The organism is Desulfosporosinus paludis, assembly GCF_045689965.1.
GTDB classification, from domain to species: Bacteria; Bacillota; Desulfitobacteriia; order Desulfitobacteriales; family Desulfitobacteriaceae; genus Desulfosporosinus; species Desulfosporosinus paludis.
The window spans coordinates 1,667,436-2,590,181 of sequence record NZ_CP144211.1 but is presented as its reverse complement, the minus strand read 5'-3'; the positions used below and the strand labels follow the sequence as shown (position 1 = coordinate 2,590,181).

General features: G+C 42.8%; 851 protein-coding genes, 3 tRNA genes, 3 rRNA genes, 1 other RNA gene, 46 pseudogenes, 12 riboswitches and 7 other annotated features (2 of these 923 running past the window's edge). Of the genes and pseudogenes, 650 read left to right on the top strand and 254 right to left on the bottom strand.

The window, feature by feature from the left end:
* Positions 1 to 142, bottom strand: a pseudogene (locus VZF35_RS13060) (tyrosine-type recombinase/integrase); it reaches 723 nt to the left of the window's first position.
* A 555-nt stretch (positions 143 to 697) separates the two neighbouring features.
* Between VZF35_RS13060 and VZF35_RS13055 the strand changes: the two are divergent.
* Complete coding sequence (locus VZF35_RS13055; RefSeq protein WP_407314204.1) at positions 698 to 1,528, top strand: CsxC family protein; 831 nt, start codon at positions 698 to 700, stop codon at positions 1,526 to 1,528.
* 193 nt (positions 1,529 to 1,721) lie between these two features.
* Complete coding sequence (locus VZF35_RS13050) at positions 1,722 to 2,534, top strand: CsxC family protein (RefSeq protein WP_407314202.1); 813 nt, start codon at positions 1,722 to 1,724, stop codon at positions 2,532 to 2,534.
* Between the two features lie 579 nt (positions 2,535 to 3,113).
* On the opposite strand, the gene VZF35_RS13045 is transcribed toward VZF35_RS13050, so the two are convergent.
* From VZF35_RS13045 to VZF35_RS13025, 5 genes and pseudogenes are all read right to left on the bottom strand, one after another.
* On the bottom strand, positions 3,114 to 3,455 hold the full coding sequence (locus tag VZF35_RS13045; RefSeq protein ID WP_407314125.1) for an EscU/YscU/HrcU family type III secretion system export apparatus switch protein: 342 nt from the start codon (positions 3,453 to 3,455) through the stop codon (positions 3,114 to 3,116).
* A complete protein-coding gene (locus tag VZF35_RS13040) occupies positions 3,452 to 4,969 on the bottom strand; it encodes a hypothetical protein (RefSeq protein ID WP_407314200.1) in 1,518 nt (505 codons plus the stop codon). Before VZF35_RS13040 ends, VZF35_RS13045 begins: the two co-directional genes overlap by 4 nt.
* A 361-nt stretch (positions 4,970 to 5,330) precedes the next feature.
* Complete coding sequence (locus VZF35_RS13035; protein WP_407309843.1) at positions 5,331 to 6,002, bottom strand: flavodoxin family protein; 672 nt, start codon at positions 6,000 to 6,002, stop codon at positions 5,331 to 5,333.
* A 14-nt stretch (positions 6,003 to 6,016) separates the two neighbouring features.
* Positions 6,017 to 6,367: a desulfoferrodoxin family protein gene (locus VZF35_RS13030; protein WP_407314610.1), complete on the bottom strand. Its 351-nt coding sequence runs from the start codon at positions 6,365 to 6,367 to the stop codon at positions 6,017 to 6,019.
* 57 nt (positions 6,368 to 6,424) lie between these two features.
* Positions 6,425 to 6,526: pseudogene (locus VZF35_RS13025) on the bottom strand (helix-turn-helix domain-containing protein); the annotation flags it as partial.
* Positions 6,527 to 6,953: 427 nt separating this feature from the next.
* On the opposite strand from VZF35_RS13025, the gene VZF35_RS13020 reads away from it, so the two are divergent.
* Positions 6,954 to 7,244 (top strand): hypothetical protein, encoded by a 291-nt coding sequence (locus VZF35_RS13020; protein ID WP_407314198.1) that lies wholly within the window; start codon positions 6,954 to 6,956, stop codon positions 7,242 to 7,244.
* A gap of 68 nt (positions 7,245 to 7,312) precedes the next feature.
* On the opposite strand, the gene VZF35_RS13015 is transcribed toward VZF35_RS13020, so the two are convergent.
* Both VZF35_RS13015 and VZF35_RS13010 read right to left on the bottom strand, forming a co-directional pair.
* The gene (locus VZF35_RS13015; protein ID WP_407314197.1) at positions 7,313 to 7,939 is read right to left on the bottom strand and encodes an SdpI family protein; all 627 of its coding nucleotides are present in this window, start codon (positions 7,937 to 7,939) and stop codon (positions 7,313 to 7,315) included.
* Entirely contained in the window at positions 7,923 to 8,204 is a 282-nt protein-coding gene (locus tag VZF35_RS13010; RefSeq protein ID WP_407314195.1) for an autorepressor SdpR family transcription factor, read from the bottom strand. Before VZF35_RS13010 ends, VZF35_RS13015 begins: the two co-directional genes overlap by 17 nt.
* 980 nt (positions 8,205 to 9,184) lie before the next feature.
* Here VZF35_RS13010 and VZF35_RS13005 point away from each other — a divergent pair.
* From VZF35_RS13005 to VZF35_RS12995, 3 genes are read left to right on the top strand one after another with little or no spacing between them, the layout of a single operon-like run.
* Positions 9,185 to 10,609, top strand: coding sequence for an exosporium protein (locus VZF35_RS13005; protein WP_407314193.1), 1,425 nt, complete (start codon positions 9,185 to 9,187; stop codon positions 10,607 to 10,609).
* Positions 10,491 to 11,015 (top strand): hypothetical protein, encoded by a 525-nt coding sequence (locus VZF35_RS13000; protein ID WP_407314191.1) that lies wholly within the window; start codon positions 10,491 to 10,493, stop codon positions 11,013 to 11,015. The genes VZF35_RS13005 and VZF35_RS13000 overlap by 119 nt, the downstream gene beginning before the upstream one ends.
* Complete coding sequence (locus VZF35_RS12995) at positions 11,012 to 11,248, top strand: hypothetical protein (protein WP_407314189.1); 237 nt, start codon at positions 11,012 to 11,014, stop codon at positions 11,246 to 11,248. Before VZF35_RS13000 ends, VZF35_RS12995 begins: the two co-directional genes overlap by 4 nt.
* Positions 11,249 to 11,380: 132 nt before the next feature.
* On the opposite strand, the gene VZF35_RS12990 is transcribed toward VZF35_RS12995, so the two are convergent.
* Positions 11,381 to 11,716 (bottom strand): hypothetical protein, encoded by a 336-nt coding sequence (locus VZF35_RS12990; protein ID WP_407314187.1) that lies wholly within the window; start codon positions 11,714 to 11,716, stop codon positions 11,381 to 11,383.
* Between VZF35_RS12990 and VZF35_RS12985 the strand changes: the two genes are divergently transcribed.
* The 7 genes from VZF35_RS12985 to VZF35_RS12955 all read left to right on the top strand — a co-directional run bounded on the left by VZF35_RS12985 (position 11,703) and on the right by VZF35_RS12955 (position 18,000).
* Entirely contained in the window at positions 11,703 to 12,410 is a 708-nt protein-coding gene (locus VZF35_RS12985) for a collagen-like protein (protein ID WP_407314185.1), read from the top strand. The genes VZF35_RS12990 and VZF35_RS12985 overlap by 14 nt on opposite strands.
* A gap of 515 nt (positions 12,411 to 12,925) precedes the next feature.
* Complete coding sequence (locus VZF35_RS12980) at positions 12,926 to 13,405, top strand: hypothetical protein (protein WP_407314183.1); 480 nt, start codon at positions 12,926 to 12,928, stop codon at positions 13,403 to 13,405.
* Between the two features lie 141 nt (positions 13,406 to 13,546).
* Positions 13,547 to 13,762: a hypothetical protein gene (locus tag VZF35_RS12975; RefSeq protein ID WP_407314181.1), complete on the top strand. Its 216-nt coding sequence runs from the start codon at positions 13,547 to 13,549 to the stop codon at positions 13,760 to 13,762.
* Positions 13,763 to 13,994: 232 nt separating this feature from the next.
* A complete protein-coding gene (locus tag VZF35_RS12970) occupies positions 13,995 to 14,846 on the top strand; it encodes a pentapeptide repeat-containing protein (RefSeq protein ID WP_407314179.1) in 852 nt (283 codons plus the stop codon).
* Positions 14,847 to 15,821: 975 nt separating this feature from the next.
* Positions 15,822 to 15,947 carry a hypothetical protein gene (locus VZF35_RS12965; protein WP_407314177.1) on the top strand — a complete coding sequence of 42 codons (126 nt, stop codon included), beginning with the start codon at positions 15,822 to 15,824 and terminating at the stop codon, positions 15,945 to 15,947.
* Between the two features lie 1,029 nt (positions 15,948 to 16,976).
* Positions 16,977 to 17,765 (top strand): peroxide stress protein YaaA, encoded by a 789-nt coding sequence (yaaA, locus tag VZF35_RS12960; RefSeq protein WP_407314175.1) that lies wholly within the window; start codon positions 16,977 to 16,979, stop codon positions 17,763 to 17,765.
* A gap of 94 nt (positions 17,766 to 17,859) precedes the next feature.
* Positions 17,860 to 18,000, top strand: coding sequence for an Ada metal-binding domain-containing protein (locus tag VZF35_RS12955; RefSeq protein ID WP_407314173.1), 141 nt, complete (start codon positions 17,860 to 17,862; stop codon positions 17,998 to 18,000).
* Here the strand turns inward: VZF35_RS12955 and VZF35_RS12950 are convergent.
* Complete coding sequence (locus VZF35_RS12950; protein ID WP_407314171.1) at positions 17,989 to 18,237, bottom strand: hypothetical protein; 249 nt, start codon at positions 18,235 to 18,237, stop codon at positions 17,989 to 17,991. The two genes, VZF35_RS12955 and VZF35_RS12950, sit on opposite strands and share 12 nt — an antisense overlap.
* 347 nt (positions 18,238 to 18,584) lie before the next feature.
* On the opposite strand from VZF35_RS12950, the gene VZF35_RS12945 reads away from it, so the two are divergent.
* On the top strand, positions 18,585 to 18,779 hold the full coding sequence (locus VZF35_RS12945; RefSeq protein ID WP_407314169.1) for a hypothetical protein: 195 nt from the start codon (positions 18,585 to 18,587) through the stop codon (positions 18,777 to 18,779).
* Between the two features lie 96 nt (positions 18,780 to 18,875).
* Here VZF35_RS12945 and VZF35_RS12940 read toward each other — a convergent pair whose 3' ends face one another.
* The gene (locus VZF35_RS12940; RefSeq protein WP_407314167.1) at positions 18,876 to 19,268 is read right to left on the bottom strand and encodes a pyridoxamine 5'-phosphate oxidase family protein; all 393 of its coding nucleotides are present in this window, start codon (positions 19,266 to 19,268) and stop codon (positions 18,876 to 18,878) included.
* A 110-nt stretch (positions 19,269 to 19,378) separates the two neighbouring features.
* Between VZF35_RS12940 and VZF35_RS12935 the strand changes: the two genes are divergently transcribed.
* The 3 genes from VZF35_RS12935 (at position 19,379) to VZF35_RS12925 (ending at position 21,962) form a co-directional block, all read left to right on the top strand.
* Complete coding sequence (locus VZF35_RS12935) at positions 19,379 to 19,723, top strand: winged helix-turn-helix transcriptional regulator (protein ID WP_407314166.1); 345 nt, start codon at positions 19,379 to 19,381, stop codon at positions 19,721 to 19,723.
* A gap of 139 nt (positions 19,724 to 19,862) precedes the next feature.
* Positions 19,863 to 20,102, top strand: a binding site (T-box leader).
* 180 nt (positions 20,103 to 20,282) lie between these two features.
* Entirely contained in the window at positions 20,283 to 21,500 is a 1,218-nt protein-coding gene (locus VZF35_RS12930; RefSeq protein ID WP_407314164.1) for an aminotransferase class I/II-fold pyridoxal phosphate-dependent enzyme, read from the top strand.
* A 225-nt stretch (positions 21,501 to 21,725) separates the two neighbouring features.
* Positions 21,726 to 21,962 (top strand): phosphopantetheine-binding protein, encoded by a 237-nt coding sequence (locus VZF35_RS12925; RefSeq protein WP_088224698.1) that lies wholly within the window; start codon positions 21,726 to 21,728, stop codon positions 21,960 to 21,962.
* Positions 21,963 to 22,205: 243 nt separating this feature from the next.
* Here VZF35_RS12925 and VZF35_RS12920 read toward each other — a convergent pair whose 3' ends face one another.
* Together VZF35_RS12920 and VZF35_RS12915 are read right to left on the bottom strand one after the other, a co-directional pair.
* Complete coding sequence (locus VZF35_RS12920; protein ID WP_407314162.1) at positions 22,206 to 22,358, bottom strand: hypothetical protein; 153 nt, start codon at positions 22,356 to 22,358, stop codon at positions 22,206 to 22,208.
* A gap of 377 nt (positions 22,359 to 22,735) precedes the next feature.
* Positions 22,736 to 24,901 carry an ATP-dependent helicase gene (locus tag VZF35_RS12915; RefSeq protein WP_407314160.1) on the bottom strand — a complete coding sequence of 722 codons (2,166 nt, stop codon included), beginning with the start codon at positions 24,899 to 24,901 and terminating at the stop codon, positions 22,736 to 22,738.
* A gap of 253 nt (positions 24,902 to 25,154) precedes the next feature.
* Between VZF35_RS12915 and VZF35_RS12910 the strand changes: the two genes are divergently transcribed.
* Positions 25,155 to 25,301, top strand: a complete 147-nt coding sequence (locus VZF35_RS12910) for a hypothetical protein (RefSeq protein WP_407314158.1) — start codon at positions 25,155 to 25,157, stop codon at positions 25,299 to 25,301.
* 217 nt (positions 25,302 to 25,518) lie between these two features.
* Here the strand turns inward: VZF35_RS12910 and VZF35_RS12905 are convergent, their stop codons facing one another.
* The gene (locus VZF35_RS12905; RefSeq protein WP_407314156.1) at positions 25,519 to 25,755 is read right to left on the bottom strand and encodes a hypothetical protein; all 237 of its coding nucleotides are present in this window, start codon (positions 25,753 to 25,755) and stop codon (positions 25,519 to 25,521) included.
* 445 nt (positions 25,756 to 26,200) lie between these two features.
* On the opposite strand from VZF35_RS12905, the gene VZF35_RS12900 reads away from it, so the two are divergent.
* Positions 26,201 to 27,490, top strand: a complete 1,290-nt coding sequence (locus tag VZF35_RS12900) for a hypothetical protein (protein ID WP_407314154.1) — start codon at positions 26,201 to 26,203, stop codon at positions 27,488 to 27,490.
* A 420-nt stretch (positions 27,491 to 27,910) separates the two neighbouring features.
* Entirely contained in the window at positions 27,911 to 28,024 is a 114-nt protein-coding gene (locus VZF35_RS12895) for a DUF3102 domain-containing protein (protein ID WP_407314152.1), read from the top strand.
* A 157-nt stretch (positions 28,025 to 28,181) separates the two neighbouring features.
* Here VZF35_RS12895 and VZF35_RS12890 read toward each other — a convergent pair whose 3' ends face one another.
* Both VZF35_RS12890 and VZF35_RS12885 read right to left on the bottom strand, forming a co-directional pair.
* Positions 28,182 to 28,592 (bottom strand): HEPN domain-containing protein, encoded by a 411-nt coding sequence (locus VZF35_RS12890; protein WP_407314150.1) that lies wholly within the window; start codon positions 28,590 to 28,592, stop codon positions 28,182 to 28,184.
* The gene (locus VZF35_RS12885; protein WP_407314148.1) at positions 28,580 to 28,921 is read right to left on the bottom strand and encodes a nucleotidyltransferase domain-containing protein; all 342 of its coding nucleotides are present in this window, start codon (positions 28,919 to 28,921) and stop codon (positions 28,580 to 28,582) included. The genes VZF35_RS12890 and VZF35_RS12885 overlap by 13 nt, the downstream gene beginning before the upstream one ends.
* Before the next feature lie 271 nt (positions 28,922 to 29,192).
* Between VZF35_RS12885 and VZF35_RS12880 the strand changes: the two genes are divergently transcribed.
* Entirely contained in the window at positions 29,193 to 30,023 is an 831-nt protein-coding gene (locus VZF35_RS12880; RefSeq protein WP_407314146.1) for a DUF3375 domain-containing protein, read from the top strand.
* An 881-nt stretch (positions 30,024 to 30,904) separates the two neighbouring features.
* On the opposite strand, the gene abc-f is transcribed toward VZF35_RS12880, so the two are convergent.
* The 3 genes from abc-f to VZF35_RS12865 all read right to left on the bottom strand — a co-directional run bounded on the left by abc-f (position 30,905) and on the right by VZF35_RS12865 (position 34,531).
* Positions 30,905 to 32,836, bottom strand: coding sequence for a ribosomal protection-like ABC-F family protein (gene abc-f, locus VZF35_RS12875; protein ID WP_407314144.1), 1,932 nt, complete (start codon positions 32,834 to 32,836; stop codon positions 30,905 to 30,907).
* A gap of 99 nt (positions 32,837 to 32,935) precedes the next feature.
* Positions 32,936 to 33,088: an RAxF-45 family protein gene (locus tag VZF35_RS12870; protein WP_407314142.1), complete on the bottom strand. Its 153-nt coding sequence runs from the start codon at positions 33,086 to 33,088 to the stop codon at positions 32,936 to 32,938.
* A 267-nt stretch (positions 33,089 to 33,355) separates the two neighbouring features.
* Entirely contained in the window at positions 33,356 to 34,531 is a 1,176-nt protein-coding gene (locus VZF35_RS12865; RefSeq protein ID WP_407314140.1) for a YgeY family selenium metabolism-linked hydrolase, read from the bottom strand.
* A 144-nt stretch (positions 34,532 to 34,675) separates the two neighbouring features.
* On the opposite strand from VZF35_RS12865, the gene VZF35_RS12860 reads away from it, so the two are divergent.
* The 7 genes from VZF35_RS12860 to VZF35_RS12830 all read left to right on the top strand — a co-directional run bounded on the left by VZF35_RS12860 (position 34,676) and on the right by VZF35_RS12830 (position 39,742).
* A complete protein-coding gene (locus tag VZF35_RS12860; protein WP_407314138.1) occupies positions 34,676 to 35,581 on the top strand; it encodes an AraC family transcriptional regulator in 906 nt (301 codons plus the stop codon).
* Positions 35,582 to 35,625: 44 nt separating this feature from the next.
* The gene (locus tag VZF35_RS12855; protein WP_407314137.1) at positions 35,626 to 35,859 is read left to right on the top strand and encodes a hypothetical protein; all 234 of its coding nucleotides are present in this window, start codon (positions 35,626 to 35,628) and stop codon (positions 35,857 to 35,859) included.
* Between the two features lie 405 nt (positions 35,860 to 36,264).
* Positions 36,265 to 36,549 (top strand): hypothetical protein, encoded by a 285-nt coding sequence (locus tag VZF35_RS12850; RefSeq protein ID WP_407314135.1) that lies wholly within the window; start codon positions 36,265 to 36,267, stop codon positions 36,547 to 36,549.
* Positions 36,550 to 36,784: 235 nt separating this feature from the next.
* A complete protein-coding gene (locus VZF35_RS12845) occupies positions 36,785 to 36,934 on the top strand; it encodes a hypothetical protein (protein ID WP_407314133.1) in 150 nt (49 codons plus the stop codon).
* Between the two features lie 683 nt (positions 36,935 to 37,617).
* Positions 37,618 to 38,316 carry a PspA/IM30 family protein gene (locus VZF35_RS12840; protein ID WP_407314131.1) on the top strand — a complete coding sequence of 233 codons (699 nt, stop codon included), beginning with the start codon at positions 37,618 to 37,620 and terminating at the stop codon, positions 38,314 to 38,316.
* A 380-nt stretch (positions 38,317 to 38,696) separates the two neighbouring features.
* Complete coding sequence (locus VZF35_RS12835; RefSeq protein WP_407314129.1) at positions 38,697 to 38,897, top strand: hypothetical protein; 201 nt, start codon at positions 38,697 to 38,699, stop codon at positions 38,895 to 38,897.
* Positions 38,898 to 39,094: 197 nt separating this feature from the next.
* On the top strand, positions 39,095 to 39,742 hold the full coding sequence (locus VZF35_RS12830) for a hypothetical protein (protein ID WP_407314127.1): 648 nt from the start codon (positions 39,095 to 39,097) through the stop codon (positions 39,740 to 39,742).
* Between the two features lie 575 nt (positions 39,743 to 40,317).
* Here the strand turns inward: VZF35_RS12830 and VZF35_RS12825 are convergent.
* Both VZF35_RS12825 and VZF35_RS12820 read right to left on the bottom strand, forming a co-directional pair.
* Entirely contained in the window at positions 40,318 to 40,659 is a 342-nt protein-coding gene (locus VZF35_RS12825) for an EscU/YscU/HrcU family type III secretion system export apparatus switch protein (protein WP_407314125.1), read from the bottom strand.
* Positions 40,656 to 41,870 (bottom strand): hypothetical protein, encoded by a 1,215-nt coding sequence (locus VZF35_RS12820; RefSeq protein WP_407314123.1) that lies wholly within the window; start codon positions 41,868 to 41,870, stop codon positions 40,656 to 40,658. The genes VZF35_RS12825 and VZF35_RS12820 overlap by 4 nt, the downstream gene beginning before the upstream one ends.
* A 350-nt stretch (positions 41,871 to 42,220) precedes the next feature.
* On the opposite strand from VZF35_RS12820, the gene VZF35_RS12815 reads away from it, so the two are divergent.
* The 11 genes from VZF35_RS12815 (at position 42,221) to truA (VZF35_RS12765) (ending at position 56,083) form a co-directional block, all read left to right on the top strand.
* On the top strand, positions 42,221 to 43,759 hold the full coding sequence (locus tag VZF35_RS12815; RefSeq protein ID WP_407314121.1) for a hypothetical protein: 1,539 nt from the start codon (positions 42,221 to 42,223) through the stop codon (positions 43,757 to 43,759).
* Between the two features lie 245 nt (positions 43,760 to 44,004).
* Positions 44,005 to 44,391 carry a DUF4440 domain-containing protein gene (locus tag VZF35_RS12810; protein ID WP_407314119.1) on the top strand — a complete coding sequence of 129 codons (387 nt, stop codon included), beginning with the start codon at positions 44,005 to 44,007 and terminating at the stop codon, positions 44,389 to 44,391.
* A 13-nt stretch (positions 44,392 to 44,404) separates the two neighbouring features.
* Complete coding sequence (locus tag VZF35_RS12805) at positions 44,405 to 45,097, top strand: DNA alkylation repair protein (protein WP_407314117.1); 693 nt, start codon at positions 44,405 to 44,407, stop codon at positions 45,095 to 45,097.
* Between the two features lie 440 nt (positions 45,098 to 45,537).
* Positions 45,538 to 46,632: a hypothetical protein gene (locus tag VZF35_RS12800; protein ID WP_407314115.1), complete on the top strand. Its 1,095-nt coding sequence runs from the start codon at positions 45,538 to 45,540 to the stop codon at positions 46,630 to 46,632.
* Positions 46,633 to 46,749: 117 nt separating this feature from the next.
* Complete coding sequence (locus VZF35_RS12795; RefSeq protein WP_407314113.1) at positions 46,750 to 47,010, top strand: type II toxin-antitoxin system HicA family toxin; 261 nt, start codon at positions 46,750 to 46,752, stop codon at positions 47,008 to 47,010.
* Positions 47,003 to 47,212, top strand: coding sequence for a type II toxin-antitoxin system HicB family antitoxin (locus VZF35_RS12790; protein WP_407314111.1), 210 nt, complete (start codon positions 47,003 to 47,005; stop codon positions 47,210 to 47,212). The genes VZF35_RS12795 and VZF35_RS12790 overlap by 8 nt, the downstream gene beginning before the upstream one ends.
* A 141-nt stretch (positions 47,213 to 47,353) precedes the next feature.
* On the top strand, positions 47,354 to 48,964 hold the full coding sequence (locus VZF35_RS12785; RefSeq protein ID WP_407314109.1) for a hypothetical protein: 1,611 nt from the start codon (positions 47,354 to 47,356) through the stop codon (positions 48,962 to 48,964).
* Positions 48,961 to 49,683: a DUF6063 family protein gene (locus VZF35_RS12780; RefSeq protein WP_407314107.1), complete on the top strand. Its 723-nt coding sequence runs from the start codon at positions 48,961 to 48,963 to the stop codon at positions 49,681 to 49,683. The genes VZF35_RS12785 and VZF35_RS12780 overlap by 4 nt, the downstream gene beginning before the upstream one ends.
* Positions 49,670 to 54,079, top strand: a complete 4,410-nt coding sequence (locus VZF35_RS12775; protein WP_407314106.1) for a hypothetical protein — start codon at positions 49,670 to 49,672, stop codon at positions 54,077 to 54,079. The genes VZF35_RS12780 and VZF35_RS12775 overlap by 14 nt, the downstream gene beginning before the upstream one ends.
* Positions 54,080 to 54,374: 295 nt before the next feature.
* Positions 54,375 to 55,124: an AAA family ATPase gene (locus VZF35_RS12770; protein ID WP_407314104.1), complete on the top strand. Its 750-nt coding sequence runs from the start codon at positions 54,375 to 54,377 to the stop codon at positions 55,122 to 55,124.
* 221 nt (positions 55,125 to 55,345) lie between these two features.
* Positions 55,346 to 56,083, top strand: coding sequence for a tRNA pseudouridine(38-40) synthase TruA (truA, locus tag VZF35_RS12765; protein WP_407314102.1), 738 nt, complete (start codon positions 55,346 to 55,348; stop codon positions 56,081 to 56,083).
* A 168-nt stretch (positions 56,084 to 56,251) separates the two neighbouring features.
* On the opposite strand, the gene VZF35_RS12760 is transcribed toward truA (VZF35_RS12765), so the two are convergent.
* Positions 56,252 to 56,593 (bottom strand): MGMT family protein, encoded by a 342-nt coding sequence (locus tag VZF35_RS12760; RefSeq protein ID WP_407314100.1) that lies wholly within the window; start codon positions 56,591 to 56,593, stop codon positions 56,252 to 56,254.
* 219 nt (positions 56,594 to 56,812) lie between these two features.
* On the opposite strand from VZF35_RS12760, the gene VZF35_RS12755 reads away from it, so the two are divergent.
* From VZF35_RS12755 to VZF35_RS12675, 17 genes and pseudogenes are all read left to right on the top strand, one after another.
* Positions 56,813 to 57,346 (top strand): DUF1456 family protein, encoded by a 534-nt coding sequence (locus VZF35_RS12755; protein ID WP_407314098.1) that lies wholly within the window; start codon positions 56,813 to 56,815, stop codon positions 57,344 to 57,346.
* Positions 57,347 to 57,480: 134 nt separating this feature from the next.
* Positions 57,481 to 59,274, top strand: coding sequence for a sigma 54-interacting transcriptional regulator (locus VZF35_RS12750; protein ID WP_407314096.1), 1,794 nt, complete (start codon positions 57,481 to 57,483; stop codon positions 59,272 to 59,274).
* A gap of 289 nt (positions 59,275 to 59,563) precedes the next feature.
* The gene (locus VZF35_RS12745) at positions 59,564 to 60,358 is read left to right on the top strand and encodes a methyltetrahydrofolate cobalamin methyltransferase (RefSeq protein ID WP_407314094.1); all 795 of its coding nucleotides are present in this window, start codon (positions 59,564 to 59,566) and stop codon (positions 60,356 to 60,358) included.
* 26 nt (positions 60,359 to 60,384) lie between these two features.
* Positions 60,385 to 61,053, top strand: coding sequence for a DUF1638 domain-containing protein (locus tag VZF35_RS12740; RefSeq protein WP_407314092.1), 669 nt, complete (start codon positions 60,385 to 60,387; stop codon positions 61,051 to 61,053).
* A gap of 37 nt (positions 61,054 to 61,090) precedes the next feature.
* Positions 61,091 to 62,182, top strand: a complete 1,092-nt coding sequence (locus VZF35_RS12735; RefSeq protein WP_407314090.1) for a uroporphyrinogen decarboxylase family protein — start codon at positions 61,091 to 61,093, stop codon at positions 62,180 to 62,182.
* 3 nt (positions 62,183 to 62,185) lie between these two features.
* Positions 62,186 to 62,824: a corrinoid protein gene (locus VZF35_RS12730; RefSeq protein WP_407314088.1), complete on the top strand. Its 639-nt coding sequence runs from the start codon at positions 62,186 to 62,188 to the stop codon at positions 62,822 to 62,824.
* Between the two features lie 156 nt (positions 62,825 to 62,980).
* Positions 62,981 to 63,873, top strand: a pseudogene (locus VZF35_RS12725) (acetaldehyde dehydrogenase (acetylating)).
* Positions 63,870 to 64,886: a 4-hydroxy-2-oxovalerate aldolase gene (dmpG, locus tag VZF35_RS12720; RefSeq protein WP_407314086.1), complete on the top strand. Its 1,017-nt coding sequence runs from the start codon at positions 63,870 to 63,872 to the stop codon at positions 64,884 to 64,886. The pseudogene VZF35_RS12725 and the gene dmpG overlap by 4 nt, the downstream one beginning before the upstream one ends.
* 23 nt (positions 64,887 to 64,909) lie before the next feature.
* Positions 64,910 to 65,680 (top strand): SDR family NAD(P)-dependent oxidoreductase, encoded by a 771-nt coding sequence (locus VZF35_RS12715; RefSeq protein ID WP_407314084.1) that lies wholly within the window; start codon positions 64,910 to 64,912, stop codon positions 65,678 to 65,680.
* A gap of 70 nt (positions 65,681 to 65,750) precedes the next feature.
* Positions 65,751 to 67,118 (top strand): FAD-binding oxidoreductase, encoded by a 1,368-nt coding sequence (locus VZF35_RS12710; RefSeq protein ID WP_407314082.1) that lies wholly within the window; start codon positions 65,751 to 65,753, stop codon positions 67,116 to 67,118.
* A 15-nt stretch (positions 67,119 to 67,133) separates the two neighbouring features.
* On the top strand, positions 67,134 to 68,396 hold the full coding sequence (locus VZF35_RS12705; RefSeq protein ID WP_407314080.1) for a (Fe-S)-binding protein: 1,263 nt from the start codon (positions 67,134 to 67,136) through the stop codon (positions 68,394 to 68,396).
* A gap of 108 nt (positions 68,397 to 68,504) precedes the next feature.
* Positions 68,505 to 69,233 (top strand): MFS transporter, encoded by a 729-nt coding sequence (locus VZF35_RS12700; protein WP_407314078.1) that lies wholly within the window; start codon positions 68,505 to 68,507, stop codon positions 69,231 to 69,233.
* A gap of 73 nt (positions 69,234 to 69,306) precedes the next feature.
* A complete protein-coding gene (locus VZF35_RS12695; protein WP_407314076.1) occupies positions 69,307 to 69,864 on the top strand; it encodes an MFS transporter in 558 nt (185 codons plus the stop codon).
* A 101-nt stretch (positions 69,865 to 69,965) separates the two neighbouring features.
* On the top strand, positions 69,966 to 71,222 hold the full coding sequence (locus VZF35_RS12690) for a lactate racemase domain-containing protein (RefSeq protein WP_407314075.1): 1,257 nt from the start codon (positions 69,966 to 69,968) through the stop codon (positions 71,220 to 71,222).
* A gap of 126 nt (positions 71,223 to 71,348) precedes the next feature.
* Positions 71,349 to 72,116, top strand: coding sequence for a fumarylacetoacetate hydrolase family protein (locus tag VZF35_RS12685; protein ID WP_407314073.1), 768 nt, complete (start codon positions 71,349 to 71,351; stop codon positions 72,114 to 72,116).
* 203 nt (positions 72,117 to 72,319) lie between these two features.
* On the top strand, positions 72,320 to 72,622 hold the full coding sequence (locus VZF35_RS12680; protein ID WP_407314071.1) for a UxaA family hydrolase: 303 nt from the start codon (positions 72,320 to 72,322) through the stop codon (positions 72,620 to 72,622).
* A gap of 11 nt (positions 72,623 to 72,633) precedes the next feature.
* On the top strand, positions 72,634 to 73,794 hold the full coding sequence (locus VZF35_RS12675; protein ID WP_407314069.1) for a UxaA family hydrolase: 1,161 nt from the start codon (positions 72,634 to 72,636) through the stop codon (positions 73,792 to 73,794).
* Between the two features lie 32 nt (positions 73,795 to 73,826).
* Here the strand turns inward: VZF35_RS12675 and VZF35_RS12670 are convergent.
* A pseudogene (locus tag VZF35_RS12670) lies at positions 73,827 to 74,162 on the bottom strand (SPASM domain-containing protein); the annotation flags it as partial.
* 306 nt (positions 74,163 to 74,468) lie between these two features.
* Between VZF35_RS12670 and VZF35_RS12665 the strand changes: the two are divergent.
* From VZF35_RS12665 to VZF35_RS12645, 5 genes are all read left to right on the top strand, one after another.
* Positions 74,469 to 75,053 (top strand): nitroreductase family protein, encoded by a 585-nt coding sequence (locus VZF35_RS12665; RefSeq protein ID WP_407314067.1) that lies wholly within the window; start codon positions 74,469 to 74,471, stop codon positions 75,051 to 75,053.
* A 110-nt stretch (positions 75,054 to 75,163) separates the two neighbouring features.
* On the top strand, positions 75,164 to 75,397 hold the full coding sequence (locus tag VZF35_RS12660; protein WP_407314065.1) for an AbrB/MazE/SpoVT family DNA-binding domain-containing protein: 234 nt from the start codon (positions 75,164 to 75,166) through the stop codon (positions 75,395 to 75,397).
* A complete protein-coding gene (mazF, locus tag VZF35_RS12655) occupies positions 75,391 to 75,732 on the top strand; it encodes an endoribonuclease MazF (protein WP_407314063.1) in 342 nt (113 codons plus the stop codon). The genes VZF35_RS12660 and mazF overlap by 7 nt, the downstream gene beginning before the upstream one ends.
* A gap of 184 nt (positions 75,733 to 75,916) precedes the next feature.
* The gene (locus VZF35_RS12650; protein ID WP_407314061.1) at positions 75,917 to 76,804 is read left to right on the top strand and encodes a VOC family protein; all 888 of its coding nucleotides are present in this window, start codon (positions 75,917 to 75,919) and stop codon (positions 76,802 to 76,804) included.
* Positions 76,805 to 76,825: 21 nt separating this feature from the next.
* Positions 76,826 to 77,437 (top strand): flavodoxin family protein, encoded by a 612-nt coding sequence (locus tag VZF35_RS12645; protein WP_407314059.1) that lies wholly within the window; start codon positions 76,826 to 76,828, stop codon positions 77,435 to 77,437.
* A 179-nt stretch (positions 77,438 to 77,616) separates the two neighbouring features.
* Here the strand turns inward: VZF35_RS12645 and VZF35_RS12640 are convergent, their stop codons facing one another.
* Entirely contained in the window at positions 77,617 to 78,861 is a 1,245-nt protein-coding gene (locus VZF35_RS12640; protein ID WP_407314057.1) for an MFS transporter, read from the bottom strand.
* A gap of 143 nt (positions 78,862 to 79,004) precedes the next feature.
* On the opposite strand from VZF35_RS12640, the gene VZF35_RS12635 reads away from it, so the two are divergent.
* Positions 79,005 to 79,895 (top strand): LysR family transcriptional regulator, encoded by an 891-nt coding sequence (locus VZF35_RS12635; RefSeq protein WP_407314055.1) that lies wholly within the window; start codon positions 79,005 to 79,007, stop codon positions 79,893 to 79,895.
* 73 nt (positions 79,896 to 79,968) lie between these two features.
* Here VZF35_RS12635 and VZF35_RS12630 read toward each other — a convergent pair whose 3' ends face one another.
* Positions 79,969 to 80,190, bottom strand: coding sequence for a hypothetical protein (locus VZF35_RS12630; RefSeq protein WP_407314053.1), 222 nt, complete (start codon positions 80,188 to 80,190; stop codon positions 79,969 to 79,971).
* A gap of 214 nt (positions 80,191 to 80,404) precedes the next feature.
* Between VZF35_RS12630 and VZF35_RS12625 the strand changes: the two genes are divergently transcribed.
* The 19 genes and pseudogenes from VZF35_RS12625 to VZF35_RS12535 all read left to right on the top strand — a co-directional run bounded on the left by VZF35_RS12625 (position 80,405) and on the right by VZF35_RS12535 (position 100,123).
* Complete coding sequence (locus tag VZF35_RS12625) at positions 80,405 to 81,133, top strand: EcsC family protein (protein WP_407314608.1); 729 nt, start codon at positions 80,405 to 80,407, stop codon at positions 81,131 to 81,133.
* 4 nt (positions 81,134 to 81,137) lie between these two features.
* Positions 81,138 to 81,686: a hydrolase gene (locus VZF35_RS12620; protein WP_407314051.1), complete on the top strand. Its 549-nt coding sequence runs from the start codon at positions 81,138 to 81,140 to the stop codon at positions 81,684 to 81,686.
* A 159-nt stretch (positions 81,687 to 81,845) separates the two neighbouring features.
* On the top strand, positions 81,846 to 82,340 hold the full coding sequence (locus tag VZF35_RS12615; protein ID WP_407314049.1) for a rubrerythrin family protein: 495 nt from the start codon (positions 81,846 to 81,848) through the stop codon (positions 82,338 to 82,340).
* Positions 82,341 to 82,723: 383 nt separating this feature from the next.
* Complete coding sequence (locus VZF35_RS12610; protein WP_407314047.1) at positions 82,724 to 83,518, top strand: ABC transporter permease; 795 nt, start codon at positions 82,724 to 82,726, stop codon at positions 83,516 to 83,518.
* A complete protein-coding gene (locus tag VZF35_RS12605) occupies positions 83,494 to 84,285 on the top strand; it encodes an ABC transporter ATP-binding protein (protein WP_407314045.1) in 792 nt (263 codons plus the stop codon). Before VZF35_RS12610 ends, VZF35_RS12605 begins: the two co-directional genes overlap by 25 nt.
* Positions 84,286 to 84,364: 79 nt before the next feature.
* Positions 84,365 to 85,405 carry an ABC transporter substrate-binding protein gene (locus VZF35_RS12600; protein WP_407314043.1) on the top strand — a complete coding sequence of 347 codons (1,041 nt, stop codon included), beginning with the start codon at positions 84,365 to 84,367 and terminating at the stop codon, positions 85,403 to 85,405.
* Positions 85,406 to 85,552: 147 nt separating this feature from the next.
* Positions 85,553 to 87,058 (top strand): ATP-binding protein, encoded by a 1,506-nt coding sequence (locus tag VZF35_RS12595; RefSeq protein ID WP_407314041.1) that lies wholly within the window; start codon positions 85,553 to 85,555, stop codon positions 87,056 to 87,058.
* A gap of 52 nt (positions 87,059 to 87,110) precedes the next feature.
* Positions 87,111 to 87,785: a response regulator gene (locus VZF35_RS12590; protein WP_407314040.1), complete on the top strand. Its 675-nt coding sequence runs from the start codon at positions 87,111 to 87,113 to the stop codon at positions 87,783 to 87,785.
* A 57-nt stretch (positions 87,786 to 87,842) separates the two neighbouring features.
* Entirely contained in the window at positions 87,843 to 88,664 is an 822-nt protein-coding gene (locus VZF35_RS12585) for a glucosamine-6-phosphate isomerase (protein WP_407314038.1), read from the top strand.
* Positions 88,665 to 88,712: 48 nt separating this feature from the next.
* Positions 88,713 to 89,876, top strand: coding sequence for an N-acetylglucosamine-6-phosphate deacetylase (nagA, locus tag VZF35_RS12580; protein WP_407314036.1), 1,164 nt, complete (start codon positions 88,713 to 88,715; stop codon positions 89,874 to 89,876).
* A gap of 33 nt (positions 89,877 to 89,909) precedes the next feature.
* Positions 89,910 to 91,064: a ketose-bisphosphate aldolase gene (locus VZF35_RS12575; RefSeq protein ID WP_407314034.1), complete on the top strand. Its 1,155-nt coding sequence runs from the start codon at positions 89,910 to 89,912 to the stop codon at positions 91,062 to 91,064.
* Between the two features lie 88 nt (positions 91,065 to 91,152).
* Positions 91,153 to 92,313: a diphosphate--fructose-6-phosphate 1-phosphotransferase gene (locus VZF35_RS12570; RefSeq protein ID WP_407314033.1), complete on the top strand. Its 1,161-nt coding sequence runs from the start codon at positions 91,153 to 91,155 to the stop codon at positions 92,311 to 92,313.
* A gap of 72 nt (positions 92,314 to 92,385) precedes the next feature.
* Positions 92,386 to 93,333: a triose-phosphate isomerase family protein gene (locus VZF35_RS12565; protein ID WP_407314031.1), complete on the top strand. Its 948-nt coding sequence runs from the start codon at positions 92,386 to 92,388 to the stop codon at positions 93,331 to 93,333.
* Positions 93,334 to 93,382: 49 nt separating this feature from the next.
* Positions 93,383 to 94,851: pseudogene (locus tag VZF35_RS12560) on the top strand (lactate racemase domain-containing protein).
* A 106-nt stretch (positions 94,852 to 94,957) separates the two neighbouring features.
* A complete protein-coding gene (locus tag VZF35_RS12555; protein WP_407314029.1) occupies positions 94,958 to 95,686 on the top strand; it encodes a sulfite exporter TauE/SafE family protein in 729 nt (242 codons plus the stop codon).
* 62 nt (positions 95,687 to 95,748) lie between these two features.
* Positions 95,749 to 97,008 (top strand): glucose-6-phosphate isomerase, encoded by a 1,260-nt coding sequence (locus VZF35_RS12550; protein ID WP_407314027.1) that lies wholly within the window; start codon positions 95,749 to 95,751, stop codon positions 97,006 to 97,008.
* 6 nt (positions 97,009 to 97,014) lie between these two features.
* Entirely contained in the window at positions 97,015 to 98,118 is a 1,104-nt protein-coding gene (locus tag VZF35_RS12545) for a type I phosphomannose isomerase catalytic subunit (protein ID WP_407314025.1), read from the top strand.
* Between the two features lie 130 nt (positions 98,119 to 98,248).
* Positions 98,249 to 99,205, top strand: coding sequence for an aldo/keto reductase (locus VZF35_RS12540; protein WP_407314023.1), 957 nt, complete (start codon positions 98,249 to 98,251; stop codon positions 99,203 to 99,205).
* A 351-nt stretch (positions 99,206 to 99,556) separates the two neighbouring features.
* A complete protein-coding gene (locus tag VZF35_RS12535; RefSeq protein ID WP_407314021.1) occupies positions 99,557 to 100,123 on the top strand; it encodes a DoxX family protein in 567 nt (188 codons plus the stop codon).
* Positions 100,124 to 100,221: 98 nt separating this feature from the next.
* Here the strand turns inward: VZF35_RS12535 and VZF35_RS12530 are convergent, their stop codons facing one another.
* On the bottom strand, positions 100,222 to 102,435 hold the full coding sequence (locus tag VZF35_RS12530) for a sigma 54-interacting transcriptional regulator (protein ID WP_407314019.1): 2,214 nt from the start codon (positions 102,433 to 102,435) through the stop codon (positions 100,222 to 100,224).
* A 277-nt stretch (positions 102,436 to 102,712) separates the two neighbouring features.
* A complete protein-coding gene (locus VZF35_RS12525; protein WP_407314017.1) occupies positions 102,713 to 103,279 on the bottom strand; it encodes a helix-turn-helix domain-containing protein in 567 nt (188 codons plus the stop codon).
* A 160-nt stretch (positions 103,280 to 103,439) separates the two neighbouring features.
* On the opposite strand from VZF35_RS12525, the gene VZF35_RS12520 reads away from it, so the two are divergent.
* The 3 genes from VZF35_RS12520 to VZF35_RS12510 all read left to right on the top strand — a co-directional run bounded on the left by VZF35_RS12520 (position 103,440) and on the right by VZF35_RS12510 (position 105,364).
* The gene (locus tag VZF35_RS12520; protein WP_407314015.1) at positions 103,440 to 103,652 is read left to right on the top strand and encodes a helix-turn-helix transcriptional regulator; all 213 of its coding nucleotides are present in this window, start codon (positions 103,440 to 103,442) and stop codon (positions 103,650 to 103,652) included.
* Positions 103,653 to 103,796: 144 nt separating this feature from the next.
* Positions 103,797 to 103,976 (top strand): Spo0E family sporulation regulatory protein-aspartic acid phosphatase, encoded by a 180-nt coding sequence (locus VZF35_RS12515; protein ID WP_407314013.1) that lies wholly within the window; start codon positions 103,797 to 103,799, stop codon positions 103,974 to 103,976.
* Between the two features lie 371 nt (positions 103,977 to 104,347).
* Positions 104,348 to 105,364: an NADH:flavin oxidoreductase gene (locus VZF35_RS12510; protein ID WP_407314011.1), complete on the top strand. Its 1,017-nt coding sequence runs from the start codon at positions 104,348 to 104,350 to the stop codon at positions 105,362 to 105,364.
* Here the strand turns inward: VZF35_RS12510 and VZF35_RS12505 are convergent.
* Positions 105,357 to 107,881 (bottom strand): annotated as a pseudogene (locus VZF35_RS12505) (HD domain-containing phosphohydrolase). The gene VZF35_RS12510 and the pseudogene VZF35_RS12505 overlap by 8 nt on opposite strands.
* Positions 107,882 to 108,287: 406 nt before the next feature.
* Positions 108,288 to 108,614, bottom strand: a complete 327-nt coding sequence (locus VZF35_RS12500) for a DUF1992 domain-containing protein (protein ID WP_407314009.1) — start codon at positions 108,612 to 108,614, stop codon at positions 108,288 to 108,290.
* Between the two features lie 185 nt (positions 108,615 to 108,799).
* Between VZF35_RS12500 and asrA the strand changes: the two genes are divergently transcribed.
* Genes asrA through asrC form a run of 3 tightly spaced genes read left to right on the top strand, consistent with a single transcriptional unit; the run spans position 108,800 to position 111,623 of the window.
* Complete coding sequence (asrA, locus tag VZF35_RS12495; RefSeq protein ID WP_407314007.1) at positions 108,800 to 109,810, top strand: anaerobic sulfite reductase subunit AsrA; 1,011 nt, start codon at positions 108,800 to 108,802, stop codon at positions 109,808 to 109,810.
* On the top strand, positions 109,803 to 110,624 hold the full coding sequence (gene asrB, locus VZF35_RS12490) for an anaerobic sulfite reductase subunit AsrB (RefSeq protein WP_407314005.1): 822 nt from the start codon (positions 109,803 to 109,805) through the stop codon (positions 110,622 to 110,624). The genes asrA and asrB overlap by 8 nt, the downstream gene beginning before the upstream one ends.
* A 15-nt stretch (positions 110,625 to 110,639) precedes the next feature.
* Positions 110,640 to 111,623 carry a sulfite reductase subunit C gene (asrC, locus tag VZF35_RS12485; protein WP_407314003.1) on the top strand — a complete coding sequence of 328 codons (984 nt, stop codon included), beginning with the start codon at positions 110,640 to 110,642 and terminating at the stop codon, positions 111,621 to 111,623.
* Here asrC and VZF35_RS12480 read toward each other — a convergent pair whose 3' ends face one another.
* Both VZF35_RS12480 and VZF35_RS12475 read right to left on the bottom strand, forming a co-directional pair.
* Entirely contained in the window at positions 111,624 to 112,748 is a 1,125-nt protein-coding gene (locus tag VZF35_RS12480; RefSeq protein WP_407314001.1) for an NAD(P)/FAD-dependent oxidoreductase, read from the bottom strand.
* 263 nt (positions 112,749 to 113,011) lie between these two features.
* A complete protein-coding gene (locus VZF35_RS12475; protein ID WP_407313999.1) occupies positions 113,012 to 113,812 on the bottom strand; it encodes a ParA family protein in 801 nt (266 codons plus the stop codon).
* A gap of 323 nt (positions 113,813 to 114,135) precedes the next feature.
* Between VZF35_RS12475 and VZF35_RS12470 the strand changes: the two genes are divergently transcribed.
* From VZF35_RS12470 to VZF35_RS12455, 4 genes are all read left to right on the top strand, one after another.
* Positions 114,136 to 116,139 carry a sigma 54-interacting transcriptional regulator gene (locus tag VZF35_RS12470; RefSeq protein ID WP_407313997.1) on the top strand — a complete coding sequence of 668 codons (2,004 nt, stop codon included), beginning with the start codon at positions 114,136 to 114,138 and terminating at the stop codon, positions 116,137 to 116,139.
* Positions 116,140 to 116,385: 246 nt separating this feature from the next.
* The gene (locus tag VZF35_RS12465) at positions 116,386 to 116,673 is read left to right on the top strand and encodes a UxaA family hydrolase (protein WP_407313995.1); all 288 of its coding nucleotides are present in this window, start codon (positions 116,386 to 116,388) and stop codon (positions 116,671 to 116,673) included.
* A 19-nt stretch (positions 116,674 to 116,692) separates the two neighbouring features.
* A complete protein-coding gene (locus VZF35_RS12460; protein WP_407313994.1) occupies positions 116,693 to 117,850 on the top strand; it encodes a UxaA family hydrolase in 1,158 nt (385 codons plus the stop codon).
* Between the two features lie 91 nt (positions 117,851 to 117,941).
* Positions 117,942 to 118,910, top strand: coding sequence for a 2-keto-3-deoxygluconate permease (locus VZF35_RS12455; protein ID WP_407313992.1), 969 nt, complete (start codon positions 117,942 to 117,944; stop codon positions 118,908 to 118,910).
* Positions 118,911 to 119,059: 149 nt separating this feature from the next.
* On the opposite strand, the gene VZF35_RS12450 is transcribed toward VZF35_RS12455, so the two are convergent.
* Positions 119,060 to 119,956 carry a metallophosphoesterase gene (locus VZF35_RS12450; RefSeq protein ID WP_407313990.1) on the bottom strand — a complete coding sequence of 299 codons (897 nt, stop codon included), beginning with the start codon at positions 119,954 to 119,956 and terminating at the stop codon, positions 119,060 to 119,062.
* Between the two features lie 211 nt (positions 119,957 to 120,167).
* Between VZF35_RS12450 and nifJ the strand changes: the two genes are divergently transcribed.
* Entirely contained in the window at positions 120,168 to 123,695 is a 3,528-nt protein-coding gene (gene nifJ, locus VZF35_RS12445; RefSeq protein WP_407313988.1) for a pyruvate:ferredoxin (flavodoxin) oxidoreductase, read from the top strand.
* A 145-nt stretch (positions 123,696 to 123,840) separates the two neighbouring features.
* Here the strand turns inward: nifJ and VZF35_RS12440 are convergent, their stop codons facing one another.
* The 7 genes from VZF35_RS12440 to VZF35_RS12410 form a co-directional block, all read right to left on the bottom strand.
* Entirely contained in the window at positions 123,841 to 124,014 is a 174-nt protein-coding gene (locus VZF35_RS12440) for a DUF3787 domain-containing protein (RefSeq protein WP_407313986.1), read from the bottom strand.
* A gap of 74 nt (positions 124,015 to 124,088) precedes the next feature.
* Positions 124,089 to 125,480 carry a sigma-54-dependent transcriptional regulator gene (locus VZF35_RS12435; RefSeq protein WP_407313984.1) on the bottom strand — a complete coding sequence of 464 codons (1,392 nt, stop codon included), beginning with the start codon at positions 125,478 to 125,480 and terminating at the stop codon, positions 124,089 to 124,091.
* Positions 125,481 to 125,484: 4 nt separating this feature from the next.
* Positions 125,485 to 127,617 carry an ATP-binding protein gene (locus VZF35_RS12430; RefSeq protein ID WP_407313983.1) on the bottom strand — a complete coding sequence of 711 codons (2,133 nt, stop codon included), beginning with the start codon at positions 127,615 to 127,617 and terminating at the stop codon, positions 125,485 to 125,487.
* Between the two features lie 194 nt (positions 127,618 to 127,811).
* Positions 127,812 to 128,180 (bottom strand): hypothetical protein, encoded by a 369-nt coding sequence (locus VZF35_RS12425; protein WP_407313981.1) that lies wholly within the window; start codon positions 128,178 to 128,180, stop codon positions 127,812 to 127,814.
* A gap of 135 nt (positions 128,181 to 128,315) precedes the next feature.
* Positions 128,316 to 129,665, bottom strand: coding sequence for a YeiH family protein (locus VZF35_RS12420; RefSeq protein ID WP_407313979.1), 1,350 nt, complete (start codon positions 129,663 to 129,665; stop codon positions 128,316 to 128,318).
* A 406-nt stretch (positions 129,666 to 130,071) separates the two neighbouring features.
* Entirely contained in the window at positions 130,072 to 130,428 is a 357-nt protein-coding gene (locus tag VZF35_RS12415) for a hypothetical protein (RefSeq protein ID WP_407313977.1), read from the bottom strand.
* Positions 130,429 to 130,483: 55 nt separating this feature from the next.
* A complete protein-coding gene (locus VZF35_RS12410) occupies positions 130,484 to 131,836 on the bottom strand; it encodes a YeiH family protein (protein ID WP_407313976.1) in 1,353 nt (450 codons plus the stop codon).
* A gap of 286 nt (positions 131,837 to 132,122) precedes the next feature.
* On the opposite strand from VZF35_RS12410, the gene VZF35_RS12405 reads away from it, so the two are divergent.
* From VZF35_RS12405 to VZF35_RS12395, 3 genes are all read left to right on the top strand, one after another.
* Entirely contained in the window at positions 132,123 to 134,522 is a 2,400-nt protein-coding gene (locus VZF35_RS12405; RefSeq protein ID WP_407313974.1) for a cyclic nucleotide-binding domain-containing protein, read from the top strand.
* 119 nt (positions 134,523 to 134,641) lie between these two features.
* On the top strand, positions 134,642 to 135,634 hold the full coding sequence (locus VZF35_RS12400) for a DUF4434 domain-containing protein (RefSeq protein ID WP_407313972.1): 993 nt from the start codon (positions 134,642 to 134,644) through the stop codon (positions 135,632 to 135,634).
* Between the two features lie 111 nt (positions 135,635 to 135,745).
* Complete coding sequence (locus VZF35_RS12395; protein ID WP_407313970.1) at positions 135,746 to 136,141, top strand: rhodanese-like domain-containing protein; 396 nt, start codon at positions 135,746 to 135,748, stop codon at positions 136,139 to 136,141.
* 8 nt (positions 136,142 to 136,149) lie between these two features.
* Here the strand turns inward: VZF35_RS12395 and VZF35_RS12390 are convergent, their stop codons facing one another.
* Positions 136,150 to 137,067 carry a DMT family transporter gene (locus VZF35_RS12390; RefSeq protein WP_407313968.1) on the bottom strand — a complete coding sequence of 306 codons (918 nt, stop codon included), beginning with the start codon at positions 137,065 to 137,067 and terminating at the stop codon, positions 136,150 to 136,152.
* 178 nt (positions 137,068 to 137,245) lie between these two features.
* Between VZF35_RS12390 and VZF35_RS12385 the strand changes: the two genes are divergently transcribed.
* Positions 137,246 to 137,908, top strand: a complete 663-nt coding sequence (locus VZF35_RS12385; protein WP_407313966.1) for a hypothetical protein — start codon at positions 137,246 to 137,248, stop codon at positions 137,906 to 137,908.
* A gap of 62 nt (positions 137,909 to 137,970) precedes the next feature.
* On the opposite strand, the gene VZF35_RS12380 is transcribed toward VZF35_RS12385, so the two are convergent.
* The gene (locus VZF35_RS12380; RefSeq protein WP_407313964.1) at positions 137,971 to 138,543 is read right to left on the bottom strand and encodes a xanthine phosphoribosyltransferase; all 573 of its coding nucleotides are present in this window, start codon (positions 138,541 to 138,543) and stop codon (positions 137,971 to 137,973) included.
* Between the two features lie 158 nt (positions 138,544 to 138,701).
* On the opposite strand from VZF35_RS12380, the gene VZF35_RS12375 reads away from it, so the two are divergent.
* Positions 138,702 to 139,316, top strand: a complete 615-nt coding sequence (locus VZF35_RS12375) for a GNAT family N-acetyltransferase (RefSeq protein WP_407313962.1) — start codon at positions 138,702 to 138,704, stop codon at positions 139,314 to 139,316.
* A gap of 195 nt (positions 139,317 to 139,511) precedes the next feature.
* A complete protein-coding gene (locus VZF35_RS12370) occupies positions 139,512 to 139,682 on the top strand; it encodes a 4Fe-4S binding protein (RefSeq protein WP_407313960.1) in 171 nt (56 codons plus the stop codon).
* Between the two features lie 102 nt (positions 139,683 to 139,784).
* Here VZF35_RS12370 and VZF35_RS12365 read toward each other — a convergent pair whose 3' ends face one another.
* Positions 139,785 to 140,522 carry an alpha/beta fold hydrolase gene (locus tag VZF35_RS12365; protein ID WP_407313958.1) on the bottom strand — a complete coding sequence of 246 codons (738 nt, stop codon included), beginning with the start codon at positions 140,520 to 140,522 and terminating at the stop codon, positions 139,785 to 139,787.
* 23 nt (positions 140,523 to 140,545) lie between these two features.
* Positions 140,546 to 141,472 carry a LysR substrate-binding domain-containing protein gene (locus VZF35_RS12360; RefSeq protein ID WP_407313956.1) on the bottom strand — a complete coding sequence of 309 codons (927 nt, stop codon included), beginning with the start codon at positions 141,470 to 141,472 and terminating at the stop codon, positions 140,546 to 140,548.
* 169 nt (positions 141,473 to 141,641) lie between these two features.
* On the opposite strand from VZF35_RS12360, the gene VZF35_RS12355 reads away from it, so the two are divergent.
* From VZF35_RS12355 to VZF35_RS12345, 3 genes are all read left to right on the top strand, one after another.
* Positions 141,642 to 142,535 carry an Fpg/Nei family DNA glycosylase gene (locus tag VZF35_RS12355; RefSeq protein WP_407313954.1) on the top strand — a complete coding sequence of 298 codons (894 nt, stop codon included), beginning with the start codon at positions 141,642 to 141,644 and terminating at the stop codon, positions 142,533 to 142,535.
* Positions 142,536 to 142,684: 149 nt separating this feature from the next.
* On the top strand, positions 142,685 to 143,362 hold the full coding sequence (locus VZF35_RS12350; RefSeq protein WP_407313952.1) for an HD domain-containing protein: 678 nt from the start codon (positions 142,685 to 142,687) through the stop codon (positions 143,360 to 143,362).
* 29 nt (positions 143,363 to 143,391) lie between these two features.
* On the top strand, positions 143,392 to 144,432 hold the full coding sequence (locus VZF35_RS12345; protein ID WP_407313950.1) for a M42 family metallopeptidase: 1,041 nt from the start codon (positions 143,392 to 143,394) through the stop codon (positions 144,430 to 144,432).
* An 85-nt stretch (positions 144,433 to 144,517) separates the two neighbouring features.
* On the opposite strand, the gene VZF35_RS12340 is transcribed toward VZF35_RS12345, so the two are convergent.
* Positions 144,518 to 145,465 carry a DUF4474 domain-containing protein gene (locus VZF35_RS12340; RefSeq protein ID WP_407313948.1) on the bottom strand — a complete coding sequence of 316 codons (948 nt, stop codon included), beginning with the start codon at positions 145,463 to 145,465 and terminating at the stop codon, positions 144,518 to 144,520.
* A gap of 508 nt (positions 145,466 to 145,973) precedes the next feature.
* Here VZF35_RS12340 and acs point away from each other — a divergent pair.
* A complete protein-coding gene (gene acs, locus VZF35_RS12335) occupies positions 145,974 to 148,283 on the top strand; it encodes an acetate--CoA ligase (RefSeq protein ID WP_407313946.1) in 2,310 nt (769 codons plus the stop codon).
* A gap of 176 nt (positions 148,284 to 148,459) precedes the next feature.
* On the opposite strand, the gene VZF35_RS12330 is transcribed toward acs, so the two are convergent.
* The 8 genes from VZF35_RS12330 to VZF35_RS12295 all read right to left on the bottom strand — a co-directional run bounded on the left by VZF35_RS12330 (position 148,460) and on the right by VZF35_RS12295 (position 157,740).
* Complete coding sequence (locus VZF35_RS12330) at positions 148,460 to 149,029, bottom strand: 4Fe-4S dicluster domain-containing protein (protein ID WP_407313945.1); 570 nt, start codon at positions 149,027 to 149,029, stop codon at positions 148,460 to 148,462.
* A 25-nt stretch (positions 149,030 to 149,054) separates the two neighbouring features.
* Positions 149,055 to 151,100: a molybdopterin-dependent oxidoreductase gene (locus tag VZF35_RS12325; RefSeq protein ID WP_407313943.1), complete on the bottom strand. Its 2,046-nt coding sequence runs from the start codon at positions 151,098 to 151,100 to the stop codon at positions 149,055 to 149,057.
* Between the two features lie 216 nt (positions 151,101 to 151,316).
* On the bottom strand, positions 151,317 to 152,147 hold the full coding sequence (locus VZF35_RS12320; RefSeq protein ID WP_407313941.1) for a dimethyl sulfoxide reductase anchor subunit family protein: 831 nt from the start codon (positions 152,145 to 152,147) through the stop codon (positions 151,317 to 151,319).
* A 1-nt stretch (position 152,148) separates the two neighbouring features.
* Entirely contained in the window at positions 152,149 to 152,715 is a 567-nt protein-coding gene (locus VZF35_RS12315) for a 4Fe-4S dicluster domain-containing protein (protein WP_407313939.1), read from the bottom strand.
* A 13-nt stretch (positions 152,716 to 152,728) separates the two neighbouring features.
* Entirely contained in the window at positions 152,729 to 154,927 is a 2,199-nt protein-coding gene (locus VZF35_RS12310) for a molybdopterin-dependent oxidoreductase (protein WP_407313937.1), read from the bottom strand.
* A gap of 25 nt (positions 154,928 to 154,952) precedes the next feature.
* Positions 154,953 to 155,591, bottom strand: coding sequence for a molecular chaperone (locus tag VZF35_RS12305; RefSeq protein WP_407313935.1), 639 nt, complete (start codon positions 155,589 to 155,591; stop codon positions 154,953 to 154,955).
* Between the two features lie 190 nt (positions 155,592 to 155,781).
* Positions 155,782 to 157,368, bottom strand: coding sequence for a PucR family transcriptional regulator (locus VZF35_RS12300; protein ID WP_407313933.1), 1,587 nt, complete (start codon positions 157,366 to 157,368; stop codon positions 155,782 to 155,784).
* A gap of 45 nt (positions 157,369 to 157,413) precedes the next feature.
* Positions 157,414 to 157,740 carry a DUF1904 domain-containing protein gene (locus VZF35_RS12295; RefSeq protein WP_407313931.1) on the bottom strand — a complete coding sequence of 109 codons (327 nt, stop codon included), beginning with the start codon at positions 157,738 to 157,740 and terminating at the stop codon, positions 157,414 to 157,416.
* A 245-nt stretch (positions 157,741 to 157,985) separates the two neighbouring features.
* On the opposite strand from VZF35_RS12295, the gene VZF35_RS12290 reads away from it, so the two are divergent.
* Together VZF35_RS12290 and mutT are read left to right on the top strand one after the other, a co-directional pair.
* Positions 157,986 to 159,011 carry a threonine aldolase family protein gene (locus tag VZF35_RS12290; RefSeq protein WP_407313929.1) on the top strand — a complete coding sequence of 342 codons (1,026 nt, stop codon included), beginning with the start codon at positions 157,986 to 157,988 and terminating at the stop codon, positions 159,009 to 159,011.
* A 48-nt stretch (positions 159,012 to 159,059) separates the two neighbouring features.
* Positions 159,060 to 159,452, top strand: coding sequence for an 8-oxo-dGTP diphosphatase MutT (mutT, locus tag VZF35_RS12285; RefSeq protein WP_407313927.1), 393 nt, complete (start codon positions 159,060 to 159,062; stop codon positions 159,450 to 159,452).
* A 115-nt stretch (positions 159,453 to 159,567) separates the two neighbouring features.
* Here the strand turns inward: mutT and VZF35_RS12280 are convergent, their stop codons facing one another.
* From VZF35_RS12280 to VZF35_RS12255, 6 genes are read right to left on the bottom strand one after another with little or no spacing between them, the layout of a single operon-like run.
* The gene (locus VZF35_RS12280) at positions 159,568 to 159,774 is read right to left on the bottom strand and encodes a DUF1657 domain-containing protein (protein ID WP_407313925.1); all 207 of its coding nucleotides are present in this window, start codon (positions 159,772 to 159,774) and stop codon (positions 159,568 to 159,570) included.
* Positions 159,775 to 159,810: 36 nt separating this feature from the next.
* Entirely contained in the window at positions 159,811 to 160,164 is a 354-nt protein-coding gene (gene spoVAE / locus VZF35_RS12275) for a stage V sporulation protein AE (RefSeq protein WP_407313923.1), read from the bottom strand.
* A 14-nt stretch (positions 160,165 to 160,178) separates the two neighbouring features.
* Positions 160,179 to 161,183 carry a stage V sporulation protein AD gene (spoVAD, locus tag VZF35_RS12270; protein ID WP_407313921.1) on the bottom strand — a complete coding sequence of 335 codons (1,005 nt, stop codon included), beginning with the start codon at positions 161,181 to 161,183 and terminating at the stop codon, positions 160,179 to 160,181.
* A complete protein-coding gene (spoVAC, locus tag VZF35_RS12265; RefSeq protein WP_407313919.1) occupies positions 161,184 to 161,663 on the bottom strand; it encodes a stage V sporulation protein AC in 480 nt (159 codons plus the stop codon).
* An 11-nt stretch (positions 161,664 to 161,674) separates the two neighbouring features.
* The gene (locus VZF35_RS12260; RefSeq protein WP_407313918.1) at positions 161,675 to 162,532 is read right to left on the bottom strand and encodes a DUF421 domain-containing protein; all 858 of its coding nucleotides are present in this window, start codon (positions 162,530 to 162,532) and stop codon (positions 161,675 to 161,677) included.
* Between the two features lie 15 nt (positions 162,533 to 162,547).
* Positions 162,548 to 162,754 carry a DUF1657 domain-containing protein gene (locus VZF35_RS12255; RefSeq protein WP_407313916.1) on the bottom strand — a complete coding sequence of 69 codons (207 nt, stop codon included), beginning with the start codon at positions 162,752 to 162,754 and terminating at the stop codon, positions 162,548 to 162,550.
* Between the two features lie 246 nt (positions 162,755 to 163,000).
* On the opposite strand from VZF35_RS12255, the gene VZF35_RS12250 reads away from it, so the two are divergent.
* The 3 genes from VZF35_RS12250 to VZF35_RS12240 all read left to right on the top strand — a co-directional run bounded on the left by VZF35_RS12250 (position 163,001) and on the right by VZF35_RS12240 (position 165,498).
* Positions 163,001 to 163,717: a DUF169 domain-containing protein gene (locus VZF35_RS12250; protein ID WP_407314606.1), complete on the top strand. Its 717-nt coding sequence runs from the start codon at positions 163,001 to 163,003 to the stop codon at positions 163,715 to 163,717.
* A gap of 243 nt (positions 163,718 to 163,960) precedes the next feature.
* Positions 163,961 to 164,404: a MarR family winged helix-turn-helix transcriptional regulator gene (locus tag VZF35_RS12245; RefSeq protein ID WP_407313914.1), complete on the top strand. Its 444-nt coding sequence runs from the start codon at positions 163,961 to 163,963 to the stop codon at positions 164,402 to 164,404.
* A 284-nt stretch (positions 164,405 to 164,688) separates the two neighbouring features.
* Positions 164,689 to 165,498: a methyl-accepting chemotaxis protein gene (locus VZF35_RS12240; RefSeq protein ID WP_407313912.1), complete on the top strand. Its 810-nt coding sequence runs from the start codon at positions 164,689 to 164,691 to the stop codon at positions 165,496 to 165,498.
* A gap of 89 nt (positions 165,499 to 165,587) precedes the next feature.
* Here the strand turns inward: VZF35_RS12240 and VZF35_RS12235 are convergent, their stop codons facing one another.
* The 3 genes from VZF35_RS12235 to VZF35_RS12225 all read right to left on the bottom strand — a co-directional run bounded on the left by VZF35_RS12235 (position 165,588) and on the right by VZF35_RS12225 (position 167,178).
* Positions 165,588 to 165,749, bottom strand: a complete 162-nt coding sequence (locus VZF35_RS12235; RefSeq protein WP_407313911.1) for a hypothetical protein — start codon at positions 165,747 to 165,749, stop codon at positions 165,588 to 165,590.
* 164 nt (positions 165,750 to 165,913) lie between these two features.
* Positions 165,914 to 166,663, bottom strand: a complete 750-nt coding sequence (gene sigK, locus VZF35_RS12230) for an RNA polymerase sporulation sigma factor SigK (RefSeq protein WP_407313909.1) — start codon at positions 166,661 to 166,663, stop codon at positions 165,914 to 165,916.
* Positions 166,664 to 166,785: 122 nt separating this feature from the next.
* The gene (locus VZF35_RS12225) at positions 166,786 to 167,178 is read right to left on the bottom strand and encodes a DUF1573 domain-containing protein (RefSeq protein WP_407313907.1); all 393 of its coding nucleotides are present in this window, start codon (positions 167,176 to 167,178) and stop codon (positions 166,786 to 166,788) included.
* A gap of 179 nt (positions 167,179 to 167,357) precedes the next feature.
* Between VZF35_RS12225 and VZF35_RS12220 the strand changes: the two genes are divergently transcribed.
* The 10 genes from VZF35_RS12220 (at position 167,358) to rlmB (ending at position 176,179) form a co-directional block, all read left to right on the top strand.
* Positions 167,358 to 167,834 carry a CarD family transcriptional regulator gene (locus tag VZF35_RS12220; protein WP_407313905.1) on the top strand — a complete coding sequence of 159 codons (477 nt, stop codon included), beginning with the start codon at positions 167,358 to 167,360 and terminating at the stop codon, positions 167,832 to 167,834.
* A 94-nt stretch (positions 167,835 to 167,928) separates the two neighbouring features.
* Positions 167,929 to 169,101: a PIN/TRAM domain-containing protein gene (locus VZF35_RS12215; RefSeq protein ID WP_407313903.1), complete on the top strand. Its 1,173-nt coding sequence runs from the start codon at positions 167,929 to 167,931 to the stop codon at positions 169,099 to 169,101.
* Complete coding sequence (gene ispD / locus VZF35_RS12210) at positions 169,094 to 169,807, top strand: 2-C-methyl-D-erythritol 4-phosphate cytidylyltransferase (protein ID WP_407314604.1); 714 nt, start codon at positions 169,094 to 169,096, stop codon at positions 169,805 to 169,807. Before VZF35_RS12215 ends, ispD begins: the two co-directional genes overlap by 8 nt.
* A 10-nt stretch (positions 169,808 to 169,817) precedes the next feature.
* Positions 169,818 to 170,324 (top strand): 2-C-methyl-D-erythritol 2,4-cyclodiphosphate synthase, encoded by a 507-nt coding sequence (ispF, locus tag VZF35_RS12205; RefSeq protein ID WP_407314601.1) that lies wholly within the window; start codon positions 169,818 to 169,820, stop codon positions 170,322 to 170,324.
* Positions 170,325 to 170,391: 67 nt separating this feature from the next.
* The gene (gene gltX, locus VZF35_RS12200; RefSeq protein ID WP_407313901.1) at positions 170,392 to 171,849 is read left to right on the top strand and encodes a glutamate--tRNA ligase; all 1,458 of its coding nucleotides are present in this window, start codon (positions 170,392 to 170,394) and stop codon (positions 171,847 to 171,849) included.
* A gap of 92 nt (positions 171,850 to 171,941) precedes the next feature.
* Positions 171,942 to 172,157, top strand: a binding site (T-box leader).
* Between the two features lie 76 nt (positions 172,158 to 172,233).
* On the top strand, positions 172,234 to 172,980 hold the full coding sequence (gene cysE / locus VZF35_RS12195) for a serine O-acetyltransferase (RefSeq protein WP_407314599.1): 747 nt from the start codon (positions 172,234 to 172,236) through the stop codon (positions 172,978 to 172,980).
* On the top strand, positions 172,877 to 174,313 hold the full coding sequence (cysS, locus tag VZF35_RS12190) for a cysteine--tRNA ligase (RefSeq protein ID WP_407313899.1): 1,437 nt from the start codon (positions 172,877 to 172,879) through the stop codon (positions 174,311 to 174,313). Before cysE ends, cysS begins: the two co-directional genes overlap by 104 nt.
* A gap of 11 nt (positions 174,314 to 174,324) precedes the next feature.
* Positions 174,325 to 174,756, top strand: coding sequence for a Mini-ribonuclease 3 (locus tag VZF35_RS12185; RefSeq protein ID WP_407314597.1), 432 nt, complete (start codon positions 174,325 to 174,327; stop codon positions 174,754 to 174,756).
* Positions 174,753 to 175,433, top strand: a complete 681-nt coding sequence (thyX, locus tag VZF35_RS12180; protein WP_407313897.1) for an FAD-dependent thymidylate synthase — start codon at positions 174,753 to 174,755, stop codon at positions 175,431 to 175,433. Before VZF35_RS12185 ends, thyX begins: the two co-directional genes overlap by 4 nt.
* Positions 175,430 to 176,179: a 23S rRNA (guanosine(2251)-2'-O)-methyltransferase RlmB gene (gene rlmB / locus VZF35_RS12175; protein ID WP_407313895.1), complete on the top strand. Its 750-nt coding sequence runs from the start codon at positions 175,430 to 175,432 to the stop codon at positions 176,177 to 176,179. The genes thyX and rlmB overlap by 4 nt, the downstream gene beginning before the upstream one ends.
* A gap of 94 nt (positions 176,180 to 176,273) precedes the next feature.
* Here the strand turns inward: rlmB and VZF35_RS12170 are convergent, their stop codons facing one another.
* A complete protein-coding gene (locus tag VZF35_RS12170) occupies positions 176,274 to 176,429 on the bottom strand; it encodes a hypothetical protein (protein ID WP_407313893.1) in 156 nt (51 codons plus the stop codon).
* A gap of 24 nt (positions 176,430 to 176,453) precedes the next feature.
* Between VZF35_RS12170 and sigH the strand changes: the two genes are divergently transcribed.
* The 47 genes from sigH (at position 176,454) to rplQ (ending at position 208,464) form a co-directional block, all read left to right on the top strand.
* Positions 176,454 to 177,101, top strand: coding sequence for an RNA polymerase sporulation sigma factor SigH (gene sigH, locus VZF35_RS12165; protein WP_407313892.1), 648 nt, complete (start codon positions 176,454 to 176,456; stop codon positions 177,099 to 177,101).
* 103 nt (positions 177,102 to 177,204) lie between these two features.
* A tRNA-Thr gene (locus VZF35_RS12160) sits at positions 177,205 to 177,280 on the top strand.
* Positions 177,281 to 177,425: 145 nt separating this feature from the next.
* Complete coding sequence (gene rpmG / locus VZF35_RS12155; RefSeq protein ID WP_407313891.1) at positions 177,426 to 177,575, top strand: 50S ribosomal protein L33; 150 nt, start codon at positions 177,426 to 177,428, stop codon at positions 177,573 to 177,575.
* A 212-nt stretch (positions 177,576 to 177,787) separates the two neighbouring features.
* Complete coding sequence (gene secE, locus VZF35_RS12150) at positions 177,788 to 178,009, top strand: preprotein translocase subunit SecE (protein ID WP_407313890.1); 222 nt, start codon at positions 177,788 to 177,790, stop codon at positions 178,007 to 178,009.
* A gap of 42 nt (positions 178,010 to 178,051) precedes the next feature.
* A complete protein-coding gene (gene nusG / locus VZF35_RS12145; protein WP_407313889.1) occupies positions 178,052 to 178,579 on the top strand; it encodes a transcription termination/antitermination protein NusG in 528 nt (175 codons plus the stop codon).
* Positions 178,580 to 178,614: 35 nt separating this feature from the next.
* Entirely contained in the window at positions 178,615 to 179,043 is a 429-nt protein-coding gene (gene rplK / locus VZF35_RS12140) for a 50S ribosomal protein L11 (protein ID WP_407313888.1), read from the top strand.
* 50 nt (positions 179,044 to 179,093) lie between these two features.
* Positions 179,094 to 179,786, top strand: a complete 693-nt coding sequence (gene rplA / locus VZF35_RS12135) for a 50S ribosomal protein L1 (RefSeq protein ID WP_407313887.1) — start codon at positions 179,094 to 179,096, stop codon at positions 179,784 to 179,786.
* A gap of 42 nt (positions 179,787 to 179,828) precedes the next feature.
* Positions 179,829 to 179,959: a sequence feature (ribosomal protein L10 leader region), on the top strand.
* 23 nt (positions 179,960 to 179,982) lie between these two features.
* A complete protein-coding gene (gene rplJ / locus VZF35_RS12130) occupies positions 179,983 to 180,510 on the top strand; it encodes a 50S ribosomal protein L10 (protein ID WP_407313886.1) in 528 nt (175 codons plus the stop codon).
* 53 nt (positions 180,511 to 180,563) lie between these two features.
* Positions 180,564 to 180,944, top strand: a complete 381-nt coding sequence (rplL, locus tag VZF35_RS12125; protein WP_407313885.1) for a 50S ribosomal protein L7/L12 — start codon at positions 180,564 to 180,566, stop codon at positions 180,942 to 180,944.
* Positions 180,945 to 181,349: 405 nt separating this feature from the next.
* Entirely contained in the window at positions 181,350 to 184,718 is a 3,369-nt protein-coding gene (gene rpoB, locus VZF35_RS12120; RefSeq protein WP_407313884.1) for a DNA-directed RNA polymerase subunit beta, read from the top strand.
* A gap of 26 nt (positions 184,719 to 184,744) precedes the next feature.
* Complete coding sequence (gene rpoC / locus VZF35_RS12115) at positions 184,745 to 188,179, top strand: DNA-directed RNA polymerase subunit beta' (protein ID WP_407313883.1); 3,435 nt, start codon at positions 184,745 to 184,747, stop codon at positions 188,177 to 188,179.
* Between the two features lie 66 nt (positions 188,180 to 188,245).
* Complete coding sequence (locus tag VZF35_RS12110) at positions 188,246 to 188,497, top strand: ribosomal L7Ae/L30e/S12e/Gadd45 family protein (RefSeq protein WP_407314595.1); 252 nt, start codon at positions 188,246 to 188,248, stop codon at positions 188,495 to 188,497.
* A gap of 91 nt (positions 188,498 to 188,588) precedes the next feature.
* Positions 188,589 to 189,008 (top strand): 30S ribosomal protein S12, encoded by a 420-nt coding sequence (gene rpsL / locus VZF35_RS12105; protein WP_308894285.1) that lies wholly within the window; start codon positions 188,589 to 188,591, stop codon positions 189,006 to 189,008.
* A 44-nt stretch (positions 189,009 to 189,052) separates the two neighbouring features.
* The gene (gene rpsG, locus VZF35_RS12100) at positions 189,053 to 189,523 is read left to right on the top strand and encodes a 30S ribosomal protein S7 (protein ID WP_407313882.1); all 471 of its coding nucleotides are present in this window, start codon (positions 189,053 to 189,055) and stop codon (positions 189,521 to 189,523) included.
* 39 nt (positions 189,524 to 189,562) lie between these two features.
* Positions 189,563 to 191,641 carry an elongation factor G gene (fusA, locus tag VZF35_RS12095; protein WP_407313881.1) on the top strand — a complete coding sequence of 693 codons (2,079 nt, stop codon included), beginning with the start codon at positions 189,563 to 189,565 and terminating at the stop codon, positions 191,639 to 191,641.
* A gap of 104 nt (positions 191,642 to 191,745) precedes the next feature.
* Positions 191,746 to 192,948 (top strand): elongation factor Tu, encoded by a 1,203-nt coding sequence (gene tuf, locus VZF35_RS12090; RefSeq protein WP_407313880.1) that lies wholly within the window; start codon positions 191,746 to 191,748, stop codon positions 192,946 to 192,948.
* 227 nt (positions 192,949 to 193,175) lie between these two features.
* Entirely contained in the window at positions 193,176 to 193,481 is a 306-nt protein-coding gene (gene rpsJ / locus VZF35_RS12085) for a 30S ribosomal protein S10 (protein WP_047808626.1), read from the top strand.
* Between the two features lie 176 nt (positions 193,482 to 193,657).
* Entirely contained in the window at positions 193,658 to 194,287 is a 630-nt protein-coding gene (gene rplC / locus VZF35_RS12080) for a 50S ribosomal protein L3 (protein WP_407313879.1), read from the top strand.
* A 23-nt stretch (positions 194,288 to 194,310) separates the two neighbouring features.
* Positions 194,311 to 194,934: a 50S ribosomal protein L4 gene (rplD, locus tag VZF35_RS12075; protein WP_407313878.1), complete on the top strand. Its 624-nt coding sequence runs from the start codon at positions 194,311 to 194,313 to the stop codon at positions 194,932 to 194,934.
* Positions 194,934 to 195,221 (top strand): 50S ribosomal protein L23, encoded by a 288-nt coding sequence (locus tag VZF35_RS12070; RefSeq protein ID WP_407313877.1) that lies wholly within the window; start codon positions 194,934 to 194,936, stop codon positions 195,219 to 195,221. Before rplD ends, VZF35_RS12070 begins: the two co-directional genes overlap by 1 nt.
* Positions 195,222 to 195,251: 30 nt before the next feature.
* Positions 195,252 to 196,079, top strand: coding sequence for a 50S ribosomal protein L2 (gene rplB, locus VZF35_RS12065; protein WP_407313876.1), 828 nt, complete (start codon positions 195,252 to 195,254; stop codon positions 196,077 to 196,079).
* A gap of 18 nt (positions 196,080 to 196,097) precedes the next feature.
* A complete protein-coding gene (gene rpsS, locus VZF35_RS12060; protein ID WP_407313874.1) occupies positions 196,098 to 196,379 on the top strand; it encodes a 30S ribosomal protein S19 in 282 nt (93 codons plus the stop codon).
* A gap of 22 nt (positions 196,380 to 196,401) precedes the next feature.
* A complete protein-coding gene (rplV, locus tag VZF35_RS12055) occupies positions 196,402 to 196,743 on the top strand; it encodes a 50S ribosomal protein L22 (protein ID WP_407313872.1) in 342 nt (113 codons plus the stop codon).
* Between the two features lie 3 nt (positions 196,744 to 196,746).
* On the top strand, positions 196,747 to 197,409 hold the full coding sequence (rpsC, locus tag VZF35_RS12050) for a 30S ribosomal protein S3 (protein WP_407313870.1): 663 nt from the start codon (positions 196,747 to 196,749) through the stop codon (positions 197,407 to 197,409).
* Positions 197,410 to 197,847: a 50S ribosomal protein L16 gene (gene rplP / locus VZF35_RS12045; protein WP_407313868.1), complete on the top strand. Its 438-nt coding sequence runs from the start codon at positions 197,410 to 197,412 to the stop codon at positions 197,845 to 197,847.
* Positions 197,837 to 198,040, top strand: coding sequence for a 50S ribosomal protein L29 (rpmC, locus tag VZF35_RS12040; protein ID WP_407313866.1), 204 nt, complete (start codon positions 197,837 to 197,839; stop codon positions 198,038 to 198,040). Before rplP ends, rpmC begins: the two co-directional genes overlap by 11 nt.
* 23 nt (positions 198,041 to 198,063) lie before the next feature.
* Positions 198,064 to 198,324: a 30S ribosomal protein S17 gene (gene rpsQ, locus VZF35_RS12035; protein ID WP_407313864.1), complete on the top strand. Its 261-nt coding sequence runs from the start codon at positions 198,064 to 198,066 to the stop codon at positions 198,322 to 198,324.
* A gap of 36 nt (positions 198,325 to 198,360) precedes the next feature.
* Entirely contained in the window at positions 198,361 to 198,726 is a 366-nt protein-coding gene (rplN, locus tag VZF35_RS12030) for a 50S ribosomal protein L14 (RefSeq protein WP_308894305.1), read from the top strand.
* 13 nt (positions 198,727 to 198,739) lie between these two features.
* Positions 198,740 to 199,108: a 50S ribosomal protein L24 gene (rplX, locus tag VZF35_RS12025; RefSeq protein ID WP_407313862.1), complete on the top strand. Its 369-nt coding sequence runs from the start codon at positions 198,740 to 198,742 to the stop codon at positions 199,106 to 199,108.
* Positions 199,109 to 199,128: 20 nt separating this feature from the next.
* Positions 199,129 to 199,668: a 50S ribosomal protein L5 gene (gene rplE / locus VZF35_RS12020; RefSeq protein ID WP_407313860.1), complete on the top strand. Its 540-nt coding sequence runs from the start codon at positions 199,129 to 199,131 to the stop codon at positions 199,666 to 199,668.
* Positions 199,669 to 199,688: 20 nt separating this feature from the next.
* Entirely contained in the window at positions 199,689 to 199,874 is a 186-nt protein-coding gene (locus VZF35_RS12015; RefSeq protein ID WP_083995860.1) for a type Z 30S ribosomal protein S14, read from the top strand.
* 28 nt (positions 199,875 to 199,902) lie between these two features.
* The gene (rpsH, locus tag VZF35_RS12010; protein ID WP_308894310.1) at positions 199,903 to 200,301 is read left to right on the top strand and encodes a 30S ribosomal protein S8; all 399 of its coding nucleotides are present in this window, start codon (positions 199,903 to 199,905) and stop codon (positions 200,299 to 200,301) included.
* A 23-nt stretch (positions 200,302 to 200,324) separates the two neighbouring features.
* Positions 200,325 to 200,879: a 50S ribosomal protein L6 gene (gene rplF / locus VZF35_RS12005; RefSeq protein ID WP_407313857.1), complete on the top strand. Its 555-nt coding sequence runs from the start codon at positions 200,325 to 200,327 to the stop codon at positions 200,877 to 200,879.
* Positions 200,880 to 200,932: 53 nt separating this feature from the next.
* Positions 200,933 to 201,301 (top strand): 50S ribosomal protein L18, encoded by a 369-nt coding sequence (gene rplR / locus VZF35_RS12000; protein ID WP_407313855.1) that lies wholly within the window; start codon positions 200,933 to 200,935, stop codon positions 201,299 to 201,301.
* A gap of 27 nt (positions 201,302 to 201,328) precedes the next feature.
* On the top strand, positions 201,329 to 201,829 hold the full coding sequence (rpsE, locus tag VZF35_RS11995) for a 30S ribosomal protein S5 (protein ID WP_407313854.1): 501 nt from the start codon (positions 201,329 to 201,331) through the stop codon (positions 201,827 to 201,829).
* Positions 201,830 to 201,841: 12 nt separating this feature from the next.
* Complete coding sequence (gene rpmD, locus VZF35_RS11990; RefSeq protein WP_407313852.1) at positions 201,842 to 202,021, top strand: 50S ribosomal protein L30; 180 nt, start codon at positions 201,842 to 201,844, stop codon at positions 202,019 to 202,021.
* An 18-nt stretch (positions 202,022 to 202,039) separates the two neighbouring features.
* Positions 202,040 to 202,480, top strand: coding sequence for a 50S ribosomal protein L15 (gene rplO / locus VZF35_RS11985; protein ID WP_407313850.1), 441 nt, complete (start codon positions 202,040 to 202,042; stop codon positions 202,478 to 202,480).
* A 1-nt stretch (position 202,481) separates the two neighbouring features.
* Complete coding sequence (secY, locus tag VZF35_RS11980) at positions 202,482 to 203,768, top strand: preprotein translocase subunit SecY (protein ID WP_407313848.1); 1,287 nt, start codon at positions 202,482 to 202,484, stop codon at positions 203,766 to 203,768.
* Positions 203,769 to 203,781: 13 nt separating this feature from the next.
* Positions 203,782 to 204,423: an adenylate kinase gene (locus VZF35_RS11975; RefSeq protein ID WP_407313847.1), complete on the top strand. Its 642-nt coding sequence runs from the start codon at positions 203,782 to 203,784 to the stop codon at positions 204,421 to 204,423.
* Between the two features lie 6 nt (positions 204,424 to 204,429).
* Positions 204,430 to 205,176 carry a type I methionyl aminopeptidase gene (gene map / locus VZF35_RS11970; protein WP_407313845.1) on the top strand — a complete coding sequence of 249 codons (747 nt, stop codon included), beginning with the start codon at positions 204,430 to 204,432 and terminating at the stop codon, positions 205,174 to 205,176.
* Positions 205,177 to 205,215: 39 nt separating this feature from the next.
* Positions 205,216 to 205,434: a translation initiation factor IF-1 gene (infA, locus tag VZF35_RS11965; protein WP_007778476.1), complete on the top strand. Its 219-nt coding sequence runs from the start codon at positions 205,216 to 205,218 to the stop codon at positions 205,432 to 205,434.
* Positions 205,435 to 205,453: 19 nt separating this feature from the next.
* Positions 205,454 to 205,567, top strand: coding sequence for a 50S ribosomal protein L36 (rpmJ, locus tag VZF35_RS11960; RefSeq protein WP_308894335.1), 114 nt, complete (start codon positions 205,454 to 205,456; stop codon positions 205,565 to 205,567).
* A 93-nt stretch (positions 205,568 to 205,660) separates the two neighbouring features.
* Entirely contained in the window at positions 205,661 to 206,032 is a 372-nt protein-coding gene (gene rpsM, locus VZF35_RS11955; RefSeq protein WP_407313842.1) for a 30S ribosomal protein S13, read from the top strand.
* A gap of 18 nt (positions 206,033 to 206,050) precedes the next feature.
* Positions 206,051 to 206,440 (top strand): 30S ribosomal protein S11, encoded by a 390-nt coding sequence (gene rpsK, locus VZF35_RS11950; RefSeq protein ID WP_088187407.1) that lies wholly within the window; start codon positions 206,051 to 206,053, stop codon positions 206,438 to 206,440.
* 13 nt (positions 206,441 to 206,453) lie between these two features.
* The gene (gene rpsD / locus VZF35_RS11945) at positions 206,454 to 207,083 is read left to right on the top strand and encodes a 30S ribosomal protein S4 (protein WP_407313839.1); all 630 of its coding nucleotides are present in this window, start codon (positions 206,454 to 206,456) and stop codon (positions 207,081 to 207,083) included.
* Between the two features lie 69 nt (positions 207,084 to 207,152).
* Complete coding sequence (locus tag VZF35_RS11940) at positions 207,153 to 208,100, top strand: DNA-directed RNA polymerase subunit alpha (protein ID WP_407313837.1); 948 nt, start codon at positions 207,153 to 207,155, stop codon at positions 208,098 to 208,100.
* 25 nt (positions 208,101 to 208,125) lie between these two features.
* Positions 208,126 to 208,464, top strand: a complete 339-nt coding sequence (rplQ, locus tag VZF35_RS11935; RefSeq protein WP_407313835.1) for a 50S ribosomal protein L17 — start codon at positions 208,126 to 208,128, stop codon at positions 208,462 to 208,464.
* 80 nt (positions 208,465 to 208,544) lie between these two features.
* Here rplQ and VZF35_RS11930 read toward each other — a convergent pair whose 3' ends face one another.
* On the bottom strand, positions 208,545 to 208,787 hold the full coding sequence (locus tag VZF35_RS11930) for a hypothetical protein (protein WP_407314905.1): 243 nt from the start codon (positions 208,785 to 208,787) through the stop codon (positions 208,545 to 208,547).
* Here VZF35_RS11930 and VZF35_RS11925 point away from each other — a divergent pair.
* The 18 genes from VZF35_RS11925 to VZF35_RS11840 all read left to right on the top strand — a co-directional run bounded on the left by VZF35_RS11925 (position 208,753) and on the right by VZF35_RS11840 (position 227,219).
* Positions 208,753 to 210,264 (top strand): ABC transporter ATP-binding protein, encoded by a 1,512-nt coding sequence (locus VZF35_RS11925; RefSeq protein ID WP_407313833.1) that lies wholly within the window; start codon positions 208,753 to 208,755, stop codon positions 210,262 to 210,264. The two genes, VZF35_RS11930 and VZF35_RS11925, sit on opposite strands and share 35 nt — an antisense overlap.
* Before the next feature lie 13 nt (positions 210,265 to 210,277).
* Positions 210,278 to 211,042, top strand: coding sequence for an energy-coupling factor transporter transmembrane component T family protein (locus VZF35_RS11920; protein ID WP_407313831.1), 765 nt, complete (start codon positions 210,278 to 210,280; stop codon positions 211,040 to 211,042).
* Positions 211,043 to 211,072: 30 nt separating this feature from the next.
* Entirely contained in the window at positions 211,073 to 211,849 is a 777-nt protein-coding gene (truA, locus tag VZF35_RS11915; RefSeq protein WP_407314593.1) for a tRNA pseudouridine(38-40) synthase TruA, read from the top strand.
* 228 nt (positions 211,850 to 212,077) lie between these two features.
* The gene (gene rplM / locus VZF35_RS11910) at positions 212,078 to 212,509 is read left to right on the top strand and encodes a 50S ribosomal protein L13 (RefSeq protein ID WP_407313829.1); all 432 of its coding nucleotides are present in this window, start codon (positions 212,078 to 212,080) and stop codon (positions 212,507 to 212,509) included.
* Between the two features lie 23 nt (positions 212,510 to 212,532).
* Entirely contained in the window at positions 212,533 to 212,928 is a 396-nt protein-coding gene (rpsI, locus tag VZF35_RS11905) for a 30S ribosomal protein S9 (protein WP_407313827.1), read from the top strand.
* Positions 212,929 to 213,063: 135 nt separating this feature from the next.
* The gene (locus VZF35_RS11900) at positions 213,064 to 213,795 is read left to right on the top strand and encodes an N-acetylmuramoyl-L-alanine amidase (RefSeq protein ID WP_407313825.1); all 732 of its coding nucleotides are present in this window, start codon (positions 213,064 to 213,066) and stop codon (positions 213,793 to 213,795) included.
* A gap of 211 nt (positions 213,796 to 214,006) precedes the next feature.
* Positions 214,007 to 214,450, top strand: coding sequence for a DNA-binding response regulator (locus tag VZF35_RS11895; protein ID WP_407314591.1), 444 nt, complete (start codon positions 214,007 to 214,009; stop codon positions 214,448 to 214,450).
* A complete protein-coding gene (locus VZF35_RS11890) occupies positions 214,447 to 214,914 on the top strand; it encodes an endolytic transglycosylase MltG (RefSeq protein WP_407313823.1) in 468 nt (155 codons plus the stop codon). Before VZF35_RS11895 ends, VZF35_RS11890 begins: the two co-directional genes overlap by 4 nt.
* A 170-nt stretch (positions 214,915 to 215,084) precedes the next feature.
* Positions 215,085 to 215,666, top strand: coding sequence for an RNA polymerase sigma factor (locus VZF35_RS11885; RefSeq protein WP_407313821.1), 582 nt, complete (start codon positions 215,085 to 215,087; stop codon positions 215,664 to 215,666).
* Complete coding sequence (locus VZF35_RS11880) at positions 215,617 to 216,084, top strand: hypothetical protein (protein WP_407313819.1); 468 nt, start codon at positions 215,617 to 215,619, stop codon at positions 216,082 to 216,084. The genes VZF35_RS11885 and VZF35_RS11880 overlap by 50 nt, the downstream gene beginning before the upstream one ends.
* Positions 216,085 to 216,298: 214 nt before the next feature.
* Positions 216,299 to 217,465: a M20 family metallopeptidase gene (locus VZF35_RS11875; protein WP_407313817.1), complete on the top strand. Its 1,167-nt coding sequence runs from the start codon at positions 216,299 to 216,301 to the stop codon at positions 217,463 to 217,465.
* Between the two features lie 237 nt (positions 217,466 to 217,702).
* A complete protein-coding gene (gene argC, locus VZF35_RS11870) occupies positions 217,703 to 218,728 on the top strand; it encodes an N-acetyl-gamma-glutamyl-phosphate reductase (RefSeq protein ID WP_407313815.1) in 1,026 nt (341 codons plus the stop codon).
* Positions 218,729 to 218,787: 59 nt separating this feature from the next.
* Positions 218,788 to 220,044, top strand: a complete 1,257-nt coding sequence (argJ, locus tag VZF35_RS11865; protein ID WP_407313813.1) for a bifunctional glutamate N-acetyltransferase/amino-acid acetyltransferase ArgJ — start codon at positions 218,788 to 218,790, stop codon at positions 220,042 to 220,044.
* A gap of 17 nt (positions 220,045 to 220,061) precedes the next feature.
* Entirely contained in the window at positions 220,062 to 220,958 is an 897-nt protein-coding gene (gene argB, locus VZF35_RS11860; protein WP_407313811.1) for an acetylglutamate kinase, read from the top strand.
* Positions 220,959 to 221,081: 123 nt separating this feature from the next.
* Positions 221,082 to 222,296, top strand: coding sequence for an acetylornithine transaminase (locus VZF35_RS11855; RefSeq protein WP_407313809.1), 1,215 nt, complete (start codon positions 221,082 to 221,084; stop codon positions 222,294 to 222,296).
* A gap of 138 nt (positions 222,297 to 222,434) precedes the next feature.
* On the top strand, positions 222,435 to 223,535 hold the full coding sequence (carA, locus tag VZF35_RS11850; protein ID WP_407313807.1) for a glutamine-hydrolyzing carbamoyl-phosphate synthase small subunit: 1,101 nt from the start codon (positions 222,435 to 222,437) through the stop codon (positions 223,533 to 223,535).
* The gene (gene carB / locus VZF35_RS11845; protein ID WP_407313805.1) at positions 223,525 to 226,719 is read left to right on the top strand and encodes a carbamoyl-phosphate synthase large subunit; all 3,195 of its coding nucleotides are present in this window, start codon (positions 223,525 to 223,527) and stop codon (positions 226,717 to 226,719) included. The genes carA and carB overlap by 11 nt, the downstream gene beginning before the upstream one ends.
* Positions 226,720 to 226,841: 122 nt before the next feature.
* Positions 226,842 to 227,219 carry an MbeD/MobD family mobilization/exclusion protein gene (locus VZF35_RS11840; protein WP_407313803.1) on the top strand — a complete coding sequence of 126 codons (378 nt, stop codon included), beginning with the start codon at positions 226,842 to 226,844 and terminating at the stop codon, positions 227,217 to 227,219.
* Positions 227,220 to 227,372: 153 nt separating this feature from the next.
* On the opposite strand, the gene VZF35_RS11835 is transcribed toward VZF35_RS11840, so the two are convergent.
* Positions 227,373 to 228,584 (bottom strand): zinc ribbon domain-containing protein, encoded by a 1,212-nt coding sequence (locus VZF35_RS11835; protein WP_407313801.1) that lies wholly within the window; start codon positions 228,582 to 228,584, stop codon positions 227,373 to 227,375.
* 266 nt (positions 228,585 to 228,850) lie between these two features.
* On the opposite strand from VZF35_RS11835, the gene argF reads away from it, so the two are divergent.
* From argF to VZF35_RS11805, 6 genes are all read left to right on the top strand, one after another.
* Entirely contained in the window at positions 228,851 to 229,795 is a 945-nt protein-coding gene (gene argF, locus VZF35_RS11830) for an ornithine carbamoyltransferase (RefSeq protein WP_407313799.1), read from the top strand.
* Positions 229,796 to 229,973: 178 nt separating this feature from the next.
* Positions 229,974 to 231,182 (top strand): argininosuccinate synthase, encoded by a 1,209-nt coding sequence (locus VZF35_RS11825; RefSeq protein WP_407313797.1) that lies wholly within the window; start codon positions 229,974 to 229,976, stop codon positions 231,180 to 231,182.
* 107 nt (positions 231,183 to 231,289) lie between these two features.
* Positions 231,290 to 232,675, top strand: coding sequence for an argininosuccinate lyase (gene argH / locus VZF35_RS11820; RefSeq protein WP_407313795.1), 1,386 nt, complete (start codon positions 231,290 to 231,292; stop codon positions 232,673 to 232,675).
* 509 nt (positions 232,676 to 233,184) lie between these two features.
* Positions 233,185 to 234,633 (top strand): nicotinate phosphoribosyltransferase, encoded by a 1,449-nt coding sequence (locus VZF35_RS11815; RefSeq protein WP_407313793.1) that lies wholly within the window; start codon positions 233,185 to 233,187, stop codon positions 234,631 to 234,633.
* A 13-nt stretch (positions 234,634 to 234,646) separates the two neighbouring features.
* The gene (nadE, locus tag VZF35_RS11810; protein WP_407313791.1) at positions 234,647 to 235,420 is read left to right on the top strand and encodes an NAD(+) synthase; all 774 of its coding nucleotides are present in this window, start codon (positions 234,647 to 234,649) and stop codon (positions 235,418 to 235,420) included.
* 1 nt (position 235,421) lies between these two features.
* Entirely contained in the window at positions 235,422 to 236,003 is a 582-nt protein-coding gene (locus VZF35_RS11805) for a 5' nucleotidase, NT5C type (protein WP_407314589.1), read from the top strand.
* 107 nt (positions 236,004 to 236,110) lie between these two features.
* On the opposite strand, the gene murC is transcribed toward VZF35_RS11805, so the two are convergent.
* The 5 genes from murC to VZF35_RS11780 all read right to left on the bottom strand — a co-directional run bounded on the left by murC (position 236,111) and on the right by VZF35_RS11780 (position 241,658).
* Positions 236,111 to 237,463 carry a UDP-N-acetylmuramate--L-alanine ligase gene (gene murC, locus VZF35_RS11800; protein WP_407313789.1) on the bottom strand — a complete coding sequence of 451 codons (1,353 nt, stop codon included), beginning with the start codon at positions 237,461 to 237,463 and terminating at the stop codon, positions 236,111 to 236,113.
* An 89-nt stretch (positions 237,464 to 237,552) separates the two neighbouring features.
* Positions 237,553 to 238,209: a cytochrome b/b6 domain-containing protein gene (locus VZF35_RS11795; RefSeq protein ID WP_407313787.1), complete on the bottom strand. Its 657-nt coding sequence runs from the start codon at positions 238,207 to 238,209 to the stop codon at positions 237,553 to 237,555.
* An 87-nt stretch (positions 238,210 to 238,296) separates the two neighbouring features.
* Positions 238,297 to 239,700, bottom strand: coding sequence for a nickel-dependent hydrogenase large subunit (locus tag VZF35_RS11790; RefSeq protein WP_407313785.1), 1,404 nt, complete (start codon positions 239,698 to 239,700; stop codon positions 238,297 to 238,299).
* 7 nt (positions 239,701 to 239,707) lie between these two features.
* Positions 239,708 to 240,826 (bottom strand): hydrogenase small subunit, encoded by a 1,119-nt coding sequence (locus VZF35_RS11785; RefSeq protein ID WP_407314587.1) that lies wholly within the window; start codon positions 240,824 to 240,826, stop codon positions 239,708 to 239,710.
* Between the two features lie 757 nt (positions 240,827 to 241,583).
* Positions 241,584 to 241,658, bottom strand: a tRNA-Thr gene (locus tag VZF35_RS11780).
* 369 nt (positions 241,659 to 242,027) lie between these two features.
* Here VZF35_RS11780 and VZF35_RS11775 point away from each other — a divergent pair.
* Together VZF35_RS11775 and VZF35_RS11770 are read left to right on the top strand one after the other, a co-directional pair.
* Positions 242,028 to 243,371 (top strand): hypothetical protein, encoded by a 1,344-nt coding sequence (locus VZF35_RS11775; protein ID WP_407313782.1) that lies wholly within the window; start codon positions 242,028 to 242,030, stop codon positions 243,369 to 243,371.
* A 454-nt stretch (positions 243,372 to 243,825) separates the two neighbouring features.
* On the top strand, positions 243,826 to 244,881 hold the full coding sequence (locus tag VZF35_RS11770; RefSeq protein ID WP_407313781.1) for a DUF4062 domain-containing protein: 1,056 nt from the start codon (positions 243,826 to 243,828) through the stop codon (positions 244,879 to 244,881).
* Between the two features lie 654 nt (positions 244,882 to 245,535).
* Here the strand turns inward: VZF35_RS11770 and VZF35_RS11765 are convergent.
* Positions 245,536 to 246,174 (bottom strand): recombinase family protein, encoded by a 639-nt coding sequence (locus VZF35_RS11765; RefSeq protein WP_407313779.1) that lies wholly within the window; start codon positions 246,172 to 246,174, stop codon positions 245,536 to 245,538.
* Positions 246,175 to 246,518: 344 nt separating this feature from the next.
* Between VZF35_RS11765 and VZF35_RS11760 the strand changes: the two genes are divergently transcribed.
* Entirely contained in the window at positions 246,519 to 247,952 is a 1,434-nt protein-coding gene (locus VZF35_RS11760; protein ID WP_407313777.1) for an AAA family ATPase, read from the top strand.
* A complete protein-coding gene (locus VZF35_RS11755) occupies positions 247,949 to 248,764 on the top strand; it encodes a hypothetical protein (RefSeq protein ID WP_407313775.1) in 816 nt (271 codons plus the stop codon). Before VZF35_RS11760 ends, VZF35_RS11755 begins: the two co-directional genes overlap by 4 nt.
* A 298-nt stretch (positions 248,765 to 249,062) precedes the next feature.
* On the opposite strand, the gene VZF35_RS11750 is transcribed toward VZF35_RS11755, so the two are convergent.
* The 4 genes from VZF35_RS11750 to VZF35_RS11735 all read right to left on the bottom strand — a co-directional run bounded on the left by VZF35_RS11750 (position 249,063) and on the right by VZF35_RS11735 (position 253,665).
* Positions 249,063 to 249,236, bottom strand: a complete 174-nt coding sequence (locus tag VZF35_RS11750) for a BRO family protein (protein ID WP_407313774.1) — start codon at positions 249,234 to 249,236, stop codon at positions 249,063 to 249,065.
* Positions 249,237 to 250,007: 771 nt separating this feature from the next.
* Positions 250,008 to 251,783 (bottom strand): hypothetical protein, encoded by a 1,776-nt coding sequence (locus tag VZF35_RS11745; RefSeq protein ID WP_407313772.1) that lies wholly within the window; start codon positions 251,781 to 251,783, stop codon positions 250,008 to 250,010.
* A 200-nt stretch (positions 251,784 to 251,983) separates the two neighbouring features.
* Complete coding sequence (locus VZF35_RS11740) at positions 251,984 to 252,631, bottom strand: hypothetical protein (RefSeq protein WP_407313770.1); 648 nt, start codon at positions 252,629 to 252,631, stop codon at positions 251,984 to 251,986.
* 89 nt (positions 252,632 to 252,720) lie between these two features.
* Complete coding sequence (locus tag VZF35_RS11735; protein WP_407313768.1) at positions 252,721 to 253,665, bottom strand: tyrosine-type recombinase/integrase; 945 nt, start codon at positions 253,663 to 253,665, stop codon at positions 252,721 to 252,723.
* A 518-nt stretch (positions 253,666 to 254,183) separates the two neighbouring features.
* Here VZF35_RS11735 and VZF35_RS11730 point away from each other — a divergent pair.
* Both VZF35_RS11730 and VZF35_RS11725 read left to right on the top strand, forming a co-directional pair.
* Positions 254,184 to 254,360, top strand: a complete 177-nt coding sequence (locus VZF35_RS11730; RefSeq protein ID WP_407313766.1) for a hypothetical protein — start codon at positions 254,184 to 254,186, stop codon at positions 254,358 to 254,360.
* Positions 254,361 to 254,423: 63 nt separating this feature from the next.
* Positions 254,424 to 254,664 (top strand): annotated as a pseudogene (locus VZF35_RS11725) (DNA polymerase IV); the annotation flags it as partial.
* 350 nt (positions 254,665 to 255,014) lie between these two features.
* Here the strand turns inward: VZF35_RS11725 and VZF35_RS11720 are convergent.
* A complete protein-coding gene (locus tag VZF35_RS11720) occupies positions 255,015 to 255,188 on the bottom strand; it encodes an aspartyl-phosphate phosphatase Spo0E family protein (RefSeq protein ID WP_407313765.1) in 174 nt (57 codons plus the stop codon).
* A gap of 542 nt (positions 255,189 to 255,730) precedes the next feature.
* Here VZF35_RS11720 and VZF35_RS11715 point away from each other — a divergent pair.
* Positions 255,731 to 255,976, top strand: coding sequence for a hypothetical protein (locus tag VZF35_RS11715; RefSeq protein ID WP_407313763.1), 246 nt, complete (start codon positions 255,731 to 255,733; stop codon positions 255,974 to 255,976).
* Positions 255,977 to 256,683: 707 nt separating this feature from the next.
* On the opposite strand, the gene VZF35_RS11710 is transcribed toward VZF35_RS11715, so the two are convergent.
* From VZF35_RS11710 to VZF35_RS11700, 3 genes are all read right to left on the bottom strand, one after another.
* Entirely contained in the window at positions 256,684 to 256,899 is a 216-nt protein-coding gene (locus VZF35_RS11710; protein ID WP_407313761.1) for a helix-turn-helix domain-containing protein, read from the bottom strand.
* A 347-nt stretch (positions 256,900 to 257,246) separates the two neighbouring features.
* Entirely contained in the window at positions 257,247 to 257,978 is a 732-nt protein-coding gene (locus VZF35_RS11705; protein ID WP_407313759.1) for an SGNH/GDSL hydrolase family protein, read from the bottom strand.
* Between the two features lie 771 nt (positions 257,979 to 258,749).
* Positions 258,750 to 258,938 (bottom strand): hypothetical protein, encoded by a 189-nt coding sequence (locus VZF35_RS11700; protein WP_407313757.1) that lies wholly within the window; start codon positions 258,936 to 258,938, stop codon positions 258,750 to 258,752.
* Positions 258,939 to 259,252: 314 nt separating this feature from the next.
* Between VZF35_RS11700 and VZF35_RS11695 the strand changes: the two genes are divergently transcribed.
* The 3 genes from VZF35_RS11695 (at position 259,253) to VZF35_RS11685 (ending at position 261,834) form a co-directional block, all read left to right on the top strand.
* Positions 259,253 to 259,495, top strand: a complete 243-nt coding sequence (locus VZF35_RS11695) for a hypothetical protein (RefSeq protein WP_407313755.1) — start codon at positions 259,253 to 259,255, stop codon at positions 259,493 to 259,495.
* Positions 259,496 to 259,558: 63 nt separating this feature from the next.
* Complete coding sequence (locus tag VZF35_RS11690) at positions 259,559 to 260,374, top strand: N-acetylmuramoyl-L-alanine amidase (RefSeq protein ID WP_407313753.1); 816 nt, start codon at positions 259,559 to 259,561, stop codon at positions 260,372 to 260,374.
* 200 nt (positions 260,375 to 260,574) lie between these two features.
* Positions 260,575 to 261,834, top strand: a complete 1,260-nt coding sequence (locus VZF35_RS11685; protein ID WP_407313752.1) for an ammonium transporter — start codon at positions 260,575 to 260,577, stop codon at positions 261,832 to 261,834.
* A gap of 2 nt (positions 261,835 to 261,836) precedes the next feature.
* Here the strand turns inward: VZF35_RS11685 and VZF35_RS11680 are convergent, their stop codons facing one another.
* From VZF35_RS11680 to VZF35_RS11670, 3 genes are all read right to left on the bottom strand, one after another.
* Complete coding sequence (locus VZF35_RS11680; RefSeq protein ID WP_407313750.1) at positions 261,837 to 262,175, bottom strand: P-II family nitrogen regulator; 339 nt, start codon at positions 262,173 to 262,175, stop codon at positions 261,837 to 261,839.
* Between the two features lie 483 nt (positions 262,176 to 262,658).
* Positions 262,659 to 264,266 (bottom strand): IS1182 family transposase, encoded by a 1,608-nt coding sequence (locus tag VZF35_RS11675; protein ID WP_407308493.1) that lies wholly within the window; start codon positions 264,264 to 264,266, stop codon positions 262,659 to 262,661.
* 281 nt (positions 264,267 to 264,547) lie between these two features.
* The gene (locus tag VZF35_RS11670) at positions 264,548 to 264,682 is read right to left on the bottom strand and encodes a hypothetical protein (protein WP_407313748.1); all 135 of its coding nucleotides are present in this window, start codon (positions 264,680 to 264,682) and stop codon (positions 264,548 to 264,550) included.
* Positions 264,683 to 264,838: 156 nt separating this feature from the next.
* Positions 264,839 to 264,967: riboswitch (SAM riboswitch) on the top strand.
* A gap of 174 nt (positions 264,968 to 265,141) precedes the next feature.
* Between VZF35_RS11670 and VZF35_RS11665 the strand changes: the two genes are divergently transcribed.
* The 6 genes and pseudogenes from VZF35_RS11665 (at position 265,142) to VZF35_RS11640 (ending at position 269,646) form a co-directional block, all read left to right on the top strand.
* Entirely contained in the window at positions 265,142 to 266,338 is a 1,197-nt protein-coding gene (locus VZF35_RS11665; protein ID WP_407313746.1) for a homocysteine biosynthesis protein, read from the top strand.
* A 2-nt stretch (positions 266,339 to 266,340) separates the two neighbouring features.
* Positions 266,341 to 266,741 (top strand): annotated as a pseudogene (locus tag VZF35_RS11660) (NIL domain-containing protein).
* A complete protein-coding gene (locus VZF35_RS11655) occupies positions 266,742 to 267,488 on the top strand; it encodes a UPF0280 family protein (RefSeq protein ID WP_407313744.1) in 747 nt (248 codons plus the stop codon). It abuts the pseudogene before it with no gap.
* A gap of 341 nt (positions 267,489 to 267,829) precedes the next feature.
* Positions 267,830 to 268,864, top strand: a complete 1,035-nt coding sequence (locus VZF35_RS11650; protein WP_407313742.1) for a DUF6385 domain-containing protein — start codon at positions 267,830 to 267,832, stop codon at positions 268,862 to 268,864.
* Between the two features lie 149 nt (positions 268,865 to 269,013).
* Positions 269,014 to 269,328: a hypothetical protein gene (locus VZF35_RS11645; RefSeq protein ID WP_407313740.1), complete on the top strand. Its 315-nt coding sequence runs from the start codon at positions 269,014 to 269,016 to the stop codon at positions 269,326 to 269,328.
* Between the two features lie 93 nt (positions 269,329 to 269,421).
* Positions 269,422 to 269,646 carry a hypothetical protein gene (locus VZF35_RS11640; protein ID WP_407313738.1) on the top strand — a complete coding sequence of 75 codons (225 nt, stop codon included), beginning with the start codon at positions 269,422 to 269,424 and terminating at the stop codon, positions 269,644 to 269,646.
* 98 nt (positions 269,647 to 269,744) lie between these two features.
* Here the strand turns inward: VZF35_RS11640 and VZF35_RS11635 are convergent, their stop codons facing one another.
* The 5 genes from VZF35_RS11635 to VZF35_RS11615 all read right to left on the bottom strand — a co-directional run bounded on the left by VZF35_RS11635 (position 269,745) and on the right by VZF35_RS11615 (position 276,432).
* Entirely contained in the window at positions 269,745 to 270,743 is a 999-nt protein-coding gene (locus VZF35_RS11635) for a glycosyltransferase family 4 protein (RefSeq protein ID WP_407313736.1), read from the bottom strand.
* Between the two features lie 63 nt (positions 270,744 to 270,806).
* On the bottom strand, positions 270,807 to 271,757 hold the full coding sequence (locus VZF35_RS11630; RefSeq protein ID WP_407313734.1) for a glycosyltransferase: 951 nt from the start codon (positions 271,755 to 271,757) through the stop codon (positions 270,807 to 270,809).
* Between the two features lie 217 nt (positions 271,758 to 271,974).
* Positions 271,975 to 273,684, bottom strand: a complete 1,710-nt coding sequence (locus VZF35_RS11625) for a hypothetical protein (RefSeq protein WP_407313732.1) — start codon at positions 273,682 to 273,684, stop codon at positions 271,975 to 271,977.
* A 104-nt stretch (positions 273,685 to 273,788) separates the two neighbouring features.
* Entirely contained in the window at positions 273,789 to 275,339 is a 1,551-nt protein-coding gene (locus VZF35_RS11620) for a beta-propeller fold lactonase family protein (RefSeq protein WP_407313730.1), read from the bottom strand.
* A gap of 85 nt (positions 275,340 to 275,424) precedes the next feature.
* On the bottom strand, positions 275,425 to 276,432 hold the full coding sequence (locus tag VZF35_RS11615; RefSeq protein ID WP_407313728.1) for a glycosyltransferase family 1 protein: 1,008 nt from the start codon (positions 276,430 to 276,432) through the stop codon (positions 275,425 to 275,427).
* Between the two features lie 365 nt (positions 276,433 to 276,797).
* Here VZF35_RS11615 and VZF35_RS11610 point away from each other — a divergent pair, with 365 nt between their 5' ends.
* From VZF35_RS11610 to VZF35_RS11545, 14 genes are all read left to right on the top strand, one after another.
* On the top strand, positions 276,798 to 277,925 hold the full coding sequence (locus VZF35_RS11610; protein ID WP_407313726.1) for a glycosyltransferase family 4 protein: 1,128 nt from the start codon (positions 276,798 to 276,800) through the stop codon (positions 277,923 to 277,925).
* Positions 277,926 to 278,007: 82 nt separating this feature from the next.
* Entirely contained in the window at positions 278,008 to 278,175 is a 168-nt protein-coding gene (locus VZF35_RS11605) for a hypothetical protein (protein WP_407313724.1), read from the top strand.
* Between the two features lie 47 nt (positions 278,176 to 278,222).
* The gene (locus tag VZF35_RS11600) at positions 278,223 to 279,209 is read left to right on the top strand and encodes an SDR family NAD(P)-dependent oxidoreductase (RefSeq protein WP_407313722.1); all 987 of its coding nucleotides are present in this window, start codon (positions 278,223 to 278,225) and stop codon (positions 279,207 to 279,209) included.
* A 19-nt stretch (positions 279,210 to 279,228) separates the two neighbouring features.
* Complete coding sequence (locus VZF35_RS11595; RefSeq protein WP_407313720.1) at positions 279,229 to 279,921, top strand: sugar phosphate nucleotidyltransferase; 693 nt, start codon at positions 279,229 to 279,231, stop codon at positions 279,919 to 279,921.
* Positions 279,922 to 279,952: 31 nt separating this feature from the next.
* Positions 279,953 to 280,837, top strand: coding sequence for a dTDP-4-dehydrorhamnose reductase family protein (locus tag VZF35_RS11590; RefSeq protein ID WP_407313718.1), 885 nt, complete (start codon positions 279,953 to 279,955; stop codon positions 280,835 to 280,837).
* Between the two features lie 16 nt (positions 280,838 to 280,853).
* Positions 280,854 to 281,918, top strand: coding sequence for a polysaccharide biosynthesis protein (locus VZF35_RS11585; RefSeq protein WP_407313716.1), 1,065 nt, complete (start codon positions 280,854 to 280,856; stop codon positions 281,916 to 281,918).
* Positions 281,915 to 284,713, top strand: a complete 2,799-nt coding sequence (locus tag VZF35_RS11580) for a glycosyltransferase (RefSeq protein WP_407313714.1) — start codon at positions 281,915 to 281,917, stop codon at positions 284,711 to 284,713. The genes VZF35_RS11585 and VZF35_RS11580 overlap by 4 nt, the downstream gene beginning before the upstream one ends.
* Before the next feature lie 161 nt (positions 284,714 to 284,874).
* Entirely contained in the window at positions 284,875 to 285,228 is a 354-nt protein-coding gene (locus VZF35_RS11575) for a hypothetical protein (RefSeq protein ID WP_407313712.1), read from the top strand.
* Positions 285,229 to 285,355: 127 nt separating this feature from the next.
* Positions 285,356 to 285,703, top strand: a complete 348-nt coding sequence (locus tag VZF35_RS11570; protein WP_407313710.1) for a hypothetical protein — start codon at positions 285,356 to 285,358, stop codon at positions 285,701 to 285,703.
* 36 nt (positions 285,704 to 285,739) lie between these two features.
* Positions 285,740 to 287,293 carry a BclA C-terminal domain-containing protein gene (locus tag VZF35_RS11565; protein WP_407313708.1) on the top strand — a complete coding sequence of 518 codons (1,554 nt, stop codon included), beginning with the start codon at positions 285,740 to 285,742 and terminating at the stop codon, positions 287,291 to 287,293.
* A gap of 192 nt (positions 287,294 to 287,485) precedes the next feature.
* Positions 287,486 to 287,716 (top strand): hypothetical protein, encoded by a 231-nt coding sequence (locus VZF35_RS11560; RefSeq protein WP_407313706.1) that lies wholly within the window; start codon positions 287,486 to 287,488, stop codon positions 287,714 to 287,716.
* Between the two features lie 141 nt (positions 287,717 to 287,857).
* Entirely contained in the window at positions 287,858 to 288,961 is a 1,104-nt protein-coding gene (locus VZF35_RS11555) for a glycosyltransferase (RefSeq protein WP_407313704.1), read from the top strand.
* A 6-nt stretch (positions 288,962 to 288,967) separates the two neighbouring features.
* Complete coding sequence (locus tag VZF35_RS11550) at positions 288,968 to 289,219, top strand: hypothetical protein (RefSeq protein ID WP_407313702.1); 252 nt, start codon at positions 288,968 to 288,970, stop codon at positions 289,217 to 289,219.
* 2 nt (positions 289,220 to 289,221) lie between these two features.
* Positions 289,222 to 289,491 (top strand): class I SAM-dependent methyltransferase, encoded by a 270-nt coding sequence (locus VZF35_RS11545; RefSeq protein WP_407313700.1) that lies wholly within the window; start codon positions 289,222 to 289,224, stop codon positions 289,489 to 289,491.
* A gap of 136 nt (positions 289,492 to 289,627) precedes the next feature.
* Here the strand turns inward: VZF35_RS11545 and VZF35_RS11540 are convergent, their stop codons facing one another.
* The gene (locus VZF35_RS11540; RefSeq protein WP_407313698.1) at positions 289,628 to 290,617 is read right to left on the bottom strand and encodes a glycosyltransferase family 4 protein; all 990 of its coding nucleotides are present in this window, start codon (positions 290,615 to 290,617) and stop codon (positions 289,628 to 289,630) included.
* A gap of 110 nt (positions 290,618 to 290,727) precedes the next feature.
* Between VZF35_RS11540 and VZF35_RS11535 the strand changes: the two genes are divergently transcribed.
* A complete protein-coding gene (locus VZF35_RS11535) occupies positions 290,728 to 291,330 on the top strand; it encodes a class I SAM-dependent methyltransferase (RefSeq protein ID WP_407313697.1) in 603 nt (200 codons plus the stop codon).
* 12 nt (positions 291,331 to 291,342) lie between these two features.
* Here VZF35_RS11535 and VZF35_RS11530 read toward each other — a convergent pair.
* Positions 291,343 to 292,337: pseudogene (locus tag VZF35_RS11530) on the bottom strand (glycosyltransferase family 4 protein).
* 214 nt (positions 292,338 to 292,551) lie between these two features.
* On the opposite strand from VZF35_RS11530, the gene VZF35_RS11525 reads away from it, so the two are divergent.
* The 5 genes from VZF35_RS11525 to wecB all read left to right on the top strand — a co-directional run bounded on the left by VZF35_RS11525 (position 292,552) and on the right by wecB (position 297,363).
* Positions 292,552 to 293,694 carry an NAD-binding protein gene (locus VZF35_RS11525; RefSeq protein ID WP_407313695.1) on the top strand — a complete coding sequence of 381 codons (1,143 nt, stop codon included), beginning with the start codon at positions 292,552 to 292,554 and terminating at the stop codon, positions 293,692 to 293,694.
* 1 nt (position 293,695) lies between these two features.
* A complete protein-coding gene (locus VZF35_RS11520) occupies positions 293,696 to 294,616 on the top strand; it encodes an NAD-dependent epimerase/dehydratase family protein (protein ID WP_407313693.1) in 921 nt (306 codons plus the stop codon).
* The gene (locus VZF35_RS11515; protein ID WP_407313691.1) at positions 294,616 to 295,320 is read left to right on the top strand and encodes a glycosyltransferase; all 705 of its coding nucleotides are present in this window, start codon (positions 294,616 to 294,618) and stop codon (positions 295,318 to 295,320) included. The genes VZF35_RS11520 and VZF35_RS11515 overlap by 1 nt, the downstream gene beginning before the upstream one ends.
* Before the next feature lie 103 nt (positions 295,321 to 295,423).
* Positions 295,424 to 296,254: a YncE family protein gene (locus VZF35_RS11510; RefSeq protein WP_407313689.1), complete on the top strand. Its 831-nt coding sequence runs from the start codon at positions 295,424 to 295,426 to the stop codon at positions 296,252 to 296,254.
* A 26-nt stretch (positions 296,255 to 296,280) separates the two neighbouring features.
* Entirely contained in the window at positions 296,281 to 297,363 is a 1,083-nt protein-coding gene (gene wecB, locus VZF35_RS11505) for a non-hydrolyzing UDP-N-acetylglucosamine 2-epimerase (RefSeq protein ID WP_407313687.1), read from the top strand.
* A gap of 91 nt (positions 297,364 to 297,454) precedes the next feature.
* Here wecB and VZF35_RS11500 read toward each other — a convergent pair whose 3' ends face one another.
* Positions 297,455 to 298,330: a CAP domain-containing protein gene (locus VZF35_RS11500; RefSeq protein WP_407313685.1), complete on the bottom strand. Its 876-nt coding sequence runs from the start codon at positions 298,328 to 298,330 to the stop codon at positions 297,455 to 297,457.
* Positions 298,331 to 298,640: 310 nt separating this feature from the next.
* On the opposite strand from VZF35_RS11500, the gene VZF35_RS11495 reads away from it, so the two are divergent.
* From VZF35_RS11495 to VZF35_RS11460, 8 genes and pseudogenes are all read left to right on the top strand, one after another.
* On the top strand, positions 298,641 to 299,786 hold the full coding sequence (locus VZF35_RS11495; protein WP_407313683.1) for a DUF362 domain-containing protein: 1,146 nt from the start codon (positions 298,641 to 298,643) through the stop codon (positions 299,784 to 299,786).
* 1 nt (position 299,787) lies between these two features.
* Complete coding sequence (locus VZF35_RS11490) at positions 299,788 to 300,810, top strand: DUF1786 domain-containing protein (RefSeq protein ID WP_407313681.1); 1,023 nt, start codon at positions 299,788 to 299,790, stop codon at positions 300,808 to 300,810.
* Between the two features lie 117 nt (positions 300,811 to 300,927).
* A pseudogene (gene cdaA, locus VZF35_RS11485) lies at positions 300,928 to 301,739 on the top strand (diadenylate cyclase CdaA).
* Positions 301,740 to 301,744: 5 nt separating this feature from the next.
* The gene (locus VZF35_RS11480; protein WP_407313679.1) at positions 301,745 to 302,971 is read left to right on the top strand and encodes a YbbR-like domain-containing protein; all 1,227 of its coding nucleotides are present in this window, start codon (positions 301,745 to 301,747) and stop codon (positions 302,969 to 302,971) included.
* Positions 302,972 to 302,987: 16 nt separating this feature from the next.
* Complete coding sequence (locus VZF35_RS11475; protein ID WP_407313677.1) at positions 302,988 to 304,589, top strand: NAD(P)/FAD-dependent oxidoreductase; 1,602 nt, start codon at positions 302,988 to 302,990, stop codon at positions 304,587 to 304,589.
* A gap of 129 nt (positions 304,590 to 304,718) precedes the next feature.
* A complete protein-coding gene (gene glmM, locus VZF35_RS11470; RefSeq protein ID WP_407313675.1) occupies positions 304,719 to 306,056 on the top strand; it encodes a phosphoglucosamine mutase in 1,338 nt (445 codons plus the stop codon).
* An 820-nt stretch (positions 306,057 to 306,876) separates the two neighbouring features.
* Positions 306,877 to 308,700, top strand: coding sequence for a glutamine--fructose-6-phosphate transaminase (isomerizing) (gene glmS / locus VZF35_RS11465; RefSeq protein WP_407313673.1), 1,824 nt, complete (start codon positions 306,877 to 306,879; stop codon positions 308,698 to 308,700).
* Between the two features lie 250 nt (positions 308,701 to 308,950).
* A complete protein-coding gene (locus VZF35_RS11460) occupies positions 308,951 to 310,426 on the top strand; it encodes an IS1182 family transposase (RefSeq protein ID WP_407314430.1) in 1,476 nt (491 codons plus the stop codon).
* 565 nt (positions 310,427 to 310,991) lie between these two features.
* On the opposite strand, the gene VZF35_RS11455 is transcribed toward VZF35_RS11460, so the two are convergent.
* From VZF35_RS11455 to VZF35_RS11425, 7 genes are all read right to left on the bottom strand, one after another.
* On the bottom strand, positions 310,992 to 311,942 hold the full coding sequence (locus VZF35_RS11455; protein WP_407313671.1) for a hypothetical protein: 951 nt from the start codon (positions 311,940 to 311,942) through the stop codon (positions 310,992 to 310,994).
* 100 nt (positions 311,943 to 312,042) lie between these two features.
* Entirely contained in the window at positions 312,043 to 313,011 is a 969-nt protein-coding gene (locus tag VZF35_RS11450) for a DUF4238 domain-containing protein (protein ID WP_407313669.1), read from the bottom strand.
* A 418-nt stretch (positions 313,012 to 313,429) separates the two neighbouring features.
* Positions 313,430 to 313,705 (bottom strand): hypothetical protein, encoded by a 276-nt coding sequence (locus VZF35_RS11445; RefSeq protein ID WP_407313668.1) that lies wholly within the window; start codon positions 313,703 to 313,705, stop codon positions 313,430 to 313,432.
* Between the two features lie 114 nt (positions 313,706 to 313,819).
* Positions 313,820 to 314,734, bottom strand: coding sequence for a bacteriophage abortive infection AbiH family protein (locus tag VZF35_RS11440; protein WP_407313666.1), 915 nt, complete (start codon positions 314,732 to 314,734; stop codon positions 313,820 to 313,822).
* A 234-nt stretch (positions 314,735 to 314,968) separates the two neighbouring features.
* Positions 314,969 to 317,068 (bottom strand): Mov34/MPN/PAD-1 family protein, encoded by a 2,100-nt coding sequence (locus VZF35_RS11435; protein ID WP_407313664.1) that lies wholly within the window; start codon positions 317,066 to 317,068, stop codon positions 314,969 to 314,971.
* Complete coding sequence (locus VZF35_RS11430; RefSeq protein ID WP_407313662.1) at positions 317,061 to 318,233, bottom strand: metallohydrolase; 1,173 nt, start codon at positions 318,231 to 318,233, stop codon at positions 317,061 to 317,063. The genes VZF35_RS11435 and VZF35_RS11430 overlap by 8 nt, the downstream gene beginning before the upstream one ends.
* 284 nt (positions 318,234 to 318,517) lie before the next feature.
* The gene (locus VZF35_RS11425) at positions 318,518 to 319,258 is read right to left on the bottom strand and encodes a hypothetical protein (protein ID WP_407313660.1); all 741 of its coding nucleotides are present in this window, start codon (positions 319,256 to 319,258) and stop codon (positions 318,518 to 318,520) included.
* 577 nt (positions 319,259 to 319,835) lie between these two features.
* Between VZF35_RS11425 and VZF35_RS11420 the strand changes: the two genes are divergently transcribed.
* A complete protein-coding gene (locus VZF35_RS11420) occupies positions 319,836 to 320,873 on the top strand; it encodes a hypothetical protein (protein ID WP_407313659.1) in 1,038 nt (345 codons plus the stop codon).
* Positions 320,874 to 321,783: 910 nt separating this feature from the next.
* Here VZF35_RS11420 and VZF35_RS11415 read toward each other — a convergent pair.
* Complete coding sequence (locus VZF35_RS11415) at positions 321,784 to 322,794, bottom strand: hypothetical protein (RefSeq protein WP_407313657.1); 1,011 nt, start codon at positions 322,792 to 322,794, stop codon at positions 321,784 to 321,786.
* Between the two features lie 134 nt (positions 322,795 to 322,928).
* On the bottom strand, positions 322,929 to 323,153 hold the full coding sequence (locus VZF35_RS11410) for a hypothetical protein (protein ID WP_407313655.1): 225 nt from the start codon (positions 323,151 to 323,153) through the stop codon (positions 322,929 to 322,931).
* Between the two features lie 346 nt (positions 323,154 to 323,499).
* Here VZF35_RS11410 and VZF35_RS11405 point away from each other — a divergent pair, with 346 nt between their 5' ends.
* Positions 323,500 to 323,832: a hypothetical protein gene (locus tag VZF35_RS11405; protein WP_407313653.1), complete on the top strand. Its 333-nt coding sequence runs from the start codon at positions 323,500 to 323,502 to the stop codon at positions 323,830 to 323,832.
* Positions 323,833 to 324,171: 339 nt separating this feature from the next.
* Here VZF35_RS11405 and VZF35_RS11400 read toward each other — a convergent pair whose 3' ends face one another.
* The 5 genes and pseudogenes from VZF35_RS11400 to VZF35_RS11380 form a co-directional block, all read right to left on the bottom strand.
* Positions 324,172 to 324,369 (bottom strand): transposase, encoded by a 198-nt coding sequence (locus VZF35_RS11400; protein WP_407314585.1) that lies wholly within the window; start codon positions 324,367 to 324,369, stop codon positions 324,172 to 324,174.
* An 11-nt stretch (positions 324,370 to 324,380) separates the two neighbouring features.
* Positions 324,381 to 324,800 carry a hypothetical protein gene (locus VZF35_RS11395; RefSeq protein ID WP_407313651.1) on the bottom strand — a complete coding sequence of 140 codons (420 nt, stop codon included), beginning with the start codon at positions 324,798 to 324,800 and terminating at the stop codon, positions 324,381 to 324,383.
* Between the two features lie 66 nt (positions 324,801 to 324,866).
* Positions 324,867 to 325,010 (bottom strand): annotated as a pseudogene (locus VZF35_RS11390) (DUF3231 family protein); the annotation flags it as partial.
* A 176-nt stretch (positions 325,011 to 325,186) separates the two neighbouring features.
* A riboswitch (SAM riboswitch) is annotated at positions 325,187 to 325,284 on the top strand.
* A gap of 393 nt (positions 325,285 to 325,677) precedes the next feature.
* Complete coding sequence (gene sfsA, locus VZF35_RS11385; RefSeq protein WP_407313649.1) at positions 325,678 to 326,364, bottom strand: DNA/RNA nuclease SfsA; 687 nt, start codon at positions 326,362 to 326,364, stop codon at positions 325,678 to 325,680.
* 192 nt (positions 326,365 to 326,556) lie between these two features.
* Positions 326,557 to 326,805: a hypothetical protein gene (locus VZF35_RS11380; RefSeq protein ID WP_407313648.1), complete on the bottom strand. Its 249-nt coding sequence runs from the start codon at positions 326,803 to 326,805 to the stop codon at positions 326,557 to 326,559.
* A gap of 857 nt (positions 326,806 to 327,662) precedes the next feature.
* Here VZF35_RS11380 and sigI point away from each other — a divergent pair.
* From sigI to VZF35_RS11355, 5 genes and pseudogenes are all read left to right on the top strand, one after another.
* A complete protein-coding gene (gene sigI / locus VZF35_RS11375) occupies positions 327,663 to 328,379 on the top strand; it encodes an RNA polymerase sigma-I factor (protein WP_407313647.1) in 717 nt (238 codons plus the stop codon).
* Complete coding sequence (locus tag VZF35_RS11370; RefSeq protein ID WP_407313646.1) at positions 328,372 to 329,496, top strand: anti-sigma factor domain-containing protein; 1,125 nt, start codon at positions 328,372 to 328,374, stop codon at positions 329,494 to 329,496. Before sigI ends, VZF35_RS11370 begins: the two co-directional genes overlap by 8 nt.
* 223 nt (positions 329,497 to 329,719) lie before the next feature.
* Positions 329,720 to 331,843, top strand: coding sequence for a cell wall-binding repeat-containing protein (locus tag VZF35_RS11365; RefSeq protein WP_407313644.1), 2,124 nt, complete (start codon positions 329,720 to 329,722; stop codon positions 331,841 to 331,843).
* Between the two features lie 506 nt (positions 331,844 to 332,349).
* Positions 332,350 to 333,293: pseudogene (locus tag VZF35_RS11360) on the top strand (GGDEF domain-containing protein).
* Positions 333,294 to 333,366: 73 nt separating this feature from the next.
* Positions 333,367 to 333,936, top strand: a complete 570-nt coding sequence (locus VZF35_RS11355) for a GNAT family N-acetyltransferase (protein ID WP_407313642.1) — start codon at positions 333,367 to 333,369, stop codon at positions 333,934 to 333,936.
* Between the two features lie 108 nt (positions 333,937 to 334,044).
* Here VZF35_RS11355 and VZF35_RS11350 read toward each other — a convergent pair whose 3' ends face one another.
* Positions 334,045 to 334,362, bottom strand: a complete 318-nt coding sequence (locus VZF35_RS11350) for an AzlD domain-containing protein (protein ID WP_407313641.1) — start codon at positions 334,360 to 334,362, stop codon at positions 334,045 to 334,047.
* The gene (locus tag VZF35_RS11345) at positions 334,352 to 335,077 is read right to left on the bottom strand and encodes an AzlC family ABC transporter permease (protein ID WP_407313639.1); all 726 of its coding nucleotides are present in this window, start codon (positions 335,075 to 335,077) and stop codon (positions 334,352 to 334,354) included. The genes VZF35_RS11350 and VZF35_RS11345 overlap by 11 nt, the downstream gene beginning before the upstream one ends.
* A 116-nt stretch (positions 335,078 to 335,193) precedes the next feature.
* Between VZF35_RS11345 and VZF35_RS11340 the strand changes: the two genes are divergently transcribed.
* The 6 genes from VZF35_RS11340 (at position 335,194) to VZF35_RS11315 (ending at position 340,565) form a co-directional block, all read left to right on the top strand.
* On the top strand, positions 335,194 to 336,639 hold the full coding sequence (locus VZF35_RS11340; protein WP_407313637.1) for a PLP-dependent aminotransferase family protein: 1,446 nt from the start codon (positions 335,194 to 335,196) through the stop codon (positions 336,637 to 336,639).
* Positions 336,640 to 336,793: 154 nt separating this feature from the next.
* Positions 336,794 to 337,255, top strand: a complete 462-nt coding sequence (locus tag VZF35_RS11335) for an HD domain-containing protein (RefSeq protein WP_407314583.1) — start codon at positions 336,794 to 336,796, stop codon at positions 337,253 to 337,255.
* A 197-nt stretch (positions 337,256 to 337,452) separates the two neighbouring features.
* On the top strand, positions 337,453 to 337,644 hold the full coding sequence (locus VZF35_RS11330; protein WP_407313635.1) for a ferredoxin: 192 nt from the start codon (positions 337,453 to 337,455) through the stop codon (positions 337,642 to 337,644).
* A gap of 258 nt (positions 337,645 to 337,902) precedes the next feature.
* Entirely contained in the window at positions 337,903 to 338,913 is a 1,011-nt protein-coding gene (locus VZF35_RS11325; protein ID WP_407313633.1) for a hypothetical protein, read from the top strand.
* Positions 338,914 to 339,191: 278 nt separating this feature from the next.
* A complete protein-coding gene (locus VZF35_RS11320) occupies positions 339,192 to 339,668 on the top strand; it encodes a cytochrome c3 family protein (RefSeq protein WP_407313631.1) in 477 nt (158 codons plus the stop codon).
* A 171-nt stretch (positions 339,669 to 339,839) separates the two neighbouring features.
* Positions 339,840 to 340,565, top strand: coding sequence for a YkgJ family cysteine cluster protein (locus VZF35_RS11315; protein ID WP_407313629.1), 726 nt, complete (start codon positions 339,840 to 339,842; stop codon positions 340,563 to 340,565).
* Between the two features lie 12 nt (positions 340,566 to 340,577).
* On the opposite strand, the gene VZF35_RS11310 is transcribed toward VZF35_RS11315, so the two are convergent.
* Together VZF35_RS11310 and VZF35_RS11305 are read right to left on the bottom strand one after the other, a co-directional pair.
* Positions 340,578 to 340,703 (bottom strand): hypothetical protein, encoded by a 126-nt coding sequence (locus VZF35_RS11310; RefSeq protein ID WP_407313627.1) that lies wholly within the window; start codon positions 340,701 to 340,703, stop codon positions 340,578 to 340,580.
* A 4-nt stretch (positions 340,704 to 340,707) separates the two neighbouring features.
* Positions 340,708 to 341,472 (bottom strand): LysR substrate-binding domain-containing protein, encoded by a 765-nt coding sequence (locus VZF35_RS11305; protein WP_407313625.1) that lies wholly within the window; start codon positions 341,470 to 341,472, stop codon positions 340,708 to 340,710.
* 237 nt (positions 341,473 to 341,709) lie between these two features.
* Between VZF35_RS11305 and VZF35_RS11300 the strand changes: the two genes are divergently transcribed.
* Positions 341,710 to 342,741: a YeiH family protein gene (locus tag VZF35_RS11300; protein WP_407313623.1), complete on the top strand. Its 1,032-nt coding sequence runs from the start codon at positions 341,710 to 341,712 to the stop codon at positions 342,739 to 342,741.
* Between the two features lie 341 nt (positions 342,742 to 343,082).
* Here the strand turns inward: VZF35_RS11300 and VZF35_RS11295 are convergent, their stop codons facing one another.
* A complete protein-coding gene (locus tag VZF35_RS11295) occupies positions 343,083 to 344,306 on the bottom strand; it encodes an NADP-dependent malic enzyme (protein WP_407313621.1) in 1,224 nt (407 codons plus the stop codon).
* Positions 344,307 to 344,371: 65 nt separating this feature from the next.
* The gene (locus VZF35_RS11290) at positions 344,372 to 345,256 is read right to left on the bottom strand and encodes an HpcH/HpaI aldolase/citrate lyase family protein (protein WP_407313619.1); all 885 of its coding nucleotides are present in this window, start codon (positions 345,254 to 345,256) and stop codon (positions 344,372 to 344,374) included.
* Between the two features lie 571 nt (positions 345,257 to 345,827).
* On the opposite strand from VZF35_RS11290, the pseudogene VZF35_RS11285 reads away from it, so the two are divergent.
* The 7 genes and pseudogenes from VZF35_RS11285 to VZF35_RS11255 all read left to right on the top strand — a co-directional run.
* Positions 345,828 to 345,944 (top strand): annotated as a pseudogene (locus tag VZF35_RS11285) (4-hydroxy-tetrahydrodipicolinate synthase); the annotation flags it as partial.
* Positions 345,945 to 345,955: 11 nt separating this feature from the next.
* The gene (locus VZF35_RS11280) at positions 345,956 to 346,867 is read left to right on the top strand and encodes a sugar phosphate isomerase/epimerase family protein (protein ID WP_407313617.1); all 912 of its coding nucleotides are present in this window, start codon (positions 345,956 to 345,958) and stop codon (positions 346,865 to 346,867) included.
* Between the two features lie 369 nt (positions 346,868 to 347,236).
* The gene (locus VZF35_RS11275) at positions 347,237 to 348,121 is read left to right on the top strand and encodes a LysR family transcriptional regulator (protein WP_407313615.1); all 885 of its coding nucleotides are present in this window, start codon (positions 347,237 to 347,239) and stop codon (positions 348,119 to 348,121) included.
* Between the two features lie 344 nt (positions 348,122 to 348,465).
* Positions 348,466 to 350,031: ribosomal RNA gene (locus VZF35_RS11270) — 16S ribosomal RNA — on the top strand.
* 451 nt (positions 350,032 to 350,482) lie between these two features.
* Positions 350,483 to 353,394: ribosomal RNA gene (locus VZF35_RS11265) — 23S ribosomal RNA — on the top strand.
* 123 nt (positions 353,395 to 353,517) lie between these two features.
* A 5S ribosomal RNA gene (gene rrf / locus VZF35_RS11260) occupies positions 353,518 to 353,634 on the top strand.
* The 16S, 23S and 5S rRNA genes sit together here, the layout of an rRNA operon.
* Before the next feature lie 180 nt (positions 353,635 to 353,814).
* On the top strand, positions 353,815 to 354,672 hold the full coding sequence (locus tag VZF35_RS11255; protein WP_407313613.1) for a damage-control phosphatase ARMT1 family protein: 858 nt from the start codon (positions 353,815 to 353,817) through the stop codon (positions 354,670 to 354,672).
* Between the two features lie 70 nt (positions 354,673 to 354,742).
* Here the strand turns inward: VZF35_RS11255 and VZF35_RS11250 are convergent, their stop codons facing one another.
* Complete coding sequence (locus VZF35_RS11250; RefSeq protein WP_407314581.1) at positions 354,743 to 355,090, bottom strand: PleD family two-component system response regulator; 348 nt, start codon at positions 355,088 to 355,090, stop codon at positions 354,743 to 354,745.
* 44 nt (positions 355,091 to 355,134) lie between these two features.
* Positions 355,135 to 355,557, bottom strand: a pseudogene (locus tag VZF35_RS11245) (diguanylate cyclase domain-containing protein); the annotation flags it as partial.
* 480 nt (positions 355,558 to 356,037) lie between these two features.
* Here VZF35_RS11245 and VZF35_RS11240 point away from each other — a divergent pair.
* Positions 356,038 to 357,450, top strand: coding sequence for a hypothetical protein (locus tag VZF35_RS11240; protein ID WP_407313611.1), 1,413 nt, complete (start codon positions 356,038 to 356,040; stop codon positions 357,448 to 357,450).
* A gap of 68 nt (positions 357,451 to 357,518) precedes the next feature.
* On the opposite strand, the pseudogene VZF35_RS11235 reads toward VZF35_RS11240, so the two are convergent.
* Positions 357,519 to 357,686, bottom strand: a pseudogene (locus tag VZF35_RS11235) (MBL fold metallo-hydrolase); the annotation flags it as partial.
* 357 nt (positions 357,687 to 358,043) lie between these two features.
* On the opposite strand from VZF35_RS11235, the gene VZF35_RS11230 reads away from it, so the two are divergent.
* Positions 358,044 to 358,319 carry a hypothetical protein gene (locus VZF35_RS11230; RefSeq protein ID WP_407313609.1) on the top strand — a complete coding sequence of 92 codons (276 nt, stop codon included), beginning with the start codon at positions 358,044 to 358,046 and terminating at the stop codon, positions 358,317 to 358,319.
* A gap of 15 nt (positions 358,320 to 358,334) precedes the next feature.
* Here VZF35_RS11230 and VZF35_RS11225 read toward each other — a convergent pair whose 3' ends face one another.
* Together VZF35_RS11225 and VZF35_RS11220 are read right to left on the bottom strand one after the other, a co-directional pair.
* Positions 358,335 to 358,523, bottom strand: a complete 189-nt coding sequence (locus tag VZF35_RS11225) for a hypothetical protein (RefSeq protein ID WP_407313608.1) — start codon at positions 358,521 to 358,523, stop codon at positions 358,335 to 358,337.
* 303 nt (positions 358,524 to 358,826) lie between these two features.
* On the bottom strand, positions 358,827 to 359,324 hold the full coding sequence (locus VZF35_RS11220; protein WP_407313606.1) for a cell wall-binding repeat-containing protein: 498 nt from the start codon (positions 359,322 to 359,324) through the stop codon (positions 358,827 to 358,829).
* Between the two features lie 541 nt (positions 359,325 to 359,865).
* Between VZF35_RS11220 and VZF35_RS11215 the strand changes: the two genes are divergently transcribed.
* The 12 genes and pseudogenes from VZF35_RS11215 to VZF35_RS11160 form a co-directional block, all read left to right on the top strand.
* Complete coding sequence (locus VZF35_RS11215; RefSeq protein ID WP_407313604.1) at positions 359,866 to 360,006, top strand: hypothetical protein; 141 nt, start codon at positions 359,866 to 359,868, stop codon at positions 360,004 to 360,006.
* A 300-nt stretch (positions 360,007 to 360,306) separates the two neighbouring features.
* Positions 360,307 to 360,823 (top strand): annotated as a pseudogene (locus tag VZF35_RS11210) (hypothetical protein).
* Positions 360,824 to 360,989: 166 nt separating this feature from the next.
* Positions 360,990 to 361,205: a hypothetical protein gene (locus VZF35_RS11205; RefSeq protein WP_407313602.1), complete on the top strand. Its 216-nt coding sequence runs from the start codon at positions 360,990 to 360,992 to the stop codon at positions 361,203 to 361,205.
* A 160-nt stretch (positions 361,206 to 361,365) separates the two neighbouring features.
* Positions 361,366 to 363,008: pseudogene (gene hcp, locus VZF35_RS11200) on the top strand (hydroxylamine reductase).
* A gap of 135 nt (positions 363,009 to 363,143) precedes the next feature.
* Positions 363,144 to 363,719 carry a hemerythrin domain-containing protein gene (locus VZF35_RS11195; protein WP_407313600.1) on the top strand — a complete coding sequence of 192 codons (576 nt, stop codon included), beginning with the start codon at positions 363,144 to 363,146 and terminating at the stop codon, positions 363,717 to 363,719.
* A gap of 220 nt (positions 363,720 to 363,939) precedes the next feature.
* Positions 363,940 to 366,420: a molybdopterin-dependent oxidoreductase gene (locus VZF35_RS11190; RefSeq protein WP_407313598.1), complete on the top strand. Its 2,481-nt coding sequence runs from the start codon at positions 363,940 to 363,942 to the stop codon at positions 366,418 to 366,420.
* Complete coding sequence (locus VZF35_RS11185) at positions 366,420 to 367,076, top strand: 4Fe-4S dicluster domain-containing protein (RefSeq protein ID WP_407313596.1); 657 nt, start codon at positions 366,420 to 366,422, stop codon at positions 367,074 to 367,076. Before VZF35_RS11190 ends, VZF35_RS11185 begins: the two co-directional genes overlap by 1 nt.
* Positions 367,073 to 368,014 carry a hypothetical protein gene (locus tag VZF35_RS11180; protein ID WP_407313595.1) on the top strand — a complete coding sequence of 314 codons (942 nt, stop codon included), beginning with the start codon at positions 367,073 to 367,075 and terminating at the stop codon, positions 368,012 to 368,014. The genes VZF35_RS11185 and VZF35_RS11180 overlap by 4 nt, the downstream gene beginning before the upstream one ends.
* A gap of 121 nt (positions 368,015 to 368,135) precedes the next feature.
* Positions 368,136 to 369,251, top strand: a complete 1,116-nt coding sequence (locus VZF35_RS11175; protein ID WP_407313593.1) for a tellurite resistance/C4-dicarboxylate transporter family protein — start codon at positions 368,136 to 368,138, stop codon at positions 369,249 to 369,251.
* A 15-nt stretch (positions 369,252 to 369,266) separates the two neighbouring features.
* Positions 369,267 to 369,824, top strand: a complete 558-nt coding sequence (locus tag VZF35_RS11170; protein ID WP_407313591.1) for a rubredoxin-like domain-containing protein — start codon at positions 369,267 to 369,269, stop codon at positions 369,822 to 369,824.
* A gap of 199 nt (positions 369,825 to 370,023) precedes the next feature.
* Positions 370,024 to 370,217: pseudogene (locus VZF35_RS11165) on the top strand (cupin domain-containing protein); the annotation flags it as partial.
* Positions 370,218 to 370,274: 57 nt separating this feature from the next.
* Positions 370,275 to 370,391: pseudogene (locus VZF35_RS11160) on the top strand (PEP-utilizing enzyme); the annotation flags it as partial.
* Between the two features lie 710 nt (positions 370,392 to 371,101).
* Here VZF35_RS11160 and VZF35_RS11155 read toward each other — a convergent pair.
* Positions 371,102 to 371,821 (bottom strand): Bax inhibitor-1 family protein, encoded by a 720-nt coding sequence (locus VZF35_RS11155; RefSeq protein WP_407313589.1) that lies wholly within the window; start codon positions 371,819 to 371,821, stop codon positions 371,102 to 371,104.
* A gap of 555 nt (positions 371,822 to 372,376) precedes the next feature.
* On the opposite strand from VZF35_RS11155, the gene trpE reads away from it, so the two are divergent.
* The 9 genes from trpE to VZF35_RS11110 all read left to right on the top strand — a co-directional run bounded on the left by trpE (position 372,377) and on the right by VZF35_RS11110 (position 381,118).
* Positions 372,377 to 373,843: an anthranilate synthase component I gene (trpE, locus tag VZF35_RS11150; RefSeq protein ID WP_407313587.1), complete on the top strand. Its 1,467-nt coding sequence runs from the start codon at positions 372,377 to 372,379 to the stop codon at positions 373,841 to 373,843.
* Positions 373,843 to 374,418, top strand: a complete 576-nt coding sequence (locus VZF35_RS11145; RefSeq protein WP_407313585.1) for an anthranilate synthase component II — start codon at positions 373,843 to 373,845, stop codon at positions 374,416 to 374,418. The genes trpE and VZF35_RS11145 overlap by 1 nt, the downstream gene beginning before the upstream one ends.
* Positions 374,415 to 375,437: an anthranilate phosphoribosyltransferase gene (gene trpD, locus VZF35_RS11140; RefSeq protein ID WP_407313583.1), complete on the top strand. Its 1,023-nt coding sequence runs from the start codon at positions 374,415 to 374,417 to the stop codon at positions 375,435 to 375,437. The genes VZF35_RS11145 and trpD overlap by 4 nt, the downstream gene beginning before the upstream one ends.
* Positions 375,434 to 376,222, top strand: coding sequence for an indole-3-glycerol phosphate synthase TrpC (trpC, locus tag VZF35_RS11135; protein ID WP_407313581.1), 789 nt, complete (start codon positions 375,434 to 375,436; stop codon positions 376,220 to 376,222). The genes trpD and trpC overlap by 4 nt, the downstream gene beginning before the upstream one ends.
* Complete coding sequence (locus VZF35_RS11130) at positions 376,219 to 376,815, top strand: phosphoribosylanthranilate isomerase (RefSeq protein WP_407313579.1); 597 nt, start codon at positions 376,219 to 376,221, stop codon at positions 376,813 to 376,815. The genes trpC and VZF35_RS11130 overlap by 4 nt, the downstream gene beginning before the upstream one ends.
* Positions 376,808 to 377,992 carry a tryptophan synthase subunit beta gene (gene trpB, locus VZF35_RS11125; RefSeq protein ID WP_407313577.1) on the top strand — a complete coding sequence of 395 codons (1,185 nt, stop codon included), beginning with the start codon at positions 376,808 to 376,810 and terminating at the stop codon, positions 377,990 to 377,992. The genes VZF35_RS11130 and trpB overlap by 8 nt, the downstream gene beginning before the upstream one ends.
* Entirely contained in the window at positions 377,985 to 378,764 is a 780-nt protein-coding gene (gene trpA / locus VZF35_RS11120) for a tryptophan synthase subunit alpha (RefSeq protein WP_407313575.1), read from the top strand. The genes trpB and trpA overlap by 8 nt, the downstream gene beginning before the upstream one ends.
* A gap of 321 nt (positions 378,765 to 379,085) precedes the next feature.
* Positions 379,086 to 380,345: an NlpC/P60 family protein gene (locus tag VZF35_RS11115; protein ID WP_407313573.1), complete on the top strand. Its 1,260-nt coding sequence runs from the start codon at positions 379,086 to 379,088 to the stop codon at positions 380,343 to 380,345.
* Between the two features lie 296 nt (positions 380,346 to 380,641).
* On the top strand, positions 380,642 to 381,118 hold the full coding sequence (locus VZF35_RS11110) for a hypothetical protein (protein ID WP_407313571.1): 477 nt from the start codon (positions 380,642 to 380,644) through the stop codon (positions 381,116 to 381,118).
* 138 nt (positions 381,119 to 381,256) lie between these two features.
* Here VZF35_RS11110 and citF read toward each other — a convergent pair whose 3' ends face one another.
* The 4 genes from citF to VZF35_RS11090 form a co-directional block, all read right to left on the bottom strand.
* Positions 381,257 to 382,798 carry a citrate lyase subunit alpha gene (gene citF / locus VZF35_RS11105; protein WP_407313569.1) on the bottom strand — a complete coding sequence of 514 codons (1,542 nt, stop codon included), beginning with the start codon at positions 382,796 to 382,798 and terminating at the stop codon, positions 381,257 to 381,259.
* A 24-nt stretch (positions 382,799 to 382,822) separates the two neighbouring features.
* Entirely contained in the window at positions 382,823 to 383,527 is a 705-nt protein-coding gene (locus VZF35_RS11100; protein ID WP_407313567.1) for an HpcH/HpaI aldolase/citrate lyase family protein, read from the bottom strand.
* Between the two features lie 42 nt (positions 383,528 to 383,569).
* The gene (gene citD / locus VZF35_RS11095) at positions 383,570 to 383,842 is read right to left on the bottom strand and encodes a citrate lyase acyl carrier protein (RefSeq protein ID WP_407313565.1); all 273 of its coding nucleotides are present in this window, start codon (positions 383,840 to 383,842) and stop codon (positions 383,570 to 383,572) included.
* Between the two features lie 280 nt (positions 383,843 to 384,122).
* Complete coding sequence (locus VZF35_RS11090) at positions 384,123 to 384,506, bottom strand: nitrite reductase (protein ID WP_407313563.1); 384 nt, start codon at positions 384,504 to 384,506, stop codon at positions 384,123 to 384,125.
* Positions 384,507 to 384,693: 187 nt separating this feature from the next.
* Between VZF35_RS11090 and ade the strand changes: the two genes are divergently transcribed.
* Positions 384,694 to 386,484: an adenine deaminase gene (gene ade / locus VZF35_RS11085; RefSeq protein WP_407313561.1), complete on the top strand. Its 1,791-nt coding sequence runs from the start codon at positions 384,694 to 384,696 to the stop codon at positions 386,482 to 386,484.
* Between the two features lie 177 nt (positions 386,485 to 386,661).
* Here ade and VZF35_RS11080 read toward each other — a convergent pair whose 3' ends face one another.
* Together VZF35_RS11080 and VZF35_RS11075 are read right to left on the bottom strand one after the other, a co-directional pair.
* Positions 386,662 to 386,805: a hypothetical protein gene (locus VZF35_RS11080; protein WP_407313560.1), complete on the bottom strand. Its 144-nt coding sequence runs from the start codon at positions 386,803 to 386,805 to the stop codon at positions 386,662 to 386,664.
* A 28-nt stretch (positions 386,806 to 386,833) separates the two neighbouring features.
* Positions 386,834 to 386,956, bottom strand: a complete 123-nt coding sequence (locus tag VZF35_RS11075) for a hypothetical protein (protein WP_407313558.1) — start codon at positions 386,954 to 386,956, stop codon at positions 386,834 to 386,836.
* Positions 386,957 to 387,218: 262 nt separating this feature from the next.
* On the opposite strand from VZF35_RS11075, the gene VZF35_RS11070 reads away from it, so the two are divergent.
* From VZF35_RS11070 to VZF35_RS11030, 9 genes are all read left to right on the top strand, one after another.
* The gene (locus tag VZF35_RS11070) at positions 387,219 to 387,422 is read left to right on the top strand and encodes a hypothetical protein (RefSeq protein WP_407313556.1); all 204 of its coding nucleotides are present in this window, start codon (positions 387,219 to 387,221) and stop codon (positions 387,420 to 387,422) included.
* Between the two features lie 334 nt (positions 387,423 to 387,756).
* Positions 387,757 to 388,395 (top strand): B12-binding domain-containing protein, encoded by a 639-nt coding sequence (locus VZF35_RS11065; RefSeq protein ID WP_407313554.1) that lies wholly within the window; start codon positions 387,757 to 387,759, stop codon positions 388,393 to 388,395.
* A gap of 1 nt (position 388,396) precedes the next feature.
* Positions 388,397 to 389,551: a uroporphyrinogen decarboxylase family protein gene (locus VZF35_RS11060; RefSeq protein ID WP_407313553.1), complete on the top strand. Its 1,155-nt coding sequence runs from the start codon at positions 388,397 to 388,399 to the stop codon at positions 389,549 to 389,551.
* Positions 389,552 to 389,562: 11 nt separating this feature from the next.
* A complete protein-coding gene (locus tag VZF35_RS11055) occupies positions 389,563 to 389,709 on the top strand; it encodes a hypothetical protein (protein WP_407314903.1) in 147 nt (48 codons plus the stop codon).
* Positions 389,710 to 389,782: 73 nt separating this feature from the next.
* Positions 389,783 to 390,589, top strand: a complete 807-nt coding sequence (locus tag VZF35_RS11050; RefSeq protein ID WP_407313552.1) for a methyltetrahydrofolate cobalamin methyltransferase — start codon at positions 389,783 to 389,785, stop codon at positions 390,587 to 390,589.
* A 190-nt stretch (positions 390,590 to 390,779) separates the two neighbouring features.
* A complete protein-coding gene (locus VZF35_RS11045; protein ID WP_407313551.1) occupies positions 390,780 to 391,460 on the top strand; it encodes a B12-binding domain-containing protein in 681 nt (226 codons plus the stop codon).
* Entirely contained in the window at positions 391,453 to 392,151 is a 699-nt protein-coding gene (locus VZF35_RS11040; protein ID WP_407313550.1) for a GntR family transcriptional regulator, read from the top strand. Before VZF35_RS11045 ends, VZF35_RS11040 begins: the two co-directional genes overlap by 8 nt.
* Before the next feature lie 78 nt (positions 392,152 to 392,229).
* A complete protein-coding gene (locus VZF35_RS11035; protein WP_407313549.1) occupies positions 392,230 to 394,077 on the top strand; it encodes an ASKHA domain-containing protein in 1,848 nt (615 codons plus the stop codon).
* Positions 394,078 to 394,093: 16 nt separating this feature from the next.
* Positions 394,094 to 394,804, top strand: a complete 711-nt coding sequence (locus tag VZF35_RS11030; protein WP_407313548.1) for a Vitamin B12 dependent methionine synthase activation subunit — start codon at positions 394,094 to 394,096, stop codon at positions 394,802 to 394,804.
* A gap of 703 nt (positions 394,805 to 395,507) precedes the next feature.
* Here VZF35_RS11030 and VZF35_RS11025 read toward each other — a convergent pair.
* From VZF35_RS11025 to VZF35_RS11015, 3 genes are all read right to left on the bottom strand, one after another.
* The gene (locus tag VZF35_RS11025) at positions 395,508 to 396,896 is read right to left on the bottom strand and encodes an APC family permease (protein ID WP_407313547.1); all 1,389 of its coding nucleotides are present in this window, start codon (positions 396,894 to 396,896) and stop codon (positions 395,508 to 395,510) included.
* 150 nt (positions 396,897 to 397,046) lie between these two features.
* A complete protein-coding gene (locus VZF35_RS11020) occupies positions 397,047 to 397,340 on the bottom strand; it encodes a hypothetical protein (protein WP_407313546.1) in 294 nt (97 codons plus the stop codon).
* 54 nt (positions 397,341 to 397,394) lie between these two features.
* Positions 397,395 to 397,673: a hypothetical protein gene (locus VZF35_RS11015; protein ID WP_407313545.1), complete on the bottom strand. Its 279-nt coding sequence runs from the start codon at positions 397,671 to 397,673 to the stop codon at positions 397,395 to 397,397.
* A gap of 628 nt (positions 397,674 to 398,301) precedes the next feature.
* Between VZF35_RS11015 and trxB the strand changes: the two genes are divergently transcribed.
* The 20 genes and pseudogenes from trxB to VZF35_RS10915 all read left to right on the top strand — a co-directional run bounded on the left by trxB (position 398,302) and on the right by VZF35_RS10915 (position 420,758).
* A complete protein-coding gene (gene trxB / locus VZF35_RS11010) occupies positions 398,302 to 399,240 on the top strand; it encodes a thioredoxin-disulfide reductase (RefSeq protein ID WP_407313544.1) in 939 nt (312 codons plus the stop codon).
* A gap of 89 nt (positions 399,241 to 399,329) precedes the next feature.
* On the top strand, positions 399,330 to 399,644 hold the full coding sequence (locus tag VZF35_RS11005) for a thioredoxin family protein (protein WP_407313543.1): 315 nt from the start codon (positions 399,330 to 399,332) through the stop codon (positions 399,642 to 399,644).
* Between the two features lie 44 nt (positions 399,645 to 399,688).
* The gene (grdA, locus tag VZF35_RS11000) at positions 399,689 to 400,132 is read left to right on the top strand and encodes a glycine/sarcosine/betaine reductase complex selenoprotein A (RefSeq protein WP_407313542.1); all 444 of its coding nucleotides are present in this window, start codon (positions 399,689 to 399,691) and stop codon (positions 400,130 to 400,132) included.
* A gap of 111 nt (positions 400,133 to 400,243) precedes the next feature.
* Positions 400,244 to 401,778 (top strand): annotated as a pseudogene (grdC, locus tag VZF35_RS10995) (glycine/sarcosine/betaine reductase complex component C subunit beta).
* A gap of 39 nt (positions 401,779 to 401,817) precedes the next feature.
* Entirely contained in the window at positions 401,818 to 402,984 is a 1,167-nt protein-coding gene (grdD, locus tag VZF35_RS10990; protein ID WP_407313541.1) for a glycine/sarcosine/betaine reductase complex component C subunit alpha, read from the top strand.
* 44 nt (positions 402,985 to 403,028) lie between these two features.
* Positions 403,029 to 403,403 (top strand): GrdX family protein, encoded by a 375-nt coding sequence (locus VZF35_RS10985; protein ID WP_407313540.1) that lies wholly within the window; start codon positions 403,029 to 403,031, stop codon positions 403,401 to 403,403.
* Between the two features lie 22 nt (positions 403,404 to 403,425).
* Positions 403,426 to 404,712, top strand: coding sequence for a glycine/sarcosine/betaine reductase component B subunit (locus tag VZF35_RS10980; RefSeq protein WP_407313539.1), 1,287 nt, complete (start codon positions 403,426 to 403,428; stop codon positions 404,710 to 404,712).
* 25 nt (positions 404,713 to 404,737) lie between these two features.
* Positions 404,738 to 406,048, top strand: coding sequence for a glycine/betaine/sarcosine/D-proline family reductase selenoprotein B (locus VZF35_RS10975; protein ID WP_407313538.1), 1,311 nt, complete (start codon positions 404,738 to 404,740; stop codon positions 406,046 to 406,048).
* A 192-nt stretch (positions 406,049 to 406,240) separates the two neighbouring features.
* Positions 406,241 to 408,145 (top strand): sigma-54 interaction domain-containing protein, encoded by a 1,905-nt coding sequence (locus tag VZF35_RS10970; RefSeq protein ID WP_407313537.1) that lies wholly within the window; start codon positions 406,241 to 406,243, stop codon positions 408,143 to 408,145.
* A 310-nt stretch (positions 408,146 to 408,455) separates the two neighbouring features.
* The gene (locus tag VZF35_RS10965; RefSeq protein ID WP_407313536.1) at positions 408,456 to 409,253 is read left to right on the top strand and encodes a methyltetrahydrofolate cobalamin methyltransferase; all 798 of its coding nucleotides are present in this window, start codon (positions 408,456 to 408,458) and stop codon (positions 409,251 to 409,253) included.
* Between the two features lie 98 nt (positions 409,254 to 409,351).
* Complete coding sequence (locus VZF35_RS10960) at positions 409,352 to 409,984, top strand: B12-binding domain-containing protein (RefSeq protein ID WP_407313534.1); 633 nt, start codon at positions 409,352 to 409,354, stop codon at positions 409,982 to 409,984.
* A gap of 31 nt (positions 409,985 to 410,015) precedes the next feature.
* Positions 410,016 to 411,479, top strand: coding sequence for a trimethylamine methyltransferase family protein (locus tag VZF35_RS10955; protein ID WP_407313535.1), 1,464 nt, complete (start codon positions 410,016 to 410,018; stop codon positions 411,477 to 411,479).
* A gap of 35 nt (positions 411,480 to 411,514) precedes the next feature.
* A complete protein-coding gene (locus VZF35_RS10950) occupies positions 411,515 to 412,147 on the top strand; it encodes a B12-binding domain-containing protein (protein WP_407313534.1) in 633 nt (210 codons plus the stop codon).
* A gap of 29 nt (positions 412,148 to 412,176) precedes the next feature.
* Positions 412,177 to 413,643 carry a trimethylamine methyltransferase family protein gene (locus tag VZF35_RS10945; RefSeq protein ID WP_407313533.1) on the top strand — a complete coding sequence of 489 codons (1,467 nt, stop codon included), beginning with the start codon at positions 412,177 to 412,179 and terminating at the stop codon, positions 413,641 to 413,643.
* A gap of 350 nt (positions 413,644 to 413,993) precedes the next feature.
* Positions 413,994 to 415,157 (top strand): ABC transporter substrate-binding protein, encoded by a 1,164-nt coding sequence (locus VZF35_RS10940; protein WP_407314579.1) that lies wholly within the window; start codon positions 413,994 to 413,996, stop codon positions 415,155 to 415,157.
* Between the two features lie 87 nt (positions 415,158 to 415,244).
* A complete protein-coding gene (locus tag VZF35_RS10935) occupies positions 415,245 to 416,120 on the top strand; it encodes a branched-chain amino acid ABC transporter permease (protein WP_407313532.1) in 876 nt (291 codons plus the stop codon).
* 12 nt (positions 416,121 to 416,132) lie between these two features.
* Positions 416,133 to 417,092, top strand: coding sequence for a branched-chain amino acid ABC transporter permease (locus VZF35_RS10930; protein ID WP_407313531.1), 960 nt, complete (start codon positions 416,133 to 416,135; stop codon positions 417,090 to 417,092).
* Between the two features lie 15 nt (positions 417,093 to 417,107).
* Positions 417,108 to 417,893, top strand: coding sequence for an ABC transporter ATP-binding protein (locus tag VZF35_RS10925; protein ID WP_407313530.1), 786 nt, complete (start codon positions 417,108 to 417,110; stop codon positions 417,891 to 417,893).
* Positions 417,894 to 417,907: 14 nt separating this feature from the next.
* A complete protein-coding gene (locus tag VZF35_RS10920; protein ID WP_407313529.1) occupies positions 417,908 to 418,630 on the top strand; it encodes an ABC transporter ATP-binding protein in 723 nt (240 codons plus the stop codon).
* Between the two features lie 127 nt (positions 418,631 to 418,757).
* A complete protein-coding gene (locus tag VZF35_RS10915) occupies positions 418,758 to 420,758 on the top strand; it encodes a hydantoinase/oxoprolinase family protein (protein ID WP_407313528.1) in 2,001 nt (666 codons plus the stop codon).
* A 319-nt stretch (positions 420,759 to 421,077) separates the two neighbouring features.
* Here the strand turns inward: VZF35_RS10915 and VZF35_RS10910 are convergent, their stop codons facing one another.
* Positions 421,078 to 422,940 (bottom strand): ABC transporter ATP-binding protein, encoded by a 1,863-nt coding sequence (locus tag VZF35_RS10910; RefSeq protein WP_407313527.1) that lies wholly within the window; start codon positions 422,938 to 422,940, stop codon positions 421,078 to 421,080.
* A 340-nt stretch (positions 422,941 to 423,280) separates the two neighbouring features.
* Here VZF35_RS10910 and VZF35_RS10905 point away from each other — a divergent pair, with 340 nt between their 5' ends.
* The 14 genes and pseudogenes from VZF35_RS10905 (at position 423,281) to VZF35_RS10840 (ending at position 440,037) form a co-directional block, all read left to right on the top strand.
* Positions 423,281 to 423,952: a GNAT family N-acetyltransferase gene (locus VZF35_RS10905; RefSeq protein ID WP_407313526.1), complete on the top strand. Its 672-nt coding sequence runs from the start codon at positions 423,281 to 423,283 to the stop codon at positions 423,950 to 423,952.
* 50 nt (positions 423,953 to 424,002) lie between these two features.
* Complete coding sequence (locus VZF35_RS10900) at positions 424,003 to 426,096, top strand: LTA synthase family protein (protein ID WP_407313525.1); 2,094 nt, start codon at positions 424,003 to 424,005, stop codon at positions 426,094 to 426,096.
* A 394-nt stretch (positions 426,097 to 426,490) separates the two neighbouring features.
* The gene (locus tag VZF35_RS10895; RefSeq protein WP_407313524.1) at positions 426,491 to 428,215 is read left to right on the top strand and encodes a methyl-accepting chemotaxis protein; all 1,725 of its coding nucleotides are present in this window, start codon (positions 426,491 to 426,493) and stop codon (positions 428,213 to 428,215) included.
* A 95-nt stretch (positions 428,216 to 428,310) separates the two neighbouring features.
* A complete protein-coding gene (locus tag VZF35_RS10890; protein WP_407313523.1) occupies positions 428,311 to 428,520 on the top strand; it encodes a DUF1657 domain-containing protein in 210 nt (69 codons plus the stop codon).
* 418 nt (positions 428,521 to 428,938) lie between these two features.
* Positions 428,939 to 429,727, top strand: a pseudogene (locus tag VZF35_RS10885) (quaternary amine ABC transporter ATP-binding protein); the annotation flags it as partial.
* A gap of 37 nt (positions 429,728 to 429,764) precedes the next feature.
* Positions 429,765 to 430,604 carry an ABC transporter permease gene (locus tag VZF35_RS10880; RefSeq protein ID WP_407313522.1) on the top strand — a complete coding sequence of 280 codons (840 nt, stop codon included), beginning with the start codon at positions 429,765 to 429,767 and terminating at the stop codon, positions 430,602 to 430,604.
* A 19-nt stretch (positions 430,605 to 430,623) separates the two neighbouring features.
* Positions 430,624 to 431,502: a glycine betaine ABC transporter substrate-binding protein gene (locus tag VZF35_RS10875; protein ID WP_407313521.1), complete on the top strand. Its 879-nt coding sequence runs from the start codon at positions 430,624 to 430,626 to the stop codon at positions 431,500 to 431,502.
* A gap of 360 nt (positions 431,503 to 431,862) precedes the next feature.
* Positions 431,863 to 432,783, top strand: coding sequence for a [methyl-Co(III) glycine betaine-specific corrinoid protein]--tetrahydrofolate methyltransferase MtgA (locus VZF35_RS10870; RefSeq protein WP_407313520.1), 921 nt, complete (start codon positions 431,863 to 431,865; stop codon positions 432,781 to 432,783).
* 48 nt (positions 432,784 to 432,831) lie between these two features.
* Positions 432,832 to 434,244: a glycine betaine--corrinoid protein methyltransferase gene (mtgB, locus tag VZF35_RS10865; RefSeq protein ID WP_407313519.1), complete on the top strand. Its 1,413-nt coding sequence runs from the start codon at positions 432,832 to 432,834 to the stop codon at positions 434,242 to 434,244.
* 42 nt (positions 434,245 to 434,286) lie between these two features.
* Positions 434,287 to 434,931: a glycine betaine-specific corrinoid protein MtgC gene (locus VZF35_RS10860; RefSeq protein WP_407313518.1), complete on the top strand. Its 645-nt coding sequence runs from the start codon at positions 434,287 to 434,289 to the stop codon at positions 434,929 to 434,931.
* Between the two features lie 214 nt (positions 434,932 to 435,145).
* On the top strand, positions 435,146 to 436,648 hold the full coding sequence (locus tag VZF35_RS10855; RefSeq protein ID WP_407314577.1) for a glycine betaine uptake BCCT transporter: 1,503 nt from the start codon (positions 435,146 to 435,148) through the stop codon (positions 436,646 to 436,648).
* Between the two features lie 143 nt (positions 436,649 to 436,791).
* Positions 436,792 to 437,493 (top strand): DUF1638 domain-containing protein, encoded by a 702-nt coding sequence (locus VZF35_RS10850; RefSeq protein WP_407313517.1) that lies wholly within the window; start codon positions 436,792 to 436,794, stop codon positions 437,491 to 437,493.
* Between the two features lie 41 nt (positions 437,494 to 437,534).
* The gene (locus VZF35_RS10845; protein WP_407313516.1) at positions 437,535 to 438,218 is read left to right on the top strand and encodes a DUF1638 domain-containing protein; all 684 of its coding nucleotides are present in this window, start codon (positions 437,535 to 437,537) and stop codon (positions 438,216 to 438,218) included.
* Positions 438,196 to 440,037 (top strand): ASKHA domain-containing protein, encoded by a 1,842-nt coding sequence (locus tag VZF35_RS10840; RefSeq protein WP_407313515.1) that lies wholly within the window; start codon positions 438,196 to 438,198, stop codon positions 440,035 to 440,037. The genes VZF35_RS10845 and VZF35_RS10840 overlap by 23 nt, the downstream gene beginning before the upstream one ends.
* Positions 440,038 to 440,044: 7 nt before the next feature.
* Here VZF35_RS10840 and VZF35_RS10835 read toward each other — a convergent pair whose 3' ends face one another.
* Together VZF35_RS10835 and VZF35_RS10830 are read right to left on the bottom strand one after the other, a co-directional pair.
* Complete coding sequence (locus tag VZF35_RS10835) at positions 440,045 to 440,692, bottom strand: corrinoid protein (protein ID WP_407313514.1); 648 nt, start codon at positions 440,690 to 440,692, stop codon at positions 440,045 to 440,047.
* Positions 440,693 to 440,704: 12 nt separating this feature from the next.
* A complete protein-coding gene (locus VZF35_RS10830) occupies positions 440,705 to 441,982 on the bottom strand; it encodes a PocR ligand-binding domain-containing protein (protein WP_407313512.1) in 1,278 nt (425 codons plus the stop codon).
* A gap of 190 nt (positions 441,983 to 442,172) precedes the next feature.
* Between VZF35_RS10830 and VZF35_RS10825 the strand changes: the two genes are divergently transcribed.
* The 4 genes from VZF35_RS10825 (at position 442,173) to VZF35_RS10810 (ending at position 448,611) form a co-directional block, all read left to right on the top strand.
* Positions 442,173 to 442,703 (top strand): glycine betaine ABC transporter substrate-binding protein, encoded by a 531-nt coding sequence (locus tag VZF35_RS10825; RefSeq protein WP_407313510.1) that lies wholly within the window; start codon positions 442,173 to 442,175, stop codon positions 442,701 to 442,703.
* 232 nt (positions 442,704 to 442,935) lie between these two features.
* Positions 442,936 to 445,704: a response regulator gene (locus VZF35_RS10820; protein WP_407313508.1), complete on the top strand. Its 2,769-nt coding sequence runs from the start codon at positions 442,936 to 442,938 to the stop codon at positions 445,702 to 445,704.
* 61 nt (positions 445,705 to 445,765) lie between these two features.
* Positions 445,766 to 446,602, top strand: coding sequence for a CheR family methyltransferase (locus VZF35_RS10815; RefSeq protein ID WP_407313506.1), 837 nt, complete (start codon positions 445,766 to 445,768; stop codon positions 446,600 to 446,602).
* 35 nt (positions 446,603 to 446,637) lie between these two features.
* On the top strand, positions 446,638 to 448,611 hold the full coding sequence (locus VZF35_RS10810; RefSeq protein WP_407313504.1) for a PAS domain S-box protein: 1,974 nt from the start codon (positions 446,638 to 446,640) through the stop codon (positions 448,609 to 448,611).
* 14 nt (positions 448,612 to 448,625) lie between these two features.
* On the opposite strand, the gene ytaF is transcribed toward VZF35_RS10810, so the two are convergent.
* The 4 genes from ytaF to VZF35_RS10790 form a co-directional block, all read right to left on the bottom strand.
* Complete coding sequence (ytaF, locus tag VZF35_RS10805) at positions 448,626 to 449,261, bottom strand: sporulation membrane protein YtaF (RefSeq protein WP_407313502.1); 636 nt, start codon at positions 449,259 to 449,261, stop codon at positions 448,626 to 448,628.
* Positions 449,262 to 449,408: 147 nt separating this feature from the next.
* Positions 449,409 to 450,368 carry a substrate-binding domain-containing protein gene (locus VZF35_RS10800; RefSeq protein WP_407313500.1) on the bottom strand — a complete coding sequence of 320 codons (960 nt, stop codon included), beginning with the start codon at positions 450,366 to 450,368 and terminating at the stop codon, positions 449,409 to 449,411.
* 195 nt (positions 450,369 to 450,563) lie between these two features.
* On the bottom strand, positions 450,564 to 450,899 hold the full coding sequence (locus VZF35_RS10795; protein ID WP_407313498.1) for a hypothetical protein: 336 nt from the start codon (positions 450,897 to 450,899) through the stop codon (positions 450,564 to 450,566).
* A 10-nt stretch (positions 450,900 to 450,909) separates the two neighbouring features.
* Complete coding sequence (locus VZF35_RS10790; protein WP_407313496.1) at positions 450,910 to 451,431, bottom strand: hypothetical protein; 522 nt, start codon at positions 451,429 to 451,431, stop codon at positions 450,910 to 450,912.
* 242 nt (positions 451,432 to 451,673) lie between these two features.
* On the opposite strand from VZF35_RS10790, the gene VZF35_RS10785 reads away from it, so the two are divergent.
* From VZF35_RS10785 to VZF35_RS10730, 12 genes and pseudogenes are all read left to right on the top strand, one after another.
* Positions 451,674 to 452,222, top strand: coding sequence for a cache domain-containing protein (locus VZF35_RS10785; RefSeq protein ID WP_407313495.1), 549 nt, complete (start codon positions 451,674 to 451,676; stop codon positions 452,220 to 452,222).
* Between the two features lie 15 nt (positions 452,223 to 452,237).
* A pseudogene (locus tag VZF35_RS10780) lies at positions 452,238 to 452,324 on the top strand (helix-turn-helix domain-containing protein); the annotation flags it as partial.
* A gap of 175 nt (positions 452,325 to 452,499) precedes the next feature.
* A pseudogene (locus VZF35_RS10775) lies at positions 452,500 to 452,736 on the top strand (acetyl-CoA hydrolase/transferase C-terminal domain-containing protein); the annotation flags it as partial.
* Positions 452,737 to 452,988: 252 nt separating this feature from the next.
* Positions 452,989 to 453,156: a hypothetical protein gene (locus tag VZF35_RS10770; RefSeq protein ID WP_407313493.1), complete on the top strand. Its 168-nt coding sequence runs from the start codon at positions 452,989 to 452,991 to the stop codon at positions 453,154 to 453,156.
* Between the two features lie 42 nt (positions 453,157 to 453,198).
* Complete coding sequence (locus tag VZF35_RS10765) at positions 453,199 to 453,528, top strand: methyl-accepting chemotaxis protein (protein ID WP_407313491.1); 330 nt, start codon at positions 453,199 to 453,201, stop codon at positions 453,526 to 453,528.
* 143 nt (positions 453,529 to 453,671) lie between these two features.
* Positions 453,672 to 454,784: an ADP-forming succinate--CoA ligase subunit beta gene (sucC, locus tag VZF35_RS10760; RefSeq protein ID WP_407313489.1), complete on the top strand. Its 1,113-nt coding sequence runs from the start codon at positions 453,672 to 453,674 to the stop codon at positions 454,782 to 454,784.
* Positions 454,785 to 454,902: 118 nt separating this feature from the next.
* Positions 454,903 to 455,775 (top strand): succinate--CoA ligase subunit alpha, encoded by an 873-nt coding sequence (sucD, locus tag VZF35_RS10755; protein WP_407313487.1) that lies wholly within the window; start codon positions 454,903 to 454,905, stop codon positions 455,773 to 455,775.
* Positions 455,776 to 456,239: 464 nt separating this feature from the next.
* A pseudogene (locus VZF35_RS10750) lies at positions 456,240 to 456,380 on the top strand (3-hydroxyacyl-CoA dehydrogenase family protein); the annotation flags it as partial.
* Positions 456,381 to 456,408: 28 nt separating this feature from the next.
* Complete coding sequence (locus VZF35_RS10745) at positions 456,409 to 457,578, top strand: thiolase family protein (protein ID WP_407313485.1); 1,170 nt, start codon at positions 456,409 to 456,411, stop codon at positions 457,576 to 457,578.
* A gap of 110 nt (positions 457,579 to 457,688) precedes the next feature.
* A pseudogene (locus VZF35_RS10740) lies at positions 457,689 to 458,027 on the top strand (3-hydroxyacyl-CoA dehydrogenase NAD-binding domain-containing protein); the annotation flags it as partial.
* Positions 458,028 to 458,113: 86 nt separating this feature from the next.
* Positions 458,114 to 459,262, top strand: coding sequence for an acyl-CoA dehydrogenase family protein (locus VZF35_RS10735; RefSeq protein ID WP_407313483.1), 1,149 nt, complete (start codon positions 458,114 to 458,116; stop codon positions 459,260 to 459,262).
* A 17-nt stretch (positions 459,263 to 459,279) separates the two neighbouring features.
* Complete coding sequence (locus VZF35_RS10730; protein WP_407313481.1) at positions 459,280 to 460,470, top strand: thiolase family protein; 1,191 nt, start codon at positions 459,280 to 459,282, stop codon at positions 460,468 to 460,470.
* 71 nt (positions 460,471 to 460,541) lie between these two features.
* Here VZF35_RS10730 and VZF35_RS10725 read toward each other — a convergent pair whose 3' ends face one another.
* Positions 460,542 to 460,889: a YggT family protein gene (locus VZF35_RS10725; RefSeq protein ID WP_407313479.1), complete on the bottom strand. Its 348-nt coding sequence runs from the start codon at positions 460,887 to 460,889 to the stop codon at positions 460,542 to 460,544.
* 214 nt (positions 460,890 to 461,103) lie between these two features.
* Here VZF35_RS10725 and cooS (VZF35_RS10720) point away from each other — a divergent pair.
* The 4 genes and pseudogenes from cooS (VZF35_RS10720) to VZF35_RS10705 all read left to right on the top strand — a co-directional run bounded on the left by cooS (VZF35_RS10720) (position 461,104) and on the right by VZF35_RS10705 (position 465,850).
* A pseudogene (cooS, locus tag VZF35_RS10720) lies at positions 461,104 to 463,016 on the top strand (anaerobic carbon-monoxide dehydrogenase catalytic subunit).
* Between the two features lie 180 nt (positions 463,017 to 463,196).
* On the top strand, positions 463,197 to 463,364 hold the full coding sequence (locus VZF35_RS10715) for a hypothetical protein (protein ID WP_407313477.1): 168 nt from the start codon (positions 463,197 to 463,199) through the stop codon (positions 463,362 to 463,364).
* Between the two features lie 153 nt (positions 463,365 to 463,517).
* Entirely contained in the window at positions 463,518 to 464,087 is a 570-nt protein-coding gene (gene dhaS / locus VZF35_RS10710; RefSeq protein ID WP_407313475.1) for a dihydroxyacetone kinase transcriptional activator DhaS, read from the top strand.
* Between the two features lie 179 nt (positions 464,088 to 464,266).
* Entirely contained in the window at positions 464,267 to 465,850 is a 1,584-nt protein-coding gene (locus VZF35_RS10705; RefSeq protein ID WP_407313473.1) for an oleate hydratase, read from the top strand.
* 75 nt (positions 465,851 to 465,925) lie between these two features.
* Here the strand turns inward: VZF35_RS10705 and VZF35_RS10700 are convergent, their stop codons facing one another.
* A complete protein-coding gene (locus VZF35_RS10700) occupies positions 465,926 to 466,546 on the bottom strand; it encodes a hypothetical protein (RefSeq protein WP_407313471.1) in 621 nt (206 codons plus the stop codon).
* 223 nt (positions 466,547 to 466,769) lie between these two features.
* Here VZF35_RS10700 and VZF35_RS10695 point away from each other — a divergent pair, with 223 nt between their 5' ends.
* Entirely contained in the window at positions 466,770 to 468,374 is a 1,605-nt protein-coding gene (locus VZF35_RS10695) for an IS1182 family transposase (RefSeq protein WP_407307550.1), read from the top strand.
* A 194-nt stretch (positions 468,375 to 468,568) separates the two neighbouring features.
* On the opposite strand, the gene metA is transcribed toward VZF35_RS10695, so the two are convergent.
* The 4 genes from metA to VZF35_RS10675 all read right to left on the bottom strand — a co-directional run bounded on the left by metA (position 468,569) and on the right by VZF35_RS10675 (position 476,021).
* Positions 468,569 to 469,492, bottom strand: coding sequence for a homoserine O-acetyltransferase MetA (gene metA / locus VZF35_RS10690; RefSeq protein WP_407313469.1), 924 nt, complete (start codon positions 469,490 to 469,492; stop codon positions 468,569 to 468,571).
* Between the two features lie 173 nt (positions 469,493 to 469,665).
* On the bottom strand, positions 469,666 to 470,958 hold the full coding sequence (locus VZF35_RS10685; RefSeq protein WP_407313467.1) for a homocysteine synthase: 1,293 nt from the start codon (positions 470,956 to 470,958) through the stop codon (positions 469,666 to 469,668).
* Between the two features lie 183 nt (positions 470,959 to 471,141).
* A riboswitch (SAM riboswitch) is annotated at positions 471,142 to 471,252 on the bottom strand.
* 124 nt (positions 471,253 to 471,376) lie between these two features.
* Positions 471,377 to 475,606, bottom strand: coding sequence for an acyl-CoA dehydratase activase-related protein (locus VZF35_RS10680; protein WP_407313465.1), 4,230 nt, complete (start codon positions 475,604 to 475,606; stop codon positions 471,377 to 471,379).
* Between the two features lie 49 nt (positions 475,607 to 475,655).
* Positions 475,656 to 476,021 carry an ArsR/SmtB family transcription factor gene (locus VZF35_RS10675; RefSeq protein WP_407313463.1) on the bottom strand — a complete coding sequence of 122 codons (366 nt, stop codon included), beginning with the start codon at positions 476,019 to 476,021 and terminating at the stop codon, positions 475,656 to 475,658.
* Positions 476,022 to 476,370: 349 nt separating this feature from the next.
* Between VZF35_RS10675 and VZF35_RS10670 the strand changes: the two genes are divergently transcribed.
* Both VZF35_RS10670 and VZF35_RS10665 read left to right on the top strand, forming a co-directional pair.
* Positions 476,371 to 478,539: a heavy metal translocating P-type ATPase gene (locus VZF35_RS10670; RefSeq protein ID WP_407313461.1), complete on the top strand. Its 2,169-nt coding sequence runs from the start codon at positions 476,371 to 476,373 to the stop codon at positions 478,537 to 478,539.
* A gap of 197 nt (positions 478,540 to 478,736) precedes the next feature.
* Positions 478,737 to 479,141, top strand: a complete 405-nt coding sequence (locus VZF35_RS10665; protein WP_407314575.1) for an ArsR/SmtB family transcription factor — start codon at positions 478,737 to 478,739, stop codon at positions 479,139 to 479,141.
* A 141-nt stretch (positions 479,142 to 479,282) separates the two neighbouring features.
* Here VZF35_RS10665 and chrA read toward each other — a convergent pair whose 3' ends face one another.
* The 5 genes from chrA to VZF35_RS10640 are packed head-to-tail and all read right to left on the bottom strand — an operon-like array spanning position 479,283 to position 481,998.
* Positions 479,283 to 480,404 (bottom strand): chromate efflux transporter, encoded by a 1,122-nt coding sequence (gene chrA, locus VZF35_RS10660; protein ID WP_407313459.1) that lies wholly within the window; start codon positions 480,402 to 480,404, stop codon positions 479,283 to 479,285.
* The gene (locus tag VZF35_RS10655) at positions 480,398 to 480,541 is read right to left on the bottom strand and encodes a hypothetical protein (protein WP_407313457.1); all 144 of its coding nucleotides are present in this window, start codon (positions 480,539 to 480,541) and stop codon (positions 480,398 to 480,400) included. Before VZF35_RS10655 ends, chrA begins: the two co-directional genes overlap by 7 nt.
* A gap of 38 nt (positions 480,542 to 480,579) precedes the next feature.
* Positions 480,580 to 481,404 carry an extracellular solute-binding protein gene (locus VZF35_RS10650; RefSeq protein ID WP_407313455.1) on the bottom strand — a complete coding sequence of 275 codons (825 nt, stop codon included), beginning with the start codon at positions 481,402 to 481,404 and terminating at the stop codon, positions 480,580 to 480,582.
* Positions 481,401 to 481,802, bottom strand: a complete 402-nt coding sequence (locus VZF35_RS10645; RefSeq protein WP_407313453.1) for a PadR family transcriptional regulator — start codon at positions 481,800 to 481,802, stop codon at positions 481,401 to 481,403. The genes VZF35_RS10650 and VZF35_RS10645 overlap by 4 nt, the downstream gene beginning before the upstream one ends.
* A 55-nt stretch (positions 481,803 to 481,857) precedes the next feature.
* On the bottom strand, positions 481,858 to 481,998 hold the full coding sequence (locus tag VZF35_RS10640; RefSeq protein WP_407313451.1) for a hypothetical protein: 141 nt from the start codon (positions 481,996 to 481,998) through the stop codon (positions 481,858 to 481,860).
* A gap of 132 nt (positions 481,999 to 482,130) precedes the next feature.
* Here VZF35_RS10640 and VZF35_RS10635 point away from each other — a divergent pair, with 132 nt between their 5' ends.
* On the top strand, positions 482,131 to 482,502 hold the full coding sequence (locus tag VZF35_RS10635; protein WP_407313449.1) for an ArsR/SmtB family transcription factor: 372 nt from the start codon (positions 482,131 to 482,133) through the stop codon (positions 482,500 to 482,502).
* A 14-nt stretch (positions 482,503 to 482,516) separates the two neighbouring features.
* Here VZF35_RS10635 and VZF35_RS10630 read toward each other — a convergent pair whose 3' ends face one another.
* Entirely contained in the window at positions 482,517 to 483,038 is a 522-nt protein-coding gene (locus tag VZF35_RS10630) for a ferritin (protein ID WP_407313447.1), read from the bottom strand.
* A 190-nt stretch (positions 483,039 to 483,228) separates the two neighbouring features.
* Here VZF35_RS10630 and VZF35_RS10625 point away from each other — a divergent pair, with 190 nt between their 5' ends.
* Positions 483,229 to 483,657 (top strand): universal stress protein, encoded by a 429-nt coding sequence (locus tag VZF35_RS10625; RefSeq protein WP_407313445.1) that lies wholly within the window; start codon positions 483,229 to 483,231, stop codon positions 483,655 to 483,657.
* 118 nt (positions 483,658 to 483,775) lie between these two features.
* Here the strand turns inward: VZF35_RS10625 and VZF35_RS10620 are convergent, their stop codons facing one another.
* Positions 483,776 to 484,258, bottom strand: a complete 483-nt coding sequence (locus VZF35_RS10620; protein WP_407313443.1) for a hypothetical protein — start codon at positions 484,256 to 484,258, stop codon at positions 483,776 to 483,778.
* Between the two features lie 270 nt (positions 484,259 to 484,528).
* Positions 484,529 to 484,909, bottom strand: a complete 381-nt coding sequence (locus VZF35_RS10615; protein ID WP_407313441.1) for a RidA family protein — start codon at positions 484,907 to 484,909, stop codon at positions 484,529 to 484,531.
* A gap of 268 nt (positions 484,910 to 485,177) precedes the next feature.
* Between VZF35_RS10615 and VZF35_RS10610 the strand changes: the two genes are divergently transcribed.
* The 6 genes from VZF35_RS10610 (at position 485,178) to amrS (ending at position 494,953) form a co-directional block, all read left to right on the top strand.
* A complete protein-coding gene (locus VZF35_RS10610; protein ID WP_407313439.1) occupies positions 485,178 to 486,464 on the top strand; it encodes a sigma 54-interacting transcriptional regulator in 1,287 nt (428 codons plus the stop codon).
* A gap of 309 nt (positions 486,465 to 486,773) precedes the next feature.
* A complete protein-coding gene (locus tag VZF35_RS10605) occupies positions 486,774 to 488,156 on the top strand; it encodes a tryptophanase (RefSeq protein ID WP_407313437.1) in 1,383 nt (460 codons plus the stop codon).
* Positions 488,157 to 488,640: 484 nt separating this feature from the next.
* Complete coding sequence (locus VZF35_RS10600; protein ID WP_407313435.1) at positions 488,641 to 490,359, top strand: methyl-accepting chemotaxis protein; 1,719 nt, start codon at positions 488,641 to 488,643, stop codon at positions 490,357 to 490,359.
* 779 nt (positions 490,360 to 491,138) lie between these two features.
* Positions 491,139 to 492,611, top strand: a complete 1,473-nt coding sequence (locus VZF35_RS10595; protein ID WP_407313433.1) for a methyl-accepting chemotaxis protein — start codon at positions 491,139 to 491,141, stop codon at positions 492,609 to 492,611.
* Between the two features lie 133 nt (positions 492,612 to 492,744).
* On the top strand, positions 492,745 to 494,007 hold the full coding sequence (amrA, locus tag VZF35_RS10590; protein ID WP_407313431.1) for an AmmeMemoRadiSam system protein A: 1,263 nt from the start codon (positions 492,745 to 492,747) through the stop codon (positions 494,005 to 494,007).
* Positions 494,000 to 494,953, top strand: a complete 954-nt coding sequence (gene amrS, locus VZF35_RS10585; protein WP_407313429.1) for an AmmeMemoRadiSam system radical SAM enzyme — start codon at positions 494,000 to 494,002, stop codon at positions 494,951 to 494,953. The genes amrA and amrS overlap by 8 nt, the downstream gene beginning before the upstream one ends.
* Positions 494,954 to 494,967: 14 nt before the next feature.
* Here amrS and VZF35_RS10580 read toward each other — a convergent pair whose 3' ends face one another.
* Positions 494,968 to 496,242: a sodium:proton antiporter gene (locus VZF35_RS10580; RefSeq protein ID WP_407313427.1), complete on the bottom strand. Its 1,275-nt coding sequence runs from the start codon at positions 496,240 to 496,242 to the stop codon at positions 494,968 to 494,970.
* Between the two features lie 98 nt (positions 496,243 to 496,340).
* Positions 496,341 to 496,455: riboswitch (cyclic di-GMP riboswitch) on the bottom strand.
* Between the two features lie 191 nt (positions 496,456 to 496,646).
* Between VZF35_RS10580 and VZF35_RS10575 the strand changes: the two genes are divergently transcribed.
* The 5 genes from VZF35_RS10575 to VZF35_RS10555 all read left to right on the top strand — a co-directional run bounded on the left by VZF35_RS10575 (position 496,647) and on the right by VZF35_RS10555 (position 503,754).
* On the top strand, positions 496,647 to 497,456 hold the full coding sequence (locus tag VZF35_RS10575) for a manganese catalase family protein (RefSeq protein ID WP_407313425.1): 810 nt from the start codon (positions 496,647 to 496,649) through the stop codon (positions 497,454 to 497,456).
* Positions 497,457 to 497,592: 136 nt separating this feature from the next.
* Positions 497,593 to 499,197, top strand: coding sequence for an IS1182 family transposase (locus VZF35_RS10570; protein WP_407305670.1), 1,605 nt, complete (start codon positions 497,593 to 497,595; stop codon positions 499,195 to 499,197).
* 321 nt (positions 499,198 to 499,518) lie between these two features.
* Positions 499,519 to 499,998, top strand: coding sequence for a MarR family winged helix-turn-helix transcriptional regulator (locus VZF35_RS10565; RefSeq protein ID WP_407313423.1), 480 nt, complete (start codon positions 499,519 to 499,521; stop codon positions 499,996 to 499,998).
* Between the two features lie 22 nt (positions 499,999 to 500,020).
* Complete coding sequence (locus VZF35_RS10560) at positions 500,021 to 501,748, top strand: ABC transporter ATP-binding protein (protein WP_407313421.1); 1,728 nt, start codon at positions 500,021 to 500,023, stop codon at positions 501,746 to 501,748.
* Positions 501,745 to 503,754 (top strand): ABC transporter ATP-binding protein, encoded by a 2,010-nt coding sequence (locus tag VZF35_RS10555; protein WP_407313419.1) that lies wholly within the window; start codon positions 501,745 to 501,747, stop codon positions 503,752 to 503,754. The genes VZF35_RS10560 and VZF35_RS10555 overlap by 4 nt, the downstream gene beginning before the upstream one ends.
* Before the next feature lie 225 nt (positions 503,755 to 503,979).
* On the opposite strand, the gene VZF35_RS10550 is transcribed toward VZF35_RS10555, so the two are convergent.
* The 3 genes from VZF35_RS10550 to VZF35_RS10540 are packed head-to-tail and all read right to left on the bottom strand — an operon-like array spanning position 503,980 to position 505,154.
* Positions 503,980 to 504,306 carry a YnfA family protein gene (locus VZF35_RS10550; RefSeq protein WP_407313417.1) on the bottom strand — a complete coding sequence of 109 codons (327 nt, stop codon included), beginning with the start codon at positions 504,304 to 504,306 and terminating at the stop codon, positions 503,980 to 503,982.
* 25 nt (positions 504,307 to 504,331) lie between these two features.
* Positions 504,332 to 504,940, bottom strand: a complete 609-nt coding sequence (tsaA, locus tag VZF35_RS10545; protein ID WP_407313415.1) for a tRNA (N6-threonylcarbamoyladenosine(37)-N6)-methyltransferase TrmO — start codon at positions 504,938 to 504,940, stop codon at positions 504,332 to 504,334.
* A gap of 25 nt (positions 504,941 to 504,965) precedes the next feature.
* On the bottom strand, positions 504,966 to 505,154 hold the full coding sequence (locus tag VZF35_RS10540) for a CooT family nickel-binding protein (protein ID WP_407313413.1): 189 nt from the start codon (positions 505,152 to 505,154) through the stop codon (positions 504,966 to 504,968).
* Between the two features lie 263 nt (positions 505,155 to 505,417).
* Here VZF35_RS10540 and VZF35_RS10535 point away from each other — a divergent pair, with 263 nt between their 5' ends.
* From VZF35_RS10535 to ltrA (VZF35_RS10510), 6 genes are all read left to right on the top strand, one after another.
* Positions 505,418 to 505,633 (top strand): 4-oxalocrotonate tautomerase family protein, encoded by a 216-nt coding sequence (locus tag VZF35_RS10535; protein ID WP_407313411.1) that lies wholly within the window; start codon positions 505,418 to 505,420, stop codon positions 505,631 to 505,633.
* Positions 505,634 to 505,776: 143 nt separating this feature from the next.
* Positions 505,777 to 505,833, top strand: a riboswitch (Fluoride riboswitch).
* Positions 505,834 to 505,961: 128 nt separating this feature from the next.
* Complete coding sequence (locus VZF35_RS10530) at positions 505,962 to 506,129, top strand: hypothetical protein (RefSeq protein WP_407313409.1); 168 nt, start codon at positions 505,962 to 505,964, stop codon at positions 506,127 to 506,129.
* 86 nt (positions 506,130 to 506,215) lie between these two features.
* Positions 506,216 to 507,364 (top strand): MFS transporter, encoded by a 1,149-nt coding sequence (locus tag VZF35_RS10525; RefSeq protein WP_407313407.1) that lies wholly within the window; start codon positions 506,216 to 506,218, stop codon positions 507,362 to 507,364.
* A gap of 190 nt (positions 507,365 to 507,554) precedes the next feature.
* Positions 507,555 to 508,313 carry an HD domain-containing protein gene (locus VZF35_RS10520; RefSeq protein ID WP_407313405.1) on the top strand — a complete coding sequence of 253 codons (759 nt, stop codon included), beginning with the start codon at positions 507,555 to 507,557 and terminating at the stop codon, positions 508,311 to 508,313.
* 164 nt (positions 508,314 to 508,477) lie between these two features.
* Positions 508,478 to 508,609 (top strand): hypothetical protein, encoded by a 132-nt coding sequence (locus VZF35_RS10515; protein ID WP_407305726.1) that lies wholly within the window; start codon positions 508,478 to 508,480, stop codon positions 508,607 to 508,609.
* Positions 508,610 to 508,788: 179 nt separating this feature from the next.
* Positions 508,789 to 510,198 carry a group II intron reverse transcriptase/maturase gene (ltrA, locus tag VZF35_RS10510; protein WP_407305724.1) on the top strand — a complete coding sequence of 470 codons (1,410 nt, stop codon included), beginning with the start codon at positions 508,789 to 508,791 and terminating at the stop codon, positions 510,196 to 510,198.
* A gap of 121 nt (positions 510,199 to 510,319) precedes the next feature.
* Here ltrA (VZF35_RS10510) and VZF35_RS10505 read toward each other — a convergent pair whose 3' ends face one another.
* A complete protein-coding gene (locus VZF35_RS10505) occupies positions 510,320 to 510,646 on the bottom strand; it encodes a DUF190 domain-containing protein (RefSeq protein ID WP_407313403.1) in 327 nt (108 codons plus the stop codon).
* Positions 510,647 to 510,752: 106 nt separating this feature from the next.
* Entirely contained in the window at positions 510,753 to 511,127 is a 375-nt protein-coding gene (gene crcB / locus VZF35_RS10500) for a fluoride efflux transporter CrcB (protein ID WP_407313401.1), read from the bottom strand.
* Positions 511,128 to 511,434: 307 nt separating this feature from the next.
* Between crcB and VZF35_RS10495 the strand changes: the two genes are divergently transcribed.
* The 8 genes and pseudogenes from VZF35_RS10495 to VZF35_RS10460 all read left to right on the top strand — a co-directional run bounded on the left by VZF35_RS10495 (position 511,435) and on the right by VZF35_RS10460 (position 516,979).
* On the top strand, positions 511,435 to 511,581 hold the full coding sequence (locus VZF35_RS10495; RefSeq protein WP_407313399.1) for a hypothetical protein: 147 nt from the start codon (positions 511,435 to 511,437) through the stop codon (positions 511,579 to 511,581).
* A gap of 37 nt (positions 511,582 to 511,618) precedes the next feature.
* Positions 511,619 to 511,771, top strand: coding sequence for a DUF6019 family protein (locus VZF35_RS10490; protein WP_407313397.1), 153 nt, complete (start codon positions 511,619 to 511,621; stop codon positions 511,769 to 511,771).
* A gap of 116 nt (positions 511,772 to 511,887) precedes the next feature.
* A complete protein-coding gene (locus VZF35_RS10485; RefSeq protein ID WP_407313395.1) occupies positions 511,888 to 512,727 on the top strand; it encodes an SPL family radical SAM protein in 840 nt (279 codons plus the stop codon).
* Positions 512,728 to 513,028: 301 nt separating this feature from the next.
* On the top strand, positions 513,029 to 513,532 hold the full coding sequence (locus VZF35_RS10480; protein ID WP_407313393.1) for a DinB family protein: 504 nt from the start codon (positions 513,029 to 513,031) through the stop codon (positions 513,530 to 513,532).
* A gap of 119 nt (positions 513,533 to 513,651) precedes the next feature.
* Complete coding sequence (locus tag VZF35_RS10475; protein ID WP_407313391.1) at positions 513,652 to 514,854, top strand: DVU0298 family protein; 1,203 nt, start codon at positions 513,652 to 513,654, stop codon at positions 514,852 to 514,854.
* A gap of 72 nt (positions 514,855 to 514,926) precedes the next feature.
* Positions 514,927 to 515,307 carry a VOC family protein gene (locus VZF35_RS10470; RefSeq protein ID WP_407313389.1) on the top strand — a complete coding sequence of 127 codons (381 nt, stop codon included), beginning with the start codon at positions 514,927 to 514,929 and terminating at the stop codon, positions 515,305 to 515,307.
* A 75-nt stretch (positions 515,308 to 515,382) separates the two neighbouring features.
* Positions 515,383 to 515,667 (top strand): annotated as a pseudogene (locus VZF35_RS10465) (Uma2 family endonuclease); the annotation flags it as partial.
* A gap of 355 nt (positions 515,668 to 516,022) precedes the next feature.
* On the top strand, positions 516,023 to 516,979 hold the full coding sequence (locus VZF35_RS10460; protein WP_407313387.1) for a TIGR01212 family radical SAM protein: 957 nt from the start codon (positions 516,023 to 516,025) through the stop codon (positions 516,977 to 516,979).
* A gap of 135 nt (positions 516,980 to 517,114) precedes the next feature.
* On the opposite strand, the gene VZF35_RS10455 is transcribed toward VZF35_RS10460, so the two are convergent.
* Together VZF35_RS10455 and eam are read right to left on the bottom strand one after the other, a co-directional pair.
* The gene (locus tag VZF35_RS10455) at positions 517,115 to 517,300 is read right to left on the bottom strand and encodes a hypothetical protein (RefSeq protein WP_407313385.1); all 186 of its coding nucleotides are present in this window, start codon (positions 517,298 to 517,300) and stop codon (positions 517,115 to 517,117) included.
* Between the two features lie 68 nt (positions 517,301 to 517,368).
* Complete coding sequence (eam, locus tag VZF35_RS10450) at positions 517,369 to 518,619, bottom strand: glutamate 2,3-aminomutase (RefSeq protein WP_407313383.1); 1,251 nt, start codon at positions 518,617 to 518,619, stop codon at positions 517,369 to 517,371.
* A 160-nt stretch (positions 518,620 to 518,779) separates the two neighbouring features.
* Between eam and VZF35_RS10445 the strand changes: the two genes are divergently transcribed.
* From VZF35_RS10445 to VZF35_RS10340, 22 genes and pseudogenes are all read left to right on the top strand, one after another.
* Positions 518,780 to 519,382, top strand: a complete 603-nt coding sequence (locus VZF35_RS10445) for a TrkA C-terminal domain-containing protein (protein ID WP_407313381.1) — start codon at positions 518,780 to 518,782, stop codon at positions 519,380 to 519,382.
* A 13-nt stretch (positions 519,383 to 519,395) separates the two neighbouring features.
* Complete coding sequence (gene acpS, locus VZF35_RS10440; protein ID WP_407314573.1) at positions 519,396 to 519,752, top strand: holo-ACP synthase; 357 nt, start codon at positions 519,396 to 519,398, stop codon at positions 519,750 to 519,752.
* Positions 519,753 to 519,779: 27 nt separating this feature from the next.
* On the top strand, positions 519,780 to 521,351 hold the full coding sequence (locus tag VZF35_RS10435) for an NAD(P)H-hydrate dehydratase (protein ID WP_407313379.1): 1,572 nt from the start codon (positions 519,780 to 519,782) through the stop codon (positions 521,349 to 521,351).
* Positions 521,352 to 521,373: 22 nt separating this feature from the next.
* Positions 521,374 to 522,495: an alanine racemase gene (gene alr, locus VZF35_RS10430; RefSeq protein WP_407313377.1), complete on the top strand. Its 1,122-nt coding sequence runs from the start codon at positions 521,374 to 521,376 to the stop codon at positions 522,493 to 522,495.
* A gap of 228 nt (positions 522,496 to 522,723) precedes the next feature.
* Positions 522,724 to 523,818 carry an endospore germination permease gene (locus VZF35_RS10425; RefSeq protein ID WP_407313375.1) on the top strand — a complete coding sequence of 365 codons (1,095 nt, stop codon included), beginning with the start codon at positions 522,724 to 522,726 and terminating at the stop codon, positions 523,816 to 523,818.
* 85 nt (positions 523,819 to 523,903) lie between these two features.
* The gene (locus VZF35_RS10420; protein WP_407313374.1) at positions 523,904 to 525,514 is read left to right on the top strand and encodes a spore germination protein; all 1,611 of its coding nucleotides are present in this window, start codon (positions 523,904 to 523,906) and stop codon (positions 525,512 to 525,514) included.
* A gap of 45 nt (positions 525,515 to 525,559) precedes the next feature.
* Positions 525,560 to 526,768 (top strand): Ger(x)C family spore germination protein, encoded by a 1,209-nt coding sequence (locus tag VZF35_RS10415; protein WP_407313372.1) that lies wholly within the window; start codon positions 525,560 to 525,562, stop codon positions 526,766 to 526,768.
* Positions 526,769 to 527,120: 352 nt separating this feature from the next.
* Positions 527,121 to 531,682 (top strand): annotated as a pseudogene (gltB, locus tag VZF35_RS10410) (glutamate synthase large subunit).
* A gap of 29 nt (positions 531,683 to 531,711) precedes the next feature.
* On the top strand, positions 531,712 to 533,193 hold the full coding sequence (locus VZF35_RS10405) for a glutamate synthase subunit beta (RefSeq protein WP_407313370.1): 1,482 nt from the start codon (positions 531,712 to 531,714) through the stop codon (positions 533,191 to 533,193).
* A gap of 150 nt (positions 533,194 to 533,343) precedes the next feature.
* Positions 533,344 to 534,585 (top strand): NAD(P)/FAD-dependent oxidoreductase, encoded by a 1,242-nt coding sequence (locus VZF35_RS10400; RefSeq protein WP_407314571.1) that lies wholly within the window; start codon positions 533,344 to 533,346, stop codon positions 534,583 to 534,585.
* 92 nt (positions 534,586 to 534,677) lie between these two features.
* Positions 534,678 to 534,935, top strand: a complete 258-nt coding sequence (locus tag VZF35_RS10395; RefSeq protein WP_407313368.1) for a hypothetical protein — start codon at positions 534,678 to 534,680, stop codon at positions 534,933 to 534,935.
* 243 nt (positions 534,936 to 535,178) lie between these two features.
* Complete coding sequence (locus tag VZF35_RS10390; protein ID WP_407313367.1) at positions 535,179 to 535,328, top strand: hypothetical protein; 150 nt, start codon at positions 535,179 to 535,181, stop codon at positions 535,326 to 535,328.
* Positions 535,329 to 535,483: 155 nt separating this feature from the next.
* Complete coding sequence (locus tag VZF35_RS10385; RefSeq protein WP_407313365.1) at positions 535,484 to 535,615, top strand: hypothetical protein; 132 nt, start codon at positions 535,484 to 535,486, stop codon at positions 535,613 to 535,615.
* A gap of 31 nt (positions 535,616 to 535,646) precedes the next feature.
* Positions 535,647 to 536,471, top strand: a complete 825-nt coding sequence (locus VZF35_RS10380) for a nitroreductase family protein (protein WP_407313363.1) — start codon at positions 535,647 to 535,649, stop codon at positions 536,469 to 536,471.
* 162 nt (positions 536,472 to 536,633) lie between these two features.
* The gene (locus VZF35_RS10375) at positions 536,634 to 538,040 is read left to right on the top strand and encodes a MurT ligase domain-containing protein (protein WP_407313361.1); all 1,407 of its coding nucleotides are present in this window, start codon (positions 536,634 to 536,636) and stop codon (positions 538,038 to 538,040) included.
* Positions 538,037 to 538,815, top strand: a pseudogene (locus VZF35_RS10370) (type 1 glutamine amidotransferase). Before VZF35_RS10375 ends, VZF35_RS10370 begins: the two are co-directional and overlap by 4 nt.
* A 249-nt stretch (positions 538,816 to 539,064) precedes the next feature.
* Complete coding sequence (locus VZF35_RS10365) at positions 539,065 to 539,343, top strand: CopG family ribbon-helix-helix protein (protein ID WP_407313359.1); 279 nt, start codon at positions 539,065 to 539,067, stop codon at positions 539,341 to 539,343.
* Positions 539,340 to 539,690 (top strand): type II toxin-antitoxin system PemK/MazF family toxin, encoded by a 351-nt coding sequence (locus VZF35_RS10360; protein ID WP_014825820.1) that lies wholly within the window; start codon positions 539,340 to 539,342, stop codon positions 539,688 to 539,690. The genes VZF35_RS10365 and VZF35_RS10360 overlap by 4 nt, the downstream gene beginning before the upstream one ends.
* A 75-nt stretch (positions 539,691 to 539,765) precedes the next feature.
* Positions 539,766 to 540,470 carry a gamma-glutamyl-gamma-aminobutyrate hydrolase family protein gene (locus VZF35_RS10355; RefSeq protein ID WP_407313357.1) on the top strand — a complete coding sequence of 235 codons (705 nt, stop codon included), beginning with the start codon at positions 539,766 to 539,768 and terminating at the stop codon, positions 540,468 to 540,470.
* Positions 540,471 to 540,854: 384 nt separating this feature from the next.
* Positions 540,855 to 541,172: a hypothetical protein gene (locus VZF35_RS10350; protein WP_407313355.1), complete on the top strand. Its 318-nt coding sequence runs from the start codon at positions 540,855 to 540,857 to the stop codon at positions 541,170 to 541,172.
* 39 nt (positions 541,173 to 541,211) lie between these two features.
* Complete coding sequence (locus tag VZF35_RS10345; protein ID WP_407313353.1) at positions 541,212 to 541,430, top strand: SHOCT domain-containing protein; 219 nt, start codon at positions 541,212 to 541,214, stop codon at positions 541,428 to 541,430.
* Between the two features lie 75 nt (positions 541,431 to 541,505).
* Positions 541,506 to 541,787 carry an SHOCT domain-containing protein gene (locus VZF35_RS10340; protein ID WP_407313351.1) on the top strand — a complete coding sequence of 94 codons (282 nt, stop codon included), beginning with the start codon at positions 541,506 to 541,508 and terminating at the stop codon, positions 541,785 to 541,787.
* A gap of 50 nt (positions 541,788 to 541,837) precedes the next feature.
* Here the strand turns inward: VZF35_RS10340 and VZF35_RS10335 are convergent, their stop codons facing one another.
* The 3 genes from VZF35_RS10335 to VZF35_RS10325 form a co-directional block, all read right to left on the bottom strand.
* Positions 541,838 to 542,569, bottom strand: coding sequence for a precorrin-6A/cobalt-precorrin-6A reductase (locus VZF35_RS10335; RefSeq protein WP_407313349.1), 732 nt, complete (start codon positions 542,567 to 542,569; stop codon positions 541,838 to 541,840).
* Between the two features lie 109 nt (positions 542,570 to 542,678).
* Positions 542,679 to 544,061 (bottom strand): sensor histidine kinase, encoded by a 1,383-nt coding sequence (locus tag VZF35_RS10330; protein ID WP_407313347.1) that lies wholly within the window; start codon positions 544,059 to 544,061, stop codon positions 542,679 to 542,681.
* A 1-nt stretch (position 544,062) separates the two neighbouring features.
* Positions 544,063 to 544,755 carry a response regulator transcription factor gene (locus VZF35_RS10325; protein ID WP_407313345.1) on the bottom strand — a complete coding sequence of 231 codons (693 nt, stop codon included), beginning with the start codon at positions 544,753 to 544,755 and terminating at the stop codon, positions 544,063 to 544,065.
* A gap of 94 nt (positions 544,756 to 544,849) precedes the next feature.
* Here VZF35_RS10325 and VZF35_RS10320 point away from each other — a divergent pair, with 94 nt between their 5' ends.
* The gene (locus VZF35_RS10320) at positions 544,850 to 545,032 is read left to right on the top strand and encodes a hypothetical protein (protein ID WP_407313343.1); all 183 of its coding nucleotides are present in this window, start codon (positions 544,850 to 544,852) and stop codon (positions 545,030 to 545,032) included.
* A 15-nt stretch (positions 545,033 to 545,047) separates the two neighbouring features.
* Positions 545,048 to 545,968 (top strand): cytochrome c biogenesis protein, encoded by a 921-nt coding sequence (locus VZF35_RS10315; RefSeq protein ID WP_407313341.1) that lies wholly within the window; start codon positions 545,048 to 545,050, stop codon positions 545,966 to 545,968.
* Between the two features lie 101 nt (positions 545,969 to 546,069).
* Here VZF35_RS10315 and VZF35_RS10310 read toward each other — a convergent pair whose 3' ends face one another.
* Genes VZF35_RS10310 through VZF35_RS10300 form a run of 3 tightly spaced genes read right to left on the bottom strand, consistent with a single transcriptional unit; the run spans position 546,070 to position 549,083 of the window.
* A complete protein-coding gene (locus tag VZF35_RS10310; protein ID WP_407313339.1) occupies positions 546,070 to 547,203 on the bottom strand; it encodes an ABC transporter permease in 1,134 nt (377 codons plus the stop codon).
* A 20-nt stretch (positions 547,204 to 547,223) separates the two neighbouring features.
* Positions 547,224 to 548,387, bottom strand: coding sequence for an ABC transporter permease (locus VZF35_RS10305; protein ID WP_407313338.1), 1,164 nt, complete (start codon positions 548,385 to 548,387; stop codon positions 547,224 to 547,226).
* A gap of 12 nt (positions 548,388 to 548,399) precedes the next feature.
* The gene (locus tag VZF35_RS10300) at positions 548,400 to 549,083 is read right to left on the bottom strand and encodes an ABC transporter ATP-binding protein (protein ID WP_407313336.1); all 684 of its coding nucleotides are present in this window, start codon (positions 549,081 to 549,083) and stop codon (positions 548,400 to 548,402) included.
* Between the two features lie 339 nt (positions 549,084 to 549,422).
* On the opposite strand from VZF35_RS10300, the gene VZF35_RS10295 reads away from it, so the two are divergent.
* The gene (locus VZF35_RS10295; protein WP_407305670.1) at positions 549,423 to 551,027 is read left to right on the top strand and encodes an IS1182 family transposase; all 1,605 of its coding nucleotides are present in this window, start codon (positions 549,423 to 549,425) and stop codon (positions 551,025 to 551,027) included.
* A gap of 200 nt (positions 551,028 to 551,227) precedes the next feature.
* Here VZF35_RS10295 and VZF35_RS10290 read toward each other — a convergent pair whose 3' ends face one another.
* Entirely contained in the window at positions 551,228 to 551,809 is a 582-nt protein-coding gene (locus VZF35_RS10290) for a DUF2318 domain-containing protein (protein WP_407313334.1), read from the bottom strand.
* A gap of 512 nt (positions 551,810 to 552,321) precedes the next feature.
* Here VZF35_RS10290 and VZF35_RS10285 point away from each other — a divergent pair.
* The 15 genes and pseudogenes from VZF35_RS10285 to VZF35_RS10215 all read left to right on the top strand — a co-directional run bounded on the left by VZF35_RS10285 (position 552,322) and on the right by VZF35_RS10215 (position 568,218).
* Positions 552,322 to 553,680: a sigma-54-dependent transcriptional regulator gene (locus tag VZF35_RS10285; protein ID WP_407313332.1), complete on the top strand. Its 1,359-nt coding sequence runs from the start codon at positions 552,322 to 552,324 to the stop codon at positions 553,678 to 553,680.
* A gap of 3 nt (positions 553,681 to 553,683) precedes the next feature.
* Entirely contained in the window at positions 553,684 to 554,817 is a 1,134-nt protein-coding gene (locus tag VZF35_RS10280; protein ID WP_407313330.1) for an ATP-binding protein, read from the top strand.
* Positions 554,818 to 555,157: 340 nt separating this feature from the next.
* Complete coding sequence (locus VZF35_RS10275) at positions 555,158 to 556,159, top strand: LacI family DNA-binding transcriptional regulator (protein WP_407313328.1); 1,002 nt, start codon at positions 555,158 to 555,160, stop codon at positions 556,157 to 556,159.
* Positions 556,160 to 557,086, top strand: a complete 927-nt coding sequence (gene rbsK / locus VZF35_RS10270; protein ID WP_407313326.1) for a ribokinase — start codon at positions 556,160 to 556,162, stop codon at positions 557,084 to 557,086.
* Entirely contained in the window at positions 557,083 to 557,478 is a 396-nt protein-coding gene (gene rbsD, locus VZF35_RS10265; protein WP_407313324.1) for a D-ribose pyranase, read from the top strand. The genes rbsK and rbsD overlap by 4 nt, the downstream gene beginning before the upstream one ends.
* Positions 557,479 to 557,498: 20 nt before the next feature.
* Positions 557,499 to 558,995, top strand: coding sequence for a sugar ABC transporter ATP-binding protein (locus VZF35_RS10260; RefSeq protein ID WP_407313322.1), 1,497 nt, complete (start codon positions 557,499 to 557,501; stop codon positions 558,993 to 558,995).
* Positions 558,988 to 559,925, top strand: a pseudogene (locus VZF35_RS10255) (ABC transporter permease). Before VZF35_RS10260 ends, VZF35_RS10255 begins: the two are co-directional and overlap by 8 nt.
* A 273-nt stretch (positions 559,926 to 560,198) precedes the next feature.
* Entirely contained in the window at positions 560,199 to 561,137 is a 939-nt protein-coding gene (gene rbsB, locus VZF35_RS10250; RefSeq protein WP_407313320.1) for a ribose ABC transporter substrate-binding protein RbsB, read from the top strand.
* Between the two features lie 211 nt (positions 561,138 to 561,348).
* Positions 561,349 to 562,260: an efflux RND transporter periplasmic adaptor subunit gene (locus VZF35_RS10245; RefSeq protein WP_407313318.1), complete on the top strand. Its 912-nt coding sequence runs from the start codon at positions 561,349 to 561,351 to the stop codon at positions 562,258 to 562,260.
* A complete protein-coding gene (locus VZF35_RS10240; protein ID WP_407313316.1) occupies positions 562,257 to 562,946 on the top strand; it encodes an ABC transporter ATP-binding protein in 690 nt (229 codons plus the stop codon). Before VZF35_RS10245 ends, VZF35_RS10240 begins: the two co-directional genes overlap by 4 nt.
* Positions 562,940 to 564,112 (top strand): ABC transporter permease, encoded by a 1,173-nt coding sequence (locus tag VZF35_RS10235; protein WP_407313314.1) that lies wholly within the window; start codon positions 562,940 to 562,942, stop codon positions 564,110 to 564,112. Before VZF35_RS10240 ends, VZF35_RS10235 begins: the two co-directional genes overlap by 7 nt.
* 307 nt (positions 564,113 to 564,419) lie before the next feature.
* Positions 564,420 to 564,839 carry a MarR family winged helix-turn-helix transcriptional regulator gene (locus tag VZF35_RS10230; RefSeq protein WP_407313312.1) on the top strand — a complete coding sequence of 140 codons (420 nt, stop codon included), beginning with the start codon at positions 564,420 to 564,422 and terminating at the stop codon, positions 564,837 to 564,839.
* 109 nt (positions 564,840 to 564,948) lie between these two features.
* Positions 564,949 to 566,829: a heavy metal translocating P-type ATPase gene (locus VZF35_RS10225; protein WP_407313310.1), complete on the top strand. Its 1,881-nt coding sequence runs from the start codon at positions 564,949 to 564,951 to the stop codon at positions 566,827 to 566,829.
* Positions 566,830 to 567,058: 229 nt separating this feature from the next.
* A complete protein-coding gene (locus VZF35_RS10220; RefSeq protein WP_407313308.1) occupies positions 567,059 to 567,799 on the top strand; it encodes a metallophosphoesterase in 741 nt (246 codons plus the stop codon).
* Positions 567,800 to 567,927: 128 nt separating this feature from the next.
* The gene (locus VZF35_RS10215; RefSeq protein ID WP_407313306.1) at positions 567,928 to 568,218 is read left to right on the top strand and encodes a hypothetical protein; all 291 of its coding nucleotides are present in this window, start codon (positions 567,928 to 567,930) and stop codon (positions 568,216 to 568,218) included.
* A gap of 107 nt (positions 568,219 to 568,325) precedes the next feature.
* On the opposite strand, the gene VZF35_RS10210 is transcribed toward VZF35_RS10215, so the two are convergent.
* Together VZF35_RS10210 and VZF35_RS10205 are read right to left on the bottom strand one after the other, a co-directional pair.
* Complete coding sequence (locus VZF35_RS10210) at positions 568,326 to 569,522, bottom strand: anaerobic nitric oxide reductase flavorubredoxin (RefSeq protein ID WP_407313304.1); 1,197 nt, start codon at positions 569,520 to 569,522, stop codon at positions 568,326 to 568,328.
* 37 nt (positions 569,523 to 569,559) lie between these two features.
* Complete coding sequence (locus VZF35_RS10205; protein ID WP_407313302.1) at positions 569,560 to 570,804, bottom strand: GGDEF domain-containing protein; 1,245 nt, start codon at positions 570,802 to 570,804, stop codon at positions 569,560 to 569,562.
* Between the two features lie 399 nt (positions 570,805 to 571,203).
* Here VZF35_RS10205 and VZF35_RS10200 point away from each other — a divergent pair, with 399 nt between their 5' ends.
* The 27 genes and pseudogenes from VZF35_RS10200 (at position 571,204) to VZF35_RS10070 (ending at position 603,055) form a co-directional block, all read left to right on the top strand.
* A complete protein-coding gene (locus VZF35_RS10200) occupies positions 571,204 to 571,548 on the top strand; it encodes a YkgJ family cysteine cluster protein (protein WP_407313300.1) in 345 nt (114 codons plus the stop codon).
* Between the two features lie 136 nt (positions 571,549 to 571,684).
* Positions 571,685 to 572,371, top strand: coding sequence for a FadR/GntR family transcriptional regulator (locus VZF35_RS10195; RefSeq protein ID WP_407313298.1), 687 nt, complete (start codon positions 571,685 to 571,687; stop codon positions 572,369 to 572,371).
* 124 nt (positions 572,372 to 572,495) lie between these two features.
* On the top strand, positions 572,496 to 574,154 hold the full coding sequence (ilvD, locus tag VZF35_RS10190) for a dihydroxy-acid dehydratase (protein WP_407313296.1): 1,659 nt from the start codon (positions 572,496 to 572,498) through the stop codon (positions 574,152 to 574,154).
* Between the two features lie 269 nt (positions 574,155 to 574,423).
* Complete coding sequence (locus tag VZF35_RS10185) at positions 574,424 to 576,157, top strand: sigma 54-interacting transcriptional regulator (RefSeq protein WP_407313295.1); 1,734 nt, start codon at positions 574,424 to 574,426, stop codon at positions 576,155 to 576,157.
* A 476-nt stretch (positions 576,158 to 576,633) separates the two neighbouring features.
* Positions 576,634 to 578,214 (top strand): acyl CoA:acetate/3-ketoacid CoA transferase, encoded by a 1,581-nt coding sequence (locus VZF35_RS10180; RefSeq protein ID WP_407313293.1) that lies wholly within the window; start codon positions 576,634 to 576,636, stop codon positions 578,212 to 578,214.
* Positions 578,211 to 578,957 carry an SDR family NAD(P)-dependent oxidoreductase gene (locus VZF35_RS10175; protein ID WP_407313291.1) on the top strand — a complete coding sequence of 249 codons (747 nt, stop codon included), beginning with the start codon at positions 578,211 to 578,213 and terminating at the stop codon, positions 578,955 to 578,957. Before VZF35_RS10180 ends, VZF35_RS10175 begins: the two co-directional genes overlap by 4 nt.
* A 14-nt stretch (positions 578,958 to 578,971) precedes the next feature.
* Positions 578,972 to 580,164 (top strand): annotated as a pseudogene (locus VZF35_RS10170) (acetyl-CoA C-acetyltransferase).
* Positions 580,165 to 580,208: 44 nt separating this feature from the next.
* A complete protein-coding gene (locus VZF35_RS10165; RefSeq protein ID WP_407313289.1) occupies positions 580,209 to 581,603 on the top strand; it encodes a GntP family permease in 1,395 nt (464 codons plus the stop codon).
* A 274-nt stretch (positions 581,604 to 581,877) separates the two neighbouring features.
* Positions 581,878 to 582,492 carry a TetR family transcriptional regulator gene (locus VZF35_RS10160; protein ID WP_407313287.1) on the top strand — a complete coding sequence of 205 codons (615 nt, stop codon included), beginning with the start codon at positions 581,878 to 581,880 and terminating at the stop codon, positions 582,490 to 582,492.
* Positions 582,493 to 582,561: 69 nt separating this feature from the next.
* Positions 582,562 to 583,578, top strand: a complete 1,017-nt coding sequence (locus tag VZF35_RS10155; RefSeq protein ID WP_407313285.1) for an HlyD family secretion protein — start codon at positions 582,562 to 582,564, stop codon at positions 583,576 to 583,578.
* Positions 583,579 to 583,591: 13 nt separating this feature from the next.
* Positions 583,592 to 584,365 (top strand): ABC transporter ATP-binding protein, encoded by a 774-nt coding sequence (locus VZF35_RS10150; RefSeq protein ID WP_407313283.1) that lies wholly within the window; start codon positions 583,592 to 583,594, stop codon positions 584,363 to 584,365.
* Positions 584,365 to 585,507, top strand: a complete 1,143-nt coding sequence (locus VZF35_RS10145; RefSeq protein WP_407313281.1) for an ABC transporter permease — start codon at positions 584,365 to 584,367, stop codon at positions 585,505 to 585,507. Before VZF35_RS10150 ends, VZF35_RS10145 begins: the two co-directional genes overlap by 1 nt.
* A gap of 177 nt (positions 585,508 to 585,684) precedes the next feature.
* A complete protein-coding gene (locus VZF35_RS10140) occupies positions 585,685 to 586,377 on the top strand; it encodes a peptidylprolyl isomerase (RefSeq protein WP_407313279.1) in 693 nt (230 codons plus the stop codon).
* A gap of 212 nt (positions 586,378 to 586,589) precedes the next feature.
* Complete coding sequence (locus VZF35_RS10135; protein WP_407313277.1) at positions 586,590 to 587,765, top strand: aminotransferase class I/II-fold pyridoxal phosphate-dependent enzyme; 1,176 nt, start codon at positions 586,590 to 586,592, stop codon at positions 587,763 to 587,765.
* Positions 587,766 to 587,884: 119 nt separating this feature from the next.
* Positions 587,885 to 590,059 (top strand): Tex family protein, encoded by a 2,175-nt coding sequence (locus VZF35_RS10130; protein ID WP_407313275.1) that lies wholly within the window; start codon positions 587,885 to 587,887, stop codon positions 590,057 to 590,059.
* A 70-nt stretch (positions 590,060 to 590,129) separates the two neighbouring features.
* On the top strand, positions 590,130 to 591,071 hold the full coding sequence (locus tag VZF35_RS10125; RefSeq protein WP_407313273.1) for a DMT family transporter: 942 nt from the start codon (positions 590,130 to 590,132) through the stop codon (positions 591,069 to 591,071).
* On the top strand, positions 591,019 to 592,209 hold the full coding sequence (locus VZF35_RS10120) for an amidohydrolase (protein ID WP_407313271.1): 1,191 nt from the start codon (positions 591,019 to 591,021) through the stop codon (positions 592,207 to 592,209). The genes VZF35_RS10125 and VZF35_RS10120 overlap by 53 nt, the downstream gene beginning before the upstream one ends.
* The gene (locus VZF35_RS10115; protein ID WP_407313269.1) at positions 592,199 to 593,134 is read left to right on the top strand and encodes a DMT family transporter; all 936 of its coding nucleotides are present in this window, start codon (positions 592,199 to 592,201) and stop codon (positions 593,132 to 593,134) included. The genes VZF35_RS10120 and VZF35_RS10115 overlap by 11 nt, the downstream gene beginning before the upstream one ends.
* Before the next feature lie 166 nt (positions 593,135 to 593,300).
* Positions 593,301 to 593,801: a tRNA (adenosine(37)-N6)-threonylcarbamoyltransferase complex ATPase subunit type 1 TsaE gene (gene tsaE / locus VZF35_RS10110; protein ID WP_407313267.1), complete on the top strand. Its 501-nt coding sequence runs from the start codon at positions 593,301 to 593,303 to the stop codon at positions 593,799 to 593,801.
* The gene (gene tsaB / locus VZF35_RS10105) at positions 593,798 to 594,520 is read left to right on the top strand and encodes a tRNA (adenosine(37)-N6)-threonylcarbamoyltransferase complex dimerization subunit type 1 TsaB (protein ID WP_407313265.1); all 723 of its coding nucleotides are present in this window, start codon (positions 593,798 to 593,800) and stop codon (positions 594,518 to 594,520) included. Before tsaE ends, tsaB begins: the two co-directional genes overlap by 4 nt.
* A complete protein-coding gene (gene rimI / locus VZF35_RS10100; RefSeq protein WP_407313263.1) occupies positions 594,513 to 594,968 on the top strand; it encodes a ribosomal protein S18-alanine N-acetyltransferase in 456 nt (151 codons plus the stop codon). The genes tsaB and rimI overlap by 8 nt, the downstream gene beginning before the upstream one ends.
* A 6-nt stretch (positions 594,969 to 594,974) precedes the next feature.
* A complete protein-coding gene (tsaD, locus tag VZF35_RS10095) occupies positions 594,975 to 596,009 on the top strand; it encodes a tRNA (adenosine(37)-N6)-threonylcarbamoyltransferase complex transferase subunit TsaD (RefSeq protein WP_407313261.1) in 1,035 nt (344 codons plus the stop codon).
* 615 nt (positions 596,010 to 596,624) lie between these two features.
* Positions 596,625 to 597,206, top strand: coding sequence for a 5-formyltetrahydrofolate cyclo-ligase (locus VZF35_RS10090; protein ID WP_407313259.1), 582 nt, complete (start codon positions 596,625 to 596,627; stop codon positions 597,204 to 597,206).
* 30 nt (positions 597,207 to 597,236) lie between these two features.
* Complete coding sequence (gene nuoE, locus VZF35_RS10085; protein WP_407313257.1) at positions 597,237 to 597,719, top strand: NADH-quinone oxidoreductase subunit NuoE; 483 nt, start codon at positions 597,237 to 597,239, stop codon at positions 597,717 to 597,719.
* A 12-nt stretch (positions 597,720 to 597,731) separates the two neighbouring features.
* Positions 597,732 to 599,522 carry an NADH-quinone oxidoreductase subunit NuoF gene (nuoF, locus tag VZF35_RS10080; RefSeq protein WP_407313255.1) on the top strand — a complete coding sequence of 597 codons (1,791 nt, stop codon included), beginning with the start codon at positions 597,732 to 597,734 and terminating at the stop codon, positions 599,520 to 599,522.
* A 54-nt stretch (positions 599,523 to 599,576) separates the two neighbouring features.
* On the top strand, positions 599,577 to 602,261 hold the full coding sequence (gene fdhF, locus VZF35_RS10075) for a formate dehydrogenase subunit alpha (RefSeq protein WP_407313253.1): 2,685 nt from the start codon (positions 599,577 to 599,579) through the stop codon (positions 602,259 to 602,261).
* Between the two features lie 188 nt (positions 602,262 to 602,449).
* On the top strand, positions 602,450 to 603,055 hold the full coding sequence (locus VZF35_RS10070) for a molybdenum cofactor guanylyltransferase (protein WP_407313251.1): 606 nt from the start codon (positions 602,450 to 602,452) through the stop codon (positions 603,053 to 603,055).
* Here the strand turns inward: VZF35_RS10070 and fdhD are convergent.
* Complete coding sequence (gene fdhD / locus VZF35_RS10065) at positions 603,045 to 603,830, bottom strand: formate dehydrogenase accessory sulfurtransferase FdhD (RefSeq protein ID WP_407313249.1); 786 nt, start codon at positions 603,828 to 603,830, stop codon at positions 603,045 to 603,047. The genes VZF35_RS10070 and fdhD overlap by 11 nt on opposite strands.
* Before the next feature lie 302 nt (positions 603,831 to 604,132).
* A riboswitch (molybdenum cofactor riboswitch) is annotated at positions 604,133 to 604,262 on the top strand.
* A 110-nt stretch (positions 604,263 to 604,372) separates the two neighbouring features.
* Here fdhD and moaA point away from each other — a divergent pair.
* The 7 genes and pseudogenes from moaA to groL all read left to right on the top strand — a co-directional run bounded on the left by moaA (position 604,373) and on the right by groL (position 610,052).
* A pseudogene (gene moaA / locus VZF35_RS10060) lies at positions 604,373 to 605,343 on the top strand (GTP 3',8-cyclase MoaA).
* 3 nt (positions 605,344 to 605,346) lie between these two features.
* Positions 605,347 to 605,832 carry a cyclic pyranopterin monophosphate synthase MoaC gene (gene moaC / locus VZF35_RS10055; RefSeq protein WP_407313247.1) on the top strand — a complete coding sequence of 162 codons (486 nt, stop codon included), beginning with the start codon at positions 605,347 to 605,349 and terminating at the stop codon, positions 605,830 to 605,832.
* Between the two features lie 67 nt (positions 605,833 to 605,899).
* The gene (locus VZF35_RS10050) at positions 605,900 to 606,334 is read left to right on the top strand and encodes an MOSC domain-containing protein (RefSeq protein WP_407313245.1); all 435 of its coding nucleotides are present in this window, start codon (positions 605,900 to 605,902) and stop codon (positions 606,332 to 606,334) included.
* On the top strand, positions 606,334 to 606,831 hold the full coding sequence (gene mog / locus VZF35_RS10045) for a molybdopterin adenylyltransferase (RefSeq protein WP_407313243.1): 498 nt from the start codon (positions 606,334 to 606,336) through the stop codon (positions 606,829 to 606,831). The genes VZF35_RS10050 and mog overlap by 1 nt, the downstream gene beginning before the upstream one ends.
* A gap of 156 nt (positions 606,832 to 606,987) precedes the next feature.
* The gene (locus VZF35_RS10040; protein ID WP_407313241.1) at positions 606,988 to 607,815 is read left to right on the top strand and encodes an NYN domain-containing protein; all 828 of its coding nucleotides are present in this window, start codon (positions 606,988 to 606,990) and stop codon (positions 607,813 to 607,815) included.
* Positions 607,816 to 608,082: 267 nt separating this feature from the next.
* Positions 608,083 to 608,367 carry a co-chaperone GroES gene (gene groES, locus VZF35_RS10035; protein ID WP_407313239.1) on the top strand — a complete coding sequence of 95 codons (285 nt, stop codon included), beginning with the start codon at positions 608,083 to 608,085 and terminating at the stop codon, positions 608,365 to 608,367.
* Between the two features lie 41 nt (positions 608,368 to 608,408).
* Complete coding sequence (gene groL, locus VZF35_RS10030; RefSeq protein ID WP_407313238.1) at positions 608,409 to 610,052, top strand: chaperonin GroEL; 1,644 nt, start codon at positions 608,409 to 608,411, stop codon at positions 610,050 to 610,052.
* 126 nt (positions 610,053 to 610,178) lie between these two features.
* Here the strand turns inward: groL and VZF35_RS10025 are convergent, their stop codons facing one another.
* Together VZF35_RS10025 and VZF35_RS10020 are read right to left on the bottom strand one after the other, a co-directional pair.
* Positions 610,179 to 610,433 carry a hypothetical protein gene (locus VZF35_RS10025; RefSeq protein ID WP_407313236.1) on the bottom strand — a complete coding sequence of 85 codons (255 nt, stop codon included), beginning with the start codon at positions 610,431 to 610,433 and terminating at the stop codon, positions 610,179 to 610,181.
* 101 nt (positions 610,434 to 610,534) lie between these two features.
* Positions 610,535 to 610,666 (bottom strand): hypothetical protein, encoded by a 132-nt coding sequence (locus VZF35_RS10020; protein WP_407313234.1) that lies wholly within the window; start codon positions 610,664 to 610,666, stop codon positions 610,535 to 610,537.
* Positions 610,667 to 611,063: 397 nt separating this feature from the next.
* Here VZF35_RS10020 and VZF35_RS10015 point away from each other — a divergent pair, with 397 nt between their 5' ends.
* The 4 genes from VZF35_RS10015 to VZF35_RS10000 all read left to right on the top strand — a co-directional run bounded on the left by VZF35_RS10015 (position 611,064) and on the right by VZF35_RS10000 (position 613,060).
* Positions 611,064 to 612,008, top strand: a complete 945-nt coding sequence (locus VZF35_RS10015; protein ID WP_407313232.1) for a DNA-directed RNA polymerase subunit alpha — start codon at positions 611,064 to 611,066, stop codon at positions 612,006 to 612,008.
* 184 nt (positions 612,009 to 612,192) lie between these two features.
* A complete protein-coding gene (hfq, locus tag VZF35_RS10010; RefSeq protein ID WP_407313230.1) occupies positions 612,193 to 612,447 on the top strand; it encodes an RNA chaperone Hfq in 255 nt (84 codons plus the stop codon).
* A 179-nt stretch (positions 612,448 to 612,626) separates the two neighbouring features.
* Positions 612,627 to 612,805: non-coding RNA, 6S RNA (gene ssrS, locus VZF35_RS10005), on the top strand.
* 120 nt (positions 612,806 to 612,925) lie between these two features.
* A complete protein-coding gene (locus tag VZF35_RS10000) occupies positions 612,926 to 613,060 on the top strand; it encodes a hypothetical protein (protein ID WP_407313228.1) in 135 nt (44 codons plus the stop codon).
* A 647-nt stretch (positions 613,061 to 613,707) separates the two neighbouring features.
* On the opposite strand, the pseudogene VZF35_RS09995 reads toward VZF35_RS10000, so the two are convergent.
* A pseudogene (locus VZF35_RS09995) lies at positions 613,708 to 613,977 on the bottom strand (transposase); the annotation flags it as partial.
* 602 nt (positions 613,978 to 614,579) lie between these two features.
* Positions 614,580 to 614,665: riboswitch (cyclic di-GMP riboswitch) on the top strand.
* 548 nt (positions 614,666 to 615,213) lie between these two features.
* Here VZF35_RS09995 and VZF35_RS09990 point away from each other — a divergent pair.
* Positions 615,214 to 617,811, top strand: coding sequence for a PocR ligand-binding domain-containing protein (locus VZF35_RS09990; protein ID WP_407313226.1), 2,598 nt, complete (start codon positions 615,214 to 615,216; stop codon positions 617,809 to 617,811).
* Positions 617,812 to 618,254: 443 nt separating this feature from the next.
* Positions 618,255 to 619,928 (top strand): methyl-accepting chemotaxis protein, encoded by a 1,674-nt coding sequence (locus VZF35_RS09985; protein WP_407313224.1) that lies wholly within the window; start codon positions 618,255 to 618,257, stop codon positions 619,926 to 619,928.
* 29 nt (positions 619,929 to 619,957) lie between these two features.
* On the opposite strand, the gene VZF35_RS09980 is transcribed toward VZF35_RS09985, so the two are convergent.
* Positions 619,958 to 620,791 (bottom strand): SDR family oxidoreductase, encoded by an 834-nt coding sequence (locus VZF35_RS09980; protein WP_407313222.1) that lies wholly within the window; start codon positions 620,789 to 620,791, stop codon positions 619,958 to 619,960.
* A 100-nt stretch (positions 620,792 to 620,891) separates the two neighbouring features.
* Here VZF35_RS09980 and VZF35_RS09975 point away from each other — a divergent pair, with 100 nt between their 5' ends.
* The 6 genes from VZF35_RS09975 (at position 620,892) to VZF35_RS09950 (ending at position 628,146) form a co-directional block, all read left to right on the top strand.
* The gene (locus VZF35_RS09975; RefSeq protein WP_407313220.1) at positions 620,892 to 621,281 is read left to right on the top strand and encodes a MerR family transcriptional regulator; all 390 of its coding nucleotides are present in this window, start codon (positions 620,892 to 620,894) and stop codon (positions 621,279 to 621,281) included.
* Between the two features lie 197 nt (positions 621,282 to 621,478).
* On the top strand, positions 621,479 to 623,539 hold the full coding sequence (locus tag VZF35_RS09970) for a cell wall-binding repeat-containing protein (protein ID WP_407313218.1): 2,061 nt from the start codon (positions 621,479 to 621,481) through the stop codon (positions 623,537 to 623,539).
* Between the two features lie 114 nt (positions 623,540 to 623,653).
* Complete coding sequence (locus tag VZF35_RS09965; RefSeq protein WP_407313216.1) at positions 623,654 to 624,019, top strand: hypothetical protein; 366 nt, start codon at positions 623,654 to 623,656, stop codon at positions 624,017 to 624,019.
* 626 nt (positions 624,020 to 624,645) lie between these two features.
* Positions 624,646 to 624,801: a hypothetical protein gene (locus tag VZF35_RS09960; RefSeq protein WP_407313214.1), complete on the top strand. Its 156-nt coding sequence runs from the start codon at positions 624,646 to 624,648 to the stop codon at positions 624,799 to 624,801.
* A gap of 83 nt (positions 624,802 to 624,884) precedes the next feature.
* Positions 624,885 to 627,767, top strand: coding sequence for an FAD-binding and (Fe-S)-binding domain-containing protein (locus VZF35_RS09955; protein ID WP_407313212.1), 2,883 nt, complete (start codon positions 624,885 to 624,887; stop codon positions 627,765 to 627,767).
* Between the two features lie 91 nt (positions 627,768 to 627,858).
* Complete coding sequence (locus VZF35_RS09950; protein WP_407313210.1) at positions 627,859 to 628,146, top strand: alpha/beta hydrolase family protein; 288 nt, start codon at positions 627,859 to 627,861, stop codon at positions 628,144 to 628,146.
* Positions 628,147 to 628,312: 166 nt separating this feature from the next.
* Here VZF35_RS09950 and VZF35_RS09945 read toward each other — a convergent pair whose 3' ends face one another.
* Positions 628,313 to 629,518 (bottom strand): multidrug efflux MFS transporter, encoded by a 1,206-nt coding sequence (locus VZF35_RS09945; protein WP_407313208.1) that lies wholly within the window; start codon positions 629,516 to 629,518, stop codon positions 628,313 to 628,315.
* A 251-nt stretch (positions 629,519 to 629,769) separates the two neighbouring features.
* On the opposite strand from VZF35_RS09945, the gene VZF35_RS09940 reads away from it, so the two are divergent.
* Positions 629,770 to 631,050 (top strand): alkyl sulfatase dimerization domain-containing protein, encoded by a 1,281-nt coding sequence (locus VZF35_RS09940; RefSeq protein WP_407313206.1) that lies wholly within the window; start codon positions 629,770 to 629,772, stop codon positions 631,048 to 631,050.
* A gap of 113 nt (positions 631,051 to 631,163) precedes the next feature.
* Here VZF35_RS09940 and VZF35_RS09935 read toward each other — a convergent pair.
* From VZF35_RS09935 to VZF35_RS09895, 9 genes are all read right to left on the bottom strand, one after another.
* Positions 631,164 to 631,239, bottom strand: a tRNA-Thr gene (locus VZF35_RS09935).
* 1,025 nt (positions 631,240 to 632,264) lie between these two features.
* Complete coding sequence (locus VZF35_RS09930; protein WP_407313205.1) at positions 632,265 to 632,948, bottom strand: molecular chaperone; 684 nt, start codon at positions 632,946 to 632,948, stop codon at positions 632,265 to 632,267.
* Between the two features lie 114 nt (positions 632,949 to 633,062).
* Positions 633,063 to 633,563 carry an iron reductase gene (locus VZF35_RS09925; RefSeq protein WP_407313203.1) on the bottom strand — a complete coding sequence of 167 codons (501 nt, stop codon included), beginning with the start codon at positions 633,561 to 633,563 and terminating at the stop codon, positions 633,063 to 633,065.
* A 190-nt stretch (positions 633,564 to 633,753) separates the two neighbouring features.
* Entirely contained in the window at positions 633,754 to 634,635 is an 882-nt protein-coding gene (locus VZF35_RS09920; RefSeq protein ID WP_407313201.1) for a dimethyl sulfoxide reductase anchor subunit family protein, read from the bottom strand.
* A 12-nt stretch (positions 634,636 to 634,647) separates the two neighbouring features.
* Positions 634,648 to 635,196: a 4Fe-4S dicluster domain-containing protein gene (locus VZF35_RS09915; protein ID WP_407313199.1), complete on the bottom strand. Its 549-nt coding sequence runs from the start codon at positions 635,194 to 635,196 to the stop codon at positions 634,648 to 634,650.
* Positions 635,197 to 635,209: 13 nt separating this feature from the next.
* Positions 635,210 to 637,786, bottom strand: coding sequence for a molybdopterin-dependent oxidoreductase (locus tag VZF35_RS09910; RefSeq protein WP_407313197.1), 2,577 nt, complete (start codon positions 637,784 to 637,786; stop codon positions 635,210 to 635,212).
* A 168-nt stretch (positions 637,787 to 637,954) separates the two neighbouring features.
* Entirely contained in the window at positions 637,955 to 638,497 is a 543-nt protein-coding gene (locus tag VZF35_RS09905) for a 4Fe-4S dicluster domain-containing protein (protein WP_407313195.1), read from the bottom strand.
* 10 nt (positions 638,498 to 638,507) lie between these two features.
* Positions 638,508 to 640,580, bottom strand: a complete 2,073-nt coding sequence (locus VZF35_RS09900; protein WP_407313193.1) for a molybdopterin-dependent oxidoreductase — start codon at positions 640,578 to 640,580, stop codon at positions 638,508 to 638,510.
* A 10-nt stretch (positions 640,581 to 640,590) separates the two neighbouring features.
* Positions 640,591 to 641,799: a PucR family transcriptional regulator gene (locus tag VZF35_RS09895; RefSeq protein ID WP_407313191.1), complete on the bottom strand. Its 1,209-nt coding sequence runs from the start codon at positions 641,797 to 641,799 to the stop codon at positions 640,591 to 640,593.
* 218 nt (positions 641,800 to 642,017) lie between these two features.
* On the opposite strand from VZF35_RS09895, the gene VZF35_RS09890 reads away from it, so the two are divergent.
* Entirely contained in the window at positions 642,018 to 643,361 is a 1,344-nt protein-coding gene (locus tag VZF35_RS09890) for a radical SAM protein (protein WP_407313189.1), read from the top strand.
* Positions 643,362 to 643,586: 225 nt separating this feature from the next.
* On the opposite strand, the gene VZF35_RS09885 is transcribed toward VZF35_RS09890, so the two are convergent.
* The 5 genes and pseudogenes from VZF35_RS09885 to VZF35_RS09865 form a co-directional block, all read right to left on the bottom strand.
* Positions 643,587 to 644,768 carry an aminotransferase class V-fold PLP-dependent enzyme gene (locus VZF35_RS09885; protein ID WP_407313187.1) on the bottom strand — a complete coding sequence of 394 codons (1,182 nt, stop codon included), beginning with the start codon at positions 644,766 to 644,768 and terminating at the stop codon, positions 643,587 to 643,589.
* A gap of 74 nt (positions 644,769 to 644,842) precedes the next feature.
* Positions 644,843 to 645,100, bottom strand: a complete 258-nt coding sequence (locus VZF35_RS09880; protein WP_407313185.1) for a DUF3343 domain-containing protein — start codon at positions 645,098 to 645,100, stop codon at positions 644,843 to 644,845.
* 121 nt (positions 645,101 to 645,221) lie between these two features.
* Positions 645,222 to 645,512, bottom strand: coding sequence for a helix-turn-helix domain-containing protein (locus tag VZF35_RS09875; protein WP_407314569.1), 291 nt, complete (start codon positions 645,510 to 645,512; stop codon positions 645,222 to 645,224).
* A gap of 225 nt (positions 645,513 to 645,737) precedes the next feature.
* Positions 645,738 to 646,112, bottom strand: a pseudogene (locus tag VZF35_RS09870) (sigma 54-interacting transcriptional regulator); the annotation flags it as partial.
* Positions 646,034 to 647,002, bottom strand: a complete 969-nt coding sequence (locus VZF35_RS09865) for a sigma-54-dependent Fis family transcriptional regulator (RefSeq protein WP_407314567.1) — start codon at positions 647,000 to 647,002, stop codon at positions 646,034 to 646,036. The pseudogene VZF35_RS09870 and the gene VZF35_RS09865, both read right to left, overlap by 79 nt.
* Positions 647,003 to 647,829: 827 nt before the next feature.
* Here VZF35_RS09865 and VZF35_RS09860 point away from each other — a divergent pair.
* The 7 genes from VZF35_RS09860 (at position 647,830) to VZF35_RS09830 (ending at position 654,816) form a co-directional block, all read left to right on the top strand.
* On the top strand, positions 647,830 to 649,305 hold the full coding sequence (locus VZF35_RS09860; protein ID WP_407313183.1) for an aldehyde dehydrogenase family protein: 1,476 nt from the start codon (positions 647,830 to 647,832) through the stop codon (positions 649,303 to 649,305).
* A gap of 519 nt (positions 649,306 to 649,824) precedes the next feature.
* Positions 649,825 to 650,031 carry a molybdopterin-binding protein gene (locus VZF35_RS09855; RefSeq protein ID WP_407313182.1) on the top strand — a complete coding sequence of 69 codons (207 nt, stop codon included), beginning with the start codon at positions 649,825 to 649,827 and terminating at the stop codon, positions 650,029 to 650,031.
* Between the two features lie 270 nt (positions 650,032 to 650,301).
* The gene (gene modA, locus VZF35_RS09850) at positions 650,302 to 651,108 is read left to right on the top strand and encodes a molybdate ABC transporter substrate-binding protein (RefSeq protein WP_407313180.1); all 807 of its coding nucleotides are present in this window, start codon (positions 650,302 to 650,304) and stop codon (positions 651,106 to 651,108) included.
* 21 nt (positions 651,109 to 651,129) lie between these two features.
* On the top strand, positions 651,130 to 651,816 hold the full coding sequence (modB, locus tag VZF35_RS09845) for a molybdate ABC transporter permease subunit (RefSeq protein ID WP_407313178.1): 687 nt from the start codon (positions 651,130 to 651,132) through the stop codon (positions 651,814 to 651,816).
* Positions 651,816 to 652,481: an ATP-binding cassette domain-containing protein gene (locus VZF35_RS09840; RefSeq protein ID WP_407313176.1), complete on the top strand. Its 666-nt coding sequence runs from the start codon at positions 651,816 to 651,818 to the stop codon at positions 652,479 to 652,481. The genes modB and VZF35_RS09840 overlap by 1 nt, the downstream gene beginning before the upstream one ends.
* 48 nt (positions 652,482 to 652,529) lie before the next feature.
* A riboswitch (molybdenum cofactor riboswitch) is annotated at positions 652,530 to 652,662 on the top strand.
* A gap of 207 nt (positions 652,663 to 652,869) precedes the next feature.
* Positions 652,870 to 653,712: a ModD protein gene (gene modD / locus VZF35_RS09835; protein ID WP_407313174.1), complete on the top strand. Its 843-nt coding sequence runs from the start codon at positions 652,870 to 652,872 to the stop codon at positions 653,710 to 653,712.
* A 153-nt stretch (positions 653,713 to 653,865) separates the two neighbouring features.
* A complete protein-coding gene (locus tag VZF35_RS09830) occupies positions 653,866 to 654,816 on the top strand; it encodes a 2Fe-2S iron-sulfur cluster-binding protein (protein WP_407313172.1) in 951 nt (316 codons plus the stop codon).
* 128 nt (positions 654,817 to 654,944) lie between these two features.
* On the opposite strand, the gene VZF35_RS09825 is transcribed toward VZF35_RS09830, so the two are convergent.
* From VZF35_RS09825 to VZF35_RS09805, 5 genes and pseudogenes are all read right to left on the bottom strand, one after another.
* A complete protein-coding gene (locus tag VZF35_RS09825) occupies positions 654,945 to 655,325 on the bottom strand; it encodes a cation transporter (protein WP_407313170.1) in 381 nt (126 codons plus the stop codon).
* Positions 655,326 to 655,467: 142 nt separating this feature from the next.
* Positions 655,468 to 655,677, bottom strand: a complete 210-nt coding sequence (locus VZF35_RS09820; RefSeq protein ID WP_407313168.1) for a hypothetical protein — start codon at positions 655,675 to 655,677, stop codon at positions 655,468 to 655,470.
* Between the two features lie 78 nt (positions 655,678 to 655,755).
* Positions 655,756 to 657,892 (bottom strand): annotated as a pseudogene (gene feoB / locus VZF35_RS09815) (ferrous iron transport protein B).
* Positions 657,893 to 657,951: 59 nt separating this feature from the next.
* Positions 657,952 to 658,173: a ferrous iron transport protein A gene (locus VZF35_RS09810; RefSeq protein ID WP_407313166.1), complete on the bottom strand. Its 222-nt coding sequence runs from the start codon at positions 658,171 to 658,173 to the stop codon at positions 657,952 to 657,954.
* A gap of 29 nt (positions 658,174 to 658,202) precedes the next feature.
* Positions 658,203 to 658,496, bottom strand: a complete 294-nt coding sequence (locus tag VZF35_RS09805) for a ferrous iron transport protein A (protein ID WP_407313164.1) — start codon at positions 658,494 to 658,496, stop codon at positions 658,203 to 658,205.
* A gap of 519 nt (positions 658,497 to 659,015) precedes the next feature.
* Between VZF35_RS09805 and VZF35_RS09800 the strand changes: the two genes are divergently transcribed.
* The 9 genes from VZF35_RS09800 (at position 659,016) to VZF35_RS09760 (ending at position 668,706) form a co-directional block, all read left to right on the top strand.
* Entirely contained in the window at positions 659,016 to 659,306 is a 291-nt protein-coding gene (locus tag VZF35_RS09800) for a DUF2325 domain-containing protein (protein ID WP_407313162.1), read from the top strand.
* A gap of 89 nt (positions 659,307 to 659,395) precedes the next feature.
* Positions 659,396 to 660,031 (top strand): HD-GYP domain-containing protein, encoded by a 636-nt coding sequence (locus VZF35_RS09795; protein ID WP_407313160.1) that lies wholly within the window; start codon positions 659,396 to 659,398, stop codon positions 660,029 to 660,031.
* 624 nt (positions 660,032 to 660,655) lie between these two features.
* The gene (cbiM, locus tag VZF35_RS09790; protein ID WP_407313158.1) at positions 660,656 to 661,627 is read left to right on the top strand and encodes a cobalt transporter CbiM; all 972 of its coding nucleotides are present in this window, start codon (positions 660,656 to 660,658) and stop codon (positions 661,625 to 661,627) included.
* Positions 661,628 to 662,019: 392 nt separating this feature from the next.
* A complete protein-coding gene (locus VZF35_RS09785; RefSeq protein WP_407313156.1) occupies positions 662,020 to 662,454 on the top strand; it encodes a Fur family transcriptional regulator in 435 nt (144 codons plus the stop codon).
* Positions 662,402 to 663,295 carry a metal ABC transporter ATP-binding protein gene (locus VZF35_RS09780; protein ID WP_407313154.1) on the top strand — a complete coding sequence of 298 codons (894 nt, stop codon included), beginning with the start codon at positions 662,402 to 662,404 and terminating at the stop codon, positions 663,293 to 663,295. The genes VZF35_RS09785 and VZF35_RS09780 overlap by 53 nt, the downstream gene beginning before the upstream one ends.
* Entirely contained in the window at positions 663,282 to 664,118 is an 837-nt protein-coding gene (locus VZF35_RS09775) for a metal ABC transporter permease (RefSeq protein ID WP_407313152.1), read from the top strand. Before VZF35_RS09780 ends, VZF35_RS09775 begins: the two co-directional genes overlap by 14 nt.
* 55 nt (positions 664,119 to 664,173) lie before the next feature.
* Positions 664,174 to 665,121, top strand: a complete 948-nt coding sequence (locus tag VZF35_RS09770; RefSeq protein ID WP_407313150.1) for a metal ABC transporter solute-binding protein, Zn/Mn family — start codon at positions 664,174 to 664,176, stop codon at positions 665,119 to 665,121.
* Positions 665,122 to 665,315: 194 nt separating this feature from the next.
* Complete coding sequence (locus tag VZF35_RS09765) at positions 665,316 to 667,784, top strand: cell wall-binding repeat-containing protein (protein WP_407313148.1); 2,469 nt, start codon at positions 665,316 to 665,318, stop codon at positions 667,782 to 667,784.
* Positions 667,756 to 668,706, top strand: coding sequence for a WD40/YVTN/BNR-like repeat-containing protein (locus VZF35_RS09760; RefSeq protein WP_407313146.1), 951 nt, complete (start codon positions 667,756 to 667,758; stop codon positions 668,704 to 668,706). Before VZF35_RS09765 ends, VZF35_RS09760 begins: the two co-directional genes overlap by 29 nt.
* 5 nt (positions 668,707 to 668,711) lie before the next feature.
* On the opposite strand, the gene VZF35_RS09755 is transcribed toward VZF35_RS09760, so the two are convergent.
* The 3 genes from VZF35_RS09755 to VZF35_RS09745 are packed head-to-tail and all read right to left on the bottom strand — an operon-like array spanning position 668,712 to position 670,659.
* Entirely contained in the window at positions 668,712 to 668,975 is a 264-nt protein-coding gene (locus tag VZF35_RS09755) for a hypothetical protein (protein WP_407314565.1), read from the bottom strand.
* 17 nt (positions 668,976 to 668,992) lie between these two features.
* Positions 668,993 to 669,613: a DUF1980 domain-containing protein gene (locus VZF35_RS09750; RefSeq protein ID WP_407313144.1), complete on the bottom strand. Its 621-nt coding sequence runs from the start codon at positions 669,611 to 669,613 to the stop codon at positions 668,993 to 668,995.
* Between the two features lie 47 nt (positions 669,614 to 669,660).
* Positions 669,661 to 670,659 carry a permease gene (locus VZF35_RS09745; protein ID WP_407313142.1) on the bottom strand — a complete coding sequence of 333 codons (999 nt, stop codon included), beginning with the start codon at positions 670,657 to 670,659 and terminating at the stop codon, positions 669,661 to 669,663.
* Between the two features lie 378 nt (positions 670,660 to 671,037).
* Here VZF35_RS09745 and VZF35_RS09740 point away from each other — a divergent pair, with 378 nt between their 5' ends.
* Positions 671,038 to 671,214, top strand: a complete 177-nt coding sequence (locus VZF35_RS09740) for a helix-turn-helix domain-containing protein (protein WP_407313140.1) — start codon at positions 671,038 to 671,040, stop codon at positions 671,212 to 671,214.
* Positions 671,215 to 671,280: 66 nt separating this feature from the next.
* On the opposite strand, the gene VZF35_RS09735 is transcribed toward VZF35_RS09740, so the two are convergent.
* Positions 671,281 to 672,300, bottom strand: a complete 1,020-nt coding sequence (locus VZF35_RS09735; RefSeq protein WP_407313138.1) for an MFS transporter — start codon at positions 672,298 to 672,300, stop codon at positions 671,281 to 671,283.
* Between the two features lie 482 nt (positions 672,301 to 672,782).
* Between VZF35_RS09735 and VZF35_RS09730 the strand changes: the two genes are divergently transcribed.
* The 5 genes and pseudogenes from VZF35_RS09730 to VZF35_RS09710 all read left to right on the top strand — a co-directional run bounded on the left by VZF35_RS09730 (position 672,783) and on the right by VZF35_RS09710 (position 677,358).
* On the top strand, positions 672,783 to 673,043 hold the full coding sequence (locus VZF35_RS09730) for a hypothetical protein (RefSeq protein WP_407313136.1): 261 nt from the start codon (positions 672,783 to 672,785) through the stop codon (positions 673,041 to 673,043).
* A gap of 117 nt (positions 673,044 to 673,160) precedes the next feature.
* A complete protein-coding gene (locus VZF35_RS09725; protein ID WP_407313134.1) occupies positions 673,161 to 673,823 on the top strand; it encodes a hypothetical protein in 663 nt (220 codons plus the stop codon).
* A 161-nt stretch (positions 673,824 to 673,984) separates the two neighbouring features.
* Positions 673,985 to 674,527 (top strand): hypoxanthine phosphoribosyltransferase, encoded by a 543-nt coding sequence (gene hpt, locus VZF35_RS09720; protein ID WP_407313132.1) that lies wholly within the window; start codon positions 673,985 to 673,987, stop codon positions 674,525 to 674,527.
* A 22-nt stretch (positions 674,528 to 674,549) separates the two neighbouring features.
* Positions 674,550 to 676,081, top strand: a pseudogene (gene guaA, locus VZF35_RS09715) (glutamine-hydrolyzing GMP synthase).
* A gap of 452 nt (positions 676,082 to 676,533) precedes the next feature.
* The gene (locus VZF35_RS09710) at positions 676,534 to 677,358 is read left to right on the top strand and encodes a magnesium transporter CorA family protein (RefSeq protein ID WP_407313130.1); all 825 of its coding nucleotides are present in this window, start codon (positions 676,534 to 676,536) and stop codon (positions 677,356 to 677,358) included.
* Between the two features lie 68 nt (positions 677,359 to 677,426).
* Here VZF35_RS09710 and VZF35_RS09705 read toward each other — a convergent pair whose 3' ends face one another.
* Positions 677,427 to 677,585: a hypothetical protein gene (locus VZF35_RS09705; protein WP_407313128.1), complete on the bottom strand. Its 159-nt coding sequence runs from the start codon at positions 677,583 to 677,585 to the stop codon at positions 677,427 to 677,429.
* A gap of 284 nt (positions 677,586 to 677,869) precedes the next feature.
* On the opposite strand from VZF35_RS09705, the gene VZF35_RS09700 reads away from it, so the two are divergent.
* From VZF35_RS09700 to VZF35_RS09645, 12 genes are all read left to right on the top strand, one after another.
* Positions 677,870 to 678,451 carry a hypothetical protein gene (locus VZF35_RS09700; RefSeq protein WP_407313126.1) on the top strand — a complete coding sequence of 194 codons (582 nt, stop codon included), beginning with the start codon at positions 677,870 to 677,872 and terminating at the stop codon, positions 678,449 to 678,451.
* A 394-nt stretch (positions 678,452 to 678,845) separates the two neighbouring features.
* Positions 678,846 to 679,016, top strand: coding sequence for an aspartyl-phosphate phosphatase Spo0E family protein (locus VZF35_RS09695; protein WP_407313124.1), 171 nt, complete (start codon positions 678,846 to 678,848; stop codon positions 679,014 to 679,016).
* A gap of 206 nt (positions 679,017 to 679,222) precedes the next feature.
* On the top strand, positions 679,223 to 680,044 hold the full coding sequence (locus tag VZF35_RS09690) for an exonuclease domain-containing protein (RefSeq protein WP_407313122.1): 822 nt from the start codon (positions 679,223 to 679,225) through the stop codon (positions 680,042 to 680,044).
* A gap of 357 nt (positions 680,045 to 680,401) precedes the next feature.
* A riboswitch (purine riboswitch) is annotated at positions 680,402 to 680,503 on the top strand.
* A 163-nt stretch (positions 680,504 to 680,666) separates the two neighbouring features.
* Entirely contained in the window at positions 680,667 to 681,161 is a 495-nt protein-coding gene (gene purE, locus VZF35_RS09685) for a 5-(carboxyamino)imidazole ribonucleotide mutase (RefSeq protein ID WP_407313120.1), read from the top strand.
* Positions 681,162 to 681,297: 136 nt separating this feature from the next.
* A complete protein-coding gene (purB, locus tag VZF35_RS09680) occupies positions 681,298 to 682,593 on the top strand; it encodes an adenylosuccinate lyase (RefSeq protein WP_407313118.1) in 1,296 nt (431 codons plus the stop codon).
* 112 nt (positions 682,594 to 682,705) lie between these two features.
* Positions 682,706 to 683,425 carry a phosphoribosylaminoimidazolesuccinocarboxamide synthase gene (gene purC / locus VZF35_RS09675; protein ID WP_407313116.1) on the top strand — a complete coding sequence of 240 codons (720 nt, stop codon included), beginning with the start codon at positions 682,706 to 682,708 and terminating at the stop codon, positions 683,423 to 683,425.
* 171 nt (positions 683,426 to 683,596) lie between these two features.
* Positions 683,597 to 684,997, top strand: a complete 1,401-nt coding sequence (gene purF, locus VZF35_RS09670; protein ID WP_407313114.1) for an amidophosphoribosyltransferase — start codon at positions 683,597 to 683,599, stop codon at positions 684,995 to 684,997.
* A gap of 30 nt (positions 684,998 to 685,027) precedes the next feature.
* Complete coding sequence (gene purM / locus VZF35_RS09665; RefSeq protein ID WP_407313112.1) at positions 685,028 to 686,041, top strand: phosphoribosylformylglycinamidine cyclo-ligase; 1,014 nt, start codon at positions 685,028 to 685,030, stop codon at positions 686,039 to 686,041.
* A complete protein-coding gene (purN, locus tag VZF35_RS09660; protein WP_407313111.1) occupies positions 686,038 to 686,655 on the top strand; it encodes a phosphoribosylglycinamide formyltransferase in 618 nt (205 codons plus the stop codon). Before purM ends, purN begins: the two co-directional genes overlap by 4 nt.
* Positions 686,652 to 688,196, top strand: coding sequence for a bifunctional phosphoribosylaminoimidazolecarboxamide formyltransferase/IMP cyclohydrolase (purH, locus tag VZF35_RS09655; RefSeq protein ID WP_407313109.1), 1,545 nt, complete (start codon positions 686,652 to 686,654; stop codon positions 688,194 to 688,196). The genes purN and purH overlap by 4 nt, the downstream gene beginning before the upstream one ends.
* Positions 688,197 to 688,231: 35 nt before the next feature.
* Entirely contained in the window at positions 688,232 to 689,509 is a 1,278-nt protein-coding gene (gene purD, locus VZF35_RS09650; protein ID WP_407313107.1) for a phosphoribosylamine--glycine ligase, read from the top strand.
* A gap of 195 nt (positions 689,510 to 689,704) precedes the next feature.
* Positions 689,705 to 690,259, top strand: a complete 555-nt coding sequence (locus VZF35_RS09645; protein ID WP_407313106.1) for a manganese catalase family protein — start codon at positions 689,705 to 689,707, stop codon at positions 690,257 to 690,259.
* Between the two features lie 99 nt (positions 690,260 to 690,358).
* Here the strand turns inward: VZF35_RS09645 and VZF35_RS09640 are convergent.
* Positions 690,359 to 690,724: pseudogene (locus VZF35_RS09640) on the bottom strand (MFS transporter); the annotation flags it as partial.
* A 131-nt stretch (positions 690,725 to 690,855) separates the two neighbouring features.
* Between VZF35_RS09640 and VZF35_RS09635 the strand changes: the two are divergent.
* The 9 genes from VZF35_RS09635 to VZF35_RS09595 all read left to right on the top strand — a co-directional run bounded on the left by VZF35_RS09635 (position 690,856) and on the right by VZF35_RS09595 (position 699,657).
* Positions 690,856 to 691,167, top strand: coding sequence for a recombinase family protein (locus VZF35_RS09635; protein WP_407313104.1), 312 nt, complete (start codon positions 690,856 to 690,858; stop codon positions 691,165 to 691,167).
* On the top strand, positions 691,167 to 693,077 hold the full coding sequence (locus VZF35_RS09630) for a sigma 54-interacting transcriptional regulator (RefSeq protein WP_407314563.1): 1,911 nt from the start codon (positions 691,167 to 691,169) through the stop codon (positions 693,075 to 693,077). Before VZF35_RS09635 ends, VZF35_RS09630 begins: the two co-directional genes overlap by 1 nt.
* Before the next feature lie 533 nt (positions 693,078 to 693,610).
* Entirely contained in the window at positions 693,611 to 693,889 is a 279-nt protein-coding gene (locus VZF35_RS09625; RefSeq protein ID WP_407313102.1) for a 2-oxoacid:ferredoxin oxidoreductase subunit alpha, read from the top strand.
* Between the two features lie 21 nt (positions 693,890 to 693,910).
* On the top strand, positions 693,911 to 695,062 hold the full coding sequence (locus tag VZF35_RS09620; protein WP_407313100.1) for a transketolase C-terminal domain-containing protein: 1,152 nt from the start codon (positions 693,911 to 693,913) through the stop codon (positions 695,060 to 695,062).
* Positions 695,063 to 695,079: 17 nt separating this feature from the next.
* Positions 695,080 to 695,940 (top strand): thiamine pyrophosphate-dependent enzyme, encoded by an 861-nt coding sequence (locus VZF35_RS09615; protein ID WP_407313098.1) that lies wholly within the window; start codon positions 695,080 to 695,082, stop codon positions 695,938 to 695,940.
* A 6-nt stretch (positions 695,941 to 695,946) separates the two neighbouring features.
* A complete protein-coding gene (locus tag VZF35_RS09610) occupies positions 695,947 to 696,375 on the top strand; it encodes a 2-oxoacid:acceptor oxidoreductase family protein (RefSeq protein WP_407313096.1) in 429 nt (142 codons plus the stop codon).
* The gene (locus tag VZF35_RS09605) at positions 696,363 to 696,518 is read left to right on the top strand and encodes a hypothetical protein (protein WP_407313094.1); all 156 of its coding nucleotides are present in this window, start codon (positions 696,363 to 696,365) and stop codon (positions 696,516 to 696,518) included. Before VZF35_RS09610 ends, VZF35_RS09605 begins: the two co-directional genes overlap by 13 nt.
* Positions 696,519 to 696,538: 20 nt before the next feature.
* A complete protein-coding gene (locus VZF35_RS09600) occupies positions 696,539 to 697,954 on the top strand; it encodes a sodium:solute symporter (RefSeq protein ID WP_407314561.1) in 1,416 nt (471 codons plus the stop codon).
* Between the two features lie 224 nt (positions 697,955 to 698,178).
* Complete coding sequence (locus VZF35_RS09595; RefSeq protein WP_407313093.1) at positions 698,179 to 699,657, top strand: FAD-dependent oxidoreductase; 1,479 nt, start codon at positions 698,179 to 698,181, stop codon at positions 699,655 to 699,657.
* A 231-nt stretch (positions 699,658 to 699,888) separates the two neighbouring features.
* On the opposite strand, the gene VZF35_RS09590 is transcribed toward VZF35_RS09595, so the two are convergent.
* The gene (locus VZF35_RS09590) at positions 699,889 to 700,077 is read right to left on the bottom strand and encodes a hypothetical protein (RefSeq protein ID WP_407313091.1); all 189 of its coding nucleotides are present in this window, start codon (positions 700,075 to 700,077) and stop codon (positions 699,889 to 699,891) included.
* A gap of 741 nt (positions 700,078 to 700,818) precedes the next feature.
* Between VZF35_RS09590 and VZF35_RS09585 the strand changes: the two genes are divergently transcribed.
* Both VZF35_RS09585 and VZF35_RS09580 read left to right on the top strand, forming a co-directional pair.
* The gene (locus VZF35_RS09585; RefSeq protein WP_407313089.1) at positions 700,819 to 701,085 is read left to right on the top strand and encodes a hypothetical protein; all 267 of its coding nucleotides are present in this window, start codon (positions 700,819 to 700,821) and stop codon (positions 701,083 to 701,085) included.
* A gap of 88 nt (positions 701,086 to 701,173) precedes the next feature.
* Entirely contained in the window at positions 701,174 to 701,650 is a 477-nt protein-coding gene (locus tag VZF35_RS09580) for a manganese catalase family protein (RefSeq protein ID WP_407314559.1), read from the top strand.
* A gap of 246 nt (positions 701,651 to 701,896) precedes the next feature.
* On the opposite strand, the gene VZF35_RS09575 is transcribed toward VZF35_RS09580, so the two are convergent.
* The gene (locus VZF35_RS09575) at positions 701,897 to 703,063 is read right to left on the bottom strand and encodes an MFS transporter (RefSeq protein WP_407313087.1); all 1,167 of its coding nucleotides are present in this window, start codon (positions 703,061 to 703,063) and stop codon (positions 701,897 to 701,899) included.
* Positions 703,064 to 703,404: 341 nt separating this feature from the next.
* Here VZF35_RS09575 and VZF35_RS09570 point away from each other — a divergent pair, with 341 nt between their 5' ends.
* The 6 genes from VZF35_RS09570 (at position 703,405) to VZF35_RS09545 (ending at position 711,289) form a co-directional block, all read left to right on the top strand.
* A complete protein-coding gene (locus tag VZF35_RS09570) occupies positions 703,405 to 704,010 on the top strand; it encodes a TetR/AcrR family transcriptional regulator (protein ID WP_407313085.1) in 606 nt (201 codons plus the stop codon).
* A gap of 118 nt (positions 704,011 to 704,128) precedes the next feature.
* A complete protein-coding gene (locus VZF35_RS09565) occupies positions 704,129 to 704,761 on the top strand; it encodes a flavodoxin family protein (RefSeq protein WP_407313083.1) in 633 nt (210 codons plus the stop codon).
* Between the two features lie 164 nt (positions 704,762 to 704,925).
* Positions 704,926 to 706,038 (top strand): aldo/keto reductase, encoded by a 1,113-nt coding sequence (locus tag VZF35_RS09560; protein WP_407313081.1) that lies wholly within the window; start codon positions 704,926 to 704,928, stop codon positions 706,036 to 706,038.
* Positions 706,039 to 706,051: 13 nt separating this feature from the next.
* Positions 706,052 to 707,110: an NADH:flavin oxidoreductase gene (locus tag VZF35_RS09555; protein ID WP_407313079.1), complete on the top strand. Its 1,059-nt coding sequence runs from the start codon at positions 706,052 to 706,054 to the stop codon at positions 707,108 to 707,110.
* A gap of 376 nt (positions 707,111 to 707,486) precedes the next feature.
* Positions 707,487 to 707,960 carry a hypothetical protein gene (locus VZF35_RS09550; RefSeq protein ID WP_407313078.1) on the top strand — a complete coding sequence of 158 codons (474 nt, stop codon included), beginning with the start codon at positions 707,487 to 707,489 and terminating at the stop codon, positions 707,958 to 707,960.
* A gap of 272 nt (positions 707,961 to 708,232) precedes the next feature.
* Positions 708,233 to 711,289: a hypothetical protein gene (locus VZF35_RS09545; RefSeq protein WP_407313076.1), complete on the top strand. Its 3,057-nt coding sequence runs from the start codon at positions 708,233 to 708,235 to the stop codon at positions 711,287 to 711,289.
* Between the two features lie 232 nt (positions 711,290 to 711,521).
* Here the strand turns inward: VZF35_RS09545 and VZF35_RS09540 are convergent, their stop codons facing one another.
* On the bottom strand, positions 711,522 to 711,998 hold the full coding sequence (locus tag VZF35_RS09540) for a hypothetical protein (protein ID WP_407313074.1): 477 nt from the start codon (positions 711,996 to 711,998) through the stop codon (positions 711,522 to 711,524).
* A gap of 441 nt (positions 711,999 to 712,439) precedes the next feature.
* Between VZF35_RS09540 and VZF35_RS09535 the strand changes: the two genes are divergently transcribed.
* Positions 712,440 to 713,132 carry an alpha/beta hydrolase gene (locus VZF35_RS09535; protein WP_407313072.1) on the top strand — a complete coding sequence of 231 codons (693 nt, stop codon included), beginning with the start codon at positions 712,440 to 712,442 and terminating at the stop codon, positions 713,130 to 713,132.
* 147 nt (positions 713,133 to 713,279) lie between these two features.
* On the opposite strand, the gene VZF35_RS09530 is transcribed toward VZF35_RS09535, so the two are convergent.
* Positions 713,280 to 713,501, bottom strand: a complete 222-nt coding sequence (locus VZF35_RS09530; protein ID WP_407313070.1) for a CC/Se motif family (seleno)protein — start codon at positions 713,499 to 713,501, stop codon at positions 713,280 to 713,282.
* Positions 713,502 to 713,610: 109 nt separating this feature from the next.
* Here VZF35_RS09530 and VZF35_RS09525 point away from each other — a divergent pair, with 109 nt between their 5' ends.
* From VZF35_RS09525 to VZF35_RS09515, 3 genes are read left to right on the top strand one after another with little or no spacing between them, the layout of a single operon-like run.
* The gene (locus VZF35_RS09525) at positions 713,611 to 714,807 is read left to right on the top strand and encodes a WYL domain-containing protein (protein ID WP_407313069.1); all 1,197 of its coding nucleotides are present in this window, start codon (positions 713,611 to 713,613) and stop codon (positions 714,805 to 714,807) included.
* Positions 714,794 to 715,780, top strand: coding sequence for a helix-turn-helix transcriptional regulator (locus VZF35_RS09520; RefSeq protein ID WP_407313067.1), 987 nt, complete (start codon positions 714,794 to 714,796; stop codon positions 715,778 to 715,780). The genes VZF35_RS09525 and VZF35_RS09520 overlap by 14 nt, the downstream gene beginning before the upstream one ends.
* 48 nt (positions 715,781 to 715,828) lie before the next feature.
* Positions 715,829 to 716,758, top strand: coding sequence for a 3'-5' exoribonuclease YhaM family protein (locus VZF35_RS09515; RefSeq protein WP_407313065.1), 930 nt, complete (start codon positions 715,829 to 715,831; stop codon positions 716,756 to 716,758).
* 38 nt (positions 716,759 to 716,796) lie between these two features.
* Here the strand turns inward: VZF35_RS09515 and VZF35_RS09510 are convergent, their stop codons facing one another.
* Positions 716,797 to 717,495 carry a hypothetical protein gene (locus VZF35_RS09510; protein WP_407313064.1) on the bottom strand — a complete coding sequence of 233 codons (699 nt, stop codon included), beginning with the start codon at positions 717,493 to 717,495 and terminating at the stop codon, positions 716,797 to 716,799.
* A 250-nt stretch (positions 717,496 to 717,745) separates the two neighbouring features.
* On the opposite strand from VZF35_RS09510, the gene VZF35_RS09505 reads away from it, so the two are divergent.
* The 3 genes from VZF35_RS09505 (at position 717,746) to VZF35_RS09495 (ending at position 721,189) form a co-directional block, all read left to right on the top strand.
* Positions 717,746 to 718,507 carry an acyl-[acyl-carrier-protein] thioesterase gene (locus VZF35_RS09505; protein ID WP_407313063.1) on the top strand — a complete coding sequence of 254 codons (762 nt, stop codon included), beginning with the start codon at positions 717,746 to 717,748 and terminating at the stop codon, positions 718,505 to 718,507.
* A 31-nt stretch (positions 718,508 to 718,538) separates the two neighbouring features.
* Positions 718,539 to 718,997, top strand: coding sequence for a pyridoxamine 5'-phosphate oxidase family protein (locus tag VZF35_RS09500; protein WP_407313061.1), 459 nt, complete (start codon positions 718,539 to 718,541; stop codon positions 718,995 to 718,997).
* A gap of 269 nt (positions 718,998 to 719,266) precedes the next feature.
* Positions 719,267 to 721,189, top strand: coding sequence for a PAS domain S-box protein (locus tag VZF35_RS09495; protein ID WP_407313059.1), 1,923 nt, complete (start codon positions 719,267 to 719,269; stop codon positions 721,187 to 721,189).
* A 160-nt stretch (positions 721,190 to 721,349) separates the two neighbouring features.
* On the opposite strand, the gene VZF35_RS09490 is transcribed toward VZF35_RS09495, so the two are convergent.
* The 4 genes and pseudogenes from VZF35_RS09490 to VZF35_RS09475 form a co-directional block, all read right to left on the bottom strand.
* Positions 721,350 to 722,198 carry a MetQ/NlpA family ABC transporter substrate-binding protein gene (locus VZF35_RS09490; protein ID WP_407313057.1) on the bottom strand — a complete coding sequence of 283 codons (849 nt, stop codon included), beginning with the start codon at positions 722,196 to 722,198 and terminating at the stop codon, positions 721,350 to 721,352.
* Positions 722,199 to 722,244: 46 nt separating this feature from the next.
* A complete protein-coding gene (locus VZF35_RS09485; protein ID WP_407313055.1) occupies positions 722,245 to 722,931 on the bottom strand; it encodes a methionine ABC transporter permease in 687 nt (228 codons plus the stop codon).
* Positions 722,921 to 723,346: an NIL domain-containing protein gene (locus tag VZF35_RS09480; protein ID WP_407314557.1), complete on the bottom strand. Its 426-nt coding sequence runs from the start codon at positions 723,344 to 723,346 to the stop codon at positions 722,921 to 722,923. Before VZF35_RS09480 ends, VZF35_RS09485 begins: the two co-directional genes overlap by 11 nt.
* Before the next feature lie 153 nt (positions 723,347 to 723,499).
* Positions 723,500 to 723,984 (bottom strand): annotated as a pseudogene (locus tag VZF35_RS09475) (ATP-binding cassette domain-containing protein); the annotation flags it as partial.
* A gap of 47 nt (positions 723,985 to 724,031) precedes the next feature.
* Positions 724,032 to 724,132, bottom strand: a riboswitch (SAM riboswitch).
* A gap of 171 nt (positions 724,133 to 724,303) precedes the next feature.
* Between VZF35_RS09475 and VZF35_RS09470 the strand changes: the two are divergent.
* From VZF35_RS09470 to ileS, 25 genes and pseudogenes are all read left to right on the top strand, one after another.
* Positions 724,304 to 724,603, top strand: coding sequence for a YerC/YecD family TrpR-related protein (locus VZF35_RS09470; RefSeq protein WP_407313053.1), 300 nt, complete (start codon positions 724,304 to 724,306; stop codon positions 724,601 to 724,603).
* Positions 724,604 to 724,723: 120 nt separating this feature from the next.
* Entirely contained in the window at positions 724,724 to 725,896 is a 1,173-nt protein-coding gene (gene hisZ / locus VZF35_RS09465) for an ATP phosphoribosyltransferase regulatory subunit (protein ID WP_407313051.1), read from the top strand.
* Positions 725,889 to 726,968, top strand: coding sequence for a 6-phosphofructokinase (locus tag VZF35_RS09460; protein WP_407314555.1), 1,080 nt, complete (start codon positions 725,889 to 725,891; stop codon positions 726,966 to 726,968). Before hisZ ends, VZF35_RS09460 begins: the two co-directional genes overlap by 8 nt.
* Before the next feature lie 30 nt (positions 726,969 to 726,998).
* Positions 726,999 to 727,481: a type I restriction-modification system subunit M N-terminal domain-containing protein gene (locus tag VZF35_RS09455; RefSeq protein ID WP_407313049.1), complete on the top strand. Its 483-nt coding sequence runs from the start codon at positions 726,999 to 727,001 to the stop codon at positions 727,479 to 727,481.
* 331 nt (positions 727,482 to 727,812) lie between these two features.
* On the top strand, positions 727,813 to 728,493 hold the full coding sequence (hisG, locus tag VZF35_RS09450; RefSeq protein ID WP_407313047.1) for an ATP phosphoribosyltransferase: 681 nt from the start codon (positions 727,813 to 727,815) through the stop codon (positions 728,491 to 728,493).
* Between the two features lie 91 nt (positions 728,494 to 728,584).
* Positions 728,585 to 729,865 (top strand): histidinol dehydrogenase, encoded by a 1,281-nt coding sequence (hisD, locus tag VZF35_RS09445; protein ID WP_407313045.1) that lies wholly within the window; start codon positions 728,585 to 728,587, stop codon positions 729,863 to 729,865.
* Between the two features lie 21 nt (positions 729,866 to 729,886).
* Entirely contained in the window at positions 729,887 to 730,960 is a 1,074-nt protein-coding gene (hisC, locus tag VZF35_RS09440; RefSeq protein WP_407313043.1) for a histidinol-phosphate transaminase, read from the top strand.
* A 62-nt stretch (positions 730,961 to 731,022) separates the two neighbouring features.
* Positions 731,023 to 731,613, top strand: coding sequence for an imidazoleglycerol-phosphate dehydratase HisB (gene hisB / locus VZF35_RS09435; RefSeq protein ID WP_407314553.1), 591 nt, complete (start codon positions 731,023 to 731,025; stop codon positions 731,611 to 731,613).
* Between the two features lie 33 nt (positions 731,614 to 731,646).
* Positions 731,647 to 732,276 (top strand): imidazole glycerol phosphate synthase subunit HisH, encoded by a 630-nt coding sequence (hisH, locus tag VZF35_RS09430; RefSeq protein ID WP_407313041.1) that lies wholly within the window; start codon positions 731,647 to 731,649, stop codon positions 732,274 to 732,276.
* On the top strand, positions 732,254 to 733,021 hold the full coding sequence (gene hisA, locus VZF35_RS09425; RefSeq protein WP_407313039.1) for a 1-(5-phosphoribosyl)-5-[(5-phosphoribosylamino)methylideneamino]imidazole-4-carboxamide isomerase: 768 nt from the start codon (positions 732,254 to 732,256) through the stop codon (positions 733,019 to 733,021). The genes hisH and hisA overlap by 23 nt, the downstream gene beginning before the upstream one ends.
* Before the next feature lies 1 nt (position 733,022).
* Positions 733,023 to 733,787, top strand: a complete 765-nt coding sequence (hisF, locus tag VZF35_RS09420; RefSeq protein ID WP_407313037.1) for an imidazole glycerol phosphate synthase subunit HisF — start codon at positions 733,023 to 733,025, stop codon at positions 733,785 to 733,787.
* 148 nt (positions 733,788 to 733,935) lie between these two features.
* On the top strand, positions 733,936 to 734,607 hold the full coding sequence (gene hisIE / locus VZF35_RS09415) for a bifunctional phosphoribosyl-AMP cyclohydrolase/phosphoribosyl-ATP diphosphatase HisIE (RefSeq protein ID WP_407313035.1): 672 nt from the start codon (positions 733,936 to 733,938) through the stop codon (positions 734,605 to 734,607).
* A 400-nt stretch (positions 734,608 to 735,007) separates the two neighbouring features.
* A complete protein-coding gene (locus tag VZF35_RS09410) occupies positions 735,008 to 735,295 on the top strand; it encodes a hypothetical protein (protein ID WP_407313033.1) in 288 nt (95 codons plus the stop codon).
* A gap of 114 nt (positions 735,296 to 735,409) precedes the next feature.
* Positions 735,410 to 736,090, top strand: coding sequence for an NUDIX hydrolase (locus VZF35_RS09405; RefSeq protein ID WP_407313031.1), 681 nt, complete (start codon positions 735,410 to 735,412; stop codon positions 736,088 to 736,090).
* A gap of 186 nt (positions 736,091 to 736,276) precedes the next feature.
* Entirely contained in the window at positions 736,277 to 736,720 is a 444-nt protein-coding gene (locus VZF35_RS09400) for an acyl-CoA thioesterase (RefSeq protein WP_407313029.1), read from the top strand.
* Positions 736,721 to 736,938: 218 nt separating this feature from the next.
* Positions 736,939 to 737,451 carry a GNAT family N-acetyltransferase gene (locus VZF35_RS09395; RefSeq protein WP_407313027.1) on the top strand — a complete coding sequence of 171 codons (513 nt, stop codon included), beginning with the start codon at positions 736,939 to 736,941 and terminating at the stop codon, positions 737,449 to 737,451.
* Positions 737,452 to 737,585: 134 nt separating this feature from the next.
* Positions 737,586 to 739,280: a M3 family oligoendopeptidase gene (locus tag VZF35_RS09390; protein ID WP_407313025.1), complete on the top strand. Its 1,695-nt coding sequence runs from the start codon at positions 737,586 to 737,588 to the stop codon at positions 739,278 to 739,280.
* 189 nt (positions 739,281 to 739,469) lie between these two features.
* Positions 739,470 to 740,449: pseudogene (locus VZF35_RS09385) on the top strand (MBL fold metallo-hydrolase).
* A 142-nt stretch (positions 740,450 to 740,591) separates the two neighbouring features.
* Entirely contained in the window at positions 740,592 to 740,912 is a 321-nt protein-coding gene (locus VZF35_RS09380) for a hypothetical protein (protein ID WP_407313023.1), read from the top strand.
* Between the two features lie 164 nt (positions 740,913 to 741,076).
* Positions 741,077 to 742,942 (top strand): SpoIIE family protein phosphatase, encoded by a 1,866-nt coding sequence (locus tag VZF35_RS09375; RefSeq protein ID WP_407313021.1) that lies wholly within the window; start codon positions 741,077 to 741,079, stop codon positions 742,940 to 742,942.
* A gap of 31 nt (positions 742,943 to 742,973) precedes the next feature.
* Positions 742,974 to 743,519: a SiaB family protein kinase gene (locus VZF35_RS09370; protein WP_407313019.1), complete on the top strand. Its 546-nt coding sequence runs from the start codon at positions 742,974 to 742,976 to the stop codon at positions 743,517 to 743,519.
* 10 nt (positions 743,520 to 743,529) lie between these two features.
* The gene (locus VZF35_RS09365; RefSeq protein ID WP_407313017.1) at positions 743,530 to 743,907 is read left to right on the top strand and encodes a DUF1987 domain-containing protein; all 378 of its coding nucleotides are present in this window, start codon (positions 743,530 to 743,532) and stop codon (positions 743,905 to 743,907) included.
* Between the two features lie 39 nt (positions 743,908 to 743,946).
* Complete coding sequence (locus tag VZF35_RS09360; protein WP_407313015.1) at positions 743,947 to 745,596, top strand: diguanylate cyclase domain-containing protein; 1,650 nt, start codon at positions 743,947 to 743,949, stop codon at positions 745,594 to 745,596.
* Between the two features lie 536 nt (positions 745,597 to 746,132).
* Positions 746,133 to 747,311 (top strand): hypothetical protein, encoded by a 1,179-nt coding sequence (locus tag VZF35_RS09355; RefSeq protein ID WP_407313014.1) that lies wholly within the window; start codon positions 746,133 to 746,135, stop codon positions 747,309 to 747,311.
* A 334-nt stretch (positions 747,312 to 747,645) separates the two neighbouring features.
* Positions 747,646 to 747,873 (top strand) — a binding site (T-box leader).
* Between the two features lie 77 nt (positions 747,874 to 747,950).
* Positions 747,951 to 751,052, top strand: a complete 3,102-nt coding sequence (gene ileS / locus VZF35_RS09350) for an isoleucine--tRNA ligase (RefSeq protein WP_407313012.1) — start codon at positions 747,951 to 747,953, stop codon at positions 751,050 to 751,052.
* Between the two features lie 129 nt (positions 751,053 to 751,181).
* Here the strand turns inward: ileS and VZF35_RS09345 are convergent, their stop codons facing one another.
* From VZF35_RS09345 to VZF35_RS09335, 3 genes are all read right to left on the bottom strand, one after another.
* A complete protein-coding gene (locus tag VZF35_RS09345; RefSeq protein ID WP_407313010.1) occupies positions 751,182 to 752,483 on the bottom strand; it encodes an aminotransferase class I/II-fold pyridoxal phosphate-dependent enzyme in 1,302 nt (433 codons plus the stop codon).
* Positions 752,484 to 752,739: 256 nt separating this feature from the next.
* Positions 752,740 to 753,288: a hypothetical protein gene (locus tag VZF35_RS09340; protein ID WP_407313008.1), complete on the bottom strand. Its 549-nt coding sequence runs from the start codon at positions 753,286 to 753,288 to the stop codon at positions 752,740 to 752,742.
* Positions 753,289 to 753,574: 286 nt separating this feature from the next.
* On the bottom strand, positions 753,575 to 754,750 hold the full coding sequence (locus VZF35_RS09335; RefSeq protein ID WP_407313006.1) for a pyridoxal phosphate-dependent aminotransferase: 1,176 nt from the start codon (positions 754,748 to 754,750) through the stop codon (positions 753,575 to 753,577).
* 240 nt (positions 754,751 to 754,990) lie between these two features.
* Between VZF35_RS09335 and VZF35_RS09330 the strand changes: the two genes are divergently transcribed.
* From VZF35_RS09330 to VZF35_RS09290, 9 genes are all read left to right on the top strand, one after another.
* The gene (locus tag VZF35_RS09330; RefSeq protein ID WP_407313004.1) at positions 754,991 to 755,383 is read left to right on the top strand and encodes a c-type cytochrome; all 393 of its coding nucleotides are present in this window, start codon (positions 754,991 to 754,993) and stop codon (positions 755,381 to 755,383) included.
* A complete protein-coding gene (locus VZF35_RS09325; RefSeq protein ID WP_407313002.1) occupies positions 755,383 to 756,771 on the top strand; it encodes a cbb3-type cytochrome c oxidase subunit I in 1,389 nt (462 codons plus the stop codon). The genes VZF35_RS09330 and VZF35_RS09325 overlap by 1 nt, the downstream gene beginning before the upstream one ends.
* Positions 756,772 to 756,805: 34 nt before the next feature.
* Positions 756,806 to 758,209 (top strand): FMN-binding glutamate synthase family protein, encoded by a 1,404-nt coding sequence (locus VZF35_RS09320; RefSeq protein WP_407313000.1) that lies wholly within the window; start codon positions 756,806 to 756,808, stop codon positions 758,207 to 758,209.
* A gap of 347 nt (positions 758,210 to 758,556) precedes the next feature.
* The gene (locus VZF35_RS09315) at positions 758,557 to 759,330 is read left to right on the top strand and encodes a DeoR/GlpR family DNA-binding transcription regulator (RefSeq protein ID WP_407312998.1); all 774 of its coding nucleotides are present in this window, start codon (positions 758,557 to 758,559) and stop codon (positions 759,328 to 759,330) included.
* 34 nt (positions 759,331 to 759,364) lie between these two features.
* Positions 759,365 to 760,483: a DegT/DnrJ/EryC1/StrS family aminotransferase gene (locus tag VZF35_RS09310; protein WP_407312996.1), complete on the top strand. Its 1,119-nt coding sequence runs from the start codon at positions 759,365 to 759,367 to the stop codon at positions 760,481 to 760,483.
* Positions 760,484 to 760,510: 27 nt separating this feature from the next.
* Positions 760,511 to 761,686: a DegT/DnrJ/EryC1/StrS family aminotransferase gene (locus VZF35_RS09305; RefSeq protein WP_407314551.1), complete on the top strand. Its 1,176-nt coding sequence runs from the start codon at positions 760,511 to 760,513 to the stop codon at positions 761,684 to 761,686.
* A 322-nt stretch (positions 761,687 to 762,008) separates the two neighbouring features.
* Positions 762,009 to 764,096 carry a hydantoinase/oxoprolinase family protein gene (locus VZF35_RS09300; RefSeq protein WP_407312994.1) on the top strand — a complete coding sequence of 696 codons (2,088 nt, stop codon included), beginning with the start codon at positions 762,009 to 762,011 and terminating at the stop codon, positions 764,094 to 764,096.
* On the top strand, positions 764,086 to 764,733 hold the full coding sequence (locus VZF35_RS09295) for a DUF1638 domain-containing protein (protein ID WP_407312992.1): 648 nt from the start codon (positions 764,086 to 764,088) through the stop codon (positions 764,731 to 764,733). The genes VZF35_RS09300 and VZF35_RS09295 overlap by 11 nt, the downstream gene beginning before the upstream one ends.
* A 107-nt stretch (positions 764,734 to 764,840) precedes the next feature.
* Positions 764,841 to 766,808: a glutamate mutase L gene (locus VZF35_RS09290; RefSeq protein WP_407312990.1), complete on the top strand. Its 1,968-nt coding sequence runs from the start codon at positions 764,841 to 764,843 to the stop codon at positions 766,806 to 766,808.
* Between the two features lie 79 nt (positions 766,809 to 766,887).
* On the opposite strand, the gene VZF35_RS09285 is transcribed toward VZF35_RS09290, so the two are convergent.
* The 4 genes from VZF35_RS09285 to VZF35_RS09270 form a co-directional block, all read right to left on the bottom strand.
* On the bottom strand, positions 766,888 to 768,141 hold the full coding sequence (locus VZF35_RS09285) for an NAD(P)/FAD-dependent oxidoreductase (protein WP_407312988.1): 1,254 nt from the start codon (positions 768,139 to 768,141) through the stop codon (positions 766,888 to 766,890).
* Between the two features lie 15 nt (positions 768,142 to 768,156).
* Positions 768,157 to 770,064 carry an anaerobic carbon-monoxide dehydrogenase catalytic subunit gene (gene cooS / locus VZF35_RS09280; RefSeq protein ID WP_407312986.1) on the bottom strand — a complete coding sequence of 636 codons (1,908 nt, stop codon included), beginning with the start codon at positions 770,062 to 770,064 and terminating at the stop codon, positions 768,157 to 768,159.
* 5 nt (positions 770,065 to 770,069) lie between these two features.
* Positions 770,070 to 770,561 carry a 4Fe-4S dicluster domain-containing protein gene (locus tag VZF35_RS09275; protein WP_407312984.1) on the bottom strand — a complete coding sequence of 164 codons (492 nt, stop codon included), beginning with the start codon at positions 770,559 to 770,561 and terminating at the stop codon, positions 770,070 to 770,072.
* Between the two features lie 384 nt (positions 770,562 to 770,945).
* On the bottom strand, positions 770,946 to 771,611 hold the full coding sequence (locus tag VZF35_RS09270) for a Crp/Fnr family transcriptional regulator (protein WP_407312982.1): 666 nt from the start codon (positions 771,609 to 771,611) through the stop codon (positions 770,946 to 770,948).
* Positions 771,612 to 771,885: 274 nt separating this feature from the next.
* Here VZF35_RS09270 and VZF35_RS09265 point away from each other — a divergent pair, with 274 nt between their 5' ends.
* The 11 genes from VZF35_RS09265 (at position 771,886) to ltrA (VZF35_RS09215) (ending at position 782,969) form a co-directional block, all read left to right on the top strand.
* Complete coding sequence (locus VZF35_RS09265; RefSeq protein ID WP_407312980.1) at positions 771,886 to 773,292, top strand: PTS mannitol transporter subunit IICB; 1,407 nt, start codon at positions 771,886 to 771,888, stop codon at positions 773,290 to 773,292.
* A gap of 11 nt (positions 773,293 to 773,303) precedes the next feature.
* Complete coding sequence (locus VZF35_RS09260; RefSeq protein ID WP_407312979.1) at positions 773,304 to 773,516, top strand: HTH domain-containing protein; 213 nt, start codon at positions 773,304 to 773,306, stop codon at positions 773,514 to 773,516.
* 41 nt (positions 773,517 to 773,557) lie between these two features.
* Positions 773,558 to 775,345, top strand: a complete 1,788-nt coding sequence (locus tag VZF35_RS09255; protein ID WP_407312978.1) for a BglG family transcription antiterminator — start codon at positions 773,558 to 773,560, stop codon at positions 775,343 to 775,345.
* A complete protein-coding gene (locus VZF35_RS09250; protein ID WP_407312977.1) occupies positions 775,345 to 775,785 on the top strand; it encodes a PTS sugar transporter subunit IIA in 441 nt (146 codons plus the stop codon). Before VZF35_RS09255 ends, VZF35_RS09250 begins: the two co-directional genes overlap by 1 nt.
* A gap of 1 nt (position 775,786) precedes the next feature.
* Positions 775,787 to 776,719 carry a 1-phosphofructokinase gene (gene pfkB, locus VZF35_RS09245; RefSeq protein WP_407312976.1) on the top strand — a complete coding sequence of 311 codons (933 nt, stop codon included), beginning with the start codon at positions 775,787 to 775,789 and terminating at the stop codon, positions 776,717 to 776,719.
* A 133-nt stretch (positions 776,720 to 776,852) separates the two neighbouring features.
* Positions 776,853 to 778,112: a zinc-binding dehydrogenase gene (locus VZF35_RS09240; RefSeq protein ID WP_407312975.1), complete on the top strand. Its 1,260-nt coding sequence runs from the start codon at positions 776,853 to 776,855 to the stop codon at positions 778,110 to 778,112.
* Positions 778,112 to 778,384: an HPr family phosphocarrier protein gene (locus VZF35_RS09235; RefSeq protein ID WP_407312974.1), complete on the top strand. Its 273-nt coding sequence runs from the start codon at positions 778,112 to 778,114 to the stop codon at positions 778,382 to 778,384. Before VZF35_RS09240 ends, VZF35_RS09235 begins: the two co-directional genes overlap by 1 nt.
* A gap of 9 nt (positions 778,385 to 778,393) precedes the next feature.
* Positions 778,394 to 780,100 carry a phosphoenolpyruvate--protein phosphotransferase gene (gene ptsP, locus VZF35_RS09230; protein ID WP_407312973.1) on the top strand — a complete coding sequence of 569 codons (1,707 nt, stop codon included), beginning with the start codon at positions 778,394 to 778,396 and terminating at the stop codon, positions 780,098 to 780,100.
* Between the two features lie 95 nt (positions 780,101 to 780,195).
* Positions 780,196 to 781,113 carry an HPr(Ser) kinase/phosphatase gene (gene hprK / locus VZF35_RS09225; protein ID WP_407312972.1) on the top strand — a complete coding sequence of 306 codons (918 nt, stop codon included), beginning with the start codon at positions 780,196 to 780,198 and terminating at the stop codon, positions 781,111 to 781,113.
* Between the two features lie 135 nt (positions 781,114 to 781,248).
* Entirely contained in the window at positions 781,249 to 781,380 is a 132-nt protein-coding gene (locus VZF35_RS09220) for a hypothetical protein (RefSeq protein ID WP_407305726.1), read from the top strand.
* 179 nt (positions 781,381 to 781,559) lie between these two features.
* The gene (ltrA, locus tag VZF35_RS09215) at positions 781,560 to 782,969 is read left to right on the top strand and encodes a group II intron reverse transcriptase/maturase (RefSeq protein WP_407305724.1); all 1,410 of its coding nucleotides are present in this window, start codon (positions 781,560 to 781,562) and stop codon (positions 782,967 to 782,969) included.
* Between the two features lie 356 nt (positions 782,970 to 783,325).
* Here the strand turns inward: ltrA (VZF35_RS09215) and VZF35_RS09210 are convergent, their stop codons facing one another.
* Positions 783,326 to 783,868, bottom strand: coding sequence for a transcription repressor NadR (locus VZF35_RS09210; protein ID WP_407312971.1), 543 nt, complete (start codon positions 783,866 to 783,868; stop codon positions 783,326 to 783,328).
* A 165-nt stretch (positions 783,869 to 784,033) separates the two neighbouring features.
* On the opposite strand from VZF35_RS09210, the gene VZF35_RS09205 reads away from it, so the two are divergent.
* On the top strand, positions 784,034 to 785,383 hold the full coding sequence (locus tag VZF35_RS09205; RefSeq protein WP_407314549.1) for an MFS transporter: 1,350 nt from the start codon (positions 784,034 to 784,036) through the stop codon (positions 785,381 to 785,383).
* A 128-nt stretch (positions 785,384 to 785,511) separates the two neighbouring features.
* On the opposite strand, the gene VZF35_RS09200 is transcribed toward VZF35_RS09205, so the two are convergent.
* Both VZF35_RS09200 and VZF35_RS09195 read right to left on the bottom strand, forming a co-directional pair.
* The gene (locus VZF35_RS09200) at positions 785,512 to 786,465 is read right to left on the bottom strand and encodes a 2-hydroxyacid dehydrogenase (protein ID WP_407312970.1); all 954 of its coding nucleotides are present in this window, start codon (positions 786,463 to 786,465) and stop codon (positions 785,512 to 785,514) included.
* Between the two features lie 99 nt (positions 786,466 to 786,564).
* Positions 786,565 to 787,308 (bottom strand): epoxyqueuosine reductase, encoded by a 744-nt coding sequence (locus tag VZF35_RS09195; protein WP_407312969.1) that lies wholly within the window; start codon positions 787,306 to 787,308, stop codon positions 786,565 to 786,567.
* Between the two features lie 248 nt (positions 787,309 to 787,556).
* Between VZF35_RS09195 and VZF35_RS09190 the strand changes: the two genes are divergently transcribed.
* The 7 genes from VZF35_RS09190 (at position 787,557) to VZF35_RS09160 (ending at position 795,653) form a co-directional block, all read left to right on the top strand.
* Positions 787,557 to 788,096, top strand: coding sequence for a DUF1697 domain-containing protein (locus tag VZF35_RS09190; RefSeq protein WP_407312968.1), 540 nt, complete (start codon positions 787,557 to 787,559; stop codon positions 788,094 to 788,096).
* Between the two features lie 179 nt (positions 788,097 to 788,275).
* Positions 788,276 to 788,452 (top strand): hypothetical protein, encoded by a 177-nt coding sequence (locus VZF35_RS09185; RefSeq protein WP_407312967.1) that lies wholly within the window; start codon positions 788,276 to 788,278, stop codon positions 788,450 to 788,452.
* 137 nt (positions 788,453 to 788,589) lie between these two features.
* Positions 788,590 to 789,147 carry a hypothetical protein gene (locus VZF35_RS09180; protein ID WP_407312966.1) on the top strand — a complete coding sequence of 186 codons (558 nt, stop codon included), beginning with the start codon at positions 788,590 to 788,592 and terminating at the stop codon, positions 789,145 to 789,147.
* A gap of 357 nt (positions 789,148 to 789,504) precedes the next feature.
* Positions 789,505 to 790,683: a sensor histidine kinase gene (locus VZF35_RS09175; RefSeq protein ID WP_407312965.1), complete on the top strand. Its 1,179-nt coding sequence runs from the start codon at positions 789,505 to 789,507 to the stop codon at positions 790,681 to 790,683.
* Between the two features lies 1 nt (position 790,684).
* On the top strand, positions 790,685 to 791,350 hold the full coding sequence (locus tag VZF35_RS09170) for a response regulator (RefSeq protein ID WP_407312964.1): 666 nt from the start codon (positions 790,685 to 790,687) through the stop codon (positions 791,348 to 791,350).
* 203 nt (positions 791,351 to 791,553) lie between these two features.
* Complete coding sequence (locus VZF35_RS09165) at positions 791,554 to 793,779, top strand: ABC transporter ATP-binding protein (protein WP_407312963.1); 2,226 nt, start codon at positions 791,554 to 791,556, stop codon at positions 793,777 to 793,779.
* On the top strand, positions 793,776 to 795,653 hold the full coding sequence (locus VZF35_RS09160; protein ID WP_407312962.1) for an ABC transporter ATP-binding protein: 1,878 nt from the start codon (positions 793,776 to 793,778) through the stop codon (positions 795,651 to 795,653). The genes VZF35_RS09165 and VZF35_RS09160 overlap by 4 nt, the downstream gene beginning before the upstream one ends.
* 34 nt (positions 795,654 to 795,687) lie before the next feature.
* On the opposite strand, the gene nagA (VZF35_RS09155) is transcribed toward VZF35_RS09160, so the two are convergent.
* The 7 genes and pseudogenes from nagA (VZF35_RS09155) to glcT form a co-directional block, all read right to left on the bottom strand.
* Complete coding sequence (gene nagA, locus VZF35_RS09155; RefSeq protein ID WP_407312961.1) at positions 795,688 to 796,869, bottom strand: N-acetylglucosamine-6-phosphate deacetylase; 1,182 nt, start codon at positions 796,867 to 796,869, stop codon at positions 795,688 to 795,690.
* 108 nt (positions 796,870 to 796,977) lie between these two features.
* Positions 796,978 to 797,442, bottom strand: a complete 465-nt coding sequence (locus VZF35_RS09150) for a glucosamine-6-phosphate deaminase (RefSeq protein ID WP_407312960.1) — start codon at positions 797,440 to 797,442, stop codon at positions 796,978 to 796,980.
* Entirely contained in the window at positions 797,334 to 797,687 is a 354-nt protein-coding gene (locus tag VZF35_RS09145) for a hypothetical protein (protein WP_407314901.1), read from the bottom strand. Before VZF35_RS09145 ends, VZF35_RS09150 begins: the two co-directional genes overlap by 109 nt.
* A gap of 14 nt (positions 797,688 to 797,701) precedes the next feature.
* Complete coding sequence (ptsP, locus tag VZF35_RS09140; RefSeq protein WP_407312959.1) at positions 797,702 to 799,414, bottom strand: phosphoenolpyruvate--protein phosphotransferase; 1,713 nt, start codon at positions 799,412 to 799,414, stop codon at positions 797,702 to 797,704.
* Positions 799,415 to 799,425: 11 nt separating this feature from the next.
* Positions 799,426 to 799,689, bottom strand: a complete 264-nt coding sequence (locus VZF35_RS09135) for an HPr family phosphocarrier protein (RefSeq protein ID WP_407312958.1) — start codon at positions 799,687 to 799,689, stop codon at positions 799,426 to 799,428.
* Positions 799,690 to 799,764: 75 nt separating this feature from the next.
* Positions 799,765 to 800,244, bottom strand: a complete 480-nt coding sequence (locus VZF35_RS09130) for a PTS glucose transporter subunit IIA (RefSeq protein ID WP_407312957.1) — start codon at positions 800,242 to 800,244, stop codon at positions 799,765 to 799,767.
* Positions 800,245 to 800,409: 165 nt separating this feature from the next.
* Positions 800,410 to 801,245: pseudogene (glcT, locus tag VZF35_RS09125) on the bottom strand (glucose PTS transporter transcription antiterminator GlcT).
* Positions 801,246 to 801,697: 452 nt separating this feature from the next.
* Here glcT and VZF35_RS09120 point away from each other — a divergent pair.
* From VZF35_RS09120 to VZF35_RS09105, 4 genes are all read left to right on the top strand, one after another.
* Positions 801,698 to 803,017, top strand: coding sequence for a PTS transporter subunit EIIC (locus VZF35_RS09120; RefSeq protein ID WP_407314547.1), 1,320 nt, complete (start codon positions 801,698 to 801,700; stop codon positions 803,015 to 803,017).
* Between the two features lie 254 nt (positions 803,018 to 803,271).
* Entirely contained in the window at positions 803,272 to 804,363 is a 1,092-nt protein-coding gene (locus tag VZF35_RS09115) for a DUF871 domain-containing protein (protein ID WP_407312955.1), read from the top strand.
* Between the two features lie 53 nt (positions 804,364 to 804,416).
* Positions 804,417 to 805,328: an N-acetylmuramic acid 6-phosphate etherase gene (murQ, locus tag VZF35_RS09110; protein WP_407312953.1), complete on the top strand. Its 912-nt coding sequence runs from the start codon at positions 804,417 to 804,419 to the stop codon at positions 805,326 to 805,328.
* A gap of 218 nt (positions 805,329 to 805,546) precedes the next feature.
* Entirely contained in the window at positions 805,547 to 805,774 is a 228-nt protein-coding gene (locus VZF35_RS09105; protein ID WP_407312951.1) for a glutaredoxin family protein, read from the top strand.
* A 689-nt stretch (positions 805,775 to 806,463) separates the two neighbouring features.
* Here the strand turns inward: VZF35_RS09105 and VZF35_RS09100 are convergent.
* Positions 806,464 to 806,874: a YidH family protein gene (locus VZF35_RS09100; protein ID WP_407312949.1), complete on the bottom strand. Its 411-nt coding sequence runs from the start codon at positions 806,872 to 806,874 to the stop codon at positions 806,464 to 806,466.
* A gap of 81 nt (positions 806,875 to 806,955) precedes the next feature.
* A complete protein-coding gene (gene cax, locus VZF35_RS09095; RefSeq protein ID WP_407312947.1) occupies positions 806,956 to 807,990 on the bottom strand; it encodes a calcium/proton exchanger in 1,035 nt (344 codons plus the stop codon).
* Positions 807,991 to 808,373: 383 nt separating this feature from the next.
* On the opposite strand from cax, the gene VZF35_RS09090 reads away from it, so the two are divergent.
* Both VZF35_RS09090 and VZF35_RS09085 read left to right on the top strand, forming a co-directional pair.
* The gene (locus VZF35_RS09090) at positions 808,374 to 808,571 is read left to right on the top strand and encodes an FAD-binding oxidoreductase (protein ID WP_407312945.1); all 198 of its coding nucleotides are present in this window, start codon (positions 808,374 to 808,376) and stop codon (positions 808,569 to 808,571) included.
* 63 nt (positions 808,572 to 808,634) lie between these two features.
* The gene (locus VZF35_RS09085) at positions 808,635 to 808,934 is read left to right on the top strand and encodes a hypothetical protein (protein ID WP_407312943.1); all 300 of its coding nucleotides are present in this window, start codon (positions 808,635 to 808,637) and stop codon (positions 808,932 to 808,934) included.
* A 156-nt stretch (positions 808,935 to 809,090) separates the two neighbouring features.
* Here VZF35_RS09085 and VZF35_RS09080 read toward each other — a convergent pair whose 3' ends face one another.
* Positions 809,091 to 810,011 carry a SufB/SufD family protein gene (locus VZF35_RS09080; protein ID WP_407312941.1) on the bottom strand — a complete coding sequence of 307 codons (921 nt, stop codon included), beginning with the start codon at positions 810,009 to 810,011 and terminating at the stop codon, positions 809,091 to 809,093.
* Positions 809,992 to 810,744: an ABC transporter ATP-binding protein gene (locus tag VZF35_RS09075; protein WP_407312939.1), complete on the bottom strand. Its 753-nt coding sequence runs from the start codon at positions 810,742 to 810,744 to the stop codon at positions 809,992 to 809,994. Before VZF35_RS09075 ends, VZF35_RS09080 begins: the two co-directional genes overlap by 20 nt.
* A 188-nt stretch (positions 810,745 to 810,932) precedes the next feature.
* Between VZF35_RS09075 and VZF35_RS09070 the strand changes: the two genes are divergently transcribed.
* Both VZF35_RS09070 and VZF35_RS09065 read left to right on the top strand, forming a co-directional pair.
* Positions 810,933 to 811,133: an alpha/beta hydrolase gene (locus tag VZF35_RS09070; RefSeq protein ID WP_407312937.1), complete on the top strand. Its 201-nt coding sequence runs from the start codon at positions 810,933 to 810,935 to the stop codon at positions 811,131 to 811,133.
* Positions 811,134 to 811,183: 50 nt separating this feature from the next.
* A complete protein-coding gene (locus VZF35_RS09065) occupies positions 811,184 to 812,791 on the top strand; it encodes an IS1182 family transposase (RefSeq protein WP_407308493.1) in 1,608 nt (535 codons plus the stop codon).
* Positions 812,792 to 813,014: 223 nt separating this feature from the next.
* On the opposite strand, the gene VZF35_RS09060 is transcribed toward VZF35_RS09065, so the two are convergent.
* Together VZF35_RS09060 and VZF35_RS09055 are read right to left on the bottom strand one after the other, a co-directional pair.
* Entirely contained in the window at positions 813,015 to 814,241 is a 1,227-nt protein-coding gene (locus VZF35_RS09060) for a S1C family serine protease (protein WP_407312935.1), read from the bottom strand.
* A gap of 280 nt (positions 814,242 to 814,521) precedes the next feature.
* Entirely contained in the window at positions 814,522 to 815,235 is a 714-nt protein-coding gene (locus VZF35_RS09055) for a sulfite exporter TauE/SafE family protein (protein ID WP_407312933.1), read from the bottom strand.
* A 211-nt stretch (positions 815,236 to 815,446) separates the two neighbouring features.
* Between VZF35_RS09055 and glgB the strand changes: the two genes are divergently transcribed.
* From glgB to VZF35_RS09025, 6 genes are all read left to right on the top strand, one after another.
* The gene (gene glgB / locus VZF35_RS09050; RefSeq protein ID WP_407312931.1) at positions 815,447 to 817,375 is read left to right on the top strand and encodes a 1,4-alpha-glucan branching protein GlgB; all 1,929 of its coding nucleotides are present in this window, start codon (positions 815,447 to 815,449) and stop codon (positions 817,373 to 817,375) included.
* Complete coding sequence (locus tag VZF35_RS09045; RefSeq protein ID WP_407312929.1) at positions 817,350 to 819,770, top strand: glycogen/starch/alpha-glucan phosphorylase; 2,421 nt, start codon at positions 817,350 to 817,352, stop codon at positions 819,768 to 819,770. Before glgB ends, VZF35_RS09045 begins: the two co-directional genes overlap by 26 nt.
* A 48-nt stretch (positions 819,771 to 819,818) precedes the next feature.
* Positions 819,819 to 821,012: a glucose-1-phosphate adenylyltransferase gene (locus VZF35_RS09040; RefSeq protein ID WP_407312927.1), complete on the top strand. Its 1,194-nt coding sequence runs from the start codon at positions 819,819 to 819,821 to the stop codon at positions 821,010 to 821,012.
* Between the two features lie 24 nt (positions 821,013 to 821,036).
* The gene (gene glgD, locus VZF35_RS09035; protein WP_407312926.1) at positions 821,037 to 822,158 is read left to right on the top strand and encodes a glucose-1-phosphate adenylyltransferase subunit GlgD; all 1,122 of its coding nucleotides are present in this window, start codon (positions 821,037 to 821,039) and stop codon (positions 822,156 to 822,158) included.
* Positions 822,159 to 822,179: 21 nt separating this feature from the next.
* A complete protein-coding gene (gene glgA, locus VZF35_RS09030) occupies positions 822,180 to 823,622 on the top strand; it encodes a glycogen synthase GlgA (RefSeq protein ID WP_407312924.1) in 1,443 nt (480 codons plus the stop codon).
* 90 nt (positions 823,623 to 823,712) lie between these two features.
* Positions 823,713 to 827,252 carry a bifunctional glycogen debranching protein GlgX/4-alpha-glucanotransferase gene (locus tag VZF35_RS09025; RefSeq protein ID WP_407312922.1) on the top strand — a complete coding sequence of 1,180 codons (3,540 nt, stop codon included), beginning with the start codon at positions 823,713 to 823,715 and terminating at the stop codon, positions 827,250 to 827,252.
* A gap of 94 nt (positions 827,253 to 827,346) precedes the next feature.
* Here the strand turns inward: VZF35_RS09025 and VZF35_RS09020 are convergent, their stop codons facing one another.
* A complete protein-coding gene (locus tag VZF35_RS09020) occupies positions 827,347 to 828,036 on the bottom strand; it encodes a vancomycin high temperature exclusion protein (protein ID WP_407312919.1) in 690 nt (229 codons plus the stop codon).
* Between the two features lie 466 nt (positions 828,037 to 828,502).
* Here VZF35_RS09020 and VZF35_RS09015 point away from each other — a divergent pair, with 466 nt between their 5' ends.
* The 4 genes from VZF35_RS09015 (at position 828,503) to VZF35_RS09000 (ending at position 833,235) form a co-directional block, all read left to right on the top strand.
* Positions 828,503 to 829,042, top strand: coding sequence for a GDSL-type esterase/lipase family protein (locus VZF35_RS09015; protein WP_407312917.1), 540 nt, complete (start codon positions 828,503 to 828,505; stop codon positions 829,040 to 829,042).
* Between the two features lie 119 nt (positions 829,043 to 829,161).
* Positions 829,162 to 829,408: a binding site (T-box leader), on the top strand.
* Between the two features lie 65 nt (positions 829,409 to 829,473).
* On the top strand, positions 829,474 to 830,670 hold the full coding sequence (locus tag VZF35_RS09010) for a bifunctional 3-deoxy-7-phosphoheptulonate synthase/chorismate mutase (protein WP_407312915.1): 1,197 nt from the start codon (positions 829,474 to 829,476) through the stop codon (positions 830,668 to 830,670).
* A gap of 214 nt (positions 830,671 to 830,884) precedes the next feature.
* Positions 830,885 to 832,078: an MFS transporter gene (locus VZF35_RS09005; protein WP_407312913.1), complete on the top strand. Its 1,194-nt coding sequence runs from the start codon at positions 830,885 to 830,887 to the stop codon at positions 832,076 to 832,078.
* Positions 832,079 to 832,104: 26 nt separating this feature from the next.
* A complete protein-coding gene (locus VZF35_RS09000) occupies positions 832,105 to 833,235 on the top strand; it encodes a C4-dicarboxylate ABC transporter (RefSeq protein WP_407312911.1) in 1,131 nt (376 codons plus the stop codon).
* An 8-nt stretch (positions 833,236 to 833,243) separates the two neighbouring features.
* Here VZF35_RS09000 and aspD read toward each other — a convergent pair whose 3' ends face one another.
* Complete coding sequence (gene aspD / locus VZF35_RS08995) at positions 833,244 to 834,887, bottom strand: aspartate 4-decarboxylase (RefSeq protein WP_407312909.1); 1,644 nt, start codon at positions 834,885 to 834,887, stop codon at positions 833,244 to 833,246.
* A 301-nt stretch (positions 834,888 to 835,188) separates the two neighbouring features.
* On the opposite strand from aspD, the gene VZF35_RS08990 reads away from it, so the two are divergent.
* The 9 genes from VZF35_RS08990 to VZF35_RS08950 all read left to right on the top strand — a co-directional run bounded on the left by VZF35_RS08990 (position 835,189) and on the right by VZF35_RS08950 (position 845,457).
* On the top strand, positions 835,189 to 835,842 hold the full coding sequence (locus tag VZF35_RS08990) for a hypothetical protein (RefSeq protein ID WP_407312907.1): 654 nt from the start codon (positions 835,189 to 835,191) through the stop codon (positions 835,840 to 835,842).
* Between the two features lie 44 nt (positions 835,843 to 835,886).
* Positions 835,887 to 836,492, top strand: coding sequence for a DsbA family protein (locus VZF35_RS08985; protein ID WP_407312905.1), 606 nt, complete (start codon positions 835,887 to 835,889; stop codon positions 836,490 to 836,492).
* Positions 836,493 to 836,793: 301 nt separating this feature from the next.
* Positions 836,794 to 837,408, top strand: coding sequence for a hypothetical protein (locus tag VZF35_RS08980; protein ID WP_407312903.1), 615 nt, complete (start codon positions 836,794 to 836,796; stop codon positions 837,406 to 837,408).
* A gap of 28 nt (positions 837,409 to 837,436) precedes the next feature.
* Positions 837,437 to 838,948 (top strand): flotillin family protein, encoded by a 1,512-nt coding sequence (locus tag VZF35_RS08975; RefSeq protein ID WP_407312901.1) that lies wholly within the window; start codon positions 837,437 to 837,439, stop codon positions 838,946 to 838,948.
* A 78-nt stretch (positions 838,949 to 839,026) separates the two neighbouring features.
* On the top strand, positions 839,027 to 839,944 hold the full coding sequence (locus tag VZF35_RS08970; protein ID WP_407312899.1) for a uroporphyrinogen decarboxylase family protein: 918 nt from the start codon (positions 839,027 to 839,029) through the stop codon (positions 839,942 to 839,944).
* A gap of 387 nt (positions 839,945 to 840,331) precedes the next feature.
* On the top strand, positions 840,332 to 841,915 hold the full coding sequence (locus VZF35_RS08965) for an L-lactate permease (RefSeq protein ID WP_407312897.1): 1,584 nt from the start codon (positions 840,332 to 840,334) through the stop codon (positions 841,913 to 841,915).
* A 150-nt stretch (positions 841,916 to 842,065) separates the two neighbouring features.
* A complete protein-coding gene (locus tag VZF35_RS08960; protein WP_407312895.1) occupies positions 842,066 to 842,941 on the top strand; it encodes a GNAT family N-acetyltransferase in 876 nt (291 codons plus the stop codon).
* 37 nt (positions 842,942 to 842,978) lie between these two features.
* Complete coding sequence (locus VZF35_RS08955; protein ID WP_407312893.1) at positions 842,979 to 843,755, top strand: NRDE family protein; 777 nt, start codon at positions 842,979 to 842,981, stop codon at positions 843,753 to 843,755.
* Positions 843,756 to 843,882: 127 nt separating this feature from the next.
* On the top strand, positions 843,883 to 845,457 hold the full coding sequence (locus VZF35_RS08950) for an ASKHA domain-containing protein (protein ID WP_407312891.1): 1,575 nt from the start codon (positions 843,883 to 843,885) through the stop codon (positions 845,455 to 845,457).
* Here the strand turns inward: VZF35_RS08950 and VZF35_RS08945 are convergent.
* Positions 845,429 to 845,575, bottom strand: coding sequence for a PEP-utilizing enzyme (locus VZF35_RS08945; RefSeq protein WP_407312889.1), 147 nt, complete (start codon positions 845,573 to 845,575; stop codon positions 845,429 to 845,431). The two genes, VZF35_RS08950 and VZF35_RS08945, sit on opposite strands and share 29 nt — an antisense overlap.
* Before the next feature lie 24 nt (positions 845,576 to 845,599).
* The gene (locus tag VZF35_RS08940; RefSeq protein WP_407312887.1) at positions 845,600 to 846,601 is read right to left on the bottom strand and encodes a methyl-accepting chemotaxis protein; all 1,002 of its coding nucleotides are present in this window, start codon (positions 846,599 to 846,601) and stop codon (positions 845,600 to 845,602) included.
* A 139-nt stretch (positions 846,602 to 846,740) separates the two neighbouring features.
* Here VZF35_RS08940 and VZF35_RS08935 point away from each other — a divergent pair.
* Both VZF35_RS08935 and VZF35_RS08930 read left to right on the top strand, forming a co-directional pair.
* A pseudogene (locus VZF35_RS08935) lies at positions 846,741 to 846,970 on the top strand (PEP-utilizing enzyme); the annotation flags it as partial.
* Between the two features lie 80 nt (positions 846,971 to 847,050).
* Entirely contained in the window at positions 847,051 to 847,509 is a 459-nt protein-coding gene (locus VZF35_RS08930) for a MarR family winged helix-turn-helix transcriptional regulator (protein ID WP_407312885.1), read from the top strand.
* Positions 847,510 to 847,556: 47 nt separating this feature from the next.
* Here the strand turns inward: VZF35_RS08930 and VZF35_RS08925 are convergent, their stop codons facing one another.
* Positions 847,557 to 847,964 (bottom strand): hypothetical protein, encoded by a 408-nt coding sequence (locus VZF35_RS08925; protein WP_407312883.1) that lies wholly within the window; start codon positions 847,962 to 847,964, stop codon positions 847,557 to 847,559.
* Positions 847,965 to 848,103: 139 nt separating this feature from the next.
* Between VZF35_RS08925 and VZF35_RS08920 the strand changes: the two genes are divergently transcribed.
* The 17 genes and pseudogenes from VZF35_RS08920 to VZF35_RS08840 all read left to right on the top strand — a co-directional run bounded on the left by VZF35_RS08920 (position 848,104) and on the right by VZF35_RS08840 (position 861,960).
* Positions 848,104 to 848,373 carry a hypothetical protein gene (locus tag VZF35_RS08920; protein ID WP_407312881.1) on the top strand — a complete coding sequence of 90 codons (270 nt, stop codon included), beginning with the start codon at positions 848,104 to 848,106 and terminating at the stop codon, positions 848,371 to 848,373.
* Positions 848,374 to 848,558: 185 nt separating this feature from the next.
* Positions 848,559 to 848,849 (top strand): autorepressor SdpR family transcription factor, encoded by a 291-nt coding sequence (locus VZF35_RS08915; protein WP_407312879.1) that lies wholly within the window; start codon positions 848,559 to 848,561, stop codon positions 848,847 to 848,849.
* On the top strand, positions 848,836 to 849,504 hold the full coding sequence (locus tag VZF35_RS08910; RefSeq protein WP_407312876.1) for an SdpI family protein: 669 nt from the start codon (positions 848,836 to 848,838) through the stop codon (positions 849,502 to 849,504). Before VZF35_RS08915 ends, VZF35_RS08910 begins: the two co-directional genes overlap by 14 nt.
* Before the next feature lie 147 nt (positions 849,505 to 849,651).
* Positions 849,652 to 849,736, top strand: a riboswitch (cyclic di-GMP riboswitch).
* 85 nt (positions 849,737 to 849,821) lie between these two features.
* Positions 849,822 to 850,292 carry a chemotaxis protein CheW gene (locus VZF35_RS08905; RefSeq protein ID WP_407312874.1) on the top strand — a complete coding sequence of 157 codons (471 nt, stop codon included), beginning with the start codon at positions 849,822 to 849,824 and terminating at the stop codon, positions 850,290 to 850,292.
* 30 nt (positions 850,293 to 850,322) lie between these two features.
* Positions 850,323 to 850,913, top strand: coding sequence for a hypothetical protein (locus VZF35_RS08900; RefSeq protein WP_407312872.1), 591 nt, complete (start codon positions 850,323 to 850,325; stop codon positions 850,911 to 850,913).
* A 17-nt stretch (positions 850,914 to 850,930) separates the two neighbouring features.
* On the top strand, positions 850,931 to 851,137 hold the full coding sequence (locus VZF35_RS08895; protein WP_407312870.1) for a hypothetical protein: 207 nt from the start codon (positions 850,931 to 850,933) through the stop codon (positions 851,135 to 851,137).
* A gap of 105 nt (positions 851,138 to 851,242) precedes the next feature.
* Positions 851,243 to 851,344, top strand: a riboswitch (purine riboswitch).
* Between the two features lie 296 nt (positions 851,345 to 851,640).
* Positions 851,641 to 852,444 carry an FAD binding domain-containing protein gene (locus tag VZF35_RS08890; RefSeq protein WP_407312868.1) on the top strand — a complete coding sequence of 268 codons (804 nt, stop codon included), beginning with the start codon at positions 851,641 to 851,643 and terminating at the stop codon, positions 852,442 to 852,444.
* Positions 852,429 to 852,879, top strand: a pseudogene (locus VZF35_RS08885) ((2Fe-2S)-binding protein). Before VZF35_RS08890 ends, VZF35_RS08885 begins: the two are co-directional and overlap by 16 nt.
* Positions 852,880 to 852,935: 56 nt before the next feature.
* Positions 852,936 to 855,179, top strand: coding sequence for a xanthine dehydrogenase family protein molybdopterin-binding subunit (locus VZF35_RS08880; RefSeq protein WP_407314545.1), 2,244 nt, complete (start codon positions 852,936 to 852,938; stop codon positions 855,177 to 855,179).
* Between the two features lie 299 nt (positions 855,180 to 855,478).
* Positions 855,479 to 855,820, top strand: a complete 342-nt coding sequence (locus VZF35_RS08875; protein ID WP_407312866.1) for a MazG-like family protein — start codon at positions 855,479 to 855,481, stop codon at positions 855,818 to 855,820.
* 205 nt (positions 855,821 to 856,025) lie between these two features.
* The gene (locus tag VZF35_RS08870) at positions 856,026 to 856,349 is read left to right on the top strand and encodes a hypothetical protein (protein ID WP_407312864.1); all 324 of its coding nucleotides are present in this window, start codon (positions 856,026 to 856,028) and stop codon (positions 856,347 to 856,349) included.
* Between the two features lie 72 nt (positions 856,350 to 856,421).
* On the top strand, positions 856,422 to 857,417 hold the full coding sequence (galT, locus tag VZF35_RS08865) for a galactose-1-phosphate uridylyltransferase (RefSeq protein ID WP_407312862.1): 996 nt from the start codon (positions 856,422 to 856,424) through the stop codon (positions 857,415 to 857,417).
* Positions 857,405 to 858,583, top strand: a complete 1,179-nt coding sequence (locus tag VZF35_RS08860) for a galactokinase (RefSeq protein ID WP_407312861.1) — start codon at positions 857,405 to 857,407, stop codon at positions 858,581 to 858,583. Before galT ends, VZF35_RS08860 begins: the two co-directional genes overlap by 13 nt.
* Before the next feature lie 2 nt (positions 858,584 to 858,585).
* Positions 858,586 to 859,572: a UDP-glucose 4-epimerase GalE gene (galE, locus tag VZF35_RS08855; RefSeq protein ID WP_407312859.1), complete on the top strand. Its 987-nt coding sequence runs from the start codon at positions 858,586 to 858,588 to the stop codon at positions 859,570 to 859,572.
* Positions 859,569 to 860,672 carry a M24 family metallopeptidase gene (locus tag VZF35_RS08850; protein ID WP_407312857.1) on the top strand — a complete coding sequence of 368 codons (1,104 nt, stop codon included), beginning with the start codon at positions 859,569 to 859,571 and terminating at the stop codon, positions 860,670 to 860,672. The genes galE and VZF35_RS08850 overlap by 4 nt, the downstream gene beginning before the upstream one ends.
* A 44-nt stretch (positions 860,673 to 860,716) precedes the next feature.
* On the top strand, positions 860,717 to 861,232 hold the full coding sequence (locus tag VZF35_RS08845) for a winged helix-turn-helix transcriptional regulator (RefSeq protein WP_407312855.1): 516 nt from the start codon (positions 860,717 to 860,719) through the stop codon (positions 861,230 to 861,232).
* A gap of 5 nt (positions 861,233 to 861,237) precedes the next feature.
* A complete protein-coding gene (locus tag VZF35_RS08840) occupies positions 861,238 to 861,960 on the top strand; it encodes an ROK family protein (RefSeq protein WP_407314543.1) in 723 nt (240 codons plus the stop codon).
* 125 nt (positions 861,961 to 862,085) lie between these two features.
* Here VZF35_RS08840 and mglC read toward each other — a convergent pair whose 3' ends face one another.
* The 3 genes from mglC to VZF35_RS08825 all read right to left on the bottom strand — a co-directional run bounded on the left by mglC (position 862,086) and on the right by VZF35_RS08825 (position 865,842).
* Positions 862,086 to 863,114: a galactose/methyl galactoside ABC transporter permease MglC gene (mglC, locus tag VZF35_RS08835; RefSeq protein ID WP_407312853.1), complete on the bottom strand. Its 1,029-nt coding sequence runs from the start codon at positions 863,112 to 863,114 to the stop codon at positions 862,086 to 862,088.
* Positions 863,115 to 863,128: 14 nt separating this feature from the next.
* The gene (locus VZF35_RS08830; RefSeq protein WP_407312851.1) at positions 863,129 to 864,646 is read right to left on the bottom strand and encodes a sugar ABC transporter ATP-binding protein; all 1,518 of its coding nucleotides are present in this window, start codon (positions 864,644 to 864,646) and stop codon (positions 863,129 to 863,131) included.
* A gap of 155 nt (positions 864,647 to 864,801) precedes the next feature.
* Positions 864,802 to 865,842, bottom strand: coding sequence for a galactose ABC transporter substrate-binding protein (locus VZF35_RS08825; RefSeq protein WP_407312849.1), 1,041 nt, complete (start codon positions 865,840 to 865,842; stop codon positions 864,802 to 864,804).
* A 381-nt stretch (positions 865,843 to 866,223) separates the two neighbouring features.
* Between VZF35_RS08825 and VZF35_RS08820 the strand changes: the two genes are divergently transcribed.
* On the top strand, positions 866,224 to 867,066 hold the full coding sequence (locus VZF35_RS08820) for a DegV family protein (RefSeq protein WP_407312848.1): 843 nt from the start codon (positions 866,224 to 866,226) through the stop codon (positions 867,064 to 867,066).
* A 204-nt stretch (positions 867,067 to 867,270) separates the two neighbouring features.
* Positions 867,271 to 867,435 (top strand): hypothetical protein, encoded by a 165-nt coding sequence (locus VZF35_RS08815; RefSeq protein WP_407312847.1) that lies wholly within the window; start codon positions 867,271 to 867,273, stop codon positions 867,433 to 867,435.
* 1 nt (position 867,436) lies between these two features.
* Here the strand turns inward: VZF35_RS08815 and VZF35_RS08810 are convergent, their stop codons facing one another.
* Positions 867,437 to 867,712: a hypothetical protein gene (locus tag VZF35_RS08810; protein WP_407312846.1), complete on the bottom strand. Its 276-nt coding sequence runs from the start codon at positions 867,710 to 867,712 to the stop codon at positions 867,437 to 867,439.
* A complete protein-coding gene (locus VZF35_RS08805; RefSeq protein WP_407312844.1) occupies positions 867,691 to 868,410 on the bottom strand; it encodes a hypothetical protein in 720 nt (239 codons plus the stop codon). Before VZF35_RS08805 ends, VZF35_RS08810 begins: the two co-directional genes overlap by 22 nt.
* A 213-nt stretch (positions 868,411 to 868,623) precedes the next feature.
* Here VZF35_RS08805 and VZF35_RS08800 point away from each other — a divergent pair, with 213 nt between their 5' ends.
* A complete protein-coding gene (locus VZF35_RS08800) occupies positions 868,624 to 869,217 on the top strand; it encodes a hypothetical protein (RefSeq protein WP_407312843.1) in 594 nt (197 codons plus the stop codon).
* On the opposite strand, the gene VZF35_RS08795 is transcribed toward VZF35_RS08800, so the two are convergent.
* The 4 genes from VZF35_RS08795 to VZF35_RS08780 all read right to left on the bottom strand — a co-directional run bounded on the left by VZF35_RS08795 (position 869,203) and on the right by VZF35_RS08780 (position 871,651).
* Positions 869,203 to 869,880, bottom strand: a complete 678-nt coding sequence (locus tag VZF35_RS08795; protein WP_407312841.1) for a B-box zinc finger protein — start codon at positions 869,878 to 869,880, stop codon at positions 869,203 to 869,205. The genes VZF35_RS08800 and VZF35_RS08795 overlap by 15 nt on opposite strands.
* A gap of 18 nt (positions 869,881 to 869,898) precedes the next feature.
* On the bottom strand, positions 869,899 to 870,471 hold the full coding sequence (locus tag VZF35_RS08790; protein ID WP_407312839.1) for an anti-sigma factor family protein: 573 nt from the start codon (positions 870,469 to 870,471) through the stop codon (positions 869,899 to 869,901).
* Positions 870,452 to 871,018: an RNA polymerase sigma factor gene (locus VZF35_RS08785; RefSeq protein ID WP_407312837.1), complete on the bottom strand. Its 567-nt coding sequence runs from the start codon at positions 871,016 to 871,018 to the stop codon at positions 870,452 to 870,454. Before VZF35_RS08785 ends, VZF35_RS08790 begins: the two co-directional genes overlap by 20 nt.
* Positions 871,019 to 871,180: 162 nt before the next feature.
* Positions 871,181 to 871,651: a hypothetical protein gene (locus VZF35_RS08780; RefSeq protein ID WP_407312836.1), complete on the bottom strand. Its 471-nt coding sequence runs from the start codon at positions 871,649 to 871,651 to the stop codon at positions 871,181 to 871,183.
* A 455-nt stretch (positions 871,652 to 872,106) separates the two neighbouring features.
* On the opposite strand from VZF35_RS08780, the gene VZF35_RS08775 reads away from it, so the two are divergent.
* The 14 genes and pseudogenes from VZF35_RS08775 (at position 872,107) to VZF35_RS08710 (ending at position 885,110) form a co-directional block, all read left to right on the top strand.
* Complete coding sequence (locus VZF35_RS08775; protein ID WP_407312835.1) at positions 872,107 to 873,006, top strand: ATP-binding protein; 900 nt, start codon at positions 872,107 to 872,109, stop codon at positions 873,004 to 873,006.
* A 14-nt stretch (positions 873,007 to 873,020) separates the two neighbouring features.
* Positions 873,021 to 873,323, top strand: a complete 303-nt coding sequence (locus tag VZF35_RS08770; RefSeq protein ID WP_407312834.1) for a 4Fe-4S dicluster domain-containing protein — start codon at positions 873,021 to 873,023, stop codon at positions 873,321 to 873,323.
* A gap of 39 nt (positions 873,324 to 873,362) precedes the next feature.
* The gene (locus VZF35_RS08765) at positions 873,363 to 873,950 is read left to right on the top strand and encodes a hypothetical protein (protein WP_407312833.1); all 588 of its coding nucleotides are present in this window, start codon (positions 873,363 to 873,365) and stop codon (positions 873,948 to 873,950) included.
* 13 nt (positions 873,951 to 873,963) lie between these two features.
* Positions 873,964 to 874,161, top strand: coding sequence for a hypothetical protein (locus VZF35_RS08760; protein WP_407312832.1), 198 nt, complete (start codon positions 873,964 to 873,966; stop codon positions 874,159 to 874,161).
* A gap of 40 nt (positions 874,162 to 874,201) precedes the next feature.
* Positions 874,202 to 874,597 (top strand): MaoC family dehydratase N-terminal domain-containing protein, encoded by a 396-nt coding sequence (locus VZF35_RS08755; protein WP_407312831.1) that lies wholly within the window; start codon positions 874,202 to 874,204, stop codon positions 874,595 to 874,597.
* Positions 874,597 to 875,010: a MaoC family dehydratase gene (locus tag VZF35_RS08750; RefSeq protein ID WP_407312830.1), complete on the top strand. Its 414-nt coding sequence runs from the start codon at positions 874,597 to 874,599 to the stop codon at positions 875,008 to 875,010. Before VZF35_RS08755 ends, VZF35_RS08750 begins: the two co-directional genes overlap by 1 nt.
* A 170-nt stretch (positions 875,011 to 875,180) precedes the next feature.
* Positions 875,181 to 875,960 (top strand): enoyl-CoA hydratase/isomerase family protein, encoded by a 780-nt coding sequence (locus tag VZF35_RS08745; RefSeq protein ID WP_407312829.1) that lies wholly within the window; start codon positions 875,181 to 875,183, stop codon positions 875,958 to 875,960.
* A 50-nt stretch (positions 875,961 to 876,010) separates the two neighbouring features.
* Positions 876,011 to 877,489: a 4-hydroxyphenylacetate 3-hydroxylase family protein gene (locus VZF35_RS08740; protein WP_407312827.1), complete on the top strand. Its 1,479-nt coding sequence runs from the start codon at positions 876,011 to 876,013 to the stop codon at positions 877,487 to 877,489.
* 226 nt (positions 877,490 to 877,715) lie between these two features.
* Positions 877,716 to 878,486, top strand: coding sequence for an alpha/beta fold hydrolase (locus VZF35_RS08735; RefSeq protein WP_407312825.1), 771 nt, complete (start codon positions 877,716 to 877,718; stop codon positions 878,484 to 878,486).
* 229 nt (positions 878,487 to 878,715) lie between these two features.
* On the top strand, positions 878,716 to 880,116 hold the full coding sequence (locus VZF35_RS08730; protein WP_407312823.1) for a sigma-54 interaction domain-containing protein: 1,401 nt from the start codon (positions 878,716 to 878,718) through the stop codon (positions 880,114 to 880,116).
* A 238-nt stretch (positions 880,117 to 880,354) separates the two neighbouring features.
* Entirely contained in the window at positions 880,355 to 880,747 is a 393-nt protein-coding gene (locus VZF35_RS08725) for a hypothetical protein (RefSeq protein WP_407312821.1), read from the top strand.
* Positions 880,748 to 880,858: 111 nt separating this feature from the next.
* Complete coding sequence (locus VZF35_RS08720) at positions 880,859 to 882,160, top strand: DUF362 domain-containing protein (protein WP_407312820.1); 1,302 nt, start codon at positions 880,859 to 880,861, stop codon at positions 882,158 to 882,160.
* A 249-nt stretch (positions 882,161 to 882,409) separates the two neighbouring features.
* Positions 882,410 to 884,223, top strand: a pseudogene (locus VZF35_RS08715) (acyl-CoA dehydrogenase).
* Positions 884,224 to 884,243: 20 nt separating this feature from the next.
* Positions 884,244 to 885,110 carry a 3-hydroxyacyl-CoA dehydrogenase family protein gene (locus VZF35_RS08710; RefSeq protein WP_407312818.1) on the top strand — a complete coding sequence of 289 codons (867 nt, stop codon included), beginning with the start codon at positions 884,244 to 884,246 and terminating at the stop codon, positions 885,108 to 885,110.
* A gap of 650 nt (positions 885,111 to 885,760) precedes the next feature.
* Here the strand turns inward: VZF35_RS08710 and VZF35_RS08705 are convergent.
* Both VZF35_RS08705 and VZF35_RS08700 read right to left on the bottom strand, forming a co-directional pair.
* Positions 885,761 to 886,675, bottom strand: a complete 915-nt coding sequence (locus VZF35_RS08705; RefSeq protein WP_407312817.1) for a phosphatase PAP2 family protein — start codon at positions 886,673 to 886,675, stop codon at positions 885,761 to 885,763.
* A gap of 47 nt (positions 886,676 to 886,722) precedes the next feature.
* Positions 886,723 to 887,928, bottom strand: a complete 1,206-nt coding sequence (locus VZF35_RS08700; protein WP_407312816.1) for a heparan-alpha-glucosaminide N-acetyltransferase domain-containing protein — start codon at positions 887,926 to 887,928, stop codon at positions 886,723 to 886,725.
* Between the two features lie 348 nt (positions 887,929 to 888,276).
* On the opposite strand from VZF35_RS08700, the gene VZF35_RS08695 reads away from it, so the two are divergent.
* The 3 genes from VZF35_RS08695 (at position 888,277) to mutY (ending at position 892,474) form a co-directional block, all read left to right on the top strand.
* Positions 888,277 to 890,667 (top strand): ATP-dependent DNA helicase, encoded by a 2,391-nt coding sequence (locus VZF35_RS08695; RefSeq protein ID WP_407312815.1) that lies wholly within the window; start codon positions 888,277 to 888,279, stop codon positions 890,665 to 890,667.
* Between the two features lie 111 nt (positions 890,668 to 890,778).
* The gene (locus VZF35_RS08690; protein WP_407312814.1) at positions 890,779 to 891,204 is read left to right on the top strand and encodes an EamA family transporter; all 426 of its coding nucleotides are present in this window, start codon (positions 890,779 to 890,781) and stop codon (positions 891,202 to 891,204) included.
* Between the two features lie 13 nt (positions 891,205 to 891,217).
* On the top strand, positions 891,218 to 892,474 hold the full coding sequence (gene mutY, locus VZF35_RS08685; protein WP_407312813.1) for an A/G-specific adenine glycosylase: 1,257 nt from the start codon (positions 891,218 to 891,220) through the stop codon (positions 892,472 to 892,474).
* Positions 892,475 to 892,496: 22 nt separating this feature from the next.
* On the opposite strand, the gene VZF35_RS08680 is transcribed toward mutY, so the two are convergent.
* Positions 892,497 to 892,685: a hypothetical protein gene (locus VZF35_RS08680; protein WP_407312812.1), complete on the bottom strand. Its 189-nt coding sequence runs from the start codon at positions 892,683 to 892,685 to the stop codon at positions 892,497 to 892,499.
* Between the two features lie 355 nt (positions 892,686 to 893,040).
* Positions 893,041 to 893,424 (top strand) — a binding site (T-box leader).
* Between the two features lie 45 nt (positions 893,425 to 893,469).
* Between VZF35_RS08680 and VZF35_RS08675 the strand changes: the two genes are divergently transcribed.
* The 3 genes from VZF35_RS08675 to VZF35_RS08665 all read left to right on the top strand — a co-directional run bounded on the left by VZF35_RS08675 (position 893,470) and on the right by VZF35_RS08665 (position 898,175).
* Complete coding sequence (locus VZF35_RS08675) at positions 893,470 to 894,603, top strand: bifunctional 3-deoxy-7-phosphoheptulonate synthase/chorismate mutase (RefSeq protein WP_407312811.1); 1,134 nt, start codon at positions 893,470 to 893,472, stop codon at positions 894,601 to 894,603.
* 254 nt (positions 894,604 to 894,857) lie between these two features.
* On the top strand, positions 894,858 to 895,388 hold the full coding sequence (locus tag VZF35_RS08670) for a nitroreductase family protein (protein WP_407312810.1): 531 nt from the start codon (positions 894,858 to 894,860) through the stop codon (positions 895,386 to 895,388).
* 558 nt (positions 895,389 to 895,946) lie between these two features.
* On the top strand, positions 895,947 to 898,175 hold the full coding sequence (locus tag VZF35_RS08665; RefSeq protein WP_407312809.1) for a HelD family protein: 2,229 nt from the start codon (positions 895,947 to 895,949) through the stop codon (positions 898,173 to 898,175).
* Between the two features lie 408 nt (positions 898,176 to 898,583).
* On the opposite strand, the gene VZF35_RS08660 is transcribed toward VZF35_RS08665, so the two are convergent.
* A complete protein-coding gene (locus VZF35_RS08660; RefSeq protein ID WP_407312808.1) occupies positions 898,584 to 898,808 on the bottom strand; it encodes a hypothetical protein in 225 nt (74 codons plus the stop codon).
* 251 nt (positions 898,809 to 899,059) lie between these two features.
* On the opposite strand from VZF35_RS08660, the gene serC reads away from it, so the two are divergent.
* The 5 genes from serC (at position 899,060) to VZF35_RS08635 (ending at position 903,362) form a co-directional block, all read left to right on the top strand.
* Complete coding sequence (gene serC / locus VZF35_RS08655; RefSeq protein ID WP_407312807.1) at positions 899,060 to 900,142, top strand: 3-phosphoserine/phosphohydroxythreonine transaminase; 1,083 nt, start codon at positions 899,060 to 899,062, stop codon at positions 900,140 to 900,142.
* 26 nt (positions 900,143 to 900,168) lie between these two features.
* Positions 900,169 to 901,332, top strand: a complete 1,164-nt coding sequence (locus VZF35_RS08650; RefSeq protein WP_407312806.1) for a phosphoglycerate dehydrogenase — start codon at positions 900,169 to 900,171, stop codon at positions 901,330 to 901,332.
* 82 nt (positions 901,333 to 901,414) lie between these two features.
* The gene (locus VZF35_RS08645) at positions 901,415 to 902,653 is read left to right on the top strand and encodes a DUF1015 domain-containing protein (protein ID WP_407312805.1); all 1,239 of its coding nucleotides are present in this window, start codon (positions 901,415 to 901,417) and stop codon (positions 902,651 to 902,653) included.
* 167 nt (positions 902,654 to 902,820) lie between these two features.
* Positions 902,821 to 903,045 carry a hypothetical protein gene (locus VZF35_RS08640; RefSeq protein WP_407312804.1) on the top strand — a complete coding sequence of 75 codons (225 nt, stop codon included), beginning with the start codon at positions 902,821 to 902,823 and terminating at the stop codon, positions 903,043 to 903,045.
* 101 nt (positions 903,046 to 903,146) lie between these two features.
* A complete protein-coding gene (locus VZF35_RS08635) occupies positions 903,147 to 903,362 on the top strand; it encodes a hypothetical protein (RefSeq protein ID WP_407312803.1) in 216 nt (71 codons plus the stop codon).
* Positions 903,363 to 903,483: 121 nt separating this feature from the next.
* Here the strand turns inward: VZF35_RS08635 and VZF35_RS08630 are convergent, their stop codons facing one another.
* On the bottom strand, positions 903,484 to 904,476 hold the full coding sequence (locus VZF35_RS08630; RefSeq protein ID WP_407312802.1) for a hypothetical protein: 993 nt from the start codon (positions 904,474 to 904,476) through the stop codon (positions 903,484 to 903,486).
* A gap of 256 nt (positions 904,477 to 904,732) precedes the next feature.
* On the opposite strand from VZF35_RS08630, the gene VZF35_RS08625 reads away from it, so the two are divergent.
* Positions 904,733 to 905,170, top strand: a complete 438-nt coding sequence (locus VZF35_RS08625) for a DUF1285 domain-containing protein (protein WP_407312800.1) — start codon at positions 904,733 to 904,735, stop codon at positions 905,168 to 905,170.
* Between the two features lie 95 nt (positions 905,171 to 905,265).
* Here VZF35_RS08625 and VZF35_RS08620 read toward each other — a convergent pair whose 3' ends face one another.
* From VZF35_RS08620 to VZF35_RS08610, 3 genes are all read right to left on the bottom strand, one after another.
* On the bottom strand, positions 905,266 to 906,354 hold the full coding sequence (locus VZF35_RS08620) for a sensor histidine kinase (protein WP_407312799.1): 1,089 nt from the start codon (positions 906,352 to 906,354) through the stop codon (positions 905,266 to 905,268).
* Positions 906,354 to 907,037: a response regulator transcription factor gene (locus VZF35_RS08615; RefSeq protein ID WP_407312797.1), complete on the bottom strand. Its 684-nt coding sequence runs from the start codon at positions 907,035 to 907,037 to the stop codon at positions 906,354 to 906,356. Before VZF35_RS08615 ends, VZF35_RS08620 begins: the two co-directional genes overlap by 1 nt.
* A 150-nt stretch (positions 907,038 to 907,187) precedes the next feature.
* Positions 907,188 to 907,745 carry a hypothetical protein gene (locus VZF35_RS08610; RefSeq protein WP_407312795.1) on the bottom strand — a complete coding sequence of 186 codons (558 nt, stop codon included), beginning with the start codon at positions 907,743 to 907,745 and terminating at the stop codon, positions 907,188 to 907,190.
* A 561-nt stretch (positions 907,746 to 908,306) separates the two neighbouring features.
* Here VZF35_RS08610 and VZF35_RS08605 point away from each other — a divergent pair.
* The 6 genes and pseudogenes from VZF35_RS08605 (at position 908,307) to VZF35_RS08580 (ending at position 914,964) form a co-directional block, all read left to right on the top strand.
* Positions 908,307 to 908,813: a hypothetical protein gene (locus VZF35_RS08605; RefSeq protein WP_407312793.1), complete on the top strand. Its 507-nt coding sequence runs from the start codon at positions 908,307 to 908,309 to the stop codon at positions 908,811 to 908,813.
* Between the two features lie 111 nt (positions 908,814 to 908,924).
* Positions 908,925 to 909,611 carry a hypothetical protein gene (locus VZF35_RS08600; RefSeq protein WP_407312791.1) on the top strand — a complete coding sequence of 229 codons (687 nt, stop codon included), beginning with the start codon at positions 908,925 to 908,927 and terminating at the stop codon, positions 909,609 to 909,611.
* A gap of 105 nt (positions 909,612 to 909,716) precedes the next feature.
* Complete coding sequence (locus VZF35_RS08595) at positions 909,717 to 910,985, top strand: sensor histidine kinase (RefSeq protein WP_407314541.1); 1,269 nt, start codon at positions 909,717 to 909,719, stop codon at positions 910,983 to 910,985.
* Positions 910,963 to 911,649, top strand: coding sequence for a response regulator transcription factor (locus VZF35_RS08590; protein WP_407312789.1), 687 nt, complete (start codon positions 910,963 to 910,965; stop codon positions 911,647 to 911,649). The genes VZF35_RS08595 and VZF35_RS08590 overlap by 23 nt, the downstream gene beginning before the upstream one ends.
* A 147-nt stretch (positions 911,650 to 911,796) precedes the next feature.
* Positions 911,797 to 912,130 (top strand) — a binding site (T-box leader).
* Positions 912,131 to 912,169: 39 nt separating this feature from the next.
* Positions 912,170 to 913,692 (top strand): annotated as a pseudogene (locus VZF35_RS08585) (2-isopropylmalate synthase).
* Between the two features lie 297 nt (positions 913,693 to 913,989).
* Positions 913,990 to 914,964: a LysR family transcriptional regulator gene (locus VZF35_RS08580; protein ID WP_407312787.1), complete on the top strand. Its 975-nt coding sequence runs from the start codon at positions 913,990 to 913,992 to the stop codon at positions 914,962 to 914,964.
* Positions 914,965 to 915,085: 121 nt separating this feature from the next.
* Here VZF35_RS08580 and VZF35_RS08575 read toward each other — a convergent pair whose 3' ends face one another.
* The 7 genes and pseudogenes from VZF35_RS08575 to VZF35_RS08545 form a co-directional block, all read right to left on the bottom strand.
* Positions 915,086 to 917,311, bottom strand: coding sequence for an acetyl-CoA hydrolase/transferase C-terminal domain-containing protein (locus VZF35_RS08575; RefSeq protein ID WP_407312785.1), 2,226 nt, complete (start codon positions 917,309 to 917,311; stop codon positions 915,086 to 915,088).
* 261 nt (positions 917,312 to 917,572) lie between these two features.
* Positions 917,573 to 918,399 (bottom strand): annotated as a pseudogene (locus tag VZF35_RS08570) (3-keto-5-aminohexanoate cleavage protein).
* A 34-nt stretch (positions 918,400 to 918,433) separates the two neighbouring features.
* Positions 918,434 to 918,835, bottom strand: coding sequence for a hotdog domain-containing protein (locus VZF35_RS08565; RefSeq protein WP_407312783.1), 402 nt, complete (start codon positions 918,833 to 918,835; stop codon positions 918,434 to 918,436).
* A 3-nt stretch (positions 918,836 to 918,838) separates the two neighbouring features.
* On the bottom strand, positions 918,839 to 919,600 hold the full coding sequence (locus tag VZF35_RS08560; RefSeq protein WP_407312781.1) for an OAM dimerization domain-containing protein: 762 nt from the start codon (positions 919,598 to 919,600) through the stop codon (positions 918,839 to 918,841).
* A 51-nt stretch (positions 919,601 to 919,651) separates the two neighbouring features.
* Positions 919,652 to 921,221, bottom strand: a pseudogene (locus VZF35_RS08555) (lysine 5,6-aminomutase subunit alpha).
* Between the two features lie 12 nt (positions 921,222 to 921,233).
* Positions 921,234 to 922,367, bottom strand: coding sequence for a hypothetical protein (locus tag VZF35_RS08550; protein WP_407312779.1), 1,134 nt, complete (start codon positions 922,365 to 922,367; stop codon positions 921,234 to 921,236).
* A protein-coding gene (locus tag VZF35_RS08545; RefSeq protein WP_407312777.1) for an L-erythro-3,5-diaminohexanoate dehydrogenase crosses the window boundary here: on the bottom strand, positions 922,321 to 922,746 show its end. The gene runs 612 nt beyond the window's last position; only the last 426 of its 1,038 coding nucleotides appear in the window; its start codon lies off the right edge, out of view; the stop codon is at positions 922,321 to 922,323. Before VZF35_RS08545 ends, VZF35_RS08550 begins: the two co-directional genes overlap by 47 nt.

Genomic DNA, 922,746 nt, shown 5'->3' with positions numbered 1-922,746 from the left:
CTTCGCCCAGCTCGTTAGCAGGTTTATTGTAATGTTCTTGAAAAAGCTTTACTTTGGTGTAATATTCGGCCTTGGTGTTTTTACTTAATCCTCTCAGTTCCACATCGAAAACTAACTTGGCTAAAACCTCTTCTTTTGTCATAGAAAAATATCTCCTTTTATGTAAAATCTCTAACATTTTACAGGAGATGCAAAAAGGCTTACAGTATATTTGGGTAAAACAGCAAAGACACACTTACAAAAACCACCGCGCCAGCGGTTTAGTGCTATTCCTATAATGTGAACTTCATAATTTGAACGAAAAACCCGAATACTCACTTTGTTGTGTAATTTTTGATTCTGTGGCATTTCTCGTAGGAGGTAAAATCGCGGGTTAATTTGATTACGAAGCATGCGAACAGAACAGATATTACTGGCATGGCAACATACCTCACAAAACTAAACGATAATATTTCATCTTTAAAGGATGAAAATGAGATTAACTTGGACGGAAAGCATTCCAAATTGCCACACGGCAAATACGAGATTATGGGAGTTAGCAGGGTCACTTTGTACAAGATATGAAATTCTACCAAAAAGCGTGTTTATTGTTAAAACTCCAATCCAAATTATCTAACGCAAAACCTTTATCTATTGCGTAGATTATATTGTCAGAGTATATCTATCTTTATATTAGCTCAGAAAGGAAGAGAATACAGTGACTAAGCAATGTCCACACCATTGGACTCAGGGAGCTCCTTTTATCTCCAATTGGGTTCAACAAACTCCTCCTGCTCCACCGTGGACGCCACAAAGTCAACCTGTTGCTCCCAATCCGATTATGCCTAGTACTGCGACCCTGCCAATATACACCCCACTTGATATTAAACAATTGGATGCACGTACGGTAATAGTTTCAGTTTCGATACCGGCAGAATCAGTTTTCACTTTGCCAACAAAGGCACTGGAAATTAAAAAGATTAGAAAGAACCTCAAAATAACACAGTGTCGATTTTTCAACTTCGTTCGACAAATACCCGGTATGCCACACGATACCCCCAAATTGTTCCTGGGAGGTTTTGTACGTAAAGACATTCAATATTCTGAAGCAGTTCAACAAACCGCCACGACCGTAGAGAGTGTTATTAAGGATTTTATTGTGAATATACCCATTTCTTGTGTTGTTGACCTCGGCCGTACCCTAGTAATACCATCCAACCTTTTTGGCAAGCAAGCTGAATACGAATATTCTGACCTCACGCTTCCTCCTTCAGGGTTTACATTGAAAGACAAGTTGCCGTCAAGCGACTTCGAAGAGTTTAATGTCGTAAACCAGCAATTCCTAAACCTATCGCCAAACTGTGAGCTTATCTTCTGCCGGATCAATGAAATGGGTAATGCCCTAGACCGTATTCCGTTACGAGGCGGACCTTTAGATGAAGGTATTTTTAAAACTATCCAAGAAAAAATGATTATTTTGATCCAATTTCGCTTGATCTTCCCATCCATGATTGATCCCCCAACAACTGGCTGCATCCCCAGAGAATAGAATTTTGGCACAATCTCTTATGAATTAAAAAGAGCCCTATGAAGGCTCTTTTATTACAGTTAGTTATGGACGAGCATTAAACGCCCCTCAGAGTTTCGTAGCTAAATAGTTTGTCCGCACAAAAACAGAAGATTGCACATATCATGTAACATAACCAGCCAAAAATTTTATAGTTTAGAAAGGAAGAATACAATTGAGTAATGTTATTTCATGTTCACAATGCTGTCCGACAACAACTTTTGTCCCAAATTGGGTTCAAACAACTCCTACTCCAGTGAGTCCAGTTCAGCCGGTTACTCCCAATCCAGTTTTCCCGAGTACTGCATCCCTACCCCAGTGCACACCTCTGCAAGTAATCCAACCAACTCCAACTACAGTATTAGTTACTGTATCTATACCAACAGAAGCAATTATCACCTTGCCTGCAAAAGCACTGGAAATTAAAAATATTAAAAAGCGCCTGAAAATAACTCAGAGCCGTTTCTTCAATTCTCCGCCAGCAGTAGTTGGCGTACCAACAGATACTCCCAAGTTGTTTTTAGCAGGCTTTGTGCGCAAAGACATTCAATTTAGCAAAGCAACTAGCCAGACATCAACGACAGTTACAGGAACCATTAATGATTTTGTTGTTGATGTACCCTGGTCGTGTGTAGTTGGCCTCGGCACTGCACTTGTACTACCACCGACCCGTTTTGGGGCACAGCAAGAATATGAGTTTGGAATCAACACGGCGCTTCCTGCCGGGTTCGCGACCAAAGACAGGCTGATCTCTGGTGATCTGTCCGAGTTTAACTTGATCAGCAATGAGTTCCTTAACCAATTACCGACAGTATCACTTGTATTCAGTCAAATTAATGAAATGGATGATGCCCTCGACCGGGTAGCATTAACAGGCGGGCCCTTTGAAGAAGGTCAATTCACAATGATTCAAGAAAAAATGATTATTTTGGTTCAAGTGCTGTTAACCTTCCCAACAGTAATTACTACAACGACAAGTGATTGCTAATCACAGCAGGTTTTGAAACTTCAGAGTTCGCAAGCATCAGCCTCATATTTTTAAAAAACTGCGGGTCCACAAGAACCCGCAGTTGGCGTATAATTAAGTTATGCTAAAACCAAATTACACACTAAAAAATATACCGAATTAAGTGGACACTATCAATTAGTTTTGCCATTTAATTTCGAAGTGTTAATACCAAAGGATGACTCCGTTCGACTGCTCAGCCACATATTGGAGGGATTATGTAGTTGTAGTTGGTTCGCATTATTCATATTCCCGTTAGGCTAAGTGTGTCCTGAAAGGACGACTGTTCAAAGTAGAGAATGGAGTCACAGTCGGACGTGCTTTATAAGCGATGGGGGTAGGCCCCTCGGAATCGGCATGCAGGTGCAGGTTTCAAACCACCATTGGGTGCTGCAATCAAAAGTTGTGGTGCTGAACGCGTATGGAAAAGGCTGCTATAGCAGTCAGGTGTGCATCGTGAAGCTGAACGAAAGTGAATAGCCGGTGAAGCGTCGTTAATGGGTTTGTTGCAGTCAAAACCAGATGAGCCTTCGATAGCCTCCCGTTCCCCCTGAAAAGAAGTCAATCTCTTGATGAGTCGCAAGAAATTGCTGGGTCAGACATTTGAGCCTCAATATCAAGAATCTGTTGTTCCAGTGCGGCTATTTCCTTTTCACTCCATTCAGAATCCAATCTATAAACGAACGCAAGAATTTCAGCCACAGCTTTATAGAGTTCTGGAGGGATCTCTTGACCAATATCAATTTTTATTAAAGCTTCGACTAATTGGGCATCCGTTTGTATTGGAATACCTTGTTCCTGTGCAGTTTCGATTAAATTTCGTGCAACTTCACCTTGCCCAGAGGCTACTATCTTTGAGGCCCCGCTCTTATCGTAAGCTAATGCAACTGCTTTTTCTTTCATGCCAATACGTCCACTCCGTTCTTTGCCTCTCCTTTAAGCAATGTGTGAAATTCCAAATTATCCAAAGGTTTAACATGAATAGAGGTTAAGTTAACGCCTAACATTTGAAAGTTCCCTTTCACTTCGGCCATCAGACCATCAAGAAGTATTGATAAAGCGTCTGGATTTTTCGTTAATAGACTTAACGAAAGTTGATTCATAGAAAAGAAAGCATCAATGCCAATCGGTCCAAGATTAGGTGTTTCAGTTTGTAACGCGATGCGACAATGTTTAGGATCAATCTTACCATTTTTACGACTTCCCTGAATGGCAAGCTTAATGGATTTGACTCCCTGGTCTTGTCTAATAGGAATTTCGGCTAACATATAACCATTACCATCCACGCCGGTATCGTGCCATAATTGCTGGCCAGTGATCTTATCTAAGAATTGATTAATGACCGATGAAGAGGGATGAGTGTCCGTCAGGCTAAGAAGCTGTGCTTTTAGGGTATCTTTTAACTGAGCAAGTTCCTCAGAATCTCCCCCTTGTCCTTTGATTAAAATATCAAACAATCGGTGCTCATAATTTATCCCAAGTTGTTTTAAAAAGGATTTTAATTGTCCTGCTGCTTCTTGATTTGACAGCCCTTTTAAGCTGGGTATTAAATCATTAAATTTTTGTAATAGTTCTTCCGGAAGATCAGAATTATTGAGGATTTCTGGATATGAAGCAGTCTGCGCATCGTTTAATAAATAAACAAATAACTCATTATTAGGTAAATCGCGATTAGCCAATACCGTATTTAATGCGTTTGATAGGACGGATTCCACGGGTTTCTGAACTTCAGTATCCCGGCTTAGTACTAACGTATTGTTCACAAAGTTTTTAACAACAGCCTGAAATTTATCTCCAGGTTTTGCTTCGATATCTAAAAAAGCTTGAACTGATTTTCCATTAACCAAAATAGACGCTTTGCCATCCTCTACCTGGCTTAACATTTCAATGATTATCTTTTGCCCTATTTGAAACGTGTCCTTGCCAGGCATAGCTACAATAGGTTTCTGAACTTCAGTATCCTGGCTTAACACTAACGTATTGTTCACAAAGTTTTTAACAACAGCCTGAAATTTATCCCCAGGTTTTGCTTCGATATCTAAAAAAGCTTGAACTGATTTTCCATTAACCAAAATAGACGCTTTGCCATCTTCTACCTGACTTAACATTTCAATGATTATCTTTTGCCCTATTTGAAATGTGTCCTTGCCAGGCATAGCTACAATAGGTTTCTGAACTTCAGTATCCCGGCTTAGCACTAACGTATTGTTCACAAAGTTTTTAACAACAGCCTGAAATTTATCTCCAGGTTTTGCTTCGATATCTAAAAAAGCTTGAACTGATTTTCCATTAACCAAAATAGACGCTTTGCCATCTTCTACCTGGCTTAACATTTCAATGATTATCTTTTGCCCTATTTGAAATGTGTCCTTGCCAGGTATAGCTGCAAAAGCGTTAGGAATTGAACCGATTTGCACGTTAACACCTCGAAACTAATACATTTACTTTTAATTATACCAGTTTTTGATTCTCTTTTAGACAAATTTACACCACGGTTTTAAACAGGGTAGAGCTTCTACCATCGGTGAGAATCTGGTGAACAAGTTAAACATAGGACGTCTTATTAGGATGGTCTGTGCTTTTGTTTTCATGGAATATTTTAATATCCTGAGAGAAATCGAGGAATAATGCTGAAAGTGTAGTAAGACACGAAGGTGAGGAACTCACATTAGGCTAATAATTGGAAGTTCTAATAGACCCAGGTTTAAAGAAAGTTAGTAGGATAGCACTAAACTGCTGGCGCGAAGGTTTAGTGCTATCCTTAAAAATCTCCAAATGCTACATTCCGATGTATCTCACATATTCAGGTATAGACATAAGCTCTTTTTGAAGCTCTGCTTCAGTTTCTTCTGAAATGCTATTTTGTGTTGCCATTTCATAACCCGCTTGTTCAACGGCTTTTAAATAATCATCAACATTACTTTTGATTTTTTCGTCCTTGCTTTTTAGTAACTTGCCACAGTTTCGATAAATCTCCAAAACAGGATTACAAGACGCAAATACAACTTTCATCGTTTCAAAGTTGTTGTTACCCGGGAAACCACAATTTGAAATAACCATAAATTGCTGTGTTTTGGAAACAGAATCAGCGAGGTCAAAATTGTCATTTATATTTACTATCAATGGGCTTTTCAGAGGAGCAAGACGGTCAATAAAATTCTTTAAAGCCGCAGTCATGTTCCATGTGTAGACCGGAGAAGCAAAGCATACAATGTCTGCAGAGTTATACTTTTCAAGTAATCCCTGCATATCATCTTGTAAAACGCATTTTCCCGGTGTTTTAAACCAGCATGAAAAACAGCCTTTACAGTGCCCAATATTTTTCTCTATTATAAATATATTTTCGGTTTCAGCACCTGCTCGCTTTGCTCCGCTTAAAAAAGCCTGTGTTATTACATTGGTATTACTACCTGCCGCAGCAGGACTTCCATTAAAAACAATAAATTTCAAATCCTAAAACTCCTTTATATTAACTGATAAAATAATCCGTGCCTTGTACAGTACCAAATAAGCATTCCATGACCTCTTTTGGGTAGCCTAAGCTGCATATCCCATTCGGGATATTGCTTGATAATCTGTACACGGTCACCGGTTGCAAATGCGACAAAGGAAATATAGTGTTCTTTGTTCATTGGATGAGCCACTGTGATATACCAGTCGTCTTCGATTACTTCAACAGAAAGCATCTCATTTTCTTCGGCTTTCTGCATTTTCTGCTGATCAATTTTTCTACCACAGCATGATACTTCGGCTTCACCTGTGCAAAGTAAAATGTTATGACACATAGGGCAGACATAATATTTTGTCTTTTTCATATTTCCCTCCACAAAGTCATTGGGTGCTAAATCACCGCTTAATAGTTTGCCTATATCAACTTCAAGTAGGTCGGACAGTTCCGAGAGCAGAGAAACATCGGGACAGCCTAAACCCCGTTCCCATTTAGAAACGGTTTTATCGCTGATGTTCATTTTATCCGCAAGCTGTTTTTACGTCATTCCCCTTTCGGTACGCAATTCACGAATGATGTAGCCAACATTTATATTTTGCATTGTCGCTGCCTCCCTGTATAAATAGTAATGAATGAACTGGAATTTCTCAATAAACGCTCCGTAGAGTTATGCGTTTTAGATTAGTGGATTGTCTAATACTGGATATGGTTTTAAAATAAAAATAGAGCCGCCAAACTTTACAAAAGTGGGGCGTTTCTTTACGAAAACAATTATTATAAATACTATAGCATTTAAGGAGAGATACTATGAGTAGTCAAAGGGCATTCAATGGGTACACAGCTCTCGCATTGGCAGGTGGCATTCCAAGAACAAGAGTAGTAATAAAATAGAAACTGCTCCTGGCCCAAGAATTATAGCAATAGTTCTGCTTGCTCCTGGAGCTGGCTGGTTCATGAATGGTTTGGATAATATAACAATCCCTATCCTTATGTTAACAGCGGAACATGAACCAATCACGCCTGCATGGAATGCCGAAACTGTATTAAAGAGCATTCCTGATGAATTACTAGTTACTTTCAGGCAGATTGCAGATGCCGGTCATTTTTCTTTTCGCAGTCCCTTTCCCGAGTCGATAAGAAATCCGAAGTTCGAACTTCGCATAGTTCTTATACCCATCAGTATTAAAGCCTTTCTACCTCTAATTCACTGCTGGACGGCATGGATCAAAAAACCAAATACTTAAGGTCTCGATCCCAGTTATATATAAAGGACACTGACATCAATAACAGCCAGTGCCCTCAGTTAGAACAATTACTCTTTTTTAGCGTAAAAATACGAAGCCACAACTGTAATGAGCACCCATAGGAGTATCGGTACGAGAATAGCCAACTTCATCATCGAGTTTGTTGGTAAAATCCAGGCCAAAATAATTATGAGAATTCCCGCTGGAATACCCAGTTGTCCCCCTAATCGATGCGTACGATTCCAGCTTTCCGTACTCGATATAGTCCATGGAGTGCGGAATCCGACCCACCAATTTGGTTGAACACGGGGTAACATATTTGCTATAAGCATAAACATAATGCCAATTACAGTTGGAACTAATCGCATCGATGCGATGTTTAAGGCATGACCGACCACAGTTAGATACACCAAGCTAATACATACGACAATGACGCCGCCGATATATCGATAGGTCGGCCAAAAGGTTTCGTAGTTCTTTTTCTTTGGGTCAATTCTCCATAGCACGTGCCATAAGAGAATGATGAAGAGCATGATTGCTGGTTCATACAAAACAATTAATAAACGCGGAGTCATTCGGTTCGCATTGCCAATAACCTGTGCAGGGAGATGAGTGTAAGCTATAAGTCCAAGTATTATTGCTAAAACCCATGCGAGCCAACCCCACCAAGGCATTGCCTTATTCTTTTTCAACATTATTTCCACCTCCAAAGTGTTCAAAAAGCCACCCAAGCCATTCTTGCAAAATTGTTGTGTTGAGCCTGTAAATAATAAAGTTTCCTTCCTTCTGATCGATAATCAAATTTGCATTTTTGAGCACATTCAAATGACGACTAATTGTCGGCTGAGCATACGGAAATTGGTTTGCAATGTCACCAGCCGTTTTTGGTCCTTCCTTCAATAATTCGACGATCTTTCTGCGTGTTGGGTCGGACATTGCCTTAAAGATGCCCTCATTCATTTGATTTCACCTGCCATTAAAACCTTTCCTATATACAATTTGATTATATAGCTAATTAGCTAAATAGTAAATAATGAAGCTTAGTAAATCTACAAGTAAAATAAAGGTAAAAAAGCCATCAATTATATTCCTGTAATATGCTGTGACTAAAGGACTTGGTGGCTTTTAGGTCACATAATTCTTAATTTGTTACAGTATTTGCCTATTAACTGAACTTCCTATCCATAAACCATGGTGTATTTTGAGGAAAAATATTGCAGTAGCCATTAAGTTAAGAGGAAGCCCCCGGCTTCCTCTTATTTTTAAATAATTGGGTTCTTAATGAAGGTCAGTTTCTAAACATTTTGTTTGAGTCCGATAAAATGGGTTATAACTCCAATCATATAATATAAAAATTACTTAAGTACATAAACAAGGGAGATTAATTAAACCTAAGGCTTGCGTTTTGACACGTAAACCTTAGGTTTTTTGCATTCAATGGACGCATTAAATACAGAAACATCGTGGTTGATCAATATTATATAATATGGAATAAATGGAAATGTAACGTAATTAATACATGGTTAGTACAATATAGTACTGCAAACTAGGAGGTCAACTATGAACTTATTATCAACAGGTATGTTCGAAAATGCTGCAGTTCGGGCGATAGGTCGAGTTTAACGCTTTCTGTAAATATCATAAACAATGATACTTTTACTCCAACTAAATGAGATTGTTTCAGATTTAAAAACGATAAAAAGCGATTAATTTCTAATAGAAGAGTTCTTTAATTTTGCTTAAGGAACAGTGGCTTTGAAAAACTATTACGATCAGATTGATGCTATGAGTTCAATTTATAAATACCCCCACGGGCATTAGTCTATGCTTAGGGGAAAGACGCAAATGGAAACCTTAATACAGACTATCGAGTAGTTTTTAAGAGTTTCATATTTCAACCGGAAAATTATAATAAATTAATAATATGAGGAGACGGGTCAATGGTTTCATTAACTACCGGATTGATTGAAAATACACCGGTCGACGGTATAAGACCAACTACAACACTTAATGTAAGAATCAGCAATGACAACACAATTACTGTTAATGCGCAAATTGAAGGGTTTTACGTGACAGGGACTACGAAGATACAGTATGTCTTGGAGAATTTTGCTTTGGCAGCGGGTGAGGTTGCAACCAGAAATTATTTTGCGCAGTTTGATGCATTCGAGTTTCAATTCATTACCAGTTCCGATGCTGTGGAAATATCGGCGTGGGGAAAAAGCTCTGCTGGAGATTTGGTCGCAGCTCATCGTGTACTTCCAGCAGAACTTAATACAATAGGTTCTCAAGGAATAACAGGGGCGACAGGAGCGACAGGAGCAACCGGAGCAACAGGGGCAACTGGAGCAGAAGGAGTCACAGGATCAACAGGATCAACAGGAGCGACAGGAGTAACAGGTGACACGGGGGCAACTGGAGCTACTGGGGCAGCCGGAGTAACCGGGGCGACAGGTGCAACAGGGGCAGCCGGAGCAGACGGAGTTACAGGATCAACCGGAGCGACAGGAGCGACAGGTGACACAGGGACAACTGGAGCTACTGGGGCAGCCGGTGCAACGGGAACAACAGGGGCAACAGGAGCAACCGGAGCAACCGGGGCTACAGGAGCAGACGGAGTTACAGGAGTAACCGGAGCGACAGGAGTAACAGGTGACATGGGGGCAACTGGAGCTACTGGGGCAGCCGGTGCAACGGGAACAACAGGGGCAACAGGAGCAACCGGGGCTACAGGAGCAGACGGAGTTACAGGATCAACCGGAGCGACAGGAGCGACAGGTGACACAGGGACAACTGGAGCTACTGGGGCAGCCGGGGCAACGGGAACAACCGGGGCAACCGGATCAACCGGAGCAGAAGGAGTCACAGGATCAACAGGAGTGACAGGAGCAACAGGTGACACAGGGGCAACTGGAGCTACTGGGGCAACCGGAGCAGACGGAGTTACGGGATCAACCGGAGCGACAGGAGTAACAGGTGACACGGGGGCAACAGGAGCTACTGGGGAAACCGGGGCAACAGGAGCAGACGGGGCGACAGGAGCAACCGGAGCAGACGGAGTCACAGGAGTAACCGGAGCGACAGGAGTAACAGGTGACACGGGGGCAACTGGATCTACTGGGGCAGCCGGAGTAACCGGGGCGACAGGTGCAACAGGGGCAGCCGGAGCAGACGGAGTTACAGGATCAACAGGAGCGACAGGAGCGACAGGTGACACAGGGACAACTGGAGCTACTGGGGCAGCCGGTGCAACGGGAACAACAGGGGCAACCGGGCAACCGGGCAACCGGGGCAACCGGAGCAACCGGAGCAACCGGAGCAGACGGAGTTACGGGATCAACCGGAGCGACAGGAGTAACAGGTGACACGGGGGCAACTGGATCTACAGGGGCAGCCGGAGTAACCGGGGCGACAGGTGCAACAGGGGCAGCCGGAGCAGACGGAGTTACAGGATCAACCGGAGCGACAGGAGCGACAGGTGACACAGGGACAACTGGAGCTACTGGGGCAGCCGGGGCAACGGGAACAACCGGGGCAACCGGAGCAACCGGAGCAGACGGAGTCACAGGATCAACAGGAACGACAGGAGCGACAGGAGCAACAGGGGCAACTGGAGCTACAGGAGCAGAAGGAGTCACAGGATCAACAGGAACGACAGGAGCGACAGGTGACACAGGGACAACTGGAGCTACTGGGGCAGCCGGGGCAACGGGAACAACCGGGCAACCGGATCAACCGGAGCAGAAGGAGTCACAGGATCAACAGGAGTGACAGGAGCAACAGGTGACACAGGGGCAACTGGAGCTACTGGGGCAACAGGAGCAGACGGAGTTACGGGATCAACCGGAGCGACAGGAGTAACAGGTGACACGGGGGCAACAGGAGCTACTGGGGCAGCCGGTGCAACGGGAACAACCGGGGCAACCGGGCAACCGGGGCAACCGGAGCAACCGGAGCAACCGGAGCAGACGGAGTTACGGGATCAACCGGAGCGACAGGAGTAACAGGTGACACGGGGGCAACTGGAGCTACTGGGGCAGCCGGGGCAACGGGAACAACCGGGGCAACCGGAGCAGACGGAGTCACAGGATCAACAGGATCAACAGGAGCGACAGGAGCAACAGGGGCAACTGGAGCTACTGGGCAGCCGGGGCAACGGGAACAACCGGGGTAACCGGAGCAACAGGAGCAGACGGAGTCACCGGGTCAACAGGAACGACAGGAGCTACTGGGGCAGCCGGTGCAACAGGAACAACAGGGGCAACAGGAGCAGACGGAGTCACAGGATCAACAGGAACGACAGGAGCAACAGGTGACACAGGGACAACTGGAGCTACTGGGGAAGCTGGGGCAACCGGAACAACCGGGGCAACCGGAGTTACAGGATCAACCGGAGCGACAGGAGCGACAGGTGACACGGGGGCAACTGGAGCTACAGGAGCAGACGGGACGACAGGAGTGACAGGTGACACAGGGGCAACTGGAGCTACTGGGGCAGCCGGTGCAACAGGAACAACCGGGGCTACAGGAGCAGACGGGGCAACAGGGGCAACAGGAGCAGACGGAGTTACCGGATCAACCGGAGCGACAGGAGTAACAGGTGACACAGGGGCAACTGGAGCTACTGGGGCAGCCGGTGCAACGGGAACAACCGGGGCTACAGGAGCAACCGGAGCAACAGGGGCAACTGGAGCAGAAGGAGTCACAGGATCAACAGGAGCTACAGGAGCTACAGGAGCAATATCGTCTGCCTATGGATATATTTATAACGTAGGGGCGCAGACGGTAGCCGTCGGGGCTGATGTTACGTTTGACAGCAATGGTGTCACTTCGGGAGGAATTGTTCACAGTACGAGCAGCAATCCGGATCAAATTACAATTACCAATGCCGGAGATTATTTAGTTACTTTTGCAGTCGGAGCTAGCGGTTCCAACCAATTTGCACTCACTCTAGGTGGCAATGTTGTAACCGGTTCAAGAACTGGTGTTAATGATGTTCTCCTCTCCCTCATACCAAACATTGGGCAGGTGATTATTACAGCACCGGCTGGCGCTACGGCCGCCCTTCAAAATAGTTTCTCAAGCGGAACGGTTACGATTCCAACTGGAGCAGGCGGAACAGGAACAAATACTAACGCCTCCATTTTTATCCAAAGATTAAGTTAAATTAGTATTTAAGAAGGGCTGTCTCAAAATAGAAATGAAATTTCTAAGAGGGGCAGCCCTTTTTATTATAATCATGAATTTTTGAATATTTAAGGTTTTTTACAGAACCGTCAGAAAACAAGTTTACACGGCCCCTTTTTTGTATATGATACTATTTTTTGAAAATGTGCTGAAGGTTCAATCGTAGTAAGTTACTGGAATACTAATTTGGGTGGCGATTTAACTATTAAAGCTGAAGATATCATAGTTTACGACCAGTCAAACAAAATAATTAATTATAATGAACTAATCGCTTTATGTCACCATTATTGGAGCAAGTTTGCGGATAAGTAGTAATACTGGTTAATACTCGTTAATACTCGTGTAAACTTAAAACATGAGTGGATAGGTTGAAACTCACATTATTCTTAGGATCTACCAAATAATAGTTACAGAGATGCGATATACGAAGTAGGATAATGTAACCGCTTTAAAATTATATTTGAAAACAGAAGAACCCAGAAAGGGGTGCTTAAATGTCCGATACATCCAGGATTGATGTGATGAAAAATGTCAGAAAAGGTGGTTTATCAGGGATTGGATATAAACGTGAGATCAAATTCGCTGACTTGGTTATTAACAATAAATCGCTTTACGAAACTCTTGTAGATAAGGGATTTGATTATGTATCTTGTTTAGGATGGTCTTTTTCTGATATCCAACTCAACGGGATTAACAAATTATTGCTAAAAAGTAATCCGGATTTTGACAATGATAGATATGCAATTTTTATTTGTCCTGAGTGTGGAGATTTAGGGTGTGGGGCAATTTCTGTTAATATTAAGAGAGTTGGAGATATAATTATTTGGAGCGACTTTGCTGTAGAAGATAACTTAGGTTTGTATGAAATAGAATACGATCGGCTAAAGGATTTAGGACCATTTTATTTTCAATATGATCAATATGAAGCTGCTATTAAAAGTACATTCGAACTAGGAGATACTTTCATAAGGTAATAAATTCGAATTGCGGTTTAGAACTCCCACTAATTCTTATTCGCGACCCAATGAAGGATAATATACACTATTGGTGTTAGATTTTATCCCGAAAGCAGGTGGATAGAATGGGTAATATTGAATTTGAGCGAATATGGCAAGATGATGATTCCTTTATGTAAAGCACATTCCGATAGGATAAGTGCCATAATGAATACTTATGTAAATGATAAACTAATAGATGAATTGTCGTTTAAGATACAGCAGTTCATTCAGCAAACAATCCAAGAGTTTGTATGGGTAACAGGACAAAGAGGTAACAATAGCACCCCGGATTTTGTGATGAAAGTTTCTATAAAAATAAAAGTAGACATTTAAGAGTAGAAGTGTTCTGTGAAATCGATGATGGGGCATCGTTAGAAGAACATAATTGTTGCTTTTATATTGACGGCATTGAATCATGGCAATTAGAAATGTTTGGGGAACGAATTCATAATTTAAAAATACAATATCGGGACGAAAGTTAGTCTTATATAAGTCGCATTATTCTTATTCGTTCCCAATATGGGATAATATACATTAAATAATATTTTTATCGAGGGAGATAATTTTGTTAAAAAAAGATATAGATTCATCTTTCCTGTATCGTAACAATCTACGTTCTGACTGTGAACACTGTTTCGGTTTGTGTTGTGTTGCTCTCTACTTTGCTGCGTCAGAAGGTTTCCCCAAAAATAAAGACGCTGGTGAGCCTTGCCCTAACTTGAATCAAGAATTTCGCTGTTGTGTTCATAATAGCCTTTTAGAAGATGGACTTAAAGGTTGTATTGCTTTTGAGTGCTTTGGTGCGGGTCAAAAGGTTGCTCAGGTGAGCTTCGCTGGACAAGACTGGCAGAAGGTGCCATCATCCTCTAAACAAATGTTTGAAGTGTTCTTAATCATGCGGCAACTCCATGAGTTGCTGTGGTATCTCACAGAAGCGTTGTCGCTAAAACAAACTAGCCCTATACACAGTGATCTTAGCTTAATGATTGATGAAATAGAACGGCTCACCTATCTTAGACTCGATTTTCTAATGGAACTCGATGTGGCAGAGCATCGAGCAAAGGTTAATACTCTACTTATAAGGGCTAGTGAACTTGTAAGAAATCAAGTTTTTCAAGAACGGAAGAGTCCTCAAAGACGTAGGAAAACCTTCAGTCGCGGAGCCGACCTTATTGGTGCTGACCTTAGAAGTATTGACCTCAGGGGAGCTAACTTAAGAGGGGCTTACCTTATTGCTGCCGATCTTGGAGGAACCGATCTAAATGGTACCGATTTCCGAGATGCAGACATTCGAGGTGCTGACCTTAGCAAGAGTATCTTTCTTACCCAAGCCCAGATTAACGCGGCAAAGGGAGATATTAGTACAAAATTACCTCCATTTATTGCTCGTCCTAGGCACTGGAGCTTATCAATTTAAAAGGGATAAGATCAAATACCCATTATTCTTATTCGCGACCCGACGTAGATAATGTGAAGAAATTGACCATGCATAATTAAAGTCATTGATTAATAAAATAAGGTGGTGGGAAAAATCCGATATTTTGGATTTATCTTCTTAAACGCTTTTGAGGCATTTATACTGGTGCTATTGTTTTTTATTTTCACAGCTACTTTTCAAAATTCACCATGGTATCAACCCGACCCTCTAGGCTTTATATTCATCACTCCATTATGTTTACTACTTTTAGTTGTGGGATTGGCTTTATTTATTTTATCGGATTTTCCCGTATCAATTCTGAATAAGGTAATGCCTTTTTTAACATTTGTTTTGATAACAATTCCCCTTTATTTCAATGGAAAAGCCAATAATCAAGAAATGAACTGTATAGGAATATATTTGTCAATAGTTTGTTGTTTATCATTATGCGTAGTTATTATTACAACCATTGTTAATTTTATCAGAGTTAAAAGAATAGACGGCTTCGAAACATAAAATTCAGAGTGCCGATAGAGTTGCAAGTTATTAAATAACCATTAAATGGTTTGGCTTAATTTGCGAAAATCAACTTCTGCTAATTCTTAATACTGCAAATCATTAGATCGATTTACAAAAGTTGCATATTTGTCTAGCAAGTACAAAGTATGCATACTTTGAATTGCCAATATAGCTAATACATTGAGCACATATAAACAACGTTAGGAGCCTTGTGAATCAAAACTCCTAACGTTGTTAGTTAAAATAAGAACAACATTGCTACACAGACCCCCTTTCTAACTTTCTTGATAAAAAATGATAATTTTGAATCAAACATTTCGGGGGTTTAGGCTTACAACCCCAAATACCATCTAAAGCAGAAAGTACTTACTAGGTATACCATTCTTCAGCTAAACTCGAACACATTGTCCAAGATAAGCATATACTATACTAGCTTAAGAAAAGGAGGTGAGCCAAATGTTCATGGGGATGCCTTTTATGGGGATGCCTTTTATGGGGATGCCTTTTATGGGGATGCCTTCCATGGGGACGCCTTTCATGGGAATGCCTTTCATGGGGAACCGTTTTGGTCGCCTATTTTGAAATTGAGGAGTTATTGTTCTTTTCACTCCTTTTTCCGTTCTTCTTTAGGAGGGACTTCTTCTAAATACCTGAATAATATTTTAAAGGAAGGAAAACACTCCTTCCTTTTTCTAACAGCTTATATTTTTATTCCGTATCCGTTAAAATTATGATACCTAAATGATGGAATATCCTAAGATAAGATTAATGAGCTTGGTCAAGGTGAAAAGCCTAATGTTATTGTACTTGATCCGCCGAGAGCCGGGGTTGAACGAAAGGTAGTCGAGGAGCCGGGGGAATCTAGCCCAATGGGAATTGGATTAGCAATTTGTTCAACCATCATAATGGTTTATCTATCAAAAGCCAAGAAACGAATATGTAGAGAAATTATAGTAATGCACTGAAGGCAGACGGCTCTTGTAGCATCGTTTGTGCGTATATGGCCATAATTGTTCTAATCGGTGAGCGTTGACTGCTTTGTTTGGTTGGTGGTGGATTGATTCAATCATATCATTTGGGTTAACATACTTTGTTGTTAAAGAGGGTCTTGAAGCTATTCAGGAAGCCCGTGGAGTCGAAGATACATGAAGTTGTAACCATGATTAAACCTCGGTCGAGGTTTAGGAAGGTATCCTAATTCTATAGAAGGATAGAATTATTTACTGTTTTAGACATTCACACCTTTTATCCAACTTCTGCTAATTCTTAGTTTGTGACAGTATTTTCCTGCTAGCTGAACTTCGCAAAATCCATAAAACTATCAGTAAAATGCCGCTCCACCTGATTTTCATAGATTACATATTGGTAGTAACATAAAGTAGGATGGAGTAAAGGGATGACCGCAAACGAGTTTTTTAATAGGTTTCATTTTCATGATAGCATAATGGAAAATATCAATTTCGAAGCATCAAAATTAAATCTCGATATTGATTTGTGTTGGTGGAAACAGAAGGTATATAAAAAAGGCGAGAAAGAAATAAGGAGGTTTAGGGTGGTCTTTGACGAATAACCAGATAACTTAAGGACGAATAATAAAGGATGAAAAATTCATTGAGAATCATAATCTCTCCGGCGAAGAAAATGAATATGGACGCGGATTTTCTTCCGTCTCGCAATGCCCCGGTATACCTTGAAAAAACCCGAAAGCTGAAAGAATATCTGCAAAGCCTAACGTACGAGGAACTTAAAAAACTGCTTTGCTGTAACGATGAGATTGCAAGGCTGAACTATGAACGCTATCAAAAAATGGATTTGTGCAGATGCACAAATCCAGCTATTTTATCCTACGATGGCATTCAGTACAAGTATATGGCACCGCAGGTATTTGAGTACGACTATTTTGACTACATAGAAGATCATCTGCGGATTTTATCTGGATTTTATGGGATATTGAAACCCTTCGATGGAGTTGTACCCTATCGATTGGAAATGCAGGCAAAGTTGAAAACGGCTTTCTGTCATAATCTATATGACTATTGGAAAGATGATATCTATCGGGACTTAACTCAGGATGATACCACTATTTTGAATCTTGCGTCGGCTGAATACAGTAAAACTGTTGAGAAATACTTGACTGCTGACATCAATTATGTTACCTGCAGGTTCGGCGAGCTGATCGGCGGTAAAGTTATTGAAAAAGGAGTTTATGTGAAAATGGCTCGCGGTGAAATGGTGCGTTTCATGGCAGAAAACGCTGTTGAAGATTTGGATGAAATCAAAGGGTTTAATAGACTTGGTTTCGTGTATAAGGATGAATTGTCGGATAACAACACCTTTGTATTTGTGAAGATCATGAAAGTAAACTCTGGGGACAATGAATTACATCTTAAAAACGAGTAAGATTTTCTGAGTTCATAGTGCTATACTAATGTCGAAAATAGCAAGAATGCTTAGAAACATAAAGGTAAAGAGAGTTATCGGGAGGTGATGGGCAATGCGATTCTCAGATGATGAAATGTGGCAAGCTGTAGTAAACTGTGACGAGAGTTATGACGGGCAACTCTTCTATGCGGTAAAAACAGTCGGTGTATTCTGTCGTCCCTCGTGTAAATCAAGAACATCCTCAAATACTTGAATGCCCATCTTCACCAGGTCTAACGATTTCACCGTCCAATATCGTTCCTAGAGGGACTGGATGATCCAACAACTCCGGGAAGCGATCCGTTACCTCATGGTTATGTCTTGAGAAAAACCTCGTCTTCTCCATGGTTGAATAGAGAAAACGAATGAAATCAAGCTTCAATTCACTCAACCAATTATCATCATCAAAAGGGCTTTCGGCCTTGCGAAGCAGCATGGGACTGATGAACATAAATTCCACCCCTTACTATGGACAACATAAAAGAAGCCTAGCATGGAAAATGATTTAAGTCAGGTGGAATCTACTGGTAGTTAGAACGCATTGCGGGAAAGAGAATATTATTCGCTTTCCCGGTTTACTTTGTTTACGAATATTAAGACGCTGTTTATTAAATAAGATATTTTTCAACTCTCCCATTCCCACTGGAAACAGAGGGATATTTTTTGGTTAACCTGTAATAGGTAATTTCATCTTCATTGCAACCTGAATAAGAATTAAAGACAATGCTATTAACAACAAGAAAAATATAAAATATCGTATTTTTTTTATTTCTTTATATCTCTTAAAAAAGAATATAGATGATCCCAAACATAAATTTCTTTAAACTATTTCTGGTTATTGAGGCCGTTTGTTTCTTGATGGAACTTGCAGTAACAATTCGCACGGGTAATTCCCTGTTCGGAGTATTGGCCTTATTACTGGGGGCATTTTCTTTGGCAATCTTAAATGTAGTTTGGAAATGCAAATGGAAAATTGAACAATTAAGAGGTTAAAAGCGAAGTTAAGCCGCCGTTAGCGGCAGTGCCCAGCGAAAAGCTGGCTGCTGCGAAACGGCGGCTTGTCATGTTCCGGATCTTCAGAATCATTAATCAGAACTTGATTATTTTAGGTTCACCTGTAAAGGAAGCTATCGTAGCTGTTGCATCCTTCAAATACAAGACCTGGGTGTTTTCGTCGGTTGCGGAATAACGGGCCTGAAGTGAAGGATAACTATCAAGCATGCTTTGCTTTGCTTCAACACGGTCATCCTCTACAGCAACGGCCTGAACACGAATCCACTCTTGCCCATTGAAAGCGCAAAGTTCAATTTTGGGATTTGCTTTCATTTGTTGGAAAACGTTCTTTGACTTACCGGTCTGAATGTAAAGTTTACCTTCAAAAATATTGACGGTTCCGAAAGGGCGGACTCGCGGCTGATCTCCGTCAACGGTTGCTAAGTAATAAGTCTGGCACTTTTTTAAAAAATCGAAAACTTCTTGCATGGGAAACCTCCTTAAAGTTTATACACTAAATTTATAATAAAAGTCTTGAAATAACAAGTACGATTATTTAATATACATAGTATCCAGAAAGATACTACAAGGAGGCACTTATGGCGGAGAACGATTTATTTGGGAAATGCCCTTATACAACGGCTCAGAAGGTTCTTTCCGGTAAATGGTCAATCCTTATTCTTTACCATCTTGGAAAAAAGACCATGCGCTTTGGAGAATTGCAGCGGCAACTGCCGGACTTGACCCAGTCAGCGCTGACCAAACAGTTACGCGCTTTGGAGGAGAATGGAATGATTGAAAGAAAGGTTTATCCGCAGGTCCCGCCCAAGGTCGAATACTCTTTAAGCGATATCGGTATAAAGTTTAAAAAAGTCTTGGCTGAATTGGCAATTTGGGGCAATGAATACATTAAAACTTTGCAGAATAAGAGTTTAGAAATTTAATACCCATCTTCCTGCAGGATAGATTCACCAAAGGTTTAATCCGCCTCCTGGCAAACTAGTCTTCCGGCAGCCTGTTGGCCGCCTGTAAAAAGTTATTGACTTTTTTACAGGAATAAACTACAATGGCAAAAATTAAAACATTAAAGCAATGAAGAAAAAGAGTACGTGTTTTCAGATGGCAGAGAGAAGATGGCTGGTGAAAATCTTCGTGAAGAAAACAGGGAAGCCATTTCTGAGCTGTATAGCTGAATGTGATATCTGTCCAGTAAGCTTTACCGGAGTTCCAACCGTTATAACGGAAGCGGCATTTTGTGCCGGCAGAGAGCAGAGTAACCTCTGAATTTAGGTGGTAACACGGATTTGCCAATTCGCCCTAAGCTGATTGAATCAGCTTAGGGCTTTTACTTTGTGCTTTAGCCTTTAGCCGTAAGCCTCTTGAGGGCAGCTGATCAAAGCCACCTTGCTGTTAGATCAAAAAGTTGTTTAAGTTTTTACATTAATCAATAAAAAGGCCACCCGTTAAGCAGATGGCGAGAATTTTGGAAAGCGGTGATTTTTAATGAGAACATTTACTATGTCAAAGAAGCTGGATTATGTCTGTTATGATGTGCGCGGGCCTGTGCTTGAGGAAGCAGAGCGCATGCGCAGTCAAGGTATGGATATTTTGAGTTTAAATATCGGCAACCCCGCTCCCTTTGGATTTGAGGCCCCTCACGAGATCCTTCACAAGATGACGGAAAATCTGCACAAGGCGGAAGGATATTCAGACTCCAAGGGTATTCTCTCAGCCCGTGAAGCCATCGTCGATTACTGTGAATTCAAGAAAATACCGCAAGTCGGAGTCAACGATGTCTATACCGGCAATGGTGTCAGTGAGTTAATCATTATGGCCATGCAGGGACTTCTCGACAACGGAGATGAGATTCTTCTTCCCTCGCCCGATTATCCGCTGTGGACGGCGGCCGTCACCCTGGCGGGCGGAAAAGCTGTCCATTACATCTGTGATGAACAGTCCGAATGGTATCCGGATATCCAGGATATACGCAGAAAAATAACCTCAAAGACGAAGGGCATCGTTATTATAAATCCCAACAATCCGACCGGCGCATTATATTCAACCGAATTATTGGAGCAGATCGTGGAACTTGCCCGGCAGCACAGTCTGATTATTTTCTCTGACGAAATATATGACCGTCTTGTGATGGGTGGCAATCAGCACACATCCATCGCCTCTTTAGCTCCCGATTTATTTATTGTAACATTGAACGGCCTTTCCAAATCCCACAAGATCGCCGGATTCCGCTGCGGCTGGATGTGCTTAAGCGGAGACAAGTCACAGGCGCGCGGCTATATTGATGGGTTAAACATTCTCTCATCCATGCGGTTGTGTTCAAATGTACAATCCCAGTACGTCATTAAAACAGCCCTTGCGGACATCCATAAATGCGACGAGACCCTTTTGCCCGGAGGACGGATCTATGAGCAGCGCGAATATATCGTCAATACCTTAAATAATATTCCGGGTCTGCAGGTGTTTAAGCCTAAAGCGGCCTTCTATGTCTTTCCCCGGATCGATACCAAGCGGTTCAATATCAAGGATGATGAAAAATTTATCCTGGACTTTCTTCATGAAAAACATATCCTCATGGTCCATGGGCGGGGATTCAACTGGCAATTGCCGGACCATTTCCGTATCGTATATTTGCCAAAACTCGATGAATTAAAAATTGCCTGTGAGCGCCTGGGGGATTTCCTGGAGGGGTATCAGCAGGCCTGATTGGCATAGGGCCAGAGTACCGGGGCTTACGGTGTTGGATCTGAAAATTAAGTCACTATCAATACGTTCCCAACGTTCAAACTCGAATTCTAATGGTCTTTCTTCCAAAAATAACACCTCTGTTGTAAAATCATACCATAGCTTATTTGGTTTTAAAAAGCGGATTAGAATTTGAACCAGCCAAAACATTGTTACGTAAACGTTGAGGGAAGGTGTGTGAAAAAAATGGAAGACAGAGTACTATTCACTTTAAATCATATTTTACAAAAGAAGAAAAGAAAGATAACCCTGGAGAGCCGTTTGCGGGAAGACTTATTTGTAGATTCGTTAGATATGTCCATGATTATTGGAGATCTGGAGGATGAATTCGAGATAACCATTACTGATGACGAGTTTGCAGATGTGGTTACCGTCAATGATATTGTCGAAAAACTGAAAGCCAGAGGTTTATCCGATTACTGATCGATTATGAATTCGGTGTGATTTCATACCCTGTCGTTTCCGGCTTCTGGATTTGAAGCGCAATCCATCGGGCTTTCTCCTCCGCTGTATAAAAAATGATCGAGAGCTCCCGGATCAGCGATGAAGCAAAGGTGTACTTAAGGACCTGAAAGTAAAATAAGGCCGGGATTCCCAAAAATAAAAAGCTAATGGTGTTTATTTAAACACATTAGCTTGATTTAGTCATATTCATAGTTTCACCTCTTAGGCAGTATGGTTATTCAACCTAAATACTCTTTTTCTATTTAATGGATATTTTACATCTATAGTTTTCAAGGCTGACTGTTGCCTATAATCTATAAAAACAACTCCATAGATAGCAATCATTACAATAATGCCCAAAATTCCTGATAGCATTTGAAATCCCCCCTTAGTGTTATTGTTCTTTAGGTATAGAATAACACAATACCTGGGCTTATGTCATATTTAAAATATGTATTTGTCAAATAGTTTTTTGTTATGGAGATTTTTGCATCATAATAAAGTTCAAACCAATTCATACCCATAAAGCATACAAATAGTAAGGATAATTGAAGCTAAGTTGCTATTGAAGTGATTGCTTTTCGTGTGATTTTACGTCTAATTCAAAAAGGGATACGCAAGACAGCTTTTCGTAATTAGCTTATCCGATATTGCGGCAATAATAAAAAATAATAGTCGTTCTGATCATAAGGACATAGCACAAAACAAAGGAGAGAGTAACCAGCCAATGGTGAAAAAGTGTTGCTCTTTTGTTATTTTCTGCCGTTTTCCGCTTCGATTTTGGCTCTCAGGCTTATGCTCCTCACCGTCCCAAGGCCATCAAATTTAATTAAGTAGGCAGCTTTTTCACGGTTGATTCCCATGACTTCGCCAGCCCCCATGATGCTGTGCACGATACGGTCGCCGGGTTGGAAAGGAAACTCAGAAGACTTCGCCTCTATTAGTTTTTCGCTGCTGCCGATATGCCAATTTGATTCCTTGACCAGACTTTCATCAAGTTCTGCTGTGTAAACAAGCAGCTCCTTGTCTACATTGAAAATGAAACGGGAGGGATAGCGGTAGGAGCCGTCCAAGTTTCGTCCCTCCGCATCAGTCAGGTACAAAGCTTTTTCCGCACGGGTGAAGGCGACAAAGGCCAACCGCCGCTCTTCTTCCATGGCTTCAAGCGTCGCGGTCTTTTTGGAGGGGAATACGCCTTCCTCAAGACCGCAAAGAAATACATAAGGAAACTCCAGGCCCTTTGCCGTATGTACGGTCATCAGTTTAACCGTGTTTTTGTTAGCAGCTGCATCAGTATTTGTCAGCAGCCCAATATGAGACAAATAGTTTTCTAAGGTGTTTTCCTCACCGCTTATGGTCTCGTATTCATAAACCGATTGCTTGAGTTCTGCCAAATTGTCCAGCCGCTCCTGACTTCCTTCCGTCCGGAGCATTGCCTCATAGCCGCTTTGGTCAAGGAGCGAATTGAACAAGTCGGAAATCGGTATAGTCTGATAACCTGCGGAAAAACCCTCGATTAAATCGAGAAACCCCTTGGCCTTCGTGCCCTTGAAAATTTCCTGGTCGATGGTTCTTTCGAGAGCGCTGTACAAGGAGCATTGATTTTGGGCGGCATAGTCTTTTAAAAACTTCATACGCCGCAGGCCGATATTGCGTTTCGGCACGTTAGCTACCCGCAGGAAGGACAGGTCGTCTTTATAGACAATGAGCCGGAGATACGAGAGAGTATCCTTGATTTCCATCCGGCCAAAAAATTGTACACCACTGTAGATGGTGTAGGGAAGTTTTTCTTTCAGAAATACCTCCTCCAGGGTACGGGAGATGAAATGGGCGCGATAGAGGATGGTCACGTCACTCAGCTTTACGCCTTGAGCAACCAGTTCGTTGATTTGAAGCGTTATCCATCTGGCTTCCTCCTCCGCTGTTTTGGCATGATGGTAAACAACCGGAACCCCGTTCGGCAGCATAGGAAGCAAGACCTTGCTGATGCGGTTTTTGTTGTTTGCGATTAATGAATTCGCTGCGGCGAGAATCTGCGGTGTTGAGCGATAATTCTCCATCATCATGATGGTGCGGACCTGGGGGAATTTTTGGTCAAATTCCAGTAAATATTTCAGCTTGGCACCGCGCCAGGTGTAGATCGTCTGATCCGGGTCGCCGACGATAAAAAGGTTCTTGTGATGAGCACACAGCACCTTCATCAGCCGGTACTGCAGCTCGTCAATATCTTGATACTCGTCGATCATGATATATTCCAGCCGCTGCTGCCACTTCAGGCGGATCCCTGCGTCCACGCTGAAGATGTGGAGTACATATTTAATCAGGTCGTTGTAGTCGAGGCCGAAACATTTCTTTTCCTGATACAGGTATCCCCAGAAGATGATGTCCTCTGCTTCTGCGGCATTCAGATACTTGAGATGCAGCTCTTCAAGGGAAAGAGAGACCATAAATTTGTAGTAATCCGGATCTTTAAACAGCTTGCGGACTTCGATCATGTCTCTCGCTTTAGCGAAGGTCATATGCCGCAGCGTGAGGCCCCGTTCTTCATAAATGATCTTCAGCATGTCGTTGATATCGGAATTGTCAAGAACGAGAAAGCTTTTCGGATAGTGGACAGCGTTGATGTCTTCCTGCAAAACAGTCACACAGAAGCTGTGAAAAGTACTGATATAGCCGGTATCGTTGTCGCCGCAAAGACGGCGAATGCGATGCTTCATCTCCTGGGCGGATTTATTGGTAAATGTGACGCAGAGGATGTTGGAGGGCATAATGCCAATCTCATTGACCAGATAGGCAAACCGATGCGACAGCGCGCGGGTCTTACCCGACCCCGCACCCGCAATCACGCGAATGAAGCCTTCTGTGGCAGTTACTGCCTGTCGCTGCTGTTCATTAAGTCCCGCCAAGATGTCGCTCATCCTGTTAGTCACCACTTTCTTCAACTAATTCAATAATAGGTTTGTTTAACCGGGGCTAGCATACTAAATTAAGCTTGACCATCGAACGTGCGTTTGCCATTTTCATTATACATTACTTTGAAAAAACCATCCATAACTTAAATTGAAGCAAATGAAAGCGGTGTCCCGGATATTCCTGGAACCGTGCTTTTTAAGCTTGCTGAATTCCATAAAGCCAGCATCGACTATCTGGTAGGATTGAACTCCATTTCCTATGATGGTTGGCGCCATTGACAATGACCAAACTGCAGAGATCAAAGTAACTGATTGCGAACGCAAAAATTCCAAAGTCGCTAAGATAGTTGGTATCGGTGAAATTCAAAGTAGTGAAAGCAGAAAAGGCAATATTAAGAAAAGGTGAAGGCGTAGGCGTATAGTGGGGGACCCATTTTGGGTTTAGAGATAAACAGAAGTTCTTTATTTATAAATCATTATTGGGGAGTTCTTGCCGGCATGAAAAAAGACCCCTTTGCGGAGGTCTTACTTAGCGAAAGCTATTTGGTGGGGTGGCGTATCCCATATCTATCGAACCATAGGTGGGGGCTATTTAACATTTCCAATTATTCTTGCTTGCCTGGTTATAGAGTTTCAGTTTCAATTGTCTTCGGCCGGGATTGGCGGATATGAAAGTGATTGTGCTGCAGCTTTAAAGTATGCAGCGTCTCGCAAACCAAACATTGTTTATTTTCACCGTCTTTGAAGGGCATTTCCCCGATATGCTTGCCGCAGCAGGTTACTTCAATGCTGATGATCTTGCCGCTATTATGGAAATTAACACGGTAGTCATTAATCTTACCTTCGTTCTGATAGTCCATAATTTCTTCACCCTTTCATATAGTGTTTGGCTACCCTAAATATAGCATCAGATCAAAATAGTGACAACCTTTAAATTTTCCAGGATAAGGAATTAATCGTGAAGGTTTGTTGTCTAATCATTTGAGTTTGTAATAGTTGTTTATACAGTGACGATAGAGTTGCATATTTACCTCTTTAGCGAGTTACACTTGCTTAATTATGCTTTTTTCGCATATTATAAAGCCAAACAACCTATTCAAGATATGCTATGCAAAATAGCCTCAAACAGAAGGCCCGTGCTGATAATGTATAGTGTAAAGAATATTGTAAAAAGGGCCGGTTATTGGCAGGGTTTTACAGAACGATGAAGAATTCAGCTAATAGAAAGTGTTTGCAGTGATACGAGCTATTAACTAAAATTTTTACTTAAGACAGTTATTCGTTTTTCAAAGGAGGATATTTTAAATGAAGAAAATGAAACTTTGTATGTCAACAGCTCTTGCGCTTATATTATCTTTAACACTTGGTTCATCAGTTTTTGCAGATTCGTTACCAGGCATAACAAGCACAAAAAATACTTACTTATATTCTGAAAGTAATAGAATAATGGCTGATCAGCTAGCATCTACTGCAACCTCGAACTTATTATCTTTGGGATCACTTCATGACATAACAATACATGAACCTACTATGGTAAGCAATTTAAACTTACCCTCGAATATCTTAGTTACAACTACGGAAGGAACTATGTTAGCATCAGTACAGTGGTCTGATTATTCTGGCGTAAGTATAAATACAACGACTCAGCTAAACGGCAAAGCCGTATTGCCTCCAAATATTTCAAACACTGCTAATATAAAGTTAGACGTAACTCAGAAAGTAAACTATAACGGATCGGGACTTCAAAGCAATCTAGGTATAGTCACATATAACAAGATAATTAATATACCTCCAGCTACAACTGTAGAGGAATTTTTAAGTAATTTAACATACAACGGTACAGCCTTTGATATCAAGATCCATAATATGTTCATACCGGGATTGATAAGTAACTTAACATGCAACGGTACATCCCTCACAGACAAAATGTCTGCAACCGTCGTAGACAGACATAACGAAACATTAGATTACGATAGTATCGTAGGCGATGGAGATTCATTACAAATCTCCGATGGACTATACACGCATACTTATTATCTTAGTTCCCTATTTGGAACACCGTCAAATTCAAGTTTGTTATTATCTATAATTCCACCTCAACCAATAGTGGTACCTGTTACTGGAATGGAGGGTAATATAAACTTACCCACAATCGTGCGCATTGATACGACAAGTGGAGTTGTAAACTTACCAGTCCAATGGAACGTACCAATAAATTTAAATATTTCGAAAAATATCCAAATACCTGGTACGATTGTAATGCCCGATAATATTTATAATTTCAAAGGGGCACAATCGCTTGTTTATCAAGATTTATACTATAAACCACTTGGGATTTCCAGCACACTTGGTTTTATCGGTAATAACTCTATCATGGAAATACCAGAAGGAACTACCGTATCAAGTTTAATAAATAGCTTAACTAATGCTGATTCATATAGCCTGACTTTTAAAGATAAGAACAACAATACTTTAGGAACTGATGCTGCCATTGTAACTGGAGATAGCCTTGTAGTGACCAGTGGAAACAGTAACTATAACTTTTATCTATCCACTGCACTAAAGGATAATACTAATAAGGACACTCTGAAATAGTGACAGTTAAATATAAGCATAAACAAGCTGACAACTAAGCTGTTCTCTCATTGCGTCACCACCGCATGGTTGCGATTGCCTGAAGGTATTGCGCCAAAGTAATAAACCCCGCGATAAGTTCTCAATGGTACTCTACGTAGAGATTAGTTTCGGGTTCCCTGATAAAAGCTTTCTTTATCAGGGAACCCTAGTTTCTAGGCCTTGTCAGATATCGTAACCCACTTGTCATACAATAAATTAAGCCGATTTTCAATAGTCTCCCGTTCATGCTGAAACGAAAGAACAAACAAATTATTAAGATTGGCGAGAATTTCAGCTGGGCTCAAATCCTCCCGGGGATGTCCTGGAACGCTACAATGTTGTCGTGTTTTGGGACATAGTTTGTGCTGGTTGTCACGTTTAGAGGGCGGATCATATGCTATGGATAGAACATATAGAAGATTTACCAGGTGCAGGCTCAAAGAGGTCAGAGCGATACTTTCCAATGGGGAGTGGGGGCAATGGCTGGAGGTGTCAATCAATTACTCCCTATGAAAGTCTCTTCAAGACCTTTAAGCATTTAAGGAATTGCCGTGGTTCTTACTCCATGGTAGCTTGTTTTAGACTTGGAACAATATCCCAATTGGGAGGAAGAATAAGCCTATAACAACAAGGCTTCCCCGAGATTTATTTCTCTCAGGGAAGCCTTTGCTCATTGGAGGTCGGCATAGTAAACATTTAAATAGTCTTCGACACCTTTTATTACCATTTGGACATCTTTAAGAGTTTTTTCAGCGTCTTGTTTACTAGCGAGATAGAAATCATCATAATCACTGGCTAATCTCAGGTCCTGAGAGCTTGCGATAATTTTGCGGTATTCTTTTGGAAATATTCCTGTCTTCACAAAATTAATATTAAACCCACTTATAACTCCAGAATGTTTCCGCGAATCAAGTCCTAATGTAGCCAAAGCAGCCCTAGCCGCCTGAAAGAGGGAGTAGTATGCCTTGGATAAACAATCCCGGTGATGTTCCAGTTTAAATAGATCCTCGGCAACTGCTAACCGTTCTTTAGCAGATTGCAATCGATAAAAGGCCAAGTCTTTGGTTTCTATACGGTCCACAATGTTTCTCCTTCTTTAAGGACATTTTTAACAAAAGGTACGTGCATTGTTGACAACTGATTAAAGTATTCCCCTTCATAAATATTGAGCGAAATATTTATGTCATAACCCACATCATCAAGTAATAGAAAATCATAAAGTTTATCTCTGTCTACTTTATCGCGATTGCGGACAAGAATCATAATATCGATATCGGATTCAGGCAAAGAATCCCCTCGGGCTTTAGAACCGTATAGAATCACAGAAATTAAGTTATCCCTGCAAACATCGCGTATATGTTGAATTGTTTTGTCTAAGGCCGTTTGTTCTGTTTTAGTTAGGGATGCCATAGAATCACTCCCAACTCAGAGTTAAATCTATCTGAATTATAGCATGCAATATCACTTTGCTCAATTTTTGCGCCCCCATATTCCCCACCTTCTTCCTCCAAGCAGGAATTGATATAAATCAGGAGAACACTATCGAAAATGGTGAATATCTTCTGCTTTAACCCATGCTCTTCACTAGTCTAAAATTGTTGAGCTTTTAAAGGAAATAGATGTAAGCTGTCGAAATCTATATTTTAACAGAGAAGGAAATCAAACGGAGGAAAGTCGATCGATGGCACAGCAAAAAACTGAGTTTTCGGAACATATGTCTTTTGAGTTTCTGGAGTTACTGCGCAAGAAAAATCCGGCGTGGCGTTTGTTAACATCATCTCAGGCTCCTTTTGTGGCATCTTTCCTCTATAGAGAATTTATTGCGGAAAATAAGCGGCAGATTGCCGAGCAAGAATTGATCAGCCGCTTGGAGGGCTTTATTGAGCTGCTCAATCAGGGGCGCGATGACTCCCTCTTTCCGCGTTTAGGACGAGAATACCTGGATGACTGGGCCAATGATGAACATGGTTGGCTGCGGAAATTCTATCCCCCGGGACAGGACGAGCCTTATTTTGATGTAACCTCCCTGGCCCAGAAAGCCATTGAGTGGCTTCTGAGTTTAAGGCAACAAGTTTTTATCGGTACAGAATCACGCCTGATCACAGTATTTGAACTCCTGAACCAGATTGTGGAGCGTTCTGAAACCGATCCAAAGTTACGCTTGGCCGAGCTCGAACGACGTAAAGCCGAAATTGAACAGGAGATCATCCGGGTGCGGAAGGGACAGGTGGAGCTGCTGGATGAAACGCAAATCAAGGAGCGTTTTTGGCAGGCGCTGACGACCGCCCGAGAGATTCTGGCCGACTTCCGGGCAGTAGAACAGAATTTTCGGGAACTGGACCGGGGGATGCGGGAACGGGTTGCCACTTGGGAGCAGGGAAAAGGAGAATTATTGGAATCAATCTTTGCAAAACAAGACGGGATTGCCCAGTCGGAGCAAGGCAAGAGTTTCGCTGCATTCTGGAAATTTTTAATGTCTTCATCTTATCAAGATGCAGGCAACCTTACGTGAAATTAGACACTCTCCAATTAAAGAACAAGTAACGATGATGAATTCGGCCTTAAGTGGTTATTACAATTATTATGGAATGGCCGGTAATCTGAGAAGTCTTTTCAGAATATACCACAGAACCGAACAGAACTGGAGAAGAATGCTTAGTTCTCGATGCAGTAAAGGGACTATTGAAAATGAAAGGATTAAATTATGAGTGATAGGGCCATCAATAACCCATTTGTGTTTTCTCACAAAGCATTAGAGTCATATAGAGGCTTGGCATTAGGTGTAGCTCCATTTTACAAGAAGGGAGCTAATATAAATGAATTTAACCAGAAGGTATTAACAGAACTTTTTACCCAGTTGTATTCAACTGGAGAGAGTATTTTAATGCTTACTAGTAGTAGCATCGTCAACCTACTATTATAGGTGATGTAGACTCTTCTTAATCAGTCATTAAATCATGACTTCTGAACTGTCTTTTTGTGCCTATTCCTGACCCAAGCAGCGGAAAGGAACTGTTCGCGTACCGGTTATGCGGACTGCCTTTCTGTTCACAGCCGTTTCTTCCGGTTGATGGGGGTTGGTGTTTAGGGTTCAGCAAATAACGAAGCATAGCGCATGTGTAGGGTGAAAAAACCTCGCATGCGCTTTTTAATTTCCCCTATAAAAGCAGACGGCAGGACCGGGTCATGACCCGTAGCCTTGCCGCTGCTTGAATAGGGAAAGAAGATAGACTGCAGCCCAAGGGACCTTAGTTGCCAGTCCAAAGGGATTCTTTTGAGATGCAGACAGAAGACGCCTTAAAGAAGTATCCATATTTTAACAGATAGTTGAATGCGTTGAGATTAGTTTCGGGTTCCCTGATAAAAATTTTCTTTATCAGGGAACCCTAGTTTCTAGGCCTTGTCAGATATCGTAACCCACTTGTCATACAATAAATTAAGCCGATTTTCAATAGTTTCCCGTTCATGCTGAAACGAAGCAAGTCCTGATGAGTCAAAAGAAATTGCAGGGTCAGACATTTGAGCCTCAAGATCAAGAATTTGCTGTTCCAGTGCGGTTATTTCCTTTTCCATTTGAGTGGCTGATTGACACGGATCAGCTGCCTTGGCGACAGAAGTTTTAGCTTTAACTTGCTGCCCCCGTTTATTAGCAAGGCTTGACGGACTGTCTGTTTCACCTGCGATCTTAGCAATTTGTTTATTCTTTCTTTCCAGATAGTCATTATAATTACCCAAGTAGGCAGTAATCTCGCCTTGGTCAAGTACCCAAACCTTGTGAGCCAAACGATTGATAAAATACCGGTCGTGAGAGACCGCCAGCAGCGTGCCGGGAAACTCTTCCAATGCTTCTTCCAGAGCTTCCCGGGAATCAATATCCAGGTGATTCGTAGGCTCATCGAGCAATAAGAGATTTGGCTTTTGATACATGAGTAATGCCAGTTGCAGCCGGCTCCATTCTCCGCCGGACAAACTGCTGATCCTCTGGAAAACATCGGAACCGTAGAAGAGAAATTTTGCTAACTGTTTTCTGGCTTCACCTGCTTCCATATCCAGTTCTGCACGGAAATATTGAAGGACGGTTTGGTCGGACTTGAGCGGTGCACTGTCTTGGGAGAGATATCCGATGTCAACTCGTGAGCCAAGGCGTATTTCACCGTGATCTGGGTTTTCTTGATCTAAGATCAATTTCAGAAGAGTGCTTTTCCCGCAGCCGTTTTTTCCGATGAGGATGATCCGTTCGCCGTAAAAAAGCTGGGCACGGACTTGACTGAAAAGCGAGCGGTTAGCGTAGGATTTGCTGATTCCCTCCAGCGAAATCACCTGTTTTCCAGAACGGTCACTTTGTTCGAGACGCAGGTCGATTTTTTTGCGTTCTAAGATCGGCTTCTTTAATTTAATCATACGATCTAAGGCCTTTTGCATCGATGCGGCACGGCGGTGAAAACCGGGATTCGGTGGATTGGAGCGGTTGCCCCATTCAATTAATTGTTTGATGGATTCCTGCATCTTTTTAATCTTTTTCTGTTGTTCCTGATAATTTGTAAACTCTGAGAGCAGGCGGCTCTCTTTTTCTTTCTGATAGTCGGTATAGTTCGTTTGATAAGTTACGGCTTCCCCGTCTTCCAGCTCAATGATTTTAGTGATCACTCTATTTAAAAAGTAACGGTCATGAGAAACAACGATGACAGTACCCTTATAGTTATTTAAAAAGGTCTCAAGCCATTCAATGGAAGACATATCCAAGTGATTGGTTGGTTCGTCCAGTATTAAAATATCGGGCCGCGTCAATAGTAAGGCGGCTAAACCCACCTTCGTCTTTTCTCCGCCGGATAAAGAGGAAAATGGCCGTGGATAGTAATCTGCCGTGATACCGAGTCCGTTGGCAATCCCGTCGATGTGGGAAGAGATTTGGTATCCACCAGCCTCTTCGAACTTCTCCTGAAGTTTGCCATATTCCAGCATAAGCTGACTAAGTGTATGATTCCCGGCATTCATGGGGTCGGACATTTTTTGCTCTAAGCGTTCTAGTTGCTGCTGCCACTTCTTTACTTCTTGAAAGCACTGTTCCAATACTTCATAGACGCTCATTTTGTCATCATACTTAGGGGCCTGAGCTAAGAAACCAATCCTGGTATTTTTGCGTAGGGCGATTTGCCCTTGTTCAGGCTGAAGGGATCCTATGATTAAGTTTAAAATTGTGGACTTTCCCGTTCCGTTACGGCCTATTAAACCTACTCGTTCTCCTTGTTTAATTTCAAAGGAGACGTCGGTAAGCACTTCATTGGCGCCAAAAGATAGTTTGATGTGTTGAAAATCAATAATCATGTTCATTCTCCTCTAGGGAAATGACACTTTCAAGGATTTAAGCATAAAAAAACCGCAGGGAAATGTCCCTACGGTCGCAGCTTCAATGTTTCGTTGCGGTTATGGTAGGTGTGTCATTTCGCAATTTTGTTGATCCGTACTCAGTTGCTTAAAAATGGGCATAGCTATCCCGTTAAATGAAACTGCATGCATAATTCCAAAGATTGCTATTGGCAACTGTTCAAGACGGAGCATTGCAAAATCGCGATTCATCCTACCACACCTCCTTCACTGAATGATATGAATATAGTAACATAATCCTTGTGGAATAATCAACCAAATTGCTTTAATCAAATATACACATGTTTTAATAACAATAAGGTTTAGCAATGGGTCTTTGCCTATTCTTAAACTGTAATCATAATAGTTCAGTAATCCTATGAATGCCGCCCAAACTTAGTGTTGGACGGCATTCATAGGATTACTGAAAATGTACAAAATAAAGTTTCTATAGGATAAATCTCACATATAGACGGTCGTTTATAAAAAGTACGGAAAAAGAGAATAAAATTTACAAGCGGCACTGATATCTGAAATTGGGCAGTATTCATTGGTCATATGGGCCATTTTCTCAATCCCTGCACCAAAACCTATCGTTGGAATTCCTAATTTACTTGCTGATGCTACTCCATTTGTAGAGAAGTTCCACTTGTACATAACTGGTTTTTTGCCTATAAGCTCCTCATAGGTGTTTACACAGCCTTTTGTAAGCTTATGGTCTTCTTTTATTTCCCAAGCGGGAAGAAAAGAATGGAGTATAATTTCTTCTCCTTTCCAGCTGGTACCGATGGCATCGTATATTTCCCAAGTAGCGTCGGTTCCTTCGATTAATTTATTCATCTCTGCTCCCACGGTTTCTTCATTCTCTTCCAAAGTCATTCTACGGTCAATGTAAATACTGCAACTTTGCGGAATGGCATTTAAAGAAACTGAGGAGCTCTCTATTTTTGTGAGTGCAATGGAGGGGTGCTCCCCAGTTAATTTCATAAATTCTTTTCCCAGTGCTTTGACACGGTTTATAATGGTTGTCATCTTATAGACCGCATTGATGCCTTTTTCTGGCGCAGCTCCATGAGCAGATACGCCGGGAATATTGATTTTGTAAATGGCTCTTCCCAAATGTCCCAAGGAAATCTGTAAATGGGTAGGTTCACATATAACAACATAATCAGGTCTCAAATCATTATCTACGATAGCATGATAAAGTCCCTCTCCATCGTAATCTTCTTCCATGACCGAACAGCAGATATAAATAGTTTTACCTTCTGCTAAACCTAATTTTTTCATCACAGCTCCTGCATATATAGAAGCAGCGGCCGAAGCTTTCATATCACTCGCACCACGACCATATAATTTGCCGTCTTTTATTATTCCTCCATAGGGGTTATCTTCCCATGATTCTGGGTCATTAACGGCAACATTGTCGATATGAGAATCATAGAGCAACTTTTCATTACCGTTACCGATTTTCCCGATGACATTTCCTACCCTATCGATATAGACTTTATCATATTTTAGGGTCTTCATTTCTTCTGCAATTCGTTTAACGACTGCTTCTTCTTCACCTGTCTTGCTTTTGATTTTTACTAAATCACTAGCAAAATAGACCAATTTTTCTTCCAACGAATCGACTAATTCTTGTACCTTTTCTTTCATAAATTATCCTCCTCAGGTTACCAGCTTATCTATTCGTTCTTGTGCTTTCTAAGAGTTCGTATATATAATGATATAAACATAATCTTTAACTTTCTATCAATATTTTAACGATTTATATCGCAATATTAACAAATGAGGTTGCTTATGCAAATTATTGATATTCCAATCAGTAAAGATTTACAAGAGACAACCATTCATGGAGATTATGCATTTCCGCTGGCAATTTATGAGGACCATTTACATTCTAATTTGATAGGATATGTAGACCTCCATTGGCATGATGAATTGCAATTCTCTTATGTTACCAAAGGTGCTGTGGAATTTGTAGTTAATCAGAAGAACTATTGTATTAGTGAAAATCAGGGGATTTTTATAAATTCCGGCTGTTTGCATATGGCAAAGGCAATTGTTGACCCTGACAGTACCTATATTTGTATAAATGTTAATGCAAAATTACTTTCTTCTTTTCAAGGCAGTATTATCGATACTGCATATGTTACTCCATTTATAGAATCAGAATGCCTTCCTGTGATTTTATTTGAAGGAACTGTACCTTGGCAGAAGGATATTTTAAGCGGGCTACATAGGATAAATTTCTTATATGAAAAAGGAGAATTTGCTTATGAGCTTAATATTCTGCTTGAGTTTACCCAAGTTTGGCTTAACATTGTAACAAATATGAAAGATATATTACAGGGAACGAATAAGCCGTCTGAAACCAACCAGAACCGACTTAAGACATTTTTAAGCTTTATACAGCGGAATTATAGGAATAAAATCAGTCTCGAAGACATAGCCTCCTCTGCTAATGTAAGCAGAGGAGAATGTTGCCGACTTTTTAGAAATACGATTCAAATTTCACCCATTGAATACTTAATTTCTTATCGTATTAATAAAAGTTTGTATTTGTTGGAGAATTCCAGTATGACAGTCAGTCAAATTTCGGATTATGTTGGATTTGGCAGTGTTAGCTATTTTATTGAACGCTTCCGAAAGCAAATAGGTGCTCCTCCCAAGGAATTTCAGAGGAATTTAAGAAATTTCAAATAAAATTATTTGGCTGATTTTGAGAGACGATCATTTCGTCTCTCTTTTTGGTCACGGATATACTTGAGGAAGGTAATTACCAGTATTTGCAAATCATGGCCCAACATCACTATGACGAACAGGTGGCGGAAGCGGTCCGGCAGGTTAAAGAGCGCTGCGGCGCCAGCCGAACCCGGTTAGGGGAGACGGTACCGGCGGAACTGAAAAAGGAACCGATCCATCACTGGAAGGATGTGGTGGAAGCCGTATCCGAGGAAATGATTAAAAATTGCCGGTTTTAAGGATTGACTAAGCTAGCTTAGTCAATCCCAAAACGGCCGGATTTTTAAACTGGAGCCGAATAATCAACAATTTTCTTGACCGAAAGGGTGTTGGGGAATTTGTCAATTGACCCAACCGAACTTAATTCCTCAGGGATTTGGTTAGGTTTGATCAAAACCATTGGGAATTGGTTGAACCGGCAAATATGGAGCCAACATTTTATGTTGTTATATTTTTAAGAGGAAGTTTTCGAAGGATTTAGTGATTAGTGGAAGGAAAAGACAGAAGTTTGGCGAAAAATAAAGGTACGAGTTAAACATTGTCTTGTTTAGAAGGAATCAAGTTTGGGCACTTCCCTATAAAGGGGTTGCCGGATTGGGTAAGCAGAGGATTGCTTTAAAGCCAAGGCTTGTGGGGGTTAATCAATGCATTATATTGGAATCGATTTAGCATGGACCTATGCCAAAGAATCCGGGGTTTGTATTATTGATGACAATGGGAGGATTGTCTACTGTGAATCCAAGGTATTCAGCGATGAAATGATTGCTGCAGTTGTCGAAGATTATGCTCAAGAAGGGGTAATTGTTGGTATTGATGTTCCTCTTATCGTGAATAACGATTTTTTCAATAATTCATTGAGCATCCAAGCTATGTCAAAGCAAGGGTTTAAGAACCTTGAGGACAGGCTGGATGCTTTTTATACTATCTGAAAGTATAAACTTGCATTATTTACTATTTACTTTCCAAGCATAAGAGCAACTAACCTGCCATTTTCGCCAGAAGCTGCAAGAAGGTTAACACGTTCGAAGACAGTGTCTTCGAGCGCCAGCTAAGTTTTCTTTATGTGCCATACGCCGCTTATTGCTCGCTAGTCATGATGGAAAGATTTTTGGTGAGATCAGGATGGGTTCATTACCATACCTGTACTGGATGAGAAGAGCGTGCATGTCAGCAGATCAAAGAATCATTGAGGAAAGCGGAAAGAAGGCCATTATAGAGAAGGTCTCCGGTAAAAAGTACCTTAGCTTATTGCGCTTAAAATTGGCTAAAGAGCTTAAGGAATATCTGGAAAGCCAAAGCATTGAAGAATGGTAATCCATCGTTAGGCGACAGACCATGCGCGGATTGGAAAAGTACGAAAAGAAGGAATATATTGGATCGTGTTGAATTATGATGGATAAAACGTAATAGTTTCGTTTTCTGAGAATCCATAATTAGGAAGTAAATGCCAATGAAATAAACATTCAAGTTGTCAAAACAAACCTCATAGTAAATCGACGAAAATGGGAGGAAAACAGATTTTTGTATTTTAGTCTAAACACTACCAGTGTGCAAAAATGTTGTAATTAAAAACACTTAAAATCGTCGCTCACAGTCAAATTTGGCCAAAAATGGAGAAATGGTTTTTCGCTACTTGTCATAGTGTCACTTAATTTATTTCCAATAAGGCGAAGATATATAGAGTTAAAATATTACGAACCTAGTTCGGTAATATCTCTTGATTTTGGAGTTACACGAATCCGGTTCATTAATAAAATGTTATAAAACGTGTAATTCGATAGATAGAAAAGTAGAATTAACTGCCAAATTACTTGAGGAAGACTTAGTGAGAAGTTGAAACGATAGACAAGGAAGAAATACTACGCGCGTAAGTAGAACACTTAACCAAGAAACATTAAATTATAAGCGTAGTAAAATTTAATTATGGTTAAGTGGAATGACATCAGGTATCATACTAAAATAATAACAATATATTAAAAAATAAGGGGGATAACATAGTGGGTATTTTTTCACGCATATCAAACATTCTAGGTGCAAAGGTTAATGATGCATTGGATCAGGTTGAAAATCCCATTGAGATGCTGGATCAAAAATTGAGGGACATGGAAGCAGCATTAAACGAGGCTAAATCGGCATCGGCAATGGTATTGGGAAATGTGCATCAGACCGAAAAGAAAATGAATGATGCACTGGAGAGATCAAAAGACTGGGAGAACAAATTCCAGAAGGCAAAAGCAGCTAGTGAAAAGGCATCGGCAGATGGTAACGAGCAATTGGCGGCTGAGCATAAGGAATTAGCAAAGGAAGTATGGGCTAAAAAGATCGAGACCGATAAATCGTATCAAACATTAAAGAGCACCTATGAGGCTCAACGCGCCGATGGGGATAAGTTAAAGGCAAAGCTGATTGAGCTAGAAGAAGAGATTGAGCGGACTCGAACGTACCGCATCGAAGCAGAGGCTAGATTAGCGAATGCAGATGCCGGACAAAAGGTCGGAGAGATTATGGCTAATGTACAAACGAGATCGGGTGACATTTCCATTGACAGCATCGAGCGTAAGATTTCTCAGAAGGAAGCCATGGCAGACGGATTAACGGAACTTGCACATGAGGGTGATTCGTTGGATGCTAAATTGAAAGCGTTAGATGAAACTAACCTCGATGAGGACTTTGAAAAGCAATGGGGAAAGAGCTAAACAGATAGAAAGTTAGATGGGAACTATTCAAAATAATACAGTTCCCATCTAATTATGTAAGGAGGGGATTAGAATCAGTAATTGGAGTAAAAAGATTACGGCATTATTAATGACAATGTTCATTATGCTGGCTTTTAATTTCTATATAGATACGACTAGCGTGTTTGCTAGGAGTGCTTCAGCCTCAAGTTCGAGTTCGAGCAAATCTAGCACTAGCAAGGCGAGTAGTTCCGGCGGGTTCACCTCGAAAAGTGTAAGCCCATCAAGCGGTAAGAGTAGCAGTTCTAGCAGTAGTGGATTTACCTCAAAAAGCGTGAGTCCTTCAAGTGGTACAAGTAGTGGATCGACCGGGAGTTCTAGTGGAACAATAGGAGGTTCTAGTGGATCTACTCAGAAGGGCACAAATTCAACATCTCCATCGACAAGTAGTACAGGGAGCTATAGCGGATCAACAAGTAATACAAAGAGTTCTAGTGGATCAACTCAAAAGAGCCCGAACACAATATATTCGAGTGGTACAGGTAGTAACTACCAGCCTAACGGGAGCAGCACCGGATGGGGTGGGGGTTATACAAACGTAACATTATTGCCCGTAAAAGCCCCCTATTATGATGATAATGGAGTACATTATAAATATAGGGCCCCATCACTGTTGGGATCTATCGTGGACTTATTGATAATCGGAGCGCTAATTATGTTTGTAGTTTGGTACATTAGTAAAAAGAGAGGCATACGATTACGGATACCAACGTTAAGAATACTAACAAGGAGGAATAATTTGAAATCATTAGAGAGTGAACTTGAGCATTATAGTAAAATACATTCAAGTATAGTACTAGCAACAGACGAAGTAGAACGATTCCTTTCAAAAGAGGAAAAGAAAGCTAGACATTGCTTGATGTATATACAAAAGCTTGAGGAATATATAAAACTGTTAAAAGACGGTGTAGCGCATTACAAGAACAGAGGATTCTTCGCAAGGATTGCTAATAAAGAAGGTATCTACGATGAGGAAATTCAAACTTTCAAAGAAAGACATAACGATGAACTAGCAAAAATAGAACAATGCTCTAAGTGCAAATGTCTAAAATGCGTAAAAACATGTAATATGGGCGGCTGTCACAATTGCCCACCAGAGGCGCATATAGCCTTATGCGATAACGAAACAAAAACGGTTTACTTGATGGAGGATAGGTATATAACACTAAGGGATGATGAGTCCGGCACAGACGAGGAGTTCCATGTACTTGCACATATCTATGATAAACAATGCGAGTTAAACTACATCGCTATGGAAACAAATGGAGAAAAGCGATTGAATTACTTGGAGCATGGTCCACAAGGAGATTCCTTTAAAGTTATAACCGATACCGACGACTTCAATTTCGCACTGGAAGCCTACGAAGAGGCAACAGCAGAGGAATAGGTAAAAGGCAGCACTTTAGCCTCTGATTCAATTAACTACTGATTTCACTGGTATCTTTAACGATTTCAAAAATGTATTAAATTCGGAGTTTTAACCTTTTGTCAACCCTTTCTCTCTGTTAAAATCAGGGGGAAAGAGAGGATGAAATGAGAAATAACCGTTTACCAAATTGAACGAGGTTTGAATAAGCTGACTGACGGAAGAGTTAACCCCACCTATAGCACGGGCCAAGTTATTTTGCCTGTGCTTTTTGGTTTTTTGCTCAGGTTAAAAAGCTTTAATGAACTAAATTTTATGATAAAGAATAACGAGTTTAATAAACTGTTACCCCGAGGTACAAAGCTGCCACGGATTGATGCGATTAGAGATACTACTTCGCAAAATTGGTAAGATATATGAAAAACTATTTTCAACGGACTTTTTTACGATGTGATAATTAATTTGGTTTAGTCCATCTATATCAATTACTTTAAGAGTGAGGCTCTATGGGAAATAGCAATTGAATGGTGTGAAGATAACGGGATTAGATATGAATTAAGCTGCTTCGATAGCCTCCCGTTCCCCCTGAAAAGAAGTCAATCTCTTGATGAGTCGCAAGAAATTGCTGGGTCAGACATTTGAGCCTCAATATCAAGAATCTGTTGTTCCAGTGCGGCTATTTCCTTTTCACTCCATTCAGAATCCAATCTATAAACGAACGCAAGAATTTCAGCCACAGCTTTATAGAGTTCTGGAGGGATCTCTTGACCAATATCAATTTTTATTAAAGCTTCGACTAATTGGGCATCCGTTTGTATTGGAATACCTTGTTCCTGTGCAGTTTCGATCAAATTTCGTGCAACTTCACCTTGCCCAGAGGCTACTATTTTTGAGGCCCCGCTCTTATCGTAAGCTAATGCAACTGCTTTTTCTTTCATGCCAATACGTCCACTCCGTTCTTTGCCTCTCCTTTAAGCAATGTATGAAATTCCAAATTATCCAAAGGTTTGACCTGAATAGAGGTTAAGTTAACGCCTAACATTTGAAAGTTCCCTTTCACTTCGGCCATCAGACCATCAAGAAGTATTGATAAAGCGTCTGGATTTTTCGTTAATAGACTTAACGAAAGTTGATTCATAGAAAAGAAAGCATCAATGCCAATCGGTCCAAGATTAGGTGTTTCAGTTTGTAACGCGATGCGACAATGTTTAGGATCAATCTTACCATTTTTACGACTTCCCTGAATGGCAAGCTTAATGGATTTGACTCCCTGGTCTTGTCTAATAGGAATTTCGGCTAACATATAACCATTACCATCCACGCCGGTATCGTGCCATAATTGCTGGCCAGTGATCTTATCTAAGAATTGATTAATGACCGATGAAGAGGGATGAGTGTCCGTCAGGCTAAGAAGCTGTGCTTTTAGGGTATCTTTTAACTGAGCAAGTTCCTCAGAATCTCCCCCTTGTCCTTTGATTAAAATATCAAACAATCGGTGCTCATAATTTATCCCAAGTTGTTTTAAAAAGGATTTTAATTGTCCTGCTGCTTCTTGATTTGACAGCCCTTTTAAGCTGGGTATTAAATCATTAAATTTTTGTAATAGTTCTTCCGGAAGATCAGAATTATTGAGGATTTCTGGATATGAAGCAGTCTGCGCATCGTTTAATAAATAAACAAATAACTCATTATTAGGTAAATCGCGATTAGCCAATACCGTATTTAATGCGTTTGATAGGACGGATTCCACGGGTTTCTGAACTTCAGTATCCCGGCTTAGTACTAACGTATTGTTCACAAAGTTTTTAACAACAGCCTGAAATTTATCCCCAGGTTTTGCTTCGATATCTAAAAAAGCTTGAACTGATTTTCCATTAACCAAAATAGACGCTTTGCCATCCTCTACCTGGCTTAACATTTCAATGATTATCTTTTGCCCTATTTGAAACGTGTCCTTGCCAGGCATAGCTACAATAGGTTTCTGAACTTCAGTATCCTGGCTTAACACTAACGTATTGTTCACAAAGTTTTTAACAACAGCCTGAAATTTATCCCCAGGTTTTGCTTCGATATCTAAAAAAGCTTGAACTGATTTTCCATTAACCAAAATAGACGCTTTGCCATCTTCTACCTGGCTTAACATTTTCAATGATTATCTTTTGCCCTATTTGAAATGTGTCCTTGCCAGGTATAGCTACAAAAGCGTTAGGAATTGAACCGATTTGCACGTTAACACCTCGAAACTAATACATTTACTTTTAATTATACCAGTTTTTGATTCTCTTTTAGACAAATTTAGACCACGGTTTTAGACAGGGTAGAGCTTCAGTTATTCTACCATCGGTGAGAATCTGGTGAACAAGTTAAACATAGGACGTCTTTTTATTTTACTCATTTAGAAGGTATATTCATTACCCTGTAGAAAATAAAAGAGATCAGCTCTTTCACATTAAATAGAGTTTTATTTATATAATTAACTAGAAAGAGGTGTTTGCTGATATGTCCCAGAGAATTATTCGAAAATCTTTTGTTCTTACATTAATATTCTTACTAATCTCCTCCACCAATGTTTTTGCTCTGCCACTATTCCCAGGTTATCCAGAACCTCAAGTTTACTCTACTCAAATTGTTGGGGATCACTTGGATATGACTAGCCCAACTACAGGAACTTTCCACTACAAATTATTTGGAGCACATGGCAAAGACATAACTTCTGAGTTCCCTGTTTCCGATCTAACAGTAGACGCGAGAATTTCAAAGGATGGTTGGGAAAATGGAGGAGGAAAAGCCGCTGCAAGTTTGGATCCACAAACCGGAACCTGTACATTGACCTATGATTTTTCGGAATCTGACAAATACATAATAGTTTACTTGACGCCTAGATATAGCTTGGGGGATTCGGCAACTTTAGTTATCGGCAATTCCGATGCAGATGATCTTAAAAGGGTCGATGGAATTCATTTTCTTTCTGATTCTTTAACTAAGACCGGGCCAAACACTGCCACCTTCAAATATGAAATAATCAATTTTATCAATGATATTACTCAAGAAGTTCCCGCTTCCCAAATTGAAGCATGTTCATCAGTTGACTCAAGCGTTGCTTTAGATCCCTCGACAGGAACAGGTACTATTACATTTAATACCTCCAATACAAATCAACTTATCAGAACCACCCTTAGAGATAAAAAGACTGGAATAACTGCTGTCTTAAATACATTAGGGTTAGACCCAGTTCCAGACCCAGTTCAGAGCACAACCTCTTCTGCAATATCCGGAAATTTAGAACAGGACCCGGTACAGAGCACAACCTCTTCTGCAATATCCGAGAATCTAGAACCGGACCCGGTTCAATCAACGACTTCTTCGGCAATTTCCAGAATTAGTTTTGTTTCAGGTGATTTAACAAAGACGGGATCAGATGCAGCAACCTTCCAATACAAAATATTAGACCATAATTATATGGATATCACCAAGACAGTTCCGGCAACAGATCTCAAGGCCACTGCCTTAACTGGCACCACCGAAGCTGCTATAAGTTTAGACCCATCAACAGGTATAGGAACTATAATGTATGATTTTTCAAAGAGTGAACAACAAGCCGACCAACAAGTCCTGGTTAGTTTAATGCACGAAAAAGGTATCGGTGTCTCAGCATTACTAAATCTGGCAAGTTTCGAATCACTCAATACTGTGGATAGCAAAACAAGCGATTTGAAAATCGCTCAAATCTCTTTCCTTCCTACGGATATGATTACGATAAATTCCTATGCTCAATTGCAATATCAGATACTTAATAAAGAAGGAATAGATATTACAGCAAAAATTCCGGCATCTCAACTTGTTTTAAGTTCCACGGTCAATTCAATGATAGCGACACAACCAAAAGACAGGACCTGTACAATAACCTATAATTTAAATGATTCAGCTAAAACCATTATTCTTTCCATAACAGACGAAGAAACTGGGGTCAAAACCGCATTAAATATCGGGAATATGCCTGTGGATCCGGAATCCGATGCTGATATAGATTTCAAATAATTTTTAGGATTCAAGAAGGCAAAACATCTTATAGGTAAAGGGGCATCCTCAATAAGGGGATACCTCTTTACTAATATCTATTATGCACTCACAAATATACTGCCTTCTCAATTGGTTCAGTTTGCTGAACTCCCAGCTGGTGAATTCGAACAAAATCCATAAAAGATTACCACAAAAAATGAACTTATTTGTGGTAATCTTTTATGGATGAAAACATTTTTCATGATAAAGGGAGGATATTGAAAATGACATCATCACTCTACGAACAAATATATGATCTGGAAGACAGACTGTTACAACCTGAGATTCGTGGCTCCAGAGAGGAAATTTTAAGGCTTCTAGCCTATGATTTTGTTGAATTTGGGAGTTCCGGGGGCACATTCGATAAATTACAAGTTGTCGAGGAATTGCCTCATTCCCCTGCAGTGCCAGTGATTATTGAGGATTTTCGAGTCAAAGTCTTAGCGCTGGATGTAGTACTGGCTACCTATCGGGCAGTTAAGCCTAATGAATCCAGAGGAGAAATGAGGAATTCATTGCGCAGTTCAATTTGGAAGTTCCTCGATGGAAGGTGGCAAATGGTCTTTCACCAAGGAACCAGAGCAATGGAGCCCTGCAAGGAATTAAGATGAAAGGTAAAATGATATGAACAATATTGAAGAAGAGGTTCGGCGCCGGCTATTTGAGCTGCAGGATCTGAAATACAAAGAGTTTTCGTGCAAACTCATGCCGACGGTGAACCCGGAAACCGTGATCGGCGTACGCACGCCGGAGATGCGGAAGCTCGCCCGGGAGTTTTCCAAAAGGCCGGAGGCTTCGGAGTTTCTTAAAATCCTGCCGCACGGGTATTATGAAGAAAATAACCTGCACGGCTTCCTGATTGAAACGATCAGGGATTATGATGCCGCCGTTGCCGCCATCGACGAGTTTCTGCCGTACATAGACAACTGGGCAACCTGTGACCTGATGTCACCGAAAATATTTAAAAAGCATCTGCCCGAACTCTACGAAAAAATTAAAGTCTGGCTGATATCCGGCCAGACTTATACGGTGCGCTTTGGGATCGGAATGCTGATGAGTTTTTATCTCGATGACGCTTTCCAGTCGGAGATGCTTGAGCTTGTGGCGGGTATCCGGTCGGACGAATACTATGTCAACATGATGATCGCCTGGTATTTTGCAACGGCCTTGGCCAAACAGTACGAAGCGGCTTTGCCGTATATTGAGGAACAGCGTTTGGAGAAATGGACACACAACAAAGCTATCCAGAAAGCGGTTGAGAGCTACCGGATCAGCGACGAAGCAAAGGTGTACCTGCGGACGCTAAAAGTAAAATAAAGCCGGGATTCCTAATAACTGCAACGACGTCTCACAGAGGGGTGGCCTGTATCGTTTAAATGAGGAAGGGCAGTATCAGCAGGTGGAGGTGTTGGAGGAAACAGGGTGGCCCATTCAGAGCCTTTGAAAGGATTTACTATTCACCTTGAAGAGTTATTTAAGTGAGCGCATAAGATATCGTGTATCTTTCTTGCCCTTCTTTTACATGCTCTTATTTTTGCCTAATTAGCGTAAATACAGGAATGAAGAAGCCTATGAGCCCCAGTATCATGATACTGCAGGGCTTTATTTTATTTACTTTGGCAAAGATAATTATTATATTATCAAGGCAGGCTGGCATGGGCAGGATTTTGACGGATAATCTCGAAGAAGTGAGAATTACTGAATCTAAATAGAGAATCAGATAATCTCTCAAACAGGATGCTCAAAAGGGGATAGCTATGGAACAAATCAACAAACTCCTCAATCATGCCAGTAAAACAGTGACTGATCTGGAACTCCAACAGATCCTCGGGGAGCCGGATTATCCTCGTTTTCAGAGCGAAGTGGAAAGGTTGGTAGAGTCCGGAGTACTTGCTCCGGTAAAGGCTGCAAAGAAGAATGGCCGTATTCCGCCTCTCTATAATAAATATAAACTTATTAAGCCCCCGGAGGATTATACCTCTTGTCTGGAGTCCATTCGCCGGCTTAATCCCGTGCTCAGCATTGCGGGTTATTTGCAGAGGCCGGAGGTTTATAAGAAGCATCAGCCAATCGTTGAAGGAATCAGCGACTATCTGTGGTTTGCCCAGAGTTTGTTAGAACAACCCATGTCGCGCAAGGAGCGCTCCTTTTCCGTGTGGGGCAGGGAGAAGCTGCTGGACGAGCAGATGTCCTTGGTTAAAGACGTACTCAGGTTTAATGGTCTGGCGGAGGATTTCCTGAATTATTATGATACTCCGGAGCCATTTTTCGAATATCGACATGATCGTGGCCAGCTCATGACAGTACTGGTTATTGAAAACAAGGATACTTGGTTTACCTTGCGGAAGCTCATGCAGGATACGGGAAAAAATTCTTTGGCCGGGACAGCTATCCACGTGCTTTTGTACGGGGAAGGGAATAAAATCACGAAGCCGGGAGCTTTAGACGAATACAAGGCTGGGATGCTGGGCGGTGAAGGACAAGCTGCGCGCTTTCTTTACTTCGGGGATCTGGACTGGGAAGGCATCCGGCTATTTTTTCGCACCAGAGAGGCCAACCCTTCTCTGGATCTGAAACCCTTCGCGGTCCTCTATGGTCTTATGCTGGAACTTGCGGTAAAACACGCAGGGCGTCAGGCATTACCTAAATCACCCGATCAGCGCGGTGTGACTGGTTCGCTCTCTGAATTTTTAGCCGCTTTAGAACTTGCCCAAGAGGAGAAGCCTCTGAGCACGAGCACAAGTATAAGCATGAACTTAGTGGGTAGCTTTTTAAAGGGTTTATTAGCTGAGGGCAGGTACATCCCTCAGGAGATTATCAATTATCAGGTGGCGGCGGATCTTCTCAAGTAGTAGGAACGGGGTTGAAATGAGTGGCGGCGACAAGATTTGTATGATTGAGTTAGAATATAATTTAATTTAATTGTATTACAGGAACTGGTATAATGGTCATGTAGGAGGCTCGAAATAGTGAGTCAATTTGAAAAGATATTAATAAAAATATTATGTGGAACAAAAGATAAAGATATTGATTTTGATGATCTCTGCAAAGTGTTGCATTATTTTGAGTTTAAGGAGCGTATTAGTGGCAGTCATCATATTTTTCATAAAGATGACATGGATGAAATCATAAATATTCAACCCAATGGGTCAAAAGCAAAGCCGTATCAAGTTAAACAGGTAAGACAGATTATTTTGAAATATAAACTTGGAGGTGGTATTGATGCATAAGTATGAGATAATCATATATTGGAGTGATGAAGACGAGTCATATATTGCAGAAGTGCCAGAATTACCAGGATGTTGTGCAGATGGCAAAACCCATCAAGAAGTTTTAAAGAATGTTGAAATAGTTATTAACGAATGGATAGAAACTGCAAAATCTTTAGGAAGATCCGTTCCAAAACCCAAAGGGAGATTATTATTTGCATAAGTTTTGCTCTTTAGTTTAAAGGGGCCGCCATTCGTGGCGGCCTCTGAATATAGGGGCTGAGGGCAGGTATATCCCTCAGGAGATTATCAATTATCAGGTGGCGGCGAGCCTTCTCAAGTAGTAGGAACGGGGTTGAAACGAGTGGCGGCGACAAGATTTGAATTTTTGGAAGGCTTCGAAAAGAGGATGCAGCTGGTCGCTGCTATCGATTCCATTATCAACCGCACCAATCGCAAGATGGAGTTTGAGCGGTTGTTTGAGCCGGGGCAGTTGGATAATATTATTCTTTCCGTCCTTGTCTTTATTATGGAAAGAACTTTAACTGAGGATGAAGAGTGTACCATGGACAGCCTCGCCCGCTTTGTTGCTCAGATCCTCCCCGAGTATTCCCAGGCGTTACCCTCTGAAGTTGTGCGCAAACTGACGGAATATATTATCAAGGACATCCTGCAAAATGGTGGGGAAGCGCGCTACTATCCCGTTATGAACTACGGGAAGGGTATGGAACAACTCCGGATCCGTCTCATCGATGATAAGCTCATCGACGATCAGCGGGGTTATGTGCTTAATTATCAGCTGACGGATCAGGGCTATGATCTTCTTTTCCGGACCAAAGAAGTGGAGCAGGAAATCAGTTTTACCATTGAAGAACTCAAGCTTCGGGAACTGATTAAGCGTAAAAACTACAGGAAAGCCATTGGGCAAAGCGCAAATCTGGTGCAGATGATCCGGCAAAAAAAGAATGATATCCGGCAGTTCGTGCAAAAAGTTCGAGAAAATATTTATGAGGTAAACATCGAAGAATTTGAACGGCTTGTAGCCGGCACCTATACCTTGCTGGAAGAGGAATATAGCATGATGGGCGAGATTCGCTCCATGATTCTGCTTTCCGAGGAGCGCCTTAAGGAAGAGGAAGACCTGCGGGGCGCCTTGGATGAGCAGATGATTAAAGCTCGCTCCGAGATTGGGATTATCCGTAAAAACATCAACCTAACCATCAGTGAGCAAAAGGAATTGATCTTGGAACGCCTCAGCCTGTCGAGAATTTATAAGGAAACCATAGCCGATTCCTTTGCGCTGGCCAGAGCTCGCTATTATGACTTTGAGCAGGTCATCCTCAAGCCCTTGGAACAATGCCCGGAGGAAAAGCTGCCCTCTCTCTGGCAGCTTCTCAATCCCTTACTTCGGCCTAACCCGGACCGGATTCTCAATGTGCTCAGCTTGTATGAACGGCAAGCTCGTCTTAAACAGGAAGACGAAGGCAGCCCCAGTGTCCTCCTGGAAGAGCTGGGAGAAGATGTAGAACTGCGCAAAATCTCCAAAATCAATGACCGGAATCTGGAATTGTTGGGCAGTCTGCTGGAGTTTGCCGAGCGCAAAAGGGAATCCTTTCGCTTGAGTGAATTGATGCAGGATCTGGAGACTAAGACGGAGGTCTATAAGGAATTAACGGAGGATGATCTGATTTTTAAAACCATGCTCAAGCTCTATGATCTCCAGGTGATTGATCTGAGCAAATGGAGGGAAGAGCAGGAGGAGGTGGTGGCCAATGCCACAGGAGAGCTGGACGTCAGCTACTGTTTGTACCGCCTGGAGTATGTCCACCCGGACTTATTCGGAATTAAGAGAATCGAGATCTGCAAATCCGATGAAGAGGTATACGAACAGGAAATCCTAACCTATATCGGGCAAGAGAAGCTGAGCAGGCGTATCGCCATCAGTGATTTTTGGATTGAGGTGAGCTTCCAGTGAGTGAGATAAAAATGAATGAGATTAAAACAGCCCTGAAGATTTACCGCAAACTCCTGGAGAAGGGGCAACTGGATCGGGAAAGCGAGGGGGATCTGTTCCTGGAATTCCGCAATGTGGAGGTCAGGGCGATCTTGGCGGAATTTGAGGAGGAGCTGGAGTTTAAAGTCATTGAAGTAGCGGGAAGTCTCTATTTGCTTCCCCATAGCGGTAATGGGATCTTGGGCTATACAACCAAGGATTTGCGCGAAAGCGTTGCCACGGATGCTAAGCTTGTCGATGCCTATTTGCTGAGCTATATCTCCATGTTCATTTTGTACTTATTCTACGGCGGACGGAACCGAAATCCGAAACAGCGGGAGTTCCTCCGAATCAGTACGCTGATTGAGGAACTGGACAGGCGTTTGGAGCTGGCTTTAAGTGATGGAGAAGAGGGGAAAGTCCTGGAGGAAAAATATGCCCTGAATTTCACCCGCATCGCTGAGCTGTGGGCTAGTAAGCAGGATTTTGAAGAGAGAGGCCGCAAAACAAAAACCGGGACGATTTTGAATACCTGCCGGCTCCTGGAGCGGGAAGCCTTGCTCAGAATCGTCGATGATGACCGTGAGCTGCGGCCCACCCGGAAGCTGGATGACCTGATGCTTAATTATTACCTGGATGACAGCCGGGTAGAAGAGATTAGAGAGTTCTTCGAAGGAGCGGTATCCAATGCCCAGAATTAATCGGATTCGGATCATTAACTTTTCCTACAACAATGACCTGCGGCATATTCAGGATGAAACCTTTAACTTCCACGGCGGAGAAAATGCCCTGCTCAGTTTAGCCAATGGCGGCGGTAAAAGTGTTCTGGTGCAGCTGATCTTTCAACCCATCGTGCCCGAAACGAAAATCCAGGGGCGGCGCATCAACGCCTTTTTCCGTAAAAAACGTTTACCCGCTTATGTCCTGATCGAATGGAAGCTGGACAATGCGGTCGGTTACTTGCTGACAGGCCTGGGGATGGTCTCGGCTGAGGTATCAGGGATTGAGGATGAGAAAAATAGAGTGAGGTATTTTACCTTCACTTCGCAATATACGGGTTCCAACGCCTTCGATCTGGCCAATCTTGAACTTGTGAAACAAACTGGCAATATCCTGGAGATTAAACCCTTCAAGGAAGCCAGGGAGATGATGCTGGAAAAGGAGAAGAAGGACCCTTATCTCTTTGGTTGTTTTTATGATGATGACGGGGAGCGCTACCGGAAACGCTTGGCTGAGTTTGGTATTGCTCAGGATGAGTGGAAAAATATTATCGCCAAAATCAATGACAGTGAAGGCGGTTTAGATGAGATCTTTCAAAAGTATAAAAACTCCAGTCAATTATTAAATGAATGGATCATCAAAACTATCGAGAAGGTGATTTATAAGGATCGTTCTGAGGCCCAGCGGTTAGAAGAAATGTTGGAAGGATTAGTGCGGGAGGTTATTGAGAACGAGCGCTTTATCTTAGAAAAACAAGTTCTCGATGAATTCCTGGTTGGTTACGGAGAACAGGTCGCTGCCTTAGTCGAACTGCTCAACGGTCTGGAAGAGCAAAAAGGCCTGGCCGGCAAACTGGTGGCTCTCAATCGTCATTTAAACACTGAAACAGGCCAGCTCCAGGAAGCCCAGGAGGGGCATCAATTTGAATTAGTAAATCTCAAACAGGAACAGCAGCGGATCGACTTGGAAGAACGCTCTCATGCCTACTGGTTGAGACACGAGGAGCATATCCAAGCTGCCCAAGACCTGGCTGAGGCGGAAAAAAGCAGTCAGGATAACGAGGAAAAGCTGGAGACGGCTAAATTCTCTGCCAAAATTCTGGAGGCAGCTCGTCTCGGTGAGGAGATAGGCTCAAAAAAGGCTGACCTTTCCGGGATCATGGAAAGGCTGGAAGCTTCTCGTTCACAGCTGGGAACAGATCAGAGAATGCGCGATCTGGAATACTCACTTAAACGGTTGGCTCAGGAAACGTTGCGGGGTCTGGAGTTGGCTTTAGAGGGCTTAAGCGGGGAAAAGACGGAGCGGGGCCAAGACTTGCTGCAGCTTAAAACGGAGGCCCATAATCTGGATCAGGAATTAAGAGAATTTGTAGGCGAAAAAGGCGGTCTTCAGCAGCAGGTAAAACAATATGAAGCCCAGGAACGGGACGTCAGAGGAAAGATCAAACTTAATCTGGACAGGAATCTGCTGGGAGAGTTGGCCCAGCAGGACATTGAGAAAGCTAGACTGGGGCTGCAAAAGAACCAAGAGGATTTGGTGAGCAAAGAAGTGCTTTTGGCTGAAGAAAAAGCTGAGAATGTTCGGAAACAGCAGGATATGGAGCGGGAGAGCCAAGAACTGCGGGAAGCCAGAGTTGAGGAAGCAAATTCCCTAAACCGTCTGCAAGAAGAGATTGCCGACTATGAGCAGCAGGAACAGGAAGTCCTGGGCATCCTCCATAAATTCGGCTTGGCCGCCGAACTCAGATTTGACCGGGAACGTCTGCACAGCTTATTTAATCAACGGCTGAAAAACCTGGATCAGAGCCTGGAAGAAGCAGTCCGGATGCGGGACGAGTCCACGGAATCCCTTTCCTCCCTTAAACAGGGGAGACTGCATATTCCCGGAGAAGCCGTCTCCTTGCTGGCTGCTAAAGATATTCCCTATGATACGGGGGAAACCTATCTGCGCAATCTGCCCCCGGACCTCCGCCAGAAGCTGTTGGGGGAAAATCCTGTTTTGCCTTATGCCCTGATCTTGGCTAAGGAGAGTATCGAACTCCTAGCCGAGGCTATGAATCGAATGACCCTGCGCCGTGTTCTTCCTTTGATTGCTTATGAGGATTTGGGCAAGAGTATCATTTCTATGACAGAGAGGATGGTTCAGGCCGGCGAAGGCCTAACTTTAGTTTGCCTGTATGAAGGCAGGGTCTTTAATAATGAGAGCCTTGTCAAACTGGAAGAAGAACTGAAACGAAAGCAAACTGAGGCTTTTGAGCAGTATGCCCATTATTCCCAGGAGCGCAATGATACGGTGGCCGGGCAAGCCATTTGCGGGCGTTTTGCCTATCCGGCGGAGCATCTCTATTTGCTGGAAAAAAAGAAAACAGCCGCCGAAAAGCAGCTTCAGGGGATTGCCAACCAAGTGTCTCTCCTGGAGCAGGAAAAAAAGAGTCTGGGTACATCCTTGGAAAGACTGGAACAATCCCTCAAAGAAACAGCTGGTAACCGCCAGAAAGCAGAAGCTGCCCTTACCTTGTTTGAGTCTTGGCTGGAACGGGAAAAGGACTATCAGGCCTGCCGAAAAAGGCTGGGGGAAGTCCTTGAAGGGATTGCCAACACCGATAGAAAAAAAGCGGAACAGACTTTGAGACTTGAGAAACTTCAGGCAGAGCTCCAGAGAGTTGATTACGCAATCGATGGAAAAAGGAGGGAGACTCAAGAGATTCGGAAAAAGCTTACCCTTTATCAGGAGGCCCCGGTGGCGGAAATCGTCGAGGGGAGTCTCGAAGAACTGGAATCCAGGCTGCAGGGTCTAAAGGCGGCTTATACTGGAGAAATCGAGCTGCTGGAGAAACGCCAAAAGGACCTGCAGTTGGACTGTGCTAAAATAGAAAAAGAACTTGCCAGGCTGGGTTTGGCGGAAGAGGATTATCGGGGAGTAGCCTTTGATGAGGGGAAAGCCGAGGATATTAGTTCGGCAATAATTGAGTTTGAAAAAGCCATAAAGATCCTGCAAAGGGCCACCTTTCAAGCAGGTCAGAAAGCCGGCGCCGCTGAAAAAGCCTGCTCCATCGCTGCCGAGGAAGTGAAAAAACTGGGAGCGGAATTTCCGTTGGGTCCGGAAGAGATTAAAGGAGATTTTAGAAGGCGACGTCAAAAACTATCCGCAGAGTACACCCGGCTGGATCAGGAGCTCAAGGAAATAGCCTTAAAAATCAGTGTCTATAGTAAGCTGATGGATCAAATTACTCCTATTCTCAAGGGAGTGCAGGCTGAACCTGAAAAGGGCTTCCAGCCGGAAGCAGACTTAAAGGCTCAAACCGGCAAATTAACTGAAAGCTTCCTTACGTTCCAATCAGCCAATCGGATCAAAGCAGATACCCTTAAAAACAATTACCTGGGACTTAAAGCGGAATACCGGGAGGAAAATGTCAATATCAGTAATATCTTTAAGGGGCTGGACCTGCTTTGGGAAAAGCCGGATATGGACTATGATGAATATTTCTACCTTTATGAACGCATGGGTCAACATCAGGAAAAACTAGGGGAACTGATTAAACTCCATGAAAGCCTGCTTTCCAATTTGGAACGCAACAAAAAGGATATGATTCAACAGAGCTTGCTCCAAGGGATGCGGTTTTACGAAGAAATAGAGTGGATATCCGATCATTCTAAGGTGCACCTGCAAGGAAAAAACAGGCCGGTTCAGATGCTCAAAATTGAGCTTTCCCTGGATTCCGGTGAGGCAGCCGGGGTGCGGATGAAGGAATACATCGAAGGGTGTATTCTCCAGGTGCGTGACGAAACCCGACAGGAAAAGAGTGAGGCCGACCTTAAAAAAGTCATCGCCAAATTAATGTACAGCCGAGAACTCTTGAATGTCTATCTGGGACATTCCAATATTCCCATTAAGGTCTATAAGATCGATCTTAACATGCAAAACAGCGGCTTAAAGACTTGGGAAGACGCCATGCTGGAAAACTCGGGCGGCGAAAAGTTTGTCGTTTACTTCTCTGTCCTTTCAGCCTTAATGGCCTATACCCGATCCCGTACCCTGGAGGCAGCCGGTGCTGAGGCAGACAAAGATTCCAGCGTCTTAGTCATGGACAACCCCTTTGGTCCTATCTCCTCAGAACATTTGCTGAATCCACTCTTTGAAATTGCCAAGAAACACCGCACTCAACTTATTTGCCTTTCTGATTTAAAACAAAACTCCATCATGAATTGTTTTAATTTAATCTACATGTTAAAAGTCAGGACTAGTGCTGTTGGCAGTAACGAGTACTTGAAATTTGAAGAACTTGTGCGTGATCAAAGCGCAGTTCAAAATGATGAGAAGCTGGAAAAGGCCATCTTCCGGGTTTCGGAGCATAAGCAGATAAGCTTGTTTGATTAATAACGTACAACCAAGTAGGCAATGGGATAAGGTAAGGAATTGGAAAATAGTTGATTTTCATCTCAATGTTGAAATTAACGGGCATTTTAGGCGTATTCTCAGCCCCCTTAAGGGGGCTTTCTTTTATCTGAAATCAGACATTTTACATGTAAAAGAATATTGTTTCTCCCTTGGGAGGAAATCAAAAAATAATGCGGAAAGTGTAGAAGTGTAAAGGGAAAAGAAACTTAGATAGAGTTACTGAAGCGAAGTTAAAACCTTGTGGCCTTTATGAGGAAGTTAAGGAGATGATGTCATGGACGCAAACATTTTTAAACAGTACATAAGATATATGGAATTAGATAGAGAAAGAGTCCCATCATTTTCCGAATATCCTTTTAATCTGCCAGCGATCAAGAATCTACAGAGGTTAGCATTTCATCCGCAGGTAACATTTATTGTTGGAGAAAATGGCTCTGGGAAGTCAACGATCTTAGAATCAATAGCCGTAGCCTATGGATTTAATGCTGAAGGCGGCACTAAGAATTTCAATTTTATGTCTAAAGCTACTCATTCTAGACTGAATAATTATATTAAAGTTGTCGAAGGCACCCAAAGGCCTCGGGATGGCTTCTTTTTAAGAGCGGAAAGTTTTTATAATTTCGCCTCAACTATAGATGACTTGGATTCGGAGCCCGGTGGACCGCCAATCATTAAGTCTTATGGCGGCATATCGCTGCATGAGCAATCCCATGGAGAGTCATTTTTCGCCTTATTTCAAAATAGATTCGGCGGCAAAGGCATATACATTCTGGATGAACCTGAGGCGGCTTTATCGCCAACGCGGCAAATGTCTATGCTTTCCATAATGCATGATTTGGTTGGGGAAGGGTCTCAGTTTATTATTGCAACCCATTCGCCAATAATAATGGCCTATCCCCAGGCATGGATATACGAAATTAAAGAAGAAATTGAAACTGTAAAGTATGAGGATACCGAACATTATCAAGTGACGCGTGCTTTTATTAATAACCCTAAGAAGATGTTAAGAGAACTGCTGGAATAATGTGAACGAGTCAGTTCGTGGTTCAAGTGGACAAGTATTTGAGTTCACGCTGTCTATCCATCCAGGTTGGACGCCGTTGTTTTTGATGGACGAGGTTAAATAAGGGCAATTGTATGATAAGATGAGGTCTGTGTATTCGTTAATTCGGAAAGGATTATATGTAGCGGGCGTTTAGTATACAACGGCTGAGAAGTGAAAAATAAACTGCAAGGTGGAGCGTAATGAGAAATTTAAAAATGACTATAGCATTTGACGGTTCTAAATATAAAGGATGGCAAAGACAAAAAGCCAATGATTTAACGATTCAAGGCAAAATCGAGGCGGTACTATCTAAAATGACAGAAGAAGACATTCTGCTCGTGGGTTGTGGACGTACGGATTCAGGAGTCCATGCCGAAAATTACATAGCCAATTTCCATACAAAATCCGCTTTAAGTACTAAGAGGATGCTGGATTATTTATATGAATATTTGCCTGAGGATATAGTAGTCAAATCGCTTGAAGATGTCGCGGAAAGATTCCACGCCAGATATAATGTAAAATCCAAAACCTATGTCTACAGAATAAATACCCATAAATTCAGAGATGTTTTTAACAGAAAATATACCTATCACTTGGCAGAGAAGCTTAATCTAATTGAAATGAGAAAGGCTTCTGAGGTTCTAATTGGCAGTCATGACTTTCAAAGTTTTACCAACGCACGAAATAGTGATAAATCGACCATTAGAACGATTAATTTTATCAATATTATTGATACGGAAGGTCTTTTAGCAATAGAGGTTAACGGCAATGGATTCTTATGGAATATGGTAAGAATCATAGTTGGCACACTTATTGAAGTCGGCAAAGGAAATATCCAGCCCGTTGACGTTGAAAGGATATTAAATGAAAAAAAACGCTGGGAAGCGGGCCCCTTGGCTCAAGCAAAAGGCTTATTCTTAAGAGATGTACAATATTAATAAAAAAGCCAAGTACTATGGAGTTATGTGCTAAATGTATCTCTGTTGCCTGAAGCCTTAACATTTGCTATCGCATTTGCCACGTCCAGAGCATTCGTGGTAAAAAAAGAATCACCGCCCCTGGCTCAATAGCGGCGGTGATTCGTAAACTTGGCAATTCGGGTTAACTTATAGGGAAGAACGATTTGGTCCGTGAAAGGGGTCAAGTGGAGCAAAGTCCCAGAGATACTTTTTCAAATCCACGCACCCATTTTCCTTTAAGCAGACCCCTTCGTTGGCTAGGAGCCGTTTTTGATCCGTCCATCCCGGAGCTAAACGGCCATGATAATTTACAACCCGATGGCAGGGGATGTTAAGAACATCTGGGGCATGATGCAATGCTTGTCCAACCATTCTGGAACATTGTGGGTAGCCTGATATAAAGGCAATCAATCCGTATGTGGCAACCTTACCTAAGGGGATATCCTTAACGATGTCATAGACTTTATTCGCGAATTCTTTTTTGTTCAATAGTTATTCACCCAGCCAATCTTTTTTAACCCAGTATTGGACTATCCGCTTTTAATTTAACTGCTGTTTTACATGGACACATCGTTCCAGTCGGCAGAGTAACCTTCAACCATTTTTTAGCGAATAGCGAAAACCTATGGTGGGATCAGTGCTCTGCCCCACGAAACTATCCATGCTATAATGAAAGTATAGTTGAAGAAGGATTTAGGAGGATTATCGATGGATAATAACGATATCTTAATTAGAATAAGATATGCACTAAATATAAGGGATGCAGAAATGGTAGAGATATTTAAACTTGGCGGCACTGAACTAACCATAGAAACAGTGAAGAAGTTGCTCATAAAATCTAAAGAAACTTACCGTTATAATAATGCAGTTGAAGATCATGAGGAAGCAGAAGATAAAGAAGAGAATATAAAATGCAGGAACAGTATGCTTGAGTCATTTTTGAATGGTTTAATTATCTTTAAAAGAGGGAGGCAGGATGCAAAACCAGAGCAGCCTGAAGGAACAGTACTTAAGAATAATGCCAATCCAAATCCAAATAATATGATGCTTAAGAAATTGAAAATAGCGTTATCACTAACCAGTGAAGATGTCATGGATATATTAAAAGAAACAGGCGTCATCATAACAAAAGGAGAATTGAGCGCTCTGCTGAGGAAGGAAGGCCATAAGAATTATAAAGAGTGTGGTGATAAATACGCTAGAAATTTCTTGAAAGGCTTAGCTAAAAAATACAGGGGATAGATTACCTTCAACTTACAAAACTATATCATGGTTCAATTAGCTTTAAAAGTGAATGAGAATTTGCCTGGAATTGAAATGGCAGTTACCATCCCTGACCGTGTCCATAAAATAGTTTATTTTGAAGGGTGAGAACGATGAATCTCGAAATGAAAGTCTGGGATTGGCAAGAGATTTTTGAATCTGTGCATAATGGTATTATTGCGATCAACTTGAATAGCGAAGTTATTATTTTTAATAGAGCAGCCTCGATGATTCTCAATATCCCTCAAATTCAAGCAATAGGGGAACAGATAGAGCAGGTGATATCCAATACACGGTTGATCCAGGTTATGGAGAGTGGAACGGACGAACACAACCAACGTATGAAGATTAATGACCGGGCAATTATTTCTAACCGAAGTCCGATCTGGCGAGGGAATAAAATCATTGGAGCGGTTGCTATCTTTCAAGATATATCCGAATTCGAGGCATTATCTCACCAATTGGATACTTTTAAGGAGGTCAATAAAAGGTTAGATGCTGTTATCGAGGCTTTAGATGACGGAATTGTCGTCGTTGATTCTCAATGTGTAGTTGTCCGAGCTAATGATGCCTATCTAAACATGATTGGAATAACGGCGAAGGAATTTGTAGGTAAACGTGTGTGTGATTTGTTAATGCAAGGTTACGCGAACAAATCGGTTACGGAAATGGTCTTGGAACGACGATCTAAGGTAAACGTGATGGATGTAAGAAACGGTAAGAATTTATTGCTAAGCGGGAATCCGGTCTTTGACGACAATGGCAATGTTTCGTATGTGGTAACTGCAATTCGCGATGTATCTCAATTGAATGAGTTAGAAGAAAAATTGGCTGAAAGCGAACAAATAAGAGATAAGTATTTCCATGAACTTGAGCATTTACGTTCACAACAGTCGTTCAAGAAAATCATTACCAAAGACCCAGAGATGCAAAGGAAACTGGAAATGGCTTGTCATGTTGCTTATGTGGATTCAAATGTATTGATTCTCGGGGAAACCGGTGTAGGTAAGGAACTTATCGCTCAATTAATCCACCGTGCCAGTAAAAGAGCTAAGCAACCCTTTATCAAAATTAATTGCGGGGCTATTCCACTGAATCTGCTTGAATCAGAGCTTTTTGGTTATGAGTCAGGTGCCTTTACTGGGGCGCTAAGGGAGGGAAAACCGGGTCTATTTGAGCTAGCCCAAGGTGGAACGATATTCCTTGATGAAGTTGGAGAACTATCTCTCGATTTACAAGTCAAGGTTCTCCGTGCGATTCAGGACAAAGTAATAACTAGAGTAGGTGGCAAAAAACCTATTCTGCTTGACGTAAGAATTGTTGCGGCCACGAACAGAGAATTGGACATCATGGTCAAGGAAAAAAAGTTTCGTGAGGACTTATATTATAGGTTAAATGTGGTTCCTATATTTATCCCACCATTAAGGAATCGCAAGACAGATATCTTTTCCCTTGTAGCAGAGTTTTTAGAGAAATTTAATCGTAAGTATGGATATCAAAAATGGATCCACCCTGATGTTATGGATGCTTTCTTGGCGTATGACTGGCCGGGAAACATCCGAGAATTAGAAAATACCATTGAACGCCTGGTTGTTACCTATCGCGAAGATTGCATAGGGATAGACGCCTTGGCAGAGACTTCCCTCGTGTCATCGCAGCCGTCTTCTAAAACTATTGCGTCTTTTAAAGATATTGCCTCGCTGCAAGCATATGTAGAAAGTGAGGAACGCAGGCTGATCGCTGAGGCATACCGCGCAACCGGAAGTACGAGAAAGGCTGCGTCAGTCCTTAAAATCAGCCAATCGTGCATGGTTAAAAAAATGAAGAAGTATAAAATTTTCGGTAATCAAACCATCAATAAAGAAGTTGCCTTATTCCCTGATAATGAAATACAAAATCGCAAATGAACACGATAGGACTCACAAGTGAAATCAATTGGAATCGGGTCTGAAAAGGCTAAGAACGAGGTATAAGGGTGATTTTCTAAATATTCAGGTTACAAGAGAGTGATTCCGTTAGCTATCAGAGTATTCGTCAAAGTGACGAATACTCTGATTTTTCTTATTGGCATAAGATTTGCATAAATGGTTATTGTCGAGAAATTAGTACTTTAAAAGCTAGATAGGAGTTGTGAGTTCGAACAATGCAAACTAAGCCGTTCAATTAATTAACTCAGAAACCAAAGGGGGAAAGAAAGTGTTCATAGTCGGCGAGCTCATCAATTCAACACGAAAAGTAATTTCTCAAGCCATTGAACAAAGGGACAAGGTATATTTACAGGAGCTGGCACGCAGGCAGGCTGAAGCCGGCGCCAACTACATTGATGTCAATGCTGCACAAGGCGGTAATGAAATCGAAGATATGATTTGGCTGGTGGATCTAATTCAAGATGTCGTAGATATACCCCTTTGTATTGACAGTCCCAGTGCAGCTGCATTGGAAGCGGGTCTGTCAAATTGCCGGCAGAAAGCAATGATCAACTCGATCTCAGGCGAAACAAAACGATGGACGGAAGTACTTCCAATCATTAAAAGGTATCAGCCTAAAGTAGTGGCCCTGTGCATGGACGAATCCGGAATGCCCGAAACTGCTCAGGATCGCTTGAATGTTGCTGATAAGTTAGTCGCCGGTTTACTTGATGTAGGTGTGCCCGAAGACGATATTTTCCTTGATCCATTGATTAAGCCGCTTGGGGTGAATCATTTATACGGGCAAGAAGTCTTTAACAGTACGAAAGCTATGCGGAATAAATATCCTCAGGTTCACCTCATTTCCGGTCTTTCCAATGTATCGTTCGGTTTGCCGGAGCGCCGCTTGTTAAATAGGGCCTTCATGGTGATGAGCGTAGCGTTGGGGATGGATGCTTTTATTCTGGATCCTTTAGATCAAACCTTGATGTCGCTGTTCACAGCAGCTAAGAGCTTAGCGGGACTGGATGAGTATTGTATGGAATATGTGGCGGGTGTCCGGGCGGGAAAAGTGAAGGCCTAGAGTGAGCGTTTCGAGGGAGAAGAGTTATGTCGATAGCGCCTGAGAAGACCTTGGTCATCGCCTGTGATGTGTTGAAAAATCAGTTAGAATCACTTGGGCCTAATCCTTATACTTTCGTTTATCTTGAACAGGGATTACACCGCACACCCGGCAAATTAAAAGAAGAGCTGCAAAAAGTGATTGATTCCTCTTCAGAAAATGACTTGATTCTTTTAGGTTACGGTCTCTGCAGTCGTGCGGTCATTGGCTTAAGGGCACAGGCTCATCAGATGATGATTATCCCCAGGATTGATGACTGCATCGGGCTGAGTATGGGGACGAGGGACATGTATTATGACGAGTTTAACCAAAACCCCGGAAGCTATTATTTCACCAAAGGATGGGTGGAAGCGGCGGAAGATCCTTTAAAAGAGTACCGCAGGATTGCTGCCAAGCATGGTGTGGAGATCGCAGAGTGGACATCGCGAGAATGTATGAAACATTACCGGCGTGCAGTTTTTATCAAAACCCAGGCTGAGGCGCATGAACCATCAAGGCTGTATGTTAAAGAATTTGCTCAATTTTTTAATCTTGATTATGAAGAAATGTTGGGTTCCCCTATCTATTTAAAGAAGCTGCTTTTCGGGCCATGGGATGAAGACTTTGTGATTATCCCCGCTGGCCAGGCAGTAGACGATGCGATGTTCACGATATAAAACGTTTAGTTTCAAAAAAGGGGAGGAATTTTCAATTATGGCTATGACACCGCGAGAAAGAGTAATCACTGCCTTGCACCGTGGAGAACCTGATCAAATACCGTGGATGGAGAGTGAAATCGAGGAAGCTTTACAAGAACAGATTATGGGTAGCAATGATTTTACCCCGGCGCAGTTATGCGAGAAACTTGGCTTAAGCGCTTTTGGCGCCCACTATCCGATGGGACATGTTTCCGATTCGCAAACTCTAACCAATAAAGAAACCTATAAAGAGAATTTTTATCATCCCAATAAGCTGACCTTTGACTTCTTTCCGCCCTGGATTGCCAAAATGGGCTGCGATCCGGCAACGGGACGTACCTATGTTGAAAAGGGTCTGTTAATTTCGGACGAAGCCTTAAAATTATTCGATGAGTTTCTGCCTGATCCCAATCATCCGGCGAGATATGAAAAAGTCGCTCAGTGGATTAAGGAATACAGGGGTGAGTATGCGGTCTTCGCCCGCATTCGCCTGGGAGCTTCATCGACGATAGAGAGTATGGGGCTGGAAGCGTTTAGTTATGCTCAGGTGGATAATCCGGAGTTGATAAGCAAGGTGTGCAGGCGCTTCGCTGAATGGACGGCACAGGTGATTGATCATCTAAACGAAATGGATTTTGACTTTTTTTGGTGCGCCGATGATTTGGCTGGTAATCATGGGCCTTTTATGTCGCCGAAAGTTTTTCGGGAGCTCCTATTACCGAATATGCGGATCGCAGCCGATCGCATAAAAAAACCTTGGATTTTCCACAGTGACGGCAACCTCTTCCCAATTATGGAGGACTTGTTAACCTTAGGGATGACGGCGGTTCACCCGATCCAACCTTGCGCCATGGATCTGGGTAAGATGAAAAAAGAATACGGGCCCAGGGTTGGCATTGTGGGGAACATTGACTTGGATTATACATTAACCTTGGGTACGGAAGAAGAGGTTGAAGCTGAAGTACGCGAGCGTATTCTAACGGCCGGCCCCGGCGGAGGCTATATCGTAAGTAGTGCCAATAGTTTAACGGACTACTGTAAGACAGAAAATGTGTTAGCGATGTCCCGGGCAGTTAAAAAATATGGAAAATATCCATTGGAGGGGTAAAAAATGAACTTTTTGGCAGAGATCAAAGAAGCAGTTATCAATGGAAATACGTCCAAGGTGCAGGAGATTACCAGAGCAGCCTTGGATGCCGGAGAAACGCCGCAGACCGTTCTCAATGAAGGGTTAATTCCGGCGATGTCGATCGTAGGTGAAAAGTTTCAGAAGGGTGAGTTTTATATTTCTGAAATGATGATCAGCGCTCGGGCCATGTACGGGGGCTTGGATATCGTCAAACCCCTGTTATTGAATCAAAAAGTGGAAAGCAAAGGAAAAGCGATCGTAGGAACGGTACAGGGGGACCTCCATGACATCGGCAAAAATTTAGTCTGCATGATGTTAGAGGGTGGCGGGTATGAGGTGGTAGATTTGGGGATCAATATTAGTCCGGATCAATTCGTTGCCGCCGTCAAAGAGCACAAACCTGATTTCGTCATGATGAGCGCGTTGCTAACTACGACTATGGCTTACATGGGAAAAACGATTAAGGCCTTAAGTGAGAACGGTCTTCGCGAGCAAGTCAAAATTGCGGTAGGAGGCGCACCGGTGACTCAAAAATTTGCTGATTCGATCGGCGCCGATTTTTTCGCCTCAGATGCGGGTGAGGCTGTTACAAAGGCTAATGCGATTTTAGCATTAAAGTAGGATAAGTGGAACTCGATATAACTTTGGCCGGAATTAAAAGGATCTCAATCTAATGAGGTCCCGTCTTTTCCCAAACCGGTCTTAACTTGAATGCTGGGATTTGTTTTATCTTAAAGTTTGTAATCTATAGAAACATAATGAATTGAGGTGAATTTGATGCCAGAAAAAATTAAGGTAGCCATCGTTGGTCCGGGTAACATTGGTACAGATTTGATGTACAAAATTCTCAAGAGAAGCAAATTTATGGAACTTGCCTATATGATCGGGGTATTTCCGGATTCGGAAGGCCTGAAAAGGGCCGCTGCCTTAGGGATCAAAACAAGCTATACAGGTATGGATGAAATGTTGCAGGATAAGGATGTAAAAATCGTTTTTGAGGCGACAAGTGCCAAAAGTCATCTTATGAATGCGCCAATCTTTCGCAAAGCCAATAAAATAGCGATTGATCTCACTCCTGCGGCCGTCGGGCCTTATGTGGTTCCTGTCGTTAATATGGGCAATCTTCTTGCCGAGAGAAATGTAAATTTAGTGACATGCGGCGGACAGGCTACCGTTCCGATCGTGGCTGCAGTTAAACAAGTTCAGCCCATTCTGTATGCGGAAATTGTCTCAACGCTTTCTTCTTTAAGCGCAGGACCGGGGACCGGGCAAACATTGATGAGTTTACGGAAACGACAGCTAAAGCCTTGGAGGTGGTCGGTGGAGCAAAAAAAGGAAAAGCCGTTATTATTCTCAATCCTGCTGAGCCCCCAATCATGATGCGCAATACGATTTATACGAAAGTAGAAGGCCCAAACCCTGACATGGACAAGATTACAGACTCTGTCAATGCCATGGTCGCGAAACTTCAGCAATATGTTCCCGGCTACAAGCTCAAAGTTCCTCCGATCTGGGATGGTGAGAAAATTACAACTATGATCGAAGTTGAGGGTGCCGGAGATTTCCTTCCTACCCACGCAGGCAATCTGGACATCATTAATTCGGCTGCCTTCAGAGTCGGCGACACCTTTGCAGAATATTTATTGAAACAAGGGAGTCATAAAGTATGAAGAAAATAAGAATATTTGACACGACTTTACGTGATGGAATGCATGCAGTCAGCCATAGCTTTTCAGTCGATGATATGGCTCGTATCGCCGGCGCTCTCGAGGATGCCGGAGCAGATACCATTGAGGTAAGCCATGGTGATGGTTTAGGGGGCTCCTCTTATCAATACGGGTTTGCAGCCCATTCCGATGAAGAGTATTTAAGGGCCGTTTCCGCCCAGCTAAAAAATTCCAAACTGGCTATTCTTCTTATTCCGGGCATCGGCACTGCGGAAGATCTTAAAATGGCGGCCGAATGCGGTGTCAAAGTTGCCCGGATAGCGACCCATGTCACCGAAGCCGACATCGGACAGCAACATATCCAACTGGCCAAAGAAAAAGGCATGGAAGCGATAGGTTTTTTAATGATGACTCATATGGTGCCCGCGGAAAAAGTTGTGGAACAAGCTAAATTATTCGAAAGTTATGGCGCCGATGCCGTTAACTGCGCCGACTCTGCCGGAGCAATGCTTCCTAAGGATGTGGAAGCAAGAATCAGTTTATTAAAAGCTAACCTAAAGATACCCGTCGGTTTTCATGCCCACAACAACTTAGGGCTGGCAGTCGGGAATTCATTGGCCGCCATTGCAGCCGGAGCTGATTATATTGACGCTACGCTCCGGGGCCTGGGCGCGGCAGCCGGCAATACCCCGCATGAAGTCTTAGTAGCGGCGCTTAAGAAAATGGGGCTGGATGTCCGGGAAGATCTCTATAAACTAATGGACGCCGCGGAAGACATTGTCAAACCCCTTATGAAACGGCCCCTCGATCTTGACAAGCATTCCTTAAGTATTGGTTACGCCGGGACTTACGGCAGTTTCCTTCTTCATGCCAAACGTGTCGCTCAAAGGTTCGGAGTGGACGCGCGTGATGTGCTTATGGAGCTGGGCCGCCTGAAAACTGTCGGCGGTCAGGAGGATATGATTTTCGATGTCGCTTACCGCTTAAGCAAGACCAGGGGAACAAGTATTATATAAACACAGTAAGGGGGTCAATCTACATGGAGTTAGGATTAAAGGATAAGGTTGTCGTGATCACCGGCGGAGCGACGGGGATCGGCAAAGCCGCGGCTTTATCGTTTGCCCGCGAAGGCTGCAAACTTGCAATCTGCGGACGAAGCCCCAAAAAGCTTTCGCTTGCCGAGCTTGAATTCCGTCAGGCCGGTTTCCCTCTTCTGACTAAAACGGCTGACGCGTCAAAAAACGATGAATTAGTGGCTTTGGCTGAGGCCGTTGATGAAAGATACGGCCAGATTGATATCTGGGTTAATAATGCCGGAATCTATCCCCAAAAAGCCCTGATGGACATGTCTGAATCCGAATGGCAAGATGTTATGAATATCAACTTGAAATCTGTCTTCTTAGGTTCTAAAATTGCCTTCTCATATATGAAGGAGCGGAAAAAAGGGGTTATCTTAAATGCCGAATCCTTTGCCTCCCTGATTCCTTCGGCGGGAAGCGGAGCCTATGCGGTGTCGAAAGTGGGGATCAGCTGGCTGACTAAGGTGTTAGCCGCTGAATTGGCCCCCTATAACATCAGAGTTAATGGCTATATTCCCGGCCTCATCAAAACGGATATTACCGAAGGCGTTATTGAAGGCAAGGAAGGGTGGTTTTCAGACCAGGTTGCGCTGAACCGGCTGGGAGTACCTGATGACTTAGCCGGCGGCATCGTTTTTTTAGCCTCAGACGCTGCGTCATACATCACCGGTACGCATCTTGAAATCAGCGGGGGGAAACTTTGTGTTCAAAACCCTCACTATTCCTGGTGAATTTCCTTGGTAGTTCGGGGGGCTAATTAGCTGCCAGGTTCACCTGAACAAGTAAACTAGGAGGTCGGAGATGAATATCACAGAGTTCCTGAATGTCCTGAAGAAGGAGAAGCTTGAAATATACACGGACCCCTCGGATACTATTTGCTATTCGTTTGATGCGGCAAATTTTAAGGAACAACCCGCTGCCGTAATTTTCCCCAGGAATACGCAGGAGGTGAGCCTGGTTTTGGAGGCAGCGAACCGGTTCCAGGTCAGAGTCACGCCTCGCGGCGCCGGAACAAGTCTCGCAGGGGGGACGATCGTAACCCCGGGTGGAGTATCACTTTGTTTAACGCGCATGGATCGGATTTTGGAAATCGATGAAGAAAACTTAACCGCCACGGTTCAGCCAGGTGTGATTACGTTTGATTTGCATCAGGCTGCTGAGAAAAAAGGACTGTTTTATCCGCCCGATCCCGGCAGTGTAAAGATTTCAACTATAGGCGGGAATTTAGCCGTTAATGCCGGGGGGCCGCATTGCTTTAAATATGGGGTTACCAAGGACTATGTCCTGGGAATGGAAGTGGTCCTCGCGAATGGCAAGATTGTTCGTTTCGGAGGGAAGGTCATAAAGAACGTCAGCGGGTTTGATCTGGGCAGTTTATTCATCGGCTCGGAAGGTATGCTAGGGGTCATTACGGAGGCGACTCTCTCCCTGATCCCTTTGCCGGAGGAGAAGAGGACGATGCTGGTTATCTATGATGACTTAAACGCAGCGGCTAGTGCGGTAGCGGATATCGTGAGGAAGAAAATCGTCCCTGCAACCCTGGAACTGATGGACCAAGATTCCATGAGACTAATCGAGAGTTTCCGACCGGCCGACTTACCACTGGATGCGGAGGCCAGTATTCTGATTGCCATAGACGGTTCCTTCGAACAAGTGACTAAAGAAATGAAGCTGGTCGAGCAAATCTGTAAGAATAATGGAGCCCGTGAGCTTCGGGTCGCTCGGACCAAAGAAGAAGAAGCGAAACTTTGGGAGGGACGTCGGAGTGCGAACGGAGCGATGTCTCAAGCCTGTAAAGCGTTTGTTGTCGAAGATGCCACGGTTCCGCGAAGCAAATTGGCGGAAATGATTATGAAATGCAAGGAAATTGCGGTCCGTTACAATCTACCCTGTGCAATTTTAGGCCATTGTGGAGACGGCAATGTTCATCCCCACCTATTACTCCAGGAACTGAGTGCGGAGGAATGGGAGAGAGTCGAGCGGGCGGTTGATGAAATATTTCGGGCGGCTTTGGCTTTCGGCGGAACTTTAACGGGCGAACACGGTATCGGCTTAGCCAAGAAAAAATATATGAACTGGCAGTTCTCACCGGAGACTCTGGAATTCATGAGACTCATCAAGCGGGATATAGACCCCAATAATATTCTTAACCCACATATTATGCTGTAAAGGCGGCGGAGTACTATGAATTTTGCTGAAGAGGCTGCCCGTTGCCAACGTTGCGGCATGTGTCAGCCGGTTTGCCCGCTTTATCAAGCGGAAAAACAAGAGCCCTATGTGGCGCGCGGGAAAATGCAGTTAGTCAGTGTCATCGAAGCCGGACTACAAACTATTAGTCCGGCGGCTAAAACGACATTCTATAACTGTCTTGACTGTCGGGCCTGCATGGAAATCTGTCCGTCAAAAGTCAACGTAAAAACTTTGGTTAAAGGAATGCGCAATAAGATTTTCAAAGAACAGGGCGATAATATCATCATGACAATTGCCTTGGAGCATTTGACGCCCTATCCGGAGCGGCTGGAGTTAGCTCGAAAATCTTTGAAGGCTTACCAAACCTTAGGCTTGCCCTCCTTGGTTCGGACGATTCCTCTTTTTCGACAAAGGGAAAAGCTCTTGCCCCCCGTACCTCCGAAATCGTTTCGCGAGAGTTTGCGCCAGAGAGTTATGAAAAAGGGAAGCAAGGGAAGAGTCGCCTACTTTATAAGCTGTACAACGGACATTTTATATCCCCAGGTAGGAGAGGCCGTTATAGAAGTTCTCGAAGCCTGCGGCTTTGAAGTGTATCCTATGCTGGACGGGACGTGCTGCGGAGTCCCGCAGACGGGTTACGGGCACAAGGAGCGGGCCAAGGAAATGGCACTGAGAAATATGCAAGCGGTTCCGGAAGATATTGAATTTGTCGTAAATGATTGCGCGACCTGTGGTTCCGCCTTACAAGAGTATGATGAGTTATTTGAAGGAACAGAACATGCGGAGCAAGCAAAGCAGTTTTCCGAAAAGATGATTGATATTTCAGCTTTCTTAGTCCAACATGCTCAAATTCCCGCAGGAGAGAAATTAAAACTTCGGGTCACTTATCATGAACCCTGTCACTTAGGACGGGCGCAAAATATTAAGGAAGAGCCTCGCCGCCTGATTAAGCAAAGCGTAACAGAGTTCACAGAAATGGCTGACCCGGGTCGTTGCTGCGGAGGAGCGGGAACCTTTGGAATTACTCATTTCGAATTATCCCAAAAGATATTGAAGAGGAAGGTTGCAGAGATTGAGGAGACAAAAGCCGAGGCGGTCGTAACCGGTTGCCCTGCTTGTCGGATGCAAATTGCCTTTGGCCTGGATTCGTATTATAAAAAAATGCCGGTCTACCATCCGGTCGAACTCATTGCCAATTATATTCGGAAGCATAAAGAATTCTCAGTGTTAATGAAAAATCAATTATCAAAAAGTTAACTTTATTTGGACAGCTTTGGCTAATGGCTCAGGAAAGGAGGATCTAACAAACCTTGGCTCAGTTTTAAATAGCGATTAATGCTGAAAAATAATGAAGGAGGTTTAAAAATGGAGAAAGATGGAACGTCCATGGGAAATTACAGCATCTCTCAACGAATTGAGCGCTTGCCAATGACTTCATTGCAAAGGAAAATCGGGGTTGTCATTGTTATGGCTTGGTTTTTCGACTCTCTTGACAATGGAGCGATGACATTTTTGCTGCCGTCATTAATGAAAGAATTTAGACTTACCACGGTTCAAGCCGGCTTAATGGGATCGATGAGTTTTGTTGGAATGTTTCTTGGCGCGATATCGTCTGGTTATTTCTCAGATAAAGTGGGCCGTAAATCGATTCTTCAGTGGTCAATGGTTTGCTGGGGTTTAGCGGGCTTTTTGGTCGCCTGTTCACCAAATGCTACGATATTATTTATTGCACGCATTTTGCTTGGATTTGGCTTGGGCGCGGAAATACCCGTCGCGGCTGCGATGCTGCCGGAACTTTTGCCCAAAGATTCCCGCGGGCGCTATGTAGCGGTTATGGAGGGACTGTTGCCGGTAGGTATCATCAGTGCCGGCGCAATTGCTTATTTTGTTCTTCCGTTGGTTGGCTGGCGCTGGGTCTTTGCTATTGAAGCTCTGCCAGCTTTTTGGCTGCTCATAATCCGCCGTAATTTACCGGAATCTCCACGTTGGCTGGAATCAGTCGGCCGTTTGCAAGAAGCTGATCAAGTCATGACTGCTATGGAACAAGAGGTACAAAGACAAACTGGTAAACCGCTCCCCCATAGCAGATGCTAAAGTAGAAACTGAAACACTTAAGGGATCGGCGTTTGCTGAACTTTGGTCGAAAGAATACTGGAAACGTACCATAATGCTCTGGATACTTTGGCCTTGTGCTCTGTTTGGCTACTACGGCTTAACCACTTGGTTCGGTTCACTCTTATTGGCTAAAGGATTTAGCATGATCAAGTCTATTGGCTTTATAGTTATGATTACCTCAGGAGGTATTCCGGGATTCATATCTGCAACGTGGTTGATTGACAAAATCGGGCGAAAACCGGTTACTATAACCTATCTTACCCTGACTGCAGTAGCTGCCTATTTTTACGGTCAGTCCGCCACTTATAATACTTTACTCTTTTTCGGATTTATGCTGAACTTTTTCCAATATGGCATGTGGTCTTCAGTGTACGCCTATACTCCTGAATTGTACCCGACTCGTATTCGAGGAACAGGTGTAGGAATGTCCAATTCAATAGGCCGGATTGGCGCTCTGCTTGGGCCGTATATAATGGGCACAATGATGGTCGCCTATGGTTCGGGGAGTGTGTTTACCTTGGCTGCGTCGGTTTTTGCGGTAGCGGCGTGTGCAATACTCATACTGGGACCTGAGACCAGGGGCAAAACACTTGAAGAGATCAATAAATAAGGTCTAAGCTTGCAAAAGCAATATGGTGTTGTAGCCCCAGGATCTTTACCGGTAACCTTGATCCGGGGCTATATCAATTTTAAGAAGTGAGGATTTTTATAATGGATGATGTTTTATTGCCATCAATGGCTCGTGTTCGCCAGACTATTGATGTGCCGGTAATAGACGATGTCATCTCGGAAGTCAGAAAACAGATTAAGTTGGTTTCTCCCGCCAATATACGGGGAAAGCGAATTGCCATTACTGCAGGCAGCCGTGGCATTACCGATATCAGAACGGTACTTCGGACTGTAGTACAAGAGTTAAAAAACCAGGGAGCCCAGCCTTTCTTAGTTCCGGCTATGGGAAGTCATGGAGGTGCTACTGCGGAGGGACAAAGAGAGGTATTAAAAAGCTTAGGTATTACGGCTGAGTCAATCGGCGCACCGATTATGTCGTCTATGGAAGTGGTTGAAGTAGGTACAACTGTAAATGGTGTTTCGGTTTATGCAGATAAATATGCTGCAAACGCGGATGGAATAGTGGTGGTTAATCGTATCAAAGCCCATACAGAGTTCTGCGGTGAGATCGAAAGCGGGCTGTTCAAGATGATGGTGATTGGCCTCGGTAAGCATAAAGGAGCGACAATTGCCCATACCCAGGCTCTGCGGCGAGGATATGCCAAAGTTTTCAAAGAAATTGGCGAAGTTTTTCTCGAAAAGTTACCCATCTTATTTGGGTTGGGTATTGTAGAAAATTGCTATGATCAAACGGCGGAAATCTGCGGTGTTTCTCCGGGAAATTTTTACGACCAAGAAAAGAAGTTATTGGTAAAGGCTAAAAATTTAATGATGCGGCTTCCTTTTAAGAATATCGACTTATTAATCGTTGACAAAATGGGCAAGAACATCAGTGGTTGCGGTATGGATACAAATGTGGTTGGAAGAATTATGGTTTACGGACAAGAAGAATACTCGGAACCTGATATAGTGCGTGTCTTAGTTTTGGATTTGGACGAAGGATCACATGGCAATGCCACAGGCATAGGAATCGCAGATTTCACGACAAAAAGACTCATGAAGAAGATCGATTGGGCGATGACCAGCATAAATTGCCTGACAGCCTGCGCGCCGGAAAAAGGCCGCTTGCCTATGGCTTTTAATACTGACCTTGAAGCTGTAAAAGCTGCGCTTATGACAGTCGGGCTTGAAAATATAAGCGAATCAAGAGTAGTTCATATTAAGAATACTTTAGAAATGAAAGAAATTGAAATTTCTGCGGCATTAATGCCCGAAGCGAAAATGAATCCAAGTTTGCAGGTTATTCGAAATCTGGAAACGATGAACTTTGACCAATGCTGCAGCTTACGCTTAATTTGATTTGACATTCCTATTACTATAGTCATTTTATCTCAAAGTTACCTCTGTATTCCTAGAGGCTTGGGGACGCACATTCCAGGCGAGGGGCTTCCTCCAAGTTATTTTCTTAACTCAAAGAAGGTGAAGATGTCTGTGAAGTTAGTCAGGTTTAAGTCTAATAATCAAGACCAATGGGGGGTATTGAAGGGCAACAGAATAAACTTTATTAAAGGGGATATCTTCGGCGCCAGGCAAATTTTAGAAGAGCATATTGCACTCGATAAAGTAAAACTGTTAGCGCCTTGTACTCCTTCCAAAGGAGTTTGTATTGGTCTTAATTATTTTGATCATGCGCGGGAAATGAATTTAGAACTTCCGGAAGAACCGCTTATGTTTCTCAAACCTTCATCATCACTTAATTACCCGGGTGGTAATATTGAATACCCCGCAATTTCACATAATTTGCATTATGAAGGGGAATTGGCAATTGTCATAAAAAAGGAGGCCTATCATGTGTCAGCAGAAGCTGCTTTTGACTATGTGTTAGGCTATACCTGCGCTAATGATGTTACCGCACGTGATTTACAGTTAAAAGACGGGCAATGGACCAGAGGTAAATCATTCAATACCTTTATGCCTATTGGCCCCTGGATTGAGACTGATATTGATCCCAACAGTTTAAATATTAAGCTTTATGTAAATGATGAAGTGCGTCAATCATCAAACACCAATAATCTTATATTTGGAGTTGCTCAATTAGTCGCTTATGTTACACAGGTAATGACATTATATCCCGGTGACGTTATATTAACAGGTACGCCTTCAGGGGTGGGTCCTATGCAGGTCGGAGATAAAGTAGCGGTTGAGATAGAGGGTATCGGCAGGTTAGAAAATACTATAGTGTCAGGAAAGTAGGACTCAATCAATTTGATAAATCTCATTTTCGCTCAGAAACAACAGGCTATTAGAAAATGAGCGTTTCGGGGAAGACACCTGATAATCATTCGAAACTAAAGATTTAGTGAAGAAATGGTTTAAGGCTTAGGGTGGAAGTGCAGAAATTTACGTAAGAATATGAATTCTTTCGAATGGAAGAAATGCAGAAGAAGGGATTATTTATGTCAAAAATTGTGAGATGTCGCGTCCTTGACGCGAAGGATAATGTGGGGATTGTCCTTGAACAGACTAGACAGGGCGATCTGCTTAGTTATGAATCGCCGGGGAGCGGAGTAAACCCAATATGCGCATTCGAAGATATTCCAGCTTACCACAAATATGCGCTCAAAACCTTGGACCAAGGCGATAATGTCTTTAAATACGGTCAGATTATCGGGAGAGCCACGATGAATATTCAAGCCGGTCAACATGTTCATAGTCATAACTTAACGAGTATGCGCGAAGATATTGCGAATAACCAATAAGGAGTATGGACATGAAGATTAAGGGCTATCGCAGATCCGATGGTAGAGTAGGAATTAGAAATCACGTATTAATTTTGCCGACCTGCGTTTGTTCCAGTGAAACCTGCAGAGTTGTAGCCTCTCAGGTTCAAGGGACGGTAACCTTTACCAACCAAAACGGATGTGGTCAGGTCCAAGGCGATTTAAAAATTACTCAGCAAATATTGGCGGGATTATCTGCTAATCCCAACGTTTATGGCACGGTCTTAATTGGCTTAGGTTGCGAAAACAACATTCCTGATCATATGATAGAACTCATTAAAAGTAAAACAAATAAACCGTTAAGAAGAGTAGTCATTCAAGAAGAAGGCGGGACCATATCCGCCGTTAAAAAATCCGTTCAATATGCCCGGGAACTTCTTGCAGAGGCTTCCCGGGCGTGCAGAGAAGAGTGTGATCTCACAGAACTAATCGTGGGTACGGAATGCGGAGGATCTGATCCTACCTCAGGTATTGGATCGAATCCGGTTGTAGGGTATTTAAGCGATCAGCTGATTGCCCTGGGTGCAAGTTCTATCCTAAGTGAAACCACAGAATTTATTGGAGCGGAACATATTTTAGCCGCACGGGGAGCTACTTTAGAGGTGAGCCAAGCCATTCTTCATATCGTTAAGCGCTATGAAGACCATCTTAAAAATGTCGGAGAGAGTTTACGGGGAGGAAATCCGTCTCCGGGAAACAAAGTGGGGGGGATTACAACTCTGGAGGAAAAATCCTTGGGCTGCATCCATAAAGGCGGGAGCACTCCTGTAGTAGAGGTTGTCAACTATGCGGAGACACCAACAAAAAAAGGCTTGGTGATTATGGATACTCCGGGACATGATGTCGCTTCAATCACCGGTATGGTTGCCGGAGGGTGCCAGTTAGTGGTGTTTACAACGGGCAGGGGAACCCCCACAGGTAATCCCATCGCACCCGTAATCAAAATCACGGCTAATAAATTTACCTATGAAACTATGAAGGATAACATTGATTTCGATGCAAGCCCCACTGTAGACGGTACTCAAAGTATTGAAGAAATGGGCGAAAAACTTCTGGCGGAAGTCATATCTATAGCCGAAGGTAAGATCACTAAGGCGGAGGTGTTTGGTTTTAACGAGATTGCTATAAATCGCCTTTGTAATTACGTATAAAATCACTTCCGCAAAATATGCAGTCTTCGAGCTTGCGTGACCAACATTCTTAATTTATCCGGGTTGTCCATAAGAGGACAAGGCCGCAAATGGTTCTGATTAAAGGGCTGATTTTCACGATATTGAGCAAATAGCGGAGATTTTAAGGCATCCAATAGCGTGCAGTCTCTAATGTTGGTATCAGAATAATGAATGAAAGCGCAAGGTTCAACATCTCCATGGGCATTAATATGAAAATAGTTGCGTCCTCCTGCGATACAGCCATCAATGTATTCCCCGTTATTTTAAAAATCCAAGGCAAATATTGGCTTGGATTTTCTAATGTCCCTGATTCTATGATACATATACTCCCGTTGATGAGGGAGTAACAGAAATGACCTTGTATTTGAGGTTTTTGATAGGGAAAATGAAATAATTACCAGGACTATAAAGCTGGGAGGTTAGTTAATTTGTACGTTTAGATCATGAGAAGCAGTTTGAATGGCATTGGGAGGCAGGCTGAATGGAAGCAGAGCAGAACGGTTTAAAGCTTTGCAGTGAGAACATGTTGTGAAGGGATAAGTTAACAATCTGAGGTAATTATTATAATCGTTCATAGGGTGATATAATGAGCGAAAGTATAGGATGATTCAAAGTCAGATACCTTATGTTTCTTTGTGATAGGAGATAAAGTTATGATTCATAATGAAGTACTCGACTGTATCCGTTCGCGGAGAAGTACCCGTAATTTTCAGGAACAGCAGATTAAAGCGGATGAACTGGAAGCCTTGCTGGAAGCTGCTATTTGGGCGCCGAGCGGAAGCAATAGTCAAAGCTGGCTGTTTACCGCAGTCCAGAATAAAGACACTCTTTCGAGGATCAACGAATTGTTGAAAGAAGGATTTCAACATTGGATTCCTGACGACGATTATCCTGGCAAGCTTGGAATTAAAGCCAGGGCGCAGAAAGAAGACTGCAATTTTTTCTATCATGCACCGACGCTCATTATTGCCTCTAATCGGCCAAATTATGAAAATGCCATGGCAGACTGTTCGCTGGCCCTTGAAAACCTTTTCTTAGCGGCGAACTCACTGGGATTGGGCAGCTGCTATATTAATCAGCTGCACTGGCTGCGGAATGATCCGGAATTGCGCGAATTTCTTTTTGATTTAGGGATTCCAAGGGAACATACCATCTGCTCTTCAGCCGTGGTTGGATATATTGCCAAGGAATCAAACGTTCCACCGCGCAAGGAAGGTACGATTCAAATTATAAAGTGATATGAATAAGCTGCTTATGCCTAGGCTGAATAGTTTTCCCGAGCCAATGTTTTAATTTGCTAATAAAGCCCCCTTTGTATATACTATGTATATACAAAGGGGGCTTTTGGATGATTTCAACAATTACAAAATGGGGAAATGGCTTGGGCCTTCATATCCCTCAGTATCTCGCAAAGGAAATTGGCATTAAAAATGGAAGTTCCGTAGATATTAAAATCGTAAACGGGGTAATGGTGGTTAAACCTAAAGCCTATTCCTTAAAAGAACTTCTGGATCAAGTGACTCCAGAAAATCTCCATGGAGAGATTAAGACTGGAGAACAGGTGGGAAAAGAGGAATGGTAACTAATTATATTCCCGATAAGGGTGATATTGTATGGCTTCAATTTGATCCACAGGCTGGGCATGAACAAGCAGGAGAACGGCCTGCTTTAGTAGTATCACCTAGAGAATATAACGGAAAAACAGGACTGGCGTTATTCTGTCCGATAACAAGTAAAATTAAGGGCTATCCATTTGAGGTTAGATTGCCAGAAGAACTTCCCGTAAGAGGAGTTATCCTTGCAGATCAAATCAAAAATCTTGATTGGTTGATTCGATCTGCAAGATTCTCATGTAAATTGCATGAGGAAGTATTCCAAGAAGTACTATTGAAGTTTCAAACGTTGTTAAATAATTAAACTGGTTGTCTCGACTGGCAAAAAACAGCAGAGCAGATAGATCAAGGCCAAAGTATCCTTCAGGAAGAAGTATATTGATTTCCTATTTATGTAACTCGAATTTACTTCGCTCTTATGGAAATAATGTATAATATTTCATGGATTAACAGGTTACTTATTAAAAGCGCTTAGGGGGAGAACAGATATGCAAAGAATCATCCCGCATTTATGGTATGACAGAGAAGCTCAGGAAGCTGCCCTATTTTATATGACGCTCTTTGATCAATCAAGGCTTATTGATGTAACATCTATTAGCGGAACTCCGTCAGGTGATTCGGAAATTGTGAGCTTCGAACTGGCTGGTCAGCCCTTTATGGCAATCAGTGCCGGACCTTTTTTCCAATTTAACCCGTCGGTCTCTTTAATGGTTGCTTGTAATTCAGTCGAGGAAGTCGATGCCAAATGGAAATCGTTATCTGAGGGAGGCACTGCCTTGATGCCGCTGGCTGAATACCCTTTCAGCAAGTGGTACGGATGGATTCAAGATCGCTACGGCCTGTCCTGGCAACTGATGCTTGTAGAGAGTGGGAATACTTCCTCAAAAATCACACCGAATTTTTTGTTTTCAGGTGAAGCTTGCGGGAAAACAGAAGAGGCAGTCAAATATTACACGAGTGTATTTCCGGATTCGGAGATTGATTTTTTCAGCAAGTATCAAGAGGATGAAGCCAGCTCTTCTAAGGCTAAAGTCAATTATACGGCCTTTAAGCTATCCGGAATAGAGTTCTCGGCCATGGACAATGCCTATGATGTTGAGTTCAGCTTTAATGAAGCCTTCTCACTCATGGTTCAGTGCGAAGATCAGGCAGAGATTGATTATTATTGGGAGAAACTTTCTGCTGTTCCTGAGGCCGAGCAATGCGGCTGGCTCAAAGACCGCTTCGGATTATCTTGGCAGATCGTACCGGCTAGTATGAACGAGATGATGAGCAAGGGTACTAAGGAAGAAGTACGAAGAGTCACAGATGCGTTCCTTAAAATGAAAAAGTTCGATATTGAAGCTTTAAAGCGTGCCTACAACGGGGATGTTTAAGGGAGGAGGCGCAGTTTGGCTGTGGGAAATGAAACGACCCTCATGACCGAAAAAGTTGAAGGACGAACGTTGGTTCTGGGTATATCGGGAAGTCCAAGAAGGGGCGGAAATTCGGAGACACTGCTTGATGAAGCATTATTAGGGGCACATGAGGCCGGTGCGCAAACGGAAAAGGTGATTTTGTCGGCCTTGAAGTTTTCACCGTGTATTTCCTGCGGAGCCTGCCTTAAATCAGGTGTGTGCGTTCAAAAAGATGAAATGCAGGGATTATATGCCAAGATCCTTGCGACAGACGTTTTGATTTTTGCTTCACCCATCTATTTTTACTCTGTTTCGGCTTGGACCAAAAGCGCCATTGACCGCTGCCAAGCCCTGTGGGCACGTAAATATGTTTTAAAGGATCAATACTTTAAAACCCAGAAAAAGGGATACTTCATTGCCGTGGGGGCCTCAAAGGGTAATCAGTTATTTGAAGGTGCGAAACTGGTTATGAAATATTTTTTTGATGCGACAGGATATACTCTTGCCGGTAAACTGCTCGTCGATGGGGTTGACGGGAAGGAAGAGATATTAAAATACCCTGAATATTTAAAGGATGCGCATAGGCTTGGTGCAGAAGCTATTGGGTTGTAAATTCGAAGGACATCTCAATCTGCCAAGATTATCGGACGAAACAAAACCTCTCGGACGCTTTGTTCGAGAGGTTTAATTCTTCTATCGATTTTCGATCGCTGATAATAGCAGATCCGGGTGATCAAGAGTGAAATAGTTTCACCCTTGATCACCCGGATTTTAGCCATCTTTTATATCTGTTAAACATTAACCGTTTGTTTTTTAGGTGTAAGCGTTGTTTTACGCTCCAGGTTCAGATGAGAAATGAAGTTCAGACGAAAGGATAAGAGGAAAGCACAGATTAAGAAACCCAAGATCAGGCTAATCACGCCCAACCAACCAAAGGCTTGCCAGAAAGTGCCGCCGGTTGTTCCTCCTGTGCTCGAACCTGCGTAGTAGAAGAAGAGGTAGAGCGAAGACGCTTGTGCTTTGTCGTGAAGTGCTTGGCGTCCGACCCAACTGCTGGCAATGGAATGACTGCCAAAAAAGCCGAAGGTAAAGAGGGCAATCCCTAAGATTTTAATAACGAGTGAAGTGAGCAGCGTAAGATAAGCTCCTAAAGCCATAATCAGTAAGCCAATCCAGAGCATTTTGATTCGACCATGGATATCTGCTTGATGGCCCATCCAAGTGGAGCTAAAGGTACCTACAATATAGATAACGAAAATAAAACCAACTAATGTTTGACTCAGGGAGTAGGGAGGAGCCATTAACTGATAGCCAATATAGTTGTAAAGTGTGACGAAGCTTCCCAAAATAAAGAAAGCGATACCATATAAGCAAAGCAAGCTAGGGTCTTTCAGATGGTTAACCATTGATTTCAGCAACATTTTAATTTCCAGCGGACGAGACTGAAAATGTTCTGATGGGGGTAATAGATAAGAAAAGAATAAACTTGCTGCCACACTTAAAATACCGATCGTGCCGAGTGCCACTCGCCAATTGAAGAAATCGGTAAGTACTCCAATAATAATCCGACCGGTCATGCCGCCAACGGAAACCCCGCTGATGTAGAGCCCCATGGCGACTCCTAAGTCTCTGGGTTCAATCTCTTCACTGAGATAGGCCATAGCAACAGCGGGTAAACCAGCAAGAGCGATTCCCTGCAACACTCGGAATAGGAGAAGAAAAGGATAATTAGGAACGAAGGCAGTGAGAATCGCCAAAACAGAGGCTGAGATCAGAGAAAAATTCATCAGGGGCTTACGTCCTTTTACTTCGGACAGGGAACCTACGAAAAGCATACTAAGAGCAAGTGCCATGGTTGTTAAGGAAAGTGATAAGCTCGCAACAGTCGGAGAAATGTGAAATTCTCGAGAAAACACCGGTAACAGGGGTTGGGTACTGTACATAATGGCGAAGGTGTTAAAACCACCAAAAAACATGGCTAACGTTGTTCGGCGAAAAGGTCTTGTTCCCTTGGTAATATAATTTCCTTGATTCATTTGTTTCACCTCGAAATTCTTACACTTATCGTACACCTTGACATCTCATAACGTCTAATATATTATTTGCATAAAATTGATGCATATTAGTTATAGAAAAGCAGTGTACAATCCTATAAAGTATTGCGAGGTTAGGATTTTTTATGGAATGGACACAATTTCAATATTTCCAGGCCGTAGCTCAGCTGCAACATTTTACCAACGCAGCAGAGATGCTTTCAATCTCCCAACCGGCTCTTAGCCGTTCCATTGCCAGATTGGAAGAGGAACTGGGGGTTCCTTTATTTGAACGGCAGGGGCGAACCGTTGCTCTCAACAGTTATGGCAAGATTTTTCTTAACAGAGTTAATCGAGCTATTCAGGAAATTACCCTGGGGCAGCAAGAAATTCAAAATTTGCTGGACCCTTTTAAGGGAAGTGTTTCTCTGGGTTTCATCCATTCCCAAGGATCGAATCTTGTTCCGGACTTACTCGGGTTATTTCGTCAACGCTTTCCAGAGATACAATTCATGCTCTATCAAAACGTGACAAATCAGATCTTAGACCAACTTGAAGCAGGAGACATTGATTTTTGCTTTTGTTCTCAGCCTTTATCTCGAGAAACGATCCGCTGGATCAGGTTATTAACGGAAGAAATTATTCTGATTGTGCCGAAGGAGCATCCATTTGCCCAGCGCAGCAGGGTTAAACTCGAGGAATTGTCAGAAGAACCCTTTATTGCTTTTAAAAAGGAACTGTCTCTGGGAGAGGTTATCTATCAGATTTTTAAAGAGGCAGGTTTTACACCGAAGGTTACGTTTGAGGGTGAAGAGGTCGGAACTGTTGCCGGACTGGTTGCTGCCAAGCTTGGAATAGCTCTCGTTCCGAAGATTAGAAACGCAGTGATGGAGGGAATATCCCAAGTCCATGTATCGGAACCCAAATGTCAGCGGGTTATCGGGATGGCCTGGGTTGAAGAGCGATATCTATCCCCGGCAGCTAGACATTTTAAGGAATTTGTGTTGGAGCATTTCCTAAAGTCAGGCGGCTCATAAAAAAACAGGCTCTCAACCATTTATGAGCAGCCTGTGATATGATATTCTTGAACTTGAAGAAATCTGAACCTTTTTATGCGTTTTGGTAGTGATACCCTTCCTTCTTCAGCATTTTTTTGACTTTAGTCAGTTCCAGCGGATCAAAGAGCTGTAACTCTTTCCCGCTCCGAATAGTCCAAATCTGCGGATTAAGATGGCCTTCTTTAATCAGCTTTTTAAATTTAAACCTCGATACTTCAAGGTAATACGTTGCTTCAGTGCTATTTAATAAAGAATACTTGTATTGAGGGGTCATCGATACAGCCTCCTTATAAGATAAATTGGCGTTCATTTTTTCGAATGAGTTCTAGGACCCAACATACAATAATAACATCGTCACCTCTTTCATGATTGAGCTTTTACCTTCTAAAATTATATACGTTAAGTATTAACTCAATATTAATAAAACTTTATAGTCAGGTTAATACTTTCTAAAGAAGTTGAGATTGTAAGGCAGGAATTGGTGAATGATGAATTCTTACGAAAAAAAAGCTATTCATGAGTTCAAACTTTGGAAAATAAAAATGACCAAGAGGCCTTCCCTGACCGGTCGAATGACGAAACCTATTCAAACCAAAGTTAACAGCCTTATCCCAGATGTTCTGCATAATACCATCACCTTCGGAGTTAAGAATATGGTTAAGGCGGTTTTGTATGGTTCGGATTTTATCACTAAGAAATCCAGTCTAAAATTTTCAACGTTAGAGGAACGAGAAAAACTGGTTGACGAAAAATTGGATTTTTATAAGAGAACGGCAGCAACGACCGGAGCGGGAACCGGAGCAGGAGGGATTCTTCTGGGACTTGCTGATTTTCCGATTCTTTTAGGACTAAAAATCAAATTCCTCTTTGATGTTGCCGTTATATATGGATATGATGTTAATGATTTTCAGGAAAGATTATATATCCTTTACCTATTCGAGTTAGCATTTTCTTCCCAAGAAAGGAGGATTGAGGTTTTTAACGTTATATCGAACTGGAATAAAGCTCTCAATAATTGTCCGCCGACTATGGAAACCTTCGATTGGCGTTCTTTTCAACAGGAATATCGTGATTACATAGATTTAGCCAAACTATTACAACTGGTACCTGGCATCGGTGCGGTTGTGGGAGCTTTAGCCAATTATAAGTTAATGGATAAATTGGGGAGAACTGCTAAGAATGGTTATAGAATGCGCTTATTTAATTCAGAGGAGTGATAACATGGAAAACTATTGTTTAAGTGGGGAAGAAGCGGTTCTAATGGTCATAGATATTCAAGAAAGACTAATTCCTGCGATGAAATACGGGGAAAAAGTTATCCTGAACACTAATATCCTAATTTCGATTGCCCAAAAATTAGAGATTCCGATCATCGTTACAGAACAATATCCTAAGGGTCTGGGGAAGACCGATCCCAATGTAAGCTATAATCTTGGAGAGTCGTTAACCTACGAAAAGATTACCTTTTCGGGCTGCACAAGCGAAGTGACTTCAGCTCTTCAAGGACTTGGCAGAAAAAAGATCATAATTACCGGAACGGAAACTCATGTTTGTGTTTTTCAAACGGTAAGGGATCTGCTTGCTCAAGGTTACCAGGTTTTCGTAGTCGGTGATGCAGTTTGTTCACGAACTAAGGACAATTACCGCAATGGCTTATCCCTTATGGCATCAATGGGAGCAGTGGTTACGAACACGGAAACCGTATTCTTTGATATCATGAAGCAATCGGGTACGCCTTTGTTTAAGGAACTCTCCAAACTGATTAAATAGGTGTTATGTCTTTTGGAGGGTGTGGTTATTAATAATTTGGCTAAATCTGTATAATTGATAGTTTGAAACGGGGGGTGATAAGACTTTACGATAAAAATGAGCCTTAAAGGTAATAGTCCTTGAATTCAATACCTTAATAATTATACGGGAGGGAACTTTATGGATAACCAAAAAACATTGGAGAATTTAATGGCTGCTTTTGCAGGAGAATCACAGGCTAATCGGAAATACACCGCTTACGCCAAAAAGGCTGAGGCAGATGGTAAAAAGAATGCAGCGAAACTCTTTAAAGCGGCATCAGATGCTGAAACCCTTCATGCTCTGAAGCATTTCGAGGTTGCGGGCAAGATTAAATCAACTGCAGAAAACTTAAATGATGCAGTCAACGGAGAAAATTATGAATATCAGAGCATGTATCCGGAATTTCTGAAAACAGCTCAAGAGGATGAAAATCAAGCCGCCATAAGAACGTTTACATATGCTCTAAAGGCTGAAGAAGTCCATGCAAGACTCTATAAAGAGGCCTTGGATAATTTAGACCAGGAGGAAGAGGTATTTTACTATCTTTGCCCTGTTTGTGGCAACATTGAGAAATTTGTGCCTGAAAAATGTCCTATTTGTGGTGTACCGGGTTCAAAATTTATTAAATATTAAAAGAAAAAATGCTAAAAGAGCCGTTGTCTAATGAACCGAGAGGTTAGTGGCAACGGCCTTTTTTGTTGCTTGGGGTAAAGATTTCCTGAAGGTTATGTCATGCTGAAACTGACAAGGGTATTGCCGCTATGAGAATGGTGCCTCGGAGCTGCAATCGTGAAATGGTATTTAATAAGTATGATAAAAGTTCATACTGTAAGGATGAGGCTTAATGTATTAATCTTTGAATAAATGCAACTAATCTGATTGTAAAGCGTAAATGTAAAGAGTTTCAAGTTTTTGCGGCACGGAGGTAATTCTTTGGTTATTCGAAAAAGTTATTAGTCTCAGTTTCAAACTTATTTTGTAGTATTATTCACAACAAGAGAAGGGGAAGGGATAATATGGAGGTAAAACAGAAGGGACTCGCCAAGAAACTGAGTGACATTCCTAGTCTGGCTTGGCTATTAATTTCCATAGTACTTGCTTTTGCACTTTGGAATCTCTTGGCGGTGATGCCAAAAACGTCGCTGGTGTTTGCTTCGCCGGGACAGGTTGTACAAGCTTTTTTTAAAGAAGTCAATATGGGTGTGATGTGGGAAAATGTTGGCATTAGTTTATTTAGGGTACTGGCGGGATTTGCTTTAGGCTTTATTTTTGCAATTCCTGTAGCGTTTTTAATGGGTTGGTACAAAATATTCAAAAACTTAGTTGAACCTTGGATTCAATTTATAAGAAATATTCCGCCCATTGCCTATATACCCCTTGTTATTGCAGGTGTGGGTGTCGATGAAAAAGCGAAAGTCGTGGTTATTTTTATTGCTACTTTCCTGGTCATGGTGATCTCAATCTATCAGGGTGTGCGTAATGTGGATGAAACCTTGATAAAAGCTGCCAGAATTCTTGGAGCCACCAATAAGGACATCTTTTTGAAAGTCGTTGTTCCCGCCTCGACACCGTTTATTTTGGTTGGGATGCGCTTAGGCTTATCAGCAGCCTTAACAACCCTTGTTGCGGCAGAAATGACAGGGGCTTCCAGTGGACTCGGTATGATGATTATGGCCGCAGGTCAATATTTTGATATGGCTGTTGTGCTCTTGGGAATCGTGTTCATTGGTATAATCGGCTTGATATTCGAAAAAATAATGAAATTCCTAGAGAGGAGATTAACCGGATGGCAGGAAACGCATGTCCAGTAAAAGTAAAGATTGACAACGTCAAGAAAATATATAAAGGACGAAATGGTGAAACGGTGGCCCTCAACGGTGTGAGTTTTGATATTGCCGAGAATGAATTTATTTGCGTAGTTGGGCCTTCCGGATGTGGAAAATCTACTCTTCTGAATATCATTGCCGGTCTGGGTAATCCGACATCCGGGAAAGTATACGTTGATAACAAGGAAGTCGTCGGTACCGGAACCGAGCGCGGCGTCGTTTTTCAGCAATATGCGCTGTTCCCTTGGCTGACCGTCCGAAAAAATATTGAATTTGGTTTGAAACTAAAAAAACTAGATAAACGAGAGATTACCGAGACTGCGAATCGTTATTTGGATATGGTTGATCTGAGGGAATTTGCAGATAGTTATCCTAAAGAGTTATCAGGAGGTATGAAACAGAGAGTCGCTATTGCTAGGGCCTATGCTGTAAACCCTGAGGTTTTGTTATTGGATGAGCCTTTTGGTGCTTTAGATGCCCAGACTCGTACGCAGCTGCAGTCGGAATTGCTGAAAACCTGGGAAACAGAGAAAAAGACCTGTTTCTTCATTACCCACGATGTGGATGAAGCGATTATCCTGGCACAAAGAGTGATCATCATGAGCGCTCGTCCCGGTCGGGTTAAGGAAATCGTCAATATCAGTATCCCCTATCCACGCACACAGGAAACGAAAATGACGAAAGAGTTTCTGGATCTTAAAAACTATATTTGGGGTCAGGTCTATCAGGAGTATTTAGAAGTCAGGAAATAGATTTTTATAACATAATTTTAATGCAGAATTGCATTTAAAATTAAAAAAAAAGAAAGAGAATAAGGAGGGCGTAGAATCTATGAAAAAGTTCTTGAACATCACAGCATCTCTTGTCCTAGTAGTCGGGTTGCTTGCAGGGTGCAGCGCAAGCGGCGGAAGTTCCTCATCCTCATCACAGCCTGAAAAGCTGACAAAAATGAGAGTGGCTTATATGCCCAATATGGGCAGTGCCAGCACTTTAGTAACGGGAATCAACATGGGTTACTTCAAACAAGAGGGTATTGATGTCGAGCTTGTGCAGTTTGCCAAAGGTCCTGACGAGATTGCTGCCATGGGCAGCGGAAATATCGATGTTTCCCAAATCGGTCATGGCGCTCACACTTTGGCCGCCAAAGGACAAGCGGATATTATTACCATCGATGATACAAGCCTTGCAGATGCAGTTATGGGCAACAAGGATAAAGGTGTTAACACGATTTCAGATCTCAAAGGCAAAACTATTGGAACGTCGCTGGGAACCTCCAGTCAGGTTATTCTTGACCTTGCCCTTGCTTCTGTCGGTATGACGGAGAAGGATGTGAAAGTCGTTCAGATGGATCCATCTGCTGCAGTGACTGCTATGGTAACCGGCAATATTGACGCTTGCGCCATTTGGTCACCTTCAACCATAACTGTTAGGCAAAAAATGGGTGATAAGGTTGTGACGCTTGCTGATAACAATACCTATAAAGATCAGCTTCAGTTCCCGTCAAGTTTTGTAGTAACTCCAGCCTATGCTGAAAAGAATAAAGATCTTCTCGTTCACTTTACCTCAGCCTTGTTTAAAGCGATGGATTACAGAGCAGACCAAAAAAATATAAAACAAGTAGCTGATTGGGTAGCAGCTCAGATCAAACAGGACCCTGCATTAATGGAGCAGGGTGAAGGTGAAGGCAACTGGCTTACCTCTAAATACGTTTACGACAGCGTAAATAATGGTACGTTAAAAAAGATCTACGAGAATCAACAAGCTCTGTTTATCAAGAACAAGCAATTACCGGCAGCCGTCAACGTTGATAATTATGTGCTTTACGATAACATGAAAGCGGCCTACGAAGCTAATAATAAAGCCAATAAATAATAACTATGGCTGAGATTTTAAAGGAATGTTAGAATAATAGCTTAGAGAGGGTATAAAGTACTGCTTTATTCCCTCTTTGACATACCCGTAAAACGTTGTTATCTCTTTAGAGTTCTACGTTAATAAAATTCTAGTGGGGACTGGATTATGCTGTGTATTATCTTGCTTGTCCTTGCCGTTCTTGCCATCATGCTTGTTATTGTGAAACATGACGAGAATTCTCTGCTTCTTTTTGGGCTTCACGGAAGTTTAATTGCGATGTTTTCTGGTGTAATCATATATACCGCCAAAATCGGAGGCCTGTCTGACGCTCAGGAAATATTTCTTTTTATGTCGCCCGATATTAAGGTCTGGCTGCAATATTTAAATATTACCTTAGACAAGCTGGGCTATCTGATTGCTCTGGGCAGATATTTATTTCCAACATTTTTGTTATTTATTGCCATGAATTATTCCATGATCCATTTTGTCAGACGGAACAGAAAAATCCTGAATTATCTTTGCGTACTTCCCACGATCGTATTTCTGCTCCTTTATTACCCCCCTGTTTTTTATGTAGCGGCACGCAATAGATTCTACTTTCAGGAAGTGTTGATGAAATCTGCGCTTATCTGGATCGTTCTCTATATATCAATTTCGATATTTTTACTGGTCTACGAGTATATTAGCATTACCATGGTTTATTGCAGCAGACAATTCAGATATATCATCATTTCTCATACCAGTATAGCGCTCCTGTTTGGTTTGTATTGCTTTCAGGATCCTATTCAAGTCTATCAGCTGTACAATGTTGATTATGACTGGCCCCAGTACCTGTCCTATGCTAATCCTTCCCTGACACTTTTCGAATGGATTATTCTGACCATCGCTACAATCGTTTTTGTAACATTGGGTTTTTGGAAGCTTATGAGCTACACTCAGATAAATTATCAAAATGGGCACGAGGACATTTCCTTGCAGAAAAAATATGATACGGCCAGTCAAGGAATTTCCGTTTTCGTCCATAGCGTGAAAAACCAGCTTCTTTCCGCAAGAGTTGTCCAGAAAAAAATTAATCAGCTGCTCGAAGAGGACACTCCTGATCTTAAGGCCCTCAAAAATTATATTGATATGATGGGCCAAATGAATGAAGGCATGCTGAGCCGGATGGAAGAGCTATACCGCAGCATCAAGGCGAGCTATATCCATCTAACGGCAATCACTGTTGATACAATCGTCGATATGGCCCAGAAACGGTTTAATCAAAAATATCCGGATACTTTAGTCTTAGTCAAGATGGATGCTAATCTGACCGTGCTTGCGGATGCTGAGCAATTGAGCGAAGCCGTCTGCAATTTACTGTTGAATGCTCAGGATGCGATTATAGCTGCCGGCAAAGAAAGCTGCGGCAAGGTTGAGTTGATTGTTCATAATGAGCGGCTTTATACAGTGATGGAGATTAAAGATAACGGCATCGGCATACCGGATAATCTGCGCAAGAAAATTTTCGAACCCTTTTACACGAGTAAAAATACAAACTATAACTGGGGAATGGGTTTATATTATGTCAAGCAAATTGTTAAGAGTCATTTAGGGTTGTTGCGTCTGGAGAGCAGCGAAAACGAAGGAACCAGCTTTTTTATTATGCTGCCTAGATACAACAAGCTTGATTAAATGAGATTAGATTACTGGCACCAAGATTGTCATCGGAAGGCTGGTAGATAACATGTCAGAAAAAATCAAACTTATGATTGCGGAAGATTTTCAGTTATTGCGTGAGGATTTAAGCGAGCTTTTAAATACTCAGCCGGATATGGTGGTTGTGGGTACGGCTGCCAGCGGAGCCGAAATCTGCGAGCTTTCCCTGAAGACAGACTGCGATATTATTCTGATGGATATTGAGATGGAGACTTTGAACGCCGGTATTATGGCAGCCGAAAAAATACGGCAGGTAAAGTCAGAACAAAAGATAATCTTTCTGACTGCCCATGAGACAGAAACGATGATTTTTACTGCCCTGGGTACAGGTGCTGTCGATTACGTGGTCAAAGGGCATAACGAGGCAAACATCCTAGAACACATCCGCCGTGCCTATAACGGAACCCCCATCATGGAGGGTAAGATTCACGCAACGTTTCTCAAGGAATATTCAAGGCTGCGGCGCTCAGAGCGCAGTTTGCTTTTTTTTATAAATAATGTCTCCCAACTCACCTCAACTGAGCGGGAATTGGTAAAGTTATTGCTTCAGGATAAAACGATCAAAGAAATTTCCTCCATACGCTGTGTTGAACCTGTCACGATTAAAACTCAAATAAAAAGTATGCTGCGGAAATTTGGCTGCAGCAGAACGAAAGAGATTGTCAAGATGATTCGGGATTTGAATATAGAGCACTTGTTTTGAAATAACCAGGAGTGAGAAGTTAACAAGAGTGAGAAGTTAATAAGAGAGGCGTTAGTATTGGAAAAAAAATATTACGAGCTTACAAAAGAAGAACTGCTGAGAAATTCCAAAATACCGGTGCAGATCATGCCGGATAATGAGACAGTTTTCAGGGCCATGGCTGAGGAAATCCTCAGAATCATCGAGAACAATAACTTGCAGGGAAAGAGGACCGTCCTAATTTGTCCTGTCGGACCTGTGGGGCAGTATCCCTATCTGGTAGGGATGATCAACAGCCGACACATAAGTCTTAAAAATACCTGGTTTATCAATATGGATGAATACCTTGATGAAAATTTGGCATGGATCGATAAGAATGACCGTCTAAGTTTCCGTGGTTTTATGGACAAGAACGTCTATGCGCAAATTAAGGACGAATTAATCATGCCGGACAATCAGAGGGTGTTTCCTGATCCTAAAGATCCTGCAGCCTTGCCCAAACTCCTTGAGGAGCTTGGAGGGGTAGACGCGGTTTTCGGCGGAATAGGTATTACAGGGCATGTAGCGTTTAATGAGCCTGCAGGCACTATGTCTTGCGGAGAGTATCTGCAGTTAAGAACGAGAATACTTGAAATAGCTCCGGAAACCAGAGCGGTTAATTCTATTGACGGTCTTGACGGTGCGGTTGATGAGATGCCGCGCTACTGCATAACCATTGGCCTGTATGAAATATCCCGTGCCAGGAAGATTCGTCTTTACTGTTTTCGGAATTGGCACCGGGCAGTCGTGAGGAGAGCTTGTCATGATGAGCCAACTGCTGCGTTTCCCGTGACGCTGCTCCAAGGACATAAAGACATTTCTCTAACGATTACCGAGAAGGCTGCCGGAAGCAGCTTCTGAACTTGGAAATAACTAACCGATAGATTTATGATCGAGGTGGCGATGGGTTTGGAGGATCTCCTGATTGAAAATGGGCAAGTCCTAGTGAACGGTCGCTTTGAAAATGCCAATATATTGGTGAAGAATGGAAGAATAGCAAGTTTGGCACCGATCTGCTCAGATTGTAAGAGTTGCCTTCGCTTGAACGCGTCAGGTAAAAAAATTGTCCCGGGTTTTATCGATATTCATACCCATGGAGGAAATGGAGTAGACGTTAACAGCGCTTCGGCTTCTGATCTCCTTAAGCTCAGCCGTTTTTTTGCGGCCCAGGGCACAACGGGATGGCTGGCCTCGATTGTTACCGATACCTATGAAAAAACAATCCAGGCTATCGGGCAGATTCGCCAAGCCATGTCAGGAGCTAACCCTGGAGCTCAGATCTTAGGTATTCATCTGGAAGGTCCCTTTCTCAGCAAGGAATATAAAGGATCAATGCAGGAGACTTTGCTCAGAAAAGCGGATCTCCCCTTATTTGAAGACTATCAGAAGGCAGCCGCAGGTTTGATTAAATATATCACGGTCTCCCCCGAGGTGGACGGTGCTCCCCAATTGATTAAAGAACTCACGGGACAGGGCGTCATTGTCTCAATGGGTCACTCCGGAGCAGATTACGAAACCGCACTGCATTGTATTCAAAGCGGCGCGACCGGCGCAACGCATACCTTTAATGCCATGAGATTATTGCATCAGCATGCGCCGGGAATATGCGGGGCAGTGTTGGAGACGGATGTTTTTTGTGAAGCGATTTGTGACGGAATACATCTTCATCCGGGAATCGTTCGGCTGCTGCTGAAGACAAAGGGAATCGACAAAGTGATAGCGGTTACCGACAGCATTATGGCAGCCGGGCTGCCGGATGGATTCTATAATTTGGGAGCGAGCAGAGTCAAGGTTTCAGGTGGAGATGCAAAACTTGTCAGTGACAGCACGCGGGCGGGAAGCACGCTTACAACTTCTAAAGCCCTTAGAAATCTGGTTGACTATACCGGCCGAAGACTAGAAGAGGTTATCTTACTGTTTACCGCTAATCCTGCTGCCTTGCTGAAGATTGACCGTTATAAAGGCTCTATTCTGGAAGGAAACGATGCTGATCTTGTGTTGCTTGATGAATTTCTCGGAGTTGATATGACAATCGTCGGCGGAAACGTAGTGTTCAAGCATAAGACGGCTTAAATTTCTTAATATTTTAGCGAGAGGAAGTTAAGTATGCCAATTGTACCTTTAAGACCCCTTTTAGAGGCCACTCAAAAATACTCCTTCGCCCAAGGTGCTTTTAATGTTAATGCTGTTGCTCAAGCCAAAGCGGTAATCGAGGTCCATGAGATGTTTCGCTCAGCCGCTATTTTGCAGGGTGCAGACCTTGCCAATGGGTTTATGGGCGGACGGAAAGATTTTTTAAATGCCACGCTGGAAGACAAAAAAATCGGTGCCAAGAATATTGCGGATGCCGTTAAAAAATACGGCGCAGAATCCAGAATACCTATTGTCCTACATCTTGATCACGGTAAAGATTTTGACTCCTGTAAGGCTGCCATCGATAATGGTTATACTTCGGTCATGATTGACGGCTCATCCCTGCCTTTTGAGCAGAATGTGGAGCTTACTCGTGAAGTGGTTAAGTACGCCCATAATTTAGGGGTGACGGTGGAAGGAGAGCTCGGGGTCTTGGCCGGAGTAGAGGACCATGTGTTCTCTGATGAATCGACGTATACGAATCCCACTAAGGTTGTGGAGTTCCTGAAAAAAACAGGGGCTGACTGTCTGGCAATTTCCTATGGAACAATGCATGGTGCGTCAAAAGGTAAGAACGTGAAACTGCGTAAAGAGATTGCGATTGCAGCCAGAGAATGTCTGCTGCATGAGCATATCTTTGGAGTGCTGGTGTCTCACGGTTCCTCAACCGTGCCCAGATATATCGTTGAGGAGATAAACAAGTTAGGAGGCGAGTTGACAGACGCCCATGGCGTACCGGTTGAGGAGCTTAAAGCTGCTATACCCTGCGGCATTGGGAAAATTAATGTGGATACAGACATTCGTCTTGCAGTAACCAGAAACTTGAAAGAGCTTTTTAGTTTTAATCCCCAATTGCGTCTAAGCTCAACTGTAGGACAGATTTATCAGCTCCTTGAGGCTAACAAATCTAAATTTGATCCGCGTATTTTCCTTGTCCCGATTATGGATACCTTAATGAAGGGCATTATACCGGATGATGATGTGGCCAAGGTTGTAGATTGCATTGAGCGAGGCGTTAAAGAGGCTGTGGGGACACTGATCGTCGAGTTTGGCTCGGTAGGTAAGGCAGATCTGGTGGAATGCGTAACCTTAGAAGAAATGGCTCAGAGATATAAGAATGGGCTATAAGCCGAATTTAATACTTGTCTCAGCTATTGCCTTAAGAATACGGATGAATGTTAGAAATAATTTAACACTTGATTAGGAGAGAACGGGCTTGAAAGGTAATTTGTTGATTATACATGGGGGCGGACCGACGGCTGTCATTAATTCGTCTCTCTATGGGGTCATAAAAAATGCACAAAATCATCCCGAAATAGGCGCGGTATACGGGGCACTGGGCGGCACGGGAGGGGTATTGTCAGGAGACTTTTACGACTTTACCCAAATGCAGCCCAAGACACTGGAATTGCTAAAACAAACGCCGGCCTCGATCATTGGAACCTCCCGGAAATCTTTGGAGCCTGGTGACTACGCGGCGATGATTAAGATTTTCAAGCAGCACAAGATAAAATATGTCCTTTTTAATGGCGGAAACGGTTCGATGGATACCTGCGGCAAACTGTATCAGGCCGCTTCAAAAGAAGGGATTTCGGTCATCGGTATTCCTAAGACCGTCGACAACGATTTGTCAATTACGGATCATTGCCCCGGTTTTGGCAGCGCGGCTCGGTATATCGCCCAGACTGTAGCAGAGATTTCCGAGGATGTTCACTCGTTGCCAATTCATGTCTGCATTATTGAGTCCATGGGAAGAAACGCCGGCTGGATAACCGCGGCAGCGGCTTTGGCAAAATCTGAGACTACCTATGGCCCTGACCTGATATGCCTTCCGGAAGTGGCTTTCAATGAAGATAAGTTTCTTTCGGAAGTCGAGTTCTTGTACAAACGCAACGGCTGCGCTGTAATCGTTGCCAGCGAAGGGCTGAAAAATGAAGAAGGCTCCACCATAGTAGATCCTATTTTTCAGGTTGGGCGTTCCACTTATTTCGGTAATGTCGGGGAACATTTGGCTGAGCTTGTCGTCAAAAAACTTGGCATCAAGGCTCGCAGCGAAAAGCCCGGACTCGCCGGACGGGCTTCAATACTGCATCAATCGACGGTTGACCGTTACGAGGCTATAATGGCCGGAGCAGCGGCATGCAGAGCGTCGGTTGAGGGAAAAACGGGTATCATGATTGGGTTTGAGCGTCTGAGCACCAAGCCCTACCAAATAAAAACCATCGAGATTCCTATAGAAGATGTCATGCTCCAGGAGAGAAAAATGCCTCAGGAGTTTTTCGCTGCTGACGGTAATGGCGTAACGCGAGAGTTTATAGATTGGTGTCGCCCCCTGATTGGGGGCCCGCTCTTGCAATTTGCAAGACTGAACAGCTAGTACGATCGAATGGGCAATACAAAATGAGTAATACAATACGAGTAATATAATACGAGAGAAGTGGAGATAGCGATGAAACAGTTGTTTGTCAACCTTAAACGATTTGAAGTATCTCGCTCCCAAGGTGGTCTTTGTCCCTATGAAAACCCCAAACTCTGGATTGAAGAAATCATCGAGGAAACTGTAAATTTGGGGATCGGTTCCTTGAACGAACTGCAAGTTGTCTATTTGGTGCCGGAAGCACTGATTATCTCAGCGCAGGAAAAGCTTGCCAAGTATGATGAATCCTCAAGAAAGGGTATTCGGATAGGCTGCCAAAGTGTTTTTCGCCAGAATATAGTCCAAGGCGGAAATTTCGGAGCCTTTACGTCGAACTTTCCGGCGGCCAGCGCCTACCAGTTGGGGTGCAGATGGTCGATGATAGCCCACTCCGAAGAGAGACGGGATAAGCAGGAAATTATGGCGGCCTTTGAGCCGGGCCTGGATAAAAATGAGGACCTGAAAAAACGTGCAGCCTCAGCGGTTGACAGTTTAATCAACCGGGAGGTTCTGGCAGCTCTTGAACAAGGCCTGAATATCTTGCTTTGTGTCGGTGAAACTGCCGAAGAACGCGGCAGCGGCACCCCTGAGGAACAGAAAAAGCGCACAGCGGAAACTCTCGCCGGTCAACTAAAGCGAGGACTGAATCAGGTTCAAAGTTATCTCCCTAAACAGCAGATTGTCATAGGGTATGAACCGATATGGGCTATTGGCCCGGGAAAAACACCGCCCGGTGCCGAGTATATTTCCTTTGTCTCCAGCTTCATTAAGGATGAAGTGAAAAAGCTGCTGGATATAGAGATTCCTGTTATCTATGGCGGCGGGCTAAATGAAAAAAACGCTGCCTCAATAGCCAACATATCCACCATAGATGGCGGCTTAGTGGCTCTTACTCGTTTTACAGGCCGGATTGGTTTTTATGCTGAAGATTTTAGAACTATAATTGGCAAATATCTGGAATGTAACGAAACTAAAGCTTAAATTTAAAATAATTTATGGCCGGCTGAAAGCGGCGGAAAGGACGATAAAAATGAAACTGGAATTTGAATACGGACAGGGAATGATGTCTGCCAATCTGCCCGACAATACCGATGTTTTTATACCCGGTGAAACGGTAAAGGATCCGGTCTATTTAGAGGATGTTTACGCGGCAACCAAAGAATCTCTGCTGAATCCGTTGGGGATGGAGCCTATTTCTAAGCTTGCTCATAAGGGATCAAAGGTTGTCATCGTTTTCCCCGACAGGGTGAAGGGCGGAACGCAACCCACGTCTCACCGCAAGGTTTCCATTAAATTGATCTTGGAGCAGTTATATGAAGCCGGCGTTCAAAAAGAGGACATTCATCTGATCTGCTCTAATGGGCTGCATCGTAAAAATACGGAAAGCGAAATTAAAACTCTTCTTGGGGAAGAGATCTTTAATAATTTTTGGTACACCCATCAGATTACCAACCATGACAGTGAAGACACCGAAAATATGGTTAATCTCGGTACAACGAAGCGCGGAGATCCGGTGCTGATGAATAAAAGGGTCTTCGAAGCCGATTTGCCCATCTTAATCGGACATGTTCAGGGAAACCCCTATGGCGGATATTCGGGCGGCTATAAACACTGTGCCACGGGCATTACTCACTGGCGTTCTATTTCCTCTCATCACGTGCCCGAAGTTATGCACAGAAAAGATTTCACCCCGGTCAGCACTCATTCTTTGATGCGCTCCAAATTTGACGAAATAGGGATGCACATGGAGAAATGCATGGGTAAAAAGTTTTTCTGCTGTGACGCCGTGCTGGACACTTATTCTCGTCAGATTGCGATTTACAGCGGCTATGCCCAGGAATTGGAGCCCATCTCCTGGGAGGTCGCCGACAAGCGCACCTATGTTCCCTGGGCCGAAAAAAGTATGACGTGGTTGTTTTTGGGATGCCGCAGTCCTTCCATTATGGGAATGGGATGGGTACGAACCCTATCTTTATGATGCAGGCAATTTCGGCCCAGATCATCAGGCATAAACGGATTTTCAGTGATCATTGTGTGATCATCTGTTCTTCCATCTGTAACGGTTATTTTCATGATGAAGAATTCCCAGGTTATCGCGAAGTATACGACCTGTTCCAACATAACTATAACAATCTCCTGCCCGACCTTGCCAAATATGGCGAGTATTTTGCAACTAATGAAGAGTATATCAGGAAATACCGTTTTTCCTTCGGGTTTCACCCCTTTCACGCTTTCTCCATGATTAGCTGCGGTCATATTGCCGAGATGAATACTTCGGCGATTTACATCGTTGGTGCTCAGGAACCCGGCTATGCCCGTGGTATGGGCATGAAAACAAGAGCTACCTTCGAGGAAGCCCTTGAAGATGCTAAAAAGAAATATGTCGGACCAAACCCCAATATTCTGGCTCTGCCGAAAACCTTTACCATGGGGGCTGTCCATCTCATGATGAAGAGTGAAACTTACAATCGGGTCAATGAAGGCCATCACCACGGTTGATAGGATTATCACTAAGTATCGATAGATTAAGCTTATGGGTGTTAAGCATAGAAAATTAATAGCTGCTTTGTTCTAGAGATATATGGCAGAAAATTGAGGAGAGTAAATGAGTTATTTATGGGTTGGGCTTATTGCCTTGCTGGGCAGCATGCTGCAAACAGCCACAGGTTTTGGCTTTGCAATTGTCACCATGGCTCTGTGGCCCTTCATTATCCCGTTTAAAGAAGCGGCGGCTGTTGAAGTTTTTTCTGCATTTGTTATGGTGATTTACATCTCGATCAAATTGCGCAAACATATTAACTTCAAGCTGCTGCTTTATCCCACTATTTCCTCCTTAATCACAGGAATTCTGGGTGTTTTTGTTCTCGTGTCAAGCAGAGATGCTATTTTGAGCAGAGTGCTTGGGGCGGCCTTGTTTCTGATGTCGATTTACTTTTTCTTTTTTAGTGAAAAAATTAAAATTAAGCCTACTCCTGTAAAAGGCTTACTGGCCGGAGCCATTAGTGGAGTGCTTAACGGACTGTTTAATATTGGCGGCCCGCCAATGGTTGTCTATTTTTTGTCGTCCACCGATGACAAACTTGAATATAACGCAACGATTCAGTTCTACTTTACTTTGAGTGCCATAAGTGTCCTGGGTATGCACTTGGCCATGGGTAACTTTAGTCTGGACATTGTTAAATTCAGCCTCGCATCTGGAGGTGGCTTGATACTGGGTGTTTTGGGCGGTATGTATCTATTTAAGAAGTTTTCTATTAACACGATTAAAAAGGCAGTCTATCCGTCTATGGCCGTGTTTGGCTTAATGTTGCTGATAGTTGGTAACGGCAGATAGGTAAGGCTGAGGAGATTTTTTAACTGCAAAAAATTCTGGAAGAATGGTGGAGGCCAAATGTCATGAAGAAGATTGAACTATCTTTTGCTGATCAGTTATTTAACTTGAACGAGATAGTGGATTTTACCCAAAAACATAAATCTTCCTTAGATGAAGTTCTCGGCAAAGAAGAAATCTATCAAGACAGCCTTGGCTGGCTGGATATCGATGAATGGGCAGGTGAAGCTGCTCTCAAAAGAATTCAGGATAAGGCTAAGGAGGTTCAGAACGTTGCGAATGTCTTTGTACTGATTGGTGTCGGAGGTTCAAACCAGGCAGCCAGGGCGGTGATTTCAGCTCTGCCGCAGGAGAAGGCACCGGAAATACTCTATGCGGGCAATAACCTTTCCGCGGATTATATGAACAAGTTGCTGAAATCTTTAGACGGCAAATCTGTTTATATTAATGCCATAGCCAAGAACTTTGAGACACTGGAGCCGGGTCTTTGCTTCAGAGTGCTGCGTCAATATCTTGAGAAACGCTATGGCAGCGAAGCTGCCGGCAGGATCGCGGTTACAGGGACAAAAGGCAGCTCTTTGTATCAACTGGCGCTTGATAACGGCTACACGTTCTTTACCTTCCCCGAAAATATAGGAGGCAGATATTCCGCGCTCTGTGATGTGGGGCTCTTTCCCATGGCTGTTGCCGGCCTTGATATCAGCCAATTGGTACAGGGAGCAAAAGAAATGAGAGCGCGCCTTCTGACCGAGCCGGCTGAAGAAAACATCGCCTTCCACTATGCAGCCTATCGCAATTTATTGCAGCTTAAGGATTATCGTCTGGAGATGCTGTCCTTTTTTGAGCCGAGGTTTCAGTACTTCAGCAAATGGTGGACCCAACTGTTTGCTGAGAGCGAAGGCAAAGACGGCAAAGGAGTCTATCCTGTAGCGGGGAACTTCTCTGAAGATCTGCATTCCATCGGCCAGTTCGTCCAGGAAGGCAGAAGGATGATCTTTGAAACCTTCCTGGATGTTTCTGAGAAAGACACCAGTCTACTCATAGAGAGGGATGACAAAAAGGATTACTTTGATTATCTGGAGGGCAAAGACCTCTGGACTATCAATAAAATTGCCTTTCAGGCGACCTTTGACGCTCACCTTAAGGGCGGCATTCCCTGTTCGAAATTGACGATACCGAAGTTGGATGAATACTACTTCGGGCAGTTGTTTTATTTGTTTATGTTTGCCTGCTATTTATCCGGCAAACTGCTTGAAGTCAATCCCTTTGACCAAGGCGGGGTAGAGAATTATAAGAAAAATATGTTTCAGGCCCTTGGCAAATGATCGGAGATGTCTAACATGAAATCCTATAGCTCAGGTATTCTAAAGCTCGAGCCGACGAGAGTGTGGCGGGCCTATAAAGGGGGAAAGTTGCTGGAGGAATGGCACAGTGCCCCGAATCCTCAGGACGGTAATTTCCCCGAAGAATGGGTTGCGTCAGCCATTTCGGCCAGGAATCCCGGCAGAGAGACTATTCCTGAGGAAGGGCTAAGCAGGGTCAGTATGCCGAGCGGCGGCCCGCTCCTTAAAGACCTGATAGAGCAAGATCCCTTATCTTTCCTGGGCAGAGAGCATTTCGAAAAATATGGCTGCAACATGGCTGTACTTGTTAAGCTGATTGATTCTCTCAGTCGTCTGATCATCCAGGTTCATCCGGATAAGGAATTTGCCAAAAGCGTTTTGTCTTCAGATTATGGAAAAACGGAAGCCTGGTACATTATAGGTGGCCGGCAAATAGACGGGCAGGACCCATATGTTTTAATTGGCTTCAAACCGGGGATGACCAAAGAAACATGGAGGACGCTTTTTGAGAAACAGGACATAGAGGGTATGCTTAACGCGCTGAATAAACTATCGGTTAAACCGGGCGACGTTTACCTCATCGAAGGAGGCGTTCCTCATGCCATCGGGGCCGGCTGTTTTCTTATCGAGATACAGGAGCCTACCGATTACACCCTGAGGGTTGAGAGAAAAACTCAGCAAGGCATAGTATTCCCTGATGAGCATTGTCATCAAGGCAGCGGATTTGATAAGATGTTCGACTGTTTTCATTACGATTGTTACACTGAGGCTGAAGTTATTAAACGCTGGCGTTTAACCCCCAAGCTGCTTAGCCGTGACCAGAGTGCAGAACATTGGGCTTTGATCGATAGTGAAGCCACGGAGCTCTTCGAGATGCAGAAAGTTACGGTTAGGCAAGGATTTACTCAAACGATGGACGGCAGGTATTGTATCGCTGTCATAGCTGAGGGCAAAGGAAATATAGGCAGCGGCGATAATAAGTTTGACGTTTGCAGAGGTGACTTACTCTTCATCCCTGCATGCCTTGATACAATATACTTTGAGGCAAGTGGGAAGCCTTTGGAAGTAATTTTATGTTTCCCTCCAAAATGATTCTGGGAATTTCTTGTTTATTTATTTAGAAACACTTAGAGAAAAACACACGCTTTGTCTCCTGCAACCTTGAATCCTGGTGAAATTCTGACGTTTCACAGTAAAATAATAGCTAAAGAAGGAATGATCAATGAAGTACTTGACTCTAAAAGGCAAGGGTCTTGAGCTAAACGTTTCCAAATTAGCCATGGGAACGGACAAACTCATGTTAACTCTAACAGATGCTGAATTTTTTTATCTTTTGGATACCTACACCGATGCCGGTGGAAACTTCATCGATACGGCAAGGGTTTACAGCGGAGGTAAAAGTGAAGAAGCAATAGGCAGATGGTTGCAAAAGACAGGAAAACGCAGCGATGTAGTACTTTCTTCTAAAGGCTGTCATCCCCCGCGGGAGAATATGTCCCAAAGCAGACTAGCGAAGAAAGACATGGAGTATGACCTGAATCTTAGCCTTGAAACATTAAAAACTGACTGTATTGATATTTACTGGCTGCACAGGGATGACCTGTCACTTTCCGTTGATGAAATCGTTGAGAATATCAATTCCTTTATCAAAGAGGGGAAAATCAGAATGGTCGGCTGCTCAAACTGGAGCTCCGACAGGATTGAACAGGCTAATCAGTACGCAGCGCTAAAAGGTCTAAACGGCTTTTCGTCAAGTCAAATTCAGTGGAGCTTGGCCCATACCAGTGAAGATATCTACCAGGATTTTGGTATAGTCATTATGGATGAAAAAGAATATGAGTACTACGTCCATAGAAACCTGCCGGTATTTGCCTATGCTTCGCAAGCACAGGGGTTTTTCTCCAAAGTTGCCCAAGGCGGCCTTGAAGCGCTGAGTGAAAAAACCAGAATGAGATTTAGCAGCAAGGATAATCTGAAAAGACTTGAGGTTTTAAAAGACTTTGCTGCAAGCCATGGAATCTCTTTAGCCGCAGCATCTTTAGTCTACATCACATGCAACCGGCTCACTGCGGTGCCGATCATCGGATCGAGAACACCCCAGCAGCTTCAGGAAAGCCTCGAAGCCGCAGACGTAATAATTACTGCAGAAGAAGCGGATAAACTATATTTTGTCGATTGAATTAAGTAAATCTATTAAACTATCTTAAAAAGGGCTGCCTGAAACTTAGTTTCCCAAAATCTTAAGTGGTTACAACGATCAAAAAGCGTCTTCCTTTCACTATCAAGAGTGGAATGAGGGCGCTTGTGTTTTTACTTTGGTGAAGTATGCAGAGCTTGCTAACAAATTGAGTGCTTCTGTTAACAACAGTTGATACAAAGTTTACATAAATGTTGACTGGTTAACACTTGAGTAAACTAGAAACCGGCTTTTTCTTGGGTTTTTTCATTGGCATGTTTCTTGCAAAAATGAACGTAGAGACGATGTCTGCTTGGACTGGTTTTAAGTTTTAAAAAAGAAGGAGGGTCTTTTATGACGGCATATCTTAATGCGGTAAAAGCCAAATTTAAGGATGGGAAAGTAGCTGTTCTAGTGATTATCTTCACGGTGGCACGACTGATTTATGGCTGGTCGTGGGTCACATCCGGACTGGAAAAATCAACAACCTGGTTTTCAGATGGTAAACTTAATTCAGCAGGAAAAATTGGTTCTCTTATTACAAACATCGCCGGTCCTAAAGTGACGAGCTATGATCCGCTTTATATTAACAAAGCATTTGCCTGGATCGCTCAAAATGTCTTCTTAAATATGCCCCAGGTGACTGATGTTCTGGTGGTGGTTTTTGAAATTTCCGTCGGTGTATGCATGATTCTCGGATTTAGAATTTTTTGGACTGCTCTGGTAGCCATATTCATGAATTTACAGTTCTTCGGCGGTGGTTCCTTCAACAACTTTGGTTATGTTTGGACTGATTTAGCTATGTTGAAATTTGCCCAATATGCTGAACTTCTTGGTGTCAGCGGGTTCTTAAACTATAGAAAAAATCAAGCCTTATCAGAGGAAGGTCAGCGGAATTACGCAACTGCTACCGGAAAGTAATAAGGATTAGCTGTCTAATTGTGAAGTAAATAAAATTTTGCGATACGCCAAAAGCCTTAGAACCTAGATTCTAAGGCTTTTTCTGGATAACGACTATTTTATGTTTGAAGACCAAGACGTTTTAACTTTTTCCATAAACCTGTGCGCGTAATTCCTAAGTATTGGGCTAAAGCGATCTTATTCCCCTCAAATTCGATCAACAAACGATTGATTTTTTGATACTCCGTCTCTGCCTCATTGCCTGCTTGAGTATAAAACTCATGAGGAAGATCTCGGGACTGGATCACTTGACCCTCTGCAAATACGAACAGCCGATTAATCACATTTTGCAGTTGACGAACATTCCCCGGCCAAGAATATTTCAGAAACTGTGCTCTTGCTTCAGGTGAGAGACGCTTCATAGGCGTCCCATGGGTTCTCGACAAAAAGTGAAGCATGCTTTCAGCCAAATCAAGAATATCCATACCGCGGAGTCGCAAGGGCGGGAGCTGTATTTCTATTGCATTCAAACGATAAAATAAATCTTCTCGAAATTCTCCTTCTTGGACCATCGATCTGAGATCACGGTGTGTGGCTGAGATAATTCGCACATGAACTCGAATAGGTTTACTTGCCCCCAGAGGCTCTACTTCTTGTTCTTGAATCACTCTTAAAAGCTTTGCTTGTAGTTCTGGAGACAGTTCGCCAATCTCATCCAGAAAAACTGTCCCTCTATCCGCTAACAAAAACTTCCCTTTTTTGCCACCTTTTAATCCTCCCGTAAAGGCGCCCTCCGTATACCCAAAAAGCTCAGATTCCAGAAGATTAGGAGGAATTGCTGTAGAATTGACAACAATAAACGGGCCTTTTGAGGAAGGACCAGACTGATGAATTGCTTTGGCAAACAGTTCTTTTCCCGTTCCGGTTTCCCCAGTAATAAGGATCGGGAAATTGTATTTAGCGGCTACTGCAGCTTGGTGTACCGTATTGCGCATAATTTCCGAAGAACCAATGATCTGTTCAAAGCCTTTTGGAACAGCGGAGATCTGGATTCTCTGTGGCCTGGTTTCAGCCTGAAGATCCATGGGCATATTCGTGAGAATAAGGGCAAGATGGTCTAAGGCAAATTTAAAAATACCTGCGGCAGTTAATGATAAGGCAAATTCGTCTGGAGTTACCCCGGTAAGTGCGGCGATGATTTTTCCTTCTTGATTTTCGATGGGTGCATATAAAACTGCGGTGATACCTTGACCGGTTATACCAAGCTCAATCGTGTGAAAACGAGGATCCGCAAGGTTAAAGGCAACAACACTCTTTGACTTTAGCATCTCTTTAATTCCAATATTTGAGAGAGGTGTACATTTGCCTGGACCATAAGAACTTTTACACGACCCTGCAATGCAGCGGCAATGTCCTTTTTCTTGGTCGATAAGACAAATTCCAATGCGGTCTATTTTTGAATTAAGACCTAATTGTGTGCAATATTGATTTAAAAAATCATGCGGAGACTGATCTGGAATAGCAGATGTTAGGGTTTGAAGGAGTGTCGATGTGCACAAGGTTTGAAATTGATGTTGAAGCTGGATACCTGCATAGGAAAAAGATTGGGCTACTAACTTTGAGAGAAGATCAAAAAACATAGCATCTTCAATTTGAAAGCGACCCGGTTCCGAACTAGCTAAGAGAATCGCCCCAATGACCCCATGATCAAAGATAATTGGGACTCGGAGAATGGATCGGAGTCCTGTCCGATAGAGTTGGGGATCTTCTCGAAAAGAGAAACCTTTGGGAGACAGGGTTTCCACAAGAAGCGACGTTTCATTTTGAACGATCCACCCCAGCCCAAGGTTTGCAATGGAGCGATAGGCAGTATGTAAGGTACCTTCAACTTCTAGGCCAATAGAATACTCATAGGTATATTTGCGTAGGATCGGATCCACTCTCATCAAATCAAATCGCTCAAAGGTTGCGGCTTCTTGTACAAGACTGGCGATGCGCTGAGTTACAACACCAGGGTCAGCCGTGAAATCTTCGAAAATTTGTTCAAAGGCAGCGGGAAGTTGGGTTGAAAACTCCACCACATCGCCAATTAACACGAGTTTGTCGCTTGTACCATTAACAACAAAGACTTTAATGAATAAAACCTCACCTGACGGTAAGATCCTAGATTTAACGAAAGCCGGATCCGAATATCCATCAAGAATTGATGCCAAAAAGTCCGAACTGAGCCTTTTCAGTAAGTTATTTGCCCAAAGGTTTGTAAGCAAAACCTGGTGCTCTGAATTAACTCGAATTATGGCATAGGGGAATTGGTCCAATAATTGTTGTTTCATGGTTGCTTTCTCCTTTGCCAAGCGTATATAACATAAAAAAAACGCTAACCTTATATCGTTAACGCTATTATTTATGAAGATAATTATAGATTTTCAAAAGATAATAGTCCTATTATACGGCGTTTTTCTTGGTATTACCATTATAATATAGGCCCAAAGATTTGTAAAATCGTTGGGGAGGCCTCACGTCTAGTGCGGCAACTCCTTTTCAAGACACGGTTCCGCTCTCGGTCAGCGGGTTGTAATATAGAAAAAGGCAGAGAATAGTGGTTATGCCTTAATTGTCTTTGCGATATTTCTTAAAAATAAATTCTTTAAAGTCTTCGAGGGATTTTCTCGCTTCTTCTGGCAGCTCTTCCATTGGGTCGTCTGAACAGTGGGCAGTTGAAGTATTGTAACCTTGTTGGCTTTCATGTAAATAAGGTCTGGGGTCGGTGATTCGTCCGAGAAGAAAGTCAACAGAACAATTCATGCAGTCAGCCAAAGCTTTCAAAGTAGAGGGGTCAGGATGTTTTTCACCTGTTTCAAACTGTGACACATCTTTTGGAGATAGGTTAAGAGTTTCGGCTAATTGTTTTAGGGAGATGCTATTTTGTTCACGTATCATCTTTAGCCTGCTTGGAAACTTACATTCTTCAATGACAGGGTCTTCTGTCCGTCCTAATAAGAAATCAGTAGAGACGTTAAAATAATCCGCAATTCTTTGCAGAGTATCATAATCAGGTTTGCGTCTGCCTACTTCATACTGTGCATACGTACTTCGGGACATGCAAAATATTTTTGCTAGTTCCTCTTGGGTAAGTTCGAGCTTATTTCTTAGATATAGCAGCCTTTTCCCCAACATCAGAATCAGACCTCCTCTCCCATATATAGTATAGTCGCAATAAGCGACAATTAAAATATGTGTCGCGAATCTCAACAAAAGTATTGACAGTCGCGAAACGCGACTGTATTATTAAGGTAAATTTAAGTCGCGTTACGCAACCAGATAAAAGGGGGGAACTGTGGCTGAATTTGGCAAGACGAGGCTGTGGCTAATAAAATGTCGGGGAGATCTAACACAGCAACAAGTTGCAAATAAAGCAGGAATAAGCAGATCATATTATGCAGAATTAGAGTCAGGCAACAAAAACCCTGGTGTTGAAACCGCTAAAAGACTTAGTAGCGTTTTAATGTTTGATTGGACTCTTTTTTTAAATCATGAGAATTATGGTTAAAGTGAAGGCTCCCATAGATAAGCCAAAGCCTCATCTAAAAAAATACTTCTCTCAATCATAAGACATAATATAGAGTCCTCGGTATTGCCGGGGACTTAATTTTTTGGCGCATTGATCCCCAAATACGAATTAACGGAGGATAGTATGTCTGAAATCAAGGAATTAATAAAGAGAATCGAAGAATTGCGCCTAAACATGATTAAGACACAAGAGGGAAGAGCTTATACGGACCCGTTAGTTATAACTGCAAGTCAAAAATTAGATGATGTTTTAGACGAGTATCAAGAGATGCTAATGCTGACGAAAAAAGCGGAGAAGGATTAAACGCAGCTAGATTAGACCTTGACCAGCGTCTTCCTTTAAAGCAGTAAACTATCACGGTTCCGTTTGTACAACAATGCGAGAGTATCTCTCGATCTTAGCATTATGCACTCAAAAGCTATCAGTCTACATGCAGTCTTCATGTTAATACCAATGGTGTTAATATCGATCGAGAGCGTCACAGCTATATTTAAAAGAATAAAAGTGATGTGGTGGAAAAAGGATTACCCTATAGCTTGTCGAAAAAGTATCTCAAGGGTAATTTCCAAAAGTCCTAAAGATTTTCCCTAAGATATACCCATTATTCCGTTACTTACAGCTTGAGGATAAAACCTGCTGGGAACAATCATTTATTAAGAGTGGAGGCTGAATTAATGGCATTTTTACTTGAACCACTAAACCTTGGCTCATTGTCTCTAGTCAACCGTTTGGTTATGCCGCCGATGGCAACCTCGAAGGCGGAAGCGGATGGGAAGGTAAGTCAGGCAATCCTGGACTACTACGCAGAGAAATCCAAAGGAGGCTATCTATCCCTGATCATTATTGAACATAGTTTTATCAGTCAACAGGGAAAAGCGAGTAAAGGTCAGCTGTCGGTTGCAGAGGACAGTGTGGTCGAGAATTTAAAAACGTTGGCTGAGGTCATTCATCGCAATGGCTCCAAGACTGTCATGCAGATTAACCATGCAGGCAGTGCTACGGAAAAAGAGGTAACAGGCACAATCCCCGTGGGACCTTCGGCCGTTGTAAATCCGCGCAAAATGAGCGGCATACCAAAGGTCTTTGCCACCCCTCATGCCCTTACCGGTCAAGAGATTGCGGAGATAGTTGCTGAATTTCAGAATGCTGCCCGTCGTGCCAAAGAGGCTGGATTCGATGGAGTGGAAATTCATTCAGCCCACGGGTATCTTCTCGATCAGTTCTTCTCCCCCTTGAGCAATAAACGTACAGATGACTATGGCGGAACTCTTTTAAACCGTATCCGCATTCACCTGGAAATAATCAAGGCGGTGCGGGAAACCGTGGGTGACGATTTTCCGATTCTCTTGAGATTGGGTGCTGCAGATTACATTGAGGGCGGCGTTTGCCTGGAAGACAGCGTTAAGGCAGCGCGGGAATTTGAAAAAGCAGGTGTTGATATCCTTGATATTTCAGGAGGGTTCTGCGGTTATACGATACCCGGCTCCGTGGGTGAGCAGGGCTATTTTGCCCCTCTTACCGAGGCGATCAAAAAGGAAGTGTCCATCCCGGTGATCCTCACAGGAGGGATTACCCAAGCGGAAGCTGCAGAGCAATTGCTGGCTGATGGAAAAGCTGATCTTATAGGGGTAGGCCGAGCTATATTGAAGGATTCGGATTGGGCAAAGCATACAATAGAGAATTTTAAATGATTGAATGAATAACTTTGTCTATGAATACTTTCACTAAATCAGGATCGAACTGAATCCCGGCATTTTTCCGAAGTTCTGCAATAGCTACTTTATCGGGTAAAGCTTCCCTGTAACTTCTTGCACTTGTCATAGCATCATAGGCATCTGCGATGGCAATAATTCTGGGCTGGAGGGGAGCTCTTCCCCCTTCAAGCCTCTCGGATAACCTAAGCCATCCCAGCGTTCATGGTGGGTTAAGACGTATTCGGCCATTTCTGACATACCATTAACCGTGCTTAGAATACGATAACCGATTTCCGGATGACGCTTGATTTCTTCCCATTCATCCTTGGTCAGTTTTCCTGGTTTATTTAGGATATTTTCGTCGATGGCAATTTTACCTATATCATGAAGCAAGCCAACGTTTTTCAGTTCCTGGATTTCTCCTTCCGGTAAACTAAGAGCTTGCCCCATACTCTCACAGAGTGCGGATACGCGGTAGGAGTGTTGTTCTTCACGTTTATTCTTTTCGTGTAGGGTTCTAATAATCGTCTCTATGGTTTTTCCCCGCATACTTGGTCCTTCAAAGAGTTTTCTCTTGTACATATAATCTTCGGCTTTTTTAAATAGTTCCAGAATATCTTCCGCATAGTGGCGTTTTGTTTCATAGCCAAAAGAGATCGATATTTCAATTGAGCCCACTTTTTCTTGGAGTGCCAGTGTATTGATGCGTTTAAGAATTTGCTCCGTTTCAAGGGTGTCTGTTTTGGGCAATAGGATGACGAATTCATCTCCTCCAAGTCTGGCAATAATATCATCTCTCCGGCAGCCTTTGCGCAGAACTTCAGCAACGTTGATGAGGAGTTCATCGCCAATCGCATGACCAAAGGAATCGTTGATCAATTTAAGCCCATTGACATCGGCCATAACGAGAGTCAGCGGATAATTTCTTGCGACATCAAGCCTCTTTAACTCCTCTTCAAAAAAGCGGCGGTTATAAAGGCCGGTCAGCCGATCATGGAAACTTAAGTAGACAATTTTCTCTTCCGTCTGCTTGCGATCCGTCACATCTTGAATCATACCGATTAAACGAACGGCATTATCCAGGGGATCAAATTCGATTTTGCCATGCCCATGTACCCAGCGTTCTTCTCCATCATCAATACGGATAATTTTAAATTCGTAATCGAAGAGTTGCCGTTCGTTTTTTGCCTGGCTAAAATAACTATAAGATATTTCCCGCCAATCGGGATGAATAATCTCCAGCAATCCTTCTAACGTATGTGGATAGGTTGGGTCAATCCCCAAAATTTCATGGAGCTCCGGAGAACATTTCCATTCTTTCGTGAGGAGATCAATAACATAGCTTCCCAAACGTGCCACTCTTTGAGATTCACTCAACAAGGCATTTTGCTGTTCCAACACAGCGTTAAGTTCATCCAATTGACTTGTGCGTATTTCTATCTTCTCTTCAAGCTCCTCATTCAATTTCCGGATGTCTTCTTCAGCTTTCTCTCGTTTGACAATCTCTTCTTCAAGCATCGCGTTGCTTTCTTCGAGCTCACTATTCAGATCTTCCAATTGAGATGTTCTGTCAATGACTCTGCTTTCGAGTTTAGCATTTAACTCTCTAATTTCTGCTTCAACTTGTTCTCTTGTTTTGAGGGCATGCCAAAGCTCGCTGGTTTTCTGTTTGACCATTCGCTGCAGGGTTCTATTCCAGATGAACATCAATAAGATTAGTAGACAAACTGCAGCCGCTATAAATACGATCACTCTAAATATGGGAAGTTCGTAAAACGGGTTGCTCTCAATGCCAAACCATTTCTTATTGATCGCTGCATATTCGCTCTCGGAAATCTTCGCAAATCCATCATTAATTGTCGGCAAATACCCTGAATGGCCTTTTTTAACAGCTCTGAAAAATTGGCTGGTGTATATGGATGTACTAGAGTAATTGAAGTTATCTTCGATGCCCATTTTATAAAGATAGTAGAGGGCAGGAGGTTTCCCCGTCACAAAAATTACGGTTTTATGATCCTTGGCTGCTTGAACAACAGCTTCAGCCGTATCGTATTCTTCGATATCTGTTATGCCTTGTTCTCTGAGAACATTAATACAGTTGTCGCCCTTTTTGGCAGCCACCGTAAACCCTTTTAATGAATTGACATCGGTAATCCCGGAGATATTTTTTTGAAAAAAGATGGGGACATCAATCGTTGCGTAGGGATTGGAGTAATCAAAGATCTTGGCTCTGTCAGTGTTGTAGGAAATCGTATCAATAACATCAAAGTCGCCTTGTCTCATGCTTTCATAAGCTTTATTCCAGGTCATCCCGGTGATAGTCACTTTTATCCCGGTTTTTTGCTCGAACAATTTCCACTGGTCTATCGTGATTCCTTGCAAATCACCTTGACTGTTGCGAAAAGAATAAGGAGGATAGCTGTCGTCCAGCACTACACTGAGGGTTTTTATTTCAGGGGGGAAGCATTGACATGAGTCGAATGCATAAGCAGAAATACTAAACTTAAGATCCATACTAAATAAAAATTTCGACTCGTGTGGTTTATCATACTCCTGTCTCCCTTTGCTGCAAGGCAGTGTTTTACGTGGTTGATTCAGTCAAGTCTCTAAAAACGGCTAAAATTTCAATTAATGAAGGAATTCTTGAAAAAACGAGTAAAAACACCTTTTTACCTTAAGTATTCTTTATCATCTTATAAAATCCTGCAATAGTACAAAATGCATAATAATTATCCACCGGCAGCGCCCCATACCTTTGTCGGAGTATGTGACCCGTACTTCCCGTACTTGTTGAAGTTATTAAACTTTAGCTATCCTAAAGTAAAAGACAAAAGGCTCAGCATGCAAAGTTAATTCTTTGAGCTGAGCTCTTTGTCTATTGTTGATGTCCAATTTGTCCTTTGATCTATGATCAAACTGGTTATGTTTTGCGTTTCTTAAGTTCCATGATTAAATTATAGTTCAATTTGGTTTCTTCGAGTTTTTTATGAATGCGGATCTTTTCTTCCGGGTTACAGCAACATGCCAATTGGTCACGTAATTCATCAATATCCTTTAACAGCTGCACTTCTTCAGGTACGAAACCGGCATTCTTTAACAACATATATCCGGCGCGGATGCCTTCCGGGAGACTTGCCCAATAATCAAGATTTATCGGTTTGCCTTGTGAAGGGAGGTTATCGAATTCACCGTTTCTAAAAGCTTCTTGAATCCTATCCTCAACAATCTTATCGAAAATGCTGGACATCAAGCAACAGCTCCTTAAACAAAGTTTACTCATCTTATGTCTTATTATATAGGCTTTGGTGAGGTTTTTTAACCATATTTTATTTGTGGTCTATTGCTTTTATTGTGATAAAAATCACAGTCGCAAAGGAGCAACTTGATTATACTTAAGTTTAAGGACATAAAAAATCAAAGGAAGTGTGAAGTTTGGGCTATAGATATACATCGGCTGCATTTAATCAGCTTCTTGAGAGATTAAGGGAGCAATGCCGAGTTTATGCTCCAACCTTATTGAAGGGCAAGGGAAAGTTTTCAGAGACTGATTTGGTTGGCTATGGTGAAATTTTTCATATTGAAGATATTGTCTTTAAGCAAAAATCCTATTTTTCTCCCAAGGAAATCTTGTATCCAATGACCCAGACCCTTTTTTATTTTAACGAACATGAGTTTAGGGAAACGGCCGTCGATGATAAGGGTATCATCGTTTTCCTGCGCGCTTGTGACATTCAGGCGGTAGAGCGCCTTGATAAAATCATGTTAGAAAATGGTCCCTTTCCAGATTATTATTATGAGCGGCTGAGAAAGAAACTTAAATTCATCGTCATGGATTGTCAAGAGAGTTTTGAGCATTGTTTTTGTGTCAGCATGGGAACGAATACTACTGAAAATTATAGTGCCTCTGTGCGTTTTGAGAACGGCTTTTATCTTAGTGATGTCAGAGAAGATATTGAGGGAGTATTTGCTCTCTACGGCGAGGAAGTTGATGTATCTCCCAAATTTGTTGAAACTAATAGCCAAGCGGTTCAGGTTCCACAAGATCTAACCCTGGCGGCAGTTGCTGCAAACCCGATCTGGGAGGAGTATGGTACCCGCTGCATTGCCTGTGGACGATGTACCGTCGTTTGTCCAAGCTGCAGCTGTTATACGATGCAGGATATTTTCTATGAAGATAATCCTAAATGCGGAGAGAGACGAAGAGTTTGGGCGAGCTGCCATATTGATGGATTTACAGATATGGCGGGTGGACACAGCTTTCGCCGTAACAACGGAGAACGTATGCGTTTTAAAGTGATGCACAAGATTGAAGACTTTAAACAGAGATTTGGCGTTCCTATGTGTGTAGGATGTGGACGTTGTGATAATGCTTGCCCTGAATATATCTCCTTAGCTCACTGTATCGATCGATTGGGCAAAGAGGAGGCTGAAAGTCGTGGTTAAGAACAATTATGCACCCTTTAGGGCTAAGATCCTAGAAAAGTATCAACAGACTGAACTTGATTGGACGTACCGTTTAGAATGTCCAATCAAACCGATCTTTGGTCAATTTATGGAGGTTTCTCTTCCCGGAGTTGGGGAGTGCCCGATTTCCATCAGTGATTTTGGGGATGGTTATCTTGAAATGACGATCCGAAGGGTTGGCAAAGTGACGGAAGGTATTGATAAACTAGCCCCGGGAGATGTTCTTTTTTTGCGAGGTCCTTATGGGAATGGATTTCCCCTTGAGACGTTTTATGGTAAACATTTGATCGTCGCGGCCGGCGGAACAGGGCTTGCTCCGGTCAAGAGCGTTATTAATCACTTCTATGCTCATCCCGAGCTCTTAAAACAGTGTGATATCTTAACTGGGTTTAAGACTCCTAGGGATGTCTTGTTCAAAGGTGATTTAGAGAAATGGGCGCAAACCTTTAGAGTTGAAGTTACAGTTGACAAACTGGATGAGTCCGGAAATCTTGAAGTTATCGCCAATTCTTGTACTCGCAAAACAGGACTCATTACCAGCTTAATCCCGGATGTTCGGCTGTCTTCACTTGAAGATGTGCGAGTTATTATCGTTGGGCCGCCGGTGATGATGAAATTCACTGCTCAGGAATTCCTGTGCCGAGGCCTGGAAAAAGAAAATATCTGGGTTTCCTTCGAACGAAAGATGTCTTGTGGGCTTGGTAAATGCGGGCACTGCAAGATTGATGAAACTTATGTCTGCTTGGAAGGCCCTGTCTTTAATTTTGCGAAAGCACAAACTCTCTTGGATTAAGTAGGGGGGATCACGATGACGATTAATACAAAAAAGGTTATGAAAAACGCTTGGCGGATCACGAAAGACAGGGGGCTCACCTGCTTGCGCATTAGGGTGCCCGGCGGTCATTTGCCGGTAAAGCTGCTTCCCCTTATTCAAGAGATTGCCGAAGGTTTTGGCAATGGGGTAGTGCATCTCACAACAAGGCAGGGGTTTGAAATTCCCGGAATTCCCTTTGAGCAGATGGCAGAAATTAATGCCCTTTTGACGCCGCTCCTTGAGGAACTCGAAATAAAGCTTGGAGTTCCTATGGATCAACCTGCTCTGGGATATCCCTCAGCAGGGACTCGTAACGTTGTAGCCTGTATTGGCAACAAGGTTTGTACGAACGCTGTCTTTGATACGACAGCTTTGGCGAAGGATATTGAGAAAATAATCTACCCCAATAATCCCCATGTTAAAATCGCAGTCACCGGTTGCCCGAATGACTGCGTAAAAGTTCATATGCATGATCTGGGAATTCTGGGCCAGGTTGAACCTCTTTACGATGCCCAGCGTTGTATCGGTTGTCAAGCTTGTGTTAAGAATTGTACGAAAGTTTCCACCGGTGCTCTTTCCTTCGTTAACTATAAAGTGAAACGAGATGCTTCACGCTGTATTGGCTGTGGGGAGTGTGTTTTAAAATGTCCGACAGCGGCTTGGACTCGGGGTGGGCAATATTATCGTGTGGTGATTATGGGGAGAACCGGGAAAAAGAATCCTCGCCTAGCCGCTGGTTTTTTGGAATGGGCGGAGCGAGAAGCGGTCTTGAAACTTTGTGCTAATCTTTATGATTATATTGATAAGTACATTGACCGTTCTCTGCCTAAAGAACACGTAGGATATATCTTGGATAGAACAGGTTATCCTGTTTTCAAAGAGGAGATGCTGAAAGATGTAGACTTAGGGCCTAAAGCAACCGTCGCTAAGTTTTTGGATTTTGCCGGGTATACCTATGATAAAAAAGTAACTTTTTGATTAAGAAATTAAATCCTTGACCATCTCGGCTAAAGATAGTGAGGAAGTTAAACCAGGTGACTCAATGCCGATGAGATTTATCAGCCCTTCAAATCCACGCTCGGTCTCATGACATACAATGAAATCACGAAAGGGATCGCCCGGAGCTTGAATCTTTGGTCGTATGCCGGCCATATCCGGAAGAAAATCCGTAGACTTTAAAAATGGCATATAAGTATTGACAGCATTATAAAACTCTTGGGCATGATCTTCATTCACATCATAATCTAAGGTTTCCGAATAGATTGCATTAGGACCAAACCGCAAGCGGCCATCCAATGACTTGGTAGCATGAATGCCTAAACCTTTCAGTTCCTTTAATGGAGGGGGGTAGATAAGTCTTGACACTAAGGCGGACTTGGAATTTGACACACTAAAATATTCGCCTTTACAAGGGTATATGCGGTATCCGATATCATCAAGGTTAATTCCCAAGAAAGAGACGATTTGATCGGAGTTTAGCCCTGCACAGTTAATGAGCCAGCGGCAATGAATCGATTCCAGCTGGCCTGCCGGATTACGGTAAGTCACTTCATACCCGGAACCTTTGAAATCAACTCCGACGACTTCATGGCGGTAGGCTATGACAGCACCTTGCTCAAGAGCTAACCATTCAAGCCGCAGCATTAACTGGTGGGAATCAATAATCCCCGTAGAGGGAGAGTTCACTGCGGCGACTGCTCTTATATTTGGCTCTAATTTTGTAAGCTGGTCTTGATCCAGCATTTCTAGATCCGTAACTCCGTTGCTCCGCCCTTGGACCAAAATTGATTCTAATACCGGGATTTCGCTCTCATTTCGGGCAATAATCAATTTTCCAATCCGTTCATGAGGGATTTTCCATTCCTGACAAAACTGATAGAGGCGTCGGTTTCCCTCGACACATAGTTTTGCCTTAAGGCTTCCTGTTGGATAATAAATTCCGGCATGGATGACTTCGCTGTTGCGGCTGGAGGTTTCTTGACCAAATTTACTATGCCGTTCAAGCAAGATTAAAGAACGATCCTCAAATTGTTTCGACAGTTCTGCAGCAATAGCTAAGCCGACAACTCCTGCGCCTATTATAAGCAGTTCAACCTTTTCCACAGCTGATTGTTACCTTTCATTCGTTAATTGATAAGATTAAAATATAATAAGTAACCTAGTATTGCAAGGTATATGTCAGGATAGTTGCTGAAAAACCAAAATTAAATTCACAAGATAAGCTACTTATTTTCGGCCTCTTGATGATTGATAGGAATTATTCGCAGAAAGACCCGATCTAGACTCATTATTGTCTGGATCGGGTCTTCTTCTTATCCCTAATTTGGGAGTTTAAAATCGAGGTTACTTTCATCGAATAACTCCACTCATGCTATGGACAATACCTCCTTTACAAAAGAAAGATACTCGGGTGCTTTGTTAATATCAGGTTCGCCGTGAGTTTGAGCTAACCCGTGGCGTATAGCTCGTTTAATAACAGTGTCAAATACCTTAATGTCAGGGTTTTCTGCAAAACGTTTTCGAAGATCCTGGAGCATGACACTGTGGAGGTTCGTATGATCTTGGACCATAGTCGGCAAGATACCCAAAATATTTATCTTCGTACCTTGCTGCTGAATGCTTTTGATAAGAAGAATCGTGTCGAAGATGCCATCAACGGACAGCCCTTCCGGAAGAGCGGGGATAATAATATCTGTGGAGGCCAACAGGGAATTAAGAGTTGGTATGTCATTGCTCGGAGAAGTGTCGATTAAAATGTAATCGTATTGAGCTTTTATTTGACCGATGGCATTTTTTAAAAGGTATTTTGGGGCGGGGAACAACTTGCTATTTAGATGAGACATTACTCTCGGGCTAAGATCAGAAAGAGAATTGTTTGATAAGTAGAGATCTACCCCAAAAGCATGCTGCTTGATCTCCCTCATTTTTGCTTCACCAACTAATACATCGTAAATTGTTTTCGTTAGATTACTTTTCTTGATCCCGAAGGAAAATGCGATGTGGCCTTGAGCATCCATATCGATGACAGCGGTTTTATATCCGAGACTAACGAGCCCTACAGCCATGTTTGTGACGGTTGCAGTCTTGCCAACCCCGCCTTTCTGTGAGGCAACAGAAATAATTCGTGCAGTTTTAGTAATATTAGTAGTTTTAGAATGTCTAGCCATACAACAACCCCTTCCAAAATTTGTATACTTAATTTTACCATATTATACCAAAGAGGTATATACTCAAATTGATTAATCTGACAGATGATCCCCTAGTGAACCACGATTTGACGCAAGCACCGGCGGACTTATGTTCGATAATCGTTGGATAACACCTTCGTCGAAGTTGGGAAAATGGACCCGGACATGATTATTCTAATTTGAAGATTATCGTGTCATAATAACTATAGTCAAATAATGAGAGGCGATGTTGAATGATATAGGAGTAGTTGTTCTTGGATCAGCCTTGAAATGTCAAAAGGTAATTAAACTATGGAGGGTTTATGGACTATTCACGCATTCTATTTATTGCTCCTTATGCAGAGCTTGCCGAAGAGGCTAAAAAAACTGTTGCTGAACTGAAAAAACCATGTCAAGTGATCATGGCTGATATGAGCGATGGAGCAGAAGCTGCTAAAAAGGCCTTGAATGATGGCGTTGAAGTAATCATCAGCAGGGGAGCAACTGCCTCATTAATTCGTCAGGCGGTCAATATCCCTGTTGTTGAGGTTGAGGTAACGGGGTATGACATTTTACGCGCTCTATTTCCTTTGAGAGATAAAGAAGGACCCTTTGGAATCATTGGTTTTCCGACCGTGATAAAAGGTTGTCAAACGGTCGCTGAGATGATTGGGCTCAAGTTTCATATTTGTGAGCTTCAAGAAGACGATGAATCGCTTCAGTCTATTAATGAAGCAGAGTTTGCTCAAACAAAGATTATAGTAGGGGATACCATTGCGGTACGCTATTCCGAAGTGTTACATCGTCCGGTACACTTAATAAAATCCGGACCGGAATCAATTACCACAGCGATTTTACAAGCTGAGCATCTCATTGAGGCTCTCGAAAAAGATCGCGCCAAAACAGCTCTCAGTACCGTAATTTTGAATGCAGTCCATGAAGGAGTTATAACCATTGATAAAAATGAAACTATTTTGAATCTTAACACAGAGGCGCAAAAAATGTTGGGGCTTTCCCTGGGGATTTTAGGGCAGTGTGCAAAAACTGTGTTCCATTCCCAGTTGCTTAAAGGGATTAACTCCAAAAAACTATTGGGGCATCCGGAAAAAATAAATGGACAGGATTTAGTCATCAATCTTTACCCGATCCTCGATAGAGGGGTTCATCTTGGGACTGTCATAACCTTGCAGAACACCCTTGAGATTCAGCAAGCCGAGTATAATATCCGCCGAAAATTGCACGACAAAGGTTTAGTTGCTAAATTTTCATTAGATGATTTTGTTGGGAATAGCGAACTTGTCCGCTTAGTCTTAGATCAGGCCCATAAATATGCCCAAACGGACAGTAGTATTTTAATTCAAGGAGAATCGGGTACGGGGAAGGAACTTTTAGCCCAAGGGATTCATCAAGTGAGTTTGCGTAAGAATGGGCCCTTTGTGGCGATTAACTGTGCCGCCTTGCCTGAGAATTTGTTGGAAAGTGAACTGTTTGGCTATGAAGAAGGAGCTTTTACAGGCGCACGCAAAGGAGGTAAGGCCGGACTTTTTGAATTGGCCCATAAGGGGACGCTTTTTCTGGATGAAGTTGGGGAATTGCCGCTTCATGTTCAAGCTCGCTTATTACGTATTCTTCAAGAAAAAGAAGTCATGCGCGTTGGAGGCGACCGAGTAATTCCAGTGGATGTACGCCTAATCTCCGCCACTCATCGTAAACTGAACGAAGCAGTGGAAAGAAACGAATTTAGAGCGGATTTATTTTATCGTTTACACGTTTTGGGTCTATTGGTTCCTCCCCTGCGAGAACGAAAAGGGGACATTCGACTGTTAATGAACCTATTTTTAAGTGAGCTCTCACCTAAATTAGGAAAGCCTGAGCTAAACTATTCAGAGGAAGTCTATCAAGCTTTTGAAAAATATCACTGGCCCGGAAACGTACGTGAACTTAGAAATTGTGTTGAGAAGTTGATTGTCCTTGCGGAAACAGAAACGATTCAACCTGAGAGCTTGGTGGTTATTTCTTTTGTGGCTCAAAACAAAGATGAATTTGCCAATCTCCTCCATCTAGCTGATAAAACCTACGCTGATAGTCCAAAAAGTGATCATCTTCTTCAGAAAAGCAAGAACTTCTGTGCAGCAAATCTCCCTCAAGAGTCTGCAGAGATCAGAGAATTCCAAGAGGAAGGACCTGTCGTATCAATTCAGGGGAGTTTGAACGAAATCGAAAAACGCGTCATTGAGAAGGTCGTAACGTTGGAGAATCAAAACCTTTCCCGCGCAGCAAAACGACTTGGAATCGATCGCTCTACGTTATGGCGTAAACGACGGTAGTAGAGTTCAATCTGTTGTTGCAAATTAAGACATGTTGCATACTAAAACAGCATGTGTGGCAAAGTACATCACTCAAGGTTTATAAGAGAGGTGTATTTTATAAAAGCTTGAGGCAATGACGTCAAAGGTCAAGGTTCCTTAATTCAAGCTAATTTCATTGTTATTAAGATACTTTTCACAAGATGCTACGAGTTGGCATGATTTTTGCTTACTAGAAAAGCGTAATAATTCAGGAGGTGAATTTCTTTGAAAAAGCAAGCTGTTGTCATTAATGTCAAAGACAATGTAGCTACCGTGGTGGACGATTTCACATCAGGCACCGAGATTCATTATTTTTTAGGGGAACAAGAGCAATCTGTGATCCTTCTTCAAGACATCCCCCTTGGGCATAAGGTTGCCATTCGTGAGATTAATCAAGGAGAAGAAGTTATCAAATACGGAGAAAGCCTAGGGGGTGCAACCTCCGATATAAAAGTCGGCCAACATGTCCATGTCCATAACCTGGAAAGCTTGCGCGGTCGCGGGGATAAGTAAATAAAAGGAGGAATTTGTCGTGGAAATTTTAGGATATAAACGTCCGGATGGTCAGGTAGGGATTCGCAATCACATTGCAATTATTCCGACAGCGGTTTGTTCCAGTACGGTTGCGGCAAATATTGCTGCTCAAGTTCCTGGAGCAGTTGCCCTTCCTAATCAGCATGGGTGCTGTCAAATTGGAGCTGATCACGAGCAAACGGTTCGCACCTTGATTGGTTTAGGTAAGAACCCAAATGTTGCAGCTGTTTTAGTCATTGGACTTGGTTGTGAAGGTGTTCCTATTCGCGAGGTCGCCGAAGAAATTGCCGCCACGGGGAAACCGGTTGAGGTCATCGTTATTCAAGAAGTCGGGGGAACGCTCAAAGCTACAGCCGAAGGACTTCGCAAAGCTGGTGAACTGGCCCGCAAAGTTGCCCATTTGCAGCCTGAAAAAATGGATATCAGCGAAATTGTTATGGCCATTGAATGCGGAGGTTCTGACTTTACTTCCGGCTTGGCTTCCAATCCTGCTTGTGGAATTGCCTCAGACTTGCTCGTTGCCGCCGGTGGTACTTCCATGCTCTCTGAGACCACAGAATTTATCGGTGCGGAACATGTATTAGCCCGTCGCTGCAAAACACCGGAAATCGGAGACAAGTTAATTCGTTACGTTCGTGACTGTGAACAAAGAGCAAAGCTTTTAAATGTGGATATTCGCGGCGGACAACCTACTCCGGGCAACATTGCCGGTGGGATTAGTTCGATTGAAGAAAAATCCTTAGGCTGCATTCATAAAGCAGGACATGCCCCGATTCAAGATGTCCTGGCTTATGGGGAAGTTCCAAGCGGAAAGGGCTTATATGTCATGGACTCTCCGGGACAAGATATTGAATCGATTACCGGGATGGTTGCAGGTGGTGCTACGGTTGTTATTTTTACCACCGGACGAGGAACCCCAACCGGCTGTCCGATTGCTCCTGTTATTAAAATTACAGGCAACGAGCGAACATTCAAAATGATGGAAGATAATATGGATATCGATGCTTCAACCATTATTTCCGGGGAAGAAACCATTGAACAAGTCGGAAAACGGATTTTAGATACAGTTGTTGAAGTTGCCAACGGGCATATGCCAAAAGCTGAAAGTCTCGGCCACAAGGAGTTCGGCATCTATAAAATTGCGCCAACCTATTAAGCACAGTTTTTTCAGCGGCACAAGGTAGTCAGCGCCTCCAGATGCATTTGAATCGAAATAAAAATTATAGCCAATTCGAAAGGAGATTACCATGCAAATTCCGATTAAAAGGACTTTGGAAAGAGTGCCGGGTGGCATGATGCTTATTCCTCTGCTCCTGGGAGCGATCATCAAAACTTGGTTTCCCTCAGTTATAAAACTTCCTTCCTTTACAGGTGGACTAATGACAGGTGCAATTCCTATCCTCGCTGTCTTTTTCTTCTGCATGGGCGCAAACATTTCTTTAAAAGCTGCGCCTAAGGCTGTTGCTCGAGGAGGAGCTTTTCTAGTTACGAAAATTCTTTTAGCTACAGGGGTTGGCATATTCATCGCTCACTTCACATCCAGCGGCATTATTTTAGGAATTTCCGCCTTAGCGTTTATTGCAGCCATGAATGATACGAATGCCGGCATGTATTGTGCACTTATGAGTGAATACGGCAGCTCAGAAGATGTCGGTGCTTACTCTTTGCAGAGTCTGGAGAGCGGTCCTTTCTTCACGATGGTAGCGTTAGGAGCTTCCGGTTTAGCTAAAATTCCTGTTACAGATTTAATTGCAGCTATTGGTCCTATGGTTCTGGGCTTTATTGCCGGAAACCTCGATCACGAATTGAGGGATTTCCTCTACAGTGCTTCGAAACCTTTAATTCCTTTCTTTGCCTTTGCCCTCGGTTGTGGAATAGACTTCCATAATATTATCAATGCCGGGCCTTCTGGTTTGCTCTTAGGACTCTTTACGCTGATCATAACCGGCGGCGGACTATTTATTGTCGATCGCTTCTTTAAAGGAACTGGTGTTGCCGGGGTTGCAGCAGCAACGACTGCCGGCAATGCCGTCGCGACACCTCTTGCCGTGGCCATGGCAGATCCGAGTTTCAAAGCCATCCAAGCGACGGCTACTGCTCAAGTCGCTGCGTCGGTTATCGTCACAGCTATTTTAGTTCCCATTGTTACCGCAACACTCGCTAAATATAAAGGTAAAGACAACACTGCAGCTATGACGCAGGCTACTGCAAAATAGTATAAAATCATATTCTTTAGCTAAATATACATCTCCACAGAAGGGTTCCTAGTATCTGCTAGGGACCCTTCTGTTTATATATCAGGGAAGGTTGACACGTTGACACAAGGTTCAAGAGGTGGCACCATCTTGCACATAACGGTGGAAAACTATTGCCGATAAAAGAAATTCTTTAATTCAATGGGTTCCGCCAGCATGTCTCTGCCAATGAACAATGTGCCGTCATCCTTAGTTTTCACGGCCCATTTAACAAGGGTAATATAACCGTCTGCAATTTCTATCCCTGTTATGCTGCGAGGATGGACACTGCTCCCATCGTTAAAATATTGGGGCTTGCCTACGTCGGGAAACATTGGCCTATGGGTGTGACCGGCAATAAGCATATGCTTTTCTTGTTTTACCCACTCGGTGAGTCTTTTTTCCACTGTATCTTTCTTGTGATAATTTTTGGCTGTACTCGTTGGGTCATTGACGCCGAAGGACTCAAGCGGCCTCCACAAATATCTAACGAGAAATCGTGCTAATTTCCATAGGTCATAATCTAAGAAACTTACTTGATGTCCGTGGATCAAGAGGATTTTTTGCTCTGTCAGAGTATGCTTTAAAACCAATCCTTCATGAACCTTGATATTTTCAAATAACGGCATATACTGTTTCTCTTGTTCGTCAAAATATTGATACAAATTGTCTTTAACAAATTTATCATTTCGTTTGTCCATATCGTGGTTGCCGAAAATTAAATAGAGTCTCCCCTCCTTGAAAAATTTCGTCAGGAGCCAAAACGCATCACTATGTACATAGATAATGTCGGCGAGTTTTTTATTTTTCCAAAGTTCGTCGCCATCACCAATCTCAATATACGTATAATTTTCATTGTAATAATGAGTTAAGGCGGCAAAATAAAGATTTTGGTTCTTTGAGAAATCATCGGCCCAGCTTCCGTCGCCTCTATGAACGTCACTCATTAAAATAATCCTGGATGAGTCGTCAAAGGGGATTTCTTCTGCGGATTCAAAGATTTTAGAAATACGTTTTAAATGATTCATCTCTAGCCCCCCACGAAACAGAAAATATTTCTAGCGTCATCTAACTTAATATATGGGGTGCTGGAAAACATGTTCCTGGTGGGCAAAACGATTTCTGGAGTCAGTGAAGGAAATTGATTTGTGTTTTTTTACTAAAACTATGTATGAGAGTCCTCCAATGACGAATACTAATTTAAACTTAAAATCAAAGTATTTGGAGGAGGCTCTTAGTGTGGCTAAGAAAATGAAAACAATGGATGCGAACCAAGCTGCAGCAGAAGCGTCTTATGCTCTGACTGAGGTTGCGACAATTTTTCCGATTACACCCTCTTCTCCTATGGCCGAGGGAGTTGACGAATGGGCAGCACATGGTAAGAGAAATCTATTTGATCAACCGGTGAGAGTGGCCGAGATGCAATCTGAGTCTGGAGCTGCAGCAGCAACACATGGCTCCCTTCAAGCCGGGGCTTTGACAACAACCTACACGGCTTCCCAAGGGTTGCTGCTTATGATTCCTGAAATGTACAAAATGGCTGGAAATTTAGTGCCGGCAGTATTTCATGTCAGTGCCAGAGCATTAGCAACCCAGGCGTTATCAATTTTTGGCGATCATCAAGATATTAATGCTGCTCGTCAAACAGGCTTTACGATGATTTGCTCGAACAATGTTCAAGAAGCCATGGACCTAGGTTTTGTCTCCCATCTTGCCGCGATTAAGTCCCGGGTTCCCGTTTTGCACTTTTTTGATGGCTTCAGAACCTCCCATGAAATTCAAAAAATAGAGACAACGAGCTATGATGAAATTGCCAAACTTGTTGACTTCGAAAAGATTCAGGAATTCCGGGATCGGGCTTTGAACCCTAACCATCCTGTCCTGAGGGGTACTGCGCAAAATCCCGACATCTATTTCCAAGGACGTGAGGTTTCTAACCCCTTTTTCGATGCCGTACCTGATATCGTGGAGGATTACTTCAAAGAGATTAAGAAAGTAACCGGACGAGAGTATCATCCTTTCCAATACTACGGCGACCCTCAGGCTGAGAACATCATCGTAGCTATGGGTTCAGCCTGCAATACCATCGAAGAAACCATAGACTTTATGGCTCAGCGAGGAGAAAAGGTCGGCCTGATCAAAGTACATCTTTATCGCCCATTCTCCAAAAAATTCTTCTTTGATGTTCTGCCTAAATCCGTGAAGAAAATTGCTGTCCTTGATCGTACAAAAGAGCCCGGTTCTACAGGTGAACCTTTGTACCTTGATGTATTACAAATTTTTAACCATGAAACCTCCAAACCGATTATCGTTGGAGGACGCTATGGCTTAGGTTCCAGGGACACTACGCCGTCACAGATTATTGCCGCTTACGAAAACTTGAAGAAAGCACAGCCTAAGGACCGCTTTACCATCGGCATCATTGATGATGTCAGCCACACTTCTTTACCTATCGATGAAACCGTTGACACTTCGCCTGAAGGAACAATTCGTTGCAAGTTTTGGGGGCTTGGTTCCGATGGTACGGTCGGAGCGAATAAAAGCGCGATCAAAATTATCGGAGATAATACGGACCTTAATGTTCAAGGTTATTTTGAATATGACAGTAAAAAATCCGGTGGGACAACCATCTCCCACTTGCGCTTTGGCAAGCAGCCGATCAAATCGTCCTATTTAGTCTTTGATGCGGATTATATTGCTTGTCATAATAAGTCGTTCATTTACCATTATGAGATCCTTAAGGGCTTAAAAAAGGGCGGAACTTTTGTCCTCAACTGTCCTTGGCAGGCTGATGAAGTGGAAAATCATTTACCGGCTTCCCTTAAGCGTTATATCGCTAATAATAATATCAATTTTTATATCATTGACGCCATTTCCATTGCTGGGGAGATCGGGCTTGGCGGACGGATCAATATGGTGATGCAGGCTGCTTTCTTTAAATTAGCCAACGTAATCCCTGTCGAGAGTGCCATTCAATATCTAAAAGATTCTATCCAGAAAGTCTATGGTAAGAAAGGCTCAAATATTGTTGAGATGAATTATAAAGCTGTTGATCGTGGGATTGAAGCTTTACATAAAGTGGAGGTTCCTGCTTCATGGGCTAAAGTTCCTGATGAGGAAATGCCCGTTAAAGATGAGCCGGATTTTGTAAAAAATATTCAAAGACCTATGGCTCGTCATGAAGGAGAAGACCTTCCGACCAGCGCCTTTGTGGGCGTTGAGGATGGTACGTTCCCATTAAGCACAACACGTTACGAAAAACGGGGGATTGCAGTTTATTTACCGGAATGGCAAATTGATAAATGTATACAATGCAACCAGTGTGCTTATATTTGCCCTCATGCAACGATTCGGCCTTTCCTCTTGGATGATAATGAGCTGGAAAATGCTCCGGATACCTTCAAAACGAAGAAACCTATTGGCAAAGGGCTTGAAGGGTACCACTATCGTATTCAGGTTGCGCCGCTTGATTGTACAGGCTGCGGAAACTGTGCCGACGTTTGCCCGGCACCAGGCAAGGCCATTGTGATGCAGCCGGCTGACCATGAGATTGAAGTGGAATCAGAAAACTGGGAATATGCGATTAAAAATGCCAGCGAAAAACGCCATCTCATGGACGTTAAGAGCTTGAAAGGCAGTCAGTTCGCCCGGCCCTTGCTTGAGTTCCATGGAGCTTGCCCGGGATGTGGTGAGACGCCTTATGCTCGGCTTATAACCCAGCTGTATGGCGACCGAATGGTCATTGCCAATGCTACAGGGTGCTCCTCCATCTGGGGAGGCAGTGCGCCTTCAGTCCCATATACGGTTAATTCAGAGGGCAAGGGACCGGCCTGGATGAATCCGCTTTTTGAAGATAATGCCGAGTTTGGTTATGGTATGTATTTAGGTTCAAAGCAAATCCGAGCCAAGATTGCTCAGCTGATGCAGCAAGGCTTGGCGAGTTCTCTTAGCGACAATCTCAAAGAGGCCTTCCGCGAATGGCTTGAAACCATGGAAGACGGAGAAGGGTCAAAGAGAGCCTCTGCTCGCGTCCTTGAAGCGATAGAAAAGGAAGATAGCGCGGGTAATCCACTCCTCTGCGAAATCAAAGACAAGAAAGATTATTTAATTAAACCTTCAGTTTGGATCTTTGGCGGCGATGGTTTTGCTTATGATATCGGATATAATGGAATTGACCATGTCATCGCCAGTGGAGATGACGTCAACATTCTAGTCATGGATACTGAGGTATATTCCAATACGGGCGGACAATCGTCGAAGGCTACCCAGACGGCAGCCATTGCGAAGTTTGCAGCAGCAGGAAAGAAAGTTCGCAAGAAGGATCTAGGGCTTATCGCGACAACCTATGGTTACGTTTATGTTGCGCAAATTGCCATGGGGGCCAATATGAATCAAACGATTAAAGCGATCGCTGAAGCGGAGAGCTATCATGGGCCATCTATCATTATTGCCTATGCTTCTTGTGTAAACCACGGGATCAAATCCGGGATGGGTACAAGCATCTTTGAACAGAAAAAGGCTGTAGAATCAGGATATTGGCATCTTTGGCGCTTCGATCCCCGTCTTAAAGATCAAGGCAAGAATCCATTTATGCTTGACTCTAAAGAACCTACTGCTTCTTTCCAAGACTTTTTGAAAGGCGAAATCCGTTATTCTTCCCTCATGAATGTATTCCCGGAAGTTGCTCAAGAGATGTTCGATGTAGCGGAGGGGCATGCCCGAGACAAATATCAGACCTTAAAACGATTTGCGGAAATGCAATATTGATAAGCTCTGAAAGCGTTATCTCCTAAGATGACACAAAGCATGTCAGTCCAAAGAACTGACATGCTTTGTTCATACATCAGCTCAGCAAAATGACTCCCATACCACAGAGGTACGAAAGTCATTTTTGCTGAGTTATGGTCATTTTCTAAGATAGTGAATTGGTATCCACCCATTCCTTGGCATTAAGAACGGATTCTTCACTGGGGATAGGAACCTGCGACTCAGGTTTAATACTTTCAATATGTCCCCGCCAAGCCGCCGTGTCATGTCTTTCGATTGGGTTTGCTATGAACTTTTCTTTTGACTTGTTATCGGTCATCACTATACCTCCTTTAATGAATCAGTCATAGTATCCCCAGTTTTTATCCTATCATTTGTTTCTAGGCTAATTCCTTATTCTCCGATTCCGTAACTCTGTAACTTTCGATAGAGATTCCTGACGCTGATTCCTAATAAGTTCGCTGCTTGGGTCTTATTGCCTTTGACTCTTTTTAAAGTAGCCAAAATGTAGTGCTTTTCAACATCTTCTAAGGATGGGTGATGGTTGTCGCGGAAGATATTGAAAAACTCTTCAGCAGAATCAAAGGAGGGGGGTGTCTTATGGATTTGCTCCAGTTTCCCCCAAATATCTTTAGGTCTGATCTTTCCGTCGATGGATAAGATCAGTCCACGCTCAATAAGGTGGAAGAGTTCACGGACATTGCCGGGAAAATCGTAAGTTAATAATTTCTCCATCGTTTCCGGTAATAAACTATAATCGTGGGGAAAGGATTTTTGTTTGCCCTGTGTTTCCAGGAAATGCTTCACAAGAGGAATGATATCTTCAGGCCGTTCGCGCAGCGGCGGGACAATTAAGGTTAAGCCGTTTAAGCGATAAAACAGGTCTTCTCGAAATCTTCCGCGGTGGATCTCCTGTTGGAGATCTCTGTTTGTTGCTGCGACAATTCGAACATCGACCCGACGGAGGCGGGTATCTCCAACACGTCGGAATTCTCCGCTTTCTAAAAATCGGAGAAGCTTTACTTGAATGGATAAGGGCATTTCGCCGATTTCATCGAGAAAGAGGGTGCCACTATCGGCCATTTCAACTAAACCGATTTTTTGGGTTCCGGCTCCTGTAAAAGCACCTTTTTCATGTCCGAAAAGTTCACTCTCTATTAAGGCCTCCGGAATTGCACCAGCATTTACTGGAATACAGGGGCGGTTAACGCGTGAACTGCAGAGATGGATAGCCTGAGCAATCAACTCTTTACCTACGCCGCTCTCTCCTTGGATGAGGACCGATGTGTCAGTCTGAGCAACCTTACGCGTCATTTCAAGAAGAACTTTCATGGGTGGGCTTTCGGCAATAAGTTTTAGTTCTGAAGTTTGGCGGTTTACAACTTGCCTGAGCCCCTTATTTTCTAACAGTAATTTTCGATTTTCTAGGGCTTTCTGTAACGTGATTTCAAGTTCGGACAAGTTACATGGTTTAGTCAGGTAATCATATGCTCCTAGTTTCATGGCCTCAATCGCTGACTCAATCGTGCCGTTTCCAGTTAACATAACGACTTGGAGATCAGGTTGTAACTGTTTAAGCTTAGGTAAAAGAGTGATCCCGTCACCGTCCGGCAGCTTGATATCTAGCAAGACAGCATCAATTAACGTATCGTTGAGAAGGGTTAAGCCCTCTTCAACGGTGCCTGCTTCCAGCATTTCATAGTCTTTGCGCTTTAAACGCTGGGCAATAATTGAGCGCAGAGCTTCCTCATCGTCTATGATTAGAATTTTTTGACAGTGCTTCATTTGCTTAATCTCCTGCCTTATGGAGAGGCAAGGTTATCTTTACACGGGTTCCTTGACCTTCTGTACTTTCTAAAGCCATCTCACCTTGCATCTTCTGAATAATCCCATAACTCACATATAAACCTAGGCCAGTTCCTTGACCTACAGATTTTGTGGTAAAAAACGGGTCAAATGCTTTCTTCAGATTGCTCTGAGGAATTCCTTCTCCATAATCCCTTACAATGAAATGAATGTTATTCTCTTCGCGGTACCCCATAATCTGGATCACGCCTCCTTCAGCGGAGGCATCCAAAGCATTGGTGATCAGATTAAGAACTACTTGCTGCCACTCATTTTCATTACCCAGGGCAAAGAGGTTATTTTCTAGTTGGAGTTCAATTTTAAGATGCTTCTGTTTTGCTTTGTGTTCTATAAGACCAAGGGTCTGTGCGCTGGCAATACCAATATCAATAAGGTCACTTCCATTAGCTCGCTTCCGGGCAAAACCAAGCAAACGATCTGTGATCTGCTTACAGCGCACGATTTGCTCCAAGACGACCTTAAATCCGCTCTTGATTTCTCCCTGAGTCAGTTCCGGATCTTCTTCGTTCAAGCGGTCCAGTAAGTCCTCACTGTGAGCTGCGACAATGGCCAAGGGATTGTTGATTTCGTGGGCCACTCCGGAAGCTAAAAGTCCAATGGCTGCCATCTTATCCGTCTCAATCATACGAGCTTCCATTTCAATTTCTTGGGTAACGTCGTCGAGCAGCAGCAAGTAAGCCGCATTCTCTGGATTATCGGGTGACAACTTGTAAAACATCTGGCGGAAATGTCGGCGCTCCTCGTTTACCCAAACAGAAATAGTACGCCCGTTTTCAAGATAAACTCCTTCGATTCCTTCTCCTTTGAGAACTTGTTCACACGGAAGATTCTCTAAATGATGGCCAAACCATTCAGCGAACTTCGTATTCCACCAAGTAATTTTTTTATCAAGACTTAAAAGAACCATTCCAGCACCTACCCCATCAACGACGGTAGTTAAAAGTTCTTTCTCATCTTTTAAGTTTTCATTTTTCTGATCCAGAGAATTTAACAATTGATTAAAGGATTTAACGAGCCTTCCGATCTCATCCCAACTCTCCAAAGGAATGTGAGATTCCAAGTCCCCTGTTAAAATAATTCGCCTAACTTGCCCTTCAAGGTTTTCAATCGGATGGACAACTTTTAAGCCAAAGGCAATGCTTAAAATCATGACAAGGGCCATGATTAAAATAGCGATGATGATAAGTCGAAAGGCGAATTCGAAAATCTGCTTATTGGCTGCTTGAGCTGGCTGTTCAATAAATACAGCCCATTCTGGGGCATTGAGGGAAGCAAAGGCTCCTATAACCTTTACACCGTCTGAACGTTTATAGTCGCTTCCGGCGGAAGAATTCTCCCCTTCTAAAAAGCTATGGACTGCAGGATTTTGAGGAATCTCTACGGAATGCAATCCAAGGCCGGAGCCAGTATTGCCGATTAAATTACCAGCCTGGTCAACTAAAAAAACGTATTCACCTTCGTCCAACCGAAAATTAATAGAGCGGTTAAGGATTCCCTTTAAGTCGACCTTCACTTGTATGTAACCAATTCTCTCTCTGGTCGAAGGATTTTGAATAGCCACTGTTAAATAGATCTTGGGGTTCTTGTCCTGTGCAAAAAACACGGCACTTAAAGCCAAAGATTTTCCCAAGGATAAAGGATTCTCAAGGGTTGCCGCCGATGAAGAAGGAAGAACTCCTTCCTGGCGTGTGATTTGATCAATGACTTTGAAATTTTTATCCGAAACTTTAATTTCTTCGATAAAGGGGTCTTTCTGTAAAAGTGTTTCCAAAACAATCTGACGTGAAGTTTTATCGCTCCCGACCAGAGCAAAGGCACTAGTGGCCTTCGTAAGGCTAAAGCTGCTCTCGAGGTTTGTGACATAGTTTTGAATTTCGCTGGCAAGTTCCGTGACATGCTCGTATTTCTGCTCAAAAATATCTTTTTGAAGATTTTGCCGCACAGATGTAAAACCTAAATAGCCTAAAAAGAACAGAGGAAAAATGGACATGGTAACTCCAAACAAGAGAAAATGGACTTTAATGCGCATCCACCAAGGAATTGAGCTTTTATCCAACTATTTGGCCCCCATCCAATGTTTTTATCCTCGTATTCTAAGGTTAATGTGATCACTCCTAGTGTAGCACGAGCGTATTAATTTTTGTTCCCCTAAAAAGAGTTTTCACGAAAAAAGGATGTGGACTTTTTCCTCAGTCAACATCCTGGGCCCTTACAGCATTTATTTCGACCTTAGGAGTGGCACTATTAAAATTAAAGGACCCCCCATTTTCTTGTATAATCTAACTTAATGATGTACTCATCTTTTTGGAAACCATGCTCAGTTAAAATCCGAATAATGTCATTAAAGTCAAAGGATTGGGTTTCCAACTGGACATATCCTTTTCTTCCGGTAACCGCCCAATCGTCATGAACTTTCAGCAGAACGTCCATGATTTGGGCAATACGTTCTAAACGATCGGTCAGATAGTTCTTCCATTCCCTAACATTAGTTGGAGTAATATCTTTTCCCAGCGTTACCTCAGTAATGGGCTTGTTTTCTTTGTTTTTTAGTCCGCGGAAGTTTTGATGATATAAGTAAAGTATGACTCTTTGGACACAGGTTTCATTGTTACTATTCATAGGTTCCCTTTTCTCACCTTTCTGTTCGAAATAGGGATAGGGCAAAAAGGGCAACTAGGCTGCCGCCTTCGCCAAAGGCTAACAAGTGCGAAGACAGTGCCTTCGGGCGACAGCCAAGTTTTTTACCCTATAAGCTTACTTCACTAATTGCCAAAAACCACCAAGAATAATGGTCGAGAAAATAAAGCCCAAAGGAACGTTAACACATACGCCCGCCGTAAAGGCTGCAAACGGCTTCCAGCCTACGGATGTTAGGTCTCTGAAACGTGTCGTTAAACCAATCGAGAGGAAAGTGAAGATAAAGGTCCAGCTTCTCAAAACTTTCATAGGGGCCATAACATTTGCCGAAACAGAGGAAGCTGCTGCAGCATTAGAAGAAGCAACAATGATGGTCATAAGAATAGAAGCAATGAAGAAACCAATGACGAACTTAGGAAAACGGTACCAGATTTCCCCGGCTTGGGGTTTTGCTCCGCTTTCATCTCTTTCCCATCGGGTTACGGAAATCAGAGCCATGATGAAGCACCAAATTCCAATCCACATATCGCGACCAACAACCTTCATAAGGGTAAAGGTTCTGATCGCTTGTTCGCTGATAGCGGCAGCAGCGGCCATACCGGCGGCATCAGCAAATTCGGAGGTTCCAATCCAAGCTCCGCCAGGACCATCGGGAACTCCCAAGGCCTTAATGACGAAAGGTAAGGCAATAACCATAACAATAGCCCAGACTACAACCAAGGAAATAGCAACAGAAACATGTTGTTTTTCTGATTTTACGGAACTGCCGATAGCAATGGAAGCAGAGACTCCACAGATGGAGCCGCCGGCAGCTAAGGTGGCAGCAAAACGGCGATCAAGTTTTAATACTTTTGTTGCGACAAAATAAATTGTCAAAAAAGTGCTGACAGCAATAATTGTAGCCTGCAAAAATGCCGCCGGTCCTGCTTGAACAATCATGGTAAAAGGAAGGGTTGCTCCTAAGAGCACGATTCCTGTCTTCACATAGAATTCCGTTCTTAAGGATGTATTGAACCATTCCGGCAGCTTAAATAGGTTTGCCACAATCATCCCTATAACCAGAGCCCAGAGAGGGGACTCCAGATTATAGTGATTGGAAAATTTACTAGCCCCTAGAATATAAATGATAATACTGGCAATGAAGAGAATCGTAAAACCGCCAATAAATTGTCCGACTTTATGACCCAATGTCTTAATTGCGACAGTGAAGAGAACGGTAAAGACCAGCCACAAGAGAAACAGATTTGTGAGATTGGCGGAAATAAATGCAAGGATCTTACTGAAATCTGTCCAGTTTCCCGGGAAATTAACGGCGATGGATGTAAAAAAGGTGCTGCCTAAAGTCCATAAAATAAGTGATAATACAACGAGTCCGAGTCCAAGCCACACTGCCCAGTAATCTTCTTTTTTAAACAGATCACCCAAGCCGCCTGACGATTTCGTCCGGGTAGGCATACCAGTGCTCATAGGTTTTTCACTCCTTTTAATATTGATAGTACGTACTTCGAGAGACCATGTTTAATCTGGCTTTTTCGATCACCTCCCCAAAAATCTGATGTATCCTTCGATCCTAAAATTCATGTGCCGCACCTTGTTGTAAGGCAAACTGCGGGCATACCGATCACTCCTTCCTGCCATAGTTCGTCCATTAGTTTGATTCTTATATGATCATATAAGCAATAACTATGCCAGGTTTTTAAGCGTTGGAAGAAATAGCGCAACTATAACGTTTTAAACCTTAATGAAGAAGTTTAAATGAGCTGGGGGAGCAGGACATTTTGTCACTTATGTCAAAATGTCCTGCCAAAATGTCTTGTACAAGAAATAAAAAATCTCTCTGCAAATGAATCTGCAGAGAGATGGGAAATGAAGATTAGAGGATTCCCCATTTACGGGTATATTCAACTTTTAAAATGAATTCGTTGTCATCGAACCCTTGTTCCTTTAAAGCTTTGATGGCATCATTAAAGTCATAAGTCTCGGTTTCCATGAGAATGTAATCCTTTTTACCTGTGATTGCCCAGTCATCATGGATTTCACTCAGCAATTCCATCATGGCGGCGATTCGCTCTAATCTGGAGGTCAAGAACTTATTTAAATTACGAATTGCTTCAGGTTTTACTGTCTTGACTTTGACAATATCCTCAAAAGGGGCTTTCTCTTTGGACTTCTCAAAAAAGTTGAAGAAAAGTCGAGTTCTTTGGATGCAAGTCTCATTATCCTGCCGCATAGTTTAGCTCCTTATCTGAAGGTATTAGACATTTAACATTTTCGGTTTAAAAGACTTACTTGATTGTTATCCAATAGTTGCCCATAATGACAACGGACAGCAAATACCCAAGCGGTATATTAATTAATACACCCGCAGTGAAAGCTGCAAAGGGCCTCCAACCGACTGAAGCAAGCTCCTTTAAGCGGCTGGATAAGCCAATTGAGAGAAAGGTAAAGATAAAGGCCCAACTTCTTAATTCTATAATCGGGTTAATAAGGTTATTGTTCATGGCGATAGACGTTGTTACATTAGCCGAAGCGGCTAAGAGAGTAATGATAATCGAGGCTACAATGAACCCTAAAACGAATTTTGGAAAGCGAATCCAGATATCTAGGGCATTGGGATTCGTGCCGACATACCGTTTGTCCCATCTTGTGATGGATGTAAGAGCCATGATAAAACACCAGATCCCAATGAACATATCACGACCTACGACTTTCATGAGGATAAAGGTTTTAATGGCTTGTTCATTGATAGCAGCGGCGGCAGCCATGCCAGGAGCATCAGCGAATTCCGCGGTACCGATCCAAGCACCGGCCGGACCGGGTAGAATATTCAAGGCTTTAATCGCTAGGGGAAGGATAAAAATCATAATAATCGAGCAAAGAATAACCAGTGAGATGGCAATTGATACGTGCTGCTTTTCCGCTTTTACAGCGCCGCCTATGGCGATGGAAGCAGAAACCCCGCAGATCGAGCCTCCGGCTGCCAATGTAGCGGCGAAGCGTTTATCCAGAGCAAAAATCCGGGTTCCAGTCCAATATATGGTGAGGAAAGTAGCTACCGCGATAATGGTTGCTTGAGCAAAAGCCGTCGAACCTGCTTGGAGGATTAAAGTGACTGGTAAAGAAGCGCCCATTAACACAATTCCAAGCTTTACGTAAAATTGGGTCTGGAGTGCAGTACTCAGCCAGTAGGGAATCTTAAAAAAATTACTTATTATGAGTCCAACGACAAGTGCTAGAAGAGGAGTTTCAAAGTTGTATTTTTTCATAACATCCCAAGAGCCCCACACTGAAACAAGCAGACTCATTAAAAAGAGAAAGGTGAATCCCAGCAAAAAACGTTTAACTTCTCCAGTTAGGGCTTTAACAGCGATTGAAAATAGGACGAGAAAAAACAGATAAAGTGCCAAGAGAGCGCTCTTATGACTGATAATATAGCTAAGTGCAGTGCGATAGTCGCTGTAGTTAGGGATTTTAAGTACAATCCAACTCATGAAGTTGTTTCCGATACTCCAAAACAAAATTGCTAACAGGACAATAGCTAAACCCAGCCACATAGCCCAATAGTCTTCTTGTTTCCAAAGATCGGTCCATCCTCCTGAAGGTCCTGTTGATTTCTTCTCTGCGGATATATAGCCCAATGGTTACCCCTCTCCTTTTCCAAGCCTCCATTTAACGTTGGTTTCCATTACCAGTATATACTAAACTTAAAGCTTGATATAGGCATTACCTTATGCTTGTTTAAAAGTTCTCTAACCATATTTAAGGATTTATTGCTTTTAATTGTTGAAACTCCGTCATAAAATTGGTTCTTTAGATCTTTGGAAATGGAAAAAAGTTTATGTTGTCATAAATATTCATATAAGTTATAGTTTTATGAATATTAGATATAGTTTAGCTGCTGAATCTACGTCCTGGGAGGGCATTATGATTGAGGATAAAGCTTATAGTCTAGCAAATATTGAATTGCTTTCAGATTTTTCATCCAGTGAATTAGCGGAGCTGGCACATGACTTTCAATGGGAGAGCTATGAATTCGGTTCTGAGATTATTAGGCAAGGTCAAGAAGAACATTCTTTTTATATCCTGATTAAAGGAAAAGCCGATGTCATGATCCGAAAGGACGGGCAACGTATGAAGCGTGTCCGATCGTTGAGTCCGGGGGATACTTTTGGTGAATTCTCATTGCTTAGCGGCAAACCCGCGGCAACAACAATTCTTTGCCAAGAAAAATGCCAGGTTTTAGCCCTGGATTCTGAAAGTTTTGCGCGCATGCTTCTGCGTTGGCCGAAACTTTACCAGACGTTTGTTGGCCGTTTGACTGAAAACTTAAATGATGCCAACCTTATCTTATCGGAAGCAAGATACAAGGAGATTCTTCGTTCTGCTTTACAGCTAACTCAATATAAGGATAAATTTTATGGAATTTGGGGAGGTACCCGTACGACAGCAGAAGTCGAGCGGAAACTGGAAGAACTCGCTCAACCCAAAGGACACTTGCTTTTAACCGGCGAACGGGGCACCGGTCGTCAGATGATGGCATGGTACGTCCACCAACGCCAATCCGGGACGGAAGCGCCTTTTGTCGTTGTGGACGGACGACGTTTTGATCAGCAGTGGAAGGACTTAATCGTCGAGCCTGTCAGTCAAGAAGAATCCGTTGTGAATAATCCTAATCTTTTCGATATCGCTGAGGGCGGAACCTTATTTATACGGGAAATAAACCTTATCTCTCCCCATACCCAGCTTCTCCTTGCCCAATCCATAAACTTTCCAAACCGAAAATGTTTCGTTATCGGGAGTTTGAACTCTAAGTCCGATGATTTGGATAAGGTTATTATTCCGGAATTACAGAAATGTTTTGCTCACACCTATGAAATACCCCCCTTGCGCAAGCGCAAACGTGATATTCCTATTCTGGCACAGGGATTCTTGGAGAAACTGGCCCAGAAGGATCAACGGAATATCCCTACTCTGAATCAGGAAGCGATTCAATTATTGCTCTCTCATAATTATCAACAGGGAAATGTCTCAGAATTGATTCAAGTCATTGAAAGAGCATTTTATATAGCAGAACAGGATGTTATCGGGTTAGAACAGATTTTTTTTGGTCCAACGGCGGAACAAAATGGACACACGATTAACCTTCTGGCTTGGCCAAAGCTAAAAAGTTTACTGCAAAAGGGAATGTTTCTCGGATGGTTAAGGCGGACTGCTGCAGTTTTGTTTATGGGTCTGGTGTTATTATTACTGCTTACCCCTCAAGTTGCAGTTTCTACCAAGATTTTCGCTTTGGTCTGGGGTTTATGGTGGCCGGCCCTTGCCGTTATTTCTCCATTTCTAGGCAGAGTGTGGTGCACGGTTTGTCCATTCTCCACCATTATGGATTTCCTTCAAAAAAGAGTGCATAAGAATCGGCCGATTCCTGAATCCATCATTAAGTATGATTACCTCATCATCAGCTTCTTGTTTCTGATGATCTTCTGGATTGAAGTGATTACCGACATGCGTTTGAATCCTAACTACACGGCCATCTTGCTGATATCTATCCAAGTTAGTGCAATTATTGTCGCAATCCTCTATCCGCGTCATACCTGGTGCCGGCATTTTTGTCCGTTGGGAGGATTTATCGGAACTGCTTCAGTTGGCTCGATGCTGGAGGTTCGAGCAGATGCCTCAGTTTGCTTAAATAAATGCACTACCTTTGATTGTTACGTTGGGAACGGAAAGGTTCCAGGTTGTCCAATGTCCCAACACCTTCCTTTTTTGGATAATAATTTGGATTGTAAACTTTGCTTCAACTGTGTCCGCAATTGCCCAAATGGCTCAGTACAAGTTAATTTAAGGCTTGCAGGTCGTGAAGTCTGGCATTTGGTACGTGTTAACCAGGGATTTGTCGTCTTTATTGGGGTAATGTTAGGTATTCTAGTTCCTCTTAACTACTTTGAAGCGTATCAAATGACCTGGAATCCTTTTGCCTGGAAATTGTGGTTTAGCTTGTGTTATTGGGGGGCAGGTTTAATAGGCGGCATGCTTGCCTGGAAGATTTCCAAGCCATTTAAGACCAAAGCCGCTTCCCTGCGTGTCAAGCTGATTTTCGCCCTAACCCCTCTTGTCCTGGCCGGACATATTATGTATCAAGTAGCTCTCATCCCAGGCATTCATTCTCTTTTATTAGGTGTAGGCTACCAAACTCAGTCAGAACTGAAATCCTTTTATATTCCCGTCACAATGGTTGCTCATGGTATTGCTGCTGCCTTCGGGTTTGTATTAACAGGGATAACGATTGCACTTGTTTTGCTGCGCACGAAAAGACGAGCAGTTTAACAAGACTGACAAGGTATTCATACTATGTAGGGAGGGGAAAGCTTACCCTGAGTATATGGGAGAATTTGACGAGCTGGTGTTAATAGAACTATTAGCACGAGTGAATAAAGGATTAAGAGATGAATATCGGACAGAGGTTTTACAATTGGTGTAGAAGAATTATTCTCTGCTTACGGAGGTTTCCTAAAAAAATACGGATTCGACCGAAGTTCGGCAGTTCTTTTATTCAATATTGGTATTGCCAGAGTTGGAGCTATGATCGTTGGGTTAATGAGTATCGAATGTTGCAAACCATAGGCATCAACGAAATAATCCTTCAGAGCATTGCCGATACTAAATCCAATGTTGCAGTGTACCCGTCCAAAATGAATGGTTATTCGAGCAATGGTGTGGATATGCTGGAAACGGCTTTATCTGCAGCCGACAATATAGGTATGAATGTCCGCATTGGCTTAGGATTTAATAAGGATTGGTGGTCGCCAGAAGCTCATGGCGGAACATGGCTGGCCCGAGAAGCAGATGTTAATAACCTAATCATCACAGAAGTCATGATGATGTATAGCGGACATCGATCTTTGGCAGGTTGGTATATTCCCTATGAATTTAATCCTTTGATGGTGGTAACCCATGACCAACAAGCACATCTCAATCAATTCTTTCAAAAAATTGCCGGAAGCATCAAGTTAGCCAGTTCGAAATCAATCATGATCGCACCGTATTATAATGCGCGGGTGTCAGGTCCTGTGACTCTAACTCTCTGGTCGAATGCTCTTCGCCATGTTTTAAAGGATACGGGGATCGATATTCTTGCTTTGCAAGACAGCATTGGAGCAGGTTTCAATACGTTAAGGGATTTAGACGAAGTCTTTGCCTCTACGAAAAAGGCTGCCGACGAAATCGGACTAACTCTGTACGCAGTGACCGAAACCTTTGAGGGGAATGGGGATAAAAGTCTGCCAGCGCTGCAATGTCAAATTAATGAGCAGTTATCTAGAGTTTCACCCTTTGTACGTGAGTTTGTGGCTTTTAGTATAGATCACTATCAAAACGGTAACGAATCGACTCAAGCAAACGGCTACAAAGATTACCTTCAGTACTATCTGAATAAGTAAGAATAAATAAATTAGAAGCTATATTCCACAGGTATTGTCTCGTACAATGCGGCTATATAATATGGACATTTTTGTCATAGTTGATAGTTTCTTATAGGAAAGGAATAGAGTATGAGCCAGACCAGAACGATAGGATTTTTACTCGTGGGAGCATTTGTAATCTGGGCATATCTGAAGAATGCGCAGAAAGCCAACAACTACAGAATTGATCCTTCTGAAGCCCAAAAAAGATTAGATTCGGAAAAAGAAATTATTTTGCTGGATGTTAGAACAAGGGAAGAATATCTTGAGAAGCGTATTCCCCGAAGTACCTTGGTCCCCTTGAAGGTACTAGCCGGAGAAGCAGGCGAGAAATTGCCGGACAAACAAGCCACTATTTTCGTCTATTGCAGGAGTGGAAATCGGAGTAGAGCTGCTGTAAAGATCTTAATAAAGCAAGGTTATCCTAATGTTTTTGATTTAGGCGGCATTGTTCACTGGCCTTATAAAACGGTTTCCGGCCGCTGACGTATTCCTCAATTGGCGATGGTGGCATAGTTAACGCTGGATTCCGGTCGTGTCGCTAAATAAACGCCTGTTATGACAATGGCAGCTCCCATGAGTTTGAAAAGAGTGATCGACTCGCCAAGGATTGTTATGGATTGTATAATTGTAAAGATAGGTACCAAATTGATAAAGATGGCTGTGCGGGGTGCGCCAATCCGTTGGATAGCAACCATCTGGAAAAGGTATCCCAATACAGAAGCAAATACGCTCATATAAAGAATGGAGAGCCATCCCCTCGCTGTCGCTGAAACTATATAAGCGGCAGGGTTTTCCCACAATAGAAAAGGGATCGAAATAACAACACAGATCAAGAAAGTATAAGCAGTGACCATAAGCGGTGATAGACTGTATTGTTTCATATACCGACGACTAAGTAATGAATAGACAGCAAAACAACAGACCGCAGTCAACATCAATAAATCACCTTTGTTGAATCGAAATTGAGAGATTAGCTGCAAATCTCCATTAGTAATGAAGAGAAAAACGCCGCAAAACGAAAGGAGAATACCAAATAATCTCCAGGGCGTTAAGCGTTCACTAAAAAATATAGTAGCCAGAAGTGTTGTAACCATGGGATTCATAGCTCCAATAAGTGATGAATTCATCGCAGTGGTATATCTAAGGGAAGTAAAAAACAGTGCGTGATAACAAAAAGTCCCGACGAATCCGAGAAGAATAAGCGGTGGCCATTGTCTGCCGTGAGGTAAAAGGTTGCTAGGTTCTCTGACATACAAAATTGCAAAGATCAAAGGCAATGCGAAGAGAAAACGAAAAAAAGTCAGGGCGAACGGAGGAAACTCTCCTACAGCAATTTTGCCGGTGATAAAGGCACCTGACCAAAAAATAGTCGTCATCACCATCAAAAGGCGAATCTTTTTGTCGGACATCAATAGCTCTCCTCCCTAATGATACGTATATCAAAAGTCATGGTAAAACAATTATAGACCAGGTAATCTAAATGTTCTAGATACATAATTCACAACGCTACGAAGTACAAGAGAATAATATACTGACTCTCCATAATATGGTATGATGTTAATAATCATTAATTTGTTTGGAGAAATTATGAAAAAGAAGTTTTTAAAGATTACAGGAATACTAGTGCTCTTGATAGCACTGGGCAGCCTTTGGGGTTACAACAAATATTTTAAACCCGACCCGGAAATTCAACGACAGTTGAATAGCCAATTTGGGCCAGAATTCTTTAGCTTGTTTGATGAGCAAAATAATAGCTCAGGTCCAGTGACTAATAAGTCAGGGTCTGATTTAGCGGAGAAACGTGATATTCCCAAGATTATATCTATGAAAGAACCTGATGCCCAAGAGGAAAGTCAGACAATGGCTTCTTCAACTCCTGCAAACGAGCCTGCTGCTGAGAATCAGGTGACTTCAGATGAAATTAATAACAAATATATCCCTCGCTTTAATTATTTGCAGAATGTAGCTTTGAGCCGCTTAGATACTTTGTATTCGGCTGCGGCTCAGGAGTATGCTCAACGCAAAAAAGACGGTACCTTGAACCGTTCAGAACTGGCCCAAAAATATATTCAAGCCGGGACTATGCTTGAAACCAGCGTGGACAAGCAATTTTACAGCACCTTAGATGCAATGAAGGCTGAACTGATTGCCAATAATCTTCCCACGGATATCATCAGCCAGGAAAAGGCAAACTACGAAAAAGCTAAGTCCAGTAAGCGGGCAGAATTATTGGCTAAGGCTCATAAGTGAAAAAAATAAGAAAGACCACGTTTCGTGGTCTTTCTGGCGGTGGGGTGGGTCTTCAAACGAGTTTACTTAAAAATAACTTGGCCATCTTTTATCGAGTCGATGATCGCTAAAGACTCCAACTGAATACCTTTTTCTTCAATGCGTTTTCGGCCTTCTTGAAATGTTTTTTCGATGACAATACCTGCACCGGAAATCTCTGCTTGACTTTGAGATAATAAACTAATTAATCCTAAGAGAGCACTCCCGCTGGCTAGAAAATCATCAATAATCAATACTTTGTCATCAGGGCTTAAGAACTCTTTGGATATTTTAATGGAATATTCCTGACTTTTAGTATAAGAATAAACCTTGGCTTCGTAAACATCCTGGTTCATATTGATCCCGGCATGTTTTTTGGCAAATACGACGGGGACATAATTAAAGTATTGAGCAGCGATACTCGCAATGGCAATACCAGAAGTTTCGAGGGTTACTATTTTTGTTATTTCTTTATTTGAAAACCGACGTCTGAATTCCTTGCCAATTTCATTAAATAACGAAATATCTAATTGGTGATTTAAAAAATTATCCACCTTGATGATCCGATCTTCGATGATTTTGGCGTCGGTGCGAATTTTGTTTTTTAAGAGTTGCATAATGGTAATACTCCCTTCTCGAAATGAAAAAGACTCCTAAATCAAGGAGCGATATAGATATGAATGTAATACTAACAAGGATAACTTGAATAACGAAAAAAATCAATAAAGGTTTTTCAAGACCTCAATTCTTGATACTACGTTAAAGGTGAGACGTAATGAATAAGACAATTAGAAAAATGGTACTGTCAGAATTTAAGAATATCTTCAAAAGTGTTGAAGATGACTTCACAGAAGGAGAATACGCTCCTTATGATGTTCTGAAAAAACAGCTGGAAAAAGGCGTGCAAAAAGGATATATATTCGAACATGATCAACAGGATGTTGCTTATGCTATATGCGCGGACAGATGCATCAATGGATATATTCTTATCAGTTTATTAGCAGTGCATAAAGAATTCAGAGGCGAGGGGCTGGGGTCAATCTTTCTGGAAGACTTGATAACTAGTTATTCCTCGTGCCCAGGCATTATTGTTGAGGTTGAAAAGCCTGAGCATTCGAGATCAAGCGAGGAAAGAGCACTTTGTGAAAGCCGAATAAGATTCTATCAAAACGCAGGGTTCTATTTAATTTCGGATATAAATTATAAAATTTGGGATATCCCGATGCATCTTATGGTACGACCATTGAAGGCATCCTTACCGACAATTAATAGGCTGATAGGACAAATCATGTTTGAAATATACCTTGAACTCATGGGAAAACACTATATACATAAACTGGAAATAACCACAGTGTCATTACCTTTATCCCAAGACAATAAAAGGCTTTAAGCTATGTAACATTTTGGAGTCGTCAAAATCCTCAGAGGGGGTTGACAAATCTTGAGCTCAGCGGTATTCCTGCTGAGCCCATTTTAATGAGTATTGACAATATGAGTTGCTTACAATATACTGTGTATATACCTAATAGGGGTATATGGTAAAGAATAAAGTTTTAGGGAAGGTGCTTTTATGACTATCTCAGTTATGAAAAATAGATGTCCTCAAAATCATCCCTGTCCTTCGATCAGAGTTTGTCCTGTAGGTGCCATTGGGCAAATAGGATTTGATGCCCCAACCATCGACCAAGAAAAATGCATTCACTGTAAGAAGTGTGTAAAATATTGCCCGATGGGTGCAATTCAAGTTAAGGAATAGTTGCTGTTTGTCGACTGCGAAATAATTTGCATAAAATCATGCGCCAAATTTGAAAAAATCCCTTTTGACAAGGGACTCTTTCAAATTTGGCGCTTTAATGTCCTACCCAGATATTTTATGGATAAATTGTTTTATAAAAGGAACGACTTGGTCGCTTTTATATAAGGAGCTCCAATGGTCTGCTTCAGGAATTGTAACAAACTCAATCAAAGAGGATAATTTCGAACTCTCTTTGACCTTTTCATAGATTGGATCATTGTCTCCATCCATCAATAAACAGGGCTGAGAAATAGTCCCGAATATTTCGGTTTGATCAATTCTTGCCTCTTCAATGGCTGCCAGCAAGGCCTCTTTATCATTGGCTAGGAACCTTTTTTTAGATTCCTCAGAGATGTTATGCTGAGGAACCCAACGTTCCAGGGTCCTGACCGAGTCCCGTAAAGGCAGCATGTCATTTTCATAGGGATGTATTGCATCCAGAATAAAGGAATGAAAGCGCTGCTTAAACCATTTCATTAAGCCAAATGAAATCCAGCCCCCCATTGAATAGCCCAGGTAATGGCATTTTTGAATTTGTTGCGCGTCAAGAACCTTTATTATATCTTGAGATCGAAGGTAAAGGGAGTATTGATTAAAATTATGAGGTTTATCACTTTGACCGTGACCTCGGGCATCGATTAAAATTAAGTTGTAATTACTTTTTAAGCTATCGACATATCCATAGTCGTACCAATCTTCGATACTGCCAAAAAAACCATGTTGAAGAACAAGGCAGTCTCCGTCTCTGTTGCCTTCAATTTCATAATTGATTTTAATTCCATCGTTAACTATGTAAGCCATCTTTATCCTCCTCAAACTTAATTTTAGCTATCGATGCCCCTTTTGCCTAATTTTCTCCATGAAGTAATTAACTCATGGTTTAGGAGCTGCTCTGTGAAAGCTTCCATAACCTCAGAGGTCTCTTGATGCTTCGGTTGTATCAAGTAAAAAGAACGAGTAAGCCGCTTCCCTTTTATTCGGATCGACTTAAGTTCTTTCGCGTTTAACTCTTTGCGTACGATCCAACGCGAGACAAGGGCAATTCCTAAACCTGCCGTAACGGCTTGCTTAACAGCTTGACCGCTTCCAAAGATATAAGCTTTTCGGACATTTATGCCCCATTCTTTAATAAGTTTATCACTAAACGCACGAGTACCCGAACCACTTTCTCGCAGAATCCAGACTTGGTCTTGGAGATGTTCTGAGGTCGCAATGGGAAGTCTTGCCAAGGGATGTTGATTAGGTACAACTAAAATAAGTTCATCTTCCATAATCGAGTGAATTAGAATATCTGAATGATTAACTTCTCCCTCCACAAGGGCAACGTCTAAATGATTCGTTCGAACCGCTTGGATGATTTCTTCGGTATTGGCTATAGACGTTTCAATGTCTACCTTCGGGTATTGAGCGGCAAATTCAGCGACTGCAAAAGGCAAAATATATTCCCCGATGGTGTAGCTTGCTCCAACTTTTAAAGTCCCTGTAACCACATTGGAGAGCTGCTTTATTTCTTGTTTAGCTTTATCATGCAAGCGCAAAATTTGCTTGGCATACTTATAGTATATCTCACCGGATTGCGTAAGTTCTAAATGGTTAGACGAACTATTGACGAGCTTCGTGCCGAGTTCTTCTTCTAAAGTTTGTATTTGCAAGCTGACACTGGGATGTGATAAATAAAGCTCTTCAGCAGCATGAGAAAAATTTTTGTGCTCGACTACAGTAACGAAGGTTTTTAAAGGATCGTTGATCATAGCTTGCACCTCTAGTTCTAGATTTCCAATGAATAGATTCCTATAATGATACTTCTTTTCCTACAATTTAACAATGTCGTAGTCCTTACAATCCCTTGTAAATGATACATTAATTCAGCCTGCTCGTGGAATTATAGAAAGCAAGCGAAGTGAAGGGATGGAGGTTATTATGCCTGAAATACCTGAGATGGAGATATACAAGGACTATTTAAACAAGTGGGTTAAGGGCAAACGAATCAGTGAGGTCAGTGTCTTACGGACTAAAAGCGTTAATTTGGAAGGCACGGATTTTTGCCGGAGCATTAGGGGTAAATTGATTCAAAACATTACCCGCAGAGGTAAATACCTTATTTTTCATCTTAACGATGGGCATTTTCTCTTAACTCACATGATGTTGGATGGCAGGCTGTTTTTGTTGCCATTAACAAATCAAAAAAATGATTCAGTCTTCAGAAAATCAATGTCTGAGATCGTCAAAAGTAATGCAGAGGATTTGCGACAAGGTATCAAGGGTTTACCTGGCAAACCAAGCGTGGTTTTTGGTTTGGATGACAATTTTGTGCTGCTCTTTTGCAGCCTGACTTTAGGTTATTTGCACTACTTAAGGCAAGATGAACTTGAAGGCAAATTGGGGGAATTGGGAAGGGATCCTTTAGATCCAAGATTTCATGCCCCGGAATTTTCTCGTTTACTCCAAGGAAAAAGGGGAATGATCAAACCTTGGTTAATGAATCCTAAAAATATAGCCGGAGTGGGAAATGCTTATTCTAATGAAGCTCTGTTTGGAGTAGGTATATTGCCCACTCGCTTGATTTCAACGATAAGCAGTGCTGAAAGCGCCGCGTTATTTGATTCTTTGGTGACCATTCTTCAGGATTCTATTCGCTTGGGCGGCGATATGGAGGAGCCCTTTGCACCATGGGACAATTTTACCGGCGGATATAATTCCCATTTTAAAGTTTACGATCGAACTGGAGAACCCTGTCTTAATTGTAAAACTATGATTGAAAAATCTGAGGTTGGGGGTCGGAATGCCTTTTTCTGCCCATACTGCCAGAAATAATCCGGAAAAGTAATCCTGGTCTCATACTAATCAGCTTACTGGTTATGTTAAAGACTGTTTTTTTCATTTTTCCACACGTGATTTTAACATGATTTTCAAAATAACCTTAAAAATGACCCTAAATAAGCTATCGAAGGAGCACTTTTAACATGCCCACATTTTCAGAATTTGACGCCCATTTGATGAGGGATCAAAAACCCTCAAGTTATTTTAACAAGTTAAGCAAAACAGGACTATTTAACGTAAAATATCCTTATACGATGCTGGGAGACTTAATGAAAGTACCTCAATCACCAAAACACCATCCAGAAGGAAATGTCTGGAACCATACAATGTTGGTTTTGGATAATGCGGGGGAAAGGAAACAGCTTAGCCAAGATCCAAACGTGTTCATGTGGTCTGCTTTGCTCCATGATTTAGGTAAAACACCTGCAACTAAGCTAACAAAGGGTAGAATTACCTCATATGACCATGATAAATTAGGTGAGAGTCTTGCCGTTAAATTCCTAAAGGAGCTCACCGATGATGAGGCCTTTATAAAGCAAGTTTCCAAAATGGTAAGGTGGCATATGCAAATACTCTTTGTTACCAAGAAGCTGCCTTTTGCAGATATCGGAAAGATGGCCTCTGAGGTCTCCATTCATGAGATAGCCCTTCTGGGGTTGTGTGATCGCTTAGGAAGAGGAAATATGACCCTTGATAAGAAACAGGAAGAGGAGAAAAGCATCTTAACTTTCTTAGAAAAATGCACGCACTATTTAAATCCGGGAATTCATAAAGAGTCTCTTCTTGGCTCAGCTAATAATAGCGAGTGGAGCGAAGAGTAACTACAATCAAGAACGGAAGAGGGATATGAATGGATTTCGTGAATTTAGACTATATCCTGGACCAATTAATTCAACTTTGTTCAATTTCCAGCCCGGCGGGCAATACACAAAAGGCGATGGATTATCTCAAAAGGCAATTAGACGACTTGGGTATTTCTTATACTTCCACCAATAAGGGAGCGTTAATCGCAACGATTCCTGGTCAAGAAATCAACGTTCACCGTCACATTGCAGCTCATATAGACACACTCGGTGCCATGGTCAAGGAAATCAAATCAAATGGCAGGCTAAAGCTGGCTAAGATAGGCGGCTATAACTGGAATACCGTAGAAGGTGCCCTTTGTTATATTGAGACTGGGGCAGGGAATCGATATTCAGGTACAATTCTTAACACTCACTCTTCGGCCCACGTCTACGAAGATCATGCTAAGCAGGAACGAAATGATGACAATATGGAATTGCGTATCGATGAAAAAGTGAAAAACCAAGATGATGTACTATCTTTAGGTATAGACGTTGGCGATTTTGTTTCATTTGATGCTCGGACTCGAGTTACAGAGAGTGGCTTTATCAATAGCCGCCACCTTGACGATAAGGCCAGTGCCGCCATTTTGATGGGTGCTCTCAAGCATATCAAAGAAAATAATCTGTTGTTGCCCTATACAACAAATTTTATGTTTAGCAACAACGAAGAGATTGGGTATGGTGGTAATGCAAGTATCACTCCGGAAACAAAGGAATATCTGGTAGTGGACATGGGGGCTATCGGTGAGGGACAAACAACGGATGAATTTTGTGTTTCAATCTGTGCTAAAGATTCTTCTGGCCCCTACCATTTCGATCTGCGCCAAAAGTTAGTACAATTAGCTCAAAGACATAAAATCTATTATAAAGTTGATATCTATCCGCATTATGGCTCTGATGCCAGTTCCGCGCTGCGTGCCGGTTTTGACATTGTTCATGGGTTAATTGGGCCAGGGATTGACGCTTCACACGGACATGAACGGACCCATAAAGATGCCCTTTCCAATACCGCTGAGTTGCTTATTCATTATCTCTTAGCTCAATAATTGAACTGCCCTTAAAATAATACAACAAAGGCCTTGAACGAAGTGCCTAGGCCTTTGCAAACGATTACCTGCTATGATTATTGGTTCAACAATCTAAAATAAAGACTGAACAAATTGCTCCAATTATAATTATCAAAAGGGCAATGGCTACAGCCAATACAGTTTGATGCGTATCATATAAAGGCTTAGATCTACCCATGTTAATGATTTTTTCATACAGTTTCGGTGATAATTCCTCGATTGCTTTTAGCTTTTCTGGCAGTGTATTAGAAGACCCGGTAATTTCTTCGTACATATTACATAATTGTTCATTTTTCCATTGCACAATCCGTTCTATGGTTTTTGTTCGAGTAATCGGCTGCGGGGTATGCGGAGAGACGAATTCAAAACTTACAGTCGATCCGTTTCTTTTGAATTCGTGCTCGGAATATCCTGCATTCTTCAATCCTTCGACAAAGGCATCACACATAATCTCATTCAGCAGGGTGATTCTTATTGCCATTGTCAATTCCGAGGGTTGCGAAAATTCCCCTAATTTAAAACCTGTCAGCCACCAGTGTTTATCTTGTCTGGTGAAAAGCTCTTTACCATTTTTCTTTAAGGTCGATGACATTTGTAAGAGCTCATCGTTGGTCGCGCTTTGATACAAGGCGCCGAAAATTAAGTTGAGTGGATTTCGGTTGGGAGTCCTTGTATACACTCCTATCTCAGATCCGGTGACTAAATCATATTGGCCTTTCCAGAAGCCAATCATCCATTGTTTGTTGTTGTAATTAAAAAAAATGGGTTCACAGTCTATGATCATTCCGGTAGGTGCTGCCGCTTCATCGAAGAAGTGGCAATATCCGATCTTTCTCTGCCATGGATCCATATTAGAATAAAAGATATCTTGTTTTGGATCATAGGAATAACCAGTAGCTTCTATCACTTTATCCAGCGCGTCATTACCTGTCTCTTCAGGTAAGGTTCCGAAATTCTCATAGCTGCCCCATGTGATCGATCCGTCATTGAAAATATTCAGTTTATCGGACATGCAATCGCCTCCCTCTTTGTACATAGTACGGGCTTGAGGCATGGGAAGGTGCATGAAATTTAAAATTTAGTTGAGAGGGGGCATGTCTTCCTAAGAATTAAATGTATCTGTCCAAAATGAGAAGAAATTAAAATTATTAATAAAACAATTATAAAATAGATTATATACAAGTACATCTGTTATATATTAATATATGGATACAAATATAGTTTTAATAGGCCAATGACTAAATACATTTAAAGTCATTATTAATTAAACTTTGAAACGTAGTTTTAAAGTGCGGAACAAAACCAACGCATTTTTTAGTAAGTTGCCTTATTGACGGTGTTACAGGCCCTGAGTAAATTTTTTAACCAGGCAGAATAATTTTTCCTACGGCCTTAATTTTAAAGGTAACCTCAGAGAGGTATTACAATAGGCACTTGCTATCAAACCATAAATTAAATATTCTTAACATTCTAAAAATATTGATGTATCATATAACAAATGAAGATAGGAGGAGTCATACATGGAAGAGAAACACCGTGAGGGGCTAATGGAGGAGAAACGGTTGTTTTTCCCTCCAGGAGAGTTTCGTTCCAAGGCTGTAATCCAGAATCCGGAGATTCACGAGCTTGGAAGAGAAAGGACTAAATTCTGGGATGAACAAGGGAAACGGCTGAACTGGTTTAAACCATGGGACACTGTTTTGGACTGGACTTATCCATTTGCCAAGTGGTATGTCGGAGGAAAATTAAACGCAGCTTATAATTGCTTAGATCGTCATTTAGACGGAGCCCGACGCAATAAAGCAGCCTTAATATTTGAAGGGGAGCTGGGAGATCGGAGAGTCTTAACGTATCAGGATCTTCAGCGTGAGGTATCCCAGTTTGCCAATGTATTAAAATCTTATGGTGTAGCCAAGGGAGAACGGGTGACAATATACATGCCTATGATCCCTGAAGCAGTCATTGCGATGCTTGCTTGCGCTAGAATCGGTGCTCCTCATTGTGTTGTTTTTGGTGGATTTAGTGCAGAGGCCTTGAGGGACAGAGTTCTGGACGCTCAGGCAAAAATTGTTGTAACATCTGATGGAAGTTATCGCCGAGGAAATATTATCCCGCTCAAAGAAAGTGTGGATCAAGCGCTCCGTGATGTAAATTGTGTTGAAAAAGTAATCGTGGTTCAGCGAACCGGTCAACCTGTGAACATGCAAGCGGAACGAGATTTGTGGTATCACGAAGTTATTAAGAATGTCTCTTACGTCTGCCCGGCGGAACCCATGGAAGCAGATGATATGCTGTTTATTCTCTACACAAGCGGAACCACAGGAAAACCCAAAGGGGTTGTTCATACTGTGGGCGGTTACATGGTAGGGGTGTCGACAACCCATGAATGGGTGTTTGATCTTAAAGAAGAGGATGTCTATTGGTGTACTGCCGATGTTGGCTGGATAACAGGGCACAGTTATTTAGTTTATGGGCCTTTAGCCAATGGAGCTACGGTTGTCATGTATGAAGGAGCTCCGGACTATCCTGAGAAGGATCGCTATTGGGAAATCATTGAGAAATACAGGGTAACGATTTTATATACTGCTCCAACTGCGATTCGTACGTTTATGAAATGGGGAGAAAGCTATCTTTCGGGCAGAGACCTTTCCAGCCTACGGCTTTTAGGTTCTGTCGGTGAACCGATTAACCCGGAGGCTTGGATGTGGTACTACAAACATATCGGGGGTGAGCGCTGCCCGATCGTAGATACTTGGTGGCAAACAGAAACAGGTATGATTATGATGACTCCGGTACCAGGGATTACCCCTCTAAAGCCGGGATCATGCACGATTCCGTTCCCAGGTGTCCATGTGGAGATTGTCGACAATTCAGGTAATCCTGTGCCCAAAGGTGAGGGTGGGTATCTAGTGGTTCGTGAGCCTTGGCCAGCGATGCTCAAAACCGTGTATGGAGATGACAAACGTTACGAGGACACGTATTGGAACCAATTTAAAGGAGTATATTTTACAGGGGACGAAGCAAAATGGGATGAAGACGGATATTTTTGGATAATAGGCCGGGTGGATGATGTTATCAATGTCTCGGGGCATCGGATCGGAACAGCAGAAGTAGAAAGTGCCTTGGTTGAACATCCATCGGTTGCGGAAGCAGCTTGTGTGGGCAGAACGCACGAGGTAAAGGGTCAAGCGGTATTTGCCTTCGTCAGTTTAAAAGAGGGAATCGAAATTGGCGACCAGCTTATCAATGAACTAAAAGCCCATGTTGTCCTAAAAATCGGTTCTCTTGCGCGGCCGGACGACATTTTTTTGACGGCAGAATTGCCAAAGACCCGCAGCGGAAAAATTATGAGGCGTCTCCTTAAGGACATTGCCGAGGGTCGAGCTATGGGGGATACCAGCACTCTCGCAGATGCAGCGGCCATAAACTTTCTTAAGAAGAATGTTGATGCTCAGAAAATTCAAGCGGCAAGAAATGCTTCGCTAAAGCTGGGGAATAGGATTTCAATTCCCGATACGGCCACGTTTAACCGCTCTAAGGAAGAGTCTTATGATGGGTATAGTTATACAGTTTGGTTCGCCACCCCTCCCAAGGAGGAGTCGCGTCATCCAGTAACCAACTTTTATTGTTTTAAATGGATAGAACGCTTGAACTTAGCTGCTGAGGTTGCCTTGGCTATTTCTAACATCATGATCAACAACAGTAGTACCTTTGATGCAATATTTGGCAACGGGACACCGGATTTTAGCCATGCGGTGATCAATGAAGGAAATATTAAGGATGACTTATCCGAGGAAGGACAAATTTGTTTCTGTGGCTCAGCGGGGTAGGGCGGGCTAGTTAAACAGCTCCAAAATGCCTTTGGTTATCGTGTTGCAGCAAACATGTTCTTGGTCTATAATAAAATCATAGGCTTTAGAGCTTTAATGATAGTGGTTTGTTTTAAATTACAAAAATTTGGCCCGTTTTTTGTATAGAATTACAAAAAACGGGCCTTTCTATTTTACTAATCTATTTTTACCCTTCTGGGTGTCTTGTAATAAACGGAAGGATTCGTCAGCCGTAAGCCGGGCAACGCGGCCGTCAGACGTATGAGGTTATCAAATGGCAGAGCTTGCAGCTCGATGAGCCGCAGAGCTTCAGTGGGGCAGGCTTTAATACAATACGGAGACTGCCCATTATCTATCCTGTCGTAACAAAGCTGGCATTTGCTTGCCTTGCCGGTTACAGGGTGAATTTTAGGAACATTAAAAGGACATGAGGTCACACACGATTTACAGCCGGTACATTTTGCCGAGGAATGGATGACAATGCCATCGCGACGCTTAGAGTAAGCACCTTTTGGGCAAACTCTCAGACATTCCGGATTGGCACAATGATTACAAGCAACCGATAAGAAAAATTGACTTAGGCCTTCTGAAGTATGGTCTTTGACTTTACGGATAGAACGATAGACAAGGGGAGACGGGAGACGATTATTAAGTTGGCAGGCATTAACACATGCGCCACAACCCAAACAACGGTTAGTGTCTAAAACGAATCCTAATTGCTTGACCGTTGGTATCCCTCCTAACAAGTATCTCCAAGTTCGCAGGGCTAACTTAGCGATTAACGAATTTCTTCAGATTAACAAAGGTCTCGTTGAGGGCAAATCCGGGTGCTCCGGTAGTAACTGCCCCCATATCAGTGGTGTTTGACTTAAACAAACCGTTGAGATGAAGGCTTTGCTGCTGAATTTCTCCTCGATAAATGATCACTACGTCCATGGGTATCATCGGATCATACAGCACTCGGACCTGCAGAATGCCGGATTCATTAAAGATCTCAGCTAAGTCTCCTTCTTTAAGTTCGTAGTCTTGAGCAAGTTTTGGATTGAGCCGCAGCTCATGACAGTCGGGTGGCTGATCATTATTCAGGTAGGATTGGGAATTGATCATCGAGGTATGGTGTGGTGTCAATAAACGCAGAGGAGCATCTCCAGGAGGCTGTTGAGGAGGTAAGTAGGAGGGAAGTGAAGGAAATCCAGCGGCAGCAGCACTGGCAGAGAGAAATTCGAAACGACCGGAAGGAGTGGCAAACTTGCGATCGATCCAAGCAGTAGGGGATAAATTCGCTTTTGCCGGATGGGATAAAATTTCCTCAGGCTTGGTTAAGCCGAGTTGCCGTAGTAATGCCGGGCTTAGTTGTCTCAACATGGTTTCTTTTTCAGAACCATAGGTAGGGAAAGAACAACTCCCTGGTTGGAGTTCGTTTAGCTTGGCTGACATATTCCAGGCAATTTCTAAATCGGACCTTGTTTCGCCGATGGGGGAGATTGCCGGTTCATTGACGCCTACCCAATAATGCCAGTAACTTGAGTTTAAGTCCCAATGTTCATAATGAGTTGTCGCCGGCAGGAAAATATCTGCAGCTTCAGCGGATGTGGTGAGGAAGAGATCGTTGACCACGATCAGATCAAGTTGCTGGAAGAGTTTGTACCAAAGCCTTAAATCAGAGTCTTGGGAGAGTGGGTTCCTGCCGGATAACCACAGCATGTGTATTGGGGGATCAGTGCAGGCCAGGGCCTCCGCAGCAAACCTATTCATATTTAACCATCGATCAGGGTAACTGTTTTGGCCTAGGGTTGTTTGAGCGTCGCTAAATTGCCAAGTTTCAAAATGACCATAGTTTACTCCTCCGCCTTCTTCCCCAATATGTCCGGCTAAGGCCCCTAAAGCGTCAATGGCCCGGAGTGTCTGTCCTCCATTCGTGTACCGCTGCAGGCCAAAACCAACCCAGATACAGGCAGGATGAGTTTGACCATATTTAATGGCCAGATCTTGGATGGTTTCAGCTTTCACCCCTGTCGTCTTGGCAACTTCGAACAGATCGATCTCGGCGTTTACGTAGGCAATAAATTCGTTGTAGCCCACAGAGTAGTCCTTAATCTTAGGGTCTATGAGGTTTTCTTTAAGAAGAACTTTGCACATGCCCAGAGCCAATAGCCCGTCAGTACCTGGTTTCACGTGGATAAATCTATGGGATCTGGCGGCCGTGGCACTTAGGTGCGTATCAAAACACACCACAGTCGCTCCACGTTCTATGGCATCGAAAATAATGGGCATCTGATGAATTGCTGTCCAAGCCGGATTAACGCCCCAAAGCCAAATAAGGCTAGCTTTACCCATATCTTGAGGATCGGAACAGACGAATCTGCCAAAGTCAAAAGCCTGAGCATCGACCCCGGCGGACCAGCAAGGGGAGCCTACGGCTCTGGTTGTTGGTCCAATTCCGGAAAATAACCATTCCATGGCATTATGAAGAGCGCCAAAATTTCCGGAGTATTTATTTAAAGCGAGCGGTAAGGTGGACTTGTATCTCTCTTTAATATCTAAAATCGATTGAGCAATTATCTGAAGTCCTTCATCCCAAGTAATTCGCTCCCAATCCCCGCTAAAGCGATGTTTTTGACGCATCGGATACCGGATTCGAGAAGGGCTATACACTTTTTTAATGTCCTGCATAGCTTTTGGACATAGCTTACCTTTGGTGTAATCATGGTTTGGATTACCGTCGACCGAAACAAGAATTCCATTGGCGGTTGTGCTGATCATGCTGCAGGTGTCATAACAGTTACGCGGACAAACGTGATAATGCTTTTGCGACACTCATGGTTCTTCCCTTCTTTGCAGATTTGCGACAACCATTGCCCAAAGAAACAAAATCATTCGTTTCCTATATCTTAGACTGTTCGTTATTTCAGTGGATAATTCCTTTTTATAAGGAAAGGCATCCGTCGGGTTCTGCCAATTCATGTTGTCGTTATGAATTGGAAACACAAAACGAATGCCTTTGACGAGACTATAATTTTAGTAAATATGGTACTATTTTAAAGCGGTGATATGGATACCTACGGCACTCAGATAGAAGAGGGAGCGTCCTAATAATTCCCCTAAGCCGCTGATGACAAGTATGGTCAAGATCAAGTTGGAATTTATGGCCTTCTTGTTTTTAATGATAGGGTAAAGCAAGAACATCGGTGCCAGCCAATTCGCGACGACACGGACCCAGAAGAGGGGACTGGAACTTATGAATTGGACGGTGGACATTCCCTCAGGGCCGCCGGCATTAAGCATAGAGAGGTACAAACCATAGGAAAGCAAGCTGACGACAGTACAAGCTGCAGACCAAGACATGAGAGTTGAGGTTTGGGCTGGGGTAAGAGTTTTATGTCCCAAGACCAAGAGTATAAGAGCACCTAACAACCCTGTTGTCAGGAGGAAAAAGAGCGGTGTTTGGGCACTGTCCCAAGCCGGGACTCGAGGCAATACATAAATCATGGCACTGCTTAGGATGCCTAAAAGGCCCAGCAGGCTGGCAATCCCAGCAGCCAAACGTCGGTTGCCATTAGGCTGACGAATTTGGAAGAAGAGATAGATCCACGCTGCAGCTGTCAACAAAAAGAAGAGTATTTCCCGGCTAAGCCAGGATGAACCTAAGTGTGAGATGGCACGATAGGCTGCTTCCGGATGACCAAGGTGAGCAAGGGAAGCGATAAGGGCTAAAGCCAGCAAGATACCGGAAGTGAGAGTTGCCTTTTTATAAAGTATTGAATCTAAAGGGTTACGGTCTAGCCACCACAAGGCAAGGAGAATGCCGATGGCTGCCTCTCCTAAGACCGTGAAGATGATTAATGGCCATTCCCAAGTTCCCATGCTAATCCCTCCTTATTTGTTTGCCTTGTTTTGGTCCGATAAATCGAATGGACGGATTGGTGATCGTCGGACTTGGTAATCCAGGCAGAGTCATTAAGATTCCTGTTTTTTGATCGAGCTGTTCGTTGATCTCCACTAACTGCAAGGCTCCGGGAATACAGGCAGCCACGCAGGCTGGTTTTTGCCCTTGGTCAATACGCTGATAACATAAGCTGCACTTTTCGGCCTTACCTTTTGAGGGGTTAAATTGAGGCCGATCATACGGACAAGCCATAGTGCAAAGGCGGCAGCCAATACATCGATCATGGTCGTGAACAACAATTCCGTCATCTCTTTTGGTGTAGGCACCCACCGGACAAACTTTCAGACATTGCGGTACGGCGCAATGGTTACAAGCCATAGAAAAGAACATACGCGACGGAAGCGAATAGCTGTTTTCATCAAGTTTAAAGACCTGGCGCCAGCGCGGTGTCGGATCGCTCTGGTACTCGTTCTTGCAAGCCATTTCGCAGCCCCGGCAGCCTACACATTTTTCTGAGTCCAGCAAGAAACCAAGCTGTTTACTCATGCTTTATCCCTCCTCAAGCTTTTTGAATCATCACGAAATTGTCGTGGAAAGCCAAGCCGTTGTTGCCTGTAGCTTGTTTTCCCATATCGCTGGGTATGGCTTTGACGGTATAGTTGACATTGTAGTTGGAGTTTTTATACCACGCTTCATAAGAGACGATTACCTCCGGTGAAGTAGTTCTGGTTAAATGAGCTTTCAAAGTAATTGAACCCAAATCGTTAAAGACTTTGACCAGATCATTTTCGTTAATCCCGTATTTAGCGGCAAGCTTTGGATGGATTTCTAAAATCGGTTCGGGGTTGGCGGCCATCATCCAGTCTAAGTTTTGGAATTGGGAGTGCAAGGCGTGTTGGGGATGGGGTGTTATCATGCGAATTGGGTATTTATCCGGTGCTTTCATTTCCTCGACCCAGATTGGCAGGGGCGGCAGTCCATTTTTTTGGGCTGTATCGCTATGAATTTCGATTTTCTTTGAGGGGGTGCGGAATTTGCCATCCGACCAGGATGCCGAGGGCATGTTAGCTTTGCGTGGACTGTCGATAAGTTCTTTCCAATCAGATATTCCCAAAAGCTTGTAGATACCCGGGTTAAATTCTTTCGCCAACCATTCCTCCGGCGTGCCGCTGCTTGGGAAGGTACAGGAACCCGGTTCCAGAGCATTCATTTTCGTTGCCAGAAGCATGGCAATCTCTAGGTCACTTTTACTTTCATACATAGGTTTAATAGCCATTTGATTGATGCCGACCCAGTAATGCCAATAGCTGGCATTGACGTCGATGTTTTCAAAATGCGTCGTCGAAGGAAGAACGATATCGGACATTTCTACCGTCTTGTTAAAGAAAGAGTCGACGGTTACGACCAATTCCATGGATGCGAACATTTTCTCAATCGCCGTTGTATCCGGGTCCTGGGCTCCGGGGTTGCGGCAGGCCAGCCAAAGCATTTTTACCGGAGGGTTCTGCTGCGCCAGGACATCCTGGGCGAAGTTATTCATGTTGATATTGCGGTCCCCTTCTTTACCATCCGGTCCGACAAAGCCTTTGGAACCTTTAGGTGCAGGATTAACCATAGCATTGTAATTAAAGCCCCAGGTTTCTAAATGGCCATAGTTGACGCCCCCGCCGGATTTCCCGATGTTGCCCGTCATTACCCCAAGGGCATCGATGATTCGGACGTTTTGACCGCCGTTTGTGTGTCGCTGCATACCATATCCGACCCATATGCTGGCAGGTTTGCTCGTTGCATATTCCCTGGCAATCTCTTTGATGATGTCTGCGGGGACACCGGTTTTCTCTGCCGCCCAGTCCAAGGTAACGTTTTTCTTCAGGTAATCAATCCACTCATCGAACCCCACACTGTTGGCGCGGGCGTATTCCCAGTCAACCCAGTTGTTATCCAGAATATATCGGGCCATACCTAAAGCCAAAGCTCCATCGGTACTGGGTTTAATTTGAAGATATAGGTCTGCCTTAGAGGCTGTCGAAGTCAGAACGGGATCAATGACGACCAGTTTGGTGCCGCGCTGACGAGCCTGATCAATGAAAGGAACACTATGAATCGCAGTCCAGGCCGCATTCTGTCCCCAGAGAATCAAATACTTGGTGTTGACCATATCCTCCGGGTCGTTAGAATAAAGTGTGCCAAAATCATACGTTTGGGCATCGATTCCTGCGGGCCAACAAGGGGTTCCGAGGGCGCGAGTCGTATAGCCAATGCTGGACATGGTTCCATCTGCTCCATAGTGGAGAATACCAAAGTTGCCGGAGTATTTGTCAAAACAAATGGGCAGCGTCGAGCCATAACGTTTTTTGAGTTCCAAGATTTTCTGGGCTACCGTTTCCATAGCTTCGTTCCAGCTAATGCGTGTCCAATTGCCGGAACCGCGAGGGGTTTGCTTCATAGGGTATTTGATGCGATCAGGGCTATAAACACGACGGGTGTAGGTATAGCCTTTAACGCAAAGTTTGCCGTTGGTGTAGCCATGTTTAGGGTCTCCTTCGACCTTTTTCAAAACCCCGTTTTGCACGAAGGAGATTTGACCACAAGTATCGTAGCAATTGCGGGGACAGACATTGCGGAATTGCTGAAATTCTGCATTTGTATCTGCTGCAGCTGCAGGATTTAACCTTGTTAGCATCTGAAAGCTAAAGAGACTGGCGCCGGCGGTAGTGGCTGCTGCTGCACCGATAAATTGGCGACGGGAGATTTTCATAGTAATCCTCCTTTTGCATTGGTATCTAGAACGAACATTCGATTGTGCCTAAGAGCACTTTCATGATTAACGGAAAAACGGGGTGCCGGGAATTTTCAAGGACTAAAGCTGCGAATAACTGCAGCCAGCGTCTAGGGTGTTTTTGCATAAATCCGTTGAATAAGCTGAGATATTTCAGGGCATTCGTGGAATTCCCTTGGGATGATTCCTGACTTACTCGGTTGAGAAGGTAAGCGGCGAATTCGAGCTCAGAAGCTATAAAATCATCTGGAGCAGTTCCCTGCGAAGCAGTCATCAAATGTTCCGATTGATACATTTGGCGTACATCCAAGGTTTGTTCCTGCATAACCAAGCGGTCAGGGGATAAATAAACGGATTCATAGGGAGGAGCTATTGGAGAAGCGGGGCCGACAAACAGACGATTAAATTCAAAACCCATTTGTTGGAACTCAAAAGGCTTGACTTGAGTGTAGGCCGCTAGGCTTTGGCTGGTCTGCATTAGTTGTGGTAAACCGAGACTTTGAGTTGATTTTACCAGTTCCGGTAAAGTGTGAACTAATTGTTCTCCTCCGCCAGCAAACAAGCGGCTAAGAGCAAGAAAGGTTGAAATAGAACCCGTTAATAGGCTGTTCTGCTCATTTATAACGTCAACCGCAGCAGTCAAAGGCAGTCTCTCCTTTCGACTTGATTTGTAGGGTGTTTCATTGATCTGTTGCAAACAAAGTATATAGCTCCTGTAACTTTTTGTCTTTGGCGGCAACTATGAAAAACAGTGGGCGTTTTTGTTCAATAAAACAACGCCCACCTGTTCTACTGTGAAAACAGGTAGGCGTACAACGACGGGAATTTAATGTTCAAGACCATAAGCCTTTTAAACGGCCTATTTGCAGCGCAATAAAGAGATTGAGCTGGTGATTAAGATGCGAAACATCTCGGTCAAGAACTTCGGAGGCCTTTTTGATTCGGTAGCGCAGAGTGTTGGGATGGAGGTAAAGTTTTTGGGCAGCTTGATTGAGGTCGCCGTTACATAGGTAGTACGTTAGAAGAGTCTGTTCCAGTTCCAGGTTACCGTCGCGATCAAAGTCCAAGAGTGGTTTTAGTGTCTCGAGGCGAAAGTCTTCGAGTTCTTGATGATCCAGTCTTTGGAGCAGACGCATAATTCCAAGTTCAGCGAAGGCTGTAAGAAGTTTGTCCGGGTATAAAAGACGGCCAATTTCCAAGGCGGATCTAGCTTCCTGGAAACTGCGGTGAATTTCCCGGGCTGTTGGGTAAAGGTTACCCAGACCAAAGAATATCTTGCGGTCCGGAAATAGAGTATCGGCAATGTTCCAGAAGGGTTGAAGAAGCTGTTCCGCTGTGTTGGCTGTCTGGGATTGAGCTATCATCTCTTGAAGCGGAAAGAGAAAAACGATTTGATCATTGCGTTCGAGACAAATTATACTTGTGTTAAAATTGTGGATGGTACGTGTGGCTTTCGTTATTAAGTTGGCTAGGCGTTGCCGTTCGGCTGGAAGTGGCGTGAAATCCTGAATTTCTCCCACAGCTACGATATGGGGTTTGCTAAAATCCCATCCCCATAGTTTGCCGCGCGAACAAATGACTTCCAGCGATTCAAAGTTATTGTAAAGCAAATCAAAGAGGAAGTCGCGATGATGCTGGCGCTCGTTTTCATGGATGCCTTGGTTCTTCAATAATTCAAAGGCTAAGAGTGTAGAAGCTTTATTTAGGAAATAATATTCTACGCTTCCAAACTTATTGGTTAAAACGCTTAAACCTAAATAGCCCAGAATACCTTGCTGGCTGGTAAGTGGATACCAAGTTAACGGAGCATCCTCACACGGATCTTTCCAGAAACCTTTAACTAGTTCAACAAAACCGGAGGGAGCGGAAACAGAAGCCTTAGTTGGTATTTTGGGAGGAAAAAAGGGGATCGACTTTTCAGGTAATTGTTTTCCACCTGCCCAAGCTAAGACTTCCAGTTGATTATCGAGGAGGAATATGTCATAACCAAGAATGGTTTTGAGCTTGTCGACGGTTGAATAGTTATGTTGGTTCGAGAGATTTTGGGTGAGCATTTGAAGGTATCCTTCGCAGGCAGCTAAAATGCGGCCTTGTTGTCGTTCAAGCCAACATTCTATCTCTGAAGAGAACTCCGGCCAAGTTAATTCCGGTTTCGTGAGGCCAATCTGAAGGGGCCCTTCTTGGGCAGCCTGATTATTTTTCGCTGACGTGACTTGGAGCGTCAGACCTTCGTCCACAGGAAATAGATGTACTTCGCAACCGAGAAAAGGGAGGATACAATTCTTCTCAGCTAAGTGCAAACTATGAATACCAAGCTCAGAGATTTCCGGGAACAGGAGATCGGGGTCAGTAACAATACTCAAATTAAAAGCTCTGATTAAGTGTCCCAAAGTTATCTCTTGGGGCAAGTCAATAGGCATTATGATCCCCTCCAAACGAGTATTTCCCAGCGAAGGATAACTGTTTTAATAATGCTCTCCATTTTCGTAGTAATGGGTTCTTTCCAGGACTGTGAACATAATGTCCACGTTGGGGTATCCAGCTCTATTGAGCACTTGAGAAACGGCCAGCGCGACTTGGTCTTGAATCTCTTGGCCACGGTCAAACCAAGCAATTTCTACGAAGGGATATCCTTGGGCGATCTCTCCATCCATGACAAAGGTGGAGTGAATCACTTCGAGAGTAAAATAGTCTCTGGGTGACTGAGTCAGCGCTTCAAGTTCGTCAATTAATTGTTTACTTAGCTTGCACACAGCGGTTGTTTCGATCCCTCGAATTTTAATCTGGGGCATAGTGGAATCCTCCTTTTGTTTGTCAAAGAGTAGGCGGATAAATAAGGCAAAAGTCTGAGTGTATGTCTATTATGATGACCAAGTTTTCATAAATTCAAGTAGTTTATGGATTAAAGCAGTGTGGTCATTGAACTGGCGGTATTTGAGGGTTAAGATATAAAGTAGCACACTTCAAGGAGTTTGAACGTGTTCCGGTCAGTTCAATGTTTCGATTTTATATATTAACACAAAAAGGAGTTATAATAATGTACAGTTTTAAAAATGATTATAGTGAAGGCGCTCATCCCAGACTCTTAAACGCCTTGATTGAAACTAACTTTGAACAGGTTGAGGGTTATGGAGAGGATTGTTATACGCAAAAGGCGGTCGAACTACTAAAACAAAGAATTGGGAGAAACGACATTGATATTCATTTGCTCTCAGGTGGTACGCAAACCAACCTCACTGCTATTTCAGCTTTCTTAAGGCCTCACGAAGCCGTGATTTCAGCCAATACCGGACATATCCTAGTGCATGAAACAGGAGCGATAGAGGCCACAGGACATAAAATTATATCCGTGGAAGTTGGAGATGGAAAACTAAATTCTTTGCACATCAAGGCTGCCCTTGATGCTCATACCGACGAGCATATGGTAAAGCCCAGGTTGGTTTATATTTCTAACCCGACAGAAATCGGTTCGATTTACAATAGGAAGGAACTCGAACAGATAAGCCGATGTTGTCGAGACAATAAGCTTGTTTTGTTTATGGATGGCGCAAGGTTGGGCTCAGCTTTGTGCTCCGAAGAGAATGATTTGGAGCTTTCCGACCTGGTAACACTCGTCGATGCTTTCTATATAGGAGGAACCAAGAATGGAGCACTCCTGGGGGAAGCCCTTGTGATCTGCCGTGATTCACTTAAAGAGGATTTTCGATTTCATATGAAGCAGAAAGGGGCGCTTCTTGCCAAAGGAAAACTTCTTGGCATACAGTTTCTGGAACTTTTCAGGGACAATTTGTACTTCGATCTGGCAAAGCACGCCAATGCAATGGCAAGTCTGCTTAGGGATGAGATCATTAAGGCAGGCTTTGAATTCTTGGTACATTCACCATCAAACCAGATTTTCCCGATATTGCCTGACCGTTTAATCTCTGAGCTTCAGAAGAACTACTCATTTTATGTCTGGTCAAAGGTTGATATGAATAACTCTGCAGTTCGGCTAGTGACCTCTTGGGCGACGAAAGAGGAGGCCGTGTTAGCCTTTATCGAAGACTTAAAAGCGTTGATTTGATTTCCTCGAATCGGTGAAAAGGACTGAAGGCAGAAAAGGATTGAAACTATGAAAGAAGTAACGGCGGCCATTATTTTAAAGGATAACAAGGTTCTGATTGCCCAACGGGCGCCCGGTGAGAATTTAGAGGGCAAATGGGAATTCCCGGGAGGAAAGATTGAGCCGGGAGAGACTCCAGTGGACTGCCTGAAACGTGAAATTCAGGAAGAATTAGAGGTTGATATAGACGTTTTAGATTATTTTGGACATAGCATCTATAACTATAGTAATGGAACTATCAAACTGATAGCTTTTCTTTGTCGGTGGTTGTCTGGCGACTTTACATTGAAAGTGCATAGCCAGCTCGCCTGGGTTAATTGTCAGGAGCTCGAAAACTATGATTTTTCCCCTGCAGACATCCCCCTCGTACAAAAACTAAGATCAGAGATAATTCATGGTTAATTATAGAGTAAATTATGCTGTTTGGCTTTAAAAATACTCTTTTCAAATTCTAAACCCTAGGCTAAGAGGTGCCTAGGGTTTTTAATGGGGATTAACATATGAAACAATAGTTTACTTATTGTTGGCTATACTGGGGTTCTTGCTGTTGAATGTACTGCTCTCTCCCTTTTAAAACGGTCAGAGCAGAATCAAAGGTCTGAGCAAGTTGTTCAAAGGTCTTTTTTGCCTCTTGATCTTGAGTTTCTAAGGCAAATGTCTTCATGGTTGCGGCTGCACTTTGAACTGTGGCTATAGCTTGGGTCATTTGTGTTCCTACGGTCATCTTTTTATCACCTCCTTAAAAAGGGCCAAGTTTTCTTTACCCTTTGGGCCTAAAAATAAGTGCTCCCATAAACCCAAAAATTATCGCTGCCGATATACCCGCACTGGTAACTTCGAAGATACCAGTAAGAACCCCGATGGGGCCTGCCCCTTCAAATTCTTTTAAAGCCCCTTTGACCAGAGAATTGCCAAAACTACTAATAGGTATAGATGCTCCGGCACCGGCAAATCTAATGAGTGGGTCGTAAAGACCTAATCCTCCCAAAATTGCTCCTGTTACAACCAAAATACAGGTAGTATGGGCAGGAGTGAGCTTAAGGCCATCTAATAGGAGTTGCCCGATGACACAAATACTTCCTCCGATCAGAAAAGCCCAGAGAAATTTTTCCATGATGACCGCGCTCCTTATAGTTCAATACTTACTGCGTGAGCAACACAAGGAATGCTTTCTTTCTGTTGAAAAGACATAGGTGATAAGAGAGCACCTGTGGCTATGACTAAGAGTTTCTTAAGTTCTCCTTGACGCATTCGTTTTAAGAAGTGCCCAAAGGTTGTTGTTGCCGCACAGGCGCAACCACTTCCTCCTGCCAAGACAATTGGTTGATCTTCCTTATAAATTAAAATTCCGCAGTCTGTGAAAATTTCTTCAGGTATATCGAAACCATGTTTTTTCAATAGGTCGCCCGCAATTCTATGTCCCACTCTGCCTAAGTCACCGGTGGCGATAAGATCATAATAGGATGGTTCTCGATTTAAATCCCTAAAATGGGCTTCAATGGTATCCACGGCTGCGGGCGCCATTGCCGCCCCCATATTAAAGGGGTCGGAAAGTCCCATATCTATGACACGCCCGATTGTCGCCGTGGTTACTTTGGGTCCCTCTCCATGATCCGAAACTAGGGCCGCACCTGATCCGGTGACAGTCCATTGGGCCGTAGGCGGTTTTTGAGCTCCGTATTCTGTGGGGTATCTGTATTGTTTTTCGGATGCAGCATTATGGCTCGATGTACAAACGAGAACGTTCTTGGCAAATCTGCTATCGATAAGTTGGGCAGCCAAAGCTAAACCTTCCATCGACGTAGAGCAAGCACCATACAGTCCAAGGAAAGGAGCCCCGAGCGTACGGGCAGCAAAACTGCTGGGAACCGTCTGGTTGATTAAGTCTCCACTTAACAAGAACTGGACGTCTTCTTTTTTCAAAGCTGCCTTTTTTATCGCTAACTCAGTCGCTTGCTCCTGTAATTTCCGTTCAGCTTTTTCAAAGCTATCCTGTCCCAGCCAGATATCATCGTGGAGGAGATCGAAATCGTCAGCTAAAGAACCACGAGCTTCGTGGGGGCCTCCCACCGCCGCCGAAGCAATAATAGTTGGCTTTGAGTCAAATACCCATGATTGATGACCTTGCAACATTTACATCACACCCAATGCTCTTAACGTTATGACGACTAAGGAGACAACGAAGGCAGAGAATACCCCATAGACAATGACCGGACCTGCTAGTTTAAACATATTGCCCCCGACTCCAAGGACATACCCCTCGCTTCGATGTTCAATAGAAGCTGAAGCTATGGTATTCGCAAAGCCAGTTACCGGAATTATAGTGCCTGCTCCCGCCCATTGGGCAATGTGATCAAAAACACCTAAACCAGTCAGTATAACAGTGATGATAATGATAACAGCTGCAGTAGGATTACCGGCATTCTCCTGGGAGAAATGATAATATGTAATAAAGAACAGCTGAATCCCCTGACTGATGACACAAATTAGTCCTCCAGCAAAAAAGGCTTTCACACAATTGAGAAGGATGGGCCTTTTAGGTTCCCTGTCTTGAGCGAATTTCTGATATTCTTGTTGAGTTGGAGATAATTTTTTCTTTTTCTTATCGGACATAGTGACACCTCTTAATTTAATAGGTAGGGACGTAATTTATTAAGAAGCCGATCGAGTTTCTGGTAATTTTTGACATACATGCCCTTAGCATTTTTATTTTCGGTTTGCAGAGAAAACGCTAAAAGGTCTGCTTGAATTTTTTCAAGGTTAGCATAGAGTAATTCCTTGACCTTAGGTTGGGGAATTTCTACAGCATCGTTAAAGAGGTCGAGAAATAATTCCCCAGAAGAATCAACCTGACAAAGAAATACATTTTCGAGACTAATTCCCATCTTATCAAGTTCGGTTTTAAGCCATTCTTGGTTAAGCCCTAAGGAAGAAAGAGGCTCAGCGAGGATGTTTCCATCCATGATGACTGTTTGTGGTTCAGCCTGTGGCGCTACCTTCTTGCCTAGATCGTGAGCAGTCATTGGTTTTTTATCAGATTTCAGATAGGCATTAATATTGCCGTTGGACTCCATGATGGCAAATTCTACCTCGGCAAGGTTAAATATTCCCTTAGAGCGCAGTTCAGCCAGAAGATCTTCTCCGGTCATTCGAACTTGAATGAGGTTTTCTTCCATGATTTTGCCATGCTTGATTAAGACGGTTTCCTTTCCATTGATAAACTGATGAATGGCTTGACTCTTGATCGCCAGATAGTCAAGACCTATGGGAAGAGCTACCCAAGTTATCAAAACGACAAACCCGGAGCTTAGGCTTATAAGATCTAAGGACATTAACGCAACTACGACGGCTAAAATAATGTAGCTTAGAAAATTAAAGGGTTTTACTTGAGTAATGTTTCGTTTTCCAATAAGTCGTACCGACAACCAAGCAATACAAAATAACGCTAGTGACTTTGAAATGACATAAAGTGTTTCCTGCATACCTTACCCGCCTTTTTAATTACCTTTGTATTGTGGCTCTTCATACTCAAGGACTTTTAAGCGATCTTCTAAATCCTTGATAATTACTTCGGTGATTTCAAGAGAGTTGTTATAAACGGATTGAGTTTCTTTATCCCTTGACTGCAAAGTATAGGTTCTTAATGTGCCTTGGACTCCCTTTAAACTTGCCAGAGTTTGTTTAACCTGAGAAGCGACTGTCATAATTATCAACCTCCGCACCTTATTATTCCAATTAGAATTCTTTTAATGCCTTGTTTAAAATGGAAAGTGCAGGAGAAGTAAGAATTCTTTAGGAAAAAGACATTAGTAAATTAACATAAACTAAGAAGAACTCAAATTGAAAGAATAGCTTGACAATTATGGTTGCTATATCTATAATTGCTATAACAATATTAGTAACATAAAAATTAATAAGGAGAAAGTTAAAGGAGAAAGGGAGTGTTGTGGTTGAAGAGCAAGCTTGCAGAAGCCATAAAACTTAAAACCCAACCAGTCGCCGTATTCCGTACGGACTTTAAACCTGAGGATGCTTTACAATTCAAAGAAGGAAAATGGGGCTGCGTGATCTCTATGTTAAATGCTTCCGCTAAAGGCCGTACTGCAGTATTTGACGCTAAAACGACGGGTTGTATGGGTGGAGTGGTTGGTCTTGGTTTTAAACAGTTCCAATTGGGATTTATCGAGCACTTTCTATCAACTGGAGGCGTAGGCGGCAAGGAAGGGGAATTCTATAAAAAAAATCCGGAATTAGCCACAAGTTTTGTAACGGGACTGCCTCATGTTGCTGCCAAGACATATCTCGTTTTTAAACCCTTAGATAAACTGTCAGAAGGCGAAACACCTGAGGTTATCATCTTTCTGGCCAATGCAGATCAACTTTCTGCATTAATGTGGTTTGCTAATTATGATAAGCCTACCCAGGACAATGTAAAATTTGATTTTGGCTCCGGCTGTCAACAGTCCGTACTTTATGCGCTGGGGCAATTGGAGGCGGAGAATCCTAAATGCGTTGTTGGTTTAACGGATCCTTCGGCACGGAAATTTATTGATAAAGATATCCTTTCCTTCAGCATCCCTTATAAGCGTTATTTAGAATTGGAAAACCAAGTAGTAGAAGGCTTTTTGACTAAAGAGACCTGGCTGCAAATTGCCGCTAGAATTTAACACTCATGGCTGGTGTTTAAATACTGTTAACGACCTTCGTTCGCATAAGGCTCGGCGTAAAGCCGAGTTTTCTTTATACTAACCAGAAAGTATAAACTTGCGTTATATACTTTCTAAGCATAAGAGCAACTAGGCAGCCGCCTGCGCTAAGGCTAACGAGTGCGACGACAGTGTCTTCGAGCGTTAGCCAATTGTGGGCGGCCAATTTATGGGACATTAAGTATCTGTCAAGAAGGGGTAGTTATGAACGACTTTAATCTGGATAATTCTTTAGGTTATATTGTTGCGAAAACAAATTTTTATATGAAGTCATACTTTAACAAATTAATAAAAGATAATAATTTAGACATTACCACTGAACAATGGGTTATCTTAAATGCCGTGCATCACAATTCAGGAGCATCCCAAACGGACTTAGCCCGCGTATCCCTTAAAGACAAGACAAACGTAACAAGAATCTTGGACTTATTAGTTAAAAAAGGTTATGTAAATAGAAATATTGATGTCAAGGATCGCAGAATTTATAGTATTACTCTTACAGATCTTGGCGAAAATGTTCTTGAACAACTCATTCAAATTTCAGATAAGGCAAATAGGACGTTCATACGTGATTTGAACCAGGATGACTATGCCGAGTTTGCCGATACGTTGAAGAAACTATTGAGCTCAATCGAGAAGCTCTTCTAAATAAAAATTAATAAAGATAGGTATTTTCAACTCTAAGTTATAAACAAAAACAAAACTCTAAGCATTAGACGATCTGAACTGCTTAGGGTTTTGTTTTTTGTGGACTAGCCAGTATGCATAAGGAATGAAAGAATAATAACGCGAATATTAAAGGTTTTGTTTATTAGATGTCGAATATTAAGTTGAAAGAATTGGCTATTAATCAATTAGTAGAATTTTCAAAGAGTAGTCCAAAGAGATTTATTAAGTTGAAATAGGTTATATAAAAATACGGGGGTATTGAAGTGACTAAATTTGAGGCTTATCAGCTTATAGTTGCGGAGATTCAGCAATTTTTCAATGATGACGTTGCCGTCACACTTTTCGATACTGAAAAGATTGTTGCATATTACCCGGGAAGAACGATTGATACCAAGGCCAAGCTCGGAAGTCCGCCTACACCTGGCTCAAATGTTTTGGAAGCTTTAACGAGCGGAAGGCGTGTTGTACGGCGTATTTCCAAAGAACTTTTTGGGATTCCTTTCGTCGGTATCGCCCTGCCAATCTGTGAAGAGTCGAATATTGCTGGTTGTCTCGCTATAGCCTGCTCCATGGAACTTTTTGATAACCTTTTCACAACTGGCAAAGAAATTCTTGAAGCTGTAATAGCGATTTCTTCTTCAGCTCAAAACTTGTCAGGCGGTACTGAAGAACTAGCAGCAACGATTCGGAGTATGGATAATGAGACTGAACGTGTGAACACCGAGATGAATAGAACGAATGAATTGACCCAGCAAATCAAGAGGATTTCCAAACAGAGTAACATCTTGGGACTTAATGCCGCTATAGAGGCTTCTCGGGCGGGTGAGCATGGGAGGGGGTTTGCAATTGTATCAGAAGAAGTCAGGAGACTGGCCTCGGTTACCGATGTTTCTACGAAGGCCATTGACACTAATGTTCAGGAGGTTCAATCTTCTGTCGGACTATTAATCGAAGCAATAAGGCAGCTGACAGCAGTCACCGAAAATTATGCCTATGACATGTCAGAAATCGCCCAGAGTTTAAAAAGAATTGAGAGTATGGCTAAGAAACTCGTAGAAATGGGGCAAAGCTAAAAGGTAAAAAGAAGACTCTTAGGTCTTCTTTTTCTTTCTATATAGTAGTTGTTCTTTATCTGGTCTAAGTTAATTTTAAAGAGATAAAATTAATCAAGAATTTCCAAATCATCGGGACTTTTATCCTTAGCTGGGGTTATGGCGTCTCTTGCTTTCCCCGTTGTATTGGAGTTGGGAGAGTTTTTATGGTCATGAGGTGCCAACTGGCTGTCTGTGGGCTGTTTAGATCCTTTATTCCCTTTAAGGTTCAAGAGTGGTCCCTCCTTTTAAAAATTGATAGTAATTCATGACAGAATCAGTATGCTTGTTGAGCACTGTAATTATGTACCGGCAGAATCCTTTTGTGATTTGCCGGCAAAAAACACTCCGCAAAGGTTTAGAAAAGTCGCAGGATGAGATTTGATTCAAGCTAAGATTACGGCAGACTATCCTTCATTTCTAAACTCAACGTTTGGATAGCCCTTTTTTCAATTCTGGATACGTAGGAACGGGATATCCCGAGAATATCCGCGATTTCTTGCTGTGAATGCTCGTTACTTTCCATAAGTCCAAATCTTAAATGAAGGACTCGGCGGTCAAGGGTAGGGAGCTTTTTAACGTTTTCAAGTAATAGTCGTTGGTCTTCCTCGTCGGCAATCTGTTCAGGAATTGGTGGATTATCGGCGGAAAGACTCTCTAATATACTTAATTCACTATCATTACTATCTTGCCCAATAGGGCTATAGATTGATGTTTCTCCTCGGCGCTTTTTCAAGATGCGGAAGTGCATTAAGATTTCATTATTAATACACCGAGCAGCGTAGGTACTGAGTTTAGCCCCATTTTTAAGATTGAAGGTATTAATGGCTTTAACTAAGCCAACGACACCTATGGAAAACAAATCCTCAGTCTTTTCTTCAGGGCCCTCATATTTTTTGACGACGTGGGCCACTAAACGTAGATTGTGTTCAATTAGTTTATTTCGGGCGCTCTCAACAACCAAAACATGACCCTCGTCTTTTGAGTCAGGGTTAGTGCAGCCAGCCTCTAAGATCTGCAGGCAGCACAGTTCCTCTTCTTTACTGAGGGGGTGGGGGAATGCATTATTGTTGATATAGGAAACGAGGAGACTAGCTCCTTTAAGCACAGAGAGAGTAAAGCTGACCAGGAGAGTGGGTATAAACATCGATTTCACTCCTTTCGCATCGTGTTATCTTATGCTTAAGAAGTGAGGGGGTGAATCGTTTCTTAATTATATAAACATTATAAAAAGCCCCTGAATATTCAGGAGCTTAGTTGCTTAGGTACTCACGTTAGATTAAAGATGGTCAATGTCTGTAGCTTCTTGCATTCTAGGTTGAGGACATCAGTCAAAGAGATATCTAAGGCGTTAGCCAGTGCGGCTATGTAAAACATCTGTTTGCCCAATTCCGCTTCTATAATGTCTCTGCAATTATCGCAGAGAATCCCTTCGAGTTGGCTGTCGAGGAGATCTTTCAAATCAGACAGGCTTGCATCGGGGGGGATTGATTTCTTGCGTGCATTTACGGAATGACAACCGCAGCTTGTCACAGACTTAACAACAGCCCGGTTAACACGGGCTGAAGTCTCTTGGCCCTTGGACAGGATGTCCAAAATACTTTGATGTCGGATTAACAGAGATTTCACTATATTTTGGAATTGGTCAGTGAGTTGTTCCATGAGTATCCTCACTCCTTTCTGCCTTCTCTATTATACCGAGATGGTTAGGTCATTGTCAATTTTCGAGAGGTTTGGATGATAAAAAGGGAAATTGACAGGCAGAAGACTTGTATGGTATAATTTTAAAATTTTGACCGGGGCTTTGTTCCTTGCTATAATGATAAGAAGGGGGTGGCTGAATGTTTAATGTTGGTGATAAGGTTGTCTATCCGATGCACGGTGCCGGAATTATAGAGTCGATCGAAGAACGAGAGGTTCTCGGTGAAATAAGCCAATATTATGTCATGCATTTACCTGTGGGGAATATGAAGTTGTTTATACCCTTAAAGAATGTTGAGAACTTGGGTTTGCGGCAAGTGATTTCTCCGACAATGGTAAAAGATGTGTTGGAAGTATTAAAGACGAAAGACACGGCAACTACCCTAGCCTGGAATCGGCGCTATCGTGCCAACCTGGAAAAAATTAAGAGCGGAAATATTTTCGAAGTGGCTAATGTGGTACGTAGTCTGGCCCAAAGAGAAGGTGAGAAAGGTCTTTCAACCGGAGAAAAAAAGATGTACGAAAATGCCTGCCAGATTTTGATCAGCGAGCTTGTCCTGACGGAAGGGTCCGAAGAAGCTGCTGTCCGACAATGGCTCTCTAAAGCGTTGGTTTAGAGATAGGATTAAATTGCCTTTACTTGAAAATAAATGGAATAAACAGTATAATTGGAAAGACTTTTAGTCAAACTAAGATAAAGGAGGTGAAATGATGATTCGCAATCTAATACGCGGGATCATCACCCTATTATTTGGGACATTAGGATTTTATCTGGATTATGTCTTATTACGTCTTGACCTTTTACAATCTTTGGGATGGAACTTTCCCCCGGTCTGGACATACGTCACTATGATACTATTATTTGCTTGTTTGGGTTTTTTAATTGCACCTTTAAGTATTCGCTCGGTTCTCACGTTAATGCGTTGGATGGATTCCCGCTTAACTCGGGTTCCAACCCATGATCTGATGGGCGGGGCTATAGGAGGAATTATTGGACTTATTATTTCAAGTTTATTTAGTAATTCATTCATTAGCATAACGTTTTTTGGACCACTTCTTGCTGTGCTCTTAAGCCTTTTTTTAGGATATCTTGGGCTAACGATCGGCATGAAACGCAAAGAGGATGTTTTAGGATTTCTTAATTTCATTCCGAGATTTCGAGATCGAGGAGATAAACAAAAAGAAGCTAAGGCTGGACAGCCCTTAGAGGCTGGTGATAGCAAAGATCAGAATCCTCACTATAAAATTCTTGATACGAGTGTGATCATTGACGGCCGAATTGCCGATATTGTCAAAACAGGTTTCATTGAAGGAACCTTACTTATACCAAGTTTTGTTTTAGAAGAGCTTCGTCATATTGCCGATTCTTCAGATCTTTTGAAACGAAACCGGGGACGTAGGGGTCTGGATATTCTTAATCAGATTTCCAAGGAAACGGCTATCATGGTTCATATTCATGAACAAGACTTCGAAGATATCAATGAAGTTGATAGTAAACTGGTGCGGTTAGGTCAAGTTCTCAATTCACCGCTGTTAACCAATGATTATAATCTAAATAAAGTAGCAGAACTTCAAGGTGTGAAGGTTCTGAACATCAACGAATTAGCGAACTCCTTGAAACCGATTGTTTTGCCGGGAGAGGAAATGTTAGTCCAAGTGATGAAAGAGGGTAAAGAACCCGGTCAGGGCGTTGCTTATCTCGATGATGGGACCATGATTGTCGTGGATACAGGTCGCCGTTATATGGGGCAAAATGTCACCGTTTTAGTAACCAGCGTTTTGCAGACTGCAGCTGGGCGGATGATTTTTGCTAAACCTAAAAGCGCTTTAGAAAAAAAGCCGATGGGTCTTCGTTCGACGGATGAGGTGAATGCGATTGGCTGATTTGGGCATCGTCATTCCTGCGGCCGGTCAAGGCAAACGGATGGGGGCCGGGCACAATAAGCAATTTCTAAGGTTATTAGGACAACCTATTTTAGCCCATACGATTAGAGTATTTCAGATTTCCGGCTATGTCTCAGAAATTGTCATCGTAGGAGCTGAAACCGAACTTGCTCAAATAAGGGAGCTTGTCGATCAGCATGGATTTGATAAAGTTGTCAGCATTTGCAAAGGTGGAGAACAACGCCAAGATTCCGTTCGGTCAGGGGTACTTGCACTCAGTCCCACTATTCAACGGGTAGTGGTTCATGATGGGGCTAGGCCCCTTTTGACGTTACGGGATTTCCATCGCTTTCTTGAAGAGGCGGAAGGACTTACGGCAGCAATCATGGGGGTTGAGGTTAAGGACACTATTAAGCGGGTTGATGACGTTGGTCGGGTGACGGATACGTTACCTAGAGATCTGCTAAGAGCTGTCCAGACACCTCAGATCTTTGAGCGTAATAAATTAGAAGAAGCACATTTTCGGGCTGCTGCTGCTGGGTACTATGGTACGGACGATGCTTCTCTGTTAGAATGGATAGGGTGTTCTGTCCAGGTCATTGAGGGCTCTCAAGAGAATATCAAGGTTACAACACCAGAAGACCTGCTGTTAGCAGAACGAATACTTACGTTGCGCGAGGGACAACGTTCGACACGCGAAAGCTGATTGTATGAAGATGGCCTTTGAGATTGGGGTGTTGAAGATTAGAGTCGGAATAGGTTATGATGTACATGCCTTGGTTGAAGGAAGACAATTGATTTTGGGCGGGGTGGAAGTCCCCTATGAGCGTGGTTTACTTGGACACTCGGATGCTGATGTTTTAATTCACGCTCTTATGGATGCATTATTAGGGGCCTTGGCTCTTGGAGATATAGGGGCACATTTCCCTGATCGGGATCCCCGCTATTCTGGGATTTCAAGTCTGTTTTTGCTGGAGCGGGTTGTCGAACTGATTGAAAACCATGGATACTGCGTTGGAAATATAGATAGTATTATTGTGGCAGAGCGTCCGAAATTTGCTCCGTTCATCCCTCAAATGCGCATAAATCTGGCACGAGCTTTAAAAATTGAGGTTGAAAATGTCTCGGTGAAAGCGACAACCACAGAACGACTGGGGTTTGAAGGCCGGAGTGAAGGTATCGGAGCGCAGGTCATCGTCAATTTAGAAAAGGTTAATCCATAAGGAGCTTTTTAAGTAATCTTTTGTTATAATGAGCTAAAAAATAGAGAACGTATTAAGGTGGTTGACAATGAAAGAAGTCAGGACAAGATTTGCTCCAAGCCCGACGGGCTATATGCATATTGGAAACTTAAGAACTGCTATCTATGAATATCTGATTGCCAAGTCCCAGGGCGGGAAGTTTTTGTTAAGGATCGAAGATACCGATCAAGCTCGTTTTGTTGAAGGGGCCATTGAGGTAATCTTAAAAACGCTTAGCATTGTAGGTTTGAAGTATGATGAAGGCCCTGACATTGGCGGGCCTTTTGGACCGTACGTTCAAAGCCAACGGAAATCTATTTATAAAGACTATGCAGATAAGCTTGTTAAATTAGAGGGTGCCTATTACTGTTTTTGCTCTAAAGAACGTCTTGAAAGCTCAAAAAAAAATAACGATTCAACGTCGGATCCTTTTAAACATATGTGTCACTGCAAAAATCTGAGTGTGTCGGAAGTCTCTGAGAAACTTAAGAGTAATGAACCCTATGTTATACGTCAACGTATCCCCGAGGGAGGCACAACGTCATTCCACGATCTCGTCTACGGAACTGTTACAGTTGAAAATTCCGAACTCGATGAAGGAGTTCTCTTAAAATCGGACGGCTTGCCAACCTATAATTTTGCCAATGTGGTGGACGACCATTTGATGGAGATTACCCATGTTGTGAGAGGGTCGGAATACCTATCTTCAACACCAAAATACAATTTGCTCTATACGGCGTTTGGATGGGATATTCCTGAGTATATTCATTTGCCGCCGATCATGAAGACAGCAGAAAAGAAGTTGAGCAAGCGTGAAGGAGATGCCTCGTTTGAAGATTTTATTTCAAAGGGATATCTGCCTGAGGCTATTGTGAATTATATTGTGTTGCTGGGATGGAATCCTGGGAGCAATGAAGAATTCTTTTCTCTTCAGGAACTTGAGAAGAGTTTTAATACTGAAGGGCTAAGCAAATCTCCGGCAATCTTTGATCTTAATAAATTAAAGTGGATGAACGGTGAATACCTTCGCAGATTAAGCCTGGAGGACTTTAATGCTTTAGCTTTACCATATTACAAACAAGTTCTTGACAGTAAGATGGATTTTAAAAAAATTAGTGCTTTGCTGCAAAAGAGAACAGAAATTCTAAGTGAAATCCCTGAGAAGGTTGATTTTCTGAACAGTCTCCCCGACTATGATATTATGTTGTATGTTCATAAGAAGATGAAAACTGATGTTGCTAATTCTCTAAATAATTTAAGAGCAGCTAAAGAGGCAATGTCCACCATAGAAACTTGGGATTTGGCTAACATAGAGGAGAATCTTGCAAATTTAATCTCCAAATTAGAAGTTAAAAATGGACAAGTGCTCTGGCCCCTTAGAACGGCACTTTCTGGATTGGAATCCAGCCCCGGCGGTGCTCTCGAGTTAGCAGAATTATTGGGTAAAACGGAAACGTTAAGAAGAATAGAAGTTGGGATTAGCAAATTAACAAATACTGCAAGTTAATGGGGTTGTTATGAGGAGTGTCTGGTTATAGCGCTGGATAAGCTTTATTGACAGAGACGGGAGTCTGCCCTATAATAGGTTATTATTTAATAATCAAGGCGATGATGAGAGAGAGTACAAAAAGGAATTGCCACTAGCGAGGATGGGATAGTGTAAGCCATCGGCGAGGAATTTTTGGAAGTGCATCTCGGAGTTGAGCGGCAGAAATGAAAAGTATGCCCTTCCGTGTTAACTGCGTTAAAGTTGTTAAGTTGGAACGACCATGTTCGTTCAATCAGAGTGGAACCGCGGAACCTTTCGTCTCTGGACGAAGATTCCGCTTTTTTTGTACCCAATTTAAGGTTGTTCGAATAGGATTAATCAGGAAAGGGGTGTACGAGAATGATCTTTGGCCAAATCAGGCGCGATATTCGAGTGATTTTTGAACGAGATCCCGCTGCTAAAAGTATCGTAGAGGTGATCTTTTGTTATCCGGGTTTTCACGCGGTGCTATTTCATCGACTGGCCCATTGGTTGTATCAACACAATTTGGTACTCTTGCCGCGAATGATTTCCCAGTTTTCCAGATTTCTCACGGGGATTGAGATTCATCCGGGTGCCAAGATTGGGCAGGGCTTTTTTATAGACCACGGCAGTGGAGTGGTTATCGGAGAAACTGCAGAAGTCGGTGACAATGTTACCCTGTATCAAGGGGTCACGCTCGGCGGAACTGGAAAAGAAAAAGGCAAGCGGCACCCAACGATTGGCAATAATGTTGTTATTGGCACCGGCGCCAAGATTTTAGGTTCCTTTAAAGTTGGAGATAATGTTAAAATAGGCGCTGGTTCCGTCGTTAATAAATCCGTTCCCAGTGACACAACGGTTGTAGGTATACCGGGGAGGATTGTTCTTCATCACGGGGTTCCAATTAAAGACCCTGATTTGAGGCATGATGACCTGCCGGATCCAGTCAATGAAATGCTAAGGTGTTTAATGCAGCGGGTAGAGTATCTGGAACAACGCTTAAAAGAAGAGGAGAGTCGATACAATGTCTTTGAAATTATTCAACACAATGACCCGGCAAAAAGAGGAGTTCAGGCCTCGAGAGAACGGGAAGGTTGCAATGTACGTTTGCGGTCCGACGACCTATAACTTTTTTCATGCAGGGAATGCACGGATGTTTGTCGTCTTTGACATGATACGACGTTACTTTATGTATAAGGGGTATGATGTCCGCTACGTGCAGAATTTTACGGATGTGGATGACAAAATTATTCAACGAGGGAACATCGAGAAGATGGACCCTCTGGCTTTAGGCCAAAAATATATTGACGAATATTTTAAGGATGCTCAAGCCCTTAACATTCTTCCGGCCACGGTTCATCCCAAGGCCACCGAACATATTCCGGAAATGATAGAGATTATCCAAGGCTTGGTCGAAACGGGGCTTGCCTACCCGGTGGATGGGGATGTGTACTTTGCGGTAGATCGTTTTCCCAACTACGGGAAACTCTCCGGCAGGACATTAGAGGATATGAAGGCCGGAGCAAGGGTTGAAGTGGATGAACGCAAACATCATCCGATGGATTTTGCGCTTTGGAAAAAGGCCAAGCCTGGTGAACCGTCCTGGGAAAGTCCGTGGGGTAAGGGACGGCCGGGGTGGCATATTGAATGTACGGCAATGTCGTTGAAGTATTTAGGTGCAGGATTTGACATTCACGGCGGCGGAGGAGATTTGGTTTTCCCGCATCATGAAAATGAAATTGCTCAAACGGAAGGGTATCTAAAAGGTCAGACCTTCGCACGCTACTGGATGCACAATGCCTTTCTGACCATTAACCAGGAGAAAATGTCCAAGTCTTTGGGCAATTTCTTCACAACTCGGGAGCTGCTTGTGAAGAATCCTGGAGAAGTCATTCGGTTTTATCTGCTTGGTACCCATTACCGCAGCCCGCTGGATTTCAATGATGAGAATTTGGGAATGGCCCAAAAAGGGTTGGAACGGCTGCAAACAAGCGTTCGTTTAGCCCAGCAGGCTCTTGACCGAAAGGAGTCCGTCAAGGATGAACGGATTGGGGAAGGACTGTTTAAGGCTGCCCAGGAAGCCCGTGAATCCTTTGAGAGAGCGATGGATGATGATTTCAATTCTGCATTGGCCTATGCTGCTCTCTTTGAATTAGCAAAGACTATGAATGGGTATGTCCAGGAACATCCTGTTTCTTCTGAAGGACTGGCAAAAGCGCAAGGAACCTTGGTTGAGCTGGGAGAGGTGCTGGGATTTGATCTTCTGCATCCTTCCCAAGTACACGTAGAAAATGAAGAAATGCTCTCCAAGGTGATGGAGATCGTTCTTCAGATTCGCTCTAAATCTCGGCAGAAAAAAGACTGGGAGATGTCAGATTTTATACGAGATGCCTTCAAGTCCCAGGGAATTATTATTGAGGATACTCCGCAAGGTGCGAGGTGGCAAATTAAAAAGTTTTGAAAGGTGACCGTATGCGCAGTTGGCAAGAAATGAACCCCTTAACCCTAGCATATTTGGGGGATGCAGTTTATGAACTATGGGTTCGGACGCATTTGCTGGAGTTAGGACATGAAAAAGTTAAGGAACTTCACAAACAAGCGATTCGTTACGTTTGCGCTGGGACTCAAGCCCAGATCTTACATGCCTTGCTCCCGGATCTTGGCGATGTGGAACAGCAGGTGGTTTTACGTGGACGCAATGCTAAAGGCGGCTATCCGAAAAATGTTGATGTTGTGACATACCGTCATGCCACAGCGTTTGAAAGCTTAGTTGGGTATTGGCAATTGACCGGACAGGTAGAGCGTATGCACTGGGCATTTCGTCAAGTGGAAGGAATCTTAGAGGAAGGATTAAGAAAAGAAATAGGTATAGACGATGGAGAAGAAAGAGGGCTGTCGAAATGAAAGTGGATCTAATTCAATATACACCAGATCCTGAAAAGGTTGTGGCTTCCGCCGCGCGTTTGTGCTACTCGGCAGATCCTGTGCCGGAGCTTTTTGAACGCCTGGATGATGAGACAGTGGCTCGTTTTGTTCGTAAATTACGCGATATGGGCCATCTTTCTCCCTTTGAACATGTGAGCTTTCAGTTTTCTATCGATGGAGTCTCGCGGGCTTTGTCTCATCAACTAGTGCGTCATAGGATCGCCAGTTATTCTCAACGCTCTCAACGTTATGTAAAAGAGAATGGCTTTGAGTATGTTATTCCGCCGAGCATCCGACGGAATCCCGAGGCTATGGAACGCTTTGAGGGGGTTATGGCACGCCTTCAAGAGGAGTACCAAGCGCTTCAGAATATGGTCCCTGCTGAAGATGCCCGCTTTGTCCTGCCCAATGCCTGCACGACTTCGTTAATGGCTACCTTTAATGCACGTTCGTTATTGAACTTCTTTGAGCACCGCACCTGTATGAGAGCTCAGTGGGAAATTCGCAGCCTGGCGGAGAGTATGCTGGATTTAGTACGCAATGTGGCTCCAAATCTGTTTAGTGAAGCAGGACCGACTTGTGTGACTCTGGGAGTATGTCATCAAGGTACCTATAGTTGTGGAAGATTACAAACCCTTCAAGGAAAGAAGACGTGAATAATTTGAACGATGAAATCGTTTATGGTAAAAATCCGGTGTTTGAGCTTTTAAAAAGCGGGAAACCTGTCAACAAAGTTCTCTTGCTCTCGGAAGGTTCGAATGGGCGGAATCAAGAAATTCTCTCCCTCCTGCAGGAAAGGAACATCCCATATCAATTTGTAGATCGACAGGTCCTTGATCGTTTAACTCAACGTGAGCGGCATCAGGGTATGTTGGCGTATGTAGCTGCCAGGGAGTACGCTGAAGTTGAAGACATACTCGCCCTGGCGGAAAAACGGCAGGAAGATCCGTTTATCTTAATGTTGGATGAAATTGAAGATCCCCACAATCTGGGGGCATTGTTGCGGACCGTTGACGCGGTGGGTGCTCACGGAGTTATCATTCCCAAACGGCGCAGTGTTGCCTTGACAGGAACGGTTGCGAAAACATCAGCCGGAGCTGTCGAACATGTTTTAGTTGCGCGTGTAAGTAATTTGGTGCAAACACTTAAAGATTTAAAGAAGAAGGGGTGTTGGGTGTCTGGTGCTGAAGCCGGAGGAAGTGATGCTTTTAAAGCAGATCTCACAGGCTCACGAGTCATTGTCATCGGCAGCGAAGGCAAAGGCATCAGTCGTTTGCTGCGAGAGAATTGTGACGAGCTTATCAGCCTGCCGATGAAGGGGAGAGTAACGTCGCTTAATGCGAGCGTTGCCGGATCCGTTATGCTTTATGAAACTCTCAGGCAGAGGCTCCGCTCCCGCTAAATCTAGAGCGGAACATAGCAAGATACGAGGCTCAAAGCACGATCAGACATAGAAAATCGAAGGGCGTAATAATGCTTGTCTAAAAGTCTCGCTTTCAGACAACTTCGAGCCTTGTTCCCAGATCTTTGACCTTGAACTTTACGAATAGCGACAGAACAACCAAAACTTCGCCTTGACGCTGTTCTTCAGCGTCGAGTATAATGAGAATGTTCCCGTGGACAAGGGCTAGGCGAGATTGCGTCTTCTTCATGACGACATTGTAGGGGGGATCAACTTGACTTTTCAAGCCCAACCAGAACCAGAGTGCGAAATCATCGACATTATCGTAGATGAAGAGATGGTTGAGCTTGCCAAGGAAGGCGACGCGGCAGCACTAGAGTATCTAATCAACAAATATAAAAACTTCGTTAGGGCAAAAGCTCGTTCCTATTTTCTCATAGGGGCGGATCGCGAAGATATTATTCAAGAAGGAATGATTGGACTCTATAAAGCCATTAGAGACTTCCGCGGCGACAAACTCTCTTCATTCAGGGCATTTGCGGAATTATGCATAACCCGCCAAATTATTACAGCTATTAAAACAGCGACAAGGCAGAAACACATTCCCCTAAACTCGTATGTATCTCTTAATAAGCCTATCTATGACGAAGATTCTGATCGAACCCTGCTTGATGTCATCTCGGGAACTCGCATCACGGACCCGGAAGAACTGATTATTAGCCGAGAAGAGTTTGATGACATTGAAGAAAAGATGGGTGAAATTCTCAGTTCCTTAGAATGGAAGGTACTGATGTCTTATCTGGAAGGGAAATCGTATCAGGAAATTGCTGTTGACCTGAAGAGACATGTGAAATCGATCGACAACGCGTTGCAGAGAGTGAAGAGGAAACTTGAACGCTACCTTGAACGTCGGGATGGATAATTTTACATACACTTCTAAAGAAAAAAAGCTTGCATTTGGGGAGAAAAGATGCTAAATTATATGAGTGCCTAACAGCGGAGCGTTGCTGCGGTACAAACAAAATGCCAACGTAGCTCAATTGGTAGAGCAGCTGATTTGTAATCAGCAGGTTGCGGGTTCGAGTCCCTTCGTTGGCTCCATTTATTTTGAAGTATGTTTATAAAGACAGCTAGGCTGTCTTTTTTGTTACCAGGTATTTTCTTGACAGGGTAATCATCTTGTGATAAAGTACTTGAGTAATGGAATAAATGCAGCGTCCTACCGTTGTCTGGGAGGTGTTCGTGAATGCGTGTTGGCATTATTTTAGCGTGTACGGATTGCAAGCACCGTAACTATGCTACGATGAAGAATAAGAAAAATAACCCTGATCGTTTAGAAGCCCAAAAGTACTGCAAGGTCTGCAAAAGCCATACTCTCCATAAGGAAACCAAGTAATTTTTTTTTTGCACCTGTCGGAAAGTACAACTTTTAGTTAAATACTTTCTGCATAAGTGTAGCTAAGGCAACCGCCTGCGCCTGATGGCTAACAAGTGTGAAGACAGTGCCTTTGGACGCTGGCCGAGTTTTCTTTATAACTGTTTAGATTGTACGCCAGGAAGCGTTGTCACAGTGTCGAGGACACCGATGTCGTGTAAGGATGTGAAGTGATGGGCGCGTTGAAGAAACCAGCTAATACTCAGCGACAGACGGAAAAGACTGCAGAGTATTTCCGTGGGGTTGTGAGTGAATTAAAGAAAGTTCACTGGCCAAGCCGTAGACAATTGCTCGCCTACACAGGAGTTGTGTTTTTTGCGGTGGGGATTGTGTCCATTCTCATGTGGGTTGTGGACGGCGGTTTAAGTATGGCCTTAACCAAGCTAGTGCCCTAAACTGCGAGTTTCTGCGGCAGTGTCTGAGGAGGTCCCTGAGAAATGGCAAAAGACTGGTTTGTTATTCACACGTACTCGGGTTATGAAAACAAAGTTAAGATGAATCTCGAAAAACGAGTCGAATCCATGAATATGGAGGAGAAGATCTTTCGCGTTCTTGTTCCAATGGAAGACGAAGTTGAGTTTAAGAACGGGAAGGAAAAGGTAACCAAGCGCAAGGTTTATCCTGGCTATGTGCTTGTCGAGATGGAAATGACCGACGATTCTTGGTATGTTGTCCGCAACACACCGGGAGTGACTGGTTTCGTAGGCACGGGAACAAAGCCGATTCCACTTCTTGAACAAGAGGTTATCCGGATTCTCCAACAGATGGGCATGGATGAGCTTCATGCTCGCATTGATTTCGAGGTTAATCAAACTGTCCAGGTTATTGCTGGGCCGTTCAAGGATTTTGTGGGAGTAGTTCGAGAAATTCTCCCGGATAAAGGTAAAATGCGTGTGGAAGTATCGATGTTTGGAAGAGAAACACCTGTGGAGTTGGATTTCGCACAGGTACAAAAACTCGACTAAAATAGGGATTACTCTATCAAGGAGGTGTAATAACAATGGCAAAGAAAGTAATTGGTTTGGTTAAATTAGCGATAACAGCAGGTAAGGCTACACCGGCACCTCCGGTTGGTCCGGCTCTTGGTCAACACGGGGTTAATATCATGGCCTTCTGCAAGGAATACAATGAGCGTACTAAGGATCAAGCAGGGCTTATTATTCCGGTGGAAATTACCGTCTATGAAGATCGCTCTTTTACCTTTATTACCAAAACCCCACCGGCTTCTGTGTTGCTTAAAAAGGTAGCCAACATTAATTCAGGTTCTTCTGAACCGAATCGCAAAAAAGTTGCCACGATCTCAAAAGCTAAAGTGCGCGAGATTGCGGACATTAAGATGAAAGATCTTAATGCAGCAAGTGTGGAAGCGGCAATGCGGATGGTAGAAGGTACAGCAAGAAGCATGGGCATCATCGTTGAAGAAGTCTAAAATGTATTGTGGGAGGGTTAAACCCGCATTACCACAAGGAGGTTAAGTGAATGGCTAAAGTAGGAAAAAAATATCAAGAGGCCGTAAAGACCTTTGATCGCACTGGATATTACGAACCCCTTGAAGCACTTGCAATTGTAAAGGCTAATGCGAAAGCAAAATTTGATGAAACCATTGAGGTTGCTTTTAAATTAGGCATTGACACCCGTCATGCTGACCAACAAATTCGTGGTGCTCTTGTGCTCCCGAATGGAACGGGTAAAACTCGTTCAGTTTTGGTTTTTGCAAAAGGGGACAAGGCGAAAGAGGCAGAATTAGCAGGTGCTGATTTTGTGGGCGCCGAAGATATGATTGCGAAGATTGAACAAGGGTGGTTCGGGTTTGATGTGGTAGTAGCTACGCCGGATATGATGGGAATGGTCGGAAAGCTCGGCCGGGTTCTCGGACCTAAAGGCTTAATGCCAAACCCGAAAACTGGTACAGTAACACCAGATGTAACTCGTGCGATTAAGGAAATCAAAGCTGGTAAGATTGAGTATCGTGCCGAAAAAGCTGGGATCATCCATGCTCCGATAGGCAAAGCTTCTTTCAGCCCAGAGCAATTGTTAGAGAACTATCGTACTTTAGGGGAGACCATTGTAAAATCAAAGCCAGCGGCAGCCAAAGGTCAATATATTCGTAGTGTAACGGTAACGTCGACCATGGGCCCTGGTGTAAGTATCAATCCCGTAAAGGCGCTCTAATCAGAGTTCTCTTGACAGTATTCTACAAAGAGGGTACACTTATCAGGAATTGAATATCCGCTGTAGAAAGCAGGTGCCGCATGGCTTAATTTCCTGCCGAGGTCGGAGAACGTGCCTATAGATATACTTGGCATTCTTAACCTCTGCAGCAGCGGAGGTTTTTTACTGAGTTACCCTAAGGAAGGAGGTACACAAAATGCCTAATATCGAAGAAAAAAGTCTGGTTGTCTCGGAGATTAAAGAGAAGTTTCAACAATCCTCTGGGGTTGTTTTAGCGGATTATCGCGGTTTAACCGTGGCTCAAGTGACGCAATTGCGGACACAGCTTCGCCAAGCCGGCGTGGAGTATCGAGTTTTGAAAAACACGCTTGTGCGTCGGGCGGCTCAGGAAGTAGGAGTTGAAGGACTCGAAACTTACTTGGAAGGACCAACAGCCCTTGCTTTTAGCAAAGATCCTGTTGCCCCTGCTAAAATCCTCTTAGACTTTGTCAAAGTCAATAAACTTAAGACATTCAAAGTCAAGGCTGGAGTTTTAGAAGGCAAAGTTATTGGACCTGATGGGGTTAAAGATCTGGCAGATCTCCCGTCGCGAGAAGTGTTGCTGGCCATGGTTCTGCGGGGTATGCAAGCACCTTTGGCAGGTATGGTCAATGTTCTTCAAGGACCGATTCGCAAAATGGGTTATGCTCTCGAAGAAGTGCGTAAACTCAAGGAAGCTCAATAGGTTTAATAATTTACAGGAAATAAAATGTTGAATAGTTTAAGGAGGAAATAATAATGTCTAAAGTTAATGAAATTCTCGAAGCAGTTAAAGGGTTAACTGTCCTCGAACTCTCCGAACTCGTTAAAGCCTTTGAAACCGAATTTGGTGTCAGTGCTGCAGCTCCTGTTGCTGTTGCAGCTGTCGGAGGTGCTGCAGCACCTGCTGCTGAAGAAGCAGAAGAGAAAACTGAATTTGATGTCATCCTGACCAATTGTGGTGCTTCTAAAATTAATGTTATCAAAGTTGTTCGTGAAGTTACCGGCTTAGGTCTGAAAGAAGCCAAAGATCTCGTTGACAATGCTCCAAAGCCAGTTAAAGAGAAAATTACCAAAGATGAAGCTGAAGCTTTGAAAACTAAATTAACAGAAGCCGGCGCAACTGTCGAAGTTAAATAAGTTTAGAGAAATAAAGAAGGTGCTCTCTAAGATGAGGGCGCCTTCTTTGTTACCAGTCGCTAAAAGTTCATTAAAAAGGCATTTCCTTGAGTCCATAATTTAAGGTCGGATTTCCTTGATATTAGTTCCAAATCCAGAGAATCTTCTTGACATAGAATAGTGGATTTGGTATACTTTATGAATGTTACTATACATACGATTGGGATTTTTACTTAATTCGTCCATGCTATGGTAATAACTAACAGGCATTGGATAATAAGGAGATAGTAGTTTGAAATTGTCGCAATGATGCGGAATACCATAGACAGTTTAAGCGAGGTTTTATTAAGAGGCCTTGCTTTTGGCTGTCTATGTCAATATATTATACCTCAATGAGAGAAAACCGCACTGAGGGGTGAAGCGTTAATGTTCTATCCTGTTAAGGTAGGGATACGAGAGCGTTGGAGTTATTCCAGAATTCGGGAAGTCCTCGACATGCCAAATTTAATTGAAATCCAGCAGAACTCCTATCGTTGGTTTCTTGATGAAGGGTTGCGCGATATGTTTCGCGATATATCCCCAATTCAAGACTTCACGGGCAATCTCGTTTTGGAATTTATCGACTACAGCTTAGGAGAGGCTAAATATCAAGTAGAGGAGTGTAAGGAACGGGATGTTACTTTTGCTGCGCCTCTGCGTGTAAAAGTACGCCTCATTAACAAGGAAACCGGAGAGGTTAAGGAACAGGAAGTTTTCATGGGAGACTTTCCCTTGATGACTGACAAGGGTACATTTATCATCAATGGAGCCGAACGTGTTATTGTCAGTCAGCTTGTCCGTTCGCCTGGGGTTTACTATGCGGAGCAAATTGATCCAAGTGGTAAGAAACTTTACGGCGCTACTGTGATACCAAACCGTGGAGCGTGGTTGGAATTCGAATCGGATATTAACGATAATATCTTTGTTAGGGTTGACCGAACACGAAAACTCCCGGGCACGGTGCTCATTCGAGCTTTAGGCTACTCCAGCAATGGTCAAATCCTTGAGTTGTTTAATGACAATGAATATATCCGCGCTACCTTGGAAAGAGACAACTCAGAATCCACGGAAGAAGCCTTAGTGGAAATTTATAAACGTTTAAGACCTGGAGAACCTCCTACGGTCGACAGTGCGCGCTCGTTATTAGAAGCCCTCTTTTTTGATGCTAAACGTTACGATCTGGCGAAGGTCGGTCGTTATAAACTCAATAAGAAATTGGGCTTGGACATTCCGATGGAAGTCCGGCACCTGACGCGTGGAGATATTGTCGCCAGTATTCAGCGTATGTTGGCCCTTATGGAAGGGGAAGGTCATAAAGATGACATCGACCATTTAGGAAATCGCCGTTTGCGTTCTGTGGGAGAATTGCTCCAGAATCAGTTTCGCATTGGTTTATCGCGAATGGAGCGTGTAGTACGTGAGCGGATGACGATTCAGGACGTTGAGGTCATTACTCCACAAGTTTTGATTAATATTCGCCCTGTTGTGGCCGCCATTAAAGAATTCTTCGGCAGCAGCCAGTTGTCTCAGTTTATGGATCAGACCAATCCTTTGGCGGAACTGACCCATAAGCGGCGTTTAAGTGCCTTGGGACCAGGTGGTTTAAGCCGTGAGCGGGCAGGTTTCGAAGTTCGTGACGTACACTACTCCCACTATGGACGGATGTGTCCGGTAGAAACGCCTGAAGGACCGAACATTGGTTTAATTGGCTCCTTGAGTACGTATGGCCGAATTAATCCTTATGGGTTTATCGAAGCACCATACCGCAAGGCGGATAAAGAAAACGGTCGGGTAACTGATGAGATCCACTATTTGACAGCGGATGAGGAAGAAAAATACATTGTTGCTCAAGCAAATGCTCCGCTTGATGAAAATGGCAAGTTCCTCTTAGAGAAGATTGATGGACGACACGGTCCGGATTTTGTTCACGTCTCTCCGAGTCAAGTGGATTATATGGACGTTTCTCCTAAGCAAATGGTCTCTATAGCAACTGCCCTCATTCCATTTCTGGAGCACGATGATGCCAACCGGGCCTTGATGGGTTCGAACATGCAACGTCAAGCCGTTCCTCTCCTGCGCACGGATTCACCGTATGTAGGAACTGGAATGGAATATAAGACGGCTAAAGATTCTGGAGTATGTGCTGTTACTAAACAAGCCGGGGTTGTAGAACGGGCGACTGCAGATGATATTGTAGTTCTGCATGGCGATGGTACTACGGAACGGCATAAACTTCTGAAGTACTCGCGCTCTAACCAAGGAACTTGTATCAACCAACGCCCTATCGTTAAAAAAGGCGATAAAGTCGAAGCGAGCCAGATTATTGCGGATGGCCCATCGACCGATCACGGCGAGCTTGCTTTGGGCCGAAACGTTCTGGTGGCTTTTATGACCTGGGAAGGTTATAACTACGAAGATGCTATCCTGATTAATGAAAAGCTTGTTCGGGAAGATTATTATACATCGATTCATATTGAAGAATATGAGTCAGATGCGCGCGATACGAAACTTGGGCCGGAAGAAATCACCAGAGATATTCCGAATGTCGGGGAAGATGTCTTAAAGGATCTCGACGAACGCGGAATTATCCGTATCGGTGCTGAAGTTCGTCCTGGGGATATTTTAGTCGGTAAGGTTACCCCGAAGGGAGAAACAGAACTAACGGCTGAAGAACGTTTATTGCGGGCAATTTTCGGAGAAAAAGCACGTGAGGTTCGGGATACTTCCTTGCGGGTTCCGCATGGAGAAGCCGGAAAAATTGTTGATGTAAAGGTTTTTACACGCGAAAATGGGGACGAACTCTCTCCGGGTGTTAATCAGCTTGTCCGTGTGTATATCGCTCAAAAACGTAAGATTTCAGTCGGTGACAAGGTCGCTGGCCGCCACGGAAACAAAGGGGTTATCTCGCGGATTATGCGCCAAGAGGATATGCCGTTCATGCCGGATGGCACCCCTATTGAAGTCGTATTAAACCCGCTGGGTGTTCCTTCTCGGATGAACATTGGTCAGGTTCTTGAAACTCACTTGGGTTGGGCAGCTAAAGCTTTGGGTATTCGAATTGCTACACCAGTTTTTGACGGTGCTCGGGAAGAGGATATTTTTGAAACTCTAGAGAAGGCAGGTCTCCCGAGAGATGGCAAAACGATGTTATATGATGGGCGGACAGGAGATCCCTTTGACAGTAAGATTACTGTGGGCTACATGTATGTGCTGAAATTGCACCATTTAGTAGACGATAAAATCCATGCCCGTTCGACTGGTCCTTATTCTCTGGTAACTCAACAGCCTTTGGGAGGTAAAGCCCAGTTTGGAGGCCAGCGCTTCGGAGAAATGGAAGTTTGGGCTCTGGAAGCATACGGAGCATCCTATACTCTCCAAGAAATTCTTACCGTTAAATCAGACGATGTTGTCGGACGTGTAAAAACTTACGAAGCCATTGTAAAAGGAGAGAATATTCCCGAACCGGGAATTCCAGAATCCTTTAAAGTATTGATTAAAGAAATGCAGAGTTTGGGACTGGATGTAAGAGTACTCTCCTCTGATGATCAGGAAATTGAGATACATGATACCGATGAGGATATCGCAGAAACCGCCAAGGAGCTCGGCATTGATCTTCATGAGGAACTTCCTCCACCGGGGCCTCGTCTCGTTGCCGTAGAAGATGAGGATGAAGTCGTAGAAGAAGAGGATCCCCTCGATGATTTGAGTGAGGAAGACCTCGAAGATGATGATATAGATCTTGGCGATCTCAAATAGTCCCCCGGACGAAAGGAGCGATAAGATTGCTAGACGTCAATAACTTCGACCGTATGCGTATCGGCCTAGCTTCCCCGGACATGATCCGTGATTGGTCGTTTGGAGAAGTGAAGAAGCCTGAAACCATTAACTATCGGACCTTAAAGCCGGAACGGGAAGGTTTGTTTTGCGAAAAGATCTTTGGTCCGACAAGGGACTGGGAGTGCCACTGCGGAAAATATAAACGGGTACGTTATAAGGGAATTGTTTGTGATCGTTGCGGAGTTGAAGTAACTCGCTCGAAGGTACGTCGTGAGCGGATGGGGCATATCGTTCTTGCCGCTCCCGTTTCCCATATTTGGTACTTCAAAGGGATACCCAGCCGCATGGGACTGCTTTTAGACATGTCACCACGTGCTCTGGAAAAGGTATTGTATTTCGTTTCGTACATCGTGACGGATTCAGGGGATACTTCCCTGATGAAAAAGCAACTTTTGACTGAGACAGAGTATCGTGAATATCGTGAGAAGTATGGGGATCGTTTCCAAGCAAGCATGGGCGCTGAAGCGGTTAAACTCTTGCTGGCTGAAATGGACCTGGATAAGCTCAACGATGAACTGCGTGGCGAGCTCAAAGAAGTTTCCGGTCAACGTAAAATTCGGGCTATTCGGCGCCTGGAAGTGGTCGAAGCCTTTAAATCCTCCGGGAATCGCCCGGAATGGATGATTATGGATGTTGTACCGGTTATTCCGCCTGAACTGCGTCCTATGGTCCAGTTAGATGGTGGACGGTTTGCTACTTCTGACCTGAATGATCTCTATCGACGCGTCATTAACCGTAACAACCGCTTAAAGCGTTTATTAGACTTAGGTGCCCCAGATATCATTGTTCGAAACGAAAAAAGAATGCTCCAGGAAGCGGTTGATGCCTTGATCGACAATGGCCGTCGGGGGCGTCCGGTGACAGGACCGGGAAATCGTCCTTTAAAATCTTTAAGCGATATGCTTAAAGGTAAGCAAGGCCGCTTCCGTCAAAACCTCCTAGGAAAACGCGTGGACTACTCGGGCCGTTCGGTTATTGTGGTTGGACCAAACCTTAAACTTCATCAATGCGGCCTTCCGAAAGAAATGGCCTTAGAACTCTTTAAACCTTTTGTTATGAAGAAACTAGTGAATGAAGGCCATGCCCACAATATTAAAAGTGCTAAACGGATGGTTGAGCGGGTTCGCCCCGAGGTCTGGGACGTTCTGGAGGATGTCATTACGGATCACCCAGTTCTTTTGAATCGTGCCCCAACCCTTCACCGTTTGGGCATTCAGGCCTTTGAACCTATTTTAGTAGAAGGCCGTGCCCTGCAAATCCACCCACTCGTTTGCACAGCCTATAACGCCGATTTTGACGGAGACCAAATGGCCGTACACGTTCCATTATCGGCTGAGGCTCAATCGGAAGCCCGGCTGCTTATGCTGGCATCACATAACATCCTGAATCCAAAAGACGGGCGCCCTGTTCAGACTCCGACTCAAGACATGGTTCTTGGATCCTATTACTTGACTATGGAACGTCCGGGTGCCTTAGGTGAGGGTAAGATTTTTAAAGATTTTGATGAAGCTGTATTGGCCTATGATTCAAAAGAAGTCCATTTACAGGCGAAGATTCAAGTTCGGCGAGATGAAGGACTCTTAGAGACTACCGTTGGCCGCCTAATCTTTAATTCCGTGATTCCTAAGGAGATCGGCTACTTTAATGAAGTTGTCGGTAAAAAGGGTCTTGGAGAAATTGTAGCTAAAACTTACCGTTTGGCAGGTTATGAAGCAACCGCAGCCCTGTTGGATGGCCTAAAGAGCCAAGGCTTTAAATTCTCGACTCGTGCAGGGATGACCGTTGGTCTGACGGATATTACGGTTCCTGAAGCCAAGACTGAAATCCTTTCAAATGCCGATGCTGCCGTTGCTAAAACAGAACAACAATACCGTCGTGGTTTGATAACGGATGATGAGCGCTATAACTTAGTCATTGATACTTGGGCCAAAGCGACTAAAACAGTGACGGATGCCTTGATGGAAAGCTTGAATCAGTTCAACCCGGTCTATATGATGGCGACTTCAGGAGCTCGGGGTAACATTCAACAGCTTCGACAATTAGCTGGGATGCGGGGACTTATGGCCGATCCGTCTGGACGAACGATTGAATTGCCGATTAAGGCGAATTTCCGTGAAGGACTTACAGTTTTGGAATACTTCATTTCTTCTCATGGTGCTCGGAAAGGTCTTGCCGACACAGCATTGCGGACAGCAGACTCGGGGTACTTAACCCGACGTTTGGTTGATGTCTCTCAGGACGTCATTGTGCGTGAAGAAGACTGCGGAACAACGACAGGTATTATTGTGGAAGACATTAAGGATGGTCCGGAAATTATTGAGCCATTAGAAGAACGTCTGGTAGGCCGTTTCTTGCTCGAGGAGTTGCATCACCCAGTGACTGGAAAACTCCTTGCTACCCCGGACCGCGAAATGACTGAAGAACAAGCAAAAGAAATTGCCAAAGAGTTTGATTCTGTCGTCATTCGCTCCGTCTTGGCTTGTACCTCACGCTATGGCGTCTGCAAGAAATGTTATGGGCGAAACTTGGCTACTGGTCGTCCTGTGGAAATGGGCGAAGCAGTGGGAATCATTGCCGCCCAGTCCATCGGTGAGCCTGGAACCCAGCTTACCATGCGGACATTCCATACCGGTGGTGTGGCAGGAGACGATATTACCCAAGGTCTTCCGCGGGTAGAGGAACTTTTTGAAGCTCGCAAGCCGAAAGGGCAGGCGATCATTTCAGAAATCAAAGGGAAGGCCTCGATTAGTGAAGTTAAGGGGCGTCGGGAAGTAGAAATCACGACAGAATCCGATGAGCATGTTACGTATTCCGTTCCTTACGGCTCCCGCCTCAGTGTTAAAGACGGGCAGTTCGTTGAAGCGGGAGATGAGCTGACCGAAGGAAGCATTAACCCTCACGATATGTTGAAAGTTAAAGGCCAACGTGGAGTTCAGGTCTATCTGCTGGGTGAGGTTCAGCGTGTTTATCGTCTCCAAGGGGTTGATATTAATGATAAACACATTGAAGTTATGGTCCGCCAAATGCTGCGCAAAGTTAAAATTGACGATGCCGGTGACACCAGCCTGCTTCCGGGCGGTCTCATAGATATTTTCGATTTTCAGGATGAGAACGCTAAGGCCATTGTCAACGGCGGAGAACCTGCCGTAGCCCATGCCGTGCTTCTAGGAATTACCAAGGCATCTTTGGCTACAGACTCCTTCTTGTCTGCCGCATCCTTCCAAGAGACGACTCGTGTGCTCACGGAAGCAGCGATCAAAGGAAAAGTGGATCCCTTGCTGGGTCTCAAGGAAAATGTCATCATCGGAAAGTTAATTCCGGCGGGGACAGGCATGGCTCGATATCGCAATATCAAAACCTTAGAAACAAATCCAGTTTGAAATTATTGACACGTTTGAATGCAAATGCTAAACTACTATAGTGCGACTAAGGGGGAAAGCATCTTGTTGCTTGATGAAACCTTTAAACTTGCTAAAAATAAAACTGTTGGGTTAAAGCAAACCCAACGCGCCCTGGAAAAAGGGATTGTTCAGCGCGTATATCTGGCTAACGATGCTGAAATGCATGTGCTGCGCCCAATTCTGGAGTTGTGCCGAAATCATAATGTTGAACGCATAGAAGTTTCGAGCATGAAAGAACTTGGTAAAGCCTTCGGAATCGAAGTCGGAACAGCCGTGGCTGCTATCTTGAAAGACTAATCTTATTCGACTGCTGGTTTTGGAATTGCTTGCTACATGCTGAGGCAAGCAATTCCTTGTATATTGATTTGATCAGAAAGGAGGTGGAGACATGCCGACAATTAACCAACTCATTCGTAAAGGTCGTACCTCAATCGAGAAAAAATCGACAGCTCCAGCGTTACAGTGGGGCTATAACTCTCTAAACCGTAAGCAATTCCCGTCCGGAGGCTCCTCGCAAAAGAGGGGGGTGTGCACGAGGGTTTATACGACAACTCCTAAAAAGCCTAACTCTGCACTTCGGAAAGTTGCTCGTGTTCGTTTGACGAATCAGCTGGAAGTCACAGCCTATATACCGGGTATCGGACACAATCTTCAAGAGCACTCCGTGGTTCTTCTCCGTGGAGGTCGTGTTAAGGATTTGCCAGGTGTACGGTATCACGTGATTCGCGGTGCCTTGGACACCACAGCAGTGCAAAAACGCGCTCAAGGTCGCTCGAAATACGGAGCAAAACGCCCGAAAAAAGCCTAATGATTGTTTAGGCAAGATGAGTACGCAATAAAGGAGGGAAACTAATGCCACGTAAGGGATATGTTGCGAAACGCGAAGTCCTGCCCGATCCGATCTACAAGAATCAGACGGTAACAAAGTTTATCAATCAGATTATGTTAGATGGTAAGAAGGGGACGGCAGAGGCTATTTGCTATAGTGCCTTTTCAATGATTCAGGAGAAAGTGGGCAAGGATCCGCTGGAAGTTTTTAATAACGCTTTGAAAAATGTAATGCCCGTTTTGGAAGTTAAGGCCCGTCGTGTCGGTGGTGCCAACTATCAAGTTCCTATCGAAGTTCGCGCAGAACGTCGCTCGACTCTTGCTCTACGCTGGCTTGTTGCTCAGGCGCGCAAGCGCGGCGAAAAAACCATGCAAGAGAAGATCGCCGCAGAGTTGCTCGATGCTGCTAACAATACAGGCGGTTCTGTCAAAAAGAAGGAAGATATGCATAAAATGGCTGAAGCAAATAAAGCTTTTGCGCATTACAAATGGTAGTTTGAGGCACACTGATTTTGACAGAAAGGGGGAATCGCAGTGGCAAGACAAGTCTCACTTGATAATACGCGTAATATCGGGATTATGGCGCATATTGACGCCGGAAAGACGACCGTGACGGAACGTATTTTGTTCTACACCGGACGCGTGCATAAAATCGGCGAAGTTCATGATGGTGCGGCAACGATGGACTGGATGGTTCAGGAACAAGAACGCGGCATCACGATTACTTCGGCGGCAACCACCTGCCAGTGGAGAAATAATCGTATTAACATTATTGATACACCAGGGCACGTGGACTTTACAGTAGAAGTTGAACGCTCTTTAAGGGTACTTGATGGTGCTGTAGCAGTGTTCTGTTCAGTCGGTGGAGTTGAGCCCCAGTCCGAAACGGTATGGCGTCAAGCGGATAAATACAAGGTTCCGCGTATTGCTTATATTAATAAAATGGACCGGTTGGGAGCCGATTTTTTCCGTGGTGTTTCCATGATCGCTGACAGATTGGGTGCCAATCCTGTACCTATTCAATTGCCCATTGGCGTTGAAGACAACTTTAAAGGGATTGTGGATTTGGTGACAATGACGTCCGTCATTTACACGGATGACTTAGGTACGACCGCAGAGCATAATGCGATCCCTGAAGATTTACAGGATTTAGCCAATGAGTATCGAGAGAAGCTCGTCGAAGCGGTTGCCGAGACGGATGAAGAACTCATGATGAAGTATCTCGAAGGTGTCGAGCTAACGGAAGAAGAAATCCGTACCGGAATACGGCACGGAGTTGTAGGAAACAAGTTTATTCCCGTTTTGTGCGGATCAGCCTTTAAAAACAAAGGCGTCCAACCTCTGCTGGATGCGGTTGTAGACTACATGCCGTCTCCGTTGGATGTTCCTGCAATCAACGGGGTGCATCCGGACACCGGAGCTGAAGATCACAGATCCGCTTCGGACGAGGAAGCATTTTCTGCGTTGGCCTTTAAAATCATGGCTGACCCCTTTGTTGGGAAATTGGCATTTTTCCGGGTTTACTCCGGGGTATTAAGTGCTGGTTCTTATGTTTACAATTCAACAAAGGGTAAAAGAGAGCGGATTGGACGTATTCTCCAAATGCACGCGAACCACCGGGAAGACATCCCAGAGGTTCGTTCAGGGGATATTGCGGCTGCAGTTGGTCTAAAAGACACGACCACTGGAGATACTCTCTGTGATGAGAAAGTGCCGATTATTCTGGAGAAGATGGTCTTTCCTGAACCGGTTATTGACGTGGCTATTGAGCCGAAAACAAAAGCCGACCAGGAAAAAATGGGCGGCGCCCTATCGCGTTTAGCTGAAGAAGATCCTACGTTCCGAATGCGTACGGATATTGAAACGGGGCAAACCATTATCGCAGGGATGGGCGAACTCCATCTTGAGATTATCGTTGACCGTTTACAGCGGGAATTTAAAGTTCAATGTGATGTTGGTCGTCCTCAGGTTGCCTATAAAGAAACCATTCGCAAAACTGTTAAAGCCGAAGGGAAATTCGTACGGCAATCTGGTGGCCGCGGACAATATGGACATTGCTGGGTTGAGCTCGAGCCCCTGGAAGCAGGCACCGGTTTCGAATTCGTTAACAAAGTGGTCGGTGGGGTTATTCCTCGGGAATATATCAATCCGATCGGTGTTGGAATCGAAGAAGCGATGCAAAACGGGATTCTCGCAGGTTATCCGGTTATGGACGTTCGTGCTACAGTTTATGACGGATCCTACCACGATGTCGACTCTTCAGAAATGGCATTTAAGATTGCCGGATCGATGGCCTTCAAAAGTGGCGCTTTAAAAGCAGATCCTGCGATCATCGAACCAGTTATGAAAGTCGAAGTGACTGTCCCTGAGGAATACATGGGGGATGTCATCGGAGATATTAGCTCGCGACGTGGACGCATTGAAGGTATGGAGGCCCGGGGCAATACTCAGGTTGTGCGCGGTTTTGTCCCGCTTTCCGAAATGTTTGGCTACTCGACAGATTTGCGTTCAGCCACCCAAGGTCGCGGAGTGTACGTGATGCAGTTTGACCATTACGAAGAAGTTCCTAAGACGATCGCTGATGGAATTATTGCTAAACGTCAAGGCTCGTAAGCGAGGTTCGAAGTCCGAGGTTCAGGTTTTAAGGATTTTAGAGGGCGTGAACCTCGGTACCTCACTGAATCATAGATCATGAATATTTTAAAGGAGTGAAAAACATGGGAAAAGCGAAATACGAACGTACTAAACCACATGTTAACGTTGGAACCATCGGACACGTAGACCATGGTAAAACTACCACTACGGCAGCTATCACAGTTGTTTTATCCAAAGTTGGCGGCGCTGTTGCTACAGCCTTCGACCAAATCGACAAGGCTCCTGAAGAGCGTGAACGTGGTATTACCATTTCCACCGCTCACGTAGAGTATGAGACGGAAACACGTCACTATGCTCACGTAGACTGCCCAGGGCACGCTGACTATGTAAAAAACATGATTACCGGTGCTGCTCAGATGGACGGCGCAATCTTGGTTGTTTCTGCTGCTGATGGCCCGATGCCCCAAACACGTGAACACATCCTCTTGGCTCGCCAAGTTGGTGTGCCTAGTATCGTAGTATGGCTCAATAAAGCCGACATGGTTGATGATGCAGAACTTTTGGAACTGGTTGAAATGGAAATTCGTGAGCTCTTAAGTTCCTACGAATTTGATGGTGACAATATCCCCATCGTTCCTGGTTCAGGTCTCAAAGCCCTTCAATGCGGCTGCGGAAAACGCGAATGCGAGTGGTGCGGCAAGATCTGGAATCTTATGGATGCCGTTGACTCCTACATTCCTACTCCAGAACGTGACACAGACAAACCTTTCTTAATGCCCGTTGAGGATGTTTTCACGATCACTGGTCGTGGTACTGTGGCAACAGGTCGTGTTGAGCGTGGACAGGTTAAAGTCGGAGACGAAGTTGAAATCGTTGGCTTAAGTACCGCTTCCCGCAAAAGCGTCGTAACCGGTGTAGAAATGTTCCGTAAACTGTTAGACCAAGCACAAGCTGGGGATAACATTGGGGCATTGCTCCGTGGTGTTGAGCGTAAAGACATTGAACGTGGTCAAGTTTTGGCTAAAACCGGATCGATCAAACCTCACACCAAGTTTTCGGGAGAGGTTTACATCTTGGGTAAAGAAGAGGGTGGACGTCATACTCCTTTCTTCCACAACTACCGTCCCCAATTCTATTTCCGGACAACTGATGTTACTGGTGTTATCACCCTTCCTGAAGGGACCGAAATGGTTATGCCGGGCGACCGTGTGACGATCGATGTTGAACTCATCACTCCAATCGCTATGGAAGAAGGACTTCGCTTCGCTATTCGTGAAGGTGGCCGTACCGTAGGTTCGGGAATTGTTGCCAAAATCTACGCTTAATTGAAAAATCAACCACGTATTAATTTAGAGAGGAAGAGATTCTTCCTCTCTAATTGTGAAGGTCAAAGGAGGGGTGCTGGATTAACGGATATTTTTTCGTCCGGCCTCCGGCATCTGACCCCTGATGTCTGATACGGCGTAAAAGGTTGCTGGGCAAGTGACTCCGCTTGTCTAGGGAATTTTTACGCTCAATCCGTTTAACGGAACTATAAGGAGGTAGAATTAAAATGAGCCAAAAGATTAGAATCCGGCTGAAAGCTTTTGATCACAAAACTCTCGACCAATCCGCAGAACGAATCGTAGACACAGCTAAGAGGACTGGAGCACAGGTTAGTGGACCAATTCCTCTCCCGACCGAGAAGAATGTTTATACCATTTTGCGCTCTCCGCATGTCAATAAGGACTCCCGTGAACAATTTGAGATGCGCACGCATAAGCGTTTAATTGATATTCTTGAACCCACGTCAAAAACTGTGGATGCTCTAATGCGACTGGATCTGCCTGCTGGGGTAGATATCGAAATTAAGCTCTAATTTTTAATATTTTAAGTAGCTTAATTATATGTCTTGTGATATAATATGTTGTACTTGTCGCGAGAAACGCCCGGCAGCGTGTAGGGATTGGAGTAACGCGGTAAGATAAATAATGGAGACGCTCTCGTGCACCAGAGAAATCTGGCGCACTTCAAAGTGTCTAGGAGGTGGCATTCGTGTCAAAAGGAATTTTAGGTAAAAAAATAGGGATGACCCAGGTGTTCACAAGCGAAGGTCGAGTCATTCCGGTCACAGTCGTGGAAGCAGGTCCTTGCCCCGTAGTTCAGAAGAAAACGGTTGCTACGGATGGGTATAATGCTATCCAACTGGGATTTTCCCTACTTCGCGAAGGCTTAACAAATAAGCCTCGCAAAGGACATTTCCAGAAGGCCAACTTAAAGCCTATGCGTTATGTTCGTGAATTCAAAGTCAATGACGTTGAGAATTATGAGGTTGGTCAAGAGGTCAGTGTGGATCTTTTTGCAGTCGGCGATAAAGTAGATGTCGTTGGAACTTCCAGAGGAAAAGGCTTTGAGGGAATGATCAAACGTAATGGCGCCAGCCGTGGACCGATGGCTCATGGTTCTAAGTATCATCGCCGTTCGGGTTCCCTTGGCGCGAAAGGCCCTGCTCGTGTTTTCAAAGGTCGTGTTTTGCCAGGCCGTATGGGTGGCGAACGTGTAACAGTACAAAACCTGGAGGTTATCCGGGTTGACTTAGATAAAAACCTGATCTTGATCAAAGGGGCTGTCCCAGGAGCGAAAAAATCATTGCTCATTCTGAAGCCTTCTGTCAAGGCGAAGTAGCACTGAGAAAGGAGGAATAAGCAATGCCGAAAGTTCAAGTAGTAAATATGCAAGGCGCATCTGTTGGTGAAATTGAACTCAACGAAAGTATTTTTGGGATTACGCCTAACGTCCCTGTTCTTCACTCGGCGGTTCTTTCCCAACTAGCTGGAGTTCGACAAGGCACACAATCCGCACTGTTGCGCGGTGAAGTACGCGGAGGCGGTCGAAAACCTTGGCGTCAAAAAGGAACAGGACGCGCTCGTTCTGGTAGTTCGCGCTCTCCGGTTTGGAGAGGCGGCGGTGTTGTTTTCGCACCAAAACCACGTAAATATGGTTTTAAATTACCGAAGAAAGTTCGTCGATTAGCTTTGCACTCAGCACTCTCTTCGAAAGTTGTCGAGCAACAACTGATTGTTTTGGATGCTTTGAGCCTAGAAGAAGCTAAAACTCGTGAGATTGTTAAAATGCTCAAAGCCCTTCAAGTTAGCAAGAAGGCTATGATTGTTACAGATGATGTCGATGAAGCAGTGTTCCGCTCTGCGCGTAACATCGAGGGCGTTATCACCATGGATGTTGCAGGAATGAACGTGGTAGACTTGCTCAACTATGACATTCTCGTCATGACTAAAGCAGCGGTATCAAAAACAGAGGAGGTGTTTGCGTAATGCGCGACGCACGTGACGTCCTCAAAAGCCCGGTGATTTCCGAAAAATCCGTAGGTCTTGTTGAGGAAAATAAATACTCCTTCTGGGTAGATCCAGCCGCCAACAAAATTGAAATCAAAGCAGCCGTCGAGAAAATGTTCAAGGTGTCGGTGGTTGAGATCCGTACCATAAATGTTAAGGGTAAAATGAAACGGGTAGGCAAGTATACCGGTAAAACATCAAACCGCAAAAAAGCGATTGCTACGCTTAAAGCTGGAGATAGAATCGAAAACTTCGCAGGCCTGTAAGCAGCTTGAAGCAAAGGAGGAAAGAAACCTATGGCACTAAAGTCATTTAAACCAACTTCGGCCAGTCGACGTCAAATGACGGTTTCGACGTTCGAAGAAATCACCAGAACCGAGCCGGAACGTTCTTTGTTGAAACCGTTGCGTAAGAATGCTGGACGCAATAGCGAAGGCCGTTTGAGCGTTCGCCATAAGGGCGGCGGGCATAAGAGAATGTATCGGGAGATTGATTTTAAACGAAATAAAGATGGTATTCCGGCACGAGTAGCCAGTATCGAATATGATCCTAACCGCTCAGCGAATATTGCCTTGCTTTACTACCAAGATGGGTTCAAAGCTTACATTTTGGCACCGAATGGTTTGCAAGTTGATCAAACAGTTGTTTCAGGACCTGATGCTGACATTAAGGTCGGAAACACACTGCCTATCCAAAATATCCCGGTTGGTACCCTCTTGCACAACATTGAAATGAAACCCGGAAAAGGTGCACAAATGGTTCGCACAGCCGGTGGTTCTGCTCAATTAATGGCTAAAGAAGGTTCCTATGCAACCTTAAGACTTCCCTCGGGGGAAATGCGCATGATTCGTCTCGAATGCCGCGCTACGATCGGTCAAGTCGGAAATCTTGATCATGAAAACATTAACATTGGTAAAGCCGGACGATCCCGCTGGTTGGGAATTCGCCCAACAGTCCGCGGATCGGTTATGAACCCTTGTGACCACCCGCATGGTGGTGGTGAAGGCCGTAACTCCATCGGCCGTAACCCAGTTACTCCTTGGGGTAAACCAGCACTGGGTGCCAAGACTCGGAAGAAAAAGAATCAGTCGAATCGCTTTATTGTGAAACGGCGCAGTAAGTAGTCGAAAGGAGGCCCATAAATGAGCAGATCTCTGAAGAAAGGACCTTTCGTCGAAGCTCGTCTCCTCGCACGTGTCGACGCGATGAACGAATCCGGTGACAAACGCGTCATCAAGACGTGGTCCAGACGCTCAACAATTTTCCCGCAAATGGTTGGTATTACGATTGCGGTTCATGATGGACGGAAACATGTCCCTGTATATGTTACGGAGGATATGGTAGGGCATAAACTTGGCGAGTTCTCGCCGACTCGCACCTATAAGGGCCATGCTGGCAGCGAAAAGTCCAGCGGCTTACGATAATTCGAGAGGAGGCTAAAGACACATGCAAGCAAAAGCAGTGGCAAAATATGTACGTATCTCTCCTCGTAAGGTGCGCCAGGTTGTCAATTTGATCCGCGGCAAGAAGGTCAGTGATGCGTTCGCCATTCTTCAATTTACTCCTAAGGGATCTACTGATGATGTCACGAAAGTGCTGAAATCGGCAGTAGCTAATGCAGGACACAATTACGACATGAATGTTGATGAGCTTATCATCACTGAGATTAGTGTGGATCAAGGACCAACTTTAAAACGCATTAAGCCTAGAGCTATGGGTCGTGCAGACCAAATCCGGAAACGGACGAGTCACATTACCGTGGTTGTTGGCGAGAAGAAGGAGGGCTAAACTGTGGGTCAAAAGGTTAATCCCAAAGGCCTCCGCATCGGGATAATCCGTGATTGGGAAAGCCGATGGTATGCAGGTAAGAACTACGTGGAACTTCTTCACGAGGATTTAAAAATTCGTGAATTTGTAAAAAATAAGTTAAAACAAGCTGGGTGCCCGAAAGTTGAGATTGAACGCGCAGCAAGCCGTGTCAAAGTTTCAGTTTACGCTGCCAAACCAGGGATCGTCATTGGCCGCGGCGGCGCCGAAGTTGAAAACTTACGCAAGCAACTTGAAGCCATGACAGGTAAACAAGTCGCAGTTAACATTGTAGAAATTAAAAAGCCTGAGTTGGATGCGCAATTGGTTGCGGAAAACATTGCCCAACAACTTGAAAAACGCGTTTCCTTCCGTCGTGCAATGAAACAAACGGTCGGCAGGACCATGCGCCAAGGTTCATTGGGAATCAAGATTCAGTGCAGCGGTCGTTTGGCTGGAGCCGAAATTGCCCGAACTGAATGGTACCATGAGGGAAAAGTACCCCTTCATACGTTACGTGCCGATATTGACTACGGGTTCGCCGAAGCTAATACAACGTACGGTAAGATTGGTATCAAAGTTTGGATTTATAAAGGTGAGGTTCTTCCAGCGAAGAAGGTCGTCGCTCAGGTGGAAGGAGGAAACTAAATGTTAGTCCCAACCAGAGTGAAACATAGAAAACAACATCGCGGTCGTTTGTCTGGTAAGGCTACCCGCGGCAACACGATTACCTTTGGTGAATTTGGTCTGGTAGCCACAGAAAGTGGTTGGATTACGAACCGTCAGATTGAAGCAGCTCGTATTGCCATGACTCGTTATATCAAACGGGGTGGCCAAGTATGGATTAAGATATTCCCGGACAAACCCGTAACGGCGAAACCCGCTGAAACTCGTATGGGTAGCGGTAAAGGTTCACCTGAATATTGGGTAGCCGTGGTAAAACCGGGTCGTGTCATGTTTGAACTCGATGGTGTTGCAGAAGAAACAGCCCGTGAGGCTTTACGCTTAGCAATGCATAAACTCCCGATCAAATGTAAGATCGCTTCCCGTGCAGATCTAGTAGGAGGTGACGCAAATGAAAACTAAGGATTTCCGTGACCTGACTAATGATGAAGTTGCGAAAGAGATCGATGATTATAAAACCGAACTGTTTAATTTGCGTTTCCAATTGGCAACGGGACAACTCGATAACCCGATGCGAATTCGTGAAATCCGCAAAGGGATTGCCCGCGGTAAGACGATTTTACGCGAGCGCGAGTTAAAGATTGAACGTTCTTAAGTTGAGAAAGGAGGCTTTTTAGCGTGGAAAGAGCCCAACGTAAAGTTCGGATCGGTAAAGTAGTAAGCGACAAAATGGATAAAACCATTGTTGTGTCTGTTCAAATTACTGAGCGCCACCCGATTTATAAAAAGACATTTACTCGCACGAAGAAATATAAGGCCCATGATGAGAATAACGAAGCTCACATCGGAGACACCGTTACGATCATGGAGACTCGCCGTTTAAGCAAAGATAAGTGCTGGCGTGTGGTCGAAATCCTGGAGAGGGCCATTGCGCTTTAAATTAGTTTTATTTAGTTCGGAAGGGGGTCAAAGGGAATGATCCAGGTACAAACTAGGCTTCGGGTTGGTGACAACTCTGGTGCTAAAGAGTTGATGTGTATTCGTGTGCTCGGCGGCTCAATGCGTCGTTACGCATCAATTGGAGATATTATTGTGGCTTCTGTTAAACAGGCAACGCCAGGGGGCGTTGTCAAAAAGGGCGACGTCGTGAAGGCTGTCGTTGTGCGCACGAAAAAGGAGATTAAACGTCCTGACGGTTCGTATATTCGGTTCAGTGAGAACGCTGCAGTCATTATTAAAGATGATAAAAGCCCTCGCGGAACTCGTATCTTTGGACCAGTAGCTCGTGAGCTGCGTGACAATTATATGAAAATTATTTCCCTGGCACCGGAAGTTATCTAAGACCCCATGACAGATGGAGGTGAAGAAAGTGACTGCTACTAAGCATAAGGTACAACCTAATAAACTACACGTAAGAAAAGGCGACTACGTCATGGTCATCAGTGGTAAAGATGCCGGTAAGAAAGGCAAAGTTATCGAAGTGCTTCCTAAAAAAGGCCGCGTCGTCGTTGAGAAGGCTAATATCGTTAAACGTCACACCAAACCTTCTCAAGCGATGCCTCAAGGCGGCATTGTTTCTAAGGAGGCCCCAATGGCCAGTTCGAACGTTATGCTATACTGCCAAGAGTGTAATTCCGTCACTCGTGTAAGTGTCAAGTTGACGGATACCGGAAAAGTTCGCGTCTGCAAGCATTGCGGTGTGAATCTTCCAGATAAACACTAATCGCGAAAGGAGGGACCCCAGTGGCTCGTCTGAAAGACAGATACGTTAATGAAATCGCTCCTGCGTTACAGCAGAAGTTTGCTTATAAAAATGTGATGCAAATTCCCAAACTTGATAAAGTCGTGATCAACATGGGTGTAGGTGAAGCGGTTCAAAACTCCAAAGCGATTGATTCTGCTGTTGGAGATCTTATGAAGATCACAGGACAAAAACCAATTGTTACCCGAGCGAAGAAGTCAATTTCCGCCTTTAAACTCCGTGAAGGGATGCCCATTGGTTGTAAAGTGACTCTTCGTGGTCAACGGATGTATGAATTTATGGATCGCCTCTTAAGTGTGGCTTTGCCCCGTGTTCGCGACTTTCGCGGAATTTCAGCGAAAGCGTTTGATGGACGGGGGAACTACACCTTAGGCATTAAGGAGCAGCTGATCTTCCCTGAGATTGAGTATGATAAGATCGATAAGCTTCGCGGTATGGATGTAGTTTTCGTAACGACGGCTAAGACGGACGAGGAAGCACGTGAGTTGCTTCGCGGATTCGGAATGCCGTATCGTGATTAGAGAAAAGGAGGTTCAAGAGCGTGGCTAAAACATCAATGGTTGTCCGCCAAAATCGCGGACAAAAGTTCGCCGTACGTTCGCATAACCGTTGTAAGCTTTGTGGACGTCCCCATGCTTATATTCGGAAGTTTGGTATCTGCCGGGTTTGCTTCCGGGAGTTGGCTCACAAAGGTGAACTTCCTGGAGTCACGAAGGCCAGTTGGTAATACATTGTAAGGAAGGGGGACGACTGAAGTGTCAATGTCAGATCCGATTGCAGATTTTTTAACACGTATCCGCAACGCAGGAATGGTTTACCATGATAAAGTTGAGGTACCATCATCTCGGATTAAGAAAGAGCTTGCGGAGCTGCTCAAAGCAGAAGGGTATATCAAAGACGTAGAATACATTGCGGACGACAAACAAGGTGTGATCCGTATGTATCTGAAATACGGTCCAAACCGCGAGCGGGTTATCACCGGGCTCAAACGAATAAGCCGTCCGGGATTGCGCGTTTATGCGAAGAAGGATGAAATCCCAAAAGTTCTTGGAGGCCTCGGAGTTGCCGTTATTTCGACTTCTAAGGGGATTATGACGGATAGGAAAGCCCGCAAAGAGGGTCTTGGTGGAGAGGTAATCTCCTATATTTGGTAATTTTCGCAACGGAGGTGCAGTGAATGTCCAGAATTGGCAAGCGCCCCATTGGAATCCCCAGTGGTGTGGACTTCAAAATAGAGGATAACCTAGTCACTGTTAAGGGTCCTAAGGGAACCTTAACCAGAAAAATACACTCGCTAATGACAGTCACGGTGGAAAATTCTCAGGTCACTGTCACTCGAGCCGATGATGAGCCGTTAAGCCGATCCTTGCACGGATTGTCTCGTACTTTGATTGCTAATATGGTAGAAGGGGTTACGAACGGATTCACCAAAGGACTTGATATGGTCGGTGTCGGTTATCGTGCTGCGAAGCAGGGTAACAAACTCGTTTTAACCGTCGGAAAATCCCACCCCGTAGAACTCGTTCCCTTTGAAGGAATTGACTTCGAAGTTCCGGCCCCTAATAAGATTTTAATTAAGGGAATGGACAAAGAACTCGTCGGAGCCTTCGCGGCGGTCGTTCGTTCAGAACGTTTGCCTGAGCCTTACAAAGGCAAAGGGATTAAGTATGAAACTGAAGTTGTTCGTCGTAAGGTTGGTAAGACCGGTGGTAAAAAGGGCGCTAAGAAATAATCAACAATAGCAAGGGCCAAATCTCTTGCAGTTCTGAAAGGAGTGTGTACCCTTTGATTAAGCGCATTGATCGGAAGGCTCTTCGCATTAAAAAGCATAAGAGTATCCGCAAGACCGTCATTGGCGTGACAGATCGTCCGCGTTTGGCAGTTTTTCGGAGCTTGCATCATATCTACGCTCAAGTGATCAATGATGAGCTTGGTGTGACACTGGCGGCGGCTTCTTCCCTCGATCCAGAGTTTAAAGCAGCAAATCTGTCTGGTGGAAATACAGCCGGCGCGCAAAAAGTCGGCGAATTAGTTGCTAAGAAGGCCCTTGAAAAAGGAATTACGCAAGTTGTTTTCGATCGTGGAGGAAATATCTATCATGGCCGAATTTCAGCATTGGCAGAATCTGCACGTGAAGCTGGACTCAGCTTCTAAGCTAGGGTAAAGGAGGGAAAAATCAAATTGGCTAAATTCGAAGCTAACAAATCGGAATTGAATGAACGGGTTGTTCATATTGCCCGAGTTGCTAAGGTTGTTAAGGGCGGCCGTCGTTTTAGTTTCAGTGCTCTCGTTGTTGTCGGAGACGGCCACGGGCGTGTTGGTGCAGGCTTAGGTAAGGCAAGCGAAGTTCCAGAGGCTATTCGCAAAGGAGTCGAAGATGCGAAGAAAAACCTCTTTAATATTCCAATGCACGGAACAACCATTACACATCCGATCTTAGGAGTATTTGGTGCAGGACAAGTGTTATTAAAACCAGCTTCCAAAGGAACTGGAGTTATCGCTGGAGGCGCTGTTCGTGCGGTTCTTGAAGCTGCAGGAGTGCATGATATCTTGACGAAGTCTTTGGGTTCGGCAAACGCGCACAATATGGTCAATGCGACAATGGTTGCGTTAAAATCTCTCAAGCGTCCAGAAGAGATTGCCAAACTCCGAGGTAAAAACGTAGAAGAAATTCTAGGTTAAGGAGGGTTGGTCATGAAAATAAAAGTGACGCTGACGAAGAGTCCGATTGGTTATTCAAAAGCGCAGCATAAAGTGTTGCAAGCACTTGGTTTAGGAAAAGTAGGATCAAGTACCGTTCATGAAGACTCCCCAAACATTTTAGGGATGATTCATAAGTGCATGCACTTAGTTACAGTCGAACAAGTTCAATAGAAGGAGGTGTGGGCGAGCATGAAACTGCATGATCTTAAGCCTGCTGAAGGATCAACTCATGCCCCGAAACGAATAGGTCGTGGAATAGGATCCGGTAGTGGTAAAACTTCCGGCAAAGGGCACAAAGGGCAAAATTCCCGTGCAGGCGGCGGTGTCCGTCCTGGATTCGAAGGCGGACAAAATCCACTGTATCGAAGAATGCCGAAACGGGGCTTCAAGAATATTTCGCGAAAAGAGATTGTTGCCCTGAATGTTCGTGATTTGGAACGTTTTGAGAACGGAGCCGTAATCACGTATGAAAGCCTCTTAGACAGCGGACTCATTAAGGCTGTAAAAGATGGTGTAAAGATTTTAGCCACGGGAGAGCTGACAAAAGCATTGATCGTCAAGATTGACAAAGTCAGTCCGGCCGCGGCAGAAAAAATTGTTGCAGCTGGTGGAAAAGTAGAGGTGGAATAGGATGATTTTCGATTCCCTGAAGAATGCGTGGAATGTAGCGGATCTCAGGAAGAAAATCGGTTACACCCTTCTAATGTTCCTGATCTTCCGTATCGGAGCACATATTCCCATTCCCTACGTAAATCATGACGTCTTAAAGAATATGCTTGGATCGGGGGGCATGTTCGATTTTATGGACACGCTCTCCGGAGGTTCCTTTAAGCGGCTTACTGTGTTTGCCTTGAGTATAACTCCCTACGTCACAGCCTCTATTATTCTGCAGCTTTTGACGATAGTGGTTCCCTCCTTGGAAAGGCTTGCAAAAGAAGGCGACTTTGGACGCAAAAAGATCACCCAGTATACCCGCTATGGTACGGTTGTTTTAGGCTTTATTCAAGCCTTCGGCCTCACCTACGGGATTCGCGGTGCCTTGAACATTCCCAGCACAGCCTGGCAGTGGCCAACTTATCTCCTAGTTGCTCTTGTTTTAACAGCTGGTACTGCATTTCTTATGTGGCTCGGTGAATCAATTACTGAAAAAGGAATCGGAAATGGTATCTCACTGATTATTTTCGCAGGGATTGTCTCCCGGGTTCCGGATGCTATAAAGTATTTGTATAGTATGTTATCCGTTCATGAGATCAACGTCTTCTCCATCATTGGACTGGCTGTGATTGTGGTATTTATTATCGCAGGAGTTATCTACGTCCAGGAAGGACAGCGTCGAGTGTCGGTTCAATATGCTAAGCGAGTTGTTGGACGGCGTGTTTATGGAGGACAAAGCAGCCATATTCCCCTGAAGGTTAATCAAGCTGGAGTTATTCCGGTCATTTTCGCGATATCATTACTCGCGTTTCCACAGACCATTGCAACCTGGATGCCAACTTCTGGATTTGCGAGTTTCGTCAACACTTGGTTCAGCATGAATGGAACTCTTAAATCGATTCCTTATATGCTGGTCTATGGTGTGCTCATTATATTCTTTACGTACTTCTATACAGCTGTCACCTTTAACCCTGTTGATGTGGCAGACAATTTAAAGAAGTATGGAGGATTTATCCCTGGCCTTCGTCCTGGGCGTCCGACGGCTGAGTATCTTTCCAAGATCTTAAGCCGGATTACGCTGGCAGGCGGCATATTCCTTGCTTTGATAGCAATCCTACCGACTATCGTCATTGGACTAACTGGTCTAAAGAACATCTATTTTGGTGGAACATCCCTTCTGATCGTGGTTGGGGTTGCGCTTGAAACGATGAAACAGATCGAATCCCAACTGATGTCGAGGCATTATCAAGGGTTTATGAAGTAGAGGAGGAGTAGAGATGAAAATAATATTAATGGGCGGTCCGGGAGCTGGTAAGGGGACACAAGCTGGTCCACTCGTCGAGAAATTTCATTTTCCGCATATTTCCACAGGTGATATGTTCCGTGCAGCTATTAAAGACGGAACGGCCTTAGGTTTAAAAGCCAAGTCTTATATGGATGCCGGCGGTTTAGTACCTGATGAAGTTACGATCGGGATTGTTGCAGAACGCTTAGCACAGCCTGACTGCGCTGAAGGGTTTTTGCTTGATGGATTCCCACGTACTCTGGCTCAGGGAAATGCCTTAAGTGAAATTCTAGATCGTCTCGGAATGAAGCTCGATGGTGTTATCAATATCGAAGTCGCCGAAGAGGTTCTAATTCCCCGCTTGACTGGTCGTCGTGTTTGCCGGAAATGTGGTGCTTCCTATCACATGGTCTTCAATCCTCCTCAACAGGAAGGGGTTTGCGGACAGTGTGGCGGAGAACTGTATCAACGTTCGGATGACACTGTAGAAACAGCTCAGAATCGTTTAAACGTCTATAATTCGCAAACTGAACCCTTGATTAATTTCTACCAAGAAAAGGGACTGCTGAAGCGCATCAATGGTGACCAAGCGATCGATCAGGTTCTTGCGGATATTCTTAAGGCCTTGGGCTAATCAGCCATGATTGAGCTTAAAAATGCGAGCCAATTTGAACAGATGCGTAAGGCTGGAAAAATTGTGGCCGATACACTCGCGCTCCTGCGAGAGGTCGCTAAACCCGGGGTTACAACTCTGGAATTGGATCGCAAGGCTGAAGACTATATTCGTGCTCAAGGTGCAATCCCTGCCTTTAAAGGCTATAATGGATTCCCGGCGACACTCTGCACTTCGATTAATGAGCAAGTTGTTCATGGTATCCCGAGTTTAAGGAGTTTAGAATCTGGAGATATTATCAGTATTGACTGTGGAGCGGTTATCGATGGATATTTCGGGGATGCCGCAGTAACCCTGCCAATTGGTGACGTGGGTGAAGATCTCCTGAAATTGCTGAGGGTTACAGAAGAGTCTTTAATGTTTGGTATTGCACAGGCAAAGACAGGGAATCGCCTTTACGATGTCTCTCACGCGGTTCAAACGCACGTGGAGGCCAATGGCTTTTCAGTGGTGCGCGATTATGTTGGGCACGGGATTGGTCGAGCCATGCATGAGGATCCACAGATCCCTAATTTTGGCAAGCCTGGCCGGGGACCACGACTCGAGATAGGTATGGCCTTGGCTATTGAGCCCATGGTGAACATGGGTACGTATGAAGTGCTGACACTTAAAGATCACTGGACTGTGGTTACGAAAGATAAGAAGCCGTCGGCTCACTTCGAGCACACAGTTGCGATTACGGAAAATGGCTTGGAAATTCTGACTCGATGTTAGGTGAGTACCGTAGGATTGTCAGGGGAGGGGAATTTAAGTATGTCAAAAGAAGACGTTATAGAAGTGGAAGGTAAAGTCTTAGAGCCACTGCCAAATGCCATGTTTCAAGTCGAGTTAGCGAATGGGCACAAGGTCTTGGCACATGTCTCCGGCAAGATTCGCATGAATTTTATCAGGATTCTTCCTGGTGACCGGGTTACAGTGGAGCTTTCCCCTTATGACCTGTCACGAGGCCGAATCACATACAGGTTTAAGTAAACCAAAGGGAGGGATTACGGTGAAAGTAAAGCCTTCTGTCAAAACGATTTGTGAGAAATGTAAAATCATTCGTCGCCATGGTAAGGTCATGGTCATTTGTGAAAACCCGAAACACAAGCAACGACAAGGCTAAATAGTTTCGGTTGCGCGGCTGATTGGAGAATTTCTCTGATGCACCGATTTTATAGTGTAACAGAACTAAAAAAGTTGGAGGTGTAAATTTTAGATGGCACGTATCGCTGGAGTTGACTTACCGCGCGAGAAACGTTTAGAAGTAGCCTTAACCTATATTTATGGCATAGGGCTCCCGACTTCACATAAAATTCTCGCCAAAACGGGCGTAAGTCCGGATGTCCGAGTGCGTGACTTGTCAGAAGACGAAGTCAGCAAGCTTCGGGAAGTTATTGATAAAGAGTATAAAATTGAAGGCGATTTGCGTCGCGAAGTTTCCCTCAATATCAAGCGTTTGATGGAAATTGGTTCTTATCGTGGCTTGCGCCATCGTCGCGGTCTTCCCGTAAGAGGACAACGCACGAAAACCAATGCCCGTACTCGCAAAGGTCCGGCTAAGACAGTCGGAGCAAAACGTAAAAAATAATAAGGAGGGATAACCGAGATGGCACGTAAAGTTGTCCGGACAAAACGCCGGGAACGTAAAAATATTGACAGTGGAATCGCCCATATCAAATCCACGTTCAACAATACCATGGTGACCATTACGGATACCAGCGGGAACGCACTCTCCTGGTCAAGTGCAGGTTCCTTGGGCTTTAAAGGCTCGCGTAAGAGCACGCCCTTTGCAGCTCAGATGGCTGCAGAAACTTGTGCTAAGGTTGCGATGGAGCATGGCTTAAAAGATGTTGAATGCTATGTTAAAGGACCTGGAGCAGGACGAGAAGCTGCCATTCGTGCCCTGCAAGCGGCAGGCTTAGAAGTTAATTTAATTAAAGATGTGACACCGATTCCACACAATGGCTGTCGGCCACCAAAACGCAGAAGGGTATAGGAGGTGTGTAATCATGGCTAGATATACTGGACCTGTCTGCCGCTTATGTCGGCGTGAGGGTATGAAGTTATTCCTTAAAGGGGAACGTTGCTATACTGGAAAGTGTGCGATTGACCGTCGTGCTTACGCCCCCGGACAACACGGCCAAGCCCGTGCGAAGAAGCCTACTGAATATGGTCTTCAGTTGCGAGAAAAACAAAAGGCTCGTCGTTTATACGGTGTTATGGAAAAACAATTCCAACATTATTTTGACGAAGCTGCTCGCCGCAAAGGGGTAACCGGTGAAAACTTACTTGTTTTGTTAGAGCGTCGTTTGGACAATGTTGTATTCCATTTAGGGTTTGCTTCATCCCGTCCGGAAGCGCGTCAACTCGTAAATCACGGCCACTTTACCGTGAATGGTAAAAGAGTTGATATTCCTTCCTATTCAGTTCGCACTGGAGAAGTTGTCGCTGTTAAAGAAGACAGCAAAAGTTCGCCACGTATGAAACAACTACTAGAAAACTTGGGAACACGTTCAGTTCCCGGATGGTTAAGCTTGGATGCTAATGCTGCTGCTGGAACCGTTGTTGCGCTTCCTACTCGTGAAGATATTCAACTGCCAATCCAAGAACACCTCATCGTGGAGAAATACTCCCGTTAATGTTGACGTTCTGCCCATATGGGTCGGATGGTGTGTATATCAAGTTCTCGAGAAAGAAGGTGCATTCCGATGTTAGAAATCGAGAAGCCCAGAATCGAGTGTGTCGAGCGGTCTGAAGACGACTCCTATGCAAAATTCGTCGTTGAACCCTTAGAAAGAGGGTATGGGATCACCTTAGGAAATTCTCTAAGACGGATCCTGTTATCCTCTCTCGAAGGATCAGCTGTGACATCAGTCAAAATTGAAGGGGTGCTCCATGAATTTTCCACGATTCCGGGTGTTTTAGAAGATGTTACTGACATCATTCTCAATCTCAAGTCCTTAGCTTTGAAAGGCTATACCGACGAACCCAGAGTCATTCGTTTGGAATCCCAGCGTGAAGGGATCGTGACGGCGGGAGATATCATAACAGACCCAGATATTGAGATTCTGAACACTGACTTGAAGATTGCCACGTTGGATCATGATGGTCGCCTGTTTATGGAAATGACGGTTGAGCGAGGCCGGGGCTATGTTTCAGCAGACCGAAATAAAAAGCCTGACCATGTCATCGGTGTTATTCCTATAGACTCAATTTTTGCCCCTATTTACAAGGTTAACTACACAGTCGAAGATACTCGGGTTGGTCAAACCACCGACTATGACAAGTTAAATCTTGAAGTATGGTCGAATGGCAGTATTTCTCCGGAAGAGGCTACGAGTTCTGCAGCCAAAATCTTGAGTGATCATCTGCGCCTTTTCATGGGACTTACCGATAAACTCAATAATGTTGAGGTTATGGTAGAAAAAGAAGAGGAAGCAAAAGATAAAATCCTTGAGATGACGATTGAGGAATTGGATCTGTCTGTCCGTTCTTACAATTGCCTGAAACGGGCCGGGATTAACTCTGTTGAAGAGTTAACTCAGAAAACGGAAGAAGACATGATTAAAGTACGTAATCTTGGTCGTAAGTCACTGGAAGAAGTAGAATTTAAGCTTAAAGACTTAGGTTTATCGTTCCGCCCAGCTGAGGACTAATTCGGTGCAAAAGGAGGGAATGTAATTGGCTTACCGCAAATTGGGAAGAGACTCAGGTCATCGCGGAGCAATGTTGCGTAACATTGTGACTTCCCTATTACGACATGAACGTATCGAAACGACCGAAGCACGCGCCAAAGAACTTAGTTCTATTGCTGAGAAGATGATCACACTTGGAAAGCAAGGCGATCTCGCTGCGCGTCGCTTAACGATGTCTTATCTGATGGATGAGGATGTTGTTAAAAAATTGTTTGATACCATTGCGCCGAAATATGCTGAACGTCAGGGAGGCTATACTCGTACCATGAAACTCGGCTTACGTCGGGGAGATGCTGCGACAATGGTAATCGTTGAACTCGTCTAAAAGCGAGTTGCTGAAGGCCGGGTTTGCTTACAGGTTAAGCATCCCGGCCTTTGCTGATACTGTTGGAAAGTATGACTTCGTTAAATACTCTCTACAGGTCCCTTCTCGCCATCTTTGGCCTCAGGGACACTTGACCAATCCACACTGCTGGAGTATGCGTAATGAGTTGCAGTGTGGCGATAAGCTCGTCCGCTTATCGTCATGGCCGGCGCATAAGGGCAACTAAGGCGGCCGCCTGCGCCAAGGCTTAGCGCCAGCCAAGTTTTCTTTACGTTGGGGAGTGATCTTGTGAGCTCAAAGAAGGTACTCGAACTGCAAGACATCTGTTATAAGGATATCCTAAGAAGCGTTAGCTTTACTTGGACCCAAGGGGAGATCCTTGCTTTAATGGGTCCCAACGGTGCAGGAAAATCAACGTTAGCTCGTCTGATAGCCGGGTTAATCCCTCCAAGTTCTGGAGAGATACGTTTACAGCAAGAGGAAGTAACCTGCCCATGGGATAGGGTAAAACGTTGGCAAGAGATAGGATTTGTCGGTCAGCATCCGAGACGCCAAACTATAGGAGCAACGGTTGCCGAAGAGCTAGCCTTTGGACTTATTAACCTTGGCTTAGATCAGCAGACGGTTCAAAATAGAGTAAGTCAGTTAGCAGCGCAGATAGGTCTGCAGGGGAAGGAAAATCAGTCCCCCGCCACATTATCTGGAGGAGAACGGCAACGACTTGTCACAGCGGCAATCTTAGCACTTAACCCTGCTTTTTTGATTTTAGATGAGGGACTAAGCATGCTTGATGTCCGTGCCCAGGCAAAGATCATGGAACTATTAGAACACGCTCGTCCAGAGACAGGACAACTATGGATTACCCATGACTTAGAATTGGCTCGTCGGGCAGATCGGCTCCTGGTGCTGGACAATGGCAAGATTGTGGATTGGGGAAACCCCATTGATGCATTTAACAGACATCGTTTTGAACTTTCATCCTATGAGAGAATCGTTTCAACAGATTCGAATAGTTCGATTGGACTCGAGGATTCCAGATCTGCCTTTGCTGCAGCAACTGAATTTAAGAGTCCCCATAAACAGAGAATTGAGGGTGCCGCTTCGCCTCTCTCTCCGATTTTGGAGTGGGATCAAGCGAATTTTGATTTGAGATTGTCGTTGGATAATGTCATAAAGCGGGGAGAGTTTCTAGCAATCGTCGGTCCGTCAGGTTCTGGTAAAACCACCCTCTTGGAGAGCGTCGCCGGCTTTATCTTGCCGACAGAAGGGCGACTTTTAGTGGATGGCGAGACGATGGAAAAGAAAAAGATCAATAGTTTACGCCGAAAGTGCGGTTTTGTTCTTCAAGAAGCGGGAGAATATTTAATTGGGCGCAATGTCATGCATGAATTATTCTTTACTGACCCCAAGCAAGCTCTTAAGACGCCAAACGAAGAACAGGCAGTATTCATGGAACACTATGGGATTTCAACTCGCCTAGCAAAAGCAGCCCCAGAACATCTCAGCGGAGGAGAACGACAGAAGGTAGCTCTGGCAGCAGCTATGCGAAATGTGCCTGAGATTCTTCTCATGGATGAACCTTTACTTGGACTTGATTCCCAAACTAAGATAAGTATTCTGGCGACGGTTTATGCCCTAAAAGGCATTACGATACTCTATGTAACCCATGACCTTAGGGAAGTGCTCGGAGCGGCAGACCGGATCTGGCTTATTGAGGATGGCAAGATAGTCTTGGACTGCCGGAAAGAGCAGTGGAAGGAATACCAGGAACAATTTCTCCGTTCCGGTGTGCGTTGTTGAGAGGGGGAAGATTATGAACGGTCAAGAAGTCTATTGGTCTGGAGAAAGTGCGCTGCACCGCCTCGATCCAAGGCTGAAGGCAGGTGCACTGGCCTTAGTATCACTGCTTCTGACACTGACTCGTTGGCAGGGGTTAGTCCTGACATCTGTTGCATTGCTGGTGTTAGTGCTTTCTAGTCACGTTCCCCTTAAAATTTTTCGCGGTATGCTTCTAGTGCTCTTGTGGTTAGGGCTGTTTTATGGTTTTGCAGCAGGGTGGGCATGGCCAGAATACGGACATTTCTGGCAAGGACATTGGTCGAAGTCAGGCTTACTACAGGCTCTCATGATGATTTGGCGTATTACTCTGATCTTTGCCTTAACCCGGCTCTTTGCTGCAGTCACTCTTCCTTTGGAACAAGGCTTGGGAATTGTTTTTTTCTTTGCGCCGCTAACTCGCTTTTCTCAGAAAGCGACGGAGTTTGCCTTGTTGATTACCTTGACACTGCGATTTATTCCCCTTATTCTAGAAGAAGCGGCTTTGATCTGGAAGGCGCGTATGATCAAGGGGAATTGGCCCTCCTCGCGGCTGAAGAGATCTTGGGAGCTGCTGCAGCTGATCGTACCTCTTATCCTTTTAAGTTTGAGACGGGCCGAAGAACTCGGCGAAACCATGTTAGCCCGTGGGTACGGTTCTGGAAGTTATCGAACAATTTTGGTCCATGAGCGGACAGGTATGGACCGCTGGGGTGGAATGATTTTAGGAGTTTGGGGGCTGCTTCTTTTAGTTTGGCACTAAATTAGAGATTCCATGGAAGGTTGGGATTTAATGCGCAACATTCGGCTAAAAGTAGCATATGACGGTACAAATTATCATGGTTTCCAACGCCAGATTGAATCAGCCGGTCCAACGGTCCAAGGAACCTTAGAAGGTATCTGGGCAAGGCTTGTGGACGAAAAGGTCACTCTTGCCATGGCTGGCCGGACGGATGCCGGCGTTCATGCTTCAGGACAGGTCGTAAATTTCGTGACTGAGGCGAGAATTCCCGAAGATAAAATTCCCAAAGCGTTTAACAGCTTGCTTCCTAAAGATATACGTATACTCCACGCAGATGCCGTTCCCTATGAATTTAACGCGCGCCGATCGGCAACGTGGAAACGTTATGACTACCAGATTGAGAATCATCGGATTTCAGATGTTTTCAAACGCCTGTATAGTTGGCATGTGCCCATTCCCTTAGATCTGTCTTGCATGCAGATGGCAGCAAAGTCACTTGAGGGTCGGCATAATTTTAAAACCTTTGCCGCAGCAGGCGGAGACAGCAAAACTTTCGAACGAACGCTTTATCGCTGCAGGATTCAAGAAGATCAAAATTTGATCCGCGTCTCTTGTGTCGGTAATGGGTTTTTATACCATATGGTGCGCATCATTGTAGGTACACTCGTTGACGTGGGCAAAGGACGAATCTCCCCCGAAGAGATACCCAATATTCTGGCCAGTCAAGACCGTAAACGGGCCCGGGAGATTGCTCCGGCCCATGGTTTAACTCTAACCTATGTGAGCTACTCGGACGAGAGTCCGTTTGAGGTCTTTTCAGACCTTTAATGTAATGAGTGACTAGTCGTTCGAATAGTTATGGCAGGTTAAAACATTTTATCTCGGGTATTCTGAATCATTAAGACTTGACAAAGAAGTAAATTCTAAATAAAATATCATTATGAGTTTTTATGCCATGGCTATGATTGAGCCCCATAACTTTGGCATATCACAAGCATGATTGAGCCCCATGTGCGTGAAATAAAACGGAAATCTGTTAATTTTGGAGGGAAAGTCATGACCACGTTTTTCGCGAAGGCGCAGGACCAAGAGCGCAAATGGTATATCATTGACGCTGCGGGAATCCCCTTGGGTCGTATTGCTACAGAAGCAGCACGCATCCTGAGAGGTAAACATAAACCGACATTTACCCCGAATGTTGACACTGGAGATCACGTCATCATTATTAACGCTGAGAAGTTATTACTTACGGGTAATAAGTTAAATGCTAAACTCTATCGTCGTCACTCTGGGTTTCCCGGTGGGTTGAAAGAAATCCCCTACAAAAAGTTAATGCAAATTATGCCTGAACGAGCTATGGAACATGCTGTGAAGGGAATGCTTCCTCATAACAAGTTGGGCGCCCAGATGTACACAAAGTTAAAAGTGTATAAGGGAGAATCACACCCCCATCAAGCTCAACAACCTGAAATCTGGACAATACAGTAGACTAAGGAAGGAGGAAGTATAACATGGCAACTCAATTACAATACGCTGCAACAGGACGCCGCAAGAATGCAATTGCCCGCGTTCGTCTTATTCCTGGTGAAGGAAAATTCATCATCAATCAACGCGAATTGGCGGAATACTTTGGTAAGAAAACTCTGGAAATGATTGTTCAGCAACCTTTTAATATTACGGATACCCTCTCTAAATACGATGTTATCGCCCTTGCACACGGGGGTGGAACCACAGGTCAAGCCGGAGCAATTCGCCTCGGGATCGCTCGTGCTTTATTAAAAGCAGATGCTAGTCTTCGTCCGAGCCTCAAGCGAGCCGGTTTCCTCACACGTGACCCACGCATGAAGGAGCGTCGTAAGTACGGTTTGAAGAAAGCCCGTAAAGCACCACAGTTTTCCAAGCGTTAATTTCAAATCAGATTTGCAAATCAAAGGAAGGGATTTATCCCTTCCTTTTCTATATGATAGGGCGACAAGCTAAACGAATATTTTCCTGCCTCTCCCCATATGTATTGACGGAATAGATGGGGAGGGGAGAAGGGCATGAAATCAATCTGGATTGTTAGCCTGAGACGGCGAAAAGTGTTAATCTTAGGAAGTCTTCTTTTATTTGGCTTGATTCTGGTCGTGGGATGGAAACTGGAAGGCTCAGACCAGAAAATTTGGAGTTGGACTTTAGGAAATAGAGTGGTCGTGATTGACGCCGGGCATGGAGGAGTCGACCCCGGAGCTGTAGGAAAGAGCAAGGTTTTGGAAAAAGATATAACATTGGCAGTTGCTAAGCGCCTGGAAGCACATATTCAACAAAGTGGAGCGAAGACAATCATGGTTCGGGATGACGACCGAGATCTAGGGACATCTCAAGGTCTTTTAAAACGGAAGCGTGAAGATTTAGCTCAACGGATTCAACTGGCCATGGAAGCTCAGGCGGAAGTTTATCTTAGTATTCATGCCAACAGTTTCCCAAATGAGAAATTAACCGGAGCACAAACGTTTTACAATTCAGATTCTCTGGAAGGAAAAATACTAGCTCAGTCGATTCAGGAGGAATTAAATCGTATGACCAATGGCAAGAGGGTTATTAAGGCTAATCAAGAAATTTATGTCTTGAAAAAAGCCCATCAAGCGGCGGTGACGGTGGAAGTAGGGTTTTTGTCTAATCCGGCTGAAGAACAACTATTAACGACCTCAGACTATCAAGAAAAACTTGCTCTCGCCATTTATCAGGGTTTAAACAATTATTTCAGTAAACAAATGCAACAGTCACAAAGGTGAGATTTAAATAAAACAAAATAAATGCTGAAAACTGTTAGTTTTTGCAGGAAAAAGATAATTTGGCCTCGAATATTCAAGTATGAATTGATAAATATGTAAAGAAATGTAGATAGCTTGACAACTGAAATCAGGTTTAAGTAGAGGGGATTATCATGGTGAGGAAGGGAGCAAGTCGGTGATATTAACGATTAGTTTATTCCTTTTGGGAGTAGTGTTTCTGCTCTTAGGTTGGCGCTGGCAAAATCCGCCCAGTGATGAAGTATTGACTGCGCTGAAGGGAGTTTCCTATTTAAAAAAAGAAATGCAGAGAGTTCAGAATCAAATCGATGTTCATGTTTTAGAAGATAAGCTCCAAAGAACTAAAATGATGGAGTTAAGGGACGCTGAGCCTAAAAGCATTGGGCAAAGAGAGCCTAATCGGAACGAAGACGAGCAGAAAGAAAAGGGTAAACTGTACTCGCTGACGATCAAGGAGCCGGGAAGAAAACATAAAGACTCGCCTCAGCGGCAAGGAAATTTGTCACCAAAGTATCAAGAAGTATTGGCTTTGGCTGCTAATGGTCAAGGCATACCGGAAATTGCTCAATGCTTATTGTTGAGTCAAGACGCAGTAAGAATGGTTTTGAAAACTCAGTCCCAAGGAGGAGCTCAGTGAAAGTATCACGTTCCTATTGGCTGGGGTTAGGCTCTGGTTTAATTCTGAGCGCAATGTTGACTCTGGTCATTTCTCCTTACCAAGGATATTCTCCAGCTTCTAATGAAGCCGCTCTTACACAGTCCGCGAAACAACAGACCTCCCAGCCTCCCACTGTGGAAACAGGGAAACCATCATCAAAGTCAAGTGAGACCAATAAGCCCGGATCAGCTCAATCTTCTCAGGCGGCGCCCTCTCCTTCTCCGGGCGTTTCTCAAACGGAGCGGGATTTTGTCATTCCAGAGGGAGCAAGCGCGGATAAGATTGCGGATCTTTTGGCGGCCGAAGGGTATATAAAGGATAAAGCAACCTTCTTAGCAAGCGCCCGTCAATTGGGAGCAGAAAGTAAGTTTCGAGCGGGAACATTTACTCTTACGTTAGGGTTGACTCCTGAAGAATTAATACATCGCCTATTGAAGAACTAGGGTATAAGCATTTAGCCTCATAAGCAGGATGTTTGTACCCTAGCATGTTTCCAGGCAGAATGTCATTGCACCGGAAAAGGATTGTAGGTGAAACTTTTCAAGGGGTTTGAACGTATTAAGAATAAGGAGATCAGAGAGTTATTAAACTTGCGGATAGGAGCCAGAAGAGTATGGAAGATGCCGAGATCATTCGGCAGGTGCTCGCAGGTCAACACGATCGATATGCAGACCTTGTTCAACGATATCAAGAACCATTACTACATTTTTTAAGGCGAATTCTTAACTCTGATGAGGATGTTTTCGATTGTGCGCAGGAAGCTTTTATTGCGGCCTACCGCAATTTGAACCGCTATTCTAAGGATCATCCCTTTCGGGCTTGGCTCTATGCAATCGCTAGAAATAAAGCCATCGATATCCTACGCAAACAACAAAGGGAAATTACGACAGTTTTAGACGAGACGTTGGAAGATCTTCATCCGAGACCGGAGGAGATCTGGCTTGAAAAAGAACAAGCCACTTTCCTCTCTAAGGTTTTAAACGAACTTCCAGAACATTACGCCCAGGCTCTTTTCTTACGGTATCGCCAAGACCTGTCTTATACCGAGATAGCAACAGTGCTTCAGGTTCCGGTAAGTCGGGTAAAGACATATCTCCATCGGGGAAAGGAAAAATTACGACAGGAATTAGAGAGGAGAGATATCCATGAAAGAGGCGGACAACGACATTTTATGGGCCCAACTGTTTCAGGATAAACCGATCCCTAATGACGTTTTGCTTAATTTCCAGTCCCAAATCATGAAGGAGATCAACGCTCATCCAGTAGATTTTGAAGCGCAAACTACTTTGGCTAAGCGCAGAAAATGGGGACTTGGATTGGCCATAAGCCTCGTGATTGCTGTAATATCCTTCGCCCTAATAGTTTGGCTCAAAAAAGATTGGATTTATCAAGCGTTGAATACACTGGTTATCTTGATTACGGGCATACACGCCGCTGAATTCCAAGACGTATGGCACGGAATGTTACGGGATTTTACATTCCTTCGAGAGTTAAAAACAGGGTTAAGTCTTCTCTGGGGAATCGTTGCCTGGCCTTTATTTGGGTTAGCCTCGGTTTATATCGTTCTCACTGGTTCAACCGATACAAGATCACCAAGGAAGTCCATGACCTAACATTGTCAGCCATAACCCTTTCTCCAAAGTTAATCTCGGCGTTTCGAGTGTAGTATAATCATCGAGATCTCTGCTAGTCCAAGGAATATGTTCTCCTAATACTCCATAATATGGTTATAGGTGTTGTACTCTAAGAAGAGTTTGAATGACAGCGAGGAGATATTACAGAGCATAGAGACATCGAGGAGAGATCAAAAAAAGGGATGGGATATGCATGGATGCAATAAAGGCTTTTTATAGGGATCAGGCACAGCATCTGCGCCAAGAAGTGTGGGAAGTCGCCCGCCAGATCGGAGAGCACCCTGAACTTGGATATAAGGAATACTTCGCGTCTGAGGTGTTAGGTAATTTTCTTAAGAAACATAATTTTGAAGTAACATTGGGAATCGCAGGAGTGGACACTGCCTTTCTGGCTCGTTTCACGGGCACTCTCCCTGGACCTAAGATCGCATTCTTGGCTGAATATGACGCTTTGCCAGAAGTTGGCCACGGTTGTGGACATAACTTAATTGGCGCTGCCAGTGCCGGCGCCGCAGTCATTTTAAGTAAAAGCATGGATCTCCCCGGGGAGATCATTGTTGTGGGCAGTCCTGCTGAAGAAACTAGTGGTGCGAAAGTGACCTTAGTCGAAGAGGGGATTTTTGAGGATGTCGATGCTGCAATTATGTTTCATCCTGGAAGCCAGAATGTTCCTGTGATTTCCAGCTTAGCTTTAGATGCTTTGGAATTTACGTTTCACGGAAGGGCTGCCCATGCAGTAGCAGCTTCACATTTTGGAATTAATGCTCTTGATGCGGTCATCAATTTTTTTGTCGGGATAAACTCTCTTAAAAAGCAGATACCCCATGATATGAAGATTAACGGGGTAATTACTGAAGGAGGAACGGTTCCGAATATTATTCCGGAACGAGCTGTGGCGCGTTTTTACCTCCGGGCTCGAAAACGGAAAGAACTGGATGAGTTGCGGGAGCAAGTTATACGTTGTGCAGAAGGTGCAGCCGCTATGGTCTCTGCAAAAATGACTTGGCAGAAGTTCGAGTTTTCCTACGATGAAATGCATACTAACTTAGTTTTGGCAGACTGCTTCACCAAAAATCTCCGTGAGTTGGGCATTCAGCATATTGCCCCTCCGCAAACGGCTATGGGCTCAGTGGACATGGGCAATGTCAGTCGAGCCGTGCCGGCTATCCATCCCTATTTGACGCTTGGGACAGGAACTGAAATACCGCACACAAAAGACTTTGCTCAGGCTGCTATTTCCTCCGAAGGAGAAAAACTTTTGATGCGGGCTATGCAAATTCTTGCTTTTACCGGCTCAGACGTGTTGAGAGATAAGAAACTCTTGCTGCAAATCAAGAAGGAATTCCGATTAACTAAGTAAGAATGTAATTCTACACGCCTAATTTTATCTGCAACGTATTTTATTTTTGGCTTGAGGAATAATGAGGAATGATATAGTTGCTTCTGAGGAATAAGATCATACCCGCTAAAGAAATGTAACGTTTAGTGATATGTAAGAAAAGAGCTGATTGAGAAAGCTCTTTTTTATTTTTAAGCATTGAATTATTATACGAAGATATGTATAATTATGAAAAGAAATTAGAGTGGAGGGATAGACATGAGAGTTGGTGTGCTTGGGGCGACAGGATATGCAGGACAGGAATTGGTACGGCTCTTGCGTCGCCATGAAAAAATAGAAGAACTGTTTCTATCATCGTCCAGTGTGGCGGGTCAGGAGTATGCGGAGGTTTATCCGCACTGGAGCGGACAAGATATAGGTATCCTGCAGGACGAAAATGTACCGGATCTTGATGTACTGTTCTGTGCTCTTCCTCATGGCCTAACAGCTTCACGAGCGAGGGGGTTTTTAGAACGCGATATGAAAGTTATTGATTTGGGTGCGGATTTTCGTTTGAATTCTGCCCAGATTTATGAGGAATGGTATAAATTAAAGCATCCGGACGTAGAGTTGCTTGCAGAGGCGGTGTATGGGCTGCCGGAACTCAATCGTGAGCAAATTAAAGGAAAATCTTTAATTGCTAATCCAGGCTGCTATCCTACAGCGACGTTGCTGGCTCTGGTCCCTTTATTAAAAGACCGGCTGCTCTATACTGAGACCTTGATCATCGATGCTAAATCAGGTGTTTCTGGAGCAGGGCGGGGAGTTTCTTTAGGAAACCATTATTCAGAGGTCAATGAAAATTTTAAAGCTTATGGAATTGCTAGTCATCGTCATACCCCTGAAATAGAGCAGGAGCTTTCCCGGGCTGCCGGTCGGCCTTTAACAGTGAATTTCACGCCTCACCTTGTTCCGATGACACGAGGAATGTTAGCCACCATATACGTGAGGGTCAAAGAGGGGATCCATGAAGAGGACTTGCGAAAGTGTTGGCTAAAACATTATGAGGAAGAACCCTTTGTTCATATTTTGCCTCGGGGTACATGGCCCCAGACGAAATTTGCCAGCGGAAGCAATCACGTCTTTTTGCAATTAACTGTGGACCAAAGAACGGGTAACGCCATAATCGTGTCTGCGATTGATAATTTAATGAAAGGTGCCGCTGGTCAAGCGGTGCAAAACATGAATCTGATCATGGGATGGCCTGAAGAACAAGGAATCAGCGGGACTGCGCTTTGGCCTTAAAAGAATAGGCTTTACAATTTATTATAAGATGAATGTCGGTATCAAAGGAGTATGAGAGTATGGAACATGGAGTTGAAGGTTGGAAAGAGATTGAAGGCGGTGTCGCCGCTCCTCAGGGATTTTATGCTGTGGGTGTTCAGGCAGGAATTAAGTATCCTGATAAATATGACGTGGCTTTAATTTATTCTCAGGTTCAAGCGCAAGCCGCTGGAGTGTATACGAAAAACCTGGTGAAAGCACATCCGCTGTATTTAACCCAAAAACACTTGCGCAATGGCCTAGCTCAGGCGATCGTGGTCAACAGCGGAAACGCTAACGCTTGTGTAGGGGATTTCGGGGATCAGTCTGCTTTAGCCATGGCTGAAGTGGTGGGTATGTATACGGCAATCCCCCAAGACGATGTGCTTGTTGCTTCCACCGGAGTGATCGGGGTTGAAATGCCGATCGAAAGGGTTTTAGTCGGAATTCGAGCAGCGAGTTCAGAACTATTGGGCAATGTTGTACAGGACCTGAAAGGGCAGGCCGCACAAAATGATGGGGCCCATCGAGCTGCCTTAGCAATTATGACGACAGATACAATGGTTAAAGAGCATGCTTACGAACTTCCCTGCTCTCAGGGAGGAGTGATTAAACTCGGGGCTATGGCTAAAGGATCAGGGATGATTCATCCCAATATGGGGACCATGTTAGGCTTTTTAACAACTGATGCCGCTGTTCCTTCCTCGGTTTTGCAGCGCCTGCTGCGTGAGGCTGTTGAGGAGAGTTTCAATATGGTTACCGTGGATGGAGATACGAGCACAAATGATATGGTGCTTATTTTAGCCAATGGAACTTCGGGAATCACTCCGAGCGGTGAGGATATGCTTAACTTCGAAACTATGGTAAAGAGTATGTGCATTCAATTAGCTAAGGATATTGCTCGTGATGGAGAAGGTGCCAGTAAGTTCATGGAAGTTTCTGTTTCAGGCGCTAAAACTAAAGAAGATGCCCGAAAAGTTGCCCGCAGTATTTGCGGCTCTAGCTTGGTGAAAGCCGCGCTGTTTGGTGAAGATGCTAACTGGGGAAGAATCTTAACTGCAGCAGGGTATTCAGGAGCGGACTTTGATCCGAGCATTGTAGATATTTTCCTTGGAGATATGACCGTTGCCCGAGCTGGCCGCGGGGTTGCTTTTTCTGAAGAAACCGCAAAAGAGATTCTGGGACATAAAGAAGTACAGATTCGCTTAGCTTTGAATGGCGGGGAAGAAAGTGCGACTGCTTGGGGGTGTGACCTTACGCATGAGTATGTCACAATCAATGGGAGTTATCGAACGTAAAAGTGGAGGTGTCTGTGATGACCCCTATCGAAGAGGGAATTAGTAAAGCCGGAGTTTTAGTGGAAGCCCTTCCGTATATTCAAAAATTTGCGGGAAAAATGGTCGTAATCAAATATGGTGGTCATGCCATGGTGGACCCCGTTCTTAAAGAATCCGTTATGTTAGATATCTTGCTTTTGCACTCTGTAGGAATCCGGCCCGTTTTAGTTCACGGCGGCGGGCCGGAGATTAATGCAATGTTAAAAAAAGTGGGGATTGAGAGCCAATTTGTAAAAGGCTTGCGCGTTACTGATGCCCAAACGATGGAGATAGCCCAAATGGTTTTATTAGGAAAGCTGAATACCGAGATGGTATCCACTCTAAACCGCTTTGGCGGAAAGAGCGTTGGGCTATCCGGCAAGGATGCTCAGTTGCTGCTGGCTAATAAGAAACCCCTTCAGATCCCGAACAGCGCCGGAGAAATGGAAGAGATCGACTTAGGACTTGTCGGTGAGATTCATACCGTCACGCCGGATATTTTGAATACCCTGTTGGAAGAGGGGTATATTCCCGTCATTTCTCCAGTGGCCAGCGGGGAACATGGGGAAACCTTCAATGTCAATGCAGATACCGCTGCAGGAAAAATAGCAGAAGCATTAAAGGCTGATAAACTACTGCTTCTGACGGATGTCCGCGGCATATTACGCGATGTTGCCGACGCTGGCTCGCTTATCTCTACAATTAGCAGAGGTGAGGTAGATACCTTAGTTGAGGAGGGAGTCTTGCAAGGTGGAATGCTCCCGAAAGTTGAGTGTGCAGTTTCCGCGTTAGAACAAGGGGTTGGCAGCGTGCATGTCCTCGACGGACGAATACGTCATGCAATACTTCTCGAACTATTTACAGATGGTGGAATCGGGACCATGTTTAAAGACTAGAGGGTAAGTTATAAGAATTTTGGTTTCGTATAGTTTAGGAATTTTTTCGGTGGAAATAGAACTACGCATGGATTCGAACGTCGAATACCAAACGTCGAATTTCGAATATGGGAGGATGAAAAAATGGCACAGTTAGAAGGCTTATCAACGGAGGCAATCATAGAGCAGGGAAAAAACGTTGTAATGAACACATATGGCCGTTTGCCCATGACCATCGTTAAAGGCGAAGGTGCTTGGGTTTGGGATACGGAAGGAAAACGCTATTTGGATTTTTTAACCGGACTAGCCGTTAATTCCTTGGGCCATAGTCATCCGGCCATCGTTAAAGCTATTCAAGATCAGGCTCAAGAGATTTTGCATACGTCGAATTTATACTGGATTCCGAACCAAGTTGCTCTGGCGGAGCGCTTAGTGAAGCATTCCTTTGCCGATAAGGTGTTCTTTTGCAACAGCGGTGCTGAAGCTAATGAAGCAGCTTTTAAATTAGCTCGAAAATATGCCAAAAAAATGTACGGAGCGAATAAATATGAAGTAGTGTCCCTGGAGAACTCTTTTCATGGGCGCACCTTGGCGACACTTACCTTGACAGGACAAACTAAATATCAGGAAGGTTATGATCCTCTGCCCGTTGGTCTAAGTTATACGGCTCTAAACGATCTTGAAGGTCTAAAGGCTAAAATTAATGAAAAAACGGCTGCAGTCTTTATTGAACCCATTCAGGGTGAAGGGGGAGTCATTCCTGCTTCGAGTGAATTTCTCCAAGCTGCCCGTGCCTTATGTGATCAGTACGGTGCCTTGTTAATTTTCGATGAGGTGCAGTGTGGAGTCGGAAGAACTGGGAAACTCTTTGCTTATGAGTGGAGCGGTGTAACTCCGGATATTATGACCTTAGCTAAAGCCCTGGGAGGCGGAGTGCCAATCGGAGCGATGCTAGCAACCGACAAAGTTGCTGGTGTCTTTCAACCAGGTGATCATGCCTCAACCTTTGGCGGGAATCCTTTGGCTACTGCTGCAGGGTGTGCAGTCCTAGATGTTATGCTCGAAGAAGGATTTTTCCCAAGTGTTCAAGAGAGGGCCAGTTATTTTCGCCAGGGTCTTGAACAATTGGCCCAGAAATATCGAACTGGAGATCCTATACGAGGACAAGGATTTATCATTGGCTGGCCTGTTTCTAAATTTGGGCCGGAGCTCGTCGAGAGTTGTCGTCAAAAAGGGCTGTTGATAAATTGTGTTGGCGGTAAAACATTGCGTTTCCTCCCTCCTCTAATTGCAGAGAAAGCAGAAATTGATGAGGCTCTGAAAATCTTGGACGGTGTGTTCGGCGAGGTTTGGAAGTGATTTCGGAGGTCAGAGTTCGGAAGCTGGAAGTCAGTAATTAGGAAATAAGAAATTAGCCGGAGGCAGTAACACATCGTTATAAGCAAAGAGGCTTAGAAAATCGGAGAACTTTGAATTCTTTATTCGAGGAGGGAAGAAATGAAGGCAGCACTCGTTCTTGAGACCGGGAAAGTTTTTATCGGAGAATCCTTTGGATCTACCGGAGAGGCCTGGGGTGAAGTCGTTTTTAACACTGGCATGACAGGCTATCAAGAGGTATTGACAGACCCCTCGTATGCCGGGCAAATGGTCTGTATGACCTACCCGCTTATCGGAAATTATGGGGTTAACAAACAGGATGATCAGTCGGAGAAAGTACAGGTTCAGGGATTTATCGTGAAAGAGGCTGCACGCAATCCCAACCATTGGCAATTAGAAAAGAATGTTTCAAGAACGTTGGCACAATCCGGCGTCGTAGGGATCAAAGGGATTGACACCCGCGCTTTGACTCGGATTATTCGGGAATATGGGGTCCTGCGCGGGGTGATTACCACCGAGCTGGAACAGATTGATAAGCTACTTTCCAAATTAAAAGCTTGGCAAGTTCCAGAGGATGTTGTTGCGGAAGTCAGTACTAAGAAGATTTATACCTTGCCTGCTCTTGATACTCAGAAGGAGCAATTTCATGTTGTTGTGATGGATTTTGGAATTAAAAAGAATATTTTGCTGGCGATGCAGGCTAAAGGGTTTCGTTTGACCGTCGTACCGTTTAGCACATCGTCCAAGCAAATCTTAGAACAAAACCCTGATGGCATTTTTCTCTCGAATGGTCCAGGAGATCCAAAATGTGTTCAAGTGGGAATAGAAACGATTCGAAACTTAATGGACCAACGCCCTATCTTTGGAATTTGTTTGGGACACCAGCTTTTGTCCTTGGCCCTAGGAGGAGACACTTTCAAGATGAAGTTTGGACACCGGGGAGGAAATCAACCTGTCCAAGAACTCGAGTCAAAACGCGTGACGATCACTTCGCAGAATCATGGTTATGCCATCTCAGAGGAGAGCTTAGCCCAGACTCCTTTGTACGTTACCCATCGCAATCTTAACGATCAAAGCGTTGAAGGGGTTAAACATCAGGGATTGCCGGTATTTTCCGTTCAATATCATCCGGAAGCCGGACCTGGGCCAAGCGAATCCCTTTATCTGTTTGATGAGTTTGCGCAATTAATGCAGGAATGGAGGGCTCAGCATGCCTCTTAATCCGGCCTGGAAAAAGGTCCTTGTCATTGGCTCAGGGCCGATTGTGATTGGGCAAGCAGCAGAATTTGATTATGCCGGGACCCAAGCCTGCAAAGCTCTGCGTGAAGTGGGCTTAGAAGTGGTTTTAGTGAACAGTAATCCAGCGACGATTATGACGGATGTTAAAATGGCTGATCTTACCTATATTGAACCCTTGTTGCCGGAATCTCTCGAAAGAATCCTCCAAAAAGAGCGGCCTGATGCCTTGCTGCCAACGTTAGGAGGGCAAACGGGTCTAAATCTGGCAATGGAACTGGAACGCGGCGGTGTGTTGAAAAAATACGCCGTGGATCTGATTGGCTGCAACGCAGAGACCATTTATAAAGCAGAAGATCGTGATGCTTTTAAAGAGACGATGCTTTCTTTAGGTGAGCCTGTCGCTGAAAGTGTTATTGTGACAACTCTCCAAGAAGGAGAGATATTTGCCCGGAATCAAGGTTTTCCCCTGATTATTCGTCCTGCTTATACTTTGGGTGGGACTGGAGGCGGAATTGCCAAGAACTCCAAACAATTAGAAGAGATCTTGCAAAGAGGATTACAAGCCAGTCCGATCGGACAGTGTCTTCTAGAGCGAAGTGTAGCGGGTTGGAAAGAAATTGAATATGAAGTAATGCGTGATGACGCCGACAACTGTATTACAATTTGTAATATGGAGAATATAGATCCCGTCGGAATCCACACGGGAGACAGTATTGTAGTGGCTCCTTCCCAAACTTTGAGTGATGTTGAATACCAAATGCTGCGGGCGTCTTCCTTAAAAATTATTCGAGCCTTGGGAGTTAATGGCGGGTGCAATGTGCAGTTTGCCTTGAATCCTGTGAGCCGGGAATATGTTGTGATTGAAGTTAATCCTCGAGTGAGTCGTTCTAGTGCGCTTGCCTCGAAAGCAACAGGCTATCCCATCGCCAAAATGGCAGCTCTTCTCTCTGTCGGTTTTACGCTGCCGGAATTGACGAATCCAGTGACCGGACATACAAGTGCCTGTTTTGAGCCGGCTTTAGATTATGTCGTTGTCAAGTTTCCTCGTTGGCCTTTTGATAAATTTCCGGCAGCAGATCATCGCTTAGGTACACAGATGAAAGCCACCGGTGAGGTAATGGCTATGGAACGAACTTTGGAGGGCGCACTTTTGAAGGCAGCCCGCTCCCTAGAAATTGGGAGTGTGGGGCTTCGTATTGCAGCTTCCGGCTCATGGACCGAGATGGAAATCGAAGATAAGCTTGCCTCGACGGATCATGAACGCTTTTTTGCCATTGCTGAAGCTTTTCGACGAGATTGGACAAACCTCGAAGTGCAAATGCTCACCCAGATCGATCCGTTTTATCTACATAAAATTAAGGATCTGGTTTTATTGGAACGTCGCCTTCAAGGAGAACCTTTAACTCCTGAATTATTACGTTTAGCTAAAGTTCAAGGGTTTTCGGACTTAGCCGTTGCCAAGTTGACTGGACGTACCGAAGAAACTGTGCGGGATCTGCGCATGGAAGGCGGGATTATACCTGTCTTTAAGACGGTGGATACCTGTGCAGCCGAATTTGCTTCTGCAACACCTTACTACTATTCATCCTATGAAGAAGAGGATGAAGGAGAGGTGAATAGAGGCCCTAAGGTTGTCGTCTTGGGCTCAGGCCCGATTCGGATTGGGCAAGGGATAGAGTTCGATTATTGCTCGGTCCATGCCCTTATGGCTTTACAAGACGCGGGTGTAGAGGCAATTATGGTTAATAACAATCCTGAAACGGTTTCTACAGATTTTGACACTGCAGATAAATTGTATTTCGAGCCGTTAACCGTTGAGGATGTGCTCCATGTTTTGCATAAGGAGCAAGCGGACGGTGTCCTTGTTCAATTCGGTGGGCAAACAGCAATTAATTTGGCAGGACGACTTGACCGCGTTGGAGTGAAAGTTTTAGGAACTCCTGTAGATGCTATCGATATGGCAGAAGACCGAGAGCGTTTCGCTGAACTGTTAAGTCGCTTAGGAATCCCCCAATCCGAAGGTCGCAGTGTTACGTCGATCGACCAGGCCGCGAGAGTTGCGGAGGAGCTGGAATTTCCAGTGATCGTTCGCCCCTCTTATGTGATTGGGGGACGTGCCATGCAAGTCGTGGAAACACTTTCGGAACTGGAAGACTATTTGCGCAGAGCGATCCATCTGTCGCCGGAACATCCAATCTTAGTGGATCGTTATTTAGATGGCAAGGAAGTAGAGATTGATGCGGTTTCGGACGGTGAGACCACGGTAATCGCCGGGATTATGGAACATATTGAACGAGCAGGTGTCCATTCAGGGGATAGTTTAGCGGTTTATCCCCCTCAAAGTTTGACCCCTGCCGAAATTGACCAGATTCAGGATTATACTTGCCGTTTGGCAGCTGGGATTGGCATCCGGGGACTGATTAATATTCAATTTGTTGTCGTGCGCGGTAAAGTATACGTCTTAGAGGTGAATCCAAGAGCAAGCCGAACGGTGCCAATTCTCTCTAAAGTTACGGGGATTCCTCTTGTTAATCTGGCGGTTCAGGTCGCTTTAGGCAAGTCATTGCAGGAGATGGGCTACAAACACGGTCTTGCTCCTGAAGTGCCCTTCGTAGTGGTTAAGGCTCCGGTCTTTTCATTCGAAAAGCTAACCAAAGTCGAAACTTCTTTGGGCCCGGAAATGAAATCGACGGGTGAAGTTCTGGGGATGGACACTCAATTTGGGCATGCTTTGGCTAAAGCCTTTGCGGCCTCGCGTATTCCTCTTCCTAATGATGGTAACATCTTGGTTTCTGTCGCGGAAAAGGATCGGCCAGAAGCGATTACCCTTGCCCGTCAACTTGCCCAACTTGGCTTTGGAGTAAAAGCTGTGGGAGACACGGCTAAGGCTTTAGCGCTGTGTGGGGTGAAGGCCGAGACAGTGAGCGAATCCAGCAAGGCTCTTCAAGAAGCCATTCGACAACGGGAGTTCTCATTTATCCTTAGCACGCCTACGAAAGGTAAGACGCCAGAACATACAGGTTATTTGTTAAGACGTTTAGCTGTGGAACACGGGGTGCCTTGCTTCTCATCTATGGATACGGCGAAGGCGGTTGTGCGGGCACTGCAAGAGATCCGCAGCCATACGACTCCACAGGTACTCTCGTTACAGGAGTATTTGGTTTAAGGGAGCCTAGCGCATTTTGTATTTATGATAAATTGTATTAGCAGAGGCTTTGAAAAAGGCCGATGATTCCCAGGACTGGCTATGTTATAATAAAGTATTAAAGATTGGAAGAAGGCGATCGAATGGAAGATAAAATACTTCAGGCGATAGAAGGCTTAAAAGAAGATTCTACTCGTAGATTTGATGCCTTAACAAGTCAAGTAAATACACTAACAAGCCAAATGAATACTCTAACGAATCAGGTTAATACTCTAGCGAACCAGGGCGATACTTTAACGAACCAGGTTAATACACTAACAAACCAAGTTAATGAAAATACTCAAATTTTAAAGGCCTTGGAACACCTCGCTCAGGTCAATAGAGCCGAGCGTGATAGGATGATCATGGACATAGCGGAAATCCATGGAGAAGTTAGAGCAATACGAAAAGACTTGTCTACGGTTGAATTAGTGACGGCTAATAACTGGAGCGATATTGCTAAGTTAAAATCTATAAAGTGAAAAGATTCCCTTCATTTGATTTTATAAATATGAAATAAGAAACTCCTGCTCGATAGTTTAGATTGTCAAGCGGGAGTTTCTTATTTGAATCCTTTCTATGGACGATTAACCGAAGTGTTTTGAAACATGATGGTAGCATAACGATTGAAAGCATCACAATTTCGTTCCGCATTGAGGGCAATAGGCTGTGCCCGCATTTGCTCTCCCACAGGAAGGACAGAAGTTGGGAGCTTTTTCTGGCCGTGGGTGTTCTGGCTCTATACTTGGTTCAAGCGTTGATCTTTCGGCTGCGGTCTCTTTGAGCGGTTCGGATTTTTCTAAAGATATTGGCTGGTCGGCGGAAGAAGCAGAGGGAGCTGAAGCTAAAGAATTCGTATCAGAGACGGCAGTGCTTTCAGTGGAGGGATTGCTGATGCTTTCAGAAGTAGTTTCAGTATAGGGATAATTTGCTGAAGGTGTATAAGAGAAACTTGGCAGGGGAGGGTTTTCGGGATGCTCGCTCTCCTCAAGGGATAAGACCCAGACAATCGCCAAGACGGCAATGAAGGGGCTAACGACAAGGACAGCTAATCCACCGAGAGCTGACGAGATGCGGTGGAGGACTTGAATGCCAATCTCTATTAATACTACGGTTCCGATATATCCCCAAAGAATCCCCATGTGTTGGCGGAAGAATTTCCAACTGTCACCAAGTGACTTACGGAAGCTATCTCGACGGTGGGCTAGCAAGTAGATGGCCGATGTGCTAAGCCAGGGTAAAGCAAAGATTCCCGCAACAAGAATAAAGAGCCCGTAAATAACGAGGTAGGCAATGAGCACTCCGTGGGAGTTCTTTAAGGCTAAAGCTCCCACCAGACCGACAAATAAGAGGAGTAATTCAATCAGCAGGAGTATCCCTTGCCAACCTAGAACGCGGAAAAATCCGACATACCTGAAGTCTTTAAGGGTTACACGTTCCCGATAAGCCTTTGCGGTTAAATTGAACAGGCCGGTGTAATAGGCTGTTCCAATCAGCCAAGAGACAACAATAATCAAAATAAGAGTTCCAGCTACATTTCCTAAAGCGCCTGAAATGTCGCCTAATGAACCGTTAAAGGCTCCAAAAGGGTTTTGACGATGTAAGCCAAATGGGTCTGAGAAAGGGGCTCCTGAAGTGGGAGGTACTCCTGGGACAGGCATGCCTGGAGAAAAATACCCTCCATAGGATTGAGGCAAAGCCCAACGCAATTGAGCTGCTGCTCCAATAGCCAGAGCTATTATAAGAACAACACTGACTGCACCATAGATAAGGGTCCAAGCATATAAAGGAAGTGCTTCTCTTTTGAAGATTTCCCATGCTAATTTGATTCGTTCAGTCCAGTTCATAATTATCCTAGTTTCTGATACAGACACTCAAGTTTGAGGTTTTTCTTGTATTTTCTGTACCAATGTCGGGAAACTAGGGATCTCACCTCTTTTCTTTATTAATATGTCCATTGAATTTCTAAATCAGGGCATGATATAGTTGAAGATGCATGTTAATAACCTTCGCTATACTAATTTATTTATCCTGCAAAAAACTATACATTTTAGCTGTTGCATTTTTATACATATTTAAGTATAATAATTCATATCGAAGGGGTGGAAGAGATATGAAAACAATAGATCGTTCGATTTTTAAAGGCCGAGATTTTATTTCACTGCATGATTTTTCTCAGGATGAATTAAATTGCTTTTTAGAGGTTGCCCGGGAACTCAAGGCAGAACAGAAATCCGGTCACCCACATCCGATTCTTCAAGGCAAGACTTTAGGGATGATTTTTACGAAGTCTTCAACAAGGACTAGAGTTTCCTTTGAGGTGGGAATATACCAACTTGGCGGACAAGGGCTCTTTTTAAGCGGCCGAGACATTCAGCTTGGCAGAGGAGAAACGATTGCAGACACTGCGCGCGTTCTTTCCCGGATGGTCGATGGAATTATGATCCGAACGTTTAGCCACCAAGAGGTTCTAGACCTGGCCGAGTTCGCTACGATTCCGATTATTAATGGGCTTACGGATTTGCTTCATCCTTGCCAAGTTTTGGCGGATCTTATGACGATTCAAGAGCACAAAGGACGTTTGGCAGGCTTGAAATTGGCTTACGTCGGGGATGGTAACAATATGGCTCATTCTTTGATGTTTGGTGGAGCAAAAATGGGTTTGCATGTTGTCATCGCCTCCCCATTAGGGTATAAACCTGATCCCGCGCTGATAGCTTTAGCCCAAGAGGATGCCAAAGCGAACGGCGGATTAGTTGAAGTGATTGATGATCCGTTAGAGGCGGTAAAAGGTGCCGATGTGCTTTATACAGATGTTTGGGCAAGCATGGGACAAGAAGCGGAAGCCGGCGAGCGTATGAAGGCTTTTCAGGGATATCAGATCAATTCCGAATCACTGAAACTTGCCCAGCCATCGGCGATTGTTCTGCACTGTTTACCAGCGCACCGCGGAGAGGAAATTACTGATGAGGTTATCGAAGGTGCCCATTCCGTAGTTTTTGATGAAGCAGAAAATCGGCTTCATGCTCAAAAAGCAATTATGGCGCTGGTCATGTAAAGGAATCCTTCTTGACTTAGATACTTGAGTTGGATATGATTTCTTAAAAGGTAATTCTGTAAATTTTTCAGAATTAGCGTCAGAGAAAAATTATGTCCTTAAACGAAGTGCATCCCTCTTGCAATAATTGCAGGGGTTGTATTCCTATGGATGTATTGTATGAAAAGGAGACTGGACTATGAAAAAGGTTGTTTTAGCATATTCTGGCGGGTTGGACACATCGATCATTATCCCCTGGCTTAAGGAGACCTATGGCTATGAAGTGATTGCCATGGTTGCAGACCTTGGTCAAGGAGAAGAATTAGCTCCACTTCAGGAAAAGGCTATTAAAAGCGGAGCCAGTAAGTTATATATTGAAGACCTGAGGGAAAAATTCGTTACTGAGTTTATCTTCCAAACATTGAAAGCTGGGGCAGTTTACGAAGGGGATTATCTTTTAGGTACTTCGTTTGCCCGCCCGTTGATTGCCCGTCGATTAGTGGAGATCGCGGAGAAGGAAGGCGCAGTGGCTATCGCGCACGGCGCTACAGGTAAAGGAAATGACCAGGTTCGCTTTGAACTGAGTGTTAAAGCCTTAAATCCTGATTTAGAAATCATTGCCCCCTGGCGGCTGTGGAATCTTAAATCTCGAGAAGATTGCATCGATTATGCCGAAGCACGTGGAATTCCGGTTCCAGTCACTAAAGATCGCCCATACAGTATGGATCGTAATCTTTGGCACCTTAGTCATGAAGGCGGGGACTTAGAGAACCCTTGGAACGAGCCAAAGCGAGACCTTTATTTACTCGGTGTTGCTCCGGAGGATGCTCCGGACGAAGCGACTTATCTTGAACTTGGGTTTGAACAAGGAATTCCCACATCGTTAAATGGCCAGAAAGTTCCACCGGTCGAGTTATTAGAAACCCTCAACGAATTAGGAGGGAAAAATGGAATTGGAATTGTGGATATGGTGGAAAATCGTCTTGTGGGAATGAAATCCCGCGGTGTCTATGAAACACCCGGGGGAACGATTCTTTACACAGCTCATAAGGCTTTAGAGCACTTGACCTTGGATCGTCTTACGCTCCACTATAAAGAACAAACCGCTTTAAAATATGCAGAAATAGTCTATGATGGGGTCTGGTACTCTCCTCTCCGCGAAGCTCTTGACGCTTTTGTCAATGTCACGCAGAAAAACGTGACAGGGACCGTAAGAGTAAAATTATACAAAGGAAATTGCTCCTTGGCAGGGGTAAAATCCCCCTATTCTCTCTATAATGAAGCCTATGCTACCTTTGGGGAAGATGGGGTGTATGATCAAAAGGATGCCGCCGGGTTCATTAATCTCTTTGGCTTGCCATTAAAGGTCAGGGCATTAATGGAGAAACAATCGGGGCTGCGTAAATAAGACTAAAGATAAGCGCCGAGAGTTCGGCGCTTATCTTAGGTTGAGCATTTTAGGGGGGCTAGGCTCCCCATTTCTGCTTTTAATAAACTATGAAAGGACGATGGACTGTGAAACTCTGGGGTGGACGCTTTGAAAAAACAACAGATGCCTTAGTGGAGGATTTTCATTCTTCAATTCGTTTCGATCAACGTCTATACAAACAAGATATTTTAGGAAGCATTGCCCATGCAAGAATGTTGGGCAGTGTGGGGGTTATTACTGAGGATGAAGCAACCAATTTAATCGCAGGACTCCAAGGAATTCTGAAGGATATTCAAGCAGGAGACGTGGAATTTGAGATCGGGGCAGAAGATATTCATATGAATGTGGAAAAAATTTTAACCGAACGAGTCGGTCCTGTGGGGAAGAAGCTACATACGGGACGGAGTCGAAATGATCAAGTGGCCTTGGATCTGAGGCTTTACCTGAGAGAAGAGATCGACCAATCAAAGGCCTTAGTGGGTAAATTTGTACAAACTCTGCTGAATCTAGCCCATGAGCACCTTGAAACCTGGATGCCAGGCTACACTCATTTGCAAAAGGCACAGCCCATCACTTTGGCCCACCATTTAATGGCCTATATTCAAATGTTTTTGCGAGACCTTGGGCGGTTCAATGATACCCGCAAGCGTCTGAACCTATCACCCCTCGGTTCGGGGGCGATGGCTGGAACTACATTTCCTCTTAACCGGGAGAAAGCAGCCTTGGAATTGGGTTTTGACGGAGTAACCTTGAATAGTTTAGATGGCGTAAGTGACCGAGATTTCGCTCTGGAGTTTTTAGCGGCCGCTTCCATTCTTATGATGCATCTCAGTCGATTATGTGAGGAGCTTGTCCTTTGGTCAAGCGGGGAATTCCAATTTATCTCGATGGATGACGGGTATTCCACAGGGTCAAGTATTATGCCTCAAAAGAAGAACCCGGACGTGGCAGAATTGGTGAGAGGAAAAACTGGTCGCGTCTACGGTGATTTAATGGCCCTTCTGACTGTGATGAAGGGGTTGCCTCTTGCCTACAACAAAGACATGCAAGAGGATAAGGAACAGGTTTTTGATGCTGTGGATACGCTGCAAAAGTGCTTATTGGTCGTAGAACCGATGCTGAGAACGATGCAGGTTCACCGAGGAGCTATGGCTCGGGGAGCAAAAGGCGGCTTCACGAACGCTACAGATTTAGCAGATTACTTGGCTAAGAAAGGCGTGCCTTTCCGTGAGGCCCATGAGTTAGTTGGACGAATCGTCTTGAACTGTACGAAACAAGGCAAGGGACTGGAAGAGTTAACTCTCAGCGAATACCAAACGATTTCCCCAGTGTTTGACGATGATCTTTTTGAGGCAATTGGAATTGAACACTGTGTACGTGCTCGAAAGATTACAGGAGGTCCTTCTCCGGAAACAGTGGCTCAAGGGATCCAGCAAAGTCAGGAAGGTTTGCTGAGATTGTTGGGAGAGTAGTTTCCATTCTGAGAAAATGTCGAAATAATGATATGCAACAGCAACATTTAGCGGATTCTCAAGGAAATAGTGAATTATTTTGGGATATGGTTATAAAAGAGAGAACTAATACCCGTATAGGGTTAGGCTTAAATCTGCACCCTGCTATTTTTCTAAGGTTTATCGTCTAATTACACGTTCGATAGACAGAAAACTGTGCATAGTGTGGATAACTCTGTGGATAATACCAATATAGAGCGGCTTTTTCCGTGGATAAGTTAGGGATAGATGGGGGATAAGTGGATGAAACCTGTGGATAACCAACATGCAGGTTTCGATTATAACCGACAAATGGTTTAATGGCTATAATTTTTTAAGGAAAAGTGATTATTTACGTTCGAAAGAAGGAAATGTCGGCACAAAGGTAGAAATTCTCACACATGATTTCCCAATACTAATAAATGCTAAGAATAAACGATTTAATAACCCAAGAGATAACGGGATGGGTGAGAGTGGCGAGGTAATTGTCAATGGAAAATCTAACAATGCTTACAGATCTTTACCAGTTAACGATGATGCAAGGGTATCTTGTCAACGGATACCAGAACAAGGAAGCTGTCTTTGATGTCTTTTTTCGTTCGATTCCCTTTAACGGAGGCTACGCTCTAGCGGCCGGATTAGAACAAGTCGTAGAATTTATCGAAAATCTTAGGTTTGGAGAAGAAGATTTAGCGTATCTCCAAGGTCTGCAGCTTTTTCAGGAGGATTTCATTGAAGAACTGCGCAATTTCCGATTCACGGGAGACATCGATGCCGTTCAGGAAGGCACCCCGGTTTTTCCTTACGAACCTTTAATACGAGTAAAGGGACGTATTTTTGAAACTCAGCTGTTAGAAACTTCAATTTTGAATTTGATTAACTTTGAAACTCTAATTGCCACAAAGGCCTCCAGAGTTGCTGCGGCAGCCGGAAAGGGTCCGATCATGGAATTTGGCCTGCGGAGAGCGCAGGGACCGGATGCAGGAGTTTTGGGGGCAAGAGCGGCTTTTATTGGTGGTTGTCAATCAACATCCAACGTACTAGCCGGGAAACGTTATGGTATTCCTGTCTCTGGCACCCAGGCTCATAGCTGGATTCAGTGTTTTCCCACAGAGCTTGAAGCGTTCCGTGCCTATGCCCGAACGTTTCCGGATAATTGTTTATTGCTGGTCGATACCTACAGTGCTCTGGAATCTGGGGTTCCTAATGCAATCAAAGTAGGGTTGGAGCTTGAAGCAAAGGGGTATCATTTTCAGGGAATACGTTTAGACAGTGGGGACCTGACGTATTTGTCGAAAGAAGCTCGTCGAATGCTGGATGAGGCAGGCCTGAAGAGCGCCATCATTGTTGGGTCGAATGATTTAGACGAAGAGACAATTTTCTCGATTCGAGCGCAAGGAGCTGCCATCGATGCCTGGGGAGTCGGGACACATCTGATCACATCTAAGGATAGTCCCTCATTAGGGGGTGTGTACAAGCTGGCCGCCGAGGGGGAACAGGGGGTTTTTCATCCGCGTTTGAAAGTCTCGGAAAATATATCTAAGATCACAAACCCTGGAATTAAAAAGATCGTGCGTTTTTATGATCGAGCCGGAAAGGCTATGGCTGACTTAATTGCTCTCGATGATGAAGATTTCGGAGATCGTAAATCTTTGACGATCTTTGATCCCATTCAGACGTGGAAGAGAAAGACACTGACAAATTTTCGGACTAGAGAGCTTTTGCTTCCAATCTTCAGAGAGGGAAGACGAGTCTATGAGCTGCCAACGCTTCAGGAAATCCAAGAATATTCCCGCCAAGAACTGGATTCCTTCTGGGATGAAGTCAAGCGATTAGCGAATCCCCATACTTATATTGTTGATTTATCGGCCAAGCTTTTTGAATTAAAACAGCAATTACTTTTGACAATTCATAATGAAATAAAGGCAAATCAGAATTAGGGGGTTGAAATCAATGTGGACAGAGGATGAATTAGCAAGTCGGATTAACAAAGCAGTCGAATGGCTGCGTGCCAAGGTCGCCGAAGCCAATGCTAAGGGAGTCGTCGTAGGGATCTCAGGCGGCGTGGACTCAGCGGTTGTTACAGGACTTTGCTGCCGTGCCTTTCCGGACAATTGCATCGGGGTGATTATGCCCAGTCATTCAAACCCAGAGGACCGTGAGGATGCGCTCTGGATCGCCGAAGGCTTTGACCTCAGGCCCTTGGAAATTGACTTAGGTGAAGCTCATACTTCGATTTTTAATCAAGTCAAGCAAAGTCTGTCCGATCGAGACTGCACGCTCGTTGGTGAAAAGGTAAGCCAAGGAAATTTAAAGGCCCGCTTGCGTATGTCCACGTTGTATGCAGTAGCGAATGCCTTAAATTACTTAGTAGTAGGGACGGACAACGCCCCGGAGAGTTATACCGGATACTTTACAAAGTATGGCGATGGCGGTGTAGATATTTTGCCAATAAGTTCGCTTACAAAGACAGAGGTGCGCGCTTGGGCTTGGATGTTGGGTCTGCCTCAGAAGATTGCCATGCGTGTCCCGACTGCTGGATTATGGCCTGGTCAAACTGATGAAGCGGAGATGGGCTTATCGTATGATTTAATTGACCGCTATTTACTTGGGGAAGAGGTCCCTGACAAAGTTCGAGAACGTATCGAGGCTTTACACCACCAAAGCGAACACAAACGAAACCTCCCGCCCAGTCTTGAACTTCCTAAACTTGAGAGGTTGGATTGACGTGCGTATTGGGGTGGATATCGACGGTGTCGTGTCGGATAGTTATCCATATTGGCTGCAGGAACTGAATCAGTATTTTGGCAAAGATATTAAGACGATTACGGATTATGATATGCACAAGGTGTTTGAGGTTCCTAGTACCGATATGAACGACTTTTTTGTTGGGAATGCCGAGAGATTGCTTTTTATGCCTGAGATCGTGGCGGGGGCGAAGGAAGGAATTGAAACTCTGATTAAAGAGGGGCATGAGATTGTTTATGTGACCGCCCGCACACCCGAGGAGAAAGACGTTACATTGCGATGGTTTTTGAAACGAGAAATTCCACATGAACACGTTCTCTTCTCCGGCTTTAATAGTAAAGTAAGCTTAGTTAAAGAATGGGATATTGAAGCTTTTGTTGAGGATTATCATGTGAATGCCAAACAGATCGCAGAAATCGGGGTCCCCGTTTTTCTGCTGACAGCCAGTTATAATCAGGACCATGAAGAACTTCCAGGAGCTATCATGCGATGCCAAAGTTGGCAGGATATCGTAGAAGGAATCAGAAAATTAAAGGATATAAAAAAGGACGAATGCAGCTGACTAAAAATAAGGTTAAGGCTATAGAAAAACAAGGTCTGTAACAAGTTTTCCAATTGTTATAGACCTTGTTTTATTTTAATCTTTGTTCCATCCTGCAAGGATCGGAATTAACTGACGATATCCAAGCCGACCTTATAGATATCTCCGGCTCCTAAAGTGAGAACAAGATCCTCAGGAGCGAGTGTTTGAGCAAGATATAGTTTGATGTCGTCCAACGTGCCAATGTAGCGGGCTTGGATTCCTTGTTCTTGGATTAACTCGGCTAGGGTAAGGGCAGAGATAGTTTGGTGTCCTTGTTCACGTGCTGAGGCAAAAACGTCAGCAATAACGACTTCGTCTGCGCTTTGAAAAGCCTGGGAAAATTCTTGGAGGAGTTTTTCTGTTCGACTGAAGGTATGTGGCTGAAAGACTGCGCGAATACGACGATCTGGGAAGGATAATCGAGCACCTTCTAAAGTTGTGCGAATTTCTGTCGGGTGGTGGGCATAATCATCGACGATAAGAGCCCCATTGGTATTGCTTCCGAGATGTTCAAAGCGGCGTTTTGTCCCATTAAACTGGCTTAAGCTATTCAGGATTTCCTCCATGGGGATGCCAATTTCATGACAGACGGCAATCGTGGCTAAAGCGTTAAGAATATTATGTCTGCCAGCGACATGGAGGTCCAGGTCACCGACGTATTCCCCTTTAAGCATGATTTTCATAGAACTCTGCTCATCCCTGAAGAGGATTTCGGTAGCCCTAATATCAGCAGATTCTGAAAGGCCAAAGGTGGTTATCGGTGCAGTACCCCGGATTAATTGGCGATTTGGGTCCTCAGCCCAGATATAAATGTGGCCGTGATTGGGTACTTTCTGAGCTAGTTCGGCAAAGGCTGAGATGACATCATCCAGATCTTTAAAATAATCAGGGTGATCGAACTCAATATTCGTAATTACGAGATGCTCAGGTGAATAGTTAAGGAAGTGGCGTCGATATTCACAGGACTCCGCTACAAAAAATTCTCCGGTACCAGAATGGGCATTCCCTCCGATGCTTGGTACATCGCTGCCCACAACAATCGTTGGATCGAATCCGGCGTGGAGCATGACAAGTCCCATCATCGCCGTGGTTGTCGTCTTGCCATGAGTACCGGACACTGAAATTCCCCGCTTTTTAGAAAGAAGGCGCCCAAGAAATTGAGGGTAGGTCAAAACAGGGATATTTAGTTCTAAAGCCCGAGCTATTTCTGGATGTTGATTCGTATAAGCAGCCGAGGCGACAATTAAGTCGGCTTTTTCCACGTTACTGGGTGAAAAACTTAAAACAGGTATTTGGGCACGTTTTAAAACACTATCTGTAAAAAAACTTTCTTCTACGTCTGAGCCTGAAATGGTAGCTCCTTCGATTTGAGCACTAATCTGAGCTAACGCGCTCATGCCTGTGCCCTTTATGCCAACAAAATGAATATGCAATGCCAAAACGTATCGTCCCTTCTATGTATAACTCTACCTCTCATTATACCCAAACTTATACAAAAAGGTATCATATTTATACAAGGAAAATTTTCCTAACCTTTTTTTGGAGGAGGTTTTCGTTCGTAACCGGAGACTATTGCCTGAAGATGACTGAGGTTTTCCGTAAGACTTAGGTAAATATGAACGGGAATAGTTGCTAGGAAGTAGATAGTAATGGTGAATTTTATCCAACGCAGGTGTTGAAAGCCTCCTACTAACCTCCAAGCCCAAACTAGGTGTTCTCCTTGCCAGTAAGAGGCAAACCCCAGAAGACTCGCCAGTAGGAAAAGGAGAAACCAGGAAAAATACATGAGCGCTTGCCCACTGTTATATTTCCGCCTGGGTGGAGGAGACGTACGGAGGAATAGGTAATAAGCTAAGAGTTTCGGGAATAGTTTAAAATTATGTAGTTTTGGAATAAGAGAGTGATCCCGTCGGAGGAGGGCATCTGTACATCGTATAGCCACAAACCCAAGGGCGAACCAACTTGATATTACATGAATTTTGAACATATCGCCATAGTTTACAGCTAAAAATTCAGCGGGTTTATGCAGTTCCAAACCGCTTAGAAGGATTCCGGTCAGGCTTAAAGCAAACCCCCAATGAAAAATCCTCACCCACAGAGGCTGGAAAAGGATAATTTCTCCTTTTACCTTTCCCTTCTTAAGTTCTTTGGAGAAAGGTTTTCTAAGCTTGATCTGTCGCTTCATATTGATTACCATGTCCTTGAAAGTTAATAACCTTAACGGATAATTTTTATAAAAAGAAGAAAGGTGAAAAGCTCGCGGGGTTTGCTCTTAAACGGGAATTCTTAAAGCTCGGACCTTTTCACCGTCAATGATATGAACACTGCAAGAAAAGCAGGGATCAAAGGAGCGGATAACCCTGCCTGCTTCTTTTAGGTCCTCTGATTGCACTTTCAGACCAAGTAATGACGATTCTGCGACACTGCGGGTGCCTGATTCGTCCCGAGCACCAAAGTTAAATGCCGAAGGGGTTATGATTTGATAATGTCGGACTCGTCCTTCTTTGACAGCAATCCAATGCCCTAAAGAGCCGCGCATGACGTCGTGGAGCCCGACACTGATCCCGGAATCTTGCCCCATTTTTCGGTTGAGAGTTTCTGAACCCGGTTCCAGGCGATTCAGCCAAACCAGAGTGGCTTGAGCAATTTTCTTGATTTCTAAGGATCGTGCCCAAATTCGAGCGAGTGCACCATGTCCTATGACCTTTTCCTTGTTGATGATCGCTCGGGCTAAAGGGCCGACTTCAACAGGTTGGCCGCGATAACGCGGAGATTTGACCCAAGTGTACCCTTTGGCTTGACTATGATCGGGAATAGTGTCCTCTTCTGAGGGGTGTAGGGGCCCGTGAGGTTTATACCAAGCGTGAGTCACATCTTCGGTCACGTAGTTCTCATTGAAGCTTTCTCGCTCGTCTTGAAGAATTACGCCCTGGGAGAATAGCATACTTCCTTCTGGGCTTGGAAATCCTCCTACGGACATGAAATTACCGATGCCTTGACCGAGGTCTACGTATTCAGGATAGCGTTTAATAATCAAATCAACATCCGGCAGAAGAACATTGTCCAGAAAGCTTAATATTTCCATGATATACCCTCGATAGCGATTAACCTTGTCAGCATCTACTTCCATACTCGCACCTCCAGGCACGATCCCATGTCCGTGGGGAGCTTTTCCTCCGAAAACAGCAAAAGCTGCGTGGGCAGACCGAGAAATTTCTATGGCTTTGAAATAATGCTCGGTCAGAGTGGTATTCTCTTGATTAGACAATCGCAGGTCGGATTCCGAATGAGGAATAAAGGGAGCTAGATCAGGACCGCGAAAATAATCCGGCAAGGCGTACAAATAAAGGTGACGAATATGGTTTTGGATAAAATCACTAGCCAGGATTAGATTGCGTACTAAAAGTCCATTGGAAGGTACTTGCATTTCTAAAGCTTTCTCAACGGCTAGCGCTGCTGTAATGGCATGGGCGGAAGAACAGATGCCGCAAATTCGTTGAGTATAATAGGGCATATCCATTGCGGAACGCCCAATTAAGATTTGTTCAAATCCCCGGTAGAGGGTATCTGAAATATAGGCGTTCTTAATTTCGCCATTGTCTAGCCAAGCTTCTAACAACATAGGGTTGTGAATGCGCGTCACAGGGAAGATAGTTTTTTTCTCCAGAATAGTCACTCCTCGATCAAGTTTTCTTCACTCGATAGTGATGAAAGGTTTTTGCTTTTTTAAGAGAAAGTCGGTGCTTTCCTCGGACGGAAGACTTCAGCAGATTCCTCTGAATTCTGCCTTTGTAAAGAGAGGCCGCAACGTGCCCCACAATTGCTGCAGACGTTAATCCTAAAACCCCAAGACCAATGGAATCTGTGGCAATCTTTGTCCCGCCAGGTATTGGAATATCGGGCGAGTGGACGCTAAACGGGGACATCAGATCCGGAAAGCCTGGCTCTGTACAGCCAATACAAGGGGTGTTACAGCCGATGGGCCAATTAAAGCGGTCGTTCCAACGTCGAGTCGGACAATCGGCATAAGTAACAGGTCCTTTGCAGCCGACCCGATAAAGACATTCTTTCTGACCAATGTCTGTGGCGAAAATCCCTTGGTCATAATCCCGTCGCCTAGGACAGCGATTATGTACAGTTTCTCCGTAAAAAAGCTTCGGCCTTCCGTAACTATCCAATTCTGGTTCACCATATAAGGCTAGATGGAGTAACGTTCCCATAGTCCAATCCGGATGGGCCGGGCACCCCGAGACATTAATAACCTTCCGCTCGGGCAGGATATTTTGCACCCCTGTGGCTTGAGTCGGGTTAGGATAGCCAGAAACGGGGCCTCCAAACGTTGCACAACTCCCAATGGCAACAACGTATTTAGCTTTGAGGCCCAGGCGGCGAACCAATTCCATACCAGTTATGAGTTTGCCTTGCTCATAAGCAACATGGTCGTAATGTCCTCCGTCACTTCGAATCATAGACCCCTGTACAAGCAGAATGTATTCGTTGGGCAGTTTTTCATAGGTCTCTTGGAGAATTCGGTAGGCGGCATCTCCTTGTGCCTGATTCATGCTCCAATCATAACGCCAATCAACAATGTTCGAGAGAATATCCGAAAACGTTGGGGTCCAGATATTGTCTAGGGAGATACTGTCCCCAGTACAAGTACCGGTTTCAATCATCACCACGGGAAGCTTCTTGACGTCGCCAGCCGCAACCGCTTGGGCTAGAGGAGGGGTAATAAGTTGATAAAAATTGCCGAGAATAGCTCCCTTAATAATTAATTTAAGAAAGTCTCGTCGATCCAGTATGGCACACCCCCTTGTGATGGTATTATTTCCAAAAAGCACAAGTTACACTCGAAATTTTATGCTTAGATTATAATAAGATTGAAAAAAAAATCACAAAATACCTGGGCAAATTAACAAATATGGTTTATAATAGCAGAACAGGATACAACAACTTATTTTAAGTTGTTTACATAAACACCCTTTTTCTCACTCTCTCCCTCCTCGTGAGGGGATTTTTTTTGAGCATTAGAGATTTTAGCTGTGACTTAGTTGCAGCCAACTTATGAACTTTCAATTTAAATGTTTGGCTTATGGGCGATAATAGCAGATAATAAGCGGTATTGCATTTTGACAAAGGGATATGACAAAATGGCATAGCAATATGTAATAAATTACCATAATACTATTTAACACAAATTTGTAAATATATGTTATAATATGTCGAAAGTAATTTTAGCGTTTTGCATGTAGTGAAAGTGAAACCCCCTTTATCCTTCCGTCTTTCGACGGAAGGAGCTTTTTGAAGATTTTGTCCCATTTTAAATAGGGATTAACCCTAATGGGGCATTGCGCAGAAGACCTTCGGACGCGGAGGTCTTCTTTTTAAATTGTGCTAAACACACACATGGAAGCTGCTTTACATAAAGTGTAAGAGCACAGCTTAATTAAGTCTGTTCCCAGGATACCATCTCTCGTGTTAACCCTCATCAAGGAATGATGGGGGCCTTTTTACAGCAAGCAAAAACCCCGCAATCGCTTGCGGGGTCTAAGTTTCCAGTGGAGCCGATGGTCGGAATCGAACCGACGACCTGCTCATTACGAGTGAGCTGCTCTACCTCTGAGCCACATCGGCATAAAAAGTGTTGATTTAAAGCCATTCTTCGTTAACAGCAACTCATTTTTTTGCAAATAGAGCAGCTCATTACGACTTAGATAGTATAACATAAGTCGATTCCTTTGTTAAGTCTAAATCAAAAATCTTTATGTTTTTTCTACTTGATAAGGTTGGGTGTTATTTTTAATAGTTGTCATTAATTTCAGTTTCGTGCTAACAAATTACACTTAGTAAGGTATTGATGATTTCTAAATGCTCATTTTAGGGAATAGCTTCATATCTATATTAGTATTGTAAGTATTTGGTGTTTTGCAGGTAGTATAGGTAAGATGTAGAATATATGGAAAAGGAACCCGTATCTCTATACATAGGTTATAGCAATAGCTTGTGGGGTTTATACAAAACTCAATAAAGGAGAGCAAAAAAATGAAGAGGTGTATATATTGCAATAAAAGTGTTGAAGATGGGATAATTATAAACGAATCTCATATAATTCCGGATGCTTTGACAAATGGAAAAATAACCTATGCAAATGTATGTAGTGTAGAACATAATCAAGTATTTGGAGATACATTCGAATTTGATATAATTGAGAAATGCAGAAGAATTAGGAACTTTTTGAATATAAAGTCTAAAAAGGGTAAAATTCCATCATATTATGCAAATCTGGATATTGATGGGTACAAATTTGATAAGCTAACGTCCAGATTTAATAATATATTAGATGGTAGCTCGTATCCTGTAATAAAAAATGAAAAGAAATATCTTTTTAAAATGATTAATAAAAGCATTGATAATGAAAGTAAACACTTTTATGAGTTGATACACAATCTTCAGATAACTGAAGACCTTGAGTTTGAAGAACTATTTAAAATGTTAGGTTCACAAAATATGTTACGTTTAGTTGCTAAAATAGGTTATGAATGGTTTTGTAAAGAATATAAAATAAATGGGGTTCTGCCCGATTATACAGATATAATCAATAGCATTGTAAATGAAAACAGCAATAAAAGTGTTGTTTCGATTATTAATAATGAAAAATTACTAAATGATTTAAATAACGAATTAGAACTTGGTACACATGCATTAGCTATTTATAATACTTCAAATGATCGAAATGCTTATGTGTTATTTTCTTTTTTTGGGCTAATCTTGTATAAAATTAGAATAAGGCAATACCCGTTTTATATTGCTAAGCCAACTAATAGTATTGATTTCTATGGATTTAGAAGTGATGGATGTATTGGAAGCTGTAAAATATATGCAAATAATTTCGATCAACATTTAGTTTCTTTAACATCGATTGACGAGATTAATATTTTGAAACCTTCAATAGCAAAGATATATGCAAATTTATTATCAATACAAATAATTACATTACGGTCATTTAAACCTTTCGTAAAAGAAATTACCAATATAATAAAAAAGAATCAATTTCAATCGGAAAGGTTATATGACGAGTTAATAGGGTTAGCACATAGTACCGTTATTACGGTTACTTATGTAATTTATCTAATTGGTAAGTATGAAGATCAATACAATTATGATGATACATTTCAAAATAATATTAAACATCTTTTTAATAATACTGATAAGGTCATAATCCATAAAAACATTAAAGAGGAGTTATTATTGTTATTTAATAGTGGTGAGTTTCTAAATTATTTACTTACAGGCTTATCAATATTTGAAAAGTCATACAATAAGGAAATAAGGAAGAAAAATGATTAATATCAATAGCATCACAAACACTCTGTTGTTTTATTACCAGCCCCAATTCCTGACTTCTTGGCAAGAATGCATGGTTGGATAAGTTAATGCTAAACTCAAGCTATCAGTGCTAGGAGGTGACTTATTTTTATGTTTAAGATCAGTGCTCTGCATTAATTTGAAAGTGTAACGGAGGAGGGAATGTGATTGGTAGGGGCCGTGTTTTTTACTCGAAAAAATTTTTAAAAATTGCAACCTCACTTTTAAATCATTAGAGTTCTTCAAAGGGGTGGCCCTATAAACGTTCATAGTAAAGTGATGAAGCTTGCACTTCCGATAAAACCTTGGAGGGTCGTCTCTAAATGTTAGAAAATATTTCCCCTTGCACTAGGCATAGTCAACTTGATGTCGGGGTGTTTCTTAGCAAGGGGAGGCTAAATTTACGTAATGCTGAATTGAGAATAGAAGGATTCTAGTGAAAAATGTAGAAAAGTATTTTACAGTTAATTCAATTAAAGGAATGGTTGCTATGGCCTCACCAAAAGTTTTTGTTAGTTCTACTTGTTATGATCTCAAATATATAAGGGAAAATTTACGATATTTTATTAAAACCATCGGTTACGAGCCAATTTTAAGTGAAGACGGCTCTGTGTTTTATGATCCTAAAGTACATACTCATGATGCTTGCATAACTGAAGTTCCTAATGCTCAAATGTTTGTACTAGTAATAGGAGGTAGATTCGGAGGACAGTTTAAGAGCACCGAGTATTCAATTACAAATGCTGAATACAGAGAGGCTTGTAAACAAAAAATTCCTATATTTGCTTTAGTGGAACAATCAGTATATAACGAACATCACGTGTATTTACGAAACAAAAGTAACCCTGATATAGACGAAAGTAAAATTATCTATCCATCGGTCGATAATATTAAGATTTTTAGCTTTATAGATGAAGTTCGAAAAAGTGCCGTGAACAATGCAATCGTTCCGTTTACTGACTTCTCCGATATAGAGCAATATCTTAGACAACAATGGGCAGGCATGATGTTTTCTTTTTTGACTCGTGATAATGAGGAAAAACGTATACTTGATACACTTTCTATGTTAGGGAAAATGAATGATAGAGTTGAAATGTTGTCGGAGCAGATTTTAAGTTCAGTCGGAACTAAAGAAGCTATAGTAACTGTAAAACTATATGAGGAAATGTTATCCGAAAACGTAATACAAGACCTCATGTACTGGTCAATAAAACCAACACCTATTTCAATTTTAGTGAATGAAACTTTTGGTGATTGTGTAAAGTTCTTCGGAAAGGATTATTGGTCTGTTAAAAAAGAGAATTTTGCAATATCAAGCAGTGGTGAAATTGAAGAGAATAGACTGGAGAGGAACATTCAAGAATATACGAAATTACGTCAAAGATTGGTCAAAATAATACAAGAGAATGGTTTGAATGAACAGAACTACGTTCAAATTCAACAGAAAACCGGACTAGAGCAAAATAGACTTAGCAAACAAATAATAGCATAGTACTGGATTAAATTTTTGAATCAACACTTTTATCTATGCAAAAATTTCATTTACACAAAACGATTTACATTCTCGGAGGATGCCTTATCCATAGCTGCCTCCAAGTCTTTTTCGGTTAGTTTAGAGTATCGTCTAGTTACATTTATATCAGCATGTCCCCATAAAGCATCTATTGAAGACTTATTTTTGCATCACCCCAAGAAAATTGTGCTTAAAGGTTTTGCTCGAAGTGACTTTACAGGTGAGTGAGTAGTGGAAAAATCTGTGCTTACAGCCAGGGGGGCCGGATTTTTTACACAAAAAATTATAAAAATTTTTGTATGCCCACTTTTTACACTTAGGATTGTCTAGATGGGGAGCCTCTTTAGAGGCTTGGTACAGGATTGCCGTGAACGGAACTGAGTGGGTGAGTATATGGTGCATTTTGCCGGTACACTAGGCACAGGCAATATTGCCGTACCCCCATAACTTAGCCTACGGAGGCTCAGTTTTATACCCGGTCATTATTTTTATGAATATGGAAATTTTTTCAAATGGTTAATTTCACGATAGTGCCTGGATCTAATTTGCTAGGAATTTACGGGCATCATAAGGCATCTTATAAGCTTGAACTTGATCTTGTCCTCTGGGATAAAGACAAAGAAAAAGCAGGTACTAACCCTGCTTTTGCACTTTCATCTGAGCTTCATATTCTTTTACCTTCCTGTAGAAAGTAGCCTTTCTTAATCCACTTAATTCCATTGCTTTTACTGCTGTGATCCCTTCTGCTTTCCATTGCTTGTAAGCCTCCATAAAGCTGTCTGTGAGTCCAATTGTAACAGGTCTGCCAATGCCCTTACCGTTGTTCTTTGCTTTTAAGGATGCTATCCCTTCAGCTTGCCTAGATCTGATCTTATCACGTTCCTTCTGAGCCATATACGACAGTAGCTCAAACACGATATTGCTGATCAAAGTCTTTTCAAGGGTATCCTTGCCGTTAGTGTTAAGCATTGGGGTATCTATAACGATAATATCAACCCTCATTTTGATTAATATGTTCCATTCTTCTTTGATCATGCTCATATCTCTGCCTAGTCGATCCAGCTCCTTAATAACAAGTGTATCTCCTGGCCTAAGTAGTGTATCTCTAAGAGATATGTACCCAGATCTATTAAAGTCCTTACCACTGGCCTTGTCGGTAATGATGTCCCTCTCGTTGGCAACGTATTTCATCAACTCTGCAATCTGCCTGTCCAAATTCTGCTCTTTAGTCGATACCCTAGCATATCCATAGATTTTGTTTGCACCGTTCATTTGCCCAAGACCTCCAATATACATTTTCTGATCAAATAGTATCATTTGTGTATCAAAAGGTCAATGCAAATAATGATACGTACCACAAACTGTTTGAAACCTTTTGCTACGAAATTTACGTTCCAGAAATGCTGATATGACTACATTTTTGAAAGAGTGATTTTGGTATCAAAAGGTACACCTTATGGTACTGAAATAATATAATCTATCCTTTATATATAATTACGAGAGTTATTTTCATATAAATTGACTTACAATTTAATTTATACGACAAATAAAATTGGGTTTTTATAGAGGATTTAGAAGCATTTAATAGAATAAATGGATAGAGGGTGGTGATTAGTTTGGAAATAACAGTAAAGAACTTTAAGGCAATTCAAACATTAGAGAATTATAAAGTTAATAATCTTAATGTCTTATCTGGAACAAATAGTGGTGGTAAAACTTCGTTTATCCAATTGCTTTTATTACTAAAACAATCACTTGAAAGAAGTGTTGAACAAAGCTCATTAATACTTAATCAACCTTATGTTTCTTTAGGCAAATACAAAGATATTATTTATTACAATAAGAATAATTTAGAAATAGGCTTAAAGATATACAAAGAAGATATTAAGCCTATTGATTTTAATTTTCTTCGTTTAAGAAATTTAAAGAAAGAAGTTCTTGAAAGAATAGAATCTATTGAACTTAAGCTAAAATTTTCTTTAGTTTCTGGAAGAATAACTGTAGAAAATTTTGATGCAACTTACTCTTTTGAGGATGGTGATTTATGGGTTCGTGGTGGTAGAAAAAAAAGATCACAAAAGTATTGGATTTCATTCAACTCTCCTTTAGAGTTTGAATATTTAGAAAAATTTCCAGAGATAGATTTTGATGGAGATGAAGGAAATGTTTTCTTTGAAGGTTTTTTTCCACACAGTATTGCTAGTACTGATGACTTTTCGGGTTTTAACCCATTCTTATTTGGTATAAAGAGGCCTATTAAACGTTTCTTTGATAATATTACTTATTTAGGACCACTTAGAGATGAACCTCATGCTTATTATTTCAACGATAATGACTATGTTCCGGCAATTGGTAACAGAGGTGAATTTGCAGCACAAATTTTATCCAAGCATGCTAAGGATCAAATTAAGAACCAGAGGATAAGTTATTCTCAAACAGATACAATTATTTATACACAGAAAGAGGAAAGCTTAGAAGAAGGAGTAAGATACTGGATTTGTGATGTTTTTGGTATGGCCAAGAAAATTAAAGTAAACAAGTTACATGATGGGGCTATGTACATAATTGAAGTAACCAATCACTTTGGTTTAAAAATTCCTATCACCCATGTTGGATTTGGTATTAGCCAGGTGCTTCCAATTATTGTTGAAGGACTTAGAATGAAAACTGGTGGGATTTTAATACTAGAACAGCCAGAGATACACCTTCACCCCAAAGTTCAGAGTTTGCTTTTTGATTTTTTGTATAGCTTAACATTAACAGGCAAAAAGGTAATTATTGAAACTCACAGTGACCATTTTATAACTCGGTTAAGAAGAAGAGTTGCTGAAGATCCGGATAATAAGTTGGCTAACGATATAAATCTAACTTTTATTGAAATAGAGAACGAAACAACTTGTTACAAAAGGCTAAATCTAACGGATTATGGTAATCTGCTTTATTGGCCAACTGATTTTTTTGATCAATTAGACAACGAGTATCGAGCAATTGTAAAAGCCCAATCTCGAAAAAGAAAACTTAAATTCATTGAGGAGGCAAAACACGAGTGATTTATTCTGCTGTGTTAGATCCTTCTTCAGTTATATGGGATAGGGAAGATTTTCATTTAAATAAAACAAAGTATTACGAGCTTGCAGATAATTTAATGGAATTCATTGAAATCATCGTCGAGAACCCTTTGCAGTTTCTCTTACGTGAGGAATTGCTTGAGGAGATGATAAATGGGTTTCCGGCATATGAATTTGCATCCGAGTTCCCAGAACTTTACGATTTTAGAGCATCAATCTACAGATTTTTATCCAATATGGCTGAAAACATTATCCCATTTGAACCTATGCAATTAAATGCTGTTTTAAGTATACCAAACATAAATCAACCCCATTTCAACTCGAAAACTAATGAGGAAGTTTTATATTTGTTATCTAAGTTATCCGTTGAAGACCTAAAAGTGATCTTTTTTACATTTGAGGAAATTTGGTCTAGTTTAAAGGATAACATTGTGATATTTTCTGAAGGAACAAACAATAGAGCATATGAAGTCCTCTATAACGTAGATCAATGTATTAAATTCTTTGAAAATTTGAAATATGCCTTTGAACCGTCACGTAAACATCATCGTCTTTTCGGTTGGGGGTCAAAACTTAAATTACCCGATGTAATTTGTCAAGAACTACTTGATTCAGCTATTAGTGAGGTTGAAGAGGATTTTTCAGGTTGCCAGCCATTATTTAATTATTATGAAAAGGATAATATCTTTATTGCTTTTAGAGCTCATCAGCCATATAAATATCACGGATATCCCGTTGATGAAAATGAAATTCCGACAAAGGTTAAAAGGAAGATTTTCAAAAAGATATCTTAATGCCCCAATTTTTTTCAGGGCTTTTGTAATGGGATGTCGTTATGAGTTAATAAATATAAGCCTATAATACGTGTCAACTACTATGGTACATCTGATACTTAAGTAGAATCTTAAAGGCAGCCGACCTGGAGTGATTACACCCAGTTATCGACTGCTTTCTTGCTTTACTAAAGTAAAGTAACTGTATGGTGTAGATGAGTTAATTAATGTCTGGAATTAGCCACCACTCGAATATGACACCTTACGTAGGGTAGATTGAAGATCTTTGCCTTAGCTTCTGGTTTATGACTTTGAACGACTAATAAATATAGCCCGGTCTCAGTAACCATGGACATTCTTGGTTACCTCTTTTACGATTAAAGTGTATTGAATACACTGTATTCCGTTCATTATCATTAAGCCGTTTTACAGCATTTCTGGTATGACCGATACCTAAAGCATCACAAACATCCTTTGACACAAACCACGGCATATAATTGATCATTATGCTAAAATCTGTGACTCGTGAATCGAGATCTTATCATTCTCCACACGGTAACATCTTCTTAAACACTCATATAGGGGACTTGTCCCTTTTGTAAAATTATAAGCAGAGTGCTTTCAGTTATCTACAGATCAATGTGTCCTTTAATACCATCGATTAAAACGATAGTATTCACTACGATTCATTTTCATTGATTAAAACATTGACCTATACTGGAGGTAAGACGAACTTTAAGTGTATAACAACATGTTATCTACGGAGGGTCCGAGATGCATCCCATGTCTAATTGGACATGAAAAATCAACTTTGATGTCTATAATTATAGAAACAAATGCCATTAACTTACAGAGAACAGCTTAGTCTGTTTAGAATACTGTGATTCGGGTTACCTCGAATACTGTGTTTTAAACACATAGTATTCTTTCTACACAAAGCTTGACCGTTATCAAAAATGTCCCCAGCTATATCCCGGTTGTTGGTATATAATCTACCACAAATATATGCCGGGGGCTGTTTTTGTTTTTGAATCTCTATCGAGAATTCACATGAAGAATAAGAGTGAGATGCTTTTTTGCCATACCCGGAAAGCTAGATGTACCAAGGGTTTCAGTAAACTCACGTACTTTTCCATATATAATATAAATTGGAATGTGAGTTGCAATTTGGTATCTTAACCGAATAAAGGACGAAATTGTTTCTTAAGGTCCTTGGAACGAAGTGAACAAGGTGGCTCGTTGCCGTTAGGCAATGAGACATTAGCTATTTAGCTACAGTCCGTGGGTTAATTATAATATAGTGTTGGTTCCAATCGATTAAACCAGCAGCATACATTTTAGCAATTTCATCGTCTTTAAGGTAGTCAGAAATGTGTCCGTCATTTTTCCAACCTAGCTTCTCGTAAATATAACTTTTATGGTATTTGCCAGGACTCAGCCCTTTGATGCAGTTTACGAACTTGCTTGCTTTAGTATCTTTTTGGGGGACATTTTCATCTTTAGGTTTTTTCACGTCTAATTGAATGGTTTCACCGACCTTGACATTCTTTAGCTGTTGTATGACCTTTTTGACAACATCTAGCTTATCGTTCACAACATAGATTTCAGACTTTAACCTCCCTTCACGATTGATTCTCATAATTGCTTGGTAGATTTCGGATGGTACGGAACCCTGTCTAATATCTTCAAATTCTGCATAATGGAAACTATAACCTTGAGTAGTCTTACCCATTGTTAATTTGTGGGTACGGATGGGGGAGCCTTTAAAGAAAATCCATTGCAACGGGTACACCTCATACGGGAAATTAGGGGTAGCAATGACCCACACCTTGTTGAAATCTCTCCAATAGTTCTGGCCAATAATTGCTCCAAAGTGGGCAACAGCTATTTTTTCATCAGCATACTTATCTCCAATACCAATATTGGAATGCCCCAACTCTTTTAAGCAATTTATTGTCTGACTTTCATGTGGATAATGAGTAACTATCAAAGTCTTATCGTCCGTTCCAAGCCTATCTGTAATTAGTTTACAAACCTTACTGAAGAAACTCTTGCCGTAACTATTGATGCTATTTTTGCTTGTGTTGAAATCAACCTGATAGAGAGTAGTATCCGAGTGGTCAATTATTTTTGGAGGGCATTCAACGACTATATCAGGGGCATAAAAGTATCGTCTGTCAATCCCGGCATTGGCATCTAGAATCAAATTGTTCGATAGCTTCCAACGAACTGCCTTTCGGTTATAGGTTGCTAACCGTCCATTGTTAAATAAGCATTCATTGGAGTCGATGCAGCAATGCAAGAACTTTACAAAATTATCCACTTTGCTTCTGTTAGATTCTTTCTTAAAGTGATGGTAATTTGCATTGAAATCTGCTTCAAACTCTTTTACTAATTCCAGGTCCACTTGAGGTCTAGCCTTGAAAATTCGATTCGGATCTTTATTTAGCTGGAGTCCTGTAATTTCATTTGCCAGACCCTCTGATACTTTCAGCAACCCAGCTTGTAGTTTTCTTGAGGGTAGAAACCCCATCATTTCCCGATATAGTTGTTCGGAATATGAGTATATTGGCAATTCTAATTGTTCATCAATGATCAGGGTATGCCTACCTCGTTCGAAATACTCCCTAGTATAAGGATCTTGGCTAAGACGGAAATACCTTGAGTGAGTGATGATTACAACAGGGTACATTTCAATTTGAACCAAGCCCTTTTGAACTTCTCCCCAGTTATCGTGAGTGATACCCAAAGCAATAGGGATACCAGCAGTCGAATTATCGTTCATGCAGGAGGCACTTCGGGTTACGTCATTGACGAATCGTTTAACTAAAAGGAACTTCCTTCCGAAATCTCCGTGTTTATTTGTATATTCGGATAAGATTCTGTCGGTTTCAACCGATTTACCAATGCCAGCTTCATAGCCAACTGCTAAAAAACGATCATAACCCGTCTCCTGCTGGGTAATAAGACTTTCTAAATGTTCGATAAGCTTAATGTACTCGTTGCCGTACCGTTCGATGAAGTATTCTCGACTCCCCATAGATTTCTCCCCCTTAAGAAAACTCAATAGAGTAGCTGTTTGATTCAATCGTAAAAAAATCCCATCGTTACGAAGCAACAAAGTTACTCGAAGATGAGATTTTTACTAGTATGGCTCAATAAATCATTACTATTAGCTAATTAATAAAATTTGGTCGGAATGTTACAGTGAGATAGGAGCATGACATCATTCCCTAGAATTTAGTCCAAAGTCTCGGCAAAATCCTTTAATAAATGCATTACGGCAGTTTCTACTGTATCCGACATGTCAACGTCTGTGGCTTTTTTGAACTCACGGAGTAATTTGCAGACTCTAGAAGATAAATGCAGACCAATTAGCTCCTTGTCCACCTTTTTACTTTTGTTACCTATAAGTTCTGCAAGCTTATCTTCCACAGTTTCCATCGAAATAGGTCTAGGTAGCTCAATCTCTTTTGGAGCTTCTTGTGCATCTTTACTTTTGATCGTTTCTAAGTAAACATGATCGATGGAATCTACCAGAACCGAATTAATACTTTTACCTGTAAGAGTCTCAAGCTCCACCAATTGTTCATAAGCCTTTTCCGTAATAGTAATTGCTTTCGGATTATCTTCATCCTCATTCAAAGCTCCAGGCTCTTCACCGGGTTTGTTCTCCTCAAAGTAATCTGGTGGTAATGCTTCTGCTGCTCCCTCAGGCAATGTCTCCATTGGAAGAAACTTACACAAAGCCCTTTCTACCAGCTCACCTTTCCCCATTCTATAGGTACGATAGGTATTATCAAGCCATTCCCATACCAATGTTTCTACATTCACCGACAATGGAGTCATGTTTCTTCGTGGTACTCTCGTCATATCAAATTTAGCCATAGAACACTCTCCTTAGATATGATTAAAACGTACGTGCAGGGGACTGATATCTTTAAACTTTGATATGTTCGAACGGCACCAAAGGGACCCTATCGTTTCATCGTAACCTTTTGTGTGCTATTGGTAATCTTCTCCAAGAGGTTAAATTTCTCAATACCTTCGAGCATATCTCGGTCATATAACTGAACATATCGTTTAGTCATATCTAAGGTACTATGTCCTAGAAGACGTTGAAGTCTGAAGGGGTCACCCCCAGAAAGAATGAAACTTCGGGCAAAGGAATGTCTAAATTTGTGCAAACCATTTTGAGTAATACCTCTTGCTTCGTTAAAAAACTGTACATCATGATAAACAGAAGTTTCCCTCATCTTACAGTTCTTCTCGTTACAAAATAAGTAGTCAGATTGTTCACCACCCCGATGCTTCAAATACATATTCAATATTGTGATAAGACTTGGAGGCAGGGGAAGGATCTGTTGTTTACGATTTTTAACCACCGTAACCTTAACAAGACTGTTATCTAGGTCTAAGTCACTAATCTTAATGTTAACTAGACTTCTGGCCCTTACTCCTGTACCTACAAGAAAATTTATCATACACCAGGTACGAAACTCCCTAAAACTGCACTTCCTTATATTTGGCTTTTTCAACATCACAGACAATTCTTGGTCTGTGTAGGTTTCTTTAACTGGTAGGTCACCCTTCAATAACTTAATCTTTATAGGATGGATATAATTCTCTTCATGTAAATAATTAAGAAGCACTCGAATTGTTCGTAATCCCGTGTTTATCGTCTCAGTTCTTATGCCCTTTTCCTGAAGGTATCGTATATACTGCATAATTTTATCTTTATCGATGCTAGCAACACTATCACCACCCCACCACTTAACAAAATAGTTCCATTGCTGTGTGTAATTTCGAATCGTTGCACTAGACAAATTCCTGGCCTTACATTGATTGATAAATTCCGTAAAACACTTCTCTGCCGTTAACTCCTGTTCAGTTGACAGCATCTTGACTTTACCTCTAGACATGCAAAAAACCACTCCTTTCAACAACAGTTCATTAGCTGTAAAACAGCCGTAATGATTTGTTCAAAAGAATGGTTTAAATATGCTTAATAAGTGACTTTTACGTCCGACGAACGTCAAAAACAGCAAACCGTTATTACGAGTGAGCTGCTCTACCTCTGAGCCACATCGGCATATAAACGTCGATTATAAGCTGGTTTCCGAAACAACAGCTCTTTTCTGCTTTAGTGAGCAGTTCATTCGACTTGGATAGTATAACATAACTTGGTTAGTTTGTTAAGAAAAATCTCTAAAAATTTATAATAAAAAATTAGCAACTCAAAACATAGAATAACCTTACAATAAGAGCTACAATTCGTTTTTCACGCAGTATTTCTTAAGGTCAGATCATTTCTTTAAAGGTCTACAGCTGAAAAAACTCCCATCGCCATTGATGGGAGTGGAAACGAGTAGAAATGTGTTCCAGCAATATTATCTTGTCCAGACATCCCGCTTACTATGCCGCAAGGAGGTTTTATGCTTTGAACAACAAAGATGCAGAAACTTCAGCGAATGAGTTAGAAAAACTTAAAGATAAGTATTCACGGTTGGAACGGGCTTATAATGCATTAAAAGACGATGCTGCCGAAAATCAAGGAAGAACAAGGAGCTCCCCAATAATTGGCGATACCGTTTTTGATGAAAATAAGAAAATATGAGATAAATTTACACTCTCAGCCTTTTGCTGAGAGCTTTTTCTTCGCTTGGATTTAATCAAATTAATTGAAGCTGCATATATGTTAAAAGATCGAATCAAAAACGAGTTAGGGTTTACCGTTAATGTTGGAATTAGCACGAACAAAATCCTAGCCAAGATGGTCTCAGAGCTCAAGGAACCAGATAAAGTACATACAATTTCCCAGAAGAGATTACAGAGAAAATGTGGGTTCTCCCCTCGAGGAGTTGTTTATGGTCGGGCGTGCGACTTCTAAGAAGTTACTGAGCCGAGGGATTAAAACGATTGATTTTCATCAGATGACCTTTTTCGAGAAGGATTATGGTAAACAGCGGGCCGTGGGTCGGGCCATTGATTCGATACGCGAGAGGTTTGGGAATGGTTCAGTGTTTAGATCGGCATTCTTGAATAGTGGGGTTCGGTTTAGCAGTGGCGGGGCAGTGGATGATGAGGGATTCAGCGTGAAGAATGCTATTGGCAAGCACTTTTTACAGGATATTATGTCTAAGAAGTTTTCATAAGTTACTTCTTCCAAAACATATCACCTTCTTTGAAATAGGCTTAGACGGAGATTGGGGTTGGCGTAGATACTATTGAACTGAAGATGATCATATATAGAAATAAGTGTACTGGCAACTCAATCGTGATCTGTTTTTTGCTTCAGCATCTTATAATATTCATTTAATATAGCATCGAGCATCTGACTTGCGGTTACAACTTCCTGATCCGTAAAGTCTCTCCCCTCTTTCATCTTGATCATGCTTAAGCGTAATTCTTCGATCTGCTTCATTATCTCTTTAAGTTCACGCATATATTTACCCTCCAAATCAACTTTGGAGTAGTATGCCCAAATAAAGATACTCCCATTACTATGTGCTATGCCGCTACGAGGAAATAAATAGGCCCCCACCATTTCTGATGGGAGCGATACATAGATAGGCTTTATTAGTTTTGCCTGAAGTTAGACTTATTATACACGATTGCCGGCAAGCCTTTCCTTCGTTACGGAGATGATCTGCTCTATCTTAAGCTCTTGTCGTTGAGTGTTAGGAGAAGTGGCTGGTGGTGGTGCTCCGTCTTCTTTGAAATAAGCTAGGACGGAGATGGGTTTGGCTAGGATTTCATGGAGGGGATTACACCTCGTCTATCAATCAATTTGGCACAGGGTTTCTTTTTACCCCTTATTTCCTTAGGTATTCTTACGTTTTCTCAATTAATCATCTCACAAAAGGTTGCACATTCTGGGACAAGGATCATATTCTAAATTAGAAAGTGAGATACCCCCTGTACTAAGGATTTAAGTCTTTCTTCTAGGCCATTTACTGGCCGAAAATTTAAGAGGGGGTTATCTATATGGGTTTTGGAACACCATTTTTCTCGAATCCATCTATTCAAGGACTTTTTGACAATTATCCTATTGGGGCGAGACTTGCGGTAGGTGAGGATTCCAGTTTCTGGGTCGGTAACTTTGGAGGGATTCAAGACGGCGTTGCACTTTTAACAAACGCACGACTTTTCTCTAACGTCGGAACTCCAATCGATGGGATTCGTTCTGTAGTGCGTATTCCAATCCGAAATATCACTTTCGTCAGCCAATAATTTTACCGAAAGGCTCTCAGCAATGGCTGAGGGCCTGTAAAATTACATAAAAAAGCCCCTCGCTTGGAGGGGTATAGTAGAAAGGTGGAAATATGGGAAACTGTGCTCTATGTTAACGCTGATGTAGCGAGTAAACGAGGTTTGGGCTCATCGAATATTGAGTATCACTTAACGATCTTTCTATGTAGATATACTAATATTAATAGGGAAATAAAACAAATTCATTATAGTTAAGTTAAGCATGAATAAATGTCATAGTTGGTGCCATTGAAAACCCAAATCCCCCTCGTAACGAGGGGGACAGAGGGAAATAAGGATGAGGGAAGTGTAAGGCGGGTCTGTATTTCAACCGTAAATTACGAGTGTTTATCCGTTGTGTTTATCATAACCCATTTCTGTTACCTTTCGATGAACTTTCAATGAAAAACGCGTTAAAAATAAAAGATCAACGGCTAAGCTTGCTTATTTTTTATAAAAAATCCCCTCTCCAATTAATGAAGTGGGCTTTGTCACGGCGTCCGGCAACGCCGATTAATTATTTATGCAGGTTGATCTTAAGCTTACTTGATCTAACTCAATAAAGCAAAGAACCGATCTGCTCAATTATTTCTTCGGTTTTGCGCATACATTGTCACCCTGATTTGTTTTGGGACTAGTATGTCCGCTGTTTAATTACTTACCCTTGGACACCAAAATGATACCCCTGCTCAGCGAGAAACTTCCTTGTTCAGCAATTCGTGAATCGATATACCAAGACATACCGCTAATTGTGCGAGTTCATTTATGCGAGGGGTTTTTGATCCGGATTCTATGTTAATAAGACGCTCGAGGCGAAGGCCAGCTTTGGCGGCCAGTTCTTCTTGGGTTAAATTACGCTTTTGCCTATAGTAGGCTATTCGTTTGCAGACGGTTTTTTCGATCATGATCAATGGAGTATCTCGCCTTCTTTCACGCGTTTAACAAGGATTTATTCATCGCATTTTCTGCATCAAAAGATCTTTATCCTCTATTCATGTTCAAAACAGGAAAAGAGTCCTATGTCCTCTGCCACTAGACCTATCTTCACTGCAATAAAAGAATGTGGAACTTCGATGAAGCCTCAACAAGAAGGACGAGTTGTAACTTTTTTGGAAAAACAACATATTGTATATTGTTTGAACGCACTTACAGACAGCAGCACTTTCAAAAAGAGAGCCGATAGGCTCTTTTTTACTTAAGTTCAAAGGCCTTAAGTTTACCATTAATCAACATTTGCATTAGGATTTTGTTTTTACTTGCTTGAGTCTATCACCGTAACTAATTGATGATAGATATAGTCAGACATTAACTTATTTCCTGTGTCATTTGGATGAAGTACATCCTTTAACAATGTACCTAAAGTAACCTGATCTTGTGGAAATGCGCTCCATACATCTAATAAGTTTGACCCGGTTTCAGCCGATACATTAATAATAGCTTTTCTGATTCCCGCAAATTTAGATTCGTCTAAAGAAACCATGGGAGGTTCAACAACGCAGAATATATCCGCTTTAGGAGCTTTGCTTTTAATTTCATGGATTAACTGAGTATATTTTTCACTGAACTGATCCGGAGTGGAAAAATTCCTATCGATTCTTCCTGTGAAAATAAATACAGCGTCTGTAGTACTTGTTATCTCTGTCGCTCTCTCTAAGCAATAATCGATGAGTTTTCCTGATGAAGCTTTGTTATCCCATATTATTTTATTTGAATACTTTTTAACTAAAGAAGTATTCAAATCGGAATTCCATCCAGTTGTTAAGGGGTTTGATGCACCTTGACTAACAGCGATTGAATCCCCGAGAATCACAGCATTAACTGTACCACTTTTTAACTTACTAATACCTGTCAAGGCTTGAACGTTAGTAGCAGTTGCGGGGGCTACAGTTTCCTGTGTTGACTTGTCATCAGTGTTTCGGATACTAAGGCCTACCAGAACAAGCACGAGTATTGTTAATAATAAATAAATACTTAATTTCTTCATGATCTTACCTCTTCTTTATACCTGATTATTAGTGTCGGTTTATCCGGCTTCCAAGGCCCCCATTCTTGTAAACAGGGGAAGGTTCTTCGTTAAATTCAGGTGGCGCAGAGTCCCATCTGAACCTTGATGTTCAGCTTTAGCCTAGCTGTGTAATTACACTTATCAGCGATTAATAAATGAAATATTGAAGATTAATGTTTTAAGTTAATTATTATAAAATAGACATTCGACATATTATACTATAAATTTACATATTTGTGTTAAATAGTATCTTTGTAATTTATTGATTTCTAGCCATTTTATATATTGAAAATAAAATTTTGGAAAAGGATAAACGCTTACTTTTTACCCCCATATGACCCATTTCCCAGAGATATTTAAGTGTCCCAAAAGCCATCAATTTTGGGATCGGGCATCATATTGTGAATTAACTAAGTGAGATAATAATCTCCAACGCTAAAATAGGGCAGATCCTTTCTCTAGGCTAGAGCCTGATATAATTACATAAAAAAATCCCCTCTTTTGGAGGGGTATAGATAAAGGAGGCTAAAGTGAAAATAGGGCAAATATTTCAACCGTAAAATTACGGGTATTTTTGGCGTTCAGCCCAACTTATTATGAGAATATGTTAATACCTGTAAGTGAAAATAACAAATACCGTATGGTTAGATCCGGCATAAATAATCAATATAAGGATTGAATCCAGTAGTTATGCGGTTATAAAGAAAGCCTAGGTAATAATCATACCTAGACCAACTTTATGGGATTCTCTTAGAAAGGGTAGCATGGATTGGGAGGCAAGGATGGCCTTGGCAGTCGCCATAGCTCCCAGATAACGACTAACAATAAAGCGATGATTATCAGCAACGCCGTTAAAATACCTATAGCCCTTATAACTCCTAAGGCCCCTAGAATTCCTATAGCTCCTAAAATTCCTCCTATAATCCCGGCAACAAGCATATAATTCACCTCCTTCTTCAGGTTCCTATAAGATGCGGAGGCTACTTGATACAGCCTATTCTGCTTGTCTATTGGATGTTCATCAGTAAGCAAAAATAAACACAAAGAAAACCTAGGCAAAAATACCTAGGCTAAATCATAAATACTACAAGAAAAAAGTGTTTGACTGGGACAAGGGCAAGGCGGATGATTCTTGAGGACAACCTGTGAACACTTGGTCTTTTAGGAGCATAGACTGGAATAGATATTAGCAATAGTCGCGGGTGGTATTAGAAGCTTTGATCCTAAATTTATCGGAACACGGAGGAGTTAGGATGGGAGATGCTGAAACCCAGGCTCTCAAAGAAGATGTCATGGAGATCAAAAGTGATGTTAAGGAAGTCAAGAATGCTGTTGACCGCTTACACTTGCTTATGGTTGAGAAGTATGTCACTAGGAAGGAGTTCGAGATTTTTAAGGATCGGGAAATAAGTAGTCGCCGTTGGTGGGCAACATTTGTTATTGGTGCTGTGGCTCTTGTCGTGACTGTAATCGATGCAGTTCATTACTTTCTTTAGATCAGTAACGACTAAGTGACATTCATAAGAGCATTGAATAGAATGGCAAGGGGGGATTCGGCAGTGAAGATATGTCTTGACCCAGGTCATGGCGGTTATGATTCCGGTGCAGTTGGGTTTGGTTTACAGGAGAAAGAGATTACACTGGATATATGTCTGCAAATAAAGGCTCTATTGGAATACAATGGACTTGTCACGATCCTAACTCGGGATGGAGACTATGCCCCCGGGCATCTAGAAGGAGATCTCAATGGAGAACTTTGGGCACGGGTTAACCTAGCAGAACAAAATTCAGTAGACTTGTTTTGTTCAGTCCATGTTAATTCGGGGGGAGGAACTGGGGAACAGGTATTAGTGTCAGAACTGGGTGGAAACGCTCAAAAAGCGGCTAATCAGGTATTGCCTTACCTTGTTCAGGCAGGTGGATGGTCCAATCGTGGAGTAACCGCCCAAAACGTCCTGGTGCTCAGAGAAACAAGCATGCCCGCCATCTTAACTGAAAATGGGTTCATAGATAACTCAGAGGATGCAATGAAACTAAAGGATCCCAAGATTCGAAAGGCCTTGGCGGTTGCTCATGCCAAAGGAATCTGTGATTACTTTGGAGTTCAATATCGAGAAGGGGGAACGGATGTGCTGGAAGTAGCTGTATTACTTTATACCAAAGAAGACTATTGGTCAGGGACGGATGTTTCTGTAAAAAATGGAAATTGTGCCTTATTCATTCGCCCAGACGATCATTCCGTACCTAAGGATGCCATGAGTGCTAAAAAGCTAATTGTTGTGGGGGGACCAACAACAAATCACCCGAATGAAGTTTTGCTTTCAGGAAATAGCAAATATGATACTGTAGCCGCTGTAGCCAATTACTTGAAATAATGTATACAATATTAAGTATTAAAAGAGTCTAGACACCCCTACCGAAGAAAGTTATAATGAAAGAACCATTTTGTCGTTTGTAAGGGAGCAACGAGGCTCTAAAACGGCGTTCTTAATTGACGCCTTTTTAGGCCTTTTTGTTGTTTATTTGAGATTTACCCTAGCAATGGCATCAAAGTGGTAGGTTGGAGGGCAGCACTATGACTTTAAACTCCGGAGATATTACGTTTGTATTCCTATGTACTATTTTAGTGTTTTTAATGACTCCGGGATTGGCGCTATTTTATGGGGGAATGGTCAGAAAACGAAATGTCCTTTCGATAATGATGCAAAGTTTTGCGGCACTGGGACTGGTTACGGTCATTTGGGTGGTGTTCGGATACTCCTTAGCTTTCGGTTCAGACCATGGCCATGTCATTGGGGGGTTCGATTGGTTGGCTTTGAGAGGCGTGGGACTCACTCCTAATCCGGATTATGCCCCATCAATTCCTCATTTGTTATTCTTCTTATTTCAACTTATGTTTGCTATTATTACCCCAGCTGTTGTCAGTGGTGCAACTGCAGAAAGACTTCGTTTCCCTGCGTTTCTTCTGTTTATGCTCTTTTGGAGTTGTTTCGTTTATATTCCTCTAGCCCATTGGGTCTGGGGAGTTGGCGGTTGGATGAGAAACCTCGGAGTGATGGACTTCGCGGGGGGAACGGTTGTAGAAATGGCTTCCGGAGTGTCAGGATTGGTCGCCGCTCTGATCGTTGGAAAACGCTTGAAGGTTGGTTATGAATTTAATATTCCTCATAACATGCCCAACGTTCTCTTTGGGGGAGGACTTTTGTGGTTTGGGTGGTTTGGTTTTAACGCCGGGGGAGCTATGGGAGCTAATGGACTTGCCGTTTTAGCCCTGGCGACAACTCAAATAGCGGGAGCAGCCGGAATGATAGGTTGGGCGCTTCTGGAATGGTTCCATCGTCGGCAAATTACAGTTTTTGGGGCAGTCAGCGGAATTATCGCAGCTCTAGTAGCGATAACCCCTGCGGCAGGATTTGTCTCCACTGGGAGTTCCCTGCTCATCGGATTTATCGCTGGAGGAGTCTGCTATTTAGGTGTAAGCATACTTAAGGCCAAACTGGGGTATGATGATGCTCTCGACGTTTTTGGCATCCATGGGATCGGGGGTACTTGGGGGACAATAGCCACTGGTATTTTTGCAGACATAAATCTTAATCCACAGGGTCATAATGGCCTGCTGAATGGCGGCGGATTTCACCCTGTATTAATCCAACTTCTCGCAGTGGCAGCAACCTATGCCTTCACCGGCATAATGACATTTGTTATTTTGAAAGGAGTTGCTCTGTTTACACCGCTTCGGGCAACGGACGATGAGCAAGTCAATGGGTTGGACCTGACTCAACATCGAGAAAATGCTTATCCGGATTTTGAACTAAGTGATAATGTTTTTATCTAGGGTTAAAGGGCTTCCTTGCCGTGTTCACCTGTTCTAATTCTGACCGCATCGGCAACGTCATAAATAAAAATCTTACCATCTCCGAACTTCTCAGTTCTTGCAGCTTCAACGATCGATGAGATGATTTCATCCACTTTAGCCGAAGAGACAACAACCTCAAGCTTTATCTTAGGCAATAGTTTTGTGACAATTTCTTGGCCTCGATAAATTTGAGTGTACCCTTTTTGATTTCCGAATCCTGAAACGTTAGAAACAGTCATACCGTTAACCCCTAAGTCTGATAACGCTGACTTGACATCATTAAGTTTTTCTGGTCGTATAATCGCTTCAATTTTTTTCATAATTAAACACCGCCTCTTAATTTTGGTTTCCTTAGGTCAGTCGAGACTCATTGATACGGTTTAGAGAAACAAATCTCTATCTTAAAAATAGGTATAATACTTTTTATTATAACAAAAATGTAAAAGTGATAAAACCTTAGCATTGGCTTTAGTAAAAATTTGCCCAAATTTAAATTTTTAAATTTAGAGGAAATGCCTAAGATTAGTTCAAAGGATAAAGGCTGACAGTAATTTAAATAAATCTTCAAATTAGAGAAGAGGCAATCAAAACTTATTGATATTGCTGGACTCAAAACGAAGAGGCTGTCTCAAAATGATGTCTACGACATCACGAAGAGGCAGCCTCTTTTCAATATTTGGGGAAAAATAAGTTGAGATTGTGAAATCACAAGGGAGTATTCCTGATTTCACAATCTTATTGTTATATTTGGGAACGCTAAAAGAGCACTCTCTAAAACTCCCTAATTAAAAGGCATAAGCAGATTACGCAACCTCTATTTTATGTAACGAACAGCCACATCTGTCTTGTTGTATTTTGTTGTGCAACTTATTGATGTTAAAACCAAAGCTCAAAAGCAAAAATTCAGTTTCAACATTCTTTTTACCACGCATTACAAATCTTCGGAAGCTATGATCTTCCTTCAGAATTCCAAAAGCCCCTTCAACCTGGATGGAACGATTCATTCTTAGTAGGATACCTTCAGCCGTTGTGATATTATGTAAGGATTCTTCTCGTTTCTCCAAAAATACTTTTGATACAGATAGTTTCTTATTACCCGCTGCTTTTGTGCATTGTTTTTTGAATGAACAGCCTCCACAACTCTCACACTCATAGAGAGTTACATCCGATTTATAACCACTTTTCGAAGTTCTTGTCGTCTTTCCGACAGCCACTAGTTTTTTATTATTTGCACAAAGATATTCGTCTTTGACTGCATCATAGACCATATTTTCCCGTTTACCAATGATCTTACTAAAGCTTTTTTTCTTCATTACTTCATAGGTCTGTGGCTTAATGAAAGGCTTTAGTCCTTGTTTCTCAAAATAAACATAGTTTTCTTCACTTTCGTAGCCTGCATCAGCAATGACATTATGATATCTTTTAGGTAAGTTCTCAATTAGCTTTTCTAAAAAAGAAATAAGAGTCAATTGATCGGAGCGCTCACTCGAAATGGCCAATCCAACGATATATTCAGCCTCTACGCCAATCTGCACATTGTATCCTGGCTTTAGCTGAGAATTTCTCATATGATCTTCCTTCATATGCATAAAAGTGGCATCCGTATCCGTCTTTGAGAAGCTATTTCTACCATCAAAAAGCTCGTTATAACGATCATATCTCGTTTGTTTTTCCAAGAATTCTTCTAGTGTCTCTGTTGCCCTTTGCAGATTAGTCTTGCGTTTTCCCTTTCCAGAAACAAACTCTATTTTTTCGGCTTGTTGCTTCTCCTTCAGAAAAGCAATGTAATTCTGAAGGGTTTCCACTGTGATTGCCGACTCGCTTAATGGAATACCAGTTTCGATTTCTTTATTGAGTTTCACAAGAAATGCCCTGGCTTTTTCTTGCAGTTTCTGTTCATTTTTGATGGTGGTTTTCTTCCATACGAATGTATATTTATTGGCATAGGCCTCAATTTTTGTACCATCTATAAAAATATTTTCATACTGGATCTCACCCAGTTCACCTAGTTTAACGACCAATTGGTTGAAGAGCCCTTCGATAATTCCTTTAATCCGACCGTTGCGGAAACGAGCAATCGTATTATGGTCGGGCACCTTCTGTCCTTGGAGCAACCACATGAAATTAATATCTCTCCTACAGGCTTCCTCTATTTTTCTGCTTGTGTAAATGTCGTTCATGTAAGCATACACCAATACTCGGAATAATGTCTTGGGTGTGACTGCTGGATTTCTTCCCTTGGAAGAGTACGCCTTGTTTAAATTTGTATAATCTAATCCCTCCGTCATATGGCATAGCAGTCTCACCGAGTCATCTTCTGGTATTAATACTTCCATGTTTAGTGGGAGCACGAGTTGATAAACCCCACTATTTTCGTTATAATTTTTGCGTATAGTTTTGTTTTGTAGCATAAACTAATTATACCGAAAAGACGGGTCTTTGGACTTGTCTTTTTGTATTTTTACACAGAAAGGGGCTGCCTCTCCATAGAAATTATATTTCTATTTTGAGACAGCCTCTTGTGGTGTCTTCTTTTTAAATGGGGAATTTTTTCCCCGATCAGGTTTGCCAGTTTTCGTTGTATCTGCTGCCTTATTAGACATAGAAAGTAGCCTCCTTGTTAAACATAATTTAGGTTCCTTCAGTCACAGGAATAATACAAAAAAGATCACTTTGATAGCGAGTTAAAACCTCACTCCGGATAGGTTGTTTCTTTATCTTTGCCATAGTCAGTCCGTCCATCTTGATCCGGTGAGTGTCCATAAGGGAGTTCTTCACGTTTTGGAAATGGGCGTTTTGTCGGTTTAGGTTGATCTGACGAATGCATTGTATCCCTCCTCTTTGGAATATTTTTAGAGTTCCCGGTGCAGGATTAATTATGCGGGAGACTCGGAAACTTAACTTGTGTATTAATTATCGTGAGATCATATTGACATGATATGTAACAAATGTTAGACTCAGCGTAGTGAATTTAATAGGTATGCTCTTATCCGGAGTGGTGGAGGGACTAGCCCAATGAAACCCGGCAACCCGCTTTGCTTGCAAAAGCCTCGTCTTTGCTCAAAGCATGGTGCTAATTCTTGCAGGAGTGAATTCTTCTGATAGATAAGAGGAGTGTCGATGACGTAATTTGGCCTCTTCTGTTTAGAAGAGGCCTTTTCAATGCCTGTTCACGATGGCGTTGAAGAGAACTTTTTTAGGTCATACTCCAAGTACTGCTAGAAGTTGAATTTAATTGGGGATTAGTGAGGATAAAGCTGCAACAAATCTGGAGGTGGGATGTTTCATGAGTGTTGAGAAGACGTATGCGGAAATTAACGCCAAGATCAAAGCTGGCAAAGCAGTCGTAGTGACTGCAGAGGAACTCATAGCATTGGTCGAGGAAAAAGGGCTTTCCCAAGCCGCCCATGAGGTAGATGTCGTCACTACGGGAACTTTTGCGCCGATGTGTTCTTCGGGAGCTTTTTTAAGTTTCGGGCACACTAAGCCCCGTATGAAAATGCAGAAAGTTTGGTTGAACGGAGTATCCGCCTATGCTGGAGTAGCGGCTGTAGATGCCTATTTGGGAGCGGCAGAACTGCCCGAAGATGATCCTCTGAACAGCAACTATCCTGGAGAGTTTCGCTATGGCGGCGGGCATGTTATTCAAGACTTGGTGGCGCGTAAACCTGTTCATCTTAAGGCGATTGCTTATGGAACGAATTGTTACCCGCGCAAGGCTTTTGAAACAACAATAACCCTTGATGAGATCAATGAAGCCATTCTTTTTAATCCTCGTAATGCTTATCAGAATTACAATTGTGCCGTAAATCTGACGGATCACACAATTTATACGTATATGGGCATGTTAAAACCTCAGTTGGGGAACGCCAACTATTCGACCTCTGGAGAATTAAGTCCACTTTTGAAAGATCCGCATTTCAAAACGATTGGAGTAGGCACGAAAATTTTTCTTGGTGGCGGGATTGGATATGTCGCTTGGAACGGAACCCAACATTTCCCTTCCATTACCAATGTCGATGGCAAAGAACTTGGCGGCGCTGGCGGAACGCTTGCCGTAATAGGGGATCTTAAGCAAATGAGTCCCAAGTGGCTGGTCGGCACCAGCTTCTTAGGGTATGGGGCAACGCTTAGTGTGGGTATAGGTATACCAATCCCAATTCTCAATGAAGAAATCGCTCGCTACGCAGCCATGAAGGATGAAGATTTGTATGCTCCCGTTGTTGACTATGGAGACGCATATCCCTCATTTACTCCTGGAAACTTAGGGTATGTCAGCTATGCTGAATTAAAAAGCGGCAAGATTCAAGTAAGAGGCAAGGAAATTCAAACAGCTCCTCTGTCGAGTATGCCAAGAGCACGGGAGATGGCCTCAACCCTTAAGCAATGGATTAATCATGGCGACTTTTTATTGACAGAGCCTGTCAAACTTCTCCCCTCGCCTGCCGATGGTATTATAGCTCATAGCTTAAAGGAGGTTTGATTATGTCGCCTAAAAGAATTGTTTTACGCTTTGGGACAGATATTTCGGTAAAACCGATCGTCTATCGCCTAGTGAAAGACTTCGACTTAGTCGTTAATATTGTGAAGGCGGATGTTAATCCTCAAAAGAGGGGACCATGGTTTTAGAGGTCACAGGAGATCAAAGCGAACAAGGGCTAGCGTATTTGCGCGATCTGGGTGTTTCGGTACAGGATCTCAAACAGGGAGTTGTGCGCATTGAAGAAAAATGTGTTATGTGCGGTGCCTGTACTGGTCTTTGTCCGACAGGAGCGTTATATATGGAACGCCCCTCCATGGAAGTCCATTTTGATGGAGATCAATGTATCGTCTGTATGCTTTGTACTAAAGTATGCCCGATGCGGGCAATGGAGGTTCGCCTGTAAGTGGACTTTTTAGAGCGCACATATCGTCAGTGGCATCGCCAAGAGGATCTTGTGCATTTTCAAGTGACTGTGCAAGAAACTGATTTGGATATTGGAGTTCGCAAAGAACGGTTCTCTCCTGAATTGGCTGAGTGGATTGAGGACACAATTCGTGCTTGCCGTAAGCCACTGGAAGACTACGTTCAGCAAGACCCGGGGTTTCTGAAAGCCTTAGTTCCTTACGATGTCCCAGAGCATGCGCCTCTGATTGTGAAAACCATGGCTGAAGCTGGGCGGTCAGCCGGAGTAGGTCCAATGGCCGCTGTCGCGGGAGCGGTGGCGGAGTGGGTAGGAAAAGCAATTGCCAAGCGTTCTCGGGATGTGATTGTAGAAAATGGCGGGGATATCTTCATGAGATCGACCCGCCTTCGCAAAGTAGGAATTTTCGCAGGAAATTCACCCTTGTCGAATCGTGTAGCTATTGAAATTCGCCCAGAACAAACTCCCCTTGGAATATGTACTTCATCCGGCAAAGTGGGCCCTTCATTGAGTTTTGGTAAAGCCGATGCCGTTGTGGTTCTCTCACCGTCCGTGGCGTTAGCAGATGCTGTGGCAACAGCTTGCGGGAACCTTGTTCAGACTGAGGAGGATTTAGAACGTACTATCGAGTTTGCTTCTCAAATCCCAGGAGTCAGTGGTTGTCTCGTCATCAAGAACGATCGATTGGCAGTTTGGGGAAGTGTAAAAATTTTACCCATGAAGGTTTGATTGGTATCGTATTTAAAAATTTAATCATAATAAAAAGATAAAAAAGAACCTCCCCGTCGGGAGGTTTTAGTTTTGCGCAATTATCTTTATCTTCTTAGATCCTTTGTACAACCCTAATTTAGCACGAAATACTGAAGGAATCAATGCCCAGTTTTTGGATCGCTATTTCTGTAGAAAAAAATAGAAAATCTTGACAAAGAGTAAATAAATGTAAATCAAGTTTCTGTTTAAATAACTATTTCAAGTGCTATTTTTCGAGGCAAGCCTATAGGATAAATTGAAGCATCATTGATGCCCAAGACAGGGGGCTGATTAAAATAAAGAGTGTGATTGGGGGAACAATGAATCAAGTTGTAAATGGTGATTTCATAGAAAAAAGCCAACTGCAGGACTTTCCAGAAGCTTGGTTCCCCATCGGCGGAAATCACGCTTCAAGTTGGAAATACAAACAAGAATCCCAGGCTGCATATTTCTTGGAAATTAGCAATTCGGCAGGCACCAGAGCGGGAATTGTTCAAAGCGATGAGAGTCTCTTAGCGGTTGGCAAAAATGAGCATTGGGTAATTAAAGTAGTTTTTAAAAGTCAGCAGCCAGAATTAAAAGCTTATTTACGTCTCTATCCTACGAACTGGCATGGAGATGTTATGTGTCCGTGGGAATTCTACTTCCATCCGCGGATAGAGCTTAAGAAGTTTACGCAATTTAAGCAAATCGTTACTATTGATTCAGATATAAAGTTCCTGCGTTTAGAAACAGGGATTCTAGGGTCAGGCAGGTTATCAATCTATGAACTCATTGCTTACCCTCTGATTCCCAAACGATTGAAATGGAAAAACAAAAACGACCAACAAGCTCCTCCTATTGAGCACATTCAGTCTATTGGAGAAATTCTCAAACCTATTCAGCTTGCAATGCCAATTCCCCTGAATGTACCTGTCAATGTTCAGGCTAAGGTCCATGCGGATATTCGTAACTTAACCCCGCTGCGCGATCGAGTCCAAATTTATGGAAACAACCAAGCTCCTTTAGCCACATCAAGTTGTGGTCGAGCGCAGGTGGAAATTTTCGGACACGGCTTTCAGGAAAGTCTTGAAGATGTCACAGCGAGCCCAACAAGGTCTGTAACAACCACGCGTGACGTTGCTGCCTTAGCCCGCTTTTCTTTTGCAATCTATAATTTTGGAACCCTGCAAGCTAATGTACAAATAGAGTTGAGTCCAGACGGTATACATTGGGCGGTTGAGGGGATGCAGCGAGAGGTTGGTCCTGAAACGATGGTTATTCTCTCACCCGAAGGTTTTTTGCGTTATACAAGAATATCCTATTGGGCAAATGGTTCAACAACGCTGAGAATATGGGTTCAGGCGCAAAGTTAAGAGCATTTTAAAGCATTTGGAGAGTTAGAACCTTAATTCAAAGTTTCCAAAGGGCTCAGGCACTATAAAGAAAGTTGCTCTGAAAGAACCTTATAAGCTTATAAGAATAAAATAAACTGTAAGTAGGATTTTTCAGAGGAGAGATAAATATGGACGGGCTTGCCTTAGTTTTCCTCTTAGCCGTTGTGGTAGAGAAACTTGTGGAAATCTTTAAAACTATTGTCTTTTCTATCCCTTTTTTTCCAGACAAGTTTAGGCCCTTGACCCTGCAATTACTGAGTTTAGCATGTGGTTTATTGCTTGCTTTTCAAGCAAATATCAATGCGATGGATCTATTGAAGGTTAAAATCTTAAATCCTATGATAGGAGTAGCGATAACAGGTCTTGTGATAGGGAAGGGAGCAAACTTTGCTCATGATTTCTTCCAGTCTGTTGAAAAGAACCCGAAAAAATTAGGTCAATAAGAGGGAACTTGTGCTGTCACAGTGCCCGGTCTTACAAGGCAGAGCAAACAAGCCGTGAAATATTTATGCTTAACCTCGATAGGAGGTGTGAGTATGGCGCAATCCCGATGCCTAAAATGCGGAAGCAATAGATTTGAGGTTGTCCACGCCAATAACCTTGAAGGAACGACTCGAGCTGTGCTCTTCGTACAGTGCGCTGAGTGCGGATCGGTCGTTGGGGTACTTGATTTTCTTAATCTTAGTGTGAAAGCAGAACGTGTAAAAAATGATCTTCAGTTAATGGCAGAAAGGCTATTGAATCGACTGAGCAATGGTTAAGTAAAAGAGATCGACCGCTTAGGTCGGTCCCTTTTAACTAGTGCGCCACGTATGGCGATTAACTAGGGTTCAAAGCTTTTTACTATTGCAGCTCAAAATTATTGCAGCAGGAGGGACTGATATGCTTCTAACGTTATTTTGGAGATGTTTGACCAAGGGTAATGCTGTTGAAGATGGTGCATAAGAGGTTGAGGAGATGCCTGGAAGGATTGTTCGAGAGCTGAGCGTAAGCTTTGGTCATCAAGTGGACGTATATAAAGGGCCATATCCTGGAAGTATTCTTTGGGGCTCCCTTGATCTGTGGAAATAACCACTGTACCGCAGGCTCCAGCTTCTATACTGGACAAACCAGGGGTCTCAAACCAACTGGGCAGCGCATGGGCTTTGGCAGAAGAATAAGCCGAGGCGAGAAGTTTCCCTTGTAAAGTACCGAGATAGTGAACATTGGAAAAAGAGCTTAGATCCTGAAAATAGGCTCGGTCGTTGACAGGGCCCAGCAATACTACAAAAAGCCCTAGCTCTTGAGAGATTCTTGCCAACCAATGTTGGTTCTTGCGTGGGGAAATACGCGCAGCACAGAGTACAAATTCTTCAGGAATATCCGGAAACTGTTCGCGAAATAAATCGGGAGCAGCGCCAATAAACGAATCGGGGAAACCATTAGGAACGACCTGATGGGAAGCAGTTTCAGGGAAGTCTTGCTGAAGGACGTTCATTTCCATTTCACTATTGGGAAGTAAGAGCTGACATTCCCGAACGAGTCGTGCGCGCATAGGCTGCATATGCTTCCAAACCGCTAAGGCATTGGAATGATTGCCTTCCCTATTTAAGAAGGCATTAGGTGGCCAATAAATTGGTGAAAGGGCAATTTTTTTCTGCTGTTTTTGAGCGTTGCAAAAAAACATGTAGCTTTCCTTAATTCTCGTAATATTAAATATGTGAACCAAGTCATAAGGAGTTACATCAAGATTAGAGTCTGCAGAAAAATGTACCTCAACTCCAAGACTTTTAAGCCCCTGACCCGTTGAAACCAATTGGACAGTATCTCCGGCAGGGTTTTTCATGATATCTGGGCGCGCTTGAAAAAGCACTTTCATTGAAAGACTCCTCTCTAGATACCTGGACTTAGTTTGTTATCGGATAGTGATAAGTGCTGAAAGTTATAACGTTTCGAGACTTGTTCGAACGGATTGGACACGATGTTGATAAGTATGACTGCGGTAAACTTCTTCTTGACCTTGGCGGGCAATTTTAAGGCGGAGATCTTCCCGCTTTAGATAAAAACGTACGAGCTCAAGTGTCTCATCGGGATGACGGCTCCAGACGAGATGAATATGGTTTTTGAAAAGGTTTTCAATCGCCGGAGACCAATGAGTTAGGAAAAAAGCCCTGCACCCTAAAGCTTCAAAGGTGCGCATACTCATCATCGTCGGAGATGTAATCACAGAATGCAGTCCTAAAACAATTTTAGTCGAAGAATAAGCACAGGGTAATTGGTCATAGGGTAAATACCCTCTGTAAACGTTGGACGGTAAACTATAATGGTCTGTGTTCGACACCCAGTATTCGTTGCCATAAATTTTTAGTTGATAAGGTTCTGAACGTAAAGGAGTCAGGATAGTTTCTAAGCCAATAGCTCTCTGCGGATACGATGTGTAATAATTGGCGACCAGAAGCAAATCACTATGATATTCGAGTGAAGGTTCAACAGGACGATGGAACGATGGATTGCAGGCAAAGTGAAAATAAAGTGCTCGAATTTTGTCTCGGTGATATAAGGGAAGACACTCTTCAGCTGGAGTAAGAACCAGACTGGCCCCGCGTGCCAAGGGGCGGGACATGCGGCGCCAGTCTGGAGGATCATCAATGGCCCAATAGACGAGAGGAATAGAATGCCGTCGTAAGAGGGGAAAAAGTTTACGTGCCACTGTTGAGATCGAAACCCCTTCAGCCAAAGCAAAATTAGGTTTCCAAGCCTTAAGCAGGTGTTCTAAACGGTCTTCCCAATCAGGTAAATGAACCGGAAGATAACGAATTATATCTTCTGAAGAAAAGCCAGAGGCTAAGCCTTGGGTCAATAAGGATGAATCATTCAAAAACAGTAATTTCATCAGTACGGTCTCCATTGGTGTCTGGTTTTTTCAATAACAAATTCTAAGGATTTTATTAAGGTTGCTGAGTTAAGATGGTAACGTTGAGCAGCCTGCTCAACACTCATAGTGAGTAAGCTTTTTACTCCTCATCCGCTGCAGGTGATACCGAATTTTCGTAAAGTAGGTTCTGTTTGAGGATAGTTAGAGAGAATCTCTGCAAGATTGGTTTGCAAGTCTATGTGATCCATTTGTTCCAAAAACCTCCTCTGTTTTTTTGATCGGTTTTTTCTTGAAGCTGGCTAATCTGTACTCCGAGATTTTCCAAAGAAGAGTCGCTTTCTTCCTGTTTGGCTAACATTACGCGCAGAACTTGAGAGAGACTTTCGGTTTCTTTTTCAAGGTTGGCCATAGCCTCCTTAAAGGGTTCCAGTTCATCGACAGGAATTTCCGCTAAAGTTGAAGTTTCTATCGAGTCTTCTAAAACAGCCGATTCCTGCCTTGATTTAATGATATTTTCTGAGAGTGCACCAAGGATCTGATCAAACTTAGAAAGCATGCTTTGAACGGTAAGGCTCAGATTGGAATTTTCTTGCTCGAGATGAGCAACGGTCGTAATTAATTGTTCTAGCTGAGGGTTTTCCTGAGCGGGTTGTTGGGGTTGAATGTTTTCTTCTAAAGGAGGTGCTAGGGGTTCAGAACCCTTTTCTGCTGCATCTGAAGGGGATTCCGTTACTATTGGCGGACTAGGGGGGCTTGAATTATCTGGGATAGATAAGGGTGGAACAGGATAAGAAGTCGAAGAGGATACTTCAGGATAGAAAGCCGGAACAGGAGGGGGAGGAATCTGGATATTTTTTTTTGGCGAGAGAGACTGAAAAGGAGTAAGCTGTGGTGTGGGGGAAAGAGCCAAACCTAATTCGCGTTGATACACGGGTGTGTGCCGTTCTGCTTGATTTTCCAACCAATACGTTTGATGGAAATTCCGCTTACCATTATGCACCCATTGTATAGGCCGATGGAAAGGGGAATGTGAGGAGACCAATCTCCAACCTGCTCCATCATTGAGCAACAATGTTTCTTCCTCTGTATGGATTAAGAGCCAAATAACGCCGTTGATTTCTAAAGAACCAATATTTCTCCACGGCAGAGGGAAGGTTCTTATTGGGGCGGGCGACGGGTGCCAATTCCCAGTTAGTTCAAGGGCATTCGTTTGTTGAGCCCAACGTACTTCAAATTGACCACTGGGGGTTTTTACGACCCAAAAAAGGTGATGAACATTGTCTGAGGTCATCAATGCGGCCATATCTACAACTTCACCAGATATTTTTAGGGTTTCGGTCGGTGAACCCCAGATATGAAATGTTCCATTAAAACGATTCGTAAAGAGGAGCGAATACCGTCCTTGAAAGGTCAAGGTTAGTAAATGAAGGTTCCCTTGTCCATCAATGTTGACGTGATAGAGAGGTTCTCGCGGGTGTACGACTTCTCCCAAATGAACGCTATTCCAGGTTGCGCCATTCCAAAAACGGTGTTCGATACGCCATAGATCGCGGATAGCTTGGTGGGAGCAAGCGTAAAAAATATGTATCATTTTACCCTGCGCGAAAAGAAAGAGCCGACGGTATTTAGTAGCTCGTACATCTAATTTAGCAATCAAGGTTGTTTGAGGGGCCGAAAAACGAGGGATAAGCGTATAACAGAGTTCGCCGTTTGTTTTCAAAACAACCAGATGAACAGTTTCAGAATCGGTCATGATTCCATGAGCTAATAGCAGTGGTTCCTGAATTTTGTAGTAAGGTTCCGGGCTGTCTGCCCCGAAAAGGGTACATCCTTGAGAATCAATGTGCAAGTAAACGGATTCATTTTCATAAGTGAGAAGTAGGGGAGTAAAAGTGGTTCGACTTTGGAAAGCCAATACGATCACTTCCTTTGTTTTCTTGGTCATGTGAAGAGATTTGATAATCTTCGTTAATGTACTTGGTAAAAAGAAAAGGCCGCCGTGGACGGCCCTTTCTTTTATGGGGCAAAAAGTCAGAAGATAGAGAACAACTAGCAATTATCCAGTTGTGGCGGGAAGAAGTCGCTGGGGAATGGAGTAAGAGTGGTATCGAAGAAGTTAAGACAAGGATTTTGTGGAATAACTGGGAATTCTTCACAAGCTGGCGGTTCTGGGCAGAAGCCAAAGGCAGGAACAAGGAGCTGGACAACACCCGTCACCTTAGTGATGACAAAGCTGCCGATGGCAATTTGAATGGTTGTTGACGTAAAGACTGGGCTTGTGAGAACTTCAGTTCTTGTTTCAACGCGCAGATTAAAGTCAAATTCTGGTCGTGTTGGCGGGAAGAACATAACAATGTCTTTGTTGATATCTGGAAGAAAACCCGTCAAAGTAAACAGAGCGCCGGTTGAATCCCGTAGGGTCAGGGTGTAAGGAATTTGAATTGTGAACTGAACCCTAGAGAAATTCGGACGGGATGGTATCGGAGTAATGACGATACTGCCGGGGACGATCACACCCGTTGAGAAAGTCATGCTGATGAAGGTGAACGGTGGTACACCTGTTGGCAACGTAACAGTGAAGGCTGGGAAACATTCCCTCTGTAAGCAGCTGGCATAAACTTTTTCAACGATGATACAGACCGATTCGGTGATCTCTTCCAGTTGATAAGGATCTGTTAAATCAATAGGTTCACTTGGGGATAAAGCTGATCCGACTCTGCCAACGGTAACCCCTCGTGGTGGGAAAGACGTGGGAAGTGCGGCAGCAATCGTATTGGTATTGGTATTAATGATACTAATTGAGCTGTCCCCTTCGTTAGCAACCCATACTTGAGTGCCATCGCCTGTGACATCGATGCCAAGAGGATTGATGCCAACAGGAACTGTTGTAATAACGTTAAGTCCAGTGGTTGAGATGACACTTACACTGTTTGAACTGAAGTTAGTTACATACATGAAGACTGGATTAACAGGGTTGGCTGCAATTTTCTGTGGATTTGAACCTACGGGAATCGTGCTTATTAAGGTATTGGTGGCTGTGTTAATGACGCTGACATCGTTGCTTCCGCTGTTGACGACAAAAAGTCTTGAATTATCTAAGCTTACCGCTAAACCGTTAGGCGAAGTTCCAACCAGAATCGTGGCTATGACGGTGTTCGTAACGGGGTTGATGACAGAGACTGAATTACTGCCGGCATTACTGACGTAAACGCGGCTGCCATCGCGGGCAATGGTAACGTCCACAGGATTTGTACCGACTGTAATAGTACTCACAACTGTATCCGTTGGAATGCTGATGACAGACACGGTTCCGCTTCCGGAGTTTGTCACATAAGCTGTTGTACTAGTGGGGTCAATGGCTACTGCTGTAGGAGCAAGCCCTACTGGAATGGTTGCTAGAACACGATTGGCAGAAGTACATAAGACTGAGACAGTGTTGCTCCCTTGATTTGGGACTAGAACTTTGGTACCATCCGGCGTTCGTTTTGGGAAAGCGGGCGCAATGCCTACGGGGATGGTAGCGACGAGCACATCGCTGTAAACGTTATATATGGCGACTGCGTTGTCGAGAGTTACCCAAGCATGGGTTTCAAATAGCATGTGTGTATTCCCCCCCCTTTTTGATAGAGAAATAGTTGACTGAGCAGGACTTTCACCGTATTGTATTCGACCGTCGTCTCGGGTGTTACACGCTTTCTTTATTTCGGTAAGCGGTTGTATAAATTTGCTGAAGTATTCTACCGGTTCGTTCTGTCCAGTCGTTCGCTTGGGCATAAGCCATTCGTTGAGGTTTGCTGGAATCATCACTTTCTAATAAATGACGTAAGCGCAGAGAGAACAAAAAAGGGTCACTTTCAAGATTGATCTTGGGAACAGTGAGTAATTCTGGAAGAGGCGTGGCCAGGACTTGGATGCCCGCGGCGTAATATTCATAAAGCTTAATAGGGTTACAGCCCTTCGTCATTTCTGTTTGCAGAAATGGAATAAGCCCTATATCGAAGTAACGAAAATAAGTTGGGAGTTCGTGATAAGATTTCAACCCTAGATACGTTACATTTTTGTATTTCAACGGGAATTTATGAAGCTGAAAGAAAGCTCCTATAAATACAAAATTAAACTCTGGATTCTGTTGGATCACTGCCCTCAAAAGCTCCCAATCAACCCAAGGGGCTATGGCACCGCTGTAGCCGATAATGGGTTTGCCTGAAGGCAGATCTTGAGGACGTTTATTAGGGCAGGACGAAAAATGCACGTAATCAACACCATTAGGAACTAAATGAACCCGAGGGTGTTTTGGTTGAAAATAATTATAAATGCTTTGACTACTGCAAAAAATAATGTCTGCTTTTTGGGTGATCGAAGGATAATAAGGTGCCCAGCTTGCGAACTCATCCTTTGGTTCATCAACTGCATCATAAATGACGAGATCAGGATTGTAATTAGAAATAGAGTTTATATGAGATGGAACTGTTAACCAAAGAATGCGAGGCCGTGAATGGGGAACATTCATGGCCGAAATCCCCTGACAAAGATGAAGAGTGGAGGATAAACTCTTGATTTTGGGTTTAGGAAAGCTCCCAAGGTCTTCGTAAAGAACTGTTTGACCAGATGAAGAAATTTGACCAAGAAGTTGCTGGGGGCGCTGAAACATCCAATTCCAAGGAATCGAGGGAGGATAGATGAAAGTTGGCATTGATTACCTCCTCATGCGCCGCTCTTTGCCATCCTTGGCAACGCGGCATCAGTCCATCTTGGCATCGCACCATCCATGGCGATGCTCTAACTTTGAACATCTAGTTCAAATCATAGATGGTCCTGTCTTCTGAAATATCATTTATTTAATAGGATATGAAGGAAACGTCTAAATTGGGAATTGGAAAAGTCTGCCCGACTATTCAGGCAGACTTTCTTACTGTCGGAGAGTTTAATCTTGTTGAATATTTTATACAGGCCTCTTCTTGCCATCCTTGGCATGAGGGACACTTGACATGGCGATTAAGGGAAAACCAGTAACATGGCACCCATTTAGGCTTGTCGCATAGGATGGAGGTAATGGAGGTGATTTATTTGAAGGTCTTATCGTTAACAAACGAATTTGCAGAGGAAAGTTTTGGTGGGGCTGGGACAGCGGCAACAGGTATGATTCACATGCTTGATCGTTTAGGGATTCACCAAACTGTCATAGTCCCGCGCAGTGATTGGACTGTACCGAGATGGGATTTGCGTGGGCTGCAGATAAAGGTTTTAGGACTACCGCGCAACAGCCATTATTTTGGTTATTTAGGAATGATTAATGTTGATGCTGTGTGTCAGACATTTCCTGAACTTAGGCAGGAATGGGATTTAATACATTGCCAGGCTATAAACTTTACTCCTCTGGCTTACACATTTTCGAGAGGGGCTACCCCTATTTTATATACAGTATATTCCTTTTTGCGTAAGGAATTAGGAGATAGACCGGAGCCAGAGCTTCAGGCGCAATTTAAGATCCAAGAAGACTTGCTGATGCGTTGTCAACGCATTCACCTCATAAGCCAGAGTGAGAGGAACTATCTGGCCGAACGGTACCCTCAATACCTCTCCAAAACGGACGTCATACCTCTCGGTATTTCGAGCCTCCCAGAACGTTGGCAACCGAAGAGTACGAACGAATTCCTTTATGTTGGCAGATTGTTGGATTATAAAGGAATCGAGGATTTAATTCTGGCCTTGTCGCTGGTAAGGCAAAGCGGACGGCAAGTTCACCTGAATATCATCGGCAAAGGACCGGACTATTATGAAGACCATCTGAACAAGCTTGTTCAAGCGAAAAAGCTTACAAGCTGGATCAAGTTCCACGGCTGGCAGCCGAGCTCGGAGTTGTGGCGCTGGATGAGCCAGGCCGCAGGTCTTGTTGTCCCAAGTCGTCGTGAAGCCTATGGGCTGGTGGCCTTAGAGGGAATGACAATCGGGGTTCCTTTGATTGCCTCAAAGGCCGGAGGTTTGGCAGAATTAGTTTCAGATTCGTATGCTCTAACCTTTGAACCCGGTAACGTCAGGCAGTTGGCAAATTCTTTGCGAACCGCCGTCGATAACCCCACGTTATTGAGATCCCTGGCAGCGAAAGGGCATGAGCAGGCCTTAACTTTAGAATGGGAACGGCTTGCTCCGAGATATCTGAGAGCTCTCACATTTATTAACAATTAGACAAGCCGTTCATATACTGGATTAGGTAAAACTTCAAGCAATCATCTATAAAGCAATTGGAAAGGGCGAGTGATGAACTAAAATGGCTATTTTGACAACTGGAGTGATCGATAATACCCCAGTCCTGGGTTTCAGACCATCGACAAATCTGCAAGTGAGAATCTCCAACGATGACCTTGTTCTACTGTTCTTTATAAAGCAGGATGTTGCACCGATAGCCTCCGATGTACAACGTGTGTCAGATATATAAACACAAACATACGATATATCAGTTACTGCAGAGGGGGGATAAGCGTAATGTGGGAGCGAAAGCAGGTTTTAGTAACAGGAGCGGGTGGCTTTATTGGAAGTCATTTGACAGAGGCCTTAGTTAAAGCAGGTGCTAAAGTCCGAGTCTTTATTCGTTATAATTCTCGAGATGGCCGTGGAAATCTGGAAGATTTAGATCCCCAGGTACTTTCTGAAGTGGAAATAGTTGCGGGAGATTTACGTGACGCCGATGTCATCGAACGATCGGTTAAAGGGTGCAATACTATTTTTCACCTGGGTGCTTTGGTGGGCATCCCTTACTCCTATAAAAATCCGCGTGAGGTTGTTGAAACTAATATTATGGGGACGTTTAATATTCTCACAGCGGCTCGAGATCTAGGCGTGGACCGGGTCGTCCATACGTCTACGAGCGAAGTGTACGGGTCAGCGCGTTATGTTCCAATCGACGAAGAGCATCCCCTTCAAGGTCAGTCTCCATATTCAGCGAGTAAGATCGGAGCAGATAAGTTAGCGGAGAGCTTTTATGCTTCGTATAATCTGCCTGTTGCTACGGTAAGACCGTTTAATTGTTATGGGCCCCGGCAGTCTGCGCGGGCTGTTATTCCAACATTGATAACCCAGGCTCTTGCCAGGGAAGAGATACGCCTTGGCAATACTGAAACCTTGCGTGATTTCACATTTGTGTCAGACACGGTCAATGGTTTTATAAAAGCAGCCCAAAAGCAAGCTGCAGTCGGAAAGGTTATCAACGTGGGCTCCGGACAGGAAATTTCCATTGGAGAGTTAGCGCAGGTTATTATTAAGAGTCTCCAGAGTACAGCAAAGATCGTTGTTGACGAGTCCAGAGTTCGCCCCAGCAGAAGTGAGGTTAACCGTCTTTTAGCGGATAATCGTCTGGCTAAAGAAACGCTGGAGTGGGAACCGCAGGTTCCGCTCGAAGAAGGCGTGAAAAGAACAATGGCCTGGATTGCTACTCATTTAGATCGTTTTCAAATAGGAAAATATCAAATCTAAAGGGAAGAAGGGAGATACAATGCAAGCTATTATATTAGCAGGCGGTCGAGGAGTACGTCTGGATCCGTTTTCCCGAATTTTGCCTAAGCCCCTTTTTCCCATTGGTGATAAGCCGATAGCTGAGATACTTGTGCATCAACTCCAACGTGCAGGGGTTGATGAAATTATCATGTGTTTAGGATATCTGGCAGATTTCATCAAACTGTATTTTCAAGATGGCAGTTATTTTGGGTTGACGATTCGCTATTCTGTGGAAACTAATCCGTTAGGAACAGCGGGCCCCTTAAGAATGATTAAGGATTTAGAGGATAATTTTCTTGTCATCAACGGAGATGAACTGACCACTTTAGATTTTAGGGCATTATATGAGCACCATTTAGCGATGCAGGCAGATATGACAGTAGCTGTACAGAAGAAGTCAGTTTGTTCATCCTTCGGTGTATTAGAGACAAAGGATGGGCAAATTACCGCCTATTCGGAAAAGCCAACTATTGACTATTGGGCAAGTATGGGGATCTACGTTATAAACAAGAGGATTCTTTCTTTAATTCCTGAGAACGAACGCTTTGATATGCCAGACTTGGTCCAGCGTCTTATCTTGGAACAGGCTAAGGCAGTGAGTTATGAAAGCGAGGATCTTTGGTTTGATATTGGAACAATAGCCGATCTGGAAAAGGCTAAAGAAAAGTATACTCAATTAAAACTTCTCTAAAAGGAATGAGTGTGAATAGGAGAAGACGGGCATGAGCAAGGTATTGATCTTGGGGGGATCAGGGATGTTAGGGCATGCCCTGTTCCGCTTTCTTTCAGAGGATTTGAGGTTTGAGGTCTATACTTCAGCTCGATCTTCGAAAGAGCTATCAAACTGGTTACCAACAGAGCGAAAAAAGATGGTACTTCAAAATGTAGATATTCATCACGAAGATAGTCTCGTAAAGGTTTTTTCAGAAGTTAAGCCAGACCTTGTCCTAAATTGTATAGGAATTATTAAGCAAGTAGCTGAGGCACAAGATCCGTTGACGACAATAACTACGAACGCGCTTCTACCTCATCGTATTGCGCTGCTTTGTGGTGCGGCGGGTGCGCGGATGATCCATGTCAGTACGGATTGCGTTTTTGACGGAAAAAAAGGGAGTTATACAGAAAGGGATTTTTCCGATGCCACAGATCTCTATGGGAGAACAAAATTCCTCGGAGAAGTCGATTATCCTCATTGTGTAACCTTAAGGACTTCAATTATTGGACATGAATTGAAAGGAAGCTATGGTTTAGTCGAATGGTTTCTGAAGCAAGAAGACGCAGTATGTGGTTTTAGAAAAGCCATTTTTTCGGGTTTTCCAACGGTGGAATTAGCTCGAATTATTCGCGATTATGTGATCCCGCATCCCGAAATGACGGGCCTTTACCACGTATCCTCACATCCGATCACAAAATACGATTTACTAAAACTTATTGCCGAACAGTACGGCAAAAAAGTTCTAATTGAACCAGATAACAGTGTTCAAATTGATCGATCGCTGGATTCTGCTAGGTTCCGTACGTTAACCGGTTATAATCCACCGGCCTGGAGGGATCTGGTCCATGAAATGTATAAAGATTATCTGCAGGGTCCCTATCAAAACAGTTAAGCCAAGGGGGATAATAATGGACATTTTTGATAACAAAGTCATCGTAATAACCGGTGGTACAGGTTCGCTCGGAAAAGTACTAACTCAACGTCTCCTCAAGAAGGAACTCGGTTCCCCTAAGAAAATCATTATTTTTTCCCGAGACGAAGCAAAACAGCATGCCATGCGGGTTGAATATCAGCACAAAGGAAATGTAACGGATGAAGTAATTTATGACAATTTTGCTCGGTTAATCGAGTTTCGCATAGGAGATATCCGTAATTTTCATTCTGTCTGTTCTGTGTTAAAAGATGCGGATATTATCATCAACGCGGCTGCTCTCAAGCAGGTGCCTTCATGTGAGTATTTTCCCTATGAAGCAGTGCAGACCAACATCACTGGTCCGGAAAATATCCTGCGAGCGATTGATGAAATGGCTCTCAACGTTGAAGCAGTCGTTGGAGTTTCTACGGATAAAGCTTGCAAGCCCGTCAATGCCATGGGAATTTCCAAAGCTATGCAGGAACGAATTTTTATTACTGCGAATGTGATGCTGCCTAAGACAAGATTTATCTGTGTGCGTTATGGAAACGTACTTGCGTCTAGGGGGTCTGTTATTCCTTTGTTTCACGAACAGATTAAACACGGCGGTCCATTAACAATCACAACGAAGGAAATGACGAGATTCTTGTTACCCTTAGAAAGCGCTGTAGATACCATCTTTGCAGCTCTCTTGGGGGCTAAACCGGGAGAAATTTATATTCCCAAAATCCCTGCGGCCCGTATCGAGGATATAGCCAAAGTTTTGATCGGAACCCGATCGATACCAATAAGCTATACGGGAATCCGCCCGGGAGAAAAAGTCCATGAAGTACTGATTTCCGAAGAAGAAGCGTGGCGTGCGTATGAGCGTGGCGATTATTATGCGATTAAGCCGATGCTTCCCGAATTGTTTGTTGCTGAACCGAATCAACAAGCGCTGACGAAAGAATATAGTTCGGGAGATTTCCTTATGACCTATGGAGAAACAGAAGTATTGCTAAGGAAACATCATCTGCTCGTAGATCAAGACTCTATGGATAAAGGAGAATTTTTACGGTGAAGCACTATCGTATCGTTTGCATATGCCAAATTTATAATGAGCTGTGTAAAGACAACCTGCAACGCTTTGTGAGCAATATTTTGCCTGTAGTAAGTGATTTGATTGTCTACGACGACGGCAGCACAGACGGCAGCTACGAATATATGCTCAAACAAACACCCCATGTTATTCGAGCCACTAAAAACGATTTTGTCAATGAGCGCAGCCATAAGCAATTGCTGCTTCAAGAAGCCTTGAAACTTCAACCGGACTTTATCTTATGGCTGGACGCAGACGAAGTCCTAACTGCCAATGCAGCCGAGAAGCTTCAGGAATTATGCGCCCAATGTGACGAAAACGGGATAGATGCGGTGAACATGCATGAAATAAATCTTTGGCGAAGCCATTCCTGGCGCAGGATGGACAGTTCGTATGATTCGGGTTGGTTTTGCCGTCTCTGGCGAGTGGTTCCTGGAATGTGCTTTCATGAGACAAAGCCTGGACTTCACCAGCCTCTTTTTCCCTCGACAATTCGCACCGTGAAGTGGACTCTTGATGTTCAAGTATTGCACTATGGTTTTTCTTCGATGCAGCGTCTAGCTTATAAATATCTCGTTTACAAATCCCACGGGCAACGTGGTTATGATATGCTCGACCGTTTAATCAGTGAGGAGAAGCTTGTGACAGAGAGAGTTCCTCAAGAGCTCTTTCCTGAAGGGCTCTGGGTTGATGATGAAGAGCCTGAACAGATGACCTTCGCGGAGTCCTTGGCCTATGTCGAAGAGTATCGGAATGAAGTATTTAAACCAAGGTTTTCCATTGTCTGTTTGGTTTATAAAAGTGTGGAATGGCTGAAATTTGTGTATGAGCAGGTCTTCAAATATACGGATATGAAGGACAAAGAGTTCTTCTTTGTCGCCAATGATGCTAACTCCGCAGTACTCAATTATTTGGAAAATAATTATATACCTCATTATGTTTTCACGAATACTCCTGAGCAGCAAAAGGACTGGTACGTCAATAATGTTTATCGTGCTTACAACTTTGCTGCCGGCAAAGCGCAAGGCGACTTTATCGTGTTTATTAACACGGATATGGCCTTTACACCAGGATGGTTTGATCGTCTTTGGCAGGCTTATAACGGGGAAAACTGTGTTGCCTCTCGTTTAGTTGAGTCTGGTAAGCTGCGCAGCGGTCAATATGGTGTGGAAAAAGACTTTGGCAGGGATTATGCCTCATATCGCGAAAAGGAATTTCAGCATTTTGCCCGGGAGCTCTCTGAGCCAGAATTGTTGGACGGCGGCCTATTTATGCCCATCTTAATCCGCAAGGAACATTTTGAAAGGGTGGGAGGGTATCCTGAAGGACAGGTTCTCCTAGGCAGTGATTTATATCAGCCAGTGATTGCTAAAAGAGGTGAAGCCTGTATATCCGGAGATACTGTGCTGAGCATGAAGCTCCAGGCTATTGGAATCAGACATCAAACTGCCTTTGACAGCATTGCTTATCATTTTCAGTGGGGAGAGCTTGATAGTTTAGCTACTGCTGAAGCTGAGCGGGGAAAAATAATAATAGCGTTGTGTAATGATTCCAGCCTAAGCTCAATCAATGAACAGGCATTCTGGAATTTTCTCCAAGAATCCTTGCCTGCCTCCGTGATTATCGATAGACAACTTGTTGGGGATCAAGGAGATTATGCGGTTAATGTTCAAAACTACATCCGAAAAAATTATCCAGATGTAGAGGTTATCGTACAAAATGCAGTGTTAAGTCATAGAGTCGACGAATCACGCTATACAATAGGACTTTTACCGGATAATCTCAGGACTGTAGGCACTCCGGGAGCACAATCGGAGGAAAATCTGGTTCGGGCGGATATACTCGCAGCAAATTCTGCTCAGATCGCTCTGTCATATCCAGAGCACGATTTTGTGATAATTCCAGACTCTGCTCAGGATTCTGGACAAAAGTGGAAGCGTTTACTGATGGACATCCTTAAAAAGTTCATGATTGAAAAAAGCAACCGTAAAAAAGCAGTTGAAAAGCATAAAGTATCAATTATCATAACGACGTTTCAGAGAACTCATTTATTAAGGTGGGGACTATATTCCCTATCTTTGTCTTTGAAGGAAATGCCCTTCGAGTATGAAACAATCGTTATCAATGACGGAATTGAGGATGAAACTGAAGAGGTTTGCAAGGAATTCAGGGAAAAACTTAATTTGAAGTATGTATTTACCGGACAAAGAAACCTCAATGGCTATTCTGTCTGGAGGGTGCCAGGCTTTGCCATTAATATTGGGGTAAAGCAATCTTCAGGAGACATTTTAGTATTTTGCTGTGCAGAAATGTTTCATGCCAACCAAACAATAGCTTCGCTCACAAAACCAATAGCTGATAACCCGAAATTGTTAGGTATACCGATAGGTAAAGATGACCGGGAGGGAGTTTTCTTAGAGTATCTTACTAAAAATGACGGTAGCTTTGATCTTGGAATGTATAACAAGTGTATAAACCTGGACACTAGAATGCCATTTCTAATGGCCCTGCATCGCAGCCAATTTATGGAGATCGGGGGCTATGATGAAGATTTTGTGGGAATCGCTTATGATGATCGAGATCTAATCGATCGATTGTTGAAAAACGGGTGCAAATATTGTCAAACGGATGCTGTAACGGTACATTTGTACCATCCAAGAGCTAAGGGTTATTATGAGGGTGGAGGTCCGCCTGAATGGGATTATAATAAAAACTTGTACTTCTCCAAAATCGGTTATATCGTAAGGAATGAAGGCAGAGAGTGGGGTAAACTCTAACAATAGTTGAAAGGGATCATGGCTACTGATTTGAAAAATAGCGGCCATGATTTTTTTTATAGCTTTTAATGATTATTGTGGATTTTAAGGAAATTTTATGTAACAAAAAATGGACATATAAAATATTATAAATAAGCCCACAAATCTGGAGGTGAAACAGATTGCCTTATTTAACGACTGGTTTAATTAATAATAAAGAATCCGCGAATAAAAAGCAGAGTGCAAGGTTTGTAATCGAGATCAGTAATGAGAATACTTCCGCTGTGGCAGTTCAAATTGATGGATTTTTTTATAATGGGTCTCAAAAAGTTAAATATGTTGATGAATTTTTTATCCTTGCTGCAGGGAGTGTGGATTCGCGAAATTACTATAGCCTGTATGAAGCTTTTGAGTTTCAATTTTTCGTTACTTCTTACGAGGTCAGTATTTCTCTGTGGGAAAAGGACTTGACCGGGAACCTCACCCCCGCTTATCTAATTGAGACCTTGGAAGCACATTCAAATGAACACTATTGATAAATTTTGTATTTTATGTATTGAAGAATATTACTTTGACTTGATATAGCATTCGAAAAAAGGTCGCCGGAACACAATTAGTACAAGTTACGTAGTATAAAGTACCGCATAAAAGGAGGTGCAGTAAATGGCCTTATTAACAACTGGTCTAATTGAAAACACTGCGGTTTCAGGCGTAAGACCGAGTTCAACCCTTTCGGTACTGGTCTCAAACGATGATACTGTTAACGAAACAATTCTGATTGAAGGATTTTTCCAAAGTGGGACAACAAAGGTAATGTACGTGCAAGAACTTTTCAGCCTTGCTACAGGAGAGGTTGCGCAAAGAAATTATTTTGTTGAGTTTGATGCTTTTGAGTTTCAGTTTACTGTCAGTTCACAGCTCGTGGTTGTTTCCGCCTGGGGAAAAGATGCAGCCGGGAACCTTACTACAGCTCAACGGCTTGTAGCCCAGGAAGTTGATTTAATTCAATAGGGAATCACAAAAATAACAAATGGGAGAGAAGGAAAAATGGCTTCATTAACCACTGGATTAATTGAAAATACGCCAGTCGATGGTGTAAGACCATCAGTAACGTTTACCGTAAAAATCACTAATGATGATATCGTTGCTTCAACGGTGCAAATTGAAGGGTTTTACGTGGTAGGGACTACAAAAATATTGTACGTTTTGGAGTTATTTGTTTTAAATCCCGGTGAAGTAGCAACAAGAGTCTACTTTGCAGAATTTGATGAGTTCGAATTTCAGTTTATTACTAGCTCAGATGCAGTCGAGATCTCAGCTTGGGGTAAGGATGCTGCCGGAGATTTGACTACAGCTCATCGCTTGGTGGCTGCAGAACTTGATACTATTGGATCAACTGGAATTACAGGAGCGACCGGAGCGACAGGAGCAGCAGGGGCCACGGGAGCAACGGGAGAAACAGGAGCGACCGGAGCAGCAGGGGCCACAGGAGCAACGGGAGAAACAGGAGCGACCGGAGCGACAGGAGCAGCAGGGGCCACGGGAGCAACGGGAGAAACAGGAGCGACCGGAGCGACAGGAGCAGCGGGGGCCACAGGAGCAACGGGAGAAACAGGAGCGACCGGAGCGACAGGAGCAGCAGGGGCCACGGGAGCAACGGGAGAAACAGGAGCGACCGGAGCGACAGGAGCAGCGGGGGCCACGGGAGCAACGGGAGAAACAGGAGCGACCGGAGCGACAGGAGCAGCGGGGGCCACGGGAGCAACGGGAGAAACAGGAGCGACCGGAGCGACAGGAGCAGCGGGGGCCACGGGAGCAACGGGAGAAACAGGAGCGACCGGAGCGACAGGAGCAGCAGGGGCCACGGGAGCAACGGGAGAAACAGGAGCGACCGGAGCGACAGGAGCAGCGGGGGCCACGGGAGCAACGGGAGAAACAGGAGCGACCGGAGCGACAGGAGCAGCAGGGGCCACGGGAGCAACGGGAGAAACAGGAGCGACCGGAGCGACAGGAGCAGCGGGGGCCACAGGAGACACAGGGGCGACGGGAGCGACGGGAGCGACAGGAGCAACAGGAGCAACAGGAGCAACGGGAGCAGCAGGGGCGACGGGAGCAACAGGAGCAACAGGAGCCACGGGAGCCACAGGAGCCACAGGAGCCACAGGAACTGCGGGGGTGACCGGAGCGACAGGAGCAGGTTTAGCGGCCTTTGGGTACGTGTATGAACTTGCAACTATAGCCGATGCAACCGTTGTTGGTGGTGCAGATGTACCTTTCAGTAATAACGGCCCTCTTTCAAATATAACCCACACAGCAGGTACTACCACTGTAACAGTAACCACTGCCGGGACTTATCAGATCGACTACAATGTAAGTATAACTGCTGGTGTCGGTTCTGCAATTGCAATTGCCGTCAACGGTACAGTAAATGCGTCCACACCCATTACAGCACTAGTTACTACTGGGCAAGTTTCGGGTCAGGCAATTTTAACACTTGCAGCTGGAGATGTTGTGACACTTAGAAACAACTCTGCAATTCCATTTACTATGACTTTAGCGCCAAATGTTGGGGCACAAATGACACTTGAAAAATTAGACTAAAAGAATTTTAGAAAAAAGCCTTCCATAGTGGGAGGCTTTTTTAAATTTCCCTAAAATCTTTGGTAAGGTCACTTTTCCTTAGCTTAATTGATAAAATAACTTCATGTTTTTTGAAATGATATTAGAACAAAAGAAATCTAAATTGATTAAATTTCAGGTTTTTTCGTAACAGGGACTACAAAGACCCAATATGTGCAAGAGATATTTTCTTTAGCGGTCGGCGATGTTACGGAAAGAGATTATTTTGTACTGTTTAATGCTTTCGAATTCCAGTTTATAACCGACTCAGATACTGTGGAAATATCAGCCTGGGGAAAAGATACAGAAGGGAATTTGGTACCAGCTCATCGTGTGCAGCCGGCAGAACTTGATATTCTAGGACCGATAGGTATAACAGGAGCTACAGGAGCAACAGGGCCTTAATGAACTGAATTTGGTAGTACCAACAAAAAAAATCCCTCGCAAGCGCAAGCCGAGGGGCTTTTTATATATTTTCCATGATAAACTTCCCCAATTTATTTCTGCTGAATATCATATAGTAATCATGTTTTTAAGGAGAAGAAAATGGAGAGTAAAGAAATAAAAATCAGTTTATGTATGATAGTTCGTAACGAAGAAACTACAATTGCAAGATGCCTGGATTCTGTTAAAGGTATCCCTGATGAGATAGTTATTGTCGATACGGGTTCAACAGATAGCACCAAGGATATTGTTAAAGAATTCACAGACAAGATCTTTGATTTTACTTGGATCGATGATTTCGCAACTGCCCGTAACTACGCTTTTAGTAACGCGACCATGGATTATATTCTTTGGCTGGATGCTGATGATATTTTCGCAGATTCTGATCGAGAAAAGTTCTTGAAACTTAAGAAGAATTTTGACACATCAATCGATGTCGTCAACATGCCTTATCTTTTGGCCTTTGACCATCATGGCGCAGTTACTTTTAGTTTGCGAAGAAATCGCTTGGTTCGCCGAAACATGAACTTCCGATGGGTTGGAGCCGTACATGAGTATTTGGAGGTGTACGGACATGTTGTGAACTCTGATATTTGTGTTACACATAGAGGGAAGGCAGGTGATGATTCTGACCGTAACCTCAAAATATATGAGAAACGAAAGGCAAAAGGGGAATCATTCTCTCCGCGAGATTTGTACTACTATGCTAATGAACAATTGGAACACCAGCTCTATGACCGAGCGATTGAGTCTTACGGGGAATTTTTAAAGACCGGGCAAGGGTGGGTCGAGGATAATATCTCTGCTTGCGGAAAGCTGGCTGATTGTTACCAAAAAATAGGAAATAGAGAAAAGCAACTTCAATATACTTTTAAATCCTTTGAATATGCACCCCCTAGGGCTGAATTTTGTTGCCGTTTAGGTTTTCATTTTTTAGATGTTAAGCAATATGAACAAGGAGTTTTCTGGTACAAACTGGCAACACAGCTAGAGAAGCCTAATAGCTGGGGGCCCATGATTGAAGCATGCTGGACGTGGTTGCCACATTTACAGTTATGTGTTTGTTATGATCGCTTAGGTAACCATGAACTAGCCTATAAGCACAATGAGATTGCCCGAAAGTATCGTCCGGAAAATACCCAGGTTCTATACAACAAGAAATATTTAGAGGGTATTTTGGGAATAGAACCTGCTGAAAGGAGCTGACATAAGGTGGTACGCTTAGACTGGCACGAAGACTTTATCGTTCACTTGGCAAGTATTGTACGTCCCAAGGTTTATGTAGAACTTGGATTGTATAAATGTGCTCTTTTTAATCGAATTATTCCTTATTCCGAAAAATTGATTGGAGTTGATATAAATCCGGAGGCCGGAAGTTATATGCAATCCTCTTCGAATGCGAGCTTTTATCATGGCACAACCCAGGAGTTCGCCAAGGAATTAGAGGCTAACCCTAAGAGATAACTATGCTATTCATTGATGCTGATCATTCTAAAACGGCAGTGTTACAAGATTTCAAGGATTTCTTTCCGTTTGTGGTACCACATGGGCTTATCTTACTGCATGATACTCATCCTGGAAATGTGCAATTAATACAACCAGAATGGTGCGGTACAGCCTATTTGGCGATTGAGGAACTAATGAAGGAAACTAGAGCGTATGAGTTGATGACGATTCCGGTTTCACCGGGTTTAACGATTTGCAGAAAACGACAAACTCAATTGTCCTGGCAGTAAGAGCTTTAGTGTTATGTTAAACGTTAATAATCTTTAAATGTTTAGCGAGTCGTATCTGAAAAAGGTGAAAGCAACAACTACAGCTTTCACCTTTCACCTCTAGAGCTTTTATAGGCACAAGTCCAACCTGTTTGTATTATTTAAGACTAAGCAAAAAAGCCTCAACTTGATTGGCCGTGCGTTGCCAGGTCCAAGTTTGGGCGAGAAGATGCCCATTGGCAGCGATTTGCTGACGTTCGATATCTTTTGTCAATAAATTATAAATAGCAGAGCTTAGTTGTTCACTGTCGCTGGGAGGGACTAACAGGCAGTTTTCGCCGTTTCTAACATAGTCACGAACTCCGCCACAATCTGTAGTCACTACGGCTGTACCGCAAGCCATTGCTTCAAGTGGAGGCAAGCCAAATGCTTCGAAGTAAGAGGTATAAACAAAAAGGTCTGCGCTGGCGTATAACTGAGCCAGTTCGAGGTCTGTCGCGGCAGTTCTAATTTTACAAGGAAAGAGACTCGTGAAAGTGGCATTTTCAGGAACCGAAATGGTTAGATCAAAATCGACCGTACCCTTTAAACGGGTTATAGCATTTAAAAAGTCTCCGCCGCCTTTCCAAGTGTATCCGGAAGCAGGATCTCTCATGATGTAATAAATGCTCTTGCGACCCGTTTGACCAGACTGTTTAGGATAAGGATGGAAAATGGAAGTATCTACTCCACCCGAAATAACTGTGCTTTGCAAGCCAGTCTCCTGGAGCAGGATTTGGCGGTGCCATTGAGATATGGACATTATTGGGGTGCCGATCATATAAGTTTGCTTAGCTGCTTCTGAATCTGGGACCCAGAGAGGTTCGTACCCAAGACTCAGACGTACAACTCGCCCTTTCCCGGATTCCCAGGCCGGCTTAACTGTCAGATAAAAATTTGGCAGGATAAAATCCGCAGAAGGAATCGAGGAAGGGGTTAATTCTTTCACTCGTCTGAGCTTGGCCCGCAACGGCCAGACTTGGGCTCCTTTTTCGGGCATCACTACTTCAACGTCATGACCTTTATCTACGAGGGAATTAGCGAGATGATATATAAAACGGGCCCCTCCGCCAGTTTCCAGACTAAGAACAGGAAACACAATTTTCAATGTGATTGTCCTCCCTTTTGCTTTGCATACTACAGATTATGCTTGCAATTAGTTTATGTGTCAGACGGTACTAAAGCAGAAACTTTGAATACCATATATTGAATAAATAAATGAAGATTGGAAGGAAGTTTCGGCCAGTGATCATCAATGTCGTAAACCATGATAATTTCCTCGGTAAAATTAACGAACTGCTGTTAGGGTCTAATACCGTTCTCGATGTTGGCTGCGGTATGGGCACGACTCTGAAAGAATTATGCTGTCCTTTCAAAATCGGTGTTGATGCGCATCGCCCTTATCTAGAGAATGCTGAGTCAGGCGAGCAGTTTGTCAAACTCAATTACGAAGCAGAGCGCCTCAGTGAACTATTCCTGCCAAAGACCCTGGATAGTGTTACGTTGATCGATGTCATTGAACATTTGGATAAAGAGGTTGGCATTGATGTTCTTCGTCAGTTGGAGGAGATCGCCGCCAAAAAGGTCATCGTCTTTACTCCAAGAGGTTTTTTTCGCCAGAAAGACTTTGACCATTATGGTTTAGGCGGAGAAGCCTATCAACGGCATCGATCGGGATGGGAGATCGAGGACTTTCAAAAGCTCGGTTATAATATTGTGATATTCAGTAAGTTCCACGATCAAAAAAATAAAGCCTTTTTGGAGGCTTATGGTGAAAACGCTGAGCCAATGGATGCACTTTTAGCTTGGAAAGATTGTTAACAGTGAAGCTGGCTAGGTGCGTGTTAATTGAAAAAGCATGGCTTCCAACAGATCGGCGGAGCGCCGCCAGGTCCAAGGCTGAGCGAATTGCAAGCCGTTCAGGGCAAGCTGATTGCGTTTTTCTGTCTGAGTTAAAAGTTGAGCCATAGCAAGGGTAAGTTGCTTTATATCGCTGGGGGGACAAGTAAACAGTTCTCCCCATTTTTTGTGTAATCACGGTTTCCGCCATTATCTGTGGCTATAACCGCTGTACAACAGGACATGGCTTCTAAAAGCGGCATGGAAAACGATTCAAAATAGGAGTTGGAAACAAAAATATCTGCTTGAGCATAAAATTGGGCCATCTCCGTGTCTGAATGGGCTTGAATTATCTCATAAGGAAGAGGTGCCTGATAATTTGCTCCTTCGGGAGCAACAACTCGAAGCTCAAAGTTAGGAACAGATTGAATTAGTTGTCGGCAGGCTTCCCAAAAATCGTCGCTGCCTTTCCAAGTGTAGCCATGTTCCTTGGAACGCAGGATATAAGCAATCACTGGGCGCCCGGTTGATAGAGATTTTTTGGGATAGGGATGAAAAAATGAAGTATCAACTCCCCCGGGTATTATTGTACTGTCCCGTCCGGTTCCTTGGAGAATCAATTGGCGGTGCCATTGAGATAAGGAAATGATCGGGGCATCAATGAGGTAGGACGCTAGAGCCTTCTCTTTCTCATTAACCCATATAGGCTCATAACCAAGGCTAAGTCGAACGACTCGGCCTTTTTTAGATTCCCAAGCCGGAAATACCGTGGGATAGAAATTAGGAAGAAGGAAATCTGCGGCAGGTATCGTATCCCGGGTTAGTTCTTTAACTCGGGTAATTTTTGCTCGTAAGGGCCAAGCCACGCAGGCATGCTCGGGAAGAACGATTTCCACGCTGTGCCCCTTGTCCACCAGTTCATTAGCTAACTGATAGATAAAGCGTGTTCCTCCTGTTTCTAAACTTAGTACAGGGATAACAATTTTCATATCATAGTCCTCCTTGTATGCTACAGGCACTCGGCCTCTATGGTCAGTTGTCGAAATATGGGCATGATCAAGTCGAATATTTAGTATCTTTACATTGTATGTAACTTGCTGCAACAAGGTAGCAATAATCGTGAGAAACATTTTGACATTGTGTCAATATTAGGTGGACTTCCATACCTTATAGTGATGAGATTGGGGGAGGATGGGTCTGATAATGAAAATATGTGTCGTAGGTTTAGGTAATATAGGCTTTAATCTTTTCACTTACCTGGATAAGAAATACTCAGGTGATGTCATAGGTGTCGATGTGAATGAGAATAGGGTCAATGAATTACGGCAGCAAGGTTATAGAGTGACAGGGGATTATAAAGATATTAATGGGATTGATGTCTGGTTAATGGCTCCTTCCACAGGCAGCCAAGGAGAGAATCTATTTTCTGCCTTAAATAATATGCAAATTATTCCAGGCTCTCTAATTTCCATTGAATCGACGCTGCCTCTCGGGACGATGAAACGTGTACGTGAGTTTTTTGAGACAAAAGGGTTTGTTTTAGGAAAGGATATTTTTCTGATTCATGTACCGCATAGGGTTATGTTTGGAGTCGATAAAACCGTGTGTGATACCCCAAGGGTGATGGGAGCCTTTACAAGCGCTTGTATGGAAAAAGGGCGTCAATTCTACACCCCGCTGGTGCCCTTGCTGGTCGAAGTTTCTGATATCCGGGTTGCGGAGTTATCTAAGGTTGTTGAAAATGTCAAACGTTATGTTGATGTTGCTTTTGCTCAAGAAATTTACGGTTATTGCACTGACCAGGGAATGGATTATGAAGAGCTGAGACGAGCTGTAAACAGCAAAAACAACGTCGAGCTATTAAGTACGGACTGGGGCATCGGCGGTGAATGTCTGCCCAAAGACATGGGCTTCTTACAAACTGTTTGTCGGTCATCCTTGTTGGAAGGGGCCGAGCAGGCAGATAAAGAGTATCGTGACAGGATTGTACAGCAAGTAGGCAGTGATAAAGAAGTTCTCGTCAGAGGGTTGAGCTACAAAACTGGGGTAAAGGATCTTAAGCACAGCAGAGGGGTTGACTTGGTTAAAGCTTTAGAAGCGGAAGGAAATACGGTCTGGGTGGAGGACCCCTTATTTACTTCCGAAGAGCTGAAAGATGCAGGCTTTAAGGTTTATGTTGAGGATGATCAGGAACGTGGCAAAAAGGGCATGACAGTTGATGTCAATCAGGTAGTATTAGAACGACAAAAGGCCCTAAATCCGAATAATATCTCTAGGCGCAGAAAATCCGGAGATCTTAAAAACTCAAAGTTCTTCTCAAAAATTCGTGGAAAAAGGAGCAAATAGTATGGCCAGAATATTAGTTACTGGAAGCCATGGAACCTTAGGTTCCAGACTAGTTGAAGTTTTGAGACACCGGGGACATGAGGTTTGGGAAGTTGACTTACAGCACCATCCCGGAGAAAAGTATTTTAGGGCTGACATTGCGGAATATCGTCAGTTAGAACGTGTTTTCGAACAAAACTATGATTATGTCTATCACTTAGCAGCTGAATTTGGCCGGATCAATGGAGAACATTATTACGACACTTTGTGGAAGACAAACGTTATCGGGACAAGGAACATTTTAGAATGGCAATTAAAAAAAGGTTTTAAGCTGATCTTTACAAGTTCTTCCGAAATTTATGGGGAAGCGGCGGAGCCCCTCTTAACTGAGGATTTACCCTTGAAGAAAACTATTATCCAGCATAATGACTATGCCTTAACAAAGTGGGCCAATGAAGTGCAAATTATCAATTTCGAGAAAAAATACCAATCCGATATTGTTCGACTGCGTTTGTTCAATGCCTATGGCCCTGGAGAATATTATCATCCTTACCGCAGCGTGATTTGTCTGTTTGTTTATAGAGCTTTACTGGGAATACCTTATGATGTTTTTGAAGGGTATTATCGAGTCTTTATGTATGTCGACGATTTAATCCCAACCATAGCTAACGTCGCTGATAATTTTAAAGCGGGCGAGGTTTATAACATCGGTGGAACAGAATACCGCAGTGTTAAAGATTTAAGTGATTTAGTGCTCAAATATACGGACGGAAATCCCAAATTAGTCAATTATCTTCCAGAGGACAAACACAATACGGTCAGTAAACGACCGGATATTTCTAAAGCAATGAGCGATCTCGGACATGATCCGAAAGTAACCCTGGAAGAAGGACTGCCCATAACAGTGGAATGGATGAAGAAGATTTATCGGGAGGGACACTAATGATGCCCCCTAAAGTTAGTGTTGTTATTCCAACCTACAATCACGCTCGGTATTTGCCCAAGGCCATAGACAGTGTGCTTGAGCAGGAATATCCCAATCTTGAGGTATTTGTAATAGACGATGGCTCTAAAGATGAGACGGCTCAATTAGTGACGGCTTATCAATCGAGAATCAATTATGTTTATAAGGAAAATGGAGGAACTCCCAGCGCTTTGAATCTTGGGCTTGCTCTGGCGACCGGTAAGTACATTTGCTGGTTAAGTGCAGATGATGCTATGAGAGGAGATAAGGTGGCCAAACAAGTTGCTCTGATGGAATCTGACTCGAGTCTAGGCTTTAGTTACACGAGCTTTGTGGTTATTAATGCCAACGGTGATGAACAATATGTTGTGGATTCACCTTATTATTCAAACAAGCGGGATATGGTGACGAAGCTCATGGAAGGCTGCTTTATTAACGGATCTTCCGTGATGATGAGAAATTCTGCTTTACAGCAAATAGGCAACTTCGACGTGGGTTTGCCCCAAGCTCATGACTATGATTTATGGTTCCGATTTCTGCGTTATTATAATTGTGGATATTTGGCGGAACATCTGTTGGCATATCGTTGGCACGGTAGAAATATGAGTCAAAACCCTGATGAAGCGTGCTCTGTGATTGTTAGAGAGAGAGCCAAGCGATATTTCCCGGAGTGGCTGAACTAAGCCTTCAGCCAAGTTATGCCTCGATTGTCTTCACAAAGCAGAGGCTTCCAAGGTACGAAGTCTCTGCTTAAGAAAAAGCATGGTTCGTCAAGGAGGCGGCACAATGGCAATATTAACGACCGGAATAATTAAGAATAATAGTATCTCCGGAGTAAGATTAAGTTCTATGTTTTTGGTAAAAGTTACGAATCATGGTCTATTTACCGGTTCTCTACAAATACGAGGGTTTTATGGGAATGTTCATGAATCTGCTAAAACAGAGTACGTTTTAGACATTCTAACGGTGGAGCCTAAAAGCGAAATGAATAAGACTTATTACGCTCAGTTTGATTCTTTTGAGTTTCGGTTCATCACCAGTTCAGATACCGTAGGAATCTCAGCTTGGGGAAAAGATCCTTCTGGGAATCTGACGGTTAGTTATCCTGTCCTGCCGGAAGAGCTAATGGTTTCAGCAACGGGTAGTCAGATTTACGTTCCGAATTTTAGCGGGAACAATGTTGCGGTTGTCGAAAGTAAGACAAATAGTCTTAAAGGTTCAGTTGCAGTGGGCATAGGGCCCTTCGGTATCGGTATCAATGCTTTAACAAACCGAATCTACGTAGCGAACTATAGCAGCAATATGGTTTCGGTGGTCGAAGGAACTGCCAATACTGTCATAGCCAATGTTAATGTCGGTACAAATCCGATGGGAGTGGGTGTGAATTCTGCAACGAACAGGATCTACGTTACCAACCGGGGGAGTAGTAACGTATCGGTTATCGAAGGAAATTCTAATGCTGTCATAGCTAATATTTTAGTAGGTGCGTTTCCAGAGGGCATAAACGTAAATCCAACAACCAACAGAATTTATATTACAAATGAGGGAAACAACTCTCTTTCTGTCATCAATGGAAGCACCAATACCGTGATAGCCACTATTGACTTAGGACGTTAACGATAGTTCAGAAGGGGAATCCTGTAATGAAGATAATGACAATACTTGGTACACGGCCGGAAATCATTCGTTTAAGTCGAATCATTCCCCTCTTAGACAGCCTATGTGATCATATCCTTGTGCACACAGGTCAGAATTTTGATCGATCCTTAAGCGAGATATTTTTTAGTGAGCTAAAGCTGAGGCCTCCGGATTATTTGCTTGATTGCCGTGCTCCGACATTAATGGGGCAAATAGCAGAGATACTTCGCCGCTGTGAACAGGTAATGATGAAAGAAAAGCCAGATCGCCTCTTAATCTTAGGAGATACCAACAGTGCCTTGGCATCAATGGTCGCCAAACGGCTGCAGATTCCGGTTTATCACATGGAGGCCGGCAATCGTTGTTATGATGACCGGGTACCGGAGGAAATTAATCGTCGAATGGTGGATCATTGCAGCGATATCTTATTGCCTTATACCGAGCGCAGCAGGGCAAATTTGCTGCATGAAGGGATTGAGGGAAAACGTGTTTATGTCACCGGGAATCCAATTGGGGAAGTACTCAGGTATTACTCAGGCAAGATTGAACAAAGTCAATCGTTGCAGACAATGGGGTTGGTCAGCAAAGGGTATTTTTTAGTAACGTTACATCGGGCCGAAAATGTTGACGATGAAGGACGATTGACCAAATTCATAACTGCTTTGCAGAGGCTTGTTGGCGAATATAGAATGCCATTTATCTGCAGCCTTCATCCGCGGACTCGTTCCCAGTTGGAACGCCAAGACAAAACTCTGGCTGGAGGGGGTATCCGAGTTGTGGAGCCGTTGGGGCTGTTTGATTTTGTCTCTCTGGAACAACATGCTTACTGTGTTTTAAGTGATAGCGGAACGGTTCAAGAGGAGTGCTGTCTTTATAAAATACCTAACGTGACGCTGCGCGATGTCACTGAACGACCGGAAACCTTGGAGGTAGGAAGTAATCTTATTTCAGGATGTGAGCCTGAAGCAATCTCACTGGCAGTAAAAACGGTTTTAGCGCAAGGATGGGATTGGGAACCTCCGCCAGAGTACCAAACAGTCAACGTTAGCCGTAAGATTGTAAAAATCATTTTGGGCGGGGGGGCCTGAATATCATTGAAATTATTGTGGCAAATCATTGGCCAGAAGGAATAGGAAAACAAAAAGGGCCCCGTTCAGGAGGCCCTTTGTAATAAAAAAACTATTCTTGCAAAAATTCTTGAACATACAGGTTGCCATAAGCGCTTCCATAAGCGATCCCAATACCGACATGTGTGAAGCGTGGATCTAGGATATTCGCTTTGTGGCCTGGGCTTTGCATAAAGGCTGCCATAGCTCCGGCAACAGAATTATTACCGGCAATGTTTTCTCCGGCCCAACCCACCGTAAGTCCTACTTGCTGCATCATGGCCCAGGGACTTCCATAAGTAGGGGAGGTGTGGTCGAAGTAATTGTTGGCTTTCATATCATTTGCTTTAGCTTGTCCTACCGAGACTAAGCGCAGGTCTACTTTGAGCGGGCTCACGCCTGCAGCGATACGTTCTTGATTAATCATATCGACCATTTGCTGCTCATCAGCCGTTAAGGCAGTCACTGCAGGAATGGCCGGAAGAGAGGAAGACGCTGAGGGTGGAGTTGACGTCGATGGGGTTGAGGGTGTAGTTGTTGGAGCAGTAGGAGTTACAGTCACTGGAATGGAGGCAGGCTGGCTGTTAATGTTTTTTAAGGAAACAACATTTCCACCAAGGCTAGGCTGCCCTATAGTGATCGTTTGTGATTGATTGGCCGTGGTGCTGGGGATGGACACTGTTGTTTGCGTTCCTTGAGCAGGCGTGGTGCTTGGAGTTTGTGCAACAGTAACTGGAACCGAACTGGGTTGATTCCCATAATTTTTCAAAGAAACAACATTGCCATTAGTCGATGGTGATGCCCCTAAATTACCCTGGTTCAGAGTGACAACAGAACCTGATAAGGACTGAGGAGCGCCGATAAGAACGGCAGCTTGCGCAGGCATAGCGACTACAGTCATTAATAAGGCTGTTTGAATTCCAATAAAAAGTTTCGAAGTTTTTTTCACAAATTACCCTCCTTGCATGTCTATATGAAAAATATAAGGGATTTTGTCGGAGACAACTGTAGTATAGCATGATAAGTTGGCTCATCAAATGGTAATTTATAACAAATGTTCAAGTCGGTAAGGGGTGGTGAAGATTTCCCTCTCAGAATAAAAAGAGGTATAATAAAACTCAAGATTAAAGGATGATTTAGTGATATTCGACTGTGAAGAATTCGAATTCGAACTTAGGAATCTTATCTTTGTCCATTCTGCTGATGAATGGAAATGGGAGGAGAAGATCTCTTTAAGTCTGGAGAGGGCGGGACCTTAAGTGGAATCAAGAGTAGTCTTAAAATATTGCCCTGATTATACAGCGGATATAGAACAGAGCTTGCGAGACGGTTTGGCAGAATGGGGAGGAATGTCTGAATTCGTCAAACCTGGTCAAAGAGTGTTGCTAAAGGTTAATTTGTTGATGAAGAAACGTCCGGAGGAAGCTGTAACGACACACCCCAGTGTCGTTGAAGCCGTGGTTCATCTCGTTCAGGAAGCAGGTGGGATTCCCATCATTGGGGACAGCCCAGGTGGGCCTTATACAGTAAGTGCGCTTCAGGCAGTCTATGCGCGCTCAGGTCTACGTGATGTGGCTGAACGGACAGGAGCACTTCTTAATGAAGACGTTGGTCAGACTACGATCCAATACCCGGAGGGGAAACTGGTTAAAAGCCTTACCGTGACAAATTGTGCCCTCGGAGCGGACGTAATTATCCCTCTTTCCAAACTAAAAACTCATGGTATGATGACCTTTACCGGAGCGGTGAAAATCCTCTTCGGTGTCATCCCCGGTCTTCTTAAGGCGGAATATCATCTAAAAATGTTTAAGATCCCTGATTTTGCCGATCTTTTGGTAGATATCGCGGCTTGGGCCAAACCTACTTTAAGTATTATGGACGGAATCGTGGGGATGGAAGGGGATGGCCCTTCAGCAGGTACCCCGCGCAACATCGGAGCTTTGCTACTAAGCACAGATCCCTTTGCCTTAGATGTCGTGGCGTCTGATTTAATCGGCCTAAAGCCCGAAAAGGTTCCAACTGTGATGGCGGCTCGCAATCGGGGATTGACCAGCAGGATGGACGAAATCCAACTCAAAGGGGATGCTCGTTCGCTCTGGCGCATCCAAGATTTTGTGATTCCTAAAGCAGTTTCCACCAATTTTCTGGACATGGTACCTTTACCCCAAACGGCTAAGAAGTTTGTGCTCAATCGTGTGCGCCCGCGTCCCGTTTTTGATCATTCGGCGTGTGTAGGGTGTAAAGATTGTATCAATAACTGTCCGCCCAAGGCATTGACTATGGATGAACAGAAGCGCCCAGTCGTTGATTTGGAAGCTTGTATTCGTTGTTTCTGCTGTCAAGAGCTTTGCCCACAGCAAGCCGTGAAGATTTTTAAGCCTTGGGTTGGAAGGAGGATGTTCTAAAATGGCGAAAGATGTAATCGTTATTGATGTGGGGTCCGGCACGCAAGATATCCTCCTATATCAGCCGGGTAAGGCTTTGGAAAACTGCTCAAAGTTTATTGTGCCCAGCCGGACCCAGACAGTCGCTGCCGAGATTCGTAAAGCTACCGCACAAAGCAGGGGGTTTTTTCTTCATGGGCATATGATGGGCGGGGGAGCGTGCGTTCTTGCCCTGAAAGAGCATTTAGCCTCAGGCCTTCAAGCGTTTGCTACCTCTCAGGCTGCTTTGACCTTTAATGATAATCTGGAAGTCGTTAAGAAAATGGGAATTAAGCTTTGTACAGAAGCTCCTGATTCGGAAATCCCTATTTGGATGGGGGACATTGATATCTTAGCTTTAAAGCAGGCTATCGAAGCCTTCGGTTTGGAGTATCCTCAGAATTGGGCCGTTGCTGTACAAGATCACGGATATAGTACAACAGAAAGCAATCGAACCTTGCGTTTCAGACTCTGGGAGGATTTTGTACTCCGAGGGGGAGATCTGCGGACGCTCGTTTTCCAAGAGGGTATTCCTGAAGTTTATACTCGGATGCGTGCTATTCGGGAGATCGCACCCAATGCTGTCCTCACGGATACGGGGACTGCTGCGCTCTTGGGAATTATGGCTGATCCTTTTGTTAAACCTTATCTTGAGCAAGGAATTTTAGCAATTAACATCGGAAATTCCCATACTCTTGCAGCTGCCATTTGTGGAGAACGAGTCTACGGGATTTTTGAACATCATACCGGTATGCTGACCCTCGAAGCTCTGGTCAAATTTATCAAACGCTTACAAGCAGCAGAATTGACGAACGAGGAAGTTTACGAAAACGGAGGACACGGTGCGACAAAGCATCCGGAAATGCGGCCGGGTTGGGAATATGTAGTAGTAACCGGACCTCGAAGAAGTATGGTAAAATCTTTGAAGTGGTATGAAGCGGCCCCCTATGGGGATATGATGTTAACGGGGTGTTTTGGTCTTTTGGCAGGCATGGAAATCCTTTAATCCTTTGCCAAAAAATATATTTTTAAACGGCAAGGGATTTTCCGACCGATGGAGAATCAAATACTTATAGAAAGTAACTCCGTTGTTAAATGGAGTATATAAGAAAGGGGGAAGACCATGACAGAAGTGTTATCTCAGTTTCGTAATTTTGGATGGTTGGATGCAATTGATATTCTTGTGGTGACTGTGGTCTTCTACCAGTTCTATATGCTCATCAAACGAACTCGAGCCGTGCAGCTGGTCAAGGGTGTTATGGTGCTTTTAGTCGTCTATCTCTTGGCGAAATATTTTCAGCTGCGCACCATAAGCTGGATTCTCGACAAATTATTTCAAATGTTTGTTATCGCCATTCCAGTGGTTTTTCAGCCAGAGCTTAGAAAACTTTTAGAACAACTTGGACGAGGAAGATTTTTTACTCGTCATCCTTTAACTCCGGGCGTCGATTCTCTGGAACAAGTTGTGGAAGAATTGGTGCGCTGTACGCAGGTCCTTTCTAAGAATCGCATCGGAGCTCTGATTGTAATTGAACGAAAAACAGGGGTACAGGATTTTGTGGAAACTGGGATTAAGATCGATGGGATGGTTTCATCCGAATTTCTAGTCAATATTTTTATTCCGAATACCCCACTTCATGATGGGGCAGTGATTATTCGATCAGACCGCGTGGCCGCGGCTGGGTGCTTTCTCCCCTCTCTGAAAATCCTAATATCCAAAAAGATTTAGGCACTCGGCACCGTGCAGCTTTGGGGTTGACAGAGATCACAGATGCTTTAGCTATTGTTGTTTCCGAGGAAACCGGGGCAATTTCTGTCGGACTCGATGGTGCTCTGACCCGCTTCATGGACGATAAAATGCTGCGAGAATTGTTACTGAGGGAATTGGAACTCAACAGCACTTCCTCACTGACGATTCCCTTTTGGAGGTGGTAGCCCACATGGTAGAGATTTTACGGCGAAACCTCGGGGTCAAGCTGCTATCCTTCTTATTTGCAATTCTTTTTTGGATATTTGTCATGAATCAAGGTACTACTGACAAGCTAATACCTGATCAGACACTGACGGTGCCTTTGGTAGTCAGCAACTTGCCCCAAAATATGATCGTCATGAGTCAGCTTCCCTTAGTCAGTGTTCGTTTCCAAGGGATTAACCCCAGCGCCAATATTAAGGATATTTATGCTCAGATTGATCTCACGGGCGGTACCGTGGGAGAGCATAGCTATACTATTAAAGTCAATACACCGACAGGAACGAATGTCGTAGATGTTCAGCCGGCGAGTATTAAATTAGTTTTAGACAGCGTCCAAGAGAAGACGGTAACAGTACAGGCTGTCGTATCAGGCAATCCGGCAGATGGTTTTCAGATGGGCACTCCTATTGTTAAACCCTCGGCAGTTAATGTCAGGGGTCCAAGTTCGATTGTTGGCAGCTTAGATAAAGTGACTGCAGAGATTAACCTTGCTGGGGCCAATGATACTGTTGAAGTGTCTCGCCCGATAAGCTTTCGAGATAAGGAAGGCAAGCCCATTTTCGGGCCTAACCCCAGCGTCGATATTTTGACCTCTTACCCGAGCAGCGTGGACGTTATTGTCCCGGTCGTGTCCAAAGGGATGTCTTCAAAAATGATCCCTTTGAAAGTAACGACAACCGGAACAGTGCCCCAAGGAAAGGTGCTCAGCTCTTTACTGCCTTCGCCTGCCAGCGTCCAGGTTTCTGGCACCCCGCAAGCTTTAAAGGGGTTTGATTCTCTGAGTATTGGTCCGATAGACCTCAGCAGCCTTACAGAAGACAAAACATTCCAGATTCCGCTGGATAAAGTTACCTTGCCCTCGGGTGTTACATTCCTCGATGGAACGACGATAAGCGTTATTGCTCAGATCGGACCGGGGCCTATTCAAAAAACTATTACTGGAGTCCCAGTTCAGATCCGAAATGTTGGTACAGGTCTCGATGTCGACCAAACAATTGCTCCGATTGATGTGGTGGTTGTAGGCCTCCCGGATATCCTGAAAAACTTAACTGCCGACCAGATCCAACTTTGGGTGGATGCCTCTGGTCAGGCAGCAGGAAGCTATAGTAATACGTCAGTTTTTTGGCAGCTTCCACCTGGGGTAACCATGCCGACAACACCGCAAGTAAGCTATAGCCTTAAAACTCATGGCTAAAAGGAGAACCGTCAGAGTGGACTTAATATGGACGAATTTAAGAATTCCGGTCGAAGATGATGGCTTATTGAGAGCCACGATGGCCCGCAAGTTGAAAGTCCCTGAACCAATGATTCAGGGTCTTCGTTTCTTGCGCCGATCGTTAGATGCTCGCAAAAAGCCTCATCTAGCGTTTGTGTACACACTTCAGTTTTCTCTGGAGATTCCTCATAAAGAAGGATATCGTCTTTTGTCAAGGATTCCCGGACTAAAAGAAGCTCCTCAAGAGGTTCCGATAGTCTGGCCCAAGCCCGGCAGGACTTTGACCCATCGTCCCATAGTGGTGGGTTCAGGTCCTGCGGGGTATTTTGCTGCCCTTGCCTTAGCTCGAAAAGGATATGCGCCTCTAGTGCTGGAGCGAGGTGACTCGGTTGAAGAACGAACTCGTAAGGTTGAAGAATTTTGGCAGAGAGGGTTGTTGGATACTGAGAGTAATGTTCAGTTTGGAGAAGGCGGAGCAGGAACGTTTTCAGACGGCAAATTAACGACCCGCATCCAGGACCGGCGGATTACTGAAGTCTTGGAAACCTTTGTCAAGCACGGCGCACCATCTGAGATCCGGTTTTTAGCGAAGCCTCATATTGGCACAGACATTCTGAAAGGAGTGGTCAAGGGGATTCGGCAGGAAATCAAATCACTGGGCGGAGAAATCCGTTTTCGCGCTAAAGTCACAGGCCTGAAATTGTCCAGCGGCCAGGTCCAAAGCGTCTTAGTTAATGGTCAGGAAGAAATTCCAGTTGAGGCCATAATTCTGGCAGTTGGACATAGTGCTCGAGATGTTTATGAATTCCTATTTGATCAGAACATTACTTTGGAACGGAAGGGCTTTGCAATCGGTCTGCGTATAGAGCACCCTCAGTCAATCATCAATTTAGCTCAATATGGCGTTGAAGAACACCCGTTGGTTGGCCCGGCAGATTATCAATTGACCTATCAGGACCTGGAGACGGGTCGAGGGGCTTATGCTTTTTGCATGTGCCCGGGAGGTAAGGTTGTGGCAGCTGCTTCAGAAGCGGGAGGAGTAGTCACTAACGGAATGAGTGAATTCGCCCGGGATACGGCCTTTGCCAATAGTGCCATTGTTGTGACGGTGGGGGCGGATGACTTTGCAACTGCTCACCCTTTAGCTGGTCTAGAGTTTCAAAGAACCTGGGAACGAAAAGCATTTGCTGCCGGGGGTGAAAGTTATTGCGCCCCTGCACAGCGTGTGCCGGATTTTCTGGAGGGCAAGGTGTCCGATCATTTTGACTTACCCGCAAGTTATACTCCGGGTGTCGTTGCTCGTGATCTCCATAGTGTCCTGCCGCAGTCGGTAGGAGAAGTGCTGGGAAGAGCTCTGCGAGTATTTAATGATAAAATCAAAGGGTTTGCAGAGAATAAAGCGACACTGACGGGTGTCGAGACGAGAACTAGTTCCCCCATTCGTATCGTACGCAGCGAACGAGGGGAATCCTTGAGTTTAGCAGGGCTGTTTCCGGCAGGGGAAGGCGCAGGTTATGCCGGAGGGATCACCAGTGCGGCTGTGGATGGATTAAGAATGGCCGAGCAGCTTATGGCGCAATACGCCAAGTTAGAGTAAAATAGGATCATCAATGAAAAAATAGTTTAATCTGGTGTTAAAGAAGTATTGAACATTCCGTCCATAAATTTATAATGATAAGGGCACAAGCTATCAAGTTAAATTTAGAGAAAAAGGGAGAGAGAAGACTTGGGGCGACTCTTTGGAACCGATGGGGTACGCGGCGTGGCCAATAGCCAGCTGACACCGAACCTCGCTTTTCGCCTTGGGCAAGCAGGTGCGTATGTTTTGAGTAAGGAGCATCCACACCCGCGAATTGTGATCGGCAAGGATACCCGGATTTCAGGGGATATGCTGGAGGCAGCATTAATCTCCGGAATTTGTTCTGTCGGAGCGGATGTTTTACGAGTGGGTGTCTTGCCGACACCAGGAATTGCTTATTTAACGCGAACTCTAGATGTCAGTGCAGGTGTTGTTATTTCAGCATCCCATAACCCAGTTCAAGATAATGGGATAAAGTTTTTCGATTCCACGGGATTTAAACTGCCGGATGTCATTGAGGATGAAATTGAAAGTATCGTCTTAAGTGAAGAAAAACCCTGGGAAGTCCCAATCGGCGGAGAAGTCGGACGGGTGATTGAGGTCAATGATGCCGGACGGCGGTACATAGATTTTCTCAAGGAATCCATAGGCCGCCTCGATGGGCTTAAAGTGGTCTTGGATTGTGCAAATGGCGCAGCATCTTATGTTGGGCCTGCTGTGCTGCGGGAATTTGGAGTGGAGGTTATCCCGATTTTTAACACTCCGGACGGGGTAAATATTAATGCAGGCTGTGGTTCGACTCATCCGGAAGAACTGCAACGTGCTGTATTGGAGCATGGAGCTGACCTCGGACTAGCTAACGATGGAGATGCCGACCGCCTGATCGTAGTGGATGAGCTTGGGAATATCTTAGATGGTGATTTCATCATGGTGATTTGTGCATTAGCTCAGAAGGCTAAGGGAAGCTTGGCTGAAAACGCCGTCGTTGTCACAGTCATGAGTAATCTGGGATTACACATCGCTCTTAAAGAAGCGGGAATTACTGTTTATGAGACTCAAGTCGGAGATCGCTATGTCATGGAAGAACTGCTTAGAACAGGCGCGAAACTGGGTGGAGAACAGTCGGGGCATATTATTTTCTTAGATCACAACACGACAGGGGATGGTCTGTTAACTGCTCTCCATTTGTTGACCGTGGTCAAGGAACGACAAATTCCCCTTTCTCAGCTTGCTTCCCAAATGCAGCGTTTGCCTCAAGTGCTCCTCAATGCTCGGGTTAAAAATAAGGAACGGCTTATGTCTGACGGGAAAGTACTTGCTAAAGTTCGAGAAGCCGAAGAGGCTTTGGGTGAGCGGGGCCGTGTCTTGGTACGCCCTTCGGGGACAGAACCTTTGATTCGAGTGATGGTGGAGGGACCGGACCAAGAAAAGCTAATGTTATTAGCCCAAGATGTCATTGACATAATTAATCAGTGTGATGCATAAAGATACCATTGGATAATTTTTAAATTTGGCGTATAATGGTTCATGTGTTGGAACAGGTATATACCTAAATGCATATGTTGATATTATCCATGTGCTTTAGAACCTCGGAGAGCTTACAGAGCTTTGTGATAAAAGATACGTACCAAGTTTCAGTGCATGAACCTGTTTACTCAATAGGCCTTGGAACTCGATCAAAGGGAAGTTTGATCTGAGTTAGGAAGTGAAAGAGGTGATGCTTTAAGAAAAGAGCAGAGAGACTGGAAGATGTTTAGGTTCATTAATGAATATTGCGTTGTTTCAGAATAGTTGAAGCGCCAGGGCCTTAGGCAGGTTTGGCTTAAGGTCGACGAGGAAGAGGGTTATCGAACGATTCGGCGGGTCCCTCTCGGTGAACTTGTTACCGTTACGCTTACATAAAGCCGGAGAGTAATTTCCGGGACAAAGGGTAAGTGAACAAGATAAGGGGATAATCTGCCTTTTTTACACTGTCAGAAAGTATGACTTTGCGGAATGCTTTCCACAGCATAAGGGCAATTAGGCGTTGCTTGCGCCAAAGCTAACAAGTACGAAGACTGTCTTCAAGCACCAGTCGAGTTTTTATCCCCTTAAGTAGAATACCCAGAAGCTGAAGCAACGAAGTCGTCCGGTTTGGACGACTTTTTGTGGTGCCTTGAATTCAATGTTAGAGATTTAGAAATGGAATATTTAGGAGACCGGGCAGCTAATTCGGAGATTTGCGTCATTAAATTGAGTTTTGGTATGAATAGATAGATAGCAGTTCGATTCATGACTGCTGAAGGATTGAGGGGAGTAAAAGAATATGTGCGGTATCGTTGGATATATAGGTAAACAAGCGGCTATTCCGATTTTGGTAGAGGGTCTGAAGAAATTAGAATATCGGGGATATGACTCGGCTGGGGTAGCCGTATTAGACCCCGAAGGGATATCTGTGTCTAAAAGCGTCGGTAAGTTAGTTGCTTTGGAAGCGGAGATCGGGGAGAATTTTTCCCAATCGTCCATCGGCATCGGTCATACACGCTGGGCCACTCATGGTCGCCCTTCACAGGTCAATGCTCATCCCCATGGGGATTGTGGGCAAGGCTTTGCAGTCGTGCACAATGGCATCATTGAAAATTATCTGGAATTAAAAGATCAGCTCATCGAAAAGGGGCATCATTTTGCTTCAGAAACAGACACAGAAGTTTTAGCGCATCTCGTTGAGGATGCTTACGATGGAGATTTAGAAGCGGCTGTACGGAAAGTATTAGAGCTGATTCACGGCTCCTTTGCTATCGTTGTACTCAGCCGCAAAGATCCGGATAAGCTGGTAGCCGCCCGTAAAGACAGTCCGATGGTCGTAGGCCTCGGAACTGGAGAGTTTTTTGTAGCGAGCGACATTACCGCTATTCTGAACCATACTCGTAAAGTGTATATTCTTGACGATGGGGAAATGGTCGTGCTCACAGAAGCCGGAGTCAAAATTACAGACTTCGCAGGAAATCCTCACGTAAAAGAAGTCATGGATGTCAAGTGGGATGCTGTAGCAGCTGAAAAAGGCGGTTATGAGCACTTTATGCTCAAAGAAATTCACGAGCAGCCTCGTGCCCTGAAGGATACGATGCTCGGTCGTTTGGAAGAGGAGAAAGTTGTTCTTCAAGAAGTAGATTTGACTTCAGAAGAGCTCGCCCAGATTCACAAAGTTTATATCGTTGCCTGCGGGACTGCTTGGCACGCCGGGTTAGTCGGTAAAACCTTAATTGAACGCTGGGCTCATCTCCCTGTGGAGGTAGACATTGCCTCAGAGTTTCGCTATCGCTCACCACTTATTGACGAACACACCCTTGTGGTGGTTGTAAGTCAGTCCGGCGAGACCGCCGATACCTTGGCAGCCCTGCGCGAGGCTAAGAACCGTGGAGCACGCGTCATTGCCGTCACGAATGTCGTGGGCAGCACCGTTTCCCGAGAAGCCCATGATGTAATCTTTACCTGGGCGGGTCCGGAAATTGCAGTGGCCTCGACGAAGGCCTATACAACTCAATTGGAGGGCATGGTATTACTCGGATTGTATCTTGCCCAAGTCAAAGGAACGCTGCCTCCGGCTAAGATCGGGGAAATCATTGGAGACCTGAAAAAGATCCCTGCTCAAGTTCAGGAAATCCTCGATCAGGAAAGCATCCTTCGTGAATTGGCTAAGTCGTTTGTCGACGTAGAAGATACTTTCTTCCTAGGTCGTTCATTAGACTGGGCTGTGGCCATGGAAGGAGCCCTAAAGATGAAGGAAATCTCCTATATCCACGCCGAAGCCTATGCCGCTGGGGAACTGAAACACGGCACTTTGGCCCTCGTCACGGAACAAACCCCTGTCTTGGCTCTAGCAACCCAACGGGATGTGTTTGATAAAACTGTTTCGAATATCAAGGAAGTTAAAGCACGGGACGCCAAAGTCTTTGGCTTGACCTATAAGGGCAACACCAGCCTGGCCAAGTCTGTAGATCAAGTGATCTATGTTCCTGAAACAAGAGACGAACTCGCTCCGCTCCTCACTGTCATTCCGCTCCAACTCCTGGCCTACTATGTATCCGTTGCCAGAGGGTGTGACGTAGATAAGCCGAGGAATTTAGCGAAGAGTGTGACGGTAGAGTAGGGGATTGCGTCTGTAACAGGTTATTGTGAGTTCTCATAAAGTTTGGGACTGCTCTCAAATAGTTTGGGACTGATTCTCATAAAGTTTGGGACTCAAAAACTAAGAATGTATAAATACACAAAGAAGAGCACTAGTCGGAGGCCGCTGAAAAAGTTAATTTGAAAAATAAAAGAGAGCTGGAATTATGAAAATAAGTAATTCCAGCTCTCTTTTTGATACAATTAAAGTACTAACACAAGCGGGTGATTCGATGATAAAAAGGCAAACTAACCTGGTCCTGAGTCCTTACATAGAATTATATGAGTTAATTGTACCAAAAGATAACTTATTGCGTCAGATGAATGAATTGGTGGACTTTACATTTATCTATGACGAGTTAGCAAATGTCTATTGCCAAAATAATGGACGTGGTGCCATCGACCCCGTAAGAATGTTTAAATATCTTTTGCTGAAAAGTATTTTCGACATTTCAGATGTTGATGTCGTTGAACGATCAAAATACGATATGTCATTTAAGTATTTCTTGGGTATGGCCCCAGAAGAAGAAGTTATCGATGCAAGCTCATTAACGAAATTTAGAAGGTTGCGGCTAAAAGATTCAAACTTACTTGATCTATTAATCAATAAGACAGTGGAAATCGCCTTGGAACAAGGAATCATAAAAAGCGAATCTATTATTGTAGATTCCACCCATACAAAGGCTAGATACAATCAGAAATCACCACGGGAAAACCTAGTTGAGTATTCAAAAAGGCTGCGTAAAACAGTCTATGCCATAGATGAAACGATGAAGGAACAATTCCCTCCTAAGGTTAATAATGGATTACTGGAAGATGAACTGGACTATTGCCAAAAGCTAATAGCGGTAATAGAATCTACAGAAGCCATTTCTAGCTATCCTGCTGTTAGGGAAAAGTTAAATATGCTAAAAGAGCTCGTTGAAGATGACATTGAGCGTTTAAGTCTATTGTCAAAAGATACTGATGCTAAGGTTGGTCATAAAACAGCAGATACTTCATTTTTTGGATACAAAACACATATCGCAATGACTAAAGAGAGAATCATAACCGCTGCAGTTGTTACATCCGGTGAAAAACACGATGGTAAGCAACTCCAAGAATTAGCAGAGAAAAGCAAACAGGCAGGTATTAAAGTAAGAGGTATAATAGGCGATACAGCTTATTCAGAGAAAGAGAATATTACCTATGCTAAAAACCACAATATTAACTTAGTCTCTAAATTAAGCAAAACCGTAACCCATGTTAAGGCTGGCCGCACAAATCCCAATGATTTTGAATTTAATAAAGATGCCGATAGGTATGTCTGTAAGGCTGGACATATGAGCTTTAAAAAAACAAGTACTCGCTCCAAAAAGCATGCAAAAGATGGTTTGGGAACTGTTGAATCCTACTTTTTTGATGTAGAAACGTGTAAAACTTGCACTTTTAAGGCTGGATGCTACAAAGAAGGGGCAAAAACAAAATCTTATTCCGTGACGATTAAGCACCATATCCATGAGGAGCAGGCTGCATTTCAAGAAAGTGAGTTCTTCAAAGAAGAATCCAAGGAACGCTATAAGATAGAGGCGAAAAATAGTGAACTAAAACATAGACATGGGTACGATGTTGCATCTGCCTCAGGTCTATCTGGTATGCGTTTACAAGGGGCAACAACAATATTTGCGGTTAATCTGAAGAGAATAATAACCTTAATGAGAGACAAATAGTAAATAAATATTAATCGGGGTTAAAAAGGAACCAGAAGATGAGCAATTCTCCCGAATTGTCCCAGCTCCTGGTTCCTTTTTTATTGGTAGGTTATAAAATTTGATTCTTTTTCAGCGGCCTCCACTAGTCGTGCTCTTTTTTCAATTCTTAAAATGGTATTAATAATTCTATTTCCAATATCTTTTCTTTTATAAATAGTTCGCATTATTAGCCTTATGTGAATTACTCATCGTTACTGTCACATTATATTTTCCGCATTTTTCCTTGATTTCCTCCTAAAAAGCAAAGTATTCCATAAACAAAGTTAAAGCCCGACCGTCCAAATTAAACGTCCATTCTTTAACTTTGTTTATGGGTTCTGTTCACTTAATCGGTCTTTAGCAAGATCAGTTGCTATAGATGTGGAGATTATAACAATAGCACCAAATTCCAAATAAAGACGCCGGTCTATTGTTTATTGGACATGTAGGGCTATAATGTATGATGATGCTTATCTAGAAGAGCTTGAATTAATATTGATAAATATATGCAGTTCTTGTTCCATTGCTACGCAACTTCCTACTCCTAACCAAAAGCTAGCACTTTCATTCTCTCCAAAGCGATTACTGCTGCATCGATTTGCGCTTGAGTTTCACTTGTGCTTTTATTCAGTGTCGTCTCTGCACTTGTGATCGCAATTTGAAAAACATCGCAAGTTGCTTGCGTAACATTACCGTCTGCTGTTCCTACTGTTTTGCTTGCTTTTAATGTCCGAGCATTCGTTATGGCTGTTTTTAATGCTGTTGTGTCAACTTTATTGACTGCATTGTTAAAGGTTGTCGTTGCCGTTGTTAAAGCGGTTACTGCTGCATCTATTTGCGCTTGGGTTTCACTTGCGCTATTATTCAGTGTCGTCTCTGCACCTGTGATCGCAATTTGAAAAATATCGTAAGTTATTTGCGTAACATTACCGACTACCGTTCCTACTTTTTTGCTTACTTGTAATGTCCGAGCATTCATTATAGCTGTTTTTAACGCTGTCCTACCACTCTCAATTCTTTCTGCCAAAATCATATTGATAACTTCTAACTCTCTGTTATACATTTTTAGCCGATGAATCCTATGACGAAATAAAATATATGCTAATATACCTATAATGGAGATTGTAAGAGCTGTTGGGATATATAGTTTCCATAGATATCCATATGTATTTTGTAATGATTTCTTAAATAAGTTATCTAATATATCATTCGCCTTTTTAGTGTCAATTTTTTGGAAATTTAGCGATCCTACTACCACAGATATAGCCATGTTAGGAACGGACACAACAAACGCGATTGCCATTGTACTCAAAAGAGTCATAAGCCCAATAATTATAGGAGCACCAGTACTACTATCAAAATTATTTTCTCTTACCCCAATTAAAATATCCTCAATTTGTAAACGAAGTGTTAGTAGTTCATCGGTGCCAAATTTCACATAATTAATTTTCGTGTCTTTTATTTTGTTGGAGAATTGCGTATTAATTTGCTGCATCCCTTTTCTTCGCCTTTCTTTCAAACTACCTGGGTTTATGGATAATGTGTACTTCATTTCATGGTCATATCAAAACGATCATAATTCCTTGGTCCATTGGTCAATGCTGTACAGCCATAAACGCTTCTAATTGTGCTTTGTCTTTTGCAAAGGATTGTTCTCTTGAAGCTCTTACTTCGAGCGTGTTATATTTTGCCACTTCATGTATACCAATCTTTAATATTTGTCCGCTTACATATTTTGGATCTGTTGTCAAAAGCAACGCTGTATGTGGTGTGACTGGATAAAATAACTCCATGTCATTAGGGGGTGTTAGTATGTTAAAAGTTGAATAAGTATTGACAACTGGTTGATCTCCAACAATAAAATAACTATCTTCAGCCTGAAGTAAAACGGCGGAAAAATCATGTGTAACATGAGCACCAACATTTGAAGCAAATATCAGAGAAAGTGGGAGCCACATGTTTTCTGGGCATATATCCTTAAAATCTTCATTGATAGCATGGTATTTTGTAAAAACCATTGTTAATGAATCACGCATGCGTTTTGTCCTAAAATATTGATTACATAGAAAAAAAGAAAACTCATCACGGCTTTTTTCTATCTTCCAAAAGCTCAAGTCGTTTTGCCTAATGAGCTCCATATACTGCATTCCTGTGGACTCAATTTGACTGTGAAGCTTTTCAATGTATTCGATATTCCAGTTTTTAAATTCTTGATTGCTTTCTATTTTGACGCGGTCAGTTGGAAGACCCATTGAATAGTTAAGGCGAACCACTTCATCCGCTAGATCAAAGGGAGCACAGTATAGATTGAGCCAGCCTTCATTTACTTTTCTTTGTCTGCCTGTAACGCTTTTGATTGTCATTTCGTAAACGAGATGTCTTTCCTGTTTCGACAATTCTTTTATACCATAAAAGTAGTTTTCATGAGCAATATTCATCAGTGAAACAGTAAAAATCTTATTGTCTCGAAGGCACACAATTGTTCCAGTGCTAGAATCATTATTTGTCCAAGGAGCCAGATAACTGCGCCAAATATAATGCTGTTTCTTGGTTGTTTGATTCACAGTAGAAGCCCCCTTTTCAAATGTGTAGCCGTTTCCTAACATGAAATCTTTCGAGTTGCACATCGAAGCCAATCTACCACCAGTTGATTTATGGATTATGCGCAGCTAAGGAAATATGCCTATAGATTGCTATTTTCTTCTATCATCTATCTGTCAAGTATATCAAGGACACGTTTATGGTACGCTGGATCCTCTTCCTCGGCATCATACACAACATGGCGAGAGATATACCGCGTAAAAATTGAATAATCATAGTCTTTTTGGTCTGTCCAAGAAACTAGAAAAATTTTTGAGATTTCTTTATCCCGGAACAAATCGTCAATTGCATTCAACTTTTCACTTCTACATAATGAGTCAAAAGGGTATAAGATAGCACATGAAAATTTATGATTTGTTTTATGCCATGTTGATGCGGTGTTTAGGCTGTCACATTCATAAAGTTTTTTCCGATTTTTACTCTTTCCCCAACTTTTAGGTTCCTTTTTACTTTGGCCCAGCCTAAGAACTCTTCATTTTCAATGTTTTGCATAGAGTTTGTGCGAAATAAGATTAAATGTCCTTCCAATTTCTTGTTCAAGATACGAATGATAAGCTTATGTTTTTCATATTGATGCGTACCAGTCAATAGCATACATTTTTCATTTGACCTTAGGAATTCCTCAATTTGTGCAACTGCTTGTTCTCTATTGCCCAATAATATCACTCCTCATTAACTAATTTTCATTGCTATTTGGCGGGTTACAGCATAGAGAATCCTAATTTGTGTCTATAATAATAAACATAATGGAATTAATTAGATTCCAGCTTTCTAAAGATCATAGAAGTCGGTTGAACTTAAAATTTCAATGCGGTTAGCGCCAATTCCACAATCGATTAAGCGATTAAGCATTTGAATCTTTTCACGATTTTGGTGATAATACACTTTCCACTTGGCCTTTTGTTTTGTAATTTCATCAATAAGTTTAAAATATGGAATGTCCACCCCTGCAAGCGAATGGCCAACAACTGATATTTCGGTAATATTTTTTACGGCTAAAAGAAACAGTTTAGGTGTGTATCTACTAATATCTTTATATGTTCGCTCATAATAATCTTCAACGACCCTACATATGCTTGTTTCTTTTTCATCAAACAAACTCTCGGCTTCTAAACGCTTCTTTTGGATATTCTCTATTCTTGTTTTATTACCGTGCCCTAATACAGGAAGGCCATCTCGTTGACGTAAAGAACCATGAATGTGTATAATTCTTCCTGCATCGAGCTTATAGACTGTTTGCAACACGGCCGTATAGTTAAATGTTATATATAACGCATCATTTCTATTATTGATTTCTGTAGTTTTAGATTGAACATCTCTAATTCGAATAGTTCTTACCCATCGATTAAGTAGCTTGGCCAATAGTCTTATATAATTATATTCATTTGAAAAAAAGTAATATAGTGTATCTTCAATCCCAACATCGCCACTTTCCAAATCCATCTCTATGCTAGCAGCTTGGTCAATTATAGTGTCTTCATCAATGTTCGCGAGATTTGTCTCCAATTCATTCCAAAGTATTTCTCTTTTTGCCTTCTCATCCATCCGAGGATAAATATCATAGTGGTCTTCGAATGATGATAAAAATTCAGGATACATATTCTCTAAATATGTTCTGAAATTCCAGTAAGTGGTCGGCAACCCATGCCCTCTATCAAATCCATTTCCCACTATAAAAAGTTGCATAGTTTTTCTCCTTAAAACCTCCAATGATTGTTAAAATATTCGGTTATATGAACTCCAATTATTAGCCTAATAGGAATATGAATTTTATAAGGATCGCTAAAGGCCTAATTCACAAACCAATCTTTTTAAGGAAGCTATGATTTCCATAATAAGGAATGTGGTGGTTCGGCAAATATCTCCTGGAACCCTTGATACACAAGGGTTCCAGTTTCCAACTGTCAAACTCCAGTCTAATTATACCCTTAAAATGCCATTTGGTGTCCATATTAAACAAATTGTAGGTTCATAGTTCCTTAACACTAATATTTTAGCTTTGGTTTCTTTATCAATTGAAGAAGCATTACCTCCTTTCGGATGGCTATGCCATGTTCCTAAATAAGTGAGTAATCCATTTGACTTTCTCTCAATACTCATTACTTCTTTCCTAAGCCCTTTAGTTCCTAGTTCAAAATGCATCTCGTTACTAAGGCTGTCTTCTGGTGCTGGTATAAGGTTTGTTACAGTGATTGTCTTGTTAATTAAGGATATGCAACCAATCAGTGCACCTCCGGTTTCGTTAGGAGCTTTATCAATTGAATGCATTCCCATTTCTGATATTACTTTAGGTTGTAACCTTACCTCCCAGTCATTATCACCTCGAGCAGGAATTATTGTAACTTTTCCAGTATTAAGTTTCTTCCACGAAATCCCCATATCATCATCTTCTACAAAACCTAATAAAAGTTCTCCATTATCAGGGGTATCATTACTCAAGTATTTTTGTACTCTTGCAGCTACACCCGCAGTAGAAATCGATATCCTCGAATCTGGGGCAATTGTTGTAAATGAGCCGCAACCTTGACCAGTACTTGTATAAACAGCTTGTTCACTCAAAAATGTTGTTCTTAGCGTATTATCTATCAAACACTCTGAGTAAACCAATGAAATTAGGTCATCTACGCGAGGATTACGATCTGGTGCTTCCGCTGCTAATAAAGCTAAACGTCCATTATCATATAACGAGGTATTTACAACCGGACCGGTTAATTTATTTTGTATTAATAGATTTCTGACAGAAAGACTTGCTGTAGAATCAATGTATAAGACATTAGTCTTAATCTGATTCACAACTTCGGAAACGTCTCCGTATGTTTTTGAGACAGTTATGCCCATTTTATTTAAGGCATCCTTGACTAATTTCGTTTTTTCTTGATAAAAACCAAATTCAACTAAAGCATATCTCGCATTATTATGTGGGCCAAAAAAACTGTTATCAACGAGAATGAAATTATTATTTCCGTTTCTCGCTAAATGAATGGCGATTTTGGAACCGACACTTCCACAACCAAGTTGAACAATTTGTTTTTCATAAGTTTTCTCTAATCCAGAGAATTTCTGCAACAATAAAGTGTTACAAAAATTATGATGCCCTATAGAAGAAACACCAGCTTTTAGATGAATTTTATTCTTGTGTAACTTTACATTAATGACGAAATTTATAAGTTCAATATCTGTTGTATCATTAATTATTTTATATGGTCTTCTGGCAGCCAGGGTTAAAAACATTATTTTTTTGTCATATTTTTTTAAAATCGGCACAGTTTTATTTAACTTTTCGCGAAAGTCTTCTATTTTTAATAAACTGGCTAGTTCGCATAAATCTGAAAAATTTTCGATATAATTCGGGATATACTTATCGCAGGTAAAATTAAAATTTGCACCGTAAACTCTAGCTAATGTAACATCTTTCTCTTTTAGCAATTCATCATGTAACCCAATTGTCAATCCGAAAACCTCATTTTTTCGCTGAAAAAACCTTACATCATTGCAAAGTTCGTTTGATGAAGCCAACTGTCTAATTAATTCTTCACGATTATAACAAATGAGGCCATTGCAATTATCTGATCTCATAGGCTCCCATCCTTGTTGTTCGTTAATCAAATTATCGGCAGCCGCTTTTTCTAACCAATCAGCTACTTGGTCTAAAATGCCATCAAACCATTTTGGTTGTTGCAACAATTCACCTAAGCTCCCATCATAAATACATGGACAAACTTCTTTATTTGCTGGATTTATATGAGGAAAATCACGATTGAAATCGTCTCTTAGGAAAATAATTGGAGCCTTATATGGGAAATTTTCAGGAAATATAAAATTAACAGGTTCTACCTTTTTTACACCTTTGGCTGTCTCCCCAATTAAATCAAATTTACCGGGTAAATTAATTTGAAAGTCCACCGCAAAATGATATCTTCCGTTCTCAAGTATTTCTATTTCGGATACCTTTTTAATAGCCGGGTGTTCTTGCGCATACCTATGGGCTTGTCTAACCCAATATCTAATCGTATTATCCATGGGGAAAAGCCTCTCCTGTTGCAGATATAGCTGCGGTAGTGAGTTTTGCATTAGATTTTTTTGCTTTCAGTTGGGGCCCGACATTTGTAAGATTAAATACTATAGGTTCTATATTTAAACTAGAGGGATATTCTTCAGTACATAGAAAGTGATCCTTACTTACAATTGTTAAATATTCTTTTTTCGCTGCATATGATGGAGGATCATTATCATCATTTTTAATCGTTTTGCTACTAGCGATTATGAAAGCTCCTTCTTTAGCTTGGCTTAACGATTTCTTTGCGCTATCCGAAATTTGCGGATCATCATTACTGCTTTGGCTATCATTTGATATCGAGTGCCAGGAACAATGATGTGGTGCAGATAAAACATCATATCTCAAATTAGAAAGAAGATTACTAAACTTTTCCCAAAGACATTCCCAAACAAAAACTTCTGCATCACCAGTTACCAATATTTCATTATTATATTGTCCTTCAAAAATCGAAATTTGTAATATTACACTACCTCGATTTTTCTTCTCATAATCTTCGTCTTTTTCTCCTTCTTGTTGAGGTATAGGACCTAATACTTTAACACTTACTTTATGGCTTAATTCTTTACCATTAATTTTAGTAAATGTCGTATCTATGTCTTTTACTATTTGTTCAATATTATCCGTTTTCCCATTAGGATCTTTTCCAATGATTAGGGCTCTGTTCCCTGCGCTTTGAACACTTTTATTGGCTTCAAATAGTTTAACTCTTCTCTTCATTTCTTTATTAAAGGCTTTTGCGTCGTCACAAAGCTTATTACTGTCACTCGCCCTTTTCCAAAAACGTGAAGAACACCATATTTCTTTCATGATGATTTTGGGTTCCTCTCCACTCTTTGGTTTTTCATATTCAGCAGGATCTCCTAAATAAAAGTGATTTTGAATGCCTTTAATGTGATCGTCATCATTATGCGTAAGCAGAAATACATCTACATAAGGGTTCACATCTTGGTCTTGATCCAGTTGTTTTCGTAGAGCCGCTGAAACATCAAAGGTCTCGTCGTTTTCATCATCGGCCGCGCCTCTTATATACATGTCAGTTAAAATTGTTGTATTATCAGCGTCATTAAGTTTAATTAATGTCATTCCTCCATTATCTACGGGAAAATATGTTATAGTAGAAACACTCATTTTTATTCCTCCTAATAATAAGTACTTTTTAATTAGACCTGTGTAATAAGGTTTGGGAGATATCATGGAATTTTAAAGCTAACATCATCTATCACGGTATTCAATCCGTATAGACTTGATTAATATCTGATAAACAACGAAGTTGTTATATGGACAGTAACCGTTTTTAGGATTAAGTGCTAATTTTTATTTACTAGCAAGCTAAAGCATCATTTTTTATGGAATCTAAAACGTTAGCAACAAAGATCATAAACTCGACAGACGTTTATTACTATCTGTTACTTTCAGACCCTTCTACATTCGGAGTCACAATTAGCTAGCAATGCACGTGCATACGCTTCAGCTGAACTATTTACCCAATTAGGTGTGATTAGGATCAGCCAAATTAATAGGGAAATTAACGATATGATGATAGTTCCCCAAATATGGAATGGTACAATTTTAAGATTAGTTTTATGTGATAAACTAATTGCGAATCCGCTTCCAACAAGAGATACGACAGAAATTATCAAACCCCATGGTTTAAGTCCCCATAAATTTCGGCTAAATCCATAGTTGCAATTTTCTTCAAATACTAATGGAAATAGACCTTTATCCCTTGTCTGTTCCCGAAGCCAATTGATAGCCGATTGGTATAGTTGATCGGCTTCATCGGGATTAGCCGATTCTTGCTCAACAGTAGGTATCGACATTCCTGAAATATTGTCCTGTAAGTATTTGTGATACCTAGCTTTGGTTATTTTATCAATGGTATAGTCCCTATGCCTAAGCATTTTTGTGGTCGGCATTCCGCTCCATATTTGTATTAAATGGGATTGTTTTTTGTATCCAGCATTACGGCTAATTCTAACTAGTAAAGCGAATATTCCAATAGCCCCCAGAAATGATATTATTCCCCCGCTTAACGACTGCAATTGAGGAAACCACAAGACAAGTGTAACAATGGCTGGAAAGGCTGTTAGTAATGCAGGTTCTAAACGGGCTTTACGGTCATATTGGTCAAAACGACCAGCGAAATCAAACATAACTATCTCTCCATTTTCCCTAACGGTAATGTCTAACCTATGAATACCATAACCTAACGGGTATAAGCATTAAGAATCATGTTTTTCAAACTATTACCTAATCAATAAATTAATTCAAATAACTTCAAATAACTTTATACCACCATTTTGATTAAAAAATACACAAAGATAATTCTAAATAAGTAGTTTCGTCTGAAATCAAAGAAGGAATTTTCCCTGCTCAGGGAGAATAAATTATATTGTAACCAGGAAATTTCTAATGACTGGTGTGAGAGCCATGCATTAGTGTTTCATTGGTCGATGGAGGTTAGGGATAACTCCATACCTATAGCCTACATCTGAAAAGGTCTAAGAGGGACTAGCCTTGGCGGGACGGGTTCCTCTTTTTGTTTTGTAATTCCCACAGCAACACTCCTTTTTGAAATATCTTCCTTTACCGTTTATAGAATAGCACAACGATTTTACATATTCAATAGTATAGTAAAATATTTTACTAAATTTTTTTGCCATTGAATGTATTTATCTATTTATTTACTTTTTAATTATTTTACTGTATAATTCCCAGTGAGGTGTTAATATGCCAAAAGTAAATATTACAAAAGAACTCGCAGAAAAAATAAAAGAGTTACGAATAAATAACAAAGTAAAAGCTGTTAATCTCGCCGATCATATCAAAAAAAGTCCTGCATATATAACTAAATTGGAAAATGGCGATATCAAAAAACTAGACTACGATGAATTACTAACAATTTTTGATTTTATATCAAAAGATGAGGAAGATTTCGGGAAGATTATTGATAAACTTTCCTTAGAACCCGACTTAAAAGAACAAACGTGGTTTTTAAATTTTGATACTGTTACACGGAAAATACCTATTCCAAGTGATTTAGTAGATTATATAAATAAAATAATATCAGACTTAGGACTTACTATTTCATTTGTGGTTAATTATGTTAATCAAAACGACGATCTTTCGGATTTTAATGACAAATATAATATAGATGTTAGTAAATTCAAATGTAACTATTGGCATACTTATGAGGACCCCGATGGTAAAATTTCTACTTTTATAAGAATGGAATTAAATCTTAATCAAATAATAGGCATACTCGAAAAGAAAATTGACACATCTAATTATGTAACAATTCAAAGCATCCTATATAATTTATTTCGCCTTGGACATGGCTCGAATGTTCCTTTGAATGATGAAGACAATGAGAAAATCAAAGAAGAGGTTGTAAATATTTTAAATTCCTATAAATTTTATTCATCAATAGAAAAGAATAGAGTTTTAGAAAGTGCTGTAACAAAACAGGAGTTTAATTCTCTACTGAATGAGTTTGATTTAACTAACAGGAAATTGATAAATGAATTCTTAAGTTATATTAGCTTTTTGTCCGAGTTCAACATTAAATACACTAATGAGAAAATGGTTCTTGTTAATCAAAATTTTGACTGGGATGCAAGCTACCTTCTTTCTATAACAAGCCTCCCGTTCTGCGGATTGGATAACATAAGTAAAAGTATGAAGAAAAACTTATTAGAGGATATTAAAAATTTAATCGAAAATTATAAGAATAAACCTGAGCCAGAGAAAACTATTGAATTTTATTGATAAATAAAGTAATACTGCACAATTCATTTAAATCATTTGTAAGATGAAAACATCATTTCATTTAGCCGTATTAATTAGCGATTATGGCAAATAAAACCCTTTACTGATAAGGGTAAGGGTTCTATTCTAATTACAAAATCACTTAGTTTTTGTAGGTAAAATGAAGGGGCCGTGTTGAAACTTTAGTTTCTCACGGCCCCTTAGGAGTTTTACAATGAGGGTATTGCAACCTCTAAATCCTTTTATTGATAGTTTCAACTTCGCATTATAGATCTCCATGTGGCCTTCGTGCCACACCATCAAATGAATGGAAACTGGGTTCTAGTGTCAATACTCTTGCTACGGTATAAGGTCGAAATGTCTTGGTGCGTTTGAGCCCGATGTTATAGACTGATTCAGGCTTCCTGCTTGCACCACAAATTGTTGCCATCAGCACGCAGGGTAGATTAATACTTTACAGGAAGCCCGCCGTAAATTTAGATCGTTGAGGTCTTTCAATGAATGTTATTTACGAGCGGAGTTTAAGAACTTGACGTTAATCCATGCTATTTTATTCTTAGATATTTCATTTTTCATTAGATTATAAAAACATTAGCCGGGGTTTAGTTATCTACTTCCAATTTCCTACTAACTGCGATAAACCTACTCTTTTGGGAACTTACAGTTATTACGCTAATGTGATTACTCATCTTCGCTACCAAAGTACCTTTTTAGCATTATTCATAAATTTTCTTCAAGTTATCGAAGTATTCCATAAGAGCAAAACCAAAAGACGAGCCAATATTACATAAAACGTAATAAAATGTTACACTTTGGGTAATATTACTACCCCCTCACCGTATTTGTGATTCCAACAAAAGTCTTTGTTCAAGCCATTATCATATAAGTATTGAAATGCTTCTTCTCATAATTAACAGAAATCTGTTACCTCGATATTCGGTAATTCTTCTTTAATAACCCTCTCCAGAGCAAGTTGTAGTAAAAGCTTCTTTATTTTGATTGTGAGAACATATATGTCATCTAAACCCTCGAAAGGTAAGGATATTTTCACATCGATTTTCTTAGAAATTACTAAATCAAGAATATCGTAAAGTACTGTATTATTTAGGTTAACAAAATTAAGTAATATTCTCCACAAATTGCAATAACCTTCTTGACCGTTAAATATATCTCCAAATTGAATAAATATATATAGAATATCGGCAATTTTATTAAGATTAATTCCCCTATGATTTTTTTCGGTATCAGTTGTTAAGCTTAAATCGTATGGTACTTTAAGTAAACTTTTACTTAATGCCATTTCAATATGCAAATTATCATGGGATAAATTTTGTATGCGTGTTAATAGGAATTCTTTCGTATATTTACTTCTCATGTATTCTTGAAGAGGTTTTTCAACAAAGCTTAATGATTTATTAATAGAGGGTAGTAAACTTAAAGAACATAAATAACCTCCGGCAATATTTTTTTTATCATGAATCAATTTAAGCTCTTCACAGTAGTCAATCTTTTCTAAGAAATCTATAAAGTTATTAGGCCAACCTTTTATTACTTTTTCGATTACTATGATAAAAGAATATATATCCTTATCTTCTAAATTCACTTTATAAAAATTACTAACTATATTTTTAAATGATATAGACCTTCTATATAAAATCTTGAAAAGAAAGTCAAAGAAAACTAAATACTCCTCGGAGCTTAGATAAGGAAACGTATCCAAGGAACTCTCTTCATTCGATACTAAAGAAAATGCTCTATAAACTCTAATTTGATTATCAAGAATGTACTTATCTGTACATAGGGGTGCTGTTATTGTTGTTAAGTTTTGGCCACAACCACAGCTACCTTCTAAGATATTTTCTAAATTTAAATAAGTATGACACCGTGGACAAGTTGGAATTAAAGAACATTCATGTTTCAAACAGATATGGATTCTTTTACTAAACCAATATTTTCGATGATATAGTTGTTCCTTTAAGCAATACGGACAAAAACATATTTCAATCCCTAGAGAATTATGTTCATAATTATAACTTTTTCCTAATGGGTATTTCGTCATATTAATAATACTTTCCTTCGACAACTTAGTTCTTTAGAAATAGAAGAAATAATTTTATCATTATTTAAATCATCAAGATATCCGATCTCTTTTCGCTTTAATCTAAATAATTCCAGAACCCATTGAGTTTTACACTCATTGGCAATTGCAAGACGGTATGTATAACTTGATAAGCTTTCGTGAGGCAAGGGTGTAGGCCTCCGAAGAAGTACAGTGCTCATTATAAAACCCCCAGTTCTTTAAATTTGAAATTTTGGGAGGTATCAACTTCTTCTCCCCTCTTGTTTCAAGGTTTAAATTTGTGGATTAGTTGTGCAAAGGTTTATGTGTTCATAAGTCACTCCCCCTATTAATGGGGTTTTATTTTTTATAAAAATGGCAAGAATTCATTTATACAATTGGGGGCAGGTGCCGTATTGTAATGCATGTACTTCTATTTAACCCTAAGCCTCAAGTCTTTGAATCACTAACAAGTTATATCTGTCGAGTAGCGGAAGAAAATATGGTTTCTTTGACCATTTTAACGGCAAGAAACTGACAAAATACTCCAATTCGCCTTCGGCAATTATGGATCCTACTAGTCTTGCTAACAGAAGCTGGTTATTCCTTAAATCAACTGATCAATGGGCCTCGACCGGTGGTGTTGTATGTTCTGTTCAGCTAGATGGACAGTCTTTTGCTAGTAATAATACTGTGGCTGCAGTAGTGAATGATGGAGATGGTACTCCGACCCTTCAAATTACGAGAAAGACCGCAAGTGGTTCTTATGCTGTAGGCTCACTTATTACTTCAAGTGACTCTGATTTCGGTACTGCAATCCAGAATGGAGACTATATCATTATTACAGCGGTTGCTCTTAACGGCAAAATGGGATCAATGAAAATTGTTTTCAAGAAATAGCCAAGGATATAAACTTTAGGGATAGACTATTATGTTAGAACAAACTTAATAAGAGATCCCGGAGAGAGAATATTTCTTTGGGATCTCATGTTGATAGTCACAACATATTTCTATTTTTTACATCTCAACTTTCGGCGGTCAAACAAATATCGGGCTTCCGGAATGATCTTTCATAGCGATAGGGGAAGTCAAGTGCGACAAGAAGTCGCTTGATATATTAGGCTACCCCATCCATTCGGGGTAACTCTATTGTGACTAGCGTAGATGGTAACGTCTGGGTTAGAAAGCTCACAAGACAATGTGGAAATCCGAGTAACCTAAAACTGGTTCTTTCCATAGTTAGTTGAATTTACGACTTTTTTCAAGCCGTAACAGCTTCTTCCTTAACATTTCAAAACTATTGCGGCCATACATTATCCTTTTAACAACCTTAAGCTTATTTACACTGCCTTCAGCAAGTACGTTATTGTAGTCATATTTAATGGCATTTTTTACAGCAGTAATATCCCTGGCTATGCCTTTTATAAATGAATTGATTTCGCGAATATTTAAGCCTGACGCTCTACGTATCCACTGTTCAATCCTTTGATTTTCTCCAACCGTTTGAATAACAGCCTTATCAATAATTTACGTTCTACAATTTGAGTGTTTTCTGGCTTCATATTATTGGCATTGTAACTACTCCGAATCAGTTTTTTACGGCCTGCCGCGTAATTCCTTAGTGTAGAGGAAGAACCAGTGTATCCTTTTTGACGAATGTTTGCTTCAATGACAGTCGAGGCAATGCATTTATCGATCAACGTATTTATTTCACCTAGGTATTGATCTAAAATACTTTTTCTCTTAATGCTATAGTTTCCATGGATGGCTGTGATTCCTTCATCGAGATATCGTGTAACCGTTTGCCTCTCATCAATCTGAGGCTTTTCAGGCACCTTAATGGTTACTTCCGCCTTAAAATAGCTCATAAGATAATCTTTACAATAGGCGTTAGATTCTTAAGTAGATGAAATCTGTCACTTACCTGTACCGCCTCAGGATGTGCTTTGTGGCATCTTTTCTAGCCAACCTAATTCAATGGTTAATTCTGCTGCTTCTTTAGCAAGACTAAGAATTTCAGTCATAAATCTCATCATAGTTACCCCTAAATCTTTACGAGTTATAGCAGAAATCGCTTCCCCATACGATGTGGCATTAAATAAATGTTATTCTGTAAGATGACGTATAACTTTGGAAGTGCCATATACCGAATGGTACATACAATGCTATGGGAGGTCACCTAAAATAGTTTGACAAAACGGGAATTGACAACTAATATATTAGTAATTACAAAGAACTAATCAATTGAATAAATCTCTTATCAAGAGTGGTGGAGGGACTGGCCCTATGAAGCCCGGCAACCAGCGTGAGCATGGTGCCAAATCCTGTAGGATTATTCCTAACAGATGAGAGCGATAAAACATCTCTTCGTGTTAGAGGAGATGTTTTTTTATAGGAAGTTTTATTTTCACAGATATATTGATGTTCTTAAGTGAGGTGTTTTTATTATGGATGATATAATTTAGTTTTCTGTAACAAATAACGGAAAAGAACGTTTCGAACGTCTGTGCTTTAACAGGAATGACCAAACAGGAATGGTTTGAACAGGTATTAGAGAAATTTGAAAGGAATTCCGTTTCCTAATTACCTACAAGAATAAGAAATTCAAAATTAAAGGAAAGTCATTGAGTCTTAAAAATATACAGACTCATCAAGGAATAGATTGTTGTAGGAATACATCGATAAGATGAAAGATGCAACAAGTAGTATTATATAAACTATTGGAAATGTAAGTAAGTATTTTTATCAAAGGCGGACTTCTACCGGACTTCCTATGGTTATCTCGTCTTCATAGACAATAGAATCATAGGCCAGAATCGTCACTCCCTTTTCGCTCGCATGCTTCAGGGCCTTTGCAAATTCCGGATCTCTTATTTCATAGGGAGTAAAATAGTTTACCTTCTTCATTTGGATTAGGAAGAAAATGAAACCCGCATACCCTTCTTCTACAGCTTTGATCATTTCATAGATATGTTTGCGGCCCCTCTGCGTAGGAGCATCCGGGAACATGGCAATCCCTTCGTTTTCAAGTGTGACACCTTTTACTTCTATAAATCCTTTCTGTTCTTTGGTTTCAAAGTATAAATCAAATCTGGAATTGCCATAAACAGTTTCTTTGGACAGCGTTGTAACATCATGAAAATCCTTGATTTTTCCTTCCTTTATACCATGATATACAACCATATTGGGGATCTGTGAATCGATATTGATAAGTGCATCTCCTTTGTACACGGCTACAATTGAGTACTTTGTCTTCCGTTCCGTATTTTTTGCTCTTTCTAAAACCACCACAGCTCCTTCCAGTAGTAGTTCTTTGCACCGACCTGTATTTTTAACATGAACGATTTCTTCATGATTGTCTACTATCACATGTGCAATAAATCTATTAGGCCGTTTTATAAATTTAGCAACTTTAACAGATGTATAGTTCAATGTTTGCCCTCCTTTATCTATTAAATCATAGCAGATGATTGCTCAGAAACAAGCTGCACTTCGTGACAACCCCGTAGAGGGCAAATTTGGTGCTAAAGGTATTAGAAAATGGTTTAAAATAAAAAATTCCCGGGTGACCGGGCTGAGAATTTTTATAAAGTTCTCTCCACCTTACTTCTCCTTAGTTTTTTACTAAAAGACTAAAGAGGGTATAAAGGGGGGATCATCATCGTTTTCTTGCTTAAGCATTCGCTTTATAATAAGATATTTTTTGAACCGAAGTGGAATAAGCGAACGTGAAGTAATTTGACTGCTTCTTGCCGGATTTTCTTCAAGGCTACGGTCATTGACATTATTCTTTAATAATGTAAAAGTAATCCCAGAAACAGCCAGTAATATAGTCAAATTTAGAAATAGAAAAATCCAGCTATCAAGTTGCACTTACTCACCTCCCCAAGATTGTTCAATTATATATCTAGAGTGAATCGTTGACAAGTAGAGTGATGCCAGAACGTTCTGGACACTGTGGTCGGTTTTACCAGTAGCAATCACTATCACTAAGCAGTCAGGATTTTAAATGAAGAAAGGTGAAAAATAAACATGGGCCATTTCGTTGGAATTGTTATTGTTGTTCTAGCGCTTGCTATAGTTGTAGTGCGGTCAAAAACTACACATTTTGAATGTCCCAATTGTAATCGATCCTTTAAAGTATCAAGTTTGAGATATGTTATTACCCCTCATGCAGGCTTCAGTCGGTATGTAAAATGCCCCTATTGTAATTACAGTGGGATGATGGTTCCCAAGAGTGATAAAAACGAATCTTAATGCTGTCAGAACAGCCTTAATCTTCTGCTAGTGATTAATCTGAATACCAAGCTTTCACGCTTGTGTCGTGCCGTTCAAAAGAAAAAGTAACAAGAGGATAGTCCTTTGTATCCTCTTGTTACTTTTTTTGTATCGACATTTTAGAAGATGGTGATGACATTTTATCATCATCTTTAAGAGGTTCCCATGCAATAATTAAGTAATCGTGACGTTCTAAAAGTAAATTGGTCATTATTACCAAGACTTAAACGACATATTTCTTGCTGTTTTAAAAGGGAATAAAGAATAAAATGTAGAATTATTGAATCTATTGATGTTTATGGATTAATATAAGCCGTTTAGAAATATTTTGGAGTTGTAGAAAATATCTAAGCGTTCATCTGGTTTTATAGTTAAGCCATTTGCAGAGATTAGGGCAGAAGCCCCCTGAAAAATAGAAATCCCATCGTATAATTGGGTAGGAGGAGAAAAGCATGCCGGAATGGGAAAACCAATCAACCTGGCAGCGTTTGAAAGAGGACTCGAAAATCCGCGAGGATTTCTTGGCCAAATCTCAAATGTTTATTTGTCATGTGGCTAGCCAGGCGTGTTTCCGTTTTCTGGAATGGGGCAGAGACGAAGAACTATCAGAGGCCTTAATCGCTTTCAATGAAGCGATAGATTTGTTTATTGTAGAAAAAGGGGTGCCATTTTTAGCTTATGCACGGATTTTGATGAAACGTCGGCTTATTGATTATTATCGTAAACAGCGATTGCAGCAGGCCAGTTCTCTTGACCAAGATGAATTTGGCCGAGAAGTTGAAATACATCTTAGTTTGAATGAATTTAAAGAGAAGGAACAATCCAGCGAACGGGCAGCAGAAATTCAGCAGTTCAACAAAGCTTTAGCAGCCGTTAAACTTACCTTTCAGGACTTAGTTGCAGCTTCGCCAAAACATCGAGATTCCCGAGAGACACTTCTCAGAGCGGCTAGAGAATTGGCGTCTGATAGAGAGCTTTGGACCCATACTGAACGAACTGGAAAAGTTCCTATGCAAGCTTTAGCTTTGAAAACTCAGATTCACCCGAAAGTTTTAGAACGTGGACGAAAGTATATCTTAGCAGTCGCCTTACTTATTGCCAACCAACATGATTATGTTTATTTGAGGGAATATGTACTCTCGCGGGAAAGGAGGGAAGAGGATGAGTAAAATGAAAGCTGTGGTGTTGGAGAAGTCCGGATTACGTTACACTGTCTTGGGAAATGATGGAGCCTTTCGCCATATTTATAGACGGCAGAATGCTGAAGTGGGCGAAGAACTTGAGATTTCTACAGGGAAATTGGGCTTTGCTGAGCTGCGCTTATGGGCAGGGGCTGCTGCACTATTCCTTTTGATTTTAACGGCCATTTTAGGCTGGAACTTATATCAAGCTCCGACTGCAGTCGCTTTATTATCCGTCGATATTAATCCAAGTCTGCAGTTTACGATTGATGAACAAGGGCATTTGCTGAAGCTGCAAACGCAAAATGATGATGCTAAGCGCTTGTTGAGTCAGGTTAATTTAACAGGGAAACCAATTGATGAGGCATTAGGAGAAATTATCACCCAATCTTATAATCAAAAATTTCTCAACTCTGAGCAGCACTGGGTTGTGGTGGGATATTCTCCGATGTCAGATAAAACATCAGGCCAAATGCCTAAAGAACTAAACGATGATCAAATTGCCTTATGGGTTACTGGGGCAGTTCAAAAAAGTGGATTTACCCCAGAGGTAGCAGTTTTCCCTCTGACGTCTGAGGAACGTGAGCTTGCGCAAAAAGGAGATTTGACATTAGGGGAGTATGCGCTTTGGCAGACTGCCCAAAAGGCAGGGGCCGTGACGCAACCTGAGAAATTGAAGGATACTTCAGAACGGACCCGCTTACTTCAAAACCCTCAAGTGCAAGCGCAGATTAGGTCGGAGAAGCGGGGATTAGAGTTTAGTTTGCCTCGAACGCAAGGAACTGTGGAGCAAGATTCCGGATCGGCAGACAAACCAAACAAAGATACAAAAGAAAATACTATGCCTGATGGGTTGCCATCCTCTTCGGCCGAGATCCCGCATAATTCACTGAGTAAACTATTTGAACATCAATCGAGGGATAACGATCAAAAAGAAGAAAAAGACGGAAAGAATCAACAGAATGAAAAGAACAGTGACAACGGAAAGAATGATAAGAATGATATCCCCCATATCAATAAAAGCAAAAGCTCAGAGCCATCAGTTAAGGGGAATAGTGTAAGAGCGAAAGAAACCAGTAGAAAAGTGACTGGGAATAAAAAATAAATATTAGATGTCTTATAATTTTTGATATCTCAATGATTTCTTAAATAACCTATAATAGGTTATTTTGGTGTCTTCCAAGCTTATAAATCTGGTGCAATCATATAAGGATTAGATCAATAAACTCTAAAATTTTTTTGTACCCCCTCTAAAATCCAAAGGTCAACCGTATATCTTTTTAGAATGGTAATTTTGCTATTCGATAAATTTTAGGAGGGAAAAAGTTTTGAAAAAGAAGATTAAATTGACTACGGCGGCTATAACAAGTACTCTGCTCATCTTTACATTGGTCGGAAGCGCACAAGCTAGGCCTCACTTCAATCGGTTCTCAGGAAATGATCGCTTCCAAACGTCCACGGCTATAGCTCAGCAGGAATTCCAGGGACAACAAATGCAAAATGTAGTAATTGCCTCGGCTTATAGTTATCCGGATGCTTTATCTGCAAGCACACTAGCGACAAAACTTAAAGCATCGATTATCCTTGTAGGCTCTGACGTCAATGATTCACAAGACAATCTGAACTTTGTTAAAAGTCATTTGAAAGCTGGAGGAAACGTCACGATTATTGGTGGAGTCGGTATCATCAACCAGAAGGTTGAACAATGGCTACATAAAGCGGGTTATCATGTGACGCGAATAGGTGGTCTGGATCGTTTTGCAACGAACTCCCTCATTGTCAACAACCTTACTGTAAGTCCTGGAACGCCGGTGATCATTGCCAGTGGTAATGAATTCCCGGATGCCCTGGGTGTTGCTTCACTCGCTGCCAGTAAAGGGTGGCCAATTCTCTTGAGTGGATCTAACCAATTACCCGATGCCGTTAAAAATTTTGTTACTAAAGATCAACCTACCAACATCTATATCGTTGGGGGTAAAGTAGTGATGAACGATTCACTTCAAACAGCCCTTCAGAGTCTAGCCCCTAACGCTCAAATACAACGATTTGGTGGTCAGGATCGATTTGAAACCTTGTCTCAAATCCTAACTAAATTTTACCCTAACCCGACGCAGATTTATCTTGCTAATGGTCTTGATTATTCCGATGCACTTTCCGGAAGCACATTGGCTGCTCAAAATAATGCACCGATTTTGTTAATTGACCCAAGATCCAAGCAGTTGCCTCCATCAATTCAAGACTATCTTATCACGATTCGAAACACGGGCAGTAATCCGCAAGTGAATGTACTTGGCGGAGCAGTTGGTGTCCCCGATCGGATAATTGATCTGGTTAACGAGATCTTCGGAGATTCCACGACATCTCCGGGAGTTACTCCTCTTACAGTAAGTAACCCATCGACAGCAGGAATCACAGTAGGATTGAATCCAGCACTGAATGGTTTAACCGTAAGTAACTTCACACTTCTTAATAGTTCGGGATATACCATACCTCTTACCGGCGTGACAACGACCAACGGAGGAGCGACTTATACGATTAGTGCAGCGTTGACAGCAGGTCAGACTTATACTTTAACGGCCAATTATGCCGGTAATACCCTTGGAACCGCTCAAAGCTTTACAATACCCTACAGTACCAATAACGAAACATTGACCGTCAGCAGTCCTTCAACGACGGGAGTTACCGTGGGATTAAGTTCGGCGCTGAATGGTTTAACCGTAAGTAACTTCACACTTCTTAATAGTTCGGGATATACCATACCTCTCACAGGCGTGACAACGACCAACGGAGGATCGACTTACACCATTAGTGCAGCATTGACAGCAGGTCAGACTTACACTTTAACTGCCAATTATGCCGGTTATGCTCTTGGAACCGCTCAAAGCTTTACCATACCGTATAGCCCAAATAACGAAACATTGACGGTCAGCAGCCCTTCAACGACGGGAGTTACCGTGGGTTTGAGCTCAGCGTTGAATGGTTTAACCACAAACAATTTTACACTTCTTAATAGTTCGGGTTATACGATACCTCTTACAGGTGTGACAACGTCCAACGGAGGAGCGGCTTACACCATTAGTGCAGCGTTAACTGCAGGTCAGACTTACACTTTAACTGCCAATTATGCCGGTTATGCTCTTGGAACCGCTCAAAGCTTTACAATACCATACGGTATGAATAATGAAACATTGACGGTCAGCAATCCATCAACGACAGGATTTACCATGGGATTGAGTTCGGCGCTGAATGGTTTAACCACAGACAATTTTACTCTTCTCGATAGTTTGGGAAATCACATCGCTATTACAGGCGTGACTACTTCAGACGGAGGAGCGACTTATACCATTAGTGCAGCGTTGGCTGCAGGTCAAACTTACACCATAACTGCCAATTATGCCGGTTATACTCTAGGAACCCTGAGTCTTATAATTCCAACTGTTTCAGCCAGCTAAGTGTTGACTGAGTGGATGACACGTTACGGAATGACCATTGGAATAGTGTCATCGATAGGTATCGTATTGAGATAATTGACATCAAAAGGAGAAGTCCTCACGGCGGAAACCCGCACGGTTATGGGGCTTCTCCTTTTTCTATAGTATTGAGGCATCAAATGCTTCATAGGATGATTGTACATTAACTGCAAAATTTTTTAAGAATTCGATGGCATAGATATCTTTCAATGCGTCGCTCATAGGCACCTCATGATTGGTTTTGCTTTTAATTGGGTTATTTTCACGGTCTTAGGAGGAATCGGCCGAAGGATGTGGAAGGTTAATTACTAAGCTATGGGGAGGTGTTAAGTGAGACGTAATACTAAGACAATCTGTGGCCTGGTATTCACGGTGATGTCTTGGCTGTTGTCCTAACTGTAATTCCGAAATTACCCCACCAGCTTTAGAAATATTGGCCTTTAAATTACGGAATTATACTAGAGTTCCAAAATAAAAGAGGTTCGAAAATGGAAAACAATCAAACGATGAAATCCCATCAATTTTATAGATATAAGTATATCATTGAAAACATAAAAGATGTCATTTGGGAAATGACGACAGACTTTGTTTTTACGTTTGTAAGTCCAAACGCTAAGGACATGACGGGTTACGAGGCTGAAGAACTAATGAGACGCAAAATGCCTGATTTTCTGGTTGAAGAGTCTAGAAATTATTTCTTCAATCAGTCAATCCCTCGTGTGAAAAAGCGGATAAATGGAGATACAGAAGAAATAATATTGTACGATGTTCAATTTCTTTGCAAGTCCGGATCAATCAAATGGCTTGAAGTATCAGCCAAACCGATGTTCGAAGAAGGAAATTTTATTGGTTATATAGGTACGACTCGAGACATTACGGAAAAGAAAGAATATGAGAGCCAGTTAAAGAAGTATATCGACGAACTAAAGACCATGAATACTAAACTGGAAGAAATGGCTACGTTGGATGTACTGACAGGGGCTTTTAATAGGAGAAAATTTAATGATGATCTAAGTTCAGTGATTAAAGATAAGGAAAAGTACGGTTTTTCCTTTTCCTTGATATTTTTCGATATAGATTATTTCAAAACTATCAATGATCGTTATGGGCATAAAACAGGTGATCTTATTTTACAACGTATTTCTGAATTGGTTTTAATGAACATAAGAACGACAGATCGTTTATTTCGCTGGGGGGAGAAGAGTTTATTATAATTTTATACGGATCAAACTTGGAGAATGCGATAAACGTTGCCGGAAAAATAAGAACTATAATTCAAAACCATGATTTCGGAATTGGTCATAACATAACCATTAGCTTAGGCGTCGGAGAATATAAACCAAACGAAAATACTGACCAAATAATAATAAGGCTGGATAAAGCCTTATTAGAAGCAAAGTCTAAGGGGAGAAACAGGGTTATATCTTGTTGACAAGGAGCTTCTCTCTGTACTCTCTTGCTGGCACGGGGTTAAATCCATCATTCTGTAAGAATAGAGGTTAAATGTGAATAGATTAACAAAAACATTAGAAAATAATACGAACCTATTTCATAACTTGGAAGGTAAGGATATTAGCTTCCAAGCTCTGGAAATGAATGATGTCCAAGAGATACATAACTATGCTTCCGATGAGAATGTTTCACGTTTTATTGGTTGGCAATTAATGAAGACTGTGAATGAAACTCATAGTCATATTGAAGAAATGTTAAAACGCGAGTCGGCAGGTACCCATTTATATGCGTCTATTGTGCTTAAATTAACTCAAGAAGTTATAGGAACAGCCATGATTTTCAATTTTGACCATGAGGCGAACCATGTGGAGATCGGCTATGTTTTCCATAGCAGCCATTGGGGCCAAGGTTATGGCACGGAAGCTGTTGCTTTAATGGCTGAATTCGCATTTGATTCGCTTAACCTCCACAAGCTCCATGCCCAAGTGGTAGAAGCTAATCTTGGCTCTCTGCGTGTACTGGAAAAGAACGGTTTTAAGCTAGAGGGACGATTAAAAGACTACTATTTTATAGATGGTTCATATTATGACAAAATACTATTGGGTAAATTCCGCTCTAAATGAAATTCAATTTTGGCGTCGAACAACATACTATATTGGGCTTAACATACTATAAAAGCGACCGGTGAGGTCGCTTACATTATTGTGAGGTACTTGGCGGGAGTAGCTTTTCTATAATAACTTCAGAATAAACATGATCGACATTCCAAGCCCCAGGGTGGCAATAATATTACGGCTTTTATAGGCCACAAAAGCTGCCGCTATGCCTGCAATCAGATAATGATTGTTTAAGCTAATATCCAAATATCCTTTGGGTAAAAGTAATGATGGTACAATTAAGGCTGTTAATATGGCAACCGGGACGTATTTTAACCACCTGTTTAACCATGTTGGTACCCCGGTAAACCGGAACAAAGCCAGGGCACCAAATCTGGTGAAATATGTAACTACGGACATCCCAATAATGATGTAAAGAACGTCACTGCGCATGTCCTCTATCCCCCTCCAAAAAGCCCCCAACTAAACTCGCTGCAAGGCAAGCGACAATAATATACCACTTGCCAGGTAAATACAGGGCAGCAAATACCGAGATCACTGCAGCCACAGCGAATACAATCAGGCTGATACCGTCTGCCAACAGTGGTATCAGCAATACCAGAAATGTTGCCGGCATAGCAAAATCAAGCCCCCAAGTTAAAGGATCAGAAATATAGCTGCCCAAAACTACCCCTGCCGCAGTAGCCAAAACCCAAACGAGATAAAGTATTGTACTTACGGTCAATTGATAGAGGATACTGTATCTGGCTTTGTGAATTCGACTAATGGTTAGAGCATAAGCTTCGTCGGTCAAAAAAAATGCCAGGAGTGCCTGAAGGGGAAATGGCAGTCTAATCATATAGGGTGCTAAGGATGATCCCATGATCAAGTGGCGCAAGTTTACCAGCAAGGTAGTAAGTATAATAATTCCCCAGCCCGTTATGCCTGCGCCCAGCATGGTAATGCCAATAAACTGTGATGCGCCAGCAAAAACAAAGACCGACATTGAAATAGTTTCTGCACCTGACATTTTGGCTGCGAGCCCCATTATTCCACAGGTGATACCGAAGGGCACTACTCCAAGTACCACCGGAGTACAATCGCAGAGTGCCGTCCATGCTTCTTCTGCTCGTTCATTTTTGCTTGAGAGGAGATTTGATAACTGCATAGTTATTCCACCTACCTTTAATATTTCTTAAATTTTAATGAGTGGAAGAAACATTGTAAATATCCAATATCAAAGATATAATAGAAATTGGATACTAAACGAGGAGAAATACAAAAATGGATATATCCAAATATTTGAATAAAGCGGAATTGAATGTCTCGGATAAGAGGCCTCTTTATCTGCAAATTGCTTTACTTATTGCTGACAAAATCCAAAAGCAAATTCTGCCTTCAGGAATAAAGCTTCCCCCTGAGCGGGAATTAGCTGACCTCTTCGCAGTAAGCCGCACAACTGCAATCAATGCCTATCGAAAATTGGAACAACAGGGATTGGTATGGACAAAAGTGGGCAGCGGGACTTATGTGGCCCAAACACGTGATGTTGAGTCCCAATCTGAAGTTCCCTGGCCTCAATTGTTTACCGTCTATCCACAAAATCCGTTAGCATCGATCTTAAGAGAAATAGTTTCCACTCCTGCGCCAGGTACAATATCGCTAGCTGCTGGTATGCCTGATCCGGCTCTTTATCCTCTGGATACCTTTACCGAGCTGTTTAACCAGAAAATTGGAAGGACACCCCCTGCCGATTTTGGGCATATTCCTATAGAAGGTTATACCCCATTTAGAAAGGCAATTACGGCAATGTTGAGCGAGAAAGGCATATTGGCTTCAACGGAGAACATCCTTGCTCTCTCGGGGTCCCAGCAAGGATTGTATTTGCTCAGCAAAGTCCTGTTGGAGCCCGGTGACTACGTTGTGGTGGAATCACCAACGTTTATTGGTGCTATCCAGGCTTTTCAGTCCGCGGGTGCAAGGATATTAAGCTTCCCCTGCTCAGAAAAATTATCCCTAGAATTGTTGGAGGACTTTCTAATTCGCTATCGACCGAAATTGTTTTATATCATACCTACTTATCAAAATCCGACCGGCAGAGTTTTGCCGCTAAGCGAGCGCCAAGATTTGATAAAACTTGCCAAGCGTCATCGGCTGGTTATAGTAGAAGACGATCCTTATAGTGATTTGTATTATGGTGAACAGCCCCCTCAGTCTCTAAAAGCGTTAGATTCTTACGGAGGTATTGTTTATTTAGGGACTTTCTCGAAAATTCTCTTCCCGGGTTTACGTACAGGTTATCTTGCAGGTCCGCCTGTTTTAATCAACCGACTTGCTCTGGAAAAACAGTTAATTGATCTGCATTCGAATAACATCTCTCAATGGCTTTTGGCGATGTTCCTTAATGAAGGGAATCTTGCTCCACATCTAACCACCGTGCGCAGGGAATATAAAAAGCGTCGGGATACAATGGCTAAAGCTCTCCTGCGCTTATGTGCAAACGATCTTGAATTCACCATACCTGAGGGAGGGTTTTACTTTTGGTGTAAGTTAAAACAGAAAGACTCCCCCAGAGGCTCCTACAGGAAGCTAGGAAACAGCGAGTTTCCTTTGTTCCAGGGGAAGCTTTCTATACAGTGCCCACCTTTGATCATGAGTTTCGTCTTTGTTTTGCGGCTCACAATGAAACAGTTTTGTCTGAAAGTGTGCAGCGCTTGGCTAAAACCTTGACGCAAATAACCAAAAAGAATAAAGAAAATGATGTACCCCCTAGTTCGCTTTGGCCAATTATTTAAGCGATTGATGAATTATGCTTTGGAGCTGGAGGCAAAAGGAGATGTTGTTTGTGAATACAAATAACCTAGTTAAAGATGTAATCTTTAAAATGGTCAAGTATTTTGGAAACGATGTGAGAAGGATTAATCACGCTATGAAAGTTTATAGTTTTGCTAAGACAATAGGAGAACTTGAGACAATTAGTGATGAAAAGTTTCAAGTTCTGGAAGTGGCAGCGATATTACACGATATTGGGATTAAGGAAAGCGAGCGAAAACATAACTCGTCATCGGGAACTTATCAGGAGATTGAAGGCCCTCCAATAGCACGTGAACTCCTATCAGAGTTTAAACTTGGAAGCGAATTTATTGACAGGGTTTGTTATTTGATCGGGAATCATCATACGTACAGCAACATAGACAATATGGATTTTCAAATATTAGTTGAAGCAGATTTACTGGTTAATATTTTTGAAGACAGCTTAAGTGAACAAGCTATAAATCTTCTTAAGGAGAAATATTTTAAGACAAGAAGCGGCAATTCGTTTTTGGAATGTATGTACCAGAATTAATGCTTATCAGAGTTAATACTTTATTCTAGGTAACTTAAATGTGGTTATTAGTGTTTATAAAAATTATTAGAGACGGGAACTTGCGGGCTAAGAAGAGACTGCCTTCTCTATTCTTGGATAGATAAACTATCCAAGACATGTATCTCATGATAAACTATTTATGAAAAAATTTTCAACAAAATTAAGGAGGTTGTATTATGATTGCCGAAGTAGATCAAAATGAGTGTATTGGCTGCGAATCTTGCCCTGCGTTCTGCCCTGAGGTGTTTAGGATGGGGGCCGACGGGTTAGCAGAAGCTTACACAAACCCAGTCCCGAGTGAGTGTGAGGAAGCCGCCAAGGAAGCTGCCCAGGGGTGTCCGGCACACTGCATTACTATCGAAGAATAAATTGATAAGGCCAAGAAAAAAACTCAAAACAAATTCAAGCATGAAATAAGAGATAGCTGATAAAACATCGGCTATCTCTTATTTTTAAGAAATGTTTATAAGAAATCTTGTTTAGCTCAACTGAAATATTCAGCAAACAAGGATCGAAATGAATTATTAAAGCTAATTGAAATGTGATTGCACTCACTACGAAGTTAATGGACGCTTGTTATAATATAAGTACTTGAAAATTCAAAAAGTAGTAAAGAGGTGGAAATTATGTTATCAGGTCAGGCCTTGACTACAGCTATGGGGATTTTACCGCATACAAATTTACAAGATGCGCAGAGGTTGGCACTTAGTCTAGATATTCCTTTTTGGCCCCAATTACCTCACTTCCGATTTAGAGAAGATATGTACGCTCAATTTGCGGAACTTTTTCCAGGTATAATTATTGATGAAGCAAAAAAGAATATAGTTTTCTCCCACCAACGATTTGCCCAGGAATTTGATGAATATCTTGAGAATAGTGCCATTCCAGAATATTTTGCTTTGGCCGAAGAATCTTCTGCTGCTTTTAATGGCTTTTTAGCGAAAAACCTTTCCAAATACCCAATGATTCATGGGCAAATTGTTGGCCCTATCAGCTTCGGGCTTAAAATATGTGATGAAGAACGTAAGCCGATGATTTACGATGATTTTGTGCGGGAGATTTTATACGACTTTCTTCAGCATAAGATAACATGGCAATATAACCAGTTGAAACAAGTTCATCCCAATCCCTTCGTCTGGTTGGATGAACCTGGACTTGAAATGATTTTTAACTCTTTAAGTGCTTATACGTATGAAGTAGCCTTTGTTGAATATGGGGCTTTCCTATCTAAACTCCCAGGCCCCAAAGGGGTTCATCTATGTGGTAATCCTGATTGGTCGTTTCTCTTAAATGCAAAGCTGGATATCCTGTCAGTGGATGCTTTTAGTTGGGGACACATCTTGGTGCGATACGTCGATGAAGTTAAGGAGTTTTTGAACCGAGGGGGAATTATATCCTGGGGAGTCGTTCCTACATTAACGAGTGAATTAACCTCTGAAACTGCCAATTCGCTGACGGATCGTCTGCTTAAATTGTGGGAATTTCTCAACCAACATGGGTTGGATGACGATCTGTTATATGATCATTCATGGTTAGCTCCCTCCCGTTGCTGTCTAATTAATGGAGATGGAACTGCGAGCGTAGACCATTCCTATGCCTTATTACGAGAGATTTCAGAAAATCTAAGAAAGCGTTAAATCAGGAAGGGGCTGTGCTAAAGCTTTATTTATGTTGCTTTCACATCCCCATGGTTGCTTCAATAACAACAAGCCGTCCTCACTTTACTTTGATAGTGAAAGGAGGACGTTTTTTAGTTGTTGTAACAACTTAGAATTTTGGAAACTGAGTTTTCCCACAACCTCTTTTAACATATAAAATCTGAATGTTTGTTGGATAATTTTTAGATCGATCTGGTTAATAGCAATATACAAATTTGCACACACTATGTTTTGAAGTATCAACTGAGGTGAAGTAAATGTGGAAAAAAATCATTTTAGGAGTCGGAATTACGCTAATATGTTTATATGCTCTGTTTGAAATCGGCTATTATGCGACATCTGATCCTTTCTTTTGCGCCTCATGTCATGAGGTTAAAAAATATACAACATCTTGGCAGAGCTCGGCGCATAAAAGTATTAATTGCTTAGAGTGTCATCAGCCTAGGGGGGAATTAGGAAAATTTCAAGCTAAGGCAAGAGGCTTGAATTATGTATTTCAACATTTAACGGGTGATTATACGGTACCAACCCGTGCAGTTATATCTGACCGAAATTGTATTGAATGTCATTTAGACGATAACTCTGCATTCCCGAAAACCATTAAATTAAAAAATACAATAAAAGTGAATCATTATCAGACCATTAAGAAATCCCAATCTTGTATTGACTGCCACAGGGATACTGGTCATGCAGTGGATATCTATTTAAGTCCTGACTTAAATGGTATTAAATAACTTTGTTATCGTGTAGGTTACCTATAAGTTTGGTAGCCTATTTTCTTTTCAATATTATGAGGTACCATTGGCGCTGAACCCCCTAAATGAACGGGGTATCATAACCTAAACTTAATCAACTATCTTATCCCCCGGAGAAGCTTTATAATAATAATGAAAGGGGGCAAATTTATGGATCATCGACGTTTAGTTCTAAATGAAGACAGTGAGTTTAATTTCCATTGCCATGACGGGCTGGATTGCTTTAAAAAGTGCTGCCGAGATATCAATATTTTCCTCACTCCTTATGATGTACTTCGGATGAAAAATTTCTTGAGCCTTTCTTCAGGAGAATTTCTGGAGAAGTATACTCTTAAGGTACAAGTTCCTCAAACCGGGTTGTCCGTTGTGCAAATCAAGATGTCCAAGGAGGATAATCTGAAATGTCCCTTCATCACACCGAAAGGATGCCGAGTTTACCAGGAGCGGCCCTGGTCCTGTCGGATTGCGCCGGTGGACATGCTGGGCAGGGGAAAGTATTCTTTTGTTTTTGAGAGCTCCCGCTGCCACGGGCTAAATGAAACAAAGACACAAACCGTAAAAGAATGGGTTCAAGATCAGGGGTTAGAGATCTACGAAGAAATGGAACAAGGATTTAATCAGATACCTAATCATTTAAAACTTACCGGTGACCAAGAAACGGATGAAAGGATTGCTAAGCTGTCCTTTAGTGCCTGCTATGATTTGGATAAATTCAGAAACTTTTTAATGACTAATCCTGCTTTGTTTGTTGAAATGGATTTAGATAAAGAGATCCTAGAACAAATCAGTCACGATGATGTTCAATTAATGAAATTTAGTTTCAAGTTGCTCTCTTTAGGTTCCGATCGGCTAAAAAATTTGCCAATGATAGGTTGAATCCCTTGAAGTTTATAATTCAAACAATCGTAATTTCTCCAGAAATTCCTCAACTGCTTTAGAGTTTGCCGGTTCTTTACTGTGCAGAATGCTCAAGCGGCGGGAAAGCTGGAGTTTTTCTTTTGTCTTAATAGGCACGGTTTTAATGACTTTGGCTGCTATTTCTTTGTGGACGACGAGCCGAGAAACAATAGTGATTTCCTAGGCCATTGATCACTGCTTCTTTAACTCCTTCGTTGCTGCTAAAGACAAAGGAACGGTTAACTTTCACTTGCAGCGATTTTAGGAGATCGTCGCTAAAGGAACGTGTCCCTGAACCGGATTCTCTTAAAATCCAAACTTGATCTTGAAGATCTTGTGCTGAAACTTTGCTGAGCCTACTTAAAGGATGGTCAATAGGAACGATTAAGAGCATATCGTCCTGCATGAAAGGTTCCGCTTCGATATCAGGAAGGGTCACTTGCCCTTCGACAATTCCGATGTCTAAGTAATTTTGATGAAGCATCTGAGTTATTTCTTCCGTGTTTGCGATGGTCACCGATATATCGACATTCGGATAATTCACCGAAACTTCTGCCAAAAAACGGGGCAGGACGTATTCGCCGATGGTAAAGCTTGCGCCGATTTTCAAAGCCCCTGTGACGATGTGTCGGAGATCATTAATTTCACTTTTGGCCTGATCGTAATGGGCAAGGATTTCTTTGGCATGTCGGAATAGGGCTTCTCCGGCAGGGGTGAGGCTGAGCCGTCTGGACGAACGATGCAAAAGCTTGGCTCCAAATTCATTCTCTAGGTTGCGAACGTAGAGACTGACGCTTGGCTGAGATAAAAAGAGTTCTTCAGCGGCACGAGAAAAACTGTTTTGTTCAATAACCGTAACGAAGACCTTAAGTGGTTCTGTAATCAAGCAATTTACCTCCTTAATCGTGAAAAGCGATGCCCGTAGTTCAAGGGAAGTTTTTAATGTATTAAATAAGCAAATGTTTAAGATAAGATATCTAGATTGTAAGTGTAAATCCCAACCTTTATATTTAGGTCAGAAACCTGAAAACAAAGCAGCCAGTGAGGCACTCGTTCCGGAACAATGGGTGAAGTGAAAAATTCAGGGAATTTTGTCTGGAATAGAAAGGGTTGAAGTTAGAAAATGTCTCATGCCAGAGAAGTGTTGGCCGGGATTCCGATGCCAGTTTCACAAAAATCGAATACTTTAAAATTTTATGGAGGTATTTTGTTTACTTTAGCCATTGCGGCGGCCGGGACGGTGGCCTCTAATCTGCCGGTCCTGGACCGGATAGGGGCTATGCTCACTTCGATTCTCATTGCGGTCTTGTACCGGAACTTTTTCGGTTATCCGGAAAGTATTCGTACAGGAATACAATTTTCTGCACATCGGGTCCTGCGTTTTGCCATTATCCTTTATGGCTTTAAACTTAATATTGATGTCGTTCTGAAACAAGGGGGCTGGCTTCTGGTCCATGATGTATTAAGTATTTTTATCGGAATCAGTATAACGATACTTTTCGCCAAACTTTTTAAAGGAGAGAAGATGCTTTCCCTTCTTCTGGGGATAGGTACAGGCGTGTGCGGTGCCGCTGCTATCGCTGCTGTTTCTCCGATTGTCAATGCAGATGATGAAGATACGGCGCTCGGAGCAGGTATCATCGCTTTGATAGGCACTGTTTTCGCCATCGGTTACGCCCTAATCCGGCCTGTTCTGCCAATTACCCCGGTTCAATTTGGCATTTGGAGCGGAATCAGTCTGCATGAGATAGGTCATGTTGCTGCTGCTGCGGCTACGGCAGGCCCCAACGCTCTGGAAAATGGCCTGTTGGCTAAACTGGGCCGAGTTTTTCTGCTCATTCCGCTCAGTATGATTCTTTCTTTTTGGACGCGGCGCAAGAATACTCAGGAGGTTGCGAAAAGAGCACCTTTCCCATGGATTTTAATTGGTTTTCTCGCTATGAGTATTATCGGTACGTATTGTAATATTCCCAAGAATATCGTATCCGATATTTCCAATGTTATTGGTCCTTTCTTATTGGCAGCTGGCATGGTTGGCCTGGGTCTCCATGTTCACTTATCCCATCTGCGCAGCCGAGCTTTACAGCCAGTTTTAGCGATGCTTATCGCATCTATTGTTCTTTCAGTGTTCTCTTACGTGACACTTTGGTTTTAAGTTAAAAATCATAGAATCACATCTTTCTTAGTTTTAGCTTAGCAAACTATTAAGGATACAAAAATATAGATACATTATGTAATATATTAGAAATTACTATAGTTTTTATATCTCACTCAAGAAGTTCGATTCACAGGGAAAAACTTAATTGAGGCAGGTATGTCTGAATCACTTGAAAAAGCTGAATAGCAAATTAGGGGCAGTAACAAATGTTAATAATTGTTACTGTCCCATTCTTGTAAAAATGTTGTAGGGGAAAATTATATGCAACTGAATTTGTATTTTATATAAAGGTCAAATTACAGAGGGAAACGTAAACTGTTTTAGATCATATTCTATGGTTAAGCAAGCAAGTTGCGTAAATTTTGAGCTACATATACTGGGTCGACTTTCTTGTTGGCAACACCGCTGTCCATGGCTGCTTTTGCGACAGCCGCCGCTACCTCAGGGGCAACTCTGTTGTCAAAAGCTTTGGGAATTATATACTCTGCAGAGAGTTCTGAAGCGCTGACGATCGATGCAATAGCTTCAGCCGCAGCAATTTTCATGGCTCCGTTGATTTCCTTAGCCTGGCAGTCAAACGCGCCACGGAAAATACCCGGGAAGGCAAGAATATTATTGATTTGATTTGGAAAGTCGGAACGCCCGGTTCCCACCACAGCTGCTCCCGCTTTTATTGCCTCTTCCGGCCAAATTTCCGGAACAGGGTTAGCTTGGGCAAAAACGATGGGCTTTTTAGCCATTGATTGGACCATCTCCGGAGTGACGGTATTTCCTACGGAGATCCCGATAAATACGTCGGCACCTTTCAAAGCATCGGCAAGACTACCTTTGACCATAGCACGATTTGTCTTCCGGGCAATCTCCTCTTTGTATTTATTCATCCCTTCTGTGCGTCCCTCATAAATTGTCCCTTTAGTATCACACATGATCACGTTTTGAAGACCGCAGTCCATTAATAGTTTGACGATAGCCATGCCGGCTGCCCCAGCACCGCTTGTAACAATTGAGACATCTTTCAAGTTTTTATTAACTACTTTCAAAGCGTTCAATATAGCAGCTAAGGTTACGACCGCCGTACCGTGTTGGTCATCGTGGAAGACAGGTCCGTCATAAATTTCTTTCAGTTTTTCTTCAATCTCAAAACACTCGGGTGCCTTGATATCTTCCAGGTTGATGCCGCCAAAAGTAGGTTCCAGTAACTTAGCTAATTCCACTATTTTATCAATATCTTTTGTATTCACACAGATTGGAAATGAATCAACGCCGGCAAAATGTTTGAATAGGAGGGATTTGCCTTCCATCACAGGCATAGCAGCGCGTGGGCCAATGTCACCAAGCCCAAGAACGGCTGTTCCGTTTGATATCACAGCCACAGTATTAGCTCTATTAGTGTATACATTGACCAACTCGGGCTCTTTGGCAATCTCCATACAGGGTTCTGCAACACCTGGAGAATAGGCGAGACTTAAATCATTATGATCACGGCAGGGAACTTTGACAGCGATCTCAATCTTTCCTTGATGGTTGGCATGGAGTTTTAGGGCATCATCTCTTAATGACATAATAGCACCGTCCTTTTAGTTGATTTAATAGTAAAGGCTAGAGAATTGAGGTAATAAGCATCCTTTTATTTCCTCAGTTTTGTGTCAATTTCGCTTTGAGCTTTGAGTATATCAACTGCATTAAGGTACACTGGAGTATCAACCATCTTGTTATTGAATGAAATGGCGGCTTTTCCTTTGGCAATAGCTTCTTCTTCGAAGACTTTTACGATGTCTTTGGCCCATTCTACGTCCAATGGGTTTGGGGAATACAGACGGTTCGAGGCTTCGACCAAATTGGGGTGAACAATCATACGGCCTTTGTAGCCCATCTGACGGCCTTCAGCTACGTTACGTTCGAAGCCGGTAATATCCAGGTAGGAGAGGAATGGCGCGTCAATCGCGAGTATGCGGGCGGCTTTGGCTGCTATCGCCAAATATCCCCGGGCAAACTGCTGCTCCACTGCCTCGGAGGTTAGCTTAACTTGCATATCGCGAGTGTAATCAACAGCACCAAAGATGGCAGCGACAACACGAGGGCTGGCCGCACAAGACTCAAAAGCATTGACGATGCCCAGGGCAGTTTCAACAAGCAAACAGATTTTAATGCTGCCAATTTCCAGGCCGCGATTGCGTTCAAGTTCTTCTAATCTCCAGTCAAGGCGTTGCACGTCGGCAGCACACCCGACTTTGGTAAGGTTAATCCCTTTAAGTCCTTCATAAACAACAGCTTCCAGATCGTCATTCGTCATATTAGTTTCCCAGCTATTGACCCGTACCCAAGCCTCTGAACCGGTTGAACCACAAAAATTAATATTTTCACAAACCATTTGTCGAGCTTTTTCTTTTTCTGCAGGCGGAACTAAATCTTCAAGATCCAAAACAATAACATCAGCATGAAATGTCATGGCTTCTTCCAGGGCTTTCCTATCGTTACCCGGAACAAAAAGCATTGATCTCATAATAGTCATGGTCATTTCCCCTTTATTTTTAAAAATATCACAAGCGCTTGTTTCACCTTCATTGTAGATATCCCTTAAGGATAAGTAAAATACCGGTTAAGAATACAGTGTATTTAGGCACTAAATAAATGATCGGCATAGCATCGCTATAAGATAGCCTCAGTTCGTTTCAAGAAAAATTTTATGTTGTTTATTCTTTAGGTAAATACAGCATATTCAAAACCGATATTTTACTATTCTTTGGAAGATCTTTATTATCAAGATAGAACAATCAAGGAGATTAGGTAACCTTATCACCCCAACGCCGACGATGTTTGGATAGTGGTTGAGGGAAAAGGGCGAATATCTTGTGGGTGAAGAACAATCATTCCCTATGGAAGCCCGCGTGGTTATACCTAGCCTCAAGGGTGAATTGTACGGATCCGGAATACCGGAGATCAACATCTGGTCGTTATTGCAGTGTCATCTCTCGTACCTGTTGACACAGTATTCGACGATTAAAGATAACGTCGTGCTGCAGCGGATCTTATGAGAGATGCCAGTGTTCGAGTAAATTGGCAGAGGAGAAAGGATGAGAAAAATGTCTTTCGGAAGAGTCTTAACAGCCATGGCAACTCCCATGAATGAAGCGTTAGATATAGATTATCAAGAAGCCGGACGTTTGGCTCAATATTTGATTGCCCTTGGATCTGATGGGGGGCGTTTTTCATGAATGAACCCATGCGAAAGTATATGAAAGTAGGATTGGTCCATTTTATGGCATATCCCAGCACAGAGCATGGACAGGGACCGATCTTGGAGACATTAAAGAAAATTGCCTCGGATGACTACTTTGAAGTTGTCGAAATGACCTGGATAAAAGACCCGGAAATTAGAAACAAGGCTAAAAATATCATTAAAACATCGCACTTGGAATTTGCCTATGCCGGTATGCCTAGACTCTTGACCACCAAGCAGAATATTAACAGCCTCAATGAACAAGAGCGCCTTCAGGCGCTGGCTAACTTGAAAGAAGGAATCGACGAGGCTTATGAGATGGGAGCTCTGGATTTTGCCTTTCTAAGCGGCAAATATCCTGAGGATAAAAAAGAAGAAGCGTACCAGGCGCTGGTCAAATCAACGAAAGAGTTGTGTGCCTACGCGAAGTCAAGAGGAACTATGAAAGTGGCCCTGGAAGTTTTTGACTATGACATCGACAAATGTTCAATCATCGGGCCGGTCAATTTAGTGAAGAGATATGCTGAAGAGATTTGTAAGGACTTTGATAATTTCGGCATAATGGCAGACTTAAGCCATCTGCCGCAGCTGCGTGAAACGGCGGAAGAATCCCTTATTCCCATCAGAGATCACATCATCCATGCCCACGTAGGCAATGCCGTTGTCAAGGATAAGTCTTCCCCCGCCTACGGAGATGCTCATCCAAGATTTGGTTTCCCAGGAAGCGAGAATGACGTTGATGAAGTTATTGCCTATCTTCGAGTACTCTTGTCCATAGGTTATCTAAACAAGGAAAATCGACCTGTCGTCAGCCTTGAGGTTAAACCTGCCGGTGATGATGCCCCAGACTTGATTATAGCGAATGCCAAAAGAGTACTGAATCTGGCATGGGATAAGGTATGAAACCAAGAAGTACCAAGAAATACCAAGGGTCTAATTTGCCATGATGCCTGAGGTTTAAGTCCGAAAATCCGGATAGCTTTTGCTGTCAGGGAATTACTAGAAACAAAATAAAAACTGCTTTCAAGTTTTAGCTTGGAAGTAGTTTTTTTATTAAGCAAATTATCAGGGCCACTTTGTGGAGTTTCGATAGTTTCAAAGTTATGAAAACAAATAATTAAAATTAATACGGCGATACGGCATTAGTTTTTGTAGTTTAGTCTTGGACTGCCAATTAGGTTTCATCTATATCACTCTACCCATCTAAGGTAAGGTTAATGTGATATAATTTTAAATAAAGAGAGTCCTTCGAATTGAAAGGTGGCGAACTAAGTGGAAATAAGACATTTAGAATATTTTATGGAAGTTTCACGCCACAAAAGTTTTAGTAAAGCCGCTGAGGTTACCCATACCTCTCAACCTTCTATTAGTAAGGCAATTAAGGATTTAGAGATCGAATTGGGAAAAACCCTGTTTTATCGAAGTACCAAATATGTTGAATTAACAGACGCAGGAGAAATCATACTTGAGCAAGCTCAACAAATAGTAGCATCTTTTAGAAATATCAACGCTAAATTAGAAGGGCTTACGAAACTACAAACGGGGAAAATTCATATTGGATTACCACCAATAACTGCAGTTACTACTTTCTCACACTTGCTCAGCGCCTTTAAGAATGAGTATCCTAAAATCCAAATTCAACTATTTGAGTTTGGCCCTAAAAAGATAGAAGCATCTCTTCAAGAAGGATTACTGGATATCGGTATATTCACTCCTGAGGACAGCAATCTTTTCGAATGGATTTGGTTCGAACAAGATCCGCTCAGTGTAATTATGCACCCGGAGCATCGATTAGCTCAATGCAGCAGCATTAAGTATGAAGATTTTTATGGCGAACAACTAATTTTATTTAATAGCGATTATAAACTTCATGATATTATTATAGAGGGTTGCAAAAGAGCTGGAGTAAATCCGGAAATTGCTTTCGAGACTTCGCAACGAGAGTTGATGACTCAAATGGTGGCAGCTAAGCTCGGTTTAGCCCTATTGCCGAGCAAAATTTGTAAGGAGCTTAATCCTCAAACTATTGTTTCCCGTCCATTTTCCGATTCTCAATTATGTTTGCAGTTAGCATTAGCATGGAAAAGAGGTCGTTATCTTCCCCACGCAGCCCAAGAATTCTTGGACTTCTTAAAAAATAACTATTTTACAATTTAATTTTTAAAAAACTGTTGACAATAACAGCTAAAGGATGTATTCTAACAGAGCGCCAAAACGACGCACTAAGGTTTAAATAGTTAGGGGTTAAAACTTCTGGACTTTTAAATCAAAGCAATTCAAATTAGTTATTGACAACGCAAGTTGAAAATGCTAAGATGAAATTCCGGCCGAAAAGCCGTGGTCTTTGGTCATCTCACGCCATCCGTGGCTCCGGTGACACCCAGACCATCCATGGTCTTTGAAAACTAAACAACAAGGACAGCCAATGAGAGGAACTCGCAAGAGTTTCACAAAGAATCAAGAGCAAGATATCAACTTCAAACAAAGAAGTAGAGATAACTTTTTTGGAGAGTTTGATCCTGGCTCAGGACGAACGCTGGCGGCGTGCCTAACACATGCAAGTCGAACGGAGAATTCAATAAGCTTGCTTAGAGAATTTTTAGTGGCGGACGGGTGAGTAACGCGTGGGTAACCTACCCAACAAACCGGGACAACCCTTGGAAACGAGGGCTAATACCGGATACGCTTAAGCTTTGGCATCAAAGCGTAAGGAAAGATGGCCTCTGAAGATGCTATCGATGATGGATGGACCCGCGTCTGATTAGCTAGTTGGTGGGGTAAAGGCCTACCAAGGCGACGATCAGTAGCCGGCCTGAGAGGGTGAACGGCCACACTGGGACTGAGACACGGCCCAGACTCCTACGGGAGGCAGCAGTGGGGAATCTTCCGCAATGGACGAAAGTCTGACGGAGCAACGCCGCGTGTATGATGAAGGTCTTCGGATTGTAAAGTACTGTCTTTAGGGAAGAACGGTCTTCTTGAAAATATTGAGGGGACATGACGGTACCTAAGGAGGAAGCCCCGGCTAACTACGTGCCAGCAGCCGCGGTAATACGTAGGGGGCGAGCGTTGTCCGGAATTATTGGGCGTAAAGGGCGCGTAGGCGGGTATTTAAGTCCGGTGTGAAAGATCAGGGCTCAACCCTGAGAGTGCATCGGAAACTGGGTATCTTGAGGACAGGAGAGGAAAGTGGAATTCCACGTGTAGCGGTGAAATGCGTAGATATGTGGAGGAACACCAGTGGCGAAGGCGACTTTCTGGACTGTAACTGACGCTGAGGCGCGAAAGCGTGGGGAGCAAACAGGATTAGATACCCTGGTAGTCCACGCCGTAAACGATGAGTGCTAGGTGTAGAGGGTATCGACCCCTTCTGTGCCGGAGTTAACACAATAAGCACTCCGCCTGGGGAGTACGGCCGCAAGGTTGAAACTCAAAGGAATTGACGGGGGCCCGCACAAGCGGTGGAGCATGTGGTTTAATTCGACGCAACGCGAAGAACCTTACCAGGGCTTGACATCCTCTGAATCTCTTGGAAACAAGGGAGTGCCCTTCGGGGAGCAGAGAGACAGGTGGTGCATGGTTGTCGTCAGCTCGTGTCGTGAGATGTTGGGTTAAGTCCCGCAACGAGCGCAACCCCTGTATTTAGTTGCTAACAAGTAAGGTTGAGCACTCTAGATAGACTGCCGGTGATAAACCGGAGGAAGGTGGGGATGACGTCAAATCATCATGCCCCTTATGTCCTGGGCTACACACGTGCTACAATGGCCAGTACAGACGGAAGCGAAGCTGTGAAGTGGAGCCAATCCGAGAAAGCTGGTCTCAGTTCGGATTGCAGGCTGCAACTCGCCTGCATGAAGTCGGAATCGCTAGTAATCGCAGGTCAGCATACTGCGGTGAATACGTTCCCGGGCCTTGTACACACCGCCCGTCACACCACGAAAGTCTGCAACACCCGAAGCCGGTGAGGTAACCCGCAAGGGAGCTAGCCGTCGAAGGTGGGGCCGATGATTGGGGTGAAGTCGTAACAAGGTAGCCGTATCGGAAGGTGCGGCTGGATCACCTCCTTTCTAAGGAGCACGGTTTAGAGCTTAGGCTTTAAACGAACATCCTAGTGGTCGATGCTCGTAGCAAGCAAGGTTGAAAGATCAAGGTTGATACGAGATCAAAACGAGTCGCAAGACTCAGGAGTCTTAGAGACTCCCGCCGAGGGATCGGCAACTCATTGGAGAGAGCTGTTGTTTAGTTTTGAGAGACCAGGAAGAATCGAAGACTTTTGATTCCTCATGGAACCTCACTCACTAAGGATTGAGGAACAGGCAGAGATGCTTGACTGAAATCCTTCTATTTTTGATCGGATTTTGATTGGAAGGTTCGAGAGAACCCAGCGATCAAGCCACTGTTCTTTGAAAACTGCATAGAGAAGAAAATCTAGTAAGTCAAAAGAAACATCACCTCAAGCCAGGTTTTTTTGAGAAAGAGAACAGGGACTTGAGAAACCCTAGAGATAGCGAAGACATAGGTCAAGCTATTAAGGGCGTACGGTGGATGCCTAGGCGCTAAGAGTCGAAGAAGGGCGCGGTTAACAGCGAAATGCCACGGGGAGTCGTAAGCAGGCTTTGATCCGTGGATCCCCGAATGGGGCAACCCAACTGGAGTTATGTCCGGTTATCTTTAACTGAATCCATAGGTTAAAGAAGACAACCCGGGGAACTGAAACATCTAAGTACCCGGAGGAAGAGAAAGAATCATCGATTCCCTGAGTAGCGGCGAGCGAAACGGGAAGAGCCCAAACCAAGCTCTTCGGAGCTTGGGGTTGTAGGACCCTCTATTAAGAATGGATCTCTAGCTGAACAGGACTGGAAAGTCCGGGCAGAGAAGGTAAAACCCCTGTAGACGAAAGGGAGACATTCTGTGAGGGGATCCTGAGTACCGCGGGACACGAGAAACCCCGTGGGAAGCAGGGAGGACCACCTCCCAAGGCTAAATACTACTTAGCGACCGATAGTGAACCAGTACCGTGAGGGAAAGGTGAAAAGCACCTCGGAAGAGGAGTGAAAAAGAACCTGAAACCGTACGCTTACAAGCAGTCACAGCACTTCGGTGTAGTGGCGTGCCTTTTGTAGAATGAACCGGCGAGTTATGGTATGCAGCGAGGTTAAAGCGAAGAGCTGGAGCCGAAGCGAAAGCGAGTCTGAAGAGGGCGAAAGTTGCATGCTGTAGACCCGAAACCGTGTGATCTACCCATGGCCAGGGTGAAGGTGGGGTAAAACCCACTGGAGGCCCGAACTCACTGTCGTTGAAAAGGCAGGGGATGAGCTGTGGGTAGGGGTGAAATGCCAATCGAACACGGAGATAGCTGGTTCTCCCCGAAATAGCTTTAGGGCTAGCCTCAATTGATGAACCATGGCGGTAGAGCACTGAATAGGCTAGGGGCCTTACCAGGTTACCGAACCTTATCAAACTCCGAATGCCATGATGTTTAGATTGGGAGTCAGACTGTGGGGGATAAGCTTCATAGTCGAAAGGGAAACAGCCCAGACCATCAGCTAAGGTCCCAAAGTATACACTAAGTGGGAAAGGATGTGGAATTGCACAGACAACCAGGATGTTGGCTTAGAAGCAGCCACCATTTAAAGAGTGCGTAATAGCTCACTGGTCGAGTGGTTCTGCGCCGAAAATGTAACGGGGCTCAAGTGTATCACCGAAGCTATGGCTTTACAGGAAACTGTAAGGGGTAGGGGAGCGTTCTGTCAGCAGAGAAGTCATTCTGTAAGGAATGGTGGAGTGGATAGAAGTGAGAATGCCGGTATGAGTATGCGAAAAGACAAGTGAGAATCTTGTCCGCCGAAAATCTAAGGGTTCCTGGGGAAGGCTCGTCCGCCCAGGGTAAGTCGGGACCTAAGCCGAGGCCGAAAGGCGTAGGTGATGGAGAACTGGTTGAAATTCCAGTACCACCGAGAAGCGATTGAGCAATGGGGAGACACAGAAGGATAGGTTAAGCGTGCCGTTGGTTGAGCACGCCCAAGCGAGTAGGAGGTAGGGTAGGCAAATCCGCCCTGCTAAACTCTGAGACGTGATGGGGAGCGAAAATTAGTAGCGAAGTAACCGACTCCATGCTGTCAAGAAAAGCCTCTAGTGAGCAACTTGGTGCCCGTACCGCAAACCGACACAGGTAGATGGGGTGAGAATCCTAAGGCGCGCGAGAAACCCCTCGTTAAGGAACTCGGCAAAATGGCCCCGTAACTTCGGGAGAAGGGGCGCTCTTGGGAACAAGAGCCGCAGAGAAAAGGTCCAGGCGACTGTTTAACAAAAACACAGGTCCCTGCCAATCCGCAAGGAGAAGTATAGGGGCTGACACCTGCCCGGTGCTGGAAGGTTAAGAGGAGAGGTTAGCCGCAAGGCGAAGCTTTGAATTGAAGCCCCAGTAAACGGCGGCCGTAACTATAACGGTCCTAAGGTAGCGAAATTCCTTGTCAGGTAAGTTCTGACCCGCACGAAAGGTGTAACGATCTGGACACTGTCTCAACGAGGGACTCGGCGAAATTGTAATACCCGTGAAGATGCGGGTTACCTGCGACAGGACAGAAAGACCCCATGGAGCTTTACTGCAGCTTGACATTGGATTTTGGTATAAAATGTACAGGATAGGTGGGAGACAGAGAAGCTAGGGCGCCAGCCTTGGTGGAGTCGACGGTGGGATACCACTCTTTTTGTACTGAAGTTCTAACCTAGGCCCCTGAATCGGGGTTGGGGACAGTATCAGGTGGGCAGTTTGACTGGGGCGGTCGCCTCCTAAAGAGTAACGGAGGCGCCCAAAGGTTCCCTCAGCGCGGTTGGAAATCGCGCGCAGAGTGTAAAGGCAAAAGGGAGCTTGACTGCGAGACCAACAAGTCGAGCAGGGACGAAAGTCGGGCTTAGTGATCCGGTGGTACCGAGTGGAAGGGCCATCGCTCAACGGATAAAAGCTACCCTGGGGATAACAGGCTTATCTCCCCCAAGAGTCCATATCGACGGGGAGGTTTGGCACCTCGATGTCGGCTCATCGCATCCTGGGGCTGTAGTAGGTCCCAAGGGTTGGGCTGTTCGCCCATTAAAGCGGTACGTGAGCTGGGTTCAGAACGTCGTGAGACAGTTCGGTCCCTATCCGTCGCAGGCGCAGGAAATTTGAGAGGATCTGTCCCTAGTACGAGAGGACCGGGATGGACGAATCACTGGTGTACCAGTTGTCTCGCCAGAGGCATCGCTGGGTAGCTATATTCGGAGCGGATAAGCGCTGAAAGCATCTAAGCGCGAAACCGACCTCAAGATGAGATTTCCCACGAGTGAAAACTCGGTAAGACCCCTGAAAGACGATCAGGTTGATAGGCCAGATGTGGAAGCGCCGTGAGGTGTGGAGCTGACTGGTACTAATCGGTCGAGGGCTTGACCTAACGAATCAGCATCATGAACATGACTAGGGTAAAAGTGGCTCAAGGGACTAATGACGAAGCTAGAAAGAAACTCTGTGCAGTTTTGAGAGAACAGCGTTCGCAAGGACGAGACGATCTCAAAGATCTGGTGATCATGCCGGAGGGGTTCCACCCGTTCCCATCTCGAACACGGAAGTTAAGACCTCCAGGGCCAAGGATACTTGGGGCGCAAGCCCCTGGCAAAGTAGGTCATCGCCAGGTAACAGACAAGAGGCTATCTCTAAGGAGATAGTCTCTTTGCGTTTTATGGTAAAATGAAAATAATTAGAGAACGTTTTTCGTGTTTTAGAGGAAATTGGAGATAAATAAATAATCAATCAGCTTCGAGATTAACTAGGATTAGAATTCTTTGTAGTAAAAATAGATGAGGAGGTCCTACATATGAAGGTTACCCTGGATTGCATCCCGTGTTATATAAAGCAAACGATTAATACTTTAGCCCAAACTGAAGTCAGTGAGGAAAAAGCGAGAGAGATTATCCATGAGACTTTACCCCTCTTTCCTCGATTAGATCCGCAAGGAACTCCTGCAGAGAACTCAACTATTATTCTTAGAAAGGTTAATGAGTTGTTGGGAATCGAGGACCCATTTGATAGTGCGAAGAAGGAGTCCAATGAATTGGCTCTTGAGCTCCTTCCCCAGTTAAAAGAGAAAATTCGCCAAAGTACAGATCCACTCTTTATGTCACTGAAAATCGCAGTTGCCGGGAATATTATCGATATGGGCATTCTTAAAGATTTTGATGTAGAGGGGAGTATTCAGGAGGCCATGGCGAAGGATTTTGCCCGGGATGATTACCTGCCTTTTAAGCAAAGCCTAAAGGTAGCCCGTGAGATATTAATTCTCGGAGATAACAGCGGTGAAATTGCTTTCGATAGGCTATTAGCTGAGCAGCTGTCCCAATTAGGGATAGAGGTGACATATGCAGTTAAGGACCAGCCGATTTTGAATGATGCTACGATGGAAGATGCTGTTCATGTAGGCATGGCAGAACAAATCCGGGTAATTTCTAATGGCAGCGGTTTTTTAGGTACAATTCTCCAAGATTGTTCGGCAGAATTCAAACAGGCTTACAAAACAGCTGACTTAATAATCAGTAAAGGGCAAGCTAATTATGAATCTTTAGAAGCACAGGGCAAGGAGGATAGAAGGCTATATTTCCTACTTCGAGCCAAATGCGAGATTGTTGCAAGAAATTTAGGGGTTCAACTTGGTGAAATGGTGTTTTGCTGCAGTTGAAGGGATTCTTCAATAAGGCATTTTGCCTTTAACACAAATTGCGGGTTCTTCGGAACCCGCAATTTGTAGTTTAACTATAAAGAAGACGGGTTATTCTTTGTTCGAAATCATCAAGCCCAAATGGTTTAATAAGGTAATCATCTATTCCTAGCTTATAACATCTGAGCACATTTTCTTTGCTATTTCGGGTAGACATAATAATGATTCTGGTATCTTTTGTTTTTGGATTAGAATTAATTTGCTGGCAAACTTCAAATCCATCCATTTTAGGCAACATAAGATCTGCAATTATCAAATTAGGTCGTTCAATTTGCCCTTTTCTGACTCCATCTTCTCCGTCCTTCGCAATTAAAATTTCTAAATTTATGGTTATTAGCTTGCTCTTAACGTAATTTACAATAAAATCTGTATCCTCAATTAATAGGATTTTCTTTTTTGCCCTGTGTGAATCCGTATAAGCCCCTATACCCTGTCCGTTCTTCTAGCCGTTGCCAAAGTTTGTCGTGCCTGTTCCAATAACCGTAACAACGTTAGATTTTCTTTGTATTCGAACATAACAATTCCTATGGTAAAGTCAGGGATCAACGGAATTTCTGAATCCCGATGGTGTATTTTCAAGATCCCTACATCATTTTTAATAGTTTGCAATTTCTCTAGACATTCTTCCGAAGTTTGACCTGGAAGCAACATCGCAAACTCTAATCCGCTCAAACGGTATATGTCGACGCTTTCCTGCAAGCCTTCTTTTAATTTCTGTATCAATAGTTTAAGTGCTATGTTCCCACAAGAATAGTCAAGAGAGTCGTTAAGTTCCTTAATCCAACTGACATCAATAAGCACCAGTGATGCATAAGTTTCACCTGCCGCGGTCTCAGTTGCCAATTGGTTTTCTAGGTACCCTTAGGATTTAGTTTGCTCGAGCTCAGTTTTGCCTCGCTGTCGGGGACTGTCCCCTACACGATTCGACACTGACTTTTATTTCTAGCATAACAATGGGCCAAAGAGAGGTCATATAAGAGATATATCCATTACATCCTGACTAGTCGCCACATATTTCTCCCATCGACTTCAAAGTATATCCGAGCCGCCGCCGGGGTGGCTTGTGCCAAGAACGTGCTCGAAGAGCACGATAGAATTGTGTCACAGTGTAAAGGGAGTCTAGAGACTATGAAATTTAGTATTATGCTATTCATGGAAATGCCCGTGGTTATTTGTGTAAGATGGGGGCTTAAATGAGCCATTAAAGATTCATCATGAACATAGACGGGCATTTTTGCACGGACTAATTGTTAATACTTGGAGGAGAATAATGGTAAATGTTGAATATCTCTATGTAGTTCTTTAATCCCAAAAGGAGGACAGATTATGTTCAGGCGTCTCGTTCCAAGTATGCTTGTATTTCTTATAATAACACTGGTACTTATTACCGGAGGGTGCAAGGCTATTTCTAAAGAACCCCGAGCGGAAACTGCTAAAACTATGGTAAAATCAGATACCAACAGTCCTAATATTATATCTGAAGCAATCAAACTTGCGTTAGAGAAATCCCCGAAAACCATTTCTGGTAATCAGTTACGAAGGTTTCCCTATCCATTTGATGCTATGTTAGCCATTTCGTCGGATATAGACCTTTCGACTGTAGAGAAGTTTGAAACGTATCATCGATTTTTAAATACCAAAGAACAAACCCCCTACGGTCAAGGATTAGGCTTAGATATAGCTGATTCGGCTTGGATGTATGTCGGAAGCGATTATTCATCTAAAATAGATAAAAAAGGTCATTCCATTGCGTACGAAATGTCATATTTCCAGGGGGTGGACACTAATCGCCTTAAGGACGCCGACAAAATAGTCCATTACTTTAAAGTAGGTTGGATTGATTCCCTCCATACATTTGGGGATTTTTCTCGTAATGATAAGAAAATACTATTTACACGTAATTTAGCAGTTGCCGCTTGGAAGGCAATGAATGAAAGCGGGTTTAAGCCCAAAGTATGGATTAACCATGGCAGTCCAACGAATGCTCAAAACTTCGGGGCCTATAACCCAAAGGTCCATTTTTTTGATTATCAAGGCGGTGATAATCAAAAGTCGTCCTATTACCATACAGATTTAACCATTGGAAACGGAATCCGATATGTATGGAATTCCGTTGGAATGAGTCAATTTACTTATGATAATCCGCTATTCCCCCTCAGACTTAGGGATGGCAGAATAGTATGGGGGTTTTACAGGTATACAAATGACATTATAAAGTATAAAATTGATTGGACATGGGAAGCTAATGAACTACCTCGTCAAATTACTCAAAAGCGTTTGGATCAGTTGGTTAAAGAGGGAAACTACTCGATTGTTACGCAACATCTCGGCAAAGGAATTGACGATTTTCCTTTTAATTCTGCAGATATTCAAACACTTCAGATGCTTAAAACCTATCAGGATGAAGGAAAGATATTAGTTTCACGCACTGTAAGGTTGTTGGACTATGCCAGAAGCCAGAAATATGTTAATTATTCTTCAGTGCAAATTGACGGTAAGACATATATTAATGTAAATTCCATTGATGATCCTGTTTTTGGGAAGGAGATTCCCACGCTTGATGAAATTCGAGGGCTTACTTTTTACGTTGATAATCCGGAAAGTACTTATGTATTGTTAAATTTCAACATTATTCCAGAGGATGAAATTCAGCGAAATGGCCCAGACAGAGGTGGCAAAAAAAGCATAGGGGTTAAGTGGTTTAAACCGGATTATACTGATTACACAAAAACGCAATAGCGGTGATAAAATTCTAAACAAAGATGTTCGGTGAGGTAGTACTCATGTAGCTCCTGCATCCTGAATAGTCACTTTTCCATTTGGCCGGAAGCAGCCTGTCGAAAGCGGGCAATAGGTTCTTCCATAGGTTCACCGGACAGTTTAAAAGTTCCCCAGTGCATGGGAATAATTCATTTTGCAGCCATATCTTCAGCCATTTTCCATGCTTGTTCCAGTGTGGCATGCATCGCCATAAATGGCAATAGAAGAAGCCGCTTGTTTAAGGACTTCTTGGCAATTCTACAAACAGAACTAAAATCTAAGGTTTAAACGGACCGCTGTCTATTAATTTGGAATGTCGCGAATCCAAAAGAAACATCGATATTGTATTGTAATATATTGCAAAAGATGGCCGAACAGTCCATCCGCTACCACTCAACAGGCAACGATAACCTAACTGTTAATGCAGCAAACCACTTTGAAGCAGGTTAAACTTCCGTTATGAAGCGGATTCTTTGGTCGTGGTATTGAATTGACGCATTATGGCGGTGTAAACTAGACTAAATAATTACGTTCTTTGTTATCCTGAAGAGGCGCTCGATGAGGTGAGATGAGTGGATGAACGTGTGGAAGAAATAAAACCAATTAGTCGTATTCGTCCAGTACGAAAGCTTGCACTTCGTAACCCAAGAATGGGCCGACGTGAATTTATGTATCAGTCCAACCGATATCATAAAGCTAAAAAGAGGAAGGTTTCGTCAAAAAAAGTTAACATTAAAACATCGCATCATTACAATGACCCAAAAATCAACTCTAATGATATTTTTGAAGAAATTACGGATATAAAAAAACGGTTAGCATTTGACCGAGCTATGATAATCGGTGATTAATGTAAACTTCAGCTTTTATCGGATAACATGAACGGCTGTATTTAGGATGGGCAAACCTATGTGAAGAAGTACAGCGACAATCGCAACAACGAATGCTATTTTAAATATTTGTTTAAAGATAAAGACTACGACCAAGATAGTTAAAACCAAAACTAAAATTCCTTTAATCCCCATAATCCCCATGAACAAAGTAAGATGATGCATTTGCCTCTCTCCTTACGGGTTTCCTTTCTGAAATAATAACCTAACATAAATCCTTTTCAATCTTTATCATAATTTCGACTTTTGACATCTAGAGTCCAGTTAGGCCAAGCCGTTACGTGGGACCGGTTTTACCTGTGTGAGCTAAACTGAAGACAAGTAATTAACAGAGTAATTAAACAGCCTTAGTCCTTTGAACCAAGGCTGTTTTTCTATTTAATTGAAAAGTATGGTTCGCAATTTTTAGTTGGAAAGTGTTGATTTTACCAAATTGGTAGAAATTTATCCACTCATCCCGACTTCGGTCTAGTTGTTAAGTGGAAGTTGTATGGCGCTACTGGTCGTTGTTGCAGGAGGGGTAGTATTTGTATCCCCAATCCCCAATTGTTCATTAACACGATCGACTACCCAATCCGGCAATCCAACAGATCCTCCAAGAACATTGACTTGTGGTGTAACACCAGTCGTTCGGAGAGTAATAAGATAATCGCGTATAGCAGGTGGTAAATGCCCCGCTTTAGGATCAACTAATAAGATCGGTGAATTATTTTGGGCAGCTAACGTACTACCGGAAAGAGCATCGGCAAAATCGAATCCATTAGCCAAGTAAATCTGAGTTGGATTTGGGTAAAATTTATATAAAATCTCTGATAAGGTATCAAATCGATCCTGCCCACCAAACCTCTGAATTTGGGCGTTCGGTGCAGCACTTTGAAGTTCCGATTGAATCGAATCGTGTAAAACGAACTTTCCGCCGACAATGTAAATGTTAGACGGTTGATCCGTGGTAACGAAATCCTTCACAGTTTGAGGCAGTTGGTTTGGTCCACTTAAAAGAATAGGCCATCTCTCCTTATTTGTGTAATTAATAGATTATCCCTGGGTATTCAGAAAGAAGTAAGCTTATACTTTTAATTAAAATAAAATTAACAAATAAAGCTGAGAATTTCCTGAGAAAGAACATAGAACTATTGGCGGAAAGTTACTAAGACAAGTAAATAGTTTCGACTGGAAGTTCCTGACCTAACATTTATAGATTATAAGGGTACTCTGTAAAATAAAAATGCATTAAATATGAACGGAATGTAAATATTTCTATGACTCTAATAAATTGTGAATTATAGCCCCTTGATCCAAGTATTTATTATGAGGCTTATCTTGGAAATTCTCTCGGAAGGACTCTCCCTTCTTATACGCCCCTCCATTGTGAGGGGATTTTTTTGCAAAGAAATAAGCCCTCAGCGATTGCCAAGAGCTTTATATATCAATTATGGTTTAGAAAGGTTATCTAAAGTCAAAAATGTGAATAAGGTAATATTAATGCATAAAAGGGGGGGGAGAACCTGTGGATGCACCAGTAAGAATAATTCTGCTTCGTGATGCGGATAAATGTGAAATTAACACTGAGCTAATGGATGCAAGAAATAAGCTTACAATAGACGAACTAGAGAACGAGTATTATCATTGGTTGGATCAGTTGGTATAAATAGTGTGAAACGGAAGTGCTGAAAACTCAGCTGTATCTGTCACAAGCTCAGGACAAGTTTCACTCTTAGGGCCATCGGGATACATAACAAAAGTTGGTTTTCGTGGTAGTGTATGGGGGAATATGTTTTCCAGGCCGTTTTTCATGAACGGTCTGGCGTTTTGTTTTTCTTGGGTTATTTAAGTCCAAACCGTACGATTTGATGTGCTAGATAAACTAAGTTAATGTTATAAACGGCTATAATAAACTAATTATAACAAGAGTTTTTATTCATACCTCTTAAAAACAATTATCGCATAGATTCCCTCCTCACTAGAAAGAATTTTAACTGAGCTTAAATATTGTCCAACGTTTATCACTGACCGACATTTTCAAATTGTCGGTTGGAATCGTTTAGCAGCCCTTGTTTTTAGATTTTGAACAAATTCCGACCGAGCAACGCAACATGATTCGCTTAGTATTTTCAAGAAGAGAATTAAGATCGCTGGCTGTTAATTGGCGACATTTTGTCAAAGGATTTCTTGCCATTTTTCGAGCTTACTATGGTCAATATGTGAATGATGAATGGTACAATCACTTTCTTCAAGAAATGTCAGATCTTTATCCAGAGTTTCAGTCTTTATGGCAAGAAAGTCATGTGAGTATGGCTCCGGAAGTAATAATTGAATTTAAACATGCAAAAGCGAGAAGAATGCTCTTCAACATGACTTCTCTGCAAGTACAAGGTAATATGGATTTACGATTCAATGTATATACCCCAGTGGAGGATTCATCTACTGAGGTGAAACTCAGAAAGTTAATGGATAAATACAATTAAATAGTCCATATAACCTAAAACCCACCAAAAATTTTTCTATAATCCTTTGCCACTTTGGGAGGGATATGTTGGGTGTTGGTGGTGTTTTAGGTACTTTTTTTACCTGGCGGGAAATGCTACATTTAGTCGTGAGAGTTTATTCAGACTGTTAATCGAGGGCTCTCCGGTGGCTGCACCGATTGCCTTTGCAGGGATTTCCAGTTACGCCTTGGTAAGTGAACGTCGAGGAACAGCGAGACGATCAAAATTACTGATATTGGTTACTTTTGGATTCTTAGGTGCGGTTGTTGCCGCATTTTTGGGTGGATTAAGCCTGCTGCCAGAAACAGTTGTCCTGCTTAAAGATAGCAACAAGAGAGAAGAAACAATTCTCACGAGCTAGTCCGGATCCATCCGGGGAAAATGCTGTGTGAAACTATTCATGGTGTGACTTTTCTCACATCAAAGGTAGTTCAACAATCACGGAACAATATTTAAATTTAGCCTAAACTTAGCTTAGTCAATTTGAGTTTGCAAAAATTTAAATATTAGGAGGAACAACAATGAGTATGTTTTGTTATCAGTGTCAGGAAACAGCTAAAGGAACCGGTTGTACGTTGAAAGGGGTTTGTGGCAAAACGGAGAATGTTGCCAATTTGCAAGATCTTCTTATCTACACTTTAAAAGGAATCGCCATCTATGCAGTTCAAGCGCGTGAGCGTTATCTTGTACGTAAAGATGTTGATCAATTTATTATGGAAAGCCTTTTTAGCACGATTACCAATGCCAACTTCGATAAACAGCGTTTCGTAAAACGGATCCAAGCTGCCCTCGAACTTCGTGAAGATCTAAAACAAGCTGTCATTCGCGTAGGAGGCACGATACCTGAGAACTTACACGATGCAGCGACTTGGACGGGTTCCCCAGAGGAGTTCGAAGCGAAAGCCGCTCTTGTAGGAGTCTTAGCGACAGAAAATGAAGATGTACGCTCTCTCAGAGAGTTGCTCATATATGGTTTAAAAGGGATGGCTGCGTATGCCGAACATGCATATACCCTTCAATACAAAGAAACCGAGATCTTCGCATTTATAGAAAAAGCTTTAGTCGCCACACTCGATGACACGCTTGAAACTGGGGATCTTGTAGCACTTGTCTTGGAAGCAGGAAAACATGGTGTTGATGTCATGGCCCTATTAGATAAAGCCAACACAACTACCTACGGCAACCCGGAACTGACAAAAGTCAATATCGGGGTTCGAACAACCCAGCCATTCTCATTAGTGGCCATGATCTCAAAGATCTCGAAGAGTTACTCATCCAAACGGAAGGAACTGGTGTGGATATTTACACACATGGCGAAATGCTACCAGCTCACTACTACCCGGCCTTTAAGAAATATGATCATTTTGTCGGCAACTACGGCAACGCTTGGTATAAACAAGATAAAGAGTTTGACTCGTTTAACGGGCCAATATTCTTAACAACCAATTGCCTAGTTCCCCCGAAAGATTCCTATAAAGACCGTGTCTACACGACTGGCGTGGTTGGTTTTGAAGGGGTTAAGCACATCGCAGATCGAGAAGACGGAAAAGCGAAAGATTTTTCGGCACTGATTGAACACGCGAAGAAATGCCCGCCACCCGCAGAAATAGAGACTGGTGAAATTGTTGGGGGATTTGCCCACAATCAGGTTCTTGCTCTCGCAGATAAAGTCGTGGATGCTGTCAAGTCCGGAGCCATAAAGCGTTTCTTCGTTATGGCAGGCTGTGATGGTCGTATGAAGAGCCGTAATTATTATGCGGATTTTGCGAAAGCATTACCGCAAGATACAGTTATTCTGACGGCTGGATGTGCTAAGTACAAATATAATAAACTAAACTTAGGAGATATCGGCGGGATTCCCAGAGTTCTTGATGCCGGTCAATGTAATGATTCTTATTCCTTGGCGGTTATTGCCTTAAAACTAAAAGAAGTCTTTGGTCTGGATGACGTCAACCAACTTCCCATTTCTTATAACATCGCTTGGTATGAGCAAAAGGCTGTCATTGTCTTACTCGCCCTCCTGTATCTCGGTGTAAAAAACATACACCTTGGACCGACGCTTCCGGCCTTCTTATCTCCAAATGTAGCAAAGGTTTTGGTTGAAAACTTCGGAATAGCAGGAATCACGAATGTAGAAGACGATCTTAAAATCTTCATGGCATAGTATTTTCATTTAAATAAGTCCTTCACTTTAATTTGTTAATCCACTTGTAACTGAGGGTGTCGTTCTTAATATTTTTCGCTTAGCGACACCCCGCTTCAATAAATGTTACCACTTATCATTATTGGACAAGAATATATGAGGAAGGTGATCGTGATGACAGCGATTGAAGAACTAAAAGCTGAACATGAAGCTGTCCTTTTGACAATTCGTATTTTAGATAAAATCGCGGGCAAACTGGAAGCCGGCCAAGCTATTGATATCAGACACCTAGACCAAATCCTTGAATTCCTTAAGGTATTTGTCGATCAATGTCACCATGGTAAGGAGGAAAAGGTTTTATTCCCTGCCATGGTGCAAGCCGGTATTCCTCGTCAGGGTGGACCGATTAGTGTAATGTTTTATGAGCATGACCAGGGGCGCAGCTTTGTTCAAGGCTTAAGAAGTGCAGTTGAAGACTATCGAGGCGGTAAGGACAATGCCATCGCTGAAATCTCAAAGTATGCTCGAAACTATGGCCAGCTTTTAACCGCTCATATTGAAAAAGAAAATAATGTTCTTTATGTCATGGCAGAGCGGGTCTTAAGTTCTGACAAAATGCTTGAAATGGCTAAATCATTTGCCAAGATAGAGGAGACAGAGATCGGCCCGAATAAACACGAAGAATTCCATACGACATTACATGCTTTGAAAGATGTTTATCTAACATGTTAAAAAAAGTCAGTTAAGGATATTAGGGAATTACAAAATTTCTGATATCCTTAACTTTTAGCATCTTACTGTTATACAAGCTGGAATACCATAATTTACATACAAGAAGAGAACCTTTCTTATACCTACTCCCCGAAAATATGCTACACAAGGTTAAACCATGTAAAATTGTTCTTAAAAAGAAAAACATATTTAAAATCTCAAACAATGAGGAGGGATTTAGATGGTAACAACTCGTCGGGTTCCCGGACCATTTCCAGACACTGCACCCGCTCCGGAAATTCGCTATGTACGAACGGTTGATTCCCCTAATTGTACAGGTGCTTGTGGCTGGATCGCAGCTGTTAAAGATGATACCATTATAGATCTTAAACCTGCAGCAGATTACCCGGACTCAGCCTACAACCCCCGTGGATGTCTTCGTGGCATGGCCTCTACTTCCTTGATTTATCATCCCGACCGGATACAAACCCCACTTATTCGTGTCGGTCAACGAGGGGAAGGCCATTGGCGGGAGGCCAGTTGGGACGAAGCATTAGATCTTTTGGCTTTAAGATTCAAGGACATCTCAACTAAATATGGTCCGGATTCCATCGTTTTCTTCAATCAGGTTATTGCCACCGGGAATGTACAAAAGGGAGCTCAAGTTCGGCTTGCAAGTATATTAGGAGCCTCCTATGCTACAGGCTATGATTATAATGGGGATATCAGCATGGGGTATACTGAAACTGTAGGCATTGATTCTCTAGAAAGTGAATCTGCGGCATGGGCGGAGGCGAAAACTCTCATTCTGTGGGGGGCAAATGTTTTCCAGACTCGGATGCCGGATGCTAAGTTCGTTCTCAAAGTCCAAGAAAATGGGGGCAAAGTGATTGTAATCGATCCCAGAGCAAGCCAAACAGTAAAAGGCGCCGATCTATGGCTGCCTATCGTTCCGGGCACTGATGGGATTTTGGCTCTGGGGATTGCCCGCCTCATTCTTGAAAATGATTGGATTGACACTTCCTTTATTCGCTCTTTCACGGACCTTCCGTTACTCATCCGGATGGATACGGGAGAACGTCTGCGGGCTTCCGACATAGGGATAGGCAAACCGGATGAATTTGTTGCGGTACTTTCTACATCGCAAGCTTGTCGTGGGTTAACTGAAATTTCACTCGATTCGGAGTATTCCTCGTGCTTTGTTGCTGTTTCTCCAGAATCACTCGATATAGATGGGGGAGATCAACTCGCTCTCGAGGGTACATATAGGGTAGAAATTGAGGGGAAGCAAGTGGTTGTTCGCCCGGCCCTTGACCTCTTACGCGAAAATCTCCAGCAGGAACAGTATTCCCTGAGTAATGTCTCTCGAAAGACCGGACTTGATCCTGATCGTATTTTTGAACTGGCTAAGAGTTACGCCCAGAACCGCCCCGCCCAAATCATCATCGGCATGGGAGTGAACCATCGATTCCACGGGGACATTGTCATTCGTTCCATTCTTCTGTTAGGAGCACTCACGGGGGGATTTGGCAAACCTGGGCAAAGTGTCGATATTTATTCCGGTCAACACCACGTTCGTTTTGACATTTCCTCTTGGTGGTATCCGGACGGGAAACGTCCCAATGTTGTACCCATGCATTACCTGATTATGCCGGAAAAAAGCACCACCATGAATCCCAAAATTCATCTGCCTAAAAATGGTTTTCGCGCTCTCTTTTTCTCCCATGCCAACATCTTTACGACCTCACATGTCAATGAGTGGCGCAGGATCCGGGATAAATTAGAGTTCATTGTTGCTGTCGACTACATGAAAACTCCTTCGACCGAACTGGCGGACCTCGTACTTCCGGCTCCGACTTTTTGGGAAAAGTATGAACTGGTTGTCACGGGACCACACCCTTATGTCCAAATTCAACAACCCGTTATTCCACCTCGCTTTCAGGCTAAGAGTGAATTGTGGATGATGAAAGAACTCGCCAAACGCTTAAATCCTGAATGGGAAGCATTCTTTACGATGAGTGCGGAAGAAATTATCGATTATTTATTAGCTAATGGCGGATCTGTTTCCGCTGGAATTACCTTCGAAGCTCTGAAAAAAGGTCCGGTCCGCTTGAATCTGCCTTATCCGGATGTTCCCCTGATTGAAAACATTGAGCGGAGGCTTCCTCTTCCTCCCCGTGCCTATCCCCATAAAGAAGGGGTTCAGCGCGAATTTCTTAAGACTGGGCGGATGGAATTCTATAAGGAGGAAGAAACCTTTCGCAATTGCGGCGAGACGCTTCCCGTTTATAAAGAGGCTTATAGCCACCTTAACCCGGAAGAACGACGTTTTCCTATGATGTTTATGACTCCGCATGCCAAATGGCGGGTTCACTCCACCCATGTCAACAATCCTTGGCTGCAAAATATCAACCGTAAACCGGTGGTAGAAATTCATCCAACAGATGCTCAAGAACGTCAAATCAATGATGGAGATTTAGTGGAAATTTTTAATCTCTATGGCAGTTTTCAGCTTTGGGCACGAGTTACCCAAGGGATTCGCCCCGGAGCATTATCCGTTGATCATGGCTGGTGGAGTCGGTATTTGGCTCAGGGAGACTATAATAATGTTTTACTGCCGGAACGAGTCAAAACCCTCCATGAAACCTATTTTCTACCCGCCGTCTATGCCCCGGGGCAGTTATGGAAAGACCCACGTGTTGAGATAAGGAGGGTGAAGTAATGCGGCTGAGCTTATTAGTTGACCTCCAACGCTGTATTGGGTGCGATACCTGTACCATGGCTTGCAAACAGGAAAATGGGACTCCTAAAGATTTCTTTTTCGCCCGGGTTCTTAACATGGAAACGGGGGAATTTCCCAAAGTAAAGCGTTCCTACCTTCCTGTTCTGTGCAATCACTGTGCCGACGCCCCCTGCGTTAGGGCTTGCCCCAACAAATCAATCTTTAAACGTCCTGACGGAATCGTCATCATTGACCAGGAACGATGTAATGGAACAGGAGCATGCGTCTCAGCCTGCCCGTATGGTAATATTTATCTTCAGGCTGAAGAACGTTGGTACTTTCCTGACGATTCTCCCTATGAGCATTTCGCTAAGAGTCGTCTTGAAAACGGGAAGGCGAAAAAATGCACTTATTGTGCTCATCGCCTGGATCAAGGACTTGAACCGGCTTGTGTTGTGTCCTGCCCGGCAAATGCCCGTATCTTTGGAGACCTTGATGACCCGAATAGCGAGGTTTCTCAACATTTGTTCCTTCAGAAAAAGCAGACTCAGCGTGAGGCCTTTCGGCTCTTGGCAGACTTAGGCACAGATCCTTCGACACGGTATCTTAAACCCCTAAGTCAAATGTGCAGCGGGGGAAGGGGGAATGAAAAATGATTTGGGCGATAGTTGCAACACTCCTGACAGCCGGAATAGCCCTTTACTTGGTGCTATTGTTGCTTATCTCTTCAGGAAGTTTGACATCTTTACCATTTTTAATCCCTCTAGGCACATCGATTAACTTGGGAGAATGGGTTAAACCTGAATCAATTGATCTCAGCGCTGCGATTATAGGCACGGTAATTTTGGTTTTGCTTATCTTATTCTTCCGCCGTTGGTTCCGGAATAGCGCTGCATTAAGGCAATGGAAGTATATCCGTTCCCTGGGCTGGCGGAAAATTGCCAAAGCTATCTGGACTGCCCTATTCCAGGATACTCTCCTCCTGGCCTCGGTGCGAAAGCGTTCTCTAAAGAGATGGGTTATCCACGGCCTCGTGCTGTTCGGTTTTCTCTTCATGGCTCTGGCCACAACTTTAGCCGCTTTGCTTAACTATGCTGACGCGCCCCACGGATTTTGGTGGCCTCCGCGCATTATCGGCAATTTAGGAGGACTGTCCTCCCTGATAGGCTTAAGTATCATAGGGTGGAGATTGGTGCGGGATCCCTATGAGGATAATGGTAAAACATACCTTGCTGATATTACGTTTGTCTTTCTTCTTTATTTAACGATCTTAACGGGCTTTGCCACGGAATTCATCATGTACGGCACAGGGGTCACTCTGGCCCATGGAAGTTTCCTCGTGCACGTGTTGATGGTCAGCGGGCTTTTTCTCACTCTGCCCTTTACGCGTTTCAACCACATTCTTTTAACTCCTTTTCTTTTGATACTGACCAAACTAAACCAGACCATTACTGCGGAGAACCAGGTACCTGTGATCTCCGATGAACCGGCCCCGGGACGACATCATAAAACTGAACGGTTGGCAGAAGATCTCCAAAGGCAAATCTTTCCCCAGGAAGGAGAATCTCCCGTAACTCTCCGCTACTTTCCTTAAAGCTTGTGAAGGATCAGTTTTTTGGTGAACCCGTCAAAAAGTTTGACGTTAGGGATTCCTTTGATAGGGCTGCCTATGTTCATTGTTTGGGATATTTTGGGCGAGGAGGGGTTAGGAGCAAGTGAGAGAATATATCCGAAATTTACATCCTGCTTCTTTTGCCGCAGTCATGGCGACGGGAATAATTTCAATTGCCTTTAAAGGACTTGGACATGATTTTATTGCGATGCCACTCTTGGTAATTAACATAGTTCTCTATCCGACTTTGTTCTGTTTACTTGCAGTCAGGGCCCTGTTTTATCCGACCGCTCTGCTCAATGACCTTAAACACCCAAAGAAAGGGTTTGCCTTATTAACGTTTGTTGTCGGAACGAATACTTTTGGCATGCAACTAATTTCTTTTAACTTTACGGGTCTGTCTAAAGTCCTATGGTTCATCGGATTGGTTTTTTGGCTGTTTTTAGTCTATTTTATAATAGTTAATTTAATCGCATTCCGGAATGAGCCGATTGTTAATGTCGTTGATGGGGCAACCTTGCTAACCATTGTAAGCACTCAGTCCATCGCCTTGTTGGGTAGTACCTTGGCCGGTACTTTCGGTATTCATTCGGAAACAGTATTATTTTTCGCCTGGTCTTTATGGGCTTTGGGATTCATCTTGTACTTGGTGTTTATCACCTTAGTAATTTATCGATTAGTTTTCCACCCTTTGTACCCCAAGGATTGGACAGGGCCGTTTTGGATCTGCATGGGAGCTGCGGCCATCACAACGTTGACCGGTGCGACTATCCTATCCAAATTGACCATGTCGGCCAACTGGAAGGACCTGATTCCTTTTACCCAAGGAATTACTTTGATGGCCTGGTCAATAGGGACTTGGTGGATACCTATTTTGCTTTTAATGGATGTGTGGAAGTTTATTCACTTAGATATTTTGGATAAGGTTCCCGGGTGGATAAAGATTTTTCCCTGGTTGAGAATTGGATTCGGAACTAAACTTAATGTTTATGAAATACCTTCTTGGGGTCGTGTCTTTCCCCTGGGAATGTACACTGTCTGTACAATGGCTTTAATCAAAATAACAAATTTCGCATTTTTAACGCCAATTCCTAAATATTGGGGATGGTTTGCCTTAACGATATGGATGTTAACTTTCATTGGTGCTCTTCGATCAATCGCGGTACTGTTCTCTAAAAAGTCTGGTTTGGATAATGATTTAATTTTCTGGCAGCAGTGAAAGGAGTTGCAAACATTGAGAACTTTTATTAAATGTAAAGCCTGCGGTTTTATTATGGACGCAAGTCACCTCAAAGACGTTTGTCCTGCCTGCGGATTACCCAAGACCGTATTTGAGCCCTATACAAAAAAGATTTCCCCCAAGCGCAGGTTTATGATTGAACAACATATTCATCCTATTTGTGTCCACTTCCCACAAGTTTTTATTATTGTCATTATGATTATGCTTTCTCTGGCCTTATGGGTAGGCAGTCCCCTGCGGGAAGAGTTTTTGGTAGCTGCAAAACTCTCAATTTTAGCTTTACCGTTTTCTGTAATTCTCGGCTTCGTTACAGGACTTATTGACGGAAAACTTCGTTTTAAAAAACTGACGACCCCTCTTTTGGTTAATAAAACTAAAGCCGGCATAATACTACTAGTATTGTCCATTGTTATTTTCTGTTTATATCTTATAAGTGGTTTCACCACAACTACGATGATTTTGATTATAATTTTAAGTATTTTGTCCGCGGCTTGTGGAATATTTCTTGGAAAAACGGGTTCCAGTATGTTTAATTCTCTATTGCCTGGTTAAATATTTTAATCCATTAATATTCATAGCCTTAAACTAGCAGTTTCGGTTCATGTCTTGGTACCTGATACAAAAAACACCCACTGTACTTTTTTTCTTACAGTAGGTGTTTCTCTATAGTTGGGGTTTTGTCTCATTTGATAGTAATTGCTTAAACAGGGCAACTATCACATGCTTCTTGAGTATTCTTTTCGAATTCAGCAGCAGAACGCTGGCTAAAGGCAAAAGTAAGCTTTACGTTATTTGCTTTTGCTGAAGGGGAAGAAATTAGCTCACATTCTTCCGGTGGTGACGCGATGCTCTACCTACTTGACGGAGAAGCGGAAATTTCAATTGAGAAGAGTAGTTCTCCCTGAAAAAAGAGAGACAATAGTCATGCCCGCTGGCATTCCTCATTATTGTCATATTCGCTTAAAAAGCTTTCCTTCATTGCTCATAGAAGCAGGCGGTAAAGGTCTTCCTGCGGTTGTAGGCGTAGATAATGCAACCAAGCTGATTAAAGACGGGCAGAGAATTCGGGTAAACGGGACGGAGGGATATGTGGAAATATTGCGACATCTAATAGTTTAAGGTTTAATAATCTTCACTGAAAACCTGGTGCAAATGGTTGCATCAGGTTTTTCGATTTCTGCTTAGGCCCAAATAATCATATCCATAATTGCCATAATCGGGATAGATTTGGATACCCTAATATTACTTAAATGAAAGAGGTGTCTGAAATGTTTGAACCATCATTTTACTTGATATTTGCGGTTGTAACTGGGTTAGTTTCTTTCGTAATAATTCCGCGGAATTTATATAAGAGATTTTTCCTCTATGGATTATTATTTGGAGGAATAGGTGATACAGCCCTTGCCTCAATATTTCATCTCATGGGTTTTTTAAGCTATAAAAACATGGGTGTGACCAGTATCTTTGGCATTTTCTCTTTCTGGACTCCCATTTCATGGACTTTTTACTTTATGATATAGTTCTATCTTCTACCGGTAAGGAAATTATTTCTAGTTCCGTACGTCATCATATTTGTAGCCCTTAATTATTCTGTGGGAATAGTAATGTCACAATCAGGGTTGTATGAAACAATAGAAGTCTATAAATATATTCAACCACTTATTTATCTAGTTTGGTTATCAATATCAGCTTGGGTATTTAAAAAAGACGAATATAAAGTTAAGCAGTAGAACTGCTGGGGGCGATTAAAGTAAACCCCAGGTTACTATCTTTGATTGATAATAACCTGGGGCAACTTTCAAGACATTTTAAAGTAATTGTCAGAAATATTAGCGCTTGCGCATTCCACCGCCGCCACCGAATATCAAAAAGATATTGAGGATAAAGGTAAACAGATTGACAAAATCCAAAAAGATGCTTAAGGTAACCAAAACCGCGTTGTCAGCACTGCTGTATTTTGCACGCTGGAAATCCAGCGCTGTCATCAAGGAGAAAAGGATGGCCCCTCCTATGCCAATCAGCAGTCCGAACGGACTGAAAAAGGTGCTAAAAAACATAGAGAGAATTGTGATGCCTAGCAGTATTAGCAGGCCGACGAAGAGTGCCTTAGCCATAATGTTTAAATTACGCTTCGTCATGACTCCATAGGCGCCAAAGGCGGCAAAGACAATAAATGTCACTAAAGCAGCTTCACCGAGTACAGCAAGCCCATCAGTCGTTGCAGCCAAAGATTGAACGATGGGGCCAAGAACAACCCCGGCACAAGCCGCAAAGAGCAGGGAGAGTCCCGCTGTTAAGCCGGCGGCAGGATCATTGCCTCGAACTACAGCCTGCCGATTGATGATGGGAATAATCAAAAGTAAAGCAAATTCTAAAATGACAGCAGGCATAAAGTATTGCGGGGGTACTAAGAAAGCCCCAGCAGCCATAGCTAAGAACATAAAGGATAACAGACCCATAACCTGCGATAAGGAAACAGTTTTAACTTTTTTCAAGTCGATTACGTAGGAGTTTTGAGAATAACGGGAGGAATTCTCAAAAGGCGACATTGCTTACACCTCTCTCACTTTGAGTTTACAAAAGTTATACTTATAACTTATATTAACACTATTTAATCAACTTTTCTAATGGACTTCATTAAATTTCACAAAACTTTCATATATGTTATTAAGTTTGATTAATATGGTTGACAAATGGTCTTAATGTGAGTATTATACATTGTAATTAAATATCTACCGAAAACCATTGATGTGGAGATAAAAATGGATCGTGCACTTTCAGAGAGCCGGAGTTGCTGTGAACCGGCAGAACGCAGACTGTTAAATGGACCACGGAGGGCGCGGTGAAAGGCTTTGGCCGAGTACTCCGCGACGTGAAGGCATACGTCAGTTGCCAGGAATATGTTGGTATTCTGTTAAAGCGTGCGGAATTTTCCGCAAAGCAAGGTGGCACCGCGGGTATTGATTTTCAAACCCGTCCTTGACATATAGTCAAGGACGGGTTTTTTGACGTTCACAGATAATGGCCCAAGATGTGCCTGGCGCCGCTATGAATGCCAAGGCGCCGTGACGGCAAGGAGCGGTAAGCACAAAAGGAGGATATTTATGTATAGACCAAGCCTAAATGAAGCCAAGGAAATTGCAGCGGATTATAACATGATTCCAGTCAGCCGTGAGATTTTTTCGGATCTCAGGACACCGATTGAGGTGCTGAAAATCCTCAAAAATGTCAGTCATCACTGTTTTCTGCTTGAAAGCCTCGAGAGTTCCGAAAAGTGGGGACGCTATACATTCTTAGGTTTTGACCCGAAACTTGAGCTAACGTGTACAAACGGAGTTCTCAACATCAATGCAGGCACAAAAATTACTTTCAATACAAATCATCCTCGTGAATATATCCAACGGATTCTTGACGAGAATCAAAGCCCGCGGTTTGATTATTTGCCGCCCTTCACCGGTGGTCTTGTTGGTTACTTCTCGTACGATTATATAAAGTACAGCGAGCCGTCGCTCAAATTGGATGCTGAGGATCAGGAAGGTTTTAAGGACGTAGACCTAATGCTTTTTGATAAGGTAATCGCCTTTGACCATCTGAAACAGAAGATTATCCTTATCGCCAATGTTAAAACTGAAGAACTTGATTCAGGCTACAACAAAGCCGTCATGGAAATTGAAAACATTGTAAAGCTTATTAAGCAAGGTGCTTATCAAGAGCCCAAGCCCGCCATCATCGCCTCGGAATTTCGCCCTTTGTTTAAGGAAAACGAATATTGCGAGATGGTTAACAAGGCAAAGCACTATATTCGTGAAGGGGATATATTCCAGGTTGTATTGTCAAACCGTTTTGAAGCGGATTTTGAAGGCAGTCTCCTCAATGCCTACCGTGTTTTAAGGACCTTGAATCCATCACCCTACATGTTTTATATCTCCAGCGATGATCTTGAAATTGCAGGTGCCTCCCCGGAAACCTTAGTGAAACTCCAAGATGGCAAGCTTTACACGTTCCCGCTGGCAGGTACAAAACCAAGAGGGAAGACGGAAGTGGAGGACCTTCAGAATGAAAAGGATTTACTCTCTGATCCTAAAGAATTGGCTGAACACAATATGCTGGTAGATTTGGGCCGCAATGACCTCGGCAAGATAAGCAGGTTCGGAACGGTAAAGGTAGAAAAGCACCTGTCGATCGAACGTTTCTCTCATGTAATGCATATCGGATCTACAGTCCAGGGGGAGATACGGGACGATAAAAACGCCTTAAATGCTGTAGATGCCGTGTTGCCTGCAGGAACTCTTTCCGGTGCACCAAAAATTCGTGCCTGTGAGATCATCAACGAACTTGAAAACAATAAACGGGGAATTTATGGTGGTGCGATCGGGTATCTCGATTTTACCGGCAACCTGGATACCTGCATTGCCATACGCATTGCATTTAAGAAAAACGGCAAGGTTTTTGTTCGCTCCGGTGCCGGAATCGTTGCTGACAGTGTGCCGGAAAAAGAATATGAGGAATGTATCAACAAGGCTCGAGCGGTTATGAATTCCTTCAAATTGGCCGAGGAGGTTATGGACTGATGATTCTCTTAATTGATAACTATGATAGTTTTTCCTATAACCTATATCAACTTATCGGCTCTATCAATCCTGATATTCAGGTCATCCGCAACGATGAACTAAGTATAGCGGAAATAGAAACCTTAGCTCCTGAAGCAATTATTCTCTCCCCTGGACCTGGCAGGCCGGCCGATGCCGGAGTATGTGTGGAGAGTTCAAGATATTTTGCCGGTAAAATCCCTGTGTTCGGGGTCTGTCTTGGGCATCAGTCTATTTGCGAAGCGTTTGGTGCGACTGTATCCTATGCTCAGGAGCTGATGCACGGCAAGCCGTCCAAAATAATCATTGATAATGACTGTCCGCTTTTTAAAGGATTACCTGAAACAATTCAAGGTGCGCGGTATCATTCACTGGCCGCCATCGAAGACACCATGCCCACTGAACTCAATGTAATTGCTCGATCACGCGACGGAGAGATCATGGCAGTAAAACACAGAGATTTTGAAGTCTATGGAGTTCAGTTTCATCCAGAGTCAATCCTAACACCACAGGGCAGAACCATCGTGGAGAACTTTTTGGGAGGGAATCAAGCATGATAACTGAAGCAATCTACAAGGTTATTAAAGGGGAAGACTTGGATTTTGATACGGCGAAGGCGGTTATGGGGGAAATGATGGATGGAACCGCTACGCATGCTCAAATGGGCGCCTTTCTCGCGGCACTGCGGATGAAAGGTGAGAGCATCGACGAAATTACCGGGAGCGCTCTGGCCATGCGCGAAAAGGCAATACACCTTAATCCTGTTCAGGAGGTCATGGATATTGTAGGGACCGGCGGCGATGAGGTTGGAACTTTCAACATTTCCACGACGACTGCCTTTGTCGTCGCTGCTGGCGGCGTACCTGTAGCGAAGCATGGCAACCGCAGTGTTTCAAGTAAAAGCGGTGCGGCGGACGTCTTGGAAAAATTAGGAATCAATATCACAATTTCCGCAGAGCAGAGTCAGAGAATTTTAGATAAAATCAATCTCTGTTTTATGTTCGCCCAAACCTATCACAGCTCAATGAAACACTGTGCCCCGGTGCGGCGGGAAATGGGTGTCCGTACAATATTTAATATTTTGGGACCCCTTGCTAATCCTGCCGGGGCCAATAGGCAGTTGATGGGCGTTTATGACGAAAAGCTTGTGGAGCCGTTAGCTAAAGTGCTTTCGAATCTTGGTGTCAAGCGTGGCATGGTGGTTCATGGCTGTGATGGTTTGGACGAGGCAACCCTTACAACAAAGACGAAGGTCTGCGAAATAGAAAAGGGGGTCTTGAACAGCTATTACCTTAATCCGGAGGAATTGAACTTAAACTATTGTACTTTAGCTGAGCTTGTCGGGGGCAATGCAGAGGAGAACGCCAAAATTACCCGCAGCATTTTAAATGGTTCCGAGCAGGGTGCCAAGCGCGATGTTGTTATTCTCAATGCAGCACTGTGTTTGTATTTGGCAGGTAAGGCTGAGTCTATTAAAAGCGCAATTCCTCTTGCCAAAGGTCTCATTGACAGCGGCGCGGCTCTAAAGAAGCTCGAAGAATTCGTAAGGCTTTCCAACGAGGTGTATGGACATTGATTTTGGAGAAAATAGCTAACCAAACCGTTGAGAGGGTTACTGAGCTTAAACGGCGAAAACCAGAAGAGCAAGTGATCACAGAGGCAAAAGCGATTACAGCCAATACAGATTTCCCTTTTGAAAAAGCTCTTAGAGCAGAGGGCTTATCCTTCATCTGCGAGATAAAAAGGGCTTCACCCTCAAAAGGAATCATTGCGCAGGATTTCCCCTATCTGCAGATTGCACAGGAATATGAAGCGGCGGGTGTCTCGGCTATTTCAGTCCTCACAGAGCCTTACTGGTTTCTTGGTCTGGACCGCTACCTCACCGAGATCAGCAAAGAAGTGAACCTTCCTCTCTTGCGTAAAGATTTCGTCATAGACAGCTATCAAATTTATGAGGCCAAGGTTATCGGCGCTTCGGCGATCCTGCTTATTTGTGCCCTGCTGAAGACCGATGTCCTGAGGGAATATCTGAAAATAGCCCACGGCTTGGGTTTATCAGTCCTTGTTGAAGCGCATACGGAGGAGGAAGTTAGGTCGGCCTTAGCTGCAGGAGCCAGAGTGATCGGAGTGAATAACCGCAACCTTAGGACCTTTGAGGTTGACATTACCACGAGCATAAGGCTTCGGGGCTCAGTGCCGGAGAACATCCTATTTGTCTCAGAAAGTGGAATTAAATCTCCTGATGATGTGGCTATGCTGAAAGCTAACAAGACGGATGCTGTTCTGATCGGGGAAAATTTAATGCGTAGTACCAATAAAAAAGAACAGCTCGCCGTCTTGCGAGGAGTACGTGTTCAATGAAATTGAAAATTTGCGGACTGTTCCGAGACTGTGACATCGATTACGTTAACGAGGCTAGACCTGACTTTATCGGCTTTGTTTTTGCCCAAAGCCGTCGACAAGTGAGTGTTAAATGGGCAGAAGCTATGAGGCCTAAACTCAAATCGGATATCACGCCAGTGGGTGTATTTGTCAATGAGCCGTTAACTAATGTGGCCAGGCTCTTAAATGAGAACATCATCGAAATGGCCCAGCTCCATGGAGATGAGAATGAAAGTTATCTGCGAGAATTAAAATCATTGACCAGTAAGTCCATCATTAAGGCGATTCGTGTTTTATCCCATCAGAATATCGAGGAGGCACAGCATTCTATCGCCGATTTTCTACTGTTGGATAATGGAGCTGGCGGAACGGGTGTGTGCTTTGATTGGAATCTAATCGGTCAGGTGAAGAGGCCCTTTTTTCTGGCCGGTGGGTTAAAGGCCGAGAATATTGCACAGGCAATTAAAGAGACGAGTCCGTATGCTGTCGACTTGAGCAGCGGGGTAGAAACAGAGGGTAAGAAAGACAGAGATAAAATTTTGGAAATAGTTAGGAGAATGCGAAATGGCTAAAGGCAGATACGGCATTCATGGAGGGCAATACATTCCAGAGACCTTGATGAATGAAATCATTAACCTAGAAAAGACGTATGAACACTTTAAAAACGATCCTGAGTTCAACGAGGAGTTGACTCAATTATTGAATAATTATGCGGGCAGGCCGTCTCTGCTCTACTATGCGGCGAAAATGACCGAGGATTTAGGTGGTGCGAAAATCTATTTAAAGCGCGAGGACTTAAACCATACCGGCTCACACAAAATCAATAACGTCTTGGGGCAGGTTCTGATGGCCAAGAAAATGGGGAAAACACGTGTCATCGCTGAAACTGGTGCCGGACAGCACGGTGTTGCTACAGCTACAGCGGCAGCGCTTCTTGGTTTAGAATGTGAGGTTTTTATGGGCAAGGAAGATACGGACAGACAGGCTTTAAACGTTTACCGTATGGAGCTTTTAGGTGCTAAGGTTCACCCGGTTATGAGCGGAACCATGACTTTGAAGGATGCAGTTAACGAAACGATGCGGGAATGGACAGCTCGTATCCATGACACCCACTATGTTTTAGGCTCTGTAATGGGACCACATCCCTTTCCTATGATCGTCCGCGATTTTCAGAGTGTTATTAGTCGAGAAGCGAGGGAGCAGATTTTAAAACTCGAGGGTAAACTTCCGGATGCTGTGGTTGCCTGTGTGGGGGGCGGCAGCAACGCGATGGGAATGTTTTATCACTTTATCGGTGATAAAAGTGTCAAGTTAATTGGCTGCGAGGCGGCGGGACACGGTATTGATACTGAAAAACATGCCGCCACTATTGCCAAGGGAAAACTGGGCGTCTTCCATGGCATGAAGTCCTATTTCTGTCAGGATGACTATGGGCAAATTGCCCCGGTGTATTCAATATCAGCAGGTCTTGACTATCCGGGGATCGGGCCGGAACACGCCAACCTACATGATACTGGCAGGGCAGAGTATGTACCTGTAAGCGATGATGAGTCGGTGGAAGCGTTCGAATATTTGGCGCGAACAGAGGGCATCATTTGTGCTATTGAAAGTGCCCATGCCATTGCGTATGTTCAAAAAATTGCGGGGACTATGAGCAAGGATCAAATCATTATCGTATGTCTTTCAGGACGCGGAGATAAGGATGTTGCCGCTATCGCACGCTACAAGGGGGTATGTATCCATGAGTAGAATTGCAGAGTCTTTTAAAAACGGCAAGGCTTTTATCGGATTTGTGACAGGCGGAGATCCTTCTTTGGAAAAGAGCGAAGAGTTTATTTTAGAAATGGTCCGGGGTGGCGCTGATTTAGTGGAAATCGGCATTCCGTTTTCTGACCCTATAGCCGAGGGAGTGGTTATTCAAGAGGCCAATATTCGCGCGCTTTCCGCCGGAGCCACTGTCGATAAGATTTTTGATTTGGTGGCCTCCCTGCGGAAAAGGACGGAGGTACCGCTGGTTTTTCTCACCTATTTAAATCCTGTTTTTAACTATGGGTTTAGCCGGTTTTTCCAACGCTGTGCCGATTTAGGTGTGGATGGCATCATCATCCCTGACTTGCCCTATGAGGAAAAGGGTGAGCTGGCCGAAATTGCCGCAGGTTTTGGAGTCGACGTTATTTCCCTAATTGCCCCCACATCGGAACAGCGGATCAAACAGATTGCCCAGGAGGCAACCGGCTTTATTTACGTAGTCTCTTCTATGGGTGTCACAGGGATGAGAAGCGAGATTCAAACTGACTTAAAGGCTATATTAGAGGTTGTCAAGGGAGTGAGCTCTATTCCCACCGCTGTTGGTTTTGGGATTAACACGCCAAAACAGGCAGGAGAGATTGCCAAAATTACCGATGGCGTGATTGTCGGAAGCGCTATTGTCAAAATTATCGAGAAGCACGGCGAAAACGCCGGTCCGTATATTTATGATTATGTTCAAAGCATGAAAAACGCTGTGAAAGAATTGGATTGAAGCGTATTATAGGGTTACCTTTTTAAACACTCTGAAGAATAGGATAAAATGACAGCCCGAAAGGGCTGTTTTTGTTTTGCTTTTCTCTAGGGTACGTTCCCGCAATACCATGATATCCATAACATGGTATGTACGAGGATGATAAATAAAGATTTTGTGTCGCCGACTGTGTTAATTATCTGTATTATTTTCCTATTCTTTATGGTAAAAGAGGAAATATCTTTAAAAAGAAATTCACAAAAATCTTAAAGGTTCTTAAGAAGTTTTAGCGAACAATTTAATATAAAAAATTATTACTTTTAAATATAAAGAGGATATATTATGATAAATAAACGAAAACTATGTATAATTGCTTGCATAACTTTCTTTCTAAGTATGCCTTTACAGGCTCAAGCTCAAACTAATTCCCAAGTCCAAACCGATTCTGTAAGCGAAACTCAAACTAATAACCTACAGAATGAATTGCAACAATATGCACAACAAGAACAGGAACTAAACAGTCAGTTCAGTGACCAGACGCAGCAAGAACTTGCTTTAGATGTTAAAATTTTATCATTACAACAGTCTCTCCAAACCATCAATGAAGGGATAGCCAATGATCAAAATAACTTGTTGACTCAGCAAAAACAACTTCAAGATTTACAAACTAAGCAAGATCAGCTTCAAAAACAACGTCAAGAGGATAGTGACAAACTAGGAAATTTGTTAAGTACGTTTTATCAAAATGGAAATGAAGACGAGGGCTTTCTTCCTTTTGTGGAGGTTTTATTCGAATCGAGCAGTATGTCTGACTTTTTAGATCGATGGGAATATGTTTCCTATATCATCAATGATTTCGAACAGTTAAACCAGAAACTATCAAGTTCAAATGCCAGTATCTCTAAACAACAATCCTTAATTAACGAAGAAATGACGTCTATTCAAACATCTCTCCAGGAAAAGGAACAATTGCAGCAGTCGCAACAACAATTATTATCGACTCAGCAAACTCTTTTAGCTCAAATAAATTCTCAAGAGAAAACTACAATACTTTCGTCGCTCAATCTGCAATCAAATATTAGCATTGTAGAACAACTGATGCAAGAACAGGGTTTAGAGACATCTTTAGTTGCAGCGGGTCGTAAAGCAGGCATAAACCCCGCTGACAGTACAGATGCCAACAAGTCAATAATTAAACAGTTGACACCTTTTTCCGGGAGTTTTCAGTCCATCTTTTCTTATGCTGAACAATTTTTAGGAACTCCCTATGTTTGGGGCGGAACTTCTCCGAATCCAGGTTTTGATTGTTCGGGATTTGTCCAATATGTTTACGGGCACTTTGGGATACATTTAGATCGCGTGTCCCAAGATCAATATACGGAAGGTGTAGCCATTCCGGAATCGGACCTTAAACCGGGAGATCTTGTCTTCTTCAGCACCTACGAAGCCGGTGCTTCCCATGTGGGAATTTATATTGGCAATAACATCATGATTGATTCTGAGGCTTATGGCGTAAGTTTTGACAATATAACAAATTCTTACTGGTCTTCACGTTATCTAGGAGCACGACGCATAGTTCTTTTCGAAAATAACAATCTTTAGAAGAATGGTTTTTGAAGGAGCATTAATTAAAGGAATGTAAGAAGCGAGTACCCCTGAAGTTGGGTATTCGCTTCCTTATTTAAATCAGAGTTACAAACCCCCGGAAAAAATGATTCAAGGCTTCAACCCTTGATTGATATAATTTATGGAGAACATAGTGATATTCTATAGACATAAAACTGAGTGTAATGTTACGATTTACTTGAGGATGGAAACCTAAAGGGAGTGAAACCTGCAACCTCAAACTGACTGGATTTGTGAATGTAAACACTATTTCAAAATAAGGAGGTAATACTATGAGAAAGTGTGACGAGCTGTTTAATAGATTTACCTTAAAGGGACAGGATAGCGGTATAAAAGAACTGCAAGGACATGAGCTTGAAGAATACCATTTTATTTACAATGACCTAATAACTAAGCTCATGGAAACTGGTTCAGAAATTCCTGAAGGTATGGAGATCCAAGTGATCAACAAAATTGTTGCTAATGATGATGAGAATGTAACTCCGCTGGGGTTGGTCAATGTAAGTCTGGAATATTTGGCTAAAATTCTGACCTTCGCCAAAGGTCAAGGGATTCAATGGCAGATTGATATCAGAGAGTGTACAGATACCCACTTTAAAGAATTGTCTTACTTTAAGATCAAAGTTGATTGTGACCAAGACCTTTTTGTGACAATGGCCAAAGGAGTTGGGTTTAGATATTCTAAGCCAGCTCCCACACAGAATCCTAAAGCTTCTGTGTGGAATGAGACAAATATAAAATTCGCATGAAATACCTGGGTTTTAGTGACACCATTGATGAATCAAAGTGCAAAGAAATCCGTACAATTTCTTAAACTGTACGGATTTCTTCTATTCACCTATGGGCTATTTGGGCGGAGACCTTAGGAAGGGTATAATCATTTGTAATTAGTTCGGTTTTTTAACAACGTCAATGACAGTTCCATCACGGTACTCAACAATTGCTACTATTTGATCGGACAGCTCGATGGGTTCCGGTTTACCTGTTAAACGTTCGGCAATGTTTTTTAATTCTTCAATTGGAACGATCGGCAAGTCGGTTTCTTTAAGTTTCTCGATTAGATCTTGTCGAGCAGGGTTGACCGCAATCCCACGTTCTGTGACCAGTACATCAATCGTTTCTCCTGGGGTTGCGATGGTGGTTACCTGATCTTTGACAACCGGGAGGCGTCCCTTTGTTAAGTTCGTGACGACGATAGCAAGTTTTGAGCCTGCGGCCGTATCACTATGGCCGCCGGAGGCCCCAATAATAACTCCGTCAGAACCGGTAACTACATTTACGTTGAAATCAGTATCAATCTCCGTTGCTCCAAGAATCATAACATCAAGATTGTTAACGACTGCTCCTTTGTTATGCGGGTTTCCGTAGAGTGAACCGCTCATTTTTTGGTGTTTAACGTTATCTCGCATTGAAGCAATCGCTTTCAAGTCAAAGCACTGAACATCAAAAAGTGCGCGAAAAAGTCCCTCGTTGAGCATATCAACCATATAACCAGTGATTCCACCAGCCGCAAAGCTGCCAACCACGTTTTTTTCCTTCATAAACCTTCGAACCTCAGCCGCAACAGCTAAAGAAGTCCCGCCCGCACCGGTTTGAAAAGACATACCCTCTTTGATATACCCTGTTGCTTCAATCACTTGAGCCGCAAGTTTAGCAATGCGTAAACCGACAGGATCTTTCGTGACCGTTAAGGTTCCCGAGACGATTCCATTCGGATCGCCAATTGAGTCAACCTTCACGACATAATCGACGAAATCTTGGGTAATCTCGATAGGGGAAGCCGGATAGGGCACGAGATTATCTGTAACGGCAACGACGGAATCTGCATACTGGGCATCTGGAATAGCATAAGCCAATGTTCCGCAGGCCGCTTTCCCCTGAACACCGTTCATATTGCCGTAAAGATCTGCCGTCGGTGCAGCAATAAAAGCAATATCAATATGTAAATCTCCGCTCTCAATAGCCCGGGGACGTCCGCCATGACTCATCAGAACAGCAGGTTTTTTCAAAAGGCCTTTAGAAATAGCCGTAGCCACAGGCCCGGGAGCTATGTAGTTTACCGAAATTCCGGTGACAATTCCACGTTTAATATATTCGACGAGCGGTTCGTGGATGGGAAAAATACCGGTAGAAGCAACCGTAATATCTTTAACGCCGCGTTTCGCGATAGCCTCCATGACTAGATTAATGACGTAGTCTCCATTCCTAAGATGATGGTGAAAGGAGACTGTCATACCATCTCGAATCCCGACTCTATCAAGAACCTCATCAATGCTTTCTACAAGTTTATCCTCACCAGGTTTTACGGAACGCAATTTCACAGATGTTCTAGAGCGTTCACCGTAATTAGCAAGGGCTCCCTCAAAGGGTTTTACTTGCCCATAGCCCTCTATTTGTTCTGGAATTTCACGTCCTACACTATTCTTCATGCGATATCCCTCGTTTCCGTTTGATTAAACAAAGATCTTATGAACTATATCAATTTGCCGGCCATCGATGGCAGCTTTGCCAGTAAACCCTAAATTGCGAGCTATAAAAGAATCCTTCTCTAAACCCTCATAATCGTTGCCATCTGTGAAGGCGGTATCAAAGCTATTTAGACCTGCAACACGGCAAGCCATGGCGACCTTGCTCCGAGCATAGAGGATTTCGTTACCTTCTTTGCTTCGTGTTATTCCCATTTCTTTAGCCAGACCTTCAGCATTGAAAAAGGCACTAATGACTCGAGTCGAAGCGTTGAGAACTGAAGAAACCTCTTCCAGTGCTTTAACCGTCTCAATCACTGGAATTAATCGAATACTCCCATGTTCGATTCCGACTTTTTCTTCAGCTGCAGCCAAGAGTTTTTCAACGTTTTGAAGGTGCTCTACGCTTGCTTGCGGAATCATTAAAGCAACAGGTTTTACTTGGGAGATTAGATCAATATCTTTAGCCCCGAAATCCGATTGCAGAGGGTTGATTCGCACTACAATTTGAACCTTCTCATAATCCATAAAGCCAATGGCTTCTCTGACAAGTAAACGGGCACAATCTTTATCCTCAATTTTCACACCATCAGCCAAATCCAACACAAGCAAATCCGGATTAAACACGGGTGCATTTTGAAGCCGTTTCGGGTTATTTCCCGGAATAATGAGCATACTCCTGTTTCGATTCATACCGATACTCCTTTATCTATTATCTTAGAATTATCTAAAAGCTCAAAGCGAAGCCCTTTCAATCGCAGCCTGAACTCTTGCTCTAAATGTATAATCCAAAGCTCCTTTGTCTTGAGCTTTAATGACAACATCCTGGACCCCAAGTTTTTCTGCAGTTTCGTGAATCACTTCCTCGATTTGTTTGCCGAATTGTTTCTGAATGACTCGTTTCGTCTCAAGTTCAACCTTGATTCCACCTTCAGGATTTGGAGCAACTGTAACCAGTACATCACTGGCTTCAAGAGCTCCAGCCTGTGCAGTTCTGTGGATTTTCATCGATTAACCCTCCTGTTACATATTTAATTAAGTATTTTACTCATTAAGTAATATCATTCAAATTTAACGATAGCCATCAACTCCTAAAAAGCCTAATAGCAATTCTTTCTAGGTAAGTCTATTATTAAGGTTGCTAAATTCATAGGAACTTGATTCAGTAATACAAGCCTGTTTTGATATATAAAACTACGTTTCATAAATAAAAAAGACTTTTTTTGTGCCATGCCGTCAACATAACTCATGGATTTAAACCCCAAGAATTATAATGGAGACTTTCAATTTATTTCACGTTCTGTAATTCGTTGAGACGATGGCTAAAATAGGACTTGACTTGCTCAACATATTCGGTTTTTAGAGTGTATTTACTGAAGTAACAGTTAAAATCTCGATCCAAGCCATAAGTTCCAGACTCCACCCATTCCGCATCAAGTGTACAAATTGTTTTAACTTGATCGTATAAATAACTAGAGCCTGAAAATTTTTCAAACAGATGCTGTAATTCCATATCTATCTGTGGATGCGGGAAAAAAAGATTAAAAGGTTTTTTAAAGTTGCCGTATTGATATGTACCTTCTTCTTCCCAAACAAATGGTTTCTCACAAGATTCTAAAATTGCTTGACAGGTTTTAATCATCTTTTCATGATCTTCAATTTCGAAGGACATTTACTAACACCTCTAAAATTAAGCTTAGGTTTTTATTATACATCCACATTGTGCAAAAATGAACTTAATGGTTTATTATGAAAGTTGCCAAAATGAAGAAAGTTCAGAGGTAAGTAAGAAAAGGTAATTGTTTGGAACTGTAGAATATAAACTTTAAACTATTAAAGTAACGGATTGAGGGATTTGCTTGAATAAGAGATATAAACTGTGGGAAGTCGGGAGGCAGCTCACTGCAACAGCCCAGGGAAAACAAAAGGCCGATTTGGTCATTAAAAACGGCACGCTGGTTAATGTTTTTACTGGAGAAATTTTGCCAAACACTGATGTAGCGGTAGCATTTGGGCGTATAGCGCTTGTAGGAGATGCTGCGAGGACAATTGGCGAAAAGACAAGGATTGTCGATGCTCAGGGTATGTATCTGGTACCTGGATTTATCGACGGGCATCTTCATGTAGAAAGTAGCATGATGACTGTTGGAGAGTACGCGAAATCTACTATTCCCCATGGAACCTCCTCAATCTTTATGGATCCTCATGAGATTGTAAATGTCGCGGGTCTCGACGGCATGACTGCTATGATGAAAGACGGGGCATTAACACCGCTGCGCGTTTTTACAACCATACCTTCCTGCGTACCAGCTTCTCCAGGTCTTGAAAACACAGGCAGTATCATAACGTCACAGGATATACAAAACACACTGAATTGGGAAGGTGTTGTAGGGCTTGGTGAGATGATGAATTACATCGGTATTTTATCCGGTGACCCACAGACTTGCGAAAAGGTGGAGAAAACCCTTGAGGCCGCTAAGACAGTAACGGGCCATTTTCCGCTGATGGATTCTGGTACTGAATTGAACGCTTATATTGCGGCAGGAATCAGTTGCTGCCACGAATCAACGAGTGCTCGTGAAGCTCTTGCCAAAATGCGGCTTGGTATGTATGCGATGATCAGGGAAGGTTCTGCGTGGGATGACTTGCCCGAAGTGATCAAAGCGATTACGGAACACGAGATTGATACAAGGCTTGCTGTGCTGGTTTCCGATGATCTGCATGCAGATACGTTAATAAAGCGGGGGCACATGGATTACATTATTCGTCTTGCAGTTTCCAAGGGGGTGCGGCCAGTGACGGCGATACAGATGGCAACCCTGAATACCGCCTGCTGTTTTGGTATGGAAAGGGATATCGGTTCGATTTCACCGGGCCGTTATGCCGACATCAATATTTTAAGTGACTTGAGTCAAGTTAGGGTTGAAAAAGTAATTATCAACGGAGAGCTTGTAGCAGAAAAGGGCAGTCTGACCATGCCTATCGGAGGCTATGTATATCCAGAAACACTCAAGACAACTGTTAAAATAAGCCGAAAGTTCTTGCCCGATGACTTTAATGTGAAAGCGCCCCCGGGCATAGAGGCTGTAAAGGTGAGGGTAATCGGCGTTCACGACTCCAATGTGCTGACGACCGAAATGGTTGAAATCCTGTCGGTCAGAAACGGAAATGTCGAACTTATCAGTGAAAAAGACATCTGTAAGGTTGCAGTTATTAATAGGCACAAGCCGGAAGGCGGAATGAGTATCGGTTTCGTGCATGGTTTCGGACTGATAAAAGGCGCTGTTGCCTCAACCTACGCGCACGATGCCCATAATCTGATTGTACTGGGGACGAGCGACAGCGATATGGCCTTTGCAGTAAATACGTTAGTCGAATGTTCGGGTGGGATGACGGCAGTAGAAGGTGAAAAGGTCCAGGCACTTTTGAAAATGCCCATTGCCGGACTGATGAGCGATTTATCGGTTCAAGAGGTAGCAAGTAGGCTCAGTAAGCTTTCAGATGCTTGGGCAGATCTTGGCTCGCCTCTTGCGTCACCTTTTATGACCATGTCTTTGTTGTCACTTATCGTAATTCCCGAAATTAGGTTAACAGATAAAGGCATTGTCAACGTTTATAACAACAGCTTTACAACGCTGTTTCCAGAATGAAAGTCATTATTATTAAGATCTTTGCACCCTTTTGTAAATGAGGAAGAGGTAAGTGAAATACCGGTTGGGGTTTCATAAGCAGTCATTAAACCCGGATTTTTGTCTTAATGTTAACTTCAGGTGGGGTGTAACCCCCATCTGAAGTCTAGATGTTCAGCTTTAGCTAAAACGAGCTTACTAGAATATGACCCCTAAAGCAATAAGAATTAAAATAGCAATGGCAATGATCCCTACACCAACCCCGATGCCAGCTGGGCTGTATCCATACGCAGCAACCGGAGCGACTGGAGGATGATAACATGTTCCACACATTCCGTACATCAAGATTCCACCTTTCTGACTCGATAATCTAGAATACAATACCCAAAGCGATGAGAAGAAGAATTATTATAACAACTGCAGCGATGCCAGAACCGAATCCTCTTCCTTGTTCACAACCGCAAGATGCTCCATCAACGTTAGCAAATGCCATTTGAATTTCCTCCTTTACCAGTTATGATCCATAATATGAATAAATTGGTTTTTTGAAATTTGTCTTACTCTAAAATAATTCTTTCTAAGAATTAGGGATTCTGTGCAGCAGTGAAAGGCGAAAAGCCTTAAGAATAAATTAAAAATTAATTGAATAAGAAATTTAGTTATAGAGCATTATAGTATCAAGGGTATACAATGGTTGAGCCAAGATTTATATGTGCTCTTTAATGAGGTGTATATAGGTCGGCCAACGATAATTTATGGGTGATAAAACGCTTGTAATTTGTCAGAAGGAAGATCTTTTATGGTGGGGAAAGGCTTTATTGCAGTCGATTTTATTTATTGCAATGAGGTTCCAACTTATTATAAAGGATCGAGCTAAGATTAATCAGGGTATTGATTTTTTCATAAATGTACAAGGTGACTTGCATATGTATGAATTAACTGGTCATATACAGCCGTGAGGTTGTATATGGTTGGGTAGGTATCTTGCTTAGTCGAACAAACCATTTTTATAGGTTGTGACCTGCTTAATTGTGGTCGAAAGATCATTGTTAGGTAATAAGCTATCTATAGAGGTGCAAGGTAGATCATTGTATGCTCTATAAGCTCTGTCTTAGGACAGAGCTTATTTTATTAACTCATTTTATAATGAAACATTCTGTAATTATAAATTTTTTGAAAATTGCATATTGACAATTAAGTTAATAACGAATAAACTAAAAATCAAGAAAACTCTTAAATATACTTGTATATACAGGTATATGGGAGTGATAACTATTTAGGGAGTGAAGGGGTATGCTAGATTTAGAAGTATTGACACAAGCGATTGGGGATCTAGATGAGGGTCAAGTAGTAAAGCTGTTGGAAGAGTTCGTTGCCTCGGAACCCAGCAGTGCTGAAGCCAATCAAGTCGTAGGGGCATGTCAACGGGGTATGAGTATTGTTGGAGATTTCTTTGAAAAGAAGGAATACTATGTAGGTGATCTCATTTTCGCCGGAGAACTTCTAAATCGAGCAATTGAAATCTTAAAACCTGTAATTGGTGGAGAGAATAACACCAAGGTTGGCAGTGTTGTTGTTGGCACAGTTCAAGGAGATATGCACGATATTGGCAAAAATATTTTTGCCAGCATGGTTGAAGCTGCCGGTTTTGTTGTATATGATCTTGGCATAGACGTCCCTCCTGCTGCATTTGTAGAAAAGATAAAAGAAGTAAAACCAGAAATATTAGGCATGAGCGGAGTACTCACCTTAGCAATTGATTCCATGAAAGCAACAGTTAAAGCTTTGGAAGAAGCTGGAATGAGAGATCAGGTAAAAGTCATCATTGGTGGTAACCCTGTGACAGAAGATGCCTGCAAACAAATAGGTGCGGACACCTTTACAACAAATGCGGCTGAGGGCGTAAAAATATGTCAAGGGTGGGTGAAATAGCATGTCGGAAGCGATGTCATTGTCCCAAGAAAGAACACAATTATTTACCGATATCATGGATGGGAAAATTCCCAAACGAGTGCCGGTTGCCTCGAATTTTGCTCATGAATTTGCTATTCAATACGCCGGAAAAGATTTGAAAGAAGTTCAATGGGATACTACTGACCTTGAGGCAAGTTTTGAAAAAGTGTGTGAAGACTTCTATTCCGATTTATTATCGGTTTCAGCCTTTAGAATGCCATCGTTTTACAGAATATTGGGGTCTAGAAATTTTGTGATGGGTTCGAATGGCTTTTTACAGCATCCGGAAGTTGAAGGGCTTAAACTGGAAGATTATGACGCTTTTATCGCCTCACCGTATAATTGCATCCTCGAGAAGGTATTACCCAACTTATATTCGGAACTTAATTCGGATCCTGTCACTAGGTCTATTGTTATGGCTAAAGCCTTTAAAGCTTATACGGACGAGAACAATAACCTTTTTAGAATTTATGGAAATTTAGTCAATAAATTTAATTATGGGACAGTAACCCTTTTTGCTGCTTTCTGCGAGGCTCCGTTTGACATTTTGACGGATCAGTTGAGAGGATTTAAGAACATCACCTTAGATGTAAGAAGAATTCCCGATAAGGTAGAAGCTGCAGTTAATGCTGCGATTCCTTTGATGATCAAAATGGGAACCCAGATTTTCCCGAATAAATACAATGCGACCTTTATCCCGTTACACATGGCACCGTATCTGCGAACTAAAGATTTTGAACGACTCTATTGGCCAGGATTTAAAAAATTAGTAGATGGATTAGCGGAAAAAGGCATGAGGTCTTATTTGTTTGTTGAACAAGATTGGATGCGATATCTGGATTATTTAGCCGAACTTCCTGCAGGGACTGTTATGACTTTCGAGTATGGTGATCCCAAGACTGTCAAAGAGAAACTGGGCGACAAGCACATTATCAGTGGCTTCTATCCCCTTACCCTTTTGAAGACAGGGACAAAACAAGAGTGCATTGACAAGGCAAAAGAGCTTATCGAAATTTTGGCACCAGGGGGAAACTATTTCTTTGGTTTTGATAAAGCTATTATCACATTGGATAGTGTTAATGTCGATAATACAAGGGCAGTTCTGGATTATGTCGCTAATAATGCCAACTATTAAGGGAGGATTTGATGATGAGCACAAATTACTATAAAGCATGGGAAGAATATATGGCTCTACACCCGGAAATCGATGAGAAAGAAGCTCAATTAATGGCTCCTAAAATGCAAAGTTATGAGGACATGTTGTTTGGCTTCGTCATGTTTCTCTGTGCTTAAAGAAACGTTATAAGTATAAATGGGAGGGAGCAAAAGCTCTCTCCCCTTTTACAAACGAGGAGGAGAGACAGCAATGATTATTATCGGAGAAAAGATCAACGGAACGATTCCCAGCGTAAAGAATGCTATTGCTGAGAGAGATGAAGAGTATATCCGTAATCTGGCCCTTAAACAAACAGAGGCGGGAGCTCATTACTTGGATGTGTGTGCCAGTACCGCCCCAGAATACGAAGTTGAGACCTTAATTTGGCTGATGAATCTGGTTCAAGATACTGTCGATACTCCTTTGTGTATTGACAGCCCAAATGCCGCAGTCATTAAGGAAGTCTTTAAGTATGCCAGACGTCCTGGATTAATTAACTCTGTTTCAGAAGAAGGGAATAAATGCGAGGTTATTTTTCCCTTGATTGAGGGAACAGAGTGGCAGGTCATTGCCCTGACTTGTGATAGCCGAGGAATCCCTTCGGATATCGAGACGCGGGTGGAGATAACCAGAAATATCGTGGAAAAAGCACAAAGGCATGGGATCACGCCCGACCGAATCCACATTGATCCACTGGTGCTGGCTTTGTCTGCGGATAATAAATCTCTGCTGAATTTTACAGAGACTTTAAAACGGGTTAAGGAATTATATCCTTCAATTAAAGTAACTTCTGGTTTAAGCAATATTTCCTTTGGCATGCCGTTGCGAAAAGTAGTCAATCAAGGCTTTTTAACCATCGCTCTTTATGCCGGAATGGATTCTGCTATTCTTGATCCGGCGAACCGGGACATGATGGCCACTCTCATGGCGACTGAAGCTTTACTGGGCCGAGATCGTCTTTGCAGAAACTTCTCTAATGCTTTCAGAAAGAATAAGATTGGCCCCATCAAGCAATAACGTTAGAGGTAAATTGTATGGTTAAGCAATCAAGATTTCGGTAGTTATTCCCTAGACCTTCCTTGCAGCGTTTTTGATTCGGATTGTAAAAAACCTGGGTTTAGGCATTAAATTGACAAACATTTTTGGAGACAATAAGATATTCATGACAAATACGAATCCCTGTATAAACCTGTTTGTGGAGGGTGTAATGAAGAACTCTTTTCAATTTAAAGAACTCTTGGTTGATTGTGTGGAGCAGCTTGAAGAAAAAAAAGTATTAGAACTCGCTAATCAGGCTTTAGACCAAGGAATGAATCCCTTAGCTTTAATAAATTTGATTATTGAGGGTATGAACCGTGTCGGTAAGCGTTATGAATGTAAAGATTATTATATAGCTGACTTAATAATGGCCGGCATCATCTTTAGAGAAGTACTGGGGCTTAATAAAATTATCACTTATTCCCAGAATTGTTATAATAATAAAAGCGGCAAGGTCTTAATCGGTACTGTCAAAGATGATATCCATGATATTGGCAAAGAAATTTTCAGAGCCTTGTTGGAGACCCATGGTTTTGAAGTGATTGACCTGGGAGTAGATGTACCTGGAGAAACATTTGTGAAAAAAGCTGAAGAATACCAGCCTAATATTATAGGGCTAAGCGGAGTCTTATCTAGTACCCTGGACCAAATGAAACAGGTGGTAGACGCCTTCGTTAGGGCAGGATTAAGAGACAAAGTCAAGATTATAGCTGGAGCAAATTACCTTAACGCTCATGGATGCAGTTATATAGGTGCCGACGGTTTTGCCACAGAAGCGTCTAAGGGTGTTGAAATTTGTCTTGATTGGATGAGCCTTTCCGGCAGAGTGGGAGAATCAAACCATGATTAATCCCATGTATATTACTATTGTTGAAGATATCAAACAGAAGATAAGCAGCGGCCAGTTAAAACCAAGCGATGCCGTCCCTTCGGAGAATACCCTCTGTAAAGAGTATGGTGCTAGTCGGATGACGGTCAGAAAAGGGCTTGCTATCTTAGCTAACGACGGCTACATTTATTCAATTCCGGGCAAAGGCAGCTTTGTTCGGAAACCTGAACTTAATAAATACACGATCTACTATGATGAAATGAACAATTCAATTAATACTGTTGACCAATCCCGCTTGTTGGAAGTAAATATTATTATGCCCGACGAGAAACTTGCCGGAGAACTTCAGACGACCATCAATAAGAATGTGATTGTAATTCGGAGATTGTTTTATACTGAGGGTAAACCTGTAGCCTATGATATTAAATATTTGCTTTACACCAAAGGAATGCCGATCGTGGAAAAGGAGATCGAAAAAGCGACCTTTCCTGAGATGGTTTCAGGAAGTATGTCTGCTTTTTCTCTTAAAAAAGAATTATCGATTTATGCCCAGATGCCTGATAAAGAACTCAAGCAATATTTGAATATTTATGATGAATTGGCGTTACTAGTCGTCGAGCAAAGAATATATAATGAAGAAAAAAAACCAGTCGGCTTATGTGTGACATATTTTCGGGGAGATTATATCAAGCTGAAAGGCAGTAGCGAGTAATTGACGATCTGACTTAAAAGATAAACAGCTGCATCTTTTGCCGATGCAGTTTTGTTTTTTAAAGAAGGAGGTATTTCCTTGCAAGAATTTACGGTAACATTTCAACCTGGAACTATCAGACTACGAGTGGCTGCCGGAACCAGCATTATGAGAGCCATGAATCTAGCAGGCTTGGGGACTGACTTTCCCTGCGGGGGAATGGGAAAATGCGGAAAGTGCCGGGTGAGAGTTATGGAGGGAGTGAGCGACTCTACTGAGAACGACAGGGCTCACCTTTCAATGCAGGACTTTAAAGAAGGGATTCGTTTAGCCTGTGCCACGAAGATCCATGAGGACATGATCGTAGAAATTTTAAATCCTAAACCGTTGCAGCATAATATCTTAATCAATTCTGCAGATAGAATTTTTGATATTAAAACCCATTTAAGAAAGCTATTCGCTGAAATCAGCCAACCTTCTCTCAGCATGCATAAGTCTGACTGGCAGCGTCTGGAGGAAACTCTTGCTGCTCTTGACTGCAATATCAATAATTTGCAGGCTCCTCTCTCCATTCTTCGCCAATTGCCCGAAACGATACGGCAGGGAAGAAACCAGCTGACGGCGGTACTCCTTGGTTCGAAAGTACTTGGGATAGAACAGGGCGATACCTCAGCAACCATGTTGGGGATGGCCTTCGATATCGGGACGACCACGATTGTAGGATATTTGCTGGATCTAATCTCCGGACAAGAGATTGAGGTGGTGTCAACCATTAATCCACAGGCTCAATATGGGGGGGATGTAATATCCCGTATCACGTTTGCCGGAAAAGATAAGGGTTTGGATACGCTGCATAAAGCAGTGACAGGCGCAATTAATAAACTGATTGGAGCAGCCGCAGAAAAGGTGGGAAGAAAGAGAGATGATATCTATGGAATTTCCGTCGCGGCAAATACAACGATGCACCACCTCTTCTTAGGCATAAGCCCTCAATCGATAGGAGTATCTCCCTATGTTTCCGTTGTTAATCGGGGGCTTGTTGTCGGTGCCTCTGAGTTGGGACTGGAAATCAACAGAGCTGGACAGGTGTTTGTTCTGCCAAATATCGCGGGATTTGTGGGGGCAGATACCACGGCGGTTCTATTAGCTACGGATCTGGACAAGAATGAGCATATTTCCCTTATTTTGGACATTGGAACAAATGGAGAAATTGTGCTGGGTTCCAGACATAAAATAGTTGCTTGTTCAGCTGCAGCAGGCCCGGCTTTTGAAGGAGCGCAGATAACCAACGGAATGAGGGGTGCGGTGGGGGCTATTGACCATATTTCATTCGCAGACCACTTAGAGTTCACGGTGATTGGTAAAGGCAGCCCGGAGGGAATCTGTGGTTCTGCCCTTCTCGACGGAGTTGCAGGCCTAGTAGAGTTGGGCATGATTAATAAACGAGGTAAATTTCTCGAGCCTGATAAACTCACCAATCCTAAATCGTTGGGATTTAAAGACAGGCTAATTCAACACGAAGGGACTTGGGTATTTTTGCTGGCTGACTCCAGTGAAACCCGTCACGGCAGGCCAATTATGATTACTCAGAACGATATTCGTGAGCTTCAGTTAGCCAAAGGAGCAATAGCAGCAGGTGTCAGGATTTTGATGGAGACCAGTGGCATACAGTCGGACGATATTAAAGAAGTGTTGTTGGCCGGTGCTTTTGGAAATTATCTGAACCCACACAGTGCGTGTGCAATAGGCTTAATTCCACGAGAACTTGAAAACAAAATTAGGATGATTGGTAATGCAGCAGGGACTGGAGCAAAAGTTGCCTTGCTTTCAGCCGAGGAATTTTCTAAGGCCAATGATCTAGCTGCTTCGGTCTCTTTTATCGAACTAGGAAGCTACTCTAAATTCAATACTATTTTTGCCGAAAATACCTACTTCAAGTTGGATTGAGGAGAGGGGACACAAAATGACTGAAGCAAGAGTATTGGAAGGTATCGCGCCAGAGGTAACCTTACAGGAACTATTTGCCTCGCAAGGAGCAGACTACAGCAGACGAGCTCCACGTCAGGAAATGGTGGATCTAAATCTGCGGCTCCTAGAAGAAGCTAAAGAGTTGATACGACCTGTGGTAATTTGGCAGGAAGTTAAAGTGATGGGAGCCGGAGAGCGGGAACTTTATCTGGAGAATGCACCAACCTTAAAAGGACAACTGTTGCCTAAGGTGTTAGGTTCAGCTGACAGGGTTATTTTATTTGCTATGACCATTGGCGACGTTATTGATCAGCGAGTCAAGAATTATATAAACAAAGGTCAAACTTTAGAAGCCTTTATTTTGGATTCCGCAGGATCGGTGATGATGGCCAAAGCTGCAACCACAATGATGACTGAAATTGAAGGGACATATAAGGCTAAGAACCTTAGTACTACTTTCCCCTTGGGGCCCGGCCATTCTTACTGGAAAGGCCTTGAGGATGTAAGATCCATTATCAGTTTCCTTAAAGGAGAAAGGATCGGCATTAGCCTAACGGCCTCTAATCTAATGCTTCCAAAAAAATCGATTGCTATGGTAATGGGGATAGGCAGCAATTTACCCGATTTCGGCGGTAAAACCCATTGCGATTTCTGTCATCTTAAAGGGAGCTGTACTATGAGAAATTTAGGCTCAGATAATTGTTAAGAATTTATAGTTGAGTTGTTACAACGGCCTGTCGATAGCTAAACTTTACAGATACAAATAGCAAAAGCCGCCCTATTTTGGACGGCTTTTAGTGTTTTTCTTACGAGACTTCGATATTCTCTGCTATTCGGGAACAAAAGCAAAGACCACCTATGTTAAAGGAGGTCTTATGTTTAGCAAAAAGAGACTTGCCTAAATCATCTTAGACTAGCTCTTCAAAAAAGTCCCTCCGAATTGCTGTCCCCGGAGGGCAAATAGGAGCATACATGAAAAAGACTTAAGGGATTAAACTTCCCTTGCTCGTATTATACCATGATAATGAGCGTTATTGTTCAGTTAAGGCCTTGGTAAGTATAGGTAATGTTCTTAGCCCTTCTTTTATTGATGGTATTCTGCTTTTCTAAGCCATCCGGCAGGCTGGGCAGCCGAGCCCACAGAAATAAAACAGTATAAAACCAAAGCAGAGCAATATTATGCTGAACTTGACGAGGATATATAACAAAGGGTTCTTCTTCACGGGGTTTCCCACTTAAGTCTAACTATCATTCTATTCTAACTCTACTCCCTTCATAAGGTTAATTATATGTTGGCTTGTAAAAATAAGAACGAAGTTTTTATTTGGACTGAAATAACCCAAACAGCAATTCCTCCGGAGTATCTCCCAATCACCGAGATGCTGGCCGATGATAGTTGAAGCGTTATCTTAGTACCCTCGTGGCCGTGGCCATCGCGATGCCCCGGCTTTGAGGAAAGCATGTGTATCCACGAACTTATAACGATGCAAGGTGAACCAAAGAGAAGCTAAAAAGTAGAACAATAAGCCTGCCAATAAATTGACACAATAGCCGAAATACATACCTGTTAATGTTGTTAGAGTCAGAATTATCAATATAATCGCCGGCAATGGATGCCAAGGTGCCACATAGCCACGTTCAATAGATCCCATAGGATACATCTTTCTAAATTTATACATCATGTACCCCATGAACAAATATACCAACAAGGCAGATAGAATCGAAAAGGTAATGACTTGATCCAACAGACCGGTAAAACCAAATGCCATCGAAATCGGCAAAAGGAACAAGATGGCCCGATACGGAGTTTTATACTTTGGATGAACAGCAGAGAAAGCACCCGGAACCAAAGTATCTCTCGACATCGAAAACCAAGCTCGACTAGCATCATTAATACATCCATTGGCACTCGCCATGCAGGCTAAAACCGTACCAATGAACATGATAACGATAATCCCAGGCACTCTTGCTGCCAGAGCAGCCTCATAAAGCGGATAAACAGATCCGCCAAGTGTTCCAGCCTCTACTAGACCAGAACAGACGAACCAAGTAATGGTAGCCCCTATTAGCAGAGTTACCATTCCAATAAGTGTACCCATTGGAAGTGAACGAGCAGTTGAGCGACATTCCTCTGCTGCTAAGGCTGTTCCTTCTATCCCAAGAAAAAACCAGATACCAAACTGAAGCGCAGCAATGACACCTAACCAGCCATAAGGTAATCCATTTGTCAACTCTGACAGCCTGAGGATACTTTGAGAAGGAACGAGGAAATGAGTAGAAGTCAGAAGCACAAGGATTGTTAAAAAGGCTATCGCGGTAATGAAAAAATTTAATGTTAAAGTGGCATAGACTCCACGGTAGTTGAGGTACGTCAATAACAACAACGTCAAAACAACAAAGGGCAAGCTTTGTATTGCCGGATTTATGGATTGTAAAATTGCACCAATTACCAAAGCGTCCGCTGCTTCAAGCATGACATACTCAAAAACAAGCATTAGTCCGACGTTGAAAGCAGCTAATGGACCCAGAAGATATTTTGCCATCGCATATTGCCCACCGGCTTCAGGGATAACCGATCCGATTTCGGTGTTAATCATGACCAGGGCAGTAAATAGGATCCCGATGACCCAGCAAGCTATAATGCCTCCCAGAGATCCCCCCTTAGCAACGGTAAAGTTCCAGCCCATAAATTCCCCGACTAGAACAATCCCTACCCCCAATGCCCATATATGCATCGGTCCTAAGACTTTAGAAAGACGCTGTTCCTTATCCTGTTGAATTGTCTCCAATTCAGTCACTGCGCTTGTCCTCTCCTCTCTTCTTCATTTCAACACAGATGAAATCTTGTACAAGGAGTACAAACAGGAATACGCATAAGCTCCAGGCGACCCAGTTCATAAGTGACCAAAGATTCAAAATCATTCCCCCATCCTGAATTTATGGTTCAACTACTTCTTTCGTATTCCATCATAATTATAGTTGATCATGGATTGAAGCTCTTTATCAGACCGAAAAATTACATAGAACATATATATTCCCAAGGCCGCGATCACCATCATGAGGCTAAGTAAATTGAAGGAATAGTCAATCCCCCCGGTCGAACCTGAGCCAACGAGGACCTTACCCCGCATCAGCATAGTTGTAAGAAGTATAACGAAACAAAGCAACATTATAAACATGACATCAAATACTTCTATCCAGAAACTATTTTTAGGCTTTTTTAGCTTTTTAGTAACTATCAATTTGTAAGCTCCTCTCCATGATGATTTTATACTTTTAGCTTTCTAGTAGATATTCTAACGTTCTAACGTCACTTGATTTACGATTTGGCACAATTCCTCACTGTATATGCCAACCTTATTTTTCTTCAAATGTGCCAAAACAGCGATTAGAGCACTTGTCACAAAAATACCGGCTAATAATCCTGTGACTATAGTCACATCTCGAACTAAATCAGACGATGCCAAACCACTTATACTTATTAAGATAAACCCTAAAACCAACCAAATAAAAATAATGAAGATCAGAACTAGCCCAGTATCCTGCCGATACATTTTTGCCCCGTCAAACTCCATCCATATATCACCTCCATACCTACCTTTAATTGTGGGGGTTGCAATTGTTATGCCAAGGAGAGCCCTTTCGCTTCAGAGATCTTTTGGTTCTTATCTGTGTTTAAGGAGGACCATTTTCTACTGGGTATCTTCAATGCGGATAGAGTCACGATACAAATTCCTAAAAAGACACGGTCACATCCTATAATGGGATAATAGGGAATCAGGTTTTATCAGCATCCAGAGGGTTACAATCAGCAATATCTCAAAATGGGATATACATTGCCGAGTGTCAAAAGGTAAAAAGGATTTGTGCTTGCTTAATAATAATGAGCATTACACCCATTCTGAGAATTTATTTGTTATTTTCTTTTGTATTAACTCCATAAAATCGTCCCAAAATAAGACTATTTTTATCTACGCAAACAAGGGATAAAATCATCTATTCCTATGAGGTTGAACATGTTCGTCCTGAAATGAGACGATTGACGTATAGTTTAGGTTACAAGCCTCCTGTATCAGGCTAGTAGCTCCATTTAGAGCTGGCATAACAATTGCATAAATTGAATTTTCGACAGAGGGCACTGGGCTCAGATCAGCTATTTTAGGAAGAGTCAAAGGATCTAATTATCTTAAAGGAGGAGCAATAATGTCTGAGGTCTACGATATTCTTATTGTTGGCGGCGGCCCAGGAGGGATGGCTGCAGCGATTTATGGATCAAGATCGCGTTTAAAAACAGGGATTTTAGAAAAAGGGAAGTTAGGTGGTCAAGCGTCAACTACGGAGGAACTAGAGAATTATCCTGGCTTTTCCCGAGGTCAGACAGGCCCGGCATTGATGGAAATTATGGCTGAGCAGGCTATGAGTTTCGGAACAGAAATTATTCCCGAAGAAGCCGTTGAGTTAGAACTGGAAGGAGATATCAAACGAGTCAGGACCAAAGGCGGCCATGAATATCGATCAAGAACTTTAGTTTTGGCCACCGGGTCTGAACCAAAATCATTGAACATTAAAGGGGAACTGTCTCATAGAGGCAAAGGAGTATCCTACTGTGCCACCTGCGATGCGGATTTCTTTGAAGAGTTGGAAGTAGTGGTCGTTGGCAACGGGGATGCTGCCGTTGAAGAGGCTATGTACTTAACTAAATTTGCCGAGACAGTAACCATCATTGTGAGACGGGATGAAGGGAACTTAAGATGCAATAAAACGAGTGCGGAAAGGGCTTTCGCCAACCCTAAAATTAAATGGGTTTGGAATTCAGTTCTTGAGGAGATTAAGGGTGACGGTCTGGTTAATAGTGTTGTCATTAAAAATATAAAAACCGGAGAGCTTTCTGAAATGGAAACCAACGGTGTGTTTTTCTTTGTCGGAACTGTTCCAAAGACAAATATATTGCAAGGCAAAGTGGACCTAGACGAGCAAGGATATATTATTGCCAATAACCTAATGGAAACATCTGTATCTGGAGTATATGCTGTTGGCGATGCTCGGGTAAAATTTCTCAGGCAAGTAGTTACAGCCACCAGTGATGGGGCTATTGCAGCTGTTGCAGCGGAAAAATACCTTGCGGAAAAGGAAGGTCGGTAAAAGAGTTCCTGAAAGTACATGTTCTGGAAAAGGCGTTCTAAGAAAGATATGAGTAAAGGGAGCTCTGGAGTTGTTAAGGAGGGGATAAAATGTTAGTGCTCACGAAAGAAAACTTTGAAAAAGAGGTTCTGAAAGCAGATGGTTTGGTGCTCGTTGATTTTTGGAGTGAGAAGTGTGAATCTTGTAAAGCTCTGATGCCCAGAGTTCATGAATTAGCGGAAAAATATAAAGAAATCGCTAAATTTTGCAGTTTGGATACCAATGGTAACAAGAGATTGGCGATGTCTCAAAAGGTTTTGGGGTTACCAACGATACTTTTTTATCGAAATGGAGAAATAATTGCTGAATTAACCACAGAGATTTCCGCTGAAGATGTTGAAATTAAGCTACTTGAACTAGCCTAGAGGAAACCTCAAAACTTTGAATTCAGGAAAGGAGAATTGTGCAAATGTTGAAAGGCAAAAAGGTAGCCATTCTTGGAGACCGCGACGGTATTCCTGGCCCGGCTATCGAAGAATGTGTCAAGACAAGTGGGGCAGAAGTAATATTCTCTACTACGGAATGCTTTGTTTGAACTGCGGCTGGAGCAATGGACCTGGAAAATCAAGCGCGTATTATGGGTTTCGCGGAGAAGTACGGTAAAGAGAATTTAATCGTAGTTTTGGGGGGCGGGGAAGCAGAAGCTTCCGGCCTGGCTGCGGAAACCGTATCTACTGGAGATCCTACGTTTGCCGGTCCATTAGCTGGAGTCTCGTTGGGACTCAAAGCCTACCACATTTTTGAATTGAAGGATCAGGTTGATGCTGCTGTCTATGATGAACAAATCAGCATGATGGAAATGGTTCTTGATGTTGATGGAATTGTTGAAGAAGTAAGGACCTATCGCAAATAATTTAAAAATGGTTCGTTCGAGAGTTTATAAGAAGGAATAGGTCACGTTAACGGGTAATGGATCATAGATTTGTACATCCATTACCCGTTGCTGAAATGTGGAGGTGATCTCATGAATTTTCCAGTTATTAAAGGGGCTGCCTACGGGTTGATCCATGCTAATGGTATGCTTTTCCATCAAGGTACTACCCAAACTATGGAACGAACTAAAGCCGTCAAGTCAGAACATCTTGAAAAGCTCCCGAGGCACTTAAGAAGTTTTGAACAGGCGGTCGGCTATCCTCCGAATCAAGTGTACATTGGAAATATGACACCGGATGAATTAAAACATGTTCCTCGTCCCTGGTATGAACAATCGGTTTCCCAAAGTCGTGACGGAAAGTACGGGGAGATTATACCGGAAGATGAATTCATTGGCCTAATGAAACTGGTTGATACCTTTGAATTAGTAATTCTAGAAGAACAGTTTCAATTAGGTGTCAAAGACAAAATAACGGCTCATACCGTACTGGGAGCACTTAAAGATACTGATAAACTTGACAGAAATCCTGGCACTGCCGAAGAGATTGAGAAATTAGTGGATAATCATGCAGCACAGCCAATCTATTTTGAGGGCAATTTAGTTGGATGTGTGAAAAGAGCGCATGAGTTTGATGAGGCATTATCTCACCATGTAATGTTCGAAAATCTTGTTAGCAAAGCTTCCGCAGCTTTTGCTTTACAGCTTCTTCTGACTAAAACAACATTGAAAGCTGAAGACATTGAATATATCATCGAGTGTTCTGAGGAAGCTTGCGGTGATATGAATCAACGGGGGGCGGGAATTTCGCCAAATCTATCGGGGAGATATGTGGCTGTGTCAATGCTACAGGTTCTGATACTCGCAGCTTCTGTGCCGCCCCTGCCCATGCAATCGTAGAAGCAGCTGCTCTTGCCCAGTCTGGAATTTATAAAAACATTGTGGTACTGGCCGGCGGTGCTTCCGCAAAACTAGGTATGAATTCTAAGAATCATGTCGAAAAGGGAATGCCTGCACTTGAAGACATGTTGGGGGCTTTTGCCATTCATGTGAGGGAAAACGATGGGTTTAGTCCGACGATCCGTACCGATGGAGTTGGCCGGCATAGGATTGGATCTGGTTCCTCGCCTCAGGCTGTTATGACTGCTATTGTAGCCGATCCATTAGACAAGATTGGGTATAAAATACTTGATGTTGATCGTTATGCGGCAGAACTGCAAACCCCTGAAATTACTGAACCCGCCGGAGCGGGTGACGTACCCCTTGCTAACTATAAAATGATTGGCGCTTTGGGGGTAAAAAGAGGGGAATTAGTAAAAACAGATCTGCAGAAAGTTGTTGAAAGTTTTGGCATGCCTGGGTTTGCTCCTACGCAGGGACATATTCCTTCTGGAGTTCCTTTCATCGGACATGCCGTTGATATGATCCTTTCGGGTAAGATTTCGCGGACTATGATTATCGGTAAAGGGAGCCTCTTCTTAGGAAGGTTGACCAATCTTTTTGATGGTGTCTCCTTTATCCTTGAAAAGAACAGTGGAATTGTTGATGCCGGATTTAACAAGCAAGAGGTACGAATGATGATTGCTGAAGCAATGCGAGATTTCGCCAAAACATTTGGTAAAGATTAATTTTGGCAGTATACCTTTGTCCCAATGGGAGGTGAAATAATGGACAAAGATTCTATAAGTACAGCTATCGCAGAGGTATTTGAGGAAATGGCTCAGGTTCTCGAAACCGGAAACTTTGGCCGAAGAATTAGGGTAGGTATCACAATTTTGGGCAGTGAACACGGGACTAAGGAGCTTGCTTACGGTGCGGAATTGGCCCAGAAACAGAATCCGGATATCCAAGTCGTTGTTATCGGCAGTGGAGTGGTAACTAAATTGGAAACTGTGCCGGCTTTGGATGAACAAGAAGCTCATGCCATGATGGATGAAATGTTGTTAAACCATACTTTGGATGCAGCGGTAACAATGCATTACAATTTCCCAATCGGGGTATCCACTGTGGGTAAAGTAATTACTCCAGCCAAGGGGAAAGAAATGTTTCTGGCTGCAACGACTGGCATGTCGGCTACAGAACGGGTTACAGCGATGCTAAAGAATACTATTTATGGGATTGCCGTTGCTAAAGCTTGTGGAAAAGCCACCCCTACAGTAGGCATCTTAAACATTGATGGCGCTCGTCAGGCGGAAAGGGCCCTGAAAAAGCTTAAGGAGGGCGGATACCCAATTAATTTTGCAGAATCCGCCAGGTCCGACGGCGGTATAGTCATGAGGGGCAACGACTTGTTAATGGGTGTACCAGATATTATGGTTGATGATAGCTTAACTGGGAATGTCTTCATGAAGGTATTTTCCGCATTCAGTACAGGAGGCAATTATGAAGCGGTAGGATATGGTTATGGCCCAGGGGTAGGGGAAGATTATGACCGGATTATTTGTATTGTTTCTAGGGCATCCGGAGCTCCGGTGATTGGCGGTGCCATCAAACTTGCTGCAGATTGTGCTAAAGGAAATCTGATGGAAAAAAGTAAAGCTGAATTTTCTGCAGTCAAGAAAGCCGGTTGGGATGATTTAATGAAATCACTTAATGGCAACGTCTCACCTGGCAAAAAAGATGTAGAGGGAGAAGTACCCCCTCCCCCCAAAAAACCCGTTACCGATTCTATACCTGGGGTAGAAGTGATGCAGTTGGAAGACGCGGTTCAGGCGTTATGGAAAGCAAATATATATGCCGAATGCGGCATGGGTTGTACCGGACCTATCGTAATGGTTGCTCCCGAAGATAAGGACAAGGGATTAGAATTACTCAAAGAGAAGGAGTACCTGTAAGCAGGGATTTATCCACCGGTACAAACAGAAAGAGATAGGTGCTTATGAAAAACATAATCATCACAAATAACCCGGCAGTAGCGGAAAAAAAGGATAACGTACTTTTTGTGGAGGGCTCCGTAGAAGAGACTTTGATCAAGGTTCGAGATTTAGTGCATGAAGGATATGAACTTATCAGCCACCCTTTAGCCGCTAGTTTAAGGGTGATGTTTTCCCCGTTTCGCTCCGTAATTTTAAGTGAGAAATCGGAAACAATGGATATTTTATCTGCTGAGATTATCGAGGATAGCATCATTAAATACAAGAGGCACATGGATTTTCGTAACAGCGACACAGTCAATAGTGCTGATTATAAAATGATAGATCTGATCCTTTTAGAAACGGCTTTACATGAGCAATCAGTTGCTTGGAGATGTTGAAGAACAATAGGGGGTGAAGGTATTGAAACTGGAAATTGGACGGATTTATATCAAAGACATTGAGTTAGGTAAGGAGTCATTAGTAACAGACGGAGTATTGACCGTTAATAAGGAAGGTTTAATTGCCTTTCTGAAAGAAGACGAAAGGATTAAAGATATCTCAATTGATGTGGCCAAACCAGGCGAAAAAGTGAGAATTATCCCGGTGAAAGACGTGATTGAGCCTAGGGTAAAAGTTCAGGAGGGGAATAATGGTTTTCCCGGGGTTACGTCGAAACAGGCTCAGTGCGGGGAAGGCAGGACACATGTTCTATATGGCGCTGCAGTTGTAACAGTTGGGGATATTGTAGGTTTTCAGGAAGGCGTCGTTGATATGTGGGGTGAAGGGGCTAAGTGGACACCTTTTTCCAAAACATTTAATTTAACTGTGGATATACAAGTGGTAGAAGGGTTGGATCCCCATACCCATGAAGAAACCGTTCGGATAGCCGGCTTGCGGGCGGCGGAGTATGTTGGGCTGGTAGGGAAGAATTTAACCCCAGACGAAGTACTCACTTATGAAATTGGCAGCATTTTTGAAGAAACAGCCAAATATCCGAATTTACCAAAAGTTATATACGTTGAGATGAATATTACACAGGGATTACTTCATGATACTTACATTTACGGAGTCAATGAGTCGTCGACTCTTCCTGCTTTGCTTCATGCCAATGAGGAATTGGATAATGCGGTGGTTAGCGGCAACTGTGTTGCCGCTTGCGATAAGATTACTACTTACCAACATCAAAATAATTCTGTGATCTATGACCTGTATGCTCAGCATGGCAAGGAAATTAATTTCTTGGGGGTCATTATGGTCCCGGAACATACAACGTTAGCCGGGAAACTCCGAGCTTCCGACTATACCGTAAAACTGGCAAAAATGCTGGGTGCGGATGCTGTGGTTGTCTCCGAAGAGGGCTATGGCAACCCTGACTCCGACCTTTTAATGATTTGTAAAAAATGTGAAAAGTCCGGGATCAAAACAGTATTGATTACCGATGAATGTGCGGGAAGAGATGGAATGTCCCAACCGTTAGCTGACACAGCCGGAGAAGCGGTAGCGGTCGTTTCCGGCGGAAATGTAAGTCATGTGGTTACATTGCTTCCTGCAGACAAGGTTATCGGAAATGCGGCAGCAATTGCTGTATTGGCCGGTGGTTGGGAAGGTTCACTCCTGGAGGATGGTACTTTGATGTGTGAATTAAATGCAGTGATTGGAGCCACATCAGAAATTGGATTCCATAATGTGACCTGTCGACTTTATTAAACTAGAAGTGAAAGGAGAGGATCTCATGTCGGAAAATTTTAGAGTTCTTTACTATGTAAATCAATTTTTTGGTCAAGTTGGCGGAGAAGATAAAGCGGGTATGCCCCCTGAGTTCAGACCGGAAAAGATTGGGCCTGCTGTGGGTTTTGAAGGGTTGCTTAAGGGAGAGGGAACCGTTGTCGGCACCATTATCTGCGGGGATAATTACTTCAATGAGAACACAAATGAGGTTCTGCCTATTATATTGAATATGGTTAAAGAAGCCGCTCCGAATGTGTTTGTCGCTGGACCGGCCTTTAATGCCGGGCGGTATGGGGTAGCGTGTTCAGAGATTTCCAAGGCTGTTGCTCAACAATTAAATATCCCGGTTGTAACCGGCATGTATCTTGAAAACCCCGGCTTAGATAGCTGCAAAGAGTTTGCTTACGTAGTCAGGACGAGTGATTCTGCAGGCGGAATGCGTAAAGCCTTGCCCTCAATGGCGGCTCTCGCTTGCAAATTGGCCAAAGGAATCGAAGTTGGGCCTCCTGAAGAGGAAGGGTACATTGCCCGCGGAATGAGAAAGACTGTCATTGTGGAAAAAAGAGGTTCACAGAGGGCAGTGGAAATGCTTCTTGCTCGCTTAAAAGGTCAACCATTTGAGACAGAAATGCCGATGCCTGTATTTGATGTCGTTGATCCGGCGGAACCTATTAAAGATTTAAGTAAGGCCACCATTGCTTTGTGCACATCGGGTGGCATTGTTCCGGCAGGAAATCCGGATCATATACAGTCGGCCAGTGCTCAAAAATGGGGTAAATACGATGTTAGCGAACTTCATGCGCTTGAGGCTCCTTGCTATTATACAACCCATGGAGGCTATGATCCTGTATATGCCAATGAGATCCCAGATCGTGTTGCGCCTTTGGATATTCTAAAAGAATTCGAGGCTGAGGGATATATTGGGAAGGTTTTTGATTGGTTCTATACGACTACCGGAACGGGAACTGCAGTAAGTAAAGCGAGAGAATTTGGGATACAGATAGGGGCAGAATTAAAAGCTGCGGGGGTAGATGGTGTTATCTTAACCTCGACCTGAGGGACCTGTACTCGTTGCGGCGCAACGATCGTAAAAGAAATTGAAAGATATGGAATTCCCATTGTTCACATGGCTACTATTACGACAATTTCCGAATCAGTCGGTGCAAACAGAATTGTTCCAACGATCGCTATTCCTTTTCCAGTCGGCAATCCAAAACTTAACAAGGAAAATGAGCATATCCTTAGAAGATCACTCGTTAAAAAAGCTGTTGATGCTCTAACGATCGAAATCACTAAGCCAACTCATTTTGAGTAAGTAATCTTTTGTTAAGATGGCAGAACTAAATTGTTCGGTCAATCAGAATCTGTATCGAAATCTTATATAGTATTAAATATATTCGACATTAATGTCGAATATATTTTTTTTAATTCCCTTTTTAAAGAATTTAAAAGATATAAGAATATTTACAATATATTGGATTTATACTCTGAAAGGTGTAAACTCAAAATGACGGATACTCGAATCGAAAATGCTAATGCTTATGCATCTTATTTGGGAAAAGGCTATGTCTTTATATCGTTGGAGATACGAGGAGGTAATAGCTTGCAGAAAAAAGGTACAGGCATATCTAGTCTTAAGTCGGTTCAAGGTTATATCCAACGTGTGGCAGATGCATTTGCGGCTGTGCTCGATTTTGAGGTTGCTATTGTGGATGAGTACCTTGAAGTCACAGCGGGGACTGGAAAGTATAAAGATCAAATTGGAATAATTTATGGTTCAGGATCAATAAGTTATCATTTGCAATACACACAGAAGAGCTTTTTATTATCTGATCCAAGGAAATGCCATCATTGTCAGAACTGTAATCTTAGGGAGACTTGTAAGGTTATGGCGGGTTTGCTATATCCGATCAAACTTGGAGATAAAGTATTTGTAGGTACAATCTCATTATACGCCTTTGATCAAACACAAAAAGAAAATCTTTTAAAGGACTTCGATAAATTCGAAACTTTCTTAAAACACTTAGTTGAGCTGATAGCAGGAAAACTTAATGAAATGGAGTTGTTTAAACAATCCAAAAAGTCGGCGGAACAATTCAACACCTTGATTAACTCAGTACGTGAAGGAATTGTGGCTGTAGATTACCAGGGCAAAATAACACATATTAATCGCTCAGCTGAAAATCTTCTTATGGTACAAGCTCATCAGATCAATGGAAGACTGGTTGAAGAAATCTTTTCCGGAATTACCATGAGCACTCTTCTAAATATGACGAAGCCCTATATAGAACAAGACATATTTTATAAGGCTCGGCAACAAACGGTACATTTTATGAGTACAATTACGGAAGTTAAATATAAAGAAGAGGTTAGCGGATTTGTTATTTCTATACGCTCGATCGGAGAAATGCGTAAGTTGGCTGGGCGTATTATGCGAGAAGAACGTAAGTATACTTTTGATGGTATTCTTGGCCAAAGCTCAGTAATCACCGAGATAAAAAAGAAAATGTGCAGAGTTGCGACAACAGATTCAACGGTTCTCATTACGGGTGAAAGCGGCACGGGTAAGGAGCTTTTTGCGCGTGCGATTCATCAAGAGAGCCTGCGAAAGAATGCTCCTTTTATTGCTCTTAATTGCGGGTCTATTCCCGAAAATCTACTTGAGAGCGAGCTATTTGGCTATGAAGAAGGAGCATTCACAGGAGCGCGACGTACTGGCAAGCCAGGAAAATTTGAATTGGCCAATGGAGGAACCATATTCCTTGACGAGATCGGTGATATGCCATTGCATTTACAAGTTAAGCTGTTGCGCGTACTCCAAGACTTTACAATAGAGCGAGTAGGCGGGACGAAACCATTAGTCGTGGATGTTCGAATTATCGCTGCCACCAACAGGAACTTGGAAGAAATGATCCAGACTAAACAATTTCGGAGTGATCTATATTATCGCTTGAGTGTCATACCTTTTCATATTCCCCCTTTGAGGGAAAGAAAAGAGGACTTGGAGTTGCTTATTCACTGTTTCGTCGAAAAATATAATTTGATTCTGGAAAAAAATATTCAAGGATATACAAATGATGCCTTAGCGCTAATGTCTGAATACACTTGGCCGGGTAATGTTCGGGAATTGGAAAATGCTATTGAGTACTCTGCTAATATCTGCCCTGATTTTGTAATTGATGTGAACTATCTACCTGATCGAATTCTTAAATATCTCCCGACGAAACCCTCTGCCCAGCACCAAGTGCAGATTCGATCTATAGCAGATCTGGAGAAAAATGCCCTAATTGAGGCCATAACCAGGTTTGGCCCAGGTAGCCGTGGCAAAGAAAATGCTGCGAGATCTCTGGGGATGAGCCGTTCAACTCTTTATAGAAAAATTAAAGAGATGGGTTTAGAAATTCAGATCTAATGAATAAGAGACATAAAGGAATTTTAGACTCTCAGGCGAGAAGATATAATAACAAAAAACTTACCCGTTCGGGTAAGTTTTTTTTACCCTTATTTCAAGACAAGAAGATTAAGTCCTAAAATGACACAAATGCGAATTAAGCTATTTGGGGGAATCCTTCGCTATTCATCCTAATTTGAGACATCTATTTTGGAGCTGGAAGATTTTCTTCCTTGATTAGGTTGCTTAAGGCAAGTGATTGGAAGTTAATGCTGGCATAATTCTTGCTTATACAATTATCAGTGACAGTCTTATAAAGGAGTGGTGGGTTATGTTTATAGTTGGAGAATTAATCAATGCGAGTCGTAAACCTATACGAGCCGCGATTGAAGCACAAGACACCGCAGCAATTCAAAAAGTGGCAGTAGATGAGTTAGAAGCGGGAGCCAATTATATTGATGTTAACGCCGGGATTTTTGTAGGTAAAGAGGCCAACTATTTAAAGTGGCTTGTCGAAATTGTGCAGGAAGCTACAAGTGGTGCTCCTTGTTGCCTCGATAGTCCTGATCCGAAAGCGATTGAAAAAGCGCTATCTGTACATAAAGGGGTCGCCATGATTAATTCTATCTCTTTAGAGAAAGAACGCTTCCAAGGTCTTTTACCATTAATAGCCGGTACAGATCACAAGGTTGTAGCCTTGTGCATGAGTGACGAAGGGATGCCTGAAACCACGGATGATAGGCTCGCTATAGCAGATAAACTTATTAATGGTCTAGTTCAAAATAATATTCCAATGGACAATATTTTTGTCGATCCGCTGGTGCAGCCGGTATCCACAAAGGATACTTTTGGAATTGAATTTCTAGAAGCGGTTGAAAGGATTATGACGACCTTTAAAGGGATTCACACGATGTGCGGTCTATCGAACATTTCTTACGGTTTACCCATCCGGAAACTATTGAACCAGTCTTTTGCAGTAATGGCGATTGATCGAGGCTTAGACGGTTTAATCATAAATCCTTTAGACAGGCAGATGATGGCTAATATCATTGCCGCTGAGACTATTGCAGGTCGTGATAGCTATTGTGCCGCCTATTTAGGTGCGTATCGGGGCGGTAAATTGGAATAAGTTTTCGAGAATCAATGTTTGTTAAGTCTTGTGATTGGCATAACATTTGCAAGACAAATACATCAATGAATAGATGAAGTTGAAAGGAGTTAAAACCAGTGGCGAACTTTGAAGAATTATCAAAAAGCGTTATCAGTGGCAATCTCGCCAAAGTGAAAAAGTTAACTCAAGCCCATATTGACGAAGCGACCTCACCTTTAGATATCATCAATCAAGGGTTAATTGCCGGGATGAGTGTCGTGGGTGCCCGCTTCAAGAACGGGGAAATGTATGTTCCGGAAGTTTTAGTCGCAGCGAGAGCGATGAGTGCAGGGATCGAAATGGTCAGACCGCTGATAGCAGATCAAGAAATGCCTTCAGCGGGTAAAGTTCTGTTGGGTACGGTGAAAGGGGACCTCCACGATATCGGAAAGAACTTGGTGGGGATGATGCTCGAAAGCAGAGGATACACCGTCATCAACGCAGGAATTGATGTTCCTCCGGAAAAATTTATCCAAGGGATTAAAGATCATAAACCCAATATTTTGGCAATGTCCGCGTTGCTTACAACAACGATGCTGCATATGAAAGATACGATTGAACTGATGAAAGAAGAGGGTATAAAGGATCAAGTAAAAGTTATCGTAGGCGGGGCGCCGATTTCCCAGGATTTTGCTGATGAAGTGGGTGCGGACGGATTTGCTCCGGATGCAGCATCTGCCGTAGATCTCTGTAATCGGCTCTTGGCTTAAACGTTGCAGGTCTGAAAGGAGAGAGAAGTAAGTGGATACAACAAGAAGTCATTATACCCGGGCAAATTATGAGGTAAATCAGACAACCCTTTGGAAAATGCTTAGTGAGGATCAGTGTGAGGAGCTTTTTATGACGACGATGGAGCTTCTAGAACGAACAGGCGCAGAAATTCAGAACGAAGAAGCACGCGGTGTATTTGAAAAAGCAGGTTGTTGGGTTGATGGGAATCGAGTTAGAATTCCTTCGGCGTTATGTGAATGGGCTGTACGAACCGCTCCTTCTCGTATTACAGTATGTGACCGGAATGGCAAAAGGGCCTTAAGATTAGAAACGACAAACGCTTTCTATGGACCGGGACAAAGTAATACGTATGTGATTGACCCCTTTACAAATGAGCGGAGAAAGCCGATCAAATCGGATGTCGCGCTTACTGGAGTTGTCTGTGACGGCTTAAAGAACGTCGATTTTGCGATGAGCAATGGCCTTCCAACAGACGTCAACCCAAGCTTGGCAAATGTTCATGCCTTTGAAGCATTGCTAACGCATACAACGAAACCAATCGTTCAATCAATCCAAGGTGTAAAGGAAGCGCAAGCAATTCTAGAAATGGCCACTGCCGTCGCAGGAAGCTTAAAGGAATTCCAAAAAAATCCCTTTGTTGTTCTTCTCATTGAAACGGAAGGAACTCTTGTTCACTCCAAGGAAACGTTGGCAAAGGTCCTATTCGCCGCCCAAAACGGTGTCCCTTATATTTATGCGACCAAGCTCATTGCCGGTGAAACATCTCCGGCTACTCCAGCCGGAGCAATCGTCCTAGCCTTGGCGGATGTTTTAGTCGGGATACTTCTTGGTCAATTGGTACGTCAGGGGACCCCAGTAATTGCCGGAGGCTTCTTCACAATTCGTGATCATGAAAATGATATCTTGCCTTATGGTGCTCCAGAAGTTAGTTTGATGGGAACCGGGATGGCGAATGCCCTTCGTTTTCTTAGGATTCCGAGTTTCGGCTTCGCGGGTGCTACGGATGCTAAAGAAAGTGATGCCCAAATGGGCTTGGAAGCAGCCTTTTCTATTCTGCACGCAGGGATGAGTGGTACAAGTTTGATTCACGGTTGCGGCCAATTGGAATATGGTTTATCAGGTTCTTTGGCCTTACTGGTCATGGGCGATGAAGTCATGGGAATGACGCGGAGAATCATTAAAGGAGTCGAGGTCAATGAAGAACGACTAGCGCGAGGAGTTATTGATGCGGTACAACCGGGTGGACACTACCTGGGTGAAGAACATACGTTAAAATATTTCCGGAATGAGTTTTGGTGGCCGAGCGTCATGAACAGAACAAGAATTGATGACTGGACAGCAAATGGGGCGAAAAGCTTAGGACAACGGGTTAAGGAAAAGGCACAGACTATTATCAATACTCACCAACCTGAAAAACTCTCTCATAATATCCTTAATCAAATTAAAGCAATTATAGACAGAGCGGAGGCCTAATAGGATTCGTTCGTTTGAAAGGGGCGGAAAGACGTATGGCGAACTTTGAAGAATTATCAAAAAGCGTTATCAGTGGCAATCTCGCCAAAGTGAAAAAGTTAACTCAAGCCCATATTGACGAAGCGACCTCACCTTTAGATATCATCAATCAAGGGTTAATTGCCGGGATGAGTGTCGTGGGTGCCCGCTTCAAGAACGGGGAAATGTATGTTCCGGAAGTTTTAGTCGCAGCGAGAGCGATGAGTGCAGGGATCGAAATGGTCAGACCGCTGATAGCAGATCAAGAAATGCCTTCAGCGGGTAAAGTTCTGTTGGGTACGGTGAAAGGGGACCTCCACGATATCGGAAAGAACTTGGTGGGGATGATGCTCGAAAGCAGAGGATACACCGTCATCAACGCAGGAATTGATGTTCCTCCGGAAAAATTTATCCAAGGGATTAAAGATCATAAACCCAATATTTTGGCAATGTCCGCGTTGCTTACAACAACGATGCTGCATATGAAAGATACGATTGAACTGATGAAAGAAGAGGGTATAAAGGATCAAGTAAAAGTTATCGTAGGCGGGGCGCCGATTTCCCAGGATTTTGCTGATGAAGTGGGTGCGGACGGATTTGCTCCAGATGCGGCATCTGCCGTAGATCTCTGTAATCGGCTCTTGGCCTAACATTGTGGGTTTGAAAGGAGAGTTTGACGTTGACAACGAGAACTAATTTTAAAGCATACTCAAGCACGATGATGAATGTATTCTCGGAAGCCCAGTGTCAAGAATTGGTCTTAGCCGCGGAGGAAGCAATGTGGCGGACTGGAACGGATTTCCACGATAAAGAGTCTCTGGAAATTCTAAAAAAAGCCGGCTGTTGGGTCGAAGGAAAAAGAGTTAGAATTCCCGCAAACATCACGGAGCAGTGCTTGAGGTCTTGCCAGAAACACGTTGTGCTTTGCAATAGCCGGACTGGAGCGCGAGAACTTTTTATTGAAGGAAATAACGCTTACTTTGGTTCTGGGCCTTGTACCCCCTTTACCCGTAACCCATTCACTAACGAAAGACATCGGGCTACAAGAAAGTCTGTAGGCTGGGCGACTAAGGTTCTTGATGCCTTGCCCAATATTGATTATGCGATGTCTTTAGGAATTGTCCAAGATGTCCCCCTATTGATCTCAGATCGACATGAGTTCGAGCAACAGATTTTACACACTGATAAGCCCATTATTACGGTTTGTGTTGATGATTGGGGACAAGCAGACGTCATTAAGATGGCCGAGATTGTCGCCGGAGGTGAGGAAGAACTTAGAAGAAACCCATTCATCTGCCTCTATGCTGAACCGATTTCTCCAGGGGTACACTGCAGGGAAGCCGCTCAGAAATTAGTTATGGGGGCGAAGAAAGGTCTGCCGACAATCTATACTCCCTGTATTATGGCTGGAGGGACGGCACCCGCAACTATGGCAGGAGTTATGGTTCAAGGATTGTGTGAAAGTTTAAGCGGTCTCGTTCTGAGCCAATGTACTCGTGAAGGAGCTCCCTTTATTATGGGTGGCGTATACACCATTTTGGATATGGGTTCAACCATCTTTTCCTATGGGGCACCGGAGCTTCATCTGCTCCTGGCCGGCTTGGCCGATGTAGCCCATTATCTTAATATTCCGATGTTCGGTACTGCAGGCTGTACTGACTCTTGTATTATCGATGAACAGGCTGGAATAGAGGCTGCCCTTTCTATCGCTATGACAAATATGTCCGGTGCCAATCTCAATCATGATACGGGTTACTCAGAATACGGAACAACTTCAAACCTCGACCTCGTTGTCATAGCGGATGAAGTTCTTGGTATGGCCAGAAGGTTAACTAGCGGTATCCGTGTTGATCAGGAAACGTTAGCATTAGATGTCATCGAAAAGGTGGGTCCTGGTGGTAATTTTGCAGATGAAGATCACACATCTGATCACTCGGAGGATAACTATGTACCTCGTTTAGTCAACCGTGCTGCTCGAAGCATTTGGGAAAATGCAGGAGGGAAAACACTGACTCAGGTAGCTAATGAAAAAGTTCGAGATATCATTAATTACCACGAACCTATTCCACTACCGAAAGATGTAGCCGAAAAGATCAGAGGGATTGTAGAAAACGCTGTTGGTCATATGCCGGGTGAAGATGAGTAACAAAAGATTATAGAGGCCATCTCGCGAACATCGAGACTTCGGTGGCTATAATGTCCGGTGGCGTAGGTCTCCGGTGGAGACTTACGCCGAAGGCGCAGAGCCACTAACGGATACTTTCGTACCATAGGATGAGTGTCGTCGAGCCGCCTATCCCAAAAGAAAACTTCACGAAGGGGGAGTCCACCTCCACCGCGACAGAGTACGGGGGACCCACTTCCACTTGAGGTGGAGTCTTACTAAACATTACAGAAAGGAGTTGTACGAAGTAAATTTTCAAAGTATTCAATTAAGAAGAGAGGTTTTAAAGATTCCCGAAGAGCAAAGCAATTGAAGGAGGGGAAAGAGTGAACATGAAAAAAAAGAATATTACAGGTTTTAGTGTTGTTAGCGTGATACTGAGTTTGAGCTTGATATTAGCAGGTTGTGGTGCAAAGACCTCCGATACATCAAAATCGGCACCTTCTGGGGGAGATAAAGTTTATATTGGTTGGGTGGCTCCCCTCACAGGTAGTGGTGCCAATTACGGAGAACAAATGTTGAACGGGGCAAAATTAGCTGCGAAAGAAATTAATGATGCCGGTGGAATTAACGGAAAACAGATTGAGATTATTTCTCAGGATGATAAGTCGGACCCCAAAGAAGCAGCCAATATTGCACAAATGTTTACCGGTGACGCGAGGTTGGTTGGCGTGTTGGGAAATTATAACAGTTCTTGTGCTTTAGCTGGTGCGCCAATTTATGATCAAGGGAAATTACCTGTTATCCACGTTGGAACTTCACCTGTGTTTTCAAAACAAAAGCATGACTATTTGTTTCGAATATCAGTAACTGATGCTTTCCAAGGTTCTTTTGTGGCTAAGTGGATGAACGATGAAGGACTAAAAAAACCAGCCATCATCTGGGAGAATGATGATTATGGCCGTGGTCTTAAAGAAACTGTCAGCAGTGAAGTTACAAAGAATGGCGGCAAAGTAGTCGGTGACTGGAGTTATATGCTTAACCAAACTAAAGATTATTCAGCGCTTTTGACTAATGTTAAAGAATCCGGTGCTGATTCGATATTTATCGGCGGTCTCTATACTGAAGGAGCCCTGATAGGTAAGCAAATGCAACAATTAGGCCTAAAGCTTCCTGTATATGGAACAGATGGCTTGTATGAAAAAAGTTTAATTGATTTAGGTGGGGATGCTGTTGAAGGCTGGAAAACCTCAGGTTTATTTTTGCCTACAGATCCTAACCCAACTCTTCAAGCCTTTATAAAAGCCTATACTGCTGCTTATGGCAAGACACCAGGAAGTTATGCAGCCCTACATTATGATGCTATGAAAATTTTGGCTGGGGCAATTAAGGCTGTAGGAACTGATCATGAGAAGGTTCAGGCTTATCTGGCCAAGTTGCCAGAACCTTATAACGGCATTACAGGTTCGGTTACTTTCGATGAACACCATGATTCTACACGTTCATCCTTAACAAAACTCGTCATTAAAGGTGGTCAGTGGCAATTGTCCCAATAGTAAATACATTGCGGTAAGGTCGGAAACATCTTTCCGGCCTTACCAAACTCTTTATTTCTTTAGAAATAACGGAAAGGAGTTGCCATTATGCTTTTTCAGCAACTAATTAACGGCTTAATGCTAGGAAGTGTATACGCTCTGGTGGCTTTAGGGTACACGATGGTCTATGGGGTTATGAAATTTATTAATTTCGCCCACGGTGATGTTTATATGTGGGGGGGATTTATTGGATTATTCCTTGCACGCCTATTGGGTGGCAATTACTTTCTGGTGTTGATTCTTACTATGATTCTCACGGGAATTCTAGGTGTTCTGGTAGAAAGGATTGCCTATAAACCCCTGAGGAAGTCCCCGCGTTTAGTAGTTACCACGAGCGCTTTAGGGATGTCTATCGTTTTATCAAATTTAGCTCTACTTCTCATTGGCTCAGAAACTTATCCTATGCCAAAAATTTTGGCAGTCCGTCAAATTCATTTGGGTTCGTTTGCGGTGATTAATACCACCCAAATTTTGGTCTTGGTCATAGCCGTGATCTTAATGTTTCTGCTTAACTGGTTTGTAAACCATACTCGTTACGGTCAAGCCATTCGAGCTGCATCGGAAGATTCTGAAACAGCTGGCCTTATGGGAATTAGTATGGACCAGGTTCTGTTGGTTACGTTTTTTGTAGGCTCCGCTTTAGGAGGAGCGGCAGGTCTTTTAGTAGGGACGTATTATGATGCTATATATTCTACCATGGGCTATGCAGCCGGATTAAAAGCTTTCACAGCAGCCATATTGGGTGGTATCGGGAGTATTCCCGGTGCTATGGTCGGTGGTTTAGTACTGGGTGTCGTGGAGAACTTCGCCGGAGCCTGGATACCTAACTATCGAGATGGGATCGCTTTTATTGTCATGATCCTGGTTTTATTGTTTAAGCCAGGAGGCTTATTTAATGCTAATATCTATCAAAAAAGAGTCTAGGAGGTATTGTTAATGACAAGGACAAAGCTCTTACTGTACCTAGCGATCGGTATAGTTCTCATCCTATGTCCTCTTTTTATTAAGAGTAGTTATATCATGCACATTGCGGTAACTATTGCTATTTACGGAATTCTAGTCCTCGGATTAGAGTTGGTTCTCGGCCAAACTGGATTATTTTCTCTTGGCCACGCGGCATTTTATGGTATGGGAGCTTATACATCAGCGTTAATCGTCATGTCTTTTGGTTTACCTATATGGATCGGGGCAATAGGAGCAGTGGTTGCCAGTGGACTGCTTGGTGCACTTTTGGGGTTTCCGACCTTGCGTCTACGGGGAGATTATTTAGCGATTGCAACTCTTGGTTTTGGAGAAATCTTTCGCTTGATTCTGGTTAACTGGGATACGTTGACCAATGGGCCAATGGGGTTACCTGGGATTACCCGTCCACAATTGTTTGGGCATATGTTCGACGAAACAATGTATTTCTATATGATAGTTAGCGCATTCCTTCTCTGCTTAGCAGCAGCTTACAGGATAAGCGGTTCTTTTTTAGGACGTGCTCTCCGAGCGATACGTGACGATGAAGATGTCGCAGAATTCGTTGGCATCGATATCTCAAAGTATAAAATCATGGCATTTACCATAGGCGGAATGTACGCTGGCTTAGCAGGCAGTTTCTATGCCCACTATATTACATTTATTAGCCCGGACACGTTCGTATACCAAGATTCAGCAACCCTATTGGCAATGGTATTTCTAGGAGGAGCAGGTACTGTCATAGGGCCAGTGCTTGGGGCAATCGCCCTGGTGATATTGCCGGAAGCGTTGCGTTTCTTGGCGGAATGGCGAATGCTCGTGGTGGGGGTATTAATGGTCGTCATGATGATTTATCGCCCGCAAGGAATCATAGGTGGAGGGGTACGCTGGCCATGGCAGCGAAAAGAAAAATTAGCGACATCGGAGAAGAAATAGTAAGGAGGAGTGGTAATGCCTATTCTGGAGTTTGATAATGCCTCTAAATTCTTTGGCGGGGTACGGGCAGTGGACGCCGTGAGTGCTGAAGTTTCAGCGGGAGAAATCACAAGTATCATTGGACCGAACGGAGCTGGGAAAACCACTCTTTTTAACCTGATTACTGGCGCTTACAAGCTGACCGGCGGAGATATTCGATTTAACGGAAAGTCACTGGCAGGATATCCCGCTCATAGCATTCATGCTCTTGGCATTTCCCGAACCTTTCAAAATATTCGTTTATTCTCTTCGATGAACGTTTTGGCAAATATCATGATCGGTACTCAGTCTCGCCAGAAACCTAAGGTATTGGACCTTTTAATTCCTGGCCGAAATAACCGGATTGAGAAGACTATGAGACAGAGCGCTGAACATGTACTTGATCTTCTAGGACTTGCCTCGAAAGCTGATTTAATGGCATCGGCCTTGGCGTATGGGGAACAGCGTCGGGTCGAGATTGCTCGTGCTTTGGTCAACGATCCAGAGATTCTCTTGTTGGACGAACCGTCGGCAGGCATGAATGTTAGAGAAGCCAAAGATTTAATGGAGTTTATTTCTAGAATAAAAACGGAGCTAAAAAAGACAGTTATCGTTATTGAACACAATATGCGCGTTGTACGCCACATATCGGATAGGCTAATTGTTCTTGATCACGGATGTAAGATTGCGGATGGAGATCCCGAACAAGTTTTACTTGATCCGAAAGTTGTTCAGGCATATTTAGGCAAAAGTGAGCTAACAACATATGCCAAAGTGCAATAGTAGGAGGTGAAAGAATGCTTAAGGTCAGTAAATTAGAGGTTAAGTATGGCATGATAAAGGCAGTACGAGGTATTTCACTGACGGTTGATCGGGGTGAGTTTGTCGTACTTATTGGTAATAACGGCGCTGGGAAGACATCAACGTTAAAAGCGATTTGTGGTATCAACCCAGTGAGCAGTGGTTCAGTTGAACTCAACGGTGAGGTCATCACGGGCAAACCTTCTAACAAAATAGCTGCTAAAAAGATAGCTATGGTTCCCGAAGGCAGGCATGCTTTTGCAGGTATGACTGTCCAAGAGAATCTGAGTATTGGGGCTTATTTGCGCCGGGACAAAGCTGGCATCCAAGAAGATAGAGAAATGGTATACAGTCTTTTTCCAATACTTAAGGATCGCGCCCGACAGATGGCAGGGACACTTTCAGGAGGAGAACAACAGATGCTGGTAATAGGCAGGGCCTTGATGTCAAGACCTGAGGTGCTTTTCTTAGATGAACCGTCCCTTGGGTTAGCACCAATAGTTGTTGAAACCATCTTTGAAACAATTCAAAGCATAAACCGCCAGGGTATCTCTATTTTAATGGTAGAACAGAATGCGTTTCTTTCTCTGTCAGTCGCTAAGAGGGGTTATGTCATGGATTCGGGCGAAATTGTAATTGAAGGTTCTGCAGAAGAGCTAATGAACAATGAAATAGTGAAAAGAGTTTATCTTGGGCAAGAGGAATTTAGCTCGATGTAACCGAAAAAATCAGAAGAATTGCAGAAATACAGTAGGACATATGCTAGGTAAAGATAAGTAACAAAAGATTATAGGGCTACCTGCCTTTGCATGGAGCCGCTAGTTGTTACTTTGAGGAGGGAGAGAAATGTCGCTTGTACTGGGAATCGATACTGGAGGGACATATACCGACGGGGTGGTTGTAGAGCTCAGGAATAAACAGATATTGAAGAAGGCTAAGGCACTGACCACCCGTGAAGATCTCTCAATTGGTATTAGAAATTGTATTGCTTATTTGGACTTTGAAGATTTCAAGAACATCAGTGCAGTTTCACTATCAACCACATTGGCAACCAACGCGATAGTAGAAGGGCGCGGCTGTGAGGTAGGTCTTTTAATGATTGGCTCTGATCCTATAGATACCTTACCAGTGAGACATTATTATGTTCTGCCGGGAGGACACGATATTAAAGGACATCCCAATGCAGAATTGGATTTGGTGAAAACCCGTCAGGCTATCTGCGAACTGAAAGGCAAAGTAGATGCCATAGCCATATCAGGATATCTTAGTGTGAGGAATCCAGAACATGAAATTGCTGTCATGAAAATGGTGAACGAAATTTTGGATCTTCCAGTGGTTTGCGCTCACCAGTTAACGACTTCATTAGGATTTCATGAGAGAACAGTTACTGCAGTTCTCAATGCTCGCTTAATACCAATCATTACCGAATTAATTGAATCTGTAAAAAAAGTACTCAATGAAAAGGAAATAAAAGCTCCCTTGATGATCGTCAAAGGAGACGGGTGTATGATGGGCGAAGCTTTAGCGCGTGAAAAACCTATTGAGACGATTCTCTCGGGGCCAGCTTCCAGTATCATAGGAGGAACTTTCCTGACCAAAACCGCCGATGCTCTTGTACTCGATATGGGCGGAACTACTACTGATATTGCTATTCTCAAAAACGGAATACCTAGAATCAATCAAGAAGGGGCTACAGTAGGTGGTTGGCTTACACGTGTCCAGGCTGCCCAAATCTATACGTATGGTCTAGGAGGTGATAGCTATATCCAAATCCACAAAGACGGCGAAATACTGATAGGCCCTCAAAGAGTATGGCCGTTGTCCGTGGTTGCATACCACCATCCTTATCTGATCAATGAGTTAAAGGTTAACTTTGACCAAACCTACGATCTTATGTTTTCCCAAGCAACCGATTGTTTCATGTTCCTTAAGCAAGCAACCTCCGAAGTGTTAAATGACCTAGAAAATAAAGTCGTTGAAATTCTTCAATCTGGCCCAAGAAGTTTATATTATCTTACGCAAAAATTGAATATAGATCCTAATCTTCTAAATTTGCAACATCTCATTAATCTGGGGGTATTAGCCAGAATCTCTCTCACTCCAACAGATATCCTGCATACCAAAGGGATTTATAATCAATGGAACCGAGAAGCAGCAGAAATTGGGGTGGAGGTCTTAGCAAATCGAACGAGAAAGAGTCCGGATGAGTTTATTCGAAGTGCATCTGAAAAGATAATCAATGATCTTTGCATTACCTGTCTTCAGAGTCTTGTAGGCTGCGATGAGCAAAGCATTAAAATAAAAAATACTCCAGAAGTTATGTATTTCATGCAAAAAGCCTTATCACCCGTTCAAGATCAAGGATTTGATTGTTCCTATAAAATTAATATGCCAATAGTAGGCTTAGGGGCTCCGGTTTGGGCTTGGCTGCCAGAGGTGGCTAAAAAGATGAATACCAGCTTGGTCATTCCTGAGCATGCTGAAGTAGCCAACGCTGTTGGGGCTGCAACTGGCAAAATCATGGAAACTGTAAAGGTATTGATTAAGCCTGGAGAAAATGATGGAACCTATTTAATGCATGCCCCTTGGGAACGCAAGATGTTTGAGATCCTGGAAGATGCAGTGTCTTATGCATTGAGCGAAGCAAAGAAACAGGCAGAACTTGCAGCGAGTAAAGCAGGTGCAAAAGAGTTTGAGTTAGTAGTAAACCATACGGATCGATATGCCCATCCAGGTATTGTAGAGAACGATATTTATGTAGAATCACTAATCGAAGTTATCGCAGTAGAGCGTCCGGAGTGGGAGAGGGAAGAGATAAAAGAGAAATTCTTTATAGACACTATTTAATGCTGGTATTATTTTTAAATTCCTTTCCTAATGGAAGCTTCATTGTTAATTGGGATGAGGTTACTGAATTTAAATAAAAGGTGCAAAGATCACATTTTAAGACCCTAAAAACTATGTAGTTTGGGGTCTTTATTTTATGCCAATTGAATCATTGTAACAGCTAGTTATGGTTGAACAATTTCCATATAAATGCAACTATATTGCCAATAATTCTGTTATACACTGTTTGATTCGAACCGTTTCCTAGCTATAGAATAACTAAGTGCCGAAAGTCTCAGTACGGATAGTTGAACCTAGGTAGGATTAGGTCATCAACACTTCACTTATGCAGAATGCCAAATTGAGTTTCATAAAGATTTTTGTACAGGGGATTTGTATCCGCTAATTCGTCATGAGTCCCTGATGCGATAATTTTCCCTTTTTCCAGGACAATAATTTTATCGGCCGCAAGAATAGTGGACAGTCGATGGGCAATGACTATTGCTGTTCGACCTTTTAACAAAAAAGCTAATGCCTCCTGAATCTTCCGTTCAACCACTGTGTCTAAGGCACTTGTTGCTTCGTCCAAGAGGACAATTCTCGGACTTTGAAGTAATACTCGGGCAATCGCCAAACGTTGTCGTTCTCCGCCGGAGAGCCGGTATCCTCGTTCTCCTACGATGGTCTGATATCCCAAAGGTAAATCTTCGATGGTATCGTGAATTTGGGCAGCTTTACAAGCAGCTTCCATCTCTTCTTGCGTAGCCGTCTCTTTCGCTAAAAGCAAATTACTGTAGACCGTATCATGGAAAAAGAAAGGGTCTTGAGGTACTAATCCCATTTGGGCGCGTAACGACAGCAAAGATAGGGTTTTACATTCTAAACTATCCAAAAATAGTTGGCCAGATACTGGATCACTGAAGCGGGGAATTAGATTTAAGAGCGTTGTCTTTCCCGCTCCACTGGGACCAACGAGTGCGACTGTTTGTCCAGGTTCCATTGTTAAATTAATCTCTTGTAACGCCAGCTTCTCATCGTCGGCATTTGGTTCGATCTTGTAAGAGAAGGAGACATTCTTCAATTCAATGCGTCCTTTGACACTGTTGGCAGGAATAGTGATTGAACCATCTTCAACCTCAGGTTTAATGTCCATGATTGAGTAAATCCGCCGAAATAACGCTATAGAGGAAAGGATGTTAACATGAATCTGAGCCAATTGGCTCAGAGGACCGTACAATTTTGACAGCAGAGCAGTGAATGCAACTATAACTCCGAGATTCATTTTATGGTTAATAACTAACCATCCGCCATATCCCCACAGCAAAGCAGGACCTATAGAGGAAAACATTCCAAGCCACATGAATAACCATCGTCCGATGAGTCCTTGACGAACTTGTAAATCCCGCAATTTATGATTAGCAAGAGCAAATTTCTTTTCTTCCATAGCCTCACGATTGAATATTCGAATTAAAAGCGCACCACTTACGCCTAACGCTTCGCTTAGCTGGACAGTCATCGTGGATAGCCATTGCTGAGTTTCTGCTTGCAGTCTTTGTCTCACTCTGCCAACCTTTTGTGTAGGAATAACGAAGCCGGGGACAACAATAATCGCGAGTATGGTCATCCGCCAATTCATTTCAAACATTAAAATTAAGGTAAAAGTAATGGTAAGAAAGTTGCTGATAAACCCGACAAGCGTCGAAGTGATCACATTTTGAATCGCTGTAACATCATTGATAATCCTGGATACAAGATCACCGGATTGGCGCGAGGCAAAAAAATTCACCGTCTGTCGCTGAAGGTTGGCAAACAAAGCCAATCGATAATCAGCCATTATGTTTTGCGCGATCAAATTACTGAGCCAGTTTTGACAAACACCAAGTAATCCTGTGATAATCGCTGTTGCGATGAGTGCACTAGTTAACCAGATTACAATAGGCAACTGACCTTTTTGAATTCCATCGTCTATAATTCTTTGTGTCAGCCAAGCAGGAACTACGCTGCCAATGGATGTTATAAAAATTATGATAGTAACCAGGACGGCTTTTGGCCAATAGGGGATAAAGGCCTTAAGTACTCGTTTAATGATAGACCAGTCCAGATGCTCTTTACTGGCTAGTTCTCTTAACTGCCATCGTTTTCCTCCTGAACCGCTTCCTCCAGAACCGGCGCCAAGTCCCAGACCGCGAAATTCCACTCCCATTTAATGAACCACCTTTCAAAGCTAGAATCATTTTGTATATCTGCAAACCATAAGCGAGCACGATAATTAATAATTAATATTAATATTGGAATTTTTAACCAGTTTTCTTAATGGGATCTTCATATAAAAAACATAGTGAGTTCACAATATCTTGATACTTATAAATTATCCTTAAGTTATACACTTTGGATATATTATCCACAGGCTTAGGTAAGATAATCCATTCATAACTATCGAAGATTGTTGACAATTTCTTAACATCTCCGGGAAATATATTCTTTATTTTGAGGTTATCCTAATACTAACATCTGGTAAATTATACAAAAAAGAGGTATAGTTTGTGTCAATCAATAAATGCAATTGTAAAAACGCGAAACACATAGAAGTGGAGCATATCCAAACTGATGATGTTCAAGTCGTTGTTAACTTGTACAGAAAGTCTTTTCGAAATCATTTTCTAGGCCATATGGGACAACGATTTCTTACACTTTTCGTATCAGAGTTTGTTAATTCCACAGATAATTTTGGCTATGTGGCCTGGTTAAAGAATGAGGCAGTGGGCTTTATCTTGGCTACTACCACAGATACTATTTTCAGGAAGTTTTATCGTAAAAATTTTCGGGTGTTGGTTTTGATTACTATGTACAGATATTTTCACGACCCATTCATTCGGAAACATATTGGCAAGAGATTTGGACATATTTATACTGCACTAAAGGCGTTATTTTCCTTTTCTCCGAGACACGTCAATGACCATAAACAACAGGAAAAGTCACGTACGCTTGTGACATCCAGGATATTAGCTATTGCTGTCGATAAACACTACAGAGGCCTAGGCGTAGCTAGTGAACTGACAAGTCAATTTTGCAAAGAAATGAAAGCCAAGGGTTTTAAAGAGGTAGGATTATCTACATTACCTTGGAATCGCCGTGCGATAGGCTTTTACAAGAAAGATGGGTGGATAGAAGAAAAAAGTAATGAAACGTCAGTTTACTTCTTTCGAATACTGTGATTTAAATTATACTAATACGATTAATACAATAATACATGGAGGAAACATAAGTGCTAATCGAGGTTAAGCGATATCTTCTCACAAAGTGCAGGCAGAAGAGCCCAAATCTTCTTTACATAACCATTATCCCCTTAGTTTGTTTATTGGCCTTGGAAATATTTTCTTATGGGAATTTCTTTAATGTTTACACTTGGATACGACAATACCCTAAACAATTTTTTCTAAATTATATATTAATGTTTGGAATTATCAATGTTTTTTACATCTTCCCTCGTTCTGTTTATTTAATGATCTCGAGTATCCAAGTCGGCCTATTTTCAATATTAGGTTCAATCAGCAGAGAAAAATTCATTGCCAAAGGGTCTCCCCTAATACCTTCGGATTTTTCCCTTGCGAAAGAGGCCATTGAGATATCGGCCCGTTTTAAAGATGTCTACATTTGGTTATCGCTCATTGCTCTTGGGATCGTTGTTTTGATCGTTTTGATTTTGAAATTTACACCTCACGAAAACTATAAATGGCGTCAAAAAACAGCGGTATTCCTAATTGCTGCTGCGATGGTGACTTTTTTTTACACAAAGTTTGGATCCATAGAAGAAACCTTTTCACTTGAATTAATCAATTTAAGCCAAAGAATGAACTATGATGAAAATGGCATGATGCTCGGATTTTTCTTAAATGCCGAATATCTTAAGGTACAAGTCCCTTCAGAGTATCAAGAAAGTACAATTCAACAGATCGTTGACACGACGAAAAAAACTTATTCAACAGATCCCAACTTTAAGCCTAATATAATCTTCGTCATGAGTGAGGCATTTTGGGACCCAACACTTTTGAAAAATGTGTCATTCAACAAAGATCCCATCCCATTTTTCCATTCCCTTCAAAAGTCTCAGACTAGCGGTACCATGCTCTCGCCAGTTTATGGCGGCGGGACAGCCAATACGGAATTTGAAGCTTTAACCGGATTTTCTACGCAGTTCCTGCCCAGTGGTTCGATCCCTTATGCCCAATATGTTAACAAGCCGGTTGAGGCGCTGCCGACGATTTTACAAAGGCAAGGTTATGCAACATCAGCCATCCATACATATGACAACTGGTTCTATAATCGAAATAATGTCTATAAAGAATTGGGCTTTGACAAATTTGTCAGTAAAGAATTCTTCAATAATCCAGAATATAAAGGGCAATATATTCGAGATACGGAGCTAAGTCAGAAAGTTCTTGATGAAGTGAAAGAAACGAAGCAACCGGATTTTATTTATGCTGTTTCTATGCAAAACCATGGGCCGTATTCTGATGTCGAAAGTCCACAAAACACCGTCTATTGTACTGATAGTAATCTAAGCGTGGCTTCTAAAGCAATGTTGGATAATTATAGCAATTCTGTTGCTGATGTTGATCAATCGATCAAGCAACTGATTGATGGTTTGAAACAGATTGATCAACCTACTGTCGTGATTTTCTATGGTGATCATCTCCCGATGCTTGGTGATGACTATAGCGTCTATAAAGAAGCCGGCTTTATTAAAGGCGATAATTCCTATCAAGATTATTTGAACCTGCACAGCGTCCCCTTCGTAACCTGGAACAACTTTTCCACAACAAAGCAAAACCTGCGTTTGTCGGCTAATTATATGGGAACGTACGCCTTGCAACTTGCTCAAAAATCCGGCAGTCCGATGACAGATTTCCTCTCAAACCTTATGCAGAGCGGTTCAGACGTTGTCACCAACCCCGAGTATTCAACTCAGGAGAAACTTACCCCAACTGAAGCGAACCAATACCAGCAACTGCAATATGACTTGCTTTTTGGAAAGGAGTATACTTATCAGATTGAAGCGAATCAAAAACCACCGACGAATAGCGGCTATATCCAGGGAGATGGAACAGTAACCATTGCAAATGCTGTCGTTTCAAACGGGGTGCTTGAAATCTATGGCGAAAATTTCGTAGAAAATGACAAGGTCTACATTGATGGTAAATTAACAAACTCAACATTTGACGATTCAAATAAGGTGTCCGTTAGCCTGCCAGGTTCTTCAAGTTCTAACACGCGTTCCCTTAAAATCCAGATTAAGCTCTCCGATAGTATGAATAAGGTCATCTCGCAATCCAATGTCTATCAGTTGCCAAGAGATTAATCTTAAATATTTTTATCTTGTCCTCGATTTTATTGATTGCAAACATATTTCTTTTGACTTATGGAATTTTTTATAATGATAATTTATCGCATTGATGAGGCGGCTCGATGGCGAGAAATTCCGCTAAGCTTACGAAAGGATAATGATTGTTGAATATTTTGAAGAAACTAGATGCTCTAACCTAGTCTTTAATCCTCCGCAACAAATCATAGATTATTAAGTGAAAAATGGTATAATTTGAGGTGATGGAAATTACGTATCGTCAGAATTAGTTTCCCAAACTAATAGCTTCTACATAGAAATAACGAATAGTATATGTCGCCTCTAACAATTAATGTAAGGCGGATATATGTAGTATAATGGCAATAATTTAAGAACAGAAAGAGGTGGAGAGATGACGAGGTTTTTGAATAACTTATCTTGGAAATTAAAGCTGACCGTTAGCTTTCTTATACTAGCTTGTTTGGTCGGCTTAATTGGTTTCATAGGGGTGAAAAACTTAACGACGATCAATGCGAATGGGAGCAAAATCTATTCGAACGATCTCATGGCAATGGAAGAACTCAACCGTGTACGAGCAAATTTCTTGGAAAACCGTTTTTCAGCAATACTATTCTATTACACATCAGATAAAACCAAGCAGCAAGCCATAAAGCAATCAATCTCGGCTACTTCTGACAGCAACACTAAGGATGAGGACGACTATGAAAAGAAATACGGGGCTAGTCTCTCAACTGAAGAAATGCAATTGTATAAGAATTTCAGAAATAATCAGGTCGACCATCGCAACATACGAAACAAAATGTTTCAACTGGTAGAAGAAGGAAATTCTGTTGAGGCCGGAAAACTTTTAGATCAATTTGCTCAAGCCACCGATAAGAGTTTAGGTGATATGGATAAACTAATTTCATTTCATGAGCAAGATGCCAACCAACGACAAGTGAATAATCAAAGTAACTATGAACGAACTCTTACTATCATGTTTAGCCTTATTGGGATTAGTATCCTATTTGCCTTAGTTATTGGTTTATTTTTATCCCGAAATTTAACGAAACGCTTAGGTAATATCGTTCGTATTGCAGAGGCCTTAGGTAATGAGGACTTAACGCAGCAATTAACAATTTACGGCAACGATGAAATTGGACAATTAGGTATCTCAATCAATAAGGCTACGTCAAATATGGAAGAACTGGTGACGGCAATTAGTGATAGTTGTCAAACGATGAATGCTCAATCTCAGGAATTGTCTGCCACGACAGAGGAGCTTTTAGCCACCATGCAGACTATTCAACAATCTTCACAACAAATAGTTCAAGGTACCGAAGAACTCAGTGCCAGCACTGAAGAAGTCGGAGCTTCCTCTATGGAGATTCAGGAATTCACGAAGCAACTGGCGATAAAGGCCGATGAAGGACAACATAATGCGGCGGGAATTAAAGATCGAGCCAGTGACGTTAAAAATCGGGGCGTAAGAGCGATCCACGAAGCAGAATCTCTCTATAGAGATAAAGAAGCAAACGTCAAGAAGGCGTTGGATGAAGCCAAAGTCGTGGAAGAAATTAAAGTCATGGCAGAAACGATTGGAAGCATTTCCGAACAAACTAATCTTTTATCACTTAATGCCAGCATCGAGGCGGCTCGTGCTGGGGAAGCGGGCAGGGGATTTTCTGTGGTCGCCGATGAAGTGCGTAAATTGGCAGAACAGTCTCAGTTAGCTGTTGGAAATATCCATAATGTTATTAGTGTAGTGCAAAGTGCCTTTAATAATCTGATATTAAATACTCAGGAGTTGTTGGGGTTTATTGAGTCTAAAGTGAGACCGGATTATGAAGCCTATGCACGAACAGGAACTCAATATGAAGAGGATGCACGCTTTATTAATCAAATGTCAGAGGACCTGTCATCATCGACTCAAGCGATGAGCAGGGTCATAACCCAGATTAGCCAAGCAATTCAAAATGTGTCGGCAACAGCTGAGGAGTCTGCTTCGAGCTCTGAAGAGATCTCTAAGAGTATCATCCAGACAACAATGGCTATTGAACAGGTTAGCCAATCAGCTCAAGCCCAGGTACAACTGTCCACGAAACTGAGTGAGTTGGTTGGAAGGTTTAAAGTCTAACTTGATTACGACGGCGAGATTTAGCGAAAGCTTTAGGATTTGTGTATTAAATATAAGGGCAATGCACATGCTATCGTAAACAAGGAGGGATTAATTTGACGGTACAAGCAGACTTAGAAAAGGCAGTAGCCGCTGCGCAATCAGCACTTGGAACTTACGAAACTTTTTCAGTTTCAACCCTTGACGAAACCGCGAAACAAATGTTTAATGAACTATCCAGTGATATGGAACGTCATGTCGCTCTACTTAGAGGTCGTCTTGCATATGTAACTCAGAATAATTCCATGAATAAGCCTTTAAGTTAAAAAAGTCCCGCGAAAAACCGCTCCTGGGTAAATAACGGAGCGGTTTTTATTGTTCTAAGAAAAACTCCAATCCAGAAAAATTTGGATTAAAGCGTCATAAGTCCGACAGTGGACAATGAATTTTGGGGAGCGTATTTTGTATAGGGATGCTCAACTTAATCTCAAATAGTGTTATAATAATGAATTGTCGAAATAGAGCTTGTGAGGTTGGAGATTCGTTCTAAAAAGGGCAATCCAGTTTCCTTTGTTGCCTATAAGCTTCTGATGTTAGATTAAAAAAAGGCTATCTGTTGCCAGGTAAAGTAATAGTGGGAATTTTCAAAAATGAGATAAATGTAGTAAAACAAGCAAGAACGTAGTAATTTTGAAAAACAAATAGGTGTTATCATAAAAATAGTAATACATTGGGAGGGAGACTATGACTAAAATCGAAGTAAAAAATCTTATCAAGGTCTATGGCTCTCAAACGAAAAAGGTCCTAGAAATGTTACAGAAAGGTTCAACTAAGGAAGAGATACTGGCTAAAACGGGACAAACGCTCGCCGTCAATAATGTGAGTTTTTCGGTACAAGCCGGAGAGACATTTGTAATTATGGGTTTGTCTGGGTGCGGAAAATCAACAATTTTACGCTGCCTTAATCGCTTGATTGACCCGACATTAGGGAATGTAATTCTAGATGGGCAGGATATAACAAAGCTAAGCCTACGTGAGTTAAGGCAAGTTAGACAAACGAAGATGGCAATGGTTTTCCAGCAATTTGCATTACTGCCTCATCGAACAGTCTTACAAAATGCTGTTTATGGATTGGAAGTTCAAGGAGTTGCTAAGGAAGAACGAGAAAATCGGGCGAAACGAACGTTAGCATTGGTGGGTTTAGCTGGAAGGGAAAATTTTTATCCTGATGAATTGAGCGGAGGTATGAAGCAAAGGGTAGGTTTAGCACGGGCTTTGGTTAATGATCCGGATATATTGTTAATGGATGAGGCCTTTAGTGCATTGGATCCCTTGATACGTGAAGAAATGCAAAATGAACTCGTGCTTTTGCAAAAACAAGTGAATAAGACGATTGTATTCATTACGCACGATTTATCTGAAGCTATTAAGTTAGGGGATCGTATAGCATTTGTACGAGATGGTTCGCTAGTTCAAGTAGGTACACCTGAAGAGATAATCGGGCGGCCGATTAATGATTATGTTGCGAAGTTTGTCGACATAATGATGCAGGCAAAGGGGGGCACTAGAAATGTATCGGATACCTTTAGGGCAATACGTTAGTGCCGGAGTTGATTGGTTGCTTAAGCGTTACGGTCACTTTTTTGATGCCTTTTCAGTAGGAATAAATGTATTTATTAATTCTTTGAAAAATGGTTTGAGTGTATTGCCTTGGTGGTTATTCATTCTAATAGTTTCTTTATTAGCATGGCGTGTGAAGAGCTGGCGTTTAGCTATCGGTTCAAGCTTAGGGCTGTTATTGATTTACAACCTAGGACTTTGGTCTTCATTAATAGACACATTGGTACTTGTCTTAATTTCTGCTCTTGTTTCAATTTTTATAGGGCTTCCACTCGGAATAATATCTGCCTGCGATAAAAGGGTTGAACGTTTTATGTCTCCGATTCTAGACTTTATGCAGACCATGCCGTCATTTGTATATTTGATTCCGGCTTTGATGCTTTTTGGCTTAGGCACAGTACCTGCCGTTTTTGCAACGGTTATTTTCGCTATGCCGCCAGCCATTCGCTTAACAAACTTAGGAATAAGACAAGTACCTGTCGATTTGGTAGAAGTAGGAGAGGCGTTTGGTTCAACTCCTGGCCAGTTACTGTGGAAAATCCAGTTGCCTCTGGCTTTGCCTACCATCATGGCAGGAATCAATCAGACAATGATGCTTTCCCTTTCCATGGTCGTCATTGCTGCTATGATTGGTTCAGGTGGTTTCGGAGAGGGTGTATTAGCTGGAATATCCCAGATGGATATTGGTAAGGGTTTCGAAAATGGTTTGGCGGTCGTTATTTTAGCGATGATTTTAGATCGCTTTAGCCAAGGGTTTATTCATAGACCAAGGAAAAGTAACAGACATTAACTATTTAGGGGGCGAATTAGTGAAGAGAAAAAGAAAATTCCTAAAAATTTGTGCTCTCGCCTTGAGCATTTTGCTCACTGTTACGGTAGTGTCGGGTTGTGGGCAACAGCAGAGTGAACAGGGGGCTAAACCTTCAGTCAAAATCGGTTATATTAATTGGCAAGAGGATGTTGCAGTCACTTATCTTTGGCAAGAAATTTTACAGAAAAAGGGTTATCAGGTTGAATTGTTGAATGTAGATGTTGCTCCACTCTTTGTAGGCCTGAATAAAGGGGATCTTGATTTATTTTTGGATAGTTGGCTGCCGATAACTCAACAAGCCTACTGGGAAAAATACAAGGACAAACTTGATGATTATGGGTCTTGGTATCAGGGTGAAGCTAAAATAGGATTGGCAGTACCGAAATATGTTAGTATCGATTCTATAAATCAATTAAACGACCAAAAGAGCAATTTTAAAGGGCAAATTATTGGCATTGATCCCGGGGCAGGAATTATGAAGACTACAGATAAAGCCCTTAAAGATTATAATTTGAGCTTGAATATTGTCCAGGGCAGTGAAGCAGCCATGTTAGCTGCGTTAGACAAAGCTTACAAGGACAAAAAATGGATCGTTATAACGGGATGGAGTCCGCACTGGATGTTCAGCAAATATGACCTTAAATATTTGGCAGATCCTAAAAATACTTTTGGATCATCTGAAGGTTTGCATGTTCTGGCAAATAAAGAATTCACTCAGAAGCAGCCAGCTATTTCAGCAATGTTGAAGAAGTTTAAGTTAGATGATCAACAAATAGGTAACCTGGAAAGTCTGATAAATCAAGGGTTATCCCCTCAAGATGCTGCTAAGAAATGGATCGAAGATAACAAAACAATTGTTGATAACTGGATGAAATGAAAACTTTATTATCCATAAATGCCAAAACTCAGGATAACCTCCTGAGTTTTGGCATTTATAATAGAGTTAAAAGAATAATCGGAATTTTAAATATGGATGTAAATGTAGTAAAACGAGCATGAATGTAGTGAAATTTGATGAGAGATATGGTGTTAAGATAATTGCAGGAGAAATAATCAAAAAATTGCACCAGGTTATATTGTTCGTGGGGGGTGAACTTCACAGTATCGTGGATGCGCTAGAAATTAATGTAATATTCGTTAGTTAAATCTGACAATTTATGAGAGGCAATATGAATGTAAGAGCGCCTTCTCGACAGTGAAAGAGTTCTAAACAATATAAAATTGGGGGAATCAAATAATGCTTAAGTATACTACAGAACAACATGTCTATGATATTAACGGAGTTAAGGTAGGAGGGCAACCTGGTCAATACCCGACAGTATTAATCGGTAGCATCTTTTACCGTGGGCACAAAATAGTCCAAGATGGGATGAAAGGAATTTTTGATGAAGCAGCTGCCAAAGCCCTTTTAGATCAAGAAGCTGAGTTGAGCGCGGAAACTGGTAATCCATGCATTATCGATGTTTTAGGTGAGTCCGTAGAAGCCTTGACTCGTTATGTGGAATTTGTCATGAAAAACTCTAAGGCTCCCTTCTTACTGGATAGTATCAGTCCTGAGGTAAGGGTAGGTGCTTTAAAACAACTTGGCAATGATCCGGAAATACGTCAACGCTTAATCTATAACTCAATTGAAGAGCATTATTCAGAGGTAGAATTAGAGGCGATAAAAGCAAGCGGGATCAAAACTGCCGTCATTTTAGCATTTAGTAATAAAGCGCTAAAGCCCAAAGCTAGAATTAAGCTCTTGACTGGGGATGGCGAGAAGGAGGGTCTCATAGACGCAGCAAAGCGAGCAGGAATTGAACAGTTTCTAATTGATCCTGGTGTCTTGGATGTGCCCAGTGCCAGCTGGACAAGTGAAGCAATCAACGTAGTAAAGGAAGAATTCGGTTATCCGGGGGGATGTGCGCCTTCTAATGCCGTTTATTTGTGGAAAAAGATGCGTTCTAAGGGAACACCCTTCTTTGAAGTTGCTGGGGCTGCCGTCTTTACTTATCCTGTAACTCAAGGTGCCGATTTTGTTCTCTACGGTCCTATGGTCAATGCTCCGTGGGTATATCGGGCTATGGCAACCACCGATGCAATGATGGCCTATAATAATAAACTATCCGGCACTAAGCTAGGAACAACAGACCATCCGTTATTAAAGCTTTTCTAAACGACGGTGTCGTTAGGATAAATGGAAACTGATAAAGGAGTGTTAGGCATGTTACTAAAGTATGATGTTTTGACTCAGGAACAAGTAACGCTGATCCATGATGAAACTATGAAGATCCTTGAAGAAATCGGTATGGAGTTTGAATATGAACCGGCTTTGGAGGTCTTCAGGGCAGAAGGCCAAAAGGTTGAGGGAACACGTGTTTATTTTAAACGAGATTTTATTGAGGCTAAAGTCCGTTTAGCACCTTCACAATTTACCCTCCATGCCAGGAATCCGGAACACAACTTGGTCTGTGGTGGGGAGAATATCATCTATATGCCAGGTTATGGAGCACCCTTTATTCATGAAGTAGACGGTACTCGTCGTAAAACAACCATGCAGGATTATGATAACTTTGTAAAATTAGCAGGCGCAAGTAAAAACATGCATATGACGGGTGGAACGGTCGCTGAACCGCAGGATATTCCCGATGAAATTCGACATTTAAAAATGCTCTATAGCTCCATTAAAAATTCAGACAAGTGCTTTATGGGCAGTGCCGAAGGTCGGGAACGGGCTGAAGATTCAATTGAAATCGCTGCCATCCTCTTTGGCGGTAAAGATGTAATTAAGGAAAAACCTGTGCTCATTTCCCTCATCAACTCATTAACTCCTTTGAAATATGATGAAAGAATGTTAGGAGCTATGATGGCTTATGCTGAAGCCGGTCAAGCTGTTGTGATTGCTTCCTTGGTAATGGCCGGTTCGACAGGACCTGCGGCTCTAGCCGGCACATTGGCACTACAAAATGCCGAGGTTCTAGCGGGAATAGCCCTAACCCAAAGTATTAATCCAGGAACTCCAGTCGTGTACGGCTCAACCTCAGCGCTTAGTGATATGCATAGCGGAAGTCTCTCCATCGGCAGCCCTGAATGCGCGTTGTTCATTTCAGCCAGCGCTCAACTTGCCCGCTACTATGGAGTTCCAAGTCGATCTGGGGGTGGCTTGAATGATTCCAAGATCGTGGATGCTCAGGCTGGGTATGAGTCTATGATGACTTTAATGGCTGCTAGTGTCACAGGTATCAACTTTGTTCTTCATACTGCTGGGATATTGCAATACTTTATGGCCATGTCTTATGAAAAGTTTATGATGGACGATGAAATGGCCGGTATGCTCTTGCACTATATGAAAGGCTTCACCTTTGATGAAGACGGCATGGCGTTTGATGTCATCGCTAAAGTAGGACCAGGTGGGCATTTCCTTACTCAAAAGCATACTCGTAAGAACCATAAAAAAGAGTTTCGCACACCTCAATTAAGTGATCGAACTGCTTTTGAATCTTGGTCTAAAGAAAAACTCGATACCAACCAAAGGGCCAATAAAAAATGGCAAGAGGTTTTGGCAAATTATGTACCCCCTGCTCTTGATGAAACCATTGACAATCAGCTGTTAGACTTTATCGCCAAACGGTCTTGAAAACAATATTAATATGAGTTGAATTAACAGGAGGAATAAGTCATGCAAGAAATTTTTGATGAATTAAAACAGGGAGTTATTGATGGAGATGAAGATATCGTCGGCGAATTGGCTCAAAAAGTAATTGATGAAAGTATTAATCCGGTTGACGCAGTACAACTCGGCTTGATCAAAGGAATTGAAGTTATCGGTGAGGCTTGGAAAGCTGGAGAGGCCTTTTTGCCGGATGTCATGATGTCGGCGGAAGCCATGAAGGTTGGGTTAGGTCTCCTTGAACCAGAAATCGCCAAATTAGGTATGAGCGAGGGGGAGAGCAAAGGCAAAATCGTCATAGGTACCGTAGAAGGAGATATCCACGACATTGGCAAGAATATCACGGGTGCTATGTTTACGGCTGCAGGTTATAAAGTATTCGATTTAGGTACAGATATTAAAGCGGAAGATTTTGTCTTAAAAGCTCAAGAGGTTGGAGCGGATATTATCGGCGCAAGTGCCCTTCTGACGACAACAATGGTAGGACAAAAACAGCTTGTCGATTATTTAAAAGAGCATAATCTAAGGGATAAATTTAAAGTATTTGTAGGGGGTGGCCCAACCAGCCAATTATGGGCTGATGAAATTGGAGCTGACGGATGGGCCGAAACAGCCGATGAAGCAGTTGCACTGGCAGGACGTATGCTTGCCTAAAGAATGCGTTTTATAAATTTATTATAGACAAATACCTGAAGTACTCCATTCTTAGGGGCCTTAAAAGACTTAAAATACATTCTCTTTTAAAGCCCCTAAGATTTCTTTCAGTTATAACCTAATTCAAGACGTGGTGTTAAGTCTGGTGGCTCCACACTCCAGCTTAAATAACAAGCCAAAGTTACCCGAAGTTATGAAAGGAGTAATGCTATTTATGGACAATGGAAATGGGTCAACCTCAAATCGTAGCGTCTTGTATATCTCCTCGGTCATTATTTTATTGTTCGTAATATTTGGAATGTTCGTGCCAAGTGAAATGGGTAAAGTCGCCAATGCTGTGTTCAATTTTTTGACGACAGATTTTGGATGGCTATACCTGTTAGCGGTCGCTTTTTTTACAGTGTTCGTTTATGGGGTTGCCTTTAGCCGCTTTGGTCAGATTAAGCTCGGGAAAGACGACGACAAGCCTGAATTCAGTAACTTCCAATGGTTTTCCATGTTATTCGGCGGCGGTATGGGTATTGGGCTTGTCTTCTGGTCAGTTGCCGAACCAATGATGGATTACCTGTCCCCCCCAATGGGGATTGCTGGAACCCCTGAAGCAATGCGTACAGCCATGAGAATCGTGTTTTTCCACTGGGGCATCCATCCTTGGGTTATCTTCGCCATTTGCGGTCTGGCTCTGGCTTACTTCCAATTCCGCAAAGATCTGCCGTTTTTGGTCAGCTCTGCGTTCTATCCATTGATTGGAGACAGGATTTATGGACCGATCGGTAAAGCTATCGATATCTTATCCGTGTTTGCCACAGTATTCGGTGTTGCTACTAGTTTGGGCCTCGGATCCAGTCAAATTGCGACAGGGATGCACTATATCTGGGGAATAAATGCAACACCTGTAACAATATCTGCGGTCATCGCAGTGATGACCATCCTCTTTACCTTAGCCACTATCTCTGGTTTGCATAAAGCTATGCAAATTGCTGCTAATATTAAAGTTTGGCTCTCGATTGCTTTCATGGCCTTCATCTTCTTATTCGGAGGTATGGTTTTAATCTTGAACAACTTTACGGATTCTCTTGGCGCTTACTTGCAAAACTTTATCGGACAGACCTTGTGGATGGGCAATATCGATTGGATTAAGGGATGGACGGTGTTCTATTGGGCATGGTGGATTGCTTGGGCGCCGTTTGTTGGACAATTCATTGCCCGTGTCTCTAAGGGACGTACTATCCGACAATTCGTCTTGGCCGTAACCTTACTGCCCTCAGGGTTCTCGTTAATCTGGTTATCCATTTACGGTGGTGCCGGATTCAATCTCAACAAGATTGCCAATGGAGCCATTCAAGCTGCTGTTAAAGCAGACTACACGACGGCACTTTTTGCGACACTGCAGCAAATGCCGCTGTATACAATCACCGCACCTTTAGCGATCATCTTGATCGTAGCTTGTTTCGTCGCAGCTGCAGATTCCGCTACCTACGTGTTAGCCATGCTGACTTCTAACGGCAACATGAACCCCGACAAGAAATTACGCAGTTTTTGGGGTATCATCCAAGGTGCTTTCACCATCATTCTGATCCTAGTTGGCGGGGGTACAGCTGCTTTATCTGTTTTGCAGACGGTTTCCATTGTGGCGGCATTCCCCTTCATGCTGATCATGATAGCTATGAGTTATAGTATTTACAAAGTCCTGAATCAAGAAAAGCTTCCAGGTTAGTAAACTCGTTCAGCTTAAGCAGAACATGGAACCCCAGTTATAAAAGTTAGTCTTAAATAATAAAACACCCAGGTTGTGGAGACCTGGGTGTTTTTCCAAAAACACCTTATAATTATTAGGGTTGGAAAAAGGGGGAACATTAAGTGGATAACAGCATTAAACTGATCATTGCTTGCGAGGCCTTTAAAGGCGAGTTGGAAGCCTTCAAAGATTCAATTAATGTAAAGATCTTGTGGGTTGAGCAAGCATTACACAATGTTCCGGATAAGCTGCATATTAAGATCGAAGAAAAGATTCAAGAAGCAGAGAAGATATTAATTCCTGGGGATATTGTCCTCTTATTCCTAGGGAACTGTGGAGGGGCCTTGAAAGGAATCAGCTCGAAAACTCTTATCCTTATTTATCCTGACATTGACGATTGTATACCGGTAATTTTGGGATCTATGGAACGGTTTAAACGCATTCAGGCTGAACGACCGGGAACCTTTTACCTAAATAAGAATTGGATCGATGCGGGGGAAGATCCCTTAAATTCCAGCAAAAAATATGTTGAGACCTATGGAGAGAAAAAAGGCTGGAAGGTTGCTAAATTGATGTATAAGAATTATACAAACTTTTCCTTGATTGACAACGGGTGTTATGCTCTTGAAAAATACCGGATACACGTTCACGAAGCTTGTGAAAAGTTTGAAAAAATCTATTCGGAAGAAAAAGGTGATCTTAAATTCGTAGAAGCAATTCTCAATAATCAGTGCCCGATGGTAACAATCCTTCCAAAATCACAAAAGAATGATTGTGAGGAGTCATATAAAAGCAGGATGGCTTTTTTTCCGGAAGAGATATAAACTAGTGCAAAGTTATTCATAGCTGCGGAGGATGATACTAGGTGAGCATTAAGTTAATTGGCTGCCAATCGACCATGAATGAGATCAGAGCTTTAGGAATTAGCCAAGAACTGGATTGTGAATTTCTAGATTACAGTTTCCATGCCAGACCCGATAAACTACACATTAAACTTCAGGAGATCATTAATGAGAGCCAAAGTTATGAGTTGATCATCCTGACATACAGCCGCTGTTCGAATTCTGTGCTTGGATTAGTGTCACCTAATGTTCCTCTTTTGCTGCCGGCAACCCACGATTGTATTGGTTTGATGCTGGGGTCGACCGCCAGACATATGGAGTTATTTAAAGAAAATCCGCTTACGTACTATTTTAGTCAAGGTTGGTTGGACTATGGCCGAACTCCCTTAGCAGAGTTTCTTGAATATAAAGCCAGATATGGCGAAGAAAAAGCGCTCAAATTAATTAGAACTCTATACGGAAGTTATCAGAAAGCTGTCTTTATTTGTACACCGGGGATTAAAAATCTTGAACGATATCGTCAAAAAGTAAGAGAAATCGCCGATTTTTTCAATTGGGAAGTAGAAGAGATCGAAGGGGATGTTAATCTTCTTCACTCGGTTGTTCAAGGGATTAAAGTTCCGGAATCTATTTATGTTGAAGTTGGTCAACCAATAACTTTGGAACTATTAGCTGGAGGAAATCATGAGGATAACAATAAAACCTGAAAATCGAGTCCTTGATACCATCGCTGGTGAATCTTTAATGGAGGCCTTAGTTCTCAAGGAAATACCCGTTCAAAATATATGTAACGGCCAAGGGACCTGTGGCAAATGCAAAGTTCGAATCTTAGCAAAAACGTCGAAACCGACGCCAATTGATTTTGAGCATCTGACCAACCAAGAAATCGAGATGGGGTATCGGCTGGCCTGTAACGTTAAACCGGAAGACGGGATGGAAATCGAGGTTTCCTTTATAGAGGATAGTCAGGACAGAAAGGAAGCGGCATTGTTAACTAAGCATAAGACTAACCTTGATTCGGGCTTGAAGAAAGTGTTTTTTCATGTTTCTAAGCCTTCGCTTGAAGATGAACGAGGGGATTGGGAAAGGACAGAGGCTCATTTAGCCAAGATTATGGAGTCCGATGTAATCAATTTTAGCTTGTCTGTGCTTAAAAAACTACCTAGTGTCCTGAGGAGGGAGGAATTTGCCGTAACGGCAACGTTATGGGGCAGTCAAGTCTTGGACATTGAAGCCGGAGATACAACTAGATTGCTTTTTGGAGTAGCGGTAGATATTGGGACGACAAGTGTTGCGGTAAGCCTCGTTGATTTAAACACGGCTAATGTCATTAAGGTCGTCTCGGTTGAAAATGGGCAGACGGCTTATGGCGCAGATGTGATATCTCGGATTTCTTATGCGCGGGAGAGCAGAGCAAAAAGGCTCCAAATGAGAGATGCCGTAAGGAAGACAATTAATCGGCTAATTCAGCGCCTAACAGAGGAAAGCGGAATTTCCGCAAATAATATCTATAAAATGACCATCGCAGCCAATACGACGATGAATCATTTATTTTTGGGCCTTGATACCTCACATTTGGCAGTAGCCCCATTTGTTTCAGTGTCTAACAGTTCTTTGGAACTAGCTGCTTCAGAGCTAAGTATGGAAATAAACCGTGAGGGAAGGGTTCTGATGTTCCCAAATATCGGTGGCTTCGTCGGCGGCGATACGGTTGGGGCAGTGATTGGAACCCCGGAACTCTTAACTGGTGGTAATCATCTTTTAATAGACTTAGGAACTAATTGTGAATTGTTTTTAATTACGACTGAAGAAATGATTGCCTGTTCGACAGCGGCAGGTCCAGCTTTTGAGGGAGCTGGCATCAGACAGGGAATGAGGGCTAAGTCTGGAGCTATTGAGGGGGCAACAATCACTGAGGATGGAGTAAAAATTAAAGTGATAGGCAGCCAAAAAGCCATTGGGATTTGTGGTTCAGGTCTTATTGAAGGAATAGAACAAATGAAGTCAGCAGGAATTATCAATAAACAAGGCAAAATTATCGATCCCGAAAAAGCAAGTGACCTTTCGGCAGAGCTAAGGGATCGAATCAGAACGGGTGGAAAAGAGGGCCGAGAATTTGTCCTGTCTTTTGGCAGGGAAGAAGGAATTGATGTCTCTTTGACCCAAAGGGATATCGGCGAATTACAATTGGCCAAGGGAGCTGTATGTGCCGGGATTAAAACTTTAGTTCGTATGGCAGGGATTTCGGTGGAAGATCTTGATTCCATCGTTTTAGCTGGTACCTTTGCAACTTACTTAAAAGCGAAAAGTATCTTGGAAATAGGTTTGGTCCCCAATATCAAGCAAGAAAAAATTAGAGCCGTGGGGAATGCGGCCCATGTGGGAGCTATGAGAGCTCTGCTGGATCAGGCAGTTTTCTATGACGCCATAAAACTTGCCAAAAGGGTTAAGCATATTGAGTTGGGTGGCAACAAAGAGTTCACGGGTAATTTCATGAGAAGCATGTCCCTAGAGAGAATCAATTAGGTCTATTCTATTTGGAAGCTAACAACTTATTTAAATTTTCCTTTAAAAAGTCTCGAAATTGAAAAGCATCCTCAAACGTATAATCTGCTCCAATCTCCTTGGCGAAGGCATCTGTAATGGGTGCTCCTCCTACGATGATTTTCACACCATTACGTAATCCTTGAATTTTAAGTTCATTGATCACATCTTTCATCACCGACATGGTTGTGGTCAATAAAGCTGAGATCATCAGAATATCGGGTTTTTCCTTACGGACAGCACTGGCGAATTTCTTGGGAGAGACGTTAACTCCAAGGTCAATGATATGGGCACCTGAAGACATTGCCATGGCTTTAACAATGCTGAGACCGATATCGTGCAGATCACCGGCCACTGTGCCCAAAATTATCTTGCCGAGCCCCTTTTTCGTTGGCGCAGTCAAGATGGGTTCAATCACAGATAGGCCGGCGTGCATTGAGTGGGTCGCCATAAGGACCTCTGGGACGTTCACTTTTTCATTGCGGTATTTATCAGCAATAATATTTATTCCTGTAATTAGCCCTTTTTCAAGAATGGAAGTTGCAGAATAGCCCTGTGCTAACGCCTGTTTGGTCAACTCAAGTGTTTCCTCAGATTCACCCTCGGCAATTGAATGAATTATGTCATCAAAGATCAATGATCATCACTCCTAAAATAGGCTGTTCTTATAGATTAGAGGAGTTACTCCAATATATTTTCGAAATATTTCGGCGAAATAGCTTTGATTTTTAAAACCAATCGCCTTTGAGACTTGGGCAACGCTATACTCAGGTTTCTTTAAGAGCTCAACGGCTTTCTCGACTCGTACTCTCGTCAGGTAATCGTTAAAAGTGCAATCTAATTCCATCCTGAACAAACGTGATAGATGGGAGGGGCTGATAAAAAGGTAGTCAGCTGTGGCTTTAAGGGTTAGGGGTTTATAGTAATTTTCTATGATAAAATTACGGGCATTCGTAACCAAACTAAGATGCTTTTTGTCCGCAAGATTAAAAATTCCCTCGAGAAATGTTGATATGACTTTATGAACTTTAACGAAAAACTCTTCTACACGTTCAATATTATTGATTTCGGTATTAAAATCTTTTAATATCCCCATGGCTTGTTCCGGATCAGCACCACCTTCGACGGCGGCCCTAGATGATAGTGAAGCCAGTTCAAGGACTCGTACCTTTAGAGTAGTCCTTTCGCCGGCAGTTTTGGTTAAGAGATCCGTTAACAAATCCTTCAAACAATTTTCTGCTCTAGTTTTATCACCAAGACGTATATAACTTAAGAAACGTCGTTCCTTCTTTAAATACTTCCCATAATCAATAAACTCAGCATTCTTATTATGCTTCTTTCTATTCTCAAGATCGGTCTTTATTTGTAGTCGCTGTTGATGATAAGCATTTTCTTCCTCAAGAGTATGAATGTTGCGTTTTACTAAATGACTTACGACAACAAAAAGCATATCGGCAGCGGCTTGAGACTGCTCAGGTGAGGATATGGGAAGGCTTTTAACCTTTTGTTGCAACGTTTCAAAATCCAGATCTTTATAATTGGACTTTTTTAATTCTCGGAGAAAGAATTCGTCGGGCTTCCATAGTAATACTTGTCCGCAAATTATACTCCCCAAAAATACATTATCGAAGATTATCGGAACGGCCCAAATAATCATTCCGGCATGACATCGAAAGAAATAGGGCTCATTCCATTTGGAAGCTTCTAAAATCGCTTCTTTATAGGAAGCTAAACATTTCTTTTCTCCTCTACTATTGCTGCGGATATACTGACAAAAATCATTTCTTTTTTTACTGCCTAAAATGGCAAGTGTTTCACCTTTTCTGTTAACAGCCTCTATGTGCAGCCCTGTAGCCTTCGAGAAGCTACCGAGGATCTCCTCCAAGTATTGTGGATCAAGGAAGGTTTCCATATTTTTTGTAGTCATTACATTCCCTCTCAATATAGCCTAAAGATAAAACGCGAATGCAAAGTAAACAACCTTAGACCAACACCTAATATTTCGTCAAAAAATTGGCAATACCTCTAAAAAAACAGAAAAATGAGGCGAAAATACTTAACAAATTACTTGTTGAAGGCATAGATCCCAGCGAACAATTTTAGGATTGTGAGGCCGTTTGGAGAATCTAGGCTCTAATTTAGATGGTTGCAGACTGGGACTTGTTGTTCCTTCATATGTCACCATTAATAGCATTGATGAAATACAGCAATATTCTCATAAATTTAGAAATAAATTTTATACGCTCCAAAGGCGCACTAATTTAGGAAGAATGACAGGGGAACTAATAGAAGCATACTCAGTAAGTGGCTTTACAATTGAGTACAACGAGGAAAAAGTGATGCTGGAAGCTCTCAATAACGCTATAAGAAATAAAGAATGGATTATTATTACGGGCTGGCAGCTTCACTATATGTTTAGTGTTTACGATTTGAAATACTTGCGTGATCCCAAACAAGTTTTTGGGAACGAAGATCATTGTGTCACCCTCGTTAGGAAAGGGTTAGGTAAAGAAAATATTGAGTTATATAATCTCGTTAAGCATTTTAAATTGGATATGCCCCGTGTAAATAAAGCATTATATCAAATTAGTGAAGGAACGAGCATAATGGAAGGGGCTCTGGGATATGTGAATTCGCTCAAGATATAATTTAAGAAACTTGATGTAAAGAAAAGTCATTTCACATCAAAATATGATAAGAGCCTTAAAGGGCTCTTTTTATATCAGCTTTTATCGGTTTATTTCTGCATAATATGACACATTCCCCGAAGGAAATAGAGTATTAAATATTGAATAAAATAGGGTTACCTACGATAATCACGAGCATTGGCACGGTTCTCGTTGTATTTGTTTAATTGTTTTTAACGAAGGGAGACGGAATATGAGGCTTAAGACGAAGTTATTCGTTGGGTTCTCTTCAATTTTGGTTATTATGACAATACTTTTCGGAATATCGATCCATAGTTTAGATCTATCAAACAGAACCGAATTACAATCTCAAAAAGATCGCTATCAAAAGATTAAGTATTCCAATACTGTACAAGCTGAAATCAATAATATCAGCAGGGATCTTAGGGATCTAATGTTACAGGACGCGAAGAGTCATGATTTCTCTCAAACCATTAATTCAATTCACACTTCCAGACGAGCGATAGAGTCGGCGCTGGACTCCCTAGAAGCAACGGCTATCCGTGATACTACGAAAAATTTACTAAACAAGATTGTCAATCTAAATTTTGATTACACCGAATTGCAAGAAACTTGTATTTCCTTGATTTCTTCGGGCAACAAAGAAGATGCCTATAAGGTGGTAATAGCACAAGGAGCATTAGAACGGGGCCAGATCTTCAGGAACGTCCAGGAATTGAACGATCTCGAAGATAAGTCCATGGACGATACAATGGATTCATCTATGGCGGCTTATGATCGAGCTCTTGAGTTTTTCTTTGGCTCTTTACTGTTAATACTGCTGGCTGGAGCGGGAATGACAGTTTGGACTATACGGAGAGTTACTGGGGATATTCAAAAGGTCACCTCGGTTATGAATAGTTTTTCCTCAATTCAAGAGCATGCTGACCTGCCTCGTATCGATATCCGTACCAACGATGAGATCGGGGAAATCGCTGAGTCGTTTAACCAGATGGCTTTTTCTATAGAAGAACATGCTAGGCATGAAAGAGAGTTCATAGAAAAAATAGAAGAAGAAAATTGGTTAAAAACCGGGGCTGCAGAGATAACTGCCCTGTGCCAAGGAGTACAGGACTTGAAAACTCTGGCTCATCTTTTGATAACCAAAATCCCTCCCCTGGTTGAAGCTAGTTACGGCGTTATATATATTAGGGAAAGTAACGGGGATAAGCATTGTTTTAGAAAATTCGCTTACTATGCGGGTGGCGCACTTGAATCGACTCAAGAAGTTTTTTATTTAGGAGAAGGCCTGGTAGGCCAAAGCGCTATGGAGAACAGGACTGTAGTTATGGATCAGGTCCCTGACGATTATATTAAGATTACCTCTGGTCTGGGTGCGACATCTCCAAAAAGCATTGCTCTAATCCCTGTGGCGTTTGAGGATCATGTAGTGGCTGTCATAGAATTAGCATTCCTTCATTCGTTCGGCCTCCTTCAGCAAGAGCTTCTGGCGCAGGTTTCCAAGAATATCGGAGTCACGATAAATAGGGTTGAAGCACATGCGAAGATCGGGACACTGTTAAAGGAATCACAAGTCTTAACTGAAGAACTTCAGACCCAGTCGGAAGAACTTCAATTACAACAGGAAGAGCTTAAAACTTTCAATGAGAAACTGGAAGAGCAGTATAAATACTCCGAACGGAGGGCAGCGGAACTTGAAACTATGAAGGTATCTCTGGAAGAGAAGGCACGACAGCTTGAAGAGAGTACAAAATATAAAAGTGAGTTTCTTTCGAATATGTCCCATGAGTTGAGGACGCCCTTGAACAGTTTATTGATCCTTTCTCAAACCCTGATAGAGAATCAGGACGGCAATTTGACGCCGAATCAGGTTGAGTATATAAAAACCATTAATTCTTCGGGAAATGATCTGTTGACTTTGATTAATGAGATTTTAGATCTTTCTAAGGTTGAAGCGGGAAAGTTATCTATTAATTATGAAATTGTCGATCTTACCGAAATTAAAGAATATCTTGAACGGTATTTCCTGCCTGTTGCCCGGCAAAAGAACTTAGATTTCATTATCGAATTGGCTAAAGGTCTTCCAGGTAGTATTTCTGTTGATGAACAAAGGCTACTGCAAATCCTAAAGAACTTACTATCAAACGCCTTTAAGTTTACAGACCATGGTAGCGTTTTTCTTCAGATTCAGAGGGCAGAAGAAGGTATTATTACAGAAAATAACCTGCTGAGAGAATCGGAACAGGTCTTAGCCTTTTTGGTGAAAGATACAGGCATTGGGATCTCTGAGAACAAGCAAAACATGATTTTTGAGGCGTTTCAGCAGGCTAATGGGACTACTGCAAGAAAATATGGAGGCACGGGTTTAGGACTGACTATTAGCCAGAAAATTGCAGGGCTTTTGGGAGGGTACATTGATATTGATAGTATTGAAGGTGAGGGCAGCACGTTTACCCTATATCTTCCCAACAATCCGTTTGAAACGGGCGTTTCCAGCATATCTCATGACGAAGCTGTTCTAAGTCTTGACATTCCACTGGGGCCAACGAATGTGTCTGAGGGATCTAATTCCACTGCCGAAGGTTCGGAAAGCGAATCTCAAAGAATGGAGAATGGTAACGCTCGTCTGGAAGGCAAGAAGATATTAGTTGTAGATGATGATATACGAAATGTGTTTGCCCTTACCACTGCTCTAGAAAATCAAAAAATGGATGCTGCCTTTGCTGAGAATGGCAGAGAGGGTATCGAGGTTTTAGAAAATGACCCGGATATTGACCTTGTTCTGATGGATATTATGATGCCTGAGATGGATGGGTATGAAGCGTTACGTAGGATTCGGCAAATTTCAAAGTTTGCGAACCTTCCGATTATCGCTTTGACCGCAAAGGCCATGAAAAACGATCGAGAAAAGTGCATCCAAGCAGGGGCATCGGACTATATCAGCAAGCCTGTGAATCTAGAACAGTTATTCTCCTTACTTAAGATCTGGCTTTATAGATAGGATAGAATGATAAGTTCAGGGAAAGGAGGGAAAACCAACGGAAGAGGAAAGCTGCGATGAGTTGGAGAAACTTGAAATCCATTTGCTTTTGGAAGGAATTTACCGTTACTATGGGTTTGATTTTAGAAATTATGTATCTGCTTCTATAAGGCGCAGAATATGGTATCGCATTCGAGCTGAACGACTGAAAAACGTGTCCAGCCTTCAAGAAAAGGTACTTCATGACTCCAGCATGATGGCGAAGCTGTACTCGGACTTTTCGATTCACGTATCAGAGATGTTCAGGGACCCGCTCTTTTTCAAGTCCTTTAGGAATAACGTAATTCCTATACTCAGGGAGCTGCCGTTTATAAGAATCTGGCACGCGGGATGTTCCACGGGAGAAGAGGTCTATTCCATGGCAATCATTCTGCATGAGGAAGGTTTATACCAGAAAACAAAGATATATGCAACGGATATGAACGAAGATCTGTTAAAGAAAGCTAAGGAAGGCGTGTATCCTTTAGAGAGAATGGGAGCCTACATGGGCAACTATAAAGCTGCAGGAGGTAAGAGGGAACTTGCAGATTATTTTATGGTCTGCTCTGACAGAGCGATTTTTCATTCTTTTTTAGCGCAGAACGTTGTATTTGCCCAACATAACCTAGCTACTGATCACTCGTTTAATGAGTTTCATGCAATTATTTGCCGGAATGTCACGATTTATTTTGATAAGGTCTTACAGAACCGAGTACATAAGCTTTTTTATGAGAGTCTTTGTTCGTCAGGCATTTTAGGGTTGGGTGATAAAGAGGATATAGCCTTCAACAATTATTCGCATTGTTATGAAGCCTTTGATTCGGAACAGAAGATCTATAGGAAAATAAAGTTGCTAGATACAACAAACACTGTTGATTAAAGAATAAACTAGAGGGGACAGAGAATGAGGGGAAAATGAAAATTTTACTTGTAGACGACCATCCAGAGAACCTGATAGCCTTGGAAGCAGTGCTCAAATCACCAGATTATCATCTGATTTTCGCTAACTCAGGAGAAGAGGCCCTTAAATGCTTGTTAAAAAATGATTTTGCTGTGATTCTTCTCGATGTACAGATGCCAGGGATGGATGGCTTTGAAACTGCTCGCCTTATCCGAGAAAGAAAAAGGAGCAAGGATACACCGATTATTTTCATCACAGCGATTCACCAGACTATAGAGAATATCGTACAAGGATATTCTCTAGGTGCCATCGATTATCTGTTCAAACCGTTTCAGCCGCAGGCTTTAAAATTAAAAATGGAAGCATTTGTAAAGATGTATCAAAATCGTAAGGAAATTAAGCGTCAAAACGATTTGCTAACGAAAAGGGCTATTGAACTTGAAAAAATGAACAAAAGCTTAGAGCATACTACTTCAGATATGCGCAAAGCTGAAGCATTGGCCCGTGTGATTGGGGAGACCTCCACCGATACTGTAATTACTCTCAACAGGACAGGCAGCATATTAAACGTCAACCCAGCGGTAATGGAGATGTTTGGCTATGGGATAGAGGAATTATTAGGGCAAAATGTTTCAAAACTTTTTCCTGACGGTAGCCTTCCGATTCTAGACAATGCTCATCCTACACATAAATGCAGTAAGATTTTGGACGCAACCGCCATACGTAAAGATGGGGCAATCTTTCCCGTGGAAGTTCAGATTGGTGTGGCTAGCATTGGTGAGCAACGGATTTATGTCTGCTCCATAAGGGACATTACTGAGCGGAGACAGTTGGAGAAAGAGCGAAAAGAACGGTATCAAACGCTTGAAAAACTTGTTCAAGAACGGACCTGCGAACTATTTTTAGCGAATGCAAAACTAGAGGAAGAAATATTAGAACGCAAAAATACAGAGAGACAGCTAATGAACACTAGCCGCATGCTTATGAATATTCTTGAAAGCATAACAGATGTTTTCTTTACCTTAAATCACCAATGTCAATTTATCTTTGTCAATGAAGAGGCGGAGAAATATTGGCGGATGGAGAGAGAAGAATTAATCGGAAGAAATATTTGGGATCTATTCCCGGATTCCCTTCCTGAGTACTATCCTCTTTTTATGAAGGCTATAAATAGAAGAGAAGCCTCTCATTTTGAGATTTTAGGCCTCTATTCGAAGGTGCCTTATGAGGTGCACGTTTATCCGTCTGACGAAGGTTTGTCCGTATACTATCATGATATTTCCGAACGCAGGATGTTCGAAAAAGAAATATCCCGTCTGGATAGGCTAAATCTTGTAGGGCAAATGGCTGCTGGAATCGGTCACGAAATTAGGAATCCGATGACCACTGTCCGAGGCTTCCTTCAGTTATTAGGAGACAAAGAAGAATTCCAACAATCCAAGCACTATTTTGAACTAATGATTGAAGAACTCGACAGAGCAAATTCCATTATTACTGAATTCCTGAGCTTGGCCAAAAATAAGCCTGTAGATTTAAAGCCTTTAAATCTTAACAACTTAATTCAAAATCTTTTCCCGTTGATTCAGGCAGACGTGATGGTCAGCGATAAGGATATAATCATGGAAATTGAGGATACTAAAGTCTTGCTTCTCGACGAAAAAGAAATTCGTCAACTTATCTTAAACCTTGTGCGAAATGGACTGGAAGCGATGACAGATGGCGGGAAGTTAACAATCAGGACATTTATGGATGGCCCAGAAGTGGTTCTGGCTGTGGGAGACGAAGGGAGCGGAATTAAAATTGAGGACTTAGAGAAGATGGGAACCCCTTTTTTTACTACCAAAGAAAATGGAACCGGTCTAGGGTTGGCTACTTGTTTCAGTATTTGTGCTAGGCAGAACGCGGTCATCCAAATTGATACAAGCCCGCAAGGTACGACTTTCTTCGTGAGATTTAAGCCGAATAGAACCTTAGTTGAGGTCGAGTAAGATTTTGTTGGAGCTTAATTCAGCAGCTCATAGATACCGATAAGTATAAGTAAGGCCCCCGAGAGAGTTTGTGAGTAGCGCTCGAAATGGTTCGAAGCAGTTTTCCATCCAGTCCAATATCCAGAACTGATGGCGAGCATACTGAAGAAACAAACAGAGATAGCCAGAGGTAAAGGGGCAAGTCCAGTGAGCCCAGCTCCAACCCCAGTAGCAATACAATTGAAGGATAGGGTTAAGCCAAGAGCTGCGGCTTCCTTAGTTGAGATAAAACCATTAGCATCTATGTCAGCGAGCGAAGGATTCTTTGTAATTTTAACGATAGTGCTTAATGGTTTAATTGAGATCGAATATGTTTTCATGGCAGGAATGGCCGCCGGTAACGAATGGTCTACTGTTGTCTTATGGACCGCGACCCAAATCCCTATGATGATAATTAGGAAGGCCCCAAGGGTATTGGCTACCGTAATAAAGTGGCTTAAAAAGTGACCGGTAAAGACTGCTGTGAAGGTAACAAGTCCCGATAATACCGCAATAAAAAAATTGGAGAGGGAAGGAATGCGGATTTTTTGCGTTCCATAACTGACTCCTACTCCAAAATTATCAAGGTTTGCTGCCAGCCCTACAAATAGCGATGATATTATGTGCATCATGCTTTCCCCCTTCTCGTGACTCCATCGATAGGATATTCAAAGGGAAAAGCTGTAGTGATTGGATTGGTATTTGGAATTGTTAGGTAACAATAGACAAGAGCGAGAGCAGTTAAACAGCTCTCGCTCTTAGATTTAAGAACACATTAGTTACACTTGGGCGATGACTTGCCCCATACAGGATAGATCATATCCTCCAATTCCCAACACTTCATTTTGAAAAGAAGAAGATTTCAAGATACTCATTAACGCCTGGAAATGAGGGCGTTCAAGATCCTCTTGGCGGATCACCAAATCATAACGTTCTTTTTTCAGAGGGATAAAATCCAGGTCATTAACCTGCATCGCTACTTTCTCAATACCTAAACCAACGTCTGCTTCGGCTCGCGCAACTTTACTGGCAATGGCCAGATGAGTCATTTCTTCATCGTTATAACCGAGAATATCTTGACGATGAATTTTCAAGATTCTTAGTTGTTCATCTAACAGTACCCTTGCCCCGGATCCTACTTCTCGATTGACAAAACGAACGCCTGGTTTTGTTAAGTCACTCCAAGTAAGAATGTTCTTTGGGTTACCTTTAGCGACATAAAAACCTTCAAATCGAAAAAGTAAATTAATAATATAAGTTGGGTGCCCCGGTAAAATCCTGCGCACATAGGGAAGGTTATAGTCATCAGTATCGCTATCCCACAAATGCACCGCAACAGCATTGGCGAGTCCTCGGTAAAGAGACATAAGCCCATCAATGCTCCCTATATAACGCCGTAAGAAGCGAACGTGGGGAAATTGTCTTTCTAAATAACGGGTTAAGATATCCAATACAATATCTTGACCACATATCACTAAAGTTTCTTCCGATTGCCCAGAATGAATTGATCCCTTAGGTTGGCTAAGAGAACCTGACGAGGATATATCCGAAGATACCGGGGATTGTATTCCTTTTGATTTTTGTTTATAACTTTCAATGTCAGCACCCTCTACTCGGACTTTGCGGCCGATATGGTAAGCCTTAAGTTCACCCCGCTTTATCATTTCATAAACGGTGAACTTAGAAATCTTAAGGATTTTGGCGACTTCTTCGGGAGTATAAGAAACATCATTAGACATAATAAACCGCACCCATCCTTTGTAATAAATTCTTCTGGAGTATTGAGCATAATCGTCTTAAGTAAGTTATTTAACTAATTCATTATAGCATACTGCATAAGGACGAAAATAGCATCCTATTTCGTTTATTGTTTAATAACACGATCTAGGGTGCTATTTAAGATAAAATATTGGACAATTAGTTTTTCTCTTTTGCTAGGTTTTTAAAATACATTTCAATAACTTTGCCGTCACCCAAAAAATAGGATTATGACAGTAAGTGTGCTCTAAGGGACGGTCGTGCTGTTGGCAGCCGCAATGAACAGGTGGGGGGTTAATCTCATTTGGGAAAGTTATTCGAAGTTGAATTAAAACAACCATCTTTTCTTGTACCGTTCTAAAAACACCTTCTTCGAAGGGTCCATTTGGCATCGGTACACGATCAAGAGGATCATCCATTTCCTGAATCTGACTGTAGATAAGCTCACAGTTTGGTAATGAATTAAGGAACTGCTGGCTTATAGCATTGAATTCCGTGAGGTCGCTGGACATTAATTTGTCTTTAGACGAGAAACCGAGTGGGAGGTATTCCGTAGATATTTCCGAGGTCAACAACACACGTATAGGGCAGATCAATGACAAAATCTTTTATAGTGCCTTCAACTGTGCTTGCAGTTTGCCGGACCGGTTCGGAATATTGAATGTCTTTGCGTACGAAACCTCCTAAGAACAATTTAGGACTGTCTTGGGGAATACCCAATACAGGTGGTGGGGAATTGAAAAAGCGGCATTGAGTCAGCTTTAGATTTTTCCTGATCGTTTTAATTTCCAGTGCTTTCGATGGCAGTGTAAAAATCGATTCAGTAGGGATTGACACTGTCACTAAGAGCGTACGTGGAGCAATTTTCCTCAATTCTAAAGGGGTGCATAGTGGGAGGGTGGCTGAACTGGGGAAAACCGGGTTCGGCGTAACCGAATGATTTGGCTGAGGGTTAACTGGGGTTGAAGGCACAGATGAAACCCAAGCGGGAGTAAAAGTAGAAGATTGAACCCACTCATGTGGGCAAAAGTTGTGATCAGTCATTTTTTCTCTGCCCTCTCTTTGTATAGAACATGGCACTTGTCCTATGATAATCTACGTTCAAGTACCAGGTTTTGTGCAAGTGATATAGGTAAGTTAGCAAGGAATTACGAAGTTTTACAAAGCTCATCCTTTCTGGCGGAAAGCCGACTGCTGTTGAGACAGGCCAAGCATCTTAGGCGTATATTCGACAATTAGATTTGGGCAAAGTATAATATGTGCTATGACATTATAAGGAGGAAACTATGATGAAGAAAAAATGGCTAACTACCGTCGCTATTATGGCGTTGTTCATCTCTCTGACCGGCTGTGCGAAGAAGCCGCAAACCTCGACATCTGCACAGTCCCAAACAGATACCCAAATTTCGGAAGCACACTCATCTGGAACTCCAAGTCAACCAGGAGACCAGGCTAGCCAAACGGTTGTAGAATCCAAAGTAAATGATTGGCTAAATAAAAACTATCCCGGTAATTGGAGCGTGAAGGGTACTACTCTGAGCAAAGGGAACTACACCGAAAATGGCAATTATAAAATGGTAGATGGGGTTGAAACTCTGTTTCCTGGAACTATGGGGGTTTCTATTTTTGTTGGAGATGAAAGAATCTCCTCCAGTGTCAAGCAGGGTACGGAGCGGGTTTTAAAAGGGTATCCTACTCCATCAACGGTGGGGGATGTTATGAAAAGCGGGAAGACAACGAGTACCTTGGGCGATGGTTTCTTGAAGGTCTATATTCCGTTTCAAGCTGAAGGCAAAACAGTCGCAGTCCTAACGGTGTCTGTACCTCATCAATGATGTTTAGCTACGTTTAATAATCGCAAGAAAGCGATGAAAGCCTTGGGAATTTCTAGACGAGCTTTTTATGAAAAACTTTGGAAATATGGAATAGACTTATGATAATGTGATTTAATTGTTTAGAAATGTTTTTTTGTATACTATTAATATCTTAAGAAATGTTGTTTTATATAAATTATATACAAGATATTGGAGCCTCTCGAAGCTGTTTGCTGGACGAGAGGTTTTTTGCTTTTATCCAGGTTTCAAGACTCTGCTTCTAAAAGTGGGGGTGGCTTCGACCTATACAGATTCGAAAGGTAAAGTGCATTCCCGGATTAACCCGGTCTTAACCATGGGAGCGTTTGTTACGGATACTCGTTCCGCGATTCAATATGTTGCGATAGAATATGGGATGGTTAATCTTAAAGGGCAATCGGTTTGGCAACGGGCGGAAAAATTAATTAGTATTGCCCATCCGGATTTTCGAGATGAGTTAACCCGAGAAGCTGAAAAGCTGAAGCTTCTTAGGTAATGATCTCGAAAGGTGAAACCACCTAGGGAAGGCTTTTGTCTTATTTTCGACATAGCCTTTTCAACCTTTTCTGAGTGAATTTCTTAAGTCTGACTAATACGTTTATATTTGTCGGAGGAATAAGAGTTATCTCATGAAATTCAAGCTTTGATCCGATAAATAAATGAAAGAAAATTTTGAATTAATTTCGTAATATTGGAAGACGAGCAAATTCTATTTGAGATTACAGACAAATAGAAGGAGGAGCTTGATATGAGAGATAATAAACAATTTTACAACCTTTCCGATGATCAGATTTTCGAAATTCTTGGAGATGCTGCATTGTTATTTCATAAGCTAATACCGATACCTAATACCATCGCCATAACCGATAGAGAAAAATTCGCGCATTACGTCAGAGGCTCGGATGAAGTATTATAGGCCGAAGAGATAGTGCAACTCATTGGGCGAACAAATCAAATCTTGGATTTTATTAATCATGTTGCTTTAAATTCCAGACTTCTGGGGTTTAATGCAGCCATTGAGGCTGCAAGAGCTGTTGAATACGGGAGAGGTTTCGCTGTCGTAGCAGATGAGATCCGCAAGATGGCTGAGAATAATGCTAAGTCCGTGAATGATACTAAAAAGATCCTGTTTAACATTAATAATAAAGTGGAGGATCTTTTTAAAAAAATTCGAGATTTATCCGATGTGGCCCTAACTCAGGCAGTCGCAACTCGAGAAATCGCTACTTGCCTTCAAAATTTTGAGGCTGGTACTCAAATTATGCAAAAAATATCTGCAGTCATTTAAATTAATTACTTGAGGCTAAGGAAGAGGTAGGTGGAGACATAACACGATGGGGAAAAGTTTTAGCATTTCGTATTAGAAGTTTAGAGAAAAGTCCTTGTAAGGCATAGGTACCTAAATAATTTAAGTGAGAGGGGAAACTATTTGTGAAAATGTTCGAATACATGGGAAAACAACTATTCGCAGAGTTTGGACTTCCGATTCCAAAAGGACGAATGGTTGCCAATCCAGATGAGGCCGCCCAAGCAGCGAGGGAGATAGGCGCCCCTGTCGTGGTCAAATCCCAAGTTTTATCAGGTAAACGGGGAAAAGCTGGAGGAATTAAGTTTGCCGATACCCCAGAAGAGGTAAAAGTCGCGGCCCAGGAATTATTTGAAATGATAATACAGGATTTGCCAGTAAGCCATGTCCTTGTGGAAGAAAAACTTCAAATCGATAAGGAATTGTACTTATCTATCACGGTTGACGCGGCAGCTAAAAAGCCTGTGCTCATCGCCTCCTCCCATGGCGGTATGGATATTGAAGAGGTAGATGAAGAATATATTATTAAACAACATATTGATGTGGAATTAGGGATGCAAAGATTTATCGCCAGTGATGTTATCAGAAGAATGGGCATTCCCTTGAACTGCCCGCAAGGTAAAGAATTGATAAAGATTATTACAGGCTTATATAAACTTTTCACTGAAAAAGATGCGGAACTCGTTGAAATCAATCCCTTGGTGATCAGCGGAGACAGAGTGATTGCGGCAGATTCCAAGGTAACGATTGATGATGAGGCGCTCTATCGGCAATTGGACCTGCCTCGGGTGGAAGAACGCACTGCCGCCGAAAAGGCGGCGCATGACCTGGGGCTTTCCTTTGTGGAACTGGATGGAAACATCGGAGTTATGGCTAACGGTGCCGGGATTACTATGGGTACTTTGGATACAATTGTCTATTTCGGCGGCAAATCAGCAAACTTTCTTGATGCCGGTGGGGGAACAGGCGAGGAAGGGACCGCAAAGGCGCTTGAGCTTATTTTATCGAGAAACCCCAAATCGATCGTCATAAATATCTTTGGCGGAATTACCCGTTGTGATGACGTTGCCAGAGCTTTTGCCTCAGTCAAGGAGAATATAGGCATCCCAGTTCCTGTGGTGATTCGTCTGGTGGGTACGAACCAAGATGCTGGGCGAGCCATTCTAAAGGAAGTCGGAATTGAGGCCTATGATTTCATGCAGGACGCCATTAAAAAAGCAGTTGAGCTTGCAAGATAGAGTTCAGAGCCGGGGGCTTTGACGCTTTGGGGGTGTCATAAGGTCTGATGGCCCAGCGTTGGCATAGGAGTTTACCCAATATGATTTCGTGTGAAAGGTTTAAAAGGAGGGCTAGAAAATGGCCATCATAATCGATGAAACTACGAATGTAATGGTTCAAGGAATATCCGGCAAACAGGGTATTTTCCATACAAAGCAGATGTTAGCCTATGGAACAAATATTGTGGCTGGCACTTCTCCAGGGAAAGGAGGCTCTACTCTTGAGGGTATTCCAGTCTATGACAGCGTGCGGGCGGCTTGTGAAGATCATAGGATTGATGCGTCTGTCATTTTTGTCCCGGCACCTGTCGCCAAGGATGCAGCCTTGGAAGCCTTGGAAGCCGGCATAAAGGTTGTTGTAGTGGTCGCTGAACATATCCCAGTACATGATGAGATGGCAATTATCGCTTATGCCAAACGGGTCAATGCGGTTGTTATTGGTCCCAATACCTTTGGTATCGTATCTTCTGGAAAATGTAAGATAGGGATACCACCCAATCAATTTTTTATCCCAGGCCCTGTGGGTGTCGTGGCCCGTTCAGGAACCCTGACCTACGAAATCGTCGGGAATCTGACGGCCCAGGGGATTGGTCAGTCCACAGTTGTAGGAATGGGAGGAGATCGGATAGTCGGCCTTACCTTTGTGGATGTTTTGAGAAAATTCGATCAAGATCCGGAAACTAAGGTGGTTGTTCTCATTGGAGAAATCGGTGGAAACGCTGAGGAAGAGGCTTCCCTATTTATTAAAGAGATGACTAAACCGGTGGTTGCCTATATAGCCGGAAAAAGCGCACCTCCCGGGAAACGAATGGGACATGCGGGGGCTATCATCGAGCGGGGCAATGGAACATATAAAGGCAAAGTGGAAGCCTTGACTTTGGCGGGTGCGAGAGTAGCAGAATTGCCTTTTGAAGTTCCTGAAATTGTTAAGGGCATACTGAATAAGCAGTAATCCCTGAACAATTATCCAAAGTCATGAACTTTGTTTTAAGAGTTGTTCACACCTGACTCATGTTGTTTAAAAAATATACAGTAAAACTTGTGACTGCAAGGATTGACGGTTCTCGAGGATATCCGCACGCTAGGCAGTTCGTTGATTGTTTACTTTATAAACTATGATTCGGAATAGGGAGCACTAATTAGTTTAAATTCTATACATGAACTATCCCCATCAGTTGCAGCAATCAATTTGATGGGGATTATTTTTTGGTCGTTTAACATGAATCAAACATTTTCAAGCTCAATAAGACTGTTTCTTTAAGGAATAAGGGAATAGCCGCATTGAATTTAAGCGTTTTTTATCGAACTGGATGGCCGAATGCAAACAGATTTTTGTCAGGCCGCTTAGCCAGTAAAGTTTTCTAATAGTTAGGAGTAAGTTGGCATGGTTTTTGTAATAAGAAACACTGAGTAGGTGATCTTTCTTATTATTCCTCTATGGAACGTTATCAGACGAGCCGTGACCCTAAAGATAAGCCCTCCCCGTTGGTGGTTGAGAAGTTTTTTAAAGGCGAATGGGGGAAGAAGACTAAAAAGAGCTATTATACCTACGAGTGAAATTAAAAGAAATCAGGAGGGTATTTTTATGCTTAAAGAAGCAGTTATTGTCTCAGCCGTCCGAAGTCCTATCAGCCGGGCCGGCGGTGCTCTGGGTAAGATTCCCCCTGAATATTATGGAGCGGAAGTTATTAAAGAGGTAGTTCAGCGTATAAACTTGGATCCCACAGAAATTACAGATGTCGTTTTCGGCAACTGTCTTAATGCCGGCGGTAATATGGCTCGTTTATGTGCTCTCCAAGCAGGCTTGCCCATTGAGACGCCAGGAATCACTGTCGATCGTCAGTGCGGATCCGGCCTAAATGCTGTCAATCTGGCCGCGCAAGCTGTGATGGCCGGTATGGGTGATGTTTATGTGGCAGGCGGAACAGAGAGCTGTTCCCTCAAACCGTATATTATGGAACATATGGAGTTTTTCAGTAAGACTCCTCCGAAGTTCCGCAGCGGCTTTCAATTATCCACTAATGAAATCGGCAACCCGCCCATGGGGATTACTGCCGAGAACTTAGCGGAAAAATATCAGATCAGCCGTCTAGAACAGGATGAGTTCTCTGTGCGCAGCCAGCAAAAGATGGGCAAGGCCATGGAAGAAGGTTTGTTCAGGAGCCAAATTGTCCCTCTGACAATTCCGGTGGGAAAAAATAAGACTGAGATGTTTGATACGGATGAACATCCGCGCCCCCAAACAACCCTTGAGGGTCTGAGCAAACTTCCTCCTGCCTTTAAAGTCGGCGGAACAGTGACGGCTGGAAATAGTTCCGGCTTAAACGATGCAGCTGCTGCAATCGTTGTAATGTCGGCAGACAAAGCTAAGGCCCTCGGCCTTAAACCTCTCGCTAAAATTCGCACCTTTGCGGTGGCTGGCGTAGACCCAAACATCATGGGAATCGGACCGGTACCGGCTACGAGAAAAGCCCTGGCTCAAGCAGGTCTTTCCCTAGATGATATCGACCTCATCGAATTGAACGAGGCTTTTGCCGCTCAAGTATTAGCCGTTGACAGAGAGCTGCATTTTAACATGGAAAAAGTGAACGTTAACGGTGGAGCGATTGCTCATGGTCATCCCATCGCTGCTACGGGTGCAATTCTTACCACGAAATTAGTGCATGAAATGAATCGCAGAGATGTTCAATTCGGCCTGATTACCGCTTGTATTGGTGGCGGGCAAGGTATTGCGACAGTTTTTGAAAGAGGATAATGTCCTTTTTGAACTTGTTATTTCTATATTCCCCCGACCCAATAGGTTGGGGAAATAGTGCTTTTTGACTTTTTACAGGGAAATCGCCGGATTTAATTTGCCAGGAGGTAATGAAGGTGGGAGTACAGGAAATCAATGCTATTTGCCTTGTCGGGGCAGGAAACATGGGGCATCAGATTGCCCTGAGCGCGGCTTTGGCGGGTTTCAAGGTGAAATGTACGGATGTCAATCAAGAGGTTTTACAAAAAGCTGAGCAATTTGCTTCTGCCTATTTCCCAGAAAGAGTTGCCAAAGGAAAATTGAAACAAGCAGAAGCTGATGCTGCCAGAGCTAATATTATGTTTACCGCTGATTTGGCTGAGGCAGCAAATGATGCCGATTTGGTCATAGAGGCTGTCAGTGAAAAATTAGAACTTAAACGTCAATTGTTCGCACAATTAGATCGATTATCCGGAAAAATAGCTGGAAAAGTGCCTGAAGCATTTTTCAGAAGCAACGTTAGTTACCTGCAGAAGAATAGATAGGAGGAGTCGAAATGGAAGTAACTCAAGAAGAGCTTAATATTGTCAAACAAACTGTACGTAACTTTATAGCCAAGGAGGTCGAACCCTTAGCTCAACAAATGGAGGAGGAAGATAAAGTTCCCCGAAGTTTGCTTGACAAGGCTGCAGAGATTGGGTTGTTTGGCCTAAGCGTGCCCCAAGAGTATGATGGATTGGGCGCAGGGATGGTCGGTAAAGTCATGATTTATGAGGAATTAGGCCGAGGCCCCAATTGCTTTACCTCGATTATTGGCTGCCATAATGGAATTGGCAGTGTCGGAATCGTAGAGTGCGGCAACGAGGAGCAAAAACAGCGCTATTTGCCCAAAATAGCCATAGGCCAAATGATCGGGGCTTTTGCATTGACAGAAGCCTCTGCCGGCTCAGATCCTGCGAGTCTGAAGACGACGGCGGTCTTAAAAGGAGATCGCTATATCCTTAACGGAACCAAGCAGTTTATCACGAACGGTGATATTGCCAATGTTTTCACAGTGATGGCGGTTACCGACAAAAGCAAAGGGAGCAAAGGAATCACTTCGTTTCTTGTAGAACGGGTTTTTAAAGGCTTTTCTGTGGTTAAATACGAGAAGAAAATGGGGCTGCACGGTTCCCAAACAGCGGAGCTGATCTTTGAAGATTGCGAAGTACCTGTGGAGAATGTTTTAGGCAAGGTGGGGCAGGGCTATGTCAATGCCTTGAGAATCTTGGCTAATGGACGAGCCGGGTTGGCTGCTCGAAATCTCGGTTCCTGCCAGAAGTTATTGGAAATTAGTGTTAAATATGCCTTGCAGCGAGCGCAGTTTGGTAAACCAGTCTTTGAAAATCAAATCATTCAACATTATTTAGCGAATATGGCGATAGACATTGAAGCCTTGCGCAGCTTGACCTACGATGTTGCCAAGAAAATTGACGAAGGGAAAAAAGTCATCAAAGAAGCTGCTATTGTCAAAGCCTTTGGTTCAGAAGCCTATGGTCGGGTAGCAGATTTGGCGGTTCAAATTCACGGCGGCATGGGGTACATGCGGGAGTGCGAAGTGGAACGCTATTATCGTGATGCCCGAATCGCCCGCATTTACGAAGGGACTTCAGAAATCCAGCGCAATATTATTGCCGCCCAATTAAAAAGGGAATTTGCCTTGTAGGAAAGGAGGAGAGCAGGATGAATGAGGCAGTCGTAGTTGCGGGAGTACGAACAGCGATAGGCAGAGTGGGCGGGACTCTGAAGGATATAGACGTTGATTATCTGGCGGCTCATGTGATCAAGGAAGTGATCACGCGCAGCGGGATTCCCGATAAGGCGATTGACGAGGTCGTCTTTGGACATACCAAACAAAGCGGCGACAATCCAAATCTGGCTCGTTTAGCCTGGCTGAGAGCGAATATGTCGGAAGAAGTACCGGCGTATACCGTCCATCGCCAATGTGGTTCAGCCCTGACCGCCGTCAATAATGCAGTCCAGTCCATTTGGGCGGGGACTCAAGAAATCGTCATGGTCGGTGGGGCAGAAAGCATGAGTACGGCTCCTTATTATCTGAGGAATGCCCGCTATGGCTTTCGGATGGGAAATGCCGAAATTTTAGATTCCAATACGGAAAGTCAGCCCCGTTGTCAACCACAGGATCGTTATGGATATCTGAACATGGGTCTAACTGCAGAAAACCTTGCTGAAAACTATAAGATCAGCCGCCAAGAACAGGATGAATTTGCCCTACTCAGCCAGGAACGGGCCCAACGTGCACTTAAAGAAGGACTGTTCAAGGAGGAAATCGTTCCTTACGAGGTAAAAGGGAAAAAAGGTATGATCACCTTTGATAGGGATGAGCATCCCCGGGAAACGAGCATGGCGCAGCTTGCTAAATTGGCCCCGGTTTTTAAAGAAGGCGGTACTGTCACTGCTGGGAATTCCAGTGGCCGCAATGATGCTGCTGCAGTCCTGATGGTGACCACTCCGGAAAAGGCAAAAGCCTATGGACTGAAACCATTAGTCCGAGTGATCGGGCTTGGGGCCAAAGGAGTGCCGCCTCAAATCATGGGGATAGGGCCAGTGCCCGCATCTCAAGCCGCGCTTAAAATGGCCGGACTGACGTTGGAGCAAATTGACTTGATTGAGCTGAATGAGGCCTTTGCAGCTCAATCCCTGGCCGTTGTTAAAGAGCTTGGGCTGGATATCGCCAAGACGAATGTCAACGGTGGGGCGATTGCCTTAGGGCATCCTTTAGGTGCAACAGGTGCGATTATCTTAATCAAATTAATCAATGAGTTGAAACGCACCGACAAACGATACGGCTTAGCCACAATGTGTATTGGGGGAGGTCAGGGGATTTCTACCATCGTCGAGAACCTTAACTAATAGAATCAGTGCGATTTTCCCAAAAGGGCGCAGCAAAGCTATGAAGTTTTGCCGCGCCTTTTGCTTGACGTTCAATGAATTTCCGTGTGATGGGGAGTTCGGTTAATCTCAATCAATTTAATCACTCCCCAAGCTAGAATAGCATAGACAATCATGGCGATAATAGTCGAGGGTTCTAACACAGACTGAGTTTCCAGGCCTTTTGTGACCGCTGTTGGGAAAATTCCGGAAAAAGGAGATAAAAACACTTGGGTTACAGAGTAGATCAGAGATACAAAAGGACTTTGGGGATTGGCTCCGAGAAGTTTAAAGACAAGCCGGAAAGCAAACAAGACTTCGACAACCCCTAAGACATAATAGACAATTTGTTTTGCTTTAAGATGCTCTGATCCGGTTTTTTTTACGGTACCTTCGTCCATTTTCATTCCTCCATAAGTTGATGGTGTTATTTTTCCAAATTCCTCGCCTACTAAACGGCAGATTGAGTCTCACAATTCTAATTAAAAACTTCAGCGAGACCTGACAAAATCTGCCGGAGAAATAATGGAGTATGTTAGTTCTGTTATAGCATGTACATATTTAAGCATTCTGATGAGCAAACTTTCTTTAGCAATTAATAAAGGGGGATAGGTAATGAATGAAACGATTTTAGAACGCTCAGAAGGACGGGTAAGTTATCATGATTCAGTAGAGGAAATGTTGCCTAGAATTCGAGAAGACGGAATGTCCAATGTTTTTGATCGCTGGGCTAAACAGGAAAAAATTCGCTGTAATTTTTGTTTACAAGGATTAAGCTGTCAACAGTGTTCACAGGGTCCTTGCCGGATCAGTGAGAAAGGTGGGCAGGACAAAGGAGTCTGCGGAATCGGGCCGGATGCCATGGCTATGAGAAAGCTGTTACTGCAAAATATAATGGGGGCAGGAACCTATAGTCATCACGCTTATGAGGCTTTTCGCACTCTTCGGGCAACGGGTGAGGGAAAAACACCGTTTAAAATTACTGATCCTAATAAATTGAAGTGGATGTGTGAGACGCTCGGCATTAACGCCAATCAAGATGTCAATCAGATGGCCATTCAATTGGCAGATTTGCTTAATCATCAAATGAACATTGGAACAGAAGAGCCCAATCTCATGGTTGAAGCATTTGCTCCCAAAAGAGAAAGCAGGTCTGGAGAGACCTACATATTTATCCGGCAGGTGCAGTTCATGAAGAACAGAACTCTGTGGCGAGCTGTTTAACGAATGTTGATGGAGATTATGTTTCCTTAGCGCTTAAAGCCTTGCGTTTAGGGCTGGCTACGATTTATAATGCCCAGATCGGGCTGGAAATGGTTCAGGATATTTTATTTGGCACTCCTCAACCGCATGAGGTAACCGTCGATTTAGGAATTATGGACCCGGATTACATCAATATCGTCTTTAATGGGCACCAACCATGGGCGGGCGTTGCAACCATTCAAAAGGCCAGAATCCCCGAAATCCAAGCTAAGGCTAAAGCGGCAGGGGCGAAAGGGGTAAGAATCGTTGGTTCTATCGAAACCGGGCAGGAATTGATTCAAAGGTTTGAAATGGATGATGTTTTCGTAGGGCTTATGGGGAATTGGCTCTCTATAGAACCTCTTCTAGCCACGGGGACTGTCGATGTTCTGGCTATGGAGGAGAACTGTTCTCCTCCGGCTATTGATATGTATGCAGAGAAATATCAGGTCACTCTGGTGAGTGTCAGTACAATTATCGGAGTTCCGGGACTAGAACATAAAATTCCGTATCACCCCAGTGATGTTGAAAGCATGGCGGATCAGCTTATTAATTTAGGTATTGAAAATTTTAAAAAGCGCCATGGAAAAATTGTCGCCAAGGTTCCAAAGATTACCCAAAAAGCGATTGCAGGATTTTCTACGGAAGCAGTCTTGGGAGCTCTAGGCAACAAGCTTGATCCTCTTGTCGATGTCATTGCCGCCGGCAAGATCAAAGGAGTTGTGGCTTTAGCGAACTGTTCCACCTTAAGAAATGGCCCACAAGACTGGAACACTGTGAACCTAACGAAGGAATTAATTAAAAAAGATATCTTGGTCGTAGCTGGCGGCTGTGGCAATCATGCTCTGGAAGTGGCAGGTCTTTGCAACCTTGATGCTATTAATATGGCTGGTAAAGGGTTAGGAGAAGTATGCAGCGCTTTAAAGATTCCGCCGGTCTTGAGTTTTGGTACCTGTACGGATACGGGCAGAATTTCTATGTTGGTCACAGCACTGGCAGATCATCTGGACGTCGATATCCCTCAGTTACCGATCGCTGTGACAGCCCCTGAATGGATGGAGCAAAAAGCCACGATTGATGGTGTGTTCGCTGTCGCTTATGGTGCCTATACCCATCTATCTCCGACTCCCTTTGTTACAGGGGCGCCCCAACTCGTGAAGCTCTTGACTCAGGATGTCGAAGGGCTAACTGGAGGGAAGATCGCTCTTGGAGACGATCCTGTGGAAGTTGCCAATAATATTGAAAGCCATATTTTAGCTAAGAGGAAAGGGTTAGGGCTAAGCTAATTGATCCCAAGAAACGTTGAGATGAGGACATAAGGGAAACACTAAAATTGGCCGTACTTCCCAGTGAAAAACGATAAATAGGTGGATAGATCAGTTACAGGATCTATCCACCTATTGTTATCTTTAGATGCCTATGGCTCGTGAATTGTTTTACCCACAACGTAAGGGCATTTAAAGCATGTGAAAGACGCCATAGAAACGATTGCACAACAAATTGTTAAAACAAGTCTTACCTCCGATAATCAGGCTGCTGCCACTGAACAAATCGCCGCGACAATCGATGATATCTTAAGTGTCACTAAGCAACTTTTCGACATGGCCAGAATCGACACTATGGCAGAGGCCTAGGAGAAGGATAAGGGTAAGGGTAGGTAATATCTGAAACCTATTGACAAGCATGCTGTTTCGATAGCTTTCTTTGAGGTGCTTGCATCGAGAGAACTTTATCCCTTTGTGTTATAATATTGAGAGTTTAGATTTACTCATAAAGGTGGAAACAGCATGCCCAAGTCCTCTCTGACCAAAAAAGCGCTGGCAACCTCTTTGAAACATTTAATGGAGAAGATCCCTTTAAATAAAATCACTGTTCAAGAAATTGTTGACGATTGCGAGCTTAATCGGCAAACGTTCTATTATCATTTTCAGGATATTTTTGATTTATTAGGCTGGATCTATAAAACAGAGGCCGTCGAGAGTATCGCCGATTCCAAAACTTATACTACTTGGGAAGATGGCTTTTTAAAGATTTTCCTATATATTGAGAGAAACAAAGCCTTTTGTCACAATACGCTCAATTCTTTAGGAAGAGATCATCTCGACTCCTTTCTGCATTCGATTGCCTTTGGTTTGCTGATTGGTGTTGTCGATGAAGTATCTCAAGGTATGAACGTGAAGGACGAGGATAAAACCTTCATGGCTAATTTCTATACATTGGCATTTATAGGTTTGGTAATTCAATGGATGAAAACAGAGATGAAAGAAAAGCCCGAAGTCATAATTGAAAAGCTGAGTGAGCTGGTGGAAGGTAATTTCGTCAGTGCATTACGGAGATATGAAAAGAAGCAGTTATAACCGAGATGGTTGTCGCTGCTTTTTGTATCAAATACACGAAAGGAACTAGACAATTCTTAGCCTATGTATGGATTTTAAACATCATGGCTTTATTGTTCATAGTCATTTGAGCTTCCAAACGGTATAAATAAGGTGTCAGTTCTAATGAGAAACTGAGACTAACGATTTGGAGGAGAATAATGATGAAGGAAAGTTATGAAAACAAGCATGTTTACTTTATCGGCGGCGGCTTGGCGTCCCTTGCTGGTGCTGTTTATTTGATTAGGGATGGTGGTTTTCCCGGTAAGGCTATTCATATTATTGAAGAGATGAACATTGTCGGGGGAAGTAATGACGGAGCTGGGGACCCCGAGCAAGGATATGTAATCCGTGGCGGCAGAATGCTCAATGATGAAGCGTATGAAAATACTTGGGAACTGTTAAGTTCGATTCCCTCTCTAAGTAACCCTGATAAGTCTGTGCGTGCTGAAATCGTAGAATTCGATACGGCGCATCCCACCCATGCTAAGGCGAGACTAGTTAATAAGAACGCGGAGATTGAAGATGTCATGTCAATGGGGTTCGATTTAAGCGATCGCCTAGCAATGGCCAAACTTATAATGACTGCTGAGGAAAAAATGGGTAAAGCTAGAATCAAGGATTGGTTTGGACCGCATTTTTTCGCGACTAACTTCTGGTATATGTGGGCGACCACCTTTGCTTTTCAACCATGGCACAGTGCGGTCGAATTTAAACGCTACATGATTCGTTTTATGCATGAATTTCGCAGGATCCAGACACTGGAAGGAGTCACTAGGACTCCGTATAATCAATACGACTCCATTATTCTTCCTTTAAAAAAGTATTTAGATCAACATGGGGTTGACTTTAACCTGAAATGCTCAGTTACGGATCTTGACTTTAAAGATTTGGACGGCATTACGGTTACAGGGATTCACTATACCCAAAAGAATGAACAGGGTATGATCAAGGTTAATGACGGAGATCGGGTTATTATAACGAATGGTTCCATGACGGATGGTTACAGCCTTGGTTCTATGACTCAAGCCCCTGTCTTAAAGGGCAAAGGGAACTCATGGAATCTATGGGATAGGATTGCTCAGAAAAAGCCGGGTTTAGGAAACCCAGCATCGTTTGATGAGGACATTGACGGTTCTAAGTGGGAATCTTTCACGGTCACGTGTCAGAATTCCAAGTTTTTTGATTTGATGGAAAAATTTTCTCGTAACAAAGCAGGATCAGGTGCTTTAGTGACCTTTAAGGATTCAAGTTGGTTTATGTCAATCGTGTTGGCTCACCAACCTCACTTCCTGAATCAGCCGGAAAGCGTTAAAGTTTTCTGGGGATACGGGCTATATCCTGACAACATCGGAGATTATGTGAAGAAGAAGATGAGTGAATGCTCCGGTGAAGAGATACTGACAGAGCTCTTAAATCATCTGAAATTTGAGGAAGATAGAGATGAAATACTCACTACGGCCAATTGCGTCCCCTGCATGATGCCCTTCATAACCTCCCAGTTTATGCCGAGAGCATTGGGTGACCGCCCACAGGTTGTGCCGGAGGGATCAACGAATCTGGCCTTTGTCGGTCAGTTCTGTGAGATTCCGGATGATGTAGTCTTCACAGAAGAATACTCCGTGCGTGCTGCAAGAATCGCTGTTTACAAGCTTTTTGGTATTCAAAAAGAAATTTCTCCCATAAGTCAGTATCAGTATGATATTCGAACATTGTTTAGCGCATTTATCACTTCCTATAGATAGGGAAGCGTGAAAGTTAAGGAAGTTGGAGACGCACAAAGAGGAAGAAACAGAATGTCATGTGCTTCCTCTTTGTGCTTATGTATGTGATTGTAAGTGGGCTAAGGACCTATGGGAGTTATCCGAACTGTGTACATATCTCTTTTTACCAAGCAATTTTTGAGGTTGCAAATTATTGTTTTTTTCTTTAATTTCGGATGCAAGATTTTGGGGGTGATTAATTTCTAAGGTTAAATTTTTAGGCTTAAATAAACGGCTATCTCCTAAATTGACTGCAATAGTAATTTTCGTCATACCAAACACAAGATGGGATATAAAAGTGGCGATTGCATCTTCAGGTTTTACAGGGTATATTGCCGTTGCACCAAGTTTAGAAAAGACTCCGTATAGTGCAGCCCATTCGGCTGCCCCTAATCCAGCTCCTTTTAACAGAAGCTTATCTTTCCCCATAAGAGTAAGCCAATATATACAGGTTACTCCAAGCCCTGCAGCAATCATATTGTCAGCAATAATCCCCACAGCTCTCCCAGATGGGGATGCAACTCTGGACTTTTTCAAGAAAATTCCGGCTGCGGTTGTATAACCATTCGTTTTCGTATAACCAATTTTAGTAAAAACCTGTTCTGTTATTATTTTAGCGATATTCCCCCCCAGACCTGATATGAGACCTAACCAAAACCTATCATTTATCTTTCTCATACATATCACCTCTAATTTCTAACATTAGTTTTCCCTGCTTTACGAGAACTATTACATTTGCTAGCAGCATTTATGGAAAAGATACGTTCAAAATAAGGTTTAGATAAGAATAAAAGGGGGCGTTGCAAAACGAACTAAAATAGTTCGTAAGCAACGCCCCTTTTCCTACTAGAAACAAAACTGCAGGTCCCAAAGAACCCGCAGTTGTCGTATAATTTGAGTTATGCTAACAACCAAATTACACTCTAAAAATTATACTGAATTAAGTGGACACTATCAATTAGTTCTACCATTTAATTTTGATGTGTTAATACCGGAGGATGACTCAGTTCGACTGCTAAGCCACATTTTGGAGGGATTGAATTACGAAGCGTTGTATCAGGCCTACTCTTCCACTGGAAGAAAACCTGTAGTCGAACCCAAAATCCTGTTCAAAGTAGTAGCCTATGCCTATATGAACAACATTTACTCAAGCCGCAAGATTGAAGTTGCTTGTAAAAGAGACATTAACTTCATGTGGTTGTTGGAAGGATGCAAGGCACCAGACCACAGCACCCTTGCTCGATTTCGGAAGAACTATTTAAAGGAATCCATAGAAGACCTCTTTTTCCAAATGGTGACGTATTTACACAAGCTTGGGGAAGTAGAGTTTAAGAACCTTTTTGTCGATGGAACAAAAATTGAAGCCAATGCTAACCGTTATACGTTTGTCTGGAAGAAAGTCGTTACTAAGAATGAGACCAAAATGTTCTTGAAAATTCAATCCTGTCTTGAGGAGATCAATTTGACCTATCTAAAGGACTTCAAGGCAACCAAAGAAACGTTACTTAAGGACCTTAAGGCGGCCCTCTCCTACCTAGAAGAAAAACGTCAGCAAGAGCAGATTGAATTTGTCCATGGTATTGGAAAACGGAAATCAAAGCTACAAAAGTTTACAGAAGACCTGAAGGAATTCTATACCCGTCAAGAAAAGTACAACAGACATCACCAATTCTTCGAAGGAAGAAATAGCTACTCCAAAACCGATCCTGATGCGACCTTCATGCATATGAAAGATGACCATATGCGCAACGCTCAGTTAAAGCCGGCTTACAATGTTCAGATTGGCGTGGAAAGTGAATATGTAACAGGGGTTGGGATTTTCCAGGATCGTAACGACATAGCCACACTCATCCCTTTCTTAAACACGCTGGAATCTAAACTACAGGCCCATTATGAAAATGTTACTGCAGACTCTGGTTATGAGAGTGAGGAGAATTATCTTTATCTCGAAGGGAAAAAGCAGACCTGCTACATAAAGCCGCAAACCTATGAACAATGGAAAAAGAAACGCTTCAAAAAGGATATCAGCAAGCGAGAAAACATGGTTTACAATGCAGAAATGGATGAATACACCTGTCATAACGGAAAACAACTCAAACTAGTGGGAATTACCCATCGAACATCGGCAACGGGCTACCGATCTGAAATCACGATCTATGAATGTGAAGACTGCCGTGATTGTCCTTGTAAAAGTCAATGTACAAAAGCTAAAGGCAATCGAAGAATGCAAGTATCTAAAACGTTTGTGGCCAAACGCCAGGTATCGTACGGAAACATTACCACCGAAAAAGGGAGACTACTCAGAGTAAATCGATCCATACAGGTCGAAGGAGCCTTTGGGGTACTCAAAAATGACTATAACTTTAATCGCTTTTTGACACGAGGTAAAAACAGTGTAAAAACTGAATTTATGCTGCTGTGTTTTGGGTATAACGTGAATAAACTTCACGCTAAAATACAGAATGAACGAATTGGTAAACCCCTTCATCCATTAAAAACGGCTTAAAAAGGGGTCGAAAAAACAGTCTCATCTAGAAGGCTTATTTTGCTATACACAAATTTAAGTAGAAAATAGAGATTGAGCATTGCAATCAAACCACTTAATATTTTCCACAGTAAAAAGAAATGGGGAGCATCGCTTGCTACTTCAAAATAGTAGTTTTGCGACACTCCCTTCTTTCCTTGCACCACATAGGCTATTTAGCGTCCACCAAGATCATAAGGCGTTTCTTGATAGACATAATAATTCAACCAGTTCTGAAAAAGTAAATTTGTGTGGGAACGCCACTTGTGAACGGGGGTCTTTGCGGGGTCGTTGCTGGGAAAATAGTTTTTGGGGAAAGTAATAGGCAGACCTTTGGCGAGATCACGGTCGTATTCTTCCTTCAGGGTTAATGCATCGTACTCAGAGTGCCCTGAAACAAACACCTGACGCCCGTCTTTAGAAACCACAATATAGACTCCGGCTTCGTCGGATTCGGACAGAATCTCTAACTCCGGGTGCTTAGCAAGATCACTGCGTTTGATTTCCGTGTGGCGGGAATGGGGAACGTAGAATTCGTCGTCGAAACCCCGCAGGAGCTGTGAGCCATTGAGGCCGCTTTTATTAACATCGTGTTGAAAGATACCGAACATCTTTTCCGTCAAAGGGTATTTGGGGATACCATAGTGATGATACAAGCCTGCTTGGGACCCCCAGCAGATGTGAAACGTGGAGGTAACATGGGTTTTTGTCCAGTCCATAATGGTCTGAAGGTCGCTCCAGTAGGTTACCTCTTCAAATTCCAGATGTTCTACAGGTGCTCCGGTGATGATCATACCGTCGTAGTTGTGATTTTTGATATCATTGAAGCTTTTGTAAAAAGCATCCAAGTGTTCTTGAGAGGTGTTTTTGGAAAGATGACTTTCGATCCGCAAAAGAGTGATTTCGACCTGTAAAGGAGAATTTCCGAGAAGTCTCAATAGTTGAGTTTCAGTGGTTTCTTTGCGGGGCATAAGATTGAGGATCACAATTTTCAGCGGGCGGATATCTTGGTGATAAGCGCGTTCATCTCCCATGACGAAGATGTTTTCGCGGTTGAGTATCTCCATGGCCGGTAAATGTTCAGGAACTTTGATAGGCATATAAACTAACCACCTTTTCTAGGCACGAGGCTCAATGTGCGAAGTACGAAATTCAACATCCGGATATTGAACATCGATCGGTCGACGATGAGTTATGTCTCTAGCTTTATTATTATGGTCTCCGGCTAGCCAGTAAGGCAAGCTCTGCTCAAGTTTTGAGCCGCGATATCCCTTTAACTTCTTTGACTGGCGTGTAAGGCTTGGTCTAGGTCATATAGGAGGTCATCGATCGTCTCTAAACCGATGGAGAGGCGGATCATATCGGGTGAAATCCCGGCGGCGCGTTGGGATTCTTCATCAAGTTGCTGATGCGTGGTGCTAGCCGGGTGGATGACCAGAGATTTGGCATCTCCTACGTTGGCTAAATGTGAGAACAATTTTAGAGCGTTAATGAATTTTTCTCCTTCTTTAAGACCACCTTTGACTCCGAAGGTAAAGATTGCTCCGGAACCTTTGGGTAAATACTTCTGGGCAAGGGCGTGGTAAGGGCTATTGGTTAGACTTGGGTAATTAACCCATGTGACGAATTTATGGCTATTCAGAAACTCTGCCGCTTTTTGGGCGTTAGCAACGTGTCTGTCCATACGGAGGGGGAGGGTTTCTAAACCCTGTAAAAACAAGAAGGAGTTAAATGGAGAAAGCGCTGCTCCAGTGTCCCGCAGCAGGGAGACCCGAGCTTTAGTGATAAAGGCTGCCTTACCGCAGGCTTCGGTATAGACGATGCCATGGTAGCTGGGATCGGGCTCACTCAGTCCGGGGAATTTGCCGTTATCCCAAGCGAAGTTTCCAGAGTCGATAATGACTCCTCCTATCGAAGTACCATGTCCGCCGATAAATTTAGTGGCAGAGTGAACAACGATATCAGCGTCATGCTCGATGGGCCGGCATAAATAAGGAGAGGCAAAGGTATTGTCTACGATCAGAGGAAGGCCATTTTCGTGGGCGATATCGGCAAGTTCCGTTAGGTCAGCGACATTAATTTGAGGATTGCCGATGGTTTCAGTATATAAGGCTTTAGTCCGCTCTGTGATTTTAGCTCGGAATTCCTCCGGCTTATCACCATTGACAAAGTGGACTTTGATCCCTAGTTTTGCAAAAGTATAGGCAAACAGAGTGTAGGTACCACCATAGAGAGAGCCTGAGGCAATAATTTCATCCCCTGCTTGGGCAATATTGAGAATGGCATACGTAATTGCTGCTTGACCTGATGATGTTGCGAGTGCCCCAACTCCGCCTTCTAGAAGGGCCAGGCGCTGTTCAAAAACATCTTGGGTAGGGTTCATAATCCGAGAATAGATGTTGCCTGGTTCTTTTAATGAAAAGAGGTTAGCTGCGTGCTCAGTGTCGTTGAAAACAAAGGAAGACGTTTGGTATATCGGTACGGCTCGGGCGTTGGTTGCTGAATCTGGGTTTTGTCCTCCATGCAAAGAAATGGTTTCAAATCCTAATTGACGTTCTTGAGTCATCGTAAATTCCTCCCTTTAATATGCTGATTTTCTTCGGGTTGATGATTTTTACCTATGTCTTATCATAGGTATTCGGGGAATCAAGTTTATCCCTTGGTAGGATGGGTAAGTTCGGTGGGAGTTTCGATAGTAAATAAAAACGGCCGCTTCAGAGAAGCGGCCGTTACATTATTTAACACGCTACTCTCATCTCTCAGAACCTATTTATTGGTTCTGTTGGAATTAGCACCTCATAGCTGAGCTATAGGTTGCCGGGCATCATAGGGCCAGTCCCTCCGCCGCTCTTGATAAGAGAAATTAATATTTAGTTGTCTCAAATGGATTATAGCTACTATAAAACAAAGCGGAGTCCGTGTCAAGTAGGAAAATAATGGCTGATCACGCCTTAGCTTTTCTGATCAACCTAAGGTTATGGCTTTTAGAGATTATCCATTGCTACAGACAACATCAGCTTTATCCGATTGAGCTGATTAACTTCGCTTGCTCCCGGATCATAGTCGATCGGGGCGATGTTTGCCCCTGGGTAGGAGCGGCGGATCTCTCGGAACATACCTTTCCCTGTGATATGATTCGGCAAGCAGGCAAAGGGCTGCAAACACACAATATTGTTGACCCCACTTCGAATCAATTCGACCATCTCTCCTGTAAGGAACCAGCCTTCTCCCGATTGGTTGGAAAGCGAGAGATGGTTTTGGGCATACTTAGCTATCTCATCAATAGGTTTGGGGGCGGTGAAGCGTATACTGGCTTCAAGGGCTTTTTTCATCTCACGTCGATAGGACTCGATCCGGCCGATAGAAAAATTACCGGAAACCATACTCCAAAATTTTCCTGACAATTGCTCATACTTGATACGATTATCAAAGGCGCCGTATAAAAGGAAGTCTGCAAGATCGGGGACAACGGCTTCAGCGCCTTCGGCTTCCAGCAGTTCCACAATGTTATTGTTTGCTGTGGGGTGAAACTTAACGAGGATTTCTCCGACTACGCCAACCTTCGGTTTGATCCAATCTTCGTGAATGGGAAGATTGTCGAAGTCCGTAACGATCCGACGAACGTTTTGGATAAAGTCCTTTCGTTTGCCGGTTTTCAGGGATTCCTGGCATTGTTTAACCCATTTATCATACAAACGATTGGCCGAACCTGGAATAAGTTCATAAGGGCGTATCTTGTAGAGGACGCGCATCAGAAGGTCTCCGTAAACCAAACCCTGCATAAGCTTTCTAAAGATCGAAAGGGTAATTTTAAAGCCCGGATTCTGTTCTAAACTTGAGGAGTTTCCCGTGTTTAAGGCCACAACGGGGACATGTTCCATATGGGCGTCCGCTAAAGCTTTACGGATGAAAGCGATATAATTCGTGGCTCGACACCCTCCGCCGGTTTGGGAGATGATCACGGAGGTGTTGCTTAAATCATAGTTGCCCGAACCTAAGGCCTTCATGATTTGTCCGACGACAATAATAGCAGGGTAGCAAGCATCGTTATGAACGTATTTCAGGCCTTCGTCAATGGCGGATTTATCAACGGAAGGTAAAATTTCCAGGCGATAGCCTGCCATTTCAAAGCCGGTCTGGAGAAACTGAAAGTGAATAGGGGACATCTGGGGAACTAAAAGGGTATGGGTCTTTTTCATTTCTTTGGTAAAAATCACACGTGGGCGTTTGGTGATGAGTTTTTCTGGGATCACGTTCCGTTTATCACGTTCTTGGATGGCGGCAATTAAAGAACGCACACGGATTCGAGCAGCCCCTAAATTGTTAATTTCGTCAATCTTCAAAACGGTATAGATCTTTCCGTAGGACTCAATGATTTCCTTAACCTGATCTGTGGTGACCGCATCCAGGCCGCAGCCGAAGGATGTCAATTGGATCAATTCTAGAGACTTCTGTTGGGCTACATAGCTCGCGGCAGCATATAATCTGGTATGATATACCCATTGATCTACAATACGCAGGGGGCGCTCAACCTGGCCCAAATGGTTAATAGAGTCTTCCGCCAAAACTGCAAATCCGTACGCTTGAATCATTTCTGGTATTCCGTGATTAATTTCCGGATCAATGTGATAGGGCCTCCCACCCAGGACAATTCCTTTAAGTTGATGGTCTTGGATATACTGGAGGGCTTCTTCTCCCTTTTTTTGCACATCGTTTCGATACTTGTCTAATTCAGCATAGGCCTTTTCCATTGCCTTGAGGATTTCAGGTTTGGGGATTCCTTCCGGAGCTAACTCTTGAATTAAACGTTTGCCCATTCTGCGAGGGTTATCGATGGGCAGGAAAGGGTGATAAAAGGTTATATTAGGGGTTCGGAGAATATCCATGTTGGCATTAATGGTTTCAGGATATGATGTGACGATAGGGCAATTGTAGTGATTATTGGAGTCGGGATCTTCAGTGCGATTATAAGGAATACAAGGGTAAAATAGTTTGGTTACCCCTTTTTTCACTAAATCTGCAAGATGACCATGGGCCAGCTTAGCGGGGTAGCAAGCGGATTCTGAAGGGATTGTGTCCATGCCGAGCTCATAGAGCGGTTTTGAAGATCGACCCGAAAGGATGACACGATAGTTCAATTCTGTAAAGAAGGTGAACCAGAAGGGGTAATCTTCATAAACGTTCAAAACTCTAGGAATCCCGATGGTTCCTCTCGTGGCTTGTGATGGAGCTAAAGGAGTATAATTAAAGACTCGTTTATATTTATAGGCAAAAAGGTTAGGAATTTCAGATTTTACGATGGTTTTGCCTTCTCCTCGTTCGCAACGATTTCCGGAAAAAAATTCGTTGCCGTTGGAGAAACGCCGAATCGTAACAAGACAGTTATTTCCGCACAATCCACAGCGCTTCATGGTGGTTTCCGAAGAGAGTTCTTGGAGCTCTTCTAAAGGTAAGAGAGTTGTTCGATGACCTGACACAAAGCGCTCTTTAGCAAGCAAGGCAGCTCCGAAGGCACCCATAATCCCAGCAATATCAGGACGCACGACGTCACGTTGGGCAAGCTGCTCAAGGGCTCTGAGGACTGTGTCGTTATAGAATGTTCCTCCTTGGACGACGATCCTTTTCCCGAGTTCATCAGCGTTCCTCAAACGGATTACTTTGAACAGGGCGTTTTTAATGACGGAAATGGAGATACCGGCTGAAATATCACTAACCTCTGCGCCTTCTTTCTGAACTTGTTTGACTTTGGAGTTCATAAAGACGGTACAACGTGTCCCTAGATCTACGGGATGCTTAGCTTCCAGTCCGATCTTGGCAAATTCTTGGACACTCATATTGAGAGATTGAGCAAAAGTCTCCACAAAAGAGCCACATCCTGATGAGCAGGCTTCATTCAAGGTGATAGACTCGATGACCCCATTGCGAATGACGAGACTTTTCATGTCCTGACCACCAATGTCCAGAACAAAATCAACACCCGGCAAGAAAAAGTTAGCAGCCGTGTAATGAGCGACAGTTTCAATTTCACCGATGTCAACTTTTAGTGCGGCTTTGATGAGATGTTCTCCGTAACCGGTAACGGTCGAATTGATAATCGTAATATTTGGATTGAGCTTACCGTAAAGAGTCTTAAGGGCTTCCATGGTAGATTCCAAAGGATTTCCCTGATTGCTGCCGTAGAAGGAATAAAGCAAGCCACCCTCATCATCAATCAGGGCTAGTTTTGTTGTCGTTGACCCTGCGTCGATTCCCAGGTAGGCATTTCCCGAATAGCTCTCTAAATCCACGCGCTTAACCTTGTGCTGAGCGTGTCTCTGTTTAAAGGACTCATAGTCTTCGGAGTCTTTAAACAAGGGGCGGAGATCCACATTGTCCTCATTGGTGATTTTATAAATCATGGGAGCGCGCTCATAGAGACACTCCTGCGTAAAGGGTTCTTGATCACGAGACGAAAGCGCAGCGCCAATGGCCACAAAAAATTGGGAATCGTCCGGGAAAATAATGCTTTCGTCATTAAGCTGAAGGGTCTCAATAAAGCGTTTTCTTAACTCAGAAAGAAAGAATAAAGGGCCGCCTAAAAAAGCCACGTTTCCTGTGATTGGACGACCTTGAGCCAAACCACTGATCGTTTGGTTAACCACAGCCTGCAAGACTGAAACTGCAATATCTTCTTTGGCCGCTCCTTCGTTAAGGAGCGGCTGGATATCAGTTTTAGCAAAGACTCCGCAGCGTGACGCAATTGGATAGATGGTATGATAGTTTTTGGCAAGCTCATTTAACCCTTGAGCGTCCGTTTGCAACAGAGATGCCATCTGGTCGATAAAGGCTCCAGTCCCTCCTGCGCAAGTTCCATTCATTCGTTGCTCAAGCGAGTCTCCGAAATAGGTAACCTTAGCATCCTCGCCGCCAAGTTCTATGGCAGCGTCAGTTTTGGGTATGACAATCTTAATGGCATTGGAGCAGGCCATAACTTCTTGAATAAAGGGAACGTCTAATGTTTGAGAGATGTTATACCCTCCCGATCCTGTAACCATTAAGGTTAAAGGATGTCCTTGGAGAATGGTTTTGGCATCCTCGAGCATCATAACAACCGTATTACGGATATTGGAAAAATGTCTTAAATAATTTTTATAGACTATCGTCCGGTTCTCTAATACCACAATTTTTACAGTTGTGGAACCTACATCAAGTCCAATATTTAAAACTCTACTCATTTTCATCCTCCACTGGACGTATTGTGCTGAATTGTTCCTCGAAAGTCGATTATCTTGGGAGGTGGGTACAATGATTGAGCGCTTCTTCTAAAATAATTTTTACGTGCTCATCATGGATACAATAGCGTACGAGTTTGCCTTCTTTGTGAGAACGGGCCAGTCCTAAATTTTTAAGCAGGCGTAAATGGTGAGAAGCCGCAGAGACAGTTAGATCAGTAATCTGAGCGAGGTCACAAACGCATAGATTTGGTTCTTGGAGTAAGGCATAAATTATTTTCACTCGCGTTTCATCCGCAAGTGCTTTAAATATCGGCGTCACGCCCTCCATTTGGGTAAGAGAGTGAGTTAATTCACTTAAACGTTGCTGGGGAATGTGGCAATCTGGATTACAGAGGTGATGACCGAGATGATTCAAAGCGATTTCCCCTTTTTAGTTTATCTAATAAACATTATAATGATTGCTTGAATGTTTGTAAACAGTCTATTTTAAGAGGTTTTCATTACACTTTAATCTGAAGTCTCGATCTTAAGCCTTAATTGAAACGAGTTCATTTGTAACAACTTTTTAAATCCCTATAAAAATCTCCTATTCTTCTTTATGCCAAGTTATGAAATATAGGACAACGATGCCTAAATTTTGGAAGTCCATATACTCTAGCATATAGTTGTACATAAATTTCTGTGTTGCAAAAGTACAGATATTGTGTTATTTTTCATATGAATATATAGTCATATGAGCATGGATGTATTTTGGAGGTGAGACTATGCCAGAACAAGCATCTCTAGAAGAACGAGTGAAGTACCGCATTGAGGGAGAATTTTGTGCTAATTGTTCAGCCAAAATGGAGAGAGTGCTCAGTGCGACGGAAGGAATAGGGGAAACAAAAATCAATTTTGCGGCCAAAACGGTTTTTCTGCCTCCTTCAAGAGTTGCCCAGGCTCAGGCTATCATGGAGAAAATAGAAGCAGGAGTAAAACTTGTCCCGATCCAAATGAAGAAAGAAACGGCTGCTTCAGACAACGCCAGCGCAGCTAAGGAAATGAAACAAAGGCTTATACGTGTTGTTTCTGCGTGTTTGCTGTTTGTTGTGGGTCTAGGCTTTGAGGCGTATTGGAAAAACAGTTCTGGGAGAGTTCTTGAGGATTTTGTTTTATTAACGGCTTATTTTATCGTAGGTTTCAAAGTCTTAGCTAAGGCCATCCGCAATATCTCTCATGGACAAATCTTTGATGAAAACTTTCTGATGGCCTTAGCTACTGTTGGAGCAATCGCTATCCGGGCTTTGCCCGAAGCTGTCGCAGTTATGCTTTTCTACTCAGTCGGTGAATTTTTAGAAGAGCAGGCTGTAAATCGTTCCCGCCATTCTATTCAGGCCTTGCTGAATTTTCGGCCGGAGTATGCCAATCTTATATATCAGCTGGATGTGATCAAAGCGGACCCTGAAGAAATCCAGGTCGGTCAGCTGATTTTAGCTCGACCGGGAGAAAAAATTCCTTTAGACGGCCAAATTGTCCACGGAAGTTCGTATGTTGATACATCGGCACTGACAGGGGAATCTGTACCCAGAAAAGTTGAGGTCGGTGACACTGTTCTCGCTGGGATGATTAATACGACGGGAGTCCTGAGGATACGTGTCACAAAAGTGTTTGCTGAGTCGTCCGTACAAAAAATCTTAGACTTAGTTGAGAATGCCAGCACTCACAAAGCAAGTACAGAAAAGTTTATTACGGCCTTTGCACGCTATTACACCCCTGCTGTTGTAGCGGCAGCTTTAGGGATATTCTTGGTGCCTTCGCTTTTGTTTGGCGGGAATTTTCAAGAATGGCTTTATAGAGCGTTGACAATCTTGGTTATTTCTTGCCCCTGCGCTCTGGTGATTTCAGTACCTTTAGGTTATTTTGGCGGGATCGGCGGTGCTTCACGCCATGGGGTTCTGATCAAAGGTGCTAACTACTTAGAAGCATTGACAGATATTCGTACTGTAGTGTTTGACAAGACAGGAACTTTGACGGAAGGAATCTTCCAAGTTGCAGACATCAACCCGGCACAGGGGTTTACCCAGACGGAGCTCTTAGAAATAGCTGCCAGTGCGGAAACTCATTCCTCTCATCCTATAGCAGTATCAATTCGTGAAAAATATGGGAAAGAAACGAACGGCAATAATTTAACAGATATACTAAGCTACGAAGAAGTAAGCGGTAAAGGGATTCAAGCCCAACTGAACGGAAAAACTGTGTTGGTGGGAAAAGCAGAATTATTGGAGCATGCCGGGATACCAATGCCAAGACTGATGAGTCATAAGGATCCGGGGACTAAGGTGTACATCTCGGTAGACGGAGATTATGCGGGGTACTTGACGATTTCAGATCGGGTGAAGGCAGATTCCCGAGAAACAATTCTTCGCCTGAACCAGATGGGTATGCGGACTGTGATGCTTACAGGAGATAATTCAGGTGTTGCTGGAGCGGTCGCCGAAGAAATAGCCGTAAGTGAATATCATTCCAATTTGATGCCGGAGGATAAAGTTTTTTGGCTTAAATCACTCAGTCAAGATACCAAGCGAGGTAAAGTAGCGTTTATGGGTGATGGAATTAATGACGCTCCTGTCTTGACATTAGCAGATGTGGGGATTGCTATGGGGGGCCTAGGATCAGATGCAGCGATAGAAGCTGCGGATGTCGTGTTCATGGAAGATCGACCAAGCAAGCTCTTAGAGGCTATTGATATTGCACGGTACACCAAGAAAATCATTTGGCAAAATATTGGATTTGCCTTGGGTATAAAGATGTTAGTTATTTTACTGGCGGTCTTCGGACTGGCGAATATGTGGATCGCGATTTTCGCTGACGAAGGCGTTGCCTTATTGGCTATTATGAATGCAATGCGGGTCAGAAGGTATAATCATCTAAAAAGAACCTCTCTCAGAAACTGACTTTCTTAGCGCGAGCGGGAAAGCAGCGGATTGCTTGGATTTTGATTCGAAACAGGCGTCTAAAGCTGTTTACAAATAAAAAAGCAGGTGAGGATAAGTGCAGCGTTTCTGCTATCTGGATCAGATATAGTGGCAGTAAGTTAGCACTCTATGTTAAAATGAAGGTACGCAAGGATCATTTTAATTGGGGTGAAAGCATGATTGCGAAACATTCAGTGGCTCATGTCTCTGCCGATATACATGAAACTGTAGAAGATGCCGTATGTGACATTCTATGTGTACATCATGAGGTGATTGATAAATATGCCAAACAATTGATTACCCTTGATAGGGCGAACAGTTTGGCCGAATTATTTAAAACGCTGGGTGATCCGACAAGAATCAGAATTATGGATGCCCTGGCAAAATCGGAATTCTGTGTTTGTGATTTGGCCGAATTATTAGGCTTAAGCCAATCCGCAACTTCCCACCAACTGCGGGTACTTAGAAATAACGATCTTGTCAAATATCGGCGTGAGGGGAAGATGGTTTACTATTCTATGCATGACTCTCATGTTTCAGAACTTTATCGCCAGGGATTGGAGCATATCGATGAAGGTTAATCTGGCAACGTGTTTAGCACGATAGTTATAGCTATCTGAAAGAAGTAGGCAAATAAGGAAACCTCGAACAGTTGTTTCGGGGTTTCCTTGTTTTGGTTACGAGTAATGATAAGGATAAGAGGGATAAAAGGATTCGTCTGGTTAGAAAATAACCAAAGAGATTAATGCCCCGGCGATTATGATCCATAGGGTATCAATTTTGGTAAATCGCTGTATTCCAAAAGCTGCTAAGGCTAGGCTGCATGTAGGCCAATCAACTAATGAACTGCCCGTCAATTTAATAATAACGGCCCAAAGCGTCCCGAAAAATGCTGCTACTATCCCGCTAATAACCATTTTAACGTTTTCAACCTTGCCGGCACGAGAATAAAGATCAGAAATAACATTGACAATAGTAAACGAAGGCAGGTACATATTGGCTAAAGCCAGCGCTGCCCCAAATATACCTGCCACTTTATAGCCGATAAAGGCGGAAATTACTGTGACTGGACCAGGCGTAAGCAAGCTTAAAGCTAAAGCGACCCCGAATTCTTTGTCCGTCACAAAGTGATATTGATGAACCATAGCATCCTGAATGAACGGCAACATGGCATATCCACTGCCAAAGGTTAATCCACCGATCCCAAATAAAGTGTTGCCAAGATTGCGGAAGGTAGGATTCCTAAAATTAAGGGCAAAATTGAAAACCAAGAGCACAGCGAGCATCAATAACATCCCCGCGTACTTTTTCTTGCTAAACTCATGTTTGATCACTAAGGCATCTTTGGAAGCAGACTTTTTAGCAGCCCAAAACTTTTTATTCATAACGGCACTCCAACCGGTAAATTTATAGGTCAGAATAGCGAACAGGAGGCTGACTGCTCCTGCTGCTAAAAGAAGGCCGTAAATATTTACTTTCAGCAAATACACCATGATAAACCCGCCTACTGCTAGGATTGTCAATTGTGGAGTGTTTACTCCTTTTTTCCATAGATCTAAGATGGTATTTAGAACAAGCCCTACAACTAAAGCGCCTACGCCTTTAAATAATGAGGATACTAAGGGAAGGTCGTTATAGTTTAGATAGAGATGAGCAAGAACGATCATAGCCACAAAACAAGGAATTACAAAAAAGATGCTAGCCACAAAGGCTCCCGGAAAACCCCTTACGAAGTATCCGATGTAGGTGTTTAGATTAACCGTCGGTGCTCCAGGCAAGAGTTGGGAAAGGGCCAAACCGTTTAGGTATTCTTCATCTGTCAGCCAGTTCTTTTTGTCTACCAAAGATTTCTTGGCTTCCCCAGAGCTGCTAGACTATAAGATACAAGTCCTATGTGAAGAAAGGTTTTAGCAATTTCTAAGAGGCTTACCAGTCGAGGTTGATTTAACGTTTGGCTAATCTTGTGTTCCGTTTTCATCATCTTGATTACCTCCCGTCACAAAGTTGTTGACGATATAATCAACAAGGAATCAGACCATATTCCTCCAGAATGGCAGAACCCAGCGGTCCTGTAAGAAGATCGACAAACGACTGAGCCAATTCCGGATGTTGGCTTTTTTTAGTTATCCCAATGGCAAATTCTATCGGCTTACCGTGCATGATGACATTAGTTCCTGGAATCTTACTTTCAACTGTTACAGATGCCTGATCATAGAAATTGGCATAAGCAGGGTTAGAAAGATTAATCTTCTCAGGTAGGACAATAGAGGGAAGCCCTAACTGTTTTGCTTCCGAGGAATATAGAAACGCATAGTCGACCTTCCCTTTCATTAAGGCCTGGGCAAGGTCCAGGGATTTAGGATAAACAGTCGAGGGTATACAGGCAGTTTCTAAGGCGGAGCATAGACCTGGCCGACCGTAATGGATTTCAGCCAATTGCCAAACCATTAGTGTTCTATAGCCACAAGGATCAAGATGATGGTCAGAATGGGCAAAACTAATTTGTGACTGAATCAACATGTCAACCCAGTTTTCTGGAGTAATCCCTGTGCCTCCTCGAGATGAAAGGGTATGACCGATAACAATTTGATCCGCGGCAAAAACAAAGTAGTTATCCACCAGATCAGGTACTAATAGCTCGGCGAACAGTGCTTGGTCAGCTAAAGCAACGATGTCATAATTTTCTCCGGCTAATAGTCGCTTGGCGCATTCCCTAGAACCAGCTCCCTTCGTTTGGACTGTTAGACAGGAGTTTTGTTCAGTGAAAAGTTTCAGGCAATGTTCAATGACATTCTGTAGTGCCCCGGCATGGATTATTCTTACAGTCTTGTGAGAACCATTCATGTTAAGTCCACCCCATCTTTCTCCTCGGCTAAAGATTCTTCAAACAGGAAATAAGCTTTTAAAAAATTCTCTAACTTCGCCTTTTGGTGGGCGATGTACTTTGCCCACACCTTTAAAGACTCTTCTCCTTGAGGTGTTAATTTATAAAGTCGCCTGCCAGGTCCTGAATCCCCGACTTCCCAATGGGATATAATCAATCCATCCTTATCCATCCGTCTTAGATTTCGATAAACGGTCGCTGCATCGGCCTCCCCGCTTCTGAACTCAACCTCATTGAGGCGTTGAATTAATTCATAGCCATGTGAAGGCTTTTGTCCTAGTAAAAGAAGTAATTCGGCTTGAATAGAACGCTCGATGGGGATAGTTAATTCGAATTTATCAATTGTCTCTTCATTCATATGTGCTCACCTCAGCTAATGTCACTGTGCATATAGGTTTATTCATTCTTATTCGTCATTCATCAAGAATATCCTTCTGTTGACTAACGAATTTATTCTTATCTAAAGTGGAGATGGGTTCGCTGTAAACTTCAGGGGAGCAAGAGTCTTTCTTGCCGCGAACTATTTTTAGGATTAGTGGTTCATCGATGGACATCAAAAAAGCCCGTTCACTTCACGGAAACGGGCTCTCATAGTAGCTTCAAAAAGATAAGCAGATGAAAGCTGAACAGAGTATTAACGTTGTTTTTCGGTCAAAATACATTATAATATTAGTAATTTCGGAGTTATGGATAAAATAATTCAAAAAGGAATTAGAGGGATTTTTATGGATGTACAGATCGTATCTATGAAGAGTGACTTTTTTAAAGCGCTAGCCCACCCTACCAGAGTCCGCATCCTCGAACGATTGGCTAAATGCGGAAATGAAGTGTGTGTTTGTGAGCTGATAGATGAACTGGGCATTGAACAATCGAATTTGTCACAACATTTGAGTATTTTGCGCAAACAGCAAATAATTACCTCGACTAAAGTAGGCTTAAAAGTCATGTATCGGATTAAATACCCTGAAGTGTTAACCATACTGGAGAACGTTCAAAGAATACTTGCCCAACAATTTCAGGAAGGGGAAGCCTTAATGAGGCATCTTGCCGATCGTTAGGAGGAATAAGATTATTAAAGCGTTATTCCAGGAATCACTGCCGGGGTATATAATCGTTGAGCGAGTTCGCTGTCGATCATAAAGAGTCCTGCTCCATCTTCTTTTATGAGGTTTAATTTATTGAGGACTCGTCCCATGTTTTCCTCTTCTTCTGCTTGTTCTGTAATATACCATTGGATAAAGATTTCTGAAGTATGATCTTTGATTTCGCGAGCTATGTCCATCAGGGAATATATTGATTGTGTTACAAATTGTTCGTGTTTTAAAGCAAGTTCGAAGACCTCGCGAGGGCTGGAAAAGTCGTTCTGAGGTTTTTGTATTTCTGTTAAAGTGACCTTACCGCCAATTTTATTCAAATAGTTAAAGAAACCTAAGGCATGATCTCGTTCTTCTTGAACTTGTACACGAAAGTAATTGGCAAACCCATCGAGATTGAGGGATGAAAAATACGCTTGCATGGCAAGATAGAAATACGCTGAAAAGAGTTCTTTGTTGATTTGTTCGTTAATAGCTTGGATCATTTTCTCGTTTTGCATTACTAGACCGCCTTTCTTTTTTGGTAATTCTTTATTAAGAGATATTCTACATCATTTGGCAAATTCCTGTTGTTTTTAATACAAATATATAATTCTTCTTAATTAAAGAAGGATTTAAATAAAGAATCGAGAATATAGAATACAGAACATGAAGTATGATCCATAATAGGGATAGAGGAGGCTTTTATAGATGTTTAACAGGATATTAGTGCCCACGGATGCATCGGAATATTCACGCCGCGCCTTTAAAACGGCTTTGGACCTTGCGCGAACGTTTCATTCTGAGATTGAGTTGCTCTTTGTAACCTATATCCCAGAAGCATATTGGGGTTACGCCGTTGCCGCAAGTTATATCATACCGCAAGAGCAAATTGAAGAGGGAGGAGACCTAGCGTTAGACGCTACGCTTGAAGGAATGGATGTCCATGATCTTGCTATAACAAAGAAAAAAATACAGGGACATCCGGCAACGGTCATAGCTTCAGAAACGGAAGCTGAGAATATTGACTTGGTGGTAATGGGGAGTCACGGATATGGACCTATTACAGGTTCAGTATTAGGCAGTGTCAGTCAAGGCGTTCTCCAGCGTGTTAAGTGTCCGGTTCTAATTGTTAAATAAATAAGAAGGGTGGTTATAAATTTCCCAATTTGTAACCACCCTTCTTATTTAAACTGCCAGAAAGTATTAATTTAACCAGGCGTCGCCGGTCATGGATGTGCAAGATCCTAGTTGTAAACTAGAACGGAAATCCGAGCCGCCTTATGAGTGCAAACCCCGCTCGTTTCGCTAATGGTATAAACAGCCGACGAGCGAGTGGCATACCTACCTTTCGAGCTAAAGGTGGGCCAACATGCTGCGCAAGAGGAAATCCAACCTTACGTGCCAAAGAAGGGCCAAATTGCCTCATGAGGGAGGGACCATATTGTTTCAGGAGAGCTCCTGCTTGTTGTTGCCAAAGGTTTGTTGTTCCTGATGTGGAAGGGAAAACTTGTTCAGAGTGCGAGTTTTGTTGCAACATTGAAGAAAAAAGGTTAGCAGCTTTCTGTGCCGCGGGTATCTCCGGTTGAACATTTGCTGGGGCTGCAGGCATGGGAGTTTTCCCTTGAACAGGAGAAAGTTCTTGCCGTTGTTTGGAAGAAGTGCTTTGTTGTTGGCCGGGTGATGGGAAGATCGTTTGCTGAGATGGAAAGTACCCCCGTTGCCCTATAAACGATGCCATGGGCAAACCCCCTTTAGAATCTGAGGATAGTTTTTATTCATAATACACGGTATGCAACTATTGGATAAAAGTTCATTTGATTCATAAATTTTTATTAAATGGATAATAGTTCTATCCATGTACTTTAAATTCTTTATTCAAACTTGGAAAGGATAATGCATTATAGGTTACATTCTTTGATGGTCGTTCAGCAAAAGAAAGAGCAAGCAGTTCCCACTCTAGAGAACTACTTGCTCTTTATCATAGCGTCACTGTAACAAAGGATGTTGACTATTCGGCAAGGGCAATTGCCTCGATTTCAATAATAGCGTCCTTGGGCAAACGAGCAACTTGTACGGCGGAGCGAGCAGGTGGATTACTGGAAAAGTACGTGGCATAAACTGCGTTCATGGCTGCAAAGTCATTCATATCCCTCAGAAAAACTACAGTTTTTACGACATTGTCCATAGAGGAACCTGAAGATTCTAGGATGGCTTTGACATTATCTAAGGATTGTTTGGTTGCCCCTTCAATATCCGCTACTAATTCTCCACTTTGGGGATTTAGCGGAAGTTGTCCTGATGTAAAAATAAGATTTCCCACTTTAACCCCTTGTGAATATGGACCAATAGCCGCGGGTGCTTTTTGAGTATTAAGAATTTGTTTGCTCATAAAAAATTACCTCCTTGCAGATAGCTTCATTTTAGTGAGAAAGAAGCTAATTTTAAGTATACTTGATTTTAGGTAAATTAACCAAGCAAGAAATTGGTACTCGATGACATAGTACTATCTTGCTCGGATTAGCAATAATTTATCGAATCTAAATAGATGAAATCTCTTAGATGATGTTACGTCATTCTGGTGACAGTAGTTTGTTCATGATAGAATGCGCTATGATATAATAATTACCTTGGAACGGTTTTTTAAAGGGAGGTTAAAAATGTCGTTTCTGGAACGTGTAATACAAATTGACTTTGTAGACCGTTTGGGTTTAGGGATGGAGATTTTTGAGCTATGCGAACAAAATAAGGTTGATAAGATCGGGATGGAGGTAATTCCAGATAAAGGTATGTTTATTAAATTTCGTTGTTTGAATGATGAACAAGTTCAGCAACTGATAAGGGATCTCGCAGGGGTTCAAGGGGTTCTTTCAGTTTATTTGCGTGATCAGATGCCTTATGAAGAAAGAGAACATAAGCTGAGAGAGATTATTTCAAACGTTGATCGCAAGAGAAAAATGGCGTTTGAAGAGATTGTCTATCAGAGTGCTAAGATGCGCCATGCTGTTGAAACGGCTAAAATGGTTGCTAAAGGGACTTCGACAGTCCTTTTGCGAGGGGAAAGCGGAACCGGGAAGGAACTGTTTGCACGGGCGATTCATATGGAAAGCTTACGGGCTCAGGCGCCTTTCATTCCAATCAATTGTGTTGCTTTACCAGATAGTTTGCTGGAAAGTGAACTCTTTGGCTATGAAGAAGGGTCTTTTACAGGGGCGGTAAGAGGTGGGAAGAAAGGTCTCTTTGAACAAGCTGATCATGGAACACTTTTCTTGGATGAGATCGGGGAGATTTCGGCGCGGGTTCAGGTTCGCTTGTTAAGAGTATTGCAAGAAAATACGATTCGACGCGTTGGGGGAACGAAAGAAATACCAGTGGATGTCCGTATAATTGCGGCGACCCATCGTAATTTGGAAGAAATGATTAAAAAAGGTGAATTTCGCGAAGACCTTTATTATCGTGTCAATGTCATTCCGATACGGATTCCGCCTCTTCGGGAGCGGTGTGAAGATATTCCTTTGATAGCGCAGTTTCTGATACGCAAGATCTCCGAGAAGTTAGGGAAACCCGAGACCCATTTAACGAAGGAGAGTATCGATTTATTGATGGAGCAGGCTTGGCCGGGCAATGTACGGCAGTTGGAGAATACGTTGGAACGCCTTATCAATGTCATGGATTCTGCTGAGATCAAACCGCAGCTCTTCTATGAATGGACGGATTTAGTGCCTACTTATCAAACTGCGATGAATGAAGAAGGCAATTTTCAAATAAGAATACCAGTAGGGAAAGGGTGGCCTCCCTTAAAGACGATCGTAAGCGAGGTTGAAAAACAAGTTTTGATGCGGGTTTTAGAGACAAATACATCATCGAGGAAGGCTGGAAGGATTCTTGGGGTCTCTAATACAACGATTCTAAACAAATGTAAACATTACGGAATCGAGACGCGATGATTTACCATTTATATGTGGAAAGTATTAATGTCAATAAAATTAAGCAAGGAGTTCTCAATTTGGAGTGGAGTTCAGGAGAGGTCAGTAGATGGCAAGAAATTTTATCGATGATAAGATTTCTTGCCACTTTTCTTTATCAACTTTTTATTAAAGCAAGGCAAATTCTGCAATAGCTTTCATGAATGTATTGCAAACCCTATAAGAATCGCGGTTTTGGCCAAATCTAAGGTCATCTGGTGCCATTTCAGTAGTGGCACGCATCTTGCATCTTGGGGAATCAAAAGCACTTAAAATAAGGGAGGAACTCTTGTGACCAGAAAGGCAGAACCTTATCGTATTAAAATGGTAGAATCTATCCGAATGATTTCGCGTGAGGAGCGACAGAAAAAACTCCAAGAAGCCGGGTACAACCCGTTTCTTTTAAAATCGGAAGATGTTTATATTGATCTGCTCACTGACAGTGGTACCGGTGCTATGAGTGACAATCAGTGGTCTGCCTTAATGTTGGGGGATGAGTCTTATGCCGGCAGTAAATCTTTCTTTAAAGTAAAAGCTGCGGTGCAAGATATCTTCGGTTATAACTATGCTATTCCAACGCACCAGGGTCGTGGAGCGGAACAGGTTCTTTTTCCTCATTTAAAAAACCATGCAGGGCAGTATGTTCTGGGAAATATGCATTTTGATACGACTATGGCCCATATCGAGATGAATGGGATGATCCCGGTAAACCTTGTGATTGAGGATGCTTTTGATACCCAAAAAGAGCACCCTTTTAAGGGCAACTTTGATTTAGAAAAGCTAGAAGATTTCATTGTCGAAAAAGGTCCGGAGAATATTGCTTTCATCATTGCAACGGTCACTTGCAACTCATCGGGCGGACAACCGCTTTCCATGGAGAATTTCCGCGGAGTACGCAAAATTGCTGATAAATATTCCTTGAAGATCGACATTGATTCGGCTCGATTTGCGGAGAATGCTTATTTTATTAAAAAACGCGAACCAGGATATGAAAATAAAAGCATTCAAGAGATTATTAAAGAAATGTATGATATGGGCGATTACTTTACGATGAGTGCCAAAAAAGATGCTATTGTCAACATGGGCGGTTTAATTGGTATTAAAGATGAAGAAGAAATGTACCAGAAAGCAAGTACAAGTTGTGTGCCTATGGAGGGATTTATCACCTACGGGGGGCTCTCTGGCCGGGACATGGAATGCCTAGCTGTCGGGTTATATGAAGGGCTGGATGTTGACTATTTAGAAAGCCGGATTGGACAAGTGGAGTACCTGGGGAATGAACTCCGAAAACGTGGTGTTCCCATTCAGTGGCCCGTTGGAGGACATGCTGTTTTTGTGGATGCCGGTCAGTTCCTTCCCCATATCCCAGCCGAGCAATTCCCAGCTCAGGCTTTGTGCAACGAACTATATCTGGAAGCAGGCGTTCGCCCCGTGGAAGTAGGTTCCTTGCTGTTGGGCCGTGACCCTGTGACAGGGGTGCAAAAGAAAGCCGGCGTAGAATTTATGCGCTTAACAATTCCTCGTCGAGTGTACACAGACAACCATATGGATGTCGTTGTAGATGCTCTCGCAGCAATTTGGGAACGTCGAGACCAAGTAAAAGGGTTAGAATTTATTTATGAGCCGAAAGTGCTTCGCCACTTCCTGTGTAAGCTTAAACCTATCGAGGGATAATGCAGTTTTCATAATTAGGCCGGTGATAACATCACCGGCCTAATTATTGTGGGTGCGCCACACATGGTGGCCAGCCGACGGGCAATTCATGAATAGATATTGTCATGTTACGATTTATGGTCAATCCCCACAGCTATCAGCAAAATAGTGAATTAAATAAGTGCGGGTGTAAGCACAAATAAGATATGGTTTGATTGGTTCCCTTTGTTAAAAATCTATGCCTTGCATTCGGAAGAATGCGGGGTATTGAAGATCAAATTTCGGGACAAAGATGTTCTTTTGCAAAGTTATTGAGGGACGCAGTTGAGATCAAAGTGGGCAAAGATAACAGAGTATTCCCCCAACATTTATCGAACCTAAGCAAATAATAATTAGAACAACTCTTCATAATCGTAATTATAAATATACCCTATAAAGGGGTTTTGTGTAATATGTCGAAATCAAGCATTTAATTAGAATACATGACAAAACAGGAGGGATATAAATGAATTGGCTAAGAAACAAGAGAATTATCATAAAAATGGGTATGTTGATCGGTCTTATGTCTATTTTTTTGGCCGTATTAGGCGTCATTGGTTTTGTGTTTTTCAATCAAGCAAGTAACTTTATCAATCAGCTCTATTCGGATGACTTAATATCAATCCAAACTATAAACCAAGCTCGTTCTGATAGTAATGCTCTAAAATCTGCAACATTGACCCTTACCTCGTATTCAATTGATGATGCAACAAGGAAAGAACAACTCGCTCAAATAGATGTACGTGAGAAATCTATCGATAAATTCATTACAGATTATGAACCAATGGCTACTGATGCTTATGAGTCTGAACGATATATTAAGTTAAAAAACGAATTTCAATCTATTAAGGATATTACTAAAAAAGCAATAGATTATGAACAAGCTGGTGATAAAGCGGGAGCTCAGGAGTATTACTTAAAAAACGGTTTCTCAAAACAGGACGACTTTCAAACGATACTGAGAGAACTAGGGACTTTCAACGTCGACCAAGCAAAAAATAAAGTGACCAGTGAAAATAAAACTATCTCTTTTGTAAAAATAATTCTTTTGTTATTACCAATAGTTGTGATTATAGCAGCTATTTTTGTTGGACTATCGATTACAAGAATGATCACAATACCCATAAAAGGAGTCGTTGACAATATAAAAGAAATTGCTGATGGCAACCTAACTATTGAGGATTTGAAACACGACTCTAACGATGAAATTGGCATTTTGTCTATAACTTTAAATGCTATGTCTGCCAATGTAAGAGACCTCATTATTCAAGTGGCCAATAACGCAGAGCAGTTGGCAGCCTCTTCAGAAGAACTCACTGCCAGCGCCGAACAACAAGCTCAGGCGACAAATCAGGTGTCTTCTGCTATTCAGCATGTAGCAACTGAGACTGAGAAACAATCTAATGCAATCAATGAAACGTCTTCAGCCATTGAACAAATGACTGCGGCTATTCAGGAGATGTCAGCCAGCAGCAGCGAAGTGACAGAACAAGCCAACAATACTTCTTTGGCTGCAAATGAAGGGCAAAAAGTAGTCAGTAAAGCTGTTAGTCAGATGGAGAAGGTTGGACATGTTACTTCAGAGGTTCAAGCCGCTGTCGACCAATTGGAACAAGAGTCAAATAGAATCGGAGAAATTACTAATGTCATCTCTGATATAGCTGCTCAAACTAATTTACTTGCTCTAAACGCTGCAATTGAGGCAGCTCGAGCTGGGGAGCAGGGACGTGGATTTGCCGTTGTAGCGGAGGAAGTCCGCAAGCTGGCGGAACAGTCTCAAGCGGCTGCACAGCAAATTGCTTCATTAATTAACGATAACCAGGCTAATATTAACCATGCAGTTAAGGCCATGAAGGTTGGAACGGCCGATGTAAAAGACGGCATTGAAGTAGTAACTACAGCCGGAGAAACATTTGTGCAGATTGCTGGCTCAGTTAATCAGGTTGTCAACCAGATTCAGAACGTATCTATAACGGTCGAGGAAATGGCCAGCAGTAGTCAGTTGATTTTGACATCGATCAATCAGATAGAAGGTATCAGCAAGGATAACATGGGCCAGACTCAGTTCGTTTCGGCTGCGACAGAAGAACAGTCAGCTTCCAGCGAGCAAATTGCTGCTGCAAGTCAGAGCTTAGCGAAGATGGCCCAGGATTTGCAATTTGTGCTCAGTAAGTTTCGTGTGTAGAGCGAAAGCACATAGAGCGGGGCGTCAGTGAGGGCTTTTAAGAGCTATCAGTTGAGTTGAAAGTGACTGAGTCCTCATTGACTTGGGTTGTGAGGGCAGAATGTCAATGATCAAAGTATATCTGCCTGAATAATGAACTTTAAAATGATTTAGAAGTAAATTCTTATTCCGATTAATCCGCTAGAATCATTAATAGAGCTGATTTATAGTTCTTGTTACGTCCGTTTAGCGAATGGTTTTAGTTTAATAGTTCGAGTCAGGTTTCAAATGGGGATGGCGTATAGAACGTTGGCACCATATTTGCATGAAACATATTTAGGACATTTCTTGAAGCAATTGACATGGAGGATAGGTGACTTCATTGTATATTCGGTAGAGAGTAATTACAGTTAAATCAATTAGGAAGGAGGCTATTATTTTTTCCTTAATATAGTTCGAAAATTTAGATTTTTACTGAATGATTTAGATTTTGTGACGGTTATGGAGCAGTATGAGGGGGAATTTTCCTGAAATCCATTGTCTTTCGAAATAAATTGCCTTTTGGATTTGCCGGAATAATAGTTTTATCAGAGTTAGTATTGAGAAATTCTAAGTTTACTTTAGAATTATTGATTGTTAGTCTTCTAGGTTTCCTTGGCATCATATTATTTCGGACAAGCCAAACCTTTAAACTGTTAGACTTTGCCATAGAATATTTGAAGAGGGGTTCGGTAGGGGATTACCTTGTCTTAGAAAAGGGTGTAGAAGCTACCAAACAACTTCTGCAGGAAGTAATTGCAATGAAAAAGAAGGGTAATCCGGATAGAACATCTCTCCTTGAACGGCAAAAGGAATTATTAAAACAGAGTAAAGGCCTACTGTCTTTAAGTACCTTTTGGGAACCCGATGCTTTCGATGGTAACGACAATCACTTTAAAAACTCTAAGTACTATGATCAAGGAAAGTTCACGTCTTACGTCTATTGGGAAAACGGAACTATCGAAGTCGTTGCTCTTAAAAATGTTTACACTGAAGCTTGGTACACAATCCCTAAAGAAGTCCGGAAAATTTCCATTATTAAACCATACTATTATGAACTTAATGGTAAACAAGTATTAATGACAAGTATCATGCTGCCGATTATGATTAATAGGAAGTTTGTAGGTGCGATCGGTGTAGATATAGAATTAAAAGAACTAAAAGAAATTCAAAGTGATGTTGTTTTATACGAAAACAAATATAAAGGACACGATATTGAGAAGATCAAGGAAACTCTAGTGAATAGAAAAGATGAGCTTGGGATTCTCGGTCAAGTCATCAAAGCTACAAATGTTAATCAGAAAGAGATAACAGGTCGTTTGTTAGAAACAGCAAGCCAAGTCACCAATACTTCCCAGGAACTTACTGCGATAGCTCAAGAATCGGCCAAGGCAGTCGAAGAGATTTCCAGAACAATAGAGCATATTGCAGGGACCGCCACAGAACAAGCAGGTGACACAGATCATGGCGTAACACAGATTATCGAATTAGGGAACTTTATTGAAAAGGATCAACAATATTTGATTGACTTAAACAAGTCAGCTGAAAAAGTTGAGAAAATGAAATCTGAAGGAAGTGTATCGGTTCAAGAATTAATGGGAAGAACCAAAGAGAGAGAACGCTATATGGAACGGATAGAAGAGGGCATTATTAAGACGAATCAAAGTGCCGAGAAAATCAATTCAGCCAGTCAAATGATTCAGGCAGTGGCAGATCAAACCAATCTCTTGGCCTTGAACGCAGCCATTGAGGCTGCGAGAGCTGGTGAAGCGGGAAAGGGCTTTGCTGTTGTAGCAGAAGAAATTAGGAAGCTGGCAGAAAAGTCGAGCGGTTCAACTCGGGAAATCGATAAAATCGTTAAGGAGTTACAGGTTAATTCTCAAAATGCTGTTGAAATTATCAAAATAAGTTCAGTAATTGCTAAAAAACAAGAAGAAAGTGTCATCATAACCGATGAACGTTTTTCAGGAATCGCTGAAGCAATTGAGGAAACAAAAGCAATTATTGTCAGGTTAAATAGCTCAGGTCAAGATATGGAACGGAAAAAGGAGCAGATTACCGCCATCTTGAAAAGCCTAGCTTCTATCGCGGAGGAAAATGCTGCTAGCACCGAGCAAGTTTCTGCGGCTTCTGAAGAACAAGCCGCCTCCATGACTGAAATAGCGATTGCCAGTCAAAACTTATCAAAATTGGCTGCTGAGTTGCACCAGGCAATTGATAAATTTAAAAGTTAGAGCCTTAGCAAGTTAAAGACCAAAAACGCGCCAAAGTTTGAGACTCGGCGCGTTTTGCTTTGCTTTTTGGATTTTGGCACAGGAACAGGGTAAACTATTCATATCGAGTATGCCAAAAGGGAGGTTTAGGCTCATGAGTTTAGTATACACAGTTTTTGTTCCGCATCCACCAATTGTTGTACCGGAAATTGGAGGCCAAGAAGTACAAAAATGTCAAGTGACTCTGGAAGCTTATCGTGAGATAGCCCGTCGGTTAGTCCAGGCAAATATTGAGACTATTATTTTGGTGTCCCCTCATGCACCACTTACTAAGGAGGGAATAACACTCTTTACGGAAGAAAAGCTCACAGGGAATTTTGCTCAATTTGGGGTAAGGTCATTAACGTTTGCATGGATAAACGATCTAGCAATAACGACACAGTTTCAAAAATACCTTGACAGGGTTGTACCCATTCGCGAATCAATCGACCACGGATCACTCGTACCGCTTTACTTTCTGCAAGAAGCGGGATGGAAGGGAAAGATTGTTCTCGTGGGAATGCCTCTGGAACACCCTGAAGAATATGGAGCTCAGATAGGACAAATTTTAGAAAAAATGCCGATACGTACTGCGCTTGTTGCCAGCGGTGATCTATCTCATCGCTTAAAAGAAGACGGGCCATACGGTTACGATCCTGCTGGCCTAAAATTTGACCAAGCTGTGTACAAGAATCTTCAACGTGATGTAAGAAAACTGAGCCATTTGCCCATCGACCTAGTGGAAAATGCAGCAGAATGTGGGTACCGAAGCTTACGCTTAGCGCTGGCAGCTAAAGAAGGAGCCCCAGAGGTACTTTCTTATGAAGGGCCGTTTGGTGTGGGGTATTTAGTGGCTGATTTATATCATTCGTCGCCCTTGCCACTGTGGGCGAGGCAGTGTTTACAGGCGCATTTGCAGCATAAGAAATTAGGACCGGGGGATTTCTCCAAGACATCAGAGTTTTTTGAGCGGCGGGGATGTTTTGTTACCTTGAAACAACATGGGGAACTACGTGGTTGTATTGGAACAACTGAGCCATGGCAAACGAATTTAGCGTTAGAAATCCAGCATAACGCGATAGCAGCGGGAACAGAAGATCCACGTTTTTGGCCGGTTGAGATCGAGGATTTGGAGACGTTGTGTTTTACCGTGGATGTCTTGGGAGAACTCGAGAAAATTTCAGGGCCGGAAGAGTTAGACCCATGGCGATACGGCGTTGTTGTGCGAAAGGGCGGAAGAAGTGGACTTTTACTTCCGCATTTGGAAGGTGTCGATACTGTCTCTGAACAAATTAGTATTGCCAAACAGAAAGCCGGGATTCCATCAGGGGATGATGCAGACCTTTGGCGCTTCGAGGTTGTGCGGCATTATGAGTGAGATGAAAGATGAATCGTTCCGTACCAGTTGTCTTCTTTGCCCCCAACATTGTCAATTAGAGCAGGGGCAATCCGGTAAGTGCCATACCCGAGAAAATCGGGGAGGGGAGATTATATCTCTAACCTATGGGGAAGTAGCGGCCTGGAATTTGGATCCGATTGAGAAGAAGCCTCTTTATCATTTTTACCCGGGTTCTTGGGTTTTTTCCGTGGGGGGCTTTGGGTGTAATTTAAGTTGCTCGTTTTGTCAGAATCACGAAATATCCCAGAAACGCCAAGCAGGAAGAAAAGTGAGCCCTGCTGAACTCGCTTTCCAGGCTAGAAATTCATTGGGTTTATGCTTTACTTATTCAGAACCAAGTATGTGGTTTGAGATGATTAGAGACACAGCTCCTCTCGTTCGTGCCCAAGGGGGAAAGGTAGTTCTGGTCAGCAATGGAACGATGTCTCCGAGTTTTATTGAAGAATTGATTCCTTGGCTTGATGCAGTCAATATCGATATAAAGGGGTTTTCGGAGGAGTTTTATCAGAATTATTGTGGGGGAAAATTGTCCTGGGTATTGGATAATGTTGAGCGCATAGCTGGGCGCGTTCATCTGGAAATTACGACTTTGGTCATTCCTGGGGCCAATGATGATCCTGAAGAGTTCACTGAATTGTCACGATGGCTGCATAATCTGAACATCCCCTTGGCTTGGCATCTGAGTCGTTACCATCCGGCTTATCGTCTCTCGGTTCCACCGACAGAGCGAAAGACTCTAGATCGTTTAGGCGAAATCGCCAAGGAATGGCTTCCCTATGTTTACCTTGGAAATGTCAGGGGTGGGAGCACAACGTTTTGTCCGCATTGCGGTGAAGTTGTGATTCAGCGCGAGCCTGTTATAGTTAACCGCTTGAACCAGGGGTGTTGCCCAAAGTGTGGTGAAGGAATTTCTGGAAAATTCTAATGAAACAGTAAGCTCTAAAAATAACGAATGATTAGATATGAGGCCGAAATTAAAACTGAAAGTACCATTAAAGGAAAACCTACTTTAAAGAATTGGCTGTAGCGTATTTTAAGTCCGTTCTTTTCGGCAATTCCAGCGACGATGAGATTCGCCGAGGCTCCGACTAAGGTGCCGTTTCCACCGAGACAGGCACCTAGGGCTAAGGCCCACCAGAGGGGTTGGGTTTCAGCTGGAGTAAGCTGACTGAGCAAAGCAAGTTTCTGGATCAGGGGAATCATTGTTGCCACGTAGGGGATATTGTCAAGGAATGAGGAAAGCAGTGCGGATATACAGAGAATTAAAAGCGCCGAGAAGAGCGGATCTCCTTTGGTCAAGCTCATACTCCACTCTGCCAAACGGTCAAGAACTCCGACTTCAACAAGTCCCCCGACAAGGATGAACAAACCAGTAAAGAAAAAGAGCGTAGGCCATTCAATCGCTAAGAATATATCTTCTGGTTCTTCGCGGGTCCAGATCATTAAAAGCATCGCTCCGCTGAGAGCGATGGTCGCAGTTTCCAGGTGGAGGATAGAATGGAAAGAAAAAGACAAAATTACTAAACATAGTACGGCAAGGCTTTTTTTGAGTAAGGCAAAGTCTTTAATCTGGTCCCATTCGTTTTGGGCCAAGAGTTTAATTTTTAATTCATCTCTAGTGATCAACTTGCGGCGATACATGAGGTAAAACAGGAATAAAGTAACGATTAAAATGATGGTGATTACCGGACCAAGATTGAGGATAAAATCCATGAAACTCAGACCGCTTTGTCCGGCAATCATAATATTAGGCGGGTCTCCAATTAAAGTTGCTGTTCCTCCTATATTGCTCATGAGGATTTGGCTGAAAAGGAAAGGAATGGGGTCGACCTCTAATTGGTCTGCAATTGACAAAGTTATGGGGACAATCAGTAAAACTGTAGTAACGTTGTCTAAAAGTGCCGATAAAAGAGCAGTGAGCAAAGAGATGGCGAGCATTAGCAACATGGGGTTCCCTTTAACTTTTTTACTAACCCAGATAGCCAGAAAGGAAAAAACACCCGAGCGGCGAGTAAGATCAACGATCAGCATCATGCCAACCAGCAACCCTAAGGTATTCCAATCGATGTGTTCGATGGCCTTATCTTGAGTAAGAATCCCCAAGATGATCATCAATGAGGCACCAAACATTGCGGTCACTGCTCGCGGGAATTTTTCAGTGACGATAAAGAAATAACTAACTATGAAAATACTTACTGCAATCCAAAGAAACATTTTCAACCCTCCATAAATCAGAGCCGATAATTTCAAGCTCAATTGGCAAATAAAAAAGGAGAGCCGTTAATAATAACAACTCTCCCCAGAGAAGTTTAGCTTGTAGCCTGGCGATCTTAGCGTAACGCAAAGCGTAAGAATAACGTTCTGCCTTAAACCTTAGATCCATAGCTTTAGCGTCCTCCGCTTTCGCGAAGTTTACCCCAACCGAAACAACATCTTATCAAATTTGTTTTGAACATGAAACATTGCTAGTATACCAGGAAGAGTCTTACAACGTCAAGTTTGTAAGAAGGATGGGCTGTAATCAATCCATTAATATTCGGATAAAATTCTGGCTTTGATCTAATAATAAAAATTGAGGAGATGAATTTAATCTACTGAAATAAGGAGGCAATGGCTCAATGTTTAAACATGTCAAAGATATGGAATATACGGTACATGTTGATCGACCAGATCCTCGCTTCGCTGTTTTATTGTTGGAGCAATTCGGGGGAGGCAATGGCGAACTTAAAGCAGCCATGCAGTATTTCTCACAGAGTTTAGGATGTAATGATCCAAAAATTCGAGATTTGCTGCAAGACATTGCAGCCGAAGAATTAAGCCATTTAGAAATGGTAGGAGAGGCCTTGGGGATGTTGATCGGGCCGGTGGACAGTATCCCTAAGGATTTTGCTGCCAATCATATGGCCTTACTCGGAGGCGGCCCCCTCTTGGTGAACTCAGCGGGCGTACCTTGGACATCTAATTTCGTCAACTCTACGGGGGACATCTATACGGATCTTTCCGCAAATGCCGGTGCAGAATTAAGAGCTAAGCTCATTTATGAACGGCTTTTACAACAAACAGATGATGCCGGGGTTAAAGACATGATTCGCTTCCTTCTAAGCAGAGAGGAATCTCATAACTTCTCGTTTATGCAGGCGATCAATACTTTAACGGGAACCGGAGTCAACAAAGACTTCAGGGATTCCGATTTCTCCAAGAAATACATGAATATGTCTACAGGTCAGGGAGACAGCCGTGGTCCTTGGAATCAAGGAAATGAGTTTTCTTATGAGGAAAATCCTAATGAAAAATATGGAGGGCCGGCCCAATACGGCAAAGATCCGAACTCTGCCGGGCAGCGGGAAGTTGCTCCGGGTTACATGGATCACACACGCAACAATCCTCAGTATTCTCAACCTCAGCCACCTCAGCAACCAAAACATTGAAATCGTTACTCTTGTTAATAAAACGGGGGGGCGTTGCAAAACGAACTAAAATAGTTCGTAAGCAACGCCCCTTTTTTCCTACTAGAAACAAAACTGCAGGTCCCAAAGAACCCGCAGTTGTCGTATAATTTGAGTTATGCTAACAACCAAATTACACTCTAAAAATTATACTGAATTAAGTGGACACTATCAATTAGTTCTACCATTTAATTTTGATGTGTTAATACCGGAGGATGACTCAGTTCGACTGCTAAGCCACATTTTGGAGGGATTGAATTACGAAGCGTTGTATCAGGCCTACTCTTCCACTGGAAGAAAACCTGTAGTCGAACCCAAAATCCTGTTCAAAGTAGTAGCCTATGCCTATATGAACAACATTTACTCAAGCCGCAAGATTGAAGTTGCTTGTAAAAGAGACATTAACTTCATGTGGTTGTTGGAAGGATGCAAGGCACCAGACCACAGCACCCTTGCTCGATTTCGGAAGAACTATTTAAAGGAATCCATAGAAGACCTCTTTTTCCAAATGGTGACGTATTTACACAAGCTTGGGGAAGTAGAGTTTAAGAACCTTTTTGTCGATGGAACAAAAATTGAAGCCAATGCTAACCGTTATACGTTTGTCTGGAAGAAAGTCGTTACTAAGAATGAGACCAAAATGTTCTTGAAAATTCAATCCTGTCTTGAGGAGATCAATTTGACCTATCTAAAGGACTTCAAGGCAACCAAAGAAACGTTACTTAAGGACCTTAAGGCGGCCCTCTCCTACCTAGAAGAAAAACGTCAGCAAGAGCAGATTGAATTTGTCCATGGTATTGGAAAACGGAAATCAGAGCTACAAAAGTTTACAGAAGACCTGAAGGAATTCTATACCCGTCAAGAAAAGTACAACAGACATCACCAATTCTTCGAAGGAAGAAATAGCTACTCCAAAACCGATCCTGATGCGACCTTCATGCATATGAAAGATGACCATATGCGCAACGCTCAGTTAAAGCCGGCTTACAATGTTCAGATTGGCGTGGAAAGTGAATATGTAACAGGGGTTGGGATTTTCCAGGATCGTAACGACATAGCCACACTCATCCCTTTCTTAAACACGCTGGAATCTAAACTACAGGCCCATTATGAAAATGTTACTGCAGACTCTGGTTATGAGAGTGAGGAGAATTATCTTTATCTCGAAGGGAAAAAGCAGACCTGCTACATAAAGCCGCAAACCTATGAACAATGGAAAAAGAAACGCTTCAAAAAGGATATCAGCAAGCGAGAAAACATGGTTTACAATGCAGAAATGGATGAATACACCTGTCATAACGGAAAACAACTCAAACTAGTGGGAATTACCCATCGAACATCGGCAACGGGCTACCGATCTGAAATCACGATCTATGAATGTGAAGACTGCCGTGATTGTCCTTGTAAAAGTCAATGTACAAAAGCTAAAGGCAATCGAAGAATGCAAGTATCTAAAACGTTTGTGGCCAAACGCCAGGTATCGTACGGAAACATTACCACCGAAAAAGGGAGACTACTCAGAGTAAATCGATCCATACAGGTCGAAGGAGCCTTTGGGGTACTCAAAAATGACTATAACTTTAATCGCTTTTTGACACGAGGTAAAAACAGTGTAAAAACTGAATTTATGCTGCTGTGTTTTGGGTATAACGTGAATAAACTTCACGCTAAAATACAGAATGAACGAATTGGTAAACCCCTTCATCCATTAAAAACGGCTTAAAAAGGGGTCGAAAAAACAGTCTCATCTAGAAGGCTTATTTTGCTATACACAAATTTAAGTAGAAAATAGAGATTGAGCATTGCAATCAAACCACTTAATATTTTCCACAGTAAAAAGAAATGGGGAGCATCGCTTGCTACTTCAAAATAGTAGTTTTGCGACACTCCCTTTTATGTGCTTTAAATTTCTTGATGGCATAAACGAAATATCCATTTGACAAAGTATTTACTATCGAGTAATATATTTCGTAGGCGAAATATTCGCGTAAGGAATATTTGTATCCGAAACATTTTTAAACAAACGATAACGAGGTGTAGACTAATGGAACATTTGGATGGAAATTTAGATGGAAATTTAAATGAAGGCGCTAAAGTTGCCAGGATTTTTCATGAAGTTATGTCGCTTTTCAGGCAAAGCATGAGCAGAGTGTTTGAGGATGCCGGTATTACAGCTCCTCAAGGTATGGTGATTGGTATCTTAAGTCGGGAAAAGACGCTGAAGATTACAGAGTTGAGTGCAAGGCTTAGTTTGTCCAATAGTACCGTATCAGGTATTATCGACAGGCTGGAAAAACAGGGAATCGTGGAACGAAACAGAAGTGAACAAGATAAACGGGTTGTCTATGTCAATATATCCCCTAAGTTTAGGGAACAACATCAATACTTTCATAAGCAGATGGAGGAGAATGTCGCCAGTATCCTGAATAAAGGAACCCCTGAAGAGTTGAAAAAAATATGTGAAGGTTTAGAGACGCTAAAAAAGCTTCTAATTGTTCGAGAAGGGAAAAAACCTCAAGGGTAAGAGATTGGAGAGTGACCAAGAAATGATGAAGTTATTTAAGTTTCTAAAGGAATATAAAGCATATATCGCTGCTATCATCGTCCTTCTTTTTGTTCAAGTACTTTCGGATCTCTATTTGCCAACTTTAATGGCTGATATTGTTGACAAAGGGATTGTCAATAAGGACGTCAGCTATATCTTAAAAGTTGGTGGGTTTATGCTGCTTGTTGCAGCAGGAGGGACGTTATGTGCGATCACGGCGACGTTTCTCTCGTCAAAAACTGCCGTAGGTTTTGGCAGGCTTTTACGGGAAAAGATTTTCACAAAAGTTCAAAGCTTTTCCTTACAGGAATTCGACAAGATTGGAACTGCAACTCTAATTACAAGAACAACCAACGACGTTACTCAGGTTCAACAAGTGTCCGTTCTCATTTTAAGTATGATGGTTAGCGCTCCTTTAACCTGTCTTGGCGGTATTTTTATGGCCATTCAACAAGACCGGGGGTTGACTTGGGTACTTTTGGTGGCAGTACCAGCGTTATTTTTGATTATCGGGGTTGTACTTTCTAAGGGTATTCCGCTTTTCAGACTTATGCAGGTAAAGCTTGATAAGTTGAATCTTGTCTTGCGGGAAAACTTAACGGGTATTCGCGTGGTCCGGGCGTTCAATCGTATTGAAAAAGAAAAAATGAGATTTGATCAGGCCAATTCAGACCTTATGCAAAACGCTGTCAAAGTCAATAAAATTATGGCCATTTTAATGCCTATGATGATGTTGATTATGAATTTTACAACAATCGCCATCATCTGGTTTGGTGGTATTCGCATTAATAATGGGGATATGCAAATAGGATCTCTGATGGCCTTTATCCAATATGCTACTCAAATTCTTTTCTCTTTGCTGATGCTGACCATGTTGTTTGTTATGGTCCCTCGTGCTCAAGCATCTGCTGTGCGGATTAATGAGGTGTTGGATACTGAACCTGAGATCAAGGATTCACCCAAGCCTAATTTGGCGGATCAGAAAAAAGGATTTGTTGAATTTCAAAAGGTTTCCTTCAGCTATCCTGGAGCAGAACAACCTGCGCTAAGTAATATCACCTTCAGTGCCAAACCAGGTGAGATTACGGCAATCATTGGTGGGACCGGCTCAGGCAAATCCACTCTGGTTAACCTTATAACACGATTTTATGATGTGGACAGCGGAAGGGTTCTGGTTGATGGAGTTGACGTTCGAGAAATGAGCCAAGAAAGCTTGAGAGCTAAGATCGGCTTTGTCCCTCAAAAATCAGTTCTTTTCTCCGGTACCATTGCCGACAATATCAAATATGGCAAGGAGAATGCTACGCTAGAAGAGATTGAACATGCAGCTCAAGTAGCGCAAGCGACTGATTTTGTCACAGGCATGGAAGACGGATTCAATCATACCATTGCCCAGGGAGGGACCAATGTTTCAGGCGGACAGAAACAACGGCTTTCAATTGCCCGAGCTTTAATTCGCAGGCCGGAAATCTATATCTTTGACGATAGTTTCTCGGCCCTTGATTTCAAAACAGATGCTAAGCTACGGGCTGCTCTCAAACCTGAAATTTCAACGTCTACAGTGTTTATCATAGCCCAAAGGGTTGCTACGGTTATGAATGCCGATCGAATTATTGTCTTAGATGATGGGCAGATTTCCGGTATTGGAACGCATCAAGAACTGCTTAATACCTGTGATGTCTATCATGAGATCGTGGCCTCGCAGCTTTCAGAGGGGGAATTAGCATGAGCGAACAACGAAACACCAATAAACCGCAGCAAGGCCCCTTTGGTGGGAGACAAGGCGGCCCGGGCGGATCTATCGGGAGACCTGTGGAAAAGGCTAAGAATTTCAAAGCAACTTTGTTGCGGCTGATACAATATTTAAAACCTCAAAGATTAAAATTAAGCATTGTGTTCATATTTGCCATTCTTAGTACAGTTTTTAGCATATTAGGACCGAAGATTATGGGTAATGCTACCACGAAATTGTTTGAAGGCATCATGTCAAAACTAAACTTGGCCAAATTACTACAACAGCAGGATACTTTAAGTAAATTGGCGGCAAATCCCAAAACGGCATCCTCGGAGGTAGTAGGAGGATTAGCCCAGGTAAAGGCCGGAATTGCCAAAATAATGGAATTGAATGGTGGGAACATTGATTTCGATTATATCTGGAGAATTGTGCTCATTCTCATAGGACTGTATCTGGTGAGTGCTTTATTCAGTTATATCCAACAATATGTTATGGCTGGGGTAGCCCAGAAAACCGTTTATAATCTTCGCAAAGAAGTCGATGACAAGCTATCTCGCTTACCTTTAAAGTTTTTTGATTCCAGAACCCATGGCGAAATTTTAAGTCGGGTTACCAACGACGTGGATAACATTGCTAATACCTTACAGCAAAGTATTACCCAGTTAATCACTTCAATTGTAACCATTCTTGGTGTGATTGTCATGATGCTTTCGATTAGTCCTTTGCTGACACTGATTGTGATTTTGACATTGCCCCTTTATATTCTCGTGACAACGAATATTGCTAAACGCTCTCAGAAGTATTTTGCCGCTCAACAAAAATCTCTCGGAGAACTCAATGGACACGTAGAAGAAATGTTTACAGGTCATGTCATTGTTAAAGCCTTTGGTCATGAGAGCAAATCCATCCAAACCTTCAATGAGATCAATGCGCAGCTCTACAATGCAGGATGGAAAGCTCAGTTCATTTCAGGAATCATCATGCCTCTCATGAGATTTGTCAGTAATCTAGGATATGTCATCGTCAGTGTGGTTGGAGGTATTTTCGTAACCAATGGGAGGATCAATATTGGCGATATTCAAGCCTTTATTCAATACTCCAGGCAATTTACCATGCCAATCGTTCAAACGGCCAATATCGCCAATATTATTCAATCAACCGTTGCCTCTGCCGAGCGTGTCTTTGAATTGCTGGATGAAGCTGAAGAATTACCGGATAGCCCAGATGCTCAAGTGATCTCCTTTCCCAAAGGCAATGTCACTTTTGATAATGTGGATTTCGGCTATACTGGACAAGAGCCTCTCATTAAGAAGATGAACATTGCTGTGAAGCAGGGCCACACCATTGCTATCGTTGGTCCGACCGGGGCGGGAAAAACGACTCTCGTGAACTTACTGATGCGTTTCTATGAAATTGACGCGGGTAAGATTACCGTGGATGGAGTGGATATCCGGGATCTAAAACGCGGAGATCTTCGAAATATCTTTGGCATGGTGCTTCAAGACACATGGCTCTTTAATGGCACGATTATGGAGAATATCGCCTATGGACGTGAAGGTTGTACAGAAGAAGAGGTTATTACTGCCGCCAAAGCAGCTCATGCTCATCACTTTATCAAAACCCTTCCGGAGGGCTATAACACCATCTTAAACGAGGAGGCCTCCAATATTTCTCAGGGTCAAAAGCAGTTACTGACGATTGCCCGAGCCATTCTGGCAGATCCGGCGATCTTAATCTTGGATGAGGCGACGAGTAGTGTTGACTCCAGAACTGAGGTTTATATTCAAAAAGCTATGACAGCGCTTATGAAGGGAAGAACCAGTTTTGTCATAGCCCATAGACTTTCTACGATACGCGATGCTGAATTAATTCTGGTGATGAACCAAGGCAGCATTATTGAAATGGGGAACCATAAGGAGCTTCTTGCTCAGAATGGCTTCTATGCAGATCTTTATAACAGTCAGTTTAGCGGGGCAGACTTAGATGCTGAAGTTGGGTAAAAATCATCACTGAACAATAAGAGGCCGCTGTTCACGAACTGAATAGTCCGTGAGCAGCGACCTCTGTTGTTCTCTAAAAATAAAACTTCAGTTCTGAACAGTCGCAGTAGGTGAATTGAGTGATACAGTCAACAAAATCATGGGGCAAGATTATATCTGTTAAGCTTGGCATATCCTGCCGAGGTTGATTGAGGACCGCAGCATCCTCTTTGTTCCTAGAAAGAGTTATTGCCGTGGTACCCATAACATAATGGACACCCCTACAAGGCAAATCGCAGCGCCTATCCAATCGTAGATATCAGGTACTTTTTTATCAACCATCCAACCCCATAGGACTGCGAGAATGATAAATACCCCTCCATAAGCAGAATAAACTCTACCGAAATTTGGAAATTTCTGCAATGTCGGAATGATTCCATAAAGGATGAGAATTAATCCCCCAATTATCCCATACCAAAATGGCCGTCCTTCTCTCAGGGTAAGCCAAAGCAAGTAGCCTCCCCCGATTTCCGCCAGGCCTGCCAACAGAAATAAAAAAATTGCATTAAACATCCGAATAACTCCGTTCACCTAAGGCTTAATCATTATGATCATGTTGGTGTTTATGACTGTGGCCATGATGGTCGTCAGAGTGTGGATGAACATGATCATGATCGTGTGGGTGTTTATGTTTATGTTCATGTTCATGTTCATGGTTGTGTTCGTGGGGACGTCCAAGAGCATGGGCTATGGTATGTTCTTTATCAGGAAGGGTATCAAACCAGCCATTATTGGAGTCCTCTAGGCTGTCTCGAAAATGAAAATAGGGTTTAATGTCAAGTAGAGGAGTCCCATTATAAGCGTCTATTCCCGAAATGATGATCTCGTTGCCTTGGATTTCCTTAATTTTAACAATACTTAAGCCAATTGGGTTGGGCCTTTTGGGCGTGCGGCTGGCAAAAAGCCCGATTTCAAGTTCAGGCGCCCAGGGAGAGTGAGTCAGCAGTTCGATAGGTGGAGATACCTGATCAAGATGATAAAGGACGTATAGGTAGTTGAAATTATCTAAGGATTTCAGGGCCGTAGCATACTCGGGATTAAGCGTAATCCAGAAATCCCCAGGCGCATCGGGAATTGATTGATGGGGAGCGTTAAAAGGGAAATACGGGGTATGGATGGTTCCTATGGATTGGTAGTTAATGTCCATAATGATCTCCTTTCACTCAGATATTCTAGAACTTTTCTAAAAGGATACGGTGATTGAGCAAGGTCATTTCTTTAATCTGAGCATTAATGAATTTTTGTTTTCCAAAAATGTCTACAAGTTTCAGACCATGTTCATAAGGCTCAATCGTGTCAACGGACTCCATGAATAACACATTTTTCTCTCCATCCTTGAGATAAGCATTTGCTTCACACATCGTTTTCGTACTCCTTGTTAAGAAATTAAAAAAGACCAGAGAGGACCCTTCTAAGATCAGACCTCCATGGTCTTTTATTCATACTTAATTTTGTTCGCTCCCTTTTCCTGTCTTAAAACATTCGACATGGCAAAAAGTTTTCCTTCATGTCGTTTGTTAGTGTGGACAAAAATTTAAAAGTTTATGAATGGGTTTACATGTTTTAGGACTTAATCGGGAATTTTAGAAGAGTACGAAAGATTTTCGCGGAGGTGACTCTAATAATGCCAACGATTAATTTTGATGGACCAATTTTGACCATGGACCAGAAGAGGAGTTTGATTCACGGAATGAGTCAAGCAGCTTCTCAAGCGCTGGGAATTCCCATGGCGGCCTTTAATGTAACCCTCGATGAGCATGAGTATAGCAACATGGGTATTGGCGGGGAAGTTCTGACCGAATCAGGTTATTGGCAAAAATACAAAGAAATTAAAGATTAAACGTAAGGGGACGGTTCTTAATTTGTGCGAACAGCACAAAGAAGAACCGTCTTCTTTTGTTTAGCGACTGAGTTAATTAAGTGGAATTAAGCACTTGTCATCAACACTTTCAAAAGGTAAAATGTTTATAAAGATCCTTGTTGGATTTCAAGAGTGATGGGGCTCACCGAATGCTTTAAGCTGATGGCTCCTACCGGACTGTAATGTCCGGTAGGAGCTCGTTCTTTTTAAGGATTAAGTGTTTTAAGTCACGGTTAAGGGAGGATAGAATGGTTGTCATCATTACTAAGGTTGTAGGTTTTCTGTAATATTTAAAGGAGGAGAGATTATGCACGAAAAAATTTCAAGTTGTGCTCTACACGGTCCTGCGCCTATTCCTCAAGAAGGAGGGTGGACCAAGTTTCTGGAAATTGCTGACTTAAGCGGTCTTAACCATGGGATTGGCGCCTGCGTAGCCCTAGCTGTGAGAACTGCTCAAGCCAATGGTCATCGATAGAGCCAAAAGGTTCAAACGACCTAATATTTTCCGACATGAGGATATTTTGTAAGAGTTCTGAAGGCTTAAGGAGGAAAATAAATAAGTTGTTTAATATTATGGTATTAGGTATAGTGAGTCTATTGACAGACATTAGCTCGGAAATGGTTTACCCATTGCTGCCAATTTTCTTAACTACAACCCTTGGGGCAAGCCCAGCCATAGTTGGTATTATCGAGGGAATTGCTGAAAGCGTAGCCAGTTTACTTAAAGTATTCTCGGGATATTGGGGGGACAAGACAAAGAAGAAAAAGGAATTGGCTATTGTTGGGTATGGGGGCTCTTTTCTCGGTAAGATCATTTTGATTGTGGCTGGCTCTTGGAGCGGAGTACTTCTGTCACGGTTAATAGATCGATTAGGAAAAGGGATAAGGACTGCTCCACGTGATGCCCTGATTGCAGAGTCTGCCAAAGCTCAAGCTCGTGGACATGCTTTTGGCTTACACCGGACGATGGATACGTTTGGAGCTGTCATAGGGGTTGCTATTGCCTATGTACTTCTAGTCGGGAATACCTTCGATTTTAAGAGGATTTTCTTCTTCTCCATGATCCCTGCTTTTTTGGGAGTCATAGCTATCTTTTTTGTACGGAAGCCTCAAGAAATCCAAGTTGGCGAAAAGAAGCTTTCTTTCTCTTGGTCTATATTGAATAATCGATTAAAAGCATTTTTAATTCTAGCTTTTATATTTAATCTAGGGAATTCTTCCAACCAATTTCTGTTGCTAAGAGCGAACAAACTTGGTGCTTCCACTCCACATGTGGTCTTGCTATATTTGATCTATAACTTGAGTTACGGTTTGTTAGCATATCCAGTCGGAAAACTATCGGACCGAGTAGGTCGTAAAAGTATTTTAGTAGCGGGTTACTTCATTTATGCCTTGGTGTACCTGGGGTTTGCCCTAGTCACACAATTATCTTTCCTTTGGTCTCTATTTATAATTTATGGATTTTATATTGCGTTTACCGAAGGAGTGGAAAAGGCCTTCCTAGCAGATATAGCACCCACCCATTTAAGGGGTACGGTCATTGGTTTACATGCGGCCTTGGTCGGTTTAGCCCTTCTACCTGCATCATTACTGGCTGGTGTTTTATGGGATTTCTTCGGTGCTGCAGCACCCTTCTATTTTGGGGCAAGTATGGGTTTACTGGCTGCTGCTGGTTTGTTCTTTATTCTAAAGGATAAACGGGATACATAGAATAAGCACTTCTTCTTTAAGTGTTTACAGCATATATTCACGCGAACGTATTTATTGGAGAACAGTTCCAAGCGGATTGATCAGAGACGTTCGTAAAATATTGTTTTTTGTAGAAGAGGATGGTTTAAAAAACAGCAGAATAATATAGCTATTATATCAACGACACGATAGCTTTAAAGGAGTGTGGAGGATGAATCAATCCCAGCTTGATTACCTTAACTCTTGGTTTAAACACTATTCATATAGCTTCCTGCCGAGAAAGCCTAAAATAGATTTCGATATTCAGTTCAAGATAGATCATACCTACCGAGTTAAGGCCAATACTCTGGATATTGCAGTCTCACTTGGTTTAAACACTGATGACCTCCGCCTTGCAGAGGTTATTGGGTTACTTCATGATGTGGGTCGGTTTGAACAATTCGCGAAATATGGTACATATAGGGACGATATCTCGGAGGATCATGCCGAGTTAGGTCTTAGAGTCTTGACCAGTAATCAGGTATTACTTGGGTTATCAGAGGAAGAAACGAACATAGTTGAGACAGCAATAAGATATCATAATAAATATTTGCTCCCCCAGGTGATCTGCAATAATTGCCTTGTATTTTGCAAATTAATTCGAGATGCAGATAAACTGGACATATTAGGGCAACTGGTTCATGAGACGACTGAAGGCTCACCGGGCGGAGATGACTATTCTCCGGAAGTTGTAATGTCGATTCTTGAAGGGAAGGTTGTATCTTTTGGGGCTATCAAAGCTGCAGGTGATCTAAAATTAATGAGAATGTCTTGGTTTTTAGACATCAACTATAGTCTAACGATAAAAAAACTTAAGGACCAGAGAATTTTGGATCAGTTGGTTGAAAAGCTTCCGTTAACAGAGGATATCAAGCAAGTTTATGACTTTCTTGAAAATCACATGAATCAGAAACTAATTACTATAACTTAATCCTTCTGGACCAGAGGTCTGTTAAAAGCTTAAAACAACCAACCACGTGATGATGTGGTTGGTTGTTTTTTGTGTGCGCCACGCATGACGATTAACTAGACGGTGAAAGTCCGATATGGGGGTATGTAGCGACCAACCATTAGCTTAAGGCAAGGGTGTCCATCGTGAGGTGGAATCTGAAGGAAGCCGGCGGCAAAATTCTGACCCGAGGAACACGAACAGCATCAGGCGCAAAACGTGGGGTAAGACTGCACGACAAGTTAAAGCCCAAAAGCTACACAGACACGCCAGCGTAAATGTTGCGGGTACATGGAATGAAAGTGAATCGTCTTACCGTGGGAGGCCTCACGGACGGGTGGAAACAGAGTAAGAAACCCGGTTGAAACAAGATTTATCGTGAGGAGTCAGCAGAAGCCATAGTACAGAGGTGATCTAGACACCGACGGAAGGGCTGAACCAAAGGAGGTGTGGGTCAATGAAAGTTACTGAAAGTGGTAATTTAAAACACAGACAACTTCGAATTGAAGACTATCTGCAAAGGGTATCTGCGGAACAGAAAGAGTATGCAGAAGTGTGCGAGCTACCTAAGATGACTGAAACCGACAACACCAACACAAATGAGCAGACGAATGGGTTGCTTGAGCAAATCCTTAGCACTGAAAATCTAAACCAGGCCTATAGGCAGGTTAAAAGAAACAAGGGCGCAGGTGGAATTGATGGTATGCAGGTAGATGAACTTCTACCCTTCTTGAAAGAACACAAGGATGAACTATTGCAATCTCTCCGGGATGGTAAATACCGTCCAAAACCCGTACGGAGGGTAGAAATACCCAAAGAGAACGGAAAGACCAGAAAACTAGGAATACCCACCGTCTTAGACAGGTTAATTCAACAAGCGATAACTCAAGTTCTAAGTCCCATCTTTGAGAAACAGTTTTCAGACAATAGTTTTGGATTTCGACCGAATCGTAGTGCCCATGGGGCATTAAGAAGATGCCAAACCTATATAACAGTAGGTTACAAATATGTAGTTGATATGGATTTGGCCCAATATTTCGATACGGTAAACCAAAGTAAGCTTATCCAAATTTTGTCGGAGACGATAAGAGATGGCCGGGTCGTATCGCTGATTCACAAATTCCTGAAAGCAGGAGTTATGACCAATGGAATGTTTGAAGAAAGTCCAGAAGGTGTACCACAAGGAGGCCCCCTGAGCCCATTACTTGGCAACATAATGCTTAACGAATGTGACCACGAACTGGGAAAGCGGAAACACCACTTTGTACGTTATGCAGACGATATGATGATCTTCTGCAAAAGTAAAAAGGCGGCAAAACGAACACTTGATCACATTCTCCCTTATATCGAAGGGAAACTATTTCTGAAGGTAAATAGGGAGAAAACGAAGGTCGCTCATGTAAACTATGTCAAGTTTTTGGGATATAGCTTTTACATTTACAGGGGAGAAGGGCGCCTGAGAATCCACCCAAAAAGCATCCAGAAGCTTAAGGATAAAATCCGAGGAGTTACTGGGCGTAGCAATGGGATGGGAATCGAAGAGCGCAGAACTAAACTCAATCAAGTAGTACGAGGCTGGACGAATTACTTCAAACCTGCCGATGCAAAGAACCTACTCAAGGACCTGGATGAATGGACGAGAAGTCGCATACGAATGGCAACTTGGAAGCGATGGAAGAAAACCCGAACAAGGTTTGAGAACCTGAAGAAAGCGGGCATTACCAAGGAACAAGCATGGATGTGGGCAAACACAAGAAAAGGCTATTGGCGCGTTGCCCATAGCCCTATTCTGACAAAAGCTCTATCCAATGAGCGTTTCAGACGAATCGGATACCTTAGTTTTAGTGAATGTTATTCTGCGAAATAATGTATAAACTTTGGAAGCGCCGTATACCGAACGGTACGTACGGTGCTGTGGGAGGTCGGCTGATCAATTAATGATCAGCCTCCTACCCGATTTAGTAGAGCGATGAAAGACTGCTATTCCGCTATTCTTTTCCGTGTTTGTAAACATGGACATCCGATGTTAAAACTAAGCCCTTTGGTACCATTGCACATATCTCTTGGATCAAGGGATCGATTTTTTCTGCAACTTCGACAATCTCTAAGGTTATCGGTAAATCGGATGACAGCTCTAAGAAACGAGCGGAATGGAGAACTTTATCCGCGCCGTATCCTTCGATTCCCCGGCAGACCGTTACCCCGCCAATCCCTTTTTCTTTGAGCCAATGAACTAAATATTGGTACAGGGGCTTATTTTTGTAGCGCTCGCTTTCACCTAAGTAAACTTTAAGTAACGTTGCTTTTCCTTGCATCCAATATGCCTCCTTTCATGTGAACTTATAGCTTAACGACTTAATTTGAACCTCGTCTTAAAACAATCTTTTTGATTCATAGGATTTAGTAAATTGAAACGATAAATTACAGCATACGAGCCAGACCTACTCCCAGAGCAACTCCAAAGAAACCAATGCTTACACTTAGTAAAGTATATAGCCCTGCAGTGAGCATACTTCCCCCTTCAATTAACATTATAACTTCGTAGCTAAACGTTGAGAATGTGGTATAAGCTCCTAAAAAACCTATCCCAATACCCAATCTCCATAATGGGCTGATTGTCAGTTTTTCTATAAATAATATATTAAGAAATCCTAATAAAAAAGCCCCTGTTATGTTTATTATAAAAGTACCTAACGGAAATCCTTGATTCCATTTGCTGGATATTAAAAGACCGAGACCGTAACGGGACAGTGCCCCTAAAGCGCCTCCTAAAGCGATAACCATTATACTTTGCATTTTTTCCTCCTTTTTAAGAAAAATAAAAGGCTCCTACTGAGATAGTTTCAGTAGGAGCCATTAGCATTATGCAAAAGCGAGCCCCATCGCAAGCTGGGAAGGCTTAAAATTAGTAACTTACCCAACTCACAGTTAATAATAACGAAAAAAGGGTTTGAAATCAATAGTATTTGGAAATTTTGAGTCATTCCCCGATTTTAAACATGTTTTGCTCGTTTGGGTATGAAGTTTAGAGGGATCAAGTAACCTATGAAGAATATTTGAGTTATGAATGTTATTAAATAACAGCTAACAAGGAGTTATCGACATGCGAAACATAAAGAAGAAATCTAAAATAACTCTTAAACCAAGAACTCAAGCTCTCTTTAATACGGGGACTCGCCCCCATAAGTCCATTAAGGATTACACCCGGAAAAATAAACATAAGGAAGCATTTTCAGGAGACGGAGAGTAGTTTTCCTTGAACATAGTAAAACGAGGAGGTATTTAAATTGGGTGGACTTTTGGCGATATTACTATGGGCCCTTAGTTTTGTTGTTATGTACACGATCATTAAAGCAGCTGTAAAAAATGGTGTAACTGAAGCACACCAAGAATTAATCGAATCTGTTAGGGCAATAGAACGTAAACTTGAGACTAAATAATTGAGCCGACAAATTAAAGGGACTCATTGGAGATGACTTACAAAATAAAATGAGTCGATCGAATACGCTAGTTCATAATGGCAGTAATCAGAGTTTTAAGGAAAGAGGGATGACGTATGCCCGTGAAGGCTATCCCCCAAGAAAAGCTATGCAAGTCGGCCCTGAACAAAACAGGAATTCCAGGTTTTGATTATTGCATGAATCCCTATGTGGGCTGTGTTCATGGCTGCACATATTGTTATGCTTCTTTTATGTGCCGCTTTACAGGTCACCAGGAAGCGTGGGGAGAGTTCCTGGATGTGAAAGTTAATTTTCCTGCGGTATTGGCCAAACAATTAAGCGGGCGTCGGGCGCGACCTGAAGGCAAGGTTTTATTAGGCTCGGTAACAGATGCTTATCAGCCAATTGAAGCCCACTATGAAATTACTCGATCCAGCTTGAAGGTCTTAGCCGACTATCAAATGCTTGATGTGAACATCTTAACGAAATCGGCCTTAGTACATAGGGATATACCGATTTTACGTCAAATGCGTGCTTGTGAGGTTGGATTTACTATCACTTCTCTGGATTTAAAAACTGCTCAGTTGTTCGAACCAGGCGCTTCTCCACCGCTTGAGCGAGTCGACGCTGCGCGACAATTAATTAAGGCTGGGATTCCAGTGTGGGTTTTTATTGCCCCATTATTACCAGGATTATCGGATCATGAAGAGGCTTTGACCAAATTGTTGCATATTTTCCGTGAAGAAGGCATAACCGAAATTCTGGTAGACTTTCTTAACCCCTATCCTGCTGTTGTACATCGCTTGAAAAGTGCCTACCGTCAGTTTTTCCCTAAGAACATGCCAGAACTGGAAGAATATCTGCACAATCCAGAAGCTTATCGGGATAAAATCAAAGGCCAATTTCAGCAGATAAGTGGGTTTATGGGTTGCCATCCCAATTTTATATCGACCTAATCAAACCAAATTGCTTGCTTGCTGTATTTTAGACAGTTAATATTTGTTTGGGTCTACGAACTATGACTGGTAGATATATCAAAGTGAAAGCTGGGTTACGATACAATTCTAGTAGATGATGTCCATAGTACTTTCGATAGTGAAATACTTACAGCTCCAAAAACATACAGAATCATAATGGAATATTGGGTAGGGGGATGTTAAGCTAAAACGGGCAAACGAGGTTGATTTTGAACAAATGTGATTATGACAAAGTGGTTTCGCTCGAAATTAATCAAAATTATTTTGGGGGGATGCAGATATGTCAACACGTAAAGAAATTTTGCTTACCCAAATGCGTGCTTGCCAAAATCAGGATGGATGGTTTGTTTCGTTGAACGTTGCTCTTCGAGGGCTAACTGCAGAACAGGCTGCACAACGAGGGCGACAATCTGCAAATTCGATCTTAGGTATCGTTCATCACCTTGTATTCTGGAACGAACGCTATCTGCGACGCTTTAATCGTGAAACTGTACTTCCTCTTGACATATCTAACGCCGAGACTTTTGAATATAAAGATGCTGACGAAATTATTGAGAGATGGGATGATCTGAGACAAAGATTAGATAATTTACTTACCCAATGGGAAGAAGCTATTATCAAATGTGATGATGCGAAATTGGACACCCGATCTAGCTCAGATAATGACGAATTGTGGTGGAGCTCATTGGCGCACTTGGCAATTCACAATGCAAATCACATTGGGCAGATTGTTCATATTCGTAAAGAACAAGGTTTGTGGGAAACATGGGGAAACATTGGATGACAAGTTTTCTAGATATAAAAGTTATGTTAATATTATTCTAATTAAAATCAATAAAATAAAATTAAGATAATTTTACAATGGCAGACTCTAACGTTAAATAAATTTAGGAGAGGTGTCCAATGCCTACTAAAAGAGATGTAGAACGCACATTGGAAAACCGAGACTGGGAGCAGCTTACAATCTGGGCCAAAGAGGACAGAAATGTTATACGACAACTCGTGTCGCGGATTTACGTCAAAGATGGAATGATTTTTTGGAGAGCTGTTGAAGCCTTGGGCGTTGTAACCCATGCTCTGGAGCAGGAAGAAAAAAACATAGCGGTTGAGCTTGTTCGGCGGTATTTTTGGATGCTCAATGAGGAGTCCGGGGGGACGGCTTGGAATTCCTCGGAAGCCATAGGGAGTATTATTGCCCATTGCCCGGAAACCTGCGGGCATTTTAATTGGATGTTGTCGGATTTGTTGCAAGATGACAGCCTAAGAGAGGGAGCATTGTGGGGGTTCTGTCAAATTGCTCTGAACGCTCCTCACTTAGTAGAGCCGCTCGAAGAACGCATAAAACCGTATCTATCATCGGAAGCGCCGTTGAACCGGGGCTTGACGGCCTTGATTTACACTCTGATGAAATCTTCCCAAGAAGTTTTCCCTCTTTATCGTGAAACAGGGCTTAAGTGGAAGATCTCTGAGACCGTAGATTCTTCTTTAAAAAACGATCAGAGCGTCATTGAAATTTATCAAGACGGAAAACTTAAGAAGTATCATATCTCAGATCTTTGGAATGCCCAAACCGTCTCATTTTGGACGGAAAAGGTCATGATTAAAGACTTAGAAGTAGAATTAACACTCGCCTCTTCGTCGGAGGGACTTTGTTGGCTGGGGCTGGGGCCAGCTGCGGCAGAGGAAGAAACACTCCGGACATGGGCTTTGCGTTGGTTTCCGAAGATGTTTGTCGTTCGGAAGCGAGAGCCTAACAGTCAAGCGATACAACAGTTACAGGAATACTTAAAAGGGGATCGTAAGTTGTTCACAATCCCAATTCATCCTATGGGGACACCTTTTCAGCGAAAAGTTTGGGAAGAACTCTGCCGTATTCCTTTTGGAGAAACAAGAAGCTATGGTGAATTAGCTGTGAACGTGGGAAACCCAAATGCTCAAAGAGCGGTCGGCATGGCCAATCATCGAAATCCTATCGGGATTGTGGTGCCATGTCATCGGGTGATCGGTAAAAATGGAAGTCTGACAGGGTATGCAGGCGGTATAGATATTAAGCAAAGGCTTCTAGAGCTGGAGGGCGTTTTTACGTTGATTGAGAAAAATGGCTGAGATAATTTTCTTGAAGGATCTCCTGGTAGGAAACTAATCTCAAACTTAAGCGAATAAAAGGTGGAATGATTTATGGAGACGAAATCGCTGTTTACCGGGGTAGAACACATCGGGATAAAAGCGTTAAATATGGAGAAAGCTCTTAGCTTTTACCGAGAAGTCCTAGGCTTTAAGCTTATGCATCGGATTAAGCCGGGAGACGTCGAGTTGGCCTTTTTAGAATTAGGCGGTACTGTCGTGGAGTTGGTAGAAGTTATCGATGGGCGTCGGTTTGAGAATGGAATTATCAATCATTTAGCTCTCCGTGTAACGGATATTTTTAAAGCCATAGAATACTTGCAAACCCATCAAGTGGAGATGTCCTCCTTAGAACCAATGTCCTTAGGAGAGGGTCGGCATAATTTTTTCTTCTCTGGCCCAAGCGGGGAAAAAATCGAGCTTTATCAAGGATAGGAAGAAGATAAGAATTGGGGGGAAACTGACTTTCCCCAAACCATCCATTATGGTAATATTAACCTGAAGTTGATGAAGGTCTATGAGATGGGCTGCAAGGGCTCTCCCGATTTGATTGTTGAAATTATATCGCCCTGCTCAATTAAAATGGACAGATTTATCAAGTTTAACAAGTATGAACAGGCAGGGGTTCGAGAATATTGGATTGTTGAACCCGAAGGAAAGTTGGTCAGCGTTTTTGTACTTCAGGATGACCAGAGATATGGCCGCCCAGAGCTATACACAGAGGATGATAAAATAAAAGTATCGATATTCCTTGATTGCCTGGTTGATTTAAAACCAGTTTTTGAAGGAATTTGATTCATAGTGAGTGAAGTGGCCTTGGTTATCCAGAGAGGTTTTAAGCGTCTGCTAATTGAATGCAAATATGGCTTCGCTAATTATGCATCGGATGCATAATTAGCGAAGCTTTTTACTTGGACTGTCAGAAGGTACCACTTTGTTGATAATTTCTGCAGCGTAAGTACACAACGAATGGTTTATGCTCTCGCATGCTAACAAGTGCTAAGACAGCATCTTTGGGCATACGCCGAGTTTTCTTTAAATCGAAAATTGACGTTTTATGATAATCTTTGTTATGCTATGTTCTAGTCGAAATCATCTTAAATTAGTCTTTTACCTAGATCTACTAAAAATCAGAATGGAATTGTAAGTAATGCAAAAGAAACGTTATTATACGTTTAATGAACACTTGCGAGAAAGATTCGGAGAGAAAGTCTTCAAGGTTTCCCTGGATGCTGGCTTTACCTGCCCTAATCGAGATGGGACGTTGGGGTGGGGAGGGTGTGTCTATTGCAGTGAACGGGGGTCAGGAGACTTTGCCGGGGAACATGGGTCGCCCATTCATGATCAGTTTGCCGTTGTGACGGAACGAATGAAAAGAAAATGGCCGACAGCTAAGTACCTGGCATATTTTCAAGCGTATACAAATACCTACGCCCCTGTGGAACGACTGCGCGAAGTATATGAAAAGGCTTTAGCGGAGGAGAACGTGGTTGGCATTTCCATTTCAACAAGACCAGATTGTTTAGCGGAAGATGCCTTAGATTATCTGGACGAGTTGAATCAAAAAACCTATTTATGGGTTGAATTAGGGCTGCAAAGTATCCATGATCGCACCATGGAATGGATTGGCAGGGGACACAATTATGCGCAGTTTCTCCAAGGTCTTGACCAATTGCGTTCAAGAGGGATTCGCGTTTGTGCCCATATTATCCTTGGCCTTCCGGGCGAATCAAAAGAAGAAATGATGGAAACCGCTCAAGCAGTGGCAAAGATGCCTCTGCAAGGAATTAAGATTCATTTGCTCCATTTACTGAGAGGGACGCCTTTAGCAGCGATTTATGAATCTCAACCCTTTGAACTGATGATGAAAGAAGACTATGTCTCCCTTGTAGTCGATATTTTGGAGATTTTACCTGCCGAAATGATTATCCATCGCTTAACCGGAGACGGTCCTCCCGATGACCTGATAGGTCCCCTTTGGAGTCGTAAGAAATGGGAGGTGCTCAATGCTATTGATGCCGAGTTAATGCGAAGGGATACATGGCAAGGGAAACAGTATAAAGAAAACTTAGCTGGCGCCCGAAGACACTGTCTTCGCACTTGTTAGCCTTGGCGAAGGCGGCTGCCTTAGTTGCACTTATGCTTCAGAAAGTATACAACAAAGTTATACTTTCTAATTAGTATAAAAAAAGGTAATCCCGAAGGATTACCTAGTGAAAGGGAGGAGAAAACTTAAAATTACTTAAGGCCTAAGATTTGATCTCGAAAACTTGACGGGGAGCATTAAATTTTGATAGGTTTCTTTCAATGGCTTAGCCTCTCTTAAAATCGGTTTATAGCTGGGAGCTAAGTCCAAGTAACGCTGCACATCTGAATTTGTTTCAATAATCCGTCGGAAAATTTGTTCATTGTTGAGACGTTCAGTCATGGCCTGATGCTCCTCTCGCAAACTATTTTATTAATTGACTCAAGAGTTATAGGGTTTTAACGATCCCGCTAAGGGGTTTCATAAGGGACGAGTTTTCCTTCCCAAGTTTTCAAAACAGCTTGGTTTTCATTGAGAGATATTAGATATTGAGGTAAGATAGGTGTCTTGCCCCCGCCTTTAGGAGCATTTATGATATAGGTTGGTACTGCAAGGCCTGAAGTATACCCACGTAAATGTTGCATTACGGCAAGCCCATCTTGAATTCTGGGCACAAAGTGACGCGTTCCCTTAACGTTTTTAGCATGGAAGATATAATAGGGACGAACCCTGATTTTTAGAAGCTCTTGATTTAGCTTCTTCATAACCTCGGGTTGGTGATTGATGCCTTTGAGTAAAACTGCCTGATTCCCTAAAACTACCCCTGCCGCTACAAGTTTATCAGCCGCTTTTTGTGCTGCTTTAGTGACCTCTTTGGGGTGGTTAAATTGAGTATTAATATAGATCGGTGGATATTTTGCTAAGATGGAACATAGATTTTCAGTGATGCGCATGGGCAGGGTAACAGGCACTCGAGTCCCAATTCGTTTGATTTCTACGTGAGGAATGGAATGGAGTTCGCCTAGGAGCCAGTCGAGGGTTTGATCACTCAAGAGCAAGGCATCTCCTCCGGTTACTAAGACATCCCTGATTTCTGAGTTAGCTCGAATATACTCAAGAGCAGTCTTAAGTTCTGCCAATTTAGCATGGGAGTCAGTTTCCCCAATATTTCTACGACGTTGACAATGGCGGCAGTACATGGCACACATGTTGGTGACATTGATAATTAGACGGTCTGGGTAACGTCGGGTAATACAAGGTGCAGGATTGGTAAGAGCTTCTCCCATGGGGTCTTCTTCCCCGAAATCATCGTTGAGCTCAGCAAGGGTGGGTAGTCCTTGGAGGCGAATAGGATCGAGGGGGTCTGCAATATCCATCAAGCTAAGATAATAAGGAGATATAGCCCAACGAAACGTTTTTCCTATATGTTCAATTTCTGAGCATTGTTGAGGAGATAATTGAGGGAATAGAGCTTTTAAACCATCCGAATTCGTAATTCGATGTTTCATTTGCCAATGCCAATCTTTCCAATCTTGAGGGGTAGCTTTAAAGTAATTTAAAATAGCTTCTTGACGCTGGCAGATAATGTCAGCGTTCGAAAACCCCGTAGAGATCGTTCGGCACTTCTCAAGATAAGGGGCAATCTTCTGTTTAAGCTCAGCTGCTCGCCGTAGTGAAAATTGGCGACTGGTATCCGGTGGATGAGTCAGTTGAACTGCCATTAAGATTCCTCCTTGTAGTTTATTTAAAATTAAACAAATTGTGTACGCTGCAACTAACAACCTAATAATATCACTTAAAGTTGTTAGTTGTCAAGAGCATGATGCCGCACGAAGTTGGCTATGTTATAATAGATTAAATGGGGTAAGGGGTTGAAAAGATTTGGAACAAGCTCGTTATCAGGAGATAGCCATTGATATAGCTCATGCGATCATGATGGGAGAATATCATGAAGGAGAAAAAATTCATGGTCGTTCTACGTTGGCAGGTCGATATAATGTATCTCCAGAAACAATACGCAGGGCAATCGCTATTTTACAAAATGTAGGTGTCGTTATCGTAAGTCAAGGGGTAGGAATCACGGTAACTTCAAAGGCGATGGCAGAGAAGTTTGTTAAATCCTTTGATCAAAAAGGTGAAATTCAAGTCTTTCTCGAGGATCTAAAGAAACTGATGGATCAAAGACGGGAAAATGACTTAAAAATAGAGAGTCATCTTAATAAGCTGCAAGGATATGCAGACCGCATCATGTCTCGTTGGTTAGATGTCGGAGAGATTGAGATTGGAAAGAATTCACCGGCGATTGGGAAAACCTTGCGCGATTTAAGGATTCGTGAACGCACAGGTACTACGATTATTGCGGTGGTGCGAGATGGCGTAGAACAGTTCTCGCCTGAGGCAAGTTTTATTTTACGCGGCGAGGACGTATTATTGGTGGCGGGTTCGGCAGAGGGACAATTGCGGCTACAACAACTGATTTTATGAAATGGAGAAGAACATGTATCCAGGTATTGATATGATAGAAATTGAACGAGTGGCGAGAGCTTTAGAACGGCAACCCAGACTATTGGAACGGCTTTTTACAATGCGTGAGCGAGAATACCTGAAGGGCAAAGCTATTCAGAGTTATGCGGCACGTTTCGCTGGAAAAGAAGCTATCCTAAAAACATTGGGAACAGGGTTGCGGGGACTATCCTGGCATGACATAGAAATCATGGCTGCTCCAAGTGGGGAACCTCTTGTTTTCCTCAGTTCCAGAGCAATGGTTCAAGTTCAGGTCAGAGGGGGTTCCTTAGTTCGTGTTAGTTTAACTCATAATCGTACACAGGCCATGGCGTTCGCAATTTTAAGTTAGGGTCGAATGGTAAGTGGGGTGGAAAAAGTGCGTGTAGTTAACGCAGAACAAATGCGTCAGATCGAAGAACGGGCTATTCATCAATATGGTATCCCAAGTTTGCTTCTTATGGAAAATGCGGCTTGGGCTGTTGTTGAGGAAATTCGTCGTGGTCTCGTCCAGAAAGAGGGGAGTCTTAGTGGCCTTAAAGCTGTGATCTTAGTTGGAAAGGGCAATAATGGGGGAGATGGGCTAGCGGTCGCTCGGCATTTGGCCTTTCAAGGTATGGATGTCTCAGTCTTATTGTTTGCCGGAGCCGAGGAACTCAAAGGGGATGCAGCCCTGAACTTGCGTCTCTATCAAGGAACGGCAGGGAAATGTTTTATTATTGAAGGAGAAAAACAACGGCTCTTGGCAAGATTTGCTCTAGCCCAAGCCGATGTCATTGTCGATGCTCTTTATGGAATTGGAATGCGTGGGGCTTTGCCAAGTTTGATCGAAGAATATGTCAATGAAGTAAACAATGCCTCCGCATGGGTGGTATCAGTCGACATTCCCAGCGGAGTAGAGGCTAATACTGGTAATGTATATCGTACTGCGATTCGAGCTCAAACGACGGTCACATTTGGACTTCCCAAATGGGGCCTTTTTCTGGGTGAAGGGCCGGATTATTGTGGGAGAGTTGCAGTGGACCCGATTTCTATCCCCGAAGAGTTTCTCGGGGACGAAAGTATTTCTACATATGTTTTAACCGACGATACGATTAGTGCCATGCTTCCAGTACGCGGTCTCAAAGGACATAAGGGAACTCATGGCAAAGGGGTTCTCGTTGCCGGTTCTAAGGGGATGAGCGGTGCGGCCTGTTTAGCCGGCCGAGGTGCTTTGCGCAGTGGTGTCGGCTTATTACAAATTATCACGCCTCAAGGAATTGCCCAAGACGTGGATGCAAGTCTAACGGAGGCGACTGTTTGGTCTGCGCCGGGGCAAGATTATCTGAATGAAGAGGCTTGGCCTGTGATCTTAAGGCAAGGCGAGAAAGCTCAAGCCATGGCGATTGGTCCAGGCCTTGCTCAAAATCCTCAATTTGTGGGTGTACTCGAGCAAGTTCTAAGAATATTCAGTTTTCCAATTATATTAGATGCAGATGCACTTAATCTGATAAGCCAAGAATTAGGTTTACTTGAGGCAAGAAATGGACGAGGACCGTTAATCCTCACCCCACACCCTGGTGAAATGGCCAGGCTGTGTCAATGTAGTGTTAAGGATGTTGAACGCAATCGATTGGATTTAGCGTTGACAAAAGCTGTTGAATGGGAGGCCGTCGTCGTACTCAAGGGTTCGGTGACAATTGTTGCCTCGCCAGATGGCCGGGCCTTTTTTAACCCAACCGGCAACCCAGGGCTAGGCACAGGAGGAACAGGGGATGTCCTCACAGGAAGTATCCTGGCATGGTTGGCTCAAGGAGTGCAGCCGTTAGAAGCAGCTTGTTTGGGAGTTTATTTACACGGAAAATCTGCAGATGACCTTGCTAATGACTATGGATGGTCAGGGTTCATGGCTTCGGAAGTAGCGGACCGCCTGCCAATTGTGCGGCGTTCCTTGGAACTAAAGCTGGGCTGAGAGGAAAAGAGGAGGGAGAATTATGGAGCGACAGGTTTGGGCCGAAGTGAATCTACAGGCCTTAAAAGAAAATTATTACAAGCTTCAGGCTTATACTCAAAGTGAAATGATGCCCATTGTCAAGGCGGATGCTTATGGACATGGGGCGATCCCAGTTGTGAAGACTCTTTTGGAGTGCGGGGTGAAACGCTTTGGTGTTGCCTTGCTGCAAGAGGCCTTAGAACTAAAAGATGAGTTTCCTCAACTGAACGTCATGATCATTGGGCCTAATGAAATCGATCAGTGGGATACCTTAGTGAAGGAAGATATAGTTCCTTCAATTTTTCAGGTTTCTCAGGCACGAGCTCTCTCAGAAGCGGCTGTAAAATTTGGCCGAACGGCGAGATTACACATAAAAATTGACACTGGAATGGGTAGAATCGGATTTCGTGACACGGATATTTCCGAGATTATGAAAGTATCAGCCCTGCCCAATTTATTCATAGAAGGGATTTTTACGCACTTTGCAACGTCTGATCAAAAAGATTTGACCTTTGCTCGACAGCAGCTAAAACGCTTTCAAATACTTTGTGATAAACTTAAAAAAGGTGGACTCAAAATTCCCATCCGGCATGCTGCGAACAGCGCTGCGATCCTTCAATTTCCAGAGTCTCATTTTGAACTCGTTCGTCCGGGGATAAGTCTCTATGGACTGACACCATCACCACAGATGGGAGGGAATGTCGGCTTAGAACCAGTTATGTCATGGAAAGCTAAGGTCTCTCATGTAAAAAAAATAAAAACAGGTGAGACTGTTAGCTATGGCCGCACGTTTCAAGCGGCTTATCCCACTAATGTTGCCACTATTCCTTTAGGGTATGCCGATGGATTAAGGCGGGCACTTTCTAACTATGGTGAAATGTTGATTCACGGACGGCGTTCTACGATTATCGGACGGGTTTGTATGGATCAAACGATGCTTGAGGTGACAAAGATTCCTGGTGTCCATGTTGGAGATGTAGTTACGATACTGGGGAAAGACGGGTATGAGCAAATTACGGCCACTGAAATGGCAGAATGGTTGGGGACTATTAATTATGAAGTCGTTTGTGGGATTTCTAAGCGTGTCCCCCGGATTTATCTCGCTCTCCCAGAGATTAAGTAGATATGGTTTTTAGGTTCGCAATTAATTTATAATCCTGAAAATGATAATTGTAGTAAACTAAATTATTAATAAATTTAAGTGGGCTGTGACAAACGGGGAATGAAGTTTGTTGCAGCCCTTGTTTAATTGGGAAAGTATAGTAAACCATTGGTTCATAAAATCCTCAAATCGTGGGATATTACATATTTAGGTTGAAATTTTTGACTCTGTGGATAGGGGTAAAGCAGCATGGAGCAAAAGGAAAAAGTATCTGGAACTCAGTTCGAAATGTTAATGTTCGTTTTTGTGACTTCCACGATTATTATTTATGTCCCTGGTTTCACAGCAATAGAAGCAAAAGAATCTGCTTGGTTAGCGGCGTCGATACTCCCGTTTATCTTTGGGGCATTAACACTTTGGGTTGTATATAAGCTTGGAAGCTATTTTCCGCAACTTACGATTTTTCAATATTGTGAAGGTATCTTAGGCGGTTTTTTTGGCAAGTGCCTCGAAATACTTTACCTTATATTCTTGGTAGTTATGGATGCTTTAGTCCTCAGGGAATTCTCGGACTTTATAGTTATCACTACACTCCCTTTAACTCCGAAAACTTGTCTGCTGACTTGTATCTCGCTATTGGCAACTTATGGCGCTTATAAAGGATTGGAGGTTATTGCTCGGGCAGTCCAATTTATAATCAGCATCTATTTGCTGGGTTTTATAGCCGTTTTGCTGCTTGCCTTAACAAATTTTGAGATGGGCCGCTTACTGCCTGTTATGGAAGATGGAGTATGGCCAATTGTCCGAGGGTCGCTGGCACCGGCGTCTTGGTACGGGGAAATTTGTTTAATCACGATTCTATTTCCTTTTGTTAATAAGCCTAAAGAGCTAAAAAGAAAAGGTTTAATAACCTTAACAGCAATTGCTTTATTTTTAACACTGGACGTAGTCGTTACGATAGGAGTACTCGGATCGAATTTGACAAGTATGGTGACACTGCCTTTCTGGGCTGTCACAAGGAGCATCGAAATTGGTGAGGTCGTACAAAGGTTAGAAAGTTTCTTTATGGTAATTTGGATTACCGGAATTATTATTAAGGCAACCTTACTTAGTTATTTAATAGGCTTAGGTATAACTCAAGTTTTTGGATTAAAAAACCTTAAACTGGTTTTAGGTGTCGTCGCGGTTTCCGAACAGTTTATCTGTCTTAATATTGGGAATGCAACGCAGGTCAGCGTTATCTTACAAAGTTATTGGCCCCCTTTTGCCATTGTTTTTGAGCTGATCATCCCGACAGTTCTGCTTAGTATTAGATGGCTAAGAAAAAAACCATTGGGGGGGTAAAACCATAAGCCTGAAGAGTTTGTTAAATTACTGATAAGAAGACATATTAAGGAGAAATACAGATCCTTAGTAGGGGGGAGTGCTAATGAAGTTAAAGTCGTTGCTTAAACAGGCTTTGGGTTTTTCCGGAGAAAAGGGGTTAACTAAGCCAGAACAAATCTCCTTGGAAAAAAAACCATTAACCACTTCTCTGGAACAGAATTTAGCAGAGCTGCATAAGACCTTCGATTTATGCGCCGACATAGTCTTCAGGGAGGTCACGATTAATTGTGAGCCCCCTATAAGTGCTGTTGCTGTTTTTGTTGATACAATGATTGACGAAAAAATCGGGAGTGAAACAATTCTTAAGGCTATTCTGCAAGAGATAAACTCGCTGCCATCTAACGTTCAAATAACAAAATCGAATGCGACTAAGCTTCTTAACAATCGATTGTTGACGGCAATGAGTACAAAATTTGCCGAAGACTTTCAAGGATTAGTCGATTTTATTCTCAAAGGGGGAGTGGCCGTCCTAATCGACGGCTCGTCCAATGCCCTAGTTTGTTCTGTTGGCAGCCCTCAGGGAAGGGCAGTTGAAGAGCCGATAACTGAACCTGCAGTCAGAGGTCCAAGAGACGGCTTTGTCGAGGATTATCATACTAATTTATCCTTAATACGTCGAAGGATAAAATCAAGTAAGCTTAAAGTTGAGTTGCTCGAAGTTGGAGCAATCAGTAAAACTACCTTAGCCCTTTGTTACCTCAAGGGTATTGCCCAAGAGAGCCTAATCGAAGAAGTTAAAACCAGAATCAACAGGATAAAAATAGACGTAGTCCACGGGAGCGGGGTTATAGAAGAAATGATAACGGATCAGCCGTTTAGTTTATTTCCGCTTGTTCAGTATACGGAACGACCTGACAAGGTGGTTGGTTCCTTGGCCGAGGGTAAGGTTGCAGTTCTTGTTGATAACACTCCAATGACCCTCGTCGTTCCCACAACCTTCATTACTCTACTGCAGGCCAGTGAGGATTATGACAACGAGTTCCTCTTTGCTTCCTTTGTTCGGATCTTACGTTTTATTGCCTTAAATATTGCGCTCCTACTACCTGCAATAACCGTGGCTATAATGAGCTTTCATCAGGAAATTATCCCGGACAAACTATTAGGCATTATTATAACAAACCGGAAGGAATTGCCCTTTCCTATTTATATAGAAGTTTTTATTATGGAGATGTTTTTTGAGATTTTAAGGGAGGCTGGGGTGAGGTTGCCCAGAACTATTGGACAATCCGTCAGTATTGTTGGCGGCTTAGTTATAGGTCAAGCTACAGTAAATGCTGGTCTGGTAGGGTTCACACCAGTAATCGTTGTAGCCTTAACCGCTGTGGCATCGTTTGCCATACCCAATTATGCAGCCGGAACGTCAATACGCCTATTGAGGTTTGGGTTGATTATCTTGGCGGCTTTTATGGGTGGGGTCGGAATTATGATGGGGTTAATGTTTCTTTTGTTTTATCTTTGTGGACTTCGCTCTTTTGGGGTGCCTTATTTGTCTCCGATTGGGCCATTAAGTTTTTGGGATTTAAAAGATACATTTATTCGTTTTCCATGGTGGGCAATGCTTACTCGCCCCCACTTAACAGGAGAAAAAGATCCGGTTCGGATGGATACAAATCAAGGTCCAACCAAGCCGAGTAAAGGAAGGGATGATATCTGAGGGTGGAGGAGGTTATAAAAAAAGCACTTGGAGGGATTTAAAAGGTTGAAACTCTTCGTTAAGATTGGTTTGCTGGCTATAGTTCTTCAGGTACTTTGTATTGGGTGCTGGGATCAAAGGGACAGCAACAATATGGCAATTATCACGGTTCTAGGGTTCGACAGAATCACTGATGAGGATGGGACGGATAAATGGCAAATATCTGCATTTTTGATGCCGTCGGGTGCAGGGGATGGAACGGTGAGCGGAAGCGGAGGAGGCGGAGGAGAGAAACCTGCGAAAGAGGAAATCGTGTGGAGGGGTAAGGGGTTAACGATTTCTGAAGCAATCCAGGATTTCACGAAAAGGTCTCCCCGGGATTCTTTTTTTGCAGATGCCAACTCGGTTATTATTGGAGAAAGAGCCGCAAAAGAAGATTTATTGACTATCATCGATTATCTGAATCGACTTAGGGAGCAACGTCCGGGCTCTTTTATCATGGTCACTAAAGGAAATGCAAGTCGTCTGTTTGAAGCAGAGCCAGAGGCAGAGATTTCCGTATCGAGAGATTTAAAGGAATTAGCTCAAGGTACAGCCCGCAGCACCGGTATCGCTGAAGGGGTTAAGCTTATGAATTTTACCACTAATCTATTAAGTACGGACAGAGACCCGGTAGCCCCGGAAGTTAGGTTGATTACCCCCCAAGAAAAAAGAGGTGAAGAACCGGCAGGACCTCCTAAAGCTTTATTAGTTGAAGGGTTAGGGGTATTTAAAGATGCCAAGTTGGTTGGTTGGCTAAACAAAGAGGAAACGATGGGTTATAATCTGATCACGGAAAAAATCACCGCAGGGAATGTCATTATTCGGGTAAAGAGAAATGACAAGTGGTTCGGATTTTTAGTACAAAAATCAAAGCCCAAAATTAAAACAACGTTGATTGATAACAAACTAAATGTTAATGTAACGCTTGAAGTTAAAGGCAGTGTTGCCGAAGATAATGGAATCGATCTGTCCCCCGGCGAAATCGACCAGGTAGAGCAGGCTATTTCAGAGCAAATTGAACAAATAGTTATGAACACCATAGAAACCGTTCGGGGATATGAATCGGATTGTTTGGGTTTTTCGGAAGACTTACATCGCTATAGCCCTAAAGATTGGAAAGAGATAAAATCACATTGGAGGGAAACTTTTGTAGATGCCAATGTAGATGTTCAAGTTAAAGCTAGCATTGAAAATACAGGCAGACTTGGGCAAAGGTTAGAGCTGAAGAAGTAGCAGCCCAACTTGTCGAAGTGGGCTTTGTAAAAAAATACATAATACATTTAGACTTTCTGGTATTATAGACTCGTGAATATGTTAGAATTTAAATTACACTCAGTAAGGAGACTTTTCTTTCCTTGATGAGTTATTTTAAAGATGTTCCAGGATGAGAGCATTAATGAATGAAGAGATAACACTTTGCCGATGACAGTCTATCAATAAATAATATTATGTAAAGGGAAGATGAGGTAGGATGGCGAAAAAGGTTAAAGAATACATTATTTTTTTATAAAATTAGTTATTCGTTGCAAAAATTTATGTTACAATTCCATCATACAAAACTGAAGTCCAATAAAGGGTGGGTATTATGCAGAATTATGGTTTACCAAAAAAACAGGGTCTTTACGATCCAGCATTAGAACATGATGCATGCGGTATGGGGTTTGTTGTTAATATTAAAGGGGAAAAGTCCCATGCCATAATAGATGAAGCCTTAACAGTATTGGAAAACTTGAGCCACAGAGGGGCAAGCGGAGCCGATGAAAATACAGGCGACGGTGCCGGAATAATGATCCAGATTCCCCATGAGTTTTTCAAAAGGGAATGTGAAGTACTGGGCTTTGATTTGCCTGAAAAAGGCAGCTATGGCGTAGGGATGGTATTTGCCCATAAGTATGAGGATTTCAGAAAAACTCAGATGGAAACCTTCGAGAAAATTGTTCAGGAGGAAGGGCAGAGAATCTTAGGTTGGAGAGAAGTTCCTATCGATATGACGACCATCGGCGAGGGCGCCAAGGCCGTAATGCCCAGGTTTGTCCAGGTTTTTATTGAAAAAGATGCCGGCGTATCGAACGGAATGGATTTCGAACGTAAGCTTTATATTATCAGAAAACGAGCAGAAAAAATTATTGCTCCGATGTGTGAGGACAAGGGCGGCACATTCTATATCTCCAGCCTTTCTGCAAAGACTATCGTCTATAAAGGAATGCTCACGGCAGAACAGCTTAGAAATTTCTACCTTGACCTAGCAGACCTTGATTTTGCCTCAGCACTTGCGATGGTCCATTCAAGGTTTAGCACCAACACCTTCCCGAGCTGGGAGAGAGCACATCCCAACCGATATCTCGTTCACAACGGCGAAATTAATACAATCAGAGGAAACGTCAATTGGATGAAGGCGAGACAGAAATGTATCGACTCACCCCTCTTTGATGACCTTTCTAAAGTATTTCCTATTGTCGATGAATCTGGCAGTGACTCGGCAATGTTTGATAACAGTCTGGAATTTCTTCACCTCACGGGGAGATCACTCCCTCACGCTGTGATGATGATGATTCCTGAGCCTTGGGAAAAAAATGAGTTAATGTCTAGGGAAAAAAAGGATTTTTATCGGTTTAATGACTTTTTAATGGAACCTTGGGATGGACCAGCGGCTATGGCCTTCACAGATGGTGTGGTTATCGGTGGAGTACTGGATAGAAATGGACTTCGGCCCTCTCGTTATTATGTAACAAAAGATGACAAGGTTGTTTTGGCTTCGGAAGTTGGAGTCATTGATATTAAGCCTGAAAATGTAAAATATAAAGGCCGGCTGGAACCGGGCAAAATGCTTCTGATCGATACCGAAGCGAAGAGAATTATCTCTGATGAAGAAATCAAGCAAAGTGTATCGAAATTACACCAGTATGCTGAATGGAATAAACGACATATCGTGAATCTCAGCGACCTGCCGGCCGAGCAAATAAAAGAAGAAAACGTAACAAAAGACTTGATCAAGCAGCAGAAAGCCTTCGGCTATACCTTTGAAGATATCACCAAAACTATTCAGCCTATGGCGATACAAGGTGTAGATCCGGTTGGAGCCATGGGTATGGATTCACCCTTAGCAGTGTTATCCGAGAAACCCCAGATGCTCTATCTTTATTTCAAACAACTGTTTGCTCAAGTAACCAATCCCCCGATCGACGGTATAAGAGAAGAAATTATTACGTCCAGCACCATCCTTCTTGGGGATACCGGAAACTTGCTGGATCCAGATCAGAGAAACTCTGCCAGTCTTTCCTTGGAGCATCCGATCTTAACCAATGAACAGTTAAATAGGATTAAACATCTCAATAATAACAAATTAAAAGCAGTTACCCTATCCATACTCTATAAAGTTTCCGAAGGACAAAAAGCTATGGAAAGGGCTCTGGACAAAGTTTTCCGAAATGCGGACCAAGCGATCAGCGAAGGTGCTAATATCATTATCCTCTCGGACCGAGGAGTCAATGAAGAGCTGGCGCCTATCCCCGCTCTCTTAGCTTCCTCTGGACTTCATCATCATATGATTAGGAAAGAGATCAGAACCAATATCGGTATCGTCCTGGAATCTGGAGAACCCAGGGAAGTTCATCATTTCTGTACTCTCATCGGTTATGGTGTTACAGCGATCAATCCTTATCTTGCCTACGAAACTCTGATGGATCTCTCGGAAAAAGGACTTTTGGACGGTCTGACTTATGAAGAGGCCAAAAAGAACTTTATTAAAGCTTCTGTGAAAGGTATTCTAAAAGTACTCACTAAGATGGGTATTTCGACCATGCGAAGCTACCACGGATCTCAAATCTTCGAGGCAGTAGGTCTGAGAAAAGATCTTATCGAGAAGTATTTTACGATGACACCTTCCAGAGTGGAAGGGATAGGGCTCGAAGAAATAGCGATCGAAAATCAAATGCGTCATGAAAGTGCTTATCTTGAAAATTCGCCGTATACGGACACCCTAGAAGTTGGCGGGTACTTCCAGTGCAAGGATGAGGGGGAAATCCACCTCTATAATCCCGAAACCATCTATATGCTTCAGAAAGCCTGCCGAGAAGGAAATTACTCTCTATATAAAGAGTTTTCTAAAAAGATTAATGAAGAAGTAGTCTATACGTTAAGGAACCTTCTTGATTTTAAAGTAAATACAGGGGATACAATCCCTGTTGAAGAAGTGGAATCCATTGATTCCATTGTCCGAAGATTTAAGACCGGGGCAATGTCTTACGGTTCCATCAGCAAAGAAGCTCATGAATGCTTAGCGATTGCCATGAATAGGCTGGGCGGTAAGAGCAATACTGGTGAAGGCGGAGAGGACACGGAACGGTTTACGATCATGGATAACGGTGACACCAAGAACAGCGCTATTAAGCAGGTTGCCTCAGGACGTTTTGGTGTGACCAGCAACTATCTTGTAAATGCCAAAGAAATTCAAATAAAAATGGCTCAGGGAGCAAAGCCCGGTGAAGGCGGTCAACTCCCAGGACGTAAAGTTTATCCGGAAATAGCCAAAGTTAGGCACTCAACGCCAGGTGTCGACCTTATATCGCCGCCGCCGCATCATGATATCTATTCGATTGAAGATTTGGCAGAGCTTATTCACGACCTGAAGAATGCTAACAAGGAAGCTAGGATCAGCGTCAAGCTTGTTTCTGAAGTGGGTGTCGGAACCATTGCTGCCGGGGTAGCAAAAGGAAAAGCGGACGTTATTCTGATTAGCGGTTACGATGGCGGAACCGGGGCATCTCCGAGAACAAGTATTAAAAATGCAGGCCTTCCTTGGGAGCTTGGGCTTGCCGAGACTCATCAGACCTTGGTTCTCAACAAGCTAAGAGATAGAGTGATTGTTGAAACCGACGGAAAGCTGCTTTCGGGCAGAGATGTAGTTATTGCAGCTATGCTTGGTGCTGAGGAATACGGATTTGCCACAACCCCTCTTATTGCTATTGGATGTGTCATGATGAGGGTTTGTAACCTGAACACCTGTCCGGTAGGAATAGCAACTCAAGATAAAAATTTAAGGAAAAACTTTACGGGGAAACCCGAATTTGTTGAGAACTTCATGCGTTTTGTGGCTCAAGAAATGCGTGAAATTATGGCGAAACTGGGATTCAGGACTGTAGATGAAATGGTTGGACGGACAGACAGACTGAAGACTAAAGAAACCATAAAAAATTGGAAAGCTTCTAATCTTGATCTATCCCAAATTCTCTATCAGCCCTATGCAGGTGCCGATGTCGGTCGATTTAACGCCCAGTCCCAGAACCATATGCTGGAGAAATCCCTCGATATTAAAAAACTCCTCAGAATGTGCAAACCAGCCTTGGAGAACCAGAAGTCTATCCGGGCCAAACTAAAGATTAATAATGTTGATCGGGTTGTGGGAACCATCGTCGGTAGCGAAATCTCCAGGAGATACGGTGAAAACGGGCTTCCTGAGGACACAATCAAGCTTACGTTTGTAGGCTCAGCCGGACAAAGCTTTGGAGCATTTATTCCCCGAGGGATGTCTCTTGAGCTGGAAGGAGATGCCAACGATTATTTAGGAAAGGGACTTTCCGGCGGTAAAATTGCCGTGTATCCCCCAGAACTTCTGATTACGAGCCTGAGAAAAATATCCTCATTGGAAACGTGGCCTTCTACGGTGCAACCTCTGGAGAAGCCTATATCAATGGGATTGCCGGAGAACGGTTCTGTGTGAGAAACAGCGGAGCTAAGGCGGTAGTTGAGGGTGTAGGTGACCATGGCTGTGAATATATGACGGGCGGTAAAGTAGTTGTCTTGGGCAAAACAGGAAGAAACTTTGCAGCAGGAATGTCAGGCGGAGTTGCGTATATCTTAGACTTCGACGATATATACTGCAATAAGTCGATGGTGTCGTTGGAAAAAATTGAATCTAATGAGGAAATGAATGAAATCAAGGGTATGATTGAAAAACATGTTGAGCATACCGGCAGTCCACAAGGCAAGAGGATTCTTGATGACTGGACAAGTTATTCGGTAAGATTCACCAAAGTAATACCTAAAGATTACAAACGTATGCTTGAAAACATTGATAGGGCTCATAAGGCGGGCTTAAGCGGTGAAGAGGCCTTGATGGTCGCGTTCGAAGAGCATTTTAAAAATTAAAGGACAAAGGATTAAGGTGGGACTTAACAATGGGAAAAGCAACTGGATTTTTAGAGTATGAAAGAATAAATCCGAAGAAACGATCTCCAGAAGACAGAATTAAGGACTGGGATGAACTAAAGCTCCCTCAGGACCCTGAGGTTATAAAAATTCAGGGTGCGAGGTGCATGAACTGCGGGGTTCCTTTCTGCCAGGGCGGGGTGCTGTTAAATGGAATGGCCTCAGGATGTCCTCTTCATAATCTTATTCCTGAGTGGAATGAGCTAGTTTATAAAGGACAATGGGAGGAAGCTTACAAAAGGCTGTCCAGAACCAGCCCTTTCCCAGAATTCACGTCAAGAGTCTGCCCTGCGCCATGTGAAGGCGCCTGTACAGAAGGTTATATTATGGAATCTGTAACAGTTAACAGTCTTGAATATGAAATTATTGAGAAGGCCTTTGCCGAAGGCTGGGTCCTGCCGAAAAAGGCCAAAAAGACAGGGAAGAAAATCGCGATTGTCGGTTCTGGCCCATCAGGGATGTCAGCAGCTTATTATTTGAATGCAGTTGGGCATGACGTGACAGTGTATGAAAGAAACGACAGACCTGGCGGATTGATGATGTACGGTATTCCTAACATGAAGCTTGAAAAACGAATTGTTGAAAGACGTATCAAGTTAATGGAGGCCTCTGGAATCCAATTTGTTCTGGATACCGAAATAGGCAAAGACATTCGTGCTCAGGATCTGGTTGATCAGTATGATGCAGTTGTCCTGTGTGCTGGTGCAGCCAAGGCAAGGGGACTTGATGTTGAAGGAAAGGAACTTAAGGGGGTTTACTTTGCGGTGGATTTCCTGAAGGCCAATACTAAAAGCCTTCTCGATTCCGATCTTAAAGATGGCAATTATATTAACGCAAAGGACAAGAATGTCATTATCATTGGCGGAGGGGATACAGGGACAGACTGTGTCGCTACATCCATACGTCATGGCTGTAAAAGCGTCCAGCAGTTCGAAATAATGCCTGAACCACCAGAAAAAAGAAGAGAAGAATCTAACCCCTGGCCGGAATGGCCGATAAAGCTTAAAGTCGACTATGGTCAGGAAGAGGCAATCAGTCTCTATGGAAAAGACCCCAGAAATTACCTCATATCTACTAAAAAAATTGTTGGAAATGAGAACGGTGAGGTTAAGGAAGTTCATACTGTAGAAATTACTTGGGTTAAGAATGCTTCAGGGAGGATGGTTCCCCAGGAGGTTCCAGGGAGTGAAAAAGTTTGGGAAGCCGACCTTGTGCTGCTTGCCATGGGCTTTTTGGGCCCGGAAGATACGATACCCAATGAGCTTAAGTTGGAGAGAGATTCCAGAAGTAATGTCAAAGCTGATTATGAGGTTTTTGAGACCAATGTCGAGAAGGTATTTACTGCAGGCGACATGAGAAGAGGGCAAAGCCTTATCGTCTGGGCTATCCAGGAAGGAAAGCTTGCGGCGAGGGAAGTTGATAAATACCTCATGGGTAAAAGCGTGATTTAATAGAAACGATACTATCCCTCAGGCGTAATTGTTTGAGGGGATTTTTTTAAATCCAATTGTTCATAAATTCACAGATTTCCAAATAGTATTGAAAATCAAGACTCAACAACATGCCCTTCATGGATGGGTCTTTGAGGAGGTAACTATGTGATGAATTATGTTATCGTGGGTAATTCTACGGCGGCGATCGGAACGGTTGAAGGGATTCGCAGTGTTGACACTCAAGGTACGATTACATTAATTTCGGATGAGCCCCATCGTACCTATTCGCGTCCCCTAATGTCTTACTATCTCTCAGGAAAAATTCCAGAAGCTAAAATGTATTACCGCTCCAAAGATTATTATGAACGTTTGGACATCATCCCAAGACTCGGCGAAAGAGTCAGTGCTTTGAGACTGGAAGAAAAAATGCTAGTCCTGGAATCTGGAGAAACTATCCCCTATGATCGTTTAATGTTAGCGACTGGTGGAAAGCCGATTGTTCCTCTAATACCTGGTCGAGATTTTAAGGGCGTTCACACTTTTATAAAATGGGATGATGTCCTTGGATTGGAAAAAGTGCTTAAAACGGGAAGCCGTGTTATCGTTATGGGTGCAGGCGTTAATGGTTTGAAGGCTGTAGAGGCTTTGATCAAATGTGGGGTTGAGGTTACTGTTGTTGAAATCAACAACCAGGTATTGAGCGCAATTTTAGATGAAACAGCTGCAGCATTAGTTCAAAAAACTTTGGAGAACCATGGAGTTAAGTTCTGCTTGAATACGACAGTGACAGAGATATTTGCTAAGAAGGGAGCCGTTTCTGGAGTGTGTTTGCAAGATGGGATTACCTTAGATTGCGAGCAAGTTGTGATCACTATCGGGATAAGTCCGAATGTTGATCTGGCCGAAACGACGGAAATTAAATTGAACCGTGGGATTCTCGTCGATGAACATATGGCTACGAGCGTTGCTGATGTTTATGCTGCAGGAGATGTCGCCGAAGTGTACGATTCTCTTTATCGGGAACGTCGAGTATTGCCTGTTATACCTAATACTTATAAACAAGGGTTCAACGCCGGCATGAATATGGCAGGAAAGGCTCAGTCGTATGGAGGCAGTTTCGCCATGGTTTCTATTGGTTTCTTCGATCTTCCGATAATTACTTCGGGAATTGTCAAGCCCAAAGGGGAAGGGTTCACTGAGCTGATCGATACGTCCTCAGAGGGCTACCGCAAAGTAGTCTTACGTGAGGGGCAGATTGTAGGTTATCTTGTCTTAAATAAGGTCGATTGTGCTGGAAACTTGGCTAGTCTTATGGAAAAAGAAATAGATGTGCGAGACTTTCAGCAAGACTTGTTCAAAGAAGATTTTAACTATGCTAATATTCTTCAGGGTTATAGGCAAGAACAGTAATGCTAGGGTAAAATTAATGTTTTGCAGAAAAAGTGCAACTTTAGCATAAAACCCTTAGCGGGGACATAAGTTCTGGCAAAGGGGGAAGTGCCATGGCCTCATTGGATCTGACAACTTGGATGAGTTACGCTTTTTTCATGCTCTGCCTGATACTCGGCTGGGGTGCTGCTGGTGTCTTGGATTACGATGGCATATTACGTCGCTCAACGTCTCGTTTTGGACGGCTTCTTTTGCGTTTTGGCGTGACTCTAGTGCTAGCTGAGGGATTTCGGCTTTTTCTTAGCTTTGCAATTGGTCCGCTGTTGGATATGTTTGTTAATCAGAGCATTAATGGTTTTAAAGCGTTCTAAAAAACTTACGCATATTCAAAAACAATGTTCTTAATTATAGATGAGCAACTAGGCGCCTGCCTACGCCAAAACCAACAAGTGTCAAGATAGTACTTCAGGTACCACCAAGTTTTTTATTTTGAATTTATATTACGGATGAATTGCTTCAGAAGGAAGTTTTTGAGCACTCCATTAAACATGATAGAATAAGGAGAACAAGCGTAGTTCATTTGGTATGATGATTATGCAGAAGGGGAACGATGTTTGGAAAGTGAAGCTGCAATCATAGAACTACTTAACAAAATGAACGAACGTTTCGATAAACGACTTGATGAAATGGAAAAATATCAGGAAAGAATGAAAACTATGATGGGCGAAATGAGCCGAGATATAAAAAGACTAGTAAAAATGTAGAGCTTTTAGCCGAAGGTCAAAAAGCTCACCGCGAAGAAAACGATTAGACAATTCACCTCAATAAGGCGTTCCGAAAAAGAAAGATTTTCACTTTTAGAAAATGCCCTAAGACTTACTAATTTGGAACTGCAAAAAGCGAAATAGGGGATAGAACAATGAGCAGCCGGTTAAGGCTGCTGAATTTATTAGCAGCATTATACGCATCTAACGCGCATAGCTCGAGCGTCTTAGAAATAAAGGATGATTTAGAAGGAATATCGAAAGAAGTTCTAGAATTCATTGCTTAATGAAGACCATTTGAGAAAGGAAGATGAAAAGGTGAGCATTTTTACAGTTGATCAAGCAAAATGCAAACAAGATGGTATCTGTGCCAAAGAATGTCCGGCTAGAATTATAAAATTTTTGGATAAGAACTCATTTCCTAGCCTTCTTGATAGGGCCGAGGAAAGCTGTCTTCAATGCGGGCACTGTGTGGCTGTGTGTCCCCATGGCGCTTTAATTCTCAACAATCAGAGTATTGAAGAGGCTCCTCTGATTCAAAAGGATTTATTGCCGAATTCTGAAAGCATCAAGGAATTCTTGACAGCTAGGCGTTCTATTCGCAGGTACAAGCAGGATGTGGTTAGCCACGAAATCTTGGAAGAACTTGTTGGTTTGGGTTCTTACGCTCCCACAGGGCATAACAAACAACAGGTGTACTGGACGGTCTTTGAGAATCCTGACAAGGTCAAGGAGCTCGTGCCTTTAGTAATCGACTGGGCTAAATTAATAGCTCAAAAGATCTCAGATTCGGATATTGCGAAAGGCATGGAGAACTTAGCTTTGGCTTGGGAAAAAGGGGAAGACCCCATACTGCGCGGGGCACCACACTTGGTTATGGTGCATTCCCAGGCTGATCTGCCCACAGCCCATGCTGACTGTGTGATCGCTTTAACGTATCTGGAACTATATGCTGCTTCTAAAGGTTTAGGAACGTGCTGGGCAGGCTATCTCACATCAGCTGCTAATGTATTTCCGCCGCTGCGCGAAGCTTTGGGTCTGCCGGAAGGACATCGATGTTTTGGTGCCGTGATGCTCGGATATCCGCAGCATAAATACTATCGCCGCCCTAAGCGAAACGCGCCCTTAGTTACTTGGCAGTAAAGAGTTTACCTCTTGAATCTTATCAGGTTCAAGAGGTTTCTCTTTGGAGAGTTCTCTTTGGAAGGTAAGAAACTCATCAAAACTCGTTTAACTCTGTGCATTTTTGGTTGATAATACTAATGAGCGTGCTACAATGAAAAGATAATAATTAAAGGAGTAGCTATGAAACGAACATGGCGTTTTTGGGTTGCCTTATGGGTAGGTAAGCTCATCACGGTTGGTTTACAAGTCAGCGGGAAAAAAGGGACAACCTTACCCGGAAAAATAGCACAATGGATTGACCCAGAGATTATGAAACACTTAGGTATGAGCTATACGGAAGGAATCGTGATGGTCACTGGCACAAATGGTAAAACAACGACTGCGAATCTTCTAGCAAGTATCTTGCGGAAGGCAGGGAAATCGTTTGCGTTTAATCAGGCAGGAGCAAATCTCGTAACGGGTATTTCGGGTGCCTTGATTCAAAATACCCACTGGAGTGGGTCATCACGGACAAGGTTAGCTTTGTTGGAAGTTGATGAGGCCACCGTTCCCAAATTTTGTGAACAAGTAACTCCCAGTTTGGCCATTGTAACCAACTTTTTTCGTGATCAACTAGACCGTTATGGGGAGTTGGATACTACGGTACGTATGGTCAGGAAGTCTCTTTCACAAGAGACTATGCTTATACTTAATGCGGATGATCCTTTAGTTGCCCAATTTGGTTCAACTCATTCACGAACTTGTTTTTATGGAGTCGAGTCGACGCCCGATAGCCGAGACGAAAGTTATGAAACAAGGGAGGCAAAGTTTTGTCCCGCTTGTGGTAATGAGCTCGATTATAAGCTTTTTCATTATGGGCAATTAGGGATTTTTTATTGTAATGGATGCGGATTTCATCGTCCGGAGCCCGAGGTTTTGGCTCAGAACGTACTTTCCGAAGAAGGGTTGCTGCGCTTTCACGTTGGTAGGACCACTTTTTCCACCGCTATACAAGGGTATTATAACCTTTATAACGCGTTAGCAGCTCTGACAGCAGCCCGTCAACTTGGAGTAGATGACCATTTGATAGAAAAAGGGTTGAGCGAGTTTGTGCCTCAGGCCGGACGCATGGAGCGGTTTTGCCTTTCTGAAGGCGACGCTACTCTAACCCTAGTTAAAAATCCAACTGGGTTTAATCAAGTGATTCAAACGATGCTTAGTAGCGATAAACCCCTGCGTATCTTGATTGGAATTAATGATTTAGCTGCTGATGGGCGGGATATTTCTTGGCTTTGGGATGTCAACTTTGAACGTCTTGGAGCGCACGCAGAACGAATTCAGCAAGTGGTCTGTTCTGGACTTCGGGCAGAGGACATGGCCTTAAGACTTAAATATGCCGGAATTCCCGAAGAAAAAATTCTCATTGAACATACCTTAATTGCAGCACTTAATTTATTGCAAAGTGATCGCCAGGGGAGCGAAGCTGCTTTTATTTTACCTACCTACACGCTGCTTTTCCCACTGCGTGACATTCTGGAAGAGCGTAAGAAGGTAATAGGTTCGGCTAGTGTAAAAGACAATACACGCAGAGAGGAGGCCAGTACGTGAAGCTGACGATTTGTCATCTATATCCTGATTTGCTCGATCTTTATGGAGACCGGGGAATATTTTAGCCTTGGCTGCCCGCTGTCAATGGCGGGGGATTGAACCTGAAATTCAACAGGCTTCCTTAGGGGAAGACCTGGATTTTATGGGAATGGATATACTGTTCCTTGGCGGAGGATCAGATCGCGAACAGGGCTTGCTCGTTCAAGACCTAATGCGCCGAGAAAATGAGCTTAGGATGGCTATCGAAAATGGGCTTGTAGTTCTGGCCATCTGCGGCGGCTATCAAATGTTAGGAAACTATTACCAGATGGCGAATGGGGAGAAGATTCCAGGGCTAGGTATTTTAGATCTTTGCACGATTGCCGGGTCAAAACGTTTAATTGGAAATGTTGTTGTAGAACTGTACGGGAGCACTCTATCCGTTGGAAGAGACAACCCGTTATCGGAAGAACCTGGGCAGAAATTGAAAACCTTGGTCGGCTTTGAAAACCACTCAGGGAAAACTCAACTTGGTGAAGGGCTTAAGCCTTTGGGCAAAGTCTTAGTTGGTCACGGCAACAATGATCAGGATCAGGCGGAAGGGGTTAGATACCGCAATGTCTTCGGTACGTATTTGCATGGACCTCTTTTGCCTAAGAATCCACATCTTACAGATTTACTGTTGGAACTTGCGCTTTTAAGGCGAGGTTTAAATAGCCGTCTGATGGCATTGAACGATCGCTTGGAAAACCTTGCCCATGATGCCATGGTAGCCAGACTTCTGAAGCAAGCATAAATTCTATCCGATTTTCGATGTTGCGCAAAAAATCAGTATATCAAGTGTGCTATACTGGCATACTATCATTAGAAACAACAATTTTCCTCGAAAAATCAAGCAACATCATAAGCTACCATAATTTACATGCCCAAACACAGCCATTTTCGAGGTGATTTAGCTTATTTACTCTTTAAGTTCGTTGACACTTTTTTGTATTATTGTCTATAATAGAGTATAGCTTTGGCTAAAAGACTTGGGGGTGCTAATGTGGCAGAGAGTAAGCGGATTATGATCAGTTTGCCGGAAAGTTTGCTTGCGGAAGTGGACGGAATCGTCACAGTAGAAAAACGCAACCGCAGCGAATTTATCCGAGAAGCACTCAACAGCATTCTTCACGAACGTCGAAAAAAAGGAATTCATGAACAAATGCGTAAAGGGTATATCGAAATGGCGCAGCTGAATCTATCAATAGCTAGGGAGCTGTTTTCAACGGAACAAGAAGTATTAGAGTACTATGAAGAAACGATGGTGGAGTGTCGGAGATGATCATAAAGCGCGGGGAAATTTATTATGCAGAGCTAAACCCCGTTGTCGGCTCAGAACAGGGAGGAACACGCCCGGTCCTCGTGATTCAAAACGACATAGGGAATCAATTCAGTCCAACCACAATTATTGCTGCGATTACATCACAAATTGCCAAGGCAAAGTTACCTACTCATGTTGAAGTAAGAGCGAGACGCAGCGGTTTAGAACGAGATTCTGTCATTCTTACTGAACAGATTCGGACCATTGATAAAAGTCGCCTTAAGGAAAAAGTGACGGTTCTTGATGAAGAGGTCATGCTTAGGGTGGACCAAGCCATTGAAATTAGTCTAGGGTTGGCTGATATTTAATATGTTTGAACACGAGGCAGCGTAGCGGCGATGACCGACGCTGTTTTTGTATTGTAAAGGGAGGAGATAAGAACGATGGGAAGACCGGTGATAGGAATAACAGCGGCTCATTGTACTGAGGAATTAAAGACATTCCCTCGGGCCTTTTATATTGACAGTATTAGAAAAGCGGGGGGAATTCCAATAGTTTTGCCTCCAGTTCAAAGCCGTGATGAGGGTATAGAAGTTTTGGATCTTGTGGATGGCTTGTTGTTAACCGGTGGAGGGGACATTTCTCCTACTTACTTAAATGAAGACCCTTTGCGAGGGATTGGGGCTTGTATACCTGAAAGGGATCTGGGTGAACTATTACTAAGTGAACTTGCTTTGCGGAAGGATTTACCTATCCTGGGAATATGCCGAGGAATACAGGTTTTAGCGATTTCCGCAGGTGGGAAGATCTATCAGGATATTCCAAGCCAGCATCCAGAGGCAATTCAACATAATCAAACTGCGCCGCGGCAATATACCTGGCACAAGGTTGACATTGACCAAAAATCACTGCTTTTCAGGCTGCTTGGTGAGAAGAAAATTGGAGTCAATAGCCTCCACCATCAAGCTGTCCGAGAGGTTCCCCCGGGTTTCCAATCTAACGCGATGGCGATGGATGGTATCATTGAGGGGATTGAAAAACTTAACGCAAAGTTTTGCCTTGGAGTCCAGTGGCACCCTGAAAGTATGACGGAAACAGAGCAGCACAGCGGAGCGCTATTTCACGGGTTTGTAGAAGCGTGTCGATAGGGCTTTAGAAGTTCTGAAAACCCAACACGATACTTTAAATAGAATCAAAGGAAGAGGGAAAGCAACGCTTTCCCTCTTCCTTTTTTTGAAAACTACCTGCCTAACAAGTTTATTATTAAACTTGTCGGTCCATAGCAGGCGTTTTCCCATTTTTGGTTGCGTTTTATGACGCAATCTCAATGTCAGCTCGTCATTAGTTTAGCCTATGGTAAAGTTCTTGTCAACTTAATCAAAGACGAAATTCTCATTTAATACGAATGAGATAAAAGATATCCTCGATTCATAAGAAATTCACAGGTCATTCATGAGATTATCGTATCCGAGGGTTACACTTAGATCATTAAGAGCAGACAATAACTAAAAGAATTTTGAGGAGGATATACCATGAAGAAATTGAGCAAAAGAATTACGGCAATCTTAGGAACTGCAACGTTAGCTGTAGGGTTAATGGCTGTGCCGGTTTTGGCCGGAACAAATCAACGCCAAGAGAGTGGAGGGCTAGCGGAGATGCAGAACGCGATGCAAACAGGGAGTATCCAAACGATGCAAGAATTCATGAATTCAGACTCGGTTGTAAAAGCTCAGAATGGGCAAGATAACCTTGCCAGAATGAATCAATTTATGAATCAGAATGGAACTATGATGAAGGTTAAGAGAACTGGAACTTTGGATAACAATACTATGATGGGTTGGAGCAGATAAACTGTTTCGCAAAGAAATTACAAATGGGAGAGATCAAACATGATGTTGGCTTTAATCATCTTAGTCATTGTCGCTTATTACGCTTTTAATTCATCACATTCCGGGGGATCATGCTTCAAAGGCCACCTAGCTCACGGGCACATTCCCTTGGATATATTGGATGAACGATACGCACGTGGTGAGATTAATCGCGAGGAGTACATGGAGAGGAAGCTAGAACTCTCAGGGCAGAAACAGTTAGTGTCTCTAAAAAAATAATAGGTTACTGATTGTACTATAGATTAAACTTACAGATTTGCTAACTTTGATTGAATGAAAAAGGAGGAATGTTACATGATGGGTAGTTGGGGACATATGTTCGGAGGCTGGGGAAATGGTTATGGATACGGCGGCTATGGCGGCATGGGTATGATGGGGTTCGTTATGCCGCTTATCTTCGGGATCGGGATTATCTTACTGGCAATTTACGCCTTTCGTCGTAATGGGTCAAGGCTTCATACGGGAGAATTTAGCAGGCATAATGCTGCTTTAGATATCCTGCGTGAGCGCTATGCGCGAGGTGAGATAGATACTGCTGAATATCAAAGCCGAAAACAAGATTTAGAGAGTCGATAGTTATATTTGGTGATTAAAAAGAGCAGTTGCTTTACGTTAGCGACTGCTCTTTAAACGTTATTCAGGAAGTTTTGGTCTATCCAATCTAATAATTCCTGGGGACAGTTAACAGTCAGCCCAGTATTAGTTTTGGCTTTTTTAACAAGTACGATTTCTATGCCAAGTTCTAGCGCCGCTGAAATTTTCGTATCCGTCCCCCCAGCAAGACCGCTGTCTCGGGTTAAGAGAATATCTGCGCCATAAAACTTAAAGAGGGCTCGATTGATTTCTTTAGAAAATGGACCTTGCATAGCGACGATATCTCGAGCATGAATGCCAATTTCATGGCATTTTTGAACTAAGCGACCTTCTGGTAAAATACGCACAACCAGACGAACGGAAGAGGCAAAGGAACTTGTAACAATACTCTGCAACTGATGGCTTCCGGTTGTAATAAACATCGTAATCGGCCGACCTTTTTGCTGACGTAACACGTCAACGCGTTGTCCAATTTGGATTAACGCCTCTTCCCAATTGTAAACCGGAAAAATTAAGGGGCTTGAGGGAACTTTGATTTCTGGCCTTTCCAATCGAATATAAGGAATCCTCCGATCCTCACAATATCGCCGTAAGGGGGTCAATCTAAGACTAGTAGAGGGATGGCAAGCGTCAATAACTAATGAAGGGTTCGACATGTCTGTCTCTTCAGACCAACTCTGCCTTTGAATTACCTCAAGTCCTCTAGCTCTTAATTGTATTCTAAGCTCACGTGCCGCCTCAGATTCCCCTAATAGAATAATCATTGATCGTTGACCTCCATGCTGAATCCAGATATCTAATTGAGCTGCGGGCACCGGGTCGTCCTTCAATTGATAATATCATGATTGAAGTAAGTTTGTATAGTAGCCATAATTAGTTTGGCTCTTTGGGAAGCTGAACAATAAACTCTGTCTCCTGTCCGATTTTGCTTCGTGCAGCGACGGTGCCTTTGTGTAGAATTACGATTTGCTTGACCAAGGCGAGACCAATTCCTATTCCTCCTGTTTCGCGGGTTCGTGATTTGTCGGTCCGATAAAATCGTTCAAATATAAAGGGAAGATCCTTTTCAGAGATGCCGAGTCCGGTATTTTTGATCCTGATTTCACTAGAATCAGAGGTTGACGTAAGCATAATCGTTACTTGCCCACCAATATTTGAATACCGATAGGCATTGTGAACAAGATTGTAAAAGAGCCTGGTCAAAAGTCGCCCATCTCCTGACATTGTCACGGGTTCTGCAGGAGGGCTCCAATTCAAGGTTAATTGTTTTTCCTGGATCAGAGGATAGAGACTATGAATCACCTTTTCCAGAAGGTTTTTTATGTCCACAGGCTCGGAGATAGGCTTTAAAGCACCAATTTCCGCCACATTTAAATCTTTCAGGTCACTGGTGAGATCAACTAAGCGATCAATTTCCTCGTGGATGGAGGAAAGATTTTCTTGATCAGCCGGCAAGACGTTGTCTTGGAAGGCTTCGATATAGCTTTTAATCGAGGTTAAGGGAGTGCGTAGTTCGTGGACAATATCAGCGGTAAACTGCTTGCGAAGGGTTTCTTGGTGATGGAGATTATCGACCATCACGTTAAAGGCGTTAGCTAATTGTCCTACTTCATCGTTTGCTTGAATTACAACGCGCTCATCAAAGTGTCCTTGGCCAATTTGGCCGGCAGCTTGAGTTAAGCGTTTTAGAGGCGAAGCGAGACGACGACTTGTAAAATAGCTGAGGATTATTCCGAATAACAGCGCTAATCCTCCGGCGAAGAGGAGAGAATAAAAGACTGAGGACTGGAAGAGAACATCTTGGGGGTTAAGAATCAGGCTGGTCGCAGGGTAGCGGACGAGGGCGGTGGCTAATGTACCCTCTGGTCCAGATACGGTTAACTTTTTTGTTTTCCAGTTTGTGGGAGAAGATGACATTGTTCCCCCCATCCCCATCCCCATACCGCCTTGATTGTGCATCATGCCGTCCATAGGGTTGTTTAGTGTAGCTATGAGCTTCCCACTTGGATCTGTCAATGTTACACTTGTACCGACTGGGAGGGAATCGGCGATCTCACCCAGAACGGCCGGGTCCCAAGTGCCTTTGTTAAGATAAAGGGCACTTAAGCGAGAAGGCAACTGTTCCAAGGCCGTTTCATTGGTCTTGGCGAGATAATCGCTGAACTGCTGATGAAATACAATATTTACAGCAATTATACTGAGAGTCAGAGTGATAAGTGTGATAATCAGGGTAGAGAGAAATAGTTTTTTACGCATTTTATTCCCCCGAATTTGGATTGAACTTGTAGCCTATGCCATAAACGGTCATAATAATCTTAGGATCACTAGAGGTGGTTTCGATTTTCTGACGAATCTTTTTAATATGGGCATCAATCACGCGGTCGTCCCCATCGAAGTTGTGGCCTTGAACGATCTCCACCAACTGCCCTCTTGAGTACACACGCCCTGGGTGTTTCGCCAAAGCGCCAAGAATCTTGAACTCGGTTGGGGTTAAAGAGACTTCCTGATTATGAAGCCGAATCTCATGCTGTATGTTATCGATGGTGAGGCCGTTGTCATAGGCGACCACGTCCGCCAGAGGTGCGGTGTCGCTGCTTGTTCGCCGGAGTACAGCGCGGACACGGGCAACTACTTCACGAGGGCTGAAAGGTTTTGTGATGTAGTCATCAGCCCCAATACTTAACCCTTGGATTCGGTCCTCCTCTTCGATTTTAGCTGTGAGTATGATGATAGGCACAGAGGATATTTTGCGAATCTCAGTACAAATTTCTGTTCCCGACATGCCTGGGAGCATTAAATCTAAAATTAGTAGATCGAAGGGATTTTCCTTGAACATGGTTAGAGCAATAAGGCCGTTTACTGCGGTGCTAACTTGAAACCCCTCCTGTTGAAGATAGGCCTTGAGTACAGTCGTTATTTTTTTCTCATCATCTACTAGTAAAATTCTCACAGGGGGCAAACTCCTTTCGATAACTCGTTTATGATTATAATAATTATACAAGGAAGCAATTGCTTTCAGCAATTGAGAAATTCGGGGGAGAACTATGAAGACAAAGGTTAAAGTCCTGATATTACTCTTGGTTAGTGTCTTGTCGATGATGGCTTTATTGGTACCGAGATTCAGTGGATCAACGGAATTCACCCCAGCAAATCGTCCGCAAATTGCCTTTGAAGATGCGAAAAAATCGGGAAAACCAATCTTTTTGGAGTTTTACGCCAAGTGGTGACCTGCTTGTAAGAGCATGGAGCCCGTGGTGCTGGCTCTAGAGAAGAATTATAAAGAGAAGATCAACTTTATTATTGTTGACGTTGACAGCCAAGAAGGGCAGGTTCTCATCCAACAATTTAATATTTACTATATCCCGGCTTTTTTCGTCCTTGACCGGCAGGGACAAATTACCTACAACAATACTGGACCTCAAAGTAAAACCACCTTAGAAAATGCCATAAATTCAGGGAATAAAACCTATAGCGGGTATGAAGTGTTCTTTAAAGAAACGATCCCGAATGCTTTGGCCTCAGGTGGGCTGTCGATCTTAGTTCTAGTCTTCTTGGGGGGAGTGATCACTAGCCTAAGTCCCTGCATATTATCCATGTTACCGGTTATGTTGGGGTACATCGGGGGTTTAGAAAAACCTACTAAAACTAAAGGCTTTATCACTTCTGCTTTTTTTGTGCTAGGATTGGCTGTTACGTTCTCAATATTGGGGATTACTGCAGCACTGCTGGGTAAAGTTTTTGGGCAGATCGGGCCTGCATGGCGTTATATTATCGGTTTTTTGGCAATTGTCATGGGCCTGCAATTAATCGGTGTTCTTAACATCGAGTTGCCTGGTCTGAAAACTATGCCTGAGAAAAGAGGAGGAGCACTAGGGTCGTTTGGAGTGGGTTTATTATTTGGCCTGGTCGCTTCGCCTTGCGCAACTCCTGTCTTAGCAGTTTTAATGACTTATGTAGCCGGACAAGGTGTACTATGGTTTGGGGCTTTATTACTCTTCATTTATGGGCTGGGTCATGGCTTACCCCTGATAATTGCAGGTACATTTACAGCCTTGTTGAAGAGTCTGCCTCGTTTTCTGAAGTGGAGCCGCAATATTACCTATATAAGTGGCGGGATACTCATAATCTTGGGATTATACTTCCTTGGACAAACTGGCAGATAATATACAGCTAACAAGGGGAAGAATAAATTTCCCCTTGTTTCACTTTAAACGTTCTTTTCGTTACGCTCTGGAATTGAAAAGAATCAAGAAGAGAGAGATTCCTAGATATAAGAGAGTGCTTCTAAAGGATCTATCTCGGTGACTCGTTTCCTTAAAAGTACTGAAAGAATCCCGATTAAGACTGAGGTGCTAAGAGCAGCCAATGCTGTTAAAGGATGAAACTGAAAGGCAACGCTTTTTTGGAAAACTACAGGGCCAAGAAGTGTGGGGATTAATTCACCTAAAAGATAACCGATGACTCCGCCAGAAAGGCTAATTAAGACGATTTCTCGGGTTAGAATGGACAGAATATGGTAACGACGAAAACCAAGTGCTCGGAAGACCCCTATTTCTGTTATACGATCATTGATGTTCCCCGACGTTGTGATACCTACGATTAAGATGCCGATTATTCCCAGCAGGAGGGAAGTTATTAAAGAAAAGTTTGAAAACCGGTCAACACTTTCCTGAGTTCCTTGAACTAATTGAGATAGTTCAGATACTTTGGCGTCCGGGAACATTTCACTCAAGCGGGCAACTGTTTTATCCGGCTGAGATGCATTGAGTTCGATCATGGACCAAGCATCTATTCCAGTCAGGTCGCGAGATGTCTTGAACGTGGTAAATACTCCGTTGTCTTCTGACCCACCCGTTTCCTGCATGACACCTGCTACGGGGTAACTCTGGCCGTTAAGTTTTAAAGTGCTTCCAATCACAAGGTTATCTTGTCGTGCAAGACTCGAACCGATTATAACCTGTCCGTCCTTGGGCGCTTGCCCTTGAATATGCCACCAAGGCTTCATTTTAAGTTCAGTGGGGAAGTCCACGCCAATAATCAGATAATGTTTACTGACGCCTGAAGCCGAACCAATGATTTTAGGAGCAATTCCGGTAATCCTAAGGTCTTTAGCGCTAGAAAGTTGCGACACAAGATCCTTATTCAGATGTTCAATTTCGTAATTCACCCCAGGAACAGAGAGTCCCCCGTAGCTTAGAGTAAAATGTTCAGATTTAGGAGTAATTATGATGTTGGCGCCATATTGGCCTAAAGTTTTGGCTAATTCGTCTTGCATAGTTTTAGCCAATGTATTCAACGAGACAGTTAGACTGACAACTAAGATGAAGGTCAACAATAAAAAAATGGTTTTGCCTTTGCGGCGAAGCAAATTTTTGATGGCAATGTTCGTTAAAGTCATGACTCCCTCCATATTTGAAATCACATATAGCGTAACGAGGCAGTTGGATCAAGGCTTGCTGCTCTCCAAGCCGGATAAAGGCTGGCGATGACTCCGATTAATAGTGAGCCGCCCAGTGCTAAACTAAGCAAATTAGATTGCCAAGGTATCTGAACTTGTGTTTTGATTAAAATTGAGCCAAGATTCACCGCAGCACTCATTCCAAGAAAATAACCTAATACACCTCCCAGAACACTTAAAATGCCCGCCTCAGTTAGGATAGTTTGGAGAATGTGGCGTTTTCTAAATCCTATGGCCCGCAAGACCCCGATTTCTCGGGTTCGTTCCTCAACAGAAGATTTCATAGTCATGGTTATTACCAGGCTGCTTGTTAAGAAAAGAATCAAAGAGACGCTTCTAGCAAATAAATTGAACTTGTTTACTGTTTCATTTCGAGATTCGATCGTAGATCTTAGTGCGGTAACTTTAGTACCGGGTAAAACAGCCGTTAACTGTTTGCTTACCTCATCAATAGGACAAGAATAGCAAAAAGCAGCAGCTTCTATAAGGCTGATGGCGTTGGGTTTGTTCGCTAGTTTTTGCAGTAGGTTCAAATCAATAAACACAGCTTGGTCATTTTCAGCTGAGCCTGTAGGCTGAATGACTCCTGCCACGTTAAAATTCTGCCCTTTGATGGTGACTGTTTGGCCGGGTTTCAAATCTAGAGTATGGGCAACGTCACTTCCTAGAATAACCTCGTTGGCTGTTGGAATATGCTGACTGCTGAGACCGTCTACTTTCCACCATTTTTTTAGGCGTAATTCCTGGGGGAACTCAACACCCAGCAATAAAATGTCCTGTCCTTTGATGGTCGTATTGACTAAAAGCTTGGGGGCAATAGTAGCTAGAGTTTCCTTGTTTTTAATTGTTTTCATAAGAGGGATAAGGGACATGTCCAGCGCCTTGACTTGTGTCGGAGCTTCAACTGTTATGCCCCCAAAGGTTAAGGCTTGTCCGGTGTCTGGAAGAATGAGGATATTAGAACCAAATTGATCAAGCTTGTTGGCAACATCTTCTTTCATGGCTTGAGTTGTCGTATACAGGAAAATAATCGAAGCCACTCCAATAATGACACTGAGTACTAATGAAGCCGAGCGCATTTTGCGGCGACGTAGGTTTTGAATGGCTATAGTGGTTAAACGCATTTGTTTCCTCCCTTAGGATTCTTGAGGAATTGAGGCAAGAATCCCATCCCGGATATAAACGGCCCGGGTAACCCAATCTAGGTTTTCTTGATTATGTGTAACCATGATAATGGTTAAACCGTCTTGGTTAAGAGTTTGAAATAATGACAATAAATCCTTGGCGGTTTTCGAATCGAGGCTTCCGGTGGGTTCATCTGCGAAAATTATGGAAGGACGATTAACGATGGCTCGAGCAATAGCCACTCGATTTTGTTCACCACCGGATAATTGGTTCGGGAGGCGTTGAGTTTTGTTGCCTAAGCCAACTTTGTGGAGGACTGTCTGAGCCATCTCTTGCTGTTCTCTTCCAGGCCGAGAGGTTATGGCCAGAGGAAGCATGACATTTTCTAAGGCAGTGAGGTAGGGAATCAATTGATATTGCTGAAAAACAAAGCCCACGTATTCGTGGCGGAAATCAGCTAATCGTTCAGGTTCCAAAGCATAAACATCAATATCATCAATGAAAAGTTTGCCGGAGGTGGGCGGATTTAATCCACCGAGAATACTTAATAAGGTGCTTTTTCCCGAGCCGGATGGTCCCATTAAGGCCAAAAATTCTCCCTCGTTAATCTCTAAATTAACGTTTTTCAAAGCTTCAACACTGCCGTCTCCACCTTTATAAGCTTTGGAAAGCGCACAAACTTTTATTAAAGGCATTTGAGAGTTTCCTCCTGTTCTAAGAAATATAAGAGCATTTAAGTATTTTTAATCGTAAATGGGCACTATCCATACCGTAAACGGCACTATGGGGTTACAAAACTGAGCTATTGTTTGAGTAGTTAACCCTATAACTTAGTTTGTCTATATGGGAATATCTTACCCATCGTATTTTATTAAAGCTGATTGAAAAGGTTTTGAGGAAAATAACCTCCTGTTTAGTATGAAGGGGGCGTTGCAAAACGAACTAAAATAGTTCGTAAGCAACGCCCCTTTTTTTCCTACTAGAAACAAAACTGCAGGTCCCAAAGAACCCGCAGTTGTCGTATAATTTGAGTTATGCTAACAACCAAATTACACTCTAAAAATTATACTGAATTAAGTGGACACTATCAATTAGTTCTACCATTTAATTTTGATGTGTTAATACCGGAGGATGACTCAGTTCGACTGCTAAGCCACATTTTGGAGGGATTGAATTACGAAGCGTTGTATCAGGCCTACTCTTCCACTGGAAGAAAACCTGTAGTCGAACCCAAAATCCTGTTCAAAGTAGTAGCCTATGCCTATATGAACAACATTTACTCAAGCCGCAAGATTGAAGTTGCTTGTAAAAGAGACATTAACTTCATGTGGTTGTTGGAAGGATGCAAGGCACCAGACCACAGCACCCTTGCTCGATTTCGGAAGAACTATTTAAAGGAATCCATAGAAGACCTCTTTTTCCAAATGGTGACGTATTTACACAAGCTTGGGGAAGTAGAGTTTAAGAACCTTTTTGTCGATGGAACAAAAATTGAAGCCAATGCTAACCGTTATACGTTTGTCTGGAAGAAAGTCGTTACTAAGAATGAGACCAAAATGTTCTTGAAAATTCAATCCTGTCTTGAGGAGATCAATTTGACCTATCTAAAGGACTTCAAGGCAACCAAAGAAACGTTACTTAAGGACCTTAAGGCGGCCCTCTCCTACCTAGAAGAAAAACGTCAGCAAGAGCAGATTGAATTTGTCCATGGTATTGGAAAACGGAAATCAGAGCTACAAAAGTTTACAGAAGACCTGAAGGAATTCTATACCCGTCAAGAAAAGTACAACAGACATCACCAATTCTTCGAAGGAAGAAATAGCTACTCCAAAACCGATCCTGATGCGACCTTCATGCATATGAAAGATGACCATATGCGCAACGCTCAGTTAAAGCCGGCTTACAATGTTCAGATTGGCGTGGAAAGTGAATATGTAACAGGGGTTGGGATTTTCCAGGATCGTAACGACATAGCCACACTCATCCCTTTCTTAAACACGCTGGAATCTAAACTACAGGCCCATTATGAAAATGTTACTGCAGACTCTGGTTATGAGAGTGAGGAGAATTATCTTTATCTCGAAGGGAAAAAGCAGACCTGCTACATAAAGCCGCAAACCTATGAACAATGGAAAAAGAAACGCTTCAAAAAGGATATCAGCAAGCGAGAAAACATGGTTTACAATGCAGAAATGGATGAATACACCTGTCATAACGGAAAACAACTCAAACTAGTGGGAATTACCCATCGAACATCGGCAACGGGCTACCGATCTGAAATCACGATCTATGAATGTGAAGACTGCCGTGATTGTCCTTGTAAAAGTCAATGTACAAAAGCTAAAGGCAATCGAAGAATGCAAGTATCTAAAACGTTTGTGGCCAAACGCCAGGTATCGTACGGAAACATTACCACCGAAAAAGGGAGACTACTCAGAGTAAATCGATCCATACAGGTCGAAGGAGCCTTTGGGGTACTCAAAAATGACTATAACTTTAATCGCTTTTTGACACGAGGTAAAAACAGTGTAAAAACTGAATTTATGCTGCTGTGTTTTGGGTATAACGTGAATAAACTTCACGCTAAAATACAGAATGAACGAATTGGTAAACCCCTTCATCCATTAAAAACGGCTTAAAAAGGGGTCGAAAAAACAGTCTCATCTAGAAGGCTTATTTTGCTATACACAAATTTAAGTAGAAAATAGAGATTGAGCATTGCAATCAAACCACTTAATATTTTCCACAGTAAAAAGAAATGGGGAGCATCGCTTGCTACTTCAAAATAGTAGTTTTGCGACACTCCCTTGACAATTCATCATATAACAGTTTATTGGAATTAAACACGAGGGGACCAGGCATCCAGCACGCTTTGAGGAATTTCAAGGTTATCGCCGTTTAAGCTATAGGTCAATGCTTGAGGCGGGTAGGTTTGACAACCGCCGCTGATTCCCTTGAGTGTTTGGAGATTCCAAGTAGTGCCACACGTGTTGCAAACTATCTGATTGCCGGAAATATGAAAGGAATCCCCTTTGCAGGGTTCACAGTAACTTACAGCCACCATCACTTTACCATCAGGTTGGATAAATGCTGTCAGGGGTATGGTCTTTCCGTTGAAGCTATAATCAGTCTTAATAAACTTCTTTTCTTTTAAGTCACTCAGTGATGTGACTAGTTCTTTTCCATTTTCAATCTTATTTGCAACTATGGTCTGTTCTAAGCTATCGTTAGAGCTATAATCGATTTTCTGTCCAATATCAGCGGCAGGATTGACTGAGTTACTTGGTTTATTGCTGTTAAGCACGAAATAAGAACTAATGATTAGCGCAACTGCTACGATACCGGCAAGGCTGTAGAGACCTGCTTTACTCTTCTTTGGTTGAGTGAATTTTTGTTTTTTCTCTTCACGATAGTCTTTCATTAGAAATCCTCCTTATTGACGTTTAAATACATTTTGTTTAACGTTTAAGTTCAAGTGAATAAGAATCTTAACATGAATTTGAAAACTGGGAAATTTAAAAACCATAAACAAGAAAATAACCAGCTAATTATGAATTTTTTTGGCTAATTTTCATAGTTGTAATTCTTGGTTTTTTAGGACAGTTAATCTAAATGCAAATGGGATGCCAAGTTGCGCACGGAATGTGATTATGTTCTAATAGAAAGAAGAGTCAAAAGCGGCTCCAGCGAGGTATATAGGTATTTTTAAGGGACAAAAATAATTAATGTCAGAAGTTTTTGGTTCTGTGAAACTTGAACGGCGGCAAAATTATCTTCTCTGAGGAATGGATCAGGGGAGTTGGTGTGGGATAAACCACAGCATAGTGTGTCATATCCCACACCAACTCCTGATCTTGTTATTATTGGATATATGTGGAATTTTTATGGAATTATACTTTTAGAAATGAAAATAATTGCAGAGGGAGTGGCGAGGTGCGCCGGATTTTGGTGGCTGATGACGAAGCAAATATGCGCTGGGTTCTGGAACGGGCTTTAACAAAAGCCGGTTATGACGTAGAAACAGTAGAGGATGGGCAACTTGCCATAAATCGGGCTTTAGCAGAGCGGCCTGATATTGTCCTGGTGGATTTGAAAATGCCGAAACAAGATGGCCTAAGTGTTTTGCGAGCGTTAAAAGAGCAGTATCCCGATTTGCTCGTGGTCATGATGACCGCTCATGGCAGCACCTCGACAGCTATTGAGGCTATGAAGGCCGGGGCTCAGGATTATTTGATGAAACCTTTCGACATAGATGAGCTGCTGATAACGGTGGCTAAGGCCTTTGAAGTAGAGAGCTTACGCGAGCAAGTAAATTATTTAAAACAAGAAGCCCGACATGAAGGCTGGCAGTTGGTTGGCAACAGCGAGAAGATACAAGCGGTTAAACATCTGGCCGAAAGGGTCGCTCCAACACCTGCAACAGTACTTATTCTTGGAGAGTCGGGTACGGGAAAAGAGCTGGTTGCCCATGCGATACATACCTTAAGTCCGCGGGTTGATGGACCTTTTATCCGAGTGAATTGTGCTGCCTTGACAGAAACCCTCTTGGAAAGCGAATTGTTTGGACACGAGAAGGGCGCTTTCACAGGCGCCCATACCCGTAAAACCGGTCGATTTGAATTGGCAGATGGGGGAACGCTCTTCCTCGATGAGATAGGTGAGCTGTCCTTGAATGTTCAGGCCAAACTGTTGCGGGTACTTCAGGAGCGGATGTTTGAGCGAGTTGGTGGAGAGAAAACCATTAATGTCGATGTGCGAATTATTGCGGCGACGAATCGAGACTTACTTAAAGAGGCTCAAGAAGGACGCTTTCGGGAAGACTTGTATTACAGACTCAATGTTTTCCCAATTTCTGTGCCTCCATTACGAGAGCGACGAGAAGATATTGCCTTACTGGCAGAGCATTTTTTGGAAAGACTTAAGACTTATGGCGGAAGCAAGATTTTCGCTCCGGAAGTTCTGTCTCGCCTAACGTCCTACAGTTGGCCGGGGAATGTGCGTGAATTAGAAAATGTTGTGGAACGGATGGTGATTATTTCTCAAGGGGCAGTGATTGGAATGGAGAGTTTGCCGCTCTTTGACGAACCTCCGACTTTAGCAAAGAATTCTGAACCCTTTGTGTTGCCGCCAGAGGGAGTCTCTCTCGAGGAGATTGAGAAATCCTTTCTCCAGCAGGCTATGGAGCAAACGGGAGGAAACCAAAGTCAGGCAGCAAAACGGTTAAGACTTTCCAGACATGCTTTCTTATATCGATTGGAAAAGTATGGCATAGATCCTCACTGGGGGATATAAAAAATGGAGCATAACGAACCTGCTGAACAAAATCGTATAAGGGCTTTTTGTGATCTAATTGCCATAGGGCTTGTTGTTGCGATTTTGACGGCTATTCACTATACTAATTACCATTATGAAATGAATTACCATATTCTTTTGCAATTCGCCTACTATCTTCCGGTGATCTATGCAGCTATGCGTTTTGGCCCCGCAGGAGGAATCTTATCCGGATTGGTCATTACTCTCCTTATCTTGCCGTTCATGACACATTTCCATGATATGAATCCATCCGCCGTTTATACCCAATGGGTGGAGATCGGCTTGATTAATGTTATTGGCTGGTTGACAGGATTTTTAACCGGACAGGAACGGAGAGCAAAACGCAAATATCAACTTGCCTTAACTGTGCAAAAAGAATTGGTGGAGAAATTAAGACGAGAAGGTTTGGAGCGTGAACGCTTAGAGGAAGAGATCAGACAAACCGAACGGTTAACGGCCTTGGGACATATGAGTGCCGGTTTGGCCCATGAACTTCGCAATCCCTTAGGGATAATGAAGGTGAGCATCCAACTTCTGGCACAGGAAAAAGTCGATGACGGAGTCGTTTCAGAATATTGTCGGGTCCTTTTGGAAGAGTGTGAGCGATTAAATCGTTTGGTGAATGAGTTTTTGAGCTTTGCTCGTCCTAAAGAGCCGATACGTGGGAGAGTCACCATGGGCAAACTCTTGGACGAAGGAGTTGCGTTGATTCAGCCTGCTTTGCGCCAGCACCATATCCAGTTAAAGCAAGTACGAAGTCATCTTGATGAGCAGGAGGTTGAGGTGGATCTGGACCAAATGAAGCAAGTCATCCTGAACATTTTGCTCAATGCCATTGATGCCCAGAATGAAGGCGGCATCATCTGCATTGAAGGTGTTCAGCAAGAAGGCTTTGCAGGCTTAGCTTTTAGTGATGAGGGACCCGGTATTTCGCCAGATACGATGCCTTATATCTATGATCCATTTTTTACAACAAAGGAAAAAGGGACTGGATTAGGTTTGTCCGTTGTACACCGTATCCTGGATCAGCATGGAGGCAAAATAACCGCCGCGAACCGCCTTGAGCGAGGAGTCCGGGTGGAGATCTTGTTGCCTATACTCAAAAATAGAAATTAATCATCCGATTCGATACGCAGCAGGAAGGTTCTTTTGCTTGACTTCAAGTGAGAGAAACAGCCTGCTGCTTTTCATTCACTCTTAAAATCTGAAAAGGGGATTGACAGTGGATTCTGAAAAAGCTAAAATCGTACTAGAATGTAACCGTTTACATGAGTTTATATAATTTTAATTTTTAAGAGATGGTCTTATTTGAAAAATAAAATAATTGACGAAAACCGCCTAATTAGCAAGGTTTTTGTTGGAATTATACAGAGTTAAATATTTTACTCGAGAGTTATAGTACACAGGAACTGATTGTAAATGTAACCGATTACATGGAATGAAGAGGGTGGATTCATTGGCGACGATTCGAGATGTTGCTCGTTTAGCGGGGGTGTCGGTTGCTACAGTCTCCCGAGTAATTAACCAGAAGGACCTTGTGAATCCTGAGACTGCAGGACAAGTACTTAAAGCGATTGAGCAGCTTCAATACGTGCCAAACGCTGTTGCTCGAGGCTTGGCAGGTAAGAGGATGGGGATTATTGCCCTTATCTTGCCGGATATTTTGAATCCGTTTTTTCCTGCTTTGGCGCGAGGTGTCGAGGATGTAGCCCATAAGCAAGGTTTAACAGTTATCTTAGGCAACTCAGATGATCTTGGTTTGAAAGAAAGTTCGTATATTAAAGTTCTTAAGAAAAAATACGTCGATGGTTTTATTTTTGCTTCGAATACGATTCGTGAAGAAGATGTTATCGCGTTGCGAAGAGAGGGTATTCCGATTGTTTTGCTGGATAGAGGGTTAACGACAACTGCTTGTCCGATTATCCGCTCCAACAATCGAGAAGGTGCTAAACTCGCTGTACAGCATTTGCTGGATCAGGGTTGTCAGAGGATCGCCCATATTTATGGCCCCCAGGAATTCATCACAGCACGGGAGCGTTTGTTGGGCTATGAAGATATTATCGGAGAATCACAGGGTTTCTCCCCCAGCTTGATGGTACCAGGGCATTTTGATATTGAAAGCGGCCGGAAGGGTGTGGCACAATTATTGGCGCGTCATCCCGATATTGACGGAATTTTTGCCGGAAATGATCTTATGGCTGTAGGAGCCCTTAAGGCCTTGCATGAACGGGGAATTCGAGTCCCGGAACAGGTTAAAGTTTGTGGATTTGATGGTATCGGTTTAACAGAGATTACGGAACCTGAATTAACGACTGTGGCCCAGCCAATCTATGAGATGGGTGGGTTGGCCACGCGAATCTTGCTGGATGAAATCGAGAGCGGGATCAGTGAGAATACAATCATGGAACTTGATGTTACCTTAGTTTCCAGAAAATCCACTCAGAGGGGGCAGAACTAAATGCAGCAGCAGCCAAAGATTGTCGTTATTGGTAGTTTAAATATGGATTTGGTGGTTAAGGCCCTCCGTGCTCCCAAACGTGGGGAAACCGTCATGGGAGAAGAAATTCACTTTATTCCCGGTGGTAAAGGCGCTAATCAAGCTGTAGCGCTGGCCCGTCTGGGTGCTGTGACCACAATGATTGGAGCAGTTGGGTCGGATGCCTTTGGTGAAGAACTCCTAAAAGCCCTGCAAAAGGATGGAGTGAACACTTCGAGTATTAAAGTTCTTGCTTCAGAACCTACGGGAGTTGCTTCGATTCTCCTGGCTGAAGGAGATAACAGTATCGTGGTGGTTCCTGGGGCGAATGCCCAATGTTCAGCAGAGGACTTGGAGCGGTCCGAGGAAAAAATTGCCGAAGCAGACCTTGTTTTATTACAGCTTGAAATTCCGCTTGCGACGGTTGAGCACGCGGCTAAGTTAGCCCGCAGGCACAGGAAGATCGTAATGCTCAATCCAGCCCCGGCCCAAAGCCTTCCTCAGGGCTTACTCAACAACGTGGATTATTTGACGCCGAATCGTTCGGAGTTATCTTTAATAACGGGGATAGCTGAAGATTCTCCTATCGTTCGGGGAATTGAGCGAGTTTTGGAGTTTGGCGTTTCTTCTTGCATCACGACATTGGGTGCTGAGGGAGCCGCTTTTATGGAATCAAGAGGCAGGTTGACTCACGTTCCCGGTCATAAAGTTCCGGTAGTGGATACCACGGGGGCAGGGGATGCCTTTAATGCCGGATTAGCCTTTGCCCTTGCCCAGAAAAGGGACATTCGGGAAGCTGTCGTTTTTGCAGGTCAGGTTTCAGCCTTAGCGGTCACTAAATTTGGGGCTCAAGGCGGGATGCCAAGGTTAAAAGAAGTAGAAGAGTATTTTCGGGAGGAACGACGATGAAGAAGATCGGCATCTTAAACAGTGAAATATCCCGAGTGATCAGTGAGCTGGGACATATGGATACCCTCGTGATTGCTGATGCGGGATTACCCATTCCGGCTCATGTCAAAAGAATCGATTTGGCTTTAAAAGAAGGAGTTCCATCGTTTATCGAGACGGTAAAAACCGTTCTGCAGGAAATGTGTGTGGAAAAGGTTTTTGTGGCTCAAGAGATGGCGGTGTCGAGCCCCGCTAAACAGGAAGAACTGCTGACAGTGCTGCCTGAAGTTCCAGTTAAGGTTATCTCACATGATGAGCTTAAAGCCCTTACGCATCAAGCCAAAGCAGTGATCCGCACCGGCGAATTTACTCCTTATGCTAATGTCATTCTCGAAGCGGGCGTAATTTTCTAATCTGCGAGGAGGATTCAAGTATGTCAGATCTCCTGGTTATGGAGGGAATTAGTAAAAGTTTTAGCGGGGTTACGGTTTTGGATAATGTCCAGTTTTCCCTTCGGCAAGGGGAAGTTCATGCCTTGATGGGGGAGAATGGAGCGGGCAAATCTACCCTGATGAAGATCCTTGCTGGAATATACAGCAAAGATACCGGGTCCGTCCAAATTGAAGGAACTGAGTCTGCAGCGACTTCTCCGAAAATTGCCCAACAGTTGGGGGTTGCCATTATTCATCAGGAACTTAACATGATCCCTGATCTATCCATCCGAGAAAATATGTTTTTAGGGCGAGAACTTAAATGGGGGCATACTGGATTCGTGAACCAGGCTCTCATGCGCAGCGAGGCCAAGGACTATTTAAATCAGCTGGGAATGGATTTAAACCCAGATGGTTTGGTCGGAGAACTTTCTGTCGGACAACAGCAAATGGTGGAAATTGCCAAGGCGCTTTCGATGAAGGCTAAGATTCTAGTCCTTGATGAGCCGACCGCGGCTTTGACAAAACGCGAGATCGAGAAACTCTTCCAGCTCATTGAGAGGTTGAAAGCTCAAGGAGTGGGAATGATCTATATATCTCACCGCATGGAAGAAATCTTCCAAATCAGTGATCGGATTACTGTGCTGAGGGACGGGCGTTATATCGGCACTCGGGAGACGAAAGTTACCACGATGGATGAGTTAGTCCAGATGATGGTTGGCCGAGAGATTAAGGAACGTTTCCCGAAGGTAGAAACGGAGATTGGGGAAGAGCTTCTTCGGGTGGAAGGTCTTTCCCAAGAAGGAAAGCTCTACGACATCAACTTGAGCGTGCGGGCTGGAGAGATCCTTGGGATTGCCGGTTTGATGGGAGCCGGTCGTACAGAATTGACCAAAGCTCTCTTTGGAGTCGAGAAATGTCAGGGGAAGATCTTCGTCAATGGTAAATCCGTTAGTCTTAAAAATCCCAGAGAGGCCATCAAGGCAGGTCTGGCCTTGATTACGGAGGATCGGAAGGGAGAAGGTCTCATCTCCGATCTCTCGGTACGGGAAAATTTAGCCCTGCCAAACTTGCGCTCACTTTCTAAGTTCGGCTTTATTAGCCATCGGATGGAAGGGGACTTTGTAAGAGAAAGTATTTCGAAACTGAAAGTCAAAGTCCACAATTCCGAGCAATGGGTAAGCTCCTTAAGTGGAGGTAACCAACAAAAAGTTGTCATCGGCAAGTGGCTGGCGACACGTCCTAAAGTTTTAATCCTCGATGAGCCGACACGAGGCGTGGATATCGGAGCGAAACGAGAGATTTACGATTTGATGAATCAGCTCGTTCAAACAGGAGCCGCTATCATTATGATTTCCTCGGAACTTCCAGAGGTTCTCGGCATGAGCGATCGAATCCTGGTTATGCATGAAGGGCGAATCACTGGGGAATTTTCACGAGAAAATGCTACGCAGGAAGCGATTATGGTTGCAGCTACAGGAGGGAAAAATCATGGGTAAAGTTCAAGGAAAACGAGGAATCTTGCAGCGCATGGGCCCCCTAGTGGGACTGATTCTAATTGTCGTAATCTTATCAATTACCAGTTCGGATTTTCTTACCGTCAGCAATGTGTTTAACGTGCTTCGTCAGGTTTCCATCAATGCCTTGATTGCCTTTGGAATGACGTTTGTCATTTTGACGGGAGGGATTGACCTCTCTGTTGGTTCGATTATTGCCCTTTCGAGTGCCTTTGCAGCTGGAATGATGGCTGCCGGAACGAATTCCTGGCTCGCTATAGGGGCAGGTGTAGTGGCAGGGACAATTATGGGGACGATAAATGGGGTTGTTATCGCGCGAGGAAAGGTAGCGCCCTTTATTGCCACTCTTGCGACCATGACAATATTTCGAGGGTTAACCCTGGTTTATACACAAGGGAGACCGATAACTGGGCTGCCTGACGAGTTCGGTTTAATTGGACGAGGATATCTCTTCCAAATTCCTATGCCCGTAATCTGGATGTTGGTGGCCTTTGGAGCACTTTATGTCCTGTTGAAATTTACGTCTTTTGGTCGTCATGTTTTTGCTTTAGGCGGCAATGAAGAAGCAACCCGACTTTCGGGGATTAACACAAATCGAGTCAAAGTTCTGGTCTACAGTATCAGCGGCTTGTTAGCCTCTGTAAGCGGTATTATCCTGACTTCGCGTCTTAACTCTGCCCAGCCGACGGCGGGGACATCCTATGAACTCGATGCTATTGCAGCCGTTGTTTTGGGAGGTACGAGTCTTTCGGGGGAAAAGGATGGATTGCCGGAACCTTAATTGGAGCCATGATCATAGGTGTTTTAGATAATGGCTTAAATCTTATGAACGTTTCATCCTTTTACCAACAAGTTGTCAAAGGTGCTGTTATTTTAGTGGCAGTCTTGTTGGATCGTTCGAAAGGGAAGTAATCGGGGGGCTTCGGCGAAACCAATCCTACGGCGCAGAGTATCATCATTGGAAGGTTTGATATTGAAGCCTCGATGTTGGTCTTAGCTAAAACAAGTTCACATGTGGTTCTCTGACTGAAGACTCAAACTCTTTAGTCTTGGACATAGATGCTCTTAGAGGGGAGGATGCGATGGCTCAGTGACGGGGGCAATTCGTTATGGCTTACTGGTGCTCATCTAAATTAATGCTGGTGACTTGGATCACCCAACAAGAAATAGGAAGGAAGAGGAAACATGAAAAGAAAACATAGTCTATGGATGATGATTCTCGTAGTTGTTATGGCGGTCAGTCTCATTGGTTGTGGGTCAACCCAATCTAGCCTGGAGAACAAAGATGCAGCGAAACCTACAGCAGCAAAAGTAACAATCGGCTTTTCTGTCTCAACGTTAAATAACCCATTCTTTGTAACTCTCAAAGATGGTGCTGACAAAGCAGCTAAAGAAGCAGGCGCCGACTTAGTCGTTGTTGATGCTGGCGATAACACTGCTAAGCAAATCAGTGATATTGAAGACCTGATTCAGAAGAAAGTGAGTGTCCTCCTGATTAACCCAACTGACAGTGCAGCCGTCGTTTCTGCCGTAGAATCCGCCAACAAAGCCAACATCCCTGTAATTACCGTTGACCGGGCTTCTAATGGAGGCAAAGTGGTTTCGCATATCGCCTCGGATAATGTAAAAGGCGGCAGCATGGCTGCTGACTATATCTTGAAAGCTCTTGGCAACAAAGGAAACATCGTAGAATTGCAAGGAACTGCCGGAACATCAGCAGCAAGTGATCGTGGTAAAGGTTTCCACAGTGTTGTCGATGGCAAAGACGGCGTGAAAGTTGTCGCTTCTCAACCTGCCGATTTTGATCGTGCTAAAGGATTAAGCGTTATGGAAAATATCCTCCAAGGAAATAAAGACATTCAAGCTGTGTTCGCTCAAAATGACGAAATGGCTTTAGGAGCTCTTAGCGCTATTCAAGCTGCAGGAAAGAGCAATATCTTAGTCGTTGGTTTCGATGCCACTGATGATGCTGTAAAGGCTGTTAAAGACGGAAAAATGGCAGCTACAATTGCCCAAAAACCAGACTTAATCGGGAAAACCGCAGTGGAAACTGCCATGAAGGTAGCTAAAGGGGAGAAAGTAGACGCTAGTATTCCAGTAGCGTTGGAACTTATCACAAAGTAATCGAGAACATTTTAAAAGAGGCCGAAGCATTTGCTTCGGTCTTTTTTCGTATTGGCGGAAAAGAATAACTTCATCTAATAAAGAGCGAAGATAGTGTCTGCGCTCTTGTCGAGTTTTGTTTATGTTGCAGGCAATCCTATGACAGTTCCGAGGTATATTACCTCAACTATTCAGGCAAACTGCTAAAAACAAAGTAGATGAGGTAGAGCTAATGAAAAACAAAAAGACCGGTAATAAAAAGGCAATTATTTGGTCAATCATAGGAGTTTTGGTTGTAGCATTAGGGGTTACCCTCTATGCGATGCCTAAAAAGACAAACTATACAGAAGTCAAAGCTACGACCGGTAATTTAGCGACCAATTACAGTTTTTCCGGCAGCATAGAGGCTAAAAATAGGCAGACAGTTTATGCGGATAAGGCTATGCAAATTAAAGACATTAAGGTTCAAGAGGGGCAGAAAGTCTCAACAGATACTGTTTTAATGACCACCGTCATGGGTGAAGAAATAAAACCTCAGATTGCCGGAGAAGTTTCAAATATTGATGCCGATGAAAATGCCCAGATTATGCCTGGTGCAAAGCTAATAGATATCGTCGATTATTCAAATCTGCAGCTGAAAGTACAGGTTGATGAATACGATCTTTCAGCTGTTTCAACGGGCAAGGATGCAACGGTTACCATTCATGCCTTAAATAAAGATGTTAAAGGAAAAATAACGGATGTATCTAAAGAAGGTGACTATACGAATGGTGTAACAACTTTTACGGCTGACGTATCCCTCCCCAATGACAGCAGCCTGCGTGTAGGTATGTCAGCAGAGGCGAAAGTTCTAAATCAAAGTGTTTCCAACGTTGTTCTTTTGCCTATGTCGGCGATACAGTTTGATGCCGGAAATAACCCTTATGTATTGATAAAAGACAGCAACGATTTGCCTAAAACAGTTGGGATAACCCTAGGTCTTAATGATGGTGTGCATGTAGAGGTAAAAAGCGGTGTGAAGGCCAATGATACCATATTAGTTCCGCCGATAGCGAAGGCCACTGGTTTCGGCCCAGGCGCCCAGATGAAGCAAGGCGGCAGCGAAGCTTCTCAAGGAAGCTCAGGGGGTGACAATGGGCAATGAGCGAAATCTTAACGATGCAGGACATTGTCAAATCCTACTCCTTAGATGCTGAAGAGCTTGTGGTACTTAAAAATATTAATTTAAAAATTAACGAAGGAGAGTTTGTCTCGATCTTAGGCCCTTCCGGTTCCGGCAAGTCTACCCTGATGAATATCATTGGCTGTCTCGATGTCCCTACAAGCGGGAAATATATTTTAGCTAAACATGATGTAGAAGATCTCGACGAAAAGGAATTGGCACGCATACGCAATCGAGAAATAGGTTTCGTATTCCAAAGCTTTCAGCTTCTGCAAAGATTAAATGCCCTCGAAAATGTAGAACTGCCCATGATTTATGCCGGAGTATCCCCAGAACATCGCCGAAAAAGAGCCGCTACCATACTCGAACGTGTGGGTCTTGCGGAAAAAATGAACAACTACCCGAACCAGCTTTCCGGTGGACAACAGCAGCGTGTCGCCATAGCCCGTTCAGTTGTGACTGAACCGACGATACTGCTTGCCGATGAGCCGACGGGTGCCCTTGACCAAAAGACTGGTCAACAGATTATGCAGCTTTTTACAGAACTTAATTCTGAAGGAAGAACGATTGTCATGATTACCCATGATGCAACCATCGCCAATTATTCAAACAGGGTTGTGAATATCCTTGATGGGCATTTAAGCGAGGGGGCTGCGAAAGAATGTTGAGAGAATCTATAAAAATGGCCTGGAGTAATATTACTCATAATAAAATGCGTTCCTTTTTAACAGTTCTGGGCGTGTTGATAGGAGTATCTTCAATCATAGCGTTAATTACCATAGTTCAAGGTGCAACGGGGAGCATTACTAGTCAGATATCCTCACTTGGTGCCGATAAAATTACGATTCAAGCGATGGGCACTCGCTTAAAGCAGGGCCTTAGTGAAAACGACTTGGCACAGCTTGCACGGGTTAATAATGTCAGCGGGGTTTCGCCGACAGTTTCGGGTAAGACTTCTATTGTCTGTGACCGTTCAGTAAAAACGGATGTCTCAGTGCAAGGTAAAAACGATGTTTACTTTGAGAAGGAACAGGATCTTTTGGCAAACGGCAGAGGGGTAAATATTCTTGACGTCAACGACAAAAATCAAATTGCCGTACTGGGAAGTGATCTTGTCAAAGAACTGTTTTTTGGGAAGAACCCTCTCGGTCAGCACCTCTTGATTAATGGCAATACGGTTACCATTGTTGGTGTATTAAGAGCAACAAGCAATTCGATCACGGGTTCCACGAACGATATCGTAATTATGCCCTATACTTCTGCGATGAAAACGCTGGGAGTGAGCAGCATTACCAATGTTGATATGTATATGAGCGATTCCAGCAAGTCCGATAGTATTATCAATGACGTGACAACCATTTTAAATTCAGCCTTTAACTACCGAGAAAACACCTTCACTGTGCTCAACATGCAGAATATTATTGATGTTATCGGTAACATCACAGGCATGCTTACGCTTTTGCTTGCAGGGATTGCCTCCATATCTTTGCTTGTGGGTGGAATCGGAATTATGAACATGATGCTTGTCTCTGTTACAGAACGCACGACAGAAATAGGGCTTCGGAAAGCCTTAGGAGCTGAGCCTGCTCAGATCCAATTGCAGTTCCTCATTGAGTCTATTTTTATCTCCCTATTTGGGGGATTGTTAGGATTGATTATAGGGATCGCAGTGGCAATAGCTGCGTCAATCTTAATGGGATTTTCATTTACAATGACTGCTTGGACAATTTTACTGGCCGTTGGTTTTTCGGCAGCGGTAGGGATCATCTTCGGCTTAGCACCGGCAAGAAAAGCGAGCAGACTAAATCCCATCGACGCCTTAAGACACATCTAGAGTAAATGACGATTTAAGAATTATAATACTCCCGAAAAATCAGTTCTGCTCGTGCTTCGGCAGAGAACTCGTTCTAGCCGATAGCGTTCTGAGAACAGGCCTCTTTACAAGCCGGACAGCCGTCGCAATAGTTTAAAACGAGGGGCATCGAGCAAACGCTAGCAACGGCTATTAAAAATTTTGGGCCCCTCTTGTCAGAAACAAGTATCTTTGTTATCATATATTTTGAAGATCAAACATTATAATGATCATACATTATTAAGCTTCGATATTATTACATACTTACTAATTTGAAGGGAGATTCAAAATGACGATCAATGAAGAATTGACGAATGAGCTTTTGACGTTTTTCAATGGGTTTTCTTCCTGGGAAAATTCAATCGTGCGCTCCAGTGAGTTAACAGTTTCAGAGGCACATGCTTTAGAGGTTCTTGGTGAACAGGAAAAAATTAATATGAAAGGATTAGCCCAGAGGTTAGGGGTCACGACAGGAACTACAACAGTAACTGTAGATCGTTTAGAGAAAAAGAATTTAGCTCGTCGGGAATCGACGAAGGAAGATCGCCGCGTCAATCTTATCAGTCTGACTGATATCGGAAAGAAAGTTTTTGAAGAACATCATGACTTCCATTTGCATCTGACTGAGCAGATGACGTCCGTCTTGAATGATGACGAAATCAAACAGTTTTTACACACTCTAAAAAAAATCAACGCCGAAACTTTTTAGAGTACTAATGGTCTCCTGGTAATTCCGTTAACCATGGTTTGAGGGATTCAAGATTGAAGACAAAACAATTAAGTATCTTGTGAAAATATGCATTAAGAGGAGAAATGACATGGCAGCATCATGGAAAGAACTTTGGTCTAGGCACAAGGGTTTGATGACGACGGCTATCAGCCTAGGATTCATTTTCATGGCCTGGTTTTTCGGGAACTATAGTCATAGCGAGCTGGTAGTTCCTTGCTATGTTCTGGCCTATGCCATAGGTGGATATCAAAAGGCTCGAGAAGGGCTGCAAACTTTGTTTCAAGAAAAAGATTTAGATGTCGATTTGCTGATGGTTGTAGCAGCCATTGGCGCCGCCAGTATCGGCTTCTGGAGAGATGGGGCGATCCTGATCGTAATTTTTTCTTTGAGCGGCGCTTTGGAAGGGTATACTCTCGAGCGAACGAATGACGAAATTAAAGCCATCATGAAACTCCGTCCGGAAGAGGCAATTGTTTTAGTAGGAAACAGGGAAAAGCGAGTTCGAGTAGAAGAATTGCAGCAAGGTGACCACCTTCTGGTGAGGCCTGGAGAACGAATTGCCGCAGACGGAGTTGTAAGTAAGGGGTACTCGTCTGTAAATCAGGCCTCGATTACAGGGGAATCGATTCCCATCGACAAATCACCGGGGGATGAGGTTTTTGCCGGAACCATGAATGGTCAAGGAGCCTTAGTTGTCGAAATGACTAAACCTGCAGAGGCAACACTACTTGCTAAAATCATCCACCTTGTCCAAGAGGCGCAAAGTGAAAGACCGCCCAGCCAATTATTTGTGGAGCGTTTTGAACGTGCTTATGCCAAAATTGTCATTGGCAGTGCGATTTTGATTTCATTGTTGCCCCCTTTTCTCTTGGGTTGGTCGTGGAGTGAAACAATTTACAAAGCGATGATCTTTCTTGTCGTTGCCTCACCCTGTGCCTTAGTTTCCTCCATTATGCCTGCCGTTTTATCTGGAATATCCAATGGAGCTCGCAAGGGTATCTTATTTAAAGGAGGGGCCTATCTGGAGACTATCGGTGATGTAAGAGTAGTAGCTTTTGATAAAACTGGAACTCTCACCGAGGGAATCCCAAGAGTTACTCAGGTGATACCCAATCGAACTTATACTGGAAATGAGGTTTTAAGCATTGCCGCTTCATTAGAAACATGGTCAGAACACCCTATTGCTAAGGCTATCATTAACAAGGCCAAAGAGAAGAGTCTTGTCCTGAGTCCGGTCTCGAAACTGGAAACTGTACCGGGGTTGGGGGTACAGGGCATCGTCGAGGGCCAGAACTATCAAATTGGAAAGTTTGATTTAAGCAGAAGACAAAACTTGCCTGAAGAGAAAATGCAAGCTATTTGCGAACTAGAGAAGCGAGGGAATACCATAATCTCAGTTCAAATGGGAAAAGAACATCTTGGTATTTTAGCGGTCCAAGATACTTTACGCCCTCAAGCGAAAGAATCTGTCACAAAACTTAAAAAAATGGGGATTAAGGTTGTGATGTTGACTGGCGATGCTTCTTCAACCGCGCAATTCATGGGTGACCAGGCAGGGGTTGATCAAGTCTATTCCGAACTTCTGCCAGAACATAAAGTAGATATTATCAAGAAATTGGGGGAGCATGGCAAAGTAGCGATGGTTGGAGACGGTGTAAATGATGCCCCGGCTTTGGCCGCTTCATCTGTGGGGATTGCTATGGGAGCTGCCGGAACCGATGTCGCGCTGGAGACTGCCAATGTTGTTTTGATGGCGGACGATATTTCTAAGATCTCCTATGCCATTGCTTTAGGACGCCGTACAGCTGGGGTGGTTAAACAAAATGTGGCTTTTGCCATTGCAGTCATGCTCGCGCTTGTCTTGTCAAACTTTTTGGGGAATATTAACTTGCCTTTAGGGGTTATTGGGCACGAAGGGAGTACCATCATCGTGATTATCAGCGGGCTGCGCTTACTGCGCTTTGCTTAATCTTTTCATTGACCGTTGCCTTAATCCCTGTATAGGACACCCACTTCTTCAAGTGGGTGTTCATGTTCTGCTTACGCCTTAAGGTTGAAAAAACTTTAAGCTGCAGGAGGTTACTAATATTTTTGAGAGGATGAATAGATAGAGGATTATCTCAACTTTTGGCGAACTTTGGCATAGGATGAAAATTTGAAACCGAGGCATTGATCGATTCGGAGGCGGAGTCATCAAGATGATAAATCCTTTTTATATTTTGGTGGGCAGTGTTATTTTCTTGATTTATGGAGGACTCAATGTTTATATAGGTTGGCGTGGTTGGCAAGCCCTGTTTAGCTATGTTTCTTTCCTAAGTCCCAAAGTATATTGGACCATTTTTGGGCTGTTATCCTTGTCCTATTTATTCAGTCGGTTTAGCCAAAAATTTTTGCCGACAGCATTATTTGAAGGAATAACCCTAGTTGGAGCTTATTGGCTGGCATTCATGTGGTATTTTTTATTAACTATCACCATGCTTGACCTTTTGAGATTGCTTGACCGTTTTCTCCGACTCGTACCGTTGGAAACAAAACAGAGCTTAAATCCTGCCTTAGGATTTATCGTTTTGATATTGGTTGTTGGTATTGTCGGTTACGGGGCATGGAATGCCCGTCATCCTCGAGTGAATCATTATGACCTGTCAATTCCTAAACAAGCCGGATCACTGAAGCAGCTGCATGTTGTTATGGTTTCAGACATCCATTTAGGGACGATTATTCATAATGATCGTCTTACAAAAATGGTTAATATGGTTAATCAACTAAACCCTGATTTGGTCTTGTTTGCTGGGGATGTGTTCGACGAAAATATTGAATCGTCCAATAAGCAAGATGTATCCGATAGCTTTCGCCAACTAAGGGCTCCCTACGGTGTTTATGCGGTCTTGGGCAACCATGAGTACATTGGGGGAACGCCGAGGAAGCCATTAAATATTTAGATGCGGCGGGGGTAAGGGTACTGCGAGACAGTTCTCAGGAGATCGCTGGGAGTTTCTATCTAATCGGGCGGGATGATCTGTCCAGTGAGCGTGTCAACAGAGTCAAAAGAAAAAGCTTAGCAACATTAATGCAAGGGGTAGATCATTCATTGCCGATCATTCTCATGGATCATCAACCTTCCCATCTAGAAGAACCTGTTGGACAAGGAGTGGATTTGCAATTGTCCGGACATACTCACGCAGGACAATTATTCCCGATAAGACTTATTACGAGTCGTATTTTCGAAGATGACTGGGGTTATTTACGCAAGGGGAACTTCCAACTCATCGTTTCCTCAGGTTATGGAACCTGGGGGCCGCCAATTCGGGTGGGCAATACTCCGGAAATTGTCGATATTACGATGACGTTTAATCATTAGTGAGTAGGTTAATTATTTCTTGGGGAGCATCCCTGAGCTTTGTAAGAATAAAAGCAGGGGGAGCATTATCAAAATGCTCCCCCTGCTTTATTATTACCGTTTGGCCTTTACTTGAGGGCTTCGGCGACGGTCCTGCCAAATTCCTGACACTTTATGAGGCTCTCGTCATCGGGGTTCCAAGTAACTTTTAGCCCATCGTTTAACAACGCAAACCCACCGTGTTCTAATTCAGTGGAAATAAGTTTATTGCCTTCACCACTCCAACCATAGCTTCCAAAAGCAGCCGCTTTTTTATTCTTAAAAGATAATCCTTTGATCATTTCCAGAATTCCAGCGATGGCAAACGATATTCCTTTATTGATCGTGGGTGAACCTACAAGGATTGCCTTGGATTTAAAGACTTCGGTAATGATGTCGTTTTTATCCGAATGAGTGGAATTTGAATTAAATAATTTTACAGTAACATCGGGATCGCTTTGTTTAATTCCTGCGGCAATATTTTCAGCCATTTGACGGGTGCTGTTCCACATTGTATCGTAGATGATTGAAATTTGATTTTCTTGGTAACTCTTCGCCCACGACATGTATTTGTCGACCATTTGCAAAGGTCTGTCCCTCCAAATAAGGCCATGACTTGGACAAATCATGTCAATGGGCAGATTTAAGCTCAAGATTTCTGCGATTTTCTTCTCAACAAAGTTACTGAATGGAGTTAAGATATTAGCATAATACTTAAGGGCTTCGTGATACAGCTCAGCTTGATCTACTAAGTCATTAAACATATGCTCTGAAGCTAGGTGCTGACCAAAACCGTCATTGCTGAAAAGGATATTGTCGCCAGTTAAATAAGTAAACATCGTGTCCGGCCAATGGAGCATTCTTGCCTCAATAAAAATAAACTCTTTAGATCCGAGGCTTAATTTATCCCCCGTTTTAACAGGGATGAAATTCCATTCTTGATGGTATTGACCTTTTAAAGATTTAATGGCATTAGCGGTACAATAAATAGGAGTATTGGGTATCTCTTTCATTAATTCGGGTAAAGCTCCACTGTGGTCGGGTTCGCCGTGATTAGCAATAATATAATCGATTGTATTTAAATCAATTTCTTTTTTCAAATTAGCAACAAACTCTTTGGCAAAAGGAGTCCAAACGCAATCGATCAAAGCTGTTTTAGTGTCGCGAACTAAGTAAGAATTATAACTGGAACCTCGGTGTGTAGAGAGCTCATCACCGTGAAACTTTTTCAACTCCCAATCGATTTTTCCCACATATTTGACACTCTTGTTAATTTCAAAACTCATGATTTATCCCTCCTAAAATTACTTGTATAAGTGATAATTAAATTTTAAGGCTGTTTTGCGAAAGATCAGATTGTGTTTGAGGTATTATGGAGCTGTTCGCTAAAACGATGCGATTGCGACCTGTTTGTTTTGCCTGATAAAGGGCTTGGTCAGCAGCTTCAATCAAACGTTCTGGTGAAGAGGCAGAAGAAGCATATTGAAAAGCTACACCAACACTAATCGTTACCATAGGTGAGACAGAGGAAAAGAGATGGGGTATTTCCAAACCTTCCACATTAGCGCGTAAAACTTCGGCGACTTTCTCTGCACCAGCAATGTCCGTATTAGGCAAAACAACAACAAATTCCTCTCCGCCGTATCGAGCAAGGAGATCTCCTTGCCGCTTCAATGATTCCTTCAAGCCAGATGCCACTTTCTTCAGACAGTCATCTCCTTGAAGATGTCCATAATGATCATTATAAGCCTTAAAGAAGTCAATGTCACACATTATCAAAGCAAGGGGTTCTGATTTTCGGCTGGCTAAGGACCAGAGTTGGGTTAGAGATTGATCAAATTGACGGCGATTGGCTATGCCGGTTAAACCGTCTATGGAAGAAAGATAACTCAATTCTTGATTAGCTTGCTCCAATTGGGCTCTTTCAGTCAGCAAAGTATTTATCAAAGGTCGGAAGATATAAACCCCAAGAAAGATAATCGTAAGAAGAATAATCACCCCGCTTGCAGAGTTGAGTAGTTGAAGATGCTGGATTTTATCTTCGCTCTCCTTTTGATATTGATTTACAATCGTATTGAGCTTTTCCAATAAGGTTTCATTATTTTGAAGAAGGTAGTTAAAATGAGGATTATTAGGGGTAAGCAGCGATGAAGGCTCTTTGGCAAGAGCAAAGGCTTCTGAGGTAAAATGTTCGAAGTCTGTTTCTAAATTGAATGGCGGATCAAAATATAGAAGTTTCATGACTGGAGATAAACGTCGCGGCTCATCAGGAGTACTCTCGATCAATCGTTGATTATTACTTTGAATTTGCTCAACGATGCGCAGTAAATCATGTCTCAAAGAATCCTGTTCAGCTGGAGTTTTACTGTAAATAAGTTCAACACTAAGAAGGGATGCCTCTTGAGACAGCCATCGTTGGCTTCCGCTTAAGTTAATCAGTTGAGCGCTGTCTCTCTGAGTCAAGATGACCTGATGTAGGGTAATAAAGATTGCGAGAGTAAGTAAAGCAACTAAACTAAGGGCTAAAACGTAGGTGATTGTTAGTCTAGACAGGGAACGAATTTTCATTCAATAGTCCTCCACCCTTACGTTCTCGCTTAACATTAAATGTAAGTTATTATTTGATATTCGCGCAGATGACTTTATCCTTCTATATAAACCAATAATAATCCTGCTCAAACGACAATTAAGTTTTAACCTTTATTTATGTATATAAGTTTTTACGATCCAATAAACAAATAACAGCAATAAAGAACGTGAATTTTTAGGCTGTAACATTCAGTATCATTTTATTTTTGATGACTATTGACAAAAATTAATTTATATGATATAATAAATGATTTTAATATTGACTTGAAGTGAATTGTATGATACTTTAGATGAAAAAATGACCATAAAATTTGAATCTATCACCAGGCCGAGAATCCCATAAAAAAATTTATGTTTTACAGTTAGGTGGTTTAACATATGGAAAGTTTACCATGCCAGGGATGCAGGGGTTTGTGCTGTGGACCTGTTCCGATTACAACGAAAGAGCTTGAAACAATAAAACAGGAAATTCAATGTATGCCTTATAATAAAAGGTTAGAACTGGAAAATCAGCATAGGTATTTCGGAACCTGCATTTTCTATGATCTTGATAAGGATATCTGCGGTGTTCATAGAGTAAGACCGTCTATCTGCCGTGCCTTTGGACATTATAATAATTTAATCTGTTTTAAAAAACCAGAAGCTTCCACGGAGTTAAATTGGACTGTCACAGAAGATCCAGTGGGTATTCTATCTGTAGACTTTACTTGGATGGATTTTTAAATAATATAAAGTTGTCTATGAAGAGTTGGGCTATCACGTTACTCTTATCAAGACGAGTAATTTTTACGGATCTAAGACATCTTACGTTATAAGGGTTGTCTAATGTCTTACCAAAAGTCTTACTGGAGGATGAATCATGACAAGAGAGGGAAGAAGTCTGGCTGAAAATGTTGCAGAAGACATTTTGGCGATGATTACCATTGACAAAAAATTTATCATAGGAGATAAGCTCCCCAACGAAAACGAACTTTCCGCTGATTTGCAAGTCAGCCGCACTACATTACGAGAAGCCATTCGTATTTTAGTTGCCCATAATGTCCTGGAAATTCAGCGAGGCAAAGGCACCTATGTAAAGAATAACCGCGAGTTAGACGAGAAGCTTGGCTTTAAAGAGCTTTCGACGTTTAACCTGAACATCAAGGATTTGTACGAAATGCGTCTGATTTTTGAGCCGCAATCTGCTTATTACGCTGCAAAACGTGCTTCAGATAAGGAACTTGAGCGTATTTTGTATTATGGCAGGCAAGAAGAAGAGCAGATTATTAAGAAAGAAGATAGAATTGAAGTTGAACAGGCCTTTCATCAATCGATTGCCAAAGCAACCCATAACGAGTTCATGAATCAGCTGATGCCTATCCTTTACCAAGCAATTGACAAGGGAGTTCCTTTATCGGACACAAATGAAGAGATGATCCAGAATACTTTAAGAGATCATCGAATGATCATGGAATTTTTGGCAAAACGAGACGCTGAGGGGGCAAAAACTGCTATGAAGCTGCATATTCTTCATGCCATGAGAGGTTTCGGATTTTCAGAAGAATAATCATTAGGTACATATGCTAAAACTAAAAAACATTTCGCCATGAAGTAGTATTTCGCTGATGGACATTAGACATCATGCAATATATAATGAGATTATACAACTCATATAAAAGAGGTGTTCGAAAATGAATAGTGATGCAGTAACTAAGACCGTACCGCATCGAGCATTGTTACATGCTCTGGGTTTAACCAATGAAGAAATAGAAAGACCGTTGATCGGCATTGTCAGCTCTAAAAACGACATCGTTCCAGGTCATATGAATTTGGATAAAATTGTAGATGCAGTTAAACTAGGTATAGCTATGGCTGGGGGAACTCCACTCGTCTTTCCGGCAATTGCCGTATGTGACGGACTTGCCATGGGACATCAAGGAATGAAGTATTCGCTTATCACACGAGAACTCATTGCCGATTCTACGGAAGCTATGGCCTTAGCGCATGCTTTTGACGCTCTGGTCATGGTTCCAAACTGTGATAAGAATGTTCCTGGATTGTTAATGGCCGCAGCACGTCTAAATATTCCAGCCATTTTTGTTAGTGGCGGGCCAATGCTGGCAGGTATTGTAGATGGGCAGAAAACAAGCTTTTCTAGTGTATCGGAGGCTGTCAGCGAATTCCAAGCGGGGAAAATTACTAAGGAAAAATTGCTGGAATATGAAAACAAAGCCTGCCCTACCTGCGGTTCCTGTTCAGGTATGTATACAGCTAACAGCATGAACTGCCTGACAGAGGTCTTGGGAATGGGGCTGCGAGGCAATGGTACGATCCCGGCTGTTTATTCCGAAAGAATTCAGCTTGCCAAGTATGCTGGTATGCAGATTATGGAGCTTCTGAAAAAGGATATTCGGCCAAGAGATATTCTGACTGAAGATGCCTTTAAAAATGCTCTGACTCTGGATATGGCTTTGGGCTGCAGTACCAACAGTATGCTCCACCTTCCCGCGATTGCCCATGAATGCGGGATTGAATTAGATCTTGATATTGCCAATGAAATCAGCGACAGAACGCCGAATCTCTGCCATCTGGCACCTGCCGGACACACCTACATTGAAGAACTTAATGAAGCAGGCGGCATCTATGCGGTAATGAATGAAGTCAATAAATTAGGATTAATCAAAACTGATTTGCTGACCTGTACCGGCAAAACTGTCGGAGAAAATATTGCCGGCTGCGTCAATAAAAATACGGAAGTTATCAGGCTAGCAGAGAACCCTTACAGCAAGACAGGGGGAATTGCTGTCTTAAAAGGGAACCTGGCTCCTGATTCCTGTGTCGTTAAACGTTCTGCCGTTGCCCCTGAAATGCTGAAACATGAAGGTCCCGCGAAAGTATTTGATTGTGAAGAAGATGCTATGCAGGCCATTAATTCCGGCAAAATTGTCGCTGGAGACGTTATAGTGATCCGTTATGAAGGTCCTAAGGGCGGGCCTGGTATGAGGGAAATGTTAAATCCTACCTCGGCCATTATGGGAAGCGGACTAGGAGAGAGTGTCGCTCTGATTACCGATGGGCGATTCAGTGGCGCTACCAGAGGTGCATCAATTGGTCATGTTTCACCTGAAGCCGCTGTAGGAGGTAACATCGCCTTAATTGAGGATGGAGACATCATCCAAATTGACATTATGGCCAATAAGATCAACGTTGCCCTAAGTGATGCTGAACTTGAACAACGCCGAGCGAAATGGGAACCCAGAAAGCCCAAGATTACAACGGGTTTTCTTGCCCGGTATGCGGGAATGGTTACCTCAGGGAACAGGGGCGCCATTTTAGAAGTTAATCAATAAAAATATCAAAGCAACCAACAGACGCCTAACAGTTTGTTGGTTGTTTTTTCATTTCAATTTTTAAAGATCTGATTTTATTGTTTAAGGACATGTATAGTTATCGCATTAATCGTTAGTTGGCTAGGCTTTAATGTATCTTTTTTAGTGAATTTTTAGATTTTTTATTGTAGGATGTTGAAGAAAAGTGTAATCTTTAATTGATTCTTGGCCTAAAAGTATGTACGATAAGATATATTTAAGGCAAAGCCCGTTAAATAGGGGGTACACTAATGGAAGTTGACAAGAGGATTAAGTTGGAACAAGTTTTTCACGCGCTTAACGCAGGTGTCCTTGTCATCGACGACCAAGATGTTATCAGTTTTTGCAATCCTTTAGCCGAGAACATAATAGGATTAGAGATGAAAGATATTCTCGACCATAAGCTCACAGAGATTATCCCTAATTCGCAATTGCACAAGGTTGTTCAGGAAGAGACTGTGAACTCCGATCAATTGTTGATTGGAGAACGGATGGTTATAACGAGTCACTCTCCAATTGTTCAAGATGATAAAGTAATTGGTGCAGTTGCGGTTTTCCAGGATGGGAGTGAACTGCAACAACTCGTATCTCACTTGGATGAAACCAAAATCAGTCTAACGGGTCTCGAAAATATTTTCGAACAAGCTTATGATGGAGTTATGGTGGTGGACAGTCAGGGAGTCATCACCCGGATAACTAAGACCTACTGCCGTTTTCTGAATATCGAACAAGAAGAGGCGATCGGTCGTCATTGCACAGAGATTCTCCCTACAAGCCGTATGCATATTGTTGCCCAAACGGGACAAGCGGAAATTGGCGAAGTTATGGACATCAATGGAAAAGAAGCTATGGTGATGCGCCTTCCTCTGAGAGAAAATGGACAATTGATCGGTGCCGTGGGGAAAGTTATGTTCCGAGATGTACAGGACTTACGTACGTTGGCAGAGAAACTGGATTTGTTGGAGAACAAACTTAAGTTTTACGAGAAAGAATTAAAACACTATCAGAAATTTCGTTATACCTTCAGCAGTATCATCGGTGATAGCCCAGCGATCTTAAAGGCTAAAGCTTTAGCGGAAAAGGCTGCTTTAGGAAAATCAACGGTTCTGTTGCGTGGCGAAAGCGGGACTGGTAAGGAGCTTTTCGCACATGCAATCCATGCAGCAGGGTTACGTCACGGTCAACCCTTTGTACGAGTAAATTGTGGCGCCATCCCGGCCGAACTATTGGAAGCTGAACTTTTCGGTTATGAAGAAGGCGCATTTACGGGAGCCAAAAAAGGAGGAAAACCTGGGAAATTCGAGTTGGCCAATAGAGGGACAATTTTTTTAGATGAGATAGGGGATCTGCCTCTTGGTATGCAAGCAAAAGTGCTGCGAGTTTTGCAGGAAAAAGAAGTAGAGCGCGTGGGCAGTAATCGGCTGCAACAACTAGACATTAGAGTTATCGCTGCCACCCATCGAGATCTGGAAAAAATGATGAGTGCAGGAGAATTTCGCCGCGATCTTTATTACCGTTTAAATGTTTTTACCGTGACGATTCCCCCTCTTAGAGAACGAGAAAAAGATGTTTTGCTTTTAAGTGAACATCTTTTAGCTAAATTCCAAAGGGAGCTGGGGTCTACTTTAAAGAGATTGGACCGTTGGGTTGTTGAATTGTTTCAACTCTATGCTTGGCCCGGAAATGTTCGTGAACTTCAAAATGCGATCGAAAGAGCCATCAATGTAGCTGAAGACGAAGCTATTCACCTGGAAGATCTCCCTCTCTATCTTCAAGACCTCGAAGGGAGACGAGCAAATACGTCCCTTCAGCCTTTGGCCTTGGAGCTTGCCAGCGCGGAGAGAAGGGCAATACTCAAGGCCTTGAAAACTGCCAATGGTAATAAATCAAAAGCGGCAGAGTATTTAGGAATTCATCGTACGAATCTTTATCGCAAAATGGAGAAGTTTGGCTTGGCTGGAGCTAATGACGAAGGATTAGTGTAGTCCCTTCACAGCATATCCAGTTGAGCCGGACTTCTCTCGCGCAGCGGCAAAGGGGCTGTATTATTGTTCATAAGATAATGAGTATGCTTAAAATCCCCGGAGGCTTTGGTCCCCGGGGATTTTGCTATTTGTATCCCGGGGCGATGAGCAGCATCTCACAGTATGTGTAGCGTTATTGCTACGCGTAGCAATAACGCTACACATGACTGAAAAGCGAGAAAATTAAGAGTTATAGTTCTGTTCAACCGGCACAGTGTTGCAACTTAGCTACATAAGGATCAACATTTCCTTTTGAAAGATTTAGGGTAAACATTGGAGAACGTAAGCCTTTAGGCTGTTTTCGGTGTTTGGCATAGATATTGCTTATTTCATTGTAGTGCGTTGATTTCAACGTTTCTGCAATGTTAGCAAGGACGAAAAACGTGTTAGGAAATCATTGCTTCGGAAACCCTGAAAAATCTAGAGGAGGGTAAGAAATGAAAAAGGCGATCTTAACGGCAGATGAAGCGATGGCATTGATTAACGATGAAAGTATGGTCGCCATTGATGGTTTTGTCAGCATTGGGCACCCAGAAGAATTGACCGCAGCCTTAGAAAAGAGATTTTTAGCAACAGGTTATCCACGAAATCTTTCACTGGTGTATGCCGCAGGGCAAGGAGATTCCAAAGATCGGGGGATGAATCATCTCGGACACGAAGGACTCGTGAAGCGGGTCGTTGGCGGACACTGGAATCTAGCCCCTAAACTTGGCAAGATGGCTGTAGAGAATAAAATCGAAGCCTATAATTTCCCCCAAGGGGTAATAACTCATCTTTTTCGGGATATTGCAGCGGGCAAGCCTGGGACATTAACCCACATCGGATTGGAGACTTTTGTCGATCCTCGCCGAGGAGGGGGTAAGCTTAATCAGATGACGCAAGAGGATTTAGTGGAACTCACTCATGTTAAAGGTAAAGAGTACCTACTCTATCATGCCTTTCCAATTAATGCGGCACTCTTACGAGGGACGTCAGCAGATGAGGAGGGGAATATCTCCTTGGAACGGGAGGCTTTGACCTTAGAAGGCTTATCGATAGCCCAAGCGGTGAAGAACAGTGGCGGGATTGTTATCGTTCAAGTTGAACGTCTGGTTCAATCTGGAAGCATTAAAGCACGAGATGTCAAGATCCCAGGGATTTTAGTGGATGTGGTGGTGGTAGCGAGTCGGGCGGAATATCACATGCAGTCCTTCGGCGAGCAATATAACCCTTCCTACAGCGGAGAGATTCGCTCTCCCCTAACGGAACTCAAAGCCATTCCTCTAGATGAACGGAAAATAATAGCCAGACGGGCTTTTAAAGAAGTACCACCGGGGGCGATTGTGAATTTGGGGATTGGAGTTCCGGAAGGGGTGGCATCCGTCGCAGCGGAAGAAGGAGTGTTAGATCAATTCGTCTTAACGGTAGAGTCTGGTCCAATTGGGGGAGTGCCTGTCGGCGGTGCAAGTTTTGGAGCAAGTTTTAATCCCGATTGCATCGTGGATCAGCCCTATCAGTTTGATTTTTACGATGGTGGTGGACTGGACGTTGCGGTCTTAGGGATGGCACAGCTGGATGCAGAAGGAAATGTCAATGTCAGCCGATTTGGCCCGCGTATCGCTGGGGCCGGAGGGTTTATTAATATTTCTCAGACAGCGAAAAAAGTCATTTTCTGTGGAACATTTACGGCTAATGGTTTGAAGGTAGAGGTTGAGGAAGGACTTCTAAAAATCAGTCAGGAGGGAAAAATTCACAAGCTAGTCCGAGCTGTTGAGCATATTACCTTCAGCGGAAATTATGCTCGCAAGAAAAGACAGAAAGTTCTGTTCATTACAGAAAGAGCTGTTTTTCGATTAGATGAAAATGGCTTAGTGCTCGAAGAAATAGCTCCAGGAGTGGACTTGGAAAAGGACATTCTTGCCCAGATGGATTTCAAACCAGAGATTTCCCAAACCTTAAAAATTATGGATCCGGGCTTGTTTGAGCATGGTCTCATGCGGATAGGTCAAGAAACTAAAGAAGGGTGTGCAGCCAAATGAAACTAAAAGACAGGGTAGCCTTGATTACGGGAAGTGGTCAAGGGATTGGCAAGGCTATAGCTCTCGTCTTCGCTGAAGAAGGAGCAACGATTGCGGTCAATGATATTTCGTTTAACGAAAGTAAGGCGATGGAAACGGTGAAGGAACTTCGTCAACTGGGAGTTAAAGCAGAACTTTTTTTGGCAGATGTCAGTCAAGAAGCTGAAGTGAATTCAATGGTAGAGAAGGTGATTAAGCAGTTCGGTAAAGTAGATATTTTGGTTAACAATGCGGGAATCAATCGAGATGGTCTCCTCCATAAAGGAAACGCTGCAAATTGGGACGCCGTCATGGCGGTAAATTTAACAGGCCCCTTTCTCTGTACAAAAGCGGTTCTTCCCTCAATGCGCGGGCAGGGGTATGGTCGAATCGTCAATTTATCCTCGCTGACAGCGAGGATGGGGATTTTTGGGACAGGGTATTACGCAACTTCGAAAGCAGGGTTGATCGGGCTGACGAAAGTTACTGCAGCTGAGAATGCAACTAAAGGAATCACCTGCAATGCCTTAGCTCCAGGTTATATCAATACGGATATGATGAACAAATATCCTGAGGATCAACTCAAAGCTCTGATCGCTAAAATCCCCTTAGGTCGGTTTGCAGAACCGAAAGAGGTTGCGGATGCTGCACTATTCTTAGCTGCAGATGATTCCTCTTATATTACGGGCGCAGTACTGGATATCAACGGCGGGTTTCTAATTTAAAAAGGAGGATCGTGATGAGAGAAATTGTCATTGTAAGTGCGGTACGAACGCCCATCGGATCCTTTGGCGGAGCTTTGGGCAGATTCCGGCCGTTGAATTAGGGGCGACCGTTATCAAAGAAGTGATACGAAGGGCTGGCCTCAAGCCGGAACAAGTGGATGAAGTAATTATGGGGAATGTCCTGCAAGGTGGATTAGGGCAGAACCCCGCTCGACAGGCGGCGATAAAAGCCGGCGTTCCACAGGAAGTTCCCTCATGGACTCTTAATAAACTTTGCGGATCGGGGCTGAAATCTGTGGAAAGTGCGGCCCAGGCTATCATTGCGGGGGATGCAGAGATCATTGTTGCCGGAGGAATGGAAAGTATGTCCTTGGCGCCTTATGTCCTTCCCAAGGCCCGCACGGGATATCGCATGGGAAATGGGGTGTTGATTGATGTCATACTCCAGGATGGATTAACAGATGCCTTTTATGATGTCCACATGGGAATCACAGCAGAGAACCTTGCTGAACAGTTTATGATTTCTCGTGAGGAGCAGGATCAGTGTGCTCTAAGAAGCCAGGCGCGCGCGGAGGCAGCCATTAAAGGCGGGAGATTTGAAGATGAAATCGTTCCGGTTTCTATTCCAAGGCCTAAAAGGGATCCGTTGATTTTTAACGTCGATGAATTTCCGCGCTATGGAACAACTCTGGAGTCTCTGGCTAAGCTTAAACCTGCATTTAAAAAGGAGGGAACAGTGACCGCGGGGAACGCTTCAGGAGTCAATGATGGAGCAGCGGCTGTGGTAGTAATGTCAAGAGAGAAAGCTCTGGAATTAGGCCTAGTTCCGATGGCTTCCGTAATTTCCTGGGCTTCAGCAGGAGTTGATCCCCAAATCATGGGTACAGGTCCTATCCCGGCAAGTCGGAAGGCTTTGGCCAAAGCTGGGCTCACAATTGAGGATATGGATCTGATTGAAGCTAATGAGGCTTTCGCGGCGCAAACACTGGCTGTAGTACAGGAGCTTCGTCTTCCCGAGGAGAAAACGAATGTCAATGGCGGTGCTCTTGCTTTAGGACATCCCATTGGCGCCAGTGGGGCTCGAATTCTTGTGACTCTTTTATACGAGATGAAACGAAGAAAAGCCCAAAAAGGGCTCGCAACGTTATGTATTGGTGGAGGCCAAGGTACTGCAATGGTTGTTGAAATTAACCACGCTAAGAACTAGAAGAAATAGGTGAGAAAAAGCATAAATTCATGGAGGTGTTAGTCATGGCAGTTTTAGGCATTATCTTAAGCTTGGGACTCTTGATGTTCATGGCCTATCGTGGTTTTTCAGTCATCTTTTTTGCTCCTGTATTTGCCATCCTTGCGGCAATTTTTTCCGGTATGGCGATTATGCCCACCTATACGGAAATATTCCTGCCGAATCTGGCAAACTATCTAAAGGTCTACTTCCCATTTTTTCTACTGGGCGCAGTGTTTGGTAAAGTAATGGAAGAATCAGGTGCTGCAAAAGCAATTGCCAAGGCAATTGTCCAAACTTTGGGTAAGAAGCAAGCTATTCTTTCAGTGGTCTTGTCAGCCGCGATTCTCACCTATGGTGGGGTTAGCCTTTTCGTGGTGGCGTTTGCCGTGTACCCATTCGCAGCTTCAATTTTTAAGGAAGCGGATATTCCCAAACGCCTAGTACCGGCTACCATTGCTTTAGGGGCTTTCACGTTTACCATGGATGCCCTCCCAGGAACCCCTCAGATTCAGAACTCAATTCCTATGAAGTTTTTTAACACGGACCTTTATGCCGCTCCCGTCTTTGGAACATTAGGGGCAATTATTGTCTTAGCAGTAGGCATAGCTTATTTAGAGTGGAGAAAAAGGGTGGCGCAAGCTGCGGGAGAAGGGTATGGAGCGAATCATAAGAACGAGCCGGAACTGGTTGAGGACAGTAACTTGCCCAATCCATGGTTATCTGCGTTGCCCCTAATTTCCGTACTCGCTGTGACTTTGATTTTACAGAAGCTGATTTTTCCTCAGTGGAATATCACCTCATGGGTAACCAAGGCCCCATACAGTATAGATAAGGCAGGGGTTGTTGGTACGATGAACAACTGGGCCTTGATGATTGCTTTGGTAGTAGGAATTATTCTAGCCTTTATTATTAACCCACGAAGGATTAAAGGGAATGTAGCTAAAGCCATTAATCTCGGGGCGATTGGTTCCTTGCTAGCGGTCATGAATACTGCGTCCGAGGTTGGCTTCGGGAATGTAATAAAATCTCTCCCAGGTTTTCAAACCATAGCCCATGCCTTGACCGGAATTAATGCTGGAGGCAGTCCTCTGTTGTCTGAAGCAGTAACCGTTAATACGCTGGCAGGAGTCACTGGTTCAGCATCTGGCGGATTGAGCATTGCTTTGGATACGTTTGGTAAGCATTATTTGGATTGGGCCAGCAAAACGAATGTCAGCCCGGAATTACTTCACCGCGTTTCTGCTATGGCTTCCGGGGGTATGGATACCTTGCCTCATAATGGTGCGGTTATCACACTGCTGGGTATTGCTGGGTTAACTCACAAACAGTCCTACAAGGATATCTTTGTGATGACCTTAATTAAGACGGGTACTGTATTTTTACTCATCATGCTGCAAAGCGTTGTTCATTTTGTCTAATTCTTAACCTTCATTGCAAGTCAATAGAGCAAGAGGAGCCAGAGCCGACCTTAGTCAGCTCTGGCTCCACTCTTATTCATCAAACGCCACGACTAACAAATCGGCGGTATACACCTCTCAGTTTTTTCATGGGCTACTATTTGATTCGCTTACAATGAATATTTTTTGATTGACAGAAAAATACTTTGTGATAGTATATAAGAAAAAAAGGAGTGAGTAATCACTCATTAGTTAAAATCTAAACTAAACTGGAAAGGAGTAAGAATAGAACTAAATGAGTAAAAACCAAAAAGTTCGGACTAAGAAGCCTGTAGAAGAAAGGCGCCAAGATATTTTAGAAGCTGCCCTCAAAGTATTTTCAGAAAACGGTTATAAGGGCTCTACCACAGCTGAAATCGCTCGTCAAGCCGGGGTAGCAGAAGGGACGATCTTCCGGCACTTTGCTACGAAGAAAGAATTATTGGCAGCGGTTTTAGAACCGAAAATTATAGAAGGTGTAATTGTTTTAGATAAGGAACATAGGGAGAGCAGCCCCAAGGATTTTTTTCGGTGTTTCTTAAAGAATCGTTTGGAGTTAATTCAAGAAAATGCTGGCCTTTTCCGATTGATGTTTGCTGAAGCACAATATCATTCCGAGGTAAGAGAAGCTTTATTTACAGGAATTCTCGGGCCAGGAATGAGTGTTATTAAGCCATGGTTTGATAAGGGAATCGCCCAAGGGGATTTTAAGCCCTTACCCTTTATACCAACGATGCGGAGTTTTATGGGGATGGTCATGTTTTATGGTGTCTTTAGTCATGTCTTTCCCAACTTATCTCCCGAGAAAACCCTTGAAGAAGCAGCCGATCATATCTCAGAGCTTTTTCTGCATGGGTTAGTCGCTAAATAAGTCATGTATGTCCTGCAGTTACTTGATTAACAAAGAAAAGAACGAATCTTTGAAGCAGGGGGAGAAACTATGAAGAAGAAAATAATACCTGTCGTTGTTGTCTTGGCTCTTATCGCTCTTTCAGTCTGGGGCAATCAATATTTTAATCGCCCGCAAGATCTAAACACCTATTCGGGAACTATTGAAGGGACTGAAGTTCCGGTGCAGCCTGAACTCGCCGGAAGGATTGTTGATCTGAAGGTACAAGAAGGTCAGGTTATTAAAACGGGGGATATTATTGCCAAACTTGATGATAGCCAAGCTAAAATTTCCTTGGATACGGCGAAAAGCGAACAAACCCAAGCCCAAGCCAAGCTCAATGATTTGCTGGGCGGCTCACGGGCAGAGGAGCTTCGCCGGCTCCAAGCCGTGGTAGATCAAGCGAATGCCAATGTTGCAGCTTTGGCACCAAGTTTGGAATTGGAAGAAAGCAATCTGGCAAATGATCAAAAACTATACGCAAGTGGCGGCATAAGCAAACAGGCTCTGGATACCCAACAGAACAAATACGATACGATCAAGGCTCAGTATGAAGGTGCTCAGGCCAATGTGAATGCGGCTCAGGCCAGTTTGGACCAAGCCCAGGCAGGGTATACACAACCGACGATCCAGGCTCAGAAGGCAGCTGTGGACATAGCAGCCCAATCTGTTAAAGCAGCAGAACTTAATTTAAGCAAATTGACGATTAAAAGCCCAACAAATGGCCAAGCCCTTTATAAGCAGGTGGAACTTGGACAAGTGGTCAATACTGGGACAACGTTAGTTACCATTCTCGATCCCAACGATTTGTGGATAAAAATTTATGTGCCTGAAGCTAAGCTAAGCCAGGTTAAAGTGGGCGGGGTGGCTCATGTTTCTGTCGATTCCTACCCTAATAAAACGTTTAAAGGGCAAATTCAGTATATCAGTACTCAGGCGGAGTTTACTCCCAAGAATGTCCAAACTAAAGAAGAACGGACAACTACGGTTTATGAAGTAAAAATTTGTATTGCAGAAGGTAAAGATCAATTAAAAGCGGGTATGCCTGCAGATGTGACCCTGGATTAGAGGAGTGAGGAAAATGAATCTGGCGATAGATTGCCAAGGTTTGGTTAAACGGTTTGGCGCGTATACCGCCGTGCAGGGTGCCACTTTTCAAATCCCTCCCGGGGCAATTATGGGTTTTGTGGGTCCTAACGGGGCAGGCAAGACAACGATTATCCGTATGGTATGCGGAGTTTTGGTACCAACGGAGGGGCAGGCGACAGTTCTCGGTTTCGACGTCAAAACTCAACCTGAGGAAATTAAACAACGAATTGGCTATATGTCTCAAAAATTTAGTCTCTACGATGATTTAACGGTTGCGGAGAACCTGGATTTTTATGCCGGAGTGTACAATTTGCGGGGAAAGTTGGCTCGCAGTCAGAAAGAACAGGTTATCGAGCGGATTGGTTTGACTGAACGAACGAATCAGTTGGTTTCTTCTCTTTCCGGTGGCTGGAAGCAACGAGTGGCTTTAGCCTGTGCTTTACTGCATAATCCCCAGCTGCTTGTCTTAGATGAACCAACCGCCGGGGTAGATCCCGTATCTCGCCGAATTTTCTGGGATATTATTCATAAATTGGCTCAAGAGGGAATGACAATTTTGGTCAGCACACACTACATGGATGAAGCAGCTTCCTGTGACTACCTCGGCTTTGTTTTTTATGGCCGCCTAATTGCCTTTGGCTCACCTGAGGAGATGAAACGCAGGGAAGCTAAGGAGACATTAGATGATCTCTTCATTTATTATGTGGAACATGAGGCCTCTGATGATCCTCGTAATCTTAGGGCTAGAAGAGGAGGTGCAGTATAATGCTGAAATTTTCCTGGGTCCGCTTTCTGGCGGTTTTAAAAAAGGAGTTTATCCACATCCGCCGGGACCGGGCCAGTTTAATTATGGCGATTGCCATGCCACTTGGGATGCTGCTCTTATTTGGTTATGCGGTCAATACGGATGTTGAGCACCTTCCTGCGGTGGTCTGGGACCAATCCCAGACCGCGGATAGCAGGGATTTTATTTCGTCGGTACGCAACACACAATACTTGGATCCGGATAATTTCGTTTCGGGATATCAACAAATTGAAAGCTATCTGGATAGTGGGAAAGCGCGGGCCGCAGTGATTATCCCTCCAGACTTTGGCAAACAATTGCAAGGTCAGAAGCAGGCAACAATTCAGGTCCTGGTCGATGGCTCCGATCCAACAGTGGCTCGGGCAGTTATGTCGGCATTTCAGATGTTAGGATTGGATAAATCTCTGAATTTGCAAAGCAAACGTTTGGAATCAATGGGTATTTCCGGAGGAATGGATTTGCCGCTGAACATTGAAACGAGAGTCTGGTATAATCCGGATATGAAGTCGCGCAATTTTAACATCCCTGCTTTAATCGGCCTGATCTTACAAAATGTCATTGCCATGTTGACGTCATTCTCCATTGTTCGAGAGAAAGAGCGAGGGACCATGGAGCAATTGGTCGTGACTCCTATACGCTCGCTGGAGTTGCTTTTAGGCAAGCTTTTACCGTTTGTGGTCATCGGATTTATCTCCTTATCCTTAATTTTGACGACGGGGATTTTCTGGTTTGGGGTTATACCCATGGGAAGTATCTCGCTGCTTATTTTGTTGTCCACAATTTTCCTCTTTACAATCTTAGCCATTGGACTTTTGATCTCCAGCATTGCCAAGACGCAGCTTCAGGCCATGCAAATGACCTTCATCTTAATCTTACCTTCGATACTTTTATCCGGCTTTGTTTTTCCGAGAGAAACCATGCCCAAACTGTTGCAATTAATGGGTGGGCTGCTGCCTTTAACGTATTTTCTAGAAATTGTCCGGGGAATTTTTCTCAAAGGTGTGGGATTAGATTTCCTTTGGCAAGACACCCTCGCTTTATGCTTGTTTGCCGTGATTTTGTTAGCGGTTGCCTCTAAAAAATTCAAAAAGAATTTAGATTAATTCAAAAAGGAAATGATGGGAATTTCATTGTCTTGCTCGGACAAATGCCGGAGGTCTGGTTTGGTAATTTGCCGAGGATATGCTAGGATTAATAGGGCAAGCAAATCACAGCCTGAAAATTACTCGATAAGCCGTTAAGAAACAGGCTCTAAAAATTTCTTGGAGGTACGATTCGGTATGAAAAAGGTTCGAAGAATGACCATGCTGCTATTAGGATTAATGGTGATTTTAGCAACTCTTGGGTGCGGGGCTCAGACGAACAATTCGGCGTCACAAGGATCGAATAAGACAAGTCAAGGCACTACTCCTACTCCTACTCCTACACAGACCCCAACGACGACTAATAAAAGTAATCCTATTGTGACGATTACCATGGCTAACGGAGATCAAATCAAGGCGGAACTTTATCCGACAGTTGCTCCGAACACGGTAAAAAACTTTATTTCTCTGGTGAAAAAAGGTTTTTACAATGGTCTAACCTTTCATAGAGTTATCCCAGGGTTCATGATCCAGGGAGGGGACCCTAGCGGGAACGGAAGTGGCGGCCCGGGGTACAGTATTAAAGGAGAATTTACGAACAACGGCTTTAAAAATGATTTAAAACATGAACGCGGTGTTCTATCCATGGCCAGGACTCAAGAGCCCAATTCTGCTGGTTCTCAATTCTTTATCATGGTGGCTTCAGCAGCGAGCTTAGATGGTGATTATGCGGCTTTTGGGAAGGTGACGAGCGGGATGGATGCTGTGGATAAAATCGTCAATACACCACGGGATCAGGCGGATAAACCTTTGCAAAACCAAGTTATGAAAAGCGTCACAGTGGATACTTTCGGGGTTGACTATGGAGATCCGGAAATAATTAAACAATAAATACGTTTTGTGCCTCTGCTAGCTTTTAACGAAGTCCGCAGGGGCATTTTACTATATAAGCTGGACAAGAGGTTGGAGTCTTCTCGCCGCGCAGTGATAAACATGGTAAAATATTTGTAGGTCAAAATCCTTTACATATTCTTAACAAGTGTTCGCACAACTGTTAAAAGAATAAGAAAAACTTAAGATGGAAGAGAGAACGGAGTGATGATATGCCCGCAAAACGTTTGACTGGGTTGGGGGCCTCAGTTTTTACTGAAATGGACAATTTAAAGAAAAACCTAGAACGAGAGGGTAAAACATTAATTAACTTGAGTATAGGAAGCCCGGATCGGGCTCCCGCCGAAGAACTTCGTCAAGTCCTCAGTCGAGCGGTTCTAGAGGATACTCAATATGGCTATACTTTAACTCGTGGAACGGGAGACTTTCGGAAGGCCTGTGCCCAGTGGTACCAAGAACGATTTAATGTTTCGTTAGATCCGGAGACCGAGGTATTGCCTTTGATGGGCTCCCAGGATGGATTAGCTCATATTTTCTTAGCTTATATTGACCCCGGAGATTCAGCACTTATTCCTGACCCGGGTTATCCAATCTATACAGCGGGCCTCTTACTGGCCGGCGGAGAAAAAGTTTCAGTTCCCCTGTTGGAGAAAAACAGCTACTTGCCGGACCTGCGGAAGATTGATCCTGCCTTGGCTCGCAGAGCGAAGCTTATGTTTTTAAACTATCCGAATAACCCGACAGCCGCTGTAGCGCCAATTTCTTTTTTTGAAGAGGTTGTGGAGTTTGCTAAAGAGTATAATCTTCTCATCTGTCACGATGCAGCGTATTCAGAATTAGCCTTTGAAGGATATCGACCTGTGAGTTTTTTACAAGCTCATGGCGCCAAAGAAGTGGGCATCGAATTTCATTCCGTTTCTAAAACTTATAATCTGGCCGGAGTACGCTTAGGCTTTGCAGTAGGAAACGCAGAAGTTATTGGGACACTCTCACAGCTTAAGTCAAATATTGATTACGGAGTTTTTGGGCCGGTTCTGAAGACTGGAGCTTTTGCTCTTGGCTCCGGACAGGATTCGATTGAAGAAAATCGGCGGGCCTATCAGAGACGAAGAGATCTTCTGGTGGAGGGGTGTGCCCGGGCAGGTTGGAAAATGCCGCTGCCCCAGGGTTCGATGTTCATTTGGGCACCAGTACCAACCAAGCAGGATTCGATGGAATTTGCTATAGAGTTAGCGCGTGAAGCGGGTGTGATCGTAGTTCCGGGTGTAGCCTTTGGTGACTATGGTGAAGGATATGTACGTTTGGCTATGGTTCAAGAAGAGAGTGTTTTGCAAGAGGCTGTTCGACGTATAGAGCTGTTTTTGAGAGATAGGCTTACTGAGGGTTGATGACCGAATCATAATGCTCAAGGAATGGGCGAAAATGGGCGGTTTTCCTCGGTTGGAGAAAAATGGTATAATTATCAAGGTAAAGATTATGAGGCCTGTATTTAGGGAGGAATTACATCTTGGAATTTACTCAAGTTATTGCGAAGGAACTTGGGTTAAAACAAACTCAAGTGAAAGAGGCAGTCAACTTATTAGATGGAGGAAATACGATTCCGTTTATTGCTCGCTACCGTAAGGAAGTTACCGGGGAACTCGATGAAAATGTGCTGCGCGATATCGTGGAGCGATTAGATTATTTACGTCGTTTAGAACAGCGGAAAACGGAAGTCTTGCGGCTGATTGATGAACAAGGAAAGCTCACAGACGACTTGTCTGCACAAATTGCGGCTGCCGCTGTACTTCAGGACGTTGAAGATCTTTACAGACCTTATAAGCAAAAACGCCGCACACGGGCAACCGTTGCCAAGGAAAAAGGTTTGGAACCGCTGGCATCTTGGGTGCTTGCTCAATATCCAGGGGTTAGAGTTGATCCTCAAGGCGAGGCCGAAAAATATCTAAATCCTGAGTTAGAGGTAAATACTGCTGAGGACGCTTTGGCCGGAGCCATGGATATTATTGCGGAGACCATTGCTGATGACGCCGCTTTGCGTAAACGGATACGTGAAGAAACCTGGCGTTTGGCAGATGTTGTGGCGGCAGCGGCATCTAAGAAAGGTCAGGAACGCTCGCCCTATGAAATGTATTATGATTATCGGGAGCCGGTGCGGAAAATTCCGCCTCATCGGATTCTGGCCTTGAATCGTGGGGAGATCGAAGAGTTCCTATCCGTGAAAATTGAAGCTCCCTTGGACACCATTCAAAGACTCCTTGAATTGCGCTATGTTAAGACAGGACCTTGTGCTCCCATCGTTCAAAAGGCGGCTCTGGATGCCTATAAACGTTTAATTGAGCCTTCGATTGAACGGGAGATACGCAGTGAAATGTCTGCTCAGGCGGAAGAACAAGCGATCAAAGTGTTTGCGGCCAACCTTAGGCAGCTTTTACTTCAGCCACCCGTTCGAGGCAAGATGGTCTTAGGTCTTGATCCAGGGTTTAGAACAGGATGTAAATGGGCTGTTGTGGATGAGACTGGAAAACTCCTTAAAGTAGGAGTGATCTATCCTCATAGTGGAAAGAATCAACGAGACGATGCGAAGGTTACTTTGAGAAAGACAGTCGCTGAGTTTGCCATAAATATCATTGCCATCGGAAATGGCACAGCCTCTAGGGAAACTGAAGAGGTTGTAGCTGAGATGATCCGAGAGGACGGTCTAGCGACGGAATTTATCTTGGTGAGTGAGGCAGGAGCTTCCGTCTATTCTGCTTCAAAGTTAGCGGGTGAAGAATTTCCGGATTTTGATCTTTCCTTGCGGAGTGCTGTGTCCATTGCCAGACGACTCCAAGATCCTTTAGCTGAGCTGGTCAAGATTGAACCTAAAGCAGTTGGAGTGGGTCAATATCAGCATGATGTTCAGCCTAAACGGCTGGAGGAATCGTTGCATGGGGTTGTGGAAACCTGTGTGAATGCTGTTGGGGTTGATTTAAATACTACTTCAGCCTCTCTGCTACAATACGTAGCCGGTTTGAAGCCAGCCGTTGCCAAGAACATTATAACCTGGCGTGAAGAGCACGGAAAATTTAACTGCCGTGATCAACTGAAAAAGATCCCGCGCCTTGGAGCTCAAACTTATATCCAATGTGCCGGATTTATTCGGCTCCCCGATGGAGGTAATCCCCTGGAAAACACACCGGTCCACCCGGAATCCTATCAACTTGCCGAAAATATTTTGAAAAAGATTGGCCATACTACGCGGGACCTCAAGGATCATCTTGCTGAAATCCGTCAAAAGCTTGCAGCACTGACACCGGACGAATTGGCGGCTGAGTTTGGCGCTGGGGTTCCTACGGTACGTGATATTTTAGATGCTTTGCAAAGGCCGGGCAGAGATCCTCGGGAAGATTTGCCGAGGCCGTTGCTTCGGACGGATGTCACTCATCTCGAAGATCTCAAAGAAGGGATGACCTTAGAAGGAACGGTTCGGAATGTCGTAGATTTCGGCGCGTTTGTAGATATTGGAGTTAAGCACGATGGACTTGTACATATTTCTCAGTTGAGCGACAAGTATATCAAACATCCAATGGAAGCAGTAGCGGTAGGGGATATCGTCAAAGTGCGTGTGATCGGAATTGATAAGGGGAGAGAGCGTGTGAGCCTTTCAATGAGGGATCTTTCGACCAATGGCGCTCTCGGCTGAGTTCCGTTAGAAAAGAACTATTATAATAAATGGTAGTATCAGGTAGCTTCGATAGAAATGAGGGGCTTAAGTGCAGAAGGTTCAAATAAGGCGTTGGCAGGGAGTTGGTGCTGTCCTAACTGCTGGTACTGGTTATGCCTGTATGTCCATTTTGGTTAAAGGAGCTTATCAGCTTGGACTTGGACCGACCCAGGTGATTGCGTTGCAATCGTGGATCGCGTCCATCCTCCTCTTCGGCTATGTTGTTTGCTTTAAACGGGGAATTTTCAAAATTTCCCTGCGAATGCTTGGGCTTCTTGCTCTTCAAGGGGTCGTGGGCGCTATGGGAACAAGCTTGTTATATGCCTATGCTTTAATATTTCTGCCGGTTTCAGTGGCCATACTTCTGCTTTATCTTTACCCGGCTCTAGTTTTAGCGGCGGGAGTTATTCTTTGGCACAAAAAAGTAGGGCGGAAGGAACTGGTTGCCTTCATTTTGACCTTAGGGGGAACAACGCTGGCGAGCGGGATTCTCTCAGGAGTGAGCGGAGTGGCTTGGGCAGGGATTTTATTAGGCCTGGCCTCGGCCATCGCTTATGCGCTGTTTAATCTTGTGGGAGAAGTTGTGCTGGCCCAAGTATCTCCCTTAGTTGCCATGTGCTACACTCAGTGGGCATGCGCGGTCTCTTTAGTGATCGTTATGAAGGGAGAGGTCATGAGGATTCCCTGGCAGAATCTACAAACGTGGGAAGTCGGTTTCCTGTTGGCTACCGTGGCCTCAATTATTCCTTTTTACATGATTTTAGTAGGGATCGAGCGGCTTGGTGCTGATCAGGCGGCCATCCTGAGTACCTTTGAATTGCCCATGACCTTTGTTTTAGCCGCAATTTTTTTAAACGAATTTCCCACAAAAGTTCAATGGATTGGTGGGAGTTTGGTTCTGGCAGGGATTCTATTATTAAATTGGAGGAACAAAAAGAATGAGGAAATTTCTAATAAAGAACGGTCGAATTCATACGATGGTGGGGCCTGAGTTTTTGGGGGATCTCCTAGTTGAAGGATCAAAGATTGCAGCCCTCGGAGAGGGTTTAGAAGTTCCCGGGGATGCGGAAGTGATCGATGCTTCGGGATGCTTCGTTTTACCTGGACTGATCGATGCTCATTGCCATGTTGGGATTGGAGAAGAGATCTATCGCTGGGAAGGGGAAGACTTTAATGAAATGACAGATCCCGTAACACCGGATATGCGAGCCATCGATGGGATCAATCCGGAGGATGAAGGTTTTCGTGATGCTCGATTGGGTGGGGTAACCGCTGTGTTCACCGGACCTGGGAGCGGAAATGTTGTCGGTGGAACCGGGGTGGTCATGAAAACGGCAGGTAAGATTGTTGATAAGATGGTGATACGGGATCCTGCAGGTTTGAAGATTGCTTTCGGGGAAAACCCTAAAATGGTCTATAGTGAACAAAAGAAAATGCCTATGACCCGGATGGGGACGGCAGCGCTCTTGCGTCAGGCTTTGGTTGATGCTGAGGTATATAGAGATAAGCTGGAAGAAGGAAAAACCGATCCGGACAAAATTCCGGAACGAGATTTAGGTTTAGAAGTTCTGATGAAGGTAATCCAGAGGGAGATCCCTCTGCGCGCCCATGCCCATCGTGCAGATGATATCATGACCGCGATTCGTATTGCCCGAGAATTTGACGTTGATTTAGTCATCGAACATTGCACTGAAGGTCATAAGATCGCTGAAGAACTGGCGGAGCTGGGCTATCCGGCGGTGGTTGGTCCCCTGTTGACGAATCGCTCGAAAGTAGAGTTAAAGGATAAATCCTTTAAAACGCCAGGAATTCTAGCGAAAGCCGGAGTAAAGGTAGCGATTATGACAGATCACTCTGTAACTCCGATTGAACAACTGCCTCTTTGTGCTGCTTTGGCTTACAAAGCAGGGATGGAAATGGGAGATGCCCTTCGGGCCATTACGATCAATGCAGCGGAAATTTTAGGCGTCGCCGATCGTATCGGGTCTCTGGAAGTTGGTAAAGATGCCGATCTTGTTATTTGGAGTGAGCATCCCTTTCAACTGGCAGCACGTCCACTCTGTGTTATGATTGATGGCAACATTGTCAGTCCGGAATCTAAGAAAGATGGAACAAATCATGGCTTCTAAATCATCTTCAGCCCTGCCCATGTTGGCTGGAATGGGGATGGCGGTGATCTGGGGATTTTCGTTTTTATTTACTAAACAGTCGCTGGACCATACGCTTCCCCTTCAGCTGCTTGGCTACCGCTTTGGGGCTGCGGCCCTTTTATTGACTGTTCTAAAGTTGACCGGAGTCATTCACATCAATCTTAGCGGAAAACCGATTCCTTCTTTGTTTCTGCTGGCCCTTTTTCAGCCTGGATTTTATTTTATGGGGGAGACTTGGGGAGTTAAGTGGACGTCCGCTTCGGAAGCAGGTATGGTGATTGCCCTGGTACCTGTAGCTATTGCGACGATGGCAGCAGTTTTTCTGAAAGAAAAACTTAATCCTAAACAGATACTCTCTATTGGGGCCTCTGTGCTAGGTGTCATAATTATTGTCGCTGCACAAGGCTCACTCCAGTTTGGTGAGCATCTCTGGGGGATTTTGGCGCTTCTCATGGCAGTATTAGCGGCAGGTGCCTATAGCATCCTTGCCAGACATTCTTCGAAGAGGTTCACTCCTCTGGAAATTACTTATGTTATGATGTGGGTAGGGACCGTGATCTTCAATGGTCTTGGTATTGGGCAAAGTGTTTTACAAGGATCTTTTTTCAGTTATTTTGAACCATTGCAGATTACAAGTGTCCTGTGGGCCGTTTTTTATCTTGGGATCTTATCATCAGTATTAGCTTTTTTTCTTTCTAATTATATGTATGCTAAGCTTCCGGCGTCGCAAACAGCGCCTATATTAAACCTTGTAACGGTTGTGTCGGTTTCTTCCGGTGTGGCTTTTCGAGGTGAGCTGTTCGGCTGGCAGCAGGCTGTGGGAATAACCTTAATTCTTTTAGGTGTATGGGGAACGAATATGTTTGGACGAACGATCGTTTCTCCGCTGGCTGAGAGTGCTTGACTTTATAGTTCCACAGTGAAAAGGTTACACTTAAGTCCAAGAAGGTAATTAAATTTCTATAGTGCAAGGTTGGAGCCCCAAAATGATGAACGTAACTTGGAAAAAGGATTAGACTCTTAGGAAAGGAAAGGATTAGGTTTGTCCAAGTTTTCCTAATCAGATAGGTATGGATTATAAAGTAACGAGTATGTCGCCGGAACAAACTCGAGCATGGGGAAAGCATTTAGGAGGGCATCTGCGAAAGGGCGATGTCCTAGCTTTAATTGGAGATCTGGGGGCAGGAAAAACTTCTCTGGCCCAAGGAATTGGCGAAGGATTGGGAGTAACGAGGCCGATGCCCAGTCCAACATTCACTCTAATTCATGAATACGACGGACAAAATCGAGGAACTAAAGTACGCTTAGTGCATATGGATTTATATCGCTTACAACATCCTCAAGAGGTGGAAGTGATCGGTGTCGAAGAAGCGTTTTCTGAGGACACTATTTGTTTAATCGAATGGCCGGAAATTGCCGAAGATTATTTACCGGAAAATCACTTAATGGTTGAGATCCTAGGCAGTGGAGAAAAGCCGCGGGAAATTATCTTTCATGCCCAAGATAGTGATTGGGAAGAACGGATTAAAGATATTATTCACTCTAGAGAGAGACTCGGAGGGCCTCAATGAAATACTTAACGATTGATACGACGACAAAAGTTAGTGCAGTGGCCTTAGCTGAAGATGGGTATCTTGTCGCCGAAGGTTTCCTGCATACTTCGAAGACACACTCAGAGCGGATTATTCCGATGTTAGATCAATTATTTACAGCCGCAGCCTGGTCGCTTCAAGAATTAGATTTAATAGGGGTCGTGAGAGGGCCAGGCTCATTTACCGGTATTAGAATTGGTATTGCGACAGCCCAAGGGTTGGCCCAAGTGCTGAACATACCGCTCTTAGGCGTGGTGTCTCTTGATGCTCTCGCATGGTCGGGTTGGGGGAGAAAGGAAGATATTGTGCCGATTCTGGATGCCAGAAAGAATGAGTGGTATACAGCGCGGTATCGCTGGGGGGCAGGAGAGAAAGCAGAGTGTCTTACAGCTCCTCAAGCCTTGTCGATCAATGAATGTCTGGAACAATTAAGAACACTAGATCGGCCGATTTGTTTTGTAGGGGATGCGGCTTGGAAAGGGAAGCAACAAATTGAAGCTGTTCTGGGTGAACAAGCAGTCATTCTACCAGATTATCAAAGCTTGCCAAGGGGAGCATATGCCGCTCGAGCAGTTTGGGAACGCTGGCAAGAGATCGGTTCCGGTGAGCGGGTTGAGCCTTACTACATTCGTTTCTCAGAGGCTGAGGTCAACTGGGCCAAAAAAGAGCGAGCCCGCAGAGGAGAAGAGCATGAATAAAGGGTTAGTGCGTCCTATGCAGGTGGATGATCTTGAGGCTATTATGGGGATTGAACATGCTTCTTTTTCGACTCCTTGGTCTTTACAGGCTTTTATAGCAGAGCTAAAGGATAACGAGTACGCACAGTATCGTTGTTTGGAGTTGGATGGTCATGTCATCGGGTATATGGGACTATGGTTTATCCTCGACGAAGGACATATTACTAATATCGCCATCTCTCCCGGTTACCGCGGGCAACGCTGGGGAGAATTCCTGATGCGTTCTGTGATGCAGGAGATGGTCGAGCAAGGTATGGAACGGATGACTCTCGAAGTTCGTGTTTCGAACAGCCCTGCTCAAGATTTATATAAACGCATGGGTTTCGCTGTGGCAGGGGTCCGTAAGGGGTATTATGCGGATTCTGGGGAAGATGCGTTAATCATGTGGGCGGAACTGGGAAGGAAGTGAAGAAACGTGACAGAGAGCCAAGATAAGAAGGTAATTATTTTAGGTGTTGAAACAAGCTGTGACGAGACCTCCGCAGCCGTTCTGGTTGATGGGTTTGATTTGCGCAGTCATATTATTTCTTCTCAAATCATGACGCATCAGAAGTATGGAGGAGTTGTCCCGGAAATTGCCTCCCGCGAGCACAGTCTTCACATTCAACCGGTTGTCCAGCAGGCTTTAGCTGAAGCGGACGTTGGTTTTACAGACCTTTCAGCCATTGCGGTTACTTATGGGCCGGGACTTGTGGGATCTCTTTTAGTGGGTGTTTCCGGTGCTAAAGCCATGGCCTATGCGGCTGGAATTCCTCTGATCGGGATAAACCACCTAGAAGGTCATATTTATGCCAATTTTTTAAACCATCAGGATTTAGAGTTTCCTTTATTAGCCCTTTTAGTTTCTGGAGGACATACTCATCTCATTTTATTTGAAGCTCATGGAAAGTATCGCGTTTTAGGGTATACACGGGATGACGCAGCAGGGGAGGCTCTTGACAAAGTTGCCAGGGCCTTGGGCTTGGGTTATCCAGGCGGCCCCCAGATCCAAAAAGCTGCCCAGAATGGAGATAAGCAAGCTTTTAAGTTCCCGAGAGCCATGTTAGAGCCGGGCAGCTTAGATTTTAGTTTTAGTGGAATGAAATCGGCAGTCTTAAATACCTTAAATTCTGCGCGAATGAGGGGAGAAACTTTAAATGTCCCCGATCTTGCGGCCTCTTTTCAACAAGCTGTTGTGGATGTCCTGGTTCATAAGGCTTTAATGGCGATTCAACAGACTGGAGTCCAGACCCTGCTCTTAGCCGGCGGAGTTGCGGCTAATTCCTTACTGCGAGAGACACTGGAGTATGAATTAGTGCAGCGCAAAGTACGTTTAGTTTATCCCCAACCCATCCTATGCACGGACAATGGGGCAATGATTGCTGCAGCAGGCTATTATCATTATCGGGCAGGAAACTTTGCGCCATGGACATTGAATGCAGTTCCGGGATTAAATTTGAAGTCAATATAGTCATTATTATGGTTTAAATGAACAATGAATTCGACGAAACAAAGCGAGGAATTAGATTTCCTCGTTTTGTTTTGTATTCTTTTGAAAGATGATTAATTAAGGCCTAAAAGAATTGTGGATAAGGTTATTCTGTGGATGATGTGGATAAGTCTGTAGATAAGTATGGACAGCGGCTTGAGAGATTTGAAGGTTATTCAGACTTTTTGGATAAAGTTACCCACAGGACCTGTGGATAATGTTGATAACTTTTTCAATGACGCAGAATAACTAGATATCGGGTTGTGGATAAGCCTGTGTACCCGTAAAAGTTAAGATTTAGAAAACCTTGACCAAATTTATTGAACTTTAACGTACAGCTTCGAAATAATGTGAAACTAAAATTTGAGGTGTCATTTAATTTAAACTCCTAATATCAACAAACAAGTTATCAAATTATATAGAAATTTCTGATATTTATTAATAGTAATAGACTGTTGTTGTTAAAGGGCCAAAGTTTAGTATAATTAAAAGATTCAAATTATACTTTATAAAATTTAAAATTTCAGGAAGGACTTTGACATTATTGATCGAATAATTCTGATAAGCACGTGATTTTACCGAAAGGGCAGTACTGATATGAGTGAGGATAAATCGTTACTCAAAGCCGAAGTGCGCAAATCGTGTTTAGATTTGCGGGCTGGTTTGGGAAATGAGGAGAGAAAAAACAGGAGTCGGCAAATTCAGCAAAACGTTTTAAATTTGCCAGAGTTTAAGCAAGCTCAGACTGTCATGCTATTTCTTAATTTTCGCGACGAAGTCGAGACAACAGCTTTGGCAGAAACTACGATTGCCAGTAAGAAAAGGCTAATCTTGCCTCGTTGTGCGCCCCAGGGGCTACTTCTGCCAATTGAGACCCGCGATCTAAGAGTAGATATTGAACCAGGTCTTTGGGGAATTCGAGAGCCAAAACTAACTATTGGAGAAGCAGACCCCTCTGAAATCGATTTAATCATTGTGCCAGGTGCTGGTTTCGATCTCCAGGGAAACCGCTTGGGGTATGGAGGGGGCTATTATGATCGCTTTTTTATGCGAATCAAGCCAACAGTACCTAGAATTGCCATTGCTTTTGAATGTCAAATTATTGAACAAGTCCCTGTAGATATGCATGATGCCAAAATGACGATGTTGGTCACAGAAAACAATGTTTACCATTTTTAGAATCTAGGAATTCAAATAGGGGGTATTTATTTGAGCAGCGTGTGTGAGAATCTAGTAGATCCTAAACAAATCGAATTGGACGAAATCATCGCCAAGTTTCGCCATGAGAAGGGGCCGCTCATCCCGATTTTGCAAGGAGCTCAAGAGGTTTATGGGTACTTGCCGGCTCACGTTCTTAAACACATTAGCAAAGCAACCCGTATCCCATTATCCAGGATTTATGGCGTGGTGACATTCTATGCCCAATTTCGCCTAACTCCTGTGGGACGGAATCTGATTAATGTCTGTTTAGGAACAGCCTGTCATGTCCGTGGAGGGGCAAAAGTATTAGAAACTCTTGAGAAGGAATTAAAGATTAAAGATGGTGCGACAACGGAAGATGGGCGCTTTACGTTGGAGATTGTGGCCTGTATTGGAGCGTGCGGTCTCGCGCCGGTAATTTCCATTAATAATGAGGTTCATGGACGATTGTTACCGGAGAACATCGCCGGGATATTGGCCAAATACGAGTAGGGGGATAAAGGGATGGCAGAGAATCAACGGATTCTAGTGTGTGCAGGGACTGGTTGTGCGTCATCAGGGGCACTTCCGATTATCGATATCTTAAAAGAAGAGATAAAGCGTCAAGGACTTGAAGATACAGTAAGTATAGTAGGTACCGGATGTCAAGGATTTTGCGAAAAAGGACCAACTCTTGTAATCGAACCCCAGCATGTCCTTTATACTCGTGTTAATGGAGACGATATTGCTGAAATTGTGGCCTCGGATGTTATGAGGGGTGAAAGGGTAGAGCGTCTCTTACTTTTAGATACGGAAACTCAAAAACCCATCCCTAAAATGTCCGATATTCGCTTTTTTGCTAAACAACATAGGATTGTTCTAAAAAACTGCGGAATTATCGACCCCCAGCGAATCGACGATTACACGGCACGTGATGGCTACAAAGCTTTGGAAAAGGTTCTTAAAGAGATGTCGCCTAACGATGTTATCGAAGAGGTTAAAAAATCAGGCCTGCGTGGACGAGGTGGGGCTGGTTTCCCGACGGGTTTGAAGTGGAGCTTCTGCCAACAAACTCCCAGTGACAAAAAATATATTATTTGTAATGCTGACGAAGGGGATCCGGGAGCTTTCATGGACCGGAGCGTACTTGAAGGAGACCCGCATTCTGTAATAGAAGGAATGCTTATCGGAGCCTATGGAATTGGTGTCGATGAAGGGTATGTTTATTGCCGAGCGGAGTACCCTTTAGCGATTAAGCATCTCGAAATTGCGATCAAGCAGGCAGAGGAAGCGGGTTTTCTAGGGGACAATATTTTGAACTCCGGTTTTAATTTCCGCTTGAAAGTATTTGCCGGTGCAGGTGCCTTTGTTTGCGGTGAAGAAACTGCCCTCATGGCCTCAATCGAGGGTAAGCGTGGTATGCCGCGTGTGCGTCCGCCTTTTCCAGCGGTCAGTGGACTATGGGGAAAGCCAACGAACATTAATAATGTGGAAACCTGGTCAAACATTCCACATATCATGCGCCATGGTGCAGAATGGTATGCTCAATTCGGAACGGAAAAAAGCAAAGGAACTAAAATCTTTGCCTTGACTGGGAAGGTGAATAATACAGGGCTGGTTGAGGTCCCAATGGGAACAACGTTACGGGAGATCATCTTTGATATTGGGGGCGGAATTCAGAACGGTAAGGCCTTCAAGGCTGTGCAAATCGGAGGCCCATCGGGAGGATGTTTGCCCGAGGACATGCTCGATCTGTCCGTAGATTATGAAACGTTGACCAATGCTGGGGCTATGGTCGGTTCAGGTGGACTTGTCATCATGGATGAGACCACATGCATGGTGGATATTGCCCGCTTCTTTGTGAACTTTTCGCAGAAGGAATCATGTGGGAAATGTACCCCTTGCCGTGAAGGAAATAAGCGGATGTACGACATTCTGGATAGAATCACCAAAGGTGAGGGGAAAATTGAAGACCTCGATACGCTGGAAAATCTGGCCTTAACAATTAAAGAAACTTCCTTGTGCGGCTTGGGTCAAAATGCCCCTAACCCCGTCTTGGCGACGCTTAAATACTTCAGACATGAGTTTGAGGCGCATATTTTGGATCATAAGTGTCCGGCGCATGTATGTTCCGCGTTGCTTAGTTATTCAATTGACCCCGAAAAATGTAAAAAATGCAGCCTTTGCGCTAAAAATTGCCCGGCTAACTGCATTAAAGGAGATAAGAATACACCCTATGTCATTAAAGAAGAGGATTGCATTAAGTGTGGGACATGTCTGGATAAATGCAAGTTTGGGGCAGTTATTCGCTCATAACCAGAGTTTTGAGCTTACGCTAAATAATGGACAAACTGAGAGGAGTGAAACACTTTGGAGTGGCTTACATTAACAATTGACGGGCGTGAAGTCAGCGTTCCTAAAGGAACGACTGTCCTTGAGGCCTGCCGCATGAATAATATCCCGATTCCGACCTTGTGCCATGATCCGGAGCTTACCCCAGCCGGAGCCTGCCGTTTATGTGTTGTTCAAATTGAAGGAATGCGAAATCTGCCTCCCTCTTGTGTTACCCAAACAACTCAAGGCATGAAAATTGAGACCCAAAATTCCAAGGTTCGCGCAGCACGCAAAACTATCCTGGAACTTTTGGTTGCCAATCATCCTTTAGATTGTATGACCTGTGAGAAAATGGGGGCCTGTTCTTTAGCAGAGTATGCTTATGAATACGGCGTAAAAGGAGAAGTCTTTGAAGGAGAGAAACGCGATCTTCCTGTGGATGAAGGAAATCCTTTTATTTTAAGAGACCCCAATAAGTGTATCTTGTGTGGGAAATGTATCAAGGCTTGTTCGGAAATTCAAGGAAAAAGCATTTTAGATTTCTCCTTCCGTGGCTTCGATACCCAGGTAGGCCCTGCCTTCAACCTTCCCTATAACGAGTCGGATTGCGACTTCTGTGGTTCTTGTGTCTCAGTTTGCCCAGTCGGAGCTTTGACCGAAAAACAAATGGTTGGGAAGGGACGTCCTTGGGAAGTCTCCAAAGTGCAAACTACTTGTCCATTCTGTGGAGTGGGCTGTAACTTTGATCTAAATGTTAAAGATGGAAAGGTCATTGGCGTGACATCGAATCCAAACGCTCCTGTGAATGGCAAAGCCCTTTGTGTAAAAGGTCGTTTTGGGATGGATATGATTTATAGCTCTAAACGTTTGACGACACCTCTGATTAGAAAGGATGGAGTCTTAGTTCCGGCGGAATGGGATGAGGCCTTAGATTTGGTCGCAACCAAGTTTCAGGAAATTAAAGATTCTTATGGGCCCAATGCTCTTGCAGCGTTAAGTTCAGCCCATTGTACGAATGAAGAAAATTACTTGATGCAAAAATTTATGCGCGCGGTGATCGGGACCAATAATGTTGATCACTGCGCAAGGACCTGACACGCTCCCACTGTGGCCGGTCTGGCCACTTCATTTGGCTCAGGTGCTATGACTAATTCTATTAACGAAATACCGAATACTAAGGTGATGTTTGTTATCGGTTCAAATGCAACGGAGGCTCATCCGGTCATTGGAACCAAGATGAAGCAGGCCTTAGCTAAGGGAGCAAAACTTATTGTAGCAGACCCCCGTTGCATCGATCTTGCAGAACGGTCGGATGTATGGTTAAGACTTCGTCCGGGAACGGATATTGCTCTTATCAACGGGATTATGAATATTATTCTTGCCAATGGCTGGGAAGATCGTTCATTCATTGAAGAACGTACAGAAGGTTTTGAAAAACTTAAAGAGTCAGTTCAAAAATACACGCCTGAGGTTGTCAGTCAAGTCACTGGTGTTCCGGTGGAGCAACTCGAGGAAGCTGCCAGAATCTATGCAACTGCTGAACGGGCTCAGATCTTCTATACGTTAGGGATTACAGAACACACTTGCGGTACGGATAATGTCATGAGTTTAGCAAACCTTGCTATGCTTACAGGAAACATTGGCAAGGAAAGCTCAGGAGTTAATCCAATGCGTGGTCAAAATAATGTTCAAGGTGCCTGTGATATGGGAGCCTTACCTAACGTTTACCCCGGATACCAACAGGTAGCCAACCCTGAAGTCCGGGCAAAATTCGAAGCTGCCTGGGGTGTTCCCCTTGACCCCAATCCCGGTTTTATGATTCCTGACATGTTTGAGGCTGCTGTGAGCAAAAATCTGCGTGCTCTCTATGTAATGGGTGAAGATCCCGTGATGACAGATGCGGACGCCAACCACGTGCGCAAAGGGTTAAAAGCTCTAGACTTCCTCGTAGTACAAGAAATCTTCTTATCCGAAACTGCGTTGCTGGCAGATGTCGTTTTACCAGGCGCAAGCTACGCTGAGAAGACAGGTACTTTCTCAAATACGGAGCGGAGGGTGCAGATGGTCAATCAGGCCATTAAACCCATAGGAAATGCCAAGACTGATGGAGAAATCATTTGTGAGCTAGCTAATCGAATGGGCTATCCATTCCCTTACTCTTCCTCTGAAGAGGTTATGCAGGAGATCGCCAAGCTGACTCCCCAATTTGCGGGAATCACCCATGCACGTCTGGGAACACAAGGGCTGCAATGGCCGGTGCCTAGTGCAGATCATCCCGGGACTAAGTTTTTGCACGAAGGGAAGTTCAGCAGGGGCAAAGGGCTTTTTGTACCCATCGAAAATCAGTTGCCTGGAGAACAACCCGATGCGGAGTATCCCTTCTTGCTTAATACCGGGCGTAAGCTCTCGCATTACAATGTGTTCACTCAAAGTTCAAAGGGCTTGGTGGAACACTCTCCAGATGAGTTGGCCGAGATCAACCCCAACGATGCCCAACGATTGGCAATTAACGATGGAGAAGTTGTCAAGGTGGCATCTCGCCGAGGAGAGCTGGAAACAAAGGTCAGATTGACGCAGCGAGTACCTGAAGGAATGCTCTTTATGACGCTTCACTATATGCAGTCGCCCACGAACGTTTTAACGAACGGGGCCTACGATAAAGTCACGAAAACCTATGAGTACAAGGTTTGTGGCGTAAAGATCTCGAAACTTAATAAATAAATTGATGAAAGGGGCTTCACTTTAACGAAGCCCCTTTTTATTACCCTTGATAATATAACTTCCTTCATTGAACACAGACCCCAATCGCATTCGTCAAGGTGACAGCACAAACTTGATGTGGTACATTTGAAGGCAGAATTGCTGTTCCCCTGTTAAAGATAAAGGAGGTCTCGAAAATTATTAATTTGGTGAATCCCGAGAAACAACTTGCCAAGTTAAAAGCGACGGGTATTCTGCTAGCTGGTGGAAAAAGCTCGAGGATGGGAAAAAATAAGGCCTTCCTGGAATTGGAAGGCCAACCTCTTGCAGAGCGAAGTTTAAAAGTTTTGGAAGCAGTGTTTACGGAAGTGTTAATTAGCAGCAATCAGCCTGAACTTTATACAGACTTCAATGTCCCTATTATCCAAGATAAAATTCCAGGCCGAGGTCCTTTAGAAGGTCTTTGCCAGGGTTTAATGACAGCAAGCTTTGAAACCGTTTTTTTTGTAGCTTGTGATATGCCCTTTTTGCAAGAGGAGTTAATTCGCTTTCAGTTTTCTTGGACGCCAAACTATGATGTTGTAGTCCCTCGGCTTCGAACGGGTCTGCACCCACTGCATGCTTTTTATAATCGGCGCTGTCTCCCGCATATTAAAAATAATCTTGAGAAGGGACACCTCAAGATTATAGATCTTTACCCAGTATGCAGCGTAAGGTATGTGGATGACTCAGACCTGGCGAGTTTCTCCAATTTAGAAGATGTCTTTTGTAATGTGAATACTCCAGAGGATTGGTCGAGAACCCTTAACCACTAATTCGCTCAGGGCAAGTATAGATATTCAGGCGTTGCTCTCGGGCAAAGCCAACAATCGTGATGTTTAAGGCAGCAGCCTGTGACAGTGCCATATCCGTTGGAGCACCTCGGGCGATTAGGATGGGGACCCTCATTTTAGCGACTTTAAGCAGAATCTCTGAAGACACTCGCCCACTAAAGAAGATAATGTAGTTTTCAAGCTCTAATCCGGAGCGAAAGGCGCTGCCGTTTAGTTTATCGAAGACATTGTGTCGGCCGATGTCATAGCTTGTTAGGATCACCTTTCCGTGATAACCCACGCCACCACTGTGTATTCCTCCAGTTGCCTGAAAAAGCGGAAGGTGGGACTGTAAGAAATTGGTATATTCATAAGCTTCTTTTAGTGGGATGCTATGGGCTGAGGTGAGCGGTTTAACCATAAGCGCGTCATTAGCGAAACAAAAAGAAGCACGGCTTTTACCACAGCAAGCTGAGACAAATCGTTTGCTCATAAGTTCTTTTTGCAAAAGACATGGCTTTCCTTCCACCCAAACTAAATGATCTATAGGATCCTCTCGAAGTTCATAGACGTCCTCAGGAATACGAATAAAACCTTCATTGAGTAAAAAACCTAAGGTAAGTTCTTCGGTCTGAGAAGGGGAGCATAACAGAGTGGCAATTTCTTCTCGGTTGTAGTGAATGGTCAATGGGATTTCTCGAACGACACTATCTTCTATCTGTTCGAGTTGTGGTCCATTGGCTTTAAGAATGGTATAAGTAACTGTTTCGTTTATCATGTATACCTCCTTGGACCTGATTTAACTCTAGTTTACAATATTTTTAAAAAAACCTGAATCTTTTTTTTATACTGTCAGAAAAGTATAATGTTTTTTTGATTAATTTCTGCAGATAAGTGCAGGTAATGGCTTCTGCTCTCGCAAGCTAACAAGTTCGAAGACAGTGTCTTCGGGCGTAAGGAGAGGTTTCTTTAAAAGGACGATACTTCCTGCCAGTAAATAATAGGGAAAAGGAATTTAGAGATTTATGGCGAATAACTTACTATAAGAAAATACTATTTATTGAATTAATTAAAAGCAACTAATACTGAATGCTCCGAAGCTGGATCTCCTAACGCAAGGCTATGGTGACCAGACATGTGTCTCAAGACACTCGGGTATTATGGGAAACTGTAATACCTCCCATTGGAAAGGAGTCTGTCAACAGGAGGAAAAATCCCCCGGCTGTTTACAGACCGCGGGATTTTTTGTGCTGTCAAAAGGGTTAGTTCCAGCCAAGTCTATTATACTTATTAAGAGCTAGAAAAGTAAGGTGTATTTTTATGCAGGATCAATTTCAAAGGCAAATTGACTACTTACGAATTTCCATAACGGATCGCTGCAATCTTCGTTGTAACTACTGTATGCCCAGCACAGGAGTACCTTGGATGCCGCGTGAGGATATTCTTTCTTTTGAGGAAATCCTTCGCTTAATGAGAATTAGTACTCAACTTGGTTTTCGTCGTTTTCGCATTACCGGCGGAGAACCACTTGTCCGCAAGGGAGTTCTGGACTTTATTCGAGCGGGCGCTCAACTCCCTGGAGTTGATGATCTTATGCTGACAACGAATGGGCTATTGCTTCCGGAAATGGCTTTTGACTTGAAAGCGGCTGGAGTTCAGCGCGTAAATATTAGTTTAGATACGATGGACCCGGAACGGTTTCGGGAGATTACGCGTGGCGGGGATGTTTCTAAAGTGATTCAGGGTATTTTCCGTTCTCTTGAGGCCGGATTAGATCCGGTGAAGGTTAATGTCGTCGTTGTACGCGATGTTAATAGCCAAGAGTTGCCCTCTTTTCTAGCTCTAGCTAAGCAATATCCCCTCCATATTCGCTTCATAGAACTTATGCCGATTGGATTAAGTTCTGAGCGAAGGAATGATTTTGTTCCTATAGAGGAAATGAAAGAACTATTAAAAATCAAACAGTATATTCCCAAAGAGGATATTCTAGGGGAGGGCCCGCAGAGTACTTTCAACCGCGTGGTTATAAAGGAAGTGTAGGATTTATCAGTGCCTTGAGCCGACATTTTTGCAGCTCTTGCAATCGAATTCGCCTTACTGCAGATGGTAAACTGAGACCTTGTCTGCACAGCAAGCACGAAGTCGATTTGCGCGAAGGGCTGCGTAATGGATCTACAGATGTAGAATTGTTAGATCTGTTCGCTCAGGCAGTTTGGCATAAACCTGCAGAACATCATATGAATCAAGAAGCTCTGCAAGGGCAGCGCACTATGTCCCAGATCGGAGGGTAGAAGATGAATGATTTAACCCATTTTGATGAACAAGGTCGCGCGCGAATGGTAGATGTTAGTAATAAAGCAGAAACTTCCCGTGTTGCGGTAGCTCATGGCAAAGTACTGATGAAGAAAGATACTCTGGAACGCATTCGTTCGGGTCTTATCGCTAAAGGGGATGTTTTGGCCGTTGCCCAAGTTGCGGGAATCATGGCAGCTAAGCAGACCTCGCAGATAATCCCTATGTGTCACCCTCTAGGAATTACAGGGACAAAACTCAGCTTCAGCTTGAAGGACACTGGAGAAGTAGAGACTGGAGAAGTAGAGATTGAAGCAGTTGTGAAAGTTCAAGGAAAAACAGGGGTGGAAATGGAAGCGCTCACTGCGGTAAGTGTGGCTGCTTTAACTATCTACGATATGTGCAAAGCGATTGATAAATCAATGACTATCGGAGAAATATATCTAGTAGAAAAACAGGGCGGAAAAAGCGGTCACTATATGCGCTAAGATAAGTTTTATCATGTTTTAAATGACTAGATTCAGAAAAAGCCTTAATGAGAGAGGAGCACTAAGATTGGGTAAAATAGTTGCTGTTTGTACAAGTGAACGAAAAGGTATGCGCAAAAAAAATGTGGGTGAGGGAATTTTAAAGGTAAATTTTGGTCTGGAAGGAGATGCCCATGGCGGAGACTGGCATCGAATGGTCAGCTTATTAGCAATGGAAAGCATTAAAACCATGCAGGATAAAGGGCTGAATGTCGGTCCTGGAGATTTTGCAGAGAACTTAACGACAGAGGGGTTGGAGTTACATACTCTTCCGATCGGAACAAAATTAAAAATAGGAGCAAAAAGCATTGGAGAAGTGACACAGATCGGAAAGGAATGTCACACGAAATGTGCAATATTCTATCAGGCCGGGGATTGTGTCATGCCAAAAGAAGGGATTTTTATTCGCTTGTTGGAAGGCGGCGCGGTTCGTGTCGGAGATACCATTGAGGTAATCGAATAATGATGCGGATTGGAATCATTACAGCCAGCGATAAAGGATCTCGCGGAGAACGAGAAGATCTCTCAGGCCCTGCCCTTAAAGAGCTGGCCCAAAGTATGGATTGGGAGGTTGCCGAATATATTATCCTTCCTGACGATCAGTCAATGCTTGAAGGAACCATGCGCCAGTGGGTGGATGAACTTAGTTTAGACTTGATTCTAACGACGGGAGGTACAGGATTTTCCCCGCGAGATGTCACTCCAGAGGCAACATTAGCAGTAGCCGATCGTTTGGTTCCTGGCATAGCGGAAGTGATGCGCCTGGAAAGTTTAAAGGTAACGCCGAAGGCGATGCTTAGTCGAGCTGTGGCAGTTTTAAGAAAACGAACGTTGATTATCAATATGCCTGGAAGCCCTAAGGCTGTTCGCGAATGTTTTCATGCTATTTCCCCTGCCTTACCCCATGGTTTGCAAATTCTTAAAGGCGAAGCCAATGAATGTGGAACTCCAACTAAGTAAACTAAGATTCTACAGACCTATAATAGGGGCTTTCATAACATACCGTTGTGGAGGTCCCTAATTCATTATCTTACGGCTATCTACTTTTGGCCTGTCACCCTTGTCCAGAGTTTAGCGTATATTATTGTAGACATGGCTTGAAAGGTGATGATAATAATGAAAGCCATTGCGTTTGTTGATTACGAAAACATTTGGACTAGTTTGCTTGAACATGGTTATGAATTGACGCCAGAACAATTGGTGCAATATTTGCAGCTATATGCGAAGCGCAGCAATACGGATTTACAAGCAGTATATTTGTACGCTAATTTCGATCGCGAGGAATTTTGGCGGACACAAACCACTTTTGAGAAAACGAATGTTTTTACAAGGCATGTATTTAGCAAGAACAATTTTGCTAGTACAGGGCTTCGTCGAAACGCGGCTGATTTAGAATTGATGCTGGAAGCCCAAGAGATCTTACTCACGCGAGCATCTACCTTTGACCTTTTCTTGTTAATTACCGGTGATGGCGATTTTCTTTCCCTTTTAAGAAAAATTAGGGCATGGGGAAAAGAAGTCAAAGTAATAGGAGTAGGCGGTAGTGTTCATCATTCTTTGCAGCCATATTGTGAAGGAGATGATCTCTTGGAATGGGTACTCCATGAAAACCCTGAAGTAGAGTATCAGCCCGAACAGGATCTAACTCAAGGGATACAAATTATTGGAACTCTTCAAATCCGACTGCCCTACGTTGCTTCCACAAAGGCAAGAGCGGCTTTGGCTGAACTTTTAGGACGATCGATTCCTCAAGTTAAAGAGTTTATTCGCTATATGTTAAGAGAAAATATGCTTATTGAAAAAGAACATTCCGATCGGAATCTAAAAATTGGCAAAACCAAAATATATCTCCTAAACCTTCAGCAAAAGAAGGTAACAGAAGCCCTAGGGCCTATGCTTGAGGAAGTAACCCAACGTCAATCAAAGTTGATGTTAGATGCTTAAACATGCATAGAATGGGGAGAATATGGAAACTATAGTGGTTAGTGGTAAGAAGGGACTGGGGAGGCCTAGAGCTAAATCTAATATAACGGCTTTTATAGAGAATAGGAGTAAATTGAACCTATTTAACATACAAGGCTGATTTTAAGGATTTAGGGGGGTTGCTTTCCCGTGTTTCCTTGCATATTATTATAGATATATTGTTAGCACTCAACAATGTCGAGTGCTAACAAGTAATAAATAACAAACATTAAGGAGGGTCTTTTCTTCATGAACATTAAACCTCTCGCAGATCGGGTGATCATTAAAGCACTCCCGATGGAAGAAAAAACTAAAAGCGGAATCATTATGCCAGACACCGCTAAAGAGAAGCCACAAGAAGGTGAAGTTGTTGCAGTAGGACCTGGCAAAATGGAAAAAGGGACTCGTGTTGTGCTTGATGTTAAAACAGGCGATAGAGTCATCTATTCCAAGTACGCTGGTACTGAAGTGAAGTATGATGGTGAAGAATACCTGATCTTGAAAGAAGCAGATATTTTGGCTATTATCGGTTAATTTAAATCACTGATATTAATACTTATTAAGGAGTGAATAACGTGGCAAAGCAAATTATTTTTAACCAAGATGCTCGACATGCTTTAGAACGCGGTGTCAATGCTCTCGCTGAAGCTGTTCGTGTTACTTTAGGACCTAAAGGGCGTAACGTAGTATTAGATAAAAAATTTGGTTCTCCATTAATCACAAATGACGGAGTCACAATTGCGCGTGACATCGAACTCGAAGATCCATTCGAAAATATGGGTGCCCAACTTGTAAAAGAAGTAGCTACAAAAACAAACGATGTTGCTGGAGATGGTACAACGACCGCTACAGTATTGGCTCAAGCTATCATTAGAGAAGGACTCAAGAATGTAGCTGCAGGTGCAAACCCCATGGGAATTAAACGTGGGATTGAACAAGCAGTTGACGTTGTTGTTGCAGACATCAAAGCTAATGCCAAACTTGTGGAAACGAGTGAAGCAATTGCCCAAGTTGCCTCGATTTCAGCAAGCGATAAAACCATCGGCAACCTGATTGCGGAAGCTATGGAAAAAGTCGGTAAAGACGGAGTTATCACCGTTGAAGAAGCCAAAGGCATGACCACCGAGCTTCAAGTAGTTGAAGGAATGCAATTTGACCGCGGCTACATTTCGGCTTATATGGTTACCGATACGGAAAAAATGGAAGCCGTACTTAATGATCCCTACATCCTGATCACGGATAAGAAAATCAGCTCAATTCAAGATATGCTGCCCGTACTGGAAAAAGTAGTACAAGCTGGCAGGCAACTGTTGATCATTGCCGAAGATATTGACGGAGAAGCTTTAGCAACTCTTATTGTCAATAAACTTAAGGGAACGTTTGTCTGCGTGGGCGTTAAAGCACCTGGTTTTGGTGATCGTCGCAAAGCCATGCTGGAAGATATTGCAGTCCTAACAGGCGGAACCGTTATCACCGAGGACCTCGGTCTGAAGCTGGAAAACACTACGATCGATATGCTTGGACGTACCCGTCAGGTTCGCATTACTAAAGAGGAAACCACGATTATTGAGGGTTCCGGCGACGTTGAGGATATTAAGAAACGTGTCGAAGCTATCAAGAGACAAATCGAAGAAACTACTTCCGACTTTGATCGTGAAAAACTCCAAGAGCGCTTAGCTAAACTTTCCGGCGGTGTTGCAGTCATTCAAGTAGGTGCAGCAACCGAAACCGAAATGAAAGAAAAGAAACTTCGTATCGAAGATGCTTTAGCTGCTACACGTGCAGCCGTTGAAGAAGGTATTGTTGCCGGAGGCGGAACAACCTTAATTGATGCTGTTTCCGCTTTAGATCAACTTCAACTGACCGGAGACGAAGGAACTGGAGTTATGATTATTCGTCGTGCTCTGGAAGAGCCCCTGCGTCAAATCGCCAACAATGCCGGTCATGAAGGCTCAGTTGTGGTTGAGAAAGTTCGTTCTTCCAATAGAGGAACTGGCTTCAATGCTGTCACTGAAGTATATGAAGACATGATCGCTGCAGGTATTGTTGACCCGGCTAAAGTTACACGTTCAGCTCTGCAAAATGCCGGTTCCATCGCAGCTATGCTCTTAACCACAGAGTGCTTAGTCTCCGACCTTCCTGCCAAAGATGGCGGCGCTGGTGCCATGGCTGGCATGGGCGGTATGGGCGGCATGGGTGGCATGGGCGGAATGATGTAAGTCAAGCCCTGAAACCCTTGATATAAGCCACTTTCGAGGGACGAGAACCTCCAAAAATGCCCCAACGGTAACAAAATGGTAACATTTTCAGAGAAAAAATGATACCTGCAAGGGGTATCGTATAAATCAGAGGTTTTTCACGAGTTCACTGAACTTTTGAGAAGCCTCTTTTTTCATGGCTTTTGTCGTGTGCATGCAGACAACTCTTGTCGTTTCGTCATCTTTATGCCCCAGTCGCTCCATGATCTCTGGGTGTCCTAAATAGTCTTTTTCCTCTTCTTGTTCGAGCTGTTTAATCGTTTTAATGATTGTTGGGATAGTTACATATTGAGTTGGATCATTCTTTATCAGCTCGGATTCGATGGCCTTTTTGAAGATCATACGGCCGATTACGTGAACACCTTCAATTGTATTATTTTATCTTTCGATCATTGAAAAACCCCTGGACGTTATGACCAGGGGTTAAGACTTAATCTTCATATCTATTCTTCTTCTGTTTCTTCCCAACATGAGAAGCACATAGTGCAGTCTAATCTAGGGTTATAACGGAGATCAACATTAACAATACCACATCGTTCACAAGTACCAAAAATTTGAGCCCAATCATCGTCCATACTATAATCCCCCCTATAGGCTTTCAAATTAACCTTCCTACTTAGATTATATATTTATGATTTTTCCGAAGGGTTACAAAGAATTGAGAGGACGGTGTATACTGGAGGGGCAAGACCTACTTTACCAATGTATTCATGCATCACTATACTTAATTTCAAGTCCCACAAACATTCACGTCTTTTATCCAAACTCCCGCTAATTCATAGCTAATTATCCGAAGTTAGGCAAAAAAAGCTTGAGTAACTTAAAAAAAACATTACGAGGATCGTAAGGAAAAATCGTCAGAAAAATGTATAAAAGCGTTGAATCGTGCAAGAATGGATATAATTAATATTAACTTGTAGGTAATTCATCAAGTGACCACTAAAAGACTGTTAGAGAAGGCCGGTGTAACAGATGTTAGAAATGGAAAAACCCCGAATAGAGTGTATTGAGCGTTCTGAGAACGGTTCTTATGCTAAATTCATTGTTGAACCTCTTGAACGAGGATATGGCATAACCATAGGTAATTCTTTAAAACGCATTCTACTGTCCTCTTTGCCAGGATTAGCGGTTACATCTATCAAAATAAAAGGTGTACCCAACGGATCTTCAACGATTCCAGGGGTTGTGGAAGACATCACGGACATTGTTCTCAATATAAAATCCCTTGCTTTAAAGGGATACACGGATGAACCCAGGGTTATTCGCTTAGAGTGTCAAGGCGTAGGCGCAGTTACAGCAGGGGACATTATTAGTGATTCAGACATCGAGATCCTAAATAAAGACTTGAAAATAGCAACATTAGGCAACGATGGAAGACTGAATATGGAAATGACAGTTGAGCGCGGTTATGGCTACGTTTCTGCTGCTAAAATCAAGATGTCAGACGATGGAGTTATCCCTATTGACTCCATATTTGCCCCGATATATAAAGTCAACTACGTTGTAGAGGCTACGCGAGTTGGTCAAATCACAGACTATGATAAATTAACTCTCGAAACATGGTCAAATGGCAGTATATCTCCCGAGGAGGCGACTAGTAAGGCTGCGAAAATCCTTAGTGACCACCTCCGACTTTTCATGAGCCTCACTACTTCATTCGATGCTCATGAATCTATGGAAGAAATAGAGAAAGACTCACAACAAGACAGAAATCTTAAAATGTCGATTGAAGATCTTAATTTATCCATTCGTTCATACAACTGTTTGAAACGGGCAGGAATTAGTTCAGTTAAAGATATAACCCAAAAGACAAAAGAAGAGATGTTCAAGGTGCGTAATCTTGGGCTCAAGTCGTTAGAAGAAGTGGAATTTAAACTTAAGGAATTAGGGTTATCATTCTGCTCTGAAGAAGATTAAAGATTTGTGCTATTCCAAAAACAACCGCTCATTTATAAGGTTGTAACCCGCTGAAACCACATGGTTAATATAATATACTAAGGGTTGACTTTTTAACCCATCATAGGCCAACCTTAACTTATTGGTTAGTAATCAAAATATTAAAAATTTCACTATAGGCATTATTGTAGATGGAGGCGCCAATATGGTTATTAAAAGCAAACTGCAAGACGCATACCTAGAGCAACTACAAACCACAAAAACACCAGTCATTGTGCATTTAATAAAGGGCTTACAATTTAGGGGTATAATCATTGGGAGTGACAGCTTTACCATAATGCTTGAATTTGAAGGAAAGCAACAAATGCTTTTCAAACAAATGATTTCAACAATATCGCCCACTTCGACCTGTCAATCTAATAGAAATAACCCAAGGAAACCAAGTTATACCTTCATATGACTCAAAAGCCTTGTTGAAGTAAATAATCAAAGTCCCCTCGTGCATAATGGTCGAGGGGACTTTTGCTTGACGCAACTTCAATTATAGGAACCAATTTATGCTTGTATGCCTAGTATTTAAGAAATTACTCCTTTACCAAAAATTTGCTAGTGCTTTTTAAATTTAATTTTGTTAAAATAAGCTTCCTGCAATGTGCGAGATTAATTTTGGTTTTAATCCTATTTATAAATTCGGGAATCTCAATAAACTTTACTTAGGTCAGGCCCCAGTTAGGGGAAGACCAAAACTAGAGTTGAGGATACCCACCTGTGAGAGCAGGGTTAAAAACCAGAAAATCCAACGGCTTTGCGGGGAAATTTATTCCTAAGATTTAAACAATCTCTAAGTTATAAAGAGAAAAATTATTGCTGCTTGTGACTTCCTCTGGATACCTGTAGGACTTATGCTATTTTGATGTCTGGGAAACGGAGGGTTGATTATGAATAATGATAAAAATACCTGCCCCTGGTGTGGAGCTACAGTGATTCATGACGGAGGCTGCATCCAATGCCCTGATCCGGCGTGCGGATGGAATAAACCAATTAGCGCTGCAAAAATGAATGTACAAACCTAAGAGCTGCCATAAGTAATGGCGGCTCTTTTCATAAGGTTTTTATCGGACTCAAGGAGAAGAAGTAAGTCCTAAAAGGCACTATTAAGGCTTTTAAAGCTTGATAGAGGTTTGTTTGGAAACACAGGTCGTAGAATTCTTTGAACCACGGCTAAATTCTAAACTTAATCATTCATTTTGTGCATAATTTATATTCCAATTATATATTTTATTTATATATAAAGTTGGCTTAAAATAAGCGCATAGACCAAGAGATGATAAAAATGTAAGCAAAAGGCATATCTTAATATAATTCACAATAAATTAAAAGAAGGTGTCATGTAATGAAAAAACAACTTTTAATGTACATTATGGGTTGCCCTGTATATGTTAAAGTTAAGGAAGCTAATGAATTTGCAGCGAAATAAAATCGTTACTGAAAAACCCATTTGAGTTCTGAGGTACAAATATGTCAACTATCTTTCGAAAACACAGGCGGTCTTTAAGCCACACTTAAAGACCGCCTGTTACTTTTAGAATATAAGTTCAGTTCCACTACGCCATGACTCTTGTAACAGGCAGATGACCGAGGTAGTCGTAAAAGGTTGCACTGATGTTTGACCGTAATCTCCGGGTTGTCGAACTCTATAACTTCCTTCTTTTCCGTATTTCTAAGACTTGCTCTTGTATTTTTTGAGCCAGTTCATTTCGACCGTTAACTGATCGATATGGGTAATGAGATCCTCCTTTTCGGCAGCATGCTCTTTCTTAAGTTGCTCAACTTCTGTATTCTTCTTATCAAAAACAGCGGGCATATTTTCAATAAACTCCGCTTTCCATCGACAAATAAGCTGTGGACTGACTTCATACTTGGCGGCGATCTCATTTAGAGTACTTCCCTCTCCGAGAACCTCCAAGACGATCTTCGCTTTTTCTGTTGGGTTGTACGGTTTTCTTTACTTCCTCATACCATTATTATCTTATTTTTTCTGTTTCGTGTCCAACCCCCTGGGGACATTATATTTTGATAGTTAAATCCACCTTTTAAGCTCGATTATCCTATAGAAATTATTGCACAGAATTATTTATCTTTTCACGGCGATCCTTGGACAAACCCCTTATGTTCGTAATATTTCAGTGTAATTTACTTCCGGCGGTAGGGGGGGTAGACTGCTAAGTTGGGGCTTTTCCAAGACTGGAAAAGTAATATGTCTTCTTCGGAATTAACTCTGCCAAAAATAAGCAGAAACACACCATTTTTGGAGATGGTAAAAATTAACGCAGTTATGGATTATGGAGTCTTATAATATTGACTTTTTATTGTAACTAGGGAAAGATATCGTTTAAGGCAAGAAAATATGTCGAATAGTACTTAACTATGTCAAAATAAAGGTTGAATTGTCATATAACTATAATAATTCATTATATTGGATAAAGCGTGTTGAACTTTAGTATATTGTATAATATACTACGTCTCAGTGGTTCCAAAGCCCTACTTAATCAGGACTTTAACCCTTCTTTGATTATTCATTAAATTTTATATCAGCGATAAAGGCAAACCCAGTGAGAACTGGGGACGCAAAGCCACGGGTCTTCACCCAAAATGTGTAAGATAGCCGGGTTACCGAACAAAACTTGTCGCCGATCTTTGTTTGGGCGTCATTTTTTTTGTGAAGAGGGAAGCTAGTTAAATTTATTATGAAATTAATAAATCGTTTACGTTTGCCGCGAGAGTGGAAGTTGTAATCTTGCTGGGAATTCGGTCAGAACCATTGTGTGTAAGAGGTTAGAACAGTCTTTGAACAGATTTGTCAAGTCACTGGAAGCAACGAACCAAATGGCTGTTGGGAGTCCGCAAGCTGTTAAATCAGTGGAGAATATCGGCGTTATTGGAACAAACTGCTGCTAGTACCCAAGAGTTTCGGGTTCATCTGAAGAACGACCCCCTACTAAAGCGTCCGTAAGTCAATCTGAAGACGCTTTAGCAAAGATTGGTGAAATCTTACCGAACCTGTAGGAAAGTTCAACTTGTGAGCAGATATTGAACAAAACAATTGTAACAAAATACTCGGGAGAAATAGATTTTTGTTCAAATTCTTTCGGCACCACTGTTAGCGTCAAATTTGAGTTACCAAAGGAGTAATAAGTCATATGACAATAAAGGTCGGTGTAATAGAGTGGACGAAACACTCGGTTTTAACAATCACGTCAATAATACCGCGTATAGGTTTTTAGACATCTTTGATCTTAATAAGATTCAGAAACTACAGGACCTTTTTGCTGCCGCTACTGGAGTAGCATCAATTATCACAGAACCTGATGGAACACCGATAACTGAACCTAGCGGATTTTGTGGTTTGTGTAACAAAGTAGTAAGAAAAACCGAAAAGGGTCATAAAAATTGTCTAATCTCAGATTCGATCATTGGCAGCCCCCAGAAAGATGGCCCCAGAATTCAAAGATGTTTAAGTGGTGGGCTGATTGATGGAGGAGTGAGTATTATTGTCGGAGGTAAGCATATTGCTAACTGGTTAGTTGGACAAGTTCTGGATGAAGATTATGAGATTGAAGATATGCTATCATACGCAGATGTAATTGGAGTGGACCGTGATATTTATAGAGATGAATTGCTTAAAGTTAAACGCATGTCTAAATTGCAATTTGTGAATGTATGCAATTTCCTTTTTCTTAATGTCCAGCAGCTTACGAATTATGCAATAAAAAATATTTCATTAACTCATGAAATAAATAAAAAGATAATCGATGAAGCAGAAATTACTAAATTAAATAGCGAACTTGAACTAAGGATAAGAGAAAGAACTTTAGAACTCGAGGAGATAAATGCCGAGTTAGAAGAAATCAATGCAACGCTTGAAGAAGAGATTGCTAAACGTAGGAAAGCCGAAGACGAAATTAACCAACTAAATGCAGAATTAGAGATAAAAGTTATAGAACGAACAAACCAGTTACAGGATTTGAATACGATCTTGGAAGAAGAGATTGTAGAGAAGATACTTGCAGAAAATGAGTTAAAGAAGGAACGAGTATTTACGGATGCTTTATTTGATAGTGCCCCAGGAATGATTTATCTCTACGATGATGAAAGTAGGTTAGTGAGATGGAATAAGAAACACGAAGAAATGACAGGGTATTTGTCGGAGGAGTTGGATCATAAGAATTTGTTGGATTGGTATAAAGAAGATATTCAAAGTCAGACAGCCGTAATTGAAGGTATAGAAAAGGTCAATCAAAATGGATTTGGAGATACTGAAGCTAATTTACAAAAAAAAGATGGTACCAAAATACCAATGCACTTGACTGCCAGTTCGATAACAATTGATGGCAAACAGTATTTTGCAGGAATAGGAATTGACATTACTGAGCGGAAATTGCTGTATGAAAGATTACAAAAATATCAAATTCTTGCAGAAAAAGCAAACGACGCTATGATATTCATTGATAAAGAGGGGAATATCATTGAAGTTAATGATGCAGCAGTAAGAATTTATGGATATACGCATGAAGAATTTTTATCCATAACTATTTTTGACTTAAGGGGTCAAAAGAGATCCTATGTAATCGATCAAATGAAGTTAGCAGATAATGAAGGAATTATATTCGAGACTATCCATTATCTAAAGGATGGTACTCCGATTGACGTTGAAGTAAGCTCTCAAGGAACCTTTCTTGGGAATAAAAGAGTTCTTCTCAGCATCGTACGGGATATCACGGACCGAAAAAAACGAGAAAACGAAAATCGATATCTTAGTTATCATGATGTTTTAACAGGTCTTTATAATAGAAGGTTCTATGAAGAAGAAGTTAAACGATTAGACACCATAAGAAATCTCCCTATTTCGATCATTATTGGAGATGTAAATGGACTTAAGCTCGTAAACGATGCCTTTGGTCATGATAAAGGGGATGAGCTGTTACAGAAGGCAGCTATGGCCATTCAGAGTGTGTGTAGAAGTGATGATATTGTTGCTCGCTGGGGGGGCGATGAATTTGTCATCCTTCTACCCAAGGCTAATAAAGAAGAGGCCGAGGATATTGTTAGAAGGATAAAGGAGCTTTGTTTAAAAATACAAGTCAACTCAATACATATGAGTATTTCGTTTGGTTGGGAGACTAAGAGAAACGGTGATGAAGATATACTGCGAATCCTAAAAAATGCAGAAAATTCTATGTACAAACATAAAATTGTTGAAAATGAAGGTACGAGGAGTCATATAATCAACACAATCATCAATACCCTGCACGAAAAAAATCCGAGGGAAGAACAACACTCTAAAAGGGTAAGTCAAATATGTCAGTCCATAGGAAGAACGCTAGGCTTATCTGAAATCGAAATAAGCAGACTTAAAGTTGCTGGCCTGCTCCATGATATCGGGAAGATTGCTATTGAAGAAGGAATACTTAACAAACCTGGAAAACTAAACGAAGATGAATGGGACCAGATTAGAAGACATCCAGATATAGGTTATAGAATACTGAATTCATCGTATGAGATGTCGGAATTAGCTGAGTGTATATTGGCACATCATGAACGATGGGACGGTGCAGGTTATCCAAAAGGGTTGAAAGGTCGAGCAATACCTAGGGATTCGAGAATTATAGCCCTTGCAGATAGCTACGATGCAATGATAAGCGAACGACCATACCGAAGTGCCATGCGTAAAGAGCAAGCTTTATACGAGATAGAAAAAAACTCGGGTTCTCAGTTTGATCCAGAGATAGCCAAAATTTTTATTGAAAGGGTATCAATCAATTGATGAAACTAGTTCATTCCATAAAACATTTCTTAATAGTTAGAAATCACCGCAATTTGTTCTTCCTTGTTTTGTTAGAATAGAGCCAAAAAAGTAAGATAACTTAGTGCAATTTGGTGGTCCAATTCCAAATGCGAAGGAACATGTTTAGGGCTTATTGACTTAAGGGGAAAAGTTCTCACAATCATAGATTTAACTCGAATGTTGGGGCTGACGGTAAGGATACCTTGTCCGATTGAAATGAGACGAATCTACACTAATAGATCCAGTACCGACGTATTCAAGTGATGATGGTTATCTCACAGGAATTTTGCATCATGCGACTTGCTCTTGTTGGTTCTAAATGTAGAGAAAATCTTTGCAGATTAATTCTATTCGCAATATTTTGTTAATGCGATTTCAGTTATTTATAAATTAATTGAAATTTAGTTAAGGGGGAAATTCATGTGAAATTATCGACAAAACTTACTGCAAGCTTCATAACTCTAATTCTCCTAATGGCGGTTATTGTTGGGGTTGTTTACAATGAGGTAAGTAATTTAGGAGGGCTTGCACTAGGTTTAGCGAGCCATAATGTTCCCATGCAAACTTCAACTCAAGATTTATCTCTTCAATTTGCTAGGCAAGCAGCAGGTATTCGAGGATATTTAGCGACTGGTAATGATAAATTTATCCAGGAATTTCAGGACGCCAAAAAGAAAAGTGATGATGATTTAAGGTATCTTCAAAGTAATGCAACGAATAAGGCGAAACTTGATCCTGTAATCGCGGCATCCGATAAATATGCACCTCATCCTCAGAAAATACTTGATCTTTATAAAACACAGGGCCAAGCCGCTGCTATCCAATATATGTCTCAGACTGCATCGGTTGATAACACGGCAGTACAAAACGCTCTTAATGATTACGTTGCATATCAAAGCAACCAGCTACAAAATAATGCATCCCAAGCCCCTGTAATGGTTAGCAAAATTATAGTTATCACCTTAATCCTTTTAGGTGTTGCTATAATCATTGCCATAGGAATTTTAATCGTTATTATTCGCTCTGTGAAGTCTTCAATTGCCAGAGGCATGAAAGTAGCGGATGCATTAGCTCAAGGAGACCTTACAGTCGATGTACAAGGCGGAACAGATGAGCTTGGTGTTTTGGCGGGCAAACTGGGTGATGCAACAAGAAGCTTGCGTCAACTGGTATCTAGTGCCTTAATTGTTACGGGTGAAGTTAAACAAGCAGCCTTTCATTCCTCAGAAGCCGTGGATAGTGTGGCATCAAGTGCGGAAGAAATTGCTGCTTCAACAGAGCAAGTCTCTGGTGGTCTACAGGAGGTAGCTGCGGCAGCAGAAGAAATCTCAGCTTCAAGTGATGAACTGCGTAGTTCTATCACTGTATTGGGTGACAATGCTCGTGAAGGCAGTGAAGAAGCTAAAAAGATAGAACAACGTGCCCAAGAACTCAAAGCACAGGCTGTTAGCGCCCAGCTGAAGGCGACAGCCATCTATGAAAAAGAGGAACAGGCCTTAAAGAGAGCCATCGAAGATTCGATGGTTGTGAAAGAGATAGGAGCACTGACGAAAGATATTTCAGCGATTGCGGATCAAACAAATCTACTAGCTTTGAACGCTGCAATTGAGGCAGCTAGGGCTGGCGACAATGGGCGAGGCTTTGCAGTTGTGGCAGAAGAGGTGCGAAAATTAGCAGAGCAGTCCTCAAATACGTCCCGTCGGATTGAACAGCTAGTTGGGCAGGTAATCAAAGCAACAGAAAATCTTTCCGAAGGGGCAACCAATGTTTTGAGTTTTATTAACGATGTGGTAACTCCAGATTATAAGACACTAGTTGATACAGGTAGTCAGTACGAGCATGATGCTAATACAATATTCACACTAACTGATAGTTTTTCTGTTACAACCCAACAGCTTATTGAAATAGTCCAATCTATAGGAACTGCAATAAACAATGTTACTCAAACGATCAGCGAAGGAGCTTCCGGTGCGGAGGAAGTTGCTGCTGGGGCAAATAACGTTTCAATTGAATTACAAAAAGTTACCGAAGCTATGACACAATTAGGAGATCAAGCGAATCAGCTTTCGGAGGCAGTGTCGAAATTTAAAGTTTAATGATCAGGAGTAATGACTCTAAGCCTTCATCAATTGTTGAAATAGTGACCTTGTTCGAGATCCGAGATTAGTCCGGGGTGCACAGGCCGCCATCCCAAGAGTTCCTGAGTCTGTACGCTTGATCTCGGAATGTCGAGCGCCGCAATGGCGCCGAGAAAGCCAAAGTGGGCGTCTGCCTCTTCACGGGAAATGCTGACCACCGGTAGGTTCAGGTGACGACCGATGACGCCGGCGATGTCGCGGAATGGCACGCCCTCGTCTCCGACCCCGTGCAGCCGTGACCCCGCCGGGGCGGCTTCCAGCGCCAAGCGGAACAGGCGCGCCGCATCAAGGCGATGTACGGCCGACCAACGGTTGGACCCGTCGCCGATGTAGGCAGAGACGCCCTTGTCGCGGGCGATGTTGATCAGTCTCGGCACGAAGCCCTTGTCGCCCTTGCCGTGCACGGACGGAGAAAGCTCCACGATCGATGTCCGCACCCCGCGCTCAGCCAGCGCGATGGCTGCGTTATCTGATGCCATCCCGTTTGCGTGAGCGGTGATCACAAATGGCTTGCCGGAGCCCTCAATCGCAGCCCCCATCGTCTCGACGGCGCGCAGATCGATTGTGAGCGCGCCGGCGAAGTTCGAGAAGTCGTGCTTAAACGCCAGGTGGATGACTCCGTCCGCAGCGGCGGTGCCTCTGTGAAGGCTGTCGAGATCGTCAAGGGCACCGCGGTGTACCTCGGCCCCAGCTTCCTTCAATGCCGCGGCACCATTATCTGAGCGGGTAAGGCCGACGACCTTATGACCGGTATCGATGAGTTCCCGGATGACGGCGGAACCGATGTAGCCTGTTGCTCCTGTTACGAAAACACGCATCATGATATCCTCCTTAACCTGTTTTGTTGTATTATTACTTGAACAATTGCATTCTAAACTATAGAGTGAACTCTAAGGCAAGTCATATTGAGGAGAGATTTACATGAAGATTCAAGAGTTAGCTGAAAAGACAGGTTTAACGGCCTACACAATTCGTTTTTACGAAAAGGAGAGCTTGTTGGACAGTCAGCATGTCCGGAGAGAGGAAAATAACTATCGTAACTATTCAGACGAGGCTATCGAACGTCTGAAGTTCGTAAAGAAGTTGCAGGGCGTGGGTTGTTCGCTAGCCGAACTGAAGGAAATCTTGCAGGAACATGATGCAAATAAGCGTACCGATCTACAAATCATTGAATGGATTCACCAAAAGATGAGTGAGATCGAACGTAAGAAGGACAAATTGGATCAGATTCTTGGAACTCTTAACTGGATGTTGGAATACAGAATGGCATTGATGAATGACCCCGAAAAGGCAAATTCTTTGTTAAAGTAATGATCATAACTATAACCCTCTTCTAATTCTAGGTGGAGGGTTATTTGACGTTTACTTTCAAAGGAAATCTGAGACATTAGAGCGTTTCTTATAAAGTCAACTCTTTAAAAATATTGTATACACCTGACAAATTCCATCATGTTTAGTATAGTACTTGTGATATAGTGAAATTTGAATATTGAAACAGGAGGAAGGATATGAAAAAAATAAATAGACTATCCGTAATAATTTATTCTCTATTATTGACCCTCATTCTAATTTTCACATTATCTATATCCGCTTACGCTACTTCTTCAACGACAACCAGATTAGCTGGTTTTGATCGTTACGAAACCGCATCAAAGATTGCTAAATCTGGATGGTCACAATCCGATTATGCAATTCTTGCTTATGGTGAAAACTACCCTGATGCTCTTGCCGCCACACCTTTAGCCCAAAAATATAATGCTCCAATATTATTAACAATTTCAAGTAGTCTGCCGAATTCAACGAAACAAGCGTTAGTTGATTTACAAGTGAAGAATGTAATAATTATAGGTGGCACAGGTGTAATATCCTCTTCAATTGATTCAGAATTACAATCCATGGGAATGTCTCCAACTCGTATCGCAGGGCAAGATAAATATGAAACAGCCATCAAAATAGCAGAGAAAATAACAACTCCTTCAGCAATATTTGTCTGCACTGGTGAGGACTATTCAGATGCACTATCAGTTGCTCCAATTGCAGCAATGAAACAGATTCCAATAGTACTAGTACCTAGAGACTACATACCAGATTCAGTAAAACATTATATTGCCACAATAAAGGTCAATAAAACTTATATAGTTGGATATTCCGATGTCATTGACAATTATGTCTCTAGTCAATTTCCCAATCCAGAAAGAATTTTAGGATCTGATAAGTATGCAAGGAATATTGCAGTGAATCAAAAATTCAATAGTGATTTTAAATCAGACAATATTTGTATTGCAACAGGAAAAGGTTTTGCTGATGCACTAACCGGCACAGCTTATTGTGCGAAACTATCAGAGCCCATCATTTTAATTAACAATAATTCTCCAACCGACACAAAAAATTATTATCAACAAAGACTAACGAACGCAAGCAATGTCTACATATTTGGTGGGAATGGTATAATTCCGGACAGTGTTATACAGGGATTAAGTAGCACTGTATTAACAACAGTTACTCCAGTAGCAACCGATGATTCCTCGACGAAAAGTTATACAGCTTCACAAGTTTCCCAACTAGTAAGTCCTTCAGTCGTATATATTAATGTTTATAACAGTTCCGGCAAGGTTTACGCCAGTGGGAGTGGCTTTGTCGTTGATAGCAATGGCAAAATCGTTACTAATTACCATGTTATCAAAGGTGCTCAAAGTGCTAAAGTTTATTTGCCTAATGGAACATCTTACGATGTAAATAAGATTTTTGCTTATGATAAAGATCGGGATATTGCAGTTTTAGGGATCAACGCCACGGGTTTAGCGGCAGTAACACTTGGGGACTCTAATTCAATTAATACCGGGGACAAAATTTATACTATTGGCTGTCCCGAAGGACTAGAGAATACATTGTCAGATGGCCTGATTAGTTGTAACTCTAGAACCATTAAGAGTCAAAAGTATATTCAAATATCCGCCCCCATAAGTCCGGGTTCAAGTGGTGGAGTTCTAATTAATGAACAGGCAAGAGTTATAGGGATAACTTCTGGCAGCTTGGAGGACAGCCAGGAATTGAATTTTGCTGTCCCAATTAATGACCTTAAAGGATTCTTAACTCAAGATATTGATAGGACGCTGCCTGATTTAAATGTAGTGCCCACTAATATAACTGAACTGCAAAATTATTTAAATAGTCATTTTCAGACACTTAAAATTGATGGACTTGAGATGGACTTTGTTTGGAGTGTAAATGATGTGATGGTCAAAGATGTTGACATCCAAATTCATGCGTTTATGGGTGTAAGAGGTTATGAATATTGGTTAATCTTGTGTAATAATGGGCATAAAGATGAGTTGACCAATGATTTCAAGTCGATATTTAATTTGATTCAAAAGACATTTCCTAATAAAAGTATATGGCTAGATGGGATAGCTGCTTTTCAAACTGATACTAAACCCACGGAATTTGGATCTGATGAGGTAGAATATGATGCTACTACTGGAAAATGGCATGTATTCCATGAGATAATTGGTTTTTTTGATAAAAATGGAAAAGGGGGAGAAGATACACTTTATAAAAATCCTAGTTAAAGTGTAAATTAATGTCACATAAACTCAACGATAATTTATCGGATATCCCAATTCGAGTCTGTATCAATGTGTCCGCTGCGTTCCGAAAGAAGGTTCGTTTTGTGGTCGGTAGGCTTGGAGAGAGAAACGCGTATAAGTCAAACGAATTTAGAATTCAAGTACATTTCGGAGAAACTTATACCCGAACAGTATCAAGGTCAATTTAATTCATATGTTGATGATTATACGAAACAGTTATCCGACAACTATGTGGGCTTACTGAAATGTTTTGCCAACGATCTCATGAACAGAACAGACTCTGTCTCAATGCAGACTGGTTGGCAAGAATATGGCAAAAAAATGCTTGATTCTTTGGAAAATGGTACTTACAGTTTTCAAACTTCCGAAAATCAATATCAGAATTTATATGATCAAGTGGACGTCGCTAATCTGACAACATTAAAGAACAACTGGATTCTGTCTATAAAAAAATATAATTAAATCATGGCGCTTTTTCCGATGGTGCTTCCAGATCAGATCTGGTAAATGAAATTAAATATCTCTCTGAAAGCTGGAATAAGCTGATGGCTGCGCTTGGAGATCAGGACAATACGATTAAGACGGAGGTTGATTATTTCCTGTAGGCTTTGCTGACAAATTCAGGGTTCTAAAACCCTCCGAGTTGACATTTGAGTAGCACAATTTAACTAAAAATCATCCATACGCTTCTGGTATGGATGATAAATTTGATAGCTACGATGGGGTAACCTTGCAGAGTCTCGGCAGAATTTTAGCTTAATAAATTTGGATTTACAAATTTCTTATTTGCGATATGACGTGTCAGAAATGCTATTTCCGTTTTCAAATATGCTTATAAGTCGTCCTTTGGGGCGGCTTTTCTCGTTGCTTTAGATTAAAGACCGCAATCAAATGAAAAAGGAAAGTTTACAAAAAGACACACAGAAAGCAAGTGGTTCAATACGTTAGACCGAAGGACTGGATATTACTGTTGGACAGAGCCACCATTCGGCTTAATCTCATTCTGTCTTATTCAGAGACTAGTATCCTTATAAATAATGTATAATTATTATTAACAGAAAATAATTTCTATATAAAAGAGGATTTAAATGGATAAGCGTAGAAGTAATACATATTACAACATCAATGCATTCAGAGGGAAAGTCGTTGTATTCGTTTACAACGCTCACTTTGAGAGGGAGGAACGGTCAAAGAACCCCATGACAGCAGGATTTGACATGAATGAAGAAACTATACGTCACTAAGGAGGGCTATCCGACTGATAATTATGTGGTGGACCTAATGTGATTCGTAGTAGCCTTATTCTAGAATAGAGAGGGAGATTGTGATGAGTCAAGTTCTTTTAGCAGACCTAGCGAGATTACCAAAACCCTTTCATGACTTTTGGGAACGAGTCGGTCACTATATCCCGGTTAATCGTCGTTTTTGTGACCCGTTACATACCTTGGCCTATGGGATCGATGCCAGTTTTTATCGCATGATTCCAAAAATTGTTCTAAAGGCTCGAACTTCTGAGGAGATAACACAGATTTTGAAAGCTTCTCAAGAATATAAGGTTCCGGTAACTTTTCGTACCGCTGGGACAAGCCTTTCAGGCCAGGCAGTGACGGACTCTGTTCTTGTCGTTTTACAAGGAGCGTGGCGGGGGCATTCGATTTTAGATAAAGGGGAAAAGATAGTTTTAGAACCAGGAATTATTGGGGCTGAGGCCAATCGCCTTTTGACACAGTATGCTCGAAAAATCGGGCCCGATCCGGCATCTATCGATCATGCTATGATTGGGGGAATAGCTGCTAATAATGCCAGTGGCATGTGCTGCGGGACCGCCGATAACAGTTACCAGACTGTTGCTGAGATGAAAATCATCTTTGGCGATGGAACCATGCTGGATACAGGGAACCCGACGTCCTGTTCGGATTTTGTTAACTCTAACTCTGAATGGATTCGCAAGATTGAGGAAATCAGAGATGAGATTGTGTCTGATCCCCAATTGGCGGAGTTAATACATCGTAAGTACAAAATCAAGAATACGACAGGTTATAGTCTTAATGCCTTTGTGGATTTCACAGATCCTATCGACATTATTAAACATCTCATGATTGGATCAGAAGGAACTCTAGGTTTTATTTCAGAGATTACTTATCATACGGTAATTGAGCATGCGCATAAAGCTTCGGCGTTGATCATTTATTCAGATATGGAACAAGCTTGCCTAGCGGTTCAAAAATTAGATAGAGAAACTGTTTCTGCTGCTGAATTGATGGACAGGATTTCATTGAAGACCATGGAAAATAAACCCGGTATGCCTGAGTACTTGAAAACCCTTTCTTCCACCGCCACTGCGTTGCTTATTGAAGTACGAAGTGCAGATCATGAATCGTTGGAACAAAGAATTAAGCGAGTAGAAGATCTTCTTGAAGAGATACCTGCCGTATTACCCATAAATTTTACAGCTGTAAAAGCCGAATACGAAAATCTCTGGAATATTCGCAAAGGTATTTTCCCAGCAGTAGGAGCGATAAGAGAGTTAGGGACGGGGGTAGTCATAGAAGATGTAGCCTTTCCTAAAGAAAGTTTAGCAGAAGCGACCTTAGCTTTAAGAGAAATTCTTGATAAATATACCTATTTTGATGCTATCATATATGGGCATGCCTTAGATGGGAATCTTCATTTCGTATTTACTCAAGACTTTGGTCGTTCAGAGGATTTGCCGCGTTATGAAGGCTTGATGCGGGATGTCAGTGATTTAGTAGTGTCACGCTTTGGTGGGTCCTTAAAAGCTGAGCACGGAACGGGTCGAAATATGGCTCCTTTTGTGGAGCAAGAATGGGGAAAAAAGGCCTACGTTTTAATGAAACGACTTAAGTCTGCGTTCGATCCGGAAAACCTCCTAAATCCAGGTGTCATCATCAATGACAATCCTCACAGTTACTTAGAAAACTTGAAAAATATGCCTCAGGCTCATAAAATTATTGATACCTGTACAAATTGTGGTTTTTGTCAAAATATATGCACATCCAAAAACCTTACTTTAACACCACGACAACGCATTGTAATTCAGCGAGAAATTCAGGAACTGAGACGAACGGGTCAAGATCCCGTACGCTTATCCCGTTTGGAAAAAGATTTTGATTACCCGGGTAATAAAACCTGTGCAGTCGATGGATTATGCGCTACCACCTGTCCTTTGGGTATAAACACCGGAGATTATGTTAAGTTCTTACGTTCGCAGTCAGTTACGCCTACTACCCTTCGGATTGCGGAAGGCTTAGCGAATCATATGACGGGGGTAACGGGTGTTATGCGTTTTGGACTTGGAGTGGTTAATGGAGTACATGGCATTTTAGGAACGAAGCTGATGGAGAGTTTAACCCAAGGTGCCAGAAGAATTTCAGGAAACGCTGTTCCTCTCTGGAATCCATGGATGCCAAAAGGTGGGAAGGTTCCATCCTTAAAACATCAAGAGCATAAAGCCAAAGCGCTCAATACAACAGATAGCCCGTCACCGCTAAAAGTCGTTTATTTTCCAAGTTGTATTAGCCGTTCGATGGGAACGGCCAAAAACGATCGAGATCAAAGGGCCTTAAGTGAGGCGATGCTTTCTGTTTTGGCAAAAGCGGGTTATGAAGTTATCTCACCACCAATGATAAGTGGGCTTTGCTGTGGTATGCCCTGGGAAAGTAAAGGCTTTTTCGAGACGGCTGATAAAAAAAGCAAAGAGCTGGAGGAGGTTTTGTTCGCTACCAGTGAAGGAGGTAAGTATCCAGTTTTGTGTGATACAAGCCCGTGTTTGTATCGAATGAAACGGGTGATGCATTTGCTGAAACTCTATGAGCCTGTAGAATTTATTCATGACTTTTTGCTCAATCGGCTGACGTTTAATCAATTAAAAGAAACAATCGCACTTCATGTAACCTGCAGCTCAATAAAGATGAATTTAAAAGAAAAGTTTTACGCTGTAGCACATGCCTGCGCAGAAGAAGTTATTATGCCCGAGGATGTCCATTGCTGCGGTTTTGCAGGGGACCGTGGGTTTACCTTTCCAGAGTTAAACCGCTCAGCGTTAGCAACACTTAAAGAGAGTCTGCCTGACAATTGCCGAGCAGGATATTCCAATAGTCGAACCTGTGAAATCGGGTTATCTCTTCACAGCGGTATTAGTTATCAATCAATTGTTTACCTGGTAGACGAGTGTACGAAATCAGTTTGACACAACGTTAGACTTTATCTAGGAATCTCATCCCCTCTGAGATGAACTACGGAGACGATTGGTAAATCAAAACTTAAGTGGGGACTAGAGTATGCAAAATCCTAGTGGTACTCATACCGATAAACAACTTGCCTTAATCAGGCGATATGACCCTATCAAAAATATTGAATCACTTTCGACACGCCCAATACTCTTATTGCATGGCGATGCTGATACAACAGTATCAATCGATAGCCAGAGGTATTTCTATCAGCAAATGCAGGTTTTCAATAAGAAGGAAGTCCGTTACATTCGGTTCGTAGAGATTCCCGATCTAAACCATCAAATTACGTTAAGTATTGTAGAGGAAATGATTAATTGGCTTGACTTTCACGTCTGAAATGGTACCTTTTTATTACAAAATCAGTTAATCGATTGCTGTCCATGAGCTTAAATATAAATGACCTCCCTCTGCTGTAGTATACCCCTTTAAGATAGATAGATTAAAGGAGTTATATAGTCCAGCGAAGGGAGGCCGTTGTAGTGTTCATTGGAGTGAAATGGTGTTAGCCTGTGCAATTCGTGTTAGATTCCAGACTTCCTTTGCTTGTAACGTAAACCCACAGAGCATTAATGAACAGTAAGATACTAGTGGAAAAGAATACATAATGGAAACCCCAATAGGCTGCCATCTGACCTCCGATCACAGGGCCAGCCACGTTGCCTAAATTTTGAGCTGCGTTATTGTAACCAAATATTCTGCCTGAGATTGTATCAGGAATATTGCTTTTAAGAAGGGAATTGATGGAGGGCAGAAAACCGGCGGTAGCCATGCCCATCATGAAGCGTAGGATTATTAACTGCCAGGCATTATGGACATAGGCTTGAGGAATCAAAATTATAGCTGTCACTAGTAGGCAGACAAATAATACCGAATAAGGCCCTACCTTATCAGATAGCTTGCCGAGAAGGGGAGCGATCAAAACATTAGCCAATCCTACCGCGGAGACAACAGCACCGGAAATAATTGCGACATGGTTCACATTATTTGTTAGCAATTTAACATAGATGGTAACAATGGGTTCAATGGACATACTGGCTAACTGCAGCATAAATGAAGTTATAAACATGGCAATAAGTATTTTGGGTTTGTCAATAGTTTTCCATAATTCTTTGCCGGACAACCGAGCTGAATTGTTCGGGATAAAATCTTCGCGAATAAACACTAATGCAATAAGAAAAGCCAAAAACAGAAATCCCCCAGTGATATAAAATACATGTCGCAAACCGATTAGTTCAGATAATGTACCGCCGACAAGAGGTCCGAGCAGTGAACCTCCGACGGAACCTGAAGCAAGAGTCCCCAGTGCCCAGCCGGCATGTTCTCTAGGTGTTTGAGAAGAAACAAGAGTAATCGCTGCCGGCACATAACCGGATATAGCCCCCATTAAAAGGCGGAGGCCAACCAGTTCATAAATATTATGAACGAATCCAATTAGAATCATAATCACAGCCATTCCTAGACTAGCTCGTATTAACATGAGCTTGCGACCATGTATATCGGCCAGCTTACCCCAGAGCGGTGAGACTAATGCAGCTGAGAGAGCAGTAGCGCCGAAGGCAACACCGGACCACTGTTCAACTCTGGCGATATCGTGTACACCTAATTGTTGAATGTAAAGGGGAAGAAACGGAATTACGAGGTTCATTCCAGCCATTGTGGCGAACGAGCCGAACCAGCAAATAATTAAGTTGCGTTTCCAAATTGGCATGAGTGTTTCCTTTCGATTATCAAAATTTATTATAATAAACATTTTAACTTCGTTTTTGTAAAGATACAAATGATATTAATTTTTAATGTTGTCAACCGAAACGTTCCCTAGCTCTAAACTCCATCATCAAGTTCGTTAGCCATACAGCACCAATATATGTGTTAAAAACTGTAGGTCAAAAGCATTACAGCGATTCGGATTATGTGCTACACTTAATCAGTCCTATTCAAATCAAATGAGAGGTGCTATCAATGTTACGACCAGATGGGGAACAACTATTAAAAGAATTTTCAACAACAGCATATCCACGTCAAGTGACAGAAATTATTCCCGACGTTGTATATCACGTTATGGGCTATGGTGTCAGTAATGTCAGTTTTATCATTGGAAAAACTTCAGTCATACTCATCGATACCCTTGATACCGACTATCGTGCCGAAGCCCTTAAGGTTATTATTGCTGGGTATACCGATAAACCAGTCAAGACTATCATCTACACTCACGGACACCCAGATCACCTTGGCGGCGCTGGCGTTTTTATAGACAGTGATCCGGAAATCATCGCCTTTGCTCCTTGCAAGCCAGTCCTTGGGAGAATGGATGCCCTGCAGGATGTGCTCAATCGGCGTGGCGTCAGACAATTTGGTTATGAACTCAGCAACGAAGAAGTCATTTCTGAAGGTATCGGCATTCGTGAAGGTATCGTTCAAGGTGAGGGTCAAAGGGCTTTTGTGCCGCCAACCACTGTTTATCGTGAGGAAAAAATATTGCGCGATATTGATGGTATCGCTCTTGAACTTGCTGCAGCTCCTGGCGAATCTGATGATCAGATACTCATCTGGCTGCCAGAGCAAAAAGTCCTTTGTTGTGCTGATAATTACTACGGTTGCTGGCCCAATCTATATCCCATACGAGGCAGTCAGTATCGAGATATCAGCACTTGGGTAGACACTTTGGACAAGCTGATTGCTTATCAAGCTGATTATCTTCTGCCAGGCCATACCCACCCCATCATCGGTAAAACCGCTGTTGAAGAAACTTTAACTAACTTTCGTGATGCTATTGATTATGTTCTCACAGAAACCCTTAAAGGCTTGAATCGGGGCATGACCATGGATGAGGTGGCAGAAGCCGTCAAGTTGCCTGAAAAGTGGGCTAACCTTCCTTATCTGGGTGAATTCTATGGTACTGTTGCTTGGTCAGTTCGAGGCATATATGCTGGCTATGTAGGTTGGTTTGACGGTAATCCGACCAAGCTCAATCCGCTGCCAATTCAAACCCGAGCGGAAAAAACTATTGCTCTCATGGGTGGTAAAGAGTCGGTTCTTTCTGCTATCAGCCAAGCCTTGAATAACAATGACGCTCAATGGGCCATTGAGCTTGCAGATATTCTTATTGCCGCGGATAATACCGATAAACAGGCGAAACAATACAAAGCACAAGGCCTCATCAGTCTTGCTCATTTGGAACAAAGCGCTAATGGTCGTCACTACTACCTTGCCTACGCCAAGGAACAGCTCACTGATTTGTAACCAAGTGTTCGAGAAACATCAAAGTTTTTACACGACTCCTTTTTTGTCAAAATTTGATATAGCAATGGGCACAGAAAAAGGCGCTTATCACAAGCGCCTTTAAATATTAGATCTGGAGCCGATGGCAGGACTCGAACCTGTAACCTGCTGATTACAAATCAGCTGCTCTACCAATTGAGCTACATCGGCATGCATTTATGAGACGAAAATTATTGTATCAAGATTTGAAGTCATAGTCAACAACTAAGACATAATAATTTAACAACTTAGGGTGTTATTATTCTGTTCCAGAAGAGCTGAAGATATTATTTAAGTTACGACTTGTCGTAATCATTATGACTGTCGTTCCACTGATCAGAAGTTTACCAATAGGAGCACAATGTGAGCGCATGAAATCGAGTTCTGCATACTTAAAGTGATGGTTAATAATTTAGCGGTCCTATTTTTCTTTGATTCCCTGACTTATTGTTAAACAGATAAACAACATTTACGGGCTATTAGAATTTAAATTCTAAGCCTCTTTTATAGTTAATAATATAAAAGGGGGGTGGTTAAAATTATCAAAAGAATTAGGACTTATGAGAATGGACTCGGCGAAGTGTATGTTGTGAAAGAATATTGGAATGGTGAAATAGTTATCCACCAAGAAGGAGTTAATAAGCATCTCGATGTACATTCAAATGACTACCTTGCTTTAAAAATGTTACATTCCTTGAGTGCCTAATTAGGTTCCCCCCTGGCCTAATGGCTTGGGGGAAAAGGGTATCGTCATGTTGGTATTTCCATTATAAGGTTTAACATTATAATCACACATTGTTCATCAAATCGTAACAAGTATGGTTTATTATAGAAGGTAACTACTAGCTCGCAAGCTTAGTGTTTTTTCGTAAGGCCTGTTCCTTCTTCTTTCCCCCTCCTCGTGAGGGGATTTTTTTTCCTCTCTCGTTGAATGCGTGAGAGGGATTGACCCAAGGATGTGTCTGCTTCCTCGGAGCAGACAAAACGCGCTCACAGTTTAGTGAACGCGTCAGTTTGTTCTATTACTTAGAAAGTATAACTTTGTTGTATACTTTCTGAAGCATAAGTGCAACTAAGGCAGCCGCCTTCGCCAAGGCTAACAAGTGCGAAGGCAGTGCCTTCGCACTTGTTAGCCAAGTTTTCTTTATCCTGAAGAAAACTATAGGCAATAAATTAATGTACTTCAAACTTGTTGTCTAATATTCGTAAGATATAAGTTCTTCAACAGCTTGTCTGTCAATCGTTACATAACCGTGTAAAATCTTAGCCATACCCTGGTAGAATTTTGTTTGGGCACTTTGCTCAACCTTTTGGCAGAAGTCAGGAACCCATTTTAACAAATGTTCGTCAAGGAAATCTTGTTGATCCAGCAGGATTTCTACCATACCACCGTAATCTTCCTCGTTGATTTTTTGTAGAGCAAGCAGGCTGAGCTGGTACATAAAATCCAGTTCTAAGCCAAGATGATCATCGGCTTCATGCCCATACTCTTTAGCGACCAATGAATATTTTAGATAGGCTCTGCGGACAGCCAAAGTTTCTTCTTGGAATAATAGACGTTCTTCGTTGAGATATGCGGATTCCCAAGGTGGGGCAGGAAGTTCATAAGGCCCGATGAACATACGTGTATAATCCCAATGCAGGCGGTCATAGTTTTCTTCACTCAGAAAATCTGCAAGTTTGAGTTGGCTAATAATAGCTTGTACTCCTTGAGAAATTTCTGTGCGTTCGTCTTGAAATGGGAATTCTTGCAAGACGCTCTCTGAAAGGGATTGAAGGAATTTCTTAGAAGGTTCTTGAAGAAATGCCCAGCGCAAGAGATTGTACGCCGAGACTCGCAATTCCATAAGCGGAAGCACCGTTTCTTTGATGTTTGTCATTTAAATAGCTCCTTTACCGTGAACTTTTTGCAGCTTAATCTATCCAAAATATCAACTTGTTTTCAAAAGTTTATATAAGGAAAGGTTTCTGAATCTGGAACTTAGAACTATGGACTAGATGTTGATATGAAGCACAATGAGAAACGCCAGTAGAACAATGGTAAAAAGATGTCGGGAATAGGCCGATCTGAATAGTTTTCGCTCCAACACCTTATTAATATCCAAACCTGACACCATGACAAGAATAAAACCTATAGTGGCTAATATCCCGGTGATGAGTAAAGAGACCGTTATCTTAGCCGCAGGCCAAAGGAAAAGATTAAGGAAAAACAGACTATGATAACCTATGAGTATAAATAAGGTCCAGCCTAAACATTGATGGCAATAGGGGAAGAACTTTTGGGCCTTGCTGCGTTTATTGTTATCTGTGACAAATTCGTAGAAGATTGCTTTAAATGCAGATAAAATCAGCAAGGCTGCAATCAGGAAACAAGAGAATCCTCCTGCATGACGCGCAGTAACTCGTGTAGTCTGACTAATTGGCCCAAAGACCAATGCTACTATGATAATTAATGACCCTGAAAATTTCCAATAAGGCAATTTAAAATAAGGCATTGACGGTATCACTCCTAGCATTCCTTTAGATAATCAATATCATTCTTACATGATCAGACCTGGAATACTAGATATTTAAAAAATAATTTTCAAAAGGATAGGGATTTTAAAAACAGAAACCCATAGTAGTCGGATGAACCACTCTATGGGTTTCTGTCTGTCTTGAATTCTCTAGGGGTATTATTATGCCTTAGCCGAAACTAATAGGCACCGCAATGGCGTAGAACAGGTAGCGGCCCACGAACTCACCGACCAGAACAATGATAAAAGCGAGATAAATGGTGCTTGCGGGAAGTGTCATCAGTTTCTCAGGTCCTTTTTTGTAGAGAACATAGGTGACAAGAGCAGCACCCACCACTGTGAGAAGCCAATGCAAAATCATGGGGAAGCTGTAAGTGGCGGAGAGCAGCTGCGCTGAAGTTTGACCAGCTTGACCTCCTCCAGATAAACCAGACAGGTATTGAGGTAAGAAAATCAATTGAAGAACGATCACAGCTAAGGTAAGCAAGCTAATGCGTTGGAGCAAAGAAACGGTAGCTTCTTGGAGCTTTTCCCCTTTGGCAGAAAAACCAATCGTTGCTGCGGATGCGATCATTCCTAAGACAAAGGTGGTTCCAAAAAAGGAAATAAACGTATCAGCAGCCATCCAAGCCGGCATGATCGAAGAACTGTAAATGCTGGACATGCTGAAAATAGCCAACAATCCGATAATCGCTGTAATCCAGTTTAGGGCATTTCCGGACTTGTTTTTAGAGTTAAAGTAATAAGTGATAATCCAGAGAAAAAAGAACACACCGCTAAAAAAGATTTCTCTGCTGAGCCAAGATGAGCCAAGATTGGCGATGGAGTAGAAAGCAATTGCAGGAGAGCCTAGATGAAACAGAGAAATGAGCAGGGAGATGGCCATGATGGGACCTACAGCGAGTAGTCCAAAATTGGTAAGCTTAACCGCAGTTTGCGGATCAATTTTCTTGGAGAGGAGAGAACGTAAGATCACTAGGACAATATAGGTACCTACGGCCATTTGAGTGAGTATGGTGAAGATAATTAAAGGCCATTCTGTGCTAGCCATACAATACCTCCTTTACTTCTTAGCGTCAGTCGTTGGATTTAAAAGAATTGACGGATGCGTAATGCTGGAATCCGGTAATCCTTTTATATCTGCTGTTCCGCCGTATTTTTTGCGCAAGTCATCAAGCTCGCCTACTTCTAAGGCCCTCATGGGGCAGGCATCAACACAGGGTGGATTTTGCTTTTGGTCAATCAGTTGGTAACACAGTTGACATTTGCCGACTTTGCCGGTTTTCTCAATATACTTGGGTGCTCCATAAGGGCAGGACCAAGTACAGAGCTTACAGCCAATGCATTTGGCATTATCGTGGATTACAATTCCATCCGCCCGTTTGGACATAGAACCGGTCGGACAATTCTTGACGCATTTAGGTTCGGCGCAGTGATTGCAGCTCATGGAGAAGGCGTAAGCCCAGGGTTTGGGGAAACCTCCCCCTTCAAATTCATGAATCTCCCGAAAGAGTGTGCCTACTTCCAGATTGTTGATATCGTTACAGGCAATTTGGCAGGTATGACAACTGATACAGGCGTTCATATCAAGATAATATCCTTTTTGTCCCACAGTTTTTCACCTCCTAAAAGATAATTCTTTGTGGCCACTTATAATCGGCAAGAAGGGGTTTGTCATACTTCTCTACTTTGATATTGCAGGAATTGGACCCCATGTGGCCTTGACCTGTTGGGATACCGCCTTCCAGAATGTTTACTGTACCGGAGGTGCAGAGCCCTGTTTCTTCATCCAGTTCAATCCAGGCTCCTTCGCCTAAGGTAGTTACTCCCGGTGTCATTCGTTCGGTGAGGTGGACAGGGCGGATGACGGCACCATGTCGGCTCGTGATCTTAACAATATCTCCTTCTTTAAGCCCGAGTTGCTTCCCATCCGTTACACTCATAATAAACTCTTGCGGGAAGGCTTCACGGAGCCAAGGCAGGTTGTCAAAAATGGAATGGGAACGACGGCGGTAGTGGATGGTGTACATTTGGAAAGGATAATCGCCTTTAACTTTGTTTTTCCAATCTTTAAAGGTGTCTTCGTAACCTTCCTCAGGCTTAAAATATTTACCGATTGGCGACATTTCCGTAAAACCGTAATTCTTAATTTTGTCAGCCAGGGTTTGGCAATGGATTTCAATTTTTTTGCTGGGTGTATCCCGGGGGAATTTATCCGGTTCTTTGCGGTAATCTTCAAATTCTGTGAAGCCAAAGTTGTCGTCTGGCTTTCTCTGCACCTGATAGATTCCTTTTTCCTTAAATTCCGGATAAGAAATCCGTCCGGTTTGCGGTTTCCCGGTAACCCCCATGGCTTTAATATCCGCATCAGTAATTGTGACCAGCTTCTCCCAGGTCTTACCGTCCTCGTTCAGGACTTTGGCTCCGGCCAGTTGGTTAAAGACTTGTTGTTGCAGGGAAGGAGATGAGATTTTCTTCGTATCCAGACCGAGGCGTTTGCCGATTTCTGTAGCGATCCAGATGTCGTCTTTCGCCTCAAAGAGAGGATCGATGACTTTGCTGAACATAATGAGCATTTCTCGGTTGCCGGTTAAGAAACCTCCGGATTTTTCCCATTGGGTTGTACAAGGGAGGACGATGTCGGAGAATTTAGCCTGAGTGTTCAAAACATAGGCTTGGGTAACCACGAATTCCAGCTTCTTACGATGAGCCTCGACACCTTTGGTTGCGCCCATTTTCTGATTCAAGAAAGAAACAGCATCGTAATAGAAACAGCGTAAATCGATGTCTTGAACATTGTTCAGGCTAGCGGTATATTTTCCGTCAAGCACAGCGCTCCAGATCTCATTTTGATTGATTTTATCAGTGACTGCATTTTTCAGGGTGGCTACATCATTTGATCCGGGATTGACTAACGCAGGCCCGGCGTTGGCAGCGGAGCCATGGGTTCCTAAGCCTGCGCTTGCACCGGGGATACCAATATTTCCGGTCATACAGGCTAAAGTAATGATATTCTGAACGGTTTGTTCAGCGCGATGAGTCCTGGTGATTGCATTAGCCACTAAACATGTGGGTTTAGTCGAAGCGTATTCTAAAGCAAGTTCCCGGATTTTGGTTGCAGGTACACCGCAAATTTCTGAGGCCCACTCAGGGGTTTTAGGCTGCCCATCGAAGGTCCCCAGAACGTAGTCTTTATAGTTTTCTTTTGGATCTGCTCCTTCAGGCATATGATCCGTATCAAACCCGACAGTGCAACGGTTAAGGAAGTCCCAGTCAATCAGTGGGTGGGCGGGACTATCTTCTGTGATCATCACATAAGCCATACCTAACATCATAGCTGCATCTGTAGCAGGGCGAATCGGAATCCATTCGTCGGCCAGAATACGGGCAGAATCCGTGAAGAATGGGTCGATATAGATAAACTTGGCCCCCGCTTTTTTAGCTTGCATATAGTGATAGGTTGGGCTGCCTCCCTGACTCCAGGCCGGATTGACACCCCAAAGAATGATTAATTTAGCCATCCGCTGGCGAAAACGGTCATTTCCGGTATTACTGTAACTTGAAGCATAAGGCCCCGCAATGGCCGGACCGGCGTCGACCCAAGTACCGTAGGACGTAGAGCCCCAAGTTGTTGTGAAGCCGCCAAATAGTGCCAGCGTACGTTCCATACCTTGATTCACTTGACCAACGATTGACCTGTTGCCGTACTTGTCTTTAATGCGTTTCAGCTCGGTAGCGACTAAGTCTAAGGCTTCATCCCAGGAGATACGTACCCATTCATCTTTGCCGCGCAACTCTTTCTGACCGCCGCCAGGCGCCCAGTTTTTGCGCTTCATCGGGTATTTTAGACGGTCAGCGCCAAGAATTTGCTGTCGTTGGGAGTGCCCGCGCCAACAAGCTCGCTGTTGAGGATAATCAGGGCTGTCAGGATGGGTATCGTCTGTTTTCTGTCGGACAACCATTCCGTCGACGACATAGGCTTTGTTTAGACATCGCCCGCCACAGTTATGCCAGCAAGCCGCCGTAACCCATTTGCCTTCCTGTGTTGCTAATGACGCTGCCTTGTCCGCATCGACTTTGACCAGGCCGCAACCTGGAAGGGTAACCATCGCTGCTGTTCCTGCGGTTAGTGTTGCTGTCCAGCCTAGGAAGGAGCGCCTGCTCAGCATATAATCTTTCGCCTTGTTTATAAGATTTGCCACAGTTGGATCACCTCCAAAATAGTTAAAATTAATAGTGCTATATGAGTAATTGTACTATAGGGCACATTGTGAATGTGAACAAAGATACATAGCGCTTATTGTTCATGTAATACAAAAAACTAATTATCATTAAAAAAAACGACAATGGTCAGCGGGCTGACATTGTCGTTAAGAAAGGAACCATGATCTCTGCGTGGATCGTTTGGGTCGGAAGCGAATTGAAGGTCGAGTCAAGCGAATATCAGGAAATTCCGGCAGAGTTGTTGTAGTGTTGATCTCCAGATCACTGCCTAGTTTAATCAATTTCAAAGCTCCGGTATGGCAGGCAGTGACACAGGCCGGGCTTAAACCTGTTTGGAGGCGGGGAAAACAGAGCTCGCATTTCGTGACTTTGTGGTCTTGAGGGTTGAACTGGAGACTATGGAAAGGGCAGGCTGTGAGACAGATTCCGCATCCGTCACAGCGATCCCGATTAATTCTGACGATGCCATCTTGTTTTTTAGTAAAAGCTCTCTGAGGGCAGACTCGGAAACATTCCGGGCTATCACAATGATTGCAGGACATCGAAAGGAACGTATGGGGAGAGGTTTCCGTAACTTTGCGTAACCGTACGTCGGCAGGGGTTTGATTTTCGCTGATACAGGCCGATTCACAGGACCGGCACCCTACACAAAGTCCCTCATCAAAGAGAAACCCTAACTGCATAACCATTCTAACTACCTCACTGTTTTTTAAGATCTACGAAAACATCATAAAAAGCGCTGCTGTTGACTGAAGCGCCGAGCTTCCCCATATCTGTCGGCATATGGTGAATAACATTGTTTACAGAGCCCGAAGCTAAGACTAATGGGGCGACAAGAATATTCCTAGGCAGTAGAGGATTAAGATGCAATTGGCTGCTAAAAGCTCCGGTAGCATTGTAAACTGTGACCCAGTTACCTTCGGCAAGGCCTCGGTTCAGGGCATCCTTATCATTGATTTCAATGGACTTACTCATATGGTTCTTCATATACTGAGGCAGCCATTGATGTTGAGAGTGGATATGCAGCAAGCTTTGAGGGGAAAGCAGGCGAAACGGGTAACGTTGGTCGGAGGTAAATGGAAAACTTGCCTTGGGTAGAGCGGGTAAACTGTCATCTTTAGCGTCACGGGAAAAGATTCTGAATTCAGAAAAGTGGGTGGGTTTTGCAGTTTTTGCATCGAACAAGCACTCCAAATGAAGTTTACGGGGAGCTTTTTTCAGAGCTTGCCAGCTATTGATTCTTAAAAGAGAAAGGATATCCTTGGAGCATTCTTTTTCAATCCATTCTTCAGCGGTAAGATCTGGGAAAAATGAAAAATTCGGCTGCATCTGGTTAAGCTTCTGGGAGAGTTCCTTAGCTATATCCAGATCACTTTTAGATTCATAATAAGGCATAATAGCCTGTTCGTTAATTCCTACCCAGTAGTGCCAATAGCCGGGATTTAAATCATAGGCTTCAAAAAAACTTGTAACTGGGAGCACGAGGTCGGATAATTTGGCAGTTGCGGTCATAAAGAGATCGACGGTTACCATCATGTCCAGTTGGTCGATGAGTTTCTGCCAATATTGAGGTTGAGGATCTTGGGCGAGAGGGTTTCGGCTGGCGATCCACAAAAATTTAACCGGAGGCTTGCCGAGAGAGAGGGCATCTTTTGCGAAGGTATTTATATTCAAAAGACGATGATTTATTTTCTCCTTATTCTTCAATTGTTGTGTAGGGGGCTGCAGGTTAGCTAATCCCCTTGGAAATAAAGAGCTGGCGGGAAGAAAATAGTAAAATCCATTTCCAGGTATGCTTGGATTAGCTGTTAGCCCTGCTAGAGAACTTATGGTTCGCACATTCTGCCCACCGTTAACATGCCGCTGCAGCCCGAAACCAACCCAGGTGCTGATAGCTCGACCGGAACTATAAATTTTACTTAGTTCAGTGATTGCTTCTAGTTGCAAGCCTGTTAGTTGAGTGACAGTACTCAAATCAATTTTAGAGTCTAAATAACTTTTGAACTGCTGCCAACCTGGTAAGTCGTGAACGTTAATTTTACTCTTTTTCTGTTTGCTTAGCTCTTTAATGATCGCAAGAGCTAACAGACCGTCCGTTCCAGGCTGAATTTGGAAGTACATATCAGCATTAGCTGCAGTTGTAGTATAAATGGGATCTATGACAATGAGCTTTGCGCCTTTTCTTCTGGCTTCGTTAATAAAGTGGAACTGGTGGATCGCCGTCCAGGCGGGGTTCGCTCCCCAGATCACAATATAGTCAGCTTTGACCATCATTTCAGGATCACTGCTTAAATTATGGCCGAAACTGTAAGCCACCCCATCCATGCCGGCTGAGGCGCAAGGGCTTCCCACAGCTTTTGTATGTGTTCCCAGGCTGTCGAACATGCCATTGACGGCATCATTTAATAAGCCGATATTTCCTGAAAACTTATTATAAGCCAGCGCCAGGTTTGAGTCGTAGCGTCGATTGAGTTCAAGAATCTGGTCAGCTATCAGCTCATAGGCTTTTTCCCAGCTGATCCTTTGCCAGCGTCCAGATCCTTTGGGATATTGCCAAAGAGGATACCGCAAGCGTTCTGGGTTATAGACATAGTTTGGATAAGCATAACCCTTGGCGCAAAGCCGCCCTTGAGTATAACCATGGGCAGGATCCCCCTCCACCTTTTCTAATTTTCCGTTTCGGACGTAGGAAAGAATTCCGCAGGTATTATAACAGTTTCGCGGACATACGTTGTGAAATATTTGATAGTTACTTTCAGCCAGATAGATCACCCTCTCAAAGTCAGGCCTTTTTGAGGCGCTTAATCTTTAGAGCCACCATGATGTCTAATTTCGTATCTGTGTTTTCCAGGTCAGCATCCAAAATCTCTTCCACTTTTTTTAAGCGGTAGCGAAGTGTATTGGGATGAAGGAAAAGCGCGTCAGCAGTTGCTCTTAATTCACAACGATTGGCAATATATTTTTCCAGGGTTGTTAATAAATCGTTGCTATGTTTCAGATCATAGTCTTCCAGTTCACCTAGTGTTTCCTGGTAAAACTCCGTTAGCTCACTTTGGTCATGATTAAATAAGATTCTGGCTACGCCCATATCTGAAAAGAAGGCAACAGTACATGGTTTATCCATCATACCTTCCAACTCTAGAGCTACTTTAGCTTCTTGGTAACTTCGAAAGAAATGGGTAGGGCTGTTGTAAACTCTGCCAACTCCCACGGACAGTATTTTTTTGTCTAAAAGTGGTCTGGCCATATAATCGACCACCGCTTTTAAAGTCTTTAGCTGAGCTTTCTGTTCACGTTGCTTGCGATCATTGGTAGGAAGTACTAGGATAATTTGTTCGTTCTTTTGCATGATAATTGGCTTACCTTCAGTTTGGGCTACCTGTTCTTCGATGATTGCCGTTAGAGTAACGAGTAAGTCTTTTTCTTCAGGGTTACAATCCAAACTTCCGAGGCGAAAAACTACTACTCTGTGAGGACGGTTCAAGTCCCAACCCCAGATTTCGGCCTTAAGCAAGATATCCGCCAGTGAATCGATATTACTGTAGAGCAGATCATAAATAAAAGCATCTTGATAGCGGCGCTGCAAGGTCTCGAGGCTCTTGCTTTTATTAAACTCGACAGCACATAAGAGAGCTATTTGTTGCCCGATTTGATTTGATTCTTCTTCTGTGGAGTTTTCTTCCAGCATGATTAAAGAGCCTTGCCGTTTTCGTTGGATATAAATATCATAGATACCAGCCATCTGATTGTGTTCAGACGCAAGCCGACAACGGTTAGGTTTATTTTCTTCAAAACAAGGCGAAATCAACATGCCTTCCACTACGTTTAACGAGCTGCCATGACAAGCGAGAATACGGTAGGCAGGATCAGTGACAAGGACAGGTCTCTGCAGAAAGAGAGACATACGCTTCGTGAGCCCTCTTAGCCCATTTCCTGAGGCCAGCTCTGCCAAAAGCTCAGTTTGAAGTTCCAACAATACTGATGATTCCATAACGATTCTCCTTTATACGACAAATCGTCGAATATTAACGAAAATTGAATCCTTTATAGATATCATAAATGATACCTATAACAAATGACAAGTTTATATTCATAGCAGTTTATTCAAGCCGATAGAGTTAGAGCTTACGAAACTTGTCTCTTTAAAATATTTCAAGTATCTTTAATATAGAAGCATTGTTTTGAACTTCATTTTATATACCAATGGAAATGGGGAATAACATGATTATCGATATTAACGAGAGTACTGTGAAACAGATAAGGAATCCGGAGTTTGCCAAGTATGCCGGCATCTATATCAAAATTTATGAAAATTTTTTGCAACAAGTACGATCGAGCGGGATTGAAATCGACGCTGGGGGCAAAGATGGAGAGATAGCCTCAACGTTGGAACGCTTAAAGTCAAAAGGTGTAACTGTCCGAAACAATCAAAAAAGCTTCTTCCTTAACCGCATTTCTCCTGCCTGTGAAGCCTGCAAGACTGCTGAGGGCAGTGTGACGATGTTTATTTCTTTAATGTGCAACAGGAAGTGTTATTTCTGTTTTAATCCTAACCAAGCAGATTATCGCCAATTTGCTCGGAATAAACGTAATTTTATAACAGACTTAGATGAACTTCAGCATAGCGGACAAAGAGTAGACTATTTAGCCCTAACCGGAGGAGAACCTACACTTCATAAGAAGGAAATGGTTCAGTTTTTTATTGAAGGGAGGAAGAAGTTTCCCCAAGCACATACCCGTCTCTACACAACGGGTGATTTTCTTGATCAGGGAAGTCTAAACGAACTCGCTCAGACCCAACTTAATGAGATTCGTTTTAGTATTAAGCTGGAAGATGCCAGTGAGAAACGACAGAGAGTTCTGGAACGAATAGCTTTGGCGCAAAACTATATTCCAGCAGTTATGGTAGAGATGCCTGTTTTACCAGGATCATTGGAGATCATGAAGGGGTTGCTGCGCGATTTGGATCAGTTAGGGGTTTACGGGATCAATCTGCTGGAATTTTGTTATCCTTTTTTTAACGCGAATATTTACCGTGAGAAAGGGTTTAAAATTAAGCACCGTCCTTTCCGGGTTCTCTATGATTATTGGTACGCCGGTGCGCTGCCGGTAGCTCAAAGTGAGGCTGAGTGTCTTGCACTGTTGGAATTTGCTGCTGACGAGGGTTTAAAGCTCGGAGTCCATTATTGCTCCTTAGAAAACAAAAATACCGGTCAGATTTATCGTCAGAATAACCGGCAACAGCTTGAAAGAAATATTTACTTTTCGCCCCAAGATTTCTTCCTTAAATCCGCTAAAGTCTTCAGCAAGGACATCCCCAAAGTGGAAGAAATTTTCCTTCGGGCAGGCTATCATGACTATACGATCAATCAAGAACACAAGTATCTTGAATTTCATGTAAGCCGAATGAATTTGCTGGCTGATTTCGACGTCGAGATCGGAATCTCATCCAGCGTCATGGAAAAAAGACAGGATGGAGAGTATTTGCGCGAACTTAAAGTTGATTTAACGAACCCGCAAATGTTTGATTTTGTTCAGGATCTCACTTCATGACGCGAAGAAGCCTAGAATCCTTGATATATTATATTAAGGTTCCTAGGCTTCTAAGTTTCTGCGAAGCAGCTTAAAGATTAAATTTATTGATGGTTTGTTGTAATTCATAAGCTAACGAAGAAAGCCCTTGACTAGATGTATCACTAACATGATTTGTTATTTACAAAAAGATTTTTAATTTGGTTTTTGCGTTTGGGTACCCAAAAGGAGCTGAACCATCCAGAATCATAAATGAGATGGATGGTTTAGAAGTTTTAAACTCCGCCATAAGCAATCGATGGTCTGGAAAACTTCTTTATCATTGTTGAAGTGACTAAAACTAAAGCGCAGGGTTCCCTGTGGAAAAGTACCCAAAGTTCTGTGAGCAGATGGAGCACAATGAAGGCCTGAGCGTGTCATTATTCCATAGTCTTTATAGAGCCAATAGCTTAGCTCTGCATTATCATGATTGGGAAAATCAATTGAAACTATCGAGGTTCTCTCATTGAGATCTCTTTTTCCGATGAGTCGTAAAGCTGGAATTTCTAATAGCCTGGAAATAAATAGATCCAGAAGATGTAACTCTTGTTCACGGATTAACCTAATGCCAACCTTGAAAAGATATTTTAGAGCGGCATTTAGGCCAAAAATGCCGGGAACATTCAACGTTCCCGCTTCAAATTTGTCAGGCATGTAAGTCGGCTGATTTTCAAGCTCGGAAAAGCTTCCTGTTCCTCCTTCAATAAGTGAGTCTATTAAGGCTGCAACGGATTCGTTGATTAAAAATCCCCCAATCCCTTGGGGACCCAGCAATCCTTTATGTCCGGTAAAGGCAAGGGCATCGATGTTATACAAGTCCATATCTATTTCTGAAAAACCCGCTGTTTGAGCACTGTCCACGATGAAAAAAATATGATTTTCTCGGCAGAACCGTCCGACTTCCTTTAAGGGCAGCATCGTACCACAAACATTCGAAGCGGATGTCATAACGATTGCTTTTGTATTGGACTTTATCAGGCTTGGAAGCAACTTCAGCCGTTCATCGCATAAATCACCTTCGGCGTTGCCTTGGAGAATTGTAATTTCGAGGTTTTGTGCCCTTAAGCTGTTTAACGGGCGCATTACGGCATTATGTTCCATCGATGAAACTATGACGTGATCGCCTGTTTTTAGGAGTCCTTTGATTATTACGTTTAGGCTTTCAGTAACATTTTTTGTAAAGACAACGTTCTCTGGTTTGCTAAAGTGAAATAGACGGCAAAGCAATTCTCGTGTCTCATAAATAATTTCTTCTGTCTGATACGCCTTTGTATAAGCCCCTCTGTTAACATTGCAGCCGAGAGAGGACAGGTAAAATGAAATTGCCTCACTGACACCTGGGGCTTTTGGGTATGAAGTCGCTGCGTTATCTAAATATATCTCTTTCACACTTTCACTTCCAAAGCTTAAAGGTAGCCCATTCCATAAGGATTCGCCGGGCAAGCTGCGGATTATTGACTCAACTATACGGTTGTGCCTTTGTTGTACTTAAGAATATATTGATTATGTTGAATAAGATATATTTCTTTTATATATTCGGTAATTAGCGTACTCAAATCTCTGTTGTAAGAAAACTTGACTCCGACGGCACAACTTGTACTCAGACTTCTGGGAACCGGCAGAATTTCCGTGGTTATGTTGTTGTTGCGTAAAAGCCTATGGAACCTCATTGCCCCCGAGGTTGTAAAAAATATGGCAAAATATAACCCACCTGAGTCCATCTTAGGAAATCTCCTTCTGCATAGTTTTCGTTGCTTTATAGTATGCAGCAGGATCTGAAGTGAGCGTGTAACCTCAATGAAAACGTTGATTTTACCATCGAGTCTGGAGAGTAATGATAATTCAGCGAGTGGAAATATGAAATTTTTTTAGCTTCTTATAAAGAGAATTCCTGGAAATTCCCATATCTCTGGCAACATTACTAATGTTGCCGTTATACGCCAACAGCTTATTGATGATTTCTACTCTCTCGTTATCAGCTAATAACTCTTTTATGTTAATAGTTTCATCGGTTATTTTTGAGGGTGTAAAGAAGCCCTCTTTTTTTAATTTCAACGTGCGAGGATGCGGGGTGATGATTTCTTCCGGAAGGTGCTCTAGACCAATGCTTTGTCCGTTGGCCAGATTGACCATCCTCTCAATCACATTTTGTAATTCCCTAACATTTCCTGGCCAATCGTGTTGCTCCAGATAGGCGATGACTTGTGAATCTACAGATGGAAAGCCGACCCCCATCCTGCAGCATATTTCCTTAAAGAAGGCGTTAAATAATAAAGAGATATCTTCCCGGCGCTCCCTCAAAGGGGGCAAGGGAATATTAATGACATTTAAGCGAAAGAAGAGGTCCTGACGGAAATTTCCTTTCATAACTTCCGTTTGCAGGTTTTTATTGCTGGCTGAGATGATTCTCACATCCACCATAATGGTATTATAGCCGCCAATTCGGGTGATGCGCTTATCCTGTAATACTCTGAGCAAGGCTACTTGATGTTCCAGTGGCATGTCGCCAATTTCATCCAGGAAAAGCGTTCCTCCCGAGGCCATTTCAAATTTGCCTGGTCTGCCGCCGGATTTAGCTCCGGTAAAGGAACCTCCTTCGTAGCCAAAAAGTTCGCTGCCAATCAGTTCCCTGGGAATAGCTCCGCAATTTATGGCTACAAATGGTCCATTCTTGCGGTAGCTTGAGTTATGAATGGCCTGGGCAAATACTTCTTTGCCTGTGCCGCTTTCCCCTGCAGAAGCACATGACTTTTGCTTCCAGCAGCAATTTTTGCTAATCTGATACTCTTGATGAGTTGAGGGCTCACACCGACAATGTCATCAAACCGAAAAGTGGCGTGCGCTCCGCTAAAACGATTAATCAAATTTTTGATTTTATGGATGGGATTGATGAAAATTACTCCGCCTGTGATGTCACCATTATCATCCTTAATCGGTTTGCCGGAAGAGAGGCAATGAACGCTGCCATTGAAAGTATTAGTTATCACTTCAGATTCTTTATAAGGCTCCCCTGTAGTCAACATTTCTTTGACGATAAGTGAACTTCCGAGGTAGTTCGTAATTGAGTTTCCCTTGATCTCCAGTTCTGGTTGTAAGAATATGTTTTCAGCAATGGGGTTTACTTGTTCGATCACGCCTTCTTTATCAATAACAACAATTCCGTCGGATGCCGTAAGGATGATATTCTTCAGTCTATTGTTAAGTAAGGTCAATTCTCTGTTTCTTAGTTGAACTCGAATCTGATTTTTAATGGCCTCCACGGCTGCAACAACCATTCCCAACGTATGCTGATGAGTTTTCCAGGAGGGTCCGGACATTTGCAATACGCCGATTACGTTGCCGTTGGAATCCATAATAGGAGCTGCGGAACAAGTCCAAAATTGAACTTTTTGACAATAATGTTCCGCACCAGAAATTTGGACAGGTTTCTGAATGGCCAGGGCCGTTCCAATGCCGTTTGTGCCGACTTCTTCTTCAATCCAATTGGCCCCTTTGCTTAAGTTTAGTTGGGAAGCATAAGCCATTGTATCATTATCCCCTATCACATCCATGATATAGCCGTATTCATCTGAGAGCATAACGATAAAACCAGATCCGGCAACGAACTGATAGAGGTTTGTCATAAAAAGCCTGGAGATTTGAATCAGGCCTCTTTTTTTGGCCAACAATTCTGCAAGCTGCTGCTGGCTTAAAAGCAGGTGGCTGACACCGCTGTACGGATTGACGCTAGCCGCGGAACAACGTTGCCACGAAGCTGCTATTTCAGTACGCACGATATCATTGTCGATGATTGCATTTGTGACGAATTTCTCCCATGCTTTGGTAACATTCGGAGTAATATCTCCCGTCATGCTTAAGCCTTCCTTCTTGAGAAGAGTTAGCGTTCATAAAACCAATATTGTCATAGAATTCGGACAATATTTTGCAGGATAAGCCCTAATGTGGGATTCGTGATAAGAATTTTCCACGAGTAATACATTATAGATTCTTGGTTTCGCTATAAATTCCTGCCAAGGAGCTGTTTGTTTTTTCTGTCTTTTAAATTTAGTATGCTTATTATCAGAATGTCACTATTTGTAATGAGGCTTGAACATTAAGGTGACAAATAGGTTACACCACGTTATTTTTCTGCATTAACTCACAGAGCAAAAACTTCATGAACAGCAGGTCTCTATTAAAATCATTAACTGGTAAGAAAGCTGGCATAAGAAATGCAATATAATTAAGAAATTCATTAATATTCAATGATGGAGGTGAAATTTAGTTGTAAATTAGGGCTCTGAATTGAGCGGGCATCCTTCTAGATTAAAGATTATACTTTATTCCATTGTAACCACGATTTTCGGAAGTCCTAATGTTTATTAATTAATAAATCATCAAATCCGTATGAAAAAGCAGTAAAAGATTGTTAAGAGAACGATTCATCAACTAAAAGAGGAGAGGATAACTTATGCAAAATATAGCTGATAATCAATATAAACTTTATATTGATGGTAAATGGGTTGATGCCCAAGATGGGAAAAATTTCAAAGCCATTTGTCCCGCCAACGGCGAGTTACTGGCGACTTGTGCTGATGCCAGCCAACAAGATGTAGACGATGCGGTCAAAGCGGCATGGAGAGCTTGGGAGACTTGGAAAGATATCAGTCCTCAGGAGCGATCCGGTATGTTACTGAAGATTGCTGATCTGATCGATGAAAATGCTGAGAGACTGGCCATGATTGAAACGCTAGATAACGGCAAGCCGATTCGGGAAACTATGGGGATTGACGTTCCGTTGTCTTCCGATCATTTCCGTTATTTTGCCGCAGCCATTCGGACTGAAGAAGGCGAAGCCGTAATGATCGATAAAAATACCTTGAGCATTATTCTCAGAGAGCCCATTGGTGTGGTTGGTCAGATTATTCCTTGGAATTTTCCACTGTTAATGGGCGCCTGGAAGATTGCCCCTGTTTTAGCAGCAGGGTGTTGTACAGTCATTAAGCCTTCCAGCTATACATCCCTAAGCCTATTGGAGCTTGCTAAGATTTTTAATCAGGTACTTCCTCCCGGTGTTGTCAATGTGATTACAGGACGTGGCTCAGGTGCCGGCAATTACATGCTGGAGAACCCTGGCTTTCGTAAATTAGCGTTTACCGGATCGACGGATGTCGGTTATACCATCGCAGATGCCGCAGCGAAAAAACTAATTCCTGCCACCTTGGAACTGGGCGGCAAGTCGGCGAATATTTACTTCCCTGATTGTCCGTGGGAGAAAGCGATTGAAGGTTTACAGATCGGCATCTTGTTTAACCAAGGCCAAGTTTGCTGTGCCGGCTCTCGCGTCTTTGTACATGAAGATATTTACGATAAGTTTGTTGAAGAAGCTGTTAATGCCTTTAACAAAGTAAAGGTGGGTCTGCCCTGGGAAAAGGACACCCAATTAGGTTCACTGATTTATGAATCTCATTTGCAAGATGTCTTAATGTGCATTGAGAACGGTAAAAAAGAAGGAGCCAAGGTAGCCTGCGGAGGTTACAGGATTATGGAGAAAGGTTTGGACAAAGGATGCTTTATGGCCCCAACTTTACTGGTTGACGTTAATAATAAGATGAGGGTTGCTCAGGAGGAAATCTTTGGACCGGTTGCCGTGGTCATCAAATTCAAGACTGAAGAAGAAGTGATTGAGATGGCCAATGACAGCGAGTTCGGTTTAGGCGGAGCGGTTTGGACGAAAGATATTAATCGGGCCTTCCGTGTGGCTAACGCCGTCCAGACCGGCCGCATGTGGGTCAATAATTATAACAACCTGCCGGCACATGCCCCATTCGGCGGCTATAAAAAATCTGGTATTGGCCGAGAAACGCATAAAGTAATTCTCGAACATTATACTCAGATGAAAAACATCTTCATGAGCTTAACCGAGGATAAAGTCGGTTTGTATTAAGTAGACGAAAGTTTGAGGATTAGGATTAAAATTAAAAGGCATTATATGAAAGTCAGGCTTTAAAATTCAAAGCGGTTAGAATTAACCAGAGAGCATCCTCCTTTCACTATCCAAAGTGGAGCGAGGATGCTTTAGTTACAGACAGGATTTTTTATCGGCAGGCTTCGAAATGCACTTCTCTTTGAATAAATAAAAGATCTTCGAAATAGTTGCTTATTCTAATGTCTAAAATTACAGTATATCTTGTACACAGTGAAGTTATCTTTTGTTTGTTTATATTTGGTTTTGTTTGAAAGGGTTATAGAATGAAAAATTTCGATCATGCTGAAAGGAAGCAATGGATATAAGGCAGGGGAAATAGCGGAAGTGGAATTGTGCTGCTTATCGGAATAAAAACTGGCTGTACGTTTAATTTATTCATTAAGGAAATATATAAATAAATTTATAAATAAATTTATATTAAATGTAAATTATACAAATTGAAACTAATGTTATTAAGCGATGTGAGGTGAACGACATATGCAATTGTCCACGAGAAATCAACTAAAGGGTAAAATTACAGAGATAAAAAAGGGTCCTGTCTCTACTGAGGTAACTATGGATATCGGCGGTCAAACGATGGTAGTTGCTTCAATAACCACCGGATCGGCGGATACAATGGAGCTCAAGGTTGATGACACGGTTACGGCGCTAATTAAGGCGAGTTCCGTCATGATAATGAAATAGCAGGACACTAGGCTAACGGTTTGTACTGACTTAAAAAAGGTTGGTGCAGGCCGTTTTGAATTATGGGGCTTTAAAGATCTTGAATGTCTAAAATAATACAAAATAATATTGGTAATGTGTTAGGACATATCGTATAATAACGTTGTAGTTAAGTTATGTTAGTTTAAGATAGAGGTTGTTAGGTTTAAGCGCTTTGCAAGCGCAGGTTCCGATAATTCTAACATCGGCTAGCATAACAATACATAGAAAAGTATAAGAGGAGGAGTTTAGGTGAAAAAAGTTTCATGGTCATTTGCGCTTTGTATTCTACTGATTCTGTCGCTTGTTGGTTGTAGTGCGGGAAATGCTGCTCAGCCACCTGCAAACACAGCCCAAACTAAGCCTACAGAAGTAATGGTATCGGCTGCAGCAAGTTTGCAAAATTCCTTAGATGAACTTAAAAAAGATTATGAGCAGAAAAATTCTAATGTGAAACTTACAATTAACTATGGGGCGTCAGGTACGCTCCAACAACAAATAGAACAGGGTGCTCCGGTCGATCTTTTCATCTCTGCAGGTAAAGCGCAGGTGGATGCTTTAGAAAAAAAGAATCTAATTGATAAAGACAGCAGAGTTGACCTACTAGGAAACGATTTAGTACTTATTACAGGGAAAGATAACACCAAGGTTACCTCTCTTGATGATCTGACCAAATCAACCGTGGGACAAATCAGTATTGGTACACCCAAGTCTGTACCCGCCGGGCAATATGCTCAAGAAGCTTTAACAAATCTCAAACTTTGGGATTCCTTACAGCCTAAGTTGGTGATGGCAAAGGATGTCACTTCAGTTCTGAATTATGTTGAAACAGGAAACGCCGATGCAGGGTTCGTCTATAAATCAGATGCTCAGAGCTCTACGAAAGTTAAAGTCGTGGCCGCAGTTCCGGCGAACAGCTACAAACCTGTTGTTTATCCTGCCGCTATTATCGCAGCTACCAAAAACAAACAAGCTGCTTCGGATTTCCTCAAGTATTTACAAGGTCCAGATGCCCAACAGGTGTTTGCAAAATACGGGTTTAAGTCCATGGCAAAATAATTCGTTTCCGGGGGAGCCCCTATGGAATTTAGTATTATACCGATCATTTTATCGCTAAAAGTTGCTTTCGCAGCGGTTATTATTGTCGCCTGTACCTCAATACCAATTGCTGCTCTCATGGCTAAGCGGGAGTTCCTGGGTAAAGATGTTGTCGAGTCAATCATCACTTTGCCCTTGGTGCTCCCCCCTTCGGTGGTTGGCTTCATGTTGCTCTTGTTCTTTGGGAAAAACGGCCCTTTAGGTAGGTTGCTGGAACAATGGTTCAATATCAGAATCGTCTTTTCCTTATCAGGTGCAGTGATAGCGGCTGCTGTTGTTTCTTTTCCTTTAATGTATCAGTCTGTCAAGGTTGCTATTGAGAATGTTGATCGAAATCTTGAGAAGGCCGCACGGACTTTGGGTGCAAACGAAATCAGGGTGTTCTTTACCATAACTCTACCTTTGGCCTGGAATGGTATTGTAGCCGGTCTCGTCTTGGCCTTTGCTCGTTCTCTGGGTGAATTTGGAGCGACGTTGATGGTTGCAGGAAATATTCCAGGCAAGACTCAGACGATGCCCATTGCCATATATTTTGACAATGAGGCGGGCGACACATGGCAAGCGAGCATATTGGTTATGATTATGACCATCTTTAGTTTTTTAGTAATTTATGGATTGAACCGATGGGGAAAACGGTCGAAACATAACTCGAAGGGAGATGGCAATTGATGTTCAAGGCTAATTTTAAAAAAAATTTGCCTACCTTTGAGCTGGATGTGGATATTTCTTTGGATCATGGTATTTTGGCCCTCGTCGGACATTCAGGTGCCGGAAAAACGACAATTCTGCAATGTGTAGTGGGTCTTCAAACACCCTCTTGGGGAGAAATCATTATCCGGGATAAGACTGTTTTTTCCTCTGAGCTTGATACGAACATTCCTATCCGAAACCGTCGCATAGGGTATCTTTTTCAGGACTATGCTCTCTTCCCGCATATGACCGTTGAAAAGAACGTAATGTACGGGAAACCTAAGAAAGGGAGCGCCTCCGATAAAGTCCTTACAGTTCTTGCAGTTTTAGAGATGCTTAAGATTGGGCATCTTCGAAATCGATATCCCCATCAGATTTCGGGAGGAGAAAAACAAAGAGTTGCTCTCGCTCGTGCTCTAATGACCGAACCTGAGCTTTTGTTGCTTGATGAACCTCTTTCCGCGTTAGACCACGAAACGCGGGGGACACTTCAACAAGAGTTGCTCAAGATCCAAGCCCAATGGCAGATTCCTTTTATTTTAGTAACCCACGATGCACAGGAAGCCGAAATGTTGGGAGATCAAATTATTAAGTTAGACCATGGCAAGCAAGAAGTAGTCAAGAAGCTCAATAAGGCCCAATAATGCTTCGGAAAGCTTCATCAAGCCGATAATGTTCAGCAGAAGACAAATGAATAATGTAATCTCCGAGCCAGAACGACCTAAAGATCAATCCACGGTCGCTGGACAGGGCTCCAGGTCCTCAGGGTATTCCCGGAAACAGGCATGCCTTCACATTTTGAAAAGGAGTAGCACAGATAGACTGGGACGCCGGTCTATTTCCGGCTCCCTTTTTAAGGGAGTCTTATTTTTTATAATTTGTTATCAAACATCAAAAGGGGGTCATGGCGTTTTTAGTAATTTGAGGGGATTAGACTTTTCTCCTTTGCTAATCTCCATAAGGTCTGAAGGTTTTTGAAAAAATGGTTTTGTAAAAGGAAACTAGACTAAATGGGAGTGTTGAGGTGGAGCTATGTATATAAGCGATGAAACAATTGATCGATGGATTAAGGAAGACGTTCCCTATATCGATTTAACAACCCTATCGCTTGGTATAGGTAGAGTGAAAGGGATCATTAGTTTTAGTGCCAGGGAATTTACAGTTTTATCTGGGGTGGAGGAAGTATCGAGGATTCTCGGTAAACTCGAAATCAACCAAATCCGATCACTACCGTCAGGTTCCGCGGTAGACAGAGGGGATGTTTTTATTGAAGCCGAAGGGTTAGCAGCGAATCTACACATGGCCTGGAAGGTCTCCTTGAACATCCTCGAATATTGCTCGGGTATTGCGACAAGGACTAAAAGAATGGTGGATCAGGCAATATCCGTCAACCCTGAGATTACCGTAGTAGCAACTAGAAAATCTTTTCCTGGAACTAAAGAGCTGGCCGTTAAATCTATAATCGCTGGAGGGGCTTTTCCTCATAGGTTAGGATTATCAGAAACGATCTTGATTTTCGAGCAACATCGAGCATTTCTTGGAGATATTAAGACTCTGATGCAGGAATTGAAACATCTAAAAGCGAAGACTTGTGAAAAGAAGATAATTGTTGAGGTCGAGTCTCTCGAAGATGCGCGCCTGTTGGCCGAAGCTGGAGTAGACGGATTACAATTTGATAAAATTCCAGCCGTCGATCTAAAAATTATCGTAGAGAAAATTAGAGAAATCGATCCAAAGATTACTCTAATTGGAGCAGGCGGTATCAATGAAAGCAATATTGCTGAATATGCCGCAACAGGCATTGATGCTATCGCGACCACTGCAATGTACTTTGGAAAGCCTTCGGATATTAGAGTTAAGATGGAAAAGTTTTAAACCGATAGATTATAGATTTTAATAGATTCAGGAAAGGAAAAGTTCTATAATATTAATGTTCTTAATGTTCAGTGAAATGGATTTTGATCTAACAGTTAAAAGAGGTCTCAGACTAATTCTGTCGGCTAAACAAATTGAGAGGAGTGAACTACGATGGAATTGCTTACATTAACGATTGACGGTCGTGAAGTCAGCGTTCCCAAGGGAACGACTGTGCTTGAAGCATGTCGAATGAATAATATTCCCCTTCCTACCTTGTGCCATGCTCCTGAACTTACTTCATCCGGCGCCTGTCGTCTGTGTGTCGTCCAAATTGAGGGAATGCGCAATCTTCCCCCTTCTTGCGTCACCCAAGTAACGCAGGGCATGAAAGTCGAGACGCAGAATGTAAAAGTTAGAAACGCGCGTAAAATGATTCTGGAATTGTTAGTTGCCAGTCATCCTTTGGATTGTATGACTTGCCAGAAAATGGGCAACTGTTCTTTGGCACAGTATGCCTATGAGTATGGTGTCAAAGGAAAACTGTTTAAAGGTGAGAAACGCTGCCTGCCAATTGATGACACAAATCCTTATATTTTAAGAGACCTAAACAAGTGTATTCTTTGTGGAAAATGCGTTGCTACTTGTGAAGCTGTCACAGAACGAAATGTGATCGGGTTTGCTAACCGTGGATTTGATACTAAGGTTTCGACGTTTATGGACACTGACCTTAAAGATTCGGCTTGTGTCTATTGCAACAGGTGCGTAGCCATTTGTCCAGTTGGAGCCCTTGTAGACAAAACTATGATAGGTAAAGGAAGAGATTGGGAGCTAATAACAGAAGAAGTCACTTGTACTTTTTGTGACTCAGGCTGTAAATTTGACATTAACTCAAAGAACGGCAGAGTTATTGGGGCCACCGCAAAGTCGGCAGCCAACGGCCGTCCGCTTTGCCTGAAAGGGCGTATAGGTTCTGATTTCAGGTATAATTCTGACCGGAGAGAAAATCCTTTTATCAATCAGAACGGCGAATTCATACAGGTGACATGGGCAGAATTTTTAGGTTTAGGCAATATTGTAGAAAAGATCCATTCCCTAACATTATCAGATTCACATGATAACTAATAATTAAAGAGATTTTGCCGGTTCGACCTTCATATTTATAATTAAAGCCGCCTGCTTGAATCATCAAGTCGGGCGGCTTTAATATTTTTATATTGGTGCAACTTTTTTCAAGGTTACAATATAGGAATTTAACCTCGATGTCTAGTTTCACTGACAGACATGACCGTATAACCTGCTCCTAAGACAGCTTTCCGCAGAAGTTGGTCAGGAATTTCTTCCTTCATATATACCTTGGCGCTCTTCTTGTCTAAATCCGCTTTAGAAAAAACACCGTCTAAGGAATTGAGCGCGTTTTGAACGTGAGTAAAGCAATTGCGGCAGGTCATGCCGTCAATTTTGAGAACCTTTTCATAAGGGTAATGGCTCAAATTCTGATCTTCGACCCGGACCTTTTTAGGGGCTGCGTCACTGTCCGAACCACAGCAACCTGAAACCATTTTTTTTCGATAGCTGCGGATTCCTAAAAACACAATGACAGCGAGCAGGATGCAAATTATGATGGTTGCCATGTTCATCTCTTCTTTCTGGCTAGTATAAACAAAACCGGATGCTGTCTTCTGTAGCCGCATCCGGTTTTTTAGCTATGATTTTCGATAAATCGCCCGAACGATGGCATTCTGGAACTGTTTGTTGCTTGGAAGTCTGGGCGGTTCAGTGCTTCAGTGGAGCGGAGCTTGAGGGGCAAGAGTGGCATCCCGAACAATGCCCCCCGCAGCCTGCGGAAACATCCGAGGCTTTCGATGAATGGCAATTTCCTTTTTCAACGCATACAGAACAGCTTCCGTTTTTAACAAGAAAGCGGATAGCCAGGGCAAAAAGCATGACTAGGACAACACCAAGCAGGATAGTCGGTAAATTCATGGTAAGACCTCCCAACCGGCCGAGACGGCTGATTTAACCGCCCCGACCAAGGAATAGTACTAAAGCATTTTGATGAAACTAGGCGCCGACACCCACGCGTCGTAGGCTTACTTTGCGTTCAGGTGAAGGACGCAACAGAAGGAAAAGTACAACAATTAAGAGTAGGATCGCCAGTGCCGGACCAACTCCGAAGCTGCCGCCGAAGAAGAGGAGATTGCCCAACTGATTGACGACAAAAGCCACACTGTAGCCTAACAAGATCTGATATCCGAAGGCGATCATCGTCCATTTGAAAGTGCCCATTTCCCGGCTGGTGGCGCCGATGGCGGCAAAGCAAGGGGGGTTGAAAAGGTTGAACAGCATGAACGAGAAGGCGCCGATTGGTGTAAACATGGTAGAGATGCCTGAGATCAGGGCCTGCGTATTATCAGGATCGGCAACTCCATTTAGAATGGCAAGCGTACTAATGGCATTTTCTTTGGCCGCGAGAGCGCTGATTGTGGCAACTGCTCCCTTCCAGGTTCCGAAGCCAAGTGGAGCGAAAATCCAAGCGATCACATGACCAATGGAAGCCAGCATACTGTTGTCGACGTTTTCAACCATCTGCATGTTCCAACCGAAGGAAGAGAGGAACCAAACGAGGCCGCTGGCAATAAAAATGATGGTACCAGCTTTGATAATGAATGCCTTGCTGCGTTCCCACATATGGATCAGCACGCCTTTAGCTGCGGGCATATGATAGGGGGAAGCTCCATAACGAAGGGGGCGGGATCTCCGACAAAGAGTTTTGTCTTTTTTAGAATAATGCCTGAAATGATGATCATAGCGATCCCAAGGAAATACATAGCGGGAGCAATCCAAAGCGATTTTGGGAAAACACGGTGGAAATCATGGCAATGATGACTGTTTTAGCACTGCAGGGCATAAAAGTCGTGACCATAATCGTCATTTTGCGATCTTTTTCATTTTCAATGGTTCGGGTTGCCATGATAGCCGGTACACCACAGCCGGTGCCGATCAGGATGGGGATAAAGGATTTGCCCGACAGACCAAAACGGCGGAAGATCCGGTCCATAATGAAAGCGACCCGTGCCATATAACCCGAATCCTCCAAAATGGAGAGGAAGAAAAAGAGGATGAGCATCTGAGGAACAAAGCCAAGCACGGTACCCACACCGCCGATGATACCATTTACGATGAGTCCGCTGAGCCAGTCGGCAGCCCCAATGGCAGTCATGGCTGCTGTGGCGGCGTTGGTGACCCAAGTGCCAAATAAAGTGTCATTCACCCAGTCCGTGACCATGGATCCCACAGTCGTGACTGAGATGTAATAAATCAGCCAGATGATAGCAGCGAAAATTGGGAGAGCCAGAAATCTGTTGGTTACGATGCGGTCGATTTTGTCGGAAACCGACGCTGCTTTGGAATTTTTGCGGAGGCACTTGTCAACAAGCTGGGCAATATAATCATACCGTTCGTTGGTGATGATGGTTTCACTGTCATCGCCGAGCTCTTCTTCAATGGGAACGATGAGGCTTTCCAGTTTGTTCTTTTGTTCTGTGGAGAACTGGAGTGACTCCAAAACTTTTTGATCACGTTCGAAAAGTTTGATGGCATACCAACGGGCACGCTGCGGTTCCAGGACATCTTTAAAGGTCTCAGCGATAGATGAGAGAACTTCTTCAACCTGCTTATTGAACTTGTGCTGTGGGACTGAGGAGCGTTTCGCTTTGGCGAGCTCGATGGCCTTTTCAGCCGCTTCCATGGAGCCCTCACCTCTGATGGCGGAGGTTTCCACAATCTCGCAGCCTAATGCCGCACCTAGTTTCTGAGTGTCAATCTTGTCGCCGGACTTCTTAACGATATCCATCATGTTCAGGGAAACTACAACCGGAATGCCCAACTCCACGATCTGGGTCGTGAGATACAGATTTCGCTCTAGATTGGTCCCATCCACTAGATTGATGATGGCCTCGGGATGATCATTCATCAGGTAGTTACGACTGACGACCTCCTCAAGGGTATAGGGAGAAAGGGAATAGATTCCCGGGAGGTCGGTGATAATTACGTCTTTGTGGCCTCTTAGCTTTCCTTCCTTTTTTTCTACGGTAACGCCTGGCCAGTTGCCTACATACTGGCTGCTGCCTGTTAAATTGTTGAACATTGTTGTCTTGCCGCAGTTTGGATTACCGGCAAGTGCGATTTTAATTGCCATTATCTACTCTCCTTTTACCATATTTAACGTTCTTAAGATTAGCTAAAACATAGGAATTTTCAAATCACTTCTATATTTTCTGCCTCGTCTTTGCGCAGGGAAAGCTCGTAGCCGCGAACAGTGATTTCGATCGGATCGCCAAGGGGAGCCACCTTACGCACGTAGATCTTTGTCCCTTTGGTAATGCCCATGTCCATGAGACGACGACGGAGTGCGCCGACTCCCTTGAAAGCAGTGACGGATACGGTCTCTCCTGGTTTGACTTCTTTGAGTGTTTTCATAATCTTCTCCTCCAAAATTCAAATAGCAGTTAAGCAGTCAGCACACGGCTAGCCATCGACTTGCTGATTGCCACTCTCGTGCCTTTAACGTTTACAATGACATTCCCGTTCATCTCTGTTACCACCGTTACTTCGGCATCCTCGACAAAACCTATATTGCTGAGAAAACGCCTTGTGTCATCCTTGCCGGAAACGGATTTAACTTTGACCCGCTCCCCAGAGCGCACCATGCTTAGGGGAATAACGTGTCCTGAAGATGATGAGCGAGGACGGCAGACGCTTAAATTTGCATCGTATATAGCCGCTGTATTTTCCTTTTCCATTTAAAACCACTCTCCTTTAAAGGCTGTAGTTAATTATGTCTTATTTAGGTTGTTGTCTCTCATTTCTAGCCTATTACAATTCTACTACTAATGATAATCATTTTCAATAACTAAATGCAAGAAAGATAAATTTATCGTTATAATCTTTCAATCCAATTAAGAGTATTAAATCAGGAAGAAAAATATTCATAATCGATAATAGTTATCGATTAAATCAAAATAAATTTCACTTCATGTTTTATCCCGTTATAAGTATCACTTCGGGCCTACCTTATTTAAAAAACACGTTCAAGCTCTATCCTGTCCGAATTTGCCGATCGGAGGATCGGTTAACTTTCGCTATTTGATAATCTTTTGCTTGACTGATTACCGTACTGTCTGTAATATATAAGTAATCTATTTTAAATGAAAATGGTAATCAATTACGAAATCTCATTGAGGTAACCGGCTGGGATTTTAGCTCAGTCTAATCCGGGATAGGTAAAATAATATTAAACTAAAAGAAAGAAGGGTAATTATATGAGTATCGTTCTTGTTGGAGGTCATGACAGAATGCATGAAGAGTATAAGGAGATATGCTCAAAACGCGGGCATCGTGTAAAAGTTTTTACGCAGATGCCTACCAGGTTCGACAAGTTAATCGGCAATCCTGACGGAATTGTACTATTTACATGGACGGTATCTCACAAGATGATCCACACGGCTGTGAAAGAAGCAAAACGAAAAAACATCCCGGTATTAAGATGCCATAACAGCAGCAGAACCTCGCTAGAAGGAATGCTTGAACAGCTAGAAAAAGGGCAGATATAAGTTTTGTGGTAAATGATAATCATTTGTAGTAATTGAAATACGGTCGGATGGAAAGGATGACGTGCCACATTAAATAGGAGGAAGTGCTCATGTTTCAATTTGCCAGAGGATTTTTCCGTCAAGATCAATTTCATGATATTATTGAGTGTTTGGCTGCTGCATTGGAAGCAAAAGATGTATACACTAGCGGACATTCTTCAAGGGTAGGCGATATGTCGTTTGATTTGGGGCGTTCTATGGGACTGAAGGGCTCAGAGATTGAGGATTTACATATTGCCGCCCACTTACATGACATAGGGAAGATGGGTATCCCGGAAAACATCCTAAACAAGAGAGGAAAACTCCTTCCTCATGAGTGGGAACAGATAAAGAAGCATCCTGAGATTGGCCATAACATCCTATCAAAATCAAAACGGCTTTTAAAAATAGCTGAAGTTGTGCTGCACCATCATGAACGATGGGATGGGAGCGGATATCCCTACGGTTTAAAGGAGGACAGAATCCCTTTAGGTTCAAGAATCATTGGAGTGACGGATTCAATTGACGCTATCACTTCTGCTAGGCCCTATAGAAAGGCAATGTCCTGGGAGGAATGCTGGGAAGAAGTACTTTTAAATAAGGGCATACAATTTGATCCCGTGGCAGTGGAAGCGGCAGAAAAGCTATGGAAGAAATGGAAAGGAGTATGGCAGAGATCTCAGAAGAACAATGAAGAGGCAAGCTAACGGTATTATATACATAACGGGATCGATAAATGTTCTCTTAATCGAGAGGAGGATGTATGAAGCATTAATGATTGTATAGAGTATTATGCTAAGCTGGCTGAGCAAGAAAGTAATCCAGTGTAGAAAAAACTTTATTTGCGAATATGGAGTTGTTGATTAAGCATCAAAGATGCTAAACTCAAGTAAAAGAAAGATTCCAATGGGGCTGCAAGTTTCGGATGTAAGAAGGAATGAGCTTTCCATTCAGCAAATAAATCTTATTGAGATTTGTTGAGTTTATGTTGATAGAAAATTTTAAAAAAAACCTAAACCTAAAAAGGAATTTTGAAAGTAATATCGAATATTCTTTTAAATAGATTGGGTATCAAGAAGATGCCCAAATGAGTATATGAGCAAGCTCTGCTAGTTTACTTGAAAAATCTTAATAACTGGAAAATGACCATGGAGGTCTGCCTATAGGAAAAGGCAAATCTTCATGGTTTTATTTTTTGGAGGGGGATATTGATGAGAACAATTAATACTACTTTATGCTCTCTGTTACTAACGAGTAGCGTTACTTCACGGTAGTATAGATGAAGTCATGCCCATTTTCTATGGCTTTTATTTTACAAAGGAGGAATCATAATGCATATTCCAGACGGGTATTTGAGTCCACAAACAGACGCGGTACTTGGTATAGTCAGTGCTTCTGTCCTAGCAGCTGCCGCAAAAAGAACCTCGAAGACACTCAGTGCGAAAAACATCCCTCTGTTGGCTATTGGTGCGGCATTTTCATTCACAATCATGATGTTTAATGTTCCGATTCCAGACGGCACAACAGCTCACGCGGTAGGTGGTTCGTTGCTGGCGATCTTGTTTGGACCTTGGACGGCGGCGATTGGAGTTACAATTGCTTTAGTGATTCAAGCGATCTTTTTTGGCGATGGCGGTATTTTAGCGTTAGGTGCCAATGTTTTCAACATGGGTATTGTTCTTCCTTTTGTAAGCTATGGCCTCTATAGCCTCATAGCGGGGAATAGTGTGGTTTCATCAAAACGCCGCTGGATTGGGGCAGCTATCGCTGGTTATATTGGGCTGTGTCTTGCCTCGGTTTCAGCCGGAACGGAGTTTGGATTACAGCCGCTTCTTTTCCACACAGCCAATGGTACTCCGCTTTATAGTCCGTACGGGTTGAATGTAGCATTACCGGCAATGCTCTTTGCGCACATGACTGTAGCCGGTCCCGTAGAGGCTGTCGTTAATGCTTTGGTAGTTGGCTATTTGCAACGTTCTAATACGGCTTTGCTGGAACTGAGGGCCAATTCGGAGAGTAAAAATGCTTCCCATCGGGTAAGAAACTATATTATAGGGCTATTGGTTTTGGCAATATTTACTCCTTTAGGACTCCTGGCTTCAGGATCAGCGTGGGGGAACTGGGGTCCGATGAATTGCAATCTCAGCTTGGCTTCCTTCCCAGCGGTTTTCAGAAATTCAGCGATTTCTGGCAGCATACACTTCTGCCAGACTATGGTATCGCCGGGTATGATCGATCATTCTGGCAGCAATCCCTTGGCTATCTTTTGTCGGCCTTTGTTGGGATTGTGGTTATTGGGCTGATCGCGGTAATTGTGCAGCGTCTTGTACATAAGCCTGAAAGCCAGAAAAATAGCAACATTTAAAAGAACATACAAAAGTGGATAGCTTGACCATGAAGGTCTGCAGCACAATGATGCTGTGGATTTTCATGGTCTTTTCATTCTATTTATGATTGAACCCAAGGACTCTCAAGGGTATTCGATTTATAAGCATCCTAAATTTTTATCTTGAGTCACGTGATTATATCATACCGGATAATGTTTTTTGCTAAAGCTAAGTGAGTTTTCGACACTATTCAATTACAAATCGTAAAGATTCCTATTTACATTGATAGGCAAATGCCGTAGACTATAAATCGTAATAATTACGAAATGGACCAGTCTGGAAGCTCATAGTTAGAGGGAGGCGTAACAATGTCTGCAAATCAAAAGATCCTAAAGCAGCTAAAAGAATCTGGGTATCGCTTTACAGGTAAACGCAAAGCGATCGTAGATCTTTTCGTTGAATATCAGGAAAGATACTTGACGGCCAAAGAAGTCTATGAACATATAAGAAAGTCCTATCCGTCGATCAGCTATGATACAATTTATCGCACGTTAGCGCTTCTGCGCCAAATGGAGGTCATTGAAGAAATGGAATACGGCGATGAAGCGATCCGCTATCGGCTTAGCTGTGGTCATGGACATCACCACCACTTAGTGTGTTTGGGGTGCGGCTCTATTAAAGTAGTTCATGATTGCCCCATGGAGCTCATTCATATTGATCAGGATGATTTCACTGTAGTGGATCATCGTTTTGAAATTTCCGGATATTGTTCAGACTGCCGACTTTCAGGTCGGCATTGTTAAGGGGGAAGAAATGGGAGCCGGTATTATTGTTGAAAGATTAAACGTTCAACTTGGAGGGATTTCGATCTTACGAGATCTTTCCTTTACCCTGAAGCCTGGAGAGTTTGTGGGGATTATTGGGCCGAACGGGGCAGGCAAAACAACGCTGCTGCAAGCTCTTTTGGGTATGGTGCCGATTAAAAGCGGCACAATTGTCTTGCAAGGAGATGAGCAAGTGTCAAATTCATCCATGCTGGGATATGCGCCACAATCGCGGCAGCTTGATGCAGACACACCTTTGCGGGCCTGGGATTTTGTAAGTTTTGGCTTACCCCATCGCTGGCGGCCCTGGTTAACTAAGCAAGATCGCGATACCATTCGAGAAGCTATGTATGTGACTGATTCGGAACGCTTGGCCAATAAAGCTGTTGGCAAGTTGTCGGGGGGAGAGCGGCAGCGCCTATTTATCGCTCAGGCTTTAGTCAGAAACCCACAAATTTTATTACTTGATGAGCCAACCTCCAATTTAGATCCCGGAGCCCAAGAAAATTTGGCCTCTGTCGTCCATAGCATCAATGAGCGGAAAGGAATAAGTGTCCTTTTTGTAAGTCACGATGTGAACCTGATTGCCAAATACGCTCACCGTATTCTGTACATAACAAAAGGGCAATATGCCATAGGTACCGTTAAACAAGTGCTGCAAGCGAACGTTTTAACTCGGTTGTATGGAGCTCCGGTTGAGGTGTTGCAAGTCGGTTCAAAGCTCATCGTGTCAACGTCTGCCGCCAAGGGCCTGGAGTCTTCAACCTGTCTTCACGGGGATAACAGCGGACAGGAGGTATTGGCAGATGCTTCACTATGACTTTATGCAGCACGCCTTTCTTGCCGGTACGCTGGTGGCCTTAATGTGCGGCTGTATCGGAGTTTTTGTGATTGCCCGCGGGTTGCCTTTTATTGCTCATACCTTTTCCCACATTGGATTTTCCGGCGCGGCCTTTGCCCTGTACCTCGGAGTCGACCCTCTCAATGGAATGTTGCTCTTTACCTGTGCTTCAGCGTTGGTGATTGGACGCTTGGGAATTAAAATGTTCCGCAAAGATGCCGTGATTAGTGTAATTCTAAGCATTTTTCTGGGTTTGGGATTATTGTTTTTAACTCTTTCCAGTAAGCAATCCAATGCTGTGTCCTCGTTATTATTCGGCACTGTTTTAGGGATAAGCCCTGAAGATGTTAAGAAACTGGCGATCTTATCAGTCTTTGTCTTATTCATGCTGGTTCTTGGGTACAAAATGCTAACCTTTGACTCCTTTGATCCAGTGGGGGCTCAGGCGGCAGGTTTACCGATCCGTTTTATTTCCATCGCTTTTTTATTGCTGCTCTCCGTTGCTACCGCCGAGGCCGTGCAGGTTATTGGAGCCTTATTGGTCTTCACGTTGATGACAACTCCGGCGGCAACTGCTCAGCGTCTTACCCACTCCATCTCGCGCATGATTTTGCTGTCGGCGCTGATTTCAGTGATTGGGGTTTGGATAGGGCTTGTTTTAGGATTTTATACGAATGCCCCGGTTAGCTTCTTTATATCGGCGGTGGAAGGGATATTTTATTTTGCTTCTTTAGGGTGGAGCATGTTTCGAGAGCGCAGCGTTACGGAAAAGCGCGCAGTTACACTCGATTCCGGAGTTTAAAACTGAGCAGGCATCACTTTTAGAATAGTTTATATTTATTTAGGAGGGAATAAACATGAAAACTGCGATTTCCAAATGGAAGCTGGGTCTTGCTTTGACGGCGATGGCCATAGGGGTGTTGACAGGTTGCGATACGGGAAAACCGACTGCGGCGACCGGCGCTGCTGCCACTCAGGCGAACAGTGCCGGGGCTTCCAGTGCCAAGATTAACGTGGTGGCCGCTGAAAACTTTTACGGTGAAGTCGCTCAAGCCGTCGGCGGTGATCGTGTCAATGTAACGTCGATACTTACAAATCCGGGACAAGACCCCCACGATTATGAGCCAACCGCAGAAACGTCGAAAGCGGTGGCAGGCGCTCAAGTTGTTGTTTATACGGGCATCGGCTACGATGACTGGATGGGGAGGCTGCTTAAAGCTGATTCCTCAGCCAAAACTAAAGATGTCGTTGCTGTGGGAAGCGATTTGCTGGGTAAGTCGGCCGGAGACAATCCTCACGTCTGGTATGATCTTTCCACGATGCCCAAATTGGCCAGTAAACTAGCCGATGATTTGGGGAGACTTGATCCGGCCAATTCAGAAGACTATCAAAAGCGGGCCAAAGACTATATTGCAACCATGGCACCATTGACGGACAAAGTGACAAAGATCAAACAGAGCGATCCTGTAAGCATAGATGTGTCGGAGCCGGTCTTTGATTATGTGGCGGAATCCCTTAACTTGAAGGTCAACAATCCTAAATTTGCCCTGGCCGTTGAAGAGGGAAATGACCCGACTGCTTCTGATTATGCCACTGTACAAGATGATATCAAGAATCATAAGATTAAATTATTTGTCTTTAACACTCAGACAGATAGTCCAACAGTGGAGAACATAGTTAAGTTGGCTCAAGGGAATGGCATTCCGATCGTCAAAGTCACGGAAACCGAACCGGCAGGCAAAAACTATATTCAATGGATGGCGGAACAACTTGATCAAGTTGGAAACGCTCTTGGCATTCAGTAAGTGACAATATTCCTGAATTCGTTGTAGCTGAGGTTTAAGATCTAACTTACAGACATTTTTTACAAGTGGAAGTGGGAGTTCCCAGAGGCAGGGACTTGACTTCCACTTGGATCTTTTAGAGAATTAACCTTAGAGAGAAATTTAAAAGCATAAATGAAAAATTTAATTAATGACTAAAGAGGGGAAAAGCAATCATGAAAGTCATAAAACAAAAAATAATTGGCCTGGCTGTCTTTTTAGCTTTGACAATTGTTTTTTTGCCAATTACAGCCCAGGCGGCAACAAGTACGGCAACAGATACCAGTGCCACTCGCATTTATGGTTATGACCGTTATGAAACGGCGGCTAAAATTGCCGAGGCGGGATGGGGAGGAACAGCTGATTGTGCAATACTGGCCCCTGGTACGGACTCAAACCTGGTGGATGCCTTGACAGCGGGCCCTCTTGCCGCTAAACTTAATGCTCCCATTTTACTCACTGAGGGAGGTTCTTTGAACCATTTTGCCCAGCAGGAGCTCACGAAGCTGGCTGTAAAAAAGGTTATCATTACTATAACCAATGGTTCTGGCGTAGATATTCAGAATTTAACCAAACAAGTAAAAACTATTCCTACAGTAACAGAGGTAGAAAGTCTTGGCGGTAGTGACACAGCGGAAACATCGACCAACATTGCTAAAGAGCTGGCCAAACAAGGTGCTAAAATCAGCAAGGCAATTATTGTTGGCGGCAGCGGTGTTGATGCTCTCTCAATTTCATCGATAGCGGGTGCTCAAAGCATTCCAATTCTTTACTCCGGTGTAGAGAGCTTGCCCAACTCCGTAAGCGACTACTTAAATAGTATTAAGGGCAATCTTAGCAAAACATATATCATTGGTGGAACTGCGGTAGTCAGTGACGCTGCGGCATCTCAACTGCCGGGTTCAGTAGAGCGTGTAGCCGGAATAGACCGCTATGAGACCAACATAGAGGTCCTAAAAGAATTCTCTAATGTTTTTAAATATAAAACGACCTACTTAGCCAATGGAGACACGCTGGTTGACGCTTTAGCTGTTTCACCCTTGGCCGCTCTAAGCGGATCTCCAATTTTATTAACATCCCAATCCTTACCCTCCGGAAGCGAGACTTATGCCCGAGCCAATTTATCGCCTCACATAGTTGCTTTAGGCGGTGAAGCAGTGGTATCTGCCAATGTTCTTTCCCAACTGTCTTCGGCCCAAGTCATTAGTCAGGATGGAATAGCGCAAGGGCCTGCGGATTCGAATTCTCCGGCTCTTATCGATTCAGTACTTAAGATAAGCGGAAATAATACAACGCTGAGCAATTCCCTAACCAATAATAGTCTTGATATTCTAGGCAACAATACTACGTTAAATAATGTAAAAGTAAACGGGACAATTTTCCTTGATCCGGGAGAGACAGGAGTTGCATGCTTGCAAAATGTTACCGCAGCCAATCTTGTGGTTCTTTCCGGAGGTTCCAATAGTATTGAACTGCAAAATGTGACGGCTAATACTTTGGTTATCGCCGGCGGCAGCAACGTCCAGATTAAATCGAGCGGGACAACAAACATAGCGCAGACGACATTGACTTCGTCGGCTAATATTGATAACTCCGGCGGCGGATCATTTGGCCAAATAACCATCACCAGTGCCTTAAAGTCGGACCCGGCTTCAGCAGTTCAATTGACAGGTACTTTTACACAACCTGTCTCCGTAAATGATATGGCAACACTTATTTCGGCTCCAGGCTCAAGTGTTCTTCTTGTCACAATAGCTGAAGATGATTTAAGTCAAACGGTTACGCTGCAAGGTGCGTTTGCCAATGTTCTGGTGAACAGGCCGTCAAATTTAATCCTTGGCAGTAATGCAAGTGTAGTATCTTTGGTTAACAATACGTCGGTAAGCCTGGCGGTTCAAACATCAGCCACTGACTCACAGGCTCTTATTACTGTAGGAGCCTTATCCACAGCGCCTGATTTAAAGAACAGCGATCAAGCGGATCAATCTGTCGGGTATTATGGGGAAGATTCCGGGACAAGCTCTAACCCGTATAAGAATGATTTCTATATAGGGCAATTAGGATATGGTCTTCACCAGCACTATAATGCAGGCGGTGATGATGCTAATGGGGCTTATTTTAATAAAACCGGGGCGACGGATGCCACGTGGGTTTATGGTTATTGGCTGATATCAGGGCTAAGTATGGCTCCTAAAGGAACATCGGCAGCGCAATGGGGACAACAACAGGCTCAAGCAGCCAGTAAAGCATTCCAGGACATGAGTACTTATTACGGCTCGAAAGTTAAGCTCGTCTTATTTGCCGATGTTGAAGCTACAGGTGGTGGCCTGGATTCTCAGGACTATGCCAACAACCAGGCAATTTATACGGCTTTTATTACTTGGCTTCAACAGAATAGCTCAGTCAAGCCCGGCACGTATTCGAGCCCGTACGAATGGAACAAACTAACCATGGGAGCCAATTTCGCCCCACTCACGGCGGGATATTACTGGGTAGCAGATTATCCGGGAGGAACACCGGACCAAAGCGTCCTTACTACTTCCAATCAGTATTGGGTTTACTTCCCTCAAACAAGTGAGCAGGCACAAATCTGGCAGTTTGAAGGAACGCCGGATTATGACCTGGCTAGAGTTCTACCCGGCTGATGACGGAATAAATCACACTAATGCGGAGATTCTAGGAGGGAAAATTACTATGAAGCCTGCTAAGTCGATTGTAGTTGTTGCTTGCGTGGCGGTTCTGGGAATGTGTCTGGCTGTATACCATTATTCCAGCAAACAGACCCAGCAACAACAAGAACCATCACAACAACCGGCGTCAACTCAAAGTCAAACGGAACCCCAAGGAACTGCTCCTGCAACAGAGCCGCAAACTCCGCCGGTGAGTGATCCGCTTTGGCTTCCCAATCATCGTTTACAAACAATTCTTAAGGATAAAGTGGATGTTGTCTTCATTGATTCCCAGCATGGCTGGAAGATGGTTCCCGGGCAAGGCGCTATGACAAATGAGCCTGCCGATATCTACCAGACGGCGGATGGCGGGAAGAGCTGGACAAACGTTGCGACAGCGGATCAGAATAATGTCTCAGCGGCGGAATCCACTAATTTGCCCGCCGGTACGCTGCCCTACGGAGGCGTTAAAAACGGGCTTAGTTTTGTCAATGATTCAACCGGTTGGATTACCGGCTACGTGCCAAGAGTTGGCTACCAGTGGATTTTTGTCACAAATGACGGCGGCCATTCCTGGGTGCATCAAGAATTGCCGGTGCCCAAGGATGTGCCGGGGTATACAAGTATGACGTTTGATGTAACACCGCCGACATTTTTCACTTCCAAAGATGGGGTTTTGATCGAGGAGATCGCCGAGGCGCCGCAGGGAAAAGCTCATCCAACGTACGTTTTTTTCTATACGAGTGACGGAGGGCAGCATTGGGAAGAAAAGCCGGCGGCGAATCTAAGCTTGAACCTTGCAAACTCTAATTCCCAGCAGTCAAGCCCAAGTATTTCAGTGACTGTAAACGGGACGACATGGCAGACAACAGACAGCGGTTATAGTTGGACAAAATAATTCGCTTACTGCGGTGGACTCAAATAAGGGTCTTTAGGCGTGGGTATCTTTTTTAACTTCGTTACCATGAAATAAGGGGCAGTATTTTCCGCAGTCTGAAAATTGGAAACCGGGTTTATTTGGTCGGAATCTTTAATAGCGCGCTTTTTCAAGACTCCTTCCGCCTCCAGCCAGGTATTGGCTTCCAGGCTGGAGGCGTTAGGCAATTCGGCGATGATTCCTATGGGCTGAGCATCTACAACGCAGCAGGTGATAACAAAGCGAGTGATGACGAATTGGTCTTTGGCTAAGCGGGATCTTTGTACACGAACCCCGTTAAACGATAAGAGTGATTGTATATTTGATCGGGGTTATCGCTTAAAGCTAATTGGATAAGATCCGTTTGAGTTATTTTAGAATCTATAAGCGCAGGCTGCTCATTTGTCGGGATGATTGGGGCGGCGGGTGCTGCAGGGGTGTTTACAGGCTGAACCGGGTTAGTTACCGGAGCGTTAAATTGGCCGGCCAGAGAGGGCCGCGCCACAAAAAAGGGAAGTGCCCCGGCGGTATTGATGCTGTTGAGTAACGTCGTTGAATCGAGAACCTGAGGTTTGGCAGTGAAACCGAGCAAGAGAGGAACACAAAAAATTAGAATTTTACTCAACCCGAGAGCAGCGTGAGCGTGGTTATGCCCGGAAGTATGGGAATGGGTGTGCCCGCAGCAGCAATGCGCTGAGGTGTGCTTTGCCGGCAGTAATATTGCTGCGGTCAGGAGGATTAAAAATATGGCCGATACCTTGGAGAGCCAGGTTAAATTTGGGCTCAAGTATAGATTGATGTTGCCGGAATGTAAAAGGTATATTATCCAGATGACGAAGCCTATTAAGATTACGGCTTTTACAGACTCGTCTTTCTTGAAAGGTATCATTTATAATCCTCCCTGTGAAATGCTAAATAGGTTTTTAGCGTCCTGATTCATAGAATCCGCTGACCCAGTATAAAGTTAAGTCCCAGCCCCCAAAGGAAGGTTAAAATAATCGACGCAGCGGCAATAAAAACGAATAGGGAAAAACGAAAGTTTCTGCTAAAGAGAACGATATTTCTCAAGTCCAGGATTTGTCCAATAAGGAGAAAAGCAAATACCGATCCCAGAGGAAACTGATTTGCCAATACCCTAGCTACAAAGGCATCAGCTTCCGAACACAAAGACATTGAAATTGCCAAAATCATCATCGAACCTATGGCCAGATAAGGATTATCGACAAATTGAAAAAGAATTTCTTTAGGAAGCCAGACTTGAATTGCTGCTGCCAAAAAGGCACTGATGATAAGATATCCGCCAATGTCGAAAAATTCGTCTACGGCATGGAGAAATAATTCATGGATAGTTTGTGTTTGGGAGTGATGCTCTTCTTGATGGTTTTTACCTGCAGCTACTCCGAAATCCCGGGGACTAAACAAATTACCTATAAGGAAAGCTATAACCGCTCCAACGACAAAGGTTCCCAAAATGCGTAGCGCGACGAAATGCCAATTCCATTGAAAGGCTAAGGCTGTCGCCAGGATAACTAAGGGATTGATGACCGGAGCAGTCAGCAAATAGGCAAAGGTGGTCTGCATCGACACCCCTTTGCGCAGCAAGCTGCGGGCAACAGGCATGACTCCGCAGTCGCAGACCGGAAAAAACAAACCCAGTAATCCCCCAACGACTACTCCGGCGAGGCTATTACTGGGGGCGAATTTGGCGATCCATTCTTCGCGGACGAGAAGTCTGATCAAGGAAGAGGCTAATACACCGATTAGGATAAAAGGCAATGCTTGTAGAATAATACTTAAGGCCAAGGTGATAAGGCTGCTCGCCTGTTCCAGAGTGATTTTGTTCTGCAGTGCTTTAAAGCACAGCGTAATGAATAACGTACTGCCGATGGTTCTTGCGTAAAATTTGGCAGAGGAGATTGGTTTCGCATATTCCATAAATCATTTACTCCTTAATACTCGATATCCTAATAGATATTAGTATTAATAAGATAGACATCATATTCCATAAATTGGTTTCAAGCATAGAAATCATTATGGCCAAATTATGTAGTTCAGAGTTGTTTAATAACGACAGTGTCGCTCATCGACGACAGTACTATAAAATACTTTCACTAAAGGGAAGGAGTCTGAGATAGACGCGGATTAAGGGCATTTCGCCACAAGCCATGGAGGTTCTGAAATCTTACCATTGGCCGGGAAATGTAAGGGAGTTAGGGAACATCCTGGAGCGAATTATTAACTTTTGCACAGATGACTATATTGATTTGGAGCATCTTCCGGCTCAATTAATCAGGGAGACAGGGCTTCAGAACTATGGAGACGGACCTCATACACTGCGGCAAGGTTTATATAGAAGCGGAAAAGGAGATCATCTTCAATGCTCTGGAGGCCGCTAAAGGCAACAAGATGCAAGCTGCTCGGGTGTTGGGTGTTCATCGTTCTGTTCTGTATCGGAAGTTGGCTCAATATAACCACCCCGAATATGAATAAATTGCCGTTATAAAGTCGATAAAGACTGAGTTCTATTGGTTGAGGTTTGCTGAAGGCTTGCATTTTCTATTGATTGGGAATCTCAATTCGTTTAGTCTGATCTTTCGTGAAATTAAGGCAATACATTAATGATGCAGCCAATAAGGCAACAGCAAACCAAACCAACCAAATAGACCTAAGGGTAACAATGTTCAGCATTAATCCGGCAATCCAGGGTCCGGTATTGGAACCGAGACCAGAGATGCTTTGAATTATGCCATTAAGCCTTCCTCGATGGGAGATTGGAGTGTTGTCAGCCACAAAGACATTCATATTAACGACAGAAAGTATTTCTCCCACAGTCCAAATAAATGTCGATAAAATAAATAAGGGCAGGTTATTGCCAACGAAAAACAACATGCCAAATCCTACTGAATACAACAGGCCTACGGCACTCATGTTGTTTATAGTCGTAAATTTACCGGTTAATTTAGTGACAATCGTTGTAAACGCTATAACCGTAATTCCGTTTACGCTGGCCAAGATACCATAAATTGTTGCTCCGTTTTCGTGAAACGACTGGTTCAGCAGAAGAGGTAAGGAAAATGTAAATTGAGAATAAACTAAGCCGAGGAGCATCTGAATGATGGCGAAAGACAGCAAAATTGGCCTTAACTGCAATACTTTAAAGGCGCTGCCCTCTACGGGTCGTTCATTCTTGGCAACCTTTTCAGTTTTTAATGTCTGAGTATCAGTAGTAAGTGCAAAGCAGATAAGAAAGATGAAAATGATGGTTGTTAGTCCGTCTGCAGAAAATAAAATCTTAAGATGATTTTTATATAGAAGGCCTGCAATGATAGGGCCTAGTGAAAAACCAATATTTATTCCTAAATAAGATAGGGAAAAGACAGCTCTTCTGTTAGTCCTACTTGTAACATCAGCCATCATGGCACTTAATGCTGGACGTGCCATAGACTGCCAAAATGTAATCGATATGATTAAAAAAAGAAAAATAGGTGAATTGAAAAGTCCAATACATAAGAATACAGAAAATGCGCTTAGGGCATTACAAACCGCTAAAATTTTCTTTCGGCCTAAGCTATCCACTAGTTTCCCCCTATTAGAGAACCGGGGATGGATAAGAGGGAAGATATCATAATAATAAAACCGGCATAATCCTTGGCATAATGCAATTTATCTGTTAGAAGCAAGGCCATCAGTGGCCTTACAAATGTGCCTAGTGCGTTGATAAGATTACCAAATATGATAATATAAACATTTTTAGGAAGTCCCCTATATTCGCTAAGCATATGTATCACTCACCCTCATCTGGCTACATCGTTAATGAATTAATTATAGTGGTTGTTTATTGGAGAATATGTCGTTTTTAGGTAGGTTGATTAATTTTCTTTAACTCTGCCGCAATAGGTCATAATCTGCTTATTTCGGCGCAGAATTCCTTCTTGATAGTTTGATAAAACATGGCTTTTGTCTTATACAAAATAGGACGTTCGTACATTACGAAAAGGGGAGATATCATATATTCTTCGCAAGAGAACAAAATAGAGAAAGAAAAAAGGAGAATCATGATGGAATCCTTAACAATTGAGTATTTAAGTAACACCTTTGAACGCGCTAAAGAACTTGATTACCGATTCGTGGGAGTCCTGGTTGAAAAGGAAGGGTTTGACAAGCCGGAAATAATCATAAACCAAGTTGAGAATTTTGATAGGATGCTTGCTTGTTACGAAAAGACCTACAACGAAAACCTGTTTGCTGAAGGAGAAAGAATCTCGGCAGTTACTTTTGGAAATTCCTTTAGTGACATAGAAAGATATTTACTGGGATAACGTCTCAATAGTCCTACATCAAACGTCTTGAAATAAGAGGCGTTATTTTTATGCAGAGGAATAGGGCAAGCTGAAGTTACATAATAGTAGGTAAGAACTCCGCCAGGGGGGCATGTTATGAAGAAAAGGGGATTATGGTTTATCATCGGAATAAGCATCGTGTTGTTGGGGGGGATCGTTGGATGGCTTTTCAGGCCGCCAGACCCCACTAAGCTCGTGACAAACGGCTTAGAACGATTGAATGCGGCGACCTCTTTTCGCTACAGTTTGACTCAGTATCAATGGGTTGAAGGGAAGAATCGGGTACTTGCTCAGGTACAGGGAGAAAAAGATGGAGGAAACACCCGGATTGTGGGAGAGCTGACCGGAAGCGAAGTCGAGTTGGTCAAAATCGGCGATTCTACCTTCAGCAAAGATCCATTTAACAAAAAGTGGATTAAGTTTGCCAATGGTCAAGCAGCACAAGAGGTCTTTCTGGCGGAGCTTAGCCCCTTATCTTCACTGCAAATGAAAGAGCTTGGAGAGGTGGTGCTTAGCGGGCAGGGCAAGGTAAATGGAGAAAGAGTTTGGATATGTCAGTTGAAACCTAGTGTACAAAATCAGATGATGGAGGCATTTTGGACCGATTTCCAGTATACGCTTTATATTCGAAAGTCGGATAAAACGTTGGTGAAAGCGACGATCGAAGCCAAAAATAAAGCTAGATCCGACCCTATGACGATGACACTTGAGTTTCGGGATATTGGAAAGAAGATAACGATACAAACGCCCACTATATAGGAAAGAAACGTCATAAGTTAACAATCAAAGACTAAAGTCAGGAATACCTTGATGGCATTCCTGGCTTATTATTTTATATTTGCACAATGGACAAGGCTCTGGTATAGTTTCTGGTATAGTTTTGGATAGGGTTTTTGAATAAATATATGGAGGGGTCCATAATGGAAGAATATATTGGAAAGGTATTAATTTCCAAGGAGAAATTGGCAAAACGTGTCGCCGAGTTGGGGGCTGAGATTACTCGGGATTATGAAGGCAAGAAACTTTTAGTCTTAGGGATACTGAAGGGAGCCGTTCCATTTATGGCGGATCTTATTCGGGAGATTAAATTACCATTGGCATATGATTTCATGGCTTTGTCCAGTTATGGCATGTCCACAAAATCTTCGGGTGTTGTGAGGATCCTTAAGGATTTGGAACGCAGTGTGGATGATGTTCATATTCTAGTGGCCGAGGACATCGTTGATACAGGGTTGACCTTAAAGTACTTAAAAGAAAATTTAAAGGCTCGGAATCCTCTGAGTGTTAAAGTGGTTACACTGCTCGATAAAGAAGCACGTCGTCAAACGGATGTTTCCCCAGATTACAATGGTTTTTCGATTCCGGACGAATTTGTGGTTGGTTATGGCTTAGACTTTAACGAGGAATACCGCAATTTACCCTATGTTGGAGTTCTGAAACAAGAAGCATATGAAGTTAATTAATAAAGAAATGGTGATGAAATAAGTGACAAAGGAAGTCGTTTTAGTTTTAGATTTTGGCGGACAATATAATCAACTGATTGCCCGCCGCGTACGTGAAGCTCATGTGTATTCTGAAATGGTTTCCTATAAAACTTCAGTGGAGGAAATCAAAGCTCGGCGGCCTAAGGGTATTATCTTCTCGGGAGGACCTGCGAGTGTTAATCAGCCTGATGCTCCTAAAGTTGACCCTGAGATTTATCATTTGGGAATTCCGATACTTGGAATTTGCTATGGGATGCAACTCATGGCCCAACAACTTGGGGGTATCGTGGAACGTCCCGAAGCCAGTGAGTATGGCAAGGCTTTGCTTACGGTAAATACTGCAACAGATTTATGGGAAGATCTGGGGGAGAACGTCCTTGCTGGATGAGCCATGGCGATTCCATTAAGACGCTGCCGGAGGGGTTTGTAGTTGCCGCTCATACTGGATATACTCCGGTTGCTGCCATGATGGATCGTGAGCGCCATTTTTATGGAGTCCAATTTCATCCTGAAGTTAAACACACTCCTGACGGACAAAAGATGCTGGAGAGGTTTTTATTTGATATCTGTCACTGCGTGGGAGACTGGACGATGGAGTCCTTCATTGAATCGCAGGTGGCCGAAATCCGCGCTAAGGTAGGAAATGGACGAGTTCTTTGTGCCCTAAGTGGTGGGGTAGATTCGTCAGTGGCCGCGGCTTTAGTTCACAAGGCCGTGGGAGATCAATTGACATGTGTCTTTGTCGATCATGGGTTTATGCGAAAAAACGAGGCAGAACAGGTTCGAAAAGTATTCACTGAGCAGTTTCAGTTAAATTTAGTCTTTGTCGATGCCCGCGAGCGATTTATGCAAAAGCTTGAAGGGGTATCTGAACCCGAGATCAAACGAAAAGCCATCGGCAATGAGTTTATTCGAGTTTTTGAAACAGAGGCTGCTAAACTTGGTCAAGTCGACTATCTGGTGCAGGGAACCCTCTACCCAGATATCGTTGAGAGTGGTACGGAAACGGCGGAAACGATTAAGAGTCATCATAACGTCGGGGGCTTGCCGGAGGACATGCAATTTGAGCTGGTTGAACCACTGCGGATGCTTTTTAAAGACGAAGTACGTGAGCTAGGGGCAGAACTAGGAATGAGTGAAGAAATTGTCTGGCGCCAACCGTTCCCTGGTCCTGGTCTGGCGATTCGTATTCTCGGTGAAGTGACCCGCGAGAAACTGGACATTCTTCGAGAAGCGGACGCTATCATTATTGAGGAAATTCGACGATCCGGACTGTATCGAGAGTTGTGGCAAAGCTTCGCTGTTCTTCCGTCCATCAAAAGCGTCGGTGTGATGGGGGATGGCCGAACCTATGAGTATCCCATTATCCTCAGAGCGGTCACCAGTGAAGATGCCATGACGGCAGATTGGGCCAGACTCCCTTACGACCTTCTTCATAACATCTCCTCAAGGGTTGTGAATGAGGTTCGAGGAGTCAACCGAGTTGTTTATGATATTACCTCGAAACCGCCTGGGACGATTGAGTGGGAATAGGTTCGAGTTGTGTGATATAGGGCTTTTAGGAGATCCAAAATATTGACTGTGCAAGAGTGGTGGTTTAGATTTCGCGTTATTTTTAGCGACCTCTGAGCCACCGTTTTTGATGCTCAATTTGCATAAATATCAAAAGGAATGCCATGGATTCTCGAATTTCAATGTTCTGTTGTTTAATGGAGTGACCTGAGTAAATCTTGCCAGTTTTAACATTGATCTCTTTGACAAATAACTATAATATAATATTTGACGGCAGATACCCAAGTGTCATACATATCGGACATATATCAATGATGGAGTTTTATAGGTGAGTTTTTGTCCATAATTCGTTTAGTACAGTCCTGGAAAAAGCAAACTAGGATAATAAGTTCATTATGTTCTAAGGCGATATAATCCCATGATGGAATATTTAATGAAAACTAAAGGTGTAAATATAAACGGACGAGGTTTTTATGGAAATAAAAGTAGTAGATTTTAGTTCGTGGAATGAAGTAAATAGCTGTCTGGGGCAAACATTACAAGAAAAAAATGTCATTAGTTTTGATCAGATAAATGCGCTGAATGGTCTTAGCGCAAGGAAAAGCTTTTTTAAACAGCTAAATGATTTGACTTGTTACGTCGGTCTCAAAGATGATCATTACCATGTCAAAATTTTATTAATCAATGATTTGCTTTTGCTCAACAAGAATAGCAAATTAGATCACAAGATAGAGAGCTGGAAATCAGGAAAACTAATTCATACTCCTTACGATTTGTTATGTCTTATCGGCTTTGAAGCTTTAGAAAGAATCCAAAGTAGAATTGAAGCCTTAGAGTCGTCTATAGATACACTGGAAGAAGAGATTTTAGAAAAGCCGGATAAGTCTCAACAGGTGAGAATCATTAAGCTCCATAGAAAAGCTATTAAATTTAAGAAGCAGATCAATGAACATTTGTCTGTATTCATTCGCACGAAGCGAGATACTCCATTATGGAACGACCTCATAATGAGTGTTCAGTGCGAGATGGATAACGCAAGGCAACTCGTTGAGCTAATGGAAAACCTTAGAGAAGCATATCAGGCATCTGTAGACAATAAGTCAAATGACATCATGAAATTTCTTACCATCTTAGCGACAGTATTATTGCCGATTAATATATTGACAAGCTTTTTTGGGATGAACTTTGATGAGATGCCATTAATTCATACTCATTATGGGATGTATGTCTTTTACATTTTAATAATTACCTTAGTATCTATAACGGTTATTGTTTTTAGGCGAAAAAAATGGTTTTAAACAAAAATAAGCAAAAGAGCATCCTGAGGGTGCTTTTTTGCTTTGTAAGTAATGTTTTGTGGATCTATTTAATAATCCCTGAAAATATTGTAAGGAAATTCCGACTCATCATGTCCCCCTTGTACTCGGTAAGAACCACAAGTGTGACATTCCCAACCGTCGCCATCGTAAGTAAAATTTGTTGACTTCTTACACCTCCTGCAATAAGCAGCAACTGTACGAGCCATTGTAAAACCTCCTTCATACAAATCTTTCATGTTACTCTAACCAGATAATCCAATATTAAACATACTAAAAAACCAAACAGATTACTTCATGAAGATTTAAAAGCACGTAATACTGTTAATTGAGTAGAATTTATTCAGCCCACAATCTTAACAAAATCTTAAGGCCCTAATCACATTCTTACTAAATTTTAGGTGTATCCTGATCATGGATTTACAGGGACATAACTCAGATCATGAACTAATTATCAACAAAACTAGTTAGAGAACAGGAGGCTTTATACAAAATGAAAAAGTTACTAATTAAAAAGACTCTGAGAAAACCATCGTTATTGCTTGGGTCATTGCTTCTAATAGCGGTGATAGGAGTTAGTGGCTGTAGTTCGAGTAATGCCAATTCCGCGCAATCAACAGATCAATCTCAAACAAATCAATCTAAAACAACTCAAGGACAGTCCGGACAGGGTCAGAGGACGCGCAATCCGGCTCAACAGGCGGCGATGGAGATTCGGCGTTTACAAAGTGATCAACAGAATGCCTTGACCAGTGAGCAAAAAGATAAACTCAAACCCATTTTGCAAGATTTGATCAATACGACGAGTCCGAGCCAAGATTTTTTGCAGCAGAAAGCAGATGCGATTAAGGCTGTTTTTACTGATCAACAAAAAAGTTTTTTAGCTACCCCTCCCCAGAGACCTGCTAAAGGGAATAATCAGAATTCAAACAACCAAAGCAATCAGAATAACCAGAACCAAAACAGCCAAAATAACTCGAATGGGAACAATAAACAAGGCGGAGCCAATGGTCAGACCAGAGGAACCTTCAACCCGCAAGATATCTATAAACAGATTTTAGATTCCTTAAATTAATCGCAGTCCACAAAAACACGAGCCTTCTTATGCATTTCACTAGATGATAGAGGGCTCTTGTCGTTTGATTTTAGGGTAGCTGCTCTAATGAATTGTATATGAGTTTTGATAAGAACCCCCAAGACTAAGGGTATAAAAACTTTGATCTTGGGAGTTTTTTTAATGCCTTTTTAAATAAAAATGTCGCATCAATAATTTAAATTCATATAAGAAGGGAAACCCAAGAGGAGAAAAATGTGGAGGTTAGAAATTATGAAAGACAGTGCCGACTCGGAGTTGACCCTCAACTTCCATATTCGACAAAAATTTGCCTATTTATGGATAATTTATTCTTGTCATTTCAGCAAAAAAGCAATAAAATTCTTATCAAGAAGACTTTCCGGGAGGAATCCAAGTGGAAAAGAAGCTTTTGAAAAGAATTGAGGTTCTTCGTAAAAAACTCAACAAATTTGGTCTAACTCACGACTTAATTGATCATGAAGTTGTCGAGATTAGTCAACAATTAGATAGTTTGTTGAACCAATACCAGAGAATTACTTCTAGAGAACAGCTTAGCTTCTGGTAGAATAACACTATAATTGCCAAACGATAGGAGCTGTCCATAGGATGGCTCTTATATTCATCATAACCCTAATCATTGCATCATTTCTTGAACGACGAGATGAATAAACGGGAGCTAATCATAAGGCTATACTTAATGATTTGAAGAATTGCTTTAGTGCGTTTCTCTGAAGGAGGGATTATAATAGAGATACAGTGCAGGAGGGTATTATGAACTATATTGTCTTTGATTTAGAATTTAACATGTTTTTCAAATTCAAAGAAGGAGATCTAGCTAATCCAGGTTTAAAAAATGAGATAATTCAGATCGGTGCTGTCAAATTGAATAAACAATTGGAGAGGATCGGTGAGTTTAACTTATTAATTAAACCTGTTGTTTATAAGAGGTTAAACCCTTATGTTAAGAAGAAAACGAACATAAATACCAGCAGGGTTGTTCCAAGAAGGTCTTTCATGGAAGCCATGGAAAGTTTTAAGGCTTGGATCGGCAATGAAGCGGTTCTCTGTTCTTGGGGGCAAGATGATATTTTAGGTTTGAGAGAAAATTGTTCATTTTTCGGTTTTAATGCCTTGATTTTCGATAAGTTTATTAACATTCAAAAGATTTATATGAAGCATGAGGGCTTAACAAAGCAACCTAGTTTAGAAAGTGCAGTGGATGGCTTAGAAATTGAAAAAAGTTTACCGTTTCACGATGCTTTTAGTGATGCTGCTTACACGGCGGACATATTTAAAAAAGTTTATGATTTCTCAGAAGATGCCATTATTAATTGGGGAAAGGTTCAAAAGGAAAACGAACTAAGAGTCGAGAAGTTAAAACATCTATTGGATAAAGCAGAGATTCATTGTCCCGAATGTGACAGCCTTGTGAAGAAAAGTGGGGAGTTCTCTAAATCAAAAAAATACTTTGCGTTCGGTTTTTGTAGGCAATGCAATCTGCCAATACGACATATCGCTAGAATTGTCAACAAAAGCGGAGAGTTTGAAATCGTTTGCAGCAATGTCGTTTATAAAAAAGACGAAGGTGTTTAAGTATAATCCTAAAAAGGTTGTGATGAACTATTTATAGTTTATTACAACCTTTTTGTACTAATTTAGAAAGTAATTTTGTTGTATTCTTTCTGAAGTAAAAGTGCAACTAAGGCAGCCGCCTTCGTGAAGGTTTACAAGTGCGAAGACAGTGCCGGATTTTATTGGGCCTTTGATGACGTGTCATAAAACTTTTGGAGACGGAGAAGATAGAGCCAAATCGTTAATTTTTCTCCATCAATAAGAGAGTGAGAAGCAGTTCCAAAGGTTAATAGTTCTAACGGACCGAACGTTCCAGATAAAATATATATTATTGTTCGAATTTCTATTGACCTTCCTAGCGCCTTCTTGTAGAATGAACATATCAAATTCATAAGAGTTCATATAATCGCGGAGATATGGTCTGCAAGTTTCTACCAGGCTGCCGTAAATGGCCTGACTATGAGCGAAAGTGTACCTAGGGCAATTAAACTTGTCCGAGTGGTACAGGTCTGATTGAAAAATCAGATTACACCGAAGGGATAAAAGCCCAGGCGGGTAGGTTTCACTCTTTTTTTAAGGGAGAAATTTACCTTTCTGGGCTTTTTTGATTCTGTCGGAAGTTCGGAAGTAAGGAGAGTTAGAGATGAATCAGGTAGGGGTTATCATGGGAAGCGATTCGGATTACAAAGTGATGGAGGATGCCCTCAAGATCCTTCAGCAATTTGAACTGGATTTTGAAGTTAAAATTTCTTCAGCTCATAGAACCTTGGAAAGGACTCTGGATTGGGTTAAATCTTTTGAGAACCAGGGTGGGAAGCTAATTATTGCGGGCGCTGGTTTGGCAGCCCATTTGCCTGGAGTTATTGCAGGCGCTACCACGTTGCCTGTCATTGGTGTCCCGTTGAGCAGTGGCCCTTTGAATGGAATCGACGCTTTGTACGCCATTGTTCAAATGCCCCCTGGAATTCCAGTAGCGACCGTAGGAATTGGCTCTGCACGCAATGCCGCTTTATTAGCTGTTCAAATTTTAGCACTTCAGGATCATGAATTAAGGATTAAGGTTAAAGATTACCGAGCTCAAATGGCCAGAGATATCGCCGCCAAGGATGAGGCTCTGCAAAAGAAACTTGGTGAATGATGAGCATTGGACATCTTAATACTATAGATGAAAGTGCAGCCTGAAATTCATCTTGAATCTTCTGGAAAGAAGAAATCTCTGAGTGACTAAGGATGAATTTTGAAGATGATTAATTGGGTTGAAAGGAGAATTCACGTTGATTGACCGCTACACACTTCCTGAAATGGGGAGGATCTGGACAGACGAACATCGTCTTTCCTTATGGTTAAAGATTGAAATTGCTGCCTGCGAGGGATGGGCGAAACTTGGTAAGATACCGCATGAAGCCGTTGAGGTTATACGAGAAAGGGCATCCTTTACCTGGGAACGGGTACAAGCTCTTGAAGAAGTGACTCAGCATGACGTCTTAGCCTTCTTAACCAATGTTGCCGAAAATGTGGGAGATGAGGCGAAGTATATTCATCTAGGTCTCACATCATCAGATGTGCTTGATACGGCTTTGTCCCTGCAAATGGTGGAAGCAACAGATCTTTTGTCGGCAAAGATGGAAACCTTGGAAGAGGTTCTCCGCCGCAGGGCGATAGAACAGAGAGACACTCTGATGATGGGAAGAACTCATGGTATTCACGCTGAACCTATTACGTTAGGATTGAAGTTTGCTTTATGGTACGACGAAATCAGACGTCAAAAGAGACGGCTGACTTTGGCTAAAGAGGAAATACGGGTGGGAAAAATTTCAGGTGCGGTTGGGACATTTGCCAATGTAGATCCCCAGGTGGAAGCCCACGTCTGCCAAGTCTTAAACTTGAAACCTGCTCTGATCTCAACACAGATTCTTCAGCGTGACCGTCACGCTTACTATATGACAACTTTAGCAGGGATTGCCAGTTCCCTCGATAAAATGGCCACAGAGATTCGCAACTTACAGAGAACCGATGTGCATGAAGTAGAAGAAGCCTTTGGCAAGGGTCAAAAAGGTTCCTCAGCTATGCCGCATAAGAAAAATCCGATCACGCCTGAGCGAATTTGCGGCATGGCCAGGGTTGTGCGTGCCAATGCTCAAGTTGCTTTAGAAAATGTGGCCTTGTGGCATGAACGGGATATCTCCCATTCTTCGGCTGAACGCATGATTTTGCCTGACAGTACCCTCGCCTTAGATTACATGCTTCATAAAATGGTGCAGTTGATCGATCGGCTGCAGGTTTTCCCCGAGCAAATGAAAGTAAATATCGACAAAGGATTTGGATTAATTTTTTCACAACGCGTCATGTTGGCTTTAGTGGAGAAGGGGGTTAGCCGAGAAAATGCCTATGCTTTAGTTCAACGCAATGCCCTGGAGGCCTGGAATACTAAAGAACAATTTCAAAGTCTGGTCAGCAGAGATTCAAGTATCAGAGAATATTTAAATGAGGAAGAAATTAGGAATTTGTTTGACTATGCCTACCATACTAAACATGTCGGGGATATTTTCGAGCGCTTAGGTCTGGTTTAGGGATCGAAAATTAATTTTACGCTCATTATTGCTTCGAGACGCCTATCCTGATGACGATAATCGACATGGGGAATGGGTAAGAAACAGACGAATTACGAAAGGGGTAAAAATGATGGAGAAGTTAGCACTGAGATATGAGGGAAAGGCCAAAAGAGTCTATGATACGGATGAAAAGGATTATTTTTGGGTGGCCTACAAAGACGATGCCACAGCTTTTAACGGAGAGAAAAAAGGACAGATCGTGGATAAGGGAGAGGTTAATAATCAGTTGTCAGCGCTTTTCTTTGCCGAACTTGAAAAATCGGGTGTCCCGACTCACTTCGTTCGCTTGCTGAGCCAAAGGGATATGCTGGTACGTCGTTTAGACATGGTTCCTCTAGAGGTGGTTGTTCGCAACATCGTGGCAGGGAGCTTATCCAAGCGCCTTGGCGTGGAAGAGGGATTTGTTCTCTCTCAACCCGTCGTTGAATTGTATTATAAAGATGATGCCTTGGGAGATCCGATGGTCAATGAATCCCATGTTGCTGCTATGGGTTGGGCGAAGCCTGAAGTCGCCATGGAAATACAAGCCCTAGGTCTAAAAGTCAATGAACTGTTGCGCAATATCCTCGTTAAGGCCGGAATCGATCTGATTGACTTTAAATTAGAATTTGGAATATTGGATGGCAAGGTTTATCTTGGGGACGAAATATCGCCGGATACATGCCGATATTGGGATATAGAAACTCGGGAAAAGCTCGATAAGGATCGCTTCCGCCGGGATCTCGGGCAAGTGGAAGAAGCCTATCAGGAAGTCTTTCGAAGAGTTAAAGAAGTTCTTGCACCTATTTGATGCGTGTTTTATTGAAGGTGTAAGCCTAAGGCCATTTGAGTACTTAAACCTAAGGAAAAGTATTTCCGTTAGTTGAGGGGGAAGGCGAAAACCCGTTCGAGTCCTTGCAGGACGTAAGACGTAATTCTGGCTTTTCGCCTTGCCTCAATGAAAGAAAAAGGGGGGACAACATTGTTCGATATTAGCCTAGATAAGCCAAATGAAGAATGTGGAGTCTTTGGAATATATGCTCCCAATCAAGAGGTGGCTCGTTTAACCTATTATGGGCTCTATGCGCTGCAGCACCGTGGGCAGGAAAGCGCCGGCATCGCTGTTTCCAACGGACGTACTATTGAGCTACATAAAGGCATGGGTCTTGTCTCTGAGGTGTTTTCTGACCAAATTGTGAAGAGTTTACACGGGAAAATGGCGATTGGACATGTACGTTACTCAACGACGGGTTCAAGCTTATTGGCAAATGCCCAACCTTTGGTTGTCCATTATCAGAAGGGGATGATGGCCTTAGCTCACAACGGCAATCTCACCAATGCGACAGAATTGCGGGAAGAATTAGGTAAGAACGGTGCTGTATTTCAGACAACGACGGACAGCGAAGTGATTATTAACCTCATTACCCGTTATCGCCGAGATTCTTTAGAGGATGCGCTTGTCAAAACTATGATGGATTTGCGCGGAGCCTATGCTGTTGTCATCCTAGCAGAAGATAAACTTTTTGGCATAAGAGACCCTCATGGAGTTAGGCCTCTTTGTATAGGGAAAAAAGGTGATAGGTATTGCCTCGCTTCGGAAAGTTGTGCACTTGATACTATCGGTGCTGAATTTATTCGAGATTTAGAACCGGGGGAAATCGTCATCATTGACGAAGAGGGATTGAGCTCACGTCCGGGGTTGTCAAAAAACAAAAGCGCTTCTTGTGCTTTTGAATATATCTATTTTGCCCGTCCGGACAGTACCATGGATCGATTAAATGTTTCGGAAAGTCGCTGGAAAATGGGCATTGAATTAGCCCGTGAATGTCCCATTGAGGCCGATCTTGTGATTGCAGTCCCGGATTCGGGAACCGCTTCGGCTTTGGGATATGCTACAACTTTAGGCTTGCCCTTTGGGGAAGGTCTGATCAAGAATCGTTATGTCGGGAGAACGTTTATTCAACCGACTCAGGAAATGAGAGAAGTGGGCGTTCGTTTGAAGCTCAATGCCAATACGAGCGTTCTTAAAGATAAACGCATAGTAATGATCGATGATTCCATTGTCCGAGGGACCACAAGCTCTAAATTAGTTGAAATGGTCAGAAAAGCGGGGGCTAAAGAGGTCCATTTCTTAATCAGTTCGCCCCCTGTGGCTTATCCATGTTATTATGGTATAGACACAGCGGAACGGGAAAAGCTGATCGCCAATCAGTTGGATATAGAGGGAATTCGGAAGTTCGTTGGAGCGGATTCCTTACATTATATTTCAGAGGAAGGCTTACTACGGGCACTTGGTACAAATGATGTTTGCCTGGCCTGTTTTAATGGCTCCTATCCTATCCCCGTTTCAAACTTGAATCGCAGTAAAAATTCTTGTGGATAATGATTGGCGAAAACGTAAGGAGGAATCGATGTGGGATACTCTTACCGCGATGCTGGTGTCGATATACAAGCTGGAAATGACGTTGTGGAGCGTATCAAACCGGCTGTAGCTCGGACGCTTCGCCCCGAAGTTTTAGGTGGGCTTGGCGGATTTGGCGGACTTTTTAAATTAGATTTACAAAAATATCCAGATCCGGTTCTCGTCTCAGGAACGGATGGCGTGGGGACAAAACTGCGTCTAGCTTTTCAAATGAATCGGCATGATACCATCGGGCAAGATGCAGTTGCTATGTGTGTCAATGACATCTTGGTCCAAGGCGCAGAGCCGCTGTTTTTTCTCGATTATCTTGCGGTGGGAAAGGTAGAACCCGAGAGAGTCGCTGAAGTTGTCGGCGGAATTGCCCGGGCTTGTGAAACCTCAGGGTGTGCGCTTATTGGAGGAGAGACGGCTGAAATGCCTGGTTTTTACGCTGAGAATGAATATGATATCGCTGGTTTCTCAGTAGGTGTTGTAAACCGAGACCGATTAATCGATGGATCAAACATTCAAGCGGGAGATGTCCTCATTGGACTGCCATCGACGGGGCTGCATAGCAATGGGTATTCTTTGGTACGGAAACTATTTGAGGGTTATTCTTTAGAAGAGGTTTTGCCGGAGTTAGGTGAACCTCTAGGGGACACCTTATTGAGGCCAACTAGAATTTATGTTAAAACAATTTTACCACTCCTTGCCGGAGGAACGATTAAAGGTATGGTACATATCACAGGGGGAGGATTGACGGAGAATATTCCCCGCGTCCTGCCTTCAGGTTTGGGCGTTCAAATTGATTTGTCTGCTTGGAAACGTCCGGCAATATTTGACTTGCTCCAACGTTTGGGAGAAGTTGACTGGTCTGAAATGTATCGGACATTCAATATGGGCATCGGATTTGTTCTTATCGTCAGTGCGGAGGACGAAAAGAGTCTTCGTCAGCAACTCGCGGACATGGGAGAGACGAGCTATGTTATTGGAAGAGTCCTAGCTGGAGAAGGTGTATCTTATTGAGAACAGCAGTGCTGGTATCCGGGAGAGGGAGCAATCTTAAAGCTTTGCTCGATGCCTCAAGAGGAGGGAACCTGCCCATAGAAATTGTCGCAGTTGGCTCAGATCGATTAGGAGCGGCAGCGCTCGATCTATCTAAGGAAGTCGGAATCCCGACTCGGGCTTTTCCAATAATGAATTACCCCCATCGTCAAGCCCAAGAGGAGGATCTCTTAACTTGGATGAGGGAAAATCGAGTAGAACTCTTACTTTTAGCAGGGTATATGAAGGTATTGGGCCCCCAGTTTATTCGTCAGGCTGATTTTCCGGTCCTTAATATTCATCCGTCGTTACTCCCGGCGTTTCCAGGTCTTCACGCCCAGCGTCAGGCCTTAGAATACGGAGTCAAGGTGAGCGGATGTACCGTTCATTTAGTCGATGAGGGTTTAGACAGCGGACCAATTCTTTTACAAGAGGCCGTAGCTGTTTTGCCTGAAGATACAGAGGAAAGTTTAGCCCGGAGAATTTTAGAAGCAGAACATCGTCTCTACCCTGAGGCCGTCGGTCTCGTAGTCTCGGGAAGGGTAAAACGGGTGGGGCGTCGGGTTCAGATATTGCAACAGGAGGGTTCAGAATGAAACGAAAAGCCATTATTAGTGTTTCAGATAAGGCAGGGATCGTCGACTTTGCTCAGGGGCTTGTGGAGTTGGGATTTGAATTAATCTCGACGGGAGGAACTTATAAAGTTTTGGATGAAGCTAATATCCCGGTTAAATATGTCAGCGAAGTCACTGGATTTCCGGAAGTCTTAGGTGGACGGGTGAAGACCCTCCATCCTCTAATTCATGGAGGAATCTTGGCTCGGGATAGCGCAGAGCATCGTGAACAGATGGAGCAAAACGGAATAAGCTTTATAGATCTAGTCGTGGTGAATCTCTACCCATTTCGGGAGACAATCTCGAAGCCTGGGGTGAGTTTTGCAGAGGCGATAGAGAATATTGACGTCGGGGGGCCGACGATGGTACGAGCTGCTGCGAAAAATCACGGCAGGGTCACAGTACTCGTTAATCCAAAGTCCTATGGAGAAGTTTTGAATGTGCTGCGGGAAACAGGTGCCGTTTCGGCGGGAATGCGCAAGAGACTGGCGGCGGAGGCCTTCGCTCATACTGCAGAATATGATCGTTTGATTGCCAGTTACTTAGAACGGCAACTTGAGCCCATCGGTGGTTTTCCGAGAACCTTGAGGCTAACCGCTCAAAAAGTTCAGGAATTGAGATATGGTGAAAATCCTCAGCAAAAAGCAGCCTTTTATATAAATTCCGATGCTGGAGTGGGCACTCTGGCGAGTGGAAAACAATTACAAGGGAAAGAGCTTTCCTACAATAACTGGGCAGACATGGATGCTGCTTGGAAAATCGCTCGCGAATTTGACACCTGCGCCGCGACGATTATCAAACACTCGAATCCTTGCGGAGTGGCATTAGGAAAGACACCTCTGGAAGCTTACCAAAGCGCTTTAGCCTCAGATCCAGTTTCTGCCTATGGTGGGATTATCGCCTTTAATCGTGTCGTGGATGGGAGCTGCGCGGAGGCGATAAAAGAATGTTTTTATGAAGTGATCGTGGCGCCGGATTTTAGTCCGGAAGCCCGGGAAATTTTGAGTGCCAAAACGAACCTTCGTCTCTTTGTGGTTGGAAGAGGGGAGACCGTAAAAGTGAACTCCGGCTGGATGCTTAAAAGTATAGACGGTGGTTATCTGGTTCAAGAGGTAGATCGAGGGACAACCCCAGTCAATGAATGGGAAATTGTCACCGATCAGAAGCCTACGGAAGAAGATTTAACAGCGCTGGATTTTGCCTGGCGCGTGGTCAAACACGTAAAATCAAATGCCATAGTCGTGACAGATCATCGCCAGACTTTAGGGGTTGGGGCAGGGCAAATGAACCGAGTAGGGTCTGCCAAGATTGCTATTGAGCAGGCTGGGGACAGGGTAAAAGGGGCATATTTAGCTTCGGATGCGTTCTTTCCTTTCCCGGATTCTGTTGAAGCTGCCGCTCAAGCAGGAATTCGGGCGATTGTTCAGCCAGGTGGATCAATTCATGATCCTGAAGTAATTGAGGCGGCGAATCGTCTAAATATTATCATGGTTTTTACGCATCGAAGACATTTTCAGCATTAATGTAGAGAATCATACCCTTGAGAAGAGGTGAGTCGGTGAATAAACGTCGAGTATTAATTATAGGAAGCGGCGGCAGAGAACATGCTCTTGCCTGGAAACTGTCACAAAGTCCGGAACTGGAACGTCTCTTTGTTGCGCCTGGAAATGCCGGTACAGAGCCTTGGAATGTTCCCATTCCAGCTCAAGATATCTCATCATTAGTGGAATTTGCCTTAAAGGAAGGTATTGATCTGACTCTGGTTGGGCCAGAAGATCCTCTAAGCCTTGGGATTGTGGATGCTTTTCAAGAGGCAGGCCTGAGGATTTTCGGTCCGACGAAAGCCGCGGCTCAGTTAGAGGGAAGTAAATCCTTTGCTAAGGCTATTATGGAAAGCGCTAAGATACCGACTGCCAAGTGTGAAGTATTTGAAAATCCCGATCAGGCCAAAACTTATATTCGGGCTCTGGGAGCCCCTTGCGTTTTAAAAGCGGATGGTTTAGCAGCCGGTAAAGGCGTTATCGTGGCCATGGATTTAGAAACTGCCCTGCAGGCGGTTGATGAGATTATGGATGGGAACTTTGGCGCAGCGGGAAAGAAGCTGCTCATTGAAGAATTTCTAGAAGGGCAAGAAATCAGTTTGCTCTGCTTTGCCGACGGTATCACAGCTCGGCCTATGGTCCCGGTTCAGGACCACAAACGTGCCCTGGACGGCGACAAGGGCCTTAATACTGGAGGAATGGGAACGTACAGCCCCCCTCCGATTTGGACTACTGAGCTTGAAGAACGTGTCATGCGCGATCTTGTCAATCCAACGTTAAAGGTTATGTCTGAACGTGGTACCCCGTTTCAAGGAGTGCTTTTTATGGGACTTATGCTCACGGAGCAAGGCCCGAAGCTGCTGGAATACAATGTTCGCTTTGGTGACCCGGAAACACAAGTTGTCATGAAACGTCTGGATAGTGATCTTCTGCCTGTTTTGTGGGAGTGTACAGAAGGTCGTGTGTCTGAAGCGGTGTTAGAATGGAAAGAAGAGGCGGCAGTTTGTGTCGTAATGGCTGCTCCGGGTTATCCGTCAGCCTATCCGAAAGGCTTACCGATCCACCTGCCTGAGTCTGTTGAGGAGAATTCCGTGATCTTTCATGCGGGCACTAGAATGAACGTTGGAAACCTCGAAAGTTTAGGTGGCCGTGTGTTAGGAGTCACAGCTGCCGGACAGACAATTCAGCAGGCACGTGAAAAGGCTTACACTTTGGTGGAGACCATCGATTTTCCTCAAGCTCACTTTAGACGAGATATAGGAATTAAGGGACTAGAGACCGGGTCAATTGGATAGGAATCATAAAAATGCAAAGTGATTAATAGTTTTTAGGCAAAACCGTCCATCTGGGCGGTTTTCTTATAGATTTGATGAAGTGAGTTTATTTTTCTCTTCACTCTATTGCGGGAATTTGAATAATTGGGTTGTGACCATCGAGACCTTACCTCCATATAATATTGGCAAGGCGCCCTATTAGGAGGGGGGATGAAAGTGTTTCATTATCGAAAACATTTATTTTATCCGATACATGTCGAACGTCAGGATCCAGTATTCGCAAAGCTTTTACTCGAACATTATGCAGGGCGAAATAGTGAACTGTCATCGTCGATCCAGTACTTAAATCATCGTTCCAATATGACCAATCGATATGTTCGAGACTTACTTGGCTTAATCGCAGCAGAAGAATTAGGGCATATGGAGTTGATTTCTGTGGCCATTATTAAATTGGGAGGGCCACCGCTCAATTGTGTCAATTCTCAGGGCGCTCCATGGGTATTGAACTATATTGATCAAAGTGTTGACTGTATAAACATGCTGCAGGTAGATGTACAGGCAGAAGCTCGGGCCGCCCTTCTGTATCAACAACATTTAGAATCAACTTCAGACCAAAATATGAAAAGAATGATCAATTTTTTAATCACCAGAGAAGGGGTACATAAACGTTTGCTGCAAAAAGCACAGGTACTGCTCAAGGATAATGGGTCTTCAGAAGAATTTAATGAATTGATTTATGAGTATAAAATGAGTTTGCAGGTTTTGGAATAACGAAATTACCCGTAATAAAGAGTCTTAGACACTTTGTGGACAATGAAGTGTTTAAGACTCTTTCTGGACTTATCAGATCATTATTTAGATTGTCTACGGTTAAGCCTCTCTAAATAGAGTACTAAACTTATACATTGTCAACACAAAAACTGAACACCCCAGGGCGAATACAGCCATGACCGAAAATGAGAAAATTTTAGATGAATGATCTACCAGGATACCCATAACTATGGGGCCAAAGGTAATACCGAGCGAATATATTGATTGGTAAAAACCCATTGCCGTAGATTTTTTATCTGCGTCAAAGCCCCTGACGGCAATTGCCATAAGGATTGCTGTAAGTATGCCCGCACCAAACCCACCAACAATTTGGAGCGGAAAGAACCATATGGGCTCAGGAGCAACAGCTACTCCCGCACAATACACCGCAAGTAAAACAAAGCCTAAAGCTATATTATTCTTTTCGCCAAGCTTTCTCGACGCTTACAGTGTTTCATTAGAATCATCAAAACATTTTTGGTATATTTCAAGATAATTAATCTACCCTTTTGAAATAAATTGGTATAATTAGAGTATCAACAATAGAGGGTGATTCTATGAAAATCGGATATGTTAGAGTATCAACTAGTGAACAAAATACTGCTAGACAAGAAGTTTTAATGCCGGAGCTGGGAGTTGATGAAGTTTACATAGATAAGGTTAGTGGAAAGAACACCAATAGACCTGAGCTTCAAAAGATGCTTGAGTATGTAAGAAAAGGTGATACGGTCATAGTAGAAAGTATTAGCCGTTTTGCAAGGAATACGAAGGACCTTCTGGAATTAATAGAAAAGACAAAAGGTGGGGGACTCCCAGGCGATGGTTGGAGTGGTAGAACCGAAGATCTCTGGGACATGGAAGTGAAATGATGTCTGAGATTTTGTTTTTAGCAACTTATCCGGAAATAGCACAAGTCGCCCAGAAAATATGTACCGGGTCCACTGATGTCGCAATCGAGGTTGCAAGAATGGACGAGGCTGTCAAACGAGCCTGGGAAGCGGATAGACATGGTTTTTATGTCTTGGTCAGCCGTGGTATTACTACCTGGAAGATAAGAAACTCCGGTATCGAACTGCCTACAGTAGATGTCTCCATAGGAGGATACGATATTATTCGGGCTTATTTTGAAGCCAAAAAAATGGGACAGAGGGTGGGAATTGTCGATGTCGAGGAAGTGATTTCCGGCCTTGATTCCTTTGAGGATGTTGTCCAGGATGAAATTGTCAAATATACTTGCGGCAACGAACTCGAGGAAGTCAGTAAAGGAATTGAATATCTTCGCAGGCATGGCGTGGATGTCGTCATGGGCAAAGTGGCTATGGCCAATGAAGCACACAGACAGGGAATAGCTTCAGTTGTCATATCTTCAGGATTTGATGCAGTGCGCAGATCGATAGACGAGGCACGTAGGGTGAATGCCGTTCGTAAACAGGAAATGAAAAAAGCGGAACAATTCAAAGCCATTCTGGAGTTCACGTACGATGGAATTATCACGCTGGATAATGAAGGGAAAATCACTGTTTTTAATAAAGCTTCAGAAAAGATGTTCGGTTGGAAGGCCGAAAAAGCTTTAGGAAAATATATAACAAATGTTATCCCCACGGCGAATTGCCAAAGACTCTTGGAAACAAAACAACCTGAAATTGGCGAGATTCTGGAAATCGGAAACGCCAAAGTTGTCGCCAACAGGGTGCCGATTGTGGTTGATCACAAAGTTGAAGGAGTCGTTACAACTTTTCAGCAGTTGGAAAGACTGCTGAAATTGGAGGGGAAAGTACGAAGGCAACTGGCAGAGCGGGGACTTGTGGCCAAGTATACTTTTGACGATATTCTAGGGAGAAGCTCGGTTGTCAAAAATGCAGCTGCTTTAGCCAAGGAGTACGCCGGCGTGGACTCTACGGTTTTGATTTATGGACAAACCGGTTCCGGTAAAGAAATGTTTGCCCATGCCATTCACAACGCCAGTCAAAGAAAGAATGAACCGTTTGTTGCGATTAATTGTGCGGCCTTGCCGGAGAGTTTGCTGGAAAGTGAACTGTTTGGCTATGTTGAAGGGGCTTTTACCGGAGCTCGTAAAGGCGGAAAAGCGGGTATGTTTGAAACGGCCCACGGCGGTACGCTTTTTCTGGACGAAGTCGGAGAAATGTCACCCATGCTTCAGGCCCGATTGCTGAGAGTAATAGAGCAAGGTGAGGTTATGCGGCTTGGGGATAGCAGCATCATGCCCGTCAATGTTCGTTTAATTGCCGCAACCAACCGCAATCTCAGGAAAATGGTTACTGAGCAGGAATTTAGGGAAGACCTTTTTTATAGATTAAATGTATTATCTTTGAAGATTCCGCCTCTTAAAGAAAGAGGCGAAGATATTCTACTTATCGCCAGAGGCTTTCTGGAAGAATTCTGTTCTCGCCAGGGAAAGCCTTTGGGGCGTTTTTCAACTCAAGCCGAAACAATACTTCTGAATTATGATTGGCCGGGAAATATTCGTGAACTGCGCAATACGATGGAACGTCTTGCCATGAGACCCTGGCTCGGAGAAATTGACCCGCTTAGTGTCCGCGGCGCCTTGTTGCTGGAAGAGGAGAATATTCCCGAACTTACCTTGAGCCGCAGCGCAGCAGATGTCCGACAAGAGATGGATGAAGCAAAAATAAGTTTTGCTGAAAGGCAAGTTATTGAAAAAGTATTGAAAGAATGTTATGGAAACAAAGTGGAGGCTGCCCGCAGGCTCGGGATCAGCCGGACAACCCTCTGGAGGCGACTGCAGAAAAACTTTTAAGGGAAAAAACGGAAATAGTTTTGACCTGAAAAATTAGAAGTGAACGCTTGGTGAAACGCTGGTGTTTAAATATGAAACGCTGATGTTTAAATATGAAACGCCAGCGTTTTTTGTTTTTAACAAACGCTCAATTGCATCCAGGTGAAATGGACTAATGAAGATAGTTTACAGCGGCTGTTATGACATTTTTTCAGTTTGTTTTTTGGTCTCGCACAACTCTTGGCATGACACTTGCATATTCAAACGTAGCGGAGCCTAAGCAAAGCGGAGTTTGAACGCCATGTGCCTGTCCGGTACCCAAATTGCGCAACATGTGAAGCAATTAGTTTTTATGGTACGGCGACTAGTTCATGTAATTGTGAAACCAATTGCGTAGCGCAGCGGAGCAATAGCAATTAGGCCTAACATCGCCGGTCAGAGGGGGATTGAACCCCCACCGACTGTTAAAGTTGAAACCGCCACCTAAGAGGTTGGGGACATATGGCAATGTTATATCAAGCGTCAGAGTACAAGAATTTGAGGAGGTGGAAAAGATGGCAGTCAAAAACTTACCGGTCGTACCGTCAGGTGATCCCGGAGCTCTTGGAGCAGCAGCAAATTATGAAACGTGGAGAATAGTTCGCCCGGAAATCACTGAGCCGGCAAAAGTGAACCCGATTGTTACGCTATATTGTCCGGAAGGAGCGATTATGCTTGAGGAAAGCGGCGTAACAGTTAACTATAAGCTTTGTAAGGGTTGCGGAATTTGTGCCAAGGAAAGTAAAGGCATTCAAATGGTACCGGAATACACCGGTCCCAAAGGAATTTTTTAGGCAAAGAGGGTTGAAAGAACAATGAACAAAGTACTAATTAACGGAAGTGAAGCTGCCGCTCTTGGAGCCAAACTTGCCAAAATTGAAGTATTGGGCTATTACCCCATTACGCCGGCGTTTCCTGCGATGGAAAGGTTAAGCAAATATATCGACGATGGGGAATTAAACTGTAAATTTATCAGGGTAGAATCGGACCACAGTGCTCTGGCTTCAGTCCTCGGCGGGTCCTTAGCCGGTGCCCGCAGCCATACGGTCACAAACTCCCAAGGTTTGCTGCTTATGACGGAGGTCGTCTATCATGTGGCGGGACTGCGACAGCCCATCGTCATGGGCGTGGCTAACAGGGCCTTATCCGCTCCGCACAGCCGTTTTCCGGAACACGGCGATGTGGTGGCCCAAAGCGCCAGCGGCTGGATTCAACTTTTTTCGGAAAACAACCAGGATGTTCTGGATAACACCATACAGGCTTTCAGAATCGCCGAAGAGCTGAGAACCCCGGTTATGGTCAACTATGAAGGCTACCTGCAGTCCCATACCCTGGAAGAGGTCATGGTTCCGGCGGACCAGGCCAAAGTGGACGCCTTCCTTCCTCTGAAACGGATGCCTGCCCTGGACGTAACCAATCCCCGCGGTGTGAACACGGTTGCCGGTCCTAATGTATATATGGATTATAAATACATTCAGAATGCAGCCATGGAACAAGCCCTGGAATTGATTCCCAAGGTAGCTGCCGAGTATAATAGGGAGTTCGGCGCGAACTCCTGCGGTCTGGTGGAAGGCTATATGATGGAAGACGCCGAGCATGCCGTCGTGGCCATGGGTTCTATCGTCAGTACGGCTAGACTTCTGGTAGATGAACTGAGAAAACAGGGCAAGAAAATAGGCCTCGTCAAAGTCAAAACTTGGCGGCCATTCCCCAGAAAAGCGATCGGGCAAATACTTCAGAATGTGCAATACGTTACGGTCCTGGACAAAAATATTGTCTTCGGCGTTGGCGGCGCTCTGGCTACAGACATCAAAGCAAACCTTTACGGCCAAGGAAACATGGTGATTAACGGCGCAATCCTGGGACTTGGCGGAGGCAAATGCGGTGTTAGGGAAATCAAGGAGGCCATTGATCATACGGAAAGCAGCGAAACGAGTAAAAACAGATCCGAATGGATCGGGCTGTAAAGAAAGGGGGGAGAACAGTGACCATTGATTACAAGAACCTGCCCAAAGAAGAACTATTCGGTCAAGGCAACGTGGGTTGCAAAGGCTGCGGGGCAGCGATTGCCGGTAGACAAGCCATGAAGGTTCTTGGTGAGAGAACGATCATCACCATTCCTGCTTCCTGTATGGCAACCCTTGGCGGAAACAACACGAAAACAACCTGGAAAGTGCCGTTTTACCACACCCTTTTTGAATGTGCACCGGCTATTTCTTCAGGGATCAGAGCAGCTTTGGAGATCCAGGGGATTCAAGACGTCAATGTCGTATCTTGGGCCGGAGACGCCGGGAGCGCCGACATTGGATTCCAGTCCCTGTCGGGAGCTGCCGAGCGCCAAGAGCATATCATTCATGTACTTTACGACAATGAAATGTACATGAATACAGGGGGACAGACCGGAAGCCAGACTCCGTTGTATGCGATTACATCCAATGGATCACTCGGCAAAAAAGTCAAAAAGAAAAACATGCTCGCCATCATGGAAGCCCATGGAATTGATTACGTAGCCAGCGCCAACATTGCTTATCCGGAAGACCTGATGAACAAATTTCAAAAAGCAGCTTCTAAGAAAGGTTTCTCTTACATTCATATCCTTGCTCCCTGTCACCGCGGCTGGGGAATCAAACCGGAAGAAACGGTGGAAGTCGCCAGAAAAGCGTCAGAATGCGGGATGTGGGAATTGTTTGAGGTTGACGAAGGTAAGAGAAGGCGCACTTACGAGCCGCCCTTTATTCCCGTTGCGGATTATCTGAAAGCGCAGGAACGTTTTAAAAACGTAACTATCGAACAAACGGCCGAACTTCAGACATCTATCAACAAGTATTACGGGAGAGAGGGGTGAGATAGGATGGTAGAAATTAAATTTCAGGGTCGTTACGGCCAGTCCGTAGGTAAAGTAACCAGAACGATTGGCAAACAACTGATGGCCGAAGGCAAACATGTGCAGGTTTTTGACAGTTTTGGGGCTAATCGTCCCGGAGCGCCGATGAACTCCACGGTGAGAGTCTCCAACAGTGCCATCATAGAACGTTCCGCCGACAATACGACCCCCGATGTAGTCGTCGTCCTGGATAACAGCCTCTTTAAAGTGACGGATGTAACCTCCGGGCTTAAAACAAACGGCGTCGTGATGGCTTTAGGAGTGGATGCCGTTGTCCTCGGGGAAAAAGTCGCTAAAGTAAGGTTCATCAAACTGGACGGGTTCGTCCAAGGCGGAGTAGATCCTGAACAGTACCTGCTCAAAGCCCTTAAAGAAAACGCCATTTGCCGTTTATAAGTGATTCGACTGCTGAAAGAGTGCTGGGGTTAAAACTTCGCTTCGCCAGGGCTTCGCTGCGTTTGAAAAGGAAGAGAGTACGGGGCTATAGCGCCGGTGCTGCGAAATCTGCTTTGGCCAAAGAAATTACTATTATGCCATAGGAGGTAGAAAAACAGTGAAAATGACGTTTACTCCTGGATTTATCATCGGTATAGCTATCACTCTTATCGCTTTTACTATTGTAGGGTTATACGCCGCGCGTCTGGTTAAGTCTGAGGAAGATTTTTCTGTGGCTGGACGACGGGCAAGCTCGGCGACCGTGGCAGGAATCCTGATGGGAACCTTTTTTGGAGGTGGTTCCACGTTCGGCACTGCGCAGTTGGCTTTTACGAATGGTCTTGACGCATTGTGGTTTACTCTTGGCGGTGGTATCGGCGTGGTCATCCTGGCGCTGACGATGTCCCGGCGGTTACGCGAGAGCGCTGTGGCAACAATCCCGCAGTTCCTGGTGGGCACGTACGGTGACACCATTGGCCCAATTGCCAGCATCTTCTCTTCGATAGGAACCTTTCTAGCTATCGTGGCGCAAGGTCTGACGATAGTGGCCCTGCTGGGCTCCCTTTTTGGGATGAGTCCGATACCGGCTCTGCTGGTGGGAATCGTATTTGTGCTGATTTACGTCTTTTACGGTGGTGTGTGGGGTGCCGGTCTCATCGGGGTGCTTAAAATCGTCCTGGTATTCCTTGCCGTTGTGATTTCCGGAGCGATGGCCTACCATATGGTTGGCGGTCTCTCCGGACTGACCGCAAAGTTTCCCCCGTTCCCCTGGTTCTCGCTTTTTGGGCGTGGTTTTAAAGTGGATTTTGGGAATCTATTTTCCCTCGTGGTAGGAGTTATTACTACTCAGACTTACGTTCAGGCGATCCTTTCCGGCAAAACGGTTAAAGAATCCCGCAATGGAGCGTTGATCTCCGGCATTCTGATTGCCTTGGGCGGTTTTGGTGGTGTCCTGGTAGGCATGTTCATGCGTGCCAACTTTCCACACACTCCGTCAGACCAAGTGTTGCCGATCTTTATTATGAAGTTTTTCCCTCCCCTGGTGGCAGGGATCTTCATAGCGGTCTTTTTTGTCACCATTCTCGTTACCTGGTCCGGTCTGACCCTTGGTGTGGCGACCATGCTGGCCAAGGATATCTATAAAAAGTTGGTCCGTCCTCAGGCTCAAGACCGCGAGATGATTTTGGTACAGCGGTTGTTGGTCTTTGTGGTGAGTTCATTATGCATCTTCTTTGTCAGCGGCAACCTGAAGTCCATGATTCTTAGCTGGAGCTTTTTTTCCATGGGCTTGCGAGGCTGCACAGCCATGGTTCCTATGATTGGCGCCCTGTTTTTCCGTCGCTGGGTAACCCCGTGGGCCGGAATCATGGCAGCCGTTCTGGGGCCGGTGGCGGACCTTGCCTGGCACATTCTCTACCCCAAAGGCCTGGATCCGCTTTACGTTGGTCTGCTGGCAAGCCTGCTTGCCATGGTTGTTATTAGCCTGTTCAAAAAAAGAAGTATCGGTAACACACCTGATTTGAGTGACATTCAAATGTAGCAGGACATTGCCACGTAAGAACAGGTAAGTGGGGGGCAATGACATCTCATATATTGAGTGAATTGAGTGATGCTCAACAATGCCACCGAGCCTTGGCTTCGGGAGGATGGTCTACCGCCGCTGAAGCCAGGACTTACAGTTCAATAAACTTTGAAAAACTCCGGGTGTATTACAACATATTGGTTCGTTAACCGAACACCAATGGGAAAGAAAGGAGCACACCGATGATTAAAACTTTGAAAAAAGAGATTAAAAAAGTTGCAACCGATGTCGTAGTTGTCGGGGGAGGAACTGCGGGTTTTGCAGCCGCCATTGCAGCTGGAAGAAACGGTGCTAAGGTTATACTGATTGAACAGCATGATTATCTGGGTGGTACTCTTTCTGGTGGCATGGTCAATATGATCCGTTCCATGCGCCACATGCAAGGACCTAGTGATGCAAACGACAAAAAACTTAAGATCGCAGCGTATGAAAGTTCATATGTCGATCAGCAGCTTGTTTATTCCATTGCCCAGGAATTTGTTGACCGGATGATAGATGCAGGTTCTGCATGGGGAATAAGAGGACAGGCAGCAGCTCGACAGTTTTTTGATCCTGAAATGGCAAAGGTAGTTATAGAAAAAATGCTTGTAGAAGCAGGGGTGGATGTCTGGTTTTACTCCCAGACGACGGACGTTCTAAAGTCAGGTAAATCGGTAGACGGAATTGTCGTCGAAAATCTTGAGGAACGTATAGAGATTGCCGCCAAGGTAACCATTGACGCTACCGGTAACGGGGATGTATGTGCCAATGCCGGAGCCAGTTTTGAACTGGGAAATCCCGATGACGGCCACTGCCAGCCTCTCACCCTGTATTTCACTATCGGTAACATAGATTTTGATAGAACCTTGAAGTATATGCAAGAAGCTGCCAATGATATCGGACGAGATTATGTTGATAAGATTGCCAAGCTTAAGGAAGAGGGCAAGCCCCTTACCCTGATTCCATTCAAGGCAAAGATAAGGGAAGCCCTGGAAAAAGGTGAGTACCCTATACCCTATAACGCAGAGAAGGTTGTTCTGGAAACTCTTACTTATATGATCCGTCCACAGTTCAAGAACGGGAAAATGCGCTACAACATCGTTTCCGCCAACCTTGACATGGCATACAATGTCGATGCCACCGACCGTAAGCAACTTACAAAGGCAACGATAGCAATGAGGGATATCGCGGTTAGGATGGCTGCTTTCTATCGAAAGTATATTCCCGGATTCGAGGATTCCTATCTTGGATATACCGCGCCTTTCGTTGGTATCCGGGATACCAGGCGCATCATAGGTGATTATTTCCTCAGCTCAGAAGATGTGCTGTCCGGTAAGGCATTTGAAGACGGAATTGGCCGCTATGGTAGCGTAGTTGATGTACATGATAAAAATGCCGGAAAAAAGGAGATTATGCTGCTTGAAGTCGGGGGAAAAGGATGGTTCCACGTTCCCTACCGTATCATGCTCCCAAAAGGGCTGGATAATATACTGGTTGCAGGCAGATGTGTATCTGCAGATCATATTGCGCAAGGTTGCACTCGCTCACAGGCAGCCTGTATCTTGACGGGACAAGCTGCTGGGACCGCTGCCACTTTAGCAATAAAGTCGGGTGTAAAACCGAGAGAGGTGAGTATTTCCGAGCTTCAGAAAGTACTGATTCAGCAAAATCAGATCATCTAATAACTCGCATTCTGCGTGTTAAAGATTACCGATTACCCTTTTTCACTATTTCACGATGAGATGACATTAAACCCTGGTACTTAGAGCTTCACCACCAACGATCTTTGAAAACGCGACATCGAAAGGCCTTATAAAAGGAAGCTTTGGCCTTCCAATGCGTTCTGGAAACCCTTTGCTAGACCGGTTATCATACCCGCCCATCCCACCCACAAGAGAGAGAATGGGTAAAAGCTATGTCTGTAAAATACGATTTGCTTTAAACAACATTGCATTGAAGCGGCTCCAAGTAACCTTGGCAGGGTCATAGCCGGCCCACTCCACTATTCCAACGGCTTGAAACAGCAGGTTTCTTGGAAAGTAGCGCGTGACGTCGGCGATCAAAACCTCGATCAGGCAGAAGATCTCCATGATGGTCTGCACAGAGGGTCTGTTTTCTTGTTGCCGGACAGTCGCACTGCCTGCCCCGTCTCTTTCAGGGCCTTGCGCAACCGGTACTCGAGATAGGATGCGATGAGCTGCCGGCCAGATTCAGCAACAGCGACAGAGATTGTTTCCTTGTGAACGTCTAAACCTACGTATTTTGTGTCATATTTCATGGTACCGGCTCCTTTCGTATGTAGCTTGTATTTGGTTTTTAGTGTAACCAAACATAACCTACGGATTACGAAACGGGGCCGGCCTCGTTCATTATAACTATGAAGACTGTAATCACTCTTTCTCTGCCTCGAGAGTGTTCATCTACGACATTCTTAATGGTTTTTCGACAATAATAAAGAAGAATGCCCCAAGTCAAATTGGACTTTCTTCTTTATCTGAAACGGGTTACTGATCTTCTCTAACTGCCCCACAGACAAACCCCTTCATCACCGTCAATGAATAATGTCATGTCTGATAAGTGGAAAGAGCAAGTAGAAGGCTGAAAATACGCTAGTTTAGGAAGGCAATAAGTACAAAGAGAAGCTTAGGTTAATATAAAATGAACCTGGGCTTTTTTCTTTTATTAGATAAACAAGTTATTTGAGAAAAGGAAAATGTATTAAAATATTTAAATAGATCGAAACCTTAAAGAATTTGATGAATTATGTTGAAACGGTTAAAATAGAGCGTTATATAAAGAAATATTGTATTTTTTTGGATTAGATATATTTAAGGGGGATGAGGATGGGAATAAGGATTAAGCTCTTAATTTTCGTTACGGTTGTATTTGTTTTTGGAGTAGTTTCTGTTGGTAGTTTTTCTATCTACAGAATTTATAATGAAGTGATAAATTCTTCTCATGAAAAACTTAATTCTGATCTTAAGTTAGGCCAAGCTTTTTTAAACGAGAAGCTACCAGGAGAATGGTCTACTCATGATGGAAGTTTGTATAAAGGTAACGAAAAGTGGCAAGCACTACGGTATGTGTTCCGCCGCTTACTCAAGTTGTAAGCTTCCCGTCATCCATATACCGGTACCATATTGTTTCCGCAAATTCATTAATTATAATCAGTAGCTAGGAATCTAATATTGGTAAGACATTGTTACCTTTGTAGATGATAGTGAACTGTCATCGTCGATCCAGTACTTAAATCATCGTTCCAATATGACCAATCGATATGTTCGAGACTTACTTGGCTTAATCGCAGCAGAAGAATTAGGGCATATGGAGTTGATTTCTGTGGCCATTATTAAATTGGGAGGGCCACCGCTCAATTGTGTCAATTCTCAGGGCGCTCCATGGGTATTGAACTATATTGATCAAAGTGTTGACTGTATAAACATGCTGCAGGTAGATGTACAGGCAGAAGCTCGGGCCGCCCTTCTGTATCAACAACATTTAGAATCAACTTCAGACCAAAATATGAAAAGAATGATCAATTTTTTAATCACCAGAGAAGGGGTACATAAACGTTTGCTGCAAAAAGCACAGGTACTGCTCAAGGATAATGGGTCTTCAGAAGAATTCAATGAATTGATTTATGAGTATAAGATGAGTTTGCAGGTTCTAGAATAACGGAACTACCCATGAAAAAGAGTCTTAGACACTTTGTGGATGAAGTGTTTAAGACTCTTTCTGGACATATCAGTAGCCCAGAAACGGTACTACGGAGATTTCAATTTAAAAGCCAAGATCAATCCTTTCTTTTTAACATATCGTTCACGGTGCGTTCCTGTTATCTATAGGCCCTGTATCAAAAACAGGCATAATAATGGCTCTCTTAGAAACCCGACTTTGATGCATTATTTAGATTGTTTACTGTTAAGCTTCTCTAAATAGAGTACTAAACTTATACATAGTCAACACAAAAACAGAACAGCTTAGGGCGAATACAGCCATGACTGAAAATGAGAAAATTTTAGAAGAATGATCTACCAAGATACCCATAACTATGGGGCCAAAGGTAATACCGAGCGAGTATATCGATTGATAAAAACCCATAGCCGTAGATTTTTTATCCGCGTCAAAGCCTCTTACAGCAATGGCCATAAGAATTGCTGTAAGTATGCCCGCACCAAACCCACCAACAATTTGGAGCGGAAAGAACCAGATGGGCTCAGGAGCAACAGCCACTCCTGCACAATACACCGCAAGTAAAACAAAGCCTAAAGCTATATTATTCTTTTCGCCAAGCTTTCTCGATGCCTTTGTGCTTACGAAATAAGAACCTATAATATTCATCACGCTAAATAATACATAAATGACACCAAGTTGTAGCCCTGTCGCTCCAAGCTCTTTTGCTGTACTCGTTGTAAAGGAGTACACTGTCCCAAACATTAAAAACCAAACAAAGCCGCCCAAAAGAGAGACTATTAATAGCCTTTTATTCTTCATCACTTTTACAAGACTGGCGGCAGTAACATTTGTTCTGCCCGCATTCTCAGGTTTGATAAATAGCGAAAGAATGCAGCCGGCCATACCGAATACAAAACTTAAAATAAACAGCGAGCGAATGCCGAACTGCTCAAAGAACACCCCACCGAGTAAAAAAGCAGCTAAAATACCAACGTTTTGAAGAGAGGTGACGAGGCCTATAGCTTTCGTACCCTCAGATTGATCATAGTACGAAGAATAAAGTAATGTAAATGAAATCCATGTTGACGAAGCGACTCCCGATAGGGCGTTAGACGCAAACAGCAAGCTAGGTGAACCAAAAAGAATTATCATTATGGAAGAAGTGCCAGCTAAGAAAGTTCCTATAATTATAAAGATTTTGTGATTTCCTATAATATCAGTGATAATTCCAAGAGGGATTCTTAAAAGCAGTTGGGTAACTCCGTATGCTCCAACAATAACTCCCACAACTGTTGCCGTTATGGAAAGAGATAGGAGGTAGGGTGTAAGAAATGGTATGTAAACATATTGCGCAAACCAAAATAGAACTGTGATCGTAGCTAATAGACTTCTTTTAGACTTTATGCCAGACATGTTATTACCTCCTAAGTGAAATTAGTCATTTGTTAGTATAACACAATTAAGTTTGAGTATCTTTTAAAATCTGTCATAAAACAGGTTTTACAGTTGACCCCAAAAATAGAAGATTCCGAATGACTACTTAAGTCCTTTGATTTTGTATGAGTCTAGTAATAAATAGTATCTTAACTTCGGCGATCATGGGCGGATCTTATATATTACGGTTGTTTTTACAAAATGTAAGAGGTTATAATACCCTTGCTAGCGTCGTTTCCCAAGATCGATAAAGGAGAATTGACATAAAAAATATAATAACTTAAAATTGTACCAAGCGGTTGGTATGGAGGTAGATACACGTGACAAGTAAACGCCAGGAAATCATCGAGGCCGCAGCAGGGCTCATGGAATCTAATGGCTATGAGAATACGAAACTTAGCGATATTTTAGAGGCAAGCGGAGCTGGTAAGGGGCAGTTTTATTATTATTTCTCTTCCAAGCGGGATTTGGGTCTTGCTGTAATCGATTATTTCTTTGCCGCTTTCAAGAGAGAGTTGTTGGGCGGCATTCTTGGTTCCAAAGGAGATCCTGAAACGAGACTAAATGAAATGCTGGAATGGATTATCTCTTTCCACCAGTCCAGGCAGGCGAAGTGTGGCTGTGTTTTCGGTAACCTGGCTTTGGAGATGAGTGAGCATGATGAGGAATTTCGTCAAAAGGTCAATGAGGTTTTCAAAGTTTGGGCGGATAGACTAGGGTCTGTCTTGGAGGAAATGCTTGAAATTTCTGGTTCTGCCAATCCGATCGAAGCGGGACAGCTTGCACAGACTATCGTCGCCATGATTGAGGGCGGCATCCTGTTGATGAAGAACAATCAGGATATTGAAATTTTAAGAGACATGATTAAATGGATACGGTATTTAGTCGGTACATATGCCTCAGAGAATGCCATACCGTTAAAATAGAATATCCTTAACGGCAGGCAACTTCATTTTAAAGTCGTTTGTCTATATTATTTTTGTACCGGATGGTAGGTACAATAAAGATAATTATTCTAAAACATTTATGAAAGGGGCAGTAAGAATGATCTTAGGAATCAGTGCGAGCGGTAGGAAAGACGGTGTGACAGGTGAAGGTGTCAAAGCTATTTTGGAGGCGACTGGGCTCCCTTACGAATACGTATCACTGGCAGGAAAAAAAGTTGGTGGCTGTATAGGCTGCACGCTTTGTGCATCTGACAACACATGCAAAGTTCGTGACGACTGGAATGAGATTGGGGAAAAGATGAGGGCAGCCGATGCGATTGTTTTCGGAGCGCCTAATTATTTCGGGCGGATGAATGCGTTGGGGCATGCCTGCTGGGAGAGGACTTTCAGCTTTCGGCACAGGGAAATTTTTAATTTGGCTGGAAAGCTTGGGGTGATTGTCAGTACGGACTACAGGGGAAGTAATTTTGTTAAGCCGGAGATTGAGGACTTCATGTTGCGGAACAAGATGGCAGTTGTAGAAGCTTTACAGATAGATGGCTATTCCCAGTGCTACACCTGCGGCTACGGTCAGAACTGCGGCGTGGGCAATGTCGTCAGACAGCACGGTTTCCTTGATGAGATCAAGTCTGAACAATTTCCACCACATTTCAAGGAGCAACCGGAGGCTGTCTTTCATGCTGGAAGAATCGGTAAGATATTGGGTTCCATGTTAAAAGACCGTGAGTAAACTTAAATATGCTCTAGGACATTTGTGAATAACCTCAAAAGATTACCAAAAGCTATTCCTAGAAAGGGCGGCTTTCAGATAGGTTCTTTTTTCTCTTGACTTAAAGTATACTTTAACTTTTATACTATGTTCAATGAAATAAAAAAGAACAGGGTGAGAGACATATGAACTATATACAATATGGAAAAACAGGGCTTAAAGTTTCTAAATTCGGGTTAGGTTGCATGAGATTCCCGAAAGATGAAAAAGAAGCAATTGAGATGGTTCGGTATGCTATCGACAACGGGGTAAATTATCTGGACACTGCCTTTGTCTATCAGGACAGTGAGATCATTACCGGAAAGGCGATGAGGAATGGCTACCGGAATAAAATCTATCTGGCCACCAAAAGTCCGATCTGGAATATCACAAAGCATGAGGATTTTGAAAAATATCTGGATCAAGAATTAATGCGCCTTGAGACTGATCACATTGACGTTTATCTTCTTCACAATATGAATCCTGGCAATTGGGAGGCAGTTAAGAAATATGACGGCTTTACATTCCTTGATAAGATGATTGAGAAAGGGAAAATCGGGCATAAGGGTTTTTCGATTCATAACTCCCTGACGGCGTTTAAGGAAGTCGTCGACTCATTTGATTGGGAAATGGCACAGATTCAGCTTAATATTCTCGGTGAAACTATGCAGGCGGGCGTTGAGGGCCTCCGCTATGCGGCCAATAAGGGTCTTGCAGTGGTCATTATGGAGCCGCTGATGGGAGGATACCTACTTAACAACGTCCCTGCCGAAGTTGATGAGTTGATTCGGTCTCATCCAGAAAAACGTTCCCTTGTTGAGTGGTGTTTCCGGTGGCTTTATAATATGCCGGAGACATCTGTAATCTTGAGTGGAACCAGCAGCTTGGCCCAGCTAAGAGAAAATCTTCGGATATTTGACCATGCCACACCGAATGTAATGTCAGGTGAAGATCAGGAATTTATCCACAAGATACGCGATGCCTTTGAGGCCAAAAAAAGTATTGGCTGCACAGGGTGCTGGTACTGTATGCCCTGTCCCCACGGCGTCGCCATACCAGAAGTTTTCAAGCTCTATAACAGCTATCAGTTGATGAATGACCCTCATGACAGACTTATGTATCAGAGCAGGATTGTACCATTTGGATCTGGCGCAGATCAGTGCCTATCTTGCGGAATCTGTGCACAACATTGTCCGCAGGGGCTGAAAATTCCTGAGTTGCTTAAGACAGTGCATGAGGAATTGTCGGTATTAGCATAAAGGACGGTAGATAATGAAAAGCATGTTTGAACAAACACAGATCGGCAACATGAAAATGAAAAACAGGCTGATCCGAGCGGCGACAGGCGATCGCTATGACATAAACGGCCATCCGACGGAGGGGGACCTGAGAGTTTACGAGTCCCTTGCCAAAGGCGGGATTGGCACAATTATCACCGGTTTTGCTTATGTTGCGGGATATCCCCACAACCCAAGAATGTTTGGCATATATGATGATTCTTTCATTCCAGAGTATAAAAAACTGACGGAAATGGCACATCGATATAACGTGAATATTATTCTCCAACTGGTTTATTGCGGCTCTAGTACGACGATTGATTTAGTAAAAGGAAATGCGTTGGGTCCAAGTGCCGTGGAAAATATTAATACGAAAAAAACACCGGTTGAAATGACGAAACAGGATATTCAGAACGTGAAGCAAGCATTTTCCGATGCAGCCTTTCGAGCGAAGAAGGCCGGCTTTGACGGGGTAGAGATTCATGCTGCTCATGGTTTATTACTCAGTCAATTTTTGACGCCTTATTACAACCGAAGAACGGATGAATATGGCGGAAGTGATGAGAACTGTGCTAGGATTTTGGTGGAAACTTACAAACTGATTCGAGAGAAGGTCGGGCCAGATTATCCGGTTTGGGTTAAAATCAATTGCAAAGACGGAATTGAAAACGGTATCACCTTCGAGGGTTTCCGTATGGTGTTCGAGCAGTTGAGTGAGGCTGGAGTCGACGCTATAGAAGTAAGCGGAGCATGGCTTCAGTCTCATCCGAAGGATGAATTCTATTACAAAGACAGCGTCACTCAGGCGGCCGAAGGGGCGTTGGCAAGAGGGAAAACAAAGATTATTCTCACCGGAGGCAATCGGGATTTTGACGCCATGACGCAGGTGCTCAATGAAACACCGATCGAATATTTTGCGCTGAGTCGCCCTTTGATCGCCGAACCAGACCTTGTAAACCGCTGGGAAAGCGGAGACACTTTTCGTTCAAAATGCATCTCCTGCAACGGCTGCATTCGGCAAAAGCAAGGGTTAATGTGCACTGTCAATAATTGATGAGCATGTTATTTTGAAATCGAAGGACATCAGGTTTGATTTTTGAATGGAGCATTGCCTAATTTATTTATAAAAAGACTTTAGACCCTTCCCTAATGAAGTGCCTAAAGTCTTTTTAGTTCTGGACTGTTATTTCAGGCTAGGCACGACAGTTAACGTTGCAGTAGCTGAATCATAGTCAGTTATGACTATTGAGGAGAGTGAGTCAAGATCAACGCCTCTATTTGGAGTTAAAGTAAGCAAACCATTATGCTCAGTAGTGGAAGGAATGTATATTTGCATTATCGATAAGTGCAATCATGAATATATTCAATAAAACTTTGTTAAACTAGTGCAAGATGTATATGAATTGATTTAATCGAAGGCAGGATTTTTTATGATTTCTACGTTTTTTTATCCGACGTATATACTTGTAGCGTTTATTGTTGTAGTTATAGCTATCCCTAGAGAAGATTTAAAAGAGTATTTTACTTATGCCATGATTTTCGGAGGGCTAGGTGATATAGTTGCAGTAGGTTTATTTCAAAATCTATTTCACATTATTTGGTTTAAAAATGCCGGAATTTTTAATGTTTTAGGTCAAAACCTACTTTCTCCTCCCAGTTGGATTCTTACAGTTATGATTTTTCTTCGATTTTTCCCGTCGCAAAAAGTCTTTCGATACATTTATGTTCTGGGATTTGCCGTATACAGTGTTGCATATGGCTATTTGGTTCATAATGTTGATTTATTTGATTTCAGACCTTGGTATTATCCCTTTTTTGCTTATATCACTTTTTTAGCTTGGTGGACAATCATCTCTTGGGTATTTATCAGGACTAGTACTCTTGCTCAAGGAGATATTCTTTAAACAATAGCAAGTCTGAAAAACCTCTTCAAAGCATTGGAGGTTTTTTTTATTGCCCTTAATAGCGAATTTCAAGAGCATATAAAAACCTTGGCAAATGGTCGTTAAAACCGTTTTTGCTCAGATGCAATCAATCCTTAAATCAATGTTTAAACAAATTTATACCGAATTGATTTAGTTAAAGATTTCCTTAACTCGGGAAAAAGTAATGTTCTGGGAGATTAATGCCGATATATAATTAAACGTATTCTTTTCGAGAGGAGAAATGGAGAGAAGTGATTAATCAGTTTCGAATTTCCATGAAATCTTGGTTAAAGTTGATTTTAGTCGCTTTTATATTAGTGACGTCACTTGCATCATGTATATTAATTGGGTCTAAAGCGGCTTATGCAAATACGACCGCCGCTCCCGGAAGTGCTCCGTTAACCACAAAAATAACGGTGACACCTCTGAAGAAAGGGGACACATTTCAAGTTCTGATAAGTGCTTCGGCGATAACCACGCTGCCGGTCACCGGTGGAGACCTTCCGACAGGAACCACGGCCTATACATCGGGCAGTGATCTAACGGGTGTGGATGCCACAACCAATAAGTATGTCGACGTGTATGAAGTCGACACAAGCAGTAAGATTGTGGCGTTTAAGGAGTTCAACCTGACAGTCGGCAATATTGCAGCCCCAGTCTTGGAGACGGCACCCACTGTAGCGATGGGCACTTCGGCCCAGAGTGTAAAATTAGCCCTAACTCCGAACAACAGTGAGGACACCTTCAAAGTACAGGTAGTCAGCAAAGCTGCGAAAATACCAGGTGTTGAGGTAGCAGCAAGCGGAAAGGCGTATACAAGCGGCAGTGACATAACAGGTGTAGATGCCACTAAAAATAAGTATGTTGACATTTATGAAGTGGACGGAAGCGGGAAGATTGTTGCCTTTTCCGAGATTATAGTGACAGCTGGAAGCATTACAGCCCCTTCACCGACAGCCGCAACAGCAGCTCCCGGAAGTGTTCCGTTAACCACAAAAATAACAGTGACACCTCTGAAGAAAGAGGACACATTCCAAGTCTTAATAAGTGCTTCGGCGATAACTGCGCTGCCGGTCACCGGTGGAGACCTTCCGACAGGAACCACGGCCTATACATCGGGCAGTGATCTAACGGGTGTGGATGCCACAACCAATAAGTATGTCGACGTGTATGAAGTGGACGGAAGCAGCAAGATTGTGGCGTTTAAGGAGTTCACCCTGACAGCCGGCAATATTGCAGCCCCGGTCTTGGGAACGGTACCCACTGTAGCGATGGGCACATCGGCTCAGAGTGTAAAATTGGCCCTAACTCCGAACAACAGTGAAGACACCTTTAAGGTACAAGTTGTCAGCAAAGCCTCGAAAATACCGGGTGTCGGAATTGCAGCAAGCGGAAAGGCGTATACGAGCGGCAGTGACATAACGGGCGTGGATGCCACTAAAAATAAATATATTGATATTTATGAAGTGGACGGAAGCGGGAAGATTGTTGCCTTTTCCGAAATTATAGTGACAGCTGGAAGCATTACAGCCCCTTCACCGACAGCCGCAACAGCAGCTCCCGGAAGTGTTCCGTTAACCACAAAAATAACAGTGACACCTCTGAAGAAAGAGGACACATTCCAAGTCTTAATAAGTGCTTCGACGATAACTGCGCTGCCGGTCACCGGTGGAGACCTTCCGACAGGAACCACGGCCTATACATCGGGCAGTGATCTGACGGGTGTGGATGCCACAACCAATAAGTATGTGGACGTGTATGAAGTCGACACAAGCAGCAAGATTGTGGCGTTTAAGGAGTTCACCCTGACAGCCGGCAATATTGCAGCCCCGGTCTTGGGAACGGTACCCACTGTGGCGATGGGGACATCAGCCCAAAGTGTAAAATTGACGCTAATTCCGAACAACAGCGAAGACACCTTTAAGGTGCAGGTCACCAGTAAAGCTGGGAAAATACCAGGTGTTGGGGTAGCAGCAAGCGGAAAGGCGTATACAAGCGGCAGTGACATAACAGGTGTAGATGCCACTAAAAATAAGTATATTGATATTTATGAAGTGGATGGAAGCGGGAAAGTTGCTGCTTTCTCCGAAATTACGGTAACAGGCGAAACCATTACGGCACCTTCACCGACAAGCGCAACTGCAGCTCCCGGAAGTGCTCCGCTAACCACAAAAATAACAGTGACACCTCTGAAGAAAGGGGACACATTTCAAGTTCTGATAAGTGCTTCGGCGATAACCACGCTGCCGGTCACCGGTGGAGACCTTCCGACAGGAACCACGGCCTATACATCGGGCAGTGATCTAACGGGTGTGGATGCCACAACCAATAAGTATGTCGACGTGTATGAAGTCGACACAAGCAGCAAGATTGTGGCGTTTAAGGAGTTCACCCTGACAGCCGGCAATATTGCAGCCCCAGTCTTGGGAACGGCACCCACTGTGGCGATGGGCACTTCGGCCCAGAGTGTAAAATTAGCCCTAACTCCGAACAACAGTGAGGACACCTTCAAAGTACAGGTAGTCAGCAAAGCTGCGAAAATACCAGGTGTTGGGGTAGCAGCAAGCGGAAAGGCGTATACAAGCGGCAGTGACATAACAGGTGTAGATGCCACTAAAAATAAGTATGTTGACATTTATGAAGTGGACGGAAGCGGGAAGATTGTTGCCTTTTCCGAGATTATAGTGACAGCTGGAAGCATTACAGCCCCTTCACCGACAGCCGCAACAGCAGCTCCCGGAAGTGTTCCGTTAACCACAAAAATAACAGTGACACCTCTGAAGAAAGAGGACACATTCCAAGTCTTAATAAGTGCTTCGGCGATAACTGCGCTGCCGGTCACCGGTGGAGACCTTCCGACAGGAACCACGGCCTATACGTCGGGCAGTGATCTGACGGGTGTGGATGCCACAACCAATAAGTATGTCGACGTGTATGAAGTGGACGGAAGCAGCAAGATTGTGGCGTTTAAGGAGTTCACCCTGACAGCCGGTAATATTGCAGCCCCGGTCTTGGGAACGGTACCCACTGTAGCGATGGGCACATCGGCTCAGAGTGTAAAATTGGCCCTAACTCCGAACAACAGTGAAGACACCTTTAGGATACAGGTTGTCAGCAAAGCCTCGAAAATACCGGGTGTCGGAATTGCAGCAAGCGGAAAGGCGTATACGAGCGGCAGTGACATAACGGGCGTGGATGCTACTAAAAATAAGTATATTGATATTTATGAAGTGGACGGAAGCGGGAAGATTGTTGCCTTTTCCGAAATTATAGTGACAGCGGAAGAGATAACAGCGCCCTCATTGTAATTAAGTCAGTATTAATTCATAATACGTTAAGAGTATTTGCATCCAAAAGCATAGCCTCTGATTCAAAAAACGGGTTCTCAGAAGAATTTGGTTAAAGCTAATGTGCCCATTATTTAGATGAGCAGAGTTTCCTTGCATCATTGGAATCGTGAAAAAGAGTCTTGGATACTTCGTGGATGAAGTTTCCAAGACTCTTTTGGGAATATTAGCATCAGCTTTGAAATGAACAGTTTTAAGCAGGAAGTTTATTGTAGTAATTTCGATAGACTAATGCAGAGCCTGTAAACCATACGACAAATGTTATAATTGTGGCTATCACACCATGAGTATCACCATAATTGAATTTGAAAAACCCCAGATTTTGTTCGACAAAACCAAGCATTACCGCAAAACCACTAAATCCTATAATGTACGGGACTAGAAATTCAATTCTAAAGGGTAGGAAGAATAAAAAGAGCATCCAGACAAATGTAAAGGCTATCGGTATAAAAACTGGAATTCCAAATGCTTCAAGAGGGCCTGCGATATATGAAAACTCTCCTAACAAATTACCAATAAAGATAATTGTCATAACATCTATAACCCCACCTAGAACAAAACCGAATATCAAGAACTTCTTATATTCTTGTCTGGGGATAAAAATCAAAGTTGGAATACCTAGAGCAATAGCTAGACCAGGCCAAAATATGAAATTGAGATCAATCGTCACGGTATCACCTACCCGTTTTAGTATCTTGATTAGTTTTACATAATGCCAATTATTTATTCATCTATCTTCGATAAATAATTGTGGGAATGCTTTTGGATTAGATTAGACAGCTTTCCCCTTACTTCTCAAGGAAGCTATGAGATGATTAGGTCGTAATGAGGGGTTATCTGGGCTGACCCAAAACGATGTTGATGTCAAATAAAAGCGTAGATCGACACTTAGAGGATGATCAGCGGTTCAGAGTGATGTAGTTAATTAATCGCCGCAGAGGTATACGAAAACGTTCAAGTATGATGATATACAGAATACAAACTCAGAAGATGACTGGAGTGTGTCTCGAAAAAAGAAAGATGTTAAAGAGGTTATTAAAGAATTTCCCAATCAGGTGATAAGTAGTTTAAACAAAAATTTTGGCTAGATGACAATGGGGGGTAAGGCTCGATGGACTCGCTGGACAGTAAGAAAAAGAAATGTTTGATCATTCATGGGTTTGGCGGTGGGTTACACGAAGTGAAGCCTTTGGCCGAATATCTGACTGGTCTTGGTTACGATGTTGTCTGCCCTATATTAAAGGGTCATTCAGCCACACGAGAAGATATGAGAAAGGCAACTTATAAGGACTGGATAGATTCTGCAGAACATGAATTTTTAAAGCTAAAGGAGAAAGGTGGAGAAATTGTCCTAATAGGGTTCTCAATGGGGGGCCTGATTGCTTTCAATCTTGCCTGTAAACATGATATCAAGGCCATTGTAACCATCAATACTCCTATCTTCTATTGGAATATAAACCGAGTGCTTCTTAATCTATTGGATGACCTAAAAAGTAAAAGGTATAACCATATCAAGAGATATTTACAAGCCAAAAACAACTCGCCATTTTTGGCGATGCTCCAATTTTTGCTGCTATTGCACCAAACAAAGCCAAAATTAGAGAAAATATATTGTCCTATTCTTACTATTCAAGCAGAAGATGATGACACGGTAAAAAGAAAGAGCGTGGATTATATTCATAAACATGTATCTTCGGATAGGAAAAACATTAGATATATTGATAATGGTGGACATTTGATTCTTCTGAGTTCGATGGCTGGAAGGGTATTATTATGTGTTGAAGATTTCTTGCTAGAGCAATAAATTGATGTTACTTTAATTTTGTTATTATGGGAGGGAATTAATCTGAGAACTATTATCAGAGAATGTGAGATAGAGGATTATGACTACCCTATACCTAGTCGGAAATAATAAGTACCTTGATAATTCCAATTCCATGGGCATCTATGGTTAATTCGGTTTGCAGGCCAGATTTCGGTCATAATAGACAGTAATTCCATCGACGGTATAAACGTTGAATTTTTTGGGTTTTGACGGTCTTCCCTTGCGCACGGCCGGAGAAGTAGTTAGTGGAATACAACATTGGGAGTCGTCAAAGTGTTCAATATAAAGCTCCGTTTTCTCAGATCTGTGAAGGAATTCTTTAGCCTTATGTGTAATCTTAATCCGCATGATTGAATTTTGGCTTGGATTCACTATGAACTCATCTCCTCAAGGTTGATTTTACAGTCTGATTCTAGCAAGTGTAAATTTTGGCGGCAAGGGACTGGGGGGTATATTGTTGGATAAGTTAACTCGGCAGCGAGAAATTGTCAAATATATTGCCATTGAACCATGGGGCTATACCGGCTTAAGTTTGGCTAAGAAACTTGGAGTAAATCCGGTAACTGTGCAACGGGATTTGGACGAATTAAAGGATAACGGCTATATCTTTAAGCAGGACCCTACAGGTAAGCTTTACTTGCAGGTGGGTGGTTGGAATGGATTACTGCCTGTGAATAAAGCGACTCTTCGGCAAATGGGAATTTTACGGTTACTGACGGCAAATCCTCAAGGGTTAACGATAAGAGACCTATACCAGAGATTCAATCGCCAGGATGAAGAAGAGGTCAGCAGTAAAACTTTAGAACGAGCTGTAAAAGATTTGGAAAAAAAGAATCTCATTAAACGCCAAGCTGAGATGTATCTGGTTTGTTCGGAGCATATGCTCCTTCCGCTTCAGCTTTCGGATCAGGAAAAAATTCTTCTTTTTGAGGCCCTAAAAGTTGCACGGGCTTTGGCTCCAATCCCTGAAGAGATGAAATCGCTTGAGGCTAAACTCAAACTTAGAATAGGAGACCATTCTCGACATCGTGAAACTATGTTTGTTCAAGGCAGAACTCCCACTCAGGATATCCATTGCAGTCAGTGCTGTATGGAACTTGAGGAAGCGGCAAGGTGTAAAAACAGGGTCAGGATACTTTATCGCAAGGAAGGGGAACCAGCCCGAGAACTTCAGCTAAACCCGCTGGGAATTGTCTATTATTGGGTTCTGGACAATTGGTATCTTGTCGCGCAAGATGAACAGGATCAAACGATAAAAACTTATCAAATTAACCGCATTCTAGATGTAATTAGGCTAGGAGAAACGTTTTGCCCTGTAGAAGGGTTTGATTTGCAGACCTGGTATAAGTATGCTTGGGGAGTGTATAGAGATAACCATCCCAAACAGGTAAAGATTCGTTTTTATGATCATTTTTCTACGTTAAACCGGGTAAGAATGGAGCTTGGGAAACGTCAAACTTGCACTTTAACAGAGGACCGTGGAAGTCTTTTGATGACGGACCAGGTGGAAGGGCTTGACGAATTGGCAGTTTGGCTGCGAGGGTTTGGTGCAGGAGCAGAGGTACTTGAACCTGTAGAACTTCGCCAAAAAATGAAGGACCAATTCACACAGCTCTTGCATTTGTATGGAGGTAATGCGGATGGACATGATTGAGCGCCTGGAAAAGATTATGACCTTGATCGAGGCCCATCCGGAGGGGTTATCAGGGAGAGATTTATCAGAAGCCTGCGGTGTTCCCTGGGGGACCATGAAACAGGATTTGAAAGCCTTGGCCTTTTCCCCGGATTATACCATTCCCTTGTATACGGATCACGATGAAGACTTGGATGAGAGTGAGGAAAATCTGTTAAAGCCAGAGGTGAAATGGTTTCTTGGAACAGCCGAAAAACGTTTTACTCCAGTGCATCTAAATGTGCGAGAGGCACTGGGAGTCCTGGGGACCTTAGAGATACTCCGAGAAGAAAACGCTCTCAAAGAAGGTTTGAGACAGAAGATTTTATCGGGATTCGATCTGGGTGAAGAAGTGACCTATCGCTACATAAAAGGGGAATTTACACCTTTAGACCCTATTAAGGGTGAAACCTTCTCGTGTATTGAGAACGCAATTCGTGGCAGCCGACGCATGACCATTACTTTTAAAGGTCGAGTTATTAAGGTGGACCCCTTAGGAATTGTCTACTATTCTCGATTAAGGAAATGGTATCTTGTCTCAAGACAAGGAGAGACGATCAAGAATTACAACCTAAACAACATTACCGAAGTCAGTGAAACGAATGAGGGCTTTGTTTATCCGGAAGGATTTTCTTTGAAAACGTGGTTTGGTCCTCGCTGGGGGATGGAATATGGAGAGCTGCTGCAGGTGAAAGTGCGCTTCCTTAATCGTTCCCAAACTTTGGCGAAGATGCGCAAAGACATAGCCCATAGAAGGAGTGAGCTAACAACGCTGGAGGACGGGTCTGTCCTTTTTCAAGATGACATTATCGGAGTCAATGAATTTATTAGCTGGATATTAGGCTTTGGGTCAGCAGCTGAGATCTTGGAGCCTGTTGAACTGAGAGAGCTTATCCTGGAACGTGTCCGCAGTACTTTGGAGAATTACTCAAAAAACAAATATTTGTCGCTCTAATCTTGTACAATTGTTTTAATAAGGGATGTAATAGAGAGGATGTACTTAATGCTGAAAGAATGTAAGAATGGGGAGCGATTTGAGGGAATCGTCTTGGTTAATGAATGGAAGGAGGTCCCTTTTCGCCAAAAACCAGGTGCATTTCTTTCTTTGACGTGTCAAGATCGATCAGGTGTGATGCAAGCTAAGATGTGGGAGTATCAACCCCAGATTCTTACATGGTTAAGGGATCAAGATATTTTTTTTATTCAAGGAGTCGCTTCGGAATATAGAGGCGTGCTGGATCTTACGGTTGAAGAAATACGAATGATTCCCAAAGAAGATGTGGATTTGACAATGTTATTGCCCTGCTCCCCAATACCCGAGGTTGAGTTAGAAACCCGCCTAAGAGCACTTTTAAATAAGATTCACAGCCCAGAGCTTCAGAAGCTGTTAAGACAGTTTCTAGATAATCCAGAGTGGGGAACGGCTTATCGACAGGCTCCTGCCGCTGTAAAAATCCATCAAGCCTATTTGCGGGGACTTTGGGAGCATAGTGTTAGAGTGGCGGAACTGGCGAATGGAATTGCAGGGCATTTTCTGAGCATGGATCAGGATTTGGTTCTTGCTGGGGCACTTTTACATGATGTTGGTAAGATAGGGGAGTATTCCTACGACCGGGGGATTAAGTTTACGACGGAAGGCAGGTTGTTAGGTCACATTGTAATGGGCTTGGAGCTTCTTTCTGGGGAAATTGCTAAAGTTTCAGGGTTTCCTCAAGAGTTGCGCTATAAATTGCTGCATATTCTTTCTAGTCATCATGGAAAATATGAATGGCAATCCCCCAAACGGCCGAAGTCGATGGAAGCCTTAGTGATCCATTACGCAGATGTTATGGATGCAGAACTATATCAGTTTGAACAGGCAAAAGCCAATTACCCCGAAGATGAGTGGTCTCCATATATCCCGAGCATGGAGCGTTACCTGTATCTGAAATAACTGGAAAGGCGCATTATCAGGTCACATACACTGAGCTGTTATTGGCTTGCCTCTAACTGATATTCCCAGAAACGGTTTGCTATGAGTCGTAGGCAAAAAGGATGTTGTCCCCAGGTATCAATGTCGTCGAGAGATAACATTAAGGCATAGGATTGCTGACATATGTGGAGGAGTGGGTAATGCTTCGCGATATAGGCTAGGACGGATAGGATAGCCTCACATCGTTCAGGACGAAATAAGTTCTGAATGTAACGGCGGCTGTGTGGCGTGAGGCGAAATCGGGATAAATCAGAGGATAGGGGTTTGATTTCATTAACAGGAAAGGATATCACATTAAATTGCGGCAAATCCGCCAAAACATCGGCAGTATCTAAGAATTGGGTTAAATGTTCTTGAATTTCGAACGGAGGGAATGAAAAAATCCCAGGTGTTGCGGCCAAGATACAAATACGAAGCAGGTTGGCATTAATAAGTTTATTACCTTCAAATAGGCCAGGAGAATGCTTGGACAGATATCGGATCAGTGTGCCTATCATTTCGTTTCCTTGGCAGGCTAAATGCTCCCAATAGGGTAAAAGTCTAGGAATATCATCGGCAAGTGACGGTTCAAGCTGGTCAAATAATTGGTATTCTATCATTGTATTAAAAGATTCGGACGTTGGATTCGCAAGCAAAATCCGCCGCAATTCTGGATGGATCGCTACTGAAGCAGATGGTTTCTTTTCTAGGTGATTCATCGAAGGCACCTCCCCCGTTCGTGAATAGTGTAAAAGTAATTCTTGGCAGTAGTTTATGTTGATAGCAGGGTTCTATCCTATGTTTTATGTTACTTTAATAAAACACTCGTCAAAAAACTTTAAACAAAAAGAAGACCTCGTCAAAACGAGCGTCTTCTTATAAAGATTTAGGATTTTTCTGGAATTCCTTAATGTTTGAGGATTATAATATGGGTGAACTTAAACTGAGAAACGAGTGGGTGAGTTACTGATGATAAATCAAAATTTCAAGATGGAATTTGAAGTTCACTTTCATGAAGTTAATCCTCACGAAGAGGCCACACCTCTGACAATGTTGTATTATTTAGAAGATACGGCCATTGCCCATTCTGAGGCAGTTGGCTTTGGGGTTGGACGTTTAAAAGCAGAAGGGCTAGCTTGGATACTTAACCGCTGGCATCTCCAGATAGACCATTATCCCAGACAAGGTGAAACCGTGACGATTGAAACCTGGCCTTCAAATTTTGAGCGGTTTTATGCCACAAGGGAGTTCCTAATCAGGAATTCTAAGCAAGATATCATAGGCCGAGCTTCTTCCTTGTGGATATTTTATAATCTTTTGAAGAAACGTCCTTTACGAGTGTGGCCGGAATTTCAAGAAGCCTATGGTTTGAATTCAGCAAGAGCGATTGAGGACACTTTTGCGGCATTTAATAAAGAAGAGACGAAAAATGAAGAGGTGAAAGTTTTTTCAGTCCGAAGAAGTGATATTGATACCAACGGGCATGTGAACAATGCCAATTACCTTCAGTGGATACTTGAAGCGGTCCCTGAAAATATCTATCAAGAGTGTTATCTTTCCTCTCTGGAAATACTGTATAAGAAAGAAACCACCTACGGATCCAAGATTCACTCTCATTGTGTGCTCGATCGAACGGAGGACTTAAACTTTGTCTGTAACCATCAAATACTCGGAGAAGATTCAGGTCTCGAACTGGCTTTAGCTAAAACAGCTTGGGTACCAAGATCTTAAATAAATAATAAATTTGAAATGAGGAAATACCATGCGACGAGAGGACAAGGAAATTACAGAACAATACGCTTTAGATGAAATTATGAAAAAGGCTCAGGTGTGTCGTTTGGCCGTATCTTATAGGGACATGCCCTATATTATCCCCATGAGCTTTGGTTATGCAGAACGAGTGCTATACTTTCATTCCGCCCCTGAAGGTTTAAAACTGTTGATACTTCGAGAGAATCCTCAGGCTTGTTTTGAGGTGGAAGTTGATACTCAGGTTCTCCCGGGAAAACTGGGATGTGATTGGACAATGCGGTATCAAAGTGTTATAGGCTTTGGTGAGGTTCAATTTATCGAAGATTTCCAAGAAAAGCGACAAGCTATTCAAATAATTATGCAGCAATATACAGATCAGGAAGTTCTGTACAACGACGAAGCTTTATCTAAAGTAACGTTGTTTAAGTTAAACATTAATACTATGACCGGTAAAAGATCTGGGTATTAGGTCATAAATTCAGACACATGCGCCGAGGCCGGGATTAAGGGCTGATTTTTTGGAACTAATGACAAACCATGGCATAATGCGTATATTGTCGAATAATAATTTTACATGTTAGCCGTAACTATGAATTGCATTAATTTGTAAATTTATGTACAAATTACGAGAAATTCTTTATAGAGGATAATTTAGAAAGAATATAGAATATAGTCTTGAGGTCTCTTGAGATTAATTTATTTCTTAAAATTAAATATCCTTTTGAGAGAGTGATTGTAATGTCCGAAGGTAAGAAAATTTTAGAACTCGAACAAAAAGTCGCAAACCTTGAAATCACTTTAAGTAAGCTGCAGGAAGACAATGGAGTCTGGGATAGAATCTTTAGAGATAATTACTGGGGTATGATGATTTGTGATGCTATCAGTGGTGAATTAATCAAAACTAACCCCAGTTATGAAGAAATGCATGGTTATGGCCCATCAGAACTAATTGGCAGAACGGTCTACGATGTTTTCGCCCCAGAATGTCATAAAGACTTACCGGATATTGTGCGAAGTATTCATGACTACGGTCATTGCACCTATAAAACAGTTCATATTAGAAAAGATGGAAGTCGATTCCCTGTCCATACTGACAGCTATGAAATAGCGATTCATGGGAAACGCTTAAGGGTTGTCTCAGTTTGGGATATTACGGAGATTGATCAGAACGAAAAAGAGTTGGCTCTTTATAGGGAAAGTCTGGAGGATTTGGTCAAATCCCGTACGGATGATCTGGAACGGGCGTATGAGCAGCTTCGAATTGAGATGATTCAGAAAGAGGCTGCTGAAAAGGAATTAGCGAAAGCTAATCAAGAGATGATCGATACTATGGAAAGTATTAGCGACGGGTTTATCGCTGTAAACCGCCAATGGGTTATAACTTATACCAATCTAGCCATTTCTCGAGCTCTTCAAATGCAGGGCATGCCAGCGAACTTAGTTGGATCTGTTTTTGGGACAGCGATTTGGCAGCAGGATCCAATAATTTGGGATTCTTGCCAGAGTGTTATGAAAGATGGATATCCCAAACGATTTGAGCTTTATTCCAAGCTAATTGGGCATTGGATCGAATTTAGTATTTACCCAAGAGAGAGCGGGATCTCAATTTTTATGCGTTTCATTGATGACCGAAAGAAGCTCGAAAAAATGGTTGAGGAAGAGCATCTTCGCCTCTACACCCTTTTCAACGCTTTCCCAGGTCTAATCTATGTACTTGAAGAAAATTATACGATACGCTTTGCCAATCATAGTTTTCAAGAAAAGTTTGGGCACTGTAAAGGGCAAAGCTGCCATAATGTCATTGCGGACTCGAATCATCCTTGTAGTGATTGTGTAATTCCTTTAATTGTAAAAAATTCAACTCCATCGAGAAATGAGCGGGTATATAATCATCGATTATATGAGATTTATTCGCAGCCTTATACGGATAGTGATGGAACAAGGTTGATTTTTTTAGTTCTTATTGATATCACAGATCGTAAAAATGCTGATCGGGAATTTGTACGTTTAGAACGATTAAATATGGTTGGAGAAATGGCCGCAGGAATCGCTCATGAGGTGAGGAACCCCTTGACGACAGTACGCGGCTTTTTACAGCTTCTTGCTTCTAAGGATAATACTCAACCATATTATGATTATTTTAAAATCATGATAGAAGAACTGGACAGAGCGAATCTCATCATCACGGAATATTTAAGTTTAGCGAGAGATAAGCCCGCTGATTTCTCACTTGTAAATCTGTCAAAGATTGTAAGATCATTGGTGCCGCTTTTAAGCGCAGATGCGCTTAATCAGGACAAAGAAATCAACCTCGAATTGGAGTTAGTCCCAGATATCCGGGGGAATGAAAATGAACTTAGACAGTTGCTTTTGAACTTAGCCAGAAATGGCTTTGAGGCCATGAAACCTGGAGGAGAACTAACCATTGAGACGTGGGAAACGGATCATTGTGTGATCCTGAGGATTTCGGACCAAGGTGAGGGTCTTGACCCAGTCTTTATTGAAAAAATTGGGACTCCATTCTTAACGACCAAAGAGCGGGGCACTGGTTTAGGGTTAGCTATATGTCAGAGCATTGTAGTACGCCATAATGCGGTTATGGAATTTGATTCAGACTCGTCGGGGACTACAGTATGCATCAAATTCCCAGTCATTAATTAAGCAACAATTAATATCATGGAGTTTGATTTGGAATACAGAAGCTATTACTAAACTTAGTTAAAATTACTACTCAAAAGATAGCGGAAATAAGGACGAAATCCCTTGTGACAGAAGGGTTTCGTCCTTATTCCAGTTTAAAAGTAAGTAACTGTTGCTTCCTTTAGAAAGCCGGAACGATCGAGCCCTTATACTTGTCTTCGATGAATTTTTTAACCTCTGGAGAGGTTAAAGCTTTCGCTAATTTTTGTAAAGCAGGATCGTCTTTACGGTTGTCCTTAACGACGAGGATATTGGCATACGGTGAATCTTTATCTTCAGTGAAAAGGGAATCCTTGGTGGGGTTGAGTCCAGCTTCCAAGGCATAGTTGGTGTTGATTACGGCTGCGTTGATTTTAGGATCTTGAAGTACACGCGGCAGTTGAGGAGCGTCGATCGGGGTAACGTTTAGTTGCTTCGGATTGCCGCTGATATCGTTAACCGTTCCACTGATTCCAACCCCGTCTTTCAGTTGAATAAGGCCTGCTTTGGCAAGTAAAGCTAAGGCGCGACCACTGTTTGAAGGGTCGTTAGGTATAGCAATGGTATCTCCATTTTTCAGTTGATCTAAGTTCGTAATTTTCTTTGAGTAAACACCCATCGGCTCGATGTGAACGTTAGTTAGTGAGACAAGATTCAAATGATGGTCCTTGTTAAAGGATTCGAGATAGGGGGTATGTTGGAAAAAGTTTGCGTCGATCTCTCCAGAATCTAAATCGAGGTTTGGACGCACGTAATCTGTATAATTAACGATTTTCAAATCGATGCCTTCTTTGGCCAATGCCGGTTTGATAAATTCCAGTATCTCAGCATGGGGTACGGGGGTAGCTCCGACTTTGAGCACGGTAGTACCTGTTGAATTAGCGGTGGCTGCAGCTGCCTGAGGTTTTCCGCATCCAGCGAGTACCAGAGTGAGTGAGACCAGGGAAATCAAGATTAAAGCAAGTGAGCGACGTTTGTTGTTTTTTAACATCAATGTTCCTCCTCAAGTTTAGATTAGATCTTAAGTATATAGACTCTTAATGGGCTAATTTGCGTGCTAAGGCAGTTCCTAAGGACTGCAGCCCTTGTACAAGGATGACGAGTATGATGACCGTGACAACCATAATATCGGTTCGAAATCGGTTATAGCCATATTGAATTGCTAAATCTCCCAACCCTCCGCCGCCGACAGCTCCCGCCATGGCAGTGTAGCCGATCACGCTGATCGTCGTGATGGCAGCACCAAGAATTAGCGAACCTTTTGCTTCAGGAAGAAGTACTTTAAGGATGATCTGAAAAGGTGAGGCTCCCATGGAAAGTGATGCCTCAATGATGCCATAGGGAACTTCTTTGAGAGAGCTTTCCACGACCCTTGCCACAAAAGGGGCTGCCGAGATGACAAGCGGGACAATGGCAGCGGTCGTACCAATTGACGTGCCGATAAGTACACGCGTTAGTGGGATAAGAGCCACCAATAAGATGATAAACGGAGCGGATCGTAAAATGTTGATGAGGGTTCCGAGAATTCGCTCCACCCAAGGGTTGGGGGAAATATGTCCAGGTGAGCTGACAACCAAAACAACTCCCAAGGGAAGTCCTAAAAGGTAGGCGAGAAATGTGGAGACGAAGACCATGTAGAGAGTATCCCCTATTGCCGGAGAAACGAGCTGGAGCAAGTCGCTCCCTAATGAGACTTGGAAGAGTGTGGAGGGTTCAGTTAGCAATTCGAATCACCTCCAAGTTTAAATTTCGGCCTGCTAAATAGTGATGGGCCTCTTGGAGTTGCTCTGGGTTTCCCTGCAGCTCTAAAGTTAAAGTACCAAAGAGAGTAGACCTTAAATGATCAATGCTCCCATAAAGAATGTTGGCACGGACAGCACAAGTGTGTAATAAATCAGTAATGATGGGCTCCGAAGCCTGCGATCCAAGAAATTGAAGACGGATAATTTCTGAGTCCTGATGAGTCGCAAAATCTTTAAGCAGCTCCGTTGGAAGGTCTTTCGGAAAGATAGTTGCTATGAATTCTCGGGCGATGTCCGACTGGGGTTGAGTGAAGACAGATTCTACGGGGCCGTGCTCGACGATGCGGGCTTGGTGAATCACGGCCACATCCGTGCAAATCTCTTTGACCACTTTCATTTCGTGGGTAATTAGAACAATCGTTAAGCCGAGTTTTTGGTTAATGTCTCGGAGTAGTTTCAGAATCGAGAGGGTGGTTTGGGGGTCGAGAGCTGAAGTGGCTTCATCGCACAAGAGAACTTGAGGTTGTGTTGCTAGTGCTCGCGCAATGCCTACCCGCTGTTTTTGCCCGCCGCTGAGTTGAGAAGGGTAAGCAGAAGCTTTTTCCTCGAGATTGACGAGGCTGAGCAACTCCTCGACGCGTTCAGCGATTCTTTGTTTGGGCACGCCGGCAATCTCCAGGGGAAAGCAATGTTTTCCGCCACCGTGCGCGATTGCAAAAGACAAAAGTGTTGGAAAATCATCCCGATTCCCTGCCGTGCTTGACGGAGTGCCTTTCCGGAAAGTTTTGTCAACGTCTGACCTGCAACGACGACTTCTCCGCGTGTGGGCTTTTCAAGCAGATTTATACAGCGAATAAGTGTGCTTTTACCAGCCCCGCTTAAGCCGATGATCCCGTAAACAGCGCCTTGAGGAATGTTCAAGGAAACGTTATCAAGAGCGGTTACGGCTCCTTGGCGGGAGACGTATGTTTTGACTAGCTGGTTAATCTGAATCAAGTTGTACCTCCTTCTTAGATGTTTTCGAGAGTTCAACACAACAAAAAACTCCGCGAAGAAAACCCGCGGAGTTACATTCGGTTTTCCTCTTATCTCCCAGATTTCTCTGCAGGAGTTAGCACCGTGCTTTTAAATGCCGGTTGCCGGGTTTCATCGGGCCAGTCCCTCCACCTACTCTGAATAAGAGTTTTTATGAAATTTTTGTGTTAAAGTCTCGCAAAAAGATGCTTGTATTGTAGCATAAGCTGTGAGGAAATATCAAGAGGAAAAATTAAACAGGTCCATCTGTAAAAATACTTGACATTATTCCAATGCTTTAATAAATTAAAGGAAGAAAGTAATCCGAGGAGGGTGTACAATGTCAAGCGATGAACGTTTACAAAATCCCTTAACGGACGCCTTATTCGAGGCAATTTTGCTGTTAAGAACGAAAGAAGAGTGTTATCGGTTTTTCGAAGATATTGCCACGATCGCTGAAATAAAGGCGCTGGCCCAGCGTTTGGAAGTAGCGAAGATGTTAAGGAGAAATGAGACTTATACTGCCATTGAAAAAGTTACTGGAGTAAGTACGGCAACCATTAGCCGTGTTAAACGCTGTTTAAATTTCGGAGCGGATGGGTATCAACTAATCTTAAGCCGATTGCAAGAACAAGATTAAACTTGAAGTAAATTCTCGATCTGAGATCTAGAATCAATTGTTACGATGACTTCACCATGAATACTAATATAATCGTTTCAGATTTTGAAGCATCATTGAGCGTAGAGAAGGGGAATAATAATGCTAAGAACGAATTTAGGACAACGTATTCCGGAAGGCATGCGTGATTTACTGCCCGAGGAAATTGCAGTGCAGGAACGCCTTGAGACTGAGGTCATGACACTTTTTCAGCGTTGGTCTTATCAAAAAGTGCTGCCTCCTACTTTAGAATTTACCGCTTGTGTTCAGCCTGATGTGGAGCAAGTTGATTCTCTCTACAAGTTTTTCGATCGAGAGGGACGCATCTTGGCCTTGCGACCGGAATTGACGATTCCCATCGCTCGTTTGGTTAGTACGCGTATGCGTGGAGCAAATTTACCTCTCCGCTTGTGTTATGGTGCAGATGTTTTCCGTAATACTACTGTTAGGTATCGTGAATTCCGTCAAGTTGGAGTGGAACTCATCGGTGCTGACCAAGAACTGGCTGATGCGGAAGTGATTGCTCTTGCTGTCGAGGCGATTGCTTGCTTAGGGATCAAAAATTATCAATTTAACCTTGGGCATATGGGAATCTTCTCAGGGCTCATGTTGGAGGCGGGTGTCGATGAAGGATTCCAGACTAAGCTGGAAGAGGCCCTAGCTCGCAAAGACATGGTGGGCGTAGAACGGTTGGTCCAAAACAGTGGGTTGCCGGAGCGTGTACAGGAACTGCTGCTTCGGTTACCTCATTTTCACGGCGGAGAAGAAATCCTCGATGAAGTTCTTGGCTGGAGTACACTCCCGACTATTCGGGAGGCAGTTGAGAGTTTGAGGCGGATTTACCGTTATTTAAGTGATTTTGGTGTTCAAGGAAATGTATCCTTAGATCTGGGAATTTTAAGAGGCTTTTCGTATTACACTGGAGCTGTGTTTGAAGGGTATGTCGCCGGAATTGGCTTTCCCGTACTCGAAGGGGGACGGTACGATGCTTTGTATGCTGACTTTGGGTCCTCTCAACCAGCTACAGGCTTTGCTATCCACTTGGGGAGCATGTTAGAGCTTTTTCCTTTGCCTGTTATTGAGGGGGCAGATATTTTAGTTTTTGGATCCGATGCTAAGCAAATAATCCGTCAATGTCAGGAATTGAGGGCACAGGGCAAGAAGGTGGAAATGGCCTTTGAAGCCATGGACAAGGGAGCAGCTCAGACTATGGCAAAGTTAAAGAATATTCCGGAGATTAGACAGGCAGGGGAGGGAGTGTTTGAAGATGCATAAACTTGCTGTTCTTACGGGCGGCGGAGATTGTCCAGGTCTTAACGCAGTAATTCGTGCTGTTGTCAGGAGCGCAAACCAATATGGCCTCGAAGTTCTTGGGATAAAGGATGGTTTCCATGGTGCAGTTGAAGGAGAGTTCATACCCTTAACCTTAGCGGATGTTTCGGGAATTTTGCCACGTGGCGGCACAATACTTGGAACGACGAACCGTGATAATCCCTTCGAGTATGTCTCCAACGTTAATGGGGTCAGGCAGCCTCTTGACCGCTCAGAGGACGTCCTTAGAAATTTCCAAGAGGCCGGAATTGATGCCTTATTAGCCATTGGCGGGGACGGAAGCTTAAATATTTCTTTGAAATTTGCGGAAAAAGGGTTTCCGGTCATCGGAATCCCCAAAACCATCGACAATGATTTAATGGCTACGGATCAGACCTTTGGTTTTCAAACGGCAGTGGAAACGGCACAGGAGGCTCTAGACCGTCTGCATACGACAGCAGAATCCCATCATAGAGTGATGGTTCTGGAAGTAATGGGCCGTTATGCGGGCTGGATTGCCCTCTATGCAGGTGTAGCCGGAGGGGCAGATGTCATTTTGATTCCGGAAATACCATATAATCTTAACAGGGTGGCCTACTCCGTACAGAAACGGGCAAAACAAGGGAAGAAATTCAGCATCATCGTTGTAGCAGAAGGGGCCAAACCCTTGGGCGGTGAGATGGTCGTTGATAGATTGCTTCCGGGACGTTCTGATCCGGTCAAGTTAGGCGGAATTGGCGCCAAGTTGGGCAACGATCTCGAGAAGCATTTTGGTTTAGAAACTCGGGTCACAGTCCTCGGGCATTTACAACGCGGTGGTTCTCCAAATTCTTACGATCGTGTCTTAGCTTCCCGTTATGGCACAGCGGCAGTCGATGCGGCCCTGGAAGGCAAGTTTGGGATAATGGTCGCTCTTCACGGGCGGGATATTGTTCAAGTTCCTCTTCATCAAGCGGTAGACCAATTAAAACAAGTGCCTGTCACAGATCCCCTATTAATCACAGCCCGTTCCTTGGGAATTGAGATGGGAGATTGACGTAGTGTTGTCTTGTAAAGGAGAAACGACATGGACGGAAAGTTGACATTGGAACAGCTGGAAAGTTTTCTGGATGAGACTTGCGATTCATTACGTGAGGATAGAGACGCAGTAAGTTTCAAAGAATATGTCCTTGCCATCCTATTTTTAAAGCGTTTAAATGATCGGTTTAATTTAGAACGAGAAATGCGTAGGAAGAAGCTTTCCTCTCAAGGTTTATCCCTCCGGCAAATTGAAGAAGATTTAGAGAGAAAGGAAGTTTACCGTCTTTTTGTTCCCAAGATAGCCCGTTGGGATATCATAAAGGAGCATAAGGAAGATTTGCCTTCCTATCTGACGAAGGCCTTTGCTGAAATTGAAGAGAAGAATCGAGGGTGCCTCGGTCTTTTAACTACCATTGATTTTAAAAAATTAACGGAAAATGGCATACCTCTTCTTACGGACCGAGATCTGCTTGAATTGATAAGGAAATTTGAGCATTTAACGTTGTCCGATGACTATCTGGATTTTTAAGAACAGACGTTTAAGAACATCACCTTAATCATTTGTGAGAATGAGACAAGACCTTTGTTTGTCTTGTCTTTTTATACTGTCAGAAAGTATTAGTGCAACTAACAGTTTCTGCTCTTACAAGCTTGTCACAAGCCGAGTTTTCTTCATTCTATCCTGAAAGTGGCCATTTTCATCTTCCGATGGTGCCGCGATTTTTGTAGTAAAGCAGAATTTTCCGAGTAAATAAAAGGGGTTGCCAGAGTTCAGGATGGTTGGTATAATACTAATATATTAATGCTTTAATCAACTAAAGCGCTAAAGATATTTGGAGCCTGACGAAAGGAGAAGCTCAGTGGAAAACGATTTTTTAACGATTGCCTTGCCTAAAGGAAAATTACTTATCGACTCAATCGAGCTGTTGAGCCGTATTGGGATAGAGTGCAGCCATGTTAATGAAGACTCGCGGAAGCTTTTCTACGACCTTCCGAATAGTAAAGTGAAGATTATTATTTGTCGAGCTACAGATATTCCGACCTACGTAGAGTATGGAGCAGCCGATTTAGGAATTGCCGGTAAAGACACACTTTTAGAGGAAAATAAAGATGTTGTTGAATTGCTGGACTTAAAATTTGGGTATTGCCGTTTTGTAGTTGCCATGCCTGAAGGAAGGGTTCCGCCCAAGCTTCCCAATGATGAGTATGATTTAAGTGGTTTGAATCACCAGCGAGTTGCAACGAAATTTCCGAGGGTAGCTGAAGCGTTTTTCAGTGGACTGGGAATGCAGGTTAGTCCGATCAAATTGCACGGGAACATTGAACTCGCGCCGTGTGTTGGTCTGGCCGAAATGATTGTTGATATTGTATCAACTGGAAAAACATTGCGGGAGAATCATCTCCTAGAAGTTGCACCAATTCTTGAAGCAACCTCCCGCTTGATCGCTAATCGGGTAGCGTATCGTATGAAATACGAGCGAATCAGGGATCTTGTGGGTAAATTGCGCATTGGTATGAATGAAGATGTCACCGCAAAATAGGACCGGAGTTTAGTCAGTGTATATTGTACACGAGAAATTTCGCTTAGAGAGTTCTTAACCTATGTGATCAGTTGGTGAGGGGTGAGCAAACGTGAATGTTGAGACTTTGAAAGATATCGATTTAAACCGACTTACGCGCAAATCATATGGAGATGATGAAGGCCTTGAACAACGCGTGGCTCAGATTCTGGAGCGCGTTCGTGAAAATGGAGACGAGGCAATTTATCAGATGACTGAGAAATTTGACCATGTAGATTTGCGCCAAAAAGGGTTGAAGGTTACAGATGATGAGCTTCAAGGAGCTTATCAAGAAGTGGGTGAGGGTTTTCTACAAGCCTTACGTACGGCAAAAGAGAATATCTTACGCTATCATGAGAAACAAAAGCGAATCTCTTGGCTGGACCCGGATTCGGACGGGAGTATTTTAGGACAGCTCTTGCTGCCCCTCCAACGTGTAGGGATTTATGTGCCCGGCGGGACGGCTTCCTATCCGTCCTCCGTGCTGATGAATGCTTTACCGGCTGTAGTGGCGGGGGTCAAAGAGATCGTCATGGTCAGTCCGCCCCGCTCGGATGGTACGCTACTGCCCGAAGTTTTAGTGGCAGCTGCTGAAGCCGGAGTGACCGAAATCTATAAAGCAGGAGGAGCCCAAGGAATTGCGGCTCTGGCCTACGGAACTGAGAGTATCTCCCGAGTTGATAAAATTACCGGTCCCGGCAACATCTACGTAACTTTAGCAAAGAAACAGGTGTTTGGAAGCGTAGATATTGATATGTTGGCAGGACCGAGCGAGATTTTGATTCTCGCAGATGAAAGCGGGCGAGCGGAAGAGTTAGCGGCAGATCTGCTGTCACAGGCAGAGCATGACCGACTCGCTTCGGCAATTTTAGTATCTCCTTCTTGTACTCTGCTTGAAGAGACGGTTAAAGAGGTGGAGCGACAGCTGGATGAGCTGCCCCGCGCGGAAATTGCCCGAGCGTCTTGGGAAACCTATGGAGCAGCTATCTTAGTTGCAGATCTTAGGGAAGGTATGGCTTTGGCCAATAAAATCGCACCGGAGCATTTCGAATTGGTTGTCAAGGATCCCTACTCGTGGTTGGGGCAGGTTAAAAATGTCGGCGCAGTTTTTTTAGGCAGGTATTCTCCTGAGCCGGTTGGCGATTATTTTGCAGGTCCCAATCACGTATTGCCGACGGGTGGGACAGCCAGGTTTTATTCTCCCCTTAATGTCGATACCTTCATGAAAAAGGTTAGTGTTATAGGGTATTCGGAAACTGCGTTAAAACGAGATGTCCAACAGATTGCCCTGCTGGCGCGCAGCGAAGGGTTGGAAGCTCATGCCCGCGCCGTTGAAGCTCGATTTAAAAATTAGCACGTAAAGGAGTCATGGACGATGGGAGTTGTCATGAATCAAATCGAGGAATTTGTTCGCCCTGAAGTTCGTAAGCTCGTCCCCTATAAAGCGAATCACATGCCCCAGTGCATTACGCTGGATGCCAATGAAAACCCTTTTCCATGGCCTGCAGGCATGCAGGAAAAATTATTTGCAGAGAGTCCGGCTTTTAATCGCTATCCGGACGGTTTGGCTCAAGAGCTGAAACAAGCCATAGCCGGTTATGTTAATCTATCTCCGGAGGGAATTTTAGTTGGCAATGGTTCCGACGAGCTAATTCAGCTTATCCTTCTTACATTCGGCGGCGTGGGGAAATCGATGGTCATTCACCCGCCGACCTTCAGTATGTACCAGATCTCCGCTCGATTGACAGATACGGCTGTTGTGGAGGTTCCTTTGATTGATGGGCTCTATTTAGATTTAGAGCGGATGCTGCAAGCCGCAAAGTCTCCAGATGTTCATGTTTTAATCGTCTGCAACCCGAATAATCCCACAGGCTCTTTGTTTCGACGTGAAGATATTCTTCAGCTGGTAAGGGAAAGCGGCAAGATTGTGGTCGTTGATGAAGCCTATGCGGAATTCTCTGGAGAAACTCTGATTCCTGAGCTGGAAAAATATCCAAACTTAGTGGTTCTGCGGACGTTCTCCAAGGCTTTTGGTATGGCAGGTCTTCGTTTAGGTTATTTATTAGGTCAACCAGGAACCATTGATTTAATCAATCGTGTACGACCGCCTTTTAACGTTAATTCCCTGAGTCAGAAGGCAGGGATTCTTGCCTTAGGATATTTGAACGACTACCAAAAGCAAATTCAAAGTATTAAGAAAGAAACCCAAAAACTCTTCGAGGGATTATCCAAGGTTTCCGAGATTATGGTGTATCCGACCAAGGCTAATTTTATCCTCTTTAAACCAAAAGATTCGGACCGTTGGGCCAAGGAACTCCTGAAAAGAGGATTCCTCATACGCAACATGGGTGAGCTTCCGCTTCTCGGCAAATGCCTGCGCATCAGTGCCGGCCTGCCTGAGGAAAATGAGAGATTTTTGAAGATTATTGCTGAGATAAACATGCTTTAAACGTGATTGATCTCGATTGGTTATCGTTATTAGAAGAATGACTCGGAAATTCACGAGAGGAGATAATTATGCGGGAAGCTTATATTGAACGTAAAACCAAGGAAACCGAGATTAGAGTTCGCCTAAACCTTGACGGGACCGGAGAGGCTCAAGTGGAGACTGGGATTGGCTTTTTTGACCATATGCTCACAGCCTTCGCTCGTTTCGCTTATTTCGACCTTCTGCTTCAGGCCAGTGGAGATTTGGACGTTGATGCCCACCACACCATCGAGGATTGTGGAATTGTATTAGGACAAGCGCTGCGGGAGGCCTGCGGTAATAAGGCGGGAATTGAACGTATCGGGGAGACTTTTCTTCCGATGGATGAAGCATTGGTTCAGGTCGCCTTGGATCTTTCCAATCGTCCTTACCTAGTATGGGATATAGCACCTTCTGAAGGAATGGTTGGCCAGTTTCCGTTTGAAATGGCTGAAGAATTTTTCCGAGCGTTAGCGGTGCAGAGTGGGTTAACACTACATATCCGGAAAATTACCGGGAAAAACCTCCATCACATACTTGAGGCAGCGTTCAAAGGGGTGGGGAGGGCTCTAGGTCTCGCCTTACGACAGAATGCTCGCTATGCAGGTATTCTTTCGACGAAAGGGATTTTGTAAAATCGCTTAAATTGCGTTCCAGGAGGAATGAAAGTGATAGGAATTGTGGATTATGGACGGGGAAATTTGAGAAGTGTAGAAAAAGCCTTAGAAAAAGTCGGCTTCGAAGCTAAGATCATGACGGATCCGCAGGATTTGGCGACTATCGATGGCGTCATCTTGCCGGGAGTTGGAGCGTTTGCAGATGCCATGGAGGCTTTGAAGCGTGGAAAGTGGATTGATTCGATCATCCAGTTTGCCGGTTCGGGTCGTCCTTTTCTAGGGATCTGTCTCGGGATGCAAGTGCTCTTTGAGGTTGGGGAGGAGCATGGGGAACACGCTGGGTTAGGCCTTTTAGCAGGCCGTGTCGTGAAATTCCCGCCTGGCGGCAAGATTCCTCACATGGGCTGGAACAGCATGAGTTTAATTCAGCCTTCACGGTTATTAGAAGGGATTCCTAATGAATCCTACTTTTATTTTGTCCATTCCTTCTACGCTCTGCCAAAAGATCAAGGGGATATTATTGGGACAAGTGATTATGGGGTTGTCTTCCCTGCCATCGTTGGTAAAGACAATGTCTGGGGGGCACAATTCCACCCGGAAAAATCCAGCCCCTGGGGGCTTCAAATACTGTCAAATTTCGGAAAGTTGGTGAACGAGTATGCTGCTCTTTCCAGCAATTGATCTCAAAGAGGGAAAAGCGGTACGCTTATTACAAGGGCGGATGGAAGATTCTACGGTTTATGCGGATGATCCTGTTGAAGTAGCCAAAGGGTTTGAAAGACAAGGTGCATCGCATTTGCACGTTGTTGATTTGAATGGGGCATTTACGGGAGAACCAGTCAACGATGAAGTCATCCGAAAAATTGTTGGGAGTGTTTCTCTGAAAGTTCAAGTAGGCGGAGGAATTCGCACGCTGGAGAGGATCACCGAACTTTTGGATTTAGGGGTGGAACGGGTTATCTTAGGAACGATTGCCGTTAAGAATCCGCAATTGGTTGCTGAAGCCGCGCGGTGCTATGGTGAACGCATTGTGGTAGGGATTGATGCTCTGGGCGGATGGGTTGCAGTCCATGGGTGGGCTGAAGCGACTGAGATGCAAGCCATCAATTTAGCCCTAGCCATGAAGGACGTAGGGATTAAAAGCGTTGTCTTTACTGATATTTCCCGGGATGGAATGCTGAGCGGACCGAACATTGAAAGTACAGTCCATTTAGCTCAGAAGTCCGGGTTAGCTGTTATCGCTTCCGGCGGAATCTCCACGTTGGCTGATTTGCGCCATTTGCAGGCTGAACACTTAAAAGGAGTTTCCATAGAGGGTGCCATCACGGGAAAAGCTCTTTACAGCGGAGCCTTTACCTTGCAAGAAGCTCTAGAAGCTGCTCGATTCAATCCGAGTGAAGAGAATAATGGGAGTAGGGGGGAATGAAATGTTAAGTAAACGAATTATTCCCTGTCTAGATGTTCATGAAGGACGAGTTGTTAAGGGAACGAATTTTGTCCAATTGCGAGATGCAGGTGATCCGGTGGAACTTGCTGCCCTCTATGATCAAGAGGGTGCTGATGAGCTTGTTTTCTTGGATATTACCGCTTCTTCGGACAAGCGAGAGACGATGGTTGACGTGGTACGCCGGACCGCTGAACAAGTCTTCATTCCGTTTACGATCGGAGGCGGGCTGCGGACGATTGAGGATATTCGCAAGATGTTGCGGGCTGGAGCGGATAAAGTATCCTTAAATACCTCAGCGGTTCAGAACCCAAGGCTGATTCAAGAAGGTGCCTATGCTTTCGGAAGCCAATGTATTGTCTTAGCTATTGACGCACGAAGCACAGCTCCTGGGCAATGGGAAGTGTACATTCACGGAGGAAGAACCGCAACTGGTAAAGATGTTTTGACCTGGGCTGAAGAAGCTGAGAAGCTCGGTGCCGGGGAAATCCTTCTAACCTCTATGGACAGGGATGGAACGAAAGCAGGCTATGAATTAGAATTGACAAGAGCGGTGAGTCGAGCAGTATCCCTCCCAGTTATCGCCAGCGGTGGAGTAGGGACCTTGGAGCATTTAGCAGAAGGTTTAACTCTCGGGGAAGCAGACGCGGTTTTAGCAGCTTCGATTTTCCATTATAAGGAGTATAGTATTGAAGAAGCTAAAAGATATCTGGCGGAACGGGGAATCCTAGTAAGGGGACTTGTGTGACACAGCCCTCAGTCATACGCTCGCAGAGCAAACTAGCCGTTCGAGCTCCAGCTTTGAGGAGCAGGGTTCCCGCATTTGGGGTCGATCGCTTTCACGGAGTTTACTAAACTGCTTACATAACGTATATCAGGGAAGGTAGAGATGCGAAATGGAAGAAAATCAAATAGAATTTCTTGATTTATCGGGAATCCGCTGGGATGCTCAGGGACTTGTTCCTGCGATTGCCCAAGATGTGGAGACGAAAGAGGTTCTAATGCTTGCTTATATGAATGAGGAATCCTTGCGCAGGACGCTGCGTGAACGTAAGGCTTGCTATTATAGCCGCAGTAGGAAAACTCTCTGGCTGAAAGGAGAGACCTCTGGGCATTTTCAAGAAATTGTGGATATTAAATTTGATTGTGATCAAGATGCTTTGCTTTTAACCGTAAAACAGACTGGGATGGCCTGTCATGAAGATCACTTTTCGTGTTTTCACTATGGTTTAGAGAGCGATGGTTTTAAGCGTCTTGGAGAACCTGAAACAAGATCCGAACTGCCTTTAGGAAGGACCTTGGAATTATTGACCGAGGTGATACATTCTCGAAATCTAGAGCGGCCTGAAGGAGCCTACACGACATATCTGTTCGAAAAAGGGATTGATAAAATTCTTAAAAAAGTCGGTGAAGAATGTGCCGAAGTAATTATTGCGGCGAAAAATGCTGATCCTGACGAGATTCGATATGAGGTCTCGGATTTGTTCTATCATGTTTTGGTAATGTTGGAAGAGCGCGGAGTCAAGGTTGAAGAGATAAGTAAGGAGCTATACAAGAGGAGAAAATAATTAATTTAATTCTTATGTCAAGTGTTGTATTGGGTTGTATTTTTGAGTTGTTTTAAAGGCTAGTGCTGGTTGGATGAACTTTTTATTCGTCCAACCTTTTTCTTACTGTCAGAAAGCATAACTTCGTTTAATGCTTTCTTCAGCATAAGTGCAAGTAGGCAGACACCTGCGCAAGGGCTAACAAGTGCGAAGCAGTGCCTGCGGGCGCCAGCCAAGTTTTCTTTATTCTTAAATCTATTTCGAGGAAGAAGGAGTATTTTGGAATTTGGCGAATTATATACTATAATATAAGAAAATGATCATTGAAAATAATGATCAAGTACCGGACTATGGATGACCAAAACTTAAGATGATTAATTAAAAAGGGAAATTTTTTAAAACATAGAATGTAGGTGGTTGCGTGTTTAAGATCACGGAAGATTGTCTTGAGAATAAACAATTTACTGAGTATTTTAGTTCAGATGCTAAAAAAGGCACCGAAGAATTTGAGCAATTGATTAAAAAGTTTGAATCAGGACCTCAGTACAAATTTCGAATGCGTGATGTTGATGAAGTTGTTTATTTTATCGGATATTCAGACGACAACACTAAAAAAAGTGGCTTTGATCCTTTTGATATGTATGGAGAGTATTATGGTTGCTTTGACATCCAGTATCTTAACGATAAAGGTGAGTATGAACGACTTTAGTAATATAGTCTGTTGACAGAAACAAGGCTGGAGGCAAATGCTTCTGGCCTTGTTCGCATTAATTGTTCCTTATTGACCAGTTTCTTGAGAGATTTCGATACGGGAGTGGAGTGCATGGATGAATTAGTACTTGAAGGGCTAAAGAATACGTTGCCTTTGGTGCCGGGTATCAATGGGAAAAATGAATACTTCAATTCGGCTGTCCTAGTATTACTGTTGCTCGTTGATGGGGAATATCATTTTGTCTTTGAAAAAAGAGCTGCCCTGATAAGGCAGGCCGGTGAGATTTGTTTCCCGGGAGGAAAATTCGATCCGGAAAACGACGCCAATTATCAGGACGCGGCTGTTCGAGAAACTGAAGAAGAGTTGGGGATCGGTGCTGAGAAGATTAGAGTTATTGGGCCGTTGGATACAGTGATCGCGACAATGGGCACAACCGTGGATGCCTTTTTAGGAATTCTTGATGCGAACTGTTTAGAGAACTTAAAAATAAATCTCGCCGAGGTCGAGAGAATTTTTACGGTTCCGGTTTCTTATTTCGAGAAAACTGAGCCGGAGATTTATCAAGTAACGCTGGAAGTTCACCCATCCTATGTCAACCAGGCAGGGGAGGAAGTAGTAACGTTTCCTGCCAAAGAATTGGGCCTTCCGGATCGGTACTACAGGCAGTGGGGGAATGTTAAGAGCAACATCTTTGTTTATAGAGTTGCTGATGTCACTATTTGGGGAATCACTGCCCGTTTAATCAAGGATGTTGTGACAAGAATCAGGAGCATAGGCAAAGCAAAGAGCTAAAATCAGGGGATCCGTTGGAAGTAAGAGTAAGCAAGAGAAGGAATAATCTATATTTTTAGAGAATTAAGAAAGGGATTGTGATGTCTAGCAGCTTGTTAAGGATCTTAGATCAAATACAATAAAGCCCTAGCGCTTGGAAAACTATGCCAATACATTAAGCTTTATCTTTTAGGAGGTGTCTATCAAGTGGCGGAATTAATAGATTTTCCCGTTCAAGTAATAATACCTATAGCGTGGGGTGAGATGGATTCCTACGGTCATCTCAATAATATCTATTATTTAAGATATTTTGAAACTGCCCGGATTCAATATTTCAGGGAAATTGGACTTGTCGATATCAAATTGGAGACAGGCCTTGGCCCGATTCTTGCTCAGTCGACCTGTAAGTACCATAAACCACTGCAATATCCTGATCAAGTCATTGTAGGGGCCAAAATAAAATCTATGAGTAAGTCAAGCTTCGTTATGGAGCACTTAATTATCAGTGAAAAAGTGGGAGTGGCAGCCTCTGGGGAAGGGGTTATTGTCATGTACGATTACAATGCTTCGCAAAAAGCAGAAATACCTCCAGCTATTAGAAAACAAATCGAGGAATTTGAAGGAACTTCCTTTTCCAGCGATCAGCGTTAAGACTCAGGAGAACCTATGAAGTATGAGAATAGTCAAGTATTGCAATATTATCGAAGGTAAAGTTGCAAATGACTTCGGGAAATGGTTATTGCAACTCTAAACTTTAAATTGATTGATTGATTGATTTCGCGGAAAAAGAAGTGCCTTACAGTAGATAAGCTAACGGAGAAAACAAGTAAGTTTAATAAAATCTGACTGGAGAAGATTGGGGATAAGAAATGCCGCAAATAATTGATACCAAAATTGAAGACTTTAAATTACGATTTGCAGAGAGTGAAGATGCTGCCCTTATCTTGGGATTTATCAGAGAATTAGCGGACTATGAAAAAATGCTGCCTGATGTCGTGGCAACAGAAGAAGGACTAAGAGAATCATTATTTCAAAGAAAAATGGCTGAAGTCATTATCGGAGAATATAAAAATCAGCCAGTAGGTTTTGCCTTATTCTTTCACAATTATTCCACGTTTTTGGGTAAGCCGGGAATATATTTAGAGGATTTGTACGTCAAACCGGAAATGAGAGGGAAAGGATTAGGGAAAATAATTCTTTCGTTTCTCGCTCAATTAGTTATAGAACGTCAATGCGGCCGTTTAGAATGGTGGTGTTTAGACTGGAACAAACCTTCAATCAAGTTCTATAAACAAATGGGCGCAGTTCCTATGGAAGAATGGACCGTTTACAGAGTTCATGATGAAGCTTTGCATAAATTAGCAAGCAGCTTCTCTAAATAGAGGAAGGCGTTAAAATGGACTATGCCTCGTTATACTACAGAAAAGTTTGTGCCTGAAGTAAGACAGGGATTTAAATGATATAATAAAATAATAATTATGGCTAAGATTAAGCGATGAACACGGAGGGTGAATTCATGAAATTTAAAGATTATCAGTACCATCGGCCTGATATTGAGATAATAAAACCGAGCTTTGCCGATCTGATGAAGAGGTTTACAAAGTCTGCAAGTATCGATGAGCAAGATGCGGCAATGGTTGAAATTAACACCCTACGCGGGGAATTTGAATCAATGTCTCAGCTGGCATCGATTCGACATACCATTGATACGAGGGATACATACTATGAGCAGGAACAAGAATACTTTGATGAAACGATGCCGATATATCAAGGACTGATCTCGGAATTTTATCAGGCTCTGGTCGATTCTGGATTTCGCAGTGCTTTAGAGGAGAAATGGGGTAAGCAGCTCTTTACAATTGCCGAGTTGACATTAAAGACCTTTAAGCCGGAAATCATCGAGGATTTACAGACTGAGAACAAGCTGGCAACTGAATACACGAAACTTATCGCCTCAGCAAGTATCCTGTTCGAGGGTGAGGAGCGGAATCTACCCGGTCTTGGCCCTTTCCAACAGTCTACTGACCAATCTATGAGGAAAAGAGCCAGCGAAGCAAGATATAGTTTTTTTTCCGAACATGAGGAAACGTTGGACAAGATTTATGATGAACTGGTAAAAGTCCGAACTCAGATTGCCAAGAAACTTGGCTACGAGAACTATGTAGAACTCGGTTATGCTCGGATGTTACGCTCGGACTATAACCCGGAAATGGTGGCTAATTTTCGCAGACAAGTGGCAGAGCAGATTGTCCCCGTTGCAACAAAACTGCGTGAGCGGCAGAGACGTCGGCTGGGATTGGATACGCTTATGTATTATGATGAAAAGTTTAGCTTTCTGAAGGGAAACGCCAAGCCACAGGGGAATCCGGAATGGATTGTTGACAATGGGCGAAGAATGTATAAGGAACTGTCCCCTGAGACAGACGAATTCTTTACATTTATGTTAGACCATGAACTCATGGATCTGGTGAGCAAAAAGGGCAAAGCCGGAGGCGGTTATTGTACATTTATCAGCGAGTACTATTCCCCGTTCATCTTTTCCAATTTTAACGGAACTTCAGGAGATGTCGATGTTTTAACCCATGAAGCGGGCCATGCTTTTCAGGTATACAGCAGTCGAAATTTTTCCCTGCCGGAATATCAATGGCCTACTTATGAGTCTTGCGAAATCCATTCCATGAGTATGGAATTTTTTGCTTGGCCGTGGATGAATTTGTTCTTTAAAGAATCAGCAGACAAATACCGTTTCACGCATTTGAGCGAGGCACTCCTTTTTATCCCTTATGGTGTGGCTGTTGATGAGTTTCAGCATTTTGCTTATTCGAGACCTGAAGCAACTATCCAAGAGAGAAAAAGTGTTTGGAGAAAACTTGAAAACAAATATCTGCCACATCGCAATTATGAGGAGAATGGCTATTTGGAACAAGGTGGATATTGGCATCAACAAAGTCATATTTTCAGCGCTCCATTCTACTATATAGACTATACTCTTGCTCAACTATGCGCTTTCCAATTCTGGAAACGATCAAGAGAAGATCGGGAGGCCGCTTGGAAAGATTATCTAAAATTATGTCAAGCAGGCGGCAGCAGATCATTTCTGGAATTGGTCAAACTAGCTCATTTAACATCCCCCTTTGAAGATCTGTGTGTTCAAAAAGTTATTCAGGCGATTGAAGAATGGCTTGATGGAGTTGATGATAGTCAGTTCTAGAAAACAATCCTGTCCGGAAGATCCAGTTTTTGTGGTACTAATCAGAAAGTATAACTTCGTTGTATACTTTCTGAAGCATAAGGGCAACTAAGGCGGCCGCCTGCGCGAGGCTAACAAGTGCGAAGACAGTGTCTTCGGGCACTAGCCAAGTTTTCTTTATATAGTTTGTTTAAATTGGAGGCTTTTAATTTGATTACTGAAGTTTATCCCGGAATCTATCTCAATGAGATACCTTTGCCGAAAAATCCTCTAAGAGCTATTAATAGCTATATCCTGGTTTCTGATTCCGGAAATCTAATTATCGATACAGGCTTTCACACCTTAGAGTGCCAGACCGACTTAATGGATGGGTTAAAAGAATTGGAGATTGACCTTAAAAAGACAGATCTTTTGATTACTCATATGCATATGGATCACTCGGGCTTGGCGCCTGTTCTTAAAGAGCACGGCGTAAAAACTGTATATTTTAGCGAAATCGACGGAGAGCTTTTTAATCAAACATCCGAAAGTCGAAAATCAGAACGGGATTCTTTCTTTGGAACGCTTAACCAAATCTTTGGCTTTAAAAATGATTCCTCCTCAAGGTTTGGCAAAGAGTTTGGGGTTCGGCTTGCCGCCCCCTGGAATTTACCCCTTTGTCAGAAGGAGATAAGCTAATTGTTGGGGATTACTGCTTGGAAGTGGTGGATATTCCGGGTCATACGCCAGGGCATATAGGCCTTTATGAAGCAAGCCGCAAGCTATTTTTTTGTGGCGACCATATCTTAGATGAGATCACCCCGAACATAACCTTCTGGGGATTTGAACAGGACATTTTAGCAACGTACCTTAGGAGCCTTAATAAGGTTAGAGAGTACGACATAGACTACTTATTCACAGCACACCGGAAAATAATCAGAGATCACCAAACAAGAATTACTGAGCTGATCACCCATCATGATGAACGACTCCAAGAGATTTTGGATATTTTACAAAATGGCAGAAAGACCACTGGGGAAATGGCTGCTTCAATGCACTGGGATTTGAGTTATAAAACGTGGGAGGATTTCCCTCACCCCCAGAAGTGGTTTGCTTCAGGGGAGGCATTGTCTCATCTGGAGCACCTTGTGCATATCGGACGGGTCGAACGGATTGAAGAAGATGGGGCATATTATTATAAACTCAAATAATGTTCCTAATACCTCAGCAGAACTCTGTAATTTTACCATCGCATGACTAACGTGCGATGGTTTTTGCGTTTCATAACAAAAAAATGTCTAAAGGTGGGAGTATAGTTGTATTAATAACTTATGAAATGAAAGGAGAAGAATAGTGTCGATTTTAAAGTTAAGTTCAGCGGAAGTGCACTCCCGTGGTCACCATAAAGTAAAACAGGGAATCTTCATTAATGTGTTTCTAATTACTACAATTATGCTCTGTGCTCTGGATTTATTGGTTGCATCGATACGCGGCGACTCTTTAGCCAGTTACACCAAGTATGTTCTTATTGATCTGATCCTTACAGTAGTTAGCCTCTTCTTTTGTTCAGATCTAATAATTAAGAAGGAACGGAAGGTATTAAGCTTTTTCCTAAGTTATATGCTGTTTTTATGGTCCTGCTTGGCGATTATCAAATTGGTATGCTTAACCTGATCGTTAAATTGAATTTCCTAAACGTATCGGTCTAGACCGTTTCCAGTACAGGGACGGTCTTTAAAAGTTTAAATAAATCAAGCTTAAATAATAAGCTGTTTGCCCCTGAGAAAATTGGTAATTCTTATTTATTGAGGGAGGAGTATATCAGGATTTGGCGAATTGTGATAGGTGTTAATTTGCTGAGAAAGGTCAAAATGCCTATGAAAAAGTCCCCATTTGGTAAATATGAGAAAATTGTCAACAAGGGTACTATGAATGTAATCTTTTTCGCATGTAGTATTATTATCATCGCAATCTTGATAACAGGAATCTCCAGTTATGCTATCGTTAAAAAAGCCATGATTGATAAACTTCAGAAACAGGATCTCGTCTATATTTTAAAGTCTATTTCTACACAAATTGATGAGAGGATCGATAGAGCCAAGGAGACATCTCTAATTCTTGCCGATAATCCTGAAGTCATACAATGGTTTGAGGACGGGGAAACCGATAAAAAATTCGAACCCTTGTTCATCGAGCAAATGACCCATGTTGCCAAAACCCTAAACTACACAGTGTTTTTTACCAACCGTAAGACTGGTCATTATTGGACAAATTCCAATTTACTTACAGATACTATGAATAAAGATGACACTGCAGATCAGTGGTTTTATAAGACATTGGCTTCTGGGCAAAAAATAACCCTAAATATTGACCATAACAATGTACTTAATCAAACGAACCTGTGGATCGATACTCTCATGGGCGACATTCATGAGCCGGCAGGGGTTGCCGGAGTAGGAGTTGACCTTCAAGATATATCCACTGAATTTAGTAATTACAAGATCAGTGACAAGAGCAATTTATGGCTTGTGGATACAAACGGTAAAATCAGTATTTCAGAAGACATTGAACAAAGCGGGGGCCGTCTCCAAGATTATTTACCTGACAAAGTATCAAACGAAATTAAGAACGACGCTGCTCAAAGCGGAGATAAACCTACTGTAATCAGTTATCAAGATCAAAGTGGACAAAAGGATCTGATCTTTCAAAAACTCACATCTTGCAATTGGATATTGATCTTTCAAATAGATCGCTCAGAAACTATGGGATTCCTTAATTCCATCATGATCAGCACCTTCGTGAGCATCACCGTGGTCCTGATTTTCTTAATCATTGTTTTCTATGTCGTTTCTACCAGAATCGCCAATCCCTACAAGAAATCGGTTCAACTAAATCTTGAATTAGAAAAGGAGGTTCAAGAGAGAACTTCAGAGATACGGGCACAGAACAAGAAAATGACAGAAAGTATTTATTACGCCAAAACAATCCAAGAATCTATTTTGCCTTCGTCTGAATATCTTCAAAAAATTCTAGCCAATCATTTTGTCTTATGGAGACCAAGGGATATTGTGGGTGGGGACTTTTATTGGTTGAGAGAGACAGACGATGGCTGGGTTATGGTAGTAGGTGACTGCACGGGTCACGGTGTTCCGGGGGCGTTAATGACGATGGCCGTCAACTCAATTCTCAGCAATATTATGTCTCAGAACGAAATTCCGAGTCCAGCTGTAATCATTAAGGAACTTAACAGACAATTAAAAGATGCGCTAAATAAGGAAAAAGGGGACCATTCAACCGACGATGGCCTGGATGCTGCTGTTTTGAGTTATGATAATAGGGGAAGATTGTTGTACGCAGGAGCAAAAATGAGTATGTATGTAGCATCATCTGGTCAAGTAACCGTATACGATGGTCATAAGAGCGGCATTGGTTATATTAAATCTTCATTTGATGAGGATATGTTTGACGCAGGGGTCCGGATTAATCGCGGAGATCGAGTATATTTGACGACAGACGGCTATGTTGATCAGAATGGCGGTTCTCACGATTATTCTTTTGGCAAAAGCAAGTTTCGAAAAAACATCTCTCATACTTTAAAACTTTCGATTTATGAGCAAGGCAAGTGGTTGGAGAAAGTACTTACTGATTATCAGGGGCAGGAGCCACAGAGAGATGATATTGTCGTTGTAGGAATAGAATTTTAAATTATTTTATTGAGAAAGAAGGGAAAATTGGATGATCCATCTTCAGCATCTAAAAAAGTCACTTGAAGAATATCGTGTTTTGATATGCTTCTCAGGCCAATTCTCGCAGGGGATTGTCGAACAGCCGTGCGATTCCATCAAAGGACAAATGAGTGAAGGTGTTGGAACAAAGCAAAATCCCATGAAGGTAATCTCAATTTTCGTAGAGCAAGCCCAAAATATTATTAACTATAATCAAGCCAATAAAAACCATAAATATTATGAACAACTCTTAGAATCGAGCATTGTTACAATAGGTAGGAACGCGGACAGTTTTTTTGTGACTTCCGGGAATATTATTGACAACAACGATTTGGCACCTCTCATTCAAAAGATTGATCACCTTAACTCGCTTGGATCAGCAGAGTTGAAAAGCCTTTATAAAGAAGTCATGAAAAATGAAGGGTTTCAGGAAAACGAACGAAGTGCAGGGTTAGGCTTGATTCATATGGCCCGGAAGGCCAAGACACCTCTCGAGTATCAGAATTATCGGATCAACGATGAGTTATCTTATTTCCAAATCAATGTGAATAGTTAGGAGCTGAAATATGATGGAGAGGTTAATTATCAAGGAATCAAAAAGCACACCCCTTGTAGATTTTGATCCGGACAAGGGTTTGTTATTAATAAAGGGACAATCCTATCCCGAAGATTCTTTTGGATTTTTTAAGCCAATTATCGAATGGCTAAAAGTCTATTTGTCAGAGGCCCCCAGTAAAATTTTGCTGGAGTTTGGATTAACCTATATAAATACAAGTAGTTCAAAGTGCATTATGATGTTTCTCGATGCCCTTGAAGAGGCCTATGAAAAGGGCTTGAATATAGATTTAAAATGGTTCTGTAATGAAGAGAATGAATATGAACAAGAATGTGCTGAAGAATTTCAGGAGGATTATACCTTCCCCTTTGAAATTGTTTTAAGTTAATTCTAGGTTATTAATAAATTTTAAGGTTAAAAAAAGGGGGTGATACCGATAAAAGAATATAGAACGACCGTAAATATCTTTGAAGATGAAATGGCGATATATCATGAGGCAAAAGAGTATATACAGAAAACTGATTCGACGAATGCTGAACTTATTACCAAATTTGATAGTCTTACTGACCAATATTGCCGCTTGATTAACATAACCCGGCGGCTGTGCAGCATTAGCGATGTGCAAAGCAGGGATCTAAAAAGACGAGAGCGAGAAATACAAAACCTTCTGGATCATTCGGATCAGGGCTTTTTGACCTTCGGCAAAGACTTGCTTGTTCATAAAGAGCATAGTTCGGAATGTATCAGAATATTTAACAGAAAGATCGGACATGTAAATATATTGGAACTTCTACGCAGTCAAAACGAAGAACAAAATAGACTACTTGCTGATGTTTTACATAGGGTTTTTGAACTTCACCAAGGGGAAGAACAGCTATCCTGTTTAAGTGAACTTCCTAATTTGCTTAAGATTCGTGGGAGTTATATCAATATTAAGTACAAAATGATTTTCGATGACCTAGAAGAGCAGACTCAAATATTAATGGTTATTCTTACGGATATCACGGAAAAAAGGAAAGTTGAAGACCAAGTTTTATATTTGAGTTATCACGATAAGTTGACCTCACTTTTTAACAGAGCATATGTGGAAAGTATTATTCCTCAACTTCAACTTGACTCTAATCTTCCCTTAAGTATTGTCATGGCCGATTTGAATGCTTTGAAGCTTGTTAATGATGTATTTGGACATGAATCAGGAGACAAATTAATTGCCAGAGCTGCTAAAGTATTCCTTACCTGTTGTCGAAAGAGCGATATTGTCGCTCGATGGGGTGGGGATGAATTTATGATGATACTCCCCGGCGCCAATCAGGAAGCTTGCTCGAGGATCTGCAATAAGATTATGGAAATGTTTAGGACCCTTCCGGCAGATCCTGTCAATTTAAGCGCTTCTTTAGGTGCAGCTACGCTAGACAATTGGGAGACAGACATTTTCAGCCTCATCGGCGTGGCAGATAGTGTAATGTACAGTAATAAGCTGATTGAGCGAAAGAGAACTATGGAAACGATCGTACTCAACGTAGAAAAGGTCTTGCAAACGAAATGCCCTACCTATAACGAGCATAACGCCCGGATTGACGCCTTAGCTCGCCGATTTATAGAACTGCCAGGTTTAGTACTAAGCCCTCAGGAAATTGTTCATCTGCTGTCGCTCGCTCGTTTTCATGATATAGGCAAAGCCGCCATGCCTGTCGAACTGTTACGGAAGACAACCTTTTTAACTGAAGATGAACTAAAGATTATGCGTAAATGTTCTGAAATCGGCTACAGAATGGCCCATTCTATCGGAGAACCGATTTTAGCCCAGGCCATTTTGGCATTTCATGAACAATGGAGTGGAGGGGGTTATCCCTATGGCCTGAAAGAAGAACAAATCCCTCAAATTTCTCGAATTATTTCAATGCTTGATGTCTTTGATCTCTTAACCCATGATCAGCCGTATAAACGTAAAAAAACCCCTCAAGAGGCTTGTCAAGAATTGAATCGATGTGCTGGAGTCCAGTTCGATCCTCGTTTGGTGAAGCTTTTTCTAGATAACTTTGGAATCTTGTTCTCAGAGGACAGTTCATGTAAATAAGTCTCGTTGCTGATAAGGAAACGTGTTAGGGGTGAGTTCATGATAATAATGGATTCAAAGACAATCCAGTACCTTCAAAAAAGAACTGTTTCAATAATTCTTGATCTGAAATCAATTCCATCAATGGGTGGATGAGCTTGTTCTGCAGAACGCGTAACAGGTGGTTACGAACCGAAAATCTATTTGCGTCAGCCACGGGCCGATGAACTTTTAAAATTTAATCTTCACGAAATAGAGTCACTAAAAATCTATTGTTCACCAAGAATTGGTGTAGCAAAGGGATACTCAGGCATTGAAATAAAACTCAGGAAACTATTGCTATTTAAATGGTTGGAGATAGCAGAGGCTAGTGTGACTATATTGAAACAATGACCGTTGACAAATTGTTCACAAAGATACCATACTTTATTCATAGGAACCACATATCCTTAACCTAAAAAAGTAGTAAATTACTACTATGCAATAACTCTGATTTTCATCAGAAGATTGAGTTACTGCAAATATTAAGGAGGTGCTAGGTTTCAATAATGAAGAGAATGAGTAAAACAAAAACCATTGTAATAGCGACTGCTATTACAACCCTTCTATCGGCAACAGCTGTTTATGCAGCTACGACAGACAATAGTTTCGTACATGCCTCGAAATTTTCTCGAACACTTACAGGCGATGCTAAGGGTGGGTTCAAAAGCCATCTGGATAGCCTAGTATCATCAGGCACTCTGACCCAGGCTCAGGAGGACGCTATACAAACTGCAATCTCTGCAGGACAGAAGTCTGGCCCAGCAAAGGGCGACTTCCAAAAAGGACTTGCAAATAGATTTAAAACCGCTTTGGATGGACTCGTAACTGCCGGGACAATAACCTCGGATCAAGAGACAGCTATTCAAGGCGTGCTGGAAACGGCAATGAAGTCAATTGCGACCAAAGGCGAGCTTAAGCAAGGACCTTCCGACATATTTAAAACGGCACTGGATAGTCTTGTTACTGCTGGAACAATAACTTCGGATCAAGAAACTGCCATCCAAAACGCATTCACATCAGGTACGAAAACGGGTGTAACAAAGGGCGAGTTTAGACAGGGACCGGTCAGCGGATTTAAAACGGCCCTGGATAGTCTTGTTAGTGCCGGAACAATTACTGCAGATCAAGAAACGGCTATTGAAAACACGGTGACATCGGCTGTCAAAACAGGAGTAACAAAAGGTGAGTTTAAGCAAGGAGCTTCCAACCTGTTTAAGACTGCTCTAGATGGCCTCGTGAGTTCCGGAACAATAACCACAGATCAGGAAACTGCTATAGTAAACTCCCTCACAACAGGTATGACGAAAGGTGTGGCAAAGGGCGAGTTTAAGCAAGGTCCAACCAACGTATTTAAAACTGCGCTGGATAGTCTTGTAACTGCCGGAACAATAACTTCGGATCAAGAAACGGCTATCCAAAACGCGATGACGACAGCAATGAAGACAGGAGTAACAAAAGGTGAGTTTAAGCAAGGAGCTTCCAACCTATTTAAAACTGCTCTGGATGGTCTCGTTACTGCCGGAACAATAACTTCGGATCAAGAAACAGCTATCCAAAGCGCGGTCACATCGGGTATGAAGACAGGTACAGTCAAAGGCGAATTTAAGCAAGGGCCTGCCAAAACAGCTTTGGATGCTCTCGTAACGAACGGCACAATTACCCAGGCTCAGGAAGATGCTATTTTTAGCAAGTAAAATTTAGAGTAGGCCTTTCAACTCCGCATCACTTTCAACGTGGTGCGGAGTTCGTTTTTTGTCCTCCTTGTTTCTCTTTACTTTCACCATACCTTTAGTTAAACTTTGATAATAATTGAATCTCCATTAATAGGTTTATTATATTGGTAATTTTTCTATATTACGTCCAAATTTCTTAAACTAACTTTACTCACCGGGTGATTATAGGGTACAATAAGATAATCGAAATGATCAAAAACAATCGGATTAAATACAGATTTGTGCTCTTGGAATTTTCTCTTACCTGGAATATGATGTTTATACGTTTGAGTATTTTAAAATGAGATTAATATTGATATCAATTATGAAGAGGACAGTAATAAAGGACTTGGCTTTTAGAGACATAATCCTAGGCTGAAAGATTATGACGAAGGTCTTTTACGAAGATCACCTTGGAGTTGGGTGGCTGAAATAATTAAGTTGCCCCGTGTGGCATACGTTACATGTTTTAAGCGATTAATGGATTGCTTATTTGAGCAATCCATTAATAAAAAGGGTGGTACCGCGATAATTCGTCCCTAAGTCACAGACTTAGGGATTTTTGATGTTATTTACCCTATATTATTTGTTCAATCCAACTCATATGAAAGGAAGATGATCATGTCTAACTTTAAACCTTTGTCTGATCAGTCGGTAGCCAAAAGAGAAAGCGAAATAGCAGATTTCTGGGACAGGAATGAAATCCTGAATAAAAGCATCGAAATCAGGGAGGGTAAAACACCTTTCGTATTCTATGAAGGACCTCCCACGGCCAACGGTAAACCGGGAATTCATCACGTGATAGCCAGAACCTTAAAGGATTCAGTTTGCCGCTACAAGTCCATGCAGGGTTATCAAGTTAAGCGAAAGGCTGGATGGGATACTCATGGCCTTCCTGTAGAGATCGAAGTTGAGAAGCAGCTTAAACTTTCCAATAAACAGGAAATTGAAGCCTATGGAATTGCTGATTTTAATCAGAAATGCCGAGAATCTGTGTTCAGCTATGAGAAGCAGTGGCGGGAAATGACGATGCGTATGGGATATTCGATCGATTTGGATCACCCCTATGTCACGTTGAATAATGATTATATTGAAAGTGTGTGGTGGATTCTTGATCAGTTTTTTAAACAAGGTTTAATCTATGAAGGTCACAAAATCCTTCCCTATTGCTCGCGCTGCGGAACGGGATTGGCTTCCCATGAAGTAGCCCAGGGCTACAAGGAAATAAAGACTAATACTGTCTTCGTTAAGTTTAAGAAAAAAGATGCTGAAGAATACTTTTTAGTTTGGACGACGACTCCCTGGACACTTCCTTCGAACGTAGCACTTACTGTGAATCCTCAAGAAGTATACTTGAAGGTCAGACAGAATAATGAGATCTACTATGTTTCTAAGACCTTGTCCCATAAAGTGTTGGGTGAAGAGTTTGAGGTTCTGGAAGAAATCAAGGGAAAAGAGCTAGAGTTTGTTGAGTACGAACAATTAATGCCGTTTGTAAAAACGGATAAAAGGGCTTTTTTCATTACCTTAGGCGATTATGTAACCACTGAGGATGGCACAGGAATTGTTCATACCGCTCCGGCCTTTGGTGAGGATGATTACAATACCGGGCGCAGGTATAATTTGCCGGTACTTCAACCAGTCAATGAAACCGGGAAATTTGTGACGACACCCTGGGCAGGAAACTTCGTCATGGATGCGGATATAGATATCATCAAATGGTTGCACGGGGAAGAAAAACTATTTAAAAAGGAAAAAATGGAGCATAATTACCCGCACTGCTGGAGATGTCAAACTCCGCTCCTTTATTATGCTAAACCAAGTTGGTATATCGAAGTAACCAAATTCAAAGACAAATTGGTCGAGAACAACAACCGTGTTGAGTGGTATCCTGATTATGTCGGAGAAAAAAGGTTTGGCAACTGGTTGGAAAATGTCAATGACTGGGCTTTGTCAAGGAGCAGATATTGGGGAACGCCTCTTAATATCTGGAGATGCGATTGCGGGCATACCACATCCATTGGCTCCAGAAAAGAGCTGATGGAGAACTCAATAGAAACGCTCGATGAAACGGTTGAATTGCATCGGCCCTATGTCGATGATATTCACATAAAATGCTCAAAATGTGGCTCTGTAATGACTCGAGTGACGGATGTCATAGATTGCTGGTTTGATAGCGGCTCGATGCCTTTTGCCCAACATCACTATCCCTTTGAAAATAGCGAAACCTTTGATCAATTCTTTCCTGCCGATTTCATCTGTGAAGGCATTGATCAGACAAGGGGATGGTTCTATTCTTTACTTGTGATCTCGACCTTTATTAAGGGAGTTGCTCCCTATAAACGAGTATTGGTTAATGATTTAATCTTAGATAAGAATGGGCATAAGATGTCTAAGTCCAAAGGAAATACTGTCAACCCCTTTGAGCTGTTTGATCAATATGGAGCGGATGCTTTAAGATGGTATCTACTCTATGTATCCCCAGCTTGGACTCCAACTAAATTTGATATTGAAGGGCTTAAGGAAGTACAAAGTAAATTTTTCAGTACCATGAGAAATGTGTATGCTTTCTTCTCCTTGTATGCCAACACGGATAAGCTTGATCCGAGAGCATTCTTTATTGCCTACGAGGATCGGCCAGAGCTCGACCGATGGGTTATATCCAAGTATAATAGTCTTCTCAGAAACGTTGAGTTAGATCTGAGTGTCTTTGATCTAACCAAAGCAGTAAGGAAAATTCAGGAGTTTGTCAATGAGGATCTTTCAAACTGGTATATTAGACGATCACGCAGACGTTTCTGGGGTACTGAGCTCACAGATGATAAGAAAGCAGTCTATAATACTACCTATGAAATACTTGTAGGACTATCCAAACTGGTGGCGCCTTTTGCGCCCTATATTTCTGAAGAACTCTACAGAAGTCTGACTGACGAACTATCCGTTCATCTGGCTGATTATCCCGTCGCCGATACTGAGCTGATTGATAACGAATTGGAAACTAGAATGGATCTGGTGAGAAATCTAGTAGGATTAGGCAGGGCGGCTCGCGAGCAGGTGAAAATTAAAGTGCGGCAACCTGTCCAGCAGATCTTGATCGATGGCAAATATGAACGACTGATCGCTTACATGCTCCCTTTAATCCAAGAGGAGCTTAATGTTAAGGCAGTTGTGTTTGCTAAGGATTTGAGCCAGTATATGAACTTTAGCTTAAAACCAAATTTCAAAGTAGCAGGATCTATCTTTGGAGCGAAAGTAAAATTTTTAGGCAAAGCCCTGGCAGCTCTCGACGCGTCCTTCATCGTGCCTAAATTAGAAGCAGGAGAAACAGTTTCCGTCCAGGTGGAGGGTGAGTTTGTAGACTTGGTTAAGGACTATGTAATCACTAATATCACAGCCAAAGAAGGTTTTACGATGACCGTAGAGGACAATTTGTTCGTAATCCTCGACACCACACTCACCAAAGAGCTGATTGATGAAGGATATGCGAGGGAATTTGTCTCCAAGATACAGCAGATGAGAAAGAATAATGATTACGAAATGATGGACAGAATTAAAATATTCTTTGATAGTGATGAGAAAATGGCTGAAGCCGTCAAGATATTTGAGGACTATATTAAACAAGAGACTCTGGCAGACTCCATTGAGAAAATCAGTGATGACAGCTTAGAAAAACAGAACCTTAATGGCCATGAGACAGGGTTGAAACTAGAGAAGTTGTCTTAATAAGGGAAAAACTCCGCATCACTTGCAAAAAGATAAGAGTGGTGCGGAGTTCGTTGTTTTGAGTATGTTAGAAGTTCTATTAAAAATTAAAAAGAGTTATTTCAGGTGAAGCGGGTGATCAGGTGATTTTCAGATTTTTTGGCCGATTAAGTCCTTAAAACCTTGATATATAAGGTCAAAAAGCTGTTTGAGTTCTTGCTCTTCAACACATGAGAAGGCTACACGCACATCATTATCGCCTAATGAAATAACACCCACGCCATAGTGTTCAAGGAGATGAAGGCGCAGAGCTTCTGCCTTAACTCCTTGAAGTTTAAGACACATGAAGTATCCGGAATTGAACGGATAGTAGCCCCAGGCATCGTTGTAGTCTCCCTGATCAAGTATTTGTTTGACCCTACAAGCACGCTTCTTCAAAAGTTCAAATTTCTCAGCTCTTTGAGCTTCAAACTCTGTGGATTGAAGAGCATTTATCAAAAACGTTTGAGAGGGATGAGAAGCGCTGGAAATCGTTCCGCGAATAATACCTAAAGTCTTGTTTTCCAAAGCAGTTAATACAGCCGGATGTTCACAAGCATAAGTAATAAACCCAACGCGAAATCCCCAAACAAAATCTTCTTTTGTAGCTCCGTCTGCTTTAATGGCTAATATTCTAGGGTGAATATTAGCGATCTTGGCAAAGAGTGATTCTTTAATGGAATCCTCGTAAAATAACCCGAAATAAGCATCATCCGTCACAACAACTAAGTTCATTCCTTGTTGGGCGATTTCTCTCAGGGCATCGACAATCTCCGAGGCTTCTTGTTCATTCGGAGTATATCCCGTTGGATTATTTGGGAAATTAAGCAACAAAACGGCCTTTCCATGGTCTTTCTTAGAAAGTATTGCTTCTTTCATGCCCGCTGTATTGAAGGTTCCGTCCTTGGTGTAGAAAGGGAAAGTAATACTTTTCGCACCTCTGCGAATTCCGAAAATAAGGTTATAATTACCCCATAATTTATCAGGCAAAATCAGAGGGTCATTTTCATTGACGAAAAGATCGGCAACAATACTTAAGCCGTGAGTCAAAGCATTAGTGACGATAGGGTTACTGAAGGATTTCTCCTTAAGTGAAGGGTTTTCTTTGATCATTTTTTCACGCCATAGGTGTCGTAACTCAGGTTTCCCTGCAGGTGGCGCATAAGGATATAGGTTCTTAGGATCGTAGTTAATAAGTGTTTCTTGGATTACGGGTAAAAACATCGGTTGATCGTGCTCGGTTGCAATCCCTATTGTCGCATTATACCGATGAGCCTTCTGTTTAGCCTCTGCACTTTGAGTTAAGATCCCTTTCGGAAAATACAAATCCTTACCAAGATCAGATAATAATTCATAAATATGCGGATTTTCCTGCTGTATCTGGCGATTTAACTCTTGGGCAATTTCATTCATGAATGCGTCTCCCTTTCTTAAGCCACCCAATCTCTCTTAGTATAGAATAGATACGTGAGATTTATATTTAGTTATGTATTTGAACTAGATGAATCTAGTATCATTTTATTTAGCCAAGTAACTAAATTCTACACTAAAATGATTGTTTCCTCCACTATATTGTGGGATAAAAGTGGGATAAAAATCTGAAATTCTTGCTTTTGAGGGAAACTTGTACGTATTTGAGAATGAGCTAATAAAGAAAGAGGGCTGGAAGCTAATGCTTCCAGCCATGTCCTTTGAGAGCTTTTTTTATGAGTTGGTTTTTAAGGGAAAAATCCTGAGACTCAATCGTCTCTCCATTAGGCCCTGTCAACCACTCTCTTTGCTGTACACAATAAAAACCTGGGAATCCCATACTTTCTGGTGTAAGTGCAATTGCGTTGGGAATCGGGGTGTTAGGTGAATATACAACTTCCATAGTCTGGTGCCATGTCCAGCCAAGTTGATCGTCAGTTAAATATTCCCATAGTTCAGCTTTTTCCCATGCCCCAGGACTCGAAGGTGGGTTTCCTTGGATCATAGGGTCAAAACGCTTGTCCCATTTTCTCTCAATAAAAACGATGCCCTTGTCTTGCCAAGTAAAAGGGATGGGATCTGCACCTGTACCCCTGATAAAGATTTCCCAATTGTCCAAAGTTCCTTTAAATGTCCGGGCCTCAGCGTTATAACCATATTCATCGGTTCTGGCAGATGCAACACTTGGAAAGGAAACCATGGCGATTAAAAGCAATCCCAGGAATAGAACAATTCGTTTGTTTCTCATATTACTCTCCTCCCATAAAAATGGATAAAATTATGTATATTGAGATTATATAACATAAATGCTCAAATGTAACCACTATTATGAAAATAATGACAAACGGACTATAAAATTGAGAATAAACTCCTAATAGCAAACAAAAACGCTGGCGCTTCTGCCCCAGCATTTTTGTACTAATCAGAAAGTATAACTCCGTTGTATACTTTCTTAAGCATAAGGGCAACTAAGGCAGACGCCTTCGCCAAGGCTTAGCGTCAGCCAAGTTTTCTTTATAATGTCCGTGTTTTGGCTACCTGAGCTTGCCTAAAGCTGCTTCAATGCGCTCTAAAGCTTTTTGGATATTCTCTACGGAATTTGCATAGGAGAAACGGAGATAACCTTCGCCGTGCGAGCCAAAAGCGGTACCTCCTAAGCAGGCGACACCGGCATCGTTCAGAAGATAGTCCGCAATTTCTTTACAGTCCTTGCCGAAAAATTTTATATTTGGAAACACATAAAAGGACCCCTCCGGCAATAGGCAAGTAACCCCAGGAATCGAATTTAGCCCGCTAACCATAATGTCTCGGCGTCTTTTGAATTCAGCGACCATAAGATCAACGTCAGTTTGGGGTCCTGTGAGGGCTTCTTTACCGGCCATTTGTGTAAAGGCAGAGGTGCAAGAATTTGAGTTAACCATAAGTTGAGCAAGCCGATCGGCGATCTCAGGGTGCATCACCCCGTATCCTAACCGCCAACCCGTCATGGCGAAGGTTTTTGAGAATCCGTCTAAAATGATGGTCCAATCCTTCATTCCTGGCAAGGAAGCAATGGAGAGAGGGTGGGAATCACCATATACAATACGGTCATAAATTTCATCGGATAGGACAAGGATGCCTTTTCCTCGCACCAAGTCAGCGATTGCTTCGACATCGCTGTTTGTCAGCACTCCTCCAGTAGGATTTCCCGGCGAATTAATAATGAGCATTTTAGTTTTGGGTGTAATCAATTGAGCAAGTTCATTAACGTCTAAGCGGAACTGATTCTCTTCTCGTAAAGGAATAGGGACGGGCTTCCCACCAACGAACCTAATAACGGACTCATAAATAGGAAAGCCGGGGTTAGGATAAATAACTTCATCCCCTGGATTCACAGTTGCAAGAATAGAGAAAAACATGATGGGCTTGCCGCCTGGGACAATAACCACATTCTCAGCGGATACTGTCACGTTTTTATGGCGCTGGATGTATCCCGCGATCGTTTCTCGCACTTCTTGAATACCCGGAGCGGGTGTGTAATGTGTATATCCGCTAGTTAGAGCAAGACAGGCGGCATCAATAATATTCTTAGGAGTATTGAAGTCCGGCTCACCAATTTCCAGATGAACAATGTCTTTTCCTTGAGCCTCTAACCTTTTAGCTTTTGCCAAAACTTCAAACGCTGTTTCTGTACCAAGCAAGGACATTCTTTCAGCAAATACTTGTTTCATAGATTCTCCTTTTCAAAAAATAGTCGAGCTTTTGTGTTTAACCAAAAACATCATTTCCGGTCAGCCAAAGTTGAGTTTAGGAGTATTAATCCCTAATTCACCCTATATTATAACTTTTTTGCTAGGTTATTGTGTAAAGAAGTTTATTGAACATCATAGCTCGGTATACTTTTGTTTCAGTGGCAAACAATACCATTATGACTGAACTATGATAAATGAGCAGAAGCGGAAGGGAATAGTTTGAAATTACGAACATTTATATTACTGAGTATCATATCCTTTGGCTTATTTGTAGGGGCTACATTGATATCGGCCAGGCTTCCTTCTCCTATTCCAGAACAGGCCGTCGCCGGTAAGCTTGTCTGGCAAAAGCATAATTGCGTCAGTTGTCACACCTTATTTGGCAATGGGGGGTACGTAGCGGAGGATTTAACCCATATTGTGGTTAAGGAAACTCCGTCCTACCTTATTCAGTATCTTGTAGAGCCGCCCGTTATGCGTCCCAACAAATACACTCATCACCCAGCCCTTAATAAGGAAGATGCCGAGAATCTGGTGCAATACCTAAAGTTTGTCGATACGATACCGACTCTAGGGTGGCCTCCCCAACAAGAGAAGGAGGGGAAGGACTGATGAAACTGTTTAAATTGTTTTCCTTTACTGGAAAAGTCAATAAATCCACGGTTCCCAAGCAGCAATTTCTCGCCCAAAAAATCAGCCGCAGGTATTGTTTTACGGCTGTAAGTTTATTTGCCCTGCAAAGTATGGTGGCTTTGATGGGTGCCTTGGATTTGGTAATACCGGATCTGCCGTCACCGATCCCCTTTGAATTTGGTCGAGCAATTCATTTGGGCTTGGCCGACCTTTGGCCGCTTATTGGCACTATGGGTATGGTTTACTTTTTTATTACAGCCGAGCTTAATCGGGAGGTCTATTCCCCTCTCCTAGCTCGCTGGCAATATTGGATCGTTATAGTGTTCACCTTGTCTATCTTCGGAACTTTAGCCTTAAAAATAGGCAACGGGCGAGAATTCCTCGAAGGAATGCCAATCTTCTATGTCGGTATATGCTTATCCCTGGCCCTGGCCTCTTATAATCTTATAAGAACGTTATTAACGGATAAAAGGAATATTACCCCAGCAGCCGGGATTATGACCGTGGGAATGTCCTTCCTTTTAGTTTTGTTGCTGCCGAATACAATAACTTATAGCAACCCCATCACGGATGAGACAACCAAGTTTTGGATTGTTCATTTATGGGAGGAAATGGCTTTCGAACTGACATCCGCCGGATTTATCGCCACCTTTTACGTTGTTTCCGGTTTAGCGGATCGGGGCAAGGTGGAAAAGTGGCTTTATTTAGAAGCAACTTTAGCTGTCGTTGGAGGTTTGTACGGTACCGGACACCACTATTACTGGATTGGCTTTCCCGCCATCTGGCTGGTACTTGGTTCCTTGGTCAGCATAGTGGAAGTCATTCCTGTTGGAATGTTAGTTCAGATGACCTATAAAGGTTTAAAATCGGTGAAAGTTAGGAGCAATCGCGAGAAACTTACCTTATGGCTGCTGCTCAGCAGTGTCTTTTACCATATAACAGGCGCCTCACTATTAGGCCTATTTATTACCATACCTTGGGTCAATCTGTACATGCATGGGACATATGTCACCTCGGGTCATGCTCATTTGGCTCTATTCGGGAGCCTCGGTTTTACAGTTTTATCGGGCTGTTATTATGTTCTCAGTCAAGGGAGCGAACCCTCTCTCAAAAGCTATAAGGGTGGAGTTTTGGCTGTCCTATTGCTGAATGGTGGCTTGATCGTCATGTCTTCGGCCTTGTTGGTTGCCGGCTTCATGGAGACTTATCTATGGCGAATTTTAGGGATGGATTTTATGCAGGTTCGCATGCTCCTTAATCCATACCTAATCATACGGGCGCTAGGGGGAGCAATGTTTACACTGGGAGACCTTCTTCTGGCGTGGGGTTTTTATAAGACATGGAAGGCAACCAAATCGCAAAAGTAACGATGCTTAGAACTTTATGTAATGAGGTCAGAAAATGCAGATTACAATAACGAGCTCCTTCTGGTTGTTTTTGCTCATATTATTGCTGGTTCTTCAGCTCTTCGTGGTACTTATCCTAATGATCAAACCAATCATGCGCTATCTTATAGGACAGCAGATCAGCGGCTTTATGGACAAGCTGCTTTCGGACAAGTACACTCAGAATCTCATGGAAGTGTGGCCGGCAGGGAAACGAATTTCGGTATTAAATATCCTGGAAATAGGTTTTCGTTCTCAAAACGGGAAAATCATCACCCGTCCTCTTGGTTCTCCTAAACATTTTCCCGGATTCGACAACCTCATGTTTGCTCCTCACTTGATGACGAAGTTATCGCTGCCGGAAAGCACCCAGATGAACATGCAGGTCACAATTGGCCCGAAGGCCAGCAAGCCGATGGTTATCAATATTCCGATTATGATCGGTGCCATGGCTTATGGGATAGCTCTCAGTGAGGAAGCGAAAAGAGCTTTAGCCAGAGCAGCCAAAACGTTACAAACCTCTACATGTTCCGGAGAAGGACCCTATTTGCCCGAAGAACGCCAAGAAGCCGGAAAATACACCTTGCAAATTTCACGTTGGGCATGGGGAGCGAGAACTCAGGAGCAAATTGATTCTGCTGATATGTTGGAGGTCCAAATGGGGCAAGGTGCTGATATGGGCGCGGTAATTGTAGAGGCCGTAGAATTTCAAGGTCGGGCGCAAGAGCTTTCAGGGCTGGCTCCTGATGAACCGGCGATATCCTTTTCGGCACCACCGGGGATACAAAAGCAGAGTGATTGGCCAGGCTTTATGAAAAGTTTGCGTAAACGTTCAAACGGCATTCCTATTGCCTTAAAACTTATGGCGACAGGACATCTTGAGGAAGATTTAGCAGCCGCTATTCAATTAGGCTTTGATGCTGTGATTATTGATGGAGCGCAAGGTGGCTCGCACGCCACTACTCCGATTAAACAAGATGATTTTGGTATCCCCAGCCTTTTTGCCTTGAGCCGAGCCGTCCGCTTTTTGAAAAACCAAAAGGTACGAGACCGAGTTAGTTTGATTATAGCTGGGGGATTCTTCACTCCTGGAGAGTGTCTCAAAGCGATTGCTCTGGGAGCAGATGCTATTTATATGGCGACTGTCCCACTTCTGTCTCTAACCCATAACCAAGTAAGTAAAGTAATACCATGGGAACCCCCGACGACCTTGGTATTTTACGATTCCCCTTCTAAAGGGAAACTTGATATCGATCAGGCTGCCACGAGTGTTGTTAATACTATAACTTCTATGGTTTTGGAGATGGAAGAAGGAATGCGTGCCCTCGGAAAAGCGTCTCTGAAAGAGCTGTCAGCCGATGATCTTGTTGCCTTAGATTCCTTAAGTGCTGAAGTGACCGGTGTAAAAAGGATTTATTAAGTATCGAAAATATTTTTAATAACACGGGAGTTTACACTAAAATTAGATAGCTCATTCGCCGTTACTGCAGAAGAAGCAACTGTTATTATTGCAGAGGCTGCCTGTGGATTACTTACAAGGCTGCCTCTTTCTATGAGAGTATTTACGTCCTGTGTCGTCATCAGCGTCGCTCACGCAAATTCTGCATAGCATGCTTCCTCTATAGTGCTTGTTGACTTTTTGCTGCAAGCATGAATAACACCTAAAAAAGTACAGCAAAAAACCGCAATAAACTGTAGCATATACTTAACAAAGCCGCACAAAAGTGATATTATCAATATGGGATATTTCTTAAAGGGGTATATGATATGTTTGCAGAGGAACGTCGCGATAAAATCCTTTCCAAAATTAAATCATCGAGAAGGGTATTTGCGAAAGAACTCGCGGATGAGTTTCAGGTTTCCATTGATACTATTCGTAGAGACCTAACAATGATGGAAGAGGAGGGCCTTTTAAAAAGAACTCATGGCGGAGCTGTCTCGCTGTCGAAAGTTAGAAGGTTTCCGATGGATGACAAGATTCGATACAGCGAGGGAACTGAGCATCAAAACGCTGTGGCTAAACTTGCTGCTGCCTACATCGAGCAAGGGGATACAGTATTTATCGGCGGCGCAAGCATTCACTACATATTACTGAAATACCTGCCGATTGATCGGGACTATACCGTCATTACCAATTCTTTGATTATTGCTGAAAAATTAAAAAATCATGGTAACATTGAGACGTATATCGTGTGTGGGAAAATTGAAAGGGAGGAAGGGATCGTTGATCCTTTGGCCACTGAATTTATAAGAACCTTGCGTATTGATAAAGCCTTTTTGACGGGGGGAGGAATTTCCGCGAAACATGGGTTGAGCAGCTCAACTCCGGAAGGAGCTATATTCCAACGAGCTGTGGCAGAGGTCTCTCGTCAAAAAGTCTGCCTGGCGAACTTTGATAAGGTGGGAACAGAATTCTTTGCAAGAACCATAGATTTGAGACAATTGGATGTTCTCATTACAGATTGGGAAGCACCCGATGAAGAGCTTAAGAAAATTCAACAGACGGGTGTAAAAGTTTTGGTAGCTTATGAAAATGATTAAGGAATAAGTGAAGAAGAAAGAAGGCTAAGGTAGTATGAAGGTAAGTTTCTATACATCTCAAAGAGAGTATTCTTTAAAAAAGGATGAGTTTAATCGCGCTATACAGGGAGTTCTCGAGAAAGGAAATTTTATCTTAGGCGAACAAGTCGCTCGACTTGAGAATGAGATTCAGCAATATACTCAGGCCAAATATGCCATCGGAGTGGCCTCCGGAACAGATGCCCTGACCATCGCTTCAGACATTCTTGGCTTCAAGGACGGAAAAGAGGTTATTACGTCTCCCTTTACCTTCCTTGCCTCTACATCATGCATTACAAAGCATAGAGGGCGTCCCGTTTTTGTAGACATTGATGAAGAGACCTTCGCCTTGGATGTAACCAAGATCGAGGAAAAGGTCAATCAACAGACTATAGGAATTCTTCCTATACATCTCTTTGACCAAATGGCAGATATGGACAGAATTATGGATATTGCGGCTAAACACCAACTGAGAGTGCTTGAAGATGCTGCTGAAGCCTTTGGCATGAGATGGAAGGGACGTAACGGTCAATATCATCATGCAGGAACAATCGGTGACTTTGGAGTATTTTCATTTTTCCCGACCAAGACTCTGGGAGGTTATGGTGACGGTGGAATGATGATTACGAATGATGAAGAACTGGCGCGCAAAGCTAAATATTACAGAGTGCATGGTGCCTCGAAAAAATACCATTATGAGTATGTTGGTTACAATTCGCGCTTAGATACACTTCAAGCAGCAATTTTATCGGTTAAGTTAAAGTATATTGACGACGCTATTAGCAAACGAGAAAAGATCGCTAAGCAATATATTGAAAGGCTGAGTGACTGTCAAGCGATAAGACTTCCTAAAGTCAAAGGAGATCAAAAGCAGGTTTATTATGTGTTTAATATAATGGCAGAAAATCGGGATCAATTAGCGGAGCACTTAGCCAAAAACGAAATCGGGTATAGTATCTATTATCCGCGTCCTCTTCATTTGCAGCCATGTTTTAGAGATCTGGGGTATCAAAAAGGGGATTTTCCTATCGCGGAGAGGGTATCCGATGAGATCATTGCCCTTCCAATCTATCCTGAAATAACGACGGATGAAGTAGAGTTTATATGTGATACGATAAAAGAGTTTTACAAATAACAATGAACGTTGGAAAGGAACCTGATGATGACAATTAAAAAAATTCCTTTTTCACCACCAGATATTACTGAAGAAGAAATAGAAGCGGTAGCGGAAGTATTAAGGTCCGGATGGATCACTACCGGTCCAAACTCTGCTCGCTTTGAACAAGAGTTAGCATATTACTGTGGTACTGGCCAGGCGGTTACTTTGAATAGTGCCACTGCGGGCTTGGAGCTGATTTTAAAGGTTTTGGGTATCGGCGAGGGTGATGATGTGATTACAACGCCTTACACTTACGCTGCTACCTCAAACGTACTCGTTCATCGAGGGATAATGCCAACCTTTGTCGATGTTAAAAGAGATAGTTTCCTAATTGATGAACAGAAAGTTTATGAAGCCATCACGCCCAAGACAAAGGCGATCATGACCGTGGATATTGCCGGAGTACCTGTTGACTACGATAAAATAAAAGAAGTTCTCAAAGCCAAAAATCGCCAGGATATCACACTTATTTCTGATTCAGCGCACTCTTTTGGGGCGATGTACAAAGGCCAAAAAGTTGGAGGGCAGATGGACTTTCATGTTTTTTCATTTCATGCCATCAAAAACCTGACGACGGCAGAAGGTGGGGCCATCACTTATAACAACAATAGTTTCCGGGGCAAAGAAGACTTGTACAAGGAATTCAAATATACTTCGTTACACGGACAAAATAAGGATGCCTTCTCCAAAATGCAAGCGGGAGCTTGGAAATATGATATCTTAACCGATGGCTTTAAATGTAATATGACGGATATTATGGCGGCTATCGGCAGGACTCAGCTGCGGCGCTATGATGATATGTTAAGAAAACGGGCGGAACTCCATCAGGTTTATAGTCAGGTACTTGGCGGCAAGGACTGGGCCATAGTTCCCTTCGACAAAAACGAGGACATGGAATCCTGCTATCACTTATATACCTTAAGACTAAGAGGCTTTCGCGAAGAACAGAGAGACCGGGTTATTCAAAAGATGGGCGAAAAAGATATTGCCACAAACGTACACTTTATGCCCTTGCCGATGTTTACCCTTTATCGAAATTTAGGTTATCGGCTGGAAGATTACCCGAATGCCCAGGCTCAGTATGCTAATGAAATCTCTTTGCCGCTCTATTCGAGGTTAACTCTCGATGAGGCGGAATATGTAGCTGAAGAGCTTATTGATTGTATTGAGTCAATCTAGAGGATGGTTAAGAAAGATGACAGCTTAGCACATGTACGTGTAAGGCTGTCTTCTTTTATATGAGAAAGGAATCTTACCTTATCGTCTTAACGTTTGTCCATTAATTTAAGTTAATATTGATTGTGAAAATAAATGCGAGTTAATACTGACTCAAACAAGGAATTATTGTTTTTCATAAATGAAAAATACATGACCTGGATTTTGCTGTTCGGAGCCTGATATTTTTGTTCGGAAGTATTGTGAGCTTATGTTGAGAAGAAAAAATAACTCATTACGACTGAATAATGGGAAATCTCCATCTGCTGTTGAAGTGTTGCCTTAAATGAGAAAGGATGGCATAAAAATTGCACTTAATATCTCCGAAGCTCGGACAACTATTGCAATCGGAGAATACTTCATTGCTTTACATAGTATTTCTTTTAAAGAGGTGGTAACGGTGTCCTTTATTTTGGGGATTGATACGGGAGGAACTTATACAGATGGTGTGCTTTTGGATTTTGAAGGAAAGGTTGTTGCAGCGAAAGCTAAAGCCTTTACAACACCGCAGGATTTGACCCTTGGGATCGCGGAATGTATTGATAACTTAGGAGAGATCGATCCTAAACAGATTAAGATGGTTTCACTTTCTACGACACTCGCTACAAACGCGATCGTTGAAGGACGTGGTTGTAACGTAGGGCTAATTTTAATCGGTTATAGACCCACTGGAAAATTTCCTGCACAAATGGTCAGCATTGTTGCGGGCGGCCATGACGGACTTGGAACGGCAAAGTGTGAACTCGACACGGAAGAACTTGCCAAGGTGATTGGCCAAATGAAAGGTGAAGTCGATACTTTAGCCATTTCCGGAATCTTTAGCATAAGTAATCCCGAACATGAAAATCAGGCTAGAGAATTCATACGCAGAGAATGGGATGTACCTGTTATCTGTGGTCATGAATTAAGTTCCAATATCGGCCTTTATGAACGGACAGTAACAGCCTGTTTGAATGCAAAACTATTGCCTATTATTTCGGATTTGTTTGGGGCAGTTAAAGGGGTACTCAAGAGAAAAAAGATTGAAGTTCCTATGATGATCGTAAAAGGTGATGGGTCTCTGATTAGTGAGGAGAAAGCCTTGGAAAGGCCCATTGAAACCATTCTGTCAGGTCCTGCGGCGAGTGTGGTGGGTGCCATGTTTCTGGCGGGCAGGGATACCTTTTTAACCCTTGACATGGGAGGCACTACCACGGATATAGGGATAGTCAGGAATAACTATTGGAGAAGGCATGAAGAAGGGGCAATAGTAGCCGGGTGGAAAACTCATATTAATACAACCGGGCTCAGCACCTTTGGGATTGGTGGGGATAGTTATATAAGAGTGACAGCGAAAGGCCAACTGTGCCTTGGTCCGATGCGAGCAAGACCACTTTGTGTTATGGGTCTGAGCTATCCCTATTTAATCCAGGAACTACGCGAAATACATCAGTCTAAAGTGGTCAATGGAACGATCTTTGACGGGCAGACTCTGGATTGCTGGATGATTGTTAAACCACCTTCCGCCCTTGAGAGCTTGAGTCGCGATGAACAACTTATCGTCAAAGGACTTGAAGATGGGCCGCATAATGTCCAATTTTTAAAAGAACGAATTGGAAATTATGTAAGCCCCTTTGCGCTAAAATCTCTTGAACAAGCTCGAGTCATTGGGCGCATTTCCTTTACCCCTACGGATGTCCTGCATTGTCTCGGGCTTTTGAAAAAATGGAATGCGGATGCCTCTCTTGAGGGGGCCAGAATTCTTGCCGGCACTTACGGGTCTAATATTGAGGATTTTGCCATCAAGTGCCTGGAGACTATGACTCAGTCAATAGCTCTTGCCACTTTGCAAAGCATTGCCTCGAAACAAGGATATACCTTCGATATTACCAAGGATGAAAGCCTTAAGTTTTTTCTTGAACCCTTTTTCAAACAAAATCATAAGAATTTAGATCTTAGTGTTCCGATGAGTTTAAATTATCCCATTGTCGCCATTGGGGCTCCGGTAACGGCTTATTTGCCTGAGGTGGGCGAGCTCTTGAAAACCGAGGTTATTATTCCTGAACACAGTGAAGTCGCCAGTGCCGTAGGCGCCGCCATGGGAAAAGTTGCCGAAAAGATTACTGCTCTGATTAAACCAGGATTTAAAGTTCATGCGCCCTGGGGATGTGAGGCCTTTATGTATCACGAGGAGGCCTGTGAGAGAATTCTCTCGAAGGGCAAGGAGATTGTCCTGGAGAATGCTAAAAAAGCCGGAATCATTAATCCGGAGATTACCGTGAACCAGGATAAAGTCACCAGTGATACGAAGTTTGGCGTGATTTTTATTGAGGAGTCTTTTGAGATAATTGCCTCAGGATATCGGCAAGGGGAGAGTGAAGGTAATGAATGCTAAGATTTTTGCTTGTAATACTATTGCCGACGAAATCCAAAAAGTTCTGCCGGCAGGAATGTCTTGTGAATTATTGCCCTACGCACTTCATCGCGAGCCGCGAAAACTCAAGTTGGAATTACAAGCCAGAATTGATGCGGACCAAGACCATGACACTCTTCTTTTTGGCTACGGATTGTGTTCCAACGGCGTCGTGAATCTTCATTCAAAGGTCCATACCCTTGTAATCCCAAGGGTTCATGACTGCATCAGCATTTTACTCGGCTCACGAAAAATCTATCAGCAGGAGTTCGATAAGTGCCCGGGAACCATTTATCTAAACAAAGGATGGATAGATCAGGGTGGTGAACCACGGGCAGAGTTCCTGAAATATAGCGCTAAATACGGCGAAGAAAATGCTCGCTATATTATTGAAACCGAGTACAACCACTATAAGAGACTTGTATTTATAGACACCGGAGTAGGAGATTATGCAAGTTTGGTTGAGCATTCAAAACAAGTTGCGAAATTCATGGGTGCAACATTTGAAGAAAGGGAAAGTACGTGTCAGCTATTAAAGAGGCTGGTAACCGGGGAGTGGGATAAGGATTTCGTCGTTATTCCACCGAGAATGATGGTTACCCAGGAAAGTTTCTTTTAAGCACCGTAACTCGCAATACTTAACCTCAGGATTGTGATTTTCTTCGGACCATAGAGTATAAGCCAATAGCTGGGATTGGATCAGATTACTTGGGGATGGTGATATCGATGTCCTATATTTTAGGGATTGATACGGGAGGAACTTATACGGATGGTGTGCTTTTGAATTTTGAGGATAAAACTATTGTCACGAAAGCTAAAGCCTTTACGACTCCACAGGACTTGACCATTGGGATTGAGGAATGTATTGATAACTTAGGAAAGTTTGACCCTAAGGAGATAGGAATGGTTTCCCTTTCCACGACCCTGGCAACAAATGCCATAGTCGAAGGGCGCGGCGGCAAGGTGGGATTAATCCTTATAGGTAAAAGAAAACCAACAGGGGTTTTGCCAGCCCAAAGATGCGCTTTGGTTTCAGGCGGTCATGATCTTTATGGAATACCTTTTGGTGACCTTGATACGCAGGAGTTAATGAGGGCTATTGCTCAAATGAAAGGGGAAGTAGATACCTTAGCTATTTCAGGAAACTTAAGTAATAGAAACCCCGATCATGAAAATCAGGCCAGAGAGATCGTGCGAAAAGAGTGGGATTTACCGGTTGTCTGTGCGCACGAACTGAGTTCAAAATTAGGTTACTATGAGAGAACTGTGACAGCTTGTTTAAATGCCAAGCTCTTGCCAATCATCAGAGAATTGCTGTTGGCAATAAAAGCTGTTCTTAAGAATCATCGTATTGAAGCTCCCGTTATGGTTGTCAAAGGGGACGGATCTCTGATCAGTGAGGAGAAAGCTTTTGCAAGACCGATTGAGACAATTTTATCAGGACCAGCGGCTAGTGTGGTAGGCGCAACATTTTTGACGGGTATGGAGACGGTTTTAACCCTTGATATGGGAGGGACCACTACAGATATAGGTATCGTCAAAAACAACCGTTGGCGAATAAACGAAAAAGGGGCAGTCGTGGCTGGCTGGAGAACACACATAAATACAGCAGAAATCACTACCTTTGGTATCGGCGGGGATAGCTATATTAGAGTGGATGGGGAAAGCTATATCCGGGGCTCTAAAAAGGACAAATTGCACATAGGGCCGCTGCGGGCCTGGCCTTTATGTATTGTCAGTATGCGCTACCCTAATCTCGTTGAAGAACTCAAGTCAATTAAGGGTAAGCATACTGTTTATCAAGGACAAGCCGTAGATTGCTGGATGATGCTTAAACATCCTCGGAACCTTGAGAATTTGCGCCCTGAGGAACAGGCTGTTGTTAGGGTCCTAAAGGATGGAGCGCACAATGTTCTAACCTTGAATAGGCTTGTTGGTAATAACCTAAGCCCTCTTGCCCTGAAGTCGCTGGAACAGGCTCAGATTATTGGCCGGGCTGCTTTTACCCCTACCGATGTCCTTCATTGCCTTGGGTTTCTTCAAACCTGGAATCGTGCGGCTTCGCTTGAAGGAGCGAGAATTCTTGCACAATACTATGGCTCTGGAATAGAAAGCTTTGCCTCACAATGCCTCGAACAAATAACCCGTTTCCTGACGCTTACCGCCTTACAGAGTATCGCTTTAAAACAAGGGCATCCTTTATTAATCAAAGATGATCCGAACTTTAATTTTGTAATGGAGCCAATCTTTAAGCGAAATAAACCTGATCAGGATTTTAGCGTCAAAGTTGGACTGAATTATCCCATTGCTGCGATTGGTGCTCCTGTTAAAGCTTACTTGCCGGATGTCGGACAGTTATTAAACTGCGAAGTCATTATTCCTGAACATAGTGAGGTTGCCAACGCAGTTGGAGCCGCAGTGGGAAAAGTTAGTGAACGAGTAACCGCTATCATCAAACCTGGCTTTAAAGTGCATGCCCCATGGGGATGCGAAACCTATATGGAACTAGAAGATGCTCGGAGTAGTATTCTGACCAAGGGCCAGGAACATGCCCTGGAAAGTGCTCGAAAAGCTGGGGTATCTAATCCCGAGGTTGTCGTCAATCATGATGTATTTTCCTGTGAAACGGATTTTGGAATGGTTTTTGTCAGCGAGGTTTTTGAAATTGTTGCCTCAGGGTACCTAATGTATTAGGTTAACGAAATTATCCCCAAAGATCTTGAGATCAAGTAGAAAGAGGCGGCCTGTGAATCACTTCCAGTGCCGCCTTTTTCTACTTCATTAAGCCTATCGCTAAGGTTCCTCGTTTACCAAGAGTCAAATTCTTATGGGTTTGAGTCAGAGGTCGGCCTGCCTTGACTAAAGCCGTTAAGACACCGCACTGGGACGTATCACCCACGAGTACAAAGCCCTTTAAAATGTCCCCTTGCCAAATCAAACTGCGATAGATGGGCAGACTTCCGTCTATTTTCAAACCTTCTTGTTGGTTCCAATTTTCCTGTGCCTTATGCTCAGGGAGCTTGGTGATTCCGACGGACATAGCCGAGAGGCCAAAAAAGTCTACAGAGTTCAGACCAAGGGACCCAGGATAGACCTCGTGTCCACCGCACATATTTGCCCCGGCAATTCTGCCTTGAGTTGAGGCATTCGGCCAAGTGGCATTTACCGTGAAGGTTTGACGAACGAGATCCCAAGTTTCGGCGATATCACCTGCCGCATAGATGTTGGGCAGATTCGTGGCTAAGGAATGATCTACTTGAATCCCTCGACCAATGTTCAAGCCGGAATCTCCTAAGTTTCCTATATTTGGCTGAACTCCTTTGCCGACAATCACAACATCCGCTTCAAGTATTGTATTACGCGCGGTCAGAACACCTTGTACATGTTCTTCTCCAGTGATCTTCGAAGCTTCAGTTTGTAAAAGAAAGTTTACTCCGTGGGCCTCCAAATGCTTCTGAATGAGGTCACCTGCCTTTTTATCAAGCATCTGCGAGAGGATTTGGTTGGAAGAGATCAAAACAGTGACCTCGAGTCCGCGTTTTCTCAGCGCATAAGCGCTCTTCAGGCTGACCAAACCTCCTCCAATGACGACGACCTTTCGTGCTCCCCGCTCTAAGACAGCCTCGATATCTAAAGCATCTTTCATGGTGCGCAGCGTAAAAACTTCAGGAAGATTTCTACCCGGGATCGAGAGTTTATTAGCCGAAGCCCCCATAGCGAGCAGAAGCTTACTGTAGTTCCACTCTTGCCCATCACTGCTTTGGACACGCCGGTGGGTGGGATCGATCCTGTTAACCTCGACTCCGTATACGATTGTCAAATTAAGCTGCTTGGCAAAATCTATGTCCCGTAAATAAAGGCGGGAGGCAGGGATATCTCCGGCTAAAAAATAAGTCGTTAAGCAACGGGAATAACTCGGTTCATCTTCCGCCGTGAGGACGATCAATTCGGAATGGATGTCGTGTTTTCGAATTTCTTCAACTGCAAACAGGCCTGCTGCGCTATTTCCAACAACGATATAGCTCATAATTTTCCCCGTCCTTTAACTGGGAAGTCCAAGTTTTTTTCGTTTGGCCCGGATGTCTTCCATAAGTCCCTGGGCTGCTTTTAGGGCATCAGTTTCGATATAGAATTTCCCTCCGATCACATCCGTCAGACCTTGGGTAAGTAATTCAGCGACTGCCTTGCTCCCCAGTACGGGTGGAACAACTCCAAGGTGTGTGGTTAGTCCCATGGTTACAGCCCAAGTCCCGATGCTCAGGGCTTTTTCATGCTGGGGTTCGGGAGCACTTGCAGCAACCGGCAACAAGGCTGAATCGACCTTCAAATAGGCTGCTATCGCGGTGACTAAGTCCCCAATCCTGGAATTATCAACGCAGCTGCCCATGTGCAGTACAGGAGGAAGCGGGGCTCCCAGGCCGGCTGCTTGGCCGATAGCCGTTAAGACAGCTTTTAAGCCCTCACCGGCATAGGCCTCGGTTCCTTCGGGATTCATAAGGCCGGCCTTGGCTAAGGCATGAGCAGAACATCCTGTAGCAACAACCAAGACATTGTTCCTGATAAGTTCCTTTACTAACTCTACATGCAGGCTGTCTTGAGTTACTTTAACATTATTACAGCCGACTGTAGCCACAACCCCCAGGATATTGCCATTGACGATATTATCAATGAGGGGCTTCAGAGGGTCTGCGGGGTTCACAGTGGATAGAGCTCCGATGATAGCTTCAACACTAAATCCAGCCATAATTTTGCGCCTGTAATTGGGAACGTGGACTTTTTTAGGGTCTCGATGAGTATAGGAGAAGATGGCCTTGCGCACAATTTCTTTAGCTGCTTCATCGGCGTTTTCTAACGTAAAAGGAACATGGGCAGCTCCTGGGAGTTTGACAATTGGCATCGTCGTGATGAGTTCAGTGTGATAACAAGCTGCTACTTTGCTTAAGGAGGGCATAATACATTGAACATCGACAACCATTGCGTCAACAGCTCCGGTAACTATAGCCAGCTCTTGGGCCAGGAAGTTAGTAACCAGCGGAATCCCTTTGCGCATTAAAACTTCATTGCCGGTACAGCAAATTCCGGAGACTAAAATTCCCTTGGCCCCTGCAAGGAGCGCTTCCTCTTGGAGCTTAGCCGCCCAATAAACAATTTTTTCAGAAAGCAGGGGGACGTGACCATGAACAATCAGATTGACATAATCCTCTTTGAGGATGCCTAAATTCGCTTCGGTCACGACAGGAGAAGGGGTTCCAAAAAGGATATCCTGCATATCTGTGGCCAATTTTAGGCCGGAATATCCGTCTACAAGCCCTTGTTTAGCGGTGGCTAAGACAAGATTCACAGGATCACCATCCATACCCATGGTTGTCTGGTGCAGGGCTTCCCGGATTTCCCGGTCGGGATTACGAGGGAGAATGCCAAGGCTCGCCCAGACGGCAATTCTTTCTTTAGGGGCGTTAGACATCAGCCACTTAACAGGCCTTTTTCCATGGTTTGCTAGATCAGAATAGGCGGCTTCGACAACCTCTAAAGCCAGTTCTTCTGCAGTTTTGCCGGAGATCTCTAGGTTCAGCCCCTTGGCCACCTGGCGCAATTTTGTTTCGTCGGTAATGGTGTAATTGATTTCTTCTTTGGCCGCTAATTCTAAAGCATCAACCACGTCATAGGCGTGGTCGACATGAGCGGCAGCTCCGGCTGCCACTTGCCTGAGCAGATTGCGGGCGACAATGACATCTGCGCTGGCGCCGCAAATCCCTGATTTCGGTCCGTTTCCGAAGGGGTCAATTCGACAGGGACCTTGAACACAATGGCGGCAACAGACCCCTAAGCTTCCAAACCCACACTGAGGTTGTTGGGCTTCATAACGATCCCACACCGTTTCCACACCATCTGAAGCCGCTTTGGGCAATAGTTCGATAACAGCAGGATCAATCGATTGATAAGATTTCATCTTAGTTAAACCCCCTTCATTTGGTTTACGAAGGCTTGCCGTCCACTGCGGGCAAACGCTTGAACTTCAACAAATTCCAGTGCTTTAGTCGGGCAGGCCGCCACACAAGCTGGTTTGTAATCTAACTCCCGACAACGATCGCACTTGGTAACTCTGCGGGTTGAAGAAACCTCCGCGATAACCCCAAATGGGCAGACCATTACGCACATCATGCACCCAACACATTTAAGTTCATCAACTTGAATGAGCCCAGTCTTGGGATCTAACTGCATAGCTCCACTCATGCAGGCATGCACACAAGGTGCATCGGAACATTGCCGACATTGAAGTGGGAAATTGAGCTCTTTGTTGGACTCCACGAAGACCCGTTTTTGCGGTGGCTCAAGTTCATTCATTGCTTCAAATAGGGTTTTGCTGGCCGAGTGGGCAATGGCACACGCCAGCTCACAGCTTTTGCAGCCCAGGCAATATTCGCTTTTGGCAAGAATCTGTCTCAACTTTATCCCTCCTTTGTGACTTTTAGGACAGTAGTGTAGTATAAACTTATTGCAATATTCTTATTTCTTCCATCGGCTTGCTGACACTGTTTAAGTTTTGATCAAATAATCTTTAGATTTTAATACGCTTGCGAGAGCTGAGGCTGTTAGTTGTACTCATGCGCCGGCCATGGATGGCCAAGTGTCCTTGAAGCCAAGGATGGCGAGAAAGGACCTGCAGAAGGTATCAACCTGTTATACTCTCTGACAATATAAAAAAGCGCGTTTTAGCGCGCTTATAACGTCAGGTAACTATTAATAATAATCTATCCGATGGTAAAGCATATAACCTGATAAAGTCAGCAAATATCTGGATATGTGATAAAAGCTGTGGAGTTTGCAGCTTCACAAAAACAGATTTCCTTTATCGCTCAACATTTCCCAATTAAGCACTGCAAGCTTCCCGCGCTTCAAAGCTACAATTCCTTGGCGTTCCCAGCGCTTAAGGATCTCATTGACCGTTTGGCGGGTTGTTCCTATCAAGGCAGCCAATTGTTCGTGGGTAAAGTCGAGAAAATTAGGCAGTTTGACAATAGTTTGTCCGTTGGCTGCGGGATGTCCTTCACGCAGAATGACATGAGCTAATCGCACAGAAACTTCCCGAAACGCTAGGTCCAGGATGACATCATTAGTGTCTTTTAAAATGTTGCCAAGCAAGCGGATCAAGCGTAAACTGAGTTCCGGACATTCCTTGAGCAATGGACGAAACTTGTCCATCCCCAGATAAATAATCACTGAATTTTCCAGAGCTGAGGCGAAGGCCAAAGAATGAACACTATAGACTTCCCCCGGCGAAAGGCAGGCAACTGTGAATTCCTTACCATCCTCAGATAAATAAGAAATTTTAATTCGCCCCGTGCGGACGAAATAGATAGGTTCTAAGCAGTCCGAGGGAAACTCAAGGATTTGTCGCTTAGCAAAGCTCCGCTCTCTAAAAAATTTCTCCCACCGAACCAGAAGCTCTGAGGAAAGACCATGAAACAACGGAAATTGCTCTAATGCTGATGGCATTACATCACATCCCTTTTGAGACAAGTCATCAGTCTTAATAGTCTTCGTCTTTGCATTAAGGATACCATGATATGGAGAATACGTCACTTTCGATTTTTATTGAGATTTTTGCACTATTAGAATAGGGGAATCCTCTTCCTTGTTTACACAAATTGGAAGGATATAAACTGTTAAAATTGTCAGTAAAATGCAGTGTCAAGATTGGTTTTCTTTAAATTGTAAAATCGACGGGCCGGGCTTAAGATGAATTTAACAAAACGAAGGAGGTATGGATATGTCGGCAAATGTTAATTCTCTAGTCACCGGCGGCGGAAAAACAAAAGCTAAGATCCAGAAATTTGGCGGCTTCATGGCTGGGATGGTCATCCCAAATATGGGTGCCATTCTTGCCTGGGGCTTGATCACCATGTTTGTCATTCCAACAGGATGGACGCCCAATGCTTATCTGGCCAAATTAGTCGGGCCGATGATTACCTATTTACTCCCCCTGCTGATTGGTTATACGGGAGGGAGTCTGGTCTACAAACAACGAGGAGGAGTAATCGGCGCTATTGCTACAGCTGGAGTTGTTGTGGGAGCCTCAGTTCCAATGTTTCTAGGAGGCATGATCATGGGGCCCTTTGGTGGTTGGGTTATCAAGAAATTCGACCAACTGATAGAAGATAAAGTGCCTACTGGTTTTGAAATGTTGATCAGTAACTTTTCTGCAGGAATTTTGGGTGCTCTGCTGGCAATTCTCGCCTATACTGTGATTGAACCCGTAGTACAAGGTTTCTCGACCGTGCTAGGTAATTTAGCCGTGGTGGTCACCAATGCTGGACTCTTGCCCTTAATCGCTATCTTTATTGAACCAGGTAAGATATTATTTTTAAATAATGCCATCAATCATGGTGTTCTGGCACCTTTAGGAATCCAGCAAGTTACTCAAACTGGAAAGTCCATCTTTTTCCTCCTTGAATCAGATCCTGGTCCTGGCTTAGGAATTTTACTTGCTTTTTGGGTCTATGGAAAAGGAGCGATCAAGCAATCAGCCCCGGGTGCTATCATAATTCAGTTCTTGGGTGGAATTCATGAAGTCTATTTTCCCTATATTCTGATGAAGCCTTTGCTCCTATTAGCTGTCATCGGCGGAGGGATTGCGGCAGATTTAACCTTCGTCATCACTAAGGCCGGCTTAGTGGCCACCCCTTCTCCGGGAAGTATTTTTGCTGAAATGGCGATGGCTCCCAAAGGTGGATTTCTGGTGGTTATGTTGGGTATAGCCGTCGGGGCAGTGGTCTCCTTTTTAATTGCCTCCGTCATTTTAAAACGTGATAAAACTGAGGTTAATAGTGAAGAACTTGCTGGAGCGCAACAAATGATTTCCCAAATGAAATCCATGAGTAAAGGACAAAAATCGAATCAACTGCCTAAACTAATCATCTTTGCCTGTGAAGCGGGTATGGGTTCATCTGCTATGGGAGAATCTATCCTTAAAAAGAGTCTCAAAGATGCAGGCTTAAATATTGAGGTGCGCCATTCAGCTGTAAACCAAATTCCTTCGGACGTCGATGTCGTTTTTACCCAGGAAGGCTTGGCAGGGCGTGCAGCGCAAGTTGTACCTAAGGCGCAAATAGTCCCCATCAAAAATTTCTTAGATAAATCAGCGTATGAAGAGTATGTCAACAGTTTAATTAAATAGGTTGTGAGAATGTGGAAAAATTAACTGTTCGGCAAAAGTTCATAATGAATAATCTCCTGGAGAAAGGTCCCCTGACCATTAGGGGCCTTTCTCAACAAATTGACGTCAGTGAGCGGACAATCTTACGGGAGACCTCTGCTCTGAACGACTGGCTTAAGCAACACAAGGTGCGAATCTCGGAAAGTGGGGAAAGCTCCATATTGACGGAGCAGAACGGGATTTAGTCAAGGCCAGGGAGACCCTCAAAGAAATTCCTCATCTCTGGATGCTTACCCAAGATCAACGTCAAGTACTGATTACGGCCCAGCTCCTTTTGGCCACTGAGCCCATAAAATCAGCTTACTTCAGTCATCAATTCAATGTTGTCGAAGGAACGATTGGTTTTTATCTGGACAAAATTCAAAGTTGGCTGCAAGAGAAAAACCTGACCTTAGTTCGTAAAAGAGGGTATGGCCTGGAAGTTAAAGGTTCAGATTGGTATAAGCGCAATGCTTTTGTCGATCTCATTTACAACTACAAACCCCTTAGTGAATTGTTGACGTTTCTGTATGAAGACAGCAAAGATTATTCCTTATTGGCTTTTTTTAAGGTTACTTTTGGAGAAAAGTTAACATCCTTAACCAAAGAACTTATTGAAGAAATTTATGAAAACGTGTCTCTGAACAATGATATTAAGTTTTTCAGTGCGTATATCCATTTATTGTTGGTTATCAAACGCACTGAAAGTCAAAACCCAATTGAACTGCCGGCACAATTAGTACGAGATATCCTTACCTCTGAGGAATTTGGTTTTATGACTCAAGTTCAAGAAATTCTCCGCGCTAAGGACATCGATCTCCCGGAGAGCGAACTCGCCTATCTGGCGATGCACTTATATGGGGAAAGGAAACTATTTCAGGATGAAAATGAAGCCAAGGGACTGGGTTTTGAACTTGAAGATCTGATCCGCGAAATGATTTATCTTACAGAAAAAAAACTCAATCAGAAAATTATTTGTGATGAGACTCTGCTGAAAGGCCTAATCCAGCATATCAATCCGGCGTTGTATCGCTTGACAATGGGGCTGGAAGTAAGAAATCCGATCATTAATGAGATCAGGCACTATTATGAACACCTCTATAATGCGGTTTCTTATGCGTGTCGGCATGTTTTCTCCAAATATAATTTGGCGATCCCAAGCAGTGAAGTAGGGTATATTACCATGCATATCGGTGCAGCCCTCGAACGCCAACACAAGAATGTGAAGAAAAACAGCATGCTTATTATTTGCCCGAATGGTATGAGTACAGCCAAAATGCTGTATCACAAAATCCGGAATGAGTTTCCCGATTTTGAAACCATTGAGATATGTTCCTTGCGAGATATGCATGATAAGATTAAAGAAGGCTATACCATGGTGGTTTCAACGGTCAATATAGAGTATAAAAATTTGCCTGGATTGACCGTAATCTCTCCTTTTCTGCCGAATGAAGATATCGAGAAAATCAAGGCAGAGCTGAATAAGGCGGGAAAAGAGGGCGCCCTGCAAAAGAATGTATCCTTACCCGTAAGCGAACCCGACGATGTCGAAAAGGAGTTTGATATTGCCAATGCCATGCTCTCGAATTTTCAGCTTAAAAATTTAGGGGCTGAGACATACCAGGATACTATTCAAGACATTGTCCAAGAAATACACGCTTCTCATCTGATTGAAGACAAAGAACGCATTCATGGCTTGATCACAAAACGTGAAGAAAAAGGAAATGTTATTATTCCCGGACGGCATATAGCCCTTATCCACTTTCGCGCGGAGGAAATTACGGCACCGTTTGTGGGTGCTTTTCGGCTCAAACACTTTATCAAAACCAAGGGAGTTGGGTACTCTTCAGAAGAAGTCGATACCTTCCTCGTGATGCTTGCTCGCAAAGATGAAAGCAATTATATTCTTGAATTGCTTGGAAAAATCAGCGTTGCTTTAGTAGAGAATGATCTCTTTGGCGAGGTTTTGCGTTTCGGAGATTTGCAAGATATACGGAATGAATTGGTAGAGATCCTAAATAAGGAGGAAGAGTAGTGAATTTGGAACTATTTAATGAAAGCAATATACAACTTAACCTGGCTCCTGAACCGAAAAGTGCCGCTATCTTGAGAGCGGGTGAGCTTCTTAGGATCAATGGTTACGTCCAAAATGAATACTTGGAAGGAATGGAAAAACGCGAACAAAGTTTGACGACGTATGTTGGAAACGGTGTCGCAATTCCCCACGGTCTGCCGGAATATATCCCCTTTATCCTGAAATCTGGGCTCGTCTTCCTCCAATATCCTGAAGGTGTCGATTTTGGTGAAGGGAATACAGCCTATGTTGTGATTGGAATCGCCGGCAAAGATGATGAACATCTGGAACTCCTCTCGACGATCGCCTTGGTTTGTCAGGATGAAGAGAATGTGACTCGGCTCAAACTAGCTTCAAGCAAGCAGGAAGTCCTGGAAATTCTGGCCGGTGGTGATGCTTGAGATGATTAAAACTGTCACACTGAATGCGGCTGTCGACAAGACTGTCGAGGTTCAAGATTTCCGCCTAGGGTCAGTCAACCGAATCGCCAAAGTTCAATTGGATGCCGGAGGAAAAGGAATTAATGTTTCTAAGGTGATTCAGGCTTTGAAGGGAGAGAGTATGGCCTTAGGCGTCTTGGCTGGGCGCAATGGAGAATTTATCCAAGCTGAACTTGAGCGCAGAGGAATCGATCATGATTTTCTCTTTGTTCCAGGAGAGACTCGAACAAATTTAAAAGTCGTCGATTCTGTGAACTCAACCTTCACCGATATTAACGAACCGGGAACTGCTATTTCAGAGGATGAGCTTAAGCAACTCGAAGAAAGGATCTTTAAAGATCTTGGTTCCGACACGAGCTTAGTTTTATCAGGAAGTGTTCCAAGCTCAGTGCCCACCTCCATTTATCGACGATGGTTGGAACGAGCGAATGCGCTTGGTGGAAAAACGTTTTTGGACGCTGATGGTGAGCTGCTCCGTGAAGGGCTTAAAGCAAAACCATTTCTCGTTAAACCTAATCTTCATGAACTAGAACACTTTGTGGGGCACAAACTCCCAAACCTTAAGGATATAGCCAATGCTGCCCGTAGCTTGTTGATCCAAGGGGTGGAAGTGTTGGTCGTTTCCCTAGGTTCGGAAGGCGCACTATTTGCCTATCAGGATCAGGTAATCCATGCCGAAGCTTTGCCCGTTGAAGTTAAGAGTACGGTGGGAGCGGGGGATGCTATGGTAGCTGCTCTGACCCTTGTCCCGACAGGTGAGGATTATCTGACCCGAGCGGTGCGCTGGTCAATAGCAACCAGTGCAGCGCAAGTAACGACCCCTGGGACTCAACCTCCGGAATTAAGCAAAGTGCTTTCATATCTGGAACAAGTGCGCTATAACTATATTTCTTAATCCTGCTCGTCAAGGAAGTCGGCCCCGCTCAGACAGCACTACAGCAAATGACAGGGGCAAATGATCCAATAAGAACAGATCTGGATAGCTGGCTGGAGGTTTATAATTTGAAATGTCATCTGGAGGTAATGTAATGAAAACTAGAGCTGTGCGCTTATATAATGAAAATGATCTTCGTTTGGAAGAATTTGAACTGCCGGAGATTACGGATGAAGAAATTTTGGTGGAAGTCATCTCAGACAGCGTCTGTATGTCGACCTATAAAGCGGCGATTTTAGGTAAAAAGCACAAAAGGGTACCCCAAGATGTTGATGTACACCCGATTATTGTTGGTCATGAGTTTGCCGGCAATATTGTCAAAGTCGGAGAAAAATTAAAAGGTCAATTCAAAGAGGGAAATAAGTTTGCTCTGCAGCCTGCATTGAATTACAAAGGGAGTATGTGGTCTCCGGGCTATTCTTATCGCTATTTTGGAGGAGATGCCACCTATAATGTGATTCCCCGCGAAGTCATGGAAATCGGCTGCTTCCTCAATTATCAAGGGGAAAGCTATTATGAGGCTTCTTTAGCAGAACCGATGTCTTGTATTATCGGCGCGTTCCATGCCAGCTATCACACGAGCATGGGAAGTTATGAACATCGTATGGGGATCGTTGAGGGCGGTAAAATGGCCTTGTTAGCTGCCGCCGGACCGATGGGTTTAGGAGCTATTGACTATGCACTGCATGCTGATCGCCGCCCCTCACTACTCGTAGTCGCGGATATCGATGAAGAGAAGCTTGCTCGGGCTCGCACAATTTTTACTGCGGCGGAAGCCAAGAAATGCGGTGTGGAGTTAGTCTTCGTTAATACCAGAGATGTGGCTGATGTTCCGGCTCACTTGCGAGCTTTAACCGGTGATGTCGGGTTTGATGATGTTTTTGTCTTTACCCCGATTAAGCCTGTGGTTGAACAAGGAGATCAGATTTTGGGCCGTGATGGCTGTCTTAACTTTTTCGCCGGCCCGACTGATCCCCAATTCGGAGCCCACTTAAACCTCTATAACGTTCATTATGGCTCGACTCATATTATGGGTACAACCGGAGGGAATACGGAGGATCTGCTGGAATCCCTGAAAATGACGGAAGAGAAGAAAATTAATCCTGCTGTCATGGTAACTCATATCGGTGGTTTGGATGCAGTGGCAGAGACAGTTCTAAACCTGCCTAATATTCCCGGAGGAAAAAAGCTGATTTACACCCATATTAATATGAAATTAACGGCTATCGAAGATCTTGCTAAACTGGGCCTTAACAATACCCACTTTGCATGTTTGGCTGATATCGTCAGCAACAATAAAGGGTTATGGTGTGCCGAAGCAGAACGATATCTTCTCGAGAAATGGAGGGCTTAATGATGATTACTCGCGAATTGACGATTAACAACAAATCAGGACTTCATGCTCGCCCGGCATCGTTGTGGGTTCAAACTGCCAATCGATTTCGCAGCAAAATCAAAATTAAACGCCAAAATTCCGTCGTCGACGGCAAAAGTATTTTAGGAATTCTATCCTTAGGCCTGTCGACGGGCAGTGTCTTTGAGCTCTTGGTTGAGGGCGATGATGAAACAGAAGCCGTTGCAGCTTTGGAAAAATTAATGATCGATCTTGAAAACCAAGACAGGTAGGTAAATAACATGGATGATAAGATTTGGCGTGGACTTGGGGTCTCCGCAGGAAGAGCGTCAGGCCCAACTTGGTATCTGAAAGAATTTCAAGCGGACACAAGGCACGAAACCGCCAGAAATAGCTCTCCAGAGGAGGAACTGTTTCGTTTGCAACAAGCCGTTACTCGTACGGAACAGAATTTGACCGCCTTGGAAGAGCAAGTCAAGGCCGAACAAGGTGAGGAAGTGGCTCAAATTTTCGTTGCCCACAAGTTGTTGCTCAGTGATCCTTCGTTTATTGGCGAAGCTCAAGAACGTTTGCAAAAAGGGCAGTTAAGCGCTGAACAGGCTCTCCAGGAAGTGGCTGGGGAAGCTGTCAAAATGCTGCGTAGTTTGGAAGATCCGTATTTTCAAGAACGTGCCGTAGATGTTCAGGATGTTTTAGTCCATTTACTGAAGAACCTTCAGGATGTTCAAGAAGAGGGATCTGATGTATTCCCGAAAACAGGAGATTATGTTGTTTTGGCTGATGAGTTAACTCCTGCTCAGACCATTGCTTTACCAAAGGAGCGAGTGCTTGGTTTCATTGTACGCCAAGGAGGAAAAACCTCTCATACTGCAATTCTGGCCCGCACCTACGGCATTCCTGCCCTCGTAGGTGTCGCTAAAGGCTGGGAAGATTTGACGGTTCAGAAATGGCTTGAGCTAGATGGGGAGGAAGGGTGGGTTCGCCCAACGGCCGTAGACCATATAGCCTTTGCGGACAACGGGTTAAGGGAAGAGGAGATTTCTTCCCAAAACAGCGCTCTTCAAGGCATGATTTTAGCGGCCAATATAGGCAGCCCAGGTGACTTGCCGCTTGTGGAGAAGTTTAAGGCTCAAGGCATCGGATTGTATCGTACGGAGTTTTTATTTATGGGAGGGGAACTTCCAAGTGAAGAGGAGCAAGTCGAAGCCTATCGTCAGGTCATTGCGGCCTGTGCGCCTCAGCTTACCATCATCAGGACGTTAGATATTGGGGGAGATAAAAAAGCCCCCGCCCTGCAGCTTCCACAAGAGAAAAATCCCTTTCTTGGTGTGCGGGCGCTTCGACTCACCTTACGGCGTCCCGAACTTTTCCGCCAACAGCTGAGGGCCATATGGCGAGCAGCTGCTTCAGGGCCAACTGCTGTCATGTTTCCCATGATAGCAACCCTTGAGGAACTTTATCAGGCCAAGGAAAACCTTTGGGTCGCCCGAGAAGAAGTATTGCAGGCCGGTCATTCGGTCGGAGAACTTCAGATCGGGATGATGATTGAGATTCCCTCAGCAGCCTGGCTGGCCGATAAGTTTGCTGCGAATGTTGACTTTTTCTCCATCGGCACGAATGATTTAACACAGTACATGCTGGCCGTCGATCGGGAAAATACTGACCTGGTTGAACTCTATCAACCATATCATCCAGCTGTTTTGGGGATGATCGCCCGCGTCAGTCAAGCTGCGCTCCAGAGGGGGATCTGGACGGGAGTGTGCGGAGAGGCGGGAGGAGACGCGCTTTTAGCCCCATTTTTTAAAGCTGTGGGAATTAAAGAACTGAGCATGGCACCGGGTTCCTTAGCTAAAGTCAGGACTACGTTAGGGAAACTGGCTTTATCGCCGGAAGAAAGTGAAGCCTTGGTAGACTCTGTACTATCCTGTGCCAGCACTGCCGAAGTTAAAGAAGCTCTCGAATTATTTCATTCCGAGCAAATTGTATAACGGACTTGTTTCATTCGACTTAAGGGTTGTATGGACGTTTGAACACTTGTTTATTGTCTAAATGCTGTGTATGGAACAGAGGAAAGAGGTTTAGGATGCTGACAGTTGGTCAATTAGTGGAGGAATTTGATTTTAGAATTATTGCCGGGCGAACAGGCCTCAATAAGGAAATCACAGATTATAGCCTTAAGCGTCCCAGTGCTGAATTAGTCGGCTATCTGACCTACCTTACCCCCAAAAGAATTCAGGTCTACGGCCGCACTGAACTAGGGCTGTTTAATCAACTTGAGCCGGAGCTCCGATATGAGAATCTGGCCAGGGTCATGATTTCAGAGGTTCCTTGCCTAATTGTCACTCGTGGGCTGCCGATTCCTCCAGAATTTATTCAACTTGCAGAAGAGAGGCGCATCCCTTTGTTGGCGAGCGAACGCTCCACAACTCAACTCTATTATTTGCTGATTCGCTTTTTGGCTAATCGGCTGGCACCTTCAACGTTGGTACACGGCGTTTTGGTCGATGTTTACGGTGTAGGCGTATTAATCACAGGGGATAGCGGCATTGGAAAAAGTGAAACAGCTTTAGAGTTAATTCGCAGCGGACATTTACTAGTGGCTGACGATGCCGTCGAGGTACAACGGATTGATGAGGAAAATTTGTACGGCAGAGCCCCTCAAGCCATTCGGCATCTCCTTGAAGTGAGGGGTCTAGGTATCTTGGATGTCACAAAGCTATTTGGCGCAGGTGCAGTTCGCGAGGAAAAAGAAATTCACCTGCTCGTGGAATTAGAGGAGTGGGAAGAAGGAAAGTATTACGACCGCTTAGGTCTTGATCCTCCTCAAACCTTCACCATTCTGGGTATTCCCGTTCCAAAAGTGACGGTTCCGGTGCGGCCAGGACGCCAACTCGCTTCCATCATTGAGGTCGCTGTTATGCAAAACCGTTTGCGTAAAACGAAAGACGGAGCTCGTATAAAACAAGTTATCGAAAATCCTTCAACATTTTTTGGAAATTAAACTAAAGACCGTTATGGCCCGAGATGCCATAACGGTTTTTTCGTGTGCGCCACGCATGACGATTAACTAGACGGTGAAAGTCCGATATGGGGGTATGTAGCGACCAACCATTAGCTTAAGGCAAGGGTGTCCATCGTGAGGTGGAATCTGAAGGAAGCCGGCGGCAAAATTCTGACCCGAGGAACACGAACAGCATCAGGCGCAAAACGTGGGGTAAGACTGCACGACAAGTTAAAGCCCAAAAGCTACACAGACACGCCAGCGTAAATGTTGCGGGTACATGGAATGAAAGTGAATCGTCTTACCGTGGGAGGCCTCACGGACGGGTGGAAACAGAGTAAGAAACCCGGTTGAAACAAGATTTATCGTGAGGAGTCAGCAGAAGCCATAGTACAGAGGTGATCTAGACACCGACGGAAGGGCTGAACCAAAGGAGGTGTGGGTCAATGAAAGTTACTGAAAGTGGTAATTTAAAACACAGACAACTTCGAATTGAAGACTATCTGCAAAGGGTATCTGCGGAACAGAAAGAGTATGCAGAAGTGTGCGAGCTACCTAAGATGACTGAAACCGACAACACCAACACAAATGAGCAGACGAATGGGTTGCTTGAGCAAATCCTTAGCACTGAAAATCTAAACCAGGCCTATAGGCAGGTTAAAAGAAACAAGGGCGCAGGTGGAATTGATGGTATGCAGGTAGATGAACTTCTACCCTTCTTGAAAGAACACAAGGATGAACTATTGCAATCTCTCCGGGATGGTAAATACCGTCCAAAACCCGTACGGAGGGTAGAAATACCCAAAGAGAACGGAAAGACCAGAAAACTAGGAATACCCACCGTCTTAGACAGGTTAATTCAACAAGCGATAACTCAAGTTCTAAGTCCCATCTTTGAGAAACAGTTTTCAGACAATAGTTTTGGATTTCGACCGAATCGTAGTGCCCATGGGGCATTAAGAAGATGCCAAACCTATATAACAGTAGGTTACAAATATGTAGTTGATATGGATTTGGCCCAATATTTCGATACGGTAAACCAAAGTAAGCTTATCCAAATTTTGTCGGAGACGATAAGAGATGGCCGGGTCGTATCGCTGATTCACAAATTCCTGAAAGCAGGAGTTATGACCAATGGAATGTTTGAAGAAAGTCCAGAAGGTGTACCACAAGGAGGCCCCCTGAGCCCATTACTTGGCAACATAATGCTTAACGAATGTGACCACGAACTGGGAAAGCGGAAACACCACTTTGTACGTTATGCAGACGATATGATGATCTTCTGCAAAAGTAAAAAGGCGGCAAAACGAACACTTGATCACATTCTCCCTTATATCGAAGGGAAACTATTTCTGAAGGTAAATAGGGAGAAAACGAAGGTCGCTCATGTAAACTATGTCAAGTTTTTGGGATATAGCTTTTACATTTACAGGGGAGAAGGGCGCCTGAGAATCCACCCAAAAAGCATCCAGAAGCTTAAGGATAAAATCCGAGGAGTTACTGGGCGTAGCAATGGGATGGGAATCGAAGAGCGCAGAACTAAACTCAATCAAGTAGTACGAGGCTGGACGAATTACTTCAAACCTGCCGATGCAAAGAACCTACTCAAGGACCTGGATGAATGGACGAGAAGTCGCATACGAATGGCAACTTGGAAGCGATGGAAGAAAACCCGAACAAGGTTTGAGAACCTGAAGAAAGCGGGCATTACCAAGGAACAAGCATGGATGTGGGCAAACACAAGAAAAGGCTATTGGCGCGTTGCCCATAGCCCTATTCTGACAAAAGCTCTATCCAATGAGCGTTTCAGACGAATCGGATACCTTAGTTTTAGTGAATGTTATTCTGCGAAATAATGTATAAACTTTGGAAGCGCCGTATACCGAACGGTACGTACGGTGCTGTGGGAGGTCGGCTGATCAATTAATGATCAGCCTCCTACCCGATTTGTTAAAAATAATTTAAGATTGGTTACAGAAAATTTGATATCAATACGTCTCACTCTGATATTTTAATAAAATTTATGCCTAATCATACAAAATTGTACAGTTTCATTTTGTACCAATAAAGAAATGAAGTGAGGGAGTACATTGTTATTTATACTTTTTGAAATGGTTTCCGACCATAAATTTGATTTAGACAACGAATGGAATAAGGGAAGAAAGCGTAAAGAAGAAAATTACATTTCAATATGCAAAAAAATTGTTCCAATTTACTCTTTGAAGTCGACTAAGAATCCTTCTCGGGTGAGAGCATTACATACTTGCTCCAAGACCTCTTCAGTTGGAGCTTCTATGGTATGAAGATGAAGTCCTCCTGTTAACGAGGAGAGTAAATTGGCGTTGTTTTCTTCCATTTGGGCCATGAATTTTTTGACATCGAGGCGGCTCTTGAGCTTTAGAGGACGAAAAATTTTGCCATAAACCGAATGCTCCACCCCGACATCGAGTACACTAACTCCGTGGTCCACTAAAATATTCAATTCCTTTTCAGTGTCTAAAGGGGAATGGCGACTATAGATGATTTTTTGCAGGCCTTTTGGAGCAATCTCCGTGGAGTAGAGATAGCCTTGAGGCGTAGCGATCACTGGTTCTTCTGATGCTCTCAGAAGGGCTACATCTTGAACAATTACCTGACGGCTCACTCCAGTGAGCTTTGCTAAAGAGGCAGCTTTGATCGGTTCTTTGCTGTTTTTGAGGATGCTTAACAAGCTATCCCGACGTTCTCGACCAGATTGCCCTTCTTTTTGGGTCATCGAAAATCACCTACTTCACTTTGATTTTAATACGAGGGTTAAGAAATTGTCAAATATGTGTCTTGACACATGTAAAGATATTGTGATAAAACAAGATAACGAGAGACGAGGATTCTGCTATTGGCTGGCAGAACTCAGTATTTTATTGAGAAAGAGGAGTACGATGTGAAGATTAGTGAACGTTTGGAGCAGTTGCCGGTCTCGAGATTTCATTATGTTCTACTTATCACGGCGGGTTTAGGTTGGATGTTTGATTCCATGGATACCGGTATCGTGTCTTTTGTCTTGCCGGTGTTGATGAAAGAATGGCATTTAAGTCCGGAACAAGTTGGAAACATTGGCAGCATCGGTCTGCTTGGTATGGCGATAGGGGCAATTATTGCTGGAACGATTGCGGACAGAATCGGTCGGAAAAAAGTTTTTGCCTTTACGTTACTGACTTACAGTATAGCTACAGGTTTATGTGGACTCTCTTGGAATCTAACGTCTCTGATGGCTTTCCGCTTCATAGTTGGCTTTGGCTTAGGCGGGCAGCTCCCTGTAGCAGTCACTTTAGTCAGCGAGTTTTCGCCGGTTAAACATCGAGGAAAATTTTTGGTTTTGTTGGAAAGCTTCTGGGCTTTCGGGTGGTTGCTGGCGGCCATTGTTTCCTACCTTATTATTCCAAAGTTTGGATGGCCGATTGCTTTCTTTATTGGATTCCTGCCAGCTCTTTATATTCTATTCTTATGGCGTTCAATTCCAGAGTCGCCGCGTTATCTGGAAAGCCAAGGGCGCATTAATGAAGCTGAAGCCATCGTCGTTAAAATCGAACGAGCAAGTAACGTCACAACGAACCCGAATATCACCGGAAAAGCAAGTGAGAGCAAGGAACCCCAATTGAGGACGCCGACTGATCAGGCCAAGTTCAAAGAACTGTTTTCCCCTATTCTTGCTCGGAGAACGGTTTTTCTCTGGCTCTTATGGTTTGGGATCGTCTTCTCCTATTATGGGATTTTTACCTGGCTTCCTTCATTGTTAGCTCTTAAGGGTTTCTCGTTGACGAAGAGTTTCAGTTATGTAATCATCATGACACTCGCTCAAATCCCCGGTTATTTCAGCGCAGCCTATTTTGTGGACAAGATTGGACGCAAGCCGACCCTGGCACTTTATGTTTTGGGAACAGCAATTACCGCCTATTTCTTTGGACAAGGAACAACGGCAGCAGTCATCCTTACCGTGGGTTCGCTGATGTCATTCTTTAATTTAGGGGCTTGGGGGATTCTCTACACTTATACGCCCGAACTTTATCCGACACACGCTCGGGCAACGGGTTCAGGCTGGGCGGCAGGTTTCGGGCGTATCGGAGGCATTTTAGCCCCCATCATCGTTGGCGAAATGATCGGCAAATTTCATTTAGGGACTCAAACAGTGTTTCTCCTCTTTGCCCTTGTTTTGGTCGCAGTAGTATTGGACGTCCTTATTCTGGGAGAGGAGACGAAAGGGCGGTCCTTAGAACAGCTTGCTTCTGAATAATAAAAGAGGACTTGGCCGAATTAAATAAACCTCTCCTGACCGGATGATGCCAAGGGTAGGTAGTTGAGCTGTTGATGAACACGCATAAACTACTCGCTCTTGGTATCACACGTTATACACCTCGGGGTTTAGACAATTCGGGGGAGTTCTCCTCTCATTGCCGCTAAGATATTAGACACAGCAATGATGCCCATTTTGGTACGGGTATCGATGGTTGCGCTGGCAATATGAGGGCATAAGGTAACATTGTTGAGTTCGCTTAACCCTTCAGCCAATTTAGGTTCCCATTCATAGACATCAAGACCTGCTCCCCAAATTTCACCTGTTTGTAAAGCCTTGACGAGCGCTAATTCGTCGACAACTGGGCCACGGGAAGTATTGATTAAAATCGCTGTTTTTTTCATCAGCTTGAACTCCTTCTCCCCGATAAGGTGGAAGGTCTCAGGCAGAAGCGGCGTATGGATGGATACAAAATCCGAGGTTTTAAGGAGGGTCTCCAGACTAACGAACTGACCACCCGTCTCTTTTTCAAATTCCGGGTTAAGTGCTCTCCCCGTGTAGAGTACTTTCATATCAAAGGCTTTAGCCCTTTTAGCAAAGGACAAGCCAATTCTTCCGGCCCCTATAATGCCAACGGTTTTGTTCATGACATCTTGCCCGAGAAAAAGCAGCGGTCCCCAACCTTCAAATTTCCCCATTCTTGTATACTTATCTGATTCAGCAACTCTGCGGGCGACAGAAAATAATAACGCCCAGGTCATCTCGGCAGTAGTATCGGTGAGCACTCCGGGCGTGTTGGAGATCATGATTCCCTGTTCCGTTGCAGAAGGGATATCGATGTTGTTAAAACCAACAGCATAGTTGGCGAAAATTTTGGCATCTGCAGCCGCCTTGAGTACCTCGGTATCGATAAGGTCAGTCAGCAAGCATAAAACCGCGTCCCTTCCTCGGACTTTCTCCAAAAGGGTTGATTTTGAGAGAACCTTCCCCTCGCGATTTACTTCAATGTCGCAATGCTCTGCCAACATGTCAAGAGCCGGCTGAGGAATTTCGTTGGTTACATAAACGTTCCACCTAGTCATGTTCACCCTCCGATTATACAATCTGATTATAAAGTATTAATTCCCAATCTGAAGTACATTATAACGTTTATACATATGGTTAAGGCAAGAGATAGACATCTAAAGTAAAGCGCAGGGGCCTACGGTACATTTACCACAAATATCACATAAGCCCAGGTCGGGAAACTGCTTATCCACTTCTAATAAATGGGCATAACAGCGATGCTTATCCAGGCCTTGGAGTGTCAAAGCACCGGTAGGGCAGTTCTTTACACAAAACTGGCATTTGGCGTCCCTGAGATAACGACAGTTTTCGACGGTTGGTCGGGGGGTCGGCGGAATTTCTGCTGAAATTACCATGCTGCCAAAACGTCCGCCGCAGCCGGAGCCGGTAATCAGCAGATGGTTAAGTCCGAAGGTCCCTAACCCTGCAACATAGGCCACACTCTTATTAGACCAACGTGCAGTCAGGTCTGCTTCGTTAAAATTATGGGTTGCCGGTTGAGTAACTACATTGATCCCTTGAGCCGTTAACTCTTTCTGGAGTTCGCTGTTAATGGTTTTAATGAGTTCGTTTGTTTCTATATAGGCAATGGCCCATTCCCTGGCTACCTGGGAGTTTTTCCGGTTGGCTTCGATGACGGTTTCCACAAAGGGTAAAAAGAAGGCTATCACTGTTTGCGCATCGGGGAGAAGATCTGTAGGAAGTAAATGATGGGAGCCTATGATTTCCTTCATTTGCTTAAATAAAGGGTCATAAGCGGAAGCAAAACCAACAAGGGGCTTGCGGTAGTGGGTAACCGTATTGGCGTTATTTGTTTGATCATTGATTATTTCAATAATTCGTTCGCCTAAACCAAGCAATGACGTCAACTCCAATCTTAATCTTAAATTCTTTCTATTATTTTAGCATGTCTGGTCATCCTATAGATTAGTTAAGCCGAAGTTTTGCAAGAAGAATCTTAATTTTAAGCGGAAAACATTACAACTGTTTCTGTTAAACCTAGGACAAGTTAAAAGCCAAGCCAATTCCATCGGGAAGCGGGATTACACATGATTCAGAAAGTAAACCAAGAATTTAAGTTTTATAAAATAAGGAGGAAAAATTAGTAATGACAGAAAAACGGGTAGCGTTAATACGCGGCATCAATGTCGGGCGGGCAAAGCGCATAGCTATGGCGGACCTGCGTGCTTTGGTCGAGGGTCTAGGGTATCGCGACGTGCGTACCCTTCTTAACAGTGGCAATGTGGTCTTTACTGATCCAAATATAGACGTTGACTCTGCTGTCCTAATCGAAAAGGCTCTTGCCGACCAACTTAGTATTTCCGCCCAGGTGATAGTTCTCAGCTCGGCTGAAATCGCTACTATTATAAAAGGTAACCCTTTGGGCGAAGTTGCTGACAATCCTTCACGTTTTTTAATCGCAATTCTTAGCAACCCAGCGGACCGAGAACGGCTTGGTTCATTGACAGAGCAAGACTGGGCACCGGAGGTTATAGCAATCGGCGAACGAGTTGCCTACCTTTGGTGCCCTAATGGAATATTGGTGAGCCGATTGCCTGAGGCTATTGGGCGTATCCTAGGAAACTCCGTGACCACCCGAAATTGGGCGACAGTAACCAAACTTCATACTCTTCTCTGTACTGAATAGTGGGGGTAATCATATTGTAAGCTGCTAAGTTGTTTTTGATTCTTCGTCCATCATTCCTATAACAAAAATTGAGACTGTTGCTCTAGAGAACATAGTTAAGAGCAACAGTCTCCTTTAGTTTAAAAGAAACAACGGCTGAAATTCCAAAATATGTAACTGAGTATAGAAGGGAGTAGCTGATGGCTGAATTAACGGCCGGTTTAATAGATAATGCCCCAATCAATGGGACGAGAGAGACAACTACTTTCGCAGTGAAAGTATCTAATGATGATACAGATGAGGTCAGTGTCGAGATAGTTGGATATTTTACCTCAGGGACAACTAAAATTATGTATGTACTAGAGGTGTTTTTTTAGCAGCAGGTGATGTTGCGACTAGAAATTATTATGCGGATTTAGATGCATTCGAGTTTCAGTTTACCACAAGCTCCGATGCTGTCGAGATATCGGCGTGGGGAAAGGATGCAGCAGGGAATTTAGTCGCTGCGCATCGTGTGTTACCGGCTGAGTTAGATTCATTAAGTTCAGAAGTTATACCAGGAGCGACAGGAGCGACAGGTTCTGCTTTGGCCGCCGAAGGTTTCTCAGCTTTCCTGTCTGCAGTCAGTACAGCTTCCAGTACTCAGTTAACAGGCTGGACTGTAACCTCCCCCTATTATAACATTGCCACTTTTGATGAAGTTACCGGGAACTATACTGTTCCGTCGACGGGAACTTACGCCATTGAAGCCACCGTCAATTATTCTACGACCGCAGAGATTACTGTCAGCCTTGGCGCCGGGATCACACCCTCATTTGTCGTGAGCAGAACATCACCTACAGTTACAGATTTAATTAGCGGGCTTTTCCCGGTCTTAAACGTTAACGTTGCGCTGGTATTGACTTTGCGCACCATTCTCAGTGACGGAACCGTAACGTTAACTGGCTCGGTGGAATTAACCGCAGGCGATGTCGTGGGTTTGTTCTACGTGGCTAATGGTTTAACCGTACCCCTTGATCTGGGCAGTGCGGGTATGCCTGGCATCATTTGGTCCATGTTCAGATTGTCCTAAGTTCACATGTCTCGTTAAAAGCCGGGTTGGAAGATCCATCCTGGCTTTTAACTTGAAATGAAAGTTATGATACTTATCTTACATAATTTCCTTTCTGAATACACAAAAGAGTTAGCATAAGCGAACCATCTTTATCCCTAAAAAATCCACTCTTTGGCATTAACCATTTGCTTATTTAGCTAATAATGCCCAAAGATATAGTAAGTGCCTGAAGGTGACACCACGTTAGCTATTTCATGCTTACACATTAAAGGTCAGAACGTGGAGAATCATGATCTATCTAGCGATAGAGGTTTTTAGTGTTTGGATATGATAGTATAAATCCACTAGAGAAAACTTCATTAAAAGGTGAATACTATGAGTATCGAAATTCAATCGATTTTGAGGCGATTTTCAGCCGTTTTTTGCATTCTGCTTTTTCTTATGTTTAAGGCAGGTTTATTCTATGGCAGCAGTTGGCTGCTGATCACCCGAGGGGTTATTTGTCTCATCTATACTAGCTTTTGGGTTTTGCCACGTTCTTGGTGGAACCCTTGGCGAATTTTTCTGGCAACTGGAGTAGTAAGTGTTTTGGTCATCGTTTCCTTGTTGCTGCAAAATAACTTAATCAGCATTTACATGATGATTATTTTGACGATACCAGCGTCATACAGTTTGGAATACCCTATATATTTCTATTATCTAGCCGTTGTCCTCTTGGAAATATTTCTCCTGTTGACATTTTTTGGCCATCACGACTATCTGCAATCGCTGTCTCTAATGATTTTCTTTATAGGTATAGCGATCTCAATTCGTGCCAGGGTAATTAAGCAAGGGGCCGACAGACTTAGTCGACTTCATCTTGAGGAACTGGAAAAAGCCCATAAGGAACTTCAGCAAGCCGCGGTTACTACAATGCAGCATGCTGTTTTAGACGAACGGACAAGGATTGCTCGTGAAATTCATGATGCTGTAGGACATAGCCTGACATCACTGATCGTTCAATTGCAAGCCCTGCGATACATGATCGAGGATGATCCGGCTCAAGCTAAGAAATCGGTGGAAGAGATGTTAACAGTAGCCCGACAAGGATTAACGGATATACGAGTTTCCGTGCATGCCTTGGCCGGCGATCGCTCAGCTTTGGGTATCACTCCTTTACAAGCCCTCGTCTCGAAAATTAACGCTACAACATGTCTTGATTGCACCTTCACATCAAATCCACAGGCCGAGGATTTGCCTGCGGAAACAGGTGCCGTACTCTTTAAAGTGCTTCAGGAGGCAATGACAAATATTCTTAGGCATTCTCAAGCTACCAGGGTTGACGTAAATGTGTCCGCTTCTGGCAGCGAATGCTTGCTGAGCATTAAAGACAACGGGAGGTTCACTGAAACGAGTCGGTTTACTGAAGGTTATGGCATGAAGAGTATGCGGGAACGGGTTCAGGAAGTCGATGGAGTCATTGACTTTAAGTCAGACGAGCCGTCTGGAATGATCTTAACCGCTGTAGTCCCTATCGCCACGATTAACCCGAAAGAAAAGGAGTGTAGCTCATAAAATGACAGTTCAGCATATGATCAAAGTCTTTTTAGCAGATGACCAGACTATGATTAGGCAAGGTCTCGGTTATATTATTAAATTGCAAAAGGATATGCAGTTGGTGGGAGAGGCAGCCGATGGCAAGGAGGCAGTGCGACGAATCTCAGACACTAAGCCTGACGTTGTTCTGATGGACGTTCAGATGCCGGGATGTTCGGGAATTGATGCTACAAGGGATGTTGTTAGGAACCTGCCGGAAGTTAAGGTGGTCATCCTCACCACGTTTGAAGTACAGGACTATGTGTTTGAAGGGATTCGGGCAGGTGCAGTTGGTTATCTCCTCAAGGATGCAGATACCGAAGTCATGTTGGAATCTATCCGAGCGGCATATCGGGGCGAGGCCGTATACCGTACTTGTTTGGCGGCCGACGCTCTTGTCAAAGTGCTGTCCTCTGAAGCAAAAGACAGCCAGGAGAAAATGAAGCTGCTTGAACCGCTTACTGAGCGAGAGCAGGAAGTATTGCAACAGATATCTTTCGGGCTAAAAAATGATCAAATTGCTGAGACTCTCTATATAACGGAAGGGACAGTAAAAACGCATATTCATCGTCTTTTGCAGAAATTCGGAGCAGAGGATCGGACTCAGCTTGTAGTTATTGCTTTGCGGGGCGGTTTAGTTAAATAAACGTCTTGCAGCAGCTTATCAACATTTAAATGAGATTCTATAATTGTTCGTCAGCAAGCGCTCTCCCACGTTCATGCAGCAGGAGGGTGTTTTTATTATGCGCTCATATTGAGGCCACTTTATGGGAACAACTATTTCATTGCTGGAAGATTTGTTAAAAAAATTCAGGAAATCCATTAGATAAATAAGGAGTAGTTGTTGTCATGTTAAAACTAGCTAAGTATCTCAGGCCGTTTATGGTTATGATTATCGGGGCAATTATTTTGATCTTTGTACAAGCTATGTGTGACCTTTCCCTGCCAGATTATATGTCTAATATTGTAAATCAAGGGATTCAGCAGGGGGGCATCGTCAACACCGTCCCAAAAGCAATCAGGCAAAGCAAAATGAAAAAGCTTGTGCTATTTATAAACCCAGACACCAAGACAGAGGTCATGAAGGATTACACGTTAATAGATGCGTCGAGCCCGGATTATGCCAAATATGTTAAAGACTATCCGGCCCTGGCCAATGAGCCTGTATACGTTCTAAATACTATTGATAAAGCGGAAACGGATCAGCTAAATCCGATAATGGGTAGGGCCTTTTTGGCCGTAGCTGGTATCGAAAAATTAAAATCTGAGGCTCAAGGTGGAGTGATTTCCTTTAATGGAATGAAAATTCCGGCCAACACAGATCTGTTTGCAATAATGGCAAAGATGCCTCAGACCCAGTTATCTCAAATAAACGAGTCTATGAATAAGCAATTTACAGTTTTAGGCGACAGTATGATTATTCAGGCTGCTGTTCCTTCAATTAAAGCAGAATATGCTGCTTTAGGGATGAACACTGATAAAATTCAGAGTAATTACATCACGAACATTGGAATAATCATGCTTCTGATCGCTTTACTCAGTGCTGTTTCAACGGTCATGGTGGGCCTTTTGGCGGCAAGAATGGCAGCAGGATTATCGCGCAATTTACGTAAAGCGGTCTTTACAAAGGTCGAGAGTTTTTCAAATGCGGAGTTTGACAAGTTTTCTACTGCCTCACTGATCACGAGAACTACGAATGATATTACTCAAATTCAGATGCTTGTGGTTATTATGGTCAGAATGGTATTTTACGCTCCTATCATGGGGGTGGGGGGAGTGTTCAGAGCTCTGGGCAAAAGTACATCCATGTCCTGGGTCATTGCCTTGGCAGTCATTGTGCTGTTAGGTCTAATCTTGCTGGTATTTTCGGTGGCTATTTCCAGGTTCAGGATTATTCAGAAGCTTATTGACAGACTCAACTTGGTGACCCGTGAAAATCTCTCAGGGATGATGGTCATAAGAGCTTTCAATACTCAAACGTTTGAAGAAAATCGTTTTGACAAGGCCAATTTGGATCTTACAAGTACCAACCTCTTCGTCAACCGTCTAATGGTAGTTATGATGCCTGCAATGATGCTTATCATGAATGGAGTCACACTGCTCATTATTTGGGTAGGAGCGTCTCAAATTGCTGACTCAAAGATGCAGGTCGGCGACATGATGGCCTTTATGCAGTATGCCATTCAAATAATTATGGCCTTCTTAATGCTGTCAATAATGTTCATCATGATCCCAAGAGCTTCTGTGTCCGCTCAGCGTATCGCAGAAGTCTTAGAACTGGAGCCTACAATTGTTGATCCGGATAAGCCAAAGCACTTTGCTGCAACTATGAAAGGTATATTGGAAGTTAAGAATGTATCCTTCCGATATCCCGGTGCCGAGGAAGATGCGCTGAAAAATATCAGCTTTAAAGCTGTACCGGGTCAGACCACGGCCATTATTGGTTCTACCGGTTCTGGTAAAACAACCCTCATAAACTTAATTCCTCGTTTTTATGACGTAACGGATGGTCAAGTACTTATTGAGGGGGCGGATGTACGAGACGTGACTCAGCATGAACTTCGTGACAAGATCGGTTATATACCGCAGAAGGGGTCGCTGTTCAGCGGCACGATTGAGTCCAATTTAAGATATGCTGATGAAAACGCAGCGGACGATACTATACAGAAATCTGCGGAAATTGCTCAAGCGATGACTTTTATCAATGAGAAACCGGAAGGACTTCAGACAGAGATTTCCCAGGGAGGAACAAATGTATCCGGAGGACAAAAGCAACGACTGTCAATTGCTCGGGCCTTGGTGAAGAAACCGCAAATTTATATTTTTGATGATAGTTTCTCGGCCTTGGACTTTAAAACTGATGCGGCACTTAGGAAAGCCCTTAAATCGGAGACAGGGGAAAGTACAGTCCTGATTGTAGCTCAGCGTATTTCTACAATTATGAATGCTGAGCAGATTATTGTTCTTGATGATGGTAAAGTGGCAGGTATCGGCACTCACAAAGAACTTATGGAAAATTGTGAAGCCTATCGGGAAATTGCTTTATCGCAGTTTTCTAAGGAGGAATTAGCATGAGTGAAGAAAATAAAACATCACAGTCAAAGCAGCCAACCCCAATGGGCGGCGGCTTCGGACGCGGGTTTGGCGGCCCAGGGCAAGGGGGTGAAAAAGCCAGAAATTTCAAAGGTACGATGAAAAAATTGCTACAATATTTAAGTGTGTACCAGATGTCCATAATTATGGTGTTCATATTTGCAGCAGCGAGTGCCGTATTCTCGATTGTGGGTCCCAAAATTATGGGTAATGCCACCACGAATCTGTTTCAAGGGGCTATGAATAAAATTTCCGGCACTGGCAGCGGCATAGATTTTGCTTATATCCACAGAATCGTTCTCATCTTAGCGGGCTTATATCTATTAAGCTCATTGTTCAGTTATATTCAAGGTTGGGTTATGTCGGGTATTTCTATGAAGGTGAGTTATCGTTTCCGTAAGGATATTTCCGAAAAGATTAACCGCATGCCTCTGAAATATTTTGAAAGCACAAACCACGGTGAAGTGCTGTCCAGGGTCACTAACGACGTTGATACCCTCAGTCAAACACTCAATCAAAGCTTGACTCAAATTATCACATCGATAACAACGGTTATCGGTGTGCTGGTTATGATGTTCAGCATTAGTTGGGTCTTGACGCTTGTGGCCTTTTTTATCATCCCGATATCAATGGCTATTATTATGGTTGTCATTAAGTGGTCGCAGAAATATTTTAAAGTACAGCAAGATTATTTAGGACATTTAAACGGTCATGTTGAGGAAATGTATGGCGGGCACACGATCATGAAAGCCTTTAACGGTGAAGAAAAGAGCGTTGAGAAGTTCGACGGATGGAACAATAAGCTTTATGGGGTAGCCTGGAAGTCGCAGTTTTTATCCGGGCTGATGATGCCGATTATGAGTTTTGTGAGTAATCTGAGCTTTGTCGCAGTATGCGTTTTAGGCGGTTGGCTTGTCATCAAGAAAAGTATTGAAGTGGGAGATATTCAAGCTTTCATTCAATATGTACGATCATTTACCCAGCCCATTACCCAGCTTGCTAATATCTCTAATATACTTCAGCAAACTGCCGCCTCCGCAGAGCGTGTCTTTGAATTTCTGGCAGAGGAAGAAGAAATCCCCGAAGAGTCTAACCCTGTGAAGCTGGATAACGTCGTCGGCAGTGTGGAATTTAAGAATGTGCACTTTGGCTATACCCCCGACAAAATCGTCATTAACGATTTTTCCACCTTGGTTAAGCCGGGTCAAAAGGTTGCTATTGTCGGGCCGACTGGCGCAGGCAAAACTACGATCGTTAAGCTGCTGATGCGCTTCTATGATGTCAACGGAGGAGCAATTCTGGTAGATGGCCATGATATCAGGGATTTTATCCGTAATGACTTGCGTTCGCTGTTTGGTATGGTTCTTCAGGATACCTGGCTGTATAATGGCAGCATTATGGAAAATATCCGCTACGGCCGTCTTGAGGCAACGGATGAAGAAGTTATTGCCGCTGCCAAGGCAGCGCATGTTGACAGCTTCGTGCGCACTCTTCCAAACGGCTATAATTTGGTGCTGAACGAGGAAGCTTCTAATGTATCTCAGGGACAAAAGCAGCTTTTGACGATTGCCAGGGCTATCCTTGCTGACCCGAAGATTCTTATTCTTGATGAGGCTACAAGTTCCGTCGATACTCGTACAGAGTTGCAAATTCAGAAGGCCATGGATCACCTTATGAAGAACCGCACCAGTTTTATCATAGCTCACCGTTTGTCAACGATCCGGGATGCCGATTTAATCCTTGTCATGAATCACGGGGATATTGTGGAACAAGGGCATCATAAAGAGCTTTTGGCTAAAGACGGTTTTTATGCCAACCTGTATAACAGTCAGTTTGAAGCCGCTCAAGCAGGCTGAATACCCAGAAGGATACTCATGAAATTGATAAAACTCACTTGCCTATGGACGTGGCAAGTGAGCGTCTGTATTTAATCATTTGCCCTCCGGCAATCGTCATTTGCAGATCCCCATCCTGCGATAGGACCACCAAATCCGCATCTTTATTGGGAGCAATACTACCCTTCTGATCATCAATACCCAAGAGACGTGCGGGGTTTAGAGAGGCCATTTGTACAGCTTCGTACAGGGAGCAACCCGAATATTTCACCATATTGCGTACCGCATGATCCATAGTAAGCACACTTCCGGCCAATGTTCCAGAAACTAGGCGGCAAGCGTTGTCTGTTTTGATAATTTGTTGCCTCGATAATTCATAGTTACCGTCGGGTAAGCCCTTGGCTCTCACCGCATCAGTAATGAGGATCACTGAGTCTTTGCCTTTTATTTGATACACCATTCTCAGAACTGCAGGGTGCAAGTGTAGACCGTCGGCAATCACTTCCGTCATAAGGGCCGGAAGGCAGAATCCTGCTGTTACTGCTCCGGGATTTCGGTGATGATGTCCACTCATAGCATTATGAAAATGGGTCAGGGATTTTAATCCTAGGGGTGTACATCTTTCCACATCCTCAAAGGTCGCCCCGGAATGTCCACAAGATGCAACCACTCCGGCTTGCCGTAAGTGACCTAAAAAGATTTGCTCAGGGTCTTTTTCAATAGCGTAGGAGATCAGTTTTATGGAATTTCCCGCTGACTTCTGAAAAGACTCGAACAGTTGTTTATCCGGTGCCACGATATACTGTTCATTTTGGGCGCCTTTATAGGCAGTATTAATAAAAGGTCCTTCGAGGTGAACCCCAAGGATTTCAGCACCCTGATTCTTGGGGGGATTCTTTTTATAATCAGCGACAGCTTGCAAAGCTTGGTGAATTTTTGCCGTCGACATCGTCAGTGTTGTCGCCAGAAAAGACGTGGTCCCTTCCTGAGCGAGATGGCGGGCGATGGTATCCAGTGCCTCAGGGCTAGCGTCCATGACATCTGCTCCACCGGCTCCATGCACATGCTGATCTATAAATCCAGGTGCCAGAATATATCCGGACAGATCAACGGCAGATTTATCAAAGGTCTGATCTTGCATATCGCCGGCAGCAGTGATAATCCCGTTTTCTACAATGACAAACCCTTTGGGAACAACCCGGTCTTGTAGGTATAATGTTGCATTAATGAACTGCATTGGGCTAATCTCCTCCTGCAAGATTGAGTTGCTGGCGTTTGGAAATCGGTGACCTCAGTGATCCGTGATGTCCTAAAGCATTGAGGAGCAGAATGATCACCGGTAGTTCTATAAAGAAAAATCCGTGACAACCACCAGATGTGGGTGCAATTGTAGGATTGAAGCTGGAACGGTCGTCGTGACCTGCCCAAAGAGGGCGTTCTGAAGTACTTTCCGTTTGTTCTCGCCACTGACCAGAAGAAGCATTTCTTCGGCTTGCATAATGCTGCCCACACCCATGGTGATGGCCTGACGAGGAACCAAATCAGCATTGGCAAAAAAGCGGGCGTTCGCTTGGATTGTTTCCGAGGTTAAAGAGACAACGTGAGTTTTCGTCCCTAATTGGGAATCAGGTTCGTTAAACCCTATATGCCCATTAGGACCTAGGCCCAGAATCATTAGGTCGATGCCTCCGGTATTTTGAATCATCCCTTCATAATGTTCACATTCCAGGGGCAAATCCGGAGCCATGCCATTCGGTATAGAGGATTGATCAGAGGGGATATTGACATGTTTAAATAAATTTTCCCACATGAAATGATGATAACTCTCCGGGTGCTGGGGGACAAGCCAACATATTCATCGAGATTAAAGGTATGCACGTCCTGCATATTTAGTCCATCATGATGCATTTTAACTAGTTCGGCATACATCCCTATCGGTGTACTTCCGGTAGGGAGACCAAGGATACAATTACCTTTCCCACGGATGAGGCCGGCTACGAATTGAGCTGCCCAGCGGCTAAGCTCCCGATAGTCTTCAGTTACAATTATCCGCATAATAGACCTCTTTATTAATGGCCATTGAGATATTCCTGTATGTGCATTTGGACTTCTTGGGTGGTCCGCATCCGCAGTGCCGATTGCACCAGTCTGGCAGCTTCGGAGTAAACGGTTCTCCTGATGAGAGATTTAATTTCCGGCAAGGAGCCTATGCTCATGGAAAGTTCGTTAATGCCCATGCCCAGGAGCAATAGGGCTCCGAGCGGTTGACTGGCCATCTCACCGCATACGCCAACGGGTATGCCCCGTTTCCGCCCGGCCTCGATGACACCGGCAATCAGACGCAGTACAGCAGGATCGCAGGCTTGGTACAGGGATGACAACTTAGGATTTAAACGGTCAGCTGCCAGGGTATATTGAATTAAATCATTGGTTCCGATACTGAAGAAATCCACTTCGGCAGCGAATTCGGCAGCACGTAAAGCAGCGGAAGGAATTTCTATCATGATTCCCAAGGGGACGGCAGAAGCACTGGGGATTCCTTCACAGGCCAGTTCTTTTCCGATACACTTAACTATTGCCGTGGCTTTGTCCAGTTCATCGAGCGTTGCTACCATTGGAAACATTATTTTCACCGGCCCAAAAGCGCTTGTTCTCAAGATAGCCCTAATTTGCGCGCTAAATAGCTCAGGTTCCTGAAGACAAATTCGTAGGGCCCGGTAGCCGAGAAAAGGGTTGTCTTCTTCGGCTAAGCCAAGATAGGGAACCTGTTTGTCACCTCCGATATCCATCGTGCGAAAGATCACTGGGCGACCGGCCATTCCTTCGACCACCGTTTTGTATACTTGAAATTGTTCTTCTTCCGATGGAGCTGAATCCCGCCCCAAATAAAGAAATTCGGTTCGAAACAGGCCGACTTCTTCAGCACCGGCTTTAATTGCCTCAGCAGTCATTCCCGGGTGAGAGAGATTGGCCGCAAGGGTTAGTTGATGTCTGTCCAAAGTTTCGGTCGGGAGCTTGACTTCTGCAGCAAAGCGGATTTCCCGTTCCTGCTGAAGCTTTTGGGCATTAAGGGCAGACTGGCGTTCGACTGAGCTTGGGTTAACCAATATCTCTCCGGTATCGCCATTGATGATGATCTGATCACCGTCTTGAATCTGTTCGAGCTCGCTGCACCCTACGACAGCCGGGATACCGAGAGCTTTAGCCAAGATTGCAGTGTGGGAGGTCTTTCCCCCTAAACGGGTAGCTAGACCAATCACTTTTTCCGTGTTCAGACCGGCTGTTTCCGAAGGAGTAAGCTCCTCGGCAAGGAGAATAGTTCCCGGTTCAAGCAACTGAAGATCAACTGGCGGCGTGCCTTGGAGATTAAGTATAAGCCGGCGTTCGATGTCCACAATATCTTGTGCTCTGGCCTGGAAATACTCATTATCCATGGCCAGAAAAGTATCCTTTAAGGTTTGGGTGATGGAGTAGATTGCAGCACCAGCTGGCAGGCATTGTTGTTCGATAAGCTGGATGACAGGGGTGACGAATTCTTCATCCTCAAGGATAAGCGCATGGGCTTGGAAAATTTCCGCTTCTTTGGGGAGTTTCATTCGTAAAGAAGTAACCAAGGCCCGTATTTGCTTAAGGGCTGCTTGTCTTGCGTCCTCGAACTTGCTTTTTTCGGTGGAGATTTCCGAAGGATTTATGGGAGTATTGTCAATTGGCAAGAGAACAGTTAGCCTCATCCACTGGGCCTGTCCGAGAGCAACTCCCTTTGATACACCTACTCCGGTCATAGTTTGCCTCCTTAATCCTCATCCTCTAATGTTTCGAGATATGTGGCAAATTCCTGGATAATTTGTTCCGCTCGATCCCCTTCTGCCCTGATTCGAACCGTATCTCCCTGAACAATACCAAGTCCTAACACTCGGATTAGGCTGTTTGCCGGAGCAGATTTTTCACCTTTGATCAGCGTGATCGGTAGGGGATAATTTTTGGCAAAGACGGTCAATTTGGCAGCAGGACGGGCGTGTAGACCAGTAGCGTTCTTGATCACGATTTCCTTTTCCATACGATCCCAACTCCCTCTAAAGTCTTATAACTGTTCGTAGGAATATGCAGATACAAAAGCCCCCGACTTGGAACATTAATTCAAACGGTACCGCATAAGGACACTGTTACCTGCTTGAACTGAGGAGTTCGTTTCCAGGCGTAGTTCCGCCACTTGGTTTACGTTGGTAATAATTACCGGGGTAATGAGGGAAATTCCTTTGCTTAGAATGGTTTTTCGATCAATTTTTAACACCGGATCTCCAGCACGGAGCAGGGTGCCTTCGATTGCAATTCTTTCAAAACCATCTCCGTTGAGTGTTACCGTATCCAAGCCAACGTGAACCAGAATTTCCATCCCATTATCCAAGGTCATGCCAAACGCATGATTGGTACTAAAAACCGAGCTCAGTTTACCGGAGGCAGGGGCGACAATGAGCTCTCCTTCAGCTTCTATGGCGATTCCGTCACCTGCAATTTTCGTGGCAAAAACCTGATCCGGGACTTCCTCCAGAGGCACAAGCGTGCCGCTAACCGGGGCGTAAAGTTTATACCATTTTTCAAATAGACTTAACATTTGTTCCTCCATGTTGATGTTTAAATTTCTGAATCTAAAAAAATCAGGCACGAGTTTTGCAACTCGTGCCTGATTTAACAGTAACACGTTGATGCACTTAGTATATCCAGCTCGATTGTTTCTGTCAACGTCTTCATGTCTCAAAAATTTAATTTGCTATTTGAGTTATCTGTTTTGAAGTTTAGCAATGTGCGCAGCGATATACCCGATTTCGTCGGGAGCAACCGGCAGGTTGAGGGTTTCTTCGATCAACTTGCCAACTTTTAGAGAGACTTTGTAGGCCTCTTTATATTCCCGTTTAATGCTTTTGAGGAGTCTGTTTTCGATCGGGTTTTGATTAATGAGCCGTTCGATGGCGAAACGGATATGGGTGAGAAAACGGGCGTAATCTAACGACGTCTTATCGATTTCCAAATGAAGTTCTTGCTCTATGAGTTCGGTTATCGAACTGGCCAGGGAAGTATACTTGAGCGTATTGGAAAGCTTCCCCGGTTACGGGCAGAATGAATGTGCAGGGCGATAAACCCCGCTTCACCTTCAGGGATTTGGAGACCCGTCTCCTTCTCCAGAATGGCGACAGCTTTTTTGGCCAAGGCAAACTCTTTTTTATACAAGGTTTTGGTTTCGATCAGAAAGGGATTCAAAATCTCGTCGTTTTGACGGAGACGGTGGAGACAAAAGGCAATATGGTCTGTCAAGGAAATATGGATTTTTTCATTAAGGTCTTCATTCATTTCCTGGCTTAACATGTAGATGATTTCTTCACAGATTCCTACTACTTTGGCGTCAACCGTCGTGATCAGCTCAGTAAACTTTTGCGAGCTTTCTTCTTCCAGAGAAAATATTTTTTCAATGGAATGATTGTGCTCTAAACTATCCTGAGGATGTTTGCCAAAGCCGATTCCTTTACCCAAAAGAATTTTCTCTTTTTTACCTTCGGAAACTAACAGCACGTTGTTATTAAAAACTTTTATCACCGTATAGTTGGTATGTGCTCCCATTTGTACTCACCCCATTCTAGAATGTCAGCCAACGACTAATTGGCTTGGCCTGGTCCGATGGATAAGCGGTAAAAATAATATATATTCTTGACAGGAGAAAGAAGTTAGAGTAATGATTGACAGGTCTCTGGAATAACGATATAATGCAAACAAAATTCAATCTTTTTATACCACGTCACAGCGTGTTACCGCAATGGGCATGAGCAGGGAAGTTTTATACTTCCCTGCTCATTTTTTTGTACTGTCAGAAAGTAATAACTTCGTTGAATACTTTCTGCAGCATAAGTGCAACTAGGCGGCTGCCTGCGCCAAAGGCTTGGCACCAGCCAAGTTTTCTTTATCGGTAATTAATTTGGCTAGCGTACGGAGCCAAATTGGGTATAAATAAGAGCGAGATAATCTATTTGAGGGAGGATTAAGATGTGAGTAATCCACAACTGACACCAAAGGAAATGGCAGAATCCATTCTACGACTTGTTGGCGGCAAAGACAATGTTTCTGCTGTTACGTATTGTATGACAAGGCTCAGGCTTGGCCTCGTAAGCGATGCGAATATTGATTTAAACTCCTTCAAAACCGTCGATGGGGTCATGGGAGCAGTTACTCAAGGCGGACAACTTCAGATTATCCTAGGTCCTGGAAAAGTTACCAAGGTAGCTTTAGAATTTTCAAACTTAACGGGCATCCAAACGGGCGAGATGGACGAAGCAAAAATCCGTCGTGACGAAATTAAGGCTAAAAATGCGACTCCTTTTAAACTTTTATTAAAAAAGATATCCAGTATCTTTATCCCTTTGATACCTGCCTTTATTGCTTGCGGGCTTATACAAGGAATTATGAACATTATTGTCAAATTCAATCCGGGTTTCGGTGCTTCACCTACTGGAGGAATATTAACCGTTGTGGGCGGGGCAGTGTTCTTCGGACTTAACCTCTTTGTTGGTGTCAATGCAGCGAAAGAATTTGGCGGTTCACCCATGCTTGGCGGTACTATGGCTGCAGTCATCACGATGCCGACACTGGCGAATGTTAAAATTGCTGGCGCAAGTCTTGTTCCGGGGCGTGGCGGTATCATTGCTGTTTTATTAGTAGTGGCATTTTCCAGCTGGCTGGAAAAGAAAATCAGGAAATTTGTTCCCGAATCTCTCGATTTATTCATGACTCCACTTCTCACCGTACTAATTTCTAGTTTCGCGGCCATATTTGTATTGCAGCCCCTTGGAGGTGTTATTTCCGATTCAATCGGGACAGCCGTCAAAGTGGCTATCCAAAATGGTGGTCCGGTCACAGGATTTATTCTCGGCGGAACCTTCCTGCCCTTAGTTATGACAGGATTACACCAGGGTCTCACACCTATTCACGCCGATCTATTAAAAACCACGGGACAGAATCTCCTACTTCCCATACTTGCCATGGCTGGAGCAGGACAGGTGGGAGCAGCCTTTGCAGTTTTTGTTAAGACAAAAAATAAGAGACTGAAAAAAACGATCTTATCGGCACTCCCTGTTGGTATCCTTGGGGTGGGAGAGCCTCTAATCTATGGCGTAACTCTTCCCTTGGGCAAACCATTCCTTGGAGCCTGTATCGGCGGAGCCTTTGGTGGAGCTTTTAATGCAGCCATGAAGGTTGCCTCAATCAGTATGGGATTATCCGGGCTCCCGCTTGCAGTCATTACAAAACAACCTCTAGTTTACCTTGGCGGTGTCTTGGTAGCTTATATTGCAGGTTTTGCTGCTGCATATCTCTTAGGATTTGATGATCCGGAAGAATAATTAATTGGAGCATGGAGTGCTCACTCGGGATATAGCGGCGCTTTCCATCGCGCAGATGATCGAACTAGCAGGATTGATGTCTGCCTGATATGGTTCGCTGACCGCTGTATCCCTTGGGCATCCATGCCGCAATTGTAACTTACCTGATTTTCAGAGTAAAATCCCCCTGACGATACACGGTTCCCCCACGCTACCTTAGTTTCGGACTCCTGAGAAATAACTCTTTATTTTGTTTAATAAAGGACGTAATGAATATGGCCAAAGGAATCTCGGTTTATTGCGGAATGCAGTATACGCTTGCAGAAAATCTGCAATATATTCAAAGGGCTAAGGAACTTGGCTTTAGTACCATTTTTACATCACTTCATATACCAGAAGCGGATTACCAAAATGCCGTTGAGGAATTCAAGGCGATGGTTTCCCTGGCCGACCATCTTAACATGAAGGTTACAGCAGATATCTCTCCCCGGGCCTTTACGTATTTAAATGCCGGGATGAATAATCTTCAACCCCTCAGGGATCTGGGAATCTATGGCATCAGAGTAGACTTTGGTTTTACCCCTGACGAGATTGCTGAATTCAGCAGGAATCCTTACGGTCTAATGATTGAACTGAATGCAAGTACAGTTACTCGTCGTTTTTTTGCTGAAATTGAAAAGTACAATCCGGATTTCACCAAACTTCAAGCTTGCCATAATTACTACCCGAGATTAAACACTGGAATTTCCGAAGAAACTTTGCTTCGAAAAAATAATCTACTAAAGAACTATAATATGAAGGTCTCTGCATTTATCCCTTCCCTGGTTTTTAGGAGAGGCCCTATTTTTGAGGGGCTGCCCACACTGGAAAAACATAGAACGATCAGCCCCTATTTAGCAGCAAAACACCTTTTTGCCCTGGGCATTGATGATGTTATCTTCGGTGATAGCATTCCAACTTTTGAGGAATTAAAAACTGTTGGTAAAGTCAAGGAAAATGTCCTTGAATTTTGTGTTCAAACCTTTCACTGTTCTGAAATGGAAAAAAGGATTATCTTTGAATGCGCACATGCAAACAGGCCTGACCCTGCCGAAGATGTCATGAGGTCTACAAATTCACGGACTGCTTTAAAAGGTGGGCACATAATTGAACCTTTTAATACGATCCTAAGAGAAAAAGGCTCGATTACTATCGACAATAAAGATTATCTGCGCTACTGTGGAGAACTACAGGTATGTAAAAAAGATCTTCCTCAGGATGCCAGAGTCAATGTTGTAGGGAAGGTCATAGATAGTGAATTAATCCTGCTTGATTTTATACAGGAAGAAACAAAGTTTTTATTTATAGAAAATGAGTTCCTGAAATAAACGTAGTAATCGATAATTCTTATATAGTCGCTTATAGGAGGGTAAAATATACCATGCGGGTTGAGAAAATTGCAAACCTGACTACGGAAGGAACCAATCCTTCTACCATGAATATTGACAATGTCAGCACTCTTGAGATGATATCCATGATTAATGAAGAAGATAAGAGGGTAGCCTTGGCCGTTGAAAAGGCCAAGGAGAGTATTGCTAAAGCCGTGGATGTGATCGTCGAACGATTAGCAAATGGAGGCAGGTTAATCTATATGGGCGCCGGTACCAGCGGCAGGTTAGGTATTCTGGATGCCTCGGAGTGCCCTCCAACCTTTGGGGTTGATCATACTCTGGTTCAAGGTCTGATTGCAGGTGGGCATACTGCTATCTTCAAAGCTGTTGAAGGCGCTGAGGACAATTTCGAGATTGGTAAAAGTGATCTTGTGGAAAAAGAACTGACGGAAAAAGACGTTGTCTGTGGCATAGCGGCCTCAGGCAGAACGCCCTATGTTATCGGTGGTATGAAGTTCGCTAAGGAAGTAGGTGCAGCTACCCTCTGTGTAACGATGAATGCCGATAGTGAGATGGCCGAGATAGCGGACGTTCCCATTACTGTTGTGGTTGGGCCGGAGGTAATCACGGGTTCAACGAGAATGAAAGCGGGTACCGCCCAAAAGTTAGTGCTTAATATGCTCAGCACGGGCACCATGATTAAACTTGGCAAGGTTTATGGGAACCTAATGGTCGATGTAAAAACCTCCAATGCCAAGCTTGTAGCTCGAGCAAAAAGAATCATCATGCTTGCCACTGGAATAAGCGAAGAAGAAGCAGGAAAATACCTTGAGAAAACCAATAATGATGTTAAATTAAGCATATTTATGGTTAAAACAGGACTTGCTCAAGATTCCGCCAGAAAGATACTCGAGGAGCATAGAGGTTATATTAAGAAAGCGATCGAAAGCGTGAAAAATTAATAAAAAATCTCAATAACGCTTAGTCTATCCGCACGTCACTTTATTTGTACACATACCAAGTGTAGAAGTAAACGTCGTGCTTTTGTTTTCTGCACTTGTGATATAAACCTAGCCGCCCAAGCGGTCGATGATTGTTTTCACTATAGTGTACTATGGATAAAAAATATTACTTTATGTAATACTTATACCTAGTCTAGGAAAAATAAGGAGGAACTCGAATGAAGAATGTTACAATGTTTACCAGCGATACCTGACCCTACTGTACCGCAGCGAAGGAGTTTCTTTCGCAGAACAAAATTTCCTTCCAAGAACGGAATATCAGCACGGATGAGGAAGCCTTAAATGAATTGCAACAAAGGAACATCAGGGGCGTGCCGGCATTTATTGTGGGAGAAGAGATGGTTGTCGGTTTTAACAAGAATAAAATTCTCTCCTTGTTGCATTAAACAGAATCCGTAAAAAAGCCGCTATTTCAACTAGCGGTTTTTGCCATTCTTGTGAGAGACTATAACTACAAGAGAGATTGAGCTGATACTCTTTAGATAGGCATAATTTACCAGAGTATTAGTCGTGGCTTAGGGTAATAATAGGATCATAAGGGTACGTAATGGTCGAGCCAAGATTTATATATGCTTTTACAGGGTGTATATAGGTCGGCCAAAGATTATAAACAGGTGTGACAAACGCTTGCTTATAGTCCGAGGGAAGATTTTTTGTGGTAGGGAAAAGCTTTAGAGCAGTCTAGCGATTGTTTTGAGGTTCCAACTTAGCATAAAAGGTCGAGCTAAGATTTTGCAGAGTGTTGAATTTCACTTATACAACCATATGTTCAAACGATGTATGTCTGTGTAAGAAAATGCGCTGGTTAGATGCAGCCGAAAGGTTGTATTTAGCTGGGTAGATATTCTGTTTAGTCGAACGAACCATCAGTTTAGGTAGTGACTTGCTTAGCCTTAGTCGAAAGATTATTGTTAGGTAATCAGTGATCTATATTGGTGCTAGATAAGACCATTACGTGCTCTTATTTTATTGTTCAACATGAATAAGCAGGGCTGCAGTAAACTGATTAGTTTGGCTGCAGCCCTTTAGCTTTTAGAATTCTATTTAAATTCAGGAATTGACTTATCGGTATTGATTAAACGCTTTGAAGTAAATAAACTATCAGAAACATTCCGACGGCTAAAACAGAGATGCTGAGTAAGATATTAAGGAAGGAAGAAGGCTGATAACTGTCTGAGTCGATTTGAGCGTCAACGTTCTTATATTTAACATAGGCCAAGATACTTATGAGTGAGCCGAGAGCAACCAGAAAGATTCCAAGCATTGCGGAGTATCCATGAGAAGGTGGTAAGGGAATATCCACGTTGGACTGTCCCAAGACATAAGACATTTGTTTAAGAAACAATGTGAAACGTTCTACAACAAAGCCAAAGGCCATAATGGCAATGCTTGTTCTGATCCAGGCTAAAAAGGTTCGCTCATTGGCCAAGTGAACACGTCGGTTGCTTGCTTTCGCAGGGTGATCCTTTACAATCTCTTTCGGCATACTATTCCTCCTCCAAACGGCATTAAGAAAAGCACCTTTGATATAAGAACTTCAGTTCCCCAAGTATGGACAGCACCTATCTCATACAAAGAGAAAGGCCATGGCCATAATTGCATAGGCGGCTAATAATTGAGCACCTTCCAGCCAATTCGAGCGGCCATCCATGTTAATCACGGCAGTAATCACAGTTCCCAAAATAATGACGATCAGTTCATAGCCCGTAAAGATCAAATCAAGAGGATGACCCATTAAGTATCCGAGAAAGACAAGCAATGGGGCAACAAAGAGGGCAATTTGAGTACTCGAGCCAATGGCAATTTCGAGACTTATTTCCATTTTGTTCTTTAAGGCCATCATAACACTCGTGGAATGTTCGGCAGCGTTACCGATGATCGGGATAACGATGACACCGATAAAAAGTTCGCTGATCCCCAAAGTTTTGACGACGGGCTCGATTCCGCCGACCAGAAATTCACTTTCAATCACAACAAAGAACGTAGCGATGAGGAGAATGAACAACGCTTTCAGCTTAGACCATTTAGGGGTTTCCGAGTGTTCTTGGCTCGGACGGAAAACATCTTTATGCGTGTGAAGAGAAAAGAGTAAACTTAGCAAATAAACCAGAATTAAGACCGTGGCAACGCCGAGGCTTAAAGGCTCTGCAGCTGGGTTGGTATGAGTATCGAGAAAGATCGCTGGGATAATCAATCCGGTAACCGCTAAAAGCAACATTGAAGTGTGCATACCGGCCGCTGCACGATTGAATTTCTGAGTCTTAAACTTAAAACCGCCAATAAGCATACTAAGACCTAGAACGAGCAGGAGATTACCGATAATCGAGCCGGTTATTGATGCCTTGACGACTTCGACAAGGCCAGATTTTAAGGCAAAGACAGTAATGATCAGTTCGGCGGCATTCCCGAAGGTAGCATTCAATAAACCTCCGATACTTGGACCAACATAGATGGCAATTTCTTCGGTAGCCTTGCCCATATAGCCTGAGAGCGGAATAATGCTTAAACAAGCCGACAAAAAAAGCAGAATGGGCGAACTATTTGAGAGGTGCAAGAAGATGCTGATCGGGATGGCTAAAAGAAATAGATTAAGATACTTCACGTTTTATCCTCCTCTAAATGGAAACTTCCAATAGTGATTCATTCTTAATATATGTAGTGAAATGCCTTACCAAACATTATGAAGCACTTTGCTCTCCCATGCAACGTTCGCCCGGTGATATATAACAGATAGCAAAAATAGAGAGTGTTTTGAAGGATATTTAGAATGGATGGCGAAATATTGTAAGAAGCGAAAAGTTATAGGATGAATTCGTCGATCAGTGGAGCCCAGCAGAGGAGGCAATGACTTTGAAACCTGAGATTATTTAAGAGCTAACGGGAATTGTAGGAGAAGAGAATCTCTATACGACCTTAGAGGATTTATATTGCTATACGTATGATGCTTCTTTTTTAAAATCAGATACTAAAGATTTGGCGGGGGTCGTGGTCTATCCCGGTACGACAGAACAAGTCTCCCGGATTCTCAAGCTGGCAAATCGTGAAAAGATTCCCGTTGTTCCTCGGGGTGCGGGAACAAATGTCAGTGGGGGAAGCATTTCAGTTGAGGATTGCATCGTTTTAGTGCTTAAAAGAATGAATCAGAGCCTAGAGATTGACAGGAAAAACCTGTTGAAAGTTTAAGACAGTCTCAGACTGTCAAGATGTATGAGGGGGGACCAGGCTTGAACCGAATTAACCTTGCTTATGGCCAAGAAATGCTGTACTTCGAACTTTGTTAGCTTAAGAACGGCAAGCATCTGCCGCAAAACCCCTGTGATACTGATTAGTGCCCTGAGTGAGGAAGTCGTCAAAGGAATGAAGATGATTCCTGCATCTTCCTTGGAGGAGGCTTGGAACCTTACCGCCCAAATCTTAGAGCGTCAGCCGGAATCCGTTTATGTGATGCCGCATGGAGGCAATACTTTTCCAATAGCTCAGTCTCTGAAATTTCAAGTGTTTACAACAATCAAAAAGCATCCTCTGTTCACTGTCAAAGTGAAGTGAGGATGCTTATGTTTTGTTGCTGGTAAGCGAAAATGAGGATGTAAAAGCGCCGTCACCCAAATAACAAGCTGAATGTAGCTACTTGAATCAATGTTCTCCAGCCTTGTTTTATAAAACGATTAGGATGAGTGCTGAGTTTATAATTTCAAAACAGCATTATTTAAGAAAGCCATTGAGGATAGTATCTTCAGCCTCAGATTCTGAGAATCCGAGAGACATCAACTTGATTAACTGTTCCGACTCAATTCGGCCAATAGCTGCTTCGTGAATCAACTGTGCTTCGCTGTGATGGGCGGATATTTTGGGAGTGGAAAGGACTTGGGCATTATGCATGATAATGGCGTCACATTGAATATGCCCCCGGCCTTTGTTGCGCCCGACTAAATCAAAATAGAATTCCTGTTTGGAGTTATCCTGAGCAACCGAGCGGGAAATGATTTGAGCTGAAGAATTTTCCCCTAATAATTCAACCGTTATGTTCGATTCGGCATCTTGTTCTTTGTTGGTAAGGAGTCGTTCAGTAACAATTAGTTTAGCGTTGTCCATGAGTCGGATTTGAGTGTCTCTTTTTGTATGGTCGACACCTTTTATCTGAATCATTTCAAGTTCGACCACAGCACCTTCTTCGGCCTCGATAATGGTCTTAGGATTTAGTACCCGCTCGCCGGTTCCTTCCCCCTGACCATAGTGTTTTTCAACATATTTAAGTTTTGCCCCTCGGCGAACAAAGAAGTTGTGAATTCCATCGTGTTGAGATTTGTGGTCTCCAGAATTATGAATCCCGCACCCGGCTACGACCAAGACGTCGGAATACTCCCCGATTTCAAAGGTGTTATAGACGAGATCATTAAGGTTTTCCTCGGTCACGATAACAGGGATGTGAACACTTTCTCCTTTTGTATAGGGTTTAACAATCACGTCAATTCCCGGTTTGTCGGTTTTGGTAACAATATCGATATTTGCCGTGGTATTTCTTTGTACCCCAAGGCCATTCTTCCGAATATTGAAAGCCCCTTGGGGGATTTCATGAAGGTCTGCTACCTTCTCCAACATAAGCTTATCCAGCGCATTGAGCATTTTGACTGCCTCCTTTCGCGCAGTTCGCACTGCAAAGACATGCATCGTTGTTGAGAATTCCTGCCAAAATTGTATCTCGTTCCGATTGTGCACTGATCATTCCGTTAGACATCAGAATGATCTCATCGGCTAACTCCATAATCCGTTCTTGATGTGAGATGATCACGATAGTGGTCTCATATTTTAAATGAATATTTCTGAACGTCTCCGCCAATTTCTGAAAACTCCATAAATCGATTCCGGCTTCCGGCTCATCAAACACCGCTAGTTTAAGGTTTCGGGCAAGAACTGTGGCAATTTCAATCCGTTTCATTTCGCCGCCTGAGAGGCTGGCATCGACATCTCTGTTGAGATAATCCTGGGCACATAAGCCTACATCATAAAGGAGGTCACAAATATTAACCTTTTCAGGGTTATGGGAGGCCGCCATTTGGAGAAGCTCTTTCACTTTAATGCCTTTAAAGCGAGGTGGATTCTGAAACGCATATCCGATTCCCAAGCGGGCTCGTTCGGTAATGCTCATGTTAGTGATCTCTTGTCCGTCCAGTAAAAGCTTTCCAGAAGTAGGGTTGTAAACGCCCATAATGAGTTTGGCAAGAGATGATTTGCCCCCGCCATTGGGTCCGGTAATAACATATATCTTTTTTTCATAGAATTTTAAATTAATCTCCTTGAGGATTTCGACCCCGTTATCCTCATTGAGTCCCAGAGATACGTTCTGGATTTCCAGCATTCCTATTCCTCCTTAGTGCTTATCTAGGTTCCACAATAACATAATCCGACATTTTATTGTAGGGGATAAAGTAATTTATTTTTAGTAAGTGCCGCCCAACATAAAATATCTTTTCCAAATAAGAAGGAATATATTGGAGCCGAGAGAATTAAACAGGCAAACATTAAAAGATCATAGGGGGGAGTCCTGTGCTTTCTCGGAACTTTACGTTTAAGTCGGAAGAAGGGACAGAAATCTTTGGATACAAGTGGATGCCGGAGGAGACAAATAGAGTTAAAGGTATTGTACAAATTGTACATGGCATGGCAGAAACGAGAGCACGCTATGAAAAGAGGCTGTCTCAAAATAGAAATATAATTTCTATGGAGAGGCAGCCCCTTTCTGTGTAAAAATACAAAAAGACAAGTCCAAAGACCCGTCTTTTCGGTATAATTAGTTTATGCTACAAAACAAAACTATACGCAAAAATTATAACGAAAATAGTGGGGTTTATCAACTCGTGCTCCCACTAAACATGGAAGTATTAATACCAGAAGATGACTCGGTGAGACTGCTATGCCATATGACGGAGGGATTAGATTATACAAATTTAAACAAGGCGTACTCTTCCAAGGGAAGAAATCCAGCAGTCACACCCAAGACATTATTCCGAGTATTGGTGTATGCTTACATGAACGACATTTACACAAGCAGAAAAATAGAGGAAGCCTGTAGGAGAGATATTAATTTCATGTGGTTGCTCCAAGGACAGAAGGTGCCCGACCATAATACGATTGCTCGTTTCCGCAACGGTCGGATTAAAGGAATTATCGAAGGGCTCTTCAACCAATTGGTCGTTAAACTAGGTGAACTGGGTGAGATCCAGTATGAAAATATTTTTATAGATGGTACAAAAATTGAGGCCTATGCCAATAAATATACATTCGTATGGAAGAAAACCACCATCAAAAATGAACAGAAACTGCAAGAAAAAGCCAGGGCATTTCTTGTGAAACTCAATAAAGAAATCGAAACTGGTATTCCATTAAGCGAGTCGGCAATCACAGTGGAAACCCTTCAGAATTACATTGCTTTTCTGAAGGAGAAGCAACAAGCCGAAAAAATAGAGTTTGTTTCTGGAAAGGGAAAACGCAAGACTAATCTGCAAAGGGCAACAGAGACACTAGAAGAATTCTTGGAAAAACAAACGAGATATGATCGTTATAACGAGCTTTTTGATGGTAGAAATAGCTTCTCAAAGACGGATACGGATGCCACTTTTATGCATATGAAGGAAGATCATATGAGAAATTCTCAGCTAAAGCCAGGATACAATGTGCAGATTGGCGTAGAGGCTGAATATATCGTTGGATTGGCCATTTCGAGTGAGCGCTCCGATCAATTGACTCTTATTTCTTTTTTAGAAAAGCTAATTGAGAACTTACCTAAAAGATATCATAATGTCATTGCTGATGCAGGCTACGAAAGTGAAGAAAACTATGTTTATTTTGAGAAACAAGGACTAAAGCCTTTCATTAAGCCACAGACCTATGAAGTAATGAAGAAAAAAAGCTTTAGTAAGATCATTGGTAAACGGGAAAATATGGTCTATGATGCAGTCAAAGACGAATATCTTTGTGCAAATAATAAAAAACTAGTGGCTGTCGGAAAGACGACAAGAACTTCGAAAAGTGGTTATAAATCGGATGTAACTCTCTATGAGTGTGAGAGTTGTGGAGGCTGTTCATTCAAAAAACAATGCACAAAAGCAGCGGGTAATAAGAAACTATCTGTATCAAAAGTATTTTTGGAGAAACGAGAAGAATCCTTACATAATATCACAACGGCTGAAGGTATCCTACTAAGAATGAATCGTTCCATCCAGGTTGAAGGGGCTTTTGGAATTCTGAAGGAAGATCATAGCTTCCGAAGATTTGTAATGCGTGGTAAAAAGAATGTTGAAACTGAATTTTTGCTTTTGAGCTTTGGTTTTAACATCAATAAGTTGCACAACAAAATACAACAAGACAGATGTGGCTGTTCGTTACATAAAATAGAGGTTGCGTAATCTGCTTATGCCTTTTAATTAGGGAGTTTTAGAGAGTGCTCTTTTAGCGTTCCCAAATATAACAATAAGATTGTGAAATCAGGAATACTCCCTTGTGATTTCACAATCTCAACTTATTTTTCCCCAAATATTGAAAAGAGGCTGCCTCTTCGTGATGTCGTAGACATCATTTTGAGACAGCCTCTTTTCAAATGAACTGATTCTGTGTTTTTCATCGCTTTGGCTATTGATTCGAGGAAATTTCACCTAGAGTTGCTTGAACGGTCTTCGTTTTTCCATCGCGGACATAAGTGATCGATATTTTGCTTCCGACAGTGTTCTTGTAAAGTTCACGAACGAGGTCGGTGGAACTTTGAATTTGTACATCATTGATTTTGGTGATAACGTCTCCCTTCTGGATTCCTGCTTTGTCGGCAGGACCGTTGGGAGTTACGCTGGAGATATAAGCTCCAAGGGGTAGATTGTTATCTTGAGCATAAGAGAGATACTGATCGTTTGTGCTTACTAAAAGAGCGGGATGGGTTGCTACTCCAGATTTGATGAGCTGTTGGATTGTCGGCAGGGCATCGGAGATGGGGATGGAGAAACCCATTCCCTCAAAACCGGATTCAGCATATTTCGCTGAATTAATGCCGATGACTTGCCCTTGATAATTTACAAGAGGTCCACCGCTGTTACCGGGATTAATAGCTGCGTCCGTTTGGATAAGATTAAAGCTGGCTTCCCCTTGAATGTTAAGGGCACGATTTGTAGCCGAGACGACACCTGTGGTTACGGAACGAGCAAATTCATCACCGCCTGGATTTCCAATAGCGACAACGGATTCCCCGACTTCAAGTTTGCTTGAATCCCCCAGTTGGACTGCGGTTAGGTTTTTGGTATCGGAAATCTGCAAGACAGCCAGGTCTGTATTCGGATCAGCGCCTATGACTTTTGCCACAAGATTGCGGCCATCGCTTAAGCTGACCGTGATCTTTTGCGCTCCGTCGATGACATGATTATTTGTTACGATATATCCTTTTTGAGCATCAATGATAAATCCGGAACCACTGCCGGCTTCTTGGAGGTTGCCGCTGTTGCCAAAGAAGCTTTGCCCGGATTGGAAATTCGAGACTCCTACGACGGCTGGACCAACTGCTTTAGCGATTTGGGAAACCGGAGAATCAGTCTGACTCGAGGTGGATACCTGGGTAATCGAACTCGTTGTTTTGACGGGAGATACGGTATACGCAGAATTAATTGAAGGAACTACCGCCACCGCGGTGAGACCACCAATGACGGCGCTCATGATGCAAAGGCCTGCCGTAGCAACAACTAGTCTCCCTCGCTTAGGTTTGCTGCTTTTTGGCTGTTGCCAAGTAGGTTGGGTATTAAAGCTTTGGTTTTCCGCTGATGTGTCTTCAACAGATTGAGTATCATCAGTTTTGGTTAAACGGATTTCTTCATCCATGATAGATTCCTCCCTAGTTGAAAATTATTTCGAGTCAAGAGTTGCCTTCCTGTTAAAGAATGTCAACTATGGCCAATTTTTTGCAGAAGAACTTTTTGTTGATTACCTCTCAAGGATAACTCAAATTTGTGATGCAAAAAGGAACAAATTGTGAAGTTTTTTTGGAGTTTAAGTAGAGAATTTGTCAAAAAGCAATGTTAAAGAGTAGGAATCTTAAAATTACAAATTCAAACAAGGCTGGAACCAATGAGGCTTCCAGCCTTGTTTGTTTAAAATGGCTTTAAAAAGTTGTCACTAATAAATACATGCCTGTAACGAATAATAAGACATAGATTATTTTTTGAAAAAGCTGCTGATTTAATCGTACAAATACCCATTGACCTAAAATAATTCCTAGTAAAGCAAATGGCAAGGCCCATAAAGTTGATATCCAAACACTTTTTGAAATTCCATACATCGAAAACTGTAGCAAAAGGCTAATCAAATAAACAAACACAAAGTAAGCTAGTGAAGTACTGCGAAGTGTTTTCTTATCAACATTTGCTCCTGCGAAATAGATAAGCAATGGAGGGCCAGGCATTCCTATACTTGTTGTCAATAAGCCCGATAGAGCTCCTATTATTAGTTCCCTTGAATTTGTCTGTTTAAGATTAATTTTAGCAGCTAGCAAACCAGTTGATGCAAGAATCAGTATACTTACTATAATTTTTAGAGGTCGCACATTAAGAAAAATGAAGAGAAGAAATCCTGGCGCTATTCCTATTAAACTTCCCTTTATTAATCGAACCAAAACCTCTTGATTGACTTCATTGTGTATTTTTATACTCATAATAAAAGATATTAAAAGAGAAAGTATTATATTTAACTGGATTGCATCGTGTGACTCAAAAAGTAGAAGCAAAAAAGGAGTGGCCATTATAGAGAAGCCAAATCCAGTCCCCGCTTGTAAAATCGATGCAACTAATACAATGGTGATCAAACCTAATATATCCATAAAAAACCATCCCAAACATTTAAATTAAAATAATAATTTATGACTAATTCGCTATATTACGGCTATAAACCTCTTTTTGTATGTCTTTTAGTCGAAACAGGGCTAGAGGTTAAAAAGACGCTTCTAGCCTTGTTTGATGACTTGTAAAAAATACTATTTTTCCGCGACCTTGAATACAACATTAATAAGGATAACGTAAAGGCAGTGGTTTATGAATAGCATGGAATTTTTAAGCTCTGAGGAAATTTATCTCTATAATCGAGGAGAATTGTACAAGTCTTATACAAAGTTCGGTGCTCATATCCTTGAAGAAGATAGTAAGCTGGGAACTCATTTTGTGGTCTGGGTACCTAATGCCGCTGCCGTGCATGTTGTTGGAGACTTCAATGACTGGTGTGCAGCGCAGAATACCATGGCTGAAGTTGGAACAACAGGCGTCTGGACTCTTTTTATTCCGGAAATCGTACGCGGATTATACAAGTTTGAGATTCACACAAAAACAGGTGATGTACTCCTGAAGTCTGACCCCTTCGCCTTCTGCTCTGAGCTTAGACCTTTAACAGCCTCCAGGATTTATTCACTTGAGGGCTATCAATGGCTGGATCAGGATTGGATTTTGCGCAGGGAAACGAGTCAACCTAAGGAGAAACCCCTGGCAATTTATGAAGTCCATCTGGGATCTTGGAGACGAAAAGTAGACGGGAGCTTTTATCATTGGCTCGACTTCGCCGAAGAATTGCTAAATTATGTTGTCAGCATGGGCTATACCCATATCGAACTACTTCCCGTTATGGAGCATCCTTACGATGGTTCTTGGGGTTACCAAGTAACAGGGTATTATTCCTGTTCAAGCCGATATGGAACTCCTCATGATTTTATGTATTTTGTTGATTGTTGTCATCAGGCAGGGATAGGAATAATTTTAGACTGGGTACCAGGGCATTTTTGCAAAGACGCCCACGGTTTAGGAAAATTTAATGGTTCGTCTGTCTATGAGAAAGATGAACATGCTCAATGGGGAACTTACAATTTTAATTTTTCTAAAACTGAAGTTTGGAGCTTTCTTATTTCCAACGCGGTTTTTTGGTTTGAAAAATTTCACATTGACGGACTTAGAGTGGATGGGGTCAGCAGCATGCTTTATCTGGATTTTGAAAAGCCGGATAAAGCTTGGGAACATAATAGTTATGGAGGAAGAGAAAACCTGCAAGCAATTGCCTTTATGCAAAGGTTGAATGAGGTCGTGTTCCAGCACTATCCTGGTGTTCTTATGATTGCTGAAGAATCCACCGCCTGGCCTTTAGTTTCCTATCCGCCCTATGTCAATGGGCTTGGCTATAACTATAAATGGAATATGGGCTGGATGAACGATACGCTGCGCTATATGCAGCTTGACTTCTCCCGTCGGAAAGATTATCACCACCTCTTAAATTTCTCGTTAACCTACGCTTTTTCCGAGAATTTTGTGTTGCCGCTTTCTCATGATGAAGTAGTTCATGGGAAGCGGTCGTTACTGGAAAAAATACCTGGAGATTATTGGCAGAAATTTGCGGGGTTAAGGAATCTGGCAGGGTATCTAATGGGACACCCTGGTAAAAAATTAATGTTCATGGGTGGGGAATTTGCCCAATTCATTGAATGGCGTCATGACGCAGGGCTGGATTGGCTGCTTTTAGATTATGATCTGCACAAGAAATATCAGGAATACGTTAGGAGGATTAATAAACTTTATCAACAGGAAAAAGCCTTCTGGGAAAATGATCATGATTGGTCGGGGTTCGAATGGATTGATGCTGATAACAATGGGCAAAGCATCCTTGTTTTTTGCCGGCGGGCGAAAAATTTACACGATTGCCTCGTTGTGGTGATCAATTTCCAGCCTGTGAGTTATGAGAATTTCCGTATTGGAGTTCCGCAAAGAGGAATCTATCAAGAAATTTTAAATTCCGATAATGAACGTTTTGGCGGTTCGAATCATCTTAATCCTGCGCCTCTTGTAGCAGAGAAGGTTAAATGGCATGGCCGGATTTTTTCCTTAAGAATTAAACTTCCTCCCTTAGCAACCGTCATATTCAAACCGCAGTATAAATACAAATTAAGACGGGGTGGGTCAAATGTTTGCAAGCAAAGAAAATTTTAAACTAGCTTACCTTACCAAAATAAGTGAAACTGAAGGAATTACTCTTGATGAAGGCTCACTCTGGGATAAATATAAAACGTTGGTTTTGCTGCTTAAAGAGAACATGAGTTTTAACAGGGCGTTAACGAAGAAGTCAACCATGTACACAAAACAAGTCTATTATTTTTCCATGGAGTTTTTGATCGGAAGGCTGCTTCATTATTACTTGGTCAATATGGAAGTGGAGGAACTGGTCCGAGAAGGTTTAGCGGAGTTGGGAATTAATCTTGACGAGTTATTACAACAAGAAGCAGATCCAGGTCTGGGAAACGGCGGTCTGGGAAGATTAGCAGCTTGTTTTCTGGATTCCATGGCATTTTTAGGTATATCAGGGCATGGCAACGGTATCCGTTATAAGTATGGGTTGTTTGAGCAAAAGATTAGAAATGGTTTTCAAACGGAGGTGGCGGATAATTGGTTGAGGAATGGCTATCCTTGGGAGATACGCCGACCGGAAAAGAGTATTGTCGTTAAATTCAAAGGCAATGTCAGGACAGAATTTGTACAAGGGAAACTAGTATTTTACCATGAACATTATGAGCCGGTTCTGGCAGTTCCCTATGATATTCCGGTCATGAGTTATGATAATCCTTCCAATATTAATAATTTAAGGTTGTGGAGCGCTGAACCCTTATCCTATGAGCTGGATTTTGCTTCGTTCAACCGCGGAGAGTTTGATCAGGCGGTAAGTCTGAGGTCAGAGGTCGAAGCCATCTCTTATATTCTCTATCCCGATGATAACAGCCGTTCAGGCAAAGAATTAAGGTTAAAACAAGAGTACTTTTTTGTGGCGGCAGGATTAGGGTCGATCTTGCGAAGCTTTAAAAAACGCAATCTAGCTCTCGCAGATTTTTCCCGCTGGGTATCAGTTCATATCAATGATACGCATCCCGTGCTGTGCATTCCTGAACTAATGCGCATCCTGATTGATGAAGAAGGTTTAGGTTGGGATAAGGCCTGGAATATTACCGTGAATACTATCTCATTCACCAATCATACGATTATGCCGGAAGCTATGGAAAAATGGCCGATCGATTTATTCGAAAGTCTTTTGCCAAGAATTTACATGATCATCGAGGAAATCGATCGGAGATTTAAAGAGCGGTTAGCCAAGAGGTTCATGGATGACAGAAACCTCACACAGGATACTCAAATTATCAGAGACGGACAAGTTCAGATGGTCAATTTAGCCATCATCGGCAGTTCATCAGTCAATGGGGTTGCCTTGCTGCATACCGAAATTTTAAAGCAGCAGGTCTTTAAGAATTATTATAGGATTTTTAGCTATAAGTTTAACAACAAAACGAATGGTGTCAACCATCGAAGGTTTCTCTTAGCCGCTAATCCGGCCCTGTCTAATCTAATCACGGAAGCTATTGGACCAGCCTGGAAGAAAGACGCCGAGGAGCTTGAAAATCTATTGCCATTCAAGGATGATTCGAGCTTCTTGGAAAAGCTCGCTAAAGTAAAGTATCTTAATAAATGTCAATTAGTTAAGTATGTAAAGGATTCACAGGGTTTGGAGCTTGATCCGCTGTCAATGTTTGATGTACAAGTTAAAAGGATACATGCTTACAAACGGCAGCTTCTCAATATCTTAAAAATAATGTATTTGTATAATCAGCTTGCCGAGGATCCAAACTCTGTCATTGGTTCGCAAACCTTCATCTTTGGAGGAAAAGCAGCACCTGGCTATCATTATGCCAAAACGATTATTAAACTCATTAATACGTTAGCAGAAAAAATCGCTAGGGACCCGAAGATTCAGGAAAAACTTAAAGTCGTCTTTATGGAAAACTTTAATGTCTCTCTTGGGGAGTTAATTTACCCAGCGGCAGATATTAGCGAACAGATTTCTACTGCCAGTAAGGAAGCATCGGGAACTGGGAATATGAAATTTATGATGAATGGTGCGATCACCCTTGGAACACTGGATGGAGCAAATGTAGAAATCAAGGAAGCTGTAGGAGAGGACAATGTTTTTATCTTTGGACTTACAGCTGATGAAGTGATCCGCTGCTCGCGCGAGGGTGGATATAAATCCTTAGATCAATATTACTTAAATCAGAGCCTGAGATTTTGTGTCGATCAATTGGTCAATGGTTTTTTTGACAAGAGTGGAGAGGAATTCAGGGTGATTTTTGACTCGCTGTTGCTTTACAATGACGATTATTATGTTTTAAAAGATTTTGCTCCCTACATAGAAGCTCATAAAAAGCTTCAAACGTCTTATGCTCAGCAAGATATTTGGTATAAAACGTCCTTGGTCAATATCGCAAAATCAGGTGTTTTCTCAAGTGATCGTACCATCAGAGAATATGCGAATCAGATTTGGAAGATAAGGCAGAGGATTTGAATCGAACAGTTAGGGGTGGCTGGAACACGGAGAGAAAGGTGAAAAAGTATGCCTAAACAAGAGTGTATTGCCATGCTTTTGGCAGGTGGGCAGGGAAGCAGGTTAGGCAGTCTGACTCGTAATATCGCTAAGCCTGCGGTTTCCTTTTGCGGCAAGTACCGAATTATTGATTTTAGTTTAAGTAATTGTGCAAATTCTAACATCAACACCGTAGGGGTTCTTACCCAATACAAACCTTTCTTGCTGAACTCATATATCGGGATGGGTTCTGCCTGGAACTTAGATAATCCTTTCGGCGGCGTTCATATTCTGCCGCCCTTTGTTGGAGAACATGAATTAAGCTGGTATAAAGGAACCGGCAATGCGATCTTTCAAAACTTGAAGTTTATTAATTTTTATGACCCGGACTATGTGCTTATTATCTCCGGGGACCATATTTATAAAATGAATTATCTCTCGATGCTAAATTATCATAAGGAAAAAGGATCAGACATCACCATTTCGACGATCGAAGTTCCTTGGGCGGAAGTTTCAAGGTTCGGGATTGTGACGATTAATGAAGACGGCAAAATAACAAAGTTCACCGAGAAAATTCCTAATCCTGACAGCAATTTAGCCTCAATGGGAATCTATGTTTTTAACTGGGCAATTCTTAAGCAAGCACTGCTTGACGACGAACAGGATCCTCGATCAGAAAAAGATTTTGGTAAAAATATCATTCCGAAACAAATTGAATTAGGGAAAAAACTCTATGCCTATAAATTCCAAGGCTATTGGAGAGATGTAGGGACAATAGAAAGCTATTATAAGGCCAATATGGAGTTTCTCGATGGAGAAGAGGCCTTCAGTCTGTTTGATCCGACCCAAAGGGTATTTTCCAATGAAGATATCTTGCCTCCGCAATATATTGGTCCGACGGCAATAATTCAAAACAGCTTAATCAGCAACGGCTGCGTCGTACTTGGAGAGGTTAGTCATTCGATTTTGGCTCCTGGCGCTTATGTCGGGGAAGGAGCCACCGTAAAAAATTCCATTTTGTTGCCGCAGGCGAAGGTTAACAGCCATGCGAAGATCAACAAAACAATTGTCGGTGAGAGCGCAAAAGTTCTCAGCGATTGCTTGATCGGCCTGGAGGCAGAAGCGGTTGTGAGACAGGCCGGGATTACCGTTATTGAGGACCATTATGTGTTAGGCAAAGGGTCGGTCATTCGTGCAGGCAGTAATTTGTATTCGGCCCTTTAAAGCAAGCTGAAGGGAGGGTAGTTGATGCATAATGCAATTGGTATCCTGTTTGGCAATAACGGCTCTGATACCCTGCAGGGGTTAACCTTCGAAAGGTCAACAGCAGCAGTTCCGTTCGGAGGACGTTACCGATTGCTGGACTTTGCCCTATCCAGCATGGTTAATTCCGGATTGTGGACGATTGGCTTAGTTACCCCTCGCTATTATCGGTCGATACTCGACCATTTGGGAGCCGGGAAAGATTGGTTTCTTGACCGCAAATCGGGAGGATTGTTTATCTTACCCGGTGCAATTCATGGTTTATCCGACGAAAACGAAAAATTTAGACTTAAAGATTTACAGCTCAATAAAGAGTACCTGCTCAAAGACTTATCGGAAAATATTATTATTAGTGGCTGCAATCATGTCTTTAATATTAATTATGAAGAAGCTTTAGAGAATCATAAGAAAAGGCAAGCAGATATTACGTTGATATATAAAGAAAGTGCTGATTCTTGCGCTATGATTGGCAAAGAACGCCTTATCATTGGGGATCATCAAAAAATCCTCAATATTCATGGCAGCCATACGGCAGAATCCGCAGGGCAAATCCAAAATTATTTTATCGACATGTTAATTATTCGCAGAAAGCTTCTCTTGAAAATCGTCGAAGGATACAGATCAATAGAAGCTATGAATCTCATGGACGTTATTCAGGAGAATATTAGCGCTCTGAAAATTATCGGAGTTCCTTTTCATGGATACTTCGGCACGTTAAATTCAGTGAAGGATTACTTCGCCAGGAGCATGGAATTACTGAATCCGGAAATCCGTAAGGAAGTATTGACTGGCCATGATCGGATACATACTAAAATCGTGGACAATCCTCCTACCAAGCACGGATTACAAGCAAAAGTGACAAATTCCTTAATATCGAGTGGGTGCATCATCGAAGGAGAAGTTAATAATTCAATTCTATCTCGCGGAGTGATTGTGGAACAAGGAGCTGCGATTAACAACTGCATTATTATGCAGAAGTGTAAAATCTCAGCCGGTGCCCGTTTGGATTATGTTATTCTCGATAAGTTTGTAAAAGTTCATGAAGAAAATGTGTTGAAGGGCAACATGAATACTCCTTTGGTCGTACTAAAAGGTTCTTTGGTTTAAGATTGAGAAAAGAGGGATAAGATGAAAATTGTATTTGCAATTGCGGAGGCAGATCCTTTTGTCAAGACGGGCGGCCTGGGTGAAGTTGGCGGTTCGTTACCTGTCGCCTTGCAAAGACAAGGTGCAGATGTTCGCGTGATCATGCCGAAGTATAGTGTTATCCCCGAACATTTTCGCAATAAGTTTAAGCATATTAATCATTTCTATGTGCCCGTTGCCTGGCGCAGACAGTATTGCGGGCTTGAAGAATTAACCTATAATGGGGTTCGATACTATTTCCTCGACAATGAGTATTATTTTAGGCGTCCAAAGATTTATGGAGACTATGACGAGGCAGAACAGTATAGTTTTTTTTCTCGGGCCGTGTTGGAAAGTCTTGTTCATCTGCCGGAATTTAAGCCGGATATCCTTCATTGTCATGACTGGCATACGGCTTTGGTCCCCCTGATGAAAAAAGAATTTTATGCCAAAGAACCCCTTTATTATTCGATCAAGACGGTGTTTACGATTCATAACCTTAAGTACCAGGGGATTTTCCCTAGAGAGGTTCTTGCGGATGTAATTGGGTTGGGTGAAACGTTTTACACAGAGGAAGCTCTGGAATTCCATGGTGCGGTAAATTTTATGAAAGCGGGTCTTCTCTATGCAGACTGGATTACGACGGTGAGTCCAACCTATGCCCAGGAAATACAATATCCCTTCTACGGAGAGAAGCTTGAAGGAATTTTGCAAAAACGCAGGGATTCTTTAACCGGCATTCTTAACGGCATAGATTATGAGGTTTATGACCCATATTCTGATTCCTCCATTGTGTCCCCATATGGCAGTTCTCCTCATGCCAAAGAAAACAACAAAAAGGATTTGCAGCAAATTTTAGGGCTTCCTGTGCGGGCTGACCTTCCGGTTCTGGGGATGGTAAGCCGTTTAGTTGATCAGAAAGGGCTTGACTTGCTCAGCTTTGTTTTGGAAGAGATTCTTCTGCTTGATGTTCAAGTGGTTATCCTTGGAACGGGAGACCAACTGTATGAGGAGACACTACAAGCCTTTGCCGAAAAACATCCGGAAAAGTTCGCTTTTAAGAGGGAATTTAATGATGGACTAGCGCACAGAATTTATGCTGGGACGGATATCTTATTGATGCCTTCACGATTTGAGCCTTGTGGTATATCTCAAATGATTGCGATGCGTTATGGAACGATCCCGATTGTGCGGGAAACAGGAGGTTTAAAAGATACAGTAATTTCCTATAATGAATATACTGGCGAAGGTAATGGCTTTAGCTTTGCTAATTACAATGCTCATGAATTATTGTTTGCGATTCAGCGAGCTGTAAAGATTTATAGCTCAGATAAATCTGCCTGGACTAACTTAAAAAATAGTGCCTTGAATCGGGATTCAAGTTGGAATTCGTCCGCCGATGCTTATCTAGCGATCTATAGATCACTATTTAAAGAGGATTTTTAAGGCTGCTTTGAGAAAAGCTTTCATAAATAAGCCTGCATAGCCGTCGCTTATCCTGTAAAGAGTTCGAGATTAAGCTGTAGGAGAGTAAATATGGGATTTTCTGCGTATCATGACTCTCATAATTTAGATTATCGTGATCCTTTTGGAGCGGTCTCCTGCGGGCAAACGATCATTTTTCGTATTGAAATATGCTCGGCTATCCCAGTGGAAGACTGCTTTTTACGTGTTTGGGAGAGTGAAAAAGAACGATTAATCCCTATGGTCTCCAAACTGAAGGTTTCGGAGAAAATCCTCTTTGAGGCCGAGTACCAGGCCCCAAAGGGCCCCGGGCTGGTCTGGTATTATTTTAGGATTTCTGTAGGAGGTCAGGAGTTCTATTATGGCAATAATGCCGATCGGTTGGGCGGAGATGGAGAGCTTGAGGAAAAAGAACCACCTTCCTATCAAGTGACTGTCCATGACCCTATGAAGATTCCTGCGTGGTATCAGAAAGGAATCATGTACCAGATCTTTGTGGATCGATTTTATCATGCTCATGAAGACGGTTTCCTTCTTTATCCCAGAAAGAATGCCCTTTGGCATGCTAATTGGTATGATAATCCCGTCTATATTAAAGATGAAGATGGAAAAGTAACCGACTGGGATTTTTTTGGCGGCAATTTGTTAGGGATTATAAAAAAGTTACCATATCTTAAGGAATTAGGCATAAGCATCATCTATCTCAACCCAATTTTTGAGGCATCGAGTAATCATAAATATGATACAGCAGATTATCAACACATTGATCCTATGTATGGGGATGAGAAGCTCTTTGAGCGGCTAGTGATCCAAGCGAAGCGATATGGCATTGCTGTCATCTTAGACGGTGTATTTAGTCATACTGGAAGTGACAGCGTCTACTTTAATCGCTATGGTAGTTACCAAAGCTTAGGGGCTTACCAGTCTGCAGATTCTCCATACTATACGTGGTATCAATTCAAAGCCAATACTCAGGAATATAAGTCCTGGTGGAATGTTGAAGATTTGCCGGAAGTAAATAAATTTGAACCTTCCTTTCAAGATTTTCTGTTCAATGCTGAGAACGGGATCATACGAAAGTGGATGGCTAAAGGAATTGCGGGGTGGCGGCTGGATGTCGCTGACGAGCTTCCGGATGAGTTTGTTCAGAAGTTCAGACAAACAATCAAAACAATCAATCCGGAAGCGGTTTTGATCGGAGAAGTATGGGAAGACGCCTCCAATAAGCAGAGCTATGGCAAACTGCGTGAATATTTTTGGGGCTATGAGTTGGATGCCGCCATGAATTACCCATTCCGAGAGATTTTTCTCCACTTCATCCTCGGAAAAACAAATTCAAACTTAGCGCATCAACAGGTGATGCGCTTGCTGGAAAATTACCCCCGGGAGAACTTCTATGGGGCCATGAATCTCATTGGAAGCCACGATCGGGAACGAATCTTAACTCTTTTAGGAGAGGCTTCCCCTGAAGAAGATTTGCCGGAAAGCCGGAAGCGAACCTATAAACTTTCTCCTGAAGCCCGCGAGATAGCAATACAAAGGCTAAAGCTTATCAGCCTGATCCAAATGACATTTCCCGGTGTGCCTTGTGTTTATTATGGTGATGAAGCAGGACTGGAAGGTTACAGCGATCCTTATAATCGTGGAACCTATCCCTGGGGACGAGAGGACCAAGAGATTTTGAATTGGTATAAAAAGATCATAAGGCTGCGTTTGGAGTATGAGGGCTTACAGTCAGGGGATTTCCAGTCTTTTTGTCAAGAACCGGATATTTATGGGTTTAAGCGTTTGTGGGGAGACGAAGAAATTGTAGTCCTGATTAACCGCCATAGGACACAAGCTCGAGAAATTACCTTGAATAAGAATTTACGGCATCGCCTCGTTCAGAATCCATTGGTGATAGACTTGCTGGATGGAAAGATCCAAAGTGAGCAAACGGGGCAAATAGTTCAAAGCAGTCAAGATGCTCAAACTGCGCAAAATGATCATCTTACTCAAAGTGCTCAGATATTTAAGCTAAATCCTTTATCAGCTCAAGTGCTGTTACATCGATCTTGTCAATTTCCTTTTCCGCGCCAAGACTTTTTTCGTTCCTGTGGAGTGTTAATGCATCTTAGCTCATTGCCTTCAGAGTTAGGAATGGGGGATCTAGGCCAAGAGGCTTATCATTTTATTGATTTCTTAGTTGACTCCGATCAATCTTTGTGGCAAGTGCTGCCATTAAACCCTGTGGGGTTAGGTGATTCTCCCTATCAGAGTGATTCTGCTTTTGCCGGAAACTCGAGGTTGATAAGTTTGGAAAGTTTGGTTCAGGAGAGACTTTTACAAGCGGATTTGTTGGAAACCTTGCCTAAAGAATCGCTCTCTCCTGAGATGCTTAAAGAAGTCGGTCTCCGAAAGGCGTATAATTCTTTCAAGGCTCAGATTCGAAAAGATGACTCTGATAAATCTCCGCCGAAGTCCAAGTATCTTTCCCGCCGGAACTATTTAGCCTTTCAAAAGGATCATCGGGAATGGCTGGATGACTATGCTTTATACCGAGCCCTAAAGGCTTATTTCGGGGATACAGCATGGTATGATTGGGAATCAGGGCTTGCCTGCCGTGACCCTGATACACTGGCGGAGTATTCTCGTAAGCTTGCAGAAGAGGTGGAATTTAACCGTTTTGTTCAATATACCTTTTACTATCAATGGCAAGAGCTTCGCCGGTATGCTTTAGCAAAAGAGATTAAATTCATAGGGGACATCCCTCTCTTTGTAGCAAGCGACAGTTGCGATGTTTGGGTTAACCGCAGGTTTTTTAAACTGGATGAGGCCGGAAAACCTGCGAAAGTAGCTGGGGTTCCTCCTGATTATTTCAGCAAGACGGGTCAGTTATGGGGGAATCCAGTCTATGATTGGGATGCCTTGGCAGCTGAAGGTTATATCTGGTGGAAGCAAAGAATAAAACTTGCTTTGGGGCTCTTCGATTATGTCCGCCTGGATCATTTTCGGGGTTTTGAGGCTTATTGGGAGATTGATGCCAAGGAAGAGACAGCGATCAATGGTCGATGGATGAAAGGACCCGGAAAGCGTTTATTTGAAAGCTTAGCGCAGGAATTCGGTAGGCTGCCCTTTATCGCCGAGGATTTGGGGGTTATTACGACGGAAGTTAACGTTTTAAAGAGGATCTTTGGCTTCCCGGGGATGAAGGTTCTCCAGTTCACCTCAATTGAAGAAATGGCTGAAGAAGACATGGATATCATCTACTACTCGGGAACCCATGACAATGATACTTTACTGGGATGGTACAAATCTACGATTCGTTCAGGACGAGAGGAACCTGAGGTTGAGCAGGGAGTACAAGAGGAACAACTAGAACAACAGCCAGAACAGGTCAAAGAGACCTGCAGGAAACTTATCGAAGATTTGTATCTAAGCAAAGCTGCTTGGGTTATTACCCCGATGCAAGATGTCTTGGGTCTGGGTACTGAGGCAAGGATGAACGTTCCGGGAACCATCGCAGGAAATTGGCAATGGAAGTTGAATAAGAAGCTGTTGACATCAGAGGTAAAAGATTGGTTGCGTTACTTAGCGAAAGACTCAAAACGGATGCCGCAAAGAAACCCTTGACTCTCCCCTTTGGTAAGACCTTATCATGCAATTAGGGCTTAGCTACTATCTGTGCTTGGCAGCAGAATCCTTTGCAGCCATAAGCTAAAGGGGTCTACTTGTCATTCGTTGCGCTGCCATCGCCAAACACCGGTATTGAGTCACCTAAAAAGGTTGGTTTAGGCTTAAATACTTCAGCCCAGAGGAAATCTTTGTTCCGAGCAGCGATTTCTCTTACCTTATAAAAGGCCATGGCTTGTCCATAATCGTGTTGGTCGGAAGCTACTCCATAGGCTTCAAGCCCCATCGCTCGAGCCAAAAAAACGGCTCTCATCAGATGATACTCTTGAGTTACGATAATGACCTTCTGAACTTCAAAAATATCCCTGGCCCGATAGACACTTTCGTAGGTACTGAAGCCTGCATGATCCATAAAGATGTCTCGTCCGGGTACTCCTTTGTTCATCAAGAAATTCTTCATGGCATTGACCTCATCGTAATCTTTTCGTCCATGGTCTCCACTGACTAATAGTTTAGGCGCTTTGCCTTGTTCGTAAAGTTCATATCCTTCGCTCAGCCTATCCGTAAGCATAGAGGAGGTAGTCCCATCTGGAAAAACGTAAGCCCCTAAGACTAGAATCGCATCAGCCTTGGGGATATCGTTAACGTTAAGTATGTAACTTGATCCTACATCCTCGACATATCGGTCCACAGCAAGTACAGCGCTTCCCAATAATACCAGTACAGCAAGAGAAATGACGATAAGTTTTTTTAGCCATCCCTTTAACGATCTGATTTTTCTCACCTAACACAATCCCCCCTAATACGTTCTCTGAGGGTTCATGGCATCTGCTTTCCAACGAAAGTATAAGATGATGTCGTGGACCCTCTGCTTTTAACTACTTCGCTATTTTACTGTCACAATCCTCTCTAGGCTATTATTTTTCAATATCCCGTGCTGCGAGCTGCCGTTTCCCAATGAATTTCAAGATGGACCGAGCAATAGGTGCTAAGAGTTTTTCTTTATGATCATTAAGTGTACAATAAACATAAGAGAAAGGGCCAATGTTGCCAATGCCGTATATATCACCGTGATTTCTATATCTTTTGTACAAGGATTTTGATCATAACCTGGTTATCAAGACTAAAGGCTAACAGTAAGGCACCTACTGTCCCAATCCCTGCAGGAGCCAATAACCAAAAGGAAGTGGATCTCACATATTTGCGAAGAATTTGTGATGAGAAGTCTAATAATTGAGGTGGATAATTCTATGAAACTTGTTGCTATTGGAGATTCAATTACAGAAGGGTATCCCTTTAGTTCGATGGAGTCTTGGGTAGAACATTTGGCTAAAGAGCTGAAATGTGAGGTTGTAAATCAAGGAATTAACGGGGATTTCACCCTAGGTATGCTTGAACGGTTTGAGCGAGATGTGCTTTCTTGTGCTCCCACCCATGTTATAATTCTGGGAGGGGCAAACGATGCATACGAGCAGATCCCTTTAGATCAAGTAAGTCCGAATTTTATTAAAATGGTAAGATTGTGCGCAAAACAAGAGGTTACCCCCATTCTTGGTTTGCCCACTCCATCATTACTGGCAGAAGAAGAAAGGGTCTTAATTGAATACAGAAACTGGTTAATTAAGTATGCGGCTAAGAACTGTATTCCTGTTATTGATTTTTATTCCCCTTTCCTGCTCAGAATCCAAGAGGGTCGGGCCGCAGAATTTTATGTCGATGAAGTCCATCCCAGTATTAAGGGTTATGCTTTAATGGGAGAAGTAGCTGCGCAAAGCTGGAAAAATTTTTAGGGTCAAATTCCCCGGAATATAAATCTAGGGAATATTAAGTTGTGAGCCTTATAATTTACAATTTTTGTGGGGAAGTTAATAAAAACGTTTGAAATTCGTCGGTCAGAGTGCTATGATTGTATAAACCGTTGAAAGGGAAGTAAAAGCGCAAGACCAGCCTCATAGAGAGTCGGGTATGGTGGAAGCTCGGCAGGTATGGAGCGAGTAAATGGGCCCTTGAGGGCGGAGTGAAAAAGTTTTGACTTTAGTAGCTTCCGACGCTAAGCCAGCGTTATTAGGCGAAGGGTGTGTTGGCACTCTGCATAAGAGGATGCAGTATTTCTGCATCAATTAAGGTGGTACCGCAGATTAACGTCTGTCCTTATTTGGGGACAGACGTATTATTTTTGAGTCCACTCTCGGTTCCATGTTCTGCTGATGACAGCGAATGATTGGAACGTGCAGAGAAGGTTACCCGCAAATCATTGAATTTGAGGGAGGAAATGATGATGAAAGACTTGAAATTGGCAGGACTTGAATCGGAACGAAGCATCATTGAGGTGGACGGAGTAACTTTAGGTGGAAAGGAAATTATCCTCATGGGCGGCCCGTGTGCCGTCGAATCAAGCATCCAGATGCATAAATCTGCTGCAACGGTCAAACGAGCGGGGGGAAAGATCCTACGCGGTGGTGTTTTCAAACCCCGCACCTCACCTTATAGTTTTCAGGGATTAGGTCTGGAGGGTGTCAACTATTTGGTTCAAGCTGCTAAGGAACATGGCCTGCTCTGTGTTACTGAAGTCGTAGATACGACAAGTTTGGACTTAGTCGTTGACAAAGTTGATTTTCTGCAAATAGGCGCCCGCAATATGCAAAATTTTGAACTCCTAAAATTAGCAGGCAAGGTTAACAAGCCGATTATTCTCAAACGGGGCTTATCGGCGACGATCGAAGAATGGTTACTTGCTGCTGAATATATTTTGTCTGCAGGAAATCCTCGAGTGATTTTATGTGAGCGAGGAATTCGCACCTTTGAGCCCAGCACGAGAAATACCTTGGATTTAAGTGCCGTAGGAGTTGCTAAAGAGCTTACTCATCTTCCGGTGATTGTCGATCCAAGCCATGCGGCCGGGAGAAGAGATTTGATTTCTTCCTTGTCTAAAGCGGCCATAGCCGCAGGGGCAGATGGCCTGCTGATTGAAATGCACCCCAATCCGGCCGAAGCAGTGAGTGACGGACCTCAATCTCTTACTCCAGAGCAATTCACAACTCTGGCACAAGAATTGGGTATGGTCGCTCGATCCGTGGAGAGAGTTTTTGATTTTGGCGAGTCGGCAGACACTCTTGAATCCTTGCGTACTCAGATCGATCAAATTGATCAAAGTATTATTCAAGGATTAGCGGAACGTATGCAAATCGTCAGGAAGTTAAGTGATCAGAAACGCTTAGACCGAGTTAAAGATGCGAATAGGGAAAAAGATATCCTGCAGCGTCTTGTGAATCTTGCGGAGGAACTTGATCTTCCCGCAGACTTAGTCAGGAAAATTTATCCTTTAATTTTCGAGTTTGGTGTTCAAACTCAGATTAAAAGCAAACTAGAACAGGACAAAGAACTAAGCAGATCCTTTTATCACTTAGGAAGTAAGTAAACATTCCCTATCTACGCTTAGCCGGAAAGAAAACACTGTTTCCCTGAAGGAGAGGGCCGTAAGCTCGAAATATATGTCTCACTAGCCCAGAATTCCTCCTGAGAAGGAGGAATTTTTCGGTTCTTGACGAAGAAGGAGAAAGGTTTGGTACAGATCTCCAGCTGTCTGGACCCAAATAGGCCTTTCCACAAACCTAGAGAAAGAAGACTTCGTTGTGAATTACATCAAACAGGGTACACATTCCTTTCGTAAGGCCCTTCTGGCCTTGTTTGCAGGAGGGTTTAATACCTTTGCGATCTTGTACGATATACAGCCGTTAATGCCGGAACTTTCCAGAGAGTTTCATATTTCTCCTACGCTGGCCAGTCTTTCGTTATCCTTGACTACAGTCTCTATGGCAGTTAGCATGCTTTTTGTAGGCTCGCTGTCAGATGCCTGGGGGAGAAAGTCGATTATGACCGTTTCCTTATTTACGGCCTCTGTGCTGGCCATTTTAACGGCGGTTAGTCCAAATTTTCATGCTCTTCTTGTCCTCAGAGTTATTGTTGGGATTGTATTGGCCGGTCTTCCTGCTATCGCCATGACGTATTTGAGCGAGGAAATCGAACCGAATGGGCTCGGAGTTGCGATGGGGATTTATATCAGTGGAAACTCTATTGGTGGTATGGGTGGGAGAATCATCAGCGGGATGGTGACAGATTATTTCAACTGGCGGATAGGGATCGCCGTTATTGGAGTATTGAGCCTGGGCGCAACATTGTTGTTTTCCTTATCGTTACCGCCTTCCAAGCATTTTAAGCAGCGACCGCTTAACATCAGAGATATGGCAGAATCCCTTTTATCCCAATTTAAAGATCCTAATCTGGTTTGCGTCTATGGTTTGGGATTTTTGCTGATGGGCAGTTTTGTGACACTGTACAATTATATCGGCTATCAGTTAGTGGCTCCGCCGTACTCGTTAAGTCAATCTTTAGTGGGCTGGATTTTTGTTGTTTATATTACCGGGACGTTCAGTTCTACTTGGATGGGACGCCTGGCAGATCGATACCCACGTCATAAGGTCATCTGGACGGCTTTAGGAATAGTTTTCACAGGAGCTGTTATTACCTTAAACGGCAACCTGTGGGTCAAAATCGCAGGTATTGCGGTGTTCACCTTTGGTTTTTTTGGTGGGCATTCCATTGCCAGCAGTTGGATTGGAAGACTGGCTAAGCAACATAAAGCACAAGCGTCTTCCCTGTATTTGTTTTGTTATTATGTAGGTTCCAGCGTTGGAGGGACGACAGGCGGGATATTTTGGACTAGGTTTGGCTGGGCTGGTGTAATATCCTTGATTGTTTTCTTTGTATTCATAGCGTTTCTATTCTCCCTTCGCCTAATGTCTGTCGGCGAAGCGGGCAATGGTTGAATTCAGAACTAGAGAGAAGGAAAAGTATGCTCGAACGTCATGTTGTAAAATATTTAGCACCGGGTTGGTTTGCAGTAGTGATGGGAACCGGAGGATTGGCCAACATTTCTCAGCAATGGCAAAACACTTTACCGGCTGGACACCTGTTGGCGTTAGTCTTGGCAGCTTTAGCGGATATCCTGTATGTTTTGATTTTGATCCCATGGTTAATTCGGTGGGTATCTTTTTTTGAGTATGTCCAAAGAGACCTTCACCATCCTGTCACCAGTAATTTTTTTGTAACGATGCCTGTAGCCACTATTATTGTAGGGACTAACCTCTATAATATCTGGGGTTCAGTAATAGGGGGTCTCCAGACATTCTGGCTGTCGATGCTGGCTTGGTTAATAGGGATCATCGGGGTGACGTTCTTTTCGTTTTACACGACCTTTAGAATGATGCAGGTCGAAGTAACGCCCAAGCCAGAGACGACTAATTTTTCCTGGATTATGGCCCCGATTGCCAATATGGCGACGTTATTGTTAGGTAATTCTGTCGTAATGATGAGCCTTCACTACGAGCTAACTTGGAGTATGTCAATTCTGACGGTCAACCTAGTGATGTTTGGGATTGGATTCTTCTTATTCTTATTTATTAGTGCTGTTGTTTTTGTTCGTCTAGTACAGCATCCTCTTCCGCCCGCAGAGCTAACTCCATCCTTTGGGATCTTATTAAGTGCGGTAGGCTTAGCAACAATCGCTCTACTTGATACGAGCAAAAGCGCTCAGGCTCTTGGGATAGTAACAGCAGCAGATTTTGCAACTCTGGGTGCTGCGTCTGTTTGGGGCTTCGGGATCTGGGTCATCGGAATCATCGGTCTCATTTCGATCTATCAAATGAGAAAAGAAGGTATTCCTTTTAGTTTAGGCTGGTGGGCTTATATCTTTCCCCTGGCGGCCTATACCATAGCCAGCCTGAAAATTTCTGCCTTGTTTATTACTCCTCTTACGTATTATTGGAGCGCTTTCCTTACAATACTTCTCATCGCCCTTTGGCTCTATGCTTTTTCCAACACTCTAAAAGGGGTATTCAGCGGCAGGCTTTTCCTGGGAAAGCCAATTTATCTGTCAAGCTCCCGGAAATGCTCTAACATGCTGAACAGTGATGAATCTTTGTAAGGTTATGATCAATGCTTTTCCTTAAGCTCACTCCAAGAAGCGGCGTATTTTTCAAAGGTCTTTTGGACTGTTTTTCCGATTTCTCCATAGGCTTCGTCGTCTAAGTTCGCCAATGATGTCCGTATGGACCACTCGGGCCCGCCAAAACCACCGCCGTTCAAGAGCACGATCGAAGCTTCTTCTGCTAAACGAAAGAGGATGTCCGTGGGCTCATAGGTTGCCTGTAAGTAATCTGCAAACTCGTTGCCGTATTTTTGTTTAGCCCATATTAATAAGTCGATTTGACTGTAGTAAGCTGCGTTGCAGGGATCGTTGGGCAAGTTGTGACCAAAACCTTTGAACAACAATTCTTGACGACGGCGGCAAATTTCCTGGGTTAATTTTTTATAACGGTTTTCACGGTCAAGCAGGGAGAAGAGGGCAAAGAAACCCATTTGCACTTGCTGAGGAGTAGATAAACCTGCTGTATGGTTAAGAGCAACTTGGCGGCTGTCTGCTACCATGCGGTCAATAAAAGGAAGCTGTCTCGGATGCAGAGACATGCTCTCATAGCGCACAGCGAGTTCTTCGGCCTTGCCGTCAGGAAATTCCTGCAATAGTTGATCAAAGACATTGTCTCGATGCAGGGCAATTACTCCAAGACGCCAGCCTGTTGCTCCGAAATATTTGGAAAATGAATAAACTCCAAGAGTATTAAAGGGTAAATCGGCCATCAGTGAACGAAAACCATTGACAAATGTACCGTACACATCATCCGTGATAATCATTAACTTGGGATTATGGTTTTTAACGATTTCTAATAAACGGTTTTTAGATTCGGTTTTTATGGCTACGGAAGGAGGATTACTGGGGTTAACCGTAAATAATGCTTTAATGCTGGGATCCTTCAACTGGTCCAGTTCAGAATCCGGATACTGCCAGGTATGGTTGCCATTCTCATCCATCTCCGAAGCGTTTATTCTTACCACTTCAAATTGATAACGGGATAAATGGGGAATTTCCAGGTAAGGTGTAAAGGTTGGGACCATAAGAGCGATCTTATCCCCGACGGACAGAAGCATGTTGGCAATAAGAGAGTCAAAAATATAGCACATGGCGGCAGTTCCCCCTTCAACGGCGAACAAATCATAATGGCCGGAAGGAGGATCTTGGTTGCACATTTCCTGAATCAGATAGGTGTGAACAACTTGTTCCAGGTGTTTGAGCATACGATCCGGAATCGGGTAGTTATCTCCGATGATTCCATCTACGAGTTCATGGACCCAAGCGTCCGGGTTAAATCCCAGATTGTTGGCCCCAAAATCAAGGGCGTTTTCAAGCAGGTTAACTCCAGGTGCATCAGGATGCAGCTCAAGGTAGGTTTTCAGGCGTTCGGCAATCCCTTCTTTTTGCGGCATACCGGCAAGATCCCTATCTTTCCACGTCCTGCGAGTTTCCTCAATGGCAAATTGGCCGAGAGTAAAGAAGGCTTCGCGTGGGGTTGCGGCAATCCAATTAGGATTGCCTCTTCCGGCGTTCAGCATTGACCAAAGGCTAGTATCATGGTGTTTATCAGCAAGAGTAATCAATTTGTTCTTCAGTTCAAAGGGACTAAGGTTCTCGTATCTGATTTCCATTTTTCGACGGGTTTGCTCGTTATTAATGGTTATCATTCCTTCCCTGTTTTAGGCCACATGAATTCCTTCATGAGGGTCCTTATAAGCTTGTCGTTTGAGTTCATTAAAGACGCTAAAGGTACTCTGTGCGAGTCTTAAAGCATTTATGCACGGTTTCTGCCTTTTTGTCCATTCTCAAAAAAAGAAAAAGCATTGAACTGGACATACTAAATTCAGCACTATACTACCTCGAATAAAACTTCTTTTGAAGTAAGAAGGAATTACAGGGGCTTTACCGAATTGATGAAGAATATGAGCTTATTCAGAAGCGGCAACGTTGTATATTTAGCAAGTTATCTTGATTGAAAGGCGTGAGTATGAAATGTCACTAAAACCAAGGCGCATCTATTCCGAACAATGGAGTCCATCGGAGGAACAAATAAGCAGTATCTTTCCAGTGGATGATTTAATATCCGAAATAGGCAGGAACCCCGGGATAAAGGTGTTTCGTGATGAAGAGATTAAAAAGATGTATCCTGCACAATATAACATCTCCGTACAGGCAAGGGCTCATAATGTGGGGTTGGTGGAACTGCTGCAGGAATATTATGAGGACTATAAAGGGAAGCCTGAATTTGAGGACTTAGTAGGAATCAAATTACCGCAGATTCTTTGGGAGGATTCGTTAGGTTATGAAGATAAGCTGATCAGCCTACATATCTCCAAACTTAACAATCAGGAAATCTTCATCAATGACATTGTCTTAGTCAAAAATGAAGATTTTGATATTTTAAATGACGAAATTATTGACAAGGTACTTAATAACTTGAAAGCTTTTGCCAAAGAACAAGATGTAAGGTATTTATCTGGTTATGCAGCCAATCGCAGTACCTTGGCCCTCTTTAAACGCAAGGGATTTCAAGAGGATAAACGAGAACTGATAGGCAATAATTATCTCTGGAAAATTGCCGAGGTGACAGGGGAACAACTGCCCTTTTATGTTGAACTTTAAAGGATCAAGACTGTACGATTTAATATGTATTTGAGGAGAAAAAAATGTCTAACAAAATTACCGTGTTCTCAGACTTTTTATGACCTTTTTGTATGATAGGGAAAGTCCCCCTTGACCAGTTGGCCAAGGATAAAAATGTCGAAGTTGTGTGGAAGTCTTTTGAGCTAAGACCGGAGGACATGGAGCTTCCGCCGAAGTCGCCCGAGTATCTGGCGCGGGCAAAAGCTGGAATTGAAACGTTAGGCAATAAGTATGGGGTTAAAATGGTGTTTAACGATAAGAGCAAACATTCCCGCCTAGCCTTGGAAGGCTCTAAATTTGCGGAAGAAAAGGGATTGGGCAATGAGTATCATGACTCAGTGTTTACGGCTCAATTTCAAGAACAAAAGGATATTAATGATCTTGACGTATTGGTGGAACTGGCCGAGAAAATTGGGCTTGATCCCCTCGAATTTCGCAAGGTGTTAGTTTCAAGAAACTACGAACGAGCAGTTTTGCAGGATGTGAATGAAGCCCAGAAGTTAGGGATCCAAGGTGTGCCCTATTTTATTGTTGATGGTCGCACAGCTTTTGGCGTTCAAAGTTACGAAGCATTAGAGAAACTTCTTTCTGGAAAAGGTCCTTCACCCATCAGACTCTCTCTGGATTAAAGAATCCAACGTGATGTACCTTCAAGTCAATAACTTAAGAAACACAACTGGAAAAGTGTAGTTCCAGTTGTGTTTGCATTTATGGACAAATGTTTGGAAAGATAAACTAAAGCTGTTCTACGGCTGCAAATTTTGTTTCCGATAAGAAGGAGTTTGTTGTACTTTGGAGAATAAACAAATCTAGTTAGGAAAAAGGTGGAAATATTAATAGTTATCTAATGAATAGAATAGAAATGATTTATCAGCCGTGCGTTATGCTAATATAGAATTGTGAGAATGGCCTGAAACAGGAGGTGTGACCATGGAAAATCTTTATATTGACTGGATTAACGCGGTATACATAATCTGTATGAGTCTAGGCATCTTGCTAAGTATCTCAGCTTTAATCTTTGGGAGCGGGCATGGAGCTTCGCATACACCTCATGGAACGTTTGTTCATTCATCAATCCATTTCGACCACCACGCCTCGGTCTCTCAAGAAGGTGCTTCGAGCAATAATGTTCCGCTTTTAAACATTAATGCCTTATTTGCTTTTTTAATTGGGTTCGGAGCTGCCGGATTAATTGCTTATGGCATGTTAAAAGGAACCCTTGCCTCTTTATTACCGGCGTTTGTCATCGGCAGTTTATGTTGGTATACGGTACGAAAAATATTATCAGCCATGCTAAAGGGGCAATCTAAATTTCTAACGACGTCGTTAGATGACATTATAGGAGTAACAGGAACGGTTAGTTCAGTTCTATCAGATCACAGGGTGGGGGAGGTGATTTACACTCTTGAAGGGGATACAAGAGCGATACCTGCAAAACATAAGTATACAGGAGAAGTTCATAAGGGCGAACAAGTGGTTGTTATTGGTATAGTCAGCGGTGTGGCGATGGTTGTTCGGAGTGATAATTTTAAGATGGAAAACTAGAACATCAAATTGAAAGAGGGCATTGAATATGGGTCTATTTCAAATAATCACCATTGTTGTTATAGCCTTAATCGGGCTTCTGCTTGTCCTTGCAGTTCTTGCTAAAATGTTTCAAAAGGTTGGACCTGACGAGGCTTTAGTGGTTTATGGGATGGGTGGAAGTAATGTCATTACGGGTGGCGGCAGAGTTGTATGGCCGCTAGTCCAAACCTCCAAAAGACTGTCCCTGGCTTTAATGTCCTTTGATATTGCGCCGCAAAATGATTTATATACAAATCAAGGAGTTGCCGTGACGGTAGAGGCTGTTTCCCAGATTAAAGTTCAAGATAATTCCGATAGTATTAAAACAGCTTCAATTCAGTTCTTAAATAAAGATGTTGATGAACGCGAATCAATGATTAAACAAGTCATGGAAGGCCATCTGCGTGGAATTGTCGGGACGTTGTCCGTTGAAGAAATCGTCAAAGACCCGGAAATGGTTCAATCTCGCATGTTGGCAACCTGTCAATTGGATTTATCAAAGATGGGTCTCGAAGTTCGCTCCTTTACGATCAAAAATGTCAAAGATGCCAACGGATATATTGAGAATATGGGTAAACCTGAAATTGCTCGCGTTCTAAAAGAAGCTCAGATTGCTCAGGCTCTCGCCGAAAAGGAAACAGAAACGACAAAAGCTGCAGCTAATCGGGACGCGGCAATTGCCAAAACGAACGCCGAACAGGAACGTGTTATGGCGGAAACTGCTTCCCAATCCAAGCAAGCTGAAAATATTAAGGAGTTGAATCTGAAAAAGGCCAGGTTCGATACGGAAGTTGAGACTGCTCGGGCCGACAAAGAAAACGCTTATAATTTGCGTACCGCTGAACTTAAACAAAACCTAACCCAACAAGAGTGGAAGATCAAGGAGATTGAACGACAAGGACAAGTGAACGTGGCTAATGCCGAGATCGATCGTAAACAGAAAGAATTAGAAGCAGATATCATCAAACCAGCTGAAGCTCAAGCGAAAGCGATAAAAATTGAGAATCAAGCAAAAGCAGAAGCGAATGCCACAGTCACCAAACTGGAGAACCAAGCAAAAGCAGAGGCGAATGCTCTGACTATTAAACTGGAGAATGAAGCCAAAGCTGAGGCAACTAGGGCTGTAGGAAATTCAGAAGCAGAAATTATCCGTGCTAAAGGCAAAGCGGAAGCGGATACTATCTCAGCTAAAGCTCAATCCTTTAGCAACTACTCGCAAGCGGCTATTCTGGATAAACTCCTATCCGGCATTCCTGAATTAGCGAAGGCTATTGCCGGTCCTCTGGAAAATGTCGATAAGATTACGGTGATTTCCACGGGAGGGGAAAACTCCGGAGTACAGAAAGTTACTCGTGACATTACCAATATGATGGCCCAAATGCCTGAAGTGATAGAACAATTAACGGGAGTAAACATCGGTAATCTTATCAGCTCTTTGAAGGTGCCCGTTGCTAATGCAGATAATGTAAGCCCAGCCAGCAATGAAGGTGAATCAGTAAAAACTTCAGACGATGAATGATGACATGCAAATTCAGAAATTTGAAGCTTAATATAGGACTTAAAACTGAAGCAATTGGTAAGCAAAGGAAGAGAGCATGTGACAAAAGTTGAAAGAATTATGGCTGCTATAAATTTTGAAAGAACAGATCGTATTCCGAAAGGGGAATTTTATCTTGAGGATGGATTTGTCGCTGGTTTGCTCGAACTTAAAGAGTCTGTAACGTTTAGAGACAGAATTGAAGCCTGTGAACGCTGCGGGCTTGATGCTTTGGCTTTCTCTCCTTCTCCGTTTTCAGCAATCTCGTCATCTGATTCTGGTTTGAGATCTGAAAAAGCCGAGGTCTGGGAGGAGTTAAAACGCTGGAGGGAGCAAACGGATTTTTTCATTTTTGCCATTATCGATGGTCCGTTTCAGGGAACTGCTAAGCTTTTCTCGTCGTTTACAAACTATCTATTAGCCATCGCGCAAGGGGATCCGATGATACCTGAGCTTATTAAAGAGGGAATAGCTACGAATATCAAACTGGGCTTAAATGCTTTAGCCTTGGGTGCACACGCAATTATTATAGCGGATGATATAGCTTACAATGGAGGAACCTTTATTTCACCAAGGACTTTGCGCATGAACTTTTTTCCAGGTCTCAGGGAACAAGTAGAGGTTTTGCAGCGTGCAAAAGTCCCTGTTTTCTTCCATGCGGATGGAGATTTGAAGATGGTTGTAGACGATATCATCAATTCGGGAGTCAATGGGCTGCATTCTCTTGATTTTCCCTCTTTAACTGAGATAGCCAACATTAGAAAAGCGACTGAAAAAAAGGTGTGTTTAATGGGCGGATACGATTTGGGCTGGTTTGAAGAAGAGACTAGGACGAATAGAGCCTTGGAATTACTTTCGGTGACTGCTAAGGGAGGCGGATACATTTTTGGCAGCAGTGCTGGAATTCTCAGCAGCCGCCAATCTTCCCAAGGGGTTATGGACGTGTACCAATTTGTCAACAGCTATAGGGATGAGTGATCCGAAAAGAACTTCTAGACAATTTTCTGAGAGTTGGTTAGAATAGTAGATGTAGAAAATCTGTGAGCTGTTTCACAGATTGTAGTAGGGTAGCAGGAAGCCTAGGGTAAATGGACATTTTAGTATGGGAGGATGGTTGAACATGAAACATTCAACGTAAGCGTAAAGCTATCCTTTTTGTGATAGCTTTTTTTGTACCCGTCAGAATGTATGACTTCTTCAAAACTTTCTACGGCATAAGTGCAATAGGCAATTGCCTGCGCTAAGGCTAATAAGTACGAAGACAGTATCTTAGTGACCAATCAAGTGATTAGTCTGGTTTTGACCTCAAAGGCAGCACTCATAGTAGTCGTCTTGAAATACTTAAGAAACGAGGGATGGATACGAATGTCCATTAGTTCACTTTTATTAACCTTGGCACCGATCGTTGTTATCATTTTAATGCTCGTCGTCTGGAAGAAGCCTGCAGATATCAGTGGAGTGGTAGGTTGGCTTGTCATTTCGATAATTGCTTTTTTGTTTTTTCGCACAAGCTTGGAAGTCATTATTAGATCTACAATAGCTGGTTGGATAAAGTCGTTTGCGGTGTCCCTTGTGGTGGCAACCTCTTTATTACAGATGGCCTTTCTGGAGAAAACAGGAGCTCTCCGAAGGATTATCATATTCATTAAAACTCTTGCCAGTGAAAACAAAGCAGTTCAAATTATGTTGATTAATATTGGTTTTGGAACTTTGATGGTATCTGTGGGAGCTACGCCTGTTTCCCTCTTGCCGCCAATTATGTTGGCTTTAGGATATTCCACCTATGTTTCCATCGCCTTGCCCTGTATTGGCTACGATGCCTTGTGTACGTATGCTTTATTAGGAGCACCAGTCGTCGTGTTTGTGGACATAGCTAATTCCTTTTTGGGTAAGGGTCATGAAATTAGTTTATCCCAAGCGGGCAGTGTCTTTTTTATGTTTCTGCCTGTTATTTCAACGCTCATTGGTTTCTGTATGCTTTGGATTGTCGGTAAATGGCAAGGGATCAAAGACGGTTGGCTGCCCTGCCTCATTACCGGAGCGGTGATTACCTTGGTTTCCTTCTTTACGAATAAAGTTGATCGCTTGGTCGTTCTTACAGGGGTTATGTGCGGCGCTGGAGTCATTATTGCGATGGTGGCTTTTCTTATTTTGACGGGGAAAAAAGTTATCGATAAAAGCAGACTTACGGACGAAGAGTTGGAGTATGAAAACAAATTCCCTCTCTGGAAAGCCTTGACTCCCTGGGGTTTGCTTATTGTTCTTATTTTGGCACTCAATCTTCCAACGGACTTATTCAATCTTCTCTACAGAAAGGTTACACTGCCTATCGTTGGTTTGACCGCTGACGGCAGCCCTATTGTCACTAGAGCGTTGTGGAACGCCTATACTTGGATCTTTGTGAGCACGTTACTTTCCCTGATTTTTATTAGACCGACTTCATCGCAATTGAAAGAGACATTTGCTGTTTGGTGGAGAAGAGCTCCCCGGCCAGTTTTTGCAGTCGCTATTTTTTTCAGTATTGGGGAAATCATGAATATGTCAGGTTATAGCATGGCCGTAAAAAAATTCGTCACGGCCAGCATGGTGCAAGTCTTAGCAAACGTTTCATCCCAAGCTTTCAGTCAGGCCTATGGTTCCGTGGTCTCTCTCATCGGGCTATTAGGAGGATTTATCACTGGAAGTGAAGCTTCGACCATCGCTATGTTTTCTACGTATACGATGAAAACAGCAGGTTTACTCCATATGGGGCTGCGCGGCATGTTAATTGTAACCGCAGGCCTGGCCTTTGGCGGAGGACTTGCCAGCGTCATTTCTCCGGCGAAATTACAAAATGCAGCTGCAGCAATTGACAAAATGGGAGAAGAAACAAAGGTTATCAGGGTAGCTTTTGTATTTTCAATAATTCTCATCGTTGTGACATCAGCTCTTGTCATTATTTATTTGTAAAAGATTCTGGTCGTGGAATTCAATAAACGCTGACAACTCCGCATTATCAATAGTGCGGAGTTTTTTGCTGAGTGACTTAGCTTGCTCGAATACCCTTGAAAACCTTATAATGAGGGTGATAAGGTAAAGAAATGGTTAGGAGATTAAAATGTGGTTATAAAGAAATTTGTGAATTTGACGGAAGAAATTATAAGAGAAGTTCTTGAACTCGAAAAGAGTTGCAATGAGTATGACCAGCTTAAAGGAAGCGTTTTTTTAGATACCTCGTTAAATTTTAATCAGAGCATACATAGTGTCTTTCTGCTTTATGAGGATCGCTCCTTGATCAGCATGTTATCGATGTTCATTCCCAGCCATGTTGAAGTTGAAATCTCAGCGATGACAAGACCAGAGCATCGACAAAATGGATATTTTAAAGCCTTGTTGTCTCAAGCTCTTGAGGAGCTTAGAACTCATAACATACCGGAGATCCTTTTTGTTTGCGAACAGCCCTCAATTTCGGGCAAAAATGCACTTGCTGCCATACAAGCAGAATTCGAACATGCCGAATATTATATGAGCCTTACCAGAGTTGATAGAGCTCAAAGCCAAAGCGCTGGGATGTCACTTCTCAAGCCTGATGTACGAAACTTGGAAACAATTGTAGAGCTTAGTATTAAGATATTTGAAGACAACTATGAGGATTCTAAAAGTCTTATCGAGAATTGCCTCAATTCTAAAACGCGAGAACAATTTATTGCCATTCTTGACGATAAGGCTATAGGGCTTGTTTCTGTTAATCATTTAGATGTTGAAGAAGCTTCAATCTTTGGTTTGGGAATTCTGCCCGAATATAGGGGCCAGGGATATGGAAAAGAACTCATGAGCTTAATTTTGAAGAACTTATGGAGTCAGGGCAAAAGGCATATAACCCTTGAAGTTGACAGCAAAAATGATCGAGCTTTAAGATTATATCGAGACATGGGGTTTCAAATTGAGATCGCTTATGAGTATCATCGCAAAAAAGCAGCCGATTTACTCCAGTAATAGTTTGACCATCAGGATAAGAAAGGAGGCTATGATAGTGTGTTTGTTATTTTTTGCCTATGACGTTCATCCCCGCTATCGCCTGGTGCTTGCGGCTAATCGAGATGAGTTCTATCATCGTCCGACAGAATCGGCTCATTTTTGGGAGTCACATCCCGAGATACTAGCCGGGCGGGATTTGGAAATGATGGGAACCTGGATGGGAATCACCAAATCAGGACGCTTAGCTGCTCTGACAAATTTCCGAGATCCTTCGTCTCAAATCGAGAACCCAAAATCACGGGGATATCTTGTAAGGGATTTTCTGGAGTCGGAGGAATCACCTATACAGTATTTAACAAAGGTCGAAAACACTCAAGCCCTTTACAATCCTTTTAATATTCTGGTGGGAGACCTCTCAAGTTTCATGTATTTTAATAACCAATCATCGAAAATTCGAGAACTGAAACCAGGGTTCTATGGTCTTAGCAATCATTTTCTGGATACACCTTGGCCCAAAGTTCGTAAAAGCAAACAGTCCTTGATTGATTATTTTGAAGCAAACCAAGAAGGGTTCATTGACCCTCAAACACTTTTTGAAATCTTAGCTGATTCGGAGCAGGCTCAAGATGATGAATTGCCGAGTACAGGGATCAGCCGAACTCGAGAAAAGATGCTTTCCCCCATCTTTATACAGGGAACGGATTATGGAACAAGATCCTCCACGGTATTATACCTTGACAGAGAAAACACAGTGCTTTTCCAGGAAAGAAGCTTTCGTAGAGGGGATAATTCGTGGGATGAGGTTTGCTACAAGTTTAAACTTAGTAGCTAATGCTCTTGTAAGCTTCACTTGTTAAGCAGTTCATTCATTTCAAAAAAGATGGTATACTTGGTTAGAAGTGGATTAGCAATAAAATGGGAAGATTTTTCCGAAAATTGAGTTAAAGAAGGTATGACTTATGTCAAACCAGCAAGAGAAGCCAGTCATTCTTGCGGATCAAGTTCAGACAATCCTTACCGATCTGGAACCTCTCAGTAGGAAAGTATTTTTATCTCTAACCCCGCCGAGTTCTTTGGACAATCGAGCAGATGTCGATCAACTGAGGCAAAACTTAGAGCGTGTTTTTCAGCCTGTGCGCGTGCCTCTAAGTTTGATGGCGAAAATTCCAAGTCTTTGCCGCAGCTCAGACTGGAAAGTTACCGCTACCCTGGCCGAAACGGGTCGAGGGTGGGATCTTATTGATTTGGAGTCCGGAGATAGCACAGGGAGCCATTATGGTTTGGCAGTCGATATAGGAACGACAACGGTGGTTGCTTATCTCATAAATTTAGTTGACGGAACGGTTTTGGGTCATGCAGCCGATTATAACGATCAAATAAGTCTTGGAGAGGATATTCTTAGCCGTATACGTCAGGCGATGGAGCCGGGCGGATTAATACGACTGCAAACTTTGGTGATTAATACTCTTAACCGTTTAATAAAACAGCTATGTGCATCTTCTCTGAAGTCCGGTCAAATCACTGCAGCGGCGATCGGGGCCAATACCACTATGATTCACTTGCTTCTGGGCCTTGATCCCACTTCAATTTGTCGGGCACCGTATACTCCCATTGTCAATAGTCCGGGATTAATTTCCGCAGGAGAGTTGGGGCTTGAAATTAATCCTCTAGCGCCAGTCTATTGTCTGCCTAGTATCGGCAGTTATTTGGGCGGTGATGTTATTGGCGGGATTCTGGTTAGCGGAATGCACAACAAATCGGATGTTTCCCTGTTTGTGGACATTGGCACAAATGGAGAAATAGTTATGGGTAATCAGGAATGGCTTGTAGCCTGTGCAGGTGCTGCTGGCCCCGCTTTGGAAGGCGGAGTTACTGCTTTCGGCATGCGGGCGGAGCCAGGAGCAGTTGATCACGTTTCTATCGATAGAAAAAGCGGACAAGTAACGTATACAACGATAGGAAACATGCCAGCCCGAGGAATATGCGGTTCAGGTTTGGTGGATACCCTGGCCGAGCTTTTTTTGAACGGAATCATTGATCGGACAGCGCGTTTTACACAGGGCAGAGAGAAGTATATTGTGGTCCCGGCTTCAGAAACAGCCATGGGTGAAAATATTGTTGTCACTCAGATTGATGTCAATAATTTTATGGCCACTAAAGGGGCTGTCAATTCCGCAATCGATCTTCTGATGGAAAATGTAGGCTGTCATTGGCAGGAAATAAGCCACTTTTATGCTGCTGGAGCATTTGGTCAATATTTGCCCATTGAGTCTGCGATTACGATAGGTCTTTATCCGGATCTTCCACGCCCAGCTATTGTGCGTTTAGGAAACAGTTCAGGTGAAGCAGCCCGTCAAGTGCTTATCTCTCGTACCAAGCGCATGGAGGCAGAGACAATCGCTGCGAAGGTTACCTACTTTGAACTCAACGCCAATCCATCGTTCATGGAAAAATTCGTCAGCAGCAAATTTCTTCCCCACACAGACCTTGATCGCTATCCTAGCGTTAAAAAACGATTGGAAAGCCGAGTTTAGTTTCAGGCAGCACGTGATCGGCAGGAACAACTGCTGGGATGCCGTATTCGCGGGCAACGATAGCAGTATGGGAGAGTAAAAAGCAGCGTCTCCATAAGTTTATAACTTTGGTAGACACCGCTTTTTACTTCATATTCACTTATTATATGGTTTCACTGACGAGAGCTGACCAATCTTTTCCTTTATAAGCGTTATAGCCGCGAGTATGGGCATAACCATAAATTTTCGTGCCCGCTGTATCTTTTTCAAAGATATAGCCGTAAGTTTCACCTTTCATTGCCAGCTTCCCGGCCTCAAGATGCGTTAAATTATCCTTTAATATCCCTTTCCGGTTTCGGCAAGCGATAACATAGCCATCCTTGTTGATAATGAAAATATCTCCGTTCTTACCGATACGAGCAGAGTCAATAATGTCATAGATGAAATTCCAGTTGAACCTTGTAGAGAAATAACCTAACAATAGATTTTCTTCACTGCGGATAGGGCAAGTATAAGCTACTGTGTGCAGCTTACTGACTTCAGAAAAATAGAGGTCGCTAACCGATATGGAGTCTGCGGATTTGGCATCTTTAAACCAGCCTCGATCTGACATATCTTGTCCAATAAGTTCGTGATGAACGCCGGCTGCAACAATTTTTCCCTCCGTATCAAGCACATATAAATCAAGATAGACCTCATAGATCTCCACGAGTTTCTTTAAAAGATCATTCGTTACAGAACCCCGATCGGGAGCAGCAGAGCTTAAGCAGTTCTTAACTTTATCAAACGTAGCCCAAGCTTGAGCATCGCAATTGCGCTCAAATAGGTTTCGATCAATCTTATCGATTGTGTCATAGGCTACGTCGGCAGTTCGCACAGCCATTACTTCATTGGCTGTGCTTTGAATATTTTCAATGATTTTAGTACTTTCCTTAGTTGAGGTTAAGCTGCGTGTTGCGAGCTTTTTTATTTCATCCGCAACGACGCTGAATCCACGGCCCGCTTCACCAGCTCGCGCTGCTTCGATGGCCGAGTTCAGAGACAGAAGGTTTGTGTGTTGGGCAATTTGGCGGATGGAATCGATGACTTGCCCCATTTCTTGGTTGGCATCCTTCAATTCACTTAGTAGAACGGAAGTATCAATCATTAGGCTGTTGCTTGACATGTTGAAAACACCTCACAGAAAAAAATAGCCTACCTAAATAAATAGGTAGGCTTCGTTGCCAATACTAATACTATTATAAGACAGATGCGGGAATTTGCAAAGAATTTCTTTGGTGGTGAATGAAGGCGATTCGCTTCTGCCCTGTGAAATCTTGGTGACCTCGACCACGAACGTAGGGTGGACGCCTCTTTTTCCAAGAGCCGCGGCGATCATTACTGATATTGGAGCCCCACTTTCTCATGCGGCGATTGCGGCCAGGGAACTAGGTATTCTGCCGTTGTAGCTTGTGGAAACGCGACCACGAAGTTGAAAACAGGTGAGTGGATTGTCGTGAACGGTGGACAAGGAGTTGTGCAGATCTTAAATTGACAAATAGGCAAGGGATTCAGTATAATAGCTCAAAGAAAAACTGTTTTATTATGAACTATTAGTTCACAGGAGGTATCTTTGTGGATTACTCAGATAAGAAGGTTAAACTTGCTGCTGAGGTTGTTCAATCCTTCATGACCATCAGCAAAACAATCGTGAAGTTTACGCAGCAAAATGCTTCAAGCTTAGGTCTAACTGTTCAACAAATGGGGATCTTAAACACTATTTTTTCTTCTCCTAGTATTACGCTCAAAGAAATAACGGAAAAATTGCAGCTATCCAAAAGTACTGTCAGCGTTAACGTGGACGATCTTGTTAATGCAAAACTTATCGAGAGAAAAACTAGTGCAGAAGATCGCCGAGAAATTAATTTAAAACTCACGACGGAGGGTGAGAGGCTGGCTCGAAAATCCTGTCAGAATGCCTCATCCTATAAAGCGATGATGTCTGCGATAGAGGCTATATCGGAAGAAAAAATTCAGTCCTTACTGGAGACTCATGATCAGCTGTTGAAGAATTTGCGAAAGTTTGACGTTTAGTTACTTCGATAAATCACTACGAATGAATTGTAAATACGTCCAAAAGGTTAATTTTGGTACTCGGCACTAGGAACTTCAAAGGATATAATGCTAAACGTCAAGACGTCATTGAATTCAAGAAAATTATAGGAATTATTTTGAGCATTTTCCATAAGTTCAGAAATAGGGGTGGCTGTAAGGATCACATCCTTGGGTTCAATGAGCTGAGATATCAGTTTAAAGTGCTGGGTGTTGAAACGTATAGCAATATGATGGTCATCGGTATATACTACTTGAAGGACATAGGAATCTTGGTTCTCTGTTGCAAACCAGTGATAGGTAAAACTTGATAAACCTGCTTGATTGATATCCCTGATTTTTTCTTTAAATTCCTTAATGTATAGAATCACGACGTCGCGGCCATTTTCCAGTTTGCCGAAAGCAGATTGTTCAGGTGTATAAGCCTGAGTAAACATTTGAATTCCTCCTTTATAACTCCAAGAGCACAGCTTTTCTAAATTCTATCATAGATTGACCTCTTTCTTAATAGGAGATGCTCATGAAAGAAATCCGTAAATTGGCGTAAAAATTGTTTTATCTTAAGGGGGCGGTTTGATGGAAAATCCTTGTGGAACTACAAAAGCCAAAGTTTTTGAAAGCACAGAAATTGAAGGGATGCCTATCTATTTCGGCTCTGGCGTGAATCCGGTGAATTCTCCGGCCCAGTTTTTCGTGGCTTGGGGTAATGGGGTATTGGCCAATGGTTTAATCCATACTTATAATACTAAATCAGCCGAGCAAGGCATCGAATGGTTTGTAGAGGAAGATGAGGCCGAGGCCAAATATTATAAGATTCAGAGGCTTTTGCTCGGCTGTTTACTTTAAAAAATGGGTTCATAAATGAGCTAAGCAAAAACTTACGTTCTAGTATTAGAGCTGACGTAAGTTTTTTGTTATTTCTTAGATTTTCCGCTAAAGGGGCTTCTCTTTTTCGAAAAAGAGAGTATAATACGATTAAAAGGTTAGATAATTATCTAAATGTCTAATCTTATTTTAAGGAGCGTGATTCAATGCTTAATCTGCCGTTTAAAGCGCTTGCTGATCCTACAAGGCGGAAGATTATTCTTCTATTGAAAGAGCATGATATGACAGCAGGAGAAATCGCAGAACAATTTAATATGACCAAGCCCAGCATTTCACACCATCTTAATACCTTAAAACAGGCCTTATTAGTCACTGATGAGCGAAAAGGCCAAAATATCTACTATTCTTTAAATACGACAGTGTTTCAAGAGGTTATTAATTGGTTTTTTAATGCCGGTCATGTCAATGAAGGAGGACTTAACGATGACGAAACTTAGCAGTTTGTTAAAAAAAGATTGGCCGATTCTGCTTCTAATTGTCTTGGGTTTTGCCCTGGGCGTTTATTTTTATCCCTCCCTTCCAGATAGAGTGCCAATTCACTGGAACGCCCAAGGAGAAGTCAATGGGTATGGGAGTAAATTATTTGGAACCTTTGGGATTCCCTCAATCATTTTAGGTTTGTATATTATGTTTGTGGCACTTCCCTTTATCGATCCGAAACGTAAGAATTATAGCTCCTTTGAATCAACGTATCAGTTTTTGAAATATTTACTGGTTATCTTTTTCCTGGGCATGGAACTGATAACCTTGCTCATCGCTTCAGGAATGGTTGTTAATCGACCTATTCTGATTCAAGTCATGATTTCGCTGCTCTTTATTTTGTTGGGGAATGTCATGGGAAGGCTTAAGCATAATTATTTTATGGGTATTAAAACCCCTTGGACTCTTGCTAGTGAAGAAGTCTGGAGAAAGACTCATAGGCTGGCTGCTCCGTTGTGGGTCTTCGGCGGGATCATTAACATTCTCTTAGCTTTAATGGGAATGACGTTCAATGGCATTAGTTTTATTATAATTTTAGCAGTTATTGCGATTGTGCCGATCGTTTATTCCTATTTAGCCTATCGTGAACTGGGCATTCCTAAAAATCATTAAGATCTCTGACATTCTTTATTGGGAAGTTAGTGTCGAGAAAAAAGTTATAACGAGGAAAATAAAAAGTCGAATTAGTAGATTCGACTTTTTATTTTGACTAGGGACAATTTTCAGATATTTGTGATATAATATCTAAAAAAACTTCGAAGTTGTAAAAGGCAAACTTAGTGAAAACTAATGACGCAAAGCCATGGGTCGTACAGGTTAAGCTGACGATCGTCAGGTCGCCAATTGTAAAGCTTGCCATGCCCTTTTTTAGGGTTTGGCATTTTTGGTTGGCCCACGGAACTAGTTCAAGGAAGAGAGGGGTTAGGCTCATGGACGAAGTGAAACAATTCATTCAGTTTAAACTTGGGCTACAGGATTATGCCGTAGAAATGCGTTGTGTTCGGGAAATTATTAAACCTGTGGAGGTTAAGAGACTCTTAGGTGCACCTGAATTTATCCAAGGGATTGCTAAAGTCCGTGATGGGGTAGTTACTATAGTGGATTTGAGAAAAAAATTTGTAATACCTCCAACGGATGAAGGAGAACCCCGGATCATCATCTTTGAGTCAAGTGAGGAAAAGGAGAAGGAGAAGGTTGGCCTGTGGGTGGATGATGTGGTTGAAATTCTAGAGAGCAGTGCCTTAGAAAAAATCCCCGGTATTATCCACAGGGGAGCTATTCAAGAAATCATCAAAACGGAGGAAGATATTATCCCAGTCATAGATGTTACGCAACTCTTTTCTCATGAGGTTGTAACATGGTTGGGGAGCGATAATTTCGAAGAAGCAATCGTTGAGTGATATAAAGATAAATTAAAGGAGGAATAACAAATGATTGAGGATTATAAACAAATGGTTGATGTGGTTTTTGAGACTGATTTTGGCAAAACCTCAGTTTTTCTTTTTGATCTTGAAAAATATATCTATATTAGAATGGGTTCAGTCATTATGTTGCCGCTTAAAGCCGGTGACCTTTTACCGCCAACCTCTACGTCATTCGAATGCCTTAAAACAGGTGAAAAAGTTGAAAGACAGGTAGGTGCAGAATCCTTAGGGGTTGCGTACACTGGAGTCGCTTATCCCATTAGAGAAAGTGGTGTAATTATCGGTGGAATAGCCGTAACAGGTTCCAACGAAAGAGAATACGCCCTGCAAAATTTACCGTCTTTGGCTAAAGACCTCTCTGAATCCTTAGAACAGGTTTCTGCGGCCATCGAAAATATAGCTATATCGACTCAAGAACTTGCTGATGGGGGACAAGCTCTGACCCTCCAATCACAAGAAGTTAATGAGAAGGCACTGCAAATGGAAGAAGTCGTGGAATACATTAATTCCGTGGCTAGTGACACGAAGGTTCTCGGTTTAAATGCATCGATAGAGGCTTCCAGAGCGGGGAAGCCGGAAGGGGGTTCGCAGTTGTAGCCTCGGAAATTCGGGCGATGGCGGTATCGAGTGCGACGTCTGCGAAAGACATCCGTAAGATTATTGGAGGAATTCAAGGCTTGGTCGGCAAAATGACCCGCGAATTGGAAAAAGTCGGGGGAAGTACTCAGGAAGTTTCTGCTGCAGTGGAAGAAATAGGAGCAACGATCGAATCTTTGTCCTCCTCGGCTAATGCTTTATCTGCTTTGGCTGAAAAGATCTAGTTTGTCCCTGGGCTTTTATAGCGAAGAATCGAACGTTTTAAATATATTAATATAAAACGTTCGAAGAACATATTGACCTGCGTTGGAATTTCTTGTAGAATAACCCTTGTGATAAATAAATATGTTCATATAGTCGCAGAGATAAGGTCTGCAAGTTTCTACCGGACTGCCGTAAATGGTCCGACTATGAGCGAAGTACCTAGCAAATGGACGCTAACTTTTAAGAAAGTTAGTTGAACTTATCCAAGGGCTTATCAAAACACGACATTCACAAAGAGAGTGAACGATCGGTGTTTTTAGTCGTGGCTTAAGCTCAGGCGGGCAGGTTTCTCTCAGTGAATTTGAGTTGAAAACTGTTCGCCTGATTTTTCATTTTACTGTCAGAAAGTATAACTTCGTTAATACTACTGCATAAGAGCGACTAGGCAGCCGCCTAAGCCAGTCAAGTTTTCTTTATTTACATTATTTTTCAGTAGGAAACGACTTCAAGGAGGCCAGCAAGAGTGTTTACAGTTCTTGATATAGCACAACCGGATACGTTAGAAGAAGCATATAAAATTCTTACCCAAAGAAGGAACAATACGATTCTAGGCGGCTGCGCCTTTTTAAAGATGGGAAGCAAGCGCATCGGAACCGGAATTGATCTCTCAAGACTGAAACTGGATTATCTTAACGACGAAGGCGAGTTTATCGAAATCGGAGCGATGGCAAGCTTGAGAGCCCTGGAAACGAATGCTTTCCTGAAGGAGACCTTTAACGGCATCCTCCCCAAAGCTGTGGAGAACATTATCGGAGTGCAATTTAGAAATGGTGTGACAGTGGGGGCTTCTGTTTATTCCAAATATGGTTTCTCTGATTTAGTCACGGCTTTGTTGGCCTTAGACACTGAGGTTGAATTATATAAAGGCGGCAGAATTCCCCTTGAGGTTTTTCTCTGCAATCCGTATGAAAAAGATATTTTGCTTCGGCTCTGGATTAAGAAGAACCAGCGCCGTGCAGCGTTCTTAAGTTTGAGAAAATCGGCCAGCGATTTTGCCGTTTTAAATGTTGCTGTCTCCCGATTAAACGACCAATGGAAGATTGTCGCCGGAGCCAGACCGGGAAGGGCGGCGATTGCTGCTGAGGCCTCCACAGCCTTGAGTCAAGGAACCTTGAGTATTCTGGAAATAGAAGCTGCAGCCCAAAAAGCGGCTGATGAATTATCATTCGGGACAAATGCCCGGGGAAGTGCAAGTTACCGAAAGACTCTTTGTCAAGTGCTTGTTAAAAGAGGAATTATGGAGGTAAAGAAATGCGCATTGAACTAACCGTTAACGATAAATTAGTGACTTGGGATGTAGCAAAGGATGAAGTTTTTAGCTGACACTCTTCGCTCCCACGGGCTTTTAAGCGTGAAGAAGGCTTGTGATACCAGCTGCTGCGGACTGTGTACGGTTTGGATTGACGGTAAGCCGTTTCTGTCTTGCTCCGTTTTGTCCTTGCGGGTTCATGGTAAAAAGATCACAACGATTGAGGGAGTGCCTAAAGCTGCAGAAGAATTTGCCCGCATTCTTACCGCCGAAGGGGCTGAACAATGCGGTTTTTGCAGCCCGGGTTTTATTATGAATGTTTTAGCGATGAAGAATGAACTGATCAATCCTACCGAAGAGGAAATTATTCACTATTTGACAGGAAATTTGTGTCGCTGCACAGGGTACATGGGTCAGCTGCGTGCAGTGAAAGCTTATCTGGGGGTGGCGTAAGGGTGTCAACGTCATGTTTGAAACGTGTGGGGCGGGGTGTTCCTAAAATTGACGGGATGTCCCTGGCGATGGGGAAACCTGTGTACACGGAAGATTTAGTCATGCCTCATGCCCTTGTCGTGAAAATCCTCAGAAGCCCACATGCTTACGCCAAGATAACGAATATTGATACTGCCGGAGCAGAGAACATAGAGGGCGTGGAGTGTATCCTTACCTATAAAGATGTTCCAAATGTTCGCTTTACTTTGGCCGGACAGTCCTATCCTGAACCTTCGCCTTACGATCGCTTGATTCTGGAGAATGTTATTCGTTATGTTGGTGATGAGGTAGCTATTATCGCGGCAGTGGATGAAAAGACGGCTATAAAAGCGATGAAATTGATTAAAGTAGAGTATGAAGTGCTGGAGCCGGTTTTGGATTTCGAACAGGCTATAGGCCATCTGTCTCAGGTTCACCCTGAAGAAGATTTAGAGTGTAATTTTGACATAGGGTTGAACAAGGAGAAGAATATTGCTTCTTCTTATCAAGAAGCCGTAGGTGACGTGGAACAAGTATTAAAGGAATGTGCCGCAGTTGTGGAGGATGTCTACTTCTCTCAAGCTCAGGCTCATGCCATGATGGAAACGTATCGGGCGTTCACCTATCAGGACCATATGGGAAGGCTTGTTGTGGTCAGCTCCACTCAGATTCCTTTTCATATAAGAAGGCAATTGGCCCGGGCCCTTCAGATCCCTGCAAGCAGGATTCGCGTCATCAAACCGAGAATCGGTGGTGGGTTCGGGGGCAAGCAGACGGGGGCTGGGGATGTCTTCGCGGCCCTGGTAACTTTGAAGACAGGCAAACCGGCTCTGATTATCTATGATCGCCAAGAAACCTTCAGCTGCACCACCAGTCGGCATGCTATGAGAATTAAAGTGCGGCTTGGGGCGGATTTGGAGGGGTATATCCGAGCCATCGATCTTCAAGTGCTGTCCGATACAGGGGCTTATGGAGAACATGCTTCCACAGTTCTTGGCTGTGTTGGGCATTATACCCTGCCTTTGTACAATAAAACAACGGCGGTTCGAATACAGGGGAACGCAGTTTACACCAATAAAATGCCTGGAGGTGCTTTTCGCGGCTATGGGGCGACGCAAGGAACTTTTGCTCTGGAATCGGCCGTCAATAAACTAGCGGAACGCTTAGCAATAGACCCTGTGGAGCTCCGATTGAAAAATATCAGCAAAGAAGGGGAAACCTTTCTCACAGGCCAAGGAGTTCTCCTCGGGAGTACCGCTTTAGACCGCTGCATTAAAAAAGGTCGAGAGATGATCGGCTGGAACGAAAAGTTCCCGCGTCAGGAGATGGATTCCGCGAAGGTTCGGGCGGTAGGCATGGCCATTACCATGCAGGGCTCGGGAATAGCCAACATTGGCACAGCATCTGCTGAGATTCGCTTAAATGATGACGGAAACTTTACCCTGCTTATTGGAGCAACGGATATGGGAACCGGATGTGACACAATCTTGAGTCAAATTGCTGCGGAAGTATTAGAGGTGCCCATGGAAAATATTATTGTTTGCGCCGGGGATACGGACAGTTCCCCTTTTGATCCCGGTTCTTATGCTTCCAGTACAACATACCTGGCAGGAACTGCTGTGGTAAAAGCAGCAGGGGAGCTAAAAGGGAAGATTTTGGCCCAAGGGGCTAAGTTCTTAGGGGTTTCTGAAGAAGACGTTGTCTATGAAGAGCTTGCCGTGCGAACTTTGGAAGGAGATCGGGAAATCAGCTTGGCTAAACTAGCCGAGCAAACGATTCTTGGTATGGGAAAACTTCAATTAGTGGGCATGGCAACTCATGGCAGTGAAATTTCTCCTCCTCCTTATGTCGCAGGTTTCGCGGAAGTGGAAGTAGACCGTGAAACCGGTAACGTTGACTTGATCGATTATGTTGCTGTTGTTGACTGCGGAACGATGATCAATCCCAACTTGGCCCGAATTCAGGCTGAAGGAGGAATAGCCCAAGGAATTGGCATGGCCTTGTGCGAAGAAGTCAGGTATAGTGATTCGGGAAAGATGGAAACAAACACTTTCATGCAATATAAAATTCCTTGCCGCAAAGACATCGGTAAGGTACGTGTTGCTTTTGAGGAAAGTTATGAACCGTCAGGTCCCTTTGGGGCCAAGTCCATTGGGGAGGTCGTAGCCAACACCCCGTCTCCGGCGATTGTCAATGCAGTATATAATGCCGTTGGAGTTCAGGTCCACCATTTACCAGTTACCCCGGAGAAAGTCCATTTAGAAATGCAGAAATTGAAATAAGGGTGAGCGGAGATTGTAGGATCAACTATGAAATTTGATGGTAATATTAAACGGACTTAATTAATAATGACTGATAAACCAGAGCAGAAGGCTGCCTTAGACGAGTTTCCTTCGTCGGGCAGTCTTTTACTATTAGTTGTCAGTCCTTTGTTTCTCCAGGGATTTAGAAAGAGAATTGAAGATACTAGGAAAGGTGAACACTAACGGAAGATCCGCTGCCCGATACCGTTAATGCGTTCATACTTCAAGAATGGTATAATAATGCAACGAAGAGATTGATAGGCAGGGGAGGTGCGAAAGTGACAACGAATCCTAAATCCGATCCGGAACAGTACGCTACTAAAACTGTAACCTTACCCCGCTTGAATCGCTTAAGTCCTTCCTTGGAAAGTACGGCACTAAAGATCATGGAGGAATCTGGGGAGTTAGCCCAAGCTATCGGTAAGTTCAGAGGGCTCAGCGGGGAACGTCAGCGCCTTGAGGAAGAGGAGGCCATGCAGAGAGTGGCCCGCGAATTGGTAGACGTGGCTCAAACAGCGGTTACCATGATGTTCGTTCTTGAGGAGCAGTACGGGATTGATCTGGAAACAATTTTGCACGAACATATTATGAAGCTGCGGCATAAGGGGTATTGTGATTAACGTAAAATCAAAGTTTGCTATTTGTAAATTTATGTCATTCCGGGTTACTCTATCTAATCATGCTATTAAATTGGCTTCGAACTCTAATTTGACATAAGTGCAGATTTAAGAACAGATTGTAAATATGTTAATAAGAATTAAATACTGTTTTGAAGTTTTAAAGCGAGGGATTCTCCCTCGCTTTAGTGTTTTTGTTAATTAAGGCATGGAATGTGCATTGGTCATCGAACCCGCGGCAGGGGAAATGTATTCCAAGACGGATCAACTGCTCGGCTTTGACTTGACGTATGGAGCGAATCCTGCCATCCCCTACGTGTTCACCTATTCGGCCAATAATTCAGTCAAGAAAGTCTCCGCAGCGGGCAAAAATACCTCCTTTAAATATGATGAGGGCGGTCAGCAGCTGACCGGACCTTCAAACGTTAACTCCGGCAGCGGATATCATTACCATTACAACGCCAGGGCGACCCCAGCCAAGAGTATTTACATATTCAGAAAAAGTCTCAAAGAATCAAAGGAAATTACTTAATTAATTTAATTTAATATATTATAATAGAACAGAGAGAGGTTAGTTATATTTCTTTTAAAAGGGAGAAGAGTAATGACAGAGCTGCGTTATAATCCTTTGTTAGGGGACTGGACAATGGTCGCGTCACATAGGCAAAATCGTCCGCATCTGCCGAAAGCAGGCTGTCCTTTTTGCCCGGGCTCAGGCAAGGTTCCTGAACATTATGATGTTCTGAAATACGATAACGATTTTCCGGCCTTAGTGCCGGAGCCGCCTGAACCGGATCCTGTGGCGACTTCCCTATATACTGCTGAGAAAGCCTTTGGAAAATGTGAGGTAATTCTCTATTCGCCTGATCATACGATGACACTGCCCGAGCTTTCCGCCGAGCATCTGCAAAAGCTGGTTGATTTGTGGACAGAGCGCTTTGTTGCCTTGAGTCAGGAACCCAATCATGAATATATCATGATCTTTGAAAATCGCGGAGAGGAATGTGGCGTGACGATGCCTCACCCTCATGGTCAGATCTATGCCTATTCTTGGATTCCCTTGAAGATTCGGACGGAATTGGAAAACTGTAAGGCTTACCACACTTCCAATGGGTCTTGTCTAATTTGTGATATGAATCAAGCCGAATTAGAGTTTAAAAAACGGGTAATCTATGAGAATGAGCATTTCTTAGCCTATATTCCTTTTTTTACAGACTACCCTTATGGTTTATTTATTGTCAGCAAAGGCCACAAAACTGCCTTAAGCGATTTTACACGCGAGGAGAAGCGGAGTTTGGCTGAAATACTGAAATATATGACTGGGGCTATGGATACTCTGTTTAACCGATTATTCCCCTATATGATGGTGATTCATCAGCGGCCTGTACACGATGCTTCGGCTCGGGATTTTTATCACTTTCATATCGAGTTCTATACACCTCTGAGGGATGCGGGGAAACTTAAATACTATGCTTCCTCGGAAATGGGTGCTTGGGCGCCTGCCAACCCCCAGTCTGTTGAAGAAACCTCCGAGCATTTACGCAAGGCGTTTCAAGCGTATCTCCAGAGAGAAGGGTGTGTCAGCGAATGCTTGGATTGAACGTACTTCGGGAAGAATTTGAACAAAGGTTTGGGGCAAATGGAGATAAGAGTCGAATATTTTTTGCTCCGGGCCGAGTGAATCTCATTGGAGAACACACAGACTTCACAGGAGGATATGTCTTGCCTGCTGCCTTAACGTATGGGACTTGGGCAATGGTTCGGCGCCGCTCAGACCGAATCGTTCATTTAGCATCGACCAGCTTTTCAGGAATAGCAGAGTTCACCACGGACGAGGTAGTTTATCGCCAGGAAGATGGATGGGCGAATTATCCCAAGGGTGTTTTAGCTGAATTTAAGAAATTAGGCCTGCCCTTGTCTGGCTGCGATATTCTGTTTGAAGGGAATATTCCTAAAGGGGCAGGATTATCCTCCTCAGCATCCATAGAAATGGTGACAGCCATAGCTGTGAAATGCCTTGAGGGGCTCGAATTAACATCCGTCGATTTGACCCGATTGGCACAGCGTGCTGAAAATCAATTTGTTGGGGTTAACTGCGGCATTATGGATCAGTTTGCTTCAGGGATGGGGAAAGCAGGGCATGCTATCCTCCTGAAATGTGATACCTTAGCTTACCGCTATGTTCCCTTATCCTTAGGGGAATATCAGCTGGTGATCACGAATTCCAACAAGCAGCGAAGCCTGACGGAATCGAACTATAATCAAAGAAGGCTGGAATGCGAAGAGGGGATTCGCGTTCTTCAAAACTATCTTTTAGATTTTACTTGCCTGGGGAATGTTACGGTTGAACAGTGGCGGTCTGTTCAGGGGAAGGTAAAAACTCCTGAGGTCAGAAAACGATTGGAGCATATCATCCGGGAAAACGATCGGACACTCGTATCCACAAAAGCCTTGGAAGCGGGGAACCTTCAGGCTTTTGGGGACTTTATGACTCAGTCCCACGAATCGCTGCGGGATTTCTACGAAGTGACTGGGAAGGAATTAGATGCTCTGTTTGAAGAGGCCCGACAGGTGTCAGGCTGCATCGGAACGAGAATGACTGGAGCCGGTTTTGGTGGGTGTACCGTAAGCTTAGTCCATCAAGAGGCTATTGACGATTTTAAAACTCAAGTATCGAAGAGATATGAAGGGAGAACAGGTTTAATTCCGGAGTTTTATATCTGTGATTGTGGTGATGGTGCTCGTAACTATAGAGGAGGTCGATAAAAATGGCAATCTTAGTGACTGGCGGAGCTGGCTATATAGGCAGCCATACCGTTGTGGAATTTTTGACGAAGGGTGAAGAGGTAATTGTACTCGATAACCTGCAAAAAGGGCACCGTGAGGCTGTTATGGCCGGGACGTTCTATGAAGGTGATATTCGGGATACACGGTTGCTGGATAAAGTATTTACAGAACATGACATTGAGGCTGTCATTCACTTTGCGGCTGACTCCTTAGTTGGGGAAAGTGTTCAAGATCCTCTCAAATATTATGACAACAATGTTATTACGGCTCAAAAGTTGTTGGCCGGAATGGTAAAATACGGGGTCAATAAGATTGTTTTTTCATCAACAGCGGCTACCTACGGAGAGCCAGAGTCCATTCCTATTCAAGAACAGGATCGTAAAGAACCGTCAAATCCTTACGGTGAGACGAAACTAGCCATTGAAACGATGTTGAAATGGTGTGATCAAGCCTATGGAGTTAAGTATGTAGCTTTGAGATACTTCAATGCTGCAGGAGCCCATATCAATGGGCAGATCGGGGAAGATCACCGGTCGGAAAGTCATTTGATACCGATTATTTTGCAAGTGGCTTTAGGACAACGGGAGCAGCTTGCAGTCTTTGGGGATGATTATCCAACCCCCGATGGGACATGCGTTCGCGACTATATTCACGTTACGGATCTGGCAAATGCCCATTGGTTAGCACTGCAGAAGCTTAGGCATACTGGAGAGAGCGCCGTTTATAATTTAGGCAATGGAGAGGGCTTTTCTGTACGGCAAGTCGTAGAGAAGGCCCGAGAGGTAACGGGTCACCCAATTCCGACACAAATCGTACCGCGTCGGGCTGGAGATCCGGCAGTACTTATTGCCTCTTCTGAGAAAGCTCAACGAGAATTGGGTTGGAAGCCGCAACTTAATAGTTTGGGCCAGATCATCCAAACAGCTTGGAATTGGCACCGAAATCATCCAAAGGGGTATGCCAAATGATGATCGTTGCCGAGAAGATCGCTAAAATCAGACATCTGATGTCAACAATGAATCTGGATGGCGTCATTCTTCGTCAGCGGCGTAGTTTCTCTTGGTTGACCAATGGAAAAAGAAACCATATTGTAACCACGACTGAGCTTGGTGTCGCCGATGTCGTTGTCCTGCAGGACAAGGTGTACTGTATTACCACCAAGATGGAGTTTGCCCGAATAAAGGAGGAAGAATTAGCTGGGTTCGATTGGGAATGGATTACCCCAGAATGGTTTGAGGGAACTGAAGGGGTGATCAAATCGCTCTGCCAGGGGAAGACAGTAGGAATGGACGTTTATCCGGAGACGATTCCTGATATCAATGGCCGGAATATCAGCAGGGAATTAGCTGAACTGAGCTATGTTTTAGATTCGGACGAGATAGAGCGTTACCGCTGGCTGTCTCGCTCGGTAGCCCAGGCCTTAGAAAAAACCTGCCGAGAGATTAAACCAGGAATGAGTGAATTTGAGATTCAAGCCCTTCTGATCTCCAAAGCAGCTGGTTTGGGCATCCAAACCCCGGTATTGCTGGTAGCTACAGACCAGCGAATCTATGCTTTCCGTCATCCCATCCCTACAGAGAAGAAACTGGAACGTTATGCGATGCTCGTGCTCTGCGGTGAAAAATGGGGACTTATAGCTAATGCTACTCGGTTTGTTCATTTTGGGGCACTTTCTCCAGAACTTCAGAAAAACAAGCAAACTTTGGCCGAAATCGATCTGGCTTTCAACCTGGCAACACGTCCGGGCACGCCGATAAATGAGGTATTTCGACAAGGAATCGAAGCGTATAAAAAATGGGGGTATCCGGATGACTGGCGTTACCTCCATCAAGGTGGACCGACGGGCTATGCTTCCCGAGAGTTTTTGGCGAATCTAGATTCTTTAGGGGTTGTACAGTGCCATCAAGCGTTTGCCTGGAACCCATCCTTAAAAGGACTGAAATCCGAGGATACCCTCTTAGTGACGGAATCGGGACCAGAATTTCTCACGCATACAGGAGAGTGGGAGTATCTTGAGATCGAGAAACACGGCGTGATATATCCTCGGCCTGATATTCTTGTTCGATAAATTGATAAGAACAATGACAAATTGGCAGACGGGGGAGCATTAGAGTGAGCGAATCAATACCGGTAGGAAGTTTTCAAGGCATGAAGTCCTTAAATAAATCGGCCATTCTCAATGTTGTCAGGCAGTATGGCCCAATTTCCAGAGCAAAGATTGCCAAGTTGACAAAGTTGACTCCTCCCACCGTAACCAATCTTGTGGGGGAGTTAATAGAGTCTAAGTTAGTTATCGAGAGCACTTTAGGAGAATCCACCGGCGGAAGAAAGCCTATTTTGCTGCGGATTAACTCTTCCGCATTTTATGTTGTCGGGGTTTATGCCGGCGCAAAACGGTTAAAAGCTGTAACGGCAAACCTTGATGGTAATGTCCTTGCACAGGCTGAAATGAGATATGAAGCAAATCAGACGAGCGATCAGTTTCTTCTGGCCTTGGAAACTGCTGTGGAAAATGTTATGCAGAATACCCATAAGCTTAAAGAGTCTTTTTTAGGTATCGGTGTGGGTATGCACGGACTTGTCGATCCCGAGCAGGGGCTCTCTCTTTTGCTCCCCATCTTAATTTAAGAAATATTCCTATTAAATTTCGCCTGGAAAAGAAATTTCAAATGCCGGTGGAAGTAGAAAACGATGTTCGTGCTCAGGCTTTGGGTGAGAGTTGGTTTGGCAAAGGAGTAGGCATACCGAATTTCATTTGCGTTCATGTCGGAACAGGAGTCGGTGCAGGAATTATTATCAATAATGAGTTATATCGCGGTACTTCGTTTACAGCGGGCGAAATTGGGCATACGACGATTGACAGCAACGGACCAAAATGCAGTTGTGGAAATTACGGTTGTTTAGAAACGATGGTTGGTGGGGCTGCGTTGGCCCGCAGAGCACAACAAGCGATTCGATTCGGTAAAGAATCCATTCTTGAACAGTGGGTTCAAGGTGATTTAGATGAGATTAATGGGGAAATGCTCTGCAGAGCAGCCCAACACGGGGATTCAGTGGCAGAAGAAGTTTTAGCAGATACAGGTCGTTATCTTGGAATTGGGCTTGCTAATCTTATCAATACACTTAATCCGGCGCTCATAATTCTAAGTGGTGGGGTATCCAGGGCAGAACACTATCTTCTGAAACCATTAATTAAGACTTTGGAAAAGCGAGCTTTGACCAAACCGGCCAATGCAGTTACGATTGCCATCTCAGAGTTGGGTGAAAATTCGATTGCCATAGGAGCCTTTACTCTGGTTTTAAATAAATTGTTTACTCCAACTGGTTTGGGGGATGCACTTAATTCGCTCTTTTAATTTTGAGATTAAAAATAGGGTAGTAACGGACTATTATAAAATAGTTGTTACTACCCTATTAATATTTTGAAGATTTCGGTGTGGGCCTATGCGTCCATAAGCCTTGAACACCGATTCTCCAATAGTTATTTCTTAGTAAGATACTTTCGAATGTCAAAGGCGACAGCAGCAATAATAATCAAGCCTTTAATGATTAGCTGCCAGTAGGGGTTAACCCCAATATAAGTAAGTCCGTAGTTAATAACTCCGAAAATTAAGACACCGACGAGCACGCCTGGTACTGTGCCGATTCCTCCAGCGGTGGATACCCCTCCTACAACACATGCGGCGATGGCATCGAGTTCATACATGTTGCCATAATTACTAGTGGCTCCCCCTGTTCGGGCAGCCTCCATCACTCCGGCCAAACCGTAGAGGGCTCCGGCAATGGCGTAAACATAAAGCAAGACCTGCTTGACGTTGATTCCGGAAACAATAGCCGCTTGAATATTTCCTCCAATGGCGTACATACTTTTTCCGAGACGCGTCTTGTTAAAGATAACCCAGACAATGAAGGCAACGATAAGCGCGATAATCACGATATAGGGTATGGAATAAATGCCTGTTCCGATATAACCGCTCCCAAGGTCGGTTGTAAAATCCGGTCTAAGCCCACCAATCGGCTGGGATTGATTAGGTTTCATATCAAAGTAAAGGGAGTTAAGGCCGTACACTGCGACCATTGAGCCTAACGTGGCAATAAAAGGAGGGACACTGAACCGGGAAACAATTAGGCCGTTAATTGAACCTACAAGAAGTCCAACGAATATAGCGATTAACACCGGCACCCATATGGGCAGATTAGGCAGCCCAGGGTAAAAACGGTGTGAATACTCTTGGATTTGCAGCATGGAAGCGGATAAGACCGCTGCGAACCCCACCATTCGACCCGCTGATAGGTCAACTCCACCAGTGATCAGAACAAAAGCAGCTCCTAAAGCGATAATAGCTCGAGTTGATGATTGCAGTAAAATGTCCCTGAAACTATTGATCGATAAAAAGCTTGGGTCTATGGCCGCAATGCCCAAAATAAGAATCACTAGCACAAAATAAATCGCATACTGAAAAAAGAAGCTACCTGCTTTTTTAGCACTGGTATCGTTACTTTTTGCCATAAAAAGACCTCCAGTCAAACCATAAACTTTGTTGCGAGGTGCATAATGTCTTCTTCGGTTCTGCTTTTTCCTTCCAGAATACCGGACATTCGGCCTTCACACATAACCATGATCCGGTCCGACATACCGATAAGTTCGGGCATTTCTGAGGAAATCATGATGATGCTCTTACCCTGTTGAACCAATTCTGTGATGACAGAATAAATTTCGAATTTAGCGCCAACGTCGATTCCACGGGTTGGTTCATCCAGCATAAGGATTTCAGGTTCAGTCAGGAGCCACCTCGCTATTAAGACCTTTTGCTGATTTCCACCGGAGAGATTCTTAATCTGGGTCCTTGAGGAAGGGGTTTTAATACGCATTTGATCGATGCTTTGCTGGACGTCTCGCCTCATTGTTTGGTGGTTGAGAAGAAAGTAAGGGGTAATATAACGATTCATGTTGGCCATTACCGTGTTTTCAACAATTGGGAGTACGGGAAAGATTCCCGTTGCCCGGCGCTCCTCTGTAAGCAAGGCGATCTTGTGCTTTTTTGCATCCATGGGAGATTTGATTTTCACTTGCTTTCCGTTAACGATGATCTTTCCCGAGGATACAGTCCTCAAGCCGAACAATGCTTCCATCAATTCTGTTCTCTGAGCCCCCACAAGCCCACCTATCCCCAAGATTTCCCCTTGTCGCAATTCAAAAGAGACATCTTTAAACGCTTTGGGGAAGGGCGAACTTAAACCCTCAACCCGCAGTACTGTTTCCCCAGGAGTGTTGTGGCGTTCGGGAAAGCGCTGTGTAAGATCACGTCCAACCATTTTCGAAATGATCAAGTTAGTCGTCAACTCCGAAGCCGGCCATGTCCCGATATGTTTTCCATCGCGCATAATGGTCACGTCATCGGATATTTCGAGGATTTCCTCGATTTTATGTGAAATGTAAATGATCGATACCCCTCGACTTTTTAAGGAACGGATAATTTTAAAAAGTTGTTCCACTTCATTTCCTGTCAAAGACGAAGTAGGTTCATCCATCACAATGACCTTGGCTTGGTGAGATACTGCTTTGGCAATTTCAATCGACTGGATTTTGGATACAGACAGAGTGCCAACAAGGACGCGCGGATCAAGATCCATTTCAAGGTCTTCAAATAAGGTCACGGAATCCTGATACATACGTTTATCGTCGATCAATTTTAGTGGTCCAAAGCTTTTGAGAGGAAAACGACCGAGCCAAAGATTTTCCATCACACTTCGGCGCGGTACTGGATGGAGTTCTTGATGAATCATAGAGATACCATGATCCAGCGCAGCTTTGGAATTGTCGATCTCAACGTTCTTTCCATTTAAAAGAATTTCTCCAGCGTCAGGCTTATAGATCCCGAAAAGGCATTTCATAAGGGTGGATTTCCCTGCACCGTTCTCACCCATCAGGGAGTGCACTGTACCGGGTCGTAACTGTAAGGTGACATTGTCAAGTGCCTTAACGCCGGGAAACTCCTTAGAAATATTCCTCATTTCCAGTAAGAATTCATTTTCAGGCATTTTGACCCTCCTGTAATCAGTGCTTTCCAAGAATTTTGATTATTACAGTTCCTGCGTAAGTGAAAATCTAAAAAGCAAGGGGGAATCGCGAAACGTTGCCCCCTTGCTTCATTCACTGTAAGCACTTCAAGCCATAGGTATTCGAAAGGAGATGGTTATTGGGCGTCTGCCATATTAGCTTTGGTAATTTTCTTATATGGAACCCAGACATATTGGCCGTCTGTGATATCATACCCTGCATTGTCTTTGCTTGGAGTTAATCCTTTGGCTAAAGCAACCGATAGGTTCAGAGTTGCTGCACCTTGATTCTTAGCATCGTTTAATACGGTACCTAAGAGGGTTCCGTCTTTTAAAGCTTGAAGGCCTGGAGCTGTGGCATCAACGCCGACGACAGGCATATACTTGTCATTGGCAAAGTACCCTTTTGCTTTTAAAGCTTCGATAGCCCCTAAGGCCATATCATCATTGTTAGCCAGAACAGCTTCGATTTTATCCCCTTGTGCTCCTAAGAATGCAGCCATTTTATCTTGTGCCTTAGAGCGATCCCACATAGCGGTGTCTTGAGCAAGTATGTTCACTTTAATTCCGGCATCTTGAATGGCTTTAACAGAATATTTCGTACGGGCGATCGCGTCTTGATGTCCGGGTTCTCCTTGCAAAATAACAACATCCATGGTTCCGTCCTTGTTCTTGTCCATTTCAGGATGGGCTTTCCAATAATCCACTAGGATTTGTCCTTGCATGATCCCGGATTCTTCTGCTTTGGCACCGACATAATATACTTTGTCCCATTTTTTCATATCACTGGCCAGAGGTTCACGGTTGAAAAAGACGACGGGTGTATTAGCTGCTTTGGCTTTGTCGATAATAACTCCGGCTGCCGTGAGGTCGACAGGGTTGATAGCCAGAGCATTGACTTTTTTATTGATAAAGAGGTCGACTTTATCGTTTTGAGTGGGCTGAGAATTCTGACTATCTACAATATCGACAGTAGCTTTACCTTGGGCAGCAGTGGAAATGGCGTTACGAACACCTGTCATAAATGTGTCATCAAATTTGTAGATCGCCACGCCGATAGTGGGCTGCTTGTCCGTGGAGCCGGATGAACTCGAACTGGGGGCAGAGCTTGTGCTGGCACCGCAACCTGCTAGAAATAGCATTGCCCCGGTGATCACAACTGGAAGAAGTTTTTTCATTAATGATCCTCCCTTTTAATTAGTTTTTTCACTTTAATAGACTTAGTAAATTTATTTTCTTAAGTCCATTATAGTGTTCAGTATTCTGAATAGTCAAGGACTTTATTTTCCTTAATAAGACCCTTAAAAAGGGAAAATATCCCTATAATAACCATTTGCTTTCATTCTTTTAACTTACATTATTAGTGTTTTAAATTAACAATCTGAGATAAAATCCATAATCTGTGAAGGAGAATAGTGCCAAGAAGGCGAATTAAGTGATATCTTGGAGCGTATCAATATCAGGAAAGGAATATAGATTTTCTTAACTCGGAAAGAAGCTGTGGAGTAAGGCCTTGGACTTTGGGAATTAGACGATAATCGACAGACGGGGGATTTTGAATGAAAAGGATCGCACTGGTTACTGACAGTACGGCCGACCTAACAGAAGAAATGAAAAAGGAGTGTGACATCCACGTCGTTCCTTTGAAAGTTAACTTTAGAGATCAAGAGTACTCGGATGAAGAACTTTCCAGCGAAGAATTTTATCGGCGCTTAGCTGCTGAAGAGGAACTTCCTAGGACGTCCCAACCGTCACCCGAGGAGTTTGGACGATTGTATAGTAAGCTGCTTGAAGAATATCAAGAGATTATTTCAGTGCATATCTCTTCTGCTTTGAGTGGAACATTTAATGCTGCAAATCTGGCTAAAGAAAAGTTTAAAGCAAAGATACACCTCGTAGACTCGAAAACGATTAGTTTAGGCATGGGTCTAATGATGATAGAAGCTGCCCGAAACATTAAAGAAGGGTATGATACTGCCTGGATTCTAGATAATCTTGAGAAAGCAAGGAGAAACATCGAAACTCTATTCACGCTAAACACGTTAGAGTACCTGCAGAAAGGCGGGAGAATTGGCAGAGTTCAAGGATTTATGGGATCCCTTCTCAACCTTAAACCGATTATAAGGGTGGGGGATGATGGAGTATACCACACTTATGCTAAAGCTCACAGTCAGAAAAAGTCGCTCGAATGTGTCGTCCAGGCCTTTCAGGATTTAGCGAAAGGCAGAAAACATCTCCGCCTTGCAGTGGCCCACGGAGCTGCGGAACAAGCGGCTCATTATTTAAAGGAAGCTTTGGAAAATGCTTGTCAACTTCAAACAACAGTTATTACTCAGGTTGGAGCAGTTATTGGCGTTCACACCGGTCCGGGGACGGTAGGAGCGGCCATTCAGTTTGAATAAATTAATAGAGTAAGCATTAATTTCCCCAACATAAAAGGGGTTGCAACAAACTGTAAATAGTCTTGTTGCAACCCCATTTCGGTAATTTATAGAAAAACGCTCCGCGGGTGATAATTGAAAAACCGACGGTATAAGCTACTCCTAGAGGAGTTATTAGAGTCAGGAATAGACTAGAAAATCGGGTTTTTCGAAGGGTGAGTGATTATGGGTTATTTGCCGTTGATCATTGCAATAGGAATTGTTTTACTTTTTGGTTATTGGTCTAGGTACCGTCGCCGTCAATTAGAAAAGAAAAAAGTAAGAAAAGCTGCACAGGTATATCCTTTGGGGAAGGGAAAGAGGAATACGAAACTGCGCAGAGTTAAATAGACTAAGTTCGGTAAACATCGACTAAAGGCTTAACTTCCATTTCCCATAAAGCCTGAGTTGTTGCAGGATTGAGGCTGGGCTTTTTCAGCATAGCCTTCAATAGCTCCTCTTGGCGTTCAGTGCATTGGTAATTTGAAATTTGAGAGAGCGCATATTGGGCAAAATCCCGTACTAAGAAATTGAAAATCTCATCGATCAAAGCGGAAGAAATGGGATAAATCTTGGAGTTTTCTAAAATCAATTGAGCATAAACAATTAAAGTAAACATTTTTCCCAAGGCAAGCATGTAGTCTGTATTTTTGACTTGTTCCTGATTTGGACTGGCTTGTAGGCATGAGTACAAATTCCGATGGAGGCGAAACCTAATTGGAATTTGCCAATGTTAACGGATGAAAGGGAAGAGTCCCAGGCTAAAGTTCCACTAGAAAGAATATCATCTGTTGAAATCGGATATTCTATGAGTTCATAATCTCCGACATATGCCGCACGTACTCCTGAAGTGGAGATTTTTTTATTTAATTTAAAGTTGCGATATTGAGTGTCGACGATAAAAAAGACATAGTCCTTTGTATCTTTATAGCGCCCAAACGTCGAGACGAGCGCGGCCTTATTGGCGTTGCCGATATAATACTTTCCGCCATTAGCTAAGTACGGTCCTTCTTTTACGGGAGTTAAGGACATTTCATTACTATAGAGATCAGCACCATGGGTTTTTTTCGATAAGCCAAAGGCAAAGATCCCTCCGTCAATCAGTTTTCGAACAGTTATGTGCTTTGCTTTCTCATTATCTCCCATCCATAGGGGTCCTAATCCAAGGATGGTAACTTGGTATGCGTATTGATAAGACAGGGAATAAAAGGCACTAATCTCATTGAATTCACAGACACGACTCAAGTCAAATCGCGAATCTGCAGCTCCATAACCTGTTGGAGTCAAAAGAGTGGAGAAAATCTGATTCCCTTTAACTATTAACATCGAAAACCTCCCTAGTCTTTTGACCAAGGAGGGTTACTTCAGGGACTTTGGATAAAAAATTTCCATGTATAGTTATATTTGCCCATTTTTAGATAGGAAAAAGAAAAAATTGGTCGAATATTCTATTTTAAGAATGGTTGTTTATAGACATTGGTTGAAGAGGATTGAGAAGGATTCATTTTTGCTTGGGGGTCTATGAAAGGAGAGATGCATATGGAAAATTTGCTGAAGAGAAAAGGATTTTCCAGAATATTGTTTGATGCAATTCCTCAGTTGGCCTTAGTTCTTGATCCAAAGTTACTGGTTCATGCGGTGAATCATGCAGCATTGTCTTACTGCTCAAATGCGGACAGCCAACTTCAGGGAGAACGATGTGGCGAAGTTCTGGGCTGCCTTCATTATCAAGAAAATGAGTTAGGGTGTGGATTTGGCCCATCCTGTAAAACATGCATTGCCAGGAATACCGCTCTTGAAGCTATCATGGTGAGAGAAACACGTCATGCTAAGGGGAAGCTGGAATTTCTTTCAGGGAGTGAAATGTCAGTTTTTGTGAGTGCCTCACCCTTTGAATACAGACATCAGGTTTATGTTGTCATTATTATCGAAGATATCTCATTAATCACTGAGTTGAAAGGCTTAATCCCTATCTGTGCATCGTGTAAGAAGATTCGGGATGATAAAGGCTTTTGGAGTCGTGTTGAGAATTATATAGAAGAACACTCGGAAGCAGAATTTACTCATGATATTTGTCCGGAATGCGCCAAACGTTTATACCCCACGTTAAATCCTGAGTCAATGGTCATCTGAAATGTCCACTCCGGTTTTGGCTGGCTGCTTTGCTTTTATAATCAGGTAAATGCCTCCTAAAATAAGACAAAATGGAACGAAACTGCTTCTTAGCATGTAATAATTATTCCAATTCCCAAAGAGACGAACAAAGATCGAATAGCGTTCCATTACATGAGAAAGGCTGAGACAACCAATGACGATTACGATAACTCCAATAATACGTCGGTTTTTCAGTAGAAGAGTATAGTCGAATAATTGACGGTTAAAGAGATCCTCATCGCTAAGGCTCAGACCTTTCAATTGTTGTTTTTTTAAGTTATGACTTTCAAAAAAGCTAAAAAACCAAGTCGGTATTAGAACTAAAGGGATTAAAACATTTAAACCAATATAGTCTGATACACAAATCACTCCTAAAGGAATAACCATAAGCTGTAAACCGCGGCGAAAGAGCCCCATTTGCATGTGTGCAGCACCCGGAATAAGACTCAAACAGAAAAATAGGAATTTCTCCAGGAGCGATTTCCTTGGCAAGGTTTCCGGTTCAGAAAAGAGTGTTTGTTGAATACAATGACGGCAGATAGTTTTATCGTCTATTTTTAGAGTACATTCTGGACAAATCGGACGCTTGCACTTCTCACAAAGAGATTGAGCTTCTTGGCTCGGGTGGTAATTACAATTCATGGATAGACCTCCTTAATTTCATCTTGTTAAGTTTGCTTGGTATACTGACAGTGAGTCAATTTTCATAAGAACATCATGAGTTAATTCACTCATTTTATCGAAAGGAAGTACTATTTGCTTAATTAGCTCATTGTTCAATTCAGCAATTTGTGTGCTCTTGAAACTGACAGTCAAAGACGATAGGTTTAGAGCGAAAAGGAGAAATCCTGCTGCTACCATGCTTAGTCCCCAATTTTTTAAATCAAAACGTTGGAACGAATTCTTTCTATCTTTGGTTTTACGGAAAGTATAAGTTTTTGGATTTGTAAGTAAGATCAGCGGCTCTTGTTCTGTTTTAAGCTCGGCGTATGCCGGGTTTTCTTTATATTTGTTTTTGTCAATGGTCATCATGATATTAATTTTAAGGTCTAAAGGAGGAGTGAAGGTGACCCGCCCTTTAGATAATAAGTCAGCTGTTTCCTGAATAAGTGAAACAGTATGCCGGCATTCAGGGCAATGCGTTAAATGGGCTGCCATATCAAGGAGTACCGCTTCAGCCAAATTCTTCTTAATATAGCTGTGCCAATCATCCTCACTTCGATAACATGTCACGACACTCACCTCCTGACAATGAAGAATTTAGTTTCTCTTTTAATAGCTTTCGGCCACGGAACAAGCGCGTTTCAACGGTTCTTTTAGCAGTATCCGTTATTTCAGCAATTTGTTGAGGGTTGAAGTCTTCGAAGTAGTACAGGATAAGCACTATGCGGTAAATGTCCGGCAGGCTTCCGACGGCAGCCTGGACTTCTGCGGCCACTTCTTGACGCAGCAGCAGATCTTCAGGACCATCTCTCATATCATGGAGGTTATTTAAGTAAGCTGTTTCTGCATAACGCGGCCTTTTCTTCCGGCACCAATCCAGGCAGTGATTAACGGCGATTCGGTAAAGCCAAGTTGAAAAAGCCGAACCCTGTTTGAACCCTTCAAGGCTGTTGTAAGCTTTAAGGAAAATTTCCTGAGTGATATCTCGGGCATCTTCCATATCCTGAGTGTAGTAATAGGCGGTTCGGTATACCCCTGCTTGATAGCGCTCAACGATATCGTCATAGCGTTCACCATTTCCCACAAGAATGCTGCGAATTATTTCATCATCATGCAAATATTAATCACCGCCTTTATAACCCTTTAGACGTTTAATTGTTAATTTATACGTCAATAAACGTAAAATCCCGCTGCATGAATTTCAGCGGGATTACTTCTGGAATTTAAAACCTTTGATCATCAGGGTTTTCTTATGAAAAAACGCTAATAGATTTAACAGTTATACGGGCTGCTTCTTTACCTTGTTTTGAAAAAACAAAAATATAGGTAGGGGAATAACAATCCAGCCAAAGCTTTTTATCAGGCTATTTACTGCTCTTGTCCTAGTGATCGCTTTTTCTTCGGCAACCATTTGATCGTAGTTGCTTTTTAATTCGGCATCACTCAGTGCTTGACCTTGTCCTTGCCCAAGAGCTGTGTTCTGCTTATACTCTGGCATTGTCCGATATTGTTCAAAACTTTGATAGTTAGCAGGCGGAGAAACGATGTCTGCTACTGCCATAAAAGCAGCTACAGTGCCGCCGATCGTCATCATCAATGTTGCGAAAAGTATCAAATATACATAGACAGTTTTAATCATTTCGTGTCCCCTTTCCAGAGATACTCCGCTTCCTTTTTTAAAACCAACAATACTTGATATGACCAGAACAATGAAAACTACAGGTATAATTCCGATTAGAATACCTATCACTATTTTGACCACCCCATAACATAGTATCTATTTGTGATTATTTCGATGAGAGTTTGCAAATTCCTTTATTTGAAATTTATATAAGAATTCTTCTCCTGCTTCTTGGGATGCCCTTGGCAGCTATTGACTATGTATAGCAAGTATACATAATGTATCTGATTGAGACAGAGAGTGCTCTAAGTAGAGATGGTTCTTTGAAAACTTCAGAGGAGCTAGAGTGCACCCTCGCCGCGAAATAATCTTTTTAAGGTATGCGGCTTCGGCGAAGCCGTCTACTGGAAGGTTTGTATCTGAAGCCTCGACGTTCAGCCTTAGCTGAACGAGTTCACTGGCATAAAAATTGCTAACATAATTGCTAACATATGAAGTTATGCTCAGGACATCAACTAGAGGAAGAATTGTGAAGAAAACTTGGCAGGTCTCAAGCCTTAGCCCAGGAGGGCTTAACTACACTTATGCTTCAGAAAGTATTTAACAAAGTTATACTTTCTGACAGTGCCAGAAAAGGGAGGAATCTCGAAATGTGTTGGGTATGTGAAAAATACGGTAACGGTCAGAAATGGTATCTCAATCCCGAAAATTACGCTCGGCGCCTTTACAAAGTGCGTAAAGAAGGCAAAGAGGCTGCGGGAGCTGACGCAGATCCACAATCGGCGGGAATGGGTGCAGGCGTGGTGGCAGAGTTGGTGAAGGCACGTCTTAGCGGAGATATTGATTGGGAAGAGGAAATCAAGCGAGAGGCTTTAGAGCATGCCTATCAGACCCATTTCGGACAAGTTGTTACCTTAGATGAATATCTGCAGATCCTGGATACAGCATATCCTTTAGCCAAAATGACGTGCGGGTGTCGTCGGGTGCAGCGGGGGATGCCTGATGAAGAGAATTTTACCTGTATGGGTATAGGTCCCGGCATGTATAAATGGGAACGTTGGCCCGAGACCTATCGTGGCGGGGTAGAGTTTGTTACCCCCGAGGAAGCTAAAGAATGGGCAATGATGAATCATAAAGACGGGCGTGTACAAACTGTTGATGTGTTTGGTACTCCCTACATTGGAGGGCTATGTCAATGTGAATATCCAGGCTGCGTAGCAGTTCGCAATCGAATTGATTATGATTTTAAGTTTTTGTTAAAAGGACATTTCGTTGCTAAGGTAGATCGTGAAAAATGTACGGGATGTAAAAGCTGCCTTGGCCGTTGCCAGTTTAAAGCACTTAATTTAGAAGTGTATACGAGCAAAGCCTATATCGACCTCGATCAATGTTTTGGCTGTGGACTCTGTGTCACCGCTTGTCCGACTGGTGCTATCGAGTTGTATGATCGGCAAAGTATGCCGGGATTAGTTGAAAACTGGTAAAGGGGAGGAGCAAAATGATCGCTCAAATTAAGATAGACTATTCTTTATGCCAAGATCCTTTAAATTGCCGCAAATGTTTAAGTGTGTGCCCTTCCGTTGTATTCGTATGCGGCCCCACAAAGGTCTGGAAAGGGCGGGAAAGCGATCCTGGTGAGTATAAAATTATTGGACGCTATTACGACAAATGTTCCGGCTGCGACGACTGTGTTAAGGTTTGTCCAACAAGTGCCATTAAACTTTCGTTTGTACCCCGAGAACAGCTCGCTCAGAAGTTTCGAGAAGAACGAGCAGCTCAATTAAAAGAACGTCAGTCTTAAAGGTTAGCTTAGAATTCGAGAATGAAGGAGAGTTAGGCTATGGCTTTAGATTTTAAGGTCTTGCAAAAAGTCAAAGGAAACCCCAGCACCGAGGTTGCACCCAACCGACGTTTAAGGATAAATCCTGGTCAAGATTATAGTTATGATATGCCCAAGGAGCTTATCTACAAGGTAAACAAAGAATTCCCTTTGGAAAGCATATTTAACCAAGTTGGCGAGGTTAGTGAAGAGGAATTGGCCAGACAAGGGCAAGATTTTATGAATGTTTTAATAAAAGAAGCGGATTCTGAAACGTATCGGGATAGAACTGCAGACATGATTGAAAAAGTAGCTCAACAAACTGGAATACGTTTTCCCCATGTGTTCGAGAGGTATATAGAGCTGGGGATCTTGACGCTGCGTCCCAGAGATGCTTGGATGGTGACTCAGGCGACAACGAAAACTTTAAAAGTGTGCAGCTTTAACTGTGGGCTAAGTAAACTATTTGCTGGGAAGGGAATCAATCATTGTGAAGCGTTCTGTCTAGCTGTGGGCAGAACTGTTGCTGAAAAAGTTGGAATGACTATAGACATAACTTGCAACAAGGATGGCAATGGCTCTTGCGAACTTATTTTTTACCCACAATAAAGGGGGGATCAGGATGCACATTGGCCATAACCACGATGACATAGATCACGAGAACTTGGCTTTAAGGCATTACGGTGAAGGCATTTACCAAGAATCACAAGGAAACCTGGCAGAGGCCTTCAATGAGTATATGATGGCCAATGTTCTTGATCCTAGATTAGCGGTAGCCCAGACAAAGCTGGTTATCCTGAGACAGAAATTAAGTCTTTAAACTGGAACAGGAGCGATCTTAAGAAGGAAGGCGGAGGCTAATGATTGGTAAAGAGTTGATCGGCCGAGAGAGTGAGTCAGTGGTAGTAAAAATCAAATCCGAAGAAGTGCGGCGGTTTGCTGAGGCCACGGGAGTTCCTTTCAATGATCGAGTGCCTCCAACCTTTGTAGGAACACTGATGCAGGCGTCCATTGCTGGAATAGAATTGCCTATTGTTGGCTTGATCCATGGAGAACAAAAAATTACCTATCATCGTCCGATTCGAATAGGGGACAGCATCTCTTATAAAAGACGAGTAAAAGATGTTTATGATCGAACAGGTAGACTAGGAAAAATGACCTTTGTGGTACTAGAAACAGTTGGACATGATTTAACGGGGGAATTAGTGTTTACCAGTAGTTCCGTTTTAATTGCTCAGGCAAGGGAGGAAGCTTAATGAAAAGTTTATTTGATTACCAAGTATCTGAGCGACTTCCTGTCCGCAAGTGGGTTCCTAGTCCCATGCAAATTCGGCAGTATGCCGAGGCCTCCGGGGATTTCAATCCCATTCACCTTGATGACAATTATGCCCGTCAAGCTGGCCTTGGAGGGGTCATTGCTCATGGAATGCTTTTGATGGCCCAACTGGCTGCTATGCTTACTGATTGGATCGGAGAAGAAGGTGGAATTGCTAAACTCGAAGTGCGCTTCGAACAAATGGTTCGTCCCGGAGATACTATTTTATGCTCTGGCTCTATAAGGGCCCGTTCAGAAAACATTTTGGTCTGTGATTTAACTGTTGTAAATGATAGTGGCGAAAGAGTATTGTCAGGTTTAGCGCATATTACAATTAATCATAACAAAATTTGAATTATACAGTGTCTTCGGTGCCAGCCAAGCTTTCTTTATATCGAAAAAATTGGCATAATTCTTGCTTATAAGATTTTAGGGGAGGTTCTAGATTCCCGGAAGAGTAGGAGTTGAGAAGGATTTTGCTTCTTGACAAACAGATTAAATCTCGTTGAATAGGAGGATTGAAAATGGTATACGAAACGATTTTGGTGAAACTTGAGGAAGGGATCGCGACAGTCACTTTAAATCGACCGGAAGTCTTAAACGCTCTAAATAATCAAGTTTTCAACGATCTGGCAGACGCGGCTTTAACCCTGGGGGCTGATGATTCAGTTCGGGTTGTGATTATTACTGGAGGAAGCAAGGTATTTGCTGCGGGTGCAGATATCGGTCAAATGGTTTCGGCTACAGCCGTCGATGTTTCTACTGGGGATCGACCTTCTCGCCGGGCTTTTCATCTGATTGAAACGATGCCTAAACCGGTTATTGCTGCAATTTCTGGGTACGCCTTGGGGGGAGGATGTGAACTGGCTTTAGTCGCAGATGTTCGTATTGCTGCAGACAACGCGCAATTAGGCCTGCCGGAAATCAAATTGGGAATTCTGCCAGGTGGAGGGGGTACTCAACGTTTGCCCCGTTTGATTGGTTCCGGCCGAGCGAAGGAATTAATCTTCAGTGGAGATTTTATTAACGCTGAAGAAGCTTGGCGTATAGGGCTTGTCAATAAAGTAGTTCCAGCCGACCAATTATTAGAGGAAGCTTACAAAATGGCCAAAAGATTTGCGGCCCGTGGCGCGATAGCCTTGAATATGGCCAAATTGGCCGTGAATGAGGGGCTAAGAATGGATTTAGAGGCAGGCCTTCAATATGAGCATAAATGTTTTAGCCTTCTCTTTGCTACCGAAGATCAAAAAGAAGGAATGAAAGCCTTTTTAGAAAAGAGGCCGGCTAAGTTTCAGGGTAAATAGTGTGGTGGGCCTTGGAAATGCCTGATCATAATCGAGGAGGAATAAAACTGATGCGAACGAGAGCTCAATATTTCGAAGGGCTAAGTAAAATGAACAGAAATCTTTACTCGAATGGAGAAAAGATTGACAGGCTTGATCCGCGCCAAGAAGGCGCTCTCAATGTAATGGGTTTGACCTTTGATGCCGTATGGGACCCCGCCGGTAAAGACCTGTGTACTGCAACGTCACATATTACAGGACAAACCATCAACCGTTTCAATCACATACATCAGAATAGGGAGGACTTGCACAAAAAACAAGATATGACTCGGTTTCTGTGCAATAAGGTTGGACAGTGCATCCAACGTTGCATGGGAATAGATGCTGCCAACGCGATTAATGCTGTTTCTTATGAGGCTCAAAAATCTCCCAAAGCCAAAACGGCTTACCATGACAATTGGCTCAAGTGGTTAGAACGCTTCCAAACTGAAGATCTTGTCGCTAGTTGTGCTCAGACGGATGTCAAAGGAGAACGTTTAAAGCGACCTACTGAGCAGACGGACCCGGACATGTATGTTCATGTTGTCGAAGAGCGGAGTGATGGTATCATTGTTCGGGGTTCAAAGGTTCATATTTCGGAAGCATCAATTTCTGATGAGATTTTAGTCGTGCCGAACAGGGCCTTGCAAAAAGGGGAAGAGGCCTATGCCGTTTGCTTTGCCGTTCCTTCTGATTATGAAGGGATTAAACAGGTTGTTCATTTTCATAATTATCGTAAAAGAGACCACTATCAAAGAGGAATTGAGACAGGATACACTGACTCCTACATTATCTTTGACGATTGTTTCGTTCCTTGGGAGCGAGTATTTTTGTGTGGAGAAACTCAACATGGCGGTATAACGGCTTTGCTGTTTGCTTTGTTTCATCGCCACTCCTATTCAGGGTGTAAGCCCGCTATGCTTGATTATGTCATAGGTCTGGCAGGTCTAGCTGCCGAAATTAATGGTATTGATAAGACTCCCCATGTGCGCGAAATGCTTTCCAAGCTTATCATGACAGGAGAGCTTGGATACGCCGCCGGTTATACAGCCTCAGATCTGGGAAAACCTGAAGTCTACATGCCGGGATTGGGCATGGTACCTTATGGGCCTGGCAGTTATATTCCTAATTCGATCTATGCCAATGTTGGGCGTTGTCTGACGGGTGAGGCGGTGTTCCATGAACAGGAAATTTTGTGCAATATTGCAGGTGGGATGCCGGCAACGTTTCCGTATGAGAAAGATCTAACCAGTCCGGAAACGAGATACCTTCTGGAGAAATACTTAAACCGTAATCCGAAGATACCTGTTGAGGAGCAAATCAAGTTCTGGTTAAATTTCATTGACTTTGGTTTGGCTGGCTCTACAGGCTCGACACAATATGGTGCTTATCATGGGGGAGGGTCCCCAATCATGGAGCAGATTGCCATTACCTCACAATACGATTTAGAGTCTAAGAAAGACATCGTTCGGGCAATCGCCGGAATGACACCCAGACAGAAAAAAAGTTAATGGTAAAACATTAGGGAGTCTCCCCCGACTAAAAGTTGGGGGAGAGGAACTTAGCTGAATCTTTCCATTGCTCCGCTGTATCATATTGCCGAAATGCAGATGGGATTTAATTGCAGTTAAATAGGAAATACGTCGTTAACATTATTAGAGAAGCTTTCCGTGGGCTGGTCTCGATAAGCTGCTAGGCCAACCTTTTTCGTTCTAAGAAAGGAGTGAGTCACATCATATGCCCTATACAAATGTCAAAGGAATAAACACATTCTATTTGTGTACGAACGGAGATTCCTTGCCCATTATTTTAATTCATGGTGCTGGGGGTTCAAGCCAATGTTGGTCTAAACAATTATCAAGCTTGCAAAATCTAGAAAAGCTAATTGCTGTGGACCTACCCGGACATGGAAATTCCGGAGGGGATTTGCTTTCGGACATTGCGGCCATGGCCGAATTCATCAATGATTTTTCTCAAGCCTTAGCTTTAGAAACCTTCATCTTAGTCGGACATTCTATGGGTGGGGCTATTGCTCAAGAGTTCACACTGCGCCATCCGGAAAAAGTAAAAGGGCTCATTCTCATCGGGGCAGGTGCTCGGCTGAGAGTAAGTCAAGGTATTTTAGATGCTTGTGCCTCAGGACAGATGCCCTTTAGGGATGTCAATCATTTGTATGGTTCCGCAACTTCGGAGGATCAAAAAGCTAAGGAAATGAAGAAACTGCAGGAGATTCCTCCAGAAGTATTTTGGGCTGATTTCCAAGCATGCAATACGTTTGACAGGATAGGAGAAGTAGAAAAGATCAAGATCCCCAGTTTGATCCTTGTTGGAGATGAAGATGTCATGACTCCAGTGAAGTACTCCGAATTCCTGGTTGGTAAACTTCCCAAGGCAGACTTGAGAATTATCAAGCATGCAGGGCATATGTGCATGGAAGAAAAGGCCAATGAAGTAACCGAGGAGATCCGCAGTTTTCTAAATCAATTAGACCTTACCGCAAATATCTAGGAATCCACGATTCGATTAGCCCAGAAGATGTCAGCATATCCAATGAATATACGACTTTCAGGAATCCTTGGGATGACTGTTTAAGGCCTAGGATTCTTTTTGCATTTCTAGAAGCAAGCAATTCCTTAAAATAGTTAGAATGTTTAAAATATTATGGTATCCATCTTTACTTTTTTGACTTTACTCGAGTATAATGTTTACAAAAGATACAAAAAGATGGAGGAATAACATGAGTGCCGGAGCCCATGCAGTCACGACAAATGATTTTCCGCGCTGGGATCAAGAATTGTTATTTAAAATCCTAGATAACATTCATGACGTGGTACTAGTGATCGACTCCAATACAACAATCGTCTATGCCAATGAAGCCTACGCTCGAATTTTAGGAGTCCCTGTGGCCAAAGTTTTAGGCCGCAGACTCGACAAAATTGAACCCGATGCCGCAGCAATTAAAGTTTTACACAATGGAAGACCTAGTGATGGCGCAGACCATCTGGATTCTTTAGGAATCGATGTTGTGGGAAGTACCTTCCCCCTATATCAAGGAAAATATATTATTGGTTGTATTTCTACGTTTAAAAACGTTACAGAAGTGGTCGAATTAAATCGAGAGCTTCTGCAAACAAAAGGTGTTGCCGATTATTTGAAAGAGCAGTTGGAGCAATGGGAGCAGCTGCCCCTGTCCTTTAAGGAATACGTCGGTCAAAATCGGAATGTTAAGGAAACCTTAGTATTGGCCGCAAAGGTTGCCCGAACTGACAGTACAGTATTGATTCTCGGGGAAAGTGGTGTGGGCAAAGAAGTTTTAGCTAGAGCTGTTCATAATGCTAGCCGTCGTAAAGATAAGCCCCTGATTAAGGTGAATTGCGCAGCGATTCCTGAGACATTAATCGAAAGTGAATTGTTTGGATACGAAGAAGGGGCCTATACCGGAGCTAAAAAAGGAGGAAAACTTGGTAAGTTTGACCTAGCTCATAGTGGTACAATTTTCTTGGATGAAATTGGGGATATGAGTTTAACCATGCAGGCGAAATTGCTAAGAGTTCTTCAAGAAAGAGAATTTGAACGAGTAGGAGGTTCCACAACCGTCAAGGTTGACATTCGAGTAATTGCGGCTACTAATAGGGACTTAGAAGCAATGATTGCAGATGGAACATTTCGGAAGGACCTCTATTATCGTCTTAACATTGTTCCCTTAAATCTGAACCCTCTGCGTGAACGCAAAGATGATCTAATGGCTTTGACTAAAACATTCCTGGATAAATTCTCAAAAGAAGTCGGTCATGAGCTGCGTCTCTCTCCTCAAGTTGTAAGGATATTTCAGCAATATGATTGGCCAGGTAATATTCGTGAACTGCAAAATGTTCTCGAACATGCCAGCATTGTCTGTAGTGGCTCCTCCATCGAGATCCAGCACTTGCCTGCTCATATTATTCCCAGCAATAATGAGCCGCCGAATGTAAAGGATAAGCCCGGTGAACTTAAGGAAGTTGTGGCGAGAGTGGAAAAAGAAATGATATTAGCTGCTTTGGCGAACCATAACAATAACCGAACGAAAGCTATGAACGTCTTAGGAATCTCTAGACGAGCTTTTTATGATAAATTACGCAGATATGGTATAGAGGAATAGGCTTAAGGTAATTGTGAGTTTTGGAAACTAATAAATGTGGATGGTGTGCGTTTTATATACTATAATCTTTGAGTATCTTCCTTAATATGTTTCAAATTCATACATAACAAAACCCTTCAAAAAGCGAATAGAGCAGTTTGAAGGGTTTTTTAATAGGGAAATCATTGGCATAAAATTTGCTAGCATTTAATAACGTAACTTTCCCTTGTTAAAGGGGCCGAAGGTTAAGCATATTGCTTTGTTTGAACCGCAGGCCAACATTTTGTTCTCAGGAGATATTGATCTTTCCCCTTTTGGTCCTTGGTATGGTAATGTGTGCTCTGATCTTGAGGAATTCGTAGCCTCTATCAATCGCATTATCGATTTAAACCCTAAAGTGTTAGTGACAAGCCATGCAGGTATTATTTCGGATCATATTCCTGAAAGATTAAAGAGATATTCTGAAATGATTGATCTTCGTGACGAACAAATCCTGAAGCACCTTCAAGATTCGAAAGAAGCGGCTGATCTCTTGGGTAAGAAGATTATTTTTAACCGCTACCCGGAGCCACAAAAGGCTTATCGCTTTTTTGAACAGACAATGCTGGAAAAGCATTTGCAGCACCTAGCAAAGCAGGGGAAGATAATATAGAAGTCTAACGGAAAGTATAAGGTCTGTGCCTAAGGCGGTTAGATTATCATGGTTAATGATGCCTAAATGACATGAGTATGAGAAAGATTTCAAATGAAGAGGGGAGTTTCAATGGTCAAACCATCCGTGTCGATCGTTAAAGTAACAGATGTTTATGAGTCTCTTCAACAAAGTCTGAAATTATGTGATGGTCTAGCTGGTTTAAACACCAACGAAAAAATTCTAATTAAGCCGAACATTGTTAGCTGGGATTTTGACTTACCTTTTCCACCCTTTGGGGTAGTAACTACGAGTATCGTGCTGGAAGCTTTAGTTCAAATTCTAGCCGAACATGGATTTAAAGATTTGACAATTGGTGAAGGCGCTCTGCCTGTGTTTAATCCCAAAGGCGAGGCTGTTTATGAAGCATTGGGATATCACAAATTGGCAAAGCGATATGGAGTCAAACTTGCAGATTTCAATCAGGAAGAATTTGTGATTGTAGATTACGGAGATGGCCTTAAGCTTGAAATCGCGAAACAAGCCTTAGAGGCTGATAAGATCATTAATGTTCCTGTATTAAAAACGCATAATCAAGCGAAAGTCTCTTTGGGTATAAAAAACCTAAAAGGATGTCTTAATAAAAGGTCTAAGCAGTTATGTCATGGTGTTGGCGACAAGGAACTTAGCGTTATGTTTCCGAGGATCATTGAAAAGCTTCCTGTTGCCCTAACCATCATTGACGGTTTATACACTCTTGAGAAGGGCCCAGGGCCTACAGGAAAAGCGTTCCGTAAAAACCTGCTCATATCTTCTAGGGATTCATATGCTTGTGATTTAGTGGGAGCGTCGATCCTTGGTTATCCAGCGCAAGAAGTCGAACATCTTAGCAATTATGCCCAACGTCATGGGTATAGTATGGAATTGGCCGATTACGATATCAGAGGAGAGAGAATAGGCGATCATCAGGAATTTGTTGAATACGATTGGGAGTGGACAGAGAAGGATACAGGTCCTGCGGGATTTGAGAAGCGTGGAATCGCAGGTTTAGCGATCCGCAAGTATGACAGCAGCTTGTGTACTGGCTGCTCGGTGCAATACAATCCGATGTTAATCCTCTTTTCTTCGGCTTATAAAGGTAACCCTTTCCCAAATGTTGAGGTGGTGAGCGGCAAGAAGCGTTTAGCATCTCCTGGATTTAATAACTCTGTGCTCTTTGGAAAGTGCTCGTGCCACTTAAATAAAAATAATCCAGAGATTAAGAAAGCAATTCCTCTCTGGGGATGCCCTCCAGACCTTAAAAAATTTGTGGAGGTTTTAGCCGAAGTGGGAATTGAATGTGATTATAAGGAGTATGTACGCTTTCGTCATTACTTATTGGATCGGTATAAAAAGGATGCGGATTTCAAGCTTTCTGACTGGTCTGTCGAATAAGGTTTACGATAAGTTCGTAAGCCTTTCCTTTGGATTTGTCGTTGAGTGATCATTCATTCACAATCAAACAAAACTTGCATTTATGAATCTGATTCCCTCAGTTTCTGGGCTATGATGCTCTTTAGTATTCTTGTTACAAATTATTTTGATTTATAGCCTGTAGCTGGCACGGTTTTTGTAACGCGAATAAGGAAGATAAGAGATCAAAGCTCTAAACTTCAGGATAAAAAGAAGGAGGAAAAAGTTTTTATGGCAAGCAAATATATTTATAACAATCGAGAACACAAATTTATTATCAAGGAATGGTTAGATGGAAAGAAAATACTTGAACTCAAACGCTTTCAGGATTATCTCAATATTGATGATATCGACGGAATTTTAGATCAAGCGTTAAAAATGAGCAAAGAAGTTGTTGCTCCGACGAATGACGAAGGTGACAAAATAGGTGCAGTTTTTGCAGATGGAAAAGTAACAGTTCCGCCTTCTTTCCATAATGCCTTTCGCTTTGTTGAGGAAAATGGATGGGGTGGAAGTAATAAGGATGTAGATGGGGAGGGCACTCTGCCAGCGATCCTATGTGAGGCTGTACGGGAATTTATGATTGGAGCTAATCCAGCCATGACTCCATATATTGGATTAACCGGTGGTATTGCTTCTGTGATAAAGGCTTTTGGATCTCCCGAGCAAATCAACCTTTATACTCCGAAAATGTTTAAAGGTGAATGGGGTGGAACCATGTGTCTAACAGAGCCTGGAGGCGGTTCTGATGTTGGAGATATGCTCTCCAAGGCCTACCCTACGGATGATCCATTAACTTATAAAATAAAAGGTACAAAATGTTTTATTACAGGGGGAGACCATGATCTCACCGAGAACATCATTCACTTAGTGCTTGCCCGAATCGATGGAGCTGCACCTGGAACAAAAGGGTTATCCTTATTTATTGTGCCTAAGATTTGGGTTAAGAACGATGGCAGCCTTGGGGAATCTAACGACGTTTCTACGGTTGGAATTGAACATAAAATGGGCCTTAAAGGTTCTTCAACAGCGGTTCTTAGTTTTGGAGAAGAGGATCAGTGCCGCGGTCTTCTTTTAGGGAGCGCGCCAGATGAAAAGGGTTTGGGCAAGGTATGGCCCAAATGTTTAAGATGATCAATGGTTCGCGACTTGATACAGGGCATAGTGCTTTGGGTGTAGCGACCGTAGCGTATAATAATTCGGTTGAGTATGCTAAAGAACGTATTCAAGGCCGTCCCATTACTGATCCTAAAGGTAAAAGAGTTCCGATCATCCAGCACGAAGATATTCGACGGATGTTGCTTACTCAAAAGGCCACACTCGAAGCTATGCGCGCTATGATATTCCAGGCCTATTATTATTTGGACTTGGCTGAATATGGCGGTGAACCTGAAGAGGCTAGAGAAGCAAAACGTCAAGTTGAAGTTATAACGCCCTTAGTAAAAGCCTATTGTTCAGACCAGGCGTGGTTGATGATTACTGAGGCAATTCAAGTTCATGGAGGGTATGGATTCACTGAAGAGTATCCGGTGGCACGTCAAGCACGTGATGTGAAGATTTACTCAATATGGGAAGGCACTAACTTTATCCAATCAATGGACCTCGTTGGGCGTAAGTGGAGCCTGGACAAAGGAAGCATTTTTAAGGAATGGCTGCAGAGAATCAGCACATTCATCCAAAATAACCGGGAAAATACTTCCTTCGCACGTGAATTCGAGTTACTTAGCCAAGCAATTAAGGCCTACCAAGAAATGATGGGAACAGTCTATGGCTATTTTAAAGGAGACATCCGATTAGTCCCCTTATACAGCACCAGAATTTTACGGATGACTGCCGAATTATATGGCGCATATCTGCTCATGCAACAAGCCTTAGTCGCTCAGGAGAAATTAACTCAAGGATCAGGAGACCTGAACTTCTATAAAGGAAAAATCACCACGGTTAGATTTTATTTGCGAAATATTCTCCCAGATGTCATAGCAACTGCTCAAATTATCAAGGAAGCCGACACATCGGCTATGGATATGCCAGAAGAGGCTTTCTAAAAATTTATGGAGGTGCAATTATGAACGTCGAAGATATTAAAAAGATTTGTGTCATTGGTGCGGGAAATATGGGGCATCAGATTGCTTTGTGTGCAGCTTTAGCCGGGTACAAAGTGACTTGTACAGATATAAGTGAAGAAATGTTGAGTAAAGCCGAAAATTTTGCCCGGACCTATCTCCCTGAACGCGTTGCAAAAGGAAAACTAAAACAAGAACAAGCCACTATGGCCTTGCAAAATCTAAACTTTAGTCAAAGTTTAGAGAAAGCAGCTGGAGATGCCGATTTTGTAATTGAAGCCGCTGTCGAGAAAATAGACATAAAGCGCAAACTTTTTGCTGATCTGGACAGAATTGCTCCATCTCATGCGATTCTGGCTACTAATAGTTCCTTCATTATAAGTTCTAAAGTTGCTGATGTCTCAAAACGCCCAGATAAGGTCTGCAACATGCATTTCTTCAATCCCGCGTTAGTCATGAAACTTGTAGAGGTGGTTCAAGGTCCGCATACTTCTCAAGAAACTGCCCAGATAACGATGGATCTGGCGGCTAAACTCGGCAAAACTGGGGTCTGCTTAAAGAAGGAAATCTATGGTTTTTTAGTAAACCGAATCTTGGCTGCCCTTAATCATGAAGCGATGTTTCTTGCTGATATGGGAATTGCCACCCCTGAAGAGATTGATTTAGCAGTTACGAATGCTTTGGGCCATCCTATGGGACCTTTCCGTTTGGTGGATTTCACAGGAATAGATTTAGCATATTATATTGGAATGGAACGTTATCAGGATACCCAAGATCCTAAAGATAAACCTTCCCCCATCCTGGTCGAGAAATATGCCAAAGGGGAATATGGAGTTAAAACCAAAAAAGGCTTTTATGTTTATGAGTAACTGATTTTCAGATTATTGCTAAGCGAATCTTTATGGTTAAATTATTCTTGATTTTTATTAAAAGGCTTCAGTCATTTAAGAGACTGAGGTCTTTTTTACACTGATCAGAAAGTGTAACTTACGTTCCATACTTTCTGCAGCATAAGTGTAACTAAGTCAGCTGCCTTCGCCAAGGCTAACAAGTGCGAAGACAGTGTCCTCGGGCGTCAGTCAAGTTTTCTTTAAATTTAGAAACAAATCCAGTAACTGTATACTTTACATACAATTTCACTCTACACGTTAGTTATTATGTAACAATTTAATACAAGTACACTTATCTGGTGAGTAACCGTAATGTTATTTTACGGCTAAATATTTCACGTATACTCACTTAGTATCAAGGGCTAAGGTCTTGTAGAGTTCAGAGATGAGCTGCCGAGGACTATCGTGGGGAAAGTTCTGAGACGTCAGTTAGTGGAAGAGGAGAAGGCTAAACTCCAAACTGCCGTAGCAAACCAATCTCCAAGCTAATTATGTAAAGGGATTTTCCTTAAGAAGATAAAGAGGATCGCATAGTTAACGATCATAACAAGGGTTTGTAACAGACAGGTATACAGTTTGTTACAAACCCTTACAAGTACCATAAGCTGGTTTTACAACTTATTAATTTGCTAAGTACAATTCAAATCTTGTAAAGTCTTGGAGTTACGGGCCTTTGTTTTCCATTTAGCTGAGATAATGCCAATAAGCCAATCTCCGAATTTGACGGCAGTGACGGCCAGAACAATACCGGCAAGAACATCCGTAACCCAGTGAATTTCGAGATAGAGCGTTGAGTAGATTACAGAAAAGCAAAAAATTGTCCAGACATAACGGAAGAGTTTATCCTTTTCCCTCCAAGCTAGCAAGAGCATGGCAAAAGCTATAGAAGTGTGCATTGAAGGGAAACAATTGACAACTACAACTGCAGCATCTGCTGCTGAAAGATTGCGGGCCATGCCATCGGGTTGACCTAAGACATACCATACTTCGTTGACATGGATGGTTAAATAGAAAGGAAAGATTAAAAGAAACTGTAAGACGTGAGCTGACAAGCTGTACCGAATCATTTTTAAGGAGTCTTTGGCCCAAAACGATCGAAAAATTGGTATTAGTACCGGGAGGGTAAAACCATTTGCATAAATCCAGCGAAAATAGTCAGTTAACCAAGGAGTTTGAATTATCCTGAATACCCAGCCATCATTTCCGGGGATTGACTTAAATAGAGTATCTAAATCTAATAGATGAGCACGTGTTCCCAATTGCCAATACACAACGTCATTCCAGATCGGAGGAAAATACTGCCACATCAAAATTGGAAATAATACTAAGGGTATTCCAACTCCTAAAAACCGCCGCCAAGGTATGGATAAACGATCAAGCTCTATCCCCCAGAAGGCACCGACAAGTAAAAGATAGGAGTAATGAGCCGGGCGATTGGGAGCAATGAAGACGAAGATTGCTATAGCTATTAAGCATAAACGCAAGGCGTTTTTTTTAGGACATTCTGTCCAATGGATTGTTTTTAGATTTAGGGAAGAAATCATGGATATTACTCAATCCTTTCCTAAGGTTAAGGCCGAATCTCTAAGGTTTACAAGGATGAAATAGATTCTGAACGGGGAAGCAATTTTGAACGGGGGTTCCGAAGCTTGTGAGAGGATCTTAAAATTTGGTAACTTTGGGTGAGAGGATATAAGATCAATATTCCAAGCAGCCAGATACCAGTGCCGGGTAAAAGGGAAAGGGCATTAAAATGACCTAAGACAGCAGGGATTGCAGCATAGAGCCAAAGGTGAGCATTATAAAAGAAAAGTGGCGCTCGACCAAAGTTCTCTAGTAGTCCCCCAATCTTAGAGGTGTCGGAGAGCTTGAAGAAGAGAAAAAATAAGAGAAATACAAGTCCAAGATAGAGAAGAAAATAATCAATACTGGGAGGATACTTAGAAAGTCCCCAGAAACCCTGCATTGTCCCATCGGGAAGAAGATAATCTCCGATTCCCGCTGAGCGCAAAACCAAGAAAAGGGCGATACTGCATAATCCTGAAACTGCAAACCTGTTTGCCTCATACGAAACCCCGCGTTTTTCTGTATATGTTTGCCCGTACAACCAGCCCAGCGTCATTGGTAAAAGCCATGGGATTAAGGGAAAATTGTTATTTACCAACAATTCGGGAGAGAATGGAACTGGCAAGACCAATACAGTTTGGCAGGCTTTAACAAGGGTTTGGAGGAGAGGGAAGTCCATTGTGAACTTGGGAAGGTAGGCTTGACTAAGTAAATAAAGGAATCCGGTCACACCTAAGAGCTTCCAAGGCGAAATCCGGCGTCCAAAAGATAAAACTATAAAGCCCAAACCAATGGAGGATAAGACACTGAGCGAAAAAAATGTCCCAATTGTAGCCGTTGAGAATGACTTAGCTTGAATAAATAGAGGAAGATTAAAAGCAGGAGAAGCAATCAATAGCTGCAAAGCGATAAGAACGAGTCCTCTTTTCCATAAATATTTATCGATACTTAAGTCAGAGGCTCCAGTTGCTTCCCGTTTTTTAATAGACAAGGCTAAAACGTACCCAGCTATAAATAAAAAACCAGGGGCGCAAAGGCTAGACAAAAACATGACGAGTAATCCAAGAAGGGTAGTGCTTCCCAGAGGATGGAACGTTAGAGTCCCATTGACCAAGAGTGGCAGTCCTTCATTATTTACTCGTCCATTACTCCAAAAATACAATGCGTGATCTAAAGCCATAAAGATCATAATCAAACCGCGGGTCCGATCCAAAAATGAAAGTCTCAACATTATCATCTCATTTCTTAATTGCCCTAACTGCCTTCGGTTATAGATTATACTCTCCAAAATTGTTCAAAATCTGCGTAAATGATGAACAACTTGTTAAGAAGTAGTCAAGATAGTTAAAATTTTACAGTTATTGTCTGGTACTGTTCAATTATCAGACACTAAAACCAATTCGGATAGAACATGTAAGAATGGGAAATTGAAAGATCCTTTTAAAGGATTCTAAAGTTCTATGTCGAATTTTATGTATACGATATACGCATAGCCTCCAAGTGTTAGGTGATAACAATATTGATTAAATTAAGTTAGTCTAGTAATACCGTTTTGGGAAGGATTATTGAATTGACAATAATGAAAGTATCTGTACGAGATTTAGTTGAATTTGTGCTCAAAAAAGGAGACTTGCAACCGGGTTCGATTGGGGCTGCTCGAACTCAAGATGGAATTAAAGCACACCAATTCATTCAGAAACAAAGCGGTACGGACTATCTTCCTGAAATAACCCTATCCTATCTCTATATTCCTAAAGAAAAGCAGCGTCTAAGAGAGTTCAATGAAGAGATTTGCCTTGAGGTAAAGGGGCGAGCTGATGGGATTATTAAGAAGGAATCTGGAGATTGTGTAGACGAGATCAAAACGACTACCTTAGATCTAGACCTTATTGACGAATCATTAAGCGACCTGCACTGGGCTCAAGCCCAGTGCTATGCTTTTATGTACGCTGTTCGTGAAGGCCTGGAGATGATGGAAGTTCAACTTACCTATTATCAACTGGACACCGCTGAAACAAGGAAATTTAATAAATGGTTTTATATCGAAGAACTATCGGAGTTCTTCTTTAATTTAGGGGAGCGATATTTGGCATGGGCATGTAAACTTCAAGAATGGTCAGATATTCGAAATCAAAGTATACAAGAAATGCAATTTCCTTTCTCCACATACAGAATCGGACAGAGGAATTTGGCTGTTGCAGTTTATCAGACCATTAAGCATCGACAAAAATTATTTGCCCAAGCTCCCACAGGTATCGGCAAAACCATGGGTACATTGTTTCCCGCTCTTAAGGCTATGGCGGAGGGTTTAACAGGCCAAATCTTTTACTTGACAGCAAAAACAATTACCCGTACCGTGGCAGAAAAGGCCCTAAGTGGTTTGCAAGCCGGAGGATTAAGGATCAAGCGGCTAACACTCACTGCTAAAAGAAAAGTGTGTTTCATGCCGGAGGCCGCGTGTTTGCCTGAGGAATGCCCGTTTGCCAAAGGGTATTATGACCGTCTGCGGGGAGCGGTAGAAGAGATGTTTGATGAAGGGGCTTGGACTCGGCAAGTTTTGGAGGACTATGCCCACAAGTATTCCATCTGTCCCTTTGAATTTTCTTTAGAAATGGCCATGTGGGCAGATGTAATTATTGGAGATTACAACTACGTCTTTGATCCGCGCGTTTATTTAAAACGATTTTTCTTTGACGGTGGTGAATATACTTTTTTGGTTGATGAAGCGCATAATTTAGTGGATCGTGCTCGAGAAATGTTTTCGGCGGAATTAGAGAAAGAAGCCTGGCTTAAGCTTAAACGACTCACGAAAGACGATAACCTGAAATTGACAAAAAGTTTGATGCGAGTTAATGCTGCTTTAAGCAAAGAGAAAAAACACTGTCTCGATTCGAATTCGAAGGGAGAGACTGTTGAAAAAGAACTCCCTATTAAACTGATTCAAGTACTGAGTCACTTTGTCAAAGACGTTGAGCATTTTCTTAAAACTAAGGATCAAGCGTATCTTTGGCAAGATCAGCTTTTAGATCTGTATTTCCAAGCCTTAAGTTTCATCAGAACTTCCGAAAGTTATGACAGCCGTTATGTTACCTATCGACAGTCAAAGACAGACTTTAAGATCAAGCTGTTTTGTCTCGACCCATCTGTTCGCTTAAAGGAAGCCCTGGAAAGAGGGAGGTCAGCGGTTTTATTTTCTGCAACGTTGAGTCCTATGGATTATTTCATAAATGTTTTAGGTGGTGAGGAGACCTCCTATAAATTGAGCTTAGCTTCCCCTTTCCCGGCAGAGAACCTACATTTACTGATTCACACTTCTATATCCACCAAATTTAAACAAAGAACGTTGACCTATGACCTTATTGCTGAAGCAATCGCTGCCGCAACTCAGTCTAAAAAGGGAAACTATCTCGTTTTTTTTCCATCTTACGAGTATTTATCGGAGGTCTGCCATAGGTTTGAGGCTCAAAACCCTTCAGTGGCTATAGTTCAGCAAACGTCAGGCATGATTGAAGAAGAGCGGGAGGATTTCTTAGCGAACTTTATTGAGCATCCTGAAAAAACTCTAATCGGGTTCGTATTGATGGGCGGAATTTTTGGCGAAGGAATTGACTTGATGGGTGACCGGCTATCAGGAGCCATAGTTGTTGGAGTAGGGTTACCCCAGATTGGAATGGAACGGGAGATCATAAGTGCCTATTATCAAGCCTCCAATCACCTAGGGTTTGAATTTGCCTATATGTACCCAGGCCTTAACAAGGTGCTACAAGCTGTTGGACGAGTTATTCGTACGGATAAAGACCGGGGTGTCGTGCTGTTGATTGACGAACGCTTCGCCCAGTCCAAGTATAAGAGGCTATTTCCTGTTGAATGGAAAGATATTCATTATGTAACTAGTACCAGTGTTATTCGACAATCCATTGAGGGCTTTTGGACGGAGGCTGATTGTCCTAACCTTGAAGACGATGATTAAAAGGTTTATTTAGGCAATGGTTGTATTAATTAAATCTCTTGACGCGGAAAAGAGTGCTGGAAAGTTTGTAGAAGATTAGATTAAGAAGTTTAAAGATAAATGAGGTTTAATATGTTTGCTTATTTCTTCCCCATCGTGCTAATTGTAGCATCGAATATCGTATATAATGTATGTCAGAAGACGACTCCACAAAACGTGAACCCGTTCTCAACTCTGCTGATAACCTACTTAACAGCAGCTTTGTTAACTGTTCTGGCAGCTTTCTTCTATAAAACAGATAAAGGCTTTTTGGAATCTTTCAACAAATTAAATTGGACAAGTGTCGTGTTAGGTTTAGCGATTGTGGGGCTTGAAGTGGGATATCTTCTAGCCTATCGGGTAGGCTGGAACATCGGGGTTGGTTCACTGGTTGCCAATATCATCCTGGCAATTTTGCTGATACCGATAGGTATCTTGTTCTTTAATGAAGGATTTACCTTGTTCCAAATAATCGGAGTGGCCTTGTGCATCGTCGGATTGATCCTTATCAATAAATAGGAGACATCAAAGAATGACAATACAAAAAGAAACTCATAAGGATATGCTGGGTGAGCAAAACATAGCAGACTTATTGTTAACTTGGTATGATAAAACAAAAAGGGATTTGCCTTGGCGAAAGGCGAAAGATCCCTATGCGATCTGGGTGTCCGAAGTTATGCTTCAACAAACTCAAGTTAAAACGGTTATCCCCTATTATGAACGATTTCTTCAGCGTTTTCCTGGTGTAAGGGAATTGGGAGAAGCAAGTTTAGATGATGTTCTGACAGTTTGGCAGGGATTAGGCTATTATTCAAGGGCAAGGCGTATGTGGGAGGGAGCTCATTATATACTTGCCCAGTTAACGGGAAAAATGCCTAATAGCTTTGACGAGCTTCTTAAAGTACCAGGAATCGGGAAATATACGGCAGGAGCGGTGGCTAGTATTGCCTATGGACAGAAAGTCTCCGCGATTGACGGCAATGTTTTGAGGGTTATATCTCGACTTTTGGCCTGGACTGAGCCGGTGGAGTCGATCAATAGTTATCGGCATTTCGATCAGCACATTGCGGCGTGGCAGCCAAGTCTTCGACCAGGAGATTTTAATCAAGGGTTAATGGAGCTCGGTGCTACGGTTTGTACTCCGACTAAACCAAACTGTGAAGGGTGCCCTTTGGTCCAAATATGCCTTGGATACAAACAGGGAGGAGATCTCCGTGACTACCCCGTCAAAAAGATTAAAGTACAGCGTCAAGAAGTGACTCGCTTAACATTTGTTTTGCGGCGAGGAGATAAAGTTTATTTGCAAAAGCGACCATCCGATGGATTGCTGGCCGATCTCTGGGAGTTTCCCGGCGTGGAATTCTTGCAGGGAATCCAACTGTGTGAGCCACTGTCTATGTTTACTTACTTAGAATGGTTTCAACTATTTCAAGACGCAGTATCAGACCGTTCCTTTGACAGAAATGTCCAAGACTTGATAGCGCAGGGTTTCGAGCTTCAAGGGCCTTTATGGTACAATTTTAGTCATAGGCGGTGGAAAATAATCTGGATTACCTTCGACCTAAGCGAAGCCTATGTTGACCATGGTAAACTCAGATTAGCCCAAACATTGAATCCTAGATCCGAGGGGGAGCTTTTTAAAGAAGGTAAGGAGACTTATCTTGAGTTAAAAGAGCACCTGCCTAATCAAAGCAGGTGCTGGATATCGTTAAATGATTTAGGTGAGATTCCCCTCCCGATAGCTTTCCGAGGGATCCTTGATAAACTTTATAATACTAAAATTCCATGAAATTTAGTTTGCTTAAAGAAAATCAAATCGATGATGTGGAATACTTATCATCACTCGTTGGATCTTGAGGAGGGAACGAGCTGCCTCCTTGTGCACGTTCAAGCCACTTTTTGGATACTTTGCATTTAATAATATTTCCTTTCTCATCAGGTCCTTGGAGTATTATCTTCTCTCCAAAGAGCGAATCCAATAGCCCTAGTGAAAAACGCATGTTTAAATCTCCTTTCTAATATAACGGCAGATGATTGATTAAATGTTAATTTTAAGTACATGACAACTCTACATTATGAATCTTAAAATAACCTTAAGATAGCCTTAAGATATACTATATTTTTTCCTTTGCTGAGAAATGCTATTCAATCAAAGAAACAGAGTTCTCTAAAACGTTAAGCGCAGCTAAGATCTTGAGTGAATAAAATAGACTTATAGATATAAATTATATTGACACCTGATAGTATGCTAAAAAACTGGAAAATATGGCAACTCATGCATAGAGCTAATGAATTAATCTAATATAGATAGTTGACAAATCCCCTGATTCTGTTATAATACATTTAATTAAATCCTTAAAAGCTACGACGGAGAAAAGTAGGCTATATATTACCATTCAGGGAAGAAGAGTCTCGACTGGAAACTCTTCTATGTGTAGTAATAACTGAAGTTCCCTCCCGAGCTGCCGGCTGAACGAAATCAAGTAGGCTAGGACGGTTCTTCCCCGTTAACAGGAAGGGGGTATCGGATATCTTTCCCGTACCTTGTGGAGTAGCCAAACGGCTAGTGTTGGGTGGTAATACGAGATAAAGTTTCTCGTCCCGTCAGGGATGAGAAACTTTTTGTTTTAGCTGCCTGATGACTCGACAATGACGAGTAAGAATCCTGTACCTTTCTGAGAGGGCCATGTTTGGTCAAATTGGGTGGTAACGCGGAAGTCCACGGCTTTCGTCCCTGAGTGGGATGAACCGTGGGCTTTATTTATTATTTAGGAGGAATGGATAATGAAAGATTTAAAACTAGCTGGATTAAAATCAAAACGGAGTCATATTCAGGTTGGCGGAGTAACTTTAGGAGGAAAAGAAATTATCCTTATCGGAGGTCCATGTGCTGTGGAATCAAGTATTCAGATGCAGAAAGCTGCCGCAACCGTCAAAACTGCAGGAGGAAAAATACTGCGTGGGGGAGTATTCAAGCCACGTACATCTCCGTATAGCTTTCAGGGATTGGGGCTTGAGGGAGTAAATTATTTAGTGCAAGCTGCAAAAGAAGAGGGACTTCTGTGTGTCACAGAAGTGATTGATGTTAAAAGCTTGGATATGGTCGCTGACAAGGTCGATCTGCTACAAATAGGTGCTCGTAATATGCAAAATTTTGAGTTGCTGAAATTGGCCGGTAAAGTTAATAAGCCTATCATTCTCAAGCGCGGACTATCTGCGACGATTGAAGAATGGCTGTTAGCTGCAGAATATATATTGGCAGCAGGTAATTCCCAAGTCATCTTATGTGAACGAGGGATTCGCACTTTTGAACCCAGTACGAGAAATACGTTGGACTTAAGCGCTGTGGGAGTGGCCAAAGAGCTTTCTCATCTTCCTGTGATTGTCGACCCTAGTCATGCTGCGGGACGAAGAGATTTGATCCCTTCTTTATCCAAAGGAGCATTAGCAGCAGGTGCTGACGGTTTGCTCATTGAGATGCACCCTAATCCAGACGAGGCTGTAAGCGATGGTCCACAGTCTCTTACCCCAGAACAATTTATGACCTTAGCTCAAGAGTTAGGTGTCGTTGCTCAATCAGTTGGGAGACTCTTTGCTTGTGGGAAACTTGAGGAAACGTTAGAATCTTTGCGCTGGGAAATTGACCAAATCGATCATAACCTTATTGAATGTTTAGCTGATCGTATGCAAATTGTCAAAAAAATCGGAGCTCAAAAACGGTTGGATCGTGTCAAAGATATTAGCAGAGAAAAAGATATTTTACAGCGTTTAATTCCTCTAGCAGAGGATTTGCAGCTTTCTCCCGAGTTTGTTAAAAAATTATATGCTTTAGTTTTTGAGTTCTCCGTACAATCCCAAATCAAAAGCAAGCTAACGAAAGAAGATTTAGAATCCCTTTGTCCTATCGGCGGCAAATAATATTTAGAAAGCTCTGTATGAATGATGGTTCAAACGATTCATTATAACAAGCCTCCTAAAGTAGGTTTTAAAAGAATCATGTGATATAATTTGTTTGATATAGCCAAACGATTAATTGTCTGATGGAATTAATCTTCTCACCCCTAAAGGGATGAGAAGATTCTTTTTGAGAAGTCGACATCGGATACTGTTTTACTTAATAAGGGTATTCTCAAATATATTAAGCAGATCAGAGTAAGAAAGGGGAATTAAACATGTTAGATATACTTTTGAAACGGCGGAGTATTAGAAAGTATAAACCCACAAAGATAGACCGGGAAACAGTTCAAGTCCTTTTAAAGGCGGCTTTGCTCAGCCCGTCATCATGTGGGTTTAGACCTTGGCAATTTGTGGTTGTAGACGATTCGGAGATTTTATCTCGTTTAGCGGCAGCGAAAAAAGGGGCGGGGCATTTAAAAGGAGCGGCCCTTGCAGTAGTAATACTGGCCGATCCTAATCGGAGCGATGTTTGGGTGGAAGACGCATCTATCGCTGCGACAATTTTCCATCTGACAGCAGAATCTTTGGGATTGGGATCTTGCTGGATCCAAATTAGGGAACGTCAGTATTCTGATACTGAGACGGCTGAACAATATGTGCGCAGAATTTTGGCAGTTCCTGATACTCTAAACGTTGCTTCGATCATATCCTTCGGATACCCTGCGGAATCTAAGCCGCCCTATTCAGAAGAGGATATAAAGAGTTTTGGTAAGGTTCATAGGAACGCATATGGTTCTGAGTATTAATGAATATGAGGAATCTTATAGAATTAGTTTGGCAATTTGTGCCCTGGATAAATGGGGTTGGACTAAAGGAATCAGTAAAAAGGTTTAATAAGCATGTCTACAGCCAGATCGTTTTGAACGGTCTGGCTGTTTTCTTGAAAGCAATACAAGTCGGTTTTATGGAATCAAAAAAATTCAAATCAACACTATCACTCGTTTTCCTCCAAATTCCTCTCTGACGTCTGACAGCTAATTTCCTGCTTTTTGGTTTTCTGCTTTGGATTTCTATAACAATGAAAAATTACAGGAAACTCCAAAAAGCCCGATTCCGAATAAATTATCGAAATCAGACCTTAGTATAAATGATTTTTAAATTTTATATCTATCTACTTGAAAGGGAAAGTCATTGGAAAACTGTTTTTTTACCTTTTTGCTATACTTTAAGATGCATTTGCCGTATAATGATAAATGGGCATAAAAAACCAACATATCCTACATCCTTCACCATTATTATATCACAAAGACGATAGGAATGTCAAATGGTTCTTTCAAGATTCTTTAGTTTAGGAGCGTGATCCAATGGACAGTTACCAAGAAAATTATCAAGAGGAGATTGAGTATCTTAGGAAGACATTGGCCTTTATCGACGAAGAAGTAGAAAAGGAAGCGAAGATTTTAGGAGAGAAAAAGAGTGATTTAATTGCCGCTAGAAAGGATATGTATGAAAACACCGTTCATGTTTCGAGTGACTTTGAAAGTCTTATCGATATAAACCTGCATCTTATGCAAGTTAATAATCATATCTCAAGTTACAATCCACGGCGTATCAGGAACCTCAAGAAAATGATAAGCTCACCTTACTTTGGCCGATTTGACTTTATAGAAAAGGGTTTTAGTGAAAAAGAAAAGATATACATTGGACTTTACAATTTAATGGATAGGAACACAGGTCAAGTCTACGTTTATGACTGGCGCGCACCTATTTCAAGTATATTTTATAGGTATGAACTTGGTGAAGCAATGTTTGACACTCCGGCAGGGATTAGTCAGGGAGAGGTTTCTTTAAAAAGGCAATATAAAATTCGAAATTCAACGCTGAAATACTTTTTCGATTGTAGTATCAGGATTACCGACGAAATACTGCAGGAAGTACTAAGTCATAATGCCTCCGCCAAAATGAAAAATATTATCGAAACGATTCAAAAGGAACAAGACGTAATTATTAGGGATAGGGATCATGAGCTCTTAATCGTACAAGGTGTAGCGGGTAGTGGCAAAACATCGATTGCACTGCATAGGATTGCCTTCCTCCTTTATGAGGGTCTTAATTCCAATCTGCGGTCTAAGGATGTCATCATAATATCTCCTAACTCCGTTTTTAGTCACTATATTTCGAGTGTCCTCCCTGAGCTGGGGGAGGAAAACGTGAGGCAAAGCATCTTTGACGATCTAGTCTTAGAGGTTTTTCAAGGCAGGTTTGGGGAAGAAACAAGAGATATGCAGCTTGAATCATTGATAAATTCCCGAGGGTCGACGGGTGATGACGGTCGGCGGCAAAGCATTGATTTTAAGGGTTCGAGGGTATTTAAGCAAATTCTTGACAGACTATTATGGTATTATGCGCATCGGCTTATTGTCTTTGAGGATGTCTATTATAACGGAACAATTCTAGCGACGAGGCAACAGCTAAAGAACCGTTTTCTACACAATGAAATTGGTCTTCCGGTGGCAAAACAGCTCAAAATAATCGAGACGATCCTTTTAAAAAAGGTTCACCCATTACAGAAAAAGAGACTCAAACGCTTGGAGAAGATTGTAGAAAAAAGTGAAGGACATGAGTTTGAAATAAAGTCATTCAGCCGATTATTAGCCATTAAACAAGCCGTGGTTTTTCGGGAACGAATTCAAAAATTCACGAACGTTGATTATAAACACTTGTATACGCTGCTTTTCGAGAACCGTGGGCTTTTGCTCAAGTTGTCGCAAGGTCTAACACTTCCGGAGACTATTGAGAAAATTATTTCAACAACTCTTCAAAATCTACGAGAGGGGCAAGTGCACTATGAAGATTACGCTCCGCTTCTTTATCTGAAGTTAAAAATCGAAGGGAATGATGTGGTTTCCGGGATCAAACATGTGGTCATTGATGAAGCCCAGGATTATACTCCTCTGCAATACGAGGTTTTTAAGATTTTGTACAAAAATGCGACCTATACCGTCTTAGGAGACATTCATCAGACGATTGAAAAAACAATGGACTGTTCACTATATGACGATATTTCTGAGATACTCAATAAAGGTAAGACGATTAAGCTGTCTTTATATAAAGGGTATAGGTCAACCTGTGAAATCAACACCTTCACACAGAATCTACTAGGTGAAGGTACCCAACAAGATTATTGCTCTATTGAACGGTATGGTGAAGAACCCATGGTTATCCATCAAGAAACATTGGAGGCGATGGATCAGTCGATCATAGAAGATATAGCGAATTATACAGAGCAAGGGTATGAATCCGTAGCTGTTATATGTAAAACTCAAGAAGAAGCAGAAAAGGTGTTTAGTCGGTTGAAAAAATCGGTGCAACTCACACTTATTAACCCACGAGGCGGGGAAGTTATAAAAGGTGCACTGGTCATTCCAACTTATATGGCAAAGGGATTAGAATTTGATGTTGTGATCATTTACGATGTTAATAAGGAAAACTATGCAAGTGATTTTGATAGACAATTATTGTACATTGCCTGTACACGAGCACTCCATCGACTGGTTATTTATTACAAAGGAGATAAAAGTCCCTTGATTTAATTATCAAAACCCTAGAAAGGCAAATGCGGCAAGAAAGCGTTTGAGTGAATATCTTATTTAAACATGTGTAGGACTAGTGGAGTAATGGAGTCCACAACGCTTGACGTGAAGTTGAAATATCTTCTTTTGAAGAACTTTTTGGTAAGGCACAAGGTATTAACAGTCAGCTTGTAATTACTAGTTATTCGATGACTAAAGGCCGAATTAAAGTGATAGCCCACTTCACGCACCCTGTTAACGGCAATATGACCTATAATAAAATATAGCTCTTTTATCGTGACAAGGCACGTTGAGACAGTGGTTATCTGGAAAACAGTTTAGATAAAACCTGCTTGCAGCAAGAATTTGCGGTATTGGCATGCTGTACTCTATAACTTTGCCATAATTAGTTTGATTAATATAGAAAAGTTATTGACATGCCGACTCTAATGGTTTAAAATCAACTTCAATAAAACATTCGAAATACGCCTGAACACAATGAAGGGAAGTCCTGGGCTTAAGTTGTTTAGAGAGCTGGCGGTTGGTGTAAGTCAGTCTACGAAGCCAAAGGATTCCATCCTGGAGTGGCCAATGATGAATTGTGACGGGTTCCGCCCGATAGCGCGGACATAAGTTGGCCGGTTTTGGCAACATGGGTGGCAACGCGGGAATAACCTCTCGTCCCTTTTATAGGGATGAGAGGTCTGTTTGTTTTTAAGCGTTATTCATGTGTTTTAAACAGGCTGGAACTTGGGTGGTACCGCGGAATTCCCGCCCCAATTATGGAGCGGGTTTTATTATTTTCAATTATATCCAATTTAAAACAATTAAGTAAAATCAAGGAAAGAGTGAACTGTTTAAAACAAAGATGTTTCTAGAAGTCAAAACAAAAGGAGGATTTTTTCATGGCAAGAGTATACAACTTTTCGGCAGGTCCGGCTGTACTGCCGGAAGAGGTGTTAAAGGAAGCAGCAGAGGAGATGTTGGATTATAACGGTACGGGTATGTCCGTTATGGAGATGAGCCATCGTTCGAAGGCTTTCGAGGGAATAATTGGCGAGGCTGAAAAGGCATTGAGAGACTTGATGAGCATACCGGATAATTACAAAGTATTGTTTCTGCAAGGCGGAGCATCTCAACAGTTCGCCATGATTCCCATGAACCTGATGAAAAGTAAAGTGGCAGATCACATTAATACCGGGCAATGGGCTAAAAAGGCCATTACTGAAGGCAAGATTTATGGCAAAATTAATGTTATCGCCTCTTCAGAGGATAAGACGTTTTGCTATATACCCGATCTAAAGGACTTGAAAATTTCCGATGATGCCGATTATGTGTATATCTGTCATAACAATACAATCTATGGAACAAAATTTAATGATTTGCCGGAAACAGGTGATAAGATCTTAGTTGCCGATATGTCATCGGATATACTTTCTGAACCGGTAGATGTCACGAAATACGGCCTCATTTTTGCCGGTGTTCAGAAAAATATCGGCCCTGCAGGAGTGGTTGTTGTCATTATTCGAGAAGACTTAATTACCGATGATGTCTTGCCCGGCACGCCGACCATGTTAAGATACAAAACCCACGCCGATAATAATTCGCTTTATAATACCCCTCCGGCCTATGGAATTTATATCTGCGGTAAAGTATTTAAGTGGGTTCAGAACTTAGGCGGCCTCGGAGCTATGAAGAAAAGGAATGAGGAGAAGGCTGCGATCTTATATGATTACCTTGATTCAAGCAAGCTGTTCAGAGGAACAGTTGTCAAGAAGGACCGTTCGTTAATGAATGTACCCTTTGTCACGGGTTCTGAGGAACTTGATGCCAAATTTGTCAAAGAGTCTAAGGCTGTAGGACTGGAAAACTTAAAGGGCCACAGAACTGTCGGTGGAATGAGAGCAAGTATTTATAATGCCATGCCCATCGAAGGCGTTAAAACGTTAGTTGAATTCATGAAAAAATTTGAGGCAGAAAACAACTAGAAAACTATTAAGGAGTAGATGCAGCAATGTTTAAGATTAATCGATTAAACCCCATAGCCAATATAGGACTGGAATTACTCACGGATAATTATGAGATGGTTGAGAGCTTCAATGATGCCGATGCAGCCCTTGTCAGGAGTGCCAGTGTTCATGAATTGGAGCTGCCCGGTTCTTTAAAGGCGATTGCCAGAGCGGGAGCCGGAGTTAACAATATCCCTCTTGATAAATGTGCCGAAAAAGGGGTTGTCGTTTTTAATACACCGGGTGCGAATGCGAATGGGGTAAAAGAGATTGTGATCGCCGGGTTGATTCTGGCTTCCCGCGACATTATCGGGGGAGTGAACTGGGTAAATTCGGTTAAAGAGGACCCTGACGTTGCCAAACTCGTTGAAAAGAATAAAGCTAAGTTTGCCGGAACGGAAATTAAAGGGAAGAAACTTGGTGTCATCGGACTTGGAGCTGTTGGAGTTTTGGTTGCCAATATAGCAATTAAGCTGGAGATGGAGGTCTACGGATATGACCCATATATTTCCGTGGGCGCTGCCTGGAAGCTTTCAAAATATATTAAACCGAGTAAATCCTTGGAAGAGATCTATCGGGAATGCGATTTTATTACAGTTCATGTGCCTTTGACAGATACGACGAAGAGTATGTTTAATAAAGAAGCCTTTGAGTTTATGAAGGATGGGGTTAAACTCCTTAACTTCTCCAGAGATACTTTAGTGAATGATGACGATTTAATTGAAGCTTTAAAATCCGGGAAGGTCGGCAAATATGTGACAGATTTGCCCAATCCTAAAGTTGTAGGAGTTGAAGGGGTCATTGCAGTTCCCCACCTAGGTGCTTCGACGAATGAATCGGAAGATAACTGTGCCGTTATGGCAGTTGAGCAATTAATGGACTATCTGGAAAATGGAAATATCAAAAATTCAGTGAACTATCCCAATTGTGACATGGGGGTATGTACTCAAGCGGAACGTATTGCTATTCACCATCGCAATATACCAAACATGCTAAGCCAGTTCACCTCAGCTTTTGCCCAAGAAAACATTAATATTTCCGACATGATGAATAAGAGTAAGGGAAAGTGGGCGTATACGATGCTCGATATCGAATCCCCTTCAAACCTTGACATAATAAGGAAGATTAAAGGAATTGACGGAGTTTTAAGAATGAGGGTTATAAAATAAGTTAAGTTCGAGGGGATCTGTAATATTGATCCTCTCGAATTTCATCTATGATAAATTTTTAAGGAATGGAGGAAGAGCATCTTTGGCTACGATAAGACCTTTTAACGCTGTGAGACCACGAGAAGATATTGCAAGTAAAGTAGCAGCGCTCCCTTATGATGTGTATAACCGTGAAGAAGCTCTAGATGAAGTCCTAAAAGAACCGTTCTCATTTTTAAAGATAGATCGGGCTGAGACTCAATTTGATAAGGACTTCAATCCCTATGATGTTATGGTATATGAGAAAGCAAGGGATATCCTTCAGCAAATGATCAGCGAAGGTATTTTTCTGAAGGAAGGCAAGAACTGTTACTATGTGTATGAGTTGACAATGGATGGCCGTTCCCAGGCGGGTTTGGTCGGGTGCGCGTCGATTGACGATTATTTGGACAATGTCATAAAGAAGCACGAGAAGACGCGGGAAGATAAAGAAATCGATCGTATTAATCATGTGGATATTTGTAATGCTCAAACCGGACCGATATTTTTAGCTTATCGTTCGCAAAAAACCATTAATGAAGTAGTGGATAGGATCAAGAAGGGATCTCCCTTATATGATTTTGTTGCTCCTGATAGAGTTAGGCATACTATATGGAAAATCGATAAGGGGGCTGACCTAGAAACGATATCTACAGAATTTAAGAAGATACGAAATGTCTATATCGCGGACGGCCATCATCGAACAGCTTCGGCTGTAAAAGTTGGGTTAAAACGGAGAGAAGCAAATCCAGGTTATACCGGAGAAGAGGAGTTTAACTTTTTTCTCTCTGTGTTGTTTCCCCATGACCAGTTGATGATATTAGACTACAACCGCGTGGTTAAAGATTTAAACGGTTATCGGAAAGAAGCGTTTCTAAGTAAAGCAGCACAATCTTTTGTAATTGAAGATGTGGGGGAAGAACCCTATAAGCCAACGGAAAAGGGTACATTTGGGATGTACTTGGAAGGAGTGTGGTATAAGTTAACTGCCAAGAAGGAGATTCGGTCAAATGATCCTGTAGAGGGGCTTGACGTTTCTTTACTCCAAAATCATTTATTAACACCTATTCTAAACATAAAAGACATTAGAACCGATAAACGAATTGACTTCATTGGTGGAATAAGAGGCCTTAAAGAACTAGAAAGAAGAGTCAACGAAGATATGAAGGTCGCCTTCTCAATGTATCCAACATCAATCAATGAGTTACTTGACGTATCCGATGCCGGTCAATTAATGCCGCCAAAGTCTACTTGGTTTGAACCGAAGCTTAGAAGCGGATTATTTATTCATGAGTTAGAATAAGTTACATTTCTATATTCGTTCGTAGGTGAAGGAAACAAAAGCAAGCTCCTGTTCTGCCCATTAAAGCCTTGAAAATAAGAGGTATTAATGTACGATAAAAGGGGTCAGCGAAAAAGTTTAATAAGCATGTCTACAGCCAGATCGTTTGAACGGTCTGGCTGTTTTCCATGAAAGTAATTCAGGTCGGTTTTATCAAGAATGAGTGGAGGAAAAATAAACAGCAAAAGGCTGTAACCATCTGCGACCTAAGCTGCGGTGAGAATTTTATGACGTATTTAACGAGTGATTCTATTTTAATTCTCCTGGGAATCACGATAATGAAGGATATTTTAAAGTGGATTGTCATAGGGATTCTTTATCTGACAATTTCGTTATCCATAATACATAGCTAGTTAAAGATGGATTTTTGGGTACTGTTAGTGGGTATTATAGTGGTAACCGGCTTTGGATGACGGCTTACTACAAAGAAAATCAGCAAAGGTAGGTGAAGATTATGAAGAAGAAAACTATGAAATGGCTGGGACTTACTGTAATGATAACAGCGGCATTGACTGTTGGCGTACTTTTTCTTATCCAGCCCCCTAAAATACCACATAAAATTACGGAGGGAATGAATTGCAAAAGTTGTCATGCTACTGGAGCAAATGGTGCTCCAGTCTCTCCACACCCTAATAAACCTAATTGCCTTAGCTGCCATAAAGTAAAATAAAGTTATGATACATCTAAAAAATATATTAAATTTCTGTCAAGTATTGGAGAACTATCAATAACTTTATGCAGGAAATGGAGGATAATAGTGGAATTAATATTAGCGAAGGGCACTTTGCCGTTCAAATACCAAGGTCATGTATTAATTTCTTAAATGTATCGTAAGCCGGCTTCGGCGAATAGTCATCTCGCATTATCCCAAATTGATGGAAAAGATCTTTTTTAGTACTATCTGCATCCCGCAGGCCAAACAGCACATAATGAGAAATATTGAGTTCAAGTCGCAAAGTGTAAATTGTTCGAATAACGGTCTCAAGAACTTCCGTTTGATGTTCATAAGATCTTTCTATATTGGCAACAGGGTTCTTTCCGGTTGGCCATCCATTTTCCGTGACCCTTATAGGCACTGAAGCGGGTATACCTGCTGTAATGAGATCTTTGTCTCTTAAATTGCGAAGTGTGCGTTCTACGGAAGCTGTTATTTCTTTTAAGTCAAGGGGTTGTTCCTCGAAGACATCTACATAAAAATTATGCCCAACAAAATCGACGGAATCTATAAAAGCTTTCCCTCCAACCTTAGCCAGGTTCTCCCAAAAATGAGGAACTGCCACGGGACTATCAGGGACCGAACCAAATCCAATCTTTATCGGAAGATTGCACTCTTGAGTTTCCTTTTTTGCTGTAATTACCCCTTCTACGAGTGCTTGCAGTATATAGGGCTTCGAACCTTCCATAAATGACAAATTAGGTTCGTTGGTAATCTGAAGTGAAGCTAAATGAGAGCCATATTGATTAATAATTTTCCGAATAAAACCAAGCCAGTTATCAAGTTCTATGGCCGGCTCCTGGTGCTGTGTCCAATCTCCGCATCCTAGGGTTAAGTCCCCTAATAAATTGGCAGCAAGATAACGATCTGCATTTGATAACATTTTTGATTCCCATTCTTTAGTATAAATGAGATAATTTCTTGGAAGCAAAGTTTTAGTTGCACCTCGAAGGCCTTGAAGCGCCAATTGAATCTTTTCATAGTTATCCTCCGGTCCCACGGCCAAACCGAACGGTGTACCGGCAACACTAAGCGGGTATATACCGAAAGTTAATCCTTTTAAAATCATAATGTTTCACCTCTTTGTTATTATCGTCAAAGAAGATAGAAAAAATTATAAGGTCCGCACACTGCTTACTAGCTCCGTTAAATATTATTTAAGGGTTTCTCTCCAAGCTAATAAATATTTTTAAGGAATACGGTAGTCTTATAAGACAGGCAGTCCTACTCACTCGCGGAAGAGTGCCATTAGGTAAACTTAGCTTAGGTGGATTAGAGGTTTTATAATAGTTTATAAATTTTATTGTATGCAAGGAGGCAATATCTTGGATAATTTACATTCCCCTCAACTCTTTATTGATAAGGATGGACAATGGTACGCCGACAGCGTGCTTATGATCAGAAAAGAAATTATCACCTTATTTGCTTCTCATTTAAAGAAAGATGGCCAAGATAAATATGGTATAGATTGGAAAAGCCAATGGTATCCTGTGAGTGTGGAGGACGCTCCTTTTTTTGTTCAATCGTTAAACGAGGAGGCTGGTCAGCTCATGATACAGCTTTATGATGGCCGAAGATTTCCACTGCCTCCGGGTAATATTATCATGAAAAACAATATCCCTTACATCTCTCTGTTCTGGCAGCTTGATACGAAATTGTCTCGACCTTCCTATAATGAGTTATGTAAAAACTTGATCGAGCGAGATGATCATTATTTTATCCAATACGGTGAAAACGAGTGGCTCGTTGAAGAGAAAGTTTAGATTATTGAGCATGGAGATACTTAGGACAAAAGGGTACAATAAATTGAAATATAGATTGGCAGGGAAAAGATAGGAATATATCTGATATGACAATGTCATTGAAGGCTGAACCGTGAGATTCGCCGCAGGATATCTAGAAAAAAGACAGCCCGAAATGGCTGTCTTTTTTCTAGATATCCAACTTTCTGCATTACTGAGTCCATGAGTTCTTTGGCATATAGATTTTCCGGATTTAATTTTATTCCCCCCGCCTGAATTTTTGCTAGCTGAAGTATATCATTTGTCAGCCTGGTCAAGCGGACTGTCTCATCTTTTATAATTGCAAGGTACTTATTATAGTCTTCAGGTTTAACAATACCGTCCAACATGCCGCTCACAAAACCATTGATCGATGTTAAAGGAGTTCTCATATCATGGGAAACGCTGGCAATAAATTCGCTCCGCATTTTTTCAATACTTGCTAACTGTTGTTTCATATAATTGAACGATTCTGCCAGTTTCCCTATCTCGTCGACACCTGGGATAACTAGATCTTCAGTCGGTTCGCCTGAGGCTAGTTTACTGGCGGCCAACTGCATTTGTTTTATTGGCTGTGATATCCGCTGCGAGTTAATATATATGACGATAGCGCTTAATAATATAAGGACCAAGGCCATAACCCAAATTATGAGATTTAATTTAGCGATATTGCTATTTATCTCACTAATAGGGGAATAGAGGAGAATGGCTCTGGAAATTCCTGAACTTGTTTTCCAGGGGATACCGGAAAAGACGACGTATGTATCTAATTTTTGGGAATACTGTTTCTTCCGGAAAACAGTTTCTCCGTTTAAGATTTTCTGCAGATCACTGATTAAACCGCTCTCGACAGGTTCTCCGCCCAATTGCAGCGTTTTAGGATTATCGAGCGCTCTTTGATCAATTCGAATCGCATAAATCATTGAATCTGAACTATATCCCATAGAATCAAGGGAGGCATTTAGCTCCGCTTGAGAGATTGTTTTGCTTTCCAGCTTGTTCACAAGTTCATTCACATAGTACCCGGTCTTTTCCAGTTCTTTTTGTTTCTGATCGAAAACGTACCAATTATAGACCATGCTGATAAACAGTGAGACTACGGCAATTACCGAGATGATAATGGTCAGGTAGGTGGCGAGAAGTTTTGAAAAGATACTCTTAAACATCATCTTACCTCAAGTTTATAGCCAACTCCGCGGAGTGTCTTTATGCTCCAGGATGGGTTTTGGTCACCAAGCTTTTCTCTTAAACGTTTAATATGGACATCTACCGTGCGCGTGTCTCCCATAATGTCATAGTTCCATACTTTATCGAGAAGTTGTTCTCTGGAAAAAACAATATTTTTATTTTTAAGCAGGAAGTAAAAGAGTTGAACTTCTTTGGGTTTTAAATCAATCAGTTTGTTTTCTTGCCAAACTTCATACTTGTTGATATCAATGACAATTTCTTCAAGTTTAAGAATCCCTTCGGTTTGTGATTCTGTCTTATTGTCTTTCAGGCGGGCCTTGATCCGAGCTATGACCTCTTTCGGTTCAAAGGGTTTCACAATATAGTCATCGGCGCCAATGTTGAAACCCTGGATTTTATCATCCAGCATATCACGGGCTGTCAGCATAATGATAGGTATTGAACTGGTGCGGCGGACGATCTTGCATACCTCCCATCCGTTAATGATCGGCAGCATGACATCAAGTAAGATAAGATCGAACTTATGCTCTTTGAGTAAGTTTAGCGCTGAACTCCCATCGTGGCAAAAGAAAAGGGAAAATCCGGCGTTCGATAAATAAAGCTCTAAAAGTTGACAAATATTTTTATCATCATCGACAACCAAGATCGTCTTATCGTTCATGACATTCACCTCCGTGTAATGTCTTTATATTATCCCATTCGACGATTTGATGAAAGAAATAAATTGTCCTGCTCACAGAGTTTGTAAGAAAGGTAACTGTCGCCTAAGAATGATCCGAACACAGAGAAACATTAAGTCCTTTAAAACAACTCAGCAAGAATAAGGTAAAGAACGATATCTTCTTGTGAGGGTAAGACCATGAGGAATTTGGGGATAAAAGCTGATGGCTCTCTTAGACTTTGGTATAAATTTTAAGTTCGATATAAGATATTTTTCGTCGTCAGGGCATAAAGCGCGCAGTCTAAAATTGTCCTTTTTTCCGAACAATTCTTCAGATACGGTTTCGTAATTTGGCTTAAGCTGTCGGAGGTAAACAAAATAACGCTGACCAAGGGAAAATTGAATGTAGAGGGATTTAGGATCTTGATTATGAATTCCGATGAGCTTAATAGGCTGAGTTTTATCAATTTTTGACCATCCGGCATACATCTCTAAGATCTCGGCAACCTTTGCGCTAAAACAATTTAGACAAGTAAAATATTGAGCGAGATGATCTTCGTTAAGGTAAGGATCAGGATTCATCAGGAAGTCCTCTCGTTCGTAGACCTTAGTAAGGATAAGTTTTTTCTCGGATTCCCAATGAGATACAATAACTAAACCTTCAGGATCTATCAGCAAGACGCTCTCGGGTTGAAATAACACTTCCATGGGTTCTGCCCCCTTAGATTCACTTATCATGTAGTTATTCCCAATAACTCTAAAATGATAAGAATGAATCAAAATTAGCAGTCTTGTATTCAGAAAATTATTGGGACGTGCTATGATTTAAATAGATCATCAAACAGATTGTTTCTGTAACGTTTGAGCAATGGCGCTCTCAAGAGGATTTTAATTCTCTTAAGAGCTCATGGAAACTTGATATTAATGATCTCATTTTTCGAGGCCAAACTTATAGTAATAGGGAGCTGTAACAAACTTGTTACAGCTCCCTATTACTATTTGCATTATATTAAATGATAAGATTATCCCAGCTAAGGTTAAAATAAGAAGCAATTGAAACCACCATAATCTGCTTGCGTGACGTTTAGGTATATTTATACGTTAAGCTTATTGAGGAGGTGATCCGATCGATGATAAAAGACAGAAAACAATCCCCAAAAGCTCTGAAGGAAGAATTTGAGGAGTGTCTGACAAAGCAAGACCAAGAAACCTGGTATCGTCAAACTATGCCGAAACTTTACCGATTTATCTATAGCAGACTGCAAAATCATGCAGCCCTTAGTTTTATCTCCAATTGCTTCACTTGGGCAAGCCTCCGGGGGACCGCTGGAAGTTCTAAAAGACAGTCTGCGTTGGCAGCAAGACGGATTAGAAATTAAGGTTCAAGGCGAGCGGGCTGAGGAATTAGCCAAACAACTTAATGATAAGCTGACGTTACCTCAAGCAGGACAAGGGATCGCCCAAGCGCCTGCTCAAATAGTGACGGTGGATATGGATGTTGAGAAAAGAAACCAACAGCAAGTTGACGCCGGCAGCAGCCCTTGGCAGCTCGACCCTATGCAAGTTGCTTATACCTTTGTCACTCTAAAAATGTCCCCCGGTGGTATCACTGGTACCCCTCCCTTAGACTATACTTCACTGAAATTGACTACGAATAATGGAACCGAGGCTGTCGTTCAACTCCAAGAAGGCCCCATAAAGACAATCTATCTGAAACGTTTAGTTCGCCAAGACGATACGGGTATCTGGACTGTTGTTGGTTATGATCCCAAGTAGAAAAACAAAGAATTTCTGAGTGTTTTATAGAATTTTTATAAATGCTTAAAAAAGAGTTTAAAACCTCCCTCTATAATAACCTTGTAGCAAAAAACAGGGAGGTCGTTTCTAATGAGTAAGCTTAAACTTATGTATGATGTGATTAATACAATGAAAGATAAGGAGGCAATCAGAGGCACTCTAAACGTAGAAGGAATAAAAGACGAAACTAAAATAGTTGGCTTCGTTAATGAGTTCGAAAAAAATCTTTCCACTGGCGAGACCAAGGTGAAAATCAACACAGAACTGGACTATAACGGCAAGATAGTAAAACACGAAAGTCAAACGGAGTTTACTAGTCTGGGTTGCCACGGACATCATAGGCATCACGGCTTTATGAAGCATATGCATCATCATAGACACGGTTGTATCGAAGGTCATGATGACCTGAAATGTGCAGGAATAAAAGAAAAATTAACAAAGCTGGCGTACATTTTAAATATCTTGAACCAGATTAAGGTCGATGAAAAAGAAGATCAATCCGTACTGGTGTCCTTAAACTTAAGTGACATTCCTGATGAAGTAAAAAAGGTTTTTCAAGAAAGAATGAGTCAGCATCCAATGCCTGAGCACCACGAACATCACGGCTTAATGAAAGAATTATTTAGTCTTCAAAAGCCGGAAATTCAGTTCAATCTTTGGATTAGTAAGGCAAAAGACGTTGAGAAGATCATCATTACTATTGAAGGCAAACAAGACAATGATCCTAACGATAGCCATGAACTAACGTTCAAAGCAGAATTAAATCTTTTAAATTAAAACGAGCAAATTTAGTTATCAAGGGCGCAAAACATTTCGAATTGTTTTGCGTCCTTATTCTCAGTATAATGAACACGAATATAGGAAGGAAATTGGGTGATCTGTGTGTTTGAGAGCCTATTAAAGCAACTGCACTGGAAGATAGAAAAACATAAGATGGTTCAGCATAGGAAGCATCAAAAACTTTATCGAAGACATCAAGAAGTCTATTGCCAGCATCATGAGCTCCATGGTAAGCAAAGAGAATTATTTCTGCATCAGGAATTCCATAGAAGGCATAGGGAATTTAATCAATATCATAAGTCTTTGCGCTTTTTCCGTCCAATAAGTATCGCAGTTAATCTGCTCATCCTCTATTTTCTTTTTCAATGGATGGGTTTAAAGGCAATCAGTGTTTTTTTTGCTGTGTTCATTATAGTCAAGGAAGTCTTGCAATTTACCTTTCTTTGGAGGATAGAAAAGCGAGTCTTTAAACCTATTCTTAAGCTTAAAAATGGAGTGGAAGAGATTGCTAAAGGGAACTACGATGTAAAGATAGAGACTGATAGGATCTGCGAATTGGGATTTATCGGATTACTAGTGGATTCGTTTAATGAAATGGCTCAAAAACTGCAAGCCAGTGAGAAAATAAAGTCCGAGTATGAGGAGAATCGCAAGACTCTAATCGCTAATATTTCCCATGATCTCAAGACGCCCATCACATCTGTTCAAGGATATATTGAGGCAATCTTGGATGGAGTCGTTAATTCACCGGATAAAGTGGATAAATATCTTAAAACAATTTATCAAAATATCATCTACATCGATAAGCTAATTGATGATCTATTTATCTTTTCTAAGTTGGATCTGCAAAAATTGGAATTTAGATTTGAGGCCATTCAGATTAGAGCCTTTATGCAGGATTTAATGGAAGAATTCAAGTTTGAACTTGAAGAAAGGAACATTAATTTTAACTATATAAATAAGATGGAAGGAGATTTCCATCTTAATATTGACAGGAAAAGACTGCATCAGGTTTTTAAAAATATCATAGGCAATGCGGTTAAATATGGATCTAATCCAGGTTTTAGCATCAGTATTCAAATGGACCGCCAAGATGATTTTATTATCATTGATATCGAAGACAATGGGCCGGGAATACCTAGCGATAAACTGCCGTATATCTTCAATCGATTTTATAGAATTGACAATGAACGGACAAAAGATTTAATGAGTACCGGACTTGGCCTAGCAATAGCCAAAGAACTCGTTCAAGCCCATGGAGGATTCATAGCGGTTTCGAGTATTGAGCAGGAAGGTACATGTTTTTCTCTAAAGCTTCCGGTAATAAAGAATATAAACGAGGTAACCCATGAAACGAATACTAATTATTGAAGATGATCTGAATATAGCTGAATTAGAACGTGATTATCTCATCTTAAACGGCTATGCTGCAGAAATAGTTCAAGACGGTGGGCAGGGCTTGAGGATGGCCCTAACCGGTCGTTACGACGTTATTATTGTAGATTTGATGCTGCCCAGTAAGGACGGATATCAAATTACAAAGGAAATTCGTGATAAGTTTGAAATTCCGGTGATTATTGTATCTGCCAAGAATGAAGACATCGATAAGATCAGAGGCCTGGGGTTTGGTGCCGACGACTATTTAACCAAACCTTTCAGTCCTGCTGAGCTGGTTGCCAGGGTTAAATCTCATATTGCCCGATATGAACGACTCAAAGGCAAAACAGTCGCTTCAGAAGTAATAAATCATCGAGGATTGGAAATTAATACAGCATCTCATAAAGTTTTTGTAAATGGGAAAGAAATTCTATTGACATCGACAGAATATGAACTGTTGGTTTTTTTTGCTACGAACCCAAACATTGTCTTTAGTAAAGAACACATCTTTTCAACGATCTGGGGAGACGAGTACCTCGGAGACACGGCAACCGTGTCAGTCCATGTCCAGAAGATCCGAAAGAAAATTGAAAGAGATCCATCAAACCCAGAATATATCGAAACATTATGGGGAGCGGGGTATCGCTTTAATTCATAAACATTTATTAAAACCTTACAGTTGTTTTTTAAGATTTTTTGGGTATAATGGCTAAGGATTGTTATAGATCAGAAGAAAGTTTTGAATGAGTTTTAAATAAAAGACTTGACATTTCTAAGAAGTAATGTCAATATAATAAAAAATGCTAAAATGACGATGAGAGGAACTAGTATAATTCGTGCTTCCATGTAAGAGAGCTGCTGGTTGGTGAAAAGCAGTCATGGGATAGAATTGGAACTCTTCCTCGAGTAGCCGACCGAAATTGATTTAAAGTAGGCTCGGACGGATCTTCCGCCGTTAAAAGGAAGAGGATATCGGATGATCGAGGTTAGTTGCTGAATGTTGGTATTTGTGACAGAGGACATTTCCTCTTGAGGGAATACTGACAGAATCAGGAACATTGATATATCCCGTATCTGCAGAGAAGACAGCGATGGCTGTCAACTTGAGTGGTACCGCGAATTAACCCTTCGTCTCAATAATGAGGCGAAGGGTTTTATAATTTTTAGGAGGTTTTTTAATGCGGAAATTATATGTTTTTGATACGACACTTCGCGATGGCGAGCAATCCTTAGGGATAACCCTCAACGTAAAGGAAAAGCTTGAAATCGGTCATCAGTTGGTTAAACTTGGTGTCGATATTATCGAAGCAGGTTTTCCTGCTTCTTCACCAGGGGATTTTGAATCTGTCCAAACTATGGCTAAAGAGATCAGAGGGGTTACAATTTGTGGCCTGACACGAGCAGTGGCTCAGGACATCGATCTATGTGCTGAAGCACTGCGTAAGGCGGAATATCCAAGAATTCATACTGGGATCGGGTCTCTCCAGTTCATATGGCTAAGAAATTAAATTTAACACCTGATCAAGTCGTCGAGCAAGCAGTTTTTGCCGTAAAATATGCCAAGAAATATATTGGAGATGTGGAGTTTTATGCAGAGGATGCTTTTCGTGGTGAACCGGTTTTTCTTGCGAAGGTTATCGAAGCGGTTATTTCCGCAGGAGCGACCGTGGTAAATCTGCCGGATACCGTGGGATATGCTAGTCCTTGGGAATATGGAGAGCTGATTAGTTTCGTGATCAATCATGTCAAAAATATTGATAAAGCTATTGTAAGTGTTCACTGTCATAATGATTTAGGTATGGCTACCGCTAATTCTTTAGCAGGGATTAAAGCAGGTGCTCGCCAAGTGGAGGGAACCATTAATGGTATCGGAGAGCGAGCAGGAAACACATCCTTGGAAGAAGTTATCATGGCTATTTTTACTCGCAAGGACGGATACGGCGTAGAAAGCAACATTAATAACCGTGAGATTTTGGCGACGAGCAGACTTGTTTCACGCATCACTGGAGTGACTGTTCCGGATCATAAGGCTATTGTTGGGGCCAATGCCTTTAACCATGCTTCTGGTATACACCAAGACGGAGTCTTGAAAGATCGGGAAACCTATGAAATTATCCAACCGGAAACCATCGGCGTTCCCCAAAATATTATTAGCCTGACGGCAAGGTCGGGAAGGCATGCCTTACAATTCCGTCTTGAGGAGTTAGGTTATAAGATCGAAGGTGAACAGCTGGATGATGTTTATCAAAGGTTTTTGCTTTTAGCGGATCAGAAGAAAGAGGTCTTTGACCAAGATCTTTATGTTTTAATGGGAGACTCAGGCGACTCGGATAATGGTATTGTTTTTCAGAGCATGTCCATTGCGACTTCGGGAGTTGGGATGGCAACAGCCACAGTAACTTTGGAAATCGAAGGAGAGATAACCACGGATGCAGCCTGTGGCAATGGACCTGTCAATGCACTTTTCAATACCATCGATAGAATGACCGGCAATAAGGCGACTCTGGAAGATTATACATTAAAATCTGTGACACGCAGCAGTGAGGCTCTCGGCGAAGCCACTGTTAAGCTGCGCTATGAGGATGGACATTTGGTAGTCGGCAAAGGATTTTCGACAGATGTTATTGAAGCTAGTGCCAAAGCTTATATTAATGCCTTGACTAAGAAAAATCCTCATGCCGAGTCGTCCATTGCAATTTAAGGTGTCATATGCTTAGACCGTAGAATATCCAGCCGAGAAAAAAATCCTAGTATACTTTTAATAGGGTTTTATTTCAAAAAAAGATTTATAAAAGAGGCAATCAAACTCGTTGGTTGATTGCCTCTTTTTTCACAAATATCCCAGAACAGTAAAAACTGAGGAATAATCCTTTAACTTGAAGTCCAATTCCTCTTAATATTTATGATTGATAACGAACAATGGAAGGAAAAACAGGAAATTCAGCGAAAATAAAAGGAGGAGTGAATACAGGGATCAGGAAGGGAGAAAAACTGCATCATGGAGCAACATTTTCTTGTGTTCAAAGAAGTGGCTGAAACAAAAAATATTACCTTATCCTCCAAAAATCTCCATATGAGTCAACCCAGCATTAGTTTGCAGATTCAGAATTTAGAGAACCATTATGGTGCTCGATTTTTTGATCGCACTAACAAAGGTGTTACGCTGACTAAAGAGGGCGAGATATTCTATAAACATGTACGAAGTGTCCTAGGGATTCTCGCGAATGCCAAGGAACAGATATGTGCCTTAGCCAAGGATCAGAGACGACTCATTTACCTAGGTGCGACGTTAACGATCGGAGAATATATTCTGCCGAATATTCTGGCCTACTTGTTTAGGACTCATCCTGGGGTCGATTTTAAAGTTAAAATTGCAAACACGGATTCAATTATGCAAGATGTTCTTGAGAAAAAAATTCATATTGGATTAATCGAAGGACCAGTTCCCCATCATAAGGATCTGAATGTTGAGAGTTTTTGGGAAGATGAATTAGTAGTCGTCCTGCCATATTTCCATCCTTGGGCCACAAGAAAAAGTATTACTCTCTCAGAGCTTCCCTTTGAAAGACTGGTTGCCAGAGAAGTCGGTTCCGGTACACGCAAAGTGATGGAAATGGCGATTAAAGAAAGAGGTCTCGATCCAGCGCAATTAAATGTAACGATGGAGTTAGGAAGTACTCAGGCAATAAAACAAGTTGTTGCGGCGGGATTAGGTATCACAATCATATCATCCTTAACAGTACGAAAGGAATATGACCAAAAGATTTTCAAAACCCTCAAAATTCAAGATGCTCCTGTCTATCGCCCCCTCAGCATTTTGACCAATGCGCAAAGTACTCAGTCAAAAGATGAGCGCCGCCTAACTGATCTGCTCCATGATCGCGAATTGTTAAGCGAAATTTTAAGTAAAGATTATAATGAATTGGAGGATCAAAGCAAGTTGATTCCTTTAGGAGCAGCCGATCACCATTAAGGGCATGAAGACTCATCGATAATTATGTTACGGTGGAAAAAGCCTTCTTCTTTATGATTGATTTAGAAGGCTTTTTTGTGTTGTCAGAAAGTAACTTTCCTGAATAGTTCAAGGGAGTCTTTTAGGCGTGGAGATGTTTGGCACTGTCCATTGGGTAATTAGGAGTCTGGTCAAAGTTGTGTATAGTGTTCCTCAAAGCAAAGACTACCACTTTTCTAAGGATTCTTTCCCGAAGGGAAGAAGGGTTGGCTAGTTTCATGCGTTTCATATGACTGTCCGTTGATTTCGGAATCGGCCTGAAGAACTCCAACAGCAGTCCTCTGGCCATTTTAAACCGATGTCCGTTGGCGAGGTTCTTCAAAGCTTTTAAAGATCCCCCTAAAGCGACATCATCCTCCGTTAAGTCTGTACCAAAGGGGAAAGGCTTGAATACCCCTTGTGTCTGATAAGGCCTAAGGAGAGAAAAGATCTTAGCAGGGGTATTATGTCTATATTCTTCCGGAATCTCGTAATCTAAGGGGATTTTCCCCGCCTTTTTGGCCTGATCCAATAACTGCATCTGGAATCTGGAATCAGTGATCTTGATAAGTTCGGCAATCACATCTTTTTCCGGCTTGCTGCGGACATCAGCGATTCCATACTCGGTGACAATAATGTCCCTCAGATGTTTAGGAATGGAACAGTGACCGTAACTAAAAACGATGTTTGATTTGAGAGTTTTTCCAGACCCTTTTGTACTTTTAATCATCATAATAACGCGGGCATCGGGCAGGGCATGGCCCATAGCCACAAAGTTATACTGTCCTCCAATTCCACTGACAACACGACCATCTTGGAGTTGATCTGAGGCAATGGCCCCCAGTACGCTGACTATCATTCCGGTATTGACAAAGCGAGCATCTTTCCTTTGCAAGCTTCTCAGTTCTTCTCCGCCGTAGAGCTGATTAACCTTATCAACGCCAGACATGCCGAAGAGCTGTCGCTCCTCCTCGCTCATCTCATTTAAGGCTTTGTAGAAAGCTTTTGGACCGACAAAGAATGCACCTAGTATGACTTGCCCGCCCAGCAATTTCTCCCCGAGTAATGCCCGTATCCTCAAACGGTTGTTTTCTTCATTTAAGTTTGCTGAGTAGTTGATCTCGCCATCTCGGATGACGTTATTTGCGAAGCCGAGTCCCTTTTTTAATATTCCGAATCTTGCAAGGAAACTGAAATCTTCTTTGTCTAAGGCAGAATGGACGGCTTTCATCTCAATTAATTGATCAATGATATCCGAAGGAATATTGTCTGCCGAGAGTTTGCCGGCATTGATGAGTTTCATAAGTGGGATGCTGTCGAACACTTGGCGCTTAAGAATCTTGCTTTTGTACATTTGCATAAAAGCATCAACAAACATTTCAGATGAGCCATAGAGACCTTTTTCAAAGACACCTGTATCTCCCCAAGTCTGAATCAGCTTTTTATAACGGCTCATGATTCCGGACTTTTCAAGGATCTCTTGATACAAGGCATTATGGTCATTGCGTAAGATAAGTCCCGAAACAATAGCATCGCCAAGGGCCCCAATCCCTACTTGGATTGTGCCGCCGTCTTTGATTAATGTACTGACATAAACTCCAATCATATGATCAGACAAAGAGACGGGGTCTTTCGGAGGAGCGAAGAGTTCATAATCAAATTGAGGCCCCTGAAGGATCATGTCGTAACTGGTCCCTTCAACAACAGCATCTCCATACATAAAGGGCATATTCTTATTGGCTTCTCCGATAAGGACGACCTTTTCCCCTTTGGCCTTTCGTTCTTTGAAAGATTGAATGGCTTCTAAACAGATATCTGTGTTGCAGCCCATGGAATACATCGTTTTACCGTCAATTTCGCGGTAGCCTATAAGTTGCCCAAAAACGTTAACCCCAAGGGCTGTAGCATCCCGACAAGCATGAGTATAGTGAGTAGCCATATGGTTTTGCTGGGCAACTGGATTATTTAAGTATCCGCCGGCTTTACTGAAAAATTCATAAGTTTCAACGTTCTTTGGAAGTTTTCCTTCTCGAAAATCCAGCATATAGTCAATGTCCGGTACGCCTGCAAAGACTCTGTCAACTAAGGGCTGTAAATATCTTTTTTCTAGCTCTGTATTCCCTCTGGGTTTTTCTAGAGGGAGTGCTGTTAAAATCTTAAGTTTGATTTCAGAGTCTTTTTTGGCCCTTTTGTACAGCTCATTAATAAACAGAATGGGTTTTCCCAAGGCAAGGGTCATAGAGAAGACAATATCCTTACCTACGTAATTAATGACATCATCGACACACTTTTTAACATCATCATAGATTATTCCGGAATTTTCCTGCATTATAGTCGCCTACCATTCCAATAATTTTGGGCAAAAAGAGCATACCTATAACGTTCCATTGCCTGAATAGACTAAAGAGTGATTAAAAGTGTCCAGAGTTTTTGAATAGAGATTCATTTAAGGAAATTTTAACATATTTCACGAGATAATAAAATGAGTTATCTAAATTAATTAATCAATTTAGATAACTCACATTAGTTTAATTTATATAGTAATTCTGTTTATTCCGAAATAGAGCTTTTAATGGAATTATTGGGGTAACTAAGTGGTGTGATTATTAGCGAGACCAAGTATCTCGCGGGCCTCACGCGGAGTGGCCACTGGGCGATCTAAGCTTTCGGAGAGTTTGACCAGGCGTTTAACGAAAGGAGAATTCCCTTTAGCCAGTACTCCTTTGCGCAAATAAATATTATCTTCTAATCCGGTGCGCACATGCCCTTCCAGAAGGATACCGAGGGTGTTCATAGTGAGCTGATGCCTTCCAATGCCAGATACCGTCCAAGTCGAAGCTTGCGGGATTTGTTCGAGTAAAAAGAGAAGGTTTCGCGCAGTTGCCGGCATCCCCCGGGGACTCCCAAAACGAAATTGAAGTGAAGAGGAGGCTGAAGAAGACCTTCCTGTATGAGCAGCAAGGCGTTTTCGACCATCCCGCTATCAAAGACCTCGATTTCTGGCTTAACGTGATGAAGATTACAGATCCGAGCAAATTCTCGGACCATCGGTAAAGGGTTACTGAAGACGTCTTCTCCGAAATTTATGCTGCCAGTACTCAGCGAAGCCATCTCAGGAGCTAACGTGACAGGCTGAACACGTTGTAATGCAGTCATTCCAAGAGCCCCACCGGTTGATACCTGGATGATAAGATCAGTTTCGGATCGGATATAGGAGATCGCCTCAGCGAAGAGTGCTTTTTCCTGTGATGAATTGCCTGAAGCGTCACGCATATGCAAATGTACAATGGACGCTCCTGCCTCCCATACACATTTTGCTTCATCCGCAATTTCGCGGGGAGAGTAGGGAAGGAAAGGGGTTTGTTGGCGCGTAACTTCTGCACCGACGAGAGCAGCGGTAATAATCAACTTCTCCATAGACACCTCCGCTTAAACATTACTTCAAGATATGTTAGTCGGAACGTCTTGGGGGATCATAACGTTGTTTCTCTTTTGGCACCATGCATGTGCCCCTTGCCCGACAAACGAGAATAGGCTCTGAGAGAATTTCAGCAGCGGAATCACTTCCTTGTAGAGGGGAGATAACCTTCTTTGCTTCAAACTGCATTTTACGAGAGGTCTTACTGTAGTGAGTAATAACTCCTGTAGCTTCAATATAATCTCCTGCAAAGACTGGGGTCAGAAACTCAATCATATCATAGGCCACAAATAGGCCTTCGTCCCCATCGCTATAAATGAGTAATTCAGTAGCCACGTCTCCAAAAAGTTTCAGCATATGTGCCCCATCCACTAACCCTCCGCCGTAATGAGCATCCCCGGAGCTGATGCGCAGCCGGATTTTGCTGGTATACATCGTTTATCGTCCTCCTTTTCTCTCTTGTTCAGCTAATACTTGTTCAAGCACGAAGCTAGCCACATCTTCGGCATAGGTTCCAGGACCGAAACCGGCATCGTAGCCCAACTCCTTAGCGAATTCATAAGTGATCCTTGGTCCGCCGGCGACCAGTAGAAAACGTTCTCGTAACCCTTCAAGTTCCAGGAGTTCGACCATTCGAGTAAGATTCTTAACGTGGAGAGATTTTTGGGTGACGACTTGTGAAATTAAGAGTGCATCGGCCGAGAGTTCCAGAGCTTTCGCTATCAATTCTTCACAGGCTACTTGCGCTCCTAAATTAACAGCTTGGATCTCATGGTAGCTTTCCAACCCTTTGTGTCCGTTATAGCCTTTCATATTCATGATGGCATCAATCCCGACGGTGTGGGCGTCACTTTCGATGCAGGCGCCGATGACAATCAGCCTACGACCAAGCAACGTTCGGATGCGTTCTTCTATTTCTGGTTTGTCTAACCGCTCGTGAGAAAGCTTGAGGACCTTGATATCCTTGAAATTAACACTGATGGTGGATCGGGCATAAAGCACAAAAAAGCTGAAGTTTTCTCCAAGGTCTTGAGCATGGACGACCTTTGGATCTTGAAAGCCGCTTGCTAACGCCCAGAGTCGCGCAGCCTCTTGAGCCTCGTCACCGAAAGGAACAGGTAATGTTAAAGACAGTTGGACAATTCCGTCGTTAAGGGTGTCCCCATAGGGACGAACCTTACTTAAATCAACGACTGTCAAAAAGAGTCCCTCCTTTCTGGGTAAGTTGCACAAACTCAGATCTTGATGAATCTAACTTGTTCGGGATTGCAATAGTGTGAGAAAAGGATTCAAATACTGGGGGTGTTTAGCGATGACTCCGCTAAGTCCCCGACCTTCTGTTGGTTTACGGGAAATATCCGCGAACATGCCGAGTTCCAAGGCCGAAAATAAACCAATCTTCTGAATCTCTTCCAGCATGTTAACGGCTTTTTGGAGGGTTTCTTGTGCCCTCCGCTGGACGGACCCATTTGTCACAAACAAGATATCTTCTTGGAGACGTCCGATTGATTGGAACACGAGCTTAGCTGACTCAAGACTGAGAAAACGATCTTGCATGAGTGGGGTATGGATAGCTTCAGTCGGCATTCCTAACAAATGGATGCTCTGACCTGTCAACATTGAGGCAACATTAAAAAGGGTGTCTTGAACCTGTCCGCGAAAAATGTTGCCAGTCATATATTTTGTGGGAGGCATGTACTTAATAGGGGAACGGGGAAAACTTCACGAATCAGTTGAGCTTGGGCTATCTCATTCAAGAAGGCATCCGGTACTTCAGGGTTGATTTCCATGGCATGGCCTAAGCCCTGTTGTTCCTCAGGAAGCCCGGATAAGAAAGCAAATTGTTCGTTCAGGAAATTTGAGGCAAGAACTGTATGTGCCTCTTCCATGGCATCAGCAGTCGTCAGATAATTGTCCTCTCCCGTGTTAATGATGACTCCGGCAAAGCTGTTGATCAGGCGGGAAAAATATTGATCGATAAAGGTGCGCTGCATGTTTATATCTCGAAAGATGATGCCATACATTGAATCGTTGAGCATCACATCGAGTCGCTCTATAGCCCCTATGGCAGCGATTTCTGCCATACAGAGTCCTGAACAATAATTTGTAAGCCTAATGTAGCGTCCAAGTTCTAGGCCTACCTCATCGAGGGCTTGACGCATTATCCGGAAATTTTCTTGGGTGGCAAAGGTTCCCCAAACCCTTCCGTTGTAGGCCCGTAAGGGACATAATCGAGAAGGCTTTGTCCCGTCGAACGAATGACGGCAATGATGTCTGCCCCTTGACGGGCGGCTACCCGGACTTGCAGGACGTCTTCATAGATATTGCCAGTGGCCACAATGACGTAGAGGTAGGGTTCTGGAGTTTCAGGTAAACTGGAAAGCCAATCTTCTCGTTTTTGGCGCTGCTGAGAAATTTTGTGAATAGCGGGTAAAGCCAACGTGAAGGCTGTTTTGATGATTTGATCTTCTGAAAAAGCCGGCAAATTCTCTAAAGAGAGTTCGTCGTTTGCTAAGCGTTCGGCAAGGACCTGGGGCTGTAGATTGTAATGCAGGCAGGCTTTAGCGATCAGACGAGCTGCTCCTTCTGCCAATAGATTATGGTTCTGGCAGTGATCAATAACCACGTTAGGCAGCGGAATTCCATCTGGATTAATTCCTTGAATACCTAACAGGCGCAGTACCGCGCGTTCGACGCTGACTGTGGTGTGGGAGAGAAGCAAAGGTGTGATTTGGGCAACAATTTCTTGAGCAAGTCCTCTGCCTCTCTGAATAAGCTGAGGATCAAGTTGCAGTTTGGATTGAGTATAGGGACGAGTCACAAGAACCACCTCTTACTCAAATTTTGTGGGCAGCCATACCAGCCGGCTTTGTACATCCACTAACGGAACTTTGGTAAAGGGAAGGAGTGCTTCGGCGAGCTGAAGTGTGGGGATAGGATTTCGTGGATGCCAAGGGCAGAGGGTAACCAGCGCCAGTTCAGGACGTTCCAACAGCAGTACTGTGATATTGCGGGACTTAAGATCATTCCAACTATCCAGAGAAAGTAAAATGTGGGCAGGGCTGCGTACAATAAGCTTCTGAGGCAAACGTTTTTTAGCACGAAGTGCTAGGTAGAATGCATCAGTAAAGGCTCCTTGGAGATAAATTGCTTCAGGATATAGTGGGATAAGCGATTCTTGACACCAAAGATAAGCGGGTAAACGACTCCAAGTGTTCTGCAGTAGATAAGCGTTGTGCTGAAAGGAAACGTTCACGTTTAACTCGGAGTTGGTGGTAGCTACAACGTGAGAAAGGGTTGGAAGGTCAAAAAGTTCCAGAATATAGAGAGATTGTTCGACAATAACCTGTAAGGAATCCCCTAAAGCAGCTCCCGTGCTGAGAATGATCCCTGGATTTTGAGAGTCGAATCCTGCTCTAACGTGCCCTGGGCACGGATGTCGTGAAGAAAATAGGGAGATGGGTGAGAGTCGATTCAGGGCACCATCAACATGAATCCTCGTTGCTCCGTGCCGGTGTAGGTTCGCGATTCCAAGTCGGAGCTCGGCTAGTGTCGAAGGTCCTGCCAGACGAAAATTGCCGGGAGCAGTTATACGCAAAATAAGCCAAGGTCCGAACTGCGGGTGATTTTCCCATTTTTCCAGAAGAACATAGCCTGTTTTTGTTTCGGGAAGAAAGCGTTCAGCAGTAAGAACTAATTGTCCCGGAAAGACTGGAATAGGTGGTTTGGGATGATTGTAAATTGCGTCGAAAGCTTCTCCGTCATAGCCAATTGAGGTCAGTCCGAGGACCTCGTCCGGAAACAGAGCATTGAGAGCATTAAAAGCAGTCGTCTTACCCGTATTCTTGTTCAGGCCTGTAAAAATAAGTGTGGGTAATTTAGAGATTATCGTTAATAACTCGTACTCCCAAGATTCGATGTCAGGCATAAGTACGTTCGTAAAGTTGACGCAGATGAAGGTTTTCACGTAAAACCTCCAAGGCAATTTCGGCGTGTCCCTCAGTGTAACCATTGCCTACCAACATGGTTAGATCCTTGCCGATCCCTTCAGCGCCTAAGGCCGCTGCTGTAAAGGATGTGGCCATACTGAAAAAGTAAACAATCCCCCGGTTTTTCGTAGCCAGAATGCTGCCCAGTTCAGTCTGGGGGATGTTCACGACATTTATCGTTAAATCAGCCAACCTTCCCTCAGTTAAGCGCTCAATTTGATGTAATACCCATAGGGCATCTCTGGCATCTCCTTGAAGCGGGATAACAGGGAGCCCTGACTTTTTCATCCGTTCTATTCCTGCTGCAGAATGACTCAGTCCAATCACCTTTCCGGTGACTCCCGTTCGTTTGCAAGC

Coding starts and splice junctions, on each gene's coding strand:
- VZF35_RS13045 (WP_407314125.1), bottom strand. CDS start 3,455: ATGAAAGAAAAAGCAGTTGCATTAGCTTACGATAAGAGCGGGGCCTCA.
- VZF35_RS13030 (WP_407314610.1), bottom strand. CDS start 6,367: ATGAAAAAGACAAAATATTATGTCTGCCCTATGTGTCATAACATTTTA.
- VZF35_RS13020 (WP_407314198.1), top strand. CDS start 6,954: ATGAATGGTTTGGATAATATAACAATCCCTATCCTTATGTTAACAGCG.
- VZF35_RS13015 (WP_407314197.1), bottom strand. CDS start 7,939: ATGTTGAAAAAGAATAAGGCAATGCCTTGGTGGGGTTGGCTCGCATGG.
- VZF35_RS13010 (WP_407314195.1), bottom strand. CDS start 8,204: ATGAATGAGGGCATCTTTAAGGCAATGTCCGACCCAACACGCAGAAAG.
- VZF35_RS13005 (WP_407314193.1), top strand. CDS start 9,185: ATGGTTTCATTAACTACCGGATTGATTGAAAATACACCGGTCGACGGT.
- VZF35_RS12980 (WP_407314183.1), top strand. CDS start 12,926: ATGTCCGATACATCCAGGATTGATGTGATGAAAAATGTCAGAAAAGGT.
- VZF35_RS12975 (WP_407314181.1), top strand. CDS start 13,547: ATGATGATTCCTTTATGTAAAGCACATTCCGATAGGATAAGTGCCATA.
- VZF35_RS12965 (WP_407314177.1), top strand. CDS start 15,822: ATGTTCATGGGGATGCCTTTTATGGGGATGCCTTTTATGGGGATGCCT.
- VZF35_RS12955 (WP_407314173.1), top strand. CDS start 17,860: ATGCGATTCTCAGATGATGAAATGTGGCAAGCTGTAGTAAACTGTGAC.
- VZF35_RS12950 (WP_407314171.1), bottom strand. CDS start 18,237: ATGTTCATCAGTCCCATGCTGCTTCGCAAGGCCGAAAGCCCTTTTGAT.
- VZF35_RS12945 (WP_407314169.1), top strand. CDS start 18,585: ATGATCCCAAACATAAATTTCTTTAAACTATTTCTGGTTATTGAGGCC.
- VZF35_RS12940 (WP_407314167.1), bottom strand. CDS start 19,268: ATGCAAGAAGTTTTCGATTTTTTAAAAAAGTGCCAGACTTATTACTTA.
- VZF35_RS12935 (WP_407314166.1), top strand. CDS start 19,379: ATGGCGGAGAACGATTTATTTGGGAAATGCCCTTATACAACGGCTCAG.
- VZF35_RS12930 (WP_407314164.1), top strand. CDS start 20,283: ATGAGAACATTTACTATGTCAAAGAAGCTGGATTATGTCTGTTATGAT.
- VZF35_RS12925 (WP_088224698.1), top strand. CDS start 21,726: ATGGAAGACAGAGTACTATTCACTTTAAATCATATTTTACAAAAGAAG.
- VZF35_RS12920 (WP_407314162.1), bottom strand. CDS start 22,358: ATGCTATCAGGAATTTTGGGCATTATTGTAATGATTGCTATCTATGGA.
- VZF35_RS12915 (WP_407314160.1), bottom strand. CDS start 24,901: ATGAGCGACATCTTGGCGGGACTTAATGAACAGCAGCGACAGGCAGTA.
- VZF35_RS12910 (WP_407314158.1), top strand. CDS start 25,155: ATGATGGTTGGCGCCATTGACAATGACCAAACTGCAGAGATCAAAGTA.
- VZF35_RS12905 (WP_407314156.1), bottom strand. CDS start 25,755: ATGGACTATCAGAACGAAGGTAAGATTAATGACTACCGTGTTAATTTC.
- VZF35_RS12900 (WP_407314154.1), top strand. CDS start 26,201: ATGAAGAAAATGAAACTTTGTATGTCAACAGCTCTTGCGCTTATATTA.
- VZF35_RS12895 (WP_407314152.1), top strand. CDS start 27,911: ATGGATAGAACATATAGAAGATTTACCAGGTGCAGGCTCAAAGAGGTC.
- VZF35_RS12885 (WP_407314148.1), bottom strand. CDS start 28,921: ATGGCATCCCTAACTAAAACAGAACAAACGGCCTTAGACAAAACAATT.
- VZF35_RS12880 (WP_407314146.1), top strand. CDS start 29,193: ATGGCACAGCAAAAAACTGAGTTTTCGGAACATATGTCTTTTGAGTTT.
- abc-f (WP_407314144.1), bottom strand. CDS start 32,836: ATGATTATTGATTTTCAACACATCAAACTATCTTTTGGCGCCAATGAA.
- VZF35_RS12870 (WP_407314142.1), bottom strand. CDS start 33,088: ATGAATCGCGATTTTGCAATGCTCCGTCTTGAACAGTTGCCAATAGCA.
- VZF35_RS12865 (WP_407314140.1), bottom strand. CDS start 34,531: ATGAAAGAAAAGGTACAAGAATTAGTCGATTCGTTGGAAGAAAAATTG.
- VZF35_RS12860 (WP_407314138.1), top strand. CDS start 34,676: ATGCAAATTATTGATATTCCAATCAGTAAAGATTTACAAGAGACAACC.
- VZF35_RS12850 (WP_407314135.1), top strand. CDS start 36,265: ATGCATTATATTGGAATCGATTTAGCATGGACCTATGCCAAAGAATCC.
- VZF35_RS12845 (WP_407314133.1), top strand. CDS start 36,785: ATGTCAGCAGATCAAAGAATCATTGAGGAAAGCGGAAAGAAGGCCATT.
- VZF35_RS12825 (WP_407314125.1), bottom strand. CDS start 40,659: ATGAAAGAAAAAGCAGTTGCATTAGCTTACGATAAGAGCGGGGCCTCA.
- VZF35_RS12815 (WP_407314121.1), top strand. CDS start 42,221: ATGTCCCAGAGAATTATTCGAAAATCTTTTGTTCTTACATTAATATTC.
- VZF35_RS12810 (WP_407314119.1), top strand. CDS start 44,005: ATGACATCATCACTCTACGAACAAATATATGATCTGGAAGACAGACTG.
- VZF35_RS12805 (WP_407314117.1), top strand. CDS start 44,405: ATGAACAATATTGAAGAAGAGGTTCGGCGCCGGCTATTTGAGCTGCAG.
- VZF35_RS12800 (WP_407314115.1), top strand. CDS start 45,538: ATGGAACAAATCAACAAACTCCTCAATCATGCCAGTAAAACAGTGACT.
- VZF35_RS12790 (WP_407314111.1), top strand. CDS start 47,003: ATGCATAAGTATGAGATAATCATATATTGGAGTGATGAAGACGAGTCA.
- VZF35_RS12775 (WP_407314106.1), top strand. CDS start 49,670: ATGCCCAGAATTAATCGGATTCGGATCATTAACTTTTCCTACAACAAT.
- VZF35_RS12770 (WP_407314104.1), top strand. CDS start 54,375: ATGGACGCAAACATTTTTAAACAGTACATAAGATATATGGAATTAGAT.
- truA (WP_407314102.1), top strand. CDS start 55,346: ATGAGAAATTTAAAAATGACTATAGCATTTGACGGTTCTAAATATAAA.
- VZF35_RS12755 (WP_407314098.1), top strand. CDS start 56,813: ATGGATAATAACGATATCTTAATTAGAATAAGATATGCACTAAATATA.
- VZF35_RS12750 (WP_407314096.1), top strand. CDS start 57,481: ATGAATCTCGAAATGAAAGTCTGGGATTGGCAAGAGATTTTTGAATCT.
- VZF35_RS12740 (WP_407314092.1), top strand. CDS start 60,385: ATGTCGATAGCGCCTGAGAAGACCTTGGTCATCGCCTGTGATGTGTTG.
- VZF35_RS12735 (WP_407314090.1), top strand. CDS start 61,091: ATGGCTATGACACCGCGAGAAAGAGTAATCACTGCCTTGCACCGTGGA.
- VZF35_RS12730 (WP_407314088.1), top strand. CDS start 62,186: ATGAACTTTTTGGCAGAGATCAAAGAAGCAGTTATCAATGGAAATACG.
- dmpG (WP_407314086.1), top strand. CDS start 63,870: ATGAAGAAAATAAGAATATTTGACACGACTTTACGTGATGGAATGCAT.
- VZF35_RS12715 (WP_407314084.1), top strand. CDS start 64,910: ATGGAGTTAGGATTAAAGGATAAGGTTGTCGTGATCACCGGCGGAGCG.
- VZF35_RS12710 (WP_407314082.1), top strand. CDS start 65,751: ATGAATATCACAGAGTTCCTGAATGTCCTGAAGAAGGAGAAGCTTGAA.
- VZF35_RS12705 (WP_407314080.1), top strand. CDS start 67,134: ATGAATTTTGCTGAAGAGGCTGCCCGTTGCCAACGTTGCGGCATGTGT.
- VZF35_RS12700 (WP_407314078.1), top strand. CDS start 68,505: ATGGAGAAAGATGGAACGTCCATGGGAAATTACAGCATCTCTCAACGA.
- VZF35_RS12695 (WP_407314076.1), top strand. CDS start 69,307: ATGCTCTGGATACTTTGGCCTTGTGCTCTGTTTGGCTACTACGGCTTA.
- VZF35_RS12690 (WP_407314075.1), top strand. CDS start 69,966: ATGGATGATGTTTTATTGCCATCAATGGCTCGTGTTCGCCAGACTATT.
- VZF35_RS12685 (WP_407314073.1), top strand. CDS start 71,349: ATGTCTGTGAAGTTAGTCAGGTTTAAGTCTAATAATCAAGACCAATGG.
- VZF35_RS12680 (WP_407314071.1), top strand. CDS start 72,320: ATGTCAAAAATTGTGAGATGTCGCGTCCTTGACGCGAAGGATAATGTG.
- VZF35_RS12675 (WP_407314069.1), top strand. CDS start 72,634: ATGAAGATTAAGGGCTATCGCAGATCCGATGGTAGAGTAGGAATTAGA.
- VZF35_RS12665 (WP_407314067.1), top strand. CDS start 74,469: ATGATTCATAATGAAGTACTCGACTGTATCCGTTCGCGGAGAAGTACC.
- VZF35_RS12660 (WP_407314065.1), top strand. CDS start 75,164: ATGATTTCAACAATTACAAAATGGGGAAATGGCTTGGGCCTTCATATC.
- mazF (WP_407314063.1), top strand. CDS start 75,391: ATGGTAACTAATTATATTCCCGATAAGGGTGATATTGTATGGCTTCAA.
- VZF35_RS12650 (WP_407314061.1), top strand. CDS start 75,917: ATGCAAAGAATCATCCCGCATTTATGGTATGACAGAGAAGCTCAGGAA.
- VZF35_RS12640 (WP_407314057.1), bottom strand. CDS start 78,861: ATGAATCAAGGAAATTATATTACCAAGGGAACAAGACCTTTTCGCCGA.
- VZF35_RS12635 (WP_407314055.1), top strand. CDS start 79,005: ATGGAATGGACACAATTTCAATATTTCCAGGCCGTAGCTCAGCTGCAA.
- VZF35_RS12630 (WP_407314053.1), bottom strand. CDS start 80,190: ATGACCCCTCAATACAAGTATTCTTTATTAAATAGCACTGAAGCAACG.
- VZF35_RS12625 (WP_407314608.1), top strand. CDS start 80,405: ATGAATTCTTACGAAAAAAAAGCTATTCATGAGTTCAAACTTTGGAAA.
- VZF35_RS12620 (WP_407314051.1), top strand. CDS start 81,138: ATGGAAAACTATTGTTTAAGTGGGGAAGAAGCGGTTCTAATGGTCATA.
- VZF35_RS12615 (WP_407314049.1), top strand. CDS start 81,846: ATGGATAACCAAAAAACATTGGAGAATTTAATGGCTGCTTTTGCAGGA.
- VZF35_RS12610 (WP_407314047.1), top strand. CDS start 82,724: ATGGAGGTAAAACAGAAGGGACTCGCCAAGAAACTGAGTGACATTCCT.
- VZF35_RS12605 (WP_407314045.1), top strand. CDS start 83,494: ATGGCAGGAAACGCATGTCCAGTAAAAGTAAAGATTGACAACGTCAAG.
- VZF35_RS12600 (WP_407314043.1), top strand. CDS start 84,365: ATGAAAAAGTTCTTGAACATCACAGCATCTCTTGTCCTAGTAGTCGGG.
- VZF35_RS12595 (WP_407314041.1), top strand. CDS start 85,553: ATGCTGTGTATTATCTTGCTTGTCCTTGCCGTTCTTGCCATCATGCTT.
- VZF35_RS12590 (WP_407314040.1), top strand. CDS start 87,111: ATGTCAGAAAAAATCAAACTTATGATTGCGGAAGATTTTCAGTTATTG.
- VZF35_RS12575 (WP_407314034.1), top strand. CDS start 89,910: ATGCCAATTGTACCTTTAAGACCCCTTTTAGAGGCCACTCAAAAATAC.
- VZF35_RS12565 (WP_407314031.1), top strand. CDS start 92,386: ATGAAACAGTTGTTTGTCAACCTTAAACGATTTGAAGTATCTCGCTCC.
- VZF35_RS12555 (WP_407314029.1), top strand. CDS start 94,958: ATGAGTTATTTATGGGTTGGGCTTATTGCCTTGCTGGGCAGCATGCTG.
- VZF35_RS12550 (WP_407314027.1), top strand. CDS start 95,749: ATGAAGAAGATTGAACTATCTTTTGCTGATCAGTTATTTAACTTGAAC.
- VZF35_RS12545 (WP_407314025.1), top strand. CDS start 97,015: ATGTCTAACATGAAATCCTATAGCTCAGGTATTCTAAAGCTCGAGCCG.
- VZF35_RS12540 (WP_407314023.1), top strand. CDS start 98,249: ATGAAGTACTTGACTCTAAAAGGCAAGGGTCTTGAGCTAAACGTTTCC.
- VZF35_RS12535 (WP_407314021.1), top strand. CDS start 99,557: ATGACGGCATATCTTAATGCGGTAAAAGCCAAATTTAAGGATGGGAAA.
- VZF35_RS12530 (WP_407314019.1), bottom strand. CDS start 102,435: ATGAAACAACAATTATTGGACCAATTCCCCTATGCCATAATTCGAGTT.
- VZF35_RS12525 (WP_407314017.1), bottom strand. CDS start 103,279: ATGTTGGGGAAAAGGCTGCTATATCTAAGAAATAAGCTCGAACTTACC.
- VZF35_RS12515 (WP_407314013.1), top strand. CDS start 103,797: ATGTCTGAAATCAAGGAATTAATAAAGAGAATCGAAGAATTGCGCCTA.
- VZF35_RS12510 (WP_407314011.1), top strand. CDS start 104,348: ATGGCATTTTTACTTGAACCACTAAACCTTGGCTCATTGTCTCTAGTC.
- VZF35_RS12500 (WP_407314009.1), bottom strand. CDS start 108,614: ATGTCCAGCATTTTCGATAAGATTGTTGAGGATAGGATTCAAGAAGCT.
- asrC (WP_407314003.1), top strand. CDS start 110,640: ATGACGATTAATACAAAAAAGGTTATGAAAAACGCTTGGCGGATCACG.
- VZF35_RS12475 (WP_407313999.1), bottom strand. CDS start 113,812: ATGGCTAGACATTCTAAAACTACTAATATTACTAAAACTGCACGAATT.
- VZF35_RS12470 (WP_407313997.1), top strand. CDS start 114,136: ATGGACTATTCACGCATTCTATTTATTGCTCCTTATGCAGAGCTTGCC.
- VZF35_RS12455 (WP_407313992.1), top strand. CDS start 117,942: ATGCAAATTCCGATTAAAAGGACTTTGGAAAGAGTGCCGGGTGGCATG.
- VZF35_RS12450 (WP_407313990.1), bottom strand. CDS start 119,956: ATGAATCATTTAAAACGTATTTCTAAAATCTTTGAATCCGCAGAAGAA.
- VZF35_RS12440 (WP_407313986.1), bottom strand. CDS start 124,014: ATGACCGATAACAAGTCAAAAGAAAAGTTCATAGCAAACCCAATCGAA.
- VZF35_RS12435 (WP_407313984.1), bottom strand. CDS start 125,480: ATGAAGCACTGTCAAAAAATTCTAATCATAGACGATGAGGAAGCTCTG.
- VZF35_RS12425 (WP_407313981.1), bottom strand. CDS start 128,180: ATGAATAGTAACAATGAAACCTGTGTCCAAAGAGTCATACTTTACTTA.
- VZF35_RS12420 (WP_407313979.1), bottom strand. CDS start 129,665: ATGAGCACTGGTATGCCTACCCGGACGAAATCGTCAGGCGGCTTGGGT.
- VZF35_RS12415 (WP_407313977.1), bottom strand. CDS start 130,428: ATGCGGCAGGATAATGAGACTTGCATCCAAAGAACTCGACTTTTCTTC.
- VZF35_RS12405 (WP_407313974.1), top strand. CDS start 132,123: ATGATTGAGGATAAAGCTTATAGTCTAGCAAATATTGAATTGCTTTCA.
- VZF35_RS12400 (WP_407313972.1), top strand. CDS start 134,642: ATGAATATCGGACAGAGGTTTTACAATTGGTGTAGAAGAATTATTCTC.
- VZF35_RS12395 (WP_407313970.1), top strand. CDS start 135,746: ATGAGCCAGACCAGAACGATAGGATTTTTACTCGTGGGAGCATTTGTA.
- VZF35_RS12390 (WP_407313968.1), bottom strand. CDS start 137,067: ATGTCCGACAAAAAGATTCGCCTTTTGATGGTGATGACGACTATTTTT.
- VZF35_RS12385 (WP_407313966.1), top strand. CDS start 137,246: ATGAAAAAGAAGTTTTTAAAGATTACAGGAATACTAGTGCTCTTGATA.
- VZF35_RS12380 (WP_407313964.1), bottom strand. CDS start 138,543: ATGCAACTCTTAAAAAACAAAATTCGCACCGACGCCAAAATCATCGAA.
- VZF35_RS12375 (WP_407313962.1), top strand. CDS start 138,702: ATGAATAAGACAATTAGAAAAATGGTACTGTCAGAATTTAAGAATATC.
- VZF35_RS12370 (WP_407313960.1), top strand. CDS start 139,512: ATGAAAAATAGATGTCCTCAAAATCATCCCTGTCCTTCGATCAGAGTT.
- VZF35_RS12365 (WP_407313958.1), bottom strand. CDS start 140,522: ATGGCTTACATAGTTAACGATGGAATTAAAATCAATTATGAAATTGAA.
- VZF35_RS12360 (WP_407313956.1), bottom strand. CDS start 141,472: ATGATCAACGATCCTTTAAAAACCTTCGTTACTGTAGTCGAGCACAAA.
- VZF35_RS12355 (WP_407313954.1), top strand. CDS start 141,642: ATGCCTGAAATACCTGAGATGGAGATATACAAGGACTATTTAAACAAG.
- VZF35_RS12350 (WP_407313952.1), top strand. CDS start 142,685: ATGCCCACATTTTCAGAATTTGACGCCCATTTGATGAGGGATCAAAAA.
- VZF35_RS12345 (WP_407313950.1), top strand. CDS start 143,392: ATGGATTTCGTGAATTTAGACTATATCCTGGACCAATTAATTCAACTT.
- VZF35_RS12340 (WP_407313948.1), bottom strand. CDS start 145,465: ATGTCCGATAAACTGAATATTTTCAATGACGGATCGATCACATGGGGC.
- acs (WP_407313946.1), top strand. CDS start 145,974: ATGGAAGAGAAACACCGTGAGGGGCTAATGGAGGAGAAACGGTTGTTT.
- VZF35_RS12320 (WP_407313941.1), bottom strand. CDS start 152,147: ATGGGAACTTGGGAATGGCCATTAATCATCTTCACGGTCTTAGGAGAG.
- VZF35_RS12315 (WP_407313939.1), bottom strand. CDS start 152,715: ATGAGTAAACAGCTTGGTTTCTTGCTGGACTCAGAAAAATGTGTAGGC.
- VZF35_RS12310 (WP_407313937.1), bottom strand. CDS start 154,927: ATGAAAATCTCCCGTCGCCAATTTATCGGTGCAGCAGCAGCCACTACC.
- VZF35_RS12300 (WP_407313933.1), bottom strand. CDS start 157,368: ATGCCTATTGACTTGCCCCAAGAGATAACTTTGGGACACTTAATCAGA.
- VZF35_RS12295 (WP_407313931.1), bottom strand. CDS start 157,740: ATGCCCCAGATTAAAATTCGAGGGATCGAAACAACCGCTGTGTGCAAG.
- VZF35_RS12290 (WP_407313929.1), top strand. CDS start 157,986: ATGTACAGTTTTAAAAATGATTATAGTGAAGGCGCTCATCCCAGACTC.
- mutT (WP_407313927.1), top strand. CDS start 159,060: ATGAAAGAAGTAACGGCGGCCATTATTTTAAAGGATAACAAGGTTCTG.
- VZF35_RS12280 (WP_407313925.1), bottom strand. CDS start 159,774: ATGACCGTAGGAACACAAATGACCCAAGCTATAGCCACAGTTCAAAGT.
- spoVAE (WP_407313923.1), bottom strand. CDS start 160,164: ATGGAAAAATTTCTCTGGGCTTTTCTGATCGGAGGAAGTATTTGTGTC.
- spoVAD (WP_407313921.1), bottom strand. CDS start 161,183: ATGTTGCAAGGTCATCAATCATGGGTATTTGACTCAAAGCCAACTATT.
- spoVAC (WP_407313919.1), bottom strand. CDS start 161,663: ATGTCCGATAAGAAAAAGAAAAAATTATCTCCAACTCAACAAGAATAT.
- VZF35_RS12260 (WP_407313918.1), bottom strand. CDS start 162,532: ATGCAGGAAACACTTTATGTCATTTCAAAGTCACTAGCGTTATTTTGT.
- VZF35_RS12255 (WP_407313916.1), bottom strand. CDS start 162,754: ATGACAGTCGCTTCTCAGGTTAAACAAACTCTGGCAAGTTTAAAGGGA.
- VZF35_RS12245 (WP_407313914.1), top strand. CDS start 163,961: ATGAACGACTTTAATCTGGATAATTCTTTAGGTTATATTGTTGCGAAA.
- sigK (WP_407313909.1), bottom strand. CDS start 166,663: ATGTTTATACCCACTCTCCTGGTCAGCTTTACTCTCTCTGTGCTTAAA.
- VZF35_RS12225 (WP_407313907.1), bottom strand. CDS start 167,178: ATGGAACAACTCACTGACCAATTCCAAAATATAGTGAAATCTCTGTTA.
- VZF35_RS12220 (WP_407313905.1), top strand. CDS start 167,358: ATGTTTAATGTTGGTGATAAGGTTGTCTATCCGATGCACGGTGCCGGA.
- VZF35_RS12215 (WP_407313903.1), top strand. CDS start 167,929: ATGATTCGCAATCTAATACGCGGGATCATCACCCTATTATTTGGGACA.
- ispF (WP_407314601.1), top strand. CDS start 169,818: ATGGCCTTTGAGATTGGGGTGTTGAAGATTAGAGTCGGAATAGGTTAT.
- gltX (WP_407313901.1), top strand. CDS start 170,392: ATGAAAGAAGTCAGGACAAGATTTGCTCCAAGCCCGACGGGCTATATG.
- cysS (WP_407313899.1), top strand. CDS start 172,877: ATGTCTTTGAAATTATTCAACACAATGACCCGGCAAAAAGAGGAGTTC.
- VZF35_RS12185 (WP_407314597.1), top strand. CDS start 174,325: ATGCGCAGTTGGCAAGAAATGAACCCCTTAACCCTAGCATATTTGGGG.
- thyX (WP_407313897.1), top strand. CDS start 174,753: ATGAAAGTGGATCTAATTCAATATACACCAGATCCTGAAAAGGTTGTG.
- VZF35_RS12170 (WP_407313893.1), bottom strand. CDS start 176,429: ATGAAGAAGACGCAATCTCGCCTAGCCCTTGTCCACGGGAACATTCTC.
- rpmG (WP_407313891.1), top strand. CDS start 177,426: ATGCGTGTTGGCATTATTTTAGCGTGTACGGATTGCAAGCACCGTAAC.
- secE (WP_407313890.1), top strand. CDS start 177,788: ATGGGCGCGTTGAAGAAACCAGCTAATACTCAGCGACAGACGGAAAAG.
- nusG (WP_407313889.1), top strand. CDS start 178,052: ATGGCAAAAGACTGGTTTGTTATTCACACGTACTCGGGTTATGAAAAC.
- rplK (WP_407313888.1), top strand. CDS start 178,615: ATGGCAAAGAAAGTAATTGGTTTGGTTAAATTAGCGATAACAGCAGGT.
- rplA (WP_407313887.1), top strand. CDS start 179,094: ATGGCTAAAGTAGGAAAAAAATATCAAGAGGCCGTAAAGACCTTTGAT.
- rplJ (WP_407313886.1), top strand. CDS start 179,983: ATGCCTAATATCGAAGAAAAAAGTCTGGTTGTCTCGGAGATTAAAGAG.
- rplL (WP_407313885.1), top strand. CDS start 180,564: ATGTCTAAAGTTAATGAAATTCTCGAAGCAGTTAAAGGGTTAACTGTC.
- rpoB (WP_407313884.1), top strand. CDS start 181,350: ATGTTCTATCCTGTTAAGGTAGGGATACGAGAGCGTTGGAGTTATTCC.
- rpsL (WP_308894285.1), top strand. CDS start 188,589: ATGCCGACAATTAACCAACTCATTCGTAAAGGTCGTACCTCAATCGAG.
- rpsG (WP_407313882.1), top strand. CDS start 189,053: ATGCCACGTAAGGGATATGTTGCGAAACGCGAAGTCCTGCCCGATCCG.
- tuf (WP_407313880.1), top strand. CDS start 191,746: ATGGGAAAAGCGAAATACGAACGTACTAAACCACATGTTAACGTTGGA.
- rpsJ (WP_047808626.1), top strand. CDS start 193,176: ATGAGCCAAAAGATTAGAATCCGGCTGAAAGCTTTTGATCACAAAACT.
- rplD (WP_407313878.1), top strand. CDS start 194,311: ATGCCGAAAGTTCAAGTAGTAAATATGCAAGGCGCATCTGTTGGTGAA.
- VZF35_RS12070 (WP_407313877.1), top strand. CDS start 194,934: ATGCGCGACGCACGTGACGTCCTCAAAAGCCCGGTGATTTCCGAAAAA.
- rplB (WP_407313876.1), top strand. CDS start 195,252: ATGGCACTAAAGTCATTTAAACCAACTTCGGCCAGTCGACGTCAAATG.
- rpsS (WP_407313874.1), top strand. CDS start 196,098: ATGAGCAGATCTCTGAAGAAAGGACCTTTCGTCGAAGCTCGTCTCCTC.
- rplV (WP_407313872.1), top strand. CDS start 196,402: ATGCAAGCAAAAGCAGTGGCAAAATATGTACGTATCTCTCCTCGTAAG.
- rplP (WP_407313868.1), top strand. CDS start 197,410: ATGTTAGTCCCAACCAGAGTGAAACATAGAAAACAACATCGCGGTCGT.
- rpmC (WP_407313866.1), top strand. CDS start 197,837: ATGAAAACTAAGGATTTCCGTGACCTGACTAATGATGAAGTTGCGAAA.
- rplN (WP_308894305.1), top strand. CDS start 198,361: ATGATCCAGGTACAAACTAGGCTTCGGGTTGGTGACAACTCTGGTGCT.
- rplX (WP_407313862.1), top strand. CDS start 198,740: ATGGAGGTGAAGAAAGTGACTGCTACTAAGCATAAGGTACAACCTAAT.
- rplF (WP_407313857.1), top strand. CDS start 200,325: ATGTCCAGAATTGGCAAGCGCCCCATTGGAATCCCCAGTGGTGTGGAC.
- rpmD (WP_407313852.1), top strand. CDS start 201,842: ATGAAAATAAAAGTGACGCTGACGAAGAGTCCGATTGGTTATTCAAAA.
- rplO (WP_407313850.1), top strand. CDS start 202,040: ATGAAACTGCATGATCTTAAGCCTGCTGAAGGATCAACTCATGCCCCG.
- secY (WP_407313848.1), top strand. CDS start 202,482: ATGATTTTCGATTCCCTGAAGAATGCGTGGAATGTAGCGGATCTCAGG.
- VZF35_RS11975 (WP_407313847.1), top strand. CDS start 203,782: ATGAAAATAATATTAATGGGCGGTCCGGGAGCTGGTAAGGGGACACAA.
- map (WP_407313845.1), top strand. CDS start 204,430: ATGATTGAGCTTAAAAATGCGAGCCAATTTGAACAGATGCGTAAGGCT.
- infA (WP_007778476.1), top strand. CDS start 205,216: ATGTCAAAAGAAGACGTTATAGAAGTGGAAGGTAAAGTCTTAGAGCCA.
- rpsM (WP_407313842.1), top strand. CDS start 205,661: ATGGCACGTATCGCTGGAGTTGACTTACCGCGCGAGAAACGTTTAGAA.
- rpsK (WP_088187407.1), top strand. CDS start 206,051: ATGGCACGTAAAGTTGTCCGGACAAAACGCCGGGAACGTAAAAATATT.
- rpsD (WP_407313839.1), top strand. CDS start 206,454: ATGGCTAGATATACTGGACCTGTCTGCCGCTTATGTCGGCGTGAGGGT.
- VZF35_RS11940 (WP_407313837.1), top strand. CDS start 207,153: ATGTTAGAAATCGAGAAGCCCAGAATCGAGTGTGTCGAGCGGTCTGAA.
- VZF35_RS11930 (WP_407314905.1), bottom strand. CDS start 208,787: ATGTCTTGCAGTTCGAGTACCTTCTTTGAGCTCACAAGATCACTCCCC.
- VZF35_RS11920 (WP_407313831.1), top strand. CDS start 210,278: ATGAACGGTCAAGAAGTCTATTGGTCTGGAGAAAGTGCGCTGCACCGC.
- truA (WP_407314593.1), top strand. CDS start 211,073: ATGCGCAACATTCGGCTAAAAGTAGCATATGACGGTACAAATTATCAT.
- rplM (WP_407313829.1), top strand. CDS start 212,078: ATGACCACGTTTTTCGCGAAGGCGCAGGACCAAGAGCGCAAATGGTAT.
- rpsI (WP_407313827.1), top strand. CDS start 212,533: ATGGCAACTCAATTACAATACGCTGCAACAGGACGCCGCAAGAATGCA.
- VZF35_RS11900 (WP_407313825.1), top strand. CDS start 213,064: ATGAAATCAATCTGGATTGTTAGCCTGAGACGGCGAAAAGTGTTAATC.
- VZF35_RS11885 (WP_407313821.1), top strand. CDS start 215,085: ATGGAAGATGCCGAGATCATTCGGCAGGTGCTCGCAGGTCAACACGAT.
- VZF35_RS11880 (WP_407313819.1), top strand. CDS start 215,617: ATGAAAGAGGCGGACAACGACATTTTATGGGCCCAACTGTTTCAGGAT.
- VZF35_RS11875 (WP_407313817.1), top strand. CDS start 216,299: ATGGATGCAATAAAGGCTTTTTATAGGGATCAGGCACAGCATCTGCGC.
- argC (WP_407313815.1), top strand. CDS start 217,703: ATGAGAGTTGGTGTGCTTGGGGCGACAGGATATGCAGGACAGGAATTG.
- argJ (WP_407313813.1), top strand. CDS start 218,788: ATGGAACATGGAGTTGAAGGTTGGAAAGAGATTGAAGGCGGTGTCGCC.
- argB (WP_407313811.1), top strand. CDS start 220,062: ATGACCCCTATCGAAGAGGGAATTAGTAAAGCCGGAGTTTTAGTGGAA.
- VZF35_RS11855 (WP_407313809.1), top strand. CDS start 221,082: ATGGCACAGTTAGAAGGCTTATCAACGGAGGCAATCATAGAGCAGGGA.
- carA (WP_407313807.1), top strand. CDS start 222,435: ATGAAGGCAGCACTCGTTCTTGAGACCGGGAAAGTTTTTATCGGAGAA.
- carB (WP_407313805.1), top strand. CDS start 223,525: ATGCCTCTTAATCCGGCCTGGAAAAAGGTCCTTGTCATTGGCTCAGGG.
- VZF35_RS11840 (WP_407313803.1), top strand. CDS start 226,842: ATGGAAGATAAAATACTTCAGGCGATAGAAGGCTTAAAAGAAGATTCT.
- VZF35_RS11835 (WP_407313801.1), bottom strand. CDS start 228,584: ATGAACTGGACTGAACGAATCAAATTAGCATGGGAAATCTTCAAAAGA.
- argF (WP_407313799.1), top strand. CDS start 228,851: ATGAAAACAATAGATCGTTCGATTTTTAAAGGCCGAGATTTTATTTCA.
- VZF35_RS11825 (WP_407313797.1), top strand. CDS start 229,974: ATGAAAAAGGTTGTTTTAGCATATTCTGGCGGGTTGGACACATCGATC.
- VZF35_RS11815 (WP_407313793.1), top strand. CDS start 233,185: ATGGAAAATCTAACAATGCTTACAGATCTTTACCAGTTAACGATGATG.
- nadE (WP_407313791.1), top strand. CDS start 234,647: ATGTGGACAGAGGATGAATTAGCAAGTCGGATTAACAAAGCAGTCGAA.
- VZF35_RS11795 (WP_407313787.1), bottom strand. CDS start 238,209: ATGAAGCGACAGATCAAGCTTAGAAAACCTTTCTCCAAAGAACTTAAG.
- VZF35_RS11765 (WP_407313779.1), bottom strand. CDS start 246,174: ATGAACGGTGCAAACAAAATCTATGGATATGCTAGGGTATCGACTAAA.
- VZF35_RS11750 (WP_407313774.1), bottom strand. CDS start 249,236: ATGCCGTGGTTTGTGTCAAAGGATGTTTGTGATGCTTTAGGTATCGGT.
- VZF35_RS11745 (WP_407313772.1), bottom strand. CDS start 251,783: ATGGGGAGTCGAGAATACTTCATCGAACGGTACGGCAACGAGTACATT.
- VZF35_RS11740 (WP_407313770.1), bottom strand. CDS start 252,631: ATGGCTAAATTTGATATGACGAGAGTACCACGAAGAAACATGACTCCA.
- VZF35_RS11735 (WP_407313768.1), bottom strand. CDS start 253,665: ATGTCTAGAGGTAAAGTCAAGATGCTGTCAACTGAACAGGAGTTAACG.
- VZF35_RS11720 (WP_407313765.1), bottom strand. CDS start 255,188: ATGCGTGAACTTAAAGAGATAATGAAGCAGATCGAAGAATTACGCTTA.
- VZF35_RS11715 (WP_407313763.1), top strand. CDS start 255,731: ATGGGTTTTGGAACACCATTTTTCTCGAATCCATCTATTCAAGGACTT.
- VZF35_RS11710 (WP_407313761.1), bottom strand. CDS start 256,899: ATGATCGAAAAAACCGTCTGCAAACGAATAGCCTACTATAGGCAAAAG.
- VZF35_RS11705 (WP_407313759.1), bottom strand. CDS start 257,978: ATGAAGAAATTAAGTATTTATTTATTATTAACAATACTCGTGCTTGTT.
- VZF35_RS11700 (WP_407313757.1), bottom strand. CDS start 258,938: ATGCTTGTTGCCGGGATTATAGGAGGAATTTTAGGAGCTATAGGAATT.
- VZF35_RS11695 (WP_407313755.1), top strand. CDS start 259,253: ATGGGAGATGCTGAAACCCAGGCTCTCAAAGAAGATGTCATGGAGATC.
- VZF35_RS11685 (WP_407313752.1), top strand. CDS start 260,575: ATGACTTTAAACTCCGGAGATATTACGTTTGTATTCCTATGTACTATT.
- VZF35_RS11680 (WP_407313750.1), bottom strand. CDS start 262,175: ATGAAAAAAATTGAAGCGATTATACGACCAGAAAAACTTAATGATGTC.
- VZF35_RS11675 (WP_407308493.1), bottom strand. CDS start 264,266: ATGCTACAAAACAAAACTATACGCAAAAATTATAACGAAAATAGTGGG.
- VZF35_RS11670 (WP_407313748.1), bottom strand. CDS start 264,682: ATGCATTCGTCAGATCAACCTAAACCGACAAAACGCCCATTTCCAAAA.
- VZF35_RS11665 (WP_407313746.1), top strand. CDS start 265,142: ATGAGTGTTGAGAAGACGTATGCGGAAATTAACGCCAAGATCAAAGCT.
- VZF35_RS11650 (WP_407313742.1), top strand. CDS start 267,830: ATGAATCAAGTTGTAAATGGTGATTTCATAGAAAAAAGCCAACTGCAG.
- VZF35_RS11645 (WP_407313740.1), top strand. CDS start 269,014: ATGGACGGGCTTGCCTTAGTTTTCCTCTTAGCCGTTGTGGTAGAGAAA.
- VZF35_RS11640 (WP_407313738.1), top strand. CDS start 269,422: ATGGCGCAATCCCGATGCCTAAAATGCGGAAGCAATAGATTTGAGGTT.
- VZF35_RS11635 (WP_407313736.1), bottom strand. CDS start 270,743: ATGAAAGTGCTTTTTCAAGCGCGCCCAGATATCATGAAAAACCCTGCC.
- VZF35_RS11630 (WP_407313734.1), bottom strand. CDS start 271,757: ATGAAATTACTGTTTTTGAATGATTCATCCTTATTGACCCAAGGCTTA.
- VZF35_RS11625 (WP_407313732.1), bottom strand. CDS start 273,684: ATGACCAAGAAAACAAAGGAAGTGATCGTATTGGCTTTCCAAAGTCGA.
- VZF35_RS11620 (WP_407313730.1), bottom strand. CDS start 275,339: ATGCTATTTGAAACCCATGCTTGGGTAACTCTCGACAACGCAGTCGCC.
- VZF35_RS11615 (WP_407313728.1), bottom strand. CDS start 276,432: ATGCCAACTTTCATCTATCCTCCCTCGATTCCTTGGAATTGGATGTTT.
- VZF35_RS11605 (WP_407313724.1), top strand. CDS start 278,008: ATGGCTATTTTGACAACTGGAGTGATCGATAATACCCCAGTCCTGGGT.
- VZF35_RS11600 (WP_407313722.1), top strand. CDS start 278,223: ATGTGGGAGCGAAAGCAGGTTTTAGTAACAGGAGCGGGTGGCTTTATT.
- VZF35_RS11595 (WP_407313720.1), top strand. CDS start 279,229: ATGCAAGCTATTATATTAGCAGGCGGTCGAGGAGTACGTCTGGATCCG.
- VZF35_RS11590 (WP_407313718.1), top strand. CDS start 279,953: ATGAGCAAGGTATTGATCTTGGGGGGATCAGGGATGTTAGGGCATGCC.
- VZF35_RS11585 (WP_407313716.1), top strand. CDS start 280,854: ATGGACATTTTTGATAACAAAGTCATCGTAATAACCGGTGGTACAGGT.
- VZF35_RS11570 (WP_407313710.1), top strand. CDS start 285,356: ATGGCCTTATTAACAACTGGTCTAATTGAAAACACTGCGGTTTCAGGC.
- VZF35_RS11565 (WP_407313708.1), top strand. CDS start 285,740: ATGGCTTCATTAACCACTGGATTAATTGAAAATACGCCAGTCGATGGT.
- VZF35_RS11555 (WP_407313704.1), top strand. CDS start 287,858: ATGGAGAGTAAAGAAATAAAAATCAGTTTATGTATGATAGTTCGTAAC.
- VZF35_RS11545 (WP_407313700.1), top strand. CDS start 289,222: ATGCTATTCATTGATGCTGATCATTCTAAAACGGCAGTGTTACAAGAT.
- VZF35_RS11535 (WP_407313697.1), top strand. CDS start 290,728: ATGAAGATTGGAAGGAAGTTTCGGCCAGTGATCATCAATGTCGTAAAC.
- VZF35_RS11525 (WP_407313695.1), top strand. CDS start 292,552: ATGAAAATATGTGTCGTAGGTTTAGGTAATATAGGCTTTAATCTTTTC.
- VZF35_RS11520 (WP_407313693.1), top strand. CDS start 293,696: ATGGCCAGAATATTAGTTACTGGAAGCCATGGAACCTTAGGTTCCAGA.
- VZF35_RS11515 (WP_407313691.1), top strand. CDS start 294,616: ATGATGCCCCCTAAAGTTAGTGTTGTTATTCCAACCTACAATCACGCT.
- VZF35_RS11510 (WP_407313689.1), top strand. CDS start 295,424: ATGGCAATATTAACGACCGGAATAATTAAGAATAATAGTATCTCCGGA.
- wecB (WP_407313687.1), top strand. CDS start 296,281: ATGAAGATAATGACAATACTTGGTACACGGCCGGAAATCATTCGTTTA.
- VZF35_RS11490 (WP_407313681.1), top strand. CDS start 299,788: ATGGCGAAAGATGTAATCGTTATTGATGTGGGGTCCGGCACGCAAGAT.
- VZF35_RS11480 (WP_407313679.1), top strand. CDS start 301,745: ATGGTAGAGATTTTACGGCGAAACCTCGGGGTCAAGCTGCTATCCTTC.
- glmS (WP_407313673.1), top strand. CDS start 306,877: ATGTGCGGTATCGTTGGATATATAGGTAAACAAGCGGCTATTCCGATT.
- VZF35_RS11460 (WP_407314430.1), top strand. CDS start 308,951: ATGATAAAAAGGCAAACTAACCTGGTCCTGAGTCCTTACATAGAATTA.
- VZF35_RS11455 (WP_407313671.1), bottom strand. CDS start 311,942: ATGCAGCAAATTAATACGCAATTCTCCAACAAAATAAAAGACACGAAA.
- VZF35_RS11440 (WP_407313666.1), bottom strand. CDS start 314,734: ATGCAACTTTTTATAGTGGGAAATGGATTTGATAGAGGGCATGGGTTG.
- VZF35_RS11435 (WP_407313664.1), bottom strand. CDS start 317,068: ATGGATAATACGATTAGATATTGGGTTAGACAAGCCCATAGGTATGCG.
- VZF35_RS11430 (WP_407313662.1), bottom strand. CDS start 318,233: ATGAGTGTTTCTACTATAACATATTTTCCCGTAGATAATGGAGGAATG.
- VZF35_RS11425 (WP_407313660.1), bottom strand. CDS start 319,258: ATGTTTGATTTCGCTGGTCGTTTTGACCAATATGACCGTAAAGCCCGT.
- VZF35_RS11420 (WP_407313659.1), top strand. CDS start 319,836: ATGCCAAAAGTAAATATTACAAAAGAACTCGCAGAAAAAATAAAAGAG.
- VZF35_RS11410 (WP_407313655.1), bottom strand. CDS start 323,153: ATGAGCACTGTACTTCTTCGGAGGCCTACACCCTTGCCTCACGAAAGC.
- VZF35_RS11405 (WP_407313653.1), top strand. CDS start 323,500: ATGGATCCTACTAGTCTTGCTAACAGAAGCTGGTTATTCCTTAAATCA.
- VZF35_RS11395 (WP_407313651.1), bottom strand. CDS start 324,800: ATGAGCTATTTTAAGGCGGAAGTAACCATTAAGGTGCCTGAAAAGCCT.
- sigI (WP_407313647.1), top strand. CDS start 327,663: ATGCCGGAATGGGAAAACCAATCAACCTGGCAGCGTTTGAAAGAGGAC.
- VZF35_RS11370 (WP_407313646.1), top strand. CDS start 328,372: ATGAGTAAAATGAAAGCTGTGGTGTTGGAGAAGTCCGGATTACGTTAC.
- VZF35_RS11350 (WP_407313641.1), bottom strand. CDS start 334,362: ATGCGCAGTGACGTTCTTTACATCATTATTGGGATGTCCGTAGTTACA.
- VZF35_RS11345 (WP_407313639.1), bottom strand. CDS start 335,077: ATGCAGTTATCAAATCTCCTCTCAAGCAAAAATGAACGAGCAGAAGAA.
- VZF35_RS11340 (WP_407313637.1), top strand. CDS start 335,194: ATGGATATATCCAAATATTTGAATAAAGCGGAATTGAATGTCTCGGAT.
- VZF35_RS11335 (WP_407314583.1), top strand. CDS start 336,794: ATGGTCAAGTATTTTGGAAACGATGTGAGAAGGATTAATCACGCTATG.
- VZF35_RS11330 (WP_407313635.1), top strand. CDS start 337,453: ATGATTGCCGAAGTAGATCAAAATGAGTGTATTGGCTGCGAATCTTGC.
- VZF35_RS11325 (WP_407313633.1), top strand. CDS start 337,903: ATGTTATCAGGTCAGGCCTTGACTACAGCTATGGGGATTTTACCGCAT.
- VZF35_RS11320 (WP_407313631.1), top strand. CDS start 339,192: ATGTGGAAAAAAATCATTTTAGGAGTCGGAATTACGCTAATATGTTTA.
- VZF35_RS11315 (WP_407313629.1), top strand. CDS start 339,840: ATGGATCATCGACGTTTAGTTCTAAATGAAGACAGTGAGTTTAATTTC.
- VZF35_RS11300 (WP_407313623.1), top strand. CDS start 341,710: ATGTCTCATGCCAGAGAAGTGTTGGCCGGGATTCCGATGCCAGTTTCA.
- VZF35_RS11295 (WP_407313621.1), bottom strand. CDS start 344,306: ATGTCATTAAGAGATGATGCCCTAAAACTCCATGCCAACCATCAAGGA.
- VZF35_RS11290 (WP_407313619.1), bottom strand. CDS start 345,256: ATGACTATTATGAGATCAATGCTTTTTGTTCCGGGTAACGATAGGAAA.
- VZF35_RS11280 (WP_407313617.1), top strand. CDS start 345,956: ATGAATGAACCCATGCGAAAGTATATGAAAGTAGGATTGGTCCATTTT.
- VZF35_RS11255 (WP_407313613.1), top strand. CDS start 353,815: ATGAAGGTTACCCTGGATTGCATCCCGTGTTATATAAAGCAAACGATT.
- VZF35_RS11240 (WP_407313611.1), top strand. CDS start 356,038: ATGTTCAGGCGTCTCGTTCCAAGTATGCTTGTATTTCTTATAATAACA.
- VZF35_RS11225 (WP_407313608.1), bottom strand. CDS start 358,523: ATGCATCATCTTACTTTGTTCATGGGGATTATGGGGATTAAAGGAATT.
- VZF35_RS11195 (WP_407313600.1), top strand. CDS start 363,144: ATGAGGAAGGTGATCGTGATGACAGCGATTGAAGAACTAAAAGCTGAA.
- VZF35_RS11190 (WP_407313598.1), top strand. CDS start 363,940: ATGGTAACAACTCGTCGGGTTCCCGGACCATTTCCAGACACTGCACCC.
- VZF35_RS11185 (WP_407313596.1), top strand. CDS start 366,420: ATGCGGCTGAGCTTATTAGTTGACCTCCAACGCTGTATTGGGTGCGAT.
- VZF35_RS11180 (WP_407313595.1), top strand. CDS start 367,073: ATGATTTGGGCGATAGTTGCAACACTCCTGACAGCCGGAATAGCCCTT.
- VZF35_RS11155 (WP_407313589.1), bottom strand. CDS start 371,821: ATGTCGCCTTTTGAGAATTCCTCCCGTTATTCTCAAAACTCCTACGTA.
- trpE (WP_407313587.1), top strand. CDS start 372,377: ATGTATAGACCAAGCCTAAATGAAGCCAAGGAAATTGCAGCGGATTAT.
- VZF35_RS11145 (WP_407313585.1), top strand. CDS start 373,843: ATGATTCTCTTAATTGATAACTATGATAGTTTTTCCTATAACCTATAT.
- trpD (WP_407313583.1), top strand. CDS start 374,415: ATGATAACTGAAGCAATCTACAAGGTTATTAAAGGGGAAGACTTGGAT.
- VZF35_RS11130 (WP_407313579.1), top strand. CDS start 376,219: ATGAAATTGAAAATTTGCGGACTGTTCCGAGACTGTGACATCGATTAC.
- trpB (WP_407313577.1), top strand. CDS start 376,808: ATGGCTAAAGGCAGATACGGCATTCATGGAGGGCAATACATTCCAGAG.
- trpA (WP_407313575.1), top strand. CDS start 377,985: ATGAGTAGAATTGCAGAGTCTTTTAAAAACGGCAAGGCTTTTATCGGA.
- VZF35_RS11115 (WP_407313573.1), top strand. CDS start 379,086: ATGATAAATAAACGAAAACTATGTATAATTGCTTGCATAACTTTCTTT.
- VZF35_RS11110 (WP_407313571.1), top strand. CDS start 380,642: ATGAGAAAGTGTGACGAGCTGTTTAATAGATTTACCTTAAAGGGACAG.
- citF (WP_407313569.1), bottom strand. CDS start 382,798: ATGAAGAATAGTGTAGGACGTGAAATTCCAGAACAAATAGAGGGCTAT.
- VZF35_RS11100 (WP_407313567.1), bottom strand. CDS start 383,527: ATGAATCGAAACAGGAGTATGCTCATTATTCCGGGAAATAACCCGAAA.
- citD (WP_407313565.1), bottom strand. CDS start 383,842: ATGAAAATCCACAGAACTGCACAGGCTGGAGCTCTTGAAGCCAGTGAT.
- VZF35_RS11090 (WP_407313563.1), bottom strand. CDS start 384,506: ATGTCCTTCGAAATTGAAGATCATGAAAAGATGATTAAAACCTGTCAA.
- VZF35_RS11080 (WP_407313560.1), bottom strand. CDS start 386,805: ATGTACGGAATGTGTGGAACATGTTATCATCCTCCAGTCGCTCCGGTT.
- VZF35_RS11075 (WP_407313558.1), bottom strand. CDS start 386,956: ATGGCATTTGCTAACGTTGATGGAGCATCTTGCGGTTGTGAACAAGGA.
- VZF35_RS11070 (WP_407313556.1), top strand. CDS start 387,219: ATGGGTGATAAAACGCTTGTAATTTGTCAGAAGGAAGATCTTTTATGG.
- VZF35_RS11065 (WP_407313554.1), top strand. CDS start 387,757: ATGCTAGATTTAGAAGTATTGACACAAGCGATTGGGGATCTAGATGAG.
- VZF35_RS11060 (WP_407313553.1), top strand. CDS start 388,397: ATGTCGGAAGCGATGTCATTGTCCCAAGAAAGAACACAATTATTTACC.
- VZF35_RS11055 (WP_407314903.1), top strand. CDS start 389,563: ATGATGAGCACAAATTACTATAAAGCATGGGAAGAATATATGGCTCTA.
- VZF35_RS11050 (WP_407313552.1), top strand. CDS start 389,783: ATGATTATTATCGGAGAAAAGATCAACGGAACGATTCCCAGCGTAAAG.
- VZF35_RS11045 (WP_407313551.1), top strand. CDS start 390,780: ATGAAGAACTCTTTTCAATTTAAAGAACTCTTGGTTGATTGTGTGGAG.
- VZF35_RS11040 (WP_407313550.1), top strand. CDS start 391,453: ATGATTAATCCCATGTATATTACTATTGTTGAAGATATCAAACAGAAG.
- VZF35_RS11030 (WP_407313548.1), top strand. CDS start 394,094: ATGACTGAAGCAAGAGTATTGGAAGGTATCGCGCCAGAGGTAACCTTA.
- VZF35_RS11015 (WP_407313545.1), bottom strand. CDS start 397,673: ATGGAGTTTGACGGGGCAAAAATGTATCGGCAGGATACTGGGCTAGTT.
- trxB (WP_407313544.1), top strand. CDS start 398,302: ATGTCTGAGGTCTACGATATTCTTATTGTTGGCGGCGGCCCAGGAGGG.
- VZF35_RS11005 (WP_407313543.1), top strand. CDS start 399,330: ATGTTAGTGCTCACGAAAGAAAACTTTGAAAAAGAGGTTCTGAAAGCA.
- grdD (WP_407313541.1), top strand. CDS start 401,818: ATGGACAAAGATTCTATAAGTACAGCTATCGCAGAGGTATTTGAGGAA.
- VZF35_RS10985 (WP_407313540.1), top strand. CDS start 403,029: ATGAAAAACATAATCATCACAAATAACCCGGCAGTAGCGGAAAAAAAG.
- VZF35_RS10970 (WP_407313537.1), top strand. CDS start 406,241: ATGACGGATACTCGAATCGAAAATGCTAATGCTTATGCATCTTATTTG.
- VZF35_RS10965 (WP_407313536.1), top strand. CDS start 408,456: ATGTTTATAGTTGGAGAATTAATCAATGCGAGTCGTAAACCTATACGA.
- VZF35_RS10950 (WP_407313534.1), top strand. CDS start 411,515: ATGGCGAACTTTGAAGAATTATCAAAAAGCGTTATCAGTGGCAATCTC.
- VZF35_RS10940 (WP_407314579.1), top strand. CDS start 413,994: ATGAAAAAAAAGAATATTACAGGTTTTAGTGTTGTTAGCGTGATACTG.
- VZF35_RS10935 (WP_407313532.1), top strand. CDS start 415,245: ATGCTTTTTCAGCAACTAATTAACGGCTTAATGCTAGGAAGTGTATAC.
- VZF35_RS10930 (WP_407313531.1), top strand. CDS start 416,133: ATGACAAGGACAAAGCTCTTACTGTACCTAGCGATCGGTATAGTTCTC.
- VZF35_RS10925 (WP_407313530.1), top strand. CDS start 417,108: ATGCCTATTCTGGAGTTTGATAATGCCTCTAAATTCTTTGGCGGGGTA.
- VZF35_RS10920 (WP_407313529.1), top strand. CDS start 417,908: ATGCTTAAGGTCAGTAAATTAGAGGTTAAGTATGGCATGATAAAGGCA.
- VZF35_RS10915 (WP_407313528.1), top strand. CDS start 418,758: ATGTCGCTTGTACTGGGAATCGATACTGGAGGGACATATACCGACGGG.
- VZF35_RS10910 (WP_407313527.1), bottom strand. CDS start 422,940: ATGGGAGTGGAATTTCGCGGTCTGGGACTTGGCGCCGGTTCTGGAGGA.
- VZF35_RS10895 (WP_407313524.1), top strand. CDS start 426,491: ATGACGAGGTTTTTGAATAACTTATCTTGGAAATTAAAGCTGACCGTT.
- VZF35_RS10880 (WP_407313522.1), top strand. CDS start 429,765: ATGTATCGGATACCTTTAGGGCAATACGTTAGTGCCGGAGTTGATTGG.
- VZF35_RS10870 (WP_407313520.1), top strand. CDS start 431,863: ATGCTTAAGTATACTACAGAACAACATGTCTATGATATTAACGGAGTT.
- mtgB (WP_407313519.1), top strand. CDS start 432,832: ATGTTACTAAAGTATGATGTTTTGACTCAGGAACAAGTAACGCTGATC.
- VZF35_RS10860 (WP_407313518.1), top strand. CDS start 434,287: ATGCAAGAAATTTTTGATGAATTAAAACAGGGAGTTATTGATGGAGAT.
- VZF35_RS10855 (WP_407314577.1), top strand. CDS start 435,146: ATGGACAATGGAAATGGGTCAACCTCAAATCGTAGCGTCTTGTATATC.
- VZF35_RS10840 (WP_407313515.1), top strand. CDS start 438,196: ATGAGGATAACAATAAAACCTGAAAATCGAGTCCTTGATACCATCGCT.
- VZF35_RS10830 (WP_407313512.1), bottom strand. CDS start 441,982: ATGACTACAAAAAATATGGAAACCTTCCTTGATCCACAATACTTGGAG.
- VZF35_RS10820 (WP_407313508.1), top strand. CDS start 442,936: ATGAGGCTTAAGACGAAGTTATTCGTTGGGTTCTCTTCAATTTTGGTT.
- VZF35_RS10810 (WP_407313504.1), top strand. CDS start 446,638: ATGAAAATTTTACTTGTAGACGACCATCCAGAGAACCTGATAGCCTTG.
- ytaF (WP_407313502.1), bottom strand. CDS start 449,261: ATGATGCACATAATATCATCGCTATTTGTAGGGCTGGCAGCAAACCTT.
- VZF35_RS10800 (WP_407313500.1), bottom strand. CDS start 450,368: ATGTCTAATGATGTTTCTTATACTCCCGAAGAAGTCGCCAAAATCCTT.
- VZF35_RS10795 (WP_407313498.1), bottom strand. CDS start 450,899: ATGTCCAGCGACCTCACGGAATTCAATGCTATAAGCCAGCAGTTCCTT.
- VZF35_RS10790 (WP_407313496.1), bottom strand. CDS start 451,431: ATGACTGATCACAACTTTTGCCCACATGAGTGGGTTCAATCTTCTACT.
- VZF35_RS10785 (WP_407313495.1), top strand. CDS start 451,674: ATGATGAAGAAAAAATGGCTAACTACCGTCGCTATTATGGCGTTGTTC.
- VZF35_RS10770 (WP_407313493.1), top strand. CDS start 452,989: ATGAGAGATAATAAACAATTTTACAACCTTTCCGATGATCAGATTTTC.
- sucD (WP_407313487.1), top strand. CDS start 454,903: ATGGCCATCATAATCGATGAAACTACGAATGTAATGGTTCAAGGAATA.
- VZF35_RS10745 (WP_407313485.1), top strand. CDS start 456,409: ATGCTTAAAGAAGCAGTTATTGTCTCAGCCGTCCGAAGTCCTATCAGC.
- VZF35_RS10735 (WP_407313483.1), top strand. CDS start 458,114: ATGGAAGTAACTCAAGAAGAGCTTAATATTGTCAAACAAACTGTACGT.
- VZF35_RS10730 (WP_407313481.1), top strand. CDS start 459,280: ATGAATGAGGCAGTCGTAGTTGCGGGAGTACGAACAGCGATAGGCAGA.
- VZF35_RS10725 (WP_407313479.1), bottom strand. CDS start 460,889: ATGGACGAAGGTACCGTAAAAAAAACCGGATCAGAGCATCTTAAAGCA.
- dhaS (WP_407313475.1), top strand. CDS start 463,518: ATGCCCAAGTCCTCTCTGACCAAAAAAGCGCTGGCAACCTCTTTGAAA.
- VZF35_RS10705 (WP_407313473.1), top strand. CDS start 464,267: ATGATGAAGGAAAGTTATGAAAACAAGCATGTTTACTTTATCGGCGGC.
- VZF35_RS10700 (WP_407313471.1), bottom strand. CDS start 466,546: ATGAGAAAGATAAATGATAGGTTTTGGTTAGGTCTCATATCAGGTCTG.
- VZF35_RS10695 (WP_407307550.1), top strand. CDS start 466,770: ATGCTAACAACCAAATTACACTCTAAAAATTATACTGAATTAAGTGGA.
- metA (WP_407313469.1), bottom strand. CDS start 469,492: ATGCCTATCAAAGTTCCTGAACATTTACCGGCCATGGAGATACTCAAC.
- VZF35_RS10685 (WP_407313467.1), bottom strand. CDS start 470,958: ATGACTCAAGAACGTCAATTAGGATTTGAAACCATTTCTTTGCATGGA.
- VZF35_RS10680 (WP_407313465.1), bottom strand. CDS start 475,606: ATGAGTAGAGTTTTAAATATTGGACTTGATGTAGGTTCCACAACTGTA.
- VZF35_RS10670 (WP_407313461.1), top strand. CDS start 476,371: ATGCCAGAACAAGCATCTCTAGAAGAACGAGTGAAGTACCGCATTGAG.
- VZF35_RS10665 (WP_407314575.1), top strand. CDS start 478,737: ATGATTGCGAAACATTCAGTGGCTCATGTCTCTGCCGATATACATGAA.
- VZF35_RS10655 (WP_407313457.1), bottom strand. CDS start 480,541: ATGATGAAAACGGAACACAAGATTAGCCAAACGTTAAATCAACCTCGA.
- VZF35_RS10650 (WP_407313455.1), bottom strand. CDS start 481,404: ATGAATGGTTCTCACAAGACTGTAAGAATAATCCATGCCGGGGCACTA.
- VZF35_RS10645 (WP_407313453.1), bottom strand. CDS start 481,802: ATGAATGAAGAGACAATTGATAAATTCGAATTAACTATCCCCATCGAG.
- VZF35_RS10640 (WP_407313451.1), bottom strand. CDS start 481,998: ATGTCCATCGATGAACCACTAATCCTAAAAATAGTTCGCGGCAAGAAA.
- VZF35_RS10635 (WP_407313449.1), top strand. CDS start 482,131: ATGGATAAAATAATTCAAAAAGGAATTAGAGGGATTTTTATGGATGTA.
- VZF35_RS10630 (WP_407313447.1), bottom strand. CDS start 483,038: ATGCAAAACGAGAAAATGATCCAAGCTATTAACGAACAAATCAACAAA.
- VZF35_RS10625 (WP_407313445.1), top strand. CDS start 483,229: ATGTTTAACAGGATATTAGTGCCCACGGATGCATCGGAATATTCACGC.
- VZF35_RS10620 (WP_407313443.1), bottom strand. CDS start 484,258: ATGGCATCGTTTATAGGGCAACGGGGGTACTTTCCATCTCAGCAAACG.
- VZF35_RS10615 (WP_407313441.1), bottom strand. CDS start 484,909: ATGAGCAAACAAATTCTTAATACTCAAAAAGCACCCGCGGCTATTGGT.
- VZF35_RS10610 (WP_407313439.1), top strand. CDS start 485,178: ATGTCGTTTCTGGAACGTGTAATACAAATTGACTTTGTAGACCGTTTG.
- VZF35_RS10600 (WP_407313435.1), top strand. CDS start 488,641: ATGAATTGGCTAAGAAACAAGAGAATTATCATAAAAATGGGTATGTTG.
- VZF35_RS10595 (WP_407313433.1), top strand. CDS start 491,139: ATGAAAAAGAAGGGTAATCCGGATAGAACATCTCTCCTTGAACGGCAA.
- amrA (WP_407313431.1), top strand. CDS start 492,745: ATGAGTTTAGTATACACAGTTTTTGTTCCGCATCCACCAATTGTTGTA.
- amrS (WP_407313429.1), top strand. CDS start 494,000: ATGAGTGAGATGAAAGATGAATCGTTCCGTACCAGTTGTCTTCTTTGC.
- VZF35_RS10580 (WP_407313427.1), bottom strand. CDS start 496,242: ATGTTTCTTTGGATTGCAGTAAGTATTTTCATAGTTAGTTATTTCTTT.
- VZF35_RS10575 (WP_407313425.1), top strand. CDS start 496,647: ATGTTTAAACATGTCAAAGATATGGAATATACGGTACATGTTGATCGA.
- VZF35_RS10570 (WP_407305670.1), top strand. CDS start 497,593: ATGCTAACAACCAAATTACACTCTAAAAATTATACTGAATTAAGTGGA.
- VZF35_RS10565 (WP_407313423.1), top strand. CDS start 499,519: ATGGAACATTTGGATGGAAATTTAGATGGAAATTTAAATGAAGGCGCT.
- VZF35_RS10560 (WP_407313421.1), top strand. CDS start 500,021: ATGATGAAGTTATTTAAGTTTCTAAAGGAATATAAAGCATATATCGCT.
- VZF35_RS10555 (WP_407313419.1), top strand. CDS start 501,745: ATGAGCGAACAACGAAACACCAATAAACCGCAGCAAGGCCCCTTTGGT.
- VZF35_RS10550 (WP_407313417.1), bottom strand. CDS start 504,306: ATGTTTAATGCAATTTTTTTATTTCTGTTGGCAGGCCTGGCGGAAATC.
- tsaA (WP_407313415.1), bottom strand. CDS start 504,940: ATGGACATTAACTACCAATCCATAGGAACCATCCATACCCCGTATTTC.
- VZF35_RS10540 (WP_407313413.1), bottom strand. CDS start 505,154: ATGTGTGAAGCAAATGCTTATCTCAAGGATGGAGAGAAAAATGTGTTA.
- VZF35_RS10535 (WP_407313411.1), top strand. CDS start 505,418: ATGCCAACGATTAATTTTGATGGACCAATTTTGACCATGGACCAGAAG.
- VZF35_RS10530 (WP_407313409.1), top strand. CDS start 505,962: ATGCACGAAAAAATTTCAAGTTGTGCTCTACACGGTCCTGCGCCTATT.
- VZF35_RS10520 (WP_407313405.1), top strand. CDS start 507,555: ATGAATCAATCCCAGCTTGATTACCTTAACTCTTGGTTTAAACACTAT.
- ltrA (WP_407305724.1), top strand. CDS start 508,789: ATGAAAGTTACTGAAAGTGGTAATTTAAAACACAGACAACTTCGAATT.
- VZF35_RS10505 (WP_407313403.1), bottom strand. CDS start 510,646: ATGCAAGGAAAAGCAACGTTACTTAAAGTTTACTTAGGTGAAAGCGAG.
- crcB (WP_407313401.1), bottom strand. CDS start 511,127: ATGCAAAGTATAATGGTTATCGCTTTAGGAGGCGCTTTAGGGGCACTG.
- VZF35_RS10495 (WP_407313399.1), top strand. CDS start 511,435: ATGCGAAACATAAAGAAGAAATCTAAAATAACTCTTAAACCAAGAACT.
- VZF35_RS10485 (WP_407313395.1), top strand. CDS start 511,888: ATGCCCGTGAAGGCTATCCCCCAAGAAAAGCTATGCAAGTCGGCCCTG.
- VZF35_RS10480 (WP_407313393.1), top strand. CDS start 513,029: ATGTCAACACGTAAAGAAATTTTGCTTACCCAAATGCGTGCTTGCCAA.
- VZF35_RS10475 (WP_407313391.1), top strand. CDS start 513,652: ATGCCTACTAAAAGAGATGTAGAACGCACATTGGAAAACCGAGACTGG.
- VZF35_RS10470 (WP_407313389.1), top strand. CDS start 514,927: ATGGAGACGAAATCGCTGTTTACCGGGGTAGAACACATCGGGATAAAA.
- VZF35_RS10460 (WP_407313387.1), top strand. CDS start 516,023: ATGCAAAAGAAACGTTATTATACGTTTAATGAACACTTGCGAGAAAGA.
- VZF35_RS10455 (WP_407313385.1), bottom strand. CDS start 517,300: ATGACTGAACGTCTCAACAATGAACAAATTTTCCGACGGATTATTGAA.
- eam (WP_407313383.1), bottom strand. CDS start 518,619: ATGGCAGTTCAACTGACTCATCCACCGGATACCAGTCGCCAATTTTCA.
- acpS (WP_407314573.1), top strand. CDS start 519,396: ATGTATCCAGGTATTGATATGATAGAAATTGAACGAGTGGCGAGAGCT.
- alr (WP_407313377.1), top strand. CDS start 521,374: ATGGAGCGACAGGTTTGGGCCGAAGTGAATCTACAGGCCTTAAAAGAA.
- VZF35_RS10425 (WP_407313375.1), top strand. CDS start 522,724: ATGGAGCAAAAGGAAAAAGTATCTGGAACTCAGTTCGAAATGTTAATG.
- VZF35_RS10420 (WP_407313374.1), top strand. CDS start 523,904: ATGAAGTTAAAGTCGTTGCTTAAACAGGCTTTGGGTTTTTCCGGAGAA.
- VZF35_RS10405 (WP_407313370.1), top strand. CDS start 531,712: ATGGGAAAAGCAACTGGATTTTTAGAGTATGAAAGAATAAATCCGAAG.
- VZF35_RS10400 (WP_407314571.1), top strand. CDS start 533,344: ATGAATTATGTTATCGTGGGTAATTCTACGGCGGCGATCGGAACGGTT.
- VZF35_RS10395 (WP_407313368.1), top strand. CDS start 534,678: ATGGCCTCATTGGATCTGACAACTTGGATGAGTTACGCTTTTTTCATG.
- VZF35_RS10385 (WP_407313365.1), top strand. CDS start 535,484: ATGAGCAGCCGGTTAAGGCTGCTGAATTTATTAGCAGCATTATACGCA.
- VZF35_RS10375 (WP_407313361.1), top strand. CDS start 536,634: ATGAAACGAACATGGCGTTTTTGGGTTGCCTTATGGGTAGGTAAGCTC.
- VZF35_RS10360 (WP_014825820.1), top strand. CDS start 539,340: ATGATCATAAAGCGCGGGGAAATTTATTATGCAGAGCTAAACCCCGTT.
- VZF35_RS10355 (WP_407313357.1), top strand. CDS start 539,766: ATGGGAAGACCGGTGATAGGAATAACAGCGGCTCATTGTACTGAGGAA.
- VZF35_RS10350 (WP_407313355.1), top strand. CDS start 540,855: ATGAAGAAATTGAGCAAAAGAATTACGGCAATCTTAGGAACTGCAACG.
- VZF35_RS10345 (WP_407313353.1), top strand. CDS start 541,212: ATGATGTTGGCTTTAATCATCTTAGTCATTGTCGCTTATTACGCTTTT.
- VZF35_RS10340 (WP_407313351.1), top strand. CDS start 541,506: ATGATGGGTAGTTGGGGACATATGTTCGGAGGCTGGGGAAATGGTTAT.
- VZF35_RS10335 (WP_407313349.1), bottom strand. CDS start 542,569: ATGATTATTCTATTAGGGGAATCTGAGGCGGCACGTGAGCTTAGAATA.
- VZF35_RS10330 (WP_407313347.1), bottom strand. CDS start 544,061: ATGCGTAAAAAACTATTTCTCTCTACCCTGATTATCACACTTATCACT.
- VZF35_RS10320 (WP_407313343.1), top strand. CDS start 544,850: ATGAAGACAAAGGTTAAAGTCCTGATATTACTCTTGGTTAGTGTCTTG.
- VZF35_RS10315 (WP_407313341.1), top strand. CDS start 545,048: ATGGAGCCCGTGGTGCTGGCTCTAGAGAAGAATTATAAAGAGAAGATC.
- VZF35_RS10310 (WP_407313339.1), bottom strand. CDS start 547,203: ATGACTTTAACGAACATTGCCATCAAAAATTTGCTTCGCCGCAAAGGC.
- VZF35_RS10305 (WP_407313338.1), bottom strand. CDS start 548,387: ATGCGTTTAACCACTATAGCCATTCAAAACCTACGTCGCCGCAAAATG.
- VZF35_RS10300 (WP_407313336.1), bottom strand. CDS start 549,083: ATGCCTTTAATAAAAGTTTGTGCGCTTTCCAAAGCTTATAAAGGTGGA.
- VZF35_RS10295 (WP_407305670.1), top strand. CDS start 549,423: ATGCTAACAACCAAATTACACTCTAAAAATTATACTGAATTAAGTGGA.
- VZF35_RS10290 (WP_407313334.1), bottom strand. CDS start 551,809: ATGAAAGACTATCGTGAAGAGAAAAAACAAAAATTCACTCAACCAAAG.
- VZF35_RS10280 (WP_407313330.1), top strand. CDS start 553,684: ATGGAGCATAACGAACCTGCTGAACAAAATCGTATAAGGGCTTTTTGT.
- rbsK (WP_407313326.1), top strand. CDS start 556,160: ATGCAGCAGCAGCCAAAGATTGTCGTTATTGGTAGTTTAAATATGGAT.
- rbsD (WP_407313324.1), top strand. CDS start 557,083: ATGAAGAAGATCGGCATCTTAAACAGTGAAATATCCCGAGTGATCAGT.
- VZF35_RS10260 (WP_407313322.1), top strand. CDS start 557,499: ATGTCAGATCTCCTGGTTATGGAGGGAATTAGTAAAAGTTTTAGCGGG.
- rbsB (WP_407313320.1), top strand. CDS start 560,199: ATGAAAAGAAAACATAGTCTATGGATGATGATTCTCGTAGTTGTTATG.
- VZF35_RS10245 (WP_407313318.1), top strand. CDS start 561,349: ATGAAAAACAAAAAGACCGGTAATAAAAAGGCAATTATTTGGTCAATC.
- VZF35_RS10240 (WP_407313316.1), top strand. CDS start 562,257: ATGAGCGAAATCTTAACGATGCAGGACATTGTCAAATCCTACTCCTTA.
- VZF35_RS10235 (WP_407313314.1), top strand. CDS start 562,940: ATGTTGAGAGAATCTATAAAAATGGCCTGGAGTAATATTACTCATAAT.
- VZF35_RS10230 (WP_407313312.1), top strand. CDS start 564,420: ATGACGATCAATGAAGAATTGACGAATGAGCTTTTGACGTTTTTCAAT.
- VZF35_RS10225 (WP_407313310.1), top strand. CDS start 564,949: ATGGCAGCATCATGGAAAGAACTTTGGTCTAGGCACAAGGGTTTGATG.
- VZF35_RS10220 (WP_407313308.1), top strand. CDS start 567,059: ATGATAAATCCTTTTTATATTTTGGTGGGCAGTGTTATTTTCTTGATT.
- VZF35_RS10215 (WP_407313306.1), top strand. CDS start 567,928: ATGCAAGGGGTAGATCATTCATTGCCGATCATTCTCATGGATCATCAA.
- VZF35_RS10210 (WP_407313304.1), bottom strand. CDS start 569,522: ATGAGTTTTGAAATTAACAAGAGTGTCAAATATGTGGGAAAAATCGAT.
- VZF35_RS10205 (WP_407313302.1), bottom strand. CDS start 570,804: ATGAAAATTCGTTCCCTGTCTAGACTAACAATCACCTACGTTTTAGCC.
- VZF35_RS10200 (WP_407313300.1), top strand. CDS start 571,204: ATGGAAAGTTTACCATGCCAGGGATGCAGGGGTTTGTGCTGTGGACCT.
- VZF35_RS10195 (WP_407313298.1), top strand. CDS start 571,685: ATGACAAGAGAGGGAAGAAGTCTGGCTGAAAATGTTGCAGAAGACATT.
- ilvD (WP_407313296.1), top strand. CDS start 572,496: ATGAATAGTGATGCAGTAACTAAGACCGTACCGCATCGAGCATTGTTA.
- VZF35_RS10185 (WP_407313295.1), top strand. CDS start 574,424: ATGGAAGTTGACAAGAGGATTAAGTTGGAACAAGTTTTTCACGCGCTT.
- VZF35_RS10180 (WP_407313293.1), top strand. CDS start 576,634: ATGAAAAAGGCGATCTTAACGGCAGATGAAGCGATGGCATTGATTAAC.
- VZF35_RS10175 (WP_407313291.1), top strand. CDS start 578,211: ATGAAACTAAAAGACAGGGTAGCCTTGATTACGGGAAGTGGTCAAGGG.
- VZF35_RS10165 (WP_407313289.1), top strand. CDS start 580,209: ATGGCAGTTTTAGGCATTATCTTAAGCTTGGGACTCTTGATGTTCATG.
- VZF35_RS10160 (WP_407313287.1), top strand. CDS start 581,878: ATGAGTAAAAACCAAAAAGTTCGGACTAAGAAGCCTGTAGAAGAAAGG.
- VZF35_RS10155 (WP_407313285.1), top strand. CDS start 582,562: ATGAAGAAGAAAATAATACCTGTCGTTGTTGTCTTGGCTCTTATCGCT.
- VZF35_RS10150 (WP_407313283.1), top strand. CDS start 583,592: ATGAATCTGGCGATAGATTGCCAAGGTTTGGTTAAACGGTTTGGCGCG.
- VZF35_RS10145 (WP_407313281.1), top strand. CDS start 584,365: ATGCTGAAATTTTCCTGGGTCCGCTTTCTGGCGGTTTTAAAAAAGGAG.
- VZF35_RS10140 (WP_407313279.1), top strand. CDS start 585,685: ATGAAAAAGGTTCGAAGAATGACCATGCTGCTATTAGGATTAATGGTG.
- VZF35_RS10135 (WP_407313277.1), top strand. CDS start 586,590: ATGCCCGCAAAACGTTTGACTGGGTTGGGGGCCTCAGTTTTTACTGAA.
- VZF35_RS10120 (WP_407313271.1), top strand. CDS start 591,019: ATGAGGAAATTTCTAATAAAGAACGGTCGAATTCATACGATGGTGGGG.
- VZF35_RS10115 (WP_407313269.1), top strand. CDS start 592,199: ATGGCTTCTAAATCATCTTCAGCCCTGCCCATGTTGGCTGGAATGGGG.
- tsaE (WP_407313267.1), top strand. CDS start 593,301: ATGGATTATAAAGTAACGAGTATGTCGCCGGAACAAACTCGAGCATGG.
- tsaB (WP_407313265.1), top strand. CDS start 593,798: ATGAAATACTTAACGATTGATACGACGACAAAAGTTAGTGCAGTGGCC.
- rimI (WP_407313263.1), top strand. CDS start 594,513: ATGAATAAAGGGTTAGTGCGTCCTATGCAGGTGGATGATCTTGAGGCT.
- VZF35_RS10090 (WP_407313259.1), top strand. CDS start 596,625: ATGAGTGAGGATAAATCGTTACTCAAAGCCGAAGTGCGCAAATCGTGT.
- nuoF (WP_407313255.1), top strand. CDS start 597,732: ATGGCAGAGAATCAACGGATTCTAGTGTGTGCAGGGACTGGTTGTGCG.
- fdhD (WP_407313249.1), bottom strand. CDS start 603,830: ATGATAAACGAAACAGTTACTTATACCATTCTTAAAGCCAATGGACCA.
- moaC (WP_407313247.1), top strand. CDS start 605,347: ATGAATGATTTAACCCATTTTGATGAACAAGGTCGCGCGCGAATGGTA.
- mog (WP_407313243.1), top strand. CDS start 606,334: ATGATGCGGATTGGAATCATTACAGCCAGCGATAAAGGATCTCGCGGA.
- VZF35_RS10040 (WP_407313241.1), top strand. CDS start 606,988: ATGAAAGCCATTGCGTTTGTTGATTACGAAAACATTTGGACTAGTTTG.
- groES (WP_407313239.1), top strand. CDS start 608,083: ATGAACATTAAACCTCTCGCAGATCGGGTGATCATTAAAGCACTCCCG.
- VZF35_RS10025 (WP_407313236.1), bottom strand. CDS start 610,433: ATGATCTTCAAAAAGGCCATCGAATCCGAGCTGATAAAGAATGATCCA.
- VZF35_RS10020 (WP_407313234.1), bottom strand. CDS start 610,666: ATGGACGATGATTGGGCTCAAATTTTTGGTACTTGTGAACGATGTGGT.
- VZF35_RS10015 (WP_407313232.1), top strand. CDS start 611,064: ATGTTAGAAATGGAAAAACCCCGAATAGAGTGTATTGAGCGTTCTGAG.
- hfq (WP_407313230.1), top strand. CDS start 612,193: ATGGTTATTAAAAGCAAACTGCAAGACGCATACCTAGAGCAACTACAA.
- VZF35_RS10000 (WP_407313228.1), top strand. CDS start 612,926: ATGAATAATGATAAAAATACCTGCCCCTGGTGTGGAGCTACAGTGATT.
- VZF35_RS09980 (WP_407313222.1), bottom strand. CDS start 620,791: ATGATGCGTGTTTTCGTAACAGGAGCAACAGGCTACATCGGTTCCGCC.
- VZF35_RS09975 (WP_407313220.1), top strand. CDS start 620,892: ATGAAGATTCAAGAGTTAGCTGAAAAGACAGGTTTAACGGCCTACACA.
- VZF35_RS09970 (WP_407313218.1), top strand. CDS start 621,479: ATGAAAAAAATAAATAGACTATCCGTAATAATTTATTCTCTATTATTG.
- VZF35_RS09960 (WP_407313214.1), top strand. CDS start 624,646: ATGGATAAGCGTAGAAGTAATACATATTACAACATCAATGCATTCAGA.
- VZF35_RS09955 (WP_407313212.1), top strand. CDS start 624,885: ATGAGTCAAGTTCTTTTAGCAGACCTAGCGAGATTACCAAAACCCTTT.
- VZF35_RS09950 (WP_407313210.1), top strand. CDS start 627,859: ATGCAAAATCCTAGTGGTACTCATACCGATAAACAACTTGCCTTAATC.
- VZF35_RS09945 (WP_407313208.1), bottom strand. CDS start 629,518: ATGCCAATTTGGAAACGCAACTTAATTATTTGCTGGTTCGGCTCGTTC.
- VZF35_RS09940 (WP_407313206.1), top strand. CDS start 629,770: ATGTTACGACCAGATGGGGAACAACTATTAAAAGAATTTTCAACAACA.
- VZF35_RS09930 (WP_407313205.1), bottom strand. CDS start 632,948: ATGACAAACATCAAAGAAACGGTGCTTCCGCTTATGGAATTGCGAGTC.
- VZF35_RS09925 (WP_407313203.1), bottom strand. CDS start 633,563: ATGCCTTATTTTAAATTGCCTTATTGGAAATTTTCAGGGTCATTAATT.
- VZF35_RS09920 (WP_407313201.1), bottom strand. CDS start 634,635: ATGGCTAGCACAGAATGGCCTTTAATTATCTTCACCATACTCACTCAA.
- VZF35_RS09905 (WP_407313195.1), bottom strand. CDS start 638,497: ATGGTTATGCAGTTAGGGTTTCTCTTTGATGAGGGACTTTGTGTAGGG.
- VZF35_RS09895 (WP_407313191.1), bottom strand. CDS start 641,799: ATGGAATCATCAGTATTGTTGGAACTTCAAACTGAGCTTTTGGCAGAG.
- VZF35_RS09890 (WP_407313189.1), top strand. CDS start 642,018: ATGGGGAATAACATGATTATCGATATTAACGAGAGTACTGTGAAACAG.
- VZF35_RS09880 (WP_407313185.1), bottom strand. CDS start 645,100: ATGGACTCAGGTGGGTTATATTTTGCCATATTTTTTACAACCTCGGGG.
- VZF35_RS09875 (WP_407314569.1), bottom strand. CDS start 645,512: ATGGTCAATCTGGCCAACGGACAAAGCATTGGTCTAGAGCACCTTCCG.
- VZF35_RS09865 (WP_407314567.1), bottom strand. CDS start 647,002: ATGACAAACCTCTATCAGTTCGTTGCCGGATCTGGTTTTATCGTTATG.
- VZF35_RS09860 (WP_407313183.1), top strand. CDS start 647,830: ATGCAAAATATAGCTGATAATCAATATAAACTTTATATTGATGGTAAA.
- VZF35_RS09855 (WP_407313182.1), top strand. CDS start 649,825: ATGCAATTGTCCACGAGAAATCAACTAAAGGGTAAAATTACAGAGATA.
- modB (WP_407313178.1), top strand. CDS start 651,130: ATGGAATTTAGTATTATACCGATCATTTTATCGCTAAAAGTTGCTTTC.
- VZF35_RS09840 (WP_407313176.1), top strand. CDS start 651,816: ATGTTCAAGGCTAATTTTAAAAAAAATTTGCCTACCTTTGAGCTGGAT.
- modD (WP_407313174.1), top strand. CDS start 652,870: ATGTATATAAGCGATGAAACAATTGATCGATGGATTAAGGAAGACGTT.
- VZF35_RS09830 (WP_407313172.1), top strand. CDS start 653,866: ATGGAATTGCTTACATTAACGATTGACGGTCGTGAAGTCAGCGTTCCC.
- VZF35_RS09825 (WP_407313170.1), bottom strand. CDS start 655,325: ATGGCAACCATCATAATTTGCATCCTGCTCGCTGTCATTGTGTTTTTA.
- VZF35_RS09820 (WP_407313168.1), bottom strand. CDS start 655,677: ATGAATTTACCGACTATCCTGCTTGGTGTTGTCCTAGTCATGCTTTTT.
- VZF35_RS09810 (WP_407313166.1), bottom strand. CDS start 658,173: ATGAAAACACTCAAAGAAGTCAAACCAGGAGAGACCGTATCCGTCACT.
- VZF35_RS09805 (WP_407313164.1), bottom strand. CDS start 658,496: ATGGAAAAGGAAAATACAGCGGCTATATACGATGCAAATTTAAGCGTC.
- VZF35_RS09800 (WP_407313162.1), top strand. CDS start 659,016: ATGAGTATCGTTCTTGTTGGAGGTCATGACAGAATGCATGAAGAGTAT.
- VZF35_RS09795 (WP_407313160.1), top strand. CDS start 659,396: ATGTTTCAATTTGCCAGAGGATTTTTCCGTCAAGATCAATTTCATGAT.
- cbiM (WP_407313158.1), top strand. CDS start 660,656: ATGCATATTCCAGACGGGTATTTGAGTCCACAAACAGACGCGGTACTT.
- VZF35_RS09785 (WP_407313156.1), top strand. CDS start 662,020: ATGTCTGCAAATCAAAAGATCCTAAAGCAGCTAAAAGAATCTGGGTAT.
- VZF35_RS09775 (WP_407313152.1), top strand. CDS start 663,282: ATGCTTCACTATGACTTTATGCAGCACGCCTTTCTTGCCGGTACGCTG.
- VZF35_RS09770 (WP_407313150.1), top strand. CDS start 664,174: ATGAAAACTGCGATTTCCAAATGGAAGCTGGGTCTTGCTTTGACGGCG.
- VZF35_RS09765 (WP_407313148.1), top strand. CDS start 665,316: ATGAAAGTCATAAAACAAAAAATAATTGGCCTGGCTGTCTTTTTAGCT.
- VZF35_RS09760 (WP_407313146.1), top strand. CDS start 667,756: ATGACCTGGCTAGAGTTCTACCCGGCTGATGACGGAATAAATCACACT.
- VZF35_RS09750 (WP_407313144.1), bottom strand. CDS start 669,613: ATGATACCTTTCAAGAAAGACGAGTCTGTAAAAGCCGTAATCTTAATA.
- VZF35_RS09745 (WP_407313142.1), bottom strand. CDS start 670,659: ATGGAATATGCGAAACCAATCTCCTCTGCCAAATTTTACGCAAGAACC.
- VZF35_RS09740 (WP_407313140.1), top strand. CDS start 671,038: ATGGAGACGGACCTCATACACTGCGGCAAGGTTTATATAGAAGCGGAA.
- VZF35_RS09730 (WP_407313136.1), top strand. CDS start 672,783: ATGGAATCCTTAACAATTGAGTATTTAAGTAACACCTTTGAACGCGCT.
- VZF35_RS09725 (WP_407313134.1), top strand. CDS start 673,161: ATGAAGAAAAGGGGATTATGGTTTATCATCGGAATAAGCATCGTGTTG.
- hpt (WP_407313132.1), top strand. CDS start 673,985: ATGGAAGAATATATTGGAAAGGTATTAATTTCCAAGGAGAAATTGGCA.
- VZF35_RS09710 (WP_407313130.1), top strand. CDS start 676,534: ATGGAAATAAAAGTAGTAGATTTTAGTTCGTGGAATGAAGTAAATAGC.
- VZF35_RS09705 (WP_407313128.1), bottom strand. CDS start 677,585: ATGGCTCGTACAGTTGCTGCTTATTGCAGGAGGTGTAAGAAGTCAACA.
- VZF35_RS09700 (WP_407313126.1), top strand. CDS start 677,870: ATGAAAAAGTTACTAATTAAAAAGACTCTGAGAAAACCATCGTTATTG.
- VZF35_RS09690 (WP_407313122.1), top strand. CDS start 679,223: ATGAACTATATTGTCTTTGATTTAGAATTTAACATGTTTTTCAAATTC.
- purE (WP_407313120.1), top strand. CDS start 680,667: ATGAATCAGGTAGGGGTTATCATGGGAAGCGATTCGGATTACAAAGTG.
- purC (WP_407313116.1), top strand. CDS start 682,706: ATGGAGAAGTTAGCACTGAGATATGAGGGAAAGGCCAAAAGAGTCTAT.
- purH (WP_407313109.1), top strand. CDS start 686,652: ATGAAACGAAAAGCCATTATTAGTGTTTCAGATAAGGCAGGGATCGTC.
- VZF35_RS09635 (WP_407313104.1), top strand. CDS start 690,856: ATGAAAATCGGATATGTTAGAGTATCAACTAGTGAACAAAATACTGCT.
- VZF35_RS09630 (WP_407314563.1), top strand. CDS start 691,167: ATGTCTGAGATTTTGTTTTTAGCAACTTATCCGGAAATAGCACAAGTC.
- VZF35_RS09625 (WP_407313102.1), top strand. CDS start 693,611: ATGGCAGTCAAAAACTTACCGGTCGTACCGTCAGGTGATCCCGGAGCT.
- VZF35_RS09620 (WP_407313100.1), top strand. CDS start 693,911: ATGAACAAAGTACTAATTAACGGAAGTGAAGCTGCCGCTCTTGGAGCC.
- VZF35_RS09610 (WP_407313096.1), top strand. CDS start 695,947: ATGGTAGAAATTAAATTTCAGGGTCGTTACGGCCAGTCCGTAGGTAAA.
- VZF35_RS09600 (WP_407314561.1), top strand. CDS start 696,539: ATGACGTTTACTCCTGGATTTATCATCGGTATAGCTATCACTCTTATC.
- VZF35_RS09595 (WP_407313093.1), top strand. CDS start 698,179: ATGATTAAAACTTTGAAAAAAGAGATTAAAAAAGTTGCAACCGATGTC.
- VZF35_RS09585 (WP_407313089.1), top strand. CDS start 700,819: ATGGGAATAAGGATTAAGCTCTTAATTTTCGTTACGGTTGTATTTGTT.
- VZF35_RS09575 (WP_407313087.1), bottom strand. CDS start 703,063: ATGTCTGGCATAAAGTCTAAAAGAAGTCTATTAGCTACGATCACAGTT.
- VZF35_RS09565 (WP_407313083.1), top strand. CDS start 704,129: ATGATCTTAGGAATCAGTGCGAGCGGTAGGAAAGACGGTGTGACAGGT.
- VZF35_RS09560 (WP_407313081.1), top strand. CDS start 704,926: ATGAACTATATACAATATGGAAAAACAGGGCTTAAAGTTTCTAAATTC.
- VZF35_RS09555 (WP_407313079.1), top strand. CDS start 706,052: ATGAAAAGCATGTTTGAACAAACACAGATCGGCAACATGAAAATGAAA.
- VZF35_RS09550 (WP_407313078.1), top strand. CDS start 707,487: ATGATTTCTACGTTTTTTTATCCGACGTATATACTTGTAGCGTTTATT.
- VZF35_RS09535 (WP_407313072.1), top strand. CDS start 712,440: ATGGACTCGCTGGACAGTAAGAAAAAGAAATGTTTGATCATTCATGGG.
- VZF35_RS09530 (WP_407313070.1), bottom strand. CDS start 713,501: ATGCGGATTAAGATTACACATAAGGCTAAAGAATTCCTTCACAGATCT.
- VZF35_RS09520 (WP_407313067.1), top strand. CDS start 714,794: ATGGACATGATTGAGCGCCTGGAAAAGATTATGACCTTGATCGAGGCC.
- VZF35_RS09515 (WP_407313065.1), top strand. CDS start 715,829: ATGCTGAAAGAATGTAAGAATGGGGAGCGATTTGAGGGAATCGTCTTG.
- VZF35_RS09510 (WP_407313064.1), bottom strand. CDS start 717,495: ATGAATCACCTAGAAAAGAAACCATCTGCTTCAGTAGCGATCCATCCA.
- VZF35_RS09505 (WP_407313063.1), top strand. CDS start 717,746: ATGATAAATCAAAATTTCAAGATGGAATTTGAAGTTCACTTTCATGAA.
- VZF35_RS09500 (WP_407313061.1), top strand. CDS start 718,539: ATGCGACGAGAGGACAAGGAAATTACAGAACAATACGCTTTAGATGAA.
- VZF35_RS09495 (WP_407313059.1), top strand. CDS start 719,267: ATGTCCGAAGGTAAGAAAATTTTAGAACTCGAACAAAAAGTCGCAAAC.
- VZF35_RS09490 (WP_407313057.1), bottom strand. CDS start 722,198: ATGTTAAAAAACAACAAACGTCGCTCACTTGCTTTAATCTTGATTTCC.
- VZF35_RS09480 (WP_407314557.1), bottom strand. CDS start 723,346: ATGAAAGTGGTCAAAGAGATTTGCACGGATGTGGCCGTGATTCACCAA.
- VZF35_RS09470 (WP_407313053.1), top strand. CDS start 724,304: ATGTCAAGCGATGAACGTTTACAAAATCCCTTAACGGACGCCTTATTC.
- hisZ (WP_407313051.1), top strand. CDS start 724,724: ATGCTAAGAACGAATTTAGGACAACGTATTCCGGAAGGCATGCGTGAT.
- VZF35_RS09460 (WP_407314555.1), top strand. CDS start 725,889: ATGCATAAACTTGCTGTTCTTACGGGCGGCGGAGATTGTCCAGGTCTT.
- VZF35_RS09455 (WP_407313049.1), top strand. CDS start 726,999: ATGGACGGAAAGTTGACATTGGAACAGCTGGAAAGTTTTCTGGATGAG.
- hisC (WP_407313043.1), top strand. CDS start 729,887: ATGGGAGTTGTCATGAATCAAATCGAGGAATTTGTTCGCCCTGAAGTT.
- hisA (WP_407313039.1), top strand. CDS start 732,254: ATGCTGCTCTTTCCAGCAATTGATCTCAAAGAGGGAAAAGCGGTACGC.
- hisF (WP_407313037.1), top strand. CDS start 733,023: ATGTTAAGTAAACGAATTATTCCCTGTCTAGATGTTCATGAAGGACGA.
- hisIE (WP_407313035.1), top strand. CDS start 733,936: ATGGAAGAAAATCAAATAGAATTTCTTGATTTATCGGGAATCCGCTGG.
- VZF35_RS09405 (WP_407313031.1), top strand. CDS start 735,410: ATGGATGAATTAGTACTTGAAGGGCTAAAGAATACGTTGCCTTTGGTG.
- VZF35_RS09395 (WP_407313027.1), top strand. CDS start 736,939: ATGCCGCAAATAATTGATACCAAAATTGAAGACTTTAAATTACGATTT.
- VZF35_RS09390 (WP_407313025.1), top strand. CDS start 737,586: ATGAAATTTAAAGATTATCAGTACCATCGGCCTGATATTGAGATAATA.
- VZF35_RS09370 (WP_407313019.1), top strand. CDS start 742,974: ATGATCCATCTTCAGCATCTAAAAAAGTCACTTGAAGAATATCGTGTT.
- VZF35_RS09365 (WP_407313017.1), top strand. CDS start 743,530: ATGATGGAGAGGTTAATTATCAAGGAATCAAAAAGCACACCCCTTGTA.
- VZF35_RS09355 (WP_407313014.1), top strand. CDS start 746,133: ATGAGTAAAACAAAAACCATTGTAATAGCGACTGCTATTACAACCCTT.
- ileS (WP_407313012.1), top strand. CDS start 747,951: ATGTCTAACTTTAAACCTTTGTCTGATCAGTCGGTAGCCAAAAGAGAA.
- VZF35_RS09345 (WP_407313010.1), bottom strand. CDS start 752,483: ATGAATGAAATTGCCCAAGAGTTAAATCGCCAGATACAGCAGGAAAAT.
- VZF35_RS09340 (WP_407313008.1), bottom strand. CDS start 753,288: ATGAGAAACAAACGAATTGTTCTATTCCTGGGATTGCTTTTAATCGCC.
- VZF35_RS09335 (WP_407313006.1), bottom strand. CDS start 754,750: ATGAAACAAGTATTTGCTGAAAGAATGTCCTTGCTTGGTACAGAAACA.
- VZF35_RS09325 (WP_407313002.1), top strand. CDS start 755,383: ATGAAACTGTTTAAATTGTTTTCCTTTACTGGAAAAGTCAATAAATCC.
- VZF35_RS09320 (WP_407313000.1), top strand. CDS start 756,806: ATGCAGATTACAATAACGAGCTCCTTCTGGTTGTTTTTGCTCATATTA.
- VZF35_RS09315 (WP_407312998.1), top strand. CDS start 758,557: ATGTTTGCAGAGGAACGTCGCGATAAAATCCTTTCCAAAATTAAATCA.
- VZF35_RS09310 (WP_407312996.1), top strand. CDS start 759,365: ATGAAGGTAAGTTTCTATACATCTCAAAGAGAGTATTCTTTAAAAAAG.
- VZF35_RS09305 (WP_407314551.1), top strand. CDS start 760,511: ATGACAATTAAAAAAATTCCTTTTTCACCACCAGATATTACTGAAGAA.
- VZF35_RS09300 (WP_407312994.1), top strand. CDS start 762,009: ATGAGAAAGGATGGCATAAAAATTGCACTTAATATCTCCGAAGCTCGG.
- VZF35_RS09295 (WP_407312992.1), top strand. CDS start 764,086: ATGAATGCTAAGATTTTTGCTTGTAATACTATTGCCGACGAAATCCAA.
- VZF35_RS09290 (WP_407312990.1), top strand. CDS start 764,841: ATGTCCTATATTTTAGGGATTGATACGGGAGGAACTTATACGGATGGT.
- VZF35_RS09285 (WP_407312988.1), bottom strand. CDS start 768,141: ATGAGCTATATCGTTGTTGGAAATAGCGCAGCAGGCCTGTTTGCAGTT.
- cooS (WP_407312986.1), bottom strand. CDS start 770,064: ATGAAATCTTATCAATCGATTGATCCTGCTGTTATCGAACTATTGCCC.
- VZF35_RS09270 (WP_407312982.1), bottom strand. CDS start 771,611: ATGCCATCAGCATTAGAGCAATTTCCGTTGTTTCATGGTCTTTCCTCA.
- VZF35_RS09265 (WP_407312980.1), top strand. CDS start 771,886: ATGTCGGCAAATGTTAATTCTCTAGTCACCGGCGGCGGAAAAACAAAA.
- VZF35_RS09255 (WP_407312978.1), top strand. CDS start 773,558: ATGCTTACCCAAGATCAACGTCAAGTACTGATTACGGCCCAGCTCCTT.
- pfkB (WP_407312976.1), top strand. CDS start 775,787: ATGATTAAAACTGTCACACTGAATGCGGCTGTCGACAAGACTGTCGAG.
- VZF35_RS09240 (WP_407312975.1), top strand. CDS start 776,853: ATGAAAACTAGAGCTGTGCGCTTATATAATGAAAATGATCTTCGTTTG.
- VZF35_RS09235 (WP_407312974.1), top strand. CDS start 778,112: ATGATGATTACTCGCGAATTGACGATTAACAACAAATCAGGACTTCAT.
- ptsP (WP_407312973.1), top strand. CDS start 778,394: ATGGATGATAAGATTTGGCGTGGACTTGGGGTCTCCGCAGGAAGAGCG.
- hprK (WP_407312972.1), top strand. CDS start 780,196: ATGCTGACAGTTGGTCAATTAGTGGAGGAATTTGATTTTAGAATTATT.
- ltrA (WP_407305724.1), top strand. CDS start 781,560: ATGAAAGTTACTGAAAGTGGTAATTTAAAACACAGACAACTTCGAATT.
- VZF35_RS09210 (WP_407312971.1), bottom strand. CDS start 783,868: ATGACCCAAAAAGAAGGGCAATCTGGTCGAGAACGTCGGGATAGCTTG.
- VZF35_RS09200 (WP_407312970.1), bottom strand. CDS start 786,465: ATGACTAGGTGGAACGTTTATGTAACCAACGAAATTCCTCAGCCGGCT.
- VZF35_RS09190 (WP_407312968.1), top strand. CDS start 787,557: ATGACAGAAAAACGGGTAGCGTTAATACGCGGCATCAATGTCGGGCGG.
- VZF35_RS09185 (WP_407312967.1), top strand. CDS start 788,276: ATGGCTGAATTAACGGCCGGTTTAATAGATAATGCCCCAATCAATGGG.
- VZF35_RS09175 (WP_407312965.1), top strand. CDS start 789,505: ATGAGTATCGAAATTCAATCGATTTTGAGGCGATTTTCAGCCGTTTTT.
- VZF35_RS09170 (WP_407312964.1), top strand. CDS start 790,685: ATGACAGTTCAGCATATGATCAAAGTCTTTTTAGCAGATGACCAGACT.
- VZF35_RS09165 (WP_407312963.1), top strand. CDS start 791,554: ATGTTAAAACTAGCTAAGTATCTCAGGCCGTTTATGGTTATGATTATC.
- VZF35_RS09160 (WP_407312962.1), top strand. CDS start 793,776: ATGAGTGAAGAAAATAAAACATCACAGTCAAAGCAGCCAACCCCAATG.
- nagA (WP_407312961.1), bottom strand. CDS start 796,869: ATGCAGTTCATTAATGCAACATTATACCTACAAGACCGGGTTGTTCCC.
- VZF35_RS09150 (WP_407312960.1), bottom strand. CDS start 797,442: ATGTGGGAAAATTTATTTAAACATGTCAATATCCCCTCTGATCAATCC.
- VZF35_RS09145 (WP_407314901.1), bottom strand. CDS start 797,687: ATGCGGATAATTGTAACTGAAGACTATCGGGAGCTTAGCCGCTGGGCA.
- ptsP (WP_407312959.1), bottom strand. CDS start 799,414: ATGACCGGAGTAGGTGTATCAAAGGGAGTTGCTCTCGGACAGGCCCAG.
- VZF35_RS09135 (WP_407312958.1), bottom strand. CDS start 799,689: ATGGAAAAGGAAATCGTGATCAAGAACGCTACTGGTCTACACGCCCGT.
- VZF35_RS09130 (WP_407312957.1), bottom strand. CDS start 800,244: ATGTTAAGTCTATTTGAAAAATGGTATAAACTTTACGCCCCGGTTAGC.
- VZF35_RS09120 (WP_407314547.1), top strand. CDS start 801,698: ATGGCAGAATCCATTCTACGACTTGTTGGCGGCAAAGACAATGTTTCT.
- VZF35_RS09115 (WP_407312955.1), top strand. CDS start 803,272: ATGGCCAAAGGAATCTCGGTTTATTGCGGAATGCAGTATACGCTTGCA.
- murQ (WP_407312953.1), top strand. CDS start 804,417: ATGCGGGTTGAGAAAATTGCAAACCTGACTACGGAAGGAACCAATCCT.
- VZF35_RS09100 (WP_407312949.1), bottom strand. CDS start 806,874: ATGCCGAAAGAGATTGTAAAGGATCACCCTGCGAAAGCAAGCAACCGA.
- VZF35_RS09085 (WP_407312943.1), top strand. CDS start 808,635: ATGGCCAAGAAATGCTGTACTTCGAACTTTGTTAGCTTAAGAACGGCA.
- VZF35_RS09080 (WP_407312941.1), bottom strand. CDS start 810,011: ATGCTCAATGCGCTGGATAAGCTTATGTTGGAGAAGGTAGCAGACCTT.
- VZF35_RS09075 (WP_407312939.1), bottom strand. CDS start 810,744: ATGCTGGAAATCCAGAACGTATCTCTGGGACTCAATGAGGATAACGGG.
- VZF35_RS09065 (WP_407308493.1), top strand. CDS start 811,184: ATGCTACAAAACAAAACTATACGCAAAAATTATAACGAAAATAGTGGG.
- VZF35_RS09060 (WP_407312935.1), bottom strand. CDS start 814,241: ATGGATGAAGAAATCCGTTTAACCAAAACTGATGATACTCAATCTGTT.
- VZF35_RS09055 (WP_407312933.1), bottom strand. CDS start 815,235: ATGGATATATTAGGTTTGATCACCATTGTATTAGTTGCATCGATTTTA.
- glgB (WP_407312931.1), top strand. CDS start 815,447: ATGAATAGCATGGAATTTTTAAGCTCTGAGGAAATTTATCTCTATAAT.
- VZF35_RS09045 (WP_407312929.1), top strand. CDS start 817,350: ATGTTTGCAAGCAAAGAAAATTTTAAACTAGCTTACCTTACCAAAATA.
- VZF35_RS09040 (WP_407312927.1), top strand. CDS start 819,819: ATGCCTAAACAAGAGTGTATTGCCATGCTTTTGGCAGGTGGGCAGGGA.
- glgD (WP_407312926.1), top strand. CDS start 821,037: ATGCATAATGCAATTGGTATCCTGTTTGGCAATAACGGCTCTGATACC.
- glgA (WP_407312924.1), top strand. CDS start 822,180: ATGAAAATTGTATTTGCAATTGCGGAGGCAGATCCTTTTGTCAAGACG.
- VZF35_RS09025 (WP_407312922.1), top strand. CDS start 823,713: ATGGGATTTTCTGCGTATCATGACTCTCATAATTTAGATTATCGTGAT.
- VZF35_RS09015 (WP_407312917.1), top strand. CDS start 828,503: ATGAAACTTGTTGCTATTGGAGATTCAATTACAGAAGGGTATCCCTTT.
- VZF35_RS09000 (WP_407312911.1), top strand. CDS start 832,105: ATGCTCGAACGTCATGTTGTAAAATATTTAGCACCGGGTTGGTTTGCA.
- aspD (WP_407312909.1), bottom strand. CDS start 834,887: ATGATAACCATTAATAACGAGCAAACCCGTCGAAAAATGGAAATCAGA.
- VZF35_RS08980 (WP_407312903.1), top strand. CDS start 836,794: ATGGAAAATCTTTATATTGACTGGATTAACGCGGTATACATAATCTGT.
- VZF35_RS08975 (WP_407312901.1), top strand. CDS start 837,437: ATGGGTCTATTTCAAATAATCACCATTGTTGTTATAGCCTTAATCGGG.
- VZF35_RS08965 (WP_407312897.1), top strand. CDS start 840,332: ATGTCCATTAGTTCACTTTTATTAACCTTGGCACCGATCGTTGTTATC.
- VZF35_RS08950 (WP_407312891.1), top strand. CDS start 843,883: ATGTCAAACCAGCAAGAGAAGCCAGTCATTCTTGCGGATCAAGTTCAG.
- VZF35_RS08940 (WP_407312887.1), bottom strand. CDS start 846,601: ATGTCAAGCAACAGCCTAATGATTGATACTTCCGTTCTACTAAGTGAA.
- VZF35_RS08925 (WP_407312883.1), bottom strand. CDS start 847,964: ATGTTTACTCAGGCTTATACACCTGAACAATCTGCTTTCGGCAAACTG.
- VZF35_RS08920 (WP_407312881.1), top strand. CDS start 848,104: ATGGAAAATCCTTGTGGAACTACAAAAGCCAAAGTTTTTGAAAGCACA.
- VZF35_RS08915 (WP_407312879.1), top strand. CDS start 848,559: ATGCTTAATCTGCCGTTTAAAGCGCTTGCTGATCCTACAAGGCGGAAG.
- VZF35_RS08910 (WP_407312876.1), top strand. CDS start 848,836: ATGACGAAACTTAGCAGTTTGTTAAAAAAAGATTGGCCGATTCTGCTT.
- VZF35_RS08905 (WP_407312874.1), top strand. CDS start 849,822: ATGGACGAAGTGAAACAATTCATTCAGTTTAAACTTGGGCTACAGGAT.
- VZF35_RS08900 (WP_407312872.1), top strand. CDS start 850,323: ATGATTGAGGATTATAAACAAATGGTTGATGTGGTTTTTGAGACTGAT.
- VZF35_RS08895 (WP_407312870.1), top strand. CDS start 850,931: ATGGCGGTATCGAGTGCGACGTCTGCGAAAGACATCCGTAAGATTATT.
- VZF35_RS08880 (WP_407314545.1), top strand. CDS start 852,936: ATGTCCCTGGCGATGGGGAAACCTGTGTACACGGAAGATTTAGTCATG.
- VZF35_RS08870 (WP_407312864.1), top strand. CDS start 856,026: ATGGAATGTGCATTGGTCATCGAACCCGCGGCAGGGGAAATGTATTCC.
- galT (WP_407312862.1), top strand. CDS start 856,422: ATGACAGAGCTGCGTTATAATCCTTTGTTAGGGGACTGGACAATGGTC.
- VZF35_RS08860 (WP_407312861.1), top strand. CDS start 857,405: ATGCTTGGATTGAACGTACTTCGGGAAGAATTTGAACAAAGGTTTGGG.
- galE (WP_407312859.1), top strand. CDS start 858,586: ATGGCAATCTTAGTGACTGGCGGAGCTGGCTATATAGGCAGCCATACC.
- VZF35_RS08850 (WP_407312857.1), top strand. CDS start 859,569: ATGATGATCGTTGCCGAGAAGATCGCTAAAATCAGACATCTGATGTCA.
- mglC (WP_407312853.1), bottom strand. CDS start 863,114: ATGGCAAAAAGTAACGATACCAGTGCTAAAAAAGCAGGTAGCTTCTTT.
- VZF35_RS08830 (WP_407312851.1), bottom strand. CDS start 864,646: ATGCCTGAAAATGAATTCTTACTGGAAATGAGGAATATTTCTAAGGAG.
- VZF35_RS08825 (WP_407312849.1), bottom strand. CDS start 865,842: ATGAAAAAACTTCTTCCAGTTGTGATCACCGGGGCAATGCTATTTCTA.
- VZF35_RS08820 (WP_407312848.1), top strand. CDS start 866,224: ATGAAAAGGATCGCACTGGTTACTGACAGTACGGCCGACCTAACAGAA.
- VZF35_RS08815 (WP_407312847.1), top strand. CDS start 867,271: ATGGGTTATTTGCCGTTGATCATTGCAATAGGAATTGTTTTACTTTTT.
- VZF35_RS08805 (WP_407312844.1), bottom strand. CDS start 868,410: ATGTTAATAGTTAAAGGGAATCAGATTTTCTCCACTCTTTTGACTCCA.
- VZF35_RS08800 (WP_407312843.1), top strand. CDS start 868,624: ATGGAAAATTTGCTGAAGAGAAAAGGATTTTCCAGAATATTGTTTGAT.
- VZF35_RS08795 (WP_407312841.1), bottom strand. CDS start 869,880: ATGAATTGTAATTACCACCCGAGCCAAGAAGCTCAATCTCTTTGTGAG.
- VZF35_RS08775 (WP_407312835.1), top strand. CDS start 872,107: ATGCTTCAGAAAGTATTTAACAAAGTTATACTTTCTGACAGTGCCAGA.
- VZF35_RS08770 (WP_407312834.1), top strand. CDS start 873,021: ATGATCGCTCAAATTAAGATAGACTATTCTTTATGCCAAGATCCTTTA.
- VZF35_RS08765 (WP_407312833.1), top strand. CDS start 873,363: ATGGCTTTAGATTTTAAGGTCTTGCAAAAAGTCAAAGGAAACCCCAGC.
- VZF35_RS08760 (WP_407312832.1), top strand. CDS start 873,964: ATGCACATTGGCCATAACCACGATGACATAGATCACGAGAACTTGGCT.
- VZF35_RS08755 (WP_407312831.1), top strand. CDS start 874,202: ATGATTGGTAAAGAGTTGATCGGCCGAGAGAGTGAGTCAGTGGTAGTA.
- VZF35_RS08750 (WP_407312830.1), top strand. CDS start 874,597: ATGAAAAGTTTATTTGATTACCAAGTATCTGAGCGACTTCCTGTCCGC.
- VZF35_RS08745 (WP_407312829.1), top strand. CDS start 875,181: ATGGTATACGAAACGATTTTGGTGAAACTTGAGGAAGGGATCGCGACA.
- VZF35_RS08740 (WP_407312827.1), top strand. CDS start 876,011: ATGCGAACGAGAGCTCAATATTTCGAAGGGCTAAGTAAAATGAACAGA.
- VZF35_RS08735 (WP_407312825.1), top strand. CDS start 877,716: ATGCCCTATACAAATGTCAAAGGAATAAACACATTCTATTTGTGTACG.
- VZF35_RS08730 (WP_407312823.1), top strand. CDS start 878,716: ATGAGTGCCGGAGCCCATGCAGTCACGACAAATGATTTTCCGCGCTGG.
- VZF35_RS08720 (WP_407312820.1), top strand. CDS start 880,859: ATGGTCAAACCATCCGTGTCGATCGTTAAAGTAACAGATGTTTATGAG.
- VZF35_RS08710 (WP_407312818.1), top strand. CDS start 884,244: ATGAACGTCGAAGATATTAAAAAGATTTGTGTCATTGGTGCGGGAAAT.
- VZF35_RS08705 (WP_407312817.1), bottom strand. CDS start 886,675: ATGATTTCTTCCCTAAATCTAAAAACAATCCATTGGACAGAATGTCCT.
- VZF35_RS08700 (WP_407312816.1), bottom strand. CDS start 887,928: ATGTTGAGACTTTCATTTTTGGATCGGACCCGCGGTTTGATTATGATC.
- VZF35_RS08695 (WP_407312815.1), top strand. CDS start 888,277: ATGAAAGTATCTGTACGAGATTTAGTTGAATTTGTGCTCAAAAAAGGA.
- VZF35_RS08690 (WP_407312814.1), top strand. CDS start 890,779: ATGTTTGCTTATTTCTTCCCCATCGTGCTAATTGTAGCATCGAATATC.
- mutY (WP_407312813.1), top strand. CDS start 891,218: ATGACAATACAAAAAGAAACTCATAAGGATATGCTGGGTGAGCAAAAC.
- VZF35_RS08680 (WP_407312812.1), bottom strand. CDS start 892,685: ATGCGTTTTTCACTAGGGCTATTGGATTCGCTCTTTGGAGAGAAGATA.
- VZF35_RS08675 (WP_407312811.1), top strand. CDS start 893,470: ATGAAAGATTTAAAACTAGCTGGATTAAAATCAAAACGGAGTCATATT.
- VZF35_RS08670 (WP_407312810.1), top strand. CDS start 894,858: ATGTTAGATATACTTTTGAAACGGCGGAGTATTAGAAAGTATAAACCC.
- VZF35_RS08665 (WP_407312809.1), top strand. CDS start 895,947: ATGGACAGTTACCAAGAAAATTATCAAGAGGAGATTGAGTATCTTAGG.
- VZF35_RS08660 (WP_407312808.1), bottom strand. CDS start 898,808: ATGTTGCCAAAACCGGCCAACTTATGTCCGCGCTATCGGGCGGAACCC.
- serC (WP_407312807.1), top strand. CDS start 899,060: ATGGCAAGAGTATACAACTTTTCGGCAGGTCCGGCTGTACTGCCGGAA.
- VZF35_RS08650 (WP_407312806.1), top strand. CDS start 900,169: ATGTTTAAGATTAATCGATTAAACCCCATAGCCAATATAGGACTGGAA.
- VZF35_RS08640 (WP_407312804.1), top strand. CDS start 902,821: ATGAAAGTAATTCAGGTCGGTTTTATCAAGAATGAGTGGAGGAAAAAT.
- VZF35_RS08635 (WP_407312803.1), top strand. CDS start 903,147: ATGAAGAAGAAAACTATGAAATGGCTGGGACTTACTGTAATGATAACA.
- VZF35_RS08630 (WP_407312802.1), bottom strand. CDS start 904,476: ATGATTTTAAAAGGATTAACTTTCGGTATATACCCGCTTAGTGTTGCC.
- VZF35_RS08620 (WP_407312799.1), bottom strand. CDS start 906,354: ATGTTTAAGAGTATCTTTTCAAAACTTCTCGCCACCTACCTGACCATT.
- VZF35_RS08615 (WP_407312797.1), bottom strand. CDS start 907,037: ATGAACGATAAGACGATCTTGGTTGTCGATGATGATAAAAATATTTGT.
- VZF35_RS08610 (WP_407312795.1), bottom strand. CDS start 907,745: ATGGAAGTGTTATTTCAACCCGAGAGCGTCTTGCTGATAGATCCTGAA.
- VZF35_RS08605 (WP_407312793.1), top strand. CDS start 908,307: ATGCAGCCCTTAGTTTTATCTCCAATTGCTTCACTTGGGCAAGCCTCC.
- VZF35_RS08600 (WP_407312791.1), top strand. CDS start 908,925: ATGAGTAAGCTTAAACTTATGTATGATGTGATTAATACAATGAAAGAT.
- VZF35_RS08590 (WP_407312789.1), top strand. CDS start 910,963: ATGAAACGAATACTAATTATTGAAGATGATCTGAATATAGCTGAATTA.
- VZF35_RS08580 (WP_407312787.1), top strand. CDS start 913,990: ATGGAGCAACATTTTCTTGTGTTCAAAGAAGTGGCTGAAACAAAAAAT.
- VZF35_RS08575 (WP_407312785.1), bottom strand. CDS start 917,311: ATGCAGGAAAATTCCGGAATAATCTATGATGATGTTAAAAAGTGTGTC.
- VZF35_RS08565 (WP_407312783.1), bottom strand. CDS start 918,835: ATGTATACCAGCAAAATCCGGCTGCGCATCAGCTCCGGGGATGCTCAT.